At 51.7% G+C, this 920,864-nt stretch carries 808 protein-coding genes, 19 tRNA genes, 6 rRNA genes, 1 other RNA gene, 28 pseudogenes and 1 riboswitch (2 of these 863 running past the window's edge); of the genes and pseudogenes, 428 read left to right on the top strand and 434 right to left on the bottom strand.

Going from position 1 to position 920,864, the window contains the following annotated elements; genetic code table 11:
- The 6 genes from tuf to rsmD form a co-directional block, all read right to left on the bottom strand.
- Positions 1-983 carry the 5' portion of an elongation factor Tu gene (gene tuf, locus H3L95_RS12055; protein ID WP_003742643.1) on the bottom strand. It extends 202 nt beyond the left edge of the window, so only the first 983 of its 1,185 coding nucleotides appear in the window; the start codon lies at positions 981-983; its stop codon lies beyond the left edge, outside the window.
- A 40-nt stretch (positions 984-1,023) separates the two neighbouring features.
- A tRNA-Thr gene (locus H3L95_RS12050) sits at positions 1,024-1,098 on the bottom strand.
- A gap of 11 nt (positions 1,099-1,109) precedes the next feature.
- Positions 1,110-1,183 (bottom strand) — tRNA-Gly (locus tag H3L95_RS12045).
- 36 nt (positions 1,184-1,219) lie between these two features.
- Positions 1,220-1,303 (bottom strand) — tRNA-Tyr (locus H3L95_RS12040).
- Positions 1,304-1,402: 99 nt separating this feature from the next.
- On the bottom strand, positions 1,403-1,654 hold the full coding sequence (locus tag H3L95_RS12035) for a YfhL family 4Fe-4S dicluster ferredoxin (RefSeq protein WP_003679513.1): 252 nt from the start codon (positions 1,652-1,654) through the stop codon (positions 1,403-1,405).
- A 121-nt stretch (positions 1,655-1,775) separates the two neighbouring features.
- Complete coding sequence (rsmD, locus tag H3L95_RS12030) at positions 1,776-2,342, bottom strand: 16S rRNA (guanine(966)-N(2))-methyltransferase RsmD (protein ID WP_003760515.1); 567 nt, start codon at positions 2,340-2,342, stop codon at positions 1,776-1,778.
- A gap of 270 nt (positions 2,343-2,612) precedes the next feature.
- On the opposite strand from rsmD, the gene H3L95_RS12025 reads away from it, so the two are divergent.
- A complete protein-coding gene (locus H3L95_RS12025; protein WP_003760517.1) occupies positions 2,613-2,834 on the top strand; it encodes a hypothetical protein in 222 nt (73 codons plus the stop codon).
- A 75-nt stretch (positions 2,835-2,909) separates the two neighbouring features.
- On the opposite strand, the gene topA is transcribed toward H3L95_RS12025, so the two are convergent.
- The 8 genes and pseudogenes from topA to rsmB all read right to left on the bottom strand — a co-directional run bounded on the left by topA (position 2,910) and on the right by rsmB (position 12,755).
- Positions 2,910-5,216: a type I DNA topoisomerase gene (topA, locus tag H3L95_RS12020; RefSeq protein WP_009312695.1), complete on the bottom strand. Its 2,307-nt coding sequence runs from the start codon at positions 5,214-5,216 to the stop codon at positions 2,910-2,912.
- Between the two features lie 84 nt (positions 5,217-5,300).
- Positions 5,301-5,756, bottom strand: coding sequence for a Smg family protein (locus H3L95_RS12015; protein ID WP_003742632.1), 456 nt, complete (start codon positions 5,754-5,756; stop codon positions 5,301-5,303).
- 25 nt (positions 5,757-5,781) lie between these two features.
- A pseudogene (locus H3L95_RS14270) lies at positions 5,782-5,937 on the bottom strand (DprA-like winged helix domain-containing protein); the annotation flags it as partial.
- A 95-nt stretch (positions 5,938-6,032) separates the two neighbouring features.
- Positions 6,033-7,002: pseudogene (dprA, locus tag H3L95_RS12010) on the bottom strand (DNA-processing protein DprA); the annotation flags it as partial.
- Positions 7,003-7,533: 531 nt separating this feature from the next.
- Positions 7,534-8,817: a sigma-54-dependent transcriptional regulator gene (locus H3L95_RS12005; RefSeq protein WP_003760526.1), complete on the bottom strand. Its 1,284-nt coding sequence runs from the start codon at positions 8,815-8,817 to the stop codon at positions 7,534-7,536.
- A complete protein-coding gene (locus H3L95_RS12000; protein ID WP_003760528.1) occupies positions 8,810-10,933 on the bottom strand; it encodes a sensor histidine kinase in 2,124 nt (707 codons plus the stop codon). Before H3L95_RS12000 ends, H3L95_RS12005 begins: the two co-directional genes overlap by 8 nt.
- Before the next feature lie 3 nt (positions 10,934-10,936).
- Entirely contained in the window at positions 10,937-11,530 is a 594-nt protein-coding gene (locus H3L95_RS11995; RefSeq protein WP_003742625.1) for a DUF4390 domain-containing protein, read from the bottom strand.
- Entirely contained in the window at positions 11,496-12,755 is a 1,260-nt protein-coding gene (rsmB, locus tag H3L95_RS11990) for a 16S rRNA (cytosine(967)-C(5))-methyltransferase RsmB (protein ID WP_003760530.1), read from the bottom strand. Before rsmB ends, H3L95_RS11995 begins: the two co-directional genes overlap by 35 nt.
- 277 nt (positions 12,756-13,032) lie before the next feature.
- On the opposite strand from rsmB, the gene H3L95_RS11985 reads away from it, so the two are divergent.
- The gene (locus H3L95_RS11985; protein ID WP_003760535.1) at positions 13,033-13,317 is read left to right on the top strand and encodes a PepSY domain-containing protein; all 285 of its coding nucleotides are present in this window, start codon (positions 13,033-13,035) and stop codon (positions 13,315-13,317) included.
- A gap of 286 nt (positions 13,318-13,603) precedes the next feature.
- On the opposite strand, the gene H3L95_RS11980 is transcribed toward H3L95_RS11985, so the two are convergent.
- The 3 genes from H3L95_RS11980 to def form a co-directional block, all read right to left on the bottom strand.
- Positions 13,604-14,125, bottom strand: a complete 522-nt coding sequence (locus tag H3L95_RS11980) for an O-acetyl-ADP-ribose deacetylase (RefSeq protein WP_003760538.1) — start codon at positions 14,123-14,125, stop codon at positions 13,604-13,606.
- Between the two features lie 133 nt (positions 14,126-14,258).
- Positions 14,259-15,185, bottom strand: coding sequence for a methionyl-tRNA formyltransferase (fmt, locus tag H3L95_RS11975; RefSeq protein WP_003760540.1), 927 nt, complete (start codon positions 15,183-15,185; stop codon positions 14,259-14,261).
- A 300-nt stretch (positions 15,186-15,485) separates the two neighbouring features.
- Positions 15,486-15,989: a peptide deformylase gene (gene def, locus H3L95_RS11970; RefSeq protein ID WP_029609881.1), complete on the bottom strand. Its 504-nt coding sequence runs from the start codon at positions 15,987-15,989 to the stop codon at positions 15,486-15,488.
- Positions 15,990-16,270: 281 nt separating this feature from the next.
- Between def and H3L95_RS11965 the strand changes: the two genes are divergently transcribed.
- Positions 16,271-17,551: a LysM peptidoglycan-binding domain-containing protein gene (locus H3L95_RS11965; RefSeq protein WP_003760544.1), complete on the top strand. Its 1,281-nt coding sequence runs from the start codon at positions 16,271-16,273 to the stop codon at positions 17,549-17,551.
- Between the two features lie 563 nt (positions 17,552-18,114).
- Here the strand turns inward: H3L95_RS11965 and H3L95_RS11960 are convergent.
- Complete coding sequence (locus tag H3L95_RS11960; protein WP_003760551.1) at positions 18,115-18,801, bottom strand: Bax inhibitor-1 family protein; 687 nt, start codon at positions 18,799-18,801, stop codon at positions 18,115-18,117.
- Between the two features lie 553 nt (positions 18,802-19,354).
- Between H3L95_RS11960 and H3L95_RS11955 the strand changes: the two genes are divergently transcribed.
- The 7 genes from H3L95_RS11955 (at position 19,355) to H3L95_RS11925 (ending at position 24,420) form a co-directional block, all read left to right on the top strand.
- Positions 19,355-19,810, top strand: coding sequence for a four-helix bundle copper-binding protein (locus H3L95_RS11955; protein ID WP_040668908.1), 456 nt, complete (start codon positions 19,355-19,357; stop codon positions 19,808-19,810).
- A gap of 517 nt (positions 19,811-20,327) precedes the next feature.
- Complete coding sequence (locus H3L95_RS11950) at positions 20,328-21,128, top strand: ABC transporter ATP-binding protein (protein ID WP_003760562.1); 801 nt, start codon at positions 20,328-20,330, stop codon at positions 21,126-21,128.
- Positions 21,129-21,267: 139 nt separating this feature from the next.
- On the top strand, positions 21,268-22,044 hold the full coding sequence (gene mlaE / locus H3L95_RS11945; RefSeq protein WP_003760565.1) for a lipid asymmetry maintenance ABC transporter permease subunit MlaE: 777 nt from the start codon (positions 21,268-21,270) through the stop codon (positions 22,042-22,044).
- 50 nt (positions 22,045-22,094) lie between these two features.
- Positions 22,095-22,592 (top strand): outer membrane lipid asymmetry maintenance protein MlaD, encoded by a 498-nt coding sequence (gene mlaD, locus H3L95_RS11940; protein ID WP_003760568.1) that lies wholly within the window; start codon positions 22,095-22,097, stop codon positions 22,590-22,592.
- Positions 22,593-22,628: 36 nt separating this feature from the next.
- The gene (locus tag H3L95_RS11935; RefSeq protein ID WP_003760571.1) at positions 22,629-23,219 is read left to right on the top strand and encodes an MlaC/ttg2D family ABC transporter substrate-binding protein; all 591 of its coding nucleotides are present in this window, start codon (positions 22,629-22,631) and stop codon (positions 23,217-23,219) included.
- A 98-nt stretch (positions 23,220-23,317) separates the two neighbouring features.
- Entirely contained in the window at positions 23,318-23,596 is a 279-nt protein-coding gene (locus H3L95_RS11930) for an STAS domain-containing protein (protein WP_003760573.1), read from the top strand.
- Positions 23,593-24,420 carry an MlaA family lipoprotein gene (locus H3L95_RS11925; protein ID WP_040668911.1) on the top strand — a complete coding sequence of 276 codons (828 nt, stop codon included), beginning with the start codon at positions 23,593-23,595 and terminating at the stop codon, positions 24,418-24,420. Before H3L95_RS11930 ends, H3L95_RS11925 begins: the two co-directional genes overlap by 4 nt.
- A 539-nt stretch (positions 24,421-24,959) precedes the next feature.
- Here H3L95_RS11925 and H3L95_RS11920 read toward each other — a convergent pair.
- The 3 genes from H3L95_RS11920 to H3L95_RS11910 all read right to left on the bottom strand — a co-directional run bounded on the left by H3L95_RS11920 (position 24,960) and on the right by H3L95_RS11910 (position 27,251).
- A complete protein-coding gene (locus tag H3L95_RS11920; RefSeq protein ID WP_182096167.1) occupies positions 24,960-25,790 on the bottom strand; it encodes a hypothetical protein in 831 nt (276 codons plus the stop codon).
- Between the two features lie 295 nt (positions 25,791-26,085).
- Positions 26,086-26,364: a GIY-YIG nuclease family protein gene (locus H3L95_RS11915; protein WP_003760586.1), complete on the bottom strand. Its 279-nt coding sequence runs from the start codon at positions 26,362-26,364 to the stop codon at positions 26,086-26,088.
- Complete coding sequence (locus tag H3L95_RS11910; RefSeq protein ID WP_003760590.1) at positions 26,361-27,251, bottom strand: LysR family transcriptional regulator; 891 nt, start codon at positions 27,249-27,251, stop codon at positions 26,361-26,363. Before H3L95_RS11910 ends, H3L95_RS11915 begins: the two co-directional genes overlap by 4 nt.
- Before the next feature lie 184 nt (positions 27,252-27,435).
- On the opposite strand from H3L95_RS11910, the gene H3L95_RS11905 reads away from it, so the two are divergent.
- Entirely contained in the window at positions 27,436-28,092 is a 657-nt protein-coding gene (locus tag H3L95_RS11905) for an NAD(P)-dependent oxidoreductase (protein ID WP_003760591.1), read from the top strand.
- Between the two features lie 73 nt (positions 28,093-28,165).
- Here the strand turns inward: H3L95_RS11905 and H3L95_RS11900 are convergent, their stop codons facing one another.
- Both H3L95_RS11900 and H3L95_RS11895 read right to left on the bottom strand, forming a co-directional pair.
- Complete coding sequence (locus tag H3L95_RS11900) at positions 28,166-29,062, bottom strand: IS3 family transposase (RefSeq protein ID WP_040668031.1); 897 nt, start codon at positions 29,060-29,062, stop codon at positions 28,166-28,168.
- Positions 28,966-29,316: a helix-turn-helix domain-containing protein gene (locus H3L95_RS11895; RefSeq protein ID WP_003756620.1), complete on the bottom strand. Its 351-nt coding sequence runs from the start codon at positions 29,314-29,316 to the stop codon at positions 28,966-28,968. Before H3L95_RS11895 ends, H3L95_RS11900 begins: the two co-directional genes overlap by 97 nt.
- A 252-nt stretch (positions 29,317-29,568) precedes the next feature.
- On the opposite strand from H3L95_RS11895, the gene H3L95_RS11890 reads away from it, so the two are divergent.
- Entirely contained in the window at positions 29,569-30,498 is a 930-nt protein-coding gene (locus H3L95_RS11890) for a helix-turn-helix transcriptional regulator (protein ID WP_003761909.1), read from the top strand.
- Between the two features lie 102 nt (positions 30,499-30,600).
- Here H3L95_RS11890 and H3L95_RS11885 read toward each other — a convergent pair whose 3' ends face one another.
- Positions 30,601-31,500, bottom strand: coding sequence for a tyrosine recombinase XerC (locus H3L95_RS11885; RefSeq protein ID WP_182096166.1), 900 nt, complete (start codon positions 31,498-31,500; stop codon positions 30,601-30,603).
- 3 nt (positions 31,501-31,503) lie between these two features.
- Positions 31,504-31,932 (bottom strand): acyl-CoA thioesterase, encoded by a 429-nt coding sequence (locus H3L95_RS11880; protein WP_003761914.1) that lies wholly within the window; start codon positions 31,930-31,932, stop codon positions 31,504-31,506.
- Between the two features lie 211 nt (positions 31,933-32,143).
- On the opposite strand from H3L95_RS11880, the gene fba reads away from it, so the two are divergent.
- Positions 32,144-33,208: a class II fructose-bisphosphate aldolase gene (gene fba / locus H3L95_RS11875; RefSeq protein ID WP_003761919.1), complete on the top strand. Its 1,065-nt coding sequence runs from the start codon at positions 32,144-32,146 to the stop codon at positions 33,206-33,208.
- Between the two features lie 264 nt (positions 33,209-33,472).
- On the opposite strand, the gene H3L95_RS11870 is transcribed toward fba, so the two are convergent.
- The 4 genes from H3L95_RS11870 to H3L95_RS11850 form a co-directional block, all read right to left on the bottom strand.
- Complete coding sequence (locus H3L95_RS11870) at positions 33,473-34,129, bottom strand: hypothetical protein (RefSeq protein WP_003761920.1); 657 nt, start codon at positions 34,127-34,129, stop codon at positions 33,473-33,475.
- A gap of 349 nt (positions 34,130-34,478) precedes the next feature.
- Positions 34,479-35,495: a lysozyme inhibitor LprI family protein gene (locus tag H3L95_RS11860; RefSeq protein WP_003761924.1), complete on the bottom strand. Its 1,017-nt coding sequence runs from the start codon at positions 35,493-35,495 to the stop codon at positions 34,479-34,481.
- 127 nt (positions 35,496-35,622) lie between these two features.
- Positions 35,623-36,843, bottom strand: coding sequence for a sodium/glutamate symporter (gene gltS / locus H3L95_RS11855; RefSeq protein ID WP_009310801.1), 1,221 nt, complete (start codon positions 36,841-36,843; stop codon positions 35,623-35,625).
- 336 nt (positions 36,844-37,179) lie between these two features.
- Positions 37,180-37,950, bottom strand: coding sequence for a ParA family protein (locus H3L95_RS11850; protein ID WP_003741993.1), 771 nt, complete (start codon positions 37,948-37,950; stop codon positions 37,180-37,182).
- A gap of 230 nt (positions 37,951-38,180) precedes the next feature.
- Here H3L95_RS11850 and H3L95_RS11845 point away from each other — a divergent pair, with 230 nt between their 5' ends.
- The gene (locus tag H3L95_RS11845; RefSeq protein ID WP_003761930.1) at positions 38,181-38,474 is read left to right on the top strand and encodes a ValS family protein; all 294 of its coding nucleotides are present in this window, start codon (positions 38,181-38,183) and stop codon (positions 38,472-38,474) included.
- A gap of 17 nt (positions 38,475-38,491) precedes the next feature.
- Here the strand turns inward: H3L95_RS11845 and H3L95_RS13920 are convergent, their stop codons facing one another.
- Entirely contained in the window at positions 38,492-38,623 is a 132-nt protein-coding gene (locus tag H3L95_RS13920; protein WP_259345821.1) for a hypothetical protein, read from the bottom strand.
- Between the two features lie 356 nt (positions 38,624-38,979).
- Here H3L95_RS13920 and H3L95_RS11840 point away from each other — a divergent pair, with 356 nt between their 5' ends.
- Positions 38,980-40,761 (top strand): J domain-containing protein, encoded by a 1,782-nt coding sequence (locus H3L95_RS11840; RefSeq protein WP_003761935.1) that lies wholly within the window; start codon positions 38,980-38,982, stop codon positions 40,759-40,761.
- Positions 40,762-40,858: 97 nt separating this feature from the next.
- Positions 40,859-41,857 carry a 4-hydroxythreonine-4-phosphate dehydrogenase PdxA gene (gene pdxA / locus H3L95_RS11835; RefSeq protein ID WP_003761937.1) on the top strand — a complete coding sequence of 333 codons (999 nt, stop codon included), beginning with the start codon at positions 40,859-40,861 and terminating at the stop codon, positions 41,855-41,857.
- Positions 41,858-41,939: 82 nt separating this feature from the next.
- Here the strand turns inward: pdxA and H3L95_RS11830 are convergent, their stop codons facing one another.
- Positions 41,940-42,308, bottom strand: a complete 369-nt coding sequence (locus H3L95_RS11830; protein WP_259345820.1) for a hypothetical protein — start codon at positions 42,306-42,308, stop codon at positions 41,940-41,942.
- A gap of 66 nt (positions 42,309-42,374) precedes the next feature.
- Entirely contained in the window at positions 42,375-45,581 is a 3,207-nt protein-coding gene (gene recC / locus H3L95_RS11825) for an exodeoxyribonuclease V subunit gamma (protein ID WP_003761941.1), read from the bottom strand.
- A 113-nt stretch (positions 45,582-45,694) separates the two neighbouring features.
- Between recC and hslO the strand changes: the two genes are divergently transcribed.
- From hslO to H3L95_RS14320, 3 genes and pseudogenes are all read left to right on the top strand, one after another.
- Complete coding sequence (gene hslO / locus H3L95_RS11820) at positions 45,695-46,600, top strand: Hsp33 family molecular chaperone HslO (RefSeq protein ID WP_003761944.1); 906 nt, start codon at positions 45,695-45,697, stop codon at positions 46,598-46,600.
- A 136-nt stretch (positions 46,601-46,736) separates the two neighbouring features.
- Positions 46,737-47,484, top strand: a pseudogene (locus tag H3L95_RS11815) (transposase).
- A 272-nt stretch (positions 47,485-47,756) separates the two neighbouring features.
- Positions 47,757-47,881 (top strand): annotated as a pseudogene (locus H3L95_RS14320) (IS481 family transposase); the annotation flags it as partial.
- Positions 47,882-48,066: 185 nt separating this feature from the next.
- On the opposite strand, the gene H3L95_RS11810 reads toward H3L95_RS14320, so the two are convergent.
- The 7 genes from H3L95_RS11810 to H3L95_RS11780 all read right to left on the bottom strand — a co-directional run bounded on the left by H3L95_RS11810 (position 48,067) and on the right by H3L95_RS11780 (position 55,312).
- Positions 48,067-48,366, bottom strand: a complete 300-nt coding sequence (locus tag H3L95_RS11810; RefSeq protein ID WP_040668782.1) for a ComEA family DNA-binding protein — start codon at positions 48,364-48,366, stop codon at positions 48,067-48,069.
- Positions 48,367-48,715: 349 nt separating this feature from the next.
- Positions 48,716-48,829, bottom strand: a 5S ribosomal RNA gene (gene rrf, locus H3L95_RS11805).
- Positions 48,830-48,922: 93 nt separating this feature from the next.
- Positions 48,923-51,814: ribosomal RNA gene (locus tag H3L95_RS11800) — 23S ribosomal RNA — on the bottom strand.
- 431 nt (positions 51,815-52,245) lie between these two features.
- Positions 52,246-52,321 (bottom strand) — tRNA-Ala (locus H3L95_RS11795).
- 6 nt (positions 52,322-52,327) lie between these two features.
- Positions 52,328-52,404 (bottom strand) — tRNA-Ile (locus tag H3L95_RS11790).
- A 101-nt stretch (positions 52,405-52,505) separates the two neighbouring features.
- Positions 52,506-54,046: ribosomal RNA gene (locus tag H3L95_RS11785) — 16S ribosomal RNA — on the bottom strand.
- A gap of 459 nt (positions 54,047-54,505) precedes the next feature.
- Positions 54,506-55,312 (bottom strand): cytochrome C assembly family protein, encoded by an 807-nt coding sequence (locus H3L95_RS11780; protein ID WP_049224579.1) that lies wholly within the window; start codon positions 55,310-55,312, stop codon positions 54,506-54,508.
- A gap of 116 nt (positions 55,313-55,428) precedes the next feature.
- Between H3L95_RS11780 and ffh the strand changes: the two genes are divergently transcribed.
- Entirely contained in the window at positions 55,429-56,799 is a 1,371-nt protein-coding gene (gene ffh, locus H3L95_RS11775; RefSeq protein WP_003760371.1) for a signal recognition particle protein, read from the top strand.
- 191 nt (positions 56,800-56,990) lie between these two features.
- Here ffh and H3L95_RS11770 read toward each other — a convergent pair whose 3' ends face one another.
- A complete protein-coding gene (locus H3L95_RS11770; RefSeq protein WP_182096165.1) occupies positions 56,991-60,275 on the bottom strand; it encodes a YadA C-terminal domain-containing protein in 3,285 nt (1,094 codons plus the stop codon).
- Between the two features lie 402 nt (positions 60,276-60,677).
- The gene (gene rpmE, locus H3L95_RS11765; protein WP_003760375.1) at positions 60,678-60,893 is read right to left on the bottom strand and encodes a 50S ribosomal protein L31; all 216 of its coding nucleotides are present in this window, start codon (positions 60,891-60,893) and stop codon (positions 60,678-60,680) included.
- A 434-nt stretch (positions 60,894-61,327) separates the two neighbouring features.
- Between rpmE and H3L95_RS11760 the strand changes: the two genes are divergently transcribed.
- Positions 61,328-61,861: an acyltransferase gene (locus tag H3L95_RS11760; RefSeq protein ID WP_003760379.1), complete on the top strand. Its 534-nt coding sequence runs from the start codon at positions 61,328-61,330 to the stop codon at positions 61,859-61,861.
- 85 nt (positions 61,862-61,946) lie between these two features.
- Here H3L95_RS11760 and cysS read toward each other — a convergent pair whose 3' ends face one another.
- The 13 genes and pseudogenes from cysS to H3L95_RS11695 all read right to left on the bottom strand — a co-directional run.
- The gene (gene cysS, locus H3L95_RS11755) at positions 61,947-63,368 is read right to left on the bottom strand and encodes a cysteine--tRNA ligase (protein WP_040668883.1); all 1,422 of its coding nucleotides are present in this window, start codon (positions 63,366-63,368) and stop codon (positions 61,947-61,949) included.
- Positions 63,369-63,394: 26 nt separating this feature from the next.
- A complete protein-coding gene (locus tag H3L95_RS11750) occupies positions 63,395-64,174 on the bottom strand; it encodes a TIR domain-containing protein (protein ID WP_003760382.1) in 780 nt (259 codons plus the stop codon).
- 90 nt (positions 64,175-64,264) lie between these two features.
- Positions 64,265-64,447: a hypothetical protein gene (locus tag H3L95_RS11745; protein ID WP_003760384.1), complete on the bottom strand. Its 183-nt coding sequence runs from the start codon at positions 64,445-64,447 to the stop codon at positions 64,265-64,267.
- A 62-nt stretch (positions 64,448-64,509) separates the two neighbouring features.
- Positions 64,510-65,658 (bottom strand): GTPase ObgE, encoded by a 1,149-nt coding sequence (gene obgE, locus H3L95_RS11740; RefSeq protein WP_182096164.1) that lies wholly within the window; start codon positions 65,656-65,658, stop codon positions 64,510-64,512.
- Positions 65,659-65,852: 194 nt separating this feature from the next.
- Positions 65,853-66,551: a thiol:disulfide interchange protein DsbA/DsbL gene (locus H3L95_RS11735; protein ID WP_003760389.1), complete on the bottom strand. Its 699-nt coding sequence runs from the start codon at positions 66,549-66,551 to the stop codon at positions 65,853-65,855.
- A gap of 496 nt (positions 66,552-67,047) precedes the next feature.
- Entirely contained in the window at positions 67,048-68,055 is a 1,008-nt protein-coding gene (locus H3L95_RS11730; protein ID WP_003760393.1) for an IS5 family transposase, read from the bottom strand.
- A 200-nt stretch (positions 68,056-68,255) separates the two neighbouring features.
- Positions 68,256-68,331: transfer RNA gene (locus H3L95_RS11725), tRNA-Asn, on the bottom strand.
- Positions 68,332-68,416: 85 nt separating this feature from the next.
- Positions 68,417-68,776: a roadblock/LC7 domain-containing protein gene (locus tag H3L95_RS11720; protein WP_003760395.1), complete on the bottom strand. Its 360-nt coding sequence runs from the start codon at positions 68,774-68,776 to the stop codon at positions 68,417-68,419.
- Between the two features lie 30 nt (positions 68,777-68,806).
- Positions 68,807-69,460 (bottom strand): hypothetical protein, encoded by a 654-nt coding sequence (locus H3L95_RS11715; protein WP_009313121.1) that lies wholly within the window; start codon positions 69,458-69,460, stop codon positions 68,807-68,809.
- Position 69,461: 1 nt separating this feature from the next.
- Positions 69,462-69,998 carry a GTP-binding protein gene (locus H3L95_RS11710; RefSeq protein ID WP_003760398.1) on the bottom strand — a complete coding sequence of 179 codons (537 nt, stop codon included), beginning with the start codon at positions 69,996-69,998 and terminating at the stop codon, positions 69,462-69,464.
- Positions 69,999-70,010: 12 nt separating this feature from the next.
- Complete coding sequence (locus H3L95_RS11705; protein WP_040668888.1) at positions 70,011-71,111, bottom strand: alpha-glucan phosphorylase; 1,101 nt, start codon at positions 71,109-71,111, stop codon at positions 70,011-70,013.
- Between the two features lie 20 nt (positions 71,112-71,131).
- Positions 71,132-72,316 (bottom strand): annotated as a pseudogene (locus H3L95_RS11700) (23S rRNA methyltransferase); the annotation flags it as partial.
- A pseudogene (locus H3L95_RS11695) lies at positions 72,317-73,276 on the bottom strand (TRAM domain-containing protein); the annotation flags it as partial.
- Positions 73,277-73,440: 164 nt separating this feature from the next.
- Here H3L95_RS11695 and H3L95_RS11690 point away from each other — a divergent pair.
- The gene (locus H3L95_RS11690) at positions 73,441-74,433 is read left to right on the top strand and encodes a L,D-transpeptidase (protein ID WP_182096163.1); all 993 of its coding nucleotides are present in this window, start codon (positions 73,441-73,443) and stop codon (positions 74,431-74,433) included.
- A gap of 426 nt (positions 74,434-74,859) precedes the next feature.
- Here H3L95_RS11690 and H3L95_RS11685 read toward each other — a convergent pair whose 3' ends face one another.
- Positions 74,860-75,654 (bottom strand): 3'-5' exonuclease, encoded by a 795-nt coding sequence (locus H3L95_RS11685; RefSeq protein ID WP_003760412.1) that lies wholly within the window; start codon positions 75,652-75,654, stop codon positions 74,860-74,862.
- A gap of 188 nt (positions 75,655-75,842) precedes the next feature.
- Between H3L95_RS11685 and glyQ the strand changes: the two genes are divergently transcribed.
- Positions 75,843-76,745: a glycine--tRNA ligase subunit alpha gene (gene glyQ / locus H3L95_RS11680; RefSeq protein WP_003780086.1), complete on the top strand. Its 903-nt coding sequence runs from the start codon at positions 75,843-75,845 to the stop codon at positions 76,743-76,745.
- An 11-nt stretch (positions 76,746-76,756) separates the two neighbouring features.
- On the top strand, positions 76,757-77,563 hold the full coding sequence (locus H3L95_RS11675) for an RsiV family protein (RefSeq protein WP_003760417.1): 807 nt from the start codon (positions 76,757-76,759) through the stop codon (positions 77,561-77,563).
- Between the two features lie 321 nt (positions 77,564-77,884).
- Here H3L95_RS11675 and H3L95_RS11670 read toward each other — a convergent pair whose 3' ends face one another.
- Positions 77,885-79,297, bottom strand: a complete 1,413-nt coding sequence (locus H3L95_RS11670; RefSeq protein ID WP_003760422.1) for a PepSY-associated TM helix domain-containing protein — start codon at positions 79,295-79,297, stop codon at positions 77,885-77,887.
- A 490-nt stretch (positions 79,298-79,787) separates the two neighbouring features.
- Here H3L95_RS11670 and H3L95_RS11665 point away from each other — a divergent pair, with 490 nt between their 5' ends.
- A complete protein-coding gene (locus tag H3L95_RS11665) occupies positions 79,788-80,816 on the top strand; it encodes a T6SS immunity protein Tli4 family protein (protein WP_040668876.1) in 1,029 nt (342 codons plus the stop codon).
- A gap of 584 nt (positions 80,817-81,400) precedes the next feature.
- Here H3L95_RS11665 and H3L95_RS11660 read toward each other — a convergent pair.
- The 10 genes from H3L95_RS11660 to rsmI form a co-directional block, all read right to left on the bottom strand.
- Positions 81,401-81,826 carry a F0F1 ATP synthase subunit epsilon gene (locus H3L95_RS11660; RefSeq protein WP_003741652.1) on the bottom strand — a complete coding sequence of 142 codons (426 nt, stop codon included), beginning with the start codon at positions 81,824-81,826 and terminating at the stop codon, positions 81,401-81,403.
- Positions 81,827-81,836: 10 nt separating this feature from the next.
- Positions 81,837-83,234: a F0F1 ATP synthase subunit beta gene (gene atpD, locus H3L95_RS11655; protein WP_003760432.1), complete on the bottom strand. Its 1,398-nt coding sequence runs from the start codon at positions 83,232-83,234 to the stop codon at positions 81,837-81,839.
- A 38-nt stretch (positions 83,235-83,272) separates the two neighbouring features.
- Positions 83,273-84,148 carry a F0F1 ATP synthase subunit gamma gene (gene atpG, locus H3L95_RS11650; RefSeq protein ID WP_003760435.1) on the bottom strand — a complete coding sequence of 292 codons (876 nt, stop codon included), beginning with the start codon at positions 84,146-84,148 and terminating at the stop codon, positions 83,273-83,275.
- A gap of 24 nt (positions 84,149-84,172) precedes the next feature.
- Complete coding sequence (atpA, locus tag H3L95_RS11645; protein WP_003760437.1) at positions 84,173-85,720, bottom strand: F0F1 ATP synthase subunit alpha; 1,548 nt, start codon at positions 85,718-85,720, stop codon at positions 84,173-84,175.
- Between the two features lie 10 nt (positions 85,721-85,730).
- Positions 85,731-86,264: a F0F1 ATP synthase subunit delta gene (locus tag H3L95_RS11640; RefSeq protein ID WP_003760439.1), complete on the bottom strand. Its 534-nt coding sequence runs from the start codon at positions 86,262-86,264 to the stop codon at positions 85,731-85,733.
- Between the two features lie 4 nt (positions 86,265-86,268).
- Entirely contained in the window at positions 86,269-86,739 is a 471-nt protein-coding gene (locus H3L95_RS11635; protein ID WP_003760441.1) for a F0F1 ATP synthase subunit B, read from the bottom strand.
- Positions 86,740-86,810: 71 nt separating this feature from the next.
- A complete protein-coding gene (atpE, locus tag H3L95_RS11630; protein WP_003760443.1) occupies positions 86,811-87,044 on the bottom strand; it encodes a F0F1 ATP synthase subunit C in 234 nt (77 codons plus the stop codon).
- Between the two features lie 51 nt (positions 87,045-87,095).
- On the bottom strand, positions 87,096-87,965 hold the full coding sequence (gene atpB / locus H3L95_RS11625; RefSeq protein WP_003760445.1) for a F0F1 ATP synthase subunit A: 870 nt from the start codon (positions 87,963-87,965) through the stop codon (positions 87,096-87,098).
- Positions 87,955-88,308 carry an ATP synthase subunit I gene (locus H3L95_RS11620; protein WP_003768900.1) on the bottom strand — a complete coding sequence of 118 codons (354 nt, stop codon included), beginning with the start codon at positions 88,306-88,308 and terminating at the stop codon, positions 87,955-87,957. Before H3L95_RS11620 ends, atpB begins: the two co-directional genes overlap by 11 nt.
- Before the next feature lie 410 nt (positions 88,309-88,718).
- A complete protein-coding gene (rsmI, locus tag H3L95_RS11615; protein WP_003760449.1) occupies positions 88,719-89,606 on the bottom strand; it encodes a 16S rRNA (cytidine(1402)-2'-O)-methyltransferase in 888 nt (295 codons plus the stop codon).
- 55 nt (positions 89,607-89,661) lie between these two features.
- Between rsmI and H3L95_RS11610 the strand changes: the two genes are divergently transcribed.
- The 7 genes from H3L95_RS11610 (at position 89,662) to H3L95_RS11580 (ending at position 96,767) form a co-directional block, all read left to right on the top strand.
- Positions 89,662-90,009: a YraN family protein gene (locus tag H3L95_RS11610; RefSeq protein ID WP_003760451.1), complete on the top strand. Its 348-nt coding sequence runs from the start codon at positions 89,662-89,664 to the stop codon at positions 90,007-90,009.
- A 4-nt stretch (positions 90,010-90,013) separates the two neighbouring features.
- Positions 90,014-90,607 carry a phosphoheptose isomerase gene (locus H3L95_RS11605; protein WP_003760453.1) on the top strand — a complete coding sequence of 198 codons (594 nt, stop codon included), beginning with the start codon at positions 90,014-90,016 and terminating at the stop codon, positions 90,605-90,607.
- A gap of 72 nt (positions 90,608-90,679) precedes the next feature.
- Positions 90,680-91,291 (top strand): BON domain-containing protein, encoded by a 612-nt coding sequence (locus H3L95_RS11600; RefSeq protein WP_003760455.1) that lies wholly within the window; start codon positions 90,680-90,682, stop codon positions 91,289-91,291.
- Between the two features lie 100 nt (positions 91,292-91,391).
- Positions 91,392-91,997: a hypothetical protein gene (locus H3L95_RS11595; protein WP_003760456.1), complete on the top strand. Its 606-nt coding sequence runs from the start codon at positions 91,392-91,394 to the stop codon at positions 91,995-91,997.
- 177 nt (positions 91,998-92,174) lie between these two features.
- The gene (gene map, locus H3L95_RS11590; protein ID WP_003768885.1) at positions 92,175-92,954 is read left to right on the top strand and encodes a type I methionyl aminopeptidase; all 780 of its coding nucleotides are present in this window, start codon (positions 92,175-92,177) and stop codon (positions 92,952-92,954) included.
- 546 nt (positions 92,955-93,500) lie between these two features.
- The gene (locus H3L95_RS11585) at positions 93,501-93,794 is read left to right on the top strand and encodes a helix-turn-helix domain-containing protein (RefSeq protein ID WP_003744960.1); all 294 of its coding nucleotides are present in this window, start codon (positions 93,501-93,503) and stop codon (positions 93,792-93,794) included.
- Between the two features lie 135 nt (positions 93,795-93,929).
- Positions 93,930-96,767 carry a valine--tRNA ligase gene (locus tag H3L95_RS11580; protein ID WP_003760465.1) on the top strand — a complete coding sequence of 946 codons (2,838 nt, stop codon included), beginning with the start codon at positions 93,930-93,932 and terminating at the stop codon, positions 96,765-96,767.
- Positions 96,768-97,321: 554 nt separating this feature from the next.
- Here H3L95_RS11580 and H3L95_RS11575 read toward each other — a convergent pair.
- From H3L95_RS11575 to H3L95_RS11565, 3 genes are all read right to left on the bottom strand, one after another.
- Entirely contained in the window at positions 97,322-97,960 is a 639-nt protein-coding gene (locus tag H3L95_RS11575) for a YcxB family protein (RefSeq protein WP_003760469.1), read from the bottom strand.
- Between the two features lie 171 nt (positions 97,961-98,131).
- Complete coding sequence (locus H3L95_RS11570) at positions 98,132-98,887, bottom strand: HesA/MoeB/ThiF family protein (RefSeq protein ID WP_003760470.1); 756 nt, start codon at positions 98,885-98,887, stop codon at positions 98,132-98,134.
- Between the two features lie 152 nt (positions 98,888-99,039).
- Entirely contained in the window at positions 99,040-99,516 is a 477-nt protein-coding gene (locus H3L95_RS11565) for a cyclic pyranopterin monophosphate synthase MoaC (protein WP_003760475.1), read from the bottom strand.
- Between the two features lie 417 nt (positions 99,517-99,933).
- Here H3L95_RS11565 and ppc point away from each other — a divergent pair, with 417 nt between their 5' ends.
- Positions 99,934-102,636, top strand: coding sequence for a phosphoenolpyruvate carboxylase (gene ppc, locus H3L95_RS11560; protein ID WP_003760477.1), 2,703 nt, complete (start codon positions 99,934-99,936; stop codon positions 102,634-102,636).
- Positions 102,637-102,758: 122 nt separating this feature from the next.
- On the opposite strand, the gene H3L95_RS11555 is transcribed toward ppc, so the two are convergent.
- The 9 genes from H3L95_RS11555 to H3L95_RS11515 all read right to left on the bottom strand — a co-directional run bounded on the left by H3L95_RS11555 (position 102,759) and on the right by H3L95_RS11515 (position 109,621).
- Complete coding sequence (locus H3L95_RS11555; protein WP_003760479.1) at positions 102,759-103,706, bottom strand: IS110 family RNA-guided transposase; 948 nt, start codon at positions 103,704-103,706, stop codon at positions 102,759-102,761.
- Between the two features lie 549 nt (positions 103,707-104,255).
- Positions 104,256-105,440 carry a zonular occludens toxin domain-containing protein gene (locus H3L95_RS11550; protein ID WP_182096162.1) on the bottom strand — a complete coding sequence of 395 codons (1,185 nt, stop codon included), beginning with the start codon at positions 105,438-105,440 and terminating at the stop codon, positions 104,256-104,258.
- Between the two features lie 15 nt (positions 105,441-105,455).
- Complete coding sequence (locus tag H3L95_RS11545) at positions 105,456-105,734, bottom strand: DUF2523 family protein (RefSeq protein WP_003758721.1); 279 nt, start codon at positions 105,732-105,734, stop codon at positions 105,456-105,458.
- Between the two features lies 1 nt (position 105,735).
- The gene (locus H3L95_RS11540) at positions 105,736-107,553 is read right to left on the bottom strand and encodes a virulence factor TspB C-terminal domain-related protein (RefSeq protein WP_003758724.1); all 1,818 of its coding nucleotides are present in this window, start codon (positions 107,551-107,553) and stop codon (positions 105,736-105,738) included.
- Between the two features lie 4 nt (positions 107,554-107,557).
- Positions 107,558-107,845, bottom strand: a complete 288-nt coding sequence (locus H3L95_RS11535) for a hypothetical protein (RefSeq protein ID WP_003758726.1) — start codon at positions 107,843-107,845, stop codon at positions 107,558-107,560.
- A 4-nt stretch (positions 107,846-107,849) separates the two neighbouring features.
- Positions 107,850-108,077: a hypothetical protein gene (locus H3L95_RS11530; RefSeq protein WP_310649210.1), complete on the bottom strand. Its 228-nt coding sequence runs from the start codon at positions 108,075-108,077 to the stop codon at positions 107,850-107,852.
- Between the two features lie 148 nt (positions 108,078-108,225).
- Complete coding sequence (locus tag H3L95_RS11525) at positions 108,226-108,495, bottom strand: hypothetical protein (RefSeq protein WP_003758729.1); 270 nt, start codon at positions 108,493-108,495, stop codon at positions 108,226-108,228.
- A 5-nt stretch (positions 108,496-108,500) separates the two neighbouring features.
- Positions 108,501-109,397, bottom strand: a complete 897-nt coding sequence (locus H3L95_RS11520; RefSeq protein WP_003758730.1) for a rolling circle replication-associated protein — start codon at positions 109,395-109,397, stop codon at positions 108,501-108,503.
- Entirely contained in the window at positions 109,394-109,621 is a 228-nt protein-coding gene (locus H3L95_RS11515; protein WP_003758733.1) for a hypothetical protein, read from the bottom strand. The genes H3L95_RS11520 and H3L95_RS11515 overlap by 4 nt, the downstream gene beginning before the upstream one ends.
- A gap of 959 nt (positions 109,622-110,580) precedes the next feature.
- On the opposite strand from H3L95_RS11515, the gene H3L95_RS11510 reads away from it, so the two are divergent.
- Both H3L95_RS11510 and H3L95_RS11505 read left to right on the top strand, forming a co-directional pair.
- Positions 110,581-110,961: a hypothetical protein gene (locus tag H3L95_RS11510; RefSeq protein ID WP_003758740.1), complete on the top strand. Its 381-nt coding sequence runs from the start codon at positions 110,581-110,583 to the stop codon at positions 110,959-110,961.
- Positions 110,962-110,998: 37 nt separating this feature from the next.
- Positions 110,999-112,345, top strand: coding sequence for a chloride channel protein (locus H3L95_RS11505; RefSeq protein WP_070774498.1), 1,347 nt, complete (start codon positions 110,999-111,001; stop codon positions 112,343-112,345).
- Positions 112,346-112,607: 262 nt separating this feature from the next.
- On the opposite strand, the gene H3L95_RS11500 is transcribed toward H3L95_RS11505, so the two are convergent.
- From H3L95_RS11500 to H3L95_RS11415, 18 genes and pseudogenes are all read right to left on the bottom strand, one after another.
- A tRNA-Met gene (locus tag H3L95_RS11500) sits at positions 112,608-112,684 on the bottom strand.
- Between the two features lie 248 nt (positions 112,685-112,932).
- The gene (locus tag H3L95_RS11495; RefSeq protein ID WP_003758746.1) at positions 112,933-113,472 is read right to left on the bottom strand and encodes a hypothetical protein; all 540 of its coding nucleotides are present in this window, start codon (positions 113,470-113,472) and stop codon (positions 112,933-112,935) included.
- A 99-nt stretch (positions 113,473-113,571) separates the two neighbouring features.
- The gene (gene ftsX / locus H3L95_RS11490) at positions 113,572-114,489 is read right to left on the bottom strand and encodes a permease-like cell division protein FtsX (protein WP_003758748.1); all 918 of its coding nucleotides are present in this window, start codon (positions 114,487-114,489) and stop codon (positions 113,572-113,574) included.
- Positions 114,486-115,136, bottom strand: coding sequence for a cell division ATP-binding protein FtsE (ftsE, locus tag H3L95_RS11485; RefSeq protein WP_003765335.1), 651 nt, complete (start codon positions 115,134-115,136; stop codon positions 114,486-114,488). Before ftsE ends, ftsX begins: the two co-directional genes overlap by 4 nt.
- Before the next feature lie 561 nt (positions 115,137-115,697).
- Entirely contained in the window at positions 115,698-117,302 is a 1,605-nt protein-coding gene (locus tag H3L95_RS11480; protein ID WP_003758755.1) for a sigma-54-dependent transcriptional regulator, read from the bottom strand.
- Entirely contained in the window at positions 117,295-118,884 is a 1,590-nt protein-coding gene (locus tag H3L95_RS11475; protein ID WP_003765319.1) for a sensor histidine kinase, read from the bottom strand. The genes H3L95_RS11480 and H3L95_RS11475 overlap by 8 nt, the downstream gene beginning before the upstream one ends.
- Positions 118,885-119,048: 164 nt before the next feature.
- Entirely contained in the window at positions 119,049-121,358 is a 2,310-nt protein-coding gene (gene parC / locus H3L95_RS11470) for a DNA topoisomerase IV subunit A (RefSeq protein ID WP_003758760.1), read from the bottom strand.
- A gap of 348 nt (positions 121,359-121,706) precedes the next feature.
- Positions 121,707-123,236, bottom strand: a complete 1,530-nt coding sequence (locus H3L95_RS11465) for an ABC transporter permease (protein WP_003758761.1) — start codon at positions 123,234-123,236, stop codon at positions 121,707-121,709.
- A gap of 84 nt (positions 123,237-123,320) precedes the next feature.
- Positions 123,321-123,998, bottom strand: coding sequence for a GAD-like domain-containing protein (locus H3L95_RS11460; protein WP_182096161.1), 678 nt, complete (start codon positions 123,996-123,998; stop codon positions 123,321-123,323).
- A 13-nt stretch (positions 123,999-124,011) separates the two neighbouring features.
- Entirely contained in the window at positions 124,012-124,227 is a 216-nt protein-coding gene (locus tag H3L95_RS11455) for a polymorphic toxin type 15 domain-containing protein (RefSeq protein WP_003758767.1), read from the bottom strand.
- 128 nt (positions 124,228-124,355) lie between these two features.
- Positions 124,356-124,634, bottom strand: a pseudogene (locus tag H3L95_RS11450) (iron ABC transporter permease); the annotation flags it as partial.
- Between the two features lie 277 nt (positions 124,635-124,911).
- Positions 124,912-125,853 carry a hypothetical protein gene (locus tag H3L95_RS11445; protein ID WP_003758771.1) on the bottom strand — a complete coding sequence of 314 codons (942 nt, stop codon included), beginning with the start codon at positions 125,851-125,853 and terminating at the stop codon, positions 124,912-124,914.
- The gene (locus H3L95_RS11440; protein WP_040668577.1) at positions 125,846-127,006 is read right to left on the bottom strand and encodes a DUF2515 family protein; all 1,161 of its coding nucleotides are present in this window, start codon (positions 127,004-127,006) and stop codon (positions 125,846-125,848) included. The genes H3L95_RS11445 and H3L95_RS11440 overlap by 8 nt, the downstream gene beginning before the upstream one ends.
- Positions 127,007-127,036: 30 nt before the next feature.
- Entirely contained in the window at positions 127,037-129,514 is a 2,478-nt protein-coding gene (locus tag H3L95_RS11435; protein WP_094105960.1) for a type VI secretion system Vgr family protein, read from the bottom strand.
- Positions 129,515-129,735: 221 nt separating this feature from the next.
- Positions 129,736-130,296, bottom strand: a complete 561-nt coding sequence (locus H3L95_RS11430) for a hypothetical protein (protein ID WP_003758780.1) — start codon at positions 130,294-130,296, stop codon at positions 129,736-129,738.
- A gap of 192 nt (positions 130,297-130,488) precedes the next feature.
- Positions 130,489-131,181 carry an SMI1/KNR4 family protein gene (locus H3L95_RS11425; protein WP_003758782.1) on the bottom strand — a complete coding sequence of 231 codons (693 nt, stop codon included), beginning with the start codon at positions 131,179-131,181 and terminating at the stop codon, positions 130,489-130,491.
- A 231-nt stretch (positions 131,182-131,412) separates the two neighbouring features.
- Positions 131,413-133,503, bottom strand: coding sequence for a PEP/pyruvate-binding domain-containing protein (locus H3L95_RS11420; RefSeq protein WP_259345819.1), 2,091 nt, complete (start codon positions 133,501-133,503; stop codon positions 131,413-131,415).
- Positions 133,452-134,384 (bottom strand): AEC family transporter, encoded by a 933-nt coding sequence (locus H3L95_RS11415; RefSeq protein ID WP_003758791.1) that lies wholly within the window; start codon positions 134,382-134,384, stop codon positions 133,452-133,454. The genes H3L95_RS11420 and H3L95_RS11415 overlap by 52 nt, the downstream gene beginning before the upstream one ends.
- On the opposite strand from H3L95_RS11415, the gene H3L95_RS11410 reads away from it, so the two are divergent.
- The gene (locus H3L95_RS11410; RefSeq protein ID WP_003758790.1) at positions 134,383-134,565 is read left to right on the top strand and encodes a hypothetical protein; all 183 of its coding nucleotides are present in this window, start codon (positions 134,383-134,385) and stop codon (positions 134,563-134,565) included. The two genes, H3L95_RS11415 and H3L95_RS11410, sit on opposite strands and share 2 nt — an antisense overlap.
- Positions 134,566-134,707: 142 nt before the next feature.
- Complete coding sequence (locus H3L95_RS11405) at positions 134,708-136,021, top strand: NCS2 family permease (protein ID WP_003758793.1); 1,314 nt, start codon at positions 134,708-134,710, stop codon at positions 136,019-136,021.
- 150 nt (positions 136,022-136,171) lie between these two features.
- Here H3L95_RS11405 and H3L95_RS11400 read toward each other — a convergent pair whose 3' ends face one another.
- The 3 genes from H3L95_RS11400 to zupT form a co-directional block, all read right to left on the bottom strand.
- Positions 136,172-136,456 carry a TM2 domain-containing protein gene (locus H3L95_RS11400; protein ID WP_003758795.1) on the bottom strand — a complete coding sequence of 95 codons (285 nt, stop codon included), beginning with the start codon at positions 136,454-136,456 and terminating at the stop codon, positions 136,172-136,174.
- A 395-nt stretch (positions 136,457-136,851) separates the two neighbouring features.
- Positions 136,852-137,133 (bottom strand): TM2 domain-containing protein, encoded by a 282-nt coding sequence (locus H3L95_RS11395; RefSeq protein ID WP_003758800.1) that lies wholly within the window; start codon positions 137,131-137,133, stop codon positions 136,852-136,854.
- Between the two features lie 304 nt (positions 137,134-137,437).
- Positions 137,438-138,247 carry a zinc transporter ZupT gene (gene zupT / locus H3L95_RS11390; protein ID WP_003758802.1) on the bottom strand — a complete coding sequence of 270 codons (810 nt, stop codon included), beginning with the start codon at positions 138,245-138,247 and terminating at the stop codon, positions 137,438-137,440.
- A gap of 337 nt (positions 138,248-138,584) precedes the next feature.
- On the opposite strand from zupT, the gene H3L95_RS11385 reads away from it, so the two are divergent.
- The 3 genes from H3L95_RS11385 to ruvA all read left to right on the top strand — a co-directional run bounded on the left by H3L95_RS11385 (position 138,585) and on the right by ruvA (position 141,261).
- A complete protein-coding gene (locus H3L95_RS11385) occupies positions 138,585-140,291 on the top strand; it encodes a molecular chaperone HscC (protein ID WP_003758806.1) in 1,707 nt (568 codons plus the stop codon).
- A 127-nt stretch (positions 140,292-140,418) separates the two neighbouring features.
- Positions 140,419-140,494, top strand: a tRNA-Lys gene (locus H3L95_RS11380).
- A gap of 182 nt (positions 140,495-140,676) precedes the next feature.
- Positions 140,677-141,261: a Holliday junction branch migration protein RuvA gene (gene ruvA / locus H3L95_RS11375; RefSeq protein WP_003758809.1), complete on the top strand. Its 585-nt coding sequence runs from the start codon at positions 140,677-140,679 to the stop codon at positions 141,259-141,261.
- 102 nt (positions 141,262-141,363) lie between these two features.
- Here ruvA and H3L95_RS11370 read toward each other — a convergent pair whose 3' ends face one another.
- Positions 141,364-142,542 (bottom strand): phosphoglycerate kinase, encoded by a 1,179-nt coding sequence (locus H3L95_RS11370; RefSeq protein ID WP_040668580.1) that lies wholly within the window; start codon positions 142,540-142,542, stop codon positions 141,364-141,366.
- Between the two features lie 238 nt (positions 142,543-142,780).
- On the opposite strand from H3L95_RS11370, the gene H3L95_RS11365 reads away from it, so the two are divergent.
- Positions 142,781-144,433 (top strand): ArnT family glycosyltransferase, encoded by a 1,653-nt coding sequence (locus tag H3L95_RS11365; protein WP_003758814.1) that lies wholly within the window; start codon positions 142,781-142,783, stop codon positions 144,431-144,433.
- A gap of 186 nt (positions 144,434-144,619) precedes the next feature.
- Here H3L95_RS11365 and H3L95_RS11360 read toward each other — a convergent pair whose 3' ends face one another.
- Positions 144,620-145,603, bottom strand: a complete 984-nt coding sequence (locus tag H3L95_RS11360) for a porin (RefSeq protein ID WP_003758819.1) — start codon at positions 145,601-145,603, stop codon at positions 144,620-144,622.
- Positions 145,604-145,917: 314 nt separating this feature from the next.
- Between H3L95_RS11360 and H3L95_RS11355 the strand changes: the two genes are divergently transcribed.
- From H3L95_RS11355 to H3L95_RS11295, 13 genes are all read left to right on the top strand, one after another.
- Positions 145,918-147,543, top strand: coding sequence for a peptide ABC transporter substrate-binding protein (locus tag H3L95_RS11355; RefSeq protein ID WP_040668582.1), 1,626 nt, complete (start codon positions 145,918-145,920; stop codon positions 147,541-147,543).
- A gap of 105 nt (positions 147,544-147,648) precedes the next feature.
- Positions 147,649-149,445 (top strand): aminopeptidase P family protein, encoded by a 1,797-nt coding sequence (locus H3L95_RS11350; protein ID WP_003758823.1) that lies wholly within the window; start codon positions 147,649-147,651, stop codon positions 149,443-149,445.
- 472 nt (positions 149,446-149,917) lie between these two features.
- Complete coding sequence (oppB, locus tag H3L95_RS11345; RefSeq protein WP_003758826.1) at positions 149,918-150,838, top strand: oligopeptide ABC transporter permease OppB; 921 nt, start codon at positions 149,918-149,920, stop codon at positions 150,836-150,838.
- Between the two features lie 72 nt (positions 150,839-150,910).
- Entirely contained in the window at positions 150,911-151,819 is a 909-nt protein-coding gene (gene oppC / locus H3L95_RS11340; protein ID WP_003758828.1) for an oligopeptide ABC transporter permease OppC, read from the top strand.
- Positions 151,820-151,841: 22 nt separating this feature from the next.
- Positions 151,842-153,446: an ABC transporter ATP-binding protein gene (locus H3L95_RS11335; RefSeq protein ID WP_003758832.1), complete on the top strand. Its 1,605-nt coding sequence runs from the start codon at positions 151,842-151,844 to the stop codon at positions 153,444-153,446.
- Positions 153,447-154,094: 648 nt separating this feature from the next.
- A complete protein-coding gene (locus H3L95_RS11330) occupies positions 154,095-154,568 on the top strand; it encodes a hypothetical protein (protein WP_003758838.1) in 474 nt (157 codons plus the stop codon).
- Between the two features lie 105 nt (positions 154,569-154,673).
- A complete protein-coding gene (locus H3L95_RS11325) occupies positions 154,674-155,273 on the top strand; it encodes a hypothetical protein (RefSeq protein ID WP_182096160.1) in 600 nt (199 codons plus the stop codon).
- 108 nt (positions 155,274-155,381) lie between these two features.
- Positions 155,382-155,816, top strand: a complete 435-nt coding sequence (locus H3L95_RS11320) for a hypothetical protein (RefSeq protein WP_003758843.1) — start codon at positions 155,382-155,384, stop codon at positions 155,814-155,816.
- Between the two features lie 131 nt (positions 155,817-155,947).
- Complete coding sequence (locus H3L95_RS11315) at positions 155,948-156,094, top strand: hypothetical protein (RefSeq protein WP_182096256.1); 147 nt, start codon at positions 155,948-155,950, stop codon at positions 156,092-156,094.
- 23 nt (positions 156,095-156,117) lie between these two features.
- On the top strand, positions 156,118-156,471 hold the full coding sequence (locus tag H3L95_RS11310) for a hypothetical protein (RefSeq protein ID WP_070869974.1): 354 nt from the start codon (positions 156,118-156,120) through the stop codon (positions 156,469-156,471).
- 23 nt (positions 156,472-156,494) lie between these two features.
- Entirely contained in the window at positions 156,495-156,914 is a 420-nt protein-coding gene (locus tag H3L95_RS11305; RefSeq protein ID WP_003758849.1) for a DUF6402 family protein, read from the top strand.
- A gap of 12 nt (positions 156,915-156,926) precedes the next feature.
- Entirely contained in the window at positions 156,927-157,514 is a 588-nt protein-coding gene (locus tag H3L95_RS11300; RefSeq protein WP_003758851.1) for a hypothetical protein, read from the top strand.
- A gap of 110 nt (positions 157,515-157,624) precedes the next feature.
- The gene (locus tag H3L95_RS11295; RefSeq protein WP_182096159.1) at positions 157,625-158,218 is read left to right on the top strand and encodes a hypothetical protein; all 594 of its coding nucleotides are present in this window, start codon (positions 157,625-157,627) and stop codon (positions 158,216-158,218) included.
- Between the two features lie 93 nt (positions 158,219-158,311).
- On the opposite strand, the gene H3L95_RS11290 is transcribed toward H3L95_RS11295, so the two are convergent.
- The gene (locus tag H3L95_RS11290) at positions 158,312-159,148 is read right to left on the bottom strand and encodes a GNAT family N-acetyltransferase (protein WP_040668588.1); all 837 of its coding nucleotides are present in this window, start codon (positions 159,146-159,148) and stop codon (positions 158,312-158,314) included.
- Positions 159,149-159,480: 332 nt separating this feature from the next.
- Complete coding sequence (locus tag H3L95_RS11285; RefSeq protein WP_003758858.1) at positions 159,481-160,251, bottom strand: DUF6796 family protein; 771 nt, start codon at positions 160,249-160,251, stop codon at positions 159,481-159,483.
- 445 nt (positions 160,252-160,696) lie between these two features.
- Between H3L95_RS11285 and H3L95_RS11280 the strand changes: the two genes are divergently transcribed.
- From H3L95_RS11280 to pyrI, 3 genes are all read left to right on the top strand, one after another.
- Complete coding sequence (locus H3L95_RS11280; protein ID WP_003758864.1) at positions 160,697-161,080, top strand: hypothetical protein; 384 nt, start codon at positions 160,697-160,699, stop codon at positions 161,078-161,080.
- A 241-nt stretch (positions 161,081-161,321) separates the two neighbouring features.
- Positions 161,322-162,242: an aspartate carbamoyltransferase gene (gene pyrB / locus H3L95_RS11275; RefSeq protein ID WP_003758865.1), complete on the top strand. Its 921-nt coding sequence runs from the start codon at positions 161,322-161,324 to the stop codon at positions 162,240-162,242.
- A gap of 9 nt (positions 162,243-162,251) precedes the next feature.
- The gene (gene pyrI / locus H3L95_RS11270; protein WP_003758869.1) at positions 162,252-162,710 is read left to right on the top strand and encodes an aspartate carbamoyltransferase regulatory subunit; all 459 of its coding nucleotides are present in this window, start codon (positions 162,252-162,254) and stop codon (positions 162,708-162,710) included.
- A 246-nt stretch (positions 162,711-162,956) separates the two neighbouring features.
- Here the strand turns inward: pyrI and amgK are convergent, their stop codons facing one another.
- Positions 162,957-163,961 (bottom strand): N-acetylmuramate/N-acetylglucosamine kinase AmgK, encoded by a 1,005-nt coding sequence (gene amgK, locus H3L95_RS11265; RefSeq protein WP_003758875.1) that lies wholly within the window; start codon positions 163,959-163,961, stop codon positions 162,957-162,959.
- Between the two features lie 69 nt (positions 163,962-164,030).
- Between amgK and H3L95_RS11260 the strand changes: the two genes are divergently transcribed.
- The 4 genes from H3L95_RS11260 (at position 164,031) to H3L95_RS11245 (ending at position 170,196) form a co-directional block, all read left to right on the top strand.
- Positions 164,031-166,439 carry an LPS-assembly protein LptD gene (locus tag H3L95_RS11260; RefSeq protein WP_164907887.1) on the top strand — a complete coding sequence of 803 codons (2,409 nt, stop codon included), beginning with the start codon at positions 164,031-164,033 and terminating at the stop codon, positions 166,437-166,439.
- Positions 166,436-167,431 (top strand): peptidylprolyl isomerase, encoded by a 996-nt coding sequence (locus H3L95_RS11255; RefSeq protein WP_003758878.1) that lies wholly within the window; start codon positions 166,436-166,438, stop codon positions 167,429-167,431. Before H3L95_RS11260 ends, H3L95_RS11255 begins: the two co-directional genes overlap by 4 nt.
- Before the next feature lie 476 nt (positions 167,432-167,907).
- Positions 167,908-168,648, top strand: coding sequence for a Slam-dependent surface lipoprotein (locus tag H3L95_RS11250; protein WP_003758881.1), 741 nt, complete (start codon positions 167,908-167,910; stop codon positions 168,646-168,648).
- Between the two features lie 108 nt (positions 168,649-168,756).
- Positions 168,757-170,196: a surface lipoprotein assembly modifier gene (locus H3L95_RS11245; RefSeq protein ID WP_003758883.1), complete on the top strand. Its 1,440-nt coding sequence runs from the start codon at positions 168,757-168,759 to the stop codon at positions 170,194-170,196.
- A 169-nt stretch (positions 170,197-170,365) separates the two neighbouring features.
- Here H3L95_RS11245 and H3L95_RS11235 read toward each other — a convergent pair whose 3' ends face one another.
- On the bottom strand, positions 170,366-171,121 hold the full coding sequence (locus H3L95_RS11235) for a class I SAM-dependent methyltransferase (RefSeq protein WP_040668592.1): 756 nt from the start codon (positions 171,119-171,121) through the stop codon (positions 170,366-170,368).
- Positions 171,122-171,535: 414 nt separating this feature from the next.
- Between H3L95_RS11235 and H3L95_RS11225 the strand changes: the two genes are divergently transcribed.
- The 3 genes from H3L95_RS11225 to waaA are packed head-to-tail and all read left to right on the top strand — an operon-like array spanning position 171,536 to position 174,269.
- The gene (locus tag H3L95_RS11225; RefSeq protein ID WP_003758889.1) at positions 171,536-172,750 is read left to right on the top strand and encodes an MFS transporter; all 1,215 of its coding nucleotides are present in this window, start codon (positions 171,536-171,538) and stop codon (positions 172,748-172,750) included.
- Positions 172,675-172,995, top strand: a complete 321-nt coding sequence (locus H3L95_RS11220; RefSeq protein ID WP_128887928.1) for a hypothetical protein — start codon at positions 172,675-172,677, stop codon at positions 172,993-172,995. The genes H3L95_RS11225 and H3L95_RS11220 overlap by 76 nt, the downstream gene beginning before the upstream one ends.
- Positions 172,992-174,269, top strand: coding sequence for a lipid IV(A) 3-deoxy-D-manno-octulosonic acid transferase (gene waaA, locus H3L95_RS11215; protein ID WP_003758892.1), 1,278 nt, complete (start codon positions 172,992-172,994; stop codon positions 174,267-174,269). The genes H3L95_RS11220 and waaA overlap by 4 nt, the downstream gene beginning before the upstream one ends.
- 231 nt (positions 174,270-174,500) lie before the next feature.
- Here the strand turns inward: waaA and hemL are convergent, their stop codons facing one another.
- Positions 174,501-175,799, bottom strand: a complete 1,299-nt coding sequence (gene hemL, locus H3L95_RS11210) for a glutamate-1-semialdehyde 2,1-aminomutase (protein WP_040668593.1) — start codon at positions 175,797-175,799, stop codon at positions 174,501-174,503.
- 212 nt (positions 175,800-176,011) lie between these two features.
- On the opposite strand from hemL, the gene H3L95_RS11205 reads away from it, so the two are divergent.
- The 4 genes from H3L95_RS11205 to H3L95_RS13915 all read left to right on the top strand — a co-directional run bounded on the left by H3L95_RS11205 (position 176,012) and on the right by H3L95_RS13915 (position 179,676).
- On the top strand, positions 176,012-176,419 hold the full coding sequence (locus H3L95_RS11205; protein WP_003758897.1) for a hypothetical protein: 408 nt from the start codon (positions 176,012-176,014) through the stop codon (positions 176,417-176,419).
- 203 nt (positions 176,420-176,622) lie between these two features.
- Positions 176,623-177,951 carry a tRNA (N6-isopentenyl adenosine(37)-C2)-methylthiotransferase MiaB gene (miaB, locus tag H3L95_RS11200; RefSeq protein WP_003743791.1) on the top strand — a complete coding sequence of 443 codons (1,329 nt, stop codon included), beginning with the start codon at positions 176,623-176,625 and terminating at the stop codon, positions 177,949-177,951.
- A gap of 243 nt (positions 177,952-178,194) precedes the next feature.
- Positions 178,195-179,319 carry a glutamate 5-kinase gene (gene proB, locus H3L95_RS11195; RefSeq protein WP_003758901.1) on the top strand — a complete coding sequence of 375 codons (1,125 nt, stop codon included), beginning with the start codon at positions 178,195-178,197 and terminating at the stop codon, positions 179,317-179,319.
- 225 nt (positions 179,320-179,544) lie between these two features.
- Entirely contained in the window at positions 179,545-179,676 is a 132-nt protein-coding gene (locus H3L95_RS13915; protein WP_259345818.1) for a hypothetical protein, read from the top strand.
- A gap of 316 nt (positions 179,677-179,992) precedes the next feature.
- Here the strand turns inward: H3L95_RS13915 and lpxA are convergent, their stop codons facing one another.
- From lpxA to ispC, 7 genes are all read right to left on the bottom strand, one after another.
- Entirely contained in the window at positions 179,993-180,769 is a 777-nt protein-coding gene (lpxA, locus tag H3L95_RS11190) for an acyl-ACP--UDP-N-acetylglucosamine O-acyltransferase (RefSeq protein WP_003758907.1), read from the bottom strand.
- 86 nt (positions 180,770-180,855) lie between these two features.
- Complete coding sequence (fabZ, locus tag H3L95_RS11185; protein ID WP_003741990.1) at positions 180,856-181,305, bottom strand: 3-hydroxyacyl-ACP dehydratase FabZ; 450 nt, start codon at positions 181,303-181,305, stop codon at positions 180,856-180,858.
- 123 nt (positions 181,306-181,428) lie between these two features.
- The gene (lpxD, locus tag H3L95_RS11180; RefSeq protein ID WP_003758912.1) at positions 181,429-182,472 is read right to left on the bottom strand and encodes a UDP-3-O-(3-hydroxymyristoyl)glucosamine N-acyltransferase; all 1,044 of its coding nucleotides are present in this window, start codon (positions 182,470-182,472) and stop codon (positions 181,429-181,431) included.
- A gap of 300 nt (positions 182,473-182,772) precedes the next feature.
- A complete protein-coding gene (locus tag H3L95_RS11175) occupies positions 182,773-183,276 on the bottom strand; it encodes an OmpH/Skp family outer membrane protein (RefSeq protein ID WP_374968210.1) in 504 nt (167 codons plus the stop codon).
- Between the two features lie 162 nt (positions 183,277-183,438).
- Positions 183,439-185,838, bottom strand: a complete 2,400-nt coding sequence (gene bamA, locus H3L95_RS11170; protein ID WP_003758915.1) for an outer membrane protein assembly factor BamA — start codon at positions 185,836-185,838, stop codon at positions 183,439-183,441.
- 4 nt (positions 185,839-185,842) lie between these two features.
- Entirely contained in the window at positions 185,843-187,183 is a 1,341-nt protein-coding gene (gene rseP, locus H3L95_RS11165) for an RIP metalloprotease RseP (protein WP_040668595.1), read from the bottom strand.
- Positions 187,184-187,393: 210 nt separating this feature from the next.
- Entirely contained in the window at positions 187,394-188,578 is a 1,185-nt protein-coding gene (ispC, locus tag H3L95_RS11160; protein WP_003758920.1) for a 1-deoxy-D-xylulose-5-phosphate reductoisomerase, read from the bottom strand.
- A gap of 12 nt (positions 188,579-188,590) precedes the next feature.
- Between ispC and H3L95_RS11155 the strand changes: the two genes are divergently transcribed.
- A complete protein-coding gene (locus H3L95_RS11155) occupies positions 188,591-188,737 on the top strand; it encodes a hypothetical protein (protein WP_164907886.1) in 147 nt (48 codons plus the stop codon).
- A gap of 49 nt (positions 188,738-188,786) precedes the next feature.
- Here the strand turns inward: H3L95_RS11155 and H3L95_RS14260 are convergent.
- The 7 genes and pseudogenes from H3L95_RS14260 to H3L95_RS11125 form a co-directional block, all read right to left on the bottom strand.
- Positions 188,787-188,849: pseudogene (locus H3L95_RS14260) on the bottom strand (transposase); the annotation flags it as partial.
- A 6-nt stretch (positions 188,850-188,855) separates the two neighbouring features.
- Positions 188,856-189,650 carry a phosphatidate cytidylyltransferase gene (locus tag H3L95_RS11150; RefSeq protein ID WP_003758923.1) on the bottom strand — a complete coding sequence of 265 codons (795 nt, stop codon included), beginning with the start codon at positions 189,648-189,650 and terminating at the stop codon, positions 188,856-188,858.
- A gap of 2 nt (positions 189,651-189,652) precedes the next feature.
- Positions 189,653-190,399 carry an undecaprenyl pyrophosphate synthase gene (uppS, locus tag H3L95_RS11145; protein WP_003758925.1) on the bottom strand — a complete coding sequence of 249 codons (747 nt, stop codon included), beginning with the start codon at positions 190,397-190,399 and terminating at the stop codon, positions 189,653-189,655.
- Positions 190,400-190,456: 57 nt separating this feature from the next.
- Complete coding sequence (gene frr / locus H3L95_RS11140; protein ID WP_003758927.1) at positions 190,457-191,014, bottom strand: ribosome recycling factor; 558 nt, start codon at positions 191,012-191,014, stop codon at positions 190,457-190,459.
- 342 nt (positions 191,015-191,356) lie between these two features.
- Positions 191,357-192,478, bottom strand: coding sequence for a hypothetical protein (locus tag H3L95_RS11135; protein WP_003758928.1), 1,122 nt, complete (start codon positions 192,476-192,478; stop codon positions 191,357-191,359).
- Positions 192,468-193,421: an ABC transporter ATP-binding protein gene (locus H3L95_RS11130; protein WP_003758931.1), complete on the bottom strand. Its 954-nt coding sequence runs from the start codon at positions 193,419-193,421 to the stop codon at positions 192,468-192,470. Before H3L95_RS11130 ends, H3L95_RS11135 begins: the two co-directional genes overlap by 11 nt.
- Positions 193,422-193,852: 431 nt before the next feature.
- The gene (locus tag H3L95_RS11125; RefSeq protein WP_040668597.1) at positions 193,853-194,827 is read right to left on the bottom strand and encodes a S49 family peptidase; all 975 of its coding nucleotides are present in this window, start codon (positions 194,825-194,827) and stop codon (positions 193,853-193,855) included.
- Positions 194,828-195,541: 714 nt separating this feature from the next.
- On the opposite strand from H3L95_RS11125, the gene H3L95_RS11120 reads away from it, so the two are divergent.
- Together H3L95_RS11120 and H3L95_RS11115 are read left to right on the top strand one after the other, a co-directional pair.
- On the top strand, positions 195,542-196,357 hold the full coding sequence (locus H3L95_RS11120; protein WP_003758942.1) for a PoNe immunity protein domain-containing protein: 816 nt from the start codon (positions 195,542-195,544) through the stop codon (positions 196,355-196,357).
- 71 nt (positions 196,358-196,428) lie between these two features.
- Positions 196,429-196,956 carry a hypothetical protein gene (locus tag H3L95_RS11115; protein WP_009312620.1) on the top strand — a complete coding sequence of 176 codons (528 nt, stop codon included), beginning with the start codon at positions 196,429-196,431 and terminating at the stop codon, positions 196,954-196,956.
- A gap of 1,300 nt (positions 196,957-198,256) precedes the next feature.
- Here H3L95_RS11115 and H3L95_RS11110 read toward each other — a convergent pair.
- Both H3L95_RS11110 and adhE read right to left on the bottom strand, forming a co-directional pair.
- Positions 198,257-199,264, bottom strand: coding sequence for an IS5 family transposase (locus H3L95_RS11110; RefSeq protein WP_182096158.1), 1,008 nt, complete (start codon positions 199,262-199,264; stop codon positions 198,257-198,259).
- Between the two features lie 260 nt (positions 199,265-199,524).
- Positions 199,525-202,140 carry a bifunctional acetaldehyde-CoA/alcohol dehydrogenase gene (gene adhE / locus H3L95_RS11100; RefSeq protein ID WP_182096157.1) on the bottom strand — a complete coding sequence of 872 codons (2,616 nt, stop codon included), beginning with the start codon at positions 202,138-202,140 and terminating at the stop codon, positions 199,525-199,527.
- 580 nt (positions 202,141-202,720) lie between these two features.
- Here adhE and H3L95_RS11095 point away from each other — a divergent pair.
- Both H3L95_RS11095 and H3L95_RS11090 read left to right on the top strand, forming a co-directional pair.
- Positions 202,721-204,829, top strand: coding sequence for a TonB-dependent siderophore receptor (locus H3L95_RS11095; RefSeq protein ID WP_003757279.1), 2,109 nt, complete (start codon positions 202,721-202,723; stop codon positions 204,827-204,829).
- Positions 204,830-205,207: 378 nt separating this feature from the next.
- Complete coding sequence (locus tag H3L95_RS11090; RefSeq protein WP_003757278.1) at positions 205,208-206,023, top strand: alpha/beta hydrolase; 816 nt, start codon at positions 205,208-205,210, stop codon at positions 206,021-206,023.
- 643 nt (positions 206,024-206,666) lie between these two features.
- On the opposite strand, the gene H3L95_RS11085 is transcribed toward H3L95_RS11090, so the two are convergent.
- Positions 206,667-206,939: a hypothetical protein gene (locus tag H3L95_RS11085; RefSeq protein ID WP_003762107.1), complete on the bottom strand. Its 273-nt coding sequence runs from the start codon at positions 206,937-206,939 to the stop codon at positions 206,667-206,669.
- Positions 206,940-207,014: 75 nt separating this feature from the next.
- On the opposite strand from H3L95_RS11085, the gene H3L95_RS14255 reads away from it, so the two are divergent.
- Positions 207,015-207,149 carry a hypothetical protein gene (locus H3L95_RS14255; RefSeq protein ID WP_003762109.1) on the top strand — a complete coding sequence of 45 codons (135 nt, stop codon included), beginning with the start codon at positions 207,015-207,017 and terminating at the stop codon, positions 207,147-207,149.
- A gap of 304 nt (positions 207,150-207,453) precedes the next feature.
- Here H3L95_RS14255 and H3L95_RS11075 read toward each other — a convergent pair whose 3' ends face one another.
- Both H3L95_RS11075 and H3L95_RS11070 read right to left on the bottom strand, forming a co-directional pair.
- Positions 207,454-208,497 carry an NAD(P)H-dependent flavin oxidoreductase gene (locus tag H3L95_RS11075; RefSeq protein WP_182096156.1) on the bottom strand — a complete coding sequence of 348 codons (1,044 nt, stop codon included), beginning with the start codon at positions 208,495-208,497 and terminating at the stop codon, positions 207,454-207,456.
- Positions 208,498-208,791: 294 nt separating this feature from the next.
- On the bottom strand, positions 208,792-218,013 hold the full coding sequence (locus tag H3L95_RS11070; protein ID WP_003762119.1) for an ESPR-type extended signal peptide-containing protein: 9,222 nt from the start codon (positions 218,011-218,013) through the stop codon (positions 208,792-208,794).
- A gap of 572 nt (positions 218,014-218,585) precedes the next feature.
- Here H3L95_RS11070 and H3L95_RS11065 point away from each other — a divergent pair.
- The gene (locus tag H3L95_RS11065) at positions 218,586-218,834 is read left to right on the top strand and encodes a BolA family protein (RefSeq protein ID WP_029609441.1); all 249 of its coding nucleotides are present in this window, start codon (positions 218,586-218,588) and stop codon (positions 218,832-218,834) included.
- Between the two features lie 130 nt (positions 218,835-218,964).
- Here the strand turns inward: H3L95_RS11065 and H3L95_RS11060 are convergent.
- Positions 218,965-219,741 (bottom strand): annotated as a pseudogene (locus tag H3L95_RS11060) (DegV family protein).
- A gap of 369 nt (positions 219,742-220,110) precedes the next feature.
- Here H3L95_RS11060 and H3L95_RS11055 point away from each other — a divergent pair.
- Together H3L95_RS11055 and H3L95_RS11050 are read left to right on the top strand one after the other, a co-directional pair.
- A complete protein-coding gene (locus H3L95_RS11055) occupies positions 220,111-220,599 on the top strand; it encodes a dihydrofolate reductase (RefSeq protein ID WP_003762131.1) in 489 nt (162 codons plus the stop codon).
- Between the two features lie 390 nt (positions 220,600-220,989).
- Complete coding sequence (locus H3L95_RS11050) at positions 220,990-221,235, top strand: hypothetical protein (RefSeq protein ID WP_182096155.1); 246 nt, start codon at positions 220,990-220,992, stop codon at positions 221,233-221,235.
- A 147-nt stretch (positions 221,236-221,382) separates the two neighbouring features.
- Here H3L95_RS11050 and H3L95_RS11045 read toward each other — a convergent pair whose 3' ends face one another.
- Together H3L95_RS11045 and H3L95_RS11040 are read right to left on the bottom strand one after the other, a co-directional pair.
- Positions 221,383-221,847 carry a CYTH domain-containing protein gene (locus H3L95_RS11045; protein ID WP_003762321.1) on the bottom strand — a complete coding sequence of 155 codons (465 nt, stop codon included), beginning with the start codon at positions 221,845-221,847 and terminating at the stop codon, positions 221,383-221,385.
- 62 nt (positions 221,848-221,909) lie between these two features.
- Positions 221,910-222,335, bottom strand: coding sequence for a CopD family protein (locus tag H3L95_RS11040; protein WP_003762323.1), 426 nt, complete (start codon positions 222,333-222,335; stop codon positions 221,910-221,912).
- 223 nt (positions 222,336-222,558) lie between these two features.
- On the opposite strand from H3L95_RS11040, the gene H3L95_RS11035 reads away from it, so the two are divergent.
- Complete coding sequence (locus H3L95_RS11035; RefSeq protein WP_003762327.1) at positions 222,559-222,834, top strand: hypothetical protein; 276 nt, start codon at positions 222,559-222,561, stop codon at positions 222,832-222,834.
- Between the two features lie 128 nt (positions 222,835-222,962).
- Positions 222,963-224,327 carry a tRNA uridine-5-carboxymethylaminomethyl(34) synthesis GTPase MnmE gene (gene mnmE / locus H3L95_RS11030; RefSeq protein WP_003762331.1) on the top strand — a complete coding sequence of 455 codons (1,365 nt, stop codon included), beginning with the start codon at positions 222,963-222,965 and terminating at the stop codon, positions 224,325-224,327.
- A gap of 261 nt (positions 224,328-224,588) precedes the next feature.
- Here the strand turns inward: mnmE and H3L95_RS11025 are convergent, their stop codons facing one another.
- The gene (locus tag H3L95_RS11025; RefSeq protein WP_003762332.1) at positions 224,589-225,539 is read right to left on the bottom strand and encodes a D-2-hydroxyacid dehydrogenase; all 951 of its coding nucleotides are present in this window, start codon (positions 225,537-225,539) and stop codon (positions 224,589-224,591) included.
- A 129-nt stretch (positions 225,540-225,668) separates the two neighbouring features.
- Here H3L95_RS11025 and H3L95_RS11020 point away from each other — a divergent pair, with 129 nt between their 5' ends.
- On the top strand, positions 225,669-225,851 hold the full coding sequence (locus H3L95_RS11020; RefSeq protein ID WP_003762334.1) for a DUF2061 domain-containing protein: 183 nt from the start codon (positions 225,669-225,671) through the stop codon (positions 225,849-225,851).
- Here H3L95_RS11020 and H3L95_RS14105 read toward each other — a convergent pair.
- Positions 225,838-225,945: pseudogene (locus tag H3L95_RS14105) on the bottom strand (IS5/IS1182 family transposase); the annotation flags it as partial. The gene H3L95_RS11020 and the pseudogene H3L95_RS14105 sit on opposite strands and share 14 nt — an antisense overlap.
- 219 nt (positions 225,946-226,164) lie before the next feature.
- Here H3L95_RS14105 and H3L95_RS11015 point away from each other — a divergent pair.
- Positions 226,165-226,425 (top strand): hypothetical protein, encoded by a 261-nt coding sequence (locus H3L95_RS11015; protein WP_003762337.1) that lies wholly within the window; start codon positions 226,165-226,167, stop codon positions 226,423-226,425.
- A gap of 160 nt (positions 226,426-226,585) precedes the next feature.
- Positions 226,586-226,915, top strand: coding sequence for an FKBP-type peptidyl-prolyl cis-trans isomerase (locus H3L95_RS11010; protein WP_003743612.1), 330 nt, complete (start codon positions 226,586-226,588; stop codon positions 226,913-226,915).
- 1,008 nt (positions 226,916-227,923) lie between these two features.
- Here H3L95_RS11010 and H3L95_RS11005 read toward each other — a convergent pair.
- On the bottom strand, positions 227,924-228,115 hold the full coding sequence (locus H3L95_RS11005; RefSeq protein WP_003762343.1) for a hypothetical protein: 192 nt from the start codon (positions 228,113-228,115) through the stop codon (positions 227,924-227,926).
- 112 nt (positions 228,116-228,227) lie between these two features.
- Here H3L95_RS11005 and mnmG point away from each other — a divergent pair, with 112 nt between their 5' ends.
- From mnmG to H3L95_RS10955, 10 genes and pseudogenes are all read left to right on the top strand, one after another.
- Positions 228,228-230,123: a tRNA uridine-5-carboxymethylaminomethyl(34) synthesis enzyme MnmG gene (gene mnmG / locus H3L95_RS11000; RefSeq protein WP_182096154.1), complete on the top strand. Its 1,896-nt coding sequence runs from the start codon at positions 228,228-228,230 to the stop codon at positions 230,121-230,123.
- 204 nt (positions 230,124-230,327) lie between these two features.
- Positions 230,328-230,444, top strand: a pseudogene (locus H3L95_RS10995) (tRNA modifying enzyme MnmG family protein); the annotation flags it as partial.
- A gap of 140 nt (positions 230,445-230,584) precedes the next feature.
- Positions 230,585-231,432 (top strand): IS630 family transposase gene (locus H3L95_RS10990; RefSeq protein ID WP_182096153.1). Its coding sequence is split into 2 segments (ribosomal slippage): positions 230,585-230,900 and positions 230,900-231,432, totalling 849 coding nucleotides; the frame shifts between segments, so codons are not numbered across the junction.
- A 194-nt stretch (positions 231,433-231,626) separates the two neighbouring features.
- Positions 231,627-232,091: a hypothetical protein gene (locus H3L95_RS10985; protein ID WP_003755949.1), complete on the top strand. Its 465-nt coding sequence runs from the start codon at positions 231,627-231,629 to the stop codon at positions 232,089-232,091.
- Positions 232,092-232,194: 103 nt separating this feature from the next.
- Positions 232,195-232,653, top strand: coding sequence for a hypothetical protein (locus H3L95_RS10980; protein ID WP_003755947.1), 459 nt, complete (start codon positions 232,195-232,197; stop codon positions 232,651-232,653).
- Between the two features lie 108 nt (positions 232,654-232,761).
- Positions 232,762-233,091 carry a hypothetical protein gene (locus H3L95_RS10975; protein WP_040667937.1) on the top strand — a complete coding sequence of 110 codons (330 nt, stop codon included), beginning with the start codon at positions 232,762-232,764 and terminating at the stop codon, positions 233,089-233,091.
- Between the two features lie 90 nt (positions 233,092-233,181).
- A complete protein-coding gene (locus H3L95_RS10970) occupies positions 233,182-234,561 on the top strand; it encodes a hypothetical protein (protein WP_003755944.1) in 1,380 nt (459 codons plus the stop codon).
- 165 nt (positions 234,562-234,726) lie between these two features.
- Positions 234,727-235,086 (top strand): hypothetical protein, encoded by a 360-nt coding sequence (locus tag H3L95_RS10965; RefSeq protein ID WP_164907876.1) that lies wholly within the window; start codon positions 234,727-234,729, stop codon positions 235,084-235,086.
- A 66-nt stretch (positions 235,087-235,152) separates the two neighbouring features.
- Positions 235,153-235,902 carry an SDR family oxidoreductase gene (locus H3L95_RS10960; RefSeq protein ID WP_003755938.1) on the top strand — a complete coding sequence of 250 codons (750 nt, stop codon included), beginning with the start codon at positions 235,153-235,155 and terminating at the stop codon, positions 235,900-235,902.
- 2 nt (positions 235,903-235,904) lie between these two features.
- Positions 235,905-236,192 carry a DUF924 family protein gene (locus H3L95_RS10955; protein WP_003755935.1) on the top strand — a complete coding sequence of 96 codons (288 nt, stop codon included), beginning with the start codon at positions 235,905-235,907 and terminating at the stop codon, positions 236,190-236,192.
- 212 nt (positions 236,193-236,404) lie between these two features.
- Here H3L95_RS10955 and H3L95_RS10950 read toward each other — a convergent pair.
- The 3 genes from H3L95_RS10950 to H3L95_RS10940 form a co-directional block, all read right to left on the bottom strand.
- A tRNA-Thr gene (locus H3L95_RS10950) sits at positions 236,405-236,480 on the bottom strand.
- A 250-nt stretch (positions 236,481-236,730) separates the two neighbouring features.
- Complete coding sequence (locus H3L95_RS10945) at positions 236,731-236,931, bottom strand: hypothetical protein (RefSeq protein ID WP_164907879.1); 201 nt, start codon at positions 236,929-236,931, stop codon at positions 236,731-236,733.
- A gap of 26 nt (positions 236,932-236,957) precedes the next feature.
- Entirely contained in the window at positions 236,958-237,404 is a 447-nt protein-coding gene (locus H3L95_RS10940) for a hypothetical protein (RefSeq protein WP_003755932.1), read from the bottom strand.
- A gap of 230 nt (positions 237,405-237,634) precedes the next feature.
- Here H3L95_RS10940 and ftsY point away from each other — a divergent pair, with 230 nt between their 5' ends.
- The gene (ftsY, locus tag H3L95_RS10935) at positions 237,635-239,077 is read left to right on the top strand and encodes a signal recognition particle-docking protein FtsY (protein ID WP_003755930.1); all 1,443 of its coding nucleotides are present in this window, start codon (positions 237,635-237,637) and stop codon (positions 239,075-239,077) included.
- Positions 239,078-239,537: 460 nt separating this feature from the next.
- On the opposite strand, the gene H3L95_RS10930 is transcribed toward ftsY, so the two are convergent.
- From H3L95_RS10930 to H3L95_RS10915, 4 genes are all read right to left on the bottom strand, one after another.
- Positions 239,538-239,870, bottom strand: a complete 333-nt coding sequence (locus H3L95_RS10930; RefSeq protein ID WP_003741903.1) for a zinc ribbon domain-containing protein YjdM — start codon at positions 239,868-239,870, stop codon at positions 239,538-239,540.
- Between the two features lie 235 nt (positions 239,871-240,105).
- Entirely contained in the window at positions 240,106-240,831 is a 726-nt protein-coding gene (locus H3L95_RS10925; protein ID WP_003741901.1) for a septal ring lytic transglycosylase RlpA family protein, read from the bottom strand.
- Between the two features lie 148 nt (positions 240,832-240,979).
- On the bottom strand, positions 240,980-241,444 hold the full coding sequence (trmL, locus tag H3L95_RS10920; RefSeq protein WP_003755921.1) for a tRNA (uridine(34)/cytosine(34)/5-carboxymethylaminomethyluridine(34)-2'-O)-methyltransferase TrmL: 465 nt from the start codon (positions 241,442-241,444) through the stop codon (positions 240,980-240,982).
- Between the two features lie 64 nt (positions 241,445-241,508).
- Complete coding sequence (locus H3L95_RS10915; protein WP_070493550.1) at positions 241,509-242,246, bottom strand: ComFC family protein; 738 nt, start codon at positions 242,244-242,246, stop codon at positions 241,509-241,511.
- Between the two features lie 13 nt (positions 242,247-242,259).
- Between H3L95_RS10915 and bioH the strand changes: the two genes are divergently transcribed.
- Complete coding sequence (gene bioH / locus H3L95_RS10910; RefSeq protein WP_003755919.1) at positions 242,260-243,006, top strand: pimeloyl-ACP methyl ester esterase BioH; 747 nt, start codon at positions 242,260-242,262, stop codon at positions 243,004-243,006.
- 354 nt (positions 243,007-243,360) lie between these two features.
- A complete protein-coding gene (locus H3L95_RS10905) occupies positions 243,361-244,149 on the top strand; it encodes a class I SAM-dependent methyltransferase (RefSeq protein WP_003755917.1) in 789 nt (262 codons plus the stop codon).
- A gap of 400 nt (positions 244,150-244,549) precedes the next feature.
- Here the strand turns inward: H3L95_RS10905 and H3L95_RS10900 are convergent, their stop codons facing one another.
- The 3 genes from H3L95_RS10900 to H3L95_RS10890 form a co-directional block, all read right to left on the bottom strand.
- Positions 244,550-246,319, bottom strand: a complete 1,770-nt coding sequence (locus H3L95_RS10900; protein WP_003755912.1) for an acyl-CoA dehydrogenase family protein — start codon at positions 246,317-246,319, stop codon at positions 244,550-244,552.
- A 493-nt stretch (positions 246,320-246,812) separates the two neighbouring features.
- Positions 246,813-247,235: an NTF2 fold immunity protein gene (locus H3L95_RS10895; protein ID WP_182096152.1), complete on the bottom strand. Its 423-nt coding sequence runs from the start codon at positions 247,233-247,235 to the stop codon at positions 246,813-246,815.
- Between the two features lie 107 nt (positions 247,236-247,342).
- The gene (locus H3L95_RS10890; protein WP_040667935.1) at positions 247,343-247,975 is read right to left on the bottom strand and encodes an MBL fold metallo-hydrolase; all 633 of its coding nucleotides are present in this window, start codon (positions 247,973-247,975) and stop codon (positions 247,343-247,345) included.
- A 145-nt stretch (positions 247,976-248,120) separates the two neighbouring features.
- On the opposite strand from H3L95_RS10890, the gene H3L95_RS10885 reads away from it, so the two are divergent.
- The 6 genes from H3L95_RS10885 (at position 248,121) to ptsP (ending at position 254,724) form a co-directional block, all read left to right on the top strand.
- Entirely contained in the window at positions 248,121-248,927 is an 807-nt protein-coding gene (locus H3L95_RS10885; RefSeq protein WP_003755906.1) for a DNA ligase, read from the top strand.
- A 412-nt stretch (positions 248,928-249,339) separates the two neighbouring features.
- Positions 249,340-251,259, top strand: a complete 1,920-nt coding sequence (locus H3L95_RS10880) for a sel1 repeat family protein (RefSeq protein WP_182096151.1) — start codon at positions 249,340-249,342, stop codon at positions 251,257-251,259.
- A gap of 229 nt (positions 251,260-251,488) precedes the next feature.
- On the top strand, positions 251,489-252,052 hold the full coding sequence (locus H3L95_RS10875) for a hypoxanthine-guanine phosphoribosyltransferase (RefSeq protein ID WP_003755895.1): 564 nt from the start codon (positions 251,489-251,491) through the stop codon (positions 252,050-252,052).
- Between the two features lie 130 nt (positions 252,053-252,182).
- Positions 252,183-252,620, top strand: a complete 438-nt coding sequence (locus H3L95_RS10870; protein ID WP_003755891.1) for a PTS sugar transporter subunit IIA — start codon at positions 252,183-252,185, stop codon at positions 252,618-252,620.
- Between the two features lie 47 nt (positions 252,621-252,667).
- Positions 252,668-252,937, top strand: a complete 270-nt coding sequence (locus tag H3L95_RS10865) for an HPr family phosphocarrier protein (RefSeq protein WP_003755888.1) — start codon at positions 252,668-252,670, stop codon at positions 252,935-252,937.
- A complete protein-coding gene (gene ptsP, locus H3L95_RS10860) occupies positions 252,937-254,724 on the top strand; it encodes a phosphoenolpyruvate--protein phosphotransferase (protein WP_003755886.1) in 1,788 nt (595 codons plus the stop codon). The genes H3L95_RS10865 and ptsP overlap by 1 nt, the downstream gene beginning before the upstream one ends.
- A 104-nt stretch (positions 254,725-254,828) precedes the next feature.
- Here ptsP and H3L95_RS14250 read toward each other — a convergent pair.
- Together H3L95_RS14250 and H3L95_RS10855 are read right to left on the bottom strand one after the other, a co-directional pair.
- Positions 254,829-254,891 (bottom strand): annotated as a pseudogene (locus tag H3L95_RS14250) (transposase); the annotation flags it as partial.
- A gap of 67 nt (positions 254,892-254,958) precedes the next feature.
- Positions 254,959-255,369: an Ag473 family lipoprotein gene (locus H3L95_RS10855; RefSeq protein WP_003755882.1), complete on the bottom strand. Its 411-nt coding sequence runs from the start codon at positions 255,367-255,369 to the stop codon at positions 254,959-254,961.
- 201 nt (positions 255,370-255,570) lie between these two features.
- Between H3L95_RS10855 and H3L95_RS10850 the strand changes: the two genes are divergently transcribed.
- Positions 255,571-255,646, top strand: a tRNA-Lys gene (locus H3L95_RS10850).
- A 314-nt stretch (positions 255,647-255,960) separates the two neighbouring features.
- Here the strand turns inward: H3L95_RS10850 and H3L95_RS10845 are convergent.
- From H3L95_RS10845 to recQ, 9 genes and pseudogenes are all read right to left on the bottom strand, one after another.
- Positions 255,961-256,503 carry a c-type cytochrome gene (locus tag H3L95_RS10845; protein ID WP_003755876.1) on the bottom strand — a complete coding sequence of 181 codons (543 nt, stop codon included), beginning with the start codon at positions 256,501-256,503 and terminating at the stop codon, positions 255,961-255,963.
- A 394-nt stretch (positions 256,504-256,897) separates the two neighbouring features.
- Positions 256,898-257,011, bottom strand: a pseudogene (locus tag H3L95_RS10840) (IS5/IS1182 family transposase); the annotation flags it as partial.
- 6 nt (positions 257,012-257,017) lie between these two features.
- A complete protein-coding gene (locus H3L95_RS10835; protein ID WP_003755864.1) occupies positions 257,018-257,188 on the bottom strand; it encodes an anti-sigma factor family protein in 171 nt (56 codons plus the stop codon).
- Positions 257,189-257,206: 18 nt separating this feature from the next.
- Positions 257,207-257,797, bottom strand: coding sequence for a sigma-70 family RNA polymerase sigma factor (locus H3L95_RS10830; RefSeq protein WP_003755861.1), 591 nt, complete (start codon positions 257,795-257,797; stop codon positions 257,207-257,209).
- A 303-nt stretch (positions 257,798-258,100) separates the two neighbouring features.
- On the bottom strand, positions 258,101-258,802 hold the full coding sequence (locus tag H3L95_RS10825) for an HvfC family RiPP maturation protein (protein WP_003755856.1): 702 nt from the start codon (positions 258,800-258,802) through the stop codon (positions 258,101-258,103).
- Positions 258,792-259,634: an HvfB family MNIO-type RiPP peptide maturase gene (locus H3L95_RS10820; protein WP_003755855.1), complete on the bottom strand. Its 843-nt coding sequence runs from the start codon at positions 259,632-259,634 to the stop codon at positions 258,792-258,794. Before H3L95_RS10820 ends, H3L95_RS10825 begins: the two co-directional genes overlap by 11 nt.
- 107 nt (positions 259,635-259,741) lie before the next feature.
- Entirely contained in the window at positions 259,742-260,053 is a 312-nt protein-coding gene (locus tag H3L95_RS10815; protein WP_003755853.1) for an HvfA family oxazolone/thioamide-modified RiPP metallophore, read from the bottom strand.
- Positions 260,054-260,134: 81 nt separating this feature from the next.
- The gene (locus H3L95_RS10810) at positions 260,135-260,590 is read right to left on the bottom strand and encodes an HvfX family Cu-binding RiPP maturation protein (protein WP_003755851.1); all 456 of its coding nucleotides are present in this window, start codon (positions 260,588-260,590) and stop codon (positions 260,135-260,137) included.
- Positions 260,591-260,757: 167 nt separating this feature from the next.
- Positions 260,758-263,070 (bottom strand): DNA helicase RecQ, encoded by a 2,313-nt coding sequence (gene recQ / locus H3L95_RS10805; RefSeq protein ID WP_040667933.1) that lies wholly within the window; start codon positions 263,068-263,070, stop codon positions 260,758-260,760.
- A 383-nt stretch (positions 263,071-263,453) separates the two neighbouring features.
- Between recQ and H3L95_RS10800 the strand changes: the two genes are divergently transcribed.
- Positions 263,454-263,900, top strand: coding sequence for a surface-adhesin E family protein (locus H3L95_RS10800; protein WP_003755842.1), 447 nt, complete (start codon positions 263,454-263,456; stop codon positions 263,898-263,900).
- A gap of 191 nt (positions 263,901-264,091) precedes the next feature.
- Here H3L95_RS10800 and H3L95_RS10795 read toward each other — a convergent pair whose 3' ends face one another.
- Together H3L95_RS10795 and purD are read right to left on the bottom strand one after the other, a co-directional pair.
- A complete protein-coding gene (locus H3L95_RS10795) occupies positions 264,092-264,661 on the bottom strand; it encodes an L-threonylcarbamoyladenylate synthase (protein ID WP_046398794.1) in 570 nt (189 codons plus the stop codon).
- Positions 264,662-264,716: 55 nt separating this feature from the next.
- On the bottom strand, positions 264,717-265,988 hold the full coding sequence (gene purD / locus H3L95_RS10790) for a phosphoribosylamine--glycine ligase (protein WP_040667932.1): 1,272 nt from the start codon (positions 265,986-265,988) through the stop codon (positions 264,717-264,719).
- Positions 265,989-266,146: 158 nt separating this feature from the next.
- On the opposite strand from purD, the gene H3L95_RS10785 reads away from it, so the two are divergent.
- On the top strand, positions 266,147-266,467 hold the full coding sequence (locus tag H3L95_RS10785; RefSeq protein ID WP_003755833.1) for a DUF4298 domain-containing protein: 321 nt from the start codon (positions 266,147-266,149) through the stop codon (positions 266,465-266,467).
- Positions 266,468-266,516: 49 nt separating this feature from the next.
- Here H3L95_RS10785 and H3L95_RS10780 read toward each other — a convergent pair whose 3' ends face one another.
- The 5 genes from H3L95_RS10780 to H3L95_RS10760 form a co-directional block, all read right to left on the bottom strand.
- Entirely contained in the window at positions 266,517-267,128 is a 612-nt protein-coding gene (locus H3L95_RS10780) for an IMPACT family protein (protein ID WP_003755831.1), read from the bottom strand.
- A 62-nt stretch (positions 267,129-267,190) separates the two neighbouring features.
- On the bottom strand, positions 267,191-268,126 hold the full coding sequence (locus H3L95_RS10775; protein WP_003755830.1) for an electron transfer flavoprotein subunit alpha/FixB family protein: 936 nt from the start codon (positions 268,124-268,126) through the stop codon (positions 267,191-267,193).
- 10 nt (positions 268,127-268,136) lie between these two features.
- Positions 268,137-268,886: an electron transfer flavoprotein subunit beta/FixA family protein gene (locus H3L95_RS10770; RefSeq protein ID WP_003755829.1), complete on the bottom strand. Its 750-nt coding sequence runs from the start codon at positions 268,884-268,886 to the stop codon at positions 268,137-268,139.
- A 215-nt stretch (positions 268,887-269,101) separates the two neighbouring features.
- A complete protein-coding gene (gene waaC / locus H3L95_RS10765) occupies positions 269,102-270,082 on the bottom strand; it encodes a lipopolysaccharide heptosyltransferase I (RefSeq protein WP_003755827.1) in 981 nt (326 codons plus the stop codon).
- 36 nt (positions 270,083-270,118) lie between these two features.
- Positions 270,119-270,754: a nicotinamidase gene (locus H3L95_RS10760; protein ID WP_003755825.1), complete on the bottom strand. Its 636-nt coding sequence runs from the start codon at positions 270,752-270,754 to the stop codon at positions 270,119-270,121.
- 114 nt (positions 270,755-270,868) lie between these two features.
- On the opposite strand from H3L95_RS10760, the gene tsaA reads away from it, so the two are divergent.
- From tsaA to H3L95_RS10745, 3 genes are all read left to right on the top strand, one after another.
- On the top strand, positions 270,869-271,543 hold the full coding sequence (gene tsaA / locus H3L95_RS10755) for a tRNA (N6-threonylcarbamoyladenosine(37)-N6)-methyltransferase TrmO (protein ID WP_003755823.1): 675 nt from the start codon (positions 270,869-270,871) through the stop codon (positions 271,541-271,543).
- Between the two features lie 366 nt (positions 271,544-271,909).
- Positions 271,910-272,440 carry an outer membrane protein assembly factor BamE gene (locus H3L95_RS10750; RefSeq protein WP_003755818.1) on the top strand — a complete coding sequence of 177 codons (531 nt, stop codon included), beginning with the start codon at positions 271,910-271,912 and terminating at the stop codon, positions 272,438-272,440.
- 9 nt (positions 272,441-272,449) lie between these two features.
- Entirely contained in the window at positions 272,450-272,881 is a 432-nt protein-coding gene (locus H3L95_RS10745) for a hypothetical protein (RefSeq protein ID WP_003755816.1), read from the top strand.
- A gap of 459 nt (positions 272,882-273,340) precedes the next feature.
- Here the strand turns inward: H3L95_RS10745 and gap (H3L95_RS10740) are convergent, their stop codons facing one another.
- A complete protein-coding gene (gap, locus tag H3L95_RS10740; RefSeq protein ID WP_003755815.1) occupies positions 273,341-274,345 on the bottom strand; it encodes a type I glyceraldehyde-3-phosphate dehydrogenase in 1,005 nt (334 codons plus the stop codon).
- Positions 274,346-274,914: 569 nt separating this feature from the next.
- On the opposite strand from gap (H3L95_RS10740), the gene lpxC reads away from it, so the two are divergent.
- On the top strand, positions 274,915-275,829 hold the full coding sequence (gene lpxC / locus H3L95_RS10735; RefSeq protein WP_003755811.1) for a UDP-3-O-acyl-N-acetylglucosamine deacetylase: 915 nt from the start codon (positions 274,915-274,917) through the stop codon (positions 275,827-275,829).
- A 310-nt stretch (positions 275,830-276,139) separates the two neighbouring features.
- On the opposite strand, the gene ggt is transcribed toward lpxC, so the two are convergent.
- Positions 276,140-277,909, bottom strand: a complete 1,770-nt coding sequence (gene ggt, locus H3L95_RS10730; RefSeq protein ID WP_003755807.1) for a gamma-glutamyltransferase — start codon at positions 277,907-277,909, stop codon at positions 276,140-276,142.
- Between the two features lie 19 nt (positions 277,910-277,928).
- Between ggt and H3L95_RS10725 the strand changes: the two are divergent.
- Both H3L95_RS10725 and gnd read left to right on the top strand, forming a co-directional pair.
- Positions 277,929-278,048, top strand: a pseudogene (locus H3L95_RS10725) (IS5/IS1182 family transposase); the annotation flags it as partial.
- Between the two features lie 444 nt (positions 278,049-278,492).
- Positions 278,493-279,941, top strand: coding sequence for a decarboxylating NADP(+)-dependent phosphogluconate dehydrogenase (gnd, locus tag H3L95_RS10720; RefSeq protein ID WP_003766527.1), 1,449 nt, complete (start codon positions 278,493-278,495; stop codon positions 279,939-279,941).
- Positions 279,942-280,360: 419 nt separating this feature from the next.
- Here gnd and H3L95_RS10715 read toward each other — a convergent pair whose 3' ends face one another.
- The 3 genes from H3L95_RS10715 to H3L95_RS13910 form a co-directional block, all read right to left on the bottom strand.
- Entirely contained in the window at positions 280,361-281,257 is an 897-nt protein-coding gene (locus tag H3L95_RS10715; protein WP_003755794.1) for a polyprenyl synthetase family protein, read from the bottom strand.
- Positions 281,241-281,468: an exodeoxyribonuclease VII small subunit gene (locus H3L95_RS10710; protein ID WP_029609485.1), complete on the bottom strand. Its 228-nt coding sequence runs from the start codon at positions 281,466-281,468 to the stop codon at positions 281,241-281,243. The genes H3L95_RS10715 and H3L95_RS10710 overlap by 17 nt, the downstream gene beginning before the upstream one ends.
- 133 nt (positions 281,469-281,601) lie before the next feature.
- Positions 281,602-283,542, bottom strand: coding sequence for a transferrin-binding protein-like solute binding protein (locus H3L95_RS13910; protein ID WP_259345816.1), 1,941 nt, complete (start codon positions 283,540-283,542; stop codon positions 281,602-281,604).
- Between the two features lie 217 nt (positions 283,543-283,759).
- Here H3L95_RS13910 and rnpB point away from each other — a divergent pair.
- From rnpB to H3L95_RS10670, 7 genes are all read left to right on the top strand, one after another.
- Positions 283,760-284,121: RNase P RNA component class A (gene rnpB, locus H3L95_RS10700), an RNA gene on the top strand.
- Positions 284,122-284,383: 262 nt separating this feature from the next.
- Positions 284,384-286,438, top strand: a complete 2,055-nt coding sequence (gene metG / locus H3L95_RS10695) for a methionine--tRNA ligase (RefSeq protein ID WP_040667931.1) — start codon at positions 284,384-284,386, stop codon at positions 286,436-286,438.
- A gap of 81 nt (positions 286,439-286,519) precedes the next feature.
- Positions 286,520-287,041 carry a DUF4189 domain-containing protein gene (locus tag H3L95_RS10690; RefSeq protein ID WP_040667963.1) on the top strand — a complete coding sequence of 174 codons (522 nt, stop codon included), beginning with the start codon at positions 286,520-286,522 and terminating at the stop codon, positions 287,039-287,041.
- Between the two features lie 99 nt (positions 287,042-287,140).
- Positions 287,141-287,659: a DUF4189 domain-containing protein gene (locus tag H3L95_RS10685; protein ID WP_003755769.1), complete on the top strand. Its 519-nt coding sequence runs from the start codon at positions 287,141-287,143 to the stop codon at positions 287,657-287,659.
- A gap of 87 nt (positions 287,660-287,746) precedes the next feature.
- Positions 287,747-288,277: a hypothetical protein gene (locus tag H3L95_RS10680; protein WP_040667929.1), complete on the top strand. Its 531-nt coding sequence runs from the start codon at positions 287,747-287,749 to the stop codon at positions 288,275-288,277.
- Between the two features lie 99 nt (positions 288,278-288,376).
- Positions 288,377-288,970, top strand: coding sequence for a hypothetical protein (locus H3L95_RS10675; RefSeq protein WP_003755766.1), 594 nt, complete (start codon positions 288,377-288,379; stop codon positions 288,968-288,970).
- Positions 288,971-289,257: 287 nt separating this feature from the next.
- The gene (locus tag H3L95_RS10670) at positions 289,258-290,058 is read left to right on the top strand and encodes a sulfite exporter TauE/SafE family protein (protein WP_003755764.1); all 801 of its coding nucleotides are present in this window, start codon (positions 289,258-289,260) and stop codon (positions 290,056-290,058) included.
- Positions 290,059-290,155: 97 nt separating this feature from the next.
- On the opposite strand, the gene wrbA is transcribed toward H3L95_RS10670, so the two are convergent.
- Entirely contained in the window at positions 290,156-290,758 is a 603-nt protein-coding gene (wrbA, locus tag H3L95_RS10665) for an NAD(P)H:quinone oxidoreductase (protein ID WP_003755761.1), read from the bottom strand.
- 136 nt (positions 290,759-290,894) lie between these two features.
- Between wrbA and H3L95_RS10660 the strand changes: the two genes are divergently transcribed.
- The 3 genes from H3L95_RS10660 (at position 290,895) to H3L95_RS10650 (ending at position 295,796) form a co-directional block, all read left to right on the top strand.
- Positions 290,895-292,127, top strand: a complete 1,233-nt coding sequence (locus tag H3L95_RS10660) for a YihY family inner membrane protein (RefSeq protein ID WP_040667961.1) — start codon at positions 290,895-290,897, stop codon at positions 292,125-292,127.
- 96 nt (positions 292,128-292,223) lie between these two features.
- Complete coding sequence (locus H3L95_RS10655) at positions 292,224-293,999, top strand: extracellular solute-binding protein (RefSeq protein WP_003755756.1); 1,776 nt, start codon at positions 292,224-292,226, stop codon at positions 293,997-293,999.
- A 345-nt stretch (positions 294,000-294,344) separates the two neighbouring features.
- Positions 294,345-295,796 carry a TIGR00341 family protein gene (locus H3L95_RS10650; protein ID WP_003755754.1) on the top strand — a complete coding sequence of 484 codons (1,452 nt, stop codon included), beginning with the start codon at positions 294,345-294,347 and terminating at the stop codon, positions 295,794-295,796.
- Positions 295,797-295,849: 53 nt separating this feature from the next.
- On the opposite strand, the gene H3L95_RS10645 is transcribed toward H3L95_RS10650, so the two are convergent.
- The gene (locus tag H3L95_RS10645) at positions 295,850-297,760 is read right to left on the bottom strand and encodes a bifunctional chorismate-binding protein/class IV aminotransferase (RefSeq protein ID WP_003755751.1); all 1,911 of its coding nucleotides are present in this window, start codon (positions 297,758-297,760) and stop codon (positions 295,850-295,852) included.
- Positions 297,761-297,926: 166 nt separating this feature from the next.
- On the opposite strand from H3L95_RS10645, the gene ppk2 reads away from it, so the two are divergent.
- Positions 297,927-298,856, top strand: a complete 930-nt coding sequence (gene ppk2 / locus H3L95_RS10640) for a polyphosphate kinase 2 (protein WP_003766403.1) — start codon at positions 297,927-297,929, stop codon at positions 298,854-298,856.
- Positions 298,857-298,978: 122 nt separating this feature from the next.
- Here ppk2 and H3L95_RS10635 read toward each other — a convergent pair whose 3' ends face one another.
- The 3 genes from H3L95_RS10635 to H3L95_RS10625 form a co-directional block, all read right to left on the bottom strand.
- The gene (locus H3L95_RS10635) at positions 298,979-299,947 is read right to left on the bottom strand and encodes a YheT family hydrolase (RefSeq protein WP_003755745.1); all 969 of its coding nucleotides are present in this window, start codon (positions 299,945-299,947) and stop codon (positions 298,979-298,981) included.
- On the bottom strand, positions 299,940-300,605 hold the full coding sequence (locus H3L95_RS10630; protein ID WP_003755742.1) for a phosphatase PAP2 family protein: 666 nt from the start codon (positions 300,603-300,605) through the stop codon (positions 299,940-299,942). The genes H3L95_RS10635 and H3L95_RS10630 overlap by 8 nt, the downstream gene beginning before the upstream one ends.
- A gap of 582 nt (positions 300,606-301,187) precedes the next feature.
- Complete coding sequence (locus tag H3L95_RS10625) at positions 301,188-302,018, bottom strand: ATP-grasp domain-containing protein (RefSeq protein WP_003755736.1); 831 nt, start codon at positions 302,016-302,018, stop codon at positions 301,188-301,190.
- Between the two features lie 259 nt (positions 302,019-302,277).
- Between H3L95_RS10625 and H3L95_RS10620 the strand changes: the two genes are divergently transcribed.
- The 5 genes from H3L95_RS10620 (at position 302,278) to H3L95_RS10600 (ending at position 307,997) form a co-directional block, all read left to right on the top strand.
- Positions 302,278-303,393, top strand: a complete 1,116-nt coding sequence (locus H3L95_RS10620) for an ABC transporter substrate-binding protein (RefSeq protein WP_003755734.1) — start codon at positions 302,278-302,280, stop codon at positions 303,391-303,393.
- 884 nt (positions 303,394-304,277) lie between these two features.
- Positions 304,278-305,324, top strand: a complete 1,047-nt coding sequence (locus tag H3L95_RS10615; RefSeq protein WP_003755728.1) for a FecCD family ABC transporter permease — start codon at positions 304,278-304,280, stop codon at positions 305,322-305,324.
- 70 nt (positions 305,325-305,394) lie between these two features.
- Complete coding sequence (locus H3L95_RS10610) at positions 305,395-306,618, top strand: ABC transporter substrate-binding protein (protein WP_003755726.1); 1,224 nt, start codon at positions 305,395-305,397, stop codon at positions 306,616-306,618.
- A 12-nt stretch (positions 306,619-306,630) separates the two neighbouring features.
- Positions 306,631-307,398 carry an ABC transporter ATP-binding protein gene (locus H3L95_RS10605; RefSeq protein ID WP_003755723.1) on the top strand — a complete coding sequence of 256 codons (768 nt, stop codon included), beginning with the start codon at positions 306,631-306,633 and terminating at the stop codon, positions 307,396-307,398.
- Between the two features lie 167 nt (positions 307,399-307,565).
- Positions 307,566-307,997, top strand: a complete 432-nt coding sequence (locus H3L95_RS10600) for a plastocyanin/azurin family copper-binding protein (protein WP_070870814.1) — start codon at positions 307,566-307,568, stop codon at positions 307,995-307,997.
- 78 nt (positions 307,998-308,075) lie between these two features.
- Here the strand turns inward: H3L95_RS10600 and H3L95_RS10595 are convergent, their stop codons facing one another.
- Positions 308,076-308,972, bottom strand: coding sequence for a LysR family transcriptional regulator (locus H3L95_RS10595; protein ID WP_003755720.1), 897 nt, complete (start codon positions 308,970-308,972; stop codon positions 308,076-308,078).
- A gap of 122 nt (positions 308,973-309,094) precedes the next feature.
- Here H3L95_RS10595 and H3L95_RS10590 point away from each other — a divergent pair, with 122 nt between their 5' ends.
- The 3 genes from H3L95_RS10590 (at position 309,095) to H3L95_RS10580 (ending at position 310,809) form a co-directional block, all read left to right on the top strand.
- Positions 309,095-309,496 (top strand): DoxX family protein, encoded by a 402-nt coding sequence (locus tag H3L95_RS10590; protein ID WP_003755717.1) that lies wholly within the window; start codon positions 309,095-309,097, stop codon positions 309,494-309,496.
- A gap of 96 nt (positions 309,497-309,592) precedes the next feature.
- Complete coding sequence (locus H3L95_RS10585; protein ID WP_003755715.1) at positions 309,593-310,198, top strand: nitroreductase family protein; 606 nt, start codon at positions 309,593-309,595, stop codon at positions 310,196-310,198.
- 143 nt (positions 310,199-310,341) lie between these two features.
- Entirely contained in the window at positions 310,342-310,809 is a 468-nt protein-coding gene (locus tag H3L95_RS10580; RefSeq protein ID WP_003755713.1) for a CinA family protein, read from the top strand.
- A gap of 120 nt (positions 310,810-310,929) precedes the next feature.
- Here H3L95_RS10580 and H3L95_RS10575 read toward each other — a convergent pair whose 3' ends face one another.
- The gene (locus tag H3L95_RS10575) at positions 310,930-312,768 is read right to left on the bottom strand and encodes an autotransporter assembly complex protein TamA (protein WP_040667959.1); all 1,839 of its coding nucleotides are present in this window, start codon (positions 312,766-312,768) and stop codon (positions 310,930-310,932) included.
- Positions 312,769-313,067: 299 nt separating this feature from the next.
- Between H3L95_RS10575 and sstT the strand changes: the two genes are divergently transcribed.
- The gene (sstT, locus tag H3L95_RS10570) at positions 313,068-314,291 is read left to right on the top strand and encodes a serine/threonine transporter SstT (protein WP_003755708.1); all 1,224 of its coding nucleotides are present in this window, start codon (positions 313,068-313,070) and stop codon (positions 314,289-314,291) included.
- Between the two features lie 199 nt (positions 314,292-314,490).
- On the opposite strand, the gene H3L95_RS10565 is transcribed toward sstT, so the two are convergent.
- On the bottom strand, positions 314,491-315,225 hold the full coding sequence (locus H3L95_RS10565; protein ID WP_003755704.1) for an SH3 domain-containing protein: 735 nt from the start codon (positions 315,223-315,225) through the stop codon (positions 314,491-314,493).
- A gap of 397 nt (positions 315,226-315,622) precedes the next feature.
- Between H3L95_RS10565 and H3L95_RS10560 the strand changes: the two genes are divergently transcribed.
- Together H3L95_RS10560 and purB are read left to right on the top strand one after the other, a co-directional pair.
- Positions 315,623-316,216, top strand: a complete 594-nt coding sequence (locus H3L95_RS10560; RefSeq protein WP_040667925.1) for a YdcF family protein — start codon at positions 315,623-315,625, stop codon at positions 316,214-316,216.
- A gap of 100 nt (positions 316,217-316,316) precedes the next feature.
- On the top strand, positions 316,317-317,687 hold the full coding sequence (gene purB / locus H3L95_RS10555) for an adenylosuccinate lyase (RefSeq protein WP_003755700.1): 1,371 nt from the start codon (positions 316,317-316,319) through the stop codon (positions 317,685-317,687).
- A gap of 1,075 nt (positions 317,688-318,762) precedes the next feature.
- On the opposite strand, the gene glmS is transcribed toward purB, so the two are convergent.
- Positions 318,763-320,601 carry a glutamine--fructose-6-phosphate transaminase (isomerizing) gene (glmS, locus tag H3L95_RS10550; protein ID WP_003755698.1) on the bottom strand — a complete coding sequence of 613 codons (1,839 nt, stop codon included), beginning with the start codon at positions 320,599-320,601 and terminating at the stop codon, positions 318,763-318,765.
- Between the two features lie 368 nt (positions 320,602-320,969).
- On the opposite strand from glmS, the gene H3L95_RS10545 reads away from it, so the two are divergent.
- From H3L95_RS10545 to prmC, 5 genes are all read left to right on the top strand, one after another.
- On the top strand, positions 320,970-321,236 hold the full coding sequence (locus H3L95_RS10545; protein ID WP_003766405.1) for a DUF3079 domain-containing protein: 267 nt from the start codon (positions 320,970-320,972) through the stop codon (positions 321,234-321,236).
- 487 nt (positions 321,237-321,723) lie between these two features.
- Positions 321,724-323,874 carry an ATP-dependent DNA helicase DinG gene (gene dinG / locus H3L95_RS10540; RefSeq protein WP_003755689.1) on the top strand — a complete coding sequence of 717 codons (2,151 nt, stop codon included), beginning with the start codon at positions 321,724-321,726 and terminating at the stop codon, positions 323,872-323,874.
- A gap of 75 nt (positions 323,875-323,949) precedes the next feature.
- The gene (locus H3L95_RS10535; protein ID WP_003755687.1) at positions 323,950-325,056 is read left to right on the top strand and encodes a tetratricopeptide repeat protein; all 1,107 of its coding nucleotides are present in this window, start codon (positions 323,950-323,952) and stop codon (positions 325,054-325,056) included.
- A 91-nt stretch (positions 325,057-325,147) separates the two neighbouring features.
- Positions 325,148-326,236 (top strand): SEL1-like repeat protein, encoded by a 1,089-nt coding sequence (locus H3L95_RS10530; RefSeq protein WP_182096150.1) that lies wholly within the window; start codon positions 325,148-325,150, stop codon positions 326,234-326,236.
- A 51-nt stretch (positions 326,237-326,287) separates the two neighbouring features.
- Positions 326,288-327,115, top strand: a complete 828-nt coding sequence (gene prmC / locus H3L95_RS10525) for a peptide chain release factor N(5)-glutamine methyltransferase (protein WP_003755684.1) — start codon at positions 326,288-326,290, stop codon at positions 327,113-327,115.
- 68 nt (positions 327,116-327,183) lie between these two features.
- Here the strand turns inward: prmC and folD are convergent, their stop codons facing one another.
- Complete coding sequence (gene folD / locus H3L95_RS10520; protein WP_003755680.1) at positions 327,184-328,035, bottom strand: bifunctional methylenetetrahydrofolate dehydrogenase/methenyltetrahydrofolate cyclohydrolase FolD; 852 nt, start codon at positions 328,033-328,035, stop codon at positions 327,184-327,186.
- A gap of 238 nt (positions 328,036-328,273) precedes the next feature.
- Here folD and H3L95_RS10515 point away from each other — a divergent pair.
- From H3L95_RS10515 to H3L95_RS10495, 5 genes are all read left to right on the top strand, one after another.
- A tRNA-Pro gene (locus tag H3L95_RS10515) sits at positions 328,274-328,351 on the top strand.
- 29 nt (positions 328,352-328,380) lie between these two features.
- Positions 328,381-328,457: transfer RNA gene (locus H3L95_RS10510), tRNA-Arg, on the top strand.
- Positions 328,458-328,467: 10 nt separating this feature from the next.
- Positions 328,468-328,543, top strand: a tRNA-His gene (locus H3L95_RS10505).
- A 231-nt stretch (positions 328,544-328,774) separates the two neighbouring features.
- Positions 328,775-329,296 carry a hypothetical protein gene (locus tag H3L95_RS10500; RefSeq protein WP_040667922.1) on the top strand — a complete coding sequence of 174 codons (522 nt, stop codon included), beginning with the start codon at positions 328,775-328,777 and terminating at the stop codon, positions 329,294-329,296.
- Between the two features lie 247 nt (positions 329,297-329,543).
- Entirely contained in the window at positions 329,544-329,897 is a 354-nt protein-coding gene (locus H3L95_RS10495; protein ID WP_003755674.1) for a hypothetical protein, read from the top strand.
- Positions 329,898-330,106: 209 nt separating this feature from the next.
- Here the strand turns inward: H3L95_RS10495 and H3L95_RS10490 are convergent, their stop codons facing one another.
- Positions 330,107-332,122 (bottom strand): TonB-dependent receptor domain-containing protein, encoded by a 2,016-nt coding sequence (locus tag H3L95_RS10490; RefSeq protein WP_003755672.1) that lies wholly within the window; start codon positions 332,120-332,122, stop codon positions 330,107-330,109.
- 414 nt (positions 332,123-332,536) lie between these two features.
- Between H3L95_RS10490 and groES the strand changes: the two genes are divergently transcribed.
- Together groES and groL are read left to right on the top strand one after the other, a co-directional pair.
- Positions 332,537-332,824 (top strand): co-chaperone GroES, encoded by a 288-nt coding sequence (groES, locus tag H3L95_RS10485; RefSeq protein ID WP_003755668.1) that lies wholly within the window; start codon positions 332,537-332,539, stop codon positions 332,822-332,824.
- Between the two features lie 105 nt (positions 332,825-332,929).
- Positions 332,930-334,564, top strand: coding sequence for a chaperonin GroEL (groL, locus tag H3L95_RS10480; RefSeq protein ID WP_045074096.1), 1,635 nt, complete (start codon positions 332,930-332,932; stop codon positions 334,562-334,564).
- A 113-nt stretch (positions 334,565-334,677) separates the two neighbouring features.
- Here groL and H3L95_RS10475 read toward each other — a convergent pair whose 3' ends face one another.
- Positions 334,678-335,247, bottom strand: a complete 570-nt coding sequence (locus tag H3L95_RS10475) for a hypothetical protein (RefSeq protein WP_003755661.1) — start codon at positions 335,245-335,247, stop codon at positions 334,678-334,680.
- A gap of 257 nt (positions 335,248-335,504) precedes the next feature.
- On the opposite strand from H3L95_RS10475, the gene H3L95_RS10470 reads away from it, so the two are divergent.
- Both H3L95_RS10470 and H3L95_RS10465 read left to right on the top strand, forming a co-directional pair.
- Positions 335,505-335,580, top strand: a tRNA-Phe gene (locus tag H3L95_RS10470).
- A 223-nt stretch (positions 335,581-335,803) separates the two neighbouring features.
- Positions 335,804-335,899 (top strand): annotated as a pseudogene (locus H3L95_RS10465) (23S rRNA (pseudouridine(1915)-N(3))-methyltransferase RlmH); the annotation flags it as partial.
- A 285-nt stretch (positions 335,900-336,184) separates the two neighbouring features.
- On the opposite strand, the pseudogene H3L95_RS14245 reads toward H3L95_RS10465, so the two are convergent.
- Positions 336,185-336,292, bottom strand: a pseudogene (locus H3L95_RS14245) (IS5/IS1182 family transposase); the annotation flags it as partial.
- A gap of 16 nt (positions 336,293-336,308) precedes the next feature.
- On the opposite strand from H3L95_RS14245, the gene H3L95_RS10460 reads away from it, so the two are divergent.
- Complete coding sequence (locus H3L95_RS10460; RefSeq protein ID WP_003755655.1) at positions 336,309-336,761, top strand: type IV pilin protein; 453 nt, start codon at positions 336,309-336,311, stop codon at positions 336,759-336,761.
- Between the two features lie 204 nt (positions 336,762-336,965).
- Here H3L95_RS10460 and lysA read toward each other — a convergent pair whose 3' ends face one another.
- Complete coding sequence (gene lysA / locus H3L95_RS10455) at positions 336,966-338,186, bottom strand: diaminopimelate decarboxylase (RefSeq protein ID WP_003755651.1); 1,221 nt, start codon at positions 338,184-338,186, stop codon at positions 336,966-336,968.
- Positions 338,187-338,197: 11 nt separating this feature from the next.
- Positions 338,198-338,368, bottom strand: a complete 171-nt coding sequence (lptM, locus tag H3L95_RS10450; RefSeq protein ID WP_003755649.1) for an LPS translocon maturation chaperone LptM — start codon at positions 338,366-338,368, stop codon at positions 338,198-338,200.
- Between the two features lie 70 nt (positions 338,369-338,438).
- Here lptM and cyaY point away from each other — a divergent pair, with 70 nt between their 5' ends.
- The 3 genes from cyaY (at position 338,439) to luxS (ending at position 339,948) form a co-directional block, all read left to right on the top strand.
- Complete coding sequence (cyaY, locus tag H3L95_RS10445) at positions 338,439-338,762, top strand: iron donor protein CyaY (protein WP_003755648.1); 324 nt, start codon at positions 338,439-338,441, stop codon at positions 338,760-338,762.
- Between the two features lie 57 nt (positions 338,763-338,819).
- Positions 338,820-339,278 carry a DUF6636 domain-containing protein gene (locus tag H3L95_RS10440; RefSeq protein ID WP_003755647.1) on the top strand — a complete coding sequence of 153 codons (459 nt, stop codon included), beginning with the start codon at positions 338,820-338,822 and terminating at the stop codon, positions 339,276-339,278.
- A gap of 163 nt (positions 339,279-339,441) precedes the next feature.
- Complete coding sequence (gene luxS / locus H3L95_RS10435) at positions 339,442-339,948, top strand: S-ribosylhomocysteine lyase (protein ID WP_003755643.1); 507 nt, start codon at positions 339,442-339,444, stop codon at positions 339,946-339,948.
- Positions 339,949-340,025: 77 nt separating this feature from the next.
- Here luxS and H3L95_RS10430 read toward each other — a convergent pair.
- From H3L95_RS10430 to H3L95_RS10395, 7 genes and pseudogenes are all read right to left on the bottom strand, one after another.
- Positions 340,026-340,145, bottom strand: a pseudogene (locus H3L95_RS10430) (IS5/IS1182 family transposase); the annotation flags it as partial.
- A 22-nt stretch (positions 340,146-340,167) separates the two neighbouring features.
- Positions 340,168-340,509, bottom strand: coding sequence for a hypothetical protein (locus H3L95_RS10425; protein WP_040667920.1), 342 nt, complete (start codon positions 340,507-340,509; stop codon positions 340,168-340,170).
- 250 nt (positions 340,510-340,759) lie between these two features.
- A complete protein-coding gene (locus H3L95_RS10420) occupies positions 340,760-341,674 on the bottom strand; it encodes a patatin-like phospholipase family protein (RefSeq protein WP_003755634.1) in 915 nt (304 codons plus the stop codon).
- 377 nt (positions 341,675-342,051) lie between these two features.
- Positions 342,052-343,905: an ABC transporter ATP-binding protein gene (locus H3L95_RS10415; protein WP_003755630.1), complete on the bottom strand. Its 1,854-nt coding sequence runs from the start codon at positions 343,903-343,905 to the stop codon at positions 342,052-342,054.
- Positions 343,906-344,274: 369 nt separating this feature from the next.
- Positions 344,275-344,595, bottom strand: coding sequence for a hypothetical protein (locus H3L95_RS10405; protein ID WP_003755626.1), 321 nt, complete (start codon positions 344,593-344,595; stop codon positions 344,275-344,277).
- A 3-nt stretch (positions 344,596-344,598) separates the two neighbouring features.
- Entirely contained in the window at positions 344,599-344,853 is a 255-nt protein-coding gene (locus tag H3L95_RS10400) for a hypothetical protein (RefSeq protein ID WP_003755624.1), read from the bottom strand.
- Between the two features lie 357 nt (positions 344,854-345,210).
- Entirely contained in the window at positions 345,211-346,212 is a 1,002-nt protein-coding gene (locus H3L95_RS10395) for a thiamine ABC transporter substrate-binding protein (RefSeq protein WP_003755620.1), read from the bottom strand.
- Positions 346,213-346,274: 62 nt separating this feature from the next.
- On the opposite strand from H3L95_RS10395, the gene H3L95_RS10390 reads away from it, so the two are divergent.
- The 4 genes from H3L95_RS10390 (at position 346,275) to glmU (ending at position 349,070) form a co-directional block, all read left to right on the top strand.
- Complete coding sequence (locus tag H3L95_RS10390) at positions 346,275-346,931, top strand: pyrimidine 5'-nucleotidase (protein ID WP_003755618.1); 657 nt, start codon at positions 346,275-346,277, stop codon at positions 346,929-346,931.
- A gap of 62 nt (positions 346,932-346,993) precedes the next feature.
- Positions 346,994-347,284, top strand: coding sequence for a hypothetical protein (locus tag H3L95_RS10385; protein ID WP_003755616.1), 291 nt, complete (start codon positions 346,994-346,996; stop codon positions 347,282-347,284).
- A gap of 108 nt (positions 347,285-347,392) precedes the next feature.
- Positions 347,393-347,584, top strand: a complete 192-nt coding sequence (locus H3L95_RS10380; protein ID WP_040667918.1) for a hypothetical protein — start codon at positions 347,393-347,395, stop codon at positions 347,582-347,584.
- A 112-nt stretch (positions 347,585-347,696) separates the two neighbouring features.
- Complete coding sequence (gene glmU, locus H3L95_RS10375; RefSeq protein ID WP_003755615.1) at positions 347,697-349,070, top strand: bifunctional UDP-N-acetylglucosamine diphosphorylase/glucosamine-1-phosphate N-acetyltransferase GlmU; 1,374 nt, start codon at positions 347,697-347,699, stop codon at positions 349,068-349,070.
- A 98-nt stretch (positions 349,071-349,168) separates the two neighbouring features.
- On the opposite strand, the gene H3L95_RS10370 is transcribed toward glmU, so the two are convergent.
- A complete protein-coding gene (locus tag H3L95_RS10370; RefSeq protein WP_164907877.1) occupies positions 349,169-349,339 on the bottom strand; it encodes a hypothetical protein in 171 nt (56 codons plus the stop codon).
- Positions 349,340-349,594: 255 nt separating this feature from the next.
- Here H3L95_RS10370 and H3L95_RS10365 point away from each other — a divergent pair, with 255 nt between their 5' ends.
- Both H3L95_RS10365 and H3L95_RS10360 read left to right on the top strand, forming a co-directional pair.
- A complete protein-coding gene (locus tag H3L95_RS10365) occupies positions 349,595-350,107 on the top strand; it encodes a DUF4189 domain-containing protein (protein WP_003755611.1) in 513 nt (170 codons plus the stop codon).
- A 25-nt stretch (positions 350,108-350,132) separates the two neighbouring features.
- Entirely contained in the window at positions 350,133-350,645 is a 513-nt protein-coding gene (locus tag H3L95_RS10360) for a DUF4189 domain-containing protein (RefSeq protein WP_040667916.1), read from the top strand.
- Between the two features lie 786 nt (positions 350,646-351,431).
- Here H3L95_RS10360 and H3L95_RS10355 read toward each other — a convergent pair.
- The 5 genes from H3L95_RS10355 to H3L95_RS10335 all read right to left on the bottom strand — a co-directional run bounded on the left by H3L95_RS10355 (position 351,432) and on the right by H3L95_RS10335 (position 354,576).
- On the bottom strand, positions 351,432-351,884 hold the full coding sequence (locus tag H3L95_RS10355; RefSeq protein ID WP_003755655.1) for a type IV pilin protein: 453 nt from the start codon (positions 351,882-351,884) through the stop codon (positions 351,432-351,434).
- A 304-nt stretch (positions 351,885-352,188) separates the two neighbouring features.
- Entirely contained in the window at positions 352,189-352,659 is a 471-nt protein-coding gene (rlmH, locus tag H3L95_RS10350; protein ID WP_003760957.1) for a 23S rRNA (pseudouridine(1915)-N(3))-methyltransferase RlmH, read from the bottom strand.
- Positions 352,660-352,856: 197 nt separating this feature from the next.
- Complete coding sequence (rsfS, locus tag H3L95_RS10345; protein ID WP_003760959.1) at positions 352,857-353,243, bottom strand: ribosome silencing factor; 387 nt, start codon at positions 353,241-353,243, stop codon at positions 352,857-352,859.
- Positions 353,244-353,310: 67 nt separating this feature from the next.
- Entirely contained in the window at positions 353,311-353,922 is a 612-nt protein-coding gene (gene nadD / locus H3L95_RS10340; protein WP_003760961.1) for a nicotinate-nucleotide adenylyltransferase, read from the bottom strand.
- A 57-nt stretch (positions 353,923-353,979) separates the two neighbouring features.
- The gene (locus H3L95_RS10335; protein WP_003760965.1) at positions 353,980-354,576 is read right to left on the bottom strand and encodes a beta-class carbonic anhydrase; all 597 of its coding nucleotides are present in this window, start codon (positions 354,574-354,576) and stop codon (positions 353,980-353,982) included.
- Between the two features lie 147 nt (positions 354,577-354,723).
- On the opposite strand from H3L95_RS10335, the gene H3L95_RS10330 reads away from it, so the two are divergent.
- On the top strand, positions 354,724-355,602 hold the full coding sequence (locus tag H3L95_RS10330; protein WP_003760967.1) for an NUDIX hydrolase: 879 nt from the start codon (positions 354,724-354,726) through the stop codon (positions 355,600-355,602).
- Between the two features lie 82 nt (positions 355,603-355,684).
- Complete coding sequence (locus H3L95_RS10325; RefSeq protein ID WP_003760971.1) at positions 355,685-356,623, top strand: ABC transporter ATP-binding protein; 939 nt, start codon at positions 355,685-355,687, stop codon at positions 356,621-356,623.
- Between the two features lie 98 nt (positions 356,624-356,721).
- Here the strand turns inward: H3L95_RS10325 and aldA are convergent, their stop codons facing one another.
- Positions 356,722-358,164 carry an aldehyde dehydrogenase gene (gene aldA, locus H3L95_RS10320; protein WP_003760973.1) on the bottom strand — a complete coding sequence of 481 codons (1,443 nt, stop codon included), beginning with the start codon at positions 358,162-358,164 and terminating at the stop codon, positions 356,722-356,724.
- Between the two features lie 206 nt (positions 358,165-358,370).
- Between aldA and msrAB the strand changes: the two genes are divergently transcribed.
- Positions 358,371-359,939 carry a bifunctional peptide-methionine (S)-S-oxide reductase MsrA/peptide-methionine (R)-S-oxide reductase MsrB gene (gene msrAB, locus H3L95_RS10315; RefSeq protein WP_040668984.1) on the top strand — a complete coding sequence of 523 codons (1,569 nt, stop codon included), beginning with the start codon at positions 358,371-358,373 and terminating at the stop codon, positions 359,937-359,939.
- Between the two features lie 377 nt (positions 359,940-360,316).
- Here msrAB and H3L95_RS10310 read toward each other — a convergent pair whose 3' ends face one another.
- The 6 genes from H3L95_RS10310 to H3L95_RS10285 form a co-directional block, all read right to left on the bottom strand.
- On the bottom strand, positions 360,317-361,816 hold the full coding sequence (locus tag H3L95_RS10310; protein WP_040668994.1) for a DNA recombination protein RmuC: 1,500 nt from the start codon (positions 361,814-361,816) through the stop codon (positions 360,317-360,319).
- 1,844 nt (positions 361,817-363,660) lie between these two features.
- Positions 363,661-364,278: a tellurite resistance TerB family protein gene (locus tag H3L95_RS10305; protein ID WP_009312465.1), complete on the bottom strand. Its 618-nt coding sequence runs from the start codon at positions 364,276-364,278 to the stop codon at positions 363,661-363,663.
- A gap of 101 nt (positions 364,279-364,379) precedes the next feature.
- Positions 364,380-365,633, bottom strand: a complete 1,254-nt coding sequence (gene murA / locus H3L95_RS10300; protein WP_003760990.1) for a UDP-N-acetylglucosamine 1-carboxyvinyltransferase — start codon at positions 365,631-365,633, stop codon at positions 364,380-364,382.
- 315 nt (positions 365,634-365,948) lie between these two features.
- A complete protein-coding gene (locus H3L95_RS10295) occupies positions 365,949-367,247 on the bottom strand; it encodes a M16 family metallopeptidase (RefSeq protein ID WP_003760994.1) in 1,299 nt (432 codons plus the stop codon).
- Positions 367,248-367,404: 157 nt separating this feature from the next.
- Positions 367,405-368,772: a M16 family metallopeptidase gene (locus tag H3L95_RS10290; protein WP_003761000.1), complete on the bottom strand. Its 1,368-nt coding sequence runs from the start codon at positions 368,770-368,772 to the stop codon at positions 367,405-367,407.
- 345 nt (positions 368,773-369,117) lie between these two features.
- A complete protein-coding gene (locus H3L95_RS10285) occupies positions 369,118-369,603 on the bottom strand; it encodes a GNAT family N-acetyltransferase (RefSeq protein WP_003761005.1) in 486 nt (161 codons plus the stop codon).
- A 355-nt stretch (positions 369,604-369,958) separates the two neighbouring features.
- Between H3L95_RS10285 and H3L95_RS10280 the strand changes: the two genes are divergently transcribed.
- From H3L95_RS10280 to H3L95_RS10260, 5 genes and pseudogenes are all read left to right on the top strand, one after another.
- A complete protein-coding gene (locus H3L95_RS10280) occupies positions 369,959-371,416 on the top strand; it encodes an oligopeptide:H+ symporter (RefSeq protein WP_003761007.1) in 1,458 nt (485 codons plus the stop codon).
- A gap of 69 nt (positions 371,417-371,485) precedes the next feature.
- A complete protein-coding gene (locus H3L95_RS10275) occupies positions 371,486-372,430 on the top strand; it encodes a DUF4424 family protein (RefSeq protein WP_003761008.1) in 945 nt (314 codons plus the stop codon).
- A 159-nt stretch (positions 372,431-372,589) separates the two neighbouring features.
- Positions 372,590-375,214 carry a DNA mismatch repair protein MutS gene (gene mutS / locus H3L95_RS10270; RefSeq protein WP_003761010.1) on the top strand — a complete coding sequence of 875 codons (2,625 nt, stop codon included), beginning with the start codon at positions 372,590-372,592 and terminating at the stop codon, positions 375,212-375,214.
- A 175-nt stretch (positions 375,215-375,389) separates the two neighbouring features.
- Positions 375,390-375,569, top strand: a pseudogene (locus tag H3L95_RS10265) (hypothetical protein); the annotation flags it as partial.
- A 41-nt stretch (positions 375,570-375,610) separates the two neighbouring features.
- The gene (locus H3L95_RS10260; RefSeq protein ID WP_003761012.1) at positions 375,611-376,099 is read left to right on the top strand and encodes a hypothetical protein; all 489 of its coding nucleotides are present in this window, start codon (positions 375,611-375,613) and stop codon (positions 376,097-376,099) included.
- 397 nt (positions 376,100-376,496) lie between these two features.
- Here H3L95_RS10260 and yccS read toward each other — a convergent pair whose 3' ends face one another.
- From yccS to polA, 7 genes are all read right to left on the bottom strand, one after another.
- Positions 376,497-378,644: a YccS family putative transporter gene (yccS, locus tag H3L95_RS10255; protein WP_040668989.1), complete on the bottom strand. Its 2,148-nt coding sequence runs from the start codon at positions 378,642-378,644 to the stop codon at positions 376,497-376,499.
- 254 nt (positions 378,645-378,898) lie between these two features.
- Positions 378,899-383,107: a translocation/assembly module TamB domain-containing protein gene (locus H3L95_RS10250; RefSeq protein ID WP_003761020.1), complete on the bottom strand. Its 4,209-nt coding sequence runs from the start codon at positions 383,105-383,107 to the stop codon at positions 378,899-378,901.
- A 340-nt stretch (positions 383,108-383,447) separates the two neighbouring features.
- Positions 383,448-383,942: a GlcG/HbpS family heme-binding protein gene (locus H3L95_RS10245; protein WP_040668993.1), complete on the bottom strand. Its 495-nt coding sequence runs from the start codon at positions 383,940-383,942 to the stop codon at positions 383,448-383,450.
- Positions 383,943-384,411: 469 nt separating this feature from the next.
- Positions 384,412-384,897 (bottom strand): hypothetical protein, encoded by a 486-nt coding sequence (locus tag H3L95_RS10240; RefSeq protein ID WP_003761027.1) that lies wholly within the window; start codon positions 384,895-384,897, stop codon positions 384,412-384,414.
- A 183-nt stretch (positions 384,898-385,080) separates the two neighbouring features.
- Positions 385,081-385,926 (bottom strand): mechanosensitive ion channel family protein, encoded by an 846-nt coding sequence (locus H3L95_RS10235; protein ID WP_003761028.1) that lies wholly within the window; start codon positions 385,924-385,926, stop codon positions 385,081-385,083.
- A gap of 534 nt (positions 385,927-386,460) precedes the next feature.
- Positions 386,461-388,911, bottom strand: a complete 2,451-nt coding sequence (locus H3L95_RS13905) for a tetratricopeptide repeat protein (protein WP_259345815.1) — start codon at positions 388,909-388,911, stop codon at positions 386,461-386,463.
- Positions 388,912-388,956: 45 nt separating this feature from the next.
- A complete protein-coding gene (polA, locus tag H3L95_RS10225; protein WP_040668787.1) occupies positions 388,957-391,746 on the bottom strand; it encodes a DNA polymerase I in 2,790 nt (929 codons plus the stop codon).
- A 356-nt stretch (positions 391,747-392,102) separates the two neighbouring features.
- Between polA and H3L95_RS10220 the strand changes: the two genes are divergently transcribed.
- The 4 genes from H3L95_RS10220 (at position 392,103) to H3L95_RS10205 (ending at position 394,466) form a co-directional block, all read left to right on the top strand.
- Positions 392,103-392,603, top strand: a complete 501-nt coding sequence (locus H3L95_RS10220; RefSeq protein WP_003759852.1) for a hypothetical protein — start codon at positions 392,103-392,105, stop codon at positions 392,601-392,603.
- A 26-nt stretch (positions 392,604-392,629) separates the two neighbouring features.
- On the top strand, positions 392,630-392,920 hold the full coding sequence (locus tag H3L95_RS10215; RefSeq protein WP_003759850.1) for an NTF2 fold immunity protein: 291 nt from the start codon (positions 392,630-392,632) through the stop codon (positions 392,918-392,920).
- Positions 392,921-392,999: 79 nt separating this feature from the next.
- A complete protein-coding gene (locus H3L95_RS10210) occupies positions 393,000-393,761 on the top strand; it encodes a hypothetical protein (RefSeq protein WP_003759849.1) in 762 nt (253 codons plus the stop codon).
- Positions 393,762-393,803: 42 nt separating this feature from the next.
- Complete coding sequence (locus H3L95_RS10205) at positions 393,804-394,466, top strand: PspA/IM30 family protein (protein ID WP_003759847.1); 663 nt, start codon at positions 393,804-393,806, stop codon at positions 394,464-394,466.
- 88 nt (positions 394,467-394,554) lie between these two features.
- Here the strand turns inward: H3L95_RS10205 and H3L95_RS14240 are convergent, their stop codons facing one another.
- Both H3L95_RS14240 and H3L95_RS10195 read right to left on the bottom strand, forming a co-directional pair.
- Positions 394,555-395,004 carry a PepSY domain-containing protein gene (locus H3L95_RS14240; protein WP_003759845.1) on the bottom strand — a complete coding sequence of 150 codons (450 nt, stop codon included), beginning with the start codon at positions 395,002-395,004 and terminating at the stop codon, positions 394,555-394,557.
- Positions 395,005-395,053: 49 nt separating this feature from the next.
- Positions 395,054-395,398: a hypothetical protein gene (locus tag H3L95_RS10195; RefSeq protein ID WP_003759843.1), complete on the bottom strand. Its 345-nt coding sequence runs from the start codon at positions 395,396-395,398 to the stop codon at positions 395,054-395,056.
- Between the two features lie 136 nt (positions 395,399-395,534).
- On the opposite strand from H3L95_RS10195, the gene H3L95_RS10190 reads away from it, so the two are divergent.
- The 6 genes from H3L95_RS10190 to H3L95_RS10165 all read left to right on the top strand — a co-directional run bounded on the left by H3L95_RS10190 (position 395,535) and on the right by H3L95_RS10165 (position 400,503).
- The gene (locus tag H3L95_RS10190) at positions 395,535-395,762 is read left to right on the top strand and encodes a hypothetical protein (protein ID WP_003759841.1); all 228 of its coding nucleotides are present in this window, start codon (positions 395,535-395,537) and stop codon (positions 395,760-395,762) included.
- Positions 395,763-395,830: 68 nt separating this feature from the next.
- The gene (locus H3L95_RS10185; protein WP_003759838.1) at positions 395,831-396,313 is read left to right on the top strand and encodes an OsmC family protein; all 483 of its coding nucleotides are present in this window, start codon (positions 395,831-395,833) and stop codon (positions 396,311-396,313) included.
- Positions 396,314-396,554: 241 nt separating this feature from the next.
- Complete coding sequence (locus tag H3L95_RS10180) at positions 396,555-397,220, top strand: YqiJ family protein (protein ID WP_003759837.1); 666 nt, start codon at positions 396,555-396,557, stop codon at positions 397,218-397,220.
- A gap of 130 nt (positions 397,221-397,350) precedes the next feature.
- On the top strand, positions 397,351-397,755 hold the full coding sequence (locus tag H3L95_RS10175) for a hypothetical protein (protein WP_003759835.1): 405 nt from the start codon (positions 397,351-397,353) through the stop codon (positions 397,753-397,755).
- Between the two features lie 409 nt (positions 397,756-398,164).
- Positions 398,165-398,506 (top strand): hypothetical protein, encoded by a 342-nt coding sequence (locus tag H3L95_RS10170; RefSeq protein ID WP_003759831.1) that lies wholly within the window; start codon positions 398,165-398,167, stop codon positions 398,504-398,506.
- Between the two features lie 284 nt (positions 398,507-398,790).
- The gene (locus H3L95_RS10165; RefSeq protein ID WP_003759828.1) at positions 398,791-400,503 is read left to right on the top strand and encodes a flotillin family protein; all 1,713 of its coding nucleotides are present in this window, start codon (positions 398,791-398,793) and stop codon (positions 400,501-400,503) included.
- Between the two features lie 293 nt (positions 400,504-400,796).
- On the opposite strand, the gene H3L95_RS10160 is transcribed toward H3L95_RS10165, so the two are convergent.
- Both H3L95_RS10160 and tsaE read right to left on the bottom strand, forming a co-directional pair.
- Positions 400,797-402,056, bottom strand: coding sequence for an N-acetylmuramoyl-L-alanine amidase (locus H3L95_RS10160; protein WP_003759824.1), 1,260 nt, complete (start codon positions 402,054-402,056; stop codon positions 400,797-400,799).
- Complete coding sequence (gene tsaE / locus H3L95_RS10155) at positions 402,038-402,514, bottom strand: tRNA (adenosine(37)-N6)-threonylcarbamoyltransferase complex ATPase subunit type 1 TsaE (RefSeq protein WP_003759820.1); 477 nt, start codon at positions 402,512-402,514, stop codon at positions 402,038-402,040. Before tsaE ends, H3L95_RS10160 begins: the two co-directional genes overlap by 19 nt.
- Positions 402,515-402,768: 254 nt before the next feature.
- On the opposite strand from tsaE, the gene murI reads away from it, so the two are divergent.
- Positions 402,769-403,578 (top strand): glutamate racemase, encoded by an 810-nt coding sequence (gene murI / locus H3L95_RS10150; RefSeq protein WP_003759816.1) that lies wholly within the window; start codon positions 402,769-402,771, stop codon positions 403,576-403,578.
- Between the two features lie 88 nt (positions 403,579-403,666).
- Here murI and H3L95_RS10145 read toward each other — a convergent pair.
- From H3L95_RS10145 to H3L95_RS10135, 3 genes and pseudogenes are all read right to left on the bottom strand, one after another.
- Positions 403,667-405,673 (bottom strand): annotated as a pseudogene (locus H3L95_RS10145) (TonB-dependent receptor); the annotation flags it as partial.
- Positions 405,674-405,886: 213 nt separating this feature from the next.
- Positions 405,887-406,510, bottom strand: coding sequence for a 16S rRNA (guanine(527)-N(7))-methyltransferase RsmG (gene rsmG / locus H3L95_RS10140; protein ID WP_003759807.1), 624 nt, complete (start codon positions 406,508-406,510; stop codon positions 405,887-405,889).
- Positions 406,511-406,861: 351 nt separating this feature from the next.
- Complete coding sequence (locus H3L95_RS10135) at positions 406,862-407,860, bottom strand: RluA family pseudouridine synthase (RefSeq protein WP_040668784.1); 999 nt, start codon at positions 407,858-407,860, stop codon at positions 406,862-406,864.
- Positions 407,861-408,427: 567 nt separating this feature from the next.
- Here H3L95_RS10135 and H3L95_RS10130 point away from each other — a divergent pair.
- Positions 408,428-411,460, top strand: a complete 3,033-nt coding sequence (locus H3L95_RS10130; RefSeq protein ID WP_182096149.1) for an Rne/Rng family ribonuclease — start codon at positions 408,428-408,430, stop codon at positions 411,458-411,460.
- Between the two features lie 101 nt (positions 411,461-411,561).
- Here the strand turns inward: H3L95_RS10130 and H3L95_RS10125 are convergent, their stop codons facing one another.
- Positions 411,562-412,098 (bottom strand): porin family protein, encoded by a 537-nt coding sequence (locus tag H3L95_RS10125; RefSeq protein WP_003759792.1) that lies wholly within the window; start codon positions 412,096-412,098, stop codon positions 411,562-411,564.
- A 223-nt stretch (positions 412,099-412,321) separates the two neighbouring features.
- On the opposite strand from H3L95_RS10125, the gene H3L95_RS10120 reads away from it, so the two are divergent.
- The 3 genes and pseudogenes from H3L95_RS10120 to H3L95_RS10110 all read left to right on the top strand — a co-directional run bounded on the left by H3L95_RS10120 (position 412,322) and on the right by H3L95_RS10110 (position 413,517).
- Positions 412,322-412,504, top strand: coding sequence for a hypothetical protein (locus tag H3L95_RS10120; RefSeq protein WP_003759788.1), 183 nt, complete (start codon positions 412,322-412,324; stop codon positions 412,502-412,504).
- Between the two features lie 58 nt (positions 412,505-412,562).
- Positions 412,563-412,679, top strand: a pseudogene (locus H3L95_RS10115) (IS5/IS1182 family transposase); the annotation flags it as partial.
- Between the two features lies 1 nt (position 412,680).
- Positions 412,681-413,517 (top strand): FKBP-type peptidyl-prolyl cis-trans isomerase N-terminal domain-containing protein, encoded by an 837-nt coding sequence (locus H3L95_RS10110; protein ID WP_003759786.1) that lies wholly within the window; start codon positions 412,681-412,683, stop codon positions 413,515-413,517.
- 369 nt (positions 413,518-413,886) lie between these two features.
- Here H3L95_RS10110 and H3L95_RS10105 read toward each other — a convergent pair whose 3' ends face one another.
- Together H3L95_RS10105 and H3L95_RS10100 are read right to left on the bottom strand one after the other, a co-directional pair.
- A complete protein-coding gene (locus H3L95_RS10105; RefSeq protein ID WP_003759784.1) occupies positions 413,887-415,119 on the bottom strand; it encodes a PilT/PilU family type 4a pilus ATPase in 1,233 nt (410 codons plus the stop codon).
- A 169-nt stretch (positions 415,120-415,288) separates the two neighbouring features.
- The gene (locus tag H3L95_RS10100; protein ID WP_003759783.1) at positions 415,289-416,335 is read right to left on the bottom strand and encodes a type IV pilus twitching motility protein PilT; all 1,047 of its coding nucleotides are present in this window, start codon (positions 416,333-416,335) and stop codon (positions 415,289-415,291) included.
- 179 nt (positions 416,336-416,514) lie between these two features.
- Between H3L95_RS10100 and H3L95_RS10095 the strand changes: the two genes are divergently transcribed.
- From H3L95_RS10095 to H3L95_RS10050, 10 genes are all read left to right on the top strand, one after another.
- Complete coding sequence (locus H3L95_RS10095; RefSeq protein ID WP_003759781.1) at positions 416,515-417,222, top strand: YggS family pyridoxal phosphate-dependent enzyme; 708 nt, start codon at positions 416,515-416,517, stop codon at positions 417,220-417,222.
- Between the two features lie 266 nt (positions 417,223-417,488).
- Positions 417,489-418,286 (top strand): pyrroline-5-carboxylate reductase, encoded by a 798-nt coding sequence (gene proC / locus H3L95_RS10090; RefSeq protein WP_003759777.1) that lies wholly within the window; start codon positions 417,489-417,491, stop codon positions 418,284-418,286.
- A 2-nt stretch (positions 418,287-418,288) separates the two neighbouring features.
- Positions 418,289-418,843: a YggT family protein gene (locus H3L95_RS10085; protein WP_003759775.1), complete on the top strand. Its 555-nt coding sequence runs from the start codon at positions 418,289-418,291 to the stop codon at positions 418,841-418,843.
- A 193-nt stretch (positions 418,844-419,036) separates the two neighbouring features.
- Positions 419,037-419,453: an RNA polymerase-binding protein DksA gene (dksA, locus tag H3L95_RS10080; RefSeq protein WP_003744416.1), complete on the top strand. Its 417-nt coding sequence runs from the start codon at positions 419,037-419,039 to the stop codon at positions 419,451-419,453.
- A gap of 464 nt (positions 419,454-419,917) precedes the next feature.
- A 16S ribosomal RNA gene (locus H3L95_RS10075) occupies positions 419,918-421,458 on the top strand.
- Positions 421,459-421,559: 101 nt separating this feature from the next.
- Positions 421,560-421,636, top strand: a tRNA-Ile gene (locus tag H3L95_RS10070).
- Between the two features lie 6 nt (positions 421,637-421,642).
- Positions 421,643-421,718: transfer RNA gene (locus H3L95_RS10065), tRNA-Ala, on the top strand.
- A 431-nt stretch (positions 421,719-422,149) separates the two neighbouring features.
- Positions 422,150-425,041, top strand: a 23S ribosomal RNA gene (locus H3L95_RS10060).
- Positions 425,042-425,134: 93 nt separating this feature from the next.
- Positions 425,135-425,248 (top strand): 5S ribosomal RNA (rrf, locus tag H3L95_RS10055).
- 349 nt (positions 425,249-425,597) lie between these two features.
- Positions 425,598-425,897 (top strand): ComEA family DNA-binding protein, encoded by a 300-nt coding sequence (locus tag H3L95_RS10050; protein WP_040668782.1) that lies wholly within the window; start codon positions 425,598-425,600, stop codon positions 425,895-425,897.
- A 185-nt stretch (positions 425,898-426,082) separates the two neighbouring features.
- Here the strand turns inward: H3L95_RS10050 and H3L95_RS14315 are convergent.
- Positions 426,083-426,207: pseudogene (locus tag H3L95_RS14315) on the bottom strand (IS481 family transposase); the annotation flags it as partial.
- A gap of 155 nt (positions 426,208-426,362) precedes the next feature.
- Here H3L95_RS14315 and H3L95_RS10045 point away from each other — a divergent pair.
- Positions 426,363-426,575: pseudogene (locus H3L95_RS10045) on the top strand (IS30 family transposase); the annotation flags it as partial.
- Positions 426,576-426,850: 275 nt separating this feature from the next.
- Here H3L95_RS10045 and efeB read toward each other — a convergent pair.
- The 3 genes from efeB to efeU all read right to left on the bottom strand — a co-directional run bounded on the left by efeB (position 426,851) and on the right by efeU (position 430,656).
- Entirely contained in the window at positions 426,851-428,119 is a 1,269-nt protein-coding gene (efeB, locus tag H3L95_RS10040; protein WP_040668781.1) for an iron uptake transporter deferrochelatase/peroxidase subunit, read from the bottom strand.
- Positions 428,120-428,601: 482 nt separating this feature from the next.
- Positions 428,602-429,765: an iron uptake system protein EfeO gene (gene efeO / locus H3L95_RS10035; protein WP_040668779.1), complete on the bottom strand. Its 1,164-nt coding sequence runs from the start codon at positions 429,763-429,765 to the stop codon at positions 428,602-428,604.
- A gap of 54 nt (positions 429,766-429,819) precedes the next feature.
- Complete coding sequence (gene efeU / locus H3L95_RS10030) at positions 429,820-430,656, bottom strand: iron uptake transporter permease EfeU (RefSeq protein ID WP_003759754.1); 837 nt, start codon at positions 430,654-430,656, stop codon at positions 429,820-429,822.
- 95 nt (positions 430,657-430,751) lie between these two features.
- Here efeU and H3L95_RS10025 point away from each other — a divergent pair, with 95 nt between their 5' ends.
- Positions 430,752-431,120 (top strand): hypothetical protein, encoded by a 369-nt coding sequence (locus H3L95_RS10025; RefSeq protein WP_003759753.1) that lies wholly within the window; start codon positions 430,752-430,754, stop codon positions 431,118-431,120.
- A gap of 235 nt (positions 431,121-431,355) precedes the next feature.
- Here the strand turns inward: H3L95_RS10025 and H3L95_RS10020 are convergent, their stop codons facing one another.
- From H3L95_RS10020 to pyk, 4 genes are all read right to left on the bottom strand, one after another.
- Positions 431,356-431,547, bottom strand: coding sequence for a hypothetical protein (locus H3L95_RS10020; RefSeq protein WP_003759749.1), 192 nt, complete (start codon positions 431,545-431,547; stop codon positions 431,356-431,358).
- A 318-nt stretch (positions 431,548-431,865) separates the two neighbouring features.
- Complete coding sequence (locus tag H3L95_RS10015) at positions 431,866-433,278, bottom strand: OmpP1/FadL family transporter (protein ID WP_003759746.1); 1,413 nt, start codon at positions 433,276-433,278, stop codon at positions 431,866-431,868.
- 373 nt (positions 433,279-433,651) lie between these two features.
- Positions 433,652-434,029, bottom strand: coding sequence for a hypothetical protein (locus tag H3L95_RS10010; RefSeq protein WP_241429735.1), 378 nt, complete (start codon positions 434,027-434,029; stop codon positions 433,652-433,654).
- A 252-nt stretch (positions 434,030-434,281) separates the two neighbouring features.
- Positions 434,282-435,754, bottom strand: coding sequence for a pyruvate kinase (gene pyk / locus H3L95_RS10005; RefSeq protein ID WP_040668777.1), 1,473 nt, complete (start codon positions 435,752-435,754; stop codon positions 434,282-434,284).
- Between the two features lie 381 nt (positions 435,755-436,135).
- On the opposite strand from pyk, the gene H3L95_RS10000 reads away from it, so the two are divergent.
- The 37 genes and pseudogenes from H3L95_RS10000 to H3L95_RS14310 form a co-directional block, all read left to right on the top strand.
- Positions 436,136-436,639, top strand: a complete 504-nt coding sequence (locus H3L95_RS10000; RefSeq protein ID WP_003759739.1) for a hypothetical protein — start codon at positions 436,136-436,138, stop codon at positions 436,637-436,639.
- A 336-nt stretch (positions 436,640-436,975) separates the two neighbouring features.
- Positions 436,976-437,620, top strand: a complete 645-nt coding sequence (gene rplC / locus H3L95_RS09995) for a 50S ribosomal protein L3 (RefSeq protein ID WP_040668774.1) — start codon at positions 436,976-436,978, stop codon at positions 437,618-437,620.
- A complete protein-coding gene (rplD, locus tag H3L95_RS09990) occupies positions 437,620-438,240 on the top strand; it encodes a 50S ribosomal protein L4 (protein ID WP_002218573.1) in 621 nt (206 codons plus the stop codon). Before rplC ends, rplD begins: the two co-directional genes overlap by 1 nt.
- Positions 438,237-438,551 carry a 50S ribosomal protein L23 gene (rplW, locus tag H3L95_RS09985; RefSeq protein WP_182096148.1) on the top strand — a complete coding sequence of 105 codons (315 nt, stop codon included), beginning with the start codon at positions 438,237-438,239 and terminating at the stop codon, positions 438,549-438,551. The genes rplD and rplW overlap by 4 nt, the downstream gene beginning before the upstream one ends.
- Before the next feature lie 5 nt (positions 438,552-438,556).
- A complete protein-coding gene (rplB, locus tag H3L95_RS09980) occupies positions 438,557-439,390 on the top strand; it encodes a 50S ribosomal protein L2 (RefSeq protein ID WP_003742892.1) in 834 nt (277 codons plus the stop codon).
- Between the two features lie 5 nt (positions 439,391-439,395).
- Positions 439,396-439,674, top strand: a complete 279-nt coding sequence (gene rpsS / locus H3L95_RS09975) for a 30S ribosomal protein S19 (protein ID WP_002215422.1) — start codon at positions 439,396-439,398, stop codon at positions 439,672-439,674.
- A gap of 8 nt (positions 439,675-439,682) precedes the next feature.
- A complete protein-coding gene (gene rplV / locus H3L95_RS09970; protein ID WP_003675877.1) occupies positions 439,683-440,012 on the top strand; it encodes a 50S ribosomal protein L22 in 330 nt (109 codons plus the stop codon).
- Positions 440,013-440,021: 9 nt separating this feature from the next.
- Complete coding sequence (gene rpsC, locus H3L95_RS09965) at positions 440,022-440,717, top strand: 30S ribosomal protein S3 (protein ID WP_003675878.1); 696 nt, start codon at positions 440,022-440,024, stop codon at positions 440,715-440,717.
- Positions 440,701-441,117 (top strand): 50S ribosomal protein L16, encoded by a 417-nt coding sequence (gene rplP / locus H3L95_RS09960; RefSeq protein ID WP_003675880.1) that lies wholly within the window; start codon positions 440,701-440,703, stop codon positions 441,115-441,117. Before rpsC ends, rplP begins: the two co-directional genes overlap by 17 nt.
- Entirely contained in the window at positions 441,117-441,308 is a 192-nt protein-coding gene (gene rpmC / locus H3L95_RS09955; RefSeq protein WP_003675882.1) for a 50S ribosomal protein L29, read from the top strand. The genes rplP and rpmC overlap by 1 nt, the downstream gene beginning before the upstream one ends.
- The gene (rpsQ, locus tag H3L95_RS09950) at positions 441,308-441,571 is read left to right on the top strand and encodes a 30S ribosomal protein S17 (protein WP_003707145.1); all 264 of its coding nucleotides are present in this window, start codon (positions 441,308-441,310) and stop codon (positions 441,569-441,571) included. The genes rpmC and rpsQ overlap by 1 nt, the downstream gene beginning before the upstream one ends.
- Before the next feature lie 225 nt (positions 441,572-441,796).
- On the top strand, positions 441,797-442,165 hold the full coding sequence (gene rplN, locus H3L95_RS09945; protein ID WP_002215434.1) for a 50S ribosomal protein L14: 369 nt from the start codon (positions 441,797-441,799) through the stop codon (positions 442,163-442,165).
- A gap of 11 nt (positions 442,166-442,176) precedes the next feature.
- The gene (gene rplX / locus H3L95_RS09940; protein ID WP_003759726.1) at positions 442,177-442,500 is read left to right on the top strand and encodes a 50S ribosomal protein L24; all 324 of its coding nucleotides are present in this window, start codon (positions 442,177-442,179) and stop codon (positions 442,498-442,500) included.
- 9 nt (positions 442,501-442,509) lie between these two features.
- Positions 442,510-443,049, top strand: a complete 540-nt coding sequence (rplE, locus tag H3L95_RS09935; RefSeq protein WP_003759725.1) for a 50S ribosomal protein L5 — start codon at positions 442,510-442,512, stop codon at positions 443,047-443,049.
- Positions 443,050-443,051: 2 nt separating this feature from the next.
- Positions 443,052-443,357 carry a 30S ribosomal protein S14 gene (gene rpsN, locus H3L95_RS09930; protein ID WP_003684736.1) on the top strand — a complete coding sequence of 102 codons (306 nt, stop codon included), beginning with the start codon at positions 443,052-443,054 and terminating at the stop codon, positions 443,355-443,357.
- A gap of 14 nt (positions 443,358-443,371) precedes the next feature.
- On the top strand, positions 443,372-443,764 hold the full coding sequence (gene rpsH, locus H3L95_RS09925) for a 30S ribosomal protein S8 (RefSeq protein WP_003759723.1): 393 nt from the start codon (positions 443,372-443,374) through the stop codon (positions 443,762-443,764).
- 13 nt (positions 443,765-443,777) lie between these two features.
- Complete coding sequence (gene rplF, locus H3L95_RS09920; RefSeq protein ID WP_003759722.1) at positions 443,778-444,311, top strand: 50S ribosomal protein L6; 534 nt, start codon at positions 443,778-443,780, stop codon at positions 444,309-444,311.
- Positions 444,312-444,324: 13 nt separating this feature from the next.
- On the top strand, positions 444,325-444,678 hold the full coding sequence (gene rplR / locus H3L95_RS09915; RefSeq protein WP_003759720.1) for a 50S ribosomal protein L18: 354 nt from the start codon (positions 444,325-444,327) through the stop codon (positions 444,676-444,678).
- 17 nt (positions 444,679-444,695) lie between these two features.
- On the top strand, positions 444,696-445,214 hold the full coding sequence (gene rpsE / locus H3L95_RS09910; RefSeq protein ID WP_003684704.1) for a 30S ribosomal protein S5: 519 nt from the start codon (positions 444,696-444,698) through the stop codon (positions 445,212-445,214).
- The gene (rpmD, locus tag H3L95_RS09905) at positions 445,207-445,392 is read left to right on the top strand and encodes a 50S ribosomal protein L30 (RefSeq protein WP_003759717.1); all 186 of its coding nucleotides are present in this window, start codon (positions 445,207-445,209) and stop codon (positions 445,390-445,392) included. The genes rpsE and rpmD overlap by 8 nt, the downstream gene beginning before the upstream one ends.
- A gap of 1 nt (position 445,393) precedes the next feature.
- Positions 445,394-445,828 (top strand): 50S ribosomal protein L15, encoded by a 435-nt coding sequence (rplO, locus tag H3L95_RS09900; protein WP_003759715.1) that lies wholly within the window; start codon positions 445,394-445,396, stop codon positions 445,826-445,828.
- Positions 445,829-445,841: 13 nt separating this feature from the next.
- A complete protein-coding gene (secY, locus tag H3L95_RS09895) occupies positions 445,842-447,155 on the top strand; it encodes a preprotein translocase subunit SecY (RefSeq protein WP_040668789.1) in 1,314 nt (437 codons plus the stop codon).
- 4 nt (positions 447,156-447,159) lie between these two features.
- Positions 447,160-447,378, top strand: coding sequence for a translation initiation factor IF-1 (gene infA / locus H3L95_RS09890; protein WP_002215452.1), 219 nt, complete (start codon positions 447,160-447,162; stop codon positions 447,376-447,378).
- A 19-nt stretch (positions 447,379-447,397) separates the two neighbouring features.
- The gene (rpmJ, locus tag H3L95_RS09885) at positions 447,398-447,511 is read left to right on the top strand and encodes a 50S ribosomal protein L36 (protein WP_003697674.1); all 114 of its coding nucleotides are present in this window, start codon (positions 447,398-447,400) and stop codon (positions 447,509-447,511) included.
- Between the two features lie 65 nt (positions 447,512-447,576).
- Positions 447,577-447,939, top strand: coding sequence for a 30S ribosomal protein S13 (rpsM, locus tag H3L95_RS09880; RefSeq protein ID WP_003749295.1), 363 nt, complete (start codon positions 447,577-447,579; stop codon positions 447,937-447,939).
- A gap of 19 nt (positions 447,940-447,958) precedes the next feature.
- On the top strand, positions 447,959-448,354 hold the full coding sequence (rpsK, locus tag H3L95_RS09875; RefSeq protein WP_002216249.1) for a 30S ribosomal protein S11: 396 nt from the start codon (positions 447,959-447,961) through the stop codon (positions 448,352-448,354).
- A 15-nt stretch (positions 448,355-448,369) separates the two neighbouring features.
- Positions 448,370-448,990 carry a 30S ribosomal protein S4 gene (gene rpsD / locus H3L95_RS09870; protein WP_003742907.1) on the top strand — a complete coding sequence of 207 codons (621 nt, stop codon included), beginning with the start codon at positions 448,370-448,372 and terminating at the stop codon, positions 448,988-448,990.
- A 25-nt stretch (positions 448,991-449,015) separates the two neighbouring features.
- Positions 449,016-450,002: a DNA-directed RNA polymerase subunit alpha gene (locus H3L95_RS09865; protein WP_003775857.1), complete on the top strand. Its 987-nt coding sequence runs from the start codon at positions 449,016-449,018 to the stop codon at positions 450,000-450,002.
- A gap of 24 nt (positions 450,003-450,026) precedes the next feature.
- On the top strand, positions 450,027-450,401 hold the full coding sequence (gene rplQ / locus H3L95_RS09860) for a 50S ribosomal protein L17 (protein ID WP_009313013.1): 375 nt from the start codon (positions 450,027-450,029) through the stop codon (positions 450,399-450,401).
- A gap of 142 nt (positions 450,402-450,543) precedes the next feature.
- Positions 450,544-451,391 (top strand): IS630 family transposase gene (locus H3L95_RS09855; protein WP_182096147.1). Its coding sequence is split into 2 segments (ribosomal slippage): positions 450,544-450,859 and positions 450,859-451,391, totalling 849 coding nucleotides; the frame shifts between segments, so codons are not numbered across the junction.
- A 478-nt stretch (positions 451,392-451,869) separates the two neighbouring features.
- Entirely contained in the window at positions 451,870-453,027 is a 1,158-nt protein-coding gene (lpxB, locus tag H3L95_RS09850) for a lipid-A-disaccharide synthase (RefSeq protein ID WP_003762230.1), read from the top strand.
- A gap of 183 nt (positions 453,028-453,210) precedes the next feature.
- The gene (locus H3L95_RS09845; protein ID WP_003762226.1) at positions 453,211-453,573 is read left to right on the top strand and encodes a hypothetical protein; all 363 of its coding nucleotides are present in this window, start codon (positions 453,211-453,213) and stop codon (positions 453,571-453,573) included.
- Positions 453,573-453,959, top strand: a complete 387-nt coding sequence (locus tag H3L95_RS09840; RefSeq protein WP_003762224.1) for an acyl-CoA thioesterase — start codon at positions 453,573-453,575, stop codon at positions 453,957-453,959. The genes H3L95_RS09845 and H3L95_RS09840 overlap by 1 nt, the downstream gene beginning before the upstream one ends.
- Positions 453,956-454,444, top strand: coding sequence for a TlpA family protein disulfide reductase (locus tag H3L95_RS09835; RefSeq protein ID WP_003762221.1), 489 nt, complete (start codon positions 453,956-453,958; stop codon positions 454,442-454,444). The genes H3L95_RS09840 and H3L95_RS09835 overlap by 4 nt, the downstream gene beginning before the upstream one ends.
- A 132-nt stretch (positions 454,445-454,576) precedes the next feature.
- Positions 454,577-455,239 carry an SH3 domain-containing protein gene (locus tag H3L95_RS09830; RefSeq protein WP_003762219.1) on the top strand — a complete coding sequence of 221 codons (663 nt, stop codon included), beginning with the start codon at positions 454,577-454,579 and terminating at the stop codon, positions 455,237-455,239.
- A 262-nt stretch (positions 455,240-455,501) separates the two neighbouring features.
- A complete protein-coding gene (locus H3L95_RS09825; RefSeq protein ID WP_040669247.1) occupies positions 455,502-456,041 on the top strand; it encodes a DUF924 family protein in 540 nt (179 codons plus the stop codon).
- Positions 456,042-456,099: 58 nt separating this feature from the next.
- Positions 456,100-456,234, top strand: a pseudogene (locus H3L95_RS14310) (IS5/IS1182 family transposase); the annotation flags it as partial.
- Here H3L95_RS14310 and H3L95_RS09820 read toward each other — a convergent pair.
- Both H3L95_RS09820 and H3L95_RS09815 read right to left on the bottom strand, forming a co-directional pair.
- Positions 456,215-456,442: a SlyX family protein gene (locus tag H3L95_RS09820; protein WP_003742919.1), complete on the bottom strand. Its 228-nt coding sequence runs from the start codon at positions 456,440-456,442 to the stop codon at positions 456,215-456,217. The pseudogene H3L95_RS14310 and the gene H3L95_RS09820 sit on opposite strands and share 20 nt — an antisense overlap.
- The gene (locus tag H3L95_RS09815) at positions 456,443-457,816 is read right to left on the bottom strand and encodes a Na+/H+ antiporter family protein (RefSeq protein WP_003762216.1); all 1,374 of its coding nucleotides are present in this window, start codon (positions 457,814-457,816) and stop codon (positions 456,443-456,445) included.
- A gap of 730 nt (positions 457,817-458,546) precedes the next feature.
- Between H3L95_RS09815 and tldD the strand changes: the two genes are divergently transcribed.
- Positions 458,547-460,043 (top strand): metalloprotease TldD, encoded by a 1,497-nt coding sequence (tldD, locus tag H3L95_RS09810; protein ID WP_003762210.1) that lies wholly within the window; start codon positions 458,547-458,549, stop codon positions 460,041-460,043.
- 305 nt (positions 460,044-460,348) lie between these two features.
- On the opposite strand, the gene H3L95_RS09805 is transcribed toward tldD, so the two are convergent.
- The 5 genes from H3L95_RS09805 to H3L95_RS09785 all read right to left on the bottom strand — a co-directional run bounded on the left by H3L95_RS09805 (position 460,349) and on the right by H3L95_RS09785 (position 464,878).
- Positions 460,349-461,269 (bottom strand): hydrogen peroxide-inducible genes activator, encoded by a 921-nt coding sequence (locus H3L95_RS09805; RefSeq protein ID WP_003762207.1) that lies wholly within the window; start codon positions 461,267-461,269, stop codon positions 460,349-460,351.
- Positions 461,270-461,272: 3 nt separating this feature from the next.
- On the bottom strand, positions 461,273-461,548 hold the full coding sequence (gene minE / locus H3L95_RS09800; RefSeq protein WP_003765670.1) for a cell division topological specificity factor MinE: 276 nt from the start codon (positions 461,546-461,548) through the stop codon (positions 461,273-461,275).
- Positions 461,549-461,551: 3 nt separating this feature from the next.
- Positions 461,552-462,367 (bottom strand): septum site-determining protein MinD, encoded by an 816-nt coding sequence (gene minD / locus H3L95_RS09795; protein WP_003762203.1) that lies wholly within the window; start codon positions 462,365-462,367, stop codon positions 461,552-461,554.
- 30 nt (positions 462,368-462,397) lie between these two features.
- A complete protein-coding gene (minC, locus tag H3L95_RS09790; protein WP_003762201.1) occupies positions 462,398-463,102 on the bottom strand; it encodes a septum site-determining protein MinC in 705 nt (234 codons plus the stop codon).
- Between the two features lie 768 nt (positions 463,103-463,870).
- The gene (locus H3L95_RS09785; RefSeq protein ID WP_182096146.1) at positions 463,871-464,878 is read right to left on the bottom strand and encodes an IS5 family transposase; all 1,008 of its coding nucleotides are present in this window, start codon (positions 464,876-464,878) and stop codon (positions 463,871-463,873) included.
- Between the two features lie 240 nt (positions 464,879-465,118).
- Between H3L95_RS09785 and H3L95_RS09780 the strand changes: the two genes are divergently transcribed.
- Positions 465,119-467,143: an OPT family oligopeptide transporter gene (locus H3L95_RS09780; protein WP_003762270.1), complete on the top strand. Its 2,025-nt coding sequence runs from the start codon at positions 465,119-465,121 to the stop codon at positions 467,141-467,143.
- 785 nt (positions 467,144-467,928) lie between these two features.
- Here H3L95_RS09780 and H3L95_RS09775 read toward each other — a convergent pair.
- Positions 467,929-469,074 carry a KPHS_23130 family T6SS system protein gene (locus tag H3L95_RS09775; protein WP_040669262.1) on the bottom strand — a complete coding sequence of 382 codons (1,146 nt, stop codon included), beginning with the start codon at positions 469,072-469,074 and terminating at the stop codon, positions 467,929-467,931.
- 254 nt (positions 469,075-469,328) lie between these two features.
- Between H3L95_RS09775 and lysS the strand changes: the two genes are divergently transcribed.
- Positions 469,329-470,840, top strand: coding sequence for a lysine--tRNA ligase (lysS, locus tag H3L95_RS09770; RefSeq protein WP_040669259.1), 1,512 nt, complete (start codon positions 469,329-469,331; stop codon positions 470,838-470,840).
- Positions 470,841-471,044: 204 nt separating this feature from the next.
- Here the strand turns inward: lysS and H3L95_RS09765 are convergent, their stop codons facing one another.
- From H3L95_RS09765 to carA, 9 genes are all read right to left on the bottom strand, one after another.
- On the bottom strand, positions 471,045-471,713 hold the full coding sequence (locus H3L95_RS09765; protein WP_003762255.1) for a LemA family protein: 669 nt from the start codon (positions 471,711-471,713) through the stop codon (positions 471,045-471,047).
- Positions 471,714-471,796: 83 nt separating this feature from the next.
- On the bottom strand, positions 471,797-475,012 hold the full coding sequence (carB, locus tag H3L95_RS09760) for a carbamoyl-phosphate synthase large subunit (protein WP_003762253.1): 3,216 nt from the start codon (positions 475,010-475,012) through the stop codon (positions 471,797-471,799).
- Positions 475,013-475,063: 51 nt separating this feature from the next.
- Positions 475,064-475,738, bottom strand: a complete 675-nt coding sequence (locus H3L95_RS09755; protein WP_003762251.1) for a hypothetical protein — start codon at positions 475,736-475,738, stop codon at positions 475,064-475,066.
- 1,495 nt (positions 475,739-477,233) lie between these two features.
- The gene (locus tag H3L95_RS13895; RefSeq protein ID WP_003761126.1) at positions 477,234-477,365 is read right to left on the bottom strand and encodes a hypothetical protein; all 132 of its coding nucleotides are present in this window, start codon (positions 477,363-477,365) and stop codon (positions 477,234-477,236) included.
- Positions 477,366-477,368: 3 nt separating this feature from the next.
- Positions 477,369-477,758, bottom strand: a complete 390-nt coding sequence (locus H3L95_RS09750; protein WP_040669008.1) for an endonuclease domain-containing protein — start codon at positions 477,756-477,758, stop codon at positions 477,369-477,371.
- Between the two features lie 408 nt (positions 477,759-478,166).
- Positions 478,167-478,541, bottom strand: coding sequence for a hypothetical protein (locus H3L95_RS09745; RefSeq protein ID WP_003761120.1), 375 nt, complete (start codon positions 478,539-478,541; stop codon positions 478,167-478,169).
- A 72-nt stretch (positions 478,542-478,613) separates the two neighbouring features.
- Positions 478,614-478,748, bottom strand: coding sequence for a hypothetical protein (locus tag H3L95_RS13890; protein ID WP_003761118.1), 135 nt, complete (start codon positions 478,746-478,748; stop codon positions 478,614-478,616).
- 73 nt (positions 478,749-478,821) lie between these two features.
- On the bottom strand, positions 478,822-479,079 hold the full coding sequence (locus H3L95_RS09740) for a SemiSWEET family transporter (RefSeq protein WP_003761116.1): 258 nt from the start codon (positions 479,077-479,079) through the stop codon (positions 478,822-478,824).
- A 75-nt stretch (positions 479,080-479,154) separates the two neighbouring features.
- Positions 479,155-480,285, bottom strand: coding sequence for a glutamine-hydrolyzing carbamoyl-phosphate synthase small subunit (gene carA / locus H3L95_RS09735; RefSeq protein ID WP_003761111.1), 1,131 nt, complete (start codon positions 480,283-480,285; stop codon positions 479,155-479,157).
- Between the two features lie 388 nt (positions 480,286-480,673).
- Here carA and pilC point away from each other — a divergent pair, with 388 nt between their 5' ends.
- Positions 480,674-484,027: a PilC family type IV pilus tip adhesin gene (gene pilC / locus H3L95_RS09730; protein ID WP_040669002.1), complete on the top strand. Its 3,354-nt coding sequence runs from the start codon at positions 480,674-480,676 to the stop codon at positions 484,025-484,027.
- A gap of 243 nt (positions 484,028-484,270) precedes the next feature.
- Here pilC and H3L95_RS09725 read toward each other — a convergent pair whose 3' ends face one another.
- Positions 484,271-485,533, bottom strand: a complete 1,263-nt coding sequence (locus H3L95_RS09725) for a sulfate ABC transporter substrate-binding protein (RefSeq protein WP_241429750.1) — start codon at positions 485,531-485,533, stop codon at positions 484,271-484,273.
- A gap of 60 nt (positions 485,534-485,593) precedes the next feature.
- Entirely contained in the window at positions 485,594-486,181 is a 588-nt protein-coding gene (locus H3L95_RS09720; protein WP_003761104.1) for a YdcF family protein, read from the bottom strand.
- 322 nt (positions 486,182-486,503) lie between these two features.
- Here H3L95_RS09720 and trpC point away from each other — a divergent pair, with 322 nt between their 5' ends.
- Positions 486,504-487,286: an indole-3-glycerol phosphate synthase TrpC gene (gene trpC / locus H3L95_RS09715; RefSeq protein WP_003761099.1), complete on the top strand. Its 783-nt coding sequence runs from the start codon at positions 486,504-486,506 to the stop codon at positions 487,284-487,286.
- Positions 487,287-487,361: 75 nt separating this feature from the next.
- On the opposite strand, the gene H3L95_RS09710 is transcribed toward trpC, so the two are convergent.
- The gene (locus H3L95_RS09710) at positions 487,362-489,005 is read right to left on the bottom strand and encodes an ABC1 kinase family protein (protein ID WP_003761097.1); all 1,644 of its coding nucleotides are present in this window, start codon (positions 489,003-489,005) and stop codon (positions 487,362-487,364) included.
- A gap of 170 nt (positions 489,006-489,175) precedes the next feature.
- Between H3L95_RS09710 and H3L95_RS09705 the strand changes: the two genes are divergently transcribed.
- From H3L95_RS09705 to argJ, 5 genes are all read left to right on the top strand, one after another.
- Positions 489,176-489,808, top strand: coding sequence for a C40 family peptidase (locus H3L95_RS09705; protein ID WP_003761092.1), 633 nt, complete (start codon positions 489,176-489,178; stop codon positions 489,806-489,808).
- An 18-nt stretch (positions 489,809-489,826) separates the two neighbouring features.
- Positions 489,827-490,045: a hypothetical protein gene (locus H3L95_RS09700; RefSeq protein ID WP_003775913.1), complete on the top strand. Its 219-nt coding sequence runs from the start codon at positions 489,827-489,829 to the stop codon at positions 490,043-490,045.
- A gap of 278 nt (positions 490,046-490,323) precedes the next feature.
- The gene (locus H3L95_RS09695) at positions 490,324-490,668 is read left to right on the top strand and encodes a CidA/LrgA family protein (RefSeq protein ID WP_003761087.1); all 345 of its coding nucleotides are present in this window, start codon (positions 490,324-490,326) and stop codon (positions 490,666-490,668) included.
- Entirely contained in the window at positions 490,668-491,369 is a 702-nt protein-coding gene (locus tag H3L95_RS09690) for an LrgB family protein (protein WP_003761085.1), read from the top strand. The genes H3L95_RS09695 and H3L95_RS09690 overlap by 1 nt, the downstream gene beginning before the upstream one ends.
- Positions 491,370-491,451: 82 nt before the next feature.
- Complete coding sequence (gene argJ / locus H3L95_RS09685; protein ID WP_003761083.1) at positions 491,452-492,672, top strand: bifunctional glutamate N-acetyltransferase/amino-acid acetyltransferase ArgJ; 1,221 nt, start codon at positions 491,452-491,454, stop codon at positions 492,670-492,672.
- A gap of 456 nt (positions 492,673-493,128) precedes the next feature.
- On the opposite strand, the gene H3L95_RS09680 is transcribed toward argJ, so the two are convergent.
- Positions 493,129-493,920 carry a DpnI domain-containing protein gene (locus H3L95_RS09680; protein ID WP_003761076.1) on the bottom strand — a complete coding sequence of 264 codons (792 nt, stop codon included), beginning with the start codon at positions 493,918-493,920 and terminating at the stop codon, positions 493,129-493,131.
- Between the two features lie 291 nt (positions 493,921-494,211).
- Positions 494,212-496,842: a leucine--tRNA ligase gene (gene leuS / locus H3L95_RS09675; RefSeq protein WP_040669007.1), complete on the bottom strand. Its 2,631-nt coding sequence runs from the start codon at positions 496,840-496,842 to the stop codon at positions 494,212-494,214.
- Between the two features lie 326 nt (positions 496,843-497,168).
- Between leuS and dnaJ the strand changes: the two genes are divergently transcribed.
- Both dnaJ and H3L95_RS09665 read left to right on the top strand, forming a co-directional pair.
- Complete coding sequence (gene dnaJ, locus H3L95_RS09670) at positions 497,169-498,305, top strand: molecular chaperone DnaJ (protein WP_003761069.1); 1,137 nt, start codon at positions 497,169-497,171, stop codon at positions 498,303-498,305.
- Positions 498,306-498,435: 130 nt separating this feature from the next.
- Positions 498,436-500,457 carry a prolyl oligopeptidase family serine peptidase gene (locus tag H3L95_RS09665; protein WP_003761066.1) on the top strand — a complete coding sequence of 674 codons (2,022 nt, stop codon included), beginning with the start codon at positions 498,436-498,438 and terminating at the stop codon, positions 500,455-500,457.
- A gap of 182 nt (positions 500,458-500,639) precedes the next feature.
- On the opposite strand, the gene H3L95_RS09660 is transcribed toward H3L95_RS09665, so the two are convergent.
- Complete coding sequence (locus H3L95_RS09660; RefSeq protein WP_241429749.1) at positions 500,640-500,819, bottom strand: DNA-binding protein; 180 nt, start codon at positions 500,817-500,819, stop codon at positions 500,640-500,642.
- 407 nt (positions 500,820-501,226) lie between these two features.
- Here H3L95_RS09660 and acpP point away from each other — a divergent pair, with 407 nt between their 5' ends.
- Positions 501,227-501,463: an acyl carrier protein gene (gene acpP, locus H3L95_RS09655; RefSeq protein WP_003742600.1), complete on the top strand. Its 237-nt coding sequence runs from the start codon at positions 501,227-501,229 to the stop codon at positions 501,461-501,463.
- Between the two features lie 173 nt (positions 501,464-501,636).
- Positions 501,637-502,884 (top strand): beta-ketoacyl-ACP synthase II, encoded by a 1,248-nt coding sequence (gene fabF / locus H3L95_RS09650; RefSeq protein ID WP_003761061.1) that lies wholly within the window; start codon positions 501,637-501,639, stop codon positions 502,882-502,884.
- Positions 502,885-503,216: 332 nt separating this feature from the next.
- Here fabF and H3L95_RS09645 read toward each other — a convergent pair whose 3' ends face one another.
- Positions 503,217-504,074: a ParB/RepB/Spo0J family partition protein gene (locus H3L95_RS09645; RefSeq protein ID WP_003761057.1), complete on the bottom strand. Its 858-nt coding sequence runs from the start codon at positions 504,072-504,074 to the stop codon at positions 503,217-503,219.
- A 159-nt stretch (positions 504,075-504,233) separates the two neighbouring features.
- Here H3L95_RS09645 and H3L95_RS09640 point away from each other — a divergent pair, with 159 nt between their 5' ends.
- From H3L95_RS09640 to H3L95_RS09630, 3 genes are all read left to right on the top strand, one after another.
- A complete protein-coding gene (locus H3L95_RS09640; RefSeq protein WP_003761056.1) occupies positions 504,234-504,812 on the top strand; it encodes a UbiX family flavin prenyltransferase in 579 nt (192 codons plus the stop codon).
- Between the two features lie 204 nt (positions 504,813-505,016).
- On the top strand, positions 505,017-507,407 hold the full coding sequence (gene gyrB, locus H3L95_RS09635; protein WP_003768941.1) for a DNA topoisomerase (ATP-hydrolyzing) subunit B: 2,391 nt from the start codon (positions 505,017-505,019) through the stop codon (positions 507,405-507,407).
- A 332-nt stretch (positions 507,408-507,739) separates the two neighbouring features.
- Positions 507,740-508,690: a DUF2167 domain-containing protein gene (locus H3L95_RS09630; protein ID WP_003761053.1), complete on the top strand. Its 951-nt coding sequence runs from the start codon at positions 507,740-507,742 to the stop codon at positions 508,688-508,690.
- 57 nt (positions 508,691-508,747) lie between these two features.
- Here H3L95_RS09630 and gltX read toward each other — a convergent pair whose 3' ends face one another.
- The 3 genes from gltX to arsC all read right to left on the bottom strand — a co-directional run bounded on the left by gltX (position 508,748) and on the right by arsC (position 511,307).
- Positions 508,748-510,142, bottom strand: a complete 1,395-nt coding sequence (gene gltX / locus H3L95_RS09625; protein ID WP_003761051.1) for a glutamate--tRNA ligase — start codon at positions 510,140-510,142, stop codon at positions 508,748-508,750.
- A gap of 111 nt (positions 510,143-510,253) precedes the next feature.
- The gene (locus H3L95_RS09620; RefSeq protein WP_045074030.1) at positions 510,254-510,925 is read right to left on the bottom strand and encodes a YdcF family protein; all 672 of its coding nucleotides are present in this window, start codon (positions 510,923-510,925) and stop codon (positions 510,254-510,256) included.
- Positions 510,926-510,947: 22 nt separating this feature from the next.
- On the bottom strand, positions 510,948-511,307 hold the full coding sequence (gene arsC, locus H3L95_RS09615; RefSeq protein WP_003761047.1) for an arsenate reductase (glutaredoxin): 360 nt from the start codon (positions 511,305-511,307) through the stop codon (positions 510,948-510,950).
- A gap of 188 nt (positions 511,308-511,495) precedes the next feature.
- Between arsC and H3L95_RS09610 the strand changes: the two genes are divergently transcribed.
- The 3 genes from H3L95_RS09610 (at position 511,496) to H3L95_RS09600 (ending at position 513,243) form a co-directional block, all read left to right on the top strand.
- Complete coding sequence (locus H3L95_RS09610; protein WP_003775962.1) at positions 511,496-511,978, top strand: TlpA disulfide reductase family protein; 483 nt, start codon at positions 511,496-511,498, stop codon at positions 511,976-511,978.
- Positions 511,979-512,092: 114 nt separating this feature from the next.
- Complete coding sequence (locus tag H3L95_RS09605) at positions 512,093-512,443, top strand: helix-turn-helix domain-containing protein (RefSeq protein ID WP_003756443.1); 351 nt, start codon at positions 512,093-512,095, stop codon at positions 512,441-512,443.
- Complete coding sequence (locus H3L95_RS09600; RefSeq protein ID WP_040667995.1) at positions 512,347-513,243, top strand: IS3 family transposase; 897 nt, start codon at positions 512,347-512,349, stop codon at positions 513,241-513,243. The genes H3L95_RS09605 and H3L95_RS09600 overlap by 97 nt, the downstream gene beginning before the upstream one ends.
- Positions 513,244-513,314: 71 nt before the next feature.
- On the opposite strand, the gene prfB is transcribed toward H3L95_RS09600, so the two are convergent.
- The 7 genes from prfB to hrpA all read right to left on the bottom strand — a co-directional run bounded on the left by prfB (position 513,315) and on the right by hrpA (position 525,406).
- The gene (prfB, locus tag H3L95_RS09595; RefSeq protein ID WP_003758241.1) at positions 513,315-514,418 is read right to left on the bottom strand and encodes a peptide chain release factor 2; all 1,104 of its coding nucleotides are present in this window, start codon (positions 514,416-514,418) and stop codon (positions 513,315-513,317) included.
- A 164-nt stretch (positions 514,419-514,582) separates the two neighbouring features.
- A complete protein-coding gene (locus H3L95_RS09590) occupies positions 514,583-515,248 on the bottom strand; it encodes an XAC2610-related protein (protein WP_003758243.1) in 666 nt (221 codons plus the stop codon).
- Between the two features lie 347 nt (positions 515,249-515,595).
- A complete protein-coding gene (locus H3L95_RS09585; protein WP_003758245.1) occupies positions 515,596-515,736 on the bottom strand; it encodes a hypothetical protein in 141 nt (46 codons plus the stop codon).
- Positions 515,737-515,747: 11 nt separating this feature from the next.
- The gene (locus H3L95_RS09580) at positions 515,748-517,253 is read right to left on the bottom strand and encodes an SWIM zinc finger family protein (RefSeq protein ID WP_003758248.1); all 1,506 of its coding nucleotides are present in this window, start codon (positions 517,251-517,253) and stop codon (positions 515,748-515,750) included.
- Positions 517,254-517,492: 239 nt separating this feature from the next.
- Positions 517,493-518,941: a VWA domain-containing protein gene (locus H3L95_RS09575; RefSeq protein WP_003758253.1), complete on the bottom strand. Its 1,449-nt coding sequence runs from the start codon at positions 518,939-518,941 to the stop codon at positions 517,493-517,495.
- Positions 518,932-520,539: an AAA family ATPase gene (locus H3L95_RS09570; protein ID WP_003758255.1), complete on the bottom strand. Its 1,608-nt coding sequence runs from the start codon at positions 520,537-520,539 to the stop codon at positions 518,932-518,934. The genes H3L95_RS09575 and H3L95_RS09570 overlap by 10 nt, the downstream gene beginning before the upstream one ends.
- A 58-nt stretch (positions 520,540-520,597) precedes the next feature.
- The gene (hrpA, locus tag H3L95_RS09565) at positions 520,598-525,406 is read right to left on the bottom strand and encodes an ATP-dependent RNA helicase HrpA (RefSeq protein ID WP_182096145.1); all 4,809 of its coding nucleotides are present in this window, start codon (positions 525,404-525,406) and stop codon (positions 520,598-520,600) included.
- Between the two features lie 128 nt (positions 525,407-525,534).
- On the opposite strand from hrpA, the gene H3L95_RS09560 reads away from it, so the two are divergent.
- From H3L95_RS09560 to H3L95_RS09535, 6 genes are all read left to right on the top strand, one after another.
- Positions 525,535-526,173 (top strand): hypothetical protein, encoded by a 639-nt coding sequence (locus tag H3L95_RS09560; protein WP_003758262.1) that lies wholly within the window; start codon positions 525,535-525,537, stop codon positions 526,171-526,173.
- Between the two features lie 179 nt (positions 526,174-526,352).
- Positions 526,353-527,126 carry a transferrin-binding protein-like solute binding protein gene (locus H3L95_RS09555; RefSeq protein WP_040668466.1) on the top strand — a complete coding sequence of 258 codons (774 nt, stop codon included), beginning with the start codon at positions 526,353-526,355 and terminating at the stop codon, positions 527,124-527,126.
- Between the two features lie 378 nt (positions 527,127-527,504).
- Positions 527,505-528,284 carry an exodeoxyribonuclease III gene (locus H3L95_RS09550; protein WP_003758273.1) on the top strand — a complete coding sequence of 260 codons (780 nt, stop codon included), beginning with the start codon at positions 527,505-527,507 and terminating at the stop codon, positions 528,282-528,284.
- Complete coding sequence (locus H3L95_RS09545) at positions 528,271-528,615, top strand: hypothetical protein (RefSeq protein WP_003758275.1); 345 nt, start codon at positions 528,271-528,273, stop codon at positions 528,613-528,615. The genes H3L95_RS09550 and H3L95_RS09545 overlap by 14 nt, the downstream gene beginning before the upstream one ends.
- Positions 528,616-528,625: 10 nt before the next feature.
- Positions 528,626-529,156 (top strand): alpha/beta hydrolase, encoded by a 531-nt coding sequence (locus H3L95_RS09540; protein ID WP_003758276.1) that lies wholly within the window; start codon positions 528,626-528,628, stop codon positions 529,154-529,156.
- 131 nt (positions 529,157-529,287) lie between these two features.
- Positions 529,288-530,292 carry a quinone-dependent dihydroorotate dehydrogenase gene (locus H3L95_RS09535; protein WP_003758279.1) on the top strand — a complete coding sequence of 335 codons (1,005 nt, stop codon included), beginning with the start codon at positions 529,288-529,290 and terminating at the stop codon, positions 530,290-530,292.
- 249 nt (positions 530,293-530,541) lie between these two features.
- Here H3L95_RS09535 and H3L95_RS09530 read toward each other — a convergent pair whose 3' ends face one another.
- The 6 genes from H3L95_RS09530 to H3L95_RS09505 form a co-directional block, all read right to left on the bottom strand.
- Positions 530,542-531,054 (bottom strand): hypothetical protein, encoded by a 513-nt coding sequence (locus H3L95_RS09530; protein ID WP_003758284.1) that lies wholly within the window; start codon positions 531,052-531,054, stop codon positions 530,542-530,544.
- Between the two features lie 1,291 nt (positions 531,055-532,345).
- A complete protein-coding gene (gene vgrG / locus H3L95_RS09525) occupies positions 532,346-538,150 on the bottom strand; it encodes a type VI secretion system tip protein VgrG (RefSeq protein WP_003758291.1) in 5,805 nt (1,934 codons plus the stop codon).
- Positions 538,151-538,400: 250 nt separating this feature from the next.
- The gene (locus tag H3L95_RS09520; protein ID WP_003758293.1) at positions 538,401-538,868 is read right to left on the bottom strand and encodes a lysozyme inhibitor LprI family protein; all 468 of its coding nucleotides are present in this window, start codon (positions 538,866-538,868) and stop codon (positions 538,401-538,403) included.
- Positions 538,869-539,565: 697 nt separating this feature from the next.
- Positions 539,566-540,507, bottom strand: coding sequence for a hypothetical protein (locus tag H3L95_RS09515; protein ID WP_003758298.1), 942 nt, complete (start codon positions 540,505-540,507; stop codon positions 539,566-539,568).
- A gap of 439 nt (positions 540,508-540,946) precedes the next feature.
- Complete coding sequence (gene mltA, locus H3L95_RS09510; protein ID WP_040668468.1) at positions 540,947-542,269, bottom strand: murein transglycosylase A; 1,323 nt, start codon at positions 542,267-542,269, stop codon at positions 540,947-540,949.
- 262 nt (positions 542,270-542,531) lie between these two features.
- On the bottom strand, positions 542,532-543,326 hold the full coding sequence (locus H3L95_RS09505) for a DsbC family protein (protein ID WP_003758306.1): 795 nt from the start codon (positions 543,324-543,326) through the stop codon (positions 542,532-542,534).
- Positions 543,327-543,464: 138 nt separating this feature from the next.
- On the opposite strand from H3L95_RS09505, the gene H3L95_RS09500 reads away from it, so the two are divergent.
- From H3L95_RS09500 to H3L95_RS09485, 3 genes are all read left to right on the top strand, one after another.
- Positions 543,465-545,633 (top strand): primosomal protein N', encoded by a 2,169-nt coding sequence (locus tag H3L95_RS09500; protein ID WP_182096144.1) that lies wholly within the window; start codon positions 543,465-543,467, stop codon positions 545,631-545,633.
- Positions 545,634-546,033: 400 nt separating this feature from the next.
- Positions 546,034-546,921 carry a tRNA glutamyl-Q(34) synthetase GluQRS gene (gluQRS, locus tag H3L95_RS09490; RefSeq protein WP_003758314.1) on the top strand — a complete coding sequence of 296 codons (888 nt, stop codon included), beginning with the start codon at positions 546,034-546,036 and terminating at the stop codon, positions 546,919-546,921.
- Positions 546,922-547,199: 278 nt separating this feature from the next.
- On the top strand, positions 547,200-547,931 hold the full coding sequence (locus H3L95_RS09485) for a LytR/AlgR family response regulator transcription factor (protein WP_003758320.1): 732 nt from the start codon (positions 547,200-547,202) through the stop codon (positions 547,929-547,931).
- A 322-nt stretch (positions 547,932-548,253) separates the two neighbouring features.
- On the opposite strand, the gene coaD is transcribed toward H3L95_RS09485, so the two are convergent.
- Entirely contained in the window at positions 548,254-548,784 is a 531-nt protein-coding gene (coaD, locus tag H3L95_RS09480) for a pantetheine-phosphate adenylyltransferase (RefSeq protein WP_003758322.1), read from the bottom strand.
- 402 nt (positions 548,785-549,186) lie between these two features.
- Here coaD and H3L95_RS09475 point away from each other — a divergent pair, with 402 nt between their 5' ends.
- The 6 genes from H3L95_RS09475 (at position 549,187) to H3L95_RS09450 (ending at position 556,093) form a co-directional block, all read left to right on the top strand.
- Positions 549,187-550,164: an ABC transporter substrate-binding protein gene (locus tag H3L95_RS09475; protein ID WP_003758330.1), complete on the top strand. Its 978-nt coding sequence runs from the start codon at positions 549,187-549,189 to the stop codon at positions 550,162-550,164.
- A 323-nt stretch (positions 550,165-550,487) separates the two neighbouring features.
- On the top strand, positions 550,488-552,158 hold the full coding sequence (locus tag H3L95_RS09470; protein ID WP_003758331.1) for an AAA family ATPase: 1,671 nt from the start codon (positions 550,488-550,490) through the stop codon (positions 552,156-552,158).
- A gap of 126 nt (positions 552,159-552,284) precedes the next feature.
- Positions 552,285-553,082: an ABC transporter permease gene (locus H3L95_RS09465; protein ID WP_003758333.1), complete on the top strand. Its 798-nt coding sequence runs from the start codon at positions 552,285-552,287 to the stop codon at positions 553,080-553,082.
- Positions 553,082-553,774, top strand: coding sequence for an ATP-binding cassette domain-containing protein (locus H3L95_RS09460; RefSeq protein WP_182096250.1), 693 nt, complete (start codon positions 553,082-553,084; stop codon positions 553,772-553,774). The genes H3L95_RS09465 and H3L95_RS09460 overlap by 1 nt, the downstream gene beginning before the upstream one ends.
- 310 nt (positions 553,775-554,084) lie before the next feature.
- Complete coding sequence (locus tag H3L95_RS09455) at positions 554,085-554,699, top strand: CadD family cadmium resistance transporter (protein WP_003703682.1); 615 nt, start codon at positions 554,085-554,087, stop codon at positions 554,697-554,699.
- Between the two features lie 296 nt (positions 554,700-554,995).
- Positions 554,996-556,093, top strand: coding sequence for an NnrS family protein (locus H3L95_RS09450; protein WP_003758339.1), 1,098 nt, complete (start codon positions 554,996-554,998; stop codon positions 556,091-556,093).
- 103 nt (positions 556,094-556,196) lie between these two features.
- Here H3L95_RS09450 and ppk1 read toward each other — a convergent pair whose 3' ends face one another.
- The gene (gene ppk1, locus H3L95_RS09445) at positions 556,197-558,254 is read right to left on the bottom strand and encodes a polyphosphate kinase 1 (RefSeq protein ID WP_040668470.1); all 2,058 of its coding nucleotides are present in this window, start codon (positions 558,252-558,254) and stop codon (positions 556,197-556,199) included.
- A 502-nt stretch (positions 558,255-558,756) separates the two neighbouring features.
- Between ppk1 and H3L95_RS09440 the strand changes: the two genes are divergently transcribed.
- From H3L95_RS09440 to H3L95_RS09420, 5 genes are all read left to right on the top strand, one after another.
- Positions 558,757-559,731: an ABC transporter permease gene (locus H3L95_RS09440; protein ID WP_003758347.1), complete on the top strand. Its 975-nt coding sequence runs from the start codon at positions 558,757-558,759 to the stop codon at positions 559,729-559,731.
- Positions 559,721-560,719 (top strand): iron chelate uptake ABC transporter family permease subunit, encoded by a 999-nt coding sequence (locus H3L95_RS09435; protein ID WP_182096143.1) that lies wholly within the window; start codon positions 559,721-559,723, stop codon positions 560,717-560,719. The genes H3L95_RS09440 and H3L95_RS09435 overlap by 11 nt, the downstream gene beginning before the upstream one ends.
- A 155-nt stretch (positions 560,720-560,874) precedes the next feature.
- The gene (locus H3L95_RS09430; RefSeq protein ID WP_182096142.1) at positions 560,875-562,740 is read left to right on the top strand and encodes an acyltransferase family protein; all 1,866 of its coding nucleotides are present in this window, start codon (positions 560,875-560,877) and stop codon (positions 562,738-562,740) included.
- A gap of 58 nt (positions 562,741-562,798) precedes the next feature.
- A complete protein-coding gene (locus tag H3L95_RS09425; protein ID WP_003758361.1) occupies positions 562,799-563,422 on the top strand; it encodes an FmdE family protein in 624 nt (207 codons plus the stop codon).
- 71 nt (positions 563,423-563,493) lie between these two features.
- The gene (locus H3L95_RS09420) at positions 563,494-564,252 is read left to right on the top strand and encodes an iron ABC transporter ATP-binding protein (protein ID WP_040668508.1); all 759 of its coding nucleotides are present in this window, start codon (positions 563,494-563,496) and stop codon (positions 564,250-564,252) included.
- 258 nt (positions 564,253-564,510) lie between these two features.
- Here H3L95_RS09420 and H3L95_RS09415 read toward each other — a convergent pair whose 3' ends face one another.
- From H3L95_RS09415 to H3L95_RS09405, 3 genes are all read right to left on the bottom strand, one after another.
- The gene (locus H3L95_RS09415) at positions 564,511-565,185 is read right to left on the bottom strand and encodes a hypothetical protein (protein ID WP_003758364.1); all 675 of its coding nucleotides are present in this window, start codon (positions 565,183-565,185) and stop codon (positions 564,511-564,513) included.
- A 289-nt stretch (positions 565,186-565,474) separates the two neighbouring features.
- Positions 565,475-565,813: an iron-sulfur cluster insertion protein ErpA gene (gene erpA / locus H3L95_RS09410; protein ID WP_003758366.1), complete on the bottom strand. Its 339-nt coding sequence runs from the start codon at positions 565,811-565,813 to the stop codon at positions 565,475-565,477.
- A gap of 216 nt (positions 565,814-566,029) precedes the next feature.
- On the bottom strand, positions 566,030-566,716 hold the full coding sequence (locus tag H3L95_RS09405; protein WP_003758368.1) for a S24 family peptidase: 687 nt from the start codon (positions 566,714-566,716) through the stop codon (positions 566,030-566,032).
- A 299-nt stretch (positions 566,717-567,015) separates the two neighbouring features.
- Between H3L95_RS09405 and H3L95_RS09400 the strand changes: the two genes are divergently transcribed.
- Positions 567,016-567,291 (top strand): hypothetical protein, encoded by a 276-nt coding sequence (locus H3L95_RS09400; RefSeq protein WP_003758370.1) that lies wholly within the window; start codon positions 567,016-567,018, stop codon positions 567,289-567,291.
- Positions 567,292-567,699: 408 nt separating this feature from the next.
- On the opposite strand, the gene argC is transcribed toward H3L95_RS09400, so the two are convergent.
- Both argC and H3L95_RS09390 read right to left on the bottom strand, forming a co-directional pair.
- Positions 567,700-568,743 (bottom strand): N-acetyl-gamma-glutamyl-phosphate reductase, encoded by a 1,044-nt coding sequence (gene argC / locus H3L95_RS09395; protein ID WP_003758373.1) that lies wholly within the window; start codon positions 568,741-568,743, stop codon positions 567,700-567,702.
- Positions 568,744-568,881: 138 nt separating this feature from the next.
- Positions 568,882-569,727, bottom strand: coding sequence for a DUF817 domain-containing protein (locus H3L95_RS09390; protein WP_003758376.1), 846 nt, complete (start codon positions 569,725-569,727; stop codon positions 568,882-568,884).
- A gap of 383 nt (positions 569,728-570,110) precedes the next feature.
- Between H3L95_RS09390 and H3L95_RS09385 the strand changes: the two genes are divergently transcribed.
- The 9 genes from H3L95_RS09385 (at position 570,111) to H3L95_RS09345 (ending at position 582,699) form a co-directional block, all read left to right on the top strand.
- Positions 570,111-571,394: an FAD-binding domain-containing protein gene (locus H3L95_RS09385; protein ID WP_040668473.1), complete on the top strand. Its 1,284-nt coding sequence runs from the start codon at positions 570,111-570,113 to the stop codon at positions 571,392-571,394.
- Between the two features lie 625 nt (positions 571,395-572,019).
- The gene (locus H3L95_RS09380; protein WP_009310839.1) at positions 572,020-572,283 is read left to right on the top strand and encodes a PAAR domain-containing protein; all 264 of its coding nucleotides are present in this window, start codon (positions 572,020-572,022) and stop codon (positions 572,281-572,283) included.
- 212 nt (positions 572,284-572,495) lie between these two features.
- Positions 572,496-575,771: an ImcF-related family protein gene (locus H3L95_RS09375; RefSeq protein WP_003758390.1), complete on the top strand. Its 3,276-nt coding sequence runs from the start codon at positions 572,496-572,498 to the stop codon at positions 575,769-575,771.
- Positions 575,771-577,396 carry a type VI secretion system protein TssA gene (gene tssA, locus H3L95_RS09370; protein WP_003758392.1) on the top strand — a complete coding sequence of 542 codons (1,626 nt, stop codon included), beginning with the start codon at positions 575,771-575,773 and terminating at the stop codon, positions 577,394-577,396. The genes H3L95_RS09375 and tssA overlap by 1 nt, the downstream gene beginning before the upstream one ends.
- Positions 577,397-577,405: 9 nt before the next feature.
- The gene (tssF, locus tag H3L95_RS09365; RefSeq protein WP_003758395.1) at positions 577,406-579,172 is read left to right on the top strand and encodes a type VI secretion system baseplate subunit TssF; all 1,767 of its coding nucleotides are present in this window, start codon (positions 577,406-577,408) and stop codon (positions 579,170-579,172) included.
- A complete protein-coding gene (tssG, locus tag H3L95_RS09360; RefSeq protein ID WP_182096141.1) occupies positions 579,136-580,245 on the top strand; it encodes a type VI secretion system baseplate subunit TssG in 1,110 nt (369 codons plus the stop codon). The genes tssF and tssG overlap by 37 nt, the downstream gene beginning before the upstream one ends.
- Before the next feature lie 20 nt (positions 580,246-580,265).
- Positions 580,266-580,805 carry a type VI secretion system lipoprotein TssJ gene (gene tssJ, locus H3L95_RS09355; protein ID WP_003765178.1) on the top strand — a complete coding sequence of 180 codons (540 nt, stop codon included), beginning with the start codon at positions 580,266-580,268 and terminating at the stop codon, positions 580,803-580,805.
- Complete coding sequence (gene tssE / locus H3L95_RS09350; RefSeq protein WP_003758401.1) at positions 580,805-581,218, top strand: type VI secretion system baseplate subunit TssE; 414 nt, start codon at positions 580,805-580,807, stop codon at positions 581,216-581,218. The genes tssJ and tssE overlap by 1 nt, the downstream gene beginning before the upstream one ends.
- Before the next feature lie 47 nt (positions 581,219-581,265).
- Positions 581,266-582,699: a hypothetical protein gene (locus H3L95_RS09345; protein WP_003758403.1), complete on the top strand. Its 1,434-nt coding sequence runs from the start codon at positions 581,266-581,268 to the stop codon at positions 582,697-582,699.
- Positions 582,700-582,974: 275 nt separating this feature from the next.
- Here H3L95_RS09345 and H3L95_RS14230 read toward each other — a convergent pair.
- Both H3L95_RS14230 and H3L95_RS09340 read right to left on the bottom strand, forming a co-directional pair.
- Positions 582,975-583,037 (bottom strand): annotated as a pseudogene (locus H3L95_RS14230) (transposase); the annotation flags it as partial.
- A 205-nt stretch (positions 583,038-583,242) separates the two neighbouring features.
- On the bottom strand, positions 583,243-583,692 hold the full coding sequence (locus H3L95_RS09340) for a CopD family copper resistance protein (protein ID WP_003758410.1): 450 nt from the start codon (positions 583,690-583,692) through the stop codon (positions 583,243-583,245).
- A 274-nt stretch (positions 583,693-583,966) separates the two neighbouring features.
- Here H3L95_RS09340 and H3L95_RS09335 point away from each other — a divergent pair, with 274 nt between their 5' ends.
- The 3 genes from H3L95_RS09335 to lpxH all read left to right on the top strand — a co-directional run bounded on the left by H3L95_RS09335 (position 583,967) and on the right by lpxH (position 587,785).
- A complete protein-coding gene (locus tag H3L95_RS09335; protein WP_003758412.1) occupies positions 583,967-584,971 on the top strand; it encodes a TraB/GumN family protein in 1,005 nt (334 codons plus the stop codon).
- A 459-nt stretch (positions 584,972-585,430) separates the two neighbouring features.
- Complete coding sequence (locus H3L95_RS09330) at positions 585,431-586,810, top strand: PIG-L deacetylase family protein (RefSeq protein ID WP_040668478.1); 1,380 nt, start codon at positions 585,431-585,433, stop codon at positions 586,808-586,810.
- 267 nt (positions 586,811-587,077) lie between these two features.
- Positions 587,078-587,785, top strand: coding sequence for a UDP-2,3-diacylglucosamine diphosphatase (gene lpxH / locus H3L95_RS09325; RefSeq protein ID WP_040668509.1), 708 nt, complete (start codon positions 587,078-587,080; stop codon positions 587,783-587,785).
- 192 nt (positions 587,786-587,977) lie between these two features.
- Here lpxH and H3L95_RS09320 read toward each other — a convergent pair whose 3' ends face one another.
- Together H3L95_RS09320 and serB are read right to left on the bottom strand one after the other, a co-directional pair.
- Entirely contained in the window at positions 587,978-589,951 is a 1,974-nt protein-coding gene (locus H3L95_RS09320) for a TonB-dependent copper receptor (protein ID WP_003758426.1), read from the bottom strand.
- 399 nt (positions 589,952-590,350) lie between these two features.
- The gene (gene serB, locus H3L95_RS09315; protein WP_003758428.1) at positions 590,351-591,184 is read right to left on the bottom strand and encodes a phosphoserine phosphatase SerB; all 834 of its coding nucleotides are present in this window, start codon (positions 591,182-591,184) and stop codon (positions 590,351-590,353) included.
- Between the two features lie 234 nt (positions 591,185-591,418).
- Here serB and H3L95_RS09310 point away from each other — a divergent pair, with 234 nt between their 5' ends.
- The 5 genes from H3L95_RS09310 to pntB all read left to right on the top strand — a co-directional run bounded on the left by H3L95_RS09310 (position 591,419) and on the right by pntB (position 596,070).
- Positions 591,419-592,960, top strand: coding sequence for a Re/Si-specific NAD(P)(+) transhydrogenase subunit alpha (locus H3L95_RS09310; RefSeq protein ID WP_003758431.1), 1,542 nt, complete (start codon positions 591,419-591,421; stop codon positions 592,958-592,960).
- A gap of 4 nt (positions 592,961-592,964) precedes the next feature.
- The gene (locus H3L95_RS09305) at positions 592,965-593,348 is read left to right on the top strand and encodes an MAPEG family protein (protein ID WP_003758433.1); all 384 of its coding nucleotides are present in this window, start codon (positions 592,965-592,967) and stop codon (positions 593,346-593,348) included.
- Positions 593,349-593,451: 103 nt separating this feature from the next.
- Positions 593,452-593,853, top strand: coding sequence for a GFA family protein (locus H3L95_RS09300; RefSeq protein ID WP_040668482.1), 402 nt, complete (start codon positions 593,452-593,454; stop codon positions 593,851-593,853).
- An 87-nt stretch (positions 593,854-593,940) separates the two neighbouring features.
- The gene (locus H3L95_RS09295) at positions 593,941-594,594 is read left to right on the top strand and encodes a class I SAM-dependent methyltransferase (RefSeq protein WP_003758437.1); all 654 of its coding nucleotides are present in this window, start codon (positions 593,941-593,943) and stop codon (positions 594,592-594,594) included.
- A 90-nt stretch (positions 594,595-594,684) separates the two neighbouring features.
- Positions 594,685-596,070: a Re/Si-specific NAD(P)(+) transhydrogenase subunit beta gene (gene pntB, locus H3L95_RS09290; RefSeq protein WP_003758439.1), complete on the top strand. Its 1,386-nt coding sequence runs from the start codon at positions 594,685-594,687 to the stop codon at positions 596,068-596,070.
- A gap of 1,784 nt (positions 596,071-597,854) precedes the next feature.
- Here pntB and H3L95_RS09285 read toward each other — a convergent pair.
- Both H3L95_RS09285 and H3L95_RS09280 read right to left on the bottom strand, forming a co-directional pair.
- Positions 597,855-598,376 (bottom strand): thioredoxin family protein, encoded by a 522-nt coding sequence (locus H3L95_RS09285; protein ID WP_003759382.1) that lies wholly within the window; start codon positions 598,374-598,376, stop codon positions 597,855-597,857.
- A complete protein-coding gene (locus H3L95_RS09280; protein WP_040668681.1) occupies positions 598,373-598,678 on the bottom strand; it encodes a hypothetical protein in 306 nt (101 codons plus the stop codon). Before H3L95_RS09280 ends, H3L95_RS09285 begins: the two co-directional genes overlap by 4 nt.
- Between H3L95_RS09280 and H3L95_RS09275 the strand changes: the two genes are divergently transcribed.
- The gene (locus H3L95_RS09275) at positions 598,677-600,209 is read left to right on the top strand and encodes a helicase HerA-like domain-containing protein (RefSeq protein WP_003759383.1); all 1,533 of its coding nucleotides are present in this window, start codon (positions 598,677-598,679) and stop codon (positions 600,207-600,209) included. The genes H3L95_RS09280 and H3L95_RS09275 overlap by 2 nt on opposite strands.
- A gap of 118 nt (positions 600,210-600,327) precedes the next feature.
- Positions 600,328-600,864 carry a crossover junction endodeoxyribonuclease RuvC gene (gene ruvC / locus H3L95_RS09270; RefSeq protein ID WP_128887935.1) on the top strand — a complete coding sequence of 179 codons (537 nt, stop codon included), beginning with the start codon at positions 600,328-600,330 and terminating at the stop codon, positions 600,862-600,864.
- A gap of 171 nt (positions 600,865-601,035) precedes the next feature.
- Here ruvC and apaG read toward each other — a convergent pair whose 3' ends face one another.
- From apaG to H3L95_RS09250, 4 genes are all read right to left on the bottom strand, one after another.
- A complete protein-coding gene (apaG, locus tag H3L95_RS09265; RefSeq protein WP_003759386.1) occupies positions 601,036-601,404 on the bottom strand; it encodes a Co2+/Mg2+ efflux facilitator ApaG/CorD in 369 nt (122 codons plus the stop codon).
- A gap of 89 nt (positions 601,405-601,493) precedes the next feature.
- Positions 601,494-601,982 (bottom strand): phosphatidylglycerophosphatase A family protein, encoded by a 489-nt coding sequence (locus H3L95_RS09260; protein WP_003759387.1) that lies wholly within the window; start codon positions 601,980-601,982, stop codon positions 601,494-601,496.
- Complete coding sequence (gene thiL, locus H3L95_RS09255; RefSeq protein WP_040668726.1) at positions 601,975-602,931, bottom strand: thiamine-phosphate kinase; 957 nt, start codon at positions 602,929-602,931, stop codon at positions 601,975-601,977. The genes H3L95_RS09260 and thiL overlap by 8 nt, the downstream gene beginning before the upstream one ends.
- A gap of 367 nt (positions 602,932-603,298) precedes the next feature.
- Positions 603,299-604,111 carry a competence/damage-inducible protein A gene (locus H3L95_RS09250; protein WP_003759389.1) on the bottom strand — a complete coding sequence of 271 codons (813 nt, stop codon included), beginning with the start codon at positions 604,109-604,111 and terminating at the stop codon, positions 603,299-603,301.
- 68 nt (positions 604,112-604,179) lie between these two features.
- Between H3L95_RS09250 and H3L95_RS09245 the strand changes: the two genes are divergently transcribed.
- The 4 genes from H3L95_RS09245 (at position 604,180) to H3L95_RS09230 (ending at position 607,383) form a co-directional block, all read left to right on the top strand.
- Positions 604,180-604,698 carry a hypothetical protein gene (locus tag H3L95_RS09245; protein ID WP_003759391.1) on the top strand — a complete coding sequence of 173 codons (519 nt, stop codon included), beginning with the start codon at positions 604,180-604,182 and terminating at the stop codon, positions 604,696-604,698.
- Positions 604,699-604,846: 148 nt separating this feature from the next.
- Positions 604,847-606,190, top strand: coding sequence for an argininosuccinate synthase (gene argG / locus H3L95_RS09240; RefSeq protein ID WP_003759392.1), 1,344 nt, complete (start codon positions 604,847-604,849; stop codon positions 606,188-606,190).
- Positions 606,191-606,288: 98 nt separating this feature from the next.
- Positions 606,289-606,738, top strand: a complete 450-nt coding sequence (locus tag H3L95_RS09235; RefSeq protein ID WP_003759394.1) for a DUF3290 family protein — start codon at positions 606,289-606,291, stop codon at positions 606,736-606,738.
- A gap of 12 nt (positions 606,739-606,750) precedes the next feature.
- Positions 606,751-607,383 carry a DUF421 domain-containing protein gene (locus H3L95_RS09230; RefSeq protein ID WP_003759396.1) on the top strand — a complete coding sequence of 211 codons (633 nt, stop codon included), beginning with the start codon at positions 606,751-606,753 and terminating at the stop codon, positions 607,381-607,383.
- Between the two features lie 90 nt (positions 607,384-607,473).
- Here H3L95_RS09230 and H3L95_RS09225 read toward each other — a convergent pair whose 3' ends face one another.
- The 4 genes from H3L95_RS09225 to H3L95_RS09210 form a co-directional block, all read right to left on the bottom strand.
- Entirely contained in the window at positions 607,474-607,845 is a 372-nt protein-coding gene (locus H3L95_RS09225) for a DUF488 domain-containing protein (protein ID WP_003759397.1), read from the bottom strand.
- Between the two features lie 226 nt (positions 607,846-608,071).
- Positions 608,072-609,547 (bottom strand): malate:quinone oxidoreductase, encoded by a 1,476-nt coding sequence (locus H3L95_RS09220; RefSeq protein WP_003759399.1) that lies wholly within the window; start codon positions 609,545-609,547, stop codon positions 608,072-608,074.
- Between the two features lie 375 nt (positions 609,548-609,922).
- Positions 609,923-610,510, bottom strand: a complete 588-nt coding sequence (locus tag H3L95_RS09215; protein WP_003759402.1) for a GNAT family N-acetyltransferase — start codon at positions 610,508-610,510, stop codon at positions 609,923-609,925.
- Positions 610,511-610,604: 94 nt separating this feature from the next.
- Positions 610,605-611,195 (bottom strand): 5-formyltetrahydrofolate cyclo-ligase, encoded by a 591-nt coding sequence (locus H3L95_RS09210; protein WP_003759403.1) that lies wholly within the window; start codon positions 611,193-611,195, stop codon positions 610,605-610,607.
- 77 nt (positions 611,196-611,272) lie between these two features.
- Here H3L95_RS09210 and H3L95_RS09205 point away from each other — a divergent pair, with 77 nt between their 5' ends.
- The 5 genes from H3L95_RS09205 (at position 611,273) to murJ (ending at position 616,326) form a co-directional block, all read left to right on the top strand.
- Positions 611,273-611,515, top strand: a complete 243-nt coding sequence (locus H3L95_RS09205; protein ID WP_003759404.1) for a hypothetical protein — start codon at positions 611,273-611,275, stop codon at positions 611,513-611,515.
- Between the two features lie 173 nt (positions 611,516-611,688).
- Complete coding sequence (rpsB, locus tag H3L95_RS09200) at positions 611,689-612,417, top strand: 30S ribosomal protein S2 (protein ID WP_003759405.1); 729 nt, start codon at positions 611,689-611,691, stop codon at positions 612,415-612,417.
- Between the two features lie 123 nt (positions 612,418-612,540).
- Positions 612,541-613,395 carry a translation elongation factor Ts gene (tsf, locus tag H3L95_RS09195; RefSeq protein ID WP_003759406.1) on the top strand — a complete coding sequence of 285 codons (855 nt, stop codon included), beginning with the start codon at positions 612,541-612,543 and terminating at the stop codon, positions 613,393-613,395.
- A 433-nt stretch (positions 613,396-613,828) separates the two neighbouring features.
- Positions 613,829-614,548: a UMP kinase gene (gene pyrH / locus H3L95_RS09190; RefSeq protein ID WP_003712995.1), complete on the top strand. Its 720-nt coding sequence runs from the start codon at positions 613,829-613,831 to the stop codon at positions 614,546-614,548.
- Positions 614,549-614,787: 239 nt separating this feature from the next.
- Positions 614,788-616,326 (top strand): murein biosynthesis integral membrane protein MurJ, encoded by a 1,539-nt coding sequence (gene murJ, locus H3L95_RS09185; protein WP_003759409.1) that lies wholly within the window; start codon positions 614,788-614,790, stop codon positions 616,324-616,326.
- A gap of 79 nt (positions 616,327-616,405) precedes the next feature.
- Here the strand turns inward: murJ and H3L95_RS09180 are convergent, their stop codons facing one another.
- Positions 616,406-618,268, bottom strand: coding sequence for a ribonuclease catalytic domain-containing protein (locus tag H3L95_RS09180; protein WP_003759411.1), 1,863 nt, complete (start codon positions 618,266-618,268; stop codon positions 616,406-616,408).
- A gap of 350 nt (positions 618,269-618,618) precedes the next feature.
- Here H3L95_RS09180 and H3L95_RS09175 point away from each other — a divergent pair, with 350 nt between their 5' ends.
- The 20 genes from H3L95_RS09175 to H3L95_RS09080 all read left to right on the top strand — a co-directional run bounded on the left by H3L95_RS09175 (position 618,619) and on the right by H3L95_RS09080 (position 637,922).
- The gene (locus tag H3L95_RS09175; protein ID WP_003741940.1) at positions 618,619-618,975 is read left to right on the top strand and encodes an NADH-quinone oxidoreductase subunit A; all 357 of its coding nucleotides are present in this window, start codon (positions 618,619-618,621) and stop codon (positions 618,973-618,975) included.
- A complete protein-coding gene (locus H3L95_RS09170; protein WP_003677002.1) occupies positions 618,966-619,448 on the top strand; it encodes a NuoB/complex I 20 kDa subunit family protein in 483 nt (160 codons plus the stop codon). Before H3L95_RS09175 ends, H3L95_RS09170 begins: the two co-directional genes overlap by 10 nt.
- 13 nt (positions 619,449-619,461) lie before the next feature.
- Positions 619,462-620,055 (top strand): NADH-quinone oxidoreductase subunit C, encoded by a 594-nt coding sequence (locus H3L95_RS09165; RefSeq protein WP_003759414.1) that lies wholly within the window; start codon positions 619,462-619,464, stop codon positions 620,053-620,055.
- Positions 620,045-621,301 (top strand): NADH dehydrogenase (quinone) subunit D, encoded by a 1,257-nt coding sequence (nuoD, locus tag H3L95_RS09160; RefSeq protein ID WP_003759415.1) that lies wholly within the window; start codon positions 620,045-620,047, stop codon positions 621,299-621,301. The genes H3L95_RS09165 and nuoD overlap by 11 nt, the downstream gene beginning before the upstream one ends.
- On the top strand, positions 621,301-621,774 hold the full coding sequence (nuoE, locus tag H3L95_RS09155) for an NADH-quinone oxidoreductase subunit NuoE (protein WP_003759416.1): 474 nt from the start codon (positions 621,301-621,303) through the stop codon (positions 621,772-621,774). Before nuoD ends, nuoE begins: the two co-directional genes overlap by 1 nt.
- Before the next feature lie 289 nt (positions 621,775-622,063).
- Positions 622,064-623,359 carry an NADH-quinone oxidoreductase subunit NuoF gene (nuoF, locus tag H3L95_RS09150; protein WP_003759417.1) on the top strand — a complete coding sequence of 432 codons (1,296 nt, stop codon included), beginning with the start codon at positions 622,064-622,066 and terminating at the stop codon, positions 623,357-623,359.
- 186 nt (positions 623,360-623,545) lie between these two features.
- Positions 623,546-623,902 carry an endonuclease domain-containing protein gene (locus tag H3L95_RS09145; RefSeq protein WP_003759419.1) on the top strand — a complete coding sequence of 119 codons (357 nt, stop codon included), beginning with the start codon at positions 623,546-623,548 and terminating at the stop codon, positions 623,900-623,902.
- 385 nt (positions 623,903-624,287) lie between these two features.
- A complete protein-coding gene (nuoG, locus tag H3L95_RS09140) occupies positions 624,288-626,549 on the top strand; it encodes an NADH-quinone oxidoreductase subunit NuoG (protein WP_003759424.1) in 2,262 nt (753 codons plus the stop codon).
- Between the two features lie 2 nt (positions 626,550-626,551).
- On the top strand, positions 626,552-627,628 hold the full coding sequence (gene nuoH, locus H3L95_RS09135; protein WP_002218648.1) for an NADH-quinone oxidoreductase subunit NuoH: 1,077 nt from the start codon (positions 626,552-626,554) through the stop codon (positions 627,626-627,628).
- Positions 627,629-627,707: 79 nt separating this feature from the next.
- Positions 627,708-628,187, top strand: a complete 480-nt coding sequence (gene nuoI, locus H3L95_RS09130) for an NADH-quinone oxidoreductase subunit NuoI (protein WP_002216341.1) — start codon at positions 627,708-627,710, stop codon at positions 628,185-628,187.
- An 11-nt stretch (positions 628,188-628,198) separates the two neighbouring features.
- Positions 628,199-628,870: an NADH-quinone oxidoreductase subunit J gene (locus tag H3L95_RS09125; protein WP_003759426.1), complete on the top strand. Its 672-nt coding sequence runs from the start codon at positions 628,199-628,201 to the stop codon at positions 628,868-628,870.
- Positions 628,867-629,172, top strand: coding sequence for an NADH-quinone oxidoreductase subunit NuoK (gene nuoK / locus H3L95_RS09120; RefSeq protein ID WP_003759427.1), 306 nt, complete (start codon positions 628,867-628,869; stop codon positions 629,170-629,172). Before H3L95_RS09125 ends, nuoK begins: the two co-directional genes overlap by 4 nt.
- 78 nt (positions 629,173-629,250) lie before the next feature.
- The gene (locus tag H3L95_RS09115) at positions 629,251-629,703 is read left to right on the top strand and encodes a hypothetical protein (protein WP_128887934.1); all 453 of its coding nucleotides are present in this window, start codon (positions 629,251-629,253) and stop codon (positions 629,701-629,703) included.
- A gap of 317 nt (positions 629,704-630,020) precedes the next feature.
- Complete coding sequence (nuoL, locus tag H3L95_RS09110; RefSeq protein ID WP_003759433.1) at positions 630,021-632,045, top strand: NADH-quinone oxidoreductase subunit L; 2,025 nt, start codon at positions 630,021-630,023, stop codon at positions 632,043-632,045.
- Between the two features lie 218 nt (positions 632,046-632,263).
- Complete coding sequence (locus H3L95_RS09105; RefSeq protein WP_003741955.1) at positions 632,264-632,569, top strand: chorismate mutase; 306 nt, start codon at positions 632,264-632,266, stop codon at positions 632,567-632,569.
- Positions 632,570-632,793: 224 nt separating this feature from the next.
- Entirely contained in the window at positions 632,794-633,114 is a 321-nt protein-coding gene (locus tag H3L95_RS09100; protein ID WP_003759437.1) for a cupin domain-containing protein, read from the top strand.
- Between the two features lie 58 nt (positions 633,115-633,172).
- Positions 633,173-634,321 (top strand): phospholipase D family protein, encoded by a 1,149-nt coding sequence (locus tag H3L95_RS09095; RefSeq protein WP_182096140.1) that lies wholly within the window; start codon positions 633,173-633,175, stop codon positions 634,319-634,321.
- Positions 634,322-634,545: 224 nt separating this feature from the next.
- The gene (locus H3L95_RS09090) at positions 634,546-636,042 is read left to right on the top strand and encodes an NADH-quinone oxidoreductase subunit M (RefSeq protein WP_003759442.1); all 1,497 of its coding nucleotides are present in this window, start codon (positions 634,546-634,548) and stop codon (positions 636,040-636,042) included.
- Positions 636,043-636,051: 9 nt separating this feature from the next.
- On the top strand, positions 636,052-637,494 hold the full coding sequence (nuoN, locus tag H3L95_RS09085; RefSeq protein ID WP_003759444.1) for an NADH-quinone oxidoreductase subunit NuoN: 1,443 nt from the start codon (positions 636,052-636,054) through the stop codon (positions 637,492-637,494).
- 128 nt (positions 637,495-637,622) lie between these two features.
- Entirely contained in the window at positions 637,623-637,922 is a 300-nt protein-coding gene (locus tag H3L95_RS09080) for a DUF2818 family protein (RefSeq protein ID WP_040668715.1), read from the top strand.
- Between the two features lie 244 nt (positions 637,923-638,166).
- Here the strand turns inward: H3L95_RS09080 and dtd are convergent, their stop codons facing one another.
- The 17 genes from dtd to H3L95_RS08995 all read right to left on the bottom strand — a co-directional run bounded on the left by dtd (position 638,167) and on the right by H3L95_RS08995 (position 658,979).
- Entirely contained in the window at positions 638,167-638,628 is a 462-nt protein-coding gene (gene dtd, locus H3L95_RS09075; RefSeq protein ID WP_003759449.1) for a D-aminoacyl-tRNA deacylase, read from the bottom strand.
- Between the two features lie 241 nt (positions 638,629-638,869).
- Positions 638,870-640,264 carry a tetratricopeptide repeat protein gene (locus H3L95_RS09070; protein WP_046398811.1) on the bottom strand — a complete coding sequence of 465 codons (1,395 nt, stop codon included), beginning with the start codon at positions 640,262-640,264 and terminating at the stop codon, positions 638,870-638,872.
- A gap of 548 nt (positions 640,265-640,812) precedes the next feature.
- On the bottom strand, positions 640,813-642,999 hold the full coding sequence (locus H3L95_RS09065) for a polysaccharide biosynthesis tyrosine autokinase (protein ID WP_003759453.1): 2,187 nt from the start codon (positions 642,997-642,999) through the stop codon (positions 640,813-640,815).
- Positions 643,000-643,050: 51 nt separating this feature from the next.
- Entirely contained in the window at positions 643,051-643,497 is a 447-nt protein-coding gene (locus H3L95_RS09060; protein ID WP_003759455.1) for an arsenate reductase/protein-tyrosine-phosphatase family protein, read from the bottom strand.
- A 162-nt stretch (positions 643,498-643,659) separates the two neighbouring features.
- Complete coding sequence (locus tag H3L95_RS09055) at positions 643,660-644,793, bottom strand: polysaccharide export protein (RefSeq protein ID WP_003759457.1); 1,134 nt, start codon at positions 644,791-644,793, stop codon at positions 643,660-643,662.
- A gap of 87 nt (positions 644,794-644,880) precedes the next feature.
- Positions 644,881-646,773, bottom strand: a complete 1,893-nt coding sequence (locus H3L95_RS09050) for a polysaccharide biosynthesis protein (protein ID WP_040668716.1) — start codon at positions 646,771-646,773, stop codon at positions 644,881-644,883.
- A 193-nt stretch (positions 646,774-646,966) separates the two neighbouring features.
- Positions 646,967-648,142 (bottom strand): DegT/DnrJ/EryC1/StrS family aminotransferase, encoded by a 1,176-nt coding sequence (locus H3L95_RS09045; protein ID WP_003759464.1) that lies wholly within the window; start codon positions 648,140-648,142, stop codon positions 646,967-646,969.
- Complete coding sequence (locus H3L95_RS09040; RefSeq protein WP_003759466.1) at positions 648,135-648,917, bottom strand: formyltransferase family protein; 783 nt, start codon at positions 648,915-648,917, stop codon at positions 648,135-648,137. Before H3L95_RS09040 ends, H3L95_RS09045 begins: the two co-directional genes overlap by 8 nt.
- A gap of 21 nt (positions 648,918-648,938) precedes the next feature.
- Positions 648,939-649,649 carry an HAD family hydrolase gene (locus H3L95_RS09035; RefSeq protein ID WP_003759469.1) on the bottom strand — a complete coding sequence of 237 codons (711 nt, stop codon included), beginning with the start codon at positions 649,647-649,649 and terminating at the stop codon, positions 648,939-648,941.
- Positions 649,636-650,610 carry an ATP-grasp domain-containing protein gene (locus H3L95_RS09030; protein ID WP_003759471.1) on the bottom strand — a complete coding sequence of 325 codons (975 nt, stop codon included), beginning with the start codon at positions 650,608-650,610 and terminating at the stop codon, positions 649,636-649,638. The genes H3L95_RS09035 and H3L95_RS09030 overlap by 14 nt, the downstream gene beginning before the upstream one ends.
- Positions 650,597-651,214 carry a sugar transferase gene (locus tag H3L95_RS09025; RefSeq protein WP_003759473.1) on the bottom strand — a complete coding sequence of 206 codons (618 nt, stop codon included), beginning with the start codon at positions 651,212-651,214 and terminating at the stop codon, positions 650,597-650,599. Before H3L95_RS09025 ends, H3L95_RS09030 begins: the two co-directional genes overlap by 14 nt.
- Positions 651,207-652,379 (bottom strand): glycosyltransferase, encoded by a 1,173-nt coding sequence (locus H3L95_RS09020; RefSeq protein WP_040668719.1) that lies wholly within the window; start codon positions 652,377-652,379, stop codon positions 651,207-651,209. The genes H3L95_RS09025 and H3L95_RS09020 overlap by 8 nt, the downstream gene beginning before the upstream one ends.
- A gap of 14 nt (positions 652,380-652,393) precedes the next feature.
- Complete coding sequence (locus tag H3L95_RS09015) at positions 652,394-653,467, bottom strand: glycosyltransferase family 4 protein (RefSeq protein ID WP_003759478.1); 1,074 nt, start codon at positions 653,465-653,467, stop codon at positions 652,394-652,396.
- A 13-nt stretch (positions 653,468-653,480) separates the two neighbouring features.
- Entirely contained in the window at positions 653,481-654,758 is a 1,278-nt protein-coding gene (locus tag H3L95_RS09010) for an O-antigen ligase family protein (RefSeq protein WP_003776183.1), read from the bottom strand.
- Positions 654,759-654,773: 15 nt separating this feature from the next.
- The gene (locus H3L95_RS09005; protein ID WP_182096139.1) at positions 654,774-655,946 is read right to left on the bottom strand and encodes a glycosyltransferase; all 1,173 of its coding nucleotides are present in this window, start codon (positions 655,944-655,946) and stop codon (positions 654,774-654,776) included.
- A 127-nt stretch (positions 655,947-656,073) separates the two neighbouring features.
- On the bottom strand, positions 656,074-657,507 hold the full coding sequence (locus tag H3L95_RS09000) for a lipopolysaccharide biosynthesis protein (RefSeq protein WP_003759484.1): 1,434 nt from the start codon (positions 657,505-657,507) through the stop codon (positions 656,074-656,076).
- A gap of 164 nt (positions 657,508-657,671) precedes the next feature.
- Positions 657,672-658,979 carry a nucleotide sugar dehydrogenase gene (locus H3L95_RS08995; RefSeq protein WP_039862706.1) on the bottom strand — a complete coding sequence of 436 codons (1,308 nt, stop codon included), beginning with the start codon at positions 658,977-658,979 and terminating at the stop codon, positions 657,672-657,674.
- Positions 658,980-659,006: 27 nt separating this feature from the next.
- Here H3L95_RS08995 and H3L95_RS08990 point away from each other — a divergent pair, with 27 nt between their 5' ends.
- Complete coding sequence (locus tag H3L95_RS08990) at positions 659,007-659,267, top strand: hypothetical protein (RefSeq protein ID WP_259345814.1); 261 nt, start codon at positions 659,007-659,009, stop codon at positions 659,265-659,267.
- A 218-nt stretch (positions 659,268-659,485) separates the two neighbouring features.
- Here H3L95_RS08990 and ribD read toward each other — a convergent pair whose 3' ends face one another.
- From ribD to H3L95_RS08955, 7 genes are all read right to left on the bottom strand, one after another.
- Positions 659,486-660,583, bottom strand: a complete 1,098-nt coding sequence (gene ribD / locus H3L95_RS08985; protein WP_003759490.1) for a bifunctional diaminohydroxyphosphoribosylaminopyrimidine deaminase/5-amino-6-(5-phosphoribosylamino)uracil reductase RibD — start codon at positions 660,581-660,583, stop codon at positions 659,486-659,488.
- Between the two features lie 64 nt (positions 660,584-660,647).
- A complete protein-coding gene (locus H3L95_RS08980; protein WP_241429734.1) occupies positions 660,648-661,178 on the bottom strand; it encodes a hypothetical protein in 531 nt (176 codons plus the stop codon).
- 40 nt (positions 661,179-661,218) lie between these two features.
- Entirely contained in the window at positions 661,219-661,680 is a 462-nt protein-coding gene (gene nrdR, locus H3L95_RS08975) for a transcriptional regulator NrdR (RefSeq protein ID WP_003776195.1), read from the bottom strand.
- A 135-nt stretch (positions 661,681-661,815) separates the two neighbouring features.
- A complete protein-coding gene (locus H3L95_RS08970; RefSeq protein ID WP_040668722.1) occupies positions 661,816-662,658 on the bottom strand; it encodes a class II glutamine amidotransferase in 843 nt (280 codons plus the stop codon).
- Positions 662,659-663,076: 418 nt separating this feature from the next.
- Positions 663,077-664,264, bottom strand: coding sequence for a c-type cytochrome biogenesis protein CcsB (ccsB, locus tag H3L95_RS08965; protein ID WP_003759502.1), 1,188 nt, complete (start codon positions 664,262-664,264; stop codon positions 663,077-663,079).
- The gene (locus tag H3L95_RS08960) at positions 664,254-666,209 is read right to left on the bottom strand and encodes a cytochrome c biogenesis protein ResB (RefSeq protein ID WP_003759504.1); all 1,956 of its coding nucleotides are present in this window, start codon (positions 666,207-666,209) and stop codon (positions 664,254-664,256) included. The genes ccsB and H3L95_RS08960 overlap by 11 nt, the downstream gene beginning before the upstream one ends.
- 306 nt (positions 666,210-666,515) lie before the next feature.
- Entirely contained in the window at positions 666,516-667,142 is a 627-nt protein-coding gene (locus H3L95_RS08955; RefSeq protein ID WP_003759506.1) for a c-type cytochrome, read from the bottom strand.
- 200 nt (positions 667,143-667,342) lie between these two features.
- Here H3L95_RS08955 and yihA point away from each other — a divergent pair, with 200 nt between their 5' ends.
- The gene (yihA, locus tag H3L95_RS08950; protein WP_003759508.1) at positions 667,343-667,996 is read left to right on the top strand and encodes a ribosome biogenesis GTP-binding protein YihA/YsxC; all 654 of its coding nucleotides are present in this window, start codon (positions 667,343-667,345) and stop codon (positions 667,994-667,996) included.
- Positions 667,997-668,560: 564 nt separating this feature from the next.
- Here yihA and H3L95_RS08940 read toward each other — a convergent pair.
- Complete coding sequence (locus H3L95_RS08940; protein WP_182096138.1) at positions 668,561-670,966, bottom strand: penicillin-binding protein 1A; 2,406 nt, start codon at positions 670,964-670,966, stop codon at positions 668,561-668,563.
- Positions 670,967-671,116: 150 nt separating this feature from the next.
- Between H3L95_RS08940 and pilM the strand changes: the two genes are divergently transcribed.
- The 7 genes from pilM (at position 671,117) to aroB (ending at position 678,179) form a co-directional block, all read left to right on the top strand.
- Positions 671,117-672,226, top strand: coding sequence for a type IV pilus assembly protein PilM (gene pilM, locus H3L95_RS08935; RefSeq protein WP_003759516.1), 1,110 nt, complete (start codon positions 671,117-671,119; stop codon positions 672,224-672,226).
- Between the two features lies 1 nt (position 672,227).
- Entirely contained in the window at positions 672,228-672,845 is a 618-nt protein-coding gene (locus H3L95_RS08930) for a PilN domain-containing protein (RefSeq protein ID WP_003759517.1), read from the top strand.
- Positions 672,846-673,538, top strand: a complete 693-nt coding sequence (locus tag H3L95_RS08925; RefSeq protein WP_003759520.1) for a type IV pilus inner membrane component PilO — start codon at positions 672,846-672,848, stop codon at positions 673,536-673,538.
- A 17-nt stretch (positions 673,539-673,555) separates the two neighbouring features.
- Positions 673,556-674,122 (top strand): pilus assembly protein PilP, encoded by a 567-nt coding sequence (locus tag H3L95_RS08920; RefSeq protein WP_003765902.1) that lies wholly within the window; start codon positions 673,556-673,558, stop codon positions 674,120-674,122.
- A gap of 17 nt (positions 674,123-674,139) precedes the next feature.
- On the top strand, positions 674,140-676,275 hold the full coding sequence (locus H3L95_RS08915) for a type IV pilus secretin PilQ (protein ID WP_003759524.1): 2,136 nt from the start codon (positions 674,140-674,142) through the stop codon (positions 676,273-676,275).
- Positions 676,276-676,501: 226 nt separating this feature from the next.
- On the top strand, positions 676,502-677,014 hold the full coding sequence (locus tag H3L95_RS08910) for a shikimate kinase (protein WP_003765896.1): 513 nt from the start codon (positions 676,502-676,504) through the stop codon (positions 677,012-677,014).
- An 85-nt stretch (positions 677,015-677,099) separates the two neighbouring features.
- A complete protein-coding gene (gene aroB, locus H3L95_RS08905; protein WP_003759527.1) occupies positions 677,100-678,179 on the top strand; it encodes a 3-dehydroquinate synthase in 1,080 nt (359 codons plus the stop codon).
- 280 nt (positions 678,180-678,459) lie between these two features.
- Here aroB and H3L95_RS08900 read toward each other — a convergent pair.
- The 3 genes from H3L95_RS08900 to H3L95_RS08890 form a co-directional block, all read right to left on the bottom strand.
- Positions 678,460-678,535, bottom strand: a tRNA-Ala gene (locus H3L95_RS08900).
- A 6-nt stretch (positions 678,536-678,541) separates the two neighbouring features.
- Positions 678,542-678,618: transfer RNA gene (locus H3L95_RS08895), tRNA-Met, on the bottom strand.
- 165 nt (positions 678,619-678,783) lie between these two features.
- Entirely contained in the window at positions 678,784-679,941 is a 1,158-nt protein-coding gene (locus tag H3L95_RS08890) for a class I SAM-dependent methyltransferase (RefSeq protein WP_003761332.1), read from the bottom strand.
- A 351-nt stretch (positions 679,942-680,292) separates the two neighbouring features.
- Between H3L95_RS08890 and mraZ the strand changes: the two genes are divergently transcribed.
- The 12 genes from mraZ to H3L95_RS08830 all read left to right on the top strand — a co-directional run bounded on the left by mraZ (position 680,293) and on the right by H3L95_RS08830 (position 694,362).
- Positions 680,293-680,748, top strand: coding sequence for a division/cell wall cluster transcriptional repressor MraZ (gene mraZ, locus H3L95_RS08885; protein WP_003761336.1), 456 nt, complete (start codon positions 680,293-680,295; stop codon positions 680,746-680,748).
- Positions 680,745-681,698: a 16S rRNA (cytosine(1402)-N(4))-methyltransferase RsmH gene (gene rsmH, locus H3L95_RS08880; RefSeq protein ID WP_003761338.1), complete on the top strand. Its 954-nt coding sequence runs from the start codon at positions 680,745-680,747 to the stop codon at positions 681,696-681,698. The genes mraZ and rsmH overlap by 4 nt, the downstream gene beginning before the upstream one ends.
- Positions 681,699-681,753: 55 nt before the next feature.
- A complete protein-coding gene (ftsL, locus tag H3L95_RS08875) occupies positions 681,754-682,017 on the top strand; it encodes a cell division protein FtsL (RefSeq protein WP_003761340.1) in 264 nt (87 codons plus the stop codon).
- A gap of 81 nt (positions 682,018-682,098) precedes the next feature.
- Positions 682,099-683,847, top strand: a complete 1,749-nt coding sequence (gene penA / locus H3L95_RS08870; RefSeq protein ID WP_003761341.1) for a peptidoglycan D,D-transpeptidase PBP2 — start codon at positions 682,099-682,101, stop codon at positions 683,845-683,847.
- A gap of 24 nt (positions 683,848-683,871) precedes the next feature.
- Positions 683,872-685,350 (top strand): UDP-N-acetylmuramoyl-L-alanyl-D-glutamate--2,6-diaminopimelate ligase, encoded by a 1,479-nt coding sequence (locus H3L95_RS08865; RefSeq protein ID WP_003761344.1) that lies wholly within the window; start codon positions 683,872-683,874, stop codon positions 685,348-685,350.
- Between the two features lie 83 nt (positions 685,351-685,433).
- Positions 685,434-686,009, top strand: coding sequence for a hypothetical protein (locus tag H3L95_RS08860; RefSeq protein ID WP_003761346.1), 576 nt, complete (start codon positions 685,434-685,436; stop codon positions 686,007-686,009).
- Between the two features lie 280 nt (positions 686,010-686,289).
- Entirely contained in the window at positions 686,290-686,811 is a 522-nt protein-coding gene (locus tag H3L95_RS08855; RefSeq protein WP_040669053.1) for a M23 family metallopeptidase, read from the top strand.
- A gap of 24 nt (positions 686,812-686,835) precedes the next feature.
- The gene (locus H3L95_RS08850) at positions 686,836-687,720 is read left to right on the top strand and encodes a hypothetical protein (protein ID WP_003761349.1); all 885 of its coding nucleotides are present in this window, start codon (positions 686,836-686,838) and stop codon (positions 687,718-687,720) included.
- Between the two features lie 40 nt (positions 687,721-687,760).
- On the top strand, positions 687,761-689,128 hold the full coding sequence (locus H3L95_RS08845; RefSeq protein ID WP_003761351.1) for a UDP-N-acetylmuramoyl-tripeptide--D-alanyl-D-alanine ligase: 1,368 nt from the start codon (positions 687,761-687,763) through the stop codon (positions 689,126-689,128).
- Positions 689,129-689,409: 281 nt separating this feature from the next.
- A complete protein-coding gene (mraY, locus tag H3L95_RS08840) occupies positions 689,410-690,492 on the top strand; it encodes a phospho-N-acetylmuramoyl-pentapeptide-transferase (RefSeq protein WP_003761353.1) in 1,083 nt (360 codons plus the stop codon).
- A gap of 217 nt (positions 690,493-690,709) precedes the next feature.
- Positions 690,710-692,002, top strand: coding sequence for a valine--pyruvate transaminase (locus tag H3L95_RS08835; RefSeq protein ID WP_003761357.1), 1,293 nt, complete (start codon positions 690,710-690,712; stop codon positions 692,000-692,002).
- Between the two features lie 140 nt (positions 692,003-692,142).
- Positions 692,143-694,362 carry a TonB-dependent receptor gene (locus tag H3L95_RS08830; RefSeq protein ID WP_003761358.1) on the top strand — a complete coding sequence of 740 codons (2,220 nt, stop codon included), beginning with the start codon at positions 692,143-692,145 and terminating at the stop codon, positions 694,360-694,362.
- A 165-nt stretch (positions 694,363-694,527) separates the two neighbouring features.
- Here H3L95_RS08830 and H3L95_RS08825 read toward each other — a convergent pair whose 3' ends face one another.
- Positions 694,528-695,223, bottom strand: coding sequence for a siderophore ferric iron reductase (locus tag H3L95_RS08825; RefSeq protein WP_003761360.1), 696 nt, complete (start codon positions 695,221-695,223; stop codon positions 694,528-694,530).
- Between the two features lie 267 nt (positions 695,224-695,490).
- Between H3L95_RS08825 and H3L95_RS08820 the strand changes: the two genes are divergently transcribed.
- The 4 genes from H3L95_RS08820 (at position 695,491) to katA (ending at position 701,087) form a co-directional block, all read left to right on the top strand.
- Positions 695,491-696,255, top strand: coding sequence for an ABC transporter ATP-binding protein (locus H3L95_RS08820; RefSeq protein WP_003761364.1), 765 nt, complete (start codon positions 695,491-695,493; stop codon positions 696,253-696,255).
- Between the two features lie 150 nt (positions 696,256-696,405).
- Positions 696,406-697,317, top strand: coding sequence for an iron-siderophore ABC transporter substrate-binding protein (locus H3L95_RS08815; protein ID WP_241429753.1), 912 nt, complete (start codon positions 696,406-696,408; stop codon positions 697,315-697,317).
- The gene (gene fhuB, locus H3L95_RS08810; protein WP_003761367.1) at positions 697,311-699,278 is read left to right on the top strand and encodes a Fe(3+)-hydroxamate ABC transporter permease FhuB; all 1,968 of its coding nucleotides are present in this window, start codon (positions 697,311-697,313) and stop codon (positions 699,276-699,278) included. Before H3L95_RS08815 ends, fhuB begins: the two co-directional genes overlap by 7 nt.
- A gap of 294 nt (positions 699,279-699,572) precedes the next feature.
- Complete coding sequence (katA, locus tag H3L95_RS08805) at positions 699,573-701,087, top strand: catalase KatA (protein ID WP_040669056.1); 1,515 nt, start codon at positions 699,573-699,575, stop codon at positions 701,085-701,087.
- 152 nt (positions 701,088-701,239) lie between these two features.
- Here katA and mscL read toward each other — a convergent pair whose 3' ends face one another.
- The 3 genes from mscL to H3L95_RS08790 all read right to left on the bottom strand — a co-directional run bounded on the left by mscL (position 701,240) and on the right by H3L95_RS08790 (position 704,369).
- Complete coding sequence (gene mscL / locus H3L95_RS08800; protein ID WP_003761371.1) at positions 701,240-701,680, bottom strand: large conductance mechanosensitive channel protein MscL; 441 nt, start codon at positions 701,678-701,680, stop codon at positions 701,240-701,242.
- 281 nt (positions 701,681-701,961) lie between these two features.
- A complete protein-coding gene (gene fabI / locus H3L95_RS08795; RefSeq protein ID WP_003761373.1) occupies positions 701,962-702,750 on the bottom strand; it encodes an enoyl-ACP reductase FabI in 789 nt (262 codons plus the stop codon).
- Positions 702,751-702,929: 179 nt separating this feature from the next.
- Positions 702,930-704,369, bottom strand: a complete 1,440-nt coding sequence (locus H3L95_RS08790; RefSeq protein WP_003761375.1) for an MFS transporter — start codon at positions 704,367-704,369, stop codon at positions 702,930-702,932.
- 150 nt (positions 704,370-704,519) lie between these two features.
- On the opposite strand from H3L95_RS08790, the gene H3L95_RS08785 reads away from it, so the two are divergent.
- Positions 704,520-705,341: a hypothetical protein gene (locus tag H3L95_RS08785; RefSeq protein ID WP_003766801.1), complete on the top strand. Its 822-nt coding sequence runs from the start codon at positions 704,520-704,522 to the stop codon at positions 705,339-705,341.
- Here H3L95_RS08785 and H3L95_RS08780 read toward each other — a convergent pair.
- The gene (locus H3L95_RS08780) at positions 705,338-705,580 is read right to left on the bottom strand and encodes a hypothetical protein (protein ID WP_003761384.1); all 243 of its coding nucleotides are present in this window, start codon (positions 705,578-705,580) and stop codon (positions 705,338-705,340) included. The two genes, H3L95_RS08785 and H3L95_RS08780, sit on opposite strands and share 4 nt — an antisense overlap.
- Here H3L95_RS08780 and H3L95_RS08775 point away from each other — a divergent pair.
- Positions 705,579-707,138 (top strand): TerC family protein, encoded by a 1,560-nt coding sequence (locus H3L95_RS08775; RefSeq protein WP_003761382.1) that lies wholly within the window; start codon positions 705,579-705,581, stop codon positions 707,136-707,138. The two genes, H3L95_RS08780 and H3L95_RS08775, sit on opposite strands and share 2 nt — an antisense overlap.
- Before the next feature lie 115 nt (positions 707,139-707,253).
- Here H3L95_RS08775 and H3L95_RS08770 read toward each other — a convergent pair whose 3' ends face one another.
- The gene (locus tag H3L95_RS08770; RefSeq protein WP_003761385.1) at positions 707,254-708,192 is read right to left on the bottom strand and encodes a LysR family transcriptional regulator; all 939 of its coding nucleotides are present in this window, start codon (positions 708,190-708,192) and stop codon (positions 707,254-707,256) included.
- A gap of 231 nt (positions 708,193-708,423) precedes the next feature.
- Here H3L95_RS08770 and H3L95_RS08765 point away from each other — a divergent pair, with 231 nt between their 5' ends.
- The 4 genes from H3L95_RS08765 to H3L95_RS08750 all read left to right on the top strand — a co-directional run bounded on the left by H3L95_RS08765 (position 708,424) and on the right by H3L95_RS08750 (position 712,045).
- The gene (locus H3L95_RS08765; protein WP_003761388.1) at positions 708,424-709,173 is read left to right on the top strand and encodes a Nif3-like dinuclear metal center hexameric protein; all 750 of its coding nucleotides are present in this window, start codon (positions 708,424-708,426) and stop codon (positions 709,171-709,173) included.
- A 122-nt stretch (positions 709,174-709,295) separates the two neighbouring features.
- Positions 709,296-709,877: a ubiquinol-cytochrome c reductase iron-sulfur subunit gene (petA, locus tag H3L95_RS08760; RefSeq protein WP_003761390.1), complete on the top strand. Its 582-nt coding sequence runs from the start codon at positions 709,296-709,298 to the stop codon at positions 709,875-709,877.
- Positions 709,878-709,895: 18 nt separating this feature from the next.
- Positions 709,896-711,245: a cytochrome b gene (locus tag H3L95_RS08755; protein WP_003761392.1), complete on the top strand. Its 1,350-nt coding sequence runs from the start codon at positions 709,896-709,898 to the stop codon at positions 711,243-711,245.
- 14 nt (positions 711,246-711,259) lie between these two features.
- Positions 711,260-712,045 (top strand): cytochrome c1, encoded by a 786-nt coding sequence (locus H3L95_RS08750; protein WP_003765585.1) that lies wholly within the window; start codon positions 711,260-711,262, stop codon positions 712,043-712,045.
- Between the two features lie 692 nt (positions 712,046-712,737).
- Here the strand turns inward: H3L95_RS08750 and H3L95_RS08740 are convergent.
- The 4 genes from H3L95_RS08740 to H3L95_RS08725 form a co-directional block, all read right to left on the bottom strand.
- Positions 712,738-713,175 (bottom strand): ExbD/TolR family protein, encoded by a 438-nt coding sequence (locus H3L95_RS08740; protein ID WP_003759376.1) that lies wholly within the window; start codon positions 713,173-713,175, stop codon positions 712,738-712,740.
- 3 nt (positions 713,176-713,178) lie between these two features.
- The gene (locus H3L95_RS08735) at positions 713,179-713,838 is read right to left on the bottom strand and encodes a MotA/TolQ/ExbB proton channel family protein (protein ID WP_003759374.1); all 660 of its coding nucleotides are present in this window, start codon (positions 713,836-713,838) and stop codon (positions 713,179-713,181) included.
- A gap of 59 nt (positions 713,839-713,897) precedes the next feature.
- Positions 713,898-714,872 (bottom strand): energy transducer TonB, encoded by a 975-nt coding sequence (locus tag H3L95_RS08730; RefSeq protein ID WP_003759372.1) that lies wholly within the window; start codon positions 714,870-714,872, stop codon positions 713,898-713,900.
- 625 nt (positions 714,873-715,497) lie between these two features.
- Complete coding sequence (locus H3L95_RS08725) at positions 715,498-715,962, bottom strand: Rrf2 family transcriptional regulator (RefSeq protein WP_003759367.1); 465 nt, start codon at positions 715,960-715,962, stop codon at positions 715,498-715,500.
- 171 nt (positions 715,963-716,133) lie between these two features.
- Between H3L95_RS08725 and H3L95_RS08720 the strand changes: the two genes are divergently transcribed.
- Together H3L95_RS08720 and H3L95_RS08715 are read left to right on the top strand one after the other, a co-directional pair.
- The gene (locus H3L95_RS08720) at positions 716,134-716,514 is read left to right on the top strand and encodes a hemerythrin domain-containing protein (RefSeq protein WP_003759365.1); all 381 of its coding nucleotides are present in this window, start codon (positions 716,134-716,136) and stop codon (positions 716,512-716,514) included.
- Between the two features lie 111 nt (positions 716,515-716,625).
- Complete coding sequence (locus tag H3L95_RS08715) at positions 716,626-717,783, top strand: NnrS family protein (protein WP_003759363.1); 1,158 nt, start codon at positions 716,626-716,628, stop codon at positions 717,781-717,783.
- Positions 717,784-717,913: 130 nt separating this feature from the next.
- Here H3L95_RS08715 and H3L95_RS08710 read toward each other — a convergent pair whose 3' ends face one another.
- From H3L95_RS08710 to H3L95_RS08690, 5 genes are read right to left on the bottom strand one after another with little or no spacing between them, the layout of a single operon-like run.
- Complete coding sequence (locus tag H3L95_RS08710) at positions 717,914-718,672, bottom strand: peptidylprolyl isomerase (protein ID WP_003759360.1); 759 nt, start codon at positions 718,670-718,672, stop codon at positions 717,914-717,916.
- A 20-nt stretch (positions 718,673-718,692) separates the two neighbouring features.
- Positions 718,693-719,556 (bottom strand): peptidylprolyl isomerase, encoded by an 864-nt coding sequence (locus tag H3L95_RS08705; protein ID WP_003759359.1) that lies wholly within the window; start codon positions 719,554-719,556, stop codon positions 718,693-718,695.
- Between the two features lie 33 nt (positions 719,557-719,589).
- Positions 719,590-719,859: a BolA family protein gene (locus H3L95_RS08700; protein ID WP_003759357.1), complete on the bottom strand. Its 270-nt coding sequence runs from the start codon at positions 719,857-719,859 to the stop codon at positions 719,590-719,592.
- Entirely contained in the window at positions 719,859-720,149 is a 291-nt protein-coding gene (locus H3L95_RS08695; protein ID WP_003759356.1) for a YciI family protein, read from the bottom strand. Before H3L95_RS08695 ends, H3L95_RS08700 begins: the two co-directional genes overlap by 1 nt.
- Positions 720,149-720,682 (bottom strand): septation protein A, encoded by a 534-nt coding sequence (locus H3L95_RS08690; RefSeq protein WP_003759354.1) that lies wholly within the window; start codon positions 720,680-720,682, stop codon positions 720,149-720,151. The genes H3L95_RS08695 and H3L95_RS08690 overlap by 1 nt, the downstream gene beginning before the upstream one ends.
- A gap of 348 nt (positions 720,683-721,030) precedes the next feature.
- Between H3L95_RS08690 and H3L95_RS08685 the strand changes: the two genes are divergently transcribed.
- The 3 genes from H3L95_RS08685 to porB all read left to right on the top strand — a co-directional run bounded on the left by H3L95_RS08685 (position 721,031) and on the right by porB (position 726,341).
- Positions 721,031-723,556, top strand: a complete 2,526-nt coding sequence (locus tag H3L95_RS08685; protein WP_003759352.1) for a motility hub landmark protein FimV — start codon at positions 721,031-721,033, stop codon at positions 723,554-723,556.
- A gap of 83 nt (positions 723,557-723,639) precedes the next feature.
- Positions 723,640-724,458 (top strand): tRNA pseudouridine(38-40) synthase TruA, encoded by an 819-nt coding sequence (gene truA, locus H3L95_RS08680; RefSeq protein ID WP_003759351.1) that lies wholly within the window; start codon positions 723,640-723,642, stop codon positions 724,456-724,458.
- 809 nt (positions 724,459-725,267) lie between these two features.
- A complete protein-coding gene (gene porB, locus H3L95_RS08670) occupies positions 725,268-726,341 on the top strand; it encodes a trimeric porin PorB (protein ID WP_003759347.1) in 1,074 nt (357 codons plus the stop codon).
- A gap of 436 nt (positions 726,342-726,777) precedes the next feature.
- On the opposite strand, the gene H3L95_RS08665 is transcribed toward porB, so the two are convergent.
- From H3L95_RS08665 to H3L95_RS08630, 8 genes are all read right to left on the bottom strand, one after another.
- Positions 726,778-727,971, bottom strand: a complete 1,194-nt coding sequence (locus H3L95_RS08665) for an LD-carboxypeptidase (RefSeq protein ID WP_040668665.1) — start codon at positions 727,969-727,971, stop codon at positions 726,778-726,780.
- A gap of 102 nt (positions 727,972-728,073) precedes the next feature.
- Complete coding sequence (locus H3L95_RS08660; RefSeq protein WP_003759340.1) at positions 728,074-728,472, bottom strand: HIT family protein; 399 nt, start codon at positions 728,470-728,472, stop codon at positions 728,074-728,076.
- Positions 728,469-728,783, bottom strand: coding sequence for a hypothetical protein (locus H3L95_RS08655; protein WP_036491816.1), 315 nt, complete (start codon positions 728,781-728,783; stop codon positions 728,469-728,471). The genes H3L95_RS08660 and H3L95_RS08655 overlap by 4 nt, the downstream gene beginning before the upstream one ends.
- Before the next feature lie 10 nt (positions 728,784-728,793).
- Complete coding sequence (gene rnhA, locus H3L95_RS08650; protein ID WP_182096137.1) at positions 728,794-729,231, bottom strand: ribonuclease HI; 438 nt, start codon at positions 729,229-729,231, stop codon at positions 728,794-728,796.
- 173 nt (positions 729,232-729,404) lie between these two features.
- Positions 729,405-730,025: an NAD(P)H-binding protein gene (locus tag H3L95_RS08645; protein ID WP_003759331.1), complete on the bottom strand. Its 621-nt coding sequence runs from the start codon at positions 730,023-730,025 to the stop codon at positions 729,405-729,407.
- A 1,233-nt stretch (positions 730,026-731,258) separates the two neighbouring features.
- Positions 731,259-733,079 (bottom strand): heme anaerobic degradation radical SAM methyltransferase ChuW/HutW, encoded by a 1,821-nt coding sequence (hutW, locus tag H3L95_RS08640; protein WP_040668661.1) that lies wholly within the window; start codon positions 733,077-733,079, stop codon positions 731,259-731,261.
- Positions 733,080-733,543: 464 nt separating this feature from the next.
- Positions 733,544-734,224, bottom strand: coding sequence for a YiaD family glycine zipper/OmpA-like lipoprotein (locus H3L95_RS08635; protein ID WP_040668660.1), 681 nt, complete (start codon positions 734,222-734,224; stop codon positions 733,544-733,546).
- 303 nt (positions 734,225-734,527) lie between these two features.
- Positions 734,528-735,427 (bottom strand): YoaK family protein, encoded by a 900-nt coding sequence (locus H3L95_RS08630; protein WP_003759313.1) that lies wholly within the window; start codon positions 735,425-735,427, stop codon positions 734,528-734,530.
- 296 nt (positions 735,428-735,723) lie between these two features.
- Between H3L95_RS08630 and H3L95_RS08625 the strand changes: the two genes are divergently transcribed.
- Positions 735,724-736,113, top strand: a complete 390-nt coding sequence (locus H3L95_RS08625) for a hypothetical protein (RefSeq protein WP_040668659.1) — start codon at positions 735,724-735,726, stop codon at positions 736,111-736,113.
- A 195-nt stretch (positions 736,114-736,308) separates the two neighbouring features.
- Here H3L95_RS08625 and H3L95_RS08620 read toward each other — a convergent pair whose 3' ends face one another.
- The 4 genes from H3L95_RS08620 to tpiA form a co-directional block, all read right to left on the bottom strand.
- A complete protein-coding gene (locus H3L95_RS08620) occupies positions 736,309-736,872 on the bottom strand; it encodes an ACP-like domain-containing protein (protein WP_003759309.1) in 564 nt (187 codons plus the stop codon).
- Between the two features lie 836 nt (positions 736,873-737,708).
- A tRNA-Leu gene (locus tag H3L95_RS08615) sits at positions 737,709-737,794 on the bottom strand.
- Between the two features lie 13 nt (positions 737,795-737,807).
- The gene (gene secG, locus H3L95_RS08610) at positions 737,808-738,170 is read right to left on the bottom strand and encodes a preprotein translocase subunit SecG (RefSeq protein WP_003759305.1); all 363 of its coding nucleotides are present in this window, start codon (positions 738,168-738,170) and stop codon (positions 737,808-737,810) included.
- A gap of 7 nt (positions 738,171-738,177) precedes the next feature.
- Positions 738,178-738,951, bottom strand: coding sequence for a triose-phosphate isomerase (gene tpiA, locus H3L95_RS08605; RefSeq protein WP_003759302.1), 774 nt, complete (start codon positions 738,949-738,951; stop codon positions 738,178-738,180).
- Positions 738,952-739,134: 183 nt separating this feature from the next.
- Between tpiA and msrC the strand changes: the two genes are divergently transcribed.
- From msrC to H3L95_RS08590, 3 genes are all read left to right on the top strand, one after another.
- On the top strand, positions 739,135-739,638 hold the full coding sequence (msrC, locus tag H3L95_RS08600) for a free L-methionine (R)-S-oxide reductase MsrC (RefSeq protein ID WP_128887933.1): 504 nt from the start codon (positions 739,135-739,137) through the stop codon (positions 739,636-739,638).
- Between the two features lie 101 nt (positions 739,639-739,739).
- Positions 739,740-740,396 (top strand): protein-L-isoaspartate O-methyltransferase family protein, encoded by a 657-nt coding sequence (locus H3L95_RS08595; RefSeq protein ID WP_003759297.1) that lies wholly within the window; start codon positions 739,740-739,742, stop codon positions 740,394-740,396.
- 99 nt (positions 740,397-740,495) lie between these two features.
- Positions 740,496-740,822 carry a rhodanese-like domain-containing protein gene (locus H3L95_RS08590; protein WP_003759295.1) on the top strand — a complete coding sequence of 109 codons (327 nt, stop codon included), beginning with the start codon at positions 740,496-740,498 and terminating at the stop codon, positions 740,820-740,822.
- A 221-nt stretch (positions 740,823-741,043) separates the two neighbouring features.
- Here H3L95_RS08590 and H3L95_RS08585 read toward each other — a convergent pair whose 3' ends face one another.
- A complete protein-coding gene (locus H3L95_RS08585; RefSeq protein ID WP_003759292.1) occupies positions 741,044-741,487 on the bottom strand; it encodes a PNPOx family protein in 444 nt (147 codons plus the stop codon).
- A gap of 64 nt (positions 741,488-741,551) precedes the next feature.
- The gene (locus tag H3L95_RS08580; protein ID WP_003759290.1) at positions 741,552-742,196 is read right to left on the bottom strand and encodes a hypothetical protein; all 645 of its coding nucleotides are present in this window, start codon (positions 742,194-742,196) and stop codon (positions 741,552-741,554) included.
- Positions 742,197-742,458: 262 nt separating this feature from the next.
- On the opposite strand from H3L95_RS08580, the gene rnhB reads away from it, so the two are divergent.
- The gene (gene rnhB / locus H3L95_RS08575; protein WP_003759286.1) at positions 742,459-743,052 is read left to right on the top strand and encodes a ribonuclease HII; all 594 of its coding nucleotides are present in this window, start codon (positions 742,459-742,461) and stop codon (positions 743,050-743,052) included.
- 179 nt (positions 743,053-743,231) lie between these two features.
- On the opposite strand, the gene H3L95_RS08570 is transcribed toward rnhB, so the two are convergent.
- The 3 genes from H3L95_RS08570 to H3L95_RS08560 are packed head-to-tail and all read right to left on the bottom strand — an operon-like array spanning position 743,232 to position 744,659.
- Positions 743,232-744,020 (bottom strand): thiazole synthase, encoded by a 789-nt coding sequence (locus tag H3L95_RS08570; RefSeq protein ID WP_003759283.1) that lies wholly within the window; start codon positions 744,018-744,020, stop codon positions 743,232-743,234.
- A 60-nt stretch (positions 744,021-744,080) separates the two neighbouring features.
- Positions 744,081-744,275: a sulfur carrier protein ThiS gene (gene thiS / locus H3L95_RS08565; protein ID WP_003759281.1), complete on the bottom strand. Its 195-nt coding sequence runs from the start codon at positions 744,273-744,275 to the stop codon at positions 744,081-744,083.
- A 30-nt stretch (positions 744,276-744,305) separates the two neighbouring features.
- Positions 744,306-744,659 carry a winged helix-turn-helix transcriptional regulator gene (locus H3L95_RS08560; protein WP_003684634.1) on the bottom strand — a complete coding sequence of 118 codons (354 nt, stop codon included), beginning with the start codon at positions 744,657-744,659 and terminating at the stop codon, positions 744,306-744,308.
- A gap of 104 nt (positions 744,660-744,763) precedes the next feature.
- Here H3L95_RS08560 and H3L95_RS08555 point away from each other — a divergent pair, with 104 nt between their 5' ends.
- Complete coding sequence (locus tag H3L95_RS08555) at positions 744,764-745,783, top strand: zinc-binding alcohol dehydrogenase family protein (RefSeq protein WP_003759278.1); 1,020 nt, start codon at positions 744,764-744,766, stop codon at positions 745,781-745,783.
- A gap of 116 nt (positions 745,784-745,899) precedes the next feature.
- On the opposite strand, the gene thiE is transcribed toward H3L95_RS08555, so the two are convergent.
- From thiE to H3L95_RS08535, 4 genes are all read right to left on the bottom strand, one after another.
- A complete protein-coding gene (gene thiE / locus H3L95_RS08550; RefSeq protein ID WP_003759277.1) occupies positions 745,900-746,517 on the bottom strand; it encodes a thiamine phosphate synthase in 618 nt (205 codons plus the stop codon).
- A gap of 17 nt (positions 746,518-746,534) precedes the next feature.
- Positions 746,535-747,182: a nuclease-related domain-containing protein gene (locus H3L95_RS08545; RefSeq protein ID WP_003759276.1), complete on the bottom strand. Its 648-nt coding sequence runs from the start codon at positions 747,180-747,182 to the stop codon at positions 746,535-746,537.
- A gap of 144 nt (positions 747,183-747,326) precedes the next feature.
- Positions 747,327-747,785 carry a methyltransferase family protein gene (locus H3L95_RS08540; protein ID WP_003759275.1) on the bottom strand — a complete coding sequence of 153 codons (459 nt, stop codon included), beginning with the start codon at positions 747,783-747,785 and terminating at the stop codon, positions 747,327-747,329.
- A gap of 51 nt (positions 747,786-747,836) precedes the next feature.
- Positions 747,837-748,931, bottom strand: a complete 1,095-nt coding sequence (locus H3L95_RS08535; RefSeq protein ID WP_003759273.1) for an FAD-dependent oxidoreductase — start codon at positions 748,929-748,931, stop codon at positions 747,837-747,839.
- A 106-nt stretch (positions 748,932-749,037) separates the two neighbouring features.
- Positions 749,038-749,147: riboswitch (TPP riboswitch) on the bottom strand.
- A 239-nt stretch (positions 749,148-749,386) separates the two neighbouring features.
- Between H3L95_RS08535 and H3L95_RS08530 the strand changes: the two genes are divergently transcribed.
- The gene (locus H3L95_RS08530) at positions 749,387-750,130 is read left to right on the top strand and encodes a PP2C family protein-serine/threonine phosphatase (protein ID WP_003759270.1); all 744 of its coding nucleotides are present in this window, start codon (positions 749,387-749,389) and stop codon (positions 750,128-750,130) included.
- Between the two features lie 92 nt (positions 750,131-750,222).
- Here H3L95_RS08530 and H3L95_RS08525 read toward each other — a convergent pair whose 3' ends face one another.
- The 8 genes and pseudogenes from H3L95_RS08525 to H3L95_RS08490 form a co-directional block, all read right to left on the bottom strand.
- Positions 750,223-750,630: a hypothetical protein gene (locus tag H3L95_RS08525; protein ID WP_003759267.1), complete on the bottom strand. Its 408-nt coding sequence runs from the start codon at positions 750,628-750,630 to the stop codon at positions 750,223-750,225.
- A gap of 30 nt (positions 750,631-750,660) precedes the next feature.
- A pseudogene (locus tag H3L95_RS08520) lies at positions 750,661-750,771 on the bottom strand (IS5/IS1182 family transposase); the annotation flags it as partial.
- A gap of 76 nt (positions 750,772-750,847) precedes the next feature.
- Positions 750,848-751,432: a hypothetical protein gene (locus H3L95_RS08515; RefSeq protein WP_003759263.1), complete on the bottom strand. Its 585-nt coding sequence runs from the start codon at positions 751,430-751,432 to the stop codon at positions 750,848-750,850.
- A gap of 281 nt (positions 751,433-751,713) precedes the next feature.
- Positions 751,714-754,281, bottom strand: coding sequence for a DUF4132 domain-containing protein (locus H3L95_RS08510; RefSeq protein ID WP_003759256.1), 2,568 nt, complete (start codon positions 754,279-754,281; stop codon positions 751,714-751,716).
- Positions 754,282-754,582: 301 nt separating this feature from the next.
- Positions 754,583-754,999, bottom strand: coding sequence for a hypothetical protein (locus tag H3L95_RS08505; RefSeq protein WP_241429733.1), 417 nt, complete (start codon positions 754,997-754,999; stop codon positions 754,583-754,585).
- A gap of 162 nt (positions 755,000-755,161) precedes the next feature.
- Positions 755,162-755,833 carry a DNA alkylation repair protein gene (locus tag H3L95_RS08500; protein ID WP_040668657.1) on the bottom strand — a complete coding sequence of 224 codons (672 nt, stop codon included), beginning with the start codon at positions 755,831-755,833 and terminating at the stop codon, positions 755,162-755,164.
- Between the two features lie 214 nt (positions 755,834-756,047).
- Complete coding sequence (locus H3L95_RS08495) at positions 756,048-757,193, bottom strand: FUSC family protein (RefSeq protein WP_003759249.1); 1,146 nt, start codon at positions 757,191-757,193, stop codon at positions 756,048-756,050.
- A gap of 197 nt (positions 757,194-757,390) precedes the next feature.
- Positions 757,391-758,818 carry an alanine/glycine:cation symporter family protein gene (locus H3L95_RS08490; RefSeq protein WP_040668656.1) on the bottom strand — a complete coding sequence of 476 codons (1,428 nt, stop codon included), beginning with the start codon at positions 758,816-758,818 and terminating at the stop codon, positions 757,391-757,393.
- 402 nt (positions 758,819-759,220) lie between these two features.
- Between H3L95_RS08490 and H3L95_RS08485 the strand changes: the two genes are divergently transcribed.
- The 3 genes from H3L95_RS08485 (at position 759,221) to H3L95_RS08475 (ending at position 761,418) form a co-directional block, all read left to right on the top strand.
- The gene (locus tag H3L95_RS08485; RefSeq protein WP_036492694.1) at positions 759,221-759,874 is read left to right on the top strand and encodes a DUF8453 domain-containing protein; all 654 of its coding nucleotides are present in this window, start codon (positions 759,221-759,223) and stop codon (positions 759,872-759,874) included.
- A 337-nt stretch (positions 759,875-760,211) separates the two neighbouring features.
- Positions 760,212-760,784 (top strand): TMEM165/GDT1 family protein, encoded by a 573-nt coding sequence (locus tag H3L95_RS08480; protein ID WP_003759239.1) that lies wholly within the window; start codon positions 760,212-760,214, stop codon positions 760,782-760,784.
- 10 nt (positions 760,785-760,794) lie between these two features.
- Entirely contained in the window at positions 760,795-761,418 is a 624-nt protein-coding gene (locus H3L95_RS08475; protein ID WP_003759237.1) for a TIGR01621 family pseudouridine synthase, read from the top strand.
- A gap of 196 nt (positions 761,419-761,614) precedes the next feature.
- Here the strand turns inward: H3L95_RS08475 and argA are convergent, their stop codons facing one another.
- The 3 genes from argA to pyrE all read right to left on the bottom strand — a co-directional run bounded on the left by argA (position 761,615) and on the right by pyrE (position 764,157).
- Positions 761,615-762,922 carry an amino-acid N-acetyltransferase gene (gene argA, locus H3L95_RS08470; protein WP_003759234.1) on the bottom strand — a complete coding sequence of 436 codons (1,308 nt, stop codon included), beginning with the start codon at positions 762,920-762,922 and terminating at the stop codon, positions 761,615-761,617.
- Positions 762,919-763,404, bottom strand: a complete 486-nt coding sequence (locus tag H3L95_RS08465) for an MJ0042-type zinc finger domain-containing protein (RefSeq protein WP_003759233.1) — start codon at positions 763,402-763,404, stop codon at positions 762,919-762,921. Before H3L95_RS08465 ends, argA begins: the two co-directional genes overlap by 4 nt.
- 111 nt (positions 763,405-763,515) lie before the next feature.
- Positions 763,516-764,157 carry an orotate phosphoribosyltransferase gene (pyrE, locus tag H3L95_RS08460; protein ID WP_003759231.1) on the bottom strand — a complete coding sequence of 214 codons (642 nt, stop codon included), beginning with the start codon at positions 764,155-764,157 and terminating at the stop codon, positions 763,516-763,518.
- 304 nt (positions 764,158-764,461) lie between these two features.
- Between pyrE and H3L95_RS13875 the strand changes: the two genes are divergently transcribed.
- Positions 764,462-765,301, top strand: coding sequence for a transferrin-binding protein-like solute binding protein (locus H3L95_RS13875; protein ID WP_241429732.1), 840 nt, complete (start codon positions 764,462-764,464; stop codon positions 765,299-765,301).
- A gap of 355 nt (positions 765,302-765,656) precedes the next feature.
- Here H3L95_RS13875 and H3L95_RS08450 read toward each other — a convergent pair whose 3' ends face one another.
- Positions 765,657-766,418, bottom strand: a complete 762-nt coding sequence (locus H3L95_RS08450) for an OmpA family protein (RefSeq protein ID WP_003759227.1) — start codon at positions 766,416-766,418, stop codon at positions 765,657-765,659.
- A gap of 441 nt (positions 766,419-766,859) precedes the next feature.
- Between H3L95_RS08450 and H3L95_RS08445 the strand changes: the two genes are divergently transcribed.
- Positions 766,860-767,810, top strand: coding sequence for a CysB family HTH-type transcriptional regulator (locus H3L95_RS08445; RefSeq protein ID WP_003759222.1), 951 nt, complete (start codon positions 766,860-766,862; stop codon positions 767,808-767,810).
- A 328-nt stretch (positions 767,811-768,138) separates the two neighbouring features.
- Here H3L95_RS08445 and H3L95_RS08435 read toward each other — a convergent pair whose 3' ends face one another.
- A complete protein-coding gene (locus tag H3L95_RS08435; RefSeq protein WP_040668653.1) occupies positions 768,139-769,857 on the bottom strand; it encodes an ABC transporter ATP-binding protein/permease in 1,719 nt (572 codons plus the stop codon).
- A gap of 108 nt (positions 769,858-769,965) precedes the next feature.
- On the opposite strand from H3L95_RS08435, the gene H3L95_RS08430 reads away from it, so the two are divergent.
- Together H3L95_RS08430 and H3L95_RS08425 are read left to right on the top strand one after the other, a co-directional pair.
- Positions 769,966-770,316 carry a helix-turn-helix domain-containing protein gene (locus tag H3L95_RS08430; RefSeq protein WP_003756620.1) on the top strand — a complete coding sequence of 117 codons (351 nt, stop codon included), beginning with the start codon at positions 769,966-769,968 and terminating at the stop codon, positions 770,314-770,316.
- Positions 770,220-771,116, top strand: coding sequence for an IS3 family transposase (locus tag H3L95_RS08425; protein ID WP_040668031.1), 897 nt, complete (start codon positions 770,220-770,222; stop codon positions 771,114-771,116). The genes H3L95_RS08430 and H3L95_RS08425 overlap by 97 nt, the downstream gene beginning before the upstream one ends.
- 70 nt (positions 771,117-771,186) lie before the next feature.
- Here H3L95_RS08425 and H3L95_RS08420 read toward each other — a convergent pair whose 3' ends face one another.
- Positions 771,187-773,400: a TonB-dependent siderophore receptor gene (locus H3L95_RS08420; RefSeq protein WP_003756617.1), complete on the bottom strand. Its 2,214-nt coding sequence runs from the start codon at positions 773,398-773,400 to the stop codon at positions 771,187-771,189.
- 724 nt (positions 773,401-774,124) lie between these two features.
- A complete protein-coding gene (locus H3L95_RS08415) occupies positions 774,125-776,251 on the bottom strand; it encodes an AsmA family protein (RefSeq protein ID WP_003756616.1) in 2,127 nt (708 codons plus the stop codon).
- A 394-nt stretch (positions 776,252-776,645) separates the two neighbouring features.
- On the opposite strand from H3L95_RS08415, the gene H3L95_RS08410 reads away from it, so the two are divergent.
- Positions 776,646-777,527, top strand: a complete 882-nt coding sequence (locus tag H3L95_RS08410) for a chorismate mutase (RefSeq protein WP_040668028.1) — start codon at positions 776,646-776,648, stop codon at positions 777,525-777,527.
- A gap of 592 nt (positions 777,528-778,119) precedes the next feature.
- Here H3L95_RS08410 and H3L95_RS08405 read toward each other — a convergent pair.
- Positions 778,120-778,428 (bottom strand): DUF705 domain-containing protein, encoded by a 309-nt coding sequence (locus tag H3L95_RS08405; protein WP_003756612.1) that lies wholly within the window; start codon positions 778,426-778,428, stop codon positions 778,120-778,122.
- 114 nt (positions 778,429-778,542) lie between these two features.
- Positions 778,543-779,337: an inositol monophosphatase family protein gene (locus H3L95_RS08400; RefSeq protein ID WP_036492236.1), complete on the bottom strand. Its 795-nt coding sequence runs from the start codon at positions 779,335-779,337 to the stop codon at positions 778,543-778,545.
- Between the two features lie 76 nt (positions 779,338-779,413).
- On the opposite strand from H3L95_RS08400, the gene H3L95_RS08395 reads away from it, so the two are divergent.
- The 10 genes from H3L95_RS08395 to fabG all read left to right on the top strand — a co-directional run bounded on the left by H3L95_RS08395 (position 779,414) and on the right by fabG (position 794,617).
- Positions 779,414-780,139 (top strand): 16S rRNA (uracil(1498)-N(3))-methyltransferase, encoded by a 726-nt coding sequence (locus tag H3L95_RS08395; protein ID WP_003756611.1) that lies wholly within the window; start codon positions 779,414-779,416, stop codon positions 780,137-780,139.
- Between the two features lie 199 nt (positions 780,140-780,338).
- Positions 780,339-781,301: a beta-ketoacyl-ACP synthase III gene (locus H3L95_RS08390; RefSeq protein ID WP_003756609.1), complete on the top strand. Its 963-nt coding sequence runs from the start codon at positions 780,339-780,341 to the stop codon at positions 781,299-781,301.
- Positions 781,302-781,802: 501 nt separating this feature from the next.
- A complete protein-coding gene (locus H3L95_RS08385; RefSeq protein ID WP_003756605.1) occupies positions 781,803-783,092 on the top strand; it encodes a DUF1294 domain-containing protein in 1,290 nt (429 codons plus the stop codon).
- Positions 783,093-783,111: 19 nt separating this feature from the next.
- Entirely contained in the window at positions 783,112-784,038 is a 927-nt protein-coding gene (gene fabD / locus H3L95_RS08380) for an ACP S-malonyltransferase (protein ID WP_003756604.1), read from the top strand.
- A 302-nt stretch (positions 784,039-784,340) separates the two neighbouring features.
- The gene (gene msbA / locus H3L95_RS08375; RefSeq protein WP_003756602.1) at positions 784,341-786,194 is read left to right on the top strand and encodes a lipid A export permease/ATP-binding protein MsbA; all 1,854 of its coding nucleotides are present in this window, start codon (positions 784,341-784,343) and stop codon (positions 786,192-786,194) included.
- Between the two features lie 112 nt (positions 786,195-786,306).
- Complete coding sequence (locus H3L95_RS08370) at positions 786,307-790,026, top strand: glycosyltransferase (RefSeq protein ID WP_003756600.1); 3,720 nt, start codon at positions 786,307-786,309, stop codon at positions 790,024-790,026.
- 142 nt (positions 790,027-790,168) lie between these two features.
- Entirely contained in the window at positions 790,169-791,173 is a 1,005-nt protein-coding gene (locus H3L95_RS08365; protein ID WP_003756598.1) for a WaaS/CpsH family glycosyltransferase, read from the top strand.
- A 118-nt stretch (positions 791,174-791,291) separates the two neighbouring features.
- The gene (locus tag H3L95_RS08360) at positions 791,292-792,356 is read left to right on the top strand and encodes a WaaS/CpsH family glycosyltransferase (RefSeq protein ID WP_003756597.1); all 1,065 of its coding nucleotides are present in this window, start codon (positions 791,292-791,294) and stop codon (positions 792,354-792,356) included.
- A 318-nt stretch (positions 792,357-792,674) separates the two neighbouring features.
- A complete protein-coding gene (locus H3L95_RS08355) occupies positions 792,675-793,742 on the top strand; it encodes a WaaS/CpsH family glycosyltransferase (protein WP_003756595.1) in 1,068 nt (355 codons plus the stop codon).
- A gap of 128 nt (positions 793,743-793,870) precedes the next feature.
- A complete protein-coding gene (gene fabG, locus H3L95_RS08350) occupies positions 793,871-794,617 on the top strand; it encodes a 3-oxoacyl-ACP reductase FabG (protein ID WP_003756594.1) in 747 nt (248 codons plus the stop codon).
- Here the strand turns inward: fabG and H3L95_RS14225 are convergent.
- The 3 genes and pseudogenes from H3L95_RS14225 to lspA form a co-directional block, all read right to left on the bottom strand.
- Positions 794,595-794,812: pseudogene (locus tag H3L95_RS14225) on the bottom strand (hypothetical protein); the annotation flags it as partial. The gene fabG and the pseudogene H3L95_RS14225 overlap by 23 nt on opposite strands.
- A gap of 52 nt (positions 794,813-794,864) precedes the next feature.
- Entirely contained in the window at positions 794,865-795,833 is a 969-nt protein-coding gene (ispH, locus tag H3L95_RS08345) for a 4-hydroxy-3-methylbut-2-enyl diphosphate reductase (protein ID WP_003756592.1), read from the bottom strand.
- Positions 795,834-795,859: 26 nt separating this feature from the next.
- Positions 795,860-796,378, bottom strand: a complete 519-nt coding sequence (gene lspA, locus H3L95_RS08340; RefSeq protein WP_003756590.1) for a signal peptidase II — start codon at positions 796,376-796,378, stop codon at positions 795,860-795,862.
- 251 nt (positions 796,379-796,629) lie between these two features.
- Here lspA and H3L95_RS08335 point away from each other — a divergent pair, with 251 nt between their 5' ends.
- Together H3L95_RS08335 and H3L95_RS08330 are read left to right on the top strand one after the other, a co-directional pair.
- On the top strand, positions 796,630-797,001 hold the full coding sequence (locus H3L95_RS08335) for a hypothetical protein (RefSeq protein WP_003756585.1): 372 nt from the start codon (positions 796,630-796,632) through the stop codon (positions 796,999-797,001).
- A 407-nt stretch (positions 797,002-797,408) separates the two neighbouring features.
- Positions 797,409-798,830, top strand: coding sequence for a surface lipoprotein assembly modifier (locus H3L95_RS08330; RefSeq protein WP_182096249.1), 1,422 nt, complete (start codon positions 797,409-797,411; stop codon positions 798,828-798,830).
- Positions 798,831-798,921: 91 nt separating this feature from the next.
- On the opposite strand, the gene glnA is transcribed toward H3L95_RS08330, so the two are convergent.
- Positions 798,922-800,340 carry a type I glutamate--ammonia ligase gene (gene glnA, locus H3L95_RS08325; RefSeq protein WP_003756580.1) on the bottom strand — a complete coding sequence of 473 codons (1,419 nt, stop codon included), beginning with the start codon at positions 800,338-800,340 and terminating at the stop codon, positions 798,922-798,924.
- A gap of 261 nt (positions 800,341-800,601) precedes the next feature.
- Positions 800,602-800,991, bottom strand: coding sequence for a surface-adhesin E family protein (locus H3L95_RS08320; RefSeq protein WP_003756575.1), 390 nt, complete (start codon positions 800,989-800,991; stop codon positions 800,602-800,604).
- 193 nt (positions 800,992-801,184) lie between these two features.
- On the opposite strand from H3L95_RS08320, the gene aroE reads away from it, so the two are divergent.
- The 3 genes from aroE to H3L95_RS08305 all read left to right on the top strand — a co-directional run bounded on the left by aroE (position 801,185) and on the right by H3L95_RS08305 (position 803,365).
- Positions 801,185-801,994: a shikimate dehydrogenase gene (aroE, locus tag H3L95_RS08315; protein WP_003756573.1), complete on the top strand. Its 810-nt coding sequence runs from the start codon at positions 801,185-801,187 to the stop codon at positions 801,992-801,994.
- A gap of 1 nt (position 801,995) precedes the next feature.
- On the top strand, positions 801,996-802,697 hold the full coding sequence (gene mtgA, locus H3L95_RS08310; RefSeq protein ID WP_003756572.1) for a monofunctional biosynthetic peptidoglycan transglycosylase: 702 nt from the start codon (positions 801,996-801,998) through the stop codon (positions 802,695-802,697).
- 101 nt (positions 802,698-802,798) lie between these two features.
- Complete coding sequence (locus H3L95_RS08305) at positions 802,799-803,365, top strand: hypothetical protein (RefSeq protein ID WP_040668024.1); 567 nt, start codon at positions 802,799-802,801, stop codon at positions 803,363-803,365.
- Positions 803,366-803,791: 426 nt separating this feature from the next.
- On the opposite strand, the gene nadC is transcribed toward H3L95_RS08305, so the two are convergent.
- Positions 803,792-804,673 (bottom strand): carboxylating nicotinate-nucleotide diphosphorylase, encoded by an 882-nt coding sequence (gene nadC, locus H3L95_RS08300; RefSeq protein WP_040668021.1) that lies wholly within the window; start codon positions 804,671-804,673, stop codon positions 803,792-803,794.
- 73 nt (positions 804,674-804,746) lie between these two features.
- On the bottom strand, positions 804,747-805,685 hold the full coding sequence (locus H3L95_RS08295; protein WP_040668018.1) for an NUDIX hydrolase: 939 nt from the start codon (positions 805,683-805,685) through the stop codon (positions 804,747-804,749).
- 201 nt (positions 805,686-805,886) lie between these two features.
- Between H3L95_RS08295 and nadA the strand changes: the two genes are divergently transcribed.
- The 3 genes from nadA (at position 805,887) to ettA (ending at position 810,637) form a co-directional block, all read left to right on the top strand.
- A complete protein-coding gene (gene nadA / locus H3L95_RS08290) occupies positions 805,887-806,999 on the top strand; it encodes a quinolinate synthase NadA (protein WP_040668014.1) in 1,113 nt (370 codons plus the stop codon).
- 206 nt (positions 807,000-807,205) lie between these two features.
- Complete coding sequence (nadB, locus tag H3L95_RS08285; RefSeq protein ID WP_003756561.1) at positions 807,206-808,750, top strand: L-aspartate oxidase; 1,545 nt, start codon at positions 807,206-807,208, stop codon at positions 808,748-808,750.
- Between the two features lie 210 nt (positions 808,751-808,960).
- A complete protein-coding gene (gene ettA, locus H3L95_RS08280; protein ID WP_003756559.1) occupies positions 808,961-810,637 on the top strand; it encodes an energy-dependent translational throttle protein EttA in 1,677 nt (558 codons plus the stop codon).
- A gap of 193 nt (positions 810,638-810,830) precedes the next feature.
- Here ettA and mtrR read toward each other — a convergent pair whose 3' ends face one another.
- Positions 810,831-811,466 carry a multidrug efflux system transcriptional repressor MtrR gene (gene mtrR, locus H3L95_RS08275; protein ID WP_003756558.1) on the bottom strand — a complete coding sequence of 212 codons (636 nt, stop codon included), beginning with the start codon at positions 811,464-811,466 and terminating at the stop codon, positions 810,831-810,833.
- 235 nt (positions 811,467-811,701) lie between these two features.
- Between mtrR and H3L95_RS08270 the strand changes: the two genes are divergently transcribed.
- From H3L95_RS08270 to H3L95_RS08260, 3 genes are read left to right on the top strand one after another with little or no spacing between them, the layout of a single operon-like run.
- Positions 811,702-812,994, top strand: coding sequence for an efflux RND transporter periplasmic adaptor subunit (locus tag H3L95_RS08270; RefSeq protein ID WP_003756555.1), 1,293 nt, complete (start codon positions 811,702-811,704; stop codon positions 812,992-812,994).
- Between the two features lie 11 nt (positions 812,995-813,005).
- Entirely contained in the window at positions 813,006-816,221 is a 3,216-nt protein-coding gene (locus tag H3L95_RS08265; protein WP_182096136.1) for an efflux RND transporter permease subunit, read from the top strand.
- A gap of 55 nt (positions 816,222-816,276) precedes the next feature.
- Complete coding sequence (locus H3L95_RS08260; protein WP_003756548.1) at positions 816,277-817,695, top strand: efflux transporter outer membrane subunit; 1,419 nt, start codon at positions 816,277-816,279, stop codon at positions 817,693-817,695.
- Positions 817,696-818,567: 872 nt separating this feature from the next.
- Here the strand turns inward: H3L95_RS08260 and plsX are convergent.
- From plsX to H3L95_RS08230, 5 genes are all read right to left on the bottom strand, one after another.
- Positions 818,568-819,641: a phosphate acyltransferase PlsX gene (gene plsX, locus H3L95_RS08250; protein ID WP_003756544.1), complete on the bottom strand. Its 1,074-nt coding sequence runs from the start codon at positions 819,639-819,641 to the stop codon at positions 818,568-818,570.
- Entirely contained in the window at positions 819,638-819,817 is a 180-nt protein-coding gene (locus H3L95_RS08245; RefSeq protein ID WP_003756542.1) for a hypothetical protein, read from the bottom strand. The genes plsX and H3L95_RS08245 overlap by 4 nt, the downstream gene beginning before the upstream one ends.
- A 112-nt stretch (positions 819,818-819,929) precedes the next feature.
- Positions 819,930-820,457: a phosphoribosyltransferase gene (locus tag H3L95_RS08240; RefSeq protein WP_029609809.1), complete on the bottom strand. Its 528-nt coding sequence runs from the start codon at positions 820,455-820,457 to the stop codon at positions 819,930-819,932.
- Between the two features lie 159 nt (positions 820,458-820,616).
- Entirely contained in the window at positions 820,617-820,796 is a 180-nt protein-coding gene (gene rpmF, locus H3L95_RS08235) for a 50S ribosomal protein L32 (protein ID WP_003744026.1), read from the bottom strand.
- A 34-nt stretch (positions 820,797-820,830) separates the two neighbouring features.
- Positions 820,831-821,331, bottom strand: a complete 501-nt coding sequence (locus tag H3L95_RS08230; protein ID WP_003756538.1) for a YceD family protein — start codon at positions 821,329-821,331, stop codon at positions 820,831-820,833.
- Between the two features lie 54 nt (positions 821,332-821,385).
- On the opposite strand from H3L95_RS08230, the gene H3L95_RS08225 reads away from it, so the two are divergent.
- Positions 821,386-821,976, top strand: coding sequence for a Maf family protein (locus H3L95_RS08225; RefSeq protein WP_003756536.1), 591 nt, complete (start codon positions 821,386-821,388; stop codon positions 821,974-821,976).
- A gap of 59 nt (positions 821,977-822,035) precedes the next feature.
- Positions 822,036-822,746, top strand: a complete 711-nt coding sequence (locus H3L95_RS08220; protein WP_003756535.1) for an SAM-dependent methyltransferase — start codon at positions 822,036-822,038, stop codon at positions 822,744-822,746.
- 110 nt (positions 822,747-822,856) lie between these two features.
- On the opposite strand, the gene H3L95_RS08215 is transcribed toward H3L95_RS08220, so the two are convergent.
- Both H3L95_RS08215 and dnaE read right to left on the bottom strand, forming a co-directional pair.
- Positions 822,857-823,402: a hypothetical protein gene (locus H3L95_RS08215; RefSeq protein WP_003756533.1), complete on the bottom strand. Its 546-nt coding sequence runs from the start codon at positions 823,400-823,402 to the stop codon at positions 822,857-822,859.
- Between the two features lie 176 nt (positions 823,403-823,578).
- Complete coding sequence (dnaE, locus tag H3L95_RS08210; protein ID WP_003756531.1) at positions 823,579-827,013, bottom strand: DNA polymerase III subunit alpha; 3,435 nt, start codon at positions 827,011-827,013, stop codon at positions 823,579-823,581.
- 315 nt (positions 827,014-827,328) lie between these two features.
- Here dnaE and H3L95_RS08205 point away from each other — a divergent pair, with 315 nt between their 5' ends.
- Positions 827,329-828,129 carry a factor H-binding protein gene (locus H3L95_RS08205; protein WP_003756527.1) on the top strand — a complete coding sequence of 267 codons (801 nt, stop codon included), beginning with the start codon at positions 827,329-827,331 and terminating at the stop codon, positions 828,127-828,129.
- Between the two features lie 163 nt (positions 828,130-828,292).
- Here H3L95_RS08205 and H3L95_RS08200 read toward each other — a convergent pair whose 3' ends face one another.
- Positions 828,293-829,393 (bottom strand): anhydro-N-acetylmuramic acid kinase, encoded by a 1,101-nt coding sequence (locus H3L95_RS08200; protein WP_003756525.1) that lies wholly within the window; start codon positions 829,391-829,393, stop codon positions 828,293-828,295.
- A 159-nt stretch (positions 829,394-829,552) separates the two neighbouring features.
- Here H3L95_RS08200 and H3L95_RS08195 point away from each other — a divergent pair, with 159 nt between their 5' ends.
- On the top strand, positions 829,553-831,127 hold the full coding sequence (locus H3L95_RS08195) for an inorganic phosphate transporter (protein ID WP_003756523.1): 1,575 nt from the start codon (positions 829,553-829,555) through the stop codon (positions 831,125-831,127).
- Between the two features lie 195 nt (positions 831,128-831,322).
- Here H3L95_RS08195 and H3L95_RS08190 read toward each other — a convergent pair whose 3' ends face one another.
- The 10 genes from H3L95_RS08190 to H3L95_RS08145 form a co-directional block, all read right to left on the bottom strand.
- A complete protein-coding gene (locus H3L95_RS08190; RefSeq protein WP_003756515.1) occupies positions 831,323-832,159 on the bottom strand; it encodes a PHP domain-containing protein in 837 nt (278 codons plus the stop codon).
- Between the two features lie 234 nt (positions 832,160-832,393).
- Positions 832,394-832,612, bottom strand: coding sequence for a hypothetical protein (locus H3L95_RS08185; protein WP_003756513.1), 219 nt, complete (start codon positions 832,610-832,612; stop codon positions 832,394-832,396).
- Positions 832,590-832,823, bottom strand: a complete 234-nt coding sequence (locus H3L95_RS08180) for an RNA-binding S4 domain-containing protein (protein WP_002221492.1) — start codon at positions 832,821-832,823, stop codon at positions 832,590-832,592. Before H3L95_RS08180 ends, H3L95_RS08185 begins: the two co-directional genes overlap by 23 nt.
- A gap of 84 nt (positions 832,824-832,907) precedes the next feature.
- Positions 832,908-833,405: an SEL1-like repeat protein gene (locus H3L95_RS08175; RefSeq protein WP_003756505.1), complete on the bottom strand. Its 498-nt coding sequence runs from the start codon at positions 833,403-833,405 to the stop codon at positions 832,908-832,910.
- 182 nt (positions 833,406-833,587) lie between these two features.
- Positions 833,588-834,475, bottom strand: coding sequence for a cell division protein (locus tag H3L95_RS08170; RefSeq protein WP_182096135.1), 888 nt, complete (start codon positions 834,473-834,475; stop codon positions 833,588-833,590).
- A 182-nt stretch (positions 834,476-834,657) separates the two neighbouring features.
- On the bottom strand, positions 834,658-836,457 hold the full coding sequence (locus tag H3L95_RS08165; protein ID WP_003756498.1) for a bifunctional biotin--[acetyl-CoA-carboxylase] ligase/type III pantothenate kinase: 1,800 nt from the start codon (positions 836,455-836,457) through the stop codon (positions 834,658-834,660).
- Positions 836,454-836,957, bottom strand: a complete 504-nt coding sequence (gene rfaE2 / locus H3L95_RS08160; protein WP_003756495.1) for a D-glycero-beta-D-manno-heptose 1-phosphate adenylyltransferase — start codon at positions 836,955-836,957, stop codon at positions 836,454-836,456. The genes H3L95_RS08165 and rfaE2 overlap by 4 nt, the downstream gene beginning before the upstream one ends.
- 338 nt (positions 836,958-837,295) lie before the next feature.
- Positions 837,296-837,715: a YMGG-like glycine zipper-containing protein gene (locus H3L95_RS08155; RefSeq protein WP_003756491.1), complete on the bottom strand. Its 420-nt coding sequence runs from the start codon at positions 837,713-837,715 to the stop codon at positions 837,296-837,298.
- Positions 837,716-837,976: 261 nt separating this feature from the next.
- Positions 837,977-838,069 carry a methionine/alanine import family NSS transporter small subunit gene (locus H3L95_RS08150; protein WP_009311042.1) on the bottom strand — a complete coding sequence of 31 codons (93 nt, stop codon included), beginning with the start codon at positions 838,067-838,069 and terminating at the stop codon, positions 837,977-837,979.
- On the bottom strand, positions 838,066-839,601 hold the full coding sequence (locus tag H3L95_RS08145) for a sodium-dependent transporter (protein ID WP_070602433.1): 1,536 nt from the start codon (positions 839,599-839,601) through the stop codon (positions 838,066-838,068). Before H3L95_RS08145 ends, H3L95_RS08150 begins: the two co-directional genes overlap by 4 nt.
- Positions 839,602-840,206: 605 nt before the next feature.
- Here H3L95_RS08145 and H3L95_RS08140 point away from each other — a divergent pair.
- A complete protein-coding gene (locus tag H3L95_RS08140) occupies positions 840,207-840,428 on the top strand; it encodes a hypothetical protein (RefSeq protein WP_003756477.1) in 222 nt (73 codons plus the stop codon).
- A gap of 311 nt (positions 840,429-840,739) precedes the next feature.
- Here the strand turns inward: H3L95_RS08140 and H3L95_RS08135 are convergent, their stop codons facing one another.
- A complete protein-coding gene (locus H3L95_RS08135; protein ID WP_040668006.1) occupies positions 840,740-841,639 on the bottom strand; it encodes a metal ABC transporter solute-binding protein, Zn/Mn family in 900 nt (299 codons plus the stop codon).
- A gap of 522 nt (positions 841,640-842,161) precedes the next feature.
- Here H3L95_RS08135 and gap (H3L95_RS08130) point away from each other — a divergent pair.
- Positions 842,162-843,193 (top strand): type I glyceraldehyde-3-phosphate dehydrogenase, encoded by a 1,032-nt coding sequence (gene gap / locus H3L95_RS08130; protein ID WP_040667998.1) that lies wholly within the window; start codon positions 842,162-842,164, stop codon positions 843,191-843,193.
- A gap of 273 nt (positions 843,194-843,466) precedes the next feature.
- Here the strand turns inward: gap (H3L95_RS08130) and H3L95_RS08125 are convergent, their stop codons facing one another.
- The 4 genes from H3L95_RS08125 to H3L95_RS08110 form a co-directional block, all read right to left on the bottom strand.
- A complete protein-coding gene (locus H3L95_RS08125; protein WP_003756464.1) occupies positions 843,467-843,988 on the bottom strand; it encodes a hypothetical protein in 522 nt (173 codons plus the stop codon).
- A 90-nt stretch (positions 843,989-844,078) separates the two neighbouring features.
- Positions 844,079-844,456: a cytochrome C gene (locus H3L95_RS08120; RefSeq protein WP_241429704.1), complete on the bottom strand. Its 378-nt coding sequence runs from the start codon at positions 844,454-844,456 to the stop codon at positions 844,079-844,081.
- Positions 844,457-844,545: 89 nt separating this feature from the next.
- Entirely contained in the window at positions 844,546-846,141 is a 1,596-nt protein-coding gene (locus H3L95_RS08115) for a peptide chain release factor 3 (protein ID WP_003741574.1), read from the bottom strand.
- A gap of 156 nt (positions 846,142-846,297) precedes the next feature.
- On the bottom strand, positions 846,298-847,716 hold the full coding sequence (locus H3L95_RS08110; protein ID WP_003756460.1) for an alanine/glycine:cation symporter family protein: 1,419 nt from the start codon (positions 847,714-847,716) through the stop codon (positions 846,298-846,300).
- Between the two features lie 372 nt (positions 847,717-848,088).
- Here H3L95_RS08110 and H3L95_RS08105 point away from each other — a divergent pair, with 372 nt between their 5' ends.
- Positions 848,089-848,817 carry a YebC/PmpR family DNA-binding transcriptional regulator gene (locus tag H3L95_RS08105; RefSeq protein WP_003756452.1) on the top strand — a complete coding sequence of 243 codons (729 nt, stop codon included), beginning with the start codon at positions 848,089-848,091 and terminating at the stop codon, positions 848,815-848,817.
- Positions 848,818-849,202: 385 nt separating this feature from the next.
- Here H3L95_RS08105 and pgi read toward each other — a convergent pair whose 3' ends face one another.
- Positions 849,203-850,831, bottom strand: coding sequence for a glucose-6-phosphate isomerase (gene pgi / locus H3L95_RS08095; protein WP_003756449.1), 1,629 nt, complete (start codon positions 850,829-850,831; stop codon positions 849,203-849,205).
- Positions 850,832-851,126: 295 nt separating this feature from the next.
- On the opposite strand from pgi, the gene H3L95_RS08090 reads away from it, so the two are divergent.
- From H3L95_RS08090 to dapD, 6 genes are all read left to right on the top strand, one after another.
- Positions 851,127-852,164, top strand: coding sequence for a LacI family DNA-binding transcriptional regulator (locus tag H3L95_RS08090; RefSeq protein ID WP_003756447.1), 1,038 nt, complete (start codon positions 851,127-851,129; stop codon positions 852,162-852,164).
- A 219-nt stretch (positions 852,165-852,383) separates the two neighbouring features.
- Positions 852,384-853,715: an MFS transporter gene (locus H3L95_RS08085; protein ID WP_003756445.1), complete on the top strand. Its 1,332-nt coding sequence runs from the start codon at positions 852,384-852,386 to the stop codon at positions 853,713-853,715.
- Between the two features lie 88 nt (positions 853,716-853,803).
- Positions 853,804-854,154: a helix-turn-helix domain-containing protein gene (locus H3L95_RS08080; RefSeq protein ID WP_003756443.1), complete on the top strand. Its 351-nt coding sequence runs from the start codon at positions 853,804-853,806 to the stop codon at positions 854,152-854,154.
- Positions 854,058-854,954, top strand: a complete 897-nt coding sequence (locus H3L95_RS08075) for an IS3 family transposase (protein WP_040667995.1) — start codon at positions 854,058-854,060, stop codon at positions 854,952-854,954. Before H3L95_RS08080 ends, H3L95_RS08075 begins: the two co-directional genes overlap by 97 nt.
- 337 nt (positions 854,955-855,291) lie before the next feature.
- Positions 855,292-855,810: a DUF4189 domain-containing protein gene (locus H3L95_RS08070; RefSeq protein ID WP_003761644.1), complete on the top strand. Its 519-nt coding sequence runs from the start codon at positions 855,292-855,294 to the stop codon at positions 855,808-855,810.
- Between the two features lie 248 nt (positions 855,811-856,058).
- A complete protein-coding gene (dapD, locus tag H3L95_RS08065; protein ID WP_040669168.1) occupies positions 856,059-856,880 on the top strand; it encodes a 2,3,4,5-tetrahydropyridine-2,6-dicarboxylate N-succinyltransferase in 822 nt (273 codons plus the stop codon).
- Between the two features lie 243 nt (positions 856,881-857,123).
- Here the strand turns inward: dapD and asd are convergent, their stop codons facing one another.
- The 6 genes from asd to H3L95_RS08035 all read right to left on the bottom strand — a co-directional run bounded on the left by asd (position 857,124) and on the right by H3L95_RS08035 (position 865,218).
- A complete protein-coding gene (asd, locus tag H3L95_RS08060; RefSeq protein WP_003761652.1) occupies positions 857,124-858,239 on the bottom strand; it encodes an aspartate-semialdehyde dehydrogenase in 1,116 nt (371 codons plus the stop codon).
- Positions 858,240-858,544: 305 nt separating this feature from the next.
- Complete coding sequence (locus tag H3L95_RS13870) at positions 858,545-859,663, bottom strand: Csu type fimbrial protein (RefSeq protein WP_003761655.1); 1,119 nt, start codon at positions 859,661-859,663, stop codon at positions 858,545-858,547.
- Complete coding sequence (locus tag H3L95_RS08050; RefSeq protein WP_003761658.1) at positions 859,654-862,071, bottom strand: fimbria/pilus outer membrane usher protein; 2,418 nt, start codon at positions 862,069-862,071, stop codon at positions 859,654-859,656. The genes H3L95_RS13870 and H3L95_RS08050 overlap by 10 nt, the downstream gene beginning before the upstream one ends.
- A 37-nt stretch (positions 862,072-862,108) precedes the next feature.
- Positions 862,109-862,834: a fimbrial biogenesis chaperone gene (locus H3L95_RS08045; protein WP_003761660.1), complete on the bottom strand. Its 726-nt coding sequence runs from the start codon at positions 862,832-862,834 to the stop codon at positions 862,109-862,111.
- Positions 862,835-862,875: 41 nt separating this feature from the next.
- Positions 862,876-863,517 carry a spore coat protein U domain-containing protein gene (locus H3L95_RS08040; protein WP_009311059.1) on the bottom strand — a complete coding sequence of 214 codons (642 nt, stop codon included), beginning with the start codon at positions 863,515-863,517 and terminating at the stop codon, positions 862,876-862,878.
- Positions 863,518-864,153: 636 nt separating this feature from the next.
- A complete protein-coding gene (locus tag H3L95_RS08035) occupies positions 864,154-865,218 on the bottom strand; it encodes a 2,3-butanediol dehydrogenase (RefSeq protein ID WP_003768647.1) in 1,065 nt (354 codons plus the stop codon).
- Positions 865,219-865,755: 537 nt separating this feature from the next.
- Between H3L95_RS08035 and aroG the strand changes: the two genes are divergently transcribed.
- On the top strand, positions 865,756-866,805 hold the full coding sequence (aroG, locus tag H3L95_RS08030; protein ID WP_003761677.1) for a 3-deoxy-7-phosphoheptulonate synthase AroG: 1,050 nt from the start codon (positions 865,756-865,758) through the stop codon (positions 866,803-866,805).
- 233 nt (positions 866,806-867,038) lie between these two features.
- Entirely contained in the window at positions 867,039-867,254 is a 216-nt protein-coding gene (locus tag H3L95_RS08025; protein ID WP_003761681.1) for a YMGG-like glycine zipper-containing protein, read from the top strand.
- Positions 867,255-867,577: 323 nt separating this feature from the next.
- Here H3L95_RS08025 and H3L95_RS08020 read toward each other — a convergent pair whose 3' ends face one another.
- Both H3L95_RS08020 and orn read right to left on the bottom strand, forming a co-directional pair.
- Entirely contained in the window at positions 867,578-868,627 is a 1,050-nt protein-coding gene (locus tag H3L95_RS08020) for a metallophosphoesterase (RefSeq protein ID WP_182096134.1), read from the bottom strand.
- Positions 868,628-868,668: 41 nt separating this feature from the next.
- Complete coding sequence (gene orn / locus H3L95_RS08015) at positions 868,669-869,226, bottom strand: oligoribonuclease (RefSeq protein WP_003761686.1); 558 nt, start codon at positions 869,224-869,226, stop codon at positions 868,669-868,671.
- 202 nt (positions 869,227-869,428) lie between these two features.
- Here orn and H3L95_RS13865 point away from each other — a divergent pair, with 202 nt between their 5' ends.
- Positions 869,429-869,557: a hypothetical protein gene (locus tag H3L95_RS13865; protein ID WP_259345813.1), complete on the top strand. Its 129-nt coding sequence runs from the start codon at positions 869,429-869,431 to the stop codon at positions 869,555-869,557.
- Positions 869,558-869,642: 85 nt separating this feature from the next.
- Here the strand turns inward: H3L95_RS13865 and H3L95_RS08010 are convergent, their stop codons facing one another.
- On the bottom strand, positions 869,643-871,319 hold the full coding sequence (locus tag H3L95_RS08010) for a formate--tetrahydrofolate ligase (protein WP_003761691.1): 1,677 nt from the start codon (positions 871,317-871,319) through the stop codon (positions 869,643-869,645).
- A 194-nt stretch (positions 871,320-871,513) separates the two neighbouring features.
- Between H3L95_RS08010 and H3L95_RS08005 the strand changes: the two genes are divergently transcribed.
- Positions 871,514-871,945, top strand: coding sequence for an EamA family transporter (locus H3L95_RS08005; protein ID WP_003761693.1), 432 nt, complete (start codon positions 871,514-871,516; stop codon positions 871,943-871,945).
- Positions 871,946-872,132: 187 nt separating this feature from the next.
- Here H3L95_RS08005 and H3L95_RS08000 read toward each other — a convergent pair whose 3' ends face one another.
- From H3L95_RS08000 to H3L95_RS07975, 6 genes are all read right to left on the bottom strand, one after another.
- Entirely contained in the window at positions 872,133-873,533 is a 1,401-nt protein-coding gene (locus tag H3L95_RS08000; protein ID WP_003761696.1) for an L-serine ammonia-lyase, read from the bottom strand.
- Positions 873,534-873,881: 348 nt separating this feature from the next.
- The gene (locus tag H3L95_RS07995) at positions 873,882-874,574 is read right to left on the bottom strand and encodes a M48 family metallopeptidase (protein ID WP_003761698.1); all 693 of its coding nucleotides are present in this window, start codon (positions 874,572-874,574) and stop codon (positions 873,882-873,884) included.
- 33 nt (positions 874,575-874,607) lie between these two features.
- Positions 874,608-875,342, bottom strand: a complete 735-nt coding sequence (locus H3L95_RS07990) for a lysophospholipid acyltransferase family protein (RefSeq protein WP_003761701.1) — start codon at positions 875,340-875,342, stop codon at positions 874,608-874,610.
- Between the two features lie 83 nt (positions 875,343-875,425).
- On the bottom strand, positions 875,426-876,004 hold the full coding sequence (gmhB, locus tag H3L95_RS07985) for a D-glycero-beta-D-manno-heptose 1,7-bisphosphate 7-phosphatase (protein WP_003761702.1): 579 nt from the start codon (positions 876,002-876,004) through the stop codon (positions 875,426-875,428).
- On the bottom strand, positions 876,001-876,465 hold the full coding sequence (locus tag H3L95_RS07980) for a DUF7832 domain-containing protein (RefSeq protein WP_003761704.1): 465 nt from the start codon (positions 876,463-876,465) through the stop codon (positions 876,001-876,003). Before H3L95_RS07980 ends, gmhB begins: the two co-directional genes overlap by 4 nt.
- A 104-nt stretch (positions 876,466-876,569) precedes the next feature.
- A complete protein-coding gene (locus tag H3L95_RS07975; RefSeq protein ID WP_040669170.1) occupies positions 876,570-877,811 on the bottom strand; it encodes an aromatic amino acid transporter in 1,242 nt (413 codons plus the stop codon).
- Positions 877,812-878,193: 382 nt separating this feature from the next.
- Between H3L95_RS07975 and H3L95_RS07970 the strand changes: the two genes are divergently transcribed.
- The 3 genes from H3L95_RS07970 to H3L95_RS07965 all read left to right on the top strand — a co-directional run bounded on the left by H3L95_RS07970 (position 878,194) and on the right by H3L95_RS07965 (position 880,722).
- Positions 878,194-878,868, top strand: coding sequence for a carbonic anhydrase (locus H3L95_RS07970; RefSeq protein ID WP_003761708.1), 675 nt, complete (start codon positions 878,194-878,196; stop codon positions 878,866-878,868).
- Positions 878,835-878,963, top strand: coding sequence for a hypothetical protein (locus H3L95_RS13860; protein WP_259345812.1), 129 nt, complete (start codon positions 878,835-878,837; stop codon positions 878,961-878,963). Before H3L95_RS07970 ends, H3L95_RS13860 begins: the two co-directional genes overlap by 34 nt.
- A gap of 193 nt (positions 878,964-879,156) precedes the next feature.
- Positions 879,157-880,722: a SulP family inorganic anion transporter gene (locus H3L95_RS07965; protein WP_182096133.1), complete on the top strand. Its 1,566-nt coding sequence runs from the start codon at positions 879,157-879,159 to the stop codon at positions 880,720-880,722.
- A 1,114-nt stretch (positions 880,723-881,836) separates the two neighbouring features.
- Here the strand turns inward: H3L95_RS07965 and H3L95_RS07960 are convergent.
- A complete protein-coding gene (locus H3L95_RS07960; protein ID WP_003760849.1) occupies positions 881,837-882,895 on the bottom strand; it encodes an AI-2E family transporter in 1,059 nt (352 codons plus the stop codon).
- 255 nt (positions 882,896-883,150) lie between these two features.
- On the opposite strand from H3L95_RS07960, the gene H3L95_RS07955 reads away from it, so the two are divergent.
- Positions 883,151-883,435: a late embryogeneis abundant protein gene (locus tag H3L95_RS07955; protein ID WP_241429746.1), complete on the top strand. Its 285-nt coding sequence runs from the start codon at positions 883,151-883,153 to the stop codon at positions 883,433-883,435.
- Between the two features lie 274 nt (positions 883,436-883,709).
- Here H3L95_RS07955 and ribF read toward each other — a convergent pair whose 3' ends face one another.
- On the bottom strand, positions 883,710-884,663 hold the full coding sequence (gene ribF / locus H3L95_RS07950) for a bifunctional riboflavin kinase/FAD synthetase (protein WP_003760855.1): 954 nt from the start codon (positions 884,661-884,663) through the stop codon (positions 883,710-883,712).
- Between the two features lie 88 nt (positions 884,664-884,751).
- Complete coding sequence (locus H3L95_RS07945; protein WP_003760857.1) at positions 884,752-885,732, bottom strand: hypothetical protein; 981 nt, start codon at positions 885,730-885,732, stop codon at positions 884,752-884,754.
- A 354-nt stretch (positions 885,733-886,086) separates the two neighbouring features.
- Between H3L95_RS07945 and H3L95_RS07940 the strand changes: the two genes are divergently transcribed.
- The 4 genes and pseudogenes from H3L95_RS07940 to H3L95_RS14065 form a co-directional block, all read left to right on the top strand.
- Positions 886,087-887,409, top strand: a complete 1,323-nt coding sequence (locus H3L95_RS07940; protein ID WP_036528877.1) for a M23 family metallopeptidase — start codon at positions 886,087-886,089, stop codon at positions 887,407-887,409.
- Between the two features lie 337 nt (positions 887,410-887,746).
- The gene (gene rpmB / locus H3L95_RS07935) at positions 887,747-887,980 is read left to right on the top strand and encodes a 50S ribosomal protein L28 (protein WP_002216391.1); all 234 of its coding nucleotides are present in this window, start codon (positions 887,747-887,749) and stop codon (positions 887,978-887,980) included.
- Between the two features lie 28 nt (positions 887,981-888,008).
- On the top strand, positions 888,009-888,164 hold the full coding sequence (gene rpmG, locus H3L95_RS07930) for a 50S ribosomal protein L33 (RefSeq protein WP_003684373.1): 156 nt from the start codon (positions 888,009-888,011) through the stop codon (positions 888,162-888,164).
- A 70-nt stretch (positions 888,165-888,234) separates the two neighbouring features.
- Positions 888,235-888,300: pseudogene (locus H3L95_RS14065) on the top strand (transposase); the annotation flags it as partial.
- Positions 888,301-888,458: 158 nt separating this feature from the next.
- Here the strand turns inward: H3L95_RS14065 and H3L95_RS07920 are convergent.
- Both H3L95_RS07920 and H3L95_RS07915 read right to left on the bottom strand, forming a co-directional pair.
- Positions 888,459-888,968, bottom strand: coding sequence for a DUF4189 domain-containing protein (locus H3L95_RS07920; protein ID WP_094112901.1), 510 nt, complete (start codon positions 888,966-888,968; stop codon positions 888,459-888,461).
- A gap of 206 nt (positions 888,969-889,174) precedes the next feature.
- Positions 889,175-890,275: a histone deacetylase family protein gene (locus H3L95_RS07915; RefSeq protein ID WP_003760864.1), complete on the bottom strand. Its 1,101-nt coding sequence runs from the start codon at positions 890,273-890,275 to the stop codon at positions 889,175-889,177.
- Between the two features lie 231 nt (positions 890,276-890,506).
- Between H3L95_RS07915 and yajC the strand changes: the two genes are divergently transcribed.
- From yajC to H3L95_RS07895, 4 genes are all read left to right on the top strand, one after another.
- A complete protein-coding gene (yajC, locus tag H3L95_RS07910) occupies positions 890,507-890,773 on the top strand; it encodes a preprotein translocase subunit YajC (RefSeq protein ID WP_019270848.1) in 267 nt (88 codons plus the stop codon).
- Between the two features lie 75 nt (positions 890,774-890,848).
- Positions 890,849-892,702 (top strand): protein translocase subunit SecD, encoded by a 1,854-nt coding sequence (gene secD, locus H3L95_RS07905; protein WP_003760870.1) that lies wholly within the window; start codon positions 890,849-890,851, stop codon positions 892,700-892,702.
- Between the two features lie 3 nt (positions 892,703-892,705).
- Positions 892,706-893,641 (top strand): protein translocase subunit SecF, encoded by a 936-nt coding sequence (gene secF, locus H3L95_RS07900; RefSeq protein WP_003760872.1) that lies wholly within the window; start codon positions 892,706-892,708, stop codon positions 893,639-893,641.
- A gap of 311 nt (positions 893,642-893,952) precedes the next feature.
- Entirely contained in the window at positions 893,953-894,510 is a 558-nt protein-coding gene (locus H3L95_RS07895) for a nitroreductase family protein (RefSeq protein WP_003760879.1), read from the top strand.
- Positions 894,511-894,639: 129 nt separating this feature from the next.
- Here H3L95_RS07895 and H3L95_RS07890 read toward each other — a convergent pair whose 3' ends face one another.
- From H3L95_RS07890 to H3L95_RS07870, 5 genes and pseudogenes are all read right to left on the bottom strand, one after another.
- Complete coding sequence (locus tag H3L95_RS07890) at positions 894,640-895,521, bottom strand: carbohydrate kinase family protein (protein ID WP_040668976.1); 882 nt, start codon at positions 895,519-895,521, stop codon at positions 894,640-894,642.
- A 408-nt stretch (positions 895,522-895,929) separates the two neighbouring features.
- A complete protein-coding gene (gene recJ, locus H3L95_RS07885; protein WP_003760883.1) occupies positions 895,930-897,630 on the bottom strand; it encodes a single-stranded-DNA-specific exonuclease RecJ in 1,701 nt (566 codons plus the stop codon).
- 68 nt (positions 897,631-897,698) lie between these two features.
- Positions 897,699-898,403: a YidX family protein gene (locus H3L95_RS07880; protein WP_003760885.1), complete on the bottom strand. Its 705-nt coding sequence runs from the start codon at positions 898,401-898,403 to the stop codon at positions 897,699-897,701.
- A 162-nt stretch (positions 898,404-898,565) separates the two neighbouring features.
- Positions 898,566-899,096: a ribosome biogenesis factor YjgA gene (yjgA, locus tag H3L95_RS07875; RefSeq protein WP_003760889.1), complete on the bottom strand. Its 531-nt coding sequence runs from the start codon at positions 899,094-899,096 to the stop codon at positions 898,566-898,568.
- Positions 899,097-899,193: 97 nt separating this feature from the next.
- Positions 899,194-899,307 (bottom strand): annotated as a pseudogene (locus H3L95_RS07870) (IS5/IS1182 family transposase); the annotation flags it as partial.
- A 67-nt stretch (positions 899,308-899,374) separates the two neighbouring features.
- Between H3L95_RS07870 and pmbA the strand changes: the two are divergent.
- From pmbA to accD, 7 genes are all read left to right on the top strand, one after another.
- On the top strand, positions 899,375-900,706 hold the full coding sequence (gene pmbA / locus H3L95_RS07865) for a metalloprotease PmbA (RefSeq protein ID WP_040668978.1): 1,332 nt from the start codon (positions 899,375-899,377) through the stop codon (positions 900,704-900,706).
- Between the two features lie 203 nt (positions 900,707-900,909).
- Positions 900,910-901,179: a 30S ribosomal protein S15 gene (gene rpsO / locus H3L95_RS07860; RefSeq protein WP_003760895.1), complete on the top strand. Its 270-nt coding sequence runs from the start codon at positions 900,910-900,912 to the stop codon at positions 901,177-901,179.
- Between the two features lie 147 nt (positions 901,180-901,326).
- On the top strand, positions 901,327-901,728 hold the full coding sequence (locus H3L95_RS07855; RefSeq protein WP_003760898.1) for an ankyrin repeat domain-containing protein: 402 nt from the start codon (positions 901,327-901,329) through the stop codon (positions 901,726-901,728).
- 74 nt (positions 901,729-901,802) lie between these two features.
- On the top strand, positions 901,803-902,336 hold the full coding sequence (locus H3L95_RS07850; RefSeq protein WP_182096248.1) for a glutathione peroxidase: 534 nt from the start codon (positions 901,803-901,805) through the stop codon (positions 902,334-902,336).
- 240 nt (positions 902,337-902,576) lie between these two features.
- A complete protein-coding gene (locus H3L95_RS07845; RefSeq protein ID WP_003760903.1) occupies positions 902,577-903,047 on the top strand; it encodes an FxsA family protein in 471 nt (156 codons plus the stop codon).
- Between the two features lie 211 nt (positions 903,048-903,258).
- Entirely contained in the window at positions 903,259-904,044 is a 786-nt protein-coding gene (gene trpA / locus H3L95_RS07840) for a tryptophan synthase subunit alpha (protein WP_036492120.1), read from the top strand.
- Between the two features lie 59 nt (positions 904,045-904,103).
- Positions 904,104-904,979: an acetyl-CoA carboxylase, carboxyltransferase subunit beta gene (accD, locus tag H3L95_RS07835; RefSeq protein WP_003760907.1), complete on the top strand. Its 876-nt coding sequence runs from the start codon at positions 904,104-904,106 to the stop codon at positions 904,977-904,979.
- Between the two features lie 477 nt (positions 904,980-905,456).
- Here accD and H3L95_RS07830 read toward each other — a convergent pair whose 3' ends face one another.
- The 4 genes from H3L95_RS07830 to H3L95_RS07815 form a co-directional block, all read right to left on the bottom strand.
- Positions 905,457-907,301 carry a lytic transglycosylase domain-containing protein gene (locus H3L95_RS07830; RefSeq protein ID WP_003760908.1) on the bottom strand — a complete coding sequence of 615 codons (1,845 nt, stop codon included), beginning with the start codon at positions 907,299-907,301 and terminating at the stop codon, positions 905,457-905,459.
- Positions 907,302-907,471: 170 nt separating this feature from the next.
- Entirely contained in the window at positions 907,472-908,032 is a 561-nt protein-coding gene (locus H3L95_RS07825) for an adenine phosphoribosyltransferase (RefSeq protein ID WP_003760911.1), read from the bottom strand.
- Positions 908,033-908,409: 377 nt separating this feature from the next.
- Positions 908,410-909,312 carry a ribokinase gene (gene rbsK, locus H3L95_RS07820; RefSeq protein ID WP_003760917.1) on the bottom strand — a complete coding sequence of 301 codons (903 nt, stop codon included), beginning with the start codon at positions 909,310-909,312 and terminating at the stop codon, positions 908,410-908,412.
- Positions 909,313-909,543: 231 nt separating this feature from the next.
- A complete protein-coding gene (locus tag H3L95_RS07815) occupies positions 909,544-910,398 on the bottom strand; it encodes a carbon-nitrogen hydrolase family protein (protein ID WP_003760921.1) in 855 nt (284 codons plus the stop codon).
- Positions 910,399-911,074: 676 nt separating this feature from the next.
- On the opposite strand from H3L95_RS07815, the gene H3L95_RS07810 reads away from it, so the two are divergent.
- Positions 911,075-911,233, top strand: coding sequence for a DUF1328 domain-containing protein (locus H3L95_RS07810; RefSeq protein WP_003744611.1), 159 nt, complete (start codon positions 911,075-911,077; stop codon positions 911,231-911,233).
- 103 nt (positions 911,234-911,336) lie between these two features.
- On the opposite strand, the gene gcvP is transcribed toward H3L95_RS07810, so the two are convergent.
- A complete protein-coding gene (gcvP, locus tag H3L95_RS07805) occupies positions 911,337-914,189 on the bottom strand; it encodes an aminomethyl-transferring glycine dehydrogenase (protein ID WP_003760923.1) in 2,853 nt (950 codons plus the stop codon).
- A 125-nt stretch (positions 914,190-914,314) separates the two neighbouring features.
- Entirely contained in the window at positions 914,315-915,094 is a 780-nt protein-coding gene (locus H3L95_RS07800; RefSeq protein ID WP_040668979.1) for a FadR/GntR family transcriptional regulator, read from the bottom strand.
- A 402-nt stretch (positions 915,095-915,496) separates the two neighbouring features.
- Here H3L95_RS07800 and H3L95_RS07795 point away from each other — a divergent pair, with 402 nt between their 5' ends.
- Complete coding sequence (locus H3L95_RS07795; RefSeq protein WP_003760927.1) at positions 915,497-917,140, top strand: lactate permease LctP family transporter; 1,644 nt, start codon at positions 915,497-915,499, stop codon at positions 917,138-917,140.
- Between the two features lie 363 nt (positions 917,141-917,503).
- Here H3L95_RS07795 and H3L95_RS07790 read toward each other — a convergent pair whose 3' ends face one another.
- The 4 genes from H3L95_RS07790 to H3L95_RS07775 all read right to left on the bottom strand — a co-directional run bounded on the left by H3L95_RS07790 (position 917,504) and on the right by H3L95_RS07775 (position 920,309).
- Complete coding sequence (locus H3L95_RS07790) at positions 917,504-918,028, bottom strand: RDD family protein (RefSeq protein WP_070689130.1); 525 nt, start codon at positions 918,026-918,028, stop codon at positions 917,504-917,506.
- Positions 918,029-918,125: 97 nt separating this feature from the next.
- A complete protein-coding gene (locus H3L95_RS07785) occupies positions 918,126-918,545 on the bottom strand; it encodes a hypothetical protein (protein WP_003758186.1) in 420 nt (139 codons plus the stop codon).
- Positions 918,546-918,828: 283 nt separating this feature from the next.
- The gene (holA, locus tag H3L95_RS07780) at positions 918,829-919,830 is read right to left on the bottom strand and encodes a DNA polymerase III subunit delta (protein WP_003758191.1); all 1,002 of its coding nucleotides are present in this window, start codon (positions 919,828-919,830) and stop codon (positions 918,829-918,831) included.
- Positions 919,830-920,309 carry an LPS-assembly lipoprotein LptE gene (locus H3L95_RS07775; protein WP_003758193.1) on the bottom strand — a complete coding sequence of 160 codons (480 nt, stop codon included), beginning with the start codon at positions 920,307-920,309 and terminating at the stop codon, positions 919,830-919,832. Before H3L95_RS07775 ends, holA begins: the two co-directional genes overlap by 1 nt.
- Positions 920,310-920,466: 157 nt before the next feature.
- Here H3L95_RS07775 and pip point away from each other — a divergent pair, with 157 nt between their 5' ends.
- Positions 920,467-920,864, top strand: the 5' end (the start) of a protein-coding gene (pip, locus tag H3L95_RS07770) for a prolyl aminopeptidase (RefSeq protein ID WP_040668457.1). 538 nt of this gene lie beyond the right edge of the window; 398 of the gene's 936 nt are visible here — the first part of the coding sequence; its start codon is at positions 920,467-920,469; the stop codon falls past the right edge of the window.

Genomic DNA, 920,864 nt, shown 5'->3' with positions numbered 1-920,864 from the left:
CGGTAGTTGGCGAAGAACGGAGTATGACGGCCACCCTCTTCTTTGCTCAATACGTACACTTCCGCTTTGAATTTGGTGTGCGGAGTGATGGTACCCGGTTTAGCCAATACTTGACCGCGTTCCACTTCTTCGCGTTTGGTACCGCGCAGCAATACGCCTACGTTGTCACCTGCTTGACCTTCGTCCAGCAGTTTGCGGAACATCTCAACACCGGTACAAGTGGTTTTTTGGGTTTCTTTCAGACCTACGATTTCGATCTCGTCACCAACGTGGATGACACCGCGCTCTACACGGCCGGTTACTACGGTACCGCGACCGGAGATGGAGAATACGTCTTCGATAGGCAACAGGAACGGTTTGTCCACGGCACGCTCTGGAGTCGGGATGTAGCTGTCCAATGCAGCAGCCAGTTCGAAGATTTTTTCTTCGTAAGCTGCGTCGCCTTCCAAGGCTTTCAGTGCAGAACCTTGTACGATCGGGCAGTCGTCGCCTGGGAAGTCGTAGCTTGACAGCAAGTCACGGATTTCCATTTCAACCAGTTCCAACAGCTCGGCATCGTCAACCATGTCGCATTTGTTCATGAACACGATGATGTAAGGTACGCCTACTTGGCGGGCCAACAGGATGTGTTCGCGGGTTTGCGGCATAGGACCGTCGGCAGCGGAACATACCAAGATTGCGCCGTCCATTTGTGCGGCACCGGTAATCATGTTTTTAACGTAGTCGGCGTGACCCGGGCAGTCTACGTGTGCGTAGTGGCGGGTTTCGGTTTCGTATTCTACGTGTGAGGTATTGATGGTAATACCGCGGGCTTTTTCTTCGGGAGCGTTGTCGATTTGGTCGTAAGCTTTTGCAGCACCGCCGAATTTTTTAGCCAAAATAGTAGTCAAAGCAGCAGTCAGGGTGGTTTTACCATGGTCAACGTGACCGATGGTGCCAACGTTTACGTGCGGTTTGCTACGTTCAAATTTTTCCTTTGCCATGGCAAATTTCCTATCTTTAAAATACTGAGAAAATGGTATTTGGTGCCCATGGGCAGATTTGAACTGCCGGCCTCTCCCTTACCAAGGGAGTGCTCTACCCCTGAGCTACATGGGCCAATAGACTATTGGAGCGGGTGAAGGGAATCGAACCCTCACCGTAAGCTTGGAAGGCTTCTGCTCTACCATTGAGCTACACCCGCAGACTTACTGCATCAATGCTCCAACACATTGGAATTTGGTGGTGGGAGAAGGATTCGAACCTTCGAAGCTCTCGCAACAGATTTACAGTCTGCCCCCTTTGACCGCTCGGGAATCCCACCAAAAGAGAACGCAAGTTTATTCGTGACTCAGATTTTCGTCAAGTTCTTTTTTAATTTTGTTTTCTTAAAATCACTCAATTTATTGCTTTAAAAAAGAATTTATTTGAACTGAATGATTTTTTCGTATTTTGCCATCAGCTCTTCGTGCGTTTCCGGATGCTCTTCATCAATCAGGATGCAGTCCACGGGACATACCTGCTGACATTGCGGCTCATCGTAGTGGCCTACGCACTGCGTACACAAATTAGGGTTGATTTCGTAAATTTCCTCGCCTTGCGAGATGGCGTCATTGGGGCACTCCGGCTCGCAAACGTCACAGTTAATGCACTCATCTGTAATAAAGAGCGACATTTCTTTTCCTTTTTCATTTAAATTATCAAAACCGATTGGGCGCGGATTATAGCACAAACGCGTCAAAAACAATCCGTTTAGGCGAATGTTTACACCCTGGTAATGATTCTCAAATCCCTTACTATTCAGCCACTTGGACAAACTGCAAGAGCACAAAACCGCTCTTACCCGCCCGTCCTTCGCGATAAGGCTCCAGCCACTCGGGGAAATCGGGCAGCTCCCCTGCTTCAATATAGACCATTGCCCCGTTTTTCAAGCTATTTTTCAAAGAAGCAAACAAATTTTCCCAATCCTGCCACGCAAACGGCGGATCCAAAAAGACCACATCAAACTTTTCAGACGACCTCTGCAGATACGCAAGGCCATCGGTATTGAGGATTTCCAGTTTATCCAAACCCAATGCTCTGGCGTTTTGCCGCAGCATATCGGCAGTTTTGCGATTATTATCTGCCAGCACCACCCTCTTCGCGTTACGGGATGCTGCTTCAAATCCCAACGCGCCGCTTCCGGCAAACAAATCCAACGCATTCAGACCGGTCAAATCCTGACCCAGCCAATTGAAAAGTTTTTCGCGGACACTGTCAGGCGTCGGACGCAGACCGTCCGCATCTGCAAAAACCAGTTTCCGTCCCCTGCATTGCCCGCCGATGATGCGGACTTGATTTGAATGTTTGCTGTGTTTGCTCATGATTAAAACGAATCGTCCGACAGTTTCAGACGACCTCTAAAGAATGACAAAGCAGCCATTATACCGCAGCGTTTTTTTCATTTAAGGCCGCATGAAAACAAATCGGCGCATCGTGAAATTTTATTTTTTATGATGCTAAACTTACAAAATTTTATAAATCATAAAATATTTTCTCAAATAAAAAGGTCGCTTACGTCCGCCATTAGAACTTTCCCACCGCTTTTTCAGTCTATTGGTCATAATACGTAATGAAAATATGGATGGCTGACAATGCCGCTTTGGAAAATTTTTTTGGGTGTTTATATCGGCGGCGTGATTGCCTTCACCGCCCACGCCCATTTCTTTGACGAATATTACCGCCACTTGGGATTGATTCCGAACTTGGGGCGCGGTTTGCTTTGGTTCGTCTTTTGCCTGCCCTTGATCGGTAAAACCGTTGCTTTGATTGTCAGTTTGTTCTTTCTTGCCACGTTGGTTTTTGCAAGGCGTTAAATCCCTTCTTAATAAAACTGAAAAGGTCGTCTAAAATTTTTTCAGACGACCTTTTCTCTTTAAACCAACCTACCTTCACTCTTTCGGTGCAGGCGGTTCAATCTGTTCTTTCCAGCCGCATTCTTTTTGCGGGCAGACTTTTTCCACGCCCCAGCGTTTGGTGGTTTTGATGGTCAAGACCGGCCAATGGCAGTTCGGGCATTCTTCGGCGACGGGCGGGTTCCAAGTGGCGTAGTTGCAGTCGGGATAGGTGCTGCAACTGTAAAACAGTTTACCGTAGCGGGATTTGCGCTCGACGAGGTTGCCTTTTTTGCATTGCGGACATTGGACGCCGGTATCTTTCGGTTTTTCCAGCGGCTCGACGTGTTTGCATTTGGGGTAGTTGGCGCAGCCGATGAATTTGCTGCCGGTACGGCTGTATTTGTACACCAGCCTTCCGCCGCATTTGGGACACTCGCGCCCGTCGAGTTCAGCTTGCTCGGCTTCGGCTTTGGCGATGCGCTCGGCGGCTTCTTCGGCGGTTTCGTTAACGTTGCGGGTGTAGCTGCACTCGGGATAGCCGGCGCAGGCGACGAAGCGGCCCATTTTGCCGAACTTGATTTGCAGTTTGTGTTCGCCGCATTTTGGACAGGTTTCGTCGAGTTCCTGCGTGGTGAATTTGGCGCGTTCGATGCCTTCTTTTTCTTCCACTTGTTTGATGAACGGTTTCCAGAATTTGTCCATCACGGGAATCCAGCGGCGTTTGCCGTCGGCGATTTCGTCGAGCTGGTCTTCGAGTTTGGCGGTGAAGTGGTAGTCGACGTATTGGGCGAAGTGTTCGGTCAGGAATTTGTTGACGATGTCGCCTGTGTCGGTGGGCATGAAGCGTTTTTGCTCAAGGGTAACGTATTCGCGGTCTTTGAGCGTGGAGATGATGCTGGCGTAGGTCGAGGGGCGACCGATGCCGTATTCTTCGAGTGCTTTAACCAGCGTGGCTTCGTTGTAGCGCGGCGGCGGGGTGGTGAAGTGTTGTTCGCCGTAGAGTTTGTCCACAGGCAATTTGTCGCCTTCGCTCATTTCGGGCAGTTTTTTGCTGTCTTCGCCTTCTTCATCGTCGCTGCTTTCTTCGTAAACGCTGAGGAAGCCTGCGAAGGTTTGCACTTGTCCGGTTACGCGGAATACGCCTTTGCCGACGGTAATATCGACGGTAGTTTGGTCGAATTTGGCAGGCGTCATCTGACAGGCGACGGTGCGCTGCCAAATCATTTGATAGAGTTTGAACTGGTCTGCGCTCAGGAAGGGTTTGACGCTTTCGGGCGTGCGGTACACGGAAGTCGGACGGATGGCTTCGTGCGCTTCTTGGGCGTTTTTGGATTTGGTTTTGTATTGCTTGGCGGCACTCGGCAGATATTCTTTGCCGATTTTGTTTTCGATGTAATGGCGGATTTCGGTTAATGCTTCATCTGCCAAATTCACGCTGTCGGTACGCATATAGGTAATCAAACCGATGGCGCCCTGCCCTACGTCTATGCCTTCGTAAAGCTGCTGGGCGGTACGCATGGTACGGTCGGTGGTGAAGCCGAGTTTGCGCACGGCATCCTGCTGCATGGTGGATGTGGTGAACGGAGCGGCGGGATTGCGGCTGCGCTTTTTCTTTTCGATGGCGGTAACAACGGCCTCTTTGCCTTCGAGTTCTTTCAACACGTCGGCTTGCGCGGCTTCGTTCGGCAGGTCGAATTGTTCGAGTTTCGCGCCGTTGTATTGGGCAAGTTTGGCGGTGAACTTGCTGCGGCCTTTGTGGCTGTCGAGATGCACCGTCCAATATTCCTGCGCTTCAAACGCGCGGATTTCGTTTTCGCGTTCGCAAATCAGACGCAGGGCGGGGCTTTGCACACGGCCTGCGCTCAAACCGCGGCGGATTTTTTTCCACAACAATGGCGAGAGGTTGAAACCGACCAGATAGTCCAAAGCGCGGCGGGCTTGTTGTGCATCAACCAAGTCCATTTCGATTTCGCGCGGGTTGGCGACGGCGTCGAGGACGGCGTTTTTGGTGATTTCGTGGAACACGACACGCTGCGGCTTGATGTTTTTCAGGCCGCGTTTGGATTTGAGGATTTCAAAAAGATGCCAGGAAATCGCTTCGCCTTCCCTATCCGGGTCGGTTGCGAGGTAGATGTTTTCGGCTTCTTTGGCTCCCGCGACAATCGCATCGACGTGTTTGGCGTTGCGTTTGATCAGCTCGTATTTCATGGCGAAGTCGTGTTCGGGATCGACGGCACCGTTTTTGGGGACGAGGTCGCGGACGTGGCCGTAGGAGGCCAGAATTTCGAAATCGCCGCCAAGGTATTTTTTCAGGGTTTTGGCTTTGGACGGTGATTCGACGATTAAGAGGTTTTTCGCCATTGTTTGTTCTCTTTTAATGTATTGGATGATGCGTTTCAGACGATCTTTCTGAACAAGCTGCGTCAAAAGGTCGTCTGAAAAGGTTTAATGCATGGTCGCTTTGCCGTTGAGCGCGCCCATCAGGTCGTCGCCGATTAAGACGGGCAATTCGCTTTTGTGCGCCCACAACAAGAGCAACACCAGCACTTTCGCCGTATCGAGCGTGATTTCTTCGGGCGGGATGTGCATCAGGGCGTGGATGACGATTTCGCGCTGCTCATAAGTGATGGCGCGTTCGGCAACCAGATACTGCATCAGCCCCATGACTTCCTGCGGCAGGTTTTCCACTTCTTCGTTGCAATACACGCGCAGGGCATGGCTGTCGAACGGCGCGGCGGCAAATTCGGACGTGTTGAACAACACTTCCATCATCATCAGCGTATTGCCGATTTCCGTTACGTCAAAACCCGCATCTTCCAACAGGCGGCCCAAATCCTCCGGCGGCGGGCAGTTGTCGAAATCTTGGAAGTGTTCGATGAGATAGGCGATGACTTCTGTCATGCTGGTTCCTTAATGAATGAATCAATTATGCTTTTATGCGCTGATAGCGTCCGCCCGGCAAGGCGGCGACGATGCCGTCGAGTTCGTATTCCAGCAGTCGGGCGTAAACGTCTGCCGCCGCCCATGCGGTTTGCTGCGCCAATATATCGGGATGAACGGGGTCGTAACCCATGGCGTCCAGCAGCCCGTCTTCCGCTGTCGGCGCGGCAACCGTATTGGTTTGCGCCGGCTGCTTTCGGACATGAAGGTCGTCTGAAAACGGAAAAACAGGTTCAGACGACGCCTCTCCGACGGCAGTGCGTTTTTCCGTTTTTTTGTTTTTCTTATTTATAGAATATGATGGAACTGCCGCATTTTGCAATAGCCCCGGACATTCGTGAAGGATGTCGTCCAAACATTCCACCAGTTTCGCGCCGTCTTTAATCAGCTTGTGGCAGCCCTTACTGTGCGGATTGTCTATCGAACCGGGCACTGCCATCACCTCCCGCCCCATCTCCGCCGCCAGCTTGGCGGTAATCAGCGAACCGGATTCCAACGCGGCCTCGACCACCAGCGTAACCTGCGACAAAGCGGCGATCAGGCGGTTGCGGCGCGGGAAGTTGCCCGCAAACGGCCGCGTATCCAAAGGAAACTCGCTGACAATCAATCCTTTTTCAGCGATTTCATAGGCAAGGTTTTTATTGGACGGCGGGTAAATGCGGTCTATGCCCGTCCCCCATACGGCGATGGTGCCGCCACCCGCCTGCAATGCGCCTTGGTGGGCGGCGGTGTCGATACCTGAAGCCATACCCGACACGACGGGAATATCCTGCTCACTCAACGCCCTGCCGAAATCCTTGGCAATCCGCATCGCCTGCGGCGTGGCATGACGGCTGCCGACAATAGCGGCGGAAGGTTTGTGCAGCAGTTGCACGTTACCGCGCAAAAACAAAACCGGCGGCGCGGTAATACCCTGCGTCAGCATTTCGGGGAAATCATCATCTTGCAGCAGCAACAGACGGCAGCCGTCCTGCTTTTCCCATTGCAGCGCCGCTTCCGCAGCCTTTTGCGCCAACGCCCCTTTTTCACCGTTGCGCCAAGATTCGGCTGCCTGCTTGTGGCGCACTATCGTGGCGATTTGCTCCGCAGGAGCATCCAGCGCGGCTTTCGCGCTGCCGAAACGTTGCAGCAGGAGCAAGAAGCCCTCCGCACCGACATAAGGCGTAAACGCCAGTTGCAGCCAGGCAAGGCGGTCGTTTTCCGTCATCAATTGTGTCCCCTTGTGTTTTCAGACGACCTTTGTTCGGGAGGTCGTCTGAAAACAGATAAATGTCAGTATTTAAAGATAAAGCCGGCGAACTTTAAACCGATACGGCGTTCCCGCACCTGATTCCGGTTTCGTACCTGTTCACCGTCATGCGGATGCTGCCAAACAGCCGGCAGCCCGTTAGTAACTTTTGTAATATTTTTATATTCTACACGATACGGTAGAAATGTCCGTTATAGTGGATTAAATTTAAATCAGGACAAGGCGACGAAGCCGCAGACAGTACAGATAGTACGGAACCGATTCACTTGGTGCTTCAGCACCTTAGAGAATCGTTCTCTTTGAGCTAAGGCGAGGCAACGCCGTCCTGGTTTAAAGTTAATCCACTATATTTGAATGGTTGTCGCACATTGCCTCAAAAGTGAGTTGGTTATTCGACAAAAACGGGCGTGTTGATGGCAAACAAGGTCGTCTGAAAACATACCGCGGCGTACCGTATGCTTTCAGACGACCTCTTATCCTACTACCGCCCTACTCTTCTGCTTTTTCCGCTGCGCTGCGGCGGGAAACGCTGATGCCTAATTGTTTGAGTTTGCGGTAGAGGTGTGTGCGCTCCAGGCCGACTTTTTGGGCGACGCGGCTCATGTTTTGCCCTTCTTGGGCGATGTGGTACTCGAAATAGCGGCGTTCCAATTCTTCACGCAGTTCGCGCAAAGGCATATTGAAGTTGAAACCGCCGACGATTTCGGTGGCGACCGTTGCCCGTTTTTGCCCCAATGCGGCAACGACCGCCTGCTCGTGGACTTCCTGTCCGTCCGCCTCCAGCATCAGGTTTTTCACGACGCTGCGGAGTTGGTCGAAATTGCCCGGCCAGTTGTATTGGCACAGGACGGTCAGCGAGCCGTTGCTGAATTTGACGGGCTGGATTTTTTCGCTGTCCGCCAATTCGGTCATGACTTGGTTGACCAAGAAAGCGATGTCTTCGGATTGGCTGCGCAACGGCGGGATGCTGATGACGTTGCCGGAAAGCAGTTCGGACAACTTGGCATCGGCGATGGCGTCTGCCGGGCTTTCATCGGTGGCGTGGCTGCCGGCGACGATAACGCGCACGTTGTAACGGTCTGCCTTACCGAGGATGAAGCTGATGCCGTTTTGGATGTTTTTGCTGTACTGCGCGGCATCACCAAGATAAAGCGTGCCGCCCGATGCTTTTTGCAGCAGTTCCAAAGGCGCGTCGGCAATGAGTTCGACGCGGCTGAGTCCGACCCAAGGCGTACCGCTTTTGTGGAAATAACGGGCAACGATTTCAAACGGCGAACCGGTTTCGCCGCTGAGCAGCACGGGGCCGCTTTTTTTCACGGCAGGCTCAAGTTGTTGCTTGAATTCTTGAATGGCGGGGCTGTTGCCGAGTTTATCGAAGGACAAGCCCGCCGCCATCTGCATTTCGCCGTGTTTGAGGGCGCGGTCGACGGTAGAGAGCAGCTTTTGCAGGGCAATCGGTTTTTCCAAAAAATCGAGCGCGCCGATTTTGGTGGCTTCGACGGCAGTGTCGATGCTGGCGTGTCCGCTCATCATCACCACGGGCATGTTGAGCTGTCCGTTTTTCGCCCACTCTTTGAGCAGGGTAATCCCGTCGCAGTCGGGCATCCAGATGTCCAACAACACCATGGCGGGACGGGTTTGGTGGCGCAGTTGGCGCGCCTCTTCGGCGTTCTCCGCCAAAGCCACGGAATAACCTTCGTCTTGGAGGATTTCCGAGAGCAAGTCGCGGATACCTACTTCGTCATCTACAATTAAAATATCACTGCTACGCATAAGTTTCTACCAATCGGGGTAAGGCTATTTTCACACACGCGCCGCCTTCGTTCTGATTGCTCAGGCTGATGCGGCCGCCGTGCTCTTCGATGATTTTCTTCACAACGGGCAATCCCAGTCCCGTACCTGTCGGCTTGTCGGTAACATACGGCTCGAAGGCATTATGCAGCATTTCCTTGCTGAAACCTTTGCCGTTGTTACAAACGGTCAATAAAACCTGTCCGTCGTTATCTTCACCGACGCTGACATTCACTTGAGGAACTTCCGCCTCTTCCGCCGCCTCTGCCGCGTTTTTGAAAATATTGTGCAACACCTGCCGCATGGCGGTGGTATCTGCGGAAATCGGCTGCGGCTTGTCGGACAAGTTCGGAACAAAGCGGCACGCCCCGCCCTCGTACAGCAGCAACACTTCTTCGACCAAGCGGTTCAAATCGTGTTTTTCAAAATTCAGCGACGGGGCGCGGGCGTAATTACGGAAGGCTTCGACCATTTCTTTCAATGCCGCCACCTGTTTGACGATGGTATCGGTCGAACGGCTGAGGATTTGGGCGTGTTGCTCATCCAATTTATCATGCAATTTCCATGCCAATCTCTCGGCGGAAAGTTGAATGGGCGTGAGCGGATTGCGGATTTCATGCGCCAACCGTTTCGCCACTTCGCCCCATGCAGCTTCTTTTTGGGCGCGGATGAGGACGGTGATGTCGTCGATCACCATCACCACGCCGTTGTCGTTGTCGTCGGGCAGGATGGTGGCTTTACCCAAGAGAATACGCGCATCGTCGGGGGCGGCGTATTCGACTTGGACGGGCTTGGCAGCATTAGCAGTTTCTTCAATGGCGGCAAACACTTCGGCAAGCAGGGTCTGCTGCGGCGATTGTCCGCGCCAGTCGTGCCAGTTGCTGCCCCACAGCGGCACCAATTCAATGCCCAAAATCCGTTCGGCGGCTTTGTTGAAGGTTTTCAGACGACCTTCGGCATCCAAAGTAATCACGCCCGTGGTCAAACTTTCCAACACGCATTCGAGATAGTGGCGCGCTGCTTCTTCGCGCAGGCGGTTGTTCTCGTCGGCTTCTTTGGCAATGGCAAGCTGTTCGGTCATGTGGTTGAACAACTGGGTCAACCTGCCGAATTCATCATTGCGGAACACGGGGCGTTTCTGGCTGAAATCGCCCTGCGCCACCGCCCTTGCGCCTTCTGCCAACGACAATACCGGCTCGACGAAGCGGCGGGCGAAATACAGCGCCATCACCAAGGCAAGGAAAATCGCCAACAGCGCGGCAACCAGCAAAGTCGCCAAGAAGAAGGTTTGCAGGCCTTGTTTGGTGTAGCTCAATTCGGCGTATTTCGCCCGCGCCGCTTCAATCAGCGTCGCGTCTTGCGCCACATCCTGCGGGATGGGCTGGCGGAAAAACAAGGCGTAATCGCGTCCGTTGTGCGCGCCGATCAGCATCCAGCCTTGCGCGTACAAGACGTTTTCTATGTTTTCCAAACTGCGTATCGAGCCGGTCTGCTCCAGCTTCTCCCATCCTTCTTTGTCGAGTTCGGGCTGGTTTAGTTTCAGCGGATTGACACTTTTCTCGGTTTTATGGGTTTTGACGTCGTAGAGCGAAAGCTGGGTAAAGCCGCCCGATTTGGCGGCATTTTTCAGCGCCTTACCCAAATCGCCGTCCACAGACGCGGTGCTGATCAGGTCGATTTGAACCGGCGTGGCGTTGCTGACAGCGTTGTCCACCGCCAGATTCAGCGCGGATTTGCTCAAGTTCAGGCTGCGTTCGAGGGCTTCGTGGGTATCGTTTCCGAACCACGAATTAATCGTACCGTTGATGAACTGCGCGGAAATGCCGAACAGGAACACGCCCGGCAATACCGCCACCAGCGTAAACATCCCCGACAGCCGCCGCGCAATCTGCGAACCGAACACGCCCTTGCTTTTGTCGCGCATGAGGAGCAGGACGTAGCGCGTCAAAACCGACGCCAACACCAGCATCAGCAGCGCACACAGGGCGATAATCCACCAGAAATATTCCGCCAGCGGGCTGGTGCTGCCCGTTGCAATGGTCAGTCCGTAGAGCAGTCCCACCGCCGCCAACACGGCAATCAGGAGAAAGCGGCGCATGGTTTACTCCTGAGAGATAGTCAGAGACTTCCAGCCGGAATCCAAGTGCCAGTTTTTAGAAGTCAATGCGTTGATTTGGAAAGGTTTGGGCAGCTTTGCTGTTGAAAGCAGCAGGCGGATTTCGGCTTGTGTGTCTTTCGCTGCAACGCCGCTTAACGCGCCTTTGGACAGCACTTTCCAGTTGGCGACCGCCCCTACGCCGCGCAAGGCGGTCTCGAGCGTGTCGTATTCGGTGGAAAACGTGCCGACGGTTATGCGGTAGCGGTTGGTCAGCGGATGGAAGGAAAGTTTGTAGTGGATGGTGTTGTCGCTGTTGAGCAGCTGGTCAAACTTGAAGCGGTAAGACGGCATGGAAGGCGCAGAAAGCTGCCAGCTCAAAGTGAAATTCAACGGCACGCCCTGCCGGAGCGCCTGTTTGAGCTGGTCGGGCAAATCGGTGCGGAAACGGCTGCTGACGGAAAGCTGCCCGGTTTCGGTCAGTTTCGCCTCGGAGCGGGTCACGCTGATGCCCTCCGCCGCCGCATTCAGCGACAGGGCGAGCAACAGCGTTCCAAACAGCCGTTTACTGCTTTTTGATAAGCGCGTAATAAAAGCCATCTTGATGTTTGTTCGGTAAAAGCACACGCGACTCGATCAGCTCGGCATCGGCGTGGCGGTTGAGGAATTTTTGCAACTGAACGTCGTTTTCTTCGACGAACACCGAGCAGGTGGCAAGCAGCATTCTGCCGTTTTTCGTCAGGGTTTGCCAAAGCGCGTCCAGCAATGCCTCCTGCTGACGGGCGGTTTTGGCGGCATCGGTCGGACGGCGCAGCCATTTCACGTCGGGATTGCGCCGCGCCACACCCGAAGCGGTACACGGCACATCGGCAAGGATGGCGTCGAAAGGCTTTCCATCATACCACGCCGCCAAGTCCTGCGCATCGGCGCAAGCCAGAGCGGTCGTCTGAAACCCCAAGCGGTCGAGATTGTCCTTCACCCTTTTCAGACGACCTTCATCTATATCCAAAGCGGTAACATGACAATCCGCCAGTTCCAACATATGCCCCGTCTTCCCGCCCGGCGCGGCGCACGCGTCCAAAATCCGTTCGCCGTCTTTAGGGTTTAACAGATACGCCGCCTGCTGCGCGCCGAAATCCTGCACCGACACCAGCCCTTCGGCAAAACCGGGCAGGCGGTTCACCGGCACGGCTTCTTCCAGCGTTACCGCATATTCGTCCAACGCCTTGGCCGCAATCCCTTCCGCCGCCAGCTTTTCCAAATACGATTCGGCATTGCCGTGGCGGCGGTTGACCCGCAGCGTCATCGGCGGATGCGATTGCAGCGCGGTAGTGATGTTGTGCCAATGTTTCGGATAATGGTTTTTCAGGTACGCCACCCACCACAGCGGCAGGTTGTGCTTCGCCACATCGTCTTTTTTGCACGAAGCCGCGAGCTTGTCGCGTTCACGTAAAAAACGCCGCAAAATCGCGTTGGCAAACGAACGGTACTGCCCACGCCCGATTTTCGCGATACTCTCGACCGCCTCGTTGACCACCGCATGAGGCGCGTTGCGCGTGTAATGCAGTTGGTACATCGCCGCCAAAAGCAGGCTTTCGAGCTGCGGATTGTCAATCGGCTTTTTCAGCATCTGCGCGAGCATATGTTTCAAGCTGCCCAAATAACGCTGGCAACCGTAGGCAATATCCTGCAACGCGCCGTTTTCCTGCACCGTCAGCTCGGGATGCGCCGCGCGGATTTGCGCCAACACATCCTGAAGGTTACGCCCTTCGGCGACTGCCGCAATGCTGTCGGCGGCGAGTTTTTGGGCGAGGGACATACTCATAAATTCAATTCCTTAAATGACTGCTGTGGTTCGATTTGTTCGTTATAGTGGATTAACTTTAAACCAGTACGGCGTTACCTCGCCTTGCCGTACTATCTGTACTGTCTGCGGCTTCGTCGCCTTGTCCTGATTTAAATTTAATCCACTATGAAAATGTAAACGCTATATAAGCGGTTCGGACGGTGTTCGGGGCAAGATTCAAATTGTGTTAATCCGATTGCCCGCTCATGACAACATCCATATAGTCCGTTCTTTTCAACACACATAAGGATTCATCATGACTTTGCGCGCCCTTTCCCTGCTTGCCGTTTCCGCCGCACTCGTTTCCGGCAGCCTGACCGCCGCGGCGGCACCGCACAAACATTCCCGCGCCATCTCCCAAGCGCAAGCCGTCAAAATCGCCAAGAAACGCGTCGGCGGCGGCCGCGTTACCGACATCGACCACAGCGACGGACGCTGGGAAATCGAAATCCGCAGAGGCTGTACCGAATACGATGTGGACGTTTCCTCACAAAGCGGCCGCGTCATCAAAGTGGACACCGACAACCACTGCGACGATTAATCGATTCTTGATTAATGGATTCTTATAGGAAGCCGGACTGTATAGTGGATTAACTTTAAACCAGTACGGCGTTGCCTCGCCTTAGCTCAAAGAGAACGATTCTCTAAGGTGCTGAAGCACCAAGTGAATCGGTTCCGTACTATCTGTACTGTCTGCGGCTTCGTCGCCTTGTCCTGATTTAAAGTTAATCCACTATATATCCGGCTTTTCTGTTTTCAGACGACCTCAAGCTTGCCTAAGGTCGTCTGAAAACATTTAATCTGCCGTTTTGTCTGATTCGGAAATTTCAGACGACCGCCCCGTCCCGTTCCAACAATGCCCGATAGCGTTCGGCATCCTGCGGCGAATAGCAACAGAAAATGATTTTTTCGACAGACGGACACTGCGGCAAGGTTTTTTTCAAAATCGTCAAAGCGGTCTCGGCAGCCAAGTCGGCGGGAAAACGGTACACGCCCGTGCTGATACAGGGGAAGGCGATGCTGCGGATGCCGTGTTCTTGCGCCAACAGCAGGGAATTTCGATATGCCTCCGCCAGCTTGACCGCTTCGCTGCGGTGTCCGCCGAACCAAACCGGCCCGACGGTATGAATCACAAATTTCGCCGGCAGCCGGTAGCCTTGGGTGATTTTAGCCTCGCCCGTGCGGCAGCCGTTCAACTTTCTGCACGCTTCCAGCAACTCCCGTCCCGCCGCGCGGTGAATCGCACCGTCCACACCGCCGCCGCCCAACAACGAGGCATTGGCGGCGTTCACGATGGCATCGACTTCAAGTTTCGTAATATCGCCTTCGACTACTTCAAACACTGCCATGATCTGCTCCTAAACTTGGGGAATCTTGTCGTCAGTTCAACAAAACCAAACGTTTCCCTGCCGATATTTTCAGACGGCCTCTGAATCATTCAAAGAAGGGTCGTCTGAAAATTAATCAGTCTGCAAACGGCTTCTACAAAACCGTCCCAACCTCAATCTTATGCCCTGCCGCAAACGCCGCAATCGGCATCCGTTTGCTGCCCGAAGGCTGCAATTCGGTAATCTTCAGCGCGTTCTCGCCACAGGCGACAACCAAGCCATCAGCCGAACAGGACAACACTTCGCCCGCTTTGCCTTGTTGCGCGACCGCTTCCGCCCGCCAGATTTTCATCGGCTTGCCTTGATATTCCACCCACGCAGCGGGAACGGGGTTGAAGGCGCGAATTTTGCGTTCAATCACTGCCGCGCTTTCGCTCCAATTGATACGCGCTTCTTCTTTGCTTAATTTTTGTGCATAAGTCACGCCTTCTTCTGGCTGCTTGACACTTTTCAGACGGTCTTCTGTTTTTAATTGTTGCAAATCAGCAACAATCGCTTCCGCACCGAGATTCATCAGCGCGTCGTGTACCTCATTCGCCGTATCGGTCGGTTGAATGGCGTAACGGTGTTCGCTGACCACATCGCCGGTGTCCAAACCAATGTCCATCTGCATGATGCACACGCCCGTCTCGGCATCGCCCGCTTCAATCGCGCGCTGAATCGGCGCCGCACCACGCCAACGGGGCAGCAGCGAGGTATGGATGTTGAGACAGCCGTGTCTCGGCGTATCCAACACGTCTTGCGGCAGAATCAGTCCGTAGGCGGCAACAACCATCACGTCGGCCTCGACTTCTTTGAGCATTTGCAGGGCTTCGGCATTGTTGCGCAGTTTTTCAGGCTGCGCCACGCGCAAACCCAATTCCAATGCGGCTTGCTTCACGGGAGACGGGGCAAGCTGCATCCCGCGCCCTTTAGGACGGTCGGGCTGGGTCAACACCAGCGGGATTTCAAAACCGGCAGCGGCAATGGCTTTTAAGGCGGCAGCAGCAAAATCGGGCGTACCGGCAAAGATGACTTTCATGGGGAAACTCCTTGGAAATGGGTTTCAGACGACCTATAGTGGATTAACTTTAAACCGGTACGGCGTTGCCTCGCCTTAGCTCAAAGAGAACGATTCTCTAAGGTGCTGAAGCACCAAGTGAATCGGTTCCGTACTATCTGTACTGTCTGCGGCTTCGTCGCCTTGTCCTGATTTAAATTTAATCCACTATATATAGCGCAACGGCAAACATTGCGACAGGTCGTCTGAAAGTTTGAAAAACAACGGCTTGCTGCCGCTTTCCTCTTTCAGACGACCTGTTCGACCGTATCATTCGGCTTTTTAGATGGTGTGTTTCTGACGTTTTTTCAGTTTGGTCTTAATCCGACCCTGTTTGAGCTGCGACAGGCGTTCGACAAAAACGATGCCCATCAGATGATCCAACTCGTGCTGCACGCAAATCGCCAACAGTCCGTCCGCCTCCAGCGTGAATTTCTCGCCTTTCTCGTTCAAAGCCTCGACCTTGACGCGCTCGGCGCGGGTAACGGTGTCGTAAATGCCCGGCACGGACAGGCAGCCTTCTTCGTAAGTGGTTTCGCCGTCTTTTTCAACAATGACGGGGTTGATGAACACGCGCGGCTCGCTGCGGTCTTCGGTCAAATCCATCACAACCACACGCTCATGCACATCGACCTGCGTCGCCGCCAGCCCGATGCCGCGCGCTTCGTACATGGTTTCAAACATATCGGCAACCAGCTTTTGGATGCGCTCATCGACTTGCTCGACAGGCTTCGCCACGGTGTGCAGACGCTCGTCGGGATATTGCAGGATATTCAGTAAAGCCATAATTTTCTCTTCGTTTTTCAATACTCGGGAAGCGCATTCAAACGCGTCCGGCAGCAGATTGTGTGTGTTTTCATACAAATTTTGCGCCTGTCTTCACAATTCCCGTGATGACACTAACATTCAATGATAAAATATGCGTCAATGAATTTCTGTTCAATGCGCACGAAACGCCTATTGACGTTTTTTAAAGGGGGACGGCGGTTTTTTGCAAACTCCCGGCCATTTCATTTTCTCCGTTTATCATTTAAAGACAAACCGAATCAATTTCAAGGGGAACGGTTATGCAACAACGTATTATAACCCTGCTTTGTGTCGCGGGCATGGCAATTTCCGCCCACGCTCAAGCAGCTTCATTAAAAGTGCGCCCCGATGCGCCGCAACGCTACGTCGTGAAAAACGGCGACACACTCTGGGGCATCTCCGGCAAATATCTGTATAGCCCGTGGCAATGGAACCGCCTTTGGGGCGCAAACCGCGGCGAAATCCGCAATCCGCATCTGATTTATCCGGGTCAGGTGTTGGTTTTGCGCTACGTCAACGGCCGCCCGCAACTGGGCTTCGAAAACGACTCCGCAGGCAATGACGGCATTCCGGTCATCAAACTCAGCCCGCGCGTTCGCGAAACGTCTTCAGGCTACGGCATCCAAACCGTCAACGTGAACTTCTACCGCATGTTCATGCAACATCCGCAGTTCATCGACCAAATGAAGACCCAAGACGCACCGCGCCTGATCGACGGCCCTGACAACCGCATCATGTACAGCAAAGGCGAACGCGTGTACGCCTACGGTGTGACCGAACCCGGCCGCTATCTGGTTTACCGCGCCGTCAAAGATCTGACTGATCCCGATACCCGCAAATACCTCGGACAAGAAGTCGTCTTCAGCGGCATCGTCAGCACCCTGCCCTACACCAACAGCGCGCTGGACTCCGCTTCCGACGAAGACCGCAAATACCTGAAAGACGGCGAATACTACACCCGCCTGCACCCGCTGGCGAAAGTGCCGACCCAAACCGCGCAGCCTATGATTGTGGAAGAAGCCGTTTCCGAAATCCGCAAAGGCGATTTCCTGCTGAAAATGGACGGCGAAACCGAGCCTTTCCAAATCATGCCGCACGCGCCGACGCAACACATCGACGGCAAAGTCATCTCCATCCTCGACGGCGTACACGAAGCCGGACAATTCCAAACCGTTACCCTGAACAAAGGTTCCGCTGACGGCTTGGACAAAGGCACGGTCTTGAGCATTTACAAACGCGACCGCCAAGTGAAAGTCGATTTGGAAGAAGGCAAAAAAGGCCGTAAGAACATCGTTAAATATGTTTCCATCCCTGCCGAAGAAACCGCATTGGCTATGGTATACCGCACCGGCGAACATCTCTCGTCCGCCATCATTTTGGAAAACCTGACCAGCATCAACATCGGCGACACCGTATCCGAACCCGGCCGCGACTTGGACAACATGTCTGACGACAAACCGCACGTCCGCAACGAACCGCAAGATTCCCACGATACGGAACACAACCAATACAATATCCACAGCAACATCAATAAATATTGATTGATTGCCGACAACAAAACGTCGTCTGAAAATTTCAGACGACGTTTTTTATATGGGTCATAAAGGTCGTCTGAAAACGACGCCGTTTATGATGAAACGCTTCTCATCGGCAGAAACCGCGTTTCGTTTTCACAAGAGCAAAATCCAATGATGCACCTTCAACAAGCTAACTCAATACAGCATTACGCTGTACAAGTTTGAAGCAAACATTTTTTTCAAACATCGAAGTTCCAGCCAAACCTTTAATTTTCCCAAATATAGTGGATTAAAATTGCAATGATACGGCGTTGCCAACGCCCTTATGTACTACCCGTACACGGCGGGCGTTGTCGCCTTGTCTCATTTTTATTTTAATTCACTATACAGTCCATCAAATTTGCCTCTCAGCAATGTTTCGCCCCACACCAAACACCAAGCCAATCAGCTTTCTACCCCCTGACGAACCGCCGCATGATTACCCATCTGATTTAAAGCAAATCCACACAACCAAAACCTACGGATATAAAAAGGTCGTCTGAAACCTTTTCAGATTTCAGACGACCTCGATATCAGAACCTAAGCAATTAATCGTCGCTGGTGAATGCCAACAAGATGCGCAACAGGCTGCTGAAAATATTGTAAATCGAGATGAAAATGGTCAGAGCCGCGCTGATATGGCTGTCTTCGCCACCGTCAATCACGGTACGCACCTGCCACATAATAACCAGCGAACTGAACACAACGAACGCGCCGGAAATCGCCAGGCTCAGAGCCGGAATTTGCAGAATGAAGTTAGCAACCACTGCAATCATCAGAACCACACCGCCGATTGCCAAGAAGCGTCCGAGCGAGTTCATGTTCATTGTTGTACGGCGCGCCATCGCTGCCATCGTAAAGAATACGCCGGCGGTCATGGCTGCGGCAACACCTACGATTTGAGTACCATTACGGATAGCAAGCGCATATTGCAGCAACGGGCTGATCAACACACCCATACCGAAGGTGAAAATCATCAACAAGACAACGCCCGTATTGCTGTAACGGTTTTTCTCGATAAGGAAAATCATACCGTAGAAGAATGCCAATACAGCTACAAAACCCATCCAGCGTGCGCCGAACATAGCGTACAGGTTTAGGTTCAAAGCGCTGCTGGCGAATGCGCCGGCAATAGCGGGAATGAAAGACAAACCCAGCAGGCGGTAAGTTTTTTGCAAGACAATGTTTTGGGAAACTTGTCCTGCAAGAGGATAGTCGTAAACGTCGTTTCGCATGGCGTTTGCTCCTGAAAAAATGTGTGAAAACAAAAAGAGTCCTGATTCTATCAGCAAATTATTGGCTTGGGCATAAAAATATGCCTACGTCGCCGTTTGAGGATAAGTGGTAGCGTTCAAAGCATTTTAAAGTGCCGCAATCATAAATTTACATAAAAGACTGCTTCTGAAACCGATGCCGAATCTTTGCCCACCCCTTTTACCGTTTGATTTGATTTTCACCGCTTCAAAACCGGATACAACAAACTTCTGCAAGATAATGGATTTTGAAATTTAATGATTTGCCATAGCAAATTTGAACAGAGCCGGTTTCAGGCTGTGTAAACAACATAAGAAATAAAATAACTTCATTGATTATTTATCAACTTTCTATTTATTGTCTGTCGAACCGTTGAATGATAGGATTGCAGCGGTAAGTGTAGTTCAATCGCTCAAAATTTCATAAACGGCTGATTTCAGACGACATCTAATGATGCGCAGAAAGCTGCTGTCTTCGATTTTAGCGATTCGTTATGTTTCACTTCATATCAATGATTACATAAGGAAATACAGTATGAACCGTCGTCAATTCTTGGGTGGTACAGCCGTTTCTTTGGCAGCCGCCGCTTCATTCGCCCGCGCCCACGGACATCATGACCATAAAGGCCATTCCCACGCTGCCCCTGCTGCTGCGTCCAAAACCTATGAAGCAGCCAGAAAAGCGGCTGCCCACTGTGTTGAAGCAGGTCAAATCTGTTTGGCACACTGCATCCGACTGCTGAGCCAAGGCGATACTTCCATGAAAGATTGCGCAACAGGTGTCAACCAAATGCTGGCATTGTGCGGCGCACTGCAAAACCTTGCCGCCCAAAACTCTCCGCTGACCCCATCTTTGGCAAAAGTCTGCATTGAAGCGTGCAAACAATGTTCCGCAGCGTGCAAACAACACGCAGGCCACCACGCAGAATGCAAACAATGCTATGAGTCTTGCCTTGCCTGCATCAAAGAGTGCGAAAAAATCGCTGCTTAATTGACGCGGCCAATAACCGGTCTGCCTGTGAAACAAACTTTGTTTTGCAGGCAGACCGGTTTGTTTAAATGGGAGGACTTTCACAAATTGATTTGAAATGTAAGTTTTGTTTGTATAGTGGATTAACTTTAAACCAGTACGGCGTTGCCTCGCCTTGCCGTACTATCTGTACTGTCTGCGGCTTCGTCGCCTTGTCCTGATTTAAATTTAATCCACTATAGAATGTTGTGTCTTTGCCTACAAAATTTTGCCATAAATTTAAAATTTCACGCGCTGGCGAAAAACGGTATGTTTAGGATTATTAAGTTCTGTAACGCGCCCCGTTCTGAAATGAAGACAACAGGTTGCAAGACTTCAATCTTAACCATTCCAATGGTCTTAAAATTTTTGCCAAACACATGATTTTCACGCTTCTTAACAGACGTTTTCTTGATAAGGTCGTCTGAAAATTGCCCGACACCTTGATAAGCTTTACAATGCAAGTAATTAAAATACATCCCGCCTTATCTTCCCTTTCATGAGTTCCGTACCCTTCATCGAAATGAAAGACGTTGCCTTCGCGTATGGCGACCGTCCGATTCTGAACAATATCAATTTCAGCATTCCCCAAGGAAACTTCGCCGCCGTGATGGGCGGTTCGGGCAGCGGCAAAACCACGCTGATGCGGCTGATTACGGGTCAGATTCATCCGCAGTCGGGTAAGATTTTGATTGAAGGACGTGATTTGGCGGGCTTTTCGGCTGACGAACTGTATGAACACCGCCGCCGTATGGGCGTGTTGTTCCAGCATGGCGCGCTGTTTACCGATTTGTCAGTATTCGACAATATCGCTTTTCCGATGCGAGAACTGACGCGCCTGCCGGAAGCGGTTATCCGCGATTTGGTTTTGTTGAAATTGAACGCGGTCGGTCTGCGCGGCGTGGAAAACCTGATGCCGTCCGAACTCTCCGGCGGGATGTCGCGCCGCGTCGCGCTTGCCCGCACGATCGCGCTCGACCCTGAAATCATGTTGTACGACGAGCCGTTTACCGGCCTCGACCCGATTTCCTTGGGCGTGATTGCCCACTTGATCAGCCGCGTCAACAAGGCTTTGCGTTCGACCAGCATTATGGTGACGCACGACATTGAAAAATCTTTGGAAATCGTCGATCAGGTGATTTTCTTGGCGCACGGCGAAATTATGTTCTCCGGCTCGCCACAGGAAATGCGCGAACTGGATTCGCCTTGGGTGCGCCAGTTTGTCGGCGGGCTGGCAGACGGCCCCGTCGCATACCGCTATCCCGCGCAAACGTCGTTGCAGCAAGATTTGCTTGGGTAGTTTTCAGACGGCCTCGGTTTGCAGACGTCGTCTGAAACGTTTGAACTGTTGTTGACTGAAGCCGAAATCATTTTTCAGACGACCCATTACCATTATCCTACAAGGTCGTCTGAAACCCGTTAATCCGTAATGGAAACCTATGAATTTTATCCGTTCCGTCGGGGCGAAAACCCTCGGCTTTATTCAATCTCTCGGCAGTATTACGCTGTTTCTGCTGAACATTCTGGCGAAATCCGGTACGGCTTTCGTCCGTCCGCGCCTGAGCGTGCGCCAAGTGTATTTTGCCGGCGTGCTGTCGGTGTTGATTGTTGCCGTTTCAGGGCTGTTCGTCGGCATGGTTTTGGGTTTGCAGGGCTATACGCAGTTATCGAAATTCAAATCTGCCGATATTTTGGGCTATATGGTCGCGGCTTCACTGTTGCGCGAACTGGGCCCGGTGTTGGCGGCGATTCTGTTTGCCAGCAGCGCGGGCGGTGCGATGACCAGCGAAATCGGTTTGATGAAAACGACCGAACAGCTCGAAGCGATGAACGTGATGGCGGTCAACCCTGTCGCCCGCGTGGTTGCGCCGCGCTTTTGGGCGGGCGTGTTTTCCATGCCGCTTTTGGCTTCGATTTTCAACGTGGCGGGGATTTACGGCGCGTATTTGGTCGGCGTAACCTGGCTGGGCTTGGACAGCGGCATTTTCTGGTCGCAAATGCAAAACAACATCACGATCCATTACGATGTAATCAACGGTCTGATCAAATCCGCTGCGTTCGGCGTGGCGGTAACGCTGATTGCCGTGCATCAGGGCTTCCACTGCGTCCCGACCTCGGAAGGCATTTTGCGCGCCAGCACGCGTACGGTGGTTTCGTCCGCCCTGACGATTTTGGCGATTGACTTTGTGTTGACCGCATTGATGTTTACGGATTGACAGGTCGTCTGAAAACGAAACAAAGAACATTGGATATTCAAGGAACTTTAATGAAAAAGAATGTATTGGAATTTTGGGTCGGACTGTTTGTCCTGCTCGGCGTGGCAGCGGTCGGTTTTCTCGCTTTCCGCGTGGCGGGCGGCGCGGCATTCGGCAATTCCGGCAAGACTTATACCGTATATGCCGATTTCAGCGACATCGGCGGCCTGAAAGCCAACGCGCCGATCAAATCCGCGGGCGTATTGGTCGGACGCGTCGGTTCCATCGAGCTTGACCCGAAATCCTATCAGGCGAAAGTTCGCCTCGATTTGGACAGCAAATATCAGTTCAGCAGCGACGTTTCCGCGCAAATCCTGACCTCCGGCCTGTTGGGCGAACAATATATCGGCCTGCAACAAGGCGGCGATACTGAACCCCTCGCCGCGGGCGATACCATTTCCGTTACCAGCTCCGCCATGGTTCTGGAAAACCTGATCGGTAAATTCATGACCAGCTTCGCCGAGAAAAACGCGGCAGGCGGCAATGATGCAGCAAAAACCACCGAATAAACGTACACCATCATATTGATACTAGGACACTTAATCATGAAAAAAACCTCTTTCATCAGCGCACTGAGCATCGGCATCTTGAGCATCAGCATGGCGGTTGCCGCCCCTGCCGACGCAGTGAACCAAATCCGTCAAAACGCCACTCAAGTATTAAGCATCTTAAAAAGCGGCGATGCCAACACCGCCCGCCACAAAGCCGAGGCCTATGCGATTCCCTATTTCGATTTCCAACGCATGACCGCGCTGGCAGTCGGCAACCCTTGGCGTACCGCGTCTGACGCGCAAAAACAAGCGTTGACCAAAGAATTTCAAACCCTGCTGATCCGCACCTACTCCGGCACCATGATGAAATTCAAAAACGCCAGCGTCAACGTCAAAGACAATCCCGTTGTCAATAAAGGCGGCAAAGAAATCATCGTCCGCGCCGAAGTCAGCGTACCCGGTCAAAAACCCGTCAACATGGACTTCACCACCTACCAAAGCGGCAACAAATACCGTGCCTACAACGTCGCCATCGAAGGCGCGAGCCTGGTAACCGTGTACCGCAACCAATTCGGCGAAACCATCAAAGCCAAAGGCGTAGACGGACTGATTGCCGAGCTGAAAGCCAAAAACGGCAGCAAATAATGCAAAGACAAGCCATGCCGTCCGTTTTCAGACGACATGGCTTTCGCACACCATGACCTTCAGGTTTTATCATCCAAGATTAAGTTGACAAGACAGCCATGCAAACCGAACTTCGCGACGGTACGCTGCACATCAGTGGCGACGTAACCGTCAAAACCCTGACCGCCGCCGCCTTTACCCGCTTCAGACAGCAATGTCGTCTGAAAGACACCCGCGCGGTCGATTTGAGCGGCGTCGGGCGCGCCGATTCCGCCTGCGTGTCCCTGCTACTTGACGCACTGCGCCGCCCGAACGGAAAAATCAGCCTGCAAGGCATACCCGAATCCGTGCGCACCCTGTCCGAGCTTTACGAAATCAAAGACTGGTTGAACCCATGAAAAAAACCACCGCTTCACTCCTATTCCTCATCGGCCTGACCTCAACCCCCGCATTTGCCGAGAACAACCCCGCCGACCCCTACGAAGGCTACAACCGCGCCGTCTTCAAATTCAACGACAAGGCCGACCAATACGTCCTCGCCCCCGTCGCACGCGGCTACCGCAAAATAACGCCCAAGCCCGTCCGCACCGGCGTGAGCAACTTCTTCAACAACCTGCGCGACGTCGTCAGCTTCGGCAGCAACGTCTTGCGCCTCGATGTCAAACGCGCCAGCGAAGACCTCGTCCGCGTCGGCATCAACACCACCTTCGGACTCGGCGGCCTGATTGACGTCGCAGGCGCAGGCGGCGTTCCCGACAACAAAAACACCCTCGGCGACACCTTCGCCACATGGGGCTGGAAAAACAGCAACTACTTCGTCGTCCCGCTGCTCGGCCCCTCCACCGTCCGCGACACCGCAGGCAACGCCATTACCACCGTCTATCCCGTCAAAAGCGCCGTGTTCCACACCCCTGCAGGCCGCTGGAGCACCACCGGCTTGAACATCGTCAACACCCGCGAAGCCCTGCTTGACCTGACCGACGGTTTGGAAGACGCCGCCATCGACAAATACAGCTACACCCGCGACCTCTACATGAAAGTGCGCAGCCGCCAAACCGGCGGGACATTACCGCAAGGCGAGGATGACAATATCGACATCGATGAATTGGTGGACAGCGATCTGCCTGCCGAAGCCGGGGCAGATGCCTCCAATACCTCTGTCGGCGAAACTGCCGACCTTTATTTATACACCCCTATCCAAACCGGTAACACCAGCCGATGATGCGGCAAACGATAATCCTGTTTCCATGCAAAAGGTCGTCTGAAACCTCATTTCAGGGTTTCAGACGACCTTTTTCTATGCCGTTTTAGAGAATCATAAGTCTGCTTGCGCGACTCACCGCCAAGCCTGCCCCGCAGCATATAGTGGATTAAATTTAAATCAGGACAAGGCAACGAAGCCGCAGACAGTACAGATAGTACGGAACCGATTCACTTGGTGCTTCAGCACCTTAGAGAATCGTTCTCTTTGAGCTAAGGCGAGGCAACGCCGTACTGGTTTAAAGTTAATCCACTATAAAATCAGAATGACCGTCACAAGAAGGTCGTCTGAAAAATCGACTTCAACGGAAATTCCTATTTCCCATCCGTTGGATACCCGTTTTCAGACGACCTCTCAGGGTGGTTCAATCATTCAAAATCAAACAACTATGCAGTCTCTGCACACCCGCCATCCGCGTATTTTCAGTTTTATGGGGCTTAAAAACTTATCCGAATTGAGGCAGATTCCAATCAATCCAAAATATTAATGTGATACGGCTTTTAATTTTCTGATGGCAATTCTTGATCTTCAAATTTCATACTTTCCGGATTTAGCTTCCAAATCGTCTTATCTTTAGAAGATATGGATTTTTTACCCTGATGAAATTCATAGCAGACCCTATCTGTTTTTAATACAAACTCTTTGCCAAGTTCAAATTCCATCACACACTTTCCTTGCGGCTTCAAGGACAAGGTATCTTCTACATGGTAACTTAGTATTCCATCTATTTTTTTAAAATTGAAGGGTGGGCGCAACAATTTTTTATTGTCATAGAATGATTCATATACCAAGTCTATCGAGCCTAAAGTTGGGAGGCCGGTATGGTCTTGACCTATGCTTCCATCCTTTCTATTGACCAGATAGATAACATATTCTTGTTCAACAATGCTATTTCCTTCAGATTCTTCCGACTCTCCATTAATGGCAACAACAAGCCATGCAAATGAATCATTATAGGGAATCACACCCAAAACTTTTGCATGCTCGGGGACACTTGTTGGAACAGCATATATATATTCTTTAACATCCTTTGGTGCCTTAATCTTATTCAAATCCAGAAAGCCATTTGACAGTCTCGGGTAGGATTGAAACCAGGTTTTAGATGAAATAGGCAAGGTTAAACATTCCGCCTCTGCCAAATGCTTCTGTTCCTTAGGATAATTGATGTAGCACTTATCCTTGTCGGTTTTTTGAGACGATACGGCAGGCTCTTTTTTGTTGTTTTTATCCACAAGAGTTTCTTGGGAAGCTGCCGGTTCGACGTGGCAAGCCGCTAAAGCAGTGAGTGAAAACACGAATAAGATTGCGCTGTTGAGTTGAGAAAAAATCATATCTTTCCTTAAATACCCATTCATTTTGGCTCAAGCCCTTTAAGATATGAAGAATGATAACATCCAATATGAATTTTTACCTACTCATCCGCAGAAGTTTCTTCCCTTACCGACATAAGCCTATTTTGCGGCAAAACCCGCTATTCTAAAGTATAGTGGATTAACTTTAAACCAGTACGGCGTTACCTCGCCTTAGCTCAAAGAGAACGATTCTCTAAGGTGCTGAAGCACCAAGTGAATCGGTTCCGTACTATCTATACTATCTGCGGCTTCGTCGCCTTGTCCTGATTTAAAGTTAATCCACTATAACCGCATTTCCCGCCGCTTCGTCCCACAATTCCCGCTTCTTCCCTACCGTCAGTTTTTTTATCGCGATTTCCCGTTTCAGCGCCTCGCTTTTGGAGAGGCCGTCTGAAACGATACGCATCGCCGCGGGTTTGTTCAGCCGCGTATATTTCGCTCCTTTGCCGGCGAGGTGGGCGGCGAACCGCTCTTGCGGGCGGTTGCTGATACCGCAGTAGAGTGCGCCGTTTTCGCACAAAATCAGGTAAACGCGCCAATTTTCTGCGTTCATGTGTCTGCTTCCTTGGCGAAACTTTCCGTGAAGATACGGACGGCGGCTTCGGTTTTGGCGGACTGGACGCGGTAAGGCGTCACCAAATAGAGGCTGACCGGCGGCAGCGTCCATTCGGGCAAAACGGTTTTCAGACGGCCTTGGGCGATTTTTTCCCGAACTTCGCCGCCCACTTGCAAAGACAAACCGAAACCGCTTTCGGTCAGGCTGCACACGGCGGCAAGATGCGTGCAGGCAATGCTGTCGGCAATATCGAGAAAATAGCTTTCGCCGCCGTGTTGCAAGGTCGTGCGGACGGGCAGGAAGTGCAGCCAGCGGTGGGCGTGAAGCTGCGAGGGATGGGTGATGGGCGGATGGCGGTCGAGATAATCGGGCGCGGCGCAAATGCTGTACGGCCAGGTAACGAGATGGCGCGCGACCAGATTGGGATCGTCCAAAGCGCGGTCGCCGCCGCGTATGGCGATGTCGGTCTGATTGTGTTGCAGGTCGTCCAAAGTATCGCTGAAATTGAGGACGGGTCGGATTTTGGGAAACTCGGTTTGCAATCGTGAAAACGCCGTCTGAAAAGCGTGGGAACTAATGACGCTGGACGTTAGGGAGATACGCAATTCGCCGACAGGTTCGGTTTTCAGATTGTCGATAACGGTACGCGTATCGGCGAGGGTAGCGGCGAGGCGGCGGCAGTATTCGCCCAAAGCGCGGCCGGCATCGGTGGGCGCAAGGCTGCGCGTGCTGCGGTTTAACAGCTTGATGCCGTGCAGGGTTTCGAGGCGGTTGATGTGCTGGCTGACGGCAGACGGGGTCATACCCAGCGCGGCAGCGGCGGCGTTCATGCTGCCGTGTTTGAGGACGGCGGCGAAAACGAGCAGGGGTTTGATGTCTTGCATTCTTCTATGATGAGACCGTCTGAAAGTTTGGTTTTAACGAAGTCCAAACACTTTCAGACGGCCTTCTATTTTGATTGTTTAGTTTAACTTCACAATCATAACAGCAAATCAGGGATTATCAAGCGTTTCAGACGACCTTACAATGCATTCATCTAATCAATCACACCCCAACCAGGAGTCAAACATGAAAATCGCAGTCATCGGTGCAACAGGTTATGTCGGCAACGCAGTCGTTCGAGAATTGGCGGGGCACGGGCATGAAGTGACCGCTTTCGCGCGCAACACGGACAAAGTGTTCCAAGCGCAAAATGTTGCTGCCGTCTCCGCAGACGTGAACGCGGCAGATTTTGCCGACAAGCTGGCGGGCTTTGACGCCGTGGTCAGCGCGTTCAATCCCGGCTGGACCAATCCCAATATCGGCGCGGATTTTACACGCGGCGCAAACAGCATCGTCGAAGCGGCAAAAGCGGCGCAAGTGCCGTATCTCTTAATCGTCGGCGGCGCAGGCAGCCTGTATGTCGCGCCTGATTTGCAAGTTGTCGATACGCCCGACTTCCCCAAAGCCATTTACGACGGCGCCAATGCCGCACGCCATCTCTTGACGGCACTCCTGCCGCGCCGCGATGTGAACTGGTCTTTCGTTTCCCCTCCGGCACGACTGGGCGCGGACGGCGGTTTCAACGAAGACAAAACCGGCAAATACCGCTTGGGCAAAGACGATTTGCTGATGGACGGCGAAATTCCGGCAGGCATCAGCGTGGCGGATTTGGCAGTCGCCATCGCCGACGATGTGGAAAACAAAGCGCATTTGTTTGAACGCTTTACCGTTGCCGCCGCTTAACAGCCAAACATAACAAAGGTCGTCTGAAAACTTTGAACTGTCCCCAAAATCTTGGACACTCATAAAAGCCTATTCAGGCGCTCTGTGCAAGCTGGGTTCTGTATGCGACAGGACTCAGCTTTTTCAATTTCAAACTGCAACGCTCCCGGTTGTAGTAATCCATATAGTCATCTATCTGCTTCATCAATTCATCTACCGTCAATTCACCTGCGTTATAGAAACACTCCGTCTTCAACACCGCAAAGAAGCTCTCCATCGGCGCATTGTCCCAACAGTTCGCCTTTCGCGACATGCTTTGAACCATGGAATGCTCCGCAAGCAATTCCCTATACCCCGCCGTACGGTACAGCACACCTTGGTCCGAATGAAGCATCGTTCCTTTATCAGTCAGACGGGGTGTGGCTTTTTCAAGCATTTCCTTCACCATTTCGCTGTCGGCTCTGCGGCTCATGGCGTAGGCGACGATTTCCCGGTTGAACAGGTCCAATATCGGTGAGAGGTACAGTTTGCCGTCCTTCCCTTTGAGTTCGGTAACGTCGGTCAGCCATTTTTCGTTGGGCTTTTCAGCTTTGAATAGGCGTTTGAGGAGGTTTTCCGATATTTCGCCCATAGCGGGATGGCGGTAGGCTTTTTTCGCCCGTATGAGGGCTTTCAGTTCCAACTGCTTCATCAATCGCGCCGCTTTTTTGCGGTTCCAACCCAATGCTGCGGCAATGCGCCTTTGTCCGTAGCGTCCTTTATGCCGCCGGTAGGTTTCGACAAGGAGGGCTTTGTCGGCTTCGTCGGGGTCGGGTCGGTTTTGGTGGTGGTAGTAAAAGCTGCTTTTAGGCAGGTTTGCGATGTGCAGCAGGTATTTGAGCGGGTGTTGCGCCCTCAGTGTTTGGACGGTTTGGCTTTGTCCTTTGCGGTCTGCTTTTGGCTGAGGGCTTTTAACTCCTTTAGGTAGGCGACCTCTGCGCGCATATAGCACAACTCTTCAATAAGCTCTGCCTGCGTTTTTTCTTGGTCGGGTTTATCTGCGATGAAGGGGTTTTTTCGATGTTGGGGCATGGTTTTGGATTGGGGATGTTCGAGTGCGCCGATGCCGCCTTCTTGATAGGCGCGTATCCATCGTCTCAGGTGGGTTCGGGAAATGCCGTAGTGATCTGCGGTACGCTGTTGGCTGCGTATATGCAGGTAGTGGAGTACGGCTTGGTATTTGAAGTGTAATGTATATTTGCTCATAAAAAAACTGCACCTTGTGAGTTGGAGGGGATGTCCAACTTTTGGGGTGCAGTTCACTTTGGAAATCAGGTTTTCAGACGACCTTTTTGTATTCGCTCTACATCACCCGCTGCAACCGACCGCCCCTTTTTTATCGGAAGCGTTTTTGGGAAAAAGAACGAAGATTTGGGTTTCAGACGACCTTCGTGTCGGTTTACCTGAAGGGAAATCGGTGTTATTGTGTTTGGCAGTCTGTTGAAAATAAAATGATTTATGGAAAGAGACTCTTTAAACAGCCAGCATTTCGTCCGACTGGTGCAACAAGGTGGCGGCAGCGATTATCTGAGCGGCAATTACCGTTTCGATACGCTGCACAGCGGCATTTCCCTGCATGGCGGCTGCGTGACCGCGCAAAAGGATTTCCAAAGCACGCAGCTTGCCGAGCCGTATATTTCGTTCATCCTGCTGCTGGAGGGGCGTTTGGATTTCGCCATCAATCAAAACCGCTATCAGATTGAGGCTGACGGCGGACGGGTGGTGTTGATTGCTGCGGAGGAGGAGATTTTGTTCAGCCGTTATCTCTATCAAGGGGAGAAAACGGCGAAAATCACGTTGAAAGGCATAGAGCAATGGTTGTCGCAACCGCAATACGCGGCGATGCTGCCGGCGGTTTACCGCGAGACGGTGCGGCATTGGCATTTGAGCGATGAATTGCGCGCTTTGGCGGAAAACAGTTTGATGCTGTCGGCGCAAGGCGACGGTCTGGGCGATGTTTTGCAGCGCGAAGCCGATGCTTTGCAGTTGCTCGCAGGATTGTGGCGCGATTTTTGCAGCCGTTATCCGTTGTCGCCATCGTCTGAAAAATCAGGCGGGACGGTTCGCCCGTCGGATGGGGACGGGTTTGTGCATGGTTTGAATCAGGCATTTGACCAAGGCGCGCACCAAGTGGCGGAACTCGCCGCCGCGCTGCACGTCAGCGAACGGACGCTGCAACGCCGTCTGCGGGATTATTTCGGGATTACCGTCAGCGACTGGCTGCGGCACAAACACATGCAATATGCGCTGTATGCGTTGACGACGGGCAAAGAGAGCATCAGCGAAATCGCCTACCGTTGCGGCTATGGACACACATCCAGCTTCACGCAGGCATTCAAGCAATATTTCGACTGCACGCCTGCGGAGGTGCGCAAGCGGGAGGATTGATGTCGGATGGGATGTTTAGAGGTTTAAAGGTCGTCTGAAACGGTTTCAGACGACCTTTGTGTATGCCAAGCATTAGAGATGGAACCTCTCAAGCCGCCCCCTTCACTTTTTCCGTTTCGCCCGCGGATGCCCCTCGTCGTAAACCTTGGCCAGATGGTCGAAATCCAGCTTGGTGTAAATCTGCGTGGTCGAGAGGTTGCTGTGTCCCAACAGTTCTTGCACGGCGCGGATATCGCGCGAGGATTGCAAAAGGTGGCTGGCGTAGCTGTGGCGCATCATGTGCGGGGAAATGTGTTGCCCGCTGCCCTGCTGCACCGCCCATGCCTGAAGGCGTTTTTGGATTTGCCGCTGCCCGAGCCGCGTGCCGTTTTTGCCGGTAAAGAGCGCGGTTTCGCCATCTGCTGCCACGCGTTCGGACAGATAGGCACGCAAGGCTTCGACGCTTTTGCCCGACAGCGGGATTTGCCGCTCTTTCCTGCCTTTACCGGTTACGCTCACCCAGCCTTCGTCCAGCAACACATCGCCCAAATCCAAGCCGTGTATCTCGCTCAGGCGCAGGCCGCTGCCGTACATCAGTTCAAACAAGGCATGGTCGCGCACCGCCAAACTGTCGTCGGCAGGCGCGCTGTCGAGCATATGGTTCAACTCTTCCTGCGGCAGGGCCTTGGGCAGGCGTTCGGGCAGGCGCGAGGCTTTCAGGTTGAAGGTCGGGTCGTTGTCCATCATGCCCGACTGCACGAGCCAGCCACAATATTGCCGCCACGCCGATAATTTGCGCGCCAGCGTCCGTTCGCTCAAGCCTTGTTGCGACAGCCGTTTCAACGCCGCCACAAAATCGCGCCGTTTCAAATCCTGCGCCGTTTCAGACGACCCTTTCGTCAAAAGCCGCACAAGTTCGGTCAAATCGCGCCCGTAGGCAGACAGCGTGTGCGCCGACTTGCCCTGTTGCCCCAACATTTTCAAATAGCCGTCCAAAGACAGTCCGAAATCGCGCGCCAACATTTTTCAGACGACCTCCAACACGGTTTTCAAAGCCTGCGGCAACCGGCAAACCTTTTGGCGCGCATAATCGAAACACACCATACCCGTGCGCGCCTGCGCCAGCATCTTGCCGTCCGCGATACGTGTCAGGCGGAACAGCAGCGCGAATCCGCCCTTGCCGATGTCCTCGACGCCCATTTCCGCCGACAATTCATCGCCGTAAAAGCCTTGTGCCAAATATTGCACCGCCGCGTCCGCCATAATCAGCCCCGCGCCGCCCGCGTCCGTTTCACTCCAGCCCAAACCTGCCAGCCAACGCATCCGCACCTCGTGGCACAAACGCAAAACGGCATCGTTCGCCAGATGGCCGCCGTAATTCACATCGCCCACCTGCACGCACAAGGTCGTCTGAAACAACACCGCATCCACATCCGCCACTGCAAACTTAGCCATCACACACCTCCCGCCGCCGTTTCAGACGACCCCGAAAAAAAACCGTTATTATAAACCATGCCAGAAAAATACCGACCGCACCGTTTGCCCGCCGCAGTTGCCCAAAATCTCATTAATATATAAAACTGATGTAGCCCTGTGTAGTTTTTTAATAAGAAAAACATTATAATTTCCCACATCACCATCCCGCTACCTCACCAAGGAGATTTAAATGGCACTCGTATCCATGCGCCAACTGCTCGACCATGCCGCCGAAAACAGCTACGGCCTGCCCGCATTCAACGTCAACAACCTCGAACAAATGCGCGCCATCATGGAAGCCGCAGACCAAGTCAACGCCCCCGTTATCGTTCAAGCATCCGCCGGCGCGCGCAAATACGCAGGCGCGCCGTTTTTACGCCACCTGATTTTGGCAGCCGTTGAAGAATTCCCGCACATCCCCGTCGTCATGCACCAAGACCACGGCGCATCGCCCGACGTATGCCAACGCTCCATCCAACTGGGCTTCTCCTCCGTTATGATGGACGGCTCGCTGCTCGAAGACGGCAAGACCCCGTCCACCTACGAATACAACGTCAACGCCACCCGTACCGTCGTTAACTTCTCCCACGCCTGCGGCGTATCCGTCGAAGGCGAAATCGGCGTCTTGGGCAACCTCGAAACCGGCGAAGCCGGCGAAGAAGACGGCGTAGGCGCGGCAGGCAAACTCTCCCACGACCAAATGCTCACCAGCGTCGAAGATGCCGTGCGCTTCGTCAAAGACACCGGCGTGGACGCACTCGCCATCGCCGTCGGCACCAGCCACGGCGCATACAAATTCACCCGTCCGCCCACCGGCGACGTATTGCGCATCGACCGCATCAAAGAAATCCACCAAGCCCTGCCCAACACCCACATCGTCATGCACGGCTCCAGCTCCGTTCCGCAAGAATGGCTGAAAGTCATCAACGAATACGGCGGCAAAATCGGCGAAACCTACGGCGTACCCGTAGAAGAAATCGTCGAAGGCATCAAACACGGCGTGCGTAAAGTCAATATCGACACCGACCTGCGCCTCGCCTCCACCGGCGCCATCCGCCGCTTCATGGCAGAAAACCCGTCCGAATTCGACCCGCGCAAATACCTGAGCAAAACCGTCGAAGCCATGAAACAAATCTGTCTCGACCGCTACCTCGCATTCGGCTGCGAAGGTCAGGCAGGCAAAATCAAACCTGTTTCCCTTGAAAAAATGGCAAACCGCTACGCCAAAGGCGAGCTGAACCAAATCATCAAATAAACAACGGGACAATCAAACGGGCGGCCATCCAAGCCGCCCGTTTTGTTTTGAAGGGTATGGGTTAAGTGCAAACCCGTACGGCACTGCACTGCCCGCTCTGATTTAAATTTAATACGCCGGCTTTCCAAACCAGACAAAAGGTCGTCTGAAAACGGCTTCAGGTTGAACACAACCTGCGGCGTTTGTTTTCAGACGACCTTTTTTGCCGAAGAAGCAAACTTATCCCATTTCCCGACTAGCGTGGGATTCGATGACGGGCGGCGATTATTTGTCGCTGCATTGCTTCAAATTAAATTGTGCGGCAGCGGCTTCTCGTTTGTATTCTTCTTCGTAGAGGTAGCTCCGCTGGTAACCCTCCAGCCATTTGTCCATCGGGGCAAGCGCCTTGCGGCATGCCGCTTTGTCTCCGGCATTTTTATAGCTGACGGACAAGTCGTTCAGCGTCCGCATCCATTCGGTCAGATCGAGGAACTTGTCGCATTCGTTGAGATAACGTTGTTTGATAGCGACAGCATCGCGGTAGCGTTTGCCCTGATAGGCGGCCTGAAAACGTTTTTCCATTGCTGCCGCGCCTTTTGCAGAACAGGCGGCAGGCAATTTTTCATAGGTCGCCTCGAAAGATGCATTATGTCCGCAGTATTCTTGGCAGGCTTCGCGGGCTGAATCAGGAATGTTCAGCTTCACGCTGTTGTTGGTAAAGGAAAAATGTACGACGCAGCCATTACGGTTTTTGCTGGTACGGTTTTTGATTGTGCCTTCATAATTACAGACATGGCCGTTTGGATTGACTGTATTGACAGAAACCTGTTTGCCGTTGAGTGTCAATGAGCCGCTGCTGAGACGGTCTTCCGTCAGAAAATAATCTTGTGCGGCAGCGTGCAGGGAAAAGCTTGTCAGCAGGAGGAATGCGAGGGTTTTCATCAATGTGCTTTCTTATGGTTTACGGAAAAAATGAGATTGACTCGGTGCTTCATCTGATGCTCTTATAGTGGATTAAATTTAAATCAGGACAAGGCGACGAAGCCGCAGACAGTGCAGATAGTACGGAACCGATTCACTTGGTGCTTCAGCACCTTAGAGAATCGTTCTCTTTGAGCTAAGGCGAGGCAACGCCGTACTGGTTTAAAGTTAATCCACTATATTATGCAACGAGCAATGTGGATTGTACCGCAATACAAAGGTCGCCTGAAATACCAAACAGCATTTCAGACGACCTTTTAATAACGGACAGAAGGCTTATCAACACCCGCCTGCCGTCGGCTTTGCAGCGTCAGTTGATCGAATAGCCGCGCAGATATTGGGTACGCTCGCGCGTCATGCGGGTATCGCATTGGAGCTTGAGGTATTCGTTTTGCGCCGGACTGTCCGCCCTTGCTGCCGCCTGTTGGCAGTTTTGGTTTTTGGTTTGAATCCAAGCGCGTTGTTCTGCCAGCATTTCCTGTTGGACAGTACGCTCCATGCCGTCCCATACGCCTTTGATTTCCGCCTCTGCCTGATGGTTTTGCGAACGGGCATTATCTAAGTCGCTTTGAGAAAACGAAGGCTGCTCCTGCTTCTCTTCGCCGTCAGGGCGCAGGATTTCGGTTTCAAGGCCCGCGGCAGGCGGTACGCCCGAAGCTTGGCTCGCCGCGTTGTTTTCCAAAATATCTTCTGCTTTGGCGACAGGCGGCTCTTCAGCGGCTTTGCTTTGCAGGATTTTGATCGCCTCTTCTTTGCTGACTGCCTTGCCGTCTATCATCACGATGCTTTTGACACCGTAAGGCAACAGTAAGGAAGACAGGGTTTGCGCGGTCATGTTGACGGTATTGTCTTCCAAAGAAACCGTACCGACTTTCGGATCGGGCGTATAGCGGACGCTGGTTGAAAACGTATTGTTCTCAAAGCTCAGGTTGCTGCCCATGATTTTCTGCTGAAGCATTTCGGTCAAGCCGGTATTGCTGTAAATCAGCGGACTGTTGGCATCGGCGGTACGCAATACTTCGGCAGGGATTTGGATTTTCAAATCGGCGCTGCACAAGGATTTGTTGTCTTCCGTAATTTCTTGCGGATTGTCCAAGACGATATTCAACTCGGAGCCGGCGGCAATGATTTTATCGGCATCGACAAATTGGCGGCTGTCGGCACGGACAAAGGAACGCGCCTCGCGCTTGATGGTTTCTTGGATTTGGTTGCGGATACTTTGAATGGCGGCGGGATTGCCACACTCCAAAGCCTGCTTGGGTTCTTCTTTGCCGCACGCCGCCAACATCAGGGCGATAAGCGGTAAAGCCAGCAGTTTTTTGTGCATAAATAATACTCCTTGATACGGCTCGGAAACCGCATCGTTTTGTCGTTCAGACGACCATCATAACAAAAGCACTTGCAACAAGTAAATGTTGCAAGTGCTTTTTCAACGAAACGTTATAAATGCTTACTTATTTGGTAATGACATTTACGAAACCGGAAAGGATTGCTGCGTTAATCAAGTCCACGAAGAACGCGCCGACCATAGGCACAATCAAGAAGGCTTTGTGCGAAGGACCGAAGGTCTGAGTGATGGACTGCATATTGGCAACGGCGGTCGGCGTGGCGCCCAAACCGAAACCGCAGTGGCCTGCCGCCAAAACCGCCGCATCGTAATCGCGTCCCATAAAGACATAAGTCACGAATGTCGCATACAAAATCATCACGACGGTTTGTACGGCGAGAATGATGGTTACAGGACCCGCCAGACCGGTCAACTCCCACAATTTCAGGTTCAAAAGTGCCATTGCGAGGAAAAGCGACAGGGAGGCATTGCCGAATACGTCGATAGCGCGGTCGAACATATTGACTTTAAACGCGGAAGTCAGAATGTTGCGGATGACGACACCGGCAAACAGACACCATACGAATTTCGGCAAGTCATACAGATATTCTTTGTCGAAGCCGTCCACAATTTCGGCAAATGCCAAACACGCTGCAAACATAGCAAGCGTTTCGACGGCAGATTCGGCGGTAATCAGGCGGGTGCGCTTCGCTTGTTCGAACACGTCGTCGGCATGTTCGTCTGAATTTGCCTTTTGTCCACTTTGATCGATGGGTTTACGTCCCATTTTGTTGATCAGACGGCGCGCAACCGGGCCGCCGATCAGGCCGCCGAATACCAAACCGAACGTGGCGGAAGCCATACCCAATCCGGTAGCACCAACCAAGCCGAATTTGTTTTCAAAGTCCGGACCCCATGCGCCTGCGGTACCGTGTCCGCCGGTCAGGGTAATCGAGCCGGTAATCAGGCCGATAAGCGGATTCAAATCCAAAATCTTCGCCAAGCCGACGCCGACAAAGTTCTGCACGATGATAAACGCCCCTACGACGGCGGTGAAAATCACCAACGGCAGACCGCCTGCTTTCAAGCGGGAGAAATCCGCGCTCAAACCGATAGAAGTGAAGAAAATCAGCATGAATGCGTCTTGCAGCGGTTTTTCAAATTTGAAGCTCACGTCGTAAGCTTGATGCAGTGCAAACAGGATAATCGCAGCAATCAAGCCGCCTGCCACAGGCTCGGGAATGTTGAAATCGCGCAGGAATTTGACTTTGTTTACCAAAACCTTACCAATCAACAAAACCAATGTGGCGGCAATCAACGTGTAGTAACTGTTAAATTCCCATTCCATAATCGTTTTACCTCTCAAAATCTCAAAAATGTTTTTCTTAAATCCGCCGTGCGGAATCAAACTGTTGGATATTAGGGGATGGGTTAAAGATTGTCAAAGAATAGCCTTTTGTTTTTTGAATTTTTTACATATGTCATTTTTAAAACCATCAAAATATTTATACGCATCATGGTATTACATAAAGCTACTTTTTGTTTATTAATTAAATATTTTTAATCCGAATGATATTATTGTTGACAATTCTTTTCGTCAGAATATGGGCTTAATAATGGAAAAAGGTCGTCTGAAAACTTGAAAATCAAGTTTTCAGACGACCTTTTTATCTTTCAGGCTAACTCAACCTTTAGTCCGCTCCAACAGTTCTTCCGCCAAGGCGAGGTAGGCTTTGGTGCCTTTGGCGTTGGCATCGTAGGCGAGCGCGGGCATGCCGTGGCTGGGGGCTTCGGCGAGGCGGACGTTGCGGGGGATGACGGTTTGGAACATCAGGTTGCCGAAATGTTGGAAAAGCTGTTCGCTGACTTCGACGACGAGGCGGCTGCGGCTGTCGTAGAGGGTGCGGACGATGCCGGTGATGTCGAGGCGCGGGTTGATTGCCTGACGGATTTTGCGCACGGTGGCGATGAGGTCGGAGATGCCTTCTAGGGCATAGTATTCGCACAACATGGGTACGATGACGCCGTTGGCGGCGACGAGTCCGTTGAGCGTGAGCAGTGTCAGTGAAGGGGGGCAGTCGATGAGGACGAAGTCGTAGTCGTTTTCGACAGTTTGCAGGGCGTTTTTGAGGCGGATTTCGCGGGCGATTTCTTGCACCAGCTCGATTTCGGCACCGGCAAGCGCGCGGTTGGCGCCGAGTACGTCGTAGCTGCCGTCCCCGCTGCGGACGACGGCGGTTTTGATGTCGGTATCGCCCAATACGACTTGGTACACGCCTTCTTCGAGGCGGGCTTTGTCTATGCCGCTGCCGGTGGTGGCGTTGCCTTGCGGATCGAGGTCGATGACGAGGACGCGTTTGCCTTTGGAGGCGAGCGATGCCGCGAGGTTGACGGTGGTGGTGGTTTTGCCGACGCCGCCTTTTTGGTTGGCGACGGCGAGGATTTGTGCGCTCATGTTTTTGCTGCTGTCGGATAGGTGAATGGCGGAATTTTAACGTTTTTTGCTTGAAATGGGTATAAGGTCGTCTGAAAAGGAGCTTCGGTGGGGAGAGGCATCTTTGTCGCATTTCTGTCTGCGTTTCGGTAAATTCTCTTTAAATCCAGACAAGGCGGGGTAATGCCGGCTGATTTAAAGTGGACTTACTATACAATATGCCGTTTTTTTAACTGTCGTAGAGATATACCATGAAAAAATCTTTCTTTACCCTGTTGCTTGCCGCTGTTTTGCCTGCTGTCAATGCGGCTTCGGTTACCGAACGGGATGTTCAGAGTTCGGCTTTGGCTGCCAAACAGGCTCGGTTGGAATCAGCACAGGCTGAGATGGGAACGGAACTGGCGCGGTTAGCTGCGGATCTGGCACGTATTGAGGCTTTGATTGCCGTACAGGAGGCGCGTTCTGGCATCGGAGAGGATGAGCGGATAGCGGCTTTGGAAGCCCGTATCAGTAAATTGGAAAAACGCCTTGCCAAGTCAAAATAGTACAACCCGAATCGGGTTTATGCGTGCAGCGTCAAGCCGTTCCAGAAGTTGTTTGAGGCTTCGGGGAAAAACGAATGGGAAGCGCGCCGCGCCGTCCGCACCGCCTGCAATGCGGAAACTTCGGCGATGTTCTGCGAAGACTCTGCCATCCGTTGCGAAAAATACGAATAACGGGATTTGAATAACAAGGTCGTCTGAAACGGAATCGGGTTTCAGACGACCTTTTTAACGGTATAGTGGATTAACTAAATCAGGACAAGGCGACGAAGCTGCAGACAGTACAGATAGTACGGAACCGATTCACTTGGTGCTTCAGCACCTTAGAGAATTGTTCTCTTTGAGCTAAGGCGAGGCAACGCCGTACCGGTTTAAAGTTAATCCACTATATTTTGAAGGCAAGTGGCGTTGTGTTCTGCCGATATCGGTATCGTTTCCTTTGAATTTGAACCAAACCAGGCTGTATACTTTATGACTTGCCGCTGCTCATACCACAACAAGGAAATCTATGGATTGCTGGGAAATTCTGCACATTGCGCCTACCGGTGACGAACGGGCCATCAGGCGCGCTTATGCGAAGCTGTTGAAATCGACGCGTCCGGACGATGACGCGGAGGGATATCAGCGGCTGCGCGAGGCATTTGATGAGGCTTTGTCGCGTGCTCCCTACATCGATGAGGAAGAGGACGCAGACGATTGGTCTTGGGATCATGCCGATAACGATGAGGCGGATGTTTCAGACGACCCTGATGAAGCACAGACTGAATATGTTGACGAGGAGGTGGCAGAATATGAATCGATCCAAGCCTATCCGCACGATACATGGAAAGACGCAGAAACAGACCGTATTGAAGAAACTGATGTTTCAGACGACCCCTACGGATATAGCGGCGCGACTGCCGAGACTTATTCATACCATGGATACGATGGCGTAGATGCGGACTATATTTTGGCGGAAATCGGACGCATTCACGATGAAGGGAAAAGTGAAGCGTTGGAACGCTCCTGGCCCGACATCCGCACTTTATTGGACCGGCTGCCTTTGGGCGAATCGGAATATATTGCTTGGGAATTTTTGGATTTTCTGCGCGATCGGTATATTTCGAATATCATCGTATGGGCGCAATGGGCGTCTTATTTCCGCTGGCACGAGAGCCGCGAAGTCCTCCACCGTATGAACACGGACGAGCTGGAGTGGGTTTATGACTGCATCAATGCGGCGGAAGTTTTATCTGACAACGCCAATGGCAAATTCCCGCTCTTGCACAGCTTGAACCGTCTGACCGAGCAAGGGCGCGATATGCGGGCAACGGTGAATGCGTTTCTCCTGAACACGGCTTTACAGGAAGAAATATCGCCATCCGTACGCACGGCGCTGATGAGGCGCAAGACGAAACTGACGTCTGTTTTACAGAAAGCGCAATCATGGCGGCAGATGCGGATTGTGCTGCCGATTGTGGCGATATTCGTCGCCATGTTTACAGCGGCAGCCGATGACGCTTTATCCGCCTATATCGAGGCGTATTATTCGTTGGCCCTCGTCTCCACCCTCACGCTGGCGCTCTTGTGTTTCTTGGTCAATGTCTGCCGAAGCATATTTTTCACATGGCTGCCGTCTCTCTACAAACTCTTCAAGGTGACTTTTGTGTTTAAAAAAGCGGCGATTGTGCGCGCTTTCGTATTGCCTGTCGTGATGACCGCGGTGTGCCTGACCCCGACCGGTTCGGTAATGTTCTTCCTGCTGACCGTACTCGCATGGATATATTCATGGTGTACCTTTTTCTCCTACATCAAAAGCGAACGGAGTATTGTCGGCGGTCTGACGGTCAATCTGTCCTTGATGTCCATGTTTCCGATAATCAATGTGATAAACAAACACTTGGAGCAAACGGCGGGCAACTCGGTATTGCTTATCCTGACGGCTTTGATGATATTGTTGTGGTTCAACGCCAATCTGTATCTACGGTCGTTCCATCCCCATCTGTCAAAAAAACAGGCGCAATTCCTGCTGGCACCTTGTTCGCCCAACGCATCCTTCCCTGTCAGGGCGGCCGCTTCATTCGCCTCCGCACTGGTTTGGATGCTGACGCTGCCGCAGCGATGCGCCGACTATACCGAACGGGATGATATTTGGACGCCTTTGGGTTTCGGCGTACTGGCATGTATGCTGACGCTTATCCTGCCGCTTGGCGGAAATCGGATGCTGTGGTTTTACCCGACCGCATTCGCACTCGGCTGGCTGGTGCTTGTTTTGAAACAAAATGCCTACCGCAGCCTGATGCGGGCATAAGCTAAAGGTCGTCTGAAAAGTTTTCAGACGACCTCAACTATACCGTACAACGCTGTTTTCATTTTTCTGCAACAGATTCATTCCATAAGGAATCCGCATGACTTTACCTGTTTTAGCCGTGACTTCGGGCGAACCTGCCGGCATCGGCCCCGATATCTGCTTGGATTTGGCGTTTGCCGATTTACCGTGCCGCTGCATCGTGCTGGGCGACAAAAATCTGCTGCAAAGCCGTGCCGAACAATTAGGCAAAACCATCACCCTGCAAGATTTCGACCCGCAGGGCGGCAAACCCGAACGCGGCATATTGGAAGTGTTGCACATTCCTTTAGCCGCGCCCTGCCAAGCGGGCAAACTCAATCCCGCCAATGCCGCCTACGTCCTCAAACTGCTGGACGCTGCCTATCAAGGCATTTCAGACGACCTCTTCGACGGCATGGTTACTGCACCGCTGCACAAAGGCGTCATCAACGACGGACACGCCAGCGACCATTTCTTCAGCGGCCACACCGAATACCTCGCCGAAAAAAGCCAAACCGAACAAGTCGTCATGATGCTCGCGGGCGGCGGATTGCGGGTGGCGCTCGTCACTACCCACCTTCCGCTCAAAGATATCGCCGCCGCCATTACCCGCCCGCTGGTCGAATCCGTGACCCGCATCCTTCATGCCGACCTGCGCGACAAATTCGGCATCGCCCGCCCCCGCATCCTAGTGACCGGACTGAATCCGCACGCAGGCGAAAACGGCCATCTCGGCCATGAAGAAATCGACATCATCATCCCCGCGCTCAAGCAGCTGCAAAGCGAAGGCATAGACGCACGCGGCCCCTATCCCGCCGATACGGTGTTCCAGCCCTTTTTACTCAAAGACGCCGATGCCGTTTTGGCGATGTATCACGACCAAGGGCTGCCCACGCTCAAATACGCGGGCTTCGGGCAAGGCGTCAACGTCACGCTCGGGCTGCCCTTTATCCGCACCTCGGTCGATCACGGCACCGCCCTCGACCTTGCCGGAACGGGCAAAGCAGACTCAGGCAGCCTCATGACCGCCGTTGCCACCGCATTGGAAATGGCGCGCCATATCGACCCGCGTTCCTGAAACCGGATTTCGTTTATCACATAAGTTCTTGAAGCCCAAGGTCGTCTGAAAACCAGCAACGCCAGCCGAAACGATATGCGGTTTACCTGACAAACGAATCCACAAACTCGGCACAGCCCTCGCTGCTGCACCTTGTTTTTAAAGTCTTCAGATGTGCAAACAACTGCTGTTTCTCGTTGTCGCTCAGCTTATGCCCTTTGTCATCACTGACTTGGTTGTACTTAGGCGTATTTTTGACATCGAAACCGCGGTTGATAAAGAAAACCGTTTCCTTGCCTGCCGCGTTGCGCACGGTCAGCATCATGCTGCCGCCGTCTGCCGCGATGGCGCATTTATCTTCAACAATGGCGGTGTAGTCGGTGTACATGGCTGATCTCGGTTTGGCTTGGCTGTACGCCGTTTGACTCAATAAAACGGCGACAGCGATCGCGATAAAATGCTTCAACATCATTTGCTCCTTTTGCATTTTCAGAGTGCGCAGCCTGCCTGTGGTACGGCCTCTTCCGATTTCCGGCTTCTATGCCGCATCCGACGATTCTTCCTTTACCGCGTCCAGCAGCGGTATCAGCAGCTCTTCCACCAATCTTTGGAACAACGCTCCTTCTACCGGTTCGGTGTCTTCGTTGCCGAACACTAAGGCGACTTCGGTATAGTCTTTTTGCCCTTTGCTGACTTTGTTGCCGTGATAGCTTTCCCTGGCTTTGTTCAGGGTATCTTCCCAGCTCTGTTTTTTGCCGTAGGCTTCGGCGGCGGCGAGGCTGGTTTTGGCGAAGAAAGGCAGCGGGCGAGTTTGTCCGAGGTTGAAAAACGCCAGCCATTTTTGCAGCATTTCTTGCGCTTGGCTGCTGGGGATTTCGGGATAAAGCGTTGTTTCTTCAGGCTGAACGATATGGGTTTGGCGGGTTTCGGTTTCAGACGACCCTACTGCGCAAAAGATTAAATGTTCGAGCAGGAGGGCGATGCGTTGCGGGGCGTTGGGTTTGCGATCGAGGTAGAACACTTGGCCGCATTGGTAAAGGTTGCCGAGGCTGCCTTGCAGGGTTTGCCCGTCGAACGGAACTTCGTAAGCGAAAGGCGGCAGTTTGGGGCTTTGCAGCAATGCGCCGTCTATGCGTTTGGCTGCGGCTTGGAAATTCTGCTGCCACAATTTACCCAATTCACCGGCGGGCAACAGGCTTTCGGCGTCGAGGCGGACGGCGGTTTCTTGAAAGTCTTGGTTGTGGCGGCGGGCGTCGAGATAGGCGGCGGCGATTTTGTCGGCGCGTTGCGGCTCGAAGGGTTCGGCGGATTCCCATGCTTCGTCGCGGTAGGGTTCACGCCAGCCCAAGGTTTGTTGCAGCCATGCTTTGACGGGATTTTTCCAGAAGCGGATGAAGTCGTCCTGCCAGACGGTCGGGACGGGGGTGTTTTCTTCGAGGGCTTCGCTGAAAAACGGACGCGCCTGTTCGCGCGGGCGGTTGAGGGCTTCGGCGTAGTCCTGCCGCGTGCTGAAGAGGTCGTCTGAAATGTTGTCTGCGATGAAATAGCGGTGGGAGAACGGTTGCAGAGGATGTTGTTCGACCCAGTGTTCCGCCAGCCCTTTGCTGCGCCGTCCGGTCATGGCGGCGATGGTGTCGATGAGTTCGCTGACGAGGGCGGACGGGGCGAGTTCGTCGTCGTTGCGAATGCTGCGGCCGACGTAGGAGAGATAAAGGATGTCGCGCGCGCTGATGATGGCTTCGAGGAAGAGGTAGCGGTCGTCGTCGCGGCGGGCGCGGTCGCCTTTTTGCGGGTGTTTGGCAATCAGGTCGAACACGGCGGCTTTAGTGTTACGCGGGAAATCGCCGTCGTTCAGCCCCAACAGGCAGATAACTTTAAACGGCAGGCTCCTCATCGGCACCATGCTGCAAAAGGTGATGCCGCCGCGCAAAAATCCGGCTTGGCTTTCGCTGCCTAAGAAGCGGCGGATGTGGCGGATGACCGTATGTTGCGGCAAAGTGCCGCTAAAGCCTGCCAACGCGGTTTCTTCCTGCCATTTTGCCAACGCCTGCTCGAACTGCTGCAAGGCGTATTGGTCGTCGGCGTCGGGCAGGAATAATGACTGCACCAAATCGCGGCAGCGTTCCGTCCATTCTTCCGCCGATGCGGGTTTGCGCCACTCGGCGGCAAGACGCGACAGTGTGCGGATGAAAGCTGCAAAGCGGCCGAACACATCGAGGCGGTTGACATCGCCGTGCCACGCGCTGACGTTTTGCCAGAGCGGGCTGCCGTCGTCGGGCAACATCCAACCCAATACGATGCGTTCCAACGCCTGCTGCCAGGTGAACAGATTGTCCGCCGCGCCGCGCATTGTTCCGTCCAACCCCCAATGCACGTTCAATTCGGCAACGGTGTCGTGCAGCAGCGGCAAATCGTCCGCCGTCAGCCCAAAACGGCGCAGCACCAAACCGCTTTCCAACAGCGGCAGCACTTTATCGACTTCAAACCGGCTTTCCAGCAAATCCAGCGTCTGCTCCAGCGCGTAAAGCAGCGACTGGCGGCGGCTGAGTTTCACGTCCGACACCGAATACGGCAAAGCCTGCGCCCCACCCTGCGCCTGCCCGAATACCGCTTCAATAAACGGGCTGTACGGCTCGATGTTCGGCGTCAAAACGGCAATATCGTGCGGCTGCCAGTCGGGATGTTCGTGTAGAATCCGCAACAGCTTGTCTTTCAAAATTTGCAATTCTCGCAAGGGGCTGTGTGCCGAAACGATACGTATGGATCCGTCGCCCAGCAAATCCGCGCGGCTGTGTTCAGACGGCATCCGCAGGTTTTGAATGTCGTTTTGCAGGCAGTGCAGCAGCGTGTCGTCTGAAACTTCTTCAAACACAGGCTGCTCCTCCAAGCCGATTTCTGTCAGAAAATCAAAAAAATCACGCCCCTGCTTGCCCAGCGATGCCAACAGCGGATGCCCCGTCTGCGACAAATCCGCCTCGTCGCCGCCCTTCAAAAGCTGCGCCGCCTCAATCACATTGCCCCAATACTGGCCGCTCGGATTGAGCGCGAACACAAACACATCGCAATGTTCCGAAATTTTCTGCAAAAGCTGCAAATACATCGGCGCCATCGTCGAAATGCCGAACACGAAAAAACGCTCGGGCAGGTGCGCCTTATCCAAAGACGACAGCAGCTTTTCCCACAACGCCACACGGTGCGGCGCGGATTGGTTGCCGTCGTCCAAATACCGCCAAAGCTGCGCCTGCCAGACCTCGTCCTCGCCCAGTCCCAGAAGTTTGCCTTCCTGCCAGGCATCAATCCACTGCGGACGGTACACCAGATACTGGTCGAAAATATCCGCCAACTGCCCCGCCAACTGATAATCCGCCGATTCGCCGCTGCCCAAATAGCTTTGCAAAATGGAGCGGACGTTTTCAAATTCAGAGGTCGTCTGAAAACGCTCGCTGCGGAACAAATCCAACAGCCGCCAGCGCATTACCTCCGGCGAAAACGGACTGAGCGCGGGAATATCGGGAATCAGCTTCTGCATCAACTGCCACGTCAAACCCGCCGGCAGGCTGAATTGCAAATTCGCCGCCACCCCCAGTTCGCGCGCCAGATACACGCTCAAATAACGCCGCATCCCCTGACTCTGCACCACAATCTGTTCCGCCGCCAAAGCAGACTCAAGCGGCCTGACCCTTTGGATTCCGGCAAACAGGGCGGCTAGCGATTCGAGGCGGTTGGATTGGTAGAGGTAGAACATGGCGATTAAAAGCAAAAGGTTAAGAACGCAAGACAGATTATAAAGTCCCTTGATTTCTCTGCAAGCGCAACCATATAGCCGTCAACCCATCATTCAGAAAAACAGAGGAATTTATGCCGCAAACCGACATCAACCATGCCGATATCCGCACGCGTTTCATCTTTGACGATATGCCTGTGCGCGGTCTGCACGTCCGCCTTGAAAACGTGTGGGAACACATCGCCGGACAAAAACACTACCCTGCCGCCATCCGCCGGGCATTAGGCGAACTCCTCGCTGCAGGTGCGCTTCTCTCCAGCAACCTTAAAAACGAAGGCACGCTCATTGTCCAAGTACAAGGACAAGGTCGTCTGAAAATGCTTGTGGTCGAAGCCACATCAGACAACACCGTTCGCGCTACCGCCCGCTGGGATGAAGCCGCCGACATCCATGATGACGAAAGCCTGACCGACCTTTTGGGCAGCAACAGCGTTTTCGTACTCACACATCAACCCAAAGATGCTGAACCTTGGCAAGGCGTTGTCCCGCTTGAAGGCGACAATATCGCCCAAATGCTCATGAACTATATCAAACGTTCCGAGCAACTCGATACCCACATCGTTCTCGCCGCTTCAGATCATGTCAGCGGAGGATTGCTGGTACAACGTCTGCCCGAAGAAGAACTAGACACCGAATCATGGGAACTCATCAGCACACTGACCCAAACGCTGACACCGAAAGAGCTAACTGCCCTAGACGCACAACACGTTCTTTATCGTCTCTATCATGAAACCCCGCCGCGTGTTTTCGATCCCGAAATTATCGAATTTGCCTGCACCTGCTCACACGGCAAAGTCAGCGATATGCTGCTTATGTTAGGCGGAGAAGAAGTTGGCGGTATTGTTGCAGAGCAAGGCAGTATCCAAATCGATTGCGACTTTTGCCACACTAAATACGTATTTGACGAAACGGATGTCAACGCGCTATTTGGTGGAGACGTAGTCGGCATAGTGCGCCAGCAAGGCAGTCGTTTCCAATAACTAGCCTTCTCACAGCGCACACTAAGGCAGTATTGCAGCCCGACACAAAGGCCGTCCGACTCCGGACTGGATTCGGACGGCCTGAGACCTTTGCAAAATCCCCTAAATTCCCACCAAGACATTTAGGGGATTTTCCATGAGCACCTTCTTCCAGCAAACCGCACAAGCCATGATCGCCAAACACATCGACCGCTTCCCGCTATTGAAGTTGGATCAGGTGATTGATTGGCAGCCTATCGAACAATACCTGAATCGTCAAAGAACCCGTTACCTTAGAGACCACCGCGGCCGTCCCGCCTATCCCCTGCTGTCCATGTTCAAAGCCGTCCTGCTCGGACAATGGCACAGCCTCTCCGATCCCGAACTCGAACACAGCCTCATCACCCGCATCGATTTCAACCTGTTTTGCCGTTTTGACGAACTGAGCATCCCCGATTACAGCACCTTATGCCGCTACCGCAACCGGCTGGCGCAAGACGACACCCTGTCCGAATTGCTGGAACTGATTAACCGACAACTGGCCGAAAAAAACCTAAAAGTAGAGAAGGCATCCGCCGCCGTCGTTGACGCCACCATTATTCAGACCGCCGGCAGCAAACAGCGTCAGGCCATAGAAGTCGATGAAGAAGGACAAGTCAGCGGACAAACCACACCGAGTAAGGACAAAGATGCCCGTGACGGAAGCGCAAACCAAACGCAACCGATATTTGTCGAAGACCCGTTATGTGGTCGAACAAAGCTTCGGTACGCTGCACCGTAAATTCCGCTACGCCCGGGCAGCCTATTTTGGTCTGCTCAAAGTGAGTGCGCAAAGCCATCTGAAGGCGATGTGTTTGAACCTGTTGAAAGCAGCTAACAGGCTAAGTGTGCCTGTTGCCGCCTAAAAGGCGGCCCGGATGCCTGATTATCGGGTATCCGGGGAGGATTAAGGGGGCGTTTGGGTAGAATTAAGGAGTGATTGGGGCGGAAACAGCCGAAAAACTGTGTTGGGATTTCGGTTGTCGGGAGGAGGGCTTTTTTGCAAAGGTCTCCAGTTGTGTGTAGCTCATGGCAATCTTTCTTGCAGGAAAGGCCGTATGCTACCGCATACTGGCCTTTTTCTGTTATGGAAAGTTGCATTTCAAATGCGAATCCGCCGAATACTGAAACATGAACGCACAAAAACACCCGCCTCACTCTATACCACCAAGACATTTAGCAGGCCTACACACAAGGGAAAGCGTTACCTCCCCGGTACGCCGCTACCAAGTCAGCCGTATCACCATCTACAGCGCACTTAAAGAAGGCTGAAAGGGGTAAGTAACAATATTGTAGGAATCGCCGAAACGTTACATTTTCTTTCCCTGCCCTTTGCCACGGTAACAAGATCGGTTCAACAAACAAAAACGCCCACTCCCTTCCGGGATTGGACGTTTTTTAGTTTGGCCATCGTATTCACCTTCAATTCCATGAATACGCAAATAAGGCTATTTTTTAGGTGATGGGACGGCGTTTTTAGCTTTTGGGTTGGCAGGTGCGGGGGTGACGGTTGCCTCCGCCTTCAGTTTGGAGAAGATACCCTCACCGATACCTTTGACGTTTTTCAACTCCTCGACCGATTTGAAGGCACCATGTTGTTGACGGTAGTCCACGATGGCTTTGGCTTTGGCAGGGCCGATACCGGGCAGGGCTTCCAACTCGGACGGGGAAGCGGTATTGATGTTGACGGCGGCCAGCGACAGCGAAGCGGTCAGCAGGGAGAGGGCGGCAAAGAGGAATTTTTTCATAAGAAGATACTCCATAGTTTGTGAATGCGGATGATGCCTGTGTGTGCGGCACCGTAAAATAGTTGGCTATCATATCCGTCTTACCGTTTCCGTTCAAACGATACCTGAAGATTTCTTGGTTTACTATCTCTTTATGTATTGATTCTGCAACATCCCTATTCTACCCGCACCCTCCCTATCCGTCACATTTACCTGCTGCGCTATCGTCGCACCCGCCTATCTCCACTCGTGAGCAGTCAGCCATAGCAAGAAGGCAAGGAACGGCAATGACGAGTTTCAAGTAAAGGTATGAATAAAATATGGGGTAAAAGTAAAAGCCCCCGACATCTGTCAGGGGCTTAGAATAGGTGTTTGGCAGTGACCTACTTTCGCATGGAAGAACCACACTATCATCGGCGCTGAGTCGTTTCACGGTCCTGTTCGGGATGGGAAGGCGTGGGACCAACTCGCTATGGCCGCCAAACTTAAACTGTACAAATCGGCAAAGCCTTAATCAATATATTTGGTGATGACTGAATCAGTCAGTAAGCTTTTTATTTGAAGTTCTTCAAATGATAGAGTCAAGCCTCACGAGCAATTAGTATGGGTTAGCTTCACGCGTTACCGCGCTTCCACACCCCACCTATCAACGTCCTGGTCTCGAACGACTCTTTAGTGCGGTTAAACCGCAAGGGAAGTCTCATCTTCAGGCGAGTTTCGCGCTTAGATGCTTTCAGCGCTTATCTCTTCCGAACTTAGCTACCCGGCTATGCAACTGGCGTTACAACCGGTACACCAGAGGTTCGTCCACTCCGGTCCTCTCGTACTAGGAGCAGCCCCCGTCAAACTTCCAACGCCCACTGCAGATAGGGACCAAACTGTCTCACGACGTTTTAAACCCAGCTCACGTACCACTTTAAATGGCGAACAGCCATACCCTTGGGACCGACTACAGCCCCAGGATGTGATGAGCCGACATCGAGGTGCCAAACTCCGCCGTCGATATGAACTCTTGGGCGGAATCAGCCTGTTATCCCCGGAGTACCTTTTATCCGTTGAGCGATGGCCCTTCCATACAGAACCACCGGATCACTATGTCCTGCTTTCGCACCTGCTCGACTTGTCGGTCTCGCAGTTAAGCTACCTTTTGCCATTGCACTATCAGTCCGATTTCCGACCGGACCTAGGTAACCTTCGAACTCCTCCGTTACTCTTTGGGAGGAGACCGCCCCAGTCAAACTGCCTACCATGCACGGTCTCCGACCCGGATTACGGGTCTGGGTTAGAACCTCAAAGACACCAGGGTGGTATTTCAAGGACGGCTCCACAGAGACTGGCGTCTCTGCTTCAAAGCCTCCCACCTATCCTACACAAGTGACTTCAAAGTCCAATGCAAAGCTACAGTAAAGGTTCACGGGGTCTTTCCGTCTAGCAGCGGGTAGATTGCATCTTCACAACCACTTCAACTTCGCTGAGTCTCGGGAGGAGACAGTGTGGCCATCGTTACGCCATTCGTGCGGGTCGGAACTTACCCGACAAGGAATTTCGCTACCTTAGGACCGTTATAGTTACGGCCGCCGTTTACTGGGGCTTCGATCCGATGCTCTCACATCTTCAATTAACCTTCCAGCACCGGGCAGGCGTCACACCCTATACGTCCACTTTCGTGTTAGCAGAGTGCTGTGTTTTTAATAAACAGTCGCAGCCACCTATTCTCTGCGACCCTCCGAGGCTTACGGAGCAAGTCCTTAACCTTAGAGGGCATACCTTCTCCCGAAGTTACGGTATCAATTTGCCGAGTTCCTTCTCCCGAGTTCTCTCAAGCGCCTTAGAATTCTCATCCTGCCCACCTGTGTCGGTTTGCGGTACGGTTCGATTCAAACTGAAGCTTAGTGGCTTTTCCTGGAAGCGTGGTATCGGTTACTTCATGTCCGTAGACACTCGTCGTCACTTCTCGGTGTTAAGAAGACCCGGATTTGCCTAAGTCTTCCACCTACCGGCTTAAACAAGCTATTCCAACAGCTTGCTAACCTAACCTTCTCCGTCCCCACATCGCATTTGAATCAAGTACAGGAATATTAACCTGTTTCCCATCGACTACGCATTTCTGCCTCGCCTTAGGGGCCGACTCACCCTACGCCGATGAACGTTGCGTAGGAAACCTTGGGCTTTCGGCGAGCGGGCTTTTCACCCGCTTTATCGCTACTCATGTCAACATTCGCACTTCTGATACCTCCAGCACACTTTACAATGCACCTTCATCGGCCTACAGAACGCTCCCCTACCATGCTAGTAAACTAGCATCCGCAGCTTCGGTTATAGATTTGAGCCCCGTTACATCTTCCGCGCAGGACGACTCGACCAGTGAGCTATTACGCTTTCTTTAAATGATGGCTGCTTCTAAGCCAACATCCTGGCTGTCTGGGCCTTCCCACTTCGTTTACCACTTAATCTATCATTTGGGACCTTAGCTGGCGGTCTGGGTTGTTTCCCTCTTGACAACGGACGTTAGCACCCGCTGTCTGTCTCCCGAGGAACCACTTGATGGTATTCTTAGTTTGCCATGGGTTGGTAAGTTGCAATAACCCCCTAGCCATAACAGTGCTTTACCCCCATCAGTGTCTTGCTCGAGGCACTACCTAAATAGTTTTCGGGGAGAACCAGCTATCTCCGAGTTTGTTTAGCCTTTCACCCCTATCCACAGCTCATCCCCGCATTTTGCAACATGCGTGGGTTCGGTCCTCCAGTACCTGTTACGGCACCTTCAACCTGGCCATGGATAGATCACTCGGTTTCGGGTCTACACCCAGCAACTGTTCGCCCTATTAAGACTCGGTTTCCCTACGCCTCCCCTACTCGGTTAAGCTCGCTACTGAATGTAAGTCGTTGACCCATTATACAAAAGGTACGCAGTCACACCACAAGGGTGCTTCCACTGTTTGTATGCATCAGGTTTCAGGTTCTATTTCACTCCCCTCCCGGGGTTCTTTTCGCCTTTCCCTCACGGTACTGGTTCACTATCGGTCGATGATGAGTATTTAGCCTTGGAGGATGGTCCCCCCATATTCAGACAGGATTTCACGTGTCCCGCCCTACTTTTCGTACGCTTAGTACCACCGTTGAGATTTCGAATACGGGACTATCACCCACTATGGTCAAGCTTCCCAGCTTGTTCTTCTATCTCGACAGTTATCACGTACAGGCTCCTCCGCGTTCGCTCGCCACTACTTGCGGAATCTCGGTTGATTTCTTTTCCTCCGGGTACTTAGATGGTTCAGTTCTCCGGGTTCGCTTCTCTAAGTCTATGTATTCAACTTAGGATACTGCACAGAATGCAGTGGGTTTCCCCATTCGGACATCGCGGGATCATAGCTTTATTGCCAGCTCCCCCACGCTTTTCGCAGGCTTACACGTCCTTCGTCGCCTATCATCGCCAAGGCATCCACCTGATGCACTTATTCACTTGACTCTATCATTTCAAGAACTTCTCTGACTTTGCCTGACATTCCGTTGACTAGAACATCAAACTTGAATTTCCTACTCTGATAAAGCTTACTGCTTGTTGTGTCTTAATCCCGCCTTTTGTCTTTCGGGATTAAGTCGATACAATCATCACCCAAATACTGCACCTGTTTTTCTTTTCCTATCCAGGAGACAACTGACCGTTTGCAATCGGTCAATCATCAAAAACAGACACATTGTCTTTGTTTGTTGATTTCGGCTTTCCAATTTGTTAAAGATCGATGCGTTCAATATTGCTATTTACTTCGCAAATCAAAATGAGCTGATTATTATAGCAGCCTTTCTTTTTCCGTCAAACTGATTCGTCAGCAGACTTCTCTTTGGAAAAAAAGAAAGCAGTTACACTGCCTTTTTAACTCGCTTTGATTTGGAAAGTATTGGTGGAGGCAAACGGGATCGAACCGATGACCCCCTGCTTGCAAAGCAGGTGCTCTACCAACTGAGCTATGCCCCCCGTTCTTGGTGGGTCTGGGAGGACTTGAACCTCCGACCCCACGCTTATCAAGCGTGTGCTCTAACCAGCTGAGCTACAAACCCGGATTCTCTTCTTAAGCGAACCTTGTCTTCACTCAAGCATTTTTCCGCATCTTCTACAGTTTACCGATAAGTGTGAATGCAACAACCTCTTCTTTCTCTAGAAAGGAGGTGATCCAGCCGCAGGTTCCCCTACGGCTACCTTGTTACGACTTCACCCCAGTCATGAAGCATACCGTGGTAAGCGGGCTCCTTGCGGTTACCCTACCTACTTCTGGTATCCCCCACTCCCATGGTGTGACGGGCGGTGTGTACAAGACCCGGGAACGTATTCACCGCAGTATGCTGACCTGCGATTACTAGCGATTCCGACTTCATGCACTCGAGTTGCAGAGTGCAATCCGGACTACGATCGGTTTTGTGAGATTGGCTCCACCTCGCGGCTTGGCTACCCTCTGTACCGACCATTGTATGACGTGTGAAGCCCTGGTCATAAGGGCCATGAGGACTTGACGTCATCCCCACCTTCCTCCGGCTTGTCACCGGCAGTCTCATTAGAGTGCCCAACTTAATGATGGCAACTAATGACAAGGGTTGCGCTCGTTGCGGGACTTAACCCAACATCTCACGACACGAGCTGACGACAGCCATGCAGCACCTGTGTTACGGCTCCCGAAGGCACCCCTCCGTCTCTGGAGGGTTCCGTACATGTCAAGACCAGGTAAGGTTCTTCGCGTTGCATCGAATTAATCCACATCATCCACCGCTTGTGCGGGTCCCCGTCAATTCCTTTGAGTTTTAATCTTGCGACCGTACTCCCCAGGCGGTCGATTTCACGCGTTAGCTTCGCTACTAAGCAGTCATGCTGCCCAACAGCTAATCGACATCGTTTAGGGCGTGGACTACCAGGGTATCTAATCCTGTTTGCTACCCACGCTTTCGGGCATGAACGTCAGTGTTATCCCAGGAGGCTGCCTTCGCCATCGGTATTCCTCCACATCTCTACGCATTTCACTGCTACACGTGGAATTCTACCTCCCTCTGACACACTCTAGTCACCCAGTTCAGAACGCAGTTCCCAAGTTGAGCCCGGGGATTTCACATCCTGCTTAAGTAACCGTCTGCGCCCGCTTTACGCCCAGTAATTCCGATTAACGCTCGCACCCTACGTATTACCGCGGCTGCTGGCACGTAGTTAGCCGGTGCTTATTCTTCAGGTACCGTCATCAGACAGGGGTATTAACCCCGCCCTTTTCTTCCCTGACAAAAGTCCTTTACAACCCGAAGGCCTTCTTCAGACACGCGGCATGGCTGGATCAGGCTTGCGCCCATTGTCCAAAATTCCCCACTGCTGCCTCCCGTAGGAGTCTGGGCCGTGTCTCAGTCCCAGTGTGGCGGATCATCCTCTCAGACCCGCTACTGATCGTCGCCTTGGTAGGCCTTTACCCCACCAACTAGCTAATCAGATATCGGCCGCTCAAACAGCGCAAGGCCAAATGGTCCCCTGCTTTCTTCCTCAGAAGATATGCGGTATTAGCTAATCTTTCGATTAGTTATCCCCCACTGCTCGGTACGTTCCGATATGTTACTCACCCGTTCGCCACTCGCCACCCAAGAAGCAAGCTTCTCTGTGCTGCCGTCCGACTTGCATGTGTAAAGCATGCCGCCAGCGTTCAATCTGAGCCAGGATCAAACTCTTATGTTCAATCTCTAACTTTTTAACTTCTGGTCTGCTTCAAAGAAACCAACAGGACAATGTCTAAAACATCATCTTGTCTGTCTTTCAAACAGTGTGAGGCTGTCGCACTCACACTTATCGGTAATCTGTTTTGTTAAAGAGCGAAAACGAATTATAAAGCATTTCATCTCATTGTCAATCAAAACTTTTCTTAAAACCTCGAAAAATCAGACCAACTGTGATATACTTACCTGTTCGTTCAATCACCGCCGAAGCAGCGAAGAACCGAACTATACCCCCCTCCTCAAAAACCGTCAACTCCCAAACAACAAAAAATCCCACAAAACTAAACAACAACCTGAAATACAAAGACTTTTATTTCAAAATATTCTCAAACCAAACTCAATCAACAGCAAAGGTCGTCTGAAATCCCTTTCAGACGACCTTTATTAATCCAAATACACTATTACCCGAATAACTCTCACCTTAACGCTGCAGCAAGATTTCCAATACAAACTTGCTTCCTACATAAGCGAACATTAGGCTGACAAACCCGATGATTGTCCAAACGGCTGCTTTTTTACCCCGCCATGCCGTCATACTGTGCTTAAGCAGTAACGCACCGTAAATTATCCATGAGAGAATGCCGAATACGGTTTTATGGGTAAATGTAACGGGTTTACCGAATACAGCTTCTGCAAAAAATGTCCCGCTGACAACCGAATAGGTTAATAAGATAAAACCTACCCACATCCCCTGGAACATGAGCTTTTCCAAACTCAGTAAAGACGGCAGAAAACCGGACAAACTGGAAACACGTCGCCTATGCAGGTTACGGTTGAGCAGCAAAATCAAAACGGCAAACAAGGTCACAATGCCGAATAAACCGTATGCCAGCAGCGATGTACCAATGTGCGACATAAACGGCAAATCATTGATTTGGTAACCGACATATTTTCCTGGAAACAGCGCGCCCAATAATAAGGTAAACGCTGCACACGGATATAAAAGCAGCTGCAATCCGCGCAGACGATAGAAAAAACTACCAACGAAATACACCAGCAGCATCAACCATACGATCAAACTGATGGAATACCCAAAGCCCATAATCAAAATCTTGTCTTGAATGACAGGCATAAGCAATACAGCACCGTGCATGGTCAGCGCAGCACCCAAAACAGCCAACTCGGCTTTTAGAGGATAATCTTTAATCTCTCGGGTCTTGTGATTGAACCAAACGAATATACCCAATCCGGCATACACCAGTATCAGGCAAATCAGGATAGTCGGCATAACAAACTTTCTTGGCACGCATACATAACCGCACGCGATAGTGTAAAATAATCTCAATTTTATTTTAGCAAAGAATGCCCCGAACAGGGCAGCTATTATCATTACCAAGGACAAGCATGTTAGACAACTTAACCAACCGCTTTAGTAAAGTTTTCAAAAATATCCGCGGTCAAGCAAAACTGACAGAAGACAACATCAAAGAGGCGCTGCGGGAAGTCCGCCTTGCCCTGCTCGAAGCGGACGTAGCCCTGCCCGTTGTAAAAGAATTTGTCAACAACGTCAAAGAAAAAGCCCTCGGACAGGAAGTTGTCGGCAGCCTGACGCCCGACCAAGCCTTTATCGGTGTCGTCAACCAAGCCCTGATCGAATTGATGGGTAAGGAAAATTCCTCTTTGGACTTGGCGGCCGTACCGCCTGCTGTTGTTTTAATGGCAGGTCTGCAAGGTGCGGGTAAAACCACCACCGTCGGCAAACTCGCCCGCCTACTGAAAAACGAACAGAAGAAAAAAGTCTTGGTCGTTTCAGCCGACGTGTACCGCCCCGCCGCGATTGAACAGTTGCGCCTTTTGGCCGAGCAAGTCGGCATTGACTTCTTCCCTTCCGATTCCAATCAGAAACCTGTCGAAATTGCCACTGCTGCGATTGATTATGCAAAAAAACACTTTTACGACGTCTTGATGGTCGATACCGCCGGACGCTTGGCGATTGACGAAGAGATGATGAATGAAATCAAAGCGCTGCACGCAGCCGTCAATCCTGTAGAAACCTTATTCGTCGTTGATGCCATGTTGGGTCAAGACGCTGTAAACACCGCACAAGCATTTAACGAAGCCTTGCCGCTAACCGGCGTCATCCTGACCAAAATGGACGGCGATTCACGCGGCGGTGCGGCATTGTCTGTGCGCCACGTTACCGGAAAACCCATCAAATTTATCGGTATCGGTGAAAAAATCACAGGACTCGAACCCTTCTACCCAGACCGCATCGCCAGCCGTATCCTCGGTATGGGCGACGTGTTGAGCCTGATTGAAGATGTCCAAAAAGGCATAGACGAAGAAGCCGCCGCCAAAATGGCGAAAAAGCTGCAAAAAGGCAAAGGCTTCGACCTCAATGACTTTAAAGAACAAATCCAGCAAATGCGCAATATGGGCGGACTGGAAAGCCTGATGTCAAAAATGCCGGGCGAACTGGGTCAGATTTCCAAACAAATTCCCGAAGGCACGGCAGAAAAAGCCATGGGTAAAGTCGAAGCCATCATCAACTCCATGACACCCAAAGAACGCGCCAACCCAGCCCTGCTCAAAGCCAGCCGCAAACGCCGCATTGCCGCAGGCGCCGGTACCAGCGTAGAGGAAGTTAACAAAATGCTCAAACAGTTCGAACAATCACAACAAGTCATGAAAATGTTCAGCGGAAAAGGACTGGGCAAACTGATGCGTATGGCAAAAGGCATGAAGGGTATGAAAGGAATGTTCCCTGGAATGTAATCAGCAGGAAAACTAAGAGAGGTCGTCTGAAAACTGAAATTGGGTTTTCAGACGACCTCTCTTTATGTATAGGCATCGGGAACTAAGCCTTTTATTTGAAATTCATATACGCTTGAGCAAATCCGCCAGACAAAACAAAAAACCCGCAGCAATAGCTGCGGGCTTTATACCTATTTAACACTAAACCGGTATTACCATTCGTAGTTCACGCCTACGTTGTAAGATGCAGAGCCGCCTGAAGAGGTACCCACTGCAAGACCGGCTTTAGCTGCAAAGTTTTCATTGAAGCGGTAGCCTGCACCCACTGCAACTGCGGTGTCAGATTTGAAACCACCCAAAGCAGCGGTAACGTTGAACTTACCAACGCTGTAAGGTTGGAACAGACCGCTGAGGGCTGCTTGTGCAGCAAGACCTTGGCGGGTCTCTTTGCGCAGATTAGCTACGTTTTTGTCCAAGCTGTCGATACGCGCTGAGTTTTTAGCAATACCGGCAGCGTGTTGATTGCTTGCTGTTTGCAGGGTAGCAATATCGGTAGCGTGTTGGCTGCTTGCTGTTTTCAGTGTAACAATATCGGCTTTGTTAGTTTCAACTTGTGCTGCATTTGCATCAGCAGCCTTTTGTGCAGCTTGAGCAGAACCTGCGGCAGCTTTAGCTGATTTTTCAGCCTCAAGAGCTGCATTTTTAGAAGTTTCCACAGCCGCTTTATCGGCTTTAGTTTCGATTGCTGCCGTGTTGGCTTTTACATCCGCGCTAATGTCGTTAACGACTTGTGCGGTTTTGACCAATGCTTCGCTGTTGTCGTTGACGGTTTCAGTCAAGTCACCCAACGCTTCATCGTGTGCAGCTACAACTTCTTTCAAACCCAATCCGCCAAAGCCGTCAGCTTCAACATCTGCTTTCTGGGCAGTACGGATGACTTTTGAGCCGTCTTCTTTAGTTACAACAATTTGATCGCCTTCTTTAAAACCGTTGAGCTCTTGGGCATTCTCAATTGTTGCCAATGCAGCTTGCGCAGCTGCTTTTTGTGCTGCCTCCACTTCGGATTTATCGGCTTTGGTCTCGATTGCTGCCGTGTTGGCTTTTACATCCGCGCTAATGTCGTTAACGACTTGTGCGGTTTTGACCAATGCTTCGCTGTTGTCGTTGACGGTTTCAGTCAAGTCACCCAACGCTTCATCGTGTGCAGCTACAACTTCTTTCAAACCCAATCCGCCAAAGCCGTCAGCTTCAACATCTGCTTTCTGGGCAGTACGGATGACTTTTGAGCCGTCTTCTTTAGTTACAACAATTTGATCGCCTTCTTTAAAACCGTTGAGCTCTTGGGCATTCTCAATTGTTGCCAATGCAGCTTGCGCAGCTGCTTTTTGTGCTGCCTCCACTTCGGATTTATCGGCTTTGGTCTCGATTGCTGCCGTGTTGGCTTTTACATCCGCGCTAATGTCGTTAACGACTTGTGCGGTTTTGACCAATGCTTCGCTGTTGTCGTTGACGGTTTCAGTCAAGTCACCCAACGCTTCATCGTGTGCAGCTACAACTTCTTTCAAACCCAATCCGCCAAAGCCGTCAGCTTCAACATCTGCTTTCTGGGCAGTACGGATGACTTTTGAGCCGTCTTCTTTAGTTACAACAATTTGATCGCCTTCTTTAAAACCGTTGAGCTCTTGGGCATTCTCAATTGTTGCCAATGCAGCTTGCGCAGCTGCTTTTTGTGCTGCCTCCACTTCGGATTTATCGGCTTTGGTCTCGATTGCTGCCGTGTTGGCTTTTACATCCGCGCTAATGTCGTTAACGACTTGTGCGGTTTTGACCAATGCTTCGCTGTTGTCGTTGACGGTTTCAGTCAAGTCACCCAACGCTTCATCGTGTGCAGCTACAACTTCTTTCAAACCCAATCCGCCAAAGCCGTCAGCTTCAACATCTGCTTTCTGGGCAGTACGGATGACTTTTGAGCCGTCTTCTTTAGTTACAACAATTTGATCGCCTTCTTTAAAACCGTTGAGCTCTTGGGCATTCTCAATTGTTGCCAATGCAGCTTGCGCAGCTGCTTTTTGTGCTGCCTCCACTTCGGATTTATCGGCTTTGGTCTCGATTGCTGCCGTGTTGGCTTTTACATCCGCGCTAATGTCGTTAACGACTTGTGCGGTTTTGACCAATGCTTCACTGTTGTCGTTGACGGTTTCAGTCAAGTCACCCAATGCTTCATCGTGTGCAGCTACAACTTCTTTCAAACCCAATCCGCCAAAGCCGTCAGCATCAACATCTGCTTGTGTAGCTTTTTTAGTGGATTTGACGCCATCATCATCAGTCACAACGATTTCATCGCCATCTTTAAAACCGTTGAGTTCTTGTGCGTTTTCGATTGCTGCAAGCGCTGCTTGTTCAGCGGCTTTTTTGGCTCGTTCAGTCTCAGCGGTCAAATCAGCAAGACTTTGGTCATGTTTCGCTGCAACTTCTTTCAGACCCAGTCCCCCAAAGTCATCAGCATTAACGTCTGCTTGTGTAGCAGTACGGATGACTTTTGAGCCGTCATCTTTAGTTACAACAATTTGATCGCCTTCTTTAAAACCGTTGAATTCTTGAGAATTTTCAATTGTTGCCAATGCAACTTGTGCAGTAGCTTTTTGCGTAGCCTCTAACTCTTTAGCCAAGTCTTCTACGCCTTTGCTTGCTTTGTCAGCTTTTTCGGTAACTGCATCAATTTTAGAAGCTGCATCTACGGCTTTATCGGCAGCATCTTTGGCTTCTTTTACTTTGCCGTCAACGTTGGCAGAAAGCGCGGTTACTTTGTCTTCGGCGGCTTTGGCAACGGCTTTGGCATCTGCTGTGTCTTGCGCCAGGCTGTCCACACGGGTGTTTACTGCGGTTACGTCTCCAGCTACTTTTTCGATGGATTCGGAAAGCTCAGATGAAGCTTTGGAAATTTCATTGTCTACGTCATTAAATTTGCCAGAAATTTCTTCGCCCATTGCTGTCATATCTTCAGCAATCTTTTTATTGTTGCTGGCAATGGTGTTTTTCAGTTCATCCACCAGTTGATCTACGGCTTTATCCTGCTCATCCAAAGCTTCATCTATGTCTTTAGCTAAATTATCCACTCGCGTGTTGACAGCAGTAATACCGCCTGCCAAACCCACACCTTTCATGCTGTCGGCTGCAATATCTGCATTAGTGGCTTCACGAACGGTTTTACTGCCATCTTCATTAGTAGCGACGAAGTTGCTGCCGGCAGCAAAGCCATTAACTGCCTGCTCCAGCTCCATAGTTTTCAACAACAAGGCTGAGCTATCCTTGTCAAAAGTGAATTTCCCAGTATCTTCATCGAATTTGGTGTTTTCACCAAAAACGGTCTGAAATGCCATAGCATTTTGTGCCTTTTCGGGAATTGAACCCAGATCTCTTTCAGCCGCGCCCGCTGCGCTGCTTACCACAGCTGCCGCAACAGCCATACTCAATGCTTTTACGTTGAATTTTTTCATGTTTTTTACCTTTTGTGGTGGGTGTAAGGACGTTATTCAAGCTTCTCTTTTCCCCGTAAACTGAAAAGGGACACCGCATGGTCTTAACGGTGATAGTCACTTGAAGAAAGTTGCACCTGCAATTGTAAAAAAATGAAATTTAAATGCAAGTATTTCGCATAACTTTTTTGCATATTGTGAAAATATGTTGCACAAATACATCATCCGCATAAGACGGGCAAATACTCAGCAAATAATTTAGATAAATCATTTTACCCATTCTTGATGATGACAACATATCGGCGTATAAACCGTTGTTTGTTACGCTACGCAGTATGTCATTGAGTTCCAAATTGACTGTTTTTAGGGTATGAAAACAAAAAAAGACTGCGTATAGCAGTCTTTTTTGTCACAAAGCGGCGATTAGCGTTTGAACAGGTTGCCGAATTTGTTGTTGAATTTATCTACGCGACCGGTAGTGTCGACGATTTTTTGAGTACCGGTGTAGAACGGATGGCACAAAGAGCAAACCTCAATGTTGAAGCTGTCTTTTTCCAGAGCGGATTTAGTGACGAATTTGTTACCGCAGGAGCAGGTAACGTTGATTTCGTGGTAATTAGGGTGGATACCTTGTTTCATGTTGTTTCCTTTCGATTAAGCGGGCATAGGGGATGTGCCTATGCTTCAAACAAGCTGGCGATTATTGATAATTTTTGTTTTTTTGTCAAGAGGATATTACTTTTACTCTGGCTAGAGGCCTAAAATATCGTTATTTTTCAGTATGGCTAGCGAATTTACTGGAATAACGTATTGTTGCTAGGCGTTCGACTGGGCGATATTTGTTATAAATAAGGTTTTTAGTGCTGCCTGCTATCAAGCCGTATATTCGGGCAGCAGATTGGTTTTGAAGCAGTAAGCCGTTGTTCATTCGAATCCACACTCATTCTAACAAATCCATCACAAACAGCATTATGTAGCTTGTGATTGTGAATCAGATTATGCATATACCGAAATTTACCATTTTTCATAAACTTCATCTTACAACGCGTGTCTCATGTGAACCTGTCCTCAAAATGGAAAATTGGATGAGTATTAAAATAAAAATGTGTTCTTGGCTGCTGCGCGGACTGGGCGGAATGTTGCCTCAGTCTTATATGAGGGTTATAGGACCGCCTTCTCAAAAAATCAGATCTTTCCTTGCATCGGGAATTTCCTCGCATATCGGCAAAAACGTCAATATTGAAAAGGGTGCGTATGTCATGCCGGATACGGTGATCGGCGATAACTCGGGGATCGGTGTCAATTGCGAAATATGCTACGGTCTGACGATAGGAAATAATGTCATGATGGGGCCGGAATGTTTGTTTTATTCCAATAATCACAAGTTTAACCGTGAGACTTTGAAATATGAGGGCTATACGGAAATCAATCCGATTGTGATTGAGGATGCTGTTTGGATCGGACGGCGCGCGATTATTATGGGCGGGGTCCGGGTAGGTAAAGGGGCAGTCATCGGCGCAGGGGCTGTGGTAACCAAAGATGTGCCGCCGTATTGCGTCGCCGCTGGGAATCCTGCGGTTATCAAGAAGAACCTGTTAGAAGATTAAGTACACACATCACGATTTCCAACCAAATATATATAAAGGTCGTCTGAAAATGTTTTCAGACGACCTTTTTTCGTATCAAAGCAAATTAGCCGCGCCGCCAAGTTGTACCGCCGGCGTTGTCTTCTAGAATGATTTTGTGTTCGTTCAGAAGGTCGCGGATGCGGTCGGACTCTGCCCAGTTTTTATCGGAGCGAGCCTGTTTCCGCTGGGCGATTAAATCTTCGATTTCTTCGTTGGAGAGGCCATCTGAAACCGCGCCGCCTTGCAGGAACTCGGTCGGATCGCGTTGCAACAGGCCGATGATGCCGCCCAAGGCTTTCAGGCAGCCGGCGAGGTATGCGTCGTTGGTTTTATTCACTTCACCTGCCAGTTCGAACAGTACGGCAACGGCTTCGACCGTACCGAAATCGTCGTTCATGGCGGCGTAGAAGCGGCGGGTGTAGTCATTGGCGTTTTCGGACAATTCAAACTCAGCGGCAGGGGTGTTTTTCAACGTAGTGTACAGACGGGTCAGCGCACCTTTTGCGTCGTCCAAATGCGCGTCGGAGTAATTCAGCGGGCTGCGGTAATGGGCGCGCAGGATGAAGAAGCGCACGACTTCGGGGTCGTATTGTTTCAACACTTCGCGGATGGTGAAGAAGTTGCCCAGCGATTTGGACATTTTTTCGCCGTCCACACGAATAAAGCCGTTGTGCAGCCAGTATTTGACGTGGCTGGCAATACTTTGCCCGTGGTGGGTTTGCGCGTGGTCGTGGCCGCAGGTATGCCCTGTCGCACCGACGCTTTGGGCGATTTCGTTTTCGTGGTGCGGGAATTGCAAATCCGCGCCGCCTCCGTGGATGTCGAAAGTGTCGCCGAACAGGTTTTCACTCATGGCGGAGCATTCGATATGCCAACCCGGACGGCCGTTGCCCCACGGGCTTTCCCATGCCGGCTCGCCTGCTTTGGCCGCTTTCCACAACACAAAATCAAGCGGATCGCGTTTGAAACCATCCACTTCCACACGCTCGCCTGCGCGCAGGTCGTCCAACGATTTGCCTGATAATTGTCCGTAAGCGGCAAACTCGCGCACGGCGTAGTAAACGTCGCCGTTTGCGGCAGGGTATGCCTTGCCGTTTTGAATCAGGGTTTCAATCATGGCAATCATTTGCGGGATATTTTCCGTCGCCTTCGGCTCGATGTCGGGACGCAACACGCCCAAAGCATCGGCATCTTCGTGCATAGCCTGAATGAAACGCGCAGTCAGTTCGCCGATGGTTTCGCCGTTCTCAGCCGCACGGGCAATGATTTTGTCGTCGATGTCGGTGATATTACGCACATAAGTAAGCGGATAACCGCACTCGCACAGCCAACGGGCAATCATGTCGAATACAACCATCACGCGGGCATGGCCTAAATGGCAGTAGTCGTAAACAGTCATACCGCAAACGTACATACGCACGTTTTTAGGGTCGATGGGGGCGAAGGGTTCTTTTTGGCGGGTGAGGGTGTTGTAGAGGTTTAGCATTTTTATAACTTTGGTAAGAATAATTTTCAAGATGACGCTTTTATAATATTTTCTGGATTAATTTTAAATCCAGATTCCGTTAGCCTCTCCGCTAAACGAGAAACAGTTTCTCTAACATGATTATCGAAACCAATATATAAAATGCCATTAGCATCTGACGGGACTTCTAAATCCCCTTTTTTTAGAATAGCAACATGCTTTCTTCCTATAGAAGAAAGTAGCATTCCCATTTCAAGTACAACATTTTGCCTTGCTCGTGGCTGCACTTTATCAGGTGATTTAATTGCATATCCCATATCATCTGGAGTAAGTAAAACTATCCCAAATTTTACTTCTGTAGGAGCTGTCCCAATTTGCTGCTCCAAAGCCTCAATAATAGTTAGACCATTACCCCCAGTATTTTGCAAAACGAAATGTTCAATACCAAGTTTATGTAAAACCAACTCTAACTGTTCACGAGCCATTTCATCATGCCCATGAACCACAAATACTTTGCCTTTCGTTTCAACTGTAGCAGGAACAATTTTTTCTATTGTTTGTAGCTGATGAGTTTTTGCTTGTGATATAGAGGATATTGAAGAAGTATTTGAATCACATAATTCATTAATCATTTTGCTTAATGCCTCATTTGGTTTCCCCTGAATATTAATAGTTCCTGTACTAGGCCAAAAATTTATTATTGATCCATCTTGAAATCTTAAACAAATTTTATTACTGCCATCTATCTCTTCTTTGATTGGATTGAATCCATTCTTTGATAGATGTTGTTTAAGGTTGTCGAGAGTTCCACGAAATTTTATAGTCATAATAATTGCTCCCTTAATAATGGGCTATAAGATAATGTTTAGTAAATTTTCATACCCTATTTGCACTGCAGTAAAAAAAACGCTTTAGGTTTAACGCTCTACATGGCCGACGATCTTTTCCGTGCCATCCGGCCGAAGTTCGACGATATTGCCGTTTTCATCGCCGACATACACCGATGTGTATTTGCGCTTTTCGGCCATCCATGCGCGGTAGAGGCTTTGCAGCGTGTCTTGTTTGCGTTTGAGGCGTTGGATTTGCTCTTGGGTAATCATGTTACTCCATTATGGCGCGGATTAGGCCGTCTGAAACCTTTTCAGACGGCCTCAATTTGCATTCACTCCGCTTTCAGCACCGAAGTATCGGTTTGCGGCTGTGCGGCAACTTGGGCGGCTTGGGCTTTTTCGGCGGCTTCTGCTTCGGCTTCGATGCGTTTTTTTTCGGTTAGGTATTGGTTGATTTGGTGTACCAACTCCTGCGTGCCTTGGTGGGTCAGCGCGCTGATTTGGAAGAGACGCGGGGTTTCCATGTCGAATTGGAAGCGGTCGTCTGGTTTGGGGTAATCCCAGCCGATGGCTTCGAGGAAGGCGGCAGTGCGCGTTTGGGCTTCTTCTTCGTCAAGCATGTCGAGTTTGTTCAGCACGAGCCAGCGCGGTTTGCCGTAGAGTTCTTCATCGTATTTGCGCAATTCGTTGATGATGGCAAGGGCTTCTTCGGCGGGGTTGACGGTTTCGTCGAAGGGGGCTAAATCGACGACGTGCAGCAGCAGACCGGTGCGCGATAAGTGTTTGAGGAAACGATGGCCGAGGCCTGCGCCTTCTGCCGCGCCTTCAATCAGGCCGGGGATGTCGGCCATGACGAAGCTGTGGTTTTCGTCGATGCGCACGACGCCTAAGTTCGGATGCAGGGTGGTGAAGGGATAGTTGGCGATTTTGGGGCGCGCGGCGGATACGGCGGTAATCAGGGTGGATTTGCCGGCGTTGGGCATGCCTAATAAGCCGACATCGGCGAGGACTTTGAGTTCGAGTTGCAGGGAACGGGTTTCACCTTCTTCGCCAGGCGTGGATTGTTTGGGCGCGCGGTTGATGGACGATTTGAAGTGGATGTTGCCCAAGCCGCCTTTGCCGCCTTTGGCGAGGCAGACGCGCTGGCCGTGGTGGGTGAGGTCGGCGACGATTTCGTCGGTGTCGAGGTCGCGGATGAGGGTGCCGACGGGCATTTTGAGGACGATGTCGTCCGCCCCTGCGCCGTAGCGGTCGGAACCGTGGCCTTTTTCGCCGTTTTTGGCTTGGTAGCGTTTGACGAAGCGGTATTCGACGAGGGTGTTGGTGTTTTCGTCGGCTTCTGCCCAGACGCTGCCGCCTTTGCCGCCGTCGCCGCCGTCGGGGCCGCCGCGCGGTACGAATTTTTCGCGGCGGAAACTGGTTGCGCCATTACCGCCTTTGCCTGCGGCGACTTCGATTTTTGCTTCGTCGATGAATTTCATGGTGTTCTCTTGTATTTTGGGTTTCAGACGACCTTTTGTGTCGGAGGTCGTCTGAAAAAATGGGAATGGGGGATATTATAAGGGATATGGGGGATGTGCGCCCGTTTCTCTGTCCCTCTTGGTTTTTTGCCGGATTTTTTGTGAAAACAGCCGTCCTGAAATCGCAGTTTCGGACGGCTGTTTGCTTTTTGGGATTATTTGGCAGTTTTCTGTTCTTCGCGTACTCTGTCTGCAAGCAGGTCTATGGTTTTCATACCTGATTCCCAGTCGGCAAATTCGACTTTGTATTTACCGCCGACAATGACGGTAGGCGTGCCGTCGATTTTGTAGGTATTGGTCAACTCTGCCATTTTGTCTGCGCGGGTTTGGCTTTCGGGAGATTCATAGGCAGCGAGGACTTTTTTGCCGTCAAAAGCGGTTTGCTCGTTCAACCATTTTTTGAGGGTTTCAGGGTCTTGCAGTTTGACTTTCTGATTAACCATAGCATCAAAGATATGGCTGTTTGCAATGTCTTTGGTGTCTGCGACCGCCATATCGACGGCGGCAGCAAGGCGCGCCAACGGCTTCATCTCATCGCCCCAAACAACGTGTTCAGTACGAAGGTAGGTGTCGTCTTTGAAGGTTTTGACGTGTTTGCTCAAAACGGGCTCGAGGTGGGCGCAGTGCGGACAGAAGTAGCCGAAAAATTCGAGGACTTCGACTTTGCCTGCCTGCTGTTGGGGAATAGGCGTGCTGAGAGTGGTGTAGTTAAGCCCTTCAACCAAAGCGACAGGCGCAGCGGAGGCTGCTGAAGCCGCAGGCGCACTGTCGGCAGGAACGCTGGTTTGGACTTTGTTGTCGCAGGCGGTCAGGGCCAGCAGAGCAGCAGCGAGGGTAAGGGTTTTCAGTTTCATGTTTACTCCGTGATTTTCAGTCTAATATGGGATTCTATTGTATTTTTACAGTTTGATATATGGTTTGATGCGAAAAAGACGGTTTCATATGAAGAAAGGATGATTTCAGACGACCTTTGAAAAATAGGGATTTAGTGCAAATTTACCGTCTGCAGGTACTGGCTTTCAGTATTTTTAAACTGAGAATCTTGATCAAAAGTATCAAACTGCGAATAGTTTGAAGAAATCGGCGGATTCGGATTTGAAGTGCAACACTTGCCGCATACTGACCTTTTTCTGTTATGGAAAGTCGCACTTCAAATCCGAATCCAAGGTCGTCTGAAAATCCGTCCATGCATTGCTACTATTTGAGACCTTTGCAAAAAAGCCCTTCCCTCGACAGCCGACACCCAAACACAGGTTTTCGTCTATTTCCGCCCTCAATCACTCCTGATTCTACCTAAATGCGCCCTTAATCCTCCCCAGATACCTAATAATCAGGCATCCGGGCCGCCTTTTAGGCGGCAACAGGCACACTTAGCCTGTTGGCCGCTTTCAACAGGTTCAAACACATCGCCTTCAGATGGCTTTGCGCACTCACTTTACACAGACCAAAATAGGCTGCCCGGGCGTAGCGGAATTTACGGTGCAGCGTACCGAAGCTTTGTTCGACCACATAACGGGTCTTCGACAAATATCGGTTACGTTTGGTTTGCGCTTCCGTCAGCGGACGGTTGCGGTGGGCTTTGCGCATAATGCCGTCCAACAACCGATGCTCTTCCAGATGTTGCCGGTTTTCCTTACTGTCGTAGCCTTTATCGGCATAGACGGTCGTACCTTCGGCAATGCCTTCCAGCAAAGGCAACAGGTGGTTGCACTCATGGGTATTGGCGGGGGTAATCTGCAGTTTCTCGATATAGCCTTCCTCATCGGTACGGGTATGTTGTTTGTAACCGAGTTTGTAGAGGCCGTTTTTCTTTGTCCAGCGGGCATCGCTGTCTTTACTCGGTGTGGTTTGTCCGCTGACTTGTCCTTCTTCATCGACTTCTATGGCCTGACGCTGTTTGCTGCCGGCGGTCTGAATAATGGTGGCGTCAACGGCGGCGGCGGATGCCTTCTCTACTTTTAGGTTTTTTTCGGCCAGTTGTCGGTTAATCAGTTTGAGTAATTCGGACAGGGTGTCGTCTTGCGCCAGCCAGTTGCGGTAGCGGCATAAGGTGCTGTAGTCGGGGATGTTCAGTTCGTCAAAACGGCAAAACAGGTTGAAATCGATGCGGGTGATGAGGCTGTGTTCGAGTTCGGGATCGGAGAGGCTGTGCCATTGTCCGAGCAGGACGGCTTTGAACATGGACAACAGGGGATAGGCGGGACGCCCTCGGTGGTCTCTAAGGTAACGGGTTCTTTGACGATTCAGGTACTGTTCGATAGGCTGCCAATCAATCACCTGATCCAACTTCAATAATGGGAAGCGGTCGATGTGTTTTGCAATCATGGCTTGTGCGGTTTGCTGGAAGAAGGTGCTCATGGGAAATCCCCTAAATGTCTTGATGGAAATTTAGGGGATTTTGGGGAATTTTGCAAAGGTCTCTATTTGTAAGATGCAACAGGTTTGCGCTTTTATGACAACAATTCAATTCCACGAAACAACTGAATAAAGAAAATATCAATACAATCTACTTTATAAAAAAGCCTGAACATATTTTCGATGTTCAGGCTTTTGATATTTGGCTCCCCGACCTGGGCTCGAACCAGGGACCTGCGGATTAACAGTCCGTCGCTCTACCGACTGAGCTATCGGGGAATTAGAAGGGGAATTATATCTTAAAAAAATAAGAAGTCAAGAATTAATCCCCTATTATCATTAATGATATGATTTATATGCGGTTTTATAAAATTTCCGCAATATGTTTAGCAGCACGTTTAGCATCCAGCAAGATCAAACCCAGCTTACCGCTTTCCTTCGCCATCAGGGCCAATACTGCATTATCACCTGCTTGACTCAACAGAATATAACCTGTTTTACCTTTAACCATCACTTGATCTAACTCACCACATGCCAGCTCATGCACTGAACGGTTGCCCAATGCCAACAATGTTGCAGACATAGCACCAACTCTGTCCGCATTCAAATGTGATGGAAGCATTGTAGCAATTGGCAAACCATCAGTCGATATTACAGCTGAAGCTGTAATATCGGGAGAAGTATTATTTAAATCACTCAACACAGAGATTAATAATTGTTGCATATTTATTCCATTCTCAAATTATAACTTTAGTTATATAGTTTGCTGGCGGCTACCATATCTGTGGTACAACACTTTAACCAGTGTCACAAACGCCTCTTTATTTAAGTCAGGCATACCACCTATAACTAGAATCAGCTTAGTTTCCCCAATATACAATGGGAAAAATGTTAACTCGCTCTGACCAGAAGGATCACAAATCCCCCACGCACTATTATTGATATGCAAATTGTTACGAATCAGCAGACGATGACCATCTTCCATCTTAGCCACCTCGCTTGCCAACAGGCCCAACTCTTCGGCAGCTTCATGATGAAAATTAGCATTGGCAAAATACAGGCCATTCTCATCAGCCAGCAAAGCTTTACCTGAATTAGACAACTGCTCTAACAATTCCGGTAACTGCTCGTCTGTCAAATGAATATCTTCGTTACTAATATTTTCATCACCATATAAAAACTCTAAACGTTGCAAACGGTACAACAAGTTTAAAGCCGTATTGATATCACTGGTATCAGCCCAAGCTAGAATTTTTTCGCTACTAATGACCTCTGACGGGTTTGCACGCAATAAGCTATATAGCAATGTTCTACTTGCGCTTGGTGTATCGCTGGTTACTGCATAATAAGCACCAGCAGGTGTAATTCTGGGATATAAATTTGATTGCAAAGAAAGTGTTGATTCCATTTTATACCTCTAAACCCGGATCAATTGAGAACAACATTGCGCTAACCAATTGTTTGACATCATCTTCTCTACGAGCATCAATCTCAAAAACCGGTACATTAAAATTATTTTGTGCTAAATATTTCTGATATACATCAACGCTTGGCAATGAACGAATATCCATTTTAGTAACGCCTACTACTAATGGCGCTGTTTTCAATAATTCTCGGAATGCTTCCAAGAAGAATTGCAAATCCTTCAATGGGTTTGTTCGTGTATTATCCAAAAGCAATACCAATCCCATACTACCCTGGCTTAGAATTTCCCACATAAAGTTAAAACGTTCTTGCCCCGGTGTACCATATAAATGGACTTTGACTTCTTCATCCAAATGGATCACACCATAATCCATTGCTACGGTGGTATACCCCTTACGAACCAGCGTCATATCTGATGCAGATGCATCTGTCTGTACAGGCGGCTCATCTGATAACGCAGAAATTGCTGTTGTTTTACCTACTCCAACCGGACCGGTAAAGATAATTTTATTTTCTTTCATTACATGTCCTTTTTAGCGTTTTCCCAATAATTTACGCATTAAGCGCTGTAACAAACCGCGTGGCTGCTCTTGCGAAGGACCTGCCACTTTTTCTGCATCCTTAACCATCTGACTATCAGGCACATCACTATTAACACTAACATGTTCAGAAATATTGGCATGCTGATTAGCTTGATTCGGAGCATATTCGCTATCCGTTGCCAAAAAGCCTGTTACAGAGGTTGCCGCCAAATAATTCAAGATATCCGGCATTTCCAAAGGCATAACTTTATAGAGGATATTTAAGTTGACTGATGTTTTAGTTAAAAACGCAGATAACCTCATAGACTCTGGAACCGGAGCAAGCCTGGTCAAATTAGGCCAACGCTTTAAAGTGAAAATCGTTTGAGGAGTCATCGGATAAATCAATCTTCCCTGAGCAGTCCAAATTGCCATCTGCCACAAACAAGACATAATCGTTACTTTGGCTTTTTCTTTCCACTGGGGATTATCCGGCACGACTTTGCATACAACAGATAAATTGTCATTCTTACAAAGCCCTTCTAACTCATGGGCGTTGACTGTCAGCAATACCCTTTGAATACTTGGGAAAACAATTAATACCGGTTTACCCTCATGTAAAACGGCAATATCCTGATGACCTTGACTGGCAAACTTCAAGGCACCAAGCAATCCTTTATTCGGATTAAAGCGACGAATAGTAGCCTTTCTACTTTCGTTACCGTTTTGCGTTCCTTCTTGTACTTCTGCCTTTTGAGCCGAAGCATCAAAAATATTCCCGCCCTGCGCCAAACTTCTTAAAATCGGGAATAAGGTATCGAATTTAACCGGCTTAGCCAAATACGGCGTTGTAACAGATGGCTCTTGCGAACAAAACATCGCAACAGGAATATCAGGGTATTTGATTTTGAGCGTTTTCCAAGTTTCAATGCCCTCAGCAGTATCAGTATCTACCAATACTAAATCTGGTATTTCATCTGAATCTGAGTCAAGAATCTGATAGTTCGTCGTATTGTGCATTTTAAAGGCCATACGGAAAACGGCTTCTTGCTGCTCGCTCATATCGCGCAGCATAATCCGTATGGTTTTGATTTTAGGTAACAGATTATCCATCATGGTACTCTCTAATTATTTTATTTTTTTGAATGTTGATTTACATGTTGCAGCAAACGGCTCATTGCCAATACCACTTCTTCCGGAAGGCTGACAACGCGTTCACGCAATAAGCGCAAGAATTGTTCCAGACGTGCCCAGTCCTCTACTCTTTCGTAAAGATCGAACAGCATCACATACAATTGAGATTCTTGCGGGTACTGTAAAACAGCTTGTTCCAAAGTACCTATGGCCAAATCCAACTGACCGTACATCAGTAAAGATTCAACTTCTTTCAGTGCTTCATCTGCAGGAGAGGCGTTGACGCTAATGATAGAAGAATCTTTTTGTACCAGTTCGCGATATTTAGCTTTCATTTGAAGAGAAGTAGGTCGGATATAACCCCTTTCCAAACCAATTTCTCTGATTTTATTTTCGTTAGGTCCTTTCTCCAAATCATCAAATACTTCATGATAACCGAGGCTATATCCCCAACCCAGCATGCGTTCTTTCACTTGGCGGCCATACTGACCCAATGAGTGGTACAACTTCCACAAGTGTTTAGCAAACTGACTGATTTCTTCATGCTGATAGTCAAGTTTTAATGCATCGATGATAAGGCTTGCCGGCTTAGAAGAGCTTTGAATGGCACGGTTATATTGTTGAACAGCAGTTTCATAACCTACTTTATCTTTCAAGATTTTGGCACTTTGTTCAGGTTTAACAAATCCGATAACGGCTCCCATTTCTTCCGGAGTAATATCGGTAAACTCTTTCTTGCCCAATACGATAGCAGCGCGTTTGGAAACGCCAGGGGCATGATTAGCGCCTGCATTGTCATTAGTCATCGCAGGAGCGGATGCCGAAGCCTCTTCCAAATCAGGTTGCTCTCCGATTTGGCGCTCGATTTCCTGCATGCTCCATCCCAAACGGTTTTCCGCCAATACGCGTAACGGCAAATGCGTCTGATCGGACATCAAGCCGGCTTTAACGTACTCAGCCAGACTTTCTTCAGACAAGACGGAGCCATGACGCTCCAAGGCGTCTGTCAGCATATCGATATTACCAACGCGCAGACTCAACCCGACAAGCTCATGCACTAATTTCTCAGGAGCCCCATCGTTTAGGCCATTCAAATAACCCGCCAAAGATTCGGCAGCCTTACTCTCATAACCAAATTGCTTATATACTTGATATTCCGTCAGTGGGTCGACTTCTTGCGCAGATGACGCACCGCTCTTTACCATAGGAAGGCTGAAATTGCCCAACCCGCAAAATAAATCTGCCACCCTGTCATTAGGCTGTATATCCAACAGGCGCAAAGCCCTGCTGATCATTACAGCATTCAAGTCCGCATTAATCTGCGTAAAATCACCCGGCTGATAAGGCATTTCTACCGAAAATTCAGGCAAACTGTATTTCAATTCGGGCAAATCTTTAGGGTACAGTGCAGTTGACGGCTCGCGCCCATATTGAAACCAGACCTGCCAAACTTGCTTTACCCCACCTGATATCTTATCAAACCATGTCTCAATTTGCTTCAAAGAGTAGCCAGACGGTTTTTTTATGAAACAAATGTTCAAAACAACCAATGCACGGCTATTAAAAAATTCTACAAATCGGACTGCCGCCCCGCCATCAGACAGTGTTTGCAACAACAATTTCACCATAGGTAAAACATCTGAAATATGTTTAGGCAACACCTGACATGTTTCAATATCAACCACTTCATTCGTTTTTTTCGCCTGAAAACCCATTTTCAGACGACCCTTCTTATCGACTGAGACACTCAACCGCGCCCTATCCCGATAATGCCAAGCCGAACCATAAATAGGCGGAAGAATCTGTTCCGATTTGACTCTGCCGATACGCTCGAGCTGTTCTTCCAAAATACGTTGCTTCAATGCAACTTGAGCGGTTGGAGACACATGTTGCAACGAGCAACCGCCACATGTCTCATAATAACCACACGCAGGCCGGACTCGTTCACCCGACTCTTTTAATACTTCTACTGTCTCTGCTTCGCTGAACTGTTTCTTCTCCCTCAGCACCCGAAACGACACTTTCTCAGTAGGCAGCGCACCTTTAATAAAGACAGTTTTGCCGTGTACTCTGGCAACGCCGCGCCCCTCATAATCCAAAGAAAAAACATCAGCCACGCCGTCAAAACATTTCGTATCAGCCATCACTTGTCCACTCGACACCCGGTTTATCTTTTCAGACGACCCCAATCCATACCTGCCGCTCAAACCGGCAAGCAACCGAAAGGGCATATTTTCGCACAAAAAAATACAGATTCAGGTATGATTTCCCAAAATCTTCTTTTCATTTATTACAAGTATTACGACACATGAAAAAAACCATTTTCGGCCTGACCGCTGCCTTCTTAGTTACCGCTGCCTCAGCCAACACACCCATCCCGGACGTCTCTCCCGTTTCCGAAGGTCAGCACGTCGTCATCAATATTCCGCAACAACGCTTATTCTTATATACAGACGGCAAACTGACCAAAATCTATCCTGTCGCCGTCGGCAAGGCCATGACTCAAACCACATTGGGCGAACACAAAATCGGTGCAAAAGCCTTCAATCCGACTTGGCACATCCCTAAATCCATCCAAAAAGAACGTGGCGACGGCGTCAAAAGCGTACCAGCAGGCCCTAACAATCCGCTCGGTCCTGTTTTTGTCCGTCTGGGCGATCCCAAACTCGGTTTAGGCATTCATGGCACTAATGCCCCTGCCAGCGTACCGGGCGTCCGCAGTCACGGCTGCGTCCGCATGAAGTCTCCGGATGCACTGGAATTTGCCAAAACAATTGCCTCCGGCGCTCCCGCCTCCGTCATCTACCAAATGGCCAGCCTCAACGAAGATGCCAACCAAAACCTTTGGCTGGCCGCATACCACGACCCATACGGCAAAAAAAATCTGGATACTGCCGTCTTGAAGAAAAGTATTGCCGCTTGGGCAAAAGCACACGGTAAAACCATTAATCCGGCTAAAGTAGACGCTATTTTAAAAAACCGCACCGGTGCCGCCAACTGTCTGACCTGTGCCAAAGGCGTCAAACTCAAAACCCCGTTGAAATCACTCGCCTGGACGAGCGGCTCCAGCGCTTTCAGCAAACCTAAAATTGCGCCTAAGCCTGCTCCGGTCAAAGATGTGGTTCTGCCTAAAGGTACTGAAATCGAAGTCGAAGCTGACGATACACCCGCTTCCGCACCAAACCAAAGCGTTCGTCCTGAAGCAAATCCGGCAAAACTGTACAACGCCCCCGCCAGCACGCCGAGCTATCCGAAATATGACATCCCGGAAGGCAGCGAGCCGACAGGAGTGTTGTTCTAAAAGCAAAGGAATTTTCCGAATGCAAAGGTCGTCTGAAATTCAGCTCCCTAACAATATAGGAGCTGACAAATTTCAGACGACCTTTTTCATCCAATATCGTTCACATCCTTACAATCAAACCGCCCACACTCCTTTTTTCCCAATAACCGCTTTACCAAACTGAATGCCAACTGCTTTTCAGTATCAGGAAAAACAATCCAGCCCGATACACCGCTATTGTATAGTGGATTAACTTTAAATAAGGACAAGGCGACGAAGCCGCAGACAGTACAGATAGTACGGAACCGATTCACTTGGTGCTTCAGCACCTTAGAGAATCGTTCTCTTTGAGCTAAGGCGAGGCAACACCGTACTGGTTTACAGTTAATCCACTATAAATTAGCGGCTTTCCGCCCATCGTCAGGGCTTTAGAAAATCACCGCGTTGTTAACGCCACGCGGCGACAAACTCATTCCAATGCTGCTTGTCCTGAGCCTGTCCGATCAGGTAATGCTTCAGCCGTTTGACTTCCACTTCATACTCGTCCGCATCCAAAGCGCCGCTCATCAGGCGGAAGCGCAGGAACATCAAATAAGTGTTTGCCGCATCGGTTTCGCAATAATCGCGGATGTCTTTCAGACGACCTGCGTGGAACGCCTCCCAAACTTTACTGCCGTCCATGCCCAGTTTACCGGGGAAACCGCAAAGTTTCGCCATGTCGTCCAGCGGCACATTGGCACGCGGTTGGTACAGGGCGAGCAGATCCATCAGGTCGCAATGGCGGTTGTGGTAGCGGCTGATGTAGTTGTTCCACTTGAAATCGCGGCTGTCGCCGAAATCGCCCTCGCCCATATCCCAATAACGCGCCGCCGCAATACCGTGTATCAGCGCACGGTAATGCAGGACCGGAAGGTCGAAGCCGCCGCCGTTCCAACTGACCAATTGCGGCGTATGGCTTTCGATAAGATCGAAAAACTTGGCGATCATTTCCTCTTCGCTGTCGTGCATTTCGCCTATGGTGCCGACGTGGATTTTGTCCTGCCCCCAGCGCATACAGCAGGAAATGGCGACTACTTGGTGTAAGTGGTGCTGCATAAAGTCAGAGCCGTTTTGGGCGCGGCGTTTCTGCTGGGCAAACAAGACCACCTCGTCGTCCGGCAAAGAGGCAGGCAGGTCGTACAACAGGCGGATGCCGTTCACATCAGGTACGGTTTCAATATCGAAAGCCAAAATCGGGGTCATGGGCGACTCCTCAAATTCAATCAAAACAGATTAAAACAGACAACAGGATAACGGCATTGTGGCATGTTTCCGCATTTATTGACAGTCAAATCACACCGCCGCCCCACCATTCCATCTGCCTGTACACCTACCCAAAACACCGTCAAAACAGTAAAATCCCCCTTTTATCCCAATTCGAACCATAAGCCATGCTCACCTTCCAACAAATCATCTTCAAACTCCAAACATTCTGGGCAGACAAAGGCTGCACCGTCATCCAACCTTTCGACATGGAAGTCGGCGCCGGTACTTCCCACCCCGCCACCTGCCTGCGCGCGCTCGGCCCAGAGCCTTGGTTTGCCGCCTACGTCCAACCCAGCCGCCGCCCCAAAGACGGCCGCTACGGCGACAATCCCAACCGCCTGCAACACTATTACCAATTCCAAGTCGCCCTCAAACCCGCGCCCGCCAATATCCAAGACCTCTATCTCGATTCCCTGCGCGAATTGGGCATCGACCCCAAAGTCCACGACATCCGTTTCGTTGAAGACGACTGGGAAAACCCCACCCTCGGCGCATGGGGCTTGGGCTGGGAAGTCTGGCTCAACGGCATGGAAGTGACCCAGTTCACCTACTTCCAACAAGTCGGCGGCATCGACTGCACGCCTGTACTCGGCGAAATCACCTACGGCATCGAACGCTTGGCGATGTACCTGCAAGGCGTGGAAAACGTCTATGACCTCGTTTGGGCAAAAACGCTCGACGGCAACACCGTCACCTACGGCGACGTGTACCACCAAAACGAAGTCGAACAATCCACCTACAACTTCGAATACAGCGATGCCGACTGGCTGCTGCGCCAGTTCAACGACTACGAAGCGCAAGCCAAACGCCTGCTCGCCGAAGAAAACGCCAGCCTCGCCCTGCCCGCCTACGAGCTGGTCCTCAAAGCCGGACACACCTTCAACCTCTTAGACGCACGCGGCGCCATTTCCGTGACCGAACGCGCCACCTACATCGGCCGCATCCGCGCGCTGAGCCGCACCGTAGCGCAGAAATACGTCGAAAGCCGCGAAGCATTGGGCTTTCCTTTAATTAAATCAAAATCCTAATAGGTGTTGATATGTTCCACAAAACGCTTGCCGCCGCCGCATTGTCCCTCATTTTCTCTGCAAATGTTCAGGCTGCCCCTTTATCGTTTCAATCCAAAACCTTGGAAGCCAAATCCTGTGACGGAAAAAACAGTGAAGGCAAACCCCTTTGCCATCAACTTACCGTCAGCTATCCGATTACCGGCGATAAACATTTGGATGACTGGGTCAGGAAAGAAATGGGCGGCAAACTGCCTACACAGAAATCGGTTCAGACGACCTTGATACGCGACAAAGACGTAAAGGAGACCAATAAGGAAAACCAAAAACTCCGCAAAGCCGGTGAGTATCCTTGTGCTTTGGACTATATAGATACGTTGGAACTGGAAGGCTATACGCCCAATTATGCTGTTTTCGGACAAGAAGACTGGGAATACAATTGTGGCCCGCACGGATACGGCGTGCACACGCTGACGGTATTGAAGCGCGGCATTGCCAATCCGAAGCCGCTTAAATTGAACGACATCCTGTTACCCAATCAAGAAGGAAAACTGACACACCTGCTTGAAGAAGCCTATGTCAAATACCTGAAGGAAAATAGTGGTGACACCGAAGAAGAAGCACGTGATTACATTAGTGGATACAATAGTGACAAATTTTCCGCTACGGAAAACTGGCGTTTCGATAAAAACGGCTTGACTTTCCTGTATCAAAGTTACGAAATCGGGGCATATGTTTTAGGCAGACCTGAGTTTACTATCTCCACTAAGGATTTACAGGGCATCGTGAAACCTGAAATCTTGAAGGAAGCGGAGCATTTCATACAACCTAAAAAATAATTAAGGACCCAGTGTAGATTATCTCCCCTTAGCTTCTGACCGATTCAAGTATAGTGGATTAACTTTAAACCAGTACGGCGTTACCTCGCCTTAGCTCAAAGAGAACGATTCTCTAAGGTGCTGAAGCACCAAGTGAATCGGTTCCGTACTATCTGTACTGTCTGTGGCTTCGTCGCCTTGTCCTGATTTAAAGTTAATCCACTATATTTGCAGTTAATCGTCAAAAAAGGTCGTCTGAAAACCTAATTTGGTTTTCAGACGACCTTTTAGCTTTGGCAAATCAAGCCTGACGGTTTATCGTCTGCCACACGTCGTAAGCGTTTATTTGAACCATCGCGACAACGCCGGAATCCGCGACAGCAAAGCCGTATCCAAGAGCCAAATCACGGCGATAGCGGCGATGGCGGTCGGGAACAATACCGCCACAATCAAAAGCGGCACAGCCATTGCCCACCATACCGGCAGCTCGATTTTTTGCGCCGGAGGAACCAGTCCGCCCGCTTTGGACGGGCGGCGTTTCCACCACATCACGCAGCCGCTGACGCAGATGAAAATAACCGCCAGGCAGAACAAGACGTTCGCCAGCACGCTCCACCAGCCCAGCGTCCCCATGTGCAGTGCGATGCTGGCCGCCATGAATTTGCCGAAGAAATTGTAATCGTCGAAACGGATGTCGGCCAAGATTTTGCCGCTGTATTGGTCGATGTGCACCGTGCGGTCGGCGGTCGGGCTGACCATGTCGTAGCTCATCGAATCCTGCGACAGCGTCCACACGCCCGTTTCGCCTTTGGGCAAGTTGAGCTGGTAGCGGCCTTTGAAACCGATTTCGCGGGCGAAGCGGTCAACCGTTTCCAAAGTCATCGGTTCGCTCGGATTGATGCCGTTTTCGCCCTTCGTCGTACCGGAAACAGGCATGGGCGTGAGTTCCAAAATCCACGGTACTTCTTTGGTTTTGCCGTCGTTCAACACATCACCGTGGGTCGGCACGACGGATACGGGGTTCGGTTCGACCCCCCATTTGCCGGCGGGGAACTGGCTCCAAGACTGAACGAACTTACCGCCCCAAATGCCCGCCCAAGCAACACCCGACAGGCAGAACAACAATAAAATCAAAGAAACCCAAGTGCCGAATGCGCCGTGCATGCTACGCCACCACGAGCGTCCTTTGCCCGTTTGCGGCACAAGCATGGCTTTCAGGCTGCGCTGTTTCGCCCACCACAGATAAATCCCCGTAATCATCATCAAGATAGTCAGCGACGCGGCAGTTTCTATCAGATAATCGCCCGCCGTGCCGAGCATCATATCGCCGTGGATTTCGTCCATCGTGTGATACCAGCCCTCATTGCGCGGCATGGAACTGACGACTTTCGCCGTGTAAGGATCGACGGCGACCATGGTCGCTTTGTCGTCGTTGTTCACGCGGAACACGGCAACCATATCGTCGGCGCGCGGCGCGATATATTGCACCACCGAAGCGGTTTCAGGGTTCACAGACTGCCGCGCCGCTTCCGCCTGCGCCGACAAAGGCTGCACCTGCGCCTGCGGGGTAACGTGTATGCGCTCGCCCTCTTTGCCGGTGATGTTGGCGAATAGAAGCATGCCCAGACCCGTTACGGCAAGCAGGGTCAGAAAGGGCGCGACCAATAGCCCGAAATAAAAATGCCACCGCCACACGGTCAGATAGCGGCGGTTAGCCTGTTGGTCTGGATGGGGAGTAGGTTTGGTTGTGTCCATAAATTCTCTCTTTTGTTTTGAGTGGATGGAGATAAAGCGCCAAGCTCCTGCTTTGCCTGTTTATTTAAATCCACCGAGAAAAACGGCAATCGAAATACGCATCGCTGCCATTTTTTACATAACGGTCTTCAATCAGGCATTGGCAGATTCAGAATAAAAAGTGAATCTACAACAATGGATTATAAACCAAAAGCACTAATACTTTATGAGTATAATCAAATTTTCGGATATTAACAATTTTTGCAAATAAAGCCGTAACAAAAGACGATACCTTGGGAAAAGACAATAAAGAAGAAAAATAGTTCAGCATAAAGGCAGACATGTAACCAACTGTCAGACAGCGAAGTCATCCCCAAAACCTCAAGCATGTTCGAAAAACGCGCTAAATTTCCACCCAGATGCAATAAATACCGCCAAGCCCGTTTTATGACAAAGGTCGTCTGAATAAACTATACTTTCAGACGACCCCTATCTATCACGGAGCTTATCCATGTCCATCCGTCTGACCACGCTGTCTTTAATACTTGCCGCCACAGCCTGCACGTCCACCGCTTCCCCATCGGCAGAAACTTCGCCGACCGTCACCAAATCCGCCATCGATACCGCCTACTGGACTGAACAGCCCTATTGCAGCGGCCGCTATCAATTGCGCCTGCCGTCCAAACGCCGTCATGGCAGTACGCACCTTGATTACAACGGCTGGAGCGTGATGGTCATGTTTAATGATTGGGATAGAAACGTTAGGACTATCAATAGGTTTAAACGTAGTGGTTATGATGGAACGGATATTGTCGTCGATACCCGTACCCTGATTCCGGATCGGGCAATGATGCAGGTAACTCGTAGGGATTTTGAATGGGAGCATATTATCCGGGATCGCGGTATGCCCTACGAAGCCGATTTATATTTCAAGCTGGATAATGATGATGCTTATATCGTGCGTAGTTATTTCCGCATTCCTTCTAATCATGGCAAAGCCCCTGCCAACTGGAAAGCTCAAGAAAAAGAAGCGATAAACACCATAGAGAAAAAATTCCGCCAAGAAATCCTCAGCGGCTTGAAAACCAGACAGGAGTTTGAAGTACCGAACCGACACGGCATCTGTCTGATAGGTGGTTTTATTGCCGATGACGGCAAAAAACCGTTTGAAGTCCATAGCACCGTCGAATTTGCCAAACAACTCGATATGAGTCTGGAAATCATGCACGGCGACGTGTTGAAAGCGGGCGAAGCAACGTTGCTGCAACGTAAGGTAAATCTGGGGAAAGGCGCAATGGTTAAAGCGCTAACCCGCACCATCCGCCAAGGCAAACGCACCATCAACGGTATGTCGGGTGAGGAAAAATTGGTGAAATGGGGCGGCAACAAATATATGTTCTTTTGGGAACGCGACGGCGGCGACCCGCGCATCATGATGCAGTTTGGCACTGAGAAAAAAGACGGAACGAAGCGCAGTGAAGCCGAAGTCCTTGCGATTTGGGATACGGTTTTGCCGACTTTGAAACCTGTGAAGCAATAGCGATGGAAAAGGTCGTCTGAAAACGCAGCTTCCATGGTATTAAACCCTGAACCTAGCTTTCAGACGATCTTTCCTCACACTTTTCTCTCGATAGCCTTTCATCCTTCCAAACAACACAAGACCGTAAGACAAAATTTTCAGACGACCTCCAAACATAATCATTGCCATTCGGACTGGAAAATATCCAACCCGCCCTTCCCTCGCAAACGGTATCAAAACTATTCCACAAACCACATAATGCCAAGCAGCCGGCAAACGAAAGGTCGTCTGAAAACCTGAAACAAGAATTTTCAGACGACCTTTTAATTTGGACTTGTTATAGTGGATTAACTTTAAACCAGTACGGCGTTGCCTCGCCTTAGCTCAAAGAGAACGATTCTCTAAGGTGCTAAAGCACCAAGTGAATCGGTTCCGTACTATCTGTACTGTCTGCGGCTTCGTCGCCTTGTCCTGATTTAAATTTAATCCACTATAGAATGTTCTTCCCTATGTGAACTTATCCCAGCAAATTTTTCATATTTTCCAGTCAATCCAAAAAATAAAAAGCACGGTAATCAACCGTGCTTTTTGTAAAGCAAATCTGCTTATTTGTTTTTGTGCGAACGAAGATAATCCAAGGTTTTGAGCTGGGCAATCGCTGCGGCCAAGGCTTTGTGTGCTTCAGCCAGCGATTTATCGTCTTTGGCTTGAGAAATGCCGGTTTCCGCCGCCTTCTTGGCAGCTTCCGCGCGCTCCCGATCCATCTCGGAACTGCGTACGGCAACATCCGCCAACACAGTAAGTTGGTTGGGCTGCACTTCCAGCACTCCGCCGGACACTGCAACAAGCACTTCTTCGGCTTCGCCCGGCACGGTCAAACGCAATGCACCGGGACGTACCAAACTCATAATCGGCTCGTGTCGCGGATAAATACCGAGCTCACCTTGAACAGTTGGAACCACTACAAAACTGGCTTCGCCTGAATAGATGTTCTGCTCGCTACTTACCACTTCAACTCGCATGATGCTCATGCCAACCTCCTTAGTTTAAGGTTTTCGCTTTCTCGACCGCTTCTTCGATACCGCCTACCATGTAGAAAGCTTGTTCAGGCAGATGATCGTATTCACCGTTCAAGATAGCTTTAAAGCCGGCAATGGTGTCACGCAGCGATACATATTTGCCGGGAGAGCCGGTAAATACTTCGGCAACGTGGAACGGTTGCGACAGGAAGCGTTGGATCTTACGCGCACGCATCACGGTCAGTTTATCTTCGTCTGACAATTCGTCCATACCCAGAATGGCAATAATATCGCGCAATTCTTTGTATTTTTGCAAGGTAGATTGTACGCCGCGGGCTACATCATAGTGTTCTTGACCCAATACCATCGGATCCAGTTGGCGCGAAGTGGAATCGAGCGGGTCAACTGCGGGGTAAATACCCAAAGAGGCGATATCACGGCTCAATACGACAGTGGCGTCCAAGTGGGCAAATGTCGTTGCAGGAGACGGGTCAGTCAAGTCATCCGCAGGTACATATACGGCTTGAATGGAAGTAATGGAGCCTGTTTGGGTAGAGGTAATACGCTCTTGCAAACGACCCATTTCTTCAGCCAATGTCGGTTGGTAACCTACTGCTGAAGGCATACGACCCAACAATGCGGATACTTCGGTACCGGCCAGGGTGTAACGGTAAATATTGTCCACGAAGAACAATACGTCACGGCCTTTGCCGCTTTCGTCTTTTTCATCACGGAAGTATTCGGCCATCGTCAAACCGGTCAAGGCTACACGCAGACGGTTACCCGGGGGTTCGTTCATCTGACCGTAAACCATCGCTACTTTGTCCAATACGTTGGAATCTTTCATCTCGTGGTAGAAGTCATTACCTTCACGGGTACGCTCACCCACACCTGCGAACACGGACAAACCGCTATGCGCTTTGGCGATGTTGTTAATTAATTCCATCATGTTGACGGTTTTGCCTACACCGGCACCACCGAACAGACCTACTTTACCGCCTTTGGCAAACGGACACAGCAAGTCAATCACTTTAATGCCGGTTTCCAGCAGCTCAGTAGTCGCAGACAGTTCATCAAATTTCGGAGCTGTCTGATGGATGGCACGGTGTTTGTCGGTATCAATCGGACCTGCTTCATCAACAGGCGTACCCAATACATCGACAATACGTCCCAAAGTACCTTTACCTACCGGTACTGTAATCGGCGCACCTGTATTGCTTACAGTCATGCCGCGTTTCAAACCATCCGAACTACCCATTGCAATAGTACGAACTACGCCGTCACCCAGAAGCTGTTGCACTTCCAAAGTCAGGCCGTTTGCATCCAATTTCAGGGCGTCGTAAACACGCGGAATGGCATCACGCGGAAACTCCACGTCAACTACCGCACCAATAATTTGTACGATTTTGCCTTGGCTCATTATCGTATCCTAATTTCCTGTTCAGGTTTCAGACGACATTAAACTGCCGCTGCACCTGCTACAATTTCTGACAATTCCGTGGTAATCGCAGCTTGACGCGATTTGTTATATACCAAACGCAACTCTTTAATGGCATTGCCTGCATTGTCGGTGGCTGCTTTCATTGCCACCATACGCGCAGCTTGCTCAGATGCCATATTGTCACTCAATGCTTGGTAAACCACAGACTCTAAATAGCGGCGAACCAGATATTCCAACACTGCGACAGGACTTGGCTCATAACGGTATTCCCAACTGAATGAAGAATAACTCTCCTCGTCTTCTATCACATTTTCGCCGATAGGCAGCAGAACCTCCAATCGTGGTTCTTGACGCATGGTATTCACAAAACACGAATATACTAAATGTATTTTATCTAACTCATGCTTCTCGTAACGTTGGAAGATTTCAGTCAATGGACCAAGCAGCAATTCCATTTTTGGGGTATCACCCAAATTAATCGCACTGGCAATAACGTTCAAACCGATATTTTGACAAGCTGCCAAACCTTTACTACCTAAACAGACGACATCAACTTCAATGCCTTGTTCTTGGTATTCTTGGACTTGCGCTAAGAATTTCTTCAAAACATTCGCGTTCAAACCACCGCAAAGACCTTTATCAGAGGTGATTAAAATGAAACCTACCCGACGTGTTTCACGATGAGGTGCCAACAATTTAATACCGTGATCTTCATGAGTTCGCGCCAAATGACTCATAACTGTCCGCACTTTTTCGGCATACGGACGCGCCAAGCGCATCCGTTCCTGAGTCTTCCGCATTTTAGAGGTTGACACCATCTGCATCGCTTTAGTGATCTTTTGGGTATTTTGAACACTACGGATCTTGGTGAGAATCTCTTTTCCGACTGCCATTTCAGACTCCTTTCATTTCAGCTCTTAGGCTTGGTAAGCATAAGAAGATTTGAAAGAATTCATGGCTTCGGTCAATGCTTTTTCACTTTCATCGGACATCGCACCTGATGCGTTGATTGCTTCTAAAACACCAGGATGCTGAGTGCGTACAAAGCTCAAAAATTCCGCTTCGAAAGCCAATGCCTTGGATACCGGTACATCTTCGTAAGAACCATTATTAATGGCCCACAAGGTCAAAGCCATTTCAGCTGTATCCAAAGTGCTGAATTGTTTTTGCTTCATCAATTCAGTAACCACTTCACCGTGTTGCAGCTGTTTGCGTGTAGCTTCATCCAAATCGGAAGCAAATTGCGAGAAGGCTGCCAACTCACGATATTGGGCAAGTGCCAAACGGATACCGCCACCCAGTTTTTTAATTACTTTGGTTTGCGCAGCACCACCTACGCGCGATACCGAAATACCGGCATTAATCGCAGGACGGATACCGGCGTTAAACAAGTCAGTTTCCAAGAAAATCTGACCGTCGGTAATCGAAATCACGTTTGTCGGTACGAATGCAGAGACGTCGCCGGCTTGCGTTTCAATAATCGGCAATGCAGTCAGAGAGCCTGTTTTGCCCTTCACTTCGCCATTAGTCAGTTTTTCAACCTCGTGCTCATTTACACGGGCAGCACGCTCCAACAAGCGGGAGTGAAGATAGAAAACGTCGCCAGGATATGCTTCACGACCGGGAGGACGGCGCAGCAACAGGGAAATTTGACGGTAAGCAACAGCTTGTTTGGACAAGTCATCATATACAATCAATGCGTCTTCACCGCGGTCGCGGAAAAACTCGCCCATCGTACAACCTGCATAAGGTGCGATATATTGCAAAGCCGCAGCTTCAGAAGCAGTCGCCGCAACCACAATAGTGTGCTCCATTGCGCCATGCTCTTCCAATTTGCGTACTACGTTGGCAATAGAAGATGCTTTTTGACCGATTGCAACATAAATACAGATAACGCCCGTACCTTTTTGGTTGACAATAGCATCCAATGCTACGGCTGTTTTACCTGTTTGACGGTCACCAATGATCAGCTCACGTTGACCGCGACCAATCGGAACCATTGAGTCAATGGCCTTCAGACCGGTTTGCATAGGTTGGTCAACTGATTTACGGGCAATTACACCCGGTGCAATTTTTTCGATTGGCGCTGTGGAAGATGTGTTGATCGGACCTTTGCCATCAATCGGGCGACCCAGCGCATCTACAACGCGACCAACCAACTCACGACCGACAGGTACTTCCAAAATACGACCGGTACAAGTAACTGTGTCGCCTTCTTTAATATGTTCGTATTCACCCAACACTACGGCGCCGACGGAGTCGCGCTCCAAGTTCATCGCCAAACCGAAAGTGTTACCCGGGAATTCGAGCATCTCACCTTGCATTGCGTCTGACAAGCCATGAATACGAACAATACCGTCTGTTACAGAAATAACCGTACCACGGGTACGTACTTCTGTATTTCCAGACAGATTTTCAATTTTAGCTTTAATCAAATCGCTAATTTCAGCAGGATTAAGCTGCATGAAAACTCTCCTAATTTGTCATAGTCGCATACAGGGCATTCAATTTACCCCGCACCGACAAATCCAAGACCTGGTCACCCACTTCAACTTTGACACCGCCAATTAATTCAGGCGCGACTTCAGTTGTAATCTGCAACTTACTGTCGAAGCGTTTTTTCAATATTTCAGCCAACTCAGCCAATTGATCTTCAGTCAATGGATAAGCACTGTAAATCACAGCGGACTTAGTATGATTGAATGACAAGGTTAAAGCTTGATATTGAGCATAGACTTCAGGCAATACAGGCAAACGTTTTTGCTCTGCCAGAACAGTAATGAAATTCTTCAATTCATCACTTTTTAATTCAACGAGTTCGGCAAGTACATTTACCTTTTCAGAAGTATTGATTTCAGGTTGCTCAAGAAAAGAAATTACTTTCTGATTTTGAACAACCGCGGCTAATTCTTCCAGTCCGCCCAACCAAGACTCAATTTGGTTTTTTTCCTGCGCCAGATTAAACAATGCTTTCGCATAAGGTCTGGCAATCGTTGCGAACTCAGCCATAAGATTACAGCTCCTGTTTTAAAGCGCTGAGCAGCTGCGCATGTTTTGAAGTATCTACTTCACTGCGCAAAATAGACTCTGCACCTTTAACCGCCAACGCAGCAACTTGTTCACGCAAAACTTCGCGTGCACGATTCATTTCTTGCTGGGCATCAGCTTTAGCTTGTGCTGTAATCCGCACCGCCTCGACAGTAGCTTGCTCTTTCGCTTCTTCTACGATTTTGGCGGCACGTTTTTCGGCGTTTGCTACCATTTCGGAAACTTGGTTACGCCCTTCAGCCAAGAGTTCTGCAACTTTCTTCTCTGCCTGTTCAAAATCGCTCTTACCGCGCTCGGCAGCAGCCAAGCCTTCGGCAATTTTTGCGGCACGCTCATCCAATGCTTTTGCGATTGGCGGCCACACGAATTTCATGGTAAACCAAACCAAACCGAAAAAGACGATGATTTGAGCGAATAAGGTTGCATTAATATTCACGTTAGTTAACCTTCGTACTAGTGTTAATCAAACAGACCGAAGTCTGTACCTAGACGGATCACGCCGTTTGATTATGCACCAAATGGTTTAACGAAGGCGAACAACAGTGCAATAGCCACACCAATCAGGAATGCGGCATCAATCAGACCAGCAATCAGGAACAATTTAGTTTGCAGCGGACCAATCAATTCAGGTTGACGAGCAGAAGACTCCAGATATTTGGAACCGACCATTGCGATACCGATAGAGGCACCCAATGCACCCAATGCTACGATCAAACCACATGCAATTGCTACCAAACCCATTTTTTACTCCTTGAGAAAACAAAGAAAGTTAATGAAAAACTACCTAATAAATTAATGTGCATCATGAGCTTGTCCGATATAGACAAACGCCAAGGCCATAAAGATAAATGCCTGCAGGGTAATCACCAAGATATGGAAAATCGCCCATGCCAATCCGGCAAGGATGTGGAAACCAAACAGAATCGGATCCAACACTTCAACGCTTCCAGATGTCGCCCAAGCGCCACCCAGCAAAGCAATCAGAAGGAACACCAGCTCGCCGGCATACATGTTACCGAACAACCGCATACCGTGAGAAACTGTTTTAGAGAGGAATTCGACCAGATTCAAAAGGAAGTTGGCGGGAGCAAGTTTGGCGCCGAACGGAGCGCTGAACAACTCATGAATCCAACCACGGATACCTTTGATTTTGATATTGTAAAAAATACAAATCACCAAGACGCCGATAGCCAACGCTAATGTAGTATTCAAATCTGCGGTCGGTACGATACGCAACAATGCATGATGGTTACCGGTAATAATGTTTTGCCACAGCCACGGGAACAAATCGACCGGCAGCATATCCATGGCATTCATCAGGAAAATCCATACAAACAGCGTCAAGCCTAACGGAGCAATGGCTTTTCGAGATTGCTCGTTGTGAATAATGCTTTTACACATATCATCCACAAACTCAAACAAAATCTCGACGGCAGCCTGAAAACGCCCGGGCACACCCGCCGTCGCCTTCCTGGCCCCACGCAAAAGTAGGAAACTTCCGATTACACCCAACAATACAGAGAAAAATATTGCATCAATATTAATAAAAGAAAAATCAGCAATATTATCCAAGCCTTGTCCTTTAGCGACATCGGAAAGGCTGGTCAAACTTTGCAAGTGGTGCGTGATGTAATCAGTAGCAGTAATTTTGTCACCTGCCATAATGCTTCACTCTCAACAATACTAAAAAAACCAAATGGCTGACACCGAGCAATCCGAACAAGAACGGAAAGAATATCAAAGACTGATGCCAAACTGCGAATACGGCAAGCATCATTACCAGCGACAGCACTACTTTTAAAACTTCCCCAATAATGAACGCTTTACCATGATACAAAGGGTTACACTTGGAAAGTTTTAAAAGTAAAACTGCGAAAGCGGAGGGAATAAGATAGGAAAACCCGCCTGCGACAGCAGACCAAAATCCTGCCAAACCTGAAAATGCGGCGCTAATCAGCGCAACCGCTGCCAAAACCAGAATTTGTAAGATGAGAATCTGCTTCATAAAAACGGGAAATCCCGACAGTAATGCGAGGCTAAATATAATCAAGAAGCCTATGAACGTCAAGCAATATGTTAATCTTTGTGAGTTCATATCCAACTTTGCCTTAACGTAAGGCAAAGAGTTCGCATTATATCACGCATTACATACAATTACAGACATTAGATTGCAGAATTTTCAATATCTTCATCTTAATTCTAAAAGCAGGTCGTCTGAACGTTTCAGACGACCTTCACCATCAGGCTTTATGAGGGTTTCTGTTTTATTTCGTTTAAAATAAAACGATATAAATCAGGCAAGTCTTTGGCAGATTTTCTTTTCGCAGAATATTCTGTGATTCAGGACATAACCCACGTTAATACCATCATCATTCAACAACCACCCTTCCCTCTTTTTTCAGACGACCCCCACCTTCAAACGTCGTCTGAAACCCGTTTCCACTCCAATGCCAAATCATACAAGGCTTTTTTGCCTTCGCCGGTAATTTTGGCGGCAAGTTCGGCGGCCTGCTTGGTAGGCAGTTCGGCAGCGAGGATTTTCATAACGTTTTGGGCGGCATCGGGCAAGGTATCGTGTTTTTCACAGGGCGCAGGATGGAGGATGAGCACCATTTCGCCGCGCGCCTGATTGCCGTCGTTTTTCAGGGTCGTCTGAATTTCAGCGACCGTGCCGCTAAGGAAGGTTTCGAAGGTTTTGGTGATTTCTCGGGCCAGGGTCAGGCTGCGTTCGGGGAAGAGGGCTGCCATGTCGGCAAGGGTGGCTTCGATGCGGTGCGGGGTTTCAAACATCACGACGGGGAAATCAGCCTGCGCCCATTTGGCAAGCAGCTTCTGCCGTTCGCCGGATTTTGGCGGCAGAAAGCCGTTGAAGTAGAAATTGGGTTCGATAACGCCTGCGACGCTCAATGCACCCATGACCGCGCTCGCGCCGACAACGGGGACGACCTTGAACCCTGCCTCGCGCACGCGGCGGGCAAGTTTCGCACCCGGATCGCAGACGGCGGGCGTACCTGCGTCGGAAACTTGTGCGACAGTGAGGTCGTCTGAAAGATGGTTGATGATTTTGTCCGCCATCTGCTGTTCGTTATGCTCGCGCACGCTGACGAGCTTGCCCTGTATGCCGTATGCGCTCAGAAGCTGTGCGGTAACGCGCGTATCTTCGGCGCAGATGATGTCGGCTTTTTGCAGGACGGAGAGCGCGCGCAGGGTGATGTCCGCCAAATTGCCGATGGGCGTGGCGACAACGTATAATGTCCGTTTTTCAATACTGTCGGCGGCTTTTTGAAGGTGTTTTTGAAACATGGCTTTATCAGGTCGTCTGAAAACAATATAACGATATTATACGGGGTAAACTTCCATGCGTCTGAATCACAAACAAGGGGTGGCGGGCGAAGATGCCGCGCTGGCGTTTCTTCTTTCGCAAGGCTGCAAACTCGTGGCGCGCAACTGGCACTGCGCTTACGGCGAAATCGATTTGATTGTCAAAAACGGTAACATGATTCTGTTTGTTGAAGTAAAATACCGCAAAAATCAGGGTTTCGGCGGTGCCGCATACAGTATTTCGCCATCTAAGTTATTGAAACTGCAACGGTCTGCGGAGTATTATCTGCAACAAAACGGCATGACGGATAGCGCGTGCCGCATCGATGCGGTGCTGATAGAAGGAAACCGCCCACCCGAATGGATAAAGAATATTACAGGTTGACGATATGACGACATTACAAGAGCGCGTTGCCGCCCATTTCGCCGAAAGCATCCTTGCCAAGCAGGAAGCCGAAAAAGTATTGGTCGAGCCGACTGCTCAAGCAGCGGAATTGATGCTGCAATGCCTGATGAATGACGGCAAAATTTTAGCCTGCGGCAACGGCGGTTCGGCTGCCGACGCGCAGCACTTCGCCGCCGAAATGACCGGACGCTTTGAAAAAGAGCGGATGGAACTTGCTGCCGTCGCGCTGACGACGGACACGTCCGCGCTGACCGCCATCGGCAACGACTACGGCTTTGACCATGTGTTCAGCAAACAAGTGCGCGCGCTCGGACGCGCCGGCGACGTTTTGGTCGGCATCTCCACCTCCGGCAACTCTGCCAACGTTATCGAAGCCATTAAAGCGGCACACGAACGCGATATGCACATCATCGCCATGACCGGCCGCGACGGAGGTAAAATCGCCGCCATGCTCAAAGACACCGATGTACTGCTCAACGTCCCCTACCCGCGCACCGCCCGCATTCAGGAAAACCATATCCTGCTGATACACGCCATGTGCGACTGCATCGACTCCATGTTGCTTGAAGGAATGTAAGCCTTTTTTCAGACGACCTCTTTTAAAGGTCGTCTGAAACATATCCGCCGAACCCATCATCAAGGAAAAAATATGAACATCAAACGTCATACCGCACCCGTTCTGACCGCCCTCCTCCTCAGCCTGACACTCAGCGGCTGTGTCGGCGTACTCCTCGGCGGCGCGGCAGTCGGCACCAAATCCGCCGTCGACCGCCGCACCACAGGCGCGCAAACCGACGACAACGTAATGGCGGTACGCGTCGAAACTACCGCCCGCTCCTACCTGCGCCAAAACAACCAAGCGCAGGGTTACACCCCCAAACTCAACGTCGTCGGCTACAACCGCCACCTGCTGCTGCTCGGACAAGTCGCCACTGAAGGCGAAAAACAATTCGTCGAACAAATCGCCCGCGCCGAGCAGGCCGCCGAAGGCGTGTACAACTACATCACCGTCGCCCCCCAAGGACGCACCTTCGGCGACGTAACCAACGACACATGGGGCACATCCAAAGTCCGCACCGCCCTTTTGGGCCTCAAACCCACCACGCAGGCGCGCGTCAAAATCGTGACCTACGGCAACGTGACCTATGTGATGGGTATCCTGACGCCTGAAGAACAGGAAAAAGTGACCCAACGCGTCAGCACCACCGTGGGCGTACAAAAAGTCGTTACCCTGTATCAAAACTACACCCAACAGCCATAGGATTGCCCCTTGACTGACAGGTCGTCTGAAACCTGATTTTGTTTCAGACGACCTATTACGATACAATCCGCCCGATTGATTTCATTTTTACCGATTTATCATGTCCAAAACCCCTAAATCCTCATTCCAACTCAAACCCAAACATTTAATCGGAGCCTTTTTCGGCGTCTGCATCATTGCTGTTGCCGCCTTGGTCATCGGCGTCATCAGCACCATCAAAAGCCACGATTCCCAAGAACGCGAAGCCATTAAAAACAAACCCGTTCCCAAAGACACCCCTGTCGAAGTCTGGCGCCCCATCGGCGCTCCCGAAGAGGACAGAACCAAGCCTGCCGCCAAAGCCGAGCTTGACGACGACGAAAAAACCGATTCCAGAAATCCCGTCATCCCGCCCAAAAACAAATCAAACGGCAAAAACAGCAACACCGCCCCGACTGAGGACGAAGCCTCAGAAGACAAACCCGCCAATAACAAAGCAAACGCCAAACCTGCTGTAACCGAAACGCCCGATATCGAAGAAAAAACGCCGCGCAGCACACCCGCCGCAGCAGGCAACAGACGTACGCCGTCGGAACAGCCGACCGAATCCAAACCCGCGGCAAAACCCGAACAGCGTCAACCCGAAGCAGCCAAACCGGCACCTAAGCCGACACCGAAACCTAAGGCTCCTTCCAAATCCAAAGAAGTCATCGACAATCTATTCTAGTGCGGACTGGCATTCGGCTTTAATTTGAACTTCAGGCATCAGTCGCGAATCCAAAACAGCCGAAACGTCCGCACACCTCGTTGCAGTGTTCCAAAAGCAAGCTGCCGACTCATCCCCTTCCCTTTCAGACGACCTTTGTGCCGCAACAAGGTCGTCTGAAACCATCAAGGAAACAACATGAACGAAATCATCATCAAAACCCCCGAAGAAATCGAGAAAATGCGCGAACTGGGCAAACTCGTTGCCGAAGCCCTCGACTACATCGGACAATTCGTCAAACCCGGCGTAACCACCAACGAAATCGACAAACTCGTTTACGACTACCACGTCAACGTCCAAGGCGGCTATCCCGCCCCCCTGCACTACGGCAACCCGCCCTACCCCAAATCCTGCTGCACCTCCGTCAACCACGTCATCTGCCACGGCATTCCCGACGACAAGCCGCTCAAAGAAGGCGACATCATCAACATCGACCTGACCATCAAAAAAGACGGCTTCCACGGCGACTCCAGCCGCATGTTTACCGTCGGCAAAGTCTCCCCCATCGCCCAACGCCTGATCGACATCACCCACGAATCCATGATGGCAGGCATCGCCGCCGTCAAACCCGGCGCGACCTTGGGCGACATCGGCTACGCCTGCCAACAAGTTGCCGAAAACGCAGGCTACTCCGTCGTACAGGAATTTTGCGGCCACGGCATCGGACGCGGTTTCCACGAAGCCCCGCAAGTCCTGCACTACGGTCGGAAAGGACAAGGCGTCGTCCTGAAGCCCGGCATGATTTTCACCATCGAACCGATGATCAACCAAGGCAAACGCCACCTGCGCATCCTAAACGACGGCTGGACGGTCGTAACCAAAGACCGCTCCCTCTCCGCCCAATGGGAACATGAAGTTTTAGTGACAGAAACCGGCTACGAAATCCTGACCATCAGCCCTGCCACCGGCAAACCCTAATCTGTCAAACCATCCCGCTTTCAAAGCAAAAAGGTCGTCTGAAATATAAACAAGGTTGTTGGCGAAACCCACAAACCTCGTTTTCAGACGACCTTTTTAAATTGCCTCTATCAAAACCATTCCCGACCACCCAATCCAGATCTAAACATCGGACTGAGATATAGACAAATTTGCCCATCTCCACTGTACTTTCTCCATAATTTCATGCAAAACAATTATGTATAATAAATAATGTCAAACGCAACATTCCCGAAACGACTGTTTATTTGTGTAAAATATTACCGATACCCAATTGCTATCCTATTGTTTTAAATGTTTTTTCTTCTATAAAATATTTAACTTGGAAATATTTAGCCAATTTATGAAGAATTCTACAAAACTTCTTTCGAATATACTGTCTAACAATTCAGTATAGATAGTTTTCTATGTCGCAATTAATGATTTCCCCTGTAAGGAACTTTGCCGTCGAAAACTAATTTGCACTTTCCCAATGTGAAGAAGCAGAATTGCTTATCAACAAACAATACAGAAGAAAAAGGAATTTTCATGAAGTCGTTTGAGAAAATTGACAACATCCGCGATATCCGCAAAAAACTCGGTTTGAACCAAATGGACTTTTGGAGCCGTATCGGCGTAACTCAGTCCGGTGGTTCACGTTACGAATCTGGCCGCAATATGCCCAAACCTGTACGCGAGCTGCTGCGCTTGGTACACATCGAACGCGTTGACTTGGCAAAAGTAAACCGCGACGATTTGGCGATTGCCTCCCTGCTGAAAAACCGCGACCCTGAGTTGTACGCTTCCTTGAAAAAAGAAGCCAAATCCGACAAAGGCAAATAAGCCCGTTTCGATTTGTTTCAAAAAGGTCGTCTGAAACGATATTCCGTTTCAGACGACCTTTTTGCGCTATAATCCGCAATTATTTTTTAAACAGACGTTTGCCCGCAAACCCTTTTACAGACAGCATTTTTTACCATGTTAGACAAATACAATCCCGCCGAAATCGAATCCAAACACTATCAAAACTGGGAAACCCAAGGTTATTTCCAGCCCGATATGGATTTGACCAAACCGTCTTTTTCCATCCAACTGCCGCCGCCCAACGTAACCGGTACGCTGCATATGGGCCATGCCTTCAACCAAACCATTATGGACGGCCTGACCCGCTACTACCGCATGAAAGGCTGCAACACCGCCTGGATTCCCGGCACCGACCACGCCGGCATCGCCACGCAAATCGTGGTCGAGCGTCAGCTTGCCGCGCAAAATGTGTCCCGTCATGACTTGGGCCGCGAGAAATTCTTGGAAAAAGTGTGGGAATGGAAAGAAGTTTCCGGCGGCACGATTACCCAACAAATGCGCCGCGTGGGCTGCTCTGCCGACTGGACGCGCGAGTATTTCACGATGGACGACGTGCGCGCCGAAACCGTGACCGAAGTGTTCGTACGCCTGTATGAACAGGGCTTGATTTACCGCGGCAAACGCTTGGTGAACTGGGATCCGGTATTGGGCACGGCGGTATCGGATTTGGAAGTGGAAAGCGTGGAAGAACAAGGCTCTATGTGGCACATCCGCTATCCGTTGGCCGACAATCCCGCCGAAGCCGTTATCGTGGCGACCACCCGTCCCGAAACGCTGCTGGGCGACGTTGCCGTTGCCGTCAATCCTGAAGACGAACGTTATACCCATTTGATCGGCAAAGAATTAATCCTGCCGCTGACCGGCCGCACCATCCCCGTGATTGCCGACGAATACGTCGAAAAAGACTTCGGTACCGGCTGTGTGAAAATCACGCCTGCGCACGACTTCAACGACTACGAAGTCGGCAAACGCCACGACACGCGCTTGGTTAATGTGTTCGACTTGGAAGCCAAAGTGCTGGCAAACGCCGAAGTGTTCAACTTCAAAGGCGAAGCGCAACAAGGCTTTGCCCTGCCTGAAAAATACGCAGGCTTAGACCGCTTTGCCGCGCGCAAACAAATGGTTGCCGATTTGCAGGAACAAGGCTTGTTGGTCGAAATCAAAGCGCACACGCTGATGACACCGAAAGGCGACCGCACAGGTTCGGTGATTGAACCGATGCTGACCAGCCAATGGTTTGTCGCCATGTCTGCCACACCAAACGGCGGCGAGCCTGACAGCGAATTCAAAGGCTTAAGCCTCGCCGACAAAGCCAAAAAAGCCGTTGATAGCGGCGCAGTGCGCTTCATCCCTGAAAACTGGGTCAACACCTACAACCAATGGATGAACAATATCCAAGACTGGTGTATCTCGCGCCAACTGTGGTGGGGCCATCAAATCCCCGCGTGGTACGACGAAGCAGGCAATGTTTACGTCGCCCGCAATCAGGAAGAAGCCGAAAAACAAGCCGGCAAAACAGGCTTGACCCGCGAAGAAGACGTATTGGACACATGGTTCTCCTCCGCGCTCGTGCCGTTCTCCACGCTCGGCTGGCCGTCTGAAACCGACGAACTCAAAGCCTTCCTGCCGTCCAACGTCTTGGTTACCGGCTACGAAATTATCTTCTTCTGGGTGGCGCGCATGATTATGATGACCACCCACTTCACCGGCAAAGTACCGTTTAAAGACGTGTACATCCACGGCATCGTGCGCGACCACGAAGGCAAAAAAATGTCCAAATCCGAAGGCAACGTCATCGACCCCGTCGATTTGATTGACGGCATCGACTTGGACAAGCTGCTGGTGAAACGCACGACCGGTCTGCGCAAACCCGAAACCGCGCCGAAAGTGGAAGAAGCCACGAAAAAACTCTTCCCCGAAGGCATCCCCAGCATGGGCGCGGACGCTTTGCGCTTCACCATGGCGAGCTACGCCAGCTTGGGTCGTTCGGTCAACTTCGACTTCAAACGCGCCGAAGGCTACCGCAACTTCTGCAACAAAATCTGGAACGCCACCAACTTCGTCTTGATGAACACCGAAAACCAAGACTGCGGCTACGGCGCAACCGCCGCCGAACCGCGCGGCTACTCCTTCCCCGATATGTGGATCATAGGCCGTCTGAATCAGACCATCGAGCAAGTAACGCAAGCCTATGAAACCTACCGCTTTGATTTGGCGGCGGAAACCCTGTACAGCTTCGTATGGAACGACTATTGCGACTGGTATCTGGAACTTGCCAAAGTACAGCTCCAAACCGGCTGCGCCAGCCGCCAGCGCGCCACACGCCATACCTTGTTACGCGTACTCGAAGCAGCCCTGCGCCTGCTGCATCCGATTATCCCGTTCATCACCGAAGAACTGTGGCAAACCGTCGCCCCCATGTGCGACGCGAAAACCGCCGACAGCATCATGCTTGCCCGCTTCCCCGAAGCCGACCGCGAACAAATCGTTCAGACGACCTTCGAGCAAATGACCGTGTTGCAGGATTTAATCGGCGCCGTCCGCAACCTGCGTGGCGAAATGGGTATCCAGCCCAACGTGAAAGCCCCCCTGTTTGTCGAAAGCGCGGACGACTTGGCGGACTACCTCAAATACCTGCCGATGATGACCCGCCTGACCGAAGCACAGCAAGTCGCCGCCCTTCCCGAAAGCGAAGACGCGCCCGTCGCCGTCTGCAACGGCGCACGCCTGATGCTGAAAGTCGAAATCGACAAAGCCGCCGAAGCCGCCCGTTTGAGCAAAGAAGCCGAGAAGCTGCAAAAAGCCTTGGACAAACTCAATGCCAAACTCTCCAAACCCGGCTACACCGAAAAAGCCCCCGCGCATCTGGTGGAAAAAGACAAAGCCGATTTGGCGGAGTTGGAAGATAAGATGGCGAAAGTGCAAAATCAGTTGGCGAAGTTGAAAGACTGATTGTTGGTTGAATAAGAAAAGACCGTTTGAAACTTAAATTTCAGACGGTCTTAATCAATGGGACAATAGAACTATGCCTGATGTTACTATGACTGAAATTGCACCTATATTACTCGTTGTTGCCATTGTGGTATTTCATATTCATACATGCTTTACTGAAGCCACCCATCTTAACAGATGGCAACCATGGCTGATTATCTTCCTGATGGTTATTTTCGGCACTTTACCCATCTACTTTGTTAGTCGTACTGCATTGTTTAAATTATGTATTCAACTGCTGTTAATCGCGCTGTTTTTTATTATTTGATTGCGCTTTTTCGTAATTGTAGATGGTTCAAGACTCAACGAAACTTTTTTATTTCAAAATGTTGTTGAGTTTGTCAGTTCAGTTTACTTTTTTTGTTTTTGATGCTGCACCTATCGTCAGCCATGTCAAAACTAAGCAGGTTGACTATACAATCAGAACTTTGCCCGCTTTTAGATTTAAGGAAAAGAAAGGTCGTCTGAAAACCAAAAATGGTTTTTCGGGTAGCCTTTGTTTCGTTTGGATTTACCTATTCTGCCGCAGCCTTCAACTCCATCGCTCGGGTATAAAACGCGTGGGCATCCATTCCCGCCTCTGCAAAAGCGGCAATCGGAATAAAATAGGCGATGTTACGGTCGATATAAAACAGCAGGAATGCTTGGTCTTCGATGATACGCTCCACGCCTGCCCAATGATGAAAATGCCTGTTGCGCCCTGCTTCCTCCTGTGTAAGGCCTTCGGCTGAAAGGATAATGGAGAAACGCCGCCCATCCAGAGGATGGCTGACTATGCGGGTAAAGCTGCGATATGTCCAACGCTGATCGAAATACATCACCATGGTGGTGGCGTAGATGAGACCTGCCATTATCCATAGGGAGCTGCCGTCGTCCCCAGCTTTATACAGACAGTACTCCAAACTGTCAGTTTGCGAATCGGCAAACAGATAGCAGTTTTGAACATAGGTATTGTTGATGCCGTTAAACAACCAACAAGCAAAGACGAATAGACTGCCCCACACCAGCAGGAATGCAGCCGAACCAAACCAATATTTGCGCCGCCAAGCAGGCTCTATATAACGCAAAAGCCGCCTTCCCACATAGCGTCTGTCTTGATCGGTAGGAGAGAAGGATATTTGCAGGTGGTCAGTTTGCTGGAGGTCTGTGTCCATAGCGTATCCCAAGATTGCTGGTTATTCAGGCAACCCCATTTTATGTGAAATAAGCCGCGTGGGGCAGTTTTATCGATGCAAAACCGACCTTTCCTAAGGCTTAAACCTTCTTGAAAAGGTAGTCTGAAACTTGGTTTCCATATCTTTTATCACTTTTAGCGAACTGTCCCACTACGACCGGTGCGCTTTGCTGCATACGCCGCAATCGGGATTTTTGTGGACGCGGAATGTCTGCCATTTGGCGGTAAGGGCGTTGTAGGCCGTCAGTTTGCCGTGTGCCGGTTCGCCTGCGCCGGTGAGGATTTTGAGGGCTTCGGCAGCTTGGGTGGCGCCGATGATGCCGACCAACGGGGAAAATACGCCGAACAGTGCGCAGGCGCCGTCGTCGGCGGTGTCGCCGTCAAACAGGCAGGCGTAGCAAGGGCTGTCAGTCAAGTCGGGGCGGTACACGGCGATTTGTCCTTCAAAACGCACGGCGGCGCCGGAAACCAGCGGGGTACGGGTAGCGACGGCGGCGCGGTTGATGGCTTGGCGGGTGGGGTAGTTGTCGGTGCAGTCGAGGACGATGTCGGCGGCGCGCATGAGTTCGGTCAGGCGGGCTTCGTCCAGCTTTTCAGTCAAGGCGGTAATGTCGCACGCGCTGTTGACGGCTTTCAGACGACCTGCCATCACTTGCGCTTTGGCTTGTCCGATATCGGCTTCGGTGAAAGTGGTTTGGCGTTGGAGGTTGGTATCGTCTATGGTGTCGTGGTCGGCGATGATGAGTTTGCCGACGCCTGATGCGGCAAGATACGGGAGGGCTGCCGCGCCCAGTCCGCCGCAGCCGACGGCGAGGACGCTGGCGGCGAGCATTTTTTCCTGCCCTTCGATACCGATTTCGTCGAGAAGGATGTGGCGGCTGTAACGGAGCAGTTGTTGGTCGTTCATAATGGGTCGTCTGAATACTTGGATCGCGGATGGAGTCGGCAAAACGGGAACGCCATATCGACGTTTGCCCTCTGTTGTATCCATCTGTATGCCTCATGCCAAAGGTCGTCTGAAACCTCAAACTGGCTTTCAGACGACCTTGTTTTGTTCAATCAGAATTCGATGTTTTCGTAGGCATCGTCGAATACGAACGGGCCGCGTTCGCCGCCGCTTTCGGATTCGAGGTGGATGCGGGTCATCATCATGGACTGGTCGACTTCTTTCATCATGTCGTAGATGGATATGAGGGCGATGTTGACGCCGGTGACGGCTTCGGTCGTGATGCTTTTGCCGACTTCCGAGGAAACGGTTACGGTGGCTTTGACGTAGGCGAGTTCGACATCGACATCGAAATCGACGCGGACGTGTTGCAGGGGGAGTGGCTGGTAAAGCGGGACAAGCAGTCCGACCTGCTTGATGCCTTGGACGGCGGCGATACGGGCGACGTTGAGGATGCCTGCGTTTTGGGTGGCGTTTTCCGCCAAAACTTTGATGGCGGAGGTGCTCATGTTGATGGAGCCGCTTGCCACGGCGGTGCGGACGGTGGGTTGGCGTTTGTCGTTTTCTCGTACGGAATTGAAGTTGAACATACTGTGCCTGCGTGAAAATAGGATTTTATGTCGTAGTATAGTGGATTAAATTTAAATCAGGACAAGGCGACGAAGCCGCAGACAGTACAGATAGTACGGAACCGATTCACTTGGTGCTTCAGCACCTTAGAGAATCGTTCTCTTTGAGCTAAGGCGAGGCAACGCCGTACTGGTTTAAAGTTAATCCACTATATTTTACGGGATTTCTACACTTCGGACTATGCTGCGGATACGAACGGCAGAATAATCGGACTGAAATGCACGGGCGGTTTTGTTAAGGAATTAACGGCTCGGCTTGCGCGGATGCGGGTTACATCAAGTTTCAGTGTTTTGCAACACCTTTTCCGATGGCGGTTTCAGACGACCTGCTATACAATGTTTTACGTTTGTTTTTAAGATAAATAAAGAGAGAAAATCATGCAACTGCATATCCTGAACAATCCCAAAGACGCGGCTCTGGCGGCAGACGCGGAATTTTTGAAACAATCTTTGTACAAACTCCTGCACGAAGAAGCCTCGCCTTTGGTGGTGGAAACGGTCAAACTGTTGTCCACTTCGGACGACAGCGCGGCTTTGATTGAGAAGGTTTTGCCGCAACTGGACGAACAACAAACCCACGACCTTACGCTTGCCTGCGGCCTGTTTGCGCAGATTCTGAATATCGCCGAAGACGTACACCACGAACGCCGCCGCCAAATCCACGAAGAGGCGGGACACGGCGGCGCGGAAGGCAGCCTGGCGGAAACGGTACGCAAACTCAAAGCGGCGAAAATCGGCGGCAAGGCGGTTCAAAAACAATTAAATACGACCAATGTTACCGCCGTTCTGACCGCGCACCCGACCGAAGTGCAACGCCAAACCGTGTTGAACTTCAACCGCCGCATCCGCGCCCTCCTGCCCCGCCGCGAACGCTGCACCCATGCCGACGCGCTGGCGGAATTGCGCCGCGAAATCGACACTATCTTATTGGGCTTATGGCAAACCAGCGAAACGCGCCACCACAAACTCAGCGTCAACGATGAAATCAACAACGGCGTATCCATCTTCCCGATGAGTTTCTTCGAGGCGCTGCCCAAACTCTACCGCAGCATGGAACGCGAGTTTCAGACGACCTATCCTGATGTGGACGTGCCCGACATCTTAAAAATCGGCGGCTGGATAGGCGGCGACCGCGACGGCAATCCGTTTGTCTCCGCCGAAACCCTGCGTTTTGCTTTCCGCCGCCATGCCGACGCCGTGTTCCGTTTTTACCGTGGCGAACTCGACAAACTCTACCGCGAGCTGCCGCTTTCCGTCCGCCGCGTCAAAGTCAACGACGACGTAATGGCGTTGTCCGACGAATCGCCCGACGAAGAAATCGCCCGCACCGAAGAGCCGTACCGCCGCGCCATCGCCTACATCATGGCGCGCGTGATGGGCAAAGCCCGCTCGCTCGGCTTGGGTATGGGCTGCAAATTCGGCTTCATGATGCCTTACGCCTCCGCGCAAGAGTTTTCAGACGACCTCCACAAGCTGCAACGCTCCCTGCGCGACAACGGCAGCGCGCTTTTGGGCGAAGGCAGGCTCGCCGACCTGATCCGCTCCGTGTCCGTGTTCGGCTTCCACATGATGCCGCTCGACTTGCGCCAACACGCGGAAAAACACGCCGATGTCGTCGCTGAACTCTTCAAACACGCCGGTTTGGAAGACTACGGCAGCCTTTCCGAAACGGAAAAACAAACCGTCCTGCTGCGCGAGCTGAAACACCAGCGGCCGCTGTCCAGCCCGTTCATCACTTACAGCGAACACACCCGCCGCGAAATGGCGATTTTCAACGAAGCGCGCAACATCAAAGACGAATTCGGTGAAAACGCCGTTACCCAAAGCATCATCTCCAACTGCGAACAGCCCAGCGACCTGCTCGCCCTCGCGCTGCTGCTTAAAGAAAGCGGTCTGTTGACAGTTGAAAACGGCAAACCGCAAAGCCGCATCAACATCGTCCCCCTCTTCGAAACCATCGAAGCCCTCGAAAACGCCTGCCCCGTCATGGAAACCATGTTCAGCAACGAATGGTACCGCGACCTGCTGCAAAGCCGCGACAACATTCAGGAAATCATGCTCGGCTATTCCGATTCCAATAAAGATGGCGGCTACGTGACCAGCTCTTGGTGTCTCTATCAGGCGGAATTGGGTTTGGTCGAACTCTTCAAAAAATACGATGTCCGTATGCGCCTCTTCCACGGCCGCGGCGGCAGCGTCGGACGCGGCGGCGGCCCGTCTTACCAAGCCATCCTCGCCCAACCGGCGGGCAGCGTTGCCGGACAAATCCGCATCACCGAGCAAGGCGAAGTCATCACCGCAAAATACGCCGACCCCGGCAACGCCGTGCGCAACCTCGAAACCCTCGTCGCCGCCACGCTCGAAGCCAGCCTGCTGCCCGATCAAAAAGACCCCGAACCCGCGCTCATGCAGGCATTGTCGGACGTATCGTTCAAATACTACCGCGAGCTGATTACCCACCCCGACTTCATCGACTATTTCCTGCAAACCAGCCCCATACAGGAAATCGCCACCCTCAACCTCGGCAGCCGCCCCGCCAGCCGCAAAACTTTGGCGCGGATACAGGATTTGCGCGCGATACCGTGGGTGTTCTCATGGATGCAAAACCGCCTGATGCTGCCCGCGTGGTACGGCTTCGGCAGCGCAGTGGAAAGCCTGTGCGAAGGCAAACCCGAAACCCTCGCCGCCCTGCGGGAACACGCGCAGCACAACCCCTTCTTCCAAGCCATGCTCTCCAATATGGAACAAGTCATGGCGAAAACCGACATCACCCTCGCCGAAAACTACGCCGGCTTGAGCGAATCGCCCGAAAAAGCCGCCGTCATCTTCGGCATGATTAAGGAAGAATACCAACGCAGCCGCAAAGCCCTGCTTGACCTTTTGCAAACCGACGAACTCTTGCGCGACAACCGCAGCCTCGCCCGTTCGCTCGCCCTGCGGATTCCGTACCTGAACGCGCTCAACGGCCTGCAAGTCGCCATGCTCAAACGCCTGCGCAAAGACCCGCACGACCCGCACACCCTCCTGATGGTGCACCTGACCATCAACGGCGTGGCACAAGGTTTGCGCAATACAGGTTAAGGCAGCACGAAAAAAGATAGTGTTTTGACCTGTCTATAATTTTTACAATTTCTTTACATTTTAATCAGGCGCAAATATCCCAACATACTGATTTTTCAGTATGTTGGTATTTTGCCGTCTCTCTACAAATAGCGTTTTTCTTCGAAATCGCTACCTGTCTTTATCAGGTGGTAGGCAATGACGGCCAGTTTCCGCATCAGGGCGACAATGATTTGTTTCGGCCTTTTGCCGTTGGTTTTGAGCCTGTTCACGAACGCGGCAAAGGTGCTGCTGCGGTATGCCTGCATTGCCGGCATATACAGGGCGGTTCTTATGTGGACGCTGCCGACCTTTGAAATCCGCTCTCTGCCGTTGACGCTTGTTCCCGACTGGTGGGTCTTGGGGTCTAATCCTAGATAGGCCGTCAACTGCTTTGCACTCTTAAACCGTTGGTGTGCGGCCAGCACGGCAAGCAGTGCATCGGCGGCGGCTTCGCCTACGCCCGTGATGGTTTGCAGCCGTCTGCGGTTCTGTTTATGGATCGGGTGGTCTTGGTAGAACTGTTTGATTTGGCCGTTTACTAATCTGATTTGGTCTTGCAGGTGTTCAATGTGTGCCTTCACGAGTTGGACAAGGTATTCAGGAACGGTCTGTATTTTAGTCTGCTCTGCGGCTTTCTGCCGCTTTAGCCGCTGGCGGTATTGGTTGAGTTCTTTCAGTTTGGTTTGTGCTTGGTCGGGCTGCTGCCACGGTCGGGGCTTCATGTCGCGGCAGTATCCTGCTATCAGCCTTGCGTCCAGTCGGTCGGTCTTCGACCTTTGCAGCTTGGCCGTGCCGTAGCCTTTTATCTTGCGCGGGTTCTCTACGCTTACGGTGTAGCTTTCGGCCAAAAACTCCGCTGCCGCCTGATAGTATTTGCCCGTTGCTTCGCAACAGCAATGTAGTGTTTCGTCTGCTTCGTGTTCTTGCAGCCATTCTTTCAGCTTCTGAAAGCCGTCTTGGCCGTTGTCAAACTTCCTTTCAAAAAAAAGGCTGTCTGAAATCAGACAGCAATCTAGTGTGCGTTTTGATACGTCTATGCCGAGATACATTTGTTTTGCCTTATGGATACGGGCTTGCCGCCCTAGATAGTGTACAAATTCGGTCGGTGAATCGCCCGCGCTTCAGTCTTTTTTGCGGTTTTTGCCGTGTCGTGCTTGGGAAGTCGCGGGCGGCGGTGCGGTTCATGAGGTCGCACCCTGCATTGTTCTGCCTTTAAAACAATCGGGGGTATGGCCTCAACGTGTTGAACGCTGTCCAAACCTGCTCTCCGAGGGCGTTCGCCACGTGGCAGGGGGTGGGGTAAAAAACACCCCACCCCTTTGCCTTAGCGTTTTTGGGTGGGTTAGCGTCAAGGGGTATCCATAAATAATTGTAAAGACGATAAAGCCATCTTTACAATTATTTACGGACATCCGCCCCTTGACTTGTGGGGAGGTGGGTGAGGGGTTAGGGGTTTTGGGTTAGTATGAATATCCAAAGCGCGATGATGGAGACAAGGGCTATTTTGAAAGGCCAACGCATACCTATTAAACCTTTCCAGCCTTTACGCTCATAAGTGGTTGCGACAAGAATACCCAAAAAGAATGATAATAAACAATTCATATCCCAACTTTCGCGCCCTGATTAGTCAGGGCTTTTTCGCTATATCCGTCATACATTAGATTTTGCTGACTTTCTCCGCCCATCGTCAGCACTTGGCCGCTTTCGGATTCGGCCTGCTTCGGCTCTTCCGCCGCCGTCTGCGTTTGTGCCGGTGCTTTATACGGATTGTATATGCCGTTTTTGACAAACTCAAGACATTGGGTTTTACTGAAACCTTTTATAGGTGTCCCCTGCTCGGTGTAGCAAGTACAGCGGTTTTCATTTTTGACGCAAGCAACTGGATAGGGCATGGTTTTAACTGCTTTGTTGAATTGGTCGTATATCGGCGCTGTATGGGGTTGGCCGTCTATGACGGGCTTGTAGTCTTGTTCGCTCAAGTGTGGCCGCTGCTGCTGCGTATTAGCCGCCTGCGCCTGCTGTTGCGGCTGGGGCGGGTATTGCCCCGCTGCTGCGCCCGCGTCCGCCGTCGGGGCGGCTGCCGCGTCCGCCGCTGCGGGTCTTGCCGCTTGCGCGGCAACGGGTGGCTTTTGCGGCTTTTCCGCCGTCATGTTCCGCCAGAAACTGTAAGCCGTCCACAAACCGCCGATGATGACGGCGAGTGCAATCGGGAAGACGTAAACGGTACGGCTCAACTTTGTGCGGATTTTTGTATGTTCTTCTGCGCTTTTGTAAACGCCGTAGGCTTTTTTGTCCAGCGTATAGACGCTTGTAACTGCGCCTGCTACGTCTGCTTTAGTTGTTGGATCGGCACACCGCTCCCATTCAAGCATTCTGCGGAAACCCATGTTTGTTTTGCTTATGTGGCAATGGTGGCCGACTAGGGCGCGGACGTTGCTGTCAAGCAAGCGGGGATGCTGCGTCAACAGAAAAATATCTATACCTTTGTGTCGGTGGGTTTCCAATTCTGATACGTGTTCGGGGACTTTAGAACCACTTGGGCGCGGCCTAAAAACGCGCTGGCATTCGTCTATCACAAGAATGGCCGACGGAGGTGCCCACTTGTACCAAGTTTGCATAGTTTCGCCGTCGGGTATGGGTAGGTTTGGGATGATTTCGCCTTTGACTTCGGGGATGCCGTCAAGATACAGCGGCCGACCTTGCAGGTCTTTGCGATTCATCAGGTCGGAAATCATTTTAAGGGTCTTGCCCGAACCTGGTACACCTGTAATCAGATAAATCATGGTTGTTCACTTTCTTTATTTTTTTGCGATGCCCGCCGAAAGTTTTGAAAAGGCTTTTATTGATTGGATAAATACGAATGTACCAAAAATCCAATTGAGCATTACGCCTATACCTAGGATATATGCAAGCTGCAAGGCGGTGTCAGGTATGCCCCCGATTTGATTTTGTACGGCTCTCATCAGATAGCCTTGCAACTCGTTAAGGCCTACGTAGGTTACAAACGACAAACCTAGGGCTGCTATGATGCGGCCTGCCACTGTCATTAATACGGCTGTTATCAGGTTTCCCCACATCTCAAAGTTCCTTTATCGCGTTATATGCAAACCAGCCGCACATTATGATTGTTCCGATTATTAAAATTGGTCGAATCATTCTTAAAGTTTGGCACAATCCGTCATAACTAAATTCAAGCGTTCCCATTGCGCCCATCTGCACCTGTACGGGGGCGGGGCATACGCCATCATTTTGGAATACGTCCAGCGGCTTCAGGCCGTTAAGGTCTATGGATTGTTCTGGTATACCGAGGTCTTCATATGCGGTATTTTCGCCCGTGCATTGGGGGGCGGCTGGGTTCTTTGTGCATAGGTCTTGGTTCTGCTGCTCGCCGCTTGGGTTTTGCGGTGTGGTCGGAGCGGTCGGGCTTGTAGGGCTGGTCGGCTCTGTCGGTGCGGCGGGTGTGGTCGGCGTTGTAGGGCTTGTTGGTGTTGTAGGCGTGGTCGGTGTGCTTGGTTTGTTGGGTATCAAAGCGGTTCGCGTTGGTGCTTGCGGGCTGTTCGGCACGAGGTCGGGACGGGGTATTACCGTTGTCGTAATGCTGCCGTCTCGGTTTATCGTGATTTGGGTCTGCTGCGGCATGTTCGAGCCTGTGGGAGTATAGGGGGCAGTGGTAGCCGTGGCTGGCGTGAACTCGGTCGATGTTGTAGAGTCCGGTACGACGTTCCCCATTTTTGCTAGCTGGTTCATCAGTTCTGCATGGTTGGTCTGTTGGTTTTCGAGCATACGCTTCAAAATGTCTTTAATGTCATTTTGATTTAGCGTCATTTCTTTAATTATCTTGTCTTGTTCAGCAGGGGTCTGACCTGTAACTTTTGCACGAGCAACCTGTAATTGTGCGTCATTTGTTATCGGGGTATAGACGTATCCTGCAACTTTGTCATAACCTTCAGGAAGGCTACCTTTATACCAACCATTACAATTTCCACCTGTACAATATCCCCAATTATATGAACCATTATATTTATCTATTACCCAAGCATAGCCTTCTATATTAAGTCTTGGTCTAACATTAGAACCTGAACCAATATCGACACGTCTCAAATATAGTTGGGAATAGCTACCGTCTTTGTTCTTCGAGGCTTCAGCAAGCATTTTCCCTGATGTCGTCCACCCTTCCGCCTGTTTTGCTGCGGAGGCCGCGCCTTCGGCGGCTTTTTTGGCGGCTGCGGCTGCAATTGCTCGTCCTAGGTCTCCGCTTTGTTCTGCTTGGGCTTGGGCGGTAGCGGCTTGTTGGGCGGCTTGTGCAAGTTGGCCTGATGAAGAATTAGGGCGTATACTTGTTTTATCCAAAAAATTATTAACTCCACTGCCAAAACCCGTAAAATCAAGTTTTGACAAACCTTCCAAAACTGCCCCAAATCCCTCTCTAGCCGCTCCACCCCAGTCTCCATTTTTGGCTTGTTTATAAGCTCTTGCGGCAAAATCTGAACCAATCGCACCACCTGCGGCAGTTAAACCTGCCAGCGTACCACCTGCTATAGATTCAATTTTGCCAGTACTAACCCGCTGCGTTACTTGCGTGTTAATCGTTGCTTTGTTTCCGTGCGCGTCCGTTACGGTTACACGCTGGTTTTGCGTTCCGGTGATTTGGCCGCCGCCGCTGCTTACGGTCGGTTTGCCCGTGGGGCGGCTCTCTACTTTCCAAATGCCTGTTTTTGGGTCGTATCCTTTCTGTCTCAATGCCTGCTCACTCGGAAAGCCCGCGTTTTGGTGTTGGGCGGGCGGTGGCAACGTGGCTTCTGCTAACGACGGAACAGGATTAAATGCAGCAATAATGCCAACAACATATAGGGTAACACTGCGATTAAAAATTCTGCTTCGGGTGTCATTTCTCATTTTCCTATCCTACGTCTTTGATTGCTCTTAAAATTACTGTTACCACCATTGCCGCCGCAACTGATGCGACTATAAAACCACCCATCATTCGGCCTGCTTCTGCGTATTCTCCAAATCGGCATTGCGGGAACGTGGGTTTTACGGGCTGCTCCTGATATGTCCACTTCGTGCCGTCAAAAACGGGGTGATGAAGCACCCCGTCTTTGTCTATCGTCGGCACGACTTGGGTCATCAGGACGTTTTGTGCTTCCTGTTCGGTCGCATAGCAGATTCTGCCTACCTGATAACCCATCGTCTTAGCTCGCCGAACGTGCGCCGCGTTTTGAAATGGCGATTGTGGCGAACGCTACGGCGATACCGATAGCAATCGCGCCGATGGCCAATACGCCCGCTTTCAAGCCAGACAATTCTTCTTTGGCGGTGTCCATCAAAGTTCCCTCAGCCAGTACCGGAGAGGACAGTACGGCAACGGTTGTTGCGGCCAGAGCGTATTTAGCTTTGTTTTTCAGTTTCATGAGATTCATGATTTTTTCCTTTAAGTGAGTTAAAAAAATGTTGTGGCCGTTTTTCGGGGTCTGATTCAGGGGAAACGGCCAAACCCTGAATTTCTGTTTTCTGTACGGCTGGCATTGCAAGCCGACGCCCCTGCGGTGCGGCGGCTTGCGGCTTCGCCTACCGTTCGTCAGAATAATAAACGTTGTCTTTGAATGCGCGTGGATATACTTCAAGGGTAACGATTTGGTCGCGCTTCCACGTCTGATATTTTTCAGGTTTCTTTGTGCGGACTTCGCAAAGCTGCGTGCCGTCTTCGTTTCGGACTAGCAGGCCAATATAGTGGACTTTGTTATATGTACCGTCTGCGTTTTTGCGCTCTTTGACAAAGGCTCGGTCAAATGACGCGGTTACAAAAAAGCCTTGTTTCGGGGTTTGATTTTCATTCATGCTGGTTACTCCATGTTTACGATGATTTCACGGTTTTTAAACGCCCATTTCGGGCTTAGGACAGACGACAATACGGTGTTGTAATTGTCTTGGGTAATGCTGGGCAGGGCTGGGCGGTGTTTCCATTCGGCCACGCGGTTAAGGTAGTCTTCTACCTGCTCAACCCACTTTTTTAGCTTGCGTCTCCACTCTTTCGAACCTTTTGATACAAAGGCAAAATTGCTGTTTGCGATTTTCCACATTGACTTTTTGTCCATGCTGGTACGCACGAGCCGATAGCCTTTGTCTTCCGGCAGGCGGCTGTTGATATGTTTGCTAATATACTTTGAAACATAGCGCGCCAATCCTTTGCTGTTGGTCTTGACGGGCAAAAGTTCTGTACGGCCAAAGCCATATTTGTGAACGTTTTCGCGGAGCAATGCCCACAGTTTGCGCAATGCGGGATTGGCGGAACTGTAACGGCCTGCGGCAATTTCGCGGAAATTCAGGCCGCGCCGTATATCGACACGGGTGTTTACAATCAGGTGGAAATGGATACGGCCTTTTTTTGTGCGTTCGTAAACGCAAACGTATTCTGGAAAGTGGCGTTTGAGAAAGTTTGTTCTCAAACTATGAAAACGGCGTTGCGCTTCTTTAGGGTCGGTTACGTCATCGGCAAAGGTCAGGGTTAAAAAGCCTACTTTGTTCAGGCCAAAGGCTTCAATGAACGCTTTGACGTTCATTTCTAGTGCGGTAGTGGATTTTTTGTAAGAAGTGGAAAACTCGTTCAGCGTGTCCGCTTTACGGTTTTCATGTTTTACATGCAACTGCTTAATTTCGCCGCTTTCAGCGGTCTCAATGCAGTTATTACTATATAGACAAGGAAGGTCGCGCTTCGCGCTCCCTTTAGCCGAACGGTTCATTGTTGCACCTCATTTCTCATAAGGTCGGCAACAACGAGTTTGCCGTAAATTTCGGCTTCGTCTGCTGCAATTTTGTATTTTTTGGAATTACGTACGGGGAAAACCTTTGTTTCAAGGCATTTGGTTTGCGTCTCTTCGTCTTCGGAAAAGACTTTCAGAATATAGGCGACAACTTGGCCTTTGAAATATTGCGGCGTTGTCGTGTAGAAATAGAAGTTTGACATTTTAGACCCCTCTCAAATATCGGTTAAAAATATTTGTCAAGGGGTTTCAAAGGATTTTTACACCGCCTTAACGGGGTGCAATATATAAGGTCGTCTGAAAACCGTTTCAGACGACCTTTAGACCAAGTGCAAAACCATAGCGCGTGCTTTATTTGCGAAAGCCCATACTGTTCTGCTGCATCACTGTGTTTACCGGGATATGGCAGCCGCTTCGGCGTTGCGGATGATCGACGTACTGACACACCTTAGCGCGGTATAGTGGATTAAATTTAAATCAGGACAAGGCGACGAAGCCGCAGACAGTACAGATAGTACGGAACCGATTCACTTGGTGCTTCAGCACCTTAGAGAATCGTTCTCTTTGAGCTAAGGCGAGGCAACGCCGTACTGGTTTAAAGTTAATTCACTATACTGCCCCATATCGCCGCACCATAACATTTCAGACGACCCCAATGTCGTCTGAAACACAAAAACAGCTTACGTCAAGGGAGTCATCATTATGTCTGACATTGTCTTTATATTGTTATTCGGCAGGCTTCAACCCCACAGGACAACCGACTCATCCGACTCGCCCGTCCCCTTTTGGCATTCGGCGGCAGGCTCGGCTTTGATTTATTTATGCATACGCATAGTGACAATCATCGTTCATGATTCGATTACCAAAGCCATTGACAGCCTCCCTTTCATTCTGTTTCAAACCATCTGCATGTTCGGCTGCTTGCTTTTGTATTTCAAAATGTTGCGTACCACACCCGACCCGAAACGCCGCCGGTTTATCTATTGGGGACTGGGCATTCTTTCAGGTATAGCCTTAACCCTACTGACCGAAAAATTGTTTTATTGGGCAAACTTATTTATTATGCATTGACTGGAGGGGCAACAGGCTGCCCCCCTCTTTTTTCAGACGACCCCGAGGTCGTCTGAAAACAAAAACATCTTACTCACAAGGAAATTATTTTATGATGTTACTCTTTGCATCCATCTTTTTTGACATTGCTTTGATATTGGCATTCGGCAGATTTCAAGCTGTGGGGACGCTGGATTCCCCCGACAAGCTCTATCCCATCTGGAAATGGGCGGTAGGCGCGGGCGTGCTTTACACACTGAAACCTGCAATAATCGCCTACGCCTCTTATTCATCTGTCTCCCTCTTCGGCTGTTTACTGATTTTCGCCATCTCATCCGCCACGTTCGCACTCTATTTCAAACTGCTGCGTGCCACCACTGACAAACCTACGCAGCACCGATCTATTTACTGGGGTGTCGGCATCGCTTCTGCATTTTTACTGTCTTTCGGTTTAGGCTATCTTGGCGCATTGATAAACCGCCTTCCGCAATAACCCTTTTCAGACGACCTTTTCCACACTTCCGCATACCATGCCGACCAAACCGCCCGCCTACCACATCACGCACAAAATCCGCCAAACCCGCCGCATTTCGCGTAAAAGCATTGCTTTTCTGTTCCTGCTGGCAGGTTCAGCACTGGTTGCGCTGACTGCCCTCCTGTTTGCCTGGATGGCGGATTTCGCGTTGGAAACGAATGCGGAGCTGGTGCAAAAATATCCTTGGTTTGCCTGGGTCGCCCTGCCCTTCGGGCTGCCGCTCATCGTCTGGATCACCCGCCGTTTCGCCCCCTACACCTCCGGCAGCGGCATCCCGCAAGTGCTCGCCAGCCTCGCCCTGCCCTACGGCGCCAACAAAACCCGCCTGATCCGCCTCCGCGAAACCCTCCTCAAAATCCCGCTGACTTTCCTCGCCATGTGCGCAGGCGCATCCGTCGGGCGTGAAGGGCCGTCCGTCCAAGTCGGCGCGGCAGTCATGAGCGCGTGGGGCGCATGGTGCAAAAAACACGGCTTCGCCTTTCGCGGCATGCAGGAAAACGATCTTATCGCCGCAGGCGCGGCAGGCGGTCTAGCCGCCGCGTTCAACGCCCCGCTGGCAGGCGTGATTTTCGCCATCGAAGAACTCGGGCGCGAAGTCATGCTGCGTTGGGAGCGGCAAATCCTGCTCGGCGTCCTCGCCGCCGGTTTCATCCAAGTCGCCATACAAGGCAACAACCCCTATTTCTCAGGCTTCAGCGGCGGCGCGCTCGACAATATGCTCGGCTGGGTATTGGGCTGCGGACTCGCGTGCGGCATCGCAGGCGGACTGTTCGGGCGCACCCTGTATCTCGGCGCCACCGCCTTCGCCCCCGCCAAATGGCGCGAACACATCCGCCGCCACCCCCTGATTACCGCCGCCCTCATCGGCATCCTGCTCGCCGCCATCGGCACACTTTACCAAGGCAAAACCTACGGCACAGGTTACCACGAAGCCGCCCAAGCCCTGCGCGGCATCCACGAAGCCCCCGCCGGACTCGCCGTCGCCAAATGGTTCTCCACCGTCCTGAGCTACTGGGCAGGCACGCCCGGCGGCATCTTCACCCCCTCCCTGACCATAGGCGCAGTCTTGGGCGAACGCATCGCCGTCCTCACCGGACTCGCCCAAGGCACCCACGTCCTCGTCCTCCTCTGCATGGCAGCCTTCCTTGCCGGCGCCACCCAATCCCCGCTCACCTCCGCCGTCGTCGTGATGGAAATGACCGGCGGACAAAACCTCCTCTTTTGGCTGCTCATCGCCTGCATCTTCGCCTCACAAGTCTCCCGCCAATTCTCCCCCCGCCCCTTCTACCACGCCGCAGGCACACGCTTCAAACGACAGGTGGAACAAAGCGGACAGAAGTGAAGCCTGATATTGCCGATGTGGGAAGGTGTAGGAAAGGTCGTCTGAAATGTTTAGCGATTCGTGGGCGAAGCCCACGCTACAAAGTTTGTTGGCAACACAATTGCCGTAGCGTGGACTCTGTCCACGAAAATGATTGAAAACAAAAGTCGTCTGAAAACCCGAACATCAAGTTTTCAGACGACCTTCTTAAGGTATAGGGATTCACTTACCCCGGCAATCAAGCCAAGAAAAAACCCTCGGTAGAACCGAGGGTTTGAAAATTTGGTTGCGGGAGCAGGATTCGAACCTACGACCTTCGGGTTATGAGCCCGACGAGCTACCATGCTGCTCCATCCCGCGTCAGAAAGTAGAACTATACAGACACTTGGAAACGCTGTCAAGCTATTTGTCACCCAATTTTAGCAATTCATTAACCATTCAAATTCAAAACGGTAAAATCAATTCCAACAACCTTATGATTTCAAATAGTTTAAACCAAAATTCGACCCATCAGTGTTAATCAAAACCCCATCGTAAACCGTCCAATCTCAAAAAGCCTTCAAACATGGTTGCCCCCGTTTTTTGTCTTTTCAATGCTGATACGAAACTTATCTCATAATACCTAACGGATTGTAAAACACACTGAAATAGAGATCTTCAAAGATATCCTGATCGTTTGAGTTTTGCTGATACTGCCCAAGCCCTATTAAGCCGGCAGCCCATATCAGACAAACCATGATTGCCAACCTGACAATCAGACGCTGTTTGTGCGGCATAAGGCTACACAGCCAATCTGCACATAAAAGCATACCCGACATCACCCAAACCACATATCCCCAACCAAATACACCGGGTAACACAAATATCGACCCCGGTATCATCAAGATTAACATTAAACAGGGGAACAAATATAAGGTTTCTTTATCATCCTTCAATCTGATATATAAAACAAAAAAAATCACATTGGCAAATGTAGGCCAGCTCGCCGGATACCAAAAAACAGTCAAACCTGTCATCCAAATTACCAAACCTATCGCTCCGCCTACAGCGGGCAAACACAAGGATAAAATGAACAGTATGAGCGCCACCCTTCTTAAAGATTTTCTCAAACCTATGTGATAGTCGAGTGGCAGTAGCTTGCCCTGCATATTATTTCCTTATACGATAAATGGCACTAATCAAAGGTCGTCTGAAACCTTGTTTTAGAGTTTCAGTCGACCTTTTGCCTTTACTTCAATCCAATGATTTTATTTCTTGGCTCTAAAGCCCAGCAGATGTTGCGTGGTGGCAAGCCATGCGCCGAAGACGCCTAGGGCGATGACGAAGCCAAACACCAGCGAAACTTCACTGAAATGGAAGAAACGCCAGCCGATATTGAGTCCGTAGGGTTTGAAGATGGCATCGACCAACGGGCGCACGGCGGAGAGCAGCCAACCGCACAGCCCCAAGCTGACGGCGGCGGAGAAGATACTCTGCCACATGGCTTGATAGAGGAAGGGGCGGCGGATGAACGATGCGGGCGCGCCGAGCAGCTTGGTGATTTCGATTTCTTCTTTGCGGCTGAGGATTTGCAGACGGATGGTGTTGTGCGCGACAAGGACGAACGCCATGCCCAGCGTCAGTGAAAGAAACCATAAAATTTTGCGGATGAACTCGTTGATTTGATACAGCGTTTGCACCCATTCGGTGTCCATGGTGGCGGATTCGACCATGGGCAGCTTGACCATATCCTGATAAATCGCCTGCATTTGTGCGGGCGGTGTAGCGGGATCGGGCGTTACGATAAATGCGTCGGGCAAGGGGTTGCCGTCGAGCATGGAAACGAGGTTTTGATCGAGGTTGGATTGCAGCTCTTCCAAGCCTTCCTGCTTGCTGATGAAACGGATTTTGTTGAGGCGGGCATCACGTTCCAACAGATTGCGGACGGTATCGCTGTCAGCTTTGGAGGCGTCGGTTTCCATATAGAGCGTGATTTGCGGCGACTCGTTGAGCTTGCCTAAAACGCTTTGCCCGCTTTGGATGGCCAAATACATGAAAAGCGGCAGGGTCATGGCGACGGCGAGCATCAGCAGGGTGAGCAGCGTGCCGACGGGCTGGCGCAGGAGCTGTTTGAGCGCAGTGCGCGCAGATTCGACGTGCAGCGAGACGTAGTGAATGATGCTCATGCGAGTCGTCCTTTCGAGAGGCGCAGGATGCGGTGGCCGTAGTCTGCCATGAGGGTTTCGTCATGGGCGGCGACGATGACGGTGGTTCCTGCTTCGTGGAAGGTTTTGAACAATTCCATGATGTCGAGCGCGTAGGCGCGGTCGAGGTTGGCGGAGGGTTCGTCGGCAATCAGGAGGCTGGGTTGGTGGACGACGGCGCGGGCGATACACAAGCGTTGCTGTTCGCCGCCTGAGAGGGTCACGGGATCGTCCAATTCGCGGCCTTTCAAGCCGACTTTTTCAATGGCGATGCGGGCGCGTTCTTCGGCTTTGCGCGGCTGATAACCGATAATCCGCAGCGGCAGGATGACGTTTTGCAGGACGTTGCGGTCATAGAGGATTTTGTGGTCTTGGAACACGATGCCGATATGTTGGCGCATGAAGCCGATTTGGTTGTCGCTCAATTCGCCCAAGTCTTGGTTGTTGAACCACACTTTGCCTTTGCTGGGTTTGGTAATACCGGAAATCAGCTTGAGGATAGTGGACTTGCCGGAGCCGGAATGGCCGGCGATAAATATCATTTCGCCTTTTTTGATTTGGAAGCTGACGTTTTTCAGGGCTTCAAAACCGCCGGGATAGGTTTTGGAAACTTGTTCGAAACGGATCATAAGGTATTCCTGGAAAGGGGTCAGAACAAACTTATCCACAACTAATCCACAAAAGGATGCGCTATCGGAGATAGGTCGTCTGAAAAATAGGATATGTGCCGAATTATAAAGATTTCGGCGTTTTTTTGATAGTTTGCTCAGATATGGACGGCGGTAGGCAAAGCGTCGGACTGACGGCTTTACAACACAATATTACAGGCGTGATTGTCGCCACCATTTTATAGTGAATTAACTTTAAACCAGTACGGCGTTGCCTCGCCTTAGCTCAAAGAGAACGATTCTCTAAGGTGCTGAAGCACCAAGTGAATCGGTTCCGTACTATCTTGTACTGTCTGCGGCTTCGTCGCCTTGTCCTGATTTAAAGTTAATCCACTATATTCAACCGTATTTATCCACAAATCCCCTAAAACAGAGAGGTCGTCTGAAAATTTTCAGACGACCCCTGCACACAACGAACGCCAAAAACCGCGTATCCGACTGAATGGCAGATACGCGGTTTGAGATTTGAAACACATCTTCGGGGCTTGCTTCCTAACCGTTCAGACAATGCAAAGTGCAAGCTTAATTGATGTCCAAACGTTCCATACGGTAGCGCATGGAGCGGAAGCTGATGCCCAAAAGCTTGGCTGCCTGAGTGCGGTTGTAACGGGTTTGCTGCAACGCTTGTTCGATAATGCCGCGCTCGATTTGGTCAAGGTAATCTTGAATCTGCATGGTGCGCGGGTCAAACGGAGGAAGCGGTTGGTGATCCAACGTTTCACCTTTTCGTGTTTCGGAATCGGCGATGTCGTCAAGACCGAGGTTTGGATGGTCGTTTTTGGGGGCCGTCGTGTTTTGGATTTGTAAATCATCCAACTGGATAACTTGTCCGACAGTCAGGGCGACGGCGCGTTCGAGGATGTTTTCGAGTTCGCGGAAGTTGCCGGGATAGCTGTAATGCAGCAGGGCTTCTTGCGCTTTGGGACTGAGTTTGTAGGTTTGCGTACCGTGGCGGTGTTTATAGAGCAGGTACAGAATCAGCGCCCCCAAGTCTTCACGCATTTCGCGCAGGGGCGGCATATGCAGGGTAACGACGTTGAGGCGGTAATATAAGTCTTGACGGAATGCACCGCTGTCAACAAGGGCTTCGAGGTTTTTGTGGGTGGCGCAGATGATGCGGACATCGACGAAAGTTTCGCGGGCATCACCGATGCGGCGCACAGCTTTTTCTTGGATGGCGCGCAGGAGTTTGACTTGCATGGCTAGCGGCAAGTCGGCAACTTCGTCGAGGAACAGCGTGCCGCCGTCGGCATGCTGGAAGAAGCCGAGACGGTCTTGGTCGGCGCCGGTAAAGCTGCCTTTCTTGTAGCCGAAGAATTCGCTTTCCATCAGGTTTTCAGGAATTGCGCCGCAGTTGACGGCGATAAAGGGCTTGTCGGCGCGATCGGACAATTCGTGGATGGTACGCGCAGCCTGTTCTTTACCGGTACCCGATTCGCCGGAAATATAAACGGGCACGCCGCTGCGGGCGAGGCGGCGGATCAGGTGGCGGACTTCGACCATTTGGGGCGAACTGCCGAGCAGCCGCGGCATATCTTCTTCGCCGCCCAATTCGGGCACGTCTTCGTTCGCACGCATGGCGATTTCGCCGGTGGCAAAGCGTTCTTTCATGGAACGCAGGCTTTCGGGCACGGAGACAGAACCGCTCAAGTCGCGTTTGGGCGGTTTGGGCGGGGTTTTAGGCTTGTTGAATGCGGCTGCGACGGGCGCGGACGGTTTTTCAGTCGGCGGCTGGGCAATTTCATCGGTGCTGTTGGAAACAGAGACGGCGGATTTAACCAACGAGCGAAGTTGGGAAAGGGTAATCGGCTTTTGCAGGTAGTCGAACGCGCCCGCATTAAGGGCTTCGACCGCCTGATCGGCATTACCGAAGGCGGTAATGACGGCGACAGGGGTGTCGAGCATGAGTTCGTCTATGTATTGGACGACTTCGAGGCCGGAGCCGTCGGGCATCCGCATATCGGTCAAGACGAGGGAATAGTCGTTGTTGTCGAGCTTGTCTTTGGCATCTTCTACGCCGACGGCGGTCTGCACGCGCAACCCCATCTTCATCAGCGTCATTTCCATCAAGTCACGGATGTCGGCCTCGTCGTCGACGACCAATACTGGGTCTTGCAGCTTACTCATTGTGTTCTCTCGGTAAAATCAGTTCGAATCCGTTCATTTCGGGGTGGTAATGGAGTTGACCCATATTGGCGTGTGCCAGTTCGCGGGCAACGTACAATCCCAATCCCGTACCCTGTTTTTCAGTGGTGTAGAACGGCTCAAAGAGATGGTTGCGGACTTCGGGCGAAATGCCTTTGCCGTTATCGGCAACGACGATGGAAATGTGCATTCTGCCGCTGGGACGGATCAGGACGGTAATCGCATTCTCGTCCTGACGGCTGTGCCTCCATGCGTTATTGCAGAGGTTCCACATGATTTGTTGGATGTGCATCACATCAGCGAGGACGGTAAGGTTGTTGCCGTCCATGTTCATGCGCAGGCAGCCGATGGCTTCGGAATTGTTGAGTGTGAACTCTTGTTTGAAGTCGAGCCAGAATTTCATCAGGTTAATCGGCTCGCGGCTGATGTTGTCGCGTTTGTTGAGCAGGGAGATGTCTTCCAACATTTTGTCGATGCGCTGGATGTTGCTGTCGATGATGCCGCAAAGCTTGGCCTTAACGGGATCGGGTTCAGCATCGTCATCACTTTCTTGCAGCAAATCGCTGGCGTGACGGATGGCGGACATCGGATTGCGGATTTCGTGGGCGAGGTTCGCGGTAAGCTGTCCGAGCGAAGTGAGCTTGGTAGACATAGCCTCTGCCGCGACTTCGCGCAGCGAACGGACATACAGCATGAGCAGTTCCGTCTGTTCCTGAATCAGCGGGACGGCGCGGACGTGCATGGCGTGTTGGAAGATGTGGATATCGGTTTCAAACGGTTTGTCGGGATGATATTGCCAGCGTGTAACCAATTCGCCGAACACGACTTCCTGCTGGTCAACCACCAAACCGGGGAAATAGGTTTTTGCCTGTTTGTTGAAAAGCCAGACGCGCTGGGTACTGTCGATGACGATAACGGCTTCCTGCACGCGGTTGAGAACGAGGCGGTTCAACCCGCTGATGCGGCGGTAGGCAAGCTGATGGCGGCTGGCAGATTCGGTCGCCTGCTCCAGATAGCGGGCAGCGAACGAAGTCAGCATGGCGACAAGGTAACACGCGCCGCAGAGCAGGACCGTAGTAATCAGGGGTTGTGTATCCCAATCAAACGGATGCAGGCGGATGCTGCCGTCGAGCAGCAGATTGAAGAAGAACAGCATAGACGCGTAGCCCGCGTACAGCATGGGATAATGCCCGTAGCTGAGGAGGCAGGACGTCGCGACGAAAGGAAGGACAAGGATGCCGAAGCCCGAATCGACTCCGCCAGCGATATACACCAGTATCATCATCATCGAAATATCGACGACTGCGCTGGCATTGGGCAAATCCAAAGTCTGCCATTGCCAGTCCGGACGGGCGACGGATAACAAGATGAGGAAAGAATACAGCGCTGCCCAGCTGTAAAATTCGACGGGGGGGAATGACATGCCGATATGGGTGCCATTACTGTAAACGCCGAAAGCATGCATGACCAACAGCGGCAGCACGATGGCAATGCGGGCAATATTGATTAAACCGGGTATCCGCTCGCTCAGGTTTCCCAGTTCCTGAAAGCCGGACTTACTCATATCCGCAACCCTTTTTGTTTATTTTTATCATTATTAGTACCTGTTTTTGAAATCGTTCTGCAATATTTCCGCAGACGGTCGTAAATATTTTTTTAATTTTGTCAGCATAACATAAAACGACCGTGTTTTCTAGGTTTTCAATGTGTTATCGTTTCCTCTGTTGCTTATTCGGAAGCTGCGGATAAGGTTTTCAGACGACCTGAGATGTCCAAAACCTTCCCTTTTTTGCCGCGTTTGCCCTCGATATCGCAAATGCGCAATTTTTCCTGATGCGCCGCACCGCGCTTGCCGACGGTTTCAACGATGAATTCCGCAGCCGTGGTTACGAGAACGTGTTCCAGCGATGCGCCTTCGGTCAGCGACATCAACTGCAAACCGCGCCCTTTGGGCATGACTTTGAGTTCGCCGATGGAAAACGCCAAGAGGCGGTGGTCACTGCTGGCCAGTACGATTTTGCAGTCGGGGTTGATGAGCGAGGAGGCATAAACCGCAATCGGCGGCAGGACGGTTTCGCCGCTGTCCACAGTCATCACCACTTTGCCCGCTTTCACGCGTCCGACCATATCGCCCAGCTTGGTGATAAAGCCGTAGCCGCCGCTGCCTGAGAGCAGGTAGTGCTGTTCGGGCTGTCCGGTGAGCATGGCGACGGGTTTCGCGCCGTTTTGCAGCTCGATTAACGATGAAACCGGCACGCCGTCGCCGCGTCCGCCTGGGATTTCGGCGGCATCGAGCGTGTAGGTTCTGCCCAATGAATCGAGGATGACAACGGGTAAAACAGTGCGGCCTTCAAGGGTTTGCTTGAGGCGGTCGCCTTCTTTGAATGCGGTTTGGCTCAAATCAAGGTTGTGTCCGGCCCGGCTGCGTATCCACCCTTTTTCCGACAGAATCAGCGTGATGGGTTCGTCGGCGGTGGTTTGCGTCAGCACGGCGCGTCCGGCTTCTTCCACCAGCGTGCGGCGCGCGTCGCCGAACTGCTTCATGTCCGCCTGCATCTCTTTGATAATCAGCTTGCGTTTTTCGTTTTCATCGCCCAAAAGGATATTCAGACGACCTTGTTCTTCGCGCAATTCGTTCAATTCTTTTTCGAGTTTGAAACCTTCCAAACGCGCCAACTGGCGCAGGCGGATTTCCAAAATATCTTCGGCCTGGATTTCGGTCAGCCCGAACGCCGCCATCAAATCGGTTTTCGGGTCGTCTGATTCGCGGATGACTTTAATCACTTCGTCAATGTGCAGAAAGACTTTCAAACGACCTTCAAGGATGTGCAGCCGTTTTTCCACTTGGTTCAAACGGAATTTCAGACGACGTGTTACGGTCACGACGCGGAAATCCAGCCATTCCTGCAAAATCGTTTTCAGGTTTTTCTGCGCGGGGCGGTTGTCCAGTCCCATCATCACCAAGTTCATGGACACATTGCCTTCCAGCGAAGTCTGCGCCATCAGGGTGTTGATGAAGGTATCCGTATCGATGCGGCTGGATTTCGGCTCGAACACCAGGCGCACGGGATGTTCGCCGTCGGACTCGTCGCGCACGCGGTCGATTAAATCCAACATCAGCTTTTTGGTGTTGAGCTGGTCTTGGTTGAGCTGCTTTTTGCCCGCTTTCGGTTTCGGGTTGGTTTGTTCTTCGATTTCGGCAAGGATTTTGGCGGAATTGGCGTTCGGCGGCAGCTCGGTCACAATCACGCGCCATTGTCCGCGCGCCAGCTTCTCGATTTCGTAACGCGCACGCACGCGCACGCTGCCCTTGCCGGTTTCGTAAATCCGGCGCAATTCGTCCGCCGGCGTGATGATTTGACCGCCGCCGGCAAAATCAGGCGCGGGGATGTATTGCATCAGGTCGGCAGTTTCCAGCGTCGGCTTCTTCAACAGCGCAATCGCCGCCTGCGTGACTTCGTTCAAATTGTGCGACGGAATTTCAGTCGCCATGCCCACCGCGATGCCTGACGCACCGTTGAGCAATACCATAGGCAGGCGGGCGGGTAGGTGCAGCGGTTCGTCAAACGCGCCGTCGTAGTTCGGCACGAAATCCACCGTTCCCTGATTGATTTCGGACAACAGCAATTCCGCAATCGGCGTGAGCCGCGCTTCGGTGTAACGCATCGCCGCCGCCCCGTCGCCGTCGCGCGAACCGAAGTTGCCGATGCCGTCGATTAAGGGGTAGCGCAAAGTAAAATCCTGCGCCATCCGCACCATCGCTTCATAGGCGGAACTGTCGCCGTGCGGGTGGTATTTACCCAAAATCTCGCCGACCACGCGCGCCGATTTCACCGGCTTCGCCCCCGCCGTCAACCCCATATCGCGCATGGCAAACAAAATGCGCCGCTGCACGGGCTTCTGGCCGTCTGAAACTTCAGGCAGCGCGCGGCCTTTGACCACGCTCATAGCGTATTCGAGATAGGCGCGTTCGGCGTACTGACCCAAAAGAAGGTAGTCTTCGCCGACGGGGGATGGGACGGAAACGTGTTCGTTCATAAGGAAGCTGGAATGAAAGATAAAGGAAGGTATTGTAAAGGATAGCGAATGAAAATAAAAATGTCGGGGCATGGTTTCGCCGCGTATCTTTTTATAGTGGATTAAATTTAAATCAGGACAAGGCGACGAAGCCGCAGACAGTACTGATAGTACGGAACCGATTCACTTGGTGCTTCAGCACCTTAGAGAATCGTTCTCTTTGAGCTAAGACGAGGCAACGCCGTATTGGTTTAAAGTTAAGCCACTATATTTTGAATGGAATTGCTGACAATCTAAATGGATTTGAGGTCGTCTGAAATGTTTTCAGACGACCTCTATAAACATCATGCTACATTTCAAAAGCGGACATCAAGTCTTTTCACGTTCGTCCAGCAGCAAAAACACCATCAGCGACAGCAGCATTAAAACCGTCGTCAACACCATTGCCCGCGCATAATTGTCCTCCCCTGCCCTACCCAGATACGAATAAATCAAAGTGGTCAGCGTCTGCCATTCGGGGCGCGACAAAAACAGCGTGGCGGCAAATTCGCCGATACAGGTTGCCGCCGCCAAAGTCAGACCGCGTCGCAAAGCAGGTTTCAATAATGGAGCGGTCACATACAAGGTCGTCTGAAAAGCATTTGCCCCCATGCCGCGCGCAGCCGACACATAATCTTCAGGCAAATCGTCCCAAGCCGCCAGCACATCTTTTGCCACAAACGGATACGCCAGCAGCGCATAAGTGGCAACCAACAAAGGCAGCGATGCCGTCCATTGCGGATAAAGCAGCAATATACCGGCGGCAATACAGACAGGCGAAACCATAAACGGCAAAAACACCAAACCGCGTACCCACGCCACCCGTCGCGCAACTGCCGCATACATCACCCCCAGTACAACCGCCGTCAAAACCGCCATTCCCGAAAACCGCAGCGTATTCCATCCCGCCGCCAAGGTTTCCTGTTCCAACAACACACCCCAAGACCCGCCTGCCGATGCCGCCAGAAAAATCACCGCCGCCAAAGGCAACAGGCAACACAACAGCAAGACCATTAAAGAAAAACCCAGCAAAACACGTTCGCCGAAAGATTGCGGGCGATGCGGCAGCAAAGCACGAACCGCCTTATCAGAAGCCGTTTGCCGGCTCAAATACGCATACAGCAGCCCCGCCAATGCTGTCACGCCCAACACCATCCACACCAAAACCGACGCCTGAGCCATATCCAGCTCATACATCACCAACTGATAAATCTCCACCTCAACTGTCGTATAACGGCTGCCACCCAGCAACAACGCCAGTCCGAAACCCGAAAAACAATACAAAAATACCAAACAAGCCCCACCCGCCAGCCAAGGGCGCAACACCGGCCATTCCACAAAACAAAACCGCTGCCAAGCCCCCGCACCCAGCGTCTGCGCCGACTGCAACCTCGCCTGCGGCACCTGCAAAAAACCCTGATACGCCGCGCGTACCAACACAGGCAAGTTGAAAAACACATTGCCGTAAAGCAACAAATACGGCGTATCCTGCCAGCCCGCCCACAACACACCGTTTGCCCCGAACAAAGCCAACACCCCGACCCCGACCACCAAAGTCGGCATCACAAACGGCAGCATCAAAAGCCGCAAAATCATCTCACGCCCGCGAAACGACAACCTCGCCAACGACCACCCCACCGAAATACCGAGCAGCAAAACCAGCACACAAGTGACCGCCGCCTGAACCACCGTCCAAACCAAACGATGCTGCATATAATCATCAGCCAATACCAACGACCAAGCCGACCCGTCATAAGCCGCCATCGCCACCAATGGCGCAACCACCATCACCGCCAAGAAACCCAAAGGCAGCAGCGCAAGCAAAACAGTGGCAGGAAACAAACGAAACAGAGTTTTCATGGAACGGATAGGCAGGGTTGAAAACAGATATTGTAACGGATACGAAGCAAAGGTCGTCTGAAAGGTTTTTCAGACGACCTTTTATCAAATGCCCCAGCCTTTTCTCAATAAATCCCTTGTTGTTAAAATCTCCGGTTCTTTCATTTGCCTTACAATGTCAAAATTAATGAATAAATCTGCCTTAAGAATTGCATCCAGCGTCTGACTGTCGCTGATAAAAGGATATGGGGCAAAGGTAAACATCTCATTTTCTGCCAGCGGACCCCATAATTCGACACAGCGTTGAAAGAGCGGATTGCCATCATTGTCTTGTGTATCCAACTCTTCATATACCTGGAAACCGAAGAAACCATCAATCACTTCTCCGTCTCTTCCGTCCTGAATCCAATCGCTGAAATCAGTATCCCTTTTAAATATCCACCCTCTAATTGGATCAAGCTCATATTGGGTTCCTAAATTGCTGTTCCACACAAACAGCTCCCCAAATCCTGAACGGGCAATCACATAATGTTTTTTCTTTTTCAATTCATCTTCCGGCAACCATTCTGCCAAAATGTCCTCGTAGTCTTCCGGATTGGTCAGCCAAAATATTCCGTCCTTAAATCCGCAGAAACCAAATTCCTGCCAATATTCCAGCAAACGGTCAGGCAATTTACCGCGATATTTGGCCAAGGTTTCAGTTGAAACCGGCGTGGAAGCAAATGGCATTCCAAATTTTTCAAAAAAATATTCTGATCCTTCAGTTTGTTTGAATAGATTCATATGTTTACTCCTTCTATGTCGGACAACGGTTAAATTCTGCATTCATATTGGCATTTCCACCATACTTTTTCTTCATTTCATTGGCGTAATCATCAAGCTGCTTCAAGCGGGTTCTGTAGTCTCCGGCCTCCTTGCTATCCGGAGCTTTTTGATTCCAGTTTCCGCCAATGGATCGATTGACATCACTACGGCCTAAACGTTCAGTGACATCTTTACCTCCGGCAATCATATCGGGGTTATGCAGTGCATCCGCTCTTTCATAATCGCCTTGGTTCTTGCATTAGCAAGTGTTCTGGCTTCTTCTACGGACTTACCCTGTTTTTGATATGATTCTCTGAGAGATGTCGATATCTTATAAAGCCGCAAAATCATCTCACGCCCGCGAAACGACAACCTCGCCAACGACCACCCCACCGGAATACCGAGCAGCAAAACCAGCACACAAGTGCCCGCCGCCTGAACCACCGTCCAAACCAAGCGATGCTGCATATAATCGTCAGTCACCACCAGCGACCAAGCCGACCCGTCATAAGCCGCCATCGCCACCAATGGCGCAACCACCATCACCGCTAAGAAACCCAAAGGCAGCAGCGCAAGCAAAACAGTGGCAGGAAACAAACGAAACGGAGTTTTCATGGAACGGATAGGCAGGGTTTAAAACAGATATTGTAACGGATACGAAGCAAAGGTCGTCTGAAAAGGCAGACATGATTAGTCCATGCCGCTTCGTAAATGGCGATTTTAGATTACAGCAGATTTGATGTGTGATGAAATATCTTCAAAAGATAACAACAGCCGAAGCACTCATGCAGGATGAACGCCATTAATAAAGAGGTCGTCTGAAAACTTTTCAGACGACCTTGATAGATGTTTGATTCTTAGCCCAATCTACGCTTCTTTTTTCCCGTTTCAATCAGCGTGAACCGTCGCGCGGGAGTTCTACTAGGGGTGGTATGGGCGGGTCTTGATAGCTTTCGTCGATCTCAAAGCCTTCTGCGCGGGCTTTGTCTTCCATTTTTTTCCTTTCCTTTGCCAGTAAGCGGAACTGTTTATCCAAGGCTTCGCGGTAGCTTGGTTTGCCAAATTCTTCTTGTGCATATGACCGGAGGAAATCCCAATATGCACTTATAGTAATTCGCAGAGCATACTGACCGTTGCCGTATTGGTCTCGATATTGTTCTGAGTCATCCTTGCCAAGCATAAACTCCACAAGCACACCCTCCGCATATAGTCTTCCTATCTGAGCCAAGTTGGGCAGTTTCTTCCATTCTTCAGGGGTCAGTTCAATAGTGGTGGGAACACTGGCTATCGTTTTTTCTTTGTTCCAACCGTCTTCTAATTCAAAAAAAGCAGCGGCATTTTTACGATCGCGCTTAATCCTTGGGTCGCTGAGGTAAATCAAATCTGTCCAACCGGCTTGATGCATCTGCCTGATCAGATTATAGAAATTCTGTCTTGCTTCTTCATCACTGATGTTGCTGCTTTTGCCGAGGCCAGAAAACATGTCAAACTCATCAACGCCTAAGAACGGGTTATGACTTCCATCTTCATATGCAGTAATACTGCTTACATGAGGTATTTTAAAAGTATGTTTGCCGTGTTCAAAAACAACGGTTTTTTTCTGATTAAAGTCTATTTCATATTGATTGACATTAAAAAATTCTGAGTCGTCAGAAGGTCCTGCATAATTTTCGGGGAATCTGTTAACAAAATGTTTGCTGGATTCCGGCAGGGTAATGGACACCGTGTCGGGCAGGTTGTCTTTTGGCGTTTGCTGTGTCATGGGGTTACAGCCTCCTGATAATAAAATGATAGTAACAAATGAAAGTATTGAGATTGCCAAATGTTTAAGCATGGTCTCCCACTCCCGCCCGTTTTCTTGCAGCCAAAATGCGCAGTTGGTTCTCGATAAACTGTTTATCTGAAGGACGGCTCATTCTCTTATGGTATATAGTTGCCGCTTTTGTAATCCAATTCATTCGTTGTTCTAAATTCTCCAGCTCAATACCTCTCGGTGCTTTTGATTGAAAGCGTTCCTGTCCTTTTTTAATTTTACAGGTAGCAACCAGGTTCAGTTCATTTTGAGGGAGTTGCGCATACAATCCTGGAAGTTTATCTTCCAGCATCCGAGACATTGATAAGTAAGCTGGGAAAACTCTCCCCTCATACATAATCTTTTGCAGGATAATTTCCTGTTCGTGGTAGGCGATATAAAAAAGGTGAAGAATTTTTTTTTCAGCAATTTTCCGTGATTCTTCAAGTTTTAGTGCCTCATCTAAAGCAGAAAAAGCTTTTTGAATATATTGTTTGCCAGAATCAGCAAAATTCATATTTCGATCTTCTATTGTATCTTCAAAGCCGTCCACTTTTCCCAAATCTTCCTTTATGACTGTAGGCAATGCATCAAATTTTCTTTTGGATAGACATTGTCTAAAGACGGCAGGATTTTGGGCATAAACATAGTGCCAAGGCATAACATCTAGAAAAAGCCACACATTGCCTTTTGCCAACTGTGTACTCAGCTGAGGCATTAAATCAATAATGTAGGTATTATTATGGATGCCATGTGAAGGGGGAAGGAATGGCGTTAAATTTCTTAATAGGCCAGTATATTGTCTAACCATCCCACCCGGGTCTTTTACCCATGGATTGTCCAATGCGCAGCCTACAGTTTTACTTGCAAAAGCTGCCAGCCCCATCCAGTAAAACAGTCCGGAATTATTCTTTAATACAGGGAATTCTTTAAACTCACCCGAACCTAAATACATTTTAGCGTAGACCGCCGCTATATCATATGCGCGTTGTGCGTAATTTTGGTTAACTTGATAAACCGTATACCCTCTTCTTTGCACACGGGTGCCGTTTTGAAACAAGATATTATAGGATTTAAACATCCCACTTTTTACTCGAAATAGAGCCGCATACTGCCCTTTAGCCCAAACATTTGTACAATCGTAACAGACTTCCTGTTTAGAGTTTGGTTGTGTATTGGTTTTGCATGTAGTCATAAGTTAATTTTCCGTGTTTGAATAATCGTTTCACAAAGAATCTCCAAAAACCTCGAATATTTCCAATTCTTCTGGGTTCGGAGTATGGATTCTAGCCGTTCGCCCTTTGGTGTCAGTAATACCGAAATACTCATTACCCGCTTTATCGGTAATCACATACTGCGTTTTCTTTTTGACTTGACCAGACACAGTGTATAGTACAAACTGCTCATCATATTTTTCAACTGCAGGCATACCTTTCATATTTACCCCTGCACTATTCGGTCCCGTCACCTCCAACGGCGCCTTCACCCTAACCAGCTTCGGACTCCCGATCTCAATTTCTCCATTCGAGAATTTGATGTATGCGCCTTTACAGGTAATTAAAACTTCCTCTTGCGCTGCAATATTTACTCTGCCCGCACTGCTGGTCAGCACCGCATCCTTCAACGCATTCAGCTGCAACTCGTCATTCTGTGCCTGCACTTCCACTTTGCCCTGATTGGCCTGCACCTTAATACCGCTGCTTTGCGCAAACAGGTTGAGGCTTTCTACCGCATGGGCGGTCAGGCTTTGGCCGGCGCTGATGTCGGTATGGTTGCCGCTGACTAGGTGAATGTTTTCATTGGCGGTGTGCAGTTGGCTTTGTTGGGTTGCGGTAGCGATGCCGGCAGGGGCGGTTTGGATCAAACCGGCCTCTTTCAGGTCTTTGAGGGCGTCTTTCAGACGACCCCTTTGGGTTTCTTCATCGGTGTGGTGGTTGTTGGCGGTTTGGGCGGCTTTGTTCAGGCTTTTGGCGAGGGAGAGTGCCTGTTCGAGTTGGGAAATGGCATCGTCCATATCCAGCACTTTGCCGTTGGCGTCTTGGTTTTGTGCGCTGACGAGTATGCCTTTACCTGCCCGTACCGCACCCCAGCCGTCGGTTCTGAGTTCGAAGCCTTCACCGTTCTCTCCGCGTTTTTCCCGACTTGAGTCGACGATGTGGCCGAGGTTGAGTTGGGATTTCTGATAGTCGGTGGCGAGTTTGATGTGTTCCTGACCTTTTTGGTCTTCCATCCTGAGTTTGTTGTTCGCCCAGGTACGGATGACGTTCCTTGTGTTCCAGTCGGCAGGGATGTGGTCGGGATGGGCGCTGTCGTGCATGACGCCGGAGATATACGGGCGGTCGGGATTGCCTTGGACGAAGGACAGCATGACTTCGGTGCCTTCGTGTAAGGGGAAGTGGATGCCGTATTCGGGACCGGCATAGGGTTTGGCCAGTCGGACGGGACGGCTTTCGCCGCCGGGACTCCATTCGTCCAAATCAAACGGGAGTTTGACGCGGTAGCGGCCCATGTCGTCGATGTAGGCGTAGGTGCAGTTCTCCGCCGCGGTCACCCGTGCGGGCAGTGTGCCGGCGATATGGGGGCGCGGTGTGGTGCGTTCGGGACGGAAGGCGAGTTGGGCGGGAACGGCGGTAAAGGTGTGGCTGTAAGCGGTATCGCGGCTGCCGCTGTGTTCCATGCTGAGTACCAGCCAGCCGTCGGGTGCTTCGGGGAAGGCGGTATCGGTTTGGAACACTTTCATCGGCGCCATGGAAACGACGTTGCCGCTGCCGTTGGCGACGGTTTGGCGGCAGAGGACGGCTTCGTTCAACAGGGTCGTCTGAACTTTGGCTTCGTCGGGGGTTTTGGGATGGAGGCCCCAGTTTTGCTGTTTGCCCAATAAGACGGTATTGTCGGCAGATTCTTCGGATTGTTTGTTGTCGGTTTCGGCGAAGAGGTCGGTATCGGCAGTGCGGTAGTTGTAGTCGGCACAGCGTATGCCTTCGACGATGGGGTTGTGGCGGATGCTGAGGTTGAAGAGTGCTTCGGTACCGGTGCTTTCCAGCCCGGCATGGGGACGGTAGGAAACGGGCAGGCTTTGGTCGCGGAAGTAATGTTCGGGACTGTCGCCGAAGACGACCACGTCGCCATGTTGTTCATGCTGTTCGAAGGCATACCAAATGCCTTCTTCTTCACACAGACGGTTGATAAAAGCGAAGTCGCTTTCGAGATACTGGGTCACATACTCGCGGACGGTGTAGCTGCGGCTTTTTTGGAAACGGTAGTCGACACCGGAGAAGCCGTGGTGTTTGAAGACGGCGGCAACGATGTCGGGGACGGTTTGGTTTTGAAACAGTCGGGAGGATTGGAAATGTTTTAAAGCCGCGAAACGCGGCTCTAAAACAAAGCGGTAAACGGTTTCATCCTTGGAGACGGACAGCTTCTCGCATGAAGTCACAATGCCCTGCCATTGTTTCGCCGGAGGGTCGTCTGAAGCAGACCCGAATGCACTGACTACTTCGGACAATACGGCCTCCTGCGGACGGATTTCAAATGCTGCGCGCTGGTTGAGGTAGGAAGACAGCGGCAGGGAGGAATCGGCGGAGGTGGCGGTGATTTCGACGCGGTAGGCGGTGTTGGCGGCTTCGGAGGCGGTGAAGGATTTGACGGAGAGTGAGGGGGAGAAACGGGCGAAGGTGAGGTGGTAGGATTGGCGGGCAGTCATGGCGATCTGGATGATTTATGATGAAAGTTTAAACATAAATCAAAAAGGCAGGCAAGACAAATGATTAATGACAAGTGGCAGAAATGTCGTATGGATGGTTTTTGAAAGTGATGGGTGAATAGATTTGGAACGAAAGAAGGTCGTCTGAAAACTTTCAGACGACCTTGATAGATGCTTGGTTTTTAGCCTAATCTATACTTGTATAATCTAAGATAACAGAATCATGATAGTAAGCTTTTTAGCCACTCAATGAACCGATCAAACCAACTTCCTTTATTTTCCTTTAAAGATTTCTGTTCAGATTGGTTAGGAACCCTATCTACACATTCACCTCTAATATAATCTTGAACCCTAAAATGACCATTTTGATCTTTTTTAAGGCAAATTGTATCTCCAAAACCAGTGAAATTCGGCTCTATCCTTAATTGTTCATTTTTATTTGGATCAGGATGTAGATCAATTGCATAAATTTGTTTGTCTTCTAATTTTATACCTGGAAAATTTGAAGAATCCAGCATAATACATTTTTCTTTATTTGGATAATTTTCTTCAAATGTTGTCTTATAAAATATACTATGAGAATTCCTTGTATCCCCTTGAGATATATTGGATATATTTATGAAATACGCGCCAATCAAGTCAGGTCTGTCAATATAAAGACACGGAGTATTATCTATCATCCTGATGCTAACTACACCATCTGCATCAGGGGCTTTGGAAAAAGCATTGCAATTAACTGTAAATAACAAAATTGACAATGCAGAAAATAGTTTTATGTACATAGAAATTCCAAGTAAGCAAAACAGCTATTGTAACGAATACGAAGCAAAGGTCGTCTGAAAACTTTCAGACGACCTTTGTGAAAGTTGGGTTTCCAATTCAATCTACACCTGTTATGTAAACAATGCGGTGTTTTCTTACATCTTTTTTCTTTAGTATTTTTATCCTGATTTAAACCGAAACCAATATATCCGCTAGTCGTAGTCGAAAGGTTCGAATTCTTCGTCCAGCCGTTCGCATGAGATGAACTGTTGTTCGGCGGCGCTGGTTTCTTCATCGCTCAACATGAACAATCCGCCCCATCGGTCTTTTTGATAGGGTTTTTGATAGGTTTGCCGGAGGAATTCATATTGTTCGGCGGAGAGGTAGGGGCGGTGGCTTTCCAATTGGGCAAACAGTTGCCTGCGGTAGTCTTCGGGGGAAGTATCTTCTTCGGGGAAATAGTCCGCTTGGGCTTGCAGCAGTCTGCGGAAGATGAAGTCTGCTAAGTTTGCGGCTTCTACTACGCTGAAGTCGTCGTCGTGATACAGACGTGTGATACATGGCCCGCCTTCTTGTCGGTAATCGAATGCGTAGTAATCGCCGTTGCCCGCTCCGGCAAAGGCGATGAGTTTGCCACGGTATTCGGGTTTCAAACTCATCCATTCACTGTCGTCGCATAGCTGTTCGTTGATTCCCTGCAATTCGTCGGCGTGAGGCAGTTCAAATTCCGAGCCGACCAGCAGTAAGGGCGGATGCTCGAGCAACTTGGGGAAAGTGTCGCTATACCAGTTTCTGCCAGCCTCTCCCCAGTCCAACATACCATCGGCAGCGAGGCGTTTGTATAGGTTGGGCAGGGAGATGCCGTATTGTGTTTCGGTTTGGCTGATGAAATCCTGATAATTCATGATGTTTCCTTTGCTAGATTTTGGTTTTGAACTTCATTGAAGCCGCGTTTTCAGACGACCTTTTTCCTTTCCCATTTTATAGTGGATTAAATTTAAATCAGGACAAGGCGACGAAGCCGCAGACAGTACAGATAGTACGGAACCGATTCACTTGGTGCTTCAGCACCTTAGAGAATCGTTCTCTTTGAGCTAAGGCGAGGCAACGCCGTACTGGTTTAAAGTTAATCCACTTTACCGTCCGCCGTTTAAATAAGGCCTTGCCTGAAGGATGACGAGTTTGCCGTCTGCGAAAGCCCATTCGATGTCTTGTTCGCCGTTGCCGAAAAGCTGTTTGATTTGCTGTCCGGCTTGGTCGAGGCGGCGGATTTGGTCGTGGTTCATGACGTTGCCGCCAGTTATCGGTACTTCCCTGACGCCGCCGTTTTCATCCAGTTGCAGCGCGGTGGTTTCGTTGGAGGAGCTGAGGCGTTGTACGGCGTCGTTGCGACGGTTGTAAACGGCTTGTTCCGCCACCCGTTTTCCTTCGACCACGCGAATGCCCAGCCCGCGTTTGGCGGCGATGTAGGAAGTGTTTTTCTGCGCGGTATCGTAGGGATTGACGGTAACGAGTACGCCGGAGAGGTCGGCATTGATGCTTTGTTGGACGAAGACGCTCATTTTCACGCTGTCGTGCGGCAGTCCGGCGATGCGGCGGGCTTCGTACGCGCTGTAATTGAAGACGGAAGCCCAAGACTGTTTCACTGCTTCCGCCAGCGCGTTTTCGCCGGTTACGTTCGGCACGGTGGTGTACAGCCCTGCGCCGCTGAAATTCGGCAGATCTTCGGAATTGGACGAGCTGCGGACGAACACGCCTTTGCTGTTTAATTGGCTGCGCCATTGTTCCGCCCAGGTGCGTTTCCATTCGGACGGGATTGCGGCATCGGTGATTTTTTTCTGCAAGGCGAGCAGGGCGGTACGGCGTTTGCGGTTGTCGCCACCGCTTTGCGTTTCGATTTGCGCCAGTGTTACCGCGTTGATGCCGAGTTTGTCCATCATGGCGCGGTAGTAGGCGAAGGGGATGCAGAATCCGTCGGGGACGTTGCTGCCTGCGATATGGGCGCGGATATGGCCGAGGTTGGCGGCTTTGCTGCCGCAGTAACGGCTGTCTTCACGGCGCAAGTTGGCAAGCGGCCGCAGGCTGTAATCGGCAGTGTCGGGCTGCGGTAGGGAGAGGTCGTCTGAAAAGGTCTTGGCGGCTGTGTTTCGGTTGGTTTGGGCGACCCGATATTGTTTCGCGTCGGCGGCCAATTCGATACGGCGACCAATATAGGGCGCGAGGATTTTTTCCGCGTCTTTGAGGTAGATGTTGGGAATGCCCCAGCCGCGCGCCAAGACGTTCACATGCGACAGCGCGGTGGACGGTTTTTCGCTGATGATGCCTGCTACGGGCGGCAACACCAGCGGCACTTCTTTCAAGATGATGATGTCGTCCGCACCGACATCGTAAAGGTCGTCTTCCTGAGTGATGACGCGCAATGTGCCTACCGCTTTCCCCCTATGCAACGGCAGATAAGGGAAATTCTGTATCAGGCTTTCTTGGGTTACGAAGGGGACTTTGCTTTGCGCAGCAACAGTTTCCTGCCACAGGGAATTGGTTTTGTAGCGCAGCGGGGCGAAGAAACTGTCTTTCAGACGACCTTCTGCCAATTTCAGCAATTCGGGCGTGATTTTGTCGCCTTCCCAAAATTCGTAAACGTATTCTTGAGTGCTGTTCTGCCAACTGATGGTGCCGAACAGGAAGCGGCGGTTCGGGCTGCGGTATTGTTCGAACAATTCTTTGCGCGTCGGCATCGGCTTCAAAATCTCGGCGAGATAGGTTTCGTGCAGGCGGTATTTCGGCGTGTTGATGTAGTCGGTGCGGTTGTTGTCTTCGCGGTCGATAAGGAAGAGGATATGCGGGATTTCGTATTCGCTGTCTTGTTCGTAAACGCGCGAAAGCAGATCGAAATCGGCGCGGCTGCGGATGGCGGGCAGCGCGGGTGTTTGCGTTTTGACCGGCGTGGCGGCTTGGCGTTTGTCGGACTCAAAATAAGAAGGTTTGCGCGCGATCGGCGCGGCGGTATCGGCGACTTCGGCATTGGGATGGCAGGCGGCGAGCAGGAACAATAGGGAGAGGCAGACGCTGGTTTTCATGATAATGGCAACGATAAAAAACGGATTGTAGCAAGAAAAGGTCGTCTGAAAACCCTGTTCGAGGTGTTTCAGACGACCTTTTTCTTGACCCAACCCTTTCAAACCATCGCTTGATACAACGCAATCATCAGCGGCATGGTAATGACGCACAGCAGCGTCGTGATGCCGTAAATCACGCTGGCTTTACGGGCGTTCTGACCATAAACCATCGCCATTTGGGTAACGGTGGATGCGGCGGGGCTGACGGTGGCGAGGAAGCTGATGAGGACGACGGTATCGCTGTGTCCGCCCAAATGGGCAATGCCCGAAATTTTGACAAACACTAGCAGAATCAGCGGGATAAGCATCAGACGCAGGAAGGCGACGAGGTAAATCCGTTTGGAGAGGATGATTTCTTTAAGCGGCAGCGAGGCAATCAGCATTCCGGCAACGAGCATGGCGACCGGACCTATCATGCCGCCGACGGTCGCAAGCGTGTTGTCGATGATGTGCGGCAGTTTGATTTGAAAGGCAAACATGAACACGCCGATAAAAATGGATAGGATGTTGATGTTGGTGAGTACGGTTTTCCACGCAAGATTGCCGCGCCCGCAAAGCAGCAGGCGCAAGTGCGTCCAGAAAAGGAACATTTGGACGATGATGAAGCCGCTGGTGTAAATCACCCATTGCGGTCCGAAAATAGACATCACCAGCGGGATGATGAGGTTGCCGGAATTGGTGTAAACCATGGCGGCGTGTTCGAGCGTGTCGAGCTTGAACAGGATTTTGAAAAGCCTGCCCAGCACAATCAGCAGGATATGGAACACGACCGCCAAGGCGACCGAGAGTTTCAGCCCGTCAATGATGTCGGGCGTGTTCTCGATTTGGAAGGCGTGAATCATTACCGACGGGCTGATGAGGTAGAGCGCGATGACGGAGAGCGTGCGGCTGTGTTCGGAATTCAGAAGCTTGGATTTCACCAACGCCATGCCCATCAGGACAATCAGGGTCAGCTCGGTGATTTTGCCGGCGAGGAGCAGGGCGGTTTCCATGAGTGTGGCACATTTTGGGAAAACGGAAATTTTACGCTTGCGCGCCAGTGCGGACAATGTATTCGGAACACGGTTTCAGACGACCTTTCCGTGTTTGCCGCCGTATTCAAAGGGCAAAGGTCGTCTGAAAACGCCGCTCGGATTTTCAGACGACCTCACGCTCTGCCCTGTTCTCATTTAAAGTTAATCCACTATACGCACAGACACAGCGGGAATGGCAACGCATTGCCCAAGTGGAATGTTGACAATTTTTCACCCGACAACAAGGCGTTTTCAGTATAATACCGCCCGCAAATTTTCCTTTTTTTTGAAAAGCATAAATCATGACTACTTCAAATCAAAATGTGCTGGAGCGCATATTCAATTTAAGCGCAAACGGCACGAATGTGCGCACTGAGCTGATGGCAGGTCTGACCACCTTCCTCGCCATGTGTTACATCATCATTGTCAATCCGCTGATTCTCGGCGAAACGGGCATGGATATGGGCGCGGTATTCGTCGCCACCTGTATCGCTTCCGCCATCGGCTGCTTCGTGATGGGCTTCGTCGGCAACTATCCGATTGCGCTCGCTCCGGGCATGGGTTTGAACGCCTACTTTACTTTCGCCGTCGTCAAAGGCATGGGCGTTCCCTGGCAGGTGGCTTTGGGCGCGGTATTCGTTTCCGGCATCATTTTCATTTTATTCAGCTTTTTCAAAGTGCGTGAAATGCTGGTGAACGCGCTGCCTATGGGTTTGAAAATGTCGATTGCCGCCGGTATCGGGCTGTTTTTGTCGCTGATTGCGCTCAAAGGTTCCGGCATTATCGTTGCCAGCGATGCGACTTTGGTGAAACTAGGCGACATCCACCAACCTGCCGCACTCTTGGTATTGGCGGGCTTCGCCATGGTGGTGGCTTTGGGGCATTTCCGCGTCAAAGGGGCGATTATCCTGACCATTCTGGCAATCACAGCCATTTCCACCCCGCTGGGCTTGAGCGATTTTAAAGGCGTGGTCGGCGAAATTCCGAGCATCGCGCCGACTTTCATGCAGATGGATTTCAACGGTCTCTTTAAAATTAGCATGATCAGCGTGATTTTCGTCTTTTTCCTGGTTGATTTGTTTGACTCCACCGGCACGCTGGTCGGCGTTTCCCACCGTGCGGGCCTGCTGGAAGACGGCAAACTGCCTCGTCTGAAACGTGCCCTGTTCGCCGACTCGACCGCGATTGTCGCCGGTGCCGCACTGGGTACGTCTTCAACCACGCCGTATGTCGAAAGCGCGGCGGGCGTGTCCGCAGGCGGCCGCACCGGTCTGACCGCCGTAACCGTCGGCGTATTGATGTTGGCGTGTCTGATTTTCTCGCCGCTGGTGCAGAGCATCCCCGGCTTCGCCACCGCGCCCGCGCTGCTCTACGTCGGTGCACAAATGCTGCGCAGCGCGCGTGAAATCGACTGGGACGACATGACCGAAGCCGCCCCCGCTTTCCTGACCATCGTGTTCATGCCGTTCACCTATTCGATTGCCGACGGCATCGCCTTCGGCTTCATCAGCTACGCCGTGATTAAACTTTTATGCAACCGCATCAAAGACGTGCCGCCTATGGTGTGGATAGTCGCCGTATTGTGGGCGTTGAAATTCTGGTTTATGGGCGGCTGATACCGTTTTCAGGTTAGCCGTTTCATTCCCCGCAATAGCAAAAGGTCGTCTGGAAATTTTCAGACGACCTTTTTTGGTTTTTAAGATGAAATGAATATTTGAAACTTCGCGCTATCGTTCCGCTCAATATTCAAAGACATCAGCCAATGCTTAAAACCACTCTTTCTTGCCGACAACATAAACTTGTTCAAATTCTTCCGGCGTACATTTCAGGTATTTAACGATGTCGATGATACAGAAAACAAAAACAATCATCGGGCCAACGATAATAAACGAACCCAAAATACAAATCAACAGGTAGATGATACCGACTTTGTTTACGCCCAAATAAAATTTATGCACCCCGAAGCAACCTAAAAAGAACGCCAAAACAGAGGCAACAAGTCGTTTGTCATCGGTAATACGAGAGGATTGCAGAGGTGTATTTTCGGACATTTTTTTCTCCAAACGGATAGTCAATATTAAGAAAGTGTTTTTAAGTATAGCAGAATAATGATATTAATTTCACACAGATTTTATTTTTACTGCCCGCCTGAAACGCATCCTGTTTGCCAACTCGACCGCCATCGTCGCCGATGGCGGCATGTCTGATTTTCTCGCCGCCGGTGCAGAGCATCCCCAACTTCGCCACCGCCACCGCCCCCGCGCTGCGTTACGGCGGCTGATGCCGTTTCCAGAGTTGATTCCACAATCGTTTATATTCGTCTCCGCAATAACAAAAAGGTCGTCTGAAAATTTTCAGACGACCTTTTTTTGGTTTTTAAGATGAAATGAATATTTGAAACTTCGCGCTATCGTTCCGCTCAATATTCAAAAGCATCAGCCAATGCTTAAAACCATTCTTTCTTACCGACAACATAAACTCGTTCAAATTCTTCCGGCGTAGATGTCAGGTATTTAAAGACGTCGAAGAGAGATAAAACGATAACAGCTATCAAAGCAGGATAGACAAACATACCCACCACGCCAAGCACCAAATAGATGATACCGGCTTTGTTTAAGCCCAAATAGAATTTATGCGCTCCGAAGCAACCTAAAAAGAACGCCAAAGCTGCGGCGATGATGCGTTTGTTGGTAGTAGGAAGGGATTGCAGAGGTGAATTTTCGGACATTTTTTCTCCAAACGGATAGTCAATATTAAGAAAGTGTTTTTAAGTATAGCAGAATAATGATATTAATTTCACATAGATTCTATTTTTATTGAATAATAAACCTATAAAATTTCGTAAATTTATGTTACAAAAAGCCTAATTTTCAGTTTAAATATGCGATTTCCTATACATTTTTAGCATATTATACTTACTACCTTTATTTATCTTTTCGATTTATCCGCATTTCTTAGCCAATCCGCCCCGCTTAAAGTTTCAGACGACCTCGACACTGCTTTTGACTCTGCCGCGCCTGTCTAGTTCAGATTTAAAAATGAAACAACACCAAACTCAGCGCAATCACCGCCATGCCGGACGTCAACCCGTAAACGGTTTCGTGTCCGTCGGAATAACGCTTGGCGGCGGGCAGCAATTCGTCCAACGCAAGAAACACCATCACGCCAGCAATCACGCCGAACACTGCGCCGAACACGAAAGGCGATAAAAACGGCTTGAGCATGGTGTAGCCCAAAACCGCGCCCAAAGGTTCGGCAAGCCCTGAAGCGAGGCAGGCGAGGACCGTTTTTTTGCGGTTGCGGGTGGCGAAATAAACGGGCGCGGCAATGGAAATGCCTTCGGGAATATTGTGTATCGCAATCGCAAGCGCCAGCGGCATCCCGACGGCGGGATTTTCCAGCGTGGCGAAAAACGTTGCCAAACCTTCGGGAAAGTTGTGCGCGGTAATCGCAAACGCCGCCATCATGCCGACGCGGGCGATGTGGCGGCGTTTGTTTTCCTGAAAGGCGGGGTCGTGCGGGTCGAGCGTTTCATGCGGGTTCGGCACAAGGCGGTCAATCAGCGCAATCGCCACCATGCCTGCCAGAAAAGCCAGCGTCGCGGCGGCGAAGGCTTTGTCTTTGTCGTAAACCTGCCCGAAGGCTTCGCTGGATTTGTTGAAAATCTCCGTCAGCGACACATACACCATCGCCCCGCCCGCGAACGCCAAACCGAATGACAAGACACGCGGGTTGGGCGTTTTGGAAAACATCACCAGCCCGCTGCCCAATACGGTAAACAATCCGGCGGCAAGGGCGATGCTGAAGGCGGTGATGAGGTTGGTTGAGCTGATATCAGGCATCGTCTTAAGTCGTTAACACAATAAAGAAATCAGCCTAACATATTTTCCCTAATTAGAGAATAATTATTATTTTTATTTATATTGACAAGAACAATGTCGGATTAGAAACGTCGGGCAAATACACAACCCATTTTACGATAAAAATCATTCCACCCCTTTTCCCTTCCCCCAAACGGCAACGCAGCCCGCCATCCGCCAGTCTGAAACGCCGCCGGATTTTCCATATAAATGGAAGAAATGTTATGATTTTGCAATCTTCCCTCTTTCAGACGACCCAGTGCGGATGATGTGAAAGGTCGTCTGAAACACATTCAACCCCCTCCGAAACGAGACATTCATGACCCTGCAAATCGGTATCGACTTAGGCACGACCAACAGCCTGATTGCCCAGTTCCACAACGGCGAAACCCGCCTGATTCCCAACCAACACGGCCATTTTCTGACACCGTCGGTGATCAGCGTCGCCGAAGACGGCAGCATCCTGACCGGCATCGCCGCACGCGAACGCCTCTCCACTGCCCCGACGCTGACCGCCTCGGCGTTCAAGCGATTTATGGGAACGGATAAAACTTTCCATTTGGGCAAGCGCACGTTCCGTGCCGAAGAGTTGTCCGCGCTGATTTTGAAAAGCCTGAAAGAAGATGCGGAAGCCTTTTTGGGAGAACCGGTATGCGATGTCGTTCTGACCGTTCCCGCCTATTTCAACGCCATCCAACGTCAGGCAACGAAAAACGCGGCACAGATGGCAGGTTTGAACGTCCTTCGTTTGCTCAACGAACCGACTGCCGCCGGCCTTGCTTACGGTTTGCAGGAAAAACCCGACGACACGCGCTTTTTGATTTACGACTTGGGTGGCGGGACGTTTGACGTATCCGTACTCGATTATTTCGACGGCGTCGTCCAAGTATCCGCCAGCGCGGGCGACAACCATTTGGGCGGCGAAGATTTCGTCAACGTGCTGCGCCAGTGTTTCCTGAAAAAATGCACGACGCTGACGTCGTCTGAAAGCGACAAACTGGCGCAAAACAGCGAATTGTGGCAGGTATTGGAAACCGCCAAACGCAAACTGGGCGAAGAAATGCAGACGGAAATCCGTTTCCATTACGGCGACACGGTTCACTCCGCCGTCATCAGCCGCGAAGAATTCCAAGAAGCCGCCACGCCATTAATGGGCCGCCTGCGCCAACCGCTGGAGCGCGCATTGCGCGATGCCAAGCTGCACCCTTCGCAAATCGACGGCATCATCTTGGTCGGCGGCGCGACACGGATGCCGATGATTCGGCATTCCATTGCCCAACTGTTCCGCCGTATCCCGCTTGTTTCGGTCAATCCCGACGAAGCCATCGCACGCGGCGCGGCGGTGCAGGCGGCGCTGATTGCGCGCAACGAAAGCGTGGAAGAAGTCGTCCTTACCGACGTAATGCCCTTCTCGCTCGGTACGGAAGCCGGCATGGACCTTGGCAACCAATACGTTACCGGACGGTTTATCCCGATTATTGAGCGCAATATGCCCGTTCCCGTTTCGCGCGTCGAAACTTTCATCACTTCCCACGACGGGCAGAAAGTGATTTTGGTCGATGTTTTGCAAGGCGAGTCCATGCTTGCCAAAGAAAACCTGAAACTGGGCGAACTGTCGGTCAACGTCCCGCCCAAGCCGAAAGGTCAGGTATCGATAGACGTCCGCTTCAGCTACGACGTCAACGGGCTTTTGGAAGTCGACATCAGCAACAAAAACCTGAATCTGCACATCAATCAGGTTTTCCGTCAAAACAGCCAAAGCCTGACGCCTGAAGAAATCAAGGCTTCCCTGATCAAACTCGCCGCCTTGAAAATCCATCCGCGCGATCAGCAGCACAATATCTATCTGTTGGAAAAAGCCAAACGCCTGTATGAAGAATTCCTCGGTGACAACCGGCACATCATCGCCGCAGAAGTAGCGCGTTTTGAAGCCGTATTGGAAACGCAGGACCCGATCGTCATCCATAGGGCGCAACAGCAATTTAGCGAATTTTTAAACCGTTTCGACGGCGGCTGGCTGCTGTAAGCGCATCGCTTTTCATCGGACACGCCGAACAATAAAAGATAAAATCCATTGAAAACAAAAAATTATGCAATACTGGCAAAAATAAGTTGACACCTTCCCGACGCATCCATATAATGCACGGCTTATCGGGTCGTTAGCTCAGTCGGTAGAGCAGCGGACTTTTAATCCGTTGGTCGAGCGTTCGAATCGCTCACGACCCACCAAATTTAAAAAGCTGAGTTGAAAAACTCAGCTTTTTTATTATCTTTCAGATACACGCAAAAGCCATACGGAAACGCCGTACCGGTTTAAAACTAACCCGCCAAACAATCAAGGTTATCTGAAACGCCGCAATCATACAAAACCGCGTTTTCAGACGACCCCGCCAACGCCACTCGGAATCCACATGATCAGCAGACTGACCGGCAAGCTTATTGAGAAAAACCCGCCGCAAATCGTCATCGACGTCAACGGCGTCGGCTACGAAGCCGACGTATCCATGCAGACTTTCTACAACCTGCCCGCCTTGGGCGAAACCGTGCAGCTTTACACCCAGCTTGTCGTCCGTGAAGATGCGCATTTGTTGTTCGGCTTCGCGACTGCCGACGAGCGGGCGACGTTCCGCCAGTTGGTCAAAGTCAGCGGCATCGGCGCAAAAACCGCACTGGGCATACTCTCCGCCATGTCCGCCGACGAACTTGCCCGCGCGGTTGCCGACGAAGACATCAAACGCCTGTCCTCCGCCCCGGGCATCGGTAAAAAAACCGCCGAACGCATGGTTTTGGAACTGCGCGGCAAACTGGTTTCCCATGCCGCTGCCGACGGGCTTTTCGCCGCCGCACCCGCCGCCGACGAAACGGACGACATCGTCAACACCCTGATTGCGCTGGGTTACAACGAACGCGAGGCAAAAGCCGCCATCAAAGGCATCCCAAAAGGCACGGAAGTCGGCGAAGGCGTACGCTTGGCTTTGAAAAACCTGTTGAAATAAAACATACCCCGCCTTGCCGTCAAAACGCGGCAACCATACAAAGAGGTCGTCTGAAAACCCCAAAATAGGTTTTCAGACGACCTCTTTTTTACGTCAAACCGCTTACGCGCCGCGTTTTTCCAAAGCGGCTACGGCAGGCAACTCTTTGCCTTCCAAGAATTCGAGGAACGCGCCGCCGCCGGTGGAGATGTAGCCGATTTGGTCGGTAACGCCAAATTTGGCAATCGCCGCCAGCGTATCGCCGCCGCCCGCAATCGAGAACGCTTTGCTTTGGGCGATGGCTTCGGCAAGGGCTTTCGTGCCGCCCGCGAACTGGTCAAACTCGAACACACCGACCGGACCGTTCCACACCACCGTGCCTGCGGCTTTGAGCAGTTCGGCAAGCGCGGCGGCGGATTTCGGGCCGATGTCTAGAATCATGTCGTCTTCGGCAACGTCGGCAATGTCTTTTACAACCGCTTCGGCATCGGCGGCAAAGGCTTTGGCAACGACGACATCGGTCGGCAGCGGAACGGAGCCGCCTTTGGCCGCCATTTTCGCCATGATTTTTTTGGATTCTTCCACCAAATCATGTTCCGCCAGCGATTTGCCGATGGCTTTGCCTTCCGCCAACAGGAAGGTGTTGGCGATGCCGCCGCCGACGATGAGTTGGTCGACTTTGTCCGCCAGAGATTCGAGGATAGTCAGTTTGGTGGACACTTTGCTGCCGGCGACAATTGCCACCATCGGGCGCGCGGGCTGTTTCAGGGCTTTGCCCAAAGCGTCGAGTTCGCCCGCCATCAATACGCCGGCACAGGCAACGGGCGCGGCTTGGGCGACGGCTTCGGTCGAGGCTTGGGCGCGGTGGGCGGTGCCGAATGCGTCGTTGACGAACACGTCGCACAAGGCGGCATAGGCTTTGCCCAGTTCCAAATCGTTTTTCTTCTCGCCTTTGTTGATGCGCACGTTTTGCAGCATGACGACATCGCCCGCGTTCAGGGCAGGTTTGTTTTCACGCCAGTCGTTCAATACTTTCACGTCTTTGCCCAACAGGCCGCCCAAGTGTGCGGCAACGGGCGCAACGTCGTCTTCGGGATGGAACTCGCCTTCGGTCGGGCGGCCCAAGTGGGTCATCACGATAACGGACGCGCCGTTGTCCAGGCAGTATTTGATGGACGCGAGCGAGGCGCGGATACGGGTGTCGTCGCTGATATTGCCGTCTTTGAACGGCACGTTCATATCGGCGCGGATGAGGACGGTTTTGCCCTGCACGTTTTGTTCGGTCAGTTTCAGAAATGCCATGATGTATCCTTTGTGAAGGTTGGAAACGGAAATGGGAATGTTCTCAATTATCCGCGAACGGGGCGCATCGGTAAAGGCGGGATTTGCCTGCACTTGATTTGCGTCAGCGGTAGGGTCGATATGAGGTCGTCTGAAAACGTGGTTTGAATGAAGCAAAAACCCAAATCCTTCCTTTCAGACGACCTCCCGCCGAATCTTTGCTAAACTACACGAGAATACGTTCAACATCCTCAAAGCTATGCTCACTTACACCCCGCCCGATCCGCGACAACCTGCCAAAACCCATGAAAAACCCTGGCTTTTGCTGCTGATGGCATTTGCCTGGCTGTGGCCGGGCGTGTTTTCGCACGACTTGTGGAACCCCGCCGAACCGACCGTCTTTACCGCCGTCGAAGCCTTAGACGCAGGCGCGACGCCGTTGGTCGCCCATGTGTTGGGGCAGCCGGATTTTCAGATTCCGCCCATCTATTTGTGGGTGGCGGCGGCGTTCAAACACCTGTTGTCGCCTTGGGCGGCGGACGCTTATGATGCCGCGCGTTTTGCGGGCGTTTTCTTTACGATTATCGGGCTGACCGCTTGCGGTTTTGCCGGATTCAACTTTTTGGGCAGGCACCACGGGCGCAGCGTCGTCCTCATCCTGATCGGCAGCATCGGGCTGCTCTCGGTCGCGCACTTCCTCAACCCCGCTTCGGTCGCCTTTGCCGCATCGGGCATGATATTGTGCGGCTTTTCGTTGGCGCAACGCCGCGTCATTACCGCCTCCCTGTTGCTGGGCTTCGGCTGGGCGTTGCTGTCGCTTTCATCGGGCTATCTGATGACCGCCGCGCTGATGTTTTTAGCACCCGCCCTGCTGCTCGATGAGAAATGGCGCGTCAAACGCTATTACCTGACGCTGGTCGGCGCGTTCGCCATCGGACTGCCGCTGCTGACGGTTTATCCGCTCATTTTCTCCAGAACGCAGCCCGAACTGTTTTCCGTCTGGCTGCAACACCACTCGCTCGGCGCATTCGGCGGTTTGGGTGGTTTTCAGACGACCTTCAGCCTGTTCTACTACCTGAAAAACCTGCTCTGGTTTACCCTGCCCGCATGGCCGCTCGCCGCATGGACGTTAAGCCGCCCCCGCATACGCGAAAAAAACTGGAGCGTATTGTGCATTTCGTGGTTCCTCATCGTCCTCAGCATACTCGCCGTCAGCCCGCAACGCCTCCAAGACAACCTCGTCTGGCTGCTGCCCCCGCTCGCCCTGCTCGGCGCGGCGCAACTGGACGGACTTCGGCGCGGCGCGGCAGCGTTTATCAACTGGTTCGGCGTTATGGCGTTCGGATTGTTCGCCATTTTCCTGTGGACAGGCTTCTTCGCCATGAACTACGGCTGGCCTGCCAAACTCGCCGAACGCGCCGCCTATTTCAGCCCGTATTACACGCCCGACATCGACCCGATACCGATGGCGGTCTCCCTGCTGTTTACCCCGCTGTGGCTGTGGGCGATTACCCGCAAAAACATCCGCGGCAGACAGGCAGTGACCAACTGGGCGGCAGGCGTTACGCTGGCGTGGGCATTGCTGATGACCCTGTTCCTGCCTTGGCTCGACGCCGCCAAAAGCCACGCGCCCGTCGTCCTCCAAATGGAAGCCGCCCTCTCCCCCGAACTGAAACAACGGCTTTCAGACGACCTCGAATGTATCAGCATCGCCAACGAAGACCACCGCGCCCGCATCGCTTGGGCGCAATACAGCGACTTGACACTCCATATCGACGACGCTGCCTGCCGCTACCTTCTGGTGCAGCAGCCTAAAAATACCGACGCGCCGCCGGGCTGGACGAAAATCTGGCAGGGCGCACGCCCGAGAAACAAAGTGGAAGGCTTCGCCTTGCTGGAGAAAGCGGAATGAATCCGCTAGGGGCGTGAATGGCAAACGTCGTCTGAAAATCGGTTTCAGACGACGTTTTTTCATGAGGGCTTGGATATTCAAAACATCGTTTGCAAGAATGCGTCTGACAGGCGTTTGATAACACAAAGGTCGTCTGAAAACCCATATTTAGATTTTCAGACGACCTTTTATGCTTCAAATCCCATATTATTGCAGGCTGTGTTCCAATGACACGCCTGCCGCCCAGCCGGTTTTGGGGGCTTTGCTTTCTTTAACTACGCCTGAGTTGAACGAGAGGGTCGTGCGTTTGGAGAATTTGTATTCGGTGTTAAACGCGAGCTGTTTGTAGTTCTTGCCGGTATCGGAGCGGCCGTAGGCGACGCCGAGTTTGGGGGTGATGTTGCCCATGGTGTAGCCGGCGGTAACTTGGAAATCGCGGGTGTTGGTATTGGTTTTGGTTTCGTCTTCCCAGTGGAATTTGTCGGCGACATTGCGGGCGTACATCATACCGGCGGCGAGGTAAAGGTTGTCTTTGTCGTAGCCGACTTTCATGGAATGAACCTGTCTGTCTTTGGTATCGTCAGGCGAGCCGTTGCGGGCGTATTCGAGGGCGTAGTGGGCGTTGAAGCCGTTGGTCGGGTGTTTGTAGTGCAAGCCTAATCCCGCCATCCAGTCGCCGTTGCGTTTCCTGTCTTTGTATTTGTTGGCACCGGGCGCGATTTGGACGCGGTAGTTGAAGCCGTTATCAAAGGTTTTGGATTCGTAGTTCAGGGCGATTTCACGGCCGCCGAAACGGGTCATGCGCCCCATGGTTTGGGTGTGGTTGTTGCCGTTGAATGCGTCTTGTTCGCCGGTCAGGTAGTGCATGGGGGTACTGAGCCAGCCGGCGCGGACAGTACCGAAATCGCCGCGCAGACCGATGTAGGAATCGTCCGTACTCCAGCCGTTGTAGTCGAAGGCAACGAATGAATTGACGCCGTAGATGAGCTTGAGGTCTTTGTCGAGTTTTTCACTGCCCATAATCCAGATGCGGCTGTTGTTGTCGGATATATCGGTAGCGGATTGCCCTTTGCCGTTGCGTTCGTGTTCGATAGAAGTAAATATCCGTCCGCCGATTTTGGCTTCGTTATCGGATGCCAATGCGGGGACAGCAAGCGGGACGGCAACCGCAATCATTAATAACTTCTTCATTTTATTCTCCTTTTACTTGATTTTTCTGAGGCTGCGTTTAAACAGGGTTTTATACTATTTGAGGCGTGCAAAAAAATCAATATTTTTGTAATCACTTGTAACTTTTATTTCAAAAAATGTTTTTTACGGCGTTTTTTTGTGTTATCTTGCAAACCGATTTCCAAAACAGGCGGATTTTTTCAAATATCCATAGAGAATAAATCTTTTTATCCGCAAAAAATCAGAATATTTCCCTACCATGTAGTCATATGTAGTTTTTTATTTTTTGCAAAACGCAGGATGGAGGGAGAGATAGCGAGAAGAGGAGAAAAAACGTGCTGCCGAACAAACCTTATTCCATATCGGCTTTATCGCTTGCCATAGTGCTTACGCTGTCGGCGTGTCATCGCGAAGTCAAGCCCGCGCCCGAATTCAAGCGCAGCGAATACAATAAAATCGTCATCAGCAACGCGGTCGAACCGAGTACGCTCGACCCGCAAAAAAGCTCGGATATGGCGGCGGGCGCGATTATCCGTCAGATGATGGACGGCTTGGTCGGTACGGATGCCGAAGGCAAAACCATTCCCGCTTTGGCGTTGAAATGGGAGCCGTCAGACGAAGGGCGCGTTTGGACGTTCCACCTGCGCGATGCAAATTGGAGCAACGGCGACCCGATTACCGCCGAAGATTTCGTTTACAGCTTCCGCCGCCTCGCCGATCCTGCAACCGCCGCGCCTAACAGCAGCTATTTGGAAGACGCGAAAATACAGGGTGCGGCGGAAATCCTGCAAGGCAAGGCGAAGCCGGATACTTTGGGCGTCAAGGCTTTGGACAAGAAAACGCTGCAATTCACGCTCACCGCGCCCGTGCCGTATTTCCCCGATATGCTGATTCAGCAGTTCACCTACCCCGTCCACCGCGCCACGGTCGAAAAATTCGGCGAAAAATGGACGCAGCCGGGCAATTATGTTTCCAGCGGCGCATACATCCTCAAAGAATGGCGTGTCAACAGCCACATCACCATGGATAAAAACCCTACTTATTACGACAGCAAAAAAGTATCCATCCCGCAGGCGGTGTTCCTCGCCATCGGCAAAGAATACGACCGCTACCGTGCCGACGAAGTGGACGTTACCTACGGCATCCCTTCCGACCAGATTAAGATTGCCGAGAAAGAATTTCCCGGACAGGTTCGGCGCGCGACTTTGCTGTGTTCTTGGTTTTTAGAGCCGAACTTGGAATCTGCCGAATTTAAAAATCCCAAAGTCCGCCGCGCGCTCAACCTGCTGACCGACCGCGCCATCATTACCAAGGTTGCTGCACGCGGCGACAAGGAAGCGTTCCAGCTTACTCCGCCGAATATGCAGGGCGGCGGCGAATCTGCCCCCGTGTGGAAGCCGCTCAAGCGCGAAGCGCGTATCGCCGAAGCAGAAAAACTCTTGCGTGAAGCGGGTTATAGCGAAGAGAAACCGTTCGAGTTCCAAATCGTCTATACCACCAGCGAGGCCGCCAAAAAACAAATCACCGCGCTGCAATCCATTTGGAAGGCGACCGTGCCGTTCGTTCGCCCCACGCTGATGAACGAAGAATGGAAAACCTTTTTGGATAAGCGCCTGCAAGGCAATTTCAGCATGGCGTTCGCCGGCTGGTGTTCCGACTACAACGACCCTGCAGGCATGCTCAATATTTTCAAATCCAACAATCCGAACAACGCCTTCCATTACAAGAATCCCGAATTCGACAAGCTGATGAACAGCACGCTCGAAGCGGGCATTTCCGCCGAAGAGCGCGCCCGCCGCTACGTCAGCGCCGAGGCGATGCTGCAACGCGACGACGCCTTTATCCCGCTGTATCACCAAGTCAGCATCAATCTGGTGAAACCCGACATCCAAGGCTACTCCGACCGCGACCCGCTGAAAAACTACACCATCAAAAATTGGTCGTTTGCACCCAAGAAGTGATTTGATAACATAGACACGTTTTTCAGACGACCTCTCTGTACATCAAGTTAATCCGCTATAAAAAGGTCGTCTGAAACCGCGAAACCCTATTGGAGAATCCCGTTCATGAATACCGTATCGAATTACCTGTCCGCATTGCGCGAAGCCATGAAGGCGCAAGGCTTGGACGCACTCGTCATCCCCTCCGCCGACCCCCATCTTTCCGAATACCTGCCCGCACACTGGCAGGCGCGCCGCGAGTTGTCGGGCTTTACCGGCTCGGTCGGCACATTCGTCGTTACCGCCGATGAAGCGGGCGTGTGGGTGGACAGCCGCTATTGGGAACAAGCCACCAAACAGCTTGCAGGCAGCGGCATCGAGCTGCAAAAAAGCGGACAAGTTCCGCCGTATAACGAATGGCTCGCGGCAAACCTGCCCGAGAACGCCGCCGTCGGCATCCCTTCCGATATGGTGTCGCTCACCGGCAAACGCACTTTGGCGCAATCCCTAGCCGCCAAAAACATCCGCATCGAACACCCCGACGACCTGCTTGACCGCGTATGGGGCAGCCGCCCAGCCATCCCTGCCGAAACCGTGTTCATCCACGACCCCGCCTACGTCTCCGAAACCGCCGCCGAGAAACTCGCCCGCGTGCGTGCCGTCATGGCGGAAAAAGGCGCGGATTACCACTTGGTTTCCTCGCTTGACGACATCGCTTGGCTGACCAACCTGCGCGGCAGCGACGTGTCTTTCAATCCCGTTTTCGTGTCCTTCCTGCTTATCGGCAAAGACAACGCCGTCCTGTTTACCGACCAAGGTCGTCTGAACGCCGAAGCCGCCGCCGCGCTGCAAACCGCAGGCATCACGGTCGAACCTTACGCCCAAGTTGCCGACAAACTCGCGCAAATCGGCGGCACGCTGCTTATCGAACCGAACAAAACCGCCGTCAGCACCCTCGTGCGCCTGCCCGAAAGCGTGCGCCTGATCGAAGGCATCAACCCGTCCACCTTCTTCAAATCCGTCAAATCCGAAGCCGACATCGCCCACATCCGCGAAGCGATGGAACAAGACGGCGCGGCGTTGTGCGGCTTCTTCGCCGAGTTTGAAGACATCATCGACAACGGCGGCAGCCTGACCGAAATCGACGTGGACACCATGCTCCACCGCCACCGCAGCGCACGTCCGGGCTTCATCTCATTGAGTTTCGACACCATCGCGGGCTTCAACGCCAATGCCGCCCTGCCGCATTACAGCGCAACGCCCGAAAGCCACAGCACCATCAGCGGCAACGGCCTCCTGCTCATCGACTCCGGCGCGCAATACAAAGGCGGCACGACCGACATCACCCGCGTCGTCCCCGTCGGCACACCGAGTGCCGAACAAAAACGCGACAACACCCTCGTCCTCAAAGCCCATATCGCGCTTGCCGAAGCCGTGTTCCCCGAAAACATCCTCTCGCCGATGATAGACGCCATCTGCCGCAAACCCCTGTGGCAGGCGCAATGCGACTACGGCCACGGCACAGGCCACGGCGTAGGCTATTTCCTGAACGTCCACGAAGGCCCGCAGGTCATCGCCTGCGCCGCCGTTCCCGGTCCGCAGCACGCCATGAAAAAAGGCATGGTGACCTCCATCGAACCCGGACTCTACCGTCCCGGCAAATGGGGCATCCGCATTGAGAACCTCGCCGCCAACCAAGCCGTCGCCAACCCGCAGGAAACCGAGTTCGGCAGCTTCCTCTACTTCGAAACCCTGACCCTCTGCCCCATCGACACCCGCCTGATGGACACCGCCCTCATGACCGACGGCGAAATCGACTGGGTCAACCGCTACCACGCCGAAGTCCGCCGCCGCCTCGAGCCGCTGACCGAAGGCGCGGCAAAAGCATGGCTGATCAAACGCACCGAACCGCTGGCGCGCTGACGGCAAAGGTCGTCTGAAAACGACCGTGGCGCGGGTTCTAATCACGAACCCGCACCAACCCAAAAGGTCGTCTGAAAAACAACCGTAGCGTGGGCTTTGCCCACGAAAAACACCAGCAAAAAGGTCGTCTGAAACCCAAAATCCCGTTTCAGACGACCTCCGAAACAAACCCATAACGCAGGCTGCCACCCGCAACCGCCGCAATAAAAAACCGTCCGAAACCCCATCCAAAGTGTTCAGACAACCATAAAAGCCGTAGCGTGGGCTTTGCCCACGAAAAACATCAGCAAAAAGGTCGTCTGAAACCCAAAATCCCCTTTCAGACAACCATAAAAGCAAAAGCCCGCACACCCCAAAAACCAAGGGCCTGACTACAAAGAAGAGAAAACCACCCCAAGCGTCCGAACCCCATTCAGACGACCTTCCCGTATTCAGGCATATTCCGACCCACCAAGCCCCGAGCAGGTACGATATGCTGAAATTCATCATCCGCCGCATACTTTCCGCCATCCCCACCATGCTGGTACTGATTACCGTCTCATTCTTCATGATGCGGCTCGCACCCGGCAGCCCCTTCACCGGCGACAAAAACGTACCGCCCGCCGTACTGGCCAACATCGAGGCCAAATACCACCTGAACGACCCGATGTACCTGCAATACTTCAACTATCTCAAACAACTCGCCCACGGCGACCTCGGCCCCTCGTTCAAATACAAAGACTACAACGTCAACGAGCTGCTCGCCCAAGCTCTGCCCGTCTCCGTCGAACTGGGCGTGTACGCCTTCATCGTCTCCACCGTTTTGGGCGTACTCATGGGCACCATCGCCGCGCTCAGGCGCAACACATGGGCGGACTACACCATCATGACCGCCGCCATGACCGGCATCGTCGTCCCCAGCTTCGTCAAAGCCCCCATCATGATTTTCATCTTCGCCATCACCCTCAAATGGCTGCCCGCCGGCGGCTGGAATGACGGCTCGTTGACCAGCCTCATCATGCCCGTCGCCGCCCTCTCCATAGGCTATGTCGCAGGCCTCGCCCGCATCACGCGCGGCGCGATGATAGAAGTGTTGAACAGCCCCTACATCCGCACTGCCCGCGCCAAAGGGCTGTCCATGAACAGCATCGTCCTGCGCCACGCCCTGCGTCCCGCCATGCTGCCCATCCTCTCCTATCTCGTTCCCGCCTTCGTCGGCATCATCACCGGCGCCATCGTCATCGAAAGCGTCTTCGGCTTGCCCGGCATCGGACAACTCTTCGTCAACGGCGCGCTCAACCGCGACTACGGCATGATCTTGGGACTGACCATCCTCGTCGGCGTACTGACCATCGTCTTCAACGCCGTACTCGACATCCTCTACGCCCTGATCGACCCCAAAATCCGCTATTAAAAGCAAAAAAGGTCGTCTGAAAACCGGTTTTGCCGTTTTCAGACGACCCCCGAACAAAAAACGGAGAACACCATGCTATTCAACAAGAAAAATTCCCGCGCCATAGCAGACGCAGCCGAACAGGCACAAGTACACGGACGCAGCCTGTGGCAGGACGCGTGGCGGCGTTTCAGCAACAACAAAGCCGCCCTGTGCAGCATCTTCATCCTTGCCGCCATTATCCTCTTCGTTATCGCCGTCCCCTGGGTCAGCGCCTACACCTACGACCACACCGACTGGGACAACATGCAAATCCCGCCTTCCTTCGCCACCCGCCACTACTTCGGCACCGACCTGCTCGGACGCGACCTCTTTACCCGAGCCGCCGCCGGCGGACGCATTTCCCTGCTCATCGGCATCGCAGGCGCACTCGTCGCCGTCGTCATCGGCACGCTCTACGGCGCACTCGCAGGCTTTTTCGGCGGCAAACTCGACTCCGTCATGATGCGCCTGCTCGAAATCCTCAACGCCTTTCCGTTTATGTTTTTCGTCATCCTGTTGACCACCTTCTTCGGACGCAACCTCTTACTCATCTTCGTCGCCATCGGACTCGTCTCATGGCTGGACGTCGCCCGCATCGTCCGCGGCCAAACCCTCAGCCTCAGACACAAAGAATTCGTCGAAGCCGCCCGCATCACAGGCGTATCCCGCCGCCGCATCGTTACCCGCCACATCATCCCCAACGTACTCGGCGTCGTCATGGTTTACGCCTCCCTGCTCGTCCCCGGCATGATCATGTTCGAATCCTTCCTCAGCTTCCTCGGATTGGGCGTACAAGAACCCAAAACCAGTTGGGGTTCCATGCTCCAAGAGGGCGCAGCCTCCATGGAAGCCGCCCCGTGGCAGCTCCTCGTCCCCTGCTTCTTCCTCGTCGCCACCCTCTTCTGCTTCAACTTCATCGGCGACGGCCTGCGCGACGCACTCGACCCCAAAGACCGCTGACACACACCACGAGGACACACCCATGAACACCCCGTTACTCACCGTCGAAAACCTCGACATCCGCTTCCAACTCCACGACAAAACCGTCCACGCCGTGCGCAACATCAGCTTCCAAGTCGCCAAAGGCGAAACCCTCGCCCTCGTCGGCGAATCCGGTTCCGGCAAATCCGTTACCGCCATGTCCCTCATGCGCCTCCTGCCCGAAAACACCACCCGCTACGGACAAGACTCACGCATCACCTTCGACGGCACATCCATCCTCGACGCAGACGAAAAAACCCTCCGCAGCCTGCGCGGCGGACGCATCAGCTTCATCTTCCAAGAGCCCATGACCTCGCTGAACCCCTTCATGAAAATCGGCACCCAGCTCATGGAAGCCCTGCGCGTCCACAACAAAACCATCACCCGCAAAGCCGCCTGCGAACGCATCCTCGACCTCCTCAACCGCGTCGGCATCCGCGAAGCAGAACGTCGTCTGAAACAATACCCCCACGAATTCTCAGGCGGCCAGCTCCAGCGCATCATGATCGCCATGGCGCTGCTCAACGAGCCCGCCCTGCTCATCGCCGACGAACCCACCACCGCCCTCGACGTCACCATCCAGGCAGAAATCCTCGACCTCCTCCACGACCTCCAAAAACAAATGGGCATGGCGATAATCTTCATCACCCACGACCTCGGACTCGCCGAACACTACTCCGAAACCGTCTGCGTCATGAAAGACGGCGAAATCGTCGAGCGCGGCAAAATCAAACAAGTTTTCGCCAACCCCACCCACCCCTACACCGCCCAACTCATCCACTCCGTCCCCAAAGGCATGAAAGAACCCGTAGAAGGCAACCCGCCCGAGCTCATCCGCGCCGACGGCATCAACGTCCACTTCACCCTCAAACACAACTTCTTCGGCAAACCCCTCAAAACCTTCCACGCCGTCAAAAACATCAGCCTCGCCATCCGCCAAGGCGAAACCCTCGGCATCGTCGGCGAATCCGGTTCCGGCAAATCCACACTCGGCAAAGCCATCATGCAAATGCTCCCCTACCAAGGCAGCATACACTTCGACGGCAGCGACCTCGCCGCCCTCAGCCCCGAGCGCGCGCGCCAACTCAAAGCCGAACGCCAAATCGTCTTCCAAGACCCCTACGGCTCACTCTCCCCCCGCCTCACCGTCGGTGAAATCATAGGCGAAGGCCTCACCGTCCACCGCCCCGAAATGACCAAAGCCCAACGCACCGAACTCGTCCTCAAAGTCCTGGACGAAGTCTCCCTGCCCGCCGACGCCCTCAACCGCTACCCGCACGAATTCTCAGGCGGACAACGCCAACGCATCGCCATCGCCCGCGCACTCATCCTGCGGCCCAAGTTCATCCTCCTCGACGAACCCACCTCCGCCCTCGACCGCTCCGTACAAATCAAAGTCGTCGAACTGCTGCGCGGACTCCAAACCAAATACGGACTGACCTACATCTTCATCAGCCACGACCTCTCCGTCGTCCGCGCTGTCAGCGACAACGTCGCCGTCATGCAGCACGGAGAACTCGTCGAATACGGCAGCGCAGACCAAATCTTCCACCACCCGCAGAAAGACTACACCAAACGCCTCATCAACGCCGCCTTCGACCTCTGACCCAAGGTTGCCTGAAACCCAACGTAGCGTGGGCTCCGCCCACGAATCCTGCCAACCTCAGAAGGTCGTCTAAAAACCCAGTGTAGCGTGGGCTTCGCACACGAATCCCACCAACCCCAAAGGTCGTCTGAAACTGAAAAATACAGTTTCAGACGACCTTTTCATGCTCCGAACAACCATTATCCGTGGGCAAAGCCCACGCTACCGCTCCCGCATTGCTAAACCAATTCCAATATTTCAAAAATATAACGAATGCAAACGCCCCCATATCTCCATTCTCCGCTGAAACCACACAACCCGTAGCGTGGGCTTCGCCCACGAACTACACAAATACCAAAAGGTCGTCTGAAAACCCACTTTCAGACGACCTTTCATCCCCCTTCCCTCCCAAACCACCCATACAACATCTTTACCTCTTATCATCCGTTGTTTATCCTATCTGTCATTTTGACTTATATTCAGACTTTCATCATAAACCTCATGGCTGACCGCCAATCCTACCCCGTTCTTTCGCCGCCATCGAAACCGCCAACACCCAAGAACATTACCCAACCAACAGCCGCAACCATGATAAGCATGATATTTACGCAAAAACTATTCGAAAAAAGACAAACCTGCTTTTGCCATCTTATCCAGAGGAGTTAAAAAGTGTCGAAAGGTAAATATTTAATTTTTATCGCAGTTCTATTTCTAACTTCATGTATCGTTTCTTTTAATGGTTATGAACTGCAACCTAAAAATTATGTGATCAACAAAGAATTTGATGAAGTTGTATTTGATATGGATTTTATCAATACAAAACAAAAAATGATAAATAATTTAAGAAAAGCAAATGCATACCACGCTAATTGTGAAAGCAGCGAACGAACATATGTTGTAGATTTATTGGGTTTTGTTGATTCAGAATTTAGTGATATAAAAAATAGTCAGATTGATAGGTTGACAGGAAGTGTACGATTATGCAGCAACGATGACCGATTTAATTGTATACAGGAAAAATTTAAACAAAAAAGATATACATTTAAATGTATAGCTGTCTTCTATGAAGGAATGGATCGCGGTTATCGATCCAAGCCTTTTCTCATCGATTTTGATACACGGACGCTTAAAAAAGAGCTGTAAGTCTAGATTGGGCTGAGCCCAATATTTTTAGCGATTTGAAGGTGTCATTGAGCCTCGCCCAACCTACTTGTCCATTTACTTACCCTCTTTCTTAAAGGTTACATCATGAAATCTTTGATCATATCTATAATCCTATTTTTTTCATCCGGCTTTTGCATCGCCCAGGAAATTCAGTCTATAAAAAATGAAGATAAATCATGTGATGATCAGAATTACAAATTAAGCCTCTTCAAAACGAATGATGCTTTATTTTCGGCATCACACTGTATCACCATTCATCATGAAGAAATAGACGAAATCAACGGAATAGATGGAATAGAAGAAATAATCTATAACAGTATAGTGGTTAATGGAAAAAAATATGAATTAAAAAATTTTAGAAAAGAGAATAGTCCAAGTAGGAAAATCAACTTAGAAGCAGTGAGCGTATATAAGGATAATCGCCATCCCCCATTGCTTATTATTCTATTTTCAGAGGAATTTTGTTGCTATCCTCAACTGGATGGCAAAGATTATACGATTTATTTATATAAAATTTATCAAAACAAAGAAAATGGTGAGTTAAAACTAATACTTTCAAATCATATCTTAGGTGAGAACGCATCAGGATTTAATGGTATATCTGATCATAAAATAGAATTTAAATTAAAAAATATCAGAGAAATAAAAAAATATTTAAATAAGAAGAAAGCTCTTCTTAATTAATCCATTGAGCAAGTACAGATTGAGTTGAAACCCGGAATTTATAAAGGTCGTCTGAGACTTTTCAGACGACCTTCTTTTGAATTGGAATTAAAATAGACAAGTGGAATCATGTTTAAAAAATTTGCCCTAATAACCATTTTGTTAACTATAATTTTTTCTTATTTTTATTTTAGATATAGCGCATATTGCCATTATAAAGAAAAGACTTTACCTAGTTATCAAGTTCCTAGTGATGGAGACCAATGTGCAAGGTTTAGCGTAAGTGAAAATAAAAAAATTGTTGTTTGTCTTGATAGTATAGGAAATTTTTTAAGCATAGACGGCCTCAACTCCGGTATCTATTTATATGATGACCAAGGTAAATTGCTGTCTTTTTATTATCTCTATAATGAAGTTTGGCTAGGAATGCCATTAGACTTGAACTTAGATGAAGAGGGTATATTCGATTTAGGTCTATATGCTCAAGCAGAATCTTTTTCTATAAACCCATCTATTTTCCATAGGATAGAAGCAAAATTTATTGATAACCTATGCCATAAATAAAAATTTAATCTATATTATTTTATATGATTCAATTATTTAAAAGCCGTGTGGAAATCTGCCGGTATTTTTATCCTTAAATAATATTGTTTCAATCCCCAATTGAAGTAGTTTTAAAATAATAGGCAAAGTTTATGAAAAAGAAAAAAATAGTGAAATGGTTTGGTTTCTTTATATTGATATTTGGGTTGGTTGAGTATTGGCGAATAACGGGGATGGGAGAAGAGATAAGAAATCTCTCTGTGAATTGCCAGATGCAAGAAAAAGGCATACTTGTTTAGAAAGTAAAAATAAGTTATAGATTATGAATAAAAAAATTTTAATGGTTTTATGTATCTTTTTATTATGTTTTTTTTATAAAAATCTCCACCCTAAGGTAACATATTTTTACTATAATGAAGGTAAGCGCACTAGTATCACCTTAATTAGGAGTGATGGTAGTAAGGAATACTTGCGTCCTTTTTTTACTAATAATGTAACTTTTTATTTTCCATTCGATTGGTCATCTGAGCCAGATGGTATTATTTTAATATCAAAACATGAAACAACTATCTTTTTAAAAGAAGATATAACCTTTTGTACCATGGAAATTTACCTGGATGAAAATCAGAAAATTTCCGATGTTAAACAATATGATGGACTTTGTATTAAACCGTAGATATTCAATATTTGTAAAGTGTATTGAAAGACGAATTTTTCGGTACGGTTGCTGGCTGCACATTAGCTGCTGCCATCGGAAAATACCGCATGCCTGGAAATAAATTAATTGTAGAAAGCGTTTATCTCTATATCCGAGATACATTTGATTTTCTTAACGATAATGGCGGAGATCAATACCTAGGGCATTGGAATCATACAGGATTTGATGTGTTTTATAGCCATCAGCTTTCAGATAAGAAAAATGAGATTATAGCAGCCTCAGCCTATATAGCAGCGCCCCCTCCTCTTTTCGATTCTAAGCCGGAAGACCGTTTCTACCCTGTTAGGAACAGCCATTTCAACAAATGGCGAAATTTAAACAGACTAGGCGGGGATCTGCTGATATTTTCATCTTTGAAAGAATATCGTTGTAACCCTCCAATTGAAGTAGTTTTGAAATAATAGGCAAAGTTTATGAAAAAGAAAAAAATAGTGAAATGGTTTGGTTTCTTTATATTGATATTTGGATTAGTTGAGTATTGGCGAATCAAGGACATTGGAAAGGAAATTAATAAGCTGGATATAAATAGCGAATGCTATCAGAATAATGATTTTATTGAATATAACAATTATTCTTGTGGCTTTTATTTTATAAACAAAATCTCAAAAGGATTATCTGATGATAAGGAATATGAGTTTTGTGAAACCAGACATAGCAGAGAGAAAGAAAAAGTTGAAGAGATAATTAGATTTAAAAATAAATTATTACAAGATCAAAAGACATTACAAAATAGAAAAATCTTTGCCTGTACAGGATGGAATGGCTTTAGGACAGCAATCTTTATTGCCGATGAAAAAGATAATTTGCTCTACTATTATCGAGATACATCCCCATTTGGCACCGAATGGGTTCCTGAAAATTTTGCAAGACCCTCTATCGATGACGAATATATCGGCTGGAGTGGCGGACCTGACGGCGGTCCTGTTGCCCCACTGCACCCCAACCTCCTTCAACGGATAGATGCAAAAATTATTCAGTGGCTGGTTGAATTGTTTTATTGAACAAATTTAAGCCGGAATCAAACCTAAAATTTTTGATAATTTGAAAGCTTCATTGAGCTACGCCCAACCTGCTTACCCATTTACTTACCCTCTTTTTTAAAGGTTACATCATGAGGTCTTTTATCATATCACTGTTTTGTTTATCCGGCTTTTGCATCGCCCAGGAAATTCAGTCTATCAAAAATGAAGATAAATCATGTGATGATCAGAATTACAAATTAAGCCTTTTCAAAACGAATGATGCGTTATTTTCGGCATCACACTGTATTACCATCCATAATGAAGAAATAGACGAAATCAACGGAATAGATGGAATAGAAGAAATAATCCATAACAGTATATTGGTTAATGGAAAAAAATATGAATTAAAAAGTTTTAGAAAGGAGAATAGTCCAAGTAGGAAAATCAACTTGGAAGCAGTGAGCGTGTATAAGGATAATCGCCATCCCCCATTGCTTATTATGCTATTTTCAGAGGAATTTTGTTGTTACCCTCAACCTGAGGGCAAAGATTATACGATTCATTTATATAAAATTTATAAAGGCGAAGAAAATAGTGAACTGCAACTTACATCTGTAGATCATATTCTAGGTAAAAACGTTTCAGGATATGATGGTGGTACTGATGTAAAAACAAAATTTAAATTGAAAAATATCAGGGAAATAAAAAAATATTTAAATAAGAAGAAAGCTCTTCTTAATTAATGTATTGAGTAAGTACAGATTGAGTTGAAACCTGTAATTTATATTTATAAAGGTCGTCTGAAACCGTATTTGGTTTTCAGACGACCTTTTTGTTTATTTAGGATCGCAGCGGAAATGGTATGCGCAGATTTCGAAGCCGTTTTTGAAATACAGGCGGTGCGCATCGACGCGGTCGTGGTTGACGTGGACGTTGAGGTGGATTTTGGTTACGCCCGTTTCCGCGCCGATTTTACGGACTTCTGCCAACAGACGGGAGGCGTAGCCTTTGCGGCGGCTTTGTGGCAGGGTAACGATGTCGTCGATGTGGATATGGCGGCCGCTGGCGAGGTTGCAGGATTCGCGGAAGCCGCAGACGGCGACGGCGTTGTGTTTGCCTTCTTCGAAAATACCCAAGAGGCGGTAGCCGGCGGGGCGTTGGACGGTGTTGATTTGTTCGGTGAATTTGCTGATGTCGGTCAATGAAGAACGCAGGACGCTGAGGGCGGCGAAGGCGGTGGATGTGTCTTCGGGCGGGATTTCGCGCAAAATGTAGTCGGCAGCGGCGGCTTGGACCGGCGCTTTTTCAGCGGCGTGTTTTTCTTCGATGGCTTGCGCCAGCGGGACGCGTTCGGCAGGTTCGCCTTGTGCTTTGGCTTCCTGTTCTTTCAAAAGCTCTTTGCAGTCGATGATGCGCAAATCGTTGTCGGCGGCAAAGTCCATCAGGAAACGGAACATCTGCGGATTGTCTTCTTCGAGTTTCTTATCGACGGCGACGCAGCGGACGTTGTCCACCAACATGGGGCGCACCCAGTTGGAGTAGGACAGCCGGTTGTCTTTGGTGAATGAGGACAATATGCCGCACAGGCGTTCTGCCCAGTCGCTGGGACGGAAAATCTTGCCTTTGTTGGTTGTGCCGTGAATCACGACTTCGTAAGGGTTGCAGACTAACATGGCGGTTTCCTGTGTAGAGTTTGAAATTAGGGTGAAACCTTTCAAAAACTGCTTTTCGTCTTTGTTTTTTATTGATTTCACAAAAGAATATATTTCGCAATTATACCCTACTGTCCGTGCTTCGTGGCGCTTGGGGCCGGAGTCAGATTTTTTGTTTTTTGAAAAACGACAAGGGTCGTCTGAAAATGGAACGTTAAATTTCAGACGACCTTTGAGCCGTAGCGGCAATATGATGTGTGATGAGTTTGGGATGAAACGGCGGATTACCTGTATTACAAGCATCGGCGCCAAGGCGGATGATTGCCGTCCGGCAAAGGCGGCATCGTTTTATTTCAGCCCGGCTGCATCCCCATTCCCCGCCTGCGGACACACGCCGCCGCACAAACAAAAAACACCAACTGCGCCAGATTAAACGTCGCCCCGCCAAGCGCGGCGGCAACAGGCGATTGCGGAAACAGGCTGCACGAAACCGCGATAACCGTTCCTACCAACAACGGATTGCACCATGCAGCGACACGCGGAAGCAGCGTCCTACGGCGCAGCGTCTGTACCAGCAACAGCAGCCATCCCGCCGCAATCGAACCGACCGAAGCCATCCAGTGCACCTCCAGCATCCGGTAAAAATGGCGGAACAGCGCCAGTAGCGGAGGATAATCGTCCGGCACGGCATTCAGCAGCACCTTGGCAACCATGCCCGTAAAATAAAAACCGGCATGCCCCAAAGGCGACAGCGCATATCCGAAAAACAGCACGGCAAAACCGACCTTGGCCGTGCGCCCGGGCCGCATCAGCCGGTAAACGCCGAATGCCGCCGCCAGATACAGCGCCGCAGAAAACGTCGCCGGCAATACACCCCACAGCAGCCGCTCGGGCGAGCCGGCCTGCATCAGCACGGCAAAATCCGCTGCCTCGCCCAACTGCGGCGCCAGCGTCTGCGAAAGCAGGGGATAACGTTCCGGCGTCTGCACGAATCCGACCAGCAGCATATCGGCAACAGTCCAGCACACCGCCGCTGCAATTCCCACCCAAAGCAGCAGAGAAAGTCGGGAAACAGCGGTTTCAGACGACCCACACCTAACGGATGCTTCATTTTGATTTTGCATATCATAGAATCCTGTCGGGGTATTCTCGACAATAAAATAGACTATTAAACAGGAAGATAAGTTCTCAAATTATCGGTACGCCCTATGATGTTTTCACAAAATTTCCGGCAACTGCTTAAATTCATAGGGAATAACATAAGACCGTCTGAAACTATAGTGGATTAAATTTAAATCAGGACAAGGCGACGAAGCCGCAGACAGTACAGATAGTACGGCAAGGCGAGGCAACACCGTACTGGTTTAAATTTAATCCACTATAAAATTCAGACGACCTGCGTCTGATGTTCGTCGCCGCTTCGCCCGCGGATAATGCCCAAACGGTAAACGGTTTCGCCTTCTCTCTTTTTCACGCCTGAAATCCTGCCGGCTTCGTGTTGTTGCCACCACAGAATACTTCATGTAAATTCCCGCCTGCTCCAACAACCTCTATTCCAAAGAAATCTCCATGAACAGACAAAAATATACCGCAACCCTCCTGCTCGCCGCCACATTCTCTGTTGTACACGCCGAACCGCAAGAAGCATCCTTCCAAGATCAATGCGCCCTGGTCGGACTGATGGCTCAAACCGCTATGGGCGAACGTTTGTCCGGTACGGGCATCGGACAAACCGTCGAGAAAATGAACGAACGCTTTATGGTTGTTGCCAAAAACGATTACAGCCGCTCCTTCATTCAAGGGCTAACCGAACGCGTGGCGCAAGAAATCTACCACTTTCCGCAATCGGCTTTGAACGCCGTCCCCAAATCCGACTACGCCATCTTCGCCCGAGATACGGGCAAGGCGGAATATCAGCTTTGTATGAAAGCCCTGACGGGCAAAACCGAATAAAGCAGGTCGTCTGAAAAGGATGAAATCCCATTTTTCAGACGACCCCTTTTCACGAAAATCCGAAACCCCACCCCGTCAAATATGCGATAATACCGCCACCTCAAACTGATTTCAGACGACCCATGCGCCTTAACGCCCGCCCCGCCCGTTTTGCCCGTACCGCACGCCGCGGCGCGTCCGTCGTTGTTTCGTAAAACCCCGCCTTAGCGGGGTTTTTGCCGAATTGAAGAAAGGAAGCCGAATGCCCAACCCGCTTTACCGACAACACGTCATCTCCATTTCCGACCTGACGACCGAACAGCTCGAGCTGCTCCTGCAAACCGCCCTCAAGCTCAAAGCCGACCCGCGCGACGACCTGCTCGAAGGCAAACTCATCGGCTCATGCTTTTTCGAACCCTCCACCCGCACGCGCCTGTCGTTTGAAACCGCCGTGCAACGCTTGGGCGGCAAAGTCATCGGCTTTTCCGACGGCGCCAACACCAGCGCGAAAAAAGGCGAAACCCTCGCCGACACCGCCCGCATCATCTCCAGCTACACCGACGCCATCATCCAACGCCACCCCAAAGACGGCGCGGCGCGCGTGTCCGCCGAGTTTTCCAAAGTCCCCGTCATCAACGCCGGCGACGGCACCAACCAACACCCCAGCCAAACCCTGCTCGACCTCGTGACCATCTACGAAACCCAAGGTCGTCTGAACAAGCTCAAAATCGCCATGGCGGGCGACCTCAAATACGGCCGCACCGTCCATTCCCTCTGCCAAGCCCTCAAACGCTGGGACTGCGAATTCGCCTTCGTCTCCCCGCCCAGCCTCGCCATGCCCGAATACATCACCGAAGAACTCGAAGCCGCAGGCTGCCGCTACCAAATCCTGCCCGACCTCGAAGCCGCCGTCGAATGGGCGGACATCCTATACATGACCCGCGTCCAACGCGAACGCTTCGACGAACAAGAGTTCGCCAAAATCCAAGGCAAATTCAACCTCAACGCCGCCATGCTCGCCAACGCCCGCCCCAACCTGCGCGTGTTGCACCCCCTGCCGCGCGTTGATGAAATCCACCCCGACGTCGATGCCACGCCGCACGCCTACTATTTCGAGCAGGCGACCAACGGCGTTTACGCCCGCATGGCGATTTTGTCGCTGGTGTTGAACGAAGAAGTATAAGGAGCAAATATGGAAACCCCCAAACTCAGCGTCGAAGCCATCGAAAAAGGCACCGTCATCGACCACATCCCTGCCGGCAAAGGCCTGATTATCCTGCGCCAATTCAAACTGCTGCATTACGGCAGCGCCGTCACCGTCGGCTTCAACCTGCCCAGCAAAACCCAAGGCAGCAAAGACATCATCAAAATCACCGGCGTCTGGCTGGACGACAATGCCGCCAACCGCCTCGCCCTCTTCGCGCCCGAAGCCGTCGTCAACACCATCGACCACTTCAAAGTCATCAACAAACGCCGGCTCACCCTGCCCGACGAAATCGCCGAAGTGTTCCGCTGCCCGAACACCAACTGTGCCAGCCACGGCGAGCCGGTGAAAAGCCGCTTCTACGTCCGCAAACAAAGCGGTCAAACCAAGCTCAAATGCCACTACTGCGAAAAAACCTTCAGCCGCGATTCTGTGGCGGAGGCTTAGTTTTCGCTAAGGCTGGACCGGCATGAATGCAAAAGGTCGTCTGAAAACTTGAAATCAGGTTTTCAGACGACCTTTTTATAGTGAAAAAGAAATGGGCTACTCGAACTCTCATGCCATGTATCCGAAATCCTATCCACAACATCCTCGACAGACGAGAGCAGACTTAAAGAGGTCGTCTGAAACCCCATTTCAGGATTTTCAGACGACCTTTTCCGTCATCAAGAATGGCACAGAGCCATCGGTCTTTTAAAACGTAAACCCGGTTTCCAATTCATCATCGCCGACCAGTTCGACCAACAGCGCATAAAGCGGAGCAAGCTCGGTGTAGCGGCGGGAGGTGCGGCGCAGGTAGTTGAGGAAGCGCGGGATTTCGGGGCGGTATTTGTCTTTGCCGTCGCGGTAGTACAGGCGGGCGAAGATGCCGGCGACTTTCAGATGGCGTTGTACGCCCATCCATTCGAACCAACGGTAAAACTCGTCAAACGCGGCGGGTACGGGCAATCCGGCGGTGCGGGCTTTTTCCCAGTAACGGATGACCAAGTCCAAGACGAATTCTTCTTCCCATTCGATGAAGGCGTCGCGCAGGAGGGAAACCAAGTCGTAGGAAATCGGGCCGTAGAGTGCGTCTTGGAAATCGAGTACGCCGGGGCGGCCGGTGGTGAGCATGAGGTTGCGGACGATGAAGTCGCGGTGGACGTATACCTGCGGCTGGGCAAGCAGCGGCGGCAGCAGGGTGTCTATGGTTTGCTGCCAAAGCTGGCGTTGTTTGAAGTTGAGTTCGCGTCCGAGCTCTTTGGCGACGAACCATTCGGGGAAAAGGTTGATTTCGCGCAGCATGATGTCGCGGTCGTACTCGGGCAATTCGCCCGCGCGGCTGGCTTTTTGCAGCTCGACCAGTTCGTCTATGGCTTCAAGCAGCAGGACTTTGTGTGCATCTGCGCCTTGCTCTTGCTGCATGGCGGTCAGGAAAGTGGTGCTGCCCAAGTCGTTGAGCACCATAAATCCCTGCGCTTCGTCCACATGCAATACTTGGGGAACGTTAAGCATATTGAAAAGTTTTTGCACTTTTAGGTAAGGAGCGACGCTCATTTTGTCGGGCGGGGCATCCATGCAGATGACGGTCTTGCCGTCGGCAAAAGCAGCGCGGAAGTAGCGTCGGAAGTCGGCATCGGCGGCGGCGAAGCTCAATTCGAAGTTTTGTTCGGGATAGACGGCACGAAGCCAATTTTGTAATTCGGTTTGTCGTTGCATAGCGGTGTCGCGGATTTTCAGGTTAAAATAACCGCTATTCTAACTGGCAAACCGATTTAAGGGGCGATTTTGGCTCGTTTATTTTCACTCAAACCATTGGTTTTGGCGTTAAGCGTCGGCTTCGGCGCGGGAGGGGCATATGCGCAAAATGCATCTTTGCCGCAACCTGCCGATTACGAGCCGGTAAGGGTCACCCCGCCTGCGGTTCAGAGCGGGGAAAACCGTCGTCCTGCCGATCAGGATAAATTGTCCTTGGGCGATACCTGCCTGTTTTGCCAGCATCAGGCTTCCGAAGCAAACAAGCAGCCTGAAATCAAACGCAGCGGCGAAGAACCCCTGCCGCAGGACTACACCCGCGTGATTGCGGACAAGGTTGCCGGACAGTCTAAAGTCGCCGTCCGCGCCGAAGGCGATGTCATCATCGAGCGCAATCAGGAAGTGTTGAACGCCGATTGGGCGGATTACGACCAAACCAGCGATACTGTCAGGGCGGGCGACCGCTTTACGCTGTATCAAGACGGCTCGACCGTCAGCGGCGATACTTTGGTGTACAACCTGAAAGACAATACCGGCTCGAGCGAATACGTCCGCGTCGATGCCGAAAAAGACGGTCGCCGCCTCCAAAGCGTCAGCGAAAAGGCGGAAATGAAAGGCAAAGGGCTGTACAAGCTCATCAATACCAAATTCAATACCTGTTCGCCCGGCGATGCGAGTTGGTTCATCAAAGCGAAAAGCATCGAAACCGATCAGGAAACGGGCATAGGCGTGGCAAAAGACGCGTCGCTGGTGTTCGGCGGCGTTCCGGTGCTTTATACGCCTTGGGCGGATTTCCCGCTCAATGGCCATCGCAAGAGCGGTCTGCTGGTTCCGACGCTGGCAACCGGTTCGGACGGTTTGGAACTCGCCCTTCCCTATTATTTCAACCTCGCCCCCAACTTGGACGCTACCTTCCGCCCCGGCATCATCAGCTCGCGCGGCGTGCAGCTCGGCGGACAGATCCGCTATCTCGAGCCGAAATTTAACGGCGTCATTGACGGCGATTGGATGCCGCACGATAAAAAACGCCACGAAAACAACCGCTATCAAATCAAATTTGACCACAACCACCAACTGACCGACAAACTCAGCGGCGGCATCAACTTCAATCAGGTTTCAGACGACAATTACTACCGCGATTTCTACGGACGCGAGGATATTGCCAGCAACGTCAACCTCAACCGCCAACTGTGGCTGAACTACGGCGACAATATCTGGGGCGGCTCTTTTGACGGTGCGTTGAACGTACAGAAATACCAAACCCTTGCCAACCAAAACGGTTACAAAGACGAACCCTACGCCATCATGCCGCGCCTGACCGGACGTTGGCAGAAAACCATAGGCAAGGCGAATATCAACGTATTCAGCCAGTTCACCCGTTTCGTACACGACAGCAAACAAGACGGCAGCCGTACCGTGCTGTATCCGAGCGTCCGTTGGGATTTCAACAACCAATGGGGCTATATCCGTCCGAAAATCGGCGTACACGCGACTTATTACGACTTAGGCTCGTTCGGCAACCAATCCAGCCGCCGCGTCAGCCGCGTATTGCCGATATTCAACGTCGATACCGGCATGACCTTCGAGCGCAACGCCAATGTGTTCGGCAAAGCCTATCTGCAAACCCTCGAACCGCGCCTGTTCTACAACTACATCCCGACCAAGTCCCAAAACGACTTACCCAATTTCGACACCTCGGAAAACAGCTTCTCTTACAACCAACTTTTCCGTGAAAACCTGTACGTCGGCAACGACCGCATCAACTCCGCCAACAGCCTGACCGCCGCCGCGCAAACCCGATTCCTCAATCCGAACAACGGTGCCGAACTGTTCCGTGCCGGCATCGGACAGAAGTTTTATTTCAAAAACGACAACGTATTGCTGGACGGCAGCGTCGGCCGTTATGAACGCAGCCAATCCGACTGGGTCGGCTTCGCGCACGGCAAACTGAGCGACAGCATCCATGCCGGCTTCGATATCCACTACAACCAAAACGAAAGCCGCGCCGAAAGCTACGCCGCAACCGTCCGCTACAATCCCGAGCCGGGCAAAGTATTGAGCGCGCGTTACAAATACGGCCGCAACGAACGCATTTACCTGCAATCGGACGGCAACTATTTCTACGATAAAATCCGCCAAATCGATTTGGCGGCGCAATGGCCCATCCGTAAAAACCTTTACGCCGTCACACGTTACAACTACGAAATCCAAGCCAAGAAACCGCTTGAAATCTTGGTTGGCGCGGAATACAAAAGCGATTGCGGTTGCTGGAGCGCGAGCCTCGTCGGACAACGCTACGTGACCGGCGAAAACAGCCGCAAAAACGCCGTATTCTTCAATCTCCAACTCAAAGACCTGAGCAATCTCGGCAACAACCCATTTGAAAAACTGCGCTTGGCCATTCCCGGCTACAGCAAAACCAACGAGGTAGTTACCCCATGAACGTCAAACCCCTGATTCTTGCCGCCGCACTCGGTCTGGCATTGAACGCACACGCCGCGCCCAAAGCCGCATCCAAAGGCAAGCCGGTCAAAACGCAGAAAGCGGCAAAACAGGCAGCGGCAGCCACGCCTGCCGATTCGGGCGCCGTACGCCTTTCCGACGGCATCGCCGCCATTGCCGACAACGAAGTCATTACCCAGCGCCAGCTGGCACATGCCATTGCCGAAGCGCGCCAACACCTTCCCAAAGGCACGCAAATCAGCGAAGACGAACTCCGCCAGCAGGTCCTGGCGCAACTGGTCAACCAATCCCTGATTATTCAAGCAGGCAAACGCCGCAACATTCAAGCGACCGATGCCGAAATCGATGCCGTCATCGCCCAAACGCCGTCGCTGAAAAATCCGTCCGCACAGACCCGTCGCGAAATCGCCGACACCATCATTATGGAAAAAGTGCGCCAGCAGGCCGTGATGCAAAACAGCCGCGTCAGCGATGCAGAAGTCAACAGCTTCATCGAGCGCGCGCGCCAACAAGGTGTCGCCCTGCCCGAAGGCGAACCGATGCGCCAATACAGCGCGCAGCACATCTTGATTAAAGCCGACAATGACAACGCGGCGGCAGGCGCGGAAAGCACCATCCGCAAAATCTATGCACAAGCCCGCAGCGGTGCGGACTTCGCCGGTTTGGCGCGCCAATATTCGCAAGACGGTAGCGCGAACAGCGGCGGTGATTTGGGTTGGTTCGCCGACGGCATGATGGTCGCGCCGTTTGAAGAAGCCGTCCACAAGCTCAAACCCGGTCAAATCAGCCCGCCCGTACGCACACAATTCGGCTGGCACATCATCAAGCTGAACGACGTCCGTGACGCCGGTACGCCCGAAGAGCGCCAACGCAACGCCGTACGCCAATACATGTCCGGACAAAAAGCCCAACAAGCCACAGCAAACCTGCTGCGCGACCTGCACTCGGGCGCGTACGTCAACATCCGCTAAGATGTTGTTGAAAAAAGGTCGTCTGAAACTTTTCAGACGACCTTTTTTTGTTTGAGGACAACTTCCCTCTGACACACCAGCCTAATCGCAAATCGAATATCCATCGGGACAAAACGACGTAACCACGGGCAATTTGGCGGACAGCATCATTCCGCTCGCGCCGATTGATTCCAAATATAGTGGATTAACTAAATCAGGACAAGGCGACGAAGCCGCAGACAGTAAGATAGTGGCAAAGTGAGGCAACGCCGTACTGATTTAAAGTTAACCCACTATACATCTTAACCAAAAATAAATATTCTTATCTCATTAAGACACTCCCTAAAACATCCGCTAATTCTCCTCTAACACTCCCCCTCTAGAATGATGTTCAGAAAAAAGAAAAACAAGTCTCCTCACATAACGATAGTCTGCTCACACTGACACGGACGGAACATCATTTTCCCCACCATCGTTTTTCCCCTAAGGAGCGTATCATGAAACTGAATCTGCAAAAAACCACCGCTGCTGTTTTGGCTGTTTTGTTCAGCGCAGGCGTATTTGCCGCCAACAATGCCTACAATCCATTTGATTACGGTTACCAAAACCACAAATACGGCAAAAAATGGGGCAAACCCGCATCTGAAGCCGAAGGCGAAAAAGTGATGAAACACGCTGCCTACCGTTCGGGCGTGCACTACACCAACGTCAACCGCATGCCCGGCAATGTAGACCGCAACGGCGTGAAAACCGTACAGGTTAACGACGCATACACCCGTCAAAACCTCGGCCGCTATGCGTTCAACACCATCAAGAGCGGCGGCTCTGAAGTGTACTACGGCGAGTGGGTCGGCAAAGAATACGCCAAAGGCACCAACCGCGGTGTTTTCTACTCTGGCGACAAACGCGCTACCTCTATGCCGGTATCCGGCGTAGCCAACTACGCCGTCAAAGGTATCAACAACTACACCGGCAACAACCCGATGGTCGGTACTTTGCGCGCGGACTTCGGTCAACGCGTCTTGGCAGGTTCTATGAAAAACAACGCTGTACAGATGGACATCCATTCCCGCATCAAACCGTCCAGCGCATCGTTTGAAGGCTACGCCCGCGCCAACGGCCACTTCGGTAAAACCGAAGGCCACTTCTTCGGTCATAACGCAAGCGCGCTGGCCGGTGTTGCCAAATTTAAAACCGACCGCAACTTGGATACGGCATTCGGCGGTGTGAAACGCTAAAATCCGTAGTTAAGTAAAATAAAGCCTGCTTCACGCAGGCTTTTTTAAACACCAGCCCGCCAACCTTCTCAAGGTCGTCTGAAAACCGCCGACCGGAAAGCCGACACCATGTACAAACCGTCTGCCTGCCTTATCCTCTTTCTCGCCGCCCCCGTCCTTGCCGCGCCACGTTCTGACTTTTCAGACGACCGTACCGCGCAACGCCTGTGGCAGGATACCCGCCAAACCATGCAGGAACAGGAACAAAAAGTGCGCGAATACCGCCTCGACATTCCCGCCGAAAACATCGGGCAGACAGCCGAAACCGACCCCGAAGCCGACCAAGGCGAAGCCTTGTTTAACGCCGTCAACCGCAGCGACTGGCAAACCGTGCGCCCGCTGCTCGAGCGTTATACCCAGCAAACCGAATACGACCCCGACATCGCCCTCTTTGCCCGCGCCTCGCTCGCCCGTGGCGAAGGCAGGTGGAAAGATGCCAAACAAGACTACGAAACCCTGCTGCAACGCCATCCCGACTTCACGCGCGGACGGCTCGATTACGCCCGCCTGCTCTTTGAAGGTCGTCTGAACCGCGAAGCCACTTCCGAATTTATGCGCCTGCAAAACGAAGACCTGCCCGAAGCCGTCAAAGAAAACATCGGCCATTTCCGCGATTCCTTAAACCAACGCCAAAGCTGGCAGGGCAGCCTTTCCGTCGGCGCCGTCCACAACAGCAACATCAACGAAGCCAGCGGCAAAGTGTGGTGTAAAACCGAAATCGACGGCGAATGCTGGGAAGAATTTTCCGGCGACCTGCCCATTTCCGCCAACGGCATCAAATACGAAGCCGCCGCCGTCCGCCGCTGGCAGATTAAAGGACACCACGGCATCGCCGCCCGCGCGCTCGGCTACAGCCGCTTCTACCGCGACCATAAAGACTTCAACGAACACACGCTCAACCTCAGCGCAGGCTACCAGTTTGAAAACCACCGCCACACCTTCGCCCTCGCCCCGCTCGTCGAATGGAACGGCAGCGGCGGCAAAACCCTCAACCGCGCCTACGGCGTGCGCAGCGAGTGGAACCTCGACAAAGGCAGCTGGACGTGGAACACCGAAGCCGAGTGGAAACACCTCTCCTATTCCGACAAAACCCGCCTGCTCGACGGCAGCCTCTTCTCCGTTTACAACACCCTGTCCTACTTCCCGCGCAACGACCTCATGCTCTACGGCGGCATAGACTGGCAGCAGCGCAAAGCCAAAGAACCCGTGGACAGCTACCGCCTCATCTCCGCACGGCTGGGCGCAGCAAAAATGTTTGAAGCCGGCTTCGACGCCTCCGCCTCCGCCACCTTCGGCATCCGCAGCCACCGCGAAGAAAACGCCGTACTCGAACAACGCCGCCGCGACAAAGAACAAACCTACCGCCTCAGCATAGGCGCGGACCGCTGGAAATTCGCCGGCCTCAAGCCCGTCCTCAGCTACAAACACCGCCGCGTCAAAGGCAACACCGACTGGCTATACAGCTACAAACAAAACGAAGTCGGTCTGTCGCTGGTGAAATCGTTCTAACGCAGGACGCAGAAACGCAAAGGTCGTCTGAAATTCAGTTTTCAGACGACCTTTGCGTTTTATAGTGGATTAAATTTAAATCAGGACAAGGCGACGAAGCCGCAGACAGTACAGATAGTACGGCAAGGCGAGGTAACGCCGTACTGGTTTAAAGTTAATCCACTATAAATTATTCCCCGTCTTTAACTGGATAATCAGGCAAGTACACGTCGAAGCGGGTGCTTTTGCCCGTGTATTGGTAGGCGGGTTTTTCGCCGTTGAGAAACTCGCCGAGGCGCGGGCGTTTGACGACGACGCGCTTTTTGGCGACAGCGCGGGCGGCGGCAAGCAGCTCGGCTTCTTCTTGGGCGGCACCGACGACGCTGTGGAAATACGCCATTTCTTTTTTGACGGCGGCGGATTTTTGGCGTTCGGGGTACATGGGGTCGAGGTACACGATGTCGGGGCGCGATTGGGCGGCGAGTTCCCGCATCAATTCGACGGCGTTGCCATAATGGAAAGTCATGCGGCGGGCGATGTCTTGAATTTCAGGCTCTTGCAGCGCGCGTTCGAGGCCGTCGGCGAGCAGGCAGGCGACGGCGGGATGCTGCTCGAAAGTGTGGACGTTCAAACCAAGCGAGGCGAGGACGAAACTGTCGCGCCCGAGTCCGCCGGTGCCGTCCCAGACGGTCGGTTTGGTTGTGTGGTTGACCGCCTTGGCAATCAGCTCGCCGCCGCCTTTGGTGCGCCGGTATTGGGCTGCACCGCCGCCGAAATCAACGCGGACGCGCCCCTTCTCCCCCGCGCGGCACAAGCTGACGCCTTCCGCATCGGCAAGCAGGTATTCGCCGCTGTCGGGCAGGTCGGACAAAATCGGAAGCTGGAATTGCTGCGCCAAACGGCGGGCGTGTTCGGTGGCGGTGTCGTCGAGATAAATGGGCGTCATGGCGGTTGCGGGTCGGGGTCGTCTGAAAAAGGCGGATTATATAGTGGATTAAAATAAAAATGAGACAAGGCGGCAACGCCGTATCATTGCAATTTTAATCCACTATATCGGGAATCCGCTTGAAGCCGATATGGCTTCATCAATACGGATTTTATCCGTTCTCGGGGCAAAGGTCGTCTGAAAATCGAATTTTGGGTTTTCAGACGACCTTTGCCGTTCTTTACGCACTGAATTTCCGTCCGCGTTCCATGTCCTGCCTTGCAGGTAAAGGGAAACGGTCAATGCGGCGCGGATAGAGGTTTTGGCTATATCCAAAGTATCAGGAGTTATTTAGCCTGCGTCAGCCCGTTTGTTAAAATCCGTCATTCTGCCGTTTGATTGAACGGCATTTTCCAATAGAAACAAACAATAACCATGACCCACACACAGCAAAAATCCCCCAACCTTTGGCTGGTGACCGCCGCTGCCGCCGCCATCCTGCTGATTACCATCGGCATGCGCATGACTTTGGGACTGTTTGTCCGCCCCGTTGTCGACTCTACCGAGCTGAGTATCCAAGAGTTCAGCCTGATTATTGCCGTTTTCCAGTTGATGTGGGGCGTGTCCCAGCCGCTTTCCGGCGCGCTTGCCGACCGCTTCGGCGCGTTTAAGGTTTTGGGCGGCGGCGCGTTGCTGTTGGTTTGTGCCTGCCTGATGGTGCCGCAGATGCCGACTTATTGGGGGCTGATGCTGGCAATCGGGCTGCTTTTTGCATTCGGAACGGGCGCGGGCGGTTTCTCCATCATCATGGGACAGGTCGCGGCGAAAGTGCCGCCGCACAAACGCGGTTTGGCTTCGGGGCTGGTCAACGCGGGCGGTTCGGCGGGGCAGTTTCTGTTTGCGCCGCTGGTGCAGGGTTTGCTGGTGTTGCCCGCCGTCGGCTGGACGGGGACGTTTTATGTTTGGGGCGGGATTGCGCTTTTGATCCTGCCGATTTCGTGGTGGCTGGCGGGCGGCAAAAACGCTGTCTCCACGCACCACACGTCGTCTGAAAACGGGCAATCGCTGGGGCAGGCAGTCAAAGCGGCGTTTAAAGACCGCAGCTACATCCTGCTGCACTTAGGCTTTTTTACCTGCGGTTTCCACATTGCGTTTTTGGTGACCCACCTGCCCAACGAAATCGCGCTCTGCGGCCTGCCCGCTTCGGTCGCTTCGACTTCGATTGCGATTATCGGTTTGGCGAACATCGCGGGCTGCATTTTTTCGGGCTGGTGTACGGGGCGGTTTTTGGGCAAATACGTTTTGTTCGGACTCTACGCCTCGCGCGTGGCGATGGTGCTGATATACCTTGCCGCACCGAGAACCGACGTCAATTTCTACATTTTCGCCGCCGCGCTGGGCTTCACTTGGCTCGCCACCGTCGCCCCAACTGCCGCGATTACGGGCAAACTGTTCGGCACGCGCTATCTGGCGACGCTGTTCGGACTGACGATGTTGAGCCACCAAATCGGCGGCTTTTTAGGCTCGTATATCGGCGGCATCGTGATTTACCGGTTCAACGATTACGGCTGGATGTGGTATGCCGACGCGGTGTTGGCGGGGACGGCGGCTTTGCTGAACCTGCCGATACGCGAAAAGAAAGCGGCGTAAACTGCTGCGACGCAACCAAGACAGGTCGTCTGAAAATCGGATTTCGGGTTTTCAGACGACCTTTTTCCGCCGTTACATCAAGTCAGTTCAAAAGAGGCGTGGGCGAAGCGGCAAAATCGGCTAGAATAGGCTCGGGAAACCGGAGGTTCGGCGACAGGCTGTTTGAAACCGTCAACCGCCTACATTCCGCCCCGCCGCGCACCGTCCGCCACCCCGTCCGTACCGTTTTCGAGTGGAATACATGAATCGTTGGTTTTACACGCAATTATGGCGCATCGCGCCGCCGCTTATCCGCCACTATCTCAAAAAGCGCGCCGTCAAATCGCCTGCCTATCTCTACCATTGGGGCGAGCGTTTCGGCGAACCGTTTGACCGGCCTGTTCAGCATCCGATTTGGGTGCATGCCGTATCAGTCGGCGAAACCCGTGCCGCGCAGCCCTTGGTGGAGGCGCTGCGCCGCCATTTCCCCGACGCGCCGCTGCTCATGACCCAAATGACGCCGACTGGACGCGCCGCCGCGAAAGAACTGTTCCCCGACGCGCAATGCCGTTACCTGCCTTACGACAAACCCGAATGGGTCGCCCAATTCCTGAAGGAACACCGCCCCCTGTTCGGCGTACTGATGGAAACGGAAATCTGGCCCAACCTCATGCACGCCTGCGCCGACGCGCACGTCCCTTTGTTTCTCGCCAACGCCCGCCTGTCTGAAAAATCGCAGCGCGGCTATTTGAAAATCCGCAACCTGTTCGAGCCTGCGCTGCAAACCTTAAGCGGCTGTTTCGCGCAAACCGCCGAAGACGCGGAGCGGCTGCACTTGATCGGCGCGTCCAACGTCCATGTCTGTGGCAACACCAAATACGATATTTCCCCGCCCGAACGGATGCGCGCGCTGGCGGCAGCCTTCCGCGAACGCATAGGCACGCGCCCCGTCGCCGTCTGCGCCAGCACCCGTTTTTACAAAGACCAAGACGAAGCGGCGCTCTTGCTCGAAGCGTGGAAAAAATATGCCGGCGATGCCTTGCTGGTCGTCGTTCCGCGCCATCCGGAGCGTTTTCAGACGACCTTTGAAACGGCGCAGGCATTGGGTTATACCGTTCAAAAACGCAGCGACAACCTGCCGGTTTCCCGACAAACCCAAGTCTGGGTGGGCGACAGCATGGGCGAACTCTTTGCCTACTACCTCAGTTCGGATGTCGCCTTTGTCGGCGGCAGCCTCGTGGACAGCGGCTGTCAAAACATCATCGAGCCGATAGCCTGCGGCATTCCGACCGTGTTCGGCTTTTCCACCTACAACTTTGCCGCTGCCTGCCGCAGCGCGCTGGAAGCCCAAGCGGCGGTGCAGGTGCAGAATGCGGACGAATGGCGCACCTTCGTCTCAGCCTGTTTGGAAAATCCGAGCGAGCGCAGCCATTTCGCCCAACAGGCGGCACGCTTTGTCGCCGGCCATCAAGGCGCCAGCCGTCGGATGGCGGACGAAATCGCCGCGTCCGTGCGCCATCTGACGTGCAAAGAGGCTTAAGGGCAAACCTGCCTTCCCCCAAACGAAAGGTCGTCTGAAAACCCGAATTTAGGTTTTCAGACGACCTTTTTGTCTTGTGGACGGATTAAATATGAATCAGGCAGCGTTGCCCGCACTGCCCTGACGGCAAGCCATTCCGCCTTATAGTGGATTAAAATTGCAATGATACGGCGTTGCCAACGTCCTTATGTACTAACCGTACACGGCGGGCGTTGCCGCCTTGTCTCATTTTTATTTTAATCCACTATATTTCGCCATTTCCGCGAACACTTGATGCGCGGTGGCGATGGTTTCGTCAATCAGCTCGGGCGTGTGCGCGGCGGAGACGAAGCCTGCTTCATAGGCGGACGGGCCGAAGGCGGTGTTGCGGTCGAGCATGCCGTGGAAGAAGCGTTTGAAGGCATCGATATTGGAACGCGCCATGTCGCCGTAGTTTTGCGGGGCATGGGCGGCGAAATACAGGCCGAACATACCGCCCACGCTGTCGGCGGTAAACTCGATGCCGTGCGCTTTGGCGGCGGCGGCAAGCCCGTCGGCGAGGCGGCGGGTCAAGGCGGTCAGGTTTTCGTAGAAGCCTTCGCGCTGGATGATTTCAAGCGTTTTCAAACCGGCGGCGACGGCAATCGGGTTGCCCGACAAAGTGCCTGCCTGATACACGCCGCCCAGTGGGGAAATACATTCCATGATGTCTTTGCGTCCGCCGAACGCGGCAAGCGGCATACCGCCGCCAATGACTTTGCCCATCGTGGTCAGGTCGGGCGTGATGCCGTGCAGCGACTGCGCGCCGCCGAGCGCGACGCGGAAGCCGGTCATCACTTCGTCGTAAATCAACACGGCGCCGTGTTTTTCGGTCAATTCGCGCAGGGCTTTGACGAAGGCTTCGGTCGGGCGGACCAGGTTCATATTGCCGACGAAGGGTTCGAGGATGACGCAGGCGATTTCGTCGCCGTTGCGGGCGAACGCTTCTTCGAGTTGGGCGGTGTTGTTGTATTCGAGGACTAAGGTGTGTTTGGTAAAGTCGGCGGGAACGCCTGCGGAAGACGGGTTGCCGAAGGTGAGCAGGCCGCTGCCGGCTTTGACGAGCAGGCTGTCGGAATGGCCGTGGTAGCAGCCTTCGAACTTGATGATTTTGTCGCGTCCGGTGAAGCCACGTGCGAGGCGGATGGCGGTCATGGTCGCTTCGGTGCCGGAGCTGACGAGGCGCAGCCTTTCGACGGACGGCATGATTTTGGCGATTTCTTCGGCGATGACGATTTCGCCTTCAGTGGGCGCACCGAACGACAAACCGCCCAACGCGGCTTCGCGCACGGCTTCGATGACTTCGGGGTGCGCGTGTCCGACAATCGCAGGCCCCCACGAACCGACGTAATCGGTGTAGCGCGTGCCGTTTTCGTCCCAAACATACGCGCCTTCGGCTTTTTTGATGAAGCGCGGCACGCCGCCGACGCTGCCGAATGCGCGGACGGGGGAATTCACGCCGCCGGGGATGATGGCTTTGGCGCGGTCAAACAGGATTTCGTTACGGTTCATAGCGGGTTCTTTCTGAGGTCGTCTGAAAAATAAGCGGTATTTTATCATCAGATTGCCCGCGCCAGCCGTTTCAGACGACCCCGAAAGCCCAAACGGCCACGGCGCAACGCCATATCTGAAAATGAAAATTGTTCTGTAAAAACAATCACTCTGTTCATATTTGAAGCGTTTGTGCTATAATCCGCACCCATTTATACCATAAAGAAAACATCATGTTACGCGGATTCATTTTAATGCTTACCCTTTTGGTTTCCACCGTCTCCTACGCCGCCCAGCGCAAGCTGCCGAGCGATATGGACGCGGCGGTTTTGAAACAGGTCGAACTGCCTTATCTGAAAGTGAGCCGTGGCGGCTTCTCATGGACGCGCCTCTTGACGCTGGGCCTTGCCGACGGCAATTCCGCCAAGCTGCAGATTACCCGTTTCACCAAAATCCACGACGAAAACGACCGCTTCATCCCGATGGGGCGGCTGGCGGGGAAAACCGGCAAAACCATCGCCTTCAAACACAACGACACCAACGCTCTCGTGCGCGAAGTATGGGTTTTGACCGACGACGAAGCCTCCCGTTTTACCGCGCAAAAAGAAGTCCGCGACGAGATTAAGCAAGACGCGCAATAAGCCGCCGCCTGCCCGTTTCAGACGACCCAAACACACACCGCGTGGTTGGCTGTTGCAGCCGCAGCAGCGCAACCGCGCATTTTTGCGCCCTGACGAATCAGTGTTTCAGACGACCCGCCAAGCCTTCCACAAGGTCGTCTGAAACCGAGATTTCCATAACAATCAGCCCCGCAATTACGGGCTACCTGAGAAAGACACAAACCATGAAAAAAGTATTTATCCGCACCTTCGGCTGCCAAATGAACGAATACGACAGCGAAAAAATGCTCGCCGTACTCGCCGAAGAAAACGGCGGCATCGAACAAGTGACCGAAGCCGACGAAGCCGACATCATCCTCTTCAACACCTGCTCCGTGCGCGAAAAAGCGCAGGAAAAAGTGTTCTCCGACTTAGGCCGCGTACGCCCGCTCAAAGAAAAAAATCCCGACCTCATCATCGGCGTGGCCGGCTGCGTCGCCTCCCAAGAAGGCGAAAACATCATCAAACGCGCGCCTTATGTGGACGTCGTCTTCGGCCCGCAAACGCTGCACCGACTGCCCAAAATGATTGTGGATAAAGAAACCAGCGGCCTGTCGCAAGTCGATATTTCCTTCCCCGAAATCGAAAAATTCGACCACCTGCCGCCCGCCCGCGTCGAAGGCGGCGCAGCATTCGTGTCCATCATGGAAGGCTGTTCCAAATACTGCTCGTTCTGCGTCGTCCCCTACACCCGCGGCGAAGAGTTCTCCCGCCCGTTGAACGACGTTTTGACCGAAATCGCTAACCTTGCCCAGCAAGGCGTGAAAGAAATCAACCTCTTGGGACAAAACGTCAACGCCTATCGCGGCGAAATGGAAGACGGCGAAATCTGCGACTTCGCCACCCTGCTGCGCATCGTCCACGAAATCCCCGGCATCGAGCGTATGCGCTTCACCACCAGCCACCCGCGCGAGTTTACCGACTCGATTATCGAGTGCTACCGCGACCTGCCCAAGCTGGTGTCGCACCTGCACCTGCCGATTCAAAGCGGTTCCGACCGCGTATTGAGCGCGATGAAGCGCGGCTACACCGCCTTGGAATACAAATCCATCATCCGCAAACTGCGCGCCATCCGCCCCGACTTGTGCCTGAGCAGCGACTTCATCGTCGGCTTCCCCGGCGAAACCGAGCGCGAGTTCGAGCAAACCCTGAAGCTGGTGAAAGACATCGCCTTCGATTTGAGCTTCGTCTTCATTTACAGCCCGCGCCCCGGCACACCCGCCGCCAACCTGCCGGACGACACCCCGCACGCCGAAAAAGTGCGCCGCCTCGAAGCCCTGAACGAAGTCATCGAAGCCGAAACCGCCCGCATCAACCAAACCATGATAGGTACCGTACAACGCTGTCTGGTCGAAGGCATCTCCAAAAAAGACCCCGACCAGCTCCAAGCCCGTACCGCCAACAACCGCGTGGTCAACTTCACCGGCACGCCCGATATGATCAACCAAATGATCGATTTGGAAATCACCGAAGCCTACACCTTCTCCCTGCGCGGCAAACCGGTCGAAGCGTAAAGCCGTTCCGCCATAGCAAAGGTCGTCTGAAAACCTGTATCTTGGTTTTCAGACGACCTTTTTGTATCGTGCCAGCATTGTCATTCTGCTCACCGAATCCCGTCTGTCTTTTAGCAATTTCACGATACCGCGTATTGACAGCCCCATAGGGGTCGTCTGAAAATCAGTTTTCGCGCTTTCAGACGACCTTTTTACGTTTAACAACCCGTCCGAAGCCGCCCTATATCCTCCGCGAGAAAAACCATGTCCCTGCAAAACCTCTCCAATACCCGCACCCTTGTCGTCAAAGTCGGCTCCAGCCTCGTTACCGCGGGCGGCAAAGGCATAGACCAAGCCGCACTCGACCGCTGGGCGGCACAAATCGCCGAACTGGGCAAACAAGGCGTGCAAACCGTCCTCGTTTCCAGCGGCGCCATCGCCGAAGGCATCAAACGGCTGGGCTGGAGCAAACGCCCCACCGCCATCAACGAGCTGCAAGCCGCCGCCGCCGTCGGGCAAACCGGCATTGCCCAAGCCTACGAAACCGCGTTCGCACCGTACGGCATCCGCACCGCCCAAATCCTGCTCACCCACGACGACCTGAGCAACCGCACCCGCTACCTCAACGCCCGCAGCACCCTGCAAACCCTGTTGTCCAAAGGCATCGTCCCCGTCATCAACGAAAACGACACCGTGACCACCGACGAAATCAAGCTCGGCGACAACGACACCCTCGGCGCACTCGTGACCAACCTCATCGAAGCCGACGCACTCGTCCTCCTGACCGACCAAAAAGGCCTGTACGACAGCGACCCGCGCAAAAATCCGCAAGCCAAACTGATTCCGACCATCGCAGCCGACCATCCCGACCTCGAAAGCATGGCGGGCGGCGCGGGTAGCAGCGTCGGCACCGGCGGCATGTACACCAAAGTGACCGCCGCCAAACGCGCCGCACTCAGCGGAGCCGCCACCGTCGTCGCATGGGGCGGCGAACCTGACGTCCTCGTCCGCCTCAAACAAGGCGAAAGCATAGGCACGCTCTTCACCAGCGCACACAGCCGCGTCGCCGCCCGCAAACAATGGCTGCTCGGACACGTCCAAACCGCCGGCAGCCTGACTGTCGATAGCGGCGCGGCAAAAGCCCTGACCGAACAGCACGCCAGCCTGCTGCCCGTCGGCTGCATCCGCGCGGACGGACATTTCCACCGCGGCGAACTCGTTGCCATCCTCGATACCGACGGCAAAGAAATTGCCCGTGGCCTGACCAATTACAGTAGCGGCGAAACCGCCAAAATCCTGCAAACCCCGTCCGAGCGCATCGCCGAAAAATTAGGCTACGCCCACGAAGACGAACTTATCCACCGCGACAATATGGCGTCGCATTGGTAAAAAAGGTCGCCTGAAACCTTATAGTGGATTAACAAAAATCAGGACAAGGCGACGAAGCCGCAGACAGTACAGATAGTACGGAACCGATTCACTTAGTGCTTCAGCACCTTAGAGAATCGTTCTCTTTGAGCCAAGGAGAGGCAACGCCGTACTGGTTTAAAGTTAATCCACTATATTATTGGGTTTCAGACGACCTCCCCTCCCATCCAACCAAAGGAAACCAGCATGAAAAAATTCATCTTCCTCACCACCGCCCTCCTGCTCCTCAACGCCTGCGCCTCCCAATCCGGACAAGGCAGTTCTGCACAAGTCTATGGCGAAATCAAAGGCGGCGTAGAAAGCAGCCACGTCCACTAAGCGGGCGGAACGGCAGGCATTGCCCACGCAGAAGATGCCGCCCCATTCCCCTAAAATCCGCATGACGAACATCGTGCCATAAAATCAAAAGGTCGTCTGAAACTCGGTTTACCCGGTTTCAGACGACCTTTTCTATTGGTCTGAAGACGAATGTTTGGACGGCAGTCATTCCCGCGCCAAACAGGGAAAGGACAAGGCTGATGTTGCGACAACGTCGTCTGAAACGGTTTGCGGACAGCACCCAGTTTCTATTCAAACCTTTTCGCCGCTACGGCTTTCAGCCCTTAATCCTGCCTGTCGGTACGGTTTCTCCCAATCAGCGGATAATTCCGCGCGTGGATTGGGCGAAGAAGTCTTTAAACACCGCCAACTCGGCTTGCGTTTCGGCGCGGCGGAGGATGTCGGCTTTGGCTTCTTCAAACGGGATGCCACGGTGGTAGATGGTTTTATACACATCTTTGACGGCGGCGATTTGCTCGGCGGTGAAGCCGTTGCGGCGCATGCCTTCGCTGTTGATGCCTGCGGGTTCGGCGCGGTAGCCTGCCGCCATGAAATAAGGCGGTACGTCTTTGTGTACGCCTGCGGCGAAGGCGGTCATGGCGTAGTCGCCGATTTGGCAGAACTGGAACACCAGCGTGTAGCCGCCCAAGACGACGTAGTCGCCGATGGTAACGTGTCCGGCGAGGGAGGCGTTGTTGGCGAAGATGGTGTGGTTGCCGATGACGCAGTCGTGCGCGAGGTGGCAGTACGCCATAATCCAGTTGTCGTCGCCGACGCGGGTTTCGCCGATGCCGGTTACCGTGCCGAGGTTGAAGGTGGTGAATTCGCGGATGGTGTTGCCGTTGCCGATAATCAGCTTGGTCGGCTCGTCGCGGTATTTTTTGTCCTGCGGGATTTCGCCGAGGCTGGCAAATTGGAAAATGCGGTTGTTTTCGCCGATGGTGGTGTGGCCGTTGATGACGGTATGCGGGCCGATTTCGGTGTTCGCGCCGATTTGGACGTTGGGGCCGATGACGGTGTACGCACCGACTTTGACGCTGGAGTCGAGTTCGGCTTTGGGGTTAATGACGGCGGTCGGGTGGATGAGGGTCATGTTTTTCCTTTCCTGTCGTGTTGCCGCGAAGATGCGCGACGGCAACAGGTCGTCTGAAAACTTTCAGACGACCTTTTTCTGAACACTCAAACCACGCGTTTGGCACACATGATGATGGCTTCGACGGCGACTTGTCCGTCCACTTTGGCGACGGCGCTGAATTTGCCGATGCCGCGTTTGTTGGTCAGCAGCTCGACTTCGAAAACAAGCTGGTCGCCGGGGATGACTTGGCGTTTGAAGCGGGCTTCGTCTATGCCGGCGAAGAAGAAGAATTCGTTTTCTTTGCGGCCGCCTTCGCTGAGGATGGCGAGTGTGCCGCAGGCTTGCGCCATGGCTTCGATGATGAGTACGCCGGGCATGACGGGCAGGTCGGGGAAATGGCCTTGGAACTGCGGCTCGTTCATGGTGACGTTTTTAATCGCGGTCAGGGTTTTCATGGACTCGAAGGCGGTGATGCGGTCGAGTTGCAAAAACGGGTAGCGGTGGGGAATGAGTTTTTGGATGTCTTTGGCTTCGATGGGGAGTTGTACGTCCATGTTCGTCGTATTCCTTGGTATTTCAGGTTGGCTGGGCGGTTTCATCGCGGGGGCTTTAAAACGGCAGGCTTTGCCGCTTTGTTGGGATTTAAAGCGCATCCGCCATGTAAACCGATTGTGGGGTTATTCGTCTTTTTCGCTGTCGCTCAGACGGTTTTCCAATGTTTTGAGGCGTTTGTTCATTTCGCTTAAGCGGTGGATGTAAACGGCGTTGCGCGCCCATTCTTTATGGGTGGACATCGGGAAGATGCCGGCGAGGTGTTTGCCGCTTTCGGTAATGCTGTGGGTCACGGACGTGCCGCCGCCGATGGTGGTTTTATCGGCGATTTCAATGTGGCCGACCGTGCCGACGCCGCCGCCGATGATGCAGTAGCTGCCGATGGTAACGCTGCCTGAGATGCCGGTTTTGGCGGCGATGACGGTGTGCGAACCGATTTTGCAGTTGTGTCCGATTTGGACTTGGTTGTCGATTTTGGTGCCGTTGCCGACGGTAGTGTCGCTCATCGCGCCGCGGTCGATGTTGGTGTTCGAACCGATTTCTACGTCGTCGCCCAGCGTTACCGCGCCGGTTTGCGGGATTTTAAACCATGAATCGCCGGCGAAGGCGAGCCCGAATCCGTCCGCACCGATGACTGCGCCGCTGTGGATTTCGACGCGGTTGCCCAGTGTGCAGCCGTAATAAACGACGGCGTTGGGATGCAGGACGACTTCGTCGCCCAGTGTGCAATCGTGCTGGACAACGGCGTTTGCCAAGATGCGGCAGCCTTCCCCGAGTACGGTGTTCGCGCCGATGTAGGCGTTTGCGCCGATTTCGCAGCTGGCGGGAACGGTGGCACCCTCTTCGACGACAGCGGTCGGATGGATGCCGCCGCGCGCTTTGACGATGGGTGAAAACAGGCGGGCGACTTTGGCAAAATAGAGATAGGGGTCGTCGGCGACAATCAGGTTGCGCCCTTCAAATTCGTTTACTGCTTTGGCGGAAACGATGACTGCACCCGCGCTGCTGTCGTGGACTTCGGCTTTGTATTTCGGATTGGCGAGGAAGCTGATGTGTTCCGCCTGCGCGTCTGCGAGCGGGCGCACGGCGGCGACGGAAATGTCCTTGCCGCGCCATTCGCCGCCAAGCTGCGCTGTGATTTGGGACAGGGTGTAGGTTTTTGAAGTCATGATGTTTCGTAAGCTTTGGGATGAGGTCGTCTGAAAGGGACGGCGGGAGCAGTCGGACAGAACGGTTTGCCTAAAACGTATGCCGGCAGGAGTGATAAGACAGGTATAGTGGATTAACTTTAAACCAGTACGGCGTTGCCTCGCCTTGCCGTACTATCTGTACTGTCTGCGGCTTCGTCGCCTTGTCCTGATTTAAAGTTAATCCACTATAATTATATCGTTTATTGGATTTTCAGACGACCCTTCGCTTGAAAGAGGTCGTCTGAAAACAGGTTTGCTGTATCTCGTTCAGCCTTCCGATTAACGTGTATTCAGGGCTTTAATCACGCTGTCGGTAATGTCGTAACGCGCGTTGACGTAAATCACGTCCTGCAAAATGACATCGTAGCCTTCGCGTTTGGCAAGATCGACGATGATGCGGTTGGCGTTTTGCTGGAGGGCGGCAAATTCTTCGTTGCGGCGCAGGTTGTAGTCTTCTGCCAGCTCCGCCTGTTTCTTGCGGAACTGCTGAACCAGCTCGCCCCAGCGTTTTGCCGCAGCTTCACGCTCTTTGCCCTGCAATTTGCCTTCGGACAGGGATTTTTCGAGCTTTTCACCTTCTTGCTGCAATTTCTGCAAAGCGTCCTGACGGCCGCGGAATTCCTTTTCCAAGGTCGTCTGAATGCGTTGCGCCTGCTTGGACTCAAGATAAACGCGCTCGGTATTGATAAAGCCGATTTTCTGTACGGCTTCCGCCGCCGCAGCTTGGTTCATCAACCCGAAGCCCAATAAAGCCGCGCCGCCGAGGCGGAAGGCGTTGGCAATGATGTTCATCTGGATTTCCTTGATTTTGTATCCCGCCAATCAGCGGGATGACGGTTTGTTTTTAAAAAGAGGCAGAACGCCCTGCCCCTTTTCCTTCAGGTCGTCTGAAAAAGTTTATCTGCATAGGGATTTCGATTTTCAGACGACCTTGTTCTGCCTACGTCAGAATGTGGTACCCAATTGGAACTGGAAGCGTTGGATTTCGTCGCTGTCTTTTTTCTTGATCGGGTAGGCGTAGCTGAACTTCATCGGACCCAGCGGCGAGAGCCAGGTTACTGCCGCACCGGCGGAGTAGCGCAACTCTTCCTTGAAGGTCGATTTGTGGGTCTTGCCTAAGCCGTATGGGTTTTGAGCGGCATTGTTGGTGTAGTAGGTATTGCTGCTGCTGTCGTTATAAGTTTTACCGTCCCATACGCTGCCCGCGTCGGCAAACAGACTCAGACGGACGGAGCGGGAGTCTTTGATGCCCGGCATCGGGAACAGCAACTCGGCGGAAACGTTGGCTTTTTTGTTGCCGCCATAGCTGATTTTCTCGCCGTATTCGTCATAGACTTTCGGACCCAGCGTACCGCTCTCGTAACCGCGTACGGAGCCTAAGCCACCGCCGTAGAAGTTTTCAAAGAACGGCATGGTTTTGGTTTTGCCGTAACCGTTGCCGACGCCGACTTCGCCGCCGAGCATCAGGGTGAAGTCTTTGGTCAGCGGGAAGAACCAGGTTTGGTTGTGGGTCAGTGTGTAGTATTGCAGGTCGCTGCCCGGCAGGGCGATTTCACCGTTGATGCCGGTCATGTAACCGCGGGTCGGCCACAAGGCGCTGTCGGTTTTATTGCGTCCCCAACCGATCGTACCTTTGTACAGCCAGCCTTTGAAGCTGCCCACGCCGTCCGTGCCTTTACCATATTGGTTGATAAAGTCGGCATAACGTTTAGGCGCGCCTTTGTAGGTATTCACGGTCAGGTGTTCCGCCGCCAGACCCAAATTGACGCGGTCGTATTCGGTCACGGGGATGCCCATGCGCACGCCTGCGCCTGCGGTGGTGGTTTTATATTGTTTCGCGCTGGAAGAGGCTTTACGCGGGTCGTAAGACTTGCCGTAAATATCGTAACCGAGGCTCACGCCGTCGGGTGTGAAATACGGATCGGTAAACGACAACGAGCCGTTCAGCGTGGTTTTACTGCGTGAGGCGCGCAGGGAAACGGATTTACCCGTACCGAACAGGTTGTCTTGGGAAACGCCTACGGACATGACCAAGCCGGTATCCTGAACCCAGCCCGCGCTCATATCCAGCGAACCGGTAGAACGCTCGTTCACGCTCATGTTCAAATCGACTTGGTCGGGCGTATTGGCAACCGGTACGGCATCGAATTGTACGTTGTCGAAGTAGCCCAGCAGCTCGACGCGCTCTTTGGAACGTTGCAGCTTGGAAGTGTCGTAAGGCGCGGATTCCATCTGACGCAATTCGCGGCGCACGACTTCGTCACGGGTTTTGTTGTTGCCGGTGATGTTGATTTCGTTCACATAGATTTTGCGGCCGGGTTCGACGTTCAGGACGAAATCGACAGTTTGGGTCTCGGCATTGGGCACTGGCTGAACGTTGACTTCGCTGAACGCGTAGCCTGCCGTACCCATGCGGTTTTGAATGGCTTCGAGCGATTTGACCATTTGGGCGCGTTCGTACCATTTGCCCTTTTTCATGGTCAGCAGTTTTTGCAGCTCTTCTTTCGGCACTTCGCGGGTATCGCCTTCTATGCGCACGTCGCCCCAACGGAAGCGTTCGCCCTCGTCAACCGTGATTTTGATGGTTTGCTTGGTTTTGTCTTCGTTGGTCTGGATGTCGGTATCCAGAATGCGGAAATTGAAATAGCCGTTGTTTTGGTAGAACTCGCTGACGCGCTCCATGTCTTGCGAGAATTTCTGCTCGTTAAACTGGTTGCTCTTAGTCAGCCAAGTCCACATGCCGCCTTCGCTCAAAGACATTTGTTTCATGAGCTTGCGGTCGGAATAGACTTTGTTGCCTTCAAATTCGATGTCGGTAATCTTGGTGGTTTTACCCTCATCGATGGCGATGTCGATGGAAACGCGGTTACGCGCGAGTTTGGTGACGGTCGGCGTGATTTGGACCGACTGTTTGCCGCGGCTTTTGTATTCTTCCTTCAGGCTGGCGACAGACTGGCTCAGCGTGGCCGGATTGAAGTATTGGGATTGCGCCAAACCGAAGGATTCAAGGTTTTTCTTGATTACATCGTTTTGCAGCATTTTCGCGCCGGTGATGTTCAGCGTGCTGATGGTCGGGCGTTCGATAACGGTCAGCAAGACCTGATTACCCATGGTCTCTACGCGGACATCGTCAAAAAAACCGGTCGCATACAGACTTTTGATGATTTCTTCGCTGCGTGCGTCGCTGAATTGGTCGCCGACTTTGACGGGCAGGTAGTTGAAGACCGTACTCGGTTCGGTGCGCTGCAAACCTTCGACGCGGATGTCTTGAATGGTGAAGTCGGCAAACGCCAAAGGCGACATGCCCAATACCATCAAAGCAGAAGCAATCTGTTTCAATTTCATAAAATTATCCAAACAAACGGTTGATGTCATTAAAGAAAGCCAGTGCCATCATTAAGAGCATGGCAGCCAGTCCGAGGCGCAGGCCGATTGCCTGTATGTGCTCGCTCAAGGGCTTTCCGCGTATCCATTCGGCAGTGTAGAACACCAAATGCCCGCCGTCCAATACGGGGATGGGCAACAAGTTCAACACGCCTAAACTAATGCTGACCAACGCGAGGAATTCCAAATAGCTTTGAAATCCCAGCTGTGCCGTTTTTCCGGCGACGTCGGCAATGGTCAGCGGGCCTGAAATATGGTTCAGGGAGGCATTGCCTGTAATCAGTTTTCCGAAGAATTTTACCGTCATCCAAGCATTGTTGACGGTTTTGTCCCAGCCCATCGCAAATGCTTCTGCGACAGACGGTTTATATTCGCGCTTGATTTCTTTTGTCCACGCTTCGTCGCCCTGAGAATCGAAGCCTACCCTGCCGACCAGCGTTCTGTCGGGTTGCTGGATACTGTTGGGGCGGATGGTCGTCTGAAAAGTTTTACCGTCGCGCTCGTAGCTCAATTCGATTTTCTTGCCCGGGCTTTGGCGTACGATTTCCACCCATTGCTGCCAAGACTCGATGTCTTGTCCGTCGGCACTGATCAGCTTGTCACCTTTTTTCAAACCGGCTTTTTCAGCCGGGCTGTTTTCTTCCATTTTGCCGACACGGGTGGTGATTTTAAAAGGCGACAACCCGATATAGCCTTGGTTTTTCGCAATTTTACCTGCTTCGGGCGTGCCGGCGGCATCGATAATCCGCATGGTTTTTTGCCCCGAGCTCGTCTGAACGGCAACATTTACCTTGCCTGACTCGATGTTCAACACGATTTCTTGCTGGGCTTTTTCCCACTCGCCGACGTTAACGCCGTTAACCGAAATAATTTTGTCTCCGGGCTGAAATCTGGCTTTGGCGGCAATGGTATTTTGCTCGACCATGCCGACATAAGGGCGGATTTCGGTAACGCCGAAGGAAAAACTCAAGCCGTAAAGCAAAACCGCCAGCGCGAGATTGGTCAGCGGGCCTGCGGCAACGATGGCGATGCGTTTGGCGGGATGCTGTTTGTCGAAGGCGTAAGGCAGGTCTGCCTGCGCCACTTCGCCCTCGCGCGTATCGACCATTTTGACATAGCCGCCCAACGGGATGGGTGCCAAACACCATTCGGTATCGCCGCGCTTTCTGCTGAAAAACGGTTTGCCGAAGCCGACGGAAAAGCGAACGACTTTGACGCCGCACAATCTGGCGACGATGTAGTGTCCGAACTCGTGCAGGCTGACCAAAATCAGGATGGCGAAAATAAAAGCTAGAAGGGTTTGCAAAAGAATCTCTCTGGTTGGGTATGGGTTGACGTTGTCGATTTTTCAGACGACGTATCAAGGTAGGGGTCGTCTGAAAGCATTCGCAATGTGTAGAAAATATTATTGGCGTTATTTTGCCGATTATAAAGTCAGTCTGCCGTTTTGTCCGCCACACATGACGGGTGGGCGGGTTTTCAGACGACCTGTCATTTTTTATCGTTGCGGCACGGTTTATCCCAATGCGGCGATAAATTCCTGCGCCTGCCTGCGGGTAACGGCGTCTTGCGCCAGCAGGTTTTCGATGTTGCCGAGGTCGTCTGAAAAGTCTTGTGCGAGACAATGGGCGACGGTTTTGGCAATGTCGGTAAACTTAATCTGCCCATCTAAGAAGGCGGCGACAGCGGCTTCGTTGGCGGCGTTCAAGACGCAGGGCGCGGCTCCGCCCGCGTTCATGGCTTCATAGGCGAGCTTCAGGCAGGGGAAGCGGTCAAAGTCGGGCTTTTGGAAGGTCAACGCAGACAATGCGTCGAAATCCAGATCTCCAACACCCGAATCGATGCGTTCCGGCAAGCCCAAACAATAAGCGATGGGCGTACGCATATCGGGATTGCCCAGTTGCGCCAGCACGGAACCGTCGCGGTAGCGTACCATGCTGTGTATCACGGACTGCGGATGGATGACGACTTCGAGTTTATCAGGCGGGCAGTTGAACAGCCAATGCGCTTCAATCAGCTCCAAACCTTTGTTCATCATGGTGGCGGAATCGACGGAGATTTTGCGCCCCATGCTCCAATTGGGGTGTTTGACCGCTTGCGCGGGCGTAATGCTGTCGAACGTGCCTAAATCGGCCGTCAGAAACGGGCCGCCGGAAGCGGTCAGGATAATCGAGCGGATGCCGTGTTCGTTCAGACGACCTGTGTAATCGCGCGGCAAAACTTGGAAAATGGCGTTGTGTTCGCTGTCGATGGGCAACACTGCCGCGCCGTTTGCGCGGGCGGTTTCCATAAACAACGCGCCGGAAACCACCAGCGTCTCTTTGTTCGCCAAATAAATAGTTTTGCCTTTTTGCGCCGCCACCAGCGCGGAGGGCAGCCCCGCCGCACCGACGATGGCGCACATGACACCGCTGACTTCGTCGGCAGACGCAACGTCAACCAATGCCTGTGCGCCGTGTAAAACCTGCGTCGCCGCGCCGTCGCGTTTCAACAGGGCTTCAAGCCGGGCGGCGTGTTCCGCATCGGCAACGACGGCATATTCGGGGCGGAACGTCCGGCATTGCGCCGCAAGCTTCTCAACCTGCTTATGCCCCGCCAACGCGAATACGCGGAATTTTTCGGGATGGCGCGAAACAACGTCCAGCGTGCTTTCGCCTATGCTGCCGGTACTGCCTAATATGGTCAGGACTTGTGGTGTCATGGTGTGTTCTTTATGTACTGCTTTCGGATTTCAGACGACCTTTTGGGCTTGAGGTCGGAAAGGTCGTCTGAAAACGCTTATTCGATATTGTGTTTGATGTGTTCCAACGATTTTTATAGTGGATTAACTTTAAACCAGTACGGCGTTGCCTCGCCTTAGCTCAAAGAGAACGATTCTCTAAGGTGCTGAAGCACCAAGTGAATCGGTTCCGTACTATCTGTACTGTCTGCGGCTTCGTCGCCTTGTCCTGATTTAAATTTAATCCACTATAACCGCTTCAGAACAAGCTTTCAAAGGCGGCATAGACGCTGATGACGGCAATCAGGCTGTCCACGCGGTCAAACACGCCGCCGTGTCCGGGCAGCAGATTGCTGCTGTCTTTGATGCCCGCCGCGCGTTTGAGCCAGCTTTCCAACAGGTCGCCGCATACGCTGACAACGGTCAACACCAAACCGATTAACACGGTATTGAACCAGCCTGCGTCAAACGTGAGCCAACCAGCCCACCACACCACAATCATGTACACTGCCACGCAAATCGCACCGCCGATTGCGCCTTCCCAGCTCTTGCCGGGGCTGACGGTCGGTGCGATTTTGTGTTTGCCGAACGCTTTACCGCTGAAATACGCGCAAACATCGGCAACCCACACCAAACCCATCACGGCGAGCAGCGACAAGGCATAATCGGGATGCGGACGCAGGGACATGAGTGCGAACCAAAACGGCATGACCAAAAGCCAGCCGACGGTATAAGCCTGCCAGCCGCCATTCAATTTCCATTTGAATTTCAGCCACAAAGGCATAACGACCAGCCAAAACGCCAAAACGGCGTACCAGACGATATCCGGCAGCGTCCAACCGCCTGCGTAGGCGATGACGCCGAACACCAGCGTTGCGGCAAGATAATGATTGGTTTTCAGTTTTTCCAATCCGCTCATACGGGCGTATTCCCACAGCGTAACCAGGGAAATCAATCCGCAAAATGCCGCCCACAGCCATTGCGGCGCGTAAAACAGCATACCGAGCATCAACGGCAGCATCCACAGCGCCGTGATAATCCGTTGTTTCAACATTTTTAACCCCTTTGCTGCTCTACCGGCAGCTGTTCCGAAGTGCGGCCGAAGCGCCGTTCGCGTTTTTGGAACGAGGCGACAGCATCGTCCAAGGCTTTGCTGTCAAAATCGGGCCACAGGGTATCGGTAAAATAAAGTTCGGCATACGCCATCTGCCAAAGCAGGAAATTGCTGATGCGCGTTTCGCCGCCGGTGCGGATGAACAAATCCGGCTCCGGCGCATCGCCCAGCATCAAGTGTTTCGCCAGCGCGTCTTCCGTAATCTCAGATACGCCTTCGGCAATCAGTTTGTTTGCCGCCTGCAAAATATCCCAGCGGCCGCCGTAATCCGCGGCAATGCTCAGGGTCAGGCCGGTATTGTTCGCCGTCAACGCTTCCGCCTCTTCGATGCCTTGCAGAATCTGCCGGTTGAAGCGTTCGCGGCTGCCCAACACCTTCAGGCGCATATTGTTTTCGTGCAGACGGCGCACCTGTTTTTGCAAAGCCTGCAAAAACAGCCCCATCAGGAACGACACTTCGTCTTCGGGACGGCGCCAGTTTTCAGTCGAAAAGGCAAACACGGTCAGATATTGCACACCCAGTTTGGCGCAATGCTTCACCATATTTTCCAACGCGTCCAAGCCGCGTTTGTGCCCCATCACGCGGGGAAGGAAACGCTTTTTCGCCCAACGGCCGTTGCCGTCCATAATCACGGCGATATGCTTCGGAACTGAAGTATGTTCCAAAATGGTCTGCGTGCTGCTCTTCATCTCTGCCTTTCGCAGCGCGGCGGTTCAAAGGTCGTCTGAAACGCCGCGGACAAGGGTTTAAATCGCCATCAAATCTTCTTCTTTGGCAGCCAGCGTTTTGTCGGCTTCGGCGATGTATTTGTCGGTCAGTTTTTGAACCGCTTCTTCGCCGCGACGTGCTTCGTCTTCAGAAATTTCTTTGTCTTTCAAGAGTTTTTTGATGTGATCGTTTGCATCGCGGCGCACGTTGCGGATGGACACGCGTCCTTCTTCCGCTTCGCTGCGTACGACTTTAATCAAATCTTTACGGCGCTCTTCGGTCAACATAGGCATAGGTACGCGGATCAAATCGCCGACGGCTGCCGGGTTCAGACCCAAGTTTGAATCGCGGATGGCTTTCTCGACTTTGGCTGCCATATTGCTTTCAAAAGGTTTCACACCGATGGTGCGCGCGTCCAGAAGCGTCACGTTGGCAACCTGGCTGACCGGAACCATGCTGCCCCAATATTCGACTTCCACTTGGTCCAACAGACCGGTATGCGCACGGCCGGTACGCACTTTCGCCAAATTCTCTTTCAGCACTTCTACCGAGCGCTGCATTTTGCTTTCCGCTGTTTTTTGAATATCGTTAATCATTTTCTGCTTTCAAATAAGATACTGAATTTAAAACCTCGCCCGGACGCATGACCATCCGAACGGCAAATCAAGCTGTTAACTGCGCATAGTACCGTCATTCGGCGATTCCGACAAGGCAGAGGCGGTTTTGGGCCTTGTTTCTTAACTGATATTTAAATGCCGTTGCACATGAGTTTGAGGCGGAAAAGCATGGACGGCCTCGATACAGCCGAATTCATTTGCGTATAGACAAAAAGGTCGTCTGAAAACCTTGTCAACCGGTTTTCAGACGACCTTTATCCTATCCCGCCTCCAACCTCTCTATGGCGAAAGGCAGGATGCAAAACAGAAAATACGCTCCTGTTACGATGCAATCACGAACCAAAGACCTCGAAGAAGCAGGTATATCAATAATGTGATGGTGATGTTGTTGTATCGCCATTTCATTTGGTTGATGGAAAAAACCAGCAGCATGAGGAGAAAGAATGGTGTTATGTATGACCATACCATTTCTGCTGACACCAATGCGGCACAAATCAATCCCAAAGGCAAAAGAATCATCCAAGCAGGCAACGAAGCAATCGCCCACTTCGACTTTCTATTGCGCGCACGGACAAATTCTCCAATAGAAGAAAAGGTCGTCTGCTTCTGCGTAATCAAAGACAAAATACTTATACCGCCATAAGCTACAGCGCAAATATACAGCGCTTGTTGATAGTTGCTTACTAAACTGATTGAAGCTAAAGGCGTAAGAAGTCCAAGGACGATAAAAGTCAATCGGGAAGAGCGCAGGTGCAGGCGTTCTGCCATAGCCGCACGGGCGGCAACGCTGCATAAGATAACAGAAATAATGGAAGCAATAATTGGGGATACTGGGGACACATTGTCACGCAAACCCGGAATATCTTCCAAAGCGGTCAACATACTGGTGACGAACATGACCATGACGACAAACAGCAATAGGAGTTGTAATAGAGACCCTTCCCATTGATCGTTGCCACGTTTGAACTGCAAAGCATTGACCAATATCATGCAGGCGAGTGCCCATGAGTTGAGCGGCATAGTCAACCATATGATGAAAACATCGCTGTCTTCATGGTTGAAATGAAACATCGTTAGGCCGATCAGTATCCAGCCGACAAGGAAAATAACCCAACCGGTCAAAGGCGCGACAACAATCCTCGCCCAAGCCATCTGCCACGGAGACAAAGAGGACATGCGCAACTGGTCAAATGCATTGCTGGAAACGTCTTGGCGCAGACTGCGCTCAATCTGCAGATAAAGGGCGATATTTGAAATGCCGGTACCGAACGCACCGACGCTGGCAATATATTCCACCAGGTTTTCAGAATTGGCATTGGCAAAAACAAACAGGCAGTAGAGTATGATGATGCCTGCAATCATGCCCCAGCTCATGTTGAGCCACATCAGCCTTTGAAATTCGGCGTTAACCCGGATTTTGGGGATATTCAATTTATTGTCCATCTGCTTGCTCCTGTTGCTCTTGTTGCTCCTGCTCGTGGAGATTGAGGCTGTTTTGATAACTGTTTAGCAGCGACGCCTTAATGACGGCAGCTTCGCTCAAAGGCAGGTTTTGTTCAAACAGCTTGCGCAACAAGGCTGCACGTGCTTCTTCTCCCGCATCCAATATGACGGTAACGGCATGATTGTTCCATTCTGCCTGCTTCACGCCTTCCGTATTGCGGACCCGCTCGAATATGGATTCATCCAAACCGACAAATTGCAGCGAAACAGTCTGATCTTCGTTAACATCATCATTAACAGATTGAAATGCCTGAACACGTCCGCCTTTGATAACCAGCATATGCGAACAATATTCGTCCAGCTCGGAAAGAATATGGCTCGACACCAAAATGCTCATGCCTTCATCTTTGAGCTTCAGCAGCAACAAAGACAATTCATGTCGTGCCTCAGGGTCAAGACCGCTGGCAGGTTCATCCAAAAGCAAGAACTTAGGACGATGGATGATGACTTGCCCGATACCGACACGCTGTTTCTGACCGCGGGAAAGGTCGCTGACTTTGGCATACAGTTTATGTTCCAAATTAAGCAGGCGAACGGTTTCCAGCAGCAAATCGGGAAGTCGCGCATCAGGAATACCGCGGGATTTGGCGGCATACGTTAAGCACTGGATCACGCTCAAACCATCCGGCAACCCAAAAAAATCAGGCAGGTAGCCGAGTTTGGAAAAGCTATCGCGCGGATTATCAAGAATAGGCAGGCCGTCAAGCAAGACATCGCCGGATGTCGGGATTTCCAATCCTGCCATACAACGCATCAAAGTGGATTTGCCGGCACCATTAGGTCCGATTAATCCGGTAATACTGCCCTGCGGAAGTTCAACCGAGACATCGTACAATGCCTGCGTATTGCCGTAGTAAAAATCTAGATGTTGGACATTAATCATAATATTTATAAGATATGAAGGGGTTGGATGCAAAAATCGGGGGCGCTAACGCCGACTGATAAACTTTTATCACACGGATGAAATGACAAAATGGCTTTTCAGACGACCTCAAACATTTCTTGGCATTTCATGATAAACATTCAGCCTCAGCCGCTCCGATCTTGAGCCTTCGTATTATCAACAAAAAACTGTTTGACATACAAAAAACTGCTTCTGCGGTCGCTTTAATAGAAAGACGGATAACTTTACCCTATATTAGTGGACTTAAAAAAGCGGCAAGGACACCTTCCAAGCCGCTTTTTTGTCATTGGTTTGTTACCTTCCAACCTATAAATGGCATATGGAACATCATCAAACATCTCAAGAGATACGTTTTCAGACGACCCCACACTTACCTGGGGCGGCAACAAACGAATAATAGACAAATCCTGTTACCATATTTTCGACAGTTTTTCTTTAACTTTAGTCTCCATTTCAGCACTCAAATGGCGACCCAATATTTTGCCGAAATCTTCTTCAGGCGTATAGTTCACCAGCTCAGGGACTTTGACGACATCTCTAGCGACACTATATACGCTGCCGAAATCATCAATCAATCCCACTTCTTTAGCCTCCGAACCGGTATAGATACGGCCGCTGAAAACATCAGAATACTGCTGATCTTTCAAACGCTTTCCGCGTCCGAGTTTAACCGATTTAATAAATTCCTTATGGATATCGGTCAGCATTTTTTCCCAAATCTGAGTTTGTGCGGGCGTTTCAGGAGAAAACGGATCGCCCATACCCTTATTGCTGCCCGCGATTTTCAGACGACGTTTGATACCGATTTTATCCATCAGCCCCGTCGCATCAAACCCTCCGCCAATCACACCGATACTGCCGACCACGCTGGACGGGTCCGCATAAATCTTGTCAGCCGCCGCCGCAATGTAATAACAGCCCGATGCACACATATCTTCCGCCACCACATACACAGGAATGTCTTTATGCTCCGATTTCATACGGCGGATTTCATTAAACGCAATATTGGAAACCACAGGCGATCCGCCCGGACTATTGGCGCGGATGATAATCGCTTTAGCATTGGGGTTATTGTAAACCGCCTCCATACCGGTGCGCAGCATCTCAACCTGATCATCAAGTTCATTGCCGATTTCACCTTTCAAATCGATCACTGCCGTATGCTCCCCGCTGCTTTGCACTGCATCGGTATCGTCTCCAAACAGTGACGCAATAAACATGAGAAATAAAATCACACCGATAACACGCCAAATATTGCGCCAAATACGTGCGCTACGCTGCTCTTTATAAGAAGCCAGCAATACTTCGCGCAATACTTCGCGCTCCCAAAACGAGCCGGAATGAGATGAGGGATTATTCCCCTCACGAGAATAAGGTTCCTGCATGATCGGTACTTTCATTGTTCAAATTTTGACACTCGGAACCACAAATCAGGTAGCTCCAACATTTTAGAGGATGTCTCCTATCCAATAACCCCGCATTCTACCGTCCTAAAAGATAAAATTTCAATCATCAGCAAATATTTGAACAAAGTTTTCATTTTATAACGAAATTTTTGGTTTCCTCATTAGAGGGAATCCAAAGAAAACAGCGTCAAAAAATGATATGGGATATTATGCGCAGCGATAAAAGCTTGAAGGGAGATTTATGATAACTATTTTGAGTAATCGGACTATTCCTATCATAATGCTGTGTTGTTCGGCAGTGTGTCACAGCCAGTAGAGTTTATCTCCGGCAAAAATACCGATACCGTCGATATAAACATTAAAAGCGCAGACGCCTATTCCGGAAAACGCTTTTTTCAAAACATCCGTAGGAGTGTAGCAAGCGTAGATTGGGGCGGAAATCCAACCTCTATCAAGGTCGTCTGAAAGTTTTCAGACGACCTCTTTACCAATAGCAGTCGTCCTGTTCAATTGTTCATATGGCTGTGATACACCACCATCACAAACCTGCCGACCACATTTTCTAGGTAAAGAATCGATTGTTTTATTCCCTGAAAGCGCAGGCAGACTATGAAAATGCAAAAAACGTCAGGAAAATGCAGAAACTAGCCACAGACGATTTAAATAACTTACTTGTCTATTTAAAGGACTAAAATGACCAATCAAGTTAAATATGATCGCAATAAAGACCGTCAGGGATTGTTTAAAGAAGATTTTTTTAAAACCAGTTATTCTGAAAATCTACAACTGCTGCAAGAGTGGATAGAAGAAAGTAAGAGTGACTCAACTATTCCTTCAGACGCACTGCCTCAACAACTTTATTTAACAATGCTTACAGAATACACCGCAGGATTTCCGATAGAAGACATCAAGAAGCGTATGGAGCAGATAGTTTATTACTGTAAGCAATGCCTGGATATACACAGGCAATACGGGCAAAAGGAAGACATCATGTTTATTTGGGGGCCGGAGGAGTGGGCGGGAGAAGAGCAACCCAACATTATCGGACTTTGCCTATTGTTCGAACGGATGGATTGGCTGGAAACCATTAAAGACAGCCTCAATCCCTATAACGATGACGAAATGTATTACGACCCTTCGTTCAGGGCTTTGATGAATATGGCACTACCCACGAAATTTGATCCCAGCGCCAAATTTGCCAAAGGCGGGCACAACTTCCGCAAACCCCTGCTACAAGCAATCATGGCAGAAAGCAAGGAAGAATCCCTGAAATATCTCAACACCTACCTCTCCGGTTGGTACGAAGGCAACCGAAAAATCGGTAATCTCCTGATTGACACACATTTGAACCAAGATCCCGAATATGGGGGCTATATCGGCTACTGGAGCTTTGAATCCGCCGCAGTCGCCTATTTAAAAGACTTGGACGACACCTCCCTGCGGCAGTATCTGTACTACCCCAAAGACATCGTGGACTGGGCGCGGGAGCAGAAGCTTAAGCACGAGTAGGAGTAATACGGCAAGGGTGGATTGATATGAAGAGAATCGTTTTATTATTCTTTATTTATAGTAGTTTCGCTATGGCAGAACAAAATATTTTTCCTGTTCATGAAGTGCAAAATTTGTTGGGTTATGGGCAGTTAGAGTTTTTAAAGCCAAATAAAAAAAATATTTTTATGCGCTATACAATGAAAAATAAAGGAATAAAAACATATTCCTTACAAGATGGCTGTTATCAAAAAGATAAAGTAGATAATTGTGTATCTGAAATGGTTTATCTGGAATCTTCGCCTGATGGCAAGTATTCGATATTTATGCATATAGAAGGAGGCATGGTAGAGGATTTGGAAGAAAATTCTTCGCATTACCATGAAACTAATAATATTTTGATTTTAAATCATAAAAGCGGGTGTTTGGTTATGGCGCCTTCTAAATACTACGTTAATTGGAAAGGAAAACATACCTTAAGTGATGGGGATGGAGATAGAGATATTGATTTAAATAAATATTTTAGAGGAATACCTATATTTTATAGAAATAATAAATTGGATGCGGAAAATTATTATGGCGTAGATAATGTAAATAGTTGCCGTAAATTTCAATTGTAAAAATTACCTTCTTATTGGTGCTATCCAGCAAGCGTAGATTGAATTGAAAGTCTGTTATTGAGGTCGTCTGAAAAATTGAGGATTTTTATTTTCAGACGACCCTTCGTCAAGTGGATACAGATTCAGGATAAACCGACCCGTAGCGTGGGCTTCACCCACGACCTTCTGCCCAAACATCCGAATCTAATCATCTCTGTTCATTCGTGGGTAGAACCCACGCTACGGGCGGCTGGCTCTCCCGTCTGGAGGGAGAGAGCAGCTCTACGGTTTGCACGAATTTGATTTTACCTAAAACCATAAAGCCACTCCCATCCTAACCTTCCCCCGCCGGACGGGGGAAGGGACAAGTTGCCGTTGCAGTAACCCATAGCGTGGGCTTCGCCCGCGATCTTCCGTCCAAACATCCGAATCTAATCATCTCTGTTTATTCGTGGGTAGAACCCACGCTACGGGCGGCTGGCTCTCCCGTCTAGCAGGAGAGAGCAGCTCTACGGTTTGCACGAATTTGATTTTACCTAGAACCATAAAGCCACTCCCATCCTAACCTTCCCCCGCCGGACGGGGGAAGGGACAAGTTGCCGTTTCAGAAAATCGTAGCGTGGGCTTCGCCCGCGATCTTCCCGCCCAAACATCCGAATCCAATCATCTCTGTTTATTCGTGGGTAGAACTCACGCTACGGGCGGCTGGCTCTCCCGTCTAGCAGGAGAGAGCAGCCCTACGGTTTGCACGAATTTGATTTTACCTAGAACCATAAAGCCACTCCCATCCTAACCTTCCCCCGCCGGACGGGGGAAGGGACAAGTTGCCGTTTCAGAAAATCGTAGCGTGGGCTTCGCCCGCGATCTTCCCGCCCAAACATCCGAATCCAATCATCTCTGTTTATTCGTGGGTAGAACTCACGCTACGGGCGGCTGGCTCTCCCGTCTGGCTGGAGAGAGCAGCCCTACGGTTTGCACGAATTTGATTTTACCTAAAACCATAAAGCCACCCCCATCCTAACCTTCCCCCGTCGGACGGGGGAAGGAACAAGTTGCCGTTGCAGCAAATCGTAGCGTGGGCTTCGCCCACGACCTTCTGCCCGAACATCCGAATCAAATTATTTATGTTCATTCGTGGGCAAAGCCCACGCTACGGCTGCTAAAAATATAGTGGGAGACCTTTGCAAAAAAGCCCTTCCTCCGACAACCGAAACCCCAACACAGGTTTTCGGCTGTTTTCGTTTCAAATATCCACTGATTCTACCCAAACACCCCCTTAATCCTCCCCGGACGCCCCATAATCAGGCATCCGGGCCGCCTTTTAGGCGGCAACAGGCACACTTAGCCTGTTAGCCGCTTTCAACAGGTTCAAACACATCGCCTTTAGATGGCTTTGCGCACTCACTTTGAGCAGACCAAAATAGGCTGCCCGGGCGTAGCGGAATTTACGGTGCAGCGTACCGAAGCTTTGTTCGACCACATAACGGGTCTTCGACAAATATCGGTTGCGTTTGGTTTGCACTTCCGTCAGCGGACGATTGCGGTGGGCTTTGCGCATAATGCCGTCTAACAACTGATGCTCTTCCAGATGTTGCCGGTTTTCCTTACTGTCGTAGCCTTTATCGGCATAGACGGTCGTACCTTCGGCAATGCCTTCCAGCAAAGGCAACAGGTGGTTGCACTCATGGGTATTGGCGGGGGTAATCTGCAGTTTCTCGATATAGCCTTCCTCATCGGTGCGGGTATGTTGTTTGTAACCGAGTCTGTATAAACCGTTTTTCTTTGTCCAACGGGCATCTTTGTCCTTACTCGGTGTGGTTTGTCCGCTGACTTGTCCTTCTTCATCGACTTCTATGGCCTGACGCTGTTTGCTGCCGGCGGTCTGAATAATGGTGGCGTCAACGACGGCGGCGGATGCCTTCTCTACTTTTAGGTTTTTTTCGGCCAGTTGTCGGTTAATCAGTTCCAGCAATTCGGACAGGGTGTCGTCTTGCGCCAGCCGGTTGCGGTAGCGGCATAAGGTGCTGTAATCGGGGATGTTCAGTTCGTCAAAACGGCAAAACAGGTTGAAATCGATGCGGGTGATGAGGCTGTGTTCGAGTTCGGGATCGGAGAGGCTGTGCCATTGTCCGAGCAGGACGGCTTTGAACATGGACAACAGGGGATAGGCAGGACGCCCTCGGTGGTCTCTAAGGTAACGGGTTCTTTGACGATTCAGGTATTGTTCGATCGGCTGCCAATCAATCACCTGATCCAACTTCAATAGCGGGAAGCGGTCGATGTGTTTGGCAATCATGGCTTGTGCGGTTTGCTGGAAGAAGGTGCTCATGGAAAATCCCCTAAATGTCTTGGTGGGAATTTAGGGGATTTTGGGGAATTTTGCAAAGGTCTCAGTGGATTAACTTTAAACCAGTACGGCGTTGCCTCGCCTTGCCGTACTATCTGTACTGTCTGCGGCTTCGTCGCCTTGTCCTGATTTAAAGTTAATCCACTATAAGTGGGGCACAATATAAAAAACAGAGGTCGTCTGAAAACCCGAAATGTGGTTTTCAGACGACCTTTTCTTGCGCTTTATGGTTTACGCGAACCTTATTCGCCGTAATAGGCTTTGGTCAGTATTTCTTCCATGTCGGCGACCAATGCCAGACGCGGGTTGGCGGGGGTACATTGGTCTTCAAAGGACAGCATTGCCAGCTCTTTGCGGCCGTCGATGAAGGTTTTTTCGTCGAGACCTTGTTCTTTGAACGACATTTTGATGCCGACGTTGACCGCCAGTTCATGACAAGCGCGGGCAAAGGATTCTACGCCTTCGGCGGGGGTGGCGCACGGCAGGCCTAAGGTACGGGCGATTTCCTGATATTTCAGGTCGGCTTTGTAGTAGTTGTACTTCGGCCAGGTGGCGGTTTTCTGCGGGCGTGTGCCGTTGTAGCGGATGACGTGCGGCAGCAGGATGGCGTTGGCGCGGCCGTGCGGAACATGGTATTTGCCGCCGATTTTGTGCGCCATTGAGTGGTTGATGCCGAGGAATGCGTTGGAGAACGCCATGCCTGCGATGGTGGAGGCGTTGTGCATGTGTTCGCGTGCTTCGGGGTCGGACGCGCCGTGTTTGTAGGAGCGTTCGAGGTATTGGAACACGAGCTTGATGGCTTGCAGGGCGAGGCCGTCGGTAAAGTCGTTGGCGAGCACGGAAACGTATGCTTCTACGGCGTGGGTCAGTACGTCCAGACCGGTGTCGGCGGTTACGCCGGCGGGAACGGTCATGGTAAACGCGGGATCGACGATGGCGATGGTCGGGGTCAGCGAGTAGTCGGCGATGGGGTATTTTTTGTCGCCGTCGCTGATGACGGTAAACGGCGTAACTTCGGAGCCGGTGCCCGATGTGGTGGGGATGCCGATGAATTTGGCTTTGCGGCCCAACTCGGGGAAGCGGAAGGCGCGTTTGCGGATGTCCATGAATTTTTGGACGAGGTCTTCAAAATCGACTTGGGGCTGTTCGTAGAAGAGCCACATGGCTTTTGCCGCGTCCATCGGCGAGCCGCCGCCCAGCGCGATGATGGTGTCGGGCTGGAAGCTGCGCATCAAATCGGTGCCTTTATAGACGGTTTGGACGCTCGGATCGGCCTCGACGTCGGTGAAAAGCTGGATGGTTACTTTGTTCTTGCGTTGGTGGAGCTGGTGGGTCACTTTATCGACGAAGCCCAAATCGACCATCGAACGGTCGGTCACAATCATGACTTTTTCACAGTCTTTCATGTCTTGCAGGTATTGGATGGAATCGCGCTCGAAATAGATTTTGGCGGGTACTTTGAACCATTGCATGTTGTTTCTCCGACGGCCTACTTTTTTGATGTTTAACAGATTGACTGCGCTGACGTTGCCGCCGACGGAGTTTTTGCCGTAAGAGCCGCAGCCCAAGGTCAGGGACGGCAGGAAGGCGTTGTAAACGTCGCCGATGCCGCCGAAGGTGGAGGGCGAGTTCCAAATCACGCGCAGGGCTTTGACGCGGGTGCCGAAGGTTTTTGCCAATTCATGATCGGCGGTATGGATGGCGGCGGAGTGTCCCAAGCCGTCGAAGGCGACCATTTGTTCGGCAAACTGCAAACCTTGTTCGGTGGAATCCGCTTTGAGCATTGCCAGTACGGGCGAGAGTTTTTCGCGGGTCAGCGGCTCGTTGGGGCCGACTTCGCGGCATTCGGCGATGATGATGTTGGTTTTTTCAGGGACTTTAAACCCAGCCTGTTCGGCAATCCACGCCGCCGGTTTGCCCACAACGGCGGAATTGAGCTTCGCGCCGCCGCAGTTGGCGCAGTTTGCCGTAACGCCGAAGATGAAGTCTTCGAGCATGGCTTTTTCTTTTTTGTTGGCGAAGTACACGCCGTAGGATTTGAACTCTTCGACCAGCTCTTTATAAATCTCTTTGTCGGCAATGACGGCTTGTTCGCTGGCGCAAATCATGCCGTTGTCGAACGCCTTGGACATCACGATGTCGTGTGCCGCCTGCTGGATGTTTGCCGTTTTTTCGACATAGGCAGGCACGTTGCCCGCCCCGACGCCGAGCGCGGGTTTGCCGCAGGAATAAGCGGCTTCCACCATCGCATTGCCGCCGGTCGCCAAAATCGTCGCTACGCCCGGATGTTTCATCAGCGCGGAAGTGCCTTCCATAGACGGTTTTTCAATCCACTGGATGCAGTTTTCCGGCGCGCCGGCGGCAATCGCGGCATCGCGCACGATTTGGGCGGCGTGGGCGGAACACTGCTGGGCGGAAGGGTGGAACGAGAAAATAATCGGATTGCGGGTTTTCAGCGCAATCAGGGATTTGAAAATGGTGGTGGAAGTCGGATTGGTGGTCGGCACGATACCGCAGACGACCCCGACCGGATCGGCGATTTCGGTAATGCCGGTTACATCGTCTTCGCTGATGACGCCCACGGTTTTCAAATCGCGCAGGCGGCGCACGACGTTTTCGCAGGCAAACAGGTTTTTGGTCGCCTTATCTTCAAATACACCGCGTCCCGTTTCTTCGACCGCGTGCATGGCGAGTACACCATGTTTGTCCAGCGCGGCAATGGAGGCTTTGGCAACGATATAATCAATCTGCTCCTGATTCAGCTTGCGAAACTCGTCCAACGAGCGCAAACCCTTTTCAACCAAACTGTTGACCTCGGCTACGGCGGGGCTGACGACATTGTCGGCTGATGCGTTCATGGTGTATCTCCTTGATATAAGGTGGCAATAAAGTCGATAAATTTTCACTACGATTACTATAAGTAATTTTGTTACATTTCTCTTTGACTTACATCACAAACCATGCATGCTGTTTTCAGACGACCTCTTTCAGGATTTTTCTGTTTTTAATACATTGAAATAAAATAATTTTAACGAGTTTGATAAAAGTGGCTGCCGAGTCTTCCCCCTTTACCATATCGCTATTGTTTTGCCCGCCGCAATTCATATGAAAATGAAATTTTTTGAATTTTGTATCGAAATTACAAATCAACCTTTCAAACAAAATTTGCATATATAGTGGATTAACTTTAAACCAGTACGGCGTTGCCTCGCCTTGTCGTACTATCTGTACTGTCTGCGGCTTCGTCGCCTTGTCCTGATTTAAAGTTAATCCACTATAAAAAGACAAGGTCGTCTGAAAACCAAATTAAAGTTTTCAGACGACCTTGTCGCATATTCACAAGAGATTGTCGGGAAAACGATAGTTTTTTTCTACAATTTCAGATATTAAACTTATAAAATACAACCATTCTCATTTGTACAATGAACGGAGAAATTGATGTTCCGACCCAATCTGACCGCTGCTGCCGTTGTGGCCGCTTTATCTTCCACTGTATTTGCCGCCGAAACGGTCGAGCTGGATACCGTCCATGTGAAAGGACAGCGTTCGTATAACGCGATTGCCACCGAGAAAAACGGCGATTACAGCTCGTTTGCCGCCACCGTCGGCACAAAAATTCCCGCTTCTTTACGCGAAATTCCGCAATCCGTCAGCATCATCACCAACCAGCAGGTAAAAGACCGCAACGTTGATACCTTTGACCAATTGGCGCGCAAAACGCCGGGTCTGCGCGTGTTGAGTAATGACGACGGCCGCTCATCGGTTTATGCGCGCGGCTACGAATACAGCGAATACAACATCGACGGCCTGCCCGCGCAGATGCAGAGTATCAATGGTACGCTGCCCAACCTGTTCGCCTTCGACCGCGTCGAAGTGATGCGCGGCCCGAGCGGCTTGTTCGACAGCAGCGGCGAGATGGGCGGTATTGTGAATTTGGTGCGCAAACGCTCGACCAAAGAGTTCCAAGGCCATGCGGCAGCAGGGTTCGGTACGCACAAACAATATAAAGCTGAAGCCGATGTTTCAGGTCCTCTGAACGCCGACGGCAGCGTGCGCGGTCGTGTGATGGCGCAGACTTCGGGCGCGTCTCCCCGTCCTGCCGAGAAAAACAACCACCACGAAACCTTCTATGCGGCGGCGGATTGGGACATCAACCCCGACACGACTTTGGGCGTAGGCTATCTCTACCAGCAACGCCACCTCGCGCCGTACAACGGTCTGCCCGTCGGCAGCAGCGGCAATTTGCTGTCCCTGCCCAACCACACTTTCGTCGGCGCGGATTGGAACAAATTTAAAATGAACAGCCATGACGTGTTCGCCGATTTGAAACATTATTTTGACGACGGCGGCTACGGCAAAATCGGTATGCGCTATTCCGACCGCGATGCCGACTCTAACTACACCTTCGCCGCCAACAAACTTTCTGCCGACAATAAGGCAAACGTCGTCGGCTTAGGCACGGAAATCAAACAAAAAGCCTTCGCGGTTGACGCAAGCTACAGCCGTCCGTTTGCCTTGGGCAACACCGCAAACGAACTCGTCGTCGGCGCGGACTACAACCGCCTACGCAGCACCAACGAGCAAGGCCGTGCAGCCGTTGCGCGTAATGTTGCCTTGGGCGATTTCCACTCCGTTCCCTATGTCAACCTGATGCAGAACGCCCGTGCCGGCGCGCGCGGTTACAGCCATACCGTCGCTACCGAAAACCTTGACGAATTCGGTGTTTACGGCAAATCCGTCTTCCATCCGGTCGACAGGCTGTCGCTCATCGGCGGCTGGCGTTTGGGACACTACAAAATCGAAGCGGGCGAAGGCGACGAGTTGCACAAAGCCAGCAAAACCAAGTTCACCGGCTACGCAGGCGCAGTTTACGACTTGAACGACAACAACAGCCTCTACGCCAGCTTCTCCCAACTCTACACGCCGCAAACCAGCCTCGGCACCGACGGCAACCTGCTCAAACCGCGCGAAGGCAACCAGTTTGAAGTCGGCTACAAAGGCAGCTACATGGACGACCGCCTCAACACCCGCGTCTCCCTCTACCGCCTGAAAGACAAAAACGCCGCCGCACCGCTGAACCCGAACAACCGCAACACCCGTTACGCCGCCTTGGGCAAACGCGTGATGGAAGGCGTTGAGACCGAAATCAGCGGCGCGATTACACCGAAATGGCAAATCCACGCAGGTTACAGCTATCTGCACAGCCAAATCAAAACCGCCGCCAACTCGCGCGACGACGGCATCTTCCTGCTGATGCCCAAACACAGCGCAAACCTGTGGACGACTTACGAAGTTACGCCCAAGCTGACCCTCGGCGGCGGCGTGAACGCGATGAGCAGCATCTCCTCTGCGGCAGGGCTGCGTGCAGGCGGCTACGCCACCTTCGACGCCATGGCGGCATACCGCTTCACGCCTAAGCTGAAGCTGCAAATCAATGCCGACAACATCTTCAACCGCCACTACTACGCCCGCGTCGGCAGCGCGAACACCTTCAACATTCCCGGCTCGGAGCGCAGCCTGATGGCAAACCTCCGCTACGACTTCTAAAAACGGGAAAAGCAAAAGGAAAACAAATCACCGCCAAAAACCAGAAGACCAACACATTACGGAAACAGACCGGACAGGCAGGGAACACCACCTGTCCGGTTTTATCATTTATGTCCATGTATTCAAATATAGTGGATTAACTAAATCAGGACAAGGCGACGAAGCCGCAGACAGTACAGATAGTACGGAACCGATTCACTTGGTGCTTCAGCACCTTAGAGAATCGTTCTCTTTGAGCTAAGGCGAGGCAACACCGTACTGGTTTACAGTTAATCCACTATAGAAAAAACAGCAGATATAGCCCAAAGGTCGTCTGAAACATCCGCCAACCCGATAACACACACAACACACCCCACCAACACAACCGACAACCCCGCCATGACCTCACGCACCGCACACTGGCAAGCCGCCCGCCTGCTGCAAGCCGAAGAAACCCACATCCGTTCCGAGCACACCGGCCGCAGCTACCGCATCCAAACCGCCGCCATCGGCGACCCGCCCCCACAAGGCTATCCCGTCCTCCATATCCTCGACGGTGACGCCTTCTTTCCCGCCGCCCTCAGCATGGCACAATCCCTGCTCATCAACCCCATGACCCGAAGCCGCGCCGCCTGCCTCATCGTCAGCATCGGCTACCCCAACGGCGAAGTCCGCGACCTGACCCAACGCGCCCTCGACTACACCCCGCCCCTGCCCGAAACCGCCACCGAAGCAGACCGCCGCCAATACGGACAAGCAGACCGCTTCGCCGTCTTCCTCGACCACGAACTCGCCCCGACCCTTGCCTCCAAATACCCCGTCAACCTCAAAGAACAAGCCCTGTTCGGACACTCCTTCGGCGCATTGTTCGGACTCTATTCCCTCTTCACCGCCCCCGACCGCTTCAAACACAACCTGCTCGCCTCCCCCTCCGTCTGGTGGCACAACCGCCGTGTCCTCGACTTCCTTCCGTCCGCCCTTCCCGCCGACACCGCCGTCCGCATCAGCGTCGGCGAACACGAAGGCCGCAGCAACCGCCCCGAACAAATCGGCAGGGAAATGGTTGCCCAAGCCAAACTGCTTGCCGGCACCCTCCAACACCTCGGCGCAGACGCACAATTTACCCTTTACCCCAACGCCAACCACGGCAACACCCCCTTCTACGCCCTCCCCGACCACATCGAATACCTCCGCCAAGCGTGGCAGAAGAAATAAACCGGCAGAAACGAAAAGCCGTATTCCAAACAAAGAGGAATACGGCTTGAGTGATGGCGGTTGGGAATTTTCAGACGACCTTGGATTCATTTTTTATACAATCAACGCAGGTTTTATTCAATTAAATTGGAAATCCAACCCGTAGCGTGGGCTACGCCCACGAAATCTGCCACCTAATAATCTGAATCAGTTATCTTTGTCCGTGTATTCACCTCATGAGCAAAACCTACGCTACTTATTGCCGCAACGACAACTTGTCCCTTCCCCCGTCCGGCGGGGGAAGGTTAGGATAGGGGTGGCTTTTGAGGTTTAGGTCAAATAAATTCGTACAACCCGTAGAGCCACCCTCTCCCCAGCCCTCTCCCGCCGGACGGGAGAGGGGGCGGATTACCAGTCGAAATGGGGTCGTCTGAAAACTTTGAGATTCGGGTTTTAAAGAAACTCGTTTACGCTTTTTTTCAGACGACCTTTTATTCAATCTCTGCAGATTTGGGATAACCCAAGTAGCGTGGGCTTTGCCCACGAAACCTACTATCTAAATCCAAATCAGACAACAGCCAAATGGGCATCCATTTTGGCTTTCATCTCATGAGCAAAGCCCACGCTACGGGAGACCTTTGCAAAAATCATCGTCAATCCGGATTTATTCTGTCTGAATCTTTTTTCTAAAAATCTTAGTGATTAACCATCCCAGTAAAAACCACCAAATTGCATTCAGAAAGATAAATACCCAATTGGCTAACGGGCCATTTACATAATTGGAAACGAATAAGGACAAAATGGAAAAGGGAAAGGCTAAGACGAAGAGAAGAAAACCTCCCCAGCTCCCCTCTGTACTATCATCCAAAATAACCATTGATGCGATTAGATAGATTAATGCCAACAAGATGCCTAATTTATTTTTAAAGAAAGACATATATCATTTCCTCTTGTTTTCTATAAGAATAAAGCATAAATCAAAACGTTCACCAAATCGGGCGCTGCGTTCCATATGGGCGGACGCTTCCGCGGCATCTCCGGTAAAGGGCTGCAATCGGTTTATAGTGGATTAACTTTAAACCAGTACGGCGTTGCCTCGCCTTGCCGTACTATCTGTACTGTCTGCGGCTTCGTCGCCTTGTCCTGATTTAAAGTTAATCCACTATATGTTCAGGAAAAGCGATATCTGTCCGACGGCAGGCTGCGCATTACCCGCAAACCCCTGATTGGCGGCAAATGAAAACCTCCGGCACCACTAATCGACAAGCTCGGAAGAGACCCAATCCGTAGCGTGGGCTTTGTCCGCGAACCTGCTGTCCGACAATCCGAATCGGGCGGTTGTCTTTATCTTCATTTCGTGGCAAAGCCCACGCTACGGGTCGTCTGAAAACCTGTTTTCAATTTTCAGACGACCTTTTTGCAACGTCCACCTTGCCTGTGCTCAAACCGTCCTAACGCTCGATGCTGCCGCACAACCGTTCGACGATTTCCGCCGCGCTGCCGGGGCGGCACAGTCCTGCGTTTTGCCCTGCCCAAAATGGGGAAAAGTCGTAGCAGCCTTGTTTTTCGGCGGCGGCTTTCAATGCGCCGGCGGCTGCGCCTGCCAAGGGAAATGGGAGCGCTGCGTCATTCATCGGACCAGCTTCGCGTATGAAGCGGTTGTAAAGCCCGCGCGCCGCGCCGCCGCTGAACAAGTTGGTTACCACGGTATCTTCAGGACGGGCGGTTTGGATGGCGGCGCGGTGGGCAGGTTTGGTCAGGGCTTCGTCTGCGAGCAGGAAGGCGGTTCCGACCTGTACTGCGGACGCGCCCAATCCCAACGCGGCGCGGACGGCGGCGGCATCGGAAACGCCGCCTGCGGCTATGACGGGCAGGCGCACGGCCTTGCGGACGGCGGGCAACAGGGCGAACAAGCCGCTTTGGCTGTCGGGATTGCGGTTTAAAAACCATCCCCGATGACCGCCCGCCTCCCACGCTTGGGCAATCACGACATCTGCGCCGTTTTGTTCCAGCCAGACGGCTTCTTCGACCGTCGTCGCGCTGCTCCACACTTCCGCACCCGTCGCTTTGACGCGCTGCAAGTATTCGGGCACGGGCAAGCCGAAGTGGAAGCTAACCACAGGCGGGCGGTAACGTTCCACACATGCCAAAGCATCGGCATCAAACGGCTGCCGCCCGCCGCCGCTGGGAATGTCGTTTTCCGTCAGCCCGTAAGCTTCGAAATACGGACGCAACACGGCAGACCATGCCTCGTATTGCGTGCGATCGGCAGACGGCGTGCGGTGGGCGAAAAAGTTGAGGTTGTACGGACGGCCGCCGCCTTCCTGCTTCATCCGTGCCAACGCTTTTTCCAAACCCGCGGCGTCATACATCGCCCCTGCCAACGAACCCAAAGCGCCGGTTTTGCCGACAGCCAGAGGCAGCTCTGTGTCATGCGCAAACGCCATCGGCGCTTGAATCAGCGGATAGCGCAGTGAGGATAAAATGCGGCTCATGTCTGTTTCTCCTTGTAATCTGTTTAGTCAGCCGGCTTGAAATTTCTTCAGTTTAAATACGCGGACTGACCATGTGGAACATGGCTGAATTTTGCCACAAAAAATAGTCGGGCATGGCTGCAAGGTCGTCTGAAAACAAATCTTAGCGTTTTGTGTTAAGCGAGTGTTTGCGAAACTGAGCATATTGGAACCCTCCCTCCCATGCAATCCGATATAGAAAAAGGTCGTCTGAAAACCCTGTTTCGGGTTTTCAGACGACCTTTGCTTTGCCTTCAAACAGGCTTTAGGTCAGGATTACCATTGGTAGCCGACACCTGCGGTCGCGCCGTAGTGGCCGCGTGAGTTTCCGGTAGCGGTACCTTTGATGATCCAGTTGCCGCCGTCGGAGATGCTGGAGAAGCCGACTGCGTAGCCGCTTTCACCGCGGTAAACGCCGCCTGCAACCGCCATCATGCTCTTACCCGGCAGGTAGGCTTGCGGCAGACCGGCGACCGCCATGGCTGCTGCGGTACCGGCTTTGGAATCGCTTTCCACATTGTCGATACGTTGGTTGATTTGGTTGCCCATGTTCACCACGTAATTGCCGATGTTGGTCACGTTTTGGTTAATCGCCTGATTGGTGTAATACAACTGGCTGCCGTTGATCGCATCGGTCGAATCCGCAGATACCACGCCTGCCGCCACACCTTGTACCTGACGGGTCTCGTCCGTACCGTTGCCGACGGTAACAACACCGGCGACTTTGTTCGCGGCGGCAGCCGAACCTGCTTTGCCTGCCACGGCTTTGTCGTTCAGGCCGCCGTAGGTATAGGCTTCGCCTTTGGCCGCATCAGCCGTATGGATGCCTTGGGTTTGGGCGCGGTCGCCGAGGTAGACGGAGTCGTTGACCGTGGCTTTGATGTTGCTGCCCAATGCGTAGGCGTTGTCGGCGGATACGTTGTTGTTGTTACCGATGGAGTAAGAGCTGTTGCCGCTTACTACGGTCGGGTCACCGATGGCGCCGGAGTTTTTGCCGCTGACGATGTTGCCGGTACCGATGGCGATGGTGTTCTCGGCGTTGGCTTTGGCGCCTTTACCGATGGCGATGGCGTTGGTGCCTTTGGAGGCGGCTTGGAAGCCGACTGCCGTGGCGTATGCGCCGCTCGCGCTGGAGTCTTCGCTGTTGCGTGCCTGTACGTCGGGGTTCACTTCGCCGTCGTTGGTATGGAAGAACTTGATACCTTGTTCGTTCATACGGCCTACGGCTTCGATGACGTTGTTGGTCACGTACATGCCTTGGTCTTCGACGTTGTAGGTCACGAGGCTGTAACCGTTGGACTGGGCAATCTTGGTCTCGTTCGTGACGTTGGTCACGTTCGGGTTGTTGCTGTTGTCCACCAGGGTAATGTTTTTGATATTACCCAAGCCTGCTTTGCCGTCTGCTTCGACTGACGGCGGTGCGGTGTTGACGTTGCCGCCGTTGCTGCCGATCAGTTCGTAAACCTGGTGCAGTTGTCCGCCGTTGACGGCATCGGTGCTGCCTGCGGCGACGGTGCCTGCGGCGACGCCGGTCACTTTCTTACCGCCTGCGTTGATACCGTCGGCAGTGATGTTGACATCGCCTGCTTTCAGACCGTCTTTGCCCAGCGCCACTTTGTCGCCGACGTTGACGCCGTTGTTGTTCACAACGGTATCGCCTGCGGTGAAGCTGTCGGCTTTGAGGTTGGGTGCGGTCGCCACTTTGTAAGTGGTGCTGCCGTCGGCATTTTGCTCGGGGGTGACGACGATGTTGTCGTTGCCGCTGTCCACTTTGGATGTCGCTTTCGCTGCGGCTGCTTTAAGCTGTGCAACGTTCACTGCGTCGGTGTCGGCTTCGCCTGCGGCGATGTCGGACACTTTGTTGCCGCCGTTGTTCAGACCGTCTTTGGTCAGGCTGACGGGCTTGCCTGCTTTGCCGTTGCCCACAGTCAGTCCATTATCAGTCAGAACGCTGCCGCCTACGGTTACTTTGTCGAAGGAGACGTCGTCTGAAGTCGCTACGGTGATGTGTTTACCGTTGCGGCTGACTTTGACGTTTTTACCTTCTTTGAAGGTTACGGTGTCGCCTGCAGCGATTTTTTCAGACGAGGTTTCGTCGTTGGCATTCAGGTTCCAGCCTTTGTCGGCAGTTTCTTTCACTGCGGCAATGGCGTCGTGGACGTTGTCTTTGCCTGTGCCGCCGATGTCGGTGGTCGTGACGTTGCCTTTGTCGTTGGCTGCGTTACCGCCGAGCAGGTTCGCCAGGTTGGCTTGTGCTGCGTTCAACTGCTCTTCGCTTGCGGCTTGGCCTTTAGTGGCAAAGTCCGCACCGCCCAGGGTGGTGTTGCTCAGACCGGAAATCAGACCGGCGGTACCGTCGATTACGAGCGGTTTGTTGCCTTTGCCTGCTTTGCCGACAGTAATCTTGTCGGCCAGCGAGAAGCCGATGCCGTTTTCGTCGGCGCGGGTCAGGATGTTGCCGTCACCTTTGACGCTCAGGCTGTCACCCAGTTTCTTCGCACCGGTCGTGCCGTTGTCGGCGGCAAAGGTCAGACCTTTGTTGTCCACCGCGTCTTTCGCCGCTACGCCTTTGGCGATGTCGGCTTTGGCTTCGTCGGTCAAGTCGAGGGCGTAATCGGTAACACCGTCGGCGTCTTTCGCACCTTCGCTGACTTTAACCGCACCGCCCGCCGCTTGGCTGAGGGTGGTCTTGTCGGCGTTAACCGTGTACTCGGTGTTGTTGCCGTCCACTTTTTCGCTGACGGTAACGTTCTTACCGGCGACGACGGTGGTGGTTTTTTCAGTGGCGGCGAGTTGTTCGTTCAGCTGGGCGACGTTGACGGCGTCGGTGGCTTTTACGCCTTTGGCAACGTTGCTGATGGCTTTATTGCCAGCGTCGATGCCGTCGGCAGTGATGTTCACATCGCCTGCTTTCAGACCGTCTTTGCCCAGAGCCACTTTGTCGCCGACGGTTACGCCGCTGTTGTTCACAACAGTCTCGCCCGCGGTCAGGCTGTCAGCCTTCAGGTCTTTAGCGGTAGAAACTTTGTAAACGTTAGAACCGCCTGTTTTGTCGGTTTCAACGACGATGTTGTCGTCGCCGCTTTCCACACGACCTGAATTGGCTTTCAACTGGGCAACGTTCACTGCGTCGGTATCTGCCTCGCCTGCGGCGACGTTGGAGATTTTATTGCCGCCGTTGTCCAAACCGTCTTTGGTCAGGCTGACAGGATTACCTGCTTTGCCGTTGCCCACAGTCAACCCGTTGTCGGTCAGAACGCTGTCGCCGACAGTTACTTTGTTGAAGGATACGTCGTCTGAAGTCGCTACGGTGATGTGTTTACCGTTGCGGCTGACTTTGACGTTTTTGCCTTCTTTGAAGGTTACGGTGTCGCCTGCAGCGATTTTTTCAGACGAGGTTTCGTCGTTGGCGTTCAGGTTCCAGCCTTTTTCGGCAGTTTCTTTGACTGCGGCAATCGCGTCGTGGACGTTAGTTTTGCCTGTACCGCCGATGTCGGTGAAGTTGACGTTGCCATTGTCGTTGGCCGCGTTACCGCCGAGGATTTTCGCCAGGTTGGCTTGGGTAGCGTTCAACTGCTCTTCAGTCGCTGCTTGACCTTTGGTAGCGAAGTCCGCACCGCCCAAGGCTTTGTTGCTCAAACCGCTGACAGTACCGTTTACGCCGTCGATGCTGACAGGTTTGCCACTGTCTTGTCCGATTTTGACGGTGTCGGCAAGTTTCAGTTGTACGCCGCCTTCAACGGTTTCGCTGGTAATGTTACTGTCGCCTTTGATGTTGACAGTGTCGCCCAATGCGTATTTGTTGCTGCCGCTTGTACCGCCGATATTGATACCTTTAGCAATATTTTCGGCATTGGTGTTGGCTTTCTGATCAACTTTGTACAGTTGCGCTCCGTTAACAGCGTCGGTGCTGTCAGCCGCAAGCGTGCCTTCGGCAACCTTAGTAATCTTGTTGCCGCCGTTGTTCAGACCGTCTTTGGTCAGGCTGACGGCTTCTTTGCCGCTGCTTGGCACCGGGGTCAGGGTGATGCCGTTTGCTGTGGTTTCGGCAATATTGCCGTCTTTGTCAGCCAAGGAAACATTGCCGCCGTTGATGGTGGTCACGTTGCCGTCGGTTTCAAATTGTGCGCTGTTCAAACCTTGCAAATCTTTGGCAAGTTTGACGTTGAGCGTGCCGTTAAGGTCGTCTGAAACCACGCCGATGTTGTTGTCGGACAGTTTCGCCGCATCCGCACCGCCTTTGACGAAAACTTGGTTGCCGAGTTTGCGCTCGAAATTCTTGTCTGCGTTGTCGCCGCCGAAAGTCAGGCCTTTTTGCAGCTCGGTACCGATGTTGTCCAACGCGCCTTGTACGGTGTTGACAGGTGCGGCCTGCGTGCCGTCGGTTTTGGTTACCACCAGATTCGGTACTTCAACCGCGCCGGTAGTCGGATTGACGGTTGCGCCCAATGCGGTTGCCAACGGAGTGAGCTGGCTGACGTTGACGGCGTCGGTATTGTTCACACCGGCAGCGATGTCGGTTGCTTTCTTACCGCCGTTAGACAGACCTTCGGTCGTCAGTTTGACGGGGTTTGCCGCCGTGCCGACGGTCACGCCGTCTGCAGAAACGGTGGTTTTGCCGCCTGCTGCGTCGACGAATTCAGACGAGGTCAGACCTTTCAGCTCTTTCGCCAGTTTGACGTTGAGTGTGCCGGTAGTGTCGTCTGAAACCACACCAATGTTGTTACTGTCGGACAGTTTGGTTGCATCGGCTTCACCGCCTTTAACGGTGACAGTGCTGCCCAAACGTCGAGTTGAGGGCGTACCGGCATCAGCGGCAAACGTCAGCGGTGTGCGTGCTGCATCGCTTAACGCACTTAATGCTTCTCCGACAGTATGGTAAGTCGCTACGCTGCTACTATCAGGATTGCCGGAAATAACTGTGTAATTCGGTGCAGTAATAGAGCCGTCAGCAGGATTAACCTGTGTGCCAAGTACTTTGGCAACTTTGTCCAGCTGGGATACGTTTACCGCATCGTTTTGCTTCTGACCATCTTTAACATTACCGATAGTCGTCGGAGTCGAGGTTTGAGGGTCGGTCGGATTCAATGCGGCAATCGTTACGTCATTGCCTGTATAGTCAGTGTTATCCTCTACATCGACAAACTTAACGGTGCGTGTTTGCGTATTTGGATCAATGGCTACTTCGCGTCTCAACATTTTGCCGTTGGAACCAATATAGGAGAACGGTGTTGAATTACTAACCGTAGTCAATGTAGTTACATGGACGTTTTTAATTGCATCCGATAACTGCTCAAAATTCACTGCATCAGACGGATCGCTACCTTTGGCAACATTGATAATCTTGTTGTTTGCCATATCCAGACCGCCATTTGCAGTAATTTTGCCTGCAAAAGTCGGAGCATCAACTGTATTGATGCTGACTGCGCCTTTATTTTGGCTCAAACGGATATTTTGACCTGCTTCCAGCGTAATGGTCGCACCATTGGTAATTTCTTCCAAAGAATAGTTTTCAGCAACACCATTGGTATTGTTGGTTTTAGCCGTATTCAGCTTGAACGATTTGTAAGAGGCTTTGTTGATAGAAGCAATGGCATCATGAATAGTGCTTTCACCCGTACCGCCAATGTCAGTCATCTTAATAGTGCCGTTATTTGCAATGGCTGCGTTTCCACCCAATACGCCGACTGCGCTCTTACCGATGTTGTTCATGACGTTTTGAGTCGCATAAAGCTGGCTGCCGTTTACTGCGTCGGTGCTACTGTCGCTGATGCGGCCTGCGGCGACGTTGGTAATCGTACGCTCTTTGCCTGCCGTGCCGATGCTGAGTGTGGATGAAGGTGCGTTACCTGCAAAGTTGCCGAAGGTCAGACCGCCAACGGTAGCAGAGGTCGTCTGAACGGCTGCTTCAGTTGCGGAATTGACACCCAATGCGATGGAGTCTGCATGAGCGGCATTGGCGTTTTTACCGAGCGCAATAGCGTTGCTTGCAGAAGCTTTTGCCGCATCACCGAAGGCAAAGGTGTCGCCTGCGGTGGCTTTGGCATTTTTACCGAAGGCTACGGCACGGTTTTGCGTGGCTTGGGCGTTGTAGCCGATGGCGATGGTGTCGTCTTTTTGCGCGTCTGCTTCGTTACCCAATGCCAAAGCATTGTTGGAAGTGGCTTTGCTGTTGCGACCTGCCGCGACAGTACCGGAAGCGGTTGCGCGGGTATTGAAGCCTAACGCGGTCGCACCTGCCGCCGTGGACTGGCTGTATGCGCCGATTGCGGTGGAGGAATCTTGGTTGGCGATTGCGCCGTCACCAACCGCTACGCTGGATTTGCCCAATGCTTTGGAAGACTGACCGCCTGCGAAGGAGTTTTGACCGTAGGCGTTGGACGCTTGACCGACGGCGGTAGCGTTGGTGCCGCTGGCTTTGGTGTTCGCACCGATGGCAACGGAGCCTTCACCTTTGGTCGCACCGTTGACGGCGGCAACGGAGGCGGTATCTGCATCGACGGAGGCGTTTTTACCGATGGCGATAGAGTTGGAAATTACCGCCTGCGCGCCTGTACCGACGGCTACGGCAAAATCGCCCGCTGCCTGCGCGTCCGCACCTGCTGCCAGAGCATCCAATCCGGTTGCACCGTCATTGTTGTAGTTGCCTCGGGTATCAGAGGCCGTATTAACGCTGTAAAAATGGCTGGAGCTGCCGCCACCCAATTGGTCGATTTTATTGTTCATCGCTTCCAAAGCGTCGTGAACATTGGCTTTGCCTGTACCGCCCAAATTGTTCAGGGTCAGGTTGCCTGCATCGTCGATTTGGGTACTGCCGCCCAAGGCGTTTTTGACGTTGTTACCCAAGTTGAGCAGGTAAGAATTGGTCGCGTAAAGCTGGCTGCCGTTGATGGCATCGGTGCTGGTTGCGCTGATGACACCCGCAGAGACGTTTTGAATTTGACGGGTGAAGTTGTTGGCAGGGGTGGTTGCATCGACTTTACCGACGGAAACCGTACCGTAAGACCATGTACCGGCAGCTGTGTAGTTACCGTTCAGTGTGTAATCGCCATTGTGATGCGCTTCGGTCAAACTGCCGCCACCCAAAGCAACATCGTTTTCATTGACGGCATGGGATTCGTAACCCAAGGCAAGTGCTTTGACAGCATCAGCTTTGGTGTATGCACCCAAAGTAACCGCACCTGCTTTTGCCGAAGTCGCAGATACACCCAAGGCGACAGTATTGCCTTCCGCAGCATTGGCGGAATGACCGATAGCAATAGCTTCTGCAGCAAGTGCTTTAGTCGTATTACCAAAGGCAATCGAGCTGTTGCCCGTTGCTTGGGTGTCAAGACCCATCGCCATTGCATAGTCTTCTGAAGCGACAGCATTGCTGCCGATGGCAATGCCGTTGAGCTTGCTGTTGGTTACCTTCGCCATGTTACCGATGGCTACGGCAAAACGACCGGAGGCATTGGAATCGATACCCAATGCGACCGCCTCACTACCCGATGCGTTGGCACGCTGACCGACAGCGACGGAAGAAACGGCTCCGGCAACAGTCTCGTGACCGATAGCAACAGTTTCGTGTGCGCTGGCATTGGCAGTCTTACCGATGGCGACGGAATTGTCGCCGCTGGCTTTGGAAACCATACCGACGGCAACTGCGGATTCTTTTTCTGCCAAGGCCGTTTTACCGATGGCGACGGTGTTGCTGAAGCTGCCTTTTGCAGCTTCACCGATGGCGACAGTGGAAGTGACGCTCAGTTTTTGGGCATCCGTACCCATGCCTGCTTCCCTACCGATAGCGACGTTGTTTGCACCGGACACAAATGCGCCGGAACGCAAGCCGAGAGCGATGTTGTCCACGCCGGTAGCGTTGTTGCCCGTACCTTTACCGATGGAGATTTGGCGTTCGTTGGTATAGGCATTGCGACCGCTGTCCGCACCGATATAGACGGTGTCCGCACCGACTGTGCGCCCTGCGGAAACGGTAGCGTCGTACACACCTGCGTTCGTACCCACTACGATATTGCCCGTACCTGCCGCTACGGCTTTGTTACCGATGGCAACGGCGTTGTTGGCGGTGGCTTGGCTGTTTTGACCGAGTGAAGTAGAAGTTTCTGTAGTGGCAATGGCTTCCTTACCGACTGCAATGCTGCTCAAACCGGTTGCCTGAGTGGCAAAACCGACAGCAATTGCACCTTTGGCAGAAGCAGTGGTTTGCGGACCGGCAGCCAAGGCGTTTTCAGCACCTGCATTGCTGTCTACACCGAAGGCTGTGGCGCGCAGGCCGTTTGCCGTGCTGTTTTTACCGACGGCAGTGGTATCATGATTGACGGTCTTGGCACCATAACCGATAGCAGTTGAGAAATTACCGGTTGCGTTCGTCGCTTTGTCCGTCGCCTGACTGCCGCCAATCGCGATGGAGGAAGCACCTAACGCATTCGCTTTACCACCGATGGCAATGCCGTAAGGGCCCGAACCTAAAGCCGATTCACCCACGGCAATAGCCCGTTGTCCGGTGGCAATGGCAGTACCCATAATCGCAAGGCTGGCTGCACCTGATGCATTCGCACCCTTGCCAACGGTACTCGCACCACCGATGGCTACGGCGCTCATACCCGAAGTATTGGAATTGAAACCGATGGAAATACCGTTACCTGCCGCTTCAGTAACAGTGGCGCTGGTGCCGATGGCAACAGATGATCTGCCTTGCGCATTTGAAGAATCGCCGATGCCGACACTGCCGCTTTTGGTTTTCGCCAAGTTACCGATAGCGACGTTTTTGGTTTCCATACCGTTTGCGCCATTACCGATGTAAATGGACTGGGTACTGTCACTGCCACTGCCTGCATTGGTACCGATGGCGATCACGTTATCGCTGTTCGTGCTGCTTTGTAACGCATTTTCACCGATAGCGATGTTTCGCCCGTTTGCAGAACTGGAGCCGGGACCCGCACCTTTACCGATAGCAATGTCAGCCTGACCTTTCGTTGCCGCACCTTGACCGATGGCAATAGTCTGGTTTTTGGCAGCATTGGCGGAAGAACCGATGGCAATAGAGCCGGTTTCGGCAGTGGCTGAATTCGGACCGATGGCAACGTTACTTTCTCCTTGGGTCTGGGTTCCTTGTCCGATGGAGACAGATTTACCTTGTTTTGGAGGTTGTCCGCCGTCTTGAGGAATGAAATCTAACGCAGTCGTCGTATCATCGCCGCAGACCACGTTGTAGCTGGTGGTATCGAAATAGCAGGTGTTGTAGTCGGTACCTTCGACAGCCGCAGTGACGGCTTTGCCATTGGCAAGGGTTTTACCGTTATTTGCTGCAGCCATGACTTGACCGCTGGCAAGCAGCAGGCCGGACATGATGGCGGTAAACGCGAAGCGCACGCCTACGGAGGCAACGATGCCGCCTATGCCTGATGAAGCCGTTTTCCCATGCGCTTTGGCGAATTCCGCCACCGCGTTCCACGTCTGTGTGGTTTCGTTCCATACGACACGATAGATTTTATTCATGCTGACTCTCTGATTTAAAATGTTAAACAAATAAATTTAATATATTATTGAACTGATGGAATAACCTGCTTTCCAAACATCCAATCCAATAACCAAAAATGAAAATATCGTATTTGATACTGATATTTTGATTGCAAAATTTATTCAACGGATATGACGTATATTGTCACTTTCAAACAAATTTCAGGATTTATCTATACCTCAGATAATAATCTCCCAAAACTGATTTATCGACCTTTTGGCTATTTATCTATCCGCTTATCCTTGATATCTTCTATTTTCTTAACTTTATTTTGCAATCAAAGTGAAACTTTATCTTTTATCTGAAAGCAATTTATATGCCAAAACCCTTTTGCCTGAATTCATCCGTACTAAAAAAATGATATTTTTAAGTATCCGACATCCAAAAATAAGAAAAGAGGTCGTCTGAAAACGTTTCAGACGACCTCTGTAAATCTTATGTTAATTCAATATTAATGAATAAATTTTAAAATACTATCCTCAGCAAGTTGGCGATGTTTGACGGCATTATTCTGTATAATGCCGCAATGTTTTTGAAACAAGGAATACAAATGCTTACCCCAGAACAAGTCAAATCGCTGATTGAAGGCGTCGCCGCTTGCGAACACGTTGAAGTCGAAGGCGACGGACATCACTTCTTCGCCGTCATCGTCTCTTCCGAGTTTGAAGGCAAAGCCCGCCTCGCCCGCCACCGCCTGATCAAAGACGGTCTGAAGGCGCAATTGGCCAGCAACGAATTGCACGCGCTGTCGATTTCCGTTGCCGCCACGCCTGCGGAATGGGCGGCGAAGCAGCAATAAGCCGTTACCTCAGACAAAAAAAGGTCGTCTGAAACCTGAATCGGAGTTTCAGACGACCTTTTTTAATTTACACAATGTTGAATTGCCGATTAATAAACATCAGGAATGCAGGCAGATTCGGTGTCGTTCCTTATGCCGCTGCTTCGAGTTTTTCGACCATGCCGACGCCTACGCCGCAGATGCCAACGTGTACTGCCACTACCGGCGATACGGGAACGCCATCATCCAAACAGATACCGGTCCGCTTGAAGAAGCGTTCTGCAAATATCCGATACCGGTCGCGTTCGCCCGTATAAAGACCGCCAAGGATAAACTGTTCCCTTGTTTTGCCTTGCATCAGTTTCAACACTTGGTCGATGATGGCATCAAACATTTTTTCGTCATCGGAAGTGGATTCGACCCGGCACAACTGATCTTTCGAAAAGCGCAATACGGCGCGCAGCCCCAACCAGTCGCACAACGAAGCACCCAATCTTGCCATCGTGCCGCTGCCGACAAGGGATTTGATTGTGGACAGTCCGAAAATGATGTTGCAACGTTCTTTTAAACCTTACAAGTAAGCAACGATTTCCGTCGGCGTTTTTCCTTCGCGCAACAGGCGGTCTGCTTCCAAAGCAAAAAAGCCTTCGGGCATGCAGCATGTCCCTGTATCGACGACATGGACTTTCAACTGCGGAACCTGCTCGGCAACTTGACGCACCATATCGGCAGAATCACTTAATTTGTGGCTCAACGTCGTCACAATGGCTTCGTGATAACCTTGACCGACCAAATATTGAAAAGTCCTCAATAAATCTTCAGACGACGGCGGTGTTGTAGAAACATCGCTGTCCAAATGCTCGCGGCGCCAATTGCAATATTCTTCATTGCTGATTTCCAGTCCGTCAGCAAACTCTTGTTGTTCCATAAATACATTCAGATGCAGAATCTGAATCGGGCTGTCCCGATCGAGTATGCCCGACAAAGAGCCACTCGACGTGGACAATACCGCGCAACGATATAAGGCATAAGAGCCTGCCATAAACTGCTCCCTTGTGCATCAAACAATGCAAAATCTCAAATAAATAAAGGACCATCTAAGCGGTCTATTTTAATGATAAACGGTATGTAAATTTTTGTCTACATATTAATAGTTTTGAGCATTATTTTGAAACTAAACACTATATTCTAAAATAATAGTTATCATTCATTGCCATATGGTTTTTATGCCTCCTTTTGAACACCTGCGTTTACATATCGTTTACAATACAGCTACTTCTCAACCAAAAGACCACCCATGCCGAAAATCACCCTGATTGCCGCCTGCGCGCCCGACCGCTGCATAGGCATCAACAACACCATGCCTTGGCACTTGCCCGAGGACTTCGCATTTTTCAAATCCTATACCCTCGACAAACCCGTCGTGATGGGGCGAAAAACTTGGGAATCCCTACCCCGCAAGCCGCTGCCCGGCCGCCGCAATATCGTCATCAGCCGTCAGGCAGATTATCCGGCAGAAGGCGCGGAAACCGTCGGCAGCCTTGAGGAGGCTTTGGCATTATGTGCCGCTGCGGAAGAAGTCATCATCATGGGTGGCGCACAAATCTATGCCCAAGCCCTGCCGCTTGCCAGCGATTTGCGGATTACCGAAGTGGCATTAGACGTCCAAGGCGATGCGTTTTTCCCCGAATTTTCGCCGTCAGAATGGCGCGAAGCCGCCCGCGAAACCCACACCTCTGCCAACGGCACAGGCTACGCATTCGTCCATTACACCCGCATCCGATAAGCAAAAACAGGCAGTTTGCCGTCAAACCGTCCGCCAGCGATGCGATGAATCAATAAAATCACAAAGGTCGTCTGAAAAACAGTTTTCAGACGACCTTTTGATTATCAAACAAGCCGATACATTGAATTAAATTAAGCCAGCCGTAGCGTGGGCTTCGCCCGCGAATCTGCCGATCAAATTCTGATTCGGACAATCAACCAAGCCGTTTTCCGTGGGCAAAGACGCTACAATCTAAAATCACAAAGGTCGTCTGAAAACCGTTTTTCAGACGACCTTTTGATTATCAAACAGCCGATATAGTGAATTAAATTAAGCCTGCCGTAGCGTGGGCTTCGCACGCGAATCCGCTGATCAAATCCTGATTCGGACAATCAACCAAGCCGTTTCCTCGTGGGCAAAGCCCACGCTACAATCCGCGTCCAGTATGAGCGGCGTACCGTTATTCCCCAACCCTCCTACCAAGCCAGCCGTAGCGTGGGCTTTGCCCACGAGTCTGCCGAGCAAATTCTGATTCGGACAATCAACCAAGCCGTTTTCCGTGGGAAAAGACGCTACAATCTAAAATCACAAAGGTCGTCTGAAAAACAGTTTTCAGACGACCTTTTGATTATCAAACAAGCCGATACATTGAATTAAGCCTGTCGTAGCGTGGGCTTCGCCCGCGAGTCTGCCGATCAAATCCCGAACCGGACAATCGTCCAAGCCGTTTTTCGTGGGCAAAGCTCACGCTACAATCCTACAATCCGCATCCAGTATCGGCGGCGCCGTTATTCCCCAACCCGCCTACCAAGTCGAATAAGGATGCTTGCTCAAATACGCATTGGTAAATTTTCCTTCCGACGTAATCTCCGCGCCCAACCAGTCCGGTTTTTCAAACGGCGCATCTTCCGCAGGCAGCTCGACCTCCGCCACCACCAAAGGCGCGTTGTCGCCGAAATACTCGTCGATTTCAAACACAAAACCTTTAAATTCAACCCGATAGCGGTGTTTTTCCATCTTAAACGGACACATCGTCTCCATCATCTGCTGCGCGTGTGCCAAAGGAATTTCATATTCAAACTCACTGCGGCTGACATCCGAAATATAGCCTTTCAAAGTCAGCCAAGCCTTGTCATCAATAATGCGTACGCGGATGGTGCGCTCTTTTTCCACGCTCAAATAGCCCTGCCGCAACACCTGCGGCGCGGATGCTTCGCGCTTCCAGTCATCGTTTTTCAACAGGAAGCGGCGTTCGATTTCAATAGTCATCTGTTTGATTCCAATATAAAAGAAGGTCGTCTGAAAACAGGTTTTGCAGTTTCGCACACACCTTAAAACGGCTTGAACACCACCATATACAAAGCGACGACCATCATCAACACAGGCACTTCGTTAAACACCCTGTACCACTTGTGCGAATGCTTATTGCGTTTTTCCTCAAAGCCCCGAAGCAGCGCGCCGCAATAAAATTGATAAGCCAAAAGCAGCAGGCCCATCAACAGCTTCACATGCAGCCAGCCCTGCCCCCACCAGCCCGTCACAAACGGAATCACCATGCCGCACACCAGCGTCCCGAACCCCAACGGCGACATAAACTTATACAGCCGCCGCGCCATTGCCGAGAGCCGCTCATATTCCACCGGCTGCTCCGCCGCTTCGACCTGCGCCAGATTCACAAAAATCCGCGGCAGGTAAAACAGCCCGGCGAACCACGAAATCACAAAAAACACATGCAAGAGCTTAAACCACAAATACATTTTCAGACGACCTCACGCTCGAAAACGCGTATTTTACCCGCCAAACCGCAGCGGCTGTTTTCTTTATGTCAACGACTGTCTGTTTTACGCCCGAAAAATTGTAAATCACGTCATAATTTCGCACAGTTGATATGCAATAAAATTAAAATTTGTTAAAATGCACATGTAATTAAAACCAATAGCCGCCCTACCTCGCGGAACAAACACAAAACGGAAAGAAAACATGATTAAGCAATTTGAAATCAGCACCAGCGTTCAAAAACAACTCGGCGACTACCTCGCCGCCAACCAGACCGACCTCAAAACCGCCATGGCGGACGAAACCCGCAACGGCGAAGTCGCCGCCATCATTCATGCCGGCCTGCCCATGATGGTACGCAAAATCTATTCTCTGGAAAAAATGAAAAACTTCTTCTGGACGAAAAAAGAACTGATGGTCGAGTTCGTCGCCATGCGCCTTGCCGCCGCCGAAAAGAAAAACGCCAAGAAAAAACGTTAATCCTTCCAGCTCATCGAAGAAAAAATAGAAAGGTCGTCTGAAAACCGACAGCAAGGTTTTCAGACGACCTTTATCATTGTGAAATCACTATATAATACCGTCCATCAAATTCCCGATACGAGCCAGCCATGTCCGCATCCCAACCCACCATCGCCGCCATCGCCACCGCCCCCGGACGCGGCGGCGTCGGCGTTATCCGTCTTTCCGGCAAAAACCTGCTGCCTTTGGCGCAAACCCTCAGCGGCGGCAAAACGCCCAAACCGCGCACCGCGCTTTACACCGACTTTCTCGGCGGCGACGGGCAGCCGATAGACAACGGCATCCTGCTCTACTTCGCCGCCCCCGCCAGCTTTACCGGCGAAGACGTGATTGAATTGCAGGGACACGGCAGCCCTGTGGTGATGGATATGCTGCTCTCTCGCTGCCTCGAACTGGGTGCGCGCATGGCGGAACCGGGCGAATTTACCAAACGTGCCTTCCTCAACAACAAACTCGACCTTGCCCAAGCCGAAAGCGTCGCCGACCTCATCGACGCCTCCAGCAAGTCCGCCGCACGCATGGCATTGCGTTCGCTCAAAGGCGCGTTTTCCCAACACATACACGAGCTGGTGGACGACCTTATTACTTTGCGGATGCTGGTCGAAGCCACGCTGGACTTCCCCGAAGAAGACATCGACTTTCTCGAAGCCGCCGACGCGCGCGGCAAGCTCCAAGCCCTGCAAGGCCGTCTGAAAACCGTGCTCGCCAGCGCGGAACAAGGCGCGATTTTGCGCGAAGGCATGAACGTCGTTCTCGTCGGCGCGCCCAACGTCGGCAAATCCAGCCTGCTCAACGCCTTGGCGGGCGACGACATCGCCATCGTAACCGACATCGCCGGCACCACCCGCGACACCGTGCGCGAACAAATCACCCTCGACGGCGTGCCCGTCCACATCATCGACACCGCCGGCCTGCGCGAAACCGACGACGTGGTCGAACAAATCGGCATCGAGCGCAGCCGCAAAGCCGTCTCCGAAGCCGATGTCGCCCTGATTCTGATTGACCCGCGCGAAGGCGTGAACGCCAAAACCCAAGCCATTTTGAACAGCCTGCCCGAAGGTTTGAAAAAAATCGAAATCCACAACAAAGCCGACCTGACCGGCGAACCCGTCGCCGTCCGTTCAGACGGCCTCGCGCAAACCGGCGCGGAAACCGTCATCAGCCTGTCCGCCAAAACCGGCGCGGGTCTCGACTTGCTCAAACACGCGCTGTTGCAGGAAGTCGGCTGGCAGGGCGAAAGCGAAAGCCTGTTCCTCGCCCGCAGCCGCCACCTCAACGCCTTGCACGAAGCCGAAACCGAGCTGGAAAACGCCGCCCTCTGCGACAACAACCAAATCGAGCTTTTCGCCGAACACCTGCGCCTCGCCCAAAACGCGTGCAGCGAAATCACCGGCGAATTTACCGCCGACGATTTGCTGGGCGTGATTTTCTCGCGTTTCTGCATCGGCAAATAAGATTAAACCTTATCCATACGCGAAAGGTCGTCTGAAAACCAAGATTCAGGTTTCAGACGACCTTTGCCGTTTGAAAGCATCGGTTTTTGACGAAATCCACGGATTGCTCACAACTTATCCACAATTTGAACTTCATCCCAATTCAATCAAATTAAACTTAATTCATTGAAAAATATCAATATATAAAAGGTCGTCTGAGAATTTTCAGACGACCTTTTAAATTGTTCACAAAATTATCAACAGGGCTAAGGGCTATCGGCATCAAACCAGATTCTGCGGATTGCCCGCGACGAAGCGGTTGATATTGTCCACAAGGATGTCAAACAGACGGTTGGCGGCCTCTTGGCTTGCCCATGCAATGTGTGGCGTGACAATGAGGTTGGGCAGTCGAGCTTTCAGCAGAGGGTTGCCGTCGCGCGGCGGCTCTTGTGTTAACACGTCAAAACCTGCCCCGCCGATTTGGCCGTATTTCAACGCCGCAACCAAAGCGGCTTCATCAACCAAGCCGCCGCGCCCGCAGTTGATGAGGATGGCGCCGGGCTTCATCTGTTGCAACTCGGCTTCGCCTATCATGTTTGCCGTTTCCGGCGTGAGCGGGCAATGCAGCGACAGCGCGTCGGCGGAGCGGATGGCTTCGTCAAAGGAAACGTAGCCGTCGCGGACGGTTTCGGCGTGTTTGTGTTCGACAAACACGACCTTCATTTTGAACGCCTGTGCATAAGTTGCCAGCGTCTGTCCGATGTTGCCGCGACCGAAAATCGCCAGTGTTTTACCGTTTAAATCGCGCATCGGTGCGCCGAGGTGGCAGAAAAACGGCGAGTTTTCCCACAAGCCTGCTGCAACGTCTCGCTGATAGGCAGGCAGGTTGCGCATCAGGGTAATCATCATCATAAACGCGTGTTCCGCCACGGATTCATTGCCGTAAGCGCGGATGTTGCACACGCTCACGCCCGCTTGCTTGGCGGCAGCAAGGTCAACATTGTTGACGCCCGTCGCGGCTAGCGCAATCAGTTTGAGCTGCGGGTTGGCGGCGATGTGTTCGGCGGAAATCACGACTTTGTTGGTAATGATGATGTCCGCGCCCTGTATGCGCTCGGCGGTCTGATGCGCCTCAGTCGAACCATAGCTGCTTAAAGTATGCGGAAAATCAAAGTCAAACGGACGGTCGGCAAGCGTGTCGCGGTCGAGAACGGCAATGCACAGTGGATTCATATTTCACCTATCAAAAATAAAATAATGATTTAAATAAACTAATTTTGAATAAAATATTCAAAATATACGGCGTATTTGAGAATAGTTATTATCCGAATCATACAGACATCACCATATCAGGAAACCATCATGATTAAAACCATGACCTTTGCCATTTTACATTTCGCCACCGCGTTCAGCGTTGCCTATATTTTGACCGGCAGCATAGGCATCTCAAGCGCAGTCGCGCTGGTCGAGCCGCTTGCCAACACCGTCGTTTTCTATTTCCACGAACAGGCATGGCGACGCTACGAAAAAAATATAGTGGATTAACTTTAAACCAGTACGGCGTTGCCTCGCCTTGCCGTACTATCTGTACTGTCTGCGGCTTCGTCGCCTTGTCCTGATTTAAATTTAATCCACTATAAAACCGTGAAACAAGAATGGGCTACGCCGCTGCACCATTGTGGATAAGTTTTGACCGGAGGTCGTCTGAAAACGGGCTAGGGCATATTGTTTCTTATTGGTAAATATTCTTTCAACAAAATAGATATTTATCAATCAAAAAGAAATCAATAAAATGCTTTCCATCGCTTGAACGCCTACGCAGTTCATCTTTTATATTCAACATCATAAGGAAAGTATCATGAAAAAAGCACTCTTCGCCTCCCTCATCGCCGTTGCCGCCGCCGCATCTTTCGCCGACAGCCGCATTCCTGAATGGAACCATGCCAACGACTCCGGTCCCATTCCGGGCTTAACCCAAGTCGAATATCACGATGCGCACGATATGCGTAAGGATGATGACCGCGTGAAATTCACCGCACCTGCCACAGGCGTGCGCGAAATTACCGACATCGGCTACAACGACACCTATGCCCGCTCGTTGCAAAACGGCTCAAATTGATTGCCCATCAGTTGAAGTTGAAAGGTCGTCTGAAAACGTACCCATCCGTTTTCAGACGACCTTTTGCTTTATCGGAAACGGCAGCTATGATACCCTTCAGCGCGGAATATCGAAGAGTCGATATTGTTAACTGATTGAAAACGCTATGAAAGGATAAAACATGAGCGGTTTGATTATTGAAGATTTGCAGGAAGGCCACGGCAAAGAGGCCGTGAAAGGCAAGGAAATTACCGTGCATTACACCGGTTGGCTGGAAGACGGTACCAAATTCGACTCCAGCCTCGACCGCCGTCAGCCGCTGACGATTACGCTGGGCGTGGGTCAGGTCATTCAAGGCTGGGACGAAGGTTTCGGCGGCATGAAGGAAGGCGGCAAACGCAAGCTGACTATCCCCGCCGAAATGGGCTACGGCGCACGCGGCGCAGGCGGCGTGATTCCGCCAAACGCGACGTTGGTGTTTGAAGTGGAGTTGTTGAAAGTTTACGAATAATGCCTGACGGCATTGGGATGAATTTTCTACATTGAACTGAGCAAAAGGTCGTCTGAAAACCGAATGTTGAGGTTTTCAGACGACCTTTTTGTTTAATCCAAGCGGGTTGGGACAACTTAGGTAGCGTGGGCTTTGCCCACGAAATCTGCTGTCTAACCATGTCAGACAATAATCTTATTTGCTTTCATTTCGTGGGCAAAGCCCACGCTACGGGTGGCTGCAACAGCAACTTGTCCCTTCCCCCGTCTGGCGGGGGAAAGTTAGGATGGGGTGGCTTTGTGGATTTAGGTCAAATCGAATTCGTGCAGCCCATAGAGCCACCCCCAGCCCTCTCCCGCCGGACGGGAGAGGGGGTAGGTTACAGGTTGAAACGAGGTCGTCTGAAAACCTTGAGATTCGGTTTTTTAGAGAAACCCGTTCTACACCCGTTTTCAGGCGACCTTATTTATTCAATCAACACGGGATTGAAATAACTCAGGTAGCGTGGGCTTTGCCCACGAAATCCACAGTCTGATAACCTGAATCGGGAAACCGTGTATGTTATTTATCTCGTGGGCAAAGCCCACGCTACTCGTTGCGGCAACAGCAACCTGTTCCTTCCCCCGTCTGTCTGGGGAAAGTTAGGATGGGGGTGGTTTTGTGGGTTTAAGGTAAAAGCAAATTCGTGCAGCCCTAAGAGCCGCCCCCAGCCCTCTCCCGCCGGACGGGAGAGGGGGTAGGTTACAGGTTGAAACGAGGTCGTCTGAAAACCTTGAGATTCGGTTTTTTAGAGAAACCCGTTCTACACCCGTTTTCAGGCGACCTTATTTATTCAATCAAAACGAGGTTGGAATAACTCAGGTAGCGTGGGCTTTGCCCACGAAATCCACAGTCTGATAACCTGAATCGGGAAACCGTGTACGTTATTTATCTCGTGGGCAAAGCCCACGCTACGGGTGGCTGCAACAGCAACTTGTCCCTTCCCCCGTCTGGTGGGGGAAGGCCAGGATGGGGGGGGGCTTTGTGGGTTTAGGTCAAATCGAATTCGTGCAGCCCTAAGAGCCACCCTCTCCCGCCGGACGGGAGAGGGTGCAGGTTGCGAATAAAAACGAGGTCGTCTGAAAACCTTGAGATTCGGGTTTGTAGAGAAACCTGTTCTACACCCGTTTTCAGACGACCTTTTTCCTGCCCTGTTCCCGCAAGCGCCTTTCCACCTGTCAAATCCCCCCGAAAAAGCGTACAATTCCACGTTTATTTTTGAATTCATTATATTTTCAGACGACCTCCGTCAGAGAAAAGAGGTCGTCTGAAACCATTAGGCCCGTTGAAACACATGACCCACATGATTTACCCCAAAACCTACGACGTTATCGTCGTCGGCGGCGGCCACGCAGGCACGGAAGCCGCGCTCGCCGCCGCACGCATGGGCGCGCAGACGCTTTTGCTCACACACAACATCGAAACGCTCGGACAAATGTCGTGCAACCCCTCCATCGGCGGCATCGGCAAAGGCCATCTCGTGCGCGAACTCGACGCGCTCGGCGGCGCGATGGCGTTGGCCACCGACAAATCCGGCATCCAGTTCCGTCGTCTGAACGCCAGCAAAGGCGCGGCGGTTCGTGCCACGCGCGCGCAGGCAGACCGAATTTTGTATAAAGCTGCCATCCGCGAAATGCTGGAAAACCAAGAAAATCTAGAGCTTTTCCAGCAGTCGGTTGACGACGTAACGCTCGATGGCGACCGCATTTCAGGCGTAATCACCGCGATGGGCGTGGAATTCAAAGCCCGCGCCGTCGTGCTGACCGCAGGCACGTTTTTGTCCGGCAAAATCCACATCGGTTTGGAAAACTACGAAGGCGGCCGCGCGGGCGACCCCGCCGCCAAATCGCTCGGCGGACGTTTGCGCGAGTTGAACCTGCCGCAAGGCCGTCTGAAAACCGGCACGCCGCCGCGTATCGACGGGCGCACGATTGATTTCTCCCGGCTCACCGAACAGCCCGGCGACACGCCCGTACCCGTCTTTTCCGTGCGCGGCAACGCCGATATGCACCCGCGCCAAGTGTCCTGCTGGATTACGCATACCAATTTGAAAACACACGAAATTATCCGCTCAGGCTTCGACCGTAGCCCTATGTTCACCGGCAAAATCGAAGGCGTCGGCCCGCGCTACTGCCCGTCTATCGAAGACAAAATCAACCGCTTTGCCGACAAAGACAGCCACCAGATTTTCCTCGAACCCGAAGGCCTGACCACCAACGAATACTACCCCAACGGTATTTCCACCAGCCTGCCGTTCGACATTCAAATTCAACTCGTGCGCAGCATGAAGGGCCTGGAAAACGCCCATATCCTGCGCCCCGGCTACGCCATCGAATACGACTACTTCGACCCGCGCAACCTCAAAGCCAGCCTCGAAACCAAAACCATCCAAGGCCTCTTCTTCGCCGGACAAATCAACGGCACGACAGGCTACGAAGAAGCCGCCGCACAAGGCCTGCTCGCAGGCGCAAATGCCCTGCAATACATTCGCGGACAAGACCCGCTCCTGCTGCGCCGCGAACAAGCCTATCTCGGCGTATTGGTGGACGACCTCATTACCAAAGGCGTGAACGAACCCTACCGCATGTTCACCAGCCGCGCCGAATACCGCCTTCAACTGCGCGAAGACAACGCCGACATGCGCCTGACCGAAGACGGCCACAAAATCGGCTTGGTATCCGAAGAGCAATGGCGCATGTTCAACGAAAAACGCGAAGCCATCGAGCGCGAAATCCAACGCTTGAAAACAACGTGGTACACGCCGCAAAAACTCGCCGAAGACGAGCAAATCCGCGTGTTCGGGCAAAAACTCAGCCGCGAAGCCAACCTGCACGACCTCCTGCGACGCCCGAACCTCGACTACGCCGCACTGATGACGCTCGAAGGCGCAAGGTCGTCTGAAAACCTCTCTGCCGAAGTCATCGAACAAGTCGAAATCCAAGTCAAATACCAAGGCTATATCGACCGCCAAAACGAAGAAATCGACAGCCGCCGCGACATCGAAACCTTAAAGCTGCCCGACGACATCGATTACGCGAAAGTCAAAGGCTTATCCGCCGAAGTGCAGCAAAAACTCAACCAGCACAAACCCGAAACCGTCGGACAGGCAAGCCGAATTTCCGGCGTCACGCCTGCGGCGGTGGCATTGCTGATGGTGCATTTGAAGCGCGGGTTTAAGGGGGCGAAGTAGGCTTGCACGCAGATAAGAAAAGGTCGTCTGAAATCGAATATTAGGTTTCAGACGACCTTTTTTAATACCGACACATATTTATGTAGATTAAAATAGAAAGCACCCCCGCCGTCATTCCCGCGCAGCGTCGTAGTCGTAGGTCGGATTCTTGAATCCGACATTTTGGATGGTTGCGTCGGATACAAGTATCCGACCTACGGCTTGCTCAACCAGCACAAACCCGAAACCGTCGGACAGGCAAGCCGCATTTCAGGCGTCACGCCCGCGGCGGTAGCGTTGCTGATGGTGCATTTGAAACGCGGGTTTAAGGGGGCGAAGTAGGCTCACCCGCAAATAGGGAAAGGTCGTCTGAAACCGAAAATCAGGTTTCAGACGACCTTTTTTAATACCGACACATATTTATGTAGATTATAGTCAATTAAAAACAAAGTAGTACAATACTCAACTTTGAAGGTCTAACCATGGCATACTCTGCGGACTTAAGAAACAAAGCTTTAAACTATTACGAACAATGCAAAAATATCAGCCAAACCGCAGTAACGTTTAACTTGTCAAGAAACACGCTTTACCTGTGGATTCGCCTTAAAAAGCAAACAGGCAGCCTAAAACATCAAGTTACCGGTCTAAATGCCGTCAAATTGGATAGGCAAAAACTGGCTCAATATGTTGGGCAACACCCGGATGCCTATCTGCATGAAATCGCCAAACATTTTGATTGTACGCCAGCCGCCGTTTGCTATGCACTCAAACAGATGGGGATGACGCGCAAAAAAAGACCACCACTTACAAAGAACAAGATCCGGCCAAAGTAACGCATTATTTGACACAGCTGGCCGAATTTTCCGACTACCAACGCGTTTATTTGGATGAAACAGGATTTGACCGCTACCTGTTCCGTCCCTATGCCCGCAGCCCGAAAGGGCAAATAGTGAAAGCGCAGATAAGTGGAAAAAGATACCGACGCTTATCTCTGGTGTCCGCACAAGTCGGCAACCGGCTGATTGCTCCGATGGTTTATCAAGATACGATGACCGGAGTTTTTTTTGAAGCGTGGTTTCAGCAATGCCTACTGCCCGCATTGACTCAAAAATCGGTGATTATTTTAGATAATGCGCGATTTGACCGTATGGGTGTCTTACGGGAAATGGCGGAAAAATGGGGACATAAGGTATTGCCTCTTGCACCTTATTCACCTGAGCTCAACCCGATTGAGAAGGTGTGGGCGAATATTAAGCGGTATCTGCGAACCGTTTTGTCTGATTACGCCCGATTTGACGATGCGTTACTGTCCTATTTTGATTTTAATTGACTATAAAATAGAACGCACCCATGCCGTCATTCCCGCGCAGCGTCGTAGGTCGGATTCTTGAATCCGACATTTTGGACGGTTGCGTCGGATACAAGTATCCGACTACGGCTTGCTGTATTTTTGACCCCATCGGGCAAAAATACAGTTGCTACGACACAAGGTACTTAAAAACACGCCATAAAAAGACGAAGTAAATGAAAAGAAGTATATTGTATAAATTATCAAGAGAAGCGCTTTATCCTCCCTATGTAGAACTTAAGGCATCTGGGGTAAGCGAAGAAACATTAGGAAAAATACAGTTTCTTGATGAAAATCCAACTGAACTATTTTGGGAAACGTATATTTCTAAAACAGAAGATAGGGTTGCATATTTTGAGCATGATTTAACCATAAAATATTGCTATTCAGATTACTCAGAATCAGAGGAAGAACTGTTTTATTCTGATCTTGATGCAGAGATTGGCGAAAATAAGATTTTTATACTTTTCCAAAGTTCAAAAACAGGTTTCTGTTTTTCAAGAGAAAATTTAAAAGAAATTTTAGATGCAATATATTTCATGGATAATGAGGATATTTTGCTTTATTGCCTTGATAGTAAAGTAATAATTACTGGAGGGTATAGAGGGTTTACTGTTTGGGAAAAATTAAAATTTAAATAGATAAGTGTTGTAGGTCGGATTCTTGAATCCGACATCTTGGACGATAGTCGGATACAAGTATCCGACTACGGCTTGCGATCAAAATTAAGTTTTAGGAATTATTATGAAATTAGCGGAGCTGGTTAATCATTACAGAGCTAGATTGGATATTCTTTCTGATGCGGTTTTGATTGGGGAAATACCGGAGGGAATTGATGAAATTCCTGATGAATTAAAGAAATTTTTAGTTTTAGAACATCAGGATTTTCTTAAGATATGCAATGGCGGGGCATTCGGAGATATTGTCCTTTGGAGTACGGATGAAATTTTAGACAACCAATTTCGCGTACCAAGCATTTTCAAGGATAAGGCGTATGAAATAGGTCAAGTCCTCTATGAACCTGTATTCCTTGATAGAATTTCAAAACAAATTCGCTTTGAATTGGATGTCGAAATAATATGCCCGTTTGATCAATTCATCACTGATTATATTTTTGGGGATAATTATTCAAATATTTTCACGAATGCGGCACAGGACGATATGTGGTTTGATTTTATCGAAAGAAATAGACCTTTAGGGTAGGCAGAGTTTCAATTTTTTCAGCAACCGTAGGTCAAAATCTCGAGTCCGATCTACCTCGGTTGTTTGTTTCTTTTGAAAAATAACGATACAAAACAGGAGGAAAGAAAAATGGAATCCATAGAATTACAAGGTATCCCCAACGAGGTATTTTTGGAGGATATCCAAGAGCTCACGCAGGCATTTCCACTTGAATTTCCCCACTTATTCCAGCAAATCAAAGATTACTTAGGTATAGATCAGAAACATATCTATATTACTGACTTTGTAGAAGATGAAAATCAAGAAGACTGTTTCTACGGTTATTTCTTTGATACGTTAAACAGAAAAATTTACCATTATGCCTTTGAAGGGGAGAAAACCACTTTTCGGGAAGATGATATCGCTGCCTTAACGATGCGGGATACTTTCAGCATCAAAGTGCTGCATCTTTTGGTATAAACGGGTAAACAAAAAAATTCCCACAGGCTGATTTTCAAAGTATTCTGTAAGTCGAATTAGCCCATACCCCCAACCCAAACTTTCCAACCCATGAAAAAAATAAAAATCTTACTGACTTTCTTTGTTGCAACCCTGCTTATTTTAGGCATTTTGTCCCAACTGTCCGTCTGGTACGACAACCGCACTGCCGAGCCGGCAAAGCGTCTGTTGCAGAGTGAAGTGCCTCGCGGCGACAGCGAAGGAGCGGATGCGATGTGGTTGATGACTTACGATATTCCAGATGCCGCCGAACGCCGTCAAATCATGGCAAAGCTGGACAATAAAGTGCCGGAGGACGACAAGCTGCCTGAAAGCCTCCGCCACCGCAAACTGATTTCGGACGATGCCGCAGAAGGGCAAAGGCTCGACTGTATATCTAGAAACAATGATGGGGCTATCATTGCAGACTGTCTGCAAAACGTCCGCGCCCACGCCGATGCCTATCGTGCTGTTGTCGCGCAATATGCCAAACTTTTTGACAATGCCGACCGTTTGTCGCAATACAGCAACTTGGATGTGCGCATCCTAAATATTTTGGATATCCTTCCAAAATACCAATATCTTGTTTACCAGACGACGCCTGCCGCCGTGGACTGGCTGGACGGCAAACCCGAAGCCGCATTTGCCCGAATCTGCCGCAACATCCGTACAGGCAAAACCTTACAGCAATCGCGTGGCGGACTCATTCCTGCCATGATTGGCGTCACCATGATCCAGAACAATACAAGACTCGCTGCCGCAATGCTTGCCGAACAACCGCAATGGGCAGGCAAGCTGCCTGAAAACTGTGCCGCCGCGTTCGAACCGACTGCCGACAACGCGGAAAACTACTGCCATATCATGCAGTTCGAGTATCACTATATGGATGCCCTCATCGCCAATCTTCCGACCCAACTGAGCCAAGAAATGCCTTCATGGCTCGTGCCCGTATTGTTCTCGCCTGAGCACTCGCGAACACTTGCCAGCAAACAGTTTGCTTTTGGCTGCGAGCCTCCGGCGAAGCAGGCCTTCGCGCAAGATCTGCCTGTATGGGCGCCGCAGGATGCCCAAATGCCGCAAACTTTCTGGCAGCAGTACGGCAGCCTTGCCTGTCTGCGTAACGCGCTGGGTTGCCGGTTTATTAACGGAGATTATGGCGGCGACGTCGATCCCTATGCCCGCCGTTTGCAAGACACGCAAATACAGCAGCGTGCTTTTCAGGCCGCACTCGCCTTATACAGACTGCCTGAAAACCAACGTACCACCGAGCTGCCGAATGTCCTTGCCCGGTACGGCAGCCCATCCCGCGAGCTGCACTACGACCCCGAAGCGAAAGCCATCGTGTTTACCCCATATCAACACCATGTGCGGTTCATCCTGAATGTTCCGCTGGCATTGCCGCAGGGACAACAGAATGAAATGACAAATAAACTGCCAAAGTCGCATCAGTAATGAAAGCACCTGTGAACGTTGAGATAGTGTGATGGCAAACAAAAGGTCGTCTGAAACCGAAAATCAGGTTTCAGACGACCTTTTTTAATACCGACACATATTTATGTAGATTAAAATAGGACGTACCCATGCCATCATTCCCGCGCAGCGTCGTAGGTCGGATTCTTGAATCCGACATCTTGGACGGTTGTGTCGGATACAAGTATCCGACCACCGAAAATGGTATCCGAACGGCTTGATTTGAGTTTTGGTATTTTTGCCCGACGGGGTGAAAAATACAGTTGCTACGGCTTGCTCTCCAAAGAAGCCCAAGCCGTGTATGATGAAGGCCTGAAACTGTGGCAGGCCTTCTACCGGGCCGACATCGAACGCAAAATCCGCGACGAATACCTGCTCGACAAAAGCGGTGCAGGCTGGTATAAAATCCGCAACGCCCTGAAAAAGGCCGCTCCGCAAACCGACTTCGCCCCCTTCGAAACCACCTACGCCGCCCTCGCTGCCAAACTCGAACCACTGGTGTACTAATACGGCTTTTTGAAAGAATAGGCAGCCTGAAAAAAGCAGCCTGCACCCCCAAAACAAGGAAACCCCATGATCCCCACACAACACACCGTACTCATCACCGGCGGCGCCACCGGCATCGGCTTTGCGCTGGCAAAAAAGTTCCATGCAGCGGGCAACCACGTGATTTTGGTCGGACGGCGCGAAGACGCGCTACGCCAAGCCGTAGAACAACTTTCAGGCAGCCTGCACGATAACGGCGCACGTTGCGGACATGCCGTCGCCGACGTTTCCCAAGCCGAAGACCGCGCACGGCTGGCGGCGCAGTTTCCCGAAACCAGTATCCTCATCAACAACGCCGGCATCCAGTTCACCAAACGGTTGGACGAGCAGACGGACGACGAAATCGTGCAGGAAATCGCCGTCAATCTCACCGCGCCCGTGCAGCTCACCCGCGCCTTCCTACCCATGCTGGCGGGCAAGCCGCAGGCCGCCGTTATCAACGTATCATCGGGCTTGGCGGTAGTGCCCAAGGAAACCTGCGCCGTTTACTGTGCCACCAAAGCCGCGCTACACAGCTTTTCGCAAGTGTTGCGCTGGCAGTTGGAAAACAGCGGTATCCGCGTGTTCGAAATCCTGCCGCCCATGGTCGCCACGCCCATGTACAAAGGCAAGGGGCACGCGCACCTGAAAATTTCGCCCGACGAATTGGCAGACGAATTTTGGCGTGATTTTGAACGCAACCGCTTTGAAAGCATGATTGGCAAAACGAAGTGGCTCTATTGGATTAACCGCCTCTCCGCACGGCTGGGGCAGCGGATTATGCGGAAGGGTTTGTAATCATGAACGCTCCGTCTTCAGATTATCGTGCCGTATTGGATTTTTGGTTTCGCGAAACTGCGCCGCAGCAATGGTTTGCCCGATCCGATGCGTTCGACGGCATCATCCGCCAACGCTTTTTTGCCGTGTGGCAACGCGCCACACAGGGCGAACTGGCCGACTGGCGCGGCAATATGCAGGGCAGCAGCCGTAGCAGCCGTAGGTCGGATACTTGTATCCGACACAACTGTTACTCTACGATGTCGGATACTTGTATCCGACCTACGGCTTGCTACAAATATACATTTTGACGTTAGTACCCTTCATGATAGAGAATCATGGCAAGAGCGTATAAATAAAGATTTTCTTGATAAGAAAAATATTTGTCCATATGGAATGGATGGAGTTCTTGATATTCTAAAAGACACTTTCCGAGTCCTCAGCCTTGAACAAACACCGTAATAAAAAAGGTCGTCTGAAAACCCAAAAAACAAGTTTTCAGACGACCTCTCTTTATGCAATCTGGTGCCGGAGAAGGGAATCGAACCCCCGACCTTCGCGTTACGAATGCGCTGCTCTACCGACTGAGCTACACCGGCACGGTGTTCGTTATCATATACATAAACGGGATGTTCGGCAAGTTCGTATTTCCCGATAAGGTTGTTGCTCGGTGAAAATATATGCCGTGTTTTCAGACGACCTTTTTTTAAAAGGCCGTATGGGGATAGTGTTTTGTTGTTTGACTTTTCCACTTTCCGCCCGCACGGAAACGGCAATGGGTTGGGCAGGTTTATCCGGAATCGGCAAACTGTCAGCCTCCGTCCGAATATATAGTGGATTAACTTTAAATCAGGACAAGGCGACGAAGCCGCAGACAGTACGGCAAGGCGAGGCAACGCCGTGCTGGTTTAAAGTTAATCCACTATAATCTTTAAAGGTTAACAAAAGCGCGGGGCAAAGGATATGGATGCTGGAGGGCGTGGCGATAAACAAAAGGTCGTCTGAAACCGGAAATCTGGTTTCAGACGACCTTTTTTCATATCGAGACATTAGGCAAAGCCAAACGCAGAGGAGATTTAATTAACAGCCGATAAGATGGCGTAAAGGCTTGGGGCATCTACGCATAATTCTTCTTTTTCCGAGCGGTAGCAGGTCCAGCTTTTGCCTTTGAATGTACGCTCGGAGGTGGTGTAAGTATTGTTATTCATCAGTTTGGTCGAATGAGTCCATTTGCCGCCTGTCGGGTTGGATTCTTTCGTTTTCATAAAGGCTTCATACGAAAAAACAATCGTTTTTCCATTTTTCAATTTGTACTCTTCCCCGTTCCCCGCGATATAGCCGCCGCGTTTTTCATCATAGACTTGTGCGCTTTCCCAAGCCAGGCTGCTGCAAGCCGTTGTTTGCGGTTGGCTGTTTGGGGCGGTCAAATCTTGGTATGTGCAAGTCAACTTGTCTGATGAATAGGTGTGGCTGGCATAGGCAGCCGTAGACAAAAACAGGATGGTAAAAAATATTCTTTTCATTTTGGCTTACCTTTTAAAAATCAAAACGATACGGAGTAAAACGACCTTATTCCACTTGAGGACGATGCGGCACTCCGAATAGCAGAAACCGAGAAGACGGGTATTGTACTTCCATCCGCGGAACACGTCAGCAAACCTTATTCGATTATCACGTTTTCAGACGACCTTGCCGCGCAAAATACGCTACAATACCCCCTATTTCAAGTTTCTAAAATTAAAAGGAAAATTCAATGTTCAGCTTCTTCCGCCGCAAGAAAAAACAGGAAACGCCAGCTCAAGAAGAAACCCGCATTCAGGAAACCGCCGCCGAAGCCGTAGAGAACGCTGAAGCTGCCGTTTCGCAAACGCTTGAAACGGTTCAGGAAAACATCGGCGAAAAAGCGGAAGAGCTGACGGCGGCAGTTGAAACGGCGGTAGAAAGTGCCAAAGAGCGCACCGAAGAAATCTGCGAGACTGTGGTTGAACATGTTTCCGAAACGGTCGAACACGTCCGCGAGGCAGTCGGCGAAACGTCGTCTGAAACGGTCGAAAAAGTGGAAGAACGCGTGGAAGCGGTCAGCGAAACCGTTGCCGAAAATGTTTCCGCAGCGGTAGAACACGTCCATGAAGCGGTCAGCGAAGGGTCGTCTGAAACCGCAGAAGCCGTCGAAACCCAAGCTGAAGCCGCGCCGACAACATCCGAAGAACATTCCGTACCGGCCTTTGAAAATACAGCCGTCGCAACGTCGTCTGAAACCTCTGAACCGTCCGAAACCGAACCCAAACTCGGCTGGGCGGCGCGTTTGAAACAGGGTTTGACCAAATCGCGCGACAAAATGGCGAAATCGCTGGCGGGCGTGTTCGGCGGCGGGCAAATCGACGAAGACTTGTACGAAGAGCTGGAAACCGTGCTGATTACCAGCGACATGGGCATGGAAGCGACGGAATATCTGATGAAAGACGTGCGCAACCGCGTCAGCCTCAAGGGGCTGAAAGACGGCAACGAGTTGCGCGGCGCATTGAAAGAAGCTTTGTACGACTTGATTAAGCCGTTGGAAAAACCGCTGGTCTTGCCCGACACGAAAGAGCCGTTCGTCATCATGTTGGCGGGCATCAACGGCGCGGGTAAAACCACTTCCATCGGCAAACTCGCCAAATATTTCCAAGCTCAGGGCAAATCCGTGCTGCTTGCCGCAGGCGACACCTTCCGCGCCGCCGCCCGCGAGCAGCTTCAGGCATGGGGCGAACGCAACAACGTTACCGTCATTTCGCAAACCACAGGCGATTCCGCCGCCGTCTGCTTCGATGCCGTCCAAGCCGCCAAAGCGCGCGGCATCGACATCGTGCTTGCCGACACCGCCGGCCGCCTGCCCACGCAGCTTCATTTGATGGAAGAAATCAAAAAAGTGAAGCGCGTGCTGCAAAAAGCAATGCCCGACGCGCCGCACGAAATCATCGTCGTCCTCGATGCCAACATCGGGCAAAACGCCGTCAACCAAGTCAAAGCCTTTGACGAAGCGTTAGGACTGACCGGTCTGATTGTGACCAAACTCGACGGCACGGCAAAAGGCGGCATCCTCGCCGCGCTTGCCTCCGACCGCCCCGTCCCCGTCCGCTACATTGGCGTGGGCGAAGGCATAGACGATTTGCGCCCGTTTGACGCGCGCGCTTTTGTGGACGCGTTGTTGGACTAAGCCAAATCGGGCAACAGTCCGATAACGAAAAATCCTGATACGGCAAAATGCCTGCGGATGCGTTTTTATAGTGGATTAACTTTAAACCAGTACGGCGTTGCTTTGCCTTAGCTCAAAGAGAACGATTCTCTAAGGTGCTGAAGCACCAAGTGAATCGGTTCCGTACTATCTGTACTGTCTGCGGCTTCGTCGCCTTGTCCTGATTTAAATTCAATCCACTATATTCGACACAGCCATTTTGCCGAACCATGAAAAAGGTCGTCTGAAACCGACAACAGGTTTCAGACGACCTTTGTTTGATGTGGCGGACGAAATAGCGCTGCCGTCAATTGGTGCAACGCCTATTTCCTCCTGCCGAAAAAGGCGAAAACCGTTTGAAAGCAACCCTTACGGAGACAAGTAGCTTTACAAACGGTTTTCAGGTCGGCCTAGCGACCCACCAACAATTATTATACCAACATCATGCTTTTTTGACAAACTCTGATTTCAAATTCATCGCGCTGCCGTCGATTTTGCAACCGATATTATGGTCGCCTTCTTGCAGGCGTATGCCTTTTACCTTGGTGCCTTGCTTGATGACCATGGAGCTGCCTTTGACTTTGAGGTCTTTAATCAGGACGACGGTGTCGCCGTCTTGCAACACGGCACCGTTGGCATCTTTGACGCTCAGGGTTTCTTCGGCGGCTTCGCCGTCGTTTTCCGTCCATTCAAACGCGCATTCGGGGCAGATGTATTGGCTGCCGTCTTCGTAGGTGTATTCGGATTGGCATTGCGGGCAAGGTGGGAGGGACATGGTGGGGATTCCTTTGGTTGAGAAGCGGGGAATTATAGTGGATTAAAATAAAAATGAGACAAGGCGGCAACGCCCGCCGTTTACGGGTAGTACATAAGGGCGTTGGCAACGCCGTATCATTGCAATTTTAATCCACTATATAAGGGAAAGGAGGCAAGGATACGACGGCTTTGTACCTAGCTTCAATACAAAACGACCTGTCTTGCAACAGGTCGTCTGAAAACACGGATGCGGCTTAGAGGGACAGCGAAGCTGCCTGAATCAGACCGCGTGCTTTGGCTTCGGCTTCGGCGGCACGTTCTTGCGAGGTGAACGGACCCATTTTGACGACGTATTCGTAGTCGCGTTTCTCCATGGAAACTTTCGGATTCATTTTGCCGTAAGAAAGGTTTACCGCAGCTTGGTTCATATAGGCTTGCGCTTCGCGCTCGGTACCGAAGGATTTCAAATCGACGAAAATGTCTTGGCCGTTGTAGGCTTGGGCGCTTTGACCCGGAACGATTTGCTCGACTTTGACATGTGCCGTGCCTTGGTTGATGAAACCCAATTGTTGGGCGGCAGCTTTGGACACGTCGATCACACGGTTGCCGTGGAAAGGACCGCGGTCGTTGACGCGGACGATGACGCTTTTACCGTTTTTGGTGTTGGTCACACGGGCGTAGCTGGGAATGGGGAGGGTTTTGTGGGCGGCGGTCAGGGCGTTCATATTGTAACGCTCGCCACTGGAGGTTTTACGGCCGTGGAACTGGCTGCCGTACCATGAGGCGTTGCCGGTTTGGCTGAAGTTGGATACTTTGGTCATCGGCGTGTAGCGTTTGCCGGCGACTTTGTAGCTGCGGTTTGCTGAGGAACTCAGCTTCTCGGCGCGGACGATGGAGTCGGCTGAGGCGGAATGAATGGAAAGGATGCTGATTGCAACAGCAGTTAGGGTGGAGAAAAGGGTGGTTTTAGATAAAGTCAAAACGTAGTCCGTTCTAGAGTTGATAACGCGGCGGGATGGCTCCCAGGCGGTTTCAGACGACGTATTGGCAGTTTGACAAAAACCAAGCTGTTAAACAGTATCCGCCTTGGTTTTTGTCAAACGGCTCAGGGAGACTCCCTTGCGGATGTTATACACCGCCTGCGTAACCGTTTTGCCGCCATGCTTCAAACAGAATCACGGCGACAGTGTTGGAAAGATTCATACTCCGGCTGCCGGGCTTCATGGGCAGGCGCAGCTTTTGCCCTTCGGGCAGGGTGTCGAGGATTTCGGCGGGCAGGCCGCGTGTCTCGGGACCGAACAAAAAGACATCGCCCTCAACAAAGGAAACTTCGTTGGGACGGGTTTTGCCTTTGGTGGTCAGCGCGAAAATGCGGCGCCCTTCCAAGGCTTTGAGACAATCTTCGAAATTCTCGTGTACCGTCAGTTTTGCAAACTCGTGATAATCCAAACCTGCGCGTTTCATTTTTGCCGAATCCAGCGGAAAACCGAGCGGCTTGACCAGATGCAAATCGGCTCCGGTGTTGGCGCACAATCGGATGATATTGCCCGTATTGGGCGGGATTTCGGGTTGGTACAAAACTATGGTAAACATATAAATCAATCACTTATAGAGCGGCATAATGCCGAAATGTTCCGTAGGTGTCAAAAACTTTAAGCTATTTTTTCATTGGCGGACGCGCCAAACTCCAGCAAAAAATCTTGCCTGCGCCTGATTTTTTCAGCGTCTGCGCCAATTCGTTCAGCGTCGAGCCGGTGGTGAACACATCGTCGATTAACAAAATATTACAGTTTTTCGAGATATGACCATTGATTTCAAAAGCATTTTTTATATTGCGCACCCTGTCTGCGCTTTTCAGCGTGCTTTGCGGCTCGCGATGTCGTCTGAAAACCGTCCGTCGCGGCAACAGCGTCCAGCCGTAATGTTCGGACAGAATATCCGCCAATTCCTCGCTTTGGTTGAAGCCGCGATGCAGCCGCCTTTCCTTGCTCAACGGCACGGGCAGCACAAAATCAAAATGCTCCGTTTCCAGCCAGTCGGGCGCATGGCGGCGCATCAGTTCCGCCAGCGGACGGCTCATGCCGAGGTCTGCCAAATGCTTCAACGCGCGTATCATACTGCTTACGGGCGGCTCATAATACAGCGAAGCCCACATCCGCTCAAATGCCGGCGGCTTCTTCTGGCAGCCGCCGCACACCGCCCCGCCCTGTATCGGGCGGAAACACAAAGGGCAACTGTTTGCCGCGTCCGTAAAAAATTCTTCCAAGTCCGCCGCACAGCCGTCGCAAAAACCGCCATACGGTCGGGTTTCGCACGCTGAAACCAAGGCGTGGCATAATACGCAACGGCTTTTGTTCCGCCATCCCGCATTGCGCCACCAAGAAAACACATCCATAGAGAAAACAGCCATGCCACACTCCGCCAAAAAAGTTTATCTGATACACGGCTGGGCAGCGAACCGCCACGTCTTCGACGACCTCATCCCGCGCCTGCCTGCCGATTGGGACATCCGCGCCCTCGACCTGCCCGGACACGGCGACGCGCCCTTTGCCGAAAACTTCAACATCGCCGCCATTGCCGAAGCCTTCGCCGAAGAAATCGACACACCAGCCCACATCCTCGGTTGGTCGCTCGGCGGCTTGGTCGCGCTCCATCTCGCCGCACGCCGTCCCGACAAAGTCCGTTCGCTCTGCCTGACCGCAAGTTTCGCCCGCCTGACCGCCGACGCGGACTACCCCGAAGGCCTGTCCAATCCCGCTTTGGGCAAGATGGTCGGCGCGTTTCGGCAGGATTATGCCAAACATATCAAACAGTTTCTACAATTACAGTTGCTGCATACACCAAACGCCGCCGAAATCATCGGCAACATCCTGCCCGACCTCTCCCGCCACGGCGCACCGCCCGCCCTGCAAGCCGCGTTGGATGCCGTCAACCAAGCCGATGCCCGCCCCCTGCTTTCGAGCATCCAAGCCCCATCGCTTTTAGTGTTCGGACAAAAAGACGCCATCACCCCGCCGCGCATGGGCGAATACCTCAACCGCCACCTGGCGGACAGCGAATTGGTCTTGATGGAAAAAGCGGCACACGCCCCGTTTTTAAGCCACGCAGATGAATTTGCCGAACGTTACCGCGGCTTTGTCGAAAAGGTCGTCTGAAAACCTTGTGCCGCTGTTTCCGTTCAGGTGTGAATCCAAAACTTAAAGAATGACGAGGCTTCAGAGTGTGAAATCCGTCGGCGGGAACGACGCCGCGCTGCCGCAACGACAGCCTTGTCCCTTCCCCCGTCCGGCGGGGGAAGGTTAGGATGGGGGTGGTTTTGGATGTACGGAATAAAATAGAGCCATCCTCTTCCGCCGGACAAAAGAAGAAGCAGATAACCGAGTGCGGCAGTTGCTGTTTTTTAATATAGTCGATTGAAATTAAAAGAAATCCATACCGCCATTCTTGTACACCCTAAATGGCGGCACGCAAACCCACCCTTCAAAAAGAAGAAAAAGGTCGTCTGAAACATGAACCCCCAAGACAAACTCTGGCAAATCCACCGCCATCTCGCCCAAGACACCGACGAGCGGCTGCAAATCGTCCGCAACGCGCCCAAACGCATCCTGCTGGTCGGTGCGGACGCGGACATCAGCCGCAGCCTGCTTGCCGCGCGCTATCCGAACACTGTATTCGAAGAATACGACCCGCGCGCCGATTTCCTCCAAACCGCCGCAGCCGCGCGCAAAAGCGGTTTTTGGCAAAAGCTCACCGGCAAAACCGTCCCGCAACACTGCCAAGCCCTGACCGACCCGCTGCCCGAAGCCTCTGCCGATATGTTGTGGGCGAACCTCAGCCTGCCCCGCGCGGACGAAATCCTGCCCGTCCTCAAAAACTGGGCAAACGCTTTGAAAACAGACGGTTTATTATTCTTCACCCATTTCGGCCGCGACAGCCTGACCGAGCTGACAGGTCGTCTGAAAGACGCGGGGATAACGTGTGAAACGCCGACCTTAATCGATATGCACGACCTCGGCGACATGCTTGCCGACAACGGTTTCTACGACCCCGTTACCGATACCGCCAAGCTCGAATTGAGCTACCGCAAGGCGGCGACGTTCCGGCAGGACATGGAAACCTTAGGGCTATGGCACGCCTTAAAATTCAGCGACGCCCAAGCGGCTGATGCGTTTGTGGATAAGATTTTTGAAACCGAAGGCGGTCTGACCGTCACGCTCGAAACCGTGTACGGCCATGCCGTGAAGAAACTGACGCTGCCCGAAGGAGAAAATGTGGTGCGGTTTTATCCGAAAGGCTGAACGGTTTGGCGGAATAAATATAGTGGATTAACTTTAAATCAGGACAAGGCGACGAAGCCGCAGACAGTACAGATAGTACGGAACCGATTCACTTGGTGCTTCAGCACCTTAGAGAATCGTTCTCTTTGAGCTAAGGCGAGGCAACGCCGTACTGGTTTAAAGTTAATCCACTATAAAAGGTCGTCTGAAAACGTCTAACGAATGGCGTTAAAACGTTTTCAGACGACCTTTTTACGCGGCGGCAAGCCTGTTTCCTTTCCATTTCCGTCCAATGCCCGATCGGACAGATGGCTCAATTCGACTCAGGCGTTCTGCTTCAATCCACGCTAACGCTGACAAAAGAAGGTCGTCTGAAACCCAAAATCCGATTTCAGACGACCTCTTTTCAAACCCGTATCCGTCAATAAAGTTCTAACGGCACATCCAGCAATGCCTGCGCGTTTTCAATCTGCGCGGCGCAGGCGTAAACCTGCGGCAGGACGTGGGCGCAATAGACGCGGGCGTTGTGTTGCTGCGCGGCGTAGAAACCGCTGCCGAAGCCGTCGGCGTCTTCCGTTTGGGCAGCTTCGGCGGCAAGGTAGGCGCGGGCGAGTCCGATGGCGCCGAGCGTCAGCCCCATTTGTTGCAGGTAGGCGTTGGACGCGGCGGAGGCGAGGGCGGGACGGTCGGCGTATCCGACCATGCGGGCGACGCTTTGTTCCGCCGTTTCAATGGCTTGCGCCAGTTGCTGCGCGACGGCGGGTTCGACTGCGGCGAGTTTGTCCGCCAGCCCTTTGCCTTCGGCGAGCAGCTTCAAAGGCAGCGCGCCGTTTTTGCCGGTGGTTTTTCGCCCTGCCAAATCGGCGGCCTGTATGCCGTTGGTGCCTTCGTAAATCGGCGTAATCCGCACGTCGCGCAGGTATTGCGCCACGCCGCTTTCTTCGACGTAACCCGCGCCGCCGTAAATCTGAATGGCGAGGTTGGTCAGGACGACGCCGTTGTCGGTCGGCCAAGCCTTGACGATGGGAATCAGGAAATCCAGTTCGCGCTCCGCTTCTTTGCGCAATACGTTGTCGGGGCAGGCGGCGGCAAAATCGGTCAGGGCGGCGGCGCGCAGATACAGGGCGCGTTGGGCGGCGAGCGTTGCCTTTTGTATCAACAACATACGGCGCACGTCGGGATGGCGGATAATCGCCACGTCGTCTGAACCGTCCGCTTCGTCGCGTCCCTGCACGCGTTCTTTCGCATAGGCGAGCGCGTTTTGGTAGGCGCGTTCGGCGACGGCGTGGCCTTCGATGCCGACGTTCAGCCGCGCGGTTTTCATCATGGTAAACATATACGCCAAACCCTTGCCCGCCCTGCCGACCAGATAGCCTTCGGCATTGTCGAACTCCATCGTACAGGTCGGGCTGGCGTGTATGCCGAGCTTGTGTTCGATGCCGATGGCGCGCACGCCGTTGCGTCCGCCCAAGCTGCCGTCCGCGTTCACCAAATATTTCGGCACGATAAACATCGACACGCCCTGCACGCCCGGCGCGGCATCGGGCAGGCGCGCGAGCACCAGATGGACGATGTTTTCCGTCATTTCCTGATCGCCCCAAGTGATGAAGATTTTCTGACCGCTGAGGGCATACGCGCCGTTTTCTTTCGGCACGGCGCGGGTGGCGATATGGTTCAAATCCGAACCCGCCTGCGGTTCGCTCAAATTCATCGTTCCCGCCCATTCGCCGCTGCACATTTTCGGCAGGTAGGTCTGTTTCTGCTCCTCGCTGCCGTGTTTGAACAGCGCATCCACCGCCCCCAGCGTCAGCATCGGCATCAGCGACAGGGCGAGGTTGGCGGCGCACCACATCTCTTCACACGCCGCCGACACGACCGCCGGCAGCCCCTGCCCGCCAAACTCCGCCGGCGCGCGCAAACCCGCCCAGCCCGCTTCGCAGAAATCATCGTAGGCATGCGCCAAATCCGGATGGGTGGTGATCAGGTCGTCTGAAAAACCCGCGCCGTGCAAATCGCCGGTGCGGTTGGTGTCCGCCCATTGCTCCGACGCAAACCGCGCCGCCTCGTCCAGCACCGCATCCACCGTTTCCGCATCCAAACCTTCCGCATGGGGCAGTTGCAGGATTTCGTCCAACCTGCCGTGCACGCGGATGCCGAAACGCAATTCGTTTACAGGGGCCGTGTAGCTCATGGAATCTCTCCGAAGTGAATGATTTGAAATGGATTTGGGATAAATTGGTATAGTTATACTAATCCTAAACCACAGGTTTGCAAAGCGCAGGTTTTCAGACGACCTCAGGCAAAATATAGTGGATTAAATTTAAATCAGGACAAGGCGACGAAGCCGCAGACAGTACAGATAGTACGGAACCGATTCACTTGGTGCTTCAGCACCTTAGAGAATCGTTCTCTTTGAGCTAAGGCGAGGCAACGCCGTACTGGTTTAAAGTTAAGCCACTATACAAGGCTATCCTTTTATTTTTAAATAAATTATTTCATATCGGGCAGCATGGGCGGAGCGCAGCAGGTTTGAGCGCGGTCAAAGTCGTCAAAGGTCGTCTGAAAAAGATTTTGGACTTTTCAGACGACCTTTTTAAGAAAACAAATTTTCCGGGAACCAGCCCTTCAATCAACTTTATCAAGGTATTGATTCTTAAACCAACCGATGACAAGTTATCGTCTATTCAAAACAATTGGCGGGACTTCTTCCATTTATCGTAATACATAAAACCCATTTGATCGATTTTCCATTCCCCGCCTTCCAAAACCAGCGTATAGGTTTTCTTTTCCCCTCTTTCACTCAACACATCTATTTCATATTTTTTATCACTGATTTTCCGTTCGGCTGTAATGGTTTGGTTATATTCTGGTGGCATTCCAAAATCAGGGGCTTCTTGTCTAGCTTGCTTTAAAGATAAAGCTTTTTTAGATAAAAATTGTTGGTGTATTTTTTTGATTTCATCAGATTGTTTTTTACAGTTTTCATCTTCATCAATTTCAAAAAAAGTACCTTCATCCAAACTTTTTTGAGTAAGCCCTCCCCAATACAATTCATAATCTTTCATTTTTTGAATGAACTCAGCTAATGTTTCATGCGCGGTTTTCATATTACGAATTTCCTTTGAAGTGTATTCCATCGTATTTTACTCATTTTCTATAAAAAGGTCGTCTGAAACGCTTATCCGTGTTTCAGACGACCTTTCGCTTTCAGGATTTAAAAAAACGGATTGTGCCGTTTTTCATGCCCGATGTCGGTCATCCTGCCGTGTCCCGCGATGACGCGCGTGTCTTCGGGCAGGACGAACAATTTGGTGCGGATATTATGGATGAGATCGGCGTGGTTGCCGCGCGGGAAGTCGGTTCTACCTATGGTTTCGTAAAACAATACGTCGCCTGCGATGAGCAGCCCTGCTTCGGCGCAGTAGAAAACGACGTGGCCGGGCGTGTGGCCGGGGATGTGCAGGACTTGGAAGGCGTGGCTGCCGACCTTGAGCGTTTCGCCTTCAGTCAGCCAACGGGTCGGCTCGAACGCGGGGGAAACGGGAAAGCCGTATTGGGCGGTCGTTTCGGGCAGGGCTTGCAGCAGGAAACCGTCGTCTGCATGAGGGCCGATGACGGGGACGGGGCGGTGTTCGCGCAATTCCACCACGCCGCCGGCATGGTCGAGGTGTCCGTGGGTCAGCCAAATGGCGGTCAGGGTGAGATTTTTCGCGTCCAGCTCTTGCAGCAGGTAGGGAACGTCGCCGCCGACATCGGTCAGGACGGCTTCACGGGTTTCGTCATCCCACAAAAGGGTGCAGTTTTGGCGGAAAGGGGTAACGGCAATGATTTCGGCTTGAAGTGCCATGAGGCGGGATTCCTTGGGTAGTGGTTGGACGGGGCTTGAACTTCGTTGAAACGATGTTTTCAGACGACCTTCGGTCTGTTTATGCGGTATCATTATTATATTTGAAATAATCACTCACATTATTGGAACGTTTATGAGAACTTCAATGCAAGGCATGATACCGATTTTTGCCGCTTTTTTCATCCAAACGGCGCTCGGCGCAGATTTGATGCTGGCGCAGGAATATAAAGACCAAGAGATTGCGGGCTGGGCGATGAGCGAGAAGCTCGACGGCGTGCGCGCGTATTGGGACGGGCGGCAACTGGTCAGCAGGCAGGGCTACGCGTTTACACCGCCCAAAGGCTTTACCGCGCAGTTCCCGCCCTATCCGCTCGACGGCGAGCTGTATAGCGGGCGCGGGCAGTTTGAACAGATTTCCGCCGCCGTGCGCTCGTCTTCCGGCGATTGGCGCGGCATCCGCCTGCACGTTTTCGATGTACCCAAAGCGCAGGGCAACCTCTACCAACGCCTCGCCGTCGCAACGCAATGGCTGAAAACGCATCCGAACGCGCCCATCACCATCATCCCGCAAACCAAAGTGCGCGACCGGCAGCACGCGATGGATTTTTTGAAACAAATCGAAGCGCAAGGCGGCGAAGGCGTGATGCTGCGCCAACCCGAATTGCGTTACAGCGGCGGCAGGAGCAGCCAATTATTGAAGCTCAAAAGCCAATACGACGACGAATGCACGGTAACGCGGCATTATGAAGGCAAAGGGCGCAACGCCGGACGGCTGGGCGCGGTCGGCTGCAAAAACCGACACGGCGAATTCCGCATCGGCAGCGGCTTCAAAGACAAAGACCGCGACAACCCGCCCAAAATCGGCTCGGTCATCACATACCGCTACCGCGGCTTCACGCAAAAAGGCACGCCGAAATTTGCGACGTTTGTGCGGGTCAGGACGGACAGGTAAGAGCGGATGATTAGAAGGTCGTCTGAAAACCGGATTTTTGGGTTTTCAGACGACCTTTTTATAAAGATGGATGGATACTGAATCGGTTTTCTGATTTGGGGGGAAAGAGGGAGCTTTGGTATATCGCGGATAATTTAACTTTTGATACAGCAGCTTATTTAGCCCCGTCATTCCCTTTAGCCCCGTCATTCCCGCGCAGGCGGGAATCCAGTCCTATCCGCACGGAAACTTATCGGGCAAAAAGGTTTCCTCAATTCCGCATCCTGAATTCCCGCCGTAGCCTGTCTTCGCGTAGGTGGGGGCGGGAATGACGGCAGAAGGTAAACAACGTATCGGAGTAAGTTAATTGATTATTATCATGTACAATTTCCGCCTGATTGTTTTTTAATGGATTGGTTTGATAAAGGGATAAATGATGGATGTGAATGATTTTTTTATTGAATGCAATAAGTTATTTGATGATGGCAAATACACTGAAGTAATTAGAAGGTTAGATCAGTTTTTGGCCGGAATTATTGATAAAAACATTCAGATTAGGGAACAAATTTTAGCCCAACTTTTGCTTGGCTGTTGTTATCTTGAGCTGGCTAAGAAAACCAAGGATACAGATGAAGCAGAAAAATTGTTAAAAGACGCCGATGAACACTACCAAAATATGCTTCGGCTTACCGATCAACTGACAGATGAACAAGAACGCATTGAGGTGCAAATCAACGCCAAATCTTGGCTTGTCCATTGTTATTTCGAACATATAAAGAGATCCAAGGATACGGGCAAGACAAATAGCTTATTCGGACGAGCAGTCAAATATAATGAGGAAATATGGACACTTGCTAAACAATTGGAAGATATACAAATCCGCATTGAGGAACAAACTAATGTCCTATTTTGGTTTGGCGTTTGTCATTTCGAACAAGCCATAAGAGCCAAGGATATGAACAATGCAGGTAAATCGTTCAAGCAAGCCGCTGCATTTTTCAAACGACAGTTACGACTTGCCGGACAACTGGAAGATAAACAAAGTCGCATTCAGCAACAAATATTTGCTCAATTTGGGCTTGGTCGTTGTTATGTTGGACAGGTTAAAAGAATTAAAAATAAGGATAAAGCGGAAGCACTTTTCAAGAAACAAGCTGGTAAATATCTTTTGGCCGCTTACACACAATTATCACAATTAAGTGATAAAGCAAAAAAAAGAATAGAAAAAAGAATCCATCAAAGTTTAAGAGATGTCGATTATCTCAATGGGGATTGGAATTCCTATTTTGAAAAGAAAAAGCAAGAGACACAGGAATCGCTTTTCAAGGGAGAAACTTCACCACTGAAAGATGCCGTTTCAACCGTGTTGGCGGTTCTCCATATCACGCCGATAGAGTTGGGTTTCACCCCGATGGCGCATTACACCTCACCCCATGTATGCCAGAAATTATTCGGCATCGGCGGCAACGAAACCGCCAGTCCGATGCGGCTCGGCAGCTCGACCTATATGAACGATCCGTCTGAAGGCAGGGCACTACTGGACTTGCTAAACCAGCAGGATTTGGAGTTGGAAAACAAAGCGGATGGCGCGTCCCACAATGCTTTTTTTACCTGCTTCTCCAGCCGCGTCAACGATTTGAACCAGTTCCGCCTGTATGGCAAAGAAGGTGGCGTGGAGGCTTCGGGCTGCTGTCTGGTATTCAATAAAAACGGCGATTGGCTGAGGGAAGCGGATGTTTCGGTCCCGTTCCGCAGCCTGTCCAAAAAATTAGAGAAAGATTCAGACGACCTACCGGAAGCCGGTTTTTGGAATGATGAATACGAAAAGCTGCCGCTTTATCAAGTTGCTTATATCGCTTACAAAGATGAATATATTGCTGAAAAGAAATGTGGGATATGGCTTCTTCCTCAAGAAAAACTGAAATTCGGTATCCGCCTGAAACCCGTCGGCAATGAAGACTGGCATCAGTTCCGCTTGGGAAAATTAAAAGAAGCGCTGGAAGAGCTTATCGGGTTTTTCAATACATCCACCGTCAGCGACGACGATAAAGAAGCCTTGGAATACATCCGCTATCTGTTTAAAGACTTTGCTTTCCGCGACGAAGAAGAGTTCCGCCTGCTGGTCATCAAGCCGATAGATCCGAATGAAATCGAATATTGCGAGACCACCCAATCCGTCTATGTCCCTTACGCCGATATACGGAATCTGGCGGACGAGGTGATTTTGGGCACGAATTACGAAAAAACCGGCAATCAACGCAAGACAGAAGTGTTCCGCTATCAGATGAAAGAAAAATGCCCCGACGTCAAAGTCTCCCGCTCGACGCTGCCGATTAATCCGCCGAATAAGTAGCTTGGTTTACGCAGCAATGCCGAACCGGCCGTAGGTCGGATACTTGTATCCGACAAAAGCCTGCTATCCCAAAGGCCGTCGGATTCAAGAATCCGACCTACTGCTACTGCAACTGATAGCTAGGCGGTGTATTGAAAGCGATGGCAAAACCCGCTTCTCTGTTTTCAGACGACCTCAGCCCGTTTTGGGTTTATAATTTCCTTTTTTCCAACTGATTTCCCCGTTTACCATGATCGATTTAGAAACCAAACGCCTTGAAACCCAAGCCATGCTTGATAATGCCGAGCTTTTGTTCGACCAAGACCAATGCCGTGCCGCGCTGCAAAAAGTGGCGGACGAGATTACGCGCGACTTGGGGGATAAATATCCGCTCCTGCTGCCTGTAATGGGCGGGGCGGTGGTGTTTACGGGGCAGTTGCTGCCGCTGTTGCGCTTTCCGTTGGACTTTGATTATGTTCATGTTTCTCGTTACGGCGACAAGCTGGCGGGCGGCGCGTTCAACTGGAAACGGATGCCCGACCCGGAGCAGATTCGGGGCCGTCATGTGGTCGTATTGGACGATATTTTGGACGAGGGACACACGATGTCGGCGATTCAGTCCAAGCTCTTGGAAATGGGCGCGGCGAGCTGCCGTGCGGCCGTGTTTGCCAACAAGTTGATCGACAAGGAAAAACCGACCAAGGCGGATTATGTCGGGCTGGATGTTCCCAACCGCTACGTCTTCGGCTACGGTATGGACGCGGCGGGCTGCTGGCGCAATTTGGGCGAGATTTACGCGCTCAACCAAGGCTGAGACAAGATTAAAAAAGGTCGTCTGAAAACCTTTTCAGACGACCTTTGTGCCACCATATCGCGCTATGTGGCGGGTGAACGGACGATACTTTCGCCCACACCGGCCGAATAAAATCATCAGAGAACACATCATGATCAACCTTTTAATCATTACCCACGAGGCAGTAGGCGAAGCCTATCGCAGCCTGACCCATCATTTCTTCCCGACGGGCATGCCGGAAAACATCCGCATTCTCGGCGTGGAGCCTGACGAAGACCAAAACGACATCATCAACAACGCCATCGCCGCGCTGCAAGAGTTTCCTGAAAACCACGGCGTATTGATTATGACCGACATCTTCGGCGCGACGCCGTGCAACGCTGCCCGCAGGCTGGTTCGCGCGGGCAAATCCGCCATCCTGACCGGACTGAACGCGCCGATGATGATTAAAGCGACCCAATACTCGCCCATGGCGGAAGACCTCGCCGCCTTCACTGAAACGGTCAGGGAGGCCGCCGTCAAAGGCATTTTCGCCATCACCGCCGAACCGGAAGATTTGGTGTGCAAACAGCACGCCGAAGCCGTCTAACCCGACTGACCCGTTTTCAGACGACCCCGCACACCCGAAAGCCGAACATGCAAAAACAACAAATCGAAATCATCAACAAACTCGGACTCCACGCCCGCGCTTCCAGCAAATTCACCCAAACTGCGTCTCAGTTTCAAAGCGAAGTCTGGGTAACGAAAAACGGAAGCCGTGTTAATGGCAAAAGTATCATGGGCTTAATGATGCTCGCCGCCGCCAAAGGCACAATCATCGAGCTGGAAACCGACGGCTTGGACGAAGTCGCCGCTATGAAGGCATTGACCGACTTAATCAATGACTACTTCGGCGAGGGCGAATAATGAGTATCGTGCTGCACGGTGTCGCCGCGGGCAAAGGCATCGCCATCGGACAAGCCCACCTGATTACGCGCGGCACGGCGGAAGTGCCGCAATACGACGTTTCAGACGACCTCATCGACGCCGAAGCCGCCCGTTTCGACGCCGCCATCAAAGCCACACGCAAAGAGTTGGAACAACTGCGCAGCGCGATTCCCGAAAACGCCCCGACCGAATTGGGCGCGTTCATCTCGCTGCACCTCATGCTGCTGACCGACGTTACCCTCTCGCGCGAACCCGTCGATATTTTAAAAGAACAAAAAATCAACGCCGAATGGGCATTGAAACAGCAAAGCGACAAGCTCGCCGCCCAGTTCGACAACATCGAAGACGACTACCTGCGCGAACGCAAACAAGACATGCTGCAAGTCGTCCGCCGCATCCACAACAACCTCGTCGGGCAAAGCAACGACTTAAACCTCAACGAAGGCCTGTTTGAAGACACCATCCTGATCGCCCACGACCTCTCGCCCGCCGACACCGTCCTCTTTAAAGAGCAGCGCATCACCGCCTTCGTTACCGACGTCGGCGGCCCGACCAGCCACACCGCCATCTTAGGCCGCAGCCTCGACATCCCTTCCGTCATCGGGCTGCACAACGCCCGCAGGCTCATTACCGAAAACGAAACCGTCATCGTTGACGGCATCAACGGCGTCCTTATCATCGATCCGGACGAAGTCGTCCTCAACGAATACCGCCGCCTCGCCCGCGAATACCGCCTCCACAAGCGCGAACTCAACAAACTCAAAAAAACCGCCGCCACCACCGCCGACGGCATCAACATCGAGCTGCTCGCCAACATCGAATCTGCCGAAGACATCAAAGCCCTGCACAACTTCGGCGCAGACGGCGTCGGACTCTTCCGCAGCGAATTCCTCTATCTCAACCGCGACACCATGCCGACTGAAGACGAGCAGTACGAAGTGTACAGCGCGATTGTGAAAAAAATGAAAGGCAAAAGCATCACCATCCGCACCGTCGATTTGGGCGTGGACAAAAATCCCCGCTGGTTCGGTCAAAATTCCACCCCCAACGGCAGCCTCAACCCCGCGCTCGGACTCACCGGCATCCGCCTGTGCCTCGCCGAACCGGTCATGTTCCGCACCCAAATGCGCGCCATCCTCCGCGCCGCCGTCCACGGCCCCGTGCGCATGATGTGGCCGATGATTACCTCCTTGTCCGAAGTGCGCCAATGCCTGATCCACCTCGACACTGCCCAACGCCAGCTTACCGAACGCGGCGAAACCTTCGGCACCGTCAGCGTCGGCTGCATGATTGAAATCCCTTCCGCCGCCATGACCGTCGGCAGCATCCTGAAACTGACCGACTTCATCTCCATCGGCACCAACGACCTGATCCAATACATCTTGTCCGTAGACCGCGGCGACGACAGCGTCAGCCACCTCTACCAGCCAGGCCATCCCGCCGTGTTGAAAACCATTCAGCACATCATCCGCACCGCCAACCGCATGGAAAAAAGCGTCTCCATATGCGGCGAAATGGCAGGCGACACCACCTACACGCGGATGCTGCTGGGTATGGGGCTGCGCCGATTCTCCATGAACCCCAACAACCTGCTCCCCGTCAAAAACATCATCCTGCACAGCAACACCGCCCTGCTCGAAACCGAAACCGCCAAAATCCTCCGCAGCGAAGACTCGGAAAAAACCGAAAAGCTGTTGAAATTACTCAACAGCGCGGAACACGAAGAAGAGCGGCAGGAAGAAGACAGCCCGATAGAGCAGGCGTAAACAAGGTTTATATAGTGGATTAACTTTAAACCATTACGGCGTTGCCTCGCCTTAGCTCAAAGAGAACGATTCTCTAAGGTGCTGAAGCACCAAGTGAATCGGTTCCGTACTATCTGTACTGTCTGCGGCTTCGTCGCCTTGTCCTGATTTAAAGTTAATCCACTATATAAACCAAAAGGTCGTCTGAAAACCAACTTCGGTTTTCAGACGACCTTTTTATGTCAGCACGACAAATTATTTAGCAGCGTCTTTCATTTTGTCCGCAGCTTCTTGAGTCGCATCAGCAGCTTTGTTCAAAGAATCTTTGGCTGCATCGGTAGCCGCTTCTTTGGCTTTACCGGCCGCTTCTTTAGTTTCGGTAACGGCTTTATCTGCCGCTTCTTTTACATCGGTAGCCGCTTTGTCGGCAGCTTCTTTAGTTTCAGTCATGGCTTTATCGGCAGTTTCTTTTGCATCAGCCGCAGCGTCTTTGACTTTGTCTTTCGCTTCTTGAGCGGCAGAGGCAGCAGAATCAGCGGCAGAAGCTGCAGTGTTTTTAACATCGGACGCAACGGCTTGTGCCGCTTCCTTAGTCTCTTGCTTGGTCTCTTGGGAACAAGCCGCCAAAGCAGCCGCCATCATTGCGGCAATCAGTAATTTTTTCATGTCCTATCCTTCTTGAATTTTTGGTTAAGATTTTGGTTAAAATGCTGTTTTATATAAACAGCTCGAAAAATTGTAACACATATCATGTTAATAATCTCTTCTATATGACGATAAACAGTGCTTTAAGTTCTATTTTGTTCCGAAAAAATACAGAAAAACATTGACACTGTTCATCTGTTTCTATAAAATTCACAGCTTATCGGGTCGTTAGCTCAGTCGGTAGAGCAGCGGACTTTTAATCCGTTGGTCGAGCGTTCGAATCGCTCACGACCCACCAAATTTAAAAAGCTGAGTTGAAAAACTCAGCTTTTTTATTGCCTTTCTGCCTTAGTTCTAACATTCAGACCGCGCCATCGTTAATCAAAGATCAGGTCGTCTGAAAACAGGATGATGTTTCAGACGAGCTTCCCTCAACTTCCTGTGTAGTGGTCGAAGTCAGTTTGAATCAAGACAAGGCAAAGCAACACCGCATTGATTTCAGCTTAATCTTATACCGTTTCCCATCAAAGCAAATCCGAACCGTCTCGACGCTTGGCTGTTTTCCCATAAAAAAACGCACCTTGTAATAAGGTGCGTTTTGATTTGTACGGCTTAGAATTTGGCGCCGGATTGGTTTGCCATATAGTCAGCCGCCGCTTTGACTTCGTCGTCGCTCAGGTTGGTATTGCCGCCTTTTGCCGGCATGCTGTTGAAGCCTTCAAGTGCATGCTTATGCAGGGTTTCTTTGCCTTGTTTGATGCGCGGAGCCCAATCATCATTTTTACCGACGACCGGAGCGCCCGGGATGGTACCGCCGTGGCACATTTTACAGTTGGCTTCGAAAACGGCTTTGCCGTCCACTTTGGCGGACGAGGCATCTTTTTTCTCATCGGCAGGCGCAGCTTCTGTTTTTTCTGCCGGTTTGGCTTCAGAGGCAGGAGCTTCTTTTACTTCTGATGCGGCTTTGGCGGCAGTATCTTCTACTTTGCTCGCCGCTGCTTGAGCGGAAGATGCAGCAGCATCGGTAGCAGAAGCCGCAGCGTCTTTAACCTCGGAAGCTACGGCAGAAGCCGCTTCCTTAGTTTCCTGCTTGGCTTCTTGGGAACAAGCCGACAAAGCGGCCATCATCATCGCAGCAATTAGTAATTTGTTCATGTTCTATCCTTCTTAAATTTTTTAGTTAAGGTACTGTTTTATAAAACAGCTGAAAAAATTCTAACACACATCATTTTCATGTTCCCGCCAATGTAGTGGGTTGTAGTAACAAATATTGGCATAAGTCATATTTTGTTCTGAAAAAAGGCAGAAAATGTTGACACCTACGCAATCATTCCTTATAGCCTCCAGCTTATTGGACGGTTTGAACCTTGTTTGCCATGCCTTTAAATCCGCCCGAATCCTGCCCAATTTCAAAATCCTGGCTTAAAAAGCCGGCTTTTTATGGGCGCGCCATTTCATCCCAACTCATGCTCAAACCAATCAATCCCTATTTTCTTTCATGCAAAAAGGTCGTCTGAAACTCTACATCAGGTTTCAGACGACCTTTTTATAGTGGATTAACTTTAAACCAGTACGTCGTTGCCTCGCCCTGTCGTACTATCTGTACTGTCTGCGGCTTCGTCGCCTTGTCCTGATTTAAATTTAATCCACTATACCTTATCCGCCAGCCTCAAAACATCTTTTTCATGGCTTTATGAATAAGATCGAGTTGTTTTTTATATTCGCGGCAATGGGGGCATATCAGCAGGTGGCTGCCCAGAAAAACGCGTTCGGGAACGGTCAGGCGGGTTTCGTCCTGTTTTTTGGAGAGCAGGTAGGCGGTTTTGCGGCATTTGTTCATCGTGTTTTCCTAACGGGCTTAACCGGCATGTTCTGCATTGCCGAACCATTTGATTTGCAGGCATTGGCGCAGGGTTTCGCGGGCGCGGTGCATGATGGTGTGGTAGTTGGACATACTGATGCCGCATTGCTCGCGGATTTCGTCGGATGAGAAGCCGAGGATTTCTTTCATGGTAAACACGCGGGCGGTGTTTTCGGGCATTTGGTAGAGGCAGGTTTGCAGGATTTCACGAAACTCTTTGTTATCCAACGTTTTTTCGGGCGAGGCCCAAGTTTGCGGATGGCCGTCCGCCGTCCAATGCCCATCTGATGCAAACCGTTCTTCAAAGGCTTCGTCCAACATTTCTTCCGCAGGCGTGGCGAATACTTCGCGCTGCCGTCTGATCTGGCGCAGGCAGTCGGTGATTTTGTTTTTCAGAATGGCAAACAACCAGCTGCCCACTTGTGCATCTCCTTTGAAACCTTCGGCAGCGCGATAGGCGGAAAGCATGGTTTCCTGCACAAGGTCTTCCGCCAAATCGGGGCGGTCGGGCAACTGGATGCGGGCGAAACGCAGGAGCAGCTTGCGGGATTCGGCAAGCTCGGCGTCGGTCAATTCGGGTAGGGACATAATGTATCAGCATTGAATGAATTATGGCTGTGAACTTCTGATTTTACGCTGATACTGAGCATTCGTGTCATCAAATACATAAATGATTGACGTCATTTTTTTGTTTCTCAGTAACTGGTTACGCGTTTTCAGACGACCTGCCAAGCCTTTTCATCGGTCTTTACCCCCAATATAAAAAAGGTCGTCTGAAAACAGTAAAGGCCGCCGACATTTCGATTTATTCCTGTCTCTGCCCTTTCCTTCGGGAAGGGGGGGATAGTGCCTTTATAGGAATTTTCTGCTCACTACGTCAATTCGATCATTTCAGACGACCTCGGCTGATGTGGCAACCAAAATGCCTTGTTCCAGCCAATCTGCCCATTTTTGCCTTAATGCGTCCTGCCAGCCGCTTTCAGACGACATGAACTCTGCCAGCATGGTTTGCAGGCCGTTCAGGGAGGTGGGCGTGTCTGCCAGCGTTTCCAGCAATAATGCGTCGAAATCGTCGAGGATTTGGTACATCACGTCGTCTTCACTGTCTCGCCACACCAAAACAGCGGTTTCTGCCGCCTGCAATTCGTCGGTAACGTCGTAGTGGTAGCAGCGCACGAAGGCAGCGGGAGAAAGGGTGTACGCCAAATCGTCTGAATCGGCGGGCGAGGCTTGGTTGTCGGTTTGGGCGACTTCGGCGAGCAGTTGGGTGTGTTCGAAGTCCATCAGTGCCAAGAGGTCGTCTGAAAGCGGCAGGCTTTGGCAGTATTGGAGGAATTCGCCGGCGATTTCTTGGAAATAGGGGGTTTGGGCGCGCGCGTCTCGGATGAAGTCTTCTTTCAGACGACCCCATTCTCCGCTGTCGAGATATTGCGGCGTTTCGGTATAACAGCGGTCGATGAAGCTGTGGATATTGTTGCGTATCAGGCGGATATAGACGTTCAAGCGGTCTTGCGGCAGTCCGTCGGCGGCTTCGCCTTCGCGTATGGCTTGGGCAAAGCGTTGTTGATATTGGGCGGAGGTTTCAGGCTGCACGGCGGTATTCCTTTCCGGCGCGCGTTTGATATTCGGCGATTTTGGCGACTTCGGCTTCGAGTTCGGCAAAAGGGGGGAAATTGAAATCGCGTTCCAACAGGGTGGGCGGGATGGTCGGCAACTTGGTGTAGGCGAGTTCAAGTAAGTCCCAAACGGTCGGTAAAACCGCCGCGCCGTGGGTATCAATCAATAATTCGGGCGTTTCGACATCGTGTCCGGCGATGTGGATGTAACACACGCGCCCTGCGTCAACGTTTTCTAAAAAAGCCTCTGGCGACAACAGTCCGTGATTGACGGCGTTGACGTAGATATTGTTCACATCGAGATGAATGCCGCAGTCGGCCTCGCGTGCAACGGCGTTGAGGAACTCGACTTCGTTCATCTCGGCAAGCGGGGAATGCAGGTAGTAGGAAGTGTTTTCTACGGCGATGCGGCAGCCCAATCGGTCTTGCACTTCTCGGATACGCCGCGCGGTATGCCGCACCATTTCTTCGGTGAAGGGCAGCGGCAACAGGTCGTAGAGATGACCGCCGTCGTGGCAGTAGCTCAAATGGTCGGAGAAAAACGTGCAATCGTAACGGCGCATCATTTCTTTGATTCCGTCTATCAAGGCGGTATCCAGCGGGGCTTGTCCGCCCAGCGACATGGATAATCCGTGCAACGCCAGCGGCAGCCGTTCCGCCACGCGGTCAAACTGTTTGCGCGCTCTGCCGCCCATTTTCAGCCAGTTTTCGGGTGCGGCTTCGATAAAGTGTATCGGGCTGTCGTCTGAAAGCGAGAGGAAGTCTTCCGCCAAGTCGCGGCGGTAGCCTAAGCCTGCGTGTTGAATCATGATGTTGCTCCGTTTTGGATGGTGTTCCGACGGTTTTGGTACGAAATTGCTGTCAAAATCAGATAAAAAGCCGCATTTATCAATAAAATGCGGCTTTTTGTTCTAAATTATTTAGAACCGCATTTACCTTCGCCGCATTTGCCTTCAACTGCTTTAGCTTTGGCTTTTGCTGCTTTGGCGTTTTTAGCGGGGGCTTTTTTCACGGTTGAACCGCATTTACCCTCGCCACATTTGCCTTCGCCTGCTTTAGGAGCAGCGGCACCGCATGAACCTTCAGCAGCTTTAGCCGCACCGCAAGAGCCTTGGGCAGATTTTTGAACGCCTGCTTTGCTGCTTACCGGTTTGTCAGCGGCAACAACGCCGGCAGCCAAAGACAAAGACAAAGCACCTGCAAGGGCAGCGGCTACATTTTTTTTCATATTGATTTCCTTTTTAAAGTATCAAGTTAAACAGATTAAGAATTTGAGTTGGCGCGTTTAAAGTCCGCTCCACGACCTTTTTTATTGATTTCCGACGCGGCATTTCGGGCAGAAGCGTTTTTTCAACAGCGCATCCATCGATAAACAGCCCGCGCCTTGAAGCAGAATCGGGATTAAAACCACGATATAAATCAAAGCCATTTTATAGCCGTTGTCGCAAACATTATAACCCGCACCCGCATGGACTGCCGCCCATGCTACCCCCGTTACAATGATTAATCCTAAGGCAGACAGACGGGTTGCCAATCCTAAAAGCAGCAAAACCGGAAAAACCAGCTCCGCCCACATCGCCAAGTTCCAATTTACGCTGTCGGGCAGCAGATAAAACGGAAAGGGGAATTGGTCGTTGATTTCGGCAAACCAGTTTTCGCCGTTCCATTTCTGCATGCCTGATTCCCAAAATTCGTAAGCGGCAAAAAGGCGCAAAACCAATAAACCTAAAGCTGATTGCCACGAGGCTGTCGTATTCATTTTCATGATAACCGTTTCATAAAATCATTTCATGCCCGATTAGACGCGGCAGTCTGAAAATGCTTACAAGCGAATTGAAAAAATTTTGTTTGTTATTGTTTTATAATGATATTAATATTCAGAAGGTCGTCTGAAAACCTTTATACAGGGTTTTCAGACGACCTTTTTGATTGTCAGTCCGCCGTGCAGATTTCTATGATTTCTTCGCCGTATTGGTCCAACCATTCCCCGCTCACGCCCTCTATTTTAGAAAGTGCTGTCAAAGTTTGCGGTCGGGCTTTGGCGATGGCGCGTAAAGTCTGTTTTTTGGCGACGTCGTGCATCTCTCCACCTTCATATCGGGCGGTATCGAGACACCATTGGAACAGGCGGCGGGCGAGATGGCGTTCTGCCTGTTTCGGCTCGGAAAGCCCGTCTGCGTAGGGGCGGCAGATGTCGAGTATTGCCTGCCCGTATTGGGCAATTCTTTCGCTGCCGATGCCGTAGATACCGAGCAAGTCGGCTTCTTCGGCGGGCGTGAAGACGACAAGGTCGGTCAGACTGATGTTGGAAAGGACTTTGCCCAAGGCGCATTGTTTGGCGGCTGCCTGCTCGGCACGCCAAGTTTCAAGCTTTTGCTGTAATTGCTGTTCGCGCTCGGTTTGGGGGGTGAATAGGGGTTCTTCGTTGCCCGTTTGTCCGCTTTGGTTTTCGGCTGCGTTCCCGCAGACATTGAGGATGTCGATGCCGAATTTGTTGATTTTCGCCTCACCCAAACCGTAGATTTGGTGCAAATCTTCAAGTGTTTGCGGCATTTTTTCGACGATGTCGCGCAGGGTTTTGTCGCCGCAGACGACATAGGCGGGGACTTCTTCGGCATGGGCGCGCTGCTGCCGCCAATGCCGCAATGCCTGCCAGAGGCGTTCTTCGCGTTCGGTACGCAGCCAGTTGTCTTTGGGCTTTTGAGTGGCGGCTTTTTCGCGGCGCAACGGGCGCAACATGACTTCGGTTTCGCCTTTGAGGACTTTTTTTGCGGCTTCGGTCAGTTGCAATGCCTGATATTGGGCGACGTTGACGGTGAGGTAGCCGAGGCTGATGCATTGGCGGATGACGCTGCGCCATTCTTTGTCGGTTTGCCCGCTGCCGATGCCGAAGGTGGAGAGTTTGTCGTGGCCGTTGCGCCGTATCCAGTCGTCGCTTTTACCGCGCAGCAGGTTGATGATATAGCCGGCAGCAAAGCGTTGTCCGGCGCGATACACGCAACTGAGGAGCTTTTGTACGAGGACGGTGCCGTCGAAGCGTACGGGCGGATGCAGGCAGTTGTCGCAATGGCCGCAAGGGGCGGATTCTTCGCCGAAATGTTTGAGCAGGAGAACGCGGCGGCAGGCGGCAGTTTCGCAGACGGAAAGCATGGCATCGAGCTTTTGCATTTCGATTTGTTTCTGCACTTCGTCGCTGTTGCCTTCGGCGATACGTTCGCGCAGCAATACCCAATCGTTCAGACCGTAACACAGCCAACTCACGGCAGGCAGCCCGTCCCGCCCGGCGCGGCCAGATTCTTGGTAGAAATGTTCGACGCTTTGGGGCATATCGAGATGGGCGACGAAGCGCACGTCCGGTTTGTCTATGCCCATACCGAAGGCAACGGTGGCGACGACGATAATGTTGTCTTCGCGGGTAAAACGGCGTTGGTTTGCTTCGCGCACTTCCATGCTCAGGCCGGCATGGTAGGGAATCGCATCCAATCCGTTTTCGCAGAGGAATTGGGCGATGTCTTCGACTTTTTTGCGGCTGAGGCAATAGACGATGCCGCTTTGCCCTTCCATTTCTTTGCGGATGAAGTCGAGAAGCTGCTTTTTGCCGTTGTTTTTTTCGATAACCTGATAATAGATATTCGGGCGGTCAAAGCTGGAGATGAATTCGGGCGCGTCTTCGAGATGGAGGAAATGTTTGATGTCGGCGCGGGTCGCTGCATCGGCAGTCGCAGTCAGAGCAATGCGCGGCACTTGTGGATAGCGTTCGGCAAGCAGCCCTAATTGCTGGTATTCGGGGCGGAAATCGTGCCCCCATTGGCTGACGCAATGCGCTTCGTCTATGGCGAAAAGGCTGATGGTTTGCTGATCGAGAAAACGCAGGAAACGGTCGGTAACGAGCCGCTCCGGTGCGACGTAGAGCAGTTTCAGACGACCTTGGGCGAGTTTGTCCGCCACCTCGCGGGCTTCTTCCACCGTTGTACTGCTGTTGACCGCTGCTGCTTCTATGCCTGCGGCGTGCAGGCTCGCCACTTGGTCATTCATCAGGGCGATCAGCGGCGAAACGACGATGGCGACACCTTCGCGCATCAGCGCGGGAATTTGGTAACACAACGACTTGCCCCCACCCGTCGGCATCAATACCAGCAGGCTTCCGCCGCCTGTCAATGTATTGACGACAGCCTCCTGCTTGCCGCGAAATTCGGGATAGCCGAATACTTCGTGCAAAATCTGTTGGGCGGAAGGCTGGGGCATGATGATTCCGTAGGGAGGGAAAAGCGTTATTTTAGCGGGTTTAGACACTGCCTGCATGGGGGATATTTGAGTTATCCGCATGGGGTCGTCTGAAAACGGATTATGCTTGGTTGGGTATCGTGGATTGATTTGTGATTGGACAAGATGGCGGAACTGCCGACAATACGGGTGTAGGAAACTGGTTTACCCAATGCGTTACCGTTCTCTTTAATCTCCGGCAAAGCGGCGGCATACCGGTTTCCAGTCAATCGGCTAGAAAACCTGTTTTCAGACGACCTTTTCATTTTTTGGCGGTTTTAAGACTTTGCAAAGCCGATTTACTGCCCCGCCGTCTTCGCGCATAATACGGCAGTCTAATAATTTATCCTAAGCAACCGAAACTTATGAACATCAAACACTTTTCCCTTATTTCGACTTTATCGGCAGCCCTGCTCCTGAGCGCCTGTCAAACGACTACGACCACAAGCGGCGGCGTCAGCGGCAACTGGGACAACATTGGCACGATTTCCGACGGCAATATCAAAGTGGCGATTGATAAAAACAGCATCAAGAAAAACGGTACTTTGGTCACTTTCCGCGATAGAAAAACCGTATCGAAGATGAAAGAAGAACGTTTCGTCAACACGCCTGCCTACAAAACCGCCATCGGCGACTGGGAAATCCATTGCACCAACAAAACCTACCGCCTGACTGCTTTGCAGCTTCTTGACGAACACGGCAAAGAAATTTCCAAACACAGCTACACCGCGACAAATATCCGCCCGATGAGCGTGATGAACGGTACGATTACCGAAAAACAATTTGAAGCCGTATGCGGCAGCAAGCTCTAATACTCAACTTATCTACATACTTATCCACAAGATAGTCAAATCAAAAGGTCGTCTGAAAACCATGAATATGGGGATTCAGACGACCTTTTTGGTTTTTTTGAGAAAGTTATATTCAGGATTATCCACATTTTCTCAAATAAGCAGTTTATCGGTTCAAACCACAATTCCTAATCATCCCATCCATCCGATTTCTAACGCAAACGGACGCCTGTTTCCCCATCAATAATCTGGCTAGGCGACTTTTGTTTGCCGATTAAACCGCCAACTACCCATACATCCCTTCCAAACTGCCTTCTCACTTCCCGCTCCGTCTTACACGCGCGTTTGCCTGCGCGGTTGCACGAAGTTGAGACCAAAGACGTTTTCAAAGCCCGACACAAGCGGCGCGCACCTGCATGGGCAGGAACCCTGACCGCCAGTTTGCTGCGTCCTTTTCCGCGCAATGCGGGTAAAACGTCAGCAGCCGCAGGAAGCAGAAAGGTTTTGGGCGCAGGCCATTCGTTTCTGAGCATGGTTTGAATGTTTTCAGACGACCTTTTAAGTAGGGGCTGTAATTGCTCCAATTGGTTGCCAATGACAATCATACCTTTATGTTGCGGTCTTTTTTTCAGATGAATCAGTCGGTTGAGCGCTTTAGGCAAGGTCGGGATACAGCCTATGCCGTAGCAGGACTCGGTAGGATAGGCGACCAAGCCGCCTTTTTTAAGATGGGATTGCAGCTTGCGAAGCGTCGAAGCTGAAAGGATTCTGGGGAATAGCATGATAGGGAAGGTCGTCTGAAACACAATCATGTTTTCAGACGACCTGTTTCTTTGATTAACGGTTGATTGCTTTGTCAGCAATGTCTTTACGGTATTGCATACCGTCGAAGCTGATTTTTTCCAATGCGCTATACGCCTTGGCTTTGGCTTTCGCCACATCGTCGCCCAATCCTACGACACACAATACGCGGCCACCGTTGGTCAATACGTCGCCTTTCTCGTTTGCCGTTGTGCCTGCATGGAAAACTTTGCCGATTTGGTTGGCAGCATCCAGACCGGAAATAACATCGCCTTTTTTAGGCGTTTCGGGGTAATTTTTCGCCGCCAGCACCACGCCTACGGCAGTTTGCGGGTTCCATTCCGCAGTTACGCTATCGAGTTTGCCGTCTATTGCCGCTTCAACCAAATCCGACAAGTCGCTGTTCAGACGACTCATAATCGGTTGAGTTTCGGGATCGCCAAAACGGCAGTTAAACTCAATCGTATAGGGTGCGCCGCTTTGATCAATCATCAAACCTGCGTACAGGAAGCCGGTAAACTCATGCCCTTCCGCTTTCATACCCGCTACGGTCGGCAAAATAATCTCGTTCATCGCGCGCTCGTACACGGCAGGCGTTACCACAGGTGCGGGACTGTACGCGCCCATACCGCCCGTATTCGGGCCTTTGTCGCCGTCTAAAAGACGCTTGTGGTCTTGGCTGGTCGCCATAGGCAATACATGATTGCCATCGACCATGACGATAAAGCTCGCTTCTTCGCCTTGCAGGAAATCTTCGATCACAACGCGCGCGCCGGCATTGCCCATTTTGTTGCCCAGCAGCATATCGTCAATCGCAGCATGCGCTTCATCCAAAGTCATTGCCACAATCACGCCTTTACCTGCCGCCAAACCATCGGCTTTGATGACGATGGGCGCACCTTTCTGATTGACGTAATCATGTGCAGCATCGGCATTTTCAAAGGTTTGATATTGCGCGGTTGGAATGTTGTATTTCGCCATAAATGCTTTGGCGAAATCTTTAGAACTTTCCAACTGCGCCGCATATTGTGTCGGACCAAATATTTTCAGCCCTGCGGCACGGAAATCATCCACAATACCCGCCGCCAAAGGCGCTTCAGGGCCGACGACGGTAAAAGCAATATTTTCTTTACGGCAGAATTCAATCAAATCCTGATGCGCAGTCAAGGCGATATTTTGCAACTTGGGTTCAATCGCCGTACCGGCATTACCGGGCGCAACAAATACTGTTTTCACTTTAGGCGACTGCGCCAATTTCCAAGCCAGCGCGTGTTCGCGACCGCCATTACCGATAACCAGCAGTTTCATGCCATCTCCTTGACAAATATGTACTTTTAACGAAAACTCGATACAAGGGGACTTTTGTCCCATTTGAAGAAATTTTAGTGGAATCAAACAAAAGACCGCTTCATTCCACTCTGCAACCTATTTGACTTATCCACAAAATTAAAAAAGGACAAGCAACCATGCAAAAACGTATTGATGAAATCCAAAGCAAATACCGCGAATGGTGTCATCTACTACCGCAATTGGAAGAAGACATCCGGCGTTGGAAACATGCCGTCACTTTGATTCGCGATATGGACAATTTTTATACCCACGAGTATCAGGCCTGCCATCAAGCCATTGAGGACGGGGCAGAACTGGATTTGAGTACAGAAGGCGAATACAGCATTATGAGTGAAGATGCGTTATGGAACGCGCTGGGCGAATTCCATCAATTAGCCTGGCTATATTTGCGCTCTAGCATTGATGCCTTAGACAGATATACACAAGAAGATTTATGAGAGAAGAGGTCGTCTGAAATACCATCACAAAGCATTTCAGACGACCTTTTCATTCAAAAGGCTTTTCCGTATTTACTTCAATCTGCCGAGTATTCTTCCAAGCCGAAACACAGGCCTCATAATTTGCCAACGACAAACTTACCGTTAATCGGCAATCCAACTGTAAATCCTGCTCCAATATATCTGCCTGATATTGTTTAGCGATTCGTATCGCTTCATTCAAAAACGGATATTCACATTTCAGCCAAACAGTTTTTTCAATATTCTTTTCAACCACTTCCGCAACTGCAAATGCTTGAGCCGTTGCCTCTTTATACGCATGTATCAGACCGGGAACACCTAATAAAGTACCGCCGAAATAGCGGACGACCACAACCAAAACATCGGTTACGCCCACCGAATCAATCTGCCCTAAAATCGGCCGACCCGCGCTTCCTGACGGCTCTCCATCATCGTTGGCACGAAATTGCATACCATCTACGCCCAGACGATAGGCATAGCACCAATGCCGCGCCTTATGGTGTTCTTCCTTTAACGGATCGAGATATTTTTTCACATCAGCCAATGCTCGAATCGGATAGGCAAATGCAATAAAACGGCTGCCTTTATCTTTAAACTCAGCCTGCGTCGGAGAAATAATGGTTTTATAAGTCGTAATCATGCTGAAATGTTTTCAGACGACCTCATTAATAACAAGGTCGTCTGAACGTTTCACGTGAAACATCAATTTTTCAATGCTTCTGTTAATTGCGGGACGATTTCAAATAAATCGCCAACCAATCCGTAATCGGCCACATTGAAAATCGGCGCATCAGCATCTTTGTTGATTGCGACAATGACTTTGCTGTCCTGCATACCAGCAACATGTTGAATCGCACCTGAAATACCGATTGCAAAATAGAGCTGAGGTGCAACTACTTTACCGGTTTGTCCGACTTGCACGTCATTTGGCGCATATTCGGCATCAACTGCCGCACGGGATGCACCGATTGCCGCACCTAAAACATCTGCCAGCGGTGTCAGCACTTCATTGAATTTTTCCGCACTACCCAACGCACGGCCACCGGAGACAATGACTTTTGCCTGAGTCAACTCAGGACGATCGGAATGGGAAAGCTGACGATTCACAAAACGGCTCAGGTTTTGAGCAGGGGTCGCTTCAACATTGATTGCCTCAGCATGACCACCTTGCGCCGGAGCTGCGTCAAAAGCTGTTGCACGGAAGGTCAGCACCAATTTCTCTGAATCGGCTTGCACGGTTTCAAATGCATTACCCGCATAAATCGGACGCACAAAAGTCGTGTTATCCACAATCTCGGTCAAATCAGAAATTTGCGGCACATCTAATAATGCGGCTACGCGGGGCAGAAGGTTTTTACCGAATGTGGTTGCCGTTGCTGAAACATAGCGGTAATCCGCTGCCAATTTGACAACCAGCGGAGCCAGTTCTTCAGCCAAACCTTCGGCATAATGGGCAGCATCCGCAACCAAAACTTTTTCCACACCCTCTACTTGTTTTGCGGATTCCACTACGGCCGATGCGCCGTTTCCGACAACCAATAAATCGACTTTACCCAGTTTGGCAGCAGCGGTAACGGCATGCAAAGTGGCAGGATTCAACTGTTTGTTGTCGTGTTCAGCAATAATCAATACGCTCATTTCAGTCTCCTCAAATCACTTTGGCTTCGTTTTTCAATTTTTCAACCAATTCGGCAACGCTTGCTACTTTTACGCCTGCCTGACGCGCTTTAGGTTCGGCAAATTTCACCGTTTTCAGACGAGGTGAAATATCCGCAACCAAATCAGCAGGAGTCAGTTTTTCCAAAGGTTTTTTCTTTGCCGTCATAATATTGGGGAGTTTGACAAAGCGCGGCTCGTTCAAACGCAAATCCGCACTGATAACAGCAGGCAGTTTCAATGCTAGGGTTTCTTCGCCGCCATCAATTTCGCGCACAATCTGCACTTCGTCGCCTTCAATTTGTACTTTGGACGCGAACGTACCTTGCGCCGCATTCAGCAAAGCAGCCAGCATTTGCGCCACTTGGTTGGCATCGTCATCAATCGCTTGTTTGCCCAAAAAGAAAATTTGTGGATTTTCTTTGTCCGCAACGGCTTTCAGCAGCTTGGCAACGGCCAGCGGCTCCAATTTAGTATCGGTTTCAACATGAATTGCACGGTCGGCACCCATCGCCAAAGCTGTACGCAACGTTTCTTCGCATTTCTTTTCGCCCAAAGAAACCGCTACGATTTCGCTTACTTTTCCGGCTTCTTTCAAACGGACGGCTTCTTCCACAGCGATTTCGTCAAACGGATTCATCGACATTTTGACATTGCCGATATCCACATCCGAACCATCGGCTTTTACACGAACTTTGACGTTGTAGTCCACTACGCGCTTTACTGCGACCAGTGCTTTCATTGAATTCTCCTAAAAAGAACGTTGCTTTCACCATACAGCGAAACCAAACCTTCTTCTCTATAAAATCAAATCCGTTTTTTCTTAAAAACGAATTCATTCAGAAATCTTTCAGATAATGATTGCCGATTATACCATTTTTAAAGCATTTACTCAGGCTGAAGGATATACATTCCTGTACTCAACAAACTGGAAAATGTCATGCCGCTATATCAGTTTCAGACGACCTTTGAGCCTTCATCAGCAGCCACACAATCCATCAACGTTTGATAAACCAAATCTGCAGTCGGAATTTGCCCGATATTGCCCAAATTTTTTGCAATTGGCGAAACCTGAACGCCTGTTTTAATCGGATCGGTATCGGTATAAATGCCGACCACAGGTTTTTCCAAGGCATTTGCCAAATGCAGCAAACCGGTATCCACGCCGACAATTCCGACCGCGTGTTTCAGCAGATACGCTGCCTGCAATAAATTCATTTTGTCGCACACGATGGCAAAAGGCAGTCCGTCTGCAATCTGTTCGGCACGCGTTTTTTCAGTTTCATTTCCCCATGGCAGGTAAACGTTGCATTGTTGCTCTTCATTCAGCTTTTGCAGCAACGCCCGCCAGTTTTCCACAGGCCATAACTTACTGTCCCGGCTGGTCGCGTGCAAAGCCGCATAATACGGCTGCTCCAAATTTTTCAGACGACCTGCTTCAGGAACGGTCAAGCCGAATACCTGCGTTTCCGGCATTACATACCCAAATACTTGGGCGAACAGCTCACGATTGCGCCAAACAGCATTTTTCCCTTTCGGTACGGCGTATGTTTTCGCATACGCCAACGCGGCCAACCCCTCACGCGCGCTGTTTTTATCTAAACCATAAATAGGGGATTTTGCCATTTTGGCGAAACACGCACTTTTAATCAGACCTTGACTGTCCAATACAAAATCAAATACTTCCTGCCGCAAAGCCTGTTTCAGACGACCTATTTCCCGCCAAGTTTCTGCTTGAAAAAGATGTTTGCGCCATTGCCGCCATCTCATCACATGGATTTTTTTCACAAACGGATGCAGGCGCGCAATATCCGCAAATCCGGCTTCACACAGCCAATGCAGTTCTACATCAGGGCATTGTCGCGCCAAATCTTCGATTGCGGGCAAAGTGTGAATTAAATCGCCCATACTGGACAAGCGGACAAGCAAAATTTTCATATTTAGGAAGGGTGTTTCACGTGAAACAATTTTAACTTATTGATTATTAATATATTTTTTAATTTCTTCAGCGTTTTTTAAGATAATTGCACCAGCAGAACGCATTTCCTGCCATGCCGTTTCGATGGTATCCGGCGCAATGCCCCGACAAGCCGCTTCATTAACGATAACCTGCCAATTGCTACCTTTGAGCAACTGCAAAACCGTTGTTTTAACACAATAATCCGTAGCTAACCCGCCGACAATGACCGTATCCGTATTTTGACAACGCAGCCATTCAATCAGCCCTGTGCTCAGTTTTTCCTCAATATCGTGAAAACACGCACCATAAGGATGCAATTCAGGATCAACGCCTTTCCAAACGCAATAATCGTATTCCTTGGCAGAAGGCAGTCCGTCCAACAATTCATAGCCGCGAGTACCGACCATCGCATGAGCCACCCAAGTCAAATCCGCATCGGGCAAACCTGTCGGCTTTAACATATCAACAGGGTTATCCACAAGCCATTTCGCTGCCGCATGATGCGCATCTTTCGTCATCACGCGCAAATCCGCCAAAGCGGCTTGGGCATTCAACTCTTCGACAATCAAATGCCCCTCGTTTACAGGCAGCTCTTTAGGACACAAAGGCGTAAAAGTTTTTTGTGCATCAACATCAATGGAAACAATCATCTCATCATTTCAAAGCGATTAAAATGCCCTGTATTATAACAAATTACTGCCCAAAAGCGGTAAAACCGGCTGTGATAAGATAACGTTTTTCCGAAAAACTTGTCCACAATCCTCATGACTTACACCATCGTCCCCATCGCTACCGCCCGCTCGCCCTACAAACAGAAATTCGGCGTCGCCCGTCAGCCCGGATTGGTTCCCGCCGCAGAAGTCTGTATCGAGCTGAATCCCGAATTTACCGCAGACAGCGTACGCGGATTGGAACACTTCGACTATGTGTGGATAAGTTTTATCTTTCACGGCGTACTGGATGAAGGATGGGCACAAATGGTGCGCCCGCCACGGCTCGGCGGTAAACAAAAAATGGGCGTATTCGCCACGCGCAGCCCCCACCGCCCCAATCACCTCGGACTGTCGCTCTTAAAACTCGAACGCATCGAAACCGGCAAACCCGTCCGCCTCTATTGTAGCGGCGCAGACCTGCTGGACGGCACACCAATTGTCGACATCAAACCCTACATCCCCTTTGTCGAATCCAAACCCAATGCCTCATCCGGCTTCGTCAGCGGCAAACCCGAAGAGCTTGAAGTCGTATGGCTTGAAAACATCGGCGCAGAAAATTTATCTGCCAGCACCCAAAACCTGATCAGCCAAAGCATAGCCCAAGACCCGCGCCCCGCCTATCAGAATATTCCCGAACGGATTTACGTCATGAATATTGCGGATTATGAAGTCAGGTTTCAAATCGAGGAAAACCGCGCGACGGTTATTGGGATAAGCCTTGTTTAAATTTTTAGTGTCCGCTCCCATTCAAAAAGGTCGTCTGAAAACCGAATTACACGGCGAAATATGGTTTTCAGACGACCTCTTCAAAAAATTGGCATAAAACTTGCATGAAATTCAACCGAGAAATTCACGTTTCACCCAAAATTTGATTAAACATCAAAAGAAACAACCAGTAACGCGATTTTACCCGTGCCAAACACACGCTTGCCTGAAGACGATATACCATTGCTTTCATTTATGTCCGTATGAAATTGTTACAAAGTGACAATAAATGTCAACAGAATGAAAACGGCGGCGCACGGATAACATCGAATCTTGACCATGCAACGGCGGCCTGATTGAAATTGCCGCAACAAAAAAGGATTAACCATGAAAACGTCCCGCATCGCCAAAACCGCCCTTTACCTCGCTGCTGCAGCCGTACTGTCCGCCTGCGCCGGCAAAAGCCACGTTAAAGCCGACGGAACGACGGACAACCCCGTCTTTCCCAAACCCTACTCCGTAACCTTCAACAAAAACCAAGGCACATTCCCTACCGCCGATGAACTCGAACAGATGAAACCGGGTCTGAGCAAAGACGACATCTACAAAATCCTCGGTCGTCCGCACTACGATGAAGGTATGTTCGGCGTGCGCGAATGGAACTACCTCTTCCACTTCCGCACTCCCGGCGTTCCCGCCAATCCTGACATCGGCTCCAACGTAGAAGGCATTACCACCTGCCAATATAAAGTCTTGTTCGACAAACACAAATACGCCCGCAGCTTCCATTGGAAAGCCGTCTTCCCGGAAGATGCCGTCTGCCCACCTGTACAAGAAGTTGCCCCACAACCCGCGCCCGAACCTCAAATCATCATCCGTGAGGTTGCGCCTGAAACACCCCACCGCATCCGCAGATAATAGGAAACCATGTTTAAAAGAATCATCCTCGGCGTATCGCTGCTGGCAGGGCTGAACAGCTTTGCAGCAGCCGATGCCGCCAAAGAATACATGCAACGCAAAAAAGTCATCGTCAACACCGCCAAAGCCGAGCTGTGCTTTGCCGACGATGGCCAGTGCCACCCCGTACTCATCGGTAAAACCACGCCAAAAGGCAAATTCGACATGCAGTTGATGAAGACTTCCAAACCCGGCTACGGCGGCGAAGTCATCGGCTTCAAGCAGGAAAAAGACTTCCTCTTCGCCCTGCACCGCGTTTGGACGCTCAAACCTTCTGAACACCGCATGAAACGCATCGCCTCCGATGTCGTCTCCGACCGCATCATGACCAACGGTTGTATCAACGTAACCGACAAAGTGTACGACAAGTTGCGCAATTACTTCGTTTTGGAAGTGATTTGACGGGCTACTCCGCATAACAAGGATGCAGAAAGGTCGTCTGAAAATCTGAAATGGTTTTCAGACGACCTTTTTATTTAATCAAAGCGAATCTTATTCAATGAACACTTTAGATAAACTAAATCCGTAGCGTGGGCTTTGCCCACGAAACCTACCGTTTAACCATTCGAATGGGGTGGTTGTCCTTGCATTTTATTTCGTGGGCAAAGCCCACGCTACACGTTGCTGCAACGGCAACCTGTCCCTTTCCCCGTCGGACGGGGGAAGGTTAGGATGGGGTGACTTTATGGTTTTGGGTAAAATCAAATTCATGCAACTTGTAGAACTACCTTCTCCCCCAACCCTCTCTCATCTGGTGGGAGAGGGAGTGGATTGCAGATAAAAACAAGGTCGTCTGAAAAAATTTTCAGACGACCTTTTCTCTTACTTATCCACAGACTGGTTTACCCAATCCGAAATTTTTTAGATTTTGCCTGCGAAGTATTCCAAAGTGCGGACGAGTTGGCAGGTGTAGGACATTTCGTTGTCGTACCAGGCAACGGTTTTCACCAGTTGTTTGTCACCTACGGTCATTACGCGGGTTTGGGTGGCGTCAAAAAGCGAGCCGTATTCGATGCCGACAACGTCGGAAGAAACGATTTGATCTTCGGTGTAGCCGTAAGATTCATTGGCGGCAGCTTTCATCGCGGCGTTGATTTCTTCTTTGGTCACGGGGCGTTCGAGGATGGAAACCAATTCGGTCAGCGAGCCGGTGGCAACGGGGACGCGTTGGGCGGAGCCGTCGAGTTTGCCGTTCAATTCGGGGATAACCAGACCGATGGCTTTGGCGGCGCCGGTGCTGTTGGGCACGATGTTGAGCGCGGCGGCGCGGGCGCGGCGCAAATCGCCTTTGCGGTGCGGCGCGTCAAGGGTGTTTTGGTCACCAGTGTAGGCGTGGATGGTGGTCATCAGACCTTCGACTACGCCGAACTCTTTTTGCAGGACTGCCGCCATCGGGGCGAGGCAGTTGGTGGTACAGGAAGCAGCGGAGATGACTGTTTCGCTGCCGTCCAAAATGTCTTGGTTTACGCCATATACGACGGTTTTCACGTCATTGCCGCCGGGCGCGGAAATAACGACTTTGCGCGCACCGGCGCGGATGTGGGCTTCGGCTTTGGTTTTGCTGGTAAAGAAGCCGGTACATTCGAGGACGACGTCTACGCCCAATTCGCCCCAAGGCAATTCTTCAGGATTCGGATTGGCGAAGACTTTGATTTCTTTGCCGTTCACCACGATGGCATCGTCTTTCAATTCGGCAGTACCTTGGAAGCGGCCTTGGGTGCTGTCGTATTTGAAAAGGTGCAGCAGCATATCGGCAGGGGTCAGGTCGTTGACGGCGACGACTTCAATGCCTTTGGCTTTTTCAATTTGACGCAATGCCAGACGGCCGATGCGGCCGAAACCGTTAATCGCTACTTTGATGCTCATTTTGATACTCCTGTCAGTAGGGAAAGGGATGAATTTCAATAAGGGCTATTGTAGCCTGAAATAAAACTACTACCTAGAATTACACGATGCTACTTTTAAAATGTTTGATTTAAATAAAAAAACCGTGAAATAGGTCGTCTGAAAATACAGATTGGTACGGTTTGTCCCCATATTTGGGGATAAATTTTGTTTGTTTTTAAAATTAATATGTAATTATTTAAAAAAATGATGATTGTGATGAGTGTATCCCCGTTTTGTGGATAACCTTATTACTGATTGTATAATCAAATTGTTGTATTCATTTAAAGACTGCGTTCAAGTTTTGTTTTTTATGAGAACAAAGTCGGATAATCTGTAATCGTTTGAATTTTTCTGTGGATAAAATCGGATTTTTCCACTCGGATTACACGGCATATTGTGGATAATCTTACCGGTACAAAGGGTCGTCTGAAAAATCTATGGTTCTGAAACACCTACATTAGCAAATACTATTAAAAATAATGGATTATTTTTTCCTTTTTATCGTATTATCCAAATATCAAACCAATTATTGAATAAGGAGGCGGTTTATGCTGCAACGAACTTTGGCAAAATCCATCAGCGTAACCGGCGTCGGGCTGCATTCGGGCGAACGGGTCGCGCTGACCTTACACTCTGCGCCCGAAAACAGCGGGATTTCCTTCCGCCGTACCGATTTGGACGGCGAAATGGGCGAAACCATCAAACTTACGCCCTACCTCATCAACGATACGCGCCTGTCGTCCACCATCGTAACCGACAAAGGCGTGCGCGTCGGCACGATCGAGCACATCATGTCCGCGCTGTCTGCCTACGGCATCGACAATGCGCTGATTGAGTTGAACGCGCCCGAAATCCCGATTATGGACGGCTCCAGCCTGCCGTTTATTTATCTTTTGCAAGATGCGGGCGTTGTCGATCAAAAGGCGCAAAAACGGTTTTTGAAAATCCTCAAACCTGTCGAAGTCAAAGAAGCGGGCAAATGGGTGCGCTTTACGCCGTATGACGGCTTTAAAGTGACGCTGACCATCGAATTCGACCATCCGGTTTTCAACCGCAGCTCGCCCACTTTTGAAATCGATTTCGCGGGCAAGTCCTACATCGACGAAATCGCGCGCGCGCGCACCTTCGGCTTTATGCACGAAGTGGAAATGATGCGCGCCCACAATCTCGGACTGGGCGGCAATTTGAACAACGCCATTGTGATTGACGACATGGACGTTTTAAATCCGGAAGGTTTGCGTTATCCCGACGAGTTTGTCCGCCACAAAATCCTCGATGCCATCGGCGATTTGTATATCGTCGGACACCCGATTATCGGCGCATTCGAAGGCTACAAATCCGGCCACGCCATCAACAACGCTTTATTGCGTGCGGTTTTGGCGGACGAAACCGCTTACGAATGGGTGGAATTTGGTGACAACGAGAATTTGCCGTCCGCCTTCCACGAGCTGCCGGCGGCTTGAGATAAGACAGCGTACAAAAAGGCTGTGGATAAACAATCATCCACAGCCTTTTTATTGAATAAAGGTCGTCTGAAATCTTGATTTTAAGTTTTCAGACGACCTTTCAAGCGATACAACCATCTCCCGCCAATATTTCAGACATGATTATCCACATGGCTATCTAATCTATCCTTATGAAAAATAAAAAGATTATATTTTTTCTCAAATTTTATACACATTTTATCCATAGCTTTTCTCCAGCAGTAAAAAAGGTCGTCTGAAAACCCAAATTCGGATTTCAGACGACCTTTTTCCACAAGCCGATCGGTGATTAATCGCCCATGACTTTGCCTTCGCGGCGCGGGTCGGCACCGCCGAGCAAACCGTCTTTGCCGATCACAATGCCTTGTACGCCGGAATTCAAATCGCGGATTTGGACTTTGTAGCCCAGTTTTTCCAATGCTGCCGCTTTGTCCGCCGCCGCGGTTTTTTCCTCGATTTCATACTGGCTGCCGCGATTGAGCATATTCGGCAGGGAGATTGCCGCCTGAATGTCCATGCCCCAGTCGATATGCGCCACCAGCGTTTTGGCGACGAAACCGATGATGCGGCTGCCGCCGGGCGAACCGACTGCCAGATAAGGCTTGCCGTCTTTCATCACAATGGTCGGCGCCATCGAAGAACGCGGCCGTTTGCCGCCCGCCACGCTGTTTGCCACCGTTTTACCGTCCGCGCCGACAGGGTTGAAAGCGAAATCGGTCAATTCATTGTTGAGCAGATAGCCGTTTGCCATCAGTCCCGAGCCGAACGCGTTTTCAATCGAAGTCGTCATCGACACGACGTTGCCGTCTTTATCCACAACCACCAAATGGCTGGTGGACGGCAGCTCTACCGCCATGCCCTGCGCGTATACCTTACCGACCCGACCCGCCTGAATGTTTTCCAACGCTTTGTCGGATCGGCGGATTTCTTCGGCACGCGGTTTCAGGTATGCCTGAGAAATCAGGGCGCGGGTCGGGACGTTGACAAACGCGGGATCGCCGACGTAATAATCACGGTCGGCAAACGCAATCCGCGACGCATCGCCTATCCAGCGCCAACTGTGGATATTTTCCGCGCCCAACGCCTTCATATCCTGATTTTGCAGGACGCCCAAAATCTCGCCCAAAGCAATCGCGCCCGAACTTGGCGCGCCCATGCCACAGACTTCGTATTCACGATACGGCGCGCAAACCGGTTCGCGCTCGATAACGCGGTAGTTTTTCAAATCCGCCATGCTGATTTTACCGGGGTTATCCACAGCGCCGGTAACGGCACGGACAATATTCTGCGCCTGCGCCCCCTGATAAAACGGCGCACTGCCTTTTTCTGCCAACAGGCGCACAGAGCGGGCAAATTCAGGGTTTTTCAACACCGTTCCCGCTGCCAAAGGCTTGCCGTCGGGCAGGAAATACGCGGCGGTTTGCGGATAACGTTTCAAAGGCTCCAAATTTTGCTCGATGGATTTCGCCATACGCGGCGAAACGGTAAAGCCTTGTTCCGCCAAAGCAATCGGTTTGTCAAACAGACTTGCCCAAGGCAATTTGCCGTAACGCTTGTGGACATCTTCCAGCAGCTTCGGAATCCCCGGCACGCCGACCGAACGGCCGCCGACCACTGCGTTCATAAAGCCCATCGGCTTGCCGTTTTCATCCAAGAAAAGCGCCGGCGTTGCCGCTTTCGGCGCCGTTTCTCGGGCATCAAACGTCGTCAGTTTTTTCGCCTTATTGTCCCAATACACCAAAAACGCGCCGCCGCCCAAACCGGAAGACTGCGGTTCGGTCAGCCCCAAGGTTGTCTGCATGGCGATCATCGCATCTATCGCGCTGCCGCCGCGTTTCAAAACCTCGTATCCCGCCTCGGTCGCCAACGGATTGGCAGACGCCGCCATATAATGCTTGGCGCGGATCAATTTCTGCTCGGTCAGCCCCGTCCCTTGTTCTGGCGCATGGTTATCCACAGCTGTCGGCACAGGCGCGGCATCAGGTTTCTGCATAGGCTGGTGCGCGCACGCCGCCAAAACCAAAACAGCCGACAGGTTTAATCCAAAAGAAAATTTCATATCTGCTCCCTTTTAGTTGAGATATAGTGGATTAAATTTAAATCAGGACAAGGCGACGAAGCCGAAGACAGTACAGATAGTACGGCAAGGCGAGGCAACGCCGTACTGGTTTAAAGTTAATCCACTATATTTTTCAGAAGACCTGCGGTTGAAAAACACAAAAGGTCGTCTGAAACATGAAAACCGATTGGACTGTTTATCTCTTCGGACAGTTCCGTTTGAGCCCTGTATAAAACCGGCAGGCTGTGTGTATAGCCGGAAAGTTATACACAAAACCAAACCGGATTTCAAAATTATCCACATCTGCAAACAAGGCAAACAGCAGTTTATCCGCATCCAAAATCTACATTCAACTTATTGAACTGAAAAAGGAATCAAAGTTATACACAAACAAATACGCGACTCAATATAATCATCTATTTATTATTTAAAATCTTATTTATAGTTTGTTTCCCAACGCGCAGCCAAAGCCCGCAACGTAAAGGCATCTTTTCAAAAAATTAGATAGTTAAGGATTGTTAAACCTCTGTAAATCAGATAGAGTTACGGCTGATAAATTAAATTAATAATGGAGCTTCCATCAATGAAAGGCGATATCGGCGTCATCGGCTTGGCCGTTATGGGTCAAAATTTGATTTTGAATATGAACGATCACGGTTTCAAAGTCGTGGCGTACAACCGGACCACTGCTAAAGTAGACGATTTTCTCAACGGCGCAGCCAAAGGCACCAACATTATCGGTGCCTATTCATTGCAAGATTTAGTGGATAAACTGGAAAAACCGCGCAAAATCATGATGATGGTACGCGCAGGTTCTGTCGTGGACGACTTTATCGAGCAACTTGTCCCGCTTTTGGACCAAGGCGACATTATTATTGACGGCGGCAACGCCAACTATCCCGATTCCACCCGCCGCACGCACGAGCTGGCGGCAAAAGGCATCCGCTTTATCGGCGCAGGCGTTTCCGGCGGCGAAGAAGGCGCGCGTCACGGCCCATCCATCATGCCCGGCGGCGACGAAGCCGCATGGCCTGCCGTCAAACCCATTTTCCAAGCCATTGCCGCCAAAACCCCGCAAGGCGAACCCTGCTGCGACTGGGTCGGCCGCGACGGCGCGGGCCATTTCGTCAAAATGGTGCACAACGGCATCGAATACGGCGATATGCAGTTGATTTGCGAAGCCTACCAATTCATGAAAGACGGCTTGGGTCTGAGCTACGACGAAATGCACCGCATTTTCAGCGAATGGAACCAAACCGAGCTGGATTCCTACCTGATCGAAATCACCGCCGCGATTTTGGGCTATAAAGACGAAAACGGCGAACCTTTGGTCGAAAAAATCCTCGATACCGCCGGACAAAAAGGCACAGGCAAATGGACCGGCATCAACGCCCTCGATTTGGGCATCCCGCTGACGCTGATTTCCGAAGCCGTATTCGCCCGCTGTGTGTCCGCGTTCAAAGACCAACGCGTTCAAACCGGCCGCTTGTTCGGCAAAACCGTTACCCCCGTTGACGGCGACAAAGCCGCATGGGTCGAAGCCCTGCGCCAAGCCCTGTTGGCATCCAAAATCATCTCCTACGCACAAGGTTTCATGCTCATCCGCGAAGCCAGCGAAAACAACGATTGGGCATTGAACTACGGCAACACCGCCCTTCTGTGGCGCGAAGGCTGCATCATCCGCAGCGCGTTCTTGGGCAACATCCGCGACGCATACGAAGCCAATCCCGATTTGGTGTTCTTGGGTTCCGACCCCTATTTCAAAGGCGTATTGGAAAACTGCCTGCCCGCATGGCGCAAAGTCGTCGCCAAAGCCATTGAATGCGGCATCCCCATGCCCTGCATGGCTTCCGCGATTACCTTCCTCGACGGCTACACCACCGAACGCCTGCCCGCCAACCTGCTGCAAGCCCAACGCGACTACTTCGGCGCGCACACCTACGAGCGTACCGACAAACCGCGCGGCGAATTCTTCCACACCAACTGGACAGGCAAAGGCGGCGATACCGCATCGACCACTTACGATATTTGATTTGTCTGAATCAGCGAAAAGGTCGTCTGAAAACCCAAAACTTATGGTTTTCAGACGACCTTTTTATTTGAACCTTTCAATTTGAGGTACGCTTGTTATGGAAATCTCAACGACAAATTTCGATTTTAAAAACGGATGTTTGCAGGAACAGAAGGGCGGTTAAAACGCCTATAAAATCCACTGTTTGCGCACAACTTATCCACATTTTAATCCCAATTTATCCCGTTGAATAAAAGCATGATTCATTATAGTGGATTAACTTTAAACCAGTATGGCGTTGCCTCGTCTTGCTCTGATTTAAATTTAATCCACTATAAACGCCGTCCCTATACAAAAAGGTCGTCTGAAAATCTTGGAACTGATTTTTCAGACGACCTTTGATGTCTTAGCGGTATAAAAAGAAAAATGATTTCAAGAGATTAATTTTTCCGCGCAGTGACAAATTCCGCCAGCAGCCGCAGATGCAGGGCTTTTGCGCCGAAGGGTTCGAGCAGGGCGGCAGCTTCGGCAGTCAGGGTTTCGGCGTAGGCGCGGGCGGCTTGCAGGCCCATCAGTTTGACGTAGGTGGGTTTGTCGTTGTCGCTGTCTTTGCCGGCGGTTTTACCCAGGGTGGCGGTGTCGGCTTCGCAGTCCAACACGTCGTCGATGACTTGGAATGCCAAGCCGAGTTTGGCGGCGTAGTTGTCTAAGGTGCGGACGTCGTTTGAATCCAAATCGGGGCAGGCAAGCGCGCCCAATACGACGGCAGCGCGGATAAGGGTGCCGGTTTTGAGGCTGTGCATCTGTTCCAACTGCGCCTGATTCATGGCTTTGCCGACGTTGGCAAGGTCGATGGCTTGTCCGCCCGCCATGCCGAGGCTGCCGGATGCTTTGGCGAGCGTGGACAACATGGCGATTTGGCGTTCGGCGGGCAGTCCGGTCGGACGGCTCAATACGTCGAAGGCTTGGGTTTGCAGGGCGTCGCCGACCAAAAGGGCGGTGGCTTCGTCGTATTTCACATGGCAGGTCGGTTTGCCGCGCCGCAGGCTGTCGTTGTCCATTGCGGGCATATCGTCATGAACCAAGGAATAGACGTGCACCATTTCGATTGCCGCCATGGCTTGTTCGACGGCGTTTTGGTCGGCATCGCCCAATTCGGACGCGGCAAGCACCAAGAGCGGGCGCAGCCGTTTGCCGCCGCCGAGGGTAACGTAACGCATGGCTTCGTGCAGCGTGTGCGGCACTTGGTTTTCAGACGGCAGGAAACGCTCCAGTAGCAATTCGGTCTGCGCTTGTGCTTTTTGCTGCCATGCTTTCAATTCATTCGCCGGGTTCAAGGTTCAGCTCCTTCAGTTCGCCCGCGTCCAATACTTGCAGCTTTTGTTCGACTTCCGCCAGCTTGGTTTGGCAGTATCTGACTAGCTCGTTGCCTTCCTGATAGGCTGCCAGAGCGTCTTCCAGCGGCATTTCGCTGCTTTGCATGGACTGGGTCAGGGTTTCGAGGCGGGCAAGGGCTTCTTCAAAGGATTTGGGGGCTTTTTTCATGATGATGCGGGCAAAAAATCAAAGCGGTATTGTAGCATTTTATGGGCTGCTTCTTGGCCGGGAACGGAAAAAGGTCGTCTGAAAACCTGATTTACAAGTTTTCAGACGACCTTTTGAGCTGATGATACGGTAAAAATCATTCTTTCAGAGCGGCGGCACCAAACGTACCGTTTTTAGATTCCAGAAGATGATCGAATCGGCCGGTAAGCTCTTCTGCTTGGGGACCGAGGAACATACCCGACATGATTTTTTGTTCTTTCTCATCCACATGGAAGAAGCGGTTGCCGACGATTTGACCTTCCAGATTCACTTCATCAAATTCACCGTTTTCTGAGTAAACCGCACCGGAGAGGGATTTGCGGCCGAAGTCCACCATAAAGATGGAGTTGCCGAACGTATTGGCTTGTCCGACATCGCTGTAAAGCGCATAACCGCGGTAAAAAGCCTGACCTTCTTGAGGCATCGCTGCTTCCGGAGTAATAACGCCTTGGTAGAACATATACGATGTATGGATGTCGCCGTTTTCATTTCTCAAGCCATAAGATCCGTAGCGGCCGTATTTAAGATGAGTGGCTGCAACTAGGGAAAATTTGTGTTCGTCATCTTCAATGCCGAATACTTCATCTCTTTGTGGAGATACGGGCACCAGCGAAATTTTTTGTCCGTCCACCTCAAGAATATTGATGTCGCCGATATGGGAAATATCGTCGCCTTCCATTCCTGATTGGGAAATTTTGCTGTAATAGCCGTCGATTTGTTGGGTTGCAGCAGCTTCAGCGGCTTTGCGCTCAGCTTCAGCTTTAGCTTTTTCAGCTTCCTCAGCCGCTTTTCGTTCTGCTTCAGCTTTAGCTTTCTCAGCTTCTTCAGCAGCCTTACGTTCTGCTTCTGCTTTAACTTTCTCAGCTTCTTCAGCGGCTTTGCGTTCAGCTTCTGCTTTAGCTTTCTCGGCTTCTTCAGCAGCCTTACGTTCTGCTTCTGCTTTGGCTTTTTCAGCTTCTTCGGCAGCCTTACGTTCTGCCTCAGCCTTAGCTTTCTCGGCTTCTTCAGCAGCCTTACGTTCTGCTTCAGCTTTAGCTTTTTCAGCTTCTTCGGCGGCTTTACGTTCGGCTTCAGCTTTAGCTTTCTCAGCCTCTTCAGCGGCTTTTCGTTCTGCTTCAGCTTTAGCTTTCTCAGCTTCTTCAGCAGCCTTACGTTCTGCTTCTGCTTTAACTTTCTCAGCTTCTTCAGCGGCTTTGCGTTCAGCTTCTGCTTTAGCTTTCTCGGCTTCTTCAGCAGCCTTACGTTCTGCTTCTGCTTTAACTTTCTCAGCTTCTTCAGCGGCTTTGCGTTCAGCTTCTGCTTTAGCTTTCTCGGCTTCTTCAGCAGCCTTACGTTCTGCTTCTGCTTTGGCTTTTTCAGCTTCTTCGGCAGCCTTACGTTCTGCCTCAGCCTTAGCTTTCTCGGCTTCTTCAGCAGCCTTACGTTCGGCTTCAGCTTTAGCTTTTTCAGCTTCTTCGGCGGCTTTACGTTCGGCTTCAGCTTTAGCTTTCTCAGCCTCTTCAGCGGCTTTACGTTCTGTTTCTACTCTGGCTTTTTCAGCTTCTTCAGCAGCCTTACGTTCGGCTTCAGCTTTAGCTTTTTCAGCTTCTTCAGCAGCCTTACGTTCTGCTTCAGCTTTGGCTTTTTCAGCTTCTTCGGCAGCCTTACGTTCTGCCTCAGCCTTAGCTTTCTCGGCTTCTTCAGCAGCCTTACGTTCGGCTTCAGCTTTAGCCTTAGCTTTCTCAGCCTCTTCAACGGCTTTACGATCTGCTTCTACTTTAGCTTTTTCGGCTTCCTCAGCCGTTTTGCGTTCGGCTTCGGCTTTAGCTTTCTCGGCTTCTTCAGTAGCCTTACGTTCCGCTTCGACTTTGGCTTTTTCAGCCTCTTCAGCGGCTTTGCGTTCTGCCTCACGTCCCGCTTGGCATTCGGCGTTGCATTCTATTTTGGGTTGGTTGGTATCGCTTGAGGCGGTTGACGGTGAACCGCTTCCTCCACCGCCTCCGCAGGCGGCAAGTAAGGATAGGGCAAGGTAAGACAGGATATGTGGATAGTTTTTCATCGTAATGTACTTTTATATTTAAAATAGTTATGTGATATTCATTTTATGGGCTTTTTTATAACATGTCATTCATTTATTTGACGAACGGTACTTTTTGTTTATAAATAGTTTATTTTATTTGAATTTTTATGTTGCGAAATGGGTAAATTTTTAGATAGGCGGTTTTTTTGGTGGTCAAACGGTTGTGATTTGCTTGTGTTATAATCCGCGTTTCATACAGGTCGGACAGACAGTCGCCGCGTATCGCGTAAGGCATACGGGGAGGAAAGTCCGGGCTCCGCAGAGCAGGATGCCGGCTAACGGCCGGGCGCGGAAACGCGACGGAAAGTGGAACAGAAAGCAATACCGCCGACGGCCGCCTTCGGGCGGCACGGGTAAGGGTGAAAAGGTGCGGTAAGAGCGCACCGTGCACTTGGTAACAAGGCGCAGCAGGCTAAACCCCATCCGGAGCAAGACCAAACAGAACGCATTGACGCTGCTCGCCGAGCGTTCGGGTAGGTTGCTGGAGCGCATCAGTAATGGTGTGCCTAGAGGAATGACTGTCCGAGACAGAACCCGGCTTACCGTCCGGCCTGTATGTCCCGATTATCGAAAAGGTCGTCTGAAAACCGATTTTTGTGTTTCAGACGACCTTTTGCCATAGATATAATGGATTAAATTTAAATCAGGACAAGGCGAGGCAACGCCGTACCAGTTTAAAGTTAATCCACTATAACCCGTTTTGCCCATCCTGTTCCCGCTTCACGGAATCCCCTTTTTCAGACGACCTTTCCCCCGTCTCGCCCGCACGATTTACGGTATAATTCCCCATCTTTATCCATTGTTTTCCCAAGCATAAACCATGACACGCAAAATCCTCGTTACCTCCGCGCTGCCCTATGCCAACGGCAGCATCCACCTCGGCCACATGGTTGAACACATCCAAACCGACGTTTGGGTGCGCTTTCAAAAACTGCGCGGCCACGAGTGCCACTACTGCTGCGCCGACGACACTCACGGCACGCCCGTGATGCTGGCCGCGCAAAAACAAGGCATCGCGCCCGAAGACATGATTGCCAAAGTGCGCGAAGAACACCTCGCCGACTTCACCGGTTTTTTCATCGGCTACGACAATTATTACAGCACCCATTCCCCTGAAAACAAACAGTTTTCCCAAGACATTTACCGCGCGCTGAAAGCCAACGGCAAAATCGAAAGCCGCGTCATCGAGCAGCTTTTCGACCCCGAAAAACAAATGTTCCTGCCCGACCGCTTCGTCAAAGGCGAATGCCCCAAATGCCACGCCCAAGACCAATACGGCGACAACTGCGAAGTCTGCGGCACGACCTATTCCCCGACCGAACTGATTAACCCGTATTCCGCCGTTTCCGGTGCCAAACCCGAATTGCGCGAATCCGAACACTTCTTCTTCAAACTGGGCGAATGCGCCGACTTCCTCAAAGCATGGACTTCCGGCAACAACCCGCACGACGGCAAGCCCCATCTGCAAGCCGAAGCCCTCAACAAAATGAAAGAATGGCTGGGCGAAGGCGAAGAAACCACCCTGTCCGACTGGGACATTTCCCGCGACGCGCCGTATTTCGGTTTCGAAATCCCCGACGCGCCGGGCAAATACTTCTACGTCTGGCTGGACGCGCCCGTCGGCTACATGGCGTCGTTTAAAAACCTGTGTGACCGCATCGGCATCGATTTTGACGAATACTTCAAAGCCGACAGCCAAACCGAGATGTACCACTTCATCGGCAAAGACATCCTCTATTTCCACGCCCTGTTCTGGCCCGCCATGCTGCATTTCTCCGGCCACCGCGCCCCGACCGGCGTGTACGCACACGGCTTTTTGACTGTGGACGGACAAAAAATGTCCAAATCGCGCGGCACCTTCATCACCGCCAAATCCTATCTGGAACAAGGCCTGAACCCCGAGTGGATGCGCTACTACATCGCCGCCAAACTCAACAGCAAAATTGAAGACATCGATTTGAACCTGCAAGACTTTATCAGCCGCGTCAACAGCGACCTCGTCGGCAAATACGTCAACATCGCCGCCCGTGCATCAGGTTTCATCGCCAAACGCTTTGAAGGTCGTCTGAAAGACGTTTCAGGCAGCGCATTGCTGGCAAAACTCGCCGCCGAAAGCTCAGCAATTGCCGAGCAATACGAAAACCGCGAATACGCCCGCGCCCTGCGCGACATCATGGCATTGGCAGATGCCGTGAACGAATACGTCGATGCCAACAAGCCGTGGGAACTCGCCAAACAGGAAGGTCAAGACGAACGCCTGCACGAAGTATGCAGCGAACTCATCAACGCCTTCACCATGCTGACCGCCTACCTCGCCCCCGTGTTGCCGCAAACCGCCGCCAACGCCGCGCGTTTCCTCAATCTGGACGCAATTACCTGGGCGAACACGCGCGAAACCCTAGGCGAACACGCCATCAACAAATACGAGCATTTAATGCAACGAGTGGAGCAAAAACAAGTGGACGATTTAATCGAAGCCAACAAACAAAGCATTGCCGCCGCAGCCGCGCCTGTTGAAGACAGCAAATACGAAAAAGTCGCCGAACAAGCGAGCTTCGACGACTTTATGAAAATCGACATGCGCGTCGCCAAAGTATTGAACTGCGAAGCCGTCGAAGGCAGCACCAAACTCTTAAAATTCGACCTCGATTTCGGTTTTGAAAAACGCATCATCTTCTCCGGCATCGCCGCGTCTTATCCCAACCCCGCCGAATTGAACGGCCGCATGGTCATCGCCGTCGCCAACTTCGCCCCGCGCAAAATGGCAAAATTCGGCGTTTCCGAAGGCATGATCCTCTCCGCCGCCACCGCCGAGGGCAAACTGAGGCTCTTGGATGTCGATGCCGGCGCGCAGCCCGGGGATAAAGTGGGCTAAAACGCTGAAAAAAGCTGTCTGAAACCATCATGCAAGATGTTCGGACAGCTTTTTTTGTATCTTGAAACCAAGGAAAAACTGATGAAAAAACTGCTTTTTATCTTTTTGGGGTTGGCAAGTTTTAACGTCTATGCCAACGGTTGCCCCGGACAATTTGATCCTGTCAGCGGTATTTGCCGCTTTCAGGGGAATAACGGGGAAATGGTTCAATACAATATGGCTCCGCCCCAATCCTCCAACGTCCAAAACAATACTAAAGTTATCAACATCAACGTCCCCTCAAAATATTTGGCTTTAGCAGTCAATCTCAAAACGGGTATTTCAGGCGGCGCACTTGATATGGATTCCCGTGCTGCCGCTGAAAAAGAAGCTATCAAAACTTGTGAACGAGGTGGCAGTAATGCTCCTTGTAAAGTAATCGCTTGGGTCAGAAACGGTTGTATCGCTGCTGCCCAAGGTAAAGAAGGTAAACAGTCGAGGATTTTCTCTGGTACGACAAAACCGGGTCGTGCTGAAGCGGAAGCCTTGAGGAAATGTCAGGCTGCGGGTGTTCCACAATGCAAAATTGTCGTTTCTGAAGCCTGCTCGTTGCCTAGATATTGATAGGCAAAAGGTCGTCTGAAAGTTTTCAGACGACCTCTATATCAGGTTCTTGCTTTAAGAAAGCAAAAGAGATTACGACCAAACAAAGGAATAAGACTGATGAAAAAACTGCTTTTTATCTTATTGGGACTGGCGAGTTTTAATACTTATGCCGCCGATCCAACCTATGATGCAACCAAAGGCGCATTGCAGAATAATTCGGCATTGTGTGCATACGGCTACAATCCCAACTGTGCATCTACCCGTCAGTCTCGGCAGCAGCCTACGGAAATAGTTAATATCAACGTCCCATCAAAATACGGCGCATGGGCGGTTAACATTAAAACGGGTATTTCGGCTGGTTCAATCAATATGGATTCGCGTGAGGCAGCGGAAAGAGAAGCCATCAAATCCTGCGAACAGGGTGGACGCAATGCGCCGTGTGTAGTGGGTTCTTCGTTTAGAAACGGCTGTCTTGCTGTTGCCCAAGGGAAATCGGGCAAAAAATTGAAGACTTTCTACGGAGGCGCAGCTCAAATCGGACAGGCTGAACCAGCAGCATTAAGAAAATGTCAGGCTTCTGGGGCGGTACAATGCAAAATCACTACGCCCGAAGGCTGCTCGCTGCCTAAATATTGACAGGCAAAAGGTCGTCTGAAAGTTTTCAGACGACCCCTGTATATAAACTATTCATGATTTTCCCATCTGTTTTTTGAAAGTACCCATATGAAAAAAGCCCTTGTATTTTCTTTGCTGCTCGCCGGTTTGTCCGCTTCTGCCGCCGCGCAAAATCAAACCGGTGCGCCATCCGATCCTGCGGCAGATAAAAAGCTTGCCGCCGAGTGCGGGCAATTGTTTAAAGACACCAATACTTTGGCGAACGGTTCGCTTTGTTATCGGGACAATAAAGAGACCGCCGAATATTTCGACCTTTTGTCTATGGTTTTGTTGTTTAACCATCCGAAAGTCGATCAGTGCCGACAATATCCGAAACTGGAGGAGGAATTCAAAAAACAAAGCTTTCACCATCTCGACGATAAGGAGTTGAAGCGCCTTTGCGCGGAAAGCCGTGAAGAACGCGACCGTTTGCGCCGTCAGGTAGAGGCGTATATGGACAGTAAGATAAAACAGTATGCGGAAGAAGAAGCGCCGCGCCGCGGTGTTCCCGTTGATGAATTGCTGCGTAAAACCGTTGCCGAAGAAACCGAACGCCGCGCCAAAGCCGATGCCTTTATCCGTCAGAAAGATGGCAGATAAGGATGGACGGGGTCGTCTGAAAACTTCGGGCATGAATGTACTGCGTTCCGACATTCATGCTTTATTTGAAAATATCATTCCGGTTTAAAAGGAAAAAACATGAAACAATCTGCTTTAGGCTTACTTGCTTTGATTTTATCTTTTTCAGCCGCCGCGCAAGAGCCGGCCGTCAGTTTGAATGCGGAGCAGGTCGAACATTGCCGGCAAATGCTGCAAGATGCGGCGCTGATTGAGGCTACGGCGAATGTATGCGGCGGGGACAATGAGGACATCAAAGACTATGCCGGGCATTTATACTCTTTGTACATGGCTGCCGATCCGCAAGCCTTGCAATGCGTCAATTACAGCATGGCGATGAAAAAAGCGGGGAAACCGCTGCCTCATTACGGCTATTCCCCCGAGCAAGACAGTAAGCAATATTGCGCCCAAAGCCGCAAAGAACGCCATCTTGCCCAACAACGCGTCGAGGCTTTGGTTGAAAAAGAGCTGCCGAACATTGCCCGCAAAGTCTCCGAAGAATCGAATGCGCTTTATCAAGAGCATCAAAAGCAATTGGCGCAACGACAAAATGCAGAACCGGACAACTGGGAAAAACCGAAATCTTCCAAGCAAATCTTGAACGAAATGCGCGAACAACTGGCAGCCAGCCGTAAAAAAGCGGAAATTGCCCGCCGGAAAATAGAAAAACAGTAACGAAGTTTCGGACAATACGGACAGACGGTCTGCCCTGACCGGATACAAGAAACCCGCTTTTTGAAGCGGGTTTTTATTTTGGAATCGATTAAGGTTTTCAGACGACCTTTTTAGCAGAAGAAACTAATTGAATCGGTTAACTGATTTTTGGTTTATTTTTACAAAAATAAATAGTGTTGACAATTTTTATGGTGGTAATTAATGTACTGATACTTTATTTGAAGCTTTAAACGGTCCTGCGTGCTGCTACCTACAAAAAATTAAATTTAATCAAGAGGAAACAATCTATGGAGCAATTATTTATTCCCGGCAGTATCATTGCCGATTATTTTTATCTCGGTCTTTTCCTGCTGGTTGCCGCGTCTTTGATTGCGGGCTATGTCGATGCTATTGCGGGCGGAGCCGGGCTGATTTTGATTCCCGCGTTTTTGATGGTCGGCTTGCCGCCGCAGGTCGCGTTGGCACAGGAAAAATTGGTGAGTACCATCGGTACGGTGGCTGCGATTAAAAACTTTATGAAAAGCAGTTCGATTGTATGGCGCATTGTGCCGGTCGGCATTGTTGCGGCTTTAATCGGGGCGTTCGTCGGTGCGAAAGTCATTCTGATTCTGCCTGTGGAAACCATCAATTACATCATTCTTGCGTTTTTACCCATAGGCTTGCTGGCAACTTTGTTCAAAGGCGTTTTGCTGAAAAAAGACGATGAACGCGGCGAGATAAAAAAATCTGCCGTCGCCGTCTTTTTAACTTGTCTGATTGTTGGTTTTTATGACGGTTTTTTTGGACCGGGCACGGGCAGCATTTTCATCATCGCTTTGTTTGTCATTAACAAATTGTCGTTGTTGCAGGCTTCGGCTACTTCCAAGATTTTCAATTTTGCTTCCAATATCGGGGCATTCGTCGCTTTCTTGATAGCGGGGAAAATGGCGTTCCTAATCGGAATCCCGATGATTTTGGCGAATTTGTTGGGCAACCATTTCGGCAGCCTCCATGCTATTAATTCAGACGGGGAAATCATCCGTAAGGTTTTGGTCGTAACGGTTTTGCTGATTATTGCTTCGATGGCATATAAGGCTTTTTCGGCTTGACGGGCAGATGTTGGTAAAAGGTCGTCTGAAAACTTGGAAATCAGGTTTTCAGACGACCTTTTAGCTTTTGGCAGATTGGATTTCTAAACTGCCCGCTTTAAGCCAACTTGACGGCGAGTTCTGCCAGCCGTTTGCCTTGTGCGAAGGCGATGTCGTTTTCTTCGGCGGTCAGGACGGGTTTGCCGTCGTGTCCGGCGACGTGGGATGCGCCGTAGGGGGTGCCGCCGCTTTGGGTGTTGCTGAGGGCGGATTCGGTGTAGGGGATGCCGCTGATGATCATGCCGTGGTGCAGGAGGGGGAGCATCATGGTGAGGAGGGTGGTTTCTTGTCCGCCGTGTTGGGAGGAGGTGCTGGTGAAGACGGTGGCGGGTTTGCCGGCGAGTTCTGCGCCGAGCCATAGGGGGATGGTGCCGTCGATGAAGTATTTCATGGCGGCTGCCATGTTGCCGAAGCGGGTGGGGCTGCCTAGGGCGAGGGCGGCGCAGGTTTTGAGGTCTTCGGCGGTGGCGTAGGGGGCGCCGCTGTCGGGGATGTCTTTTTCGATGGCTTCGCAGACGGTGGAGACTTTGGGTACGGTGCGCAATACGGCTTCGCAGCCTGCGACGCTTTCGATGCCGCGTGCGATTTGGCGGGCGAGGTTGAGGGTGCTGCCGTTTTGGGAGTAGTAGAGGACGAGGATTTTGAGGGGATTTGGGTTCATTTGGGTATTCCGTTACAATGGGGTTGGTGGGAAATAGGTGTTAATTTCGCTGAGGCTGTGTTTTCAGACGACGTGGTGTGTGCTGCGGGCGTTTTCTGTTTTTTATTTTCAATTCGTTATTTTTTCGGGAAAGATTATGCCGTTTTTGAAATGGTGGCAAGGTTTGTCGGACAGTAAGGTGTTTGCGTTTGCGTGGTTTGTGGTCCGGCGTTTCGATGAGGAGCGTGTGCCGCAGGCTGCGGCGAGTATGACGTTTACGACGCTTCTGGCTTTGGTGCCGGTATTGACGGTGATGGTGGCGGTCGCTTCGATTTTTCCTGTGTTCGACCGTTGGTCGGATTCTTTTGTTTCCTTCGTCAATCAGACTATTGTGCCGCAGGGTGCGGACATGGTGTTTGATTATATCAATGCGTTTCGCAATCAGGCGGGGAAGTTGACGGCGATTGGCAGTGTGATGCTGGTGGTGACGTCGCTGATGCTGATTCGGACGATTGATAATGCGTTCAACCGGATTTGGCGGGTCAATACGCAGCGGCCTTGGATGATGCAGTTTTTGGTGTATTGGGCGTTGCTGACTTTTGGGCCGCTGTCTTTGGGCGTGGGGATTTCTTTTATGGTCGGGTCGGTGCAGGATTCTGCGCTGGCTTCGTTTGCGCCGCAATGGGTGGTGGGGTTACTGCAAACCTTGGGGACGCTGTTTTTTGCCACGCTTTTGCTGTGGGGGCTGTACCGTTTTGTGCCCAACCGCTTCGTGCCTGGGCGTCATGCGTTTATCGGGGCTTTGGTCACGGCGTTTTGCTTGGAGACGGCGCGTTTCCTGTTTGCTTGGTATATGGGCAATTTCGACGGCTACCGCTCGATTTACGGGGCGTTTGCCGCCGTGCCGTTTTTCCTGGTATGGCTGAATTTGCTGTGGACGCTGGTGTTGGGCGGCGCGGTGCTGACTTCGTCGCTGTCTTATTGGCAGGGTGAGGCGTTCCGCAGGGGCTTCGATTCGCGCGGGCGGTTTGACGATGTGTTGAAAATCCTGCTGCTTTTGGATGCGGCGCAAAAAGAGGGCAAAGCCTTGCCTGTTCAGGAGTTCAGACGGCATATCAATATGGGTTACGATGAGTTGGGCGAGCTTTTGGAAAAGCTGGCGCGGCACGGCTATATCTACAACGGCCGTCAGGGCTGGGTGTTGAAAACGGGGGCGGATTCGATTGAGTTGAGCGAACTCTTCAAGCTCTTTGTTTACCGCCCGTCGCCTGTGGAAAGGGATCATGTGAACCAAGCTGTCGATGCGGTGATGACGCCGTGTTTGCAGACTTTGAACATGACGCTGGCAGAGTTTGATGCTCAGGCGAAAAAACAGCAGCAGCCTTCTTGATTATGTTTTGAAACGGATAAAAGGTCGTCTGAAAACGGTTTTCAGACGACCTTTTGCTATAATCGGGCTTCATCGTCCCGCTCGGTTTGAAACCTTATGAAAACCCTCTTCCTCCTCCTGCTTTCCTTCTCCACTGCCACCGCTTTTGCCGCATACGGTTTAGGTTTGGGGCAGGAGCCGAAATATCCCGCCGACTTTCGCGCTTACGAATACGTCAATCCCGACGCGCCAAAAGGCGGTGTGTTTTCCCTGCCGATGCAGGGCGGCTTCGATACGTTCAACCCGTTTACCCTCAAAGGCGACAAAGAAGCCGGCGTCCTCAATCTGACCGTGGACAAGCTTACGGACAATAGCTGGGACGAACCTTTTTCCATGTACGGACTATTGGCGGAAGACTTTTCACTTGCCGAAGACGGACTGTCGGCAACATTCAGGCTCAACCCGAAAGCCAAATTCCACAACGGTGATCCCGTCCTTGCCAAAGACGTAGCCGCCTCCTTCCGCCTGCTTACCCAAGACAAAGCCGCCGACCCCTTCTACCGCATATACTGGAGCGACGTTGCCAAAGTCGAAACGCCCGACGACAGGACAGTCGTTTTCCGTTTCAAACAGCGCAATGCCGAATTACACATGGCATTAGGGCAACTGCCTGTGTTTTCTCATAAAAGCTACCCCGAAGGGCTGGAAAAAGGCGCGAACAAAATGCCCATCGGCTCCGGCCCCTACCGTTTCGTCAAAGCAGACATCGGGCGCATGAGCGAATACGCGCGCGACAAAAACTACTGGGCGCAAAACCTGCCGACCCGCAAAGGCAGATATAACTTCGACACCGTCCGCTTCAAATATTTCAAAGACAACAGCGTCCGCCTCGAAGGCCTCAAAGCCGGACAATACGACTTCGTTTACGAAAATGTCGCCCGAAACTGGGCGCGGGGCTATTCCGACGAAATGCTCGCCAAACGCGGCATGGGCAAACACGAATGGATACAGAAAAGCGATGCCGGCATGCAGGGCTTCGTCATGAACCTGCGCCGCGCCCCGTTCAACAACATCCTCGTGCGGCAGGCGATGGTCGAGAGTTTCGACTTTGAAAGCATCAACGCGCGCATTTTCTACGGCGCATACCGCCGCAGCAACAGCTTCTTCACCAACAGCGAGATGGCGGCGACAGGCAAACCGCAAGGCGCGGAACTGAAACTGCTCCAGTCCCTCGGCAACACCCTCGATCCCGCCGTCCTGAACCAACCCGTCCCCGAGCCGCCCCAAACCGACCCGAAAACAGGCATACGCCCCAACCTGCTCAAAGCCCGCGCCCTCTTGGAAAAAGCAGGCTACCGCTATAAAAACGGCAAACTGACCGACAGCCAAGGCAAACCCCTGACCTTCGAGTTCCTGACCGCCTCCAAAACCTACGAACGCATTACCGCCAAATGGCAGCGCGACCTCGCCAAAATCGGCGTAACCATGAACATCCGCGTTACTGACCCCGCCTTATACCAAAGGCGGCTCAACGATTTCGACTTCGACATGACCATTACCGCCTATGCCAACAGCGAAAGCCCCGGCAACGAACAATACGATTATTTCGGCTGCGAAGCCGCCAAAATCCCCGGCAGCCGAAACCTCGCCGGCGTGTGCCGCCCCGAAGTCGAAAAGCTGCTCAAACATTTCGGCAGCTTTACCAACCGCGAAGAGCTGAAAACCACCTCCCGGGCACTAGACCGCACCATCCGCCACCAATACATCATCGTCCCCGCCTGGTACGCCGACCGCTACCGCGTCGTTTACCGCAACAACCTCGGTATCCCGCAACAACTGCCGAAATATTACGACCCGGTATTTTTTTCGCTGAGTAGCGGGTGGTGGAAATAGGAGGAGTGAGCAGATAAAAGGTCGTCTGAAAACGGATACGGCAGCAATGCGTAGCGTGGGTTCTACCCACAAAATGAACGCCAATTCGGCTGTTGTTTGATTTGGTTGTTGGATGATTGCGGTTGTCAGACGGTGGCTTTCGTGGGCAAAGCCCACGCTACTCGTTGCCGCAAGGCAACTTATCCCTTCCCCGTCCGGCGGGGGAAATTTGCGTACGTATGCTAATATATTGCGAGAATTGTGCCTGTCAGATTTAGCCGTAATGGCAAGGCATTATTTCATTACTCAAAAATTCTCTATGAATTAGATATTTAAAATAAAATATTAAAATTTTAGGATACGCACATGCAAGATCAGGAAGAAAGTAAAAATCAGGAAATACAAGAAAAGCAGGAACAAGAAGACAAGGGTGCCATGACCAAGTTGCAAGATGTGTTCAATCTTGCGCATGACCAAGCTCATCCCGATAAGATCGATGCCACTATCCGTGCCAATACTCGGGTGTCCGGAACGAATATGTGGGTATTGATGTTTGCCATTGCTGTGGCGAGTATCGGTCTAAATGTAAACAGCACGGCGGTAGTGATCGGAGCGATGTTGATTTCCCCGTTGATGGGGCCGATCGTCGGTATGGGTTACGGTTTGGCGGTGGGCGATACTGCGCTGATCCGCCAAGCGGTGCGCAATATTATGGTATTCGTCGCCATCAGTTTGGTTACTGCTACACTGTATTTTCTATTAACCCCGCTTAAAGAGGCGCAAAGCGAGCTTTTGGCGCGTACTCAGCCGACCCTTTGGGATGTGTTGATTGCCTTCTTCGGCGGTAGTGCGGGCATTGTGGCGCTGACCCGAAAAGAAGGAGGCAATGCCATACCGGGTGTGGCGATTGCGACCGCATTGATGCCGCCCCTGTGTACTGCGGGCTACGGACTGGCACATGGCAACTGGCAATATTTTTTCGGCGCTTCATATCTTTTTGCCATCAACTGCGTGTTCATAGCTTTTTCGACCTTGTTGTTTTCCAAACTGCTCAAGCTGCCGCGCAGGGGGTTGGTAACGGAATCCAAACGCCGGTTGCAAAGTATCATGATTACTGTTGTCGTGTTGGCTGTGATGATTCCGAGCGGCTATATGGCATCAGGACTGGTGCGCCAGGAACTGTTCAACACAAAAGCCAATGCCGCGATCACCGCCGCGCAGCAGCAGGAAAGTTTTTTTGTTCTTCGTAAGGTATTGAACTACAAGGAAAATAAAGTCGGTCTGATTGTCAACGGAACGGGTAATGCCGAGAAAATCATCGCCCTGTTGGAAAAAAGCCTTAATGCGTCGGGGGTAAAAGAGCCGGAGGTGAACGTGGTTTATGCGGGAGGGGATGGTGCCAAAATCGAAGAATTGCTGGCAAGCCGAAACAATCCGGTTCAGCAGCAAAATGAACTGAAAGAGCAGCAGGCCTATATCGATACCGTGCTTGCGGGCAAAACTGCCGATACCGCCGGTGCTGACGATGCAGCGGTACTCAAGGAATTAAAAGCCCAATATCCGGAAGCGGAAAAAATCGTTGTCGGACGCGGCTTGGTTTGGGAGAAAGCGCAAACAGAGCCTGTTTCCGAGCAGCCTGAAAGCGGCAAAAATACTAAATCGGAAACAGGCGAACATGACGATATTGTCGTGGTTTCGCTCGAATTTAAGGAGTCTTTGCCTGCCAAAGACCGCGAACGCTTACAGGCGTGGTTGAACCAGCGTTATGAGGGTAAGGCCGTGCGCATGTTTGTGAACACTCAAGTTTCAGATATATAACCCGTTTCACAAATACTCCGCCTGTCGGCTTTATCCGTTTTCAGGAAATAATTTTATTCTTTAACGACCAAATCCGCCTCAAACACGCCCCTTAAGGCGTTGGAGAGGCGGATTTCTTCGGTGTGTTCCAGCATGTCGCGGGTGATGTGCGTTTCGATGACTGCGTCCGTGCCCAAGTAGGTTTGCGGCTGCTGCAACACGGCTTGGCGCATGACGCCGTTGAGGATGTCCAAATCCAGAGACGGGGTGAGCCATTGCCCTTGGTATTTGACGAACACGTTGCTTCTGCCGCCTTCGAGCAGGAGGCCGTCTGAATTGAAAAACAGGCTGTCGAACGCGCCTTGTGTTTCGGCGGTTCGCCACGCTTGGTCGAAGAGGGCGCGGCGGGTGGTTTTGAAGCGGCGCAGGTAGTCGCGGCGCGGGCGGGGTTGCGGGGCGGGGATGACGCGCTGCGGGGCGGGCAACTCGGTGGTGGCGGCATGGCTGAGGATGAGGCCGTCTGAAACGAGTTCGGCTTTCAGGCGGAAAAGACCGTCGGGCAAGTCGGCGATGTATTGCCGGATTCGGGTTTCGCAGTCATCGGGCAGGGGCAGGTTGAGGGCTTGGGCGGAGGTTTTCAGACGGCCTAAATGCAGGTCGAGCAGGCGGCATTGCCTGTTTTCCACGCGCATGGTTTCGAAGATGCCGAAGGCGGGGCGCAATTCGTTGAGGAAACGGGCTTTCCAGCCGCATTCACGATATTCGGCGGCGGGGTCGCTGTCGATGACGATGCCGGAACCGACGCCGTATATGCCTTGATATAGTGGATGAACTTGAAACCGGTACGGTGTTTCCCCGCCTTGCCGTGTCTGCGGCTTCGTCGCCTTGTCCTGATTTGTTAATCCGCTATCTAGGTTGTCTGAAAATGAAAGGTCGTCTGAAATCGGGTCTGAAACGGGTTTGAGCGATAAGGTGCGGATGACGACGTTGAATATGCCTTCAAACCCCAGCCCGCCCGCGCAGGGTTTCAGGTAGCCGATGCTGCCGGTGTAGAGGCCACGCGGTTCGGCTTCGAGCGATTCGATAATCTGCATGCTCATGCGTTTGGGTGCGCCGGTGATGCTGCCGCAGGGGAAGGCGGCGCGGAGGATGTCGGCGGCGCTAATGTGCGGCAGGGCTTGGGCTTGGATGGTGCTGGTCATCTGCCAGACGCTGCCGAAACGCGATACTTTAAACGGCTCGGGCACGCATACTTTGCCGGTTTGGGCAATTTTGCCGAGGTCGTTGCGCAGCAAATCGACAATCATCACGTTTTCGGCACGGTTTTTCGGATCGGCTTGCAACTCGGCGGCGCGGCGTTCGTCTTGACCGTCGCCCAAAATCGGCGCGGTGCCTTTCATCGGCTCGGTGCTGATGGTGCCGTCTGAACCGATTTTGAGGAAGAGTTCGGGTGAGAAACACAGCGTCCACGCGGATTTCCCTGCCGCATCGGGCAGGTGGGACAAGACGGCATAGGGGACGGGCTGGCGCAGGCGGCGGTAGAGGCTGACGGGGTTGCCGTAGGCTTGCAGGTGCAGGCGGGTGGTGTAGTTGATTTGATAGGTGTCGCCACGCCGGATGGCTTCGTGGATTTGGCGGATGCGGTCGAGGTAATCGGCTTCGGATACGGAGGATTGCGGCGTGGAAATACCGGCGGGGAGGTCGTCTGAATTTTGGGCAAGCCAGCTTTCGGCATCGATGTCGGCGCAGTCGGTAAACCAGTGCAGGGCAAGATTGCCGCCGCGCTCGGACTCAATCCCCATCAGCGGCAAACCGAATTCGTAGTCTGCAAACAACACAGCATGCAGCCCTTTTTGCCAGCCCTTTTGCAGCGTATCGTCCAGCGAATCCAGTTCGTTATGATGGAAAAGGCGGCTTTCCACATGATTTTGATAGAGTTTTGCGCGGCCGCTCACGGCATCGTCAAACAGGGCGAAATAGGGCATGGCTGTGGTGCAAATAGCCTGATTATACGCCGTTTTTACACAAATTAGCAGACCGCGCCGAAAAAAATGGGTCAGTGTAATTTTATGTAGTCCGCTGAGGGGCAAAGGAGTAGAATCAAACCATACCACACCATATCATTTCAAACTTAATCAATAAGGAGACCCTATGGCAGATCATCAGTTAGAACCGTTTGAAAACGTTGAATTGGGCGAAAAACAAGACCAGTTGCAAGTTTTCGAAAAAGCCGTTTTGGAACACGAAGGACGCGGTACGGACGAAGATTCCGGCAGCGCGCCGCTTCCCGCCAATTACCCCTACAAACAACGTATGCGCCGCGCCGCATACGAAAAAGAAAAACAAAAGCTGCAAATCGAATTGCTGAAAGTACAAAGCTGGGTCAAAGATTCCGGCCAACGCATCGTCAGCCTGTTTGAAGGCCGCGACGCCGCAGGCAAGGGCGGTACCATCAAACGCTTTATGGAACATTTGAACCCGCGCGGCGCACGCGTCGTCGCACTGGAAAAACCGACCACCACCGAACGCGGCCAATGGTATTTCCAACGCTACATCCAAAACCTGCCGACTGCAGGCGAAATGGTCTTCTTCGACCGCTCATGGTACAACCGCGCCGGCGTAGAGCGCGTGATGGGCTTCTGCGAACCCAACGAATACCTGCTCTTCATGCGCCAAACCCCTGAATTGGAACGTATGCTCGTTGCCAGCGGCATCCACCTCTTCAAATTCTGGTTCTCCGTATCCCGCGAAGAACAACTGCGCCGCTTCATCTCCCGCCGCGACGATCCCCTGAAACACTGGAAACTCTCCCCTGTGGACATCCAGTCGCTCGACCGCTGGGACGACTACACCGAAGCCAAAAACGCCATGTTCTTCCACACCCACACCGGCGACGCGCCTTGGGTCATCATCCGTTCCGACGACAAAAAACGCGCCCGCCTCAACTGTATCCGCTATTTCCTGCATCAGTTGGACTACCCGGGCAAAGACGTGAAAGCCATCGGCAAAGTAGACGAAAAAATCGTCCTCGTCCCCGATACGCGCTACAAAGAGAAAACCGTCGATATCGGTCACGACTGATTGAGCGGTCAGCCGTTTGAGCAGTAAAAAGGTCGTCTGAAAACCTGAAATATAGGTTTTCAGACGACCTTTTGTTTGTTTCAACCGTTTGTCTCAACGCAACGCCGACAGGTTCGGGAACACTATTCAAATTGTGCGAAATAAGACAATACGGTTTGCGGCAGCCATTGCAGGTTCAGACGACCCCCGTCGCGGCTGACGAAGCCGACGTGTCCGCCGTGTTCGGGCTGCAAAAGCGTGACGGACGGAGACACTTCATCCGCGTTCGGCAGGGCTTCGGGCGGCAGGAAGGGGTCGTTGACGGCGTTGAGCAGCAGCAAAGGAACGGCTACCGTTTTGAGCCAAGGTTTGCACGAGGCGCGGCGGTAATAGTCGAAACGGTCGGCAAAGCCGTGCAGCGGCGCGGTAAACGTATCGTCGAAATCGCCCAGCGTTTTGCATTGTTTCAACAGGGCAGCCGCATCGCGGTCGGGATGGGCATTCTGCAAATCGGCAACGTCGCGGGCTTTGGGCAGTAACGAGTTCAAAAAATAACGGGTATATAACAGGCGCGACATGCCTTTGTCGAAACGCGTACCCGCCAGCGTCGCATCGACCGGCGCGGAAACAGCAGCGGCGGCGCGGGGCAGCGCATTGCTGCCTTGTTCGCCCAAATATTTTGCCAAAGCATTGCCGCCGAGCGAAACGCCTGCCGCATAAATGACGGAATAACGAGCGGCAAGCGTGTCGAGCATAAAGGCGATTTCGGGCGTATCGCCCAAGTGGTAGAACACGGGCGCGGTATTGGGGATACCGCCGCAACTGCGGAAATGGGCGACCACGCCGTTCCAGCCTTTGTCTTGTACCGCGCGCATCAGTTCGACCGCGTAATGGCTGCGGCTGCTGCCTTCCAAGCCGTGAAACAAAACCACCAGCGGCGCGTCGGGATTCGGGCTGTCGACAAAATCGTAGGCAACCTGTGCTTTGCCGGTGCTGTCGGGCAGCAACTCGCGCCGGTAAGCGGGGGAGGGGCGTTGCAGGAATTTGGCGAAAATAGTGTCGGCGTGGCCGTTGCGCAGCCAAAACGGCGTATTGGGCGATAAGTTATTCATCGGAGGATATTTGGGAAACAGCCGGGTCGTCTGAAAGATAGCGACCCCTGAACACGAAATAATAAACCAACAACGCGGTCAGCGTGCCGTTTGTCCAGCCCGCCCAAACGTCGGTCGGGTAATGCACGCCCAAATAAACGCGCGAAAAACCGGTACTCAGGGCAAAGGCAATGCCGATCAGCCACGCGACACGCCGATAGGGCGTCTCACTGCACAACATAATCATCATGACGGCGATGGCGGCGGAAAAGGTGCTGTGTCCGCTGGGAAACGAAAAATTAGTCTCTTCAATCATGCGCGGCCAAAACAGCGGCCGCGGCCGCTCGAACCAATCTTTAATCAACAGCATATTCAGCGTCGGTATCAAGGCGGCGCTCACGCAAAACAACGCGCCGCGACGGTTGCCGGCCCGATACAGCCACCACGCCGCGATGCCGATTAAAGGCACAGCGATGGCGGTTTTGCCCAAATAATGCAAAACAGTGGCAATAGGGAAAAAGCCTTCGCCGATGTTATGGTGGACCCACATCATCAAAGGTTTTTCAAATTCAAAACCGCCGTGCGTGTGCAAACGGACGGCAATCAACACCGCCAAAGGCAAAAATACCACACCGGCTATGAGCGCCACGCGGCGGAAACGGATATGAAAATTGTGCATAAATCAAATAAAAATAGAGATTTGGAAAAGTTTTCCTGTTAATGAGCCATGTTTGATAAAAAACATCCGAAAGTGATAGTGCTTTTTATTGATTGTTGATAATTATTGCCTTTTTCTTACTGATAAATTAGGTAAATACACAAAGTAACTATTCTGGCAATGTTATTCTACCCGCCCGGCAAAGCGGTTCAATATAGTGGATTAACTTTAAATCAGGACAAGGCGAGGCAACGCCGTACCGGTTTAAAGTTAATCCACTATAAAAGGGTATCCGCGTAAAGCCGCCACTGCCTTACGGTACGCCATGATACCGAACGGCAGTATCAATAATAAACACAACAGCAAACATTTCGGAGGCTATATGTCAATTTTGTTTTTAAATTTAATCATGATCATCAGTTTGGTATCCATCGTCGCACTCGCCGCAGTCTGGATGGGGGAGCCCAAATTGTAATACCGATCAAAGGTTGACTGCCGAACGCAGTCAGTTTTACTAAAAAGGTCGTCTGAAAACAAGCATAGCACGGTTTAAACCCGCTACCTTTGTTTTCAGACGACCTTTTTTGCATTAATTCTTTATCATCAACCCGCGATAACGCGCTTTACCGCCTGCACCATATCGGCAACCGCGTTTTCCGCGGTATGCAGGTAAAGGGCGGGTTCGACGAGTTCCAATTCATTGAGCAGCAACCTGTCGCCGATCAGCGTCCCGTCTATGCGGGCGTATGCCGGTATTTCAGGCAGCATGTCCAATATCTGCCGTGCGGTTTCGATTGCTTTTTCCGGTGGCGCGGCGGGGCTGACGGCGACTCCGTAGGCGGAATTGGCGCGCCATTCGCCTTGGGGTGGCATACGCAGTACGGCATGGCTGAAACGCCCTTCCAAAAACACCAGCGAGGTTTCGCCCGCCGTTTCGATTTCGCGGATATAAGGCTGGACGATGACGCCTTGCGGATAATCCTCCGCCTTCAACGACACTTCTCCCGCCCTGATTTTCGCCACGCCGCGCCCGCTCTGCCCGATAACGGGTTTGACGACCGCTTCCCGCCAGCCCCGATTTTTTAAAATGTCTTCCAATTTTTCTTTTTCAGACGACGTCTGCACGCTCGGAATTACGTCCGCCCCCCATTCTGCCAAATCGCACAAATAACGTTTGTCCATGTTCCAACGCATCAGCCCGACGGGGTTGATAAACCTTTGCCCGCACGCTTCCGCTTCGGTCAGCCACTGCCCAAACGCTTCAGGCTCCGCCGCATAATCCCATGCGCACAAGGGCAGGATGAAGGCGGATTTCGGTCGGTTTTGCCAGGGCGCGAAGGAGGTGGGGATGTTGTCGTGCGTCAGTGCGTCCGCCAGAGGCAGCAGGTTGGACGGCGGCTCGGGGTAGGTGAGGCAGGTGGTAATGGTCAGCATGGCGGACTTTCGAAAAATGAAATGACAGAATATTTACAAGGGGTTATGTCTTTGCTTGATATTTCAGACGACCTTTTATCGGGCAAACGGCAGGCGTTGTCTGAACAATAAACACCATCACGCTTGTAATAAAAACTTCTCTGAATAACGGAACTTTTCCGTTTATTTTAAATCCATTAGGCTCGCATTAAAAATAAAAAAGATTCTTATTCATATCTAAATTAGATATAACATTATTTATTAAAAGGATTTTACTCTAATGAAACTGTCGCGCTTCTCCTCCCTTGCCCTCGCCGCCGCATTGGCATTCGGCACTGCCGCCGTCCATGCCAAACCGGTTCAGATTACCGATGTCAACGGCCGCAAAGTAACCGTCGACCTGCCCGCCAAACGCGTGGTTTTGGGCTTTTATTATCAAGACTACATGGCCATCGGCGGCAAGGACGCGCTGAATAATGTGGTCGGCTTCTCCAAAGCGGTTTGGGCCGACTGGGCGCCGCCGAGCTGGGCGGCGTTCAGCAAAGCCGTGCCTAAGCTGAACCAGCTTGCCGACGTGGGCGAGGTGGAAGTCGGCACGTTCTCCGTTGAAAAAGTATTGGCATTGAAGCCTGATTTGCTGATTTTGGCGGATTGGCAGTACAAAGCTCTGGGTTCAGACCTTGCCCGCATCAACAAAGCGGGTATTCCGATTGTGGTGTTGGACTACAACGCGCAAACGGTCGCCAAACACGTCCAATCGACCAAACTTATCGGCACGCTGACCGGCCAGCAGCAAAAGGCGGACAAATTGGCGGCGGACTACAAACGCATCGCCGATACCATCCAAGCGCGTGTGAAAAAAGCCAACCTGCCCAAGCCTAAAGTGTATGTCGAGTTCGGTAATAAAGGCCCGGCGGAACACAGCGTCACCTTCGGCAAGAGCATGTGGGGTTCGATGGCGACGCTGGTCGGTGGCAACAATATCGCTGCTTCTTCAGTCGAATTCTACGGCCCGATCAATCCTGAAAAAGTCCTCGCCGCCAAACCCGACGTCATCGTGATTACCGGCCGCGAAACCGAATTGAAGAAAAGCCCGACCGCCATGGTGATGGGCTGGGGCATTCCGAAAGCCGAAGCGGAAAAACGCTTGGCCGGTTTTGCCAAACGCGCCGGCTGGGCGAACTTGCCTGCGATTAAAAACAACCGCCTCTACGCCGCCTACCACGCCAACTCGCGCACGCTTTCCGATGGCGCATCGATTCAATTTATGGCCAAAGCGATTTATCCGCAGTTGTTCAAAGACTTCAATCCTGAGAAGACTTATATCGACTTCTACCGCCAAAACCTGCCTGTTGTACCGAATGGTACGTTCTACCTGTATCCGAAAGGGCAATAAGGCGGACTTATGGGTTTCAGACGACCTTTTTATGCGGAAGGTCGTCTGAAAGTAGCGTGGATTTTGTACAGAACCGTAGCGTGGGCTTTGCCCACGGGTAGCGTGCAGAAATGATGGTGAACGGTATGAGGGTTTCCATGTTTTCGCGGGCAAAGCCCACGCTACCACTTTCCGTCGTGCCGAACGGGGAGTGTCAGGTGGGTTTGACTGTTTTGGCCCTCTCCCTAGCCCTCTCCCGCGGGGAGAGGGAATCAGATAACTGAAGTCCGACTATTGTTTTGATTCCCTACAATTTGCTCCCTCTTTCATGGGGAGTAGCATTTGTAGAAATGATGGCGAATGGTATGGGGTTTCCTGTTTTTTGTGGGCGAAGCCCACGCTACCACTTCAATGGTACGTTCTACCTGTATCCGAAAGGGCAGTAAGGCTGGTTTGCGGGTTTCAGACGACCTAATTTATGTGAAAGATCGTCTGAAAGCAGCGTGGATTTTGTACAGAACCGTAGCGCGGGCTTTGCCCACGGATGACGTTTGCAGAAATGATGGCGAACGGTATGGGGTTCCCCGTTTTTGTGGGCAAAGCCCACGCTACGACTTTCCGTCGTGCCGAGTGGGGGGGGCTTCAGGTGGGTTTGACTGTTTTTGCCCTCTCCCTAGCCCTCTCCCACGGGGAGAGGGAACAAATGGCAGAGAATCACAACAATAGTTGAATTTCAGTCATCCGATTCCCTCTCCCCGTGGGAGAGGGCTAGGGAGAGGGCAAAGCCGTTTTGGAACGCCGTTATCCCGATTTTCAAAAAAACCACCCTTCAAAACGGATACAGACAAAAGAGATTGTCGGGCATGGATGTCCGACCTTGTTCCTTAATTTCAAAGGCTTAAAAAATGAATGATTCGGTTGTCGCCGAGATTGTGAAAAACCAGCGCAAGTTGGAAGGCAAGCGTTGGTTGATTGTTTTGATGTTTTTAATCATCGCATCGGTCAGCTTCTTATTCGACATCGCCACCGGTCCGGCGATGACGGACACGCTGCCTGTCGGCGAAGTGGTCAATGTTTTGCTGGGCAAACCCGAAGTCGATGAAATGAACCGCCTGATTGTGATGGATCTGCGCCTGCCGATTGCGGTGATGGCGCTGGTGGTCGGTGCGGCTTTGGGTGTCGGCGGAGCGGAGATTCAGACGTTGTTGAATAATCCGATGGCCAGCCCTTATACGCTGGGTTTGGCGGCGGCGGCGGGTTTGGGCGCGTCGGTGGTGATTGCGTTCGGCGGTTTCGGGCTGCCTGAAACGGTCGCCGTTCCCATCGGCGCGTTTGTGATGACCATGCTGGCTTCGGGCATCTTGTTTCTGTTTGCCTCGGCACGCCGCTTCAATTCGGCGATGCTGGTGTTGGTCGGGATTGCGCTGTTGTTTCTGTTTCAGTCGATTTTGTCGCTGATTCAATTTATCGCCGCGCCTGAGATTTCACAGCAGATTTTGTTTTGGCTGTTTGGCAGTTTGAACAAAGCAACTTGGGAAACGGTCATCGTTACGGCGGCGGTTACGGCGGTATGCGTGCTGCTGCTTTCACGCGATGTGTGGAAGTTGACTGCGCTGCGCTTGGGCGAAGAACGCGCCGTCGGGCTGGGCATCAATCTGCAACTTTTGCGCCTGAAAACGCTGGTGCTGGTGGCGGTGATGACGGCGACGGCAATCAGTTTCGTCGGCGTAATCGGCTTTATCGGACTGGTCGCGCCGCATGTGGCGCGGATTCTGCTCGGTGAGGACCAACGCTTTTTCCTGCCCGGCGCGATGCTGACAGGGGCGGCGTTTTTATCGGTCGCCAGCGTGTTGTCCAAGGTGATTATCCCGGGTGCGCTGTTTCCGGTGGGGATTGTTACCGCGTTTGTCGGCGTACCGTTTTTCTTTTGGATTGTATTGTCCAAGCGGTAAGTTTTTTCGGACGGTCTTTTGTTGCGACGGGGTCGTCTGAAACTGTTTTTTTATTTTACAGAGAGAACCAATGAAACCTATTTGCCGTATTTTAACCGCTGCCTTGTTCAGTCTTGCCGTGCAGGGTGTTTGTGCCGAAGTGAAAACGCTTACCGACGTACGCGGGCGCGAAGTGCGGGTCGATGTGCCTGCCAAACGTGTGGTGCTGGGCTTTTATTATCCTGATTATATTGCCGTATCCGGTGTCGATAAATTTGACAATGTGGTCGGTATTTCGCGCGAATTTTGGGAGAAATTCAACTCCGGCAGTTGGTCGCTCTACCGCGCCAAAATCCCTTCGCTGCAAAACATCGGCGACATCGGCAATGTGAACGCCGGTACATTTTCGTTTGAGAAAACCTTGGCAATGAAACCCGATGTGGTGGTGTTGGCGGATTGGCAGTATGACGTGTTGAAAGAAGAAATGCCGCGTTTCGAAAAAGCCGGCATTCCGGTGGTTGTGGTCGATTTCAATGCGCAAACGGTCGAACGCCATACCGCCAGTGCCAAACTTTTCGGCGAAATCGCCGGTACGCCGGAGCGTGCAGGGCAGATTGCCGGCGAATACGCCCAAGGCATAGCCGACATTCAAAAACGCGTGGCCGAAGCGGGCAAGCCCAAGCCGAAAATCTATATCGAGTTCGGAGACAAGGGTCCTGCCGAACATAGCTTTACTTTCGGCAAAAATATGTGGGGTGCGATTGCCGATACAGTGGGCGGCGACAATATTGCCGCAGCCTTCATCAAAGACTGGGGGGCGATTAATCCCGAGCAGTTTCTTGCCGCCAAGCCCGACGTTGTGATTATTTCCGGCACCGAAGCCGGACTGAAGCAGCCGGCGGCAATGGCGATGGGCATCGGCATCGAAGCCGCCGAAGCGCAAAAACGCTTACAGGGTTTCATCCGGCGTGCCGGTTGGGCGGAAATTCCCGCTGTCCGAAACGGCCGTGTGTTCGGCATTTACCATACTGCTTCGCGTTCGCTTTCCGATTTGGCATCCGCCCAATTTATCGCCAAAGCGTTGTATCCCGAAGCCTTTGCCGATGTGAATCCGGAAGAGACCTACCGTGAATTCCACCGTAAATACCTGCCGGTCGAGCCGAAGGGTACTTTCTTTATCCGTTTGGGTTGCGACGGTTTGGAAGACTGCAACAAACAAGCGGCTGCCGACACTGTTGCGGCATCAGCCGAAACCGTCGCCGAACCGTCACTATGGCAACGTATTAAAAACTGGTTTGCCGCCCTCTTTGCTTAAAGGTCGTCCAAAATGCTCCGACTGGAAAACGTACATATCCGACGCGGCGATTATGTGGTCGCCGACAGTATCGATTTGACGCTGGAACAAGGCAAAGTCTATTCCGTGCTCGGCCCGAACGGTACGGGCAAATCCTCGCTGATGAAAACGATTTTCGGCGAAGTGGCGCACAAAGGCACCATCCGCTACGGCGACGAAGCGTTGAGCAAAATCCACCTGCAAAGCTGGCGCAAACGCATAGGCTATATGCCGCAGGACACCGCCGCCGAAGCCTCGCTGACCGCACTGGAAGTCGTGTTGCTCGGCCGCATGGACGCGCTGCACATGCACGTCGGCGACGAACTGCTGCACGAAGCCGCAAGTATCATGGCGGAGCTAGGCATCGGCCATCTGGCGCACCGCGACGTCATGCGGCTTTCCGGCGGACAGCGGCAGCTCGTCATGTTTGCCCAAGTCATGCTGCGCCGCCCCGAAATCCTGATGCTGGACGAACCGGTCAGCGCGCTGGATATGCACCACCAGTTGAACCTCTTGGAGCGCGTGGTGCAATACACGCACGAACACAATCTGGTTACGCTGATGGTCTTGCACGATTTGAGCCTCGCCGCGCAGTTTTCAGACGGCGTGATTCTGCTTGGAGAAGGCAAAGTACAGGCGCAAGGCGCGCCGCAGAACGTGTTGCAGGCGGACATGATAGGCAGGCTGTACAAAGTGGATATCGAACTTTTGTACGACAGCAAAGGCCTGCCCGTTATCCGCCCGATGCGGCAGAGTGCGTAACTTAACCGCCCCTGAAATGTCGGATTTGAGCATCCGGCCTGCGATCTCCCTGCAACTTATCCCCTCGCCCGCGGGAGAGGGTTAGGGAGAGGGCGGTAAGCCCAAGGCTTACTTCTTTGACCCATCAGCCCGCCCCATATTTTTTATCCTTAGAAAGGACTCCCTCCATGAAAAAATCCCTCTTCCTCCTCATGCTGACCGCTTCCCTCGGCGCATACGCCGCCAACCACGAAGTCAAAATGCTCGACAACGGCAAAGACGGCAGCATGGTGTTCGAACCCGGCTACGTCAACGCCAAAGTCGGCGACACCGTAACCTTCAAAGCAACCAACAAAGGCCACTGGGTGCAAAGCAAAGCCCTGCCTGAGGGTGTTGCCGACTTTCTCTCCGAAGACGGCAAAGACTTCACCCTCAAACTCGACAAAGAAGGCGTATACGTCTATACCTGCCCGCCGCACCGCATGATGAACATGAGCGGCGTGATTCAGGTCGGCAAACCGGTGAACAAAGCCAAAGCGCAAGCCGTCGTGGACGAACTGGAAAACCGTGCCATGCAGAGCAAGGGTCGTCTGAAAAAATACATGCAGCAGGTCAAATAAACCGCCGCACAAACAAAAGGTCGTCTGAAACCGTTTCCCGTTTTCAGACGACCTTTTGCCAATCTTCATCCCCAATCCTCATTCCCCTTCCGCCGAAATCTTCTCGTTCAGAAAATCGATAAAACTGCGCACCTTCGCGCTCAAAAACGCCCTGTCCACATAAACCGCGTTTAATTGCTCGGTCCGCACCCGATATTCCGGCAGCAGGCTGACCAACCTGCCTTCCTTCAAATCCTGTCTGGCAGACCACAGCGGCTGATAGGCGATGCCCGCGCCCGCCCTGACCAATTCGCGTATCATCAGCGTATTGTCGCTTTGAATCACCGGATTGAGCGTCAGAATACTTTTTTCGCCCGTTTCCCGATGGGTGATTTCCAAATTGCGCTGGTCGGTGTAGGTCGGCAGGATGGCGGGATGGCGCATGACCTCTTCGGGCGTTTGCGGTTTGCCGTGTTTCGCCAGATACTCGGGCGAGGCAAGCAGGACGAATTGGATTTGCGCCAGCGGCTTGACGATAAGCGAGGGCGACAAGGTTTTTGCCACGCGCAAGGCAAGGTCGAAGCCTTCGGCAATCAAATCGACGTGGCGGTTGTCGAGCACCAAATCGAGCGTGACTTCGGGATAGCGTTCGCGGTATTCCGCCAGCCAAGTGCCGATTAAATTGCCCGCAAACCAAAGCGGCATGGTTACGCGCAACATGCCCTGCGGCGTATCCGCCCCGCCTGCCGCCTTTTGCGCGGCGGTGTCGAGCGTGTCGAGCGCGTAGCTGCATTGGCGGTAGTATTCTTCGCCCGCTTCGGTCAGGTGGAGGTTGCGGCTGTTGCGGTGCAGCAGCTTGGCCTTAATCGTATTTTCCAGATGGCTGACGTGTTTGCTCGCCATCGCGGTGGAAATATCAAGCTGCTCGGCGGCGCGGGTGAAGCTGCCGCTTTGGACGACTTGGCGGAAAACTTTAAGGCTGAACAGGGTATCCATGTTTTCTTTTAGGGAAACGTTGTATCAATAAAAGAAGTATATATCTACCGGCAGTAATTATCTATACTGCACAGATAAGATTAGTTTTCATTTAAACCCCGCATTTTGATAAGGAGAACCCCATGTCTGCAACCTGCGCCCGTATCCAACCTATTTTATTGTCCGTTTTGCGTATCGTAACCGCCTACCTCTTCCTCTTACACGGCACGTCGAAATTCTTCGGCTTCCCGACCGCCATGGGCAGCGGCTCGCCCGAAGGCTTGATGTTGGTGGCGGGCATTTTGGAAATCGTCGGCGGCATCCTGTTGATTCTCGGACTGTTTACCCGTCCCGCCGCCTTCATACTGTCCGGTCAGATGGCGGCTGCCTATTTCATGGCACACGCCTCCCAAGGTTCGGCGCTGTTCCCGCTTGCCAACGGCGGCGAATCGGCAGTATTGTTCTGCTTCGTGTTCCTCTATCTGGCAGCAGCCGGCGGCGGCTCATTGGCATTGGACAACCTGTTCGGCAAAAACAAATCCTGATAGGCCCAAAGGTCGTCTGAAAACAAGCAAAGCGGGTTTTGCGCATCCATTGCCAAACCCGCCAACCGATTAAACATCAATCAAAGGAAAAACAAAATGACTTATCAAACCTTGCAACAAGCGGCCGAAACCCGCCGTTCCATTTACGCGCTGAATAAAAACCTGCCTGTCAGCAACGAAGAAATCAGCGAAATCGTCAAACACGCCGTTTTGCACACGCCTTCTTCCTTCAACTCGCAATCCACCCGCGTCGTCGTCCTCTTCGGCGAAGAACACGGCAAAGTGTGGCAATTCGTTGAAGACGCTTTGCGCGCCATCGTGCCTGCCGAACAATTCGAGCCGACCGCGCAAAAATTAAACCTGTTCAAAGCAGGCGCGGCGACCATTTTGTTCTTCGAAGACCAAAACGTCGTCAAAGGCCTGCAAGAGCAGTTCCCTTCTTATGCCGCCAACTTCCCCGTTTGGGCGGACCATGCGAACGCAATGACGCAATACGCCGTCTGGACAACGCTTGCCGCCGCCGGCGTGGGCGCGAACCTGCAACACTACAACCCGCTGCCCGACGCCGCCATCGCCAAAGAATGGAACCTGCCCGAAAGCTGGCTTCTGCGCGCGCAAATGGTTATCGGCGGCATCGAAGCGCCTGCCGGTGAAAAAACCTTCGAACCGGTGGAAAACCGTTTGAAAGTGTTCGGCGCATAATTGCCCGTCAAACAGAAAAAGGTCGTCTGAAAACCAACTTCGGTTTCAGACGACCTTTCGCCCACTCTCTGCAATCCACTATATAATAGGGTCTCCACCCAACCCCATATTTCGGGGAAACCCGCCCATCAAAAGGACATCCCATGACCGCCCTGCAAACCATCGCCGAACACCTGACCCGACACCGCCAAACCGTCACCTGCGCCGAATCCTGCACCGGCGGCCTGTTGGCGGGCGCGTTCACCAGCATTGCGGGCAGCTCGCAATGGTTTCATCAAAGTTTCGTCACTTACAGCAACCAAGCCAAAGAAGAGCGCCTCGGCGTCATGCCCGACACGCTGCTGCAACACGGCGCGGTCAGCCGCGAAACCGTGTACGAAATGGCGCGCGGTGCGAAAGCCGTCGCCCAAGCCGACTACGCCCTCAGTATTTCCGGCATCGCAGGCCCGGGCGGCGGCAGTGCGGTGAAACCTGTCGGCACGGTTTGGTTCGGTTTGTCCACGCCGACCGAATCATTGGAACAGATGCAAGTCTTCAGCGGCGACCGCGAAGCAGTCAGAACACAGGCCGTCGAGTTTGCCCTGAATTTTTTGGCAAAACATTTGGTCTGACCGTTTTTTGTCGGCTGCGAATCCGTTGGCTTTTGAAAATCCGACGTGTTCGGTTTCCACATACCACATAAAAAAGCAGGGATGCCATCACGCACCCCTGTTTTTTATTTTCAGACGACCTTAAAACCTTGTACCCAAGCTGATGTGCCAACGGAGTTTTTTGTCTTGGTGTCCGTAGGCGACGTCGAAGGAGAACGGGGCGACGGGGCTGAACCAGCGCACGCCGAGGCCGGTGCCGTGTTTCATGCTCATGCGTTTGAAGTTGCCTGCGGCGTCGCCGACATCGTGGAAGACGGCGCCGGATACGCTTTTGGTAATCGGGAATTGGTATTCGAGGCTGCCGACCAGTAATGCCCTATCGGGGAGGACGGAATTGTTCGGACCTGCCAGACCGATGCTGTCGAGTTCGTAACCGCGTACGGAAGAGGCGCCGCCGGTGCGGAACATGAGGCTGGAAGGTACGTCTTCGCCTTCGCGGGCATAAACGTAGCCTGCCTGCCCGCGGACGATGAAGGTGCCGAGTTTTTTGTTTTCGGGCGTGTAGAAATAGCCTGCGCGGGCGGTGGCGCGCGCCATGGCGGTGGAGGACAGGAAGTTGCCCAGTGTTGCGCCGATTTTGCCGTCGAGGTAGTAGCCGTTTTCGGGACGCAACTCGGTTTCGATGTTTTGGCGTTTCCACGAGGCGGTCAGCATGGTGGCGTGGCTGCGGCCGAGGTCGTAATTGGTATCGGGCACTTTGCGGTCTTCGGTGATGAATTCGATACCGAGGCGCGATTCGATGCCGTTGCGGTCGCGCACGCGCCAAATACCGCTGGTCAGGGCGCGTTTTTCAAGGTTTTGGGTGGTCGAGCGGTTGTAGGACGTATTGGTTGTCCAGTATTTGCCTTCGCTGTTGCGCGGCTGGCTGATACCGGCGGCGAGGGTGGTTTCGTATTTGTCCATGTCCCAAACGACGGAGCCGATGTAGCCTTTGTTGAAGAGGTTGTAGTAGTCGTAACCGATACGTCCGCCGAGGCCGTATTCGGAATCGTAGCGGACGCCGGTTTCGAGTTTGTGGCGTTTGACTTCGGTGACGTTGACTTTGACGGGCACGCGGTCGCCTTGGAGCCGGTCGAAGTCGGCTTGAACGGATGCGCCGGAGTAATGTCCGTTTTGTTCGAGCGCTTGTTGGAAGTCAAGCAAGAGGTCGAGATCGTAGGGTGCGCCGGGTTTGAAGCGTGCCAGGCCAGCTACGACGTTTTCGGGATAGCGGCGGGTGCCGGTGATTTCAAAGTCGCCGAAATAAATGGGGCGGTTGCTTTCGACGGTAACGTTCAGATCGGCGGTGTTGTTGTTGGGATTGACGGTGGCTTGGCTGTTGCTAAGTTTGGCAAGCGGGTATTTTTTGCGGGTTACTGCGCTGAGGACGGAGGTTTTGCTGCTGCTCCAGCCTTCTTGATCGAAGTTTTCACCGACGGGCTGCTGCCAGTTTGCCATGGCTTTTTGGTAATACTCGGCAAGGTTGTTGTCTGACAGGATGTCGCCGAGGATGGCGACGCTGACGTTGTCGATTTTGGTGCGCGGGCCGGGATTGACGGCGACGGTGTAGCTCGAACCGTTGTCTTGGACATTGACGCTACCGTTGAAATAGCCTTTGGTTTTGAGCATGGTTTTGACGTTGTCGGGCGTTTCTTCGGCGAGGAAGCCGACCTGCTCTTTGTCCAACTCTTCGTCCTGCTGCTGGGTAATCAGCGGCAGGTATTCTTCGAGCATGGATTTGACTTCGCTGTTTTTGGTTTCGATTTTGACGGGAAACTTGGGCGTCAGTTTGCCTGCTTTGGCAGCCTGCTCGGATTGCCCGCCCTGCTTGAAGCCGGGAATCGGTTCGTAGTCTTCGGCACGCGGCAGGTCTGCTGCGGCTGCGTGTCCGTAGGCAAGGGCGAGTGAGGCAATCAGGATGGGCGAAGTCAGTCTGGTCATGGCAAAAAAATGTTTCAACGGCAGAAGGGTTCTAAATTCTACCATTATTTTCAATCGGGTTTAAAACCCGCCCGAGACGGAGGGGTCGTCTGAAAAGGCGGATGCACCTGTCTCTGTGCGACAGAAGCAAAACACATTAACTCCCTCCAATCCGAAAAATACAGCACAAACTGCTCAATTCTCTAAAAAATCAAGCATTTTTCGCCACGATAATCAATTTAATATGTAAACCTGCGCAATAATTGATATTTTCTTTTAAAATGCAACGTTTCTTAACACATAAAGTAAGAGGACGTATCATGGCAAGTGGTAATCCACTGCTGAACGCAGTCAACCGTATCGGACTTGTCCCGCAAATCATCATCGGTTTGATGTTGGGCGTCTTGGTCGGCTCCATTTCCCCGAAAGCAGGTTTGGGCGCAGGGCTGCTCGGCGAATTGTTCGTCGGCGCATTGAAAGCCGTCGCCCCCGTATTGGTGTTTGTCTTAGTAACCGCCGCGCTGGTGCAATACCGCAAAGGCGGCGAAGCCAAAATCAAACCCATCATTATTCTGTATCTCGTCGGCACATTTGCCGCCGCCGCCGTCGCCGTTGCCGCCAGTATGGCATTCCCGACCGCGCTGGTGTTTAAAGACGTAGCTACCTCCACCCTCGCCCCGCCCTCCGGCATCATCCAAGTCCTCAAAGAGCTTTTGATGAAGCTCGTGTCCAACCCGATTAACGCCATCGCGCAAGCCAACTACATCGGCATTCTCGCATGGGCGTTGGTTTTAGGCTCCGCATTGCGCCACCACGGCTCCGACACCACCCGCCAAGTCGTCTCCGACCTCTCCGAAGCCGTTACCACCGTCGTGCAATGGGTTATCCGCTTCGCCCCATTGGGTATTTTCGGACTGGTCTCCCAAACCGTCGCCGAAACCGGCTTTGCCGCCTTCCTCAGCTACGGACGCCTGCTGGCAGTCCTGCTCGGCAGCATGGCATTTATCGCCCTCGTCGTGAACCCGCTCATCGTCTGGTCGCAAACCCGCAAAAACCCCTACGGACTGGTCTTCACCTGCCTGCGCGAAAGCGGACTCTACGCCTTCTTCACCCGCTCCTCCGCCGCCAACATCCCCGTCAACATGGCATTGGCGAAAAAACTCGGCTTGCATGAAGACACCTACTCCGTCTCCATCCCGCTGGGCGCAACCATCAACATGGCAGGTGCAGCGATTACCATCACCGTCTTAGCCATGGCAGCCGCCCACACCAAAGGCATCGTTGTCGACTACCCCACCGCCCTGCTCCTGAGCCTCGTCGCCACCGTCGGCGCATGCGGCGCATCCGGCGTTGCCGGCGGCTCGCTGCTGCTGATCCCCGTCGCCTGCAGCCTCTTGGGCATCGACAACGACTTCGCCATGCGCGTCGTCGGCGTCGGTATGATTATCGGCGTTATCCAAGACTCCGCCGAAACCGCCCTCAACTCCTCCACCGACGTACTCTTTACCGCCGCCGCCGATTTAGGCAGCCGCCGCAAAGGTTAAAGATTCGGTTGTTTTGTAAAACGTTAAAAAGGTCGTCTGAAATTTCAGACGACCTTTTTTCTATTTTACAGTCGGAATTGGATAGATTATTGAATGGTATCAATCCTGAAATCATCAGGACGGTTCAAAAGATTTTTCACTTTCCATCATTTCGATTATTTGTTGATGCAGAAACTCTGCCAATCAAATCTATCCGATATTAATATGCATAAGCACCATCTCGTACATGACCTTTTTGCAGGTAGGCATTAGATACATAACCCGTCAATCCGCCGACTTGAACTTTAACCCAGCAGCCACCGTTGGCATTGGTACAGGCGTTGGTTTCGGCCACCACTTGAAGTTGCTGTCCGTCTTTCAATTGGGTAACAGAAACTGCTGAAATAGACGGTCCTCCTCTGAGATTTAACGAACCACTACCAGATTCCGAAATTACAAAAGCAGGGTAACGAACGAGTTTTTCGGTAACTTTGGACGCTTGTTGTGAAGCAGCCGGTTTTGCCGTAGCTTTTGGGGATTCTTCTTGTCTAATTCTGGGTTCTTCTTGTTTTATTCTGGCCTCTTCTTTTTGCTTAGGTTCCTCTTCTAAAGCTTGTTTCTTTTTAGCTTCTTCGCGTTTACGTTCCTCAGCAGCCTGTTTTTTCTTTGCTTCTTCCTGTTTTTTCTCTTCTTCCAGCATTTGTTTCATCTGTAAGTCTTCTTGGGCATCTTGGTAGGCTTTTTGATAGAGTTCGTCTTCTCTTTGCTGTTGCTCAATTTGTTTCCGGTGTTCTTGTTCTTGATTTTCGCGTTCAGCTTGTTGCTTTTGTTGCTGCGCCAGTTGTTCTTTCAATGCAGCAAGTTCTTTTTGGGTTTCACTTTCTCCACCATTACAGGCAGCAAGCAGAGACAGAGATAAAAAACCTACGGAAATAACTGATAAAGCTTTTTTCATGTTTACTCTCTAATAGTTGAACGAAGAGAAAAAGTCTTCAAAATTGGAGATAGCCTACATATCATTCAAGATGATGATGGCGTTGATATTATATTGCCGACTTTATGCAACTTTTACAAAAATCTGTTTTTGATAATATATTTTCCTTATACGCCATGTCAATACTGATTATCATATTCCTAGGCTATGCATTAATGTCATTCCCAATTTAAATAATATCCAATCACGAAAAGCCATAAAAATATCTGCCAACAATAAAATTCGTACTTGGACGGATGGAACAATCGGTTACTAAAAAATATAGCTCAACGGCTGTATGAATTTCGTAAAATTGAGGAATAATCGGAACCTGCTCATACAGCCGCGTTCCAATTACTTTCATCTTTTTAGGATTCGGATGTTCAAAAAAGCCCTTGTTTTTATATTGGTTTTATTCTTTACCGCCGCGCTTTTGCCGCTGTGGATTATGTGGCGCGATTTTCAGGTGTCGCGCTTGGATGCGGATACGGTGCGTCCGGCGGATGCTGCGGTTGTGCTTTCGACCCGTTCTTATGAAGGGGGTCGTCTGAATCCTTGTTTGGTGGCGCGCGTTGAAGCGGCTGTCGAGCTGTATCGTGCCGGCAAGGTGAAGAAGCTGGTGATGTCGGGCGGACTCAGCCGCGATTTTCAGTCTGCTTCGGGCAATATGCAGGCGATTGCGGAGAAGATGGGGGTGTCGAAAGAAGACATTATCCAAGAGCGGCGGGCGGAAAATACGTTTGAGAACATTGTGTTCAGCCGCGATTTTATTGAAAACAGCCCGCGTGTCGTCATTGTCAGCGCCGGTTTTCATTTGGCGCGGGCGCAGATGATGGCGGACAGGCAATGGCAGGGACACGATATTCAGGTGTATGCCGCGCCGTTTTGTTCCGAACCTTACGGCGGCTATGGTTTCACGGTATTGCGCGAGTCGGCGGCGTTTGTCAAAAACGCTTTGAAGGGCAGGTTGTAGTTTCAGACGACCCCAAGTTGCCGAGTCAAATCATGTATAATTGCAAACAATTTGACTGTTTGATTTAACCGTTTGACCGACCTACCGACAGGACTCCTACATGATCAACCCTATCGCTGCACTTTCCCCCCTAGACGGCCGCTACGCCAAATCCGTTGAAGCATTGCGTCCGATTTTCTCCGAATACGGCCTAATGAGGGCGCGCGTCAAAGTCGAATTGAGCTGGCTAAAAGCCCTCGCCGCCGAACCGAAAATCACCGAAATTCCCGCCTTCAGCGATTTCACGCTTGCCGAAATCGACAAAGTCATCGAAAACTTTTCATTGGAAGACGCAGCCGCCGTCAAAGCCATTGAAGCGACCACCAATCATGATGTCAAAGCCATCGAATACTGGCTCAAAGAACGCTTCGCCGGCGTACCCGAAGTCGCCGCCGCCAGCGAGTTTATCCACTTCGCCTGCACCAGCGAAGACATCAACAACCTGTCCCACGCCCTGATGCTGCAAGAAGCACGCGAAACCGTCATCCTGCCGAAACTTGCCGAAATCATCGAAAAACTCACCGGCATGGCGCACGATCTTGCCGCCGTCCCCATGATGAGCCGTACCCACGGCCAGCCCGCCACGCCGACCACCTTGGGCAAAGAAACCGCCAACATCGTGTACCGCCTGCAACGCCAGTTCAAAAACCTTCAGGCGCAAGAATTCCTCGGCAAAATCAACGGCGCGGTCGGCAACTACAATGCCCACATGGTCGCCTATCCCGACGTAGATTGGGAAACCCACTGCCGCAACTTTGTCGAAATCAGCCTCGGCCTGACCTTCAACCCCTACACCATCCAAATCGAGCCGCACGACTACATGGCTGAATTCTTCCAAACCCTCAGCCGCATCAACACCATCCTGATCGACTTCAACCGCGACGTTTGGGGTTATATTTCATTGGGTTACTTCAAACAAAAAGTCAAAGCGGGCGAAGTCGGCTCTTCCACCATGCCGCACAAAGTCAACCCCATCGACTTTGAAAACTCCGAAGGCAACCTCGGCATGGCAAACGCCGTATTGGGCTTTTTATCTGAAAAACTGCCCATCTCCCGCTGGCAGCGCGACCTGACCGACAGCACCGTCCTGCGCAATATGGGCGTAGGCGTAGGCTATGCCGTGTTGGGTTTCGCCGCCCACCTGCGCGGCCTGAACAAGCTCGAACCCAACCCCGCCGCGCTGGCCGCCGATTTGGATGCCACTTGGGAGCTGCTCGCCGAACCGATTCAAACCGTGATGCGCCGCCACGGTGTTGCCAATCCTTACGAAAAACTGAAAGACCTGACGCGCGGCAAAGGCGGCATCACGCCCGAAGTGCTGAAAGTCTTCATCGAATCGCTGGAAATCCCCGCCGAAGCCAAATCCCAACTGCTCGCCCTGACCCCCGCGCTCTACATCGGCAAGGCAGAAGAATTGGCGAAACGGATTTGATGCAGCCTTGATGATTTGAGATTGAATCGAAACAAAAGGTCGTCTGAAAACCAAGATTCAGGTTTTTCAGACGACCTTTCGTCATATTAAGAGTAGCGTGGGCTTTGCCCACGACTTTCAACCCAGACATCAGAATCCAATCATTTCTATTCATTCGTGGGTAAAACCCACGCTACGGGCTTAGTTTTTGATACGGAACTCGCCACCAGCTGTCATTCCCGCCCCCGCCTACGCGAGGACAGGCTACGGCGGGAATCCATCGGAAATTTGAAGAAACAGGTGCTTGAAAAACATTTGCCGAAATTCAAAAATGGATTCCCGCCTGCGCGGGAATGGCGGCGTGGACATTGCTGATTTGAATTGACTATATTCAGCGGGCAAAGCCCACGCTACGGGGTTTGGTTTATCTAAAGCGTATTTAGATTAATATAGTGGATTAAATTTAAATCAGGACAAGGCGACGAAGCCGCAGGCAGTACAGATAGTACGGCAAGGCGAGGTAACGCCGTACTGGTTTAAAGTTAATCCACTATAAAAAGGTCGTCTGAAAACTGGGAAACCTAAGTTTTCAGACGACCTCTTTCAATCTCAAACCTGCCTTCTTAATCGGATCAGGAAATGAATAAAACACCGTCAAAACAAGCCGTAGCGCGGGTTCTACCCGCGAAACAGATGCAAGGTCAACTGCCCGATTCAGACTGACGGATAACAAACTTCGTGGGCAAAGCCCACGCTACGAGGTTTGGCTTATCTCAGACGTGTTTTGATTAATCAAGGTCGTCTGAAAACTTGGGAAACCAAAGTTTTCAGACGACCTCTTTTCAATCTCAAACCTGCCTTCTTAATCGGATCAGGAAATGAATAAAACACCGTCAAAACAAGCCGTAGCGCGGGTTTTACCCGCGAAACAGATGCGAGGACAACTGTCCGATTCAGACTGACGGATAACAGACTTCGCGGGCAAAGCCCACGCTACGGGTTCGGTTTATCCAAAGCGCGCGTCGATTTAAAAAAGGTCGTCTGAAAACTTTGGTTTCCCAGTTTTCAGACGACCTTTTACCGTTCAAATCGGGCTTTATTCAACCGTAACCGATTTCGCCAGATTGCGCGGTTTGTCCACGTCCGTACCGCGTGCGAGGGCGGCGTGGTAGGACAAGAGCTGCACGGGGATGGTGTGCACGATCGGCGAGAGTACGCCGACGTGGCGCGGGGCGCGGATGACGTGCACGCCGTCGGTGGCGTTGAAATTGCTGTCCAAATCGGCAAAGACGAAGAGTTCGCCGCCGCGTGCGCCGACTTCCTGCATATTGGCTTTGACTTTGTCCAACAAGCCGTCGTTCGGCGCGATGACGACGACGGGCATGTTTTCGTCCACCAATGCCAGCGGGCCGTGTTTCAATTCGCCTGCGGGATAGGCTTCGGCGTGGATGTAGGTGATTTCTTTCAGCTTCAGCGCGCCTTCGAGGGCAATCGGGAAGTGGATGCCGCGGCCTAAAAACAGTGCGCTGTTTTTCTTGGCGAATTTTTGCGCCCATGCGGCGATTTGCGGCTCAAGGTTGAGAACGTGTTGGATGCTGCCGGGCAGTTGGCGCAGTTCTTCGACGTATTCGCGCGCTTTTTCGGCGGAAACCAAACCGCGCTGTTTGCCCAGCGTTACCGCCAAGCCGAACAATACAACCAGTTGCGTGGTGAACGCTTTGGTAGAAGCGACGCCGATTTCTGCACCGGCGCGGGTGTACAGTACCAATTCGCTTTCGCGCGGTAGGGCGGATTCCATGACGTTGCAGATGGACAGGCTGTGTTTGTGCCCTAAGGATTTCGCGTATTTCAGGGCTTCCATCGTGTCCAAGGTTTCGCCGGATTGGGAGATGGTGATGATCAGTTGTTTCGGATCGGCAATCACGTCGCGGTAGCGGTATTCGCTGGCGATTTCGACATCGGTCGGCATTTTGGCAATGGATTCGAGCCAGTATTTGGCGGTCAGCGCGGCGTAGTAGGACGTGCCGCAGGCAAGGATTTTGATGCTGTGGATGTCGTCGAACACTTCGCGTGCCTTTGCACCGAAGTTTTCGGGTTCGAAGCCGCCGTCAAGGAAGACTTCGGCGGTATCGGCGATGGCGCGCGGTTGTTCGTGGATTTCCTTTTGCATGAAGTGGCTGTATGGACCCAATTCCAGCGAAGCGAGCGACAACTCGGATACTTTGACGGTGCGTTGGGTTTCAGCACCGGTTTTGTCAATGAGTTTGTCGATGCCGTTTGCGCTTAGAAGGGCGATGTCGCCGTCTTCCAAATAGGCGATGCGGCGGGTGAAGGCGATGACGGCGGATACGTCGGAGGCAATGAAGGTTTCTTGGTCGCCCAATGCCACCAAGAGTGGGCAGCCCATGCGTGCGACCACCATTTCTTCGGGTTTGTCCTGCGCCATCACGGCGATGGCGTATGCGCCGTGGAAACGGGCGGTGGCAGCGCGGACGGCTTCAAACAGTTTGCCGCCGTTTTGGGTGTATTCGTGATTGACGCTGTGGGCGATGACTTCGGTGTCGGTTTGCGATTCGAAGGTGTAGCCTAAGGATTGGAGGCGTTCGCGTTCGGCTTCGAAGTTTTCGATGATGCCGTTGTGGACGACGGCAATCATGCCGCCGGAGATGTGGGGGTGGGCGTTGGGTTCGGTTACGCCGCCGTGGGTCGCCCAGCGGGTATGGCCGATGCCGATATGGCCGAACACGCCTTTTTCGCGCGCGGCGTCCTCCATCAGCTGCACGCGGCCGACACGGCGCACACGCTTGATTTTGCCGTCCATGTTCACGGCGATACCCGACGAGTCGTAGCCCCGATATTCAAGGCGTTTGAGACCGTCGGTCAGAAAATCGACTACATTGTGATTGGCGCGGATGGCGCCGACGATACCGCACATATAAGTTCCTTAGTATCTAAAGTTGAAAAAAGACAAGACGCCGGCTTCCGTACGCCTTGCCCGCACATTATATCAGAGCGTAATATATCATACTGAATTTTAAAGAAATTAACAGTAAATCCAACTGATTGATTGCTTTAAAAATAGTTTCAAATATCAGGCTTTCCGCCGTTTGAGTACCATATGGCGGATTAGTTTTATCGAATAGGTTGATATGCTGTTCGTATAAATATAGCATGAATCGGCTGGCTATTTCAGACGACCTTATACATTTCTTAACCATCCAGCGTAAAAAGACGTACAAAAACCAAGCTGTCGCAATTGAATCATTTATAATTTCATGAAAATAAAAACAAGGATTTCACACCATGGCAAAAAAATTCCCCATCTTCCCCAAAGCGCCGGAGCGCATCTGCTGGGGTTGCGACAAATATTGTAAAGAAGACGATTTGCAATGCGGCAACGGCTGCGAGCGCATTCAGCACCCCATCGAATTGGACGGGCGCGAGTGGTATAAAAAAGGCGACTGGAGCAATTTGTTGAGCGAAGAGCAGCAAATCGAACTGGGCTTGAAAGAAGCGCCCAAACCCGCCAAGCCGCATATCAAACTGCCGTTGCGGAACAAAACGGCTTAATCCCGCCAAGCTTAAGGGGTCGTCTGAAAACCGAAGGGGCGCAGTCATGCGCCCTTATTTTTATTTCAACGATGCACCAAGAAATTGACCCCACCCGCCCCAAACCGCCGCAGCCCATCTCCCTAGCAAACATACTTAACTTTAAATACGATATCTCATCAAATTCCGTCATTCCCGCCCCCGCCTACGCGAGGGCAGGCTACGGCGGGAATCCATTTTTGAAATTCAGAAACTGTTTTCCAAATCAAGATTTCTAAATCAAGATTTCTCAAGTTTTACGATGGATTCCCGCCTGTGCGGGAATGACGGCAACAGAAACGACAAAGGTTCAAACCTCCAATCCCGATGTGGATTGCCTTAAGAAAAGGTCGTCTGAAAACGCCAAAATATGCTTTTCAGACGACCTTTCCCATCTCTCCCGAACCCGTCCGCGAAAAATGCTAAAATAACCAATTCATAAGCAAATCCACCTTTTCAGACGACCTCAATGCTCACCGATTTAGAAAAAAACGCCATCCGCGACCATTACCAAAATATCGGCAAAAACCTGCCCGGTTTCCGTCCGCGCGCTTCGCAGCGGGAAATGATTGCGGCGGTTGCCAACGCTTTTTCGCGGACTTTGACGCGCGAAGAAGGCGGCGAGCCGCCCAAGCGCGAGGGCGAGAGCATTGCCGTGATCGAAGGGCCGACCGGCGTGGGCAAATCGCTTGCCTACCTGCTCTCGGGCGGCATTATGGCGCAGACGCGCGGCAAGCGGCTGATTGTGAGCAGCGCGACGGTTGCTTTGCAGGAGCAGCTGGTGGACCGCGATCTGCCGTTTCTGGTTGAAAAAAGCGGTTTGGAGCTGACCTTCGCGCTTGCCAAAGGGCGCGGCCGCTATCTCTGCCCCTACAAACTCTACCAACTCACGCAAAGCAACGCCCAGCAAAACCTGCTCGGCTTCGAAGCCCCCGCCGTGTTGTGGGACAGCAAACCCAAGCCCGAAGAATTGAAGCTGCTGCGCGACATCGCCGACGAATTTTCCGCCCGTCGGTTCAACGGCGACCGCGACACTTGGCCGGAAAAAATCGACGACACCATCTGGATGAAGGTGAACAACGACAACTACGGCTGCCTCAAAACCGCCTGCCCCAACCGTCCGGAATGCCCGTTTTATCTTGCCCGCGACACGCTGGAGACCGTCGATGTCGTCGTAACCAACCACGATTTGCTGATGGTCGACATCAGCATGGGCGGCGGTGTCATTTTGCCCGACCCTGAAAACAGTTTCTATTGTATCGACGAAGCGCACCACCTGCCCAAAAAAGCACTCAGCCAGTTTGCCGCTGAGCATTCGTGGAACCAAGCGGTGTGGGCGTTGGAAAAACTGCCGCCGGTTACCGGCAAAATTGCCGCACTCACCGACAAAGGCGAGTTGGCGAATCTTGCCGACGAAGCCGCCGCCGCGCTGCTCGAAAGCCTGCACGAATGGCAGTTCCACCTCGCCGAAGAGCCGTCTTTGAGCTTGGGGTCGTCTGAAAATGACAGACGGACCAACAGCGAACCGACTTGGCTGTGGGAAGACGGCAAAATCCCCGAAGGCCTCGAAACCACCGTTTCCAACACCGCCATCGCCGCCCGCAGTCTTTATAAACACATCAACAGCCTCAACGACGCCCTGTCCGCCGCCCGCCGCGACAAAGACCAAAACAGCGCGCAAATCGACCGCCTGAGTACCGAATTTGGCGTATTCCGCGCCCACATCGAACAAATCACCGCCACATGGGATTTACTTTCCACTGTCCCACTCGAGGGCGAAGAACCGCTGGCAAAATGGATAACCCGCCGCGCCGACGACAAAAACGACTACATTTTCAACGCCAGCCCCATCAGCAGCGCGTCCCATCTCGCCAACAGCCTGTGGCGGCGCGCGGCAGGCGCAGTGTTGACCTCCGCCACCCTGCAATCCTTGGGCAGCTTCAACCTGATCCTGCGCCAAACCGGACTGCAATGGCTGCCCGAAACCACCACCCTCGCCCTAGAAAGCCCGTTTGATTTCGACGCACAAGGCGAACTCTACATCCCGCCCGTGCATGCCAGTCCCAAAGACCCCGCCGCGCACACCGCCGCCATCGTCGAATGGCTGCCCAAGCTCATTTCGCCCACCGAAGCCATCGGCACGCTCGTCCTGTTTTCCTCGCGCAAACAAATGCAGGATGTCGCCCTGCGCCTGCCCGAAGACTACCTGCCGCTCTTGCTCGTACAAGGCGAATTGCCCAAAGCCGTCCTCCTGCAAAAACACCACCAAGCCATAGAAGAAGGCAAAGCCAGCATCATCTTCGGACTCGACAGCTTCGCCGAAGGACTCGACCTGCCTGGCACCGCCTGCGTGCAAGTCATCATCGCCAAACTCCCCTTCGCCATGCCCGACAACCCCATCGAAAAAACCCAAAACCGCTGGATAGAGCAGCGCGGCGGCAACCCCTTCATCGAAATCACCGTCCCCGAAGCCGGCATCAAACTCATCCAAGCCGTCGGCCGCCTCATCCGCACCGAACAAGACTACGGCCGCGTGACCATCCTCGACAACCGCGTCAAAACGCAGCGGTACGGCCAACAATTATTAGCCAGCCTGCCGCCGTTTAAAAGGATAGGTTGAAACCCATAAAAAAGTCGTCTGAAACCAGATTTCCAATTTCAGACGACCTCAACACAAACACAATCAACACATACCATGAACAAACTCACTTTCATCGCCCTGCTTATCCCCCTGCTGGCTTCCTGCGGTTCGGCGTCTCCTAACATGCCCGACCGCGATTACACCCGCACCCATCCCGCACCCAAAGCATTCGACCCCAACCGCACCCAATACACCTGCGCCACTTGGACACCGCCGTCCGACACTGATGCCGAAGCCGAACAATGGTATCGGGCGGCAACCTTACTCCATGCCCAAAGTTGGCGCAGAACCGCGCAAGAGTTGCAGGACATGGTGATTCTGTACGAAGCGGCGGCAAGTCGCGGACATTACCGTGCCATCAACAATCTCTACCTGCTCTACACCGGCACCCAAGGTGCGATGGGGGATTTGTTTGACCAACGTCCCGACCGCGCCCGCAAATGGTTGCATTATGGTCTGGAGAAGGATTGGGCAATAGCATACTACTGGCTGTTTGACTCCTTGTATGACGGCCATGCAGGTTATTACGACCCGAAACTCGGTCTTGCCTACCTGCAAAAGGCAGTAGAATTAGGCGTCCCGTTGGCGCAGTATGAATTGGCACGGATTTACGATATAGAGCTCAAAGATTTAAAAACCGCTCAAGTATTGCTTGATTGTGCCGCTAAGCAGAAATTTTCAGCGGCAATGTATGAATTGGGAATGTTGAAGGCAATGGACGGCAAATTAGATGAGGCACTGTCACTGATGCACAATGCCGTACGGTATGGAGGCGAAAAAGGGGGAATATCAGCCTTAATATTGACAGACATTTTTGGGGAGTCAAAAGGTTTTATGCAGGAATTTTCCGCTCTCCCTGCCGACCCCGTTCGAATAGCAGCCTATCATGAACTATATGTAGCACTTCAAGGCACGGACACTACCAGCGGCAATATCTTCTACACCTTCCCGCGTCTAGATGAAGTCCTCCCTCTGCCACCAGCCAAAACCCACTGGAAAGGCATCTATTCCGCAATGAGTAAAGAAGACGCGGCGTTCTACCAAAATCCGCCTGACACCGCCGCCCTTGCTGCCGATATCCTCAAACGCGGTATCGTCAAAAAAGAAGACGTCTATTGGCTGCCGCGCCCTCCCGAGCCTCCCGAAGATCACGGGCTGTAATTGGAATCAAGACACAACATTTAAAAAAGGTCGTCTGAAACCTGATTGCCAGTTTCAGACGACCTCAACACAAACACAATCAACACATACCATGAACAAACTCACTTTCATCGCCCTGCTTGTCCCCCTGCTGGTTTCCTGCGGTTCGGTTTCACTTTCCCAATCCGACCGCGATTACACCCAGACCCATCCCGCACCCAAAGCCTTTGACTCGAAGCGCACCGAATACACCTGCGCGACTTGGACGCTGCCGTCCCCGCCCGATGCCGAATCCCATCTTTGGTATCGTGCCGCCACTCTGCTGGATGCCAAAGACTGGCGTATGAACAAACAGGAATTTCAGGACATGATTGTCTTGTACGAAGCCGCGGCATCAAAAGGGCATTATCAGGCAATCAACAACCTTTACCTGCTCTACACCCATGTGCAAGGTTCGACCGGCATCATGTACAACCCCTTGCACAACCGCGCCCGAAAGTGGCTGCACTACGGTCTGGACAAAAACTGGGCGATGGCAAACTATTGGCTGTTTGACGCGCTGTACGAAGGCAATGCAGGTTATCGCCGTAATCCGCAACTTGGTCTTGCCTATCTGCAAAAGGCGGTGGATTTGGGTGTGCCGCTGGCGCAGTATGAGCTATCACTGATTTACGATAAACAGTTTAAAGATATGAATACTCGTGAGTTACTCCTTGGTTGTGCTGCCAAGCAGGGTTTTTCTGCTGCCATGGAAGAATTATCTAGGATCAAACGAATCCGTTATGAAAACCTACAAGAATCTTTGCTGCTGATGCACAACGCAGTGCGCCAAGGAGGAGAAGGAGGTGGAGGAGCTGCTTTAAAGCTAAAAATGGTCTTTGCTAAGAATAAAGAACTTATGGATCAATTCTCTGACATCCATGCAGACCCTATCCGAGAAGCAGCTTATAAAGAATTGAAAGTTGCTTTGAAAGGCACAGGCACCCAAAGCGGCAACCCCTTCTACACCTTCCCGCGCCTGGACGAAGTCCTGCCCCTGCCACCTGCCAAAACCCACTGGAAAGGCATCTACTCCGCAATGAGCAAGCAAGATGCAGCGTTCTACCAAAATCCGCCTGACACCGCTGCTCTTGCTGCCGATATCCTCAAACGCGATATCGTCAAAAAAGAAGAAGTTTACTGGCCGCCGCGCAAAGATTAAGATAAACAGGACTCCTCACCGTTACCCGTACAAACTCAGGACAAACACGACATGACCTTAGACCAATGGCTGCGCCATTCGCAGTTGCCGAGACTCGAAGCCCGTATGTTGCTGCAACATGCAGGCGGTTATAGCCGTGTGCAGTTGGTCACGCAAGGCGCCGATCCGCTGCCGGAAGCAGTAGCCGCGCAACTGGATATCCTGCAGGCACGTCGTCTGAAAGGCGAGCCGATGGCGTATATTTTGGGCGGACGGGAGTTTTACGGACGATGGTTTGAAGTCGGTCCCGACGTGTTGATTCCCCGTCCCGAAACCGAGCATTTGGTGGAGGCGGTTATCGGGCATCTCCCTGCAAACGGACAGGTTTGGGATTTGGGAACGGGCAGCGGGGCGGTTGCCGTGACGGTGGCGTTGGAAAGAAAGGATGCGGCAGTGCGCGCTTCCGATATCAGTGGCGGAGCGTTGGCGATTGCCCGTAAAAACGCGGAAACTCTGGGCGCAAGGGTCGAGTTTGCATTGGGTTCGTGGTTTGAGACGGATAAGACGTCGTCTGAAGACAAACACCGCTTCGATGTCATTGTTTCCAATCCGCCTTATATCGAAGCCGGCGACGAGCATTTGAGCCAAGGGGATTTGAGATTCGAGCCGCAAACGGCGTTGACAGATTTTGCCGACGGCTTGAGCTGTATTCGAGAGCTGGCGCAGCGCGCGCCGGAGTTTTTGAAAGAGGGCGGATGGCTGCTGCTGGAACATGGTTACAACCAAGGCACAGCAGTGCGGCAGATTTTGACGGCAAACGGCTTTGCCGAAGTCAGTACGCAACAAGATTTGGCAGGGCTGGACAGATTGACTTTAGGCATGTTCCGCCACGTCGAATAATGTTTTCCAGCGGTTGAACGTGAAGCCTCCAATCTGCCGCCTGCCGTATCGTGTCAGTTTACAGTGGTTTAGTCATGCAGTGTCGCAGCATGTAAAGTATTTTCCAATAAAGTAGCAATCGTCATCGGACCGACCCCGCCGGGTACCGGGGTAATCATGCCCGCCCGTTCTTTTGCCACATCAAATTCCACATCGCCGCACAGGCTGCCATCTTCCAAACGGTTAATCCCGACATCAATCACCACCGCGCCGGGTTTAATCCATTCCCCTTTGACAAAATTGGGAATCCCGACGCCTACCACCACAATATCGGCAGCCCCGACTTCCTTGTCCAAGTTTTCCGTCGCGCTGTGGCAAATCGTTACCGTGGCGCGGGCAAGCAGCAGCTCCAATGCCTGCGGGCGTCCGACAATATTCGATGCCCCGACGACCACCGCCTTCTTGCCTTTCGGATCGATGCCGTAAGCCTCCAGCAGCGTCATCACACCCTTGGGCGTACAAGGGCGCATCAGCGGCATTTTTACCACCAAACGACCCACGTTATAAGGATGGAAACCGTCCACATCTTTGTCCGGATGGATACGCTCCAAAACAGCCTGACTGTCTAAGCCCTCAGGAAGCGGAAGCTGCACCAAAATACCGTCTACTTCCGCGTTCCCGTTCAATTCATCAATCAGCTTCAGCAAATCTTCCTGAGAAGTCGACGCTGGCAGCTCATAAGACAATGACCTGATGCCGCATTTTTGGCATGCCGATTTTTTGTTGCGGACATATACGGCACTGGCAGGATTGTCACCGACCAACACCACGGCCAAACAAGGCGCGCGCAATCCGGATTCAAGCCGCTTGGCTACCGCAGCGGATACCAGCTGCAAACGCTCCTGCGATATTTTTTTACCGTCAATCAATTGGGCTGTCATGAAATTTCCATTTGGTTATCAATAAATAGCAAGCGTAATTATCGCATTTTTAAACCGATTTGGCAGTCGGATAACAGCAAAAACCGAAACTGTATTTTTGAACGGCATTACACCCGGTATGAAGTAGGCAAAAAATTAAATTTTAAATAAAAATAAACAGATAATTTAGAAAAAAGAAAAATGATCTCAAATTGGATTGACAGGATTTCGGCGTATCTGTATATTCCCATTCTTCAGTCGGGGCGTAGCGCAGCCCGGTTAGCGCATCTGCTTTGGGAGCAGAGGGTCGTGAGTTCGAATCCCACCGCCCCGACCACACAAAAAATTCAGCACGAATCGGCATGAGCGCCCGTAGCTCAACCGGATAGAGCACCGACCTTCTAAGTCGGGGGTTACAGGTTCGATTCCTGTCGGGCGTGCCAAAAGTTAATGGTGGCTGTAGCTCAGTTGGTAGAGCCCTGGATTGTGATTCCAGTTGTCGTGGGTTCGAGCCCCATCAGCCACCCCAAATAAAAAATCCTGCATGGCAATATGCAGGATTTTTTATTGTCTATTGCATTTCAAATAGAGGTTGGACTTTTGTATCATCTGTGAGAATTGAAGTATTTGGCTTTTGAAGTGTCGTGGTATGTAAGATAAACTTTTAGGTGACTTTGAGGTCGTTTGAAAACAAAACTTCTGAGGAAAACACAGTGTTTCTGCGAAGCTGAAGACTCACATGGAGAAAAGGAGAAGCATCATGCCCATCCCTACACACTTGCAGCCATATGTTCAAGCCGAAAGTCTGCATAGTTTCGACGGTATCGAGTACCGTTTTGCCATAGCCCATAATGGTTCAAACCGTTTCTACATCCGTTATTACGGTGAATTTTACGACGACCTGATCACCGATACAGACAACGCTCCGGTTAAAGTTGTCGCCGTTGAGCCTGAAAGCGGGCAGGAAATTCTACTGTTTGATGGCGGTAGGCACGGCTACAATGCCATGTTGTGCGATGAACATTCTGAAGATTTTCTGAATAATCGCCCCCTGCAAGATTTGGATGACACGCTGTACCAAATTGAAGTTCATGCCTTCTTCAATATCGACTATGAAGCCGAACGCGAAGATTTTTGCGATGAAAACGGCAAAATAGAGCTGATAAATGGTGAAATTATAGATTTTGATCGCCTACGGCAGGATGGTATGGATGCGATTACCATTGAGCTTATTGATCCTCAAGGGAAGCGGCGTGAAATCGTGAGGGAAGAGTTGGCATAATTTGCCGGTTGAAGGAGCAAATCGAAATATCGCTGTATTTCACTAAAACCAACCGCCATTCGTGACAGGAGAAGTAATTGACCAATATAGTAGGCTGACTGATACAGTAAATTTGAAACTATTTACTGGGGATGCTTAAGAAGCTTACAGATTTTAGTGAATCCAAAAAAGAGAGAACTTTAAAGAAGTTTTTAAACGCCGGCTTCGGGGCAATAGTTTTTGAAGCAATAACATAGGAAAAAAGAAAATGAAAAGATTGTTTATATTTGCTCTAGCTTGCTTCGCCACTAGCTGTACTTTAACCCACAAAGTCGAATCATTGCCTGATGCAGAATTTAATCAACCTTATTCAGTAAGCGTAAACTTTACCGGCGGGCTTAGACCATATCCTGACTCTTTTCGCGCAACCATTACGCCTGAAGATTCGGGTTTATCTGTTTCCTCTGTAACTGGGAAATGGGATAATGAAACGGTTATTTCCGGAACCCCAATAACCAAACAAGATATTACGGTTGAAATATCTTATTATGTAAGAGGCGCAGTAGGCTGGTTTGAAAGTAAGGATCAGAAGAAATTTTATCAGATAAAAATTAAAGAATGAGGTGAGGTAATCTGAAGGCAGCGTGATTTGGCCGTTTTTATTCAAACGCTGATGCAATACATTCACTCAATCGAAGCGGAACGCGACAAGGCTGTCCGAAAGGACATTTGAACAAACAGTCTTCCGGTAAACACGGTTTTCCAAACAAAGAGACGTCGTCTGAAAACAGCAGAAGTTTTTCAGACGACGTCTTTGCTTTTACGCAATGTTTAGAAGCGGTAGTTTACGCTCAGGCGGATATCGCGGCCTGGTTCAGGCAGAGAGCTGGCACCTGCACGCTGGCTGTGCGGCTTGTAGTTTTTATCAAAGACATTGTTGACGGCGAAGTTGACGTTTAGATCATCTTTGCCTGTCGGCTTCCAGTTGGCAAATATATCGTTGACGCCGTAGCCTGCACGGACAACATTCAGAGCTACGTCAGAGCCACGCGAGGTCGGAGCATAGCCTGCATTTTGGACATAACGTCCGCGCCAGCCGATTTCCAGGTTCGGATTGTCGAATTGGTACGACAGACCTGTCGTCCATGTACGTCCCATCGGGATAGCGGTTGTCACGATGTCGGCGGTATCTCCGTTCAGCTTCGGTCTGCTGTAAGCTACGCCTGCGCGGGCGGTCAGACCTTTCCAACGGTAGGCGGCGTTCAGTTCGTAACCTCTGTTTTTCAGCTTGCCGCCGTTATACCAGACGTAGTTTCGCCCTTCTTGGCGGATGGCTTGCACATCTTTGATTTGTTGGTGGAAGTAGCTGCCGGACAGTGTTAGGGCAGAATTCCAGTGGTAGTTAAAGCCAATTTCTGCATTTCGCGAGCGTTCTGCTTTCAAGTCAGGCGATGCAACAATCGGCCTGTTGTTTGCTAAAGCTGCTTCGTACAGGCGGGGGCTGCGGGTTGCATAGTTCAGGCTGGTGTTGATAGAGAATTCGGGAGAAATATCATAAACCAACCCGATGCTTGGATTGAAGTTGCCGTCTGAGTTTTCTGTTTTGCTGCTGGTTTTCATTTTCCAACGGTCATAGCGCAGACCTGTGGTCAGCGTAACCGGTGAGAGATCCCAAATACCTTCAACATATGCGCCTGCATCGTTTTTCTTCTCTCCACCTTCTCCATTTGAGCTACTTTTTTGAGTACGCCAGTTTAATCCGTATTTTAAGGTGTGACGGTCAAATATACGGCTGTCAAGATTCAGGTTGGCTCCGTATGTCCGTACTTCGCCGTCCAATTCATAATTGGGATTGGGGGCTTCGTCGCGTTTTGTATTCAAGCGGTAAACATTGGCTTTGATTTTTTCGATAAAGCCCAAGTTTCCGCCTTTGAATTCCAAGTTGGTGGTGTCTTGGGTCAGCGTGCGGTAACGTGGCGAGTTGTTGGCGGTATTCGGAATACGGTTGCCGTTGGCATCCAAAATGTATTGACCCGTGCGGCGGTCGGTTTGGAATACTTGTGAGAAATCAAACTCCTCGCGCAGAGCGCGCTCCCCATATTGTTTCTCCTGGCGGTGGCTCAATTCAATACGGTTGTCCTCGTTGAAACGATAGCCGATTTTGCCCAGCAAGCCGCGCGAACCCAATGCACTGTTCAAAACCTTATCGCTTCCGAGCAGATTACGGTAGCCTTTGCCTGCTGTGTATTCTTTTTCACGCACGAAATTGCCTGAAACCAAAGCATCAAAACCGCCTGCCTGACCGTAAACGCTTGCGCCGCGCGAATAGCCTTTATTGCTGCTGATACCAGCATTTACTTTGAAACCGACGTTTTGACCTTCTCTCAGTAAGTCTTTGGCTTCAACCGTTTCGGCAACAATCGCGCCGCTGGTTGCGCCGATACCTGCGGAGGCTGAACCCGTACCTTTTTGCACGGCAACGACTTTTACCAATGCGGGGTCGAGCATAAAACGACCGTTGTGGTGGAAAATCTGGCTGTCGGTGTAAGTATCGTCAACTTTATAGTCTATTTGGTCTTGTCCCATACCTCGGATGGTTACCCATTGCGACTGACCGTTGCCGCCGCCGAAACTGATAGAGGGTTCGTTGAACAATACGTCTTTTAAATCAGTGGAAGTCGTTTCTTCCATACGTTTCGTTGTTACACGGTGTGTGGCGCTTGTAGCCTGACCTTTGACGGTAACAGTATCAAGGGTAACGCTTTCTTTCGCTTCGTTTTCCGCGTGGGCAAAGCCGGCGGCGAGTGCCAGTGAAAGCAGGCTGAATCGGAACAGGGGGGAAGTCATGTAAATTTCCTTTTTAGATAAGTTTCAGTTCTTTAAATAAACTATTTATTAATAATAATTTCTATTTATTTTAAAGATAGGATATTATTTTGTAAAGGCGTACATAGGTTTGCATCCATCGTTTCATGCCTTTTGCTGATAGAACCATTTGAAGCTTGCCGACTGGAAAAGTTCATCTGAAAATGCCTGCCTGTTTGAACCGTATTGAGAGATAGTGCGCAATCTGTCATGCCCGTTTTCAGACGACCCCGCATAGAAAATTTTTACTTCTTCCCTTGAATTTATCGGGCCGAACCCTAATTTGCCGCTGTGTTCAGGTAAGTTTGTTGACAAACTTGCCGCCTTATTTTTCAAACCGCATCTGCCGGCTGAAGGCAGATGATTGTTTTCAAACTATTTATCGGAGCATAAAACATGACCATCCGTCCTTTACACGACCGCGTCGTCGTCAAACGCTTGGAAGCTGAAGAGAAAACCGCATCAGGCATCGTCCTGCCGGGCGCAGCCGCCGAAAAACCCGATATGGGCGAAGTAATCGCCGTGGGCGCAGGCAAAATCGGTAAAGACGGCAACCGCCGTCCGCTGGATGTCAAAGTCGGTGACAAAGTCATTTTCGGCAAATACAGCGGCCAAACCGTAAAAGCCGACGGCGAAGAGCTGTTGGTAATGCGCGAAGAAGACATTTTCGGGATTGTGGAATAAGCATTCCGTGCATTCAAAACGACAGGTCGTCTGAAAAGGCATACAAGGTTTTCAGACGACCTCAGACAGAATCAAATGTATTAAATAAATTAGGAGAATCAAAATATGGCAGCAAAAGACGTACAGTTCGGTAACGAAGTCCGCCAAAAAATGGTCAGCGGCGTGAACACTCTGGCAAACGCCGTCCGCGTAACCTTGGGCCCTAAAGGCCGCAACGTAGTGGTTGACCGCGCATTCGGCGGCCCGCACATCACCAAAGACGGCGTTACCGTCGCTAAAGAAATCGAATTGAAAGACAAATTCGAAAACATGGGCGCGCAAATGGTGAAAGAAGTCGCGTCCAAAACCAACGACGTAGCGGGCGACGGTACCACTACCGCCACCGTACTGGCGCAAGCTATCGTTGCCGAAGGCATGAAATACGTGACCGCCGGCATGAACCCGACCGACCTGAAACGCGGTATCGACAAAGCCGTCGCCGCTTTGGTTGAAGAGCTGAAAAACATCGCCAAACCTTGCGACACTTCCAAAGAAATCGCCCAAGTCGGCTCGATTTCCGCCAACTCCGACGAACAAGTCGGCGCGATTATTGCCGAAGCGATGGAAAAAGTCGGCAAAGAAGGCGTGATTACCGTTGAAGACGGCAAATCTTTGGAAAACGAATTGGATGTCGTCGAAGGTATGCAGTTCGACCGCGGCTACTTGTCCCCTTACTTCATCAACGACGCAGAAAAACAAATCGCCGCGCTGGACAATCCGTTTGTTTTGCTGTTCGACAAAAAAATCAGCAACATCCGCGACCTGCTGCCTGTTTTGGAACAAGTGGCAAAAGCCAGCCGTCCGCTGTTGATCATCGCTGAAGACGTAGAAGGCGAAGCCTTGGCGACTTTGGTCGTGAACAACATCCGCGGCATCCTGAAAACCGTTGCCGTTAAAGCCCCGGGCTTCGGCGACCGCCGCAAAGCCATGCTGCAAGACATCGCCATTCTGACCGGCGGTACCGTGATTGCCGAAGAAGTCGGCCTGTCTTTGGAAAAAGCCACTTTGGAAGACTTGGGTCAAGCCAAACGCATCGAAATCGGTAAAGAAAACACCACCATCATCGATGGCTTCGGCGACGCAGCCCAAATCGAAGCGCGTGTTGCCGAAATCCGTCAACAAATCGAAACCGCAACCAGCGATTACGACAAAGAAAAACTGCAAGAGCGCGTTGCCAAACTGGCAGGCGGCGTAGCAGTGATCAAAGTCGGTGCCGCTACCGAAGTCGAAATGAAAGAGAAAAAAGACCGCGTGGAAGACGCGCTGCACGCTACCCGCGCAGCCGTTGAAGAAGGCGTGGTTGCCGGCGGCGGCGTAGCCCTGTTGCGCGCCCGTGCCGCTTTGGAAAACCTGCACACCGGCAATGCCGACCAAGACGCAGGCGTACAAATCGTCTTGCGCGCCATTGAGTCTCCGCTGCGCCAAATCGTTGCCAACGCAGGCGGCGAGCCCAGCGTAGTCGTGAACAAAGTGCTGGAAGGCAAAGGCAACTACGGTTACAACGCAGGCTCCGGCGAATACGGCGACATGATCGAAATGGGCGTACTCGACCCTGCCAAAGTAACCCGTTCCGCGCTGCAACACGCCGCGTCTATCGCCGGCCTGATGCTGACGACCGACTGCATGATTGCCGAAATCCCTGAAGAAAAACCAGCTATGCCTGACATGGGCGGCATGGGTGGAATGGGCGGCATGATGTAAGGTTGCCCAAACCTGAGCGCAAACAAAAACCTGCACGGACAACCGTGCAGGTTTTTTCTTTGGAAGAAGGTTGTCTGAAAACGAGAAGGGTGGATTTTCAGACGACCCCTAGCTTATCTTGCCTGCTCCATAGCAGCCGTTAACGCATTAAAATTTTGCATTAGCGTTGCTTTATCGAACCAGCCAGCCAGTGTAAACAGCTGTATAAAAATCCCTATAATCAGAACCATGCAGCAGAAGTACAAAAGATAGCCTTTGAATATCGTCCAAACTTTAACCTGACCCATTTGCATCAAGCCGACCGCCTGCACCCAAAACACCCAAATCTTCCAAAACATCAACAGAGGCGTAATCTGTGGGACATAAAACACAAGCAGCGCCGGAATCATCAAAGCTTCCGATGCCAAGATGAATCCCCATAAAGGCAGGCGCGGCGCGCCGTTTCTGCTCAAAACATGACGCATCACGCGGCTCAAAATCAGCCACTTTATAACGGTAACCAACACGCCAAAGACAACGGCGGCAGTGCTGACGCCGAGCAAGGTCGACATATCTGCCGCATTAATCATGCCCAACAGCAGCAAAATCGCCAAAATGACAGGCAGCGTATAGAAATAATCAGCAGGATTTTTATAGCGCAGACGCAGAATATCCCACATATCTTTTAAAAAATCATACAACATCAAACAGATATCTTCAGAAACAAAAAAGCGATTGTATCTTAAAACGACACATAGGTCGTCTGAAATCGACAATCCATCCTCGATGGAACAATTATGGGTGCCGATAGTCGATCTCCGGCGGATTTTGTTCAAAATCATCGAAATTTAATTTAAGTTAAAACAAAAGTTTATAAAATATCTCCGCACCATTTCAAAATAAACCTTGCATGAACCCGTTGTTTTTGGTTTAATGCCCACTTCCCTGCAATGCAGATGAAGGCCAGATAGCTCAGTTGGTAGAGCAACGGATTGAAAATCCGTGTGTCGGCGGTTCGATTCCGCCTCTGGCCACCAACAAAACCGCCTAAGGCGGTTATTTTTTATCTCATGCCATCAAGCATCATCAAGCCAATCCCTGTCGATAAGACATCCCACAATTTTCAGTTTCATTCTGTCATCTGACCCTGCCCCTTTCCGCTAATCGAAACGTCTTTTGTATTTGACATACAAAACGAAGGTCGTCTGAAACCTTTCAGACGACCCCATCTGACCAAGGAAACCCATGAACATCACCGTCCTTATCCTCCCGCACGGCATGGTGCGCGTCCTACTGACCGAACAGCTCTACCGCGCCGTCTCCATCCTCCACAACCATCCCTACCACCGCGAATAACAAAAGCCGTACCCGCAGGCAGGCTTCGTGTGTCCACCGCATAAATCGGGCGCAGGCGTGTCTGTTGCGAATTCAATACATCAAGAAATAGTAAACTTAGAGATATTCAGATATTGTTTGAACGCCCGTCATAAGGACGATAAGATACCGACCTCACTTGATAAGGGATTGATTCAGAAACAGTTCGGGCTTGCCGCAGACAACTTCGCCGTATGGTTTTGAAGTGCGAAAGCTTCAATCCCCATTTTGATATCACACAACGATAAAGATGAAATGTCCGGTTTATAGTGAATTAACTTTAAACCAGTACGGCGTTGCCTCGCCTTGCCGTACTATCTGTACTGTCTGCGGCTTCGTCGCCTTGTCCTGATTTAAATTTAATCCACTATATTTTTCGAAAGGGGGCGGAATGAAGGAAATTCAGCGGGGATTTTCTTTGTCTCAACTGGTTTTTACCATCATGATGGTGGGGATTTTAACGTCGATTGCCTACCCGTCTTACCAAAAATATGTTGAAAATACCAAGCTGCAGGAAGTGCGGGCAGCCATGCTGGAAAACGCCCAATTTCTGGAGCGTTTTTATCAAAAAAACGGAAGTTTCAAACAAAGTTCCACCCAATGGCCGGATTTGCCGATTAAGGAAATCGGCGATTTTTGCATCAAGGTGCAAGGCGACGCCAAAGGCACGCCGGACGGGCGGTTTACCCTGAAGGCAGTAGCGCGGTCGGATAAAAATCCCAAGGTATTGAAAATCAACGAAAGCTTTGTCACAGTATCGTGTGAAACGACCGAAAGCACCTGCGAAGACAAGGCGCAGCATTTCGCCAATACGGACAAATCATGCAAGATATTTGAGTCTTGAAGCATCGATAGCAAAAGGTCGTCTGAAACCTAAATTGGTTTGCCGTTGTGCTTTTTCGGTGACAGTGCAGTGAAGGGACAGGTATTGGATAGGGTATCGTTCGTCTTGGGTCAGTTGCGTGTGACTCATATGGAAAGCTTTGATTTACTTAATCTTTAGCCCATAAACCCGCTTGGTGGTTTATGGGCTATAAACGATCAAACCTTACAGACAAGCCATTTCGTTTGCCATTTGCTGTTCTAAGGTTTCGCGTCGGCGGATAAGCCGGTATTCGCTGCCGTCCACCAAGACTTCCGCTGCCCGGTTGCGCGTATTGTAATTGCTTGCCATGCTGGCGCCGTATGCGCCTGCGCTGCGGATAACCAGCAAATCGCCTTCTTCGCAGGCAAGAGTGCGGTCTTTGCCGAGGAAGTCGCCGGTTTCGCAAATCGGGCCGACGATGTTGGCGGTCAGCGGCGGAATATTTTTGGGTTCTACCGCTTCGATACGGTGATACGCGTCATACAGGGCGGGGCGCATGAGGTCGTTCATGGCGGCATCGACCATGACGAAGTTTTTCTCTTCGCCGTGTTTGACGAACTCGACGCGCGCCAGCAAAGATCCTGCGTTGCCGACCAAGCTGCGGCCCGGTTCGAGGATGAGTTTCAGACGACGTGTGCCGATCAGTTTTTGAACCGCTTGGGCATACGCGCCCAAATCGGGGATGGTTTCGTCTTGATAAACGATGCCGACGCCGCCGCCTAAGTCTAAGTGTTCCAAAACGATGCCTTCATCCGCCAATCGGTCGACCAAAATCAAAATGCGCTCGCAGGCTTCGACAAGCGGGCTGAGGTCGGTCAGTTGCGAACCGATGTGGCAGTCGATGCCGATGATTTTTAGGTGGCTTTGGCGGGCGGCATGGCGGTAGGCTTCGAGCGCGTCGGCGTAGGCAATGCCGAATTTGTTGGCTTTCAGACCGGTGGAGATGTAGGGATGGGTTTTGGCATCGACATCGGGGTTGACGCGCAGGGAGACGGATGCGGTTTTGCCCAAGCGTTCGGCAACCTTTTGAATGCGGTCGATTTCGGGAATGCTTTCCATATTGAAGCATTTCACGCCGGCATGAAGCGCGAACTCGATTTCCGCCTCGCTTTTGCCCACGCCTGAAAAGATGGTTTTCGCCGCGTCGCCGCCCGCCGCCAAAACGCGTGCCAATTCGCCGCCAGAGACGATGTCGAAACCGCTGCCCAGCGAGGCGAAGTGTTTGATGATGCTCAGATTGCCGTTTGCCTTGACGGCGTAGCAGACGAGCGGGGAAAGCGCGGCAAACGCGGTTTGGTAGTTTTCAAATGCTTCGGTCAGCGCGGATTGGCTGTACACATAAAGCGGTGTGCCGAATTCTTCGGCAAGGCGGGAATAGGGGACTTGTTCGCAATGCAGGGTCATGTTGGTGAGGTTTAATCGTTGGTTTGATTGGTAGGTTCTTTGGAAGAATGGATTTTCAGGCCGGTTTGGACCACGCCGAAACGCGCCTTGTCGCCTTCTTTGGGCAGGTAGAGGTCGCCTTTGTAACCGCAGGCCGAGAGCAGGAGGGCGGTTGCCGCCGCAAAAAATACGCCGTATTTCATCGGTAAACTTCCTTCATAAGCGCGAATGTGGCAAGATTCGGTATCTTAAACAAAAAACACACAAAAAGCCATGATGACCGAAAGCGAATTCATCCGCATGAGCGAAGAATTGTTCGAACACATCGAAGACCAAATCGACGAAAACGGCTGGGATTTCGACTGCCAGTTTGCCGGAAACGTCCTGACCATCGAAGCGGCGGACGGCACGCAAATCATCGTCAACCGCCACACGCCCAACCAAGAATTGTGGATTGCCGCAAAAAGCGGCGGCTACCATTTCGCCGAGCAAAACGGCAAATGGCTGGCAACGCGCGACGGACGGGATTTCTACGATGTTTTGAACGAAGCACTGAGCGCGGCTTCGGGCGAAGCGGTTGAGATTGCCGAATTGTAAGCCGAAAGGCAGACCATTCAGTAATACCAACGGAAAACAATCAGAAAGAAAATCGTCATGAAATATCTACCCCTTCTGTTACTTGCTGCCACAGCCCCCGCTTTTGCCGGTTCATCCAGCATCTACTTAAACAACGATTACCGACAGGTTTTCGCTACCCCAAGCGGCAATATCTTATGTGGTGGCGACAGCCAAAAGCGCACTAAGACCGGCAAACCCCGAACCAACGATTTGTATTGTTTTATCGGTCTGAATAAAGCTATGCCCAAACGCTGTAACCAACAAGGTGAAGGCTTGGATTTCACGCTGAATGCCAAAGGTAAAGCCACTATGAGCTGCGCGGGTTTCGAATTTGTCCCCTACAATGAAGGCTACGAAGAAACACGCGTACTGAAATACGGTGAAACCATTAGCGGTCAGGGTTGGAGCTGCCGCAGCGGAACATCAGGCTTAAGTTGTCAAAATAACGACGGCCACGGTTTTTCAATCAATCGTAAAGAATACCGCCTGTTTTAATTGTTCGAGCTGTTTCTGTCCTTGGCTGAAGGTCGTTTTCAGACGACCTTTATATGGTATTGAAGTTGGCGGAGCATGAACCAAACTTACAGACTTGGACGATGAATTACTGGACAAAATCCTATCCCGAAAACCTACATAACCCGCACAAAAGGATAACAAAATGCCCCTGTTAGACAGTTTCAAAGTCGACCACACCCGTATGCACGCCCCTGCCGTGCGTGTGGCGAAAACCATGACCACGCCCAAAGGCGACACCATTACCGTATTCGACCTGCGCTTTTGCGTTCCCAACAAAGAAATCCTCTCCGAAAAAGGCATCCACACGCTGGAGCATTTGTTCGCAGGCTTTATGCGCGACCACTTGAACGGCAACGGTGTCGAAATCATCGACATTTCCCCGATGGGCTGCCGTACCGGTTTCTACATGAGCCTCATCGGCACGCCCGATGAGCAGCAGGTCGCCGACGCATGGCTCGCTTCGATGCAGGATGTGGTCAATGTCAAAGACCAAAGCAAAATCCCCGAGTTGAACGAATACCAATGCGGCACCTATCTGATGCACTCGCTCGCCGAAGCGCAGGAAATCGCGCAAAACGTCCTGACGCGCAAAGTGGCGGTGAACAAAAACGAGGATTTGACGCTGGATGAAAGTTTGTTGAACGCTTAAACGTTATGCTTGGAAAAAGGTCGTCTGAAAACGGGAAACCGAGTTTCAGACGACCTTTTGTTTGAATAGAAAAGATGGACAAAGTATAGTGGATTAAATTTAAACCAGTACGGCGTTGCCTCGCCTTGCCGTACTATCTGTACTGTCTGCGGCTTCGTCGCCTTGTCCTGATTTAAATTTAATCCACTATATCTATCGAAGCGGCAAACCGCAGACCGTTTACCGCCCTGCTTTGGTTCCGCCCGGGCCGTACACGGCGCCCCAAGCGGCATCGAGCTGCTGCCCTGCCTGCCTCAATGTTTCCGCCTGTTGGCTTTTCACATTCATCGCCGCCTGAAGCTCGCCCTGCAAGCGGACGATGTCGGCTTGGGCTTTTTGCAGGTGGTATTGCGCATCTTCAAGGTCGCTTTGCAGCGAGATGATTTTGCTGTCGTTGCCGGTTTGCTGTTTCAGGGCGGTGCGGTAGGCGGAACGCGCGTTCATCAGATTGTCTTCCGCGCTGTCTGCCGCTGCGTTCAGCGAAACGCCCAATAATATCAAGGCGATGAGTTTGTTGTTCATAAACATCCTTTGATGCCGTCCCGCGATGTATAGCGGATTAACTTTAAACCAGTACGGCGTTGCCTCGCCTTAGCTCAAAGAGAACGATTCTCTAAGGTGCTGAAGCACCAAGTGAATCGGTTCCGTACTATCTGTACTGTCTGCGGCTTCGGCGCCTTGTCCTGATTTAAATTTAATCCACTATATTAGAGGCTGCCTGAAAACGGAAAAACTATTTTCAGACGACCTTTTTGCTGCGGTAGGCAGTTGGTTAATATTGATAGGCGGCGAGTTTGCGCTTGATTTCGGGCAGGGCGGCGCGGGCGGCTTCTTCACCCAGCTGGATGGCGCGTCGTTTTTGGTCGAAACCGCCGATAGAACCCATCTCCAACACTTGCGGTTTGATCACGACGTTTGCCTGACCCAATTCATGTTGGAGCAGCGGAATGCTCATGACGTTGAACGTTTGGTCGAGGTAAGAGAAAAAGCCTTGGTTGACGTTTTTCACCGGACGGGCGGAAATATCGACGGCGATAATGAAATTGGCGCCTTGTTTTTTAGCCGCGCTGACGGGAACAGGCTGCGACAGACCGCCGTCAACGTATCGGCGGCCGCCAATCATGGTGGGCTGGAACACGTTGGGGATGGACGCGGACGCGCGGACTGCCTGTCCGACGTTGCCTCGGTTGAAGGCGACGGCTTTGCCGCTTTCAAAATCGGTGGCGACGGCGGCGAATTTAATCGGCAATTGCTGGATGGGGCGGTTGCCGACTTTTTGGTTGATGTAGTTTTGCAGTTTTTCGCCTTTGATGAAGCCGCTGCTGGATAGGGTCAGGTCAACCAAGTCGGTTTTGCCCAAAATTTCGGCTTCGAGTTCGAGGCGGTCGGGCGACATGCCTGAAGCGTACAGGCTGCCGACGATGGAGCCTGCGGATGTGCCGGTCACGACTTTGACGGGAATATTGTTTTCTTTCAAGACTTTGATAATGCCGATATGGGCAAAACCTTTGGATGCGCCGCCGCCGAGCGCAAGCGCGACCACGGCTTTGGGCTTGGCGGTATTCGCGGTACGGGTATGCGGCTTGGCATCCGATTTGTCGGAGGTATGGCTCGGACAGGCAGCGAGCATGAGTACGACAGACGCTGTCAGCGTAGTGCGCAGTGTTTGAATCAGCAATGGTTTCATTTTCAGACGACCTTTATAGATGGATTTTTGGTTTGGAACATATTGTCAGCCGAATGGCGCGAAACCTGTCGCGGTATGCGCTCCGTCGTGTTTTTATCGGCGCGGCTGCGGTATAGTGGATTAACTTTAAATCAGAACAAAGCGAGGCAACGCCGTACTGGTTTAAAGTTAATCCACTATAAAGTGGCAGAAAACCTGTTGCCCGCTTGGTCATGAAAACAGGCGGAATCAGGGGAACAGGCAATCTGCCATCCGCCTTGTCAGGCGGCACAAGCGGGAAGTTTAGCGCATCGTTATGCCGAAATCAAAAAAGGTCGTCTGAAACCTGATTTTCGGTTTCAGACGACCTGTTGCTTGCCCGCTTTATCAGGCAGTTTTTAATGCTCCCACTCGACGTGTTCGTTGAGGAAACCGCCGCTCTGGTGCGCCCAGAGTTTGGCGTAGAGGCCTTGTTTTTCGAGGAGTTCGGCGTGGCTGCCTTCTTCGATGATGCGGCCTTTGTCCAAGACGATGAGCCTGTCCATCGCGGCGATGGTGGAGAGGCGGTGGGCGATGGCGATGACGGTTTTGCCGTCCATCATTTTGTCGAGGCTTTCTTGGATGGCGGCTTCGACTTCGGAGTCGAGCGCGCTGGTGGCTTCGTCGAGCAGCAGAATCGGCGCGTCTTTGAGCATGACGCGGGCGATGGCGATGCGTTGGCGTTGGCCGCCGGAGAGTTTCACGCCGCGTTCGCCGACGTGGGCGTCGTAGCCGCGCCGTCCTTTGGCGTCGGAAAGGTTGGGGATGAAGTCGGCGGCTTCGGCGCGTTCGGCGGCGGAAATCATTTCGGCGTCGGTGGCGTCGGGGCGGCCGTAAACGATGTTGTCGCGCACGGAACGGTGCAGCAGCGAGGTGTCTTGCGTGACCAAACCGATTTGGGCGCGCAGGCTTTCTTGGGTCACGCTGTCCACGTTTTGCCCGTCAATCGAAATGGTGCCGCTTTGCGGTTCGTAGAAGCGCAAAAGCAGGTTGACGATGGTGGATTTGCCCGCGCCGCTGCGTCCGATCAGCCCGACTTTTTCACCCGGGCGGATGGTGAGGTTGAAGCCGTTGAGCAGCGGTTTGCCGGCTTCGTAGGAGAAATCGACGTGTTCGAACTTGATTTCGCCTTGCGACACTTTCAGCGGCAGGGCGTTCGGCTTGTCGAGGATGGTTTGCGGTTTGGACAGGGTTGCCATGCCGTCGTTGACGGTGCCGATGTTTTCAAACAATCGGGCGGATTCCCACATGATGTATTGCGACAGGCCGTTGACGCGCAACGCCATAGCGGTGGCGGTGGCAACCGCGCCGACACCGACCTGTCCGTGATACCAAAGCCAGATGCCCAGCGCGGTCGTGCCGGCGGTCAGCGAGCTGTTGACGATGAAGCTGCAAGTGTGCAGGAGCGTCGCCAAACGCATTTGGGCGTGTACCGTAACCATAAATTCTTCCATCGACTGCTTGGCGTAGGCCGCCTCGCGCGCGCCGTGGGAGAAGAGTTTGACGGTGGTGATGTTGGAATAGGCGTCGGTAATGCGGCCGGTCATCAGCGAGCGCGCATCTGCCTGACGCGAAGCGGTTTTGCCGAGCTTGGGAATCAGGAAGCGCATCACTAAGGCGAAGCCAATCATCCAGCCGATAAAGGGCAGCAGCAGCCAGCCGTCGAGCGCGACCAGAATCACGCCGGAGGTGATGAAATACACCAGCACATAAACGACCATGTCGGCAACCGTCATCACCACGTCGCGCAACGCCAGCGCGGTCTGCATGACTTTGGCGGACACGCGGCCGGCAAATTCGTCCTGATAGAAACCGAGGCTCTGCCCCAGCATCAGGCGGTGGAAATTCCAGCGCAGGCGCATGGGGAACACGCCTTGCAGGGTTTGCAGGCGCACGTTGGACGCGAGGAAGGTCCAGAGGGCGAAAAACACCATCATCGCCGCCATCGCCGTCAACGCCCAGCCTTTTTCGGCAAACAGGGTGGCGGGTGTGTATTTGCCGAGCCAGTCCACGACTTTGCCCATAAATTGAAACAGCAGCGCTTCCATGATGCCGATGCCGGCGGTAAACACCGCCAAAACGGCAATCCATTTGCGCAAGCCTTCGATGTTGCTCCAGATAAAACGCCACAGCCCTTTTTCAGGCGTTTTCGGGGCGGCTTCGGGGTAAGGGTCGATTCGGGATTCGAACCATGAGAATATTTTTTGAATCATTGTATTGGGTTTAATTGAGAGAGAATGGATTTCAGACGACCTCTACGGTGGGGACAGGTCGTCTGAAAACAAGTATCGGGAGTTAAAGGCATTATTTTACGGGAAAAACCGGCGGGAAGACACTGTAAGGAAGTCGGGACGGGCAAAGTGCCGTGATTGATGAGGGGTCGTCTGAAACAACGTGCCGATAAGGAATACGGCTTTTATAGTGGATTAACTTTAAACCAGTACGGCGTTGCCTCACCTTAGCTCAAAGAGAACGATTCTCTAAGGTGCTGAAGCACCAAGTGAATCGGTTCCGTACTATCTGTACTGTCTGCGGCTTCGTCGCCTTGTCCTGATTTTTGTTAATCCACTATATATCCGTCCTTATATGGTCAAATCGCCGCTGAAATCCGTATCGAACCCATCGGCGTATCGGCTTATATCCATTCCAATTTTATTTTGAACGGACTGAAGCCAAAAAACAAAACCGAAAAAAATGTGCTTGTTCTCAGGCGTCACGCCGAATATGCCGTCACTTTGATGCGAAATCTGCAGGTCACCCAATATAGACAAGAAGTTGTCCAGATTTTGTCTGATGTCTTCTATCTCGCTTTTTTGAAGTTCCTCAATCAACAGGACTTCATTATCCAGACCAATAATGGTGGGCAACTTGGTCAGTTTTTCATAAATCGCTTTCACAGACATTTTTCAATACCGGTAAACCCGACGCGCGGGATACGGGCGCGGGTAAGGCGGGTAGGGATAGCCGTAGCGGTGTACCGGCTCGCTGTCCTGATAAATGACGGTCGTCCCCGGCGGGGCGTTGACGGTAACGGTTTTGTTGATGGTGGTTTGGGAATGGACGGGCAGGTCGAGGACGGCGGTGCGGCTGTAAGGGGTTTCGGTGTAGAAACAGCCGCCAAGTGCGGTCAGCGTGAAGGCGTAGAGTAGGGGCTTCTTCATGGGTTTCCTTCATTCAAAACGAAACGGTAAGGGGTCGTCTGAAACGTGGCTTCGATCAGTTTGAAACCGTTTTGGGGTTTTCAGACGACCCTTTTTATCGCCAACATCCTTAACTTTAAATACGGCATATCATCAAATTCCGTCATTCCCGCGCAGGCGGGAATCCATCGTAAAACTTGAGAAACCTTGATTTGAAAAACAGTTTCCAAATTTCAAAAATGGATTCCCACCGTAGCCTGTCCTCGCGTAGACGGGGGCGGGAATGACGGTACCCGATAAGTTGCGTATCGAAAATAAAGTCATTTGACTATATCCGGCCGACAGGATGGGCGGCGGTTTTTCAGACGACCTTCCCGCTTACCTTAACACGGTCTTCGTCCAGCGGCCGACCCATTGTTTCTGTTTGGTGTCGATGTCGTTGCGGCTGGGCGAGTCGGTGTGTTTCGGGGCTTGGGCGAACTCGAAGACTTTGGGCAGCGGCGTGTTTTTCACGGCGGGATAGACCCACATTTCGGTCGGCAGGGCTTTTTGCACTTCGCCGCTTTGCAGCCACTGTACGAGTTTCGCCGCCAGCTCGGGCTGTTTCGCGCCTTTCAAGACTGCCGCGCCTTCGACTTGGCGGAATACGCCGCCTTTGAGGAAGAGGTTGCCGGTCGGCGGCACGCTGTATTTGCCTTTGGAGTAGTGGACTTCGGCGGCGGGGCTGGCGGCGTAGCTGACGACAAGCGGGTAGGCGCCGCCGTTTTGGGTGAAGTCGGTGTAATAGGCTTCACTCCAGCCTTTGGCGACTTTTACGCCGTTTTGACGCATCTGCGCCCACCATTTGAACGCACCCTCTTCGCCCATGCCGCCGATGTTCGCCATCAGGAAGGCAAGTCCGGGCGAGGAGGTGGCGGGCGAGGGCGTTACCAGCAGGTTTTTATATTCGGGGCGGGTCAGGTCCTGCAAGGTTTTGGGCAGCGGCAGTTTTTTCTGTTCAAACCATTTTTTGTCGTAGTTGAGGGTAACGTAGCCGTAATTGACTGCCGCGATGACGGGCATTCCTGCTGAAACGGGCGCGGATTTGGGCTGCGCCGCCGCCAGTATGCCTGCTTCGCGCGCTTTGCCGATGTTGGCGTTGTCCAAACCGTAAACCGCGTCGGCAATCGGGTTGGCCTTGCTGAGAATCAGCTTGTTGAGCATTTCGTTGCCGCTGCCCGCCTTGATGACGGAGACTTTGGCGTCGTTGGCTTTTTCAAACTGCGCGATGACGGATTGGGGCAGGCTGAAGGATTTGTGCACGGCAAGGCGCACTTCGGTCTGGGCGGATAAGTTTGCCGAAGCCAGCAAGAGGGCGAGGGCGGATAATTTCAGTTTCATTCTCTAACCTTTGTACGGGTAAAATACGAAACATCATAACAAAATCCGCACCAACACACGACATGAACCTTTCCCCCGTCTGGCTTTTTGACCTCGACAACACGCTGCATAACGCCGATGCAGGCATCTTCTACATCATCAACCGCGCCATGACCGACTACATGGCGCAACGCCTCAAGCTCTCCGAAGAAGCGGCGTCGGACCTGCGTCAGGACTATTGGCACCGATACGGCGCGACGCTTGCCGGCCTGCAAATCCACCATCCCGAAATCGACATCCGCGAATTTCTGCGCGAAAGCCATCCCATCGCGCAAATCTTGGCAAAATTGGAGGGCATGGAGGGAACCGAAAGCGTTTTAGGTCGTCTGAAAGGACGCAAAGCCGTTTTTTCCAACGGCCCTTCGTTTTACGTCCGCGCTATCATCGTGGCATTGGGTTTGGCAAACCGTTTTGACGCACTCCTCGGCACGGACGACTTCGGACTGCGCTACAAGCCCGACCCGCAAGCCTACCTGACCGTCTGCCGCCTGCTCGACGCCCACCCCGAACAGTGCATCATGATCGACGACAGCGCGGACAACCTGCACCAAGCCAAAGAGCTGGGCATGAAAACCGTATGGTTCGGCAGCAAAGCCCATCCCCTGCCCTTTACCGACGCCGTTGCAAAAGATATGCAGGCGCTCGCCGAATGTGCCGAAAAACTGTCGGCACTCGTCTGAAACCTTTACAATATCGGGTTTGAACAACGGCACAAATCCGCCCGACCACAAGGACAACCATCATGCGATACACCGCCCTCATTCTCGCCGCCGCAGCCGCCCTGACCGGCTGTACTTGGGAAACCTACCAAAACGAATCCGGCCACACCTCCCTGCGCCCCAAATACGAAAAAGGCACGCGCATCTATTACGAAGACGGCACCTACTCCCGCGATATGCGTTACAACCAATACCGCCCCGAACGCCGCACCCTCAAACCGCTGCACGGCGACCAAGAAAACGTACGCGGCACAACATGGAACAAACCCCAAGGCGCCGGACACGCCGCGCCCGAAACGCAAACCGAAGAATAATCCGCCCGCAGAGGTCGTCTGAAACCGTTTTTTCCGTTTCAGACGACCTCAAACATAACCGCCATCCCGTTCGTTCCCATATCTGCCGTCCTTCTCAAGGAGAAAACCATGCGTTCCCTCGCCCTGATTTTCGTTGCCGCCGCCATCCTGAGCGGCTGCACCACAGACCGCTACGACTTCGACAGCCGTCCCGCCGACACATCCGCGCGCACGCCTCTGAAACCGACCACACTCGACCGCTTGGAACACGGCAGCCATGCCGACTCGTACCGCTGGAACCCCAAACCCAACAAACCATAACCCCCACGTCCGCACACCGAACCCGAATAAAAAGGTCGTCTGAAATCCAAAATCCCGTTCAGACGACCCCCAAATACCCCCTTCATCAACATTGCATTCGAGAAAGCCCATCATGTCCGCCACACCCCTCAACATCGTCATCCTCGCCGCCGGCAAAGGCACGCGCATGTATTCCAAAATGCCCAAAGTGCTGCACCGCATCGGCGGCAAGCCCATGGTCGAGCGCGTTATCGACACCGCCGCCGCGCTTCATCCGCAAAACATCTGCGTCGTCATCGGACACGGCAAAGACCAAGTTTTGGACACCGTCAAACGCGACGTCGTCTGGGTCGAACAAACCGAACAGCTCGGCACCGGCCACGCCGTCAAAACCGCCCTGCCGCACCTTGCCGCCGAAGGCCGAACGCTGGTGCTGTATGGCGACGTTCCCCTGATTGACACCGCCACCCTCGAAACCCTGCTCGAAGCCGCCGGCAGCGAAGTCGGCCTGTTGACCGACGTTCCCGCCGACCCGACAGGCTTGGGCCGCATCATCCGCGACAGCCAAGGCAGCGTAACCGCCATCGTCGAAGAAAAAGACGCCGACGCCGCCCAAAAAGCCGTCCGCGAAATCAACACAGGCATCCTCGTCCTGCCCAACGCCAAACTCGAAAACTGGCTGAACAGCCTCTCCAGCAACAACGCCCAAGGCGAATACTACCTGACCGACCTCATCGCCAAAGCCGTTGCCGACGGCATCAAAGTCCATCCCGTCCAAGTGCGCGCCTCCCACCTCGCCGCCGGCGTGAACAACAAACTCCAGCTCGCCGAACTCGAACGCATCTTCCAAACCGAACAGGCGCAAGCCCTGCTCAAAGCAGGCGTTACCCTGCGCGACCCCGCCCGCTTCGACTTAAGGGGCCGTCTGAAACACGGACAAGACATCGTGATTGACGTCAACGTCGTCCTCGAAGGCGACATCGAAATCGGCGACAACGTCGAAATCGGCGCAAACTGCGTCATCAAAAACGCCAAAATCGGCGCAAACAGCAAAATCGCCCCCTTCTCCCACTTCGAAGACTGCGAAGTCGGACAAAACAACCAAATCGGCCCCTACGCCCGCCTGCGTCCGCAAGCCCGCCTTTCAGACGACGTACACGTCGGCAACTTCGTCGAAATCAAAAACGCCGCCATCGGCAAAGGCACCAAAGCCAACCACCTCACCTACATCGGCGACGCCGAAGTCGGCAGCAAAACCAACTTCGGCGCAGGCACGATTATTGCCAACTACGACGGCGTGAACAAACACAAAACCGTCATCGGCGACGAAGTCCGCATCGGCTCCAACTGCGTCTTAGTCGCCCCCGTCAAACTCGGCAACAAAGTCACGACAGGCGCAGGCAGCACGATTACCAAAAACGTCGAAGACAACAAACTCGCCCTCGCCCGCGCCCGCCAAACCGTGATCGAAGGCTGGGTGCGCCCGGAAAAAGGGGATAAGAAATAAAGCAGTAAACCGCCCTGCGCAACTCGTTGCAGCAACAGCAATCTGTCCCTTCCCCCGCCTGGCGGGGGGAAGGTTAGGATGGGGGTGGCTTTGCGACTTTAGGTCAAATCAAATTCGTACAACCCGTAGAGCCATCCTCTCCCCAGCCCTCTCCCGCCGGACGGGAGAGGGGGCAGGTTGAAGATAAAAACGAGGTCGTCTGAAAACTCTGAGATTTGGGTTTTAAAGAAACTCGTTCCCGATTTTTTCAGACGACCTCGTTTATTCAATCAATACAGGCTTGGGATAACCTAAGTAGCGTGGGCTTTGCCCACGAAATCTGCTATCTAAAAATCCAAATCAGACAACAGCCGAATGGGCATCCATTTTGTCATTTATCTCGCGGGCAAAGCCCACGCTACGGGTCGTCTGAAAACCCGTTTCAAGTTTGATGCCAAACTAACCCTACACCGACGATAACCATCCGGCGACCGTCCTAATCAGACGAACCCGAAAACCTGAAGAAAAATAAGGAAGATGATGCAATGAAAAAACTGTTTTTGATGATATTCGGATTAATGGTTTCAAATATTTCTATTGCCAATCCGACATATGATGTGACAAACGGGGCTTTACAGAATGATCCCGCATTATGCAGCTATGGGTACAATCCCAACTGCTCGTCGGGCAATACCGCCCCTCCCCCTAAGAAAATCATCTATCACGATGTGGTCATCCCTCCAAAATTCGGGGCTTTGGCTTACAGTCAGAAAGCAGGAATTCTTGCAGGCGCTGTAAATCAAAATTCTCTAGACGCAGCAAAACAGGAAGCAGTCAAACGGTGTCAAAAAAGCAGCCGCAATACGCCGTGTAAAGTTATTGTCTGGGTCAGAAACGGCTGTCTCGCAGCAGCAGAAGGAAAGGTTAAGAACAGATTTCTTGTAACTCAAGCAGGAGGTAATCAGGGAACTGTAGAGCAGGCAGCTTTAAAAAATTGCCAAGATAGGGGAGGGGTAGACTGTAGAATTATTCAGCCTGAAGTATGTGCTCTCCCGTGATTGGTATTTAAAGGAAGATGATGCAATGAAAAAACTGTTTTTGATGATATTCGGATTAATGGTTTCAAATATTTCTATTGCCAATCCGACATATGATGTGACAAACGGGGCTTTACAGAATGATCCCGCATTATGTAGCTATGGGTACAATCCCAACTGCTCTTCGGGTAATACCGCCCCTCCTCCTAAAAAAATTATCTATCACGATGTTTTTGTGCCGCCTAAATTCGGGGCATTTGCTTACAGTCAGAAAGCAGGGCATCTTGCCGGTGCGGTAAACCAGAATTCCCTAGACGCGGCAAAACGTGAGGCCATAAAACAATGCCAAAAAGGCAGTCGCAATACGCCTTGTAAAGTTATTACATGGGTGAGGAACGGTTGTATGGCAGCGGCAGAAGGGAAAACAAAAGACAGATTTGTTTTATCTGATGTGGCAGGAGCACAAGGTACTGTCGAACAGGCAGCTTTAAAAAATTGCCAAGATAGGGGAGGTATAGACTGTAGAATTATTCAGCCTGAAGTGTGTGCTCTCCCGTGATTACTGATAATCAAAAGGTCGTCTGAAAAGTTTCAGACGACCTTTTATTAACCAACGGGCTAGGAATAAACCCAGTCCGTAGCGTGGGCTTTGCCCACGAAATCTACCACCTGACAATCCAAATCAGACAACAGCCGAATGGGCATCCATTTCGGCATTTATCTCGCGGGCAAAGCCCACGCTACTCGTTGCAGCAACGGCAACCTGTCCCTTCCCCCGTCCGGCGGGGGAAGGTTAGGATGGGGGTGGCTTTGTGACTTTAGGTCAAATCAAATTTGTACAACCCATAGAACCACCCTCTCCCCGGCCCTCTCCCGCCGGACGGGAGAGGGGGCAGGTTGCAGATAAAAACGAGGTCGTCTGAAAACTCTGAGATTTGAGTTTTAAAGAAACTCGTTCCCGATTTTTTCAGACGACCTTTTACTCAATCAAAACAGACTTGTGATAACTCAAGTAGCGTGGGCTGCGCCCACGAAATCTTCTATTTAACAATCTAAATCAGATAACAGCTGAATGGGCATCCATTTCGGCATTTATCTCGCGGGCAAAGCCCACGCTACTTGTTGCTGCAACAGCAATCTGTCCCTTCCCCCGTCTAGCGGGGGAAGGTTGGGATGGGGGTGGCTTTGCGATTTTAGGTCAAATCAAATTCGGACAACCCGTAGAGCTACCCTCTCCCCAGCCCTCTCCCGCCGGACGGGAGAGGGGGCAGGTTGCAGATAAAAACGAGGTCGTCTGAAAGCTCTAAGATTTGAGTTTCAGACGACCTTTTGCTATCGATATGCCTCAAGACTCAAATATCTTGCATGATTTGTCCGTATTGGCGAAATGTTGCGCCTTGTCTTCGCAGGTGCTTTCGGTCGTTTCACACGATACTGTGACAAAGCTTTCGTTGATTTTCAATACCTTGGGATTTTTATCCGACCGCGCTACTGCCTTCAGGGTAAACCGCCCGTCCGGCGTGCCTTTGGCGTCGCCTTGCACCTTGATGCAAAAATCGCCGATTTCCTTAATCGGCAAATCCGGCCATTGGGTGGAACTTTGTTTGAAACTTCCGTTTTTTTGATAAAAACGCTCCAGAAATTGGGCGTTTTCCAGCATGGCTGCCCGCACTTCCTGCAGCTTGGTATTTTCAACATATTTTTGGTAAGACGGGTAGGCAATCGACGTTAAAATCCCCACCATCATGATGGTAAAAACCAGTTGAGACAAAGAAAATCCCCGCTGAATTTCCTTCATTCCGCCCCCTTTCGAAAAATAAACCGGACATTTCATCTTTATCGTTATGTGATATCAAAATGGGGATTGAAGCTTTCGCACTTCAAAACCATACGGCGAAGTTGCCTGCGGCAAGCCCGAACTGTTTCTGAATCAATCCCTTATAAAATGAGGTCGGTATCTTATCGTCCTTATGGCGGGCATTCAAACAATATCTGAATATTTCCTAGTTTACTATTTCTTGATGTATTGAATTCGCAACAGGCACGCCTGCGCCCGATTTATGCGGTGGACACACGAAGCCTGCCTGCGGGTACGGCTTTTGCTATTCACGGTGGTAGGGATGGTTGTGGAGGATGGAAACGGCGCGGTAGAGCTGTTCGGTCAGCAGAACACGCACCATGCCGTGCGGGAGAGTGAGGCTGGAGAGGCGCATCATCATGCGGGCTTGTTGTTTGAGGTGGTCGGTCATGCCGTCGGCGCCGCCGATGACGAAGCAGACGTGTTCGCCGTTTTGCTGCCAGCTTTTGAGGTGTTCCGCCAGCTCGACGGAGGTCGGGGCTTTGCCGCGTTCGTCGAGGACGACGAGGAATGCGCCTTGGGGGATGGCTTCGAGGATGCGTTTTTCTTCCGCCGCCATGCCTTGTGCGGCGTTGACGCCTGCGCCGCGTTTTTCGGGTTTGATTTCTTTGAGGGTGTAGGCGACGTCGCGTCCGAAGCGTTTGGCGTATTCGCCGACGGCTTCGTCCACCCAGCGGGGCATTTTGGTGCCGACGGCGAGGACGGTGATGTTCATGGGTTTCCTTGGTCGGATGGGGTCGTCTGAAAGTTTTCAGACGACCTTTTGGTTTGAATGATGGTGAAACGGGATTCTTGAATCCGATATTTTTATTGTTCGGTCAAGGGGTCGTCTGAAAACTTCGGTTTGGGCAAAGGGGGGTAGGGCGTGCGCAATAAAGCCGTCTGTATGCACAGACGGCTTGGGATGATGGCTTAGTCGGCGGCATGCCAGGGTTTTTGCGCGCCGGCGTGGAAGCTGGGTTTTTCGCCGCCCCAGAGGGTGTCGATGTCGTAGAAGTCGCGGACGGCGGGCAGCATGACGTGGACGACGAGGTCGCCTGCGTCAACGAGCGTCCATTCGCCGCTGTCGCCTTCGGTGCTGAGGATTTCGAAGCCGGCTTCTTTGAGGCTGACGGCGACGTTGTTGGCGAGGGCTTTGACTTGGCGGGTGCTGTCGCCGCTGGCGATGATCATGCGGGCGAACAGTGAGGTTTTTTCTTGGGTTTGGAGGACGGAGATGTCTTTGGCTTTGATGTCTTCGAGGGCTTCGACGGCGGTTTCGACCATTTTTTGCAGGTCTTGCAGTTCTTGTTCGTTCATTGTTTTCCTAATGGTGGGAATGAAATAGGGTTTGGACGGTATTATAACTTATCTGTATGAATTTACGCTATTTTCCGCTTTGGTACAGTTTGTGTTCGCGGATGTAGCGGGCGACTTGGGGCGGGAGGTCGTCTGAAAGTCTGCCGCTTTGGAGGGTTTGGCGGATTTGGGTGGAGGAGGTGTTGTGCAGGGGGGCGTTGAGGATGCGGACGCTGCCGTTTTGGAGGGCTTCGCCCAGCCAGGCGTGGAGTTCGCGCGGGGTTTGGTTGAGGTTGTCGCCTTGGCGCATGGCGACGGTGATGTGGGTTTGGCGTACGAGGGTCTGCCATTTTTTCCAAGTGTGCAGTTTCATGAGGCTGTCGCTGCCCATAAGCCACCAAAGTTGGGCGGCGGGGAATTGCTGGCGGAAGATTTGGACGGTGTCGAAGGTGTACGTCGCGCCTTCGCGGACGATGTCGCAGTCGCTGGCGGCGAAGCGGGGGTCGTCGGCGATGGCGAGTTCGGTCATGATGAGGCGGTCTTGGGCACAGGCGCGGGACGGGTCTTTGTGGTAGGGGTCGCCTGCGGGCAGGAAGACGACGGTGTCGAGTCCGATTTCGTCGGCGAAGGCGCGGGCGATGTGGAGGTGGCCGTTGTGGATGGGGTCGAAGGTGCCGCCGAAAAGTCCGATGTTTTTCATGGGTGTCCTTGGGTGTGGGGTGTGCGCTCTGTTTGGGTTTCAGACGACCTTTCGGGTTTATGGGTTGGCGGGGTCGTCTGAAAGGCTTTTTGCCTCGGGGCTGCCGTCGACAACCAGGGTGAGTTTGCCGGTGGTCGGGTGGATGACGAGTCCGTGGACGGCGATGTCGGCGGGCATGAGCGGGTGGTTGCGGATGACTTTGACGGTGTGGCGGACGCTGTCTTCTACGTTGTCGAAACCGGTCAGCCAGTCGTCGAGGTCTATGCCGGCGTTGCGCAGGGTTTCGATGCGGTCGTCGGGGATGTCGCTTTCGTGTACTTTTTCAAGGAAACCGGCGGCGTTCAGTCCCTTCATGCCGCAGTCGTGGTGGGCGATGACCATGATTTCTTTGACTTTGAGTTCGAACACGGCGACCAAAAGGCTGTGCATGACTGACCCCCAGGGATGGGTAACGACTGCGCCGGCGTTTTTGATGAGCTTGGCGTCGCCGTTTTTCAGTCCGAGCGCGTCGGGCAGCAGCTCGATGATGCGCGCGTCCATGCAGGACAGGATGGCCAATTCGCGGCCGGGATATTTGTCAGTGAAATATTTTTCGTATTCGCCCGATTCGACAAAATTTTGGTTATAGGCGAGAATTTCGCTCAATTCGCTCATGGTGTTGGACCTCCGAAAGAATGGGACGATTATAGCGGTTTTCGGGCGGTTTGGCTTTGCAGCGTGCGCCGCCGATTGGTTGCAAATTGAAGCGGAGCAGATACAATCCGCTTTATGATTATGTATTGATTGGATTGAGGAACAGCCATGTCTTCGCGCCCTTGTTTTTCCGAAACGCTCGACCGCCGCACCCACGACGCGCTCTACGATTGGGCGCGGGCAAGTTACGGCGCCTCGGACGACTGGAACACGCTCTATCTGAACGGACTGGCTTTGGGTCGTCTGAATCCGTTTTGGCGCGAACGGATCAAACAAGACTGGCAGGAAGGGCTTTCTGAAATTTCAGACGACCTCTGCCTGCAAACGGACAACTGGCTGGCGATGGGCGACAGTTTGCAGCACTTGGCGCACGAATGGAAAAGCCTCGGACTGCTGCACGGCTGGCGCGACGAAAAGTTTGACGTGTGCGACGACGCGGGCAAGGTTCTCTTTGCGTTGGAACGCGCCGCCTTCCGCCCGTTCGGACTCATGAGCCAAGCCGTCCACCTCAACGGACTGGTGCAAACCGACGGCGGCTGGCATTTTTGGATAGGCCGCCGCAGCCCGCACAAAGCCGTCGATCCCGACAAACTCGACAACCTCGTCGGCGGCGGCATTGCCAGCGGAGAAACCCCGTTTGAAGCCGTCTGCCGCGAAAGCGAAGAAGAAGCCGGACTGATGCCGCCCGCCCTCGACAACCTCCGAGCCGCCGCCCGAATCCACAGCCTGCGCCCCGTATCGCGCGGCATCCACAACGAAATCCTGCACATCTTCGACATCGTCCTGCCCGAATCCGTCCGCCCCGAAAACCAAGACGGCGAAGTCGCAGGGTTTGAATTGATGAACGTTTCGCAACTCGTCGAAACCATGTTGTCCCAAACCATGATGCACGATGCCCAGCTCGTTACCCTCGAAGCCCTCAAACGATACGGCGTGCTCGACAGGCAGCATCCGCTAAGCCTTTGGCTGGAAAGCCTTTGCCGCTGAACGCCGAAAAATAAAACAGTACAAAACCATTAACGCCCCGCCGTTTTCCTTTCCCGATTCCCGAAAAGGTCGTCTGAAACCCATGCTCCGACTTACCGACATCTGCAAACGCTTCGACAGCAAAACCGTCGCCGACCGCATCAGCCTGACCGTGTCCGCAGGCGAAACCCTTGCCGTCCTCGGACGCTCCGGCTGCGGCAAATCCACCCTGCTCAAAATCATTGCAGGCATCGTCAAACCCGACAGCGGCGAAGTCTGGCTGGACGGGCAGAACATCACCGCCGTCCCGCCCGAAAAGCGCAACGTCTCGCTGATGTTTCAAGACTACGCCCTGTTCCCGCACCTGACCGCCCAAGAAAACGTCGGCTTCGGACTCAAAATGCGCCGCCTGCCCAAAGCCGAAATCGAAGCACAAACCATGCAGGCGCTGCGCGACATCGGTTTGGAAAACGAAGCCCGCCGCAAACCCGGCAGCCTCTCCGGCGGCGAACAGCAACGCCTCGCCCTCGCCCGCGCCCTGATTATCAAGCCGTCCCTGCTCCTCTTGGACGAAGCCTTCTCCAGCCTCGACACCCACCTGCGCCACACCCTCTACCGCCTGACCGACGAGAGCATCCGCCGTCAAAACATCCCCGCCGTCCTCGTAACCCATTCCCCCGAAGAAGCCGCCGCGCTGGCAGACCATATCGCCCTCATGCACGAAGGGCGCATCCTCCAATACGGCACGCCCGCCGAACTCTTCCGCCGCCCGGCCGACGCCCAAGCCGCCCGCCTGCTCGGGCTGCCCAACACCGACGATGCGCACCACATCCCGACACACGCCATCCGTCCCGACCCGCAAGGCACACCCTGCCGCATCCTGTCCCTCACCCCCTTACCCGACAGCCTGCGTCTGACCTTCGCCCATCCCGAATACGGCGAACTGACCACCCTGCTGCCCGCCGGCTACCTTCCCGCCGGCGATACCGTGCCGATACATATCGATAAAGGACAAATCGTCTGGTTTGAACCGTTGCGATGATGTTTCGTGTCCCGCCGTCGTTTGACCCGTCGGGCAAATCAAAAAAGGTCGTCTGAAAATTTTCAGACGACCTTTTATGTCAACACATCAAGGCGTTATCAAATATTGGTTTCCAGATAAACGACTTGGGTTTGCAGATATTCTTCCAAACCGTGTTTGCCGTCCGCGCCGCCGATACCGGATTTTTTCCAGCCCGCATGGAAGCCCTGCATGGCTTCGAAGTTTTCGCGGTTGATGTAGGTTTCGCCGAATTGCAGGCGGCGGGTGACGTAGAAGGCTTCGTTCAGGTTGGTGGTGTACACGGAGCTGGTCAGACCGAATTCGCAGTCGTTTGCCAAGGCGATGACTTGGTCGAGCGTGTCGAAAGTGGAAACAGGCAGGACGGGGCCGAAGGTTTCTTCCTTCATGATGTCCATGTTGTTGTCGGTGTCGGTCAGCAGGGTCGGTTCGAAGAAATAGCCGCGTCCTTCGGCGCGTTTGCCGCCGCAGACCAGCGTCGCACCTTGTTTGACGGCGCGTTCCACTTTTTCGGCAACGGCTTTGACGGCGCGCTCTTCAATCAGTGGGCCCATTTCCAGCGCGCCTGCTTCGGCTTCGGCAGGATTGCCGTAGCGCACGCCTTTCATGGCGGCGGTCATTTTTTCAATGAACGCGTCTTTCAGGCTGCTGTGGACATAGACGCGCTCGGCGCAGTTGCAGATTTGACCGGTGTTGCCGACGCGCGAAGCCAAGATGGATTTCACTGCCAAGTCCAAATCCGCGTCTTTCAAAACGATGGCGGGCGCTTTGCCGCCGAGTTCCAACGAGACTTTGGTGATGTTGGCGGAAGCCGCTTCCATCACTTGGCGGCCTGCTTCGACGGAGCCGGTCAGGCTGACCATATCGACTTGCGGATGGGCGGACAAGGCGTTGCCGATTTCCGCGCCGGGGCCGTTCACCACGTTGAACACGCCTGCGGGCAGTCCGACCGCATCGACGATTTCGGCGAAGATGTGGCAGTTGATCGGGGTCACGCTGCTGGGTTTGACGACGATGGTGTTGCCCGTGACCAAAGCGGGACCCATTTTGCGGGCAATCAGGAAGAAGGGGAAGTTCCACGGCAGGATGCCTGCCACGACGCCCAGCGGACGTTTAAACAATAAAATGTTTTCGCGCGGGCGGTCGCTTTGGATGATTTCGCCTTCATAACGGCGCGCCCATTCGGCTTGGTAATCGAGATAGTCGGCGGTGAACATGACTTCCACGCGCGCCAAGTCTTTGGTTTTGCCGCCTTCGGCAACGATGGTGTCGGTCAGCTCGTCGGCGCGTTCGCGTATGCCTTGGGCGATTTTGCGCAAATACGCGCCGCGTTCGACCGCAGGCAGCCGCTCCCATGCCGGTTGCGCCGCACGCGCCGCCGCTACGGCACGGTCAACGTCCGCTTTGCCGCCTTTGGGTTCGCGGGCGATGGCCTCTTCAGTGGACGGGTTCAATACATCGCGCCATTCGCCGTTGAAATCGTTTTCAAAGCGTCCGTTGATGTACATGGCCAATTGTTTCATTTCAAGTTCTCCTGTTGTTGTAGTCGTGTGTAGTCAGTGTATGCTTTTTATGCCGCCGCTGCAATGAAAATGCTGTTTGAGAATGCAAATTTAATAATATGGGCGTTTGTTTTCAGACGACCTTTTGCTTTTTTATGTACAAGGCTGTAAGGTTTGGGCATTTACAACGTCTAATCATACAAACCGTCCACACAGGAAACATAGAGATGAAACCCCGTACCTTCTTTTCCCTTTGCGCCAAGTTCGGCTGTCTGTTTGCGCTGGGTGCTTGTTCGCCCAAAATCGCCGATGCCGAAGCCGCGACCGTGCCGCACACTTTGTCCACTTTGAAAACCGCGGACAACCGCCCCGCCAGCGTTTATTTGAAAAAAGACAAACCGACCCTGATTAAATTCTGGGCGAGCTGGTGTCCTTTGTGTCTGTCCGAATTGGGGCAGACCGAAAAATGGGCGCAGGATAAGCGGTTCAGCTCCGCCAACCTGATTACCGTCGCCTCCCCCGGCTTTTTGCATGAGAAAAAAGACGGCGACTTTCAGAAATGGTATGCCGGTTTGAACTATCCCAAGCTGCCCGTCGTGACCGACAACGGCGGCACCATCGCCCAAAGCCTGAATATCAGTGTTTATCCCTCGTGGGCGTTAATCGGTAAAGACGGCGACGTACAGCGCATCGTCAAAGGCAGCATCAACGAAGCGCAGGCATTGGCGTTAATCCGCGACCCGAATGCCGATTTAGGTCGTCTGAAAAACGCGTTCTACAAACCCGACACACAGAAAAAGGATTCAAAAATCATGAATACGCGCACCATCTACCTCGCCGGCGGCTGCTTCTGGGGCTTGGAAGCCTATTTCCAACGCATAGACGGTGTGGTTGACGCAGTATCCGGCTACGCCAACGGCAAAACGAAAAATCCGAGCTACGAAGACGTGTCCTACCGCGATACGGGCCATGCCGAGACCGTCAAAGTGACCTACGATGCCGACAAACTCAGCCTCGACGACATCCTGCAATACTATTTCCGCGTCGTTGATCCGACCAGCCTCAACAAACAAGGCAACGACACCGGCACGCAATACCGCAGCGGCGTGTACTACACCGATCCCGCCGAAAAAGCCGTCATCGCCGCCGCCCTCAAACGTGAGCAGCAAAAATACAAACAGCCCCTCGTCGTCGAAAACGAGCCGCTGAAAAACTTCTACGATGCCGAGGAATACCATCAGGACTACCTGATTAAAAACCCCAACGGCTACTGCCACATCGACATCCGCAAAGCCGACGAACCGCTGCCGGGCAAAACCAAAGCCGCCCCGCAAGGCAAAGGCTTCGACGCGGCAACGTATAAAAAGCCCAGTGATGCCGAACTCAAACGCATCCTGACCGAAGAGCAATACCAAGTTACCCAAAAAAGCGCGACCGAATACGCCTTCAGCCACGAATACGACCATCTGTTCAAACCCGGCATTTACGTGGACGTCGTCAGCGGCGAACCCTTGTTTTCTTCCGCCGACAAATTCGATTCCGGCTGCGGCTGGCCGAGCTTCACCCGCCCGATTAACGCCGCCGCCGTTACCGAACACGACGATTTCAGCTACAACATGCGCCGCACCGAAGTGCGCAGCCACGCCGCCGATTCGCACTTGGGACACGTCTTCCCCGACGGCCCCAAAGACAAAGGCGGCCTGCGCTACTGCATCAATGGCGCGAGCCTGAAATTCATCCCGCTGGAACAAATGGACGCGGCAGGCTACGGCGCGTTGAAGGGCAAAGTGAAATAAAGGCGCGATAGCACGAAAGGTCGTCTGAAAACGGCGTGGTAAGCAATTCATACCTGACCCGCCGTTTTTCAGACGACCTTTTTACCGCCGTGATACTTGTTCTTTCCTCCGACAGCTAGAAACGCGGATTGCTGGCGAATAAGGTTTGAAACGATACAGTAGATTAACTTTAAACCAGTACGGCGTTGCCTCGCCTTAGCTCAAAGAGAACGATTCTCTAAGGTGCTGAAGCACCAAGTGAATCGGTTCCGTACTATCTGTACTGTCTGCGGCTTTGTCGCCTTGTCCTGGTTTAAAGTTAATCCACTATAAAAGGACGCATCATGCGCCCTTTTTGTCTTTGGTCCGTCGTCTGAAACCCGACGACGAAGAAACCGTCAATCTTCTTCCCCTTCCGACAAACCTTTATCCTGCAAGGCGGATTCTTGGGCGGTTTCCACCAAATCGCGTTGCAGGCGTTTGGTGGTTTTGACGCCCAGCGCGCGCAGTTTTTCGGCGCGGCTGACGAGGTTGCCGCGTCCTTGCGAGAGCTGTTTGTAGGCTTGTTGGAACTGGCTTTGCGCTTGGTCGATGTTCTTGCCGACGCTTTCGAGCGTTTGGACGAAGCCGGTGAATTTGTCGTAAAGCCTGCCGCCTTCTGCCGCGATGGCGAGGGCGTTTTGGTTTTGCTGTTCGTTGCGCCAGATGTGGGCGACGGTGCGCAGGGTGGCGAGCAGCGTACTCGGGCCGACCGGCATGATGCGTTTGTCGAAACATTCTTGGAACAGGACGGCATCGTGTTGCAGGGCGAGCAGGTAGGCGGGTTCGACGGGGATGAACATAAACACGAAGTCCAGCGTGCGCACGCCTTCGAGGTCGGTATAGTCTTTTTGCGACAGGCTGCGGATGTGGGCGCGGATGCTGGCGACGTGGGCGGCGAGTTCGCGCTCGGCGGTTGCGGCGTCGGCGGCTTGGGTGTAGCGGACGTAGGCGGTCAGCGAGACTTTGGAGTCGATGACGATTTGCTTGCCTTCGGGCAGGTTGACGAGGACATCGGGCTGGAGGCGGCGCGCGCCGTCTTCTTCTTGGCGGACGGCGGCGGCTTGGACGGTGTATTCGCGTCCTTTTTGCAGGCCGGAATGTTCCAAAACGCTTTCCAAAATCATCTCGCCCCAGTTGCCTTGGGTTTTGTTTTGCGTGCCGGTGAGCGCGTCGGTGAGGGCTTTGGCGTCGCTGTGCAGTTGGGTGTTGAGGGTTTGCAGGCGTTTGAGTTCGTTTTCGAGGGTCAGCCGTTCGCGCGCTTCTTTTTCGTAGGTTTGCTGAACCAGCTCGCTGAAGCCGTGGATGCGTTCGTTGAGCGGGGTCAGCAGTTGGCTGAGGTGGTCGCGGTTTTGCTCGGTGAAGCGGCGGCTTTTCTCTTCCAAAATGGTGTTGGCGAGGTTTTGGAACTGGTCGCCCAAGCTTTGTCGGGCTTCGGCAAGGAGCTTGAGCTTTTCGTCGGCGGCAAGGCGTTCCTGTTCGAGTTGGATGTGGAGGCGTTCGTTGCGGACGTGCAGGTTGTGCGCGTTTTCCTGAAGCTCGGCGTAATCTTGTTTCAGACGACCTGCTTCCTGTTCGCGCTCTTGAAGATAGCCGATTTGGCGTTCGGCGGCGGCAAAGCGGTTGCCCAATTCCTGCAACTCGCCCTGCAAATCTTGGACATGATAGCGCGCGTCGGCAAGCTCGGATGCGGTTTGCGCCTGATTTTGTTCGGCAAATTCAAGATGCTGGCGGCACTCGGCAAGCGATTGCATCAGGGCAAACTGCTGCGTCTGCGCCTTGTTGCGGGCGAGCAGCCAAGTGATGAGCGCGCCGGACAAAAAGGCGAGCGCGGCGGTTAGGAGGAGCGGGACATTCATAGGTCGTCTGAAAACGGAAAAAGCAAAAACGGCAATATAGCATGTTTGCAGGGCAAGCTCGCTGCGCGCTTGCATAGGATAGGGCGGAATGGCTGATAAACGATGTCGAGCAGCGGATTTCAGAACGCAGGGCGCAGCAGTCGAACTGAATCAATCTGAATCAATTTGATTGAGGCATGAACGGCATCGACGAAACAGAAAGCCTTTTCAGACGACCCATCCAACCCATAAATACAAACAGGTCGTCTGAAAACCTGAAAACAAGTTTTGCACGTTTCGTTACGTCCAAACAGAGCTTTTACCGCCGACAGCTTGGAAAAACCGCCCATTTTGGGCAAAGCGGAACAATGCCGCAACGTCAGATGAGAGATTTATTTAATGAGCGATTTCACAAGAAAACAGCGGATTCCGGTTTGTCGGGCAGGGATTTTGGTTTCAGACGACCTGTTTTTGCCAAAAATGGATAGATCATTTAAAAAATGGCAATGGCGATTATAGTCTGAGGCTAAAAACCCAAAATCCAAGCGGAAAAGTGTTGTTTTTTATCTAATTGAAAAATAAAAGGAAAATTTTAAAATTTTCTAAAATGATGTAATTTGGCAACAAAAAATCCGAGAGCATCTATTCTAAAATAAACAATTTGTAATCGGCTTGTAACTAAGACATCGGTGTCATTCTGCAAGACATCGGTGTCATTTTCAAAACTAAAAATAATTTATCAAAATAATTACATTATAGCATTTATACCGCTATTTTCTTTACAAAAAAACTGTATAATTTATCAATTAAGGCGGTATCATGACATCTGTCGATATGGCAGACATGTCGGCAACGAATACAAATGTTGTTAAATAACATTTGATTAATATGTAAAAGGATTGCCCGAAATGAAAAATTTATTGACCTTGGCCGCAGCCTCTTTAATCGGTATGGCCGGTGTTACCGCTTCAGCCTCTATGGTTGCCCGCAATATCGAAACCGCTGCAAAAAAATAATTTGAAAACAAACGAAATATTTTAAACGCTTCCCAAACCCCCACAAACAACCTTCCCCCCCGCGGCGGAGCGGCTTTTGGCTTTCAACCGATTCCGGCATCAGATGCCGACACAAGCGCGAACCGCAGACCGCCCAGTTCGGCGGCGGGAACAAAAGAAAGAGAGATGACCATGAAAAACTTAATTAAATTGGCAGCCGCCTCCCTGATTGGCATGTCCGGTCTGACCGCCAGCGCGACGACCGCCGCCAAAAACATCGCCGAAGCCGGCAAATAATCAGCCGACCCGACGATATATTGGATTAAATTTAAATCAGGACAAGGCGAGACAACGCCGTACTGGTTGAAAGTTAATCCACTATAACATCCGCAACACAAACACAAGAAAGAGACTCAAAATGAAAGAATTGATCAAACTCGCCGCCGCATCGTTGATCGGTATGTCCGGTCTGACCGCAGGCGCGACCCACATCGCCGACAATATGCGTACCGCGATTAAAAAATAAGCTCGGGCTGTTTTAATCCCCAAGCTGTCGGAAGTCAAAGCAAAGGTCGTCTGAAAAGTTTCAGACGACCTTTTTTGATTGGGTCGGGTTTCGGGAAAAAGGGCGATTTCAAAACGGGCGCAGCCGTATCGGGTAAACGGTTTTCTTTCGGTCTGTCGGGAAAGCATGGTTTGCGGACTGTATGCTGCGTAGCCGAAAGCTGCCCTTTCTCGTTCTTTTGCGATCGGGTGGAGGAAAAGACAAGCCTGCCCGTTATGTTGAAAAGGGGTCGTCTGAAACTTTTCAGACGACCCCTTGGCATTGAATCGGGTGTTCAGGCAAAGGTTAATCCACTATACAAAGCGTTATGCCAATTCCAGCTGTTTTTCCAAGCTTTCCACCAGATTGTCGTCCAGTCCCAAGGCTTGCGACAGGCGGCTGAGGAAGACGATTTCTTTGCGTGACAAGTCTGCGCAGACCAATCGTGCCGCCAGATAGGTTTCCGCTGCCAATGCCTGATCGTTGCCGACGGCGGCGGCGAGTTCTTCTACCGTTGCCGGATTGGCGTATTCGGCGGCAAGCCATGCGGCGGTTTCGGGGTCGTCGCCGCTTTCACGGGCGATGACTTGTTTTTCCGCGTCGTCAATCAGACCGTCCGAAGCCGCGGCGGCAATCATGGTGCGCAAAATCACGCGGCTGTGTGTTTCGGCGAGCAGTCCGGCAGGCTCGAACGCGCCTTGCGGCACGGCTTCCTGCTGCTTGTTTTTCTGCCAGTTTTGATAACCCTGATACGCCAGATAACCCAAAGCCGCCACGGAGCCGACTTTGACCAGCGATTTGGCGGTTTTTTTCTTCATCAGCATGGACGCCAGTCCGCCGACTAAAGCGCCGCCGCCAAAAGAATTGAGCGGGCTGTCGGAAACGGATTTGCCGCTTTTTTGAACGGTTCCCAAGATTTGATTGAGCAGGTTGTTGAAGTTCATGATGATCCCCTCATGGTGGTCGGTTTGGGTCTGAAATGGAGGCTCGGGGTCGTCTGAAATCGGGATGGGGCGTTTCAGACGACCTTTTTCACACAAGGCTCTTAACCGCGTACACGCTCGATTTTCGCGCCGACTTTGCCGAGTTTTTTCTCGATGTGTTCGTAGCCGCGGTCGAGGTGGTAGATGCGTTCGACGATGGTTTCGCCACCGGCGACCAAGCCTGCCATAACGAGGCTGGCGGAGGCGCGCAGGTCGGTCGCCATCACGACGGCGCCGGAGAGTTTTTCCACGCCTTTGACGAAGGCGGTGTTGCCTTCGGTGGTGATGTTCGCGCCCATGCGGTTGAGTTCGGGAACGTGCATGAAGCGGTTTTCAAAGATGGTTTCGACGACGCGGCTGTCGCCTTCGGCAACGGCGTTCATCGCCATAAACTGCGCCTGCATGTCGGTCGGGAAGCCGGGGTGGACGACGGTGCGGATGTCCACGGCTTTGGGACGCTGCTGCATGTCGATGGAAATCCAGTCGTCGCCCGCTTCGATGATCGCGCCCGCTTCGACGAGTTTGTCCAATACGGCTTCCATGGTTTTGGGGGCGGCGTTGCGCAGGACGACTTTGCCGCCGGTCATGGCGACGGCGCAGAGGAAGGTACCGGCTTCGATGCGGTCGGGCACGACGCTGTGTTCGCAGCCGTGCAGCTCTTTTACGCCTTCGACGGTCATGGTTGATGTGCCGATGCCGCTGATTTTCGCGCCCATTTTGACGAGGCATTCCGCCAAATCGACGACTTCGGGTTCGATGGCGCAGTTTTCGAGGATGGTCGTGCCTTCGGCGAGGGTTGCCGCCATCAGCAGGTTTTCCGTACCGCCGACGGTAACGACGTCCATGACAACGCGCGTGCCTTTCAGACGGCCTTTGGCTTTGACGTAGCCGTGTTCGATGGTGATTTCCGCACCCATGGTTTCGAGGCCTTTGAGGTGCTGGTCGACGGGGCGCGAACCGATGGCGCAGCCGCCGGGCAGGCTGACTTGGGCTTCGCCGAAACGCGCCAGCGTCGGGCCGAGCACGAGGATGGAGGCGCGCATGGTTTTCACCAGTTCGTAGGGGGCGCAGGTGTTGTTGACGGTGCCGCCGTTGATTTCGAATTCGTGAATGTTGTCGGTCAAAACGCGCGCGCCCATGCCTTGCAGCAGTTTTTGGGTGGTTTTGACGTCGGCGAGCATGGGTACGTTTTTCAGGCGCAGGGTGCCGGAGGTCAAGAGTCCGGCGCACATCAGCGGCAGGGCGGCGTTTTTCGCGCCGGATACGGTGATTTCGCCGTTGAGCGGGCCGTTGGCGGTGATTTTGAGTTTGTCCACAGTGTTTCTTTCGTTGTTAAGACAAGTCCCGACGGCGTTGCCGGCAGGACGGGATTCGTTTAGGTTCGGAATTATAAGGGATTTTGACGGTTTTTGCGGGCGGGCGGGGAGAATTCTTCCGAAGGGCGTTTACGGGGTACGAATGGTCGGAAGGGTCGTCTGAAAACTGTCGGGCGCAGCTTCGCAATGTCTGTTGGGATATTGTTGAAGCTGCGCTTTCAGACGACCTTTTTGCTGTGCGGCGGAATGGAGCCGCCGTTCCCCTCAAGCCCTGCCCGACAGACCGTATCCGTCGGACAAGGATGGGCGGAGGGATTATTCGGCACCGACGACGACAATGTGCAAATCTTCAGGTTTGACGCGGCGCTTCCAAGCGTCTTTGACTTGCGCCACGGTCAATTTGCCGATGGCTTTGGGGTAGGCTTCGAGATAGTCGTTGGGCAGGTTGTGATAACCGATGATGCTGAGGTATTTCACCAGTTTGGCGTTGGAGTCGAAACGCAGGGGGAAGCTGCCGATGATGTTGGCTTTGGCTTGTGCCAGTTCTTCTTCGGTCGGGCCTTCTTCGATGAATTGTTTGATGACCGCCTGAGCCTGTACGAGTGAATCTTTGGTGTTTTTCTTCTGGGTGGAATAGGCTATGGTGAACATACCCGCTTCGGTCGCCGGTTCGAGGTTGCTGTATACGCCGTAGGTGTAGCCGTAACGGTCGCGCAAAACTTTCATCAGGCGGCTGTCAAAACCGCCGCCGCCGAGGATGTAGTTGCCGGCAACCAAGGCGTAATAGTCGGGGTCGTGGCGTTTAATCAGCGGCATACCGAGCAAGACTTGCGCCTGTTCGCCGGCAAACGGGATGTCGCGGCGTTGTGCCGGATTGGGTTTGACAGGCGGGACGGTGTGGGCGGCTTTGCTGCGGTCGGGCAGGCCGTTCAACACGTTTTTCACAAGCTGGTCGGCTTGTTTGCGGTTGATGTCGCCGACGATGGCGACGATGGCGTTGTCTTTGCCGTAGCGGCTGCGGTGGAACGCGCGGATGTCGTCAAGGTTGACTTTGCGGATGCTCTCCGCGGTGATATTGGCGCCGCTGCCGTATGGGTGGTCGGGATAGGCAAGTTTGGTCAGGGCGCGTCCGGCGGTGAAGTCGGGGGTGGTTTCCTGTTGCTGGAGGGTGGTCACCGCCTCTTTTTGACGGCGGTCGAACACGGCGGGGTCAAAACGGGGGTGCGTCAGGGATTGGTTGAGCAGTCCGGCGGCTTTTTTGAGCGTTTCGGGGCGGCTCAGGCTGCGCAAGACGGCGGCAGAGCTTTCCTGTCCGCTGCTGCTGTCGATTTGGGCGGCAATATCGTCGGCGGCGGCATTAAAGGCTTCTTCGTCCAGCTTTTCCGTGCCGTCGGTCAGCAGGGCGGCGGTGAATTCCGCCACTTCGCTTTTGCCTTCGGGGTTGAACACGCTGCCCGCGCCTTTGAAGTTGACCTGCATATCGACGATGGGGTTGTCGTGTTGCTCGACCAAAAGGACTTCTGTGCCGTTGCCGGTGGTCCAGCGTTGGATGTCCACGCCTGCCTGCGCGGCGGTGGAGAAGGCGAGGGCTAATATGAGGGGAAGGGATTTCATCGGATATTCCTTTGCGGTTTAACCCGGTTGCCGGGGCGGAAGGGCGGTTTGGCGCCGTATTCCGTCCCGTTCCGAGTCATGTGCCACTTCGGGCGGGGTCGGTTCGGAGGTCGTCTGAAAACGGGAAAAGCAGTTTCAGACGACCCCTTTGGTCGGTTTATTTAGGTTGAGGCTTGTTTGCCGCCTGAACAATCGGGTGGTACAGGATTTTCGGGTCGGGCATCACGACCACGGTCGCCAGGCGGTCATCCGTCAGCAGCTGAGCGGCGGCCTGCACATCTTCGACGCTGACGGCTTTCAGGCGGCGGCGGATTTCCGCTTCGTCGCTGTATTCGAAGCCGCGCGCTTCCAGCCGCCCGATGATGGAAGCCTGTGCTTCCATAGAGTCGCGCTCGTAGATTTCGGACGCTTCCGACTGCGCTTTGATGCGGTTCAGCTCTTCGGCGCTGACTCCGTTTTCGGCGATGTCTTTCAATTCGCGGCGCAATTCGGCGATGACGGCATCGACTTCGACGTTGTCCGCCGGCATGGCGAAGATGCTGAACAACGGCATTTCACGGCTGATCAGGTCGTAACTTGCGCCCGTACTCAAAGCCATCTGTTTGCCGCGTATCAGGTTTTTATCCAAGCGGCTGGACGAGTTGCCCGACAAGATTTCCGACAGGACATCCAGCGCATAGGGCAGTCTGTCGTCCAGACTTTCCAATCCGGGGACGCGGTAGTTCAAGCTGACCAAGGGTTGGCGCGTGACCACCGAGGTCGTCTGAAAATTCACAGGTTCGCGTTTGAACGGTTCGTTGGCAAGCATATTGCGGTCGGGCTGCTGTTTGGCGGGAATGTTGCCGAACAGTTCCGCCGCGGTTTTGAGCGTCTTTTTGGCATCGACATCGCCGACAATCACCAAAACGGCGTTGTTCGGCGCGTAATATTGCCGATACCAGTCGCGCAAATCGTCGGCTTTGAGCGTGTGCAAATCATCCATATAACCGATGACCGCGGCTTTCATCGAAGGCAGCGTAAAGCTGTTCAGATACACCTGTTCCCACAGTTTGCCGTCCGCCGTGTCTTCCGTGCGTTGGCGGCGTTCTTCGCGGATGACGTTCATTTCATTTTGAAATTCTTCATCGCTGAAATTGAGGTTGTGCATCCGGTCGGCTTCGAGCTTCAACACTTCGGGCAGGTTTGCCGCCGCGATGTTTTCGTAATAAACCGTCTCGCTGCGGTTGGTGTAGGCATTGTTCTCTCCGCCCAAAGCGGCGACGCGGCGGTTGAATTCTCCCGAAGGTATGGTCTGCGTGCCTTTAAACATCATGTGTTCCAAGGCATGGCTCAAACCGCTTTTGCCCTGTTTTTCATCCACGCTGCCGACTTTATACCAAAGCTGCGACACGGCGACCGGCGCGCGGCGGTCTTCTTTCACAATAATCTTCAACCCGTTGGGCAGCGTTTGCGATACGGTCTGCGCCAGCGTGAGTACGGGCGCGGACAAAGCAAATATCAGGGCAAGATGGCGTAAGCTGTTCAATCTGGATTCCTCTCAGTCGGTCTGGCGCAGAGCAGGCTCTGCTTGAGTGCGAAATATTACCGAGAACGGGACGAAACGGCTGTCCGCCCGTTTCGGTCTGCGCTGAAGCGGGATCAATAAAAACGGTGATGAAGCCGCCGTTTTCGAGTGATTCCGCTTCAGCCCAAATATGCCGGAGAGACTTCAAATCAGGACAAGGCGCGGCAACGCCGTATCGCTTTGAAGTCAATCCTTTTATAGAACGTTGCAATGATAAACAGTTCCCATATGCGTAAACAAAAAGGTCGTCTGAAAATCAAAGATTGGGTTTCAGACGACCCCTGCGTCACAAGATGGGTGTCACATTCAACCGGATTGTCCGTCCCCCTCCAATACCAATTCCATTACCGACACCGTCTCGCCGTTGTGCCGACAGGTCGCGATTTCACGCCAGCCGTATTTCTCGTAAACCGACTGCACGTCCGGCGTATAAAGGTAAAGTTTGGGCAGGCGCATTTGGCGGGCGGCGGCGAGGCAGTGTCCAATCAACAGGCCGCCCACGCCCGTCCCCCTGTGTTCGGGTAAAACGAACACATCGCCCAGCCAATATTCGTATTGGGGAAACTCTTCCATATCGTGCCGTTTGAGCGCGGCCGAACCCAGCAGCGCGCCGTCCTTTCCGACGGCGGCAAACGCCAGCGGCAGGTTTTCACCGTTCAGGCATTCCGCGTAATAGGCGCGGATTTTGTCCATAGACGACCACGGCGCAAAATCATGCCATTGCAGATAAAGCGCACGGGCGAGCGGTTCGACGTGTTCGGGGCGTAAAGGCGTGATGTTCATGAAGGGCATGATACGCCCGCACCTTCCGCCTGAAAATGCCCCCCTTTTTACCGATACGTTTTCAGACGACCTCCGCTTAAATCAAAATGCGGTTTACCTGTGCAGCCTCAAACCTTTGCCATATGCCGTTTGACAAGCGTTTCAGATTCGGCTAAAAACCGAAAAATGTTTGGCATCGTAAACTCCTGTAAATCCTAGATGAAAGCATCGGATACGGGCGTTTCCCGCCAAACCCGCAGGGTGCGGCAGGCAATCCTTACGCCCGCGCCCGCTCTAAGAAAAATATTGAAAATGCCGGCGGGGCAGGCAGGTTTCCGCCGGGGCGGTCCGTCTGCCCAACCTCTGCCAACAGGAGAACTTTAATATGTCTGACAACCAGTCCGCCCGCAAGGAAAAAACCTTCTTCGGGCATCCCATCCAGCTCTCTACCCTGTTCCATATCGAATTGTGGGAACGTTTCTCGTTTTACGGGATGCAGGGTATCTTAATGATCTATCTCTATTACGCTGCCAATAAAGGCGGTTTGGGCATAAACGAGTCGCTCGCCGGCGGCATCGTCGGCGCATACGGCGGCAGCGTTTATTTGTCCACCATACTCGGCGCATGGCTTGCTGACCGGATTTGGGGCGCGGAGAGAACGCTGTTTATTTCCGGCATCGTGGTCATGCTCGGACACATCGTTTTGGCAATCGCACCGGGGCTGTACGGGCTATTGAGCGGCTTGGTGTGTATCGCATTGGGCAGCGGCGGCGTAAAATCGTCGGCAAGCTCGATGGTCGGCTCGCTTTATGAGGCGGATCACATGAAGCCGCTGCGCGATGCCGGTTTTTCCATTTTCTATATCTCCATCAACATCGGCGGCTTTTTAGGCCCGCTCCTGACCGGCTTACTGCAAACGAAGATGGGTTTCCACTACGGCTTCGGCGCGGCGGCAGTCGGTATGGCTTTCGGGCTGTGGCGCTACTCTGCGGGACGCAAACTGCTGCCGCACACGCCTGCGCCCAATCCGCTGCGTCCTGAAAAAGTGCAGACCGCGGTGGCAGTCGCCGTGTTGATTGTCTTGATTGTCGGCAGCCTGATTGCCTCGGGTACGCTCAATTTGGACAACTTCTCCAAATTCCTGCTCGGCACGGTCATTCTAACCATTATCGCCTACTTCGCGCGCCTGCTTGGCAGCAGCCATGTGTCGTCTGAAAACAAACGCCATATCATTGCCTATATTCCGCTGTTTTTGGCCATCTGCCTGTTTTGGGCAGTCTGGTCCCAAGTCTATTCGGTGGCAACGGTGTACTTTGACAAAATGGGTGACCGCACCCTATTCGGCTGGACTGTCCCCGTCGCATGGAAAGACTCCATCCAAAGTATGTGGGTCGTCCTTTTCTCCGGCGTGATGGCGGCGATTTGGACGAAAATGGGCAAATATCAGCCGAAAACCCCGTTTAAATTCGTATTGGCGATGATTGTTGTCGGCGTATCCTATCTGATATTCGTACCGTATATCTCATCGGATACCCCCATGCCGATTATTGTTTTCGCGCTGTTCCTGCTCGCCCTCACCATAGGCGAACTGATGATCTCGCCGATTTCGCTTTCTATCGCCACCAAAATCGCCCCGCCCATGTTCAAAACCCAAATGGTCGCGCTCAACTTCTTGGGTCTCTCGGTAGGTTTCACTTTGGGCGGCGTGTTGTTCAAGGAAGGATTCGATAAGAAAGCCCCGCTGGATTTCTACTGGATGCTTTGCGGCATAGGCGTAATCACCGGTTTGGTATTATTGCTACTCGTACCTATTTTGAATAAAATGCTCAAAGGCGCGGATTAAATACTGATTCGTTAAGAAGGTCGTCTGAAATGCCGTTTCAGACGACCTGTTTTTAAGGACTTTGAACCCATGAAACCCCACTCTTTCCTCCTGCTCCTCCTGCTTGCCGGAGCAGCCCATGCCAACGACAGCACGGGTACAGTCAGCACAAGCGGCATCAAATATCTGAAAAATCCGCATATCGATATGCAGAGCGAAGATTTGTACATCAGCGAACACCAGATTCGCGTGCATTACCGGTTTAAAAACACCTCCTCGCAAGACATTACCGAAACCGTCCTTTTCCCTTTGCCGATTGTTCCTGCTTTCACCGATTCCGACTTTGCCGACACCAAAGGCTTGGTTGACAGCTTCCGAATTTACGCCGACGGCAAACCTGTCCGCCCGCAAACCCACGTCCGTGCCTATTTTGAACGGAGTAACGGCTCGCTGGTGGACGTGACCGCCGATTTGAAAAAATGCGGTTTGAGCGATCAGGAACTGATGCACCCTTGGACGCAAAAGCAAGACGGTGAAAAAATCGGCAGCAAAATCAGAGCCTGCCGCTCCGCCAAAGTCCAATCCATGCTGCCCAAGCAGCCGGATGAACTGCCCGATTGGTCGGCGCAGATTGTTTACAGCTGGAAGCAAACCTTCAAAGCCGGCAGCGTCACCGAAATCAAACACCAATACACCCCGCTGGTCGGCGGCAGCTTCCTGCCTTCGCTCAAAGCCAAAGACAGCAAAGCATTTATAGACGCTTACTGCATGGATGAAAACTTCCTCAACAACTTTAAAAATGTGAAAGAAGATAAGGTCTATCACCATTTGGGCTATATTCTGACTACGGGCGCCAACTGGGCAAAACCCATCGGTAAATTCACGTTGACCATAGACCGCGAGCCCAATACCGTGATTTCGCTTTGTTGGGACAAATCCTTGCGCAAAGTAGGGCCGAACCGCTTCCAAGCAGTCAAAGAAAATTTCCTGCCGAAAAAAGACTTGGACATTATTTTCGTTTACGAAAAACCCTAAGCGGCATACATATAGTGGATTAACTAAATCAGGACAAGGTGAGGCAACGCCGTACCGGTTTAAAGTTAATCCACTATAAAAGGTCGTCTGAAACCTTGTTTTAGGGTTTCAGACGACCTTTTGCTACAATAAGGCTTTTCCGTTTTGCAAGGCATTCCCATGAGCAAATCCGCCGTTTCCCCGATGATGCAGCAGTATCTCGCCATCAAATCGCAGCACGCCGACAAGCTGGTGTTTTACCGCATGGGCGATTTTTACGAGCTGTTTTTGGATGACGCGGTGGAAGCGGCGAAGCTGTTGGACATCACCCTGACCACGCGCGGGCAGATGGACGGCGTGCCGATTAAGATGGCGGGCGTGCCGTTTCACGCGGCGGAGCAGTATCTGGCGCGGCTGGTGAAGATGGGCAAAAGCGTGGCGGTGTGCGAGCAGGTGGGCGAAGTCGGCGCGGGCAAAGGGCCGGTGGAGCGCAAAGTCGTGCGCATCGTTACGCCCGGCACGCTGACCGACGCGGCGTTTTTGGAAGACAAGGAAACCAACCGCATCGCGGCGGTGAACGCGGATAAAAAACACATCGCCATCGCGTGGGCATCTTTGCAAAGCGGCGAATTCAAAACCAAGCTGACGACGGCGGACAAGCTCGCCGACGAGCTGGCGCGTTTGCAGGCGGCGGAAATCCTGTTGCCCGAAGGCAAAAGCCTGCCTGATGGTTTTCAGACGACCTCCGCCAACATTACGCGCCTGAACTCATGGCAGTTTGCCGCCGACGCGGGCGCGAAGTTGTTGACCGAATATTTCGGCTGCCAAGACCTGCACGGCTTCGGTTTAGACGGCAAGGAACACGAAGCCGCCGTGGGTGCGGCGGGCGCGCTGCTGAACTACATCCGCCTGACGCAAAACCTGATGCCGCAACACCTCGACGGCATTTCGCTCGAAACCGACAGCCAATATATCGGTATGGACGCCGCCACTCGCCGCAATCTCGAAATCACGCAAACCCTCTCCGGCAAAAAATCGCCGACCCTGTTTTCCATACTCGACGGCTGCGCCACCCACATGGGCAGCCGCCTCTTGGCACTCTGGCTGCACCACCCCTTACGCAGCCGCGCCCACATCCGCGCCCGCCAAGAAGCCGTTGCCGCGTTGGGTTCGCAATACGAAAACCTGCAAGGCCGTCTGAAAAACATCGCGGACATCGAACGCATCGCCGCCCGCATCGCCGTCGGCAACGCCCGCCCGCGCGACCTCGCCGCCCTGCGCGACAGCCTGTTTGCCCTGTCCGAAATCGAACTGTCCGCCGAGGGCAGCAGCCTCTTAGAAACCCTCAAAGCCGTTTTCCCCGAAACCCTGCCCGTCGCCGAAACCCTCAAAGCCGCCGTGATGCCCGAACCCGCCGTCTGGCTCAAAGACGGCGGCGTCATCAACCAAGGCTATTGCGCAGAACTCGACGAGTTTCGCCACATCCAAAACCACGGCGACGAATTCCTGCTCGACCTCGAAGCGCGCGAACGCGAACGCACCGGCCTTTCCACCCTCAAAGTCGAGTTCAACCGCGTCCACGGCTTCTACATCGAGCTATCCAAAGTCCAGGCCGAACAAGCCCCCGCCGACTACCAACGCCGCCAGACCCTGAAAAACGCCGAACGCTTCATCACCCCCGAACTCAAAACCTTCGAAGACAAAGTCCTGACTGCGCAAGAGCAGGCATTGGCATTGGAAAAACGCCTGTTTGAAGCCCTCCTCAAAGACATTCAGACGACCCTTCCCCAGCTTCAAAAAGCCGCCAAAGCCGCCGCTGCGCTGGACGTACTCTCCACCTTTGCCGCCACCGCCGCCGAACGCGGCTTCGTCTGCCCCGAGTTCGCCGACTACCCCGTCATCCATATCGAAAACGGCCGCCATCCCGTCGTCGAGCAACAAGTGCGCCACTTCACCGCCAACCACACCCGCCTCGACCACAAACACCGCCTCATGCTCCTGACCGGCCCCAACATGGGCGGCAAATCCACCTACATGCGCCAAGTCGCCCACATCGTCCTCATGGCGCACACCGGCAGCTTCGTCCCCGCCGATGCCGCCCAAATCGGACCCATTGACCAAATCTTCACCCGCATCGGCGCCTCCGACGACCTCGCCTCCAACCGCTCCACCTTCATGGTCGAAATGAGCGAAACCGCCTACATCCTCCACCACGCCACCGACCAATCCCTCGTCCTCATGGACGAAGTCGGACGCGGCACTTCGACTTTTGACGGCCTTGCCCTCGCGCACGCCATCGCCGAACACCTGCTGCAAAAAAACAAATCCTTCAGCCTCTTCGCCACCCACTATTTCGAGCTGACCAAACTGCCCGAAGCCCACGCAACGGCGGTCAACATGCACCTCTCCGCGCTCGAACAAGGACAAGACATCGTCTTCCTCCACCACATCGAACCCGGCCCCGCCAGCAAAAGCTACGGCATCGCCGTCGCCAAACTCGCCGGCCTGCCCAACCGCGCCCTCAAAGCCGCCCAAAAACATCTGGACGAGCTCGAAGCCCAAGCCGCCGCCGTCCGCCCGCAGTTGGACATCTTCAGCACCCTGTCGTCTGAAAACGAATACAGCGGGTTTAGCCCCAACGAAACGGCGGACATCGCCCCCCAAACCGCCGCAAGCCAAGAAAACAACCCTGCCCACCACGCACTCGCCGAAGCCCTAAACCAAATCCGCCCCGACGACCTCACCCCACGCGAAGCCTTGGATGCACTGTACCGCCTCAAGCAGATTGCCGAAGGCGGGGAATAAACGCGTTGGTTTATATAAAACAAGGTCGTCTGAAAAATTTCAGACGACCTTTTTAACGGCAAGTTCACAGACAAAGCCCACGCTACTCGAGTTATCCCAAGCCAGCTTTCATTGCATAAATGGTTGTCTGAAGCCCAAAATTTAGGTTTCAGACGACTTCAAAAAGACTACAAAAAGTATGGGGATTGATTGTATCAAGGAGGCTGTCAGCAAATATAGCCCTGGTGTTGTCATTTCCAATGTTCCAAGTACACCTGCTCCGCTAAGAGGAAGAAAGTTTGAAGGAAAACTTATTTTAGAAGTTCCTGCACAGGTCAATCCAATTCCACAATCTGTATTAAAAGCGGCACGATAAGAAAATGTTATTATTAGGGATACAACAGGAAGGATTTACAAATGAAGAAAGATATTTTTTATTGTGAGCAGTGGTCTTATGGTTATAAGAAACTTCATAAGCCTTTTTCTGAGAAACAAGCTGAGGAAAAACATCTTAAAGGGGAGTTATATACTGCCGTAATAGGTTCGGTGACACAACCTGAATATGTAATTACTTTGCGAGAGGAAGTAGGTTTTTTTTCGGTACATTTTTTCGATAAATTTGGAAGGGATTATTTAACCCATCAATTTCAAAAATATTCTAATTCAAATTATTATTTTCTTTCTATGGCTGTATGGAGAGATTATATAACTTTAGACTCTCATGATTTGGCAGAAGGATATACTTATTTCTTCAATGAAAATACGGATGATTGCTATGTTTTGAAAGAGGATTTTATTAATAATGAGCGATATGAAAAAACAGAATTATATCCCCAAAAAGATAAGGTAATCCTATTTCCAAAGTTTGGTGAATATGATTTGGTGCTGAATCCGGACATTATTTGATTGAGTTTTAAAGTTCCTTAATTTGTACCTGCAACCCGCCCCCATCCTAACCTTCCCCCGCCGGACAGGGGAAGGGATAAGTTACCGTTGCAGCAATCCGTAGCGTGGGCTTTGCCCACGAGATAAATAACAGACACGGTTTCCCGATTCGGGTTGTCAGACGGTGGATTCGCGGGCAAAGCCCACGCTACAAACTTGAGTTATCCCCAAGCCCGCTTCGACTCAATAAAAAGGTCGTCTGAAAACCTCAAAATTCGGTTTTCAGACGACCTTTCGTTTGCCTGCCGATTAATATAGTGGATTAACTAAATCAGGACAAGGCGATGAGGCCGCAGGCAGTACAGATAGTAGGGAAAGGCGAGGCAACGCCGTACTGGTTTAAAGTTAATCCACTATATCACACGGTTTGCGGGCTGGCTTCGATATCGTGCAGGCTACGGTAGCAGGGGTCGAGTTGGTTGGCGATGAGGGTGAGCTGCCGGTGGAGGATGTGGCTTTGGCGTTCGTCGCCTGCTTCTGTTTGTAAGGCTTCCAAGTCGGTTCGGATTTGGGAGAGGGTCGTCTGAAAATCTTGTTCGCCGGTTTGCGGGAGGCGTTCGAGCAGGTCGGCGATGCGGTAGCCGCTTTGGTAGAACTTGCGGACGAAGTCGGGGCTGCACGCGCCGTCCATTTCGCTGCGGTATGCGCCGAGTGCGGAGATGTAGCCAGTCAGGGCGTAGCTGGTTTTGAGGAGGGTGAAGCCGCTTTGCAGGTTGTTGCCGTATTTTTTGGGTTCGCTGCTCATGTCGGAAAGGGTGCTGCTGAGGGTGGCGGTGCGTTCGTGGGCTTGGCGGCGGACGGTGCGGTATTCGACGTCGTCGGCGATACCGTATTGGAGCTGGTCGAGGATTTTTCTGAGGTAGGCGCCGTTGCCGCCGACGGTTTGGGCGGCGGTTTTTTCGAGGGTGAGGTAACGCCAATCCGGCCAGAGGTAGGTGACGGCTGCCCACGCGAGGACGGAGCCGACGATGGTGTCGATAATGCGGACGGGCATGGCGGCATAGACGTCCAGCCCGGCGAGGGAGAAGCTGGTGAGGGCTTGGATGGTGATGAAGAAGGTGGAGAAGCTGTATTTGTAGCTTCGGGTCATGAAAAACAAGGTGGTGCTGGCGATGACGATCCAGAGTTTGGTTTCGACGGAGGGGGTGAAATAAGGCACGAGGGAGCCGACGATGACGCCGAGGATGGTGCCGGCGATGCGTTGGTATACGCGGCTTTTGGTGGCGGTGTAGTTGGGTTGGCAGACGAAGAGTGCGGTCAGGAGTATCCAGTAGCCGAGGTTGAGATGGAGGATTTCGACGATGGTGCAGGAGGCGGCAACGAGGATGGAGAGGCGCGTGGCGTGGCGGAACACGCCGGACTCGAAGTTGAGCTGGCTGCGGACGGTCTGCCAAACGTTTTTCAGGCTGCTGTTTTCGAGGGCGGCGATGCGGGTGTCGCTGCTGTTGTCGTTTTCGGCGGGGGAGTCGCTGTGTTGGAGTTGGCGCAGTTGGTGGTCGACGCTGCCGAGGTTGTCGAGCAGGCGTCGGATGTGGTGGATGTTGCGGCTTTCGGGGTGGTCGTCGGTGTAGTGGGCGAGGGATTGGCGGCAGCCTTCCATTGCGCGTCCGAGGCGTTTGCTGTATGTGTAGTCTTTGCCGTTCCTCAGGGCGGCGGCAACGTTGCGGCACGCCTGTCCCTGCATTTCGAGCAGGCGGCGGATACGGAAGATGAGGTCGGTGTTTTTGAGGGTGTCGGTCAGCTCGGTGTAGTCGGCGTGGGCGGAGCTGACGCGTTCGTGTATGTCTTGGGCGGTGAAGTAGTAGCGCAGCATTTTGGCGGTGCGCGGGTGGCGGTGTTTGCCGCGCAGGCGGTAAAACAGGGCGGCGCGGCATTGGTTGAAGGCGGTGATGACGCCGGTGTTGCTCATGGCGAGGTCGATTTGGCGGTTGCCGAGCCAGGCGGCTTCGTCGGGATCGAAAAAGTCGGCTTTGGCGTCAAAATATCCGCCGAGTGCTTCGTAGGCGTTGGCGACGCTTTCTTGGACGGGGCGGTGCGGGAGGATGATTTGGAAAATGAGTGTGCAGGTGCTGTATAACACGGTCCCGAGCAGAATCATGACGGGATTGGTCAGCCAGAAGGTTTCGGGGGTGTAGGTGAGCGTGGTGTAGGTGGCGACGGCAAGTGCGCCGAACGCGAAGGTGCGGTATTTCAGCCCGACCGCGCCCAAAATGGTAAAGCCGAACGTCATCAGGGTCATGGCGAGGATGAAGGGCAGGCCGGTGCCGAGCGTGCTTTGGGCGACGAGCGACGAGAGGGTGAACAGGGCGACGGTGATGATGATGTTTTTCAGACGACCTGTCAGGCGGTTGTCCAAATCGACGAGGCCGCCCGCGATGATGCCGAGCACGAAGGGCATGGCGAGCTTGGGCGTGCCAAACCGCCAGACGAGGGTCGCGGCGATAAAGACGCTGGCGAAGACGGGCAGCGAGGTGATGATGAGGGGTTTGAGCGGCGGGAGTTTCATCGTATTGGGCGCGGCTTTAAATGGGAATGGTTTGATTATTATGAATGAAATGAAACGGTATTCTAACAGGATTTTAGGGCGGGACGGGGCTATGGGGTCGTCTGAAAACCTGCCCGACAGCGTCCCTGCGAAACGGATATGACCGACCTGCCTATCTGTCCTCAAGAAAAAGGAACGAGATTGCCGCGCATGAAAAAGGTCGTCTGAAAACCCTAAAGTGTGGTTTTCAGACGACCTTTTCCTTTCCGTCGGCGTTATTGCGTTTGCTCGGCTTTCTGTTTTTCTGCTTCTTCGATTTTGCGGTCGTTTTCGTAATCCGAACGGAAGAGCCTGTCGAAACGGATGGTGTATTTCAACTCGCCGCCGTATGAACGGCTGCCGACGCGGGCAACGGCTTGTATGGCGCGGGTGAGCTGGTACACGAGCTTGACCGACTGTTCGGCACTGGAAAGACCGTATTCGTAACCTGCGTAGAGGTTGTTGGTGAACTGCTTGCCGACGGTCAGCACTTGTTCGGCGGGGTTGAGTTCGCCGGTTTGGGCGTTGCGGCTGCGTTGGCTGGTGATGCCCAAATCGTCCACCAGTCCGAGCCTGTCGTTGACTTGTCCGGCAAGGAGCGCGCCTGCCGCTGCGGAAAGGGCGGCATTGTCGCCGTCGCTGCCGCTGCTGGCGCGGTTGAGGATAAGCCAGGAGAGCTTGTCTTTTTCGCTCATCGCCTCTTTGGCAACGAGGGTTACGCGCGGATTGGAGAGGCTGCCGAGGACTTCGACGCCCGCACCGACGGGGGAAAGGCGGCGTTCGGCGCGGATGTTCAAGTTGGGATTGTTGAGCGGGCCGACGAAAGAAACCGTACCTTTGGTGATGTCGAGGTCTTGTCCGTAGGCTTTGTAACGACCTTTAACAACTTTAACCGTACCGACGCCTTGGATGGCTTCACCCGGGCGAGAAGTGATGGTCAGCTTGCCGCCTATGGTGATGTCTGCACCATAACCGACGAAACGGATGTTGTCGTTGAGGTTGAGCGTCAGGTTGAGGCTGATGGGCGTCACGGCGGCGGTTTGTTTTTTCTCTTCGCCCAACACGACGACATCGTCGTCCAACGAGGGCATGGAGGATTTTTGCGAACCGAACATACCGTAATCACTGCCCAACGTACCGTTGAGGATGAAGCCTCTGGCCTGGTTGTATTGCACTTTCGCGCTGCCGGAGAGGCGCAGGCGGCGGTTCGGACGGGAGAGGGTGTCGTATTTGTCGAAAACGACATCTACGTCAACATCCGGATCGGCGTTGGCAAGGTTGACGGAGCCTTTCAGCTCGAGCGTACCGCCTTTGTGGAACTTGAGGCTGTCGATAATCCAGCGTTGTCCCTGCAAATGGGAACGTAAAACGCCGTTGTCGAGGATGAGGCCTTGGGTTTGGTTGCGGTAGTAGAGGTTTTCGCCGTTGAGCGTACCGGAAAGCTGGGGATCGCCGACGCGTCCGCCAAGGCTGACGGCGGCATTCAGACGACCTTTGACGGTTTGTCCGACGGGCAGGAAGTTGCGGAAGACTTCGAGGTCGGCGACGTTGAGGTTGAGTTTGCCGCTCAAAGGCGCGGTGTCCATGCTGGCGCCCTGTCCGATGTTGACCGTACCTTCGGCTGTGCCGTAGTTGCTGGTACCGTTCAAGGTGGCGGCGATGGTGGGCGAACCGACGCGCCCGCCTATGGTGGCGGCGGCGTTCAGACGACCTGTAATGCCTTGCGCGGTAGCGGGCAGGAAGGTTTTGATTGCGCCCAAGTCGGGGACGTTGAGGTTGATTTTGCCGCTCACCGGCGCGTTGGCGATTTTGTTGCCGAACTGCTGGCTGATGCCCAAATCGGCGTTGACGCTGCCGAAGCGGGTATTGCCTTCAAGCGTGCTGTCGATGCGGCCGTTTTGGAAACGGGTGCGCAGGGCGAGCGCGCTCAAACCCAAGGGCATCTGTTTTTTCGGGTCTTTGTTCGGCAGGATGATGTCGCCGCTTTGGCGGTTGATGTTGAGGTAGCCGCGGGCATTTTGGCTGTACGCCAAATCCCAATCGCCGCCGAGTACCAAGTTGTGTTCGACGGGGATTTTGACGAAGTTTTGCAACTCGGTGATGTGCAGGCCTTGCGCACTGCCTTTGCTGGTGATGCCGGTTTTTTTGTCCCAAACGAAGTTTTGCAGGTTGAGGCTGCCGCCCATCACGCTCCAGCGCGCCGCGCTCATGGAAACGCGCTCCGCGCCTGCTTCGAGGTTCATGCGGTTTTGCAGTTTGAGGTTGAACGCGCCGCCGATGTCGAGCGTGTCCACGCTGCCTTTCCACTGATTGAAGTCTTTGTTCAGACCGCCCGCCGCGTTGACTTCGAGTTTGTAAGGTTTGCCGTCCAACGCCATGCTGCTGCTGCCGTGTATGCGGTGTTGCGCACCCGTGCCGTTGAGGGACAGGTTGACCGCATCGACGACGGTCGCGCCGCCGGAAAGGGCGATGTGGCTGCCTTTGATGTCGGCGGCAAGCGGACGGTTGATGTCGGGCGTGCCTTTGAGTTTGAAGTCAAGCATACGGATATTGACGGCATCGCCGACACGCAGCGCGCGCGCTTCGCCGGAGAGGTCGGCTTCGTAGGTTTTCAGCCCGCCCTTGAGGTCGCCTGAAATGTAGCCGCGCGTATTGAGCAGCCCGCCCAGTCCGAAACCGAAACGGGAAAGGTCGGGGGCGGTGATGTCGATGTTGAGACGGTCGCCTTTTTTGCCGAAGCTGCCGTTGGTTTTAACGATATTGTTGCCCAAACGCAGGTCGGTCAGCGCGCGCGGGAGGTGTCCGGATTCGTAAACGACGTCGGCTTTGCCGCTGAGGGGGACGTTGTTTAACGTACTCGGCGCAAACTGCATTTTGCCGGCGAATTTTTCTTTCGCCAGTTCGCCTGAAAGATTGATGGTGCCGTTGACGCTGCCGGCGGGCAGTTTTGAGTCGAGGCGGGACGGATTGAACGCCTTGCTGGAAACGTCGAGCTTGAGCAGGCGGTCTTTGAAGAGTTCGAGCGAACCTTGCGCCGTCAGTTCGCCGCCGTTTTGCGGGGCAATGCGGACGCGGTCGAGTTTGAGGGTGCGTTGACCGTGTTGTCTGTCGGTAACGAAGGACAACAGGCCGGAGAGTTGCGCGCTGCCGCTTTCAAGATTCCAGTCGATAGCGGGCGAGGCGGTTTCGCCTTTGACGCCGATAAAACCGTTCCACTGACCGGCAACATTGGTGTGGACGAGGTCGTCTGAAACGAGGTTGTTCACATTAATCTTGAGCGCCAGCGCGTTTTTCACCGTATCGACCGTACCGGCGACATTGAACGAACCTTCCTCCAACAGCCCGATTTCAGACTCTTGGATAGTCACCACGCCGTTGTCGTTAATCGTGAAGTCCGCCAGAATGTTGCGCACCGGAATGGATTTTGCATCGGCAAAACCTGCCGCCTTGTTTTCCAAGTCGAGCGAGCCATCCAGCGCGATACCGTGCGTAAACGAAGGCACGACGGTCGCGTCAAATGTCAGGTTTGCCTTAGGCAGCGACGGCAGGAAAGCAGTCGGATTGATATTGAAACCCTTGACCAGTACCTCGCCGATCATCTTATCCAGCGAAGCTGCAAACGGATGCACCGTCGATTTCGCCGACAAATGCACATCGTCGCCGTCCAGCAGAATTTCGGTCTGCACGTCCTGCAAGCTGCCCCACAGGCGCGCTTTACCCTCTATCGTCTCGCCTTCCAGCTCGCCCTTCGTCTGAATCGTCGTATTGAGCGCAAACGGCTTCTCCAGCCCGACCACCGCCGAACCCGTCGAATTGCTCCACGGCGTATCGAGGGTTTTCAAATCCAAACGGTGTTCTTTCTGATCGTAATGGTATGCCGCATTCAGATGGTCGAGATAGGCCGTCTGCTTGTCAAAATTTTTGCCCACACTGAGCCTGCCCGTCTCAAAACGGTCGATAAACACCAACACAGGCAAATCAATGCTCTCAGGCAGCCCTTTGGACGGCTTTTTCTCTTTCGGTGGCGTCGGCTTCGGCACGACCGCAATATCGCCCGCCACAATTTCAGTAATATGCAGGCTGCGCTGAAACAGCTCGGACGGCTTCCAATCAAAACGGAACGCGCTGATTTTCACATCCGCCCCATCCGTTTCAATCATCCATTTATCGCCGTGAAAACCCTTGACCAGCGTACCTTCCAGCGTTTCCGACGCAATCTTCACGCCAAACCACGACGGAATCTTGTACAAACCGAAACGCAAACCCGATTCCGTCCCCACCAGCCAGCCGATAAAGCCCGCCAGCGCGCACACCAGCACAACCAACGCCAGCAACAGACCCCGCAACCAGCGTCTCTTGCGCTTGGGCGGGGTGGATTGTGTTTCAGACGACGTAGGCACACTGTTTGGCGTTTCTTGGGCTTCTTGGACTGCTGTTTCGGACATCTTGGCTTTCTTGTATGACTTAACGGCTTCTCAGAACTCCGCCGCACCCGACGGAATCGGCTTTTCAGACGACCCCATATCAGGACAAGCCTTCTGAAAAAGGATAATCATATCCCATTGCAGCGAATTGTGCTTGGGAAAGACAGCATTTCAGGTTTCAGACGACCCCATATGCCCGAACGTCATGCCCGAAGCGGTAAAAATGTCAACAAATGCAAAAAGGTCGTCTGAAAAGACTGCGGGAGTTTAGCCCCGCATTTTCAGACGACCTCTGCGTATTTCAATAACCCAACGCAAATCAATGAAAAGAAATACGTCGGGTTTTGCCTCAAGCTGCGGCTTACCTGCCCGACAATACCGCCGCACCTGCTTTCGCGACGCTTTCGTCTTCATCGACCGAGCCGCCGCTCACGCCGACACTGCCGACGATAACGCCGTTTTTATCCACCAGCAGCACACCGCCGGCAAAAATCACCAAGCCGTCGTTGGTCACCTCAATACCGTAAAGCTCGCCGCCCGGCTGCGAAGCCTTGCCCAAATCGCGGGTGGACATATTGAAATAACGCGCCGTTTTCGCCTTTTTCTGCGCAATATCGATACTGCCGATAAACGCATCGTCCATACGCGCAAACGCCTTCAAATTACCGCCTGCGTCCATGACCGCGATATTCATCGGCACCTTGATTTCACGCGCCTTTTTCATCGAAGCCTGCACCACCGCCTGCGCCTGAGCCGTCGTCAAATCGCCCGGCAGCGTTTTGGCCAAACCCGCCGAAAACGCCGGCGCACCCAATGCCAAAGTACACAACAATGCAACTGATTTTATGCCGCGCATAACTGTCTCCTTGTATTGAATCAATGAAAGGTACTGCACTTTTGATTGTATGCCTGTCGGCGGGAACAATAAAGGTCGTCTGAAAACCATAAGACAGGTTTTCAGACGACCTCGGATGGGTTTCGGTTTGGTAGTTTCAGCAGCAACTGTATTTTTGACCCCGTCGGGCAAAAATACCAAAACTCAAATCAAGCCGTTCGGATACCGTTTTCGGCAAAGTAATCATTCAATACTGTCAGTAGTCGGTATACATTGTAGCGTGGGCTTTGCCCACGATAATGTTGGGTAAAAGAGGTCATCTGAAATTTTGAGTTTGATTCGTGGGCAAAGCCCACGCTACGGGTTTCTATTCTCTCTTGCTACGGTTTTGCCGTAGGTAGGATTCTCGAATCCGACGGCTATTTGAGATGACAGCGGCTGTTGTCGGATACAAGCCTCCAACCTGCGGCCGGCTACGGTTTGCCCAGCATTATTTGCAACGCATCATCGTCCGCGTCCGCCAAACTTTTTTGCCTGAGCCATCCGTCGAGTAATCACGGAATCTTTGCGTCAGCACGCCTCGGTTTAAAGAAAACTCAAAATTATCGTTATAAATCTGCGTACCTTGCTCCGGCTCCTCTTCCCGAACGCGTGCCGTACCTGCGATTTTATCGGGCGAATAAATTCGATAATTCAGTTTCGTATATTTCGCGCCCCATTCCCAACCATTTAATTCAATTGATTTTTTACCTATTTCAATATAAAAGCCGCTATCTTCCGACACATAGACATTATCCATAGCAGCGTTTTCATCATAACCCATGGCACATAAAGCCCTTATATGTTTGGGCGATACCTTCCCTTCATAATGCCCGGCCCATTTGCCTTGAAACGCTTGCGGAATATCTTGGGCAGCGGCTTGGAATCCAAGAAGGAGCAAACCGGCGGTCAGAACAGATTTTAAAGTGAGCGACATTATTTATACCTTTCAAGAAAGAGTGTTCAAATCAATATGAATAATACAGGAAACGGAAAGAATATAAAAAGGTCGTCTGAAAACCATAAGACAGGTTTTCAGACGACCTCAGATGGGCTTTGGATTCAAACACCGTATGCCCGCGGTTTCAGCAGGTCGGATTCGTCAATCCGAAACTTACCCTTACCCCTGTTGTTGGATGATATGCACATCGCGCTGCGGGAAAGGAATATTGATATTGGCGGCGCGCAGATTTTCCACCACCTGCTCGTTCAATCCGAAGCGGAACGCACCCAAATCGGCTTCGTTCGTCCACGCCCAAAGCGTGATTTCGATGGCACTGTCGGCCAAGTTGGTAATATATGTTACTGCCTCTTTGCCTTGGGTCTGTACGCACAAAGGATGCTCGGTGGCGGCTTTCAAAACGGCGGCTTTGGCGGCCTTCAAATCACAGGCGTAATCCACGCCGACCACCACCTGCACGCGGCACAGCGGCATGGAAGAACGATTCACGATACTGTTGCTCATGACGACGCTGTTGGGCAGGATGATTTCTTCGTTGTCCGGCGTACTCAGCGCAGTCTGCACCATTTTAATTTCGCTCACCGTGCCTTCAAAGCCGTTAACCTTGATGTAGTCGCCGACTTTAAACGGACGGAACAGAATAATCAGCGCGCCGGCGGCAAAGTTCGACAGTTGGTCTTTCAGCGACAAAGCCACCGCCAAACCCGCGCCGCCGATTAAGGCGGTAACCGACGTGGTCGGAATGCCCAGCTTGCCCAGCGCGGCAATGATGATCAGGATTAACAGGCCGACATTAGCCACATTGCCGAGGAAGCTGACGAGCGTTCTGTCCACTTTGGCGCGGGTCAGCGCAGCTTTCATCAGGATAACGAGGCGGGCGGCAATCCATCTGCCGACAAAGAAAATTGCCAGAGCAGCAACGAGGTTGGTACCGAATGCCATGCCGGTTTCGGCAAGACGTTCCCAGCCTGAGAATGAAGAGAGGTTTTCAAGATCGAAATTCATGATTTTTATTTCTGGTTAAAGGATGGTTGGAAATCTGGATATTATGGGTTTTGCGGCAAGCCTGTCTATCTTTTCAGACGACCTTAAACCGCGTATCTGGACCGTATTGAATCCATAAAGGGGACCGAGCCCGTGATTGTATGCCTGTCGGCGGGAAGAATAAAGGTCGTCTGAAAAACTCTGTAACGGGTTTTTCAGACGACCTTGGATGGGTTTTGGGTTGCAAGCACCGCGTGCGTACCGCACACACCCTACACCCGATGCCCAGTTTCAGTAGGTCAGATTCTCGAATCTGACGGCTTTTGGGATAGCAGGCTTTTGTCGGATACAAGTATCCGACCTACGGCTGGCTGAAAAACTCTGTAACGGGTTTTTCAGACGACCTTGGATGGGTTTTGGGGTTCAACAACCGCATGCGTGCGTACCGCACACATCCTACATCCGATGCCAGGTTTCAGTAGGTCAGATTCTCGAATCTGACGGCTTTTTAGATGGTAGGATTTTGTCGGATACAAGTATCCGACCTACTGCTGGCTAATCCTTTTTAATCGGCGGATTGGCATTAATCGGCAGCGACGAGCGGGACACTTTAACTTTTGGATAATGCTTCCGCATAAAGTGCTGAAATACTTCCGCCTTGCGCTCTTTTCCGCTCTTTTCGTAATTCGTCCCCAAAATCACTTCATCCACAATATCGCGTATATCGGCATAAGGCAGATAGACGGATTTTGTGGTTTTGCAATATTCGATTTTGTCCGAACCGATTTGTTCGATTTTCAGCAGGCGGAATTCTTCCTCGTCACGGAAAGCAAAATCTTTAAACAGATAGCGGATATATTCCAAAGCTTTTTTGTCTTCATCTTTTATCTTAGATAGGTTCATTAACTTCCACAACGCTGCTTTGAGCTCCTTAATACGGAACTTATGCCATTTTAGATTTTTCCCAACAGGCTTTAATCGAATACCGAATTTTGGTCTTCTTGCATCGGGTAGCCATATTGTGCATTTTTCCTTAGCAATATATTCATCGGAATAAGCGATATAAGCTACCTGATAAAGCGGCAGGTTTTCATCTTCCGAACCCGCTACATCTGCCTCTATTGGTTCTTTGAAACCTTCATTCTGTTTATTTGTAAAACTTTTGAACGAAGAAGAAACATCAGGCTCTTTCAACCAATCCCCGCTTTTATTAAATACCAAGCAGCAACCCGATGCTTCCACGCCGTTTTCTTTGCCATACAAACGGAACTGATTCAAATCGTTTACGCGGCTGGAGAAACAGGTAAAGAAAGCATTATAGGCAGGGCAATCTGCCTTGTTTTCCAATTCCAAATCCTGCAGATTCAGCAACTCCAGCAGCCCTTCTCCTTCGGTCGGGTCATTCATATAAGTGGAGCTACCAATTCTCATTGGACTAACCTTACTACTGTCAACAGGATCGTTATCATTGGCTTTATCATCGGTTTTATCACTGATGATGCCAAATAATTTTTCGCATACTAAAGGCGAAGTGTAATGTGCAAGTGGAATTGATCCCAATTCAATAGGTGGGATATTTAAAACCGCCAGAATGGTAGAAATTGCGTTTATTAAATCTCCTTTTTTAGTTTCAAATAAATCTCCCTGTATTTTCCGTTTTTTCCATTCAAAATATCTTTCCCATTTTTTTTGAATTATGGCTTGTTTGAAATAACAACGGCCTAACCAAGATTGTGCATTGTTTTGTTTTTGAAGGCTGTTTTGCTTGTCTTCCAGCTGTTCGGCAAGCCTCAATTGCTGTTGGAAATGCTCAACGGCATGCTCAAATAACTGTTCCGACTCTTTGCCTTTGGCTTTCTTCGCCTGCTCTAAATAGCAACCGCCAAGCCAAGATTGGGCATTGATTTGTTCTTGAAGGCTGTTTTGCTTGTCTTCCAGCTGTTCGGCAAGCCTCAATTGCTGTTGGTGGTGTTTAACTGCCTGTCCAAATAACTGTTCCGACTCTTTGCCTTTGGCTTTCTTCGCCTGCTCGAAATAGCAGCGGGCAAGCCAATTTTGGGCATAGATTTGTTCTTGAATACTGTTTTGCTTGTCTTCCAGCTGTTCGGCAAGCCTCAATTGCTGTTGGAAATGCTCAACGGCATGCTCAAATAACTGTTCCGGCTCTTTGCCTTTGGCTTTCTTCACCTGCTCTAAATAGCAACCGCCAAGCCAAGATTGGGCATTGATTTGTTCTTGAAGGCTGTCTTGCTTGTCTTCCAGCTGTGCGGCAAGACTCAATTGTTGTTGGTGGTGTTTAACTGCCTGTCCAAATAACTGTTCCGACTCTTTGCCTTTGGCTTTCTTCGCCTGCTCGAAATAGCAGCGGGCAAGCCAATTTTGGGCATAGATTTGTTCTTGAATACTGTTTTGCTTGTCTTCCAGCTGTTCGGCAAGCCTCAATTGCTGTTGGAAATGCTCAACTACCCGCTCAAACAACTTAGCCGCTTCCTTGCCTTCGGCTTTCATCGCCTGCTCTAAATAGCAACGGCCAAGCCAATATTGGGCATTGTTTTGTTCTTGAAGACTGTTTTGCTTATCTTCCAGCTGTTTGGCAAGCCTCAATTGCTGTTGGAAATGCTCAACTACCCGCTCAAACAACTTAGCCGCTTCCTTGCCTTCGGCTTTCATCGCCTGCTCTAAATAGCAACGACCAAGCCAAGATTGGGCATAGACTTGTTGTTCAATACTGTTTTGCTTGTCTTCCAGCTGTTCGGCAAGCCTCAATTGCTGTTGGAAATGCTCAACGGCATGCTCAAATAACTGTTCCGGCTCTTTGCCTTTGGCTTTTAGCGCCTGTTCAAAATAGCAACAGCCAAGATAAAACTGAATATAGTTTTGCTCTTGAATTTGGCTATCTTTATCTTTAATTTCATCTAAAGCCTGATTCAGCTTCTCAATCGCTTCGTCAAATTTTTTGTTCTTAAATAACGCTACACCCTCTTTAATTAAATCTAGAACATTCATTACTTTATCCCTTTTTCAAAACAATCTGTTAAATACCATACCATCTCAATGCGCCTCTTCCCAATTCATCCCCACACCAACCTCAGCCACCAGCGGCACGTTCAACATCCCTTCGTCCACTTTCGCCATAATCTGCGGCAGTTTTTCTTTCACTAAATCCAGTTCGGCTTCGGGGACTTCCAACACCAGTTCGTCATGCACCTGCATAATCAGTTTGCTCTTCAGGTCGTCTGAAACCAGCCAGCGGGACACGTCTATCATGGCGCGTTTGATGAGGTCGGACGCGGTGCCTTGCATGGGGGCGTTGATGGCGGCGCGTTCGGCTCCGGCGCGGGCGTTGGCGTTTTTGTTGCGGATGTCGGGCAGGTAGAGGCGGCGGCCGAACAGGGTTTCGACGAAGCCTTGGGCGGCGGCTTGTTCTTTGGTGCGCTGCATGTATTCGGCGACGCCGGGGTAGCGGGCGAAGTAGCGGTCGATGAAGGTTTTGGCGGACAGGTTGTCTATGCCCAGCGATTTGGCGAGGCCGTATTGGCCCATGCCGTAAATGAGGCCGAAGTTGATGGTTTTGGCGTAGCGGCGTTGTTCAGACGAGACGTTTTCAGGGGCGATGCCGAATACTTCGGCGGCGGTGCGGCGGTGTACGTCTTCGCCGTTTTGGAACGCGGCGATGAGGGTTTTGTCGCCGGAGAGGTGCGCCATAATGCGCAGCTCGATTTGGGAATAGTCGGCAGAAACGATGACGCTGCCTTGCGGTGCGGTGAAGGCGCGGCGCACGCGGCGGCCTTCGGCGGTGCGGATGGGGATGTTTTGCAGGTTGGGGTTGTTGCTGGCGAGGCGGCCGGTAATGGCGACGGCTTGGGCGTAGGTGGTATGCACGCGGCCGTCTTTGGGGGAAATCATTTCGGGCAGTTTGTCGGTGTAGGTGGATTTGAGTTTCGCCAGGCTGCGGTTTTGCAGGATGATTTTTGGCAGGGGGTAGTCGGGCGCGAGCTGTTCGAGCACGGCTTCGTTGGTGGAAATGCCGCCTTTTGCGGTTTTTTTCAGGCCTTTGGTGGGGATGCCCATTTTGTCGAACAGGATTTCTTGAAGCTGTTTGGGCGAGTTGAGGTTGAACGGTTGGCCTGCGACGGCGTAGGCTTCTTGTTCGAGCTTCATCAGCTCTGCGCCGAGTTCTGCGCTTTGGCGGGCGAGTTCGGCGCGGTCGATTTGTACGCCGTTGCGTTCCATTTCAAACAATACTTGAGCGACGGGAAGCTCCATTTTTTCATACATTTCAAGCTGTTTGGCGTCCATTTGCGCGCGCAGGTGCGCTTCGAGGCGCAGGGCGAAATCGGCGTCTTGGGCGGCATATTCGGTCGCCTGCTCGATGGCGACGTCGGCAAAACCGATCTGCTTCGCGCCTTTGCCGCACAGTGATTCGTAGGTAATGGTTTCCAAGCCCAGCCAGCGTTCGGACAATTCGTCCAAGCCGTGTCCGAGATGGCTCTCGATGATGTAGGAAGCGAGCATGGCATCGCCGGCGATGCCGTTCAGGGCGATGCCGTAGTTGGCGAAAACATGTTGGTCGTATTTGAGGTTTTGCCCGATTTTTTTCAGGGCGGGGTTTTCCAAATGCGGTTTCAGACGACCTAATACGTCTTGTAAATCAAGCTGTTCGGGCGCAGCAGTCAGGCTGTGTCCTACGGGGATGTAAACCGCTTCGCCTGCTTGGAATGCGATGCTGATGCCGACCAACGCGGCGTTCATCGCGTCTAGGGACGTGGTTTCCGTATCGATGCCGATGGTGTCCGCCCGCGACAGTTTGTCCAACAAAGCGGCAAACTGCGCTTCGGTGGTAACGGCTTGATAATCCAGTTTTTCAGGGGCTGGGGCGAGTTCGGGTTGTTTTTCAGGCTGTGTTTCCATCGCCAATGCGGCTTGTTCGCCGATATGCTCGCTGCCAAATAAATCTGTGTTTTGTGCTTCGTGCATACGGCTTTCCGCCTCTTTCAGCCAAGTGCGGAAGCCCCAGCGTTTGAAATCGACAACCAGCTGCGCCCATTTCGGCGAAGTGCGGCGCAGGCTTTCGAGGCCGTCTGAAAGCTCGGCGTGCAAGTCCACATCGGTTTTAATCGTTACCAAATCATACGAAAGCGGCAGTTGGGGCAGCGCGGCTTGCAGGTTTTCGCCAACCTTGCCTTTGACTTCGCCAGCGTGTTCCATCACACCGGCCAGCGAGCCGTAGGCTTCCAGCCACTTCACCGCCGTTTTCGGACCGCACTTCTCCACGCCCGGCACATTGTCCACCTTGTCGCCCATCAGCGCGAGATAATCTCGGATTTGGTCGGGGCGCACGCCGAATTTTTCCTTCACTCCTTCAATGTCCAGCGTTTCGCCGCTCATCGTGTTTACCAGCGTCACGCGCTCGTTCACCAACTGCGCCATGTCCTTATCGCCAGTGGATACCACCACATTCCAACCCGCTTCACCGGCCATCGCCGCCAGCGTGCCGATAACGTCGTCCGCTTCGACTTGCGGAATCACCAGCACCGGCCAGCCCATCAACCGCACCAAATCCGGCAAGGCTTCTGCCTGCGGGCGCAAATCGTCCGGCATCGGCGGGCGCGTCGCCTTGTAGTCGGGGAACATCTCGTGGCGGAAATTCTTGCCCTTCGCATCAAACACCACCGCGCAATAATCATGAACATAATCCGCCCGCAGCCGGCGCAACATGTTCAACACGCCGTAAAGCGCACCCGTAGGCGCACCGTCAGGCGCGGACAACTGCGCCATCGCGTGATAAGCGCGGTAAAGATAAGAAGAGCCGTCGACGAGGAGAAGGGTGGGTTTGGACATGGTGAACCTGCTTGAAGTAAGTAAAAAATAGATGGATGGATTATAAAGGAAAAGCTCGGTTCTCCCCATGTGTCTGCAAATGTGTTTCAGCGTGTACCAGGGGCTGTCAACATTCAATAGTTTCCGTGTCTTTTTATCCCCAAAGCGGTATCTTCCGCGTTGGAAATCCTCACAAGGTGTCCAACCTTGTTGCGGTTTCCGCCTTGAATCTTCCGCTTTGTGAACAAAAATCCACTTGGAAAATTAAATGTCGACAGCCCCTAGGGTTTACAAAAATAAACCATTTCAAATATTGCGCCTTGTCATTTCATCTTGTATATTTGCATACAAATGAATACAAACCAAATCAAACGAATATGAATGCGACAAACCGTATCCCAGTCAGCGTGCGAATTACTCAGGAAGACGCTGATTTTATTGCCGAATTAAAAATTGAAGGCGCAAATACGCCGTCTGAAAAAATCCGCGAGCTGCTCAAGCAGGCGCGTTTGGCGCATACGCAGACGCGGGATTACGGCTCCGCGCTGACGGCGCAGGAGCAGTTTTTCCAAGCGGCGAAACATGACGTGCTGCACGCGGAAAAGCAGGCGGGGGTGCATTCGCATATCGTGGCGCGATTGTTTGAGCAGCTGCCCGACTTGGGTGCGACGCTCGCCGCCGATTTGCCCGAAGAAGCCGACCTCGACAGTTTGAAAAAATACGAACGCGAATTGATGTGGCGCATCGTCCGCCTGACCGACAGCATCTTGCAGCTCGCCGTAACCGGCAAAGGCGCGGCATACGACGATACCGTTCTGCAACAGCTTGAAAATACTTTGAAACTGGCGAAGATTGTGCAACAGGCGGGCGAGGTTTGAGAAGTAAGTGAAAGGCTGACTGAAAAATGAAAATCCACCATTGGCTTCTGACCTGTATGTTCATCTATCCCTCTTTGGCGGTGAGTGCGAACGGCAGCGCACAACCCGTTACCGAGCAGCAAGTCCTGCGGCTGACTGAAATTTATGTGACGCAGCATTACGGCGAACAAACCGCTCAAGCGCAAAAGCCGTATCGGGTGAAAAAAGACGGGGAGCATTGGGTTATCAGCGGAAAACCACCTAAAGCGCTGGGCGGCAATTTCCGCGCCGTTATCGGAGCAAACGGTCAGCTGGAAGAAATCACGCATAGCAAGTAGTGCAAGGTTTGAGGTCGTCTGAAAGGCTTTCCCCTCAGTCCTGAACACCCATGTCCAATATCAAAGGCAAGGCAACAAGATGGAAAAATGGATAGCAGAAGCATACGAATTATTTGCACCTTACAGCGTGTGCTTCCCGCTGAATATCTGCACTTGCAATAGCTGCTCTCCCGAAGATTTCCAACAGGCGTTGTTGGAATATCCGTTACGCGAGATTCCTGTCGATATGTTGCAGGCGTATTTGGGCAGCGTGCCTTTGGACAAAGGAGCAGCGACGGCTTTAGACATGAAACATTTTCTGCCACGTATTTTGCAGGCTTTGGTCAACGAGGAAGATGTCCGATCGCTTGATGAAACGTTGCTCGATAAGTTGTGTTGCCATTTTCCCGAATGCTGGACAAAAGAAGAAATCGATTGGCTAAAACGTTTCGCCGCCGCTTGGTTTGACTCGCAACTGACTGCGCCCCGCTACGAAGGCTGCTTGGTCGTTTGGCTGAATATGTTTCAATTTGCCGGATTGGATGTTGTCGACGAACTGCTGGCAGTGTGGACGGAGCAGGCGGATAAAACGGCAGCTTTACGCGAATTTGTCGACTTGTATTTAGAGATTCCGTATGGAAGCGATGAGCCGGATTGGTACAAAGTCTGCTATCTGCCCGAGCATTGTCCGAATAGAACGCAATTCGCAGCCCGACTGTCGGCTTGGTTTACCCACCCGGATACCCGCGCCACATTCAGACGAGCTTTAGAACAAGCCCTGCTGGAAGGCAAAGAAGACGAAAACGAAACATTGTCATGGGAGCAATGTTACGACTGGTTGGCACAATCGGATGCCGGCTAAACACAATATTTCTCATGATTTCATAAAGAAAGGAAAATCCAAATGAGCGAAACCCTATCCCGCAGAGTGGGCCGTCTGGTGAGCGGCGGTTTTCATGCCCTGATTGATGCGGCGGAAAACCTTGCGCCTGAGGCAGTCATGAACGAGAGCATCCGCGAAATCGAGCGGGCGGTGGACGAAGTGCGTGCCGAGTTGGGCAAAGTGTTGGCGCAGAAACACCTTGCCGCCAAGAAAATGGCGGACGAGAGCAACCGCCACGAAGCCATCGATGCCAACCTGCAAGCCGCCGTAGCGGCGGGGCGCGACGACCTTGCCGAGGCGGGCATCGCCGAACAAATGGACATCGAAGCGCGTCTGCCTGTTTTGGAAAACACCATCGCCGACTGTGCCGCGCAGGAAAAAGAACTTGAAGGCTTTATCGCCGCCTTGCAGGCGAAAAAACGCGAGATGCAGCAGCAGTTGCAAGACTGGCGCGCCGCGCAGCAAAGCACGGGCGCAGGCAAAGCGGCAAGCAGCAGCGACCTCAACCGCATCGCCCGTGATGCCGAAAAAAGCGGCAACGCTTTTGACCGCGTGATGGGTCGTCAAAACGCGGTACACAGCAGCACCGATGCGGCGCAGTTGGCAAAATTGAAGGAGTTAGAAGACTTGAGCCGCAACAACCGTATTGCCGAACGATTGGCGGCACTGAAGGCGGGGAAATAAGTTTTCAGACGACCTCCTTTGTCAGAAAGGTCGTCTGAAAAGAAAAACGCCGCGCGGAGCTTGTCCTTGCGGCGTGTGGCGGAACGGATCAGTAGTCGATGCGTTCGCTGATAATCCTTAAATCCGGCCATGAGAAGACGATGTCGTATTCGCGTCCGTTTTTGAAGGCTTCGGCTTTCAATACGGGGCGGCCGCGGCGGTCGTCGGCTTCGATTTCGTGAACTTGGTAGCCGCGTCGTTCGAGTATCCGCATGACTTGCGCGCGTTTTTGCTCGAAGGACGGATCGCTGTAAATTTGGTGTTCGATGTAGTCGTCATCGTAATACTTGCCGTCGCGGTAACGGTAGTCGTCATTACGGTCGTAATCGCGCTCATAGCGGTCGTCGTAACGATCATCATAGCGGTCATCGTGACGGTCATAACGCTGCTCGTAGCGGTCGGTACGATAGTCGTCATCGTAATAGTCGTAAGGATAAGGGGCGGCACAAGCGGTCAGTGCGATACTGCCTAAGAGTAATACCGGTAAAAGTTTTTTCATGTCGTATCCTTTCGGGACGTGGGGTAAGTAAAGAATATTCGGAAGCGGATTATAAATCGACGCGTTCTACGAGAATGTTCAAATCGGGATAAGACATCACGATTTTGTATTCCAAACTGCCTTTGTAGGCCTCAAATTCCAAAACGGGTCTTGCCCAATAGAGGTCGGTGTCGGAATCGTGGACTTCGTAGCCTCTGTTATGCAGGATGGACAAAGCGCGGTCGTGGTGTTGCGCGAACGCCGGGTCTGTCTCCATGCGGTATTGGGCGTAGTCTTCGTAAAGGTCGAAACCTTCTGCTGCAAGAAAAATGGCGCAAATGACGGCGGCAGGAAGCAGCAGTTTTTTCAAAAGCGGTTTGAACGGTTCTATATATTGCGACTGCGGATATTTCATTTCGTTCCCTTTGCGTCTGTTGTCGGTATAGACATTTAAACACGCAGGACTTAGGGAAAAGTTAGGAGCGTTTTCAGACGACCTTTCTTGACGGACGGTACGCACAGGCCGTCTGAAAACGGATAGGGATAATCCCATGATTTTTGCTGTTTTGATTGCCTTGATAATCGCCGCAGTGCTTTATGTCCTGCTGTTTGAGGATTGGGACGAATTTGTCGAATGCGTAAAATTCTGTTTCACCCCCGAAATCATCAGCGCGCTGCGGGGGAAATATTGGGAAGACGTATGGGCGGAAACCAAAATCCTGCTGTGGCTGGGCATCAGCGTGATGGCTGGCGTATCTGCCTATTTCTGGCTCGGCTAGAGTCGGCGTTTCAAGGCAGATACCGTCTTTATTGCCGCGAACAGTAAATAATTGAAAGAAATGTCAAAATGAGCAAAAAACACACTTACCGCACCGTAACAACATGGACGGGCAATCTCGGCGAAGGCACATCATCCTACACCGCTTATTTGCGCAACTTTACCGTTTCCGCCGAGGATAAGCCCGACCTGCACGGTTCCGCCGACCCGGCCTTCCGCGGCGATGCGGGCCGCTGGAACCCCGAAGAAATGCTGTTGGCCGCCGTTTCTGCCTGCCACAAACTATGGTACCTGCACCTGTGTGCCGACGCGGGCATCTGCGTTACCGCCTACACCGATCATGCCGAAGCGGTGATGGACGAAGGCGGGAATGGGAGTGCGGGGCGTTTCGTCTCCGCCGTGTTGAAGCCGCGCGTTACCATCGCCGCAGGAAGCGACCGCGCCAAGGCTTTAGAACTGCATCACGAAGCGCACCGCCTGTGTTTCATCGCCAACTCGGTCAACTTTCCAATTGAATGCCGCGCTGAGATTGAGAGCGGAGAGGCCGTCTGAAAACCGAATGTCTGTTTGGGATGCACGGATAGGTCAAATTCAAATAAGGCATACCTAATGCCGTCATTCCCGCGCAGGCGGGAATCCAGACTTCGATTCTTCAGAAGTATTATTTGAAGATTGCCGTAATCTCAAACTTCTGGATTCCCGCCTGCGCGGGAATGACGGCAATCAAACATTCAAATTTTCGCAAGCAGTCTATTTAAGGTCGTCTGAAAGTTGACAGAACAAGGAACGGAATATGTGGAATTTAATCAACGCCCCCGAAACGGAAATCTTCGGCATCGCCATCGCGCTGATGGTTTTGCTCGGTGTATTGGAAGTCATCTCTATGCTGGCGGGCGGCATCAGCGACTGGCTGGACAACCTGCTGCCTGACAGCCTGACCGAAACCGCGCACGCCGAAGTCGGGCTGGACGCAGCGGACACGGGCGTATTTGTGCGGTTTCTGAGCTGGCTGTATGTCGGGCGCGTGCCGGTGTTGATGTTGATGGTGGTGTTCCTTGCCGTGTACGGACTGACGGGCTACCTGTTTCAGACGACCTTTGCCGCCGTGTTCGGCAGCTATCTGAACGGATGGCTGGCGGCAGTAGCCGTGTGGTTCCTTTCGCTGCCGCTGGTGCGCCTGACGGCGGGCGGACTGTACAAAATCATGCCCAAAGACGAAACCACCGCCGTTTCGCAGGAAAGCCTAATCGGACGCATCGGCACGGTAGTACTGGGCGAAGCACGGGCAGGCAGCGCGGCGCAGGTGCGGGTGAAGGATGTGTACGGGCAACAGCATTATGTGATGGCGGAACCGGATTCCGACGAAGTGTTGAAACAGGGCGACGCGGTGTTGCTGGTGTCGCTGGAGGGAAATACGTTTAAAGCGATTTTGAATCCGAGCGGGAGCTTGGTGGATTGAGGCCGTCTGAAAATGAAGTTCCTGTACATACCTTAATTAGTTACATACTTGATCAGTCTGTTTTTCAAATGGCCACTATCAGCATAATTTAAAAAAATTTATCGTTTAACTCACAAAAAGGAAAAATGAAATGCCAAGAAGATTAGACGCAATTTCTGACGGACTTAAGCAGGCTTTGTTGAATACATCTTTTGAAAATCAGGTGGTTGTTTGGTTAATGCAAGATGGGTGGCAGGTTTTTACCCCCGTTTTGGATCATGGGCATAAAACGGATATTTTAATTTCGGACGGAAAACGTTATTTCCGTATCCAAATCAAAACAGTAGATGCCAATAAGGGTAAGAAGCAAGAAGTATCGAATCAATGGGGAGAAATTAAGATTGATTTTGTTATTTATTTTGCACGAAATGGTGAATGGGGTTGCATTGCTCCAGCATTCTCTGAAAATAAAAAGCCTTTGAATGCCCCTGAACATAAGATGTTCTTATTAAAAAGAAATGAGTTTTTGACTGCTTTTCATACGGTTGATAATTAGCTCGGTAGGTCGGATACTTGAATCCGACAAATTGCCCCGCTTCATCAGTATTGTACATAACCGAAATTGTCGGATTCAAGAATCCGACCTACCTTTAAGACCCTCAGATTTTTAACCTTTCAGACGACCCCAAACCCTAAAAAACCGTCTGAACCGACGCCCCTCAAGTAGTCCGTAGCGTGGGCTTCGCCCACGAAGCAAACATCTCGGATTATCGTTTGATTCAAACGACAGTAAGTCGCGGGCAAAGCCCACGCTACGGTTTGCTCACTTAGCAAATTGGAATAAAGTTATCTATCCTGCTACATTGCATAGGCATTTTCATGGATGGCATGGTGGAAACTGGAAGAAAAGCTTGCAAGGGAAACGAATAAACCCTATTGAAGATTTTTGATTTCGAAAGGAAAGAATGATACACAAATTTTTTGTGAAAGTTTCAACTAATAAAAATGAAATTAAGATTTTGAAAGTTATACGAGCTTTTAATCAAGAACCGATTATTGAAATTCAAAGAAGACTTAAAAATAAAGAAAAGATTCTTGAAACCTTATATTTAGATCTGGAAAAGCTAAGAGAATTCAGAAAAGTACTAAGAAGCATTATAAATCTGGGTGGTGAAATTCATTTATTCCTTGATAGCGAGGACGATGAGGTTAGTCTAAATTTTCTGGATAATACAATTGCTTCTCAGGAAGATACAAAGAATTATATAGAGGAAGAAGACGCCTTCTTACATGATGAGGATGAATAAAAGAATCACAACTTTATAAGTCCTGCTGCGAATTTACTCGCTAAAAATTTTATAAAACTAACAAAAAGCAGCCGTTATAGTCGTTATTTTAAGCTTGGTAGGTTGGATTCTTGAACAAATCGCTCCGCTTCAGCCGTATTGCACATAACCGAAATTGTCGGATTCAAGAATCCGGCCTACCTTTAAAACCCAAAATTTTTAACCTTTCAGACGACCCCAAACCCTAAAAAAACGTCTGAACCCACGCCCCTCAAGGGTATATCGACAACAAGAAAGGAAAACCCATGAACTTAGTTTCCATCGGCATCATCGCTGGCGTCATACTCGTCGCGCTGTTCGTACTCGGCCTCATCCTCACCCGCCTGTACCGCCGCGCCAGCAAAGAAGTCTCCTTCGTCCGCACCGGCTTCGGCGGTGAAAAAGTCATCATGAACGGCGGCGCGATGGTGCTGCCCGTACTGCACGAAATCATCCCCGTCAACATGAACACATTGCGTCTCGAAGTGCGCCGCGCGGCGCAGCAGGCGTTGATTACCCGCGACCGGATGCGCGTTGACGTGATGGCGGAATTTTACGTCCGCGTTAAACCCAGCGCCGAGAGCATCGCCACCGCCGCGCAAACGCTGGGTATGAAAACCATGTCGCCTGACGAATTGAAAGACCTCGTCGAAGGTAAATTCGTCGATGCCCTGCGCGCCGTCGCCGCCGAAATGGCGATGGAAGAGTTGCACGAAAAACGTGTTGATTTCGTTCAGAAAGTGCAACAAGTCGTGAGCGAAGACTTGTTTAAAAACGGTCTCGAACTCGAAACCGTTTCCCTAACCGGCCTCGACCAAACCAGCTTTGAGTTTTTCAACCCGCAAAACGCGTTTGACGCGGAAGGTCTGACCAAATTGACCGAAACCATCGAAGGCCGCCGCAAAAAACGCAATGAAATTGAACAAGACACCGATTTGGCGATTAAAACCAAAAACCTCGAAGCCGAGCAGCAACGCCTGAAAATCTCGCGCGAAGAAGAATACGCCAAACTCGAACAAGAACGCGAAATCGCCGTGCGCCGCGCCGAACAGGAAGCCAGCATCGCCGAGCAGGAAGCGCAGAAAAAACGCGAGGCGGAAGAAGCCAAAATCGCTGCCGAACGCGAAGTGGATTTGAAACGCATCGCCGCCGAACGCGACATTAAAAACGAAGACATCCGCAAAGCCCAAGCCGTCGAGCAGGCGGAGGTCGAGCGCCGCAAAGCCATCGAGCTTGCCGAACAAGACCGCGCCATCGCCGTTGCCGAGAAATCGCGTGCCGAATCCGAAGCCAAAGCCGAGGCCGACAAAGCCCGCGCCGCTGCCGTTCGTGAAGAAGAGAGCGTGATTACCGTACGCGAAACCGAACGCGCCGAACGTGCCAAAGCGGTTGAACTGATTGCCGCCGAAGAAGCCGCGCAAAAAGATGCGATTTCGCTTACTGTCGCCGCCGAAGCCGAGAAACAGGCCGCGCAAGACCGCGCCGAAGCCGTGCGCATCGCCGCCGAAGCCGAAGCCGAGAAACAACGCCTGCAAGCCAAAGGTGAAGCCGATGCCAAAGTCCTGTTGGCACAAGCGCAAGAGCAGCAATACAAAGTCGATGCCGAAGGTACCCGTGCCGTGAACGAAGCCGCCAACGTCCTGAGCGTCGAGCAAGTCGAAATGCAAGTGCGCCTCGCCCTGTTGAAACACCTGCCCGACATCATCCGCGAATCCGTGCGTCCGATGGAAAACATTGACGACATCAAGATTCTGCAAGTCAACGGCTTGGGCGGATTCAGTGGTGCTGCCAACGGCTCCGAAGGCGTGTCGGAAGGTCAAACCACACAAGCCAGCCTCGCCGACCAAATGGTCAACAGCGCACTGCGCTACCGCAGCCAAGCCCCGCTGGTTGACGGCCTCTTGAAAGAATTGGGCCTGAACGGCGGCGACATCAACGGTCTGACGCAAGGGCTGGATAAGGGCATCGGCAAAGAATAAGCCGCGCCGTTAGGAAGGTCTGAAAGCAAAGGTCGTCTGAAAACCCGAAACAGGGTTTCAGACGACCTTTTATAGTGGATTAACTTTAAACCAGTACGGCGTTGCCTCGCCTTAGCTCAAAGAGAACGATTCTCTAAGGTGCTGAAGCACCAAGTGAATCGGTTCCGTACTATCTGTACTGTCTGCGGCTTCGTCGCTTTGTCCTGATTCAAATTTAATCCACTATAAAAACACAAAGGTCGTCTGAAAACCTGTTTTCAGACGACCTTATTATCTTTTCCGGCAAACCTAACTTACCCTCTGCGCAATACGGCGTTGTTGACGTATTTTTGGATGCCGGTGGCGATGGCGTCGGCGCATTGGCGTCGGAAGGAATCGCTGCCGAGCAGCCGCTCTTCGGTCGGGTTGGACAGGAAGGCGGTTTCGACGAGGATGGATGGGATGTCGGGCGCGCGCAGGACGGCGAAGTTGGCTTCGTCAACGCGGCCTTTGTGGAGTTGGTTGAGTTTGCCCAATTCGGTCAGGACGGAATGTCCCAGTTTGCGGCTGTCGCGCATGGTGGCGGTTTGGGTCATGTCGAGAATGGCATTATCGACGCTGCGGTTGCCGCTTTTGGCAACGCCGCCGATGGCGTCGGCGTTGTTTTGGGTTTGGGCGAGGAATTTGGCGGCGGAACTGGTCGCACCTTTGGTGTTGAGCATGTAAACGCCGGTACCGCGCGCAGACGGGCTGGTGAAGGCATCGGCGTGGATGGAAACGAACACGTCGGCATTGCGGGCGCGGGCTTTGGCGACGCGCACGCCCAATGGGATGAAGATGTCTTCGTTGCGGGTCATGTAAACGGTGTAGCCTATGCTTTCAAGGCGGTTTTTGGCTTCGCGGGCGATGGAGAGGACGACGTTTTTCTCTTTCAAGCCGCTCGGACCGATCGCACCGGGGTCTTCACCGCCATGACCGGGGTCTATCATGACGACAGGACGGCGTCCGCCGCGGTTGGAGCGGGGAGGTACGTCTTGGGCAATGTCCGTGCGTTCGGCAGGACGTTGCGTTTGCATGCGTTTCGGCGGATTGCCGTTGAGCAGCGCCATCATCGGATCGTTGGCATCGACGCCGTGCGGATAGAGGTCGATGACGAGGCGGTTTTTAAAGCCGCCGACAGGGGCAAGCGAGAAGACTTGCGGATAGGCGTTTTGCTTGAGGTCGATCACGACGCGCACGGTCGTAGGGGTGTTTTGTCCGGCGCGGATGCTGCGGATATAGGGGTCGTCGGGCAGGACTTTGCCGGAAATGCCTTGCAGGACACTGTTGATGTTGGCGTTTTGGATGTCGACGACGAGCCTGCCGGGGTTTTCCAAGGCGAAATGCTGATATTGCAGGGCGCGCGAGCTTTCGATGGTGATACGGGTATAGGCGTGCGAAGGCCAAATACGGGCGGCGACGAATTGGGCGGGCGGCGCGGCTTTGGCGAGGGCGGAGGCGATCGGTGTGAGGGTGAACAACAGTCCGGCGGCTTGGCGGACGACTTGTCTTCGTGTCAGTTTGAATTTAACCATGCTTCTAAACTTTTTTGTCCGTTGGCAGTGTGTACGGTAGCGGTGCAGGTTCTGCCCTGCTCGGCGTGATTCAGAGATACGGTGATGTCTGCGGGCGGCGTGAACGCGCCGCCCTGTTGCGGCCATTCGATGATGCAGACGCTGTCAGGGGAGAACAGGTCGTCCAGACCCGCATCTTCCCACTCTTCGGGCGAGGCAAAGCGGTAAAGGTCGAAATGATGGAGCGTGAACGCTTCCAGCGGGTAGGATTCGACGATGGCGTAGGTCGGGCTTTTGACCGCGCCGGTGTGTCCGAGTCCGCGCAGGATGCCGCGCGTGAACGTGGTTTTCCCCGCGCCCAAATCGCCTTGCAGATGGATGACCAATGGCGCACGCAGCGATTTTGCCCAACTTCCGCCCAACTCGAGTGTGGACTCTTCGTCGGGAAGCCGGCGGGAAAAGGTTGCGCCCTCGCTCATGAAATCAGCCTTGTCGTGTTCTAAAAACCTTAATTATGCTGGATTTACGGGCATTTGCAAACATAAGGGAGGATAAAGTTAGATAAAGATGTTCAATCGGCATCTTTGCCGCCTGCCGTCCAAACGCCGCAGAGGTCGTCTGAAAACACCGTTTCCACACAACTCAACCCCTTTCAGACGACCTCGTCCCTGTTAAGCCTTGCGCCGAACGTGTACAATCCGCCTCATCATACCTAATCCGTACAAACCGCATCATGACTATCAGCAAACAACGCCCCATCGGCGTTTTCGATTCCGGCGTCGGCGGCCTGACCAACGTCCGCGCCCTGATGGAACGCCTGCCGATGGAAAACATCATCTACTTCGGCGACACCGCCCGCGTTCCCTACGGCACCAAATCCCGCGCCACCATCGAAACCTTCGCCATGCAGATTGTCGATTTCCTGCTGGAAAACGATGTCAAGGCGCTCGTCATCGCGTGCAACACCATTGCCGCCGTTGCCGGACAGAAAATCCGCCAAAAAGCAGGCAATATGCCTGTATTGGACGTGATTTCCGCCGGCGCACAGGCCGCTCTGAACACCACGAGCAACAACAAAATCGGCATCATCGCCACCAACACCACCGTCAACAGCAACGCCTACGCCCGCGCCATCCACGCCCAAAACCCCGACACGCTCGTGCGCACGCAGGCGACGCCGCTGCTCGTGCCGCTGGTGGAAGAAGGCTGGCTCGACCACGAAGTAACCCGCCTGACCGTGCGCGAATACCTCAAACCGCTTTTGGTGGACGACATCGACACACTCGTCCTCGGCTGCACCCACTTCCCGCTGCTCAAGCCCCTGATCGGCAAAGAAGCGCAAAACGTCGCCCTGGTCGATTCCGCCATCACCACCGCCGAAGCGACCGCCCAAGCGCTCGCCCAAGCAGGGCTGCTCAACACTGAAAACGACAGCCCCGACTACCGCTTCTACGTCAGCGACATCCCTCTGCGCTTCCGCACCATAGGCGAACGCTTCCTCGGACGCAGCATGGAACAAATCGAAATGGTCTCGCTGGGATAAGGCATATCCCGCATACCAAAACGAGAGGTCGTCTGAAAACCCGTGTTTTGAGTTTTCAGACGACCTTTGTTCCATTTCCTGTCCGAGATTAGAAACTGTAATTCACCCGCGCCGTATAAGTGCGCGGCGCGCCGGGCATGGCGTCGGAACGCCAGTATTTTTGATTGAACAGATTGCCGATGGCGAAAGTGAGGTTCAGATTTTTGCGGTTCCAGCCGAGCATGGCGTCGGTGCGGACGAAGCCGGGAAGCGTGGTGACTTCTTTGTTTCTTGAATCGTAGCCGTAGCGTTTGCCCGTACCGGTTACGCCGATTTCGCCGTAGAGGTTTTCGGTCGGCGTGTAACGGAAGAACAGGTTGCCGGTCACGTTGCTGGTGTTGTCCAAATGGATGCCCACTCGGTCGGGATTTTCTTTGTCTTCAACGACTTTCGCCTGCATCACGCCCAACGAGCCGCGCAGATAGAGTTTTTTGGGGATGATTTGTCCGATGGCGGACAGCTCTACGCCGCGCGAACGGTGTTTGCCGCCAACTGCCCAAGTGTAGGGATCATTTTGCGCGTCGGGACGGTAGCGGATATTGAAGCGTTCGATTTGGTAGGCGGACAATGTGGTGCTGAGGCGGTCATCCAGCCAACTGCTTTTGACACCGGTTTCGTATTGGCGGGTGTATTCGGGATCGGAGTTGAACACGGCGGAAGACGAAGTGTCGATGCTCAAATAGCCGCCGCGTCCGCCATAAGGTGCGAAGCCTTTGTTATATGAGGCGTAGAGCGTGTGGGCGGGTGTTACGTTCCACACTGCGCCGATGTTGGGGCTAAACGAGTGGCCGCTGTATTGGCGGCTGCTGTCGGTGAGTTTGTTTTCGGAATTAAAGGTGTATTTGTCGTAACGGCCGCCGAGGACGAATTTCAAGTCGGGCGTGGCGGAGAAGATGTTTTGCACAAAGATGCCGTAGGAGTCGGCTTTGTGGCGGTTTCGGGTGAGGACGGGTTGCAATCTGCCCGAAGCCGGCCAGCTTGCGCGGTCGTAGGGGTCGATGGAGGCGGAGAAGGCGCGGTTGTAACCCAATGTCGGGTTGCGGTGTTCGCGGCTGTAATCCAAGCCTACGGTCAGGTGGTTTTCAAAACGGCCGATGTTGTAGTCGCCGTTGAGCGTGAAGTTGGACGACAGGGTTTTGTTATCGGTCTGCTGCCAGGCGTAATTGCGCTTGATTAGGCTGCCGTTTTCGCTGCCTGCATAGAAATGGTCGAAATCCTGCGCCGCCGTGCGGTGGGCGAGCTGCCATTGGGCGCGCCATTTGTCATTGAAGGAATATTCAAGGTCGGAACGCCAGACTTGCAGCTTGTCTTTGACAAAATCGTTCGGGTGGGCGAAACCCATGCGGTAAGGCAGTCCGAAACGGTCGTACACGGACTTGGTCGGACTGCGGTCGGGCGTGCGCTCCACATTGTCGTAGGTGTATTGGCCCGTCCATTTCAAACCGTTGTCGAGTTTGATGGTAATGCTGGGCGAAACCATGACGTTTTTGCTGTCTATGCCGCTGCGGAACGAATTAGCGCGCCCGACTTCGCCGGTGAGGCGGATGGCGACGTTTTTGTTCAGCACTTCGTTGATGTCCATATTCAGGCTGCGGTTTGCCCACGAGCCGTAAACCGCACCGATGTTGCGGCTTTGTTTGAAATTGGCGTATTTGCTGACCATATTGATGACGCCGCCGCCGTTGGTGCGTCCGTACAGGACGGAAGACGGGCCTTTCAGGATTTCCACGCGCTCAATGTTGGCGGTGCTGCGGCGGACCTGCCCGCTTTCGCGCACGCCGTCGCGGTAAATATCGGATGCGTCGGCCTGGAAGCCGCGCAGGAAAATACTTTCGCCGCGCATATCGTAGGCAGCGTCAATACCGGCGTTGCCTTCGAGGATGGAACTCAAATCGTTCGTGCCGTAGTTTTTGTTTTTCTGGATGTTGAGCGTATCGACGGTTTGCGGCGTTTCTTTGATGAGCTGGCCGTTGCGGGTAACGGCGGCTTCATCGTAGTTGATGTAGCCTTTGAGTACGCTGGTGTCGGACTGTCCGACCACGGTAACGGTGGGCAGAATATTGCATGTTCAACTCGAAAGGTGAAGGGATGCGGCATTATAGGAAATATTTTTGCTTAATCGAAATAATTGATAATAATTATCTTTATTTATGACAAATCGTGTTTATATTTTGCAACGAAGCAGCCATAAACCGAAAGGTCGTCTGAAAAGCCCTGTTTCGGGTTTTCAGACGACCTTTGCAATATTCAGACTCAACGTTCGGAAGGCTCAAACCTTCTTCAAAACCACCATATGCCGTTCTGCATCCAAGCCTGGGACGTGGAGGGCTTCGACGCGTTCGACGGCGACGGTGTCGGGGAGTTTGGCGATTTCTTCTTCAGGATACACGCCTTTCATGGCGACCCAGCGGCCGCCGTCTTTCAGCAGATGTGCCGTCCAGTTGACGAAGTCGGCGAGTTCGGCGAAGGCGCGGCTGGTGATGATGTCGGCTTGGAGGTCTTGAACGGCTTCGACGCGGCCGCTGACGACGCGGACGTTACTTAGTCCGAGTTCGATGACGGCTTGTTGCAGGAAGGCGGTTTTTTTGGTGTTGGCGTCCAGAAGGGTGATGTTGAGGTCGGGACGGCAGATGGCGGCGGGAATGCCGGGCTGTCCGCCGCCGGAGCCGACATCCAGCATGGTGTGCGCGCCTTGGAGGTAGGGGAGCAGGGTCAGGCTGTCGAGCAGGTGGTGGCTGACCATTTGCGCTTCGTCGCGCAGGGCGGTGAGGTTGTAGGTCTTGTTCCACTTTTTGAGCAGGCCGGTATAGGCGAGCAGCAGGGTTTGCTGTTCTGCGGATAGGTCCAAACCTAATGCCTGTATGCCTGATTGGAGTTGCTGTGTCGGGGTCATGGTGTTTGTCCGTGTTTGTGTTGGGCGTTATGGTAGCGGAAAAAAAGGTCGTCTGAAAGGCGTGGGCGGGCGGGGATAAGGTTGTCGGGACGGCGGGTTGTAGCGTGGGCTATGCCCGCGAAACTTGCCGCCTGACAATTTGAATCCGTTCATTATTTTTGCACTCATGTCGCGGGCAAAGCCCACGCTACGGGTTTCAGACGACCTTTGGGTGTTTTCGAGGAGCGGTTGGTATTTAATTTTCCGAGCGAGTTGTAGCGTAGGCTACGCCCACAAAACTTGCTGCCTGACAATCCGAATCTGTCTGTCGTCTTTACACTCATGTCGCGGGCAAAGCCCACGCTGCGGGTTTCAGACGACCTTCCCTGCGTTTTCCAGCATCAGGACGAATTGTGCCAAATCTTGCGGCAGCGGGGCTTTTAAGATGAGTTTTTCGCCTGTCAGCGGGTGGTCGAGGTGCAGCTCGGCGGCGTGCAGGAACATCCGTTTCAAACCGAGTTTCTGAAGGCGTTTGTTGGCTTGGTAATCGCCGTAGCGTTCGTCACCGGCGATGGGGCAGTGCTGCGATTGGAGGTGGACGCGGATTTGGTGGGTGCGTCCGGTTTTCAGGGTGGCTTGCACGAGGGTGAGGTGCGAGAGGCCGACTTGGTGCAGGAGGTCGTCTGAAAAGCGGTTGAGCACGCGGAAGATGGTGTGCGCGGATTGTCCTTCTTCGCTGACGCGCACCATTTTTTCGCCTTGTGCGCCGGTGTATTTGAACAGGGGCAGTTTGACGTGGAAGCTGTCGTTCGGCAGTTTGCCTACGCCCAGTGCGAGGTAGATTTTTTTGGGGTGGTCGTTGCGGATGGCTTCGTGCAGTTTGACGAGCGCGCTGCGTTTTTTGGCGATCATCAGGAGGCCGCTGGTGTCTTTGTCGAGGCGGTGGACGAGTTCGAGATAGCGGGCTTCGGGGCGGGCGCGGCGGATTTGTTCGATGACGCCGAAGCTCACGCCGCTGCCGCCGTGGACGGCGGTGCCTGCGGGTTTGTCGATGACGAGCAATGCGTCGTCTTCGTAGATGATGGTAAATTCGCGTGCGGGTACGGCTTGGGCGCGGTTTTCAGACGACCTTTGTTTTTCGGCGGTGCGCACGGGCGGGATGCGGAGCAGGTCGCCGGTTTGGATGCGGCTGTCAGGCTTGCAGCGTTTTTTGTTCAGGCGCACTTCGCCGGCGCGGATAATGCGGTGGATATGGCTTTTAGGTACGCCTTTGAGGATTTTTATCAGATAGTTGTCAAGGCGTTGTCCGGCTTCGTGTTCGGCGACGGTAATCAGGCTGACTGAATCTTTGCTTATTGCGTGCGTTTTCATCTATAATCCCGAACATCCGTTTCGGCAGAAACCTGTACAAACAGGCCGTATGGGACGGATGGTATTGTTAAAACGAGATTTTATATTAAAAACGCACTCTGCAAAGCATTTTCCCTGCGTTTATGCCAAAGCCCGTAAACGCAGGAGCGTGATTAAGTTTGATTTGATTTTGCCGATTTGACCGGGCATAAGACGAGGGACGGGTGTTTGACAAACCTGCCGCGCCGCACCGTTCGAAACTTCCGGCATAACGATAATAAGAAGATGTCGGCTACCTGTTTTCCAAGCCGGGCCTGTACCGTCCGGACTTCGGCGGCGGACGGAGTGTTCCGCCGCATTGTTCTTTATTGCCTTCTTTATCCGTATCCTTCCGCACACGGCCGCATTGTTTTGGGCGACGTGCAACCTTGCGGACTTCAATTCAAAAACTGATTGCTCATCCGGGTTTCTGCATTCCGCGCCGAAAAGGGGCGCGGGCTATGCCCAATCCCGCCCGCCTCGCAGAGTGTCTGACAAAGAGCAGGCAGGTCGTCTGAAAAGGCTGCCCGCCTGTGCGAGGTAATGATTATGAAAAGAATGTTGTTCAATGCAACGCAGGCCGAAGAGCTGCGCGTTGCCATTGTCGATGGGCAAAACCTTTTGGATTTGGACATCGAAACGCTGGGTAAAGAGCAGCGCAAAGGTAATATTTATAAGGGTATCATCACCCGCATCGAGCCGTCGCTGGAAGCGTGTTTCGTAGATTACGGAACCGACCGCCACGGCTTTTTGCCGTTTAAGGAAGTATCGCGTTCGTATTTCCAAGATTACGAAGGCGGCAGGGCGCGTATTCAGGACGTGCTCAAAGAAGGCATGGAAGTCATCGTCCAAGTCGAAAAAGACGAACGCGGCAACAAAGGCGCGGCGCTGACCACCTTCATCAGCCTTGCCGGACGCTATCTGGTATTGATGCCCAACAACCCGCGCGGCGGCGGCGTATCCCGCCGTATCGAAGGCGAAGAGCGTCAAGAACTCAAAGCCGCTATGGCCGAACTCGACATTCCGAACGGCATGAGCATCATTGCCCGCACCGCCGGCATCGGCCGCAGCGCGGAAGAGTTGGAATGGGATTTGAACTACCTCAAACAGCTTTGGCAGGCCATCGAAGAAGCCGGTAAGGCGCACCACGAACCCTACCTCCTCTTCATGGAAAGCTCGCTGCTCATCCGCGCCATCCGCGACTATTTCCGTCCCGACATCGGCGAAATTCTGGTGGACAATCAAGAGGTTTATGACCAAGTTGCCGAGTTTATGAGCTACGTCATGCCGAGCAACATAGGTCGTCTGAAACTCTATGAAGACCACACGCCGCTGTTCTCCCGCTTCCAAATCGAACACCAAATCGAAAGCGCGTTTGCCCGCAGCGTCAGCCTGCCTTCCGGCGGCGCGATTGTGATCGACCACACCGAAGCCCTCGTTTCCATCGACGTCAACTCCGCCCGCGCGACACGCGGCGCGGACATCGAAGACACCGCGTTCAAAACCAATATGGAAGCCGCCGAAGAAGTCGCCCGCCAAATGCGTCTGCGCGACTTGGGCGGTTTGGTCGTCATCGACTTCATCGACATGGAAAACCCCAAGCACCAGCGCGATGTTGAAAACGTCCTGCGCGACGCGCTCAAAAAAGACCGCGCCCGCGTGCAAATGGGCAAACTCTCCCGCTTCGGCCTCTTGGAATTGAGCCGCCAACGCCTGAAACCCGCCTTGGGCGAAAGCAGCCACGTCGCCTGCCCGCGCTGCGCCGGCACCGGCGTCATCCGCGGCATCGAATCAACCGCCCTGCACGTTTTGCGCATCATTCAAGAAGAGGCGATGAAAGACAATACCGGCGAAGTGCACGCCCAAGTGCCCGTCGATGTCGCCACCTTCCTGCTGAACGAAAAACGCGCCGAGCTGTTTGCGATGGAAGAGCGTTTGGACGTCAACGTCGTCCTGATTCCGAATATTCACTTGGAAAACCCGCACTACGAAATCAACCGCATCCGCATCGACGACGTAGAAGAAGACGGCGAACCGAGCTACAAACGCGTTGCCGAGCCGGAAGAAGACGAATCCGCCAAACCTTTCGGCAGCGAAAGAGCCAAAGCCGCCCGTCCCGAACCCGCCGTCAAAGGCGTGCGCCATACCCAGCCTGCCCCGACCGTATCCGAGCAGAAAAGCGGTTCATGGTGGGATACCTTCAAAGCATGGCTCAAACGCATTTTCGGCGGCAATACCGCAGCCGAACCCGCGCCTGTTGCCGAAGTGGCAGAAAAACGCACTTCAAACGGCAACAACCGCAACGGCAATTCCGGCAACCGCCGCGCAAACAACCGCCGTCAAAACCCGCGCCGCAACAATAGGCACGACGGCAGCAAGGTAGAAGTGCGCGAAGTGGCGGACTTTAAAGACAAAGCAGCGGACAATCAGGCGGCGGAAAACGAAACCCGCAACGCCAAAGACAACCGCCGCAGCCGCAACCGCCAAAACGAGCGTAACGCCGCCGCGGAAGCCGAAAACCTCGAAGTCCAAGCACTTGCCGCCGCAACGTCGTCTGAAAACGAATCCCGTTCGGGCGAACAGACGCAAGGCAACAAACGCCGCCGCAACAACAACCGCAACGAACGCAACCGCGAACAAGCGGAAATCCGTGCGGAAGAAACCTTGTCCGAAGCAGTGGACAATGCAGCGGAAGAGGGCGTGCAAACCGCCGATAACGATGCACCGAAAGGCAACGACCGCCGCCAACGCGAGCGCAACAACCAACGCGACCGCCGCGAACGCAACAATCAGCGCGACCGCCGTCAAAACGGTAAAAAACGCAATATTCCGTCTGCCGCCAAAATCGAGCAGTACCTGAATATCCACGATACCGCCGACAAAGTCCGCTTCGCCGCCGCGCACGTCATGGGCGAGCCCGTCGAAGAAGAACCGTTTGCCGTAACCATCCCCGCTCCCGAGGATAGTGCCGAGCCTTTGGTTGTCGTCGTTTCCGAACCCGTTGCGGCCACTGAAGAAGCCTTCGTGTTCTCCATCGAAGGCGAAGAAGCGGACAGCGGCATCCTGATCGAAGACAGCACCGACGACGAATGCAGCATCATCGACTCCGCCATCGGCAGCGTTGAAGATACCCCGACCTCCGTGTTCGCCATCGAAACCGAAGACGGCTACCAACCGATGACCGCCGTCCCTGCCGAAGGTGAAGCCGAAGCCGTCGCCGAAATGGAGGAAGAGCTGGTCGTTTGGAAAGCCGAACGTGAAGCCGCCGCCGCCATCGAAGCCCTTGCCGCCGCCGCAGCGGCCGCCGCAGCCGCCCAAGCAGCAGAATCCGAGCCGCAAACTGCGCCGGAAGCAGGCCAAGCGGAAGCGACCGAGCCGGAAGAAACTGTCCCTGCCGTTGCCGCGATGCCCGACTTAGGCGGTTTGGTGTTCGTCGAAACCAATCCCGAAGCCGTCGCCGCCTTTGCCGAACAGGTGCAGCCCGAACCCGAATCCGGCCTGCGCCGCGCGGACGTGCCGAAAGTCGAAGCCGAACCCGTCGCTGCTGCCGAAATGGTTTTGGTGGAAACGCGTAAAGACTGAAGGCTGAAAGAAGAGGGCATCGTTAAGATGCCCGAATCGACAAAAAGGTCGTCTGAAACCGTAAATCCGGTTTCAGACGACCTTTGCCTGTTTAAAAAAGATTATTTGAAGCGGTAGCCGACAGTAGCCATGTAGCTGTTGTTGTGGACTTTCAAATTGTCTTTTTTATAACGGGTTTGCTCCCATTCGGCGCCGACTTCGACATTCGGTGTAACGGCGTATTTCGCGCCCACGCCGTAGCCGAGGCCGTTCATATTGTTGCGTTTCGCGCCCAGATTGTTGAAGCGGCCGTAGTGGTAGCCGACCTTACCGTAAGCCAGCGCATTGTCGGTCAGGCGGTAGCCTTGGACGTAGGAAACGTTGGCATCGACTTTTTGTTTCGCATTGCCCGCGATTTTGCGGTGCAGCGGTTTGACACCGGCTTCAACGCCGCCAATCCAGTTGCTTTGTCCGAATTGTGTGTTGTAGCTGCCGCGTACGGCAACGTCGCCTTTGGTTTTTTCGTTCAGATTGACATTGCGCACATCACTTTTGGTTGCGCCCGCGCCGACTTCCAAGCCTGCGCCGGTAAAAGAACCGTCAGCGAAAGTGATGGCGGAAGCGGTAGCCAATAAAACAGTCAGTAAGGTTTTTTTCATGATAATGCTCCTTCACGGATAAACAGGAAGCGTGTTTCTGCTTCCGACGAATCCAGTATCGGATGCTTGCGGATGAGCCGCAACCGCCTTTGCCGAGGCGTTACCCATCTTCTCAAGTGCTTAACGTTTGTAATTCATTGAAACGGCTGAATTTGTATCGTCCGAAATATCGAGGTGCGCGATTTATAATTTGCGTGAAGTGCGATGAAAAGTATGAAGATTTATGAACCTTGCTGTGTGGAGAGGGGTGCGTTTGGCAGCGGAGGCGGAGTGCGGAGAAAATGATAAAGGCTTAAATGGCGGTTTACATTGGTTGGTGTGGCTTTATTGCCATAAGCGCGACAAAGGTCGTCTGAAAACTGGGTTTTTGGGTTTTCAGACGACCTTTTTTATCGTGTTTGTATGATTTTTTTCTGATTTCTTTATGCGAAGGTTATAATCCCTGCTTCTTCCAATTTCCCGCCAAAGAGAAATATAGTGGATTAAATTTAAATCAGGACAAGGCGACGAAGCCGCAGACAGTACAGATAGTACGGCAAGGCGAGGCAACGCCGTACTGGTTTAAATTTAATCCACTATATTATGAATAAAACTCTGAAATTAAGCATGTTGGCACTTATTGCCACGTTTTCCCTGACAGCTTGCAGCAATAAAACCCCCGATACTTCTTCAACTACGACCACGCCTTCATCCCTTGACGGTACAACTGCAAAAGAGACTGAGGCGTCTGCTGAATCAGATAAATCTTCATCTTTCAAAAGTCAGGTTGAAAAAGATAGCTATGCAGTGGGGATAGTAATGGGCGGCTCTGTGAAGCAGCTAAAGGATCTGGGTTTTGAGGTCGATATGAAAGCCTTCTTTAATGCCGTACAGTCTGTATATGATGGTAAACAGACCAAATTGAGTGAACCAGAAGCCAGCACAGCTCTGATGGGAATCATGGAGGAACTCCACTACAAAGCAAACAAAAAATACGAGGAAGAAGCACGAGCCAATAAAGAAAAAGGTGAGGCTTTTTTGAAAGAAAATGCCACTAAAGAGGGCGTGAAAACAACAGCATCCGGTTTGCAGTACAAAATGATCAAAGAGGGTACAGGCAGACAGCCTCGGAAAAACGATCTCGTACATGTCGAATATGAAGGCCGCCTGATTGACGGTACTGTCTTCGACAGCAGTAAAGAAGGTGTAAGTGATGATGGAGTAGGCGGCATTATCTCTTTTCGGCTTGACCAAACCATACCGGGCTGGATAGAAGGTTTGCAGCTTTTGAAAGCAGGCGGCGAGGCTACCTTTTATATTCCTGCCAAACTCGCTTACGGAGAAGAAAAGCTTGGCAATAAAATCGGTCCGAATTCCGTTTTGATATTCGACGTCAAATTGGTCAAAATCGACAGAAACGGCAAACATCGTATTCGGTAATCTGCTTCTTCCGGCAAAGAGGGCATTAAGATTAGCGCTCATGCAAAACTGGGTGTTGGTTCTGGTTAAAGCCAATCCGATGGTTGCGCTCTCCCTAAAACCTTCTTGATAAGGGGCGGATAATCGCCGTATCAAATATAGTGGATTAACTTTAAACCAGGACGGCGTTACCTCGCCTTAGCTCAAAGAGAACGATTCTCTAAGGTGCTGAAGCACCAAGTGAATCGGTTCCGTACTATCTGTACTGTCTGCGGCTTCGTCGCCTTGTCCTGATTTAAAGTTAATCCACTATATTGAATGAATAAAGGTCGTCTGAAAACCTGGTTCTTGGGTTTTCAGACGACCTTTGTCTTACCTGAAATCGGGTGTTTACGAAATCAGGTTCAAATCGCTGATGCGGTCGTAGAGGCGGTCGGGGTCGTTGCCTTCTTCGTGCATTTGGATGCGCAGGCGCAGGTCGTTGGTGGAAACGGCTTGGCGCAGGGCTTCGTCGTATTCGATTTGACCTTGGATGTAGAGTTCGAACAGGTGTTGGTCGAAGGTCTGCATGCCGTCTGTGCCGGAGCGCATCATGAGTTCGCGGATTTCCATGAGTTCGCCTTTGAAAATCAAATCCTGCATGGCGGGCGTGTTGAGCAGCAGGTCGACGACGGCGGTACGCTGGCTACGGTTTTTCTTGATGGCGAGGCGCTGGCCGATGATGCCGGTCAGGTTGAGCGCCAAATCCATGAGGACTTGTTTGCGTCGGTCTTCTTGGTAGAAGTTGATGATACGCTCGATGGTTTGGGCGGCGGTGTTGGCGTGGATGGTGAAGACGCACAAGTGGCCGGTTTGGGCAAGCTGGAGGGCGTATTCCATACTGGCTTCGCTGCGCACCTCGCCGATACAGACGACGTCGGGCGCTTGACGCATTGCGCTTTGGACGGCGATTTTCCAGTCGTTGGTGTCGATACCGACTTCGCGCTGGGTGAAGATGCTGCGGCGGGGTTTGTAGATGAATTCGATCGGGTCTTCGATGGTGACGATGTGGCCGGGCATTTTGTGGTTGCGGTAGTCGAGCATGGATGCCATGGTGGTCGATTTACCGGAACCGGTCGGGCCGGCAAGGATCAGCAGGCCGCGCGGGGAAAGTGAGAGGTCTTTGAGTTTGGCGGGCAGGCCGAGACTCTCCATTTCGGGGATTTCTTGGTTGATGCGGCGCAAGACCATGCCGACGCGGCCTTGTTCGTGGTAGGCGTTGACACGGTAACGGGTGTTGCTGCGGGATTGGACGGAGTAGTTGAGTTCCCATTCGCGGTTGAAGGTCTCAAGCTGCTCGGGGTTCATGGTGGATTCGACGATGGCGGCTGTGTCTTCGCCGGTCAGGGCTTTGTGCGGGACGGGGGTCAGGGTGCCGCTGACTTTGACGGCAGGCGGGAAGCCTGCGCTGATGAAGATGTCGGATGCGCCGCGTTTTTCTGCTTCGACGCACATGCGGTCGAGCAGGGGATGGAGGTGTGTGCCGATTTCGGCAGGGGTGGGGATGTGCGGCGGTTGGTTTTTTTGCGAGTAGGCTTGCACCATTTCGCTGAGTAAGTCGTGTAAAGGGGTTGTTTCGCTCATTTTGTGTACTCTTTATCAGTAAGTGAATATTGAGACCGGCGGGCGGTTTGTTTGTTATTGGGTGTTGCCTGCCTTGCGGAGGTCGTCTGAAAACGGGAAACGGGTTTCCTCGTTGTGTAAACTGCGTTTTCAGACGACCTGGTTTGTTCCCGATAATGGAATGTATTTATCAGACGATGGTCATGCTGTCGCTGTTTTGCGCTTTGCTACGGGCTACGTCGGGGCTGATGGTGCCTTGGCGGACGAGGGTTTGCAGCGCTTGGTCGAGGGTTTGCATGCCGTGTGATTGACCGGTTTGCAGCGCGGAGTTGATTTGGGCGATTTTGTTTTCGCGGATCAGGTTGCGCACTGCGGGGGTGGAAATGAGGATTTCGTGTGCGGCGACACGGCCGTTGCCGTCGCGGGTTTTCAGCAGGGTTTGCGAAATAACTGCGCGCAGGGATTCGGACAACATCGAACGCACCATTTCTTTTTCGCCGGCCGGGAATACGTCAACGATACGGTCCACGGTTTTGGCGGCGCCGGTGGTGTGCAGCGTACCGAATACCAAGTGGCCGGTTTCGGCGGCAGTCAGCGCGAGGCCGATGGTTTCGGGGTCGCGCATCTCGCCTACGAGGATTACGTCGGGGTCTTCACGCAATGCGGAACGCAGGGCGTTGGCGAAGCTGTGGGTGTGTTGGTGCAGCTCGCGCTGGTTGACGAGGGCTTTTTTACTTTGGTGGACGAACTCGATCGGGTCTTCGATGGTGAGTATGTGTGCGGGTTGGGTTTCGTTGATGTAGTTGATCATCGCCGCCAGCGTGGTGGATTTACCGGAACCGGTCGGGCCGGTTACCAATACCAAGCCGCGCGGGTTGTCGGCGATTTTTTGGAAAATACGCGGGGCGCGCAGGTCTTCCAGCGTCAATACGGCGCTCGGAATGGTACGGAAGACGGCGGCAGGGCCGCGGTTGGAGGTAAATGCGTTGACACGGAAGCGGGCGACGTTGGGCAGCTCGAAGGAGAAGTCCACTTCCAAATCTTGTTGGAACAGTTTGCGCTGGTGGTCGTTCATGACCGAAGTAACCATGTTGCCGACTTCTTCGGCGGACATTTCGGGCAGGTTGATGCGGCGGATATCGCCGTGAACGCGGATCATGGGGGACATTCCGGCGCTTAAGTGAAGGTCGGAAGCTTTGTTTTTGACGCCGAAAGCGAGTAAGTCGGTAATCTGCATAATGTGGCCTTGTTTTAGTTTAGAATAATGAGGCGGAACCCGATTTAAAATGCGGATGCGGAATGCCGGGCATTTCCCTGTTCAGGTTCCGATAAATTGTATTATTTTAAATACATAAACCGTTCAGACCAAGTAAAATTTTCAAAATCGCTGTAATTGATGTAATAAAGGAAGAAATCATGTCGGTATTGCAACAAAATTATGCGGAGGTGTGCCGCCGCATTGCCGAAGCCGAGCAAAAGGCGGGCAGGCAGGCGGGCGAAGTGGGTCTGATTGCCGTCAGCAAAACCTTCCCTTCAGACGACATCCGCGAGGTATATGCCGCAGGGCAGCGCGATTTTGGTGAAAACTATATTCAGGAGTGGTACGAAAAAACGGAAACGCTCGCGGATTTGCCCGACATTGTTTGGCACGTCATCGGCGATGTGCAGTCAAACAAGACCAAATTTGTCGCCGAACGCGCGCATTGGGTGCATACGATAGGTCGTCTGAAAACCGCCCGCCGCCTGAGCGAACAGCGTCCGTCCGAAATGCCGCCTTTGCAGGTGTGCATCGAAGTCAATATCGCGGGCGAGGAGGCGAAACACGGCGTTGCGCCCGATGAGGCGGTCGCGCTGGCGGTGGAAGTGGCGAAGTTGCCGAATGTGGTCGTACGCGGGTTGATGTGTGTCGCCAAAGCCGACAGCGATGATGAAGAATTGCGTGTTCAGTTCCAAACCATGCAGAAACTGCTTGCCGACCTGAATGCGGCGGGTGTACACGCGGATGTGTTGTCTATGGGAATGTCTGACGATATGCCTGTGGCGGTCGCGTGCGGCGCAACGCATGTGCGCATCGGCAGCGCGATCTTCGGCAGACGGGAACCAAAAGGGAAAGACAGCCAATAAAACAGATTATCTCGGTCATTTTACTTTGTTTGACGATAACGGGTTGTCGGTTGATGGACTGGTATCTATGTTCGTCCTTGTCAGACTGGTGCAAGCTCAAAAAGCCGGAGGCAATAGATTTTTGAAAAAACAAGGTTTATACCGAACATCGCTGCCTGAAAGCGTCCGTTGGTAAAAAGGTCGTCTGAAATTTTCCGCTTTGGTGGGAACGGCATTTCAGACGACTCCAAGTAAAATGTATTTCATTTAAAAATTTAAGGAAATTTATGAACATCTACTTTTTAGGCGGTGGCAATATGGCAGCCGCCATCGCGGGCGGATTGGTCAAACAGGGCAGATACCGCATCCACATCGCCAACCGCGGCGCGGAAAAACGCGAGCGTTTGGCAAAAGAATTGAATGTTGAAGTTTCTGAATCCCTGCCCGAACTGCATTCAGACGACGTTTTGATTCTTGCCGTCAAGCCGCAGGATATGGAAGCCGCGTGCCGCAACGTTCGTGTCAACGGCGCATTGGTGCTATCCGTCGCTGCCGGTTTGTCTATTGATACCCTCAGCCGCTACCTTGGCGGAATACGCCGCATTGTCCGCACCATGCCCAATACGCCGGGAAAAATCGGTTTGGGCGTATCTGGCATGTTTGCCGAAGCCGAAGTATCCGAAGCCGACCGCGCCACCGCCGACCGGATTATGCGTTCCGTCGGTTTGACCGTTTGGCTGGACGAAGAAGACAAGTTGCACAATATCACCGGCATTAGCGGCAGCGGTCCTGCCTACGTCTTTTACCTGCTTAGCGCGCTGCAAGCCGCCGCTCAGGCGCAAGGGTTCAGCGAAGAAGATGCCCGCGCCCTCAGTCTCGCCACGTTTAAAGGTGCAGTCGCCTTGGCAGAGCAAAGCGGCGAAGACTTCGCGCAATTGCAGCAAAACGTTACTTCCAAAGGCGGAACCACCCACGAAGCCATCGAAACGTTCAAATCATGCCGCGTCGCCGAAGCCATTGCCCAAGGCGTGGAAGCCTGCGTCAAGCGTTCGCAGGAAATGGCACAACAATATAAGGTCGTCTGAAAATGCGCGGAGATTTATTGATATTGCTTGCCGACGGCATCGTTATCCTGTGTTTGGCACGTCTCTTCCTGCAAGCGGCGGGATTGAGTGAAAATCATGCGCTCTTGGCGTTCAGCAAGCGATCAACCGATTGGCTGGTCAACCCGCTGCATAAAATTCTGCCGGTTAAAAAATACGACCCAGCCTGCCTGTTGTCAGGACTGTTGTTATATTACATCGCATTCACCTTCATTACTTTAGTGGCGCAGCCTACCGCATTCAGCGCAAAAATCATCATCGCCAATTTTATACTGGCAGTATTGAATACAATTAAATCAGCGGCTTATGTGTTGTTGATAGGGTTGTTTATCCGCATGGCGCTCAGTATTAAAGATCCCTATTCCCAACTTTCCGTCGCGTTGGAACGGATATATCGCCCCATACTTTCTCCTGTGCAGTTTTTAAAGTACGGACGCTACGATTTTTCAGGTAGTATATTGGCATTATTACTGTGGATCTGGTTAAGCAGTCTATCGCCCCAAATTACCCGCCAAATCAACTTGTGGCTACTGCAATAGACAGCGAGTTCATTAAGAATTTGCAGTATGACGTAAGCAAAATGCAAAAAAGTGAAAATCAAAAACACGACTGTGAAAACATGGTATCATGCCGCCATTTCCAAACGGGCTTGAGAAAAGAAGTCCTAAGAAATCAATAAAATAAACCACTTGAGTAGTATTTTGTTTCCTGCAATAGATTGAAAGAAAAATTATGGCAAAGCTGACAGAACAAGACATTTTGAATTGGGACGGCCCGGAAGAAGACTACATGAATAGCGATCAGTTGGCATTCTTCCGCGAACTGCTGGTAAAAATGCAAGACGAACTGATTGAAAACGCATCTGCCACCACCGGCCACCTGCAAGAACACGAATCGGCTCCCGATCCTGCCGACCGCGCTACTCAAGAAGAAGAGTACGCGCTGGAATTGCGTACCCGCGACCGCGAGCGCAAACTTCTAGGCAAAGTACAAGCAACCATCCGCAGCATTGACGAAGGCGAATATGGCTTCTGCGCAGATACCGGCGAGCCCATCGGCCTCAAACGCCTCCTTGCCCGCCCGACTGCTACACTTTCCGTAGAAGCACAAGAACGCCGCGAACGCATGAAAAAACAGTTTGCCGACTAAGTATAACGAAATCGGCTAATTGAATTAGACAGTAAGAAAATGAAAAGGTCGTCTGAAAGAGGTTTCAGACGACCTTTGCTGTTGATTGAGTTTGGTTTGAGAATATTTTGAAATAAAAGTCTTTGTATTTCAGGTTGTTGTTTAGTTTTGTGGGATTTTTTGTTGTTTGGGAGTTGACGGTTTTTGAGGAGGGGGGTATAGTTCGGTTCTTCGCTGCTTCGGCGGTGATTGAACGAACAGGTAAGTATATCACAGTTGGTCTGATTTTTCGAGGTTTTAAGAAAAGTTTTGATTGACAATGAGATGAAATGCTTTATAATTCGTTTTCGCTCTTTAACAAAACAGATTACCGATAAGTGTGAGTGCGACAGCCTCACACTGTTTGAAAGACAGACAAGATGATGTTTTAGACATTGTCCTGTTGGTTTCTTTGAAGCAGACCAGAAGTTAAAAAGTTAGAGATTGAACATAAGAGTTTGATCCTGGCTCAGATTGAACGCTGGCGGCATGCTTTACACATGCAAGTCGGACGGCAGCACAGAGAAGCTTGCTTCTTGGGTGGCGAGTGGCGAACGGGTGAGTAACATATCGGAACGTACCGAGCAGTGGGGGATAACTAATCGAAAGATTAGCTAATACCGCATATCTTCTGAGGAAGAAAGCAGGGGACCATTTGGCCTTGCGCTGTTTGAGCGGCCGATATCTGATTAGCTAGTTGGTGGGGTAAAGGCCTACCAAGGCGACGATCAGTAGCGGGTCTGAGAGGATGATCCGCCACACTGGGACTGAGACACGGCCCAGACTCCTACGGGAGGCAGCAGTGGGGAATTTTGGACAATGGGCGCAAGCCTGATCCAGCCATGCCGCGTGTCTGAAGAAGGCCTTCGGGTTGTAAAGGACTTTTGTCAGGGAAGAAAAGGGCGGGGTTAATACCCCTGTCTGATGACGGTACCTGAAGAATAAGCACCGGCTAACTACGTGCCAGCAGCCGCGGTAATACGTAGGGTGCGAGCGTTAATCGGAATTACTGGGCGTAAAGCGGGCGCAGACGGTTACTTAAGCAGGATGTGAAATCCCCGGGCTCAACTTGGGAACTGCGTTCTGAACTGGGTGACTAGAGTGTGTCAGAGGGAGGTAGAATTCCACGTGTAGCAGTGAAATGCGTAGAGATGTGGAGGAATACCGATGGCGAAGGCAGCCTCCTGGGATAACACTGACGTTCATGCCCGAAAGCGTGGGTAGCAAACAGGATTAGATACCCTGGTAGTCCACGCCCTAAACGATGTCGATTAGCTGTTGGGCAGCATGACTGCTTAGTAGCGAAGCTAACGCGTGAAATCGACCGCCTGGGGAGTACGGTCGCAAGATTAAAACTCAAAGGAATTGACGGGGACCCGCACAAGCGGTGGATGATGTGGATTAATTCGATGCAACGCGAAGAACCTTACCTGGTCTTGACATGTACGGAACCCTCCAGAGACGGAGGGGTGCCTTCGGGAGCCGTAACACAGGTGCTGCATGGCTGTCGTCAGCTCGTGTCGTGAGATGTTGGGTTAAGTCCCGCAACGAGCGCAACCCTTGTCATTAGTTGCCATCATTAAGTTGGGCACTCTAATGAGACTGCCGGTGACAAGCCGGAGGAAGGTGGGGATGACGTCAAGTCCTCATGGCCCTTATGACCAGGGCTTCACACGTCATACAATGGTCGGTACAGAGGGTAGCCAAGCCGCGAGGTGGAGCCAATCTCACAAAACCGATCGTAGTCCGGATTGCACTCTGCAACTCGAGTGCATGAAGTCGGAATCGCTAGTAATCGCAGGTCAGCATACTGCGGTGAATACGTTCCCGGGTCTTGTACACACCGCCCGTCACACCATGGGAGTGGGGGATACCAGAAGTAGGTAGGGTAACCGCAAGGAGCCCGCTTACCACGGTATGCTTCATGACTGGGGTGAAGTCGTAACAAGGTAGCCGTAGGGGAACCTGCGGCTGGATCACCTCCTTTCTAGAGAAAGAAGAGGTTGTTGCATTCACACTTATCGGTAAACTGTAGAAGATGCGGAAAAATGCTTGAGTGAAGACAAGGTTCGCTTAAGAAGAGAATCCGGGTTTGTAGCTCAGCTGGTTAGAGCACACGCTTGATAAGCGTGGGGTCGGAGGTTCAAGTCCTCCCAGACCCACCAAGAACGGGGGGCATAGCTCAGTTGGTAGAGCACCTGCTTTGCAAGCAGGGGGTCATCGGTTCGATCCCGTTTGCCTCCACCAATACTTTCCAAATCAAAGCGAGTTAAAAAGGCAGTGTAACTGCTTTCTTTTTTTCCAAAGAGAAGTCTGCTGACGAATCAGTTTGACGGAAAAAGAAAGGCTGCTATAATAATCAGCTCATTTTGATTTGCGAAGTAAATAGCAATATTGAACGCATCGATCTTTAACAAATTGGAAAGCCGAAATCAACAAACAAAGACAATGTGTCTGTTTTTGATGATTGACCGATTGCAAACGGTCAGTTGTCTCCTGGATAGGAAAAGAAAAACAGGTGCAGTATTTGGGTGATGATTGTATCGACTTAATCCCGAAAGACAAAAGGCGGGATTAAGACACAACAAGCAGTAAGCTTTATCAGAGTAGGAAATTCAAGTTTGATGTTCTAGTCAACGGAATGTCAGGCAAAGTCAGAGAAGTTCTTGAAATGATAGAGTCAAGTGAATAAGTGCATCAGGTGGATGCCTTGGCGATGATAGGCGACGAAGGACGTGTAAGCCTGCGAAAAGCGTGGGGGAGCTGGCAATAAAGCTATGATCCCGCGATGTCCGAATGGGGAAACCCACTGCATTCTGTGCAGTATCCTAAGTTGAATACATAGACTTAGAGAAGCGAACCCGGAGAACTGAACCATCTAAGTACCCGGAGGAAAAGAAATCAACCGAGATTCCGCAAGTAGTGGCGAGCGAACGCGGAGGAGCCTGTACGTGATAACTGTCGAGATAGAAGAACAAGCTGGGAAGCTTGACCATAGTGGGTGATAGTCCCGTATTCGAAATCTCAACGGTGGTACTAAGCGTACGAAAAGTAGGGCGGGACACGTGAAATCCTGTCTGAATATGGGGGGACCATCCTCCAAGGCTAAATACTCATCATCGACCGATAGTGAACCAGTACCGTGAGGGAAAGGCGAAAAGAACCCCGGGAGGGGAGTGAAATAGAACCTGAAACCTGATGCATACAAACAGTGGAAGCACCCTTGTGGTGTGACTGCGTACCTTTTGTATAATGGGTCAACGACTTACATTCAGTAGCGAGCTTAACCGAGTAGGGGAGGCGTAGGGAAACCGAGTCTTAATAGGGCGAACAGTTGCTGGGTGTAGACCCGAAACCGAGTGATCTATCCATGGCCAGGTTGAAGGTGCCGTAACAGGTACTGGAGGACCGAACCCACGCATGTTGCAAAATGCGGGGATGAGCTGTGGATAGGGGTGAAAGGCTAAACAAACTCGGAGATAGCTGGTTCTCCCCGAAAACTATTTAGGTAGTGCCTCGAGCAAGACACTGATGGGGGTAAAGCACTGTTATGGCTAGGGGGTTATTGCAACTTACCAACCCATGGCAAACTAAGAATACCATCAAGTGGTTCCTCGGGAGACAGACAGCGGGTGCTAACGTCCGTTGTCAAGAGGGAAACAACCCAGACCGCCAGCTAAGGTCCCAAATGATAGATTAAGTGGTAAACGAAGTGGGAAGGCCCAGACAGCCAGGATGTTGGCTTAGAAGCAGCCATCATTTAAAGAAAGCGTAATAGCTCACTGGTCGAGTCGTCCTGCGCGGAAGATGTAACGGGGCTCAAATCTATAACCGAAGCTGCGGATGCTAGTTTACTAGCATGGTAGGGGAGCGTTCTGTAGGCCGATGAAGGTGCATTGTAAAGTGTGCTGGAGGTATCAGAAGTGCGAATGTTGACATGAGTAGCGATAAAGCGGGTGAAAAGCCCGCTCGCCGAAAGCCCAAGGTTTCCTACGCAACGTTCATCGGCGTAGGGTGAGTCGGCCCCTAAGGCGAGGCAGAAATGCGTAGTCGATGGGAAACAGGTTAATATTCCTGTACTTGATTCAAATGCGATGTGGGGACGGAGAAGGTTAGGTTAGCAAGCTGTTGGAATAGCTTGTTTAAGCCGGTAGGTGGAAGACTTAGGCAAATCCGGGTCTTCTTAACACCGAGAAGTGACGACGAGTGTCTACGGACATGAAGTAACCGATACCACGCTTCCAGGAAAAGCCACTAAGCTTCAGTTTGAATCGAACCGTACCGCAAACCGACACAGGTGGGCAGGATGAGAATTCTAAGGCGCTTGAGAGAACTCGGGAGAAGGAACTCGGCAAATTGATACCGTAACTTCGGGAGAAGGTATGCCCTCTAAGGTTAAGGACTTGCTCCGTAAGCCTCGGAGGGTCGCAGAGAATAGGTGGCTGCGACTGTTTATTAAAAACACAGCACTCTGCTAACACGAAAGTGGACGTATAGGGTGTGACGCCTGCCCGGTGCTGGAAGGTTAATTGAAGATGTGAGAGCATCGGATCGAAGCCCCAGTAAACGGCGGCCGTAACTATAACGGTCCTAAGGTAGCGAAATTCCTTGTCGGGTAAGTTCCGACCCGCACGAATGGCGTAACGATGGCCACACTGTCTCCTCCCGAGACTCAGCGAAGTTGAAGTGGTTGTGAAGATGCAATCTACCCGCTGCTAGACGGAAAGACCCCGTGAACCTTTACTGTAGCTTTGCATTGGACTTTGAAGTCACTTGTGTAGGATAGGTGGGAGGCTTTGAAGCAGAGACGCCAGTCTCTGTGGAGCCGTCCTTGAAATACCACCCTGGTGTCTTTGAGGTTCTAACCCAGACCCGTAATCCGGGTCGGAGACCGTGCATGGTAGGCAGTTTGACTGGGGCGGTCTCCTCCCAAAGAGTAACGGAGGAGTTCGAAGGTTACCTAGGTCCGGTCGGAAATCGGACTGATAGTGCAATGGCAAAAGGTAGCTTAACTGCGAGACCGACAAGTCGAGCAGGTGCGAAAGCAGGACATAGTGATCCGGTGGTTCTGTATGGAAGGGCCATCGCTCAACGGATAAAAGGTACTCCGGGGATAACAGGCTGATTCCGCCCAAGAGTTCATATCGACGGCGGAGTTTGGCACCTCGATGTCGGCTCATCACATCCTGGGGCTGTAGTCGGTCCCAAGGGTATGGCTGTTCGCCATTTAAAGTGGTACGTGAGCTGGGTTTAAAACGTCGTGAGACAGTTTGGTCCCTATCTGCAGTGGGCGTTGGAAGTTTGACGGGGGCTGCTCCTAGTACGAGAGGACCGGAGTGGACGAACCTCTGGTGTACCGGTTGTAACGCCAGTTGCATAGCCGGGTAGCTAAGTTCGGAAGAGATAAGCGCTGAAAGCATCTAAGCGCGAAACTCGCCTGAAGATGAGACTTCCCTTGCGGTTTAACCGCACTAAAGAGTCGTTCGAGACCAGGACGTTGATAGGTGGGGTGTGGAAGCGCGGTAACGCGTGAAGCTAACCCATACTAATTGCTCGTGAGGCTTGACTCTATCATTTGAAGAACTTCAAATAAAAAGCTTACTGACTGATTCAGTCATCACCAAATATATTGATTAAGGCTTTGCCGATTTGTACAGTTTAAGTTTGGCGGCCATAGCGAGTTGGTCCCACGCCTTCCCATCCCGAACAGGACCGTGAAACGACTCAGCGCCGATGATAGTGTGGTTCTTCCATGCGAAAGTAGGTCACTGCCAAACACCTATTCTAAGCCCCTGACAGATGTCGGGGGCTTTTACTTTTACCCCATATTTTATTCATACCTTTACTTGAAACTCGTCATTGCCGTTCCTTGCCTTCTTGCTATGGCTGACTGCTCACGAGTGGAGATAGGCGGGTGCGACGATAGCGCAGCAGGTAAATGTGACGGATAGGGAGGGTGCGGGTAGAATAGGGATGTTGCAGAATCAATACATAAAGAGATAGTAAACCAAGAAATCTTCAGGTATCGTTTGAACGGAAACGGTAAGACGGATATGATAGCCAACTATTTTACGGTGCCGCACACACAGGCATCATCCGCATTCACAAACTATGGAGTATCTTCTTATGAAAAAATTCCTCTTTGCCGCCCTCTCCCTGCTGACCGCTTCGCTGTCGCTGGCCGCCGTCAACATCAATACCGCTTCCCCGTCCGAGTTGGAAGCCCTGCCCGGTATCGGCCCTGCCAAAGCCAAAGCCATCGTGGACTACCGTCAACAACATGGTGCCTTCAAATCGGTCGAGGAGTTGAAAAACGTCAAAGGTATCGGTGAGGGTATCTTCTCCAAACTGAAGGCGGAGGCAACCGTCACCCCCGCACCTGCCAACCCAAAAGCTAAAAACGCCGTCCCATCACCTAAAAAATAGCCTTATTTGCGTATTCATGGAATTGAAGGTGAATACGATGGCCAAACTAAAAAACGTCCAATCCCGGAAGGGAGTGGGCGTTTTTGTTTGTTGAACCGATCTTGTTACCGTGGCAAAGGGCAGGGAAAGAAAATGTAACGTTTCGGCGATTCCTACAATATTGTTACTTACCCCTTTCAGCCTTCTTTAAGTGCGCTGTAGATGGTGATACGGCTGACTTGGTAGCGGCGTACCGGGGAGGTAACGCTTTCCCTTGTGTGTAGGCCTGCTAAATGTCTTGGTGGTATAGAGTGAGGCGGGTGTTTTTGTGCGTTCATGTTTCAGTATTCGGCGGATTCGCATTTGAAATGCAACTTTCCATAACAGAAAAAGGCCAGTATGCGGTAGCATACGGCCTTTCCTGCAAGAAAGATTGCCATGAGCTACACACAACTGACCCAAGACGAACGATACCACATCCAATAACTGTCCCGCCACTGCACCGTCACCGAAATCGCCAAACAGCTTAACCGCCACAAAAGCACCATCAGCCGCAAACTCAGTCCCGAACAGGTATGCGCCTACCTGCGCAAACACCACGGGATCACACTCCATCACAGCACCGTTTACCGCTACCTCCGCCAAGACAAAAGCAACAGCGGCACTTTGTGGCAACATCTCAGAATATGCAGCAAACCCGCCTGCGTGGGGATGACGGTTCATAATGCTGATTAAAAAACCAAGCTGCCCGTAGCGTGGGTTCTATCCACGAATAAACAGAGATGATTGGATTCGGATGTTTGGGGAGAAGGTCGTGGGCGAAGCCCACGCTACGGGTTCGGTTTGTCCCAAGTCTGAGCCTATTTGACAGAAAGGTCGTCTGAAAACCGGAATACTTGGTTTTCAGACGACCTTTTTCAGGGAGCGTTTGACGCATAAAACCTATGCACCGTCAGGTTTCAGACGACCTGTGTTCACGCGCTGAGCAGGCTTTGGGCGAGGAAGCCGCCTTTTTCGACGCCGGGCAGGATGAAGAAATAGCCGCCGCCGAAGGGGCTGATGTATTCTTCCAGCGGTTCGCCGTTGAGCAGGTTTTGGACGAAGATGAAGCCGTCGGCGAGGTTGGCTTGGTAGCAGATGAACACCAAGCCGACGTCGAGCTGGCCGTTGGCGGCGAGGCCGCGGGAGTAGTTGAAGGCGCGGCGGTAGAGCAGGTGTTTTTTCATGAACTCGGGGTCGCGCGGGTTGGCGAGCCTCATGTGGCTGTCTTTGGGGGTGGTTTTGCCGTCGGGGTCTTTGGCGAAGTCGGCGGTGTCGCTCTCTTTTTTGCCGTCCATGGGGGCGCCGCTGTATTTGCGGCGGCCGAAGATTTCGGTTTGTTCCTGCAAGGGGGTTCTGTCCCAGAATTCGACGAAGTGGCGGATGAGGCGGACGGCTTGGTAGCTGCCGTTTTTCGCCCAGGCGGGTTCGTCTTGGCTGTTGGCGGCGATGCCTGTCCAGAGAACTTGGTCGGCAATTTTGGGATCGGATACGTCGGGATTGCCGGAGCCGTCGCGGAAGCCTAAGAGGTTGCGGGCGGCGATGGCGCCGGGTTCGGCTTTGGGCAGCCAGCCGTCTATGCTCCAGCGGATGACAGCGGTTTGGGCGGTGTTTTTGATGATGTCGCGCAGGGCGGCTTGGCAGGTTTCGGGGGTGAAGGCGCAGATTTGGAGGCTGAGGTCGCCGTCGCACCATGATTTTTGGAGGCGGTCGTTGGGGAAGTCGCGCATTTCTTGGAGATGACGGGGTTTTTTGTCTTTGAGTCCGAAGCGGTCGTCAAAGAGGCTGCTGCCGACGCCGACGGTGATGGTGAGGCCGTCGGGGCGGAATGTTTTGCCGAGCAGGCCGCTGCCTGCGGGGGGGAGTTTTTCGTCGCCGTCTTGGTATTCGCCGCCTTGGGTGAGGAATTCGATGCGGGCGGTGAGGGTGCGGAAGAGGTTTTCGAGTTGTTTGGGGTCTTTGGCGGTTACGTCGAAGGCGCACATGATGCCGAAGAGTTGGTGCGGGGTGGTGATGCCGGCTTGGTGCGTGCCGTAGCAGGGGTAGGCTTGCGGGGAGTGTTCGTTGAGACGGGTCTCGGCGGCGGTTTCGCCTTGTTGTTTGCCGGCGAACCAGCCTGCCGCGCCGGCTGCGCCTGCGGCAAGGACGGTTTTGAACAGGGTGCGTTTGGTCGGTTGGGTGGGTTGTGAGTTGTCTTGGCTCATGGCGGAGTCCTTTGCGGGGATTCGGGCTGCGGTATGTACGCGGTTGTTTTGTTTAAGTTTGCTATTTTGAATTTTCAGACGACGTTTAAGGTCGTCTGAAAACTTTGAATCATCGATCAATCCAATAAATGGTAAGGGATGCGCGATTTCCACGTGCGTGGCTGCGCCACACACCCTACCTGTTCTTCTACCGGAGGATTAGCGGACCTCCGAAATGCTTGCATTTGGGGCAAACCAAGCTTCGCAGGAAGCTGAATCTTGGAACGGCGATACAGCTAACCCGTTTAATTTTTGATACGGCTGTCAGCAGGGGCAGGTTGGGTTGGCAAACCCGATCCAGCCTACGATTTCTGTATTCGGGTTTTTCGCGGGCAAAGCCCACGCTACGGCCTTTCCCTTTTCGTGGGAGAGGGCATCAGCGATAAGTTTTCAGACGACCCCTTGTATCTCAAAAGGTCGTCTGAAACGGGCGGGTAAAAAGTTTATTTGAGACCCAGTGTGCCGCGCAGTTGGCTCAGGTCTTCGGCAAGGGCGTTAATCGGTGCCTGAAGGGTTTTGCGGTCTTCGTCGCTGAGTTTGTCGTAGGTTTCAAAGCCGTCTTTGGTTTTGTATTTGGCGAGGATGTCGGTTACTTGTTTGAAGTTGGCATCGACTTTCTCGAGCAGGGCTTTGTTTTTCTCGGCAATCATCGGACGGAAGAGTTCGACGATTTTTTGCGCGCCTTCGATGTTGGCTTGGAAGTCGCTCAAGTCGGTGTGGCTGTAACGGTCTTCTTCGCCGCTGATTTTGCTGCCGGCAACTTCTTCAATCAACACTGCCGCGCCGCCGACGACTTTGTTTGGCGGGAAGGAGAGGGCGTCGATTTCTTTTTGCAGGGATTCAACGTCTTTCATGAGTTTGTCGGCAATGTCTTTCACGCCGGATACGTCTTTTTTGACCCACAGGGCGTGTTCGATGCGGTGGAAGCCGGTGAAGGCCGCGTCTTCGGTTTTGTCTTTGAAGTCGTCTTCACGCGCGTCGATGGCGGGGTCGAGTTCGTTGAAGAGTTCGGCAATCGGCTCGATGCGTTCGTAGTGGGTGCGGGCGGCGGCAAACAGGGATTTGGCTTTTTCAATGTCGCCCGCTTTGACGGCGTCGGTGAAGGCTTTGGTTTTGGCAACCAGCTCTTTGGCTTCGCCTTGGACGTAAACTTTATAGTCGGCAAGCGGTTTGGCGAGTTTTTCCAAATCGGCTTCGTTGCCGGTGTCTTTAAAGCCGCTGTCGGTTACTACCAATTTGCCGCGCGGGTTGGTCAAGAGGCCGCAAGTCATTTCGTATTCGCCCGGCAGCAGGGTAACGGTCATTTTGTCGGAAAGTCCGGGGGCGATGTTTTCGCGTTCGTCAACCACCATCACGCCTTTGAGGATTTCCCATTCGAGCTTGCGGCCGCTGTTGTTTTTGATGTTGAACACGACTTGTCCGCTCGGTACGGTCAGTTCCATCGGTTCGCAAGCGGTGTCGTTCACGCCGACGTTGACGGTGCCGTCGGCATTCGCGCTTGATGCACCTGACGCGGCAGGCGCGGATTTTTCCGCTTCGGGCGGTTGACACGCGGTCAGACCCAAAGCCAGCATCACGGATAAAGCAGTTATATTGAGTTTTTTCATTTCAAACCTCTTTGGCATGTTGATAAGAATGAGATACGGAATTTTTGAGCGCCACTAATGGCTTTCAGACGACTTCTGCACCGCGGCGGGCCTGCTGCCGTGCAGAAACCAAATCATTACCGGAACCAAATACAGCAGCCAAGCCAGCACCTCGCCCTGCGTCGGGTGGTCGGTATAGCCGAAGAAGCCGCCGAGCAGCACGCCCAGCGGGCTGTCTTCATGCAGGTATTTGGAAGAATCAAACACCACCTCTTGCAGGTGGTTCCACACGCCCGCCTCATGCAGCGCACGCAGCGAACCGGCCACCAAACCGGCGGCCACCACAATCAAAAACGCGCCCGTCCAGCGGAAAAACTTCGCCAGATTCAGACGCATACCGCCCTGATAAATCAGCGCGCCGATGACCACTGCGGCCAGCAGCCCCAATACCGCGCCGACGGGCATAGACCAAGTCGGACTCTGCTGAAACACCGCCAAGAGGAAAAACACACTCTCCAGCCCCTCGCGTGCCACAGCCAGAAACGCCATACCGACCAAAGCCCAGCCTTGACCGTTGCCGCGGTTTAAGGCCGTCTGAACCGAATCCTGAAGCTGCTGCTTCATCGAACGGGCGGCTTTTTTCATCCATAAAATCATATAAGTCAGCATCGCCACCGCCACCAAACCGATAACGCCGACCACAAATTCCTGCTCCTTCTGCGGAATCTCGCCCGTTGCCGAATGGATGCCGTATCCGATGCCCAAACACATCAGCGCAGCCAAAGCCACGCCCAGCCACACCTTAGGCATCAGCCGCGAATGTCCCGACTGTTTCAAAAAACCCGCGACGATACCGACGATTAAAGCCGCCTCGATGCCCTCGCGCAACATAATCAAAAAAGCAATCAACATATATAAAACAAACCTTAAAACTTAATATCCATATAAGGACCAAAACCAGTCCATTTTGCCTTCACCGCATTCGGATTCACACGCAGCAAATATTCATGAAGCCTATCGAAACCTTCATGGCCGAACCACAGGCTTCCCTTCGGACAACTGTTCCGCAATACAAAAGCTCGCGGCTGAAAAACTTGTTACGGCTAAAACAAATGAGCGTGTCACCGTCCAACGCCCTAAAGAAGAAAGAGAAGAAAAGGGCTATCGGTATCAGCATGACGGACATGACAAACCTCTCTAAAAAATTCAGACGATCCCAGTTAGACAGGGCAGTAGAAATTTTGTTTGAAAATATCGGGTTTGAAATACTGTCTGATACGCCAAAAATATCTATCGGATATCTGATTCCGCCGTCTCTTTATCTCAAGTCTGACAAAGTACCGCCATCTGTCTGTCTTAAAAGTAAGAGTTTATAAACGGAGTCGCACAAATGCAAATAATTTTTATTATTTCATCAGTAAACCATTATTTAAACAAGCCAAAAGGCAGCGTCAGAATTTACCGCAAAACAAAGCGAATCAACGTCATACGTTTTCCCGGAAACGCTGTTTGTCCGTATGTCTGGGAATATTGGAACACCAATAAGCTAAATAAAAAGGTCGTCTGAAAATCCGAATATCGAGGTTTCAGACGACCTTCCCTTCATGTCGATTACCATTCCATCCACCTGATTAAAGAAATGATGCCGAGCATGATGACGACCGTTATCGAAATCCAGAAAATCGGAGGACGGCTGTCGGATTCGGCGGGTTTGACGGGTTTTACCCAGCCTTTTTTGTAGAGAAGGATGGGGAGAAGCATCATCAAGATGCCTAGAAGCAAAAGTATTTGGAAATTATTCATTCACTTTGAAGCCCTTTATCGTTTATGGCGGACAGTTCGCATAATTGGACTGCTTTACTTCTTAAGGTAGGGGCCGGGGTAAAAAGTTCGTCATAATTATTAATTTGATAAATTAAGCACCTATCCCTGGTCTTCCAAACAGGGAGGTTTTTTATTGATTCTTTCTGCGTTCGGCTGAGACGGCGTCCTTATTCTGTGTACCCGTCCGATGGGAGGCGGAAGGAAGCATTCCTGATGCCAATTTATGGCAAAAGGTCGTCTGAAAACCTTGATTGATATTGGTTTTCAGACGACCTTTTGATGTCGGCGCAAAACAGTTTACTTGAATTTGTAAGTGTATTGCAGGCCGATGATGTCGGCGTGGTTTTTGAAGTGCGCGCTGGATGCGCCTTTGCTGTCTACATCGCTGCCGGTGGCTCGGGCGGTGTGGTAGCGGGTGTCGTTGATGTGGATGTGGCTGTAAGCGGCATCGAGGACGTGGTTTTTACCGATATGGTATTTCGCGCCGAGCGAGAACCAGATGCGGTTGCCGTCGGGCAGGCTGTTCATGCGGTAGCCGGCGTTTTTGACGGGCGAGCGGTCAAAGGCGATACCTGCGCGCAGTTGCAGCGGGTCGGTCACTTGGTAAGAACCGCCGAGCGCGACTTTGTAAGTGTTGCGCCAGTTGGGGGTGATAACGGTGCGGTCGGATTTGCCGTTGACGACGTTTTTGGTGTTTTCAAAAACCAGTTCCGCTTTGTTGAAGCGGCTGTGGCGCGTCCAAGTTACATCGCTGAACAGGTTGAATTTGTCGGTGGCTTTGTACATGCCGTGAACGGACAGTGATTCGGGGGTTACAATTTTGACACTTGCTTTTTCATGCGGAACGTAACCGCGGGCGGCAAGTGCGCCCAAATCCCAAGCGCGGCGGGCGTATGCGCCGTCGGCTTCCCATTCTGCCGAGCCTTTTAGGGTGTGGGTTACTTTGGAGCGGTAGTTCACGCCAACCCGTGCGCGGTCGTTGATGTCCCACATCCAAGCAAGTTGATAGCCGAAGCCCCAGTCGTGACCTTTTACTTCGGCGTGTCCGTCAGATTTGCCTTGCGCGCTGACGGAGACAGGGCGGCCGGCGGCGCGTGAGGCAAGACCGCTGGCAAGTTGGCTGATGGAGCCGGAGGCGTCCCAGTCGGAATATTTGCGCAATTCGGCTTTGGAATATTGGGCAATCAGGCCTGCGCCGAAAGCGTGGTTTTCATTGGCTTTCCAAGCGACGACCGGTTCGATGTCGACGCTGGTGAGGCTCAGTTTGTTGATGTTGTGGCGCAGTACGGAATCTTTTTCGTATTCGGTGGCAGAGCCGAAGGGGACGTACACGCCCAAGCCTAAAGTTACATCGTCATTGACTTTGTATGCGCCGTAGAAGTGCGGGGCGACGGTGGTTTTGGTGATTTTGCCGCTTTTCGAGCCGGAAACATCGCCGCCTTGATAGTATTGTGCGGAATCGGCTTCGTAGTGGATGCTGGGGATGACGATGTTAGCGTTGACGGAAACTTGGCTGCTGTCGAGTTTGGACAGGCCGGCAGGGTTGTAGAAGATGGTCGATGCGTCGGCGGCTTCTGCGCCGGAAGAGTTGGCAGTACCTTGCGCGTTGACCGACTGCGTACCGAAATGGTAGCCCGAAGCGTGGACTGCGCCGGAGAAGAAGACTGCGCTGAGTAAGATTACGGTTTGTTTGATGGGTGAGTGTGTCATTTTCTTGTACCTGCGTGTAAATAATAAAGAGGTCGTCTGAAACAAACGCCTCCGTATCAGGAGAGGGCTGACGGTTTGGAATCGGCATGTTGAATTGAAACGATGGTCCTTGAAGCGAAAATCCTGCAAGCTGCTTTTGCGCGAATTTTGAGGCTGAAGGACGGCGGTTTTCAATCAAAATACGGTTGTTTCCTAACGGTCATTCCGTTTGATTAGTGTAGGTACTCGATTCTATACCACGTTATCGCGTTTGCCTAATATTTTTGGACGCTTTCGGAAAAACTTGTGTGTTGCGTAGATAGGAGAGGGCGGGACTGTGGTAAAGATGTCATTGCGGGGTTTATTGATGACTTGGTTCCCTCTATATAGAGCTTTATGCACGAATACCCTGATAAACAAAAATAAATTTGCCATCTTTTTTATGAAAACGACCTTCTAGAGTTAGGTCAGTTTCCTTGTTATCTGCATATAAACAGCATTCGATTCCTATAACTTCTTCTGTACCATTCATTTCATATGTTTCAAATATTGCCCTATTATCATTTCGTGCGGTCAATGCTATTGCTTTGGGAGGTAATGATAATTTTTTAGCTAAAAGATTTTCATCATCCAGTTCTTCCAAAATTTCCTCATACACACCTTTGTTAATCTGAAATTTGATTTCGAGTTGTTTAAAATCTCTCTGATTAAATAAATTTAGAAATTCTTCTATAAGGTCAAAAAAATTATCTTTCATTTGATCTTTGGGCATATTCATCTCTTTCTTATTGAAAGTTGATTGGTTGAAGCTCTTACATTAGCCCTCAAGCCTGTTAGATATTCTCCAGCTTTCAAAGCAGCACACTTTTCTGTCTTTGCGTCTAGACTTGGGGTTCTTAAAAATTATAGACTCCTAGTGTTTCAGTGCTCAAAAATCTTGCTTCAAAAGAAAACGAAAGGTCGTCTGAAAACCCGTTTCCAAGTTTTCAGACGACCTCTTATTTATCTGCCGTTTGTGTATCGATTATTTAACGCGCAATACTTCCAGCGTATTGGTCGAACCGGATTCGCGCATTTGCGAACCGCTGGTGATGATGTATTGGTCGCCGGAGCTTAAGATTTTATGTTCGACCAACATGGCTTCCACTTCGTTCAGCGCGGTATCGTGGTCGGTGCTGGTCGCCAAAATCAGCGGGCGCACGCCGCGGTACATCGCCATACGGCGTTGGGCGGAAATGCTCGGGGTCAGCGCGAAAATCGGCAAAGTGATGTTGTGGCGGCTGACTTCGAAGGCGGTCGAACCGCTTTCAGTCAGGGCGACGATGGCTTTGGCGTGAACCGCGCGCGCCACGCTGACCGCGCCGCCGGCAATCGCCAAGTTGGTGCTGACGGCTTCGGGATACTCGACCTGTTCGGCAACGCCGTTGAGCGAATCTTGTTCTTTTTCCGCAGCGGCGCAAATAATCGCCATTTGGCTGACGGTTTCAAACGGATACGCGCCGACGGCGGTTTCGGCGGAACACATCACCGCATCGGTGCCGTCCAATACCGCGTTTGCCACATCGCTGACTTCCGCGCGGGTCGGGACGGGGTTGGTGATCATGGATTCCATCATTTGGGTTGCCGTAATGCTGAAGCGGCGCAATTCGCGTGCGCGGCGGATCATGCGTTTTTGCAGGGCGGGGACGGCTGCGTGTCCGACTTCGACCGCCAAGTCGCCGCGCGCTACCATGATACCGTCGCTGGCGAGGATGATTTCGTCCAAGTTTTCAATCGCTTCCACACGTTCGATTTTGGAAACCAAACCGGGGCGAACGGCAGTACTGCCTTTCATTTCTTCTTCGACTTTGGCGCGGGCAGTGTGTAAATCTTCGGCGGATTTCACAAAGCTGATGGCGAGGTAGTCGCAACCGATGGCAATCGCGGTTTTCAGGTCGCGGAAGTCTTTCTCGGTCAACGCGCCTGCGGACAAACCGCCGCCGCGCTTATTGATACCTTTGTTGCTTTTCAACACATGGCTGTTTTCAACTTTAGTAACAATCTTACTGCCTTCAACGGATTCCACGGTCAAAGTCAGCAAACCGTCGTCCAACCACAAAACATCGCCTGCAACGACATCATTAGGCAGGTCGCGGTAATCCAAACCGACCGCGTCGCGCGTGCCTTCGCCTTCGAGCGCGGCATCAAGTACCAGCGTTTCGCCTTTGTTCAATTCAATGCTGCCGCCGGCGATTTTGCCGACGCGGATTTTCGGACCTTGCAAGTCGGCGAGGATGGCGATTTCCTGTCCGGCGCGTTTTGCCGCTTCACGCACGATGCGGGCGTTTTCCTGATGGAATTCAGGCGTGCCGTGGCTGAAGTTGAAACGGACGACATTCAGACCGCCTACACGGATCATGTCTTCCAACAACTGGACATTGTTGCTGCCCGGCCCCAACGTAGCGACGATTTTGGTGTTGTGGCTGATGCGGGTTACATCGCGTTTTGCATTACTCATGTGAAGCGTCCTTTCGGTCAATCCGTTGATAAATGGCATACGGCTTTGTTGGAAAATTACAAAATAGCATCCCAACGTCGTCTGAAATTGTAAATCTAAAACTTACGTCGAGACATCCAAGCCGTAAATCATGATGCAAATTAATATTTTGGGATTTTACTCCCAAAGTTAAATGATTGGTGGAAAATTACAGGATTTTATGACTTAGGCTAAATTTAATTTTACATACGTTTGAGGCGGCAATCCGCTACAATACCGTCTGCCACTTTTCAGACGACCCTTCTTAAATGGATGTATATAGTGTGAATAGGTCGTCTGAAACCACATTAGTTTCCATCCGTATCTTCTTCATCATTATTAGACACAACCATGCTAAGACGAATGCTCACTTCTTTGCCTATAGGTATTATGCTTGCCGATATGGTTTATGGTTTCGTTTTAAATATCGTTCAAGGGCTTAACCTTCAGCAGCAAGCGGCTCCTGCTTCAGACGGCGGACTGGCGGTAACGCCCGACATCGCGTTCAACAGCCTGCAAATCGTTGCAAACGGCGGCATGGTCATCATCATCGGGTTCGGATTGATTGTCTTGTTACAGCTAAACCGTACAGTGCTAAAACGTCAGATTTTGCCCATCGGTATTTTCCGGACGCTCGGACTGATTGCCGTGTTGGCTTTCAGCGTGCCTTCGTTGTGGGAGTGGTTTAATGCCGCATTGACCCTGTCGGCAGGAGGAAACATCCTCAATACCGGCAATCCGCGTTATTTGGTTTCCGCTTTATGTATGCCCTTAATTGCCTTATTATGTTTGGTACGGTTGTTTGGTTGGTATAAATTGCACACGCGCCAGCCCGAGCAAAACCCACCGACGGAGTTGCAGAAATAGCATTCTCGGTATGAAACGTATCCGAGTAGCGTAAAATAACCATGTATTGAGAAGAGGTCGTCTGAAATTTTGTTGTAGATGAAATTTCAGACGACCTTTTATATCGTTGAACAACAATTAAGACTGTCAAAATTCAGAACAGAATATCGATGGATTGGATAAAACCCAAATCGCTCGGATGACAGTAAATAATCTGCGGCAAGCCTAAGATTTTTCTTGAAAACTTCTTTATTGTCGTGGTATAGTGCAGGGCTTGGTACAAATGTGCCAAGTTTTATCATTGTCCAAAGGCAGGCCAATCGTAGCCCGCCCCTTTACTTTAAAAGGAAAATAATCATGACTTTAGGTCTGGTTGGACGCAAAGTTGGTATGACCCGTGTGTTCGACGAACAGGGTGTTTCTGTTCCGGTAACCGTTTTGGATATGTCTGCCAACCGCGTTACACAAGTAAAATCCAAAGATACTGACGGCTATACTGCCGTTCAAGTTACCTTTGGTCAGAAAAAAGCTAACCGTGTCAACAAAGCCGAAGCCGGACACTTTGCAAAAGCAGGTGTTGAAGCCGGTCGCGGTTTGATCGAGTTTGCTTTGGCTGAAGAAAAACTGGCTGAATTGAAAGCCGGTGACGAAATCACCGTTTCTATGTTTGAAGTCGGTCAACTGGTCGATGTAACCGGTACCTCTAAAGGTAAAGGTTTCTCCGGTACGATCAAACGTCATAACTTCGGTGCCCAGCGTACTTCCCACGGTAACTCCCGTTCTCACCGTGTTCCAGGTTCTATCGGTATGGCGCAAGACCCAGGTCGCGTGTTCCCCGGTAAACGCATGGCTGGTCAATACGGCAACACCAAAGCAACTGTTCAAAAACTGGAAGTTGTCCGTGTTGATGCAGAACGCCAACTGCTGTTGGTTAAGGGTGCTGTTCCGGGTGCGGTCAACAGCGATGTTGTAGTTCGTCCTAGCGTGAAAGTAGGTGCGTAATGGAATTGAAAGTAATTGACGCTAAAGGACAAGTTTCAGGCAGTCTGTCTGTTTCTGATGCTTTGTTCGCTCGCGAATACAATGAAGCGTTGGTTCATCAGCTGGTAAATGCCTACTTGGCAAACGCCCGCTCTGGCAACCGTGCTCAAAAAACCCGTGCCGAAGTAAAACACTCAACCAAAAAACCATGGCGCCAAAAAGGTACCGGCCGTGCCCGTTCCGGTATGACTTCTTCTCCGCTGTGGCGTAAAGGTGGTCGTGCGTTCCCGAACAAACCCGACGAAAACTTCACTCAAAAAGTAAACCGTAAAATGTACCGTGCCGGTATGGCGACTATCCTGTCCCAATTGGCCCGTGACGAGCGTTTGTTTGCTATCGAAGCTTTGACTGCTGAAACTCCTAAAACCAAAGTTTTTGCTGAACAAGTGAAAAATCTGGGTCTGGAGCAAGTGCTGTTTGTAACCAAACAGCTCGATGAGAATGTTTACTTGGCTTCACGCAACTTGCCAAACGTGTTGGTTTTGGAAGCTCAACAAGTTGATCCTTACAGCTTGCTGCGTTACAAAAAAGTAATCATCACTAAAGATGCAGTTGCACAATTAGAGGAGCAATGGGTATGAATCAACAACGTTTGACTCAAGTGATTTTGGCACCTATCGTTTCTGAAAAAAGCAACGTATTGGCTGAAAAACGCAACCAAATGACGTTTAAAGTTTTGGCAAATGCAACCAAACCTGAAATCAAAGCGGCTGTTGAGCTGCTGTTCGGTGTTCAAGTTGCTTCTGTAACTACCGTTACCATTAAAGGTAAAACTAAGCGTTTTGGTCGTACTTTGGGCCGCCGCAGCGATGTTAAAAAAGCTTATGTAAGCTTGGCTGCCGGTCAAGAGTTGGATTTGGAAGCCGCTGCTGCAGCTGCAGATAAGGAATAAACAAAATGGCAATTGTTAAAATGAAGCCAACTTCTGCAGGCCGTCGCGGCATGGTTCGCGTGGTAACAGAAGGTTTGCACAAAGGTGCGCCTTATGCACCTTTGCTCGAAAAGAAAAATTCTACTGCCGGTCGTAACAATAATGGTCATATCACCACTCGTCACAAAGGCGGCGGTCATAAACACCATTACCGTGTTGTAGACTTTAAACGTAACAAAGACGGTATCCCTGCAAAAGTAGAGCGTATTGAATACGATCCTAACCGTACTGCCTTCATTGCACTGTTGTGCTATGCAGACGGTGAGCGTCGCTACATCATCGCTCCTCGCGGTATTCAAGCCGGTGCTGTATTGGTTTCCGGTGCTGAAGCTGCCATCAAAGTAGGTAACACCCTGCCGATCCGCAACATCCCCGTTGGTACAACTATCCACTGTATCGAAATGAAACCTGGCAAAGGTGCTCAAATTGCACGTTCTGCCGGTGCTTCTGCGGTATTGCTGGCTAAAGAAGGCGCATACGCTCAAGTCCGTCTGCGCTCTGGCGAAGTTCGTAAAATCAACGTAGATTGCCGTGCAACCATCGGTGAAGTCGGTAACGAAGAGCAAAGCCTGAAAAAAATCGGTAAAGCCGGTGCCAATCGTTGGCGCGGTATTCGTCCGACCGTTCGTGGTGTTGTCATGAACCCTGTCGATCACCCGCATGGTGGTGGTGAAGGTCGTACCGGTGAAGCTCGCGAACCAGTTAGCCCATGGGGTACTCCTGCTAAAGGCTACCGCACTCGTAATAACAAACGCACGGATAACATGATTGTTCGTCGTCGTTACTCAAATAAAGGTTAATTAGTATGGCTCGTTCATTGAAAAAAGGCCCATATGTAGACCTGCATTTGCTGAAAAAAGTAGATGCTGCTCGTGCAAGCAACGACAAGCGCCCGATTAAAACTTGGTCTCGTCGTTCTACCATTCTGCCTGATTTTATCGGTCTGACCATTGCTGTACACAACGGCCGCACCCATGTGCCCGTGTTTATCAGCGATAACATGGTTGGTCATAAATTAGGTGAATTCTCATTGACCCGTACCTTTAAAGGCCACTTGGCTGATAAAAAGGCTAAAAAGAAATAAGGTGAATCATGAGAGTAAATGCACAACATAAAAATGCCCGTATTTCAGCTCAAAAAGCTCGTTTGGTAGCTGATTTGATCCGTGGTAAAGACGTTGCCCAAGCTTTGAATATTTTGACTTTCAGCCCTAAAAAAGGTGCTGAGTTGATTAAAAAAGTATTGGAATCAGCTATTGCTAATGCCGAGCACAATAACGGTGCCGACATTGATGAGTTGAAAGTGGTCACTATCTTTGTTGACAAAGGTCCAAGCTTGAAACGTTTCCAAGCTCGTGCCAAAGGTCGCGGTAACCGCATTGAAAAACAAACTTGTCATATCAATGTGACAGTGGGCAACTAAGGAAAAGCTATGGGACAAAAGATTAACCCTACAGGCTTTCGCCTGGCGGTAACTAAAGACTGGGCTTCAAAATGGTTTGCTAAAAGCACCGACTTTTCTGCTGTTTTGAAGCAAGATATTGATGTTCGTAACTACCTGCGTAAAAAATTGGCGAATGCTTCTGTTGGTCGCGTAGTTATTGAGCGTCCTGCGAAATCTGCACGTATTACTATTCACTCTGCTCGTCCAGGCGTAGTAATTGGTAAAAAAGGTGAGGATATCGAAGTTCTGAAGCGTGATCTGCAAGCCCTGATGGGTGTGCCTGTTCATGTGAATATCGAAGAAATCCGTAAACCTGAATTGGATGCGCAAATTATTGCTGATGGTATTGCACAGCAATTGGAAAAACGCGTTCAATTCCGCCGTGCTATGAAACGCGCTATGCAAAATGCTATGCGTTCAGGAGCAAAAGGTATCAAGATCATGACCTCAGGTCGTCTGAATGGTGCAGATATTGCTCGTAGCGAATGGTATCGTGAAGGTCGAGTACCTCTGCATACTTTGCGCGCAAACGTAGATTATGCAACTAGCGAAGCTCATACTACTTATGGCGTGCTGGGTCTGAAAGTTTGGGTCTATACTGAAGGTAATGTAAAGACTTCAGCTAAACCTGAGCATGAAAAGAAACAAAGAAAGGCAGGTGGACGTAATGCTGCAGCCAACTAGACTGAAATACCGCAAGCAACAAAAAGGTCGCAATACTGGTATTGCTACCCGCGGTAACAAAGTAAGTTTCGGTGAGTTCGGTTTGAAAGCCGTTGGTCGCGGTCGTTTGACTGCCCGCCAAATCGAAGCTGCTCGTCGTACAATGACTCGCCACATTAAACGTGGTGGTCGTATTTGGATTCGTGTATTCCCTGATAAACCAATTACTGAAAAACCTATTCAAGTTCGTATGGGTGGCGGTAAAGGTAACGTGGAATATTACATTGCCGAAATCAAACCAGGCAAAGTGTTGTATGAGATGGACGGTGTTCCAGAGGCTTTGGCTCGTGAAGCATTTGAATTAGCTGCTGCCAAATTGCCTATTCCTACGACCTTTGTAGTAAGACAGGTAGGTCAATAATGAAAGCAAATGAATTGAAAGACAAATCTATTGAGCAATTAAATGCAGATTTGTTGGACTTGTTGAAAGCTCAGTTTGGCTTACGTATGCAAAACGCAACTGGTCAATTGGGTAAACCAAGCGAATTAAAACGTGTACGTCGCGATATTGCTCGTATTAAAACCATTTTAACTGAAAAAGGTGCTAAGTAATGAGCGAAAATAAAAATGTTCGTACTTTGCAAGGCAAAGTGGTAAGCGACAAAATGGACAAAACTGTGACAGTATTGGTTGAACGTAAAGTAAAACATCCTCTGTACGGTAAAATTATCCGTTTATCAACTAAAATCCATGCCCATGATGAAAATAATCAATATGGAATTGGTGATGTTGTAGTAATTGCGGAATCTCGTCCACTGTCAAAAACCAAATCTTGGGTTGTTAAAGAACTGGTTGAGAAAGCACGTACTGTTTAAAATTTAAGACAGTTAGCTTTAATAAGAAACGAAGTGTTGCGCCAAAGTGAATTTGCGTGTAAACTTCGTTTCTTATCTTTCAGTTTCTTCTGGAAGTTTCTTCCCTTCGGGATCCAAGACTGGTTTACTAGAACCGTAATGGTTTCATTTAGTTAGCTCAATTGAAATAAGTGGGCGAGTTATATGAAAATGGTAAATTAAGTTGGTTAATTTAAAGGTACTAATATGATTCAAATGCAGACCATCTTAGATGTGGCTGATAACTCTGGTGCGCGTCGTGTGATGTGCATCAAAGTGTTGGGCGGATCTAAGCGTCGCTACGCTTCTGTTGGCGATATTATTAAAGTCGCAGTTAAAGATGCGGCCCCGCGTGGTCGTGTTAAAAAAGGTGATGTGTACAATGCAGTTGTTGTTCGTACTGCTAAAGGTGTGCGTCGTCCTGATGGTGCGTTGATTAAATTTGATAACAACGCCGCCGTGTTGTTAAACAATAAACTTGAACCTCTGGGTACCCGTATTTTTGGTCCGGTAACCCGTGAGTTGCGTACTGAGCGATTTATGAAAATCGTTTCATTAGCGCCTGAAGTATTATAAGGAATAGCGCGATGAATAAAATCATTAAAGGTGACCAAGTTGTTGTGATCACTGGTAAGGATAAAGGTAAGCAAGGTCAAGTAGTTCGCGTATTAGGTGGCAAGGTTGTTATTGAAGGTATTAACGTCGTAAAACGTCACCAAAAACCTAATCCGATGCGTGGTATTGAGGGTGGTATTGTTGCTAAAGAAATGCCGTTGGATATTTCTAATGTTGCAATCCTGAATCCGGAAACTAATAAAGCAGACCGTGTTGGTATTAAACTGATTGAGAATGAAGGCAAAGTTAAGCGCGTTCGTTTCTTCAAATCAAATGGCTCTGTTATTGGAGCATAAGGAGATAACATGGCTCGTTTGAGAGAGTTTTATAAAGATACAGTTGTTCCTGAACTGATTAAACAATTTGGTTACAAGTCAGTAATGGAAGTTCCCCGTATTGAAAAAATTACTTTAAATATGGGTGTCGGAGAAGCTGTTGCAGATAAAAAAGTTATGGAACACGCGGTATCTGACTTAGAGAAAATTGCTGGTCAAAAACCAGTCGTTACTGTTGCTCGTAAATCTATCGCAGGTTTTAAGATTCGCGATAATTATCCTGTCGGTTGCAAAGTAACATTGCGCCGTGATCAAATGTTTGAATTCTTGGATCGTTTGATTACTATTGCATTACCTCGTGTACGTGACTTCCGTGGTGTAAGTGGCAAATCATTTGATGGTCGTGGTAATTACAACATGGGTGTTCGCGAGCAAATCATTTTCCCGGAAATTGAATACGATAAAATTGATGCTTTGCGTGGTTTGAATATTACTATTACAACTACTGCAAAAACTGATGAGGAAGCTAAAGCTTTATTGTCACTGTTCAAGTTTCCGTTTAAAGGATAATCATGGCTAAGAAAGCACTTATTAATCGTGAACTGAAACGTCAAGCCCTGGCGAAAAAGTTTGCAGCCAAACGTGAGGCAATTTTTGCTGTTATTAATGATGCGAATGCAACTGAAGAGGAGCGTTTTGAAGCTCGTCTGAAATTCCAATCCATTCCGCGTAATGCAGCTCCTGTACGTCAACGCCGTCGTTGTGCTTTGACAGGTCGTCCTCGTGGTACTTTCCGTAAATTCGGTTTGGGTCGTATTAAAATCCGCGAAATCGCTATGCGTGGCGAGATTCCTGGTGTTGTTAAAGCTAGCTGGTAATAGGAGTATTAATAATGAGTATGCATGATCCTATTTCCGATATGTTGACTCGTATTCGTAATGCGCAACGTGCCAATAAGGTAGCAGTTGCCATGCCTTCCTCTAAATTAAAGTGTGCAATTGCAAAAGTCTTGAAAGAGGAAGGTTATATCGAGGATTTTTCGGTTTCTGCTGATGCGAAGCCGGTATTGGAAATTCAATTGAAATATTATGCAGGCCGTCCTGTGATTGAGCAAATTAAACGTGTTTCACGTCCGGGTTTGCGTATTTACAAAGCTTCTAGCGAAATTCCCAATGTTATGAATGGATTGGGTATCGCTATTGTTAGTACTTCTAAAGGTGTGATGACTGACCGCAAGGCTCGTTCTGAGGGCGTCGGTGGTGAGTTGTTGTGCATCGTAGCCTAGTGGAGAAAAGTAAATGTCACGTGTCGCAAAAAACCCAGTGACTGTTCCTGCTGGTGTAGAAGTAAAATTTGGAACAGAAGCATTGGTTATCAAGGGTAAGAATGGCGAGTTGGCCTTTCCTTTGCCTTCTAATGTCGTCATTGAATTAAACGATGGTAAATTAACTTTTGCTGCAAAAAATGACAGTAAGCAGGCAAATGCTATGTCAGGTACTGCTCGTGCATTAGTTAATAATATGGTCAAAGGTGTTTCAGAAGGTTTTGAGAAAAAACTACAATTGATTGGTGTGGGTTACCGTGCTCAAGCTCAAGGCAAAGTTTTGAATTTGTCTTTGGGTTTTTCTCATCCAATCGTATATGAAATGCCTGAAGGTGTTTCTGTTCAAACTCCTAGCCAAACAGAGATCATTTTGACTGGTGCAGATAAACAAGTGGTTGGTCAAGTCGCTGCTGAAATTCGTGCATTCCGTTCTCCTGAGCCTTATAAAGGTAAGGGTGTTCGTTATGTAGGTGAAGTGGTAGTGATGAAAGAAGCCAAGAAAAAATAATTGAGGTTCACTAATGGATAAACATACAACCCGACTCCGTCGTGCACGCAAAACCCGTGCACGTATTGCGGACTTGAAAATGGTAAGATTATGTGTGTTCCGTAGCAATAATCATATTTATGCTCAAGTAATTAGTGCTGAAGGTGATAAAGTATTGGCTCAAGCCTCTACATTGGAAGCTGAAGTGCGTGGTAGTCTGAAATCTGGTGGCAACGTCGAGGCAGCTGCAGTAGTAGGAAAGCGCATTGCTGAGAAAGCTAAAGCAGTAGGCGTAGAAAAAGTTGCTTTTGATCGTTCAGGTTTCCAATATCACGGTCGTGTGAGAGCTTTGGCTGAAGCCGCACGTGAAAATGGTTTAAGCTTCTAATAATTGGAGACTTTCAGATGGCAAAACATGAAATTGAAGAACGTGGTGACGGCCTGATTGAAAAAATGGTCGCAGTTAATCGCGTAACTAAAGTAGTTAAAGGTGGTCGTATCATGGCTTTCTCTGCGCTAACTGTTGTTGGTGATGGGGATGGTCGTATTGGTATGGGTAAAGGTAAGTCAAAAGAAGTGCCGGTAGCTGTTCAAAAAGCAATGGATCAGGCTCGTCGCTCTATGATTAAAGTACCTCTAAAAAATGGTACGATTCATCATGAGGTTATTGGACGTCATGGCGCTACTAAAGTCTTTATGCAACCCGCTAAAGAAGGTAGTGGTGTAAAGGCAGGTGGTCCTATGCGCTTAGTTTTTGATGCTATGGGTATTCATAACATTTCTGCTAAAGTGCATGGTTCTACAAACCCTTATAACATTGTACGAGCTACATTAGACGGCTTGTCTAAGTTATATACACCTGCTGATATCGCTGCTAAACGTGGCCTAACAGTGGAAGACATTTTGGGAGCAAACCATGACTGAGCAAAAAAAGATTAAAGTTACATTGGTGAAGAGCCTGATTGGTACAATTGAATCTCATCGTGCATGTGCTCGTGGTTTAGGTTTGCGCCATCGTGAGCATACAGTAGAGGTTTTAGATACCCCTGAAAACCGTGGTATGATTAACAAAATCAGCTACTTGTTGAAAGTGGAGTCTTGATATGTTTCTAAATTCTATTCAACCTGCTGAGGGGGCTACTCACGCTCGTCGTCGTGTAGGTCGTGGTATTGGTAGTGGTTTAGGTAAAACTGGTGGCTGTGGTCATAAAGGTCAAAAAAGCCGTTCTGGTGGTTTTCATAAAGTAGGTTTCGAAGGCGGTCAAATGCCTTTGCAACGTCGCCTGCCAAAACGTGGTTTCAAATCTTTGACTGCTGCTGCTAATGCTGAGATTCGTTTGAGTGAATTGAACTTGCTCGCTGTGAATGAGATTGATGTATTAGTTCTCAAGCAAGCCGGGTTGGTTCCTACAACTGTTTCCAATGTGAAAGTTATTGCCTCTGGTGTGCTTTCAAAAGCTGTTGTCCTGAGGGGCATTAAAGCCACTAAAGGGGCTAAAGCAGCAATTGAAGCTGCTGGTGGTAAAGTGGAAGAATAAGGCTTGCATTATAGTGGCTAATCAACAATCTTTATCAGGCTTGTCCAAATTTGGAGATCTGAAAAAACGTCTAACGTTTCTTTTAGGGGCGTTAATTGTTTTTCGTATTGGTGCCCATATCCCTGTACCTGGCGTAGATGCTGTTGCTTTAGCTAAATTATACGAAAGCGCTGGGAACGGCATACTAGGCATGTTGAACATGTTTTCTGGTGGTTCGTTAGAGCGCTTTAGTATATTCGCAATTGGCATAATGCCATATATTTCAGCATCAATAATTGTTCAGTTGGCCTCTGAAATTATTCCTTCTTTAAAGGCATTAAAAAAGGAAGGGGAGGCAGGTCGAAAAGTTATTACAAAATATACAAGATACGGTACAGTGCTATTAGCCATCTTACAGAGTTTTGGTGTAGCTACCTTTGTATTCCAGCAAGGTGTGGTTGTCACTAATTCTTTGGAGTTCCATATTTCTACGGTAGTGAGCTTAGTCACAGGTACAATGTTCCTGATGTGGTTAGGTGAGCAGATTACGGAGCGTGGGATTGGGAATGGCATTTCCTTGATTATTACTGCTGGTATCGCTGCCGGTATTCCTTCCGGTATAGCAAGATTATTAGCTTTAACGAGTCAAGGATCAATTGGTATGCCTACGGCTGTGTCAATTGTTATTGGTGCATTGCTATTAATTTATATTGTTGTATATTTTGAAAGTGCGCAGCGTAAAGTTCCCGTGCATTATGCGAAACGTCAAATTGGTAGTGGTGTAATGCAAGGTTCTAATACACATATGCCCTTTAAGTTGAATATGGCAGGCGTCATTCCTCCTATTTTTGCGTCAAGTATTATTTTGTTTCCATCCACTTTGTTAAGCTGGTTTGGTTCTAATGATACCGGTAGTTTGTTGCATAAAATTGCTGGTTTGCTTCAGCATGGGCAAGCTTTATATATTTTGTTATTTACAGTGACAATTATTTTCTTCTGCTATTTTTATACAGCCTTGGTTTTTAGTCCAAAAGAAATGGCAGAGAATTTGAAGAAAAGCGGTGCTTTTGTGCCGGGAATTCGACCTGGTAAGCAAACTTCTCAGTATCTGGAGCAGGTTGTATTGCGCCTCACTTTGTTTGGTGCATTATATATTACAACTATTTGTTTAATTCCAGAATTTTTGACAACAGCTTTGAATGTTCCTTTTTATTTGGGTGGTACATCTTTACTGATTTTAGTCGTGGTGACAATGGACTTTAGTACCCAAATTAACTCTTACCGCATGACTCAGCAATATGAGAGTTTAATGAGCGGTCTTGATATGAAATCTTTATCACGTAAGTAGAATTATGGCTAAAGAAGATACCATACAAATGCAGGGGGAGATTCTTGAAACTCTACCTAACGCAACTTTTAAAGTAAAGCTTGAGAATGACCATATTGTATTAGGTCATATTTCCGGGAAAATGCGTATGCACTATATCCGGATCTCTCCTGGGGATAAGGTGACGGTAGAACTGACACCTTATGATTTAACTCGAGCTCGGATTGTCTTCCGAGCTAGATAAAACGATATAAGGAAAGATAATGCGTGTACAACCGTCTGTAAAGAAAATTTGCCGCAACTGTAAGATTATCCGTCGTAATCGAGTGGTTCGTGTAATTTGTACTGATCCTCGTCACAAACAGCGTCAAGGTTAAGGGAACTTTTCTTTTAGCAAGACTTTGTGGTATAGTGACGAACTTTGCCGTTTAAAGGAAAAAATATGGCTCGTATTGCAGGGGTAAATATCCCTAATAATGCACATATCGTAATTGGCTTGCAGGCTATTTATGGTATCGGTGCTACTCGTGCTAAATTAATTTGCGAGGCAGCAAATATTGCTCCCACTACAAAAGCAAAAGATTTGGACGAGGCTCAATTAGACGCTTTGCGTGAACAAGTTGCCAAGTATGAAGTGGAAGGCGATTTGCGCCGTGAGGTAACGATGAGCATCAAACGATTGATGGACATGGGTTGTTACCGTGGTTTCCGTCATCGTCGAGGTTTGCCTTGTCGTGGTCAACGCACTCGCACAAACGCTCGTACCCGCAAAGGTCCGCGTAAAGCGATTGCTGGTAAAAAATAATTTTTAAGGAATTTTATTAATGGCTAAAGCAAACACAGCTTCGCGTGTACGTAAAAAAGTACGTAAAACCGTAAGCGAAGGTATTGTGCATGTACATGCTTCTTTCAACAATACCATCATTACAATCACTGACCGTCAAGGCAATGCATTGTCTTGGGCTACCTCTGGCGGCGCTGGTTTTAAAGGTTCTCGTAAAAGTACACCGTTTGCAGCTCAAGTGGCTGCAGAAGCAGCTGGTAAAGTTGCCCAAGAATATGGCGTTAAAAATTTAGAAGTTCGTATAAAAGGCCCTGGTCCTGGTCGAGAGTCTTCTGTACGTGCACTCAACGCTCTTGGTTTTAAAATTACCAGTATTACCGACGTTACTCCGTTGCCTCATAACGGTTGCCGTCCGCCTAAAAAACGTCGTATTTAAAGGAGTGATTGAAACATGGCACGTTATATTGGCCCTAAATGTAAATTAGCACGCCGTGAAGGTACTGATTTATTTTTGAAGAGCGCTCGTCGTTCTTTAGATTCTAAATGTAAACTGGACTCCGCTCCTGGTCAGCATGGCGCAAAAAAACCGCGTTTGTCCGACTATGGTTTGCAATTACGTGAGAAGCAAAAGATTCGTCGTATTTATGGCGTATTGGAACGTCAATTCCGTCGCTATTTTGCAGAAGCAGATCGACGTAAAGGCTCTACTGGTGAATTGCTGCTGCAATTGTTAGAGTCTCGTTTGGATAATGTAGTATATCGCATGGGATTTGGCTCGACTCGTGCTGAGGCGCGTCAGCTGGTTTCTCATAAAGCAATTACCGTTAACGGTCAGGTTGTAAATATTCCTTCTTTCCAAGTTAAAGCTGGTGATGTTGTAGCTGTTCGTGAGAAAGCTAAAAAACAGGTTCGTATCCAGGAAGCTTTAAGTCTGGCAACTCAAATCGGTTTACCAAGCTGGGTTTCTGTTGATGCAGATAAATTGGAAGGCGTATTTAAAAATATGCCAGATCGTTCAGAATTAACTGGCGATATTAATGAACAGCTGGTGGTAGAATTCTACTCTAAATAACGCTAGCTCAGTGAGGGACAGTTAAATGCAAAATAGCACAACCGAATTTTTGAAACCTCGTCAAATTGATGTCGATACTTTATCTACAACTCGTGCAAAAGTATCCATGCAGCCGTTTGAGCGCGGTTTTGGTCATACTTTAGGTAATGCTTTGCGTCGTATCTTACTGTCATCCATGAATGGTTTTGCTCCTACTGAAGTGGCCATTTCCGGTGTGTTGCACGAATACTCTACTGTTGATGGCGTTCAAGAAGATGTTGTCGATATTTTGTTGAATGTCAAAGGTATTGTATTTAAGCTGCATGGGCGTGGCCAAGTTCAGTTAACTTTGAGAAAGTCAGGGGCCGGTGTAGTAGTTGCCGGTGATATCGAATTGCCACATGATGTGGAAATTTTAAATCCTGAGCATATTATTTGTCATTTGGCCGAGAATGGTCAAATTGAGATGGAAATCAAAGTTGAGCAGGGGCGTGGTTATCAATCTGTTTCTGGTCGTCGTGTTGTGCGCGATGAAAACCGCCAGATTGGTGCAATTCAGTTGGATGCGAGCTTTTCGCCCATCAGTCGTGTTAGCTTTGAAGTTGAACCTGCACGCGTAGAGCAGCGTACGGATTTAGATAAATTGGTTTTGGATATTGAAACTGATGGTTCTATTGATCCTGAAGAAGCTGTACGTAGTGCCGCTCGTATTTTAATTGATCAAATGTCTATCTTTGCTGATTTGCAAGGTACTCCAGTAGAAGAAGTTGAAGAAAAAGCTCCTCCTATTGACCCTATCCTGCTGCGTCCGGTAGATGATTTGGAATTAACTGTACGTTCAGCTAATTGTCTGAAAGCTGAAGATATTTATTATATCGGCGATTTGATTCAACGTACTGAAACAGAGCTTCTTAAAACTCCGAATTTGGGTCGTAAATCTTTGAATGAAATCAAAGAAGTGTTGGCATCTAAAGGCTTGACACTAGGTTCCAAATTGGAAGCTTGGCCGCCTGTAGGCTTAGAAAAGCCGTAAGTTTGAAGATTAAAGGATAATGACATGCGTCATCGTAATGGTAACCGCAAATTAAACCGTACAAGCAGCCATCGCGCTGCAATGCTGCGTAATATGGCGAACTCATTGTTGACTCACGAGACTATTGTGACAACTTTGCCTAAAGCTAAAGAATTACGCCGCGTAGTTGAGCCCTTAATTACATTGGGTAAAAAACCTTCCTTGGCAAACCGTCGTTTGGCATTTGACCGCACTCGTGATCGTGATGTTGTAGTTAAATTGTTTGATGAGTTAGGTCCACGTTTTGCTGCCCGTAATGGCGGTTATGTTCGTGTACTGAAATATGGTTTCCGCAAAGGCGACAATGCACCTTTGGCATTGATTGAATTAGTAGACAAAGCAGCAGAAGCTGCTGAGTAATCTAATACACCATAATAAAACACCATTTGTTTTCTCAAATGGTGTTTTATTATATGCAAGCTACCTTTTGAGTATTTTAAATACTCTATTTATAGTCAATTAAAAACAAAATAGTACAATACTCAACTTTGAAGGTCTAACCATGGCATACTCTGCGGACTTAAGGAACAAAGCTTTAAACTATTACGAACAATGCAAAAACATCAGCCAAACCGCAGCAACGTTTAACCTGTCAAGAAACACGCTTTACCTGTGGATTCGCCTTAAAAAACAAACAGGCAGCCTAAAACATCAAGTTACCGGTCTAAATGCCGTCAAATTGGATAGGCAAAAACTGGCTCAATATGTTGGGCAACACCCGGATGCCTATCTGCATGAAATCGCCAAACATTTTGATTGTACGCCAGCCGCCGTTTGCTATGCACTCAAACAGATGGGGATGACGCGCAAAAAAAGACCACCACTTACAAAGAACAAGATCCGGCCAAAGTAACGCATTATTTGACACAGCTGGCCGAATTTTCCGACTACCAACGTGTTTATTTGGATGAAACAGGATTTGACCGCTACCTGTTCCGCCCCTATGCCCGCAGCCCGAAAGGGCAAATAGTGAAAGCGCAGATAAGTGGAAAAAGATACCGACGCTTATCTCTGGTGTCCGCACAAGTCGGCAACCGGCTGATTGCTCCGATGGTTTATCAAAATACGATGACCGGAGTCTTTTTTGAAGCGTGGTTTCAGCAATGCCTACTGCCCGCATTGACTCAAAAATCGGTGATTATTTTAGATAATGCGCGATTTGACCGTATGGGTGTCTTACGGGAAATGGCGGAAAAATGGGGACATAAGGTATTGCCTCTTGCACCTTATTCACCTGAGCTCAACCCGATTGAGAAGGTGTGGGCGAATATTAAGCGGTATCTGCGAACCGTATTGTCTGATTACGCCCGATTTGACGATGCGTTACTGTCCTATTTTGATTTTAATTGACTATAAAATACTCTCGGTATATTGAAGTTATTCTTTTTGTTTGTATAGTGGATTAAATTTAAATCAGGACAAGGTGACGAAGCCGCAGACAGTACAGATAGTACGGCAAGGCGAGGCAACGCGAGGCAACGCCGTACTGGTTTAAAGTTAATCCACTATAATGATGGGTAAGTGGGTTTGCTATAGATAGAGTATTTCTTTTCAGTATCATATTATAAGAGATATTTTAAATAACATAAGTTACTAAAATTTTCTGTTCAATACTATTTTCAAAATGAAAAACCTTTCTGATTTTTCCTAGCTTTTACTCAAAATCATAAAGGTTTTGGTCAATTGAAAATTTTAGCGTATTTTTATGAGTTAAATTTCGTTAACAGACTATTTTTGCAAAGGTCTCTATAACTGAAATTTAACTAAGAACTTCTTTGCCGCTAGGTATTACACTTACCAAATTCTTTTTTGTATCCCATAATTTTATATGACTACTTCTCTCACGATTGCAATGAGTGTTGCTGAGGCATCGGGTGATCTGCTTGGTGCACATCTTATTAGTGCGATTAAAAAACGTTGTCCTGATGCAAGATTTATTGGTATCGGTGGCGAGCGTATGAAGGCGGAAGGATTTGAAAGTCTTTATGACCAAGAAAAATTGGCAGTACGAGGCTTTGTTGAGGTAGTTAAACGTTTGCCCGAAATATTGAAAATCCGAAAAGGTCTGGTTAATGACCTTATTCGTATAAAACCGGATGTTTTTGTTGGGATTGATGCACCTGATTTTAATCTTTGGGTGGAAGAGAAACTTAAGAAAACGGGTATTCCAACGGTTCACTATGTCAGTCCTTCTGTTTGGGCGTGGAGACGTGAACGGGTGAACAAAATTGTTCATCAAGTTAACCGGGTGTTGTGCCTTTTCCCAATGGAACCACAGCTCTATTTAGATGCCGGTGGTAAGGCTGAGTTTGTCGGTCATCCGATGGCACAAACCATGCCTGTAGATGTTGATCAATCTTCTGCGCGTCTCCAGTTGGGAGTTGCACCGTCTATCCCAGTATTTGCCTTGATGCCCGGCAGTCGTGTTAGCGAAATTGATTACATGGCTCCTGTATTTTTTCAAACCGCATTACTTCTGTTGAAGCGTTACCCACAGGCGCAGTTTCTGATGCCGGTTGCTACGCAGGCAACCCGCCGTCGTATATCAAAAATTCTTGCATCTGCGCAATTTTCGGACCTTCCCATTACATTAGTCGATAAACAAGCAGATACTGTTTGTACTGCGGCAGATGTGGTTTTGGTGACTAGCGGGACGGCAACGCTGGAAGTGGCTTTGTGCAAACGTCCTATGGTGATTAGCTATAAGATATCTCCTCTGACTTATGCTTATGTGAAGCGTAAAGTTAAAGTGCCACATGTCGGTTTACCCAATATTTTGCTGAACAAATGCGCTGTTCCAGAGCTTTTGCAACATGATGCGACGCCTGAAAAACTGGCAGAAGCCATGATTTATTGGTATGAACATCCGGAAGCAGTTGCCCGTTTGAAACAAGATTTTCATGAGCTGCATTTATTATTGAGAAAAGATACCGATACACTGGTGGCAAATGCTGTGTTGGAAGAAGCAGGTTTTTTCAACTCTTAGCTTGACCTGCGATTTGACAAGAGGAAAGAGCGGTAATCAAATCTGCAAAAAGTAATGAAGCAGGAAAATGGGTTGCAATCCAAACATCGCTTTGTCCCAGCCTATCCACTCTTTGGCAGGCAAAGATAGCGTTTGCACGGCCTTTGCTATATCATTCCCTTATCTGAAATCAAGGAAAACATCATGTACGAAGTCAACCGCAGCGTCTTCCTGCTCATCCCGCTCGATCCTTTTTGGAACTGGCTGCAAACCCTGCCCGGCAATCATCTTGACGGTTTGACGCTTGAAGATATTCAAGCTGATGCCAATTCTTATCTCGTCCGTCCGTGTGAAACCGCCGACGAAGTATGGGACGAAATCGAAGCGCGGTTTGAAGACATTTTTGCTGCCGAACTTGCTGATTGGTGCGAAGATGAAAGCGAATGGCCTGATTTGAATGCGGATATTTTCAACGAATGGTTCGACATCCAGCTTTCTACCGTTATCACCGACCTCGAGCAAGAACCGCTCGCCCGTGAAGCCTTTCAATCCTTCAATCTGAACTGATGAATATCCGCGTCCGCAATTACCATCTTGACGGCTACGGTCATGTCAACAACGCGCGCTATCTCGAATTTCTCGAAGAAGCGCGCTGGGCGTTTTTTGAGGAACACGGTTTATTGTCCGAAATCGACGGCTTGATGCTGGTGGTTGTCCGCACCGACATCCGTTATCGCCGTGCCGCCGTCGATGGCGACATATTACGCTTTGAAGGTCGTCTGAAAGAGCTGACCTCGCGCCATATTATCCTCACTCAAAACATCGTTTTGCCCAGCGGTAAAAATGCTGTTGAAGCCGAAAGCACTTTGATGGTCGTTAGCGCAGAAAGCGGGCGAAGCATCAGCATTCCCGAACCTCTCTTTACCCTTTTAAAACAATACGCCGAAGCATGAAAAAGCTCATTACCATTGCCGCAGTCGCCATTATCGGCGCGCTGCTCGCCTTCGTCCTCGTCCCGGAAAACAAACCTGCTCCCGCATTCTCTTTGTCTGACCTGCAAGGTAAACCGGTGTCCAACGCCGATTTGCAAGGCAAAGTCAGCTTCATCAATTTCTGGTTCCCCTCCTGCCCGGGCTGTGTCAGCGAAATGCCCAAAGTCATCAAAATGTCCAAAGACTATCAAGGCAAAGACTTCCAAGTCCTCGGCATTGCCCAGCCGATAGACCCGTTGGAAAGCGTAAACCAATACGTCAAAGAATACGGCTTGCCTTTTACCGTCATGTTTGATGCCGATAAAGCTGCCGCCCAAGCGTTCGGTACACAGGTTTACCCGACTTCTTTCCTGATCAATAAAAAAGGCGAAATCCTGAAAACCTTTGTCGGCGAGCCAGACTTCGCCGCGCTTTATCAGGAAATCGACAAAGAATTGGCGAAGTAATACAGGCTTGAGAGGTTCGTGACTGTTTTCAGACGACCTCTGTTATGAATATATTAAACAATCAGCGATATTGTCTGCTGTCGGACTGAGTGAAGGGCAATTTCGGTAAGTAGATTCTGAGCATCATTGAAAATGGCTTTGAAAAATAAACAATTTCTTTATTTTATTTTTGTCGGCTTTATTTTGAGCGTATTTCAGCTGACATTTGCACAAGGCGTTCCTCAAAAAGGCATGCTGTGGGTTTATTGGGGTAAAAGTTTAGATGGTAATACTCGGAGTCAAAGGGTTTTATATTTTGACTTTATCCCTGAAGACACCAAAATATCGAATCAAAACCGAATCTCCCTTAATTTGAGCAAATCGCAGCAAGCTGTTGTTTTGAAAGAATTGGTGCTTCCGCCGAATTTTTACGTTTATCAGGAAGATTCTGTCAAACAGCCGGCCCAAATTACTATGGGCAAAGTGGATACGGAAGTCATTTGTGACGGTAAATATTATTCTGCCAAACTTATAAAATTTGAAAAAATCCCAAAAACAACAGCGAAACAAATCCCTGATTCGGGCTGTATTTACTCGTTGATTATGAATAATGATTTCATCGTTAAATCCACAGATAGCCATAAGGTTAATCTCAGGAGCCAACCGGATGCCCATGCCGACATAATCAAACGCTTGGACGACAACGCCATAGTAGAAAAATTGAAAACCGTTCGTAAGGATTGGTACCTCGTTCAATTAAAAGATACGGCTACCCAAGGATATGTTCATAAAAGTCAGTTGGAGCGGGTGGATTAATCAAAAGCTGTCGAGATATAGGCGTAATCAAAAAGGTCGTCTGAAAACTTTGATTCGGTTTTTCAGACGACCTTGCACTTAATATAGTGGATTAACTTTAAACCATTACGGCGTTGCCTCGCCTTAGCTCAAAGAGAACGATTCTCTAAGGTGCTGAAGCACCAAGTGAATCGGTTCCGTACTATCTGTACTGTCTGCGGCTTCGTCGCCTTGTCCTAATTTAAATTTAATCCACTATAATCCTCTATTGCAAGGAATGTTCATGACACCCCAAACCGTCTTAGACTTCTGGTTTGCCGAAGAAAACCGTCCTTTTCTGTTTGCCAAAAACGATGAATTCGATGCCAAGATTCGCGCGCGATTTTTTGATGTCTGGCAACAGGCGGCCCGTGGCGAGCTTGCACACTGGCGCGACACCCTGCAAGGCAAGCTCGCCGAAATCATCCTGCTCGACCAATTCTCGCGCAACCTGTTTCGCAACAGTCCTCAAGCATTTGCCCAAGATTTGGCCGCTCTCATCCTTGCCCAAGAAGCCGTCCGTCAGCCCGGTTTCGCCGACCTCCTGCCGCACGAACGCCATTTCATGCTCATGCCGTTGATGCACAGCGAAAGCCAAGTTGTCCACGAACAAGCCGTTCCGCTGTTTGAACGCTATACCGACGGACACGCATTGGATTTTGAAATCAAACACAAAGTCATCATCGACCGCTTCGGACGCTATCCGCACCGCAATGCCGTATTGGGGCGTGAAAGCACGGAGGAAGAGGCGGAGTTTTTGAAACAGGAAGGTTCGTCATTTTAATTTGGGTTTTAAAATTTGAAGGTCGTCTGAAAACCATTTTTCAGACGACCTTCTTTCATTTAGTGGATTAAATTTAAATCAGGACAAGGCGACGAAGCCGCAGACAGTACAGATAGTACGGCAAGGCGAGGCAACGCCGTACTGGTTTAAAGTTAATCCACTATATTTCCGCTTCAATAATGCGGCGGAATTTCATCACGCAGGCTGTAAGGTTCACGCTCTCCGTTTGCGCCTTTGTCCTGCATTTTCTGATAAAGCAGCCTTAACTGCGCCTGCTGTAAATCCAGCGTCTGCTGCATTTTCGCCACCGTATCGTTCAGGCTGCCGATTAAGTCTTCCTGAAGCGCGGTTTGGATTTCCAGCTCGGTGATGCGGTGTTCCAATTCGTCCATTTCGCTCATTTACAGCACCATCGCGGCAATCCAGCCCGCAATCATCAGCGGGATATTGTAGTGGATAAAGGTTGGGATGACAGAGTCGCGGATGTGGTCGTGTTGCCCATCGGCGTTCAAACCCATGGTCGGGCCGAGCGTCGAGTCGGACGCGGGCGAACCGGCGTCGCCCAATGCACCTGCCGTACCGACGATGGCGACGGTTGCCAGCGGCGAGAAGCCGAGGCTGATACACAGTGGCACATAAATCGCGGTAATAATCGGCAAGGTGGAGAAAGAAGAGCCGATACCCATGGTGACCAACAATCCGACAAACAACATGGCAAATGCCGCCATGCCTTTATTGCCGCCGAAAAGCTGCATACTGTGTTCGACCAGCGGTTTGATTTCGCCTGTCGCGGTCATGACTGCCGCAAAACCTTGCGCCGCAATCATGATGAAACCGACCATCGCCATCATTTTGATGCCTTCGCCGAACACATCACTGGCAGCATTGCGGTTCATCACACCGAGCATCATGAAGACGGCAAAACCCAACATCGCGCCCAACACCAGCGAATCTTTATACATCAACTGAATCGCAAAACACACACCGATCGCGATTGCCGCCACCAGACTGCGGTAAGCCGAAGGCTGGGGCTGTTCGGATGCTTCGCGGTTGTCTTCCGTATCGACAGTATTGGTTTGATAAATGCGTGATTTGCGGTAGTGGACAAACGCCGCCAGCAGCCCCGCCACCATACCCAGCGCAGGAATCGCCATCGCGTGCATGACACTGATGTCTTTTACATCCATGCCCGCAGATTTGATGTTGCCCAAGAGGATGTCGTTCAAGAAAATCGCACCGAAGCCGTAAGGCAGGAACATATAAGTCGTCACCAAACCGAACGTAATCACACACGCCACCAGGCGGCGGTCGACTTTCAAACGGTTAAACACCAGCAAAAGCGGCGGAATAATCATCGGAATAAACGCGATATGGATAGGCACGACGTTTTGACTCATGATGCCCATCGCCAAAATAATCAGCAACAGCGTCCATTTCACCGAACTCTCGCCTTTTACTGCATCCTGACTGTTGTTGAGTTTGCGGATAATGCCACCCGCAAGCTGTTGCGGCAGCCCGGAATAAGTAATCGCCATCGCAAACGCACCGAGCATCGCATAAGACAAAGAAATCCGCGCGCCGCCCTTCAAGCCTTCGTTAAACACGGGAATAATCCCCGACTGCGTTACATTGCCCGCCGTATCCACGATGTTTTCCAGCGGCATTCCCGCCACCAGTCCGCCGACGAACGCACCGACAGTCAGGCTCAATACGACGTGTACCCGCGATAGCGACAACACGAGCATAACGATTACTGCAACCACTACGGCATTCATGCCTTTTCTCCGTTTCAGACGACCCTCAGACCATCTGTTCACATATTAAAAAGAAACATCATAACCTAACATGATTTAACGGGCTAGGGCAAGCCGATTATTCATGCAAATGAATAGGATGGAATGTGCAGGCAGCCGATTCAGACGACCTCAAGCATATTTGATTTTATCTAAAGCCATAGAACCACCCCCATCCTAACCTTCCCCCGCCGGACGGGGGCGGGATAAGTTGACGTTGCAGTAAACCGTAGCGTGGGCTTTGCCCACGATATGAGTGAAAACGTGATCATCCAATTCAGATTGTCAGAAGATAGATTTCGTGGGCAAAGCCCACGCTACAAACTGGCGTGGATTAAATAAAAGGTCGTCTGAAAACTCGACTTTTAAGTTTTCAGACGACCTCGTTTTTATCTGTAACTTGCTCCCCTCTCCCGTCCGGCGGGAGAGGGTCGGGGAGAGGGTGGTTCTACGGGGCAAACGAATTTGATTTTATTTAAACTCACAAAGCCACCCCATCCTAACCTTCCCCCGCCAGACGGGGGAAGGGATAAGTTACCGTTGAAGCAATCCGTAGCGTGGACTTTGCCCGCGAAATCTGCCATAAGCGGTCCAAGCGTTCCGGTTCAATCTCAAGAAAACCGTAAGACATGATGCAGCTTAGTCCGCCGCCTGTCAGGTCAGTACGGAAACTTGATTGCGCTTTTTATCTATTCGACTAGAACGAGAATAAATGCCGTATAATCAAGCCCCAAGTTTCCCCAGCCTTGAAGGTCGTCTGAAAACCATGCACTCAACTTACGCTACCGTACAGCGCGATTTGCTCGAAGCCAATCACCTTTCCCCTGAGCTGCTCGCCAAAAGCCTGAGCATCATCGGCGAGCATCACGTCGATTACGCCGACATCTATTGCCAGCGCACTGCTTTTGAAAGCTGGCATTTGGAAGAGGGCATCGTCAAATCGGGCAGTTTCCAAATCGATCAGGGGGTGGGCGTGCGTGCTGTTTCGGGCGAAAAAACCGCTTTTGCCTATGCGGACAGTTTGTGTATCGATTCGATCAACCGTTCCGCCCAAGCCGTCCGCGTCATCGGCGCGGCAGGCGGCGAAGCTTCTGTCAAAGTGCCGTCCGCCGCATACGGCAAATCCGTCCATGCGGTGCTGAATCCCATTATCGGTCTTGATTCCGCCGCCAAAGTTGCTTTATTGAACAAAGTGGAAACGCTTGCCAAAGCCGCCGATCCGCGCATTGTGCAAGTGATGGCGGGGCTGACCTGCGAATACGACATGATTTATATCGCCCGCCTCGACGGCAGGCACGCCGCCGACATCCGTCCGATGGTGCGCCTGAATGTTACCGTCATCGCCAAACAGGGCGACCGGCGCGAACAGGGCAGCGCGGGCGGCGGCGGTCGCTACGACTTGGCTTATTTTGATGAAACTTTGGTGCGGCAGTTTGTCGATTCCGCGGTCAAACAAGCCTTGATTAATCTCGAATCCCGCCCTGCGCCCGCAGGGGAAATGACCGTTGTCTTGGGCAACGGCTGGCCGGGCGTGTTGCTGCATGAAGCCGTCGGACACGGCTTGGAAGGCGATTTCAACCGCAAAGAAACCAGCGTCTTTTCAGGCAGAATCGGCGAGCGCGTTGCCGCCAAAGGCGTTACCGTCGTAGACCAAGGAGACATTGTCGACAGGCGCGGTTCGCTCAATATCGACGACGAAGGCAACGAAACACGCCGCACCGTATTGATTGAAGACGGCATCTTGGTCGGCTATATGCAGGACGAAACCAACGCCCGCCTGATGGGTACGCAATCCACCGGCAACGGCCGCCGCGAAAGCTATGCCTCCGCCCCTATGCCGCGCATGACCAATACCTTCATGGAAAACGGCGGCTACGAACCCGACGAAATCATCGCGTCCATCGATAAAGGCATTTACGCCGTCAATTTCGGCGGCGGACAGGTGGACATCACCAGCGGCAAATTCGTCTTCAGCGCATCCGAAGCGTGGTGGGTCGAAGGCGGCAAACTGCAATATCCTGTCAAAGGCGCGACCATCATCGGCAACGGGCCGGAAGTGTTGAAACATGTTTCCATGATAGGCAACGATACCGCGTTGGACAGCGGTGTCGGTGTGTGCGGCAAAGATGGGCAAAGCGTTCCTGTCGGCGTCGGACAACCGACCTTGCGGATTGATGCTGGGTTGACCGTTGGCGGTAGCGAGATTTAAGGCAGGTAGCAAAGTCAAACGTCGTCTGAAAACTGTATTTAGGGTTTTCAGACGACGTTTCGTATTAGATGGCTGGCTTATTGATTGGAAACTGTTGAGTCCTTACCCTGCTCAAGTTCGCAGGAAACCATGTTTTAAGGCATTAAAGCACAAGTTTATCTGCTCGAACGTTCTACACGATTTTTGGCTTATCCATCTGCTGAGACACAAAAAACAAGCCGCCGAAAAAATCGGCGGCTTGTTGAATATCATCACGATTGAAAGCCCTGTGCGTGATTTCATCGATGCCCGGTATTCAATGCGCTTTACTCTTGGACAAAAGTAACGCCGTGAAGATGGGAATTGAGGATGGCGGTCCGTAAGGCAGTCAATGCTTTGGGGCGGACGAAGTTCCGACGGTATGCCAAAACGACGCGGCGGTGCGGAACGGAGCCTGAAAACGGGATGATGCTGAACAGCAAATGGTCGTTCTCGGTCAGTGCGGTAGCGGGCATGACGCTGATGGCGAGACCGCTGGCAACCATGTGGCGGATGGTGTTGATGGAGCTGCCTTGCAGGGTGTTGGTCAGACCTTGGATTTTCTGCTTGGCGGCCAGCTCGGAGCAGCTTGATAAGACCTGATCGCGCATACAGTTGCCTTCAGTCAGCAACAAGACCTGCTCTTCGCTCAACATCTGCGGCGTAACGGCATCGAGTTCTTCGAAATGGTGTCCTTTGGGGACGATGACGAAGAAAGGCTCGTCATACAGCGGCTCGGTGACGATGCCAGGCTCTTGGAAGGGTTCTGCGACTACGATGGCATCGACGTCGCCGCGCTTGAGCGATTCGGTCAGGATGTGCGTGTAGTTCTCTTCAAGCATCAGGGGCATTTTCGGCGCGGTTTCGCGCAGGGAAATGATGAGCTTGGGCAGAAGGTAGGGGGCGACGGTAAAAATCAGACCGAGTTTGAATGCGCCTTCCAATTCGTTTTGCTCTTCGCTGGCAAGGTGCTTGATCAGCTCGGCTTCTTCCAACACGCGGCGGGCTTGGGCAACGATGCGCTCGCCCGCTTCGGTGGTGATGATGTCGTTGCTGCTGCGGTCAAACAGGGATACCGACAGCTCTTCTTCCAGCTTTTTGATGGCGATGGAAAGGGTGGGCTGGCTGACAAAGCAGCGGCGCGCGGCACGTCCGAAATGACGTTCCTGCGCGACGGCTACGATGTAACGCAATTCGGTCAAGGTCATGTGTTAAGCCTTTTTCTGTTCCGTTTTTTGTTCAGGCAAGGTGATGTTCAATTCGAGAACGTCCATACCGTCCTGCTTTTCTTGGGAAATGCGGATGTCGTCCAAGGAAACGTTGACGTATTTGGACAATACTTCAAGCAATTCTTTGCGCAGGGTCGGCAGGTAGTCGGGCGCTTGACCTTCTTGCGCGCGCTCTTGGGCAATGATGATTTGCAGGCGGTCGCGTGCAACGGCGGCGGTTTTCGGTTTTCTGCCGAACAACATATCCATTAATGACATGACTTAGCCTCCGAACAGCCGTTTGAAGAAGCCTTTTTTCTCGGCTTCGAGGAAACGCATTTCACGGTTTTCACCCAAGAGGCGCGCGATAACGTCTTTGTAGGCTTCTGCGGCAGTTGCGCTGTCTTGGTGGATGACGGGTTCGCCGGCATTGGACGCTTGCAGGACGTTTTGCGATTCGGGAATGACTCCGATGAGCGGGATGCGCAAGATGTCGCAAATATCTTGTACGGACAGCATTTCGCCTTTGTTGACGCGCTCGGGCGAGTAGCGGGTAATCAGCAGGTGTTCTTTGACCGTGCCACCTTGTTCGGCTTTGCGGGATTTGCTTTGCAGGATGCCCAAGATACGGTCGGAGTCGCGGACGCTGGATACTTCGGGGTTGGTGGTGACGATGGCTTCGTCGGCGAAGTAGAGCGCCATCAATGCGCCTTGTTCGATACCGGCGGGGGAGTCGCAGATGATGTATTCGAATCCCATTTTGTCACTGCTCAATTCCTGCATGACTTTCTCAACGCCTTCACGGGTCAGCGCGTCTTTGTCGCGGGTTTGCGATGCGGGCAGGATAAAGAGGTTTTCGCAGTTTTTGTCTTTAATCAGGGCCTGGGTGAGCGTGGCTTCGCCTTGGATAACGTTAACCAGGTCGTAAACGACGCGTCGTTCGCAACCCATAATCAAGTCAAGGTTGCGCAAGCCGACGTCAAAGTCGATGACGGCTGTTTTGTGGCCGCGCAGAGCCAGTCCGGTTGCGATACTGGCGCTGGTCGTGGTTTTGCCTACGCCGCCTTTGCCTGAAGTTACTACGATGATTTTTGTCACGATGTTTCCTTTATCAAATGCTTGGAATGGTTAATCTGTGTCGATTGCGCTGATAACCAGGCGGTTGTCTTGCAATGAAACCTGTACGGCTTTTTTGTGCAGGTGGTCGGGCAGGTCTTGTTCGAAATTGCGGTAGATGCCCGCTACGGAGACCAGTTCCGCCTGCATGGAGTGGATGAAGATGCGCGCGTTGGTGTTGCCTTTCGCGCCTGCCAGAGCCCTGCCGCGCATGGGCGCATAAATATGAATGTTTCCGTCGGCAATGAGTTCCGCACCTTGGCTGACGATGCCGGTCACGATAAGGTCGCCGTTTTCCGCGTAAACCTGTTGTCCGGTGCGGACGGGAGTACTGATGAGGACGGTCGGATTGCTGATGACCGTTGCCTGAACGGGTGCAGGCTCTTGGTTGATTTTGGGCTGTTGCGGCTCGGATTTGTCGCTACGGCTGAAAACCAAATGGTAACGTGCTGCAAAGGATGCCCAATATTCGCTTTCGTGGCGCAGCCCCAGAATCTGCATGCCGTAACGGGCGAAAAGGGAAATCATGGAACCGATGTCCAATGACTCGGGATGGTCAAAATCCTGCACATCCAAAACGAAGGGGACGACATCCAATTCTTGGTATTGACCGGCGCGTTGGCGCAAAAATTCTTCCAGCTCGGTCAAGTCTGCGGTATGCAGGTGAATAGCCAGCACGTCAAGCCGGGCTGACTTTATGTCGAAGGCGGGTTTCATAATAGTGAGTAAATCATAAAATTTTTTAATTGTATAAGTTTACCGTGTAAATCTTGGCTATTCAATCCGTTTGGGCCGTCTGAAGTGAAATTTCCTGTATCTATCGGGTTGAAATCACGGCTGGAACGCGATTGCAAGCTGATTGCAAGGTTTTGTCATGAAATGACGTTATCTTTAAAGTTGTTTGAAGTGGCGTAAAAGCGACAACAGGTCGTCTGAAATCCGGAGCAGGCTCTGAATCTGAACGATCCGTCAACGGGATGAACAGATTTTTTTTATATAAGGATGGTCGGTCATTGAAGGAATATAGTGGATTAACTTTAAACCGGTACGGCGTTGCCCCACCTTAGCTCAAAGAGAACGATTCTCTAAGGTGCTGAAGCACCAAGTGAATCGGTTCCGTACTATCTGTACTGTCTGCGGCTTCGTCGCCTTGTCCTGATTTAAATTTAATCCACTATAAATGTTGGGATTCGGAGGTTTTTCAGGGTTGGGTGAGACGATTTGAGCCGCTAAGGTCGTCTGAAAATGCGGACACCGGTTTCAGACGACCTTTTATAGTGGATTAAAATAAAAATGAGACAAGGCGGCAACGCCCGCCGTGTACGGGTAGTACATAAGGAGACCTTTGCAAAAAAGCCCTTCCTCCGACAACCGAAACCCCAACACAGGTTTTCGGCTGTTTTCGTTTCAAATATCCACTGATTCTACCCAAACACCCCCTTAATCCTCCCCGGACGCCCCATAATCAGGCATCCGGGCCGCCTTTTAGGCGGCAACAGGCACACTTAGCCTGTTAGCCGCTTTCAACAGGTTCAAACACATCGCCTTCAGATGGCTTTGCGCACTCACTTTGAGCAGACCAAAATAGGCTGCCCGGGCATAGCGGAATTTACGGTGCAGCGTACCGAAGCTTTGTTCCACCACATAACGGGTCTTCGACAAATATCGGTTGCGTTTGGTTTGCACTTCTGTCAGCGGACGGTTGCGGTGGGCTTTGCGCATAATGCCGTCCAACAACCGATGCTCTTCCAGATGTTGCCGGTTTTCCTTACTGTCGTAGCCTTTATCGGCATAGACGGTCGTACCTTCGGCAATGCCTTCCAGCAAAGGCAACAGGTGGTTGCACTCATGGGTATTGGCGGGGGTAATCTGCAGTTTCTCGATATAGCCTTCCTCATCGGTGCGGGTATGTTGTTTGTAACCGAGTCTGTATAAACCGTTTTTCTTTGTCCAACGGGCATCTTTGTCCTTACTCGGTGTGGTTTGGCCGCTGACTTGTCCTTCGTCATCGACTTCTATGGCCTGACGCTGTTTGCTGCCGGAAGTCTGAATAATGGTGGCGTCAATGACGGCGGCGGATGCCTTCTCTAATTTTAGGTTTTTTTCAGTCAGTTGGCGGTTAATCAGTTTTAGCAATTCGGACAGGGTGTCGTCTTGCGCCAGCCAGTTGCGGTAGCGGCATAAGGTGCTGTAATCGGGGATGCTCAGTTCGTCAAAACGGCAAAACAGGTTGAAATCGATGCGGGTGATGAGGCTGTGTTCGAGTTCGGGATCGGAGAGGCTGTGCCATTGTCCGAGCAGGACGGCTTTGAACATGGACAGCAGGGGATAGGCGGGACGGCCGCGGTGGTCTCTAAGGTAACGGGTTCTTTGACGATTCAGGTATTGTTCGATCGGCTGCCAATCAATCACCTGATCCAACTTCAATAGCGGGAAGCGGTCGATGTGTTTGGCAATCATGGCTTGTGCGGTTTGCTGGAAGAAGGTGCTCATGGAAAATCCCCTAAATGTCTTGGTGGGAATTTAGGGGATTTTGGGGAATTTTGCAAAGGTCTCATAAGGGCGTTGCCAACGCCGTATCATTGCAATTTTAATCCACTATACTTTTCCGCTTTCTTTGCACATTCTTTGTCTAACTTGACATTTCCTTGCCGCCGCAACAACATAAAGGCAGATTCGGCAGCCGGTTCGAGCCTGCCGTCGTGTTTTTTATCAACCGAAAGGCTATCCACGATGACACAATCCACCCACGATCCTTACGCGGATTACCGCGAGCTGACGCTTCGGGGCATGATACTCGGTGCGCTGATTACCGTGATCTTTACCGCGTCGAACGTTTACCTCGGCTTGAAGGTCGGTCTGACCTTTGCTTCGTCGATTCCGGCGGCGGTGATTTCGATGGCGGTTTTGAAGTTTTGCAAAGGCAGCAATATTTTGGAAAACAATATGGTGCAGACGCAGGCTTCGGCGGCGGGTACGCTTTCGACCATCATCTTCGTCCTGCCCGGTTTGCTGATGGCGGGCTACTGGAGCGGTTTCCCGTTTTGGCAGACGACGCTTTTATGTATTGCCGGCGGAATTTTGGGAGTGATTTTCACCATTCCGCTGCGTTACGCGATGGTGGTGAAAAGCGAGTTGCCTTATCCCGAAGGCGTGGCGGCGGCAGAGATTTTGAAAGTCGGCAGCCACGAGGAAGAGGAAGGCCGTCAGGGCGGCAGCGGCATTAAAGAGCTGGCGGCAGGCGGCGCGTTGGCGGGCTTTATGAGCTTTTGTTCCAACGGTTTGCGCGTGATTGCCGACAGTGCGAGTTATTGGTTTAAAAGCGGCACGGCGATTTTCCAACTGCCGATGGGCTTTTCGCTGGCATTGTTGGGCGCGGGCTACTTGGTCGGACTGACGGGTGGTATCGCCATCCTGTTGGGCATTTCGATTGCTTGGGGTATTGCCGTGCCGTATTTTTCATCGCACATTCCGCAGCCTTCCGATATGGAAATGGCGGCGTTTGCGATGAAGCTGTGGAAGGAAAAAGTACGCTTTATCGGCGCGGGTACCATCGGTATTGCGGCGGTTTGGACGCTTTTGATGCTGCTCAAGCCGATGCTGGAAGGCCTGAAAATGTCGTTCAAGAGTTTCGGCGGCGGTGCGCCCGCTGCGGAACGCGCCGAACAGGATTTGTCACCTAAGGCCATGATTTTTTGGGTATTGTCCATGATGCTGATTTTGGGCGTATCGTTTTATCACTTTATCGGCGATTCGCACATTACGGGCGGCATGGCTTGGCTTTTGGTGGTCGTTTGTACGCTTTTGGCTTCCGTCATCGGCTTTTTGGTCGCCGCTGCCTGCGGTTATATGGCAGGTTTGGTCGGCTCGTCTTCCAGCCCGATTTCCGGCGTGGGCATCGTTTCCATCGTTATCATTTCGCTGGTGTTGTTGGTCGTGGGCGAATCCGGCGGCTTGATGGCGGATGAAGCCAACCGCAAATTCCTGCTGGCGCTGACCTTGTTCTGCGGCTCGGCGGTGATTTGCGTGGCTTCGATTTCCAACGACAACCTGCAAGACTTGAAAACCGGCTACTTGCTCAAAGCAACGCCTTGGAGACAACAGATTGCGTTGATTATCGGCTGTATCGTCGGCGCATTCGTCATCTCGCCCGTGTTGGAACTGCTCTACGAAGCCTACGGCTTTACCGGCGCAATGCCGCGCGAAGGCATGGACGCGGCGCAGGCTTTGGCGGCTCCGCAAGCGACTTTGATGACGACCATCGCCTCGGGTATCTTCGCCCACAACCTCGAATGGGCGTACATCTTCACCGGCATCGCGATCGGCGCGGTATTGATCGTCGTCGATTTGGTGTTGAAAAAATCGTCGGGCGGCAAACGCGCACTGCCCGTCCTCGCCGTCGGCATGGGCATCTACCTGCCACCGTCCGTCAATATGCCCATCGTGATCGGCGCAGTGTTGGCGGCGGTGTTGAAACACATCATCGGCAAGAAAGCGGAAAACCGTGAAGGCCGTCTGAAAAACGCCGAACGCATCGGAACCTTGTTCTCCGCCGGTTTGATTGTCGGCGAAAGCCTGGTCGGCGTAGTGATGGCATTCATCATTGCCTTCTCCGTGACCAACGGCGGCTCCGACGCCCCGCTTGCGCTGGGTCTGGAAAACTGGGAAACCACCGCATCCTGGCTGGGACTGGCGTTCTTCATCACAGGCATGGTGTTCTTCGCCCAACGCGTGTTGAAAGCAGGGCGCATTAAGTAAGCTGGTTTTGAAAATAAAGAGGTCGTCTGAAAACTTGGGATTCAGGTTTTCAGACGACCTTGTTTTTATCTGTAACTTCTTGCTCTTTTATCCGGCGGGAGAGGGGGCTCTACGGGTCAAATGAATTTGATTTTACCCAAAGCCATAGAACCACCCCCATCCTAACCTTCCCCCGCCGGACGGGGGAAGGGACAGGTTGCCGTTGCAGTAAACCGTAGCGTGGGCTTTGCCCGCGATATGAATGCCAAAATGAAAGCACATTCGGCTATTGTCTGATTTTGATTACTTAAATGATGGATTTCGTGGGCAAAGCCCACGCTACTTGAGTTATCCAAAATCTGTATTGATTGAATAACGGGTCATCTGAAAACGGGTATGAACGAGTTTCTCTAAAACCCTAATCTTAAAGTTTTCAGACGACCTCTTTTTAACCTGTAACCTACCCCCTCTCCCGTCTGGCGGGAGAGGGCTGGGGAGAGGGTGGCTCTGCTGGCTACACGAATTTGATTTTACCTAAATCCACAAAGCCACCCCCATCCTAACCTTCCCCCGCCGGACGGGGGAAGGAACAGATTGCCGTTGAAGCAATCCGTAGCGTGGGCTTTGCCCACGAAATCTGCTATTTAACCATCTAAATTGGGCGGTATCCGTACATTCATATCGCGGACAAAGCCCACGCTACGGGTTCGGTTGCTCCGAGCATGTATCGATTCAATAAAAGGTCGTCTGAAAACCCAAACTTCAAGTTTTCAGACGACCTTTCGCACCATAACAAGATAGTCGGCTTATGCTGCTGAATTTTGATGAATCAGGCAGCCCATATACAGATTACCGTCTTTCTGCCAGCCGAACAATTGGTTTTGCTGATCGCTGTTTTCAGCCATCAAGCCCAAAGTCAGCCAGTGGCTTTCTCGCGGAAGTTGACCTGTATAGGGTTCGGGCGTGTGTATCAGGGGCAGGTCGAAATTATCGTTCCAGCTGACGCCTGCTTGGCGAAGTTTGCCGACGTATTGTTGCGTATCTTTAGGTGGCGCGGTAAACCAGGCGGCATGGACGGTGCGGTTTTTCAAAGCATAATCGGCGTAGTGTCCGAAAGATTTGTTTTGCGCCGTTTCGTCGGACAAGGAGATGGCAATCGGACGCTGCAAAACCGCTTTGACGGGCAATTTGTTCTGTTTGGCGGCATAAGGCGAGGCGAACACCAACCAAGTTGCGTTTTCTGTAAATTCGGCATCTGAAGCGTCCTCGTTCAGCCATGCCGAAAAAATCACATGGATGCCTTCAAACTGGCGGTTTTCCACCCAATCGCCCATCAAACTTTCGCCATCGGACAAAGGCTTGATAGTCGCGCGGATACCCGCCATTTCGGCGATTTCTTCAAATCTTTGCTGCCAGTTCAAATACGCTTCTTCGTCCGGCGCATCGATGTGTAGGGTCACAGGCTGTCGATATTCCGCCAATTCGCTCAATTTTTGGTAAAAATGTTCGGCAACGTAAGGATAGCCGCTGCGCCACAGGTCTTCGTCTTCATCACGCGGAAACAGAAAAAGATCGGCATTTCGTCCGCCTGAGGCTTGGGTAATGACGTCCGGCAGCGACAAGGGGTCGGGCAGGATGGTATGCGAATCGACCAATACGATGCTTCTTTGCGCCCAATCCGTCCATTTTTTGCGGATATTCGATTTTTCGGTTTCCCAAGCATCTGCTGCCGCGCTGCGGTTCATCGACAAGATAAAGCGGTACAGCAAAGCCGCGCCCCAAACGCCAACCGGTATCAACAGATAAAACGGGCTGATTTTCAGCCACAACACAACAATCAACGCCGCAATAAAAAGCAAAGCCAATACCGTCAGCCATACCCAAGGGGTATTCCACTTGCTGTTTTTGCGGGCGACGATGGTATCGGGGATATCGGGAATAGACCAGTACATAATCTTCAGATATTGATTTGAAATAAATGGAATGAGTATAACAGCAAAAAAGCCAAATGTTTTTCCAAACTTGATTTCAGGTATCTTTTTCCCGCTAAACGGATTGACCGAAAACCCCTGCACGATGTTTTTCAGACGACCTTTTGAGCCGGATAGAAAAAAACACCGACATCGCGTAAAATATGCGCAAATTTTGTGATTCAATCAGGTCGTCTGAAACAGATTGCGCCTGATTTATTTTTCCGGAAAACACCATGAGCGAACAAAACAATCCGCAAACCGAGCCGCAGTTGGACGAAAACCAAATCATCGCCCTGCGCCGCGAAAAACTGCACAACATCCGCCAACAGCGCATTGCCTATCCCAACGACTTCAAGCGAGACAGCTTTGCCGCCGATTTGCACGCCCGATACGGCGAAATCGGCAAAGAAGAACTCGACCCGCAAGCCGTTCCCGTCAAAATTGCCGGCCGCATGATGCTCAAACGCCAAATGGGCAAGGCGAGCTTCGCCACCATCCAAGACGTGACCGGTCAAATCCAGCTTTATCTGAACAACAAAGGCGTGAGTCAGGAAGTTTTGGACGATTTCAACCATTGGGACTTGGGCGATATCGTCGGCGCGGAAGGTACTTTGTTCAAAACCAACCACGGCGAATTGACCGTGCGCGTGTCCGACATCCGCCTGCTGTCCAAATCCCTGCGCCCACTGCCCGACAAACACAAAGGCTTGAGCGATCAGGAAACCAAATACCGCCAACGCTACGTCGATTTGATTGCCAACGAAGAATCGCGCAATACGTTTATCAAACGCAGCCAAATCATCCAATCCGTGCGCAATTTCATGGTGAACGAGCATTATCTCGAAGTTGAAACCCCGATGATGCACCCGATTCCCGGCGGCGCGACGGCGAAACCCTTCGTGACCCACCACAACGCTTTGGACATCCCGCTCTACCTGCGCATTGCGCCCGAGTTGTATCTGAAACGTCTGGTGGTCGGCGGTTTGGAGCGCGTGTTCGAGATCAACCGCAGCTTCCGCAACGAAGGCATGTCCGTGCGCCACAACCCCGAATTCACCATGATTGAATTCTACGAAGCCTTCTCCGACTACGAACGCATGATGCAGATGGCGGAAGACATCATCCGCAACGCATCGCACACGGTCAACGGCACAGCGAAAATCAGCTACAACGGCAAAGAAGTCGATTTGGAAAGCCCGTTTGAGCGCCTGACCATTCTCGAAGCCATCAAAAAATACAATCCGCACTACACCGACGAGCAGTTGAACGATGCGGAGTGGCTGAAAAAAGAAATCGTCAAACACGGCGAAAGCCTGCCACCGTCCCCCGGCATCGGCAGCCTGCAACTTGCCCTGTTTGAAGGTTGCGCCGAGGGCAAACTGTGGAACCCGACCTTCATCGTCGATTATCCGGTCGAAGTTTCCCCGTTGGCACGCGCTTCGGATACGAAACAAGGACTGACCGAGCGTTTCGAATTGTTCGTTGTCGGCCGCGAACTGGCAAACGGCTATTCCGAGTTGAACGACCCCGAAGATCAAGCCGAACGCTTCAAAGCGCAAGTGGCGCAAAAAGACGCGGGCGACGACGAAGCCATGCACTACGATGCCGACTACATCCGCGCGATGGAATTCGGTCTGCCGCCGACAGGCGGTTGCGGCATCGGCATCGACCGCTTGGTGATGCTGTTGACCGATTCTCAAACCATCCGCGACGTGATTCTGTTCCCGCAGATGCGTCCCGAATAAGGTAGGCAGATAATAAAGAAAAGGTCGTCTGAAAACCGGAAGATTGGTTTTCAGACGACCTTTTTGTTGAAGTTAAACCTAATTCAGATTCAGCCCCTATTTTTCAAGCATCCATGTACTTCCTATACGTTGTATACGCCTAGGGAGTTGTGGCTTTTTAGGTTGCCCCGTTGGCAGCTTTACTGCCTGGTTCTCAGGGTAGGTTTATTCTGGTTTTTCAGACGATGTATCAGCTGGATTATCTGTACTGTTGGTGGGCTGTGTTACGTCGTTAGTCTGATTTCCGAGTTGTTTTTTGTTGCCCTGTACTACCTGAACAGCCTGAGTGGAAATATTTTTCACGGCTTTTGCGCTGTTTCCGATAATTTCTTGCAGTACAGCGCTATCGTCGCGCGCAAAACTTTGTACTTGTGCATCAAATTTTTCATCATCGCTGTCAAAGTACTCCACCGTGTCAAACGACAGTTTTTGTGCTACTAACACCGCAGGAAATGAATTACGGTAGCTGTTGAACCGCTTCACACGGTTATTATAATTTTCTCGGCGCGCCAAAATGTCATTTTCCAATGCTTCCAGCTGTCCCATCAGTTTTTGATAGGTGGCATCTGCTTTCAGCTGGGGGAAATTTTGTGCCATTGCAGCCAGTTGTTGGGTGTTTTGCGACTGAGCCACACGCAGTTGAGTGACCTGTTCGTGTTCTAAATAACCTGAAGCGATTTCAATAATTTGCCCGCTTAGTTGTTGACGTTTTTTTAATCCCGCCTGCAGATTGGAAAATCCTTCACGGATATTCTGCATACTGCTTTGTAGCTTGTTATACACTTTCACCAGCCACAAAACGATAACTATCAAAATCACTAATAACCAAAACATTCCATTTTCCTTTTGCTGCGTATTGTCAAATTTCAGGCTGCCTGAAACTGTTTTCTCTAGTTTTCAGGCAGCCTGTATTTCCATTACTTCAACGCCTTCAACCGTCCATGCAACTCCTGCACGCTGTACACGCCTAGGTGGTCGCGGCTTTTTGCGCCTTCGCTCATGGCTTCGCCGCCGGCGATGGTGGTGTATTGCGGCACGCGTTGGGTGAGGGAGGTGCGGCGGATGCTGTGGCTGTCGGCGATGGATTGCGCCGAGCTGCTGACGGTGTTGACCACCAGCGCGATTTCGCCGTTCTTAATCGCGTCCACGATGTGCGGGCGGCCTTCCTGTACTTTGTTCACCGCCTGCACGATGATGCCGTGCTCTTTCAGGTATTCGGCGGTGCCGCGTGTGGCGCAGACGCCGTAGCCTAAGGCTTGGAAGTTTTGCGCGGTTTTGACGATGAGCGGTTTGTCTTCGTCGCGTACGGCGAGGAAGATTTTGCCGGTCGGATTCAGGCGTTCGCCTGCGCCGAGTTGGGCTTTGTAGTAGGCTTCGCCAAAGCTTGCGCCCACGCCCATCACTTCGCCGGTGGAGCGCATTTCGGGGCCGAGGATGGTGTCTACGCCGGGGAATTTGATGAAGGGGAACACGGCTTCTTTAACGGCATAGAAATCGGGAACGACTTCTTTCTCCACGCCTTGCTCTTGCAGGGAAATGCCTGCCATGCAGCGCGCGCCGACTTTGGCGAGCGGCACGCCGGTGGCTTTGGAGACGAAGGGGACGGTACGGCTGGCGCGCGGGTTCACTTCCAATACGAACACCACGCCGTCCTGCACGGCAAACTGTACGTTCATCAGGCCGACCACGCCCAGCGCGTAGGCCATGGCTTTGGTTTGGCGGCGGATTTCGTCTTGGATTTCTTCGCTGAGCGAGTAGGGCGGCAGCGAGCAGCCGGAGTCGCCGGAGTGGATGCCTGCCTGCTCGACGTGCTGCATGATGCCGCCGATAACGACGTCTTTGCCGTCTGAAACGCAGTCCACATCGACTTCAATCGCGTTGTTCAGGAAGAAATCGAGCAACACGGGGCTGTCTTCGGATACCTGCACGGCTTCGCGCATGTATTTTTGCAGCTCTTCGGCGGAGTGGACGACCTGCATGGCGCGGCCGCCGAGGACGTAAGACGGGCGCACGACCAGCGGATAGCCGATTTCTTCGGCTTTGACGAGCGCTTCTTCTTCGTTGTGGGCGATGCGGTTGGGCGGCTGGCGCAGGCCTAAGTCGTTCAACACTTTTTGGAAGCGTTCGCGGTCTTCGGCGGCGTCGATGCTGTCGGCGGATGTGCCGATGATGTTCACGCCGTTTTCAACCAGCGCGTTGGCGAGTTTGAGCGGGGTTTGACCGCCGTAATGTACAATCACGCCCCAAGGGTTTTCGGTGCGGACGATTTCCAACACGTCTTCCAGCGTCAGCGGCTCGAAATACAGGCGGTCGCTGGTGTCGAAGTCGGTGGACACGGTTTCGGGGTTGCAGTTCACCATAATCGTTTCAAAGCCCGATTCGCGCAGGGCGAGCGCGGCGTGAACGCAGCAGTAGTCAAACTCGATGCCCTGACCGATGCGGTTCGGGCCGCCGCCGAGAATCATCACTTTTTTACGGTCGGAAGGATGCGCTTCGCATTCTTCTTCGTAAGTGGAATAGAGGTAGGCGGTTTCGGTGGCGAACTCGGCAGCGCAGGTATCGACGCGTTTATAGACGGGATGCAGCTTCAGCGCGTAGCGGTGTTCGCGCACTTCTTTTTCTTTTACGCCCAAAAGCTGCGCGATACGTTTGTCGGAGAAGCCTTTGCGTTTCAAACGGCGTAGGGCGGCGAAATCCAAATCTTTCAGGCAGCCTGCACTTACCTGTTGCTCTTCTTTCACCAAGTCTTCGATTTGCGCCAAGAACCAAGGGTCGATGGCGCAGATTTCGTGGATTTCTTCCAGCGTGAAGCCCGCGCGGAACGCGTCTGCCACAAACAGCATACGCTCAGGGCCGGGGTTGGCCAGTTCGCGGCGGATTTCCGCTTTGTCTTCGCTGCGCGGATTGAAGCCGCACAAGCCTGTTTCCAAGCCGCGCAGGGCTTTTTGGAAACTTTCCTGAATCGTGCGACCCATCGCCATCACTTCGCCCACCGATTTCATCTGCGTGGTCAGGCGGTCGTCTGCGGCGGGGAATTTTTCAAACGCGAAACGCGGGATTTTGGTTACCACATAGTCGATGGAAGGCTCGAACGACGCGGGCGTGCGGCCGCCGGTAATGTCGTTGCGCAACTCGTCCAGCGTAAAGCCGACAGCCAGCTTCGCCGCCACCTTCGCAATCGGGAAGCCCGTCGCTTTGGAAGCCAGCGCGGACGAACGGCTCACGCGCGGGTTCATCTCAATCACAATCATCTCGCCGTTTTCAGGGTTCACCGCAAACTGCACGTTCGAGCCGCCGGTATCTACGCCGATTTCGCGCAATACCGCCAACGAAGCGTTGCGCATGATTTGGTATTCCTTGTCCGTCAGCGTCTGCGCCGGCGCAACCGTAATCGAGTCGCCCGTATGCACGCCCATCGGGTCGAAGTTTTCAATCGAGCAAATGATGATGCAGTTGTCGTTCTTATCGCGCACCACTTCCATCTCGTACTCTTTCCAGCCGAGCACGGACTGCTCAATCAACAGCTCATGCGTGGGCGACGCATCGAAACCGCGTTCGCAAATCGCCAAAAACTCGTCTTTATTGTAGGCAATGCCGCCGCCCGAACCGCCCATGGTGAAAGACGGACGAATCAGCGTCGGGAAGCCGACCTGTTCCTGCGCCGCCAAGGCTTCGTTCATCGTGTGGCAGACAAAAGATTTCGGGCAGGAGAGGCCGATTTTCTCCATCGCTTCCTTAAAGCGGCCGCGGTCTTCCGCCTTGTCGATGGCATCTTCCGTCGCGCCGATCAGCTCGACATTGTATTTCGCCAGCACACCGTTGCGCGCCAAATCCAGCGCACAGTTCAGCGCAGTCTGGCCGCCCATCGTGGGCAGAATCGCATCGGGCCGCTCCTTGGCGATAATCTTCTCCATCGTCTGCCACATAATCGGCTCGATGTAGGTAACATCCGCCATTTCAGGGTCGGTCATGATCGTGGCGGGGTTGGAATTCACCAGAATGACTTTGTAGCCTTCTTCACGCAAAGCCTTACAGGCCTGTGCGCCCGAATAGTCAAATTCGCAGGCCTGACCGATAACGATAGGGCCGGCGCCGATGATAAGGATGGATTTTAGGTCGGTACGTTTGGGCATGGGTGGGTCTTTCTTGAACAAATAAGATTTAATTAACTAAAATTAAAAAATTCAATTTGGGGAAGTTTTTATTTTTATACCATATAGAATTAAAATAAATATCCACCAAAAAACAAATAAAAGCCTTTCTCTATTTTTAATTCTGACTAACTTGCTTAAAATTAAAAGAAAAAACGATATTAATAGAATAGTTACTAGTCCTGCTAAGCCGATAGAACGACAACTATTAAAAATACAATCCAGCGTTGTAATTAATAATAACCATAAAGAAACACTATATGATGCAGTCTTCAAACAAAATGATATATACAAGTAAAATTTATCATTATTATATATTTCAAATAATCTCCCAAGTGCTAGACTGACTAAGCTCATTACAACAATAATTGTATCAAATGCTTGTTTGTCTATAGTATTCGATATAAAATCAATTAAGAAAGAAAGGAGAAATAGAAAAAATAATATATATATACTTATCCTAGTCCAGAAGTATTCATGTGTTGATTCAGGTGTAAATTCTATAATTTCTCTTTTTTCTAAAAAAATATTATCAATAAAACGTACAATACTTTTTACAATAAACTCTGCTAGTCCATTGGTTATTTTCTTTCGTTGAAAGTTAATCCTCTTAATGTCATTAATCAAGTTGTTTGCCATATAAACTGGAATAGCAAAAAAGAAAAAGCAAAACAATAAAACAAATAAATAGTGAAGTTTATATTTCATCGTGCAGTAAGCGTAGGTTGGGGTATGACCCAACGGTTTCTTAAAGTTCGCGGTTTTGTTGGGTTTGACAACCCAATTTACGATGTTGCTGAAATTTCAAATCAAACAAGCCGTAGCCCGGATGTAGGGTGTGTGCGGTACGCACACACGCGTTCTCTATTTTCCCTGCAACCCCAACCCACCGCGTGCGTGCCTTGCGGCACACACCCTACCGATGGGTTCAAAGGCTGTCTGAAAAAACGCTCGCGGCGTTTGTTCCATCTGCCTTGCGATAAAGGCTACCTAAAAAATTCCTGCCGTTGATGTTTCGGGCATTCTTTTTCAGACGACCTGCAACGCTTGAATCCGCTGCAACCCGCTCCCTCCCCCGTGGGGGAGGGCTGGGGAGAGGGCATTCTCCAAATTGCGGCAACCTTTCCCAACACCCTAACCGCCCCGATACAAGCCTTGCGGCTTGTTACCCTCTCTCTAACTCTCTCCCACGGGAGAGAGGACGGGGCGGCTGTTGGGGTTAAGGGTTGCTGCAAGGAAAAAAGGTTGTGTAGCAGCCTGCATGTAGGGTGTGTGCGGTACGCACGCACGCGTTCTCTATTTTCCCTGCAACCCCAACCCACCGCGCGCGTGCCTTGCGGCACACACCCTACCGACGGGTTCAAAGGTCGTCTGAAAAAACGCTCGCGGCGTTTGTTCCATCTGCCTTGCGATAAAAGGCTACCTGAAAAATTCCTGCTGTTGATGTTTCGGGCATTCTTTTTCAGACGACCTGTAATACTTGAATCTGCTGCAACCTGCCCCCTCCCCCGTGGGGGAGGGCTGGGGAGAGGGCATTCCCAAAATGGCGGCAACCTTTCTCAACACCTAAATCTCCCAAATACAAGCCTTGCGGCTTGTTGCCCTCTCTCTAACTCTCTCCCACGGGGAGAGAGGACGGGGCGGCTGTTGGGATTAAGGGTTCTGCAAGGAAAATAGGTTGTGCATGCTGCTTTTTGTTTTTCAGACGACCTGCATCAACGGTTGTAAATCCAAGTTGCTTTTCAAACCGCCTGCAACCGCAAAACTTGCTATAATCCGCCCCCTCCCCCGTGGGGGAGGGCTGGGGAGAGGGCATTCCCCGAATTTCGGCAACCTTTCCCAATATCCTACCACTCAAAATACAAGCCTTGCGGCTTGTTGCTCTCTCTCTAACTCTCTCCCACGGGAGAGAGGACGGGGCGGCTGTTGGGATGAAGGGTTCTGCAAGGAAAACAGGTTGTGCAGGCTGCTTTTTTACTTTTCAGACGACCTGAAATCAACGGTTGTAAATCCAAGTTGCTTTTCAAACCGCCTGCAACCGCAAAACTTGCTATAATCCGCCCCCTCCCCCGTGGGGGAGGGCTGGGGAGAGGGCATTCCCCGAATTGCAGCAACCTTTCCCAACACACTACCGCCCCAATACAAGCCTTGCGGCTTGTTGCCCTCTCTCTAGCTCTCTCCCACGGGGAGAGAGGACGGGTAGCTATTGGGATGAAGGGTTCTGCAAAGAAATCAGATCGTGCAGGCTGCTTTTGCTTTTCAGACGACCTTTATAAACGCTCAATTCAGGCAGCTTTACACTATTATTTTCAATAATCCAATCAAAATCAGCCATCTGCTACCGTGCAGGCTGCTTTTCCAATTCCTGTAACACACGCAGGATTTCCGCCAGCACATCGTTTGTCTGCTGCAAAATCTCGTGATTCCAAAAACGTAGCACGGTAAAGCCCAGGCTGTTGAGATATGCCGTCCGAGCGTGGTCGTATGCGGCTTGTTCCGCGTGCTGCCCGCCGTCTGCTTCGACAATCAGTTTGGGCGTTATGCACATAAAATCAACAATATAATTTCCCATCGGCTGCTGGCGGCGGAATTTATGGCCGTTCAGACGGCCTGCCCGCAGGTGCTGCCACAATTTTGCTTCCGCCTCGCTCATTTCTTTGCGCATGGCTTTGGCGCGTTGGCGCAGGGCGGGGTTGTCAGCGGTCAATAGTTTTTCGGGCGGGTTCATTTTTTTATTATTGGGTGTGGAAAACGCCTTGATGACCATCTTTTTTCAGTATTGTGGATTAACTTTAAACCATTATGGCGTTGCCTCGCCTTAGCTCAAAGAGAACGATTCTCTAAGGTGCTGAAGCACCAAGTGAATCGGTTCCGTACTATCTGTACTGTCTGCGGCTTCGTCGCCTTGTCCTGATTTAAATTTAATACTATAAGTGTAGATTAGCTTAAAAAAACAGCATAACACGCGTAATCGTACAAAAACGTTGGGCTTATCAATCCATCCTATTCTTGAGGTCGTCTGAAAAAAGCTTGGCGTTTTGTATGTAGGTCTTGGTGGGTTTCTTTCCGGTAATGTTGAGGACGTTAGTTTGTTATGGTGTATTGAATGGTGGGTGCTGAGTTGCCGAATGTGGTTTTATTCTATGTCTATGATGGTTTGTACGCCTTCTAATATTTTATTGGATAGGTTTTCTAGGCTTCTTGCGCCTTCATCGACTCTCGTCCCTTTTTGCTTGAGTGCCTGATCCATATAGATGCTGCCTGCCATGGCGGGTTCTTTCAGGCAGTGGTCTACGGAAAATTGCTCCAATTCTGCGGCGGTTGTCGGGATGATGCATTCTGAGTTGGCTATGGTTTTGCTGCTTTCAGAGATGGTTTTGTATACGCCCTGGGTGGCGGAATCGAAGATGTCCGCACCGAGTTGGCTGATTTTTTTCAGGTCGATGGTTTTGTCACCTGCGAAGGCAGGGGCGCTCATAAGCAGGCAGAGGAGTAAAGCCGTTTTTTTCATGAAATGCCTTTATGAATGGGTTTTCTTCAGGCGGTTTGATGGGCAAACCGCCTTGTGGTTTGGTGTAATGTGTTAGCGATTGTTTTGTTTTTGGTAGTCGTCATTCCATGCTTGTACGGCTGTATTGGCATCACGTGCGACGGAGTGGATGGTGTTGCACGCGGATAATGCGCCGATTAATGCGATAAACAGGGCTACTTTTTTCATAGGGTTAATCCTTATGTTGATGGTGGTGAGTAAGGTCGGTCAGCGTTTGACCGACATGAAATCGGTATGGTTTTTAAAAGCTGGTGATAAAGGTAATCAAGCCCAAAATGATGCCGGGGGCGTTTGCCAGTACGACGGGGTAGTCGCGTTTTTCTTTCAAAAAGCCGTAGGCAACCCATAATGTGCAGTTGATGGCGGCGACGAGGGGTTGCAGCGGCGAGCCAGGGTTGCCCGCAAGGTTGTTTTGGATTTGCGGGATGTAGGAAACGTACATGCCTACGGCGGTCAGGGTGGCGACGATGGAGAGTACGCGCATTTGTTTTTCAGTCATGGGGTTTCCTTTCTGACTTGAGGGGGGATTTTTCAGACGGCCTTGTTGAGTTGAGAGGTCGTCTGAAAAGGCGGCTTATTGTTTTGCCGCTTTCATATTGTCAATGAATTTGTCAAACAGATAGCCGACATCCTGCGGGCCGGGGCTGGCTTCGGGGTGGCCTTGGAAGCAGAACACGGGTTTGTCGGTCAGCTCGATGCCTTGCAAGGTGTTGTCGAACAAGGATTTGTGGGTAATCCTTGCGTTGGCGGGCAGGGTGTCGGCATCGACGGCGAAACCGTGGTTTTGGCTGGTGATGACGACTTTGCCGCTGTCTAAGTCTTGCACGGGGTGGTTCGCGCCGTGGTGGCTGAAGTGCATTTTCAGGGTTTTTGCGCCGATGGCGAGGCTGATGAGCTGGTGTCCCAAGCAGATGCCGAAGATGGGTTTGCCGCTTGCCATCAGTTTTTGCACGGCTTCGATGGCGTAGGTGCAAGGCTCGGGGTCGCCGGGGCCGTTGGAGAGGAACACGCCGTCTGGGTTGAGTGCCAACACGTCTTCCGCGCTGGTTTGGGCGGGGACGACGGTCAGGCGGCAGCCGCGCGAGGCGAGCATACGCAGGATGTTGGTTTTCACGCCGAAATCGTAAGCGACGACGTGGAACGGCTGTTCGGCAGGGGTAACGAAACCTTTGCCCAACGCCCATTCACCTTCGGTCCATTCGTAGGCTTCTTTGCAGGAAACTTCTTTTGCCAAGTCTTTGCCGACCATGCTGCCGAACGCGGCGATGAGTTCTTGCGCTTTTTCAACCGTCGCGTCCGCGCCGGTCAAAATCGCGCCGCCTTGTGCGCCTTTTTCGCGCAGCAGCGTGGTCAGGCGGCGGGTGTCGATGTCGGCGATGGCGACGGTTTTATTGCGCACCAGATAGTCGTGCAGGCTTTCGGAGGCGCGGAAGTTGCTGTGCAAGAGCGGCAGGTCGCGGATAATCAAGCCTGCGGCATAAACGCTGTGGCTTTCTTCGTCTTCGGCGTTGGTGCCGGTATTGCCGATGTGGGGGTAGGTGAGGGTAACGATTTGTTTGCAGTAAGACGGGTCGGTCAGGATTTCCTGATAGCCGGTCATGGAAGTGTTGAACACGACTTCGCCGGAAGTCGAACCTTCGTAACCGATTGATGTGCCGTGAAATACGCTGCCGTCAGCGAGAACGAGAAGAGCCGGAGTGGTCATGATGGAATCCTGTTTGCCTGATGATGGTCGGTTTGCAGAAACGGGCAGGGGTCGTCTGAAAATTGTTTACAAAAAAGACCGCCTGAGAAAATATCGGCTAAAAAAAAACACGCCCCGCAGCCTTGATTTTGCTGCGTAACGTGCTTTTTCAGGCATAGCTGCCTATACCGTAGAAGCAATGCATTCTACGTCAAAAAGCCATATCGTTCAAGCCGTGACGTGGCAACGGATTTTGCCTTTACAATCGCGCCGCCTGTTTCATTTTCGCCATTGTTCGCCGCGTCAGATAAAAAAAACAGCCCGAACCCCACATAAATGACATCGTAAATGTTAGAATCTCATTCCGAGAAAATAAAAACAACGTCATCATCCGTCAACCGACGATTTTATGAAAAAAGAACGCATTATGAAAAACAAATCTTCACGTTGCCCCGGTTCCATCCGTCCGATGATTTACAGCATCGCCTCCGCGCTCGCCCTGATGGGGGCGGCATCGCAAGCGCAAGCGCAATTTGCCAAAACCCCGCTTTACCTGCAAAACGAATCTCAGATTATTGAGCAGCCGAAAATCAAACATAACATTATGTTTTTTATTGATAATTCTGGAAGTATGAGTCGTAATGCAATTACTGGGGGGTACAACTTTCCAGGGCAAGAATCCCGAATGGATGTCACAAAAACAGCGTTGAATAAAGTTCTTGACAAGTATCAGGATAAGTTCAACTGGGGTTTGCAGGCTTTGGTAAATACAGAAAATAATTTTAGTAATCCTGATCCTACAAAGCATACCAAAAAGAATTATACGAATAGCGAAGAAACGTTTAATACTTCATGGGAGCAAATGAAAACTTTGGTAGACAACATGGGCGCTTCAGGTTATACGCCTGCTACCCGCAGGTATTACGAGGTGGTCGCATCTGCTGTCATGCCGAATATAAAATACCGCTGTCAAAAATCCTATGTTGTGATGATGTCTGACGGTGATGCCAACTTCTCTTGCAATCATGATAGTACAAGTTTTCATTATCGTTTCAACTATGATGGAAATAATGGGCGGAGAAATTCAAACTATCCGAAAGCATACTTGAACTACGAAGCAGATCTTTATCGGACGAAACCGTTTATCACTGCCTACAATTATTTTGGCGAGTCTCCGATGAAATATTTCGATCCTTATGAATTGGGCAATACATGTAGAGATAAGAGGGAAAATGTACACTATTCGAAATTCTGGGATACTGCCAACAGATACAGGGGAGTCGAGGGCGGTATGGCATTCTTTAGCCGTAAACTTGCTGTCAAGGACATTAAAACTGCTGCTGTAGATCGTGTGGATGCTGCAGGGGTGAGCTGGGATGGCGATCCAAATATTGACCCTAAGGGTGTGGATTACAGCAAACAAACGGTACAAACCTTCACTGTCGGTTTTGGTAACGGCATTTCTCCGGCTGGTGAGCAATACCTCATAAGGGGCGCAAGTCACGATGGCTGGTATTTCAATGCTGCAAAACCTGATGATTTATATAAAGCTTTTGAGAAAATTATCAGTCAGATTAGTGATGATAATGCAAGTATTCCTTTTGAAGGAGAGGGTGGTACTGCGCCTGCAACTTCTAGTAGTGGCATTCCTGATCTAGCGGCAACCATCAAGTTGAATACCGGCTCTTGGAGCAGTCAGATTTTATTTAATAAATTGAATAATAGTGACGGTAGACGGGAAGGTACGGTTACCCAACCCTCTTTTGGTAATCGTAAAACGTTGATCAACACGGGTTCTAATACTTACTTTATCGACGCCATTCCTGCTGATAAAGTCAACAATGCCTATTTTGGTATTGAGAATGATGACAAAGACGAATGGAAAAAGCTGCTCAATTGGACGGGCAGGGTTGGTAGAGATGACAGTGCATACAAGCCTTACCGTGAGCGTAAAGCCGGAGAGCGTGATTTAGGTGATATCCTAGATGGTTCTGTTGCAGCAGTCGGCAATCAGGAGCATGGTCGCCGCAAATATTTGGTTGCCGCAGCCAACGACGGTATGGTGCATATTTTCCAAAGTACGGATGGTAACAATCCTTATGATTTGAAAGTCAGCTATCTTCCTTCTGCGATGGAGCGTGAAAATGATGCTTCGGGCAACCCGATTACGCTTGCCAAAGTATTGAAAGACATCGCGCATGCGGATTACGGAAAATCCATTGAAAACCATAAATACGGCGTAAATGGTGGCTTTACCCTGCGTCAGACTGCCGCAGCTGAACAAGGCAGTAAGTTTCAGCAACGTGTCTTTATGTTTGGCGCAATGGGACAAGGCGGACGTGGTGCATACGCTCTCAATATAGGCGGTAAAGAAGATCAAACCACCAATACCGGTCTGGATGCGGCTGCTTGGAGCGATAAAGTTCCTTTGTTTGAAACGGCCAAAGGTAAAGACAATACTTTGGGCTTTACCATCGGTACGCCACAAATCGGTCGTGTTTCCATCAAGCGTGAAACTGACGGTAGTGCCAAACTGAATGAAAACATCCGTTACGCAGGCTTCCTCGCCAGTGGCTACGCAGCTGAAGAAAAAGATGCAGCAGCCAACGAAACGGCGTTATATGTTTACGAAATGCTTGGTAAAGAAGTCGGTACAGGCGAAAAACGCGGTCAGGCTTCAGGTAAACCCGGTGATCAACTGGCGAAAATTGTCGTGAAGGATGGTGTAGGCGGGCTGTCCACGCCGACACTGCTCGATACCGATTTTGACGGGGTTGTCGATTTTGCCTTTGCAGGCGACCGAGGGGGTAATATGTACCGCTTCGACCTGCGCGGGGCAGCTCCTAGTGATTGGACTGCGGTCAAAATTTTCTCAGGTTCGTCAAGCAAGCCGATTACCTCGGCTCCTGCCGTATCGCGAAAAGGTACTAAGGAATACGTCGTGATTTTCGGTACAGGTAGCGAGATCTACCAAAGTGATTTGAGCAATACTGAGACACAATCGATTTACGGTATTTTCCAAAAATTGGATAAAACGCCGAAAGATCTCTTTGAGGACAAAACAAATCAGGGTGTCGTCGCGCAAAACCTGCGTGAACAAACTATTACTGAGGCAGAGCAGTCATATAACGATGGAAACAATCAGCCGCAAACCAGTAAAGCCTTATATCTGAGCAACGAAAAAATTGAAGAGGCGCATAAGGGCTGGTTCATCAATCTGCGTCCCGGTGAGCGTGTTTCACTTAAGCCGACCATGATTCTGCGTACTGCCATCGTTACAATACGCAAGTACACTTCTGATGTTGGTAAAACCATCGGCAAAGAAGAAGCGGAAAAAGACTTGTGTCTGCCTGTCAGCAACAATAAGTCAACTGTAACCAGCACGACCTTCCTCGGTATCAATGCTGATAACGGCGGTGCACTCAATAGCCGTAGCGCACGTTTTACGCCTGATATATTTAAGCGTGAATTGAGCGGTTTCGGTACGCAATACGCCAACGGTTTGACTCAAGAGGGTATTGTCAGCTTCACCTTTATCGATCCGAACAAGCGTACAGACGATCCTGTTACCGCCGATGGCGACAGCGGTGAAACCGGTACGGATAAGGAGCTTGGGTTGGGTTCTGGTACGCCCAACAACAAATGCTTCTCAGGCAAAGAGGGAGACCAGCGCAGTTTACTCCTGAATAAAGGGGAATCTCTGACAGTAAAAGGCCGTATCTGTGGTCTGCAACGTATCAGCTGGCGCGAGCTGTTTTTCTGATTGATTCGTGTAAGCGTATGAAGACCAAGAGGTCGTCTGAAAACTTGGAAACAGGTTTTCAGGCGACCTTTGTTTTATAGTGGATTAACTTTAAACCAGTACGGCGTTGCCTCGCCTTAGCTCAAAGAGAACGATTCTCTAAGGTGCTGAAGCACCAAGTGAATCGGTTCCGTACTATCTGTGTTGTCTGCGGCTTCGTCGCCTTGTCCTGGTTTAAAGTTAATCCACTATATCTGAATGCAATCAGCTTTGCGGTCGGTAAATCTTATCGAATACGCCGCCGTCGTTGAAAAATCGTGCTTGTGCTTTGCGCCAACCGCCGAAGGTTTCGTCGATGCCGACCAGTTTTAAATCGGGGAAGCGTGTTTTAAATTCGGCGCGTACGGCTTCGTCGGTGGGGCGGTAGAAATGGCGTGCTGCCATTCGTTGCGCTTCTTTGCTATACAGCATTTCCAAATAGGTTTTGGCGATTTGTTCCGTGCCTTTTTCTTTTGCTACTGCGCTGACCACGGCGACGGGCGGTTCGCACAGCATGGATATTGACGGCGTGATGATTTCAAATTGGTTTGGATTTTCCTGCAAGGCGAGGTGTGCTTCGTTTTCCCATACCAGCAAAACATCGCCTAATCCGCGCCGTGTAAAGGTTATGGTCGAACCGCGCGCGCCTGCGTCCATGACCGGTACGCGGCGGTAGAGTTCGGAGACAAATTGTTCTGCCGCCGCATCTCCGCCTTTTTCTTGTGCGTACGCCCAAGCCGATAGGAAATTCCAGCGTGCGCCGCCTGAGGTTTTCGGGTTTGCCGTGATGATTTGTACGTCGCCTTTGACCAAGTCGTCCCAGTCATGAATCTGCTTGGGATTGCCTTTGCGTACGAGGAACACGATGGTCGAAGTGTAGGGTGTGCTGTTGTGTGGCAAGGCTTTTTGCCAATCTTCCGCCAAGAGTTGCCTGCCTGCTTTGTTGTGATGGAGCGCGTCGATGTCGGATGCCAGCGCAAGCGTTACGACATCGGCTTTCAAGCCGTTTTGCACGGTCAATGATTGTTTGCCTGAACCGCCGTTGGAGAGGCGGATATCTGCTTCCTGTCCGTGTGTTTTTTGCCAGTAGTGTTGGAAAAACGGGTTGTATTCGCGGTAGAACTCGCGTGTCGGGTCGTACGATACATTCAACATGACGATGCGCTCGGGTTTGCCTTTCGACGTGCCGCCGGACTGCCCGCATGAGGCGAGCCACACCGTCGCGCCGATGAAGATAATGCCCAGCCATGATTTGAGTCCCATCATATTTTCCTTATCAGACAAATACTTGAGCGGGGAATATAACAAGGTGGGAATCGCACGGGAAATATTGTTTGCTTCTTTGGATATAACGGAAATGCGTTTGCGGCGATATGTGGCTTGGTGTTTGCAGTTATGGCGTTTGAGGGGATGAATAACGGAAAGGTCGTCTGAAAACGGATTTCGATTTTCAGACGACCTTTCGTCAATGATGAACCATGCAGACAACGCCTAGCTGTGAACGCGGTTTGTCCAAACCGAAAGCCGTCTGCTTCGGACGAACAGGATTCAGCGGTGCATAATCATGGCTTTAATCCACGCGGGTATTTCGCGGGAGAGTTTGCGCAGGTAATTGGGCGTGGAGTCGCCGCAGGAACCGGAAGCGTAAAACTGGACGTTTTTGCCTTTTAAATGACGGTTGACGAGCCACTCGGCGCGTGCGAGATGGAAGGCGTCGCTGACGATGATGACGTTGGATACGTCTTGCAACAGCGGGGCGCTCAAGGCGATGTTTTCAAAAGTGCTTTCTGATTTGTTTTCGATGCGGATGTGTTCGGGCGGAATGCCCATGTCTATCGCCATAGATTGCATGGCTGCCGCTTCGTTGCTGCCGTCGCCGTCCGTGCCGCCGCTCATCAGCAACCCGCTGACTTTGTTTTGACGGTAGAGGGCGACACCTGCTTCCACTCGGGAGCGCAGGCAGGGATTGGGCTTGCCGCGCCTGTTGACGGAATTACCCAGGATGACGGCGATGTCGGCGGGTTTGATGTTTTGGGATGCTTTTTCTGCTTGGACGGCTTGGTAATGCAGCCAAGCCACGCTGGTCTCCCAGATGAGGAGAAGCGGGATGAGGCCCCCTATTATCCATCTTTTCATAAATGATTCCTTTGGGTGATATGTGTCAGGTGTGTGCGGCGGGATATCGGTTGGATGGCGCGGCAGTGAAACATCATAGCATATGCGGATTTTCTGACCGGCAAGACGGGATGGGCGGTAGATTTCGGTTGCGGGCGGGGTAGGTATGTTGTGTTGTCATCGCGGGGAGGTCGTCTGAAACCATCTTCTGTTTTTCAGACGACCTCGTAAATGTTAAGATAAACCGTTTTTCCCTTTACGGTATGGAAGGGCGCAAAATGTAGCGGCATCGGGTCGCCTGCTGTTTTGCGTGGTTCCGCCATGTATTGACCGAAAGCCATTTATGACCGATATCCTCAATAAAATCCTTGCCACCAAGGCTCAAGAAGTTGCCGCACAAAAAGCGGCAGTGCCGCTTGCGGAAGTCAAAGCGCGGTTGCGCGATGCCGAACCCGTGCGTGACTTTTTTGCTTCCATCCGCAATAAACACGCCCAAAACTTGCCTGCCATTATCGCGGAAATCAAAAAAGCCAGCCCCAGCAAAGGGCTGATACGGCCTGATTTTCACCCTGCGGATATTGCGCGCGCGTATGAACGCGCAGGGGCGGCTTGTTTGTCTGTGTTGACCGACGAAGTGTATTTCCAAGGTTCGCCCGAGTATTTGAAACAGGCGCGTTCTGCGGTCAGCCTGCCGGTGTTGCGCAAGGATTTCATCATCGACGACTATCAGATTTATCAGGCGCGCACATGGGGCGCAGATGCGATTTTATTGATTGCGGCGGCCTTGGATGCCGCGCAGTTGGCGCATTTTGAAGCCGTTGCCCACGATTTGGGCTTGACCGTGCTGCTGGAATTGCACGACCAATCCGAATTGGAAAAATGCCGCAGTATGACCACGCCGCTTTGGGGCGTGAACAACCGCAATCTGCGGACTTTTGAAGTCACGCTCCAGCAAACTTTAGACCTGCTTCCCGAGCTGTCGGGTAAAACGGTCGTCACGGAAAGCGGTATCCGAAACAAAGACGATGTGGACTTTATGCGCGGACATGGCGTGCATACGTTCTTAATCGGCGAAACCTTTATGCGGGCGGCGGATATCGAAGCCGAAGTGCGTAAGTTGTTTTAATACCGTGCCGTAAGGTGTGCAAAGCACAAAATTTTTTGCCTGCTTTTGAGGCGGTCTGCTTCGGAAGCAGGCAATTTAGTGTTTCCCCGACCGCCACACCGACCAGATAATCCACAGGCTGTTGGCGAAGGCGATAAGGTAGCCGACGAAGCCGATAAACTTGGGGCCGGTGTCTATACTCATGACGATGGACGAACCGATAATCAGGGCGGCGGTGACGATGCCCATGGTCAGGCGGTTGGCGGCGCTGTCGATTTGATGGCTGATGCGGTCTGACTGCTTGAGGTCTAGGGTGATGCCGAATTTGCCTTTTTGCAGCATTCTGGTCAGCCTGAAGAAGTCTTGCGGCAGCGACTCCGCCATTTGCAACAGGGTGCGCAGTTGCGTTTTGGCGTTGCGGGCGATGTGGGCGGCGGAGGCTTGTTCTTTGACGGCGGCTTCGGTGATGGGTTTGGCGCGTTCGAGCAGTTCGATACTGCCGTCGAGCCGTTTGACGACGCCTTCGAGGGTGATGAGGGTTTTGAAGAGCATCACGAGGTCGCCGGGCAGGGTCAGCCCGTGGCGGCGCATGATGGAGGTGATGTCGTTGATGACTTGACTGACGCGCAGGTCGCGGATAGGCGTGTGTTCGTAGTTGAGCAGCATTTCCAAAACATCGGCGCCGAGCAGGTTTTCGTCGGGCAAATCGCCCTGCGCCCAGTCGCTGAGGACGTATTGGATGAGCAGCGCGTCGTTGTTGGTCAGGGCGTTGATGAGGTTGAGGATTTCGCGGCGGCGGGTGTTGCCGAGGTGTCCGACCAGCCCGAAGTCGATGAAGGTGATGCCGCCGTTGTCGTTGATGAAGATGTTGCCCGGATGGGGGTCGGCATGGAAAAAGCCTTGCCGCAGCATCATGGTGAAGAGCGTGTCGGTAATCCGTCCGGCAAGCCCGTTGCGCAAGGTGTGGGGCATGGTGTCGAGGTCGGCGTCTTTCAGGAGCGTGCCGCCGATGTAGTCTTGTACGAGGATGTGCCGGTTGGAAATGTTGGGATAGACGGCGGGGATGCGGACCAAGGGGTCGTCTGAAAAGGTCTGACCGAAGCGCTGCATATAACGCAGCTCCACCGATAAATCGGTTTCTTTCGCCAGACTCTTGGCAAAATAGGCGACCATCAATACGGGCTGGTAACGGCGCACTTCGGGGATTTCGGATTCCATCAGTCTGGCGAGGTGGTTCAAAATCCGCAGATCCGCCTGAATGACCGGCTCGATGTCGGGGCGTTTGACTTTGACGGCGACGGCGGTTCCGTCTAAAAGTTCGGCGCGGTGTACCTGAGCCACCGACGCGCTGCCCGCGGGTTTCGGGTCTATGCTGCGGAACACTTCGGAAACGGGCTTGCCCAGATAGGCTTCGACCAAAGTATAGATTTCAGACGACGGTATCGGCGCGACGTTGCTTTGCAGTTGTTCGAACTCTTCAATCCACTCCGCCCCGAAAATATCGACCCGCGTGGACAATACCTGACCGAGTTTGACGAAGGTCGGACCCAGCTCCTCAAACGCTTTGCGGAAGCGTCGCGGCGTACTCATATAACGGCTGTCGGGATGCACTTCGTCCCCGCCCGCCGCGCCCAAACGGATGCGCTGCACAAAGCCGCCCAAGCCGTATTTCGTCAGCACGGTAATAATTTCGCGCATTCTGGAAAAGTCGCGCATAGCGAGCAGAGTAGGTATCATCATGGGTCGGGTATCTTTGCAAAATTTTTTATAAACAACGCTTTAACGCAATATAACAGACGCTTTTTTGCCAAACATCCTGTTTTTTATATACAATCGCCTGAATATCCCAGATACAGAATAACATAATAGCAGGCGGCAGACAGGTCGTCTGAAAATGGAATCAGTCAAACATGAAAGCCTTATCCAGGCTGGCGGCACTATTGGCTTCGGTCTATGTGCTGTCCGGCATTCATTTTGCAAACGCCGACGATCTCGATTCGTTCGTCAGAAGCAGACAGCAGGTTTTAAACCAATTTGAAGATGCAAGACAACCTGCTTCCCCGGCACTCCTCCAACCCGGACGCGCAATCACTGCCGCGATCGCTCCCCGTCAACCCGTAAGCTCTGTACAGTCATCAGACAATGCAGACGAACTCATCAGCAGCGCGATGGGGCTTTTGGGCGTAGCCTACCGCTACGGCGGTACATCCGCGTCCACAGGTTTCGACTGCAGCGGCTTTATGCAGCACATCTTCAAACGCTCGATGGGCGTAAACCTCCCGCGCACCTCCGCCGCACAGGCAAAAATGGGTGTCGGCGTATCGCGTAGCGAATTGCAGCCGGGCGACATGGTGTTCTTCCGCACGATGGGTCGCGGCAGAATCTCCCACGTCGGCCTCTACATCGGCAACAACCGTTTCATCCACGCGCCGCGTACCGGCAAACGTATCGAAGTTACCAGCCTCAGCAACAAATACTGGAATGCCAAATACGCCTTCGCCCGCCGCGTGAAGAAAAACGATCCGTCCCGTTTCCTCAATTAAGTCTAGGAAAGTACCAACGTGAGTATGCCTGAAATGCCCAAATGGTATGACGACGACGGGCAAATCGTATCCTGCACTGAAAAAGTGAAAGTCATGACCGAAAACATGACCGAGCTTTATCAGGCGGCGCAAGACGCATTCGAAGACGCGCTCCTGATGGGATGCAGCGAGAAGCAGTTGCGCGAATATCTGCGAGCCTTGATTGAAGGTGTGGAAAATCCTTACCGGAAATCCTAGGCGGAAAATCCCTATCCGACGGCGTGGCTTTTGACCATGCCGTTTTTTATGGGTGGTAACCCAACAAGGTCGTCTGAAAGCCGGCAAGATGCTTTCAGACGACCTTGTTGGGTTTCAGTACTGATTGATTCAGATAAGCGCGAAAACGGCAAATCGATGTTGCATTCGGGCTGAGCCACACTTTTCAGACGACCCCAAGGGCGTTATGATTCAATTATTAACAAAGATTCATAAACCGCCCGTCTGCAAAGTGGCAAACCATAGAGGAAACCCGACCCATGCAAACCATCCGCGCCTTGCTCGTCCTGCTCGGCTGCCTCGCGCTCGGCGAAACCGCCGCCTACCTTACGGGCATCAAATTGCCCGGAAGCATCATCGGCATGGGCATTCTGTTTGCCATGCTTCAGGCGGGGTGGTTGAAAGCCGAGTGGTTGCAGCAGCTTACCGACGCGCTGATGGCAAACCTGACGCTTTTCCTTGTGCCGCCTTGCGTCGCCGTCATCAGTTATTTGGATTTGATTGCCGACAGTTGGCTGTCGATACTCGTTTCCGCCGCCGCCAGTACCGTGTGCGTCCTGTTGGTAACGGGCAAGGTGCATCAATGGATACGGGAGAAAATCTGATGGACGGCATCCTTTCCCTGTGGCAGCAGCCCAGCGTCCTGCTTTTCCTGACGCTGGCGGTTTACGCGCTGGCACTCATCCTCCGCGCGCGGACGGGCTATCTGCTGCTCAATCCCGTCTTAATCAGCACCGTTACCCTGATTGCCTATCTCAAAATCCTCGACATCGATTACGCCGCGTACCACGATGCCGCGCAGTTTATCGACTTCTGGCTCAAGCCCGCCGTCGTCGCACTTGCCGTCCCGCTTTATCAAAACCGTCAAAAAATCTTCAGCCAGTGGCTGCCCGTCATCGTCTCGCAGCTTGCCGGCAGCGTTACCGGCATCATCACAGGCATGTATTTCGCCAAATGGCTGGGCGCGGAACGCGAAGTCGTCCTCTCGCTCGCCGCCAAATCCGTGACCAATCCCATCGCCATCGAAATCACCCGCACCATAGGCGGCATCCCCGCCATTACCGCCGCCACTGTCATCGTCGCCGGACTGGTCGGGCAGATCGCCGGTTATACCGTGCTTAAAAACACCGTCGGCATGCCCTCATCGGTCGGCATGTCGCTCGGCACCGCCTCACACGCCATGGGCATCGCCGCCTCGCTCGAACGCAGCCGGCGCATGGCAGCATACGCAGGGCTGGGGCTGACCCTCAACGGCGTACTGACCGCCGCCATTGCCCCGATTATCATCCCCGTATTAGGATTCTGAACACTTTTCAGACGACCCCGATGAACCAAAAAGGTCGTCTGAAACCCAAACCCATAGCAACCCCAAACAAAGGAGCAGCAAAATGGCAGTCAACCTCACAGAAAAAACCGCAGACCAACTGCTGAACATCGACGGCATCCAACTCTTCACCGCCCGCGCAGGCATCAAACAAACCGACCGCGCCGACCTCACCCTGATGGTACTTTCCGGCGGCAACACCGTCGGTGCCGTCTTCACCACCAACCGCTTCTGTGCCGCCCCCGTCCACATCGCCAAATCACATCTCTTCGACGAAGACGGCGTGCGCGCCATCATCATCAACACCGGCAACGCCAACGCCGGTACAGGTGCTCAAGGCAGAATCGACGCCATCGAAACCTGCGCCGCCACCGCCGAACAAACCGGCTGTAAACCCTCCCAAGTCCTTCCCTTCTCCACAGGCGTCATCCTCGAGCCCCTGCCCGTCGGCAAAATCGTCGCCGCCCTGCCCAAAATGCAGCCCGCCGACTGGGCGGATGCCGCACGCGCCATCATGACCACCGACACCGTGCCCAAATCCGCCTCGCGCGAAGGCAGCGTCGGCGAAAAACACACCGTCCGCGCCACCGGCATCGCCAAAGGCTCCGGCATGATCCACCCCAACATGGCGACCATGCTCTCCTTCATCGCCACCGATGCCAAAGTTTCCCAACCCGTCCTCCAGCTGATGACCCAAGAAATCGCCGACGAAACCTTCAACACCATCACCGTTGACGGCGACACCAGCACCAACGACAGCTTCGTTATCATCGCCACCGGCAAAAACAGCCAAAGCGAAATCGACAACATCGCCGACCCGCGCTACAAACAGCTCAAAGACCTGCTCGGCAGCCTCGCCCTCGAGCTCGCCCAAGCCATCGTCCGCGACGGCGAAGGCGCGACCAAATTCATCACCGTCCGCGTCGAAAACGCCAAAACCCGCGACGAAGCCCGCCAAGTCGCCTACGCCGTCGCCCACTCTCCGCTGGTCAAAACCGCCTTCTTCGCCTCCGACCCCAACCTCGGCAGACTGCTCGCCGCCATCGGCTACGCCGGCATCGCCGATTTGGACGCCGACATCCTCGAAATGTATCTGGACGACGTATTGGTTGCCGAAAACGGCGGCCGCGCCGCAAGCTACACCGAAGAACAAGGACAGGCAGTGATGGCGAAAGACGAAATCACCGTCCGCATCAAACTCCACCGCGGACAAACCGCCGCCACCGTCTATACCTGCGACCTGTCGCACGACTACGTCTCCATCAACGCAGACTACCGCTCGTAAGGACAGATTGTAAGTTTTGGGTTTTCAGACGACCTTGTGCGTCAGTAAACTCAGTCTGTGGGCAAAGCCTGCGCCACATCAATGGAAACACGATCGAAAAGAACGGTATTCCAACAGTGTTCAACTGGTAGCGTGGGCTATGCCCGCGAAATATGAAAGGTCGTCTGAAACCTGTATGCAGGCTTTCAGACGACCTTTGTTTTTTAAAAAACAATCCGTGGGCAAAGCCCACGCTACGGCCGGTTGTGTTTTAAATATGGTATTTATAGTGGATTAAATTTAAATCAGGACAAGGAGACGAAGCCGCAGACAGTACAGATAGTACGGAACCGATTCACTTGGTGCTTCAGCACCTTAGAGAATCGTTCTCTTTGAGCTAAGGCGAGGCAACGCCGTACTGGTTTAAAGTTAATCCACTATAAATATCCCTTGTGAATTCAGTATCATGATTTGAAATCAAAACGCCTTGGGAGTTGGGTGCAATTTGTTGATTTTTTTGTAAAGTCCGCGACCAATGAATTCGATCATATTTTGATCACGCAAAATTTGCAACTGTTGGCGGATTTTGTCTTTGATATGGTTGTTTTGGGGAAATTGGATGGATAGTTTGTTTTCAAATTCATACATTTGTGACAATGTGAATTCTTCGGGGAGTTGATCGATACATTTCATAATAGCCAAAAGCCAGCCTTTGCGTTCCGTATTTTGGTTGCGTAAAAATAGATTGGATTGCCATTTTTTCAGAACGATTTCGGGTTCGATAATGCGGGAATTGTCTATTAAGAATATTTTGCCGCTTTCAGGTAAAGGTACAAGATTAATGGAGCACATGATGTGGTGTGGTCGGTTTTTAATACCTTTATTTCTGGGAATAATCATGTCCGGTGTTATGAAATGTTTAGGTACAAGCACCAATTGCTGTATGGAGTAATCCGCTTTTTTATATGCAAGAAAGAAAAAGTTGGGGTTGGTATCTGAATGGATGCGCTCCAACATGGTGTGATATGCACCGTCAGGCACACTGTTACCTATAGTTTTTTGATTTTTACTCTTTAATTCATATTGCTCGTGACAGTTTGGACCAAAGAGGTCTGCAACAGGTTTGTTATTGGTAAATCTCTGCATCGACTTGCTTCCGCAACAGGGGCAGTAGCCGTTTTTTTCTAGCCAAGCCTCGCTCATTACACGGATTTTGTGGGTTGCTTTATTTTGTTGCTTTCCCAATTCGGTATCGAAAAATAAATTCATGTTTTGGATTTTGAGATTAAGTTATAGTGGATTAAATTTAAATCAGGACAAGGCGACGAAGCCGCAGACAGTACAGATAGTGCGGAACCGATTCACTTGGTGCTTCAGCACCTTAGAGAATCGTTCTCTTTGAGCTAGGGCGAGGCAACGCCGTCCTGGTTTAAAGTTAATCCACTATATTTGAGGTCTGTAATGCAGACAACCCAATCTACCTTAAAAAGGTCGTCTGAAACCTGTATGCAGGCTTTCAGACGACCTTTTTTAATTACAGCAATCAATGCCGAATCGGCTTTACACCACGATGTTCACCAGTCTGCCCGGTACGACGATGATTTTCTTGGCGGGCTTGCCTTCCATGAATTTCACCGCGCCTTCGGTGGCGAGTGCGGCGGCTTCGAGGTCGGCTTTGGAGGCGTCGGCGGCGACGGTGATTTTGCCGCGCAGTTTGCCGTTGACTTGAACCATGACTTCGATTTCGGATTTGACCAAGGCGGCTTCGTCGACTGTCGGCCAGCCTGCTTCCCACAGTTTCGCGCTGTTCAATTCGCTCCACAGGGTTTCGCAGATGTGCGGCACGATGGGCCATAACAGGCGTACGGCGGTTTCCAATACTTCTTGGGCGACGGCACGGCCTTGTTCGCTGCCGGTGTCGGTTTTGTCGTATTGGTTGAGCAGTTCCATCACGGCGGCGATGGCGGTGTTGAACTGCTGGCGGCGGCCGTAGTCGTCGCTGACTTTGGCGGTAGTGGCGTGCAGTTTGTGGCGCAGGTCTTTGAGTTCTTTAGACAAACCGTCTTGGCTGCCTGCAAACGCTTTGACCGCGCCGCCTTGTTTCAGGTATTCGTAAACGGTACGCCATAGGCGGCGCAGGAAGCGGTGTGCGCCTTCGACGCCGCTGTCGCTCCATTCGAGGGACTGTTCGGGCGGTGCGGCGAACATCATAAACAGGCGGGCGGTGTCTGCGCCGTAGGCGTTAATCAGCTCTTGAGGATCGACGCCGTTGTTCTTGGACTTGGACATTTTTTCCGTGCCGCTGATGACGACGGGCTGCCCGTCGGCTTTGAGGACGGCGGAAACGGGGCGGCCTTTGTCGTCGAAAGTCAGCTCGACATCGGCGGGGTTGATCCAGTCTTTGCTGCCGTTGGCATTTTCGCGGTAGTAGGTTTCACAGACGACCATACCTTGCGTGAGCAGGCGTTCAAACGGTTCGTCCACGCTGACCAAGCCTTCGTCGCGCATCAGTTTGGTGAAGAAACGCGCGTACAAGAGGTGCAAAATCGCGTGTTCGATGCCGCCGATGTATTGGTCGACCGCGCCCCAGTATTTTGCGGCTTCAGCCGATACCATGCCTTCTGCGAACTTGGGCGACATGTAGCGGAAGAAATACCAGCTCGATTCCATGAAGGTGTCCATGGTGTCGGTTTCGCGTTTCGCCGCGCCGCCGCAGCATGGGCAGGTGGTTTCGTAAAACTCGGGCATTTTTGCCAAAGGCGAACCCATGCCGTCGGGTACGACGTTTTCAGGCAAAACGACAGGTAGTTGGTCGGCAGGGACGGGGACGTCGCCGCATTTTTCGCAATGAACGATGGGAATCGGGCAGCCCCAGTAGCGTTGGCGCGAAATGCCCCAGTCGCGCAGGCGGTATTGGGTTTTCGGTTCGCCCGCGTCTTGGCTTTGCAGCTTGGCGGCGATGGCGTCGAAGGCCGTCTGAAAATTCATGCCGTCCAAGTCGCCGCTGTTGACCAATACGCCGTTTTCTTTGTCGCCGTACCATTCTTGCCATTGGTTTGCGTCGAATGTGTTGTCGCCGACGGCAATAACTTGTTTTTTCGGCAGATTGTATTTGGTGGCGAACTCGAAATCGCGTTCGTCGTGTGCCGGAACCGCCATCACTGCGCCGTCGCCGTAGCCCCACAATACATAGTTGGCAATCCACACTTCCAGCTTGTCGCCGTTGAGCGGGTTGACGACGTAGCGGCCGGTCGGCACGCCTTTTTTCTCCATCGTCGCCATATCGGCTTCGGCAACCGAACCGGCTTTGCATTCGGCGATAAATGCCTGCAATTCGGGTTTGTCGGCGGCTGCGGCGGTTGCCAGCGGATGCTCGGCGGCAACGGCAACATAAGTCGCGCCCATCAGCGTGTCGGGACGGGTGGTATAAACTTGCAGGAATTTCGCGTAATCGCCTTCCAAGCCTTGCTTGCTGTCGTCTGAAACGGCAAAGCGCACGGTCATACCGCGTGATTTGCCGATCCAGTTGCGCTGCATGGTTTTGACTTGTTCCGGCCAGTGTTCCAGCTTGTCCAAGTCGTTGAGCAGCTCTTCGGCGTAATCCGTGATTTTGAAATAATACATCGGGATTTCGCGTTTTTCGATCAACGCGCCCGAACGCCAGCCGCGTCCGTCGATGACTTGCTCGTTGGCAAGGACGGTTTGGTCGACGGGGTCCCAGTTCACCGTGCCGTTTTTACGATAGACGATGCCTTTTTCAAACAGCTTGGTAAACAGCCATTGTTCCCAGCGGTAGTATTCGGGTTTGCAGGTGGCGACTTCGCGTTCCCAGTCAATCGCAAAACCCAGGCTTTTGAGCTGGGTTTTCATGTATTCGATGTTGTCGTAAGTCCATGCGGCAGGGGCGACGTTGTTTTTCATCGCCGCGTTTTCCGCAGGCATACCGAACGCGTCCCAACCCATAGGCTGCATGACGTTGAAGCCGTTTAAGCGTTTGAAGCGGCTCAATACGTCGCCGATGGTGTAGTTGCGCACATGCCCCATGTGCAGCTTGCCGCTGGGGTAGGGAAACATGGAGAGGCAGTAGTATTTGGGTTTGGAAGCGTCTTCGGAGACGTTGAAAATACGGGCGTCATCCCATTTTTTCTGCGCCGCAGGCTCGATGGCGGCGGGCTGGTAATGTTCTTGCATGGTCATTCTGTTTTTCGCTTGAAAATGTGAGGGCGGGCTGACGATTCGATAACGGCGGTATTTTGTTCCATAAGTTGCCGCCTTCTGCGGTTTTTGCCTTGAATCTGACATTTCTGTGCCAAAATCCGGCCCGTTTCGAATCGCCCGTCCGCCCTGAGAAAAATAAAAGAGGGATTATAGCAGGTTGTCGGTAGGTCGGTTTGACAAAGGTCGTCTGAAAACAGAACGGTATTTTTCAGACGACCTTTTATTCAGGCTCTTGAGTTTTCCCCACCCCACCCATATATCCGGTCTAGTTTTTACACATATCAACAACCATCACTATCATGAGCAACCAAGATTTTTATGCAACACTCGGCGTGGCGCGCGGTGCGAGCGACGACGAAATCAAAAAAGCCTACCGCAAGCTGGCGATGAAATACCACCCTGACCGCAATCCTGGCGACAAAGAGGCGGAAGAAAAATTTAAAGAAGTTCAAAAAGCCTACGACACCTTGTCCGACAAAGAAAAACGCGCCATGTATGACCAATACGGCCATGCCGCGTTCGAACAGGGCATGGGCGGCGGCGCGGGCGGATTCGGCGGTTTTGGCGGGTTCGGCGGCGCGCAGGGCTTCGACTTCTCCGACATCTTCAGCCAAATGTTCGGCGGAGGCGGGGGCGGTGGCCGTCAGCAAAACTATCAAGGCGCGGATTTGCAGGTCGGCGTGGAAATCACGTTGGAAGATGCCGCCAAAGGCATCAAAAAACGCATCAACATCCCGACTTACGAAGAATGCGATGTCTGCCACGGCAGCGGCGCAAAACCCGGCACGTCCGCATCGACTTGTTCGACCTGTCACGGTTCCGGTACGGTACACGTCCGTCAAGCTATTTTCCAAATGCAGCAGACCTGTCCGACCTGCCACGGCACAGGCAAGGAAATCAAAGATCCGTGCGTCAAATGCCGTGGCGAAGGCCGCACCAAAACCAGCAAAACCGTTGAGGTCAATATTCCCGCCGGCATCGACGACGGTCAACGCATCCGCTTGAGTGGCGAAGGCGAACCGGGTACGCACGGCGCGCCCGCAGGCGATTTGTACGTCAACGTCCGCGTCAAAGAACACAAAATCTTCGAGCGCAACGGCTTGGATTTGCATTGCGAGCTGCCCATCAGTTTCGCCGTCGCAGCCTTGGGCGGAGAAGTCGAAGTCCCGACCTTGGACGGCAAAGTCAAACTGAACATCCCGAAAGAAACGCAAACCGGCCGCCGTATGCGCGTCAAAGGCAAAGGCATCAAATCCCTGCGCTCCAGCGCGACGGGCGATTTGTACTGCCACGTTGTGGTGGAAACGCCGGTCAACCTGACCGACCGCCAGAAAGAGTTGCTGGAAGAATTCGAAAAAATCTCCACCGGCCTCGACCGTAGCCAAACCCCGCGCAAAAAATCGTTCTGGGACAAAGTAGGCGAACTGTTTGACTGATTCGGATTTGAAAACAGTAAAAGGTCGTCTGAAAGCTGATATCGTCGGCTTTCAGACGACCTTTTCATCTGTCTGCAAGGCTTTCCCGCTATAATTCCCGCTTTCGCTATTTTCAGACGACCTCTCTTCTATGAAATCCTACCCCGATTCCTATCTCCATTTCGAAAACCTCGACGCCCCCGAAACGCAAAACTTCGCCGCTGAAGCGCATGTCGAAACGCGCGCGCGTTTTTTGGAAAACGATAAGGCGCGCGCGCTGTCGGACGGGATTTTGGCGCAGTTGCAGGACACGCGGCAGATTCCGTTTTGTCAGGAACACCGCGCGCGGATGTACCATTTCCATCAGGATGCGGAATATCCGAAGGGCGTGTACCGCGTGTGTACGGCGGCGACTTACCGTTCGGGCTATCCGGAGTGGAAAATCCTGTTTTCGGTGGCGGATTTCGACGAGTTGCTCGGCGACGATGTGTATCTGGGCGGGGTGTCGCACTTGGTGGAGCAGCCCAACCGCGCGCTGTTGACTTTGAGCAAGTCGGGCGGCGATACGGCTTATACGCTGGAAGTGGATTTGGAGGCGGGCGAGCTGGTTGAGGGCGGCTTTCATTTTCCGGCGGGGAAAAACCATGTGTCGTGGCGCGATGAAAACAGCGTGTGGGTGTGTCCGGCCTGGGACGAGCGGCAGTTGACCGAATCGGGCTATCCGCGCGAGGTGTGGCTGGTGGAGCGCGGCAAGAGTTTCGAGGAAAGCCTGCCGGTGTACCAAATCGGCGAAGACGGGATGATGGTGAACGCGTGGCGTTACCTTGATCCGCAGGGTTCGCCGATTGATTTGATTGAAGCGTCGGACGGTTTTTACACCAAGACGTATTTGCAGGTGTCGTCTGAAGGCGAGGCGAAACCGTTGAACCTGCCTGCCGATTGCGACGTGGTCGGCTATCTGGCGGGGCATCTTTTGCTGACGCTGCGCAAGGACTGGAACCGCGCGAACCAAAGCTATCCGAGCGGCGCGCTGGTGGCGGTGAAGCTGAATCGGGGCGAACTCGGGGCGGCGCAGCTTTTGTTTGCGCCCGATGAAACACAGGCATTGGAAAGCGTGGAAACGACCAAGCGTTTCGTGGTGGCGAGCCTGCTGGAAAACGTGCAAGGCCGTCTGAAAGCGTGGCGTTTTACTGACGGCAAATGGCAGGAAGCCGAACTGCCGCGCCTGCCTTCGGGCGCGCTGGAAATGACCGACCAGCCTTGGGGCGGCGACGTGGTTTACCTTGCCGCCAGCGATTTCACCACGCCGCTGACGCTGTTTGCGCTGGATTTGAACGTGATGGAACTGACCGTCATGCGCCGCCAGCCGCAGCAGTTTGTTTCAGACGACCTCGAAGTGCGGCAGTTTTGGGCGGTTTCGTCCGATGGCGAACGCATTCCTTATTTCCACGTCGGCAAAAACGCCGCGCCCGACACGCCGACGCTGGTCTATGCCTACGGCGGTTTCGGCGTACCCGAGCTGCCGCATTATCTGGGCAGCATCGGCAAATACTGGCTGGAAGAGGGCAACGCCTTCGTGTTGGCGAACATACGCGGCGGCGGCGAGTTCGGCCCGCGCTGGCATCAGGCGGCGCAGGGAATCAGCAAACACAAAAGCGTTGACGATTTGCTGGCCGTCGTGCGCGATTTGTCCGAACGCGGCATGAGTTCGCCCAAACACATCGGTTTGCAGGGCGGCAGCAACGGCGGCCTGATTACCGCCGCCGCCTTCGTGCGCGAACCGCAAAGCATCGGCGCGCTGGTGTGCGAAGTGCCGCTGACCGACATGATCCGCTATCCGCTGCTCTCCGCCGGCGCAAGCTGGACGGACGAATACGGCAACCCGCAAAAATACGAAGTCTGCAAACGCTGGCTGGGCGAATTGTCGCCGTATCACAATCTTTCAGACGACGTGCCATACCCGCCCGCACTCATCACCACCAGCCTCAGCGACGACCGCGTCCATCCCGCCCACGCGCTCAAGTTCTACGCCAAACTGCGCGAAACCTCCGCGCAATCGTGGCTCTACGCGCCGGACGGCGGCGGCCATACCGGCAACGGCACGCAACGCGAATCCGCCGACGAACTCGCCTGCGTGTTGCTGTTTTTGAAAGAATTTTTGAGTGAGAGATAAAGAGCGGCATATCCGTCATCACTTTGCACAAGTCCGCCATCTGCCCCCGTACAGGCGGAGGAGGATATTGGGCTTACTGTAAACCTAACCGAACGTTTCACGATAAAAACGACGTAAAACAGGCAAGTCGGTAACGCCCGATGGGATGAAGTTGATATGCCGCTCTATTGTTTTTTCTTATCTCAATCCCATGCGGACGGCCATTTGATTCGCGGATCGCCTATAAAATATCCGGTGCGCCTTAAATATTCCATCCGCTCGAGCCATGCTTCATAACTGATTCCTGCGTGAATCCAAGGCTCGAAAGAATTGCCTATACCGCCGGCTACCTGTTTCAATTCCGACTGCAATAATTTTTTCATGATCATCTCCCTAGCTTTTGTTCAACGTACAAAAACCGGCTGCTTGGAAATTTTCCATTCCAATCAACCTGTTATTGAGACAATCCTGAGAAGGTTTAGTTCGTTTTCAAAAAGGGATGGGATTTCGAATCCGAATCGGAAATACAGACAAACAAAGGCCGTCTGAAAAACCGATTTAAGTTTTTTCAGACGGCCCCAACCTTCTGATGCCAAACAAAAACAAATTCCCGCTTGTAGGTTAAAATCAGCCTATGCTAATATGCGCAACTATACGCAACGATAGGTTTTTCCTGAATAATCTGTGTTAGAATGCAGGCTTAGATGGAAAACCCTATCCAAATTCGGTACAATACCGACGAATTTATTTCTCTTAAACAACCCGCCGCAAGGCAAAAGGAACGACTGATATGTCAAACATCGAACAACAAGTTAAGAAAATTGTTGCTGAACAACTGGGCGTAAACGAAGCCGAAGTGAAAAACGAATCTTCCTTCCAAGACGACCTGGGCGCAGATTCTTTGGATACCGTAGAACTGGTTATGGCTTTGGAAGAAGCTTTCGGTTGCGAAATCCCCGATGAAGAAGCCGAAAAAATCACTACCGTACAACTGGCTATCGACTACATCAACGCCCACAACGGCTAATCGGCCGCACCAAACACTCCAGCCTCTGCTGCGTTAGCGCAATAGAGGCTTTTACCTTATATATGCGGGTCGGAATCCGTTATAATAGCCGCCCGGAATCCCGTTCCGAACTGCTTTTTCATTTTCAGACGGCATCTTGCCGCACCCCACCGAAAACCAACAGCGAGATTATCATGAGTCAGAGAAGAGTAGTCATCACAGGCCTTGGCCAAGTATCACCGGTCGGCAACGACGTCGCCACCGCATGGAGCAACCTGCTCGCAGGCAAAAGCGGCATCGGACGGATTACCCGCTTTGACGCATCCGACATCAACAGCCAAATCGCCGGCGAAGTGCGCGACTTCGACATCGGCCAATACATCAGCGCCAAAGAAGCCCGCCGCATGGACGTGTTCATCCACTACGGCATCGCCGCCGCGCTGCAAGCCATCAGCGATGCCGGTTTGGACGAATTGGAAAGCCTCGATAAAGACCGCGTCGGCGTGAACATCGGTTCCGGCATCGGCGGCCTGCCCAGCATTGAAGCCACCGGTAAAGCCGTTATCGAAGGCGGCGCGCGCAAAATCAATCCTTTCTTTATCCCCGGCTCGCTGATTAACCTGATTGCGGGTCACGTTACCATCCTCAAAGGCTACCGCGGCCCCAGCTACGGCATGGTTTCCGCCTGTACCACCGGCGCGCACTCCATCGGCGACTCAGCCCGACTGATTAAATACGGCGACGCGGACGTGATGATTGCTGGCGGTGCGGAAGGCGCGATCAGCACTTTGGGTGTCGGCGGCTTCGCAGCCATGAAAGCCCTCTCTACCCGCAACGACGATCCCGCCACCGCTTCCCGTCCGTGGGATAAAGGCCGCGACGGCTTCGTTATCGGCGAAGGTGCGGGCGTGCTGGTGTTGGAAGAATTGGAACACGCCAAAAAACGCGGCGCGAAAATTTACGCCGAAATCGTCGGCTTCGGCATGAGTTCCGATGCTTACCATATCACCGCTCCGAACGAAGAAGGTCCTGCGTTGGCCGTTACCCGCGCGCTGAAAGATGCCGGACTGAATCCCGAAGACGTCGATTACGTCAACGCGCACGGCACGTCCACTCCGTTGGGCGATGCCAACGAAACCAAAGCGCTCAAACGCGCGCTGGGCGACCACGCCCGTAAAGTCATCGTCAACTCCACCAAATCCATGACCGGCCACTTGCTCGGCGCGGCAGGCGGCGTGGAAGCGCTGTACAGCGTGTTGGCGGTACACGGGCAAAAATCCCCGCCGACTATCAACATCTTCGAACAAGACATCGAAGCAGGCTGTGATTTGGATTACTGCGCCAACGAAGCGCGCGACGCGAAAATCGACGTTGCCATCTCCAATTCCTTCGGCTTCGGCGGCACCAACGGCACGCTGGTGTTCAAACGGTTCAAAGGCTGATTGAAGCGGTTTGAAACAAGACGAAAGGTCGTCTGAAACCTGAAACAAGGGTTTTCAGACGACCTTTTTCATGTTGGCAAACATGGGACTTATAGTGGATTAACTTTAAATCAGGACAAGGCGACGAAGCCGCAGACAGTACAGATAGTACGAAACCGATTCACTTGGTGCTTCAGCACCTTAGAGAATCGTTCTCTTTGAGCTAAGGCGAGGCAACGCCGTACTGGTTTAAAGTTAATCCACTATATATTGAAAAAGCCGGGTTTCGCATCATGCAAAATCCGGCTTGAAAAGCGGTTGAAAAGGCTTTTGGTCGATATCTGATTGTCGTCTTATGCCTGATAATCAATGCCCAACTGTTTCAGCAGATACTCAAATGTTTCCGGCGTATCGAAGTGGAGGACGATTTTGCCTTTTTTGTGATTGGTGGTTTTGACTTCCGCATTAACGCCCAGCCGTTCGGTCAACACGTCGTTCAGACGACGTATATCGGGGCTGATGGTTTTTTTGATTTCCTGTTTGGTTTGATGGGCGATTTGGCTGCGGCGTTCGACTTCGCGCACCGACCAACCGTTTTTTACCGCTTTTTGCGCCAATTCAAGCTGCTCGACCACGGGCAGGGTCAGCAGGGCGCGGGCGTGTCCCATTTCAAGATGGCGGTGGTAGAGCATTTCTTGGACCGGCTCGGGCAGGCTCAACAGGCGCAGGCTGTTGGAAATGGCGCTGCGGCTTTTGCCGACCGCCTTGGCGATGGTTTCATGAGTCAGCCCGAACTCGTCGGCGAGGCGTTTCAAACCTTGCGCTTCTTCAATCGGGTTTAAGTTTTCGCGTTGCAGGTTTTCAATCAAACCCATTGCCAGCGCAGTCTCGTCGCTGATGGTTTTGATGACGACCGGAATCTCGGTCAGTCCGGCGAGTTGGGATGCGCGCCAGCGGCGTTCGCCGGCGATCAGTTCGTATTGGGAAAGGCCGTGTTCGCGCACGATGACCGGCTGGATAACGCCTTGCGCTTTAATCGAATCCGCCAGCTCCTGCAAGGCTTCGTCATCCATCTGTACCCGCGCCTGATAGCGGCCGGGTTGGATGTCGTTGATGGCGACGGTAGTCAGGCGGTCGCTGCTGCTGTTGTCCACGCCGTTGGAAATCAGGGAATCTAAACCGCGGCCCAAACCGCCTTTTGCTTTTGCCATATCGTGTCCCTTTCAGACGACCCTAAGGATGAAAAAACAGTATTCTATCGGATATTCACAAGCGCCGACAATTTGTATTGCTGTGTTATTCCAAGTGGCGATTTTTACTATAATGAACCCCCTCGGTTATTTTTCAGACGACCCACAGAAAGATTATTTATGATCCGACGCCTGATTATCGGCATCAGCGGTGCCAGCGGTTTCCAATATGGTGTCAAAGCCTTACAGCTTTTGCGTGCACACGACGTCGAAACGCATTTGGTCGTTTCCAAAGGTGCGGAAATGACACGCGCTTTGGAAACGGGCTACACAAAAGAAGAAGTCTATGCGCTCGCCGATGTCGTGTATTCCGTCAACCACGTCGGCGAACGCATTGCCAGCGGCTCGTTTAAAACGGACGGGATGTTGATTGCGCCTTGCTCCATGCGGACGCTGGCATCCGTCGCACACGGATTCGGCGACAATCTTTTGACCCGCGCTGCCGATGTGGTTTTGAAAGAACGCCGGCGGTTGGTGCTGATGGTGCGTGAAGCGCCATTAAACCTTGCCCATATTGAAAACATGCGCCGAGTGACCGAAATGGGTGGCATTATTTTCCCGCCCATCCCCGCCATGTATCAGCAGCCGAAAACCATTGACGACATCATTACCCACAGTGTGGCACATGCTTTGGACATGTTCGGCATCGAGACCGAGGGCGTACCCAGATGGAACGGCGGACAAACCGAAGCAGACTGAAGACGATGCAGTTTGATAACGGCAATTTGCCGTCCCGAAGCTCGCCGCAAACGTGCTAAGCTGCTGAATTTTCCAGCAGAATCAGGTATAATGGCGGTCTATTTCCGTCCGTCGGACAGCTTGACCGTCCGGGTGGCGCGCCCAACTGTCGTTCAGACGACCTCAGCAGAAATTCTTTTAAAAAAAATCTTACAGATAAAGACCATGACTGACCAAAAACACGAAGAATACGGCGCCGACAGCATACAAGTGCTGGAAGGCTTGGAAGCGGTACGCAAACGCCCCGGTATGTATATCGGCGACACGCAGGACGGCAGCGGCCTGCACCACATGGTGTTCGAAGTATTGGACAACGCGATCGACGAAGCACTGGCGGGACATTGCGACAAAATCACCGTAACCATCCATGCCGACAATTCCGTCAGCGTGGCCGACAACGGGCGCGGTATGCCCACCGGCATCCACCCGAAAGAAGGACGCTCCGCCGCCGAAGTCATCATGACCGTATTGCACGCGGGCGGTAAGTTCGACAACAACAGCTACAAAATCTCCGGCGGCCTGCACGGCGTGGGCGTATCCGTCGTTAACGCGCTGTCCGACTGGGTAACGCTGACCATCTACCGCGACGGCAAAGAACACTTTGTCCGCTTCGTGCGCGGCGAAACCGAAGAGCCGTTGAAAGTTGTCGGCGATTCCGACAAAAAAGGTACGACCGTGCGCTTCCTCGCCAGCGCGGAAACCTTCGGCAACGTCGAATACAGCTTCGACATCCTCGCCAAACGCATCCGCGAACTTTCCTTCCTGAACAACGGCGTGGACATCGAATTGATTGACGAGCGCGACGGTAAACATGAAAGCTTCGCCCTTTCCGGCGGCGTGGCAGGTTTCGTGCAATACATGAACCGCAAAAAAACGCCGTTGCACGAAAAAATCTTCTACGCGTTCGGCGAAAAAGACGGCATGAGCGTTGAATGCGCGATGCAGTGGAACGACAGCTATCAGGAAAGCGTGCAGTGCTTCACCAACAACATCCCGCAGCGCGACGGCGGTACGCACCTGACCGCGTTGCGCCAAGTCATGACGCGCACCATCAACAGCTACATCGAAGCCAACGAAGTCGCCAAAAAAGCCAAAGTTGAAACCGCCGGCGACGATATGCGCGAAGGTTTGACCTGTGTGTTGTCCGTCAAACTGCCCGACCCCAAATTCTCATCACAAACCAAAGACAAACTGGTTTCCAGCGAAATCGGCCCCGTTGTCAACGAAGTCATCAACCAAGCCCTGACCGACTTCCTTGAAGAAAATCCGAACGAAGCCAAAATCATCACCAGCAAAATCGTCGATGCCGCCCGTGCGCGCGAAGCCGCCCGCAAAGCCCGCGAAATCACCCGCCGCAAAGGCGTAATGGACGGCTTGGGACTGCCCGGCAAACTTGCCGACTGCCAAGAAAAAGACCCTGCCTTGTCAGAGCTTTATCTGGTCGAGGGCGATTCCGCAGGCGGTTCTGCCAAACAAGGCCGCGACCGCAAATTCCAAGCCATTTTGCCGCTCAAAGGCAAAATCTTGAACGTCGAAAAAGCCCGTTTTGAAAAAATGCTCGCCAGCCAAGAGGTCGCCACCCTGATCACCGCGCTGGGCGCAGGCATCGGCAAAGAAGAGTTCAACCCCGAAAAACTGCGTTACCACCGCATCATCATCATGACCGATGCCGACGTGGACGGCGCGCACATCCGCACCCTGCTCCTGACCTTCTTCTACCGCCAAATGCCCGAGTTGGTCGAACGCGGCTACATCTACATCGCCCAGCCGCCGCTCTATAAAGCCAAATACGGCAAGCAGGAGCGTTACCTCAAAGACGAGCTTGAAAAAGACCAATGGTTGCTCGGCCTCGCCTTGGAAAAAGCCAAAATCGTTTCAGACGGCCGCACCATCGAAGGCGCAGAACTTGCCGACACCGCCAAACAATTCCTGTTGGCGAAAACCGTTATCGAACAGGAAAGCCGCTTCGTGGACGAACTCGTCCTGCGCGCCATGCTGCACGCGTCGCCCATTGATTTGACGTCGTCTGAAAACGCCGATAAAGCCGTTGCCGAACTTTCCGGTTTGCTCGACGAAAAAGAAGTCGCCCTCGAACGCATCGAAGGACACGAAGGCAACCGTTTCATCAAAATCACCCGCAAGCTGCACGGCAACGTCATGGTCAGCTACATCGAACCCAAGTTCCTCAACAGCAAAGCCTACCAAACCCTCACCCAAACCGCCGCCGCGCTCAAAGGCTTGGTCGGCGAGGGCGCCAAGCTTTATAAAGGCGAGAACGAGTACGACGTGGACAGCTTTGAAACCGCGCTGAACATCCTGCTCCAAAACGCCCAAAAAGGCATGTCCATCCAACGATACAAAGGTTTGGGCGAGATGAACCCCGAACAGCTTTGGGAAACCACGATGGATCCCGCCGTGCGCCGTTTGTTGAAAGTGCGCATCGAAGACGCCATCGCCGCCGACGAAGTGTTCGTTACCCTGATGGGCGACGAAGTCGAACCGCGCCGCGCCTTCATCGAAAACAACGCCCTGATTGCGCAAAATATTGACGCTTGATAGGGGCTGAAACATGAAAAGGTCGTCTGAAAATGGGGATTTCCGGTTTTCAGACGACCTTTTTGATTGGTGGGAACGTTGCGGCGCTATACCGCATGAAATATTTGAATCATGTGGTTTGTTGCCCTGATAATCCACTATAAAACGCCACTGTCTGTACCTTTGGGTAACAAATTGCGACCAATCGGAAATTTTATCCGCATTTTTTTCAAATCATAGGCATATTAATATGCAAACGTGGTTTAATTATTGCAAACTTCCTTCTTGGGTCACGCCGGAGCGTATGGTGTTTCGGCTGTCCGCATTTTTTAACTCATTTTTATGGAAACCCCATGATGAAAAGCAACCGTCTTGCCTGTGCTGTTTTGGCAGCCTTGTTATCCCTCCAAACCTTGCCTGCGTATGCCGCCAAACCGGATACTGCTTCAGCCGTCGAAGCATCTGCGCCAAACTCGAAAAATGCTTCAACTGTTTCAGAGGACGAGATCGCCAAACAAACAATCACCGGCCCGGCAGTTATCGACTTGGGCAACCAGGCAAAACTGAAACTGCCCGCCAAAATGGTCTTTATTAAAAAAGATGCCGCCAATAGCTTGATGGAAGAATGGGGTAATGGCACAAATCCCGACCGCTACGGGCTGATTATTCCGGAGCAAAAAAATAAAGACAGCGCAGCCCCTTGGTGGGTCGATTTGAATTTCAATGATTCCGGTTACATCAAAGACGACGATGCCAAAGAATGGGATGTCGAAGGCATGCTCAAGCAGCTGAAAGAAGGTTCTGAGGAGCAAAACAAAGAACGCGCCGCCCGCAACCTGCCTGAATTGGAAACGCGCGGCTGGGTGGAAAAACCGCAATATGATGCGGCTACCCACCGCCTGATTTGGTCGATTGACGTTTTGGAGAAAAACAAACCCGACCAAAATCCTGCCATCAACTACAACACTTACCAGCTCGGCCGCGAAGGTTTTATCGAACTGACCATGGTTACCGATTTGAACAGCGTAGACCAATACAAACCTATCGCACGGGAATTATTGGGCAATATCGAATTCAACGAAGGCAAGCGTTACAGCGATTTCAATGCCGCGACCGACAAAGTGGCGGAATACGGATTGGCTGCCTTAGTCGGCGGATTGGCTGCGAAAAAACTGGGCTTGTTGGCTCTTGCAGGCGCATTGCTCGCCAAATTCGGCAAATTGATTGCTGTCGGCGTGATTGGGGCAGGCGCGCTGTTTAAAGGTTTATGGCGCAAAAAAGATAAAAATCAAAGCGAAGAATAAGTTTCTGCGAAACTAAAAAAGGTCGTCTGAAAATTTTCAGACGACCTTTTCAACGTTTTAAGAACGAATCCGTTTCAACACTTCTTCCTTGCCGATTAATGCCAACACGGCATCGACGCTGGGGGTTTTCGCCGTGCCGCAGACGGCGAGGCGCAGGGGCATGCCGAGTTTGCCCATTTTGATGCCTTCTTCGTCGCAGAAGGGTTTGAACAGGTCGTGGATGGCTTCGGCGTTCCAGTCTTCCAGCCCTTCGAGGCGTTCGGCGAAGCGCAGCATACGGGCGGCGGCTTCGTCGTCCCAGTGTTTCTGCACGTCCGCTTCGGCAGGCGTTTGTTTGACGTAGAAGTAGAGGCACTCGTCGGCGAGCGTATTCAGGTCTTGGGCGCGGTCTTTGACCAGTGCCAACACGTCTTCCAATGCGGGTTTTGCCGTGTCATAAATGTCGCGCAGGGCAAGGCGGGGTTTGACGAGTTCGGCGAGTTTTTCGTTGGGCGTGATTTTGATGTGTTCGCCGTTAATCCAGTAGAGTTTCTTCAAGTCCATGCGGCTGGGCGACGGGGAAACGTCTTTCAAATCAAACCATTCGATGAATTGTTCCATCGTAAAGAACTCGTCGTCGCCGTGCGCCCAGCCCAAACGCGCCAGATAGTTGAGCATGGCTTCGGGCAGAATGCCCATCGCGCCGAAATCGGTGATGGCGACGGTATCGCCGCTGCGTTTGGAGATTTTTTTGCCTTGTTCGTTGAGAATCATGGGCAGGTGGCCGTATTCGGGCAGGTTCGCGCCGATGGCTTTTAAGATGTTGATTTGTTTCGGGGTGTTGTTCACATGGTCGTCGCCGCGGATAACGTGGGTAACGCCCATGTCGTAGTCGTCCACGACGACGCAGAAGTTGTAGGTCGGCGTGCCGTCGGCGCGGGCGATAATCAGGTCGTCGAGCGCTTCGTTGGGAATGGAGATTTCGCCTTTGACCAAATCCGTCCACTTAGTAACGCCGTCTAAAGGCGTTTTGAAACGGACGACAGGTTGTACGTCGGCAGGGATTTCGGGCAGGGTTTTGCCTGCTTCGGGGCGCCAGCGGCGGTCGTAAGTTGCCGTGCCTTCTTTTTCGGCTTTCTCGCGCATGGCTTCCAGCTCTTCTTTGCTGCAATAGCAGTAGTAGGCGGCGCCTTTTTCCAAGAGTTCGGCGATGACTTCTTTATAGCGGTCGAAACGGCGGGTTTGGTACACGACGTTGTCGGCGTTGTCGTAATCGAGACCGACCCATTTCATGCCGTCGAGTATGATGTTGACGGATTCGGCGGTGGAACGCGCCAAGTCGGTGTCTTCGATACGCAATAGGAACTCACCTTTGTGATGGCGGGCAAACGCCCATGAAAACAAGGCGGTGCGCACGCCGCCGATGTGTAAGTAGCCGGTGGGGCTGGGGGCGAAACGGGTTTTGACGGTCATGATGGCTCCAGAATCTTTTAAAACAGGTATTTTACTGTTTTTAGACGGAATCGGACAATGAAAGGTCGTCTGAAAACCGGAAAATTCGGTTTTCAGACGACCTTTTTTCCTTTATTCGTCTTCTGTTTTACTCATCGTCAGCCAGTCCCAAAAGTTTTCGCTCCATTTGCCGATGCGGTAGAGGAAGAGGGCGTAGCTTTCTTGGAGCAGGAATTTGTTTTTTTCTTTGCTTTGGTCGAACCGCGTGGTCGGCGTGGCGGAGATGTAGGCTTCGATGTCGAGGTCGGAGGCGATTTCGAGGGCGCGGGCGAGGTGGTAGGGGTCGCTGACGATGATGATGCTTCCGATGCCCTCGGCGCGCAGTATCGGGCGGATGTTGCGGATGTTTTCGTAGGTGTTGCGCGAGGTGTTTTCAAAGAGGATGTTGTGCGCAGGTATGCCTTGTTTGAGGGCGTAGCGCCGACCGACTTCGGCTTCGGTCATGTAGCCTTTTTTGGGTGTTCCGCCGGTGAAAACGATTTTTTCGACGCGGTGGCTTTGGTAGAGGGTGATGGCGTGGTTGATGCGTTCGCGGAAGATGGGCGAGGGCCGTTTGTCCCACGCGGCGGCGCCGAGCACGAGGGCGGCATCGGCGCGGACATGACCGGGCAGGGGCTGCGAGCCGGTGTGGTACACCTGCCATGCGCCCTCGCCGAATATGCCGAGTACCAGCAGGATACTCAGGCCTATGCCGCGAAAAAGGTAGTAGCGCAAGCCGTTGCGGCTGCGGAACAGGGAAATCATGTAGGGACGGCCTTCCCGCGCTTCAGTCCAACAGGGCTTCGATGTTTTCGAGCGGTCTGCCGATGGCGGCTTTGTCCTGTGTGGTCAGGATGGGGCGTTCGAGCAGGGCAGGGTGGGCGGCGATGGCTTCGAGCAGGGCTTGGTTGTCGAGGTCGGGCTTGTCCAAACCGAGTTCTTTGTATAAGTCGTCTTTGACGCGCATCATACCGCGTACAGACTCCAAGCCCAGCTTAGCGAAAATGTCTTTCAGTGTCGCCAAGTCGGGCGGGGTGTCGAGGTATTTGACGACTTCGGCTTTGATGCCGCGCGCTTCGAGCAGGTCGAAAGCGGCGCGCGATTTGCTGCAACGCGGATTGTGGTAGAGCGTGAATTCAGACGACATAGGGTTCTCCAATGTTTTTAGATTTTGCTGATGGGCTTTATTATCGGCTGCCTTGGCGATTTCCTCAACTTATCACCCAATAATCGTCATTTTTTACCGCTAAAATCCAACATCTTCATTTTCTCCATAGACAGCACGCTGAAAGGGGTTACAATGCCATCATCTGATTGATGCAAAGGATGGAACTTATGAAAAAATTATTGCTTGCCTCTGTTTTGATGACTGCCGCCCTGTCTGCCCCTGCGTTTGCCGCCGACCCGCTGGCGGGCTGGAACGACAACAAACCGCAAAGCCTGCAATCGCTCAAAGCCCCCGTGCGCGTGGTGAACCTGTGGGCGACCTGGTGCGGTCCGTGCCGTAAGGAAATGCCCGCCATGTCCGCTTGGTACAAAGCGCAGAAAAAAGGCAGCGTCGATATGGTCGGCATCGCATTGGATACTTCCGACAACATCGGCAAATTCCTGAAACAAACCCCCGTCAGCTATCATGTTTGGCGCTATACCGGCGCGGACAGCCGCAATTTCATGAAGTCTTACGGCAACAACGTCGGCGTATTGCCGTTCACCGTTGTCGAAGCCCCGAAATGCGGCTACAAACAAACCATCACCGGCGAAGTCAACGAAAAAAGCCTGACCGCCGCCGTCAATGCGGCTAAAGAGAAATGTAAATAAATCGGGCCAAACCGAACTGAGAAAACAAAAGGTCGTCTGAAAACCGAAATCTCTGGTTTGAACTGCACCCCAAAAGTTGGACATCCCCTCCAACTCACAAGGTGCAGTTTTTTTATGAGCAAATATACATTACACTTCAAATACCAAGCCGTACTCCACTACCTGCATATACGCAGCCAACAGCGTACCGCAGACCACTACGGCATTTCCCGAACCCACCTGAGACGATGGATACGCGCCTATCAAGAAGGCGGTATCGGCGCACTCGAACATCCCCAATCCAAAACCATGCCCCAACACCGCAAAAACCCCTTCATCGCAGATAAACCCGACCAAGAAAAAACACAGGCAGAGCTTATCGAAGAGTTGTGCTATATGCGCGCAGAGGTCGCCTACCTAAAGGAGTTAAAAGCCCTCAGCCAAAAGCAGACCGAAAAGGACAAAGCCAAACCGTCCAAGCACTGAGGGCGCAACACCCGCTCAAATACCTGCTGCACATCGCAAACCTGCCCAAAAGCAGCTTTTACTACCACCATCAAAACCGGCCTGACCCCGACACAGCTGACAAAGCCCTCCTTGTCGAAACCTACCGGCGGCATAAAGGACGCTACGGACAAAGGCGCATTGCCGCAGCATTGGGTTGGAACCGCAAAAAAGCGGCGCGGTTGATGAAGCAGTTGGAACTGAAAGCCCTCATACGGGCGAAAAAAGCCTACCGCCATCCCGCCATGGGCGAAATATCGGAACACCTCCTCAAACGCCGGTTCAAAGCCCGAAAGCCCAACGAAAAATGGCTGACCGACGTTACCGAACTCAAAGGGAAGGACGGCAAACTGTACCTCTCGCCAATCTTGGACTTGTTCAACCGCGAGATCGTCGCCTACGCCATGAGCCGCAGAGCCGACAGCGAAATGGTGAAGGAAATGCTCGAAAAAGCCGCACCCCGTCTGACTGCTAAAGGAACGATGCTTCATTCGGACCAAGGTGTGCTGTACCGTACGGCGGGGTATAGGGAATTGCTTGCGGAGCATTCCATGGTTCAAAGCATGTCGCGAAAGGCGAACTGTTGGGACAATGCGCCGATGGAAAGCTTCTTTGCGGTGTTAAAGACGGAGTGTTTCTATAACGCAGGTGAATTGACGGTAGATGAATTGATGAAGCAGATAGATGACTATATGGATTACTACAACCGGGAGCGTTGCAGTTTGAAATTGAAAAAGCTGAGTCCTGTCGCATACAGAACCCAGCTTGCACAGAGCGCCTGAATAGGCTTTTATGAGTGTCCAAGATTTGGGGGCCAGTTCAGTTTTCAGACGACCTTTTGATATTTTGAGGTTTACACGCCCTGTTTCAGGCTGGCTTCGATGAAACCGTCCAAATCGCCGTCCAATACGGCTTTGGTGTTGCCGACTTCGTAGCCCGTGCGCAAGTCTTTGATGCGCGAGGAGTCCAAGACGTATGAGCGGATTTGGCTGCCCCAACCCACATCGGACTTGCCTTCTTCCAACGCCTGTTTCTCTTCGTTGCGTTTGCGCATTTCCAATTCATACAGTTTGGATTTCAACATTTCCATCGCAGCGGCTTTGTTGGCATGTTGCGAACGGTCGTTTTGACATTGCACCACAATTCCCGTCGGCTCGTGTGTAATACGCACGGCGGAATCGGTTTTGTTGATGTGCTGACCGCCCGCGCCCGATGCGCGATAGGTGTCGATACGCAAATCGGCGGGGTTGATTTCGATTTCGATGGAATCGTCGATTTCGGGATAGACGAACACGGAGGCAAACGAGGTGTGGCGTTTGTTGTTCGAGTCAAACGGCGAGTAACGCACTAGGCGGTGAACGCCGGTTTCGGTGCGCAAGAGGCCGTAGGCGTATTCGCCTTCCACGCGGATGGTGGCGCGGTTGATGCCCGCGATTTCGCCGTCGTCTTCTTCAAGGATTTCGATTTTGAAGCCTTTGCGCTCGGCGTAGCGGCTGTACATGCGGAACAGCATACCCGCCCAGTCTTCCGCTTCCGTACCGCCCGCGCCTGCGGTGATGTCGATAAAACAGTTGTTCGGGTCGGCGGGCTGGTTGAACATCCGCTTGAATTCCAAATCCGCCATCTGTTTTTCCAGTTCCGCCACGTCTTCCTGCACGGCGGCGAAACCTTCTTCGTCGTTTTCTTCGACGGTCATTTCAATCAGCATGCGGTTGTCTTCGATGCCCGACGCGATGTTGTCGAGCGTCAACACGATGCCTTCGAGGATTTTGCGCTCTTTGCCGATTTCTTGAGCGCGTTTCGGGTCGTTCCACAGCTCAGGGTCTTCGGAAAGGCCGATGACTTCTTCCAATCGGTCTTTCTTGCCCTGATAGTCCATATAGACGCGGATGTCTTCGCTGCGCTTTTCCAAATCGTTCAGGGTGTTGTTGAGCTGGTTGATTACTTCGGCTTCCATGATTCTTGTGTGCTTTCAAAATTTTAGGGGCGTATTGTAAGGGATTTGCGGGCTTTTTTCTATGATAAAGGTCGTCTGAAAACCTGAATCTCAAGTTTTCAGACGACCTTTGCGTTTGCATTATCCGCCAGCCATGTGGCGGATTCATATCCGGTCTGACCGGATTATTTATTCAGACGCCACCATTGTGCGGGCGTGTAGGTTCGGGTAGTGGTTTTCTCGTTGCCACGACGGTCGGTTCGGGTTTCCGTTACCACGACCTTGTCCTCGTCGGAGGTATCGACTGAACGGGAGTAGAACAACGTCAGAATATACTCGGGGCTGTAACGGTAGTGTTCTTCGATACGGGTGCAGCAGTCAACTTCGTTCGTCACAATCAGCGCTTTTTGTTTGTTGTCAACGCGGAACATCCCCATGTAATTCTTGGTCAATTCAGTCAGTGAATAACTTTGGCTAAAATCACCATACTCGCCTTGCTCGTAGATGTCGTATGTAGGAGAGTCTTTAGGACCTTTATTGCCGGTCGCAACGGCAATATCCTTGCGTCCGTCAAAGGTAAAGTCTTTCATAATCAAAGGGCTTTTTGCCGCAGAGATTTTGCTGCCTTCGCCGCGTTCAAATATCAGGTCGTCACTCTTAAAAACATTTGTGGTTTCCTTCTTAGGGTGATACAAAAACACCGCGCCTTTGCCGCCGCAATGATTGTCTTTGCAGCCCTCAACAGAAATATGCGCCTGCCAGCCGTCGGGCAGATCGGTCACACGGAAAAATTCTTTTGCCTGAGCGACGGCAGCGGCGAAAAGAGCAAATAGCATGAGGTATTTTTTCATCAAAGTTCCTTTACGTTTAACCCCGACCGGGTAATGAAATCAAAATTATGCAGAAGAGTAACCCTCTTCATGTCAGGCAGCAAGGGCAATTAAGCCAAACAGGTATTCTTTCATAATTTTCTTATCCTTGCTTTACAAAATGACAAAAGGTCGTCTGAAAGCAGGAAAGGTTTATAGATAGGCGGGAAAGCGTTGTGTACATGATTTATAGTGGATTAAATTTAAATCAGGACAAGGCGACGAAGCCGCAGACAGTACAGATAGTACGGCAAGGCGAGGCAACGCCGTACCGGTTTAAAGTTAATCCACTATAACCGATTGGAGCGCGGCATACGGGGAAGCATTGCCTACGGACGTAAAGGTCGTCTGAAAACGGATTTCAGACGACCTTTGGTTTGGTAGGGAAGGGGGAGTTTAGAAAGGCTGCACGCAGATTCCAAGTTTTGTGTGATGTGCAGGCGTATGAAAGCGCGACGCGCCCAATCCAACCTCCTGCACCCTAAAACCCCGCTCGATCCAATTCTTCCAGCAACGCAGGCCGGCGCGGTTTTTCGCTATATCGCTCCCTGATTTCGTCGGCGAAGTCTTCCATTGCCTGCCGTTGTGCGGAATATTGGCGGCGGAGAATCTTTAATTGGTTAAAGAGCTGACGGTATTGCTTACGATTGCTTGCCTTATTGATTTCAGCCGCAAAGATTTTCAGGTAGCAAGCTACGATTTGGTCGTGATACGGCTCGGGGAAAGACGGGGCAAAACGTTCCATCATGTACAACGAAAGATGTTGCTGCAATAGGGCGAGCAGCCGGTCGAATTCCTGTTCATACTCCAATATTTCAGCCCGCAGCGAATATTGACCCGACAAGCGCGCAAGCAGGCGGTTGAATTCATGCAGCCATTCGGCGGCGGAAAACGTGGCTTTCCATGCCTCGTAATGCGGCAATGAAAGGCTGGTGGAAAATGCCAAATCCGCTGCGATTTCGCGTACATTTTTGCCGGTTTCCTTCAATACATCAAAAAGTTGCAGCTTCCATTTGTGCACTGTGCCGAGTGTTCCTTCATCTTCGGCAATGCTGATACCTTCGCGCAAGAGGCGCTCCGCTTCCGCCCAATCTTGCTGCCCGACTGTTTGCTCTACCGCAATTTGTCTGAATTTCGGCAGGAGCAGATGTCGTCTGAAATAATCCTGCGCGGCCGCAGTATCGCCTTTCGCCTGCAAAACCTGCCAGCCTTCGAGCGCCCAAAATTCATGTTCCCAACCCGACTCGGTAACAGCCAAACGTTTAGCCACATAATCTTGCCACGCCTGCCATTCGCCGCGCAGCCGCCAGATTCGGGCGCGGATTTGGTAGATTTTATTGCCTGCCTCCGAGAAATCAAAATAGCGGCTGTCGTCCAAACATTTGTCCAAAAAATTAATCAAACGCTTTGGGACGTTTTCCATGACTGCCTCTTCCAGCAGGTCGAGTGCCATATACATAGCATCGCCCAACATACCGTCCGAATCGTCCGCCTTTTCAAAAGCATCCTGCAAACGCGGTATCAATAGAGGCAAAGCCTGTTGCAACGCCTCCGCCCCCTCCTGCGCCACATCTTCCAACCAATTTTGCAGCCTGAAGCCCAAATCGGCGGCTTCGTAGTAATCATAATATCGGGTTCGGGAAAAGATTCGGGAGAGCTGCTGCCGATACGGATTGCCGCCCTGTTTAGGCTGCTGCGCATCGGACTCGCCCAGCTGCTCGTCCGGCGTTTGGGCGCGCACCGCATACCACAACGCCGCCATATGCTTGCATGCCCCGCCATAAGGACAATCGCAGCCCCCGTCCTTAATGTACAAATCACTATCCAGCTTCAGCCATACCGAATAGTTTTCCGAACCGAACACCTCCGCCCGATAACGCCCGGCGGAAGTTTTTTGGATATCGCGAACCTTGCCCTGCTGAAAATACAACAGACCGCGTTCGACGATGTGGGGCGGAAATAGGCGGGGTAGGTAGATACCGGACATGGTTTGCTTCCAAGAAGTTGTTGAAACATGGGAAGTTTACTGGTTCGGGCGATGTTTGGGGAGAGGGTAGTGGGAATTCTTGTTTGGCAAAGTAGCAAAAGGTCGTCTGAAAATGGGGTTTAGACGACCTTTTGGTTTGGGTGGAAAGGGGAGTAGTTTAGAAAGCCCACACATATTCTGCGTATGGATTCCCAGTTGTATGGGGGTATCTTCCAAAAATACATATGAGTAGAACATTGTTATGAGTTGACAACTTGTTTATTGAAAACATCTTTCTTGAACTGTACTAATTCTTGAATTGTCTGAACATTAGGATTGTATATCCACTCACGATCAAAATGTGTTTTTAGGCGTTTACTCATAAAAGCATCACCAATAACCAAAGAATTAAACTGATTACCGGTTTCTCGTTGTATTTCGATTGATGCCAACAAATCATCAGGTAAGCCGTTCATCACAAAATCGGAAATCATTAATAAGTCCGCCTTTTGATAGCTTTCTTGCTCCATCATTTTTAGCGCATGACGTAAAGCTGGGGCAGCATCTGTACCACCATGAAAGGATTGACGTAAAAAAGCAATCAAATTAGAAATCCCCGTTTTACTTGTTAATTCAAAAGTTTCTATTCCAGTGGAAAAATTGATAACGAAACAAGAACGGTTTTCGCTTTTGGCTTTTGTTCCTAAAAACAGAGCCATTGCTTTGGCGATATTTTCAGGTAGCCCGTTCATTGAACCGCTGGTATCTACGCATAAAATCATTGGTCCGGGCTTTTCATCCTCTTGGCTTTTTTGTTCAACTATAATTTCAGTTGGGGCATCGCAATAGGTCATTCCTTGCAATTCAAAACACATTAATTTGGATTCCAAAAACTTCAAATCAAATAAAATTGACGTTTCTTCATCTGCCATTAAAGCCAATTCAGACGGCAATACATACTCTAAATCTTTACCTAAACGTAATCCGATAATTTCTTCGCGTGAATTTATATCAATTTGTGGATTTTGGATGTAAACAGTCTGTTTTACCTGTTCGATTTTTTCGGATTGTTCGATTTGGCGCATTTTGCCTAGTAATTCGGCAATCTGTTGGGCATTCTTATCTTGGGTCAAGTAATTCAGCCAACGTTTCATTTCTTCAATATCTTGTGGGGTCAAATTGCCAATATCGTCTCCTATACCAAAACCCAGCTGTTCCAATTGTTGCGAAAGCTGCTTAACTACTTCTAATTCTTGTTTTAACTGGGTTAAAAGTTCCTGCCTTAATTGATTAATTTGTTCTACTTGCCATTGAGCTTTGGCTTGGTCTAACTGTTGCTGCCATTTTTCTGTCAACAGTTTCAAAGGCAAATTCTGTTTATGAGATTTTACCTGCTTGCTTTGAGCCAATTCTTTTTGCCAAAAATCTTTTTCAAACGGTATGCCTGTCAATTTGCAGAAACGTTGGTAATCATCAACAGGCGATTGATTAAAAAGTCCTGTCTGTTGATGATTTTTCAGATTTTCTTCATGTATGGCAAATGGACTTCTTTGCCATAAGTCCAACTTGGTTTGGTGTGCCCAGCCAAATAACCTTTGTTGAATCTGTCCACCTAACCAACTGTGCTGTTTGAACAAATCTTGATAATCTGTTTGCAAAGAAGCTTTAATCCATCTTATTTGCTCGGATAGTTTGCTGCTTAACGACATAATGACCCCAGCCGTTCGCAGTCTTTAATCCGCAAATTGAGTTTGTCGATTTGGTCTAAAATACCTGATACAGCAATATCAATATCGGCTTGGATTGCAAAAGGGCTTTGCAGGTACTGTTGATATTCCTCATATTTTTTCTCAACTTGTTTTTTTGTATCAATGAATTGTTTTCGAATATCAGATACGGATTGAGCGAGTGAATGAATTATCCATTCACTGACATCTGATTTTTTATCTCCTTTATGAAACATAATTTTAGGTTTGAATGTTAAAGGTTTATATGAATCACGATTAAATCCTCTATTAATTTCTAGTTTTAATGAACAACTGCCTTGCCCATTAAATTGACATTTGATGTCTTTGATAGTATTTCCCTGTTCATCGAGAGGGTGAAATGTATCTTGGCTTTTAAATTTATCAAATGGAACAAGTAGCTGATAATTCTTATTGTAATAATTGTCATATGAATCTATAAATGTAGCTGAAACAGGGAAATATTTTTTTTCATTTATTTCAACTGTATCATAAATATTATTAGAATAATAAAGCTTTTTATTAATCTCCTTGTCCAAATTCTCTTTTTCCCTATCCAATCCAGCCAAATCAATATCCGTATCGAACCCGCAGAATTTAATGGCATTCATCACGATTTCTTCAACGGCTTCCCGATTTTCAGGTGTTGTCCACAGGCAATATTTCAACAAAACCACATCACTGTGATTGGTTTCTTTACGTCCATTGCAGAAAGCTGAAGCCTTTAATAATACAGCCGCACGCTGCCAACGGCGGTCAGATACATAAACGCCCAATTTATCAAACTGTTCTGTTAATTCTTCCCTAATATATTTGATAATCAACAAAGTATCTGTGCTGAGTTTGACTTCGTGAAGTTGCTCGCGCCATTTGGCAAGCTCTTGATAACTAATCTTCAAATCTTCACTGATTTCAGGTTTGTCGCTGCTTGGTTTACTGTCCAGTAAACGGTTAAAATTCTCTTCTTGTTCAATCGGCGGTACGAGCAGGCGGATAACAAAACGGTCGTATAGGGCTTCCAAGCCTTGATTTTCAGGCGGAATTTCATTGGAAGCAGCAATCAGGGTTTTGAGCGGTACATTAATCCGTTCATCGCCGTTTTTGAAAATATGCTCATTAATAATGGTCAGTAAGTTATTCAAAATAGCAGGACTGGATTTCCAAATTTCATCCAAAAATGCAAAATCGGCAGTTGGCAAATAGCCTTCGATTTTCCGGATATATCGGTCTTCTTTCAATGCTTTAATGGATACGGGTCCGAATACTTCTTCAGGTGTGCTGAAACGGTTCATCAAGTATTCAAAGTATTGCGGATTTTCAAATGCACATGCCAAACGGCGGGAAATCAGACTTTTCGCAGTTCCCGGTGGTCCAAATAGGAAAGTATTATGTCCTGCAATCGCACCAAGTAAGGAAATCGCCATAATTTGGTCACGTTCATGAATACCATTTGTGAGTTGTTGTAGCAAATCTGTTATGCGTTTCTGCATCTCATTCTTCTGAGAGTGTTGGAATTTTTTAGAATTTTGAACAATACGTTCATAATTATTTTCGCTTTTCATTGTGTTGTACCTTTTATGTAAGTTAGAAATTTTCCTGTAAATGTATTGGATAATATCACTACTTATTCAACCTCTCCCACACCTTCAACAACCGCTTCACCGACACCGGATACGGCGTCTTCAATTCCTGCGCAAACAGCGACACTCTCAATTCTTCAATCATCCATCTAAACGCGGCGAGGTCGTCTGAAACGGGCAATCCTTGTTTTACCAAGCCGTCGGTTTTTTCCTGCCACATTTGTTCCAGCTCTTGAATATCGGCTTCGCGGGCTGCGTCGCGGGCGGGGTTGCTGCTGTATTTTTCGAGGCGCAGGGTCATGGCTTTGAGGTAGATGGGGAGGCGCGGCCATTGTGCCCACGGGGTGCGGGTGGCGAAGCCGGCGGCGAGCAGGGTTTGCAGGCGTTGGCGCATGAGGTGGGTGAGCGGGTGTTTGCCGAGTTTGCCGTTCAGTTCGGCATAGGCAGCGGCGGTTTCCTGCAAATAGCGGCTGAGGGCTTCTTTGACGGCGGGCAGGCGGCTGCGGGCGCGTTTGATTTGTTCTTTGAAGGCTTTTTCGTTGCGCGGCAGCTCGTCTTCGCCGATAAAGGCGCGGTCGCAGACGGCTTGGGTGAGGTCGTCGCGCAGGGTGTCGGCGTTGATGTGTTTGAGCAGCATGGCGGCTTGGGTGAAGCCTTGGATGCCTTTGTTCAGGTCTTTAACTTGTTCTTTTAGTTGTAGTTTCATGAGTTCGATGACGCCTAGTCTGTGGGCTTGTTCGGCAGCGGAGGATGTGTCGAACAGGCGCAGGGCGATGCGGCCGTCTTTTTCTTTTTGCAGGCCGAGGTAGCCGGTGAGCTGCTGTTTGCCGCGGGCGAATTTGATGGATTCGGGCAGGGTGCCGATGTCCCATGCGGTAACGTTGTCGCGCTCGAATTCTTGGGTGTTGTCGCGGAAGGTGGTGGCGGCGGCTTTGCCAAGTTGTTGTTGGATTTGGATTAAATCGCGCCCCATGGCTAATTCTTGTCCGCCGTCGTCGATGATGCGGAGGTTGAAATAGCAGTGTTCGGGCAGCCTGAACGCGGCCCATTCGTCTTGGTTGATTTGCTCGAGTATGCGGATGTCGCCTGCGGTTTTGGCGATGGCTTGGGCGAGTTGGGGCAGGATGGGGGCGTTGCGGTCGGGGTTTTGGCTTAAAAATTGGGTGATGAATTCGGGCACGGGTACGCAGATACGGCGGATTTGTTTGGGCAGTGCTTTGATTTGTAGCTGGATTTTTTCGCGTATCATGCCGGGCACGAGCCATTCGAGGGCGGCGGGGCTGATGCGGTTGAGCACGGTGAGCGGCAGGGTGAGGGTAACGCCGTCGAGCGGGTGGTGCGGCTCGAAGCGGTAGCTGAGTTTGAATTTGCCGTCTGCGGTTTGCCAGTGTTTGGGGAATTGTTCTTCGGTAATGTGCGCGGCGGCGTGCTGCATGAGGTCGTCTCGACTGAGGAACAGCAGGCGCGGGTTGTCGCGCTCGGCGGTTTGGAGCCAGGCTTGGAAGGTGCGGATGTCGGCGAGGGGGAGGGGTTTCAGACGGTTTTTTGGGGGTGCAGGCTGCTTTTTGGGTTTGGGGTCGTCTGAAACATTTTGTAGGGTGTGTGAACTCGGTTCACGCACGCAGTTGTCCGTATCTTTGGAATCCGCGTGCGTGGCTTGCGCTACACATTCTACGTTGTGCTTTTGAGATTTTAGGACATCTGTTACATCCGCTCGTGCCAATAAGATGAGTTCGCCGGCCGTCTCAGCATCGGGATAGTGCACCAAGCCTGCTTCGTCAAATTGCGCCATTACGCCACTTTGTAATATCGCCCATTCTTCGGCGGAACCGATGGACGGGTCGCATTGCTGCTCTGCAATCAAGGCAACGATTTTGCCGTGCCATTGTTTGCTGTCGATCGTTACACGGTCACCCAGCAGTATCGGTTGACCGTCGGCGTAGCATAGGGAGTTTTCAGGTAGCCTTTGGGCTTTGGGGTCGTCTGAAACTGTTGAAACTGCGGTACTCTGTTCCCTCTCCTGTGGGAGAGGATTAGGGAGAGGGCTTGCTGCGGTTGCGGAAAAGTTGGTTTGTGCGGCAACTGTTTTGCCCTCTCCCCGATCTTCCCCCGCGCAGGAGGGGGAAGTTTGCTGGGGATTTGCAGGACGAAGGTCGTCTGAAAACGTTGAGGTTACGGCACTCTGTTCCCTCTCCTGCGGGAGAGGGGTAGGGAGAGGGTTTGCTGCGGCTGCGGAAAAGTTGGTTTGCGTGGCAACTGTTTTGCCCTCTCTCCGTTCTTCCCTCGCGTAGGAGGGGGCAGTTTGCTGCGGATTTGCAGGATGCAGGCTGCTTGAAACCGCGTCCGCCTTATAAAAATCGGGCAGCCGTTCGTGATAAAACGCAAACAGCACTTCGTCATCGACCAGTACATCCTGCCGACGCGATTTGTGTTCGAGTTCGGTAATTTCCTTAATCAGCTTTTTGTTGTGGACAAAAAATTCCGCTTTCAAATCGCATTCCTGCGCCACTAACGCGCTGCGGATAAAGATTTCGCGGGCTTCTTCGGGGGCGACTCTGCCGTAGGACACGGGGCGGCGCGGCAAGACGGTCAGGCCGTAAAGCGTTACCCGTTCGCTGGCGACGACTTCGCCGCGTTTTTGTTCCCAGTGCGGCTCGAAATAGTGGTAGCGGACGAGGTGCGGCGCTTCCTGCTCGATCCATTCGGGCTGGATGGCGGCCACGTCGCGGGCGTAAAGTTTTGTAGTTTCAACGAGTTCTGCCGCCATGACCCATTTAGGCTTCGCCTTGAACAGGGCGGAGGCGGGGAAAAGGTGGAAGCGGCTGCCGCGCGCGCCGGTGTAGTCGTTGCCGTCGGGCGATTTCATGCCGACGTTGGCGATGAGGCCGGTGAGCAGGGCGCGGTGAATTTGTTCGTAGCCCGCTTCTTTGGCAGCGCGGATTTGAGCGCGGTGTTGCTTCTTATCCAGTTGTTTTTGTTTGAGTTTGGCGGATAAGTCTTGGTCGCCAGCATTTTCAGACGACGTGAGCTGCCTGACTTCTGGAGGTCGTCTGAAAGCCGCTTCCTTGGTGGTCAAACCCATTTCAATCGCGGTTTGGGCAAGCTGGTGGTGCAGCTCGCGCCACTCGCGCATCCTCAGGTGCGACAGGAAATATTGGCGGCACCACTGCACCAGCTGCTTGTTAGGCAAGCCTTTATCGCGCTCGCGCTGGAAGCTGTCCCAAATGTTCAGATAGGCAAGGAAATCGGACTGCTTGTCAGTAAAACGCTCGTGCGCCTTGGCGGCGGCATCCCGTGCTTCCAACGGTCGCTCGCGCGGGTCTTGAATCGACAGCGCGGACGCGATCACCAATATTTCCGCCATACAGTCGTGCTTCTTCGCCGCCAACAAAATGCGCGCGATTTTCGGGTCGATGGGCAGGCGCGCCATTTGTTCGCCGAGTTTGGTCAGTCCGTTATGTTCATTAACCGCCCCCAATTCCAACAACACCTGAAACCCATCATTGATATACCGAGAATCGGGCATTTCTAAAAACGGGAATGCCGCCACGTCGCCGAGTTTCAACGCTGCCATGCGTAGGATGACGGCGGCCAGGTTGCTGCGGACGATTTCGGGGTCGGTGAATTCGGGGCGGCTGTTGAAATCTTCTTCTGAAAACAGCCGGATACACACGCCTGCGGAGACGCGTCCGCAGCGGCCGGAGCGTTGGCGGGCGGCGGCTTGGGATATTTTTTCGACATGAAGCTGCTCCACTTTCGCCCGCGCGGAATAACGTTTGACGCGCGCGAGGCCGGTGTCGATGACGTATTTGATGCCCGGCACGGTGAGCGAGGTTTCGGCGACGTTGGTTGCCAGTACGATGCGGCGTTTCGCGCCTGTGGGGTGGAAGATTTTGTGCTGTTCGGCGTGCGACAGGCGCGCGAACAGGGGCAGGATTTCGTCGTTGCGGCGCAGTGTGGATTTGCGCAGGGCTTCGGCGGCTTCGCGGATTTCGCGTTCACCCGGCAGGAACACCAAAATATCGCCTTCGCCGTGTCGCGCCAATTCGTCCGCCGCATCGACAATCGCGTCGGTCAGCTCTACTTCCGCGTCGTCTTCGTCTTTGCTGGTCAGCGGGCGGTAGAGGATTTCAACGGGGTAGGTGCGCCCGCTCACTTCCAGCACGGGCGCGCCGTTGAAGTGTTGGGAGAAGCGTTCTGCGTCTATGGTGGCTGAGGTGATGATGACCTTTAAATCGGGGCGGCGCGGCAGGAGTTGTTTCAGGTAGCCCAGCAGGAAGTCGATGTTCAGGCTGCGTTCGTGTGCTTCGTCGATGATGATGGTGTCGTAGGCGGCGAGATAACGGTCGGTCTGCGTTTCCGCCAGCAGGATGCCGTCGGTCATCAGCTTGACGCAGGCATCGCGCGAGGTGTGGTCGGTGAAGCGCACTTTATAGCCGACCGCACTGCCGATTTCGGTGTGCAGCTCTTCGGCAATCCGCTCCGCCACCGAACGCGCGGCCAAACGGCGCGGCTGGGTATGCCCGATCAGCCCCGCCGCCCCGCGCCCGAGTTCCAGACAAATCTTGGGCAACTGCGTGGTTTTGCCCGAACCGGTTTCGCCGCAAATAATCGTGACCTGATTCTCGGCAATGGCTTTTTTGATTTCTTCGAGTTTCTCGTGAACGGGCAGGGTGTTGTCGAACTCGGGTTTGGGCAAGGCGGCCAAACGCTTCAAAAAGATTTCGTGCGATTTTTGGTATTTTTCTTCGACTTTGGACAAGCCGCCGTATTTGTTGGGATTTTTGAAGGCGGATTGCAGGAAATGGCGGTCTTTGGAGAGGGTTTGGGAGAAATCGGGATGGGGCATGGTACGGGCGGATGTCGGTGGGAATAATAATGGTAGTATTATAGCAAACTGGCTTCGCCTAATCGGTATGGGTACTATTTAGACCTCTTTGGCAGGCAGGCTGTATTGTTTAATGAAAAGGAATATCTATGAAAAAGATTTTATGTTTGGTTTTGGCGATGAGTATGGGCAGCGTAGCATTTGCCGCGGAGTACAGAACGAAACAGCCCATTGCCCACGACTGGCTGAAAATCAACGGCAATCAGTTCAATATTGAATCTGCCAACGAACGCGGGCATATATGCGGCGCGCAAGGCAAAATGGATAAGAATAAGGTTTGGAAAGATGGGGAAGGTTGCCAAATATCGTTCCAATTCAAGGGGGATGAGGTGAAAGTGGATGCCGAGGGCTGCGAAAATTATTGCGGCGCGGGCGCATCTTTCCCATCGGAGTATTACAAACTGCCGCAGGTTTGTTCGCAACAAGGTGTCAAAAAGATGGAAAACCGTTTTCAGACGACCTTACGTTCAGGAAAATTCGAACAGGCTGCGGACATCAAACAAAATTATCTGAAACAGTGCGGCGACTTCCTCAATCCGATTGAAACAGTGACCGCCGCCAACGATGCCGCCGATGCTTACCGTCAGGCAAACAACAAAGCCGCCTGTATCCAAACTTTGGATGCGGTGCAGGATCATTATGAGAGCCAATTGTTGGATAAGGACTTGGTGAATAAGATTAATGTGCAGATGGAGCGTGACAAAGCTTTGCGCCAACAATGTAGCTGAACACTGATAAAAAGGTTGCTAGAAGGTCGTCTGAAAAGTAAATGTGTACTTTATGACGACCTTTATTATTGCCGTTGGTCGCAAAAAATGCTCGTTTGGCATATTTATTACAAAGTCATATTGTTTGTGCTTAGAATGCGTTCCTGTCTTCGTCAGATAACAATTTTAAGAACAAAATTATGAAAAAATATCTTGCTTTGATGTGTGTTGCAGCTCTATCTGCCTGCGGTGGCGGCAGCTCTTCCCCCAGTACGCAATCCACACCGACACAGGCTCCAAAATCTGCCCAAGCCCTGCCCTCGGCAGACGCAGCTTCCGCATTGCCGGTAGCTGTAAAGTCGGAAAAACCGGAATCCGGCAAACAATTTTTCAGCGGAACCAATTCTTCTGATTCCGCAGTGGCATTCAATCATGCCGATTGGAACAAGATTACCATCGAAGGCGTAGAGGTTGATCTTGCAGCCGTACAAGGCGGGAGTTTTAAAAACGGCTGGCGGGACAGCGTCGGCGGTTCGGAGAATAAACGCCTTGCCAATTTTGGCGGCAATTATGTCCTGCACCACAGCACACCCGATGCGGTTGCCGGCATCGTGAAGACCGCATCGCAAAACAATTACGCTTTCTTCAACGGTAATTTTACCCATGAAGCAGAAATGCCGAAAATCGGACAGGCGGTTTACGACGTATCGACCGTCAGCGTGCGCGGTACTTTGGCCCAAGCATACGGTACGGGCCGTCTGACTGCCGATTTCGAAAGCAAAAAAGTCAGCGGCAGCCTCGGCTATTTCAACAAAACGCTCACCGTTGATGCGGATATCAACGGCAACAGATTTTCTTCCGTCACCCCGACGGCAGAAATACACGGCGGTTTCTTCGGTTCCGCAGCCGCAGAGACAGCAGGTGTTTATCAGGTCGGTAAAATCGTAGGGACGTTTGCCGGTCAAAAACAATAAAAAGTGAAAGTTGCATTTACTTTTTTACAAGGGGTGCAGACATTCAAAATTTCACGACTTTCGGCATAAATATCAAATGTGTAGCAACGGCACGGTAAAGTTGGTCATCTTACGGGCCTTGTTACTCAAGCAGAAAGTATTTAAAAACGAAAAAAGCACAAAATTTTGAATCGTCGAACCACCTCAAGGGGAAAGGTCGTCTGAAAACGGTTTGGTTATCCGTTTTCAGACGACCTATTTTTATGGTTGGCACGCAAAGGCAATGTTGAAGCGTTCACAAGCAGTTGCAGCAAAAAGAAAGAGCGGTTTTGTAGCGGCTCCTCTATATCGGTTACAATCCGTTTTTCTTCTCAAACCAATATTCCAAAGCACAAAATTATGCTGAAAATCATCTCCGCCAACGTCAACGGCATCCGCTCCGCCTACAAAAAAGGATTTTACGAATACATCGCCGCATCGGGCGCGGACATTGTCTGCGTGCAGGAACTCAAAGCGCAGGAAGCCGATTTGTCCGACGAAATGAAGAATCCGCACGGGATGCACGGCCATTGGCATTGCGCCGAAAAACGCGGTTATAGTGGCGTGGCGGTGTACAGCAAACGCGCGCCTGACAATGTGCAAATCGGTATGGGCATTGAAGAATTCGACAGGGAAGGGCGGTTTGTGCGCTGCGATTTCGGCAAGCTGTCGGTGATTTCGCTTTATCTGCCCAGCGGCACCAGCGCGCCGGAGCGGCAGGAATTGAAATACCGCTTTTTAGACGCGTTCTATCCCATGCTTGAAGCCATGAAGGCGGAGGGGCGCGACATTGTCGTCTGCGGCGACTGGAACATCGCCCACCAAAACATCGACCTGAAAAACTGGAAAGGCAATCAGAAAAACTCAGGCTTCCTGCCTGAAGAGCGCGAATGGATAGGCAAAGTCATCCATACGCTTGGCTGGACGGATATGTGGCGCACGCTCTATCCCGATAATCCGGGCTATACTTGGTGGAGCAACCGCGGACAGGCGTATGCGAAAGATGTCGGATGGCGCATCGACTATCAGATGGTTACGCCCGAACTTGCCGCCAAAGCGGTGTCCGCGCATGTTTATAAAGACGAGAAATTTTCCGACCATGCACCTTTGGTAGTGGAGTACGACTATGCTGCCCAATAAAGTTTTCGGCAAATACGATTGGAATGTGAACGGTAAAACCGGCATAGGCGCGGCATGGGTAGTCGCCGCGTTTGTACTGCCTATGCTGGTGTGGACGATATTCATGCTGGCGCGGATGTCCGGCTGGGTTGAAATGACCCGCGCCAATCCGCTTTGGGCGTTGGTGTGGCTGCTATTTTCGCTGCCTTGCCTCCTGATTGCCGCCAAATGTTTCGGCTGGAAAGGCTGGCGGTTGATTGCCAACATCCTGATCTGCCTCGCCACCTGCGCCGTTTTAAGTGTCCCCGCCGTGCTCTTGATTACCTTTACGCTCAACGATTTGCTCAAATAGGTCGTCTGAAATGCGAACTTTCGAACTCGAAGACCTGACGCTTTTCTTGATACGCGACGCGGACGAAGCAGAAATGTGGATAGACCGCTGGGCGGTCAGCTATCCCGTCGTCCAAACCGCTGCCGCTTCCGCCAATCAAAGCATCGCCCAATGGCAGGCAAATATTCAAACAGCGTTTGAAGGCATCAGCGGCGAACACATCGCCGTCGTCGCACACGGCGCAGGCGTATCCGCTTTTCTGGCGTGGCTCTACCAAACCGACATCCTGACACAGAAAAAAATCGTCAACATCATCCTCGTCTCGCCGCGTCCAGAAGCCTTCCCCGACGATGAAATACACACCTTCCAGCGCGTCCGTTGCCCCTGCCGCACCGCGCTTGTCATCGCCGAACAAAACGGCACACCGCGTAACTGGGCGGAAGAACGGGCAAACCTGTGGAACGCCCGCCTCCTCCTGTCGCCACACTCTGGCACGCTCAACGGCGCACTCGGCGGCTGGCAATGGGGCATGAAGCTGATGCAGGAAATGCTCTTGAGTTGAACAAAACACTTGCAAGGATAAAACAGAAAAGGTCGTCTGAAACTGGAAATCAGGTTTCAGACGACCTTTTCGCAGGCAAGTAACAGTTTCGGGTAAAATACGGCAGTTCGCCAATTATCCGAAAGAATCCCATGTATTCCTTAGCCCGCAGCCTGTTGTTTAAACTTGATGCCGAAAAAGCCCACCATTTCACCCTCGACGCGCTCAACAAAGTGTACAAACTCGGTTTGCTTCCGATTTTCGACAACCGAACCAAGCCCGTCAAACTCATGGACATCACCCTGCCCAATCCGGTCGGGCTTGCTGCCGGACTCGACAAAAACGGCGAATACATAGACGCATTGGGCGCGCTCGGCTTCGGCTTCCTCGAAATCGGCACGGTAACGCCCAAACCACAGTCCGGTAACCCGCAGCCGCGCCTCTTCCGCGTTCCCGAACACCAAGGCATCATCAACCGCATGGGCTTCAACAACCACGGCATAGATGCCATGATTCAAAACATCGAAAAAAGCCGTTATCAAGGCGTGTTGGGCATCAACATCGGCAAAAATGCCGTTACCCCCATCGAAAACGCCGCCGACGACTATTTAATCTGCCTCGAAAAAGCCTACGCACACGCAAGTTACATTACCGTCAATATTTCCTCGCCCAACACCAAAAACCTCCGCGCACTGCAAGGCGGCGACGAACTGAGCGCGCTGCTCGAAGCCCTGAAAAACAAACAGGCGCAGCTTGCCGCCGCGCACGGAAAATACGTCCCGCTCGCCGTCAAAATCGCCCCCGATTTGGATGAAGCACAAATCGAAGACATCGCCCACGTCGTCAAATCCGTCGAAATGGACGGCATCATCGCCACCAATACCACCATCGACAAATCAAGCCTCGGCAGCCATCCGCTCGCAGGCGAGCAGGGCGGCCTAAGCGGCCTGCCCGTGCGCGAAAAAAGCAATCAAGTGCTGAAAATGTTGGCGGAACACATCGACGGCAAGCTGCCGATTATCGGTGTAGGCGGCATTATGAACGGCAAGGACGCCGCCGAAAAAATCCGTCTCGGCGCAACCGCCGTCCAAGTGTACAGCGGCATGATTTATAAAGGCCCGGCATTGGTGAAGGAATGTCTGGCAGCATTGAAGTAAGCACGATTTCCAACACAAAAGGTCGTCTGAAAACCGGTTTAACTGGATTTAAACGGTTTTCAGACGACCTTTTTGAGATTTGGGCTTTCAACTCAATTTATGTTTACTATAAAATCGTTTCTATAAAATTAAAAAATGGGTCATGAATAAGTAACATCAATAAATTCATTTTTTATATTTTATTATATCTAGAAAATATAATAATTTTTTGAATCCTAAGCCCGAGATGGTATTTGAATCAGGATTAATCTAATGTGTTTTAACAGTATTTGAAGGACAAAGCTCTAAAGCTTCCTCGGATCGGAGTGATGTAAACATATAATGTACTAGATCAGGATTGTTTGAATAGTATTTACTGACTAAGTAAGGCGAGTTGTTTGAATAAAAATAACAATATAATTTACCATTATCCAAAAAAGGTTGTATTTGGGAAGTTGGAATATTGAAGTCTTTTAAATAGTCTATCCCTTTAGAGGTTATAGGATAAAGTTGGGAAAGGGGGATTTCATCCGCTGTATTTGCTTCAAAAATCACAATCATTTCACTTGTTTCAACAAAAGTCCTCAAGAATATATTGCTACTGCTTTTAGGAAAAATATCAATATACCATGAAAATGACTTGGAATTTAAAAACTCATCAGGAGTTTTGTAATAATCATCATGATGTTGATCATAGCTGAACCTTAATATCAGAAATGGTATAAATATGATTGCAGATATTATGCCTAAAGATATTAAAGATAATTTAATAAATTTCTTCATGGGTGCACCTTTTAAAGACGAATTGCTGTTTTAATCAAAGGACTGTCACGGATAACTAAGAAAATTCAATTCAAGTCAGACTTATTACTATGAGGAAAAGCCACTAAGCGAGTAGTACAAGTCAGATAGCTCATCGAAAAGATTTGTTGCAGACGTTATTACCAGAGCAGTAGACTACTTTTTAATCTGTATTTGATAGGTCGTCTGAAAGTTTTTCAGACGACCTTTATTTAAATCTAATTTACACTTGCTTATTTGGATTATGCTTGTTATTTAGTGAATGATTTTAAAAATATAATCACGAACCAAACACATGTAATATCCATAAAAAGAATTGCAGGCATATGAACTTAAGGTATATCCACTGAATAACAATGTAAATATACTCATGAGTACCGAAGTCAGTAGGATTTTCATATCTCTTATAAAAATTAAATTTATCAGAGTAGCTACTGAAAATAGACTTGCAATATAGCTTGATAATTTAATGAATGTAAGTAAATATGAAAACAATTCTGCATCCATCACTATTGTTATTTTTATGAGCCATACGGTCAAAAATATCAATGACGGAAAATTTAGCAAAATTTGAGCAATCAGTAAGAAGTAATGTTTTTGTTTCATTTTATTTAATATTTTCAATTTGATCATGAATATCTTTAGTTTACTCCTAGCTATCCTAATAGTATGAAAAACCATCTGTATGGCTTATAACCTCTATGATACGGCACCATACCCATAGGGAAGTAAGTCATTCCTACTTTTGCACCTATACGAAAATAAGAATCTTGTATTTTAGTATCTGAATTAGATAACAAACTAACCATTTTCTTCGTAGAAATATTGGTGGACTGTAAGTACATAAATTAGGTCGTCTAAAAGTTTTCAGACGACCTTTGTGAAAGTTGGGTTTTTACCCAACCTACGCTTGCTTGTTATTTAGTGGATTATTTTAAAAATATATTTAACAAATAAACACATATAATATCCATAAAAAGAATCGCAAGCATACCGAGTTAAGGTATATGCACTGAATAACAATGTAAATATACTTATGATCACCGAAATCAGTAGGGTTTTCATATCTCTTATAAAAAGTAAATTTATCAGAGTGACTACTGAGAATAGACTTGCAATATAGCTTGATAATCTAATGAATGTAAGTAAATATGAAAATAATTCTGCATCCATCACTATTGATATCTTCATGATCCATAAGGTCACATAGATCAATGACGGAAGATTTAGTAAAATTTGAGCAATCAGTAAGAAGTAATTTTTTTGCTTCATTTTATTCAGTCTTTTTAAGTTGATCATGAATATCTTTAGTTGAACCCCAGCTATCCCACCAGCCTAGGGCACCACTTGTATCGATATTGAAAGGAACGTAACGTAGAAAATGGGGAACTGTCGCCACACCATTTAGGGGGCTGGGAATTGTTCCTATCTCTGCTCCTCTGCAAAAATGAGAACCTTCTGCTTCCATATCTGAATTAGATAACACACTAACCGTTTTTTTCGTAGCTACATTGGTGCAGCTGTAAGTACATAGCTTTCTGCCATTCTTATAGCCTCTTGTTCCTCCACCTTCTTTTTCGTCTGCGATACATTTGTATTTTGCCAGTCCCAAAGTATCGAGCCATACAAAAACATTTGGAGCGAGCGCATACAGACTCTCTCCTCCCAATAGCTTAATCGGATCCTGCTGCGTAAACCGCCCAATCTCCGGATCATAGTAGCGGAAGAAGTTGTAATGCAGCCCTGTCTCTTCATCATAATACTGATTCTGCAGACGGAAGGGTTGGTATACATCCAGTTTCAGACGACCTTCTTGGGTCAGTTTGCCCCAGCCGCTATAGTCACCGCTCCAAACAATATTGCCTTCCTCATCGGTCATCTCGCGCGGGATGCCGATTTGATCGTTGTGGTAATACAGGATTTCTCTTACCTTGTCTGAGCCATTGTAGGTAGTGATTTGAGCAAGGGGTTCATAGTTTCGGTCTTCGGTATAAATATAGGTGTAAGTACGGTCTTTACGGTATTCCTGTAACAGGCGGCTGCCGTCCCATAGGTATTGGATTTCATTGCCGTCGGGATGGGCTTTGGCTATGCGGCGACCTATGGGGTCGTAGCGGTAGCGATATAAGACGGTGTTTTGTCCGGGGCGATGGATTTCGGCTTCGGTCAATTGATTATCCGCATTGTAGCGGTAATGTTGGATTTCGCCGTCATGCTGCTGTTTCTCGATCAGGTTGCCCAACGGGTCGTAGCGGTAACTGGTGCCTTTGTATTGGGTAAGGCGGTTGCCACTGATTCTGCTTCCGTCGGTAAGGTTGTGTGCGGGGTCGTAGCGGTAGTGCTCGTCCGCGCTTTGGGTAATTCTGCCCAGTGCGTCATAGGTGTAATTCCTGCTGCCGTTGGTTTGGTCGTCGGTACGGACGAGGTTACCGATAGTGTCGTATTGGTAACGGCGACCGATAAGGACGGCAGGGTCTGCTTTGTTGTGGCTGTTCGGTTGGGCGATTTGTTGTTTCAGACGACCTAATGGGTCAAGTTGAAATTGGGTATTCAACTTGCCAATGGTCCGCTCGATCGGGCGATGCAGGGCATCACGCTCGATGTCGGCAAGGGTGGTGCCGTCTAGGTTAATATGGTGCAGGTGTCCGCTGCCGTAATACAGGCGGTTTAAAACTTCACCTGTCGGCAGGATGGTTTGGGTGCGGTTACCCAGTACGTCGTAACGGTGTTCGGTAATCTGTGCAGCAACATCTTTGGATTGTGAACGGCTGGTACTGGACGTAATAGGTTCATCCAAGTGAATGAGCTGTTCTTTAATCAGTCCGTTGTGATCATAGCCGAAGCGAAGCTCACTATGGGCGTTGTGTGCTTGGATCAGACGGTTAAGTTTGTCATAGCGGTAGTGGGTGCTCAGGATTTCTCCGCCGTCCAGATGACTGTCTTTCTGACGGATACGGCCGATACGGTCGCGGTGGTAGGTGATCGTCCGTAGCGGGCGAGTACGCACGTCAATGTTCCCAGACGCGTATTCTTCTTCGCGTATGAGTTCGCCGGCAGGGTTGTAGGTGTAACGTGTCATTTTGCCGTCAAAGCCGGTCTCGCGGATCAGGCGGTCGCGTTCATCGTATTCGAAGGCATAGCTGTCGCCGTTTTCGTTGACGAGGGTTTTCAGACGACCTACGGAATCGTAACGGTATTGGAATGCACCACCCAGCGCGTTGTAGCGGATAGTTGGTTTGCTGTCATTGTCGTAATCGTAGGCGGTACGGTTGCCTTCGGCATCAGTCAGAACACTCAGTCGACCAGCATGATCGTAGCTGAAGTGCTCACTGCTACCATCCGGATAGTCAGTACGCAATGGTTTGCTATTTTGGTAATGATAGTGCGTGGTGTGACCGGCAGCATCGGTAATACTTTCGAGTTTGCCCTCATCGTTATAGGTATAGCGGGTTTGCTGACCGGAACAGTCGGTTTGAGTGCTCAGGCGGTGGTGCAGGTCATATTCGAAAGTATAAGTATTGTTTTTTGCATCGGTAATTTGGGTAATTTGCCCATTTTCGTTGTAACGGTAACGGGTTGTATTGCCTTTGCTATCGCTTTGGGTCGCAGGTAATCCTTGTTCGTTGTACTCAATCAGAGTCTTTTGATTGTGCGGGAGGGTAATCTCTACCGGTCGGCGTTCTTGGTCATAACGGATGTGCTGGTTTTGTCCGCCTTCTCCACCAACAAAGGTCAGCAGCCCGCATTCGTTATAACGGTAGCGGGTTTCACGTCCCATTTCATCAGTAATTTTAATGGGTCGGCCTAAAGCATCGCGTTCTGTCAAGATACTACTACCATCTGCAAAGACTTTTTTGACGACTTCGCCATGATGGTCGTAATAAAGGTGCTCACTACGCCCTAATGCATCAGTGATTTGGGTATGCCCGTCGGCATAGGCAAAACGCCATTCTTCACCGTTGTCGGTATAGCTGCGCAATACCCGGCCTTGGGGATTGTAATGGTCGTATTGATAGTAGGTATTTAATCCAGCCGTAGTTTGGTGGCGAATCATCATGTGACGGCGGTAGCCGAAACGTCGGTGAACGAAACCTTCGGCATCTTCTACCGCGACAAGATCGCCGTTGTCGTCATAACGGTAACGGACAAGAAGTTCCCGACCTTCAGGTAGGTTATCGTTATAGCTACCCATACTGGTAAGACGATAAACGGGGATCTGCGTTAAAGGGCTGAGATTGTCAAACTCAAACCATATCTCACGTCCCAGTTCGTCAATAACAGTATGAGGTAAGCCGGTATCTTCATTGTAAACAATGCGATAGCCGTTGCCATGACGGTCGCTTACCTGTGTCAGAGCGTAAGTGCCATTACCGCTGCCATTACGATCGGTGTCATTCAAGTGTAGGGGTGAAAATCTATGTCTGCTGCTACCGTCCAGATTACTGATTTGATAGCTGCCATTATCGATTCGTTCGAAGATGATTTGTTCTGCTTCAAACAGAACCTGCCCTTCATCTTCCTCCAGTTCTGGCAGGTCAAATGTACGTCCCTGATTATCGGTATAGGTAAAACGACCGTCTTTGCGCTCTAGCTTGGCGCTCAATGTGGTGCGCCAGCCGCTACCCAGCCAACTTTCTTCCAAATCAGAAAAATAGCTGCGACTCCATACAAACGGCACCAATCCATCAAAAGCAAAATCAGTTTCATCCGGTAAAACTTTTATGCCTGAAATAGGATTGACAGGACGACCAATTAATTCGGCAATCTTGCAAGGGATACAGGTTTTATCAGTTTTTGCAAAACCATTAAAGAAAAAGCTATCAGAACCGCCCACCGGCATTGCTGGCGCTTTGACACGAACGATTTTAGGGGAGGCAAGGATGATTTCACCGTTTTTCAATTTAATGTAGCTGCCTCCACCACCGCTAATCATCACTTCGTCCTTGCCAACGATCATTACTTTGGCAGTGCTGCTGGTCAGCTCAAGGTCTTTTTTGGCATCAATTTGCATCTTGTTATTTTTTGCCTGTATTTCAATCTTGCCTTGGGCTGCATGGATTTTAACGGCTTTATTTTGTGCGAACAGGTTGATGCTTTTCAGCGCATGTGCAGTAAAGTTCTTGCCGGCGCTGATATTACTGTCCTGCATGCTGACCCAGTGGATATGTCCTTGTGCTGTATTCAATATGCTTTGTTTGGTGCTGGCGGCCAGACCGTCGGGAGCGGAAATGACTATTCCCGATTTTTTCAGTTTCTTTAAGTTGCTGTTGATGTGGTTTGCTTGAGCAATGCTTTCTGTTGCAGTATTGCCCGCACGTTTGGCAGCAGTATCCAGTAATTTGGCAGCAACCAATGCTTTTCGCATGCGTCGTATCGCTTTGCCCATCTCCAGAACTTCGCCTTTTGCACCTCCCTGAGTATCCGAGCTGACGAGTATGCCTTTACCCGCCCGTACGGCGCCCCAGCCGTCGGTTCTGAGTTCGAAGCCTTCGCCGTTCTCTCCGCGTTTTTCCCGACTTGAGTCGACGATGTGGCCGAGGTTGAGTTGGGATTTTTGGTAGTCGGTGGCGAGTTTGATGTGTTCCTGACCTTTTTGGTCTTCCATCCTGAGTTTGTTGTTCGCCCAGGTGCGGATGACGTTCCTGGTGTTCCAATCGGCAGGAATGTGGTCGGGATGGGCGCTGTCGTGCATGACGCCGGAGATATACGGGCGGTCGGGGTTGCCTTGGACGAAGGACAGCATGACTTCGGTGCCTTCGTGTAAGGGGAAGTGGAGACCGTATTCGGGACCGGCATAGGGTTTGGCCAGTCGGACGGGACGGCTTTCTCCGCCGGGACTCCATTCGTCCAAATCAAACGGCAGTTTGACGCGGTAGCGTCCCATGTCGTCGATGTAGGCGTAGGTGCAGTTCTCCGCCGCGGTCACCCGTGCGGGCAGTGTGCCGGCGATATGGGGACGCGGTGTGGTGCGTTCGGGACGGAAGGCAAGTTGGGCGGGTATGGCGGTAAAGGTATGGGTATAGGCGGTATCGCGGCTGCCGCTGTGTTCCATACCGAGTACCAGCCAGCCGTCGGGTGCTTCGGGGAAGGCGGTATCGGTTTGGAACACTTTCATCGGCGCCATGGAGACGACGTTGCCGCTGCCGTTGGCGACGGTTTGGCGGCAGAGGACGGCTTCGTTCAACAGGGTCGTCTGAACTTTGGCTTCGTCGGGGGTTTTGGGATGAAGGCCCCAGTTTTGCTGTTTGCCCAGTAAGACGGTATTGTCGGCCGACTCTTCAGACTGTTTGTTGTCGGTTTCGGCAAAGAGGTCGGTATCGGCGGTACGGTAGTTGTAGTCGGCACTGCGTATGCCTTCGACGATGGGGTTGTGACGGATGCTTAAGTTGAAGAGTGCTTCGGTACCGACGCTTTCCAGTCCGGCATGGGGGCGGTAGGAAACGGGCAGACTTTGGTCGCGGAAGTAGTGTTCGGGACTGTCGCCGAAGACGACTACGTCGCCATGTTGCTCATGCTGTTCGAAGGCATACCAAATGCCTTCTTCCTCACACAGGCGGTTGATAAAGTCGAAGTCGCTTTCGAGATACTGGGTCACATACTCGCGGACAGTGTAACTGCGGCTTTTTTGGAAACGGTAGTCGACACCGGAGAAGCCGTGATGTTTGAAGACGGCGGCAACGATGTCGGGGACGGTTTGGTTTTGAAACAGTCGGGAGGATTGGAAATGTTTTAAAGCCGCGACACGCGGCTCTAAAACAAAGCGGTAAACGGTTTCATCCTTGGATACGGACAGCTTCTCGCATGAAGTAATAATGCCCTGCCATTGTTTCGCCGGAGATTCGTCCGAACCGGCTGAAAAGGCGGCGGCGACTTCGGACAATACGGCCTCCTGCGGACGGATTTCAAACGCTGCGCGCTGGTTGAGGTAGGAAGACAGCGGCAGGGAGGAATCGGTGGAGGTGGCGGTGATTTCGACGCGGTAGGCGGTGTTGGCGGCTTCGGAGGCGGTGAAAGAGCGGACTGAAAGTGAGGGGGAGAACCGGGCGAAGGTAAGGTGGTAGGATTGGCGGGCAGTCATGGCGATCTGGATGATTTATGATGAAAGTTTAAACATAAATCAAAAAGGCAGGCAAGACAAATGATTAATGACAAGCGGCAAAAATGTCGTATGTGTGGTTTCTGAAAGTGATGGGTGAATAGATTTGGGACTAAAGAAGGTCGTCTGAAAGTTGAGTTTCAGACGACCTTGATAAATACCAGGTTCTAATTTAGATTTTATATATTAATTTAAGAAAATGTTATTTTATAATTCGAGGGTGGATGGGTTGTTAATCCTTATCATGCCCAATAGTTTGAAAGAAATATGGTTCTTCAAATTGGCAAGGTTCATTGCCACATACATAAATTTCTTTTAAATAGCTATTTCGCTTTAAAATGGCATCTGTAGCACATTGCAAATATTCAAATATCCCCTCTCTCCCAACCTCTTTCTCTGGCAATATCAAGCATTCATCAAATTTGTTTTTATTCCATTGCCTTTGTTGGTGAATTAAATAATTTCTTATATTTACATTTTTCTGCTTTTGAGCAATTGAATAATTATTATTTAATTCTTTCTGTGCCAATAGATATGACTTAGAAAAACATATAAGAATATCCTCTTGTATTATACTGTTTACATGACATGGTTTGTTTAATGCATCTTTATCAATAACTGTTTCAGGTAAATCTCCAAGTGTAAAAGTTGGGGCGAGGCAAATTGTAATAAATAAAGCTCTATTATTTAAAGTGATCACAACGCAATCCTTTCTTCAATATACATAGTGGCAAACAGTTATTTAAAATATTTGGTTTCCATCTAAGCCTACACTTACTAAAATGGGTTAACAATACAATTATAGTGGATTAACTTTAAACCAGTACGGCGTTGCCTCGCCTTAGCTCAAAGAGAACGATTCTCTAAGGTGCTGAAGCACCAAGTGAATCGGTTCCGTACTATCTGTACTGTCTGCGGCTTCGTCGCCTTGTCCTGATTTAAATTTAATCCACTATATTACTTGCTAATAATGAGCAGAAAGACAGAGAAAACCGATTACGAACCATAGATATATGGCTAAGGAAACCAAACGGCGTCCGATAAGTTTATTCCGTAAAACAAATCCTAAAATTAAAGTAATGAAAACAATTGGTAAGCCGATATATATTAAATTGTCAAAATATCTGCCTTGGCCTAAATATGGAAAGATCAAGTAGACTCCAAAAATCCCGCCCATAAAATAAATCAGCATGCCCGGCCCTAGGAGTAGAGCGGTAAGTATATGTGGCATTAATAAAATTGAAAGCCACTGTTTAGTTTTTGAATTCATTTAAATCACCAATATATAAAACTTTTTATATCGATAGGGTAAATAGGCCGGGTACTTCTGCAAAACCGTCAAATCGTCGAAATATGGGTTTTTGAAGCCAATCTACGCTTGCTTTTTCCCGTTTCAATCAGCGGGAACCGTCGCGCGGGAGTGCTATTAAAGGAGGAACAGGCGGGTCTTGATAGCTTTCGTCGATCTCGAAGCCTTCTGCGCGGGCTTTGTCTTCCATTTTTTTCCTTTCCTTTGCTCTTAAGCGGAGCTCTTTATCCAAGGCTTCGCGGTAGCCCGGTTTGCTAAATTCTTCTTGTACATGTAACCGGAGGAAATCCCAATATGCTTTTACGGTAATTTGCAGAGCATACTGACCGTTGCCGTATTGGTCACGATATTGTTCTGAGTTATCCTTACCAAGCATAAACTCCACAAGCACACCCTCCGCATATAGAGTCCCTATCTGAGCTAAGTTGGGCAGTTTCTTCCATTCCTCAGGGGTTAGTTCAATAGCGGTGGGAATGCCGGTTATCGGTTTTGCTTTAATTCTACTGTTTTCCACTTCAAAAAAGGCGGCGGCATTTTTACGGTCGTGCTTAATCCTTGGTGCGCTGCGGGAAATCAAATCTGTCCAACCGGCTTGATGCATCTGCCTGATCAGATTATAGAAATTCTGTCTTGCTTCTTCATCACTGATGTTGCTGCTTTTGCCTAGGCCAGAAAACATGTCAAATTCATCAATGCCTAAGAACGGGTTATGACTTCGATTTTCATATGCGGTAATACTGCTTACATGAGGTATTTTAAAAGTATGTTTGCCATGTTCAAAAACAACGGTTTTTTCCTGATTAAAGTCTATTTCATATTGATTGACATTAAAAAATTCTGAGTCGTCAGAAGGTCCTGCATAATTTTCAGGGAATCTGTTAACAAAATGTTTGCTGGATTCCGGCAGGGTAATGGACACCGTGTCGGGCAGGTTGTCTTTGGGTGTCTCTTTTGAGAAAGGGATGCAGCCTCCTGATAAGAAGATGATGGCGGTGAATGAAATGATTTTATTTATCAGATTATTAGGCATGATTATCGTCCGTTTTTTGTGGTTTTAAATCTGCATTAAAGGTAGGCGCAAAGACAATAAGGCAACTGCCAATAATAATTTTTTCATTTTTTGCTTATCTTTAGGGTTGGCGTCTATTTTTTAAAATACTGCTAGATGAAAGTCTGAACATAAATCAAAAAGCTCAAAAGGACAAATGGGTGATGATGAGTGGTAAAGATGTCGTGTGAATGGTTGGTTGGTATAGTGGATTAACTTTAAACCAGTACGGCGTTGCCTCGCCTTAGTTCAAAGAGAACGATTCTCTAAGGTGCTGAAGCACCAAGTGAATCGGTTCCGTACTATCTGTACTGTCTGCGGCTTCGTCGCCTTGTCCTGATTTAAATTTAATCCACTATAAATGAAAAAAAGGTCGTCTGAAAAACGGTTTTCAGACGACCTTTTGACTTTTTAGCTGATGTTAAGGCTGGTAACTGGGTTTCATGCCGTTGGGCAGGAGTTGCCAGACGTAGCCTGTGGTTTTCATTTTGCCGGCAACCTCGCCTGCTTCATCGCCGTAGCCCCAGAAGTAGTCCACGCGGACGGCGCCTTTGATGGCGCTGCCGGTGTCTTGCGCCATGATGAGGCGGTTGAGGGCTTTTTTGGTGGTCGGATGGGCGGTGGCGACAAACAGCGGTGCGCCTAGAGTGATGTAGTGGCGGTCGATGGCGCCTGCGTATTCACCCAAGAGCGGTGTGCCCAATGCGCCGACCGGTCCGGCTTCGCTGCTGCCGGTCAGTTCGCGGAAGAAGACGTAGCTGGGGTTTTGTCCCAAGACTTCGGCGAGGCGGCCGGGGTTTTGCTTCATGTAGGCTTTGATGCCCTGCATGCTGGTTTGTGCGAGGGGGAGGTAGCCTTTGTCTGCCATGTAGCGTCCGATGGAGACGTAGGGGTGTTCGTTTTTGTCGGCGAATCCGACGCGGATGTATTTGCCGGACGGGGTTTTCAGACGACCTGAACCTTGGATGTGCATGAAGAAGAGTTCGACGGGGTCTTCTGCGTAACCGAGGATGGGGGCTTTGCCGTTGAGCGCGCCGCCGTTGATTTGGTTGCGGGTGTAATAAGGAACGAAGCGGCTGCCTTCAAATCTGCCTTTGAGGGCGGTGCTGCGGGCGGTAATGGGGAATTGGGACAGGTCGGCGGTGTGTGTGCCGCTGTTGTCGATGACGCCGCTGTTGGCACCGGTTTGGCGGATGCGGACGGTGGCTTTGCTGCCTCTCAAATTGGCGGACAGTGGGACGGAAACGAAGTCGTTGGGGATGCCGTAGATGGGGAAGCGGGCTTTGCTTGTGGCTTTGTCATCGCCGAGCAGGACGGGTTCGTAGTAGCCGGTGATGGTGCCGGCGGGGTTGCCGTTGTTGCTGACCTGCCAAGGGGTGAAATAGCGTTCGAAGAAATGTTTGGCTTGGAAATGGTGGAGGGGCGTCTGCATGGCTTGGGCGCAGACATCTTGCCAGCCTGTGCGGTTTTTCAGTTTCTCGCAGCCTAAGCGGAAGGATTGGAGGCTTTTGACGAAGTGTTGGGTGCTCCAGTGCGGCAGTTCTTGGTGGGACACGACGGTGTAGGTCGCGCCGCCGCCGCTGACGGTGGTGCCGGCGGGGTCGGGCGTACCGGTGGGGCGGTCGGGGCCTTTGATGGTAATAGTATCGGTTTCGGGGAGGTTTTTGATGCGTTTGCTCGGGCAGGCGGAAAGGACGGCTGCGGCGATGGTGAGGAGTGTGATGCGGTATAGGTGTTTTTTCATAATGCTGTCTTAAAGGTCGTCTGAAATCTGCCGCCGGATAGGGTGAAACGTATCAAGCGGCTGCGCCGACTTGCTTGGGATGTACTCAGAAAATCGGTTTGCATCGGATGGACAGATTTGCAGACGGGATATTTGGTCCGTTTATTCAAGAGCTTGGGATTTTAACACAGTTTGCCTGCCTGCTTCGGCGGTATGAAAAAGGTCGTCTGAAAACCTTGTATATCGGTTTTCAGACGACCTTTGCCGTATCTTGAAGCCAATCTTATTTCTGATTGTCTTCGATGATTTTTTTGAGGTGCGGCATGGGGCTGTATCCGCTTTGGCTGCGGCCGTTCGGGAAGACGAGGGTAGGTGTGCCGTTGAAGCCGAATTGTTCGCCCAAAGAAGTGGTTTCGGCAACGGGATTGTCGCAATTGGCTTTGCCGCTCGGGAATTGGCCTTTGCGCATCCAGTCGGTCCAGGCTTGGGTCGGGTTAGGCTGACACCACAGGATTTCGGCTTTACGCGCGGCATCGGGGTGCAGGCTCGGAATCGGCATCATGAAGTTGTAGATCGTGATGTCGGTCATTTTTTCAAACTCGTGTTCCAAGCGTTTGCAGTATGGGCAGTCGGGGTCGGAGAAGACGGCGACTTTCAGCTTGCCGTTGCCGCGCACTTCTTTAATCGCTTTGTCCAAAGGCAGGGAGGCGAAGTCGATTTTGTTCAAATCGGCGGCGCGTTCGTCGGTCAGGCTTTTGCGCGTGTTGACGTCGATGAGGTCGCCGACAAACATATAGTCGCCTTTGGCATCGGTGTAAATGATTTGTTTGCCGCTGACAACGACTTCATAAATGCCTTGAATAGGGGTTTCGCTGACGCTGATGACTTTCAGGCCTTGGGATTCGTAAATTTTTTCGAGGCGGGCTTTCAAGGCTTCGCCGACTTTGCCTTGTACGGGGGCGGCGGGCTTGGCGGCTGAAGAGGGCGCTGCATTTGCCTGTGAAACGGGCGTTTGCCCGCACGCGGTCAGTGAGATCAGAGCGATGGGGGCTAAGATTTTGATTAATTTGGTTTTCATTTTTAAGTATAGGCGTGTGTCAAGAAAACCGCATTGTATCAAACCTCTGTCATGCCTGCATTGTATTGAGGCTCAATTTATCGTCTGAAAATAGCTTTCGGCTGTTAAAATACGCAAAAAAACGATTTGCCTGCCTGTATGATCTACCACCGCATCGCCGTAAACGTGCCGCTTTCAGACGGCCTTTTGACTTATTCCCATTCCGAGCCGCTGCCGCTGGGCGCGCGGGTGCTTGTGCCTTTCCGCAACAAGACCGTGGTCGGGATTGTGTGGGAAACGGATATTGCGCCGGATATGGACGCGGCGCGGATTTTGAGCGTTCAGACGGCCTTTTCGGACGAACCGCCGCTGCCTGAAAGCTGGCGTGATTTGCTCTCGTTTACGTCGCGTTATTACCACTATCCGACGGGGCAGGCGGTGTTTGCCGCGCTGCCGCAGGGTTTGAAGGAAACGCGCGCGGTGGAAATGCCGCAGCCGCCGTTGTTTTACGCGCTGAACGAAGCGGGCAGGGCGCAAACGCCGCCGCCGGCGCGGTTCAACAAAAAAGCGGCTTTGTGGGACGCGCTATTGTCGGGCGGGATGACGATGGCGGCGTTGAAACAGGTGAACGCGCAGGCGGTGAAATTGATTGAGGATTGGACGGAAAAGGGTTGGATTGAAACGACGGAAGCGGCGAAACCCGTTTTAAGGTCGTCTGAATTTCAGCTCAACGCCAACCAGCAACAAGCTTCCGATGAAATTCAGACGACCTTCGGCAGCTTTCAGCCGTTTCTGCTGTACGGCATCACCGGCAGCGGCAAGACCGAGGTGTATTTTGATGCGATGGCGAAAGTGTTGGCGCAGGGGCGGCAGGTGTTGTTTCTGTTGCCCGAAATCAACCTCACGCCGCAGCTTTTGAAGCGGGTGGAAAACCGTTTTGCCGACGTGCCGACCGCCGTGTTGCACAGCCAGATGGCGGCAGGCAAGCGCACGCAGGATTATCTGCGCGCCATATTGGGGCAGGCGAAGCTGGTGATTGGCACGCGGCTGGCGGTGTTCACGCCTTTGCCTGATGTCGGACTGATTGTGGTCGATGAGGAACACGACGGCTCGTTCAAACAGGACAACGAATTGCGCTACCACGCCCGCGATTTGGCGGTGTGGCGTGCGAAGCAGAGCGGCTGCCCCGTCGTGTTGGGCAGCGCCACGCCCAGCTTGGAGAGCTGGCACAAAGCGCAAAGCGGCGCGTACCGCCTGCTGCAACTGACCGAACGCGCCCACACCACCGCGCAACTGCCGCAAGTGGACATCCTCAACGTAGGTCGTCTGAAACTCGACAACGGCTTCTCGCCGCAGGCTTTGCAGCTTTTGAAACAGAACTTCGAAGCAGGCGGCATGTCGCTGGTGTACCTCAACCGTCGCGGTTTCGCGCCCGCGCTGTTTTGCGGCGACTGCGGCCATACCTTCGGCTGTCCGAACTGCTCCGCCAAAATGGTGCTGCACCAACGCGCCCGCCAACTGCGCTGCCACCACTGCGACCACCGCGAACCCATCCCGTTCAAATGCCCCGACTGCGGCAACCAAGACCTGACCGCCGTCGGCCACGGCACGCAGCGCGTCGAAGAAACCCTGCGCGCCTTCCTGCCGAAAGCAACCGTTGTCCGCGTCGACAGGGACAGCACGGCGCACAAAAACGACTGGGCGGATTTGTACCGCCGCATCGCCGACAACGAAATCGACATTCTGGTCGGCACGCAGATGCTCGCCAAAGGCCATGATTTCGCGCGGCTCAACCTGGTTATCGTGTTGAACGCCGACGGCAGCCTGTACAGCGCGGATTTCCGCGCGCCGGAAAGGCTGTTCGCCGAGCTGATGCAAGTGTCCGGCAGGGCGGGGCGCGCCGACAAACCCGGCAAGGTGCTGATACAGACCCAACTGCCCGAACATCCCGTCTTCGCCGCCGTCAAAGCGCAGGACTACACCGTGTTTGCCGAAAACGAATTGAACGAGCGGCAAATGTTCGCCATGCCGCCCTTCGGTTTTCAGACCGCCGTCCGCGCCGACGCGCCGCGCGTTGCCGATGCGATGGAGTTTCTCAACGCCGCCAAAGAAACCCTCGCCCCGCTCTTGCCCGCAAGCGTCTCCCAGTTCGGTGCCGCCCCCATGCTGATGGTGCGCCTCGCCGAACGCGAACGCGCACAAATCTTCCTCGAATCAACATCCCGACAAGATTTGCACCGCGCCGTGAGTTTGTGGGTGCAGGTGTTGCAGCAAAACCGCGACGGCAAAATCCGATGGTCGGTGGATGTGGATGCGCAGGAGGCGTAAGCGGGATAGGGAAGGGGTTGTCTGAAAAAGCGGAAGAGGCATTTTCAGACGACCTTTTTGTTTATAGTGGATTAACTTTAAACCAGTACGGCGTTGCCTCGCCTTAGCTGCTCAAAGAGAACGATTCTCTAAGGTGCTGAAGCACCAAGTGAATCGGTTCCGTACTATCTGTACTGTCTGCGGCTTCGTCGCCTTGTCCTGATTTAAAGTTAATCCACTATAAAACGTCTTGATGGTTTGTGAAAAGCAGCAAGGTTAGGATGAGCGGGGTTAAAAACATTTGGGCCTTCACAAAAGCCCTACGATAAAATACGCGGCATGAAAGCCTGATGCTGCGCCGCAGTTGGCAGTTCAGGCTTTGCCGACATATCGCCCATTTTGAGTTCCATACGGAGTTTGCATGTATATAGGACGCTTCGCCCCCAGCCCTACGGGTTTGCTGCACATAGGCTCGCTGCTGACTGCTTTGGCTTCTTATGCCGATGCGCGTGCCAACGGCGGCAAGTGGCTGGTGCGTATGGAAGACTTGGACCCGCCCAGGGAAATGGCGGGCGCTGCCGCGCATATTTTGCACACATTGGAAGCGTTCGGCTTTGAATGGGACGGCGAAGTCGCCTACCAAAGCCGACGGAACGGGCTGTATCAAGAGGCATTGGGTCGTCTGAAAAGTGAGGGGCTGGTATATCCTTGTTATTGCAGCCGTAAAGACTGGCAGGCGGCGGCAACGGCGGGGGCGGACGGATTTGTGTATAACGGGCGTTGCCGCGTTCCGGCGCAAAGGCCTGAAGCGAATGGGAAAACGCCTGCTTGGCGGATTGCCGTTCCCGACAGGATAATCGGTTTTCAGGATGGGATTGTCGGCTATTACGCCCAAAATCTGGCACACGATATCGGCGATTTCGTCCTGCTGCGTGCGGACGGTTTTTGGGCGTATCAACTTGCCGTAGTCGCGGACGATGCCGAACAAGGAGTCACACATATCGTGCGCGGACAGGATTTGCTGGTGTCCACGCCGCGTCAGATTTATTTGCAGCAATGCCTCGGCGCAAACACGCCGCATTACGTGCACCTGCCTTTGCTGGTGAATTCGCAGGGGCAGAAATGGTCCAAACAAACGCTTGCTCCCGCTTTGGATTTGAACCGGCGCGAAGCGCTTTTGCGGCAAGTGATGCGTTATCTCAATCTTCCCGACGCGCCCGAGGTTGACCGACCCGAAGAATTGTTGGCGTGGGCGGTTTTACATTGGGAGATACGGGCGATACCGGTTAATGACATAGTCACGGAGTAAATTTGTAAATTTGCAACAAATTACTTGAGGTATTACTTAAATTTTTTAATTTTTGTAAGTAATCGCTTGTTTTTTGGATAAAGTTAACAGAATTAAGGTATATTCCTAAACACCTCAAGGTCACTTTCATTTCAGATGAATGTTTGGCCTGTCTGCCAAAACGGCAGAAAGAGGCAACCGTATGAGAAAAATGTTTCAACATACCGGAAACACGCGGGAACGTTGTGTATTGATTTAAAATTCACATTCGTATTTAAAATAACAAAGAAAAAAAGATTATGTTAAGTGCCATTATTGTTGAAGACGAAGTGCTGGCAGCAGAGCGTTTACGGGTCTTACTTGAAGAATGCAATGTCGTCTTGCTTAATGTATTCCACCATGCCCAGCCGGCATTGGATTGGTTGAGCATACATGAAGCAGATATCGTATTCGCCGATATCGGCCTGCCTGAAATCAACGGTTTGGAGTTTGTCGAGCGCATCAAGCGCGGTGCCAAACGCCAGCCCGAAATTATTTTCACCACCGCCTATGAAGAACACGCCCTGCGTGCCTTCGAATTGGCTGCCGCCGACTATCTGCTCAAGCCCATCAGAATGACCCGTCTGCAAGCTGCGCTTGACCGCGTCGGCGAAAAATACCGTGAAAAAGCCGACGATTTCACCCATTTCACCGTCTTCAGCCGTGATCTGATGATTGAAATCCCATGGCAGCAGGCGCGTTATTTATTGGCGGAACATAAAACCGTATTCCTGATTACCGGCGACGGACAGCGATACGAATTGCCCAAAACGCTGGTTTCTTGGGAAGAGCTGCTCGGAGACAAAGTGATCCGCATCCACCGCAATGCCATCGTGTTCCGACACACCTTAGACTGCCTTATCCGCTTGGATGAAGAGGAAGATGAAAGCAATGCCATTTGGGGCGCGAAGGTCTTGGACGTACCCAAACCGCTTCCCGTCAGCCGCCGCCAATTGGCAACCCTGCGCAAAATTCTGAAAAAACAAATCTGATGGCGGCTTTGCCGCATCATCAACAAAGCCCTGCCGTTTGGCAGGGCTTTTGTTTTTCAGACGACCCCTTGTCGTGAACCGACACGGTAGTCGTAACAAGGCGGCAGAGTAGCGGATAGATATAGTGGATTAACTTTAAATCATTACGGCGTTGCCTCGCCTTAGCTCAAAGAGAACGATTCTCTAAGGTGCTGAAGCACCAAGTGAATCGGTTCCGTACTATCTGTACTGTCTGCGGCTTCGTCGCCTTGTCCTGATTTAAATTTAATCCACTATAAGATTAGGATAAGGCGGGGCAACAGGTTATCCCGTTGCCCGAACCTTATCGCGATGCGCCGTCATTCGCCGTTTTATCATGATCCCGCACGATTTTGTCGTACACGGCTTCGGGCAGGTAGCGGCGTATCATGTCGCGCCAGCCGTCGGGGCCGACCAAGCCTTTGACCATGGTGGAAGATACTTCGGCGATTTCGCGCGGCGGCATCAGGAAGACCGTCGAAATTTCGGGTGCAAGGTCGCTGTTGATATAGCGCATGGAGCGTTCGTATTCGTAGTCGGCGGCAGAACGGATGCCGCGAACGATAAATCCCGCGCCGATTTCGCGCGCGTAGCGGACAAGGAAGCGGTTTTCAAATACACAGATGCGGACGTTGGGGAAGTCGCCCGTAATCGCTTCGAGCATGGCGCGGCGTTCGTCTATGGTGTAGGTGTTGCGTTTTTCAGGGTTGATGCCGATGGCGACGACGAGCTCGTCAAAAAGCGCCTGTGCTTCTTTTATCATCCAAAGATGACCGAGCGTCGGCGGGTCGAAACTGCCTGCGTAAACAGCGCGGCGCGGGGGAATCGTTTTCATGGAAAGTAGAATGAGTGATGGCAGCCGTCAGCATAGCGGGCGGGGGCGGGAATGTCAAAAAGGTCGTCTGAAACACAAATCAGTCCGTATTGGGGCGAAACCGGGTTTTCAGACAACCCATTCATTAAAACATGATTGATATGAAATCAAACGCCGGAAAGATTCGCTTCAGGCGGTTTAAAGCAATAATGCGGCGACACCGGATTAGCCTTCCTTTACTTCGAAATCCTTTAATAGCATAATAAATAGAAATTATTATCAAAATTTATCCGTATTAGGCAAATGGGCGAAAGTGCATTTGTATAGTGGATTAAATTTAAATCAGGACAAGGCGAGGCAACGCCGTACTGGTTTAAAGTTAATCCGCTATATTTCAGACGGATTCGATATGGAGATTGGAAAATGGAACTGAAAAGACGTGATTTCTTAAAAATGACTGCCGCACTGGCAGCAGCAGGGGTTTCGCCTTCGCTGTTGGCGGCGGGGAAAGAGCAATTTACCATTTATGGCGCGCCGGCGATGCCCAGCGTCACCATCGCCGTAGCGGCGTTGCAGGGCAAGCTGGCGAAGCAGGCGGATGTGTCGCTCAAGGTTTGGCGTTCGCCCGACCAGCTTCGCGCGGGCGTGGCGAGCGGGCAATTTAAAGTGATGATGAGTCCGAGCAATGTCGGCGTGAACCTGCGCAACCAAGGGCAGAAAGTCGGCATGGTGAATATTTTGACCAACGGCATCACGCAGTTGGTCTGCAAAGGCAGCGCGATTGCCTCGCCGCAGGATTTGGTCGGCAAAAAAATCCTCGTGCCGTTTAAAAACGACATGCCCGACATCGTGCTGCAAGCCTTGTTGAAAAAACTGAAAATCGACGCGCACAAAGTCGGCATCACTTACACCGCCACGCCGCCCGAAGCCGTGGGGCTGTTTTTGAGTAAGGATTACCACGCCGCCATCCTGCCCGAACCGATGGCGAGCGCGGGTATGCTCAAAGGCAAAACCATGGGCGTAAACGTCGTGCGCGGCTTTGATTTAGTGAAAGCATGGGGACAGGCGTTTGACACCAAACCGTTGATTCCGATGGCGGGCATCATCGCCAACGAAGAATATTTCCACGCGCACAAGGCGCAATTCGACATCTTCCATCAGGATTTGAAAAACGCGCTCAACTGGATACTCGCCAACCGCCAAAGCGCGGCGAAAATCGGCAAAAACTACCTCCCCGCCCCCGAACCCGCCCTAGTCATGGGCTTGGACGGCGCGCGGCTGACGGTAACCAAAGGCAGCGAAGTGAAGAACGAGATTTTGAAGTTTTACGAAATCCTGATGCAGTTCAACCCGAAACTCTTGGGCGGCAAGCTGCCGGATAACGGGTTCTTCTTGGCTTAAAGGGAAAGAGGTCGTCTGAAAAGGGGTTGTATTGGGGAATCCAATATACCCTTTTCAGACGACCTATTAGATAATATTCAGAACAGTACACAAAAAGCCTTCATTACTAGGTAGGCATAAATCTAGTCTTTGATGCTGAAGGAATGGTGATAGGCGATAACCATAGGTTGGTTTGCCAAATACAACAAAACTGTTGAACTGTCTGAAATGTTAGGTCATGGCACGATCTAAGATCACTGTTGTTAAAACGAAATAGATCGTAGATTATGTGGACAGTTTATTTTAATAATAGTTAATTTCAAATTTATTTAGAAAGATAATAAATGAAAATTAAAATCAATAAATTCAAACAATTAAATGATATTGTAATGGATGTTGGAGAGGTTACATTATTAATCGGTAGTAATAATGCGGGGAAGAGCTCTATTCTTCAAGCAATTCAATTTGGTGTTTCTGTTGCGCAGGCTACTTCACTATTACCAAATGCTAGGTGGAAACATAATAAATTACCTACTTCCATAGGGCAGGCAGAATTAATGTATCTTCCTATAAAGGACGTTTCATACCTAGCCCAAAAGGGACAATTGAAAGAAGAAAGAGACAAAGCGATTAGCATTGAATATATTAAGGAAGATGCTCACACAAAGGTTTTGATTAAAAAAGGTAGGAACAAAAATATATCTATTGAAATAGAGGGGGAATCCATTGGTCAAGAAATTCAATCTATTGAGAATCCTTTTTCTATCTTAGTAACAGGATTAGCTGGAATTCCTCATGAAGAGAAATACCAAACTCCTTTAGTGGTAAAAAAATCTGCGGCTAGAGGAGATTCAAATTCTGTTTTTCGGAATATTTTGCTTTTATTAAAACAAAACTCAGAAGCTTGGGCACATTTCCAGAGTGAGATGCAGAAAATTTTTCCGAATTACACCATAGACGTTAAGTTTGATAAAGATAAAGATGAGTTTATAAGTTGTACGGTAGAGAAAGATGATGGAATTCAATATCCAATTGACTCTTGTGGTACCGGAATATTGCAAGTTATTCAGATTATTTCCTATATTTATTTGTTTAATCCCCAAATTTTATTGCTTGATGAGCCTGATAGTCATTTGCATCCAAATAATCAAAGATTATTAGCTCAAAGATTGATGGAATTATCAGAAATTACAAATACAAAAATAGTTATTGCAACTCATAGTAGATATTTGATTGATGAACTTATTGATGAATCTAATTTACTTTGGTTGTCAAATGGGCAATTACAGCCTTGCGAAGATAATCATATCATCAATTTGTTAATAAGTATGGGAGCGTTAGATGCTGGGCAAAGATTGTCTCCCCCAAAATGGATATTATTAACAGAAGATAGTAATTTAGATTTCTTAAAAAAACTTATTATTTCTAACGGGGCAAAATTAACGGAAGGTGAGATTCAGTCTTATAAGGGTTGTACTAAAATTGAAACTGCACAAGTCCTTTTAGAATATTTAAGAAAGAGTTTTCCTGAAGCTAGATTTATTATTCATAGGGATAGAGATTTTTTATCTGATGAAAAAATTGATGATTACAAGTCTAAATTTGACGATGTTTACTTTCTAATTCCAGAATTTAATGATATAGAAAGCCTATTTATTTCCATTGACCATTTGAAATCTGCGTGTGGTGTAAGCCAAAAAAATGCAGAAGAAATAATCCAAAGTGCATTTAATAGCAATCGGCTAGAACTTATAAAGAAATATGTTAACGTCAAAAAGCAAAACTTTCCTTTCAAAGAACAGGCTGATAAAGCAGGTGAGTTTGCTTCGGAGGCTTGTATGTTATTTGAGACTTATAACCCCAAATACATACATGGCAAGGAAATGCTAAAAGCTATTAGGCGTGAATTAAGTGCTAGAGGAATAGCAGATAAACTTAATGATCCTGATAAACTTAATGAACCTACTGAGGATTTAAAAGTAGAAAATATAGCTGGCCTATTTTCTGGTTTATAAAATATATAAAAGAATTATATGTGAAAACTGAAAAAACACGCTATATATTGCTATCTAAGGCTGCAACCTACCCTTTTCAGACGACCTATCGTCCCCAAACCATCCCCATCAACCAACACTCCAACCATGATTAAAACCGACAAAATCCGCAAACCGCAGCCTGCGGTGTTTTACATCATCGACTACCTTTGGAGCGGTTTCGCCGGTCTGAGTGTGGCGATGGTGGTGGTGGCGTTGTGGGCGTGGGGCAGTGCCGTGTTCGGCGGGTTTATGCTGCCTGCGCCGGTGGAGGTGTTTCAAAAGTCTTTGGATTTATTGAAACATTTTCAGGAAAACGAAATCGGGATTTCGCTGTGGCGGTCGGTGGCGGGCATTTCGGTTGCGTTGGCGGCGGGATTGGCGGCGGGGCTGGTGGCGGGCAGTTTTAAGACGGCGATGGCGTTGCTCAAGCCTGTGATTACGATTTTGTTGGCGATGCCGCCGATTATTTGGGTGGTGATGGCGTTGTTTTGGTTTGGTTTCGGCAATCCGAGCGTGCTGTTTACCATTATTGTGTTGGTTGCGCCGCTGACGTTTGCGAGCGCGGCGGTCGGGATGGCGAGTGTGAACAGGCAGCATGAGGAATTGTTTGACGCTTATAAATTAGGCCGTCTGAAAAAAATCCGCTATCTGTATATCCCGCACCTGACGGGCTATGTGATTTCCAGCATCGGCGTGGCGGTGGCGATGGGGGTGAAGGTGGTGATTATGGCGGAACTCTTGGGCGCGAGCGAAGGCGTGGGTGCGCGGATTGCGGACGCGAGGGCGATGCTGGAGACTTCGACGGTGATGGCTTATGTGGTGCTGGTCATCGTGTTTGTGTCGCTGTTTGAATACCTGATTACCAAGCCTTTGGAAATTTTGTTTATGCCGTGGAGGAGATGATGCTCTGTCTTGAAAACGTGCGTTTTGAAATTCTCCGCGACCCCATCGTGCGCGATTTCAGTTTGAACCTGCAACATGGCGAAGTGAAGGCCTTGTTCGGACCGAGCGGCTGCGGCAAGACGACGGTTTTGCGCTTGATTGCGGGCTTGGAAACGCCGAAATCGGGCACGATACGCAATACTTTCCGCAAAACGGGTTTTCTGTTTCAGGAAAACCGCCTGCCGGAAAACCTGACCGCGATGCAGAATATCGCGATTTTTATGGACAAACCCGATGAAGGCGAAATCATCGCGCTGGCGGCGAAAGTCGGGCTGACTGCGGGCGATTTGAACAAATATCCGACCGAGTTGTCCGGCGGTATGGCGAAACGGGTGGCGTTTCTGCGCCTGCTGCTGTGCGGCTGCGACCTTGCCTTGCTGGACGAGCCGTTTGTCGGTTTGGACCGCGATTTGCGCGATATTTTGGTCGCCATGCTGGTGGAAAAAATCGAACAGCAGGGCATGGCGTGTATGCTGGTAACGCACGACCGCTTCGAAGCCGCGCGCCTGAGCCATGAAATCATGCTGCTTTCCACTAAGGGCATGAACGTGCAAAACGTGATAACCCTGCCCACGCCGCTGTCCGAACGCGATTCGGCTTTTGAAGAAGCCGTGGTGGCAAGGGAGTTTCAGGGGATTCATTATTATGAGTGATAAGGGGATTTGAATATCTGACGAACCTTGCGGTTTGTTGCCCTCTCCCTAGCCCTCTCCCACGGGGAGAGGGGATCAGGTTGCTGAAAATCAGAGAGCGCAGGATTGGGAATCGAATGGCAGGTAAACCTAAAAATGTTCAGGCTCGACAGCCCAATTCCCTCTCCCCGTGGGAGAGGGCTAGGGAGAGGGTAAGCAAGCCGCAGGCTTGCCTCTTTAGCGAAAGATACGAATCTGTTATCCGAACGCGATTCGGTTTTTGAAAAAGCCGTGGTGCCAAGGGGGCAGGGGATTCATTATGAGGTGCTTTATGTTTTCGACTGTGATTACTGCTGCTGTTTTATATATTGCTACAGCAGTAGATTTGTTGGTAATACTATTAATATTTTTTGCTAGAGCAAATACTAGAAAAGAATATCGAGATATTTATATCGGACAATATTTAGGTTCTGTAATTTTAATATTAGTTAGTTTATTTCTAGCTTTTGTTTTGAATTATGTTCCGGAAAAATGGGTGTTGGGTTTATTAGGTTTAATACCGATTTACTTAGGTATTAAAGTTGCTATTTACGACGATTGTGAGGGCGAAAAAAGAGCTAAAAAAGAATTGGATGAAAAAGGGTTGTCAAAATTAGTCGGTATTGTTGCTTTGGTTACAGTTGCTAGTTGTGGTGCAGATAATATTGGACTTTTTGTTCCTTACTTTGTGACTTTAGATCTTGTCGACTTATTAGTTACTCTTCTTGTATTTTTAATATTGATTTTTGTTTTAGTATATACAGCACAAAGATTGGCTAATATTTCAGGTGTTGGTGAAATTGTAGAGAAGTTTAGTCGTTGGATAATGGCTGTTATTTATATTGGTTTAGGGTTATTTATTATTATTGAAAATAATACAATTCGAACAATAATATCAATAATATGAATGATACGGGCATTTGAGTATCTGACAAACCTTGCGGTTCGTTGCCCTCTCCCTAACCCTCTCCCACGGGGAAAGGGGATCAGGTTGCTGAAAATCAGAGAGCCGTAGAATTGGGTATCAGATGGCAGGTAAACCTGAAAATGTTCGGGCTCGACAGCCCGATTCCCTCTCCCCGTGGGAGAGGGCTAGGGAGAGGGCAAGCAAGCCGCAGGCTTGCCTCTTTGGCGAAAGGTACAGCCCTGTCCATCCAATAAATCTATATCCGAAAATATCTTCATCCAGAATCAAGCCAAGCCATGAATAAATTTTTCACCCATCCCATGCGGCCGTTTTTCGTCAGCGCGGCGGTGCTTGCCATACTCGGCGCGTTGGTGTTTTTCATCAGCCCCGCCGCCATCGTCCTGCACCGCCAAATCTTCTTCGAACTCATGCTGCCTGCGGCATACGGCGGTTTTCTGACTGCTGCGATGCTCGAATGGACGGGGTATAAAGGTCGTCTGAAACCTGTTGCCACCGTCTTGGCGGCGCTGTTGCTCGCCGCATCCGTCCTACTGCCGTTTGCGCCGCAAACCACTTCGTTTTTCGTTGCCGCCTATTGGCTGGTGTTGCTGCTGTTCTGCGCTTGGCTGATTTGGCTCGATCGTAACACCGACAACTTCGCCCTGCTGATGCTGCTTGCTGCGTTTACCGTTTTTCAGACGGCCTATGCCGTCAGCGGCGATTTGAACCTGTTGCGCGCGCAAGTGCATCTGAACATGGCGGCGGTTATGTTCGTATCCGTCCGCGTCAGCGTCCTTTTGGGCGCGGAAGCCCTTAAAGAATGCCGTCTGAAAGACCCAGTATTCATCCCCAACGTCGTCTATAAAAACATCGCCATCACCTTCCTGCTGCTGCACGCCGCCGCCGAACTTTGGCTGCCCGCGCAAACCGCCGGTTTTACCGCGCTCGCTGTCGGTTTCATCCTGCTCGCCAAGCTGCGCGAACTGCACCATCACGAACTCCTGCGCAAACACTACGTCCGCACCTATTACCTCCTCCAACTCTTTGCCGCCGCAGGTTATCTGTGGACAGGCGCGGCGAAACTGCAAAACCTGCCTGCCTCCGCGCCCCTGCACCTGATTACCCTCGGCAGCATGATGGGTGGCGTGATGATGGTGTGGCTGACCGCCGGACTGTGGCACAGCGGCTTTACCAAACTCGACTACCCCAAACTCTGCCGCATCGCTGCTCCCATCCTCTTTTCCGCCGCCGTCTCGCGCGCTGTTTTAATGAACGTAAATCCGATATTCTTCATCACCGTCCCCGCGATTCTGACCGCCGCCGTGTTCGTGCTTTATCTGTTGACGTTCGTACCAATCTTTCGGGCGAATGCGTTTACGGACGATCCGGAGTGAGCGTTTCTGTTTCATCCCGTCAGTCAATGGCAAGCCCTGTATCGCCTTAAGTCAAAAGGTCGTCTGAAAACCGGTTTCAGACGACCTTTTGTGTTGCCGCGCTTTATCTGCCGTACATTTCCCACAAGCTTTCTTGCAGGCTGAATGCGGGTTCGCCGTTTTCGGGGCGGGCGCGGATGTAGCTGCCGTCGGGCTGCATCAGCCAGGCGCGGGTGTTGTCTTGCAATGCCATTTCGATGCCTTCGTGGATGACGCGGGCTTTGAGTTCGGGTGTGAAAATCGGGGTGGCGACTTCGATGCGGCGGAAGAAGTTGCGCCCCATCCAGTCGGCGCTGGAGATGAAGGTGTCGTCCGCGCCGTTGTTGTGGAAGCAGTACACGCGCGAGTGTTCGAGCTGTCTGCCGATGATGGAGCGGATGCGGATGTTTTCGGACAGGCCTTTGACGCCGGGGCGCAGGGTACACATGCCGCGCACGATGAGGTCGATTTGCACGCCTGCGCTGCTGGCGCGGTAGAGGGCGTCGATGACGCTCGGCTCGATCAGCGAATTCATTTTGGCGCGGATGCGGGCGGGTTTGCCTGCTTTGGCGTGTTGGATTTCGCGCTCGATGCGGTCGATGACCATTTTGTGCAGGGTAAACGGGCTTTGGTAGAGCTTGTTCAGACGACCCGGTTTGCCCAAGCCTGTGATTTCCATAAAGATGGTGTTCACGTCGGCAGTGATTTGGTCGTCGGCGGTGATGATGCCGAAGTCGGTGTAAATACGCGATGTGCCTTGATGGTAGTTGCCGGTGCCGAGGTGGGCGTAGCGTTTGAGCGCACCGTTTTCGCGGCGGATGACGAGTGCCATTTTGGCGTGGATTTTGTAGCCGAATACGCCGTAAACGACGTGTGCGCCTGCGTTTTCAAGCTGTTGCGCCCAGTTGACGTTGTTGGCTTCGTCAAAACGCGCCATGAGTTCGACGACGACGGTTACTTGTTTGCCGGCAAGGGCGGCTTTCATCAGGGCGCGGACGAGTTCGGAATTGCTGCCGGTACGGTAGATGGTCATTTTGACGGCAAGGACGGCGGGGTCGGCGGCGGCTTCGCGTATCATGTGGACGACGGGGTCGAAGGACTGATACGGATGGTGCAGCAGGATGGGCGACTGTTTCGCCAGTTTGAAAATGGAGCCGTTCTTGCGCAATGCTTTCAGACGACCTGCCCCGCGTGCGGGAAACTTGAGGTCGGGACGGTCAACCAAATCGGGCACGGCATTGAGGCGCACGAGGTTGACCGGGCCTTTGACTTGGTAAAGCTCGGCGGGGGTGAGTTTGAACTGGGCGAGCAGGAAGTCGTGGATGTGGGGCGGGCAGGTGTCGGCGACTTCGAGGCGCACGCCGTCGCCGTATTCGCGGTCGTGCAATTCGTTTTGAATGGCGGCACGCAGGTTTTTGAGGTCTTCTTCATCGACGGTCAGGTCGCTGTCGCGGGTGAGGCGGAACTGGTGGCAGCCTTTGACCGTCATGCCGGGGAAGAGTTTGCCGACGTGGGCGTGCAGGATGGAGGAAAGGAAGACGAAGCCGCTGCCGCCGTCGCACAATTCGGCGGGCAGGGGGACGACGCGCGGCAGGATGCGCGGGGCTTGCACAATCGCCATGCCGGAGGGGCGGCCGAATGCGTCCGTACCTTCAAGTTCGACGGCGAAGTTGAGTGATTTGTTCAGCGGGCGCGGGAAGGGGTGCGACGGGTCGAGTCCGATAGGGGTGAGGATGGGCAGCAGTTCGGCGTCGAAATACTGCTCGATCCATTTCTGCTGCCCTGCCGTCCAGTTGCGGCGGCGGTAGAAATGGATGCCTTGTTTGCCCAGTTCGGGCTGCAAGACTTCGTTGAACAGGCGGTATTGCTCCTGTATTAGAGCGTGCGCTTCGGCGGCGACAGCGGCGATGGTTTCGGACGGCGTGGTGCCGTTGTCCAAACGCTCGTGCGGATTCATTTTTTGAGCACGTTTGAGCCACGCCATGCGTACCTCGAAAAATTCGTCGAGATTGGAAGAGACGATGCACAAAAACCGCAAACGTTCCAAAAGCGGTACGTTTTTATCCTGCGCCTGCGCCAAAACGCGGCGATTGAAAGCGAGCAGGCTCAGTTCGCGGCAGAGGATGCGGTTTTGTTCGGGCATGGTGTTCTCCTGAAGCGGGTGGGTCGGACAGTCAATTGGGAAGTATAACGCGTTTCGGACGGGCGGGGCAGTGGCGCGGGATGGGCGGGCGGTTGGTAGGGTGGGAGGTCGTCTGAAAAGGCTGTCGGGGCGTTTTGGGTATGGGGAAAGTGTTTTCAGACGAGTTGTATAAGAATGGTTATTATTTGTGCAAATATTGTTTATTTTTATAGTAAATGGTATCGTTAGCACGATTTTTTAGGGCGAAAGCCGGTCTGAATTTTGCCCGAACTGCCCCTGTCTGTTTTCAGACGACCTTGTTGTAGTGGATTAACTTTAAATCAGGACAAGGCGACGAAGCCGCAGACAGTACAGATAGTACGGAACCGATTCACTTGGTGCTTCAGCACCTTAGAGAATCGTTCTCTTTGAGCTAAGGCGAGGCAACGCCGTACCGGTTTAAAGTTAATCCACTATATCGTCTTTATGGCGTTTGTTTTTCCATCTGAATTATTTTTCCCTTATGTCCGTCAAACCTTTATCTTTAAATTTAATCAACTGCTTTGTGCTGGTGGTGCTGTTTGTCGTCAGCCTGTCGGTGGGCGTCGGCAATTTCCGCTGGGCGGATGTGTTTCACTGGACATTGTCTGACAGCACGGAATTGATGCTGGTCAGCCGCCTGCCGCGCACGTTTGCGATTGTGCTGGCGGGAGCGTCGATGGCGGTGGCGGGGATGATTATGCAGATTTTGATGCGCAACCGTTTTGTCGAGCCGTCTATGGTGGGCGCAAGTCAGAGCGCGGCGTTGGGTGTGTTGGTGATGACGCTGATGTTTCCGGCTGCCGGGCTGACGGCGAAAATGTCGGTGGCGGCTGCGGCGGCGTTGGCGGGGATGCTGGTGTTTATGATGCTGATACGCCGTTTGCCGCCGACGGCGCAGTTGATGGTGCCGCTGGTAGGGATTATTTTCGGCGGCGTTATCGAGGCGGTGGCGACGTTTATCGCGTATGAGTTTGAGATGATGCAGATGTTGAGCGTGTGGCAGCAGGGCGATTTTTCGGGCGTGCTGTTGGGGCGTTACGAATTGCTGTGGCTGACGGGCGGCTTGGCGTTGGCGGCGTATTTAATTGCCGACCAACTGACGATTTTGGGCTTGGGCGAGACGGTGAGCGTGAATCTGGGTCTGAACCGGACGGCGGTGTTGTGGGTAGGCTTGGTGATTGTCGCGCTGATTACGTCGCTGGTGTTGGTAACGGTCGGCAATATTCCGTTTATCGGGCTGGTCGTGCCGAACATCATCAGCCGCCTGATGGGCGACAAGCTGCGCCAAAGCCTGCCTGCGGTGGCTTTGCTCGGCGCGTCGCTGGTGCTTTTGTGCGATATTTTGGGGCGCGTGATTGTGTTCCCGTTTGAGATTCCGGTCTCAACCGTGTTCGGTGTGTTGGGTACGGTGTTGTTCTTGTGGATTTTGTTGAGGAAGCCTGCCCATGTCGTCTGAAAACAAGCGTAGCACGCTTCGCCCGAACAAGGTTGCGTTTATGCAGGGTTCTTCCCGTCCGCTGTGGGCGGCGTTTATCTTGCTGCTCGCTTGTTGCACCTTGTTCCTGACTTTGAACATCCAAGGCGATTGGGATTTTGTGTTGCAGCTGCGGCTGACCAAACTGGCGGCTTTGCTGCTGGTGGCGTATGCGGTCGGGGTTTCGACCCAGCTTTTCCAAACGTTGACGAACAACCCGATCCTTACGCCTTCAATTTTGGGCTTCGATTCGCTGTATGTGTTTTTGCAAACGCTTTTGCTGTTTGCCTTGGGCGGGGTGGGCTATACGTCGCTGCCGCTGACGGGCAAGTTCGGCTTTGAACTGGTGATGATGATGGGCGGCTCGCTGCTTTTGTTTTACACGCTCATCCGGCAGGGCGGACGCGATTTGTCGCGCATGATTTTGATCGGCGTGATTTTCGGGATTTTGTTCCGCAGCCTCTCTTCGCTGCTGACGCGCATGATTGATCCGGAGGAATTTACGGCGGCGCAGGCGAATATGTTTGCGAACTTCAATACGGTCCACAGCGAGCTTTTGGGCGTGGGCGCGCTGATTCTGCTGGCGAGCGCAGTGGTGGTTTGGCGCGAGCGGCACCGTCTGGACGTCCATCTTTTGGGACGCGACCAAACGATTAATTTGGGCATAAACTACACGCGCAATACTTTGTGGCTGCTGCTTTGGATTGCCGCGCTGGTGGCGACGGCGACGGCGGTGGTCGGGCCGGTCAGCTTCTTCGGCCTGCTGGCTGCCGCGCTTGCCAACCATTTTGCCCCGAGCGTGCGCCATAGCGTGCGGCTGCCGATGACGGTGTGCGTCGGTGGCATCCTGCTGGTCGGCGGGCAAACCGTGTTCGAACACCTGCTCGGCATGAAGGCGGTGTTGAGCGTAGTGGTTGAATTTGCGGGCGGGCTGGTGTTTTTATATTTGGTGCTGAAACGCAAGCGGTAGGTCGTCTGAAAACTTTTCCGGCCTGAATTCAAATGGCGTAAACCACTATTTCCAAACGGTATATTTCGTTTTGCGCGCCCTTGGATTTGACGGCGTGAATGAAACTAAATATCGGGTTCTTACTCATATTAAGCATCACTATCAAGGTGCGTGCTATGAGTAAAGTGTTGAAATACCGTCCTGATTTGGACGGGATACGGGCATTGGCCGTTTTATCCGTCATCGTATTTCATATCGATCCCCAATGGCTGCCGGGTGGTTTTTTGGGCGTGGATATGTTTTTCGTGTTGTCGGGATATTTGATCACGACCATTATCAGCCGCGAGATTCGCGACGGCAGCTTTTCGTTTCTCGAGTTTTACAAACGCCGCGCCAAACGCATTTTGCCTGTCTTTGCCTGTGTATTGCTTTGCACGACGGTCGTTGCCGCCATTTTCTTTTTGTCTTTCGATTTGCGCCAATACGTCAAATCCGCCGTCTATGCCTTGCTGTTTGCCGCCAACCTGTTCTTTGCCCGCCGCGGCGGTTATTTTGATGCGGATGCGACGGAAAAGCCGTTGCAGCACATTTGGTCGCTGTCGTTGGAAGAACAGTTTTACTTTATTTTCCCCGCGTTGCTGATTTTGTTTTTCCGTATCAGCAAACGGCGCAATGTGCGGACGTTTATCCTTTTGCTGATTGTCATCAGCCTGTTTTCCGCGCTGTTGCCGACTTTGGGCATGGAGGCGTATTTCCTGCCGCATGTGCGCGCTTATGAGCTGCTGGTCGGTTCGCTTTTTGCCTTCATTCCGCCTGCCGAACAAAACGACAAAGCCAGTACGCCGCTATTCGGATGGCTGATGATGGCGGTCATCGCCGCCACGCTGGTGCTGCCCTACGGCGTCCTGCCCGGCGCGGGAAATATCGAACGGCTGCTTTGCTGTCTGGCGGTCGGCGGTTTGATTTATTCGGGCAAATCATTGCAGATGCAGGAAGGTTTCAATACGTCCAAACTGTTGAGCCTCAAGCCGGTGGTGTTTATCGGGTTAATTTCGTATTCGCTGTATTTGTGGCACTGGGTGGTGTTGGCGCTCATGCGCTACATCTATATGGACGCCCAGCTTCCGCTTGCCGCATCGGCATTGGCTGTCATCATCATGCTGCTGTTGTCGGTGTTGTCTTATTATTTTGTGGAAACACCGGCGCGGAAGGCGAAGAATTTTACGACGGCGAAATTCAAATGGAGCATGGTGGCTTATTTCGCGCTGCTGATTCCTGCGGCAACCTACCTGATGACCGCCAAACCCGCCGCGTTTGAAAGCAGTTTGTACAAGGTTGATGAAAGCAAAATTTGCGCGGACACGCTGACCAAAACCGACTGCGCCGTCGGCGCGGCAAACCAAAAACCTGAAGTTTTGGTCATCGGCGACTCGCATGCCGCCCATTTGAGCCCCTTCCTCGACATTGTCGGCAAAAAAGAAGGCTGGTCGGCAGACGTCATCACGTCCAACAGTTGCGCCACCGCGTTCGGATTCGTCCTGCCCGACAGCGACCGCCGCGCCGACCGCTGTAATCCGTATAACAGGTTTATCGAACAAAAAACCAAAGACTATCCTGTCATCATCATTTCGCAACGCTGGTTCCTCCATACCGCCAAACCGGAATTTTTGGAACGGTTCAACACAATGCTGGAGGATTTGGTGAAGGCGGGCAAAAAAGTGTACGTTTTGGCCGATACGCCTATGGACGGGCAGCTGCCGTTGCGGCGTTATTACCTGAGACAAAAGCTCGGCATCGACATCAATTATGTTTCAGAGGATAAAAAGGCAGAAATCCGCGATTCCGCCAAGTCGGAAGACGAAGTCGAAAAAATCGTGAAGCAGCACCGCGGCGTGCAGTGGGTGGACTTTATGCAGTACATCCCCGCGGACAAACTTATAGACGGGCTGCCGGTGTATTTCGATACCAACCACCTCAACCCGTTCGGTTCAAGTAAAATTGCCGAAATGTTTATCAACGATAAACGCACCCTGTTGAAATAAGCACAAAGGTCGTCTGAAAACAGATTCAGACGACCTCTTTAAAGCAAAAGGATACCGTATGACTCAAGAACACTTTCCCGAATTTTTCGAGCAAGCCCCGACGCTGACCGTCCAAGACGCGCTCGCCGAATTTCTCGGCGCGGCAGAGGAGGGCATCATGCAATATCGCTACGCCGATGCCGTCCGCCTGTGCGGACACTCCTGCCCCACCGTCGCAGGCGCGTACCTCATGACGCTTAAAGGCTTGAAAGCACTTTACGGCAGCGACCTGCCGCAGCGCGGCGGAATCGAAGCCGCCATGCAGGGCGCGCGCGACGAAGGCACGGTCGGCGTTACCGCATCCGTCGTCCAACTCTTAACCGGCGCCGCTCCCGAAACCGGCTTCGGCGGCGTCGGCCCGCAAGGACGCTTCGCCCGCCGCAACCTGTTGAGTTTCGATGCCGATATCGAAGGCACGCTGACCCTGCGCCGCAAAGACAACGGCAAAACCGTCGCCGTCAGCCTCAACGCCGCCATGCAGCCCTTCGCCCCCGAAATGCGCGACATCATGCCCAAAGCCGTCAGCGGCACCGCCACCGCAGAAGAACTCAAACGCTTCGGCGAACTCTGGCAGGCGCGTGTCAAAGCCTTCTTGATTGATTTGGCAGACAATCCCCAATTCGTCATCGTTCGCGAAATCTGAAGCTCATCCTTTTCAGACGACCTCTCATGTTCGGAGGTCGTCTGAAAACAAATCCACACATCACACCCATCATGATTACCATCCGCAACGTCAGCTTCCACATCGGCGGCAACCCCATCCTCAACAACGTCAGCCTCGACATCCCCGAAGGCGGCATCACCGCGCTCATCGGTCCCAACGGCGCAGGCAAATCCACGCTCCTCTCCTTCATGGCGCGCCTCCGCCCGCTGGAACAGGGCAGCATCAGCTACGCCGGCAAAGATATTTCGACCACGCCCACCGCCGAGCTGGCAAAAACGCTCTCCATCCTGACCCAAGAAAACAGCGTCATGAGCCGCATCACCGTACGCGACCTGCTCATGTTCGGGCGTTACCCCTACCACCAAGGCAGGCCGACCCCCGAAGACCTCGCCATCGTCGAAAACGCACTTTCCGAGTTCAAACTGGACAGCTTCGCCAACCGCTACCTGACCGAACTCTCCGGCGGACAACGCCAACGCGCCATGATTGCCATGGTCTTCTGCCAAAGCACCGATTACGTCCTTTTGGACGAACCGCTCAACAACCTCGATATGTACCACGCCCGCGCCCTCATGCAGCTGCTCCAACGGCTGACCCGCGAACACAAACGCACCACCGTCGTCGTCCTGCACGACATTAACCAAGCCGCCGCCTACGCCGACCACGTCGTCGCCATGAAAAACGGACAAGTCGCCATGACCGGCGCACCGAACGACATCTTTACCGCTGAAAATATTAAAGATTTGTTTGATATGGATGTGGACGTGTTGGACTATCAGGGCAAGAAGCTGGTCATTCATCACGTTTGAGATACGGATGTGGAAAAGGTCGTCTGAAAAGTTTTCAGACGACCTTTTGTTATATCCATCTTATTTGAGCAGCTAGGCAGATTGAGGGTGCATCAAGTTTAAACTGGTGGGGTGTTGCCCTCACTTCAGCTCGCGGAGAGGCATTTTCTAAGGTGTTGAAGCACCTTAAAAAATCGGTTTCGTACGATTTGTACTGTCTGCGGTTTCGCCGCCTTGTCCTAATTTAAACTTAATCGACTTTATCGCGTTATTTCCGTTTTACAGGAACTTGGCGGCAAGGTATCCGGCAGCCACCAAGCCGAACATGGCAAGAATGCCCAATACGCTGATCAGGATGTAGGTGTTCTTTTTGGATTGCAAAGCAGCCAATTGGGGATCTTCACCCAATTCTTGGCGGAGTTTGCTTTCCAGTTCCGAACGGATTTGTTTGCGTAGGAGTTTTTCTTCGCGCTCTTTTTCGATTTGCAGCTTATGGGCGATTTCCGCTTGTTTTTTATGCTCAAACGCCACCCGTTCCTGCCATTCGATGCGCTTGCGCTGGATGATTTGCTCGGTCGCGCTGGCAAGGTGGAAATGGCAGACGGGACATTCCGTCGCCTCGTGATCCTCAATCAGGGTCAAACATACGGGACACTGGCGGATTTCAGGAGCCGCTTCTTCCTGTTCTTCGCCGCTGAGATCCAGCTCCAATTCCATCGATTGGCGGACGATGACATCCAATCCCAAATAATTGAAATATTGTTGAGCATTTTCACGTTCGTCTTGGGTACAGTTCTCGGCAATAATGGCTTGCGGACGTTCGGCAAGCGCTTGAACCAAATCTTCGGCTTCTTTTTCCGGCAGATTATCGTACAAGCAGGCGTTGATGCGCTCGCGATCGACATCCGGCGGATAAGAAACATAAACGTCGTAAAGTTTATCTTGTTTCTTCATTGTGATCCCATGAGATATAAAATCCTGCTTTGTTATTTGAAGGCAGGTATTTAGTGTCGGTTTTGTTATAAAGTATAGATTATTATTCGTCTATTTGTCTTAACCGAAGGATAAAGGGTATTTTATTCGGCTGAAATAGTATAAATGCCCGATTCTGACCGATTATAGTATATTAATGAATATTACCAAATGGAACTATGAATTATAAGATAGATGTTATTGCTTTGAAAGCATATCAATCTAAAAGGCCGCCTGAGTGAACAGACGGCCTTTTTTAGAAAACGGCGTATTAGACGGAAAATGAAGAACCGCAACCGCAAGTGGTCTCCGCATTCGGATTGCGGATAACGAATTGGGAACCTTGCAGGCTTTCGGTGTAGTCGATTTCCGCGCCGACCAAATATTGATAGCTCATCGGATCGACCAAGAAAGTCAGCCCGTTTTTTTGGATTTCAAAATCGTCATCGTTTTTGATTTCGTCAAAGGTAAAACCGTATTGGAAGCCTGAGCAGCCGCCACCGTTGACGAATACGCGCAGTTTCAAGTCGGGATTGTTTTCTTCGGCAATTAAATCAGCTACTTTGGTGCAGCAGCTTTCTGTAAAAATGATAGGGCTTTCGTCTGACATGATGTGATTCCTTTTATATGAATATTGCCAGTATTGTCGCGCAAACGGATTCTTGAAGCAAGAAGAGGGTGTTGCGGGTCGGGCGGCAATATCTGTTAACCGCTTACATGGCTGCAATCTCGAAAAATTTCAATAGGCAGGCGGACAGCCTTTACACCGTCCGTCCTGTTAAAAAATAGGAAAACATGAATTCAGGTCGTCTGAACACAACGCAGATCAGATAATCCGTCCAAACCATTCCACGCGGCCGATGATGGCAACATCTTCGGTCATTTTGTTTAAATCGATTTCAAAGGCCGGATAGGCTTCGTTGGCGGAGATGACGTTGACGATGCCGCCGGGTATGACTTGCAGCCGTTTCACCAAAAGATTTTCATTGATACGCAGAACATATAACCCATCGCGCGGGGTGGTTTCGCTGCGGTTGATGAGGATGGTATCCCCGTCGTTCAGGACGCCTTCCATAGAGTCGCCTTTGACGGAAATGACCGACAGGTTTTTGGTGTCGCGGGTAACGTAGTTTTCAATCCAGTAACGGCGGAATGCCATGGTAAACATGGGTTTTTCATCGCCGACAAGCTGTCCGTGTCCTGCGGCGGCATGGATGTCGTAGCGCGGAACGAAGATAAATTCGTCAATATCGACCGGATTGCCCAAAGTGTCGTAAGCGGTGGCTTTAGGCGGCTCGGTATTGGGAAACGGCTCTCCTTCTCCCGTCAGAAGCCAGTCTATGCTGCATCCTTTGAGCTGTTTGATTTTTTTCAGGGTTTCGGATTTGGGTAATCCGCCCTCATTCCAGATGCGGCTGAAGCCGGCGATGGTCATATCGATATCGGCCGCGATTTTGGCTTGTCGTGCTTCATCTTTCCATAGAAAAGCCAGTCTGTCTTTAAAGGTATCCATGTTGTTCCTTTGGTTTAAGTGTGATTTTTAATACACTTTGAATGATTAATGTGTATTTTACCTTAGTTTTTGTCAAATTGTAAGAAAAATATTAGTTACGCTAAGAAAAAGTATTGCTGTTTTTGTTTTTTCTGAGTATTATGTGCTTATTGTTAGATTAATCGAATAATTTCGGTTCAAAAATACTTTTATTTTTAATTTGTATCTCAGTTTTGATGCTTTATTCTGATTAATCTGATTTTTTAGACTGAATTATGTTTTATTTGAATGTGTTTTAGATTTTGTTGGAGGCTGTGAAAATGACTCGTTATCGTAAAAATGCTTGGTTGGTTCTGACTGCTTTTGTATTGGGTTTTTTGGCGTTTCCTTTCAGCTATTCGCAAGCGCATCAATCTGATATCAGCGTTTCGGCACAAGAGTGCGAGCAGTTGAATAATTTGGTTTTGGAAAATATGAACGGGCAGCAGCAAGTATTTGCGCGCGAGTGTGATACGGTTGAGGCTTCGCATGATTGGGAGCAGCAGTACGGCAATTTGAATGAAGAAGAATTGGTTGCCGGTATTGTGTATGAGTGAGTGGCTGTGAGGCTGCTGTTATGAAGCTCTAAATCTGGAGGCGGGGAATTTTTGAGTTTGTATAGTGGATTAACTTTAAACCAGTACGGCGTTGCCTCGCCTTAGCTCAAAGAGAACGATTCTCTAAGGTGCTGAAGCACCAAGTGAATCGGTTCCGTACTATCTGTACTGTCTGCGGCTTCGTCGCCTTGTCCTGGTTTAAAGTTAATCCACTATATAATGGACGGGCAGGGTAGGCATGCGCCGTGTGGTTGAAGTTCACCGACTAGAAATTCTTTAGATTTGTGATTTGGAAGGCATTTGCTATTGTGGTTGTTGATGAGGGGTCGTCTGAAAACGGTGTGAGTGGTTCTCAGACGACCCCTTTAGATGGATGAAAATCCCTCTTGTTCGGAATGACCGTATACATCAGGGAAGTAGCGGGGCGTTTTGCAGACCGAGCTGTTCGTCAAAACCGAACATGATGTTCATGTTTTGAATGGCTTGTCCTGCTGCGCCTTTCACTAAATTATCGATGACGGACAAGGCAATCCAAAGATTCGATTGCGGCGCTTGCTGGATGCTGATGCGGCACAAATTGGCTCCGCGGACGCTGCGTGTTTCGGGTGTGGAACCGGCAGGAAGAATGTCGACAAAGGGGCTGTCCCGATAGTATTCGCGAAGTATCTCTTCAGGATGGCAACCGTCCTCAAGATGCAGGTAAAGGGTTGCGTGCATACCGCGTATCATGGGCGTGAGGTGCGGAGTGAAGACAAAACCATCGGCGATGTCTGCCTGCAATGTTTGGATGGTTTGTTTGATTTCGGGAAGGTGGCGGTGTCCGCCGATACCGTATGCTTTGAAATTGTCGCCCGCTTCGCAGAGGAGTGAACCGATGTTGCCCTTGCGCCCTGCGCCGGAGACGCCGGATTTGCAGTCGGCAATCAATGGCATGTGTGCTTTCAGACGACCTTGTTGCAACAAAGGCAATAAGGGCAGTGAAACGCAGGTGGGATAGCAGCCGGGGTTGGCGACGATGCGTGCGTTGGCAATGGTGTCGCGGTTCATTTCACTTAATCCGTATACGGCTTGCGGGATAATATCGGGGCTGGCGTGGCGCATACCGTACCATTGTTCCCATGTCGGGATGTCTTGGATGCGGAAGTCGGCGGATAGGTCGACGATACGGACGTTTTGGTTCAGAAGCGCGGGTGCTTCCTTCATGGCGACGCCGTTGGGCGTGGCAAAAAACACGACGTCACATTGATCCAGTCGGGCTTGGTCCGGCGTTTGGAAGGTTAAGTCATAAATGCCGCGCAAACTGGGAAAGTAATCGGCAATGGCAATGCCCGCTTCGCTTCTGCTGGTAATGGCGGTTACTTCGACATTGGGGTGCGTGCTGAGCAGGCGGAGTAGTTCTACGCCGGTGTAGCCTGTTGCGCCGACGATGCCGGCTTTGATTTTTTGATTCATGATTTCTCCGTTGGGTGGACTTTAAATATGGAGGTTTAGTTTAATGGGATGAGGGTCGTCTGAAAAGGGGAAGGGGGGTAATACGGCACGCTCTGACGATTGACCGTGTGGAAATCGGTATTCGTCTGACGGTATCCCTTAGTCTTTAGAAACGCTGATGGTGTGTTTGACGTGTTTTAAATTCGCCACGATGGTAAACGTCATCATCACCAGCAAAGCCCACGAACTCCATTTGCTGATGTGTACCGATGCCCATGCGCCGATTTGGTTGGGATAACGCCAAACGCCGAACAAAGTCCCTAAGTTTTCCGCCAGCCAAATGAAAAAACCGATGAGGACGAAAGACAGCAGAAGCGGCATTTTTCGGGTAGTGTCATAGGGCGTGTATAAAACCGTTGTCCGCGCATACAGCCCGAGTGCAAATGCGGCAAGATACCAGCGATAGTCGCCGAGATAGTGATGAGTGAAAAAATTGACGTAAATTGCCAGCGCGCACAATGTGCTCAACCAATACGGCGGATGGCTTTTGATTCTGATATTAAAGAGCCGCCAAGCCTGAATGATGTAGCTGCCGACCGCCGCATACATAAAGCCTGCAAACAGCGGCACGCCGCCGATTTTGGTGTATGCCTCGTCTGGATAGCTCCAAGACTGGATGTCGCCCGATGTTTTGAACCACTCCAAAGCAAAGCCCACCAAGTGAAAAAGCGTAATCGATTTCACTTCGTCCCACGTTTCCAGCTTGAAATACAGCATCGCAGCCTGCACGGAGACTGCAAAAATCAGCAGCAGGTCATAGCGTGAAATCCCCAGCCAGCCTGTTTTCGGAATCAGGAACATGGCAATGAAAAACAGACCTGCAAACAAACAGGCGCGCGCTTCTTTCAGTCCGAAAAACCAGAATTCGACCGCAAAACGCCGCCAGCCGTGCAAATCATCCCGTTTCGGGTGTTCTATCAGCCAAGTATCCAGTTTGCCCAACATATTTTCAGACGACCTTCAGATTTGCAAAGTGACGGAATATAACGGAAATAGGGAAGAGGTGGGATACGGTATGACGAACGGCAATGTCGGAAGACGGGGCGGCGAGGGGTCGTCTGAAATCGTGTGCGATGTTTAGCATTTTTTGAGTGATAGGATGGGGCAGAACAATGAGCCTGCGGTTTGCCGATTATTTGAGCAGAGTAGGAGAGCAGGGTTTAAGGCAGGTTCGGAATAGGGAGTATCGCACAGTTTGAAACAGCAAACAGCTTTTGCGAATGGCACGCCCTAGATTTTCAGACGACCTTCCCGTATTCCTCCTCCTTCTTCGGGCTGTAAAATTTCTGCTAAAATCAAACGCCTTATCCCTTTCAGACGACATCGCCATGCAAGCACATACATTGGTCTGGTTCCGCCGCAACCTGCGCATACGCGACAACGCCGCGTTGTCCGCCGCCGTGAAGCGGGGATTGCCTGTGGCAGGCGTGTGGGTGGCGCAGGGGTCGTCTGAAATCCCCAATCCGCGTCAGGATTGGTTTCATTATCAGGCGGCGGCGGCTTTGCATGGCTCGCTGGCGGCGCGCGGCGTGGCTTTGTATGCGGTGAACCGTGTGGAAGAATTGCCTGCTTTGGCGACGCGGTTGAATGTTCAGACCGTAATTGCAGACGAAGCCTATACGTCGTCTGAAATCGGGCAAGATAACCGCATTTGGCGGATTTTGGATGAACAAGGCGTTGCGTTCGAGCGCGTTAACGACCGTGCCATATTCGCCAAGGCAGACATCATGGGCAGCCACGGCGCGCCTTATACCGACTTTCCGCATTATAAAGAAGCGTGGCTGGTTTTGTTTCGGCAGCGGTTCGGCGGGCAGGATGTGGGAGGCGGACGCGCTGAAATTTTTCAGACGACCTCTGTTGAAATGCCGTCATTTCCTGCGTGGAACGGGCAGCAGGATATGGTTTCTGCGCAGCGCGGCGGCGAAGATGAAGCAGGCAAACAATGGCAGCATTTTGAAGAAAATATTGGGTTTTATCCGATTATGAAGGATTTTCCCGCCAGAAAAGGCACCAGCCGCTTGAGCGCGTATTTGAGCGCGGGCTGCATTTCGCCGCGCGTGTTGGCGACTGAAGCCTCAGGGCAGGGCGCAGATGCTTGGTTGGACAACTTGATTCAGCGCGATTTCTATCAGCAGCTTGCTTACCACCGCGCCCGCATCGAGCCTGAATCTGCTGCCGAATCTGCGCCGTTTTCAGACGACCTGACGGAACGCTGGCGGCAGGGGGAAACAGGTTTCCCGCTTATCGATGCCGCCATGCGCAGCCTGAAATCGAGCGGCTGGCTGCATCCCGCTCTGCGTTCCCTGACGGCAGAATTTTTGTGTGGCGTCCTGCATCAGCCGTCCGAACACGGCATCGTTTGGTTCGCCACACAGCAAACCGATTTTGACCCCGCGTTGAACGAGGGCAACTGGCAAACCGCCGCCCGCAATGCTCACCGGCGCTCCATCGATATTATCCAAACCGCCCGCCGGCTTGATCCCGACGGCACATTCGTCCGCCGCCACATCCCCGAGTTGGCGCACTTACCCGTTAATCTCGTCCATACCCCGTGGCTCGCCTCGTCTGAAATTGACGCACACGGCTATCCGCCGCCCGTCGTTGCGCCCTAGAGTGTGCCAGTCGCTCGGTAACGACTGCAGGTTTCTCATCAAACGAACTCTTTAAGCGTAAAAATATAGTGGATTAACTTTAAACCAGTACGGCGTTGCCTCGCCTTGGCTCAAAGAGAACGATTCTCTAAGGTGCTGAAGCACCAAGTGAATCGGTTCCGTACTATCTGTACTGTCTGCGGCTTCGTCGCCTTGTCCTGATTTAAATTTAATCCACTATAGCTTGAAGAAGTCCGCCCTTGAAACACTTTTCTCCTTAAATCTCCTATCCTCAAACTTAAAACCGTCCCATGGTGGACGGTTAATTCATTTTTGAAATGAGCAAGTCAGGTTGCCTCAAGAGGTCGTCTGAAAATTGTTTTGTTTATTTTTTCTAGAGCGGATTAATTTTAAAACCGGTCGGGCTTTATCCTATTTTGATTCGGTATGAACTTAAGTTGTCATAAATATTTGAATGGCAATGGCTTTATTCATTATTTTAAAAAATCGATTGGCATTCAAACCATCGTAATTTTGCCCGCGTTATAACCCGGTTGATAAGCGGTATGAATTTGATATTTAACGGTAGTTACTAATTTATTTATTTTTTGATATGATAAGTAAATTTTTTAAAAAGGTAAAAACTATGAAAGGTATTATCAGGCTGGGAGATGCGACTACTCATGGAGGCGTTGTGGTTCAAGCGTCTTCGGATATGGTCATTGAAGGAAAGCCTGCCGCTCTGGTAGGCGATTTGGTTTCTTGCCCCATACCCGGGCATGGCACCAATCCGATTATCGAAGGCAGTCAATATATGTCGTTTAAAGGGCGCGATGTCGCTGTGGACGGTTGTAAAACTGCATGCGGCTGCGCTTTGATCAGCAGTATGCCGACTGTCGGAAGCGACTAAGGGGAATGGAATCTGCAAGGAGCTAAAGTGCCGGATTGTCGGAAATAAGATACAAAATTGCATAATCTTTTTAGTGTCGCAGATTTTTAGGGGCGCATGCCTGATTCGGGGCAGGTTTGGCAAAAAGCCTTTCATCTTAATAATTCAAAAGTTCTGATATTCAGAATACAGATTAAGTTTTTAGATTTTAAGTTTATTTTTCGGAAGTTATTATGAAGCCAATTTTTACTGGCATAGTGGTTATTATTCTAAGCATCGTCAGTGCAGTCTTACTCTACTTTTTAGGTCATAAATTCGGAATCGATACATCTGCAGCCAAAGCGGTTGTGTGGGCGTGTATTACGGTAGTGACCTCATTAATATTCTTCATCCCTTTGTTGACACGAATGCTTTGGTCAGGCGTGTCCGACAGACATTCCAATTTGAAGCATCTGAATCCCGAAGATTTAAGCGGTGACAGTGCGGAATCTACCCATTTGATCGGTGTGACGGAACGCTGGGAGCAGTTGAGACATATCCACTTGCTGACCAAGCAATATAAAAAACACCGTAAGCCTTGGATTTTTGTGGTCACTCAAGATACTGCCTTACTGGAAGCTGCTTTGCCGGATATCCGCCGTCAGTTGTGGGTAGAAACTGCATCGGCTATTTGGATTGATGCACAGGCTATGGAGCCTGCAGGCGGTTGGCAATATCTGAGGGGCGTGGGTAAACGTCCTGCGGAAGGCATTGTTTCGCTTCAGGCAAAATCCTCAATTCATGAAAATGCCGCGCAATTGACTGAGTTGATGAAAAAGCTTGGATGGAAGCTGCCGATTAATCAGGTGTATCTGACCAATGAAGCCGATGAAATGCCATCAGCCATCAGCCATGCTTTGAAATATGGTTCGACTGTATCGGCAACGGAGTTGGCAAAAGAATTGGATCAGTTTGCCAACCAGTTGGCGGCAGTGGGTACGCAGCTGATTGAGGAAGATTTGCGCCAAACACCTATTGCAAAACTGTCTGCGACGTTGCCCTCTCAAAGTCAGGCTTTGGCAGATCATATTGCTGCTGAAAAACGGAGTTTAGGAAAACTGGATACAGTTGCCGGCGTTTCGTTTGTTCAAACCAATAATCCTGAACAATCAGGAGATTTGATTTACCGTGCGTTTAACGATCTGTCTGTTTTGGGTTCAGGTAAAAAACTGCATTTGTCCAAAACGGAAAAAACCTATCTGGCAATGAGTGCCGTAGCCTTGTTGGTCGGTAGTGTGTTTGCAGTGGGTGCGCACAGCAGTTATCAAGATATAGGTCGTCTGAATGCTGATTTGGAAAGTGTTCAGAAGGCAAAATCACGCTCGGAAAAAGTTGCAGCCTTAATCAAACTGCAACAAAGTATTGCCGAAATGGAATCTGGCAGGGATTTCTTGCAATATACAGCCAAGTTTTTGGGCTATGAGCATAGAAAAGAGCTGTTGGCTGCCGCTTATCGCAAATACGGGATTTTGGTTAAAGATGTCGTCAGCCGTCCTGCTACCGTATTCTTTGCGAATAAGTTGGATGGTTTGACTATGCTCGAAGGGCAGATTCCGGACGACTTTGAACTGCAAGACAGTTCTTATCAAGACCTGAAAGCATATTTGATGCTGACGTCCCATGTAGAGAAAACCAAAGACAAAAAAGATGCTGAATTCCTGACGAAAAAATTGGTGGAAATGCTGTCGGCGCAGAATGTTTCTACCAAAGATGCACAAATTTTGGCTCAATTTTTCGTGCCGCGCATGGCTACCCATTCCGGTTGGCTGGAAACGGAGCAACCTGAGTTGGTGTCACGAAGCCGTCAGATTCTGGTGGATTGGATCAACCGCGACCAAGGCAGTGAACAGTTATACAAACGCATCGTACAAGGTACGGATGCCAAGCTGAAAACCATCACATTGGCAGAGCTGCTGAATAAGGATTTGAAAGGCATTTGGAATGTCGGCAAACCTTTGCCTCGTGTGTATACAGTCGAAGGCTGGGAGAAATATGTTAAACCTGCCCTGGACCAAGCGGTTAAAGACAGCAAGAATACTGACTGGGTGCTGGGTGGAAACCTGCATCAGGCACCGGTGACGGAAGCTGCGATCAACAGTCTGAAAGAGCGTTATTTCAAAGAATATGCTGCGGCTTGGTATGACATGATGAACAGTATTACATGGCAGCCAAGAACGACCAATTTGGATGCGGTCAATCAGTTCCACGTTTATGCAGATCCTCAGCGTTCCCCATTGGTGGCATTGTTCCATGCTGTGAAAGAAAGCAGCCAGTTGGACAGCAAAAAAATCGACGTAAATCCGGCGGTTGCCGATGCTGCAAAACGTGCGGCGGCAAGACAGCTGTCTTCCCGCTCGCGTAGGGTTGCCGATACGGTATTAAATTCACAGGCAGAAAACATCAACGCCCTGGAAGGTAAAGTCAATGATTATCTGGCAGGACCGTTGGAAGCAGAATTTGAAAACCTGTTGCAATTGATTGACGCGCAAATCAATCCGAAGAGCGATTTGAGCCTGCAACGTTACCTTGAGCGAGTGACGACCATTAAACAACGTTTGATTCAAATGGCGTCTTCTTCCGATACTGGTGGCGTAGCCAGATCGGCCGTGCAAGGAGTCTTGAACGGCGGAGACAATGAATTTCTTGAAGGTATGCAGTATGCACGTTTGATTGAGGCTGGTGTGGGCGACAGATTGCTGCCGTTTGCGCGCAACGTTTTTGTCTTGCCATTTAATTCCGTATGGGATTCGATTGCAGGTGTGGCCCAAAAAGACATCAATAATCTGTGGGCAAGCAATTTTGTTAATCCTATGCAGTCCGAGTTGGGCGGCAGATATCCGTTTGCTAAATCAGAAACCGAAGTTTCGATTCCCGTATTGGCAAAATACTTGGATATCAACAAAGGCGCATTGAATCAGTTTATAACGACCCAATTGGCAGGTGTTTTGACCAAACAAGGCAATCAATGGATTGTGGCACCGGGAAGCGAATTGAAAGTCAATCCGGGATTGTTGCAACAGCTGAATAAATTGAGTGCGATTTCTGAGGATTTCTTCGTCAACGGAGAAGGGGGTTACAGCTTTGAGCTTAAGCCGACGTCTACTCAGGGGATTGTTCAATTCGACTTGGTTGTTGATGGTCAATCATTGAATTATTTCAACCAACAGACAGAGTGGAAGCCATTCAAATGGCCGGGTGATGTCAGCAATGCCGGTTTGCGTATTTCTTGGGAAACCGAGGCAGAAGGTATGCGTAAAACTCAGGAAATCAGCGGACGTTTCGGTTTCATCCGTATGCTTGAAAAATCCAGGGTTACACCGATTGATGGAAGTACCTATCTGGTCGAGTTCCCACTGGAAAAAGACAAATTGATGCGCTTCTATATGCGGACCAATTCCGGTAAAGGACCGTTGGGGCTGCTGGATCTGAAAAATATCCATCTGCCGAATAAGATTTTTGAGGTTAAATAATGATGACATTACCCCAATGGGTAAAGCCGATACTCGGTGATGAAGGCACATCCATCACCGATAACAATATCCATCGCTGGCAAGAATGGTTGGAGCCTGTTTCAGACGACCATCCTTGCGGCGAGGATGTCGCCTATACAGATGATTTTGAAGCCATCAAGATTGAGTTGGCCAAACTTTCGGGTATGGACTACCGATTGATTTTGGATGCTTCAGAACGCCTGCTGAAGCGTGAATCTAAAGATCTGAGGGTAGCAACCTATTACATTTTTGCCTCACTGAGAGACAGAGGCTTGGCAGGTTTTTCAGACGGCTTGGAGATTTTGTGCGGGTTGCTGCAAAAATTCGATCAGTCGCTGTGGCCGAAAAAGCCTGTACAAAAACGTAATGCATTAAATTGGTTGTCCGGCGAAAGGGTGCTGGATACGCTTAAGAACGTGGGATTATCTGATTCTACGGAGCTTAAGCGGACATTATCGGCTTTGATGTTGTTGCAACATTACTTTGAGGGATGGGAAGAGGTAGTACGCCCCAGCTTATTTCCATTGTTGCAATATTTTGAAGAGTCATCTGTTCGTTTTTCATCTTCTCCAACAAGTTCAAGTCAAAATCAAGAGACCAGTGCGCCTGTTGAGCAAGTGGAAACGCCGCAAATTCATCAAGAGAGTCGAGGGTCGTCTGAAAGTCTGACTGTCACAAAGGTTAACTCTTCTAAAGCCTTGCTTGACCAAGTCAGGATTAATGCTGCCTACTTGAGAGAACAGGATGATGGTTATTGGTCTGCAAACAAGATGATTCGGGCTGTCCGTTGGGGCGGATTGAACGGCATTCCTCCGCATCAAAACGGTCAGACGCGTTTGAAGGCTCCGAGGGCAGATTTATTGGCAAACCTGAATCGTTTGGTTCAGGAGCAGCAATGGCGCGATTTGCTCGATAAAGTGGAAGCGGCTTTTTTGGAAGGTGCTAATCACTATTGGCTGGATTTGCAATATTACGCATGGCAAGGTCAGCAGGCATTGGGTGGTTTATATCTTTCCCAAATTGATTCGTCGCTATTTGAGTTGAAATCCTTATTGACCCGATGCGAAGGCCTGACCGGCTTGAGTTTTGATAACGGATTCCCGTTCGTATCGGCTGATACGCTTAAATGGCTGGAAGAAAAGGTCATGTCGTCCGCGCGCAAGCAGACGAGTAGTCAAGCCATTCAAAAAGCAGTGTTAGCGTCGCCATCTCAGACAGAAAATCAAGAAAGTTACTGGCAACAGGCGCTGTTGCAAACACAAGAACACGGTTTAGACGCTGCATTTGCTTGGTTGGAAACATTACCGGAGTGGCAGACAGGTTCGGGGCAGGTTAAGAAATGGGTGATGATGGCTCGGTTGGCTGTAAGCGCCCAAAAGGCGGACTGGGCAGTGAAACTGTTGGAACAGGCTTCGAAGCAGATGCAAGTGTTGACAGTTAAAGAGTGGGACAGACATTTTACGTTTGAAGTGTATGCCCTTTGGTATCAACTATTAAGTGAAAACCTTGATAATAAAGATATTGAGGCAGTCGGACAGCTCGAATTTTTACGGACAGAGTTGATGCAGGCAGATGTTGTCCGTGCATTGGAATTAATTTATTAAGCATATATTATGTCAGATCCCACATTACGCTATTATGAAGAAGAGATGCGGTATCTCAAAGAGGCGGGATTAGAGTTTTCAAAAGCCCACCCTGATCGTGCCGCAATGCTGAATTTAGACAGAGTAGGTACGCGCGATCCTTATGTAGAAAGACTGTTTGAAGGCTTTGCTTTTTTGACAGGGAGAATCAGACAAAAATTAGATGATGACTTTCCGGAATTGACGGAGGGGTTGGTCCATATGCTGTGGCCACATTATCTGAGGATGATTCCTTCCCTGACTGTTTTGGAATTGATTCCGGATAATAAAAAGTTGCAAGGAGGGCAAGTCGTCAAAAAAGGATTGTCCGTTCAGTCCGAACCTATCAATATCAACGATAGATTGACCAGATGCTTGTATCGGACCACTGCTGATGTTGCGCTCCAACCTTTGAGCATATTGCATACATTGTTGGATTATGATGCGAATGGTCAAAGCGTCATCAAATTAACTTTTGGTATCCACCGGCAAATACAGAAAGAAAATTTAGATTTTTCCAAAATCAGAATTTATATTTCCGCCGACGAACCGATTGCCTTCGCATTGCGTCATGCTTTGTTGAATCAGACAGCACGAATCAGCCTTCATCATGCCGAATTGCCATCCGCCGGCAATATACAGTTTAAGGCAGTCGGATTTGCTGAAGATGAAAGGTTGTGGGAGAAAGTCAATAACAGCTTCAGCGGCTACCAACTATTGCTGGAATATTTTTGTTTCAAACAGAAGTTTTTCTTTATTGATTTAGTGGGCATCGATGCCGGAGCGTGGTCGGAACGTATTAATGAGTTTAGCGTGAATGTGGTTCTTTCCAAGCAATACCCTTCAGAGCTTCGATTTCCTCCTGACTGTTTGAAATTGAACTGCGTGCCTGCCATCAATCTGTTTGATATGGAAGCAGAGCCTATCCGAGTGGATCATAAGGCGTTCGAATATCAGGTGAAGCCGCTGTTACATGAAGGTATGGCTGTTGAAGTTTATTCCGTCGAAGAGGTAGAGGCGGTTAATCATGAAACAGGCAAACGTTACCCCTATATTCCTTTTTCCTCATTCCAGCATCGTGGTGGTTTGATGAAATATGATGCGCCGGAAAGGTATTTCCATACCAAAGTCAAACAAGGCGTATCAGGAAGACATGAAACATTTATCATGCTTGGCGGATTGTTGTGGGATAGAAAAGATATATTGCCTACCGAGACGCTTTCATTGAAGGTGGTCGGGACAAATGGCGCTTTGCCGCGTAAAAGTCTGAGGGAAACCCAGATTCAAGACGACGATATCGCCGAACCAAATGTCAAAATGGTCAGAAACCTTACCACGCCGACATTGTCTTGCTATCCGCCGACAGAGGATAGATTCCAATGGCGCATATTGTCCCATTTGTCGCCCAACTATTTATCACTATTGAATGTCGACAGTTTGAAAGGTGCATTGTCCATTTACGACTGGACTGAAGACGAGCTGAACAAGCGCAGACTGAATGGTATTGTTGATGTCAAACATGAAACAGTACAGAGAATCGAGCGTGGCGCAGTCCACCGCGGAATTCATATTACCGTAACATTTGATTCGACCGCATTTAGCGGTGAGGCGGAAATTTATTTGTTCGGAGAATTATTGAACGAATTTTTTGCAATGTATGCTGATTTGAACCTGTTTACCCGGTTCAGCATTGTTTCTCTGCCATCCGGGAAAACATATACATGGAAAGACAGCAAAACAACTATCACACGGTTTTAGAAACGGCGCACAAAAGCGCCAAAGAAAATAACGACAGGCAAACGCTTCCCTTATGGGAGATTCCTAGAAATAAAGCGCAGCGCGAAAGCGGGTCGTCTGAAATCTTCCAAGAGAAATTGGGGGAGTTTATTGTACGCAATGCGGCAACAATGAATTTCTTCCAATTTTGCCGGGTTCTGGAAACCCTTGCCGAAGGAAATGAAGAAAAGGCTGTCGAGTCAACCGTAAGATTTAGAAGGGTAAAGTCTTTATCTTTCCCTTCCGGGGAGATTGCATCGGTTGAATATGACGCAGAAGCCGATCTGCCGACTGTCAGGACGACATTTTTAGGTTTGTACGGTGTCGATGCGGTTTTGCCGGATTACTTCCTGAACGATATTGCGACGCATAAAGACGGCAGTGAAAGCCTGGCGGCATTTTTAGATATTTTTAACCACCGAATCACGACCCTGTTTTTCCAAGCATGGAAAAAATACCGTTATCCGTTTCTGTTTCAACGGGAGGGGCAGGATGACCTATCGCGTTCTCTCTTGCATCTAATCGGGCAAGGCATGGTCAACGGAAAATTCATGCATCCTCTGCTGGATAGCAGGATTTTGGGGTTGTTCAGTATTTTTTACCAACGAACCCGAACCAAAGAAGGGATTGTCAGCATTGTCAGATACCTTCTTCCCTTTGCCGACGTAAAAGTAAAAGAGTTCCAGCCGCAGTGGGTCATTTTGGAGAAGGATCGCAAACTGGGGAAAGCCGGTTTGCGGTTAGACGGGGGAAGCGCATCTTTGGGCGGACGGATAAAAGATTACAGTCATTTGGTGCGTATTGAAATTACGCCCGATACATTTGACAACGCGCAGCTTCTGTTGCCAAAGCAGCAATTGCACCAAAAATTGCTCGAATTATTAAAACTCTATTTGGGTCGTCGTTTTGATGCGAGTGTTTACCTGAATATTAAAAAACAATGGATACCCAAAAGCCGTTTGGAAAAAAAACAAATATTGGGGATTAATACCGGTTTAGGTGCGATGTACCAAGACAAACAAATAAAAATAGCGAACTATACTTACTCAAACTAACTTCAAGAAAACGGAAAATTATGAATAAAAAAACCAGAATTACGTCAGTCTGCTCATTAGCCCTTTTGTGCGCCATGCTTTCAGGATGCGGGATTTGGCAAGGCATGAAAGATGGAACGGTTGAAGCAACGAAAAGTGTTTTTTATACCAAACTCAAGATTTTGAAAATCGACCTGATCGCACGAAACGGTTTGAATCAAAACGAGCGCGGGCAGTCGCTGTCGACAGTCGTCCGAGTGTATCAGTTGAAAGACAAGCAAAATTATGAAGTTGCCTCATATCGCGATTTGCTCAATCAAGACAAAACCATCTTGAGCAACGATCTGGCGGAAGGTTACAAGCAATATACCATCCGGCCGGGGGAAACCATCAGCTTTGATGAAACGTTGAATAAAGACACTAAATATGTCGGCGTCGTCGCTTTCTACAACAAAGTAGGGGAAGAGCAGACTTGGAAAATGTTGATTACCAAAAAGCAGCTGACCAATAAAAAACCGGTCGTTATCGAATTGGTGGATAACAAAGTCCTGCTTCAAGAGACGGTCAAGAAAGTCAAATAATGGATGCCGCACTCTATGAGAAACTGACCGGATTTTATTCCGACGGTTTGCCGATAGATGACCTGCCGGGCAGCTTCCAGTTGGTTCGCAGTGTTTTGGACAATATCCAACGCATTCTTAACAGCAGGAGCGGTTCCTTGAAACATCTGCCGGATTATGGGATTCCCGATCTCAGCATGGTTTATAAAAACCTGCCGTCCAGCGCGCATGACTTGCGGTATTTTATGAGAAAAACCTTGTTGAAATACGAGCCGAGATTAAGGAACTTGGATATCCATCTCACTGAATCCAAAGACAATATCATGGTCTTGTGTTATCAGCTGGAATGCGAAATCGAAAACGTCGGTGCGGTAGTAATAGACACTTATTTTATGCCTGAGGGGACGGTTTCCGTTAAACGCAGCCGGACATAAGCTTTCTTTGGTGTGAATAGATTACTTTGAAAATTAAGAAATAAAATATGGTTAAACACATTTTCCTTACTTGCGGCGTGTTGCTTTCAGCAACCGCTCAAACCGCCTTTGCCAAAGAGCTGGAAGGCATGTTGGTCACTCAAAACAATTATGTCCGGATTCGAAGTTGTGATTTGAAAAACAATTACACTTTGCTTCCCGGTAGCGGAAACGGCTATGAAGCTGCAGCGGAAATCATCAGCGTCAGAAAAAATACGCCTGAAAACACACCAATCTATGTCGGATTAAGAGGCAATCTGGAAAACACCAATTTTTTGATTTCAGGCATTGATTTCATCAAAATGGGCGAGAGCTGCCATGTGCCGCATACCGAAACTCCGCCTGCCGAAGTCGTTATTCGAGAGTATCCGCTTACTCAGCAGAAATCAGGTTCGACAGGAGGGAAGCCTGAGTCTAAGCAAGACAATGCGAAATTAAAAGCTACGGAATCCCAACAAGCTAAGGCAGAACAGGATAAACCGGAAGAAACGGCAGGCAAGTCAGAAGATCCGATTCCTTATCCTGAAGTTACACAGACTAACCAATCGGAAGACGGTAAAAAGTCTGAAGGCAAGTCAAATTCAGACGACCTCGTTAAAGAAAGTGTGAAAACGGGGGATGTCAAACAGACAGATACCGAGAAATCTGATCGCACAACTGCTGGCTCGGCGACACCGGAAGGATCAAATACAACTGCGCTAACCGAGAAAAAAGCCGTAGAAAACAAGGAAATTGATACGTCGGCTAAAGCAGAAGCATCTGAAACAGTAGAAGTGCCGGCTAAAGCAGAAGCATCTGAAACAGTAGAAGTGCCGGCTAAAGCAGAAGCATCTGAAACAATAGAAGTGCCGGCTAAAGCAGAAGCATCTGAAACAATAGAAGTGCCGGCTAAAGCAGAAACGCATGAAACAGTAGTAGAAGCACCAATCCGATTTGAACCACTTGAAAAGGTAGAAACGCTGCCAACCAAGACGGAAATTTCTGCAACCGAAGAAACACCAGCCCAAACGGAGGCACCTGCAACAGTAGAAACACGGGTAACAACAGAAACTACGCCAACTACGCCAACTACGCAAGCTCCGGTAGCGGAAGAAGCTTCGACAAAAGCGGTTGATGTAGAGGAGCATCCGTCCGTATCTGAGCCTGTGGCTCCCGTGGCTTTGCCATCGGAAAGTCAGCTGATAGAAACCACTACCGTATCCGAATTGAAGCCTGAAACCGGTAAGCAGGAATCTCCATCGGTAGAGCATGAGCCTTTGGCGCCGCAAGTAGATATCCAACACGAAGAAACGCATTCTGCACACAACACGCTGCCGGCAACGCCAATGATTACCGAAACATCTGCGTCACAGACAGAGCCTCCTGTTGTGAATGAAGAAACTTCAGTGCAGCCGGTTTATGTCAATAAGGTCATCGTACATGATGATGACGCATATGAATAAAAGGCAGGCAAGCCCAACAAAATAGCAGAGTCGATTTGCTGTTTTCCATATAAAAGGTCGTCTGAATCTTTTTCAGACGACCTTTTATTATGAATTGATTTTAGCGATACAACATTTTTTCGTATCCTTGATTAAAGAGAAAAATTTCCTCACGCTTAGGAAGCAAGAAGTAAATCGGTTTTATATTGGATTAACTTTAAACCAGTACGGCGTTGCCTCGCCTTGGCTCAAAGAGAACGATTCTCTAAGGTGCTGAAGCACCAAGTGAATCGGTTCCGTACTATCTGTACTGTCTGCGGCTTCGTCGCCTTGTCCTGATTTAAAGTTAATCCACTATATATGAACCTCGTTGCCTTTTAATTTTGAATAATCTGCCCCAGCTGATGAGAAAGAGGGGATAGCGCGGCTGACTTGGTCATATTGGTTTTGCGGGTTATGCGGATTTTTTGCTTTCAAATGCCGCTATTTGTCAGCGTGTTATTTTGTGTTCGTTCTTTGTTTTTCAGACGACCTCTGATGGTAAATAGGTCGTCTGAAAACAGCTTACCAAGACAGATAGAACATGGCTTTGGCAAAAAATACGATGAACAGCATATGAGAAAACACGACGGCGTGGATGTATTTGGACCAGCCGACGGTCAGGGTGCGCCGTGCCATTTTGACGACGGCGATGGCGAAATGGACGAGGACGCTGACTGCCAACAGGATTTTGAGGGTGAGGAGCGTACCGAATGAGGTGGCGAAGGGTTGGCTCAAAAAGGGCAGGTAGCGGTTGAATACCATGACGATGCCGCTGATGAAAAGCGTAATGACGACGGGCGGCATAACGCGGACGGCGCGGTAGGACATGGCGCGTTCGACTTCGCGGCGCGATTCGCGTGAGACGCGGCCGGTGTGCATGACGGACAAAACCAGCATTTCGAAAAATACGCCGCCGACAAAGGCGATGGCGCAATAGAGGTGGATGATGTGGGCGATGGCGTAGAGACTCATGACCGTGTTCCGAAGTGGATATTCAGGCGAAATTGTATCATCAGTCGGGAGGTTTCAGACGACCTTTTCCTTATTGTCGGCTCAATAGCCGGTGTCGATCGGGATGTACAAAGAAGCCATTTTGTTTATTAGGGCAGTTCGATAGTTAATGAGTAAAATAGTTTTAAAATCTGGTAATAAAATCGGGTATTTTTTTTGACATACCAGCCTGTTTTAAAGTTAACCCTCTATACACTATACTGTTGCCACATTTCATGATGATGAAGAGGAAAAGATGAATAAATTATTGTCTCTGTTGGCTGTATGTTTGGCGATTGTGCCGTTGTCTGCATGTAAACAGGAGGTTTCGGAGAAACCGGCAGCAAAGCAAGAAAAAGCGGCTTCTGTTGTTATTCGTCCTGAATTGAATTGGGATACCCCTAAATTAACCAGTAATGTTTGGAAAATCAGCAAATCGGGGCAGCCGGATTCTTATTTGGTCGGTACCATCCATATCGGTAAGCCCAATGCCACCTTGTCTCAAGATGCAAAGAATCTGCTGGCATCTGTCGAACAGTTGGTTACCGAGGCCGATATGCTGCCCCAGCTCAATGATGAAGAGATAGCGAAATATCAAGAGTTTATGCAAAAAATTTATAGTCAAGATTCTTTGAAATCCAAGTTGGGCGATAAGAATTTTGAACTGTTGCAACAGGACTTTATGAAAAGTCCGGAGTTGACTCAGATGGCACCGTACATCGACCACATGCATCCTTGGGCGGTGTTGCTGTTTGCTTTAAGTATTTATCCGCCTGAATACAGCAACCAGACAGGTGTGGATATTTTGCTGTCGAAAGCGGCACAAGAGTCCGGTAAAACACGCCTTGCTTTAGAGGATGTGATGGATTTTTCTCAAATTTTTGCCAGTCAGCCGGAAAAGTTGATGATTAAAATGTTGACATTGAGAACGAATGAAGAGTATGCCGAACGGGAAACCAAACGTCTTTTCAATGCCTATGAGAAAGGAAAGTTCGAGGATTTACCTTTGGTGCAAACTGAATTCGAAAAGGAATTTGCTCAAAAGTATCCCGATACTATTCCCGCTTTATCTTGGGTACGCAGCGATTTGCTGATTAAGCGCAATCAAAGTTGGTTGCCGAAAATCAAAGAGATATCTGCTAAAAAGAAAACGGTGTTTGCCGTAGGCATCATGCACCTGATGTCTGAACAAGGCTTGATTGAGAAGTTGCGCAAGGAGGGTTATCAGGTGACGCCGGAGCCTTCAATCTTGATGTGGTAAAGCGTAAAACGTCGTCTGAAAAAGGTTTCAGACGACGTTTTATAATGAAAAATTGGAGAAGCCGACCGCGAGATACAGCGGTCGGTTTGTTTTTGGGCGGGTTGTTGGTATCAAGGGGTAGAAAAGGTCGTCTGAACGCTTGGCGCGCTATTTTTGTTTCAAATATGGCGAGAAACAGGATGGGCGTGATGACTTAGATGGTTTCAGACGACCTTTTGCTTTGTCGCAACAAGTTTTTCCCATGTGTCTATTTTATGGGGAAGGCTGCTCGAAATTTAACGGTCAGATGGCGCCGACCGCTTATAAATAAAGGGATTATGCAATTGGAAACCGTATGATTTCAAATTGTAAATTACTCTTTTAAATGACGTTTGGTTTTTAAAACGACCGTTTGTTAGAAAGTTAAGACGGGCGCATTTTTAGATAATAAGATAAAGGAAATAATCACAGGGGAATAAAATGTTATTGCTAGTATTGTTTTGCATGATACTTTGCCTGCTTGTAATTGCTGCCTTTATCGTGGCATCAATTCGCAGAAAACGGTTTGCTTACGATGTCAGCCGCGATTACGAATACGGTCAATTGCCCAAGTCGGCGACAGTCAGTTTGCGTGAGGGCGAACTGATCTTGCCCGACACCATTGGCGCGAATGATACGGTAATCGCCAGAATCAACGTGAAATCAGGTTGGCTGGGCAGATTGGTGATGCCTTGGATCGGCGTCAAAACCAACCGCGGGGAGTGGCGGGCGTATGTCGAACATGGCGGCAACGGCGCGCGCTACCTCAATTTGACCGATACCTTCGACGACGGCAGCAGAAAAATTACATTAAGCGGCAATCGCGTGTTCCTGCCTGATCAGGAAGTCGAATTGTCGGTTTATCCGCGCGAGTGTTTGAGTGGTAAAAAAATCCTGGTCCTTGCGCCCCATGCGGATGATGCGGAATTGGCGGCTTACGGATTATATGAAAAACATGCTGCCGATACGTTGGTGGTTACGATTACCGCAGGGGAGGGCGGCAGCTTCCATTACAACAATCTGTATGCGCGCAATCCCGAGCAAATGCAGGCGCAGTACCTGCAAAAGGGCAGGATGCGCGTATGGAACAGCCTGACCGTGCCGCTTTTGGCGGGGGTGTCGTCTGAAAACATTTTGCAGCTCGGCTATTTTGACAGCACATTGCAAGTCATGAAGCAGAATCCTGATGCCGATGTGAAGTCGACCAAACTGGATACGGCGGATGTCAATCTGTTCCGCCGTGCCAATACCTCGCCTTTGTCCAAAGGCTTGAACGGCGGCTCGAATTGGCGCGGTCTGGTCAATAATCTGGCCTATATTATCGAAACCTTCCAGCCCGACATCATCGTCAGCCCGTCGCCCAATATTGACGCACACAAAGACCATCAATATACGACGATTGCTGCGGTTGAAGCGTTGAAACAATTGGATTATCGGAAAGGCTCGCTGTTTTTGCATACGCTGCATTTTTTGAGCGACGATTTCCCGATCGGCAAGTCCGGCTCGATGTTGAGCCTGCCGCCGATGTTCGGTCAGCCGTTCCATTTCCATTCCGTGTATTCCCTGCCTTTGAACAAAGAAGAGCAGAACCGCAAACTGCTGGCGCTGGACGCGATGAACGATATCCGCCCCAACGCCAACGGGTATGCGGACTGGAAAACCATGATATTCCGCGGCTTGAACGGCTTGCGCCATCATGTATTTGATATCGATAGGGATTTGGTCAACCGCTTTGTCCGCAGCAATGAGTTGTTTTACGTCGTTCCCGTCAGCGATGTGCATCAGGAAGACAGTTATCAAAAAATCGTCCAATGCGGCTGATTGGGGCGGGTTTCAAATCATTGCCTGCCTGAATGTTGGATATAGTGGATTAAATTTAAATCAGGACAAGGCGACGAAGCCGCAGACAGTACAGATAGTACGGCAAGGCGAGGCAACGCCGTACTGGTTTAAAGTTAATCCACTATAAAAAGAGAAATTGAACGCAGTCCCGGCAAGGGGCAGGCTACTGCCGCATACGTTGGCAGTTGATATACAAAGGTCGTCTGAAAACCTATAATGGCAAGGATTTCACACCTGTTGCCCGCCATGCCGATTTACTTTATTTCCGATTTGCACCTGAGCGAATCCCATCCCGAATTGACCGAATTGTTTTTGCGCTTTATGCGCGAAAAAGCACCGCAAGCGCGTTCGGTTTATATTTTGGGGGATTTGTTTGATTTTTGGATAGGCGACGACGAGCAATCCGAATTGACCCAAACCGTCGCGCAAGCGATTCAATCCGTCGTGCAGCGCGGGATTGAATGTTTCTTCGTACACGGCAACCGGGATTTTTTGATCGGAAAGCAATTTGCAGCGCAATCCGGTATGAAGTTGCTGCCCGAATATGCGGTGGTCGATTTATACGGCAGTTCCGCCTTGATTTGCCACGGAGATACTTTGTGTATCGATGATGCGCGTTATCAGAAGTTCAGAAAGGTTGTTCACCAAAAATGGCTGCAACGCCTGTTCCTAAGCCTGCCGCTTGCCCTGCGCCTGAAAATCGCCCGCAAAATACGCCGAACCAGCAAGCAGGGCAAAAAATATAAAGCCGCCGAAATCATGGACGTCCAGCCGCAATTCACCGCAGGCATTGTGCGTCGGCATCATGCCCAACTGTTGATTCACGGACACACCCACCGTGAGCATATCCATCAGGAAGACGGCTTTACCCGTATCGTGTTGGGGGATTGGAAGCCTGATTACGCTTCCATACTGGAGGTTGACGAACAAGGTTTCCGATTCGTTCCTTTATAAATTTGCCGAACGAAAGCGAGGTATTCGGGTTCAACCCTTAGTCTCGGTACAAGCCCCAATCGGCTTCCTATGGTTTGAAACGCAAATCCATCGTGTCCTGATAAACGGCTTCGCTTTAAGTCATCATCAAAAAGGTCGTCTGAAAACACCGATTCGGGTTTTCAGACGACCTTTCACTTTCTCAACTCAACATCAGAATTTCGCTTGCAGCCTTAACCAAGCGGTACTGCCGGGTTCGTTGACGCGCAAGGTTTGCGTGCCTGCTGAAGGGTCGCCGCCTTTGCTGACGAATTCGGCGTAGGTTTTGTTGAACACGTTGTCTATACCGGCCTGCAAGGTGGCGTATTTGCTGAATTTCCAGCCGGCATTGAGCGAGAGTACGCCGAAGCCGGAAGAGGCGCCGATGTCCTGTCCGACGATATTGCCTTGACCTTTGCTGTAACGGTTTTGTTTCGCCACGACGCGCCATAACGCGCCTGCGCTGAATTTGCCGTTGTCAAAGGCGAGAGTGTTGTTCCATTCCAGCGGCGGGGTTTGTGCCAAAGGTTTGCCGTCGGTACGGTTTTTGCCGTGGGTGTAGGCGAGGCTGCTGCCGATTTCCCAGTTGGGTGCAAACGTCCATTTGACTTCGGCTTCGCCGCCGAAACGCGAGGCTTTAACGTTGCGTACGCCTAAATCCGTGCCTTGGCGTTCGAGTATGATGAAGTTTTTGACATCGCTGCCGAATACGGATACGGAGGCATGGAGGTTGGGACGTTTCCAGATGATGCCCGCATCGATTTGGCGGTTTTGTTCGGGATGGATGATTTTCTTTTTGGCGCGCAGACGTTCCCAGTAGTCGGGCGCGCGTTCGGCGATACCGAATCCGGCGTAGTATTTCAAGCCGTTATCCGTATCACGTTCCCAACGTAAGAAACCGGAATTCAAGTTGAATTTCTGATGTTTCAAAACGGGATCGGTTACGTCTGCGGAATCGTAATGCGCTTTGACACGGTCGTGGCGCAAGCCTGCTACCCAACGTTGTTTGTCGGTTTGCTGCCAAGCGGCTTCGGTGAAAATGCCCCATTGTTTGAAACTTTGGTTGGGCATATAGGGCTTGTGGCGGTAGCCGTCGCCGCCGCGCTCCATGCGGGCGACGTGTACGTCGTCCATATAATCTACGCCGGTTTGCAGGTTGAGGTTATCCCAATCGAAGGTGGCTTTCAGACGACCTGTGTCGGTGTTGCGTTTGGGGTTGTTGGCGTTTTTAATCTGTTTGCCTGCCGGATTGCGGATGGTGCGCAGGCTGTATGTGTCCATGACGTGGTCGATTTCGCTTTCACCGTAGCGCAATTCGAGTTCGCTGAACCAAGGGGTGAGGTTGCGTTGGGTAAAGCGGACGTTCCATGCGTCGCGGTCGAATTTGCTGCCGTCCATCATGCGGTCGGCGTAGGCGACTTTGGCCCTGCTTCGTTCGTATGTGCCTGCGATGGTGGTGTTTTCGGTCGGGGTGATGCCCAGTTGCAGCATTTGGCTGTCGCGTTTGAAATGGGAGTGGACGCGTTTGCCTGAGCCGTCTTTGTAGTCGCCGGCCTCGTTATGGGAAATATTGCTGCGGACGTAGCCGTATTTGCCGCCGAATTCGGCTTCAAGCGAACCATCGCGGCGGTCGTTGCTGCCTGCGGTCAGGGAGGCGTTGATGTTGTAGGGTTTTTCGCTGAAATCAGGGTCTTTGCGGATGAATTGCACCGAGCCGCTGACCAAACCCATGCCTTGGGTTACGGTTTGCGGGCCTTTGGTGACGACGACTTTGTCGAAAGAATTCGGGTGGATGTAGGCAGTCGGCGGGTCCATACGCATGCTGCAGCCGCCGTAAATAAACTGATCGTCTGCGTTAATCGACAGGCGCGAACCGCCCAAACCGCGGAACAGCGGATCGCCCGAGCTTCCGCCTTTGCGGATGATGCTCATGTTGGGCACGGATTGTAAAAGGTCCGCACCGTCTCCGGCAGGGAGGGGTTGCAAAGCAGCTTTGGGGTTGAAAGTAACGCTATTGGCTTTTTGTTGTTGTGTGCCGGTGACGGTAACGGGGGAAAGGATAACAGTTTCTTCGGGAACGGGGTCTGTGTCCGCCCAAGCCTGGGAGACGGCTAAGGCAATCGGCAGAAGGAGTAACTGGTGTTTCATTCTTAGAGCTCCTTTTATTGGTTTAGTTCATTGGGTGTAGTCAATTAATACTTTGGTAGTATAAAGAATGTCAGGCAGTTTGTGAGGAAGAAAACGGTTTTATTTAATTTAAGTCAATATTTTCGAGGCATAATTAAATTATTTGAATAATAGTAATAACTGTGTTGATTAATTGCCTGATTGCACGTCTGGCAGGAAGAAGGGATAAGGCTGTTACAGGGATAAAGAAGGCTGTGTTCAGGATTGGTGTGCAAACCTGTTTTGGCGTGCTGCGAAGGCGTGTCCTTTGGCATTCCGTTTGCAGTCATTACGATATTTCAAACAGCAAAAAGGTCGTCTGAAAATTTTTCAGACGACCTTTGCTTTACTGGGAAACTCCTGACAAACGATACCGGCGGTTTATTTAAACCAACCCCTGACGCGCTCCAGCCCGCCGAAATTGATGCAGGCATCGGCGACTGCCTGCGCTTTCGGTTTGGCGCAGTAAGCCACGCCTACGCCGGCTTCTTTGAGCATCGGAATATCGTTCGCACCGTCGCCCATTGCCAACACCTGATGCGGCTGCAATCCGAGGCGGTCGCGGTATTCGCGCAATAAATCCGCCTTTGCCTGCGCGTCGATGATTCTGCCTTTCAGACGACCCGTCAGCTTGCCGTTTTCAATTTCCAAAATATTGGCGTGTTGGTATTCGAAGCCGAGGCGTTGTTGCAGCCTTTCGGTGAAAAACGTGAATCCGCCCGACACCAGCATGAATTTCACGCCGTGCGCCTTGCATTCGTCCAACAAAAATTCCGCGCCGGGCGAGAGCCGCAAAACGTTTTCATAAACCTCCGCCAAAACCCGCTCGTCCAATCCCGCCAACAGGGCGACGCGGCTGCGTAAAGACTGCTCGAAATCTAATTCTCCGCGCATCGAGCGTTCGGTAATTTCCGCCACGCGGTCTTTCAAGCCGACGCCCGCCGCAATTTCATCGACGCATTCAATGGTAATCAGCGTCGAATCCATATCGCTGACAATCAGCCCGAGTTCGCCGAACGCCCTATCGGGCAACACGGCGTGGTCGATTTGACGGCTGTCCAGCAACGCCGCGTCTGCCCCGCTTAAAGAAAACCCTTCTTCAACGATAAAACGCATACGTTTTTCATCGGCGTAATCAGGTTCGGGCAGGCGGGAGAGGAGGGCGGAAGGCAGGGCTTCGGCGGAGGGGGATTGGAGGACGAGGGCATGCGGCATGGCGGTGGCTCAAAAAATGCGGATTATATAGTGAAACAGTGAAAAATGTTACGGCACCCAAGCCGTATTTTCGGAAATGATTTCAAACGCAGACGGCAGTATGTGTAAGGCAATACAGGAAGGAAATGCCGAATTGTCGGCTTGCCTATTGCCAGTCCACTGAAAATTCGCTATAAGGGGATTATATGGAATATATTAACATTTATATACAGACAACCTAAAAAGGATTCAGAGATGAAAATCGGTATCCCACGCGAGTCATTATCCGGCGAAACCCGCGTCGCCTGTACGCCTGCCACCGTTGCCCTGTTGAGCAAACTGGGCTTTGAAACCGTTGTCGAAAGCGGCGCAGGTTTGGCGGCGAGTTTGGACGATGCCGCTTACCAAACAGCAGGCGCGACCGTTGCCGACAAAGCGACGGTTTGGGCCTGTCCTTTGATTTATAAGGTCAACGCGCCGTCCGAAGGCGAGCTGCCGCTGCTCAAAGAAGGGCAGACCATCGTCAGCTTCCTGTGGCCGCGCCAAAACGAGGCTTTGGTGGAAGCCTTGCGCGCCAAGAAAGTGAACGCGTTGGCGATGGACATGGTACCCCGCATTTCCCGCGCACAGGCTTTGGACGCTTTGTCTTCGATGGCAAACATCAGCGGCTACCGCGCCGTGATTGAAGCCGCCAACGTCTTCGGCCGTTTCTTCACCGGTCAAATCACTGCCGCCGGTAAAGTGCCGCCCGCGCAGGTTTTGGTGATTGGTGCAGGTGTGGCAGGTTTGGCGGCAATCGGTACGGCAAACTCGCTCGGCGCAGTGGTGCGCGCGTTCGATACCCGCTTGGAAGTGGCGGAACAAATCGAATCGATGGGCGGCAAGTTCCTGAAACTCGACTTCCCGCAAGAATCGGGCGGCAGCGGTGACGGCTACGCTAAAGTGATGAGTGACGAATTTATCGCCGCCGAGATGAAGCTCTTTGCCGAGCAGGCGAAAGAAGTGGATATCATCATCACTACCGCCGCCATTCCGGGCAAACCCGCGCCCAAGCTGATTACCAAAGAAATGGTGGAAAGCATGAAATCCGGCTCCGTCATCGTCGATTTGGCGGCGGCGACGGGCGGCAACTGCGAACTCACCAAGCCGGGCGAATTGTTCGTAACCGACAACGGCGTGAAAATCATCGGCTACACCGACATGGCAAACCGCCTTGCCGGACAGTCTTCCCAGCTTTACGCCACCAACTTGGTGAACCTGACCAAGCTGTTAAGCCCGAACAAAGACGGCGAAATCACGCTGGACTTCGAAGACGTGATCATCCGCAACATGACCGTTATCCGCGACGGCGAAATCACCTTCCCGCCTCCGCCGATTCAAGTTTCCGCCCAGCCGCAGCAAACGTCGTCTGAAAAAGCCGCGCCTGCCGCCAAGCCCGAGCCGAAACCCGTTCCTCTGTGGAAAAAACTCGCACCCGCCGTCATCGCCGCCGTATTGGTGCTGTGGGTCGGCGCGGTCGCGCCCGCAGCATTCTTGAACCACTTCATCGTGTTCGTCCTCGCCTGCGTCATCGGCTACTACGTTGTTTGGAACGTCAGCCACTCGCTGCATACCCCGCTGATGTCCGTGACCAACGCCATTTCCGGCATCATCGTCGTCGGCGCGCTGTTGCAAATCAGCCAAGGCAACGGCTTCGTTACCCTGCTGGCCTTCATCGCCATCCTGATTGCCAGCATCAACATCTTCGGCGGCTTCTTCGTAACGCGTCGGATGTTGAATATGTTTAGGAAAGGGTAAAAGCATGACTTTAGCCTATTGGTGCATCCTGATCGCATCGCTGCTGCCGCTGTTTTGTTCCTTCATCGCCAAAGCGCAGGGCGGATTCCAGCCGTCGGACAACCGCAATCCGCGCGATTTCCTCGCCCGCACGCAAGGCTTGTCGGCGCGCGGCAATGCCGCCCAGCAAAACGGTTTTGAAGTGTTCGCCCCGTTTGCCGCCGCCGTTTTGGTGGCACACGCCACAGGCAATGCCGCGCAAGCGACCATCAACCTTTTGTCCATATCGTTCATCGCCTTTCGCATCGCTTATATTTTCAGCTATCTGAAAGACAAACCGAGCCTGCGTTCGGCAATGTGGACGGGCGGATTTGTCTGCACCATCGGGCTGTTTGTAGCCGCTGTCTGACAGCGGGGTCGTCTGAAAACGAGCTCAGCGAGTTTCGCTAAAACGAATGCAGCGAGTTTTCAGACGACCTGGAAGTCAGTTTTCGAATATGAGGATTTCGACCATGAAAGCAAAATGCCTGTGCGGCAACGTATCTTTAGAAGTGGAACACGACAAACACGTCCACGCCTGCCATTGCGGGATGTGCCGCATTTGGGGCAGCGGCGCGACGTTTTCGCTGATTGCCGTCAAACCGCCGAAAATCGACGGCGGTGAAAACATCGCCCGCTACCATTCGTCCGAATGGGCGGAACGCGCGTTCTGCAAAAAATGCGGTACACATTTGTTCTACCATTTCCTGCCGAACGACAGCTATTTCGTCTTTGCCGGACTGTTTGCCGACAACGCCGATTTCAAATTGGAAGAGCAGATTTTCATCGACGCCAAAGCCCCGTATTACGAACTGGCAAACGACACGCCCAAGCTGACCGAAGAAGAGTTTTTGGCACAATTCGGCGGCGGATAGGAAACCCGATACAGAGGTCGTCTGAAAACCCGAGTTCCAGATTTTCAGACGACGTTGAATCAACCATCCCGATAGTCGGAGAACCCTATGAACCTGTCCCCCGAACAAACCGCCGCCCAACTGCGCTGCCCGCATGACGAAGCGGGAGCAGCGTTCGGGCAGATGATGAACCTGCGCAACCTGACACAGATTCTCGGTTCGTTTGAAGCGGTGCAACTGCAAAACGGAGACCGCATCCTAGAAACGGGTTGCGGCAACGGCGGGCTGCTCGGCTACATTTTGTCACAGGCAGAAAACCTGCATTACACAGGTTTGGAAATTTCCCCGTTGATGCACGCACAGGCGCAGGCATTCAATGCCCCGTTTCTCGAAGCAGGGCTGGCGAATTACCGGCTGTACGACGGCGGCGCGCTGCCTTTTACCGATGAAAGCTTCGACAAAATCGTTTCCGTCAATACCGTCTATTTTTGGGACGACGCACCAAGCGCGCTTTCAGAATTGAGCCGCGTGCTGAAATCCGGCGGGCGGCTATGCCTGAATTTTTGCGAAAAAGACTTTATGGCGAAACTGCCGTTTGCCGCGCACGGCTTCGCGCTCTACGATGCCGCCGACATCCTCGCCCTGTCGGAAAACCTGCCGTTGCGCTGCATTCGGGAACAGCGAAGCCGCGATTGGGCGGTCAGCAAAAGCGGCAATCTGGTGCGGAGGGAGTTTGTCATCGTCGTCTTTGAAAAATACTAAGCATCAGGGTCGTCTGAAAACCCGAAATTCTGTTTTCAGACGACCCGATTAAAAAACACAGTTACTTTCACAAATAATTGGAGAATCACCATGTCTTCAGGACTCGTTACAGCGGCATACATCGTAGCCGCGATACTGTTCATCTTCTCGCTGGCGGGGCTGTCCAAGCAGGAAACCGCCAAGCAGGGTTGTTATTCCGGCGTAGCCGGGATGGCGGTCGCCTTGTTCGTTACCGTGTTTTCCGAAAACACCCACGGGCTGGGCTGGATCATCATCGCCATGCTCATCGGCGGCGCCATCGGCATTTACAAAGCCAAAAAAGTAGAAATGACCGAAATGCCCGAGCTGATTGCGCTTTTGCACAGCTTCGTCGGCTTGGCAGCCGTTTTGGTCGGCTTCAACAGCTATATCGAACCGGGCAACGTTTCGCACGATATGCACACCATCCATCTGGTCGAAGTGTATTTGGGCATCTTCATCGGCGCCGTAACCTTTACCGGCTCGCTGGTCGCGTTCGGCAAGCTCAACGGCAAAATCAGCAGCGCGCCGCTGCAACTGCCCGCCAAACACAAGCTCAACCTCGCCGCATTGGTTTTATCCTTTATCCTGATGCTGGTGTTCGTCTCCGTTGACGGCAGCGGCTTCATCCTGATCCTGATGATCCTGATCGCCCTCGCATTCGGCTGGCACTTGGTCGCCTCCATCGGCGGCGCAGATATGCCCGTGGTCGTGTCCATGCTGAACTCCTATTCCGGCTGGGCGGCCGCAGCGGCAGGCTTCATGCTCTCCAACGACCTGCTTATCGTCACCGGCGCACTCGTCGGCTCCAGCGGCGCGATTCTGTCCTACATCATGTGTAAAGCCATGAACCGCTCCTTCATCTCCGTGATTGCAGGCGGCTTCGGTACCGACGGTTCCGCCGCAGCCTCAGGCAGCCAAGAAGTCGGCGAATACCGCGAAGTCAAACCCGCCGAAGTCGCCGAAATGCTGCGCAACGCAAGCAGCGTCATCATCACCCCGGGCTACGGCATGGCAGTGGCGCAGGCACAATACCCCGTTGCCGAAATCACCGAGCTTTTGCGTAAAAACGGCACCGAAGTACGCTTCGGCATCCACCCCGTCGCCGGCCGCCTGCCCGGCCATATGAACGTACTGCTCGCCGAAGCCAAAGTTCCCTACGACATCGTTTTGGAAATGGACGAAATCAACGACGACTTCCCCGAAACCGACGTAGTACTGGTCATCGGCGCGAACGACACCGTCAACCCCGCCGCCCAAACCGACCCGAACAGCCCGATTGCCGGCATGCCCGTATTGGAAGTGTGGAAGGCAAAAGAAGTCGTCGTCTTCAAACGCTCGATGAACACCGGCTACGCAGGCGTACAAAACCCGCTGTTCTTCAACGAAAACAGCGTGATGTGCTTCGGCGACGCGAAGAAAACCGTTGACGAAATTTTGGCGGAATTGAAGAAATAACATCTGAAGCTAAGACAAAAGGTCGTCTGAAAACCCGATTTCAAGGTTTTCAGACGACCTTTTCTTATGAATACACTACGTCAAACATCCTATCGCCGTCATTCCCGCGTAGGCGGGAATCTATCGGAAATCCTAAGAAACAGATGTTTGAAAACAGTTGCCGAGATTTAAAGGTAGATTCACGTCGTAGCCTGTCCTCGCGTAGGCGGGGGCGGGAATGACGGTAGTCAGGCAGAAATTTATGCCTCTATGTGCAAGCCTGCCCCCTCTCCTGTCTGGCGGGAGAGGGCTGGGGAGAGGATGGCTCTACGGGCTGAACAATTTGATTTTGCCTAAAGCCACGAAGCCACCCCCATCCTAACCTTCCCCCGCTGGACGGGGGAAGGAACAAGGTTGCTGCTGCGACAAAAGGTCGTCTGAAATTGGCGGGTGGACAGAAATCTATGCCACGACGTGCAGCCTGCCCCCTCTCCCGTCCGGCGGGAGAGGGCTGGGGAGAGGGTGGCTCTATGGGCTGCACGAATTTACTTTTGCTTAAAACCACAAAGCCCCCCATCCTAACCTTCCCCCGCCGGACGGGGGAAGGGACAAGGTTGCTGATACGGTAAAAGGTCGTCTGAAACTGAAAATTTGGTTTCAGATGACCTCTTCTCATAATCAGAACATGCTAAATACCCCGCCAGATAGGGGAAGGGACAAGTTGTCGTTGCAGCAATGAGTAGCGTGGGCTTTGCCCACGAAACTTGCTGTATGTTAATTCGAAAAATAGCTGTATTTTTATTCATTCGTGGGCGAAGCCCACGCTACTTGAGTTTTTCTAAAGCCCGAATCTCAAGGTTTTCAGACGCCCCTGTTTGTACCTGCGACCTGCTCCCTCTCCCGTCCGGCGGGAGAGGGTTGGGGAGAGGGTGGCTCTGTGAGCTGCACGAATTTGATTTTGCCTAAACCTCAGAAGCCACCCCCATCCTAACCTTCCCCCGCCGGACGGGGGAAGGAATAAGGTTGCTGATATGGTAAAAGGTCGTCTGAAACTGAAAACTTGGTTTCAGACGACCTTTTCTTATAAACAAATCACGCCAAACACCCCGCCGTCGTCATTCCCGCGCAGGCGGGAATCCATCAGAAATCCTAAGAAACTGATGTTTGAAAATCAGTTGCTGAGATTTAAAAGTGGATTCCCGCCTACGCGGGAATGACGGTAGTTGGGCAGAAATTTATGCCGAGACGTGCAGCCTACCACCTCTCCCGTCTGGCGGGAGAGGGCTGGGGAGAGGGTGGCTCTATGGGCTGCACGAATTTGATTTTGCCTAAAGCTCAGAAGCCACCCCCATCCTAACCTTCCCCCGCCAGGCGGGGGAAGGAACAAGTTGCCGTTACAGCAACGAGTAGCGTGGGCTTTGCCCGCGAAACTTGCCGTATGTTAATTCGAAGGATAGCTGTATTTTTATCCATTCGTGGGCAAAGCCCACGCTACTTGAGTTTTTCTAAAGCCCGAATCTCAAGGTTTTCAGACGCCCCTGTTTGTACCTGCAACCTGCCCCCTCTCCCGTCCGGCGGGAGAGGGCTGGGGAGAGGGTGGCTCTATGGGCGGCTGCACCAGTTTGATTTTGCCTAAAGCCACAAAGCCACCCCTATCCTAACCTTCCCCTGCCGGACGGGGGAAGGAACAAGATTGTTGATGTAATAAAAGGTCGTCTGAAACCAAAATCCCATTTTCAGACGACCTCTCTTCATCACTCCGCAAAATCTTTAACACTCAAACGACATAAGTCCAAACGGGCGGTTTACCGCAAGCCGTTTGCGTCCAGCCATTTCTCCAAGTCTTCGGCGCTGATTTTGCCGCCGTTTTCTTCCAAATCGAGTTTGTTGACCTGTTTGCCTTTGCTGTATTTCGCGAGGACGGGCGTGCCGCCGAGTTTGTATTGTTGGCGGAACGCGGTCCATGCTTCTTTGTCTTGGTGCAGGCGGTGGACGTTGACGAAGTAGATTTTGCCGTTCAGGTTGCGGCTGGCGATGTAGCGTTTGAACATGGGCTCGAAGGCGTTGCAGTCGCCGCAGCTCGGGCGGCCGATGTAGGCGTAAACGGTGTCTCCGTTGGCGACGCGTTTTTTGAAGCTTTCGACGGTCAGGCTGTCGAGGTGGAAGTAGATGTCGGAATAGGTGTCTTCCAGCCGCTTGGTGTTTTCGGCGGAAAGGCGCACGGCGGTTTGCGCTTCGGACAGGCTGTTTTTCAGGGCTTCGGTTTCGCGGTCGGCGGCGCAGGAACACAAGAGCAGCGCGGCGGTCAGGACGGGCAGGATTTTCATGATTCGGCTCCTTGGTTGCGATAGGGAAAGTATACGCTTTTCGCGGCGGCGGGGTCGTCTGAAACGCTGGAAACGGCTTTTTTCAGACGACCTTTTGATGTATGGCAATGGGCGGGCGAAGTAGCGTTGTGTAGCGTGGGCTTCGCCCGCGGTGGTTTGGGGGAGGGCGTCGGCTTGCTGCGGGTTGAAGCCATCCCCTGCAAAACGGTAGAATGGTGGCAGTTTGACAGACGGTTTGCGCCGATATTCGGGTGCGCCGTTTCTATACCGATATAAACCATCCAATCAAAGGAAACCTTCATGACGACATTCCCCATCGCGCGCGCGGGCGATAAGACACTTGAAATCCAAGGCAAAATGGCGAACCGCCACGGCTTGATCGCCGGTGCGACCGGTACGGGTAAAACCGTGACCCTGCGCCGTATGGCGGAAGCCTTCAGCAGCGAGGGCGTTCCCGTATTTTTGGTTGACGTCAAAGGCGACTTGTCGGGCATCGCGCAAGCGGGTGCCGCCAGCGGCAAGGTGGGCGAACGCATTGCCGAGTTTGGCTTGGGCGAACAATGGCTGCAAAGCTTCCCCGTGCGCTTTTGGGATGTTTACGGCGAAACCGGCATTCCGGTGCGCGTAACCGTTTCGGAAATGGGCCCGCTGCTGCTGGCGCGTTTGATGAACCTGAACGACACGCAGGAAGGCTTGTTGAACCTTGTGTTCAAAGTTGCCGACGATAAAGGCTGGCACATTCTGGATTTGAAAGACCTGCGCAGTATGCTGAAACACGTTTCCGACCACGCTTCGGAATACCGCACGCACTACGGCAACGTCTCCGCCGCCAGTATCGGCGCGATTCAGCGTCAGCTTTTGACGCTGGAGAACGAAGGTGCGGAAAAATTCTTCGGCGAGCCGTCGCTCAACCTGCAAGATTGGATGCAGACCGACAACGGCAAAGGCGTCATCAATATCCTCAATTCGGAAAAACTGATGCGCTCGCCGCGTATGTACAGCGCGTTTTTGCTGTGGATGTTGGCGGAATTGTTTGAAACCCTGCCCGAAGTCGGCGATTTGGACAAACCGAAATTCGTGATGTTCTTCGACGAAGCGCATTTGATGTTCGACAACGCCGCCAATGCGCTGGTGGAGCAGGTCGAACAAGTCGTGCGCCTGATCCGTTCCAAAGGCGTGGGCGTGTATTTCGTGACCCAAAACCCGCTCGATTTGCCCGACACCATCCTCGGACAGCTCGGCAACCGCGTGCAACACGCCTTGCGCGCCTTCACGCCGCGTGACCAAAAAGCGGTTAAGGCCGCTGCCGAAACCTTCCGCAGCAATCCGAATATCAAAGTTGCCGAAGCGATTGCCGAACTGGGTGTCGGCGAAGCACTCGTTTCCTTCCTCGATGAAAAAGGTATGCCCGAACCGGTAGAGCGCGCGCTCGTCCTGCCGCCGCAATCTTCCTTGACCCCGCTTACCGCCGAAGAGCGCAACCGCTTGTTCCAAAACGATGATTTGTATCCGACCTATAAAGACATGGTGGACAATTATTCCGCCTTTGAAGCCTTAGCCGAAGCCGACAGTCAGGCTGCGGCGGAGAAAGAGGCGGCAGCGGCGGCAAAAGAGCAGGAAAAAGCGCAAAAAGCCGCTGAAAAAGAAGCCGCCAATGCCGATCCCGGCATACTCGGCGGACTGCTCGGCGGCTTGAGCGGCGGACGCAAAAAGTCAGGACAGGGCTTGGGCTACAACGTCGCCGACGCCATCGGCAGCCAAATCAACCGCCAAGTGACCAACGCCATTTCCCGCAGCGTGATGGGCATCATTAAAAACATGTTTAAAAAATAAGGCGTAAAAAGAAGGCAAAGGTCGTCTGAAAGCCTGAAAATCGGTTTTCAGACGACCTTTTACGCTGGAGAAGACGGGAGGTTGCTTGACGATATGGGAACAAGAGACTGAGATGACTGTGCAAAAAAGCGTCCGCATTTTGGGGATAGACCCCGGCAGTCGGGTGACCGGTTTCGGCATCATCGACGTATGCGGCAGGGAACATTTTTATGTGGCTTCAGGCTGTATCAAAACGCCGCCGAATGCGCCGTTGGCGGAGCGTATCGCCGTGATCGCGCGGCATATCAGGGAGATTGTGCAGCAATACCGCCCGCATCAGGCGGCAGTGGAGCAGGTGTTTGTCAATGTTAATCCGGCGGCTACGCTGATGCTGGGACAGGCGCGCGGGGCGGCATTGGCGGTGTTGGTGATGGAAGGTTTGCCTGTGTTTGAATATACGGCGTTGCAGGTCAAGCAGGCGGTGGTCGGGAAGGGCAAGGCGGCGAAAGAGCAGGTGCAGCATATGGTGGTGCAGATGCTGTCGCTGTCGGGTACGCCGCAATCGGACGCCGCCGACGGACTCGCCATCGCGCTCACTCACGCTTTGCGCAATCACGGCTTGGCGGCGCAGTTGGGCAAGGGGCAGATGCAGGTGAAGCGGGGGCGTTTCCAATAAGATGCGACGCGGCATTGCTTCGGTATAGTGGATTAACTTTAAATCAGGACAAGGCGAGGCAACGCCGTACTGGTTTAAAGTTAATCCACTATAAAAAAAGGTCGTCTGAAAGCCCCTTAATCTTTCAGACGACCTTTGGTTTTCCCGATCTGTATTGTTTTTGCTCGGTGTTTATTGCAGGGTGAAGCCTGCTTTGAATTCCAGCTTCGGCACGCCGACGATAAAGCGTTCGCCGATGCTGTCTTCAAACTCGTATGCGCCTTCGATGCTGCCCCATGGGGTGCAGAGTTGGGAGCCGCTGTTGTACTCATAAGCCTCGCCCGGATAGAGGACCGGCTGTTCTTCAATCAGACCGGAATGGCCTACCGGCTCGGTTGCTCCGTGTCCGTCGGTGATTTCCCAGAAACGCTGGCGCAGCGTGATGACATCGTTGCTGCGGTTGCAGATGGTAATCACATAGTTGAAGGCATAGCGGTCGCGATAAACATCGCTTTGACCCGCAACGTAGCGTGGTTGAACATTGATTTCGATTTCGTTCATTTTTGTTGTCCCGTAATAGTGTTTTTTGTTTGCACCGATTTTTCGATGCGTTTGAAGTCTTATGGCTTCAAATAAGTGTGTTGAAAAAATCAGATAATCCAGGCGGCAATGCCTAAAACTATCAAGGTCATGATGGCGGCGATGATGTCGTCCAACATGATGCCGAATCCGCCGTGCACATGCCGGTCAAACCATTTGATCGGCCAAGGTTTGATGGAATCAAACAGGCGGAACAGAATAAATGCCGCCAGCCACCAATTCCATTTAAACGGTGCAAAAGCCAGAATCAGAAGCATCGCTACCATTTCGTCCCAAACGATACCGCCGTAGTCTTGGATGCCGAGTGCTTTTTCGGTGTGGTTGCAAATGCGGATGCCCCACATAAACAGGGCTACACACAAAAAAGCCAGAATCCAGCCGTCGATACCGATTAAAACCAAGAGAAATGCTATCGGCAGCGCCGCCATCGTTCCGAATGTGCCGGGTGCGACGGGCGCGAGGCCGCTGCCGAATCCGAATGCCAACAGGCATAACGGGCGCTGCTTCAACCAGTCGAAAGTAGGTTTAAATTCAGCCAAAGTGATCAAATCCTAATGAAGTCAGTTTTAATTCGCCGCCATTGGAATCTATTATTTTCAGACGACCTGTATTATTTATTTTCCCGATGGGCGTTACTGCTACGCCGCATTGTCCGGCTATTGTCTGAATCTCGCTGCGCCGGCATTCGGGGGCGGTGAAAACCAGTTCGTAATCATCGCCGCCTGCCAGTGCGCAGGAGAGCCAGCTTTCGTGCGGTAAGACGTTTTTCAATTCTTCTAAAACCGGCAGCGCATTTGCCGAAATTTCCGCTCCGACCGATGACGCGGTCAAAATGTGACCGAGGTCTTGTGCCAGCCCGTCCGAAATATCTTGAGCGGCATGGGCAATGGGCAGAAGCGCCTGTCCCAATCCCACTCTAGGCTCCGGACGGAGCAGCCTGTCATGGCAGCGGTCGAACAAATCGGGCGGTAGTGTGTGTGTGTTCAGGCGGCAGTTTAAAGCGGCTGCTGCTGATCCGATTTGTCCCGATACCCAAATATCGTCGCCGTCTTTCGCGGCATCGCGCCGTAGGGCCTGTCCTTGCGGAAGCTCGCCGATAATGGTGACGTTGAAGACCAAATCGCCTTTGGTCGTATCGCCGCCGATCAGGGTAATGCCGAAGCGCTGCGCCAAACTGAAAAAGCTGTCACAAAAACGTTTCAGCCAATTTTCGTCCAATTCGGGCAATCCGGCACTCAATAACACCCATTTCGGGGCAGCCCCCATCGCGGCCATATCGGATATATTGACAGCTAGCATTTTCCATGCCAAATCTTCAGGAGCGGTGTCAGAAAAAAAATGTCTGTCTTTTAACAGCATGTCCGCGCTAAAACATAAATCAAATCCGTGACTTGGACGGATAATCGCAGCGTCGTCACCAATGCCCAAAATCAAACCGCTGCTTTTCTGTTTTTGCAAATATTGTCTGATAAAGTCAAATTCCGTCATATATTGCATCTAAAGTGATAAAGATTGTTATCAATCGAATCGGAATTTTTGATAGACGAATAATGTATATTTATACAATATATATGTTAGTTAATGTAATAAATTGCATTAAACGGTAATATAATCGAGTCGATTGCAAAAGTAAATAAGATTTTTAATCCAAATGATAACGGTCAAAAAAGCGCACTTCTATCAAAAATTATTTCCGAGAGGATAAAAAGTGCCTCAAAAAAGAGTATCAAGCCGTGCAAGAGGAACGGTAATATAGGAAAGTCTGCAAGTTGATATCAGGATCTCGAGGTCGTCTGAAAAGCCATTTTAGGTTTTTCAGACGACCTTTTGTCAAAATAAGAACAAAACGGCTGGCTTAGGCAGGCGTATCTTTCAACTCCGCCCCCACATCCCGCAAGCGCCGCAGCACCTCGTCCCATGCTTTGTCCAAATCGCGGCACGCCCCGCCTTCCGCCTTGATGCCGAACTCGATATGCGGTTTGACCGCCGTTCCGTCCGCATTCTGCCAGCCGACGCTGGGCAGGCTGTAAGAGCGCACGCCGGGGTAGGTATGTTCGACGTATTCCATAATCGGGGCGACGCGCGATTCGGGTTGTCCGAATATATACACGCTACGGCTGCCGTGTTCGGTTTGGTTGAAGCGGTCGGCGTAATAAGTATCCAAAACCCATTCCGCCATCGGGTGCGCCATCACGGGGAAGCCGGGGAAGAAATAATGTTCGCGGATGGAAAATCCGGCGATGTTGTTGAACGGGTTGGGCACAAGCTCTGCGCCTGCGGGAAAGTCTGCCATTTTCAGGCGCTGGGCGTGTTCGGGCGCGCCAAGCGGCTCGCCGCGTTTAAGGGTAACGGCTTCGATGAACTTGGCGGCTTCGGGATGGCGGACGACGGGCAGATCCAAAGCGGCGGCGGCAGCTTGGCGGGTATGGTCGTCGGGCGTGGAACCGATGCCGCCGGTAACGAAGGTCGGCAGGCCGTCTGAAAAGCTGCGGCGCAGTTGTTTGACCAGCAAATCAGGTTCGTCGGGCAGGTATTGCACCTGATTGAGCTTCAGTCCGCGCGATTCCAGCAGGGATTTGAAAAAGGCGAAATGCTTGTCTTGGCGGCTGCCGTGCAGGATTTCGTCGCCGATGATGATGAGGTTGAACAAATGCTGTCGGTCTTTCATAATCTTTCTTCTCGGAGGTCGTCTGAAAATGTCCGGACGCTTCCAAAGGGTTAAACAAAAGGAAAATCATGCACGAATATCGTTTGAAACAACCGAAAAACCTGCTTGACCGTTTGGAAAGTGTCTTCTTTGCCGTCTTCGGCTTGGGTTTGATACTGATGGAACGGCGCATTGCACTAGGCTTAACTCTCTTTGCCTTTGCCGCATGGTCGCTGTGGCGTGACTTTTATAAACGCAGCCGCGAAATCGTATTTTCAGAAGAAGGGATTTGCAAAATCAGCCGCGAAGGCACGCAAACACTGCCTTTAGAGGATTTTTGCGGCGTGGCGGTATTTACTGATACGAAACGAAGCAGAATCATTAATATCTACCGGATTGCGCTCGTCCCCAAGCAGCCGTACGATACGCCGCTGACGGTATATACCGCAGTACAGTTGTTTACCCGTCTGCCGGCTTTACCCCCGGAGTCTGTAAATTACATCCGCCATCGGATTGTCGAATGCACAGGCTTGCAGGATTTTGGCGATATCGGCTCGGCGACCTTGTCGGAGCTGTATGCAAAATGCTGTTTTTTAAATCAAGATTGACATAGGTCGTCTGAAAACCGAAATCCGTTTTCAGACGACCTATTTGGTTTACTCGGCTGGATTGTCGGCAATATTTATTAGATAATAAACCTAATTTTACGAAAAGGGGCGGTTGCGCCCATTTATTTTTAGTCCAAAGGATTCCCCCATGAGCCAAAACAATACTATCCTGCAACACCTCCCCATCGGTCAAAAAGTCGGCATTGCCTTCTCTGGCGGCCTTGATACCTCTGCCGCGCTGTTGTGGATGAAACTTAAAGGCGCGCTACCTTATGCCTACACTGCCAACCTCGGCCAGCCCGACGAAGACGACTACAATGCCATTCCCAAAAAAGCGATGGAATACGGTGCGGAAAACGCCCGCCTAATCGACTGCCGCGCGCAGTTGGCACACGAGGGCATCGCCGCCATCCAATGCGGCGCGTTCCACGTTTCCACCGGCGGCATCGCCTATTTCAACACCACGCCTCTGGGCCGCGCCGTTACCGGCACCATGCTCGTTTCCGCCATGAAGGAAGACGACGTCAACATCTGGGGCGACGGCAGCACTTACAAAGGCAACGACATCGAGCGTTTCTACCGCTACGGCCTGCTTACCAATCCCGCGCTGAAAATTTACAAACCTTGGCTCGACCAGCAATTTATCGACGAACTCGGCGGCCGTCACGAAATGAGCGAATTTCTGATTGCCAACGGCTTCAACTACAAAATGTCGGTGGAGAAAGCCTATTCCACCGATTCCAATATGCTCGGCGCGACGCATGAAGCCAAAGATTTGGAATTCCTCAACAGCGGCATCAAAATCGTCAAACCCATCATGGGCGTTGCCTTCTGGGACGAAAGCGTCGAAGTCAAACCCGAAGAAGTCAGCGTGCGCTTTGAAGAAGGCGTGCCCGTTGCATTGAACGGCAAAGAATACGCCGACCCCGTCGAGCTCTTCCTCGAGGCCAACCGCATCGGCGGCCGCCACGGCTTGGGCATGAGCGACCAAATCGAAAACCGCATCATCGAAGCCAAATCGCGCGGCATCTACGAAGCCCCGGGCATGGCATTGTTCCACATCGCCTACGAACGCTTGGTGACCGGCATCCACAACGAAGACACCATCGAACAATACCGCATCAACGGCCTGCGCCTCGGCCGACTGCTCTACCAAGGCCGCTGGTTCGACAGCCAAGCCCTCATGTTGCGCGAAACCGCCCAACGCTGGGTCGCCAAAGCCATTACCGGCGAAGTCACCCTTGAACTGCGCCGCGGCAACGACTATTCGATTCTGAACACCGAATCGCCCAACCTGACCTACCAACCCGAACGCCTGAGCATGGAAAAAGTCGAAGACGCCGCGTTCACCCCGCTAGACCGCATCGGTCAGCTCACCATGCGCAACCTCGACATCACCGACACCCGCGCCAAACTGGGTATCTACTCGCAAAGCGGTTTGTTGTCGCTGGGCGAAGGTTCGGTATTGCCGCAGTTGGGCAATAAGAAATAAAGCAGCCCAGCCATTTTGAATTGTTTCAAACGGGAAAGGTCGTCTGAAATTCAGTTTTCAGACGACCCTTCTCTTTTTTCCTCAAATCAATTGAAATCATGAAATTCTTCACACACTTTTATCTTGAAAACCATATGTATTTCAACGACTACTTGAAATACGTCCTCATTTTCGCCGCGCTCGTCGTTCTCCTGCTCGCCGTGTCGCAATACCTGCGCCACCGCATGGATACCAAATACCGCGACCTGAGCATCATTGCCCTGCTGCTGCTCATCCTCATCAGCGGCATCCAATATCTCTCATACAGCGAACGCCAAAACTTTGCCGCCGACACCTCGCGCATGGTCGGTTTTCTCAATGCCCTGATTGAAAACCAAAAAGTGGAAAAACGCGACATCAGCGTCAACAGCACGCACCTATACAACGGCATGATCGTCGGCATCAAAAACCAATACTACGAAGTCCATTTCAATCAAGACTTCTCCGCCTACACCCTGACCCCCACCAATCTGGTCAACAACAACATCGAACTCATCGACAAAGAATAACAGGACACACTCATGGAAGCATACTCCCTCCTTGCCTTCAAACTCCTTATGGGCATTTTAGGTTTGGTTTTTCAAATCAACCTCTTAGGTAAAGGCAACCTTGCCCCCACCTCCGCCATGGACCAAGTGCAAAACTTCGTTCTCGGCGGCATCATCGGCGGCGTGATTTACAGCGACAGCGTCGGGCTTTTACAGTTTTTCCTCGTGATGGTTCTGTGGACGCTTTTGGTATTGAGCCTCAAGTTCATCAAAAACAACAACCGCTGGGTCAAATCCATCATTGACGGGAAGTCCGTCTGGGTCATCGTCAACGGCGAAATCCAAACCGAAGAATGTATGAAAAATGGCATCAGCGCACACGACCTGATGTTTAAGCTCCGTGCTGCCGGCATCTACGAAATCGCCGCCGTCAAACGCGCCGTCATGGAACAAAACGGTCAGCTTACCGTCATCCAATACGGCGACGAAAGCCTGCGTTACCCCCTGATTACCGACGGGCAAATCGACCACGACATCTTGGAAATCATCAAACGCGACGACGAGTGGCTGCAACAGGAACTTGACCGTCTCCACCTTGATGTCTCGAAAGTCTATATCGGCGAATACATCGACGGGAAATTGGTGGCACACCCTTATCCTTCTTAATTTAAAAAACAAAGGTCGTCTGAAACCTAGACTGGATTTCAGACGACCTTTTTGCATCAACCCCAAATGACGCAGGTCTTGCTGTTTTTGTTAATCGCGATATTCAAACGACGTCCCCAAAAACTGCTCTAAGGCAGAAACATGGGAATGATGCGGGTCTTTGACGGCAGTCAGCAGTAAAACGCTGCCGTGTTGCCGTTCCAACTCCAAGATCTGCCTAATGGCGGTTTGTTCGGTATCGCCGTGCAGCTCCTCATGGTAACGGCTGACGAAACCGTCAAAATGTTCAGCCGGATTCTCATGATACCAGCGGCGCAGGTTTGCACTGGGGGTGATGTCTTTGAGCCAGAGCGCCGTAGCAAAGACCTCTTTGCGGATGCCCCGCGGATAGAGGCGGTCGATAAAGACTGCGGTTTGTTCGGGGTCGGGCCGGTATGCGTAAATGCGCTGTACGGTAAACATGTTTGCTTGTCTCCAATGGATTCAGGTCGTCTGAATGTTCAGACGACCTGATGTTTTATAGTGGATTAACTTTAAACCAGTACGGCGTTGCCTCGCCTTGCCGTACTATCTGTACTGTCTGCGGCTTCGTCGCCTTGTCCTGATTTAAATTTAATCCACTATATTTTAATACTTTAATGGTTTGAAAAAAGGCGGGCAAGAACTCCCGCCTTGCAATTTATCTGCCTCAAGCGTAATGGATACCCAATACTTTGGCGTTGTGGCTGATGATTTCTTCGGCAAGCTGCGGGTTGTCGTTGAGCTTGATGCCGAAGCCGGGAACAAGTTCTTTCAGACGACCTTCCCATGAGGAAATGCGGCTTGGGAAGCATTGGTGGATGAGTTTGATCATCAAGGGTACGGCGGTTGATGCGCCGGGGGATGCGCCCAAGAGTGCAGCGAGCGAGCCGTCGGCGTGGGCGACGATTTCGGTGCCGAATTGGAGGACGCCGCCTTTTTCGGAGTCTTTTTTGATGATTTGAACGCGTTGACCTGCGGTGATGAGTTCCCAGTCGTCAGGGTTTGCTTCGGGGTAGTATTCCAGCAGGGAGGCGAAGCGTTCTTCTTTGGTTTTGCGCAATTCGCCCAAGAGGTATTTGGTCAGGGGCATATTCGCCCAGCCGGCGCACAGCATGGGGTAGAGGTTGTCCAAGTGGATGGACAGGGGCAAATCCATGAGCGAGCCTTGTTTGAGGAAGTTGGAGCGGAAGCCTGCGTAAGGACCGAACATGAGGTGGCGTTTGCCGTCTACGTTGCGGGTGTCGAGGTGCGGGACGGACATGGGCGGCGCGCCGACGGAGGCTTGTCCGTACACTTTGGCGTTGTGTTGCGCGGCGGTTTCGGGGTTGCTGTTTCGGAAGAACAGACCGGAAACGGGGAAACCGCCGTAACCTTTGCCTTCGGGGATGCCGGATTTTTGCAGCAGGGTCAGTGCGCCGCCGCCTGCACCGAGGAAGAGGAAGCGGGTGCGGAGGGTGAGCTGTCCGTCAGGGTTGCGGGTGTCGCTGGTTTTGAGCACCCATGCGCCGTCGGATTCGCGTTTGATGTCGTCGACGTGGCGGTTGAACTCGGTTTTGACGCCTTTTTCGCGCAGGTATTGCACCATTTGGCGGGTCAGGCTGCCGAAATCGACGTCTGTGCCTTCGGCGGAGTAGTTGGCGGCGACGGGTTGTCCTTCTTTACGGCCGTTGATGACCAGCGGCGCCCATTCGGCGATTTTGGCGCGGTCGGTGGAGAATTCCATCCGTTCGAAGAGTTTTTGGGATTTGAAGGCGTCGAAACGTTTTTGCAGGTAGTCGCAATGGTCGGTGTTCATGACCAGCGACATATGCGGGACGGTATGGATGAAGGAGTTGTCGGTGATTTTGCCTTCTTCGACAAGCGATGACCAGAACTGGCGGCTGATGTGGAATTGTTCGGCAATATTGAGGGCGCGGGTCGGGTCGATGGTGCCGTCTGCGCCGAGCGGGGCGTAATTGAGTTCGCATAACGCGGAATGCCCTGTGCCGGCGTTGTTCCAAGCGTTTGACGATTCCAACGCTACGTCTTCCAAGCGTTCGATAAGGGTGATTTCCCAAGACGGTTCGAGTTCTTTGAGCAAAACGCCCAAAGTCGCGCTCATAATGCCTCCACCCACCAAGACAACATCTGTTGCTTCAGCCATGGTTGTACTCCTAGAAACAGGCATATTCTGCCTTTATGATTATCCGTTGTATTACGAACGCCTGTTTCGGCGGTAAAACCTGCTGGCGCGGTGTTTTTGGCGTGGAAGATTGCGCGCGGGTTTTACGTTTTGAACCGATGTTAAACCGTTCATAATATGTTATTGAGAATTTAGTGGATTTTTCTGAGAATTGCAAAGATTTTCTGTTTGGATTTACATAAACGCGGTTTGAAAAGGTCGTCTGAAACATTCAGACGACCTTTATTTATCAGGTATTTGGCGGGGTTATGCCTGATTTCATTCACTTCTTAAAGACTTCAGATTGTCAGCAAGATGGACGTGTTTTGATGAAAAAATGAAGAAGAAAACGTTTTTTCAGGACGCGTCATAAGCTGCCGCTTTTTCGAGCAGTTTTGCCCTTGCCTGCGGCCATTCTTCGCGCAATAGGCTGTATTCCACCGTATCGCGCACGCTGCCGTCTTTCCGCAATTTGTGGCAGCGCAAGATGCCGTCTTGGTGAGCGCCCAAGCGTTCGATGGCGCGTTGGGAGGCGGTGTTGAGGTTGTCGGTCTGCCAGCAGGCGCAGCGGCAGTTTAAAGTGTCGAAGACGTAGTCGAGCAACATGATTTTGCAGGCGGTATTGATGCGCGTGCGCCGTGCCGACAGGGCGTACCATGTAAAACCGATGTAGAGGCGGGGGATGGCGGGGTCGATGTGGTAAAGCGAAGTCGAGCCGACGATTTTGCCCGTGTCTTCGTCGATGACGGCAAAGGCGAGGCGGGTTTGCGTGGCGGTGCGGATATAGTCCGCCACTTGGTCGGGTTCGGGCGCGGTGGTTACGTTCAGCTTCCAAATTTCGCCGTCGCAAACTGCTTCGCGCAAACCGGCTTCGTGTGCCGCCGTCAAAGGCTCGAGACGGACGCGGTCGAAGGACAAAACGGGAACAGATGAAAAATCAGCCATGGGGATTCCTTTGTATTCGATGATTTGAGTTTTCAGACGACCTTTTATAGTGTCTTAACGGACGGCATCTTAGAGGTCGTCTGAAAGCTATTGATTAATGATGTTTGAACACCAGCACGCCCGATTCCGATACAAACCCGTCCAGCGGCAGGTCGTGCGGTTCGCGCGGCAGTGTGTCAACCAGTTGACAAGCGAAGCCTACGCCTATGGTTTTTGCCTGTAAACGGTATTTCATCGCTGCGAGCGTCGCATCGTAATAGCCGCCAGCCTGCCCCAAGCGGTAGCCTTCGCGGTCCATGCCGACAATCGGGACAAACAATATCGATAAACCGTGTACGCGGATTTTGCGTCCCGTAAACTGCGGTACATGCAGCTTCGCTCTGCCGCGCTTGCGTTCTTGTTTCGCCCCGTCGGCAGGATAGGGCGTGAACCACATCCGCCGCGAACGCGGTTCGATATAAGGCAGATAGAGTTTGGCGCCGCGTTTTTGCGCCGCGCGGACAAAGCCGTCCAGCCGCAGCTCGCTGCCCATCGGCCAATACACGCCGATCTTCCGCCCCTTCTTGATATAACGTTTGAGCAGGCGGTTAACCGTTTGCCCTGCCGCCAACCGTCCTTTATACCCCATCTGCGCGCGGGCGCGGCGCAATTCTCGGCGCAGGGCGTGTTTTTCCTCATTCCTCATTTCAGACGACCTTTTGAGTGTTGTTGTAGAATACGGCGATTATAAACGCTCCGTTAACATCAAAACAGGATTCCGCCATGTGGCATATCGTCCTTATTGGCTACCTCTTCGTCGCCGTCATGTATTCCGCCGTGCAACCGAGCATTGCGCGTGCGCTGATTTATTTGGTTTTTTGGGCAGTATTGCCCGTCGCGTTTACCGTTTTCACCGTCACCATCCGCCGCCGCAACCGCCTGATGAAGCAGCAGGAAAAAGAAGCATTCGAACAAAGCCGCCGCACAGCCGGACAAGAAGGCGGCAAACACGACGGCAGTGCATAAAATCCCTTTTCAGACGACCCCTTATCCGCTATAATCCGTCAGTTTTCCATTTCGGAAACACACTATTTTTTAAAACTTATGCCCACTTTCGCCGAAGGGTGCTTGACAATAGGCGCAGCCTATCAAGTTCTATGCGATTGAATGTGTGCTCTTAACCCTTTCAAGGAAATAAAATGTCTCAAATTACTATGCGTCAGATGATTGAAGCCGGCGTTCACTTCGGCCACCAAACCCGTTTCTGGAACCCGAAAATGGCACAATACATTTTCGGTGCGCGCAATAAAATCCACATCGTCAACCTGGAAAAAACCCTGCCGATGTTCCAAGAAGCGCAAGAAGCCGTACGCCGTCTGGTTGCCAACAAAGGCACCGTGCTGTTTGTCGGCACCAAACGTCAAGCGCGTGAAATCATCCGCGAAGAAGCTACCCGCGCCGGTATGCCTTTTGTCGATCACCGTTGGTTGGGCGGCATGCTGACCAACTACAAAACCGTTAAGCAATCCATCAAACGCCTGGAAGAAAAAACCGCTGCTTTGGAAAACGCTGCCGAAGGCGGTTTCAACAAAAAAGAAATTCTGGAAATGCAACGCGACGTTGAAAAACTGGAACGTTCTTTGGGCGGTATCAAAAACATGAAAGGCCTGCCTGACGCGATTTTCGTTATCGACACCGGCTACCAAAAAGGTACTCTGGTCGAGGCTGAAAAACTGGGCATCCCCGTTATCGCCGTAGTCGATACCAACAACAGCCCTGACGGCGTGAAATACGTTATCCCCGGTAACGACGACTCCGCCAAAGCCATCCGCCTGTACTGCCGCGGCATCGCCGACGCAGTTTTGGAAGGCAAAAACCAAGCGCTGCAAGAAACCGTAGCCGCTGCCCAAGAAGCTGCTGCCGAGTAATCCGGCAAACCGAAGAGGGGCGTTATGCCCCTTTTCTCAAATCCCGTTCTGAAAAACCTTTTCAGACGACCCCATTCCCAAACACGGCTACCCCGTGTTTCCCCAAAATCTAGGAGATTCAAAATGGCAGAAATTACTGCAAAAATGGTTGCCGACCTGCGCGCCGCTACCGGCCTGGGCATGATGGAATGCAAAAAAGCCTTGGTTGAAGCCGAAGGCAACTTCGAAAAAGCCGAAGAAATCCTGCGCATCAAATCCGGCGCGAAAGCCGGCAAACTGGCCGGCCGTACCGCTGCCGAAGGCGTATTGGCTTACGCCATCAACGGCAATGTCGGCGCATTGGTTGAAGTAAACTGCGAAACCGACTTCGTTGCCAAAGACGCAGGCTTCGTAGAATTCGCCAACTTCGTTGCGAAAACCGCTGCCGAGAAAAAACCGGCTACCGTTGAAGAACTGAGCGAACTGGTTGAAGCAGAACGTAAAGCCATCATCGCCAAATTGGGCGAGAACATGTCTGTCCGCCGCTTCCAAGTCATCGACACCGCCAACCAACTGGTTGCCTACATCCACGGCGCATTGGCTACCGAAGGCGTATTGGTTGAGTTCAAAGGCTCTGAAGACGTAGCGCGTAAAATCGGTATGCACATCGTTGCCGCCAAACCGCAATGCGTAACCGAAGCCGAAGTAGATGCCGAAACCATCGAAAAAGAACGCCACATCTACACCGAGCAAGCCATCGCTTCCGGCAAACCTGCCGACATCGCCGCTAAAATGGTTGAAGGCCGTATCCGCAAATTCTTGGCCGAAATCACCCTGAACGGCCAAGCATTCGTAATGAACCCTGACCAAACTGTTGCCCAATTCGCTAAAGAAAACGGCACTGAAATCATCAGCTTCGTACGTTACAAAGTAGGCGACGGTATCGAAAAAGCCGTTGTCGACTACGCAGCCGAAGTTGCCGCTGCTGCTAAAGTGTAAGGCAGAGATGAAAAAGAAAGCACCTGGATTCCAAACGAATCAGGGTGCTTTTTTTTGAGAGTTACACTGTTTAAAATACTGTCGAACAGAAAATATTTCATCATAATCAACACATAATAATTTATCCAAACCCATATACACCCACGGAAAACGCGTTACCCTGTCAGCCAAACATCCTGAAAGGTCGTCTGAAAAATCAAACGCCCTTTCCCCGAATTGAAGCAGCGCCACAGGGTGAACTGATCATTTGGAACGAGTCGGTTTTTGGTACGGAAAACGGCAGATTCAAGGCAAAAAGCGCAACAAGATTGGACATCTTGCGAGTATTTTTAACACAGAATATGCCGTTTACGGAGCAAAATACCACCGTTATCGAATAGTCAGTTCGCCCTGCTCACTCGGCGCTATCCACCCAAAGAAAGCAAGGTATCCCATGACACAGCAAATCAAATACAAACGCGTATTACTGAAACTCTCCGGCGAATCCCTGATGGGTTCCGACCCTTTCGGCATCAATCACGACACCATCGTCCAAACCGTCGGTGAAATCGCCGAAGTCGTCAAAATGGGCGTACAAGTCGGCATCGTTGTTGGCGGCGGCAACATCTTCCGCGGCGTATCCGCCCAAGCAGGCAGTATGGACCGCGCCACCGCCGACTACATGGGCATGATGGCGACCGTCATGAATGCGCTCGCCCTCAAAGATGCTTTCGAAACCCTCGGCATCAAAGCGCGCGTACAATCCGCACTTTCCATGCAGCAAATCGCCGAAACCTACGCCCGCCCCAAAGCCATCCAATACCTTGAAGAAGGTAAAGTCGTCATCTTCGCCGCCGGTACGGGCAACCCGTTCTTCACCACCGACACCGCCGCCGCCCTGCGCGGAGCCGAAATGAACTGCGACGTCATGCTCAAAGCCACCAATGTGGACGGCGTTTATACCGCAGACCCGAAAAAAGACCCGTCCGCTACACGCTACGAAACCATTACCTTTGACGAAGCCTTGAACAAAAACCTCAAAGTCATGGATGCGACTGCCTTCGCCCTCTGCCGCGAACGAAAACTCAACATCGTCGTCTTCGGCATCGCCAAACAAGGCTCGCTCAAACGCGTCATTACCGGCGAAGACGAAGGCACGCTGGTTCACTGCTGATTCCTATCGGGCAATAATTGAAGTGATTTGATCAAGTAAAAGGTCGTCTGAAAACCCGAAACTGGGTTTTCAGACGACCTTTTGGATGGTTGGGCAACATAAGAATCAGGCAATGAAGCAAAGTTTTTGCATCTACTCTACATTTGCCCGTCTGGAGACTGATTTGCCTAGATTTGCATATTCTGTCGTACAATACGCGTCTTTCAGACGACGTCTGGACTTTTGAAGGAATAAAACGGATGAATTTGTTAGGTGCTTTGGCCAAGGTCGGCAGTTTGACGATGGTGTCGCGCATACTTGGATTTTTGCGTGATGCGGTAATTGCCCGCACGTTTGGTGCGAGCATGGCGACCGACGCTTTTTTTGTGGCATTTAAACTGCCCAACCTGCTGCGCCGTATCTTTGCGGAAGGGGCGTTTGCCCAGGCTTTTGTGCCGATTTTGGCGGAATATAAGGAAACGCGTTCGAAAGAAGCGACGGAGGCGTTTATTCGCCATGTGGCAGGGATGTTGTCATTTGTCTTGGTCATCGTTACCGCGCTGGGCATTCTAGCCGCGCCTTGGGTGATTCAGGCTTCCGCGCCCGGCTTTAAAGAGCCGAAAAAGATTTTGCTTTCCATCGATTTGCTGAAGATAACGTTCCCGTATATCTTGTTTATTTCTCTGTCTTCCTTTGTCGGCTCAATCCTTAATTCCTATCATAAATTCAGTATTCCTGCATTTACGCCGACGTTTTTGAACATCTCTTTTATCATATTCGCACTGTTTTTCGTGCCCTATTTTGATCCGCCTGTGACCGCGTTGGCGTGGGCGGTCTTTGTCGGCGGAATTTTGCAGCTCGGCTTCCAGCTGCCTTGGTTGGCAAAACTAGGTTTTTTGAAGTTGCCTAAGCTTAATTTCAAAGATGCAGCGGTCAACCGCGTGATGAAACAGATGGCACCTGCGATTTTGAGTGTGAGCGTGGTACAGATTTCTTCGGTGATCAACACGATTTTTGCGTCCTATCTGCAATCGGGCAGCATTACGTGGATGTATTACGCCGACCGTCTGATGGAGCTGCCCAGCGGTGTTTTGGGTGCGGCGCTCGGTACGATTTTGCTGCCAACTTTGTCCAAACACGCCGTCAATCAGAATACCGAGCAGTTTTCCGGACTGCTCGATTGGGGGTTGCGTCTGTGTATGCTGCTGGCGCTGCCGGCGACAGTCGGGGTTGCGGTATTGTCGTTCCCGTTGTTGGCGACGCTGTTTATGTCCAGTAAGTTTTCACTGTTTGACGCGCAGATGACGCAGCAAGCGCTGATTGCCAATTCTGTCGGTATACTCGGATCTATCATGGTCAAAGTGTTGGCACCCGGTTTCTATGCACGGCAAAACATCAAAACGCCGGTCAAAATCGCCATCTTCACGCTCATCTGCACGCAGTTGATGAACCTTGCCTTTATCGGTCCTTTGAAGCACGCCGGGCTTTCGCTCGCCGTCAGTTTGGGCGCGTGTATGAATGCGGGACTGTTGTATTACCTGTTGCGCAAACACGGCATTTACCAACCTAGCAAAGGATGGGGAATTTTCCTGATTAAAATAGTGCTGTCGCTTGTTGTAATGGGCGGGGGATTATGGGCTGCACATACTTACCTGCCTTTTGATTGGGTACACGTTGGTGCTTTGCGTAAAGCAGGGCAGTTGTGCATCCTGATTGCGATAGGCGGCGGTTTGTATTTCGTTTCGCTGGCTACTCTGGGTTTCCGACCGAGGGATTTCAAACGTGTGGAAACTCGCTAGAGGCTGTTAAGACGTAAAAGAGGTCGTCTGAAAACCTATATTTCAGGTTTTCAGACGACCTCTTTTCATAACGGCAAACTTACGCAACCGCAGGAGCGACAGCTTTTACATAGTTCAGCGCGATAAACTGCTTTTCGGGGTCAAGCTCGGTGATTTTGAGCAGGACTTGCGATTTGGGCAGCGCGTCGAACGGGATGCCGGTGGCGCGGGTTACCAGCGGCAGGCCTTCGATACGGACGAGGTCTTCTTTTAGGATGGTGGCGGTCAGCTCGCTTGTGCCTTGCTGTTGCAGGTACACGAGGCTCCAGTAGGCTTCCATCTGCCGTTGGAAATCGGCATAGGCGGCGTAGGCAGTGTCGAAATCGCGCAGGGCGGCGAAGAGTTCGGCATCGCTTTGCTGGAAAAGCGGTTCGGCGGTGTCGTCTATCAGGCTGAGGAGTTGTTTTTGGTTGATGTAGTCGGTGGCACGGCGCAGCGGCGAGGTGAACCAGCCGTAATGTTGCACGCCCATGCCGATGTGCGGCTCGGATTTGGTGCTCATGCGCACTTTTCCGGCGGGTTGGACGCGGAAGAGGCCGGGCAGGTCGTTATCATGGAGCATCTGCGCCCAAGTGCTGTTGGCGAGTATCATCATTTCGCTGACCAGCATGTCGATGGGCGAACCGCGTTCGCGGCGGACGACGGAGACTTTGCCTTCTTCATCCAATTCAATGCTGTAATCGTATTGCGGCGCGCGGTCGGGCTCGTATTTGCCGCGTGCTTTTTGCAGGGCGACGGCAAATTGGTGGAACCAAATCAGGTCTTGATGGTGGACGAACATCATTTCGCCGGTTTCGTCTAAGCCGGTTTCGGCGTTGAAATGCGGCTCGATGGTTTGGATGCGCAGGTTTTCGGCGATGTTGACAGCTTCAATTTTGCAGGTCGGCTCGCCGACGTTGAACTCGCCGTCCACATCGAAATAAATGCTGACGGCAGGACGGTACGCGCCCGCATCAAGGCTGAACGCGGCAATCCAGTTTTCGGGCAGCATGGTGATTTTTCCGCCGGGAAAATAGACCGTGCTCAAGCGTTCCATGATGTTTTTTTCCATTTTGTCGCCTGGTTTAACGGCAAGCGACGGCGCGGCGATGTGGATGCCGACGCGTTTGGAGCCGTTGCCCAAATCGGTCAGGCTCAAGGCATCGTCCACTTCGGTGGTCGATTCGTCGTCAATGGAAAAGGCGGTAACGTCGGCCTTGGGCAGGTCGGGCATTTCGGGAAGGGGGAGGTCGGGGAAACCTGTTCCTTTGGGGAAGTATTTGATTTCAAAACCGTCTTGCAGATATTGGGGAATGGACGTAATGCCGCCTGTTTTTTTCGCCAATTCGTAGGCGGAGGTTTTCAGCGCGTCGGCGGCTTTGGTAAAGGCTTTGTAGGTCAGCGACTGTTTGTCGGGAGCGTGCAGGATGGTTTTCAAATCCGCCGCGATTTCAGATGGCATCTCGCCGCGTTTCAAGGCTTCCGCCCAAGCGTCGATTTGCGCGTCTTGTTGTTTTTTGCGTTCGATGGCGGCAAGCGCTTGTTTTAAGGTTTCTTCAGGCGCGGCTTTGAACACGCCTTTGGCTTTTTTGTAGAAATACATCGGCGCGGCGTACAGTGCAATCAAGGTTGCCGCCAGCTCGGTTTTGGTCGGCGCATGGCCGTAATATTCTTCGGCAATCGCCTCGGCGGAAAATTCTTCTTCGCCGCATACTTCCCACAATAAATCGGTGTCGATGTCCGCCGCCTGCGCCTGTGCGTTCTCCAAAAACGCCGCCATATCGCCGTCGAACTCGGCAAAGACGTTGTTCGCCTTCACTTTGGTGCGTTTGCCGTGTTGGGTATCGACTTGGTAGGTGGCGTCGTTTTTTTGGACGATGGCGGCGACTTTGAATTGGCCGGACTCTTCGTAAAAGATATTCATGTATTGCTGCTGTCAGGTTGAAGTGGGAAACGGGCGATTTTAGCAGATTCTTGTTGATAAAGACGGACAAAAGGTCGTCTGAAAAGCGAATCTGGTTTATTGGAAGGGTTTGTTGTGTTTAGGGCTGGTGGTGGGTGATGCATTTTCTATCCAATTTTATTGGCGTTGATATGGGTAAAGGAATGAAGTTGGGTTGTTATAAAACACAAATAAGAATCGTTATCATAAACTTATTGAATTTATTAAGATTTTTTTGCAGGTTGACCGACATTTACCTTTTAATGGATTTTGAAATTCGATAAAATAGCAGGATATTAAGATTTGTCTGTCAACCAGTTAGGCATAAACCCATGTTGGCCAGTTACTTTCCCGTCCTCGTATTCATCCTCGTCGGCCTTGCGGCCGGCGTGCTGTTTATCCTGCTCGGCACGATTTTAGGTCCGAAACACCACTACGCCGAAAAAGACGCGGCTTACGAATGTGGTTTCGAAGCCTTTGAAAACGCCAGGATGAAGTTTGACGTGCGTTATTATCTCGTCGCCATCCTGTTCATCCTCTTCGATTTGGAGGTTGCGTTTATGCTGCCGTGGGCGGTGGTGTTCAAAGATTTGGGCGCATACGGCTTCTGGTCTATGCTGGTGTTTATCGTCGTTCTGACGGTAGGCTTTGTTTACGAATGGAAAAAAGGTGCGCTGGAATGGGAATAGAAGGCGTTTTGAAAAAAGGTTTCATCACCACCAGCGCGGATACGGTGCTGAACTATATGCGTACCGGTTCGCTGTGGCCGGTTACTTTCGGTTTGGCCTGCTGCGCCGTGGAAATGATGCACGCGGGTATGGCGCGTTACGACCTTGACCGTTTCGGCATTATTTTCCGTCCGTCTCCCCGTCAGGCCGACCTGATGATTGTGGCGGGTACGCTGACCAATAAAATGGCGCCCGCCCTGCGCCGCGTGTACGACCAGCTCGCCGAGCCGCGTTGGGTATTGTCTATGGGTTCGTGTGCCAACGGCGGCGGCTACTATCATTATTCTTATTCCGTCGTGCGCGGTGCCGACCGTGTCGTGCCGGTAGACGTTTATGTGCCGGGTTGCCCGCCGACTGCGGAAGCCCTGATTTACGGTCTGATGCAGCTCCAACAAAAAATCAAGCGCACTTCCACCATCGCGCGAGACGAGTAGGGGAGGGAACGATATGGCAAGCATTCAAAACTTATACGATACCGTCAGCCGCGTTTTGGGCAATCAGGCAAGCAAAGTCATTTCCGCTTTGGGCGAGGTTACCGTCGAGTGTCTGCCCGAACACTATGTTTCAGTGATGACCACGTTGCGCGACCATGAAGAACTGCATTTCGAGCTTTTGGTCGATTTGTGCGGCGTCGATTACAGCACTTACAAAAACGAAGCATGGCAGGGCAAACGCTTCGCCGTTGTCAGTCAGCTTCTTTCTGTTAAAAACAATCAGCGCATCCGCGTGCGCGTCTGGGTTTCAGACGACGATTTCCCCGTGGTCGAATCCGTGGTTCCCGTTTACAACAGCGCGGATTGGTACGAGCGCGAAGCCTTCGATTTGTACGGCATCATGTTCAACAACCATCCCGACCTGCGCCGCATCCTGACCGATTACGGCTTCGTCGGACATCCGTTCCGCAAAGACTTCCCGATTTCCGGTTATGTGGAGATGCGTTACGACGAAGAACAAAAACGCGTGATTTACCAACCTGTTACCATCGAGCCGCGCGAAATCACGCCGCGTATCGTCCGTGAGGAGAACTACGGTGGCCAATAAATTAAGAAACTACACCATCAACTTCGGCCCGCAACACCCTGCGGCGCACGGCGTATTGCGTATGATTTTGGAGTTGGAGGGCGAAACCATCGTCCGTGCCGACCCGCATATCGGCCTCTTGCACCGAGGTACCGAAAAACTGGCGGAAACCAAAACCTACCTGCAAGCCCTACCTTATATGGACCGATTGGACTACGTTTCCATGATGGTCAACGAGCAGGCGTATTGTTTGGCAGTAGAAAAACTCGCCGGAATTGATGTGCCTATCCGCGCCCAATACATCCGCGTCATGTTCGCCGAAGTAACGCGCATCCTCAATCACCTGATGGGCATCGGTTCGCACGCCTTCGACATCGGCGCGATGACCGCCATCCTCTACGCCTTCCGCGACCGCGAAGAGCTGATGGACTTGTACGAAGCCGTTTCCGGCGCGCGTATGCACGCCGCCTACTTCCGTCCCGGCGGCGTTTACCGCGACCTGCCCGACTTCATGCCCAAATACGAGAGCAGCAAATTCCGCAACGCCAAAGTATTGAAGCAGCTCAACGAATCCCGCGAAGGCACCATGCTCGACTTCATCGACGCCTTCTGCGAGCGCTTCCCAAAAAACATCGACACACTCGAAACCCTCCTGACCGACAACCGCATCTGGAAACAACGTACCGTCGGCATCGGCGTTGTCTCCCCTGAACGCGCCATGCAAAAAGGCTTTACCGGCGTGATGCTGCGCGGTTCGGGCGTGGAATGGGATGTGCGTAAAAAACAGCCGTATGAAGTGTACGACCAAATGGATTTCGACATCCCCGTCGGCGTTAACGGCGACTGCTACGACCGCTACCTCTGCCGCATGGAAGAAATGCGCCAATCCGTACGCATCATCAAACAATGCGCCGACTGGCTGCGCGTCAATCCCGGCCCGGTCATCACCACAAACCACAAATTCGCCCCGCCCAAACGAACCGAAATGAAAACAGGCATGGAAGACCTGATTCACCATTTCAAACTCTTCACCGAGGGTATGCACGTTCCCGAGGGCGAGACTTACACCGCTGTCGAACACCCGAAAGGCGAGTTCGGCGTTTACATCATTTCAGACGGCGCAAACAAACCCTACCGCCTGAAAATCCGCGCACCCGGCTTCGCCCACCTGCAAGGCATGGACGAAATGGCAAAAGGCCACATGCTCGCCGACGTCGTTGCCATTATCGGTACGCAGGACATCGTATTCGGGGAGGTTGACCGATAATGTTATCCGCAGAATCCTTAAAACAAATCGACATCGAGTTGGTGAAATATCCCGCCGACCAACGCCGTTCCGCCATCATGGGCGCATTGCGTATCGCCCAAACCGAAAAAGGCTGGCTCGCCCCTGAGACCATCGCCTTTGTTGCCGACTACATCGGCATCACGCCGGCGCAGGCATACGAAGTCGCCACTTTCTACAATATGTACGACCTTGAGCCGGTCGGCAAATACAAACTGACCGTCTGCACCAACCTTCCCTGCGCCCTGCGTGGCGGCATGGATACCGGCGAATATCTGAAGAAAAAACTCGGTATCGGCTACGGCGAAACCACGCCCGACGGCAAATTTACCCTTGTTGAAGGCGAATGCATGGGCGCATGCGGCGATGCCCCCGTTATGCTGGTAAACAACCACAGCATGTGCAGCTTCATGACTGAAGAGGCGATTGAGAAGAAACTGGCGGAGTTGGAGTAGGTCGTCTGAAACGACAATTTAAACGTAGGTCGGATACTTGTATCCGACAGAGTGGGTAAAAAGGCAAAATGTCGGATTCAAGAATTCGACCTACTGAAATGCCGGAATGACGGCAGACAAGCAAAGTGATCGAGATCCAACAAAAACGATTAAAGGTCGTCTGAAAATATCGGTTTGATAAACCAACAGATTTCATTTCAGACGACGTTGCAAGCCAATACACAAAGACATCTTAAGGTCGTCTGAAACAGCGGCCGCAACCGATACGAAAACGAACAGGCACACCAAAATGGCTATTTACCAATCAGGCGTGATTTTTGACCAAGTGGATACCGCCAATCCCGACTGCTGGACATTGGACGAATACGTCAAACGCGGCGGTTACAGCGCGCTGCGTAGAATCCTGTCCGAAAACATCTCGCAAACCGACGTGATTGACGAAGTCAAAACTTCCGGTCTGCGCGGGCGCGGCGGTGCGGGCTTCCCGACCGGCTTGAAATGGAGCTTTATGCCCCGTTCCTTCCCCGGTGAAAAATACGTTGTCTGCAACACAGACGAAGGCGAACCGGGTACGTTCAAAGACCGCGACATCATCATGTTCAACCCCCATGCCCTGATTGAAGGCATGATTATCGCCGGTTACGCGATGGGCGCGAAAGCGGGCTACAACTACATTCACGGCGAAATTTTCGAAGGTTATCAACGCTTTGAAGCCGCTTTGGAGCAAGCGCGAGCCGCAGGCTTTTTGGGTAAAAATATTTTGGGTTCGGATTTTGAATTTGAACTCTTCGCCCACCACGGCTACGGCGCATACATCTGCGGCGAAGAAACCGCATTGCTCGAATCGCTGGAAGGCAAAAAAGGCCAGCCGCGCTTCAAACCGCCGTTCCCCGCCTCGTTCGGCCTGTACGGCAAACCGACCACCATCAACAATACCGAAACCTTCGCTTCCGTACCGTTTATCGTCCGCGACGGCGGTCAGACGTTTGCCGACAAAGGCATTCCGAATGCCGGCGGTACCAAACTGTTCTGCATCTCCGGCCATGTCGAACGTCCGGGCAATTATGAAGTGCCATTAGGCACGCCGTTTGCCGAAATCCTGAAAATGGCGGGCGGTATGCGCGGCGGCAAAAAACTCAAAGCCGTTATCCCTGGCGGTTCGTCCGCGCCCGTATTGCCTGCCGACATCATGATGCAGACCAATATGGACTACGACTCGATTTCCAAAGCCGGCTCGATGCTCGGTTCCGGCGCGATTATCGTGATGGACGAAGACGTGTGCATGGTGAAAGCCCTTGAGCGCCTGAGCTATTTCTACTACGACGAATCCTGCGGCCAATGCACCCCTTGCCGCGAAGGCACCGGCTGGCTCTACCGCATCGTCCACCGCATCGTAGAAGGCAAAGGCCGCATGGAAGACTTGGATTTACTGGATTCCGTCGGCAACCAAATGGCAGGCCGCACCATCTGCGCCCTTGCCGACGCCGCCGTCTTCCCCGTCCGCAGCTTTACCAAGCATTTCCGTGATGAATTTGTGCATTACATTGAGCACGGCGGACCGATGAAGCCGAATAAGTGGTGTTGAGGTTTCAGACGACCTGAATATCGGTGTGTTTAGGATTCTCACCAGCGACTTGATTCCCTCTCCCGCTTGCGGGGGAGGGTTAGGGTGGGGGTGGTGCTTGGAATATTTTGAAACAGATTTTTATCCGGACAAGATTCAGACTGCCTCCGTATAGGTCGTCTGAAAAAGATTGAGGCCAACTCGGCTATGCGGTACAGCACGAGAAATACGGCATTAAAACAGAATGTCCGTAATCTGAAGCAGAATATGACTTTGGCCGAGCAGAAATTGTGGGATCACTTGCGCGGCAAACGGTTAAACGGAATAAAATTCCGACGCCAACAGACAATAGGCGGATACATCGTCGATTTTGTCAGTATGGAGTATCGTTTAATTATTGAATTGGACGGTGGGCAACATTCGGAACAGATTGAGTATGACGAGCGGCGGACGGCGTTTTTGAATGCCCAAGGTTATCGTGTGTTGCGGTTTTGGAATAATGAGGCTTTGCAGCAAACCGAAGCAGTACTGGAAAAGATTATCGAAATGTGCGGCGGAAAATAAGACGGCTGCAACGTTGCAAAGCCACCCCCATCCTAGCCTTCCCCCGCCGGACGGGGGAAGGGACAGACGGTAGCAGATTTGAATGTTTCGGGTTGATTCCTGAAATAAAGCAAATATAAAACATGATATTGAAAGACATTGCGGCGGAATCTACCACTATCATGTTCTGACAGAAACCTATTCCCTCTCCCGTCAGGCGGGAGAGGGGTAGGGAGAGGTTGGTGCGGATTGTACAGAATTTGGATTTTTCAAAATTAAGAAACGCCCATCCTAAAATAAAAATAAACAAGCAATAAACTTATGCTTTAAAGGCCGTCTGAAACCCATTTTTCAGACGACCTCCATAAAAGATTATTTATCAAATACCCGTAACTAGGAACGAACCATGTTACAAATCGAAATCGACGGCAAACAGGTATCTGTGGAGCAGGGCGCGACGGTGATTGAGGCCGCGCACAAGCTTGGTACTTATATTCCGCATTTCTGTTACCACAAAAAGCTCTCCATCGCCGCCAACTGCCGTATGTGTCTGGTGGACGTGGAAAAAGCCCCCAAACCGCTGCCCGCCTGCGCCACGCCGGTAACGGACGGCATGATTGTGCGCACGCATTCGGCGAAAGCCCGCGAGGCGCAGGAAGGCGTGATGGAGTTCCTGCTCATCAACCATCCGCTCGACTGTCCGACCTGCGACCAAGGCGGCGAATGCCAGTTGCAGGATTTGGCAGTGGGCTACGGCAAAACCACCAGCCGCTACACCGAAGAAAAACGTTCCGTCGTCGGCAAAGACATGGGGCCTTTGGTTTCCGCCGAGGAAATGAGCCGCTGCATCCACTGTACCCGCTGCGTACGTTTCACCGAAGAAATCGCCGGCTTGCAAGAAATTGCGATGGCGAATCGCGGCGAACACTCCGAAATCATGCCCTTTATCGGCAAAGCGGTGGAAACCGAGCTGTCGGGTAACGTCATCGATTTGTGCCCCGTCGGCGCGCTGACCAGCAAACCGTTCCGTTTCAACGCGCGTACTTGGGAGCTGAACCGCCGCAAATCCGTTTCCGCCCATGACGCTTTGGGCAGCAACCTGATTGTGCAGACCAAAGACCATACTGTCCGTCGCGTGCTGCCGTTGGAAAACGAAGCGATTAACGAATGCTGGCTGTCTGACCGCGACCGTTTCGCCTACGAAGGCCTGTATCACGAAAGCCGTCTGAAAAACCCGAAAATCAAACAGGGCGGCGAGTGGATGGACGTGGATTGGAAAACCGCGTTGGAATATGTCCGCAGCGCGATTGAATGTATCGCCAAAGACGGCAACCAAAACCAAGTCGGCATTTGGGCGAACCCGATGAATACGGTTGAAGAGCTGTACTTGGTGAAAAAACTTGCCGACGGCTTGGGCGTTAAAAATTTCGCCACCCGCCTGCGCCAACAAGACAAACGTCTTTCAGACGGCCTCAATGGTGCGCAATGGCTGGGACAAAGTATCGAATCGCTGGCGGATAACGAAGCTGTATTGGTGGTCGGTGCGAACCTGCGCAAAGAACAGCCGCTCCTGACTGCCCGCCTGCGCCGTGCTGCCAAAGAGCGCATGGCCTTGAGCGTGTTGGCAAGCAGCAAGGAAGAGTTGTTGATGCCGCTTCTGTCTCAAGAAGCCGCACATCCCGACGAGTGGGCAGGCCGTCTGAAAAACCTGTCTACCGATACGGAACACGCAGTTACCGCCAGCCTGAAAAACGCTGAAAAAGCAGCGGTGATTTTAGGTGCGGAAGTGCAAAACCATCCTGATTACGCCGCCATTTATGCCGCCGCGCAAGAGCTGGCAGACGCGACCGGCGCAGTGCTGGGTATTTTGCCGCAAGCCGCCAACAGCGTCGGTGCGGACGTATTGGGCGTGAACTCGGGCGAGAGCGTTGCCGAAATGGCAAATGCGCCGAAACAGGCAGTCTTGCTGCTCAACGTCGAGCCTGAAATCGATACGGTTGACGGTGCAAAAGCCGTAGCCGCGTTGAAACAAGCGAAAAGCGTGATGGCGTTTACGCCGTTTGTCAGCGAAACGCTGCTGGACGTGTGCGACGTATTGTTGCCGATTGCGCCGTTTACCGAAACATCGGGCAGCTTCATCAATATGGAAGGCCGTCTGCAATCCTTCCACGGTGTCGTTCAGGGCTTCGGCGACTCGCGTCCGCTGTGGAAAGTGTTGCGCGTATTGGGCAACCTGTTTGATCTGCAAGGCTTTGAATACCACGATACCGCTGCGATTCTGAAAGATGCGTTGGACGTGGAAAGCCTGCCGTCCAAACTGAACAACCGTGCCGCATCGACTCAAAAAGATTTTCAGACGACCTCAAGCCGCCTCGTGCGCGTGGGCGGAGTCGGTATTTATCACACCGATGCCATCGTGCGCCGTTCCGCGCCGTTGCAGGCAACCAGCCATGCCGCCGTGCCTGCCGCGCGCGTGAATCCGAACACTTTGGCGCGCTTAGGCCTGCAAGACGGACAAACCGCCGTCGCCAAACAAAACGGCGCAGGCGTGTCCGTGGTGGTCAAAGCCGATGCCGGACTGCCTGAAAACGTGGTGCATCTGCCGCTGCATACCGAAAATGCCGCGCTGGGTGCGTTGATGGACACTATTGAACTGGCGGGAGCTTGATTATGCAGGAATGGTTCCAAAACCTCTTTGCCGCAACGCTCGGTCTGGGCGATTTGGGCATCACCGTGGGCTTGGTGGTGTCCGTCATCGTCAAAATCGTGATTATCCTGATTCCGCTGATTCTGACCGTCGCCTACCTGACGTATTTCGAACGTAAAGTCATCGGCTTTATGCAGCTTCGTGTCGGCCCGAACGTAACCGGTCCGTGGGGTCTGATTCAGCCGTTTGCCGATGTGTTCAAACTCTTGTTTAAAGAAGTAACCCGTCCGAAGCTGTCAAACAAAGCCCTGTTCTACATCGGCCCGATTATGTCGCTCGCCCCGTCTTTCGCGGCGTGGGCAGTGATTCCGTTCAACGAAGAATGGGTGCTGACCAATATCAATATCGGCCTTTTGTACATCCTGATGATTACCTCGCTGTCGGTTTACGGCGTGATCATCGCGGGCTGGGCTTCCAACTCCAAATATTCGTTCTTGGGCGCAATGCGTGCCTCCGCGCAAAGCATCTCCTACGAAATCGCCATGAGCGCCGCGCTGGTGTGCGTCGTGATGGTGTCGGGCAGCATGAACTTCTCCGACATCGTTGCCGCGCAAGCCAAGGGTATCGCGGGCGGCTCCGTGTTCTCGTGGAACTGGCTGCCGCTCTTCCCAATCTTCATCGTCTATCTGATTTCCGCCGTTGCCGAAACCAACCGCGCGCCGTTTGACGTGGCAGAGGGCGAATCCGAAATCGTTGCCGGGCACCACGTCGAATATTCCGGCTTTGCGTTCGCGCTGTTCTTCCTTGCCGAATACATTTTCATGATTCTGATTGCCGCGCTGACATCGCTGATGTTCCTCGGCGGCTGGCTGTCCCCGTTCCCGCAAAGCTGGGGCATTGTTGGCACGCCTTCCGCATTCTGGATGTTCGTGAAAATGGCGGCGGTGCTGTACTGGTATCTGTGGATTCGTGCAACCTTCCCGCGCTACCGCTACGACCAAATCATGCGCTTGGGCTGGAAAGTGCTGATTCCGATCGGCTTCGCCTACATCGTGATTTTGGGTGTGTGGATGATTTCGCCGCTGAATTTGTGGAAATAAGTTTCAGACGACGTATCAAGGTCGTCTGAAAACGCAGTTTTGAATATTTAACGGAATCCCTGTTTTGAGGGAACAGAATATGGCTAATTTAGTAAAAACTTTCTTGCTCGGCGAACTCGTCAAAGGCATGGGCGTAACGCTCAAGAACTTTTTCGCCCGCAAAGACACGATTTATTTCCCCGAAGAGAAAACGCCGCAATCCGTGCGTTTCCGCGGTCTGCACGCGCAGCGGCGGTATCCGAACGGTGAGGAACGTTGCATTGCATGTAAATTGTGCGAGGCGGTGTGTCCGGCAATGGCGATCAACATCGAATCGGAAGAACGCGAAGACGGCACGCGCCGCACCAAGCGTTACGACATTGACCTGACCAAGTGCATCTTCTGCGGCTTCTGCGAAGAGGCCTGTCCGACCGATGCGATTGTGGAAACGCATATTTTTGAATACCACGGCGAGAAAAAAGGCGACTTGCACATGACCAAGCCGATCCTCTTGGCAATCGGCGACAAATACGAAGCCGAAATCGCCAAGCGCAAAGCCGCCGACGCGCCGTACCGCTAAGGAGCAGACGAATGACTTTTTCCGCGATTCTGTTCTATATCCTTGCCGCCATCGTCCTATACGGTGCGCTGCGTACCGTTACCGCGAAAAACCCTGTCCATGCCGCTTTGCATCTGGTGCTGACCTTCTGCGTGAGCGCGATGATTTGGATGCTGATGCAGGCGGAGTTTTTGGGCGTTACGCTGGTGGTCGTGTATGTCGGCGCAGTGATGGTGCTGTTCCTGTTCGTCGTGATGATGCTGAATATCGACATCGAGGAAATGCGCGCCGGTTTCTGGCGTCATGCGCCTGTTGCCGGTGTGGTCGGTACGCTGTTGGCGGTTGCGCTGATTCTGATTCTGGTCAACCCGAAAACTGACCTTGCCGCGTTCGGCTTGATGAAGGACGTTCCCGCCGACTACAACAACATCCGCGATTTGGGCAGCCGTATTTATACCGAATACCTGTTGCCGTTTGAGCTGGCGGCAGTATTGCTGCTGTTGGGTATGGTGGCGGCGATTGCGCTGGTTCACCGCAAAACCACCAATCCGAAACGTATGGATCCTGCCGACCAAGTTAAAGTGCGCGCCGACCAAGGCCGTATGCGCTTGGTGAAAATGGAAGCCGTGAAACCGCAAACCGAATCTGCGGAAGAAAACGAAGTTTCAGACGACCTCAAGCCGAAAGAGGAGGGCAAAGCATGATTACCTTGACGCATTATTTGGTATTGGGCGCGCTCCTGTTCGGTATCAGCGCGATGGGCATCTTTATGAATCGTAAAAATGTGCTGGTCTTGCTGATGTCTATCGAGCTGATGCTCTTGGCGGTGAACTTCAACTTTATCGCCTTCTCGCAGCATCTGGGCGATACCGCCGGACAGATTTTCGTATTCTTCGTATTAACCGTCGCTGCTGCCGAATCCGCCATCGGTTTGGCAATTATGGTGCTGGTGTACCGTAACAGAAAAACGATTAATGTTGCCGATTTGGACGAGTTGAAAGGGTAGGGAGACAGGGGTCGTCTGAAAATGCAGATCCTCTTCCCAATATGTTTACAAGTGTATGGTCGCCAACCAATATAAAAAATGAGAAATATATCGAATTATGCCAAGCTAGGCTTATTAGCTTTTTTGATCGCTTGCTCTTCTAGCATTGCGCTGGCTAAAAGCAGCCGTCCGGCAGGGTTATATCTAAATCCGTTTTTGGGGCCTCCTGGAAGCAAAATAAACCATGTGACTGTTGCCTTATTTCCAAATCGTCAATATTGCATGCAGAGAGAGGGTGAGTCTGGAAAGGTACGACGTGGTACTTACCGACTGGTCAAACAAAAAATATATTTGGATAACGGCATGAAGTTGGCTAAATATAAAGACGATTTTGGCGACCCGAGTCGTGAGTTTTATAGCCTTACACAAAATGGTAAAGAGATAGATATGTTGCTTTATGCTGATGACCAGTTTTTCATTAAAAGAGAGGGTGTTAGCCCAAAAAAATTTTGGCGTTCTCTGAAAATAGAAGTATGTAACGATTACCGTTAGACAAAAACCGTTAGACAAAAACTGATGGTCAATCTGGAAGAATAGAGGTCGTCTGAAAAGCGATTTCAGACCGTTTCAGACGACCTGATGCGGTAGGTTGGGCTAACCCCGACGAAAAAATAACATAACCAATTAAAGCCCGTTGTCTTGAAGGACAGCTTTATCAGATTTGAGTATTTAGCGTGCAGTATGGGTTGAAAACCCATTAATAAAGATACGAAGACAGCTTGAAAGTATTGAATTGGCAAGCCAATCTAAAAAACTTTCGGGCAGTCTGAAGTTTAGAAAACTCCTAAAATCAAAAAGGTTCATCCAAAATGAACGACATGACTTTATATCTCATCATTGCCCTCGTGCCTTTGGCAGGCTCGCTGATTGCGGGTTTGTTCGGCAATAAAATCGGACGTGCCGGCGCGCATACGGTTACGATACTCGGCGTGGCGGTGTCCGCCGTACTGTCGGCTTATGTGCTGTGGGGCTTTATCGACGGCAGCCGCGCCAAGTTTGACGAGAATGTCTATACCTGGCTGACGATGGGCGGTTTGGATTTTTCCGTCGGCTTCTTGGTCGATACGATGACGGCGATGATGATGGTCGTGGTAACGGGCGTGTCGTTGATGGTGCATATCTACACCATCGGCTATATGCACGATGAAAAAGTCGGCTACCAACGCTTCTTCAGCTATATTTCTTTGTTTACATTCAGCATGTTGATGCTGATTATGAGCAACAACTTCATCCAGCTCTTCTTCGGTTGGGAAGCGGTGGGCTTGGTATCGTATCTCTTGATCGGTTTCTATTTCAAACGTCCGAGCGCGATTTTTGCTAACCTGAAAGCCTTTTTGATCAACCGTGTCGGCGACTTCGGCTTTTTGCTCGGTATCGGCTTGGTGCTTGCCTATTTCGGCGGCAGCCTGCGCTATCAGGACGTATTCGCCTATCTGCCCAACGTACAAAATGCCACCATCCAGCTTTTCCCCGGTGTGGAATGGTCTTTGATTACCGTAACTTGTCTGCTCTTGTTTGTCGGCGCGATGGGTAAATCGGCACAATTCCCGCTGCATGTCTGGCTGCCCGATTCGATGGAAGGCCCGACGCCGATTTCCGCATTGATTCACGCCGCGACGATGGTTACGGCGGGTCTGTTCATGGTGTCGCGTATGTCGCCGATTTATGAAATGAGCAGTACCGCGCTGTCGGTCATTATGGTTATCGGCGCGATTACCGCCCTGTTTATGGGCTTCTTAGGCGTGATTCAAAACGACATCAAGCGCGTGGTTGCGTATTCCACCCTGTCGCAACTGGGTTATATGACCGTGGCTCTGGGCGCGTCCGCTTATTCCGTGGCGATGTTTCACGTCATGACCCATGCCTTCTTTAAAGCCTTGCTGTTCTTGGCGGCGGGTAGCGCGATTATCGGTATGCACCACGACCAAGACATGCGCCACATGGGCAATCTGAAAAAATACATGCCGATTACTTGGCTGACCATGCTGATAGGTAACTTGTCGCTGATTGGTACGCCGTTCTTCTCCGGCTTCTACTCCAAAGATTCGATTATCGAAGCGGCGAAATACAGCACCCTGCCGGGCAGCGGCTTTGCCTATTTCGCCGTCCTCGCCAGCGTGTTCGTTACCGCGTTTTACGCGTTCCGCCAATACTTTATGGTGTTCCACGGCGAAGAAAAATGGCGCAGCCTGCCCGAACACCATTCAGACGACCATGGCGAAGAACATCACGGCTTGGGCAAAAACGACAATCCGCACGAAAGCCCGCTGGTCGTTACCCTGCCGCTGATTCTGCTTGCGATTCCGTCCGTCATCATCGGCTACATCGCCATCGAACCCATGCTCTACGGCGATTTCTTCAAAGACGTGATTTTCGTCAACGCCGACGCGCATCCGACCATGCACATCATGAAGGAAGAGTTCCACGGCGCATTGGCGATGGTGTCGCACAGCCTGCATTCGCCCGTCCTCTATCTCGCTATCGCAGGCGTATTGAGCGCATGGCTTTTATACGTCAAACTGCCGCACCTGCCCGCCAAAATCGCGCAGGCGTTCCGTCCGGTTTACGTTTTGTTTGAAAACAAATACTACCTCGACGCCCTGTATTTCAACGTCTTCGCCAAAGGCACGCGCGCATTGGGCAACTTCTTTTGGAAAGTCGGCGATACCGCCATTATCGACAACGGCATCGTCAACGGCTCCGCCAAACTGGTCGGCGCGATTGCCGCGCAGGTACGCAAAGCCCAAACTGGCTTTATCTACACCTACGCTGCCGCTATGGTGTTCGGCGTATTGGTTCTGCTCGGCATGACCTTCTGGGGCTTGTTCAGATAAAGGCAGAGTTTCAGACGACCTGTCCGTAGTCGGTTTAGAGGTCGTCTGAAAAAGAACCATTCGAGTTGTAGGTCGGATACTTGTATCCGATACGAAAAAGAAAATAGTACAGCGTGTCGGATTCGAGAATCCGACTTACGGCATATCGGGATTGTGCAGGTAAGGATGAGATTTTCAGACGACGTTTAGGTCGTCTGAAAAAGGAAACACGAGAAACAATGGTTGAAGACAAATTACCGCAAACCCTAGACGAAGTCCGCGAAGCCATCGACGGTTTGGACAAGGAATTAATAGAATTGCTCGCCCGCCGGCAGAAGCTGGTACGGCAGGCAGGCCGTCTGAAACCTAAAAACGATGTGCAGGCGGTTTCCGCGCCCGAACGGGTGGCTCAAGTGATTGCCTCGCGCCGTGCCTACGCCGAAAAGGCCGGTTTGTCGCCCGAAGTAGCCGAAGCAGTTTGGCGCAGCATGATTGATGCGTTCATTAAACTGGAGATGGAAACCAACCGTACCGACGGGGCGTAGCCAACATTTCGGTCATAATTGATTTACTTGGATAGATACGGAATTTGCCGACTGCCGTCATTCCCGCGCAGGCGGGAATCCAGACCCATCGGCTCATAAACCTGTCAAGGAAAAAGGTTTCCTAAAATCTACGTTCTGGATTCCCGCCTGCGCGGGAATGACGGGATTTAAGAAACAGTTGTATCGACAGGTTTATCTAGATACAGAATCAAAGAGGCGAGAAAATGCCCGATACGCACACCATCCGCTCCGCCGAATTTACCGCTCCCCGAGCGTGGGGCGCACTCGACATCGCCAATATGAACGGCACTACCGTGCGCCTGCACTGGACGGACCAGCCCTACAAATGGCACGTCAACGACGGTGAGGAAGTGTTTGCCGTGATGGACGGCGAAGTCGATATGCACTACCGAGAAAACGGCGAAGAACACATCGTTCGGTTGAAAAGCGGCGACATCTTCTACGCAGGAATCGGCACGGAACACGTCGCCCATCCGTGCGGCGAAGCGCGGATTTTGGTGATCGAGAAAGAAGGCAGTGTTTGAGGTCGTCTGAAAAGAGGGTTTCAGGCTGCAATGGAATTGTAGGTTGGAGTAAGAAGAGATGACGCAGTTGTTTTTACATTCAGATACATCAAATGATAAGGAACTGATTTCAATATATGAGAAAGCTGTTTCAGAGGCAGTAGAGCTGTATATTTTCTCTGCGTATCTCACTCATTGGGATGTAAAAAATAAGCTCAATAGCAAATTGCAAGAGTTTAAATTTATTTTTGGACAAGATTTCGGATTGTCTAAAAAAGAGGCTATTCGGAAAGTGTTGAAATGGCTTCCGTCCCATTTGAAATTCACATTGATGGTAGCTCAAGGCATTCAGGGTTTTCATCCTAAAGCTGTATTTTGGAAGAATGATAAGAATGAATATTATGCTTTAATCGGTTCTTCAAATTTGACTCATGCTGCGTTTAATAGCAATTATGAAGCAAATATTTTGACTAAAATTTCTGAGCAGGATTTTATAAAAGTCAAATCTTGGGCTGATGAAATTGCGATGAAATCTATCCCAGTATCGGAAGATTGGCTTAAGGGATATAAAGAAGCTGAAGTTAGCTATAAGAAATCAGCTTCTAGTAGATCAGCAATAGACGGATTATCTTTGAAAATACCACCTTATAATCAAGAATTGATTAAAGCACGGAGAATACAGATGAAAAATCATCAAACTGTGCGTGAAAAATTAAAAAATCTTATTAATCAATGTGCTAGTGGAGAGATAGGAAATGATGATTTTTATGTGGAATTTAATAAATTATGGTTCTGGGAGAATGAGAATAAAGGTAAAGGGATAGGTAATCGTTTTCAAGATAAAACATGGACGAGGAAGGGTAAGTCTTCAGATTTTCGAAAATTATGTTGCGCTATCCAAGCAGTTTTTGATGCACCATCTGCTGATAAAGATAGTGTTGTTGCCAAACAAATTGATTGGCTAAAAGAATGTGGAGTTTCTACTCGTCGTTCGGTTTTTTCTGAAATGCTTTGCCAAGAGTATCCTGATAAATATCCATTACTCAATGACCCCGTAGAAAAATTTTTAAGAGACAAAGACAACAAGTTTCGTTCGGCGCATGGAGCAAGTGAAGGTTCCAAATATATTGATTTGAGTATGAAGTTAAGAGCTGTATTGGTCAAACAATCAAAAATTAAAAATTTGGCTGAATTAGATGTTTTAATCCAAGACAAGTATCGGAAATAATCCTTGATTGGATGAAGTTAAGGTGGAGGAGGGATAGGTTGGATCTAGAACCAACCTACCTGCTGGATTCCTGCCTACACGGGAATGACGGCAGATGTACGTTTTTTTTATTGATCCCGCCATACACAAAATACACATAACCTTTTTCAGACGACCTCTTAAAACGTCGTCTGAAAAACCAACCCATACAACTATATTTTTATTTTAACCACAGGTTAACCACTATGTTTTCCAACTACCTACTCAGCTTGGCAATATGGATACCCATCGCTGCGGGCGTGCTGGTTTTGGCGACGGGGCCGGACAGCCGTGCGCCGCTTGCCCGCGTGCTCGCTTTAATCGGTGCGCTTGCCGGTTTCTTGGTAACGCTGCCCTTGTTTACGGGTTTCGACCGTTTGAGCGGCGGCTATCAATTTACCGAGTTCCACGAGTGGATTCCGCTTTTGCGAATCAACTACTCGCTGGGTGTGGACGGTATTTCGGTGCTGTTTGTCATTCTGAACGCGTTTATCACGCTGATGGTGGTGCTGGCGGGTTGGGAAGTGATTCAGAAACGTCCGGCGCAGTATATGGCGGCGTTTTTAATCATGTCGGGCCTGATCAACGGCGCGTTTTCAGCGCGGGATGCCCTGCTGTTTTATGTGTTCTTCGAGGGTATGCTGATTCCGCTGTACCTGATTATCGGTGTGTGGGGCGGTCCGCGCCGCGTATATGCGTCGGTGAAGCTGTTTCTCTATACGCTGATGGGTTCGTTGCTGATGCTGGTGGCGATTGTGTACCTGTCTTACCAGGCGGGCGGCTTTTCGATTGAGGATTTCCAAAACATCAAACAGATTCCGCTGGGCGTGCAACAGCTTTTGTTTGTGGCGTTCTTCCTGTCGTTTGCGGTGAAAGTGCCGATGTTCCCCGTGCATACTTGGCTGCCGGATGCCCACGTTGAGGCGCCGACCGGCGGTTCGATGGTGTTGGCGGCGATTACGCTGAAATTGGGCGCATACGGCTTTTTGCGCTTCATCCTGCCGATTCTGCCCGACGCGTCGCGCTATTTCGCGCCGGTCATCATCGTGTTGAGCCTGATTGCGGTGGTGTATATCGGCATGGTTGCGCTGGTGCAAACCGATATGAAAAAACTGGTGGCGTATTCGTCCATCAGCCATATGGGTTTCGTTACCTTGGGGATGTTCTTGTTCATTAACGGGCAGTTGAACGACTGGGCGTTGAAAGGCGCGGTTATCCAGATGATTTCACATGGTTTCGTGTCGGCGGCGATGTTTATGTGCATCGGCGTGATGTACGACCGCCTGCACACGCGCAATATTGCCGATTACGGCGGCGTGGTGAACGTGATGCCCAAGTTTGCGGCGTTTATGATGCTGTTTGCGATGGCAAACGCGGGTCTGCCGGCGACTTCGGGCTTCGTGGGCGAGTTTATGGTGATTATGGGCGCGGTCAAAGTGAATTTCTGGGTGGGCGCGCTGGCGGCGCTGACGCTGATTTACGGTGCGTCTTACACGCTGTGGATGTATAAGCGCGTGATTTTCGGCGCGGTCGGCAATCCGCACGTTGCCGATATGAAAGACATCAACTGCCGCGAATTTGCGATTCTGGCGATTTTGGCGGTTGCGGTATTGGGTATGGGCCTGTATCCGCAGGCGTTTATCGAAGTGGTGCATCAGGCGGCAAACGATTTGATTGCCCATGTGGCGCAAAGCAAGATTTGAGGTGTGCGAATGAACTTGATTGATTTGAACTTAATGCCTGCCATGCCCGAAATCGTGCTGTTTGCGCTGCTGATTGCCGTATTGCTGGCAGATTTGTGGATTAGCGATAAAAACCGCTATCTGACCCATCTGATGAGCTTGGGAACCGTTATTATCGTAGCGGTTACGCAGCTGGCGGTGTGGGAGCAGGGCAGTACGCTGGCGTTTCACGGGATGTATATCGCCGACGGTATGTCTCGCCTGTCCAAGCTGGTGCTGTACGGGCTGACCTTCGGGCTGTTTATTTACAGCAAACCGTACAATCAGGCGCGCGGTATTTTTAAAGGCGAGTTTTATACTTTGTCGCTGTTTGCCCTGTTAGGCATGAGCGTGATGGTGAGCGCGGCGCATTTCCTGACCGCCTACATCGGTTTGGAACTTTTGTCGCTGTCGCTTTACGCCATGATTGCCCTGCGCCGCGATTCCGGTCGTTCCGCCGAAGCCGCGCTCAAATATTTCGTCTTGGGCGCGCTGGCTTCCGGCCTGCTGCTCTACGGCATTTCGATGGTGTACGGCGCGACGGGTTCGCTGGAGTTTGCCACTGTTTTGGCGTCGTCTTATAGCGAGCTTGCCAACGAATGGCTGTTGAAACTGGGGCTGGTGTTTATCGTTGTGGCGGTAGCGTTCAAACTGGGCGCGGTGCCGTTTCATATGTGGGTGCCCGACGTGTACCACGGCGCACCGACATCCGTCGCCGCGTTTGTCGGTACGGCGCCGAAAATCGCCGCTGTGATGTTTGCCTTCCGTATTTTGCTGACCGGTTTTGGCGAAGTGCATCAATACTGGGCGCCTATGTTTGCCGTCCTTGCCGTTGCGTCGCTTGTGGTCGGTAATCTTGCCGCGATTATGCAGACCAATATCAAACGGATGCTTGCCTATTCGACTGTGTCGCACATGGGCTTTATCCTGCTGGCGTTTATGGCAGGCTCAATCGGCTCTACTGCGGGTCTGTATTACGCCATTACTTACGCTTTGATGGCGGCTGCGGGCTTCGGCATATTGATGGTATTGTCCAACGACAATATCGAGTGTGAAGAAATCAAAGATTTGGCAGGCTTGAACCAACGTCATGCTTGGTTTGCCTTACTGATGCTGCTGGTCATGTTCTCTATGGCAGGTATTCCGCCGCTGATGGGCTTCTACGCCAAATTCGGCGTCATCATGGTGTTGCTGAAATTCCATTACGTTTGGTTGTCGGTCTTCGCGGTCGTTATGTCCTTAATCGGCGCGTTCTACTACCTGCGTGTGGTTAAAGTCATGTATTTCGACGAACCCACTCATGACCAACCCATCGGCAGCAACTATGCCGCCAAATTCTTCCTAAGCGTCAACGCGTTCTTGTTGGTTTTGTGGGGCGTTATGCCGCAAACGATGATTGACTGGTGCGCAAAGGCTTTGGAAAACACTTTGTAAGGCGATAAACCGAAACGGCAGCCGTGTCAGAGGCTGCCGTTTTTGTTAAGATACGCAGCCCAAGATTGTTTTTTCAGACGACCCTTTGAATCAAAGAGGTCGTCTGAAAACAGAAAGACACATACATCATGACCGCATCCATGTACATCCTTTTGGTATTGGCACTCATCTTCGCCAATGCCCCCTTCGTTACCACCAAATTTTTCGGCGTGTTTCCGCTCAAGCGCAAACATTTCGGGCATCACCTCGTCGAATTGGCGGCAGGCTTCATATGGACCGCCGTCCTCGCCTACATCCTCGAATCCCGTGCCGGCGCGGTACAGCATCAAGACTGGGAGTTTTACGCTACTGTAATCTGCCTTTACCTGATATTTGCCTTCCCCTGCTTCGTGTGGCGTTATTTCTGGCACGCGCGCAACCGCGAATAAGTTTTTCAGACGACCTCAGCGTTATAGTGGATTAACTTTAAATCAGGACAAGGCGACGAAGCCGCAGACAGTACAGATAGTATGGAACCGATTCACTTGGTGCTTCAGCACCTTAGAGAATCGTTCTCTTTGAGCTAAGGCGAGGCAACGCCGTACTGGTTTAAAGTTAATCCACTATATTTTTACCCTAAGCCTTTGTTGTCTTATCTGAATTTTGGTCAATATGCGGTTGATCGTGTTTGTTTTAAAACAGTTTTTTGGAATCCAGCAACAAGGTGACAGGACCGTCGTTGCAGAGTGAAACCTGCATATGGGTTTGGAAGCGGCCGGTTTCTACCGTCAGACCGTGGGCGCGCAATAATTCGGCGGTGCGTTGATACAGGGATTCTGCCTGCCGGGCAGGGGCGGCTGCGGAAAAAGAGGGGCGGCGACCGCTGCGCGCATCGGCGTAGAGAGTGAACTGTGAAACGAGCAAGACTGAGCCGCCCGTGTCTTTAAGCGACAGATTCAATTTTCCGGCTTCATCTTCAAAAATGCGCAAATTGGCTATTTTGTCGGCGATATAGGAGGCATCGGCCTCGTTGTCATCGTGTGTAATGCCTAAAAGAATCAAAAAGCCGTGACTGATTTTGCCGCTGGTTTCACGGTGTCTTTCGCTCAGGACGTCAACTTGGGCATGACTTACTTTTTGAATAACGGCGCGCATGGGGTTTCCTCGGATAGGGGTAGTGCAGCAAGGTGGATGATTTCGCTGACTGATGTTGATTTGTCTGGTGGAGGTCGTCTGAAAACGATTGGCTCTAGTCTAACAGAGTATTTCTGTTGGTCTAGAGCCATTTGTTTTATAGTGGATTAACTTTAAACCAGTACGGCGTTGCCTCGCCTTGTCCTGATTTAAATTTAATTTACTATATAAGTTTGGATTTTATAGCGGGATGCCGTCAGGTTTAACGGCTTGCTTCTTTTTGCCATTTTGCCAACAGGGGGCGCAAGGCATCGGGATTTCCGTAACAGCCGCTGATGGCTGCCTGCAACCAGCGGCAGGCGGTAGGGATATGGCTGGAGACGCCTTGCCCGTGGTAATAGAGTCGTGCCAGATAGTATTGTGCTTCGGTGTGGCCTTGTTCCGCCGCGATTTCAAACCAGTGGGCGGCAGATTGGAAATCGGCTTCGACGCCTTGTCCGTAATAATACAATTTGCCCAAAGCGGCAGCGGCATTTTTGTGATGGAATTCGGCGGCTTCCAGATAAAGTTTTCTGGCGCGGTCGTAATCCACTGCCGTCCCTATGCCGTAATGGCATGCTTCGGCATTGCGGAAGGTTTGTTCCGTTTTTTGGAAAAACAGGGCGGCTTCTCTGATTTGTTCGTACTGTTGGGGATTGTGCAGCGCGGCATCACTGAGCAGCTTTTGGATGGCGGTGGCGCAGCCGAGTGTTGCAGCACGGTGGTAATAGTCGTGCGCTGCGTGCGGGTCGGCTTTGACGCCGAGTCCGTAGCGGTAGAGGTCGCCCATAATGCGCAAGGCCTCCGGATGGCGTCGGTCTGCGGCGAAACGGGTGTGGCGCATGGCTTGGAGCGGATCGCGTCCGGTCAGTTTGCCTGTCAGGCTGTGCTGCGCCAAAGCGGCGGCGGCGTCCCCGCTGCCTTTTGCGGCGGCTTTCCGATACCAGGTCATGGATTCCGCCTGATTTTGCGCGGCAAGCAAGTCACCCAACATAACTTGTGCAGCGATAAACCCAGCTTCCGCTGCCTGCCGTAAATGGATTTCGGCTTGGGCTGGGTCGGCTTTCATGCCGATACCGCGGTAGTACATTTTTCCCAGTTGCCAATGTGCAGGGGCAAATCCTTGTTCCGCCGCTTGTCGGTACAACTTGAATGCGCTTTCAAAATCAGGCTTCAGGCTGTGGCGGTAGGCAAGGCAGTATTGGGCTTCGGCGGAGTTTTGCGCTGAGGCAAGCTGCGCCCAGTGGTACATTTGGGGTTCGTTGCGCTCTTGGTAAAAGCGCATCAGGACGTGCTGCGCTTCCGGCATTCCTGCTTCGGCCAGGCGGGTATAGGCAGATAAGTGGTGTTCGGTCGGGATGCCTTGCTGCTCGCTGTTTTGCAATAGCGAGAATTCTTCTTCAGGTGTCAGTTCGACAGGTTTGGGTTGCGGCTTGGGTGCTGTTGCCAGGCGTGTCAGACCGGAGACGTAGGTGATTTTGTTGACTTGATAGGCAGTACCGGCGTACCGATTGCCTGCTGCCTGTTGGGGCAGCAGTGCAGGGCTGACTGTGTCAGCGGTCATTCTGTTTGCCGGCTTGACAGAGAGCGTACGGGAAGAGTCGGGTACTGCAGTCATAAGATGAAATGGGAAAAGGGACTAGGTTGGTTATTATACTGTTTTCTGTAATTTATTGTTAATGATATGACGAGAATATCGGTAGTTATTTGCAATGGCGGTAAATGGAATAAATACAGTTAGTTATATTTTCTCTTAATATTGTGCGGTATGGAAGTTCAATAGAGGCATGGTGGTTTGGATGTGTTGAGAATTTTAAATATAAACAATAAGATAAATTCTTATCGGATCGAGTGGCAACCGGTTGCAGGCGGCGATGGGCAGAGGGTACGGTCGGTTTAGCGTGGATTGGCAGGCTGTGTCAGTTTCAATGGATTGTAAAGGAAACAGGAGGCTGTCTTTTGTTTACAACAATCTGAAGATTGAAGGGATGGGGTATTGTACAGTGAATCTAGGGGGCGAACTTTAAATCGGTACGCCGTTATCTTGCTTAAACTCAAATAAGATGATTTTTATCGAGTTTGTTGAAAGGCATGACAAAAGGTCGTCTGAAACTTGATTTTTCCGTTTCAGACGACCTTTTTGGCAGTAAACAGCTGGTTTCCGGCTTAAGCTTTGTTTTCCGGCGCTTCTTTTTTAACCGGTTTCTTGCCATCCTGCGGAGAATGGTAGGCGTAGTAGTCATACATACTGTTGGCTTCGCGCTTCATGCCGTTCAGGATGACGCCTTTGATATTGATCTTGTTCTGACGCAGACGGTCGGCACTGATTTCAAGCTCTCTGGTGGTGGTGTTGCCGTAGCGGCTGACCAGCAGAACCGTACCTGCCAGTTGTCCGACGATGGTTGCGTCGGTCACTGCGAGGACAGGCGGGGTGTCGATAATCACGTAGTCGTAACGTTTTTGGGCGTTTGCCAGCAATTCTGTGAAGCGGCTGTCCATCAGCAGCTCGGACGGATTTTTAGGATAACCGCCGTTGCTGATGAGGTGCAGGTTTTCAATCCGCGTTTCACAGACGGCTTTGGCAGGGGAGACATGGCCGGAAAGGATGTCTGCCAAGCCGTATTCGGGCGTCAGTTTGAACAGTTGGTCCAAATAGCCTTTACGCATATCGGTATCGATCAGCAATACGCGTTTGCCTGATTGTGCCATTACGGTGGCGAGGTTGGCGGAAATAAAGGATTTGCCCGCTTCCGGCGCCGCACCGGTAATCATGAGGACATTGTTGCGCGCATCCAGCATGGAGAAGTAGATGTTGGTACGAAGGGCGCGGATGGCTTCGACGGCGACGTCGGAGGCGTCCTCGTTTGCCAGCAGATAATTGGAGCGGCCGGTCAGGGATTTGAATTTGCGTTTCAACAGGTCGCGTTTTTGCTGGGTTTTGGAGTAGGGTACGAGGGCGGCGACTTCGAGATTGAGGTTTTCAATCTCTTCAGACGACGTGATGCCTCGGCGCATACGGCCTTGCAGCATGACCCACATGGAGGCGAGCGCGCCTGCGGCAAGCGCGCTTAATGCGGTAATGACGGCTTTGCGCGGGGCGATCGGTTGTTCCGGCGTGTAGGCATGGTCAACGACGCGGACATTGCCTTGCGCGCTGGCTTTCATGATGTTGAGTTCTTGTTGTTTCGCCAAGAGTTGGACGTAGGTCGCTTGGTTGGTTTCTACGTCGCGGGTCAGGCGGATGACTTCCTGTTGGGTGTTGGGCAGGCCGGCGATTTGCTGGTTGATTTTGCTCTTGGCGCGTTCGAGTACCGCCAGTTTGTCCAAAACGGCTTTATAGGAAGGGTGTTCCGGAGTGTACAGTTCCGCCAAGCCTGCTTCTTCGGTTTTGAGCAGGGTGATTTGTGTTTCGATGCTGGTCAGGCTTTCAAGCGCGCCTTTGGACTCAAGCGGAATGTCGAGCGAACCGGCGCGTTCGCGGTAAGCATTGAGTTTGTTTTCTGCTTCTTGCAGGGTTTCTTTCAGACGAGGCAATTCTTCGCTGATGAACGCCAAGCCGCTGGAGGCGACTTGAATGTCGCGTTCGCGGTTTTGCGCGACGTAGTTGTCGGCGATGCTGTTGAGGACGGCGCTGGTTTTTTTCGGATCAACATCGGTGTAGGCAAGGTTGATGATGGGGCTGGTTTTGCCTTTGCTGATGACCGAGAGTTGGTTTTTGATGTTTTCGATGGCGCTGAGCTTGGAAAACTTGGTCAACTCGAAATCCTGATCTGTTTCGGCAAGGATTTGGTCGACTTTCAGAACGGTTTCGTTATTGATTTTCAGCGGAGTGCCGACGCGGCCTTCTTTGGCTGTACCGTTCGGGAGCGTCAGGATATAGTTTTTGCTGTCTTTGACGGTCAGTTTGAAGGGTTTGTTGATCCATTCTTCGGAAACGGTAAATGTACCGATTTTCAAAATCGGATCGTCGTTGCCGCTGAGGTTGTGAATCATGTTGCCGAAAACCGGGAAGTAGGTGGCTTTGACTTCTTGGTCAAGCTGAAGCTCATCAACGGTTTTACCTATAACCATGCGTGATTGGACCAATTCGATTTCGGCTTCGGAAGGCGCCGGCTCGTTGGAAAGCATGTTGTTGATTTCGGTCAGAATCTGGTTTTGTTTGGTTTCGATTTCCAACATGGCGTCGGCGCGGTAGACAGGCGTGGACGCAAAGCTGAAAACGGCACCGAGCAAGCCGCCCGCAATCAGTGCGGTGGCGATTTTGGATTTGTGCAGCCACAGATTGTGCAGTTGTTGGCCGAAATCGATTTCGTCGTTGTTGGAGGATGCTGATGACGGATATTGTTTATACATCAGTAGGCTTTCTGTTTGGATTTAATTGATTGAATCCGGCGTAAGTGAGTGTTATGCCGGGGTTGGTCCGTTCAATTTTTCAGCCCAAGTCTCGGCTGCGCTTTGTATTTGTTGGAATACGGCTTCAAACATTTCGCTGCTTTGTTTGAACGGGTCGGGTATGTTTTTCTTGGGCAGCCATTGGGCGAGCAGGATGGTTTTCCCGCGCGCGGAAGGCAGGATGTCGGCAACCATATCGATATGGGCCGGCTCCATCACCAAAATCAGGTCTGCTGCATTGCACATTTCAGGAGTCAGTTGGCGGGCGGTGTGTCCGGCAACGACTACGCCGTGTTTAAGGGCGGTTTTAATGGCTTGGAAGTCGGCATCTTTTCCCGCCAATGCGTTGATGCCGGCCGAACTGACACGGTGTCCGGGCAGCTTTTTCTGCAAGATGCGCTCCGCTATCGGGGAGCGGCAGATATTTCCCATGCATACTACTAAAATATTTTGAAACATAAGAGAAGCGGTATTTTTTTCTTGTATAGGGTCAAATCATGATAAAACGGTTTGAGGTCGGATATTTGGTCGGTCTGAAAGGGTTTTGTTTATATGTCGTCAGACGATAAATAACCGGCCTGCCGTTTTGCCTGACAGCAGGTGCTGTCAGGCGCCGTCAGGTTATTTGAACGTGTTGTCGATAGCGTTGACGTTGCTGACGAAGCTGGTCAATTGCGACACTACGCGGTTCCAACGGGTAACTGGGGCGGCAGTCACATAAACAACGTCGTTCGGACGCAGGTCGAAGTCGCTGCCCAAGGCGTAAGCGGTCGCGTCTTTCAGGTTAAGTTGGTAAATGTGGATAGGCTTGGCCGCATCTTCGGGCGCACGGCGGATGACGAAGACGCCGGTTGCGTCTGCCAAGGCTTGGTTCATGCCGCCGGTTTCACCCAAGGCTTGAGTGAGGTTCAGGCCGTGGTTGCCGATAGGCAGGGTGGCTTGGCGGCCGACTTCGCCCATAACGTACACTTTGCTGTTGCTGTTGTTCGGAACGTAAACGATGTCGCCGTTGCTTAAGAGGTGGTTTTGCGACATATCGCCGTACTGCATGATGTTTTGCAGGGAGATGGTGCGGTCAACGCCGTTGTGCGTCCATTTGATGTTGTGGGTGTCGGCATTTTGCGCCACGCCGCCCGCTTGGTTGACGGCATCGAGGATGGTCATGGGGACGTTGGTAATCGGCAGTTGTCCTGCTTGTCCGACGGCGCCGGAAACGGATACGCGTTGCGAGCGGAATTCGGTTACGTTGATGGCGACTTGGGGATTTTTAAGATAGCGTTTCAGACGACCTGTCAGGATGTTTTGCAGCTCGTCTATGGTTTTGCCTTGCGCTTGGATTTTGCCGACCAGTGGATAGGTGATGTAGCCGCCTTCGTCCACCCATGCGCCACGGCTGACTTGGTTGGTTTGCGGGTTGCTTTGTTGTACGGGCGAATTGAGGTCAGTGTGCGCCCAGACCATGATGTTCAATACGTCGCCTTTACCGATGTGGTAGCGGTAGGCGGCTTTGCTGCGCTCAAGTGCACCGTTGTTTTGTGACAACACTGGCGGTTTGCGCATTTTTTCAACGAGGCCGAAGGTAATCGGATAGATGGCGACGCGCTTGTCGAATTTGGTATCTGCTACGGTTTCGCCGTTTTCGTAAACGATGGTTTTGTTGCGTGTGTTGATGGTGGAGCCGGGAATGACGGTGCTGCTGTTGCAGGCGGTCAGTGCCATCAGGGACAGGCTGATGAGGGCAAGCTGTTTTTTCATGTCGGTATCCTTGTCAGTCTTATCGGGGTCGTCTGAAAACTTTCAGACGACCTTTTTGTGGAATGTTTTGCTTTATCGGTCGGGTATTTAATGTGTCTGCTGCCAAACTAAATCGCAAATATCGTCTTTGGGATTAAAGCCTGCGGGGGCTTCGAGCAGCAGGGCGCGCAGGGTTTGTTGGTCTGAATTTGAGCACGCTAAGTCCATACGCATAATTATGTCATTTAATTGCGCCCATGGCAGCATTACTTCGCTGGCGGTCATAATTCGGGGATGAGTGGTTTTTTGCACTTCGTCTCCGATGAGCAACTCTTCATAAAGTTTTTCGCCCGGACGCAGTCCTGTAATTTTAATTTCGATATCGCCGTCGGGATGTTGGGCATCTTTCAATTTCAGGCCGCTAAGCGTAATCATTTGTTTGGCTAAGTCAATGATTTTAACAGATTCGCCCATATCCAACACGAATACGTCGCCGCCTTTGCCCATCGCGCCCGCTTGAATGACGAGTTGGGCGGCTTCGGGGATGGTCATGAAGTAGCGGGTGATGTCTTGGTGGGTCAGGGTGATGGGGCCGCCTTCGGCGATTTGTTTTTCAAACACGGGGACGACGGAGCCTGAAGAGCCTAAAACGTTGCCAAAACGCACCATACAGAAGCGGGTCTGTTGGCCGGGTTCGGCGGCGAGTGCCTGCAGGCAGAGTTCCGCCATGCGTTTGCTGGCGCCCATGGTGTTGGTCGGGCGCACGGCTTTGTCAGTGGAGATGAGCACGAAGGTGCTGACGCCGGATTCGACGGAGGCTTGGGCGCACAAGAGCGTGCCGAAGACGTTGTTGCGTATGCCTTCGACGGTGTTGAACTCGACCATGGGGACGTGTTTGTAGGCGGCGGCATGATAGACGGTTTCAACGCCGTACGCGGTCATGACGCTGATCAGGCGTTCTTTATTTTGCACGGAGCCGAGCAGGGGGACGACTTCGATTTGACTGCCGGCGGCTGCCTGAGTTTCGCGCAATTCTTTGTCTATGCTGTACAGGGAGAACTCGGACAGTTCGAACAGCAGTAATTTGGACGGGCGGCATTTCAGGATTTGGCGGCAGAGTTCGGAGCCGATGGACCCGCCCGCTCCTGTTACCATCACGGTTTTGCCGGTAATGTCCGCACCCATGAGTTCGGGGCGCGGGGCGACGGGGTCGCGGCCGAGCAAATCGACGACGGAGATTTTTTTCAGCGCGCTGACTTTGATTTTACCGTCCACCAAGTCTTTCATGCCCGGAATAGTCAGCACTTCGCATTTGTATTTTTCGAGGCTTTGGATGATGCGGCGGCGTTCTTCCTGAGTAGAGCTGGGGATGGCGAGCAGGATTTTTTCCACACCGTAGCGGTCGATGAGCGATTGGATGTCTTCAGGACCATAGACGGTCAGGTCGTAGATGACGGTGCGGCGGATTTTGGGGTTGTCGTCCACAAAGGCGACGGCGGAATATTCGTTGACCTGTTTGATGGCTTCCAGCAGTTGGCGGCCGGATTGTCCTGCGCCGTAAATGATGACGGGCGCCATTTGTTTTTTGTGGCGGTCGGTCAGGATGGCGCGCAGAATCATGCGCGAACTGGTGATGCAGACGACCAGCAGCAAGAAATAAACGACGGGCAGGGCGAGGTGCAGTTTGCGTTCGAAAACCAGAGTGGTCAGGCAGAACAAGACTGCCGAAATCAGGCTGCCGAATGCGGCGGCGGTCAGGACGCGGGTGCTGACGAAGCGGGTAACGGCGCGGTACAGCCCCAGTCTGACAAACAGCGCGATGGTCAAAAAGGCAGTCGAGCCGAAGGCAAGCCAGTTCGCCATGCTTGCCCATTCGTCGGAGTATTGGACTCGGAGGCTTTGCGCGAACCAAAAGGCGATAAAAATCATCAAAACGTCGTGGATGACGAAGAAGGTTTTCTTGACGTTGCGGGGCAGGGATAACAGGGTTTCCAAATTCATTTTGGTATGTTCTGAATAATGTTGTGGGTGGGTTTCAGACGACCCCGGTCATGCAAAGGTCGTCTGAAAAGACGTTTGTTGCTACGGAGCATTGGTTTTCCGTATGTGTCGGTTGCTTGCCGGTTCCCTTTTTTATTCGGCTGAAGCGGTAAATCGCCGCCGTCCCGATGATACGGGCGCGGCGGTTTTTACTTTATGCTGTGGCTTCTGCCAACACAGCTTCGATGTGTTCTTTGCAGAACGCGATTTCGTCGTCGGTCAGCGTCGGATGTACCAAGAACATCAGGCTGGTGTCGCCCAGTTGGACGGCGTTTTTCAGCCGCTCTTTCGGACGCCACGGCGTGTTGTCGAAGGCTTTTTCCAAATAGACTTCGGAGCAGCTGCCTTGATAGCAGGGGACTTTGCGCGCGTTCAGTTCGTTCACGATGCGGTCGCGCGTCCAGCCGTCTTTCAGGTGTTCGGGTTTGACGAAGGCGTAGAACTTGTATTGCGCGTGTTCGATGTAGTCGGCGACTTCAATCAGGCGGATGCTGGCGAACTTGCCCAAGCTTTCTGCCAGTTTGGCGGCGTGCGCTTGGCGGCGTGCCGTCCATTCGGGCATGCGTTTGAGCTGGATGCGGCCGATGACTGCCTGCATTTCCATCATGCGCCAGTTGGTGCCGAAACTTTCGTGCAGCCAGCGGAAGCCGGGGGCGTGTTCGCGGTGGTACACGGCGTCATAGCTTTTGCCGTGGTCTTTGTACGACCACATTTTGCTCCACAGCTCTTTGTCGTTGGTGGTGACCATGCCGCCTTCGCCACCGGTGGTCATGATTTTGTCTTGGCAGAACGACCATGCGCCGACGTGTCCGATGGAGCCGACGGATTTGCCTTTGTATTTCGCGCCATGCGCTTGGGCGCAGTCTTCGATAACCCACAAATCATGTTCTTTTGCCAAGTCCATGATGCCGTCCATTTCGGCGGGCATACCGGCGAGGTGGACAACGATGATGGCTTTGGTATTCGGCGTCAGCGCGGCTTTGATGGTTTCCGCGCTGATGTTTTGGCTGTTTAAATCCACATCGGCAAACACGGGGTTTGCGCCTGCGGTAACGATGCAGGAAGCAGAGGCGAGGAAGGTGCGCGAGGTAACGATGACGTCGTCGCCTGCACCGATGCCCATTGCTTTTAGCGCGACATCGAGTGCCAGTGTACCGTTGGAGAGGGCGACGGCGTATTGCGTGCCGGCGAAGGCGGCGAATTCTTTTTCAAATTCGCGGCATTCGCTGCCCGTCCAATAGTTGACTTTGTTGGACAGCAGGACTTTGGAAACGGCATCGGCTTCTTCTTGGGTGAAGCTCGGCCACGGGGAGAGGGATGTGTTAAGCATTGGCTTTTCCTGCGAAAAGGCTGGTGGAGTCTTTGGGGGCGACTTCTTCCAGCAGTTGGCGGTTGATCAAGGTGTATTTTTGACCGTCGATTTCGACGTATGCCCCATCGTAAGGCGGGAACCAGAACGCGCGGATTTTTTTCTCGACGTCGTCGCCGTCGCGGATTTGCTTCATGGCTTCCATTTCGTCGCGGCTGACGTAGCGGCCGCCGATGTTGGGCGTAGTCGGCAGTTTGGCTTGCGCTTCGACGGCGCGGGCGATAATGCGTTGTGCGAACGGCTCCAATGCTTGCATGGTTTTGCGTTCGAGCGATTGGGCGGTTTCGACAGAAGAATCAATGGGGAAGCGATCCACTTCGATGATTTCGCCGGTGTCGATGGAGGCATCGACGTAGTGTGCGGTGCTGCCCCATTCGGACAATTCGTCCATGATGGCGAGGTTGTAGCCGCCCGTGCCTTTGTATTCGGGCAACAGGGCCGGGTGGAAGTTGATCGTACCCAAGCGCGGGACGGTCAGGAATTCGTCGCGCAGTTTGCGCCAGTAGAGTACGGACAGGCCCAAATCGTATTTCAGACGACCTTCTTTCATTGCTTCCAAGGCGGTGTCGAAAGTGTAGAGCGGCAAGCCCAATTCTTTGGCGGCGGCAGCCGTCGGTGAGCCTTGCAGGTGGCTGTCGGTCAGTACGCCGACGATTTCGATGCCGTTTTGTGAGGATAAGAGCCGGAGCAGGTTGGCGGAAAGCCGTTTACGTCCCATGAATAATATTTTTGTCATGTGAGAGTCCTTTTTGTTTTATCAGCTAATGTGTGATTTTGTTGAACAGTCCGAAGGGGCAATCAGCTGCGCCAAATCCTGCAGGGAGCTGATCCACGCATCGGGATGGTGTTCTTTGTTAAAGTTTTCGGGTAAGTGGTGGTGAATATTGTGCTCGGACGGATGCAGCCCTATGGTGATCCAGCCCAAAGCGTTCGGCGCGATGAAGTCTTTGGAAAGGTTGTCGCCGATGTAGATGAAACAGTCTGCCTTTTCGGCATATTTGTCTTGTAAATAGCGGAAGCGTTTGCCGTCGGGCTTTTCCGAAGCGCAGGCTTCGGAGACGAGGATGTCGTCAAACAGGGAATACAGCCCCAAGGCTTCCAATTTCAAGCGTTGGGTCAGGCTTCTGCCGTCGGTAATCAGCGCGCGTGCGGCGAAGGGCGCGGTCAGCTCGGACAGGAAATCATGCGGGGCATACGGCGTCAGCGTCGGGCGGTGCAGCCGGTATTGCCACAGAAGAACCTGTTTTTCCGATTCGTTGAAACCGCAGTGGCGGCACAACTTGTCCAGCCAGTCTTTGCCGTCGGGGTCGATACTGCGCCATAGGTCGTCTGAATCCCAATCGGGATACAGGACGGCAACGGTATCGACGATTGCACGGATGCCGGAGAGTTTGTATTCGTATTCCGAGTACAGAGTATCGTCCAAGTCGAAGACAATGACGGCGGTTTCGGGATTAATCGTTTTCATGAACCAAGACCTTGGCATCGTAGCGCAGCATGATGAGGTTGTTTTCCCAGTCGTCTGAAAACGGGATTTCTTCGTTGCGGAAGTATTCGTGCATCAGCCAGCCCGGGTAATTGCCGCCTGCGGCATACGTCAGCGGGAAGCCGCCGCCGAAGCGGGGGTTGATTTCCACGCCGTAGAATTCGCCGGTTTCTTCGTTGCAGAAGAATTGCGCCGTAATACAGCCTCGTGCGCCTTCCAATACCGCCATTTTTTCCAGCAGCGTTTGGTAGAGGCTGTTTTTGCGGGTAATGCCTTTGCTGACTTCGCCGGAACGCACTTCCAAGCGTTTTCGCGGGATGGCGCATTTCAGACGACCTTCATGGTCGTAATACATATCGACGGTAAATTCGGAAAATTCGTTTTCGATGTCGATAAGCTCGCAGAACATCAGCTTGGGGTCGTCCACGATTTCAGGCGTCAGGCAGGCTGGCGTGTCGATCCGTTTGGCACCGATGGCGCGGCTGCCGTCGTGGGGTTTGGCAAAGCAAGGGAAAACCAGCTTCTCGCGGTCGTAAATTTCGGGCGAGCGTATGCCGTAGCGGGCAAACAAGCTGGCGGTTTTCCGTTTGTCGCGGCATTGCGCGATGAAGTCCGAGTCGGAAACGACGATGTGGATGCCTGCCGCTTCGAAGCGTTCGCGCTCGTCTGCCAGCTTTTGCAGTTCGGTGTCTATGGTCGGGATGATTAAACCGATGTTTTCGCGTACCGCCAGATCGAAAATGCTGTCGATATACGAATCAGCGCTAATCAGCGGCACTTCAAACGAACCGTCCGAAACGTGGCAGGCGGAGGACATACGCGGCACCAAATCCGTCGTCAAAATCTTGACGTCGTCTGAAAACTTGGCCGCTTCGGTTTGAAAATCCTGTACCAATTCAACGCGCCTTCCCGCGGAAAGGATAAGTACGTTATTTTTTCGCATCAGTGTCATTTCCTGTGAAATAGGGCATGGTGGCTTCTCCCTCAGCCGAAATACCTTCTTTGATAAAGACTTTTTTGACTGTCAGAAACAGGATTTTCATATCCAGCCAAAAACTGTAATGGTCGATATACCAAATATCGTGTGCGAACTTTTCGTCCCACGAAAGCGCGTTGCGCCCGTTGACCTGCGCCCAACCGGTTACGCCGGGTCTCATTTCGTGGCGGCGGTTTTGAAATTCGTTGTAAAGCGGCAGGTAGCTCATCAAAAGCGGACGCGGGCCGACCAGGCTCATCTCTCCTTTTAGAACGTTCCAAAGCTCAGGAAGTTCGTCCAAGCTCGTCGCGCGCAGTTTCTTGCCGAAAGGGGTCAGCCGCTCGCTGTCGGGCAGCGGGTTGCCGTCTTGGTCGACCGCATCGCGCATGGAGCGGAACTTGATCATTTTGAACGGTTTGCCGTCTTTGCCCGGCCGCTCTTGGGTGAAGAATACCGGTTCGCCCAAGTTTTTGCGGATGAGGTATATCAAAATCAAAAATACGGGCGAGAGGAAAATCAGTCCTGAGGCGGAGGCGATGATGTCAAACAGGCGTTTGAAGAATTTACTCATGGGCTAATCTTTCAATCAGGTTGACGATTTTTTGATACGCCACGTCGCGCTTGAAACGGCGGACGATTTCGTCGGATTGAACGGGGTCGTTTTTGCGCGCCAGAATGTCTTTGGCGGCTTGGACGAAGCTGTCCACGTCGCCGGAACGGTAGTCCGCATGCGGCAGCAGGGTGAGGACTTCGGCGACTTCGTCGTTGACCTGGCTGTTTAAAATCGGGTTTTGCAATGCCATGTAGTCGGACAGTTTGTTGGTAATCGACTGCATGGCGTAGGAATGGATGGCGTTGACGGAGATGTCGCAGCCTTTGGCGACCGACATCATTTCGGCGTAGGGGATGTAGCCGTAAAACTGGATGCCCTCGCAGGCGTATTGTTTGAGCCTGTCCAAATCGGGGCCGCCGCCCATGATGTGCAGCTCTACATTTTCGCCGTCGTCCAACAGTTTCCGAACGCCTTTGCACACGGTTTCCACGTCATAGCTGTAACTGAGTGTACCCAAGTAGAAGAAGCGGGTTTTGTCGTCGCCGAAGTCTTTTGCCGGCGCGGCATCGAGTTTCGGAAAATCCGCGCCGATATAGACGACTTCGCCGGGTACGTTCGGATTGGCTTCTTTGGCTCGGTCGAGGTAGGTCTGCGACACAGCGACCAGCGCATCGGCGTAGCGGTAGGCACGGTTGGCACGGGAGGAGAAGGGCAGCAGGTTGTGCGGGATTTTTTTCAAAAAAGGCACGACCGAGGAGAAGGATTCCGGCCATACGTCCTGCACGTCGATAATCAGCTTGTAGCCCAAACGCGCTTTGTGTTCGCCCAAAAGCAGGTTGGTGGCGATCAGCGGATAGGCGGAAAAGACGACGTCTTGCTCGCCCGGACAGCAGTTGTTCAGCCATTGCTCAAAATGTTTGACGAACACATGATGGCTTTTGACGCGGTCCAGCGAGACGTTTTTGCCGTAGCCGCTCTCTTCCAGCAGCATGACTTTCAGACGACCTTGCGAGGCAGATTCGGCATCTTCAGGTCGTCTGAAAGATTTGTCGTAGTGTTTGAAATTGCTGGTAATCAGCAGCACGTCATGAGACTGCGACAACAGCTCGGCAAGATACCAGAAGCGGTTGAAATGCGGCTCGGACGGCAGCGAACAGTAGGGGGCGACGATGGTGATGTTCATATTTTCAGACGACCTCACATATCGTAAGCGGCCATTGTGGTGCGATAGATTTCATCATCGGAACACAAGGTCTCAACGTGTTTATGCAGGGCTTTACCCATTTTTTCGCGCAATTCGGGCTGCTTGATGAGTTGATCGACGGCTTCGATAAAGGCTTCGTCTTCGCCGAAGGGGAAACAGTATCCGGTTTCGCCGGTAATGACCATTTCGGAAATGCCGCCCATGTTGTAGGTGACAACGGGTGTGTCGTAGAGGCCGGCTTCAAGGATGTTGTTGCCGACGCCTGCGCCGTGGTCGCCGATACAGTGCGGCGTGTTCACCAAAATATCGACGTCTTTGAAATAGCCGGTCAAATCGCGCACGCCGCCGAGAAAGGTGACTTTGTCGTCTATGCCCAGGCGTTTCGCTTGCGCTTTCAGATTGTCCATCTCCTCGCCTATGCCTGCTACGTTCAGGCGCACGGGCATATTGCGGTCGACCATTTTCTTAAAGATGTCCAGCATCACATGCACGGCGCGGACGGTATCCAAGCGCGACAGCGTGCCGAGTATGACGTAGTCTTTGGCGGTTTTTTCAGGAACGTAATCGGCTTTGTGCAGGGCGTTGTAGGTGTAGGTGATGCGGTTGGCAGGGAAACCGTGGCGGATGAGTTTTTCCTGTTCGTGTCTGCAGTTGCCGATGATGTATACACCCAGTTTGTCGAAAAGTTTGGCGATTTTCGGATAAGTTTCGGCATCCAAACCGCGCGCGTGGTAGAACACTTTGGTTTTCGGCGAAGAGATTTTCGCCGCGATGGCACAGGCGGGAACGATACGCGCCATTTGACAATGGATGATGTCGGGTTTTTCTTGTTTCAACATCTTCATGTAGGCGAACATGCCTTTGATGTAGCCCAAGATGCCGCCCTGATAAAAATCAATCGGACGCCATTGGATGCCCAAGGCTTGAGCCTCTTTGATGAGCGGGCCATCGGAAGAGGCAAGGACGACCTCGTGGCCGCGCTGCCTGAGCAACCGTCCCAAGCGGAAGGTCGCATTTTCAGTGCCGCCGAGGCCGGACATGGAAGTAGTCAAAACAATTTTTTTCATATCATGTTTTCTATCAAGGGGTGTATCGGTACGCGTTATACGCCGTATCGCGCTGCGGCAGGACGCTGTACAGGAAAATCAAAAAGCAGGGCAGCCAGAGGAAGGGCATACGCAAAATGGTGGACGGGATGAAGCCGCCCAAAATAAACAGGCCGATTGCCGCCAAGCCGATGGCTTTTTGTTTGTTCCGCAGGTTTTGGCTTAAAAAGACGTTCACTGCATACCAAATGATGTAACAGATGAAGCCGATTAAGGAAATCATGCCGAAGCCCAAATACAGTTCGATGATGAAACTGTGCGGGTTTTCAAAACCGAGGCTGTCGCTCAAATGCCCGCCGAAGTATTCCTGAAAGTTTTTAGGGCCGTAGCCGTAAAGCAAAAGCGGCGGATTGCTCCAGAAGTAGTTGTAAATTTCTTGGCGGTAGCCGACCGAGTTGTCACTCTCCAAATTGAACAGGAACAAATACAGGCGGGAAGAAATGTTTTCCAAAAAGGCATTACCGTGCATCGAGAGCAGGAAATCGGCAATGTACTGTTTCGGAATCATCGACAAGCCTGCGCCTGTAACGCCTATGGTCATCAGCGTAAACAGCCCGTTGTTACGGTAAATCAAGTTCAGGATAAACAAAATGATGTAACTCATCGTCGCCGTACGCGATGCGCTGGCGAAAACAATCGCGCCCAAACTCAAAAATAAAATCCAGCCGAACAAATATTCCCTCTTGTTGACGCCGATATTGAAAAATATCAACACGGCAGGGGCGAAGAAGAGGGCAGTCGTACCCAAGTTGTTGGGGTTGAAGAAGAAGCCTTTAATCACGCCGGCCTCAATCGCCAAAATTTCGTCTGATTTGACAAACTGGATGCCGGTCAACACTTCGATAACGGGCGGAATAATGATAAAGGCGCAAAAGTAAACCAACAGCCTGCGTACGAAGCGCAAGGGGTTTTCGTGTCGGCTCAAAATCAGATACAGCAGGTAAAACAAACCGGCGACCGACAGGAAGAAAAAGGTATCCATGACCCTGACCGAATCCAAGGGCGTGATGAACAGATGGATTGCGCTCCAGCCGGTCATCAGCCCGACCGCCATCAGCATGAGTCCTGCCTTGCTATTGAATGTTTTGTTTTCTATGAAAAAAATCAGCAGGGTGGCAGGCACCAGCAAAAGGGTCAGCGGATTGTCGATACGCGGAATCCCCAGCTTATACGACAGCATCGGCCCCAGCATGTAGGCGGTAACCATCGTATAAAGCATAGTAATGTATATATTTTGTTTTTTAATTTTCACGTTGCTTCCTGAAATTTAGGTCGTTCCAAGAGCTTTATTATATGCAGAAATGATTTGTTCGGTAACGGGACGCTCTCCAAATTCTTTCAGGCAGTTTTCGCGCAACAGGCGTGGGAAATATTTTTTCCGGTTCCGATAGAGGGAGATAAGTGCTTCCGTCAGCGATTTTTGGTCTTCGACATCGACCAAAAGCCCGTTGGATGGATTGACGATAGTCTCAGGACCGCCACAGCGCGTCGCGATGACGGGCAGCCCTTGCGCCAAAGCCTCGATGAAAACGACGCCGAAAGTTTCGTGGCGGCTGGCCAATACGAAGGCATCGCTTTGATACATCAATTCCAAGACTTCTTCGTTTTTCAGACGACCTTCAAAGATAACGTTGTTTTCCAGCCCTAAATCTTTTGCCAAACGGTGCAGCTTGAATTCTTCGTAGCCGCCGCCGCCGATTTTCAGTTTCAGGTTCGGATAGGCTTTGACTGCTTCGGCAAAGGCGGGCAGCAGGATGTCGTAGCCTTTTTTATGTTGCAGGTGCGCGACCGAGCAGAAGGTAAAGTCTTCGTTGGCGGGTTTGTCGGCAAGGTCGATCGGCGCTTCAAAGCTGGCGGACAGGATATTGGGAACATATTGCCACTCCAATCCGCGGTATTCTTCTTTCAGCAGTTCGGCAAAGTCGCGGCTGACTGCCAGGCGGCAGGCGGCGTTTTGGGCGGCGGCATACATCAGCGGGCGTTGCCAGTTGCGGATAAGTTTGCGGGCGTAGGTGGTGCTGTGTTCGGTGATGACATACGGAATGCCGGTTGCTTTGTGGATTTCGTATGCAATGATGCCGCCGCTGTTGACGCAGTGCGCGTGCAGGACATCGGGCATGCCGTGGTCTGCAACGTATCGGCGGAACAGTTTCATACTGGCGGCGATTTCCCGTTTGCGGTCGATATGCGGGATGCGCGGGAAGAAAAACATGCTGTCGTACACATAAGTCGGTACGTCTTTGTCGATGTAGGTCCTTATTCCGTAATTTTTCGGGTTGAACGCAGTTTTTGCCTGAGTTCTGAACGAACGGAATATCGGTGCGACGACCCCTACTTTAACTCCGGAGCGTTGCAAGGCTTGTGCTTGCAGGCGGAAAAAGATTCCGTTGACGTCGTCCGGAGTGGATGGATACCAAGAAGGAATGATTAATGTATGCATGATAATACCTGTGTCGAGTGTGTCGGCGTACAAGCCGCATAGGTTGCGGACAGGGCACAAAATCAAAGATTCTCGGTGAGTAAGCGTTTTGTAGCGGCAGAATCAAAAACTGCACGCAGTATGGTTGTTATTGTGTTGAATGTTTTTTATTCAGACGACCTTTCACTGCCGATAAAGCTGAAGAAAGTGGTGTTTTGTATTTCACAGTCAGGGCAATCAAACCTGCCAGCCAGATTAAAGCAAAAATGTAGTAGTTGCCGGCGTTGCCGAAGTAGGTGTAGCCCAGGCACAAAATCAGGCAGAGTGCGGTATGGGTATAAATTTTCCGGCAGGGCAGCTTCTGCCACATCCTTGAAGACAATTCTGTCTTGATGAGCATAAACACCCAAAAAGAAGTCGCACTCGCCATTGCGGCACCCCGTGCGCCCAAGAGCGGAACCAGCCAATACAGCAGGCCGAAGTTCAGCAGGAATGCCGCAATATTGACTGCGGTAATCAGCCAGGTTTTTTTGACGACGTTCAAACCGATGCCGGTCACTTCCGTCAGCGTATAAAACAAAGGAAACATCATGCACGACAGTAAAATAAACTGTACCGATGCATATTCCCCGGGAAGGATCCAAGTGACCACCGGCGAAAAAATACCGATAAAGCAAACCATCGCGCTGATGAGCGCAGTCATCGACAGGGTAATGCCGCCGATTTTGTCGAGGTTGGTGTTGTCTTCAACCCATTTGAACACCAATGGCGCCCATATGGTTGAGAATACGCTTTGGAAAATCAGGGCGACGGCGCCGAAGCTGACCGCCATCGAGTAAATCCCCAGTTGCTCCAAACTTGCCATTTCTTTCAAAACAAAACGGTCGATAGACGTCAGCCCCCAGTAGGCGAGATTGCCGAATGCCAAAGGCAGTCCGTATTGCAACCCCATTTTGTGCAGCTTTGCCGACCAAGGCGAACGGATGGCGGCGGCCAAATCGGTTCGGGTTTGGTAGATCAATACAGCGACGGTCAGTATTTGGGCGGCGGTATAGGCAAAGACCAGGCTGGTGGTATGGGTTGGCAAGCCGATTAGGATGAAGAGCAAAACCAAAACCAAAATCAGGAATTTCGGTGTCAGCTGGCTGAGTGAGAAAGCAATTGCTTTTTCCTGCATCCGTAGGATGAGCGAGAAAAAGCGGATAAACAGGGTGGTCAGTAAAAAAACTAAAAACAGAATACCCAGCTTGGTGTTGTTCAAATTAAAAATAATTTTGGAAGGCCAAGAAGGATTCCACAAAAGTATCAGCAATACCCCGGCAATGCTCAAAACAAACGGGGACAGGCTGAAGGATTTGAACAGCGCGGCTTTGTCTTCGCTGACGTAGTATTCGCGGATATACGCCTGATCCAAGCCCAGCCCCAAAATCAGGATGGTCAGAGCGGATATGGTTTGCAGCAAGACGATACGGCCGATGTCTTCCGTAGGGTAGTACCATGAAATCAGCGGAAGCGAGAGGATGCCGAAAGCCGCACTGCCTATCGGACCCAAAGCATAGCCGAGTATTTTTCTTATATTCATAAATAGGAGGGATTTGTTGCCGCCAAGATTTTCAGACGACCTGAAAACGCAGCAGCATCATATAAATAAGGGCTTTCTTAGGTCGTCTGAAAACAAACGGTCTAAGAAAGCCGACTGCCTGCCGAAACCCGTCGGCAGGCAGTCTGCCTCAATCGTCAAAGGTATTACGCTTTCACGACTTTCGGGTTTTTCGCAGGGAACTTGCCGCGCGTATCGACAATCAGTTTGGCGTGTTCGGCAATCATGTCGTAGTCAAACTTATCGTGGTCGGTGGTCAGGACTACGCAGTCGTATTTCGCTACGGTTTCCGGCGTCAGCGGCTCGCTCTTCAGGTCGAAGTAGTGGTGGCCGGGGATGTACGGGAACTCAAGCACGTGCGGGTCAGAGTAGGAAATGTTTGCGCCCAATTTGTGCAGGCGGTCCATCACTTCCACAGACGGGCTTTCGCGCATGTCGTCCACATTTTTCTTGTAGGCGATACCCAAAACCAAGATTTTGCTGTCTTTGATGGAACGGTTGTGTTCGTTCAAAGCCAGCCCCACTTTGCTGATGACGTAGTCGGGCATGTGGGAGTTCACTTCGCCTGCCAACTCGATGAAGCGGGTGTTCACGCCGTATTCGCGCGCTTTCCAAGTCAGGTAGAACGGGTCGATGGGGATACAGTGACCGCCCAAGCCCGGACCGGGATAGTAGGCGACGAAGCCGAACGGTTTGGTTGCCGCGGCGGCGATGACTTCGTGAATATCGACATCCATTTTGTCAGCAACGATTTTCATCTCGTTCACCAAGCCGATGTTCACGGCGCGGTGGATGTTTTCCAGAAGCTTGGTCAGCTCGGCGGCTTTGGTAGAGCTTACCGGTACGACTTTGTCGATGGCAGGCTGATACAGCGCGATACCGACTTCCAAACAAGCAGGGGTATGACCGCCGATGACTTTCGGGATGGTGCGGGTTTCAAAATTCGGGTTACCCGGGTCTTCGCGTTCCGGAGAGTACACCAAGAACACGTCTTTACCGACTTTCAAGCCGCCTTCTTCAACACGCGGCAGCAATTCTTCTTCGGTTGTACCGGGGTAGGTGGTGGACTCCAAAGACAGCACTTGACCGGCGCGCAGGTAAGGTTTCACTGCGTCGGTGGTGTCGATAACGAAACTCATGTCCGGCTCGCGGTATTTGTTCAACGGAGTCGGTACGCACAAAATCACGGCTTCCACTTCGCCGATGCGGGAGAAGTCGGTGGTGGCTTCAAACAGGCTGTTAGAAGCAGCGGCGATTTTCTCGGCAGGAATATGCTCGATGTAGGTTTCGCCTTTGTTGAGTTTGTCGACTTTGGTTTTGTCGATGTCGAAGCCCAAAACCTGATAACCGATGTCCACATAACGGAGCATCAGCGGCAGGCCGACATAGCCCAGGCCGACGATGCCGATTTTGGCGGTTTTATCTGCAAATTTCTGAATGGTAATATTTTTCATGACAAGTCTCATGTGATGGAAAAGGGCGTGCCGCACAGTGCAAAATGCCGCAGCAGAACCCCGGCCGGCAGTCATAAAAACAGCAGGGTCGGAATCCGTTTTGTCGGTGTCGAAAATAAATCTTTCCCTAAGATTGGTTTTGGACGTAAAAGTTTTGCATGTGCAAATGCAGCATTGCCCGACGATAATGGAGTGTTGGGAAATGTTTATGCAAATATTATAATCAAGCTGGGCGGTAAGATTTTGAATTGTATTATTTTTAGTAATTACTATACCGTTAGTGACTAAATATAATATCGGAAATACAAATAATTAATAAAAATTAGTATTAATATATTTGCGTAATTTAACCTAAAATTAATATTACTTCAGTATATGTTGAAGCGGTATTTGTAACTCTGTCAAGCAAATCAGGCGATGCAGTAAAACACCGTTGCTTCCGACAAAAAGGTCGTCTGAAAACCCAAAATCAGTTTTCAGACGACCTTTCTGGTTTAGGAAGCAGCCTATTTTTTACGCAAAACCCATTTTACGTCCTGCCCGATCAGCTCTACCGAACGGCTTTCCCACTCGCCTTCCGAAGTCAAAACGGCGGGGTTGGCGGGGAGGGTGAGCAGGTTTCTGCCTTCGCCTAAGATTTTCGGCGCTTGGTACAACACGATTTCGTCTGCCAAGCCTGATTCGATAAAGGCGGAGGCCAGCGTCGCGCCCGCTTCGACCATAATCTCGCCGTAGCCCAGTTCTGCCAATTGGGGCAGCAGTGCGGCAAGGTCTATACGTCCGTTGGCGTTTTCAGACGACCTCAAGATGCGGATATGACTGAACGCGTGGTATGGTTTGAGGCGTTCTTCATCATCGACGGCGGTTACGATGATGGTGGGGCTGAGGTCGTCTGAAATTATGTGGCTGCCCAACGGCGTTTGCAGTTTGCTGTCCAACACGATACGCGCGGGCTGGCGCAGGGTCGGGAAGGCGCGGACGTTGAGGCACGGGTTGTCGGCAAGCACCGTGCCGATGCCGGTAAGGACGGCGCAGCTTTCCGCGCGTAAGGTTTGTACGTCCGCCCTTGCGGCTTCACCGGTAATCCAGTAGCTGCGTCCGTCGGCGAGCGCGGTTTTGCCGTCCAGGCTGGCGGCGCATTTGATGCGGACGAACGGGCGGCCGCGTTCGATACGGGAGAGGAAACCGCGGTTGAGTTCGCGCGCTTCGGTTTCCAGCAAACCGCTTTCGGTGCGGATGCCTGCGGCTTCGAGCATTGCCAAACCTTTGCCTGCCACCAAAGGATTGGGGTCGGTCATGGCAGCGACCACACGCGACACGCCCGAGCCGATTAGGGCTTCGGCGCAGGGCGGCGTACGGCCGTAATGGCTGCACGGTTCGAGCGTCACATAAGCCGTCGCCCCGCGCGCCATTTCGCCCGCCTGCCGCAGCGCATGCACTTCGGCATGCGGTTCGCCCGCTTTGACATGAAACCCCTGCCCGACGATTTGGCTGCCGTGTGCAATCACGCAGCCGACGCGGGGATTGGGGGAAGTGGAAAAACGCCCGAGCCGCGCAAGGGCAAGGGCGTTTTGCATCATTTGGGTATCAATACAGTCAAACATAATGTGGATTTCTTAAAGTTTTCCGTTTTCAGACGACCTTTGCCGTGTTTTATTCGTTCAAACGCTAATGCGCCAGACTCACTTCTTTCAAAACGACGGACAAATCTTTCTGCCCCGCATGATGGCTGTACGCGCAAACGGTATAGATATTGGCCTCGTGAATGGCGATGCAGTATTGGTTGAACGTACCTTGCCGGTCTTCGCGATCGGTTTGGTAATTCATGCGGTTGTCGGTGGCGATACCGACGCGGACATTTTGAGTCTCGTCCGATTGCAGGGTGGTTTTAAGTTCGGCGAAATAGGTTTTGGCATCCGTTTGCGCCGGGCCGTTGTTTGCCGCATAAATGGTAATGCGCGCTTCAGGGTCGTGTTGGAGCAGAATCAGGTTGGAGGCGGGAACGTTTTTCGGATGGCGGGCAGAATCGGCGATGATGTCGGTGAAGTGGCTGTTGTGGACGGAGATGGAAATTTTGCCGTCCATGCTCGTCAGCGTTTGAACCGTATCGGAGGCGGCTTTCGACACCGCATCGCCCTGTTCGGGGCTGCAGGCGGCAAGGCAGAATAGTGCGGCGGCTACGGATAAAACTCTTTTCATAAACATCCTCTTCATCATCAACACACCGCTTTCAGACGACCTATTTCCCGTCAGTCTGCACCAGCGTGGCGATTGCCTGAGTAAATTCGGACACGTCGTTGAAACTTTTATACACGGAAGCAAAACGGACATAGGCGACCTGATCGATTTTTGCCAATTCCTCCATCGCCATTTCCCCCACCATGCGCGACGGCACTTCCTTGTTGCCCGACTGATACAGACGCTGCTCAATCAGCGCGACCGTTTCATCGATTTTTTCCTGGGCAATCGGGCGTTTGTGCAAAGCCCGTTCCAAACTGGTTCTCAGCTTGTGCGGATTAAACGCCACGCGCGTACCGTTGGATTTAATCACCTGCGGCATCCGCATTTCGACCGTTTCAAACGTACTGAACCGCTGCCCGCACTCCACGCAACGGCGGCGGCGGCGGATGCTGTTCGTCTCTTCCAAGAGCCGCGAATCAGTGACTTGAGTATTGGGATGCTGACAAAACGGACATTTCATAAGTTTTTGAATTTATTTGTTTGTGAAACGGAATTGTAGCCGATTGAGCTATTCCCGTATAGTCGGTGGGTTTATTGTGGGTTGAAGGGGTCGTTTGAAAACCTTGAATCTGGGTTTTCAGACGACCTCTTTGTTTTAAACGGATACGCCGACGGCGCGGGCGATTGCCAAGCCTTCTTCTACACTCATGTAGACGGGTTGTTCAGGACGGTCGCTGCGGGCGATGTCGCCTTGTCGGAACATGACCAGTTCGTTCACTGCCAGTTGCGACCAAGTTTCGTCGCGGGTCAGCGGTAAGGTGGCGATGACGGCGACTTTGTCGTTGGGGGTGGTGACTTCGGAAAAATCGACCATGACGTCGTCGTCCAAAAGCCGTGCTTTGCCGAACGGGGCTTTGCGTACGATGTAGTGCAAAAGCGTACTGGCGTGGGCAAACAGGTTGTCGCCGTTGGACATAACGAAGTTGAACAGTCCGAAGCGGCGGATTTCGTGGGTCAGTGCGGCGAGGGCGTCGAATAGGGTGTCCGGGTCGGGCTTGCTGGCGAAGCGGCTGCGCAGGCGGTTGAGGATGTAGCAGAAGGCGCGTTCGGAGTCGGTGGTGCCGACGGCATGGTAATACTCGCCTTGTTCGGGGTAGAAATCGATTAAATGGCCGTTGTGTGCAAACAGCCAGTATTCGCCCCACATTTCGCGCATGAAGGGGTGGGTGTTTGCCAGCGAGGTTTGTCCTTGCGAGGCTTTGCGGATGTGGGCGATGACGTTTTCGGATTTGATTTGGTAGGCGCGAACGAGGTCGGCTACGGGCGAGGCGGCGCTGGGTTTGTCGTCGTGGAACAGGCGTACGCCTTTGCCTTCGAAAAAGCCGATGCCGAAACCGTCTGCATGGTGGTCGGTAATGCCGCCGCGGCGGCGGAAGCCTTCAAAGGAAAAGACGATATCTGTGGGGGTGTTACAGTTCATGCCGAGCAGTTGGCACATGATGTTGACCTTTGTTATTTTGATGTGGGGGGTGAGGGTATAGTGGATTAACTTTAAACCAGTACGGTGTTGCCTCGCCTTAGCTCAAAGAGAACGATTCTCTAAGGTGCTGAAGCACCAAGTGAATCGGTTCCGTACTATCTGTACTGTCTGCGGTTTCGTCGCCTTGTCCTGATTTAAATTTAATCCACTATAAAACGGGTAAATCGACGCAATGTACACGCGTTTTGCGTGATCGCCTTATAGATGGAATTATGGTGTATCGGAAGGGGTGTTTCAATAGGAAGGGGAGGGATATTGGGAGGTATTTTGTGTGATTTTATTGTGTTGTGGCTGATGGTGTGGAAAGGTCGTCTGAAATGCTTTGCGGGTTGGGCTAAAGCTTTTCAGACGACCTTTCTTTATTGTGTTTTGACGCTTACAAGGTGCCGTAAGAGTGCAGGCCGCTCAGGAACATGTTGACGCCGATGAAGGCGAAGGCGGTAACGAACAGTCCGATGACTGCCCACCATGCGAGGATTTTGCCGCGCCAGCCGGCGACGAGGCGCAGGTGCAGCCAGACGGCGTAGTTGAGCCAGACGATGAATGCCCAAGTTTCTTTCGGGTCCCAGCTCCAGTAGCGTCCCCATGCGTCGGCTGCCCACAGTGCGCCGAGGATGGTGGCGATGGTGAAGAATAAAAAGCCGACGGCGATGGCTTTATACATGACTTCTTCGATGACTTGCGAATGCGGCAGCCATGATTTTTTGCCGGCGTTTTCGTTTCTCAATGCCCAGAGTTCGGCGATGCCGAGCATGGCGGCGATACAGAATGCGCCGTAGCCGATGAAGTTGGCGGGGACGTGGATTTTCATCCACCATGATTGCAGGGCGGGAATCAGGGGTTGGATGGTGTGCGCTTCGCGGGAAAAGCTGTACCAAAGGACGAAGCCGACGACGATCGCCATGAAGCTGAAGACGAAGCCGCCGAGTTTTTGTACGGCGAAACGGGCTTCGTAGTAGAGGTACATCAGAGCGGTGATGACGAGGAAGAGGATGAAGACTTCGTAGAGGTTGGAAACGGGGATGTGTCCTGCGTCAGGGCGCAGGAGGTAGCTTTCGTGCCAGCGCACTAAAAGTCCGGTAAAGCCTGCGACGGCGGACACCCAGGCGAATACGGAACCCATGCCGAGCAGGGTGTTGGTGGCGACGTTTTTGCGTTGTGCCAACACGGCACCGGTGATGTAGGCGAAGAGTGCGAAGAAGACGAAGGCGCATTGCCACATAATCGCGGACTGGCTGCTGAGGAAGTATTTGAGCAGGAAGCCGTCGGAATGTGTGATGTCGCCATCGTAGAGCATGACGGCGCCGTATGCGAGGACGGCACACAAGGGGGCAAACCAGCGCATGGGTTTAAAAAACCAGCCTAAAAAGACGGTAATGCCCGCGCTTGCCCACAAAATCACCATTTCGTAGATGTCCATGGTGTGCTGAATGCGGGTTTGGGCGAAGAATGCGCCGGCTGCGGTCAGGAGGGCGAATAGGCAGTCGACCGTATTCAGGGACTTGAGGAACGATTTGTGCGTCAGCAGCTCGTGTTCGGGTAGGGGGTTATGGTTATGCGTCATGGTTCAAATCTTTCGCCAGTCGTTGCAGGCTTTGTGTATGTTGCGGAAACTCTTTTTGCAGGTCGCGCTCGTTGCGGCTGGAAGACATGGCAAAGCGGATGTGGTCGTCTGAAAACAGGACCCACGCGCGTTTCTCGCGGATGTAGAACATAAATATCGTGCCGAGAACCAGCAAAACAGAGCCTAAATAGACTAAAAATGCACCGGGCGAACGGGTCATTTGCAAGCCGGAGGAGCGGACTTCTTCAAAGCCGTCCAGTTGCAGGAGCATGGGGGCGGGGTATTCGGTCAGGCCGGTATAGGCGTCCATGCTGTGCAGCAGGAAGCGGTTACGCGCTTCGTCTTGAGGCCATGCGGGCAGCTTGTATTTTTGGATGGTTTCTTCCAATACGGCGTTCATGACGCCGAACAGCATTTCGTAAAAATATCCCTGCATTTTTTCCTGCTGCTCTTTGGGGATGTTCTTGGTGATAAATTCGTCCAACGCCAAATAGCCGCCTTTCGCAAAAATGCCCAAGGTGTTTTCGGCGGCAAGGGTGAATTGCTCGCGGATGTTGTCGGGCGCGTTCAAGGTCGCGTTGCGGATGACGGCTTTGCGTGCGGCTTCGTCTTTCAAGAGTTCGCGCATCGCCATGAAGGTATCGGGTTTGAAAGTCTTATCGGCAGGAATGCGCAGCCAACGGTATTGCTGTTCCAGACCTGTGCGCGTACCGGTGATGAAGAAATAATCCTGTTCCTGCTTAACGGGCAGCATGTAGTTTTTATATTCAACAGCCTGACCCGCTTTGTCGCGGATTCGGTAAACAACGGACGGGCCGATGTTGGTGTATTTTTTGTTTTCTTGAGAGACGGCGCGCACGTCGTTAATCGCTGATTGCAGGGTTTGCTCTTTTTCAGACGACTTGCTCATGTCTTCCACGTTCATAGACGTGAATTGGTCAAACTCCAGTTTGTAGGACGTATTGCCGATGTCGAGTGGGAAGTCGCGCATAGATGTCGCCCTGAGCGTTACCGGCTCGCGGCTGGGATTGCCCAAATTCCAGGCTTTGAACTTCAAATCGGAGCCGCCGTCGGCAAAGCTCGCTTGATAGATGGTGATGCCGTGCAGCGTCAGCGGATGGTTGACGCGGATGGTGTGTTCGGATTTTTTGCCGCTTTCCTTGTCGGTAATTTCCAAATCGCTGGCAAAATCACGCGGCATCCCGGTATTGTAAAAGTCGATGTGGAATTTCTTCAGCTTCACTTCAAACGGCAAATCCTGAACCAGCATCCCGTTGTCGGCATTGAGAAAGACCACGTCCGCGCTTTGCCCTTCGGTAATGTTCACATTGCCGCGGAACGACAGGTTCGACGTACCCAAAATGCTTTCTGGTTTGAAGTCTTTGGCATAGACGGAATGGTTGTCCGGCACGACACGTCCGGTCAGCATACCGATTTTCAGCAGAAGGTTGCTGTCTATCAAGCCGCCCAAGCAAATCACAATCAGCGCGGTATGGGCAAAAATATAGCCCCACTTGTTCATCGCCCCTTTTTTGGCGGCAACCAAAACCGATCCGTCTTCGCGCGTTACGGTTTTGCAGCTGAAGCCTTGTACTTCGAGATAACGCCGGGCAATTTCAGACGACATCTTGCCTTCCAACACAGTCGAATGGCGCATCGCCGCCAATGATTTTTCTTTGGCGTTTTCACGGAACGATTTGATTTCGCGGAGAAAAGGCGGAACATTGCGAATCAGGCACAAGCTGGTCGATATCACCAAAAACATCATGATGACCACAAACCAAGCGGACGCATAAACATCGTACAAGCCTAAAAAGTTGAAAATCTGCGACCAAAACGGACCGAATTTCACAACATAATTGACCTGCGGCTGGTTTTGCTGCAACACCGTCCCGATAACCGAAGCGACGCCCAGAAGACTGAGCAAGGCAACGGCAAAACGCATGGAGCTTAAAAAAGCGAACCAAGGTTTGCGGATAAGGGGGACGGATGAAGAGGATTTGCTCATAGCGGTTTGATTTGATAAAGAATACGGGGATGGTCGGGATTCGGAAGAGGCCCGATTATCGAACGGCACAAAAAATAGACATAATGGGGCAAAAAGCCAAAGGCTGCCATTTGAAAATACTTATTGCCTCAAAAGCGGCGGCATACCATCGCACAAGGTCGTCTGAAAACAACTGCCCAAGGGCAAGCGTTTTCAGACGACCTTGATATTCACATCATCCGCAAACAGACGGATTGATAGGAATCAATGCAGACCTTGGATGAAGTTGGAAACCGCATTCAACTCTTCTTCGGTCAGGCGTTTGGCAATATCTTCCATAATCGCGTTTTTGCGTTGTCCGGATTTATATGCCTTCATTTGATCGACCACATAAGACATATGTTGGCCACCTAAGCGCGGATATGCGCCGATTTCGGTACCGCCGCCCGGAATACCCGCGCCGCTGGGACCGTGGCAGGACATACAGGCAGGAACTTTTTTATCCACCAAACCGCCTCGGTAAATTTTGCCGCCCAAAACAGGATCATTTTGTTTCGGGTTTGCCTCGCCGGATTTGGCCTGTTGCTTGGCATAGAATGCAGATACATTGAGGATGTCTTGTTCGGACAGGTTCATCACCATAGGTTTCATCACAGCGGCGGAACCGTTTGTACGTTTGCCTTCTTTAATGTCCAAGGTTTGACGGTAGATATAGGCACTGTGTTGCGCGGCGAGCTTTGGATACATGGCGATGCCGCTGTTGCCGTCCGCCGCATGACATGCCGCACAAATGGTAGTAGCCACTTCTTTGCCTTTTGCAATATCCGCTTTCGGGGCAGCGACAGCCGCGCCGGCAGCCAAAACCAAGGCCGCTAAAGTCAATCGTTTCATGGAGTGCTCCTGATTACAGCATTGCATACCGCGACAATGCCTTTTTTATACTCAAAACGCCGGATAAATTTTACCCGATAAAAACCGATAATTCTATAAACGTGCTATTCTATACTAGATTTACATTAAATTACTACCATGTTTCGCAACATGGACACGGCAAATTCTGCCACTCCGTCTCAGGGAACAAGGAAATACGGATGAACCTCTTTCAGAACGCCAAATTCTTCACCACCGTCAACCATCTCAAAGACCTGCCCGACACACCTGCAGAAATCGCATTTGTCGGACGAAGCAACGCAGGCAAATCGAGCGCGATCAATACCCTGACCAACCATGTCCGGCTCGCCTACGTTTCCAAAACGCCGGGACGGACCCAACACATCAATTTCTTCGAATTGAGCAACGGCAGCTTCATGGTCGATTTGCCGGGTTACGGCTATGCACAAGTTCCCGAAGCCATCCGCACGCATTGGGTCAAACTCTTGGGCGACTACCTTCAACAACGGCGCCAGCTCATCGGCTTGGTGTTGATTATGGATGCGCGCCACCCATTGAAAGAGCTGGATTTGCGGATGCTGGACTTTTTCCACATCACCGGCCGCCCTGTGCATATTTTGTTGTCGAAAGCCGACAAGCTGTCGAAAAACGAGCAAATCAAAACTTTAGGCTCAGTCAAAAAATCGCTCAAACCCTATATGACCCGTCAACGCATCAGCGTACAACTGTTTTCCAGCCTTAAAAAGCAAGGCATCGAAGAAGTCAACCAAGTCGTCGGAGCATGGTTTGCTACGCATCAAGAAGAAATGGACAACTTGAATATCGGAAATCCGGAAAATTCCGAGTCATTGTAATCGGTCGTCGTATTGTCTGCATTGACGGGACGCAAATCCGTTTATTGTCTTGCAGAGGGAGAGAACAAAATCGTCTTGCTGCTGTGTATGTTGCTTTAAAATAGATAAACCCGAAAAGGTCGTCTGAAAATGTTGGATCATATTTCAGACGACCTTGTTGTTTTTATAGTGGATTAACTTTAAACAAGGACGGCGTTGCCTCGCCTTGCCGTACTATCTGTACTGTCTGCGGCTTCGTTGCCTTGTCCTGATTTAAAGTTAATCCACTATACAATTCGTTTGATTGATGGAGTGAGTGGAAGGGGCGGAATCTAGTGTGGTGAGGTAATTTGAAATCAAGGGGTAGGGGATAAGTTTGATGAACAGTGCAGATGGTATGAAACTGGTTTTTTAGCATTTGGGGAAACTCTCCGCTTTAGGCTCGGATGAGGCAATGCTGTATCGGTTTAAAGTGAATTTTTCTATCTTGTTCACATGGCAATGAATTGAGATTGTACTGCCATATATAAAAAGGTCGTCTGAAATTCCTGATTCGGGTTTCAGACGACCTTTTGACCGGTGTAATTAGAACAGCGAGTCTAATTGTCGATTGTTAACATTGCTTGGCTGTACCGGCGTTTCTTGCAAATCACCGCGACCGCGGTCTCCGCCATCCCGATCGCTATCAGGCGTTGCGGCAGTGTTGGCATTGGCCGGGCGTTGTTGTCGGGAAGGTTGTTGTGCAGGGCGTGGAACGGTACCGCTATTGTCCAGAGTGATATCGGAGCTGGTGGTCATACGTTCTTTCATATAGTATTCGCCGCCGCTGTTCACGATACCTGCCGGTGCTTTCATGCCTTTGTTTTCTACGCCTTTGAGTGCGAAGCGCATGTAATCGACCCAGACTGGAACGGCAATCGTGCCGCCGTAACCTGCGCGGCCCATGCTGCGCGGTTTGTCGAAGCCGATGTATACGGCAGTGACAATACTTGGGTTGAAGCCGACGAACCATGCATCTTTATTGTCGTTCGTCGTACCGGTTTTACCGGCGATATCGGAACGGCCAAGTGCGGAGGCGCCTCTTGCAGTACCGACACGGACAACGTCCTGCATGATTTTGTACATGATGTATGCGTTACGCGGGTCGATGGCTTGAGGAGCGTTTTCGCCTGCAACAAGAGGTTGCATTTGTGCTTTCAGACGACCTTCGCTGTCATAAATCTTGTCGATGACGTATGCGGAAATTTTGTAACCGCCATTGGCAAAGACGCTATATGCTTCAGCGACACGCAATGGTGTTGTTTCACCGGTACCAAGCGCCATAGACAGGCTGGCAGGGATTTCGGACGGTTTGAAGCCGAAACGTTGGATGTATTGTTGCGCGTATCCGATACCGATGGACATCAAGATTCGGATGGAAACCATGTTTTTAGAGGCGGTCAATGCTTGGCGCAGGGTGATATAGCCTGCATAACGGCCGTCTGAGTTTTTAGGATTCCAAGCAGAACCATTGGCACCTTTACCCGGCAGTGAGAGTGGTGCGTCATTAATCATGGTGGATGCTGTCATGCCTCTGGCGAGTGCCGCAGAGTATACGAAAGGCTTAAAGGTAGAACCTGGTTGGCGCATGGCTTGGGTGGCTCGGTTAAATGTCTTGCTGTGGAAGTCATAACCGCCGACCAATGCACGCACGGCACCTGTTTTTGCATCTAATGAGACCAGAGCACCTTGCAATAGGGGTTCTTGAACGACAGACCAATTGTTGCCGCCGCCTTTGACACGGATGACGGAACCGCGACGAATACGGTCGTCTCCCATTTTTTCGTTGTTGACTGCACGGGCTGCAAAGCCCAGTGCGTAGCTGTTCAGATTGAATCTTTTCCCGCTAGGCAGTTGAATCAGAACTCCTTTTTTAGAGGCTTCCAAGACAACGGCAGGAACCATTTTATCAACCGTATATAAAGTAGAAAGATATTGGCTGATCGTTTCTTCTACGTCATCAGTTTTGCTGAGGTCGATGTAGTTCTCTGCGCCGCGATAACTGCTGCCTCTGTCGAAATTACGCAACGCTTTTCTAAGGGCTTCAGTAGCAACACGTTGGTTGGCGGTATTGACGGTTGTGTAGACCTTAAAGCCTTGGGTGTATGCGTCCTCGCCATATTTTTCATACAACTCTTGGCGTGCCATTTCAGCAACATACAAAGCGTTTTGGTCGATGTTTTGCACAAAACGTTCATAATGCAGCTCTTCTTTCAAAGCTTGATCGCGTTGTTGTGCAGTAATCATATTTTCTTCCTGCATGTTTCGCAGGATGTAGGCTTGGCGCTGTTTGGCGCGCTCGGGGTTAACGATGGGGTTATACGCTGAAGGCGCTTTAGGTAGGCCTGCCAGCATGGATGCTTCAGCCAAAGTCAAATCTTTCACGTTTTTGTTGAAATAGATTTGAGCGGCAGAGGCAAAACCGTATGCCCGTTGACCCAAATAGATTTGGTTGAAATACAGTTCTAAAATCTGATCCTTACTAAGCGTCTGCTCAATTTTATAGGCCAATAGGGCTTCATTGAATTTGCGGGTAAATGTACGCTCGTTACTCAAGTAGAAGTTCTTTGCTACCTGTTGAGTAATGGTACTGGCACCCGATTGCAAACCGCCGGCGACTACGTTGCCGATAGCGGCACGGGCAATGCCTACTACGTCTACGCCCCAGTGCTCATAGAAACGTTTATCTTCTGCGGCAATAACAGCGTCTTTCAAAACCTTTGGAAAATCTCCAATTTTTGTAAACTCCCGGCGCTGTTCACCGTAAACCCCAATAATCTGACCGTCGGCAGAATATACTGTGAGGGGCATTTTGGGTTGGTAGTGTTGTAAAGAATCAAGAGCAGGCAACTTGGGGTATGTGACCAAAATCGCAATAGCGAGCAAGCCGACACCGAAGAGTGCCAATCCTAATATCAAACCAAGACAGGTCGTTATAATCTTTTTAATCATGACTAAGTAATAATTTTTGCCATCACTGGCATTAAATAAAGTAAAATAGAAACCGATTTCTGTGAAACACAGTATTTACTGTGCAAAGAAAAAGAAATCCTTTACGGATATCGAAACAGTTACTCACTCCTAACAATACAGGGAAATTATATGATTAGCTTATCAAAAAGCCCTAAAAGCAAAACCAGCAAGGCAAGTAAAGCTTCCGGAGGGTTAAGCAACCGAGCCGCTATCGGCATCGACATCAGCCAGCATGCCATTAAGATGGTTCAGCTGACAGGCCGTAGTTTAAACCAAATTCAGCTAGAAAAATACGTTATTACCAAATTACCTAAAAATATTGTAAAAGGTAACAAAATCCAAGATTACGACCAACTTGTCACCTATTTGCAACATACTTATACGCAATTGCGCAGTTCTTGTAAGAACTTTGTTGCAGCTGTACCACAAAGCTTGGCAACAATAGAGAACATAACTTACAACCCTCGCGATACCGAACTTGATTTGGACGAGTTCGCTGAATCTGAAATTTCAGTAATCGGTCCTATTGATGAAATGAGTTATGACTATCAGGTGACCGGCGTATCCGTTTCCCCGGCGGGGCAGCAGATTACAACCGTAGCAGCTAGAAAAGACGATATTGAGCCTGTTATTGAAATGTTTGAAAATGCAGGGCTTGATCTGTCTGCCTTAGATTTGGATCTTTTGGCTCAGAGAAATGCCTATGCTTTTTGGATTAATAATCATGCACCTGAATTGACTAATGAAAAAGTTGCCGTATTTGGCATTCATGCTACCCAAATGTACGCATTGGTGATGCAAAACGGACAGATTTTGTATAAACAAGAGACCCCTGTCAGTACGGAACAGTTGAATCAACTGATTCAGCGTACTTATCAAGTGACAGAAGAAAAAGCGGCGCAGATGATAGCTTCATCCAGCAAACCATCTGATTATCAAACCCAAGTCGCAGATCGCTTTAACGTTCAGGTGGCGCAAGAAATCCAACGTGTATTGCAGTTTTACTACACTACGCAGACAACAGAGACCTTCTCAAACATTAAACATATTTTATTAACTGGGTTTGCATCGCAACAGGCTGGATTGGCGGAAAGTATTTTTTCTCAAACCAATACTGCGACACAGTGTATTCACCCGGTTTTATATGCTGAACGAAACAATAAAATTGATTTGCCACAGCTGCAAATTGATGCACCGTCTTTAACATTAGCATTCGGATTAGCATTAAGGGGACTGTAATATGATCGAATTTGTTAAAATTAACCTTCTTCCTTATAGGGAAGAAATCAAACAGCGCAAAAAGCAACAATTTAAAGTATTAATGCTTTCGGCGTTATTGATAGGTGCAGGTCTGCTTGTGTTGACATATTTGACAATTAATAATGCAATCAGCAGGCAGGAAGACCGTAATGCCCTTCTAGGGAAGGAAATTGAAAAGCTGGATAAAGCTTTGGGAGAAATTCTAAAACTGCAGCAAGAAAAAGAAAATTTCCTATCAAAAAAACAAAAAGTAGAAGAGTTACAGGAAAAACGTTCACAGGCTGCCTATATTATCGACAGCTTAAATGTAGTCACTCCCGATAACTCTTATCTGACAGCGTTGGAAGCAGAAAGTTCGACATCTTACAAAATTACGGGTCGAGCAAGTAGTGATAATAAGATCGCAATGTTTATGCGTTCTTTACCAAGTACCGGGGTTTTTGCTCAGCCAGAACTTTTGAGTATTAAGAAAATTGATAATTATCAAGAATTTACTCTGAAGGTTTTGTTGAATAATTCAGGTCATCCATCAGTACCCGTACAAAATCCAGCCGCGAACACGACTGAAACTGGCGAACAGAAGCAAGAGGTAAAATAAATGTCTGTAAGTAAAGCAAAAAATATTGATATCCAAAACCTCTATTTGTTAAATATGCCTGCTAAGTTATTTATCGCAGGGTTGGCAATAGCGGGGGTCTTGTCAATAGGATATGTTGGTATTTTCAAAGAGCAACTCGAAACACTTTCTACGCAGGAAGCTAAAGAAGCCGAACTAAAGGAAACATATACGAAAAAAAGTATTGAGGCTGTTAATTTGCATAACCTTCAGGAGGAATTGGCATCTATCCGTTCAGCTTTTGATGTTTTGTTGAAACAACTGCCGACAGATGCTGAAATTCCTAATTTAATCCAAGAATTGCATCAGGCTGGATCCGCTAATGGTTTGCGTTTGGATAGTGTTGTGCCTCAAGCTCCGGTTAATGATGGTCCAATTCAAAAGTTACCCTATGAAATTTCCATTACGGGTAAGCATAATCAGATTAGCCAGTTTGCTCGTGATGTCGGAGGTTTATCGCGAATCATTACTTTGGAATCTCTGAAGCTCTCCCAAGCAGCAGACGGAAAAAGTGGTAAAGAGGGCAAAAGTGATATTTTGACACTGAGTGCCACTGCAACAACTTATAAGGCTCGTCCTGCAGAAGAAGTTGCTGCCGAGCTTGCAGCCAAACAGAAGGAGGCACAGGCTAACGGAAGTGATGCGCAGAATGGTGCTGAAGTTGACAATAAATAAAAGTTATTAGGGAAATCATGAAAAATACTATCTTACTCGTAGGTGTTTTGTCTTTAGCAGCATGTTCCCCCACTCATGATGATTTAAATATGTGGATAAAACAGACGCAAGATGAAGCTAAAGTTAAGGTTACTCCATTTCAAGCACCGACGATTACTCCGCCAGTTGCATATACTCCTCCAGCATATAATGGGTTGAATGCGTTTGACTATCGACGTTTGGAAAATGCACCCAAGGGGAATAATGCTCCTAATTTGAATCGTCAGAAAGAGACATTGGAAGCATTTAGTTTGGAAAATATGCGTTATGTCGGTATTCTGCGTGGTAATAACAAGACATCTGGCTTTATCGATGTAAATGGACATGTTTATACCGTTATGCCGGGCAACTATATCGGTCAAAATTACGGTAAAATCCAAACGATTACTGAGGATAAAATTACTTTGACTGAATTAATAGAAGACAGTTCTGGTAACTGGATATATCGAAAGGCTGAATTGCCGTTAAGTACACAGTCAGATGAAGGTTCAAGTGGTGCTTCGACAGCTGAATCTCGAAGCGAATCTGCCGCAATTCCAAATTAATTAAGGGGTCTCACTTTATGAAAACTAAGCACATGACAAAATTTTTTGCCAGTATTGGCGTAGCCATGGCTGTGCAAACTGCTTTTGCAGGTAATATTACTGATATTAATGTATCTACTCTTCCTGATAGTCAAAAAATTATCAAAATCCGTTTTGATCGTGATGTAACCAGTCCGAGCGGTTTTGTTACTTCGGCTCCAGCTAGAATTGCACTTGATTTTGCTAACACTACTATTCGATTGCCTCAATCAGTATTGGAGTATGCCGATCCGTTATTAAATCAGATTACGGCGGCACAAAATAATGACCGTTCCCGTATTGTGTTGGGTTTGAATAAAACTGCCCAATATAATACTGAAATTCATGGCAATGAAGTTTGGGTTTTTGTTAGCGAGTCAGCTGACCGAAATTTTGCAATGTCTGTATCAAATAATAAGCCTTCTATGCAGGATTCTGTTCCGTCAGAAAAAACAAAGCAAGTCGCTAATTCCGCTAATATCGACTTCCGTAAAGGATCGCGCAATTCAGGTGTTGTTGAATTAAGCGTTCCGGCTTTTACTGGACAGCCTGATATTAAACAACAGCGTGATCGTGTCATCATTACATTGAAAAACTATCCGTTGCCAACACAAGCACAACGTAGTTTGGATGTAGGCGATTTCAATACACCTGTAAAAAATATAACTTTAAAACGAATCGGTAATGATACTCAGCTGATCATTCGAAATAGTTCAAACTGGGAAGTTCGTACTAAGCCGGCAGCAGGGCATTTTACTTTTGAAATTTTACCTAAAGCCGCTGATACGGAGTCACGTGGTTTGAATGGTGGTAATGCAAATAAATCTTTCAATGGTCGTAAAATTTCTCTAGATTTCCAAGATGTTGAAGTTCGTACTATTTTGCAGATTCTTGCAAAAGAGTCCGGCGTCAATATTGTGGCTAGCGATACGGTAAATGGTAAGATGACTTTATCCCTCAAGGATGTGCCTTGGGATCAGGCATTGGACTTGGTAATGCAAGCCCGTAATTTGGATATGCGTCGTCAAGGTAATATCATCAATATTGCTCCACGTGATGAATTGTTGGCGAAGGATAAGGCCTTCTTGCAAGCAGAAAAAGAAATTGCAGAGCTTGGTCCTTTGTATTCACAAACCTTCCAATTGAAGTATAAAAATGTGGAGGAGTTCCGTAAAATCCTTCGTTTGGAAGACAACGGAAGTAGCAATTCCAATGGTCGCAATACCTTGTTGAGCGGTCGAGGTAGTGCTTTGATTGACCCTGCAACAAATACCTTGATTGTTACGGATAATCGAAACGTCATCGAGAAATTCCGTAAATTGATTGATGAGTTGGATGTTCCTACACGCCAAGTTATGGTTGAAGCGCGTATTGTAGAAGCAAAAGATGGATTCTCACGCGATTTGGGCGTTAAGTTTGGTGCTGCTGGTGCAAGAGGAAGAAACTCTTGGGGCAATGATTGGTCAGCTGCTCAGAATAACCACAATACTAACGCCTCAGTGTTCCGCGGAGAGTCTGCTTATCCAACTTGGTCTTTGCAGCCTAACGTAAGCTTACCTGCTACAGCAGCAACGAACAGTATCGCTTTAGTACGAGCCTTGTCATCTGGTGCATTAGGTTTGGAAATCTCTGCGTCTGAAGCAACAGGTAAGAGCAAAACCATTTCTAATCCGCGTGTTCTGACTCAGGATCGTCGAGAAGCTACGATTGAATCCGGTACCGAAATTCCTTACCAAGAAGCTTCTTCAAGCGGTGCGACTTCGGTTTCATTCAAAAAAGCGGTTTTGGGTCTGACAGTTACTCCTAATGTAACTCCGGATGGCCAAATTATTATGACCGTTAAGATCACTAAAGATACTCCGGTCGACTGTACTGTAGATTCTTTGATAACCAAGTGTATTCAGACTAAGAACTTGAATACTCAGGCTATGGTTGAAGATGGTGGCACTTTGATCGTTGGTGGTATCTATGAAGAGGACAATAGCGATACCATCAATAAAGTTCCATTGCTTGGTGATATTCCTGTAGTAGGAAACTTGTTTAAATCACGAGCCAAGAAAGAAGAACGACGCGAATTGTTGATTTTCATAACGCCTCGCATTATGGATGGCGTGGGTAGTAATTTGCGTTATTAAGTGATGCAATAAAACCGGGTAGATGTCTTTTGGATATCTGCCCGGTTTTTATTTATTCAATCTGATAGTCAGGATTTGTGCGTCAAATATAATAGCCAAAGACTTTTAGAAGTCTGAAATTAAAAACAATTAGAATCAACGGATTAAAAATTGGAGTATGGTGTTTGCAGACACGAGTTTGGAAGGGTGGCACAAATAATGCTGAGTATCGTATAAAATGCTTTTTATGGAAAAAATCAACGGTAATTTAATCTTAATTGGCTTGATGGGTGCAGGGAAAACCACTTTGGGGCGGTATATTGCCCAAATGTTGGATCGTCCGTTTTATGATAGTGATCATGAGATTTGTACGGCATCAGGTGTCTCTATTCCCATCATCTTTGAGATGGAGGGTGAGCAAGGGTTTCGTAATCGAGAGACTGCTATGCTCAAGAAGCTAACTGCGATGAAGGATATTATTTTATCAACAGGAGGAGGGTCGGTTTTACGTGAGGAAAACAGGCAAAATATGCGACGAAATGGTATGGTCGTGTATCTTCATGCCTCGCCTGAAGTTCTGTTAGAGCGGACCCGTTATGATAACAGCCGCCCTTTGTTGCAGGTAGAGAACCCGCTTGCTAAGTTGCAAGAGCTCTATAATGCCCGTGATCCTTTATATCGAAATACTGCGCACATTGTGATCGAGTCCGACAGCTGTGCAAAAACGGTGAAACGGTTGTTTGAGGCGTTAAATCGATAATAGATTTGTTATCAGTGAGTAACGATATAGGTTTTCAGACGACCCTAAATGAGAGCTGGCAACTAAAGATTAACAAGGAATCAAAATGCGTACCCTGACCGTCCAAACTCCCTCCCATCAGTATCCTATTTTTATCGGGAATCATCTTATTGAGCAAGCTGATGTTTTATTAAAGCCATATTTAAGTAATAAGGTGGCCATTGTTACGAATGAGACGATTGCGCCCTTATATCTAGAATCTTTTCAGACGACCTTGGATAGATTAGGTATTTCCAGTTTCAGTATTATTCTGCCTGATGGGGAAGAATATAAAAATTGGCAAACGCTCAATCTTATTTTTGACGGTTTAATGCAAAATAGGGCGGAGCGCAAAACGACCTTGATCGCATTGGGAGGAGGGGTCATTGGCGATATGGTTGGTTTTGCGGCGGCAACTTATCAACGTGGCGCCCCATTTATTCAAGTGCCGACTACATTGTTAAGTCAGGTTGATTCCTCGGTTGGCGGTAAGACGGCGATCAACCATCCGCTTGGGAAAAACATGATAGGCGCGTTTTATCAACCTAAGGCTGTACTGGCGGACTTATCTACGCTTAAAACGCTTCCGCAACGCGAATTATCTGCCGGTATGGCAGAGGTCATTAAATACGGCGCGCTTGGCGATATTGAGTTTTTTGAGTGGTTAGAGCAGCACATGACCAATTTAATGATGCAGGATCAGGAGAAACTTGCGCAGGCTGTGTACCATTGTTGCAAAATGAAAGCTGAGATTGTGGCTCAAGATGAGACAGAACAAGGGATTCGTGCATGGTTGAATCTGGGGCATACTTTTGGGCATGCCATTGAGGCCGAAATGGGTTATGGCGTGTGGCTGCATGGTGAAGCGGTAGCTGCGGGATGTGTGTTGGCAGGACGGTTATCCGAGAAACTGGGTAAAATTCATGAGGCAGATACGCTTCGTATTGCAGCATTGTTTGAGGCCGCAAAATTACCATCAGCACCGCCGAAGTTTGAATTTGAAAAATGGATAGAGCACATGAGTCATGATAAAAAAGTGAGTGGCGGCGTCATGCGCTTTATTGGTTTGGATCGTCTGGGTAAGGCAAACATTACGAAGGTTACAGATATGGAAATTTTGCGCCAAACCTTGAATCCGTATCTATAAAGGTCAAGTAATGTCTTTAGAATGAGTCCATAACTTCATATAAAACAGAACAAGTTAATACTACGATATAAGAGGCTGCCAAGATAATTGCATCATGGCAGCCTCTTGAAAATAAGGGAAAGTGATGACGTTGTGAACAGAGAGGGGGGTGTGAGGCCAATCTGTTTTTTGTATTGGGTACTTAGAAAATTGATTGCTGGGAATGTAGGTCCTGCTGTTAATCCATGATAGAGCCAATAAATATAAAAAAGACCTTGTTTTAAACAAGGTCTTTTTTATCTGGTGGAGGTAAGCGGGATCGAACCGCTGACCTCTTGCATGCCATGCAAGCGCTCTACCAACTGAGCTATACCCCCGAAATTTGGTGGCGAATCAGGGACTCGAACCCCGGACACAAGGATTATGATTCCTCTGCTCTAACCGACTGAGCTAATTCGCCGTTTCGTGAAGTCGCTATTATATGTTGTTTTGAGTTTTTGGCAAGTTTTATTTTGTACTTTATGTTTTGTTTTTGTTTTTTAATGGAATAAAACATGGATGAGGTCGTCTGAAACTGTGTTTCAGACGACCTGTGTGTTTGGAGGATGGTTTGAGGTGGGGGATTTCAAAGTTTGTGGCAGATGTCGCCGAAGCGGAAACCTGTCCAGTCGATGTCGATGTTTTTGCCAAAGGCGATGACTTTGAAGAGTTCGCCCATTTCGTGTTGGTCGGTCAGTTTTTGTACGGCGGTGCTGACACGGAGGTAGTCTGCCGTACCTGGCGGGGCGGTTTGTGCCAACAGGTCGGTAATGCCTAGGTTGAATAGGAAATGAGACTGGGACAGGTAGCCGATGAGGTCTAGTCCGCCGTCGGTGCCTGCTTGGGCAATATCGGTAAAGTTGACGTGTGCGGTCAGATCAGTCAGACCGATATGGAAAAACGGGTCGTGAACGGTGTGGTGGCGGTAGTGGGCGATGAGCGTGCCTTCGTCGCGTTGCGGGTGGTAATACTGGGCGGCGTCAAAACCGTAGTCGATAAATATCATGCCGCCACGCCTGATTTTCTGCGCAAGGGTGAGAATAAAGGCGTATTGGGCGGGGTGTAGCTCGCTGGTGTAGGGGTGTTCGGTTTCGGGAAAATAGGTGGCGGCTAAACGCAGGAGGTTAGGTTGTTTCAAAGGTTGCGGGCTTTGTTCAAGCTGTCCGTCGGGGTTAACGGAAACGCCGATGTGTTGAAAGGTGTTTTGAGTGCGGCGGATGGTTTCGACAGGCATGGCATCGAGGACTTCGTTGCCGATGATGATGCCGTCGAAGGATTCAGGCAGTTTGGTCAGGTGGATGACTTTTTGTGCCAGTTGTGGGGTGGTGTGTTCGGCGATGAATTGGCGTTGGCGTTCGGCAAGCTCTGATGAGAGTTCGATGATGTAGTAATGCTTGAGGTCGTCTGAAAGGCTTTTCAATAAGGTGGCGGCGAGATGTCCCGTACCTGCGCCGAATTCGTAGATGTTGCCGGCGGTTTGCGGGAGTAGTTCGGTAAGTTGTCGGGCGAGGGTTTGTCCGAATAATGGGGTGAGGGTGGGGGCGGTGATGAAATCGCCGTCTGTGCCGATTTTGTGGCTGCCTCCGGTGTAGTAGCCGTATTCGGGTGTGTAGAGTGCAAGCTCCATAAATCGTGAGAAAGGAATCCAATTATTTTGGGCTTTTATTTCCTGTTTGATGATTTCAAATAGTTTGGAACTTGAGGCTTGCGCGGCAGGGGAGGGGAGGGGGAGGTGTGTCTTCATAATTGTTAGATAATGTAAAATTTATGAATTTATTTGTCTATTATAACGTGAACGGAAAAGGGGCGTTTTTTCATTTTTTTATACCATATGTTGTGTCTAAATAATATTTTTAATACTACATATTGTGTTTTTAAAAACCAAATCGGGTAAAATGGGTGGTTCGGCTTGTTTGCTTGTTTGGTTAAAATACTGTTTTTTAATGATTTTGTTGTTGCATATGTACTGGGATTTTAGAGTAAGGCGATTTGACCGAGGCGTTAAAATTTTTTATAGTGTGGGCTAGTGGGGCGATGTGGGTAAAAGTGTCTGCATTGCCCAAAAAATTCCGATTTAAACCGATAGGACGAAATTGTGTTTGGTGGCGCTCACGAATTGAGTATTGACAGCAAAGGGCGGTTGGCGATTCCTGCCAAGTTCCGCGATATTTTGCTGCGCCATTATACGCCGTCGATTGTGGTTACTTTGGATTCCCGTCAAAAATTGCTGATGTATCCAGAGGCTGAATGGGCAAAGGTTGCCGAGCAGCTTTTGCACTTGAAAACGGCAGGAAATCCGATGTTGCAGCGTTATCAAAATCTGCTGCTGCACAATGCGGATACACTGGAATGGGATAGCGCCGGCCGCGTACTGATTCCTGCCAATCTGCGCAAACGGGTGGATTTTGAAAAAGACGTTACCTTGGTCGGTCGCGCCAACCGTTTGGAATTGTGGGGCCGTGATCAATGGGAAGCTGAAATGACTCAGGCTTTGGATGATGATCCTGAAGAGTTGGCATTCCAATTAAGTCAGACGGATTTGCAATTGTGAGTAATGCTGAATATCAACATATCACCGTTTTGTTAAACGAGGCGGTTGATGCTCTGGCAGTTCGTGAAGACGGTATTTATGTGGATGGGACGTTCGGCAGGGGAGGGCACTCCCGATTGATTTTGTCCCGTCTGGGCAGTCAGGGTCGTCTGATTGTGTTTGATAAAGACCCGCAAGCGATTGAGGCGGCGCAAAAGCTGGCCGAGCAGGATGGGCGCGTTACGGTAGTCCATGACAGGTTTTCCAGTTTTCAGACGACCCTGGATAAGCTGGATATTGAAGAAATAGATGGTGCGTTGTTTGATTTGGGGATTTCGTCCCCGCAGATAGATGACGGCGCACGGGGTTTCAGTTTCCGTTTTGATGCACCTTTGGATATGCGCATGGATCCGACGCGGGGAATGTCCGCTGCAGAATGGATTGCAACAGCATCAGAACAGGATTTGCACGAGGTTATCAAGAATTATGGTGAAGAGCGGTTTAGTCGCCAGATTGCGCGCGCCATTGTTGCGCAACGGACAGAAAGTCCGATCGATACAACCCGCAAGCTGGCGCAGCTCGTGGCGCAAAACGTCCGTACTCGTGAGCGGGGGCAAGACCCTGCGACGCGTACCTTCCAGGCAGTTCGCATCTTTATTAACCGCGAGCTCGAAGAGGTAGAGGCGGTTCTGCCGCAAGTGATGGGTCGTCTGAAACAGGGTGGGCGTTTGGCGGTTATCGCGTTCCATTCGCTTGAAGACCGCATCGTAAAACAGTTTGTCAAAAAGTATTCGCAACATCCTCCTTTGCCGCGTTGGGCGGCAGTAAAAGAAGCGGATTTGCCTCTGCCGCCGTTAAAGGCGGTGGGAAAGGCAATAAAGCCGGGTGTTGAGGAAACCGCCTCCAATCCGCGGGCGCGCAGCGCAGTTTTACGCGTGGCAGAGCGGACGGGCGGTGAGATTGCAGAATAAGCATTATGTGGGGCAGGTGTCCTCGGAACAAACAGATTGAGGTCGTCTGAAAATAATGAATAAATTAAATATCCTTTTGTTGGTCTTGGTATCGGTATCTGCTTTTGCGGTGGTCACTGTGCAAGACCAATCGCGTTTGCACTTCATCGCTTTGGATAAAGCGCAAAAGCAGGAAATCAAGCTTGATCAGGACTATGCACGCTTGAAATTGGATCAGGCGCGGCTGGCGAACCACAAGCTGATTAAGGTGGCGGCTGAGAAGCAACGCCTCAAACCGCCCGGCGCGGATAATACCGTGATGGTGGAACGAAAAAAATAATATAGCCGGCTTATCCGACACTGCAAAGTGGTGCCGTTAGATAAAGACACGGTTCGGGTGATTATGAATTGAGATGTTAAGATGTTGATTAAAAACGAATATAAACCGAGCATGCTGCCCAAGACAGCCAAAGCTAAAAAACCCATCACCAGTGATGGGCGGATTTCTTTGGTGTTGTGGCTGATTGCGGCTGCGTTTGTCGGACTGCTGGCTCGCGGCATCTATTTGCAAACCACGCAGCATGAATTTTTGAAAAATCAGGGCGATCAGCGTTTTGTCCGTACCCTGACTTTACCTGCGTCGCGCGGCATGATTACGGACCGTAACGGCGCGACTTTGGCGTTGAGTGCGCCGACTGAATCCTTGTATGCCATGCCTTCTGGTATGGAAGAAATGCCGACTGCCGAACAGATGGCTAAGTTGGCGGCTATTGTTGATCTGCCTGTTGAGGCATTGCAGGAAAAATTGGCGAAAAAAGATAAAGATTTTATTTATCTGAAGCGCCAACTCAGCCAAGAAAAAGCGGAAGAAATTAAAGCTTTGGGCATTAAAGGCTTGGCATTCCAAAAAGAGCTGAAACGCCATTATCCGATGGGTAACCTGTTTGCGCACGTTATCGGCTTCACCAATATCGACGGCAAAGGACAGGAAGGCTTGGAATTGTCGCGTGAAGACAGTCTGCATGGTGCGGACGGCGCGAAAGTGGTTTTGCGCGACAATAAAGGCAATATCGTCGATAGTTTGGACTCTCCGCGCAACAGCGATCCGAAAAACGGGCAGGACATGGTTTTGTCTTTGGATCAACGTATTCAAACACTTGCCTATGATGAATTGAATAAAGCAGTGGCTTATCACAAAGCCAAAGCAGGTACGGTGGTAGTATTGGATGCGCAAACCGGCGAAATCTTGGCTTTGGTCAACAGCCCTGCCTACGATCCGAACCAACCGGGCAGCGCCGATAGCGAACAGCGCCGCAATCGAGCCGTTACCGATATGATTGAGCCGGGTTCTGCCATGAAGCCGTTTACGATTGCCAAAGCATTGGATTCCGGCAAAGTCGGTGTGGCTGATCGTTTTAATACCATGCCTTATAAAATCGGTCCTGCTACCGTACGCGATACCCATGTGTATCCTACTTTGGATGTGCGCGGCATTATGCAAAAATCTTCCAACGTCGGTACCAGCAAACTGTCTGCAAAATTCACGCCTAAAGAAATGTATGATTTTTATCATGATTTGGGTGTGGGCGTGCGGATGCACTCCGGTTTCCCAGGTGAGACGGCCGGTCTTTTGAGAAGCTGGCGCAGATGGCAGCCGATTGAACAGGCAACCATGTCTTTCGGTTACGGCTTGCAATTGAGCCTGCTGCAATTGGCGCGTGCTTATACCATGTTGACACACGACGGCGAATTGTTGCCGGTCAGCTTTGAGAAACAGGCGGTTGCGCCCAAAGGCAAACGCGTCATTAAAGCTTCGACCGCGCGTGAAGTGCGTGATTTGATGGTTTCTGTAACCGAGCCCGGCGGTACGGGTACGGCGGGTGCGGTAGATGGTTTCGACGTCGGCGCGAAAACCGGTACGGCGCGTAAGTTGGTCAACGGACGTTACGTTGATAACAAACACGTCGCAACTTTCATCGGTTTTGCTCCTGCCAAAAATCCCCGTGTGATTGTGGCGGTAACCATCGACGAACCGACTGCAAACGGTTACTACGGCGGCGTAGTGGCAGGTCCGGTCTTCAAACAAGTCATGGGCGGCAGCCTGAATATCTTGGGCGTTTCCCCCACCAAGCCTCTGACCAATGTTGCAGCCGTCAAAACACCGTCTTAATCCGAGTATCAACGAGATTATTTTATGTTCAGCAAGTTAACCCCTTTAGCTGAAACCAACATTCCGCCTCTGCTGTGTGCAAACGCAGCAGGGCGTTTGTTGCATTCAGACAGCCGTCAAATTAAACAAGGTGATATTTTCGTTGCCTGTCAGGGCGAATATACGGACGGCCGCAGTTATATCCCCGCTGCCATTGCCAACGGCGCGGCTTTTGTTTTTTGGGACGACGACGGCAAATTTGCGTGGAATCCCGAATGGAAAGTCCCCAATCAAGGCATCAAAGATTTGAAACACCGTGCCGGCATGTTGGCGGCACAAGTTTACGGCAACGTTTCAGACGACCTCAAAGTCTGGGGCGTAACCGGTACCAACGGCAAAACCTCCATCACACAATGGCTGGCGCAAGCCGCCGATTTGTTGGGCGAAAAAACTGCCATTATCGGCACGGTCGGCAACGGCTTTTGGGGCGCATTGGAAGAAACCACACATACCACCCCCGCCCCCGTCGATGTCCAAACCCTGCTCTACCGTTTCCGTCAACAGGGCGCAACAGCCGCCGCGATGGAAGTCTCTAGCCACGGCCTTGACCAGTCGCGCGTCAACGGCGTGCCATTCCGCAGTGCAATCTTCACCAACCTCACCCGAGACCACCTCGACTACCACGGCACGATGGAAGCCTACGGTGCCATCAAGTCGCGCCTGTTTTACTGGCACGGCTTGAAACACGCCGTCATCAACGTAGATGACGAATACGGCGTGGAACTCGCAGGTCGTCTGAAAAAAGACTGCCCCGATTTGACCGTTTACGGCTACGGCTTCAGCGAACACGCCGACATCCGCATTGTTCATTTCACCGCCTCTTCAGACGGCATGGAAGCCGTATTTCAAACCTCGTGGGGCGAAGGCCGTTGCCGCACGCGCCTGCTCGGACGGTTCAACGCGCAAAACCTCGCTGCCTGCATCGCCTTGCTTTGTGCCAACGGTTATCCGCTTGATAAAGTATTGGATGTGCTGGCAAAAATCCGTCCCGCCTCAGGCCGCATGGACTGTATCATGAACAGTGGCAAGCCCTTGGTCGTCGTCGATTACGCCCATACACCTGACGCATTGGAAAAAGCACTCTCCACCTTGCAGGAAATCAAACCGCAAGGTGCGGCTTTGTGGTGCGTATTCGGCTGCGGCGGCAACCGCGACCGCGGCAAACGCCCACTGATGGGTGCCGCAGCCGTACAGGGCGCGGATAAAGTCGTCGTAACCAGCGATAACCCGCGCTTGGAAAATCCGCAAGACATCATCAACGACATCCTGCCTGCCGTGCCCGCGCCCGAATGCGTCGAAGCCGACCGTGCCGCAGCTATCCGTTACGCAGTCGAACGTGCTGCTTCAAGCGACATCATCCTGATTGCCGGCAAAGGACATGAAAACTATCAGGATGTACAAGGTGTGAAGCACCATTTCTCCGATTTTGAAATCGCAGAAAAAGCATTGGCAGAACTCAGGTAAAAATATTTTCCAGATAATTCCTTAAGGCCATTGGCAAATAGGAAATTACACATTACTCCATCTCACTTTTAATAGGCAAAAATATGCAACGTTATACTCCTTTATTCAATGCCTTGCTTGCAGCCGTCCCTTACTTAACCCGTGAAGATTTACCAAAAGCTCCTCCGGCTGAAGATGAGGATTTGGTATGTCATTGGTTATTTAAGCATTTAGGTTGGTATCACGAATCAGGTGAATGGCATTATGCTGATCATCAATTTATGGAGTATATGGAGTGGAAAGAACCGCATTTAAAATTAGTGAAGTTTTATCCTATACAAAAGCTAGGCATTGAAATAGATGCAACAGGAATTGATGACGAAGTATGCAAACGTACATTAGCAGAATTTTGCGCTCACGAAGGTATTCCCGTGCCGGATGATCAAGGTGAATTGGAAGATCTTTTTGAGAGTGAAGAGATGGAAATGTTTGCAATGTTCAATGATAGTAACTATGTCTTAGAGGCTTACGATGCATTGCTTAAGCCTCATGGGCTTCGGCTAATAGACATTGGTTATACCGAAAATGCCTTCCTACTGATGGTAAAAGATGATGATGAGGCAGTGGGAAATGTGGAGCAGGCACTGATCAATTTGGGATATGTCGATATTGAAGAGTAATTTTTGAGTGTATACAGACAGAGTGGAGTTACCGTAGGGCAGAGAAGTTTTGCTGTACTTCGTATTCGACTTATCGATTCCACTATAAATTTGACAACAATGTAATCAATTTTTAGACGGCCCGGCAGCCTTAAGGTCGTCTGAAAACGTTTATCCCCCACAATAAAAGCAACACAACCCACGCATTACGGCACGTCAGCCATTAAACCCATCACAGTTGTTTCAGACGACCCTGATTTGGAATTTTAAAGGTCGTCTGAAAAACGAGGAGACCGATTTGATGCTGAAAATGCCGACAAAAACCCTTTTCATCAGTGCAGTCATGATTTTATTTGCAGGCTGTACCACCAAACAACTGCCGCGCCCGAACGCCGAAATTGCCGAACTGAGGGCGAAAGAACCGCCGGCGGCGCAAAGCCTGCCCAATCCTGTTAAAGGCAAGCGTTTTGACGACACTTGGGGCGCAGCGCGCAGTCAGGGGCGCAGACATGAAGGCGTGGATATTTTCGCTAAGAAAAACACGCCGATACGCAGCACGACGCCCGGTATTGTCACCAAAATCGGGCGCAACCGATTGGGTGGCAAAGTCATCGGCATCCAAGGGCCGGGTGCATGGCATTACTATGCCCACCTCAACAAATTCGCCAGCATCCGCCTGTATGAACGCGTGAAAGAAGGACAGGTCATCGGCTATGTCGGTAAAACCGGCAACGCTAAAACCACGCCTGCCCATTTGCACTACGGCGTGTATCTGCCAAGTGGTGCGATTAATCCGTATCCGTTGATTAATCAGGATAAATAGGTCGTCTGAAAAAAGAGTGAAGAGATGAACGCAAAAAAATTGGTCAAGGCAACGAACATCATCGGTATGGTAGCAGTGACACTGCTGGTGTACTGGGTGTTCGCGTTGATATTGATCCAAGTCTTCGGACTCAAGGTGTTCCGTGAACACATTACAGAAATTTTCCTGATGAGTATTTTGGGGATTTTGGCTGTGATGGGCGGTACGTTGATGTTGAACATCATGTTGAATCTGACCCGTATTGCCGAGCGCGGGCAGGAAGAAGAAGTCCGTGGCGGCAGGAAAACCGTATATCTGCTGTTGGCGGTATTTCCTATTTTGGCTGCGTTGCTGTTCGGCGGCAATTACCTGACTATTCAACAAAAACGGGATATCTTAACCCAATCGTCGGAGCGCATCGTCAAAGACAATTCTGCTCAACTAGATGCCTTGGCCGATTACCGTTTCGACTTGGCGTATATTAAAAAATCGTCAGAAATCCTTGATTTGATGGCTAAAGATGATTTGTCGTTCAAATCTGCCATGATTATCGTGCAGGATAAGATCGACAACAAACCGGTTTATCTGGCTTTTTCAGCCGATTCCCGCCTTAACGTGGGTGGCGAAGCTGTACCTGCCGCCAGTCAAAATGAAGCTGTACCTGCTGCCAATCAAAATGTAGAAGGTAATGATAATTTTGTCATGGATCGAAATGGTGAGAAAGTGATGGTCAAGAAAATGGACTATGTCTATTCTCCGAATTTGAAGGAGCGCGAATACCTGCAAAAAGTATTTGCCGGACAAACCCAGGAAATGCGCTATGAAGCGGAAGACGGTCATTACAGCCTCTGCCACCCCTACCGTAAAAACGGCAAAACCATCGTATTGTGTTTCTCCGATTATCAGGAGTATGGAAAAATAGGTAGCTGAGTGTCAAAAAACTGTCTGAAAAAAACAAACGAAAGAAACCATGAAACCACTAGACCTAAATTTCATCTGCCAAACCCTCAACCTTCCGACGCCGTCTGAAAACAAACCCGTTTCGCGCATCGTAACCGACAGCCGCGACATCCGCGCGGGCGATGTGTTTTTCGCATTGGCGGGCGAGCGGTTTGACGCGCATGATTTTGTTGAAGACGTATTGGCTGCGGGTGCGGCGGCGGTTGTGGTTTCGCGCGAAGATTGCGCTGCTTTGGACGGCGCGTTGAAAGTCGATGACACGCTTGCCGCGTTGCAAACGCTGGCGAAGGCGTGGCGCGGGAATGTGAACCCGTTTGTGTTCGGCATTACCGGCTCGGGCGGCAAGACGACGGTGAAGGAAATGTTGGCTGCGGTATTGCGTCACCGTTTCGGCGATGATGCCGTTTTGGCGACGGCGGGCAACTTCAACAACCATATCGGCCTGCCGCTGACTTTGTTGAAATTAAACGAAAAACACCGCTATGCCGTGATCGAAATGGGCATGAACCATTTTGGCGAACTGGCGGTTTTGACGCAAATCGCCAAACCCGATGCTGCTTTAGTCAACAATGCTTTGCGCGCCCATGTCGGCTGCGGTTTTGACGGCACGAACGATATTGCCAAGGCGAAAAGCGAGATTTATCAAGGTTTGGGCGAAGACGGATTGGCTTTGATTCCGTGCGAAGACGAACATGCCGCCATGTTTCAGACGACCTCCCAAGGTCATCAGCAGCGGACTTTCGGCGTCGATAGCGGCGATGTCCACGCGGAAAATATTGTGTTGAAACCTTTGTCGTGCGAATTTGATTTGGTGTGCGGCGACGAGCGCGCCGCCGTGGTGCTGCCTGTTCCCGGTCGCCACAATGTCCATAACGCTGCTGCTGCTGCCGCGCTGGCTTTGGCTGCGGGTTTGATTTTGGACGATGTGGCGGAAGGTTTGAAAGGTTTCAGCAACATCAAAGGTCGTCTGAACGTCAAATCCGGCATCAAAGGTGCGACCCTGATTGACGATACTTACAACGCGAACCCCGACAGCATGAAAGCCGCAATTGACGTGTTGGCGCGTATGCCTGCGCCGCGTATTTTTGTGATGGGCGATATGGGCGAACTGGGCGAGGACGAGGCCGCCGCCATGCACGCCGAAGTCGGCGCGTACGCCCGAGACCAAGGCATTGAAGCAGCCTATTTTGTCGGCGACAACAGCGTCGAAGCGGCGGAAACGTTTGGTGCAGACGGTTTGTGGTTCGCCGCCAAAGACCCGTTGATTCAAGTGTTGAGCCACGATTTGCCCGAACGCGCCACCGTATTGGTGAAAGGTTCGCGCTTTATGAAGATGGAAGAAGTGGTCGAGGCATTGACGGATAAAGAGGTCGTCTGAAAATGAAAAGCCTTATTGCTGATTGGTACGAAATTATCCGATTTGCGTGATTGAAAAAGACACTAACGCAGCCGTCGCTCAATAACGCTGCCATCTCTCTAAACAACGGATAACGGGTTCGCTAGAAACCTGCATAGAGAGTGAACTTCAGCAGGCACTGAATGTCATAAGCAGCTTGATAATCAACAAAGGTCGTCTGAAACTTTTTCAGACGACCCCAAAAACCAAACTTTAAAACGGGCGATAAGCCCAATGTAACAACAAAAACAAAAGGAAGCCCCATGTTTTTATGGCTTGCACATTTCAGTAACTGGTTGACCGGTCTGAATGTCTTTCAATACACCACATTCCGCGCCGTCATGGCAGCTTTGACCGCTTTGGCGTTTTCCCTGCTGCTCGGTCCGTGGACCATCCGCAAACTGACGCAGTTGAAAGTCGGGCAGGCGGTACGCACCGACGGGCCGCAAACCCACCTCATCAAAAACGGCACGCCGACCATGGGCGGTTCGCTGATTCTGACCGCCATCACCGTATCCACGCTGTTGTGGGGCAACTGGGCCAACCCGTATATTTGGATTCTCTTGGGCGTATTGCTTGCCACGGGCGCACTCGGTTTTTACGACGACTGGCGCAAAGTCGTCTATAAAGACCCCAACGGTGTTTCCGCCAAATTCAAAATGGTGTGGCAGTCGAGCGTCGCCATTGTTGCCGCGCTTGCCTTGTTTTACCTTGCGTCCAATAGCTCCAACAACATCCTCATCGTTCCCTTCTTCAAACAAGTCGCCTTGCCGCTGGGCGTGGTCGGTTTCGTCGTTCTGACCTATCTGACCATCGTCGGCACTTCCAACGCCGTCAACCTGACCGACGGTCTTGACGGACTTGCCGCCTTCCCCGTCGTCCTCGTTGCCGCCGGCCTCGCCATCTTCGCCTACGCCAGCGGCCATGCCCAATTTGCCCAATACCTGCAACTGCCTTATGTCGCAGGTGCGAACGAAGTCGTAATTTTCTGTACCGCCATGTGCGGCGCGTGTCTCGGATTTTTGTGGTTCAACGCCTATCCCGCCCAAGTCTTCATGGGTGACGTTGGCGCACTGGCTTTGGGTGCGGCACTCGGTACTGTTGCCGTCATCGTCCGCCAAGAGTTCGTTCTTGTCATCATGGGCGGTCTGTTCGTCGTTGAGGCCGTGTCCGTCATGCTTCAGGTCGGCTGGTATAAGAAAACCAAAAAACGCATCTTCCTGATGGCGCCCATCCATCACCACTACGAACAAAAAGGCTGGAAGGAAACCCAAGTCGTTGTCCGTTTTTGGATTATTACCATCGTCTTGGTGTTAATCGGATTGAGTACGCTGAAAATCCGCTAAATCTCTTTCCTTTTTCCGACGTTCACATTTTCAGACGACCTGATGAGATCCATCGGGTCGTCTGAATTTTTAAGAGGGCAGGGCAGATGAATTGCCGTCACATATTCTTGCGATGTTGGGACAATGGTGCGTCAAACCCGCCACATTCATTTTCAGACGACCCCTCGCCATATCAAGCTGATATAATCCCCGCCAATCATATTTACACGGAGTCATCATGCAGTTCTCGGCATTCGGCGAAAAATTCACGCAACACAGCGGCATTCTGCAACTTATGGACGATCTCGGCGACGCGCTTAAAAGCGACAAGCCCGTCAACATGCTCGGCGGCGGAAATCCGGCGCGGATCGCCGAAGTCAATGCCGTGTTCGCCGACGTATTTTCCAAGCTGGCGGCGGAACACGCCGTCGAGAACATCGGCAACTACTCCAACCCCCAAGGCGATGCCGCGCTGATTGACGCGCTGACCGCTTTCCTCAACCGCGAATACGGCTGGAACCTGACCGCCGACAATATCGCGCTGACCAACGGTTCGCAGAACGCGTTTTTCTATCTTTTCAACCTCTTCGGCGGCAAATTCAAGGTTTCAGACGACCTTTCCGTAGAGAAAGCCATCCTGCTGCCGCTCGCGCCTGAATACATCGGCTATGCCGACGTGCATGTCGAAGGGCAGCACTTCGTTTCCGTCAAACCGAAAATCGAAGCTGTCGAGCACGAAGGCGAAGCAGGCTTCTTCAAATACCGCGTGGACTTTGACGCATTGGAAAGCCTGCCCGAGCTGAAAGAAGGCAAAATCGGCGCGATTTGTTGTTCACGCCCGACCAACCCGACCGGCAACGTGCTGACCGACGGAGAAATGGCGCGACTGGACGCTTTGGCGCAAGAACACGGCATTCCGCTGATTATCGACAACGCCTACGGAATGCCGTTCCCCAACATCATTTACAGCGACGTGACGCTGAATTGGCACGAAAACATCATCCTCTGCTTCAGCTTGTCCAAAGTCGGCTTACCGGGCGTGCGCACCGGCATCATCGTCGCCGCGCCCGAAGTCGTCAAAGCCATCAGCAGCCTGAACGCGATTGTGAACCTGTCGCCCACCCGCTTCGGCGCAGCCATCGCAACGCCGCTGTTGCAGGACGGTCGTCTGAAACAGCTTTCAGACGACGTCATCCGGCCGTTTTACCGCAATCAGGCGCAAACTGCCGTCTCGCTGCTCAAGCGCGAGCTGGGCGCGTATCCGCTGAAAATCCACAAGCCCGAAGGCGCGATTTTCCTGTGGCTCTGGTTTGAAAACTTGCCCGTTTCATCGCAAACCCTGTATGAAATGCTCAAAGCCGAAGGCACGCTGATTATTCCGGGCGAACATTTCTTCGTCGGCATCGACACGCAGGATTACCCGCACGCCCGCGAGTGCATCCGCATGAGCATTGCGCAGGACGCTCAAACGCTGGAAAAAGGCATCGCCGCCATCGGCAGGGTGGTGCGCGGTTTGTACGACGCGGCGTAAACGGTAAAGTTGACAGCCATTCAGTCAAAAGGTCGTCTGAAAACAGTTTCAGACGACCTTTTATCATTTATTTTTTTTGAAATGAAATTAATTTTCTTTTAGAATTAACCGTTACAATCGACTTTTGAAAGAAAATACAAATGATTAAGCCCGCTTCCAGACTCAGCATCCTCAGCCTCTCCCTCCTTGCCGTTTCGGCGGCATTTGCCTCAGACGAACCCCAAGCCCGAGAAACCGCCGAACTCGAAACCATCACTGTAACCGCCAGCGCGGACGCATCCAAGGGCGGTTTGATTCCTGCATTTAAGGGCGGACAGGTGGCGCGCGGCAGCCGCGTGGGTATTTTGGGCAATAAAAAAAACCTAGAATCGCCGTTCTCCAATACTGCTTACACCAATAGGCTGATTCAGGACAAACATGCGCGCAGCGTCGGCGACGTACTGCAAAACGACCCGACCGTCCGCGTTGCGCGCGGTTACGGCAATTTTCAGGAAGCCTATTTCATACGCGGCTTTGCCGCCGAATCGGACGATACCATGTACAACGGCCTTTACGGCATCCTGCCGCGCCAATACATCGCCACCGAGCTTTTCGAACGCGTGGAAGTCCAGCGCGGCGCATCCGCCTTCTTAAACGGCATGGCGCCGGGCGGCAACAATATCGGCGGCACGGTATCCGTATTGCCCAAACGCGCGTCCAATGAAGGATTGAACCGGCTGACTGCCAATTACGGCGCGGGAAAACGCGGTGGTTTGGCGGCGGACGTGGCGCGCCGTTTCGGACAAAATCAGGAATTCGGCGTGCGCGTCAATGCGGCGCACCATAACGGCAAAACCGCAATAGACGACGAAAAGTCCAAACTCAGCCTGGTCAATGTCGGCCTAGACTGGCGCAATGAAAATGCCCGCCTGTCCGCCGATTTGGGCTGGCAGGACAACAAGCTCAAAGCCACGCGTACCAATGTTACCCTGTCAGGCCTGACCGCCGTGCCGGCCGCGCCTGATGCCTCGTCCAACTGGGCGCAGCCGTGGACGTATTCCAACGAGCGCGACTGGTTCGGCACAATGCGCGGCGAATACGATTTCAACGACAACCTGACTGCCTACGCCGCCTATGGCTTCCGCCGCAGCAAGGAAAACAATTCTCTGGCAAACCTGACTGTCCGCAATGTCAACGGCGACGGATCGATTTACCGCTTCGACAACGCGCGTAAGGATAAAATCGACACGGGCGAAATCGGTTTGCGCGGCAAATTCAATACGGGCGCGGTAGGGCACGAATGGACCGCCGCCGCCAACCGTTTCCAATCCTCGCGCAAAAACGCTTACATCATGGATTGGGGCAACCAATATACGACCAACCTCTACAACCCGTCCCGCTATCCGCAACCCGCAGCCGCCGACCCGCTGTATTCGGGCAACGACATGGGCAATCCTGCTGTTACCGGCAAAACACGCCTGACCAGCTTCGCCTTGGGTGACACCTTCAGCCTTTGGGACAAACGCCTGCAATTCACGCTCGGCGCACGCTGGCAGCAGCTTCACAATGAAAGCTACGCCTACAATACAGGCATGCAAACCGAAGACTACAAAAAATCGCGCATCAGCCCTGCCGCCGGCGCGGTTTACCGCATCACGCCCAACTGGTCGGTTTACGGCAACTACATCGAAAGCCTGAGCCAAGGCGCGACCGCCGCCTCAAGCGCGACCGTCAACGGTACGGCCTACACCGTCAGCAATGCCAACGAATCGCTGAAACCCTTTGTCTCCAAACAAAAGGAAATCGGCACCAAATATGAAGCAGGCGGTTTCGGCGCAGGCCTGACGCTCTTCCACACCGACAAACCGCGTTCGCTCTACGTTGTCGAAAACAACACCGCCCGTCTCACTTCCGAAGGCAAAGACCGCCACCAAGGTGCGGAAATCACCGTTTACGGCGAAGTTGCCCCGGGCGTGAAACTCTTGGGCGGCGTAACCCTGCTCGATGCCAAACAGAAATCCACCGGCTCGTCCTCGACCGACGGCAAACGCACCATCGGTGTGGCCAAAACCCAGGCCAACATCGGCTTGGAATGGGAAGTGCCGAAAGTGCAGGGGCTGGCGTTTGACGGCCGCATGGTCTATACCGGCTCTTCCTACGCCGACGCCGCCAACACGCTCAAAGTCGGCGGCTGGACACGCTTCGACCTCGGCGCACGCTACCGCACCCAAATCGGCAGGCACGAAGCCACCTTCCGCGCCCGCCTCGATAATGTTGCCAACAAGAAATACTGGGCATCCGTCGGCGGCTATCCCGGCAGCGGCTACCTGAACGCCGGCGCGCCGCGCAGCTTCTCCCTGTCGGCATCCGTCGATTTTTAAGGCAGCAAACGGCAAAGGCCGTCTGAAAAATATTCAGACGGCCTTTAAGAATGTCGGCAAACCCTTTCCCCTACCGCAAAAACAAGACAAGCTCACGACAAATCAGCCGGTTGCATTTTCAGCAGCCTCTGATGCCGTGATGTCTTTACCCGAAACCGCCCTGCCCTAAGGCCGCGTTTTCGGACAACCGCTGCAAAATTCCCCGTCTTCCCGACGGTAGTGTTGGCAGCAGGCGGCCAGTTGTGCCTGAAACCCCTGTGTTTCCCCGTCCCACACCAGCGCGCCGTTGCAGCGTACCGCCAAAGCATCCTGCCATTGCCGCGCCAGCATTTCCGTTTCACCGCGCGAGAGCAGGCGCAGGGCATGTGCGGCAGACAGAGCTTTGAGCACCGCATCGCCGAGGAAATATTCCGCCAGCTTCGCACCCAAAGGATAATGCGGACGAATCAGCGGCAGCGAGGCGTACAGATAGGCTTTCAAATCTGTGGCGGTTCGTGAAACGGCTTCCTGCCTGAGCCGCACCGTACAATCCTGCACCGCAATGCCGAAACGTGCGGTAAACAGCCCGTCGAAAGTGTGGGCAAAACCTGAAAAATCGGGCGATGCACCTTTGACCGATGCCGCCCACACACCCAGATAAACCGGCTGCCACATCCATAAAAGCCAAGTGCGGCAAGCCCAATAGACCGCCCCTGCTTCAGGATGTGCCACGGAGAGCCTGCCGAACGCCGATGCCATGATCTCCGCTTCGCGACTGTCCGCCTCTGTTTCAGACGGCCTCGCATCGCCGTCCAAAGCAGGCAGCGCAAGGACGCAGAAACGGATGATGTCTTGGATGGCGAGAGTGTTTGGGAGGCTCATGTCTGCATTTGAATTGAAATAAGAATTGTTATATTTTAACCATATCCAACCGGGCGGAAAAGTTGCCGTTTGACAGCGGACGGACAAAACCGGAACAAAGCGGCAAAGCCGCAGGCCGTACAGACAGTATGGAACCGGTTCACACGGTGTTTCAACACCTTAGCGTATCGTCCGCTTTGAACAGGACAAGCCGGTTCCGTACCGTTTTTTTGTTTATCCGCCGGCAAACATCCTCCGCCCCATTTTACCGAAAGGCCGTCTGAACCCGTGTTCCAACTACAAAACGCCTCATTTGCCGTGCCCGGGCGCACCCTGCTGCACGATATTTCCCTCTCTTTCGAACCGAACAAGGTTTACGGCCTCATCGGTCATAACGGCTCGGGCAAGTCCACGCTGTTGAAACTGCTCACCCGCCAGCATGAACCCGCAGGCGGCAGGATATTGCTGAACGACAAAGAAATACGCGCCTATTCCGCCCGCGCATACGCCAAAGAAGTCGCCTATCTTCCGCAGCACCTGCCCGCCGCCACCGCGCTGACCGCGCGCGAGCTGGTTATGATGGGGCGTTATGCCTGGAGCGGGCTTTTAGGACGCACGAACGATGCGGACAGACAGGCGGTGGAACAGGCGTTGCGGCTGACGCATACGGAAAAATTTGCCGATCAAATCGTCGATACGCTTTCGGGTGGCGAACGTTCGCGCGTCTGGCTGGCGATGTGCCTGGCGCAGCAAAGCCGCTTTTTGCTGCTGGACGAACCGCTTGCCGCTTTGGACATCGCCCACCAAATCGACGTGATGGCACTGGTGCGCAAGCTGTCTCGCGATTTGGGTTTGGGCGTCATCATCGTCATCCACGACATTAATCTGGCGGCGCAGTATTGCGATGAACTGGTCGCGCTCAAACAGGGACGGCTATTAAAAACGGGCAAACCCGCCGACATCATGACCGCAGAAGTGTTGAAAGACATTTACAGCGTCGATATGAACATCATCGCCCATCCTGAAAACGGCCGCCCCGTGGCATTGCCTTGACGCAGGCAAGCCGTCCCGCCGCATAAGCTCCGACCATAAAATCCGCCGCCCGAATCCAAACCGGATGACATTGCAGACCATTGTGGAATACCTGTATCCGATATGTTTCAGACGACCCTTTATTCAAAAACCGAAAGACCTTCCAAGCTGATGTCCCACCGCTTTTCAGACGACATTCCCCGCCTTGCCGCACGGCTGTTTTTTACCGCCGCCCTCCTGTTTTCCCTGCCTGCACCCGCCGCACCGCGCGTGGCGACTTCGGACTGGACGGTCGCCGAAACACTGACGGCGATGGGGCATCCGCCCGTCAGCGTCGCCGACCGCCGCGTGTACGATACCTGGGTGAACCATCCGCCGCTGCCTGCTGCCGTCAAGGAAGCGGGGCTGCGCTTCCAGCCGAATTTGGAGCGGCTGTATCAGATAAAGCCTGATTTTTTCGTGCAATCTTCCTGGTATGCCGCCGCCAAGTCCCAGTTTGAAAAAATCGCCCCGGTACGCGAAGTGGATTTCGGCACGGCAAAAGGCATCGAATATGCCCACACGGTCGAAGCCACGCGCAGGCTGGGTAAAATCATCGGCGACCCTGCCGCTGCCGAAAAGCTGATTGCCGGTACGGAAAACCTGTTTGCCCGCGCCAAACCCGCGCTTTCGGCATATCGCGGCCGCCCGTTTGCGGTGGTGCAGTTTGCCGACGGGCGGCATTTGCGGATTTACGGCAAGACTTCGCTGTTTCAGGCCGTGTTCGACAAATTGGAGCTGAACAATGCCTGGACGGGCAAAAGCAACGAATGGGGTTTCGAAAACATCACGCTTTTAGATTTAGCAAAGCTGCCGCCGGACACACTGCTGATCATCGTCAAACCGCATCCTCAAAATACACATGCAACGCTCGAAAAAAGCGCGCTTTGGCAACGCCTGCCGTTCAGCCGCCCTGCAAACCGCCGCATCTTCGAGCCGTCGTGGAGCTACGGCGCGCTGCCGTCCATGCAGCGTTTCACTTTGCAACTGATGCGTTCGATGTCGTCTGAAAACCCGTCCGCACAAAAGGAAGTCGCATGGTAAAGATTTTCAGACGACCCCTGCCTATCCTTGCCGCCGCGTTGGCAATATCGTGCGCGCTGACGGCGTTTTGGATATTGAAGCTGGAATGGACGCTGCCGTGGCTGCGGCTGTTTGACCGTCCCGACAGCCTGCCTTTGGACGCGCTGATGGTGCAGAACAACACCCTGCCCCGCATGGCGATGGCGCTGCTCGCGGGCGGCAGTACGGCGATAGCGACCATGCTGATGCAGCAGTTGATGCGCAATCCGCTCGCATCCGACAGTACGCTGGCAGTTAGCAGCGGCGCGCAGGCGGCTTTGGTGGCGGCGACCGTGTTCGCCCCTTCCTTCCTTGCCTACGGCACGTCCGCCGTGGCGTTTGCCGGCGCAGCGGCGGCTTTGGGCGCGGTATTGCGGTTGTCGGCACGGCGCGCCCTGCAACCGCTCAGCGTCGTGCTGGCGGGTTTGGTGGTCAGCCTGTATCTGGGTTCCCTCACCGGTATCGTGATGCTGTTTTTCAGCGAAGAGACGCGCGGCGTGATGCAGTGGGGCAGCGGCTCCCTGGTGCAGGACAGTTGGCGCGATACGTTGGGGCTTTTGTGGCGGATTGCCGTTGCCGCCATACTTACCGCCTTTTTAATCAAACCGTTAAACATCATGAGCCTGGGCGACACGCAGGCGGAATCGGCAGGCATACCGGTGAAGAAAATCCGCCTGCTGTCTTTGGCGGTTGCTGCATTTTTGAGTGCGGGCGTGGTCGGCTTTGTCGGCATGATGGGCTTTGTCGGATTGGCGGCGGCGACGCTGGTGCGGCAAATGGGCGTACGCACGCTGTCCATGCGCCTGATTTGTTCCTTCATCGTCGGCGCACTGCTTTTGATGCTGACGGACAACGGCCTGATGCTGCTGAAACACTACCGCGGCACCGATCTGCCCGCCGGCGCTGTAACTGCCCTCGTCGGCGCGCCGCTTTTGTTGTGGCTGACGGCGAAAGCACCTCCGCGTCCTTCGTTTCAGACGACCTCCGATATTTCAACCGCCGCGCCGCACGTCCCGCGCCTCTTGCGTTTTCTGCCGCTTATCGCCGTCGCCGTATCGGTATTGGCGTTTACGGTCGGACGCTATGACGAAACCCTGCGCCTGACCATAGACCCGGAATATTTCGTATTCCGCTACCCGCGCGTGCTGCTCGCCGCCGCCACCGGCACCATGCTCGCGTTGACCGGTGTCATACTGCAAAGGCTGACGCAAAACCCGATGGCGGGCCCCGAACTCTTGGGCATCAGCTCCGGAACGGCATTCGGCGCGATGGCGGTAGTAATGCTGTTCGGCATTACCTCGGGCAGCGGCTGGTTTTGGCTGACAGGTATCGTTTCCGCTCTCGTATCCTTGGGGCTGTTGATGCTGTTCAACCGCAAAAACGGATTTACCCCCGAAAAAATCCTGCTTACCGGCATGGCGCTGGCCGCACTCGCCGATGCCGCCATCCGCATTTGGACGGCAAGCGGCGATTTCCGCGTACAACTGCTTTTATTGTGGATGTCAGGTTCGACCTATCAGGCAACGCCCGAATCCGCCCTTACCGTCGGCCTCCTCGCCGTCGCCTCGCTCCTCCTCATCCTCCCGCTGCAACGCTGGCTCGGACTGCTCAGCCTGAACGCGACAATCGCCCGCTCCGTCGGCATCAACGTCCCCCTCGCACGGCTGGTGCTGATCGTCTCAAGCGCAGCGTTAACCGCCTTATCCACCCTGCTTATCGGCCCCTTGAGCTTCGTCGGACTGCTTGCGCCGCATCTGGCCCGTATGCTCGGCGCACGCCTGCCCAAACAGCAACTTGCCGCCGCCGCACTCATCGGCGCATCGGTTATGATGACGGCCGACTGGCTGGGCAGGCAGGTAATGTTCCCTTACGAAGTCCCCGCCGGAATGATGGCCACGCTCATAGGCGGCGCATATTTCATGATGATGATGCGCAAGCTTTAATGCGAACGGAGATACAAAAAGGTCGTCTGAAAACAGTTTCAGACGACCTTTTTGTTTAATTTATTCGATAATAAAAATCTAACAAAAATAAAATCTCAATTAATAATAACAATATTAAATTGAAGTCATAGTTCCAATAGGCAAAATCTTTCTGTATAGTCCTATTCATAGTTTAATTAAAAGGAAAAATAAATGTCGATACAAGAAATTTATGAATGCCAAGAAACAGGCTACGAATATGCTTTTCGGCAAATCGTTTTATAAACCACTGACCATTTCACAAAGGAAATTATTATGACTGTCTCTAAATGTCCCGTAACCTACCTGACCATGAACAACGGCGCCCCAGTTGCCGACAATCAAAACAGCCTGACCGCAGGCGCGCGCGGCCCGTTGCTGGCGCAGGATTTGTGGCTGAATGAAAAACTCGCCGACTTCGTACGCGAAGTCATCCCCGAACGCCGTATGCACGCCAAAGGTTCGGGCGCGTTCGGTACGTTTACCGTAACACACGACATCACAAAATACACCCGCGCCAAAATCTTCAGCGAAGTCGGCAAGCAAACCGAGATGTTCGCCCGTTTCACCACCGTGGCAGGCGAGCGTGGCGCAGCCGATGCGGAACGCGACATCCGCGGCTTTGCGTTGAAGTTCTATACCGAAGAAGGCAACTGGGACATGGTCGGCAACAACACGCCCGTGTTCTTCCTGCGCGACCCGCGCAAATTCCCCGACCTGAACAAGGCGGTCAAACGCGACCCGCGCACCAATATGCGCTCCGCTACGAACAACTGGGACTTCTGGACGCTGCTGCCCGAAGCCCTGCACCAAGTCACTATCGTCATGAGCGACCGCGGCATCCCCGCCAGCTACCGCCATATGCACGGCTTCGGTTCGCATACTTACAGCTTCTGGAACGAAGCGGGCGAACGTTTTTGGGTGAAATTTCATTTCCGCAGCCAGCAAGGCATTAAAAACCTGACCAACGAAGAAGCCGCAAAAATCATCGCCGACGACCGCGAAAGCCACCAGCGCGACCTGTACGAAGCCATCGAACGCGGCGAGTTTCCGAAATGGACGATGTACATCCAAGTCATGCCTGAAGCCGATGCGGAAAAAGTGCCGTATCATCCCTTCGACCTGACCAAAGTTTGGCCGAAAAAAGACTATCCGTTGATCGAAGTGGGCGAATTCGAGTTGAACCGCAATCCCGAAAACTTCTTCGCCGATGTGGAACAATCCGCCTTCGCACCGAGCAACCTTGTTCCCGGTATCGGCGCCAGCCCCGACAAAATGCTGCAGGCCCGTTTGTTTAATTACGCCGACGCGCAACGCTACCGCCTGGGGGTGAACTTCCGCCAAATCCCCGTCAACCGCCCGCGTTGCCCCGTCCACAGCAACCAGCGCGACGGACAAGGCCGTGCCGACGGCAACTACGGCAGCCTGCCGCACTACGAACCCAACAGCTTCGGCCAATGGCAGCAACAGCCCGACTTCGCCGAACCGCCTTTGAAAATCAGCGGCGACGCGGCGCACTGGGACTACCGCCAAGACGATGACGACTACTTCAGCCAACCGCGCGCCTTGTTTAACCTGATGAACGACGCGCAGAAACAGGCTTTGTTCGACAACACCGCCGCAGCCATGGGCGACGCCCCCGACTTCATCAAATACCGCCACATCCGCAACTGCCACCTTTGCGACCCTGCCTACGGCGAAGGCGTGGCGAAAGCCTTGGGGCTGACCGTTGAAGACGCACAAGCCGCCCGCGCGACCGACCCTGCATTGGGTCAGCCAGGGTTGCTGTAAATGGGAGGAGCCATGTGGATAGAGATTGAAGAATGGTTATCCCACGCAATCCGATACCGCAAACCGTAAGTCATTGATATCGGAGAGATACGCAAAACAAAAAGGTCGTCTGAAAATTTTCAGACGACCTTTTATTTCAAATCTTCAAAAGATTATTTTTTGTTCAGAGAGTCGCGGATTTCGCGCAACAGCAATACTTCTTCGCTAGGTTCTGCAGGTGCTTCTTCAACAGGCGCTTCGGCTTTTTTCATGGAGTTTAATGCTTTGATAACGGAGAAAATCGCAGCAGCGATGATCAGGAAGCTGATAACGGAGTTGATGAACAGACCGAGGTTCAGGGTGACGGCACCGGCTGCTTGGGCTGCCGCCAAGTTGGCATAGCCTTCTGCGGGCGCTTGCGCACCGTTTTTCAGGGTGATGAACAGGTTGGAGAAGTCAACGCCGCCGATCAACAGACCGATAGGGGGCATAATTACGTCGTCAACCAAAGATTTAACGAGGCCGCTAAACGCAGTACCGACGACCATACCGACTGCCAAGTCGATAACGTTGCCGCGCATAATAAACTGTTTGAATTCTGAAGCAATAGACATAAATGTCCTCCTGTATGTTTGTGGATAATAAAGTGAAATTTTTAAAAAAGTGCGTCCGAAGTGACGGACGGGCTTTTTCAAACCGGCAGGCATGGTATCGTTTTATTCGTTAAATAAAATTCAGAAAAGTTAAAATTTGTTTTATGACAAATTTCCCGAAATATGCCGCCTTTTATACGAAAAAAGAACCGCCTGAAATAGCCGGTGTACCTTTTTTACACCACTTATTCAGACGGTTTTTTGTGTAATAAGTTGTCTTTTCTACAAAATATTACAAATCATTACGCCTCTTCGTCGTTCAGGGCGTTGATGCTGTAACCGCCGTCAACGTAAGTGATTTCGCCGGTAATGCCTGAAGAGAGTTCGGAGAGCAGGAAGGCGGCGGTGTTGCCGACTTCATCGATGGTTACGTTGCGGCCGAGCGGATTGTGGGAAGCAACGTGTCCCAAGAGTTTGCTGAAATCGGCAATGCCGGAAGCAGCGAGGGTTTTGATCGGGCCGGCGGAAATGCCGTTGCAGCGGATGCCTTCTTTGCCCAAGCAGGCGGCGGTAAAGCGGATGCCTGCTTCGAGGCTGGCTTTTGCCATGCCCATGACGTTGTAGTTCGGAATCGCACGAACCGCGCCCAAGTAGCTCAGGGCGACGATGGCGGAGTTTCTGCCGCGCATCATCGGACGGGCGGCTTTTGCCAATGCGGGCAGGCTGTATGCGGAAATTTCGTGTGCGGTGTTAAACGCTTCGCGGCTGATGCTGTCGAGAAAGTCGCCGCTCAAGGCTTCTTTCGGTGCGAAGCCGATGGAGTGGACGAGGCCGTCCAAGCCGTCCCAATGTTTGCCCAAATCGGCGAAAACTTGGTTGATTTCGTCGTCGCTGGCGACATCGCAGCGGAACACGAGTTCGGAACCCAATTCGGCGGCCATTTTGCGGACGCGCTCTTCCAGTTTGTCAACAACGTAGGTAAACGCCAAATCCGCGCCTTGTTCGCGGCAGGCTTTGGCAATGCCGTAAGCGATGGAACGCTCGGAAATCATGCCGGTGATCAGGATTTTTTTACCTTGCAGAAAACCCATTTTTTGTCCTTTAAAGTGTGGTATTGCGGTTTGATGAAACTGGGCATTATAGCAAACTGGGGCGGTTTCGGTATAGAAAACAAGAGATAACCTGTCGTCCTGACGTTTTTTGCATTTTTTCAGACGACCTCTTTGTGCTGTTTGCGGCTTCTTTCAAATGCCCGTTTAGTACCTTATGTTCAAACTTGTTGGTCCGGTTCGTGGCGTTTCAGGCGCATGGCGAAAAACACCATCACCGCGCCCAACACCAGCGCGCTGCCCATCGCCAGATGGATGCCGTCGAGCATGGCTTGTTGTGGCGAAGCGGCGGAGGAAAGTTTCTCGCCGATATTGGTTGCGCCGACGAAAAATGCCGCGCCGATCGCGCCGGCAATCGGGTTGATGGTGGTCAGAATCGCCGCGCCGTGGGGGTTGAGTTTTTTCGGCAGCGCGTTCAAGCCGTGGGTTTCGCCCGTTACGCAGGCGGAGACGGACACCGCCATCAGCGTGAACATGGCGGTCAGCATCATGACTTGTGTGTCAATCCGCAAAAACAGCCACAATACAGCCAGCGACACCGTCAGCATCACCGTGGCGGGCAACACGACAAACCGTCCGCCCTTCTTGTCCAGCAGTTTGCCGAATAAAGGCGCGGCAACCGCTTGTGCGATGCTCGCGGGCATCAGAATCAGCCCCGTCGCCGTACCTGTCAGCATCAGCACCTGCTGCGTGTACATCGGCATCATCAGTTCCAAACCTAAAAACAGGAATACCGCGCCCGCCAGAATCACGACGCAGTGGCGGAACTGCTTATACTCAAACGCCCGAAGGTTCAGTAGCGGCGTCGCCAAACGGGACTGGCGGTATGCAAACCAGCCCACCAGCGCAACGGAGGCGGCAAACAGCAGGATAAATTCCGCCAGCGGCAGACTGGCGAAATTACTGCTCGCATACACCAGCCCGCCGAAGCCAACAATCGACAGTACGGCAGACAAAATATCAATCTTCGGACGGCTGATGGTGCTCAAATTAACCGTCAGATACTTGCCCACCAACGCCATCGCAGCCAGCATAAACGGCGCGGTAAAGCCGAACAGCACGCGCCAATGCGTGTGGTCGATGATGATGCCCGACAGCGTCGGCCCTATCGCGGGCGCGGCGGTGAACATCATGGTAATCACGCCCATCGCCGTTCCGCGTTTGTTCGGCGGGTAAATCGACAAAACGCCGTTAAACAGGAGCGGCACGAAAAACGCGGCAGACACCGCCTGCACCATCCGCCCCGCGACCAAAATCCCGAAAGTCGGTGCAAACGCGCAAATCAGCGAACCCGCCAGAAACGTCGCCTGCGTAAACAACACCATCTTGCGCGTTTCAAACCACTGAATCACGCCCGCCGTAATCGGTGTGAACGCACCCATCACCAACAAAAAGCCCGTCGTCAGCCATTGGACGGTGGTTTTGTCGACACCGAAATCCTTCATAATCGGCGTGAGCGCAACATTTAAAAGCGTGTCGTTGAGATAGCCGAAAAATGCGCCGATAAACAGCGTCGCCACAACGGTTTTGGCAGGAAAATCGGGATTGTCGGCGTGGTATTCGTGAGCCGTATCGTCTGCGTCAATATCGGAAGCGTGCATAACATCGTATTGAAATATTTGAGAAACGCGGATTTTAACATGGGATATGTAAAAAAATGTTTATTTGGTTTTCCGCAAAACTTTTATATTCCGATATAATGACGTCTTCAAAAAATCATATTTCAAATAATTACGTTACGGACAAACATTATGGAAAATACTCAACATGTTTCGCGATGGCGTTTCGCCGTGAAAAGCGCCTCGCTGCATCTGCTTGTCAGTCTGGTTTTGGCGGGCTTGGCGGCGCTGCTTGTTTTTGAAGTCTGGTATCCCTTTCCCTATGCCGAACTGACCGGCGGTTTGGATTTGTATAAGTTGGTCGTATCGGTGGATATCGTGTGCGGTCCGCTGTTGACCCTGATTCTTGCCAGCCCCAAGAAAAAAATGCGCGAGCGCGTGGTCGATTTTTCCTTAATCGGTGCGATTCAGCTTGCTGCTTTGATTTATGGGTTGTACAGCGTATCCCTTGCCCGTCCTGTTGCCGCAGCTTTTGAGCGCGACCGTATCAATATTGTGACTGCCGCCGAAATCGATAAGGCGGATTTGGCAAAAGCCAAAGATGGCTTCAAAACCCTGCCTTGGTTTGGTATAGAGCGCGTAGGCGTACGCGAGGCTGCCAATGTCGATGAAGGCAATGAAAGCCTGAGCTTGTCGCTGACGGGTATCGAACCGAGTATGCGTCCGAATTGGTGGCTGCCCGACGGCCCTGCCGAGCGCGAAAAAATCCGCCGCGTGATGAAGCCGTTGTCCGAATTGGCTGCCGCCCGCAATATGTCTGAAGCGGATATCGTCAAATCAGCCAAAGTATCTGCATCCGGCAAACCTTTGTTCTTCCTGCCCCTGACCAGCGGGCGCACGAAAGATTGGGTAGTCATCATGGATGAAAACGCAGATTTTGTGGGTTATGCGCCGATAGACGGTTTTATGACGAATAAAGCCGCGGAGACCAAAACCAAAGAGCAGGTTATTTAAGCGGTTTGGCAGGTCGTCTGAAAACGCAAATTCCAGTTTTCAGACGACCTTTTGCCATCTGCCTTCCAAGCTGCTAAACTATTTACATTATTTTTACTTGAGACATACGCACACATGAAAGACCCAGAGCAGAGCAGCATGACCGCCCGCCGTTTTTCGTGCGTATCGATATGAATCAGGCAGCTTGAGCGTTTCAGGCTGCCTTTTCGCGTTTGAACACAAAGGAATACAAAAATCATGGATTTCAGTTGGTTGGCAGAGCCGCATACTTGGATAGGCTTTGCCACGCTTCTGGTACTCGAAGTCGTCTTGGGGATAGACAACCTCGTTTTCGTCGCCATTTTGGCGAACAAAGTCAAACCCGCCCAACGCGACCGCGCACGCATTACCGGTTTAGGGCTTGCGGTCGTTATCCGCATCATCATGCTCGGCTTCATGGCGCACATCATGACTCTGACGCGCCCACTGTTCAATATCAGCGGGTTGGACGTTTCCGGCAAAGACATGATTATGCTCGCGGGCGGCATCTTCCTGCTCTACAAAGCCACCACCGAACTGCACGAACGCCTTGAAGGGCATAACCAGTTTACCGTTGCCGACAGTCAGAAGAAACACGCGCGATTTTGGAGTGTGGTTGCCCAAATCCTGATTCTTGACGCGGTATTTTCCATCGATTCCGTCATCACTGCCGTTGCGATGGTCGATCACATCGTCGTCGCCATGGGCGCGGTTGCCGTTGCCATGACCGTCATGATTTCCGCCAGCAAACCGCTGACCGAGTTTGTGGACAGGCATCCTACCGTCGTCATGCTCTGCTTGGGTTTCCTGCTAATGATCGGTTTCAGCCTCATTGCCGAAGCCTTCCATTTCCACATCCCGAAAGGCTACCTCTACGCCGCTATCGGCTTCTCCATCCTGATTGAAGCGTTCAACCAAATTTCGCAGCGTAACAGCCGCAAAAACGACTACATCAGCAGCTCGTGGCGCAAACGAACCGCCGAGAACGTCTTGGGCATGATGGGCATACGCGAAAGCGTGCTTGCCAAAGCGGGCGACGAAGCAGAGGACGACGGGCATTTTGAGGAAAACGAAAAATCTATGATACGCAGCGTCCTGACGCTTGCCGAACGCCCCATCCTCGGCGTGATGATTCCCCGCCGCGACATTGAGCGTTTGGACATCTCCCAAAGCCGCGAAGAGCAACACGCCCAACTGCAAAACACCCCGTACAGCCGCCTGCTCGTCGTCGGTAAAGCCGGCGTGGACGAACCGTTGGGCTACATCAACAAAAAAGACCTGCTCGCCCAACTGCTCGAAACCGGCGAACTCAATATCCAAGCCGTCCTGCGCCAGCCGCTCGTCCTGCCGGACAGTACGACCGCATTGGGTGCGATTGAACTGTTCCGCCAAAGCAGCGCGGATTATGCTTTGGTGGTCGATGAATTCGGCGCGGTTTTGGGCATGGTCACCATGAAAGACCTGCTGGAAACCATCGCCGGCGAATTCCCCGAAGAGTTTGAACGCCAAGAAGAACCCGCCGTTCAAGAAAATGCCGATGAAAGCCTGACCGTGGACGGTTCGCTCGAATACGTCGAACTCGCGCCGCAACTCAACCTCCCGCCGCAAGAAGAAGATGCCGACTTCCACACCGTCGCCGGACTGATTATGGAAGAGCTGCAAAGCATTCCCGATGTCGGCGACTTTGCCGACTTCCACGGCTGGCGTTTCCAAGTCGTTGAAAAAGACGGTCAACGCATCGAGCGGGTAAAAATCACCAGGCTGCCTGAAGAAGGCTAAATCGGGATAGGAAGTAAAAAGGTCGTCTGAAAACCTGAGATTTGGGTTTTCAGACGACCTTTTGATATTGAAGCCAGATTGATTTGATACTGTAACACCATGTTTCAAGAAAACATTAATCTTGTCCGTGCATTTTCAGTTCGCTCAAGCCGGGGAGGTCGGCGAAGCTGCGTTCGCGGACGATTTGGCAGAAATTGTCGAGATAGCTTTTGTCGGCGTCTTCGGTGCGCGTGGCGGCGTAGAGTTCGCTTTGCAGGCCGTTGGCGGTGATTTGGCGGTGGACGACGTAGCCTTTTTCGAGATAGGGCATCACGGTCCAGTAGGGCAGGGCGGCGATGCCGCGTTTGCTGGCGACGAGTTGGATGATAGCGATGGTCAGTTCGCTGCGGCGGCGCGGTGGGTTAATGCCTTTGGGTAACAATATTTTTTTGGGCAGGTCGAGCATTTCGTCGGGAACGGGATAAGTGATGAGGGTTTCGCCGATGAAGTCTTCTGCTTCCCAAACGGTTTTGGCGGCAAGCGGGTGGTCTTGGGCGCAGATGCCGACCATTTCGTAGGCAAACAGGGGGCGGAAGCTGATGCCGTTTTGCTTTTCGGCTTCGGATACGATGGCGAGATCGGCGCGGTGTTGCAGCAGGAGTCCGATGGGGTCTGCCTGAAAGCCGGAAACGATGTCCAATTCGACTTGTGGCCACATGGGGCGGAATTCGCCCATCGCGGGCATGAGCCAGTCGAAACAGGTGTGGCATTCGACAGCCAGCCGCAATTCGCCTGCTTCGCCTTCGATGATGCGGGCGAGGTCGCGCTCGGCGGCGGAAACTTGCGGGAGGAGTTCGCGTGCGAGCCGCAACAGGCGTTCGCCGGCGGGTGTAAAACGCAAGGGCGTGGATTTGCGCTCAAACAGGGGGGTGTCGTAATAGTTTTCAAGCGCGCGGATTTGGTGCGAAAGGGCGGATTGGGTCAGGAAGACGCGCTTGGCGGCAAGGGATACGCTGCCGGTTTCTTCGAGTGCCAGCAGGGTTTTAAGATGGCGCAGTTCGATGATGGAATCCATTGGTTTTCACGCTTTCAGACGACCTTTTGAAACGGGCAATATTAAAATATTTCATGCCGGGGTGTAAATGCGGGCGCGTGTTGAACGGCGTGGGGATTGGGGCGCGTCAGGGTTTGCGGTTAGAATGTGGGTCCGATTTTGTATGAATACGGTGAATTGACTTGGAGCGGGGATGGCGTTGTTTCGCTTTGTCCTGTGAAATTCAATCCGCTATGTGTTGAAAGGAATGATATGGCGAAACGCAACGATATTTTGGCGTGGTGCGACGAGGTGTTGCAGGTCGGAATGTTCAAAGACTATGCGCCCAACGGTTTGCAGGTCGAGGGCAGGGCGGAGGTCGGCAAAATAGCGACATCGGTAACGGCAAGCAAAGCGGCGGTCGATTTTGCTGCGGAGCAGGGCGCGGATATGCTTTTGGTGCACCACGGGATGTTTTGGAAAAGCGAACCGGTAACGATTACGGGCTGGAAAAAAGTGCGCATCGAAACATTATTGCAACACCAAATCAATATGGCAGGCTACCACCTGCCGCTGGATGCACACCCTGTGTTGGGCAACAACGCGCAGCTTGCCGATAAGTTGGGTTGGGAAATCGAAAGGCAGTTCGGCGAACAGAACCTGTTGAATATAGGTCGTCTGAAAACGCCGCAGACTTTGGCTGAATGGTTGCAACACATTGCTGCAGCGTTGGGGCGGCAGCCCGTAGCTGTCGGCGATATGTCTCGCGAAATCAAACGCATCGCATGGTGTACCGGCGGTGCGCAAGGATTTTTTCAGACGACCATAGACGAAGGCGTCGATGCTTATCTGACCGGAGAAATCTCGGAATCGCAGTTTCACCTTGCCAATGAAACAGGCGTTGCGTTTGTCAGTGCGGGACACCATGCGACGGAACGTTACGGCATCCGCGCCCTGGGCGAAGCCGTGGCACAGCATTTTGAGTTGGAAGTCTGTCATTTCGACGAAGATAATCCCGCTTAAGCCTTGATAATCGTCATGAAAATTTACCTTAATTTAAATAATGCTTTGAGTATCACGGTAAACTAGGTAGAATTACATCGTTTAATGGCTCGGTATTCCCAAAATTTTAGGACGACTGAATAATGGATAATCAAGAAATCAATAGCGGTCGCCGCCGCTTTCTGACGCTGGCTACGTGCGGCGCGGGCGGTGTGGCGGCTTTGGGCGTAGCTACGCCTTTCGTGGCAAGCTTTTTCCCGTCGGAAAAAGCCAAGGCCGCAGGTGCTGCCGTCGAAATCGATGTCAGTAAAATCGAATCCGGACAAATGTTGACTGCCGAATGGCAAGGTAAACCGATTTGGGTGGTTAACCGTACCGATCAGCAGCTCAAAGACCTGAAAAGTTTGAACGGCGCGGTTGCCGACCCTAATTCCGATGCGGATCAACAGCCCGAATATGCTAAAAACGAGACCCGTTCGATTAAGCCGAACATCCTTGTAGCCATCGGTATCTGTACCCACTTGGGCTGCTCGCCGACCTACCGTCCCGACGTTGCCCCTGCGGATTTGGGTGCAGACTGGAAAGGCGGTTTCTTCTGCCCTTGCCACGGTTCGAAATTCGACATGGCAGGCCGCGTATATAAAGGTGTTCCTGCACCGACCAACCTGGTTGTTCCGCCCTACAAATATCTGAGCGATACGACAGTCTTGGTAGGCGAAGACTAAAAATAAGGAACGATAATTATGGCAAACCAAACCAATAGCAAAGCAAAAGCATTGTTAGACTGGACGGACGCTCGTTTCCCTCTGTCTAAAATGTGGAACGAGCATTTGGCTCAATACTACGCGCCGAAGAACTTCAACTTCTGGTACTACTTCGGCTCTTTGGCGCTGCTCGTCCTCGTGATTCAAATCGTCAGCGGTATCTTCCTGACCATGAACTACAAACCGGACGGCAACCTGAATGCCTATCATCTGCCTGCTGCCTTTACCGCAGTAGAGTACATCATGCGCGACGTGTCCGGCGGCTGGATTATCCGCTACATGCATTCTACCGGCGCATCTTTCTTCTTCATCGTCGTATATCTGCACATGTTCCGCGGCCTGATTTACGGTTCGTACAAAAAACCGCGCGAATTGGTGTGGATTTTCGGTTCCCTGATTTTCTTGGCATTGATGGCCGAAGCCTTTATGGGCTACCTGCTGCCTTGGGGTCAAATGTCCTTCTGGGGCGCGCAGGTGATTATTAACCTGTTCTCCGCCATCCCTGTTATCGGTCCTGATTTATCCACTTGGATTCGCGGCGACTTCAACGTTTCCGACGTTACCCTGAACCGCTTCTTCGCACTGCACGTTATTGCCGTACCGCTGGTGTTGCTCGGTTTGGTCGTGGCACACATCATCGCCTTGCACGAAGTGGGTTCGAACAACCCTGACGGCGTGGAAATCAAGAAACTCAAAGATGAAAACGGCGTTCCGCTCGACGGCATTCCTTTCCATCCGTACTACACCGTCAAAGACATCTTGGGCGTTGTCGTATTCCTGATTGTTTTCTGCTCCGTATTGTTCTTCGCCCCTGAAGGCGGCGGCTACTTCCTCGAAGCCCCGAACTTTGACGCGGCAAACGCGCTGAAAACACCGCCGCACATTGCACCGGTATGGTATTTCACCCCGTTCTACGCTATTTTGCGTGCGATTCCTTCATTCCTCGGTACTCAGGTTTGGGGTGTAATCGGTATGGGTGCGGCAGTTGTCCTGATTGCCCTGTTGCCTTGGTTGGATAAAGGTGAAGTGAAATCCGTCCGCTATCGCGGCCCGATTTTCAAAATCGCATTGGTTCTGTTCATCATTGCCTTTATCGGTTTGGGTATTTTGGGTGCGATGGTAGCTACCGAGACCCGTACTTTGGTTGCGCGTATCCTGTCCTTCGTCTATTTTGCATTCTTCCTGGGTATGCCGTTCTATACCAAACTGGATACAAACAAACCGGTTCCGGAACGCGTAACCATGAGCACCACTAAACAAAAAATCATGTTCTTTGTTTATGTCGGTATTACCGCAGTGGGTGCTTACCTGTTTGCAACCAATATCTGATGAGGGCAGCGAAAATGAAACATACCCTGAAAAACTGGTTTGCTGCCTTGTTATTGGCAGTGCCTATGAGTGCCGCCGTCGCCAGCGGTGGCGGACACTATGAAAAAGTCGAGATTGACCTGCGCGACCAAGTCAGCTTGCAGCGCGGTGCTCAAATTTTCACCAACTACTGCTTATCCTGCCACTCGGCAAGCGGTATGCGCTTCAACCGTCTGAAAGACATCGGTTTGACTGATGAAGAAATCAAGAAAAACCTGATGTTTACGACAGACAACGTTGGTGATGTCATGTTGGCGGCGATGAATCCTAAAGATGCTGCCAAATGGTTTGGTGCGGCTCCTCCGGATCTGACGCTGATTGCCCGTTCTAAAGGCGCGGATTATCTGTATGCCTATATGCGCGGCTTCTATAAAGATCCGACCCGTCCGAACGGTTGGAACAATGTCGTATTCGACAAAGTCGGCATGCCTCATCCCTTGTGGGAGCAACAAGGCGTTCAAGCGGTTGAGCTGGATGCAAAAGGTCAGCCGGTCATGGTGAAAGACGAACATGGCGAATTGAAACCCAAGCTCTATTGGGAATCTACCGGCGCGCACAGCCGTCGTTTGCCAAACGGCAAAGTCGTCCAAACAGAGTACGATGCTTATGTACGCGATTTGGTGAACTATTTGGTTTACATGGGTGAACCGGCGCAACTCCAGCGCAAACGTACAGGCTATATCGTGTTGATGTTCTTGCTTGCAGTGATGCTGCCTCTGGCATACTTCCTGAAAAAAGAATATTGGAAAGACGTTCATTAAGTCTTGTAATAAAAAAGGCAAACCTAATCGGGTTTGCCTTTTTTATAGTGGATTAACTAAACCAGTACGGCGTTGCCTCGCCTTAGCTCAAAGAGAACGATTCTCTAAGGTGCTGAAGCACCAAGTGAATCGGTTCCGTACTATCTGTACTGTCTGCGGCTTCGTCGCCTTGTCCTGATTTAAATTTAATCCACTATATTACACATCTGGTTTCAGACGACCTTTTTTGAAATGGAAAGTGTTTTGTAGAGAGTGTGTTCTGTGCTCGTTTGATTGAAGATAAAGATGGTTTTATCGCTTTATTAGGTGGATGCTAATCCGGCATGGCGGTTTTGTTATTAAGGGAAATCGGGGAATAGGGGTATTTAAAACAACCTTCCCGAATCCTTATATTGTAGCTGCTAAGGGTATTTTTACAGAAAAGAGTGAAGGTTTCAGACGACCCCTTATTCTTGTGTGAATGGAGAGCCTCCGGATTTGTGTCTAACTATTCTCCAATCGGGAAGGTTAGGGTAGATTTGGGTATCTAGGAAGTCGAATTTATAAAAAATGCAATTCATCTGCACTATGAAGGAAAAGAGGAATTGCTGAAAATGAGTGTATTGGATGTATTTAGGCTGTGTCTGATTTATATGTAAAAGGTCGTCTGAAAAGTAGGAATGCTTTTCAGACGACCTTTTTTACTGCCGGTATTATTGTGCTTTAGTTTCGGTCACAAAGCCGATTTTGGTAATACCTGCTTCGCGGGCGGCTTCGAGGGCTTTGTTGACATATTCGTATTCAACGGCCTTGTCTGCCGAAATGGCAACGATGGTATTGGCGTTTTTCTGCTTTTCAGTTTTCAGTCGGGAAGTGACCGTATTAATATCCGCTTTGGTTGCAGAATCACCATCGATGTAATAGTTGCCATTAACATCTATGGTCAGGCGCAGGGGGTCTTTAGGCTGCTTTTCCTTCTGCTTCGCTGCATTTTCTGAAGCGGACGGCAGTTCCAAAGGAATCGAGTGGGTCAATACGGGCATGGTGATCATGAAAACGATCAACAGTACCAACATCACGTCGACCAAAGGCGTAACGTTGATGTCTGACATCGGTGCATCATCGCCGGAATTCATAGAGCCGAATGCCATAATTTAGTCCTTTTGATTCAACAGGCGGACGTGTAAATCGTGTGCGAAAGCGTCCATATCTTGAGAGAGGGTTTTCTTACCGCGGTTGAGGAAGTTATACGCCAAGACGGCAGGAATGGCGACAAACAAACCGATGGCGGTTGATACCAACGCCTCACCAATCGGACCGGCTACCGCGGCAATACTCATTTGACCGCTTTGACCGATATTGATTAAGGCATGGTAAATCCCCCAAACCGTACCGAACAAGCCGATAAACGGGGCAGTTGAACCGATGGATGCCAAAGCAGTCATGCCGTAATCGAACTGGCGCATGTTTTGTTCCATGCTGTTTCGGATTTGAATGACGAGGTATTCATTCAAAGGCAGCTCGGTAGTAAGTGTTTTCGCATTGCTTTGACGATAGCTTTGGTAGGCACGCAGGGATTCGTCCGCTACACGGCTCATTGGTGCATCAATATCTTTCACTTTTTGCACGGCTTCGGTAAGCGTAAAGGCATTAAGCATTTGCGTTTTAACGAGTGCGTTGGCGGTTTTAGCTTTTTTCAGTTTGATGGAGCGCAGGATAATCAGGCACCAAGTCACGATGCTCATCACTAACATCAACACGAATACACTGATCAGAACAAAATCGCCTGATTCGAATATTGTTTTTAAATCCATAATTTTTCCAAATTTTCCAAGTAAATTAAAACTTTTGTCAATAAAGGTGTTGCGCCCGATTACTCAAGAGTAAAAGAGACCGGGACTCGGAATTCAGTCCAGACAGAGGCATTGCAAGCACCATTTTTAACTGCTTTACGCGCAGCTTGGTCAAGAGCATTGGAGCCACTGCGTTTTAAAATTTTAACTTCAGCAACTTTTCCTCCTGGGCCAACCAAGACACTCAGCATAACTGTACCTGTATCTCCGTTTTCTGCCGCTATAGGCGGATATGGCGGTTTAGGAATATGGCAAGTGCCGCCTTTAACGGGATTGGCTCTACTACTACCCGGTCCTGTTCCAGGGCCATTTCCACCGCCGGAACCTCCTCCACTGCCACTACCTGAACCATGTTCGCCTTTGTTGCCACCACTGCCGGGGCCGCTGCCTTCACCTTGTCCGTTACCAGGGCCTTTGTTGCCTCCGCCGTTTCCTTTGCTGTCGCCATGAGGAGCTTTACCTTGTCCGTTGCCTTTACCGTTTTCCGCAGTATTCGGCCCGGTTTTACTGCTGCTGGTGTAGTCCGAGGCTTTAGGTGCAGGCTTGGATTCTGGTTTGGGTTGGGGTTTAGGCTCTGGACGTGGTTCGGGTTTAGGTTCAGGCTTAGGTTCCGGTTTGGGTTCTGGTTTTGGCTCTGGCTTTGGTTTTTCAACCGGCTTGGGCTTCTCTTTCGGCTGCTGGATATCAGCATCCGCTTTTTTTGTTATGACCGGCTTAAACTGTGGTTTGGGCTGTTCGACCGGTTTGGGTTTAGGCTGTGGCTTAGGTTTTTGCGGTTCGGGTGTTTTTTCGGGAGCGGCAGGCGCACCTTCGCCTTCGGGGGTGCCGTCTCCACCTCCGTCGCCACCACCTAAATCCGCCAAATCGACAAACTCAATATTTGCCATTTCCGGTATAAGCGGTTTATATGTTTCCCACAAAAGCGCAATCAAGCCCGCGTGAAGCAATGATACGGTAATGACGGCTACTGGGATTAAAATTCGGTCTTTATTCATAATCGACGCATGATAATAGCAACAATTTTTGTTTGCAACCTGTTTTTACATCTGTTTTTTGAGTTAATATTTATTCTGGAATAATCTAAAATATTAATATGTACAATGCAATATTTTGATATTGCTATTCATTATCACAATAAAACAAAAGAAAAAGAGGAAGCGACGCCTCAGTCAACTGCATTAGAAGTTGTTCATCCGGAAAAGTTCACAAATTTACAATAAAAGTGGTTTGGATAAAACGATGGAGATGGCGTGCCTTAGAGGAGAAAAAGCTGCAAAAATATTATAGTGGATTAAAATTGCAATGATACGGCGTTGCCAACGCCCTTATGTACTACCCGTACACGGCGGGCGTTGCCGCCTTGTCTCATTTTTATTTTAATCCACTATATTTTATTGATTGGCTTGTGTTCTTAGATTGATTCCCGCTATTGTAGGGCGGTAGTTGGTGTGGCTTGAATAGCGGGATAGACCCGTACACTTTCCCAAAAAGGTCGTCTGAAAATAGAAAATTTGATGCTTGTGAAATGTTGTGGTTACAAGAATGATCAGATGTTTCCTATTTTGGGATTGTGCGGGTTTTCAGTTAAGTCTCTTAAAACATATCGGCAGAGTAGGTAGCTTATGCCGATTTATCGTCTGTTTTTTCGACAACGATTTCGATTTTGGGTTCGTATAGCAAATCGTAGGTTGGTTTATTGAGCAGATCCTGCAAAGTAAACCCGTCCAAATGCGCAAAGAAAGCCTTAATCGCTCCGCCCAAAATGCCGGTAAGACGGCAAGACGGTGTAATCAGGCATTCGTTGTTTTCCCCCATGCATTCGACAACCTGCATGGGTTCAAGATGGCGAACGACCGCGCCGACATTGATTTTATCGGGTGTGTCGGCAAGACGCAGTCCGCCTCCTTTCCCTCTTATGCTGGTCAGAAATCCGCCTTTGACAAGCGCGGTAACGACTTTCATCAAATGACTTTTTGAAATGTTATAGGCTTCGGCAATGGTTCCGATATTGACTAACGAATCGTCGTTTATGGCCGCATAAATCAATACCCGCAGACCATAATCCGTATGTTGCGTCAGATACATGGTTTTCTCTGTTCAGAATATATTATTTTTTTAGGGCGGCGGCAGTGTTTCCAGTGGAGAATTGTCGCCGTTATGTGTTTGACTTTATATATGATTAAGTTTCATAATATCTGAAACATTTAAATTAATCCAGTGTAGTTTGATAATTTATTATCATTATAATCAAATATTATGAAGCCGTTAAAACGCCATCCAGCACTTATCGAACTTTCCCGCGAACACCATCACGCCCTTTCACTCTGCGTCCGCCTCCTGCGCGCGCCTGCTGAAAGCCATCAAACAGAGCTTGAAGCCCATTTCCTTGAATTGGAACCGCATTTTGTCGAAGAAGAAACCATGTTCGCCCCGCATTGGCAGAATATTCCCGTTGCAATGCGCGAACGTTTCGAAGCCGAACACGCCAAACTGCGCAGTATGATGGCAAATCCTGAATATCTTAACGAAGCATGGAATAAGGACTTTGCCGTTACCCTACGCGACCATGCCCGTTTTGAGGAGCGCGAACTGTTCCCCGCAGTCGAGCCGTTTCTGCCGGAACCCGAAGGAATCTGATAAAAAAGGTCGTCTGAAAAGTCCAAAAGCACGATTTTAGCGTTTTTAGACGACACTCCTGTCTATTCAAGCCTAAAACAAACCATTCAAAAAACAAACCAAGGAACTACCATGACCGCCTTTTTCAAACACCCTGTTTGGGCAATGGCATTCCGCCCGTTTTACTCGCTGGCGGCACTATACGGCGCACTCTCCATCCTGCTTTGGGGCTTCGGCTATACGGGTACGCCCGAGTTGTCCAATTTTTATTGGCACGCCCATGAGATGATCTGGGGCTATGCCGGACTCGTCGTCATTGCCTTCCTATTGACCGCCGTTGCCACTTGGACGGGACAGCCGCCCACGCGCGGAGGCGTTTTGGCAGGATTGACCGCATTTTGGTTGGCGGCAAGGATTGCCGTTTTCATTCCGGGCTGGGGTGCAACCGCCAGCGGCATACTCGGCACGCTGTTTTTTTGGTACGGCGCAGTTTGCATGGCATTGCCCGTCATCCGTTCCAAAAACAAACGCAACTACGTCGCTGTATTCGCTATCATCGTCCTAGGCTGTACACACGCCGCATTCCACTTCCAACTGCATGCCGGAAACGCATCTGCACTGCTCAGCGGGCTGCAGTCTGGTCTGATTATGGTCTCAGGCTTTATCGGCCTTATCGGTATGCGGATTATTTCCTTCTTTACCTCCAAACGCCTGAATGTTCCGCAAATCCCCAGCCCGATGTGGGTCGCTCACGCGTCCCTCTGGTTGCCCATGCTGACTGCCATGCTGATGGCGCACCATGCCCTGCCTTGGCTTTCATCTGCTTTTGCCTTTGCAGCGGGCGTGATCTTTACCGTACAGGTTTACCGCTGGTGGTATAAAGCCGTTCTGAAAGAACCGATGCTGTGGATTTTGTTCGCAGGCTATTTATTCACAGGATTGGGATTGATTGCCATCGGTGCTTCCTACTTCCACGGCTCTTTCCTTAATCTTGGCGTACATCTCATCGGCGTCGGTGGCATCGGCGTCCTGACATTGGGCATGATGGCGCGCACTGCGCTCGGACATACCGGCAACTCCATCTATCCGCCGCCCAAATCCGTACCCGTCGCCTTTTGGCTGATGATAGCCGCCACTGTCATCCGCATCATTGCAACCTTCGTCAGCGGCACCGGTTACACCCACAGCATCCGTACTTCCGCAGTCTTGTTTGCCCTGTCCTTGCTGCTTTACGCATGGAAATACATCCCTTGGCTCATCCGCCCGCGTTTGGACGGTAAACCGGGTTAATTAAACCAAGCATATCAAACGAAAGGTCGTCTGAAACCTGTTTTAAGGTTTCAGACGACCTTTTTATAGTGGATTAACTTTAAATCAGTACGGCGTGGTTTTACCGAAGTCCGTATCGTTTCAGTCCGTGTTATTGCTCGATACCGTTTTCACGCAATAGCTGGTGAATTTGCTGTTGGGCTTTATCTTCTTTCAGCAGCTGGGTGAGTTGATCGCGAATCAGATCAAACGGCGGTGCTTGAGGGTCTTTTTGTACTTCGCTGATTTTAAACAGGAAGAACTTGTTTTCAATTTCAACAGGATTGTGAGTTACCTCTCCCCGATTCATTGGCCCCAAGATATCTGCAAGCGGTTGGCGCAGCTGCCTTGCCATGACGAAATCTTCAAATGCGGGTTGCTGATTCGGATATCGTTTTGTCAATTCTTCAAATGACAAGCCTTTCAAGAGCAATTCTTGTGCTGCTCGTGCTTCTTCGGGCGTATCGAAGCTAACCTGCTGAATCTTGATCATACGGGTTTGCTGATCGTAAAACTTCAATAATTCAGCATTGCTGATTTCGGCAGTGCGCTTCAGATAGTCGGCATATTGCGCCGCGTAAAATTCCGCTTCCATAGTGAGGAATTGGTTGCGGACCTCGGGGTCTTTATCCAATCCGGCTTTGAGTGCGGCATTTTTGAGAATTTCAATGCTTTGCAAGTGTTTGACGACTTCTTGGCGGATTGCTTTGCCGTCAGGCTGCTGCTTGGATTCAGGACGCTGTTCGGCTTGCTTGAGAATGCGGGCGACTTCGCTGTCTATGCGTGCCGGATCAATATCAGGCGCTTTGGCAACAGCGAATCCGGCAACAGCCGTCGCCATGATGACTGCGGCGGCAGTTTGGTATTTCATGATAAAAACTCCGTGAACAGTTATTTAATTGTGGCTTTTTGCAACAGAGATTGGAGTGCTTCATCGACGCGGGAGGCTTGCAGGTCTTGGGCTATACTGCTTTTAGATTCGTCATAAGACGGAAGCTTTACATCCCGACGGTCGTTGACATAGAAGACGGCATATACGTCGCTGTCTTGCAGAGGCGTTGTAGTGTGCGCGCCTTTTTTCAAATCTTTAACTGCGGCATAGAGCGGGGGAACAGCCTCCTGCAAATCTTTTAAGGGAACATAACCTTGCTGGATGCCGCCCGCTTGTTTGGCGCGTTCATCTATTGAATATTGCTTCAGGACGGAGGCAAAGCTTTTCTTGGCATTTAAATCAGAAATGGCTTTTTGGGCATCCGCTTGGGTGCGGGTAATAATTTCGCCCAGTTGTACTTCTTGAGTGCCTTTGTAGAAGTTGCTGAAATTATCGTAAGCGGTTTTGACGTCTTTTTCTTGGACAGGATTTTGACGGAGGACGTGAATCGCATAAGCTTGTCCAAGTAAATCGCTTTCAAATGCCGCCCATTCGGTTTTGAAATGAGCTTTTTTATCGGCACCTTGTTTTTTGGCGTCCGTACGGGCATGTTCCAAAGCTTGTTTGAATTCGGCGCTTTGGTCGAGTTTCAGGCGTTTGGCTTCTTGTGATACGACGGTATTGATGACTTGGCGCTCGGTCAGTTCTCTGCGCAGCTCGGGAGAATCGGGAATTTTGTTGTTTGCTGCACGCAGCGCGGCAACTTGGGCATCAATGACGCTGCTGTCGATGGTTTGTCCATTAACTGTAACTAAGGTTTGGGCAGAAAGGCTGCCGGAAACCAGAGCAGTCATCAGCATAGAGATGAGATATTTTTTCTTCATGATTTTCTCTTGTTATGTCCAGTATGTCTGTAATTAGTGGAAGTATTCGTCCGGAGTGGCCGCTTTGATGCTCAATGCGTGAATCAGCCCTTCGGAAAACAGATCGTGAAGTAAGGTTTTAATGGTGCGTTGGCGGTTAAGACGGCTGACGCCGCCGAAAGCTTCGCTGACGACTACGACCGTATAATGCCCGCCTCCTTTGTTTCCCGAGTGGCCCGCATGCAGGTGGCTGTCATCCTGAAAGTCAAAAAAAACAGGATTCAGCGTTTTCAGACGACCTTCAATAGCTTCACGCATATCCATTATTTGAATACGGCTTTGAACGGTTTGATCAATACCTCTTCATAGACGCCCGCATCGACGTAAGGGTCTTTTTCCGCCCATTCTTGAGCGGCATCCAAAGATTCAAATTGAGCCACAATCAGACTGCCGGACACGCGCTCCGGATTGTCGGGAAGAGGGTTGGGGCCGGCAGTCAGAAGACGTCCTTCAGCCTTCAAAGCTTCCAAGCGTTGCAGATGGGCAGGGCGTGCCGCCATACGGGCTTCGTGTACATTATCGGCATCGGTGGCCAGGAGCATGTAATATTCCATCAACTATCCTTTTGGGGTAAATATCGGCTCAAATAGGAAAATTGAGCGATAAAGAAAACAAACAAAAAGCCGGTAGAGCCGAACATTTTGTAATTTACCCATTGTTCTTTGAAGTGGGTAAACACAAACCAGTTGGCAATACCTAAGAAAATCATGAATGCGACCCAGGCATAAGTCAGTTTGCTCCAAACATGTTCGGGCAGTTCCAACTCTTTGCCCATAGTCGCTTTTAATCCGTTTTTCCCGCTTAGATGGCTGATCAGCAAAACCAATGCGCCAATCCAGAACAAAACGGTCGGTTTCCACATGATAAAACGGTCATCATGAAGTAGAATGGTCGCGCCGCCGAATACGACGATCAGGATCAGGCCGACCCACTGCATCGTATCGAGTTTTTTGTATTTCCAGTAAGTAAAACCTGCCTGCAAAATGCCGAATACAACGGCAACCGCAGTCGCAGTAATCATGTTTTTCGTGATTGTGTAAGTCAGGAAAAACAAGATGACTGCCAATAAATCGCTTAAAACTTTCATAATCAAACAAACAAAAAAGATGAAACCAATCGGCTAAACGCTAATCATACAGGCAGCCTCACCTTTTTGCACCACCCTAGAAACGAAATTGCCGATGCAGGCGGGCAATAATCTAAAAAAGGGTTTAAAAAATGCCGTCGGGATGATAAACTATGTTATCAGTAGGATTTGTAAAAAAGAAACACAGAAATTACAAACCTGTTAATTTCTCGTTCGTTTCATCACTTAATTCATCGGATTACTTGGCAGACTGCGACTTTAGAAGATATCATAACGTAATATATCGTAATATACGGTTAAGTATGTAGCAGTTCTAGCAGGGTTGTCATTTTACACAGGGGACAAGTTTTGAAAAACCATCATAAAATCAAATTAATCGCGGCATCTGTGGCCTTGGCAGTGTCGTTTGGTGCGAGCGCAGGGCTTGGCGGGCTGAATGTCCAATCCCATCTGGGCGAGCCGTTTTCAGGCAGTATCACCGTAACCGGTGACGAGGCTCAGGCGTTGTTGAAAGGCGGAAAAGCGACTGTTTCCAATAGCAATTTGCGTACCAGTGTCCGTAAGTCGGGCGACAAGGCAGTCGTCACTATCCACTCAAGCAAAGCGATTAAAGACCCTGTGTTGATTTTCCAAGTCGGCGCAGGTTCGCAATCACGCGAATACACAGCCATCATTGATCCCGCAGGCTATTCCGGTAAAACGGATGGTTCAAGCCGTGCGCGCAGCGGTGGCGAATCTTCATCCAATTCTTCTGCTGACAACAATTCATACCATTCTCAATTTGACCGTCAGGCGGCGCGTGACCGCATCAACCGCGCGATACAAAACGGAAATCAAAATGAAACCGTTCGCAAGGAAGCTGTACGAAAAGATAAAAACAACACGAATAAACCGGTACAGACACAGGCACAGCCGTCAAAACAACAGCAACAATCTTCTGTAGGCGCCAATGGAACCGAGATTCGTTATGGCAAGCAGCATCTGGTTCGTCAGGGTGAAACTCTGACCGAAATTGCCACCAAAATCCGTCCTCAAGGCATGACCGTCGAACAAACGATACAGGCATTGGTCAATGCCAACCCCAGCGTGTTCATCGGTAAAGATGCCGACCGTATGCTTGCGGGCAAAGTGTTGTACATTCCGATGCACGGCGATATGAAATCGACGGCATCCAAACCTGCACAAGTCAAACCTCCGGTTCAGGAAGGTAATAAGCCTCAAGCCCAAGGGTCGTCTGAAAAAGCCGGTACCGCAACGCCTCCTAAAGAGACTCCGGTAGAAAACACCAAAGTAGAAAATAAAAAAGAAGATAAAAAAGCTGAGCCGGTACAAGAAGCCAAGCCCGAAACCAAACCGGCTGTAACGACGGCAGGTACTCCGGAACAAAATAAAGCTGAAACAGGTGCAGCATCTGCCGAGCAAGTAAATGTCCTGCCTGAGCCGAATGCGTCGTCCGCAACAGCAAACACAGAACCACAAGAAATTTCTCAGGCACAAGCTGATGTTGAAGCGCGCATTGCCTCGGCAGTTGCCACAGAAAAACAACAAGAAGAAGCATCAGCGGAAGACGGCGGATTATGGCGCTGGCTGTTGATCGGCGGTGTGGCAGCGGCAGGTTTGTTGCTGTTGCTGTTCTTGTTGGGCAAGCGGAAGAATTCGGCTGTTGCGCCTGTGGTAGGTGCGATAGATCAGGACGATCAGGATGAGGACGATCTCGATATCAGTATCGAAGATCATGTATTCCCTGCTGCCACTGCGCCGCAACCGCAACCACAAGTTGTAGCAGAAACTTCCAAATCTGAAGAAGACGGTTTGGAAATTGAAGATGATTTCGATGATGAAGTATTCTTCAATGAGCCGGCTCCTGTTGCCGAACCTGCTCAAGAAAACGTCGATCTGGATTTGAACGAACTGGATAATACTCAAGCCAGCATCGTGTCCGGCGCCGTTACCATCGACGAAGAAACCGAAAAACGCCGTGATATCGATTGGGATACTGTCGAATCTACCGAAAGCGTATATGAGCCGGAACCGGAAAATCCATATCAACACGTTGCTGTTGTAATGGAAGACAGAACTGCTGAAGTAGAAACAGAGCCTCAGCATGAGGAAGAGGCCCCATCAGTTTCTTCTTTTGCAGCAACTCCTGTTTCATCTGTTTCAGACAACCTGTCAGAAGCTCAACCGGAAGCACCGGAAGAAGAGCCAATCCCATTCGAAGTGGAGATTGAAGAGCCTAAGTCGGAAACAATTGACGTAGTAGAAACAGAAGAAGCCGAAACCAAATCCGAAGAATCGGAAGAGGGTTGGGATTTCTTTGCGGAAGAGCCGAAAACAGTTAAAGCCATCGAGCCTTTCCCTGAATTAGGTGCGCAAGAAGAAACGTCGTCTGAAGTTGAAGTTGCTGATATACAAGAAGAAGCTTTGTCTGAAGTTGAAGCAGCAGATAAACAGGCAGATAGCCCAGAAGAAGCACTGGATTTCGTTGTTGAAGAAACAGAGCAGCTACAGACTGAAGCCGATACTCAACCGTTTGAGATTAAGCAAGACGAACCTTTAGCATTCCAAGATGGCGAAGATTTCAGTATTGAAAATACTCAAGAAGCCAGCGCTGACGAAACCATCGAATGGGAAAATCTGGGTGTGGAAGATACTGCCGACATCAGTAATGAACATTCCGGTTTTGAATCAGGCTTCATCTCCGAGTCCGTCGGTATGACGGCTCCACTGGAAGCTAAATATGACCTGGCTAAAATGTATGTTGAAATTGGCGATCCCGATGCTGCCCGCGAGACATTGACTGAATTGCTGGAAGACGCAAGCGGTGAGATCCGTCATAAAGCCGAAGCATTGATGAACGAATTGAATGCCTAATATTGGCAAGTAAATCGAAATTAAACAATGCTAAAATAAAAGATGCCGTGAAAACGGCATCTTTTATTATTTTCAGACGACATATGACTTCATACACCGAATCATTATCCACAAAAACCATACAAAGATGGGCATTAACCCTGTCTTATGACGGCAGCCGATTTTACGGTTGGCAAAAACAAGCCGACGGTTTACCCACTGTCCAGACGGTATTGGAAAGCGCACTCAGTCAAATTGCAGGCGAGACCATCCGAACCATTGTTGCCGGACGAACCGATACAGGCGTACACGCGACTGCGCAAGTTGTTCATTTTGATACCCAAGTGGCCCGTCCCGAGCAGGCTTGGGTGCGGGGCGTCAATGCGTATCTTCCTGAAGGTGTGGCTGTATTGTTCGCGCAGCAGGTTGCCCCACATTTTCACGCCCGCTTTGACGCATACGGTAGAAGATATCGTTACCTTTTGGAATCATCTCCCGTCCGCTCCCCGATATTGCAAGGAAAGGTAGGGTGGACGCACCTCAAACTCGATCCTGAAAAAATGCAGCAGGCGGCATTATTATTAGAAGGCGAACATGATTTCTCCAGCTTTCGTGCTGTCGAATGCCAAGCAAAATCACCCGTTAAGACTCTGTATAGTGCAAAAATCAGCGGTACGCCGCAATTCTTAAAACTAGACTTACACGGCAATGCCTTTTTGCATCATATGGTGCGTAATATCATGGGGGCATTGGTTTATGTTGGTAGCGGCAGGCTTAGTATTTCCGGATTTCAGGACTTAATCGAAGAGCGCAGCCGATTAAAAGCCCCGCCGACTTTTATGCCTGATGGGTTGTACCTGACCGGAGTGGATTATCCGCCAGAGTTCGGTATCATTCGCCCCGAAATGCCGATATGGCTGTGAGGTCGTCTGAAATCTAAGTGCGTGCTTATGGAGAATCTTTCTTTGCCAAAGTCTGTTGCAGGTAACGCCCGCACTGCATCAATAAGGTCGCAGTCCGCCCGAATAGATATGTCTATCAGCCTTTCCAGAAATTTGGTTTGCGGGAATTGTATGTGCAAATGGCAAAAGGTCGTCTGAAATCAATATAGTGGATTAACTTTAAACCAGTACGGCGTTGCCTCGCCTTGCCGTACTATCTGTACTGTCTGCGGCTTCGTCGCCTTGTCCTGATTTAAAGTTAATCCACTATACAAAGATTTTCAGACGACCTTTTCTTTTGAGGAAACTGCGGGACAGGTCATGTCGGTGTTACACCGACGAAACCGCAAATTCAAAGGGCAGGATTTATGTTTCTACATTGAGGGAGGGAATATACCTAATGTTCATGACCGGCTAATTCCATAAATTGCATGCTATAAGAAAGTACACACCTGCACCCGCTTATTCATTCATCCGGCTGATTTAGCTAAAAAACAACAGCCAATCGCCTAAAACGACCGTTTAGGAAATTGTGTTGTAAAAATGCAAACAACGGGTGAGTTGATATTACATTATGATTTATAAGGAAAATATTGCGAATGCCTTGTTGTAATGCGGGTGCTGTGAGGTCAGGCGGTCAGTAGGGGTAGTGAATAAAGTTTGTTTTTTTAGAGAGGAACAATTATAGTGAGAGTCATGGAATCGCTGATTCCAGCGATAATGTAAAGCCTAAGCGGATTCTATCCGGGTCTGCTTAAGTTATTTCTTCACGATAGAAAAGGAATACAGCAATGAAAAAATCTCTGATTGCTCTGACTTTGGCAGCTTTGCCTGTTGCAGCTATGGCTGACGTGACTCTGTACGGTCAAGTTAAAGCCGGTGTTGAAGTTTCTCGTACTAAAGAAACTGTTAATCATGTAAGCACCAAAAACAAAACTGCAACTGAAATTGCTGACTTTGGTTCCCGTATCGGTTTCAAAGGTCACGAACACCTGAGCAACAACCTGAATGCTATCTGGCAAGTAGAGCAAAATACTTCTGTTGCCGGTACTGACAAAGGTTGGGGTACTCGTGAATCCTTCATCGGTTTGGAAGGCGGCTTCGGTAAAGTTCGCGCAGGTAAACTGAACACTGCTCTGAAAGACAACAGCGACAGCGTAGATCCTTGGGAATCTAGCGACGCGAATGCATCAGTTTTGCAATTCGGTAAACTGAAACGTGTTGACGAGCGTAAAGTATCTGTACGTTACGACTCTCCAGTATTTGCTGGTTTCAGCGCAAGCGCTCAATACCAACCACGCGACAATGCTAACCCTGAGGACAAACATGTTCATGACGTGAAAACCCGTCACTCTTTCGACTTGGGTCTGAACTATGAAAACTCCGGTTTCTTCGGTCGCTACGCTGGTACTTTTGCAAAACGTAAAGTTTTGAGCGACGATCATCTGGAACTGTTTAACAGCAACACTACTTTGGGTTCTGGCGTTTACAAAGACTACCAAGCACACCGTCTGGTAGGTGGTTACGATGCTAACAACGTACTGGTTTCTGTTGCCGGTCAATACGAAGGCTTTAAAGCTGACGTAGCTGACGCTAAGAAAAACGAACGTACTGAAGTTGCTGTAACTGGTGGCTACCGTATGGGTAACGTAATGCCTCGTCTGTCTTACGCTCACGGCTTCAAAGCTAAAGAAAACGGCGTGAAACAAGGTAACAGCCAATACAACCAAGTGATTGTTGGTGCTGACTACGACTTCTCTAAACGTACTTCTGCTTTGGTTTCTGCCGGCTGGTTGAAAGAAGGCAAAGGTGGCGACAAAACTCAATCTACCGCCGGTCTGGTTGGTCTGCGTCACAAATTCTAATCTAGTACGATTAGTTTAAATAAAGAGCCTGCTTTATGCAGGCTCTTTTGTTTTTTGAATGATGTGTGTTGGGTTAGATGTGTATCGGTTTCGTATTATCTGTACGGTCTGTGGCTTCGCAGCCTTGTCCTGATTTGAATTTAACCCGCTATTGTTGGCATGAGCAGTATAACGATGAAAGATTGCCGTAGATTGTATAGTGGATTAACTTTAAATCAGTACGACGTTGCCTCGCCTTAGCTCAAAGAGAACGATTCTCTAAGGTGCTGAAGCACCAAGTGAATCGGTTCCGTACTATCTGTACTGTCTGCGGCTTCGTCGCTTTGTCCTGATTTAAATTTAATCCACTATATGTGAAGTTTATTGGATAGAAAAAGGTCGTCTGAAAAACCGGATTCGGATTTTCAGACGACCTTTGTTTGAATCGAAAGTTTGTTTATTCGATGACTTCTTCGGTTGTCGTGCTGCGGTAGGTAGAGCCGTTGAACGTCGGCACGGGCGGGGGCAGCAGGTTGTTGAGGGTCAGGGCGGCGGGGTTCAGGGTAGGGTAGCCGCTGAAGGTTACGGTGTAGCCGCCGTTGGCAGTGCTGTGGATTTTGGCATGTGCACCCAAGGGGAAGGTGCTTTTATTGGTGATGTGTCCGAAGGGGAAACCTGTCAGGACGGGGACTTTGGCGGTGCGTGAGACGTGGTTGACGACGGCGGAGAAGTCGTAGCTTGAGTCGTACACGTCGCGGATGGTGCCCATGCGGAAGTCGCCGAAGATGATGGCGCGTTGTTTTTGCAGGATGCCTGCAAGATAAAGCGTGTTCAACATGCGTTCGATGCGGTAGGGTTGTTCGCTGACGTCTTCGACGAACAGGATGCCGCCTTGGATGTCGGGCATATAGGGCGAGCCTGCGAGGGAGGCGAGAACGCTGAGGTTACCGCCCCACAAAGTACCTTCGACGTTGACGTTGGCGCGTTGGATGGCGGGAACGTCGATGATGTTGACGTTGTTGGTAGTGCCGCGGATGAACGAATCCATGGTGAAGACGCTCGGTTCGAGTTTGCCGAATTCGCTGTAAACCATGGGGCCGGCGAAACTTGCCATATTGCCTTTGGCGAGCAGGGCGAGTTGGACGGCGCAAACGTCGCTGAAGCCGAAGAACAAAGTACCGCGTTCGCGCATTCTGGCGCCGAGTGAAGCGAAGTCGATTTGCGGCAGGATGCGTGCCGCGCCGTAGCCGCCGCGCAAGCCCATGAGGACTTTGGGTGTTTCAACGCGGCCGGTAGCGACCTCTTGGAAGTCGGCGGCACGTTGGGCGTCGGAGCCGGCGAAGCGTTGATAGCGCCGGCTGCCTGCTTGTTGGTTGGTCACGGTAAAACCTGCGTTATAGAGGCGGGTCAAGCCTGCGTTGACGCGGTTGGGGTCTTCGGCAAAGCCGGAAGGGGCGACGACGCGGAGGAGGTTGTCGCCGGAGCGTGGGGGATGGCTGGTTTTGGGCTGCACGGGTTGGGCTTTCGCTGTGTTACCGGTTTGAGTAGACGGAGTGACGGTAGTGCCGGTGCCGCAAGCTTGCAGCAGTCCGGCTCCGGCTGCGGCGGAGCAGGCGCGGAGGAAATGGCGGCGGGAGGTTTGCCAGGTCATATGGTTTCCTTTGCTTGGGTTTCAGACGACCTTTTTGGCAGGGGTCGTCTGAAAATCGGTTGATATGCGGTATCCGATACGCCTATTGAGGTCGTCTGAACGTTACGCCAGCAGGGCTTTGACTTGTTCCGTCCAGTTGTCCGGCAGGGTCATGCCGTGTTCGCGGACGGGGGCTGCCCAAATTGTGGCGGGAAAGTTGGCATCGTTTTCAAAGCGGGCGATGACGTGCCAATGCAGATGGGGAACGACGTTGCCCAGGCTGGCAAGGTTGATTTTAGCGGGACGGAACACTTGGCGCATGGCGGCTTCGACTTTATACACCATTTCCATGATTTCGGCACGTTCGGCGGCTGAAAGGTCGGTCATCTCGGCGATGTGGTCGTTCCAGATGACGCGGCAGAATGCCGGGGCTGCGGCTTCGTTGTGGACGGCGATGACGCGCAGGTTTGGGGTTTGCAGCAAAATGTCTTCGTTGTCTGCGGTGCAGATGGGGCAGGTCATGGGTTTTTCTTTCTGAGTCTGAATAGGAATCGGATGATTTCAATCAGGATTTTTAGAACGAGGTAAATGGCAGTTAGTAGTATGAATGCGTAAAACCACGGTTCAGGTATAAACCACCAAAATAAATAGGAGGGCGTGATTAAGTCGGCACATTCTTCGGCACTCTTAACGTGATCACACAAGCCAAAGCGAAAAAAATCATTGACATCATGAAAGGGCGAATAGGCGAACATAAATGCTATGGGCGTCACACAAATCAATGCAATGATGGCAATCCAAAAGAATGGTTTGAGATGTTTGAGTGCAGTCATGGATGAAGTGTTATAAAAATTTTGCCGCGCCTCGGTTGGCGAGCTCGTCGGCTTTTTCGTTTTCAGGGTGTCCGGCATGGCCTTTTACCCAAGTCCAGCGGACTTCGTGCTGTTGAACCAAGCTGTCGAGTTCTTTCCATAAATCATCGTTTTTAACCGGTTTTTTGGCGGTGGTTTTCCAGCCGTTTTTTTTCCAGCCGTGTATCCAGCTTTCCATGCCGTTTTTGACGTATTGCGAGTCGGTGCAGATGATGACTTGGCAGCGGCGTTTTAGGGATTTCAGGCCTTCGATGACGGCGGTCAGCTCCATGCGGTTGTTGGTGGTTTCCGCTTCGCCGCCGAACAGTTCTTTTTCATGTGCGCCGTAACGCATGAACACGCCCCAGCCGCCGGCACCGGGATTGCCTTTGCATGCGCCGTCGGTGTAGAGATAGACGGGTTTGTCCATAAAATACCTTTGTGTGAAGAGCCATTATCATAACACAAGGCGGGAGGTCGTCTGAAAGCGGGGTTTGGGAATGGTTTATTAAGTGGACGAATGGATGCCACGCTGATTGTCGGCAATAGGAAGCAGGTCGTCTGAAACGGTTTCAGACGACCTGTTTGACTATGGGCGCGGTGTTAACTGCCTGAGCCGACGGTGTAAACCTTACCGATGCTGCTGGGGTTTTGCAGGACGGCGGCGACGGCGGTGGCGAGTCCGTTTCGGCTCATGTAGTTTTTAGGGATGCCGTCGGGGCGGTCGGTCAGGATGTGGCGGTTGTCTTCGCTGTTGTCCAAACCGCAGGGGCGGAGGATGGTCCAGTTCAGGCTGCTTTGTTTGAGGTAGATTTCGGCTTCGGTTTTGGCGCGGACGGCTTCGCCAAGGGCTTGTTTGAAGGGTTCGCTCATCATGTCCCATTGTTCGCCGCAGCCCATGCTGGTAATCAGGATGAAACGGGCTTGCGGGTTGGCGGACTGGGCGGCGGCGATGATGTTGATGTTGCCCAGTGCGTCGCTGCGTATGCCTTGTTCGTTTTTGCCGCCGACGAAGCTGATGACGCTGTCGGGGCGGTATTGCGCGAACACTTTGTCGAGCGCGTCGGCATCGAGCGCGTCGGCGGTGGTCGTCTGAATGCGGTGTTCGCTAAAGAACGAATCTTCAGACGGCTTTCTTAATACGGCGACGGTGTCGGCGGGATGGGTGAGTGTGCGGATGAATGCGCGGCCGGACGGGCCGTTGGCGCCGAAGATGAGTTGCATAGGGTCTCCTTTGTATGTCGGATGGTTCGGGTTTCAATAATCTGCTTACTCTGTTGAGTGGTTGTGGGTAAGGTTAGTTGATTTTTCAGACGACCTTTTTGGGTTTGATGTTGTGCTGTCGTGGGCATAGCCCACATTACGTTCCGACTATTGTGAAACTGAAACCCAAAAGTGTACTCCGCACGGTTCGTGCTTTGCCCTCTCCCTAACCCTCTCCCACGGGGAGAGGGGATGGGTTGGCAGGGAAGCTAAAAGTGGCAGAGAAGCCAAAAATGGGAGCAGTCGTAAAATGGTTCAGTTGTAGCGTGGGCTATGCCCACGATTTTGCTCCAACGGTCGTCTGAAATCTGTATTTGTTTTTAACGAAACTCGCTGTATTCGTTTTAACTTCGTTGATGCTGTGTTTTCAGACGACCTTGTTGTGTTTGAAGCCGTGTGGTCGTGGGCATAGCCCACGCTGCTTCTTTTCGGTTTTCTTTCGCGGTAGAGCGGTGGTCGTCTGAAAATGGGCGAGGCAGGTTTTATAACAACTGCCGTAGCGTGGGCTTTGCCCGCGGAATCGACTTACCGGTTTTGTGTTTTGCCCTCTCCCTAGCCCTCTCCCACGAGGAGAGGGAATGGGTTGGCTGGGAAACTCCAAGTGGCAGAGAAACCAAAAATGGTTCAGTTGTAGCGTGGCCTATGCCCGCGATTTTGCTTCAACGGTCGTCTGAAATCTGTATTTGGGTTTCAGCAAAACTCGCTGCATTCGTTTTAACTTCGTTGATGCTGTGTTTTCAGACGACCTTGTTGTGTTTGAAGCCGTGTGGTCGTGGGCATAGCCCACGCTACTTCTTTTCGGCTTTTCCGCGGCAGAGCGGTGGTCGTCTGAAAACGGGCAAAGCGGGTTTTATAACAATAGCCATGGGTGGTACCCGCGGAATTGACTTACCAGTTTGGTGTCGTGCCCTCTCCCTAACCCTCTCCCGCGGGGAGAGGGAATTGAGGATACTGAAATTCAACCATTTTTGGATTTTCTGCCACTTGGAATTTGTCAGCAAATCTATCCCCTCTCCCCGTGGGAGAAGGTTAGGGAGAGGGCGGTAAGCGCAAGCTTACTTTAGTGGCAAACACCAATCTTGCAGGCAGTCTGTCGAATTTCATCGGCTATTTACGATGCCGGAAGATGATTTTGTTTGTGCAGGAATGCAGCAATTTCTCTCGGTTTTCATGCGAAGGTCGTCTGAAACCTGTTTAAGCTGCCTCAAACAGTTTTCTCATGGCTTCGATTTGATGCTGTTTGAGTTCGCCGGCTTCGTCGCGGCCGACGAAGATTTTGAACATGGCGCCGCCGTTGCGGTTGATGAAGTTGAGTGAGCAGGTATCTTTGCCCATAAACGGGCGTTCTAAAAGGTAGATGGCGGCGCAGTTTTCGTAATAGATATGACCGTGTACGCCGCCGTCGGTTTCGGGGTGGTCGAAATTGTAGAAGCCGCGGCCGACTTTGCCGCCGGGCAGTTTGCCGGTGACTTCGACGATGGCGTCGGGGGTGTGGGCGATGAAGGTGACGGCTTCGTCCCAAGCGGCGACGGCTTGGAGGATTTCGACGATGCGGCTGCCTTCGGTTTGGCGGATGCAGTTTTCGGGCAGGCAGCGGATGACGTCTTCAAAGCTGCATTGGTTTTGCGCGGCGAGCATTTCGAGCACTTGGCCGGGATTTTTTTCCAATGATTGGCGCAACATGATTTGTTGTTCGGATGAAAGTTTTTGCATGGTTTGATCCTTTTCTTGAGTCGGAAGGGTAAGCATGAGTTTGCGGATGAGGGTAGGCGACCAGTAGCGGCCGCTGGTGTTCAGGCGGATGAGGCCGTCCGAACCTTGTTCTTCAAAGAGCTGCATTGCCTGCCATTGGGCGATCAGTTTCTGCGCGGCGGCGTTGCCGTCAAACAGCGAGGGATTCAGACGGCCTGTTTCCATATCGTGCTGCACTTGTCCGAGTAGGGTTTTGTTCGGGCTGTGGCCGCTCATGAAGGCGATGTTTTTTTCGCCTTTCGGGGTGGCGAGGTAGCTGTCCAAATCGCCCTGCACCTGATAGCTGAAGCCGCCGAAGTTGCCGCCTGCGCCGGAGCCGAACGCCCAGCAGGGAATGTTGGATTTGACCAGCGTGTTGTAGCGGTTGCGTTCGCCGCGGCCGGGATAGGCGAAATGGCTGTTGCTGACTTGGTTCCAGCCTTTTTGCGCCAGCGTTTCGACGGCGTAGGCGTATTGGTCGGCCTGAACGTCGAAACCCGGCGGGGCGGGAAATGCGCCTTTTTCCACCATGCGGTTGATGGGCAGCATGGGATAGAGGTTGAAGGCGTAGGTGTCGAGTCCGGACAAAGGCAGGGCGGTGGCGCGTTCGAGGTCGTTTTGCCAAACGGCGTCGGTTTGGTTGGGCAGGCCGAACATCAAATCGACAACGATGACGGCATTGATTTCACACAGTTTTTCCAGATAGGCAAAGGCTTCGTCGCCGCCGTGTTTGCGGCCGAGGCGGCGGCGGATGGCGGTGTCGAAGGTTTGCACGCCGATGGAAATGCGGTTGGCGCCTGCTTCGATGCAGGCTTGGGCTTTTTCGATGTCGAAATGGCTCATGCGGCCTTCGATGGTGAATTCGCAGTCGTCGGCAATCGGCAGGTATTGGTAACAGGCGCGGATGAGTCTGGCGAGGTCCGAGGTTTGCAGCGCGGTGGGCGTGCCGCCGCCGAAATAGACGGCGCGGATTTTGCCGTTGCCTTGGCGGATTTCGGATTCCGCCGCCATTTCTTCGATGATTTTGTCGGTGTAAACGCTGCTGTAACTCTCTTTCCACGCGTTGCGGTAGAAGCCGCAGAACACGCAGTGGTTGGCGCAGAAGGGGATGTGCAGATAGGCGAGCGCGTCGGAATCGGCGGCATGGGGGAGCTTCTGCCGCCAGATGTTCCGCCATTGCGGACGGGGAATCGGTATGCCGCCCCATATCGGCATCAGAGCCTGCCGTTCGGGAAAGGCTTTGGGCGCGGATTGGCGCGGTGTCCAAACAATCTGCTTTTCCATAATTGATTAAAAATGATTATTAATCATATTAGGAAATTAAATCACTGTCATCAGGCAGTGTCAAGGATGATGGAGCGGGAAAACGGAACATAAACAGTGTCGGCAGGTGAATAAATATAGTGGATTAACTTTAAACCGGTACGGCGTTGCCTCGCCTTAGCTCAAAGAGAACGATTCTCTAAGGTGCTGAAGCACCAAGTGAATCGGTTCCGTACTATCTGTACTGTCTGCGGCTTCGTCGCATTGTCCTGATTTAGTTAATCCACTATATTGGTGGAATGGTTTAAGGTCGTCTGAAAAATCAAAGGCTTGGTTTGCTTTTAGCCTTAGTGATGAGGCATTCAACCGAAAACCTGATGAATAGGTGGCAAAACCGGCGAACCGATGGCGCAATGAAAAAAGGTCGTCTGAAACCCAAAATCGGATTTCAGACGACCTTTAAGCTGTATCTTCAGACGGATAGCTTACATTTGCTGTTTCGCCGCGTTGATGGCGTTTTGGTCGGGATTGATCAAAATCTCGACGCGGCGGTTTTGGGCGCGGCCTTCGGCTGTGGCGTTAGATGCAATCGGGTGGCGAGAGCCGTAGCCGGCGGTGGTCAGGCGCGAGCCGTTTACGCCGCGGGATTGCAGGTAGTCGGCAACGGCAAGTGCGCGGTTGCGGGACAGCGGTTCGTTGATGGCATCATTGCCGGTGTTGTCGGTATGACCGTTAATCGTCAAGGTCGTGTCGGGATATTGCACCAGTGTTTCGGAAGCGGTCGCCAAAGCGTTTCGCGCCTGATCGCTCAATGCCGCGCTGCCTGTGGCGAAGGTGACGTTTTCAGGCATCACCAACTTGATTTGGTTGCCTTGGCGTTCTACTTCGATGTTGGTGTTTTTCAGGTTTTCGCGCAGTTTTTTCTCTTGGTAGTCCATGTAGCCGCCTACGCCCGCGCCAATCGCGCCGCACGCCAACGCGGAATTGCGCGCGCCTTTACCGCCGTGGGTCAGTGCGCCGACGATGCCGCACACTGCCGCGCCGCCTAAGCCGTACATAGCGGTTTTGCTGGTGTTGCGTTGTCCGCTTACAGGATCGGTTACGCAGCCGGTCAGTGCCAAAGGGATTGCCAACGCGGCAACGGTCAGAGGTTTCAAGAATTTCATTGAGATGTCCTTTCGACAACGACGCAGGGGTCGTCTGAAAATCAGTTGGAAGAAGGGATGGTTCCCGCCATGACTCATATTGCCATTAATCCAATCGCTGTCCATTCATTGCCCGCGCGTTTCAGGGATAACGCGATGCGGCAGCCTTGATTAAGGTGTTTTTCATTCAAAACAAAAGACTAGGTTTGAAGGGGTTGTCATCACGCAGGAGTATCTATTTGATTGGGCAAAAGAAAAGCGATTTGGTTCACTGAAAGCCGATAATTGGCATGGCGGTATGCGGATTTGCCGCGATACCGCTTTTTAACGCTGTTTCGCACGATGCCGCCGATACCATCCCGCCAGCGCAAATTTCAAGCGCACTTTCACATCATAGCCCACAGACCCTGCGCCCAAAATGAACAAGACGGCGGATACCGGCAGCGCGAAATGGTGTCCGATTTTGTGGTAGCCCCAAGCACCCACGACGCCACCCAATAGAAATGCCCACATCAAGCCGTTCAACAGCCACATCTTCGGCTTATTGACATGAACATGAGGCAGGCGCGGATGATGTTTTTTCGAGTAATACAGCGCACGAGAAAGCTCGATGCCCAAGTCGGTCGCCGTGCCGGTCATGTGTGTCGAACGGATGGCGCCGCCGGACAAAAGCGTCATCACCGTATTGTGCATTCCCATGATGAAACACATTAAAAACAAAGCCAACGACGGGAAAACCAAATTCCCGTCCCCGATGTTCCACTTCGATGTCGTCAGACCGAACAAGCCGAATATCAGCAGATAAACCGCTTCCAGCCACATGGAAAAACCGAAGCTGCCGCGAAACCGCTTCTGCTGCGTCCACAAAACCACCCAGCCCGAATGCGCCGCGCCGACAATAAAGCACAACACGCTGATCAAAGCCACCGCCGCCGTTACCCATTCGCGCAGATAAACAGCGTCCGCCAGCATCGACATCGAGCCGGTAACGTGCGACGTATAACGTGAAAACGCAAAGAAACCGCCCGCATTGATTGCCCCCGCCAACATTGCCATGATATAGCCCAGCCTGCGGAAGCGCGCATCGGAAATATGGTGTTCGTGCAGATACGGCCTGTCCGCCTGCCAAAACGGTGGCGCGTGCAGGCGTTCGTGCCGACGCTTGTGGCGGCTGGTCGGCTGCTGTGGCTCGTTTGGTGTTTCTTCGTGATGATTTGCCGTCATATCAATCCCTTTTCAATTTTTCAGACGACCTCGATTCGATTGGATATGGTGCGATATTGTATCGCTAAGGGCTTCTTCAATGAATATGGCGAAATCACTATAAAAAGATCAGGGCGAGATACGAGGTCGTCTGAAAATGGCTCTTCACTTTTCAGACGACCTCTTGTCAGGTGGTACGGTTTGTTTTGGCCTGGCTTTGCCGTTTTGTCGGTTGGATATGGACGGTACGACGGGCTTCACAATTTGCCGCAAAAGGCGTACATTATCCCTATCCCTTGATATAAAAAGGAAAAATCATGTCTCCCATTCGAGCTTCCCTGATGTTGTGTATCGTGGCAACCCTGGCCGCTTGTGCCACTACGCCCGAACAAAAAGCCGCCCGCGAACGCGCGCAAAGACGTTATGAACAGAATCTTCAAGTCAGTCTGGCTGCCGAATGCGATCCGGAGACTGCCAAACTGATGCGCAAACAGTTCGAGCAGGCGGAGCAAGTCGGCACGCCCAGTGCAGAACAAAAAGCCTTCCGCCTGAAATACATCGACAAAGTGTCCGACCCGATGTTCCAGGCCTGCTATAAGATGGCATGGCAAAATTATATTTCCCAACAACAGCTGCGCGAAGCACGCTATTACCGCTATTACGACGAGTGGGGATTCCCGTTTTACCGGCCGTATTACTGGTGGTAAGAAACGGCTTGATGTCTGTGCAGCCTTGAGCCGATAGAGTGGGGCAATTGTAGAGAGCCGGCGCTAAGGCGGGCTGTTTGTGGTGTTGCAGTGTCCGTTACCGAAACATGGAGAAAGACAGCCGACGATGTAAAAAAGGTCGTCTGAAAACCCGTTTTCAAGTTTTCAGACGACCTTTCGCTTTATACAACGTCTTTATTTCTTCGCTTTGCCTTTGCCCTTAGCAGGTTTGGCAGGTGCTTTGTTCAATTGGGCCGTAGCGGTTTGGTCCAATACGCAGGACTTGGTGATGATGTTGTCCACAACTTGGTTTTGACCGTTGACGACAGTTTGTTGACGGATAGTCAGCATATTGCCGTCCACTTTGTCGATGTTGGCATAGTTGGCGCGGTTGGCAATCCATGCCACGCCTTCACCCCAGAAGCCATTGACATCATTGCCGGTGCCGACGATGCGGGAAAGACCCGGAGTCAGCTGGCCTTGGTATTTCACTTGGGCAATCACAGGCTCATCACCTTGGAAACCGTACATGACATTCAAAGGATCAGTACCGTTTGGTCCGCATTTGTAAGCCACTTCCTTGGTGCGTTCAATATTATTGACTTCCATGGTTTTAGGCGTTTCAGGTGCGGGAGCGGATTGTTGCGCAGTAGGAGTCGGAGCAGTTTCCGGTTTAGATTTAGAGCCGGAGCTGCCGCATGCAGACAGCGCGGTAGCGATAAGGACGGCGGGAACGATTAATTTCAGATTGGATTTCATCAAGTTACTCCGGATTTAGTCTATCGGGGTCAGCATAAACTGACAGAAAACCCTACCTTAACAGAGAAAAGAAGGCTTGTCTTGTCCATATATGAAAACACGATACTCATTATCAATAAAGTGCTATTTGTTCTTTTGAAAACAGTGGATTTGATTTACGCAAAGCTAATTGAAATTAAGTAAAGATATATCACGAATCAACAAAATGTCGATTTTGAAGGGCGGGAGAGTAATGTTTAGTGCTGCAAGATAGGGAATGATGTAAGGAAAATGATGGAGGACGAACTTTGAATCTGGGGAGGGCAATGAAAGTCGAAGACAGTGAAAAGGGCAGGGGAAAATGAATGGGTTTGGCGTGAAAGAAATTCTCGCCTTGTTTTCAGTGTTCTGGAAAATGGTGCTTTTAAAATTTGAGTGGATGGGATAAGGCTGTACGTTTGGTGTAGAGCCAATCCTTTTGTTTCAAAGATTTCCTATTTGAGAACGGAAACTTGGGGATAGCAAGCGATAGTCTGAAAACCACGCCTTTATTGAGTTTGGTTTTTATTGTGGAGATACATTGGATGCAATACTTGGGATACATCGGATAGGGGGAATATAGTGGATTAACTTTAAACCAGTACGGCGTTGTCTCGCCTTAGCTCAAAGAGAACGATTCTCTAAGGTGCTGAAGCACCAAGTGAATCGGTTCCGTACTATCTGTACTGTCTGCGGCTTCGTCGCCTTGTCCTGATTTAAATTTAATTCACTATAGTAAGCGGTTTTTCTTTTTATCCGATGCGTTGGACAGAAAAGAGAAACCGCTTAGATTTTTAATTCTAAGCGGTTTCTTGTTTTGGTGCCGACAGCGAGATTTGAACTCGCACAGCCTACGGCCACTACCCCCTCAAGATAGCGTGTCTACCAATTTCACCATGTCGGCATTTTGAAAACTTTTATTTCTGCTGCTGAGGAGCGGGTGCAGCAGGTGCGGATTGGTTTTCAGCGGGAGCGGCAGGTTTCGGAGCCTGCTGGGTTTGTTTCACATTGCTGAAGTCCAAACCGTGTTTGTTTGTATGGGTATGGATATAAACCATTGCCATGCAGGTTGCGAAGAAGAAAGTCGCTGCGATGGCGGTTGCGCGGCTCAGGAAGTTTGCGTTGCCTGCGGAACCGAATACGCCCTGCGCGCTGCCGCTGCCTGACCCGAAGGTCGCGCCTGCGTCCGCGCCTTTGCCGTGTTGCAGCAATACTAACACAACCACCGACAAAGCGGAAATAATATTAATAATCCAGATAAGGGTTTTAAAGGCTTCCATATGTTTTCTACGAGGCTTGCGCTGCGTTGATGATGGCGGTAAATGAGTCATACGATAATGACGCGCCGCCAACCAATGCGCCGTCTACATGAGGTACTGCGAAGATGTCGGCTGCATTGTCTGCTTTCACACTTCCGCCGTAAAGAACGCGGATTTTAACATCGCTTCCGCACAAAGACAAGATTTCTTTGTAGATGAATGCGTGCATGTCGGCAATTTGTTCTACGGTGGCGACTTTGCCGGTGCCGATTGCCCATACCGGCTCGTAGGCGACGGCGATGTTTTTGGTGTTCAGTCCATGCAATACGGAGAGTTGGTGGGCGATGACTTCGTGTTCTTTGCCGGCTTCGCGCTCTTCGAGGCTTTCGCCGACGCACAATAGGGGAATGAGGCCTACGTTGAGGACGTTTTCCATTTTGCGGCGTTGGATTTCGTTTTTCTCGCCGAAATAGAGGCTTCGTTCGGAGTGTCCTATGAGGACGATGTCTGTGCCGATATCGGCGAGCATTTCTGCGGAAACTTCGCCTGTGTAGGCGCCGTTGTTGGGGAAGCGGCTGACGTCTTGAGCGCAGGTGAGGATGCGGTTGTTGAGGACAATCTGCATGGCGTTGTGCAGTTGCAACAGGTAAACGGTCGGTGCGGCGAGGCCGATGAGGACGCGTTCGGCGGTGGGCATGATGCGGAAGCGGTGCATGAGTGCGTTGTTGTTTTGGAGTCGGCCGTTCATTTTCCAGTTGCCGATGACCCATTTTTGATCCCACATTCCGATTTGGTGATACATCTTTTTTGCTCCGTGTTGTGTTTCTTTGGCTGTACGCTGCGTGTAGCGTGATGTAACGTGAAGTTTAGTGGATATGCGACGGGTTAGCAACTTGAAACGGGATGCCCGGGGTCGTCTGAAATGCTGTTTCAGACGACCTGTTTTATAATAACTGCTTGATATACACATATATAGGACATGGCTATGCACGCGCTTCATTTTTCGGCTTCGGACAAGGCCGCGCTTTATCGGGAGGTGTTGCCGCAGATTGAGTCTGTGGTGGCGGACGAGACGGATTGGGTGGCGAATTTGGCGAACACGGCGGCGGTTTTGAAGGAGGCGTTCGGCTGGTTTTGGGTGGGTTTTTATTTGGTCGATACGCGTACGGACGAATTGGTTTTGGCGCCGTTTCAGGGGCCTTTGGCGTGTACGCGGATTCCGTTCGGGCGCGGGGTGTGCGGTCAGGCTTGGGCGAAGGGCGAGACGATGGTCGTCGAGGATGTCAACGCGCATCCCGACCATATTGCCTGCTCGTCTTTGTCGCGTTCGGAAATTGTGGTTCCGCTGTTTTCAGACGACCGCTGTATCGGCGTGTTGGACGTGGACAGCGAGCATTTGGCGCAGTTTGATGAAACGGATGCTTTGTATTTGGGCGAACTGGCGAAGATTTTGGAGAAGCGGTTTAAGACTTCGCGTCAGGCGGCTTGAGACTGAAAAACAGGCGAGCGGCGCGCACTGAAGTTGGCGTGGCGGGAGTGTGGTTTTATAATGTCTGCCATTGCTAAAACAATTATTTAACGGAGCACAAAATGGATTTTGAAAAAGCGCGGTTCAATATGGTCGAACAGCAAATCCGTCCGTGGGATGTATTGGATTTTGACGTTTTGGACGCGTTGGAGGAGATTCCGCGCGAGCGTTTCGTGAACGAGTCTTTGCAGGGTTTGGCGTATGCCGACATGGAGCTGCCGCTTGCCAACGGTCATAAGATGCTCGAGCCGAAAATCGTGGCGCGGTTGGCGCAGGGCTTGAAGCTGACTAAAACCGATACGGTTTTGGAAATCGGCACGGGTTCGGGCTATGCGACCGCGCTTTTGGCGAAACTGGCGGGTAAAGTGGTTTCAGACGACCTCGATGCCGAGCAGCAAAACCGCGCCAAAGCAGTGTTGGACGGCTTGGCTTTGAACAATATCGATTATGTGCAAAACAACGGGCTGACCGAGCCTTCCGCGGGCGCGCCGTTTGATGCGGTTTACGTCGGCGGGGCGGTGGACCGCGTGCCTGACGTATTGAAAGAACAGTTGAAAGACGGCGGCCGCATGGCAGTCATCGTCGGCCGCCGGCCGGTACAGCGCGCGCTGCTGATTACGCGCAAGGGCGACGAATTTGAAGAAAAAGTCTTGTTTGACACGCTGGTCGCGCATTTAGACGACAAAGAAAACCGTCCTTTCGGCGATTTCGATTTTTAATCTTTTTTGAAATCAAAGGTCGTCTGAAAACCAGCCGGACATGGCGAAACGTTTTCAGACGACCTTTCATCGTTTCCATCATTTCACACACACAATATCATGACGATCCCTCAACTCACCCCGTTGCAACTGCGACAATGGCAGGAAGAAGGCCGCGCGTTCCATCTGCTGGACGTGCGCACCGACGAGGAAACCGCCGTCTGCGCCCTGCCTGACGCCATCCATATCCCGATGAATCTGATTCCGCTGCGCCAAAACGAGCTGCCCGACGACGATTTGCCGATTGTCGTTTACTGCCACCACGGCATCCGCAGCCTGCATACGGCGATGTATCTGGCGGACGCGGGTTTTGAAAATCTGTTTAACCTGCAAGGCGGGATTGATGCTTGGGCTTTGCAGGTGGATGGGACGATGGCGAGATATTGAGATTTCGGATAGGAAAGGGCGGTAGGGCATGGCTGCCGCTTTTTTGTGTGCGGATGATCCGAATATCAAAAAATCCTGAAATCCGTTTGCCGGTTTCAGGATTTTTGATTGGGCACTGTTTTTCAGACGACCTTGTATGCAGGGGTCGTCTGAAAACCTTTATCCTTGGGTATTGGGTTTAACCCATCAACCTTTAAACCAATCGTCAAGGGTTTAATGATTCAGGCGTTTTGGGCTTCGCGCTGCCAAAGGGTTTTTTGGGCGAAAACCAGTTTGTTGTCCGTAAATTTCACGTTTTCCAAGCGTAACGACCAAACATCGCTTTTCATCGCGCGGGCAAGCGGATGGGCTTTGTAATAGAGGGCGAGCACTGCTTTTTTCTCTGTTTCGTCAGTCAGCAGTTGCGCACTGGCCGTCAGCTGTATACCGTTGATTTTGGCGATATTTTCCGGCTGGCCTGCGATGGTTCCGGCGATGTTCGGATTTTTCAGCATCAGGCTGCCGTGTTTGGAACGTGCCGAAGTCAGGACAATCAGCCTTGCTTGCGCTTCATCGGGCACATAAAAGCAGCAGGCGCTCCAAATTTCGTCGTCTGCGGCTGCCGCAATGCTGATCACATGGTTGGCGTGTAGGAATTTGATGATGTTGTCGGGGATGGGCTGCATGATGGATTTCGATTGAAAATGGTTCGGAAAGCTTGGATTAAAAACTTTCCGAACCGTTGTCCGTTTAGCGTTTCATTTCGCTTTCAATGGCGCGGATATTGGCCTGACGGTCGTTGACGGCTTGGGTCAGGCGGCTGATTTTTGCCTGATCGCCTTTTTTCTTGGCGACATTCAGTTGCGCCTGCGCCCTGACCAAAGCCACTTGTTCGTTGCGGACTTCGTTTTCCAAGATTTGCTTGCGGGTCAGTTGCGGTTTGGGTTTGGATGCAGGCAAGATGGGGGCGGGCAGGATTTTGGCTTTGCGGTTCAACTCGGCGGCGCGGGCTTTGGCTGCTTTCAGGTCGCCGACGGAAGTCGCTTCGCCAAGCTTGCCGTTGCGCAATTTGATGTCCAAACGGGGATTGGCGGCTTCTGCCGTGTTGGTTACGCTGCCGCCCGTCGTGCGCGGCAAGACTTTGATGTCGCCCGGCTCGGGAGCGGCTTCCCCGAGGGCTTCTTTCAGGTCGACCCGCTCGGGTACGGCCCTGCCGGCTTCTTCAGGGCTGACGTTTGCAGTGCCGTCCGTATGGGATTCGGTGCAATCATTGCCGATTTTTTTCTCGGTAAATACTGCGTTGCCGTCCACTTTGCAGATATAGCCGGCTTGGGCGGAGAGGGCGGCGCTTCCCAGCCCGAAAGCCAAAATCAGTCGGTAAAAAATCGGTTTCATCTTTATTTCAGTATATGGCAAAGGTTTTGATTATACTATGCAGCCAGTTATAACGAATCAACTTATTTCAAACAAGGTAAAATTTTCCGATGCCGTCTATCATTGTGAAACGCTGCACGGGGATATCGTGGGCGCAAACCTAAACAGGCTGCGGCGATTATTGCGTTAAATATATTGGTTAGGCGGCTGTCGGGGTAGGTGTTCCTCCGTTTCTGCTGCCCATTAGTCTAAATAATGTCCATTTTTCTATTTTCAAACAACGATGAAAAATTCTTTCCTGATTGCCGGCGTTGACGAGGCAGGGCGGGGTCCTTTGGTCGGCAGCGTGTTTGCCGCCGCCGTTATCCTGCCGCCGTCTTACCATTTGCCCGGTTTGACCGACTCTAAAAAACTCAGCGAAAAAAAGCGCGATACATTGGCGGTCTTGATTAAAGAACAGGCGCTGGCATGGTGTGTCGCGCAAGCCGATCCGCAAGAAATTTTCGAGCTGAATATCCTTCATGCCACGATGTTGGCAATGAGCCGCGCCGTACACGGGTTGGCGATCAAGCCCGATAAGGTGTTTATCGATGGCAATAGAGTGCCGAAGGCCCTTGGCGTGGATGCCGAAGCGGTGGTCAAAGGCGACAGCAAAATCATGGAAATTTCGGCGGCTTCCGTTTTGGCGAAGACCGCGCGCGATGCCGAGATGTATGCGTTGGCGGAACGTTATCCGCAATACGGTTTCGACAAACACAAAGGCTACGGCACGGCGCAACACCTCGAAGCCTTGCAGCGATACGGCGTATTGCCCGAACACCGCCGCGATTTTGCGCCCGTGAAGGCGTTGCTGGCGCAGGGAAAGCTCTTTGAGTAAACGTTTGCCTGATTTCTTTTTTCAGACAACCTCTGTCCGTATTCTTAAAATTTGTTTTTACCCGAACTTCTAAACTTACCGCGCGGAACACAACAAGGACACAAAGCCGTCCTTGCCTCAAACAAGGTCGTCTGAAAATGTTCAGATGACCTTTTCATATACCCGCAACACGCTATTCGTCAATACTCCGCCGAATGCCAAAACGGCTGCCCTACGGTCGGCGTACTGGCTTGAGCTTTGGTGCGCGCTTCGACCGGTTCGGCTTCAAATGCCAGCCGCCCGGATTCGACGGCGAGTGCGAAGGCACGCGCCATGTTGACGGGGTCGCCGCTGCGGGAAACGGCGGTGTTCAGCAATACGCCGTCAAACCCCCATTCCATCACTTGCGCAGCCTGCGAGGGCAAACCCAAGCCCGCATCGATAATCAGCGGCGTGTCGGGCAGGCGTTCGCGCAGGACGTTCAGCGCATAGGCGTGAACCGCGCCCAAACCCGTGCCGATCGGCGCTGCCCACGGCATCAATGCCTGACAGCCCGCGTCGAGCAGGCGGCGGCAGGCAATCAGGTCTTCGGTGCAATAAGGCAGCACTTTGAAGCCGTCTTTAATCAGGATTTCCGCCGCTTCGACAAGCTGGAAGACGTCGGGCTGCAACGTGTCGTCGTCGCCGATGAGTTCGAGTTTGATCCAATCGGTTTCAAACACTTCGCGCGCCATCTGCGCCGTCGTAACCGCTTCCTGCACGCTTTGGCAGCCTGCTGTGTTCGGCAGCACCGGGATACCGATTTCTTCCAAAAGCGACCAAAACCCCTGACCGTGCGCCTCGCCGCCGCTTCCCGCGCGGCGCAGCGAGACGGTAATCATCGCGGGTCGGGCGGTTTGGACGGATTGTTTGAGGATTTCGGGCGTCGGGTAGGCCGCCGTTCCGAGCAGCAGCCGTGAAGGGAAAGTTTCTCCGTATAGGGTGAGCATGATGGGTTCCTTTGTAAAGTTGTTTTTGGGGGCAGGGGTCGTCTGAAAAGGCAAAACCGCCTAGCCGCCGACCACCGGCCGCACAATATCGACTTTGTCGTTTTCGTTCAAAACCGTTTCCGCATACGCGCCTTTGGCGACAAATCCGGTATTCACCGCGACGGCAAAAGGCTTTTGCGGCGCGGTTTGGGCGATGAGGTCGGCGATGGTTGTGCCGTGAAGTTCGGCGGGTTCGCCGTTTAAGATGATGTTCATGGTTTCTCGATATTTCGTAGGTAAGTTTCTTTATTCGCGATGCGCCTGCTCTTGCTTGAACCCGTCGCCCCATTCCTTCAATGCCGTCAGCACGGGCGCAAGCGTTTTGCCGTAGTCGGTCAGGCGGTATTCCACTCGTGGCGGGACTTCGGGATACACAGTACGCAAAATGATGCCGTCGGCCTCCAATGCGCGCAGTTGCGCGGTCAGCGTGCGTTGCGACACATCGGGCAGGATGCGGCGGATTTGGTTGAAGCGCAGCGTACCGTCCGTGTGCAGGCGGTAGAGTATTGTGCCTTTCCATTTGCCGCCGATGACGGAAAGCGCGGCTTCCACCGAGCAGCCTTCGGCGCAGTCGTAGCTTGGGTGCGGTGTGCGGGGCATGGTGGTATCCTTTATGTAACTATCTGAAAAACAAGTGCGTTCTTGTTAATGGTGTGCTTCAGGCGCATGATACACGCTTTCAGACGACCTAACAGGAGAACATTATGAAAGCCATCGGTTTCAACCGCCCTTTGCCCGTTTCCAACCCTGAAGCCCTGCTCGACATCAATCTGCCCGAACCCGAACTGCGGCCGCACGATATTTTGGTTGCCGTGCAGGCGGTTTCAGTCAATCCTGTCGATGTGAAAGTTCGGGTGGCACATACGCCTGCGGCAGGGCAGTACCGCGTATTGGGTTACGACGCGGCAGGCATCGTTCAGGCAGTCGGCAGCGAAGTGCGGCATTTCAAAGTCGGCGACGAAGTGTATTACGCGGGCGCCATCAACCGCCAAGGTTCGAACGCACAATTACAGGCGGTGGACGCGCGCATTGCCGCCAAAAAGCCGCGTTCGCTGGATTTTGCCCAAGCCGCCGCGCTGCCATTGACGGCGATTACCGCATGGGAAACGCTGTTCGACCGATTGGACGTGAACAAACCCGTGGCAGGCGGCGCCAATGCGCTGCTCTTAATCGGCGGCGCAGGCGGGGTCGGCTCGCTTGCCATCCAGTTTCTGAAAAAGCTGACCGACATTCAAGTCATCGCCACCGCTTCCCGCCCCGAAAGCCGCGCGTGGGTGAAGGAATTGGGGGCGGATTTCGTCATCAACCATCATGAAAACATGGCGGAACAGGTTGCCGCGTTAAATATTGGCGCGCCGTCGTTTGTTTTTTCCACCAACCATACCGACCGCCATCTGCCGCAAATCGTGGAACTCATCGCCCCGCAAGGCAGAATCGCACTGATTGACGACCCCGAAACGTTGGACGTGAACCCGCTCAAAGGCAAAAGCCTGTCGCTGCATTGGGAATTTATGTTTACCCGTCCGCTGCGCGAAACGGCAGACACCGAACGGCAGGGCGAAATCCTGGCCGAAACCGCGCGGCTGGTGGATGAAGGCATCATCCGCCCGACCGCCACCCAAATCCTGCACGGCATCAATGCCGCCAACCTGCGCCACGCCCATGAGATGCTGGAACGCGGAGATATGGTCGGCAAACTGGTGGTGGAAGGCTGGGACAACTGAATCCACCGATTATTCTTTGCGCCGTTATGCCGGCGTCTACCTGTATAGCATCTGAAATAACGGCAATCGAATATCCTAATTGAGCAGGTCGTCTGAAATTTGGTTTTCAGACGACCTTATTCATTCCACAAAGCCTGAAACGCTTTAACCACCGCTTCGGGATTTTCCGCTTTGGTAACGGCGCGGACGACGGCGAGTGAGGAAACGCCGGTTGCCAATACATCTTCGGCGTTGTTCAAATCGATGCCGCCGATGGCGACGACGGGCGTGCCGCCTGCCTGTTTTACATATTCGCGCAGTTTGTCCAAGCCTTGCGGGGCGGTGGGCATTTGTTTGGTCGTGGTCGGGAAAATTGCGCCGCTGGCAACGTAGCTGGGATGTACGGATAAGGCGCGGTCGAGTTCGGCGACGGAGTGCGTACTCAAACCCAAGCGCAAACCGGCGGCGGCTATGGCGGCAAGGTCGGCGGTGTCCATGTCTTCCTGCCCGAGATGCACGCCGTATGCCCCCGCTTCTATCGCCTCGCGCCAGTGGTCGTTGATGAAAAGCTGGGTACGGCTGCCTTGACAGGCGGCGACGCAGCGGGCGATTTCGCGTTTCAATTCGTCGCCATGCAAGGTTTTACAGCGCAGTTGCACCGTGTCGGCACCTGCTTTGACCATACGCTCCACCCAATCGGCGGTAGGAACGACGGCGTAGAATTTGAGCGGGGATTTTAGGGGCGGGAAGGTCATGGGGGTGTCCTTTTAAGTTATCGCTGATGGCGTTCTTGCAGGCGCTCGGTATGCGCCCGCAGTTTTTCGCCGTCGGCTTGGTATTCGTTTGAAGACAGCACGGCAATTGCCGCTTCTATTTCCTGTGGCAGCAATAAGGTCGTCTGAAAACGTCTGATATAGGATGCTGCCTGTCTGATACGGCAGACATTCGGCGGCATTTGCGTTTTCAATTCACAATCACCGAAAAAAAACACCATTGAATGAAATTTTTCTTCCGGCAGTTTCAGCAGTTCGGATAATGCTTTGATGTGTGCGTAATTTTGGCGCAACGGATTTTGAAAGTAGTGTTTCTGCTTATAGACGACTTGAGTCCATTTCGATTGCTTCTCGCTGCCGAAAATCCAACCTGTGTAATTTTTGGTTTCTATGACAAATATCCCGAAAATTGAAACATAGATATGGTCGATTTGCGTCGTGCCGCTGCGGGACGGAATAATCAAATCGTGAAATTCGATATAGGTTTCTTCATCCAAATCTTTTCCGATTACAGAACGGACTGCCCGTTCGCCTATGCGTCCTTTTACTTTCGGATTTTGGAGCAGCGCTTTCAAAAAAAGTAGGGGAATGACGAGCAGGAAAATCCAAAAGATACCTGACAGGTTTCCTATTGCTTGTTCAATCATGACGTTTTCCTTTTTGTTTTATTGTTTAAGTTAAAGTGAGCAGCTTGGTATAGCCATCTAATGGGGTCGTCTGAAAACATCGAGTATTCACATTCATGCCGTAAAGTAGAAGACGGATGATACTTGATGGGAAGCTTCCCCCTCTTATAACCAACGGCGAACGCGCCGACAGTAAGACTCGTATTCTGCGCCGAATTTCTGCGCCAAAACTCGTTCTTCGGGCATGATTTGAAAGCGTGTCATATAGGCAACAAATGCAGCCAAAAACAACCACGGCAGCGGGTGCGCCAAATAGCCCGCCCATGCGACCAGCCAGCAGCCCATACCCGCATACATCGGGTTACGGCTGAAACGGTACACGCCGTCTGAAACGAAGTGTTCGGTTTGTTCGGGGTTGAACGGGCTAATGGTCGTGCGCACACGGCGAAACGCCCACACACCCAATACGCCCAACAAAGTCCCAAACACCATCAAAACAACCGACAGCAATATAGGAAAGCGCGGCAGTATGCCGGCCAAAGCCGACACTTGGACAGAAATGTACATCAACAACGCACAAATAAAACATATCGCCGGCGGCGGAATTTTGGTATCTAAATTCATATTGTTACCTTTATAAAATTGATAGCACGACGTTTTCAGACGACCTCAAACTTATTTCTCAATATACGCCAAACCGCTTTCTTCATCACGTTCGGGCGCGTCTTTTCCGTCAAACAGTGCCACTGCCAATCTGACGGCGGCGGCGGTTACGGCGGGGGAAATCATGAAGCCGTGGCGGAAAAGGCCGTTGATTTCAATCAGGCGTCGGGCGCGGCTGTAACGGATTTCGGGATTGTGGTGGTTGAGCGTGGGGCGCAGGCCGGTGGCGATTTCGAGGATGTCGGCTTCGCCGAAGGCGGGGTGAACGGCATAGAGCGCGGACAAGAGTTCCAGCCCGGAACGTACGCTGGCGGGGGCTTGGCTTTCGCTTTCGATTTGGGTCGCGCCGATGACGAAGACGTGGTTTTCTTTCGGGGCGATGTAGAGCGGATAACGCGGGTGCAGCAGGCGCACGGGGCGGTTGAGCGTGATTTCGGGCGTATAAACCCGCGCCACTTCGCCGCGTATGCCGCGCAAGGTGCTGGTGTGTTCGGGGGATTGGTTCCACGCGGTTTTTGCGCCGTAGCCGCGGCAGTCGATCAGCCAGTCGTATTGGGCTTGCAGGTCTTCGGGGACGCATTCGTGTTCCCAATGGCAAGGGACGTTCAGCCCGTCCAAAGTGTCGGCAAGTGCAGACAAGATTTGCCGTCCGTCGAGCTGGCCTTCGGTCGGCAGGTAGAGGCCGTCTGAAAAACGTCCGCCGAGCTGCGGTTCGCGTTCGGCGATTTCATCGGCGCGCCAACGGACGATTTCGTCATCCGCTACGCCGCCGCGTTTGAGGTGGCGGACGAACTCGCTGGATAAAGGTTTGTCCTGCCCGTGCCACACGATCAGGCTGCCGTTTTCCTGCATCATGGTCGGCGTTTTCAGACGACCTCGGATGTTGTGCCACAGCGGAACACTCTGCCTGCCCAGTTTGATGACTTCAGGCGTGGCTTCGACCGCCTCCGAAGCAGGCGCGAGCATGGCGGCGGCAACATAAGCGGCGGCGTGTTCGCCTTTGCGCCCCCCTTTGTCAAAGAGGGCAACCGATAAACCTTGTTCTGCAAGTTGTAAGGCAGTCAGACGGCCGCAGAGGCCGCCGCCGAGAATGGCGATACGGGGCATGGTGGATTCCTTTGTAGTATGGTGCAATCGGGAAGTCGAAAGATAAGACGGAAGCGGAATCCACCGAATGGCGGGAAATGCGGGAAAGGGAACGGAAGCCTTTTCAGGCGTTTGACGGCTTGTTTCCTACGCAGGCATTACCCCGACAGGTTCTACGGATTCCGCTGATGCGGTCTCAGCTGTTTGCGGGAACAAGCAGCACTCCGACAAGAGGTTTCCAGTTTACATAAAATCGATTGCTTTGGCAAAGTCAGGTCGTCTGAAAAATGGGTTTCGTATTTTCAGACGACCTGTTGTAAGGTGTTTTGAGTTGGTTGAGAAAATGGCGTTAGGGAGAAGCGCATCGGCATTATTGATATATACTGTCGCCAATGAACAAGGGGCTTTGCGTTGAAATTCGTTTTTGCGAAAAGCGCCGAAGTAGGTTTATTTAAATCAGGATTGTCAGGATTACCATGTTTCAGCTTGCCTATTTTCAAATGGTCGGTGCCGGCAAAGCACGCAATCAGGATGCCTTGTTTGACGGCACGGCGGTGCGTCAGGTCAGGCTGCACAAAACCCGCGTGTCTGAGGCGGATGATGCCGTGCGGCTGGCAGTGGCCGACGGCGTATCCAGCAGCCCCGCCGCGCATCTTGCCAGCCGGTTTTGGTTGGACGCCTTCGTGCGCGAGGGCGATGCGGAAGGGCGTTTCCTGCGAAGGTTGCACGGCAGCTTTTGCGACACGCTTGCCGATGAATATTTCGGCTCGTCCTCGACTTTTGCGTCGGCAGTCGTCGAGGCGGACGGTTTGTGCCGCATCTGCAATGTCGGCGACAGCCGTGTTTACCATATATCGGCAGAGGGGCGTTGGCGGCAGGTAAGCCATGACCACACGGTGTTGGCTGATTTAATCGAGCAGGGGGAAGCGCGGGCAGATACGGAATACGCCGATATGTACTATTCTTTGGCGCACTGCCTGATAGCGGATGACGAAGAAACCCATTTTAAAATTTTTACCGATTCATTTGCTCTGCAAAGAGGCGAGGCAGTTTTGGTTTGTTCTGACGGTCTGCACGACGCGCTACCTCATGAACGCTTGGAAGCATTATGGAACGCTTCCCCGTCTTTGCTAGATAAGTTGGAAGCCTTACGCCGAGCAGTAAAAAGGGTTCCCTATCATGACGATTGTTCGGCAGCGGTATGCCTGCGGCAAAGATAGTGGACCAATCCTAAAATCGGTTATGCAGTTTCTTGAGAATATTTCAAAGGATTGGGGTAAAGGGTCGTCTGAAAAGGGATGCTTAGACCAATTTACATATAACGCATCACATATTTCAACCATCTCATCAACGCCGCCAGCAGTATGCCTATCGACAATCCCACCAAGGCTGCCTGCCATGTCCATTTAATCAATAGCGCGCTGACCAAACCGCCGATTGCGCCGCACAGATATTTGTCGCGCCGTTTGAATTCCGTTGTCTGCTCGGCTAAATCTTCTTCGATAAAACAAATTGCGAAGAGTGTAGCCAATGCCAGACAGAAGCCGATAATAGGGAGCCAAGGTGTATCAATGTGACCAAGGACTTTATCCAGAATCATATCTCCGCCGTACATCAGTCCGAGAACAGTGGCGATAGTCAGCAATATCACATAGCCCGCCATGTTGCTGGTGACGAGCCAGTCAAGAATTCGTTCGCATAGTTTTTTGAGAAACTTCATGGGTGGTCTGTTGTTGGGTTGGATGGGAAAGTATAGTGGATTAAATTTAAACCAGTACGGCGTTGTCTCGCCTTGCCGTACTATTTGTACTGTCTGCGGCTTCGTCGCCTTGTCCTGATTTAAATTTAATCCACTATAACCTATGCTTTCTTCGGAAAACTTGTTTTGATTGCATTGAAGCTGAGTTTTCAGACGACCTTTGGGTTATGGCACGTTGCTAATCCTGCCAAAACGATACCCAGCCGAATTTTTGGGCAATATTGTCGCAAAGTTCCTCCTGCATGGTGGCAAAATTAGTGTAGCTGTTGGTGTCGTGTACAGAAAAATAGGCGGGCAGGGTGGAGGCGGTGTTTTGCGCGGCGGTTCGGAAGCAGCCCGCAAACCAGCGGCCGAAATATTCGTGTAACCCGCTGTAAAAATCGTCTACTGCATCCCATACTTCTTCTTCGGCATCTTCGTCATCTTCTTCTTCGTTTTTGTCCTGTTCCAAGCCGTATATCTCGTCTTCCACATCTGCATCAAATTTGGGCAGGCATTCTTTGGGGAAGTCTATGATGCCGTCGCCTAAATAGCCGCCATTTGGGTTGCGCAGCCAGCCGTAAACAGAGAAATCCTGATATTCGTATTCCATAATCAGTGCCACCGCCTGATCAAATGATTCGTTTTCATCTGAAAACCCCCAATGCCTGCCCTGCAATATTTCTTGGATAAAGGCGGTCAATTTGGGAGCGCGTTCGGCGCAGTCCTGCATAAATTGGGTTTTATATTGTTGCATCAGTTGCTCTGCTTGGGTGGTAAGCATGGTTTTTCCTTGTTGTTGAAGGTTTCGGGTCGTCTGAAATTTGATAACCCGAAGGACAGGCTGCCTTTTTCAGACGACCTTCGGCAGCAGATATTTAACAAGCGCAGGCCGGCTCAAACCGCAACAAAACGGTCAAATATTCCCAAAATGTTGGGTTTGAACCCGACCTATGCCTTGTGTTCTCGCCGTAGGGCAGGTATGTGCTGCCTACGCGTCCTGTGTTCCAAAACAGCCTGAAACCGCAAGGATGGAGGCATTTGTGTTTTTCAGGCTGTCCCAATTTACCGCTGAATCTGCGAGGTAATCGTGCTGTCGGTAATCTTGTCGTCTTCCGCCAGCAGCATGGCTTTGGAGAGGACGACCGAGAGTGTGTTGTCGCCCTCAAACGGGATAAACAGCTTGTCGGATGCGTCTTTTTTGCGGCTGTCGGGCACGATGCAGAGGTATTGGTCGTCCGGCAGCATCAGGATGTTGCTGCTGCCGATGTGGATTTTGTAGGTACGCAGTTTGCCCTGCACGACGAGGAAGTTGCCGTCTATGTGGGCAACCTTGGCGATTTTCAGGCGCGGCAGCAGGGTTTCCAGCACGGCTTTGCGGGTTTTGGCGACTTCGCCCAAATCGCCGAAGGAATAGCTCTGCCAGTAGCTGTAAAAACGCGCCTCTCCGCCGTTGTCTTCCCAAGTCGGGTCGTTGCCTACGCTCGCCACGCCCACAAACAAATCCACGTCGCGCAACACTTCGGAAAACATGCGCGGCGGAATATCAATTAAGTCCAGCGCGGTGGCATTGTAACCGTCGTCCAACCGGTGAAAGCGCACTTGGTCGGTGCTGACATACTGCCAGATACCGCTTTCCGTCCACGCTTCTTCGCTGTCCACCGCGTTTGTCCAAAATTCGGCGCGCAGGTTGTATTCGGGCAAATCCAACGATACGGTTGCATCGTCGCCGCCGTCCCACGCGCCGGCCAGCGAGCCTTTCCAGCCGCGCCCTTTGGCAAGCGTCATGTATTGGTGTTGTTTCAGGATGTGGGCGGCAAAACGGTTGCTGTATGTTTTGGTGTTGATTTCGGCTTCGGTAAGCAGATAGATTTCGCGGTATGCCTGTTTCAGCGGCTGGCGGATTTCTTTGTCCAGCAGCAGTTTACGCCATTGGGCGATGCTTTGCTGCGTAGCGAGCGCGGGATGCCACAAGCTGATTTGCAGGCAGTCCGAAACATCGGTTTGCGCGCCCGTTTCGTCCACCCATGTTCCGTCCAACCACAATGCAGTGCAACCCTGCGTATCGTTTTCGTCGCGGAAAAACTGCCATATTAGCGGGCGCGTGAGGCAGGACATCAGCCCGTGCTGCCAGTAATACTGTTCGGCGTGTTCCAGCGGTACGCGGTGTTCGGAGCGCATCATTTGGTCCAAGCGGTCGCGTTGGGCTGTGAGCGTGGTGTTGAGGTTTTTTTGTGCGGCTTTAATCTTTTTCAGTTTGTCGGCATGGTCGGTTTTCACGAAGGCGGGTACGGTTTTCTGCGGCGAGCCGTCGGGTTTGAACCAGCGCAGTTCGGACTTGCCTACGCCCGTTACCGCCAGACGGCAGGTGTAGCCGCCGAAGTCATAGTCGCGGCAGCCTTCCTGCAAGCCGAAACTGTCCACCGCCATGTCTTCGATTTCGTTGCGGGATACGCCCCGCTGCGCAGCGGCTTCGTCCAAATATTTGGCAATCGCGCTCTGTACGTTGCTGAACTTAATCCGCAGGCGCAGGCGTGAAAGGCAGGCGATGCCGTCCAGCCCTTTGGAGCGGAACAGCGCGTAGAAACAGGCGTTGCCCATAGCAGCATAGCGCGCGCCGAGATTGGGGATTTTGTCGTATGAATGCAGCGCAAGCTGGGTAAGGGCGGACAGGGTGGCGCTGTCGTGGAAATGGCTGCACATCCACACCAGCCCTTTGAGCACGGTCTGGTTGATGCTGCAAACGGGCAGGACATGGGTGTCGTAGTTGTATGAGCCGCCTCTGTATTCGTGGGTAAAGGTTTCAATACGTACTTCTTCATTACCGTAGACAAATTCTATCCAGCCGTGCAGCATCTTTTTGAACCTGTCCGCCCCCAGCGTGTCAATCAGCGTTTTGGCTTCTTTTAGGTATTTTTCGCTTGGCTTGCCCGCATTGGCGGATAGGGCAAGCGCAATGATCTTGCTCCATACGTCCTGCTGTTCCGGTGGCAGCGCGGCAAGCTGCGGATTGGCGTACTGGGCAAACTCGTCGTCTTGGGCGGGGAAGCAGGCTTCGGCAGAACCGCCTGCCAGTTCCGCCAGAGCGGCAAGGTTGGCGGTAGCGGCTTTCTTGTCCCACAGGTTTTCCGCAAAGACGCGGTAACGGCTGCAGGCGTTTTTCAGGCATTCCGAAAGCGTTTCGCTCGGATTGGGAAACTGTTTTTTGATTTGGTTGATCAGATATTTGAGCGGATAGTCATCTGCCTGTCGTTCGGACAGCCCGTTGTCGTCCAGCATGGCGGCAAAAATGCGCTGCACATCCTGCTCTGTCATCGGCAGCGTTTTGCGCGCTAGAGCCATCGCCACCGCCGCACGGGTGGTGCCGTAACTGCGTATCCAGTCCCCGCCTTTATTGTTAAAAACTTTATTTCGTCCCCAGCCGCGTATCAAATCAATGCAGTGGATCAGGAAATCGACGCGGTATTCGGGAGCGGCTTTCTCCACTTCGGTAAAGCTGGGGCAGAGTTTCAGATTTATCGTGTCGTATTCGTTCAAACATTTTTGGCGCCATTCCCTTTGCAGTACGTCGAGAAGCTGATTGAACTCGGCACGGCGACTGTCGGAAATCTGCACGGTTTGGTTTTGGGTCATAGGACTTTCCTTGTGTATGGATGTGTTGGTTATAGTGGATTAACTTTAAATCAGGGCAAGGCGACGAAGCCTCAGACAGTACAGATAGTACGGAACCGATTCACTTGGTGCTTCAGCACCTTAGAGAATCGTTCTCTTTGAGCTAAGGCGAGGCAACGCCGTACCGGTTTAAAGTTAATCCACTATATTTCGCTGCAAAGGCGGACAACGTCGGTAAGGGTTTTCTTGTCCGCACTGTTCAGGCTGTATCGGGTGGTTTCGGTAAAGGCGCGGTAGCGTTCTGCGACGGTTTTCAGGCTGCTTATCCGCCCACCAGCGGCGTGAGTTTGATGAAATTGACGACCAGTCCGTCATGCAGGTACACCATGTCGTCCAGCGTTTCCAGTTGGCGGTTGTCGGCAAGGATGAAAAACGCGTTCTGCTCAAAAGCTTTCAGGGCGACGGCGATTTGCTTTTCCGCGTCCACAGGCTGCGGGTGCGCGCCTTTTTTGCCGTGCGTTTCCCGAATCACGATGTCGCCGCGATCGGTGGGGATAACGAGGCTGTGGCGCAGCAGGGCATCGGCGGCGCGGTCATTGTAGGCGGCGACTTCCTGCCGTACGCGTTCGGCAATCAGCTCCGCCGCGCTGATGTGGTTGGTTCGGAACTTCAAAAACAGTTCGTGCAGCACTTTGCCGGCGAGGTTTTGGTCTTGGATGGTGATGGTAGCTGCAATCATGGATGACTCCTCCAAACAGAAAACAAATGAATCATACTGTTTTTTGGGCGTTTCAGGCAGCCTGAAACAAAACATCCTGCACTTTGATAGAGGTAAGTGCAGGATGCTATTTACATTTTAGTTATGTAGGAACTTTGTTTAACTTCGTTGAAGCTCACGTTTTCAGATGACCTTTGGCGGCAAATATTTCCCCGCTTCGCGCAAGCTCAGTTTGGCCATTTTGTGCCGGTGTCGGTTGATAAAGCCTTGTACCCATTCGGGGTTGGTTTTGCTGTAATCGCGCAATGCCCAGCCTATGGCTTTGTTGATGAAAAATTCTTTTTGCCCCAGATTGTTGCAGATGATTTTTTCCAGCAGCGCGGTGTCGGTGTGCTGTTTGCGGAGCAGTTGGTGGTCGATGGCGACGCGGCGCAGCCAGATGTTGTCGTCCGTACTCCATGCCAATAGGACGGTGTTGACTTCGGTGTAGCGCAGGGCAATGTCGCCGACAATACGATCGAGTACGTCGGCGCTGTCCCACCATGATTTTTCGGTAATCAGCGTTTGCAAGCGCGGGATGTCTTGCGGGGGCAGGCGCTGCTGCATTTTTTTCAGGTATTCGAGCGCGGCGTATTGCAATTCGCGGTGCGGGTCGTCCCAGCAGCGGCGCACGAAATCCCAATCGACCGGCTGTTTGGCGGCGCCTTTGAAAAACGGGCTGCACAGGTGGGCAAGCTGGGGTTTGCCGATGCCGAAATAGGTAAAGCGGTGTTTCATGTATGCCTGCATCGGCACCACGGCGCGTTCGGGGTTGGCGTGTTGTTGCAGGACGGCGAGCAGGGCGGGGTAGTCCATACGTTTTTCCTTTTTGCAGGAGATGGCAGGGTTTGGGGTCGTCTGAAATCTTGGTCTTTGTTCTGCTTCCCTTTCGCCGCGCTGGTTTTTTAGCGGAAACATTTTCATCCTAAATGTGGGTGCAGCGCCTCTCGAAAAATCTTGGCGGGTTGTCTGGCTGAATCTGTTTTCTGTTTTTCTTTGATATGGCGGGTTCTTTAGAAAGGATTTGTTTTCAGACGACCTCTTCTTCCAAATCGCCTTCGCGGGTTTCGCGCAGGTGTTCACGCAGACGTTGGAGTTCGTGCTTGTCCAGCCACTTGCGGCGGCTGCGTTGCAGGAGGATGACGAGTGCGGAAATTTCGTTGCGCATATTGGTGCTGAGCCAGAGGAAGCCCTGCCATTCGTAATGGAGGCGGGCGGCGAGTTTGCCCAGCTCGGGATTGATGGAGGTGTCGATGCGGATGCGGCGGGCGTAGTGGCCTTTGATGAGGCGGACGGTCAGGCGCAGGTCGCGTTGGAGGCGGTTGAAATGGCGGTCGAGCAGGCGGATTTCGTGTTCGTTGAGGGTAGGGGCTTGCAGCTTGGCGGCGGTGGTGAGGAGCAGCTCGGTGGTGTTGACGATTTTGCGGTGGGCGTGCTGCATGGCTTCCATCATGGCGGGGCTGATGTGGCTTTCGCCTGATGTAGCAGCGAGGTGGCTGCGGCTTTTGACCATGCGGGCGTTGATTTGGCGCATTTTGACCATGTTTTGCTCCAGCCGCTCGCGGGTCATGCGTTTGCCGTTGCTGATTTCGGCAATCATTTTGCCGCATTCGGTCAGGTTGTCGGCAAGCATAAACCGCCACATGAGTGTGGAACGCAAGGGCAGGAGTTTGGCGGAGATGATGGCGATGGCGGCGCCGATGAGGACGTTCATGGCGCGCATGAGTCCGCTGTCGAGCCAGTTGTTGCTGTTGTCGCCGATGAGCATGCACATGGTCAGTCCGGCAAGCATGGGGACGTAGCCGTTTTTGCCAACCGCCGCCCAACCTGCGGCTGCGCTGGCGGTGCCGACGGTCAGGTAAAAGAGAATGCCGCCGTGGAAGTAGTGTTGGTTGAGCCACAACAGGGTCAAACCCGCGCCCAAGCCGATGACGGTGCCGAGCATACGTTCGACGGCTTTGGAGTAAATCGCGCCTTGAAATTGGAGCATGCCGAGTACGACGAATACGGTCATGCCTATCCATTCGCCGTGTTGGAGGTGGAGGAGTTTGGCGAGCAGGGTGGCAAACAGTACGGCCAGTCCGAGCCGGACGGCGTGTATGAGGCGGCGGTAGCGGTAGCGTTCGTAGGAGTTGAGCCAGCGTTTGACGAAGCGTTCGCGTTGTGAGGCGTTCATGATTGGGCTATCTTGTTGAGATTTTTGGGTTTATCGGGCGGTATTGTAACGGGAATCGATAGGGAGATACAGGTTTCTGAATAAAGGATTTTCGGCTGGGCTGAAACAGATTGGTTTGGGGAGATTCGGTAAAAGGCAAAAGGTCGTCTGAAACGCTGTATGGTATTTCAGACGACCTTTTTAACCGGGCTATGGGTTTACCAAATATCGGATTTGATTTTGCGTTTCAAGCCCGGATGTTCGGAAAGTTTGAAGACGGGATCTTTGCCCATTTTCAGTTTCGCCGTGTAGTCCCTCAACAGCAGGAAGGCAAGCGGAGAGAGGATCAGGATGGCGACCAGGTTAATCCATGCCATCGTACCCATCGCCATATCCGCCATATCCCAAATCAGCGGGACGTTGGCGACTGCGCCGAAATATACCCAGCCCAAAACGAGCATGCGGAACAAGGCGGTCAGCAGCCAATGGTTTTTGATGAACTGCACATTGGATTCGGCGTAGGCATAGTTGCCGATGACGGTAGAAAAGGCAAACATAAACAGGATGATTGCCAAGAAATCTGCGCCCCATGCACCGACTTGGCTGATAATCGCTGCTTGGGTCAGCTCTGCGCCGTTCAAATCGCCGTAAGGTTGTTGGTAAACCAAAACGATAAACGCCGTGCAGGAGCACACGATAATCGTATCGACGAATACGCCCAGCATTTGAATCATGCCTTGGGAAACAGGGTGTTTGACTTCGGCTGCCGCGGCGGCGTTAGGCGCAGAACCTTGACCTGCCTCATTGGAATACAGGCCGCGTTTGATACCGATCATCATGGTTTGCGAAATCAAACCGCCGAGCAGGCCGCCGCCGGCAGCTTTAAAGTTGAACGCGCTGTCAAAAATCTGACCGAAGACATGAGGAATCAGGCTGATGTTGGTGATGATGATGTAGAGCGCCATCAGCAGATATAAAGTCGCCATCAGCGGGACAAGCATTTCGGCAAAGCGGGAAACGCGGCGGATACCTCCGAAAATAATCGGCGCAGTCATGATGACCAATGCGACGCCGACCGCATGTTCGTCCCAGCCCCACGCGGCTTTGGCGGTTACGGCGATGGTGTTGGTTTGAACGGCTTCATAAACGAATCCGAAGCAGAAAATCAGGCTTAATGCAAATACGATGCCCAACCATTTTTGACCCAAGCCTTGGGTAATATAGTAAGCAGGACCGCCGCGGAAATGATGGTTGTCGTAATCGCGGATTTTGAACAACTGCGCCAGTGAAGATTCGACAAACGCCGAACTCATACCGATCAATGCGGTGATCCACATCCAAAATACCGCGCCCGGGCCGCCGCTGCTGATGGCAATTGCTACGCCTGCGATGTTGCCTACGCCTACGCGGCTGGCAAGTCCGGTGACGAAAGCCTGAAACGGCGTAATACCGTGCGGATCATCGCCTTGTTGGCGCCCGCCGAGCATCTCTTTGATACTGCGTCCGAGCAGGCGGAATTGTACGAAACCGGTGGCAACTGTGAAAAACAGCCCTGCACCCAACAGGACATACACCAGCCCTGTCCACATCGGATCATTGATTTTCTGAACCAATTGGTGCAGCGATTCGGTAAAGTTGTTATCCATAAAAACCTTTCTGAGTTTGAATGACGGACGGTTTGCCGCCGTTCGGAAGTAGTGCATTGTAACAGACTGTCAACAAATTGAAAAAGTTTTATATTGGCGTGAAATAATATATCTAATTAATTGATATTCAATAATTAAAATCCTTGATTGGGGGCGGCTGAGGCCGGATCTGCTTTCCTGTGCGAAGCGGACAAATGCCTGAAAGAGGTCGTCTGAAAACGGGTTGGGTCTGCCTCGGAACTGCACGCAAAGTGCCGTATATTTCCCAACTGTTACCGCTTGTTATTCAATTGCGCCGAAAAATACGGTTTACGTTAGAATGCCATCCGAAATTCCGGCTGTATGGCGATAAACGCGGCAGTCCGGTTTCAGACGACCTTTGTGCCACAAACAGGAAAATCTATGCATGCTACGATTCAAAGCCGTTTCGCGCCGATTTTATACGTCGTAATATTTTTTGCGGGCTTTCTGACCGCCTGCCTTTGGTTTAACCCCAAAGACTATCTTGCTGATTTGGCGCCCGTTGTTGCCGCGGTTTGCGCCGTTGCGCTGGTGTGGTTGGCATGGACGGCGGTTTCAGTCATTGCGCGGAAAAAGAACGAATGGCTGCGCAGGGAAAAGTTGATACAGCAGGAAAAAGTCCATCCCGTCTTGCATGCTTCCCTGCAAAGCGTGGAAGAGCAGCCGGAGATGCTGGCATTGACTATCCGCAACCACGGCAAAGGCATGGCGAAAAACATCCGCCTGCAAGTGTCGTCCGTGTCCGATAAAGCGGCGGAACGCGCTATCGTTGAAGCGGTCAGCAAATTGGTTATCGTTGGCGAAGGCTTGGATATGCTGGCTTCGGGAGAAGTGTACGGCAGCGTCTTTGGCGATATCCGCGAGCTGTCGGCAAGTCTGCCGGAGAAAAAATTCGGCGGCATCATGAAGCTCGTCATGACGTATTGCAATGTGTTCGGCGAAACCTGTATCTCCGAAACATCTTTGGATTTAAGCCTGCTCAACGCGGTGGAGCTGTCCGAAGCCGAACACAAACCCAGCAAATTATTGTATTGATGATGGCTGAGTCCGACACTAAAGGTCGTCTGAAACGCATTTTTGCGAAGCAGGTAAAAATAGCTTCTGGAAAATGAAAGCCGTTTCAGACGACCTTTATGATTGTCTTTACGTGCCAACCTCTTTATAATGCGCACACTCTTACGGGAGTAGCCATCTGATTTTCACTGACAATCAGAGCCGTTATCAACATAATTGACCGAGTTCGACAAAGATCGGTCATGGTGGCGGCATCTTCCTGACAACAGGAAGACAGGCAAGACGTAAGCGTTGTCCATACCCTTGCGGGCGGTATGTGCAACGCTTTTTGTTTTTGCCCGCTTCGGTTGAGTATCTTATGGAAGCATTTTTCTCTTCAATACTGGGCGTTGCCATTGCCGAAATCGGCGATAAAACGCAACTGCTCGCTCTTTTCCTTGCCGCACGTTTCGCCCAGAAAAACGCGGTAGTCTCCGGCATCTTCATTGCCACTTTACTGAATCATTTGGTTTCCGCATTTGTCGGCGTATGGCTGGCGGAAGCCATTTCTCCTGAGATCGTCAAATGGGTCGTCGGCATCAGCTTCATCGCGGTCGGCTTGTGGCTGCTCCTGCCTGATAAAGATGAAAACCCCGACAGCCGTTGGCTCAAATACGGCGCGTTCGGAGCGACGGTTTTTCTGTTTTTCATGGCGGAAATCGGCGACAAAACCCAAATCGCCACGGTCTTGCTGGCGGCAAAATACCAATCCTTATCCATGGTCGTACTCGGCAGCGTTGCCGGATTGATGTTGGCAACCGTCCCCGTGGTTTATCTGGGCGATATGCTGATGAAAAAAATCCCCGCCAAAGCCGTGCGGATTTCCGCCTGCGTACTGTTTTGCGTATTGGGCGTCATCACTTTGGCGGGCGATGGCATTATGTTGAAATAGGTCGTCTGAAATGTGGGAAATCTTATTCAGGCATCCGGATTTTGTCGCCGTCAACAAACCTTGCGGCGTATCCGTACATCAGGAAGAGGGCGAAGTCAGCCTGACGCAGACGCTGGCGGCGCAGCTCGGTCTTGAGCAGGTTTGGCTGCTGCACCGCTTGGACAAGCTGACCAGCGGCGTGCTGCTGTTTGCCTTAAACCAGCAAAGCGCGTCGGAGTTGGCGCAGCAGTTTGCCGCCAAAACCATGCGTAAAACTTATTTGGCGCTGGCAACGGACAAGCCGTCTAAGAAGCAAGGTTGGATTAAAGGCGATATGGAAAAATCACGGCGCGGCGCATGGAAACTGACGCGCGGCATGGAAAATCCCGCCGTAACCGAATTTGGCAGCCACAGCTTAGAACCCGGCCTACGCCTATTCGTCCTGCATCCGCATACGGGCAAAACCCACCAACTCCGTGTCGCCATGAAAAGCTTGGGCAGCCCGATTTTGGGCGATACGCTCTACGGCGGGAAGCCTGCATCGCGGATGTTTCTCCACGCTTGGAAAATCAAATTCGACTATCAAGGTCAGACGTTTGAAATTGTCGCGTCTTTGAGTGAGGAATGGCCGTTGAGGAATATAGATTTTTTGTGAACATCAAGCCGCCTGAAAACCTGCTGCAACAGCGTTTTCTTTTTAGTTTTTCAAAACGTAAGCCTGACGGTTTGTCGTCTTCTCTTCATGAAAGAGGGCGGCAAACCGTCAGGCTTGTTTTCAAGTCATGTTTGATGTTTGGGGTGCTAAACGAGGTCGTCGGCAGTTTTCAGACGACCTTGGGTTTGAATCCCGCTTAAGCCAACTCTCGGAAGAACACCTGCGAATTGCGGCCGTTGGCAAGGTAGTCGCGGCGGCGTTCTTCGGGTAATGCGTCGGGAGAGGTCGTCTGAAAACCGCGTTCGGCAAACCATTCGCCTGTGTGGGTGGAGAGGGCGAACAGGCGGCGGATGCCCAAGCTTTGGGCTTTTTGGAAGAGGTGGTCGAGCAGCATTTCGCCGTAGCCGCCGTCGCGGGCTTCGGGGGAGACGACGAGGCAGGCGAGTTCGCCGATTTCGGGATCGTCGAAAGTTTTGAGGGCGACGCAGCCGTAGATGTTGCGGTCGTGTTCGAGGACGGAGAAGCCGGAGATGTGGTTTTCGAGATATTCGCGGCTGCGGTGCAACAGGATGCCTTGCTCTTCCAGCGGGCGTATCAGGGCGATGATGCGGGGGATGTCGCGGCTGTGGGCTTGGCGGATGGAGACGAAGGAATCGCGGGCGATGGCGGTGCCGCAGCCTTCACGGGTGAAGAGTTCGCGCAACAGTCCGCCGTCTTCGCGTCCGCTGAGGATTTGTACGCGGCTGACGCCGTTTTCGACGGCGTTGACGGCGGCTTGGAGCAGGCGCACGGGAACGTTGTGTGCGGTTTCTATCAGGTGGCGGACTTCGCCTGAGGATAGGGTGGACATGAGGACGCCGTCGGCGTTGCAAATGCCGGCTTCTTCGGTCAGGTACACGAGTTTTTCGGCTTGAAGGGCGACGGCGACGGCTTCGGCGGCTTCGCTCATGCTGAGGTTGAAGGTTTTGCCGCCGTAGGAGTGTCCGAGCGGGCTGATGAGGACGATGGCGCCGTCGTCGAGGCGGCGGTTGATAGAGTCGGTGTCGGTTTTGCGGACGATGCCGGTGTAGCCCATGTCTATGCCGTCAATGACGCCGAGCGGACGGGAGGTGAGGAAATTGCCCGAAGCGGTGGGAATCGGTTTGTTGCGCAAGGGGGCGGATGCGCTGCTGCACAGGGCGGCTTCGATGTCGCTGCGTATCATGCCGACTGCCTGCTTGGCGTCGCGCAGGGTGGCGTCGTCGGTAATGCGGCGGTTGCGGTGGTATTGCGGAACGAATTGTCTGTCGGCGGCGAGGCGGTTGAGGAAATGGCGCGTGCCGTGTACCAACACGAGCCGCACGCCCAATCCGGCGAGCAGGTGGAAATCGGCGGCGAGCCGGTTCAGGGTGTCGCCTTCGAGCAGGCTGTCGGTGATGCCGATAACCAGTGTTTTGCCGCGCAGGTAGTGGATATAGGGCGCGGCTTCGCGAAAATCGGCGACAAAACCCGGAGATGTGTTCATAGCAAGACCAGATAGAAAAGCTGCATGATGAGGACGGTCAGCGCAACCAGTACCGCCAGCGTCCAGTTGAAGCCTTCTTCGGATTTGGCGGGTTTGGCAGCGGCTGCCGCCATCAGGGCTTGGAACTCTTCAGTCCGCCGTTTTTCTTCTTCTGCCCGACGCTTTTCCTCTTCGGTACGCCGTGCCGCCTCTTCTTTGGCTTTTTTGGCGCGTTCGGCGCTGTCGAGCAGGCTGGCGATTTCGTGGCGGGAGAGTTGTTTGCGGTTGCGGATGTTGCCGCCCATGTCGTGTACGAGGCGAACGTCGGTAACGGCATTGGGCAGTGTGTCGGGATTGGCGGGTGCGGAAGACGGCGCCAGGCTGTCTTTGGCTTTGAACAGGCCTTCGCATTTATTGCAAACGACAAAGCCTTGTGCGACGTTGAGCTGGGTGTCTTTGACCCAAAGTGAGGTTTTGCAGTGTGGGCAGATACAGGCGGGCATAGGGGTTTTCCGTGTAAAGTGTGGGATGTGTTGTTTTAATGTGTGTTTGATTGGGTTGGGTCGTCTGAAAAGGGATTGTCCGTCTTCAGACGACCTTTTGTATATCCTATTTTAGGCAACGCCGTAGCGTTCGCGGTAGGCTCTGACCGGCTCGAGGAAGCCGCCGAATTCCGCATTGTTTTGCAGGAGCGTGAACAGGTCGTTCAGATTGGCAATGGCGACGACGGGCAAGCCGTATTGTTTTTCCACTTCCTGAACGGCGGACAATTCGCCCGTACCTTTTTCCATACGGTCGAGCGCGATGGCGACGGCGGCGGGCGTTGCACCTTCCGCTTCAATCAGTTTGACCGATTCGCGCACAGATGTTCCCGCAGAAATTACGTCGTCGATAATCAATACGCGGCCTTTGAGCGGCGCACCGACCAACACACCGCCTTCGCCGTGGTCTTTCGCTTCTTTGCGATTGTAGACAAACGGCACGTTCACGCCTTTTTCCGCCAGCATCATCGCAGTCGCTGCCGCCAAAATAATGCCTTTGTAAGCCGGGCCGAACAGCATGTCGAATTTTACGCCGCTCTCGATAATCGCCTGCGCATAAAACTTCGCCAGTTGCAGCGTCGATGCGCCGTCGTTAAACAGTCCGGCGTTGAAAAAATAAGGCGACTGACGGCCTGCCTTGGTCGTGAATTCACCGAATTTCAATACATTCTGCGCCAGCGCAAACTTGAGGAAATCTTGACGGAAATCGGACATTTTGCTTCTTTCAAAAGATATTGATTTATAAAGGAAGAGATTATAAAGGATTCATGAGGAAAATGCAGGTCGTCTGAAAAAGTGAGTTGATTTTATGTGTTTCCTGCCAATAAATTGTTAGCTTAGTTATAATTTAGTTATATTTTGTTTGTAAATTTACTTGAATTAACTATTACATATGGGTTGTCTTATCTTTTTAGTATAAAATGTCTAAGTCATTGATTCAGGTGCATCGCAAGCACAATCAAGACTTGTTCCCGAATACAGAAACTTCGAGATTCAATTTAAAAAAGGATGATACGACATGAAAAAAGTACTTGCATTGATTTGTACAGCAACTTTGGCTGCCTGCGGAGGCGGGGGTGGCGGTGGAAATTCCACTCCATCTTCACAATCTACGCCTAACGCAGGTCCAAGCAACCCATCAACGTCGCAGAAGCCTGCAACTCCCCCATCAACGACAACTCCTGCAAAACCTGAGACGGGTAAAACACCGACTACTCCTAAAACGCCTACCGCTCCTAAAACTCCTGCTACTCCGACGGTTCCTACCGCCGCACAGCAAACAGTTGGCGGTAATAGCATTGCCATCGATAATAGCAACATCAAACACATCCGCGTTGACGGTGTGGATTTCGACTTGACCCAAAGCGGCGGTATTTCTTTGAATAATTGGAAAGGCAAAGTTCCTGGTTTCATTTCAGGAATTGCATCCGGCGAGCCGAAATCCGTACAGAAATTCTTGGTCAATACCGCTTCAGCAAACGCTACTGCCGGCGTGTTGGAAGTTAACGGCAAAAAACAAGCTTTCTTCAGCGGACACTTTACGCCCGCAGCCGAGCTGCCTAAAGGGCAAGTTCATTACAACACCAGCGTTGCCGCTATGCATAGCGGCGCAAATTACAATATTACCCGCACAGAGTTGACTGCCAATTTTGACAGTAAAAAATTAACAGGCACTATCTCTCGTGATGCTAAATTTGGCGACAACATTGCTGTTAATGCCCAAATTAGCGGCAACAAGTTTGAACAATCTGGTGCGACCCAAGTCAAAGGCGGTTTCTTTGGCAAAAATGCAGCGGAAGTTGCAGGCGGATTCTCTAGCGGCAATACGGTAGGCGCATTCGTCGGCTCGAAGAAATAATCTTCCGGTAAACGGTATTGCAAATAAAGGTCGTCTGAAAACAGGTTTTCTGGTTTCAGACGACCTTTTGCTTTTGTACGCTTTTTAATTTTTTGTATTTGGCTATTATCTGTGTCAAATGGTGACGGCGATATATGGCAGGTTGATACCGAAATTCTCAGATTCTATTCAGATAGATTGATCGAGAAGAGAAGAGGTAGAAAAGGATTCATGAGGGAAATCTAGGTCGTCTGAAGGGGAAGTTGTGGCAAAGTGAAAAGAAGCCAAATCTCGATTTTTCAGACGACCTTTGTATCAACGTTAATCCGACAAAATAAAAACCCCGCAGGGAAGCGGGGTTTCTGGGATGTTTCGATTAAGGCTTAGCGTAGCCGTGTACGCCGTTGTATGGAGAAGGAATCCAGCCTTCATCCACTGCCGGACGTTCGCCTTGACCTTCAATTGTTTGACCCGGAGCAACTTGTTTGGTAACAGTGCTGCGGATTTTCACATCAACGCGACGGTCAGGCTCGATACATGCGATCAAAGCAGCGCGTTTTTTGGCTTTGGATACTTTTTTGCCCAGTTTTGCTACTTCTGCTTCACAAGTAGCAGTCATTTGAGCTTGAGACTCACCAAGACCTGTAGCGGAAACTTTGCTGGAAGGAACGCCACGACCTACCAAGTAGTTGGCCACTACGTTGGCACGACGCTCAGACAGGTTTTGGTTGTACTCTTCAGAACCCATGAAGTCGGTATGACCTTCGATACGTACGGTTTGTACGTTTTCGTTGCTCAGGCGTTGAGCCAGGCTGTTCAGGTTTTCTTGAGCTTCAGGACGCAGGATGTCTTTGTCGAAGCCGAACAGGGTTTTCGCAGACAGGGAAACAGTTTCGTCAACGTATTCGGGAGCTTGTTGAACTGCGGCTACCGCTTCGCGGTCACCACATTCGACACGACCTTGGGTTTCTTTGTCGAAGTAGCTGTTTTTCCAGCACTCGCCGTAGTTGTTACGGACGACTTCTTGAGATTGGCTGCTTACGGTGTAGCCGTGTTTGGTGTGCGCTTCACTTGCCATTGCAGTGCCTGAAGCAACCAATGCAACGAACAATGCGCTTAATTTCAGCTGTTTGGTCATTTTATTCCCTCATCAAAATTGTTATGCGGCGGATACAGGAAGCAGCCGCAGCAAATTACCAATATACAGGCCGCAGCATAAAACAGCGGCAAATCGGATATATCAGTTTGCACTATAAAGAAGCATGGCACAGACTGTCAATACTCGATGCCTTGATAAAAACATGAAACTGCTTGCCTCCTAATGGTGAATCATGCCTAAAAATCAAGCTTGTGTCATTTATTTATCAGGAAATTCGGGTCTGTTTCTATTTGCAGTTGCGGAAACGCAACAAGAGGTTGCGTGCTGTAAAGACGGTTTTCATAGTTTATATGTATAGTTTTATTGAAAACAAAAACTTCCTTGTGCGTTTTTTGGATGTCCGACAAATCCGGCAAAATATGTTAAATTATGTGCCGCTTGTCGTATAAAACATACAAACACAATACAACCGGACTACCTATGAAATTACAGCAATTGCGGTATGCGTTGGAGGTGTACCGCCATAATTTGAATGTATCTGAGGCTGCGGATGCGCTATTTACTTCGCAACCGGGTATTTCCAAGCAAATCCGCCTTTTGGAAGAAGAACTGGGGGTGCAGATTTTTATACGCAGCGGCAAGCGTGTGGTGTCTGTTTCCCAGCCGGGTAAAGCGGTGTTGGAAATTTCGGAACGGATTTTGCGCGATGTCCAAAATATTAAGAATATCGGCAGCGAGTTTACCGATCACGACAGCGGTGCTCTGACGATTGCGACGACGCATACGCAGGCACGCTATGCGCTGCCTTTGATTGTGGCGGATTTTGTGAAGCGTTATCCGAGGGTCAATCTGACGATCAAGCAGGGGAGCCCTGCTGCTATTGCGCAAATGGTCAGCAATGGCGAGGCGGATATTGCGATTGTGACGGAGCGGATTGACGATCATCCCGAACTGAGCAAGTTGACGTGTGATGAATGGAACCATGCGGTCATCGTGCCGAAAGAGCATCCTTTGTTGGAATGTATGAATCCTTTAAGTATTGAGGATTTGGCTTCGTTTCCTTTGATTACTTACGAATTTGCATTTAATCAGGGCAGCAGTATTGCGCGTGCTTTTAATAAGGCGCATTTGGATAATCCGGATGTGGTGTTGTCGGCAGCGGATACGGATGTCTTGAAGACTTATGTCCGACTGGGGCTTGGGGTCGGATTGATGGCGAAGATGGCATTTGATCCGGAGAAGGATGCGGATTTGGAATTGGTCGATGCGGCGCATCTGTTTGAACCTTCGCCCATTTGGATTGCAGTACGCTCGGATACTTATCTTCGCGGTTATACCTACGATTTTATCGAAATGTTCTCGCCGAAGCTGACGCGGGATGTGGTGGACCGTATTCTTTATACGCCGGTGGTCGAAGATTTTTCTATTTGATTTTGGATATGGCAAGAGGTCGTCTGAAAAGCAGAAATGTTTTTCAGACAACCTTTTTTAGTGCGGTTGATATTGGCTGGGACTTTGAAATTCAATGTATAGTGGCTTAACTTTAAACCAGTACGGCGTTGCCTCGCCTTGCCGTACTATCTGTACTGTCTGCGGCTTCGTCGCCTTGTCCTGATTTAAATTTAATCCACTATATTAAGCGCAGGCAAAAAACTGCGGGCAAAAAAAACGCCTCCTGCCGGGAGCTGGCGGAGGCTATCCAAGGAGTTTTAAAAGTAACCCTAAAGAACTATGAAACTAGTCAGAAAGAACTATATTACTAATCTGAACGGTTTGCAAGTTCGTCGAGTGGTTTTAAATTAACTTTACGTCCGAACAAGGTTTGGATTTCGGGTTGGTGGCTGATACCGATGACGAGGGTGTCGGGAAGGTTTTGTTTGAGAACCTGCATCAGCGCCAATGCGGATTCACCGTCGAGCTGGTTGGTGGCTTCGTCGAGGAACAGGATTTGCGGTTTGTGCAGCAGCGCGCGGGCGAGGCTGAGGCGTTGCTGTTCGCCGCCGGAGAGGATGCCGTGCCATTCGTATGGTTTGTCTAAATTATCTTTCAGGCGGCCTAGTCCGACTTGTTCCAAGGTCGTCTGAATAAGTCGGTCGTCTTGGCAGGCGGGGTGGGGATAGCTGACGGTGTGGCGCAGGGTGTCGGCGGGGAGGTAGGGGCGTTGGGGAAGAAAGAGGAGGTTGCCGTCGAGGGCGAAGCTGCCTTGGTAATACGGCCATAAGCCTGCGAGGGCGCGCAGCAGGGTGGATTTGCCGATGCCGCTTCTGCCTTCGAATAATACCCATTCGGGGGCGTGGGCTTCGAGGTTGATGTCGGTAAGCAGGGGGCTGCCGGTTTGGGTGTGGACGGTGAGGTTTTGCAGGACGAGGATGCCGCTTTGGCGGTGGTTGTTTAAAGTCAGGGCGGGTGCGGGCGTTGGGCGGGCGGCGCTTCTGCCTTCTTGTTCAACTTGTTCCAAGGCCGTCTGAAAACCGGAGAGGCGTTCGACGACTGCCGCCCATTCGATGAGTCGGCGGTAGGAGTCGGTAAACCAGCCGAAGCTGTCTTGGACGCGGGCAAACGATGTGCGGGTCTGCAGCATGTCGCCGAAGGTCATGGTTTTGGCGAGGTACATGGGTAGGGTGGCGAGGATGGGGATGAAGATGCTGATGCGGACATAGGTCGCCCAGAAGGTTTCCTGGCGGAATTCGCAGTTGGTAAGACGACGCCAGTTGTCGCGGATGCGGAGGTAACGCTGTTTCAGACGGCCTGTTTCGGCTTCGCCGCCGTTGTAAAAGGCGATTTGTTCGGCGTGGTCGCGCACGCGCAGGAGGGCGGCGCGGTAGTCGGCTTCGCGGTGCTGGCGGTCGATATTGAGGTTTTTGAGTTTGCGGCCGACGAGGTGGGCAATCAGGGTGCTGATGACGGAATAAATCAGGGCAACCCAGACGAGGTAGCCGTGTATGGTGATGTCGCGTCCGCCGATGTTGAAGGTCTGCACGCCGGAGAGCGTCCACAATACGGCGACGAATGCGCTGAATTTGGCAATATTATTGATGAAGGAGCGAAAGAGGCTGATGCTTTTGTCGGCGAGGAGGTAGATGTCTTCGGCGATGCGCTGGTCGGGGTTGTCGGGTTCACCGGTCAGGCGCAGGCGGTAGTGTTTGTGGCCTTCGAGCCAGTTTTGCTGGAATTGTTCGGTCAGTTGGGTGCGCCAGCGGAAGATGAGGCGTTTTTGCAGCCAGTCGCCGCAGACGATGCAGCCGATAATCATCGCCATGTAGCCGAGGTATTCGACGATGAGCGTGGGCATGGACGCGCCGTCAAATGCGGCGAGCGCGTCGTAGAAGCGTTTGTCCCACGCGGCGATCCAAACGCTGATGGTGATGGAACAAAGGGTGAAGCCGATGAGGACGGCGAGCATCAGCCATTGAATGCGCCCGTGTGCCCCTGTCCAAAAAGGGCGGGCGAGTCGGAAGAATTTTTTGAGGATGTTCATGGATTTGTGTTTGTATCGATAATGAAAGGCCGTCTGAAATCGGGATTGTACTTGAACTGCACCCCAAAAGTTGGACATCCCCTCCAACTCACAAGGTGCAGTTTTTTTATGAGCAAATATACATTACACTTCAAATACCAAGCCGTACTCCACTACCTGCATATACGCAGCCAACAGCGTACCGCAGATCACTACGGCATTTCCCGAACCCACCTGAGACGATGGATACGCGCCTATCAAGAAGGCGGCATCGGCGCACTCGAACATCCCCAATCCAAAACCATGCCCCAACATCGAAAAAACCCCTTCATCGCAGATAAACCCGACCAAGAAAAAACGCAGGCAGAGCTTATTGAAGAGTTGTGCTATATGCGCGCAGAGGTCGCCTACCTAAAGGAGTTAAAAGCCCTCAGCCAAAAGCAGACCGCAAAGGACAAAGCCAAACCGTCCAAACACTGAGGGCGCAACACCCGCTCAAATACCTGCTGCACATCGCAAACCTGCCTAAAAGCAGCTTTTACTACCACCACCAAAACCGACCCGACCCCGACGAAGCCGACAAAGCCCTCCTTGTCGAAACCTACCGGCGGCATAAAGGACGCTACGGACAAAGGCGCATTGCCGCAGCATTGGGTTGGAACCGCAAAAAAGCGGCGCGGTTGATGAAGCAGTTGGAACTGAAAGCCCTCATACGGGCGAAAAAAGCCTACCGCCATCCCGCTATGGGCGAAATATCGGAAAACCTCCTCAAACGCCTATTCAAAGCTGAAAAGCCCAACGAAAAATGGCTGACCGACGTTACCGAACTCAAAGGGAAGGACGGCAAACTGTACCTCTCACCGATATTGGACCTGTTCAACCGGGAAATCGTCGCCTACGCCATGAGCCGCAGAGCCGACAGCGAAATGGTGAAGGAAATGCTTGAAAAAGCCACACCCCGTCTGACTGATAAAGGAACGATGCTTCATTCGGACCAAGGTGTGCTGTACCGTACGGCGGGGTATAGGGAATTGCTTGCGGAGCATTCCATGGTTCAAAGCATGTCGCGAAAGGCGAACTGTTGGGACAATGCGCCGATGGAGAGCTTCTTTGCGGTGTTGAAGACGGAGTGTTTCTATAACGCAGGTGAATTGACGGTAGATGAATTGATGAAGCAGATAGATGACTATATGGATTACTACAACCGGGAGCGTTGCAGTTTGAAATTGAAAAAGCTGAGTCCTGTCGCATACAGAACCCAGCTTGCACAGAGCGCCTGAATAGGCTTTTATGAGTGTCCAAGATTTTGGGGACAGTTCAACTTTCAGACGGCCTTATTTCATACGGCGGCTACATCTTCCACTTCAGGCTGAACACGGCATTGCGCGGTTCGCCGTAGAAGCTGCCGCTGTTGGCGGCACGGCTGTATTGGTTTTCGTAGTAGCGTTTGTCGGTCAGGTTGTTGACCGCCAGCCCCAGTTGCAGGTTTTTGCTCGGGCGGTATTGGACGTTGGTATTCCAAACCGTGTAGCCGCCTTGCTTGATGGAGCCGTAGGAGTTGGCGGTTTTGCTGCTGCTCTTTAAGCCCAGCCCGACCGTCCATTTACCGTCATCCACCGGCAGGATGTAGCTGGTGTAGAGGCGGAACATATGCTTCGGCGTATGGCTGCTGAAGTTGTAGCCTTTTAGGCGCGATTCAACATTGTTACCGACGCTGTTGCGGTTGGTGCTGCGGTTGAAGGTGTAGCCTGCGTAAACCTGCCAACGGTCGGTCAGGCTGCCGGAGATTTCGGCGTCCAAACCGCGGCTGCTTTGATCCAGCGGTTCCCAATAAGGATGTGGCTTGGCATTGACGCGTTGGTTGTTGTTGTCTTTGTCGGCTCGGTAGAGGGCGACGGAAGTATTCAGACGGCCTTCGTTCCATTCGCCTTTCCAGCCGATTTCGTAGTTGCGCCCCATAATCGGCGGCAACAGGTTGTCGTTGTAGTCGCGGTTCATCGTTTGTTTGAAGATGGATGTATAGGCGGCGTAAACGCTTTGTTTAGGTGTAATGTCGTAAGTGATGCCGGCATAGGGGATGAAGCGGTTGCGTTTGAGCGCGTAATACGTGCCTTCCGAGCTGTCTTTGAGGTTTCTGTCCCAATAGAGGTTGCGGTGCCAGTTGGTATAGCGTCCGCCGACAATGACGTGCAGTTTGTCGGTAGGATTGATGCGCGCGCCCAAACCGAAGGCGTGAGTGCGGTAGTTGCCGTTGCCGCCGCGTGACTTGGCGGTATCGGCATTCCAATCGGGTTTGGCTTTTTCGCTGCCGTTGAACGCATCTGCGTTATATGTACTGCTGTCGTCGAACCAGCGGTTGCCCGTGTTCATCTTCTCTCTGGAATAGCTGTGCATGAAGAAGAGGTCGTGGCTTTGGCCGAAGGAGAAAATACGGCCGGTCAGGTTGTTTTGGAAAGTAAACTGGCGGCTGTCCGTGTCGTAGCGGTCGAAGCTGTAAGTTTTGCCCAAACCGTCTGCGCCTATGCCGTTGTCTGTACCGCCCAGCGTGTAATATTCTTTTGAGTTGTCGCTTTTGCGCCAGTCCAGCTTGCTGCTCAGTTTCCAGTTGTCGTTGAAATAATGTTCAAACTCGGCAAAGAGGTTGTGTTTTTTCAGACGGGCTTCGTTCCAATCTGCACCGAGATAGCGGCTGCGTTTCCATTCTTTGCCGTCTGCGCGCATAGGCAGGCCGTCGGGGTCGGGCGTTTTGGTTTGGTTGAGATAGCTCGCGCCCCAAGTGAGCTTGCTGTTGTCGCCGATGTCTTTGTCCATCACGCCGTAAAGCAGGATGTCGCGGCCGCCGGATTGGTCTTGGAAGGTTTTGTTGCTGCCAACCGAGCCGACAAAGCGTCCGCGCAGGCCGTGTTCCGGACTTAAAGCGCCTGACGCGTCAAACGTGCCGCCCACTTTGCCCCATGTGTTGACCGTCAAATCGGCGGAAAGCTGGCGTTTGGAGGTTGGTTTCTTACGGACGGCGTTAATCGTGCCGCCCGGTTCGTTGTTTGCCTGCGTCAGCCCGGCCGCGCCGCGTACCACTTCGATGCGGTCGTACATCGCTATATCGGTTACGCTGGTCGGGTCGCCGGACGGACCGCCCAAGCCGAATCCGCCGGGCGAGCCGATTTGAGTGGCAATGCCGTCTTCTTCAAGTTGCTCGATAAAATAGCCGCGCGACATGAAATGCGTGCGCCCGCCGCTTTTGAAGACGTTGACGCCCGTGGCGTTTTGCAAAGCGCCTTCGAGGCTGGTCACGCCTTGGTCTTCAAGTTGTTTTTTGGTGATGACGCTGACGGATTGGGGAATTTCTCTCGGAGAAAGCACCAACCCCGTAGTCGAGCGCATCGCGGATACGGTATAGCTGTTTTGATTTTCGGTTCGCAGGCTGCGGTTTTTGCCGACCACATTGACCTGCTTTAATTCCACCTGCTGCACTTCTTCAGCGCCGTGAACGGCTTGCGGCAGCGCGGCAAGGCAGAACGCCAAGGTGCTGAGTTTGAAAAGTTTCTCTTTGTTTGTATTGTTCATTTGGTTGATTCCAGATAAAGCTGTTGTCGTAAAATGTTTATTTTTATTTGATATTTATAACCATAAAAACTATAAATATTCAAAGTATTATGTTTTTCAGACGACCTGCGTCAGATAAAACGGACGGATTTTATCAAATCTCGGCGGATAAAAAAATGTTGCCGCCGGGCGGAATACCCAATGGCAACTGCTTATCCAAGGTTGCAAAGATAGATATAAGGAACTAGCTGAAAATTAGTTATAAAGAACTATAAGCTATCTGTAAAAAATGGCAACCGTTTTTTCAGACGACCTCACGTTTTTTCACATACTCTTGCCATAAGTCAAAATTCTGGCCGGCAATAAAATACCCCTTCTTCTGTTTGGCGGAAGAGGGGGTATCTGCGTATCAGTCAGTTTTATAGTGGATTAACTTTAAACCAGTACGGCGTTGCCTCGCCTTAGCTCAAAGAGAACGATTCTCTAAGGTGCTGAAGCACCAAGTGAATCGGTTCCGTACTATCTGTACTGTCTGCGGCTTCGTCGCCTTGTCCTGATTTAAATTTAATCCACTATAGCTTCATTTTCTTGCGAACCGTGAAAAGGCGGATTGCCGTGTGGCTAGGCAGGTCGTCTGAAAACCGGTCAACGCCTATATGGCATCATTATCTTTTGTGTATCCTATATTCAGTGGGGTTCATAAAGCTAAAGGTCGTCTGAAACCAGTTTTCAGACGACCTTTGGGTTATTTGCGGTTGGGGTTGATCCATTGCCATTGTTCGCGCAGGGTGTTTTCGAGGGCTTTTTGTTTTTCCTGCGGGCTGTTGAGGCCGTCGGTCAGGCGGTTGTAGTCGATGGTGATGGACGGGTTTTGTACCGTGCCTCTGATTTTGAGCGGAATGGGTTTGTTTTGCGGGTTCAGGGCATTGCGGATGAGCAGGTCTTCCGATAGCTCTTGGGTGCTGAGGTCGGTATAGCCGCTGCTGACAACGTGCAGGCTGTCGGAAAAGAGTTCGGTGTTGACATGGCGGCTGATGCCTTTGTCGATTTCGCTGTTGAGGACGAAATGGTGGAAAGGGGTTTTGGGCGGCGGGGTTTGTTGGGTGTTGTCTTTACTGATGATGCCGTTTTTGAGGATGTTGTCCATGTCGATACCGTGCCATGCGCCTTCGGAGATGTTGAGGGTCAGCATCCCGTTGAGGTTTTTGAGCATTTGATCGCGGTTGTTGCCTTTGGTGGTCAGGTCGATGACGGCGTTGCCGTTGCCGCTGAAGCTGTGGAAACCGAACAGGTCTTGCAGCAAGGGTTGGATTTGTACGCTTTCTGCGTTTTGTTGGAGGTGGTAGGAGAGGGGTGTGGTGTTGGCTATGCTGATGCCGCCCTCGGTACGGCCTCCGTAGAGTCCGGCTTTGAAGTTGCTCAGGGTGATATGTTCGTTATTGGCGGTCAGCCGGGTTTCGACGTTGTCCAATTGGAAACCGGGCGTTTGGATATTGTTGACCTTGATGCTGGCTTCGATATCGGGGGTGTTGGCGTGGTTGAGAAATTTCGGGTAGGGGTCGTCTGAACCGGCTTGAAAGTCTTCCAAGTAGGGGGTGAGGTTGAGTTTTTGCAGGGCGACGCCTGCTTCGAGTCTGGGTTTTTGCTCGGCTTGGGTTTGATATTTTAAGCTCAAGGCAACGGGTTGGCGGTCGAATGTGCCTTTGAAGCTGCCTTGCCAGTTGCCGGAATCGGTCAGGCTGAAATTTCCGTCGAGCATGCTGATAAAGCGCGGTTGGGGCAGTCGGTTGACGGTGTCCTGCAGGGTGGTAATGCGCAGGCTGTCGGATTGCAATCCGGTTTTTTTCTGCCACAACATGGGGCCGCTGACGGTAAAGCTGGTTTGGCGCAGTTGGTTTTTGTATCTGCCGTTGAGATCGAAGCTGTCCAGGGTGATGACGCTCGGACGCAGATTGGTTTTGTCGAGTTTGAAGGAGCCGTCCCATTGGCTGTCGGGCGAGCCTGCGGTAAAGGCTCCGCTGACGGTATTGAGGCTGAGGTGGTTGTCTTTGAAGATGAGTAGGGGTGCTTGGGCGGTCAAGTGGAGGTTTTGTTGAACGCTGTCTGCGCGCAGGTTGATGTTGCTGACTTGCAGGGTGTGGTTTTGCGTTTGCCAGTCTAAGGCGCTGGTGATATTGATTTTTACCGTGTTTTGGTCGCGGCGGCTCTGCGCTTCAAAGCGGAGCTCGGGAATGCTCCAGTTTGCTGCGTTGGTTTGAAGCAGGCCGTTGCCGTTCCATTCGAGGGGGAACTGCGGATTGCGGATGTTGCCGCCGATTTTGAAACGGCGGCCGTCGGAATCTTCCGAACGGAGGTTGAGGCTGAAGTCTTCGATGGTGTACGGTGTGTTGTCGAGTTTCAGACGCAGGGTGCTGCTTTCTACGACGAGGCGGTTGAGCGTGGCTGTGTTGCGTGGCTGCTGCCAAAGGTCTTGCAGGCTCCATTTGCCGTTTTCGGTGCGTTCGATTGAGACATCTGCGCCTTTAAGCACCCATTTTTCGATAATGGGTGTGTCGTTCCACAGACTGCTCCAGCCGATTCCGATGTTGGTTTCTTTAATGTGGATGGCGGCTTGCGTGCTGTTGGGGTAGGAGATGACGACGTTTTTAAGGGTAAGGGTGGGGCGGGGGAACCAACTGCGCCGGATTTCCGGGCTGAAGCGGATGGTGCGTTGGGTTGATTGCAGGGCGGATTGGGTAAGGGTTTCGATGCGTTTGGGTGTGAAGAAGTTGTAAACCGATGCGTATAGTCCGGCTGCGGTGGCGATGACCGCTATGAGGCTGAAGATGAGGAATTTCAGCCAGAATTTTCCGGAGTTTGGCAGAAGGTTCATGGGCTTTTATAAAAATTAAAGTATAAGAGTATAGCACATGCCTTTGGGATGGTTGGTGCGGTAGGACAGAGGGTTGTAAATGGGTATGAATGGTGGTTGCGAGTTTCAGACGACCTGATGGTTTGCTATGCCTTATATAGTGGATTAAATTTAAATCAGGACAAGGCGAGAAGCCGAAGACAGTACAGATAGTACGGAACCGATTCACTTGGTGCTTCAGCACCTTAGAGAATCGTTCTCTTTGAGCTAAGGTGAGGCAACGCCGTACTGGTTTAAATTTAATCCACTATAAATATGAATGTGGGCGGTTTGCACTTGTCCCTTTGTGTTGAGGTATCGTTTGGATAAAACGTGGCTATATAATGCAGGTTCTATTAGTATGAGGAGGGGGTCGATGATTATCGTAATGCGCAAATGGTCGAGTGAGGAATCTGTTCGACGGGTGGTGGATACGATTCGCAGCCGTGGCTTGCGGGAACATATTTCGCGTGGCGAAGAAAGGACGATTATCGGCGCGCTGGGCGACGAGCGGGTCTTCCATTCCAATGAATTGGCGCGGCTGCCCGATGTGGAACGCGTGTTCCGGGTTTTGAACGATTGGAAAATCATCAGTCGGGAGGGGCAGTCTGAAGACAGCAAGATTTCGATACGGGGTGTGTTGTTTGGCGGCGAGAAGGTTTTGGATATTGCGGCGGATATCAATCGGATTGAGGATGCGGATGCGGGATTTGTCGATCCGTTTTATCTGTCGGCACGGCCTTATGCGGAAATGGACAATGGGAGCGAAAAGGCGAGAATCCAACTGATGCAGCAGGATATTCGGCGGCTTCATGAACAGGGAAAACCGATTTTGGTGCGTATCCGCGATGTGCGTCAGATTGATGAGGCTTTGAAGGCGCAGGCAGACGTTTTGTATCTGGGCGGAGAGCTGATGGGGAATCGGGTCTTGTTGGATGAAGTGGGTCGTCTGAATACGCCGGTAGTGTTATGTAAAGATAAGCATCATCGGGTTGATGATTGGCTGGCGGCTGCCGAGCACATCGCTTTACGCGGCAATCACCATATTATCTTGGGTGAGGCAGGGACTTTGAGTTTCGAGCCGGAACATGCTTATCGTTTGGATGTGGATGCGATTGTCAGGGTGCGGCAAACCTGTCATCTGCCGGTGATTGCGAACATCACGCGGTTGTGGCACAACGATATGCCGCAACATATCTTATATCGGTTGGCGCAGGCTGCCGGTGTTAATGGGATTGTCGGTTCCGGGGTGGATTGATATTTCAGTTTTTAACTGAATTTTGGCATAAAGTGCTGTTGCGTGGATTGGGCGTATATCTGCCTTATTTTGTTATCGAGTTTTCAAGGCGGTTTTTGAAGCCGGATAATGGGATGGTAGATATACCCTGTCTTGCAACGGGATTTTTATGGCGTTTGGGATATGGATATTGCTTAATCAGGCGTCAGGAATGGGTTATCAAAACCGTAGATAAAAAAAACCATTCATACCAAGGGAGAAGTATGAATGGCCAATACATTGCGGGAAAACGTCTTACTTGCTGCACCGCCCAAAAGGGATAAAAGAGCGGTGTGTGTCAGCGATTTGAATTCTAGCAGCATTAGTATTAAATGCTGTTAAGAAGTGAAATCTTTTGAATAAATTGCGCGAAAACTCCGATAGGCGTTAATTTATTGAGATAAGCGGTATTAAATTTGTTGTATTTTAAATTTCATATGTCATATTTTTACAACAACCATTTCAGAAGGTCGTCTGAAAAGCTATTTTTCAGACGACCTTTTTGTATATGAGGCATACCAAGATGCGTAGCAATGGCATTTTAATCCCATCGGGCAAAATGCCACTATTGCCGCTATCCGTCGATTTGCCCGCTGTTGGTAGGAAGGAAGTGGGTGCAGAACCGCCATTCGTGTACCGCTTGATCATCGATATAGGCGTTAGGTTTGGGTAAAAATGCTTGGAAACATTCCGATATGCCCAATTCTTCTGCGCTGCGACGGGCGTAGTCGGCTCCTCCGCTGCTCCAGAGGTAAAGCATATGTCCGTTTTCATGCAGGCTGCGGACTTGGCGGATGACTTCGGGCATGGGAATGCGCGTACTGCCTACGCTTCTGACAAGGGTGTCGTCCACATCAATGAAAATAACGGAAGGTCTGTTCATCAGGTTGATTGCTTCAAAATGGGTGGGTTGATGTCAAAAAGGTCGTCTGAAAAACCTTTTCATATTTTCTATCGTTGTTTTGTTCAATCTAGTGCTGCCTTTGTTAAAACGGGTTTATTGATTCTCCCGTATCCATTTTTCCCAACGCTCGAACAGGGCGGGTTGCAGGGCGGCGATGACGGAACGTTTGAAAACGTGTTCGCCGCTCCAAAAGTCGTCGCCTTCCAAAGTGGACAGGTTGCCGCCTGCTTCTTCGAAAATCAGCGCGCCGGCGGCGTAGTCCCACAGTTTTTGCCCGCCGTGGACGTAAACGTCGTAGCGTCCGCTGGCGAGGTAGCACCAGTCGAGCGTGCTGCTGCCCATGCTGCGGATGGTGCCGAAGGGGGCGAGCGTGCTCATGCGGCTGGTGAGTTTGCCGGAGCGCAGGTATTTGATTTCGACGCCTGCGATGGCTTCGCTGAGTTTTTTATCGACGGTGCGCAGGGGCAGTGGTGTGCCGTTGAGGTATGCGCCTTTGCCGCGTTCGGCGTAGAAGCATTCGCCGCTGACGGGGTTGTAGATGATGCCGAGCTCGGCGCGGCCGTTTTTGACGAAGGCGACGGAAACGGCGAAATGGGGCAGTCCGTTGACGAAGTTGTTGGTGCCGTCTATGGGATCGACGACCCAGAGTCCGTCGGTATGCGCGTGCAGTTTCCAGAGGGTGGTTTGTTCCTGCACGCTCATTTCTTCGCCGAGCATAGGGCTGTCGATCAACAAGGGCAGGGCAGCGGCGAAGGCGGTTTGGGCGGCGAGGTCGGCTTCGCTGAGCATGGAGCCGTCTTCTTTGCGGTGCGACGGGGTATTCAGGAAGCGCGGCATGACTTCGGTTTGCGCGATGTGCCGGACGACTTTTTGCAATCGGTGTAACACTTTTTGTCCTTGTTTTTGCGGTTGGGGTGCGAAATCGTATAATCGCGTTATTATATCCGTTTTCACTTGAAGAACCATGTCCAGATTTTATCTGCCTGATGATTTATATGCGGGGCAAGTCGTTGAACTGCCTGATAATGTTGTGCGTCATTTGAATGTTTTGCGCGTGCGCTGCGGGGAGGAGGTCGTTTTGTTTAACGGCAATGGCAAGGCGTATCCCGCGCGTTTGGATGTTTTGGAGAAACGCCGTGCCTGCGCGGAAGTGTTGCGCGAGGAGGAGGCGGACAATGAGTCGCCACTGAAAATCACGCTGGTGCAGTCGGTATCGAGTGGCGAACGTATGGATTTTACTTTGCAGAAAAGCGTGGAGCTGGGCGTGGTGGCTATTCAGCCGGTAATCAGCGAACGCTGCGTCGTGCGCCTGAGCGGCGAGCGGGCGGACAAACGGGTGGCGCGTTGGCAGGAAATTGTGGTGTCTGCCTGCGAACAAAGCGGCAGGAATATTGTGCCGGAGGTACGCCCGCTGCTGCCTTACCGCGAGGCTTTGAAACAGATGTCGTCTGAAACAACCAAGCTGTTGATGAGTTTGAACCGCGCCCAAAGTTTGCGTACCGTCAAGCCGTTTTCAGACGACCTGATTTTTATGGTCGGGCCGGAAGGCGGCTGGACGGACGAGGAGGAGAGAATGGCGTTTGAGGCGGGATTTCAGTCGGTAACGCTGGGCAAACGGGTGTTGCGGACGGAAACCGCTTCGCTTGCAGCGATTGCGGCGATGCAGACGCTTTGGGGGGATTTTGTGTAACCGAGGTCGTCTGAAAACGGGATGGGAAGCGTAAATCCCTAGATGGTTTGAAAAGTAAATTTTATTGAAATCATATGTTTATATTTGTTTTTCAAACCATTGCGCGCTTTACCTGTTTTACGCCTTCGCGGCGTTGGGCAATTCATCCGTTTTCGCTTACAATAGCCGATTATCCGAATCAACGCTCAAAGGCCTTCACATGCAATACGCCAAAATTTTAGGTACCGGCAGCTATCTTCCCGCCAACCGCGTCAGCAACGATGATTTGGCGAAAAAAGTCGATACGTCCGATGAGTGGATTACGACCCGTACCGGCATCAAGTTCCGCCATATTGCAGACGAAGCCGAAAAAACCAGCGACCTTGCCGCCGAAGCATCGCGCCGTGCGCTGGTTGCTGCCGGTGTCGCTGCCGATGAAATCGATTTGATTATCGTGGCGACCGCCACCCCCGATATGCAGTTCCCGTCCACTGCGACCATCGTTCAACAAAAGCTCGGTATAGAAAACGGCTGTCCCGCATTTGACGTACAAGCGGTCTGCGCGGGCTTTATGTACGCCTTGTCCACCGCCAATGCCTACATCAAAAGCGGCATGGCGAAAAAGGCTTTGGTCATCGGCGCGGAAACGTTCAGCCGCATCGTGGATTGGAACGACCGCACGACCTGCGTTTTGTTCGGCGACGGCGCAGGCGCAGTAGTGTTGGGCGCGTCCGACGAAGCGGGCATCATCCACAGCAAACTCAAAGCCGACGGCAACTACCTCGACCTGCTCAACGTACCCGGTCAAATCGCCAACGGGCAAGTTTGCGGCTCGCCCTACGTCAAAATGGACGGGCCGGGCGTGTTTAAATTCGCGGTCAAAATGCTCGCAAAAATCGCCGACGAAGTCATCAGCGAAGCAGGTTATACCCCCGATGAAATCGACTGGCTCGTGCCGCACCAAGCCAATAAACGCATCATCGACTCCACCGCCAAACACTTGGGTCTGGACATGGAAAAAGTCATCCTGACCGTACAGGAACACGGCAACACATCCGCCGCTTCCATCCCGCTCGCGCTGGACGTCGGCATTCAAAACGGTCAAATCAAGCGCGGACAAAACCTGCTGCTCGAAGGCATAGGCGGCGGCTTCGCTTGGGGCGCGGTGCTGGTGAAATACTGATTTTTGTCTATTTAAAATTTAAAAGGTCGTCTGAAATTGCGTTGGTGCGGTTTCAGACGACCTTTTTGATAGGAACGCCGGGATTCGTATTTTGAGGGTAGGGTTAGTTGTTTATAGTGGATCAACTTTAAATCAGGACAAGGCGACGAAGCTGCAGACAGTACAGATAGTACGGAACCGATTCACTTGGTGCTTCAGTACCTTAGAGAATCGTTCTCTTTGAGCTAAGGCGAGGCAATGCCGTACTAGTTTAAAGTTAATCCACTATAAAGTGTAGAAGATTCAGGGCGGTAGTTGAAAAGTATGCTAGGCAGAGGGGGAAGGGCGCTGTCTCTGCCGAGCATTGAAAAAAGGTCGTCTGAAAATGTGTCGTTGCTTCAAACCGACACCGTTTCAGACGACCTTTTATTTATTATGGTTAAAATCCACATGAATTATGATAAATTGGTATAATTTCAAAACTGATTATCCAATACATTTTTTCCTTAATATAAAAATAAAATGAACCATAATAAACATTACGGGACAATCGCCCATTGGTTCGGGGAAATGAGCCGCGGCTCCATTATTTGCGACGAGTCTTCGCAACGCATCTTTGCCAACCGCCAATCCCTCCACCCCGATTATCAAGAACCTGAAACCGGACACCGTGTCAGCTTTCAAATAGAAACGGAAAACAACCGCGCCGTCGCAAGGGATGTCGAGCGCGTCAATCCGGGTTATAAAAACAATGACAGCGCGGTCATTACGCTGACCGACTGGGATTGGTCGAAGAATGGTGGTTATGGAATGGACGTTTCAAATGAAGGGCAGCCGGTGTTTGTGCTGGGACAGTTTCTTGCCGACCAAACCCGTACGCCTAGGGCGGGCGACCGCCTTGAAGGCACGCTCCGCCGCCATCCCAATGGACAATGGCTGCTGGTCAATGCCGTTATCCGCAGTACGCCTGAGTCCGAACCCGAGCCTGAATCGATGCACGCTGCGCACGCCCAAAAAGCGCAAGGTCAAACCGTACACTTTTTCCGTCCGGAGCACGGTCCTAAAGTTGAAGTCAAAATTGAGCAGCCGTTGGTTGCCGAAACCCGCTATCCCGCTCCGAAATCCGCCCAAAGGAATCTGCTGCCGCCCAATCAGGTCATGAGCGGTACGATTACCACATGGGACGATGCCAAAGGCTACGGCTTTATCCGTTTCGGTGACGAATCCCAAAATATTTTCTTCCATATCAGCGCGTACCATTACAATACCTGCCGTCCGCAAACAGGGCAGCGCGTCAGTTTCTACTGCAACCGCCCGATAGAAGGCAACCGCCAACAAGCTGTCAAGGTTGTCCGGTTGGGCGACGAAGCATTCCTGTTTGACGAATTGCCACCCGACTACAACAGGCTCAATATCGATATGCAGGCACTCCTGATCAATAGCGTCATCGCCGTCGTTTTCCTGACCGTTGTCGCCGTACTTTCCAATAAACTGTTTTTCATTTACGTCCTTATCAGTATCGCCGCCTTCATCCTCTATCAACAGGACAAGCAGACGGCGATGGAGTCCGCGCGCAAAATCAGACGTAAAAACGAATACCAAAACCGTATCCCAGAAAACAAACTGCACGCATTCAGCCTGCTGGGCGGTTGGCCCGGCGCATTGGTTGCGCGCGCCGCGTTCCGCCACAAAACCAAGAAAGTTCCTTTTGTTCAGATTTTCTGGCTGACAGTGGCAATAAATGTTGCCATTACCTATGCCCTGCTGATACATTACGCCGATAATCCTCTGACGAATTTTCTGAAAAACTAAACTGAAACAAAGGAATATCATGTCTTTTGCATTTTTCTTCCCCGGTCAGGGTTCGCAAAGCCTCAATATGATGGACGGTTTCGCAGGACAATCAGTCGTAAAAAACACCTTCGACGAAGCTTCTGCCGTCTTGGGTCAAGATTTGTGGGCGATGATTAACGGTACGGACGCCGACCTCATCGGGCAGACCGTGAATACGCAGCCCATTATGCTGGCTGCCGGTGTTGCCGTTTACCGTGCCTATCTTGAAGCGGGCGGCAAAACGCCAGCCGTCGTTGCCGGCCACAGCCTCGGCGAATACACCGCACTTGTTGCTGCCGGTGCATTGGATTTTGCGGATGCAGTCAAACTCGTCCGACTGCGCGCCGAACTGATGCAGTCTGCCGTACCGCAAGGCGTAGGTGCGATGGCGGCGATCCTCGGCTTGGAAGATGAACAGGTTAAAGCCATTTGTGCAGAAGCCGCGCAAGGCGAAGTGGTCGAAGCCGTCAACTTCAATTCACCCGGACAAGTCGTGATTGCGGGCAATGCCGCCGCTGTCGAGCGCGCCATGAATGCAGCCAAAGAAGCGGGAGCCAAACGCGCACTGCCGCTGCCTGTATCCGTTCCTTCGCATTGCAGCCTGATGAAGCCTGCTGCGGAAAAACTTGCCGAAGCGCTCAAAACCGTCGAAATCAGACAGCCGCAAATCCGCGTCATCCATAATGCCGATGTTGCCGCTTACGACGATGCAGAGAAAATCAAAGATGCACTTGTCCGCCAGCTTTACAGTCCTGTACGCTGGACGGAAACCGTCAACGCGCTCGTTGCAGAAGGTATTACCGAATCCGCCGAATGCGGACCGGGCAAAGTGTTGGCAGGTTTGGCAAAACGCATCAACAAAGAAGCCGTGTGCAGCGCTTTGACCAATTCCGAACAAGTCGCGGCCTTTATCGAAGCACATTAAATTTGCCGCCTTGTCTGTTTCAGACGACCTTTCTTAATGAAAGGTCGTTTTTTAATGCCTGTCGGTTGTGTTCGCATAGGGAGGTGCAGACAGCAGGAGGGTGTTTCTTATTCCAATCCACTATCAATTTATTTTGAACATTTAAGGTCGTCTGAAAAAACTTTACAGAAATAAAAATCGTTATTCATTTAAAAACAGCAATTTCGTCGCATCGGTAACTTCGTTGCGATATAATTATAGGCTTTACCAATCCGACAGATTGATAAAATATTCAATCTGCATTAATCCGGAACACCGAGCCAATGATAGAAAAACTGACCTTCGGCCTGTTTACCCAAGAAGATTCGCGCAGCTTCATGCGCTTGATGGCTTACATCCGTCCTTATAAAGTCCGCATCATTTTTGCGTTAATTGCTATCTTTGGCGTCGCCGCCACCGAAAGCTATCTTGCCGCCTTTATTGCCCCCTTGGTCAACCAAGGCTTCGCTCCGCCTTCCGCTCCGCCCGAACTCAATACCGCAGGCGGCATCGTCGCCACGCTGCAAAACTGGAAAGACCAATTTACCTACCTGATTTGGGGTACGCCTAACAAAGTCTGGGTTGTACCGATATTTTTTATCTTTTTGGTCATTATTCGAGGCATCAGCCGCTATGTCAGCACATATCTGCTGACTTGGGTTTCCGTCATGGCAATCAGCCATCTGCGCCGCGATATGTTTGCCAAAATGCTGCAACTCTCTTCCAAATTCCATCAGGAAACCCCGTCCGGCACAGTTTTAATGAACATGGTGCAAATGGCGGAATCATCCATCAGCAATGCCAGCAATGTTTTTATCGTACTGACCCGCGACACCATGATTGTCATCGGTTTGGTCTGCGTCCTGCTGTATTTGAACTGGCAGCTCAGCCTGATTGTCGCCCTGATGTTCCCGTTGCTGTCTTTACTGTCCCGCTATTACCGCAACCGTCTGAAAGATATCATTGCCAGTGCGCAGCAAAGTATCGGTACGCTCAATAACGTCGTTAACGAAGTCCACCAAGGACACCGCGTGGTCAAGCTCTTCGGCGGTCAGAAGAAAGCGTCCGAACGCTTTGCCGAAGTCAATGACACCATCGTCCGTCTCGGTAAAAAAATCACACAAGCCAGCGCGGCGCGTTCTCCGTTCAGCGAGTTGATTGCATCGTTTGCTTTGGCGGTCGTCATCTTTATCGCCCTTTGGCAGAGTCAGCAAGGCTATACCACCATCGGCGAATTTATGGCGTTTATCGTTGCCATGTTGCAAATGCTCGGTCCGATCAAAAACTTGGCGAACATCAGCATCCCCATGCAGACCATGTTTATCGCTTCGGATGCGGTTTGTCAGTTCCTTGATACCGAGCCTGAACAAGACAAGGGCACCAAACATCTGAAAAACGTTTCAGGTCGTCTGAAATTCGAAAACGTCGATGTCCGCTACCACGAAGACGGTAAAAAAGCCTTGGACGGCTTCAATCTCAACATCCGCCAAGGTGAACGTGTTGCACTGGTCGGACGCTCAGGCAGCGGCAAATCCACCGTCGTCAACCTGCTTCCGCGTTTTGTCGAGCCAAGTTCCGGCGCGGTTTATTTAGATGATGTGAATATCGAAGACATCAAACTCGACAACCTGCGTTCCCAATTCGCCCTTGTTTCCCAAGATGTTTTCCTGTTTGACGACACTCTTTTGGAAAACGTCCGTTACAGCCGTCCCGATGCCACTGAAGAAGAAGTATTGGCAGCCCTCAAAGCCGCGAATTTGAAAGACTTGGTTGAAAGTTCGCCATACGGCTTGAACCAACCGATAGGCGCAAACGGCAATCAGCTCTCCGGCGGTCAGCGTCAACGCGTCGCCATTGCACGCGCCATTTTGAAAGATGCCCCCATCCTGCTTTTGGACGAAGCCACCAGCGCGCTGGACAACGAATCCGAACGCCTCGTCCAACAAGCCCTCGAGCGCCTGATGGAAAACCGCACCAGCATCATCGTCGCCCACCGCCTGACCACCGTCGAACAAGCCGACCGCATCATCGTTATGGATGAAGGCCATATTGTCGAACAAGGCACACACAGCGAGCTGATGGCTCAAAACGGCTATTACTCCATGTTGCGCAATATGCCGAAGCAGGCAGCAGGTTGATTTTCAGACGACCTGTCGGTCAGTTGAAGGACGATTTGCCTAAGAGGTCGTCTGAAAACACCGAGCCGAAAGACAAGGAAGGCTGCCGAACAGACAGAAAGGAACTATCCGCATGAATCATCAAGCCCAGTCCCCCACCGTCTCCGTGATGATCCCTTACTACAACTGTAAGGAATACATTGTAGAAACCATCCAGTCCGTCCTTAGCCAAAGCCATCAGAATTTTGAAATCATCATTGTTGACGACGGCTCCGACCCGGAACACGCCGATTATTTGAGGGAGTTTCTGGCGGACAAGCCCGCCATACGTTACGCCGTACAAAACAATCAAGGCGTTGCCGCCGCCCGAAACCATGCGGCGCGGCTGGCGGGGGGCAAATACTTCCTGTTTCTCGATTCAGACGACCTCATCCTGCCGGATTACATCGAAAAATGCGTTACGGTTTTGGAAAACAATCCCGACTGTAAGTTGGTGTATCCGTTGGCGGAATATTTCGATGCGCAAGAAGGCTTATGGAATCTGCCGGATTATGACGGTTTGGAAAGCCTGTTGATGGGCAACCGTTTCCCTTCATCCGTCTCCATGCACCGCGCTGAAGATTTTGCCGCCTTGGGTGGATTTGATGAAAACCTGACGACACATGAAGACTGGGATTTCTGGATACGCCTCTTAAGCAACGGCGGAACCGTTATCCGTATTCCGGAAGTGTTGTTCCGCTACCGCAAACGCCGTGACGGGTCATCGCTGATCAACCGCTTGGAGCAAAATCCTGATTTAAACCGCGAAGACTGGCAAAAAGTCTACGAAAAAAACCGCGCGCTGTTTATGCAATATCATTTGGGATATTCCGACTGTATTCAAAAAATATCCTTACTAGAACAACAAATCCAATCTTTATCCGAGCTAAACCTTCAATTGCGAGAAGACAATACCAATATGCAAAATCAAAACCAAGAATTGCAGCATGTCATGGCAAAACTGCTGCAACAAACCGAACTGTCTGTCAAGCAGACCGAGTCTCTGCAACAGCAAATCGACATGTTGATGCAGTTGATGGTGCGCAGCCAGGCAGCAGAAGAGCAATCAAAAGAACAAGAAAAACAAATCAAACTGCTGAAAAAACAAATCGATACCTTGCAGCAGGAAAAACAGTCGCTCGAACACACCATTCATACCTTGAACGAAAACAGACAATCGTTCGAGCAAACCATACACGGACTCAATGAAAACCGTGCTTTATTGGAACAGCACATCCGTCAGGAAAGCCAACGGTTGGCGAAATACAAAGGCTTGTGGACGGTTAAGGTATTCAAGCCGTTCGTTAAAACCGAACAGGCCATCAGCTCTGCCAACCGCTACCGTAAAGGCTTCCGTCTTTTGGTGCGCGAGAAGGGCAGTATCGGCAAGGCATATCAGTTTTTACGCCGCCATTACAAGCAGACCCATTCGATTAAAAGCGTGAAACAGCTTTTAAAAACAGTTGGTTCTTCGCCCGTTGTTGCACAGGAAGTGCTCGGCGTTCAGGCAGACCCAATTCCGCAAACGTTTATTCAGCGGCTGACCAAACATGCTGCCGACACGCTTGCGCCTAAAGTTGCCATCATTGCCGAACTCAGTATTCCACAATGCAAAAAATACCGCGTCATCCAAAAGCAGGAAATGCTTGAGGAGCTGGGCATTCCTTGTTCTGTTACCTCGTGGACGGACAGCAATGAGGCTAAGAAACAGATTTCTTTGGCAAGTTTGGTGATTTTCTACCGTGTTCCCGGTTTTGACAGCGTGATGGATTTGATTGCGGAATGCCGTCGTCTGAATATCAAAACATTATGGGATGTCGATGATTTGATTTTTGACGAAGATGTCCTGAAAACCAGCAGCACCATCAATTCGCTTGAACCGGCCGAAAGAGAGGGCGTGATCAACGGCGCAAAACTTTACCGTCAAGCCATGTTGGCGTGCGACGAAGGCATCGCTTCGACTTCCGGGCTGGCAAAAGCCATGAAGGAAGCAGGTTTGGAAACCGTTTATGTGGTTGAAAACGCGTTGGATGATGAAACGCTGGCAGCGGCGCACAGCATCGAGGGTCGTCTGAAAAAACAAGAAGACGGCTTGATTCGGATTATTTACGGTTCGGGCACCAAAACACACAACATCGACTTTTTGGAAGCCGCTCCCGCGCTTGCCAACATATTGAAAGAAAATCCGAATGTCAGGTTTAGAATCATCGGCTATTTGGAGCTGCCCGAATATTTCGACGATGTACAAAGCCAAATCGAGCGCATCCCATTTTGCAACTACACGGAATACCTGACTTATTTGTCCGAATGCGACATCAGCATCGCGCCTTTGGAAAACTTCGTTTTCAACGATGCCAAGAGTAACATTAAATATCTTGAAGCATCGATTACCAAAGTGGCATCCGTATGTTCGCCAAGGGCGGCTTTTGCCGATGTGATTGTCAACGGCGAAAACGGCTTTCTGGCAGACAGCGAACGGCAATGGCATGAAGCGTTCGCTACCCTGATTCAAAATCCCGAACTGCGCGACAGTATGGCGCAGGCGGCATACCGTACGGTTACGGAAACGTACAGCCCGCAAGCCATCGGCAGCACGCAGCTTGCACCCGCCATCCGTTTTGAATCTGCCGCAAAAGGGAAAACCAAAGTCTTATCGTTTAATGTTTACTATCATCCGCAATCGTTTGGCGGGGCGACAATTGTTGCCGAGCAACTGAACAAACTGCTTGCCGATGAAGAAGCCTATGAAATATATGCGGTAACGACTTTGCCGATGAAGAGCTGGCTGCCGCCGTACAGCGTCATCCGTTACGAATACGGCAAAGTGACCGTTTTCGGCGTTGCCGTTCCTTCAGAAGATGCAGCCGCCCACGAAAACCCGCGTTTTGATGAAGCCGTCAAAGACATCATCGAACTCGTACAGCCTGACATCGCCCATATCCACTGCATTCAAAGCATGGGCGTCGGTATGGTCGATATTTGTCGGGAAGCTGGTGTCAAAACCCTTGTTACCCTGCATGACGCATGGTGGATTTGTCCGAACCAGTTCATGCTCGACGAAAATGAAGTCTTCCGCGAGCAATGGAATACCGAAGACGAACGGAGCAAAACCATAGCCCGCTCTTTGTCAAAAATCGATATGTTGCTTGCGCCCAGCAAATATTTTGCCGAGCTGCATGAAAGAACTTTGGGTAGGAACGTCCTCGTCAACAAAAACGGCGTTACCCGCCCCTTGGGTCAAATATCCAAACGGAAAAAAGACATTATCCGCTTCGGTTATGTCGGCGGAAAAACCAAAATTAAAGGCGTTCATCTGATTTTGGACGCCTTCAGGAAACACCGTTTCCCCAATACCGAACTGGTTGTCGTGGACAATATGCTCAATGTCGGAGCACGTTCGTTTTTTGACAGCGATTTCGACGGTGTGGAACGCTTCCGCATCGAACCTGCTTACAGCCAAGATACCATCGACCATTTTTTCTCGGAAATCGATGTTTTGCTGTTCCCGACCCAATGGAAAGAAAGTTTCGGCTTGACGGTCAGGGAAGCAGTGTTGCGTGATGTTTGGGTAATCGCCACGGATGCTGGCGGTGTGTCCGAAGACATTATCGACGGCGAAAACGGCACGGTCATTCCGTTTGACAGCGGCGTGGAAGAATTGAGCCGCGCCATTGCCGAAGTTTGCGAACGCTATCAAGCGATGGACGATGGCGCAGTCATTGAATTGCCGAAAAGCCATATTCGGACTTTTGCGGAACAAAAAGACGAATTGGCAGGCCTATATCAAGAAATACTGTCGAACCGAGCAGATTGATGTTTTCAGACGACCCTTTCGATGGCAGCAAAGGGTCGTCTGAAAATGACAGCGAATGAATTTAAATCTGTACAGCGTTGTGCCGCCAAGCCAATATCCAATGAGTTGAAGTACCTAAGATTAACCGCCCCGCACCCGAATCATGAATAAAACCATCATCCTTGCCGTTCCCTATATGTACGAACTCGACAAGTGCATCGAAAAAAACCTGCGTTTTTTGGGGTTCGACGTCGTCAACCTTTGTTACGACGACAGGGATTCTTTTTATCCCAATATGGCGAGCAGGGTGAAAAACTTATATTACAAATATGTTGCCAAAGACGGCGACTACAAAAAGGTTTTGAAATATAGCCGCTATCGGGATGACATTGCGCGCAAGCTGGGTTCGTTAAACGGCAAAAAAGCGGATTACGCCTTGTGTATCCGTGCCAACATTTATCCCAAAGAAATCATTGCTGCCATTCGTGCGCACAGTGAAATATGCGTCAATTACCAATGGGACGGCATCGGGAGATTTCCCGATATCTTGGAATATTTGGACTATTTTGACCAATGCTGGGTTTTCGACCCGCAAGATATTAAGCAATATCCGGAGTGCGGATTCAAAGCCACGACCAACTTCTACTTCGATTTGCCTGTCCCCGAACTGCCGTCAAACGACGGTCTCTATTTCCTCGGTGGCTACGAATTGAGGAGGGAAGGGCAGACCAAGCATTTCATCAGCGAAGCGGAACGCCTCGGGTTGCCTTTGGATTTCCATATTTATTGCAAAGACGACCGCGCCGAAAAAGCCTTCGGTACCAAAGGCATCACATATCTCGACCGCAGCAGCATTCTTAGTTTTGAAAACAATTTAAGCAAGGTACAAAGCTGCGGGGCAGTGGTCGATTTTGCCCAGTTTGACCATTACGGTTTGTCGTTCCGCATTTTCGATGCCCTGCGATTCGATAAAAAACTGATTACGACCAACCAAAGCATACGCGACACCGACCTTTATCATCCTGACAATGTGTTTTTATGGGATGGCGGCAGCTTGGACGAATTGCCTGATTTCTTGGCGCGTCCGTATCAGCCGGTCAGTCCGGATATCAAAGAAAAATATTCGTTTACCCAATGGCTTAACCGTATGCTCGGTATCGGCAATTAATGAAGGCGAACCTGTGCCGCAGCCGTTTTAAGAATTTCATCATTGCCTGATTGTATAGTGGTTTAAAGTTAATCCACTATATTTTCAGACGACCCTTCCTCTTTACCGTACGACGATTATGAAAAAGAAAACCGTTATCCTGGCTATGCCGGAGCTGTTTAAAATCCACGAGCTCATCATTGAGAATCTGGAAAAATGCGGCTTCAACGTACTGTCCCTGACTTACGAAGAAAAAGAATTCAAATACAAAAGCATCTTCCAACGTATGCAGAAAATCTGGTACCGCAACGTCCTCGGACGAATGGATTTCAAGAAACGGGTGATGTTCCGTTTGGTGGAAGAGCGGCTGGAAGCGTTGTTGGAACAATATCCCGAGCAGGCAGATTATTGCTTCATGATTTGGCTGGGCGCGTATCCGAAAGAGTTTATTTCCAAGCTGCGCAACCACGCTAAACTGATGGTCTATTACAACTGGGAAGCGCTGACTTTCTTGAAAGAAGATTTTGAAAATATCGAATTTTTCGACAAATTTTATTTCTTCGATCCATTTGATCAAAACAAGCTGCCCGAATACGACCATGTATTGCATCCGACCACAAGTTTCTATTTCGACAGCTTCACGCCGTCTGAAAAAACCGAAAACAAAATCCTCTTTATCGGATCGTACGCAGAAGACCGCAACAGCGACATCCGCGCATTCTGCGATGCTGCACGCGCCATCGGTTTGGATATCGACTTCCGACTGGCGAGCAAGAAAATTGCCGAAGAGCAAGCCGCACTGGGCATCCCCGAAGTACAGTTCTTCTCGTTTGCCAACGCGTTGTCTTACCGCCAGAATTTAGAAGAAGCCGCCAAATCCTCCGTATTGGTCGACTTCCTCAACCGCAAGCATTACGGCTTGTCTTTGCGGATTTTTGAGGCCATTGGTTTGGATAAAAAACTGATTACCACCAATCCGACCATCGTGCATTACGATTTTTACCATCCCGACAATATGTTCTACTGGAACGGCAGCAATCTCGACGAACTCAAAGACTTCCTGACCCGACCGTTCGTCCCCATCGCGCCGGAATTGAAACGCAAATACAGCTTCAGCAACTGGATAAACTGCGCATTCGATATCGAGCCGAACATACCGATCGGGCTGCCGCATATCGACAGGGATGCCATTAAGCAGATATAGCGGAGAAGCAGATTTGCGGGATAGGCGGTACAAATAAAAGGGAAAATATTCACTGAGTGCTTCGGCACTTTCAAAGTCTATTCACAATAAACGATGTTTTGCGGACGCCGGCTGTTCAAACGCAGGCGGTTTGTCCGTTAAAAGACATCTTTCACATCGAAAATGTACGGTTTGCCGTACCTTCTCCCGCTTGCCGTTTCCCGAATCTGAAACCTATCCTGTTTTCAAAGGTCAGTTTGAACAGGGCAACAAGATATTTATTCATCTGTATAACAATAATAAGTTGATGATTTTAAAATCAATAGGAGGACACACACCATGTCTCGGAAACCTATTATCCTATTAGGCATGTACCAAGTTAACGACATTTATAAATTGCTTATCCAAAATTTAGAAAAACAAGGATTTCAAGTTGTCGATATCAGCTACAACCATATCGCGCCCCCTTTCAAGTATTCGTCTTTAAAAATGAGGCTGGGGGCATTCTGGTGCAAAAAAGTCCTGAAGCAGAAAAAGAAAAAAGAAATTTTGAGAAAAAAAGCCCGGCTTCGGCATTTCACGAAAATTTATCAAGAAATGATGGAGAAAATAAAGACATACGAGTATTTTGATTACGCATTGTTTTTAAACGGACAAATCTATCCGAAGTATCTGCTGGAACAGGTCAAGCGAAAAACCGAAAAGCTGATGGTGGCCTACCAATGGGACGGGTTGGACAGATTTCCCAAAATATGGGAGAGCATCGATATTTTCGACAAAGTGTATGCCTTCGATCCTGAAGATAACCGGAAATATCGCGATAAAGTCATTCCCGCCGCCAATTTTTATTTTGAAGTAGACCAACCAACCGATACCGACAACCGCTACGATTTTTATTTTCTGGGCTCGCATGTTCCCGATCTCGGCAGGGACAAAGCCATTTCGACTTTTTCCGAATATGCCGAAAAGAAAGGCTGGAAAATCGATTTCACGATATTCCATGTCAACGACGGCAGTTTGAACGAACATTCCGATGTTTATCCCGACAGTATCAAAGCGACGGCAGAGCCGCTCACGTTCGAGGACAACATCAAACGCGAAATGCAAAGCCGCGTCTTGCTGGATTTTAAAGCAGCGGTGCATACGGGTTTATCGTTTCGGACAATCGAGTCGGTCGGCTATCGGAAAAAGCTCATTACCACCAATGCCGAAGTTGCCAAATACGATTTTTATCATCCCGACAATATCTATATTTGGGACGGCAAAACCTTTGACGGTATGGAAGCGTTTCTCGACAAACCCTATCGCGAGTTGCCGCCCGAAATCTACCAAAAATACAGCTTCGACAACTGGTTGAGATACATATTGGATCTGCCTCCGTATCAAGAAATCACGTTACCCGAGTAAGCCTCTTTGAGGTCGTCTGAAAGCCTTTGATGTTTTCAGACGACCTCAAAAATTAGATTCATCACACTATTTATGCTATAAGGTCGTCTGAAATCAACAGACTCCATTCCCAAAACAAGGAAGTAAACATGAGCACACAAGATTTAAGCGGCAAAGTCGCATTGGTAACAGGCGCATCACGCGGTATCGGCGCGGCGATTGCCGACACGCTGGCGGCGGCAGGTGCCAAAGTCATCGGTACGGCAACCAGCGAAAGCGGCGCGGCAGCGATTAGCGAGCGTCTGGCGCAATGGGGCGGCGAAGGCCGTGCATTAAATTCCGCCGAACCCGAAACCATCGAAAACCTGATCGCCGACATCGAGAAAGAATTCGGCAAGCTGGATATTCTGGTCAACAACGCCGGCATCACCCGCGACAACCTCCTGATGCGTATGAAAGAAGAAGAGTGGGACGATATCATGCAGGTCAACCTCAAATCCGTGTTCCGCGCCTCTAAAGCCGTATTGCGCGGCATGATGAAGCAGCGCGCCGGCCGCATCATCAACATCACATCCGTTGTCGGCGTGATGGGCAATGCCGGTCAGACCAACTATGCCGCGGCAAAAGCGGGCTTGATCGGTTTCTCCAAATCCATGGCACGCGAAGTCGGCAGCCGCGGCATTACCGTCAACTGCGTCGCCCCCGGTTTTATCGATACCGACATGACCCGCGCGCTGCCTGAAGAAACCCGCAAAACCTTCGAAGCGCAAACTTCGTTGGGCAAATTCGGCGAAGCGCAGGACATCGCCGATGCGGTATTGTTCCTCGCTTCCGACCAAGCGAAATACATCACCGGTCAAACGCTGCACGTCAACGGCGGGATGTTGATGCCTTGATTCGGCTGGCAAAATATAGTGGATTAACTTTAAACCAGTACGGCGTTGCCTCGCCTTAGCTCAAAGAGAACGATTCTCTAAGGTGCTGAAGCACCAAGTGAATCGGTTCCGTACTATCTGTACTGTCTGCGGCTTCGTCGCCTTGTCCTGATTTAAAGTTAATCCACTATAAAGAAGGTCGTCTGAAAACGGATTTCAGACGACCTTTTTGTTTTGCCGCTTGGATGAAAAGGCTGGGATAAACAGTTTAACCTTTGTTCAATATCTGTTTGTTTTCGCCTTCGCGCCGCAGCTCTTTGGGGAGGACGAAGACGATGCTTTCTTCCGCACCTTCGCCTTCGCGTATGGTTTCGTGTCCCCATTGCTGTATGGTTTGCAGGACTTCCCTGACCAAAACTTCGGGGGCGGACGCGCCGGCGGTTACGCCGACTTTGTGTTTGCCTTCGAACCATTCGCGTTGCAGGTAGCCGGCGTTGTCGACCATATAGGCATCGACGCCGCGTTGGGCGGCGACTTCGCGCAGGCGGTTGCTGTTGGAAGAGTTGGGCGAGCCGACGACGATGACGATGTCGCATTCTTCCGCCAATTCTTTGACGGCGGTTTGGCGGTTGGTCGTGGCGTAGCAGATGTCTTCTTTGTGGGGGTTGCGGATGTTGGGGAAACGGGCGTTCAGCGCGGCGATGATGTCTTTGGTTTCATCGACGGACAGGGTAGTTTGGCTGACGTAGGCGAGTTTGTCGGGGTTTTTGACTTGCAGTCCGGCGACGTCTTCAACGGTTTCGACCAGCAGCATCCTGCCGGGCGGAAGCTGTCCCATGGTGCCTTCGACTTCGACGTGGCCTTTATGTCCGATCATGATGATTTCGCAGTCTTGCGCGTCGAGGCGGGCGACTTCTTTGTGGACTTTGGTCACGAGCGGGCAGGTGGCATCGAATACGCGGAACCCGCGTTCGGCGGCTTCCTGTTGCACGGCTTTGGAAACGCCGTGTGCCGAGTAAATCAGGATGGCGCCTTTGGGTACGTCGGCGAGGTCTTCGATGAATACCGCGCCCTTTTCGCGCAGGTTGTCCACGACGAATTTGTTGTGGACGACTTCGTGGCGGACGTAAACCGGTGCGCCGAATTCTTCCAGCGCGCGCTCGACGATGCTGATGGCGCGGTCAACGCCGGCGCAGAAGCCGCGCGGGTTGGCAAGGATGATGGTTTTTTGGGTCATGTGTATGGTCCGGATTTCAGACGACCTTATGGGTTGTCGGTTGTTGGTTCGTCGGTCGGTTTGGGTTGTTTTTTGTGGAACAGTCCGTCTAAAACCAATAAAACGGCACCGACGCAGATAAAGCTGTCGGCAACATTAAACGCGGGATAACTCCAATCCTTCCAGTAAAACAGTAGGAAATCAACGACATGACCATGAATCAAGCGGTCGATGGCATTGCCAAGCGCGCCGCCGATAATCATGGCGGCGCCGATTTTGCCGGAAAGGCGGAACTCGTCGCGCAGGATGGCGCGGGCGAGATAGGCGCTGATGACGAGTGCCAGCCCTAAGAAAAAGAATTTCTGCCAGCCGCCTTGGTCGGCAAGGAAACTGAACGCCGCGCCGGGGTTGTAGGCAAGGGTCAGGTCGAATAAGGAAGGGATGATGTTGAGTCGCTCACCTTCTTGGAAGTGGGCGAGGATTTCCCATTTGGTCAGTTGGTCAAGCGCGATGCCGGTCAGCGCAATCAGCAGGTAGGCGGTTTTTTTGGAAAGGGAGGAAGACATTTGGTTGAAGCTGCCTGAATAAAAACAAAGCGGCTATTTTACCCGAAAGCGCAAAAGCCGTGTTTCAAAAGGTCGTCTGAAACCTTTTATTACAGCCAAGGCGCAGGGTTTTGCAGGGTTATCGCAAAACCGCGTAAACGCTGCGTGCAAAAACACTGTCATACGTAAAACAAGGTTTATTTGCTTGATAGGGTGTTGCCTTGCCGATAACATGGCGGCGTTTTTATATGCCTTCCCCGAAAGGATACAGTATGGCTAAAACAAAATCTTTACTGGCAACCGGCATTTTGGCGCTTTTCTCCGCCACCGCTTTCGCCGCCCCGCTTCCTGCCGAAATTTACCGTCCCGCAGGCGCGCATACGGTTAAAGCCGACCGTCAGGGCAACGGCGAATTCGAATACGAAGCCGAGCTGCCCGCACGCGGCAACCCGATTCCGTCTTTGGCGAAAAAAGTCATCGCCCACGCGCGCAGCAAAGGTTTTCAAGTGGTCGAATCTGAAATCAAACACGACGATGCCGATTTGAAATTCAAACGCGGCAGACAAGAATTGGACGTGTCCATCGAAAACAAAGGACACGGCCGCATCGAATACAAAGCTGATTTAGACTTGGACAAACGCTAAATCGAAAAATACCGGAAAGGTCGTCTGAAAAGAGGTTTCAGACGACCTTTCTTGTTTGGTTGGATAAACAGAACCAAACGGTAGAGCAGGGCATTTACTGTGGTTTAGGTCAAAGCCGAATCATGCCGTATCGTTTTATTTGCCACCGCAATATTTTGTTTTACTGTAAAACACGGTAAAATCCGCGCTCAAAACAATATAGTGGATTAACTAAATCAGGACAAGGCGACGAAGCCGCAGACAGTACAGATAGTACGGCAAGGCGAGGCAACGCCGTACTGGTTTAAAGTTAATCCACTATATAAAGCAAAACCATGCCCGAAAGCACCCAAATGCTCGATATGGTTTCGCCTCAAATAAAAAACGCAGATTCATGCGCCATTGCAACCCAAACGTCTTACGAAATCATGAAAACACTCTTACTCCTCTCCCTGCTCGCCGTGTCCGCAGCAGAAGCCGCCGACGTGCCGTCCGAGCCTCAAAACCAGCCTGCCCCCGAGTTGCAGGTCAAAACGGCAGAACCTGCCCCCGTCGAAGAAGCAGCGGCCAAGCCTGCTGCCGAAACGTCGTCTGAAAAAGTCGTCAACGTCGATGCCAAAACCCTGCTCGACAATCCCCAATTGCTTTCCCGCGCCATGTATTCCGCCGTTGTGTCGCGCAACATCGCGGGCATCAAAGTCGTCCTGCCGATTTACGAACAATGGCCGGGACACGATAAAAACATGGCGCTCTACGCGCACGGATTGGTTGCCCAAGATGAAGGCAAAATGAAAGAAGCCATCGGGTATTACCGTCAATTTATCGCCGAAAACCCCAATGCCCCCGTCGTCCGCTGGCAGCTTGCCACCGCTTTGTTTGAAGACAAGCAAAACGAAGCCGCCGCCGACCAGTTCGACAAACTCAAAACAGAAGCCAACCTGCCCGAGCCGCTCGTCAAAGGCATCGAATCCTACCGCAAAGCATTGCGCGAGCGCGATTCGTGGAAATTCAATGCCGGCTTGAGCGTTACCCGCGAACAAAACATCAACCAAGCGCCCAGCCGCCGCACATACGGCAACTGGACCTTCCCCGAGCCTATCGACGCTACCGCCATCAACTACCAACTCGGCGCAGAGAAAAAATGGTCGCTGCCCAAAGGCTGGTACGTTACGGCAGGCGCGGACAATTACGGCAAAATTTATCCCGAACAAACCAAGTATAACGACGTGACCACCCGCTTTTCGGTAGGCGCAGGCTACGCCGACCAGCGCAACGACATCGGCTTGACCCCGTTCCACGAACGCCGCTTCTACGGCAACGACCCGTATACCTACTCCAGCGGTGCGCGCCTGCACATCAACCGCTGGTGGCAGCCTAAGCTGCAAACCTTGAGCGCCGTTGAAATGGGTCGTCTGAAAAACACCCGCCGCGCCCGTTCCGACAGCAACAACCGCCTGTTGAGCAATTCCGTCGTCTATTACCGAAACGCCCGCCAATACTGGGTCGGCGGTTTCGACATTTATCAGGAACGCAATAAAGAAGACAAATCGGACAGCTTCGACCGTTACAGCCTCCGTACCGCATGGGGGCAGGAATGGGGCAAAGGGCTGTCCACCATGTTGCGGCTGAGTGCGGCACAACGCCGTTATCAAACGCCCAGCCTTTTGAGCGGTCAGGAAAACCGCCGCGATAAAGAAGCGGATATTTCTCTCGCCGTGTGGCACCGCGCTTTCCACTTCAAAGGCATCACCCCGCGCCTGACCGTCGCCCACCACAAAACGTGGAGCAACGACAAATACTACGAATACGGCAAAACCAGAATGTTTGTCGAATTCAGCAAAACGTTCTGACGGTTTGCTTTGAGCGATAAAAAAGGTCGTCTGAAAACCTTGTTTCTAGGTTTTCAGACGACCTTTCGTTTAGCCCGACAGGAAATGCGGATTACAGGCTGTAATACATTTCAAATTCCAACGGGTGCGGCGCCATGCGGATGCGGCGTACGTCTTCTTCTTTGAAGGCGATGTAGCTGTCGATCCAGTCTTTGCTGAACACGCCGCCGCGCAGCAGGAATTCGTGGTCGGCTTTGAGGGCGGCGAGGGCTTCTTCCAAAGAGGCGCAGACGGTTGGGACGAGTGCGTCTTCTTCCGGCGGCAGGTCGTAGAGGTTTTTATCGGCTGGGTCGCCCGGGTGGATTTTGTTTTGAATGCCGTCCAAACCCGCCATCAGCAGGGCGGCGAACGCCAAGTATGGGTTGGCGGTCGGGTCGGGGAAGCGCGCTTCGATGCGGCGTGCCTTGCTGCTGTTCACGGATGGGATGCGGATGGATGCGGAACGGTTTTTGGCAGAGTAGGCAAGCTTGGTCGGCGCTTCGAAGTGCGGCACGAGGCGTTTGTAGGAGTTTGTGGACGGATTGGTAATCGCGTTCAGGGCTTTGGCGTGTTTGATGATGCCGCCGATGTAGTAGAGCGCGGTGTCGCTCAAGCCGGCATAGCCGTCGCCTGCGAACAGGTTTTGACCGTCTTTCCAGATGGATTGGTGGACGTGCATGCCGCTGCCGTTGTCGCCCATGATGGGTTTGGGCATGAAGGTGGCGGTTTTGCCGAAATTGTGGGCAACGTTTTGGATAACGTATTTCATGTCTTGGGTTTGGTCGGCGCGTTTGACTAAGGTGGCGAAGCGCGTGCCGATTTCCATTTGGCTGCCGGTGCCGACTTCGGCGTGGTGGACTTCGACTTCGATGCCGAGTTCTTCCAAAATGTTCACCATGGCGGAACGCAGGTCTTGTCCGGCGTCAATCGGTGCGACGGGCGCGTAGCCGCCTTTGATGGTGGGGCGGTGGCCGGTGTTTTGACCGTCCATGTGCAGGCCGCTTGCCCATGCGCCGCTTTCGGACGTGATTTCGTAACGGGTTTTGTGCATGTCGGTTTCAAACTCTACGCCATCGAAGACGAAGAATTCGGGTTCGGGGCCGAAGTAGGCCGTGTCGCCGATGCCGGAGGATTTGAGGTAGGCTTCGGCGCGGCGGGCGATGGAACGCGGGTCGCGGTCGTAGCCTTGACCGTCGGCGGGGTCGATGACGTCGCAGGTGAGGACGACGGTGGTGTCGTCGTAGAAGGGGTCGATGAAGGCAGTCGCGGGGTCGGGGCGCAACTGCATGTCGGATGCCTGAATGCCTTTCCACCCGCCGATGGACGAGCCGTCAAACGCCTGACCGTTTTCAAACCACTCTTCGGGGTCGTCGAGGACGATGCGGGCGGGGACGGTGAAGTGGTGCTGCTTGCCTTTGGTATCGGTGAAGCGCAAATCTACGAAGCGGGCTTCGCTTTCTTCAATCAGTTTTACTGCGTCTTTGATAGACATTTTCGGCTCCTAAATGGGAAGTAACGGATATGGAATCTCGCGGAAAATCTGCTGCATTTTATCACGCCGAAGGTCGTCTGAAACCGCAAATCCGTTAAATTTCTGACTTGCGGAATATAGTTTCAGACGACCTGATTGTCAACAATATGCTTCGGTTTGTCTGTTCAAAAGCGGAATTCCCGCCCTTTTGTCCGAATGCCGACAAAACAGATGCCGTCTGAAAGCAGTTCAGACGGCATCTGTTGTTTAGTTTGAAAACGGTCAGCGAGGATCGTGGTTGCAGACAAATTTGTACTGAGCCTCTCCAATCGAACCGGGAATAGCATAACTCCAATCATCATAGGATGGTGTATAAGAACCGATAGAGTTTCCCGATTTGGAATACCACGTAATCGTCAAAAACCTATAACGTTTACCACTGCAATCCATTTCTCCCAACGTTTTCACTGTATTATAAAATTTTCCATTGCTATGCTTTTGCGGCTTGGCATACCTTGCTTCAAACCATGCTCTATCGTCCGTACGGCTGTCTGCATCACCAAACAAGGTAGCAGTATTGTCATTGCTAATACCTAACCACACCCAATCCGCCGCCACCGCCGGCGTTGCCAACCCCAATGCAAATACTGCCAAGCACAACATCTTTTTCATGTCCGCCCCTTTCGTTCTTGTCAACAAAATAAAGTTAAATTGTAAAAAAATAAAGTTAAATTGTAAAAAAGAAATGACTTTTTTTCAAGAAACAAATATTCCATCATACTACCTGACAACCGTTTCAGACGGCATCGTTTCCATCTGTACGCCGCCGTTATAAAATAGCCGTCCCGTCTTTTGGAACACGACCATGACCGCCCTCCCCCGCTACGCCGTTTTCGGCAACCCCGTCGCACACAGCAAATCGCCGCAGATTCATCGGCAGTTTGCCTTGCAGGAAGGCGTTGAAATCGAATATGAACGCATTTGCGCCGACATCGGCGGTTTCGCGCAGGCGGTTGAAGCGTTTTTTGCCGACGGCGGACGCGGGGCGAATGTTACCGTACCGTTCAAGCAGGAAGCGTTTGCCTTGTCGGACGAACATTCCGAACGCGCGTTGGCGGCGGGTGCGGTCAATACGCTGATTTTGCTGGAAAACGGTAAAATACGCGGCGACAATACCGACGGGCTCGGACTGACGGACGATATTTCAAAGAGGCTCGGGGTGGAACTGTCGGGCAAAACCGTCTTGCTGCTCGGCGCGGGCGGCGCGGTGCGCGGCGTGATTCCCGTATTGAAAGAATACCGCCCCGCGCGCATCGTTATCGCCAACCGAACCCACGCCAAAGCGGCGGAAATGGCGGCGCATTTCGATATTGAAGCCATACCTTTGGATGAACTGGAAGGCTGCTTCGATATCATCATCAACGGCACATCCGGCGGCTTAAGCGGACAGCTTCCCGCCGTATCGCCGAAAATCTTTGAACATTGCACTTTAGCTTACGATATGGTTTACGGCGGGGCGGCAGAGCCGTTTTTAGCGTTCTCCCGCCAATCAGGCGCAAAACAAACCGCCGACGGATTGGGCATGCTGGTCGGGCAGGCGGCAGCTTCCTACCGGCTTTGGCGCGGCTTTGCGCCCGATGTCCTGCCCGTCGTCCAATATATGAGAGAGTTATAAAATGTTCCGCATCATCAAATGGCTGATTGCCCTGCCTTTGGGCGCATTTATCTTTTTCAACGCTTATGTGTACGGCAACATCATCACTTACCGCGCCGTCGCGCCGAATAAAACCGCCTTCATGGCGATGCGGATGCGGCAGTTTCAAAGCGAAGGTAAAGATGTCGCGCTCGATTACCGCTGGGTACCTTACGACCGCATTTCGGTCAACCTGAAAAAAGCACTGATTGCCTCCGAAGATGCCAAATTTGCAGAACACGGCGGCTTCGACTGGGGCGGCATCCAATACGCCATCAAGCGCAACAAACAAAGCGGCGAAGTCAAAGCAGGCGGCTCGACCATCAGCCAACAGCTTGCCAAAAACCTGTTTCTGAACGAAAGCCGCAGCTATATCCGCAAAGGCGAAGAAGCCGCGATTACCGCGATGATGGAAGCCGTTACCGACAAAGACCGCATTTTCGAGCTGTATCTGAACGCCATCGAATGGCACTACGGCGTATTCGGCGCAGAAGCCGCGTCCCAGTATTTTTATAAAAGACCCGCCGCCAACCTGACCAAACAGCAGGCCGCCAAACTCGCCGCCCGCGTCCCCGCGCCGCTGTTTTACGCCGACAACCCCAAAAGCAAACGCCTGCGCAACAAAACCAACATCATCCTGCGCCGCATGGGTTCGGCGGAGCTGCCCGAAAGCGATATGGATTGAGGTCGTCTGAAAATCAGGTGAAGGGGTTTCAGACGACCTGTCGGGTGGTTTGAATCAGGAGCGATGGTAGGTTGACTTATATACAAAACAAAGGAATGGAAATGAAACCAATAAAACCCTTATTCTTGTCTTTATTGCTTCTGACTGCCTGCGGAACGAATACGCCGCCTGCCGCGAAATCCGAAGTGTCCCTGCAAAAGCAGGAAGAACAACTTTTCGGGGCATGGGACTGCGAATTGAAAGCGCAACGCGATATCCATTCGTTTGCGCCTAAATTTATTGAGTTTCAGCAAAAGGACAAACTGCCGGCGCATTTATGGGCAGGGTATATCGAGATTGAGTGGAAAGAAGAAAACCTGAACGACGCAGTTCCCTTACGTTATCGGGAATGGTATAACGGCTTCTGGCGCATTAAAGACGACAGGCATATCGTCATGACTTTTGAAAGCGCAGGCTCGGAACGTTTGTTTGACGTCAAAGACTTAAAAACCGCCAAAGGCCGCGAAGCGGACCGTTCTTATATGAAATTCAGTGAACAAATGGCCGCCAAGAAAAGTTTTAAATCCACCGATTACCAAATTCTCGATATCAACCAAACTTCCATGAGCATCACCGACGGCGAATCTTTAATTGCCTGCCGCAAGATAGAGAAGGTTGAAAGCGAATAAGCAGGTATCCGATTTTGAGGTCGTCTGAAAACCATGTGACGGGTTTTCAGACGACCTTTGTGCAACTGTAATCTTGTTTGCCGCATCACATATATCGCCTATCTTCCCAGTTTCGATACGTTCTTCCGTCGTTCCCGCGCAGGCGGGAATCCATTGTAAAACTTGAGAAATCTTGGTTTAAAAAAAGGTTTCTGAATTTCAAAAATGGATTCCCGCCTGCGCGGGAATGACGGCAAGCGGTAAGTTGCGTGTCGAAAATAAAGTAATTTAGCTAAAGTGCATAATGGCGTTGGCAACGCTGTATCATTGCAATTTTAATCCACTCCAGAAAACGCCCGTTTCGTCATCTTTACCCCGCCTGCGAGGGAATGACTAAACGGGCGTTTTTGAATGGTTTTCTTTCTGCGCCGCTGTCTTCGGCAAAATTTACGCCACGAAATCCAAACCTATGTCCAACGAGCGGCTGCTGTGGGTCAGATAGCCGAGGGCGATGCCGTCCACGCCGGTTTGCGCCACGCTCCGTAAGCGGTCGAAGCCGATGCCGCCCGATGCTTCGCAATAGATGGTGTGGGGGTGGGCGGTTTGCGTGTGGCAGCGGTTTGCTGCTTCTTTCAAGGTTTCGTCGTCCATGTTGTCCAGCAAAATCCGTTCCGCGCCCGCCGCGATGGCTTCGTCCAGTTGTGCCAGCGTGTCCACTTCGATTTCCACGCAGGTCAACGGTCCGACTGCCTGCTTCGCCTGCCGCACGGCTTGGGCGATGCTGCCGCAATAGGCGAGGTGGTTGTCTTTGATGAGCACGGCGTCGTCCAAACCCATGCGGTGGTTCACGCCGCCGCCTGCCCTGACGGCGTATTTTTGCAGGACGCGCAGCAGGGGGATGGTTTTGCGGCTGCACACGATGTCTGTACCGTATTCGGCGACTTCGGCAACGGCACGAGCGGTGGCGGTGGCGATGCCGCTCAAGTGCGTGAGGTAGTTGAGCGCGGTGCGTTCGGCGGCGAGCAGGGCGCGGGCGTTGCCTTCGACGGCGGCCAGCGTCTGACCTGCGCGGACGGTTTGCCCGTCGTGAATTTCGGCTTGGAAGCGGACGGACGGATCCATCGTCTGGAAGGCGAGGCGCGCCAAGTCCATGCCGGCGATGACGCCGTCTTCGCGGCTGACGAGGAAGAGTTTGGCGGTTTTATCGGGGGCGATAACGGCGGCGGACGTAATGTCGCCACGCCTGCCCAAATCTTCGCTCAGAGCTTGTTCGACCATGGGGCGCAACAGGGTGTCGGGCAGGGGGAAGAGGGTGTTTTCAGACGACATGGGGTTTCCTTTGTTGAAAAATATTGGTGTTGCGGCGAGGGCAAAACTTCGTTTGAGGTCGTCTGAAAACGGGCTAACGGCTGCCCAGCGGCAGTCCGATGTCCGAAATCAGCCTGTCGGGCAGGACGTCGTCGCGGAAGCGGTAAAGCTGCGCGGGACGGCCTTTGCTGCCCGATACGCCGGTATCCGACGGCTCGATGAGGTTTTGCTGCTGAATCTGGCGGCGGAAGTTTTGCTTGTGCAGCAATCTGCCGCTGATGGCTTCGACGCTGTTTTGCAGTTGCAGCAGCGTGAATTCGGGCGGCATCAGTTCGAAAATCACGGGGCGGTATTTGATTTTGGCGCGCAGGCGGGACAGGGCGGTCGCCAGTACGCGGCGGTGGTCGTGGCGCATGGGCTGCCCCGTGAGCGTGAAGTCGAAGTTTGCCTGCGGCTCGGCGGCTTCCGCTATCAGGCCGCTTTCATACAGCATTTCATAGCGTTGCAAAACGTATTCTTCCGACCAGTTTTCCGGTTCGACCCCCCAGCACAAATGAATGCGCTTGAGCCGCTTTTGGCGCACTTCCTCCGTGTCTGCCGAGTTTGCCCAAATGCGCAGGCGGCTGACGACGGCGTCGCGCTGCCCGCCGTCGGTGCGCAAGTCTTCCCACGGGAAATAGCCGTAGCAGTCCTGCCATTTCGCGTCGGGATGCAGGATGCTGTCGGCGGCCTCGCGCACCAGCCCCAAATAGCTGACGTACAAGACGGGCATGCCGTGTTCGTTGCGGCGGTGGGTATCGACAAAGGTGTAAAGCTGTTCCACATAGCCCATAGGCTGCGAAGTCTGCTTGGCGACCCACAGCTTCACGCCCGCCTGCAGGGAATTGCGCAGGGGGGAGAGCGGGCCGTTGGGCAGGAGCGTGCCTTGGGCGACGGTCAACACCCGCAGGCCGCCGTCGGTAACGGCAATCAATACGGGAACCAGCTCGACGATGCTTTGCGGCGGGGCTTCGGCTTCGGGGTAGGCGTCCATGCTCGGCTTTCTGCGGGTGGGAAAGGCTTTATTGTAAACCAAAGCGGTTTGTCGGAACGAAGCGGGTCGGTTTTGCGGTATCTCAAACCTGTATTCAGACGACCTTGCATATTATACTCAAGTTGAGCATAATATAAAAACAGTTTGAAAAACAGACGGCAAACCTTCATGCCGTCTGAAAAACAGCCACAAGGAAACATCATGCAAACCGCCGCCCGCCGCTCGTTCGACTACGATATGCCCCTCATTCAGACGCCGACTTCCGCCTGCCAAATCCGTCAGGCGTGGGCGAAGGTTGCCGACACGCCCGACCGCGAGACGGCAGGTCGTCTGAAAGACGAAATCAAGGCTTTGCTGAAGGAGAAAAACGCGGTCTTGGTGGCGCATTATTACGTCGATCCGCTGATTCAGGATTTGGCTTTGGAGACGGGCGGATGCGTGGGCGATTCGCTGGAGATGGCACGCTTCGGCGCGGAACACGAGGCCGGTACGCTGGTGGTGGCGGGTGTGCGCTTCATGGGCGAGAGCGCGAAAATCCTCTGTCCTGAAAAAACGGTGCTGATGCCTGATTTGGAAGCGGAATGTTCTTTGGATTTGGGTTGCCCGGAAGAGGCGTTTTCGGCGTTTTGCGACCGACACCCCGACCGCACGGTGGTGGTGTACGCCAACACTTCCGCCGCCGTGAAAGCGCGTGCCGACTGGGTGGTCACGTCTTCGGTGGCGTTGGAAATCGTGTCGTATCTGAAATCGCGCGGCGAGAAGCTGATTTGGGGGCCCGACCGCCACCTCGGCGACTACATCCGCCGCGAAACGGGTGCGGATATGCTGTTGTGGCAGGGTTCGTGCATCGTCCACAACGAATTTAAAGGGCAGGAATTGGCGGCATTGAAGGCGGAACACCCCGACGCGGTGGTGCTGGTTCATCCCGAATCGCCGCAAAGCGTCATCGAACTGGGTGACGTGGTCGGCTCGACCAGCAAACTGCTCAAAGCCGCCGTATCGCGCCCTGAAAAGAAATTCATCGTGGCGACCGACTTGGGCATCCTGCACGAAATGCAAAAGCAGGCGCCCGACAAAGAATTTATCGCCGCCCCGACGGCGGGCAACGGCGGAAGCTGCAAAAGCTGCGCGTTCTGCCCATGGATGGCGATGAATTCGCTGGGCGGCATCAAACACGCCCTGACAGGCGGGTGCAACGAAATTCTGTTGGACAGGAAGCTGGGCGAAGCCGCCAAACTGCCTTTGCAGCGTATGCTCGACTTCGCAGCAGGGCTGAAGAAAAAAGATGTGTTCAACGGCATGGGCCCCGCCTGATTTGCCGTCCATATTATAGTGGATTAAATTTAAATCAGGACAAGGCGACGAAGCCGCAGACAGTACAAATAGTACGGAACCGATTCACTTGGTGCTTCAGCACCTTAGAGAATCGTTCTCTTTGAGCTAAGGCGAGGCAACGCCGTACTGGTTTAAATTTAATCCACTATACCGTTTCAGACGACCTCTCAAACAAGGACAACACCATGCAAACCGATTGCAACGTATTGATTGCCGGAAACGGGCTGGCGGCACTGACGCTCGCCCTGTCGCTGCCTGAATCGTTCCGCATCGTCATTTTGTGCAAAAACCGGCTGGACGACACCGCCAGCCGCCATGCGCAAGGCGGAATTGCGGCGGCGTGGTCGGGAGAGGACGACATCGAAAAACACGTTGCCGATACCTTGGAAGCGGGCGCGGGTTTGTGCGACGAAGCCGCCGTCCGTACCATCCTGTCGCAGGGCAAACCGGCAATCGAATGGCTGCTGGCGCAGGGCGTGGCGTTCGACCAAAATAATAACGGCCTGCACCTGACGCGCGAAGGCGGGCATACCTGCCGCCGAATCGCCCACGTCGCCGATTACACGGGCGAAGCCGTCATGCAGAGCCTGATTGTCCAAATACGCCGCCGCCCGAACATCCGCGTTTGCGAGCGGCAGATGGCGTTGGACATTCAAACCAAATCAGGCGCAGCGTGCGGACTGACCGTCCTCGACCGCCGAACGCAAGAAACCTACCGCATCCGCGCCCGCCATACCGTACTCGCAGGCGGCGGCTTGGGACAGATTTACGCCGCCACCACCACGCCGCCCGAATGCACGGGCGACGCCATCGCCATGGCGATACGCGCAGGCTGCGCAGTCGAAAACCTCGAATTTATCCAATTCCACCCCACGGGCTTGGCAAGGTCGTCTGAAAACGGCCGCACCTTCCTGATTTCCGAAGCCGTGCGCGGCGAAGGCGGCATCCTGACCAACCAAGCGGGCGAACGGTTCATGCCGCATTACGACCGCCGCGCCGAACTCGCGCCGCGCGACATCGTTGCCCGCGCTATCGCCGCCGAAATCACCAAGCAAACACAAGACTTCGTCTCGCTCGACATCAGCCATCAACCCGCAGCGTTCGTCCGCCAGCATTTCCCGTCCATCCACCGGCACTGCCTGTCCCAATGCGGTTTGGACATCACGCGCCAAGCCATCCCCGTCCGCCCCGTGCAGCACTATACCTGCGGCGGCATCCAAACCGACCCCTATGGCAGAACCTCCCTGCCGCAGCTCTACGCCTTAGGCGAAACCGTCTGTACAGGATTGCACGGAGCCAACCGCCTCGCCAGCAACTCCCTGCTCGAATGCGTCGTTACCGCCAGACTTGCCGCCCAAACCATCGCGGACGGACAAGCATTCCAAACCTTACCGTCCAAAAGGTCGTCTGAAAACACCTCCGCCGAAGCAGACATCTTTTCAGACGACCTCCAAAACACATTCAGCCGCCCCGTCCTGCAAGCGTTCAACCAACGCCATCTGGGCATTCTCCGCAACGATACCGACCTGCGCCGCGCCATCGCCCAACTGCGGCTTTGGAAGCAAAACCAAACCGAACCGCACACCGCGTCCGAATACGAAAACCGCAACCTGCTCGAATGCAGCCTCGCCGTCGCCCAAGCCGCATACGCCAGGCGGCAAAACATCGGCGCGCATTTCAATACCGACTTGGCAGGGAGTGTCGATTGGAAAAAGCAGGCGGCAGGCTGAAGGGTAGGGCTGCGCGGGAGTTGGGGATATTCTCGTGAAAAAATGAAGAAAGGTCGTCTGAAACCATTATTTCAGACGACCTTCTTCCAAATCCAAACAAATCAATCCATCCCATCTATTTCCCCTCTAAATATCATCCGTGCAAGCAACAATCGGTGCAATCGGTTAAAATGGGTCGTCTGAAATTTGTTTGACCGAATTGAGAAAACCATGTCCCAACAATACGTCTATTCCATGCTGCGCGTGAGCAAGGTTGTGCCGCCGCAGAAAACCATCATTAAAGATATTTCCCTTTCCTTCTTCCCCGGCGCGAAAATCGGTTTGCTCGGTTTGAACGGCGCGGGCAAATCCACCGTGCTGCGGATTATGGCGGGTGTGGATAAGGAATTTGAGGGCGAAGCCGTGCCGATGGGCGGCATCAAAATCGGCTATCTGCCGCAAGAGCCGGAGCTTGATCCTGAGAAAACCGTGCGCGAGGAAGTGGAAAGCGGTTTGGGCGAAGTAGCTGCGGCGCAGAAACGTTTGGAAGAAGTGTATGCCGAGTACGCCAATCCCGATGCGGATTTTGACGCGCTGGCGGAAGAGCAGGGCCGCTTGGAAGCAATTATTGCGGCGGGTTCGTCCACGGGCGGCGGTGCGGAACACGAATTGGAAATCGCCGCCGATGCGCTGCGCCTGCCGGAATGGGATGCCAAAATCGGCAATCTGTCCGGCGGTGAAAAACGTCGTGTTGCTTTGTGCAAACTCTTGTTGAGCAAGCCCGATATGCTGCTGCTGGACGAGCCGACCAACCACTTGGACGCTGAATCGGTGGAATGGCTGGAGCAATTCTTGGTACGCTTCCCCGGCACAGTCGTTGCCGTAACGCACGACCGCTACTTCTTGGACAACGCCGCCGAATGGATTTTGGAACTTGACCGTGGACACGGTATCCCGTGGAAAGGCAATTACTCGTCTTGGCTGGAGCAGAAAGAAAAACGCTTGGAAAACGAGGCAAAATCCGAAGCCGCGCGCGTGAAGGCGATGAAGCAGGAATTGGAATGGGTACGCCAGAATGCCAAAGGCCGCCAAGCCAAGTCCAAAGCGCGTCTGGCGCGTTTTGAAGAAATGAGCAACTACGAATACCAAAAACGCAATGAAACGCAGGAAATCTTCATTCCCGTCGCCGAGCGTTTGGGTAATGAAGTGATTGAATTTGTGAACGTTTCCAAATCGTTCGGCGACAAAGTGTTGATTGACGATTTGAGCTTCAAAGTGCCTGCGGGTGCGATTGTCGGCATCATCGGCCCGAACGGCGCGGGTAAATCGACGCTGTTCAAAATGATTGCGGGCAAAGAGCAGCCTGATTCGGGTGAAGTAAAAATCGGGCAAACCGTGAAAATGAGCCTGATCGACCAAAGCCGCGAAGGTTTGCAAAACGACAAAACCGTGTTCGACAACATCGCCGAAGGCCGCGACATTTTGCAGGTCGGACAGTTTGAAATCCCCGCCCGCCAATATTTGGGTCGTTTCAACTTTAAAGGCAGCGACCAAAGCAAAATCGCGGGGCAGCTTTCCGGCGGCGAACGCGGACGTTTGCACTTGGCAAAAACCTTGTTGAGCGGCGGCAATGTGTTGCTGCTGGACGAACCGTCCAACGACCTAGATGTGGAAACCCTGCGCGCGCTGGAAGACGCATTGTTGGAATTTGCCGGCAGCGTGATGGTGATTTCGCACGACCGCTGGTTCCTCGACCGCATAGCCACGCATATTCTGGCGTGCGAAGGCGATTCGAAATGGGTGTTCTTCGACGGCAACTATCAGGAATATGAAGCCGATAAGAAACGCCGACTCGGCGAAGAGGGCGCGAAACCGAAACGGATTAAATATAAACCGGTAACGCGTTGATAGGAAAATAAGAAAACGTCGTCTGAAAACTTGAAAAAGGGTTTTCAGACGACGTTTTTGTTAAGCAGGGATTGTTCGGGCGTTGTTTATTTATTGGTTTGATTCACAATGGTGAAACGTTTGTTGAAGCAAAGAAAAGGTCGTCTGAAAACGTGTGATGCTTGTTTTCAGACGACCTTTTGTGTACGGTCCGTTATTTTTGCTTACGCAGTTGCGGGTGGTTTTTCAGATTATCCAAGAGGATGTCAATCATGCGCGGTGCGGTCTGGGCAAGGTCGAAACTTTTGTCGGACGAGAGCCAACGCCAAATCAGACCGTCCAGCATCGATTTGATGAAGATGACCGCCATGTCGGTATCCAAATCTTCGGATAAGGCATGTTGTGCGATGGATTTGGTCAGGACTTCGGTAATTTTCTCGCGCCAAATCGATTGATGTTTATCCGCAATGTCGATGACGGCGGCGTTCTGCTCGGTGTGTTCGCATTTTAAAAACAGGATGATGTGGAATTTATAGTGGATGTCGTTGGTTTGCAGGCGCGTGAAAAAGTGCATCAAGGTGCGGCGGAAAAGCGACCACTCTTGTTCATCGCTATCAGCCGCGTCCTGATGCATACAGTTTTCGATGTCATCGCAAATGCGCTGGAAGAGGGCGTCGAACAAGTCTTCTTTGTTTTTGAAATGCCAGTACAACGCGCCACGCGTCACGCCGGCGGCCTGGGCGATTTCGTTGAGCGAAGTGCGCGCGATGCCTTTTTGGTAGAAGGTTTCCAGCGCGGCGAGCATGAGATGTTCTTTGGTTTTAAGGGCTTCGGTTTTGGTTTTCCGCATGATACCTATTTCAATTGGGTGGAATATTGGGAATTATAAAAAATACTTTGTATCCATGCAAGCATGTATGTATAATGGCACTCGTAATTGAGATTAGCTCTCAAGTATAAAATAAATTTTCAGACGACCTGCTCCGGATATTGAGGCAGGTTATTGTTGTTTCGGAACCAAAAATCGGCTCTGATAACAAAGTATAGGGTAAAACCTCATAACAATTATACAGATAGGAAATGTAATGGCTTCTTATGCTTCTAAGGTGATGCGCATGGCGGCAATCGCCGCCGCTACTGCGTTGGCTCTTTCAGCGTGTAACAAAGGCTCCGATGCGACGCAAGGTGCAAAAGATGGAAAAGGGCAGCAGGCAGCTGCGCAAAAAGAAGCTCCGCCCCCTGTGGTCGGTGTCGTTACCGTCCATCCTGAAACCGTCGCGCTGACGACCGAGCTGCCGGGCCGTTTGGAGTCGCTGCGTACGGCGGATGTCCGCGCCCAAGTAGGCGGCATCATCCAAAAACGCCTGTTCCAAGAGGGCAGCTATGTCCGCGCCGGACAGCCGCTTTATCAAATCGACAGTTCCACCTATCAAGCTGATCTGGAAAGCTCGCGCGCCCAATTGGCAGGCGCGCAGGCGACCCTTGCCAAAGCCAATGCCGACTTGGCGCGTTACAAGCCGCTGGTTGCTGCCGATGCTATCAGTAAGCAAGACTACGATGCGGCGGTAACGGCGAAACGTTCTGCCGAAGCAAGCGTCAAAGCGGCTCAGGCGGCGATTAAATCTGCCGGTATCAATCTGAACAGGGCGCGCATTACCGCACCGATTTCAGGTTTCATCGGTCAGTCCAAAGTATCCGAAGGTACGCTGCTGAACGCAGGCGATACAACCGTACTGGCGACCATCCGCCAAACCAATCCTATGTATGTGAACATCACTCAATCCGCGACCGAAGTGATGAAGCTGCGCCAACAGGTTGCCGAGGGCAAATTATCGAGCGTGGACGGCGCGATTGAAGTGGGCATCAAGTTCGACAACGGCGAAGTTTATCCGCACAAAGGCCGTTTGCTGTTCTCCGATCCGTCTGTGAACGAAACAACCGGACAAATCACGCTGCGCGCGTCAGTGCCGAACGACAAAAACATTTTGATGTCAGGTCTTTATGTGCGCGTCCTGATGGAACAAGTGGCTGCCGACAACGCTTTTGTCGTACCGCAGCAGGCAGTAACGCGCGGTACGAAAGATACCGTGATGATTGTGAACGCCAAAGGCGAAATGGAGCCGCGCGAGGTAACAGTCGCCCAGCAGCAGGGAACTAACTGGGTGATCACTGCGGGTCTGAAAGACGGCGACAAAGTCATTGTTGACGGCATCGCCATTGCATCCATGAGTGGCGGGAAAAAGGTTACGCCTAAAGAATGGACACCTCCTGAAAAGGCTGCCGCATCTGCTGCCGGAGCCGCACCCAAAGCTGCTTCCGAAGCGAAAAAAGACGTTCAGACGACCTCTGAAGCCAAACCGGCATCCGCAGCTAAATAAGGAAGGCATCAATGGCTAAGTTTTTTATCGACCGCCCCATCTTTGCATGGGTCATTGCGATTTTTATTATCGCATTGGGTGTTATCGGCATTAGGAGTTTGCCGGTTTCCCAATATCCGTCCGTTGCTGCTCCGACCATTACGCTGACCGCCACTTATCCGGGTGCGTCCGCGCAGGTGATGGAAGACAGCGTGCTTGCCGTTATCGAACGCAGTATGAACGGTGTGGAAGGTTTGGACTACATGAGCACTTCCGCCAACTCCAGTGGTTCGGGTACGGTCAGTTTGACGTTTACGCCTGAAACCAACGAGGATCTGGCGCAGGTAGAGGTGCAGAACAAACTTTCCGAAGTATTGAGCAACCTGCCTGCCGCCGTGCAGCAATATGGCGTTACCGTATCCAAGGCGCGTGAAAACTTCCTGATGATTGTGATGCTCTCGTCAGACGTACAGTCCACCGAGGAAATGAACGACTACGCACAACGCAACATCATTCCTGAATTGCAGCGTATCGACGGTGTAGGTAAGGTGCAGTTGTTTGGTGCGCAACGTGCCATGCGCATTTGGGTTGACCCGAAAAAACTGCAAAACTACAACCTGTCTTTTGCTACGGTGACCAATGCGCTTGCAACACAAAACATCCAAATCTCGGCAGGCTCCATCGGCTCTTTACCGGCCGTTGAAGGTCAGACTATTTCGGCGACCGTTACTGCGGAAGGACAATTAAAAACGGCTGAAGAGTTCGGCAACATCATTTTGGTATCCAATACCGACGGCTCGAATGTTTATCTGAAAGATGTGGCAAAAGTCAGCTTGGGTATGGAAGACTATTCCTCTTCCACCCGTCTGAACGGTGTGAACACCACCGGTATGGCGGTGATGTTGTCCAACAGCGGTAATGCTATGGCAACCGCCACTGCCGTAAAGGAAAAAATGGAGGTTTTGAAAAAATACTTCCCGCAGGGCATGAGCTGGAAAACGCCTTACGACACTTCAAAATTCGTTAAGATTTCGATTGAGAAAGTGTTGAGTACGCTTGGAGAGGCTGTTTTACTGGTGTTTGTAGTGATGTTCCTCTTCCTGCAAAACATCCGCTATACGCTGATTCCGACCATTGTCGTGCCGATTTCGCTGTTGGGCGGTTTTGCCTTCATCTCTTATATGGGCATGTCGATTAACGTATTGACCATGTTTGCGATGGTATTGGTTATCGGTATCGTGGTCGATGATGCGATTGTGGTCGTTGAAAACGTCGAGCGTATTATGGCGACGGAAGGTTTGCCGCCTAAAGCAGCAACCAAAAAAGCGATGGGTCAGATTTCCGGCGCGGTGGTCGGTATTACCGCCGTCCTGATTTCCGTATTTGTGCCTTTGGCGATGTTCAGCGGTGCGACCGGCAATATTTACAAACAGTTTGCTTTAACCATGGCGGCATCGATTGCATTCTCCGCATTCCTCGCACTGACGCTGACGCCGGCATTGTGCGCCACCATGCTCAAGCCGATTCCGAAAGGGCACCATCAAGAGAAGAAGGGGCTTTTCGGTTGGTTTAATAAAAAATTCGACAATTGGACGAATGGCTACGAGGGCTGGGTTGTCAAAGTGCTGCGTAAGACGTTCAGTATGATGATTGTCTATATCGGTCTGGCAGCCGCAGGCGTATTCCTGTTTATGCGCTTGCCGACCTCCTTCTTGCCGACTGAAGACCAAGGCTTCATCATGGTCAGCGTACAACTGCCTGCGGGTGCGACCAAAGAGCGTACCGATGCGACAATGGCGCAAGTTACCCAGTTGGCGAAAAGCATTCCTGAAATTAAAGACATCATTACCGTTTCCGGCTTCAGTTTCTCAGGCAGCGGTCAGAATATGGCAATGGGTTTTGCCATGCTTAAGGACTGGGAAGAGCGTAAAACGCCGGGCAGCGATGCAACCTCTGTCGCCAATAAGTTGAACGGTACGATGATGAGTACACTCAAAGACGGGGTCGGTTTTGCCCTTACGCCTCCTCCGATTATGGAATTGGGTAACGGCTCAGGGCTGACCATCAACCTGCAAGACCGCAACAATACCGGTCATGCCGCATTGCTGGCGAAGCGCAATGAATTGATCGGCAAAATGCGCGAAAGCGGTCTGTTTGACCCGAACACCGTCCGTGCCGGCGGTCTGGAAGATGCGCCACAGTTGAAAATCGACATCGACCGCGCCGCTGCTGCCGCACAGGGCATTTCGTTCTCAGACATCCGCACGACCCTGGCTTCCTCTTTGGGTTCGTCTTATGTCAACGACTTCCCGAACCAGGGGCGTCTGCAACGTGTGATGGTTCAGGCTGATGCTTCTGCTCGTATGCAGCCGTCCGACATCCTGAATTTGACTGTGCCCAACAGCTCCGGTGTCGCTGTCCCGCTTTCTACCATTGCTACTGTTTCCTGGCAGACAGGTACGGAACAAAGCGTACGGTTTAACGGCTATCCCGCTATGGAACTTTCCGGCTCTCCGGCTACCGGTGTTTCATCCGGTCAGGCAATGGCTGCGGTTCAGAAAATGGTGGACGAAATGGAAGGCGGTTACAGCCTTGAATGGGGCGGTCAGTCACGCGAAGAGGCTAAAGGCGGTTCGCAAACCTTGATTTTGTACGGTTTGGCGATTGCTGCCGTGTTCTTGGTGCTTGCCGCGCTTTATGAAAGTTGGTCTATCCCGTTGGCGGTCATCCTCGTGGTTCCGCTGGGGTTGGTGGGCGCAGCATTGGGTGTGACCGGGCGCAATATCTTTGAAGCTTTGTTGGGCAGCATCCCCTCGTTTACCAATGATATTTACTTCCAAGTTGGTTTCGTAACCGTAATGGGTTTGAGTGCGAAAAACGCGATTCTGATTATCGAGTTTGCCAAAGACCTGCAAGCGCAGGGCAAGAGCGCACTGGAAGCTGCGTTGGAAGCTGCACGCCTGCGTTTCCGTCCGATTATCATGACCTCGTTTGCCTTCATTTTGGGTGTGGTTCCGCTGTATGTTGCCAGCGGTGCCAGCTCTGCCAGCCGGCGTGCCATCGGTACGACTGTGTTCTGGGGCATGTTGATCGGTACGATTTTGTCCGTGTTCCTTGTGCCTTTGTTCTATGTGGTTGTGCGTAAATTCTTTAAGGAAAGCGCGCACGAACATGAAATGGCAGTAAAACACGCTGCCGAAGCAGGCATGATTTCCCACGAAGATCAAAATACGGACAACAAGCACTAGCAAAAAGGTCGTCTGAAAACCGAAATACGGTTTCAGACGACCCCAAGGAATCCTTATGAACAAAATGACATTCAAAACGGTATTGAGTACCGTCGCCGCAGCCGTCGCGCTGTCCGCCTGTACCATGATCCCGAAATATGAACAACCGCAGGTCGAAGTTGCCGAAACCTTCAAATACGACACCTTCGACGACGGCATCCGCGCCGCCGACTTGGGCTGGCAGGACTTCTTTGCCGACCCGCGCCTGCACCGCCTTATCGACATCGCGTTGGAACGCAATACCGACCTGCGCACCGCCGCGCTGAACGCCGAAATCTACCGCAAACAATACATGATTGCCCGCAACGACCTGCTGCCGAGTATAAACGCCAGCGGCACCGGTACGCGGACAGGCAGCTTGAGCGGCGGCGTTACCCGCAGCGAATACAGTGTCGGTTTGGGTGCGGCAGCTTATGAGCTTGACCTTTTCGGACGCGTCCGCAGCAACAGCCAAGCCGCATTGCAAGGTTATTTCAGCGTAGCCGCCAACCGCGATGCCGCCCACCTTGCCCTGATTGCCGCCGTTGCCAAAGCCCATTTCAACGAACTGTACGCCCAAGAATCGATGGCATTGGCGCAGCGCGTCCTCAAAACCCGCGAAGCCACCTACAAACTTTCCCAAATGCGCCACAAAGCAGGCGTGATTTCCGCCGTCGATTTGCGTCAACAGGAAGCCCTGATTGAATCTGCCAAAGCCGATTACGCGAACGCCGTCAAAAACCGCGAACAAGCCCGCAATGCTTTGGCAACACTGATTAACCAACCCCTGCCGGAAGACCTGCCTGCCGCGCTGCCTTTGAGCAAACAGTTCAAAATCACCCGACTGCCTGCCGGCTTGAGTTCCGAAGTCCTGCTGAACCGTCCCGACATCCGCGCCGCAGAACACTCGCTCAAACAAGCCAATGCCAACATCGGCGCAGCGCGTGCCGCCTTCTTCCCCACCATCAGCCTGACCGGATCGGTCGGCACCGCGTCCGGCGAGTTGAGCGGCCTCTTCAAAAGCGGTACGGGCATCTGGTCGTTCGCACCTTCCATTACCCTGCCGATTTTCAACTGGGGCACCAACAAAGCGAATCTCGACGTAGCCAAGCTGCGTAAAGAGGCGCAAATCGTTGCTTACGAAGCTGCCGTCCAAGCCGCCTTCCAAGACGTATCCAACGCCTTGGTCGCACGCGAGCAACTCGACAAGAGCTACGCCGCGCTAAACAAACAAAGCCGCGCTTACAACGACTCCCTGCGCCTTATCAATCTGCGCTACAAACACGGCGTATCCAACGCCCTCGACCTGCTTGACGCAGAACGCAGCAGCTATGGTGCAGAAACCGCGTTGCTTGCCAACCAGCTTACCCGCCTTGAAAACCTCGCCGACCTCTATAAAGCACTCGGCGGCGGTTTGAAACGCGAAACCGTTAGCCAACCTGCCACGCAGCAGTAAGACTGTTTGAAACAAACGGCATCAAAAACGTCGTCTGAAAACCGGATATCAGGTTTCAGACGACGTTTTATATTAGGGTTTGATTTTTAGATGTTTAACTGGGGTCGTCTGAAATTGGAGATTTCCATTTCAGACGACCTTTTCAGTCACGGATGGAAGGGTGTCATCAGGGAGGGAGCGGTATTCCGTCAGCAGCTTCTTGCGATTTCCAGTTTGATGGGGGCTGTGTCGTTCTCCATACAAAACAAACACAAAACCCGCTGTTGAGATAGCGGGTTTTGTGTTTTTCGGTTTTGAGTATCTGATATAAATGGGAACGGTATTTCTCGTATATGCGCACTCCGAAGGTAATGAGACAAAAAGAAGAGGGGATAATCTGTCGTTTAATGGCTCGGAGCGGACGGCTTCCGAGTGGTTTTGATTATACGCTAATAAAAATAATTATCAATACAAAATTGATAAGAAATCGTAAATTTAATATAATTAATTGAAAAATAATAAGATTTAATGGTTATTGCTGACAGAGTTGGAAAGAAATAGAAGAGGATAAACCGGTATCGGTTTGAAGTATTGCGATAAGAAAGTGAAGCCTATCAGACAGATGGGGCATTAGGGTGGGGCTAGACCGCGCTGGTTTGATTAAACGTTGATTGACTATATAGTGGATTAAATTTAAATCAGGACAAGGCGACGAAGCCGCAGACAGTACAGATAGTACGGCAAGGCGAGGCAACGCCGTACTGGTTTAAAGCTAATCCACTATACATGATTGACTTTGAATGATTCAAACTCAAAGGGTCGTCTGAAAACGGATTTCAGACGACCCTTTTGCTATATGGCAAACACGCTTGGAGGATTTGCGCAGAGAGACCTTAAACTTTGGTTTCTTCGGCTTGCTGTGCTTCTTGAGCGGCTTGTTCCGCCTTAATCGCTTCCAATGCGGCGAATTGTTCGGCGACACCTTGTTCGATTTTCGACAGGCTGGCGGATTTTGCTTCGTGGTAGGCTTCTTCTAAGGCATAGCTGAAGCCGACATCGTCTGTGCCGCCGTGGCTTTTGATGACGATACCGCGCAGACCTAGCAGGATGGCGCCGTTGAATTTGCGGGGATCCAGTTTGCTTTTCAAGCCTTTCAGGGCGGGGAGGGCGGCGACGGCGGCCATTTTGTTGAACAGGTTGCGTTGGAATTCCTGACGGATGGCTCCGCTCATGAATTTGACCGCGCCTTCGATGGTTTTGAGCATGATGTTGCCGACAAAGCCGTCTGCGACAATCACGTCGGCTTCGCCATATAGGACGCCGTTGCTTTCAATGTTGCCGATGAAATTCAGTTTGCTGCTTTTGAGCAGTTTGAAGGTTTGTTTGACGGTGTCCGTGCCTTTGATGTCTTCGGTGCCGACGTTCAGCAGGCCGATGCGCGGGCTGCCTTTTTGCGGGTAGAGGGCTTGGAAGAGTTCGTTGCCGATGATGGCGAACTGTACGAGCTGCTCAGGCGTGCAGTCGACGTTTGCGCCCAAATCGAGGGCGAGGGTCAGGTGTTCGCTGTCGGAGGGCAGGAATTTGGCGATGGCGGGGCGGTCGATGCCGGGAATGGTTTTGAGGACGAAGCGGGCGGTCGCCATGAGCGCGCCGGTGTTGCCGGCGGAGACGGCGGCTTGCGCGGTGCCTTCTTTGACTTGGTTGATGGCAATGCGCATGGAGGAGTCTTTTTTGTTTTTCAGGGCAAGCTGCGGGGCTTCGTCCATGCCGACGACTTCGGAGGCATGGAGTACGGTAATGCGCTCCATCGGCGCGTTGGCTGCGGAGAGGGCTTGGCGGACGGCGGATTCGTCGCCGACCATAATGAGGTGTACGTCTTGCTGCTGTTTCAAAAAGGCAAGGGCACCGGGGACGGTAACTGCGAGACCTGAGTCGCCGCCCATGGCATCTACGGCCAATGTAATCATGTTGTTCTCCGGTTTGTGCTGTGAAGCGGAAGAGGGGCGGTGTCGGCTGCCTCTGTGGGTTTGTTCGGCTTCACAGTCGGTTTCAGACGACCTTTTTGCGATACGCGGTACGGGGTCGTCTGAAAAGGGGTGTATGTGTGGTCGGGGGCTTCGGATTGAAGGGTTGCGTTCCACATTCTAATGCGTTTTATGAAGATGCGCTGAAAAGAGGCAAAATCTCGTTTTGTCGGTGTTCTACGAATTTTGCTTTTGCCGTTTCGGGAGAAGGCGGGCTTCTCCGTCGCGGGTTTATTTTTTGCCTTCGGCGGCAAGGCGGTTGTGTTCGTCGATGTCGAGCGCGTCCCAAGGGTAGTTAATCCACCAGTCTTCTACGGTCAGGCCGCTGAAGTAGGGGATGCCTTCGGGGATTTTGCCGACTTTGGCTTTGATTTTTTCGTGCAGGACGGCAACACCGATGGTGCCGAAATCTTCTTTTTGCAACTCGGTCAGGCAGAATTCCATGGTCACGCGGCTGTCGTCGACTTCATCGACTACGAGCACATTCTTGCCTTTCAACGCGTCGGGCACGGGGTCGAGCCATTGGACTTTTTTGACTTCTTCCGTCACCTGTCCTTCGTTGTCGCTGTCGTAATAGGCGGTGGTTACGGCGTAAATCGGGATTTCCAGAAAGCAGCGCAGCATACGGGCGGGGATGAAGCCGCCGCCGCCGATGGCGATCATGGCATCGTATTTGACGCCGGAGTTTTGGATTTTTTCCGCCAACGCTTTGATAACGCGGTGGATGTCGTCGTAGGTGTACCAGATTTTCTGTTTCATGGCGATTCCCGATTCAATGGGGTGTATCAGTTTGAACTGCAAGGATTTTGTGCCGCATTTTGAAGCATGGGCAGGCATGGATTCGGGCAGTTCGGATGTAATGTAAAAAAGCCAGCATTGCATGGCAATATTCTGGCTTTTTCAGTCAGTCGAATAAGATTATTCGCCTTTGGCTTTCACTACTTTACGGCCGCGGTACATACCGTTGGGGGAAATGTGGTGCGGGCGGTGTACTTCGCCGGTTACGCTGTCAACAGACAGAGAAGGCGCGGTCAAAGCGTCGTGAGAGCGGTGCATACCGCGTTTGGAAGGGGATTTTTTGTTTTGTTGAACGGCCATTTCAAGCTCCTAGATAAATAAAACTGTGTCCTGATTAACTGCTTTTCAAACCTGCTAAAACAGCAAAAGGGTTGGGTTTGTCCTGATTGACTTGTTCCAGCGCGGCATTGTCGCAGTTTTCGTGGCGCGGGGAGAAGGGGAACGACATTAGGATTTGGTCTTCCACCAACCCGCGTACGTCGAGTTCTTTCTCAATCGGCATGCCTTCCAACTCTTCGTCGGCAAGCATTGCTTCATCCAAGTCCTCTTCGTTGGCGAACAAAACAATACGGCTGGTTTCGTCGAGCGTAAACGGCATGGGGCGGATACATCGCTGGCAAATCAGCGGCATATCGGCTTTGACGTTCAAATCGAGAAACAAACGCTGCAGTCGGTCGCGTCCGCCGCTCAGCGTAAACGACACTTTGGTCTGTTTGTCGGCCGGATAATCGTGCGAACGGACTCGTTCGTCCAATTCCTCAAGCAGGAAGCTGCCTTGCAGGGTCTGCTTTTCGGAGGCGAAAACTTCTGGGTCAATCAAATTAGGGTCTGACATAAACGGGGTATGATATAATTTCGACAGTCTAACGTCAATATTTTTAAGCAAAATATGAGTGCAAAACTGCCTTTGATATTGGGTTCGGGTTCGGTGTTCCGCCGCGCGCAGCTCGAACGTTTGGGTATTGATTTTCAAACTGCCGCGCCTGATTTCGACGAAACGCCTGCTGCGGGTGAAAACGCGGCGGATACTGCCTTGCGTTTGGCGGAAGGGAAGGCGCGTTCGCTGGCGGCTCGATTTCCTGCCGCGTTGGTAATCGGCGCGGACCAAGTGGCGTGGTGCAATGACCGCCAGTTGGGCAAACCGATGAACGTCGCAAATGCACAACAAATGCTCAGGGATTTGAGTGGCAGAAAGATTGAATTTTACAGCGCAATCGTGCTTTTGAATACTGCTTCGGGACGCATTCAGCGCCATATCGATAACACGTCGGTCGTGATGCGCGCGCTGACAGACGGGCAGATTGAGCGTTATCTGGCGCGCGAACCGGACGCGGTTTACTGCGCGGGTGCGGCGAAGAGCGAGGGCTTGGGCGCGGCGTTGCTGGAGCGAATAGACAGCAGCGACCCGAACGCGCTTATCGGTTTGCCCATCTTCAAACTGGTCGAGTTTTTAAAAAACGAAGGCGTAGAAATCATTTAGGTCGTCTGAAAACAGTTGTCTGACGGTTTCAGACGACCCTCCGTATAGGAAACACCATCATGTCCCCGATTCTTTACCTGATTCCCACCCCTTTGGGCGCGCCCGATACGCCTTGCCTGCTGCCGCACGAACAGGCGCAGATTACCGGTTTGACCGATTTCGTCGTCGAAGCCGAGAAAACCGCCCGCGCCCATTTGAAACATTTGGGCGTTACGACCCCCATCCGCGAGCTGAACCTGCAAACCCTCAATGAACACACCGATTTGAAAACTCTGCCCGAACTTCTGAAACCTTTGCAGGAAGGGCGCAGCATGGGCATCCTCAGCGAAGCGGGTTGTCCTGCGGTTGCCGATCCCGGCGCGAATTTGGTGGCATTGGCGCACCGACACGGCTATGAAGTCCGTCCGCTGGTCGGCCCGTCCAGCCTGTTGCTCGCGTTGATGGCGTCAGGGGCGAACGGGCAGAATTTCGCGTTCAAAGGCTATCTGCCGTCCGAGAAAAGCGAGCGTATCGCCGCTTTGAAGAGCTTGGAACAGCGTTCGCGTCAGCAAAACGAAACCCAGCTTTTCATCGAAACGCCTTACCGCAACGACGCGTTGCTCGCCGACGCGCTGGAAACCCTGCAACCTGAAACCCGCCTCTGCACTGCAACCGACCTGACTTTGCCGACGCAGGAAATCATCAGCCAAACCGTTGCCGCTTGGCGGAAATCGAAAACGCTGCCGAATTTGAAAAAACGCCCGACGATATTTGTGTTGCACGCGGGTTAGGGAGGTAGGGCGGGCGGTTGGATGAATTATAGAGCCCGCCATACTGAAAAAGGTCGTCTGAAACCTTCTAGATAAGGTTTTCAGACGACCTTTGCTTTATTGGGAAATACTTAAAACCAATGCAACAATCCGACAGCCATCAACACTGCCGTGATACACGCTAAGAGCGCGCAGATTTGCAGGGCTGTCGAGTTGGCTTTGGGGTAGCCCATCAGATTGGGCAGCGGGTTGGACGGCAATATCATGCCGTAGACGAATTGAAGCAATCCGCCTGCGACCATAGGCAATGTAAATACCGGTAATATCAGGCTGATGGCGGCAAGTACGAGGCTGATTCTGAACATCCATATCGCCGGATAATGTCCCTTTCCAGCATCATTGCAGCGCTTTTCCAGCCAAGTGCTTTGATAGTGCAGCAGGCCGTAAAGGGCGATGGCAAAGACATGCACTGCGCCGCCGACCTGCCGGTTGATGCCGCATTGACCCAAACATGATTGGGTTATCCACAGCAATAGTGCGGACACTGCGCTGATGCCCAGCAAAATGGGCAGGTTTACTGCCGCAAAGCGCGTACGGCTGGCGCGGCGGTTGTCGAAGGGATCGGGCCTTTCGTCGTATAGGATGAAGCCGTCGGGTTCTTCGGAGTATGTGTTCATGATGTGGTGTGGTGAGTGATGATTTAATTGTAATGTGGTGTGGTTTTGCGTTTTCAGACGACGTCTTTGAATGGTTTATCAAACGTCGTCTGAAAATAAAGGTTCGGTTTTGTATTTTAATAGCGATGCAGTTTAAACGGCAGTTTTCCGTCGCTGTTTCAGACGACCCCTGTTCCTTACCAATTCACGCGTACTGCCCTGCTGCCGAGCAGTTTTTCCAGTTCGTCGAATAACGCAGAGCTCGGCGTAACCATCCATTTTGGCGGCACTTGAAACTTGCCCGACGCTTTGCCGTTGCTGTACGACAGTTGCAGCGGGATGTGCGGCGTGTCGGGCAGGCGGTGGGCGGTGAGGATGGTAGCGAGGCGCTCGATGTCGTGACCGGGGGCGAGGGCGAGGCTGAGGCTGCGGGCGTAGCGTTCGCGCGCCATTTGCAGGGTCATGACTTGGTTTGCCATGATGCGCAGCCCGTCGCCGCCGCCGTAGTCGTCGCGGCTGACTTTGGATTCGATAATCAGCACTTGGTCGGACTTGAGGTAGTCGGCGCAGTTTTCCAGCGTCTGGCCGCTGACCATGATTTCAATCTGCCCGCTCAAATCTTCGAGGCTGACGAAGGCGATTTTGCCGCGTTTGCCCATCATGGTGCGCACGGCGGTAACGAATCCGGCGAGGCGCACGCTGTCTTGCGGTTTCAGACGGCCTAATTTGGTCGGGGCGATTTGGCGGACTTCTTGGGCATACGGGCCGAACGGGTGGCCGGACAGGTAGAAGCCGATGACGGTTTTTTCTTCGGCGAGTTTTTCCGATTCGCTCCACATGGGCGCGTCGATGAGCTGCACCGGTTCGATGGCATCTTCCATCATGTCAAACAGCCCGCCCTGATTGGCGTTGGCGGCTTTTTGGTCGGCGTTGTTCATGGCGAGGTCGATGTTCGCCAAGAGCATGGCGCGGTTGGGTTCGATGCTGTCGAACGCGCCGCCGCGTATCAGGGCTTCGAGGGTGCGGCGGTTCATGTGTTCTTTGCCGACACGCTCGCAGAAGTCCAACAGGCCGGTAAACTTGCCGCCGCTTTGCCGCGCGGCGATGATGGATTCGACGGCGGCTTCGCCCGTGCCTTTAATCGCGCCGAGTGCGTAGCGGATTTTCATGTTCGGATACGGCGTGAAGCGGTAGTCGGATTCGTTGATGTCGGGCGGCAGGAACTCGATGCCGTTGGCGCGGCAGTCGTCGTAGAAATGCTTGAGCTGGTCGGTGTTGTCCAGTTCAGACGACATGGTTGCCGCCATAAATTCGGCGGGGTAATGGGCTTTGAGCCATGCGGTCTGGTAGGAAATCAGGGCGTAGGCGGCGGCGTGGGATTTGTTGAAACCGTAGCCGGCGAATTTTTCCATGTAGTTGAAGATTTCGTCGGATTTTTCGCGCGAAATGCCTTGTTTTGCCGCGCCTTCGGCGAAGATTTCGCGGTGTTTCACCATTTCTTCGGGCTTTTTCTTACCCATGGCGCGGCGCAGCAGATCCGCACCGCCGAGCGAGTAGCCGCCGATAATCTGCGCCGCCTGCATCACTTGTTCCTGATACACCATAATCCCGTAGGTCGGCGCGAGGATGCCTTCGAGCAGCGGGTGGATGTATTGGAATTCCTGCCCCTTCATACGCGCGACGAAGTCGGGAATATTGTCCATCGGGCCGGGGCGGTAGAGCGACACGAAGGCGATGAGTTCTTCAAACTTGGTCGTGTGCGCCGTTTTCAGCATTTTTTTCATGCCGGTCGATTCGAACTGGAATACGGCGGTGGTGTTCGCGTCGCGGAAGATTTTGTAGGCGGCCTGGTCGTCGAGCGGGATTTTGCCGACATCGACAATATCGCCGGTGGTGTTTTTGATGTTGTTCTGCGCCATTTCGATGATGGTCAGGTTGCGCAGGCCCAAAAAGTCGAACTTCACCAAACCCACGTCTTCCACGTCGCCCTTGTCGTACATGGATACGGGCGAGGCGGATTCGTCCGCCTGATAAACGGGGCTGTAATCGGAAATCTTGCCCGGCGCAATCAACACGCCGCCCGCGTGCATACCCAAACCGCGCGTCAAGTCTTCCAGCTTTTTCGCCAGCGTAATCAGTTCGTCCGCTTCTTCCACCTCAATCAATTCCTGAATCTGCGGCTCCGCCTTCATGGCATCGTCCAAACCCAAAGGTTTGTTGGCTTCCAGCGGAATCAGCTTCGACAGTTTGTCGCACAGGGTAAACGGCAGTTCCAGCACGCGCCCTACGTCGCGAATCACCGCTTTGGACGACATCGTGCCGAAAGTTACAATCTGGCTCACCGCCTGCGCTCCGTATTTGTCGCGCACATACTCAATCACGCGGCCGCGGTTGCTTTGGCAAAAGTCCACGTCGAAGTCGGGCATGGAAACGCGTTCGGGGTTCAAGAAACGTTCGAACAGCAGCGCGTATTTGAGCGGATCAAGGTCGGTAATTTTCAGCGAATACGCCACCAGCGAACCCGCGCCCGAACCGCGTCCCGGCCCGACCGGACAGCCGTGCGTTTTCGCCCAGTTGATAAAGTCTTGTACGATAAGGAAATAGCCGGGGAATTTCATCTGGATGATGATGTTCAACTCAAAATCCAGCCGCTCCTGATATTCCGGCATTTTCGCCGCCCGCTCCGCTTCGTCGGGATAAAGCTGAACCATGCGTTCCTGCAAGCCCTCGTTGGACAGCTTCACCAGATAATCATCCAGCGACAGGCCGTCGGGCGTCGGGAACAGGGGCAGGAAGTTTTTGCCCAGCGTGATATGGATATTGCAGCGTTTGGCGATTTCCACCGTGTTTTCCAAGGCTTCGGGCAAATCGGCAAAACGCTCCAGCATCGTTTCCGGCGGAATGAAAAACTGGCTCGGCGTAAAATCGCGCGGACGTTTCTTGTCCGTCAGCACCCAGCCGCCCGCGATGCACACCCGCGCCTCGTGCGCGTTGAAGTCATCGCGGCTCATAAATTGCGTCGGATGCGTCGCCACCACCGGCAAACCCAATTCCTCCGCCAGCTTCACGCTGCCCGAAACGCAAGCCTCCCATTCGGGACGTTCGGGCAGGCGTTGCAGCTCCAGATAAAACGCATCGGGGAACCACGCCGCATACTTCAACGCCGCCGCACGCGCCGCGTCTTCATTGCCGTTCAACAGATTCACGCCCACTTCGCCGTAATGCGCGCCGCTCAAACAAATCAAGCCGCTGTTGTCGCCGTTTTCCAGCCATTCGGGATTGAGTTCCGCATGATGGACATTGCGCTCTTTGCCGACATAAGCCGCCGTCAGAAGCTCGCTCAGGCGCAGATAGCCCGCATCGTTGCGGATAATCAGCATGGCGCGGAACGGTTTGTCTGGCGCATTCGGATTGCCTATCCACACATCCGCCGCTCCGACGGGCTTAATCCCCGCGCTGCGGCAGGCTTTATAGAATTTCACCAAACCGAATTCGTTCATCAAATCGCTGATGCCCAAAGCAGGCAAACCGTATTCCTGCGCTTTGGCAATCAGTTTTTTAATCCGCACCATACCGTCGGTAATCGAAAACTCAGTATGCAGGCGCAGCGGGATGTAGGTCGGCTCGGTCATAGCAAAATCGGCGTGAACAATAAAAGGCGTATTGTAGCAGGGTTGGAAAAAGGTCGTCTGAAAAGGAGTGAAGCGGGCTTTCAGACGACCTCAACGGTAGAGGCAGATGGCGGAAGCAGCATGGTATCGGTTTGTTTGGCAATCGGGCGGGACTGTGAAACGGTTTCACAAAAATGAAAAGACGACGGTATAAACTGCAAAGGCTGGCAAAGCGGCGGAATAGGAATGATGAATATTGATTTAAATCATACGTCATTGAGGGCTGATGCGATAATATGAATATGTTATCAAACAACTTCAAACGAAAGGAAAACCATGAAAGCCGTCCGCTTGGTTCTTGCCGCATTTTTGGTTTCTACGCTTGCCGCCTGCGGCAGCTCCTCTTCCGCGCTGTCCGATGCGATAGGCAAAGGCTTTGATCCTAAGGCTAAGGGCGTGAAATACATTACCGTTTTCGAGAGCGTTCCCGAAAACGGTACGATGCAGCTGAGTGCCAACAATAAGGTGCAAACGCTTAAAAAAGGCGACAATTTGGACACCGCCTTTCTGAAGCGCGACAAGATTTCCTATTATGACTACGTCGGCAAAATCAACGTCAACGGACAGGTCATCGATTTGGAACGCGGCGACTTTATGGTTTACAAACAAGACAATTCGGCTGTCGCTGCCAAATATATCAAGCAGAAAGCCGATCCTGCCGACGGCAACAAGCTGAAAGACTTGCAGGCGTATGAATTTAAAGTCGGCGAAGTGCAAGGTAAGGAAATTGCCTTTAAAGACCTGCCGCAACTGGGCCGCTATACCTACCGCGGCATCGCGTTTAACGGCGACGATAATAGCGGCCGTCTGACGTACACCATTGATTTCGAGAAAAAACAAGGTCAGGGCAAAATCAGCGGCATGGCACCTGATTACAATGTCGATTTGGCTGCCGCCAACATTGCCGCAGCAGGGGCGGGTTCGGCAATCAACGGACGCGCGACGCTCAACAATGAAGACAAAGGTAGCTACCGTTTGAACATTTTCGGCAGCAAGGCTGAAGAGATTGCCGGTAAGGCGCAAGTGAAAGTCGGCGATAAAGAGAAAGACATCGGACTTGCCGGTAAAAAAGAATAATCGAAAGAGACGTGTAAAAGGTCGTCTGAAAACGCGGTTCAACCAAGTTTCAAATCCGGTTTGCCGCTTTTCAGACGACCTTTTTTGATGGGGCGGAGTTTGGACGCGGACGGATTGTCCGGCTATGGCAGCCGATATCGGAAGGGTCGTCTGAAACCGGACATCAGGCGTAGTGGCCTGCGCCCAAGATGCAGGCTTTGGCTGCACCGGTCGCATGGTTCGGGCTGCTGGGCGTTCGGTTTATCCAACACGCGGCGAGCCAGGCAAAAGCGGCAGCCTCGACCCATTGCGGGTCAAGGTTAAGTGCTGCGGTGCTGTTCAATCCGACAGCGGGGGAGAACAGGTCCGCCAAATCCTGCATCAAAACCGGATTGCGGATGCCGCCGCCGCAGACGTAGAGATTGCGCGTGTCGGGGGCGGCTGTATCGACGGCGTCGCGGATGGTTTGCGCGGTGTAGCGAACCAAGGTTCTTAAAACATCTTCGGGCTTTTCGCCGCCTTTCAGACGACCTTGAAGCCAGTTTAAGGAGAAAAGCTCCCTGCCCGTACTTTTGGGGTGGGGTCGTCTGAAATAGGGATGGTCGAGCAGGCGGTCCAGCAAATCAGGCAGGATAGTGCCTTGTGCGGCGCGTTGTCCGTCGCGGTCGTATGACTGCTGCCAGTTGTGCTGCATCCACGCGTCCATCAGCATATTGCCGGGACCGGTGTCGAAGCCGAACGCGGCTTGCTGCGGCGGTAAGACGCTGATGTTGGAGATGCCGCCGATATTGAGGACGACGCGGGTTTCCTGCGGATGCTGGAACAGGGCTTGATGGAAGGCGGGAACCAGCGGCGCGCCTTGTCCGCCCGAAGCCAAATCACGGCTGCGGAAGTCGCCGATGGTAAAAATGCCGGTCAGTTCCGCCAACAGGGGCAAGTCGGCAAGCTGGATGCTGTAACCGTGTTCGGGGGCGTGGCGGACGGTTTGCCCGTGGCAGCCGATGGCGGTAACGGCTTCGGCGGGCAGGTTTTGTTCTGAGAGGAGGGTGTGGACGGTTTGCGCGTAAAGGCGGCTGAGGGTCTGGGACAGGATATTGCTGCGGTGCAATTCGTTGTCGCCGATATTTTGAAGGTTTAGAAGCTCTTGACGGAGGTCGTCTGAATACGGGGTAAAGGCATGAGCCAGCGCGCCCTGCCATTGATTGCCCTGCATACGAATAAGCACGGCATCTGCACCGTCCATGCTGGTGCCGGACATGATGCCGATATAAAGTTGGGTATTCATGGGTCGTGGTTCGGATTAGGCCGTAAAAAAACATTTTAACGCGGTTTTGCGATTTGTCAGGTATTTGGCGCGGCGAAGGTAAATAAATGTTTCAAGAAAGATTGCAAAAAGGTTACAATAGTCTGAAACACATCCGCAATTCTTAAGGAAGCTGATCCTATGGCTCAAACTCAGATGAGTGCCAACTTGAAGCTGATTAATGCTGTCTTTGCCGCTATGCTGGTGGGCATGGTCGGCTATTTTATTTACTGGGGCTTGGGCTATACCCATTACAACCATTCTATATTGTTCATTATCGCTACCATGTTCGGCGTTTTCATGGCGTTTAACGTGGGCGGCAACGATATCGCCAATTCCTTCGGTACCAGCGTCGGCTCCGGTACGCTGACGATTCCCCAGGCTTTGCTGATTGCGGCGGTGTTCGAGGTCAGCGGCGCAGTGATTGCGGGCGGCGAAGTGACCGATACCATACGCAAAGGCATTGTGGATTTGAACGGCATCGACCTTCAGCCCATGCAGTTTGTCTTTATCATGATGTCCGCGCTGCTCGCAGCGGCATTGTGGCTTTTGTTCGCCTCGCGCAAAGGCCTGCCCGTTTCCACTACCCACGCCATTATCGGCGGTATCGTCGGCAGCGCGGTCTGCATGGCGGTGATGAACAATATGAATGCGGGCGATCTGATTCAATGGAGCAAATTGGGCGAAATCGCCCTGTCTTGGGTTTTGTCCCCCATTTTGGGCGGTACGGTTTCCTATTTACTGTTTTCCAGAGTGAAGAAAAACGTTTTGGATTACAACGCTTGGGCGGAAGGCACGCTCAAGGGCATCAAGCAAGAAAAAAAGGCTTACAAAGAACAGCACCGCCTGTTTTTTGAAGCCTTGAGCGAAAGCGAAAAAGTCGAATACGCCACCAAAATGGCGCACGACGCGCAAATCTACGACGAGCCGGATTTTGATCCCGCCGATCTGAAAAGCGACTACTACCGCGGCCTGTACGATTTGGACAACCGCAAAAACAACGTTGACTCCTATAAAGCCCTTCATTCTTGGGTTCCCTTTATCGCCTCTTTCGGCGGGATGATGATTGCCGCCATGCTGATTTTCAAAGGGTTGAACAACCTTCACTTAGGCATGAGCAACGTCAACAGCTTCCTGACCATCTTCATGATCGGCGCGGCAGTGTGGATGGGTACGTTCGTATTCGCCAAAAGCCTGAAGCGCAAAGATTTGGATAAATCCACCTTTCAAATGTTTTCATGGATGCAGGTATTTACCGCCTGCGGCTTCGCCTTCAGCCACGGCGCAAACGATATTGCCAACGCCATCGGTCCGTTTGCCGCCATTATGGACGCCTTGCGCACCAACAGCATTACTTCTCAAAACGCCGTTCCGCCGATTGCCATGCTGACATTCGGTATCGCCTTGATTGTCGGCTTGTGGTTTGTCGGTAAAGAGGTGATTAAAACCGTCGGCAGCAGCTTGGCGGAAATGCACCCCGCTTCGGGCTTTACCGCCGAACTTTCCGCCGCCGCCGTCGTGATGGCCGCCTCCTTTATGGGGCTGCCCGTATCCAGTACCCATATTTTGGTCGGCGCGGTACTCGGCATCGGTTTGGTCAACCGCAACGCCAACTGGAAGCTGATGAAACCCATCGGCTTGGCATGGGTCATTACCCTGCCTGCCGCCGCTATCCTGTCCGTGACCTGCTACTTGATTCTGCAAGCCCTGTTCTAATCGGATTGCTACACAAAAGGTCGTCTGAAAGCCCTGTTCCCGCTTTCAGACGACCTTTTTTATGGCGAAATCAAGATAAAAGAGAGGCAAGATAAGTGTTCGACCGGTTTGGTTCGGAACGTAGAACATTGCCGTCTAAACGAAAAGAACGATGATTGGACGCAATTTTTAGATATTTTCTTGAAGTTTGTTTGCTCAAACCCTTTTGAAATGTTCCCAAACCGGTTTGCAGTTTTCCGGCAGCTCGGGACACGCGCCGAGGATGCCGCCGCTGAAGTCGTTTAAGCGGTGGAAATCGCTGCCCGCGCTGGCGAGCATGCCGAAGCGTTCTGCCAACAGCGCGTAGTTGAGGCGGTCGTTTTTGCAGCAGTTGCCGCTGTGGACTTCGATGCCTACGCCGCCGAGGTTTTTAAATTCTTCAAACAGATTGCGCTTGGCGGTGGCGGACAAATCGTAGCGCATGGGGTGGGCGATGACCGCCATGCCGCCCGCGCCGTTGACGGCGGAGACGCAGTCTGCCAGCGTCGCCCATTCGTGGCGGACGGCGCAGGATTTGCCGTCTCCCAAGTATTTGGTGAACGCCTGCTGCTTGTTTTTGACGTGTCCCGCTCGGATGAGGAACTCGGCGATGTGGGTGCGGCTGACCATTTCTTTGTTTGCCGCCAGCGCGAGCGCGCCGTCGTATGCGCCGCCGATGCCTTTCTTTTCAAGCTTGACGGCGATGGCTTCAAGACGTTTCAGACGACCTTGCCGCACTTGCGCCAACAGGTTTTGCAGGTTTTCGTCCTGTTCGTCGAAATCCAAACCGACAACGTGTATGGTGCGCCCGCGCCAAGTTACGGAGATTTCCACGCCGTTGACGAAACGCATCCCGAGCTTGTCGGCTTCGGCACGCGCTTCGGCGATGCCGCCGGTGTGGTCGTGGTCGGTCAACGCCAGCAGCGTGCAGCCGTTTTTATGTGCAAGGCGCACGACTTCGGCGGGGGAGAGCATACCGTCGGAAACGGTGGAATGGCAGTGCAGGTCTATCATGGGGCGTTATGTGTGTGGTGAATGAAGGGCGGGGATGATCATGTTGAAAACCGAGTCGGACAAAGGTCGTCTGAAATCCAGTAGTTCGGATTCTTGAATCCGACATTTCAAATCCTGCCGTAATGATTTGAATGGACGAAATATTAGAAGCTTTGTCGGATGCCACTATCCGAGCAGCGGTGTTTAACAATAAAAGGTCGTCTGAAAACGCGGTTTCATCCAGCAGAACCGTTTTCAGACGACCTTTCCGTTGTCTTCGTCGTCCGTCCAACCCGCTTCTTTCAATTTCCGCCGTTGCGCGTCGTAGCGGGCTTTTTCCGTCCAATAAACCGTCTGGATGCAGACGTCGCCGCAGTCGCTGCCGCAGCATTCCCACGATTCGGGACGGACGGGTTCGTCTAAAAGCGGCTCGCCCAAGAGGGCTTCGGCTTTATTCTTCAGGGTCGTATCCATCGGCGATTTCCAAGCGCGCGCCGTCAAACTCGATGACTTCGCCGCCACGTATTTTGGCGGTTTTGCGGGTTTCGGTTTCGCCGTTGCGCAACACCAGCCCTTCGGCGATAAACGCTTTCGCCTGCCCGCCGCTTTCGGCAAGTCCGGCGAGCTTCAAGAGGTCGCATAAGGCGATGTATTCGTTGTCTTCGAGATAGACGGTGGCTTCCATGAGGTTTCCTGTAATGGGTTCGGATGCGTGAAATTGTAGCATAGGTCGTCTGAAAGCCGTTTCAGATGGACCACGGCTTCTATATCAGCGTTGCAATTCGCGTTGTAAGGCTCTGCAAGCGGCATCGTTTTCGCCCATGCAGGAACGTTGTAGCGCCTCCAGCCGCTCTTGGCGTTTGGCTGCGCGGTCTTCCGCCGTTTGATTGCGCATTTCCTCTTCGGTTTCTTTGGCGTTGCGGCAGGCGTTGTCATAGCCGCCTTTGCAGGCTTTGCGGTAGAGTTCGAGGGCTTTGGGGTAGTCCATGCCCAAACCGCTGTATGGGTCTAAATAGAGGTTTGCCAATACGTTGCAGCCCTTCATGTTTTTGCCGTCGCAGGCTTTTTTCAGCGGCAGGTAGGCATCGGCGGGGCTTTCCAGATAGTCGCGGGTCCAAATGCCGAGCGTGACGCAACTGTCGAGCTGGTTGCGCGTGCATTGCGTGATCAGGTTTTGATAGGCTTCGTCATCGTAGTCTTCGGCGTATGCTGCCGGCAGCAGTCCGAGCAGAAGGGCGAACAGTAGGGAGGTTTGGGCGGTTTTCATGGTTTCTCAAGAACCTTTGTGCGGATAAGGGTTTGTCGGCGGTTGCGCAATCTGAATGCGGATATCTTTGAAGACGATATCAACGTTAACCTATTCGGTTTTCCAAACGAGATTTGACTGCCGCCTAATCTGTTGCATCTTTGCAAAAGGTCGTCTGAAAACGTTCAGACGACCTTTGGGTTTTATTTGCAGGTTTTCACATTCAGGCTGCCGTAGCGGCCGACGATGTTGCGGATTTCTTGTGCGTCTTTTTCATCGACCGACATGAAGATGACGGTCATGCGGGAGACGCTGAGGGTGCTGTCGGCGGCGTTGCCTTTGTCGTCTTGTTCGACGATGCGCGCGCCGCCGAAACCTGCTGCGGACAGGCGCGAGATGAGGACTTGGGCGGAGGAGCGGCTTTTCATGACGCCGAGGCTGATTTCGCCGTTGTGGAGCGTGCCGTTGAAGCCTTTGTTGCCGAGGGCTTCGAGGCGGTTCATGGCTTCGCTGTCGGCAGGCAGCACGACGCGGAAGGTTTTGGCGGCTTGGTCTTTCGATGCGCCGCGTTTTTCTACGGTGCGGCTGGCGGCGTGCGGCCAACGGGTCAGCAGGCCTTTGATGCGGTGGTAGTCGTCTTCGTCCAGGGTAACGCTGGCGTTAGACGTACATTGGCGGGCGGCGGATGCGTTTTTGGCGGCAGGATTTTCGTTGGCGGCAGCATTCGGATTGGTGTTTTCGGCGGCGGCTTTTTCTTTTTCGCGGCGGGCTTTTTCTTCACGTTCTTTTTTTTCTTTTTCGCGGCGCGCCTGTTCCTCTTCTTCTTTTTTCTTGCGTTCGGCTATGGCTTCTTCGGATTCAGGCTCGGGCAGGTCGGCTTGTGTTTCGTCGGTTTGCAGCCAGTCGGGTTGCGCGTTGTCGGCAGGCGCGGGGGCTTGCTGCGGGCGCAGGGATTCGGGTTGGGCGAGTTCGTGGGCGCCGCCTTCTACGGGCGCGGCGTTGGGGGATTTGGCGTTGTTGAGGCGGTGCGTAATCATGCCGCCGAAGACGATGATGTTGAGTGCCACGAGGGCGGCGAAAAGCCATTTCATGAGTTGTTTTCCTTTTTTGTGTTCGGTTGCCGTTTCGGTGTGCGGGCGGTTTTGTGTTGTTATTGGTTGTGGCGGATCGGCGTCAAAGCCAATCGGCTGGAGTTTGCTGCGTCTGAAGGTCGTCTGAAAAGCAGTGTTGCGTTTCAGACGACCTTTTTGAATCTGCGCTACGGTATGGCTGCTTATTCGGGCAATTTATCAGGCTGTTCCTGCTCTTGCGCGACCCAGTTCAATAAGCCGTAAATGACGAGATTATCTACAATTTTTACTGTATTGTCCAAAACAAACTGCTTGGGCAGGGCGTTGACAACTTTGCTTGCGCCGCCGCCGGTGATGATGACGTCAACAGGTTTGCCTTCGCCCGTTTTTTGTTGCAGCCGCCCGTGCATCATGATGACGGCGCCGCAAACGGCATCCATCATGCCGCTGGTGATGGCGTTGGGCGTGGTGGTGGGGAAGGGGTACACTTTGCCGGCGGGGCGGTCGAGGTTGGCGGTTTTGGCGGCGAGGGCTTCTTTCATGAGGTGGAAGCCGGGCATGATGGTGCCGCCGAGATAGTGGTTGTCTTCGGTGAGTGCGTCGGTGGTTACGGCGGTGCCGCAGCTGACGACGACGCAGGCATTTTGGCTGAAACGGCGGCTGCCCAAGGCGTTGAACCAGCGGTCGGAGCCGTGTTCGGCGGGGTTGCGGTAGTGGTTGCGGATGCCGAGCGCCTGCGGCATGGAGGGCAGCCAGCGGACGGGCGCGGTCAGGTGGGTTTCGACCAGGGCTTTTTTGAGGTCGCCGCACACGGCGCAGCCGACGATGCGGGTGCGGTCGTCTGAACGCGCTGCCCATTCTTCGCCGAGCTTGCTCAAATCGCGGTACGGCGCACGGGTGACTTCGTTGAACACGCCGTTTTCCACCCATGCCCATTTGAGCTGGCTGTTGCCGCCGTCGAGCAGGAGGAGGCGTTCGGGCGGGCGCGGCGCGGCGGTGCGGGGCGTGTCGTCGGGGCGCAGGCTGATTTCGCCGCTGACGACGGTTTGTTCGCCTGCGGCTGTCATCAGGTGCAACGCGCCTTGCGCATCGACATTGAGTACGGTGCCTTCGTTTACGGTTTGCCCGTCGCGCAGGAGCAGGACGGGTTTGCCGTGGTCGCGGTGGGCGGTTTGGTATTCTTCAAGGAAGGGGGCGAACCCGTTTTGCGCGTATTGCGTCAGCACGACATTGAGTTCGCCCAACAATTTGTCCAACAGCGTTGAAGCGGGAATGCAGTGTGCGGAGGCGGTGCCGCGGGCAAGCTGCGCGTTGTGGAAGAGGGCTTGGACGGAGGCGGCGTTTTCGACTTCTTTGGGCAGGACGAAATTGATGCCTATACCGATGACGGCGGCGGTTTTGCCTTCGTTGCGGACGGTTTCGATCAGGATGCCGCCGAGTTTGTCCCTGTCGGCGACCAAATCGTTCGGCCACTTGATTTGTATGTCCAAACCCGATGCGGCTAAAGCGCGGCGGCAGGCGAGCGCGACGGCGGGGGCGAGCGAGCCGAGTTCGTGCTGCGGTTTGTCGAATACCCAGCCGAAGCTGAACATCAGGCATTCGCCCAGCCGGTGTGTCCACTTGCGTCCCTGCCGCCCGCGGCCTTTGGTTTGCAGATGCGCGACGCAGAGCGCTTTATGGGCTTGTTCGGGCGAAGTGCGCGCCAGATTCAGGATTTCGTCGTTGCTGGACGTGCATTCATGTTTTAAGGTCGTCTGAAAACCGCGTTCCGTGCCCAAACGCTGCAACGCTTCTTCGTCAAACAAGGCAAGCGGGCGCACGAGCCGCCATTGCCCGTCGTGCTGGCGCAGCAGTCCGCGGATGTGCGCGGGCATCTGTTGCCAAAAGCCGTTGAGCTGGTGCGGCTTCACGCCCGCGATACGCGCGAGATGGGAAACGTGTTGCGGCAGACCGTTGGCAAGTTCCGCCAAAACCCGACTGTGCGGCAGTTTCAGCGCGGTCATTTGCCGCCCTCGGCTGCGCGGATTTTTTCCAGCGTTTTCGTAGTGGAAGTCTGGTGCAGGAACGGAATGGAAAACACTTTGCCGCCGCGCGCCAGCGTTTCTTGCGCGCCGACGATTTTTTCGACCGGCCAGTCGCCGCCTTTAATCAGGATGTCGGGTTTGATTTGCTCGATCAACTCGGCGGGCGTGTCTTCGTCAAACCAAGTGACCAAATCCACGCTTGCCAATGCCGCCGCTACCGCCGCGCGGTTTTCCAGCGGATTGACGGGGCGGTCGTCCCCCTTGCCCAAACGGCGCACGGACGCATCCGTGTTCAAAGCCAGCACCAACGCCGCCCCCGCCGACCGAGCCTGCGCCAGATAGGTAACATGCCCCCTGTGCAGAATATCGAAACAGCCGTTGGTAAACACCAGCGGGCGGGGAAGCGTGTGCAGACGTTGCGCCAATTCTTCGGGCGGGCAGATTTTGCGTTCGAAATCGGGGAGGGACCAGTCAGACATAATCGGGATTCCGTCAGGGATAAACAGACAGGCGGTATGATACCGAAGCGGGCGGAAAAGGTAAATTTGAGGGGGAGGGTAAGGGGTCGTCTGAAAAGGCGGAATTCGACAAAATTGCCACTTTGGCGTTGTCCCTGTATGCGCCGGTTTGTTCGGCATCACGTCATGCAACCATGAACGATGACCTTGGAAATGGAAAAAGCCGGAATCTGCGGGAAGCAGAATCCGGCTTGTCTAGGTCGTCTGAAAATGGCTAGGACATCCCCAAGGTTGGAAGGCGGTTCAACCCGGTTTCAGGTTTTCAGACGACCTTTTGTTCAGACAGTCAAACGATGGGTTTAATCGTCGTCGTAATCGTAGTAATCATCGTCCCAGTCGCGGTAGTGTTTGCGGTGGTGATGTTTATGTTTGTGTTTTTTGTAGTACGTATCGCGGTAGTACGGATCGCCGTAGCCGTAACCGTCGTAGCCGTAGTAGCGGGATTCGCGGTAACGACGGTCGCGCAAGGCGATATCGTTGTCTTTTTGATTCATTTTTTTATTGTGGTAGGCGTAGGCGTTGCCTGCCAAACCGCCCGCCACTGCGCCGATGATCGCGCTTTGTCCGTCGTTGCCCAACAGGCCGCCCAAGGCTGCGCCTGCTGCTGCGCCGGCGAGGGTGGCTTTTTTCTGATTTGCCGTGCCTCGCGCTTCCGCGTGGAGGGCGGGGAGGCTGAGGCTGGCGGCGAGCAATACCGCCATAAGTGGTTTCATAGTCATTGTTTCTTCCTTTCGTGAAACACGGCAGATGCCGGAGTTATTTTCATTATAATCAGCCCTTTGTTTACCTTCGCCCGCCTGTGGAAAATTAGCGTAAACAAATGTTGCTTTTGTTCGGTACGGTTACTCGGCTGATAGACGGAAAGCTTGGTCTGTCTTGGATTTGGCGGCAATAAAACGCCCCGAAGCCGCAATGCGGTTTCGGGGCGTTTGGGTTTCAGACGACCTGTGCGGTGTCTGCAACACTTGTTGGGAAAAAGCCTATTCTTCAGGCAGCCGCCATACGGACAGAATGAATCCGCCCCAGATGACGACGAGTGCGATAATCATCATGACGATGGCTGAGGTACTCATTCTTTGTCTCCTTGTTCATGTTCGTGTTCGTCTTTGACGTTGAAGTTTTGACCATGCTTCCAAGGCAGAAGCGACAGCACCACGGAGATGACAATCAGACCGATCGACATGCCCCAGCCGAAGATATTGAGGAAATCGCTGGGATATTTCGAGTAGTTTTCTTTAAGCAGGCCGATTGTGTCTTGGTACAACATATAGCCGAGCATGGCAACGGTAAAGATGACGCTGGCAGTCCAAATCGCACCGACGCGGACGGAGGAGAGCGCGTTCAGGTGGTTGCGCAGTTCGGGCAGTTTGCGCAGGGCGATGATGGCCAAAACATAGACGAAGCCGGCGGCGACGATGCCGTAGGTGTTGACGAATTTGTCCAATACGTCCAAAACGGGCAGGCCGGTGGTCGTGCCGAAGAGCAGGGTGGAGATAATGCCCATCGGAATGCAGACGAGCAGGGTGGCGTTGACGCGGCCGATGTTCAATTTGTCCTGAATGGCGGCAACGATGACTTCGACGATGGAAATCATCGAGGTAATGCCTGCGAATACCAGCGAACCGAAGAACAATACGCCGATCAGCGCACCCATCGGAGCTTGGTTGATGATGGTCGGGAAGGCGATGAAAGCCAAACCGATGCCGCTGGAAGCAACTTGACTGACGGCTTGTCCATTGGCTTGTGCCATAAAGCCCAGCGCGGCGAATACGCCGATGCCGGCGAGCAATTCAAAGCTGCTGTTGGCAAAGCCGACAACCAAGCCGGTACCGCCCAAGTCGGTTTTTTTCTTCAGGTAGGAAGAGTAAGTCACCATGATGCCGAAGCAGATGGAGAGCGAGAAGAAAATCTGACCGTATGCAGCGACCCAGACTTTGGGATCGGAAAGTTTCGACCAGTTGGGCGTAAACAGCGCGTCCAAGCCCTTGGCCGCGCCCGGCAGCGTCAGCGAGATGCCGACCATGATGATGAACATAATCAAAAGCAGCGGCATGAAAAACGACGATGCGCCTGCCACGCCTTTTTGTACGCCCAAAGCCATGATGATGCAGGTAAACAGCCATACGCCGATCAGCGGGCCGACGACTTTGCCGACAAAATCCAAGCCTAAGGCTTCAGGACCTGCCATGTTCAAAAAGTCTTTAAAGAAAAACGCCTGCGGATCTGCGCCCCATGCCGCGTTCAGCGAGTAATACGCATAGCTTGCCGACCAGCCGATGATGACTGCGTAGTAGATACAGATGATGATATTGGCCATGACGTTCCACCAGCCCACAGGCTCGAACCAGCGGCCGAGGCGGCGGAAAGCCAGCGGTGGCGAGCCGCGGTAGCGGTGGCCGATGGCGTAGTCGATCAGCAGCAGCGGGATACCCGCAGTCAAGAGTGCGACCAGATAGGGTAGGAGGAACGCACCACCGCCGTTTTCGAAGGCGATGTAGGGGAAGCGCCAAATGTTGCCCAGGCCGACGGCAGAGCCGATGGCGGCAACCATAAACGCGCGGCGGTTGCTAAACGTCGCGCGTTCGTTTGTTTTGGAATCAGACACGTTGATACCTCTTGCTTTGATGTGGTATGAAAACAGCCGCTTGGCGGCTTACGGTTATAGAAATGAGGTCTGACAGGGGTAATGTCGTCTGAAAAAACAGTCGGCTTGTGGCCTTTGTTTACAATCTATGGCTGTATCGTAAAAAAATTTAACAGGCTTGGCAAGTGGGGGAAACGGATTTTTAGCTGTATTTCAGGCAGTTTGGGGAAGATGAGGGAAGATGGGATTTAGGATGGGGGCGTTTTTTCAGACGACCTGTTTTTTCAAAGGGGGTATTTATAGTGGATTAAATTTAAATCAGGACAAGGCGACGAAGCCGCAGACAGTACAGATAGTACGGAACCGATTCACTTGGTGCTTCAGCACCTTAGAGAATCGTTCTCTTTGAGCTAAGGCGAGGCAACGCCGTACTGGTTTAAAGTTAATCCACTATATGTTCTTTGATAAGGAATGAGGTGCTTGCTCTCAACCATGTATTTTGCGTGAAAATATATTTTTTAATTTGTTTCGACTATAATGATATCGTTTTACATCTATATTGCGCGGAAAGTAATCTTTTTTATATTTCTTTATAAATCTTCTGATTTTCATCGAAAGGAATCTTCATGAAAAGATTTGGCAGCACTTTGTTTATCCTGGGTCTTTTAGCGTTCGGTTTGAATTATATGAATGCTGTGCCGAAAGTTTTAGCATGGATTTATAACTGGGGGGAAGATACTGCAATGTGGATTAAAGCAGGGATTACCGGTGGCGGCGCTCTGCTTTGGTTGTTGGGTCATTTTGCCGAAAAAGGCGGACAAGAAGCGTTGGAAGAAGACGACGAGTAAATTTGAGCGTCAACGCTGCGGCTGTTGCGGATACGCACTGGCGCAGCGCTTTGAAAAAGAAAGATATAGTGGATTAACTTTAAACCAGTACAGCGTTGCCTCGCCTTAGCTCAAAGAGAACGATTCTCTAAGGTGCTGAAGCACCAAGTGAATCGGTTCCGTACTATCTGTACTGTCTGCGGCTTCGTCGCCTTGTACTGATTTAAAGTTAATCCACTATAAAAGGTCGTCTGAAACAGGTTTTGGCTTAATTTGCCAAGCTTGTTTCAGACGACCTTTCGATTTATCCGCTCACGCTGAATTCTGCGGTTTTATTTTTTCATCGCATCAGTCAAGGCTTTGACGTTGTAGCGGTACATGCCGATATAAGTATTGGCAGGTGCGCCGCCGAGTGCGTCGGAGTAGAGTTTGCCGCTAACGTTGACGCCGGTTTCTTTGGCGATGCGGTCAACCATGCGCGTGTCTTTGATGTTTTCGGTGAACACGGCTTTGATGCCTTCGCGTTTGATTTGGCGGATGATGGAAGCCACTTGTTTGGCGGACGGCTCGGCTTCGCTGCTCACGCCTTGCGGGGCGATGAACTCGATATTGTAGCGTTTGCCCATGTAGGAGAACGCGTCGTGTCCGGTCAGAACTTTGCGCTTAGCAGCGGGAACGGCGTTAAACGCAGCTTGAGCATCGCTGTGCAGTTTTTTCAGCTGCACTTGGTAGTTGCCCAAGCGTTGTTGATAATAGGTTTTGCCTTCGGGGTCTGCCTGAATCAGGGCGTTGGCAACGTTTTGGGCGTAGGTCGTCATCAAGACGGGGTCGTTCCAGACGTGCGGGTCAAATTCGCCGTGGTCGTGGTGGTGGCCTTCGTGGTCGTGATGATGTTCGCCTTCTTCGGCTTTAAGCGCCTGTATGCCTTTGGCTGCTTCGGCGAAGGGGACTTTGCTTTGTTTGACGGCACGCTGAACATCAGCCGCTTCCAAGCCCAAGCCGTTGAGCAGGACTAATTTTGCACCGCGGATTTTTTTGATGTCGCCGCTGGTCATGTGATAGGCGTGGGTGTCTTGGTTGGCACCGACTAAATTTTGCACGGCAACACGGTCGCCGCCGATTTGTTTGGTAACGTCGCCCAAAATGCTGAAGCTGGTAACGACGTTCATCGGGGCTGCATAAACTGCGCCGGACATTAATGCAGCGATGATGCCGAGTTTCCAATGTTTCATGTTTTCTCTCTCCAGATTGATATAACGTAACATTTTTATTTTAAAACAGTGGGACGGAATCTTCAAGCAGCCTCCGCTTAAGAACGCGCTTTATGCCTTGAAAACGGGGGATTTTGGGAGGAGGGCAGGGGTTTGTTAATTTATTATGAAATCAGAAATGGAATTGTATTTATTGATTTTTAAGATAAAAGAGAGAGAATAGCGGGGATTTTTGTTGCGTGATGTAGCGGAATTGGGTTGAAGATTATCTTTTCCAAATAAATAAAATCAGAAAGATGCGGGTTTTCCCTTTTTTGAGTGAGCGGGAAATCAAGATTAAATGCGTATATTTTAAATATAATTGAAATATAAATTTCCTTATATGGTATTTTGTAGAACAAAATAATTCATTATCTTTTTGGGATAAAAATAAGTAGATATGATTGAACAAGATTTATTTGATAAAATGTTAATTACATCACACTACAAATTTGCTATAATGTGCGAATCAGTTAACCACCCTATACCCCAAAAGGAAAAACCATGGGCATTAAAGTCGCCATTAACGGATATGGCCGCATCGGCCGCCAAGTATTACGCGCCATCTACGATTACAACCTGCAAGACCAACTTGAAGTCGTCGCCGTCAACGCCAGCGGCAGCCTCGAAACCAACGCCCATCTGACCAAATTCGACACCGTCCACGGTCGCTTTAATGCCGACATTTCCCACGATGCGACCCACCTCATCATCAACGGCCGCAAAATCCCGTTCTTCTCCACCCGCAACCCCGCCGAACTGCCCTGGCGCGACTTGGGCGTGGACTTGGTGATGGAATGCACCGGCTCGTTTACCAGCAAATCCAAAGCCAATGCCCATCTCGAAAGCGGTGCGAAAAAAGTGCTGATTTCCGCGCCGGGCGAGGCTGACGTTGACGCGACCATCGTCTACGGTGTGAACGACGATGTGATTACCGACGACATGACCGTCATCTCCAATGCTTCCTGCACCACCAACTGCCTCGCCCCCGTCGCCAAAGTATTGAGCGAAAACATCGGCATCGTCAAAGGCGCGATGACCACCATCCATGCCCTGACCAACGACCAAACCGTGACCGACGTGCGCCACAAAGACTTACGCCGCGCCCGCAGCGGTGTGGAAAACATGATTCCGACCAAAACCGGCGCGGCGAAAGCCGTCGGTTTGGTCTTGCCCGAATTGAAAGGCAAACTCGACGGCCTTGCCATCCGCGTGCCGACCGTCAATGTCTCATTGGTGGACTTGAGCTTCCAAGCCGCGCGCGATACGAGTGTCGAAGAAATCAATGCGTTGATGAAGGCCGCCTCAGAAGAAGGTCGTCTGAAAGGCGTGTTGGGCTACAACACACTGCCGCTGGTGTCTATGGACTTTAACCACACCACCCAAGCCAGTACCTTTGACGCAACGTTGACCAAAGTAACCGACGGCAACATGGTCAAAGTGTTCGCTTGGTACGACAACGAGTGGGGCTTCAGCTGCCAAATGCTGAACACCGCCCGCCGTATGTTCGGTTTGGAAGTGCGCCCGTTTGAATAAAACGGATGGTTTGATACGCTAAAAGGTCGTCTGAAAACTTGAATTGCCCGGCAAAAATTGGGCGCGTATAAGAGACTGTTCGGACGTTTTGAATAAAGCTGGGTTCTGTATATTACAGGACTCGGCTTTTTTAATTCAAACTGCAACACTCATGGTTGTCGTCATACCTAAAAAGATGAAGCACACACATAGTTTCAGGCAGGAATAAAAAACTGCACCTTTGTGAAAGGTGCAGTTTACGGGTTTCAGACGACCGACTGATTTACTTTTTCCTTAACGCTGCAAGCTTTTTGGGAACGGCTTTTTCTGCGAGACAGGCGCAAACTCAAACACTTTCTTGCGTGCATTCCATTGTAGCGGACGGATACAATTTTGATATTGTGCGCGTACTTTACCGCGTGTGTCTTCGCCGCATAGCTCTCCGCCCACGCCTAAATAAAGTTTGTTGCCGATGATTTTTGTTCCGACTGCGCCATGAAGAAATGCCTGTTTGGCAGAACCATCCGGCTGGCCTGCAAAAACAGTGACCGCCCAGCCGCCGGAGCCGCCTAGATCAGGTGCGTTGGCGCAGGTGACCTTGCTCATGTCGTAGACAAAATCATGATAACCGTCGTTATTCAAATCGATAATATCCAAAGCTTGACCAACAGAGAATTTCCCCCCCATTTCACGGCAGGTTTGTTTATCTTCATTGATGGCTTCCTGTACTTTTTTAGGAATTGCTATGGGTGCGCGTTCGGCGGCAGCAAATTGCATACTTGCCATGAATACTGCCGCTAAAAGCAGTTTTTGCATGATTTTCTCCGAATTAGGCAAAATTGGTCGGCTGTATCAGGTATCCATGCTTGTTGCCATACTGAGTTTTCAGACGACCTAAACCAAGATTTATGGTGTTGCGACTGTAAATGTAACATCCACATGATCTTTTTGCTGTTTCAATTCGAAACAATCGAATCCCTCGCTATTTACGCAAACATTGACTATTTTTTTGCCGGTCCATTGAATGGAGGTTTCCGTTTCTTCGTTTATTTGACGTTTCATATTACGGGTTGGCAGGGTTTTGGGCAGTACTCCGTTTTGCCCCTCTTTTTTTAAAGCAGCAGTATAAGCGTCAGATAAAGAGTTACCTGAATAACGGCATTTGGTTACGCCTAATTCTGTTCCATCCCATTTCTGTTTGCCGCAGGAGAGTTTGGCTCCGCCGGCATTTGCGGCAGCAGTGGTCAGAAGCAGGGCAACAGCCAATACAATTTGTTTTTTCATCAACATTCCTTCAAATCATAGACGTAGATTGCATAAAAAAGATTCTAATCGTCTGTCCTGTCAGGGTTTCAGACGACCTGATCTGCATTTTACAGTTTCACCGAATGCTCGCGCGTTTCGTGGAACACGATGTCCGGCCAGCGTTCCTGCGTGAGTCCCAAATTCACGCGGTTGGGGGCGAGGTAGGCGAGGTTTCCGCCTGCATCTATCGCCAGATTGCCCGCATTGGCTTTTTCAAACTCCGCCAGCTTTTTCTTGTCGTCGCACGATACCCAGCGTGCCGACCAGATGGATGCGTTGTCGAACACGGCTTCTACGCCGTATTCGTTGGCGAGGCGCGAGGTAACGACTTCAAACTGCAACACGCCGACCGCGCCCAAAATCAAATCTGCGCCGCTCATCGGTTTGAAGACCTGCACCGCGCCTTCTTCGCCGAGCTGTTGCAAACCTTTTTGCAGTTGCTTGATTTTCAGCGGGTTTTTGATGCGGACGCTGCGGAACAGTTCGGGCGCGAAGAAAGGGATGCCGGTGAACGCCAGTTGTTCGCCTTCGGAGAAGCTGTCGCCGATTTGGATGTTGCCGTGGTTCGGGATGCCGATGATGTCGCCTGCGTAGGCTTCTTCCACCAGCTCGCGGTCGTGCGACATGAATGTAACCACGCTGGAGGCGGCGATTTCGCGGTTGATGCGCAGGTGTTTCATCTTCATACCGCGCTCGAATTTGCCGGAGCAGACGCGCAAAAAGGCGATGCGGTCGCGGTGTTTCGGGTCCATATTGGCTTGGATTTTAAAGATAAATCCGGAGAACTTCGGCTCGTCAGGCTCGACCATGCGTACGGTCGCGTCGCGCGGTTTCGGTGCGGGTGCCCAGTCGATCAATGAATTGAGGATTTCCTGAATACCGAAGTTGTTAATCGCCGAGCCGAAGAATACGGGCGTGAGTTCGCCGGCGAGAAATTCGTCGAGATTGAACTCATTGGAAGCCGCCTGCACCAATTCGATTTCGTCGCGCAACTGCTGGATTTCGAGCGGAAAGCGTTGTTCCAGTTCAGGATTGTCGATGCCTTTGATGATGTCGAACTCGTGCGGCAGGCGTTCACCGCCGGCTTCAAAGAGATAGATTTCGTCGTTCAGGATGTGGTACACGCCTTTGAAGTTTTTGCCCATGCCGATCGGCCAAGTGACGGGTGCGCAACGGATTTTTAAAATGTTTTCCACTTCGTCCAGCAATTCCAAAGAATCGCGCACTTCGCGGTCGTATTTGTTCATGAACGTCACAATCGGTGTATTGCGCAGGCGGCAGACGTTCAAGAGTTTGATGGTTTGCGCTTCCACGCCTTTTGCCGCGTCGATGACCATCAACGCGCTGTCCACGGCGGTCAAAACGCGGTAGGTGTCTTCGGAGAAGTCTTGGTGTCCCGGCGTGTCCAAGAGGTTGACGGTGTGGTCTTTGTAGTCGAACTGCATCACTGACGAAGCGACGGAAATGCCGCGCTGCTTCTCGATTTCCATCCAGTCGGAGGTGGCGAATTTGCCGGTTTTCTTGCCTTTTACCGTACCCGCGCTCTGAATCGCGCCTGAAAACAGCAACAGCTTTTCGGTCAGCGTGGTTTTACCCGCGTCGGGGTGGGAGATGATGGCAAACGTGCGGCGGCGGCGCACTTGGTCGAGGATTTCTTGGGACATGGGCTTTCTTTGCAAAAAGGTTCAGGCCGCTTTTCCGACGGCCTGAGAAAGGATTGAGATGGCGGGGATTGTACAAAAAAACATTAATCGGTTCAATGATTAGGGGATAAAAAAGGTCGTCTGAAAACTTTTCAGACGACCTTTTACGATTGCGGATTAAGCCTTGTCGTGGAATTCGTGGAATTCATATTGGTAGGACAAGCCTTTGCCTGCTTTTTTCTGCGCCAGATAATCGTTGTAAACGGCGCGGATTTCTTTGCGCAGGAGGAATAGGGCGATTAAGTTGGGGATGACCATGAAGCCGTTGAACATATCGGACAGGCTCCAAACCAAATCGACTTTGCCCAGCGTGCCCAACACGATAGCCAGCAGCACGAGCGCGCGGTAGATGCCCAAGTGTTTTCCCCTGAAGAGGAAGCGGATGTTGGACTCGCCGAAGTAGTACCAGCCGATGATGGTGGTGAAGGCGAAGAAGGTCAGGCAGACGGCGAGCAGTTGCGAACCGAAGCCGGGGAAGGCTTTACTGAAGGCAAATTGGGTAACCGCCGCACCTTGTTCGCCGGAAAGGTTGGCATCGGTCAGGAGGATAATCAGTGCGGTGGCGGTGCAGACCAAGATGGTGTCGATGAAGACGCCGATAAATGCCGCCAAGCCTTGTTGAACAGGGTGGTTCACGTCGGCGGTAGCGTGCGCGTGCGGCGTCGAACCCATACCGGCTTCGTTGGAGAACAGCCCGCGTGCCACGCCGTAACGGACGGCTTCGCGCATACCGATACCCGCTGCGCCGCCTAAAACGGCTTCGGGATTGAAGGCGGCGGTAAAGATGTGGTTGAACATCGGTACGATGTGGTCGGAGAATTCAAACAAGATAACGACCGCACACAAAATATAGATAATCGCCATAAACGGTACGACGAATTGGGCGATGTTGGCGATGCGGTTTACGCCGCCGACGATAATCATGCCCGCAAGGATGGCGAGGGTGATGCCTACTGCCAATGCCGGTACGTTAAAGGCGATGGTAACGGAGGAGGCGATGGAGTTTGCCTGCGTGGCGTTACCGATAAAACCCAGTGCGATAATCAGGGCGATGGAGAAGAAGCCCGATAAGAAACGCGCCGCGCCGCGCCCGATTTTCGGGGTCAGGCCGTGTGTGATGTAGAACGCGGGGCCGCCGATGTATTTGCCGTGGCTGACGACGCGGTATTTTTGCGCGAGCAGGGCTTCGGCAAAAATCGTGGACATCCCCAAAACGGCGGAAAGCCACATCCAAAAAATCGCGCCCGGCCCGCCTGCGGTAATGGCGGTTGCCACGCCGGCGACGTTGCCCGTGCCGATTTGGGCGGAGACGGCAACGGCGAGTGCTTGGAATTGCGACAAAGATTTATCGTCTTTGTCTTTTTTGGAAAACAAGCCGCCAAAGACGGATTTGAGACCTTCGCCAAATTTGGTAATCTGCGGCGCACCCAGATAGAGTGTGAAAAACAGGCCGATGCCCAAAAGGGCGTAAATCAGCAGGTAGTCCCACAGAATCAGATTGACTGCGCCCACCAGTGCAGACAATGTTTTTTCCATAATTACAAACCTTATATTGAAAAATGAACAGATGACGGCATCCGGCGGCGGTTACTCCGTTGAATGCCGTTGTGTCGGACGGCACGGCGAGCAGGCCGGCTTCGTCCGTTTTGCCCCAAGTTGTCAACAATCCTGAAGCAGGCCTGCATGATACCGTAAACCTTTTGTGAGGCAAACGAAAAAAAGGGTCAGGTTTGGGCAAAGACAAGATTTTTGCGTTTGTCGGGCGCTATCGGCGTTTTCAGACGACCTTTTAGGCAGAATGCAGGGTCGTCTGAATATTTTAGGTATATTCAACCTATGTTAAAATGCGCCCTTTGAAAATGAGCAAGAGCCCGCCGGATAAGGCGGAAAATCGAAAGGAATCCATATATGGCAGGTCATAGCAAGTGGGCGAATATCCAGCATAAAAAAGCCCGTCAAGATGCCAAACGCGGCAAAATCTTCACCCGTCTGATTAAAGAAATCACCGTCGCAGCCCGCATGGGCGGCGGCGATCCCGGCGCCAACCCGCGCCTGCGCCTGGCTTTGGAAAAAGCCGCCGAAAACAATATGCCCAAAGACAACGTGCAACGCGCCATCGACAAAGGTACGGGCAATTTGGAAGGCGTGGAATACATCGAGTTGCGCTACGAAGGCTACGGCATCGGCGGCGCGGCGCTAATGGTGGACTGTCTGACCGACAACAAAACCCGCACCGTCGCCGACGTGCGCCATGCGTTCACCAAAAACGGCGGCAACTTGGGCACCGACGGCTGCGTAGCGTTCAACTTTGTGCATCAAGGTTATTTGGTGTTTGAGCCCGGCGTTGACGAAGACGTGCTGATGGAAGCCGCTCTGGAAGCCGGTGCGGAAGACGTGATTGCCAACGACGACGGCTCCATCGAAGTCATCACCGCCCCGAACGATTGGGCGGGCGTGAAAGCGGCATTGGAAGCCGCAGGCTACAAATCCGTTGACGGCGACGTCACCATGCGCGCCCAAAACGAAACCGAACTCTCCGGCGAAGACGCCGTCAAAATGCAGAAACTGATTGATGCGCTGGAAGATTTGGACGACGTGCAGGACGTTTACACCTCCGCCGTCTTGAATCTGGATTAATAAGAAAGATTGAAAGCAGACCTGTTGGGTCTGCTTTTTTTGCGTCTGGGATTTTTAGGGGTTTGCTGAAGTCTTTAATTTTCAAGGATTCGTGGGTGAAGCCCACGCTACAAAGTTTTTTGGCAACGCAAGCTCCGTAGCGTGGACTCTGTCCACGAAAATGATGAATACGCAAAGGTCGTCTGAAAACACGATGTATAGTGGATTAACTTTAAACCAGTACGGCGTTACCTCGCCTTAGCTCAAAGAGAACGATTCTCTAAGGTGCTGAAGCACCAAGTGAATCGGTTCCGTACTATCTGTACTGTCTGCGGTTTCGTCGCCTTGTCCTGATTTAAAGTTAATCCACTATAAGTTTTCAGACGACCTTTTATGTTTGAACTGCCTATCGGTTTTGGCTGGCACGGTAGAAGGCGATGAGGCCGTTGGTGGAACTGTCGTGCTGCGGGTTTCCGCGGTCGAGTTCGGGTTCGATGGTTTTAGCGAGTTCTTTGCCGTATTCGACGCCCCATTGGTCAAAGGGGTTGATGCCCCAAATTGCGCCTTGGACGAAGGTGCGGTGTTCGTATGCCGCCATGAGCATGCCGAGGCGGCGGGGATCGGTGGCGCTGAGGAGGAGGCTGTTGCTCGGGCGGTTGCCGGGGAATTCTTTTTGCGGGGCGAGGCGTTCGCGTTCGGCTTCGGGCAGGTCGGCAAGTTCGGCGCGGGCTTCTTCGAGGGTTTTGCCTTTCATCAGGGCTTCTGCTTGGGCGAAGGCGTTGGCGACGGTGAAGCGGTGTTGGCGGTTGATGCCGTAGGCGGTGGTCATGGGGACGATGAAGTCGCAGGGGATGAGCCGTGTGCCTTGGTGGAGGAGTTGGAAATAGGCGTGCTGGCAGTTGACGCCTTCTTCGCCGAAGACGATGCCGCCGGTGGTGTGGGGGACGGGCCGGCCGTCGGCGGTGCGGTTTTTGCCGAGGCTTTCCATGTCGAGCTGGTTGAGCCACGAGGGGAGGTGGCGTAGGTTGTGGCTGTATGGGACGGCGGTTTGTCCGTCGGCGTGCTGGAAGTTGTTGTACCAGATGCTGATGAGCGCCATGAGGACGGGGATGTTGCGGCGGTAGGGGGTTTGGAAGAAGTGGGTGTCCATGGCGTGCGCGCCGGCGAGGAGTTCGCGGAAGCGGTCTGTGCCGACGGCAACCATGACGGGCAGGCCGATGGTCGACCAGACGGAATAGCGTCCGCCGACCCAGTCGAACATGGCGAAGACGTTGTCGGGTGCGATGCCGAAGTTTCGGGCGGCGGCAACGTCGGAGGAGATGGCGCAGAAGTGGCGGTAGATGCCGGACTCGGGCAAACCTGCATCACGATACCAGGCGCGGGCGGCGTAGGCGTTGAGCAGGGTTTCGGGTGTGCGGAAGGATTTGCTGGCGATGCTGAATACGGTGGTTTCGGGCTTGAGGTGGGCGAGTGTGCGGCTGATGTCGGCGTCGTCTGAATTGCTGACGAAGTGGACGCGGATGTTTTGGCGGTAGGCTTTGAGGGCTTCTACGCACATTCTGGGGCCGAGGTCGGAGCCGCCTATGCCGATGTGGACGAAGTCGGTGATGGGTTTGTCGGTGATGCCCCTGTGGCTGCCGTTGTTGAGTGATTCGGCGAAGGCGAGGGCGCGGTCGAGTTCGCGGTGGATTTTGGGGAGGATGTTTTCGCCGTCAACGTAAACGGGCTCGGCGTCGGGCGGCAGGCGCAAGGCGGTATGGAGGACGGCGCGGTGTTCGCTGAGGTTGATTTTTTCGCCGTTTTGCATGGCGTGCATTTGTCCGGCTAGGGGCGAGGCTTCGGCAAGGCGGCACAAAAGTTGCAAAGTGTCTTCGCCGAGGCGGTTTTTGCTGTAATCGAAGAGGAGGCCGTCGAGGGTTTCGTGCATATTGCCGAAGCGGTCGGGTTCGGCGGCGAAGCGGTCGCGCAGGTGGAGGTGTTGTGTGTCGAGCCAGTGTTGTTCAAGGGCTTGCCATGCTTCGGTAAATGCGGTCATCGGGTTTCCTTCGGAATTGGGTTCGCCCCGCTCATTCGGGGGATGTGATTCAGTTATAGATTGTCGTTGTAGTGATTGGTTCGATAGAGTGAATATTTATGTAGTCGTATGTAGTTTAACAAAAGGGCGCGGGTTTGGCGAATACGGGGAGCAGACTTGGTTAAGAATTGTATGCAATATGCAATTTATATGATTGATTTTTATCAAAGTTCTGTAAATTTTTCGGTATGACACCGATGTCAGGTGTGATATGCTTCGTAATCAAATGAAACAGGGATGAGGCGGGAGTCGTAAGATGGCTACAATTTATGATGTTGCTGCTTATGCGGGCGTCTCACCCAAAACGGTCAGCCGCGTCATCAACGGCGATGCGCCGGTCAGCGATAAAACCCGTGCAAAAGTCGAAACAGCGATTGCGGCTTTGGGTTATATCCCGTCTTCGGCGGCGCGGGTGATGCGGTCGAACCGCTCGGACTTGGTCGGACTGATTACCGGCGCCATCTCGCGTACGGGCGAATACGGCGGGGTACACGGTCTGCCGGATATGTTTTTAATCAAAGGCATCCAGCAGAAAATCCGCGAAGCGGGCAAAACGCTGATGATTGCGGATACGGACAACCGCTACGAGCAAATCGACCCTCTGGTCAGGACGTTTATGGAACACCGCGCGGAAGGCATTTTGTATGTAACCGAATCGCACCGCGAAATCGTCCTGCCCGAAATGCCCAACCGCTGCCCGATGGTTTTGGTCAACTGTTTCGACGCGGCGGGTACGCCGTCGGTTTTGCCGGACGACGAGCGCGGGCAATACGATTTGGTACGCAACATCATCCGTCACGGACACCGTCGTATCGCTTATATCACCTTGCAGGCGGGCGCAGAAGCGACGCGGCTGCGTTTGGCGGGCTACCGCCGCGCTTTGGACGAATCGGACATGGTGTTCGATCCTGACCTGGTGCAAACCGGCATCACCGATTTTGCCAACGACAGCGAGCCTTTGATTGCGGCAGTATTGAAATTATTGTCGCTTGCCGACCCGCCGACGGTCATTTGCTGCGGCAACGACGAAATGGCGGTCCGCGTTTACGGCATTTTGAGGACGCGCGGCGTGCGCGTTCCAGAGCAGGTGTCGGTGGCAGGTTACGACAACCACAGCGCGATTGCCGAAACCCTGTTCCCGCCGCTGACCAGCACTGAGCTGCCCTATATGCGCATGGGCGCGCTGGCGGCGGAAATCCTGTTCGACATTATCGAGACCAAAGAAACCGCCCGTCCGCCCGTTCGGGTTGTCGGAGAAACGATTTGGCGGCAGTCGGTCACGGCATTGAAGTAAAACATCCTTTCAGACGACGTCTGCTTTATGAGGCTGACACAATACGACAATAAAAGGTCGTCTGAAAACACAAACAACACATCACGTTATCCATTTGCAACGTATCAATACGATACGCCCAAAAATAAAGAAAGCGGCTCAACCGCTTCGACTATGCAGTGTTTCCCGCAGTTTGTTGTTCCATGTTTTCTTCTTATACAGTCCAGGAGTCGCTTCAAAATGAAGATTTCCCCACAAGTATCCCTGACGCTTCGCCAGATTATGCTGATGAACTTCGGCTTCTTCGGCATTCAATACAGCTTCGGTTTGCAGCAAACCGCCATCAACCCGATTTTCAGTTTCTTACAAGCTGACCCTGCAAAACTGCCTTACCTCAATATGGCAGGACCGATTACCGGTTTGCTGGTGCAGCCCCTTATCGGTGCAATGAGCGACCGTACATGGATTCCCGGACTCGGTCGCCGCCGTCCGTATTTCCTGCTCGGCGCCATCGGTTGCAGCTTGTGTTTGTTCTTCTATCCGCACGTTACCGCATTGTGGGTTGCCGTATTGCTGCTGTGGCTCTTAGACATCAGCAACAATACCGCCATGGAGCCTTTCCGCGCCTTCATCGCCGATACCGTTCCCGAACGCCAGCAATCCACCGGCTTTTTGATGCAGTCAGTGTTTACCGGCTTGGGTATTACCCTTGCCAACATATCGCTCTATGCCTTCAAGAAAATCGACTGGTTGAACCAAACCTCCGAAGCGGGCATCCCCTACTGGGTATTCGGCTCGTTCTATATTGGCGCCGTCTGCTCCATCGGCTCTGTTTTAGTGACCGTATTGTCCACCCCCGAACATGAGCCGTCTCCTGAAGAGCTGGCGGCGATTAAAGCTCAATCCGGCGGTCCTGTTGAAGCCATTAAAGAAATTTACCATGCTATTAAAGACATGCCGAAACCCTTGTGGCAGCTCGCTTCGGTTTACCTCTTCCAATGGTACGCACTCTTCATCTACTGGCAATACATCTCCCACAGTCTCGCCAAATCTATATGGAATGCTACCTCTGCCAACAAAGTCGCATATGAGGACGCAGTGGCATGGACCGGTGTGGTCAATGGTTTTTACAACGTCGTGACCTTTATTTCTGCCTTCGGATTGATGTGGATGGCGCGCAAATACGCCGCCAAATACGTCCATGCCTTTGCCGTTACCCTTGCCGCACTCGCCCTTTTGGCGATTCCGCATGTTACCGATAAAAACATGATGCTCGCCCCGATGATCGGCTTCGGTATCGGCTGGGCAAGTATGATGGGCGTGCCGTTTATGATTGTCGTGCATTCCATCCCGAAAGAGCGCTACGGCGTGTATATGGGCATCGTCAACATGATGATCGTGATTCCGATGCTGATCCAAACCCTTACCTTCAGTAAAATCTATGAGAACTTGCTCGGCGCCGACCCGGGACATGCCATGACTTTTGCCGGTGTCCTCCTTATCATCGCCGCCGTACTGACCCTGACCATCAAAACGTCAAACAAACCTTATGGCGTAGAATCGGCAAACTGATTTTGGTATTTGCCAAAAGGTCGTCTGAAAACTGAACTGCACCCCAAAAGTTGGACATCCCCTCCAACTCACAAGGTGCAGTTTTTTTATGAGCAAATATACATTACACTTCAAATACCAAGCCGTACTCCACTACCTGCATATACGCAGCCAACAGCGTACCGCAGACCACTACGGCATTTCCCGAACCCACCTGAGACGATGGATACGCGCCTATCAAGAAGGCGGTATCGGCGCACTCGAACATCCCCAATCCAAAACCATGCCCCAACACCGCAAAAACCCCTTCATCGCAGATAAACCCGACCAAGAAAAAACACAGGCAGAGCTTATCGAAGAGTTGTGCTATATGCGCGCAGAGGTCGCCTACCTAAAGGAGTTAAAAGCCCTCAGCCAAAAGCAGACCGAAAAGGACAAAGCCAAACCGTCCAAGCACTGAGGGCGCAACACCCGCTCAAATACCTGCTGCACATCGCAAACCTGCCCAAAAGCAGCTTTTACTACCACCATCAAAACCGGCCTGACCCCGACACAGCTGACAAAGCCCTCCTTGTCGAAACCTACCGGCGGCATAAAGGACGCTACGGACAAAGGCGCATTGCCGCAGCATTGGGTTGGAACCGCAAAAAAGCGGCGCGGTTGATGAAGCAGTTGGAACTGAAAGCCCTCATACGGGCGAAAAAAGCCTACCGCCATCCCGCCATGGGCGAAATATCGGAACACCTCCTCAAACGCCGGTTCAAAGCCCGAAAGCCCAACGAAAAATGGCTGACCGACGTTACCGAACTCAAAGGGAAGGACGGCAAACTGTACCTCTCGCCAATCTTGGACTTGTTCAACCGCGAGATCGTCGCCTACGCCATGAGCCGCAGAGCCGACAGCGAAATGGTGAAGGAAATGCTCGAAAAAGCCGCACCCCGTCTGACTGCTAAAGGAACGATGCTTCATTCGGACCAAGGTGTGCTGTACCGTACGGCGGGGTATAGGGAATTGCTTGCGGAGCATTCCATGGTTCAAAGCATGTCGCGAAAGGCGAACTGTTGGGACAATGCGCCGATGGAAAGCTTCTTTGCGGTGTTAAAGACGGAGTGTTTCTATAACGCAGGTGAATTGACGGTAGATGAATTGATGAAGCAGATAGATGACTATATGGATTACTACAACCGGGAGCGTTGCAGTTTGAAATTGAAAAAGCTGAGTCCTGTCGCATACAGAACCCAGCTTGCACAGAGCGCCTGAATAGGCTTTTATGAGTGTCCAAGATTTGGGGGCCAGTTCAAACCGGAATCAAGGTTTTCAGACGACCTCTTGATTTAGTTTGTCTAGACAGTGGGGCGGTTACTTTTGACGCTGCCAATGACTTGATACTGATGGTTAGTGCTTGGTTTAACGGAGTAAAAGGTAGTTTTAACAGCTATAATCCAATTGGACGGTAGATGATTCGAAAAACAGTCGTTCACGCCTGGATATAATATATACATTGCACATTGCTCCTAATGCCGTCAAATTACACCGATCATCACCCATATCTCAACTTGCTCAAAGCAAAGTCAATGAAAATAAATAAGGAAGAATAATGAGAGTTTTAATTTTTACGTTATTTGGATTAATTAGTTCCAATCTCTATGCGCATAACTGCGGAGGAGAATTCCAACCTGCAACTGGGACATGTCGAATTATCGGTCCTGATGGGCAACAGATTCTATATAATTCCGATCCGCCGCAATCGGGAAACCAAAGCGGTACTTCATCAAGTAGAAGCATTACTGTACAAGTCCCCTCCAAATTCGGAGCTTTAGCTTATAGTTCAAGGGCTGGTTATATTACAGGTTCTCTAAACCACAATTCCAAGGCAGAAGCCCAGCAAGCAGCAATCCAACGCTGTCAGCAAGGTAGTAAGACTCCCTGTAAAGCAATCGCATGGGTACGGAATGGTTGTGTTGCTGCGGCTGAAGGAAAAATTAAAAATAAATTCGTTGTGGTTGACGGGGCAGGTCATCCGGGAACTGCCGAGCAAATTGCTTTACAAAATTGCAGGAAAGGAGGATTGACAGAATGTAAAATCTTGGCTCCCGAAGGTTGTTCGTTGCCTTAATTAACCTTACTTCCCATCCTGAAGGTCGTCTGAAAACCGGAATCAAGGTTTTCGGACGACCTTTTTGTTTGATTGTGCCGATTTGTTTTAAACGGGCGGGGACGGTTTGTGGAAGCTCGGATTGTGCCGGAAGATTGCCGCATTCCTGCAAAAGCTGACGGCAAAGCGTTTACATGGCAAAATACCGCCTGTTTGCAGGTCATCCGAATTTTTCAGACGACCTTTTACCCTCTTCAAAAGGAATCCCCATGTCTTTGCAAAACATCATCGAAACCGCCTTTGAAAACCGCGCGGACATCACCCCGACCACCGTTACCCCCGAAGTCAAAGAAGCCGTGTTGGAAACCATCCGCCAACTCGATTCAGGCAAATTGCGCGTCGCCGAACGCTTGGGCGTGGGCGAATGGAAAGTCAACGAATGGGCGAAAAAAGCCGTGTTGTTGTCGTTCCGCATCCAAGACAACGAAGTTCTCAACGACGGCGTGAACAAATACTTTGACAAAGTGCCGACCAAGTTTGCCGACTGGTCGGAAGACGAATTCCGCGCCGCCGGTTTCCGCGCCGTACCCGGTGCCGTTGCGCGCCGCGGCAGCTTTGTTGCTAAAAACGTCGTTTTGATGCCGTCTTATGTCAACATCGGTGCATACGTTGACGAAGGCGCGATGGTCGATACTTGGGCGACTGTCGGCTCTTGCGCCCAAATCGGTAAAAACGTCCACTTGAGCGGCGGCGTCGGCATCGGCGGCGTACTCGAACCCCTGCAGGCCAGCCCGACCATCATTGAAGACAACTGTTTCATCGGCGCGCGTTCCGAAATCGTTGAAGGCGTGATTGTCGAAGAAGGCAGCGTGATTTCCATGGGCGTGTTCATCGGACAATCCACCAAAATTCTCGACCGCACTACCGGCGAAATCTACCAAGGCCGCGTACCGGCAGGCTCTGTCGTTGTGTCCGGCAGCATGCCTTCCAAAGACGGCAGCCACAGCCTCTACTGCGCCGTCATCGTCAAACGCGTGGACGCACAAACCCGCGCCAAAACCAGCGTCAATGAATTGTTGCGCGGTATTTAATCGGCGAACAGAAAAGGGGAGGTCGTCTGAAACAGCCCGAAACATAAACGGGCTTCAGGCAAACGGTTTCCCTGTTTGAATGGCAAGAGGTCGTCTGAAAACCGGATTTCGGGTTTTCAGACGACCTCTTCATAGGGTAAGTCGGTTAAGTCAGGACGGCATTGTCGTTTTGTTTGATGCTGTTTTCTTTGCCATAAAAAAAGCAACGGATAAACCGTTGCTTTTTTGTTTGACCTGTGAATCTTACAAACTGCCCAACACGATGCGCAACACGCGGCGCAGGGGTTCGGCCGCGCCCCACAAGAGCTGGTCGCCGACGGTGAACGCGCTGATGTATTCGCCGCCCATGCCCAGTTTGCGGATGCGTCCGACGGGGACGGACAGCGTGCCGGTTACTTTGGCGGGGGTCAGCTCGTGGATGCTGGCTTCTTTTTCGTTGGGGATGACTTTCACCCAGTCGTTCGCGCCTGCCAAAATCGCTTCGATTTCGGAAACGGGCAGGTCTTTTTTCAGCTTCAGGGTGATGGCTTGGCTGTGGCAGCGCATAGAGCCGATGCGGACGCACAAGCCGTCGATTACGGTCGGATTGTCGCTGCGGCCGAGGATTTTGTTGGTTTCCGCGCCGCCTTTCCATTCTTCTTTGGACTGACCGTTGCCCAAATCTACGTCAATCCACGGAATCAGGCTGCCGGCGAGCGGTACGCCGAAGTTGGCTTTCGGATAGTCTTCGCTGCGCAGGAAATCGGACACTTTGCGGTCGATGTCGAGAATCGCGCTGGAAGGATTGGCAAGCTCGTCCGCTACTTGGGCGTGAATCGCGCCCATGCCGCTGATGAGTTCGCGCATGTTTTTCGCGCCCGCGCCAGATGCGGCTTGGTAGGTCATGCTGGTCGCCCATTCGACCAAATCGTTTTGGAACAGGCCGCCCAGCGCCATCAGCATCAGGGAAACGGTGCAGTTGCCGCCGATGTAGTTTTTCACGCCGTTTTTGAGGCCGTTGTCGATGACGTTTCGGTTGACCGGGTCGAGGACGATAATCGCGTTGTCTTTCATGCGCAGGGATGACGCCGCGTCAATCCAGTAGCCGTTCCAGCCGCTGTCGCGCAGGGGTTGGAACACGGATTTGGTGTAATCGCCGCCTTGGCAGGTTACGATGATGTCCATTTTTGCCAGTTCGGCAACGTCGTTCGCGTCCAATAATGTTTTAGCCGCCTGACCGAAATCAGGTGCTGCGCCGCCGACGTTGGATGTGGTGAAGAAGAATGCTTCGGGAATGTGGGCGAAGTCGTTTTCTTCTTTCATACGCTGCATCAAAACCGAACCGACCATGCCGCGCCAGCCGACGAAACCTACTTTCATGTTGAGCTCCTTAGGGGGAAATTGTTAACAAATTTCTGAATAGGGGAAAAGGAAGAGTTTTAAACCTGTTTGAGGTAAATGTAAAGTTTTTTATGCTGTTTCGGGAGTGTATGGGGGAGGTCGTCTGAAAAAAAGCGTTCCTGCCAAACCGGAATGTTCCGAAAGCAAACCTGACGCAAAGTCGCAGGCTTGTATTTAGGAAGGATTCAAGGTTTGGCAGGAACGCCGGCATCATTAGAAAGCACAGTTCGAGCAAACATTTTGCTAACCGAAATGCCGCACTGTTTTTCAGACGACCTATCGGATCAGTATCGGATATCGACGGTTACCTTGTCTTGATACTCGCCCGGGGTGTAGTCGGTGTTTTTGACTTCTGCCGCAACGGTGTATGTCTTGCTGCTACCGTCGCCGGTGGCTTTTTGCCAGCTGCCCGTACCGGAAGGTTGGTTGCCCCAGAGGTGGGCGTTCGTATTAGTGCCCTTTTTGAGGCGGTAGGGGACTTTGTCGGTGTTGGCAGGATTGGTGGATTTCATCTCGCCGCTGCCTTCCTGATTACCGTTGGAAGGAATCAGACCGACGGTGTAGGGCGTGCCGTTGGTGCAGCGGACGGTGAGGTTGCCCGACTGTTTCAGGTCGGTGCTGCCGGCGGTGTGTGTGCCGAAGTCGATGTCATCGGCGGAGATGAATTCGCAGACGGGCGCAACATGGGCTTGGACAACAAAAGGGAAGCGTTGTCCTGTATTCAAGTCGTTTCCGCAATCTGAAGGGTCAGGAGTACCATAACGTTCTGCCTTCCAGCTTAATACGGTGGAGCCGCTGGTAAAGTCTGCAATGTAATAATCCGAAGCCGTAGTGGGGATAGTGTCGCTTTGCCCACTGACTAATCTAGCTCTAATGGGGATACTGCCAGTAAAGGTGCCGTTTAGCCCGATACGTATGACGTCGGTTCCAAAGCTGCTGGGAGAGTTTGTCGTGTTATCCGTTCCCCAGTTGGTGTTATCGGGTTTAAGTAAGGATAGTTGCAGTGTTTGGGCGTTATTCCTGCTATGAACCATTTTTCGGGGGGCATATATGTTTGTAAACCTTCTCCCCCCGTCAATATTGAAGCACAAGCGCACTTTTACGGTGTAGTTGTCGTTATTGATACATTGGTAGTGGATGGTGGCTTGAATATCTTCCGGCTGGTTGTTGTTTAGAAGGTTGATTCCATTGCTTTGACTTCCGAATACTAAGGCAGGATGACCTTTGAAGGTTCCATTGCCTTGTACCGTTGCTGTGCATTGTACAAACCTGCCGGCTACACCGCTGTTTGCCCAAGCTTGCCCTGCGGACAGGGACAGCAGTCCGAATACGACAGGCAATGTCATTTGTAGGAAAAGACGGTTTGCGGTTTTCAGACGACCTTTTTTCATGTTTATCTGCATATGATGTCTCCCAGTTCCGGGATGGAATCCGGATTGTGTGTTTCAGGGTAGTCCGCTTCGAAGGTGCAAGTGCCGCCGTTTTCGGGGAGGATGACGGTGAAGCGGTTTCTACCTTCTTTCATGCTTTCAATATATGTTTTGCCGTCGAAGCCGGTTACGGCTGCCGGTGTGCCGTCTTCGGCAGTAATGCTGCCGCCGCTCGGGAGTAATTGGTTTTGTGCGTCTTTCAGCGTCATGGTGGCGGCGCGGGTGCGCTGGATTTTGAATTCGACGCGCATGCCAGAGCGTTCGGGCGGGGCGATTTCGGCGACGGTGTGTTCAAGCTGGACGTCCAGCGGCAACTCGGCAATATCGACGCTGACGGTGTTTTTTTGGTAAGCGGAGAGGCTGGGGATCAGTGCCAGCCCTTTGCGGTTGGTTTTGCCTACGGGCATGCCGCCTGCGCGGATGGGGACGTCCGCCATATCGCCGGTGCTGACGACGGCGAAACTGTCGTTGACTTGGCGGGTGGCGAAGAGGCTGCCGCCCATGAGGACGAGGCCGCCCCTCCAGCCTGCGTTCCAGTTGCTGTTGCCGCTTTGGCTGTAAACGTTTGCCCAGCCGTCGCCGTAGGCGTTTTGATGGCGGATGTTGCCGTTGAAAGTGTTGCTGCGGCTGCCGTTTGCGTTGTCGTTTTGCTGCCAGCCTATACCCCAACTGGTGCTGCCCATGCCGCTGCTGGTTTTGTTCAGGGTTGCCTGATAGCTGTTGTTGTGTTTGTTTCTACTGATGCCTGCGGAGGTCGAATAGCCGTTGTCGAGGCTGATGGAGAGGCCTGCGTGGAAACTCAGTTCGCGCTTGTTGCGGAAGTTTTTATTGGCGCCGGCGTAGAGCGAAGTACGGTTTTTGAAACTGCGGCTCCAGCCGAACGAGCCTACGCCGTCGGCGGGGCTGCCTTCGGTGTGGGAATGGACGTAGGACAGGCTGAATGAGCCGAGTTTGTCGCTGCTCCAGCCTGCGGATGCGGAGGCGGATGTGGCGGGGTGGCGTGTGGCTTTGAAAAAGTCTGCGCCGTATGCGGTATCGCCCAGTTCGGCAAATTGTCCGTTGGTACGGCTTGCGCCCGCGCTGAAGGAGAGCCTGTCCCATTGGGTGCTGAAAAACGCGCTGCCGCGTCGTCCTGTCTTGCCCGCAAAGCGGCTTTCGGCATAATTAAGATTGAGTTGTCCGAGCGAACCCAATACGGTATCGGCGGCAATGCCCGCCTGACGGTAGCCGCGCGCAGCTTCGCCGTGGATTTGGGCGGTCAGGGTGTTGCTGACGCCGTAACGCAGTGTGCCGGAGGCGGCGGGGTCGGATTGGTATTTGGCGGAACGGATGCCGTAATCGCGGCGGACGTAGCCTGCTTCAAACGACCATTCGTTCAAGCCTTTTGCCAAAAGTCCGCTGCCGCCGTAAAGCGGCATATCGACGACGACGGTGCGCCCCAGTACGTCGGTGGCGACGACTTGGGCGTTGCTGCGGCCGCTGATGGACGGCGGCAGGATGAGTTCGTATTCGCCCGCTTCTATGTCGCGGCTCATTTGTTTGACGCCGTCGAGGTAGAGGTCGACCGTGCCGGGCAGGGTGCTTTTACCGAGGTAGGAACGCAGCGGGGCGGTTTGTTTCCACGGACGGGTGTTGTAAGTGCGGGAGATTTTGATACCGCCGATGCGTGTGCCGCCCCATGAGCCGATTTGTCCGGTCAGGGTGTCGCCGACGGTCAGCGATATGCCTTGTTCGGGCCAGACGGTGCGCCAGTAGGTATCCAGGCGGGCGGTGTTGCCGCGGGAGCCGCTTTCTTTGTTGCGGCTACGGTTGGCAAATTGGGTGTGGTTCAGATAGCCCCAAGGCGTGCTCAGGCGCATTTCGCCAAAAACGCCCTGTGTGCCGTTGCCGGAGCGGTTGCGCGAGATATTGGCGTCATAGTTCAGAACGGCGGCAAAGCCGGGTTTGGCAATGGCGTAGCGGTTTTCCTGCAATGCGCCGATTCGGGCGGTTTTCAGGTCGGGCTGCCATTCGAGGGGGGCGGTGAGGTCAAGGGTTTGCGCGGCGGCATCGTATTTCGCCTGCAAGCCGGGGATAGAGGAGAGTTCGAACCATACGCCTGCGCCGGGTGTGGACGCGCCGTCCTGAATTTCAGGCACAACGCCGTTTTTGCCTGCTTCGGCAGCTTCTGCGTCGGGCAGGGCAATGCCGTAGGCGCGCAGGGATTCGGGGCGCGCATACAGCACGCCGTTACGCGACATGAAGGGTTCGATACCGTCGCGTATGCTGCCGTTGACTTTGACCTGCGGGTAAACGGTCAGCCATGCCTGCTCGTAGGCAGCAGGCGCCGCCTGCGTCAGGATGTCTTGAGCAGGGGAGGGCAGGGCGTAGAAACACAGCATCAGTGCGGCACTCAGCCGGGTGAGCCGTGTCCTTAGGTCATGGGGTGGCAAACCGAACCTCCGTTTGGATCGGCATACCGTTTACCGTGGCATTCAGACGACCTTGGTTCAGAGAGGCGGGGGAAACTTCCAATTCGCGTTTCCAAGTGTTGCCCGGCAGGACGTAGCCCGCCAGACCGTTTGCCAGCGTCAAGGCGTCTTTGGCAGAGGTCGTCTGAAAAGTAATATTGCTCAGTTGCGCATGGGCATTGCCCGTGTTTTCGGCAACCAAAACCGTTTTGCCGTTCGCGGATTTTTCCGCACGCCATTGCAGCTTCGGTTCGGCATTGTTTTGAACGTTGACAAACAGCGGCAGCGAATAGCGCATCACCAACTGAATGCCTTTTTGCGGTTTCGCATTGGGAGCGGGCAGCTCGTCCACAATCAGGCGGTAGGCTTCTTCAGCCTGTTTGTCGGACGGTTTGACGCGCATCACGCGGAATTGCTGCTGCGCACCCGCTTCCAGTTTGACCATGGGCGGGCTGGCAATGACGGCATCGGTAGGTTCGAGCACTTCACCGCCGTTTGCGTCCTGCGTCCAGCGGAACACGCGCACTTGCGCCGTCAACGGCTCTGTGCCCTTGTTTCCCAAAGTAAAAATACCCGCCCGCTGTTTGGCGGGCAGGGAAAGCGATGTCGGATTGACTTGCAAGCCGGCGGCATGGCTTGGTAAAACCGCTGCCGCCGTCAGCATACCGACCAGTGTGCTGATTGCTTTTTGCATGAGGATTTTTTAGTTGTTTTGTTTTGAGGGAGTGACTCAGATTAGTAACTCAGGGTTACTTTGACTTGGTCTTGGTAGGTGTCGATGAATTTGTTTAATTCACCTGCTTTGACAGTTGCATATACAGGGAGTTTGACTGCTTCGGAATCACTTAAACCTTGTCCTGTCAATGAAAGAAGGTCAGTACCTGAATTACCCCAAGGAGTGTTGCTGTTGGTCTCTTGGACTGTTTGATTTATGCCTGAACCGTTTACGACAGGTTTTTGAAGTTGATAGCTGATGGTGTCATTATTTTGTTTTGATGTACGAGAGATACCCCACATTGTGCCTTCACCATTGTTGCTTGTTACGTTTTGAGGTTCCAAACCTACTGTGAAAAGTGTGTTTTTACTGCAACGGATATTCAGACCAGTAGCCATACCGCCAACGTTTTTTTGGGTAATAGCGGTTGAATTTGATGATGCGACATGTGTGCTGAAATCAATGTCCGCTCCAGCCAGACTTGGGTCTTCGGTAGTAATTTTCGTACTATTCAATGCGCTGTTTGTTGTTAGAACTTCGCAAGTGCCGGTCAATTTCAGGTGTACGTTGAAATTGCCTTCTTTAGTTTCGGCCATTGCAGCATTGCCCATCATCATCAGAGAAGCCAAAGCCAGAGAAGTTAAAGTAAAACGTGTTTTCATCGGATTTATCCTTGTATGTGAGTTTAGGTGTGTATTGACACAGTCTCCGTAATATTTCTGTGTAACTGATATACGGCAGGCTTTTTTGCCTGAACGGTATATATGACATTATTATGATTTGTGATTATTGTTGCAACTGTTATTGTTTGGTATTTTATAAGTTCCTGTGTTTTTTGTAAATTTTTGTATTATTTTTTGTTGTTTTTTTGCAAAGATTATACTTTATTCGGTATTTAAATTAGATAAGAGGTCGTCTAAAAGCGTTTAAAAGAAGCTTTAGTTTCTTGAAGTTGGCTTTCAGACGACCTTTGCAGATGTTTTGGCAGTAGATTGGGTGGTGTTGGGAAATATAGTGGATTAACTTTAAATCAGGACAAGGCGACGAAGCCGCAGACAGTACAGATAGTACGGAACCGATTCACTTGGTGCTTCAGCACCTTAGAGAATCGTTTTCTTTGAGCTAAGGTGAGGCAACGCCGTACTGGTTTAAATTTAATCCACTATAACTGATGGACAATAGCCTGAAGGGTATTGTGGATGATGGGGTGAATTGTCTTTGCAGATAAAAAGGTCGTCTGAAAATCTTGATTTGAGGTTTTCAGACGACCTTTGTGTTTCTATCAATCCGTCAGGCGTTTACAGGTTGGGATTGACGATGATTTTGACGGCGGATTCGTTGTTGTGAATCAGACGCTCGAAGCCTTCGGAAACCAGCTCGTCCAGCTTGATACGCTGGGTGATGAAAGGTTCGAGGTTGATTTTGCCTTCTTCCACCAGTTTGATGGTTTCGGCGTGGTCGTTACAGTAGGCGATGGTGCCGCGCACGTCCAGCTCTTTCATCACAACGCTGTGGACGTTGATGGTGGCGGGGTGGCTCCAAATGGATACGATGACGACTTTTGCGGTCGGGCGGCAGGCTTCGACCATGGTGTCCAGCACTTTATTGACGCTGGTGCATTCGAATGCCACGTCCACGCCTTCGCCGTTGGTCAGTTTTTTCACTTCTTCGACGACGTCGACTTCGGACGGGTCGAGGATGTAGTCGGCAACGCCCGATTCGCGGGCTTTGTCTTTGCGCGCTTTGCTCAATTCGGTGATGATGACTTTGATGCCTTTGGCTTTCAACACGGCGGCAAGCAGCAAACCGATGGGGCCTGCGCCGCCGACCAATGCGACGTCGCCTGCTTTCGCGCCGCTGCGGACGTAGGCGTGATGACCGACGGACAGGGGCTCAATCAAAGCGGCTTGGTCTAACGGGATTTTGTCGGAAATCGGATGCACCCAGCGGCGTTTGACGGCGATTTTTTCGGCAAGGCCGCCGCCGCAGCCGCCCAAGCCGATGAAGTTCATGTCTTTGGAGAGGTGGTAGTTGCTGCCTTCGCCGGTCGGTACGTCATCGCGGATGATGTAGGGTTCGACCACGACGTGTTGTCCGACTTTGAGGTCGTCCACGCCTTCGCCGACGGCATAAACCACACCGGAGAACTCGTGTCCCATCGTTACGGGCGCGGACTCGCCGGAAATCGGGTGCGGATGGCCGCAGGGCGGGATGAAAATCGGACCTTCCATAAATTCGTGCAGGTCGGTACCGCAGATACCGCACCAGGCGACGTTGATGCCGACGGTGCCGGGGGCGACGGTCGGTTCGGGGATGTCTTCGATGCGGATGTCGCCTTTATCGTAAAAACGTGCTGCTTTCATTGTAACGCTCCTTGTTTTGAGGTTGAAAAGAAAGGTCGTCTGAAAGGTAGGACGGCTTTTCAGTAAGGGCGGGAAGGATGTGTGGGATGTGCGACGAATATATGGTTATTTTAATGATGCGGCAGGGCGGGTTGTGTAGGATAAGCAACACAGGCTGCGCGATATTGCTTTGATATTTTGTTATTTTACTACATTTCGATGTGAATGATATGTCGGCTTGCGTAAAAACGAAGCAGGGCTTGTCCGCGGTCAAGTTTTGGATGAAATAGTCTTATAGGTATTCGTCAAAAAGATGCTGTCGGAAGGCGGGAGGATTATTGGGGAAGGATGAAAATTGTTGACAACGCAGGTATTGCTTATTGAGTTAATCAAAATTTTATTGCGAAAAAATTTGAATTTTAGAAATTTAAATATATAAAAACAGAAAAAATTTGATTTTTTGAAATAAAATTGCCATAAGATGGCTAAAAGGCTTGTTTAAAACAGGTAAAGAAGGTAATCTATGCCTTAATTTATCTGAATTTGAAAGCAATAACAATGACCCAACAATACCCTACCGACGACATTAAGATTAGAGAAGTCAAAGAGCTGCTGCCGCCGATTGCCCATTTGTACGAGCTGCCGATTTCCGAGGAAGCGGCGGGGCTGGTACACCGCACGCGGCATGAAATCGCCGATTTGGTTCACAGCAAGGACAACCGCCTGCTGGTGATTATCGGCCCGTGTTCCATCCACGACCCCAAAGCCGCCTTGGAATACGCCGAACGTTTGCTGGTGTTGCGCAAGAAATATGAAAAAGAATTGCTGATTGTGATGCGCGTGTATTTTGAAAAACCGCGTACGACGGTGGGTTGGAAAGGTCTGATTAACGACCCGCACTTGGACGGCACGTTCGACATCAACTACGGCCTGCGTCAGGCACGCAGCTTGCTGCTGACGCTGAACAATATGGGCATGCCCGCTTCGACGGAGTTCCTCGACATGATTACGCCGCAATATTACGCGGACTTGATTTCTTGGGGCGCGATCGGTGCGCGAACGACGGAAAGTCAGGTACACCGCGAACTCGCCAGCGGTCTGTCTTGTCCGGTCGGTTTCAAAAACGGTACGGACGGCAATCTGAAAATCGCCATCGATGCGATTGGCGCGGCAAGTCATCCGCATCACTTCCTGTCTGTAACCAAAGCAGGGCATTCCGCCATTGTGCATACCGGCGGCAATCCCGACTGCCACGTTATCCTGCGCGGCGGTAAGGAGCCGAATTACAGCACCGAACACGTTAAATCGGCGGCGGAACAATTAATAAAAGTCGGTTTGTCGCCCAAGCTGATGGTTGATTGCAGCCACGCAAACAGCCGTAAAGATTACAGACGGCAGATGGAAGTTGCCCAAGATGTTGCCGCGCAACTGGAAAACGGCGAAGACAATATTATGGGCGTAATGGTTGAAAGCCATTTGGTCGAAGGCAGACAGGACAAGCCCGAGGTTTACGGGCAAAGCATTACCGATGCCTGCATCGGCTGGGATACCACCGAAGAAATGCTCGCGCTTTTGGCTGCGGCAAACCGTAAACGGGTCGCGCCTTAAATCGGTTTGTGTGGCGAAAAAGAGGTCGTCTGAAAGGTCTGTGTGTGGGTAAAAACAGACAGTTTCAGACGACCTTTTATTTAATTTGTCTGATTTATCGGATTATGGTTTTTTCTAACTGTCCGCCTGTTAAGTTATCCTAGTTTAAAATGACTTTACTTATTGGAATAAATATTAATGACTTGGTGTGACATACTTTCGTCACTGAGTTAACCCACAACGGAGAACACACCATGAGCAAGTCTTTCTTGACTAAAACTTTGACCTTGATCGCCATTGCTACTTCTCTGAGTGCATGTGCGGGCATGACCCAAACACAACGCAATACTGCTACTGGCGCGGTATTGGGCGGTGTAGCGGGTAACTTGATCGGTGGCGATACCGGCTCTACTTTGGGCGGCGCTGCATTAGGCGGCGTCATCGGCAGCCAAGTCCACAGACATCGTTAATTTTTAAAACGATAAAAGCCGGTCGGACCTTAAATAGGTTCGGCCGGCTTTTTTTTATAGTAGATTAACTTTAAACCAGTACGGCGTTGCCTCGCCTTAGCTCAAAGAGAACGATTCTCTAAGGTGCTGAAGCACCAAGTGAATCGGTTCCGTACTATCTGTACTGTCTGCGGCTTCGTCGCCTTGTCCTGATTTTTGTTAATCCACTATATTTGGCGTGATTGAATCAGAAGAATGTTTGCGCAAGGGGACGGGTTTATCGGCGTTCAAACTTATGGATTGCTTTTCTGTGGGTTGGGCGAGTATGCCGGTTTGTTGTCAGGCTAACGCGTCGCCGCGCATTCGCCGTTCTCAAACACCAACACCTTCTCCGGCCAGCGCAATGCCGCCAGCCGGAACTGTTCGAGACGGTATTTCTGCGGGAATTTCCTTGCCCGCCAGCTTGCACCAATCGAGAAATCGACGCAGAACACGTTGCGCCGCGCGCCGTGCCACACATCCGGCTGCGGCGGCAGCAACAGCCGTTCGGCGGCAACGGCGGCGGGAGAGGGCTGCCAACTGCGCCAATAATGGCCGATAACGACGGGCGTATCGTCGCGGTAGTCGTCCCACCACGCGCAACGGGTCGTACCGCGCCAGCGTCCTCCGGCGTAAAACGGCTTGTCCGCCAAACGCTCCACGCCACTGGTGAGGGCGCGTATCGGATGCAGGCGGCTGCGTTCGAGTTCGTATCGCGCGGTGGCGGGCATGGGCGGCGGCGCATGGTCGGGATTTTCCGCCTGCGGGGCGTAATGCGTTTGTTCGTAGAGGTAGTCGGGATACCAAGAGGCCGTCTGAAGGCGGTGTTTCAACTCGGCATCGAAGCGGCGGTATTGCGCGGTCAGGCTTTCGCCCTTTGCTTCTTCGAGGCGTTCGATTTGCGGCGGCAGCCAGGCGGCGTGGACAATGCGCAGGTCTTCGCGCTCCAGCAGCAGCGGCTGTTCGGCCAGCCATGCGCGCAATTCGGTTTTTTCTTTTTCTTCCACGCAATGCCACGGCGCGTAATGGGCGTCTTTTTCGGCGCGGACATCGAAAAACCAGCCCGAGCCGTCTTTCGGGTCGTCGGCAAGGATGTTCAATTCGTGGTTGCCCAAAACCATCCATGCCCATCCGTGTTCGTAAGCCTGTTTGAACCACGCCAGCATCGCTGGGCTGTCGGGGCCGCGGTCGCACAAATCGCCGACGAACACCAGCCGCCGCCCGCGCGGATGGAAACCGTCGTCGCGGTAGCCGAGCCGGTGCAGCAGCGATTGAAAGGCGGCAAATTCGCCGTGAACGTCGCCGACGATGTCCAGCGGCGTATCGGGCAGGGATTGGCGGTATTGATAGGACATGATGGTGGAAGGTCGTCTGAAAAAGTGTGCCGACGGTGTTTTCAGACGGCCTCGGGCAGTTTCAAGAAGTTTTCGCGGTAGTAACGCATTTCCTCGATGCTTTCGAGAATATCGTCCAAAGCCTGATGCGAACCACGTTTCACCACGCCTTTGGCAACGGGCGGATTCCAACGTTTGGCGAGTTCTTTCAGGGTGGACACGTCCAGATTGCGGTAGTGGAAATACGCTTCGAGGCGCGGCATGTATTTGACCATGAAGCGGCGGTCTTGATGAATGGAATTGCCGCACATCGGCGTGGCTTTTTCGGGAATCCATTGCGCGATAAAGTCGAGCAGTTTTTGTTCCACTTCGGCTTCGGTGAGCTGCGATTCGCGCACGCGCTGCGTCAGCCCCGTGCGGCCGTGGGTGGCGGTGTTCCACTCGTCCATGCCGTCGAGCAGTTCGTCACTTTGGTGGACGACATAAACTTCGGACTGCGCCAAGACGTTCAAATCGGAGTCGGTAATAATCATGGCGACTTCGATGATGCGTTCGCGTTCGGGGTCAAGCCCGGTCATTTCCATGTCGAGCCAGCAGAGGTTGCTTGCGTTTTGAGTCATTTCAGACGACCTTTCGTCGGTTTAAAAACAATGGGCGGTATTATAGTGGATTAACTTCAAATCAGGATAAGGCAAAGCGGTCGAGTAAACAAAGGGTCGTCTGAAAACGAGTGCGGCGGGTTTGTTCTATTGTTTCAGACGACTATTTTCATCAGGGAAGGATTCGCGGACGAAGCCCACGCTACGGGTTGTCGAGTTTGAGTTGAAACTGTTCCAAATGATAAAAGGTCGTCTGAAAACCGATGCGGCGGATTTGCTCTATTGTTTCAGACGACTATTCATCAGGGGTCGATTCGCGGGCAAAGCCCACGCTACGGGTTGTTGCGGTTGAGTTTAAACTGTTCCCAAATGATAAAAGGTCGTCTGAAAACCGTTTTCAGACGACCTTTGCCGTTTTACTTCACATCCGATTCAAATCAGAACAAGCCGTGAATCACACCGTCTGCGTCTACGTCGATTTTCTCGGCGGCAGGGACTTTGGGCAGGCCGGGCATTTTCATCATGTTGCCGCACAGGGCGACGATGAAGCCTGCGCCGGCGGAAACGGTGATGCCGCGCACGGTGATGCGGAAGCCTTCGGGGCAGCCCAAGAGTTTGGCGTTGTCGCTGAGGGAATATTGGGTTTTTGCCATGCAGACGGGCATTTTGTCCAAGCCCAGTTTTTCCAGCGAGGCGATTTCGGCGGATGCTTCTGCGCTGAAATCGACGTCTTCCGCGCCGTACACTTTTTGGGCGATGGCGCGGATTTTGTCTTTGATGCTCAACTCGACATCGTAGGCGAAGCTGAAGTTATTGGGTTGGTTGTCGATGGCGTTGACGACTTTGCGCGCCAAATCCGCGCCGCCCGCGCCGCCTTTGCCCCACACTTCGGTCAGGGAAACTTCGACGCCGTGTTCGGCGCAGGCTTTTTCAATCATTGCCAACTCGGCATCGGAGTCGGACACGAAGCGGTTGATGGCGACGACGACGGGCAGGCCGAATACGTTTTTCAGGTTGGAAATGTGTTTCAGCAGGTTGGGCAGGCCTTTTGCCAAGGCTTCGAGGTTTTCTTCACCGAGGTTGGCGCGTTCTACGCCGCCGTTGTATTTCAAGGCGCGGACGGTGGCGACGACGACGGCTGCGTCGGGTTTCAAACCGGCAAGGCGGCATTTGATGTCGCAGAATTTTTCCGCGCCCAAATCGGCGCCGAAGCCTGCTTCGGTTACGGCGTAATCGGCAAGGTGTTTCGCCAGTCGGGTGGCGGTAACGGAGTTGCAACCGTGGGCGATGTTGGCGAACGGACCGCCGTGTACGAAGGCGGGCGTGCCTTCGATGGTTTGTACCAAGTTGGGTTTGATGGCGTCTTTGAGCAATGCCGCCATCGCGCCGTGGGCTTTCAAATCTTTGGCGTAAACGGGGCTGCCGTCTTTGGCGTAGGCGACGAGGATGTTGCCCAAACGCTCTTTCAAATCGCTGATGTCTTTGGCGAGACAGAATACCGCCATGACTTCGGAGGCAACGGTGATGTCGAAGCCGTCGGGACGAATCACGCCGTCAACGGGTTTGCCCATGCCGTCGATGATATTGCGCAACTGGCGGTCGTTCATATCGACCACGCGCCGCCACAGCACGCGTTTGGGATCGATGTTCAACTCGTTGCCTTGGTAGATATGGTTGTCGAGCATGGCGGCCAAGAGGTTGTTCGCCGCGCCGATGGCGTGGAAGTCGCCGGTGAAGTGCAGGTTGATGTCTTCCATCGGCAAAACTTGGGCATAGCCGCCGCCCGCCGCACCGCCTTTGACGCCGAACACAGGCCCCAAAGAAGGTTCGCGCAGGGCGATAACAGAATCTTTGCCGATGTGGCGCAAAGCATCCGCCAAACCGATGGTCACGGTGGTTTTGCCTTCGCCCGCCGGAGTCGGGTTGATGGCGGTAACCAAAATCAGACGGCCTTGTTTTTGCGGCAGTTTGAACGCTTCGGCAGGATTGATTTTGGCTTTGTAATGGCCGTAGGGTTCGATATTGTCAACGTTCAAACCCAGCTTGGCGGCAATTTCGCCAATCGGACGCATAGTGGAAGATTGGGCGATTTCGGCATCGGTTTTGAAGCTCATGATTTTCCTTTACTGAATGGAGAAAAAGAGAGGAGGGTCGTCTGAAAGCCCATCGGAAAGACAAACGCTGATGGATTCAAAAGAATATTAGGCATATTATAGCGTTATCTGAGAATGAATCGCAGTGAAAAATTCGATAATTCAATAAGAATGCGGTTCATATTGTTGACAATCCACAAGAGAAACGGACAAACATGGGCAGCAACGCATGGCTTTTCTGGGCATTGGCATCCGCAGGCTTCGCCTCGTTGACGGCGATTTTCGCCAAAATGGGTTTGCAGGGCATAGATTCGGATTTCGCCACCTTCATCCGCACGCTGGTCATCCTCGCCGCACTGGTCTTGTTCCTGACCTATACCGGCAAATGGCAGGGCGTAAACGGGTTCACAGGAAGAAACTGGACATTCCTGATTCTGTCCGGCCTCGCCACCGGCGCATCTTGGCTCGCCTACTTCAAAGCCCTGCAACTGGGCAACGCCTCGCAAGTCGCCCCCGTCGATAAATTCAGCCTGGTTTTGGTCGCGCTGATGGCGGTGGTCTTTTTGGACGAACGCCCCAGCACGCAGGAATGGATAGGCTTGGGACTGGTTACGGCGGGTGTGTTGACGCTGGCTTTGAAACGGTAAGGCGAAATGATTTTTCAGACGACCTTTTAAGCAGAGGGGTCGTCTGAAAATGTTGCGCCGCAAATATGGCTGAAGGCTTGCCGTCATTTGCGGCGATGGTTTTGCGTGCATACGCGAGGAGTTGAATCCATCAAAAAGGTCGTCTGAAAAACAAAATGTTCAGACGACCTTTTTGTCTGCTCCGTTTTCAACATTCCACAACGCGGACGGATACGGGAACGGCTTTTTTCTGGAGGGTGATGGCGAGTCCGGCAAGCGAGGTTTCTTTGTAGGTGGACTTCATGTCGCGCCCGGTTTGCAGCATGGTTTGGATGACTTCGTCAAGCGAGACTTTTTTGTCCGTGCCGTCTTCCAGCAGGGCGAGGGTGCCGAGTTTGAGGGCTTTTTCGGCGGCGATGCCGTTGCGTTCGATGCAGGGGATTTGCACCAATCCGCCGACGGGGTCACAGGTCAGGCCTAGATGGTGTTCCATCGCCATTTCGGCGGCGTTTTCCACTTGTTTGGGCGTGCCGCCGATGACTTCGGCGTATGCGCCCGCCGCCATGGAGCAGGCGACGCCGACTTCGCCTTGGCAGCCGACGTCCGCGCCGGAGATGGAGGCGTTGGTTTTGTAGAGGATGCCGATGGCGCCTGCGGTGAGCAGGAAGTTTTCGACGCGCTCTTGCGTGGCGTGCGGGTTGAACTTGCGGAAGTAGTGCAGGACGGCGGGGATGATGCCGGCGGCGCCGTTGGTCGGGGCGGTAACGACGCGTCCGCCGGCGGCGTTTTCTTCGTTGACCGCCATGGCGTAAACCATGGGCCAAAGCTGGGTGTTGACGATTTCGGTTTCACGCAGGGCTTTGAGTTTGGCGGCAAGCTGCGGGGCGCGGCGGCGGACGTTCAAGCCGCCGGGCAGTTCGCCGTCTGCCGCCAGCCCGCGTTTGATGCAGCCTTCCATAACGTCGGCAACGCCGGCGACGCGGCGGCGGATTTCGGCTTCGCTGCAACCGACAAGCGCGGCTTCGTTTGCCAACACGGCTTCGGAAATGTCGAGCTGGTTCATGCGGCATTGGGCGAGCAGTTCGGCGCAGCTGGTGTAAGGGTAGGGGACTGGGCGCGTTTGTTCAGCTTGTTTGTCAAACTCTTGATCGGTAACGATAAAGCCGCCGCCGACGGAGTAGTAAATTTGTTCTTTGAGTTTGCCGCCGTCTTTGCCGTAGGCGGTGAAATTCAGTCCGTTCGGGTGTTTGGGCAACACTTGGTCGCCGCGTATGTTCAGGTCGCTGTCGGGGTTGAAGCGGATTTCGCGTCCGTTGAGGCGGAGGATGTGTTGCGTGCGGATGCGTTCGAGACGGTCGGGGATGTCGGCGAGGGGGATGTCGTGCGGCAGGCTGCCTTCCAAGCCGAGCAGGAGGGCGTCGAATGTGCCGTGTCCGCGTCCTGTCAGCGCCAGCGAGCCGTAAATGTCGATGACGATGCGTTCGGTTTGCGCGTCCAGCCCTGATTGTTTGAGGTCGTCTGAAAAGGCGGCGGCGGCTTTCATGGGGCCGACGGTGTGGGAGCTGGAAGGGCCGATGCCGATTTTGAAAATGTCGAAAATGCTGATCATGATGTGTTTTCCCTCAATGTTGGCTGTTTGTGTGGCGGAGTACGGATGTTGTCTGTTTGTCGGGCGGTTTGATGTGTCGCGTGGTTAAGGCTCGTTTTCACGCGACTGAAAGTCTGCGTATTTTAGTCTTTTTTGTCGGACGGATGATGCGCGAGCTGCCGTCGCAAAAGTATACGGCATTATCCTGTTTTGCAGGGCGGGCGGATAGTGGGGCGGATGGTTGGTGACGGATTGGCATGATTTGCCGTGCGTAGCCATCATGAATTGGGTCGTCTGAAATCTTGTTTGGACTTGAAACGGGCGAAACGGGGTTTCAGACGACCTTGATGTATCGGCGTGTCGAACTCTTTAGCCTAATGCAAACAATTCGCGGCCGTGGGCTTTCAGCCATGTTTCGGCGGCTTGGGTGTGCGGGGTGAGGCGGTTGACGGTTGCCCAAAACTGCGGACTGTGGTCGGGGTGGGGCAGGTGGCAGAGTTCGTGGATGCAGATGTAGTCTGCGACGTAATCGGGTGCGCCGATGAGCCGCCAGTTGAGGCGGATGCCGGTGGTGTGGCGGCAGACGCCCCAGAAGGTTTTGGCGTTGGAGAGGGCGGTCGCGGCGGGAATGAGGGTGGTGGCGCGGGCGTGGTGCTCGAGGCGCGGCAGCAGGTATTCGCGGGCGCGTTCGTGCAGGAAGCGGCGTAGGTGGGTCAGTTGGGCGGCGGGTTCTTTTTCGGGCAGCAGGATTTCAGACGGCCTGATTTGGATGTGGCTGCCGTTGTGGACGGACAGGGTCGTCTGAACGCCTTGATACCAAATCCATTCGGGGAGGGTGTCGGCGGATGCGGCGGTCGGGGCTTGGGCGAGGGTGCGGCGCAAGAGCGGTTCGTTGTCGGTCAGCCATTGGGTGAGAAAGCGATGGCTGACGAACGGGGGAACGTTGATGCTGACGGTGTCGCGGGATACGGGGCGCAGGATAAGGTTTTTCTTGGCGCTGCGTTTGAGCCGGATTCGGATGGACTGGCCGTCTGAAAGGGTGTGGGCGTAGTGTCGGGACATGGGTTGGGTTGGTGTCGGGGCGAATCTGCGTTTTCAGACGACCTTTGCGACGGCAAATGGTCCTTTTCCTTCGATAAGGGGTTGTTGCGCTTCAATCCGTTTTTCGCATTCCGCCATCAATTCGGCTTCCGAGCCGCTGCTGTGGGGGATGACGGGGTTGATGACGACGGTGATGGTGCCGGGGTGTTTGAGGAAGGCGTTTTTCGGCCAAAATTCGCCGCTGTTGAGGGAGACGGGGACGATGTCCATTTCAAACATTTTCGCCATGCGCGCGCCGCCGAGTTTGTAGCGGCCTTTTTCGCCGGGCGGCAGGCGTGTGCCTTCGGGGAAGATGGTGATCCAGTAGCCTTCGTTTTTGCGCGCCATGCCTTGTTCCATCAGTTGTTTGCTGGCTTCGCGGCTGTTGCTGCGGTCTATACCTATGGTTTTGACGAGTTTCAGGCCCCAGCCGAAAAAGGGAATTTTGAACAGCTCGCGTTTGGCGACGTAAACCTGCGGCGGGAAGATTTCCTGCAGGGCGAGGGTTTCCCAGCCGCTTTGGTGTTTGGCGCAGATGATGGAGGGGCGGTCGGGGATGTTTTCGGCACCGATGAGGCGGTATTTGAGCCCGATGATGTGTTTGAGCGACCAGTTGAGGATGCGTACCCAGATTTGCGCCATTTTGTGCGCGCCGCCTTGGACGGGCAGGGCGAGGAGCATGAAGGGGAAAAGTAAAATCAGGCTGGTGCTGAGGATGAACCAGTAGGTCAGGTTGCGGATGAGGAGCATGTTTTTACCTGTCGGATGGGTCGTCTGAAATCTTGTTTGTGCTTGAAACGGGGCGAAACAGAGTTTCAGACGACCTCGTGTATTTACGGGTTTGCCTGTCCGTCTGCACGGTCTTGTGCGGCTTCGTGCATGATGTATTGGGAGAAGGCGAGCAGGCTGTCGAAGATTTGGGTGTTTTCGGGTAATTCTTTTTCCTGTTGCGACAGGGTTTTCTTGCCTTTGCCGGTCATGACGAGCGCGGTTTTGCCGCCGGCCTCGTGCATGGCTTGCAGGTCGCGCAGGCTGTCGCCGACCAGCCAGGTTTCGGCAGGGTCGGCTTTGAAACGTTCGAGGATGTCGTAAATCATGCCGGGTTTGGGTTTGCGGCAGTCGCAGTTGTCGGCGGCGGTGTGCGGGCAAAACCAGATGCCGTCGATTTCGCCGCCCGCCTGACGGACGAGGCGGTGCATTTTGGCGTGCATTTCGGTCAGGTCTTGGACGGTGAAGTATTTGCGGCCGATGCCGGATTGGTTGGTGGCGACGGCGATGTTGTAGCCTGCCTGCGTCAGGAAGGCGATGGCGTCCATACTGCCTTCGATGGGTATCCATTCGTCTACGGATTTGACGAAGTCGTCGCGGTCTTGGTTGATGACGCCGTCGCGGTCGAGGATGATGAGTTTCACGGTTGCTCTCCGACAGGGGATTCCAAATGGTTTTTCCATTGCTCAAACGCTGCCTGAAAGACGGGTTTGAGGCGTTTGTAGATTTCGGGGGTGTTGGGGACGTGGTAGAAGCCGCCGAGCGACGGGGTGTCGAGGGTGTTGACGTAGTCTTCTAAAAATGCGCCGTAGCCGTCTTCTTCATTGTCGTAGTAATAGGAGGTGAATTGCCGCCCTTGTTCGGTGAAGTCGTCGGGCGTGAGCGCACCGTCCATGTGCTTGAGCAGGAAGCGTCTGCCGCTGGTTCTGCCTTTGAGCATATTGGCGAAATCTTCCGCGCTTTCGGGGGCGGTTTGCCAAACGGGATTCGCCAGCCCTGCCTGTGCTGCCCATATCCAGTACATGCCGATATGCGTGGCGGCGTTTTCGGACGGCAGGCCTTCGGGATATTCTTCGTCTAGGTGGAAGCGGATGTTGTCGTACATGGACGGTCGTGTGCTGTGATTCGGAGGGTGTTTATTGTAACGGAAAACGGGAGAGGTCGTCTGAAATCTGTTTTCAGACGACCTCCGGGGTATCGATTTGCTTGTCAGCCTTTGAACACGGGGACGAGTTCGAGTTTGTTGAACACCCATGCTAGGACGTTGAGGAAGCCGAATAGGTTGACCCAGTAAATCAGCCATGCGCCGCCGTAAACGGTGTAGTTTTTGCCTTTGCCGAATTTTTGGCGCGAGCGCAGCAGCAATAAGGACGGGAGGAAGCAGGTCCATACGGTGGCGACGAGTCCGACGTAGCCGATGGCGGTAACGAAGCCGGTGGGGAAGAGCAGGCAGGACACCAGGGGCGGCAGGAAGGTAACGGCTGCGGTTTTGGTACGCCCTGCGAAGCCGTCGTCCCATTTGAAGATGTCGGCGATGTAGTCAAACAGGCCGAGCGTTACGCCCAGAAAGGACGTAGCAATCGCCATATAGGAGAAGAAAGACAGTATGGCCGCCATGCTGCCGGTCTGAACGAATTTCGACAGGGTTTCGATGAGAACGGATACCTGGCCGTCGGCGGCGATGACGGGGGCGAACTCGTTGCGCGGCAGGTTGCCTTGGATGGCGATTTGCCACAGGACGTAAATCACAAGTGCAATCAGCGTTCCTGCCCAGAGGGATTTGGCCACTTTGGGCGCGTCGCCTTTGAAGTATTTGAGCAGGCTGGAGACGTTGCCGTGGAAGCCGAAGGAGGCGAGGCAGACGGGCAGGGCGGCGGAGATGTAAATCCAGTACGGCGTACCGGACGGGGCTTGGGTGTCGAACAAGACGGGCAGTTTGGCTTCGGCAATCAGGCCGCCGGTCGCCCAGATGAAAGTCAGCACCATGCCGCCGATGAGGATGGAGGTGAAACGGTCCACCAGGCGGGCGGATGCCCACACGCAGGTGGCGAAAATCAGGAAGAAGGAGAGTTGTCCGACGGTCAGAGGGATTTTTATACCGAGCGCGCCGCCCAGTCCTTTGGCAGTTAAGTCGCCGCCGACGAAGATGTAGGCGTAGGTGAGTAGGTATAAAACGAAGGCGACGGCAACGCCGTTGATGGCGTTCCAAATCGGGCCGAGCAGGTCTTTAACCATGGTGTCGAAGCTGGCACCGTGCGGATAGTGGGTGTTGACTTCAAGGATCATCAGGCCGCTGGAGAGCATGGAAAACCAAGTGTAGAGCAACACAATCAGCGAGCCTGTAAACCAGACGCCGGAGGTGGCGGTCGGGTTGGCAAGCATACCTGCGCCGATAACCGTACCGGCGATAATCATGGCGCCGCCGAAAAGCGACGGGGTTTTGACGGACATGAAATTCTCCTCGGAAAAACAGTCCGCCATTATGCCGTAAAGTGTAAGGATTGGTAAGGAGGTCGTCTGAAAATTGCAGGGGCATGATAGGCAGTAGGGAACTTTTCGGACGGGGCGGCGGCGTGTGGATGAGGACGATTTAATTTTTTGAAAGATAGGGGGGAAACTGCGGTTTCTCCTTTTTTTGTCCGATTGGGTTGAAAAAGGGTTTTCAGACGACCTCTTGCTTGAAAATGCCGTATTTACATATTTATACGGCATTTTATGGCTAATTTTTCTCTAATTTTGCCTTCCTAGAATGCGCAACCCTTGCAGAGGCCGCATCCGAAACAGGGTGCGATAACAAAAAAACATACGACACATCAAGCAGAAAGGAAGCCGCATGAGCCAATCATACGAAGTCATTTTTGAAAACAACCGCAAATGGCTGGAGCAGAAAAAACAGCAGTATCCCGATTATTTTAAAGAACTTGCCGACGGGCAAAACCCCGAATACCTCTATATCGGCTGTTCCGACAGCCGTGTCGCGGCGGAAGGGATGATGGGGCTGGAACCCGGCGAAGTGTTCGTGCACCGCAACGTCGCCAACCTTGTGCACGGTCTGGATTTGAACGCCGCCTCCGCCATCGAATACGCCGTGTCGCATCTGAAAGTCAAACACATCATTATCTGCGGCCACTACAACTGCGGCGGCATCAAAGCGGCGATGAAGCCGCAGGATTTGGGTTCGATGAACCCGTGGCTGCGCAGCATCCGCGACGTGTACCGCCTGCATCAGGAAGAATTGGACGCGATTGAGGACGGACACCTGCGCTACGACCGCCTAGTCGAATTGAACGTGCAGGAGCAGTGCCTCAACGTCATCAAAATGGCGTGCGTGCAGGAACGCTACCTGCTCGACGGCTATCCGATCGTGCACGGCTGGGTCTTCGACCTGCGTACCGGCCGCCTCATCGATTTGAACATCGACTTCAAAAACATCCTCGCCGACATCCAGAAAATCTACGACCTCACCGATTCCGAATGGGTGGTCAACGCGCGCAAGAAAGCGGGTTGATAGGCCGCCGGAGGCCGTCTGAAAATATCGCTTGGGAAAATGCCGCCTTCCCCGCGCAGGCGGAAATCCGTTCGGACAATAAACAATATTTGTGAAACTCGATAAACCGTTTCCCAAAGGTGGATTCCCGCCTGCGCGGGAAGGAGGGCGGGTGCGTTTGTCCGGCGGCTGAAAAATAAGTTTATCCGTTATGTCCGATTTTTTCAGACGGCCTTTCCCTCCCGAAACCCTGCTTCATCCATACAAAAAACATACACACAAACACACACATCAGGAGTACCCCTCACCATGAAACCCCATCAGAAAAAACAAGCTTTGGGCAGCCTGTTCAAGTCCAATTTCGCTTCCGGACTGGTCGTCTTCCTCGTCGCCCTGCCGTTGTGCCTCGGCATCGCGCTTGCATCAGGCGCGCCGCCGTTGTCCGGCGTGTTGGCGGGCATCGTCGGCGGCATCGTCATCGGTTCCCTCAGCACTTCGCACATCAGCGTTTCCGGCCCTGCCGCAGGTTTGGCGGCGATTATTCTTGCCGCCATTACCGAACTCGGTTCGTTTGAGCTGTTTCTGTGCGCAGGCTTAATCGCCGGCGCCATCCAGCTTTTGCTCGGCTTCATCCGCGCCGGCAGCCTTGCCGAATACATCCCCGTGTCCGTTATCGAAGGCATGTTGGCGGGCATCGGCGTGATTATCATCATGAAACAGATTCCGTTTGCCTTGGGCAGTAGCGGCAGCCTCGCCGACCCCGCCGCCCTGTTCGCCGACATCCACACAGGTTCTCTTTTGGTAGCGGGCGTGTCGATGGTGATCCTAATCGTATGGGACAAAATCCCCGCGTTGAATAACATCAAAGCCCTGCCCGCCGCGCTGGTTGCCGTGGGCGCGGGGATACTGATGAACCAATGGTTTGTCGCCAGTGGCAGCAGCCTTGCCATTCCCGCCGGACAACTCGTCCAACTGCCCGTTCCCGACACATGGCGCGAAGCCGCAGCTATGCTCACGCTGCCCAACTTTTCAGGTTTCGGCAACAGCTACGTCTGGACGACCGGCATCACCATCGCCATCGTCGCCTCGATTGAAACCCTGCTCTGCATCGAAGCCGCCGACCGCCTCGACACCCGCCGCCGCATCACCGACACCAACCGCGAATTGCGCGCGCAGGGCGCAGGCAACATCGTCAGCTCGCTCATCGGCGGCCTGCCCATCACCTCAGTCGTCGTGCGCTCGTCCGCCAACGCCAATGCAGGCGCGACGCACAAACTGTCTGCCGTTATCCACGGCGTCCTGTTGCTGGTGTGCGTTTTGGCGATTCCCTTTATCCTCAACATGATCCCCCTGTCCACCCTCGCCGCCGTCTTGCTGCTGGTGGGCTACAAACTGGCGAAACCCGCCACCCTCCTGCATTTCTGGCATAAAGGGCTGTACCAGTTCATCCCCTTCGCCGCCACCCTCGCCGCAGTCGTCGCGCTCGACCTGCTCAAAGGCGTCGGCATCGGGCTGGCCATCAGCATCATCTTCATCCTTCAGGGCAACATGAAACGCGCCTATTACCTCAGCCGCGAAGAACTCGCCGAAGCCGACGAAATCAGCTTGGAACTGGCGGAAGAAGTCTCGTTCCTGAACAAAGCCGCCATCAAGAAAACCCTGAAAAACATCCGTCCGGGTTCGAAAGTAACCATCAACGCCGAACGCTCGTCCTACATCGCCGGCGACGTATTGGAACTGATTGAAGACTTCGCCAACGTCTTCGCCAAGGAGAACGACATAGACGTCGTACTCAAAGGCTTCAAATCCGACTACGACCACGAAGGCCGCGACCACCATAGCCATGTGCGGGTAGGGCATAGCGCGAGTATTTAAAAGTCGGGTTGGAATGAGTAGGAGAAGAAAAGGTCGTCTGAAAAACCTGTTTGGGGATTTTCAGACGACCTTTTTGTATTTCGAAACTATAAATCCATTATCGCTTCAATACGACACTGAAAAGCAGTAACGGCGGCATCCAGTAATCTGCCCCCTCTCCCGTCCGGCGGGAGAGGGTTGGGGAGAGGGTGGCTCTTTGCCTTTTATTGCCGTATATCCGCAAGCCACCCCCATCCTAACCTTCCCCCGCCAGACGGGGGAAGGGATAAGGTTGCCGTAACTGAAAGAGGTCGTCTGAAAAACCTATTTTCAGCTTTTCAGACGACCTCGTTGCATTCCGATACTCTAAATCCATTATCGCCTCAATACGACACTGAAAAGCAGTAACGGCGGCATTCAGTAATCTGCTCCCTCTCCCGTCTGGCGGGAGAGGGTTGGGGGGAGGGTGGCTCTTTGCCCTTTATTGCCGTATATCCGCAAGCCACCCCCATCCTAACCTTCCCCCGCCGGACGGGGGAAGGGATAAGGTTGCCGTAACTGAAAAAAGGTCGTCTGAAAAACCTATTTCGAGCTTTTCGGACGACCTTGTTGGCAAATTCAAATAGAAAATACCTGCTTCGTCATTCCCGCGCAGGCGGGAATCTAGGTTTTGGAAGCTATGGAAATCTTTAAAAATTGCAGCGGCCTTTCAGAGTCTGGATTCCCGCCTGTGCGGGAATGACGGCGGCTGATGAATCGGCTGTTTCGCCCGACAGAAAAGAAGCATAATGAAATATCTAAAAAACAGCAGGATTCGCGGGCAAAGCCCACGCTACACCGTCGGGCAACGCCTAAAGTTGGAGAAAACCCATAGCGGAATTTTTTGTGTTGATTTGTGGAATAACAATCGTAGCGTGGGCTTTGCCCACGAGAATCCGCCCCTCTCCCGTTCGGCGGGAGAGGGTTGGGGAGAGGGTGGCTCTTGTCCCTTATATCGTATATCCGCAAGCCACCCTCATCCTAGCCTTCCCCCGCTAGACGGGGGAAGGGATAAGGTTGCTGTAACTGAAAAAGGTCGTCTGAAAACCTATTTCGAGCTTTTCAGACGACCTTCCATCTATATTTCAAACCCTATCTAAATCAATTTCTGCTGCTTCAACTCATTCTTCAGATACGCATAATAAACCGGTGCGACGATGATGCCGCCGACGCCGAAAATCCGTTCGAACACGACCATTGCCACCAGCAGTTCCCATGCGCTTGATTCGATTTCCGAGCCGATGATTTTCGCGTTCAGGAAGTATTCGAGCTTGTGGATGACGACCAGAAACACCAGCGAAGCGACCGCTACATATAAAGACGCACCGAGGCTCAAGATGATAATGATGGTGTTGGAAATCAGGTTACCCGCGACGGGAATCAGCCCGACGATGAAGGCGATCACCAACACGGTTATTTTAAACGGCAACTCCACGCCGAAAAGCGGCAGGATCAGATAAAGGTACACGCCCGTCAGCGCGGTATCGATCAGTGAGATTTTGACCTGCGCCAGAAACACGCGCTCGAAGCTGGTTTCGAAGTTCACAATCCGCCGCACCAGTTCTGCCTTGAAGGGCGGCATTTTGCGGCGGTTTTTGCGCATGTTGAGGCGGTGGAAACTGAGCATTGCGCCGATGATGATGCCGATAAGGATGTACACGAACGAGGTGAAGCTGTTTTTGCTGATGCGCGTCAGCGCGGCGCTGTATTCTTCAATCAATTTGACCGCATAGGCTTTGATTTCGGCGGTATTGTTGGGCAGCATGTTCAAAACCGACTGCGGCAGGCTGCTGCTGTTTTTCGTGTCTTCCAAAATCGCCGCCAGCTTGGTCAGCATGACGGGGATATGCCCGCCGTGAATCAGTTGGTAAATCCCCAAAGACATCAGGAGGATAACCGTCAATACGATGCCTATGGTCAGCGTGGTCGAAATCAGGTTGATATTGTGCGCGTTGAGCGATTTGTGCAGAAACGTATTACGCGTGAGCGTACGGCGGCGCAGCCAGAGAATCAGGCCGTTGGTCTTGGTGATGAAGACGTAGGTCAGTATCACGGCGAGCAAAAGCGGCAAAAAGTGGAAATACAGCACCGCAAGCAGGGCAAGCCCCATCAGGATGTAGGATGCATTGCGGAATCGGGAGTGTTCGAAAATCATCGGATGTAATGTCATGAAATATATAAATTTAAACAATCAAGCTATGAGGTGCGATTAATAAAGCAGGACAAGGGGGTTAACCCTCCTTTTGAAACTTTATTTCAATTTCGCTCGAGCTGACTTCGGTTTACAAACAAACCGTTACAATAAAAACTCAATCGCACCAAGTGGTTATGCGGTTGTCTTTACGCAAATTGCCATTTGGCATTTGACGGAATGATTTTATCAGACAAATTTCCCGAAAGGATATTACACATGAAAACATTGTCTAAATTGACCTCTCTCGTTCTTGTTTCTGCCGGCCTGATCGCTGCTCCTGTGGCTATGGCCCAACCTGCTTCCGGCAAAGCCGCTAAAGCAGAACACGTTCACAAAAAAGCCAATAAAGCTAAAAAACAAGCCAACGACCTGAAAACCGAAAAAGCTGCTGAAACTGCTGCACCGGAAGCCGAAGCTGCCAGCCCGCTGACCGGTCAAGGTAAAATGACTACCGAAACTGCACCTGCCGCTGCCCAAGAACAGGCTCCTGCTGCTAAATAAGTAGGGTATAGTGGACTGAATTAAAAGAGGGATTCTGTTCCCCGCGCACCGTTTTGACGGTTGTCGTCCTTTTTAAATTTAGGCCATTAGAAATCTCGCAGGCAGATGTCTGCATATTGTGAAAAAGGTCGTCTGAAAAGATTTTCAGACGACCTTTTTCATTTTTATCCGACAATGGCCGCAGATGCTTTTATAGTGGATTAAAATAAAAATGAGACAAGGCGGCAACGCCCGCCGTGTACGGGTAGTACATAAGGGCGTTGGCAACGCCGTATCATTGCAATTTTAATCCACTATAATCCGTTTCCTGCCATTGTTTCGCCTCTTCTATATCTTGTTCGATTTGCCGTTTCAATGCTTCGATATCGCTGAATTTTTGTTCGTCACGCAGCTTGTGCAGGAAACGTACTTTTAAACGTTGTCCATAAAGATTGCCTTCAAAATCAAATAAATGGACTTCAAGTTTTTGCGAATTGTTGCTGCTGACGGTCGGGTTGAGTCCGAAGCTGGCAACGCCGCGCCGTGTGCCGAATGTACCGTCTGCTTCGACGACGAATACGCCGCGCAGGGGATAGCGGTGGGGCGGAAGTTGGATGTTGGCGGTAGGGGCGTTGATGGTTCTGCCGAGTTTTTTGCCGTGTTTGACTTTGCCGCTCAAAACGTAATCGTGGCCCAAAAGCTTTTTGGCGTACGCCAAGTTGCCGTCTGTCAAGGCTTCGCGCACGGCTGTGCTGCTGGTGCGGATGTCTTCGACGATGACGGAAGGCGTGCGTTCGGTTTGTATATCGCTTTGCTGTTTCAATAAGTCGAAACAGCCTTCGCGTCCGGCGCCAAAGCGGAAATCGTCGCCGATAAGCAGGTAGCGTGTGTTGAGTGTTTGGCGCAGCAGTTTGTCGATGAAATCCTGTGCGCTCATATCGGCAAATTCTTGGTTGAAACGCAACACCCATACAGCGTCGATACAGCCGGTATCGCTCAACAAATCCAGCTTGGTACGCAAGGGGCTGATGCGGCATGGGGGCGTAAAGCCTGCTTTTTGGGAGAAGAATTCTTTGGGTTGCGGCTCGAAAATGACGACGATAACGGGAAGGTTGCGCGAATCGGCTTCGTTTTTGAGTTTTTGCAGGATGTGTTTGTGACCGAGGTGTACGCCGTCGAAATTACCGATAGTGACGGCCGCTCCTTGCGGAAAATCAGGTGCATTGTGCTGACCGAGTCGGATTTTCATGGGCGGTGTGTGCAAATAGTAGAATGGTCGCGTATTGTAAACGTTATTGGTGTTTCTATAAACAGGGCGGCGGGGCGGGGCGGGCGCATTACCATCTGCCGGTAAATATTTTTTTCGGGTGCCAGAATTTCCATTTTGAAAACGGCGTGATGTGTAAAGTGCCGCCGTTTTCACCGTCGGTACTGATAGACAGATTTTTCAGACGACCTTGCGAGACTGCCTGCCAAAGCGGGGCAAACCAGCGGGTTTCCCAGCTTTCTAAAATTTCTTGGTATGTCTGAATATCGCCTGTTTGCTCCGTAACAGCCAAGTCATCCAGAAAAATGACGGGGTTGGCGGGATGAATGCCCGATTCATCCACCGCATCCAGCCAAGCCTGAAAATCATAAGGCGCATCCAAGCGGGGGTCGTCTGAAAATTGCGCCCAAATGCTGTCGGAAGCGACAAAGTCCGCAGATCGCAGCCCCGTTAAATCCTGCCACAACCAAAGACCGTTGATTGTAGGAGTATCGTTTTGAGTGCGGACGACGTTGAGCGGGTGTTGGTGCAGCCACATTTGAATTTCAGTCTGCATTCCCAACCATTGTAAGGCGTCTTTTCCATCAGCTTGGTCCGCCGAACCGATTTGTCCGTAGATATCCAATACCGGCGCAATCCCCCAATCGCTTTCCGATGGCAAAGTGATCAGCCATAAATCGGGACGGACAGGCAGAAAATGCCAACCCTCTTTGCTGTAAAACTCAGACAGTTCCAAACATAATCGAGCGGCTTCTTCTTTTGTGATTTGCAGATGTTCGCCGCTGACTACGCTGACTTGGTGCAATCCCATTTGCTGCCATATCGGACTGGCAAACGTTGCCGCCTGATGCGGTGAAATCCCCATCAGCTCTTTGACTTGGGTCAACAAGCTTCCCTTCCATAAATACCGGCGATAAAAATCAGACGGCTTCATTTCTTGTTTATGTAATAACCCATATCGCAAGATTTGGTTAAAAGCAGGAAGCGGGAGAGGGGAAAGTGTCTCATCTTTTTGACGGTTGAGAGAGGGGAGGGCAAGCGTCAGATTCATGGCGGTGGTCAGAACGGAAAAAGCTTATTTTACGCGAGAAAATACAACATACTCAAAATAACCAATGTCATTATCAGGTTGGATGATGGATGGCGTTTTTGAGTTGGAAGTGTGCATATGTTATAATCAAGTTCTCGTAAATTTCAGAAAAAAGGGGTGTAAATCAAAAGAATAGCCCCGATAATCATGCTCGGTTCTGAGTAAATTTGATTGTTTATTTTATTCACTTGGTATATATATTGTCTGGGAGAGACCGTAAACACGGTTGATAAGATAAACAATTAAACTCAATAATTTCAAATGACATAAGAAATGCGGTAGTAGAGTGATTATTACCGCATTGAAGGATAATGCGTGACTAAAACAACTCGATTTTCATTCATGCGCCGTTTCTGGCACAACAAGCCCGTACGTTGGTCGTTGTTGGGCATCCTGCTGCCTGTGTCAGGAGTAATGACTGCCTATGCGGTCACTGAGCCGGTTTCCAATCCTCAAGGCATTGCGTTGGAGCGGATTTCAGAGGAATTGCCCGCCGTTTATGTTGAAACCAACAATTTCCAGTCCAGCTATTGGGCGCAGGAAGTTGTCCAACAGGGCGATTCCCTTGCCGACGTTTTGGCGCGTATGGGTGTGGCGCAGACCGACATCAAACAGATCATGGCGAAAAACAGCGCAGATCAAAATATGCAGCATTTGCGCGCCAACCAATCCGTCAACATCCGTGTCGATTCATCAGGTCAGGTAACGGACGTACAATTCTTTACCGATGAAGAATTGGAACGAAACCTTGTCGCGTTGGAAAAAGTCAAAGGCAAATGGCAGCTGTCTACTTCTGAAGTAGATATGAAAGTCATGCCCACTTTGCGCTCTATCGTTGTACGGACTTCCGCACGCGGTGCGATGGCGCAGGCCGAAATACCTGTCGAAATCCGCGAGTCACTCAGCGAAATTTTCTCTGACGTGCTGAGCTTGGAGGATTTGCAGGAAGGCGATGTCGTGCGTCTTCTGTACAACAATATGTATTTCCGCGGCCAGCAAATGGGTACCGGCGATATTCTGGCGGCTGAAATCGTCAAAGGCGGAAAAACTTATCAGGCTTATTATTATAGCCAAGGCAAAGGCGACGAAGAGAGCGGCAGCTATTATGACCAAAACGGTAAATCCCTCCAGCAAAAAGAGGGATTCAACATCGAGCCGGTTGTCTATACCCGTATTTCATCGCCGTTTGGCTACCGGGTCCATCCCGTCTTACATACCGTCCGTATGCATACGGGTATTGACTATGCCGCACCATCAGGCACGCCGATTAAAGCATCTGCCGACGGTGTGATTACCTTCAAAGGCTGGAAAGGCGGTTATGGCAATACCGTCATGATCAGACACTCTAATGGCGTCGAGACGCTTTATGGTCACATGAGTGCATTTACACCGGCGGAAGGTAATGTCCGGGCCGGTGAAGTGATTGGTTTCGTCGGTACAAGCGGACGCTCAACCGGCCCCCACCTTCACTACGAAGCACGCGTGAACGGTCAGCCGGTCAATCCGACGACTGTTGCATTGCCGACTCCGAAACTGACGCCTACCAATATGGCAGCGTTCCGCCAACAGCAGAAAACTGCCAATACCATGCTTGCCGCAGTGCGCGGTTTGCCGGTATCGGTTGCACAGTTGGACTGATAGGATTGTCTGAACAAAGGTCGTCTGAAAAATTTCAGACGACCTTTTTGTTGATGTTCGGTGCGGTTGATACGGACTATTCGCATCAGCATTTTTACAACTTGCTTTTACCCCATTCTTGATATTGCTGGCTGAGGATTGGGATAAACAAATGTATTCGATAACAAAATCCGCTATAATTCGTCCCCGTCACGTTTTAAGAAACAGCGTTCCCTGAAAACAACATTGGAGAGGCTCATTCTCGAAAACAATCGTTTTTTCATCAAACAGCTTGAATGAATGCTGCTTTTTATGGTATAAATCACGTTTTACTATTTTAGAAGTTTGGAGACTAACCATGGCACGAGTTTGCAAAGTGACCGGTAAGCGCCCGATGTCTGGCAACAACGTATCACACGCCAACAACAAAACCAAACGTCGTTTTTTGCCTAACTTGCAATCACGTCGTTTCTGGGTAGAGAGTGAAAACCGCTGGGTTCGCCTGCGCGTTTCTAACGCTGCATTGCGTACCATTGATAAAGTAGGCATTGATGTCGTATTGGCTGATTTGCGTGCTCGCGGCGAAGCTTAATTTAAACTGTTAATTAAGGATTACTGCAATGCGCGATAAAATCAAACTGGAGTCAAGTGCAGGTACTGGTCACTTCTACACCACTACCAAAAACAAACGCACTATGCCCGGCAAACTGGAAATCAAAAAATTTGACCCTGTTGCCCGCAAACACGTTATCTACAAAGAAACCAAATTGAAATAATCCGGTTTCTGAAAAACTAAAAAACCTCTGTCTGACAGAGGTTTTTTTCTTGGTTTCTTGTATTTGATTCAAGTATAGTGGATTAAATTTAAATCAGGACAAGGCGACGAAGCCGCAGACAGTACAGATAGTACGGAACCGATTTACTTGGTGCTTCAGCACCTTAGAGAATCGTTCTCTTTGAGCTAAGGCGAGGCAACGCCGTACTGGTTTAAAGTTAATCCACTATAAAAGCCGAAATCGGAACCTTGCGGCTGAAAGAGGTTCAGACGACCTTGAATCATACTGATGATGTCAGTATTTTGGCATTGAGCAGCCTTCGGGAGCAATAATTCTGCATTGTGAAGCTCCATGTTTTTGACATTTTCTTAGGGCTTCGGCTTCAGCAAGACCAGGCTCAGTTGATCCGAAAAAAAGTGTACCATCTTTTGCTTGGGCAACGGCGAGACAGCCATTCCGAACCCAAGCCAAAACTTTACACGGTTTATTTTTTCCACCTTCTTCACAGGTTTTAATAGCTTGTCTTTTGGCAGCCGCAAGTGAATCCATTTCGAGTGCGCCACCTGATATACCTGTTTTAGGATTGGCTGCCCATGCACCGTATTTTGAAGGGACATCGATATTAACAATTTCCGTAGGTTGCTTTCGTTGATGCTGACGAGATGACGCACAGTTGGGATTGTAACCATACGCACACAATGCCGAATTATTTTGCAATGCGCCTCTGGTTGCATCATAGGTTGGGTCAGCAGCATACACATTAAGGCTCGCCAGTCCCAATAATACAAAAAGCAATTTTTTCATTATCAGTCCAATCTTTTATTTTTTGAAAATTAGTGGATTAACTTTAAAACAGTACGGCGTTGCCTCGCCTTAGCTCAAAGAGAACGATTCTCTAAGGTGCTGAAGCACCAAGTGAATCGGTTCCGTACTATCTGTACTGTCTGCGGCTTCGTCGCCTTGTCCTGATTTAAATTTAATCCACTATATTTTAATGCGGAAATAGCAAGTTAAAACCTGTTTTCTGTTTTCAGACGACCTATTTGGCTTGCAGGGGCAGTATTTTCTTTCTTCTGTCCACCGCGTTTCAAATGCTTTTGATAAGCGGCGACATAGCCTGCTTTGGGTAGTCCTGCTAAGACGCCGATATGGGCTGCGGCGGATTTTGCCAAAGGTTCGAGTGTGTAGCCGCCTTCCAGTACGGAGACGATTTTGCCGGGGCAGCTTGATGCGGCTTGGATGATTTTGTGTGTCAACCAGGCGAAATCGGCTTCGTGCAGATTCAGACGACCTGTTTCGTCTTGTTTGTGTCCGTCGAAACCTGCGGACAGTAAGACCAGTTCGGGTTTGAATGCGGTCAGTTTGTGCAGCCATTGCTCGCGTACGGTGGTGCGGAAAACGCGGCTGCCGGTATTGGATGCGAAAGGCAGATGCAACATATTGGCGCCGCTGGCGGAATGGTTGGTTTTGGGAAATGGGAAGAGGTCGGTTTCAAAAAGGTTCATAAACAGGACGCGCGGATCGTCTTTGAAGATTTCCGCTGTGCCGTCGCCGTAATGGACGTCAAAGTCGATGACGGCGATGCGTTGGAGTCGATATTCGGCGATGGCATGCATGACACCTGTTGCGACATTGTTTAATAGGCAGAAACCGCCGGCTTTATCGCTGTGTGCATGGTGTCCGGGTGGGCGGACGGCGCAAAAGGCGTGCCATGCTTTCTTATTCATTACCATGTCCACCGCCTGAACGACAGCCCCTGCGGCGTAACGGGCGGCTTTGAGCGAACCATGGCTCATGACGGTATCGTCGTTGATGCGGTAGATTTTGTCCGGTTGGGGCTGGCAGGCTTCGAGCGAGCGCAGATATTTGCGCGGGTGAACCAAGGCGAGGCGGGTATCGCTGATTTCTTCGGCTTCGGCAGTTTGAAGATGCCGCCAAATATCCTGACGTTTGAGCTCCGCCTCGATAACGGCAGTGCGTTCGGGCGAGTCGGGGTGACCTGTGCCGGGTTGGTGTTGCGCAAAAACGGGATGAGAAATCCAGACCGTACGCGCATTTTTACCCAAGAGGCGGCGTAGGCGCGTACGCAGTCGTCGAATGAGTTTTTTCATGAGGAAAAGGGCGCGGGGCTTGTCGTTGGTAGGAAGGAATCAGGTTTTAAATGTCGTTGAAACTTCATTTTCAGACGACCTGACATGATAAATATGGTTAATAAATAGGGAAAGGCTTGGAAATTTTTCAGACGACCTTTAGAATAGCTTAATTTTGCGGCTGTACCAATGCTTTTTTCTGTCGCAAGCAGTGTTTTACTTAATTTTAATCTCTTAGAAAACGGACAAATTATGAATCAAACTGTGGCCCAATTTGCCCCTTTAGTGCTGATTATGGTGGTGTTCTACTTCCTGATCATGCGTCCTCAACAAAAGAAATTCAAAGCACACCAAGCCATGCTTGCCGCTTTGAAAGTCGGCGATAAGGTTGTTTTGGCAGCAGGTTTCAAAGGCCGCGTTACCAAAGTCGGCGAACAGTTTTTCACTGTGGACATCGGTCAAGGTGCAAAAATCGAAGTCGAAGTGGAACGTAACGCGATTGCCGCCAAAGCCGAGTAATCCGTATTTTTGCCAAGAGCCGCCTCGGAAAGCTGAGCGCGGCTGTTTGTCTTCATAATAAATCGAAGGTTTACCATGAACCGTTATCCTTTATGGAAATACCTGCTGATTGCGTGCTCGATTTTGGTTGCCGTAGTGTATTCACTGCCCAACCTTTTCGGTGAAACGCCCGCAGTACAGGTATCAACCAACCGACAAGCCATCATTATTAACGAACAGACCCAGTCTAAAGTCGATGCCGCGCTGAAACAGGCAGGTATTCAGACCGACGGGATGTTTGTTGCAAACAACTCGCTGAAAGTGCGTTTCAAAGATACCGAAACGCAGCTTAAAGCCCGCGATGTCATCGAAAACACTTTGGGCGATGGCTATATCACCGCGCTCAACCTGTTGGCGGACAGTCCCGAATGGATGGCCAAAATCGGCGCCAACCCGATGTTCTTGGGCTTGGACTTGCGCGGCGGCGTGCATTTCACCATGCAAGTGGACATGAAAGCCGCGATGCAGAAAACGTTTGAACGTTATTCGGGCGACATCCGCCGCGAGATGCGCCGCGAAAAAATCCGTACCGGCACCATCCGTCAAATTGAAAACGGTCTGATTGTCCCGATGCAGGACGCTGCCGACGTACAGAAAGCCATGCCTAAGCTGCGTCAGCTTTTCCCTGAGGCAAATTTGAATGCCGACGGCAATAACATCACGCTGACATTGTCCGAAGAAGCGATTAACAAAGTACGCTCCGATGCGGTGAAACAAAACATCACCACTTTGCATAATCGCGTCAATGAGTTGGGCGTGGCTGAGCCTGTCATCCAGCAATCTGGCCTCGACCGTATCGTCGTGCAGCTGCCGGGTGTACAAGATACAGCCAAAGCAAAAGACATTATCGGCCGTACCGCGACTTTGGAAGTACGCATGGTGGAAGACGACCCTGTCAAAGTGCGCGAAGCTTTGGAAGGTAATGTTCCGAGCGGTTTCGAGCTGTTGTCCAGTGGTGGCGATCATCCTGAAACCTTGCTGATTAACAAACAGGTTGAATTGACCGGTGACAATATCAATGACGCGCAACCCAGTTTCGACCAAATGGGTGCGCCTGCCGTCAGTCTGAGCTTGGATAGCGCAGGCGGCAGTATTTTCGGCGAATTGACTGCTGCTAACGTCGGTAAACGCATGGCGATGGTGTTGATTGACCAAGGCAAATCCGAAGTGGTTACCGCACCGGTTATCCGTTCCGCTATTACCGGCGGACGCGTGGAAATTTCCGGCAGCATGACGCAGGCGGAAGCCAATGATACCTCTTTGTTGCTGCGTGCTGGTTCTCTCGCCGCACCGATGCAAATTGTGGAAGAGCGCACCATCGGCCCGTCTTTGGGTAAAGAAAACATTGAAAAAGGTTTCCATTCGACCTTATGGGGCTTTACCGCCGTTGCCTTGTTCATGGTGGTTTACTACCGCTTGATGGGCTTCTTCTCAACCATCGCCCTGAGTACCAACATCTTGTTCTTAGTCGGTATTTTGTCTGCCATGCAGGCAACGCTGACGCTGCCCGGTATTGCCGCATTGGCGTTGACGCTGGGTATGGCGATTGACTCCAACGTATTGATTAACGAACGTATCCGCGAAGAGTTGCGCGAAGGCGTTCCGCCGCAACAGGCAATCAACCTCGGTTTCCAACACGCATGGGCAACCATCGTCGACTCCAACCTGACCTCGCTGATTGCCGGTATCGCCCTCTTGGTATTCGGTTCCGGCCCGGTCCGCGGTTTTGCCGTCGTACACTGTCTGGGTATCCTGACTTCGATGTACTCATCCGTCGTCGTCTTCCGCGCCTTAGTGAATCTTTGGTACGGACGCCGCCGCAAATTGCAGAACATTTCCATCGGCGCAGTATGGAAACCTAAAGCCGAAACAGCGGCTGGCAAGGAGTAAGACATGGAACTCTTTAAAATCAAACGCGACATCCCGTTTATGAGCTACGGCAAACTGACGACCTTTATTTCGTTGGTAACCTTCATTGCCGCCGTATTCTTCCTCATTACCAAAGGTTTGAACTTCTCCGTCGAATTTACCGGCGGTACCGTGATGGAAGTGCAATATCAGCAGGGCGTGGACGTCAACAAAACCCGTGAAAAACTCGATACCCTGAAAATGGGCGATGTCCAAGTTCAGGCGTTGGGTACGAACAAACACATCATGATCCGCCTGCCCAACAAAGAAGGTGTAACTTCCGCGCAGCTTTCCAATCAGGTTATGGAATTGCTGAAAAAAGAGCAGCCTGACGTTACCCTGCGCCAAGTCGAATTTATCGGCCCGCAGGTCGGCGAAGAGCTGGTGACCAACGGTCTGATGGCATTAGGCTTTGTCGTAGCAGGTATCATCGTTTACCTGTCGATGCGCTTTGAATGGCGTTTCGCCGTATCCGCCATCATCGCGAATATGCACGACATCGTGATTATTTTGGGCTGCTTCGCCTTCTTCCAATGGGAATTTTCACTGACCGTGTTGGCGGGTATCCTTGCCGTATTGGGCTATTCCGTAAACGAATCCGTCGTCGTCTTCGACCGTATCCGTGAGAACTTCCGCAAACCGAGTATGCGCGGACACACCGTTCCGCAAGTCATCGACAATGCGATTACCGCCACCATGAGCCGTACCATCATCACCCACGGCTCGACCGAGGCAATGGTCGTTTCCATGCTGGTGTTTGGCGGCGCAGCGTTACACGGTTTCTCAATGGCATTGACCATCGGTATCGTGTTCGGTATTTACTCTTCGGTATTGGTCGCCAGCCCGCTCTTGCTGATGTTCGGCCTGAGCCGCGAAAATATCGCGAAGGAAGTGAAGAAAAAAGAAGAAGTCGTGGTCTGATGGCTATGATTGCGATGTGAAGGGGTCGTCTGAAAACTTGGCAACAGGTTTTCAGACGACCTTTTTGTTTCGCCATCAAGCATGGCATTCAAACCGGCTTTGTGCTATATAGAGGGTTCGTTTCGAGCAGGTACGGCTTTACTCTGTGCCGGGCTGAAGAAAATGGCTTGCAAAAGCGTTAAGTATTAGCCAATCGGTTTGCACCGTCTGTTGCAGTATTTTCCGAATATAGCCTGTATCGTTTTGATGGTTTCATAAGGAATCCCGTTTAAGATGGATTCCGTTGTTTCAAATGACTTGAAAGATAAAATATGGATGCTTTACAACTTTTGACCACACGTCGCTCGTCTAAAAAACTTACCGCCCCCGCGCCGAATGCGGAACAGCTCGAATATATGCTGCAAGCGGCTACGCAGGTTCCCGACCATGGCAATATGCGTCCGTTTCGTTTTACCGTCATTCAAAGTGAGGCAGGCTTGCAACGTTTCCGCGAATTGTTGCGCCAAACGGTTACCGAGTTGAATTTTGGCGATGATGCGATGAAGAAAGCCGAGAAAGTCGGCAATATGGCGCCTATGGTAATCGGCGTGACTTTTGCGCCCAACCGCGAAGTGGCGAAACCCAAGCCCGAGTGGGAACAAATGTTGAGTGCGGGCTGCGCCGCTTACGGGCTGCAGCTTGCCGCGTCCGCGCAAGGTTTTGACAATGTGTGGATTACCGGAATGTGGGTCAACAGCCCGCTCTTGCGCGAAGCGTTTGGTTGTGAAGACAAAGATAAAATCATCGGGCTGATGATGGTCGGTTCGCCGACTGAGGCGGGCAGTGGCGCAAAAAATACCGATTTGGAGCAGTTCGTGACGGTTTGGTAAACAGCCTGAAGAATCGGCTTAACACGAGTCTGTATTCTGAAAAGTGAATCGGCGATATAAAAGGTCGTCTGAAAACAGAAAATCCGTTTTCAGACGACCTTTTGTTGTGACATCCTTTGATGACAAACATCAAGCCGGATTCATGAAGCTTTCGATTTCTTGCAAGGAAATGTCGGGCGTCGCGCCGTGTCTAGAAGCGACTAGGGCGCCGAGTGCGCAGGCGAAGGTAATGGCTTCTTGCGGCTCGGCATTGTTGAGCAGTTTGTAGATCAGCCCTGCCAAGAAGCTGTCGCCGGAGCCGACCGTATCGGCAACTTTGATGCGGAAGCCGCAGTGGCGGTAGAGTTCGCCGTCTTTGTATAAAATTGCACCGTGTCCGCCTAAAGTGACGCAGATGGTTTGTGCGCCGGTCAACCGGTTGAGGTAGGCGATGTTTTGTTCGATGCTGTGGTAGGGCGAGCCGTAAATTGCGGACAGTTCGTACAATTCGTCGTCATTGAGCTTGAGCATATCTGCACGTTTCATGGTGGCGAGCAGGCGGTCGGTGTCGTAGTGGGGTTTGCGCAGGTTGACGTCGAAGATTTTGAATTTGGCTTTTTCCATCAGTTTGTCTAAAGTCGCACGGGAAACCTCGTCGCGGGTGGCAAGGCTGCCGAACACGAAGGCATCGGATTCGGCGACACGCTGCAAGGCGGCATCTTCGACGACGATGCGGTCCCAAGCGCAGGGATACACGATTTCGTATGACGCGCTGCCGCATTTGTCCAAGATGACTTTGACAAGGCTGGTGTCGCATTCTTTGCACACTTGCAGCAGGTCGGTATTGACGTTTTTCGCTTGGATTTGGCGCAGCAGCTCTTCGCCGTCGGCATCATCGCCGCGGCGGCTGATGATGGCAGTATCGACCCCGAAGGATTGCAAACGGACCAAAACGTTCAGCGGCGCACCGCCCAACACTTTGCCGCTTGGAAAATCGTCCCACAACACTTCGCCGAAACTGGTTACTTTCATTTTAGACCTTCCTTGCTTTGAGTTGATCGGTTGGAACTGCTGCGCTGCGTACGGCTTACCCATCATGTATTTGTAGTAAAACTCCAATACTTAGGCGCGTAAGCATTATGTTTTAAAATCTACCGACTGACAAGCAATCGCGGGTTTATCTGTCAGGAAGTTTGATTCATCACAATATTGCGTTGAAAGTGTTTGAGTAGAAGGGGGATTTTCGGTTTTGTTTTCTTTCGGATTGCCGGTTTTTATCATTCGGATAAGGTGTTTTTTGAAATTTAAATACAAGTTGTGCGGGCATGTTTTCTTGATTGCCGATGGTATTGAAATTTGGCGCACAATAATCTTCTAGAAAACAAAGGTCGTCTGAAACTTGTTTTTTGGTTTCAGACGACCTTTTATCTTTCGCAAGCCTTAAGCGGCTTCCCAGTAATCGATGTAAAGCTGCAATTCCATCTGATTGCGCCACTCGTTTGCAACGGGGCGGTAAACCGTGCGGATGTATTCGGGGATGTCTTCGCTGCACCGCCAAAACATGGCTTCAAATTCGTAGCCGTCTTTTTGCAGCCAGACTTTTTTGTGTTTGCCCTCCGCGCCCAAAGGCTGCTGGCGGATGACGTGAAATTCGTCGGTAAAGCTCGGCGGCGCGAAGCCTTGTCCCCAAACGTGGCGGGCGAGGTTTTGCGCCTGTTCCAACGTGATGTCGCAGGCTTTCAGGCTGCCGTCGGTGATGAAGGTTTGCGACAAATCGTCTTCGCACACCATTTCACGCACGGCTTCTTCAAAGGCCGTCTGAAACGCGGGAATGTTGTGTTCGAGTATGCTCAAGCCCGCCGCCATCGCGTGTCCGCCGAATTTCAAAATCAAATCGGGATGACGTTTGGACACCAAATCCAAAGCGTCGCGCAGGTGCAGGTTGGGGATGGAGCGCCCCGAACCGCGCACTTCGCCGTTGTCCGCCGGAGCGAACACGATGGTCGGGCGGTAGAAGCGGTCTTTGAGGCGGCTGGCGACGATGCCGACCACGCCTTGATGAAAGTCGTCGCGGTAGGCGACCAGTGTCGTCTGACCTGAAGGCAGGGTTTCAGGAAAGGCGTTCAGCGCGTCTTGCAGCATGGACTGCTCGATTTCGCGGCGTTCGATATTGAGGTCGTTCAACTGCGCCGCTAATGCCTGCGCTTCTGCGTCGTCGCGCGCCAACAGGCAGGCGATGCCGACCGACATATCGTCCAGCCGTCCGGCAGCGTTGATGCGCGGACCCAGTGCAAAACCCATATCGAAAGGCTGCGCTTTGCGCCAGTCGCGCCGCGCCACTTCAAAAAGGGCGCGGATGCCGGGACGCATCTTGCCGGAGCGCATCCGTTTCAAGCCTTGCGACACGAGGATACGGTTGTTGTGGTCGAGGGGGACGACATCGGCGACGGTGCCGAGTGCGACCAAATCCAAAAGTTCGCCCAGATTCGGTTCTCTAAGGTCGTCTGAAAAATAATCGCGGCGGCGCAATTCGGCACGCAACGCCATCAATACATAAAAAATCACGCCCACGCCCGCCAGACTTTTGCTGGGGAAGCCGCAGCCTTTTTGGTTCGGATTGACGATGATGCAGTTGGGTATGGTTTCGGCGGGCAGGTGGTGGTCGGTAACGATCACGTCCAAACCCAATTCCTGCGCCCGCGCCACGCCTGCGATGCTGGCGATGCCGTTATCGACCGTAATCAACAAATCCACGCCTTGCGCGGCGGCGATTTCGGCAAGCTCGGGCGTTAAGCCGTAGCCGTGTTCGAAGCGGTTGGGTACGAGGAAATCCACCGCCGCGCCCATCGCCGCCAAGCCGCTCATGCCGACGGAACACGCGGTCGCGCCGTCGGCATCGTAGTCGGCGACAATCAGGATTTTTTCCTTGCGTTCGATGGCATCCGCCAGACGGCGGGCGGCAGCTTCGCAATTCGTCAGCGATTGATAAGGCAGAAGGCCGGCAAGTTTGTCGTCCAATTCGGCGGGACTCTGCACGTCGCGCGAGGCGCACAGGCGGGCGATTAAAGGGTCGGCGCCGGCAGTGAGCAAATCATCGAGGACGTTTTGGTTGACGGGGCGGGTTTGGATTTTGACGGGCATGGTGTGTGGAATATATTTTATGTATTCAAGGACGGAAAGGTCGTCTGAAAACAGGCGTAAAGGTTTTGTTAAAAGGTTGGGTTAATTCCGCCACCTATCACTATGGCAGGAATGAACAGTACTGGGGTAAGGGCGTCAACGGTGAGCGTCAGCGGCGTCACCAACAGAGTACCTACTACTTTCACCGGACTGGTGTATACGCGAGAAGTCGTATAGCCGATGGAGACAGGAATGCTTTGTTCAAATTTGTAGTCGGCGGGCAGGTTTTTCGGGGGAGCGTAGTATTTGCCTTTGGCGTGAACACAGCGGTGGTAGACAGTGTTGTTTCTACCTTTACCGGTTTCAAATGACAGGTTTTTCAGTTTGGCGATTTCATCAGCTTTTTGAGTGTCGTAGCGTAGGCAGAAATCGGTGGTGAAATCGGCTTCTTTTTCATTGTTTACCACAACAGGCAGGGCTTTGAGGTCTTTTTTGTATTTTTTGGCATCGGCAATTTGGAATTTTTTGTCGAGTTTGACATTGAGGATGGGTGTCAGGTCTTTTGAATCTTTGGCATTAATGACGAACCAGTATTTTTCGCCCATCATGACGATGCTGCCTTTTTCAAGTTGGTCATTGTCTTTGTTGACGATACCGAAAGAATGTACTTGGTCGGAAGTAATCGGATGAAAAGTGATTTTTTCTACTTTTTTATCCTCTTGCCACAGTTGTTCAGTTAGGCAGCCGTTTAATGATAAGGCGAGGAGGGCAGTGAGGGTAAGGCGAAGTTTCATAAGTGTAGTCCTTGAAAAGGTCGGTTTGTTTTATTGTTAAAGGGATGTCTGAAAAATGACGGTATATTTTAATAAGATTATATGAAATTTGAAAAGGTCGTCTGAAAACGGGGCGGTGGGATTTACAGAACCCCCAACCCCGTTTTCAGACGACCCCGATATTTATTCTGTCCAATCCTGAGTTTCTTCCGAATCGCTCTGACTGCCTTCCATGACGGATTTGATTTCTTGGAAGAGGGCGCGGAAGTTTTTCGGCGGTTTGTTTTGTTCCTGCTCTTTTTTCGTATTGCGGATTAAGGTGCGCAATTTGCCTGCGTCGGCATGGGGGAAGTCCGCCATGAATTGGGTGATTGCGTTGTCGTCCGCCAAGAGGCGTGTGCGGGCTTGTTCGACGCGTTGCAAGAAGGCGTTGTGGGCGGTATTTTCGCCGCGCAGTTTGGCGAGGAAGGCTTCTATGGGTGCGGGGTCGGTGTCTCGCATGAGCCTGCCGATGAATTGGCTTTGGCGTTTGAGTGCGCCGTTGGACGTGATTTTTTTGTAGGTAACGACGGCTTCGTACAAGTCCTCGTCCAAGCCGATTTTTTTCAGCGTATCGGTTGAGAGTTTGGTCAACTCCATGCCCAAAGCCTGCAAATCGTTCATCTGCTTTTTCATTTGGGTTTTGCTGACCCATTCGTCTTCGTTTTCAAACATTTTGATAAACCTTTAATTTTGTTTCGGGTATTTTAGCACGTTCGGGCAGGTTTCACGTCAACGCCCTGTTGAAACGGCGTTTTCAGACGATCTTTTATAGTGGATTAAATTTAAACCAGTACGGCGTTGCCTCGCCTTGCCGTACTATTTGTACTGTCTGCGGCTTCGTCGCCTTGTCCTGATTTAAATTTAATCCACTATATCTTCTGCGGCGGTATTTTTGCCGAGGTCGTCTGAAAACGGTTAAAATGCCGCAAACCTCTGTCAGGAACCCCTTTATGCTGTTTAACCACACCGCCTCCGAGCTGACCGGCTTATGCGGGCACGCCTTGGATTTGGCAAAAAACATGGGCGCGGCGGCTGCCGAAGCCGACTTTAGCGAATCCATCGGGCAAAGCGTCAGCGTACGGCTGGGCGAAATCGAACAAATCGAGTTCCAGCAAGACAAATCGCTGGATATTACCGTGTACGTCGGCAAACGCAAAGGCCGCGCCAGCACCGCCGACTTCTCCGAAAAAGCCTTGCAAGACACCGTCAAAGCTGCTATCGACATCGCCCGCTACACCGCCGAAGACGATTGCGCAGGTCTGGCAGATGCTTCATTGATGGCGCGACACGTCGGCGACCTCGACCGTTATCACGAATGGGATTTAAGCACGGAAGCCGCCATCGAGTTGGCAAAACAATGTGAACAAGCCGCCCTGAGCGCGGATGAACGCATCGAAAATTCCGAAGGCGCAGGTGTTCAAACCGGACATTACCAATACGTTTACGGCAACACCCACGGCTTCACCGCCCACCAACAAGGCACGCGCCACAGCATTTCGTGCAGCATCGTTGCCGCCGACGAAAACGGCATGCAGCGCGACTACTGGTACGACGCTGCCTGCCGCCATCAAGACATGGACAGCCCCGAGCAAATCGGCAAAACCGCCGCCGAGCGTACCTTACGTCGTCTGAACAGCCGCAGCATCCCGACAGGCAGCTATCCCGTCCTCTTCGATACCACAGTCGCAGGCGGCCTTATCGGACACCTCGTTGGCGCACTCAGCGGCGGCGCGCTCTACCGCCAAAGCAGCTTCCTGATCGACAGCATAGGCAGAAAAGTCCTGCCCGATTTCCTCAGTCTGCGCGAAGAACCGCACATCCCCCGCGCCTTCGGTAGCACCTATTTCGACTCCGAAGGCGTCGCCACACAGCCGCGTTTCGTCATCCGCGACGGCATTGTCGAAGGCTATTTCCTCAGCAGTTACAGCGCGAGAAAGCTCGGTATGCAGACCACGGGCAACGCCGGCGGCGCGCACAACCTTTATTTGAACCATACGCACGAAACGCAGTCCGACCTGCTGAAAGAAATGGGCACGGGATTGTTGGTTACCGAACTGATGGGTCAGGGCGTGAACACCATCACGGGCGACTACTCGCGCGGCGCGGCGGGTTTTTGGGTGGAAAACGGCGTCATCAGCCACCCCGTCCAAGAAATCACCATCGCCGGCCGCTTGCAGGATATGTACCTCGGCATCGTCGGCACTGCCAACGACGCGCTGCGCCGCTCTTCCAACAAAATCGGTTCGGTGCTGATCGAGAGCATGACCGTGGCGGGGGAGTAGGTTTCAGGGCGGGCGGGTCGTCTGAAAGCCACAGTCTCGGCGAAACACTGCCTGAAGACAGGATTTAGTCGTGCAAAACCGTACAAACTGTGGCATAATCCGCCCGTCTTTACAAAAAGACTTCAGGAGTTTGAACGGGTTTCCTGCTCGTCAAACTTGTCCGAACCGAATGACGGTTCTTTTATTTTTCGGAGTTATCCATCATGGCATTGACCGTAGAACAAAAAGCACAAATTGTTAAAGATTTCCAACGTAAAGAAGGCGATACCGGTTCTTCTGAAGTACAAGTCGCTCTGTTGACTTTCCGTATCAACGACCTGACTCCCCACTTCAAAACCAACCCTAAAGACCACCACAGCCGTCGCGGCCTGTTGAAAATGGTCAGCCAACGTCGCCGTCTGTTGTCTTACTTGCGCCGTACTCAACCTGATACATACCGCAACCTGATCACCCGCTTGGGTCTGCGCAAATAATTGCTGCTTTACCGGACACCGCTTGCGAAAGCGGTGTTTTTTCATATGGGCTGACGATAAACAATAGGGCAGGTTTGTCGGGGTCGTCTGAAAAAAGTCGTCTGAAAACATATCCGTCTCTTAAGCCTCATCGTTTCAGGATAAATCATGAATCAAAATCTGACCAATCTGTTCGCCAAATATCAAAATAACTTGGCTTTCGCCTCGCGCCCCCGTATCGCCTCCGTACATGATTTGGGTTTGATGGATGAAACCTTGCTGAATTTGGCGGTCATCAACCAAGCCTGCGAAGATGTTTTATTGCTGATTCAAAATGGCGCGGACGTCAACAAACAGGGGGAAATGGGTTTTACGCCTGTCCAAAATGCCTGCTTCAACGGCAATGTGGCAATACTTGAAATACTTTTGGCAAACGGTGCCAACCCGGACATCAAAAATGAATTGGGCAATAAGGCAGCGGATTATGTCACTGACGAGCGGCATGGGAAAAAGAAGGCAAAAGAAATGATGGCATTGTTGAAATACTATAAAAATCATCAATCAAAATGAAACATACGGCTCTAAATTTCAGCCGGTGTTTGCCTGACTCGATTTGTTTTCCCTGACCTTTTTGAATGGACAACATGAATATTTACGACTTCACCTTAAACGATGCCCAAGGCGATCCGGTTTCCCTGAGTGTTTACCGCGGTAAGGTGCTGCTGATTGTCAACACCGCCACGCGCTGCGGATTGACGCCGCAATATACGGCATTGCAGCAGCTTTATGAACGTTATAACGGGCAAGGTTTGGAGATATTGGATTTTCCGTGCAACCAATTTCGCGGACAGGCGCCGGAGAGCAGTCGGGAAATTGCTTCCGTCTGTCAGACGAAGTTTGGTACTGCATTCAAAATTTTTGACAAAATCGATGTCAACGGCGCATCCGCATCGCCGCTTTATGCTTATTTGAAGGCGCAACAGCCGCAGGATAGGGGCGGGCATATGTTGAAAGAAGCGGTGTTGCGGCTGGCGGCATGGGGCAGTAAGCATCAGGCGGGCGATATCCGCTGGAACTTCACCAAATTCCTGATTAATCGGCAAGGCGAAGTGGCGGCACGGTTTGCGCCCAGCGTAACGCCGGAAGAAATAGAAAACGATATCAAGAAGTTGCTGTAAGGGCGCGTGCCGTTTCAGACGACCTCGTCTGAAAAAACGTGCCGAAACCTTACGGTTTTTCACATTCGCGCGCCTTGAAAGTAGGGCACATTATCTTTATGTTAAGGGAAGCCGATTGTTCGGCAAGAACAAAATGTCGGTTTGTGGTATCCAAAAAGATTCAATAAGATAGATTGAAATTGCGGCTAAACGCGCCGACTTGCGCAGCATGAAGCGGGTTCGGAATTTAAAGGAGCAAAGATGCAGTATTTCGGTGTGGGTTTTTTAGTATTATTGTTTTTGGAAATTATGTCCATCGTTTGGGTGGCAGATTGGCTGGGCGGCGGATTCGCTTTCCTGCTGATGATAGTCAGCTTTATCGGCGGCTCGATGATGCTGCGCCACACGGGGCTGTCCGGCATTTTGCTTGCGGGTGCGGCCATCCGCAGCGGGGACAATATTTCCATGTATCAGATGTTGTGGCCGATACGTTATACCGTCGCCGGGATTTTGCTGCTCAGTCCGGGTTTTGTGTCCACCATTATCGCCTTGCTGCTGCTTTTGCCGATTAAGGGTCGGCCGGCGGCCCAAATGAATACGCAGTCTTTCCGTCAGCAAACCTTTACGCGCCGTACTGAAGATGACGGCGATATCATCGAAGGCGAATACACGGTGACCCGCGCCGATCCGCAAACCAAACACCAAGACTATATCGAACACAAACGCGATTAAACGGTGGAAAATCGGCATGGCGGCAGCATTCCGACTGCCCGGTTTTGGAAAGGTCGTCTGAAAAGATTTTCAGACGACCTTTTATCTATATGAAAAAATGACTGAAAATGTCATGCAGTTTCGCCCGAAACAGACAGTCAATGCTATACTTGCCAACTTATTGTCGATGAAAACCGGCTGGAAACAGCCGTTACGGAAACGAGAAATCAAGATGAGCAGAATCCAGCAAACCTTTGCCGCGCTTGACGGCGCAAAAGCCCTGATTCCCTATATCACCGTAGGCGATCCCAATCTCGATACCACGCTTGCGCTGATGCACAGTTTGGTTGAAAACGGCGCCGACATCCTGGAATTGGGCGTTCCCTTTTCCGACCCGATGGCGGACGGTCCGACCATCCAGCGCGCCGCCGAGCGTGCGTTGGCAAACAAAGTTTCCCTCAACGACGTATTGAACATCGTACGCCGCTTCCGCGAAACAAACGGCAACACGCCCGTCGTCCTGATGGGTTATCTGAACCCGATTCATAAAATGGGTTATCAGGCATTTGCCCAAGCGGCTGCCGAAGCCGGCGTGGACGGCGTGCTGACCGTCGATTCCCCTGTCGAAACCATCACCCCGCTGCACGACGAACTCAAAGCGCGCGGCATCGACTGCATTTTCCTGATTGCCCCGACCACGACCGAAGAGCGTATCCAAACCATCGCCCGCGTTGCAGGCGGCTTTGTCTATTACGTTTCGCTCAAAGGCGTTACCGGCGCGGCAAGTTTGGATACCGAGGAAGTTTCGCGTAAAATAGAGCTTTTGCGCAAGTATATCGACATCCCGATCGGCGTCGGCTTCGGCATCAGCAACGCCGAAAGCGCGCGCAAAATCGGTGCCGTTGCCGATGCCGTCATCGTCGGCAGCCGCATTGTCAAAGAAATTGAAAATAACGCAGGCCGCGAAGCAGAAGCCGTCGGCGCGTTGGTAAAAGAATTAAAAGACGCAATCCGTTAAGGCCTTTTCCGCAAACACACGCAAAGGTCGTCTGAATCCCGAATTCCAAGGAGTCATCCATGAGTTGGTTAGACAAAATCCTACCGCCCAAAATCAAAAACCGCAGCAAAAGCGAAGGCTCGTCCAACGTTCCCGAAGGCCTGTGGCACAAATGCCCTTCCTGCTCGGCAACCATCTACTCAACCGAACTTCAGCAAAACGACCAAGTTTGCCCGAAATGTAACCACCACAACCCGCTTTCCGCACGCGAACGCCTCAATTTGCTTTTGGACGAGGAAGGCCGCGAAGAAATCGCCGCCAATATCAAACCGACCGACCCGCTGAAATTCAAAGACAGCAAAAAATACCCCGAACGCTTGGCCGCAGCGCGCAAAGCCACCGGCGAAGATGATGCGTTGGTCGTGATGAAAGGCTTTATGAACGGCCTGCCCGTCGTGATTGCCGCCTTCGAATTCCGCTTTATCGGCGGCTCTATGGGTTCCGTCGTCGGCGAACGCTTCGTTCAAGGCGTGCGCCGCGCCGTAGCCGACAACTGCTCTTTCATCTGCGTTGCCGCATCGGGCGGTGCGCGTATGCAGGAAGGAGTCAACTCATTGATGCAGATGACCAAAACCAGCGCGGCATTGCATCTTCTGACTGAAAAACACCTGCCGTTCATCTCCGTCCTGACCGACCCGACCATGGGCGGCGTATCCGCCAGCTTCGCCTTCCTCGGCGATGTCGTGCTTGCCGAACCCAACGCCCTTATCGGCTTTGCCGGTCCGCGCGTCATCGAACAAACCGTCCGTGAAACCTTACCCGAAGGCTTCCAACGCGCAGAATTCCTGCTGGAGAAAGGCGCTATCGACCAAATCGTCGACCGTCGCAGCATGAAACAGCGCATCAGCGACCTGATTACCCTGCTGCGCCGCGAAGACAAAGTTAACGCCGCTTAAACCGGGAAGGTTTGAGCTAAACAAAGGTCGTCTGAAAACTGATTTTTCGGTTTTCAGACGACCTTTTTGTAAAGTGTTTCCGCTCAGCGGCTGAACGTTGGATACACGGCAGCAAGTAACAGATATAGTGGATTAACTTTAAACCAGTACGGCGTTGCCTCGCCTTAGCTCAAAGAGAACGATTCTCTAAGGTGCTGAAGCACCAAGTGAATCGGTTCCGTACTATCTGTACTGTCTGCGGCTTCGTCGCCTTGTCCTGATTTAAATTTAATCCACTATACAAAGGATTGGGGCAGGGTAGCACAACCAGTTTATTGAAAAGAGTGCGGGATGGCGATGAAGATTAAAGCGGTTGATTCGTTGTTTTTTGCCATCATCCACACTAAAAAAGGTCGTCTGAAAACATACTTTCAGACGACCTTTTCAAGTTTGGCTTCCGTATCTGTCAAACAATCCGATCGGATGCAGCCAAGTCAATCAATAACGACCCGGAACGGTTCCCATACGCTGTTTCAACGAAGTTTGCGGCTCATTGAACAGAGATGCGTAGAAGGTCGCGTTGGTCATAACTTTTTTGACGTAGTCGCGGGTTTCGGTGAAAGGGATGGTTTCGGCGTAAATCGCGCCTTCCAGAGGTGTAGAAGCCTGCCAGTTGCGGGCGCGGCCGGGGCCGGCGTTGTAGCCTGCGGTTGCCATCACTTCGTTGTTTTGCAGGCGGCGTTTGGCATCTGCCATGTACCATGTACCCATGCGGATGTTGCCGTCCATGGTGTAGAGTTCGCTGCTGCTCATGCCGATTTTGCCGGCGATTTCGCGGGCGGTGGCAGGCATAACCTGCATCAGGCCTTGCGCGCCGACGCTAGATTGCGCGCCCATGACGAAACGGCTTTCTTGACGGATCAGGCCGTAAACCCAAGCGGGGTCGATGCCTGCTTGCGAGGCGTAGCGGACGGTGGTCTCTTTAAACGGAGAGAGGTAGCGCAGGTTGTAGTTGAGTTTGCGCTCGGTCCGGTCGGCGCTGTTGATCGCCATGTCGTAGAACTGGTTTTCAAAGGCGACTTGCGCGGCAGTCAGGAGGTTGTCCTCGTTGAAGTCGCGGGTGGCGAAACGCCATTCTGCCTGCGCCTGACGGCGCATTTTGGCATCGTTGCTGCTTTGGCTGTTTTTAAACAGAACCAGCGCGCGTTTGATGGCGCCGTCGTCTGCCATGCGGCGGACGTCTTTTTTATCGGCGTCGGAAACGTTGTTTTTGGTATTGACGCGGCGGCCGAGTTCTTCGCCTGCTAAGACGGCGTAGAAATTGCGTCCGCTTGCGGCGGCTTTTTCGTACATTTCTTTAGCACGGCTTTGGTTGCCTTGTGCGGCGTAGCTGCGGCCCAGCCAGTATTGCCAAGTCGGGTCTTTTTGCAGGTTGTCGGGCATTTGTTGGATGATGCCGGACAATTCGTTCCAGCGTTGCAGGCGCAGGGCGGCGCGGGCGTACCATTCAAACTGCTCGTCGGTCAGTTGTTTGCGGTCGGAAACGCGGTTGTAGTAGCTCAACGCGGTCTGCATGTTTTGATTTTGCGCTTGGTAGAGTCCCAATACGCCCCATGCGAAGCTACTTTGTTCTCGGCTTAAGCCGGATTCCATGCCGGACAGCGTGGAGGCTGCGGAGGAGGATTTGCGCGCGTCTTTGCCGATGACGTTCAAAAGGCTGTATTCGCGCGCACCTTGCGAGCCGCCCTCAAACGGGCTGCCCAAGGCGGCTGCCAAGCTGCGTGCGTCGCTGGTTTGGCTGTTGCTCAACAATCCGCGTACGCGGCGCCATGCGTCGTTGTTGTTCAGACGACCTGCCGCTGCCGCGCTTTCGACCAAGCGGGTACAGCCTGCGGGCAGCTTGTTCGTAACGCGCACAAGCTCTGCCGCCATGTTGTAGCTGCCGCTGCTCAGTTCGGCATAACATTGCACTTCTTGCACCCGACCCGCCGCATTCAGCTTTTTGTTTTCTTGGCGGAACACATCCCATTGTCCGCGCGCGCCGAGGCTTTTGAGCCATTCGTTGCGGACGGTTTCAGCCATCGCGCTGTCGCCCGCCTGCGCCAAGAATTGTTGCACCCACATATCGTCGCCGCGTTTGGCAGCGTCCAGCGCGCCTTGATATTGACCGTAATCGGACAATACTTTGGATTCGCCTTCCGCACGGCGGGCCGGGATGGAGACAGGTTCGGTCAGGGAAGAGGCAGGCTCTTTGGATGAGGTGTCGTTTTCAGAGACGCACGCCGACAAGACGGCTGCGGCAATCAGGCTGAGCGAGAGGGAAAATATGCGTTGTGCGTTCATTACTTGCTGTATCTTTATTAGAATCAATTAGAACCGTATTTTAAACGATTTGGCGGCATTATCCGAATCTGAAACCGATATTTACATTAACCGCGTAATCAGGTGCAACAAAAAGGTCGTCTGAAAAGCGGGATGGCTGTTTCAGACGACCTTTGAGGCATGGGCAAAGTTTACATGCAGCCTTCGTTTTGCAGCAGGGTAAACAGGGGAACGCCGTTTTCGCGGATTTTGCTGCCGCCGATCAAGTCCGTAAATTCCAAAATCGCCGCCGCTTCAACGACTTCGCCGCCGAGTTTGCGGATTAATTCCACGCCTGCGAGCATGGTGCCGCCGGTTGCGACCAAGTCATCGACCAGCAGCACGCGCGCGCCGGGTTTGACCGCGTCTTTGTGGATTTCGACCGTCGCTTCGCCGTATTCCAGCGCGTAGCTTTGCGAAATCGTATCAAAAGGCAGCTTGCCTTTTTTGCGGATGGGGACGAAGCCGACGTTCAACTGATACGCCAAAGCCGCGCCGATGATGAAGCCGCGTGCGTCCAAGCCAGCCACGACATCGATTTTCTGACCCATATAGCGGTAAACCAGCAAGTCCACCAAAAGGCGGAAATATTCCGCGCTTTGAAGCACCGGTGTAATGTCGTGAAATAAAATGCCTTTTTGCGGCCAGTTTTCGATTTTGCGGATTTTGTCCGCCAATGTGGCGACGCCCATCGCCTCAGGATGAACCAACATTTTGCGTGTTCCCAAATGAAAAGTTTTTAACACGATATTGTAGCCGTCAGACCGTCGGTTGCCAAATCCATCGGGGCGGTTTAACTATTCCCAGAAGCGTTCATGACATGGCACGCGACACGGTATAGTGGATTAACTTTAAATCAGGACAAGGCGACGAAGCCGCAGACAGTACAGATAGTACGGAACCGATTCACTTGGTGCTTCAGCACCTTAGAGAATCGTTCTCTTTGAGCTAAGGCGAGGTAACGCCGTACTGGTTTAAAGTTAATCCACTATAATGCGGCTCAATCATCTTTAAGATTAATAAAGGTCGTCTGAAACGCCGGAAGATGGGTTTCAGACGACCTTTTGTGTTTCATAACGTGAATATGGATTTATTGATGCGCGGCGAGGAATTGTTCCAATTCTTCTTTGAAAGGCATTCCGTTTTGCGCGCCGTCTTGGGTAATGGAAAGCGCGGCGGCGGCACATGCCTTACGGACGGCGGTTTCGATGCCTTGATTCCAGAAGACGGACAACGCGCCGTTGAATGCGTCGCTGGCGCCGGTGGTGTCGGCAGTGTCCACTTTAAAGCTGGAAACATAACGCAAACTGTCTTTCCCGTCTTTATAGACTGCGCCTTTGTCGCCCATGGTCATCAGGACGGGGCAGGGGGCTTTTAGAATCAGCTCTTCGGGATTCAAATCTTGCGACAGGCCGAGGCAGTCGGCAAGTTCGTAGCGGTTGGGGGTCAGAAGGGTGACCAATTCCCATAATTCCGAAGGCAGGAATTGGGCGGGAGCCGGGTTGAGGATAAAGGGTTTGCCGTATTTCTTCGCCAATTTTGCGGCGGTGATGACACAGTCCATCGGAATTTCAAGCTGGCTCAAAACCACATCGGCGGAGGCGATTTGCTGCTCGGCGTTTTCGATGTCGGCAATCGTCAGCCCCATGTTGGCTCCGGCGATAACGATGATGGCGTTTTCATCGTCGGCAACGGTAATGTTTGCCATGCCGCTGGGCAGGCCGGTGAGGGTTTGGATGTGTTCGGTAAAGATGCCTTCGCGGCAGAGGTTGGTGGTCATTTCATAGCCGAAATCGTCATCGCCGACCGCGCCGACTATACAGACGTCCGCCCCCAAACGCGCTGCTGCAATCGCTTGGTTTGCGCCCTTGCCGCCCATGAAGCGGTGAAATGAATTGCCCAGCAATGTTTCACCCGCTCTGGGAAATTTTGAAGCACGGGTGACTAAATCCATATTGATACTGCCGATAACGACGATTTTAGCTTGGAGCATCCTTGATATCCCTTTTATAAAATGCACTAGACTGTTGAACAGCCTTATTTTTGTCTGCTGTTGTGCAATGTATGACTAGCCCAAATAAATAGCCTGAAATTGTACCTGCTAATATTATAAATGCAAAATTAATTGTCAATTTCATATTACTTTGGATTAATTTTGTTGCGATAAAATCAACATATCATAGAATTTAAGGCGGAAATGGCGACGTTTGGGGATGAATTGTTTTTATTTTAACAACCTGTGTTGCAACGCGGGCAGCCTGGTGCGCACGCTTTGCAGTCTCGCAGCGTCCAAATCGGCGATGACGATGCCCTCGCCTTCGGGCAAAACGGCCAGCACTTCGCCCCACGGGTCGACAATCATGCTGTGACCGAACGTGCGCCTGCCGCTTTCGTGTTCGCCGCCTTGCGCCGAAGCGATGACGTAGCATTGGTTTTCCACCGCGCGGGCGCGCAGCAGCAATTCCCAATGCGCTTTGCCTGTCGTGTAAGTGAAGGCGGCGGGCAGCAGCAAAACGTCAAACGGCTGCTGGGCGCGGAAAAACTCGGGAAAGCGCAAGTCGTAGCACACGCCTGCGGCAAGCGGTACGCCGTCGGCAGCCAATTTCGGCACATCGCCGCCCGCGCTGATGGTGTCCGCCTCGGCATAGCGTTCGCCCAAACCTGAAAAACCGAACAGGTGCATTTTGTGATACAGCCCGATTTGCGCGCCGTCGCGGTCGTACACCAGCATGGTATTCATCACTTTGCCCGCGTCAGGGCTTTGCAGCGGAATCGTGCCGCCGAACAGCACCACGCCGCATTCCGCCGCCGTCTCGCTCAAGGTCGTCTGAAAACGAGCGTAGCGGGTTTCGCTAAAACGAGCGCAGCGGGTTTCACCTAAACTGCTACCGACTAAAGGCTCGGCGAAAGCCAGTTTGTCGGTATCCTTGCGCCCCATCAGAGGCCAATATTCGGGCAGCAGCACCCAATCCGCGCCTTGCTCGGCTGCTTGGCGCACGAGGCGTTTCATGGTGTCGATATTGGCATCGGGGTCGGTGGACGAAATCATTTGTACGGCGGCGGCGCGGATGTTTTGCATGGCGGTTTTCCTGTCGGGTCGTCTGAAAAGGGCAAAGGATGGTTTGTTTTATAGTGGATTAACTTTAAATCAGGACAAGGCGACGAAGCCGCAGACAGTACAGATAGTACGGAACCGATTCACTTGGTGCTTCAGCACCTTAGAGAATCGTTCTCTTTGAGCTAAGGCGAGGCAACGCCGTACTGGTTTAAAGTTAATCCACTATATAACGAAATCGTTTCAAAAAAACAATCAATAAGGAAAGCAGCGTTTCAGACGACCTTTTATTTTTCTGAGCCGTTTTTATGATGATTTAAACGGCAGGTTCGGCATTGCTTTTATATAAATATATTATTTTTTTATTTTTTATTGATTTTAAAAAATAATTTCCTTAGATATTGTTTAATCGATAAAATATAAATGTTTTCAAAACTTAACGTATGCATGTAATCCATTGATTATTTGATTAGTTGCTTCATGAATGGGGTGATTGGTTGAAAATCGGGATTGCTGCGGTTTGCTAAGTAGGAAGTTATCAGATAAGGTGTACTACAAGCGGTTACATCCGTGAGTATAAAATTAATCAATAAGATAGTTGATTCAATATAAAACTGTTACATCTCACAACAAACGGAAGGCTCTCCCCCGACCGTTTGCACATCAAACCGTTTGCACACCAAACAGAAAGGAAAAAACCATGCTTCATTATGCAGTTGTTTTCTTCGTCATCGCCATTATTGCAGCCGTATTGGGTTTTGGCGGTATTGCAGGCAGCGCGGCAGGTATCGCTAAAATCCTGTTTGTCGGTTTCCTGATTTTGTCAGTGTTGTCCCTGATTTTTGGCAAGAAAAAATAAAACTGACAAACAGATAAGGCGTAACCACGCTACCTTCTGAATGAACGTTTTTTAAAACAAAGGCCGTCTGAAATTTTCAGACGGCCTTTCTTCATGTCAAGCCTTAATCTTCATACGCTTCCATCGGCGGGCAGGAGCAGACCAGATTTCGGTCGCCGTACACGTCGTCCACGCGGTTGACGCTCGGCCAGAATTTGTTTTCGCGCACGAAAGGCAGCGGGAAGACGGCTTCTTCGCGGGAGTACGGATGCGCCCACTCGCCGGTTACGTCGGCGGCGGTGTGTGGGGCGTTGACCAGCGGGTTGTCGTCTTTCGGCCATTCGCCGCGTTCGACTTTCAACACTTCCTGTTTGATTTGTTTCAGGGCGGCGATGAAGCGGTCGAGTTCGGCTTTGCTTTCGCTTTCGGTCGGCTCAATCATCAGCGTACCGGCAACGGGGAAGGAAACCGTCGGGGCGTGGAAGCCGTAGTCCATCAGGCGTTTGGCGATGTCGGTTTCGGTGATGCCGCTTTCGGCTTTGAGCGGACGCAAATCGACGATACATTCATGTGCGACGCGGCCGTTTTTGCCTGTGTAGAGGACGGGATAGTCTTCGCTCAGGCGTTTGGCGACGTAGTTGGCGTTGAGCAATGCCCAGCGCGTTGCCTGTTCCATGCCTTGTTTGCCCATCATGGTCAGGTACATCCAGGTAATCGGCAGGATGGACGCGGAACCGAAGGCGGCGGCGGCTACGGCGGTTTGCCCGGCACTGGCGCTGTGCGTGTCGGTCAGGGTATGGCCTGGGGCAAACGGGGCGAGGTGGGCTTTCAGGCCGATGGGGCCCATGCCTGGGCCGCCGCCGCCGTGAGGAATACAGAAGGTTTTGTGCAGGTTCATGTGCAACACGTCCGCGCCGACTTCGGCAGGCTGCATGATGCCGATTTGGGCGTTGAGGTTGGCGCCGTCCATGTAAACCTGTCCGCCGTTTTCATGGATGATGCGGCAGATGTCACGGATGCCTTCTTCGTACACGCCGTGGGTGGACGGGTAGGTAATCATGATGGCGGACAAGGCGTCGCGGTGTTGTTCGGCTTTGGCTTTCAAATCGTCGATGTTGACGTTGCCGTGTTCATCGGTATCGACGACGACGACTTTCAAACCGAGCATGGCGGCGGTGGCGGGGTTGGTGCCGTGGGCGGACTTGGGAATCAGGCAGATGTTGCGCTGTGCTTGGCCTTGGGCTTCCTGATAACGGCGGATGGCGAGCATACCGCTGTATTCGCCCTGCGCGCCGGAGTTGGGCTGGAAGGAAATCGCGTCAAAACCGGTGATGGCTTTCAGGCTGTTTTCCATGTCCGTCAGGAGTTCGCGGTAGCCTGCGGTTTGGGTTTCGGGGGCGTAGGGGTGGATGTCGGAGAACTCCGCCCAAGTAATCGGCAGCATTTCGGCGGTGGCGTTGAGCTTCATGGTACAACTGCCCAGCGAAATCATGCTGCGGTTCATCGCCAAATCGCGGTCTTCGAGCTTTTTCAGGTAGCGCAGCATTTCGTGTTCGGTGTGGTAACGGTTGAACACGGGATGTTGCAAAATATTGTCTTGGCGCAGGAATTCGGTTTTCAGACGGCCTTTGACGTTGTCTGAAAGCGTGAAAGTGTTGTTGCCGGTGAAGGCGTAATACAACACGGCAAGGTCTTCGCGCACGGATGTTTCGTGGAAGGCGGCGGCGATTCGGGTGTCGCTGACGCGGCGCAGGTTGTAGCCCAGTTCCAAAGCGGTTTGGAACGCTTTGTCCGCTTTTTCTTTGCTGCCGAAATCGACGGTAACGGTATCGAAGAAGACTTCGTGAACCACTTTGAGGCCGTCTGAAACCAGCGCGTCGGCAAAGGCGGAAGCCAGCGCGTGAATGCGGTTGGCGATGCGTTTCACGCCTTCGGGACCGTGATAAACGGCGTACATGCCCGCCAAGTTCGCCAGCAATGCCTGCGCGGTACAAATATTGGATGTGGCTTTTTCGCGGCGGATGTGTTGTTCGCGGGTGGACAACGCCATGCGCAGCGCGGGTTTGCCCGATGCGTCTTTGGATACGCCGATGATGCGGCCCGGGGCGGAGCGTTTGAACTCGTCTTTAAACGCGAAATAAGCGGCGTGCGGCCCGCCGAAGCCCATCGGTACGCCGAAGCGCTGGGTGTTGCCCAACGCAATGTCCGCACCCAATTCAGCAGGCGATTTCAGCAAGACCAAGCTCATGATGTCAGCGGCAACGGCAACAATCGTGCCTTTGGTTTTCAGACGACCTATGACGCTTTGCAAGTCTTGCACGTCGCCGTCTTTGCCGACGTATTGGAACAGCGCGCCGAAGTATTCGCCTTCATCCGCTTTGGCAAAATCGCCGACCACCAGCTCGAAGCCGAAATACTTGGCGCGGGTTTTCATCACGTCCAAAGTCTGCGGATAGACGCGCTCGTCCACGAAGAAACGCTCGGATTTCACCTTGCCCACACGGTGCGCCATCGCCATCGCTTCGGCGGCGGCGGTCGCTTCGTCCAGCAAAGACGCGCCCGCCACGGGGAAACCGGTCAAATCGATGCACACCTGCTGGAAGTTCAGCAACGCTTCCAAACGCCCCTGCGCGATTTCCGCCTGATACGGCGTGTAGGCGGTGTACCAGCCCGGATTTTCCAACACGTTGCGCAAAATCACGTTCGGCACGCGGGTCGGGTAATAGCCCAAGCCGATATAGGATTTGTTGATCACGTTTTTCGCCGCAATGGCTTTCAGCTTCGCCAAAGCGTCCGCCTCGGTCAGGGCTGCGGGCAGGTCGAGTTCGGACGGCATACGGATGCTTTGCGGCACGGTGTTGCCGACAAAATCGTCCATGCTCTTCTCGCCGAGCGCTTCCAAAAGCGCAGCCTCGTCGCCGAAACTCAAATGACGCGCGGCAAATTCGTTGGGGTTGAACAATTCGGATAGTTTCATTTCTACTCCTTCGGTTTTGTAGGAATCTGCCGCGAAGGCAGGTGTTTTGATGTTTCAGACGACCTTGCGGTTGCGGGCGGATAATCGGGTTTTGTGTCTGCTTGCTATTTCCGTCAGGCAGGAAGCTACTTCCAGTCCTGCACCCGCTTCAAGTCTTTCTGCGCCAGCGTGTCGGCGTGTTCGTTGCGGCTTTTGTATTCCCTGTTTTGCAAGATGCTGTTGGCGACGTAGTTTAAGTGTATTTTGGCGGCTTCGGCGGCATCGGCGGGGCGGCGTTCCAAGATGGCTTCGTAGATGGCGCGGTGTTGCGCAATCAGCTTGGGGCGCGGGTCTTCGGTTTGGTTGGAATAGATGATGCTGCTGCGCGTCTGGCGGTAGAGCATTTTGAGCAGGCCGCCGGAGAGGTGGCTGAAGAGGATGTTGTGCGCGGCGTCGGCGATGGTTTGGTGAAAGCTCACGTCGGCTTCGCTTTGATGTTCCAGATTGCCGCTTTCGCAGGCGGATTCGAATTTTTGCCGCCAAAAATCAATCCGTTTCAAATCGGCATCGGTGCGCCGTTCGGCAGCCAGCGACGCCATGCAGCCTTCGATGTGGCAGCTGAAATCGAAAACGTCGGTTTCCCAGTTGGAATGTTTGCCGAGCAATTCTTGCCAGCTTTGGAGGAAATCCTGCTGCGGTTTGACGGAAACGTAATAGCCGTCGCCCTGACGCGCTTCCAAAACCTGCCGCGCAATCAGGATGTTCAGCGCGACCCTGACCGACGGGCGCGATACGCCGAATTCTTCCGCCAACGTGCGCTCGGGCGGGATTTTGCCGCCTTCTTCGTAAATGCCCGCCGCGATGCGTTCCTCCAATATCGACAATATTTGGTCGCTGATTTTTTGCGGACGAACCAGTTTTGTCATTGTAATTCCCTCTTTTCCATCATGTTTTTTTCTGTGAAGAAGACCCAAATCCGATAATGTAATGTGATGCGGCAGGTCATCTGAAATGGCAACCTGTGTCAAAATTAGCATGACCAAATTGGCATGACCAATGTCGCCGTATTCTAATTAACCGCCCCGTATCCCGTCAATATGGCTTGTCCTACCCGTATGTGTTTTAAAACTACATCAGGCTACATTTTTACAATTCATATAATATTTTGTTTTATTTAAAATTAAATAACAAATTTGCGCCGATGCCGCCGGGTCGTCTGAAAAAATAATTGACCGCCATATTAAAGTTTCGTAAAGTGTCCTCCGTTCTCAAAATTGGTTTTACCAATTTAAGAAAATATATTAGAAAAATATTCGGAGATTTTCCCTATGGATACTTGGATTCAAAACTATACCGCAGTGGGCGGCAGCCTGTATTTGACGGCAGCCGTCGCCCTCCTGCCCATTATCTTTTTCTTCGTTGCACTGACCATCCTGAAGCTTAAAGGCTATCAGGCAGGGCTTTATACGCTTCTGATTGCGCTTGGCGTTGCCGTATTAGGTTTCGGAATGCCTGCTGGCATGGCGGTTTCTTCCGCGCTGTACGGCTTCGCTTACGGTTTGTGGCCGATTGCATGGATTATCGTTACTGCCGTGTTCCTGTATAAAATTACCGTGAAAACAGGGCAGTTCGACATCATCCGCGCTTCCGTGATTTCGATTACCGAAGACCAACGCCTGCAAATGTTGCTGGTCGGCTTCTCCTTCGGCGCTTTCCTCGAAGGTGCGGCAGGCTTCGGCGCGCCGGTGGCGATTACCGCCTCTTTGTTGGTGGGCTTGGGCTTTAATCCGCTCTACGCCGCCGGTTTGTGTTTGATTGCCAATACCGCGCCTGTGGCTTTCGGTGCGATGGGTATTCCAATCTTGGTTGCCGGTCAAGTGTCCAACCTCGACCCTTACCATATCGGTCAGGTCGCCGGCCGCCAACTGCCGATCCTGTCGATTATCGTTCCTTTCTGGTTGGTTGCCATGATGGACGGTATGCGCGGCATACGCCAAACTTGGCCTGCCGTATTGGTGGCGGGCGTATCTTTCGCCACTACCCAGTTCATTACCGCCAACTTCATCGGTCCGGAATTGCCCGACGTGACCTCCGCATTGGTCAGCCTGGTCTGCCTGTCTGCCTTCCTGAAAAAATGGCAGCCTAAAGAAATCTTCACCTTCAACGGCATGAAAAAACCGGCCGAACGCAAAGCGGGCGAATACACTGCCGGACAAATCATCAAAGCCTGGTCGCCTTTCGCCATCCTGACCGTTTTCGTCAGCGTGTGGACGATTAAGGGCGTTAAAGAGGCTTTGGGTGTTGCCACCATCAAATTCGACTGGCCGATGCTGCACAACTTGGTACAAAAAGCCGCACCCATCGTCAGCGAACCGACACCATACGCCGCCGTATTCAAAATCGACCTCCTCGGCGCAGTCGGTACGGCAATCCTGTTTGCTTCCATCGTTTCCGCCGCTTTGCTGAAAATGAAACCTTCCGAAGCCGTCAGCACTTTCTTTGAAACGCTCAAAGAACTGCGCCTGTCCATCCTGTCTATCGGCTTGGTACTCGGCTTCGCATTCGTGGCAAACTATTCAGGCCTGTCGTCCACATTGGCACTCGTCCTCGCCGCTACCGGCACCGTGTTCCCGTTCTTCTCGCCGTTCCTCGGCTGGCTGGGCGTATTCCTGACCGGTTCGGACACCTCCGCCAACGCGCTCTTCGGTTCGCTGCAAGCCAGCACCGCGCATCAAATCAACGTCGTGCCCGAGCTGACCGTTGCAGCCAACACCACCGGCGGCGTAACCGGCAAAATGATTTCGCCGCAATCCATCGCCATCGCCTGCGCGGCAGTCGGTCTGGAAGGCAAAGAATCCAACCTGTTCCGCTTCACCGTGAAACACAGCTTGATTTTCTGTACCTTCGTCGGCCTGCTGACCCTGCTGCAAGCTTATGTCTTGCCGTGGACGCTGGTTTTCTTCAACAAATAAGCCAACCGGCTTGAAATATAGTGGATTAAAATAAAAATGAGACAAGGCGGCAACGCCCGCCGTGTACGGGTAGTACATAAGGGCGTTGGCAACGCCGTATCATTGCAATTTTAATCCACTATAAAAAGGTCGTCTGAAATCCAATTTGGGTTTCAGACGACCTTTTTGTCGTTGTGGGCGTGATCAGGTTTACCGTCATCTCCGTTTCGTTTAAACAGTAGGGGAATGCGTGAATCGAAGATGGTTTAAGTTGGGTTGGGTTTCAAACAAGAACGACGGCGGATAAAAAGGTCGTCTGAAAACGGCAAGGGCTTGCCTCGTTTTCAGACGACCTTTTGTCTGTGTGGCGAAACAGTAGAACAATCAGCTTTCGGATGTTTCCTGTTTCAAATCGACCAATCGCGTTCCCGCCAAGAAATCGTATAAAAACTGCCGGTCGGGGTTCAGCAGGGCGAAGCCCCACGGCAGGATGAGCCAAATAAGGGCGGCGCCGAAGGCGGGTATGGGCGGGATGGCGAGCAGGTGGCGCAGGCCGGCGTAGGCGAGCAGGGGGATGAAAACGACGAAGATACATGACCAAATAAAGCGGATGCGCAGTTGCGATAATGGCGGCAGCGTTCCGTTGCGGCCGTGCAGTCCGATTTTCCACGTCTGCATGGCGAGGGTGCGGCCGGTTTTCGTCCAGTTGGTTTTGAAGTAGAGCCACCAGCTTCCTACAAAGATAACGCAGGTAACCAAGCTGGAAAGGAGCTGGGAGACGGGGTTGAGGAAAATCGCGGCGATGCCGGCAAGGAGGGCGGCGATGGCGGTCACGGCACCGGTCAGCAGCAATTCGTACATCAGGGCGGCAAGGCGGCGTTTGACGGGGGCGGGGGGAAGGGCGGTCATGGCGGTCTGCTCGGTAAAAAGGTCGTCTGAAAAACGGAATGCTTGGTTCGGGCGAAACTGCCGCATCCGTTTTCAGACGACCTTTGTGTGGGAGGAATCAGCGGTGGGGGCGTTTTTGTCCGCGCGCCTGCTGGGCTGCCATCTGGTTCATTTCCTGACGGGTCGGGCGTTTTTTGAACATGGCGTGCGCTTCTTCGGCCGAACATTTTTGCGACAGGCAGACCAACGTTATCGCGTCTTTTTGGTGTTGGCCGCCGCTGTGGTACATACGGCGCAGGTTGGCTTCGTTGATGCGGCCTTTTTCGGGGTCGATGTCGAATTTTTTCAGGCGTTCGAGAAACTGGCGCTGCTGGCGGCGCGAAGTCCAGACAAAGCCGCCGGCGGCTGCGGCGACGATGATGACGGCAAGCAGGATGGCGAGCGGCCACGAATCGACGATTAAGACGATGATCAGGCTTAAAACGGCGGTGGTCAGCACGAGCAGGCCGCCGATGCGGAGTTTGGTTTGGTTGTCCATGAAGTTGCAGTTCCTTGTAAGGGTGGAAGGTCGTCTGAAAAGGGTGTGCGGCAGACGGGCAAGCGGCGGCGTATCTCTGAACGCGCCGAATGCTTGTCAATCCGCTGCATTGAGTGGTGGACGGATTTCAGACGACCTCAAATATCATAACTTTATGTTTAACGGTATTTTACAGTATTTTTGCCGTTTGGGCGCGTACAGAAGCGATGCGGCATACAAACTTTCACGCTTTTTGAACAGGCGCGCCCTTGCCGCGAAAAGCGCCTATCCATGCCTAATGAAATCAGACTGCCAACCCCGTTACCAACTGCTTGAACTCCGTCCACGCGTCGCCGTCTTCCGCGCCTTTGATGATGCGGTCGATTTTGGCGCAGGTTTTGAGGGCTTCAATCAGGCGGACGGCGGGAATGCGTTTGACGGCAATCGGCGCGAGGGTTTGTTTGTCGCCCCACAGGCGCAGGCTGTCGCGGACGGATTGTACGCTCTGTCCTTGTTTGAGCGCGGCGGTCAGACGGATGAGGGTGCGGATGTCTTCGGCAACCGCCCACAGCAGCAAGACAGGCTCTTCGCCTTCTTCTTCGAGTCCGTCCAGAAGGCGGGCGACGCGCAGGGCATCGCCTTTCATCCATGCGCCGGAGAGCTGGAATACGTCGAAACGGGCGACGTTGGCGACGGCGGCTTCAGCATCGGCGATGTTGACGGTATGGTTTTGCGGGTGCAGCAGCGCGAGTTTGTCGATTTCTTGGCGGGTGGCGAGCAGGTTGCCTTCGACGCGTTCGGCAAACAGGGCGAGCGCGTCGGGTTCGATGTTGAGTCCGACCTTGTTCAGACGACCCTTTATCCACTGCGGCAGGGCTTGCGCGCTAATGGCTTTGGCTTCGAGTACCGTGCCTTTGGCAGCAAGCGCGGTGAACCATTTTGCCTGCGTTTGGGCTTTTTCGAGCTTGGGCAGCAGAATCAGGGTAACGGTGTCTTCGGGCAGGCGTTCGGCGAAGGTTTGCAGCGCGTCGCCGCCGGTTTTGCCGGGCTTGCCGTTCGGAATGTGGATTTCCAAAAGTTTCAAGTCGGCGAAAAGCCCTGCGCTGCCTGCGCTTTGCAAAAGTTCGTCCCAGTCGGCGCCGTTGTCCGCCGTAAAGACTTCGCGGTTGAGGTAGCCTTGTTTTTTGGCGGCGGCGCGCAGGGTGTCGAGGGCTTCGATGCGCAACAGGTCTTCTTCGCCGTGGATGATGTACAGCGGCGAAAGCGGCATATCCGCGCTGACCTGTTCGATATTCATGACCGCCATCAATACGCTTTCAGGAACGTCAGGCGGCGGACGATTTGGTCGGCGGCGTCGGCGCGCATTTCCGCCCAGATGGTTTCGCTTTCTTCCTGTTTGCCCAACACTTCGCTGTCGTTGTAGTCCATCGTGCGGTTGACGAGGACGGTAATCGGTTCGCCCACAGGCTCGCCGTTGCGCATGGCTTGTGCTTCGACGCGCAGCGTCAGCAGGTATTCGTTGACCAGCGCGGCGCGGGTGATGGTGTAGATGTCCTGACGGGTTTCAACGCCCTTGACGTTCAACGTCATTTGCGCTTCGGCGGCGGAAACGGGTTTGCCGTCGACGCGGCGCAGGGCGTTTTCCAAAGCCTTTTGCATCACGGAAGCGTTTTGGATGTGCCAAGCGGGATACGGCAGCGTGCGTGCGGTGCCGCCCATGCCTTTGAGGTGGAAGCCGCAGGCGGACAGAAGCAGCACGGCGGCGGTCATCAGGATTTTGTTCATTTCATTCTTTCGGTTGCGCGGGTATCGGGGAATTATAGCGGATAGTCGGTCGGTCGGGAAACGCGGCGGTGGAAGGGGATTTCAGACGACCCCTTGCCGTTTGTCGTTTGCCTGCCCGATGGGTACAATCCCAACGTCAGACAACAGGAGAAACATCATGCACCCCATCCGCGAACCCATCCGCAGCGGCCTGCTGCAAGTATCGGACATCCATCAAATCTACTGGGAAGAATCCGGCAATCCCGACGGCCTGCCCGTCATCTTCCTGCACGGCGGCCCGGGCGCGGGCGCATCGCCTGCCTGCCGCGGCTTTTTCAATCCCGACGTGTTCCGCATCGTCATCATCGACCAGCGCGGCTGCGGCCGTTCGCTGCCTTACGCCTGCACCGATGACAACACGACTTGGGACTTGGTTGCCGACATCGAAAAAGTCCGCGAAATGCTGGGCATTCAAAAATGGCTGGTGTTCGGCGGCTCATGGGGCAGCACCTTGTCGCTGGCGTATGCCGAAACCCATCCCGAACGCGTTGCCGGACTCGTGTTGCGCGGGATATT

Source organism: Neisseria sicca (genome assembly GCF_014054945.1).
Lineage (GTDB): Bacteria > Pseudomonadota > Gammaproteobacteria > Burkholderiales > Neisseriaceae > Neisseria > Neisseria sicca.
The sequence above is the reverse complement of the archived record's forward strand: the minus strand, read 5'-3'. Positions and strand labels throughout refer to the sequence as shown.

What these genes read in the sequence shown, in the direction of transcription:
- H3L95_RS09695 (WP_003761087.1), top strand. Translation starts at nt 490,324, where the DNA reads ATGCAAACCATCCGCGCCTTGCTCGTCCTGCTCGGCTGCCTCGCGCTC.
- H3L95_RS09005 (WP_182096139.1), bottom strand. Translation starts at nt 655,946, where the DNA reads ATGCATACATTAATCATTCCTTCTTGGTATCCATCCACTCCGGACGAC.
- H3L95_RS08790 (WP_003761375.1), bottom strand. Translation starts at nt 704,369, where the DNA reads ATGCACGCTTCCGATATTGACGCAGACGATACGGCTCACGAATACCAC.
- rsmG (WP_003759807.1), bottom strand. Translation starts at nt 406,510, where the DNA reads ATGACCCCGACACAGCAACTCCAATCAGGCATACAGGCATTAGGTTTG.
- H3L95_RS09165 (WP_003759414.1), top strand. Translation starts at nt 619,462, where the DNA reads ATGGCAAGCATTCAAAACTTATACGATACCGTCAGCCGCGTTTTGGGC.
- H3L95_RS11510 (WP_003758740.1), top strand. Translation starts at nt 110,581, where the DNA reads ATGATGTTACTCTTTGCATCCATCTTTTTTGACATTGCTTTGATATTG.
- minC (WP_003762201.1), bottom strand. Translation starts at nt 463,102, where the DNA reads ATGAAACCCGCCTTCGACATAAAGTCAGCCCGGCTTGACGTGCTGGCT.
- groES (WP_003755668.1), top strand. Translation starts at nt 332,537, where the DNA reads ATGACCATCCGTCCTTTACACGACCGCGTCGTCGTCAAACGCTTGGAA.
- H3L95_RS10210 (WP_003759849.1), top strand. Translation starts at nt 393,000, where the DNA reads ATGGAAAAATGGATAGCAGAAGCATACGAATTATTTGCACCTTACAGC.
- H3L95_RS10495 (WP_003755674.1), top strand. Translation starts at nt 329,544, where the DNA reads ATGAAAAGATTGTTTATATTTGCTCTAGCTTGCTTCGCCACTAGCTGT.
- H3L95_RS09720 (WP_003761104.1), bottom strand. Translation starts at nt 486,181, where the DNA reads ATGAAAAGATGGATAATAGGGGGCCTCATCCCGCTTCTCCTCATCTGG.
- H3L95_RS09065 (WP_003759453.1), bottom strand. Translation starts at nt 642,999, where the DNA reads ATGTATAAACAATATCCGTCATCAGCATCCTCCAACAACGACGAAATC.
- H3L95_RS09100 (WP_003759437.1), top strand. Translation starts at nt 632,794, where the DNA reads ATGCCCGATACGCACACCATCCGCTCCGCCGAATTTACCGCTCCCCGA.
- porB (WP_003759347.1), top strand. Translation starts at nt 725,268, where the DNA reads ATGAAAAAATCTCTGATTGCTCTGACTTTGGCAGCTTTGCCTGTTGCA.
- H3L95_RS08360 (WP_003756597.1), top strand. Translation starts at nt 791,292, where the DNA reads ATGAAAAAGAAAACCGTTATCCTGGCTATGCCGGAGCTGTTTAAAATC.
- hrpA (WP_182096145.1), bottom strand. Translation starts at nt 525,406, where the DNA reads ATGCCCCATCCCGATTTCTCCCAAACCCTCTCCAAAGACCGCCATTTC.
- H3L95_RS09500 (WP_182096144.1), top strand. Translation starts at nt 543,465, where the DNA reads ATGATCTACCACCGCATCGCCGTAAACGTGCCGCTTTCAGACGGCCTT.
- H3L95_RS09535 (WP_003758279.1), top strand. Translation starts at nt 529,288, where the DNA reads ATGTATTCCTTAGCCCGCAGCCTGTTGTTTAAACTTGATGCCGAAAAA.
- H3L95_RS08205 (WP_003756527.1), top strand. Translation starts at nt 827,329, where the DNA reads ATGAAAGCCGTCCGCTTGGTTCTTGCCGCATTTTTGGTTTCTACGCTT.
- arsC (WP_003761047.1), bottom strand. Translation starts at nt 511,307, where the DNA reads ATGTCGTCTGAATTCACGCTCTACCACAATCCGCGTTGCAGCAAATCG.
- H3L95_RS07970 (WP_003761708.1), top strand. Translation starts at nt 878,194, where the DNA reads ATGAGCCAATCATACGAAGTCATTTTTGAAAACAACCGCAAATGGCTG.
- H3L95_RS10415 (WP_003755630.1), bottom strand. Translation starts at nt 343,905, where the DNA reads ATGATTCAAAAAATATTCTCATGGTTCGAATCCCGAATCGACCCTTAC.
- lysA (WP_003755651.1), bottom strand. Translation starts at nt 338,186, where the DNA reads ATGACCCTGCATTGCGAACAAGTCCCCTATTCCCGCCTTGCCGAAGAA.
- H3L95_RS08540 (WP_003759275.1), bottom strand. Translation starts at nt 747,785, where the DNA reads ATGAATTTAGATACCAAAATTCCGCCGCCGGCGATATGTTTTATTTGT.
- mutS (WP_003761010.1), top strand. Translation starts at nt 372,590, where the DNA reads ATGAGCAAATCCGCCGTTTCCCCGATGATGCAGCAGTATCTCGCCATC.
- H3L95_RS08385 (WP_003756605.1), top strand. Translation starts at nt 781,803, where the DNA reads ATGAACCATAATAAACATTACGGGACAATCGCCCATTGGTTCGGGGAA.
- holA (WP_003758191.1), bottom strand. Translation starts at nt 919,830, where the DNA reads ATGGCGGTCATGAATATCGAACAGGTCAGCGCGGATATGCCGCTTTCG.
- H3L95_RS08185 (WP_003756513.1), bottom strand. Translation starts at nt 832,612, where the DNA reads ATGGATACGACCCTGAAGAATAAAGCCGAAGCCCTCTTGGGCGAGCCG.
- H3L95_RS10190 (WP_003759841.1), top strand. Translation starts at nt 395,535, where the DNA reads ATGATTTTTGCTGTTTTGATTGCCTTGATAATCGCCGCAGTGCTTTAT.
- nuoL (WP_003759433.1), top strand. Translation starts at nt 630,021, where the DNA reads ATGAACGACATGACTTTATATCTCATCATTGCCCTCGTGCCTTTGGCA.
- H3L95_RS11425 (WP_003758782.1), bottom strand. Translation starts at nt 131,181, where the DNA reads ATGAATTATCAGGATTTCATCAGCCAAACCGAAACACAATACGGCATC.
- H3L95_RS10000 (WP_003759739.1), top strand. Translation starts at nt 436,136, where the DNA reads ATGCTCACTTCTTTGCCTATAGGTATTATGCTTGCCGATATGGTTTAT.
- pyrI (WP_003758869.1), top strand. Translation starts at nt 162,252, where the DNA reads ATGGAAACCCCCAAACTCAGCGTCGAAGCCATCGAAAAAGGCACCGTC.
- dnaJ (WP_003761069.1), top strand. Translation starts at nt 497,169, where the DNA reads ATGAGCAACCAAGATTTTTATGCAACACTCGGCGTGGCGCGCGGTGCG.
- H3L95_RS08730 (WP_003759372.1), bottom strand. Translation starts at nt 714,872, where the DNA reads ATGAATAAAGACCGAATTTTAATCCCAGTAGCCGTCATTACCGTATCA.
- ptsP (WP_003755886.1), top strand. Translation starts at nt 252,937, where the DNA reads ATGAGTATCGTGCTGCACGGTGTCGCCGCGGGCAAAGGCATCGCCATC.
- H3L95_RS09080 (WP_040668715.1), top strand. Translation starts at nt 637,623, where the DNA reads ATGACCGCATCCATGTACATCCTTTTGGTATTGGCACTCATCTTCGCC.
- H3L95_RS10250 (WP_003761020.1), bottom strand. Translation starts at nt 383,107, where the DNA reads ATGTCCGAAACAGCAGTCCAAGAAGCCCAAGAAACGCCAAACAGTGTG.
- plsX (WP_003756544.1), bottom strand. Translation starts at nt 819,641, where the DNA reads ATGATTACATTGGCCGTAGATGCCATGGGCGGCGACTCAGGTCTCGCA.
- H3L95_RS13905 (WP_259345815.1), bottom strand. Translation starts at nt 388,911, where the DNA reads ATGAATGTTCTAGATTTAATTAAAGAGGGTGTAGCGTTATTTAAGAAC.
- aroG (WP_003761677.1), top strand. Translation starts at nt 865,756, where the DNA reads ATGACCCAACAATACCCTACCGACGACATTAAGATTAGAGAAGTCAAA.
- H3L95_RS08980 (WP_241429734.1), bottom strand. Translation starts at nt 661,178, where the DNA reads ATGAAAAGAGTTTTATCCGTAGCCGCCGCACTATTCTGCCTTGCCGCC.
- H3L95_RS11055 (WP_003762131.1), top strand. Translation starts at nt 220,111, where the DNA reads ATGCCGAAAATCACCCTGATTGCCGCCTGCGCGCCCGACCGCTGCATA.
- trmL (WP_003755921.1), bottom strand. Translation starts at nt 241,444, where the DNA reads ATGTTTACCATAGTTTTGTACCAACCCGAAATCCCGCCCAATACGGGC.
- H3L95_RS11360 (WP_003758819.1), bottom strand. Translation starts at nt 145,603, where the DNA reads ATGAAGAAGTTATTAATGATTGCGGTTGCCGTCCCGCTTGCTGTCCCC.
- H3L95_RS08780 (WP_003761384.1), bottom strand. Translation starts at nt 705,580, where the DNA reads ATGATTTTTGTATTCCTTTGTGTTCAAACGCGAAAAGGCAGCCTGAAA.
- H3L95_RS10770 (WP_003755829.1), bottom strand. Translation starts at nt 268,886, where the DNA reads ATGAAAGCACTGGTCGCAGTAAAGCGCGTAGTGGACTACAACGTCAAA.
- H3L95_RS08365 (WP_003756598.1), top strand. Translation starts at nt 790,169, where the DNA reads ATGAATAAAACCATCATCCTTGCCGTTCCCTATATGTACGAACTCGAC.
- H3L95_RS10775 (WP_003755830.1), bottom strand. Translation starts at nt 268,126, where the DNA reads ATGAGCGTATTGATTATTGCTGAACACGACAACAAACAGTTGAATCCT.
- H3L95_RS07855 (WP_003760898.1), top strand. Translation starts at nt 901,327, where the DNA reads ATGAATCAAAATCTGACCAATCTGTTCGCCAAATATCAAAATAACTTG.
- obgE (WP_182096164.1), bottom strand. Translation starts at nt 65,658, where the DNA reads ATGAAATTCATCGACGAAGCAAAAATCGAAGTCGCCGCAGGCAAAGGC.
- gluQRS (WP_003758314.1), top strand. Translation starts at nt 546,034, where the DNA reads ATGTATATAGGACGCTTCGCCCCCAGCCCTACGGGTTTGCTGCACATA.
- H3L95_RS09225 (WP_003759397.1), bottom strand. Translation starts at nt 607,845, where the DNA reads ATGTTTACCGTACAGCGCATTTACGCATACCGGCCCGACCCCGAACAA.
- H3L95_RS09740 (WP_003761116.1), bottom strand. Translation starts at nt 479,079, where the DNA reads ATGACTGAAAAACAAATGCGCGTACTCTCCATCGTCGCCACCCTGACC.
- mlaE (WP_003760565.1), top strand. Translation starts at nt 21,268, where the DNA reads ATGAATTTTATCCGTTCCGTCGGGGCGAAAACCCTCGGCTTTATTCAA.
- H3L95_RS10915 (WP_070493550.1), bottom strand. Translation starts at nt 242,246, where the DNA reads ATGGATGTGTTTTCTTGGTGGCGCAATGCGGGATGGCGGAACAAAAGC.
- H3L95_RS10390 (WP_003755618.1), top strand. Translation starts at nt 346,275, where the DNA reads ATGAACCTTTCCCCCGTCTGGCTTTTTGACCTCGACAACACGCTGCAT.
- H3L95_RS09780 (WP_003762270.1), top strand. Translation starts at nt 465,119, where the DNA reads ATGACACAATCCACCCACGATCCTTACGCGGATTACCGCGAGCTGACG.
- tssG (WP_182096141.1), top strand. Translation starts at nt 579,136, where the DNA reads ATGGAAAGACAGCAAAACAACTATCACACGGTTTTAGAAACGGCGCAC.
- H3L95_RS13870 (WP_003761655.1), bottom strand. Translation starts at nt 859,663, where the DNA reads ATGCAGATAAACATGAAAAAAGGTCGTCTGAAAACCGCAAACCGTCTT.
- H3L95_RS11960 (WP_003760551.1), bottom strand. Translation starts at nt 18,801, where the DNA reads ATGCGAAACGACGTTTACGACTATCCTCTTGCAGGACAAGTTTCCCAA.
- H3L95_RS09375 (WP_003758390.1), top strand. Translation starts at nt 572,496, where the DNA reads ATGAAGCCAATTTTTACTGGCATAGTGGTTATTATTCTAAGCATCGTC.
- H3L95_RS08865 (WP_003761344.1), top strand. Translation starts at nt 683,872, where the DNA reads ATGTTCAGCAAGTTAACCCCTTTAGCTGAAACCAACATTCCGCCTCTG.
- thiE (WP_003759277.1), bottom strand. Translation starts at nt 746,517, where the DNA reads ATGACCTTCCCGCCCCTAAAATCCCCGCTCAAATTCTACGCCGTCGTT.
- aldA (WP_003760973.1), bottom strand. Translation starts at nt 358,164, where the DNA reads ATGAAACAATTGGCCATGTACATCAACGGACGCTTTGAAAACGATTTC.
- H3L95_RS11885 (WP_182096166.1), bottom strand. Translation starts at nt 31,500, where the DNA reads ATGTTGGCGCGCGATTTCGGACTGTCTTTGGACGGCTATTTGAAAATG.
- H3L95_RS11925 (WP_040668911.1), top strand. Translation starts at nt 23,593, where the DNA reads ATGAAAAAAACCACCGCTTCACTCCTATTCCTCATCGGCCTGACCTCA.
- H3L95_RS10605 (WP_003755723.1), top strand. Translation starts at nt 306,631, where the DNA reads ATGCTCCGACTGGAAAACGTACATATCCGACGCGGCGATTATGTGGTC.
- rplC (WP_040668774.1), top strand. Translation starts at nt 436,976, where the DNA reads ATGACTTTAGGTCTGGTTGGACGCAAAGTTGGTATGACCCGTGTGTTC.
- H3L95_RS08655 (WP_036491816.1), bottom strand. Translation starts at nt 728,783, where the DNA reads ATGACTGCACTCAAACATCTCAAACCATTCTTTTGGATTGCCATCATT.
- H3L95_RS10280 (WP_003761007.1), top strand. Translation starts at nt 369,959, where the DNA reads ATGTCTGACAACCAGTCCGCCCGCAAGGAAAAAACCTTCTTCGGGCAT.
- rlmH (WP_003760957.1), bottom strand. Translation starts at nt 352,659, where the DNA reads ATGAACATCACCGTCCTCGCCGTCGGCACCAAAATGCCCCGCTGGGTG.
- H3L95_RS13890 (WP_003761118.1), bottom strand. Translation starts at nt 478,748, where the DNA reads ATGAAAAAAGTAGCCCTGTTTATCGCATTAATCGGCGCATTATCCGCG.
- leuS (WP_040669007.1), bottom strand. Translation starts at nt 496,842, where the DNA reads ATGCAAGAACATTACCAGCCCGCCGCCATCGAGCCTGCGGCGCAGAAA.
- H3L95_RS09295 (WP_003758437.1), top strand. Translation starts at nt 593,941, where the DNA reads ATGAACCTGTCCCCCGAACAAACCGCCGCCCAACTGCGCTGCCCGCAT.
- H3L95_RS09435 (WP_182096143.1), top strand. Translation starts at nt 559,721, where the DNA reads ATGTCGTCTGAAAACAAGCGTAGCACGCTTCGCCCGAACAAGGTTGCG.
- minE (WP_003765670.1), bottom strand. Translation starts at nt 461,548, where the DNA reads ATGTCATTAATGGATATGTTGTTCGGCAGAAAACCGAAAACCGCCGCC.
- recJ (WP_003760883.1), bottom strand. Translation starts at nt 897,630, where the DNA reads ATGCCCGTCAAAATCCAAACCCGCCCCGTCAACCAAAACGTCCTCGAT.
- yihA (WP_003759508.1), top strand. Translation starts at nt 667,343, where the DNA reads ATGAACCTCTTTCAGAACGCCAAATTCTTCACCACCGTCAACCATCTC.
- ribD (WP_003759490.1), bottom strand. Translation starts at nt 660,583, where the DNA reads ATGTTTGACTGTATTGATACCCAAATGATGCAAAACGCCCTTGCCCTT.
- hemL (WP_040668593.1), bottom strand. Translation starts at nt 175,799, where the DNA reads ATGAACCGTAACGAAATCCTGTTTGACCGCGCCAAAGCCATCATCCCC.
- tssF (WP_003758395.1), top strand. Translation starts at nt 577,406, where the DNA reads ATGTCAGATCCCACATTACGCTATTATGAAGAAGAGATGCGGTATCTC.
- H3L95_RS09245 (WP_003759391.1), top strand. Translation starts at nt 604,180, where the DNA reads ATGCACGAATATCGTTTGAAACAACCGAAAAACCTGCTTGACCGTTTG.
- H3L95_RS08715 (WP_003759363.1), top strand. Translation starts at nt 716,626, where the DNA reads ATGACCGCCTTTTTCAAACACCCTGTTTGGGCAATGGCATTCCGCCCG.
- H3L95_RS10985 (WP_003755949.1), top strand. Translation starts at nt 231,627, where the DNA reads ATGAAAAGAAGTATATTGTATAAATTATCAAGAGAAGCGCTTTATCCT.
- ispH (WP_003756592.1), bottom strand. Translation starts at nt 795,833, where the DNA reads ATGACCCAAAAAACCATCATCCTTGCCAACCCGCGCGGCTTCTGCGCC.
- H3L95_RS10655 (WP_003755756.1), top strand. Translation starts at nt 292,224, where the DNA reads ATGAAAACCCTCTTCCTCCTCCTGCTTTCCTTCTCCACTGCCACCGCT.
- efeU (WP_003759754.1), bottom strand. Translation starts at nt 430,656, where the DNA reads ATGTTGATTGCTTTTTTGATTATGTTGCGCGAGGGCATCGAGGCGGCT.
- nuoN (WP_003759444.1), top strand. Translation starts at nt 636,052, where the DNA reads ATGAACTTGATTGATTTGAACTTAATGCCTGCCATGCCCGAAATCGTG.
- H3L95_RS11715 (WP_009313121.1), bottom strand. Translation starts at nt 69,460, where the DNA reads ATGGAATCAACACTTTCTTTGCAATCAAATTTATATCCCAGAATTACA.
- H3L95_RS08505 (WP_241429733.1), bottom strand. Translation starts at nt 754,999, where the DNA reads ATGATTGCAGCTACCATCACCATCCAAGACCAAAACCTCGCCGGCAAA.
- H3L95_RS08070 (WP_003761644.1), top strand. Translation starts at nt 855,292, where the DNA reads ATGAGAGTTTTAATTTTTACGTTATTTGGATTAATTAGTTCCAATCTC.
- H3L95_RS08690 (WP_003759354.1), bottom strand. Translation starts at nt 720,682, where the DNA reads ATGAAAGTTTTAAGCGATTTATTGGCAGTCATCTTGTTTTTCCTGACT.
- H3L95_RS09145 (WP_003759419.1), top strand. Translation starts at nt 623,546, where the DNA reads ATGCGGTACAGCACGAGAAATACGGCATTAAAACAGAATGTCCGTAAT.
- H3L95_RS11110 (WP_182096158.1), bottom strand. Translation starts at nt 199,264, where the DNA reads ATGAGCACCTTCTTCCAGCAAACCGCACAAGCCATGATTGCCAAACAC.
- nadA (WP_040668014.1), top strand. Translation starts at nt 805,887, where the DNA reads ATGCAAACCGCCGCCCGCCGCTCGTTCGACTACGATATGCCCCTCATT.
- H3L95_RS09335 (WP_003758412.1), top strand. Translation starts at nt 583,967, where the DNA reads ATGAATAAATTATTGTCTCTGTTGGCTGTATGTTTGGCGATTGTGCCG.
- H3L95_RS10120 (WP_003759788.1), top strand. Translation starts at nt 412,322, where the DNA reads ATGAACCTTGCTGTGTGGAGAGGGGTGCGTTTGGCAGCGGAGGCGGAG.
- H3L95_RS09830 (WP_003762219.1), top strand. Translation starts at nt 454,577, where the DNA reads ATGGCTTTGAAAAATAAACAATTTCTTTATTTTATTTTTGTCGGCTTT.
- vgrG (WP_003758291.1), bottom strand. Translation starts at nt 538,150, where the DNA reads ATGACTGCCCGCCAATCCTACCACCTTACCTTCGCCCGGTTCTCCCCC.
- H3L95_RS11025 (WP_003762332.1), bottom strand. Translation starts at nt 225,539, where the DNA reads ATGAATCCACTGTGCATTGCCGTTCTCGACCGCGACACGCTTGCCGAC.
- H3L95_RS14255 (WP_003762109.1), top strand. Translation starts at nt 207,015, where the DNA reads ATGGGCGGACGCTTCCGCGGCATCTCCGGTAAAGGGCTGCAATCGGTT.
- H3L95_RS11665 (WP_040668876.1), top strand. Translation starts at nt 79,788, where the DNA reads ATGTCCATCCGTCTGACCACGCTGTCTTTAATACTTGCCGCCACAGCC.
- gcvP (WP_003760923.1), bottom strand. Translation starts at nt 914,189, where the DNA reads ATGAAACTATCCGAATTGTTCAACCCCAACGAATTTGCCGCGCGTCAT.
- serB (WP_003758428.1), bottom strand. Translation starts at nt 591,184, where the DNA reads ATGCCGCATGCCCTCGTCCTCCAATCCCCCTCCGCCGAAGCCCTGCCT.
- lpxD (WP_003758912.1), bottom strand. Translation starts at nt 182,472, where the DNA reads ATGACTTCAAAAACCTACACCCTGTCCCAAATCACAGCGCAGCTTGGC.
- rplN (WP_002215434.1), top strand. Translation starts at nt 441,797, where the DNA reads ATGATTCAAATGCAGACCATCTTAGATGTGGCTGATAACTCTGGTGCG.
- nuoE (WP_003759416.1), top strand. Translation starts at nt 621,301, where the DNA reads ATGTTATCCGCAGAATCCTTAAAACAAATCGACATCGAGTTGGTGAAA.
- H3L95_RS09750 (WP_040669008.1), bottom strand. Translation starts at nt 477,758, where the DNA reads ATGAACCCGCCCGAAAAACTATTGACCGCTGACAACCCCGCCCTGCGC.
- yjgA (WP_003760889.1), bottom strand. Translation starts at nt 899,096, where the DNA reads ATGTTTGAAAACGAAGACGAATGGGTCAGCAAAACCCAAATGAAAAAG.
- H3L95_RS12000 (WP_003760528.1), bottom strand. Translation starts at nt 10,933, where the DNA reads ATGCGCCGCTTTCTCCTGATTGCCGTGTTGGCGGCGGTGGGACTGCTC.
- H3L95_RS08355 (WP_003756595.1), top strand. Translation starts at nt 792,675, where the DNA reads ATGTCTCGGAAACCTATTATCCTATTAGGCATGTACCAAGTTAACGAC.
- H3L95_RS07810 (WP_003744611.1), top strand. Translation starts at nt 911,075, where the DNA reads ATGCTTCATTATGCAGTTGTTTTCTTCGTCATCGCCATTATTGCAGCC.
- H3L95_RS09805 (WP_003762207.1), bottom strand. Translation starts at nt 461,269, where the DNA reads ATGACCTTGACCGAATTGCGTTACATCGTAGCCGTCGCGCAGGAACGT.
- lpxB (WP_003762230.1), top strand. Translation starts at nt 451,870, where the DNA reads ATGACTACTTCTCTCACGATTGCAATGAGTGTTGCTGAGGCATCGGGT.
- H3L95_RS08940 (WP_182096138.1), bottom strand. Translation starts at nt 670,966, where the DNA reads ATGATTAAAAAGATTATAACGACCTGTCTTGGTTTGATATTAGGATTG.
- recQ (WP_040667933.1), bottom strand. Translation starts at nt 263,070, where the DNA reads ATGCCCCAGCCTTCCGCCCAACAGATTTTGCACGAAGTATTCGGCTAT.
- nrdR (WP_003776195.1), bottom strand. Translation starts at nt 661,680, where the DNA reads ATGAAATGTCCGTTTTGTCAGCATCCCAATACTCAAGTCACTGATTCG.
- H3L95_RS11020 (WP_003762334.1), top strand. Translation starts at nt 225,669, where the DNA reads ATGATTAAAACCATGACCTTTGCCATTTTACATTTCGCCACCGCGTTC.
- nuoG (WP_003759424.1), top strand. Translation starts at nt 624,288, where the DNA reads ATGTTACAAATCGAAATCGACGGCAAACAGGTATCTGTGGAGCAGGGC.
- H3L95_RS11315 (WP_182096256.1), top strand. Translation starts at nt 155,948, where the DNA reads ATGAAAAAGAAAAAAATAGTGAAATGGTTTGGTTTCTTTATATTGATA.
- H3L95_RS09050 (WP_040668716.1), bottom strand. Translation starts at nt 646,773, where the DNA reads ATGAATTTGGAAACCCTGTTATCCCTGCCCCGCAACGTCAAGAAAACC.
- H3L95_RS10295 (WP_003760994.1), bottom strand. Translation starts at nt 367,247, where the DNA reads ATGAAATCCCTTCCCCTCATATTAGCCCTCGCCTTCTCCACCGCCGCG.
- H3L95_RS09465 (WP_003758333.1), top strand. Translation starts at nt 552,285, where the DNA reads ATGATTAAAACCGACAAAATCCGCAAACCGCAGCCTGCGGTGTTTTAC.
- H3L95_RS11505 (WP_070774498.1), top strand. Translation starts at nt 110,999, where the DNA reads ATGCCGACCAAACCGCCCGCCTACCACATCACGCACAAAATCCGCCAA.
- H3L95_RS10905 (WP_003755917.1), top strand. Translation starts at nt 243,361, where the DNA reads ATGAACCCCCAAGACAAACTCTGGCAAATCCACCGCCATCTCGCCCAA.
- H3L95_RS08370 (WP_003756600.1), top strand. Translation starts at nt 786,307, where the DNA reads ATGAATCATCAAGCCCAGTCCCCCACCGTCTCCGTGATGATCCCTTAC.
- dapD (WP_040669168.1), top strand. Translation starts at nt 856,059, where the DNA reads ATGTCTTTGCAAAACATCATCGAAACCGCCTTTGAAAACCGCGCGGAC.
- H3L95_RS11985 (WP_003760535.1), top strand. Translation starts at nt 13,033, where the DNA reads ATGACTTTGCGCGCCCTTTCCCTGCTTGCCGTTTCCGCCGCACTCGTT.
- cyaY (WP_003755648.1), top strand. Translation starts at nt 338,439, where the DNA reads ATGATGACCGAAAGCGAATTCATCCGCATGAGCGAAGAATTGTTCGAA.
- H3L95_RS09555 (WP_040668466.1), top strand. Translation starts at nt 526,353, where the DNA reads ATGAAAAAATATCTTGCTTTGATGTGTGTTGCAGCTCTATCTGCCTGC.
- H3L95_RS08695 (WP_003759356.1), bottom strand. Translation starts at nt 720,149, where the DNA reads ATGGAATATTACATGCTCCTGGCCACCGATGCCGATAATGTACACGAA.
- rpmF (WP_003744026.1), bottom strand. Translation starts at nt 820,796, where the DNA reads ATGGCCGTTCAACAAAACAAAAAATCCCCTTCCAAACGCGGTATGCAC.
- pilC (WP_040669002.1), top strand. Translation starts at nt 480,674, where the DNA reads ATGAAAAAAGAACGCATTATGAAAAACAAATCTTCACGTTGCCCCGGT.
- accD (WP_003760907.1), top strand. Translation starts at nt 904,104, where the DNA reads ATGAGTTGGTTAGACAAAATCCTACCGCCCAAAATCAAAAACCGCAGC.
- H3L95_RS08750 (WP_003765585.1), top strand. Translation starts at nt 711,260, where the DNA reads ATGAAACATACCCTGAAAAACTGGTTTGCTGCCTTGTTATTGGCAGTG.
- H3L95_RS09705 (WP_003761092.1), top strand. Translation starts at nt 489,176, where the DNA reads ATGAAAGCCTTATCCAGGCTGGCGGCACTATTGGCTTCGGTCTATGTG.
- H3L95_RS08665 (WP_040668665.1), bottom strand. Translation starts at nt 727,971, where the DNA reads ATGACCTGGCAAACCTCCCGCCGCCATTTCCTCCGCGCCTGCTCCGCC.
- H3L95_RS11370 (WP_040668580.1), bottom strand. Translation starts at nt 142,542, where the DNA reads ATGGCATTTCTGAAACTGACCGAACAAAACGTGCAGGGCAAAACCGTC.
- tssJ (WP_003765178.1), top strand. Translation starts at nt 580,266, where the DNA reads ATGAATAAAAAAACCAGAATTACGTCAGTCTGCTCATTAGCCCTTTTG.
- rpsM (WP_003749295.1), top strand. Translation starts at nt 447,577, where the DNA reads ATGGCTCGTATTGCAGGGGTAAATATCCCTAATAATGCACATATCGTA.
- H3L95_RS11515 (WP_003758733.1), bottom strand. Translation starts at nt 109,621, where the DNA reads ATGTCAAACTTCTATTTCTACACGACAACGCCGCAATATTTCAAAGGC.
- H3L95_RS13895 (WP_003761126.1), bottom strand. Translation starts at nt 477,365, where the DNA reads ATGGCTGATTTTGATTGGATTATTGAAAATAATAGTGTAAAGCTGCCT.
- petA (WP_003761390.1), top strand. Translation starts at nt 709,296, where the DNA reads ATGGATAATCAAGAAATCAATAGCGGTCGCCGCCGCTTTCTGACGCTG.
- H3L95_RS07945 (WP_003760857.1), bottom strand. Translation starts at nt 885,732, where the DNA reads ATGAATCTGACGCTTGCCCTCCCCTCTCTCAACCGTCAAAAAGATGAG.
- glmS (WP_003755698.1), bottom strand. Translation starts at nt 320,601, where the DNA reads ATGTGCGGTATCGTCGGCGCCATCCGCGCCAATCACAATGTAGTCGAT.
- H3L95_RS09280 (WP_040668681.1), bottom strand. Translation starts at nt 598,678, where the DNA reads ATGAAGGTTTCCTTTGATTGGATGGTTTATATCGGTATAGAAACGGCG.
- H3L95_RS11300 (WP_003758851.1), top strand. Translation starts at nt 156,927, where the DNA reads ATGAAAAAGAAAAAAATAGTGAAATGGTTTGGTTTCTTTATATTGATA.
- H3L95_RS11550 (WP_182096162.1), bottom strand. Translation starts at nt 105,440, where the DNA reads ATGATTTATCTGATTACAGGTGTACCAGGTTCGGGCAAGACCCTTAAA.
- H3L95_RS09710 (WP_003761097.1), bottom strand. Translation starts at nt 489,005, where the DNA reads ATGATGATACCTACTCTGCTCGCTATGCGCGACTTTTCCAGAATGCGC.
- H3L95_RS11245 (WP_003758883.1), top strand. Translation starts at nt 168,757, where the DNA reads ATGTACAAACCGTCTGCCTGCCTTATCCTCTTTCTCGCCGCCCCCGTC.
- H3L95_RS10170 (WP_003759831.1), top strand. Translation starts at nt 398,165, where the DNA reads ATGATACACAAATTTTTTGTGAAAGTTTCAACTAATAAAAATGAAATT.
- katA (WP_040669056.1), top strand. Translation starts at nt 699,573, where the DNA reads ATGACTGTCTCTAAATGTCCCGTAACCTACCTGACCATGAACAACGGC.
- H3L95_RS10500 (WP_040667922.1), top strand. Translation starts at nt 328,775, where the DNA reads ATGCCCATCCCTACACACTTGCAGCCATATGTTCAAGCCGAAAGTCTG.
- H3L95_RS10325 (WP_003760971.1), top strand. Translation starts at nt 355,685, where the DNA reads ATGCTCCGACTTACCGACATCTGCAAACGCTTCGACAGCAAAACCGTC.
- H3L95_RS08165 (WP_003756498.1), bottom strand. Translation starts at nt 836,457, where the DNA reads ATGACCGCGCTGAAACTGCCGCACAGTCGGGTTTTGGCGGAACTTGCC.
- H3L95_RS08405 (WP_003756612.1), bottom strand. Translation starts at nt 778,428, where the DNA reads ATGAACAGACCTTCCGTTATTTTCATTGATGTGGACGACACCCTTGTC.
- H3L95_RS11290 (WP_040668588.1), bottom strand. Translation starts at nt 159,148, where the DNA reads ATGTTAGTCTGCAACCCTTACGAAGTCGTGATTCACGGCACAACCAAC.
- H3L95_RS09845 (WP_003762226.1), top strand. Translation starts at nt 453,211, where the DNA reads ATGTACGAAGTCAACCGCAGCGTCTTCCTGCTCATCCCGCTCGATCCT.
- H3L95_RS08125 (WP_003756464.1), bottom strand. Translation starts at nt 843,988, where the DNA reads ATGCAAAAACTGCTTTTAGCGGCAGTATTCATGGCAAGTATGCAATTT.
- rpsD (WP_003742907.1), top strand. Translation starts at nt 448,370, where the DNA reads ATGGCACGTTATATTGGCCCTAAATGTAAATTAGCACGCCGTGAAGGT.
- H3L95_RS09450 (WP_003758339.1), top strand. Translation starts at nt 554,996, where the DNA reads ATGAATAAATTTTTCACCCATCCCATGCGGCCGTTTTTCGTCAGCGCG.
- tldD (WP_003762210.1), top strand. Translation starts at nt 458,547, where the DNA reads ATGCCGTATAATCAAGCCCCAAGTTTCCCCAGCCTTGAAGGTCGTCTG.
- H3L95_RS10615 (WP_003755728.1), top strand. Translation starts at nt 304,278, where the DNA reads ATGAATGATTCGGTTGTCGCCGAGATTGTGAAAAACCAGCGCAAGTTG.
- coaD (WP_003758322.1), bottom strand. Translation starts at nt 548,784, where the DNA reads ATGAAAACGATTCCCCCGCGCCGCGCTGTTTACGCAGGCAGTTTCGAC.
- tpiA (WP_003759302.1), bottom strand. Translation starts at nt 738,951, where the DNA reads ATGTATCACCAAATCGGAATGTGGGATCAAAAATGGGTCATCGGCAAC.
- H3L95_RS11810 (WP_040668782.1), bottom strand. Translation starts at nt 48,366, where the DNA reads ATGAAAAAATTCCTCTTTGCCGCCCTCTCCCTGCTGACCGCTTCGCTG.
- H3L95_RS11920 (WP_182096167.1), bottom strand. Translation starts at nt 25,790, where the DNA reads ATGATTTTTTCTCAACTCAACAGCGCAATCTTATTCGTGTTTTCACTC.
- H3L95_RS08140 (WP_003756477.1), top strand. Translation starts at nt 840,207, where the DNA reads ATGAAAAGATTTGGCAGCACTTTGTTTATCCTGGGTCTTTTAGCGTTC.
- H3L95_RS08825 (WP_003761360.1), bottom strand. Translation starts at nt 695,223, where the DNA reads ATGAGCCTCCCAAACACTCTCGCCATCCAAGACATCATCCGTTTCTGC.
- H3L95_RS08335 (WP_003756585.1), top strand. Translation starts at nt 796,630, where the DNA reads ATGGCTAAAACAAAATCTTTACTGGCAACCGGCATTTTGGCGCTTTTC.
- H3L95_RS08710 (WP_003759360.1), bottom strand. Translation starts at nt 718,672, where the DNA reads ATGAAATACCAAACTGCCGCCGCAGTCATCATGGCGACGGCTGTTGCC.
- rplQ (WP_009313013.1), top strand. Translation starts at nt 450,027, where the DNA reads ATGCGTCATCGTAATGGTAACCGCAAATTAAACCGTACAAGCAGCCAT.
- dksA (WP_003744416.1), top strand. Translation starts at nt 419,037, where the DNA reads ATGGCAAAGCTGACAGAACAAGACATTTTGAATTGGGACGGCCCGGAA.
- H3L95_RS08090 (WP_003756447.1), top strand. Translation starts at nt 851,127, where the DNA reads ATGGCTACAATTTATGATGTTGCTGCTTATGCGGGCGTCTCACCCAAA.
- H3L95_RS11660 (WP_003741652.1), bottom strand. Translation starts at nt 81,826, where the DNA reads ATGAGCATCATGCGAGTTGAAGTGGTAAGTAGCGAGCAGAACATCTAT.
- rpsS (WP_002215422.1), top strand. Translation starts at nt 439,396, where the DNA reads ATGGCTCGTTCATTGAAAAAAGGCCCATATGTAGACCTGCATTTGCTG.
- H3L95_RS10975 (WP_040667937.1), top strand. Translation starts at nt 232,762, where the DNA reads ATGGAATCCATAGAATTACAAGGTATCCCCAACGAGGTATTTTTGGAG.
- H3L95_RS11085 (WP_003762107.1), bottom strand. Translation starts at nt 206,939, where the DNA reads ATGTCTTTCTTTAAAAATAAATTAGGCATCTTGTTGGCATTAATCTAT.
- H3L95_RS08620 (WP_003759309.1), bottom strand. Translation starts at nt 736,872, where the DNA reads ATGAAATCCAATCTGAAATTAATCGTTCCCGCCGTCCTTATCGCTACC.
- H3L95_RS08395 (WP_003756611.1), top strand. Translation starts at nt 779,414, where the DNA reads ATGTCCAGATTTTATCTGCCTGATGATTTATATGCGGGGCAAGTCGTT.
- H3L95_RS10535 (WP_003755687.1), top strand. Translation starts at nt 323,950, where the DNA reads ATGAACAAACTCACTTTCATCGCCCTGCTTATCCCCCTGCTGGCTTCC.
- H3L95_RS08050 (WP_003761658.1), bottom strand. Translation starts at nt 862,071, where the DNA reads ATGCTGTGTTTCTACGCCCTGCCCTCCCCTGCTCAAGACATCCTGACG.
- H3L95_RS07785 (WP_003758186.1), bottom strand. Translation starts at nt 918,545, where the DNA reads ATGGACAACCAAACCAAACTCCGCATCGGCGGCCTGCTCGTGCTGACC.
- H3L95_RS09690 (WP_003761085.1), top strand. Translation starts at nt 490,668, where the DNA reads ATGGACGGCATCCTTTCCCTGTGGCAGCAGCCCAGCGTCCTGCTTTTC.
- H3L95_RS10125 (WP_003759792.1), bottom strand. Translation starts at nt 412,098, where the DNA reads ATGAAAAAAACCTTACTGACTGTTTTATTGGCTACCGCTTCCGCCATC.
- H3L95_RS11710 (WP_003760398.1), bottom strand. Translation starts at nt 69,998, where the DNA reads ATGAAAGAAAATAAAATTATCTTTACCGGTCCGGTTGGAGTAGGTAAA.
- H3L95_RS08035 (WP_003768647.1), bottom strand. Translation starts at nt 865,218, where the DNA reads ATGAAAGCAGCACGTTTTTACGATAAAGGCGACATCCGCATCGAAGAC.
- miaB (WP_003743791.1), top strand. Translation starts at nt 176,623, where the DNA reads ATGAAAAAAGTATTTATCCGCACCTTCGGCTGCCAAATGAACGAATAC.
- H3L95_RS10105 (WP_003759784.1), bottom strand. Translation starts at nt 415,119, where the DNA reads ATGAGCGAAACAACCCCTTTACACGACTTACTCAGCGAAATGGTGCAA.
- H3L95_RS10675 (WP_003755766.1), top strand. Translation starts at nt 288,377, where the DNA reads ATGAAACAATCTGCTTTAGGCTTACTTGCTTTGATTTTATCTTTTTCA.
- H3L95_RS11895 (WP_003756620.1), bottom strand. Translation starts at nt 29,316, where the DNA reads ATGAGCAAATATACATTACACTTCAAATACCAAGCCGTACTCCACTAC.
- H3L95_RS11125 (WP_040668597.1), bottom strand. Translation starts at nt 194,827, where the DNA reads ATGCAGGAACCTTATTCTCGTGAGGGGAATAATCCCTCATCTCATTCC.
- H3L95_RS10960 (WP_003755938.1), top strand. Translation starts at nt 235,153, where the DNA reads ATGATCCCCACACAACACACCGTACTCATCACCGGCGGCGCCACCGGC.
- murJ (WP_003759409.1), top strand. Translation starts at nt 614,788, where the DNA reads ATGAATTTGTTAGGTGCTTTGGCCAAGGTCGGCAGTTTGACGATGGTG.
- rplF (WP_003759722.1), top strand. Translation starts at nt 443,778, where the DNA reads ATGTCACGTGTCGCAAAAAACCCAGTGACTGTTCCTGCTGGTGTAGAA.
- H3L95_RS10820 (WP_003755855.1), bottom strand. Translation starts at nt 259,634, where the DNA reads ATGATTCAACACGCAGGCTTAGGCTACCGCCGCGACTTGGCGGAAGAC.
- H3L95_RS08765 (WP_003761388.1), top strand. Translation starts at nt 708,424, where the DNA reads ATGGCGAAACGCAACGATATTTTGGCGTGGTGCGACGAGGTGTTGCAG.
- H3L95_RS09125 (WP_003759426.1), top strand. Translation starts at nt 628,199, where the DNA reads ATGACTTTTTCCGCGATTCTGTTCTATATCCTTGCCGCCATCGTCCTA.
- H3L95_RS09775 (WP_040669262.1), bottom strand. Translation starts at nt 469,074, where the DNA reads ATGTACTGGTCTATTCCCGATATCCCCGATACCATCGTCGCCCGCAAA.
- H3L95_RS11090 (WP_003757278.1), top strand. Translation starts at nt 205,208, where the DNA reads ATGACCTCACGCACCGCACACTGGCAAGCCGCCCGCCTGCTGCAAGCC.
- H3L95_RS08720 (WP_003759365.1), top strand. Translation starts at nt 716,134, where the DNA reads ATGAAGCCGTTAAAACGCCATCCAGCACTTATCGAACTTTCCCGCGAA.
- H3L95_RS09645 (WP_003761057.1), bottom strand. Translation starts at nt 504,074, where the DNA reads ATGGCAAAAGCAAAAGGCGGTTTGGGCCGCGGTTTAGATTCCCTGATT.
- H3L95_RS08960 (WP_003759504.1), bottom strand. Translation starts at nt 666,209, where the DNA reads ATGCGTTTTGCCGTTGCCTTGCTCAGTCTTCTGGGCGTCGCTTCGGTT.
- H3L95_RS08815 (WP_241429753.1), top strand. Translation starts at nt 696,406, where the DNA reads ATGTCCCACCGCTTTTCAGACGACATTCCCCGCCTTGCCGCACGGCTG.
- H3L95_RS10930 (WP_003741903.1), bottom strand. Translation starts at nt 239,870, where the DNA reads ATGTCCCTCCCACCTTGCCCGCAATGCCAATCCGAATACACCTACGAA.
- rsfS (WP_003760959.1), bottom strand. Translation starts at nt 353,243, where the DNA reads ATGAACGAACAAGAACTGCAAGACCTGCAAAAAATGGTCGAAACCGCC.
- H3L95_RS09220 (WP_003759399.1), bottom strand. Translation starts at nt 609,547, where the DNA reads ATGGCTGAAGCAACAGATGTTGTCTTGGTGGGTGGAGGCATTATGAGC.
- H3L95_RS09865 (WP_003775857.1), top strand. Translation starts at nt 449,016, where the DNA reads ATGCAAAATAGCACAACCGAATTTTTGAAACCTCGTCAAATTGATGTC.
- rpmJ (WP_003697674.1), top strand. Translation starts at nt 447,398, where the DNA reads ATGCGTGTACAACCGTCTGTAAAGAAAATTTGCCGCAACTGTAAGATT.
- H3L95_RS11430 (WP_003758780.1), bottom strand. Translation starts at nt 130,296, where the DNA reads ATGTACATAAAACTATTTTCTGCATTGTCAATTTTGTTATTTACAGTT.
- bamA (WP_003758915.1), bottom strand. Translation starts at nt 185,838, where the DNA reads ATGAAATTGAAACAGATTGCTTCTGCTTTGATGGTATTGGGCATGTCG.
- ppk2 (WP_003766403.1), top strand. Translation starts at nt 297,927, where the DNA reads ATGGCAGATCATCAGTTAGAACCGTTTGAAAACGTTGAATTGGGCGAA.
- rpsK (WP_002216249.1), top strand. Translation starts at nt 447,959, where the DNA reads ATGGCTAAAGCAAACACAGCTTCGCGTGTACGTAAAAAAGTACGTAAA.
- glyQ (WP_003780086.1), top strand. Translation starts at nt 75,843, where the DNA reads ATGCTCACCTTCCAACAAATCATCTTCAAACTCCAAACATTCTGGGCA.
- H3L95_RS08245 (WP_003756542.1), bottom strand. Translation starts at nt 819,817, where the DNA reads ATGTGGAACGCAACCCTTCAATCCGAAGCCCCCGACCACACATACACC.
- H3L95_RS11535 (WP_003758726.1), bottom strand. Translation starts at nt 107,845, where the DNA reads ATGGGTTATCAGGTAGGCAGAATCTGCTATGCGACCGAACAGGAAGCA.
- H3L95_RS08955 (WP_003759506.1), bottom strand. Translation starts at nt 667,142, where the DNA reads ATGAAACGATTGACTTTAGCGGCCTTGGTTTTGGCTGCCGGCGCGGCT.
- H3L95_RS12035 (WP_003679513.1), bottom strand. Translation starts at nt 1,654, where the DNA reads ATGTCGCTCTTTATTACAGATGAGTGCATTAACTGTGACGTTTGCGAG.
- H3L95_RS08590 (WP_003759295.1), top strand. Translation starts at nt 740,496, where the DNA reads ATGACGATCCCTCAACTCACCCCGTTGCAACTGCGACAATGGCAGGAA.
- yccS (WP_040668989.1), bottom strand. Translation starts at nt 378,644, where the DNA reads ATGAAACTCCCGCCGCTCAAACCCCTCATCATCACCTCGCTGCCCGTC.
- H3L95_RS09070 (WP_046398811.1), bottom strand. Translation starts at nt 640,264, where the DNA reads ATGACTGCAGTACCCGACTCTTCCCGTACGCTCTCTGTCAAGCCGGCA.
- H3L95_RS11435 (WP_094105960.1), bottom strand. Translation starts at nt 129,514, where the DNA reads ATGACTGCCCGCCAATCCTACCACCTCACCTTCGCCCGTTTCTCCCCC.
- H3L95_RS11735 (WP_003760389.1), bottom strand. Translation starts at nt 66,551, where the DNA reads ATGAAACTGAAAACCCTTACCCTCGCTGCTGCTCTGCTGGCCCTGACC.
- H3L95_RS10830 (WP_003755861.1), bottom strand. Translation starts at nt 257,797, where the DNA reads ATGTCCCTACCCGAATTGACCGACGCCGAGCTTGCCGAATCCCGCAAG.
- H3L95_RS12005 (WP_003760526.1), bottom strand. Translation starts at nt 8,817, where the DNA reads ATGCGTAGCAGTGATATTTTAATTGTAGATGACGAAGTAGGTATCCGC.
- amgK (WP_003758875.1), bottom strand. Translation starts at nt 163,961, where the DNA reads ATGCAACGACAAACCGAATTACAAAATTGGCTTCGTGCCGTCTATCCC.
- H3L95_RS10870 (WP_003755891.1), top strand. Translation starts at nt 252,183, where the DNA reads ATGATCAACCTTTTAATCATTACCCACGAGGCAGTAGGCGAAGCCTAT.
- H3L95_RS11565 (WP_003760475.1), bottom strand. Translation starts at nt 99,516, where the DNA reads ATGTTCAACTTCAATTCCGTACGAGAAAACGACAAACGCCAACCCACC.
- H3L95_RS11840 (WP_003761935.1), top strand. Translation starts at nt 38,980, where the DNA reads ATGGATTGCTGGGAAATTCTGCACATTGCGCCTACCGGTGACGAACGG.
- pgi (WP_003756449.1), bottom strand. Translation starts at nt 850,831, where the DNA reads ATGACCGCATTTACCGAAGCATGGCAAGCCCTTGAACAACACTGGCTC.
- H3L95_RS08555 (WP_003759278.1), top strand. Translation starts at nt 744,764, where the DNA reads ATGAAAGCCATCGGTTTCAACCGCCCTTTGCCCGTTTCCAACCCTGAA.
- H3L95_RS11115 (WP_009312620.1), top strand. Translation starts at nt 196,429, where the DNA reads ATGGCAGAACAAAATATTTTTCCTGTTCATGAAGTGCAAAATTTGTTG.
- H3L95_RS08415 (WP_003756616.1), bottom strand. Translation starts at nt 776,251, where the DNA reads ATGAACCTTCTGCCAAACTCCGGAAAATTCTGGCTGAAATTCCTCATC.
- H3L95_RS11350 (WP_003758823.1), top strand. Translation starts at nt 147,649, where the DNA reads ATGAATACCGTATCGAATTACCTGTCCGCATTGCGCGAAGCCATGAAG.
- H3L95_RS08080 (WP_003756443.1), top strand. Translation starts at nt 853,804, where the DNA reads ATGAGCAAATATACATTACACTTCAAATACCAAGCCGTACTCCACTAC.
- H3L95_RS11440 (WP_040668577.1), bottom strand. Translation starts at nt 127,006, where the DNA reads ATGACTACATGCAAAACCAATACACAACCAAACTCTAAACAGGAAGTC.
- H3L95_RS09250 (WP_003759389.1), bottom strand. Translation starts at nt 604,111, where the DNA reads ATGAAAGACCGACAGCATTTGTTCAACCTCATCATCATCGGCGACGAA.
- H3L95_RS11570 (WP_003760470.1), bottom strand. Translation starts at nt 98,887, where the DNA reads ATGAACGACCAACAACTGCTCCGTTACAGCCGCCACATCCTTCTCGAC.
- H3L95_RS10600 (WP_070870814.1), top strand. Translation starts at nt 307,566, where the DNA reads ATGAAAAAATCCCTCTTCCTCCTCATGCTGACCGCTTCCCTCGGCGCA.
- H3L95_RS10835 (WP_003755864.1), bottom strand. Translation starts at nt 257,188, where the DNA reads ATGAACAAATGCCGCAAAACCGCCTACCTGCTCTCCAAAAAACAGGAC.
- H3L95_RS09540 (WP_003758276.1), top strand. Translation starts at nt 528,626, where the DNA reads ATGCGAACTTTCGAACTCGAAGACCTGACGCTTTTCTTGATACGCGAC.
- H3L95_RS10660 (WP_040667961.1), top strand. Translation starts at nt 290,895, where the DNA reads ATGCCGTTTTTGAAATGGTGGCAAGGTTTGTCGGACAGTAAGGTGTTT.
- H3L95_RS09090 (WP_003759442.1), top strand. Translation starts at nt 634,546, where the DNA reads ATGTTTTCCAACTACCTACTCAGCTTGGCAATATGGATACCCATCGCT.
- H3L95_RS10175 (WP_003759835.1), top strand. Translation starts at nt 397,351, where the DNA reads ATGCCAAGAAGATTAGACGCAATTTCTGACGGACTTAAGCAGGCTTTG.
- H3L95_RS09405 (WP_003758368.1), bottom strand. Translation starts at nt 566,716, where the DNA reads ATGGATACCTTTAAAGACAGACTGGCTTTTCTATGGAAAGATGAAGCA.
- mnmE (WP_003762331.1), top strand. Translation starts at nt 222,963, where the DNA reads ATGTCCGCATCCCAACCCACCATCGCCGCCATCGCCACCGCCCCCGGA.
- H3L95_RS11910 (WP_003760590.1), bottom strand. Translation starts at nt 27,251, where the DNA reads ATGCAAGACATCAAACCCCTGCTCGTTTTCGCCGCCGTCCTCAAACAC.
- H3L95_RS11605 (WP_003760453.1), top strand. Translation starts at nt 90,014, where the DNA reads ATGACGACATTACAAGAGCGCGTTGCCGCCCATTTCGCCGAAAGCATC.
- H3L95_RS09310 (WP_003758431.1), top strand. Translation starts at nt 591,419, where the DNA reads ATGAAAATCGGTATCCCACGCGAGTCATTATCCGGCGAAACCCGCGTC.
- H3L95_RS11325 (WP_182096160.1), top strand. Translation starts at nt 154,674, where the DNA reads ATGAAATCTTTGATCATATCTATAATCCTATTTTTTTCATCCGGCTTT.
- H3L95_RS08260 (WP_003756548.1), top strand. Translation starts at nt 816,277, where the DNA reads ATGAACAAAATGACATTCAAAACGGTATTGAGTACCGTCGCCGCAGCC.
- rpsQ (WP_003707145.1), top strand. Translation starts at nt 441,308, where the DNA reads ATGAGCGAAAATAAAAATGTTCGTACTTTGCAAGGCAAAGTGGTAAGC.
- H3L95_RS09485 (WP_003758320.1), top strand. Translation starts at nt 547,200, where the DNA reads ATGTTAAGTGCCATTATTGTTGAAGACGAAGTGCTGGCAGCAGAGCGT.
- H3L95_RS08930 (WP_003759517.1), top strand. Translation starts at nt 672,228, where the DNA reads ATGATCGAATTTGTTAAAATTAACCTTCTTCCTTATAGGGAAGAAATC.
- glnA (WP_003756580.1), bottom strand. Translation starts at nt 800,340, where the DNA reads ATGTCTATCAAAGACGCAGTAAAACTGATTGAAGAAAGCGAAGCCCGC.
- H3L95_RS11395 (WP_003758800.1), bottom strand. Translation starts at nt 137,133, where the DNA reads ATGTCCGAAAATTCACCTCTGCAATCCCTTCCTACTACCAACAAACGC.
- H3L95_RS10845 (WP_003755876.1), bottom strand. Translation starts at nt 256,503, where the DNA reads ATGAACAAATTACTAATTGCTGCGATGATGATGGCCGCTTTGTCGGCT.
- H3L95_RS08855 (WP_040669053.1), top strand. Translation starts at nt 686,290, where the DNA reads ATGCTGAAAATGCCGACAAAAACCCTTTTCATCAGTGCAGTCATGATT.
- H3L95_RS07965 (WP_182096133.1), top strand. Translation starts at nt 879,157, where the DNA reads ATGAAACCCCATCAGAAAAAACAAGCTTTGGGCAGCCTGTTCAAGTCC.
- truA (WP_003759351.1), top strand. Translation starts at nt 723,640, where the DNA reads ATGACTTCATACACCGAATCATTATCCACAAAAACCATACAAAGATGG.
- H3L95_RS08660 (WP_003759340.1), bottom strand. Translation starts at nt 728,472, where the DNA reads ATGACCTGCCCCATCTGCACCGCAGACAACGAAGACATTTTGCTGCAA.
- adhE (WP_182096157.1), bottom strand. Translation starts at nt 202,140, where the DNA reads ATGAACGCATCAGCCGACAATGTCGTCAGCCCCGCCGTAGCCGAGGTC.
- H3L95_RS08450 (WP_003759227.1), bottom strand. Translation starts at nt 766,418, where the DNA reads ATGACCAAACAGCTGAAATTAAGCGCATTGTTCGTTGCATTGGTTGCT.
- H3L95_RS10545 (WP_003766405.1), top strand. Translation starts at nt 320,970, where the DNA reads ATGGCAAAAAAATTCCCCATCTTCCCCAAAGCGCCGGAGCGCATCTGC.
- efeB (WP_040668781.1), bottom strand. Translation starts at nt 428,119, where the DNA reads ATGAGCCAAGACAACTCACAACCCACCCAACCGACCAAACGCACCCTG.
- H3L95_RS07800 (WP_040668979.1), bottom strand. Translation starts at nt 915,094, where the DNA reads ATGACAAAACTGGTTCGTCCGCAAAAAATCAGCGACCAAATATTGTCG.
- H3L95_RS13860 (WP_259345812.1), top strand. Translation starts at nt 878,835, where the DNA reads ATGGGTGGTCAACGCGCGCAAGAAAGCGGGTTGATAGGCCGCCGGAGG.
- rpsC (WP_003675878.1), top strand. Translation starts at nt 440,022, where the DNA reads ATGGGACAAAAGATTAACCCTACAGGCTTTCGCCTGGCGGTAACTAAA.
- H3L95_RS09660 (WP_241429749.1), bottom strand. Translation starts at nt 500,819, where the DNA reads ATGAAAAAATTATTGCAGTCGGAATTGAAACAGGTAGCCGGCGGTATA.
- purD (WP_040667932.1), bottom strand. Translation starts at nt 265,988, where the DNA reads ATGAAACTGCTGGTTATCGGTAATGGCGGTCGCGAACACGCGCTGGCT.
- H3L95_RS07795 (WP_003760927.1), top strand. Translation starts at nt 915,497, where the DNA reads ATGGATACTTGGATTCAAAACTATACCGCAGTGGGCGGCAGCCTGTAT.
- H3L95_RS07775 (WP_003758193.1), bottom strand. Translation starts at nt 920,309, where the DNA reads ATGAACAAAATCCTGATGACCGCCGCCGTGCTGCTTCTGTCCGCCTGC.
- ccsB (WP_003759502.1), bottom strand. Translation starts at nt 664,264, where the DNA reads ATGACGCATAACCATAACCCCCTACCCGAACACGAGCTGCTGACGCAC.
- H3L95_RS10815 (WP_003755853.1), bottom strand. Translation starts at nt 260,053, where the DNA reads ATGAAAAAAAATGTAGCCGCTGCCCTTGCAGGTGCTTTGTCTTTGTCT.
- H3L95_RS09025 (WP_003759473.1), bottom strand. Translation starts at nt 651,214, where the DNA reads ATGAGTAAATTCTTCAAACGCCTGTTTGACATCATCGCCTCCGCCTCA.
- rpmD (WP_003759717.1), top strand. Translation starts at nt 445,207, where the DNA reads ATGACTGAGCAAAAAAAGATTAAAGTTACATTGGTGAAGAGCCTGATT.
- H3L95_RS11870 (WP_003761920.1), bottom strand. Translation starts at nt 34,129, where the DNA reads ATGAAAACCCTCGCATTCCTCCTGCTGACAAGCTTTTCCCTGCACGCT.
- H3L95_RS09030 (WP_003759471.1), bottom strand. Translation starts at nt 650,610, where the DNA reads ATGCGAAAAAATAACGTACTTATCCTTTCCGCGGGAAGGCGCGTTGAA.
- H3L95_RS10575 (WP_040667959.1), bottom strand. Translation starts at nt 312,768, where the DNA reads ATGACCAGACTGACTTCGCCCATCCTGATTGCCTCACTCGCCCTTGCC.
- H3L95_RS08105 (WP_003756452.1), top strand. Translation starts at nt 848,089, where the DNA reads ATGGCAGGTCATAGCAAGTGGGCGAATATCCAGCATAAAAAAGCCCGT.
- nuoK (WP_003759427.1), top strand. Translation starts at nt 628,867, where the DNA reads ATGATTACCTTGACGCATTATTTGGTATTGGGCGCGCTCCTGTTCGGT.
- gyrB (WP_003768941.1), top strand. Translation starts at nt 505,017, where the DNA reads ATGACTGACCAAAAACACGAAGAATACGGCGCCGACAGCATACAAGTG.
- H3L95_RS09020 (WP_040668719.1), bottom strand. Translation starts at nt 652,379, where the DNA reads ATGAACATCACCATCGTCGCCCCCTACTGTTCGCTGCCGTCCGAGCCG.
- H3L95_RS10095 (WP_003759781.1), top strand. Translation starts at nt 416,515, where the DNA reads ATGTCGGTATTGCAACAAAATTATGCGGAGGTGTGCCGCCGCATTGCC.
- H3L95_RS08150 (WP_009311042.1), bottom strand. Translation starts at nt 838,069, where the DNA reads ATGAGTACCTCAGCCATCGTCATGATGATTATCGCACTCGTCGTCATC.
- H3L95_RS10690 (WP_040667963.1), top strand. Translation starts at nt 286,520, where the DNA reads ATGAAAAAACTGCTTTTTATCTTTTTGGGGTTGGCAAGTTTTAACGTC.
- H3L95_RS11705 (WP_040668888.1), bottom strand. Translation starts at nt 71,111, where the DNA reads ATGGATAATCTGTTACCTAAAATCAAAACCATACGGATTATGCTGCGC.
- H3L95_RS13920 (WP_259345821.1), bottom strand. Translation starts at nt 38,623, where the DNA reads ATGGCAGAGTCTTCGCAGAACATCGCCGAAGTTTCCGCATTGCAGGCG.
- H3L95_RS09385 (WP_040668473.1), top strand. Translation starts at nt 570,111, where the DNA reads ATGCAAGCACATACATTGGTCTGGTTCCGCCGCAACCTGCGCATACGC.
- carB (WP_003762253.1), bottom strand. Translation starts at nt 475,012, where the DNA reads ATGCCCAAACGTACCGACCTAAAATCCATCCTTATCATCGGCGCCGGC.
- H3L95_RS10460 (WP_003755655.1), top strand. Translation starts at nt 336,309, where the DNA reads ATGAAGGAAATTCAGCGGGGATTTTCTTTGTCTCAACTGGTTTTTACC.
- H3L95_RS10795 (WP_046398794.1), bottom strand. Translation starts at nt 264,661, where the DNA reads ATGCTATTCCCCAGAATCCTTTCAGCTTCGACGCTTCGCAAGCTGCAA.
- pyrB (WP_003758865.1), top strand. Translation starts at nt 161,322, where the DNA reads ATGCCCAACCCGCTTTACCGACAACACGTCATCTCCATTTCCGACCTG.
- gltX (WP_003761051.1), bottom strand. Translation starts at nt 510,142, where the DNA reads ATGACCGTCAAAACCCGTTTCGCCCCCAGCCCCACCGGCTACTTACAC.
- H3L95_RS09575 (WP_003758253.1), bottom strand. Translation starts at nt 518,941, where the DNA reads ATGTCGTTAAGCAGCAAACTATCCGAGCAAATAAGATGGATTAAAGCT.
- H3L95_RS07845 (WP_003760903.1), top strand. Translation starts at nt 902,577, where the DNA reads ATGCAGTATTTCGGTGTGGGTTTTTTAGTATTATTGTTTTTGGAAATT.
- H3L95_RS08700 (WP_003759357.1), bottom strand. Translation starts at nt 719,859, where the DNA reads ATGGATATGCGTGAAGCTATTGAAGGTCGTCTGAAAACGCTGAATCCT.
- H3L95_RS09505 (WP_003758306.1), bottom strand. Translation starts at nt 543,326, where the DNA reads ATGAAAACCAAATTAATCAAAATCTTAGCCCCCATCGCTCTGATCTCA.
- H3L95_RS11750 (WP_003760382.1), bottom strand. Translation starts at nt 64,174, where the DNA reads ATGACTATAAAATTTCGTGGAACTCTCGACAACCTTAAACAACATCTA.
- H3L95_RS08705 (WP_003759359.1), bottom strand. Translation starts at nt 719,556, where the DNA reads ATGAAGAAAAAATATCTCATCTCTATGCTGATGACTGCTCTGGTTTCC.
- H3L95_RS08525 (WP_003759267.1), bottom strand. Translation starts at nt 750,630, where the DNA reads ATGAAGTTTCTCAAAAAACTATGCGAACGAATTCTTGACTGGCTCGTC.
- H3L95_RS09340 (WP_003758410.1), bottom strand. Translation starts at nt 583,692, where the DNA reads ATGAGTCTCTACGCCATCGCCCACATCATCCACCTCTATTGCGCCATC.
- H3L95_RS10530 (WP_182096150.1), top strand. Translation starts at nt 325,148, where the DNA reads ATGAACAAACTCACTTTCATCGCCCTGCTTGTCCCCCTGCTGGTTTCC.
- H3L95_RS11415 (WP_003758791.1), bottom strand. Translation starts at nt 134,384, where the DNA reads ATGGAAACCGCCCTGCTCCTCGCCGGCAAAATCACCGAGCTGACCCTG.
- H3L95_RS07790 (WP_070689130.1), bottom strand. Translation starts at nt 918,028, where the DNA reads ATGACCGCCCTTCCCCCCGCCCCCGTCAAACGCCGCCTTGCCGCCCTG.
- H3L95_RS10215 (WP_003759850.1), top strand. Translation starts at nt 392,630, where the DNA reads ATGAAAATCCACCATTGGCTTCTGACCTGTATGTTCATCTATCCCTCT.
- H3L95_RS11890 (WP_003761909.1), top strand. Translation starts at nt 29,569, where the DNA reads ATGGAAAGAGACTCTTTAAACAGCCAGCATTTCGTCCGACTGGTGCAA.
- mraY (WP_003761353.1), top strand. Translation starts at nt 689,410, where the DNA reads ATGTTTTTATGGCTTGCACATTTCAGTAACTGGTTGACCGGTCTGAAT.
- H3L95_RS07825 (WP_003760911.1), bottom strand. Translation starts at nt 908,032, where the DNA reads ATGTTGGTTCATCCTGAGGCGATGGGCGTCGCCACATTGGCGGACAAA.
- H3L95_RS11250 (WP_003758881.1), top strand. Translation starts at nt 167,908, where the DNA reads ATGAAACTGAATCTGCAAAAAACCACCGCTGCTGTTTTGGCTGTTTTG.
- mltA (WP_040668468.1), bottom strand. Translation starts at nt 542,269, where the DNA reads ATGAAAAAACACCTATACCGCATCACACTCCTCACCATCGCCGCAGCC.
- mscL (WP_003761371.1), bottom strand. Translation starts at nt 701,680, where the DNA reads ATGTCTATTGCTTCAGAATTCAAACAGTTTATTATGCGCGGCAACGTT.
- H3L95_RS07920 (WP_094112901.1), bottom strand. Translation starts at nt 888,968, where the DNA reads ATGAAAAAATTGCTTTTTGTATTATTGGGACTGGCGAGCCTTAATGTG.
- sstT (WP_003755708.1), top strand. Translation starts at nt 313,068, where the DNA reads ATGGCAAGTGGTAATCCACTGCTGAACGCAGTCAACCGTATCGGACTT.
- H3L95_RS07955 (WP_241429746.1), top strand. Translation starts at nt 883,151, where the DNA reads ATGAAAACATTGTCTAAATTGACCTCTCTCGTTCTTGTTTCTGCCGGC.
- hutW (WP_040668661.1), bottom strand. Translation starts at nt 733,079, where the DNA reads ATGGAAAAGCAGATTGTTTGGACACCGCGCCAATCCGCGCCCAAAGCC.
- H3L95_RS09765 (WP_003762255.1), bottom strand. Translation starts at nt 471,713, where the DNA reads ATGTTTTGGTTATTAGTGATTTTGATAGTTATCGTTTTGTGGCTGGTG.
- H3L95_RS08045 (WP_003761660.1), bottom strand. Translation starts at nt 862,834, where the DNA reads ATGCAAAAAGCAATCAGCACACTGGTCGGTATGCTGACGGCGGCAGCG.
- H3L95_RS10380 (WP_040667918.1), top strand. Translation starts at nt 347,393, where the DNA reads ATGCGTTCCCTCGCCCTGATTTTCGTTGCCGCCGCCATCCTGAGCGGC.
- H3L95_RS10760 (WP_003755825.1), bottom strand. Translation starts at nt 270,754, where the DNA reads ATGATTGTTTCCATTGATGTTGATGCACAAAAAACTTTTACGCCTTTG.
- ppk1 (WP_040668470.1), bottom strand. Translation starts at nt 558,254, where the DNA reads ATGCCCGAACAAAACCGCATCCTCTGCCGCGAACTGAGCCTGCTCGCT.
- H3L95_RS10245 (WP_040668993.1), bottom strand. Translation starts at nt 383,942, where the DNA reads ATGCGCGGCATAAAATCAGTTGCATTGTTGTGTACTTTGGCATTGGGT.
- H3L95_RS08000 (WP_003761696.1), bottom strand. Translation starts at nt 873,533, where the DNA reads ATGATCAGCATTTTCGACATTTTCAAAATCGGCATCGGCCCTTCCAGC.
- H3L95_RS11915 (WP_003760586.1), bottom strand. Translation starts at nt 26,364, where the DNA reads ATGAACGCAGAAAATTGGCGCGTTTACCTGATTTTGTGCGAAAACGGC.
- H3L95_RS11760 (WP_003760379.1), top strand. Translation starts at nt 61,328, where the DNA reads ATGGAAAATTGGATGAGTATTAAAATAAAAATGTGTTCTTGGCTGCTG.
- pyrE (WP_003759231.1), bottom strand. Translation starts at nt 764,157, where the DNA reads ATGTCCGATTTCCGTCAAGATTTCCTCAAGTTTGCGCTGGCGCAGAAT.
- H3L95_RS09570 (WP_003758255.1), bottom strand. Translation starts at nt 520,539, where the DNA reads ATGAAAAGCGAAAATAATTATGAACGTATTGTTCAAAATTCTAAAAAA.
- H3L95_RS14240 (WP_003759845.1), bottom strand. Translation starts at nt 395,004, where the DNA reads ATGAAAAAACTTTTACCGGTATTACTCTTAGGCAGTATCGCACTGACC.
- H3L95_RS10630 (WP_003755742.1), bottom strand. Translation starts at nt 300,605, where the DNA reads ATGCACAATTTTCATATCCGTTTCCGCCGCGTGGCGCTCATAGCCGGT.
- H3L95_RS10130 (WP_182096149.1), top strand. Translation starts at nt 408,428, where the DNA reads ATGAAAAGAATGTTGTTCAATGCAACGCAGGCCGAAGAGCTGCGCGTT.
- H3L95_RS07890 (WP_040668976.1), bottom strand. Translation starts at nt 895,521, where the DNA reads ATGAAAGTAACCAGTTTCGGCGAAGTGTTGTGGGACGATTTTCCAAGC.
- H3L95_RS08020 (WP_182096134.1), bottom strand. Translation starts at nt 868,627, where the DNA reads ATGTCCTATCAATACCGCCAATCCCTGCCCGATACGCCGCTGGACATC.
- H3L95_RS10240 (WP_003761027.1), bottom strand. Translation starts at nt 384,897, where the DNA reads ATGTCGCTCACTTTAAAATCTGTTCTGACCGCCGGTTTGCTCCTTCTT.
- ftsX (WP_003758748.1), bottom strand. Translation starts at nt 114,489, where the DNA reads ATGAGCATCATTCACTACGTCTCGCTGCACGTCGAATCTGCGCGCACT.
- tssA (WP_003758392.1), top strand. Translation starts at nt 575,771, where the DNA reads ATGATGACATTACCCCAATGGGTAAAGCCGATACTCGGTGATGAAGGC.
- H3L95_RS09045 (WP_003759464.1), bottom strand. Translation starts at nt 648,142, where the DNA reads ATGCTTAACACATCCCTCTCCCCGTGGCCGAGCTTCACCCAAGAAGAA.
- gltS (WP_009310801.1), bottom strand. Translation starts at nt 36,843, where the DNA reads ATGGAATGGGAATTTAACAGTTACTACACGTTGATTGCCGCCACATTG.
- H3L95_RS08785 (WP_003766801.1), top strand. Translation starts at nt 704,520, where the DNA reads ATGGAAAATACTCAACATGTTTCGCGATGGCGTTTCGCCGTGAAAAGC.
- H3L95_RS10475 (WP_003755661.1), bottom strand. Translation starts at nt 335,247, where the DNA reads ATGTTGTATGATTTTTTAAAAGATATGTGGGATATTCTGCGTCTGCGC.
- H3L95_RS08775 (WP_003761382.1), top strand. Translation starts at nt 705,579, where the DNA reads ATGGATTTCAGTTGGTTGGCAGAGCCGCATACTTGGATAGGCTTTGCC.
- H3L95_RS11475 (WP_003765319.1), bottom strand. Translation starts at nt 118,884, where the DNA reads ATGAGTAAGTCCGGCTTTCAGGAACTGGGAAACCTGAGCGAGCGGATA.
- H3L95_RS11045 (WP_003762321.1), bottom strand. Translation starts at nt 221,847, where the DNA reads ATGACTATTGAAATCGAACGCCGCTTCCTGTTGAAAAACGATGACTGG.
- efeO (WP_040668779.1), bottom strand. Translation starts at nt 429,765, where the DNA reads ATGAAAAAACTCAATATAACTGCTTTATCCGTGATGCTGGCTTTGGGT.
- H3L95_RS10405 (WP_003755626.1), bottom strand. Translation starts at nt 344,595, where the DNA reads ATGTCTGTGAAAGCGATTTATGAAAAACTGACCAAGTTGCCCACCATT.
- H3L95_RS08515 (WP_003759263.1), bottom strand. Translation starts at nt 751,432, where the DNA reads ATGCTTACCACCCAAGCAGAGCAACTGATGCAACAATATAAAACCCAA.
- H3L95_RS09320 (WP_003758426.1), bottom strand. Translation starts at nt 589,951, where the DNA reads ATGAAACACCAGTTACTCCTTCTGCCGATTGCCTTAGCCGTCTCCCAG.
- H3L95_RS08295 (WP_040668018.1), bottom strand. Translation starts at nt 805,685, where the DNA reads ATGGACGCCTACCCCGAAGCCGAAGCCCCGCCGCAAAGCATCGTCGAG.
- polA (WP_040668787.1), bottom strand. Translation starts at nt 391,746, where the DNA reads ATGTCCAAACCCACCCTTCTCCTCGTCGACGGCTCTTCTTATCTTTAC.
- H3L95_RS07915 (WP_003760864.1), bottom strand. Translation starts at nt 890,275, where the DNA reads ATGAAAAAACTCATTCGACGACTGCGTACGCGCCTACGCCGCCTCTTG.
- oppC (WP_003758828.1), top strand. Translation starts at nt 150,911, where the DNA reads ATGCTATTCAACAAGAAAAATTCCCGCGCCATAGCAGACGCAGCCGAA.
- H3L95_RS08135 (WP_040668006.1), bottom strand. Translation starts at nt 841,639, where the DNA reads ATGAAACATTGGAAACTCGGCATCATCGCTGCATTAATGTCCGGCGCA.
- H3L95_RS09035 (WP_003759469.1), bottom strand. Translation starts at nt 649,649, where the DNA reads ATGAAAACGATTAATCCCGAAACCGCCGTCATTGTCTTCGACTTGGAC.
- H3L95_RS12025 (WP_003760517.1), top strand. Translation starts at nt 2,613, where the DNA reads ATGCCGCTTTGGAAAATTTTTTTGGGTGTTTATATCGGCGGCGTGATT.
- rsmD (WP_003760515.1), bottom strand. Translation starts at nt 2,342, where the DNA reads ATGAGCAAACACAGCAAACATTCAAATCAAGTCCGCATCATCGGCGGG.
- H3L95_RS10670 (WP_003755764.1), top strand. Translation starts at nt 289,258, where the DNA reads ATGGAGCAATTATTTATTCCCGGCAGTATCATTGCCGATTATTTTTAT.
- argC (WP_003758373.1), bottom strand. Translation starts at nt 568,743, where the DNA reads ATGAATCAAAAAATCAAAGCCGGCATCGTCGGCGCAACAGGCTACACC.
- H3L95_RS08645 (WP_003759331.1), bottom strand. Translation starts at nt 730,025, where the DNA reads ATGCAACTCATCTTCGGCGCCAACGGCCCGTCCGGCCGCGCATTCATC.
- H3L95_RS11620 (WP_003768900.1), bottom strand. Translation starts at nt 88,308, where the DNA reads ATGAAGCAGATTCTCATCTTACAAATTCTGGTTTTGGCAGCGGTTGCG.
- H3L95_RS11070 (WP_003762119.1), bottom strand. Translation starts at nt 218,013, where the DNA reads ATGAATAAAATCTATCGTGTCGTATGGAACGAAACCACACAGACGTGG.
- H3L95_RS09630 (WP_003761053.1), top strand. Translation starts at nt 507,740, where the DNA reads ATGATGAAAAGCAACCGTCTTGCCTGTGCTGTTTTGGCAGCCTTGTTA.
- H3L95_RS11530 (WP_310649210.1), bottom strand. Translation starts at nt 108,077, where the DNA reads ATGAATCTCATGAAACTGAAAAACAAAGCTAAATACGCTCTGGCCGCA.
- H3L95_RS09180 (WP_003759411.1), bottom strand. Translation starts at nt 618,268, where the DNA reads ATGAATATCTTTTACGAAGAGTCCGGCCAATTCAAAGTCGCCGCCATC.
- H3L95_RS10100 (WP_003759783.1), bottom strand. Translation starts at nt 416,335, where the DNA reads ATGCAGATTACCGACTTACTCGCTTTCGGCGTCAAAAACAAAGCTTCC.
- H3L95_RS10650 (WP_003755754.1), top strand. Translation starts at nt 294,345, where the DNA reads ATGCAAGATCAGGAAGAAAGTAAAAATCAGGAAATACAAGAAAAGCAG.
- acpP (WP_003742600.1), top strand. Translation starts at nt 501,227, where the DNA reads ATGTCAAACATCGAACAACAAGTTAAGAAAATTGTTGCTGAACAACTG.
- yajC (WP_019270848.1), top strand. Translation starts at nt 890,507, where the DNA reads ATGAATCAAACTGTGGCCCAATTTGCCCCTTTAGTGCTGATTATGGTG.
- rnhA (WP_182096137.1), bottom strand. Translation starts at nt 729,231, where the DNA reads ATGGACAAACCCGTCTATCTCTACACCGACGGCGCATGCAAAGGCAAT.
- H3L95_RS08420 (WP_003756617.1), bottom strand. Translation starts at nt 773,400, where the DNA reads ATGAACAATACAAACAAAGAGAAACTTTTCAAACTCAGCACCTTGGCG.
- H3L95_RS09400 (WP_003758370.1), top strand. Translation starts at nt 567,016, where the DNA reads ATGACTCGTTATCGTAAAAATGCTTGGTTGGTTCTGACTGCTTTTGTA.
- H3L95_RS08740 (WP_003759376.1), bottom strand. Translation starts at nt 713,175, where the DNA reads ATGGCATTCGGCTCTATGAATTCCGGCGATGATGCACCGATGTCAGAC.
- nuoF (WP_003759417.1), top strand. Translation starts at nt 622,064, where the DNA reads ATGGCTATTTACCAATCAGGCGTGATTTTTGACCAAGTGGATACCGCC.
- H3L95_RS10025 (WP_003759753.1), top strand. Translation starts at nt 430,752, where the DNA reads ATGAAGCCTATCGAAACCTTCATGGCCGAACCACAGGCTTCCCTTCGG.
- H3L95_RS08180 (WP_002221492.1), bottom strand. Translation starts at nt 832,823, where the DNA reads ATGGAAGCCACCGTCTATCTCGAAGACAACGAATACATCGCCTTATGC.
- H3L95_RS10195 (WP_003759843.1), bottom strand. Translation starts at nt 395,398, where the DNA reads ATGAAATATCCGCAGTCGCAATATATAGAACCGTTCAAACCGCTTTTG.
- H3L95_RS08735 (WP_003759374.1), bottom strand. Translation starts at nt 713,838, where the DNA reads ATGGATTTAAAAACAATATTCGAATCAGGCGATTTTGTTCTGATCAGT.
- H3L95_RS09580 (WP_003758248.1), bottom strand. Translation starts at nt 517,253, where the DNA reads ATGTCCGGTATCTACCTACCCCGCCTATTTCCGCCCCACATCGTCGAA.
- lpxA (WP_003758907.1), bottom strand. Translation starts at nt 180,769, where the DNA reads ATGACCCTCATCCACCCGACCGCCGTCATTAACCCCAAAGCCGAACTC.
- H3L95_RS08585 (WP_003759292.1), bottom strand. Translation starts at nt 741,487, where the DNA reads ATGCAGCCCATCCCCGACAACATCATCAAATTCCTACACGCCAACCAT.
- H3L95_RS11365 (WP_003758814.1), top strand. Translation starts at nt 142,781, where the DNA reads ATGCTCACTTACACCCCGCCCGATCCGCGACAACCTGCCAAAACCCAT.
- metG (WP_040667931.1), top strand. Translation starts at nt 284,384, where the DNA reads ATGACACGCAAAATCCTCGTTACCTCCGCGCTGCCCTATGCCAACGGC.
- rpmB (WP_002216391.1), top strand. Translation starts at nt 887,747, where the DNA reads ATGGCACGAGTTTGCAAAGTGACCGGTAAGCGCCCGATGTCTGGCAAC.
- H3L95_RS09590 (WP_003758243.1), bottom strand. Translation starts at nt 515,248, where the DNA reads ATGAAAAAATACCTCATGCTATTTGCTCTTTTCGCCGCTGCCGTCGCT.
- H3L95_RS11545 (WP_003758721.1), bottom strand. Translation starts at nt 105,734, where the DNA reads ATGTGGGGAAACCTGATAACAGCCGTATTAATGACAGTGGCAGGCCGC.
- H3L95_RS11955 (WP_040668908.1), top strand. Translation starts at nt 19,355, where the DNA reads ATGAACCGTCGTCAATTCTTGGGTGGTACAGCCGTTTCTTTGGCAGCC.
- H3L95_RS10260 (WP_003761012.1), top strand. Translation starts at nt 375,611, where the DNA reads ATGAAGAAAGATATTTTTTATTGTGAGCAGTGGTCTTATGGTTATAAG.
- proB (WP_003758901.1), top strand. Translation starts at nt 178,195, where the DNA reads ATGTCCCTGCAAAACCTCTCCAATACCCGCACCCTTGTCGTCAAAGTC.
- nadC (WP_040668021.1), bottom strand. Translation starts at nt 804,673, where the DNA reads ATGTCGTCTGAAAACACCCTCTTCCCCCTGCCCGACACCCTGTTGCGC.
- fabZ (WP_003741990.1), bottom strand. Translation starts at nt 181,305, where the DNA reads ATGGACGTACAACTCCCCATCGAAGCCAAAGACATCCAAAAACTCATT.
- H3L95_RS08265 (WP_182096136.1), top strand. Translation starts at nt 813,006, where the DNA reads ATGGCTAAGTTTTTTATCGACCGCCCCATCTTTGCATGGGTCATTGCG.
- H3L95_RS11235 (WP_040668592.1), bottom strand. Translation starts at nt 171,121, where the DNA reads ATGACGCCCATTTATCTCGACGACACCGCCACCGAACACGCCCGCCGT.
- rplE (WP_003759725.1), top strand. Translation starts at nt 442,510, where the DNA reads ATGGCTCGTTTGAGAGAGTTTTATAAAGATACAGTTGTTCCTGAACTG.
- apaG (WP_003759386.1), bottom strand. Translation starts at nt 601,404, where the DNA reads ATGAACGAAATCGAAATCAATGTTCAACCACGCTACGTTGCGGGTCAA.
- murI (WP_003759816.1), top strand. Translation starts at nt 402,769, where the DNA reads ATGACTATCAGCAAACAACGCCCCATCGGCGTTTTCGATTCCGGCGTC.
- H3L95_RS08195 (WP_003756523.1), top strand. Translation starts at nt 829,553, where the DNA reads ATGGCTCAAACTCAGATGAGTGCCAACTTGAAGCTGATTAATGCTGTC.
- H3L95_RS11595 (WP_003760456.1), top strand. Translation starts at nt 91,392, where the DNA reads ATGTCCAAAACCCCTAAATCCTCATTCCAACTCAAACCCAAACATTTA.
- rfaE2 (WP_003756495.1), bottom strand. Translation starts at nt 836,957, where the DNA reads ATGTCTGACTGGTCCCTCCCCGATTTCGAACGCAAAATCTGCCCGCCC.
- groL (WP_045074096.1), top strand. Translation starts at nt 332,930, where the DNA reads ATGGCAGCAAAAGACGTACAGTTCGGTAACGAAGTCCGCCAAAAAATG.
- H3L95_RS09835 (WP_003762221.1), top strand. Translation starts at nt 453,956, where the DNA reads ATGAAAAAGCTCATTACCATTGCCGCAGTCGCCATTATCGGCGCGCTG.
- H3L95_RS08435 (WP_040668653.1), bottom strand. Translation starts at nt 769,857, where the DNA reads ATGAACATCCTCAAAAAATTCTTCCGACTCGCCCGCCCTTTTTGGACA.
- H3L95_RS09425 (WP_003758361.1), top strand. Translation starts at nt 562,799, where the DNA reads ATGACTCAAGAACACTTTCCCGAATTTTTCGAGCAAGCCCCGACGCTG.
- H3L95_RS11525 (WP_003758729.1), bottom strand. Translation starts at nt 108,495, where the DNA reads ATGAATGAAAATCAAACCCCGAAACAAGGCTTTTTTGTAACCGCGTCA.
- lysS (WP_040669259.1), top strand. Translation starts at nt 469,329, where the DNA reads ATGAGCGAACAAAACAATCCGCAAACCGAGCCGCAGTTGGACGAAAAC.
- H3L95_RS09460 (WP_182096250.1), top strand. Translation starts at nt 553,082, where the DNA reads ATGCTCTGTCTTGAAAACGTGCGTTTTGAAATTCTCCGCGACCCCATC.
- H3L95_RS11405 (WP_003758793.1), top strand. Translation starts at nt 134,708, where the DNA reads ATGACTACTTCAAATCAAAATGTGCTGGAGCGCATATTCAATTTAAGC.
- H3L95_RS08430 (WP_003756620.1), top strand. Translation starts at nt 769,966, where the DNA reads ATGAGCAAATATACATTACACTTCAAATACCAAGCCGTACTCCACTAC.
- penA (WP_003761341.1), top strand. Translation starts at nt 682,099, where the DNA reads ATGTTGATTAAAAACGAATATAAACCGAGCATGCTGCCCAAGACAGCC.
- H3L95_RS09440 (WP_003758347.1), top strand. Translation starts at nt 558,757, where the DNA reads ATGTCCGTCAAACCTTTATCTTTAAATTTAATCAACTGCTTTGTGCTG.
- H3L95_RS09105 (WP_003741955.1), top strand. Translation starts at nt 632,264, where the DNA reads ATGGTTGAAGACAAATTACCGCAAACCCTAGACGAAGTCCGCGAAGCC.
- H3L95_RS08410 (WP_040668028.1), top strand. Translation starts at nt 776,646, where the DNA reads ATGATTATCGTAATGCGCAAATGGTCGAGTGAGGAATCTGTTCGACGG.
- atpD (WP_003760432.1), bottom strand. Translation starts at nt 83,234, where the DNA reads ATGAGCCAAGGCAAAATCGTACAAATTATTGGTGCGGTAGTTGACGTG.
- fhuB (WP_003761367.1), top strand. Translation starts at nt 697,311, where the DNA reads ATGGTAAAGATTTTCAGACGACCCCTGCCTATCCTTGCCGCCGCGTTG.
- H3L95_RS09745 (WP_003761120.1), bottom strand. Translation starts at nt 478,541, where the DNA reads ATGAAAAAAACGGCTTTACTCCTCTGCCTGCTTATGAGCGCCCCTGCC.
- H3L95_RS11285 (WP_003758858.1), bottom strand. Translation starts at nt 160,251, where the DNA reads ATGCAAAATCAAAATGAAGCATCCGTTAGGTGTGGGTCGTCTGAAACC.
- frr (WP_003758927.1), bottom strand. Translation starts at nt 191,014, where the DNA reads ATGATTAACGATATTCAAAAAACAGCGGAAAGCAAAATGCAGCGCTCG.
- fabI (WP_003761373.1), bottom strand. Translation starts at nt 702,750, where the DNA reads ATGGGTTTTCTGCAAGGTAAAAAAATCCTGATCACCGGCATGATTTCC.
- H3L95_RS11035 (WP_003762327.1), top strand. Translation starts at nt 222,559, where the DNA reads ATGATTAAGCAATTTGAAATCAGCACCAGCGTTCAAAAACAACTCGGC.
- H3L95_RS08510 (WP_003759256.1), bottom strand. Translation starts at nt 754,281, where the DNA reads ATGACCCAAAACCAAACCGTGCAGATTTCCGACAGTCGCCGTGCCGAG.
- H3L95_RS11950 (WP_003760562.1), top strand. Translation starts at nt 20,328, where the DNA reads ATGAGTTCCGTACCCTTCATCGAAATGAAAGACGTTGCCTTCGCGTAT.
- H3L95_RS08215 (WP_003756533.1), bottom strand. Translation starts at nt 823,402, where the DNA reads ATGAACACATACTCCGAAGAACCCGACGGCTTCATCCTATACGACGAA.
- H3L95_RS09205 (WP_003759404.1), top strand. Translation starts at nt 611,273, where the DNA reads ATGTGGCATATCGTCCTTATTGGCTACCTCTTCGTCGCCGTCATGTAT.
- gap (WP_003755815.1), bottom strand. Translation starts at nt 274,345, where the DNA reads ATGAGCATCAAAGTAGCGATTAACGGTTTCGGCCGCATCGGCCGTCTG.
- atpG (WP_003760435.1), bottom strand. Translation starts at nt 84,148, where the DNA reads ATGGCAGTCGGAAAAGAGATTCTCACCAAGATCCGTAGTGTTCAAAAT.
- H3L95_RS10900 (WP_003755912.1), bottom strand. Translation starts at nt 246,319, where the DNA reads ATGAGCTACACGGCCCCTGTAAACGAATTGCGTTTCGGCATCCGCGTG.
- rpmE (WP_003760375.1), bottom strand. Translation starts at nt 60,893, where the DNA reads ATGAAACAAGGTATCCACCCTAATTACCACGAAATCAACGTTACCTGC.
- rbsK (WP_003760917.1), bottom strand. Translation starts at nt 909,312, where the DNA reads ATGCTCCAAGCTAAAATCGTCGTTATCGGCAGTATCAATATGGATTTA.
- H3L95_RS11295 (WP_182096159.1), top strand. Translation starts at nt 157,625, where the DNA reads ATGAGGTCTTTTATCATATCACTGTTTTGTTTATCCGGCTTTTGCATC.
- H3L95_RS12015 (WP_003742632.1), bottom strand. Translation starts at nt 5,756, where the DNA reads ATGACAGAAGTCATCGCCTATCTCATCGAACACTTCCAAGATTTCGAC.
- pyrH (WP_003712995.1), top strand. Translation starts at nt 613,829, where the DNA reads ATGACACAGCAAATCAAATACAAACGCGTATTACTGAAACTCTCCGGC.
- H3L95_RS11410 (WP_003758790.1), top strand. Translation starts at nt 134,383, where the DNA reads ATGAGTGTGGCACATTTTGGGAAAACGGAAATTTTACGCTTGCGCGCC.
- topA (WP_009312695.1), bottom strand. Translation starts at nt 5,216, where the DNA reads ATGGCGAAAAACCTCTTAATCGTCGAATCACCGTCCAAAGCCAAAACC.
- bioH (WP_003755919.1), top strand. Translation starts at nt 242,260, where the DNA reads ATGCCACACTCCGCCAAAAAAGTTTATCTGATACACGGCTGGGCAGCG.
- ffh (WP_003760371.1), top strand. Translation starts at nt 55,429, where the DNA reads ATGTTAGACAACTTAACCAACCGCTTTAGTAAAGTTTTCAAAAATATC.
- H3L95_RS08845 (WP_003761351.1), top strand. Translation starts at nt 687,761, where the DNA reads ATGAAACCACTAGACCTAAATTTCATCTGCCAAACCCTCAACCTTCCG.
- H3L95_RS08320 (WP_003756575.1), bottom strand. Translation starts at nt 800,991, where the DNA reads ATGAAAAAGATGTTGTGCTTGGCAGTATTTGCATTGGGGTTGGCAACG.
- H3L95_RS10160 (WP_003759824.1), bottom strand. Translation starts at nt 402,056, where the DNA reads ATGGTTAAATTCAAACTGACACGAAGACAAGTCGTCCGCCAAGCCGCC.
- H3L95_RS11120 (WP_003758942.1), top strand. Translation starts at nt 195,542, where the DNA reads ATGACCAATCAAGTTAAATATGATCGCAATAAAGACCGTCAGGGATTG.
- H3L95_RS09665 (WP_003761066.1), top strand. Translation starts at nt 498,436, where the DNA reads ATGAAATCCTACCCCGATTCCTATCTCCATTTCGAAAACCTCGACGCC.
- H3L95_RS10625 (WP_003755736.1), bottom strand. Translation starts at nt 302,018, where the DNA reads ATGCTGACCATTACCACCTGCCTCACCTACCCCGAGCCGCCGTCCAAC.
- rnhB (WP_003759286.1), top strand. Translation starts at nt 742,459, where the DNA reads ATGAAAAATTCTTTCCTGATTGCCGGCGTTGACGAGGCAGGGCGGGGT.
- msrC (WP_128887933.1), top strand. Translation starts at nt 739,135, where the DNA reads ATGCACGCGCTTCATTTTTCGGCTTCGGACAAGGCCGCGCTTTATCGG.
- H3L95_RS08755 (WP_003761392.1), top strand. Translation starts at nt 709,896, where the DNA reads ATGGCAAACCAAACCAATAGCAAAGCAAAAGCATTGTTAGACTGGACG.
- H3L95_RS08560 (WP_003684634.1), bottom strand. Translation starts at nt 744,659, where the DNA reads ATGCCCCGCACACCGCACCCAAGCTACGACTGCGCCGAAGGCTGCTCG.
- prfB (WP_003758241.1), bottom strand. Translation starts at nt 514,418, where the DNA reads ATGGAAGCCGAAGTAATCAACCAGCTCAACAACACCCTGAACGATTTG.
- H3L95_RS10355 (WP_003755655.1), bottom strand. Translation starts at nt 351,884, where the DNA reads ATGAAGGAAATTCAGCGGGGATTTTCTTTGTCTCAACTGGTTTTTACC.
- H3L95_RS10275 (WP_003761008.1), top strand. Translation starts at nt 371,486, where the DNA reads ATGAAACCCCACTCTTTCCTCCTGCTCCTCCTGCTTGCCGGAGCAGCC.
- rplD (WP_002218573.1), top strand. Translation starts at nt 437,620, where the DNA reads ATGGAATTGAAAGTAATTGACGCTAAAGGACAAGTTTCAGGCAGTCTG.
- H3L95_RS09275 (WP_003759383.1), top strand. Translation starts at nt 598,677, where the DNA reads ATGACGACATTCCCCATCGCGCGCGCGGGCGATAAGACACTTGAAATC.
- H3L95_RS09115 (WP_128887934.1), top strand. Translation starts at nt 629,251, where the DNA reads ATGAGAAATATATCGAATTATGCCAAGCTAGGCTTATTAGCTTTTTTG.
- H3L95_RS09060 (WP_003759455.1), bottom strand. Translation starts at nt 643,497, where the DNA reads ATGTTTCAAAATATTTTAGTAGTATGCATGGGAAATATCTGCCGCTCC.
- nadB (WP_003756561.1), top strand. Translation starts at nt 807,206, where the DNA reads ATGCAAACCGATTGCAACGTATTGATTGCCGGAAACGGGCTGGCGGCA.
- H3L95_RS09235 (WP_003759394.1), top strand. Translation starts at nt 606,289, where the DNA reads ATGAAATTCTTCACACACTTTTATCTTGAAAACCATATGTATTTCAAC.
- H3L95_RS08530 (WP_003759270.1), top strand. Translation starts at nt 749,387, where the DNA reads ATGTTTCAGCTTGCCTATTTTCAAATGGTCGGTGCCGGCAAAGCACGC.
- H3L95_RS10800 (WP_003755842.1), top strand. Translation starts at nt 263,454, where the DNA reads ATGAACATCAAACACTTTTCCCTTATTTCGACTTTATCGGCAGCCCTG.
- H3L95_RS09825 (WP_040669247.1), top strand. Translation starts at nt 455,502, where the DNA reads ATGACACCCCAAACCGTCTTAGACTTCTGGTTTGCCGAAGAAAACCGT.
- argA (WP_003759234.1), bottom strand. Translation starts at nt 762,922, where the DNA reads ATGAACACATCTCCGGGTTTTGTCGCCGATTTTCGCGAAGCCGCGCCC.
- H3L95_RS09550 (WP_003758273.1), top strand. Translation starts at nt 527,505, where the DNA reads ATGCTGAAAATCATCTCCGCCAACGTCAACGGCATCCGCTCCGCCTAC.
- H3L95_RS09620 (WP_045074030.1), bottom strand. Translation starts at nt 510,925, where the DNA reads ATGATTTCCCTGTTCCGCAGCCGCAACGGCTTGCGCTACTACCTTTTT.
- H3L95_RS11040 (WP_003762323.1), bottom strand. Translation starts at nt 222,335, where the DNA reads ATGTATTTGTGGTTTAAGCTCTTGCATGTGTTTTTTGTGATTTCGTGG.
- H3L95_RS09605 (WP_003756443.1), top strand. Translation starts at nt 512,093, where the DNA reads ATGAGCAAATATACATTACACTTCAAATACCAAGCCGTACTCCACTAC.
- lpxC (WP_003755811.1), top strand. Translation starts at nt 274,915, where the DNA reads ATGCTGCAACGAACTTTGGCAAAATCCATCAGCGTAACCGGCGTCGGG.
- H3L95_RS11225 (WP_003758889.1), top strand. Translation starts at nt 171,536, where the DNA reads ATGACCCACACACAGCAAAAATCCCCCAACCTTTGGCTGGTGACCGCC.
- H3L95_RS08915 (WP_003759524.1), top strand. Translation starts at nt 674,140, where the DNA reads ATGAAAACTAAGCACATGACAAAATTTTTTGCCAGTATTGGCGTAGCC.
- H3L95_RS11965 (WP_003760544.1), top strand. Translation starts at nt 16,271, where the DNA reads ATGCAACAACGTATTATAACCCTGCTTTGTGTCGCGGGCATGGCAATT.
- ruvA (WP_003758809.1), top strand. Translation starts at nt 140,677, where the DNA reads ATGATCAGCAGACTGACCGGCAAGCTTATTGAGAAAAACCCGCCGCAA.
- aroE (WP_003756573.1), top strand. Translation starts at nt 801,185, where the DNA reads ATGACCGCCCTCCCCCGCTACGCCGTTTTCGGCAACCCCGTCGCACAC.
- prmC (WP_003755684.1), top strand. Translation starts at nt 326,288, where the DNA reads ATGACCTTAGACCAATGGCTGCGCCATTCGCAGTTGCCGAGACTCGAA.
- nadD (WP_003760961.1), bottom strand. Translation starts at nt 353,922, where the DNA reads ATGAAAAACATCGGACTTTTCGGCGGCACCTTCGACCCCATCCACAAC.
- rplW (WP_182096148.1), top strand. Translation starts at nt 438,237, where the DNA reads ATGAATCAACAACGTTTGACTCAAGTGATTTTGGCACCTATCGTTTCT.
- rpsE (WP_003684704.1), top strand. Translation starts at nt 444,696, where the DNA reads ATGGCAAAACATGAAATTGAAGAACGTGGTGACGGCCTGATTGAAAAA.
- pyk (WP_040668777.1), bottom strand. Translation starts at nt 435,754, where the DNA reads ATGAGTAATGCAAAACGCGATGTAACCCGCATCAGCCACAACACCAAA.
- H3L95_RS10335 (WP_003760965.1), bottom strand. Translation starts at nt 354,576, where the DNA reads ATGAGCGAATTGAGCGAAATTCTCGCCTATAACCAAAATTTTGTCGAA.
- H3L95_RS08490 (WP_040668656.1), bottom strand. Translation starts at nt 758,818, where the DNA reads ATGGATAACAACTTTACCGAATCGCTGCACCAATTGGTTCAGAAAATC.
- H3L95_RS08240 (WP_029609809.1), bottom strand. Translation starts at nt 820,457, where the DNA reads ATGAAACAGAAAATCTGGTACACCTACGACGACATCCACCGCGTTATC.
- H3L95_RS07880 (WP_003760885.1), bottom strand. Translation starts at nt 898,403, where the DNA reads ATGAAACTTCGCCTTACCCTCACTGCCCTCCTCGCCTTATCATTAAAC.
- H3L95_RS07990 (WP_003761701.1), bottom strand. Translation starts at nt 875,342, where the DNA reads ATGCTCCTCATCCGCAACCTGACCTACTGGTTCATCCTCAGCACCAGC.
- H3L95_RS11780 (WP_049224579.1), bottom strand. Translation starts at nt 55,312, where the DNA reads ATGCCGACTATCCTGATTTGCCTGATACTGGTGTATGCCGGATTGGGT.
- H3L95_RS09430 (WP_182096142.1), top strand. Translation starts at nt 560,875, where the DNA reads ATGAGTAAAGTGTTGAAATACCGTCCTGATTTGGACGGGATACGGGCA.
- H3L95_RS08305 (WP_040668024.1), top strand. Translation starts at nt 802,799, where the DNA reads ATGAAACCAATAAAACCCTTATTCTTGTCTTTATTGCTTCTGACTGCC.
- H3L95_RS10385 (WP_003755616.1), top strand. Translation starts at nt 346,994, where the DNA reads ATGCGATACACCGCCCTCATTCTCGCCGCCGCAGCCGCCCTGACCGGC.
- H3L95_RS08570 (WP_003759283.1), bottom strand. Translation starts at nt 744,020, where the DNA reads ATGCTCACCCTATACGGAGAAACTTTCCCTTCACGGCTGCTGCTCGGA.
- H3L95_RS10400 (WP_003755624.1), bottom strand. Translation starts at nt 344,853, where the DNA reads ATGAAGAAGCCCCTACTCTACGCCTTCACGCTGACCGCACTTGGCGGC.
- H3L95_RS11610 (WP_003760451.1), top strand. Translation starts at nt 89,662, where the DNA reads ATGCGTCTGAATCACAAACAAGGGGTGGCGGGCGAAGATGCCGCGCTG.
- H3L95_RS08465 (WP_003759233.1), bottom strand. Translation starts at nt 763,404, where the DNA reads ATGCCCGCCTGTATCTGCCCACACTGCAAAACCTCACTTTGGGTCAAA.
- msbA (WP_003756602.1), top strand. Translation starts at nt 784,341, where the DNA reads ATGATAGAAAAACTGACCTTCGGCCTGTTTACCCAAGAAGATTCGCGC.
- H3L95_RS10310 (WP_040668994.1), bottom strand. Translation starts at nt 361,816, where the DNA reads ATGAATGTCCCGCTCCTCCTAACCGCCGCGCTCGCCTTTTTGTCCGGC.
- H3L95_RS07980 (WP_003761704.1), bottom strand. Translation starts at nt 876,465, where the DNA reads ATGTACGACAACATCCGCTTCCACCTAGACGAAGAATATCCCGAAGGC.
- H3L95_RS10865 (WP_003755888.1), top strand. Translation starts at nt 252,668, where the DNA reads ATGCAAAAACAACAAATCGAAATCATCAACAAACTCGGACTCCACGCC.
- H3L95_RS11845 (WP_003761930.1), top strand. Translation starts at nt 38,181, where the DNA reads ATGAAAAAATCTTTCTTTACCCTGTTGCTTGCCGCTGTTTTGCCTGCT.
- H3L95_RS09530 (WP_003758284.1), bottom strand. Translation starts at nt 531,054, where the DNA reads ATGAAGAAATTTATTAAATTATCTTTAATATCTTTAGGCATAATATCT.
- H3L95_RS11495 (WP_003758746.1), bottom strand. Translation starts at nt 113,472, where the DNA reads ATGCAGGGCAAGCTACTGCCACTCGACTATCACATAGGTTTGAGAAAA.
- dnaE (WP_003756531.1), bottom strand. Translation starts at nt 827,013, where the DNA reads ATGACCGAGCCGACCTACATCCCGCTGCGCCTGCATACTGAGTTTTCG.
- H3L95_RS11460 (WP_182096161.1), bottom strand. Translation starts at nt 123,998, where the DNA reads ATGAATCTATTCAAACAAACTGAAGGATCAGAATATTTTTTTGAAAAA.
- H3L95_RS10010 (WP_241429735.1), bottom strand. Translation starts at nt 434,029, where the DNA reads ATGCCCAAAGATCAAATGAAAGATAATTTTTTTGACCTTATAGAAGAA.
- rplB (WP_003742892.1), top strand. Translation starts at nt 438,557, where the DNA reads ATGGCAATTGTTAAAATGAAGCCAACTTCTGCAGGCCGTCGCGGCATG.
- H3L95_RS08445 (WP_003759222.1), top strand. Translation starts at nt 766,860, where the DNA reads ATGAAATTACAGCAATTGCGGTATGCGTTGGAGGTGTACCGCCATAAT.
- H3L95_RS11935 (WP_003760571.1), top strand. Translation starts at nt 22,629, where the DNA reads ATGAAAAAAACCTCTTTCATCAGCGCACTGAGCATCGGCATCTTGAGC.
- mtgA (WP_003756572.1), top strand. Translation starts at nt 801,996, where the DNA reads ATGTTCCGCATCATCAAATGGCTGATTGCCCTGCCTTTGGGCGCATTT.
- H3L95_RS08120 (WP_241429704.1), bottom strand. Translation starts at nt 844,456, where the DNA reads ATGAAAAAACAAATTGTATTGGCTGTTGCCCTGCTTCTGACCACTGCT.
- ggt (WP_003755807.1), bottom strand. Translation starts at nt 277,909, where the DNA reads ATGAAATTTTCTTTTGGATTAAACCTGTCGGCTGTTTTGGTTTTGGCG.
- uppS (WP_003758925.1), bottom strand. Translation starts at nt 190,399, where the DNA reads ATGAAGAGCAGCACGCAGACCATTTTGGAACATACTTCAGTTCCGAAG.
- H3L95_RS10110 (WP_003759786.1), top strand. Translation starts at nt 412,681, where the DNA reads ATGAATAAAACTCTGAAATTAAGCATGTTGGCACTTATTGCCACGTTT.
- tssE (WP_003758401.1), top strand. Translation starts at nt 580,805, where the DNA reads ATGGATGCCGCACTCTATGAGAAACTGACCGGATTTTATTCCGACGGT.
- H3L95_RS10015 (WP_003759746.1), bottom strand. Translation starts at nt 433,278, where the DNA reads ATGACACACTCACCCATCAAACAAACCGTAATCTTACTCAGCGCAGTC.
- H3L95_RS11135 (WP_003758928.1), bottom strand. Translation starts at nt 192,478, where the DNA reads ATGGACAATAAATTGAATATCCCCAAAATCCGGGTTAACGCCGAATTT.
- H3L95_RS08630 (WP_003759313.1), bottom strand. Translation starts at nt 735,427, where the DNA reads ATGACGGCAAATCATCACGAAGAAACACCAAACGAGCCACAGCAGCCG.
- H3L95_RS07895 (WP_003760879.1), top strand. Translation starts at nt 893,953, where the DNA reads ATGGATGCTTTACAACTTTTGACCACACGTCGCTCGTCTAAAAAACTT.
- rpmG (WP_003684373.1), top strand. Translation starts at nt 888,009, where the DNA reads ATGCGCGATAAAATCAAACTGGAGTCAAGTGCAGGTACTGGTCACTTC.
- H3L95_RS09610 (WP_003775962.1), top strand. Translation starts at nt 511,496, where the DNA reads ATGAAAAAATTATTGCTTGCCTCTGTTTTGATGACTGCCGCCCTGTCT.
- H3L95_RS11480 (WP_003758755.1), bottom strand. Translation starts at nt 117,302, where the DNA reads ATGAGTAAGCTGCAAGACCCAGTATTGGTCGTCGACGACGAGGCCGAC.
- H3L95_RS10235 (WP_003761028.1), bottom strand. Translation starts at nt 385,926, where the DNA reads ATGAATTTCGATCTTGAAAACCTCTCTTCATTCTCAGGCTGGGAACGT.
- H3L95_RS09455 (WP_003703682.1), top strand. Translation starts at nt 554,085, where the DNA reads ATGTTTTCGACTGTGATTACTGCTGCTGTTTTATATATTGCTACAGCA.
- H3L95_RS08115 (WP_003741574.1), bottom strand. Translation starts at nt 846,141, where the DNA reads ATGTCCCAAGAAATCCTCGACCAAGTGCGCCGCCGCCGCACGTTTGCC.
- H3L95_RS11335 (WP_003758832.1), top strand. Translation starts at nt 151,842, where the DNA reads ATGAACACCCCGTTACTCACCGTCGAAAACCTCGACATCCGCTTCCAA.
- H3L95_RS11580 (WP_003760465.1), top strand. Translation starts at nt 93,930, where the DNA reads ATGTTAGACAAATACAATCCCGCCGAAATCGAATCCAAACACTATCAA.
- H3L95_RS11880 (WP_003761914.1), bottom strand. Translation starts at nt 31,932, where the DNA reads ATGGCTAAGTTTGCAGTGGCGGATGTGGATGCGGTGTTGTTTCAGACG.
- H3L95_RS09475 (WP_003758330.1), top strand. Translation starts at nt 549,187, where the DNA reads ATGGAACTGAAAAGACGTGATTTCTTAAAAATGACTGCCGCACTGGCA.
- H3L95_RS08545 (WP_003759276.1), bottom strand. Translation starts at nt 747,182, where the DNA reads ATGATTGAACAAGCAATAGGAAACCTGTCAGGTATCTTTTGGATTTTC.
- waaC (WP_003755827.1), bottom strand. Translation starts at nt 270,082, where the DNA reads ATGAAAATTTTGCTTGTCCGCTTGTCCAGTATGGGCGATTTAATTCAC.
- lspA (WP_003756590.1), bottom strand. Translation starts at nt 796,378, where the DNA reads ATGTCTTCCTCCCTTTCCAAAAAAACCGCCTACCTGCTGATTGCGCTG.
- folD (WP_003755680.1), bottom strand. Translation starts at nt 328,035, where the DNA reads ATGACAGCCCAATTGATTGACGGTAAAAAAATATCGCAGGAGCGTTTG.
- H3L95_RS07975 (WP_040669170.1), bottom strand. Translation starts at nt 877,811, where the DNA reads ATGTCCGTCAAAACCCCGTCGCTTTTCGGCGGCGCCATGATTATCGCC.
- purB (WP_003755700.1), top strand. Translation starts at nt 316,317, where the DNA reads ATGATCAACCCTATCGCTGCACTTTCCCCCCTAGACGGCCGCTACGCC.
- H3L95_RS10610 (WP_003755726.1), top strand. Translation starts at nt 305,395, where the DNA reads ATGAAACCTATTTGCCGTATTTTAACCGCTGCCTTGTTCAGTCTTGCC.
- zupT (WP_003758802.1), bottom strand. Translation starts at nt 138,247, where the DNA reads ATGCCTGATATCAGCTCAACCAACCTCATCACCGCCTTCAGCATCGCC.
- H3L95_RS08270 (WP_003756555.1), top strand. Translation starts at nt 811,702, where the DNA reads ATGGCTTCTTATGCTTCTAAGGTGATGCGCATGGCGGCAATCGCCGCC.
- H3L95_RS09820 (WP_003742919.1), bottom strand. Translation starts at nt 456,442, where the DNA reads ATGAGCGAAATGGACGAATTGGAACACCGCATCACCGAGCTGGAAATC.
- rpsO (WP_003760895.1), top strand. Translation starts at nt 900,910, where the DNA reads ATGGCATTGACCGTAGAACAAAAAGCACAAATTGTTAAAGATTTCCAA.
- def (WP_029609881.1), bottom strand. Translation starts at nt 15,989, where the DNA reads ATGGCTTTACTGAATATCCTGCAATATCCCGACGAGCGTCTGCACACC.
- H3L95_RS08220 (WP_003756535.1), top strand. Translation starts at nt 822,036, where the DNA reads ATGTCCCCGATTCTTTACCTGATTCCCACCCCTTTGGGCGCGCCCGAT.
- H3L95_RS10970 (WP_003755944.1), top strand. Translation starts at nt 233,182, where the DNA reads ATGAAAAAAATAAAAATCTTACTGACTTTCTTTGTTGCAACCCTGCTT.
- H3L95_RS11255 (WP_003758878.1), top strand. Translation starts at nt 166,436, where the DNA reads ATGAACGTCAAACCCCTGATTCTTGCCGCCGCACTCGGTCTGGCATTG.
- H3L95_RS08155 (WP_003756491.1), bottom strand. Translation starts at nt 837,715, where the DNA reads ATGACTATGAAACCACTTATGGCGGTATTGCTCGCCGCCAGCCTCAGC.
- H3L95_RS09285 (WP_003759382.1), bottom strand. Translation starts at nt 598,376, where the DNA reads ATGAAAATCCTGCCCGTCCTGACCGCCGCGCTGCTCTTGTGTTCCTGC.
- ribF (WP_003760855.1), bottom strand. Translation starts at nt 884,663, where the DNA reads ATGAAAATCCGACTCGGTCAGCACAATGCACCTGATTTTCCGCAAGGA.
- H3L95_RS10590 (WP_003755717.1), top strand. Translation starts at nt 309,095, where the DNA reads ATGTCTGCAACCTGCGCCCGTATCCAACCTATTTTATTGTCCGTTTTG.
- fmt (WP_003760540.1), bottom strand. Translation starts at nt 15,185, where the DNA reads ATGAAAGTCATCTTTGCCGGTACGCCCGATTTTGCTGCTGCCGCCTTA.
- H3L95_RS09680 (WP_003761076.1), bottom strand. Translation starts at nt 493,920, where the DNA reads ATGAATTTATTTTTCGATACCGAATTGGGAAAGCAACAAAATAAAGCA.
- argG (WP_003759392.1), top strand. Translation starts at nt 604,847, where the DNA reads ATGAGCCAAAACAATACTATCCTGCAACACCTCCCCATCGGTCAAAAA.
- H3L95_RS11010 (WP_003743612.1), top strand. Translation starts at nt 226,586, where the DNA reads ATGAGCGGTTTGATTATTGAAGATTTGCAGGAAGGCCACGGCAAAGAG.
- rsmI (WP_003760449.1), bottom strand. Translation starts at nt 89,606, where the DNA reads ATGTTTCAAAAACACCTTCAAAAAGCCGCCGACAGTATTGAAAAACGG.
- H3L95_RS11905 (WP_003760591.1), top strand. Translation starts at nt 27,436, where the DNA reads ATGAAAATCGCAGTCATCGGTGCAACAGGTTATGTCGGCAACGCAGTC.
- trpC (WP_003761099.1), top strand. Translation starts at nt 486,504, where the DNA reads ATGACCGATATCCTCAATAAAATCCTTGCCACCAAGGCTCAAGAAGTT.
- H3L95_RS10780 (WP_003755831.1), bottom strand. Translation starts at nt 267,128, where the DNA reads ATGATTACGACTTATAAAACCATTATTTCTCCGACGCAGGCTGAGTTT.
- nuoH (WP_002218648.1), top strand. Translation starts at nt 626,552, where the DNA reads ATGCAGGAATGGTTCCAAAACCTCTTTGCCGCAACGCTCGGTCTGGGC.
- recC (WP_003761941.1), bottom strand. Translation starts at nt 45,581, where the DNA reads ATGTTCTACCTCTACCAATCCAACCGCCTCGAATCGCTAGCCGCCCTG.
- H3L95_RS11685 (WP_003760412.1), bottom strand. Translation starts at nt 75,654, where the DNA reads ATGACCCCGATTTTGGCTTTCGATATTGAAACCGTACCTGATGTGAAC.
- H3L95_RS11445 (WP_003758771.1), bottom strand. Translation starts at nt 125,853, where the DNA reads ATGCTTAAACATTTGGCAATCTCAATACTTTCATTTGTTACTATCATT.
- H3L95_RS13910 (WP_259345816.1), bottom strand. Translation starts at nt 283,542, where the DNA reads ATGAAAAACTATCCACATATCCTGTCTTACCTTGCCCTATCCTTACTT.
- mnmG (WP_182096154.1), top strand. Translation starts at nt 228,228, where the DNA reads ATGACCCACATGATTTACCCCAAAACCTACGACGTTATCGTCGTCGGC.
- H3L95_RS11600 (WP_003760455.1), top strand. Translation starts at nt 90,680, where the DNA reads ATGAACATCAAACGTCATACCGCACCCGTTCTGACCGCCCTCCTCCTC.
- H3L95_RS11150 (WP_003758923.1), bottom strand. Translation starts at nt 189,650, where the DNA reads ATGTTGAAACAACGGATTATCACGGCGCTGTGGATGCTGCCGTTGATG.
- H3L95_RS08770 (WP_003761385.1), bottom strand. Translation starts at nt 708,192, where the DNA reads ATGGATTCCATCATCGAACTGCGCCATCTTAAAACCCTGCTGGCACTC.
- tsaA (WP_003755823.1), top strand. Translation starts at nt 270,869, where the DNA reads ATGACTTACACCATCGTCCCCATCGCTACCGCCCGCTCGCCCTACAAA.
- H3L95_RS10580 (WP_003755713.1), top strand. Translation starts at nt 310,342, where the DNA reads ATGACCGCCCTGCAAACCATCGCCGAACACCTGACCCGACACCGCCAA.
- dinG (WP_003755689.1), top strand. Translation starts at nt 321,724, where the DNA reads ATGCTCACCGATTTAGAAAAAAACGCCATCCGCGACCATTACCAAAAT.
- H3L95_RS07850 (WP_182096248.1), top strand. Translation starts at nt 901,803, where the DNA reads ATGAATATTTACGACTTCACCTTAAACGATGCCCAAGGCGATCCGGTT.
- rpsB (WP_003759405.1), top strand. Translation starts at nt 611,689, where the DNA reads ATGTCTCAAATTACTATGCGTCAGATGATTGAAGCCGGCGTTCACTTC.
- H3L95_RS10305 (WP_009312465.1), bottom strand. Translation starts at nt 364,278, where the DNA reads ATGAACTTCAACAACCTGCTCAATCAAATCTTGGGAACCGTTCAAAAA.
- H3L95_RS11455 (WP_003758767.1), bottom strand. Translation starts at nt 124,227, where the DNA reads ATGATTGCCGGAGGTAAAGATGTCACTGAACGTTTAGGCCGTAGTGAT.
- map (WP_003768885.1), top strand. Translation starts at nt 92,175, where the DNA reads ATGAACGAAATCATCATCAAAACCCCCGAAGAAATCGAGAAAATGCGC.
- H3L95_RS10980 (WP_003755947.1), top strand. Translation starts at nt 232,195, where the DNA reads ATGAAATTAGCGGAGCTGGTTAATCATTACAGAGCTAGATTGGATATT.
- proC (WP_003759777.1), top strand. Translation starts at nt 417,489, where the DNA reads ATGAACATCTACTTTTTAGGCGGTGGCAATATGGCAGCCGCCATCGCG.
- lpxH (WP_040668509.1), top strand. Translation starts at nt 587,078, where the DNA reads ATGCCGATTTACTTTATTTCCGATTTGCACCTGAGCGAATCCCATCCC.
- H3L95_RS10135 (WP_040668784.1), bottom strand. Translation starts at nt 407,860, where the DNA reads ATGAAAACGCACGCAATAAGCAAAGATTCAGTCAGCCTGATTACCGTC.
- H3L95_RS11465 (WP_003758761.1), bottom strand. Translation starts at nt 123,236, where the DNA reads ATGAAAACTCTGTTTCGTTTGTTTCCTGCCACTGTTTTGCTTGCGCTG.
- H3L95_RS10875 (WP_003755895.1), top strand. Translation starts at nt 251,489, where the DNA reads ATGATCGATTTAGAAACCAAACGCCTTGAAACCCAAGCCATGCTTGAT.
- H3L95_RS13915 (WP_259345818.1), top strand. Translation starts at nt 179,545, where the DNA reads ATGAAAAAATTCATCTTCCTCACCACCGCCCTCCTGCTCCTCAACGCC.
- H3L95_RS11385 (WP_003758806.1), top strand. Translation starts at nt 138,585, where the DNA reads ATGACCCTGCAAATCGGTATCGACTTAGGCACGACCAACAGCCTGATT.
- nuoI (WP_002216341.1), top strand. Translation starts at nt 627,708, where the DNA reads ATGGCTAATTTAGTAAAAACTTTCTTGCTCGGCGAACTCGTCAAAGGC.
- H3L95_RS09345 (WP_003758403.1), top strand. Translation starts at nt 581,266, where the DNA reads ATGGTTAAACACATTTTCCTTACTTGCGGCGTGTTGCTTTCAGCAACC.
- H3L95_RS08225 (WP_003756536.1), top strand. Translation starts at nt 821,386, where the DNA reads ATGAGTGCAAAACTGCCTTTGATATTGGGTTCGGGTTCGGTGTTCCGC.
- H3L95_RS11130 (WP_003758931.1), bottom strand. Translation starts at nt 193,421, where the DNA reads ATGATTAATGTCCAACATCTAGATTTTTACTACGGCAATACGCAGGCA.
- cysS (WP_040668883.1), bottom strand. Translation starts at nt 63,368, where the DNA reads ATGCTAAACCTCTACAACACCCTCACCCGCCAAAAAGAACCCTTCGCC.
- H3L95_RS08485 (WP_036492694.1), top strand. Translation starts at nt 759,221, where the DNA reads ATGCATGCTACGATTCAAAGCCGTTTCGCGCCGATTTTATACGTCGTA.
- H3L95_RS10885 (WP_003755906.1), top strand. Translation starts at nt 248,121, where the DNA reads ATGCAAGGCATGATACCGATTTTTGCCGCTTTTTTCATCCAAACGGCG.
- H3L95_RS08040 (WP_009311059.1), bottom strand. Translation starts at nt 863,517, where the DNA reads ATGAAAACACGTTTTACTTTAACTTCTCTGGCTTTGGCTTCTCTGATG.
- glmU (WP_003755615.1), top strand. Translation starts at nt 347,697, where the DNA reads ATGTCCGCCACACCCCTCAACATCGTCATCCTCGCCGCCGGCAAAGGC.
- H3L95_RS11155 (WP_164907886.1), top strand. Translation starts at nt 188,591, where the DNA reads ATGTACTGCTTTCGGATTTCAGACGACCTTTTGGGCTTGAGGTCGGAA.
- H3L95_RS10330 (WP_003760967.1), top strand. Translation starts at nt 354,724, where the DNA reads ATGTCTTCGCGCCCTTGTTTTTCCGAAACGCTCGACCGCCGCACCCAC.
- thiS (WP_003759281.1), bottom strand. Translation starts at nt 744,275, where the DNA reads ATGAACATCATCTTAAACGGCGAACCCGCCGAACTTCACGGCACAACC.
- H3L95_RS08995 (WP_039862706.1), bottom strand. Translation starts at nt 658,979, where the DNA reads ATGAAAAATATTACCATTCAGAAATTTGCAGATAAAACCGCCAAAATC.
- H3L95_RS10880 (WP_182096151.1), top strand. Translation starts at nt 249,340, where the DNA reads ATGATGGATGTGAATGATTTTTTTATTGAATGCAATAAGTTATTTGAT.
- luxS (WP_003755643.1), top strand. Translation starts at nt 339,442, where the DNA reads ATGCCCCTGTTAGACAGTTTCAAAGTCGACCACACCCGTATGCACGCC.
- orn (WP_003761686.1), bottom strand. Translation starts at nt 869,226, where the DNA reads ATGACTCAAAACGCAAGCAACCTCTGCTGGCTCGACATGGAAATGACC.
- H3L95_RS10595 (WP_003755720.1), bottom strand. Translation starts at nt 308,972, where the DNA reads ATGGATACCCTGTTCAGCCTTAAAGTTTTCCGCCAAGTCGTCCAAAGC.
- mlaD (WP_003760568.1), top strand. Translation starts at nt 22,095, where the DNA reads ATGAAAAAGAATGTATTGGAATTTTGGGTCGGACTGTTTGTCCTGCTC.
- H3L95_RS08635 (WP_040668660.1), bottom strand. Translation starts at nt 734,224, where the DNA reads ATGAAATTCTTGAAACCTCTGACCGTTGCCGCGTTGGCAATCCCTTTG.
- H3L95_RS09390 (WP_003758376.1), bottom strand. Translation starts at nt 569,727, where the DNA reads ATGTTGGGCAAACTGGATACTTGGCTGATAGAACACCCGAAACGGGAT.
- H3L95_RS10785 (WP_003755833.1), top strand. Translation starts at nt 266,147, where the DNA reads ATGCAAAAACGTATTGATGAAATCCAAAGCAAATACCGCGAATGGTGT.
- waaA (WP_003758892.1), top strand. Translation starts at nt 172,992, where the DNA reads ATGAATCGTTGGTTTTACACGCAATTATGGCGCATCGCGCCGCCGCTT.
- pdxA (WP_003761937.1), top strand. Translation starts at nt 40,859, where the DNA reads ATGACTTTACCTGTTTTAGCCGTGACTTCGGGCGAACCTGCCGGCATC.
- H3L95_RS10425 (WP_040667920.1), bottom strand. Translation starts at nt 340,509, where the DNA reads ATGAACAACAAACTCATCGCCTTGATATTATTGGGCGTTTCGCTGAAC.
- infA (WP_002215452.1), top strand. Translation starts at nt 447,160, where the DNA reads ATGGCTAAAGAAGATACCATACAAATGCAGGGGGAGATTCTTGAAACT.
- lptM (WP_003755649.1), bottom strand. Translation starts at nt 338,368, where the DNA reads ATGAAATACGGCGTATTTTTTGCGGCGGCAACCGCCCTCCTGCTCTCG.
- H3L95_RS10750 (WP_003755818.1), top strand. Translation starts at nt 271,910, where the DNA reads ATGAAAACGTCCCGCATCGCCAAAACCGCCCTTTACCTCGCTGCTGCA.
- H3L95_RS09305 (WP_003758433.1), top strand. Translation starts at nt 592,965, where the DNA reads ATGACTTTAGCCTATTGGTGCATCCTGATCGCATCGCTGCTGCCGCTG.
- H3L95_RS10745 (WP_003755816.1), top strand. Translation starts at nt 272,450, where the DNA reads ATGTTTAAAAGAATCATCCTCGGCGTATCGCTGCTGGCAGGGCTGAAC.
- H3L95_RS11065 (WP_029609441.1), top strand. Translation starts at nt 218,586, where the DNA reads ATGCTTACCCCAGAACAAGTCAAATCGCTGATTGAAGGCGTCGCCGCT.
- H3L95_RS11555 (WP_003760479.1), bottom strand. Translation starts at nt 103,706, where the DNA reads ATGTATCTCGGCATAGACGTATCAAAACGCACACTAGATTGCTGTCTG.
- H3L95_RS08920 (WP_003765902.1), top strand. Translation starts at nt 673,556, where the DNA reads ATGAAAAATACTATCTTACTCGTAGGTGTTTTGTCTTTAGCAGCATGT.
- fabD (WP_003756604.1), top strand. Translation starts at nt 783,112, where the DNA reads ATGTCTTTTGCATTTTTCTTCCCCGGTCAGGGTTCGCAAAGCCTCAAT.
- H3L95_RS07960 (WP_003760849.1), bottom strand. Translation starts at nt 882,895, where the DNA reads ATGATTTTCGAACACTCCCGATTCCGCAATGCATCCTACATCCTGATG.
- H3L95_RS08500 (WP_040668657.1), bottom strand. Translation starts at nt 755,833, where the DNA reads ATGGACTACCCCGCCCTGCTCGCCGTCCTGCAACAACACGCCAACCCC.
- H3L95_RS09330 (WP_040668478.1), top strand. Translation starts at nt 585,431, where the DNA reads ATGTTATTGCTAGTATTGTTTTGCATGATACTTTGCCTGCTTGTAATT.
- H3L95_RS08110 (WP_003756460.1), bottom strand. Translation starts at nt 847,716, where the DNA reads ATGGAAAAAACATTGTCTGCACTGGTGGGCGCAGTCAATCTGATTCTG.
- H3L95_RS10940 (WP_003755932.1), bottom strand. Translation starts at nt 237,404, where the DNA reads ATGAAAAGAATATTTTTTACCATCCTGTTTTTGTCTACGGCTGCCTAT.
- H3L95_RS10185 (WP_003759838.1), top strand. Translation starts at nt 395,831, where the DNA reads ATGAGCAAAAAACACACTTACCGCACCGTAACAACATGGACGGGCAAT.
- H3L95_RS10420 (WP_003755634.1), bottom strand. Translation starts at nt 341,674, where the DNA reads ATGAAACCATTGCTGATTCAAACACTGCGCACTACGCTGACAGCGTCT.
- H3L95_RS11730 (WP_003760393.1), bottom strand. Translation starts at nt 68,055, where the DNA reads ATGAGCACCTTCTTCCAGCAAACCGCACAAGCCATGATTGCAAAACAC.
- H3L95_RS08535 (WP_003759273.1), bottom strand. Translation starts at nt 748,931, where the DNA reads ATGCCCCGTATCGCCATTCTCGGCGGCGGCCTCTGCGGCCGTCTGACT.
- H3L95_RS10680 (WP_040667929.1), top strand. Translation starts at nt 287,747, where the DNA reads ATGAAAAAAGCCCTTGTATTTTCTTTGCTGCTCGCCGGTTTGTCCGCT.
- H3L95_RS08010 (WP_003761691.1), bottom strand. Translation starts at nt 871,319, where the DNA reads ATGAGCTTCAAAACCGATGCCGAAATCGCCCAATCTTCCACTATGCGT.
- rplV (WP_003675877.1), top strand. Translation starts at nt 439,683, where the DNA reads ATGAGAGTAAATGCACAACATAAAAATGCCCGTATTTCAGCTCAAAAA.
- H3L95_RS11575 (WP_003760469.1), bottom strand. Translation starts at nt 97,960, where the DNA reads ATGGACACAGACCTCCAGCAAACTGACCACCTGCAAATATCCTTCTCT.
- H3L95_RS10895 (WP_182096152.1), bottom strand. Translation starts at nt 247,235, where the DNA reads ATGAAAACCGCGCATGAAACATTAGCTGAGTTCATTCAAAAAATGAAA.
- atpE (WP_003760443.1), bottom strand. Translation starts at nt 87,044, where the DNA reads ATGGGTTTGGTAGCAATTGCATGTGGTTTGATCGTAGCATTGGGTGCA.
- H3L95_RS09415 (WP_003758364.1), bottom strand. Translation starts at nt 565,185, where the DNA reads ATGAAGAAACAAGATAAACTTTACGACGTTTATGTTTCTTATCCGCCG.
- H3L95_RS11675 (WP_003760417.1), top strand. Translation starts at nt 76,757, where the DNA reads ATGTTCCACAAAACGCTTGCCGCCGCCGCATTGTCCCTCATTTTCTCT.
- parC (WP_003758760.1), bottom strand. Translation starts at nt 121,358, where the DNA reads ATGAACGAACACGTTTCCGTCCCATCCCCCGTCGGCGAAGACTACCTT.
- H3L95_RS08330 (WP_182096249.1), top strand. Translation starts at nt 797,409, where the DNA reads ATGAAAACACTCTTACTCCTCTCCCTGCTCGCCGTGTCCGCAGCAGAA.
- H3L95_RS10395 (WP_003755620.1), bottom strand. Translation starts at nt 346,212, where the DNA reads ATGAAACTGAAATTATCCGCCCTCGCCCTCTTGCTGGCTTCGGCAAAC.
- H3L95_RS11015 (WP_003762337.1), top strand. Translation starts at nt 226,165, where the DNA reads ATGAAAAAAGCACTCTTCGCCTCCCTCATCGCCGTTGCCGCCGCCGCA.
- H3L95_RS09210 (WP_003759403.1), bottom strand. Translation starts at nt 611,195, where the DNA reads ATGAGGAATGAGGAAAAACACGCCCTGCGCCGAGAATTGCGCCGCGCC.
- H3L95_RS11585 (WP_003744960.1), top strand. Translation starts at nt 93,501, where the DNA reads ATGAAGTCGTTTGAGAAAATTGACAACATCCGCGATATCCGCAAAAAA.
- H3L95_RS08890 (WP_003761332.1), bottom strand. Translation starts at nt 679,941, where the DNA reads ATGAAGACACACCTCCCCCTCCCCTCCCCTGCCGCGCAAGCCTCAAGT.
- H3L95_RS08025 (WP_003761681.1), top strand. Translation starts at nt 867,039, where the DNA reads ATGAGCAAGTCTTTCTTGACTAAAACTTTGACCTTGATCGCCATTGCT.
- asd (WP_003761652.1), bottom strand. Translation starts at nt 858,239, where the DNA reads ATGAAAGTAGGTTTCGTCGGCTGGCGCGGCATGGTCGGTTCGGTTTTG.
- H3L95_RS09785 (WP_182096146.1), bottom strand. Translation starts at nt 464,878, where the DNA reads ATGAGCACCTTCTTCCAGCAAACCGCACAAGCCATGATTGCCAAACAC.
- H3L95_RS08085 (WP_003756445.1), top strand. Translation starts at nt 852,384, where the DNA reads ATGAAGATTTCCCCACAAGTATCCCTGACGCTTCGCCAGATTATGCTG.
- H3L95_RS08725 (WP_003759367.1), bottom strand. Translation starts at nt 715,962, where the DNA reads ATGTATCTGACGCAACATACGGATTATGGTCTGCGGGTATTGATTTAT.
- H3L95_RS10180 (WP_003759837.1), top strand. Translation starts at nt 396,555, where the DNA reads ATGTGGAATTTAATCAACGCCCCCGAAACGGAAATCTTCGGCATCGCC.
- rpsN (WP_003684736.1), top strand. Translation starts at nt 443,052, where the DNA reads ATGGCTAAGAAAGCACTTATTAATCGTGAACTGAAACGTCAAGCCCTG.
- aroB (WP_003759527.1), top strand. Translation starts at nt 677,100, where the DNA reads ATGCGTACCCTGACCGTCCAAACTCCCTCCCATCAGTATCCTATTTTT.
- H3L95_RS09545 (WP_003758275.1), top strand. Translation starts at nt 528,271, where the DNA reads ATGCTGCCCAATAAAGTTTTCGGCAAATACGATTGGAATGTGAACGGT.
- H3L95_RS11280 (WP_003758864.1), top strand. Translation starts at nt 160,697, where the DNA reads ATGAACAGACAAAAATATACCGCAACCCTCCTGCTCGCCGCCACATTC.
- oppB (WP_003758826.1), top strand. Translation starts at nt 149,918, where the DNA reads ATGCTGAAATTCATCATCCGCCGCATACTTTCCGCCATCCCCACCATG.
- H3L95_RS10955 (WP_003755935.1), top strand. Translation starts at nt 235,905, where the DNA reads ATGAACGCTCCGTCTTCAGATTATCGTGCCGTATTGGATTTTTGGTTT.
- H3L95_RS10585 (WP_003755715.1), top strand. Translation starts at nt 309,593, where the DNA reads ATGACTTATCAAACCTTGCAACAAGCGGCCGAAACCCGCCGTTCCATT.
- H3L95_RS11850 (WP_003741993.1), bottom strand. Translation starts at nt 37,950, where the DNA reads ATGAGCGCACAAATCCTCGCCGTCGCCAACCAAAAAGGCGGCGTCGGC.
- rpmC (WP_003675882.1), top strand. Translation starts at nt 441,117, where the DNA reads ATGAAAGCAAATGAATTGAAAGACAAATCTATTGAGCAATTAAATGCA.
- ettA (WP_003756559.1), top strand. Translation starts at nt 808,961, where the DNA reads ATGTCCCAACAATACGTCTATTCCATGCTGCGCGTGAGCAAGGTTGTG.
- ftsE (WP_003765335.1), bottom strand. Translation starts at nt 115,136, where the DNA reads ATGATCCGTTTCGAACAAGTTTCCAAAACCTATCCCGGCGGTTTTGAA.
- H3L95_RS09640 (WP_003761056.1), top strand. Translation starts at nt 504,234, where the DNA reads ATGATCCGACGCCTGATTATCGGCATCAGCGGTGCCAGCGGTTTCCAA.
- H3L95_RS09755 (WP_003762251.1), bottom strand. Translation starts at nt 475,738, where the DNA reads ATGAAATATAAACTTCACTATTTATTTGTTTTATTGTTTTGCTTTTTC.
- tsf (WP_003759406.1), top strand. Translation starts at nt 612,541, where the DNA reads ATGGCAGAAATTACTGCAAAAATGGTTGCCGACCTGCGCGCCGCTACC.
- H3L95_RS09015 (WP_003759478.1), bottom strand. Translation starts at nt 653,467, where the DNA reads ATGAAAAAAATTGTTTTGACTACTTCCATGTCCGGCCTCGGCGGCACT.
- H3L95_RS08830 (WP_003761358.1), top strand. Translation starts at nt 692,143, where the DNA reads ATGATTAAGCCCGCTTCCAGACTCAGCATCCTCAGCCTCTCCCTCCTT.
- H3L95_RS09170 (WP_003677002.1), top strand. Translation starts at nt 618,966, where the DNA reads ATGGGAATAGAAGGCGTTTTGAAAAAAGGTTTCATCACCACCAGCGCG.
- rplP (WP_003675880.1), top strand. Translation starts at nt 440,701, where the DNA reads ATGCTGCAGCCAACTAGACTGAAATACCGCAAGCAACAAAAAGGTCGC.
- H3L95_RS09420 (WP_040668508.1), top strand. Translation starts at nt 563,494, where the DNA reads ATGATTACCATCCGCAACGTCAGCTTCCACATCGGCGGCAACCCCATC.
- H3L95_RS09470 (WP_003758331.1), top strand. Translation starts at nt 550,488, where the DNA reads ATGAAAATTAAAATCAATAAATTCAAACAATTAAATGATATTGTAATG.
- H3L95_RS09560 (WP_003758262.1), top strand. Translation starts at nt 525,535, where the DNA reads ATGAAAAAGATTTTATGTTTGGTTTTGGCGATGAGTATGGGCAGCGTA.
- H3L95_RS09040 (WP_003759466.1), bottom strand. Translation starts at nt 648,917, where the DNA reads ATGACAAAAATATTATTCATGGGACGTAAACGGCTTTCCGCCAACCTG.
- H3L95_RS08850 (WP_003761349.1), top strand. Translation starts at nt 686,836, where the DNA reads ATGAACGCAAAAAAATTGGTCAAGGCAACGAACATCATCGGTATGGTA.
- H3L95_RS11670 (WP_003760422.1), bottom strand. Translation starts at nt 79,297, where the DNA reads ATGGACACAACCAAACCTACTCCCCATCCAGACCAACAGGCTAACCGC.
- rplX (WP_003759726.1), top strand. Translation starts at nt 442,177, where the DNA reads ATGAATAAAATCATTAAAGGTGACCAAGTTGTTGTGATCACTGGTAAG.
- pilM (WP_003759516.1), top strand. Translation starts at nt 671,117, where the DNA reads ATGATTAGCTTATCAAAAAGCCCTAAAAGCAAAACCAGCAAGGCAAGT.
- H3L95_RS08175 (WP_003756505.1), bottom strand. Translation starts at nt 833,405, where the DNA reads ATGAAAACCGCCCAAACCTCCCTACTGTTCGCCCTTCTGCTCGGACTG.
- H3L95_RS10855 (WP_003755882.1), bottom strand. Translation starts at nt 255,369, where the DNA reads ATGAAAAAATTACTGATTGCCGCAATGATGGCGGCTGCTTTGGCGGCT.
- H3L95_RS11640 (WP_003760439.1), bottom strand. Translation starts at nt 86,264, where the DNA reads ATGGCTGAGTTCGCAACGATTGCCAGACCTTATGCGAAAGCATTGTTT.
- argJ (WP_003761083.1), top strand. Translation starts at nt 491,452, where the DNA reads ATGGCAGTCAACCTCACAGAAAAAACCGCAGACCAACTGCTGAACATC.
- H3L95_RS11520 (WP_003758730.1), bottom strand. Translation starts at nt 109,397, where the DNA reads ATGAACCGTTCGGCTAAAGGGAGCGCGAAGCGCGACCTTCCTTGTCTA.
- H3L95_RS11310 (WP_070869974.1), top strand. Translation starts at nt 156,118, where the DNA reads ATGAATAAAAAAATTTTAATGGTTTTATGTATCTTTTTATTATGTTTT.
- H3L95_RS10365 (WP_003755611.1), top strand. Translation starts at nt 349,595, where the DNA reads ATGAAAAAACTGTTTTTGATGATATTCGGATTAATGGTTTCAAATATT.
- pntB (WP_003758439.1), top strand. Translation starts at nt 594,685, where the DNA reads ATGTCTTCAGGACTCGTTACAGCGGCATACATCGTAGCCGCGATACTG.
- atpB (WP_003760445.1), bottom strand. Translation starts at nt 87,965, where the DNA reads ATGGCAGGTGACAAAATTACTGCTACTGATTACATCACGCACCACTTG.
- H3L95_RS10890 (WP_040667935.1), bottom strand. Translation starts at nt 247,975, where the DNA reads ATGGCACTTCAAGCCGAAATCATTGCCGTTACCCCTTTCCGCCAAAAC.
- H3L95_RS08190 (WP_003756515.1), bottom strand. Translation starts at nt 832,159, where the DNA reads ATGATAGACCTGCACTGCCATTCCACCGTTTCCGACGGTATGCTCTCC.
- H3L95_RS10645 (WP_003755751.1), bottom strand. Translation starts at nt 297,760, where the DNA reads ATGCCCTATTTCGCCCTGTTTGACGATGCCGTGAGCGGCCGCGCAAAA.
- H3L95_RS08910 (WP_003765896.1), top strand. Translation starts at nt 676,502, where the DNA reads ATGGAAAAAATCAACGGTAATTTAATCTTAATTGGCTTGATGGGTGCA.
- secD (WP_003760870.1), top strand. Translation starts at nt 890,849, where the DNA reads ATGAACCGTTATCCTTTATGGAAATACCTGCTGATTGCGTGCTCGATT.
- H3L95_RS10220 (WP_003759852.1), top strand. Translation starts at nt 392,103, where the DNA reads ATGAATGCGACAAACCGTATCCCAGTCAGCGTGCGAATTACTCAGGAA.
- carA (WP_003761111.1), bottom strand. Translation starts at nt 480,285, where the DNA reads ATGACCACTCCGGCTCTTCTCGTTCTCGCTGACGGCAGCGTATTTCAC.
- rsmB (WP_003760530.1), bottom strand. Translation starts at nt 12,755, where the DNA reads ATGAGTATGTCCCTCGCCCAAAAACTCGCCGCCGACAGCATTGCGGCA.
- ispC (WP_003758920.1), bottom strand. Translation starts at nt 188,578, where the DNA reads ATGACACCACAAGTCCTGACCATATTAGGCAGTACCGGCAGCATAGGC.
- H3L95_RS10560 (WP_040667925.1), top strand. Translation starts at nt 315,623, where the DNA reads ATGTTCAAAAAAGCCCTTGTTTTTATATTGGTTTTATTCTTTACCGCC.
- H3L95_RS10440 (WP_003755647.1), top strand. Translation starts at nt 338,820, where the DNA reads ATGAAATATCTACCCCTTCTGTTACTTGCTGCCACAGCCCCCGCTTTT.
- H3L95_RS11930 (WP_003760573.1), top strand. Translation starts at nt 23,318, where the DNA reads ATGCAAACCGAACTTCGCGACGGTACGCTGCACATCAGTGGCGACGTA.
- H3L95_RS07815 (WP_003760921.1), bottom strand. Translation starts at nt 910,398, where the DNA reads ATGCAAAACATCCGCGCCGCCGCCGTACAAATGATTTCGTCCACCGAC.
- H3L95_RS09055 (WP_003759457.1), bottom strand. Translation starts at nt 644,793, where the DNA reads ATGAAAAAACAGCTTGCCCTCATCAGCCTGTCCCTGATGGCACTGACC.
- H3L95_RS08495 (WP_003759249.1), bottom strand. Translation starts at nt 757,193, where the DNA reads ATGAACGCCTCACAACGCGAACGCTTCGTCAAACGCTGGCTCAACTCC.
- H3L95_RS08860 (WP_003761346.1), top strand. Translation starts at nt 685,434, where the DNA reads ATGCAACGTTATACTCCTTTATTCAATGCCTTGCTTGCAGCCGTCCCT.
- trpA (WP_036492120.1), top strand. Translation starts at nt 903,259, where the DNA reads ATGAGCAGAATCCAGCAAACCTTTGCCGCGCTTGACGGCGCAAAAGCC.
- H3L95_RS11095 (WP_003757279.1), top strand. Translation starts at nt 202,721, where the DNA reads ATGTTCCGACCCAATCTGACCGCTGCTGCCGTTGTGGCCGCTTTATCT.
- H3L95_RS09230 (WP_003759396.1), top strand. Translation starts at nt 606,751, where the DNA reads ATGGAAGCATACTCCCTCCTTGCCTTCAAACTCCTTATGGGCATTTTA.
- H3L95_RS07830 (WP_003760908.1), bottom strand. Translation starts at nt 907,301, where the DNA reads ATGAACGCACAACGCATATTTTCCCTCTCGCTCAGCCTGATTGCCGCA.
- H3L95_RS10020 (WP_003759749.1), bottom strand. Translation starts at nt 431,547, where the DNA reads ATGAATAATTTCCAAATACTTTTGCTTCTAGGCATCTTGATGATGCTT.
- fba (WP_003761919.1), top strand. Translation starts at nt 32,144, where the DNA reads ATGGCACTCGTATCCATGCGCCAACTGCTCGACCATGCCGCCGAAAAC.
- fabG (WP_003756594.1), top strand. Translation starts at nt 793,871, where the DNA reads ATGAGCACACAAGATTTAAGCGGCAAAGTCGCATTGGTAACAGGCGCA.
- secG (WP_003759305.1), bottom strand. Translation starts at nt 738,170, where the DNA reads ATGGAAGCCTTTAAAACCCTTATCTGGATTATTAATATTATTTCCGCT.
- thiL (WP_040668726.1), bottom strand. Translation starts at nt 602,931, where the DNA reads ATGACGGAATTTGACTTTATCAGACAATATTTGCAAAAACAGAAAAGC.
- erpA (WP_003758366.1), bottom strand. Translation starts at nt 565,813, where the DNA reads ATGTCAGACGAAAGCCCTATCATTTTTACAGAAAGCTGCTGCACCAAA.
- gnd (WP_003766527.1), top strand. Translation starts at nt 278,493, where the DNA reads ATGAAAGGCGATATCGGCGTCATCGGCTTGGCCGTTATGGGTCAAAAT.
- H3L95_RS08595 (WP_003759297.1), top strand. Translation starts at nt 739,740, where the DNA reads ATGGATTTTGAAAAAGCGCGGTTCAATATGGTCGAACAGCAAATCCGT.
- H3L95_RS10635 (WP_003755745.1), bottom strand. Translation starts at nt 299,947, where the DNA reads ATGAATAACTTATCGCCCAATACGCCGTTTTGGCTGCGCAACGGCCAC.
- H3L95_RS09840 (WP_003762224.1), top strand. Translation starts at nt 453,573, where the DNA reads ATGAATATCCGCGTCCGCAATTACCATCTTGACGGCTACGGTCATGTC.
- H3L95_RS10565 (WP_003755704.1), bottom strand. Translation starts at nt 315,225, where the DNA reads ATGAAAAAAGCTTTATCAGTTATTTCCGTAGGTTTTTTATCTCTGTCT.
- H3L95_RS13875 (WP_241429732.1), top strand. Translation starts at nt 764,462, where the DNA reads ATGAAAAAAGTACTTGCATTGATTTGTACAGCAACTTTGGCTGCCTGC.
- H3L95_RS11995 (WP_003742625.1), bottom strand. Translation starts at nt 11,530, where the DNA reads ATGGCTTTTATTACGCGCTTATCAAAAAGCAGTAAACGGCTGTTTGGA.
- wrbA (WP_003755761.1), bottom strand. Translation starts at nt 290,758, where the DNA reads ATGAACCCAAATCCCCTCAAAATCCTCGTCCTCTACTACTCCCAAAAC.
- pmbA (WP_040668978.1), top strand. Translation starts at nt 899,375, where the DNA reads ATGCTGTTTAACCACACCGCCTCCGAGCTGACCGGCTTATGCGGGCAC.
- H3L95_RS08625 (WP_040668659.1), top strand. Translation starts at nt 735,724, where the DNA reads ATGTCTCCCATTCGAGCTTCCCTGATGTTGTGTATCGTGGCAACCCTG.
- H3L95_RS11720 (WP_003760395.1), bottom strand. Translation starts at nt 68,776, where the DNA reads ATGCAACAATTATTAATCTCTGTGTTGAGTGATTTAAATAATACTTCT.
- H3L95_RS08925 (WP_003759520.1), top strand. Translation starts at nt 672,846, where the DNA reads ATGTCTGTAAGTAAAGCAAAAAATATTGATATCCAAAACCTCTATTTG.
- H3L95_RS08200 (WP_003756525.1), bottom strand. Translation starts at nt 829,393, where the DNA reads ATGAATACCCAACTTTATATCGGCATCATGTCCGGCACCAGCATGGAC.
- H3L95_RS10620 (WP_003755734.1), top strand. Translation starts at nt 302,278, where the DNA reads ATGAAACTGTCGCGCTTCTCCTCCCTTGCCCTCGCCGCCGCATTGGCA.
- H3L95_RS10085 (WP_003759775.1), top strand. Translation starts at nt 418,289, where the DNA reads ATGCGCGGAGATTTATTGATATTGCTTGCCGACGGCATCGTTATCCTG.
- H3L95_RS10360 (WP_040667916.1), top strand. Translation starts at nt 350,133, where the DNA reads ATGAAAAAACTGTTTTTGATGATATTCGGATTAATGGTTTCAAATATT.
- H3L95_RS10685 (WP_003755769.1), top strand. Translation starts at nt 287,141, where the DNA reads ATGAAAAAACTGCTTTTTATCTTATTGGGACTGGCGAGTTTTAATACT.
- H3L95_RS10490 (WP_003755672.1), bottom strand. Translation starts at nt 332,122, where the DNA reads ATGACTTCCCCCCTGTTCCGATTCAGCCTGCTTTCACTGGCACTCGCC.
- H3L95_RS09215 (WP_003759402.1), bottom strand. Translation starts at nt 610,510, where the DNA reads ATGGCTGATTTTTCATCTGTTCCCGTTTTGTCCTTCGACCGCGTCCGT.
- H3L95_RS08170 (WP_182096135.1), bottom strand. Translation starts at nt 834,475, where the DNA reads ATGAAATGGCTTTTCGCCGCCCTCGTGGCACTCAACATCATCGTCTTC.
- gap (WP_040667998.1), top strand. Translation starts at nt 842,162, where the DNA reads ATGGGCATTAAAGTCGCCATTAACGGATATGGCCGCATCGGCCGCCAA.
- H3L95_RS08005 (WP_003761693.1), top strand. Translation starts at nt 871,514, where the DNA reads ATGGGCAGCAACGCATGGCTTTTCTGGGCATTGGCATCCGCAGGCTTC.
- secF (WP_003760872.1), top strand. Translation starts at nt 892,706, where the DNA reads ATGGAACTCTTTAAAATCAAACGCGACATCCCGTTTATGAGCTACGGC.
- H3L95_RS09515 (WP_003758298.1), bottom strand. Translation starts at nt 540,507, where the DNA reads ATGCCTAATAATCTGATAAATAAAATCATTTCATTCACCGCCATCATC.
- H3L95_RS08230 (WP_003756538.1), bottom strand. Translation starts at nt 821,331, where the DNA reads ATGTCAGACCCTAATTTGATTGACCCAGAAGTTTTCGCCTCCGAAAAG.
- hslO (WP_003761944.1), top strand. Translation starts at nt 45,695, where the DNA reads ATGCCGCAAACCGACATCAACCATGCCGATATCCGCACGCGTTTCATC.
- ftsL (WP_003761340.1), top strand. Translation starts at nt 681,754, where the DNA reads ATGAATAAATTAAATATCCTTTTGTTGGTCTTGGTATCGGTATCTGCT.
- rplR (WP_003759720.1), top strand. Translation starts at nt 444,325, where the DNA reads ATGGATAAACATACAACCCGACTCCGTCGTGCACGCAAAACCCGTGCA.
- H3L95_RS07995 (WP_003761698.1), bottom strand. Translation starts at nt 874,574, where the DNA reads ATGTCCCGACACTACGCCCACACCCTTTCAGACGGCCAGTCCATCCGA.
- ppc (WP_003760477.1), top strand. Translation starts at nt 99,934, where the DNA reads ATGCAACTGCATATCCTGAACAATCCCAAAGACGCGGCTCTGGCGGCA.
- dtd (WP_003759449.1), bottom strand. Translation starts at nt 638,628, where the DNA reads ATGCGCGCCGTTATTCAAAAAGTAAGTCATGCCCAAGTTGACGTCCTG.
- rpsH (WP_003759723.1), top strand. Translation starts at nt 443,372, where the DNA reads ATGAGTATGCATGATCCTATTTCCGATATGTTGACTCGTATTCGTAAT.
- tsaE (WP_003759820.1), bottom strand. Translation starts at nt 402,514, where the DNA reads ATGAGCGAGGGCGCAACCTTTTCCCGCCGGCTTCCCGACGAAGAGTCC.
- atpA (WP_003760437.1), bottom strand. Translation starts at nt 85,720, where the DNA reads ATGCAGCTTAATCCTGCTGAAATTAGCGATTTGATTAAAGCTAAAATT.
- H3L95_RS09300 (WP_040668482.1), top strand. Translation starts at nt 593,452, where the DNA reads ATGAAAGCAAAATGCCTGTGCGGCAACGTATCTTTAGAAGTGGAACAC.
- H3L95_RS10945 (WP_164907879.1), bottom strand. Translation starts at nt 236,931, where the DNA reads ATGTCTCGATATGAAAAAAGGTCGTCTGAAACCAGATTTCCGGTTTCA.
- H3L95_RS11540 (WP_003758724.1), bottom strand. Translation starts at nt 107,553, where the DNA reads ATGAGAAATGACACCCGAAGCAGAATTTTTAATCGCAGTGTTACCCTA.
- H3L95_RS08480 (WP_003759239.1), top strand. Translation starts at nt 760,212, where the DNA reads ATGGAAGCATTTTTCTCTTCAATACTGGGCGTTGCCATTGCCGAAATC.
- H3L95_RS08970 (WP_040668722.1), bottom strand. Translation starts at nt 662,658, where the DNA reads ATGTGCCAACTGCTCGGCATGAACTGTAACACCCCCACAGATATCGTC.
- H3L95_RS11980 (WP_003760538.1), bottom strand. Translation starts at nt 14,125, where the DNA reads ATGGCAGTGTTTGAAGTAGTCGAAGGCGATATTACGAAACTTGAAGTC.
- H3L95_RS08835 (WP_003761357.1), top strand. Translation starts at nt 690,710, where the DNA reads ATGCAGTTCTCGGCATTCGGCGAAAAATTCACGCAACACAGCGGCATT.
- H3L95_RS10810 (WP_003755851.1), bottom strand. Translation starts at nt 260,590, where the DNA reads ATGAAAATGAATACGACAGCCTCGTGGCAATCAGCTTTAGGTTTATTG.
- H3L95_RS11400 (WP_003758795.1), bottom strand. Translation starts at nt 136,456, where the DNA reads ATGTCCGAAAATACACCTCTGCAATCCTCTCGTATTACCGATGACAAA.
- H3L95_RS09175 (WP_003741940.1), top strand. Translation starts at nt 618,619, where the DNA reads ATGTTGGCCAGTTACTTTCCCGTCCTCGTATTCATCCTCGTCGGCCTT.
- H3L95_RS09380 (WP_009310839.1), top strand. Translation starts at nt 572,020, where the DNA reads ATGAAAGGTATTATCAGGCTGGGAGATGCGACTACTCATGGAGGCGTT.
- fabF (WP_003761061.1), top strand. Translation starts at nt 501,637, where the DNA reads ATGAGTCAGAGAAGAGTAGTCATCACAGGCCTTGGCCAAGTATCACCG.
- H3L95_RS11770 (WP_182096165.1), bottom strand. Translation starts at nt 60,275, where the DNA reads ATGAAAAAATTCAACGTAAAAGCATTGAGTATGGCTGTTGCGGCAGCT.
- H3L95_RS11205 (WP_003758897.1), top strand. Translation starts at nt 176,012, where the DNA reads ATGTTACGCGGATTCATTTTAATGCTTACCCTTTTGGTTTCCACCGTC.
- H3L95_RS09095 (WP_182096140.1), top strand. Translation starts at nt 633,173, where the DNA reads ATGACGCAGTTGTTTTTACATTCAGATACATCAAATGATAAGGAACTG.
- rplO (WP_003759715.1), top strand. Translation starts at nt 445,394, where the DNA reads ATGTTTCTAAATTCTATTCAACCTGCTGAGGGGGCTACTCACGCTCGT.
- ftsY (WP_003755930.1), top strand. Translation starts at nt 237,635, where the DNA reads ATGTTCAGCTTCTTCCGCCGCAAGAAAAAACAGGAAACGCCAGCTCAA.
- H3L95_RS09000 (WP_003759484.1), bottom strand. Translation starts at nt 657,507, where the DNA reads ATGAATATAAGAAAAATACTCGGCTATGCTTTGGGTCCGATAGGCAGT.
- H3L95_RS11320 (WP_003758843.1), top strand. Translation starts at nt 155,382, where the DNA reads ATGTTTAAAAAATTTGCCCTAATAACCATTTTGTTAACTATAATTTTT.
- H3L95_RS10285 (WP_003761005.1), bottom strand. Translation starts at nt 369,603, where the DNA reads ATGCCCTTCATGAACATCACGCCTTTACGCCCCGAACACGTCGAACCG.
- H3L95_RS08390 (WP_003756609.1), top strand. Translation starts at nt 780,339, where the DNA reads ATGCAATACGCCAAAATTTTAGGTACCGGCAGCTATCTTCCCGCCAAC.
- H3L95_RS09815 (WP_003762216.1), bottom strand. Translation starts at nt 457,816, where the DNA reads ATGAATGCCGTAGTGGTTGCAGTAATCGTTATGCTCGTGTTGTCGCTA.
- H3L95_RS08475 (WP_003759237.1), top strand. Translation starts at nt 760,795, where the DNA reads ATGTGGGAAATCTTATTCAGGCATCCGGATTTTGTCGCCGTCAACAAA.
- msrAB (WP_040668984.1), top strand. Translation starts at nt 358,371, where the DNA reads ATGAAACCCCGTACCTTCTTTTCCCTTTGCGCCAAGTTCGGCTGTCTG.
- H3L95_RS11860 (WP_003761924.1), bottom strand. Translation starts at nt 35,495, where the DNA reads ATGCACAAAAAACTGCTGGCTTTACCGCTTATCGCCCTGATGTTGGCG.
- mtrR (WP_003756558.1), bottom strand. Translation starts at nt 811,466, where the DNA reads ATGCGGAAAACCAAAACCGAAGCCCTTAAAACCAAAGAACATCTCATG.
- H3L95_RS08580 (WP_003759290.1), bottom strand. Translation starts at nt 742,196, where the DNA reads ATGAAACCGATTTTTTACCGACTGATTTTGGCTTTCGGGCTGGGAAGC.
- H3L95_RS11830 (WP_259345820.1), bottom strand. Translation starts at nt 42,308, where the DNA reads ATGATGTTGAAGCATTTTATCGCGATCGCTGTCGCCGTTTTATTGAGT.
- H3L95_RS10205 (WP_003759847.1), top strand. Translation starts at nt 393,804, where the DNA reads ATGAGCGAAACCCTATCCCGCAGAGTGGGCCGTCTGGTGAGCGGCGGT.
- H3L95_RS11690 (WP_182096163.1), top strand. Translation starts at nt 73,441, where the DNA reads ATGAAAAAAACCATTTTCGGCCTGACCGCTGCCTTCTTAGTTACCGCT.
- H3L95_RS10050 (WP_040668782.1), top strand. Translation starts at nt 425,598, where the DNA reads ATGAAAAAATTCCTCTTTGCCGCCCTCTCCCTGCTGACCGCTTCGCTG.
- H3L95_RS11745 (WP_003760384.1), bottom strand. Translation starts at nt 64,447, where the DNA reads ATGATTACCCAAGAGCAAATCCAACGCCTCAAACGCAAACAAGACACG.
- H3L95_RS10165 (WP_003759828.1), top strand. Translation starts at nt 398,791, where the DNA reads ATGAACTTAGTTTCCATCGGCATCATCGCTGGCGTCATACTCGTCGCG.
- H3L95_RS11075 (WP_182096156.1), bottom strand. Translation starts at nt 208,497, where the DNA reads ATGAGCCGCATTTTATCCTCACTGCGCTATCCGCTGATTCAAGCGCCG.